Below are 775,297 nucleotides of genomic sequence, written 5' to 3'. Positions count from 1 at the left end.
GTGGTGACCCGCACCATGCTGCTCGAGCACGTCTGGGACTACCACTTCGACCCGCAAACCAACGTGATCGACGTCCACGTGTCGCGCCTGCGCGGCAAGCTCGACAAGGGCTTCCCGTCGCCGATCATCCACACGGTGCGGGGGGCCGGCTACGTGCTGCGCGTCGACGAGAGCGGCCCCGGGTGACCGGGTCTCCGGCGGGCGAGCCCCTCGCGCCCGAGACGCGCGGCGCGCGTTTCCAGAAGCTGTTCCGCACGACCGCGTTCAAGCTGTCGCTCGCCTACCTCGCGATCTTCGCGCTGTGCGCCTTCCTGGCGCTCGGCTACGTCGCGTGGAACGCCCGGGCGGTGCTCGACGACCAGATCGTCTCGACCATCGATGCCGAGATCAACGGCCTGTCGGAACAATATAATTCCGGCGGCCTGCGCCGGCTGATCACCGTGGTTGAGCGGCGCTCGCGCGAGCCGGGCGCCTCCCTCTACCTCGTGACGACGGCTGGCGGCGACCACGTCGTCGGCAATGTCGGCTACGTGCCCGCCGCCGTGCTGGCGACGCCCGGCCAGAGCGAGACGCGTTACGGCCGCAACGACTCGGATGCCGAGGCGCACCGGGCCATCGTTCGGGTCTTCACCCTCCCGGGCGGATTCCGGCTCCTGGTCGGGCGCGACACCGAGGAGCGCGACCGGCTGCGCGCAGTGATCGGGCGGGCCTTCGTCACCGCGCTCGCCGCCGTGGTGATCCTGGGGGTGATCGGCGGGTGGCTCGCGGCCAGCCGGGTCCTGCGCCGGGTCGATGCCATGACCCAGACCACCCGGGCGATCATGGCGGGCGACCTCGACGGCCGGCTCCACGTGGCCGGCAACGGCGACGAACTCGACCGCCTCGCCTCGAGCCTCAACCTGATGCTGGAGCGCATCGGCGAGCTGATGCGCGGCATGCGCGAGGTGTCCGACAACATCGCCCACGACCTGAAGACGCCACTGACCCGCCTGCGCAACCGGGCCGACGAGGCCCTGCGCCGCGCCTCGTCCCCGGAGGAGCTGCGCGCGGCGCTCGAGGCCGTCATCGAGGAGGGCGACGGCCTCATCCGGGTGTTCAACGCCCTCCTGATGATCGCCCGACTGGAGGCCGGGAGCGCGCGGGACGTTCTGGTGCCGCTGGATCTCGGACAGGCGGTTCGGGGCGTCGGCGACTTGTACGAGGCGCTCGCAGAAGATCAGGGCCTCGTCCTCGACGTGCGCGCGGAGGACGGCCTGACGATCGCCGGCAACCGGGAGCTGATCGGGCAGGCTCTGGCCAATCTCATCGACAACGCCCTGAAATACGGAGCCGCCGCGGAAGGCACGGAGGCGCGCGTCACCCTCGAAGCATGGCGGGCGGGGGAGTCCGTCCGCTTGGCTGTCGCGGACCCGGGGCCGGGCATCCCGGAGGCCGAGCGCGGCCGCGTGCTCGATCGCTTCGTACGCCTGGAAGACGCCCGCACGCGGCCCGGCTTCGGGCTCGGCCTCAGCCTCGTCAACGCCGTTGTCCGCCTGCACCAGGGGACGCTGCGCCTCTCCGACAACGCACCGGGTCTGCGGGTGGAGATCAGCTTCCCGGCCGAGACGGGCGCGGGGGAGGAGACGGGTGACATCCCGCATGCACCGCCATCGGGCGGCCCTGTGCCGGTGCCGTCCTCACGCGCTAGGTAGGTCTTCGACCCGGCACAGCCCCGGCCACCCTACCCGCGGACCTGATCGGCCGTGCGTCCCAGGAGGCTCCATGACCCTCAAGACCAAGACCGCCCTCGTCACCGGCTCCACCAGCGGGATCGGCCTCGCCATCGCCCGCGCGCTTGCCGCGGATGGCGCCAACATTGTGATGAACGGCTTCGGAGACGCCAACGCCATCGAGGAGGCGCGGGCCGGGATCGAGAGCGCCTACGGGGTCAAGGTCCGTTACTCGGCGGCCGACATGAGCAAGCCGGCGGCGATCACCGCCATGGTCCGGGAGGCGGAAGAGGCGTTCGGATCCGTCGACGTGCTGGTCAACAATGCCGGCATCCAGTTCGTCTCGCCGATCGAGGAGTTTCCGGCGGAGAAGTGGGAGCAGATCATCGCGATCAACCTGTCCTCGGCGTTCCACGCGATGCACGCGGCAATTCCCGGGATGAAGGCGCGGGGCTGGGGCAGGATCGTCAACACGGCCTCGGCGCATTCGCTGGTCGCCTCACCGTTCAAGTCGGCCTATGTGGCGGCCAAGCATGGGATCGCAGGCCTCAGCAAGGCGGCGGCGCTGGAACTCGCGCCGCACAGGATCACCGTGAACTGCATCTCGCCGGGATATGTCTGGACGCCGCTCGTGGAGGCGCAGATCCCCGACACCATGAAGGCGCGCGGCCTGACCAAGGAGCAGGTGATCGAGGACGTGCTGCTGAAGGCACAGCCGACCAAGGAATTCGTGACGGTCGATCAGGTCGCCGCGCTCGCGGTGTTCCTGTGCTCCGACGCGGCGAGCCAGATCACCGGCGCCAATATCAGCATGGATGGCGGCTGGACGGCGCAGTAGCCGAGTCCCAATCCGGCCGATCGCTGCCCTGTCGCGGGACGTCCTGGAGCAGCCCCGCCCGGTGACGGGCGGGGCCATCTCGGCTCAGCGGCGGCTGTGGATCAGCAGAGCCAGGCCGTAGCCGACGGCGCCCGCGATCAGCAGCGCGACCAGGGGATTCTCCTCCACCCGGGCGCCCACGGCGGCGCGACCGTCACGCAGGTAGGAGCCGCTTCGGCCATAGGCGTCGTCCGCCACGTCGCCGGCGCGATCATAGGCGTCGCTCGCGTAGTCGCTCGCGCGGTCGGCGAGGTCGCGCGCTTTGTCCTTCACCTGCCCGAAGACGTTCTGGGCTTGACCCTGAGCCTCGCGGAAACGCCCCTCGACCGAGTCACGGTTCGAGCCCACGAAATCGCCGGCCGCCCCCTGAACCTTGCCGACAGCCTCCTTGGCGCCGCCGACGATCCGATCCGTATCCACCATGGCACTCTCCTTGACGTGAGCGCGGCGCCGCGACAGGGGCACCGTTCGTTACGCCGTCGTCCACCGAACGCGCGAGATGGCGTTTGTGCCCCCCGCAACGGTGAATTTGTGCGTCCCGGCCCGGCGCCACGGAGGAGATGCGCCGCGAAACCCGTCAGAGGCCGATCAGAGTGGCGATGGCCGCGGCGCCCGCGGCAGGGGAGGTCTCGCCCCGGGCGACGCCCGCCTCCGCCTCGGCGGTCCGGCGCCGGATCTCGGGCGAGCCGACAAGACGCTGGTGCAGGCGCTCGTCCACCAGCGCCCACATCCACTTCACGTCCTGTGTCCGGCGCTTCGCCTGGATCTCGCCGGTGGCGGTGAGCTTCTCCCGGTGATCGACGATCTTCGCCCACAGGGCATCGAGCCGCAGGTTGTGGAAACCCGAGATCGTCACCACTGGCGGCGACCAGGTCGCGGAGGCCGGCGTCAGGATGTGCAGGGCCGCCCGGTATTCCGAGGCGGCGGCGTTGGCCCGATGCTCGGCCTCGCCACTGTCGGCCTTGTTGACCGCGATCATGTCGGCGAGTTCCAGGATGCCCTTCTTGATGCCCTGCAACTCGTCGCCGGCCCCGGGCAGCATCAGCACGAGGAAGAAGTCGGTCAGGTCGGCAACCGCCGTCTCTGACTGGCCGACGCCCACCGTCTCGACCAGGATGACGTCGAATCCCGCGGCCTCGCAGAGCAGCATGGTCTCACGGGTCTTCGCCGCGACGCCGCCCAGGGTGCCGGATGACGGGGAGGGGCGGATGAACGCGCGCGGGTCGTGGGCGAGCCGCGCCATCCGGGTCTTGTCGCCCAGGATCGAGCCGCCGGTGCGTGAGGAGGACGGGTCGACCGCCAGCACCGCCACCTTGTGGCCGGCCTCCGTGAGATTCGAGCCGAGGGCGTCGATGGTGGTCGACTTGCCGACGCCGGGCACGCCGGTGATTCCGACGCGGATCGCCCGCCCGGTCTGCGGCAGCACGGAGTCGATGAGGTCGGACGCGAGCGCCCGGTGATCGGTCCGCTTCGACTCGGCCAGCGTGATGGCCCGGGCCAGGGCGGCGCGGTCGCCGCGCAGCAGGCGCTCGCGCAGGCTCTCGATGTCGATGGACGGCGTCATGGTCTCTTCATGGCGGCGCCGGCAGCCGCCGTCGAGGGGGTTGGGCCGTCGGGACGGGGGACGGAACCGCTGTGGTCCGCACGCCACAAGTGCGGCCTTACCGGCCGTTCACAACGGCCTGCGGCGATCGTGCCCCGCCACGGTCATGATCCTGGGCGAGGGAGGACGCCCCGCCCGAGCGCCCCCGGATCATGCCGAGCCATATCGTCTCACGCCGCGTTCTCCTCCGGTTCGGCGCCCTCGCGGGTGCCGCAGGTCTCGCCCCTTCGCTCGGCGCCTGCGTCACCGACGACCTCGGAACCGGAGCCGGGCTGCCCGAGAAGCAGTCGGCGCTCGATGTCATGCCGGTGCTGCTGGTGGCCACCACCCGCAAGCCCGTGGGCAACCCGCCGCGGCCGCCGTATTTCAGCAGCGATCGCGGCCGTGGCCTGAGCTTCGCCGAAGTGCGCCTGTCGCCGCCCGACCGCTCCTTGCTGGGGAAGGTCTCGGCCGTGATCACCGGCGACTGGACCATCGGGGCGGTGCCGAAGACCGAGACGGGCGCGGGCGCCGCCGACGCCTTCGCGCAGGCGGCCCTGGGCCGCGACGTGCTGATCTACGTCCACGGCTACCGCGAATCGTTCGAATCGGCTGCTGTCAGCGCCGCCCGGCTCTCCGACGGGATCCGCTTCCGCGGCGTCTCGGGCCTGTTCACGTGGCCGTCGGCGGCGGCAACCCTTGATTACAACTACGACCGCGAAAGCGCCCTGTGGTCGCGCGACGCCTTCGAGGACCTGCTCAAGGCCCTGGCCGCCTCGCCGAGCGGCGGCCGGATCAACATCGTCGCGCATTCGATGGGCACGCTCCTGACCCTGGAGACCCTGCGCATGCTGCGCGCCGAGGCGGGCGAGGCGGCGATGGCGCGCATCGGCGCGGTCGTGCTCGCCGCGCCCGATATCGATTTCGACCTGTTCTCCAACGGCGTCGCCCGGATGGGGCCCGATGTCTCGAAGATCACCGTGATCTCCGCCACCAACGATCGCGCACTCGAACTCTCGGCCGCGATCGCGGGCGGCGTCCGGGCCGGTGCCGTCGATCGCGCCAAGCTGGAGGCGCTCGGTGTCCGCGTCGCGGACGCCTCCGATTACGGCGGTGGCCTGCTCAACCACGACCTGTTCCTGTCGAATCCCGAGGTTCAGGGCGTGGTCAAGCGTGCCATCGCTCGGGGCGCCGGTGTCTGAGGCCCCGGCGAGGTCTCAGCCCATCCGGGTCGCCATACTCTGTGGCGGAAGCGGCTCCTCCGGCGGGAGGGCTGCGACCTCGGACCTTTCGCGCTGGTCGACCCGGTCGGCCCAGACCCGGAAGCCGATGAGCGGATTGGGCCCGAACGTGTGTGTCAGCGGCACGTCCGCGGCGTCGCGTCCGTAGGCCACCATCACCCGCCCGATCCGCGGGCTGTTGTTGCGCGGGTCGAACACGTGCCATCGGCCGCCGAGATAGACCTCCATCCAGGCAGCGAAGTCGCCGGCCGGGTGCGGCTCGGGCTCGCCGATGAAGCTGACATAGCCGGTGCAGTAGCGCGTCGGGATATTGAGGGCGCGGCAGAACGCCACCGCCAAGTGCGTGTAATCCCGGCAGACGCCGCGGCCGCCCGCATAGGCGTCGACGGCCGTCCGGTCCCGATGCGCGAACTCGTAGCCGAACGCGATGTGGCCATGGACGAAGTCGCAGACCGCCTGCACCCGCTCCCAGCCGGGCGCAGTTCCCCCGAACAGCTGCCACGCCGTGTCGGCCAGGAGATCCGATTCGCAGTAGCGGCTCGGCAGCAGGAACACGATGGTCTCCGGCGGTAGCGCCTCCACGGCGTGCTGCGCGGCGTCCGGATGCGCCGAATCCGGCTGACCGTCATCGCGGATCACCGCGTCGGTGCCGATGGTGAAGCTGCCGGCCGGCGCGGTCAGGCGGCCGCACAGATTGCCGAAGCCGTCCCGATAGGTCTCCACGGGCACGGGCGGCTCGGTGCGGAGCGCGTCGGGTTCTTCGAGGGCGCCGGCCCGGGAGGGATGCACGTTGAGCATCACCACCATGGGCACCGGATAGGGAAAGGCGTAGCGCATCTCGCAGCCGAGCCTGATCCGCATGCGCGGGAATCCTTCCATGATCCGATGCTGGCCGTCCAGGCCGGAGGTGCGGCGCCAAATCGTGCCGCCACCGCGGTGGCGGACTTGGCGCCCGGCCGCTTCACCCCTACAGCATCCCGCGCGCGGCGCTCATGACCGCCGGTCGAAACCCATGGGTTTCGACCGGGGCCCGGCGTCGCACCCGCGCGATCCCGTCGATCGGGCGCGCCTGAGGACGGTTACGAGAGGGATGCCGGCCATGTTCACGCTCGAGATCGACGGCACCGCCGTTGCGGTGATCAACAGCGACGAGGCGTCCGCCAAGGACCTGTTCACCTGTGAGGGCTTCAAGGAAGACATCCGGACCATGACGAGCGAGGGCAAGCCGCTCTGGAACGGCACATCCGCGCTCAAGGTCCGGGCTGCCACCGAGGACGAGATCGAGATCTTCGAGGACGCCCTGGCGGAGGATGACGGGGAGGGAGAATTCACCGACGACGCCCGCCACGCCGACGCCGAGTCGGACGACGAGGACGAGGCCGACATCGTCTTCCTGGTGGATATCGACGAGGACGAGGACGAGGATGAAGCCGACGCCTGAGCGCGGCTGAACCCGAGGGCCTCCCGGGTGGTTTCCGATCGGATTCGGATATCACGACCGGGAGGACGGCATGGCTGACAGCAGGCGAATCGTCGACGCGCTGGTGCGCGCCAGGCGCGCCAGGCGCGGCGGGCTCGCGACGGGCGCGGCGCTCGGCGGGCTCGCGCTCATCGGCAGCCTCGCCTTCCGGGCCCTGCGGGGATCGGCTCCGCCGGAGACGGGTGGGCCCGATTTCACGAATGTCGACGAGGACGAGGCCCGGCTTATGCTGCGGGCCATGGTGGCGGCGACCACCGCCGATGGCCTGGTCGACGCCGCGGAGCGCAAGCGCCTCGACGCGGCCGTGGCCGAAGCCGGCCTCGATGCCGATGGACGGGCCTGGCTTGATCGCGAGCTCGAGAGCCCGGCCGACCTCGACGAGATCGCTGACCGCGTCGCGGGACCGGACGCAGCGGCGCGGATCTATGCGGCGGCGCGGCTCGCGATCGATCCCGACACGATCCAGGAGCGACAATTCCTGAAGATGCTCGCCGAGGCCCTGGACCTTCCGGCGGACGCCACCGCACAGGTCGAGCGCGACATCGCAGCCTGACGGCAAGCCGTTGAGCCGGCAGCCCTCCCATGACGGCCGAGCTTTGTGCTAGGCATGCGGTCGTGATGGGGTGCGGGCGGACTGCGCGCGGGGAGACGGGACATTTCATGTCAGGACTGTCAGTGCCCGCGCTGGTGCGCGCTCGGCGGATCGCCGGCGCGCTGGTCGCTGCCATGCTGATCGCGGGCGGACCCGCCCGGGCGGCTGATCCCACGCCGGGGCCGCTCACGATCGCCGAGCAGGGCAGCTTCTTCGTCGGCGGCCGCGACGTCCAAGCGGACACGCTCTCGACGCTGCCGGCCTACGCGCCCTCGGGCACGATCAGCGTCGACCAGATCTATGTCCGCTATCAGATCCCGGTGGGCGCGGGTCGGCCGCCGCTGGTCCTGATCCATGGCTGCTGCCTCACCGGCAAGACCTGGGAGACGACGCCGGACGGGCGCATGGGCTGGGACGAGTTCTTCGTCCGGCACGGTTTCCCGACCTACGTGATCGATCAGGCGTGGCGCGGGCGCTCGGCAGCGAGCCCGGTGCAGATCAACGCGGTGAAGACCGGCCGGGCCGATCCGAATGCCCTGCCCACCGTCTTCTCGGCCGGGCGCGAACCGGCTTGGGCGATCTTCCGGTTCGGTCCGGAATACCCGAAGGTGTTCCCGGACATGCAATTCCCCCTGGAGGCGCAGGGCGAGTTCTGGAAGCAGATGGTCCCCGATTGGTCGGCGGCGCTGCCGGTGCCGAACCCGACCGTTCCGGCCCTCTCGGAACTCGCCAAGCGCCTCAAGGGCGCAGTGCTAATCTCGCACTCGCAGTCGGGGATCTACCCGTTCCAGACCGCCGCCCTCGACCGCTCCGGGATCCGCGCCCTCGTGGCCATCGAGCCCGCGGCGTGCCCGGACCCGGCCAAGGACGACTTGGCCCCCTACAAGGATCTGCCGATCCTCGTCCTGTTCGGCGACTACGTCGATGCTTCGCCGCGCTGGGCGCCCCGACTCAAGCAGTGTCGCGGCTTCGTGGCTGCGGCGAACGCGGCCGGCGGCCGGGCCGAGCTGATCCTGCTGCCGGAGATCGGCATCCACGGCAATTCGCACATGCTGATGCAGGACAAGAACAGCCTGGACATCGCCGACTGGCTCTCCGGCTGGATCGACAAGCGCGCGCCGGGCAAGTCGTGAGGGGCGCAAACCGGCCGCGCTGACCGCACCGGCGTCCGTCTGAAAGCTTCGATCGACGCATCCCTCGTCGTCACCACGAGCGAAGCGAAGTCACCCGGGGTAGACCGAGATCGGCGGTCGGCGCGCTGACTGGATTGCGTCTCTGCGCACGCAAGGACGGCCGCGTCGATACCAACAGCCGGGACGATCTCCACGCGCCTCAGCCGATGGTCGGTGACGGGGGGGTGTCCTCTCAGCCCGGCTTGCGCGCGCTGAGGAACGTGCCCATCCGCTCCAGCGCGCGGCGGATGTTCTCCGCCGAGTTGGCGTAGGACAGGCGGATATGGCCTTCGCCGTGGACGCCGAAATCCGGGCCGCCGATCACGGCGACGCCCGCCTCCTCCAGCAGGGTCGAGGCCAGGGCCTTCGCCTTCCAGCCGGTCCGGGAGATGTTCGGGAAGGCGTAGAACGCACCCTTCGGGGCGATGCACGACACGTCCGGCAGGCCGTTCAGGCCGTCCACCACGATCGCCCGGCGCCGGTCGAACTCGGCGACCATCGCGGCCACGCAATCCTGCGGTCCGTCGAGCGCGGCGATCCCAGCCCACTGCGTCGCCGCGTTCACGCAGGAATGCGCGTTGACCGCAAGCTTGCGCGCGGCGTCGTAGAGCGGCTTCGGCCAGACGGACCAGCCGAGCCGCCAGCCGGTCATCGCGTAGGTCTTCGACGCCCCGTCGAGATAGATCAGCCGGTCGCGGATCTCTTCGTACTTCAGCAGCGAGTGATGCTGCGCGCCGTCATACGTCATCGTGCCGTAGATCTCGTCCGACAGCACCGCCACGTCGGGGTGATCGGCCAGACCCTTCACCAGGGCATCGATCTCGGCCTTCGGAGTCACGCCGCCGGTGGGGTTGGCGGGTGAGTTGACGATCAGCAGGCGGGTCTTCGGCGTAATCAGCGCCAGGGTCTCGGCCGCCGAGAAGGCGAAGCCGTTCTCCTCTCGGATCGGCACCGGGACCGGGGTCGCGCCGGTGAACTCGATCATCGAGCGGTAGATCGGGAATCCGGGGTCCGGATACAGGATCTCGGTCCCCGGCGCGCCGAACATCAGGATCGCCATGAACATGGTGACCTTGCCGCCCGGCACGATCATCACGGAATCCGGCGAGACTTCGACGTCGTGGCGCCGGTGGATGTCGCGGGCCACCGCCTCGCGCAAGCCCGGAATGCCCACCGCCGGCGTGTAGCCGTGGTGGCCGTCGCGCAGGGCCTTGATGCCGGCCTCGACCACGTGGGCGGGCGTCGGCATGTCCGGCTGGCCGATGCCGAGATTGATCACGTCGCGGCCCTGGGACGCCAGGGCCTGTGCGCGGGCGAGCACCGCGAAGGCATTCTCCTCGCCGATGCGCGAGAAGGCCGGGACCACGTGCAGCATCGCGCCCTCCGGGCCGGGTAAGATCAGTGCTTGGCGCGCTCGGACAGCTTCATCGCGCCGAACGACATCGCCCCCGCGATCGCGCCGAGGATCACGAAGGTCTTCACCGACGCGTAGAACAGGTCCGGATTGATGCCCTCATCCGTGTAGAGCACGAGGCCGATCGCGGCGAGCGGCAGGGAGAGCAGGATGAAGAGGGGGACGAGCGGGTTCATGTTCGACACTCAGATCCGGCGCGCGGTGATCCGCGGCTCATAGGCAGCGCGCCTGCATATCACCCCGCCGCGCAGCTTGGGACCCCACAGGCCGCAGTTTTTCTCCGGACCGGCCGGACGCAAACCGATACGCAATCATTCGGCCTGATACTGCCTATCCGAGAGGAAAAAACCGTATGGGCAGGTCTTCGGTTACTTGGAACGGGAAGGGACCCGAGACGGCCCCGGTGGACCTTCTCGCGCTCCACATCGGCAAGCTCCTGCGTCATCCGGCCTACCGACGCGCGAGCATCGTCAGTCCGCTGCTGCTGCGCCACCTGCCGCACGGTTCGGGCTACGACTGGAACGGCGAGGCGGCCCTCCGCGTGCGTCTGCGTCACGCCGCCCTCGACCAGGCGAGCCTCGACCATCTCCTCCGGAACGTCCAGGACGAGTTCCTGCGCCTGCGCCGGCCCGCCGACGCCTGAACCGGCTCAGGCCGGGACCCGGACGGTGGCCCGCAGGCCGCCGAGCGGGCTGTCCTGCAGGGTGATGTCGCCGCCATGGGCGCGGGCGATGTCGCGGGCGATGGCCAGCCCGAGTCCGGACCCGCCGGCATCCTGGCGGGCATCGTCGAGCCGCACGAACGGCTTGAACACCGCCTCGCGGCTCTCGGGCGGGATGCCCGGTCCGTCATCGTCGATCGAGACGAAGAAGGCGCGCGCCTCCAGGCGTCCGGAGATCGCCACCGTCTCGGCATAGCGGGCCGCGTTGGCCGCGAGGTTGAACAGGCAACGCCGGAAGGCGCCCGCCCGCACGGTGATCTCGGGCGCCCCGATGAGATCGACGGCGGACACGTGCGCGCCGAGGCGCTCCACGTCGGACCGCAGATCCTCCAGCAGGGCGCGCATGTCGGTGGGCGTCGCGGGTTCGGCCGAATCGCCCCGCGCGAAGGCGAGATAGCCCTCCAGCATCCGGCTCATCTCGTCGACGTCGCGGCTGAGATCCTCGATCTCGCTGGACTGCTCGAACAGCGCCAGGGAGAGGCGGAACCGCGTCAGGATGGTGCGCAGGTCGTGGCTGACGCCGTTCAGCATCGTGGTGCGCTGTTCCATCGCCCGCTCGATGCGCCGTTTCATCTCGATGAAGGCGTGGCCGGCCTGACGCACCTCGCGGGCGCCGCGCGGCCGGAACTCGATCTCCCGGCCCTTGCCGAAGCCCTCCGCCACGGCGGCCAGCCGTAGGATCGGCTTGATCTGGTTGCGCAGGAACAGGATCGCGACGCCGAGCAGGACCAGCGAGGAGCCGATCATCCACACGAGGAAGATATGCGAATTCGACGCGTAGGCCTGGCTGCGCCGGGCCGTGATGCGCATCACCCCGTCGGGGATCGCCACCCGGATCTCGATCAAGTTCGAGCGGCCGACCGTGTCGATCCAGAACGGGCGCCGGATCTGACGCTTGATCTCGTCGGACAGCGCCTCGTCCAGGATCGAGAAGAACGGCCGCGGGCCCGGCGGCGGCAGCTTGGCGCCCTTGAGGATGTCGAGGTCGAGGTTCAGCCGCTCGCCCGCGATCCGCGAGAGGGTGTCGGCATCCTTGTCCTGCGGATAGCTCTCGTAGATGTCGATCAGCGCGGCGACGTCCGCGGTCACGGCCGCGGACAGGCGCTTGGTGACCAGCTGCCAGTGCCGCTCCATGAAGGTGTAGGCGATCACCGACTGGAGCAGGACGACGGGCGCGATGATGATGATCAGCGAGCGGGCGTAGAGACCCTTCGGCAACACGTCGCCGATCGCCCGGCTGAGGCGCTTCCAGAGCCGGTGCGGGCCTGAGCGCGGGGGATCCTTCCGCACTGCGCGCGCGAGGGCGGGATCGGGGGCGTTCATGGAACTGGGCGGTGGGGGTCCGGCGGTGAGGCTATAATGATCACGGATCTCTTGTTTAGACGAAGCGACGAGATCCGCGCATCCCCCTGCCCCCTCTGCGGGGGAGGGGGATCTCGCAGCCTCCGGCACGGCTTGTCTTGCCGCGGCCCACGGGCTGCGGTCGCGCCATGGCGAAGCCATACGCCGTCGTCCCGATCCGGTGGCTTGGGTTGGATAGGCCGAACACGTCTCGGGATACCACCTGCGCGAAAGGTTGTGGCGTCAGAGTATGGCCGCGCGCCGCCGTCCGCCATCATTTCCTGACACGCGCTTTCGCAGGCGGGCTTCTTGCGCGGCGGCGCCCGGGCCATACCTGAGGGGTGCGGGGGGCGCCCGCCGGCCGAAGGTCTTCGAGGCCATGCTCAGCACCGATACCGACATCCTCACCGCCGCCGATTCCTGGCGGCGCGACGGCCGCGCCGTGGCGCTGGCCACCGTCATCGAAACCTGGGGCTCGGCCCCGCGGCCCGTAGGCAGCCACCTCGTGGTCGATGGCGAAGGCAATTTCCTGGGTTCCGTCTCGGGCGGCTGCGTCGAGGGCGCGGTCATCACCGAGGCGATCGAGGTGATCGAGGCCGGGGCGCCGCGCGTCCTGGAATTCGGCGTCGCCGACGAGACCGCGTGGCGGGCCGGCCTGTCCTGCGGCGGCCGGATCCGGGTCTTTGTCGAGCGGATCGACTGATGCGCAGCGATCTCCTGTCCGAGCTCAACGCCGAGCGGGCGGCACGCCGGGCCGCGATCCTCGTCACCGACATCGCCGATGGCGCGCAGCGCCTCGTGCGCGAGGAACAGGTCGCCGCCGATCCGCTCGGCGCGGTGCTGGCCAAGCATCTCGCCTCCGGAAAGAGCGGCCTCGTCGAAGCCGACGGACGGACTTTGTTCCTCACTGTGCAGGTTCCGCCGGTGCGGCTCGTGGTGGTCGGCGCCGTCCACATCTCGCAGGCGATGGCGCCGATGGCAGCGGGCCTGGACCTCGCGCTCACGGTGATCGACCCACGCACGGCCTTCGCGACGCCCGAGCGCTTCCCGGGGATCGCGCTCGTGGCCGAGTGGCCGGATGCCGCGTTCGGGCAGAGCGTGCCACCGCTCGACCGCTACAGCGCGCTCGCGGCCCTCACCCACGACCCCAAGATCGACGATCCGGCCCTGAAGGCGGCGCTGATGGCCGAGTGCTTCTACGTGGGCGCGCTCGGCTCGCGGAAGACCCATGCGGCCCGCGTCGCGCGGCTCACCGAAGCCGGGTTCTCGCCCGAGCAGATCGGCCGGATCCGGGCGCCGATCGGTCTCCCGCTCGGAGCGGTCAGCCCCGCCGAGATCGCGCTCGCCGTGCTGGCCGAGATCGTGGCGGCCCTGCGCCGCGCACCCCGACCGGAGGCTGCGTGAGGTTCGGTCCGGTCCCGGTCGCGGAGGCGGCCGGGCTGATCAGCGCCCATTCCGTCCGGCGCGAGGGCATCACCCTGCGCAAGGGGGCGGTGATCGCCTCCGATACGGCGGCGTCCCTGGCGCGGGCCGGCCTGTCGGAGATCGTCGCGGCTACCCTGGAGCCCGGCGATGTCGGGGAGGACGCGGCCGCCGCCCGTCTGGCCACGCATCTCGCGGGTGCGAATCTGCGCGTCGAGCCGCCCTTCACCGGCCGCTGCAACCTCTTCGCCGAGACCGCCGGGGTGCTGATCCTGGATCCCGCGCAGATCGACGCCGTGAACGCGGTGGACGAGGCCGTCACGGTGGCGACACTGCCGCGCTTCAAGCCGGTCGTCGCCGGCGAGATGATCGCGACCGTGAAGATCATCCCCTACGCGGTGCCGGGCGCGGTGCTGGATCGCGTCGGCGCGGCGGCCGCGGGCGGCGCGTTGGCGGTCGCGCCCTATCGCCGGCGGCGCGTGGGCGTGGTCTCGACCCGCCTGCCCAGCCTCAAGGAGACGACGATCGACAAGACCCTCCGGGTGCTGGCCGAGCGCCTCGTCCCGGCAGGAGCCGAGATCGTCACCGAGACCCGGGTGCCGCACGCGGCCGAGGCCGTCGCCGCATCACTTGCGGAAGCGATCGATCGCGCCGGGGCCGACCTCGTGGTGGTGTTCGGCGCCTCGGCCATCGCCGACCGGCGCGACGTCATCCCGACCGGGATCGCGGCGGCGGGCGGCCGGGTCGAGCATCTCGGGATGCCGGTCGATCCGGGCAACCTGCTCCTGATCGGCCGCCGGGGCGACGTGCCGATGATCGGCGCGCCGGGCTGCGCGCGCTCGCCCAAGGAGAACGGCTTCGACTGGATCCTGCACCGCCTGCTGGCCGACTTGCCCGTCAGCCGCGCCGACATCGTCGCGCTCGGGGTCGGCGGGCTTCTCATGGAGATCGTCTCGCGCCCGCAACCCCGCGCCGGCGGCGAGACCGCCGGAGAGGAGGCGGAAGTGGATCCGGCCGTGCATGAGTGAGATCGGCGCTGAGATCGGCACGGTCCTGCTCGCCGCGGGTCTCGGCAGCCGCTTCGGCCCGGAGCCGAAGCTGCTCGCGCCCCTCGACGGCAAGCCGCTGGTGCGCCATGCGGCCGAGGCCGCCCTGGGGGCCCGGCCGCGTCCGGTGGTGGTCGTGCTGGGCGCGCACGCGGAGGCCGTGCGGGCCGCCCTCGACGGGCTCGACCTGATCGGCATCGAGAATCCGGATTACCGCGCCGGTCTCGCCAGCTCGCTGCGGGCCGGTCTCGCGGCTTTGCCGGGGACCTGTACCGCCGCCGTGGTGGTGCTGGGCGACATGCCCCGCGTCACCGCTGCCCATATCGACCGCCTCGCGGCGGCCTTCACGGGCGCCCGGGACGAGCCGGCCGCCGTGGTCCCGGTCCAGGGCGGACGGCGCGGCAATCCAGTGCTTCTCAACCTGCGCCGGCTCGGTCCCGCGATCACCCGCCTCGTCGGCGACCATGGCGCCGGGCCGCTCCTGAAGGGGCGGACCGACGTGCTGGAGATCCCCGGCGACCCGGGCACCGCCCTCGACATCGACACGCCCTCGGGGCTCAGCGCCCTGCGGGGCGGTTGAGCCGTCACCCTTCCGCCGCGTCGCGCTTGCGCGCCGTCCTGGCCTCGGCCCGGCATCGGTCGGAGCAGTAGCGGACTTCGTCCCAGACGCGCTCCCATTTCTTGCGCCACGCGAAGGGCCGGCCGCATTGCGCGCAGACCTTTTCCGGGAGGTCGCCCTTGCGGCGCATTGGCGGCATCGTTGCTCCTCCGGGCCTGGGTCCTGCCGGCCCTTACCGACGGGGCGGCTTCGAATCCGCCGATCTGCGGAGCCGGGCATCCAGGAAGCTCGCCAAGCCCAGCATGAGTGCCAGCCCGCCGAGATTGACGGCGACCTGCAGCGGCCATGTGGCGTCGAAGGTGCGGTACAGGATGCGGCCGATGAGCGCCGCCAGGCAGCCGGCCGCGAAGACCTCCAGCGAATGCCGGCCGCAGGCATCGATCAGCCGGAAGTGGCGCCACCGGCTGGCGCGCAGCGCGGCAGGGGCGCTGAACAGCAGGTAGCTGAGCGCCAGGATGTTGAGCAGGCGCAAGGGGCCGACATGGCTCTTGTCCGGCGCGTCGATCGCCAGCGGCCTCAGGTCCGGCAGGCCCCAATCGATCCACGACCCTCCCTGGAACAGGGCAAAGACCAGATAGGCACAGGCTGCGGAAGCGGCCCAGCCCCGCCAGGGCAGCAGGCCGTCGCGGGCGCGGACAGCAAGGGCCAGGGCAGCCCCGATCACGAAAAGGAACTGCCATGCGAACGGGTTGAAATACCATCCGTCATCGGCTGCGGCGTTCGGCAGGTTCAGCTGGTGATCGAGGTTGGCGGCGAGCCACAGGGCGCCCGACAGCGCCAGGACACCCCAGACCGCGTGCCGCATCCCGAGATAGATCAGCGGGAACAGAGCCAGCAGCAGGATGTAGAGCGGCAGGATGTCGAGGTAATTCGGCAGCGCGTTCAGCATGAGACCGCGCAGCAGGCCCGGCAGGAGCCCCATCTGAAGCAGCGGCGCGACGCCGAATCGCGGCGTCAGGCCGGTGAGGTCCATCCAGATCCGGACGATCACGAGCGTCGCGAGCAGGAGCCCCGCCTGGAACAGGTAGATGCGGAGGCAGCGCCGCAGGATGCGCGCGACCGTCGTCCGGATGCCGGCGCGGCGGAACAACCCGCCATAGGCGATCATCGAGGAGTAGCCGGCCAGGAGCACGAAGATCTCGGCGGCATCCGAGAAGCCGAAATTGTGCAGCGTGAACAGGGCCGGCGCGTTGCGCGGAATGTGGTCGAGGAAGATCGTCAGCAGCGCGAGACCGCGCACCACGTCGACCCGCGCGTCGCGGGCCGGCTTGGCGGGTCGCGGTCCGGTTCTGGGCCGTTCGGCGGCGGCTGGCCGCTCAAGATCGTCGGTGATTGCCACGCGGCCCATCTTCGCGCCGAATTCGCCGGCCGGCGTCAGTTCTCGCCGGCCGCACTGCAACATAGCGCGTACACGCGCAACCGCTGCACGAGACTGCGCCGATCACGCGTCTTTGTTCCGTTAGGGACAACAGCCCGGCCGACCGCGAGCGCGGCTCCGCAGTGTAACAGCCCGATCTGCGTGTGTGGCAGGGCGGCGCGAAGCTGGGCGGCGGCGATCGACCGCTCGCCGCATCCGCTCTCGCATCACGTCCGCACCCGCTATAGAGGCGGCGGACCGATCCGGGCTTGGGTCGTCCACGCCGTCCAGGGGCCGGATCCATGCGCGTCCTCGTCACCGGAGCCGGAGATTATCTCGGCCGCCGCCTGCTCGAAGCGCTGCGGCTGGGGCTGCCGGCCGGCAGCCCGATCCTCGGGATCGACCGGGCCGCACAGCCGCCGCTCGACGGCGTGACCTTTTTGGAGGTCGACCCGTTCGAGGCCAGCCGGCTCACGCAGGCGGTTGCAGCCTTCGATCCGGACATCGTCTTCCATCTCGCGGCCCTGGCCTCGGTGGCGCAGTCGAGCGAGACGCCGTCCTATGCCTGGCGGGCGGATCTGCTCGGGACCTTGAACCTCGCCGAGGCGGTGGCCCGGACCAATGCGGCCCTCGTGTTCCTGAGCTCGACCGTGGTCTACGGGGAGGCGTTCCGGATCCATCCGCGCCCGGACGAGGGCGTGACGCCAAGGCCCGACACCATCTCCGGGCGGACCAAGAACGCGTGCGAGTACATCCTGCGCGACGTGCTCGCCCGTGCCGGCGTGAAGCATCTCGTGCTGCGGCCGTCGAACTATATCGGCCCCGGTCAGAGCGAGACCTTCGTGGTGGCGTCCTTCGCCGCGCAGATCGCCCGCATCGAGCGGGGGCTGGCGGAGGCGAGCCTGGACGTCGGCGACCTCTCGGCCGCGCGGGACTTCTTCGACATCGCCGACTTCGCTGCGGCGTGCCTGCGGGTCATCGAGCGGATCGACGACCTGCCCGAAGGCGCCATCTTCAACGTCGGATCGGGGGTGATCACGTCGGTCGCCGAGATCCTCGACGCGCTCCGCACGATGACGGAGGCGACCTTCACGGTCCGGGCAACGCCCGATCGGGTCCGGCCGCAGGGCGTGCGCAGCGAGGGCTGCGACCCCACGGCGTTCGCGCGGCTCACCGGATGGCGGCCCGCTCTTCCGCTCACACAAAGCCTCGCGGTGATGCTGGCCGAAGCGCGATCACGCCTCGACTGATCACGCCCGGATGAAGGAGGCCGTGCGACCCGCTCCCGCGCGGCCCTGCGGGCGGGAGCGGGTTCCGGCGGCGCTCAGCGCGAGAAGCGCTTGTACTTGATCTTCTTGGGCATGATCGAATCCGCCCCGAGGCGGCGGACCTTGTCGGCCTCGTAGTCGGAGAAGTTGCCCTCGAACCACTCGACGTGGCTGTCGCCCTCGAAGGCGAGGATGTGGGTGGCGATGCGGTTCAGGAACCAGCGATCGTGGCTGATGATCACCGCGCAGCCGGCGTAATCCTCCAGCGCGTCCTCGAGGGCGCGCAGGGTCTCCATGTCGAGGTCGTTGGTCGGCTCGTCGAGGAGCAGCACGTTGGCGCCGCCCTTCAGGGTCCGGGCGAGGTGCACCCGGTTGCGCTCGCCGCCGGAGAGGGTGCCGACCTTCTTCTGCTGGTCGGGGCCCTTGAACGCAAAGGCCGCGCAATAGGCGCGCGAATTGATCTCGCGCTTGTTGAAATAGATGATGTCGTTGCCGCCCGAGACTTCCTGCCAGACCGTGGCGTTCGGATCGAGGGCGTCGCGCGACTGGTCGACGTAGCCGAGCTTCACGGTCTCGCCGACATCGATCTTGCCGCTGTCGGGCTTCTCCTGGCCGGTGATCATCTTGAACAGGGTGGTCTTGCCGGCGCCGTTCGGGCCGATCACGCCGACGATGCCGCCCGGCGGCAGCTTGAACGACAGGTCCTCGATCAGCAGCCGGTCGCCGAACGCCTTGCTGAGGTGCTCGAACTCGATGACGTTGTTGCCGAGCCGCTCGTCGATCGGGATGACGATCTGCGCGGAGGCATCGACCTTGTTGTTCTGCTTGGCGACCAGCTCCTCGTAGCGGGTGATGCGCGCCTTCGACTTGGACTGGCGGGCCTTCGGCGAGGCGGCGATCCACTCCTGCTCACGGGCGATGGAGCGCTGGCGGACCATGTCCTCGCGGCCCTCCTGCTCGAGGCGCTTCTGCTTCTGCACCAGCCACGCCGAGTAGTTGCCCTCGTACGGGATGCCCTTGCCGCGATCGAGCTCCAGGATCCAGCTCGTGACGTTGTCGAGGAAGTACCGGTCGTGGGTCACGATCAGGATCGCGCCGGGGTACTGGCGCAGGTGGCCTTCCAGCCAGTTCACCGTCTCGGCGTCGAGGTGGTTGGTCGGCTCGTCGAGGAGCAGCAGCTCCGGCTCCCACAGGAGCAGGCGGCACAGCGCGATTCGGCGGCGCTCGCCGCCCGACAGGGTGGCGACCGGCTGCTCGTCGCTGGGGCAGCCCAGGGCCTCCATGGCCTGATCGACCTTGGAATCGAGTTCCCAGAGACCCAGGGACTCGATCCGGTCCTGGAGCTCGGTCATCTCGTCGGCGGTCTCCTCCGAGTAGTTCATGGCGAGCTCGTTGTAGCGGTCGAGCATGGCCTGCTTCTCGGCGACGCCCTCCATCACGTTCTCGCGGACGGACTTGTTCGGATCGAGCTGGGGCTCCTGCGGCAGGTAGCCGACGCGCGCGCCCTGGGCGACCCAGCCGTCGCCGGTGAAGTCCTTGTCGAGGCCGGCCATGATCTTGAGCAGCGTCGACTTGCCCGAGCCGTTGATGCCGAGCACACCGATCTTGGCATCGGGGTAGAAGGACAGGTTGACGCTATCCAGGACCTTCTTGCCGCCGGTATAGGCCTTGGTCAGGCCCCGCATGTGGTAGATGAATTCGCGAGCCATCGCGGACCGTCCTCGGCGTGGTGTGCGGGAATGCGCAATGCGTGCCAGCGGCACGGGCCAGGTGCGGGGCGTCTGCACCCGTCCTGTACGCGCGTTCTCCAAGATATAGAATGACGCTGCCCGAGTATCAGCCCCGCCGGGCAGCGGCAAGGTTGCCGCTGGAAGGCTCCTCGATTGGGATGGTCAGGCGAACGGATTGCGGACCGATGTCGGCGCCGCGTCGGGGCTGTCCGCGACCGCCTCCGGCAGGTCGCCGGTTTCCAGCGCCTTCACGATCGCCGCCAGGGTCTCCCTCAGGTGCTTGGCCTGCGCGAGGCCCGCCTTGTCCCGCGTGAGGTCGATCGATCCGTGCACGGCGATTCGATCTTTGCCGTTCTCGAACGACAGGGCGCCGACGCTGCGCACGGTGGCGTCGTCGGCGAAGGGCTCGAACCTGTCCTGGCCGCTGTCGCCGGTTTCGGGCCGGCTGCCGTGCCTGTCCTGTGCCATGGATGCTCCCGTCAGAAGATCGCGCGCAGGAGATCGTGCACGAGCCTGCGCAGCACGCGATAGCCCTCGCGCCGGAGCCAGTCCGGCCACGTCTCCTCCCGTCGCGGGCGGTGCTCGTCCGAGCGGGCGCTGGCGTGGGGATCGGGCAGGATCATCGCGGTAGTCCGGACCGCGGCCGGAAGGCTCGGGAACACGTCGATCCCCGAGTCCCGGTTCAGTTCGTCGATCGAGACCGCGCCCCAATCCTTCGACGCGTCGTTGGGCGCGAGGTAGGCCCCGGCCTGCCCGCTCGCCGGATCGTAGAGCGCCTTGAACAGCCGGGTCGGAACCAGCACGCCGCCCCTGATCTGCTGCACCGCGTCGCCGGAGAAGATCACGCCGGTCACCACGAAGATCGACCCGCGCCGGCTCGCCACGCGACGGACGCTCTCCTCGATGTCGGCCCAGAGGCCGCGGTTCAGCATCCGGTTCTGGGGCACGATATTGGCGAGGCTGAACGATTCGGCCTGGGCCCGCAGGGTCGGCATGTCGCCCGCCGGCGCCAGATGGCCCCGGTCGAAGCCGCTGCGGACGTAATCCTCCAGCGACGCCCGCTGGTTCTCCGGAAGCCGTGCCTCCTCGTGGAAGGAATCGTCCCGCACCACCGTCCGCGCTTCCGCCACGCTCGCGCGGGTGAGATGCTCGGCCGAATAGAGCGGCGTGCGCGCCATCCCGGAATGGAGCACCGCGAACGCCTCGAAGCACAGGGGCACCGTCTGCGCGGCGAGCTTCGGATTGGTGAGCACGGGCGCCCGGCCATCGGCGAAAAGCCCCGGGCAGGCCTCGTCGGCGGGGGCCGGCGCGGCGCCGAGGGCCGCCACAGCCACGATCGCGGCACAGAATACCCTGCGCCGCCTCACCAGCATACCCGCACCCGGCGCGATCCCTCCGGGGTCGGGCGATACCGCCACGCGCAGGGGCGGCCCAGGTTGCCGACGAAGGGTCGCGCATCGCGGTCCGGGCCTCCTGGGGCCGCCCGCGTCGGACAATCGCCCAGGAAGTTGCACAGGAAGTCGAGATTGCCGTCCGGGGGCCGCGGCTCGGCGTAAGCTTGGCTGCTTCCGGTAATCGCGAGCGTGAGCAGGATTGTGCACAGACGAGCCGGGCTCAAAGGCGGACCTCTTGTGGCGGTAAGGGCACGTGACTGGAAAAAACGCCGGCCCGACATTGATCGCGCCGCCAATCATCCGTAACTGGCACTATCATGACAGCGACGGACGGGTGGGTTCTAGCATGAACGCGTACCCCCGCGTGCTGGCGTCGCGGTTGCCTCGGGCTCGCGACGGGGCCGTCGCCACACTCGAACGAGCGGATGCGACCATTGGCGATATCACCTGAGCAATCGGCGTTGCTGGATCGTGTCCCGAATCCTGCGGCGTTGCGCGGGCTTCCGGAATCGGATCTGCCGGCTGTGGCGGACGCGGTGCGCGCCGAGATGATCGACGCGGTGTCGATCACCGGCGGGCATCTCGGCTCGGGGCTCGGCGTGGTCGAGCTCACCGTCGCGCTGCACCACGTGTTCGACACGCCCGACGACCGCATCGTCTGGGACGTCGGCCACCAGTGCTACCCGCACAAGATCCTCACCGAGCGCCGCGACCGCATCCGTACGCTGCGCCAGGGCGGCGGCCTGTCGGGCTTCACCAAGCGGTCCGAGAGCGTCTACGACCCCTTCGGCGCGGCGCATTCCTCGACGTCGATCTCGGCCGCGCTCGGCATGGCGGTCGCCCGCGACCTCGACAACGCCACCGCCAAGCAGAAGGGCGGCGCCCTGAAGCGCCGCAACGCCATCGCGGTGATCGGCGACGGCTCGATGTCGGCCGGCATGGCCTACGAGGCGCTCAACAACGCCGGCGCCCTGCACTCGCGCCTGATCGTCATCCTCAACGACAACGACATGTCGATCGCGCCCCCCGTCGGCGCCATGTCGGCCTACCTCGCCCGGCTCGCCTCGGGCGGCGCCTACCAGTCCCTGCGCGAGACCGCCAAGCAGCTCGGCAAGCTCCTGCCCAAGGCGCTCTACCAGCGCGCGGCCGCGGCCGAGGAATATGCCCGCTCCCTGGTGGTGGGCGGCGGCACCATGTTCGAGGAGATGGGCTTCCACTATGTCGGCCCGGTCGACGGGCACAACCTCGACCACCTGCTGCCGGTGCTCAAGAACGTCCGCGACGCCGAGCACGGCCCGATCCTGCTGCACGTGGTCACCCGCAAGGGCAAGGGCTACGCCCCGGCCGAGGCCAGCGCCGACCGCTACCACGGCGTGGTCAAGTTCGACGTGGTCTCGGGGGTCCAGGCCAAGGCCAAGCCGAACGCGCCGGCCTACACGCGGGTGTTCGGCGAGAGCCTGATCAAGGCGGCCGATGCCGACGACAAGGTCGTGGCGATCACCGCGGCGATGCCGGGCGGGACCGGCATCGACCTGTTCGGCAAGGCGCATCCGGACAAGACCTTCGACGTCGGCATCGCCGAGCAGCACGCGGTGACGTTCGCGGGCGGCCTGGCGACGGAGGGCTACCGGCCGTTCGTGGCGATCTACTCGACCTTCCTGCAGCGGGCCTACGATCAGGTCGTGCACGACGTGGCGCTGCAGAACCTGCCCGTGCGGTTCTGCATGGACCGGGCGGGCCTGGTCGGCGCCGACGGGGCGACGCATGCGGGCGCGTTCGACCTCGCCTACCTGTGCTGCCTGCCGAACATGACCGTGATGGCGGCGTCCGACGAGGCCGAGCTGGTCCACATGGTGGCCACCGCGCACGCGCATGATTCGGGGCCGATCGCGCTGCGCTACCCGCGCGGCGAGGGGGTCGGCATCGAGCTTCCGGAGCGGGGCGAGGTCCTGGCCGTCGGCAAGGGCCGGGTGGTGCGCCGGGACGCGGAGGCGCGGGTGGCGATCCTGTCGCTCGGCACGCGTCTGGCGGAGGCGCTGAAGGCGGCGGACACGCTGTCCGAGCAGGGCGTTGCCGTGACGGTGGCGGATGCGCGCTTCGCCAAGCCGCTGGACGCGGCGCTGATCCTGGAGCTGGCGCGGGACCACGAGGTCCTGATCACGATCGAGGAGGGCTCGCGGGGCGGGTTCGGCGCGATGGTGCTGCATCTCCTCTCGGAGCGGGGCGCGCTGGATGCGGGCCGGGTCCGGGTGCGGACGATGACGCTGCCGGACAGCTACCAGGACCACGACAGCCCGGAGAAGATGTACGCCGAGGCCGGCCTCGACGCGCAGACCATCGTCCGGACCGCCCTCGACACCCTGCCGGAGCGCAAGGACAGCCGTTCGCGCCTGCGGCTGGCCTGAAACCCGGCATCAGCCACGCGGTGCGGGCATGCCGCCGCATCGCTTGCCGCCCCGGCGGTTCGATGACACAAGCGCGGCGCGGCTGGGGATCCCCGGCCGCACTGGTTTTCGGTAATCCTCCAGATCCGTGATGGCAGAGGCCACAACCCCCGGCTCTTCCGAGGTCGGACCCGTGCTGATCACCGGCGCGAGCGGCTTTCTCGGATCCGCCCTGGTCGACGTGTTCCGCCGGGCCGGCTTCCCGGTGCGCATCCTCGTGCGCGCCTCGAGCCCGCGCCGGAACCTCACCTGGACCGATGTCGAGATCGCCGAGGGCGACATGCGCGACCCGGCCGCCGTGGCGGCGGCGATGCGCGGCCAGCGCTACCTGATCCACGCCGCGGCCGATTACCGGCTCTGGGCGCCGGACATGGAAGAGATCGTTCGCACCAACCGCGACGGCACGCGCCTGATGATGCGGGCGGCCCTCGACGCCGGGGTGGAGCGGGTCGTCTACACGTCGAGCGTCGCGACCATCAAGCCGCCGGCCGACGGCGTCACGCCCTCCGACGAGACCATGCCGCTGACGCCCGAGACCGCCATCGGCGCCTACAAGCGCAGCAAGGTCGTGGCCGAGCGCGTGGTCGAGGAGATGGTCGCCCGGGACGGTCTCAAGGCGGTGATCGTCAACCCGTCGACGCCGATCGGCCCCCGCGACGTCAAGCCGACGCCCACCGGTCGGATCATCCAGGAGGCCGCGCTCGGCAAGATGCCGGCTTTCGTCGATACCGGGCTCAACCTCGCTCATGTCGACGACGTGGCCCACGGCCACCTGCTGGCGCTCCGCAACGGGCGGATCGGCGAGCGCTACATCCTCGGTGGCGAGGACGTGTTCCTGTCGCAGATGCTCGCCGACATCGCCGGCATGGTCGGCCGCAAGCCGCCGACCGTGAACCTGCCCCGGGCGGCGGTCTACCCGGTGGCGTTCTTCGCGCAGCTCGCCGCCCGGGTCACCGGCAAGCAGCCCTTCGCGACGATCGACGGGATCCGCATGTCGCGCTACCGGATGTTTTTCTCGGACAGGAAGGCGCGCGCCGAACTCGGCTACACGGCACGGCCCTACCGCGAGGGGCTGTCCGACGCGATCACGTGGTTCCGCGAAGCGGGATACCTCGCATGAGCAGCCTCGATTCCGCGACCGCGACGCGTTCCGGCAAGGGCCACCGCGACGAGAACTTTCCCGTCGCCTCGCACCTGATCCATCCCCGCCACCGGGGCGCGATCCTGGCGTTCTACAACTTCGTCCGCGCCGGCGACGACGTCGCCGACCATGCCGCGCTGTCGCCCGAGCGCAAGATCGAGATGCTGGATCGCCTCGCCGATTCGCTCACCGGCGCCGGCCCGTCCGATCCCGAGGCGGAGCCGCTGAAGCGCGAGCTCGCCGCTCGGAAACTGCCCCCGCGCCATGCCCTGGAGCTGCTCGACGCGTTCCGGATGGATGCGCGCAAGAGCCGCTATGCCGACTGGGATGCGCTGATCCACTATTGCCGTTACTCGGCCATGCCGGTCGGCCGCTTCGTCCTCGACATCCACGGCGAGGACCCGGCCCGGGTCTGGGGGCCGTCCGACGCGATCTGCGCGGCGCTCCAGATCATCAATCACCTGCAGGATTGCGGCAAGGATTTCGCCGGTCTCGACCGGGTCTACATCCCGCAGGACGCCCTCGACCGCCACGGCGCCACGATCGCGATGCTCGGCGAGGCCGAGGCGCCGCCGCAGCTGCGGGCCGTGATCCGGGAGCTGGCGCAGAAATGCCTGGACCTCCTCGACGAGGGCGCGGTCCTGCCGGACCTGATCGACGATTTGCGCCTGTCCCTGGAGATCGCCGCGATCCACCGGCTCGCCGTGGTGCTGGCCAAGGGCCTGACCGAGCGCGACCCGCTCTCCGAGACAGTCCATCACGGCAAGGCCGCCTTCGCCCTCACGGCGCTCGGCGGCGTCGCCGCCACCCTGGCCCGCCGGCCCTTCCGGGGTCGGATTGTCCGGGCCGCCGCTCAAGGAAGCCGTTCGTGAGCGCCACCGCGACTCCCGCGCCCGCCGAGCAGGGCGCCGCCCCGGCGCTCCCGGCCGCCGGCTCCTCCTTCTACACGGCCATGCGCCTGCTGCCGAAGGAGCGGCGGGAGGCGATGTACGCCGTCTACGCCTTCTGCCGTGCCGTCGACGACGTCGCCGATGATGGCGGCACCCGCGCCGTCCGGCAGGTCGAGCTCGACCGCTGGCGGGCCGACATCGACGCGCTCTATGCCGGCCGGCCGGCGCCACGGGTCCGCGACCTCGTCGAGCCGGTGCGCCGCTTCGGCCTGAAGCGCGAGGATTTCCAGGCGGTCATCGACGGCATGGCCATGGACGCCGTGGAGGACATCGTCGCCCCCGACGCCGACACCCTCGACCTCTATTGCGACCGGGTCGCCAGCGCGGTCGGCCGGCTGTCGGTGCGGATCTTCGGCATGCCGGAGGCGGACGGCATCCGGCTCGCCTGGCACCAGGGCCGGGCGCTCCAGCTCACCAACATCCTCCGGGATATCGACGAGGATGCCGAGCGCGGCCGCCTCTACCTGCCCCGCGAGAAGCTCCAGGCGATCGGGCTCGCCGACCCGACCCCGGTCGAGGCGATCCGCCACCCGCGCATCGGCGAGGTCTGCCTCTCCCTCGCCCGCGAGGCCGAGGAGCATTACCAGGCGACCTGGGAGATCATCCGGCGCAGCCCGCGCAAGGCGACCAAGGCCGCGCGGCTGATGGCGGCAGCCTATCACCTCTACCTCAAGGCGGTCCTCGAACGCGGCTGGGCGATGCCCCGCGCCCGGGTCAAACCCGGCAAGCTGGCGCTCCTCGGCGTCGTCCTCCGGCATGGCCTGATCTGATGGGAACCGTCCACGTCGTCGGCGCCGGCTTGGCCGGCCTGTCCGCCGCTGTCGCGCTGGCCGAGTCCGGCGCCCAGGTCGTGCTGCACGAGGCCGCCAAGCAGGCCGGCGGGCGCTGCCGCTCGTACTACGATCCGGCACTCGGCCTGACGATCGACAACGGCAACCACCTGCTGCTCTCCGGCAATGCCGACGCGCTGGGCTTCCTCAAGACAATCGGCGCGCCCGCCGACGCCCTCGTCGGCCCGGACGCGGCGGAGTTCGACTTCGCCGACCTGAAGACCGGCGAGCGCTGGCGCCTGCGCCCCAATGCCGGACGGCTGCCCTGGTGGGTGATGAGCCCGTCGCGCCGCGTTCCCGGAACCCGGGCGCGCGACTACCTCGCCCCGCTCGGGATCCTGCGCGCCGCCTCCGGCAAGCCGGAGGGCGCGGGCGGCACGATCGGCGCCCACATGGCCTGCGAGGGCGACCTCTACCGCCGGCTGTGGCACCCGGTGCTGCTCGCCGCGCTCAACACCGAGCCGCGGGACAGCGATGTCGGGCTGGCCGCCCGGATCCTGCGCGAGACCCTCGGCGCGGGCGGCAAGGCGTGCCGTCCCCTGGTGGCGGTGGAGGGCCTGTCGTACGCGTTCGTCGATCCGGCCGTGCGCTACCTCTCGGCCCGCGGCTGCCAGATGCGCCTGGGCCGGCGCCTGCGCGGCCTCGACATCGCCGACGGCCGCGTCGCGCAGCTCCAGTTCTCCGACGGCGCCGAGGCGATCGGACCGGAAGACGGGATCGTGCTCGCGCTGCCGCCCTGGGTCGCCCGCGAGGTGTTGCCCGGTCTCCTCGCCCCGGTGGAATTCCGCTCCATCGTGAACGCGCATTTCGCGCTCGCGCCGAAGCCCGGCAGCCCGCTCGTTCTCGGCGTCGTCAACGCCCTCACGGAGTGGCTTTTCGCTTATCCGGACCGCTATTCGGTAACGATCAGCGGTGCAGACCGGCTGCTCGACGTGCCCCGGGAAGACCTTGCGCGCCAGATCTGGGCCGAGATCGCACACTTGTGCAAACTTGCACCGGAACTGCCCAGCTGGCAGATCGTAAAAGAGAAGCGTGCGACCTTCGCGGCGACGCCGGCGGAAGCCGCGCGGCGCTCGGGGGCCGAAACCGCCTACGACAATCTCGTCCTGGCAGGCGATTGGACAGCCACAGGCCTGCCGTCGACGATCGAGGGAGCGATTCGCTCGGGCAAGACGGCCGCGCGTGCCCTGCGCGCGGGTTTTGTCGTGCGTGCCGGAAGCGGCATGCGCGGCGCAGCTTGAGGCATGCGCGTCCGCCGCGAGGCGGCCGCTCGAGGCGAGGATTATGAGAGAGGCCGTAAGCAAGGTCGAGGCGCTGCAGCGCTCGAAGACGCAGGGGATCTCGCTCGACGATGTCGAGCGCGGCGTGGCGCATGCAACGCGCGCGCTGGCCGCCCTGGCGCATGACGACGGGCATATCTGCTTCGAGCTCGAGGCGGATGCGACGATCCCGTCCGAGTACGTGCTGTTCCACCATTTCCGTGGCACGCAGGTCGCCGACGGCCTCGAGGCCAAGATCGGCAACTACCTGCGCCGCACGCAAGGCCGGCATGGCGGCTGGGCCCTCGTCCACGAGGGGCCATTCGACATGAGCTGCACGGTCAAGGCGTATTTCGCGCTCAAGATGATCGGCGACGACATCGAGGCGCCGCACATGCGCCGGGCGCGCGAGGGCATCCTGTCCCGCGGCGGCGCCGCCAACGCCAACGTCTTCACCCGCTTCATGCTGGCGCTCTACGGCGAGGTGCCGTGGCGCGCCGTGCCGGTCATGCCGGTCGAGGTGATGTTCCTGCCGAAGTGGTTCCCCTTCCACCTCGACAAGATCAGCTACTGGGCGCGCACCACCGTGGTGCCGCTGTTCGTGCTCCAGGCGACCAAGCCGCGGGCCCGGAACCCGCGCGGAATCAGCGTGCAGGAGCTGTTCGTGACGCCGCCCGAGAGCGTCCGCTCCTGGCCCGGCTCCCCGCACGCCACGTGGCCGTGGACGCCGATCTTCGGCTTCATCGACCGGGTGCTGCAGCGCGTCGAGAACCACCTGCCGCGCAAGGGCCGGCAGCGCGCCATGGAGAAGGCCCGCGCCTGGGTCAGCGAGCGCCTGAACGGCGAGGACGGCCTGGGGGCGATCTTTCCCGCCATGGTCAACTCGGTGCTGATGTACGAGGTGATGGGCTATCGCCCCGATCACCCGCAGGTCCGCGTCGCCTGCGACGCCATCGAGAAGCTCGTCGTGGAGAAGGCCGACGAGGCCTATGTCCAGCCCTGCGTCTCGCCGGTCTGGGACACGGCGCTCGCGAGCCACGCGCTGCTGGAGGCCGGCGGCCCCGAGGCGGAGGCCCAGGCCCGCGCCGGCCTCGACTGGCTGAAGCCCCGGCAGGTGCTCGACATCGTCGGCGACTGGGCTGCGCGCAAGCCGAAGGTCCGACCGGGCGGCTGGGCGTTCCAGTACGCCAACGCCCATTACCCCGACCTCGACGACACCGCCGTGGTGGTGATGGCCATGGACCGGGCCATGCACCAGCACGGCCTCGTCGTCGGCATGCCGGACTACAAGGCCTCCATCGCCCGCGCCCGCGAATGGGTCGAGGGGCTGCAGTCGGAGGATGGCGGTTGGGCGGCGTTCGACGCCGACAACAACCACATGTACCTCAACCACATCCCGTTCTCGGATCACGGCGCGCTGCTCGATCCGCCGACCGCGGACGTGACCGCCCGCGTGGTCGGGATGCTGGCGCAGCTCGGCGAGACCCGCGAGACCTCCCGCGCCCTCGACCGCGGCGTGAACTACCTCCTCAACGACCAGGAGGAGGACGGCTCCTGGTACGGCCGCTGGGGCATGAACTTCATCTACGGCACGTGGTCGGTGCTCTGCGCCCTCAACGCCGCGGGTGTCGACCCGGCCGATCCGCGGATCCAGCGGGCGGTCTCGTGGCTGATCCGCATCCAGAATCCGGATGGCGGCTGGGGCGAGGATGCCAATTCCTACAAGATCGACCCGGCCTTCGAGGCGGGCTCGTCCACCGCGTCCCAGACCGCCTGGGCGCTGCTCGCCCTGATGGCGGCCGGCGCCGTCGACGATCCGGCCGTGACCCGGGGCATCAACTTCCTCACCCGCACGCAGGGCACGGACGGGTTCTGGAAGGAGGAGCGCTACACGGCCACGGGCTTCCCGCGGGTGTTCTACCTGCGGTATCATGGTTACCCGAAGTTCTTCCCGCTCTGGGCGATGGCGCGCTTCCGCAACCTGAAGCGCACCAACAGCCGGCGCGTCCAGTTCGGCATGTGATGCGTTGGAGCCGGCCCGAGGGGCCGGCTCCGCCCGAACCGGAATGCGGCGCGTTCGGCCGTCCGGGTGACCGACCCGCGAGCCCCGGTAACCGACACGTGGCCCCTTCAGACAGCGATCCCCCGGGACCGGGTGAATCCCGCCCCGTGCCGGATCAACCGCCTGCGGCCCCCCGGCGTTCGCGCCTGCTTGCGGACCTTGCCGGACTGGTCCACCAGCGGACCATGATCGACCCCACCGCACCCGTCCTGGCCGTCACCGGCCTCGCCCGCGAGCGCCGCATGGCGGCCGGGGAGGGGGTCGAAGCGGTGGGCGCCGGCGGCAATCCGCACCGGCTGCGCCAACTCCTCGATGCCCGCGTGCCGCCCGGCTGCCGGGCCGTGGTGAGCTTCGGGATCGCCGGCGGCCTCGACCCGTCGCTCAAGCCGGGCGACGTGGTGGTCGGCACCGGCGTCGTCGGTGAGGAGGGGCGGCGCGCCGCCGATCTCGACCTGTCGGCCCTGCTCCTCAACGCCCTGTCGGATGTCGGCCCTCGAGTGATCCCGGCGGATCTCGCCGGCGTCGATACGGCCGTCCTGTCGGTCGACGGCAAGACGGAGCTTCGTGCCGCGACCGGCGCGGCGGCCGTCGACATGGAATCGCACGTGGCTGCGGCTTTCGCCGGGCGGCACGGCCTGCCCTTCGCGGCGCTGCGGGTGATCTGCGATCCGGCCGGGCAGGCGCTGCCGGCCTTCGCCGCGCAGGCGCTCACGGCGGATGGCGAGCCCGACATCGCCGCGGTGTTCTTCGCCTTCGCCCGCGGCCGGGCGCGGCTGGGAGACCTGATGCGGCTCGCCCGCGACTCGAACGCCGCCTTCGCGGCGCTCGGCCGGTGCCGGGCGCGCCTCGGGCCGGCGCTCGGGATCCCGGCGGACCTGGGCTGAGACCAGCCCTGATTGTCGCGTTCAGCGCCGCCGTGTTTGCGAGCGGTGCGAAGCGATCCAGGGTGACGCCAAGCGCTCCGAGGTCGCGTTGCCCTGGATCACGTCGCTGCGCTCGTGACGACGGCGCGAACCCGAGACCGGGCGAACCCGGTTCAGATCGGATCCTCGGACTCGTCCGGCAGCGGATCCCCGGTCCAGGTCGTGGCGAAGGCAGCGAGTTCCCGGGCCTCCGCGAAGGCCGCAACGCTCACGGCGCGCTCGGCCGGCGCCGCCCCCGGGTAGGGGGCGAGCTGGATCGTCACCCGGGCAAGGCGGCCACCGGGGGCGTTGGCGGCGAGCCAGGCCTGCGCGTCCGGCGTGAAGCGCTCCGGCCCGTCGAGAGCCCGCGAGTCGTTTCGCAGAACGATGACGTAGGTGCCGAGGCTCGGATCGGCCGCCTGCACCGCCTTGACGATGTCGATCACGGGCTCTCCGCGAAGTCGTTGATCTGCACCTGGGCCTGCGCCGGGGTGAAGTTCGGGATGTCGGCGAAGATCTCCTCGCCATGGGCGGCCACGGCCTTCTTGAACGCCTCGGTCGACTCGAAGGTCAGAAGGGCCATGACCTGGAACGGGGCGGCGCCGCCGTCAGGCGTGCCGGCGCCCTTGACCACCTTCGCCTCGTGGAGGCCGAGCGACGACCAGCGCTCGCGCACCAGCGGCATGTGGTGGCCGAGATAATAGCCCATGTCGAAGCTCGGGCCGGTCGGGTACATGACGCTTACCAGGATCATCGAGTTCATCCTCCCTTTGAAAACGGCTCGGATCTCCCGGGCTCGTAGCTCAAGCTAGTGCAGCTTCACGCGCGGCTCGGTACGGCGGGTAAGCGCGCGCGCGAGGGTGTCGAGCACCGTCTTGGCGGTGCCGTGGAGCGCCCGCTCGTGCATCTTGTAGAGCGAGCGGTACATCATCCGGGCGAACAGACCGGCGATCAGCATGTTCTTGCCGCGCACGAAGCCCATCAGGCTGCCCACGGTCGAATACTCGCCGAGCGACACCAGCGAGCCGAAATCCTTGTACTTGAAGGGTTTCAGCGGCTTGCCGTCGATCTTGGCCTGGATCTGGCCGATGAGGTGGCTTGCCTGCTGGTGCGCCGCCTGGGCGCGCGGCGGCACTGGCGTGTCCGAGCCGGCCTCCACCAGGTAGGCGCAATCGCCCATCGCGAAGATGTCGGGGTCGCGGGTCGTCTGCAGCGTCGGGGTGACGACGAGCTGGTTGGTCCGCGTGGTCTCCAGCCCGCCGATTCCCTGCAGGAAGGGCGGGGCCTTCACGCCGGCCGCCCAGACCACCAGCTCCGACGGGATGAAGGTGCCGTCGGCGAGCTGGACGCCGTCGGCCCGCACCTCGGTCACCCGCGCCTTCACGCGGACATCCACGCCGATCTTGTTGAGGAGCTGCATCACCTCCGCCGAGAGGCGCTGCGGCACTGCCGGCAGGATCCGGTCGGCGGCCTCGACGAGGGTGATGCGGATGTCCTTGCCCGGGTCGATCCTGTCGAGGCCCGTGGAGACCACGTGGCGGAGGGTCCGGTGCAGCTCGGCTGCGAGCTCGGTCCCGGTGGCGCCGGCGCCGATCACCGTCACGTGAAGCTGGCCGGGACGGACCGGGCCGACCTGCGTGTGCGCCCGCAGGGAGGCGTTCACGAGGCGCTGGTGGAAGCGCACCGCCTGATCCTGGGTGTCGAGGGCGATGGCGTGCTCGGCGACCCCGCGCGTGCCGAAATCGTTGGTCGTGGACCCCACCGCCATCACGAGGGTGTCGTAAGGCACTGCGCGCTCCGGCGTGACCTCGCGCCCCTCGGAATCGTGGCTCGCCGCGAGCTGGATCGTGCGCGCCTCCCGGTCGAGGCCGGTCATCTGTCCGATCCGGTAGCGGAACCCGTGCATGTGCGCGTGATGCAGGTAATCGACTGCATGGTGGCCGACATCGAGGCTACCCGCCGCGACCTCGTGGAGCAGCGGCTTCCAGATATGCGTGCGGGCGCGGTCGACGAGCGTGACATGCGCGCGCTTGCCGCGACCGAGCTTGTCGCCGAGCTTCGTCACAAGCTGCAATCCGGCCGCGCCGCCGCCGACCACGACGACGCGATGCAGGCCGGATTCGTTCTCGACGGATGCCATCGACACTCTTTCTTCCCCCGAACCGGGATTAAATCGCCGGCCTGCTTACACGTCCTGCCTAACGGATTGCCACATCTGCCTGCCGCCGGCCCGCGTGACCAGTGCGCGCGCGGCGGATCACGCGCCGGGCGCGCCGGGCTGACGCAGGGGATGTGCCGCGGCGACCTCCGGCAGGGCGAGGCAGGCCTCGGCGATCCGTGCCACAATCGGGTAGGGCGCCGTGTCGATGCCGAAGATGCCGGTCCCGACCCAGAGGCTGACGAGGCAGAGATCGGCGTGGCTCACCGCGTCGCCCTGGCAGAACCGGCCGGTCCCGGGCTCGGTGCCGAGCCGCGTCTCCAGGGTCCTGAGGCCGGTCTCGAAGGCATTGCGCAGGAAGTCGAGCATCCGCTCCCGGGGCAGGCCGTAATGCTCCATCAGGAAGGTGCGCACCCGCGGCACGTAGAGCGGGTGGGTGTCGCAGGCGACGACCTGCGCCAGGGAGCGCGCCCGCGCCCGCGCCCGCGGCTCCTCGGGCAGGAGCCGCACGCCGCCCTTCGTCTCCTCCAGGTAGTCGAGGATGGCCAGGGACTGGGTGAGGGGCGGACCCTCGCCGTCGAACAGGGCCGGGACCGCCCCCTGCGGGTTGATCCTCCGGAATTCCGGCTTGTGCTGATCGCCCGCGTCGAGATCGATGAAGGTCTCCTCGTAGGCGATGCCCTTCAGCTTGAGCGCGATCCGCACCCGGAAGGCGGCGGCCGAGCGCCAGTTGCCGTACATGTGCATGGGGACAGGATCTCCGACAGGGCCGGGAGAGCACAGCCGAGTTTTCGCCCCACGGCAAGGGCCGGGACGGACGCGGTGGGCCGGGGGCGACAACCGGGCCGGGGCGGCCCATATCGGGGCCTGTCCCGGAGAGACCCCGCCATGGCCGACCAGCCCGACCCCCGCCGCTTCATCCCGCTCAACATCGCGGTGCTCACCGTCTCGGATACGCGCCGACCGGAGGACGACCGCTCCGGCGAAACGCTGACCCAGCGCCTCACGGAGGCCGGGCACCGGCTGGCCGGCCGCGCGATCGTGCCCGACGAGATCCCGGCGATCCGCCAGCAGGTGGAGGGCTGGCTGCGCGATCCGGGGATCGACGTGGTGATCAGCACCGGAGGCACCGGCTTCACCGGCCGCGACGTGACCCCGGAGGCGCTGGAGCCGCTGTTCGAGAAGCGGATGGACGGCTTCTCGGCGGTGTTCCACCGGATCTCGTACGACAAGATCGGCACCTCGACCCTGCAATCCCGGGCGACCGCCGGGGTGGCGCGGGCGACCTACGTCTTCGTCCTGCCGGGTTCGCCGGGCGCCTGTCGGGATGCCTGGGACGGGATCCTGGCCCAGCAGCTCGACTACCGCCATCGGCCCTGCAACTTCGTGGAGATCATGCCCCGGCTCGACGAGCACCTGCGGCGCGGGGCGAGTCTGACGGTGTGACACGAACCGTCTTTCCGGGGCGCCGGAGGCGAGCCCGGAATCCGGAACCGGAGGGCGTACAGATACTGGCAGGGCGCGGCCATGGATTCCCGGCTCCCCTCCGCGGCTCCGGAAAGACGGGGCTGTGCTGCGGAACCAGCCCGTTGCGCTACGCCGCGTTCCCCTCCTTGCGGCGCAGCACCGAGTGCTTCCGGCCGTAGAAGAAGTAGATGACGAGCCCGATCGCCATCCAGATGACCAGCCGCAGCCACGTGTCGAGCGGCAGGCCGACCATCAGCAGCAGGCAGAACAGGATGCCGAGGATCGGCACCACCGGCACCGCGGGCACCCGGAACGGACGCTTCATGTGGCGGTCGGTCCGCCGCAGGTAGATCACCGAGCCGCAGACCAGGATGAACGCGGCGAGCGTCCCGATGCTGACCATCTCGCCCAGGATGTTGATCGGCACCAGGGCGGCGACGAGCGCGACCGCGGCCCCGATCAGCGCCTGGCTGCGATAGGGCGTCTGGTAGGTCGGGTGGACGTGGGAGAACATCTTCGGCAGCAGGCCGTCCTGGGCCATGGTGAAGAAGATCCGGCTCTGGCCGTAGAGCAGCACGAGGATCACGGTCGTCAGGCCGGTCAGCGCCCCGAGCTTGATCAAAATGGCGAACCAGCCGATGCCGATCACGTCGACCCCCTTGGCGATCGGGTCGGGGACGTTCAGATCCTTGTAGGGCACGAGCCCGGTCAGCACGGCCGCCACCAGCACGTACAGGATGGTGCAGACGGCGAGCGAGCCCAGGATGCCGATCGGCATGTCCTTCTGCGGCCGCCGCGCCTCCTGGGCCGCGGTCGAGACCGCGTCGAAGCCGATGAAGGCGAAGAACACGACGCCCGCGCCGCGCAGGATGCCACTGTAGCCGTAATGCCCGAAGCTGCCGTCGTTGTCGGGGATCAGCGGGCTCCAATGCGCCGTGTCGACATGGCCCCAGCCCAGCGCGATGAACGCCACCACGACGGTCAGCTTCACCGCCACCATGACGTTGTTGAAGCGCGCCGATTCCTTGGTGCCGCGCATCAGCAGGATCGTGATCAGCGCCACGATCAGCACCGCCGGCAGGTTGAACAGGGCGGTGCCGCCGCCTCCGATCGGCGTGCCGGGGGCGTGGGCGAACTGCGCCGGGATCGCGATCCCGACATCCTTGAGGATGCTCGTCACGTAGCCCGACCAGCCGACCGCCACGGTGGCGGCCCCCATGGCGTATTCGAGGATCAGATCCCAGCCGATCAGCCACGCGAAGAACTCGCCCAGCGTCGCGTAGGTGTATGTGTAGCTCGACCCCGCCACCGGGATCAGCGCCGCCATCTCGGAGTAGCACAGGCCCACGAAGGCGCAGGCGATCCCGCCGAGGACGAAGGAGAGCATGATCCCCGGCCCGGCATATTGCGCGGCGGCCGTGCCGGTGAGCACGAAGATGCCGGCGCCGATGATCGCGCCGATGCCCATCGCGGTGATCGAGAGGGCGCCCAGCGTTTTCGAGAGCTGCTGTTCGCCTTCGCCACTCTCGAGGATGTCGTCGACCGATTTGCGTCCCATCAGGCCCGACGAATCCATGGCACCATCCTTTCAGGGCGGAAGCGGGTCAGCGTTCTCGTGCGGTGCGGAGACGGCAAATCCTTCACACCGTTCAGGGTGTTGTAGAGGAGGCGTGACCGACAACAACGTGGCGCTGCGCAAGATTCTTCTTCAGGCCCGGTCGATCCGCGCGATCAGCGGGCGGACCTTGAGGCGCGGCGCGAACACCGCCCCGGCGCGCAGGGATTCCCGCCGGACGACATCCCCGGCCCGGGCCTGCCGGGCGCCGGCCACGATCTCGATCCGGCCGGCGAGGCGGGCGGCCCATCCGGCTGCGGGGCGCTGGAGCCGGCCGAGCCCGGTCTCGGGCCGGGCGGTGCCGACGAAGCGGTCGAGGGTCCGGATCCAGCCCTCGGCCGGGACGTCCCCGGCCTCGAGGCACAGGATCCAGTCCCGACGCGCCGCGGCTGCGCCCGCCGCGTAGGGATTGCCGTCCCGGTGCAGGACCAGCGTCGCGCCCGTCGCCTCCGCGACGGCCGCCACGGCCTCGCTGCTGCCTCCGGTAACGATCACGGCGTCGCCGATCAGGCCTCCTGCGACACCCGAGACCAGCACGCTGAGCGTGTCGGCCAGGCGATCGATCGCATCGGGAGCGGCCGGGTCGGCCAGGAAGGTCACCGCAGAGAGCATGAGCGCGCCCTTAGACGATTCTGCGCCGCCGTAAACTATTGATCGGCCTCCGGAAGGCGCCAGCGCGACCGTGCGACGCGCCGCGCGGGGATTTGCCTGAAAATAAGGCGCCGCCTTCCAGTCTGTTCGCGTTATGTTCCACGTGAAACACGGGAGCGACTCGGCATGACACGGACAGGGAGTGGGTCGGGCAAGGGCGCTGCAATCCGGCTCGGGCACAGCACGCCGCCCGAGAGCGCCCGGCGCGGGCGCGGTGCCACCGCCAATCCCACGAGCCGTTTCGAGGCGGCGCGGCGCGAGCTGTTCTACGATTCCGACTGGGGGGCGGACGAGCCGGCTCCCTTGCGCACGCAGGTCACGCCGGAGCGTACGGCCCGCATCATCGCCCGCAACACGTCGCCCGACGTTCCGTTCGACCGGTCGATCAATCCCTATCGGGGCTGCGAGCACGGCTGCATCTACTGCTACGCGCGGCCGACCCACGCCTGGCTCGGCCTGTCGCCGGGGCTCGACTTCGAATCGCGGATCTTCACCAAGCCCGAGGCCGCCCGCCTCCTCGCCCGGGAGCTTGCGGCACCGGGCTATCGCCCCGAGACGATTGCCCTCGGGACGGCCACGGATCCCTACCAGCCGCTGGAGCGCGAGCACCGCATCACCCGCGCGGTTTTGGAGGTGCTGCGGGAGACCCGGCACCCGGTCAGCATCACCACCAAATCCGACCTCATCCTGCGAGACCTCGACATCCTGGCCGAGATGGCCGCGCAGAACCTGATCCTGGTCGCCCTGTCGCTGCCGACCCTCGACCCGGGCCTCGCTCGACGCCTCGATCCCCGCGCCCCGCGGCCGGAGAAGCGGCTGGCCGCAATGCGCGCCTTGAGCGCGGCGGGTGTGCCCGTGATGGTCAATGTCTCGCCGATCATCCCGGGGCTCACGGATCCCGAGATCGAGACGATCCTCGCCCGGGCCCGGGAGAACGGCGCGAGCCGCATCGGCCACGCGCTGCTCCGGCTGCCGGGTGAGGTCGCCGACCTCGTGGCCGACTGGTTCGCCGCGCATTACCCCGAGCGGAAGGACCGGACCTTCGGGCTGTTGACGCAGGCCCGAGGCGGCCGCGAGAACGATCCGCGCTTCGGCCATCGCTTCCGCGGCGAGGGCGCCTACGCGGCGATGATCGGCCAGCGGGTGCGGCTGGCGGGGACGCGGCTCGGCTTCGCCTTCGGCCGGATGGCGCTGGACCGCGACGCCTTCCGCAAGCCGGGGGCGCAACTGGCACTGTTCTGACGGCCGGCACGGGGCGAAGCGACACGCGGGAGAACCAGGCGTCCGGCCGGTTGCGCGGCTCAAACCAACGACCACGAGATCTGTGACAGCAGGCTCTGTGCAAGAGTAATGCAGTGCCGGATGTCCGATTGAGGATATCAATTGAATTGCGCCGCACGTCGTCGCGTCTCACGAATCGCGTCTGCGATTTTTCTGGCAACACAAGGTTGACATTCGGAGCGCTGAGGATGCAAATCCGTTAGGCATTGATTCCAGGTTTGACTTACGCATTGCTTCGGAACTGCATGTAAGGACGGGAATTTTGAGCAATGAGGACTTTGGTTGTTCATAAAATTACAAATTTGTCTATCGGCACTATTTTCGGCGCCATTCTATGCGCCATGAGCGTCCTGCTGCTGGCAGCGCGCGCCACGACCCTGTTTGGAGCGCATGAGGAGACGCTGCGGGGTCAAGGCGTCGTCGCCCTGTCGCAGGCGAGCCGCGCCCTGCTCCATTCCGTGATCGCGACGCGTACGGCGCGTGGGACGGGCCTGAAGATCCTGGCCGACGAGGACCCCGTCTCCGCATCCGGCAAGGCGGCCCTGGAGGTGGACGAAAGGGCTCGGATCGACAGCGAGGCGGCGTTCTGGGCGATCGCGCGCGACCTCGACGTGCCTTCGGTCCAGGCGACCCTGGAGCCACTTCGCCGGGCTCAGGCGGCGCTGACCGCCCAGCGGCCGCAGGTCGAGGCCGCCGCGGCCGTGCCGAAACGGGAGCGCCCGGCCGCGCTCAGACAGACCGTCGATACGGTCATTGCGGCGCTGCTCCAGGCCTACGCGGCGACCAACAAGGCCGTGGATGCCGCCATCCCCAGGGAGGATGCGGCCATCGAGCGATACCTCGAGATCAAGCGCGCCGCGTGGGCGACACGGATCGCGTTCGGGATCTCATGGGTCCGGATCGAGACCGCGGTTGCAGCCGGGGCGGGGTGGTCGCAGGCCGAGATGATCGCGGCCGCCGAGGAGCGGGCACGCCTCTTCGCCGCTTGGGCCGAGGTCGTCGATACGATCGTTGACGACTTGCCGGAGACGATTCGCGCGGCCTTCAGGAAGGCCCGCGACAGCAATTTCGAGGGTGAATCGGCGGCGCGGCGCATCGCCCTGACGAACGCGCTGAGCCAGAGCCGGCCGCCCGGCATCGGGGCGCGGGACCTGCGCGCGCGCGACATCGCCGATGGGGCCACGCTCGTGGCCCTGGCCGACGCGGCCCTCGATGCGATGATCGCGCGCGCCGAGGTGCTGGCCGGCGAGGCGCAGCGTTCGTTTCTGGTTGCCCTCGCGCTTCTGGCCAGCTGCCTGCTGCTGACGGTCGGCGGTATGGTGCTCGTCGACCGCCGCATCCTGCGGCCGATCCGGGCCATGATCCAGGCCATGGGCGCGCTCGCGGCCGGAGATGCCACCGCGGCGATCCCGATACAGGAGCGACGGGACGAGATCGGCGCGATGGCAGCGGCCGTCCGGGTGTTCAAGGACAACCTGATCCGCACCCGGGCGCTGGAAGCCGAGGCCGCCGCGGCCCGTCTCGCCGCGGAGGCGCAGCGCCGGTCGGCCACCGACGCGCTGGCGCAGGGTTTCGAGCAGGCCGTGTCCGGCATCGTCGCTCAGGTCTCCAGTTCCGCTGCCGAGCTGCAGACCACGGCCTGGCAGATGACCACGACGGCGCAGCACACCGCCAGCCAGTCCAATGCCGTGGCCGCCGCCGCCGAGGAGGCGTCCGCCAGCGTCAGAACGGTGGCCGCCGCCGTCGAGGAACTCGGGACCTCCGTCCAGGAGATCGGGCGTCAGGTTCAGGGCTCATCCGAGCTCGCCCGGACCGCGGTCGATGAGGCCGATCAGACCGCCACGCTCGTGGCCGCGCTCAACGCGGCGGCCGCCCGGGTCGGTGCCGTGATCGAGCTGATCGCCGGGATCGCCGCGCAGACCAATCTCCTGGCGCTCAATGCGACGATCGAGGCGGCGCGGGCGGGCGAGGCGGGACGGGGTTTCGCGGTGGTCGCCACCGAAGTGAAGGCGCTCGCCGCGCAGACCGGCCAAGCCACCGAGGAGATCGGCCGGCAGATCGGCGAGATCCGCAGCGTGACCGGCCAAGCGGTGGATGCGATCGGCACGATCACCGGCCGGATCGGGGAGATCAGCGCCGTGGCGGCGGCGATTGCGGCGGCGGTGGAGCAGCAGGGGGCCGCCACGCAGGAGATCGTCCGCAACATCACCCAGGCCAATGCGGGGACGCAGGAGGTGACCGGCAACATCTCCGGCGTTGCTAACGCGGCCGACCAGACGGGCCGCGCGGCCGATCACGTGCTCACCGCTGCGACCGCGCTGTCGCGCCAATCCGAGCAGCTCGCGGCCGAGGTCGATCACTTCCTGGCGGGAATCCGGGCCGCGTGACCCGACCTCTCAGGCCTGGTCAAATCCCCGTGTGAAGCTGAGCCGGTGATGCGGGCTCCGGCCGAGCTTCGTCAGGCCGGCGCGGTGGACGGCGGTGCCGTAGCCGACGTTGCGCTCCCAGCCGTAGCCGGGATGGCGCTCGGCCAAGCGCCGCATCAGGTCGTCGCGAAACACCTTGGCGACGATCGAGGCGGCGGCGATCTGCGGCACCAGCCTGTCGCCGCCGACCACCGCGCGGCCTGGCAGGCCGGGCAGGGCATCGCGTCCGTCGACCAGGACCGGCGCGTCGAGCCCGAGGCGGGCCACCGCGCGCGCCATCGCGTCGAGGGTGGCGGCCCGGATGTTGATCCGGTCGATCAGCGCCCGGGAGCCCGCCGCCACCGCGACGCGCCCCTGGGCGCGGATCAGCGGCGCCAGCCGCGCGCGGACCGGTTCGGGGACGCGCTTGCTGTCGTCGAGGGCGGCGAGCAGGGCCGGCGGCAGCGCCGCGGGGTCGAACCAGACCGCCGCCACCACCACGGGCCCGCACAGCGCGCCGCGCCCGACTTCGTCGCATCCGATGACGGCGGGGTAATCGACCGCGCGGGCCGGATCGAACGGCATCGTCGCGGCAGGCGGCTTCCGGGCAGGGGGCATCCGGGCAAGGGGCATGGCACCCTCCTGCCATCCCGCGCGGGCGCCGTCACCGGTCAGGCGGCGTCCCGGGTGCCCCGCGCGTCGCCATGTGCCTCGACGATGTTGCCGAAGAACTGGCGCGCGCTCACGTCCCAGCCGCAGCGCAGGGCCTCGGCCCGGCATTCGGCGCGCGACAGGTCGAGGGCGGCGAGCGCGGCGGCCCGCAGGTCCCGGTCGAGCACCCCGACGCGGGTGCTGCCGACGACGTCGATCGGGCCCGGGACCGGGAAGGCCGCCACCGGCAGCCCGCTGGCCAGGGCCTCGAGAAGCACGATGCCGAACGTATCGGTGAGGCTCGGGAACACGAAGACGTCGCAGGCCGCGTAGACCGCCGACAGAGCCGCGCCGGTCCGGGTGCCGAGAAAAATCGCTCCGGGTGCCAGCGCCTGGAGCCGCGCCCGGTCCGGGCCGTCGCCGACGACGATCCGGGTGCCCGGCAGATCGAGGCTCAGGAAGGCCGAGACGTTCTTCTCCACAGCGAGCCGCCCGACATAGAGGAACAGCGGCCGGGGCAGTCCGGCGAGGTCCGCCGGCATCGGTGCGCCGGGCTCGGCGGGGCGGAACCGCGTGGTGTCGACGCCGCGGGTCCAGCGCATCAGCCGGCCGAATCCCCTCGCCGCCAGCTCGCCCTGCAGCGAGGCGGTGCTGACCATCGTACCCCGCGCGGCCCCGTGGAAGCGGCGCAGATAGGCGTAGGACCAAGCCTCCGGTACCGGGGCCCGGGCGGCGAGGTATTCGGGGAAGCGCGTGTGGTAGCTTGTGGTGAAGGGCAGGGCGTGAGCGAGGCAGTAGCGCCGCGCCGCCAAGCCCACCGGCCCTTCGGTCGCGATATGGACATGGGTCGGCCGCTCCGCGTTCCAGCGCGCCGCGACCCGCTCCCGCCCGGCATAGGCGAGACGAATCTCTGGATAGCCCGGCAGGGGCAGCGAGCGGAAATCCGCCACCGTCAGGAGGGCGGTCTCGAAGCCGTGCTCCGGGGCGCGCCACACCATCTGCTCCAGGGAGCGCACCACGCCGTTCACCTGCGGGTGCCAGGCATCGCTGGCGATGAGGAGCTTCACGGGCGGTGACCTCACGCCACCGCGCGCCGGCCCGGCAGCGCTTCCGGCACGCTCTCGGCGACGCGGGCCCGCAGGACGCTCGGATAGTGCAGCACCTCGATGCGGCCGTCGTAGTGCTCGACCAGCCCTGTGCAGGATTCGACCCAATCGCCGGTGTTGAGATAGCGCAGATCGCCGATCGGCCGGTCGGCCGCGTGGTGGATGTGGCCGCAGATCACGCCGTCGGCGCCCTGCCGGCGCGCCTCCTCGGCCAGGATCGTCTCGAAGCGGCCGATGAAGCTGACGGCGTTCTTCACGCGCAGCTTCGCCCAGGCGGAGAGCGACCAGTAGGACAGGCCGAGGCGCCGCCGCGCCTTGTTGATCACGGTGTTGAGGGACAAAGCCAGCGTGTAGGCGCCGTCGCCGAGATGGGCGAGCCAGCGCGAGTGGCGCACCACCATGTCGAACTGGTCGCCGTGGATCACGAGGTAACGCCGGCCGTCGGCCGCCGCGTGGATCGCGGTCTCGGCCAGCTCGATCCCGCCGAAATTCGTGCCGACATAGTCGCGCAGGAACTCGTCGTGGTTGCCCGGCAGGTAGACGATGCGGGTGCCCTTGCGGACCTTGCGCAGCAGCTTCTGCACGACGTCGTTGTGCTCCTGCGGCCAATACCATCCGGAGCGCAGCTGCCAGCCATCCACGATGTCGCCGACGAGGTAGATCGTATCGGCGTCGTAATCCTTCAGGAACGACAGCAGCAACCCGGCCTGGCAGCCGCGTGTGCCGAGATGCAGGTCGGACAGGAACAGTGTCCGAACCCGGACCGGCATCTCCTCAACCTCGGCCACGGCACCCTCTCCCGGCGGCTGTACGGTGCCGGGATCCAGAGCGCGATCGCATCTCAGTTTGATGACGCGGGCTCCGGCAGGCGCAGCCGGAGCTGGTGCAGCGCGGCGAAGCCTCTCAACCGGAGATCGTCTTCGTTGCGCCGCACAAAAAATTTTTTTGCCAAGTTCCGGAAGTTTTTCCGGTTTTCCTTTCCGGCCCCGCCGTCTCATAATGCCAGGAACCGGCGGCTCGGCACGAGCGCGACCGGACCTTGACAGGAAGGCGGCGAGGACGGCCCTGAGGCCGTTGGACGGGACGGCATTTCGGAGGCGACCGGCGCGCGGGGGCGTGCCGCGACGCGAGCGGCGTGAGGCCGCCTGCCGCTCCGCTGACGCCCCCCGATCACGGCAGAGGATGGCGTTCGAGAGGATGTGGCGCGAGCCGCTTTCGACGGCGCCGGACCGACTCCCTGACGACGCTTGGACAACCCGGCGCGGGCTCACGCTCGCGTGCAATGAACTTTTCGGAGGAAACATCATGGCCGCAACCCGGCGTCCCGGTCGCAACCACCTCTTCATCCCCGGCCCCACCAACATCCCGGACCGGGTGCTGCGCGCCATGCACGTGCCGTCCGAGGATCACCGCTCGCCGAGTTTCCCCGAGCTGGTGAAGCCGCTCCTGCAGGATTCCAAGATGGTGTTCGGCTCGACCGCCGGGACGGTGATCCTGTTCCCGTCCTCGGGCACCGGCATCTGGGAATCGGCCCTGTCCAACACGCTGTGCCGCGGCGACACGGTGCTGACCTCGCGCTACGGCCAGTTCAGCCACCTCTGGGTCGACATGGCCCAGCGCCTCGGCCTCGACGTGGTCGTCCAAGAGGAGGAGTGGGGCACCGGCGCCGATCCGCAGAAGATCGAGGAGGCCCTGCGCGCCGACAAGGACCATAAGATCAAGGCCGTCATGGTCGTCCACAACGAGACCGCCACCGGCGTCACCAGCGACATCGGCGCGGTGCGCAAGGCGATCGACGCCGCCGGCCACCCGGCGCTGCTGTTCGTGGACGGCATCTCGTCGATCGGCTCGCTGCCGTTCTACATGGACGACTGGAAGGTCGATTGCGCCATCGCGGGCTCGCAGAAGGGCTTCATGCTGCCGGCCGGCCTCGGCCTGATCTGCATCAGCCCGAAGGCGCTCAAGATCGCCGAGGGCGGCACCGGCCGCAACGACCGGCTCGGCCACGCCTACTTCGCTTGGAAGGACCAGCTGGCCGCCAACGCGACCGGCTACTTCCCCTACACGCCCGTCCTGCCGCTGCTCTACGGCCTGCGCGAGGCCCTGCAGATCGTGAAGGAGGAGGGGCTGGAGAACGTCTACCACCGCCACCACGTCCTCGGCGAGGCGACCCGCCAGGCGGTCGCGGCCTGGGGCCTCAAGCCCTGCGCCAAGGAGCCCAAGTGGAACTCCGACACGGTCACGGCGATCGTGGTGCCGGAAGGCGCCGACGCCGCCAAGGTGATCACCCACGCCTACGAGCGCTACAACCTCTCGCTGGGCGCCGGCCTGTCCAAAGTCGCCGGTAAGGTGTTCCGGATCGGTCACCTGGGCGACCTGAACGAGCTGTCGCTGCTGGGCGCCATCGCGGGCGCCGAGATGGCCATGATCGATTGCGGCATCAAGGTCACGCCGGGCTCGGGCGTCGCCGCGGCCTCCAGCTACCTGCGCGAGAATCCGCTGCATAAGGCGTGATCGGCGCACGCGTTCGGGGCGGGACCGGGTTGCCGGGCCCGCCCCGGCGCGCAAGTAAGAAGAACACTCCAGAGGAAACCGGCCGAGAAGGATCCATGACCAAGAAGATCGTATTCCTGGACCGTGAATCCCTCGATGCCCGGGTCCGGCCGTTCAACTTCCCGCACGAATACGTCGAGCACGAGTCGACCTGGACGCCGGAAGAGATCGTCTCCCGCCTCCAGGGGGCGGAGATCGCGCTGATCAACAAGGTCCCGATGCGGGCCGAGACGCTGAAGCAGCTCCCCGACCTGAAGCTGATCGCGGTCGCCGCCACCGGCACCGACGTGGTCGACAAGGCCCAGGCCAAAGCCCAGGGTGTCACGGTCGTCAACATCCGCAACTACGCGTTCAACACCGTGCCGGAGCACGTGGTCGGGCTGATGTTCGCCTTGCGCCGGGCGATCGTGCCCTACGCCAATTCGGTGCGGCGCGGCGATTGGGCGAAGTCCAAGCAGTTCTGCTACTTTGACTACCCGATCTACGACATCGCGGGCTCGACGCTCGGCATCGTCGGCTACGGGGCGCTGGGCAAGTCGATCGCCAAGCGCGCCGAGGCGCTCGGCATGAAGGTTCTGGCCTTCGACGTGTTCCCGCAGGACGGGCTGGTCGATTTCGAGACGATCCTCACGCAGTCCGACGTGATCACGCTGCACGTGCCGCTCACCCCGGACACGAAGGGCATGATCGGCGCCGCCGAGCTGAAGAAGATGAAGACAAGCGCCATCCTCATCAACACCGCCCGGGGCGGGCTGGTGGACGAGGCGGCCCTGCTCGAAGCGCTGAAGGACGGCACCATCGCGGGCGCCGGCTTCGACGTCGTTGCGCAGGAGCCGCCCAAGGACGGCAACATCCTGTGCGAGGCCGACCTGCCGAACCTGATCGTGACGCCGCACGTCGCCTGGGCCAGCAAGGAGGCGATGCAGATCCTGGCCGACCAGCTCGTCGACAACGTCGAGGCCTTCGTGGCGGGCAAGCCGCAGAACGTGGTCGAGAGCTGAGCCGCAGACCGCCGTCGTCTTTCCGGGGCGCCGCCGGCGAGCCCGGAATCCATCGCCGCCGACGGTGCAGAACGAGAACCGCCCGAGTGTCTGGATTCCAGGCTCCGCTCCGCGGCCCCGGAATGACCGGGTGGGTGTACCTGAATCGATCATGCCCGATGCGGGCCGAGGTTAAGACATGACGAAGAAGCTGCTGTTCCTGTTCGACACCGATGCCGTGCCGAACGTGTTCGACACGGTCGTCGGCTACGACGGCGGCGCCGACCACATCACCGGCTACGGCGGCGTGAACCCCGACAATGTCGGCGCGCTGGTGGATGGCACGATCTATACCCGCGGCGGCTCCGAGAAGAAGTCGACCGCGATCTTCGTCGGCGGCGGCAGCATGGCGGCCGGCGAGGCGCTGTTCACCGCCGTCAAGAAGCGCTTCTTCGGCCCGTTCCGGGTCTCGGTGATGCTCGATTCCAACGGCTCCAACACCACGGCCGCCGCGGGCGTCGCCCTGGTGGCCAAGGCCGCGGGTTCGCTCCAGGGCAAGAAGGCTGTCGTGCTGGCGGGCACCGGCCCGGTCGGCATGCGCTCGGCCGCGTTGCTCGCCGGCGAGGGCGCCGAGGTCACCATCGCGGGCCGGGCCCTCGACAAGACACAGGCCGCCGCCGACCAGATCAACACGCGCTTCAAGGTCAACGTGAAGGCGGCCGCGACCCCCGACGAGGCCTCGCGCATCGCCCTGGTGAAGGGCACGAACCTCGTGTTCACGGCCGGCGCCATCGGCGTCGAGCTGCTGCCGGAGGCCGCCTGGGCGCAGGAATCGTCCATCGAGTTCGTCGCCGACTACAACGCCCAGCCTCCGACGGGCATCGGTGGCATCGACGTGATGGACAAGGCCAAAGACCGCAACGGCAAGAAGGCCTTCGGGGCGCTGGGCATCGGCGGCCTGAAGCTCAAGCTGCACCGCGCCTGCGTCGGCCAGCTCTTCGAGAGCACCGACAAGGTGCTCGACGCCGAGGAGATCTACGCCCTCGCCAAGACGATGGCCTGAGGAGGCGCCGGTGACCGAGACGCATCGCCCCGAGACCGACAGCATCGAAAAGTTCCTGACCGAGCTGGCGAGCGCCGCCCCGACCCCCGGGGGCGGCGGCGCGGCGGCGATCTCCGGCGCCATGGGCGCGGCCCTGGTGTCGATGGTCTGCAACCTCACCATCGGCAAGAAGAAGTACGTCGAGGTCGAGGCGGAGCTGAAGGACGTGCTCGCCAAGTCGGAGGGTCTGCGGGTCGTCCTCACCGGCATGATCGGCGAGGACGTCCAGGCCTTCGACGCGGTGATGGGCGCCTACGGCCTGCCGAAGGCCACCGACGACGAGAAGGCGGCCCGCGCCGAGAAGATCCAGGCGGCGCTCAAGATCGCCTGCGACGTGCCGCTTGCCTGTTGCCGGGCCTGCCGCGCGGTGATCGACCTCGCGGCGATCACCGCCGACAAGGGCAACCTCAACGTCGTGTCGGATGCCGGTGTGGCGGTGCTCTCGGCCTATGCCGGCCTGCGCAGCGCGGCGCTCAACGTCTACGTCAACGCCAAGGGGCTCGAGGACCGGGACTTCGCCGACGAGCGCCTCAAGGAGCTGGAGGAACTGCTCTCGGACGCCGGCGCGCTCACCGAGAAGATCTACGCGGTCGTGAAAGCCAAGGTGAACTGAGCCGGGCGCACGACTCTCGCGACCGGACCCGTTTCGGCCGCGACGACCCGCCCGTCATTCCGGGGCGCCGAAGGCGAGCCCGGAACCCATAACCGCTGCTGGCGCAAGACCTTGGCGCGTCGGCGGTTCCGGATCCCGGGCTCCGCTGCGCGGCCCCGGGATGACGGCGCAAGGCACTTCGGTTGCGGATCTACAGTCGAGGTCGGGTGCATCTTGCCCCCGGCCTCATTGTTTTTCTGTATGTTGCATCGCAAAATCTCGCAGAATTCGTGTTGCGACTGCGAAAAAGGCCCCCTGAAGCCACGGATCAAAAAATTTGACGGGCGTAATCTTTCGACTCAACTAAAGTGAAGCGCATCAACGGCGGCAACGAACCGCAGAGGAGGCGCCGAATGGACGTTCACGAGTATCAGGCCAAGGAGCTGCTCGCGAGCTTCGGTGTGGCCGTCCCGAAAGGCGCCATCGCATTCAGCCCGGACCAAGCGGTCTATGCGGCCACCGAGCTCGGCGGCTCGTTCTGGGCCGTCAAGGCGCAGATCCACGCGGGTGCCCGCGGCAAGGCCGGTGGCATCAAGCTGTGCCGGACCTACAACGAGGTTCGCGATGCCGCCAAGGATCTCCTCGGCAAGCGCCTCGTCACGCACCAGACCGGCCCCGAGGGCAAGCCGGTGCAGCGGGTCTACGTCGAGACCGCCGACCCGTTCGAGCGCGAGCTCTATCTCGGCTACGTGCTGGACCGGAAGGCCGAGCGCGTTCGGGTCATCGCCAGCCAGCGCGGCGGCATGGACATCGAGGAGATCGCCGCCAAGGAGCCCGATTCGCTCATCCAGGTGGTCGTCGAGCCGGCGGTCGGCCTGCAGCAGTTCCAGGCGCGGGAGATCGCCTTCCAGCTCGGGCTCAACATCAAGCAGGTCTCGGCCGCGGTGAAGACCATCATGAACGCCTACCGGGCGTTCCGCGACTGCGACGGCACCATGCTGGAGATCAACCCGCTGGTCGTCACCAAGGACGACCGGGTGCTCGCGCTCGATGCCAAGATGTCGTTCGACGACAACGCCCTGTTCCGCCGCCCGGGCATCGCCGACATGCACGACCCCTCGCAGGGCGATCCCCGCGAGGCCCAGGCCGCCGAGCACAACCTCAGCTACATAGGCCTGGAGGGCGAGATCGGCTGCATCGTCAACGGCGCGGGCCTCGCCATGGCCACGATGGACATGATCAAGCACGCGGGCGGCGAGCCGGCGAACTTCCTGGATGTCGGTGGTGGCGCTTCCCCGGAGCGCGTCGCCACGGCCTTTCGGCTGGTCCTCTCGGACCGCAACGTGAAGGCGATCCTGGTCAACATCTTCGCCGGCATCAACCGCTGCGACTGGGTCGCCGAGGGCGTCGTCCAGGCCGCCCGCGAGGTGAAGATCGACGTGCCGCTGGTGGTCCGGCTCGCCGGCACGAACGTGGAGGCCGGCAAGAAGATCCTGGCCGAGAGCGGCCTCGACCTCATCACCGCCGACACCCTGGCGGAAGCGGCGAAGAAGGCGGTCGACGCCTGCGCCGCCGCCAAGGGTCACCAAGACCAGACGAAGCACTGAGGGGAGACCGCGCCATGAGCATCCTCATCGACGAGACCACCCCGATCATCGTCCAGGGCATTACGGGCGACAAGGGCACCTTCCACGCCAAGGAGATGCTGGATTACGGCACCAACGTCGTCGGCGGCGTCACGCCCGGCAAGGGCGGGCGCACCCATCTCGGCCTGCCGGTGTTCAACACCGTCAAGGAAGCGGTGGCGGCCACCGGCGCCACCACGTCGATCACCTTCGTGGCGCCGCCCTTCGCGGCCGACGCCATCATGGAGGCGGCCGATGCCGGCCTGCGGCTGGTCTGCTCGATCACCGACGGCATCCCGGCCCAGGACATGATGCGGGTGAAGCGCTACCTGTACCGCTATCCCAAGGAAAAGCGGACCATGGTGGTCGGCCCGAACTGCGCCGGCATCATCTCGCCCGGCAAGGCCATGCTCGGCATCATGCCCGGCCACATCTACCTCCCGGGCAATGTCGGGGTCATCTCCCGCTCGGGCACGCTCGGCTACGAGGCCGCCTCTCAGCTCAAGGAGCTCGGGCTCGGGATCTCGACCTCGGTGGGCATCGGCGGCGACCCGATCAACGGCTCGTCGTTCCTCGACCACCTCGCCCTGTTCGAGACCGATCCGGATACGGATGCGGTGCTGATGATCGGCGAGATCGGCGGCCCGCAGGAGGCCGAGGCCTCGGCCTGGATCCGCGAGAACATGTCGAAGCCGGTGATCGGGTTCGTGGCGGGGCTCACGGCGCCGAAGGGCCGGCGGATGGGTCATGCCGGCGCGATCATCTCGGCAGCCGGCGACAGCGCCGCCGAGAAGGCCGAGATCATGCGCTCCTACGGCCTGACCGTGGCGCCGGATCCGGGCTCCTTCGGCCAGACGGTTGCCGACGTGCTCGCCCGGGCGGCGTAACCGCGCCTCAACCCTTCCCCCCTCCGCGGGGGAGGGTGCCCCGCGGATGCGGGGCGGGAGAGGGGCAGCGCGACGGTGCGGGCTTCAGCTCCCGTCGCGACCTCTCCGGAAAGGGCGCTCCCTTTCGCCGACCCCCGCTGACGCGGGGGCCCCCTCCCGCGCAGAGGGGGGAGGGGACGCGTCGCGCTTGATCGAAAACCTGCGCCACGAGGTGGCCCCATGACCCGTACCCTTCACGCAACCCCCGGTCTCGTCGATGCCACGGCCTTCGCGCCGCCGGTGATCACCGGCACCTCGTCGGAGCAGGCGCTGGACATTCTGTTCCAGGCGCTGCTCGACGTCGCCCGCCGGCACGACCCCGACCTCGAAGCCGTTCTGCACGGCACGGCCGACATCTCGCGCTTCTCCCCGCAGATGCTGGCGCGGGCGCTGCAGGTTCAGGGCATCTGGTTCCAGCTGATCTCCATCGCCGAGCAGAACGCCGCGATGCGCCGCCGCCGTCATGTGGAGCGCACGGAAGGCCGCGCCGCGCTCGGCGGCTCCTTCGCCAAGGTCTTCTCCGACGCGCGCGCCCAGGGCGTCCCCGCGGACAAGATCCAGGCGCTGCTCAGCGAGCTGCGGATCCGCCCGACGCTGACCGCGCACCCGACCGAGGGCAAGCGGGTCACGGTGCTGGAGAAGTTCCGCCGGATCTATCTCGTGCTGCGCGAGCTGGAGATGCCGCGCTGGACCGATCGCGAGCGCAACGGGCTCATGAACGAGCTGCGCGACCAGATCGAGCTGGTCTGGATGACGGGCGAGCTGCACCTGGAGAAGGCGACGGTCGAGCGCGAGGTGGCCTGGGGGCTGCACTTCTTCGACGAGACCCTGTTCGAGATGCTGCCCGAGACCCTGGAGACCCTCGAGGAGACGCTCGCCGAGACCTATCCGGGCACGGATTTCAAGGTGCCGCCATTCTTCCAGTTCGGCTCGTGGATCGGCGGCGACCGGGACGGCAACCCCTACGTCACGGCGGCCGTCACCCGGCAGACCCTGCACCGCAACGCGCTCGCCTCGCTCACCCGCTACCGCGACGGCGTGCGCGAGCTGGGGCGGACCCTGTCGCTGACCGAGCGGTCGCTGCCGCTGCCCGAGGGCTTCCGCGCCGAGCTCGACCGGCAGCTCGCCGAGAGCGGCCAGGCCCGGGCGATCACCCGCCGCAATCCCGGCGAGCCCTACCGCCAGTACCTCTCCTGCGTCTCGCGCAAGATCGAGGCGACCATCGCCCGCAACGAGGGCGAGCACCCGTCCGGCCCCGATTATGCCAGCGCCGACGGGCTGATCGAGGACCTGCGCGTCCTGGAACGCGGCCTGACCGAGGCCAAGTGCGGGGCCTTGGCGCGGGATCTCGTCCGCCCGGTGCGGCGGATGGTGGAGATCTTCCGGTTCTCGACGGTCCGGCTCGACCTGCGCGAGAACACTACCCGGACCACCGACACGCTCCACGCCCTCTGGCACCAGCGCAACGGCGAGGGCGAACCGCCGGCCCTGGGCTCGGCCGCGTGGCGCCAGTGGCTCGACACGGAACTCGCCCGGCCGCGCGATCCCGAGCGGTCCTTCGAGGACCTGCCCGACGCTGCCCGCGAGACGCTGGCCACCTTCGCCCTCGTCGCCGAGATGCGCGAGGCCCTCGACCGCGAGGCGTTCGGCGCCTTCGTGCTGTCGATGACCCGCTCGGTGGAGGACGTGCTCGGCGCCTACCTGCTCGCCAAGGAGGCGGGGGTGTTCCTCGACGCGGCCGGCACCGAGATCTGCCCGCTGCCGATCGTGCCCCTGTTCGAGACCATCGACGACCTGCGCGCCGGCCCGGCGATCATGCGGGCCCTGCTCGCCGTGCCGGTGGTCCGCCGCTCCACCCGCTGGCAGGGCGGCGTGCAGGAGGTGATGATCGGCTACTCCGATTCCAACAAGGACGGCGGCTTCGTCGCCGCCAACTGGGAGCTGTACAAGGCGCAGAGCAAGCTGACGCGGCTCGGCTGCGAGCTCGGCGTCGGCATCGCGTTCTTCCACGGGCGCGGCGGCTCGGTGAGCCGCGGCGGCGTGCCGACCCACCGGGGCATCATGGCCCAGCCGCCGGGCTCGATCCGCGGCCGGTTCCGCACCACCGAGCAGGGCGAGGTGGTCTCGTTCAAGTATGCCAACCGCGGTACCGCCGCCTATCAGATGGAGCTGCTGGCGGCCTCGGTGTTCGAGCACGCGCTGGCCGGCGAGGGCGAGCGGGCCGGACCGGGTCACGACGACGCCCTGGAGGCGCTGGCCGGCGCCTCGCGGGCGGCCTACGTGCAGCTTCTCCAGACCGACGGCCTCGTCGATTATTTCCAGGCCGCGAGCCCGCTGGACGAGATTTCGCTCCTCAACATCGGTTCGCGCCCGGCGCGCCGGTTCGGGGCCCGCTCGCTCTCGGATCTGCGGGCGATCCCCTGGGTGTTCGCCTGGTCGCAGAACCGGCATGTGATCACCGGCTGGTACGGGGTCGGCTCGGGGCTCGCGAGCTTCATCGACGTGCGCGGCCGGGACGGCGAGGCGACCCTCAAGCGCCTGTTCCAGGAGTCCCGCGTGCTGCGCCTCGTCCTCGACGAGGTCGAGAAGACGTTGATGATGGTCGATCTCGACATCGCCCGCGCCTATGCGGGCCTCGTCCCCGAAGCGGGCATCCGCGACCGGATCTTCGCGATGATCGAGGCCGAGTACGCGCTGACCCGCGAGATGGTCCTGCGGGTCAGCGGCGGATCGGACCTCGCCGAGCGCTTCCCGCTGTTCCGCGACCGCCTGAAGGGGCGGCTGCCGACCATCAATCAGGTCGGCCGCGAGCAGGTCGAGCTGCTCGCCCGCTACCGCGCCGAGACCGACGAGGACCGGCGCGAGGCGGTGAAGTCCGCCCTGCTCCTGTCGATCAACTGCATCGCGGTCGGCTTCGGGGCGACGGGATGAGGATCACGCGCGCGTTTCTCCTTCCCCCTCTGCGGGGAAGGGGGATGCGCCCCCGACAATGAGCCATGCTCTGTCGCCGAGCCCGACGAGCGCCATCTTCACCGCCAGGCGGGGTCTCACCCCCGCACCGGCATCAGAACCGTCACCGAGAGAGGAACACCCATGAGCTTCACCCTGATCCAGCAGGCCAAGCCGCGCCTGCACCGCTCCGAACTCGCCGTCCCCGGCTCCAACCCGACCTTCATGGAGAAGTCGGCCTCCTCGGCGGCCGACGTGATCTTCCTCGATCTCGAAGACGCGGTCGCGCCTGACGACAAGGAGAAGGCCCGCACCAACATCATCCAGGCGCTGAACGACCTGGATTGGGGCAACAAGACCATGATGATCCGCATCAATGGTCTCGACACCCACTACATGTACCGCGACGTGGTCGACATCGTCGAAGCCTGCCCGCGTCTCGACATGGTGCTGATCCCGAAGGTCGGCGTGCCGGCCGACGTCTACGCCATCGACGTGCTGGTCACCCAGATCGAGCAGGCCAAGAAGCGCGACAAGCAGATCGGCTTCGAGGTGCTGATCGAGACGGCCCTCGGCATGGCCAATGTCGAGGCGATCGCCCAGTCGTCGAAGCGCCTGGAGGCGATGTCGTTCGGTGTGGCCGATTACGCCGCCTCGACCCGCGCCCGCTCCACGGTGATCGGCGGCGTGAACCCCGACTTCTCGGTGCTCACCGACAAGGACGAGGCCGGCAACCGCCAGACCCACTGGCAGGATCCGTGGCTGTTCGCCCAGAACCGCATGCTGGTGGCCTGCCGGGCCTACGGCCTGCGCCCGATCGACGGACCGTTCGGCGACTTCTCGGATCCGGACGGCTACCGCTCGGCGGCCCGGCGCTGCGCAGCCCTGGGCTTCGAGGGCAAGTGGGCGATCCATCCGAGCCAGATCGATCTCGCCAACGAGGTATTCACCCCGTCGGAGGCCGAGGTCACCAAGGCCCGCCGCATCCTGGAGGCCATGGAAGAGGCCGCCAAGGCCGGCCGCGGCGCCGTCTCGCTGGACGGCCGCCTCATCGACATCGCCTCGATCCGCATGGCCGAGGCGCTGATCGAGAAGGCGAATGCGATGAAGGCGTAAGCGGGGCCTCAACGTCGGCGGGTCCTGGGACGATCCCGGGATCCGTCGGCGCCCGGTCGAGCGGCACGGGGCTCGGCATCGGATGAAGACGCCGCACGTGTTTGAGTACCGCCGGCTGCCGTATCGGCCGCCGTCGTTCCGGGGCGCCGCAGGCGAGCCCGGAACCGGGTCCCGCCGACGGAGCCGTGCCGGGCAGCGGACACGGTTCCGGATTCCGGGCCCTGCTGCGCAGTCCCGGACCGATGGGATTGTCTTTTCGAGGTGCAGCCCGGTCGAAACGGCCGCAGGCGTTCGTGCCTCAGAACGGCCGATCGTCCGGGAGCCGCGCGGCCGCCATCTCGTCCGGCGTCGGATCGCGGTGGATCTTGATGCCCTCCGACCGGTCCGCCGCGATCAGACCCAGGCGCGCGAACCCGTCGAGCCAGCCGTCCATCGGCCAGAGCCCGTGGCGGCCGTGAAACCGCGCGGCGTTGGCCACGATATCGCGGAAATGCTGCAGCGGCGGGTCATAGGCCGGGTGGTGCTGGTGATAGGCCCGCGGTCCGCCGAGGAACAGGATCGGCACGCCGGCCCTGTCGGCACGGAAGGCGAGGTCGGTATCCTCCGCCCCGTAGCCGGAAAACGCCTCGTCGAAGCCGCCGAGCCGATCATACGTCGTGGCGCGGACCGCGAAGGCCAGAGACCAGAACAGGCCGGGCTGCGGCGCCGGCGCAACCGCGCCGGCGGGCGGGAAGGCCCGCACCGGGTGCGGCTGCCCGAGCCGCTCCAGACCGGCCGCGTCCCAGTCATCTGCGACGGCCCCGGCCGGCAGGTAGCCGATCTCGCAGCACACCAAGCCGTCGTGCTCGGCCACCGCCCGCGACAGGCCGGCGACGAGCCCCGCCGAGGGGATGCAGTCCACGTCGAGGAAGATCAGCGTGTCGGCCCCGGCCGCCCGGCGACCGGCATTGCGCGCCGCCGCGAGCGGCAGGCCGGCCCGCGGGAACGGGACGCGCGTGACCGCAAACGGCAGGGGCGGGAAGGGGGCCTCGTCATCGCCGATCTCCACGACGATGCAGGCATCCGGCGCAGTCCCGCGTGCGAGACCCTCGAGCAGGCGGGTCAGGTGCGGGCGCCGACCCTTGTTGAGGGTGATGACGGCCGTGCTCACGCGCCGATCCCGGCCCGCAGGACATCGATCCGGTATTCCGCCGTCCGGGACTGGTGGAGGACCTTGGCGAAAGGCGCGGCGGACCGGATGAAACCCTCGGCCGCGGCGTCGCCCGAGAGCGGGTAGTCCGTCTCGCCGAGCCAGTGCACCAGGACGAGGTCGCCCCCCGGCTCGATCGTCTCGCCGGCGCGGCGCACCAAGTCGGAGAATTCCGCCGGTGCCAGGAAGTACAGGAACTCGGACAGGACGATCAGGTCGAACCGACCGTCGGGCCAGTCGCCCGGCATGGCGCCCTCCCGGATCTCCACGTGGGGCCGGTCCGCGCAGCGGCCGCGCGCAGCCTCCACGGCGGCGGCGACCAGATCCATCGCGACCAGCCTGTCGCAGCGCTCGGACAGGGCGCGGGTGAAGACCCCGATCGAGCAGGCCGGCTCGAAGGCCGAACGGTAGCGCACCCGCGGCAGGCTCGCCAGCGTCGCCCCGTACTTGTCGCGCTCGTAGGCCGACGACGTGAAGCCCCAGGGATCTGGGTTGTCGGCGTAGATGCCGACGAAATACGCGTCCGGAAGCGTCTGCGTATGCCGGGTCATGCCGGGACCGCGACGAAGCGTTCGAAGGGGCCGCACAGCCGCTCGATCATCGCCGGCTCCAGCCGGAAGCCGCCGGGGTCGTCCGAGATCAGGTCGGTGGTCTGCGATTCGTGGGCGGCCACGGCGTGGGCCTTGGTGGCGCGGAAGGCGGAGACGTCGAGGCGCAGGCCTGTCGGCTCCGGGCCGACCTCGGTCTCGGGCGGCAGGGTCCAGCCCCAGACCGGATACTCGTAGACCCGAACGCCCTGCATCCGCGGGCGCGCCAGGGCGACGATCGCGGCGGCGGCCTTGTGGTCGCAATGCGGGTCGTGACGCCACGTCACGAAGACCGCGCTGGCGCCGCAGGCCGTCGCTGCCAGCTCCACGGCGCGCGCCGCGGCTTCGGCGTCCGGTCCGTCGCTCGGGACATGGGCGTCGGGCAGGCGCAGGAACGTCACGGCGTCCGCGCTGAGCCCGAGGAGTGTCGCCGCCCGCACGGTCTCGACCTCGCGCAGGGTCCGCAGCTTCTCGGGCGGATACAGGTCTGAATGGGTGTGCGAGCCGCATCCGTCGCTGATCACCACGAGGTGCACGCGCCGTCCGGCGGCCCGCGCGGCGGCGATCAGGCCCCCGCAGCCCAGGCTCTCGTCGTCGGGATGCGGGGCGACGACCACGAGGCCGCCTGTCCCGACCAGAGCGTCGAGGCTCGCGAGGGGCAAGGCGTCGGCCGCGACCAGGAACGCGTCGGCGCGCATCAGCGGATCACCTTCGCATCTGCGACCGATGCGTGGCACGCGCAGGTCCGGGACGGGCGACGGATCAGATCGGTCACAGATCGCTCCAGGGTCGTTGAGCGGCGGATTTCCCGCTATCGTCCCGGGCGCCTGAACGCGCCATGAGCGGCGCATTCGGGGTCGGGACGCCGCTACCGATCGTTCTCGGTCGTGAGCGCGTCGAGGCGTGTGCCTTCATCAGGGTTGGGTCGGTCTGCGAGGTGGACGCCTTGCGTCGGCGTGTCGGTGAAGACCGCGCCGGCCGCAGAGAGCGCGCTCCGCAGGGCCTCGATCTGCCCGCTGGGCGGATCGCCATAACCGCCCTCGAAGTCGTGCACGAGCCGCGCGTCGAGGCCGACCTTGGCGGCGAGATCCGCTTCCGACCAGCCGAGCAGGCCCCGGGCCGCCCGCGATTGCGCCGGGCTCATCACCCGCGCTCGGGTGCCGCTCTGCGCACCTTCGTCCGATCCGGCCAAAGTCTCTCTCCCGCTCCGCGATGATCATCCGCGATAATCAACAACGGCGGCCGTCCCCGATCGTTTCCGAGCGCACACGGGGAAGCACGACCATAATTGCGCTGAAATCCTGGCGCATCCCGCGAGCCGCATAGATTCGGAGCGGCCCTTCAGGGGGCTGGCCCGCGCGGCAGACGCCGCGCTCTCCGGATCGGGGATGACCTGAGCGCGGAGCGCGCGAGATGGGGACTGGACGATGAGAGGGGTGCTGATCGCGACCTTGGCCTGCGCCGTGCTGGCCATAGACCTGTCTGCGGCGACGCAGGCGCAGGCCCAGATGGGCGGCGGATCCCCGACCGGCTTCGGCAAGGGCAACCGCCGTCCGGGCGGCGAAGACGAGAAGAAGCCTCAGTACGTGCCGGGGGCCAAGGCCAGCGAGAAGATCTTCCCGCTCGACTCGACTTGGACCGCGGTGAGCCTCAACGGAAAGCCCTTCACCGGTGGCGACCGCCCGAGCTTCATCATCGACAAGCAGTACCGGGCCCGCGGCTATGGCGGCTGCAACACCTTCGCGGCCACGGCCTTCCCCCTCAAGGAGCAGCACATCGCGGTGGGTCCGCTGGCGCTAACCAAGAAGAGCTGCGACAAGGGCCTTGCCGCTTCCGAGCAGGCGTACTTCGTCGCCCTGCGCACCTCGGCGGTGTGGGATCTTGTGGGCTCGCAGCTGGTGCTCAAGAGCCCGAATGGCGAGCTGAAGTTCGACCGCGCCCTTTAACGGCCGGTTCACCACGCCACGCGAAGACGACGGCCGATTCAGAAGGCCTTGAGAGGCCGCGGGCCTTATTCCTCCGGTATCGGAGGAGGCTGCGGATGCCGGTGGGACTCGGGATCGGGCGCGGAGATCGTCCGCGCTCCGGAACGACGCGGACGCTGCGCTTCACAGGGCCAGAGAGTTTCCATCTCGGAGCCCTGTGGCTGGCCGCCGCCATTCCGACCCTGGCGACATTGCTCCTGATCGTCCGCCTCGCGAGCTGAGCCGCGGGGCCCGGCGCGGCGGAATCTGATTATTTCGTGTCGATCCGGTCGCGCACGCCCTCGATGGTCACGGGCTCTCTGATCCTGCTTGGGGCCTGGACGTTTGCCGCCACGGGCGGAAACAGCGACGCGAGCCCTGCGGCGACACCGTAGAGGACAGGGTCGGCCTGCAGCCCGGACCGGGGTGGTTGAAGGTCACTTGCGAGCAGGGTCTGCCTGCGAGCCTGACGCGCATTCGCCGGCATCTCTCCGCGTCCTCGTAGCTATCATTCGGTGCTTCGCGAAGACTCAATCCTGTATGCCGGGTTTTGTTGCCGAGGCCGGCGGGAATCTTTCCTGGGCAGAACTGAAAACGATTCCGGTGTGTTGCAAAGGGCGCGGTGATCTCAGCCGCGACGCCGAAGAACGATCGTCGAATTCGTGTCGCGTGCCGGGCAGGCTGCCGGAACAACACTCATGACCGCGGCGCTCGGGCAGCGAGCCCGACATCTCTGGGCCGCCTCGATCTGGTCGAGTCCACAGGCATCGGCGAAGCAGAATGTCCCGAGATCCTCGCAGGTTGCCAGAAACCCGTTCCGCGGTGCGGCCTGACGCAGATCCGCCGCCGACGCGCCCTGGATCGCGAGGAGCCCCGCGAGCCCGATCCATCCTGAGATCCGCGCCATCCGTGAGCCCAATCCGCGTCTCGCCTACCCGAGCGCCCTGACTAGCATTGGCAGCCCGTTCGGACCGTGCCATTCCCGCGACAGACGACGGTCGTCTCCGGTCACGGCCCGTGCCGGCTGCCGGGGTAGCACCGTTCTGCGGACGACGCCTCGCTGAAAGGCCGCCATGCCCCTCTACGCCCTCGACAATCACGTGCCGGACCTCGCCGATCCCGACCGGGTCTGGATCGCCCCCGACGCGCAGGTGATCGGCCGGGTCCATCTCGGCCTCGATGTCGGGATCTGGTTCGGGGCGGCCCTGCGCGGCGACAACGAGCCGATCCGCATCGGCGACCGCACCAACGTCCAGGAAGGCGTGATCATGCACGTCGATCCCGGCTTTCCGCTCAGCATCGGGACCGATGTCACCATCGGTCACGGGGCCATCGTTCACGGCTGCACGATCGGGGACGGCAGCCTGATTGGCATGGGGGCCACGGTCCTGAACGGCGCCGTCATCGGCCGCGGCTGCCTAATCGGCGCCAACGCGCTGGTGACCGAGGGCAAGACCTTCCCGGATCACAGCCTGATCGTCGGCGCGCCGGCCAAGGCGGTCCGCACCCTCGACGAGGCGGCCATCGAGGGCCTGCGGCAGGCCGCCCTGCGCTACGTGGAGAATGCCCGGCGCTACCGGGCCGGGCTGCGCCGCATCGACGGCTGAACGCGAGCGGCCGCACCCCTCCGCGGGTGCGGCCGCCGGAACCGCTACTTCTTGGCCTTGCCCCGCTCGATCGCCTCCTCGATCAACCGGTGGGCCTCCTCCTTGTCGCCCCAGCGGACGAACTTGACCCACTTGCCGGGCTCCAAGTCCTTGTAGTGCTCGAAGAAGTGCTGGATCTGGTGGATCGTGATCTCGGGCAGGTCGGTGTAGTTCTCGACCCGGTCGTAGCGCTTGGTCAGGTGGCGCGAGGGCACCGCGATGATCTTCTCGTCCTCGCCGCCCTCGTCCTGCATCACCATCACGCCCACCGGGCGGGCGCTGATGATCGCGCCCGGCAAGACCGCGCGGGTATTGGCCACCAGCACGTCGCAGGGATCGCCGTCGCCCGACAGGGTGTGGGGGATGAAGCCGTAATTGCCCGGGTAGAACATCGGCGTGTAGAGGAACCGGTCGACGACCAGCGCGCCGGAATCCTTGTCCATCTCGTACTTGATCGGCTCGCCGCCGAGCGGCACCTCGACGATCACGTTGATGTCGTGCGGCGGCTTCTTGCCGAGCGGGATGGCGTCAATTTTCATGGCGTTTCGCTTCCGGGATGCGGACTGTTTCGCTTCCCAGACCTCTTAGAGACGCGCAATGCCAATGCAAATCTGGAAGGGTTGCCGCTGGGCAACGGGCGCCGGAAAACGTCAGCCGAACAGGTAGCCGACCTTGGGCAGGGGGACGCCCGCCACGCGGTCCAGCACGCGCGGGCCGGCCTTGCCGCCGAGCCCCTCGTAGAACGCTCCGGCCCGGGTATTGTCCTCCAGGCTCCAGACGCCGAGCTGGGTCAGGCCATGATCCGCGAGGTCGTTGCGCACCGCGCGGAACAGGCGGCGTCCGAGGCCGACGCCCTGGTATTCCGGCAGGAGGTAAAGCTCGTCGATCTCGGCTTCCGTGCCGAGGGCCCGGCTGCGGGTGCGGCCGTAGGCGGCGTAGCCGACCACCCGATCACCGGTCTCGACGACGGCGATCGGCCGGCCACGGCGCAGGGCGCCGCGCCACCACGTCCGGTCGCGGCTTGCAATCAGGCGCTCCAGGGGCAGTCCCGGAATGATCCCGCGATAGGCCTCACGCCACGACACATCGAACACCTTGGACAAGCTGCCGAGATCGGCCTCGCGGGCCCGGCGAATGCTCGTGGTGCGCGTGGTCATGGGATTCCGGCCTCCCCTCGTCCGACCGGCGGATAACCCGCGCGGTCGCCGCAGGTTCGATGCCGATCCTGGCGGAGTGAAGGCAAGAACGGCGCCGGTTTCCGGCGCTCGCCCGCGACGGCGGCAGGACGCGCGAATTGCCCGCCCATCGGGCGGCTGGTAGAGCCCGCGCTCGTTTCCTCCGGCAGTACGGCCTTGTTCAACCGCTTCCTCAAGCCCGAGACGCGCTACGCGCGACGCATGGCCCGCATCGCCCGCTTCGAGCGGCCGATCGCCGGCCCCGGCGACCGGCTGAGGGCCTGGGCCAACATGCTGCTAATGGATCACGGCGTGTTCCGCCTCGCCTACCTCAACCGCCATCGGGTCGGCACGGGTGCGCTCTGGCGATCGGCGCAGCCCGGGCCCCACCAGCTCGCCCGCTTCCGGGCCGAGGGCGTGCGCACGATCATCTCCCTGCGCGGCGGCCGCGAGCACGGGTCTTGGCCGCTGCAGCGCGAGGCCTGCGAGCGCCACGGCCTGATCCTGCGGGAATTCGTGCTGCGCTCCCGGGAGGCGCCGGACCGGGAGACCATCCTGGGTGCCAAGGCGTTCTTCGCGAGCGTCCAGTACCCGGCGGTGATGCACTGCAAATCGGGCGCCGACCGGGCCGGTCTCGCCTCGGCCCTGTACCTGATCCTGCACGAGGGCCGGCCGGTCGCCGAGGCCGCCCGACAGCTTTCGGCCCGCTACGGCCATCTCCGCTTCGCCAAGACCGGAATCCTGGACGCGTTCTTCGCCCGCTACCGCCTGGAGGGCGAGGCCAGGGGGATCGACTTCCTGACCTGGGTCGAGACGATTTACGATCCCGAAGCGCTCAAGCGGGATTTCCGGCCCGGGTTCTGGTCGGATCTGGCGGTGGACCGGGTGCTTCGCCGGGAATAGGCCGGGCGCTACTCCGCCGCCGGCCGCGCCGCCTCGCGGAACGGGTGGGCCGGGTAGGTGCCGACCAGCCGCAGCTCGCGCGAGAAGAAGCCGAGTTCGTCGAGGGCGCGGGCGAGGCCCGAATCTTCCGGATGGCCGTCCACCTCCGCGTAGAATTGCGTGGCGGTGAATTCGCCGTCCAACATGTAGCTCTCGAGCTTCGACATGTTGACGCCGTTCGTCGCGAAGCCGCCGAGCGCCTTGTACAGGGCGGCCGGGATGTTGCGGACGCGGAACACGAAGCTCGTCACGCAGGGCTCGGTCCCGGGCGCGACCGGCTCGGCCTCGGGGGAGAACACCACGAAGCGGGTGGTGTTATGCGCCTCGTCCTCGACGTCGCGCTCCACGATGTCGAGCCCGTAGACCTCGGCGGCGAGCGCCGGCGCCAGGGCCGCCCGGCTCGGGTCGCCGATCTCGGCGATCTCGCGCGCGGCTCCGGCAGTGTCGCCGGCCACCACGGCCTTGACGCCCAGGCGACGGACGATTCGGCGGCACTGGCCCAGCGCGTGGACGTGGCTGTGGACCGTCCGGATCGACTCGATCGGCGTGCCCGGAAGGACCATGAGCTGGAAGTGGATCGGCAGGAAGTGCTCGGCCACGATGTGCAGCGGCGAGGTCGGGATCAGGTGGTGGATGTCGGCGACGCGGCCGGCAATCGAGTTCTCGATCGGGATCATCGCCCGCTGCGCGCGGCCTTCCGTGACGGCCGCGAACGCGTCCTCGAAGGTGGCGCAGGGTAGGGACGTCCAGTCCGGAAAGGCTTCCGCGCAGATGATGTGCGAGTTGGCCCCGGGCTCACCCTGGTAGGCGATAATGCGGTCTGTCATGGCGGCGAGGTTTCGAACGCGCGTTCAGTTGAGGCGCCGGGCCTGGAGCAGGGCGCGGGCGCGCTCCAGGTCGGCGGGGGTGTCGACGCCGAGGGGCAGATCGTCGACGATGGCGGCGTCGATGCGCATGCCGGCCTCGAGCGCCCGCAGCTGCTCCAGCTTCTCGCGAACCTCCAGCTCACCCGGGGGCAGGGCCACGAAGCGGGTCAGGGCGGTGCGCCGGTAGGCGTAGAGGCCGATATGGTGCCAGAGCGGCCCGTCGCCCCAGGGGGCGCGGGCGCGGGTGAAGTAGAGCGCGCGCAGGCGGCCGGGGCCGACCTGGTGGCCGACCAGCTTGACCACGTTCGGGTTGTCGGCTTCGTGCGGATCAACGATTGGGGCGCAGAGGGTGACGATGTCGACCGTCCGGTCGGCGAGCGGCAGGACGGCCGCGCCGATGATCGCCGGATCGATGGTCGGCAGGTCGCCCTGCACGTTCACCACCACGTCGTGGCGCCCCTCCGGATCGACGATCTCCAGCGCCTCCGCGAGCCGGTCGGAGCCCGACGGGTGGTCGGCCCGGGTCATCACCGCGAGCCCGCCCGCCGCCTCCACGGTCCGGGCGATCTCGGCCGTGTCGGTGGCGACCACAACGGGGCCGATCCCGGCCTCGACGGCCCGGCGCCAGACATGGACGATCATGGCCTCGCCGGCGATGTCGGCCAGCGGCTTGTTCGGCAGGCGGGTCGCCGCGAGGCGGGCCGGGATCAGGACCAGGGGATCGGACATGCGAAATCGGACCTGGGCGCGGGCACGTGCTGCCCGCGCCGGGAATCGGCCGGCTGCTTAACAGGCCCGTCCCCGGTTGTCGTCCCCCGGGACCGGCGGACGGCGCACGTAGAGAAAAGATGCCGCAACGAGGCCGCCGGGTGACAAGCTGGACAATTCGGTGGAACAATCCTGCGCCGGAGCGCCGCGGATGGCCCCGGCGGCATTGTCAGGAGCGGTCCGGAACGGCTAAGGCAACCGCGAAATCTTCCAATGTCCGGTGTCCGTGCCTGCTCGCCCGAACCAGGCGTGCGATCGGTCCGGGCCGAGTCGCGAGAAGAGCATGAACTCGTTCGAGGTGAACAAAGTCCTGGGGGCCGTCCTTGGCGCCCTGCTGTTCGCGGCCGGATCGGGTTTCGTCGCCGAATTGATCTACCATCCGAAGCCGGCTGGCAAAGCCGGCTACGATCTGCCCGAGCCGGAGCCGCAGGCCGCTGCCGCGGCGCCGGAGGCCAAGGTGGAGCCGATTGCGGTCCGGCTCGCAAGCGCCAACGCCGAGAAGGGCGAGGCTGGCACCAAGGCCTGCCACGCCTGCCACAATTTCGAGAAGGGCGGCCCGAACAAGGTCGGCCCGGATCTCTACGGCGTCGTGGAGCGGCCGAAGGGCGCCCATCCTGGCTTCGAGTACTCGGCGGCCCTGAAGGAGAAGGGCGGCACCTGGACCTACGCGGATCTCGACGCCTTCCTGACCAATCCGAAGGGGTACGCGAAAGGCACCAAGATGGCCTTCGCCGGCATCGCCTCGCCGCAGGAGCGCGCGAACGTGATCGCCTATCTGCGTTCGAACGCGGATGATCCCAAGCCGCTGCCCGCCGTCGAGAAGAGCGACGCGCCGCCTGCGGCCGAGCCGGCGGCGGCGAAGCCCGAGGACAAGCCTGCTGCCGACAAGCCGTCCGCCGCAAAGCCGGCCGCATCGAAGCCGTCCGAGGGCAAGGAGAGCCCGGCCAAGCCGGCCGACACCAGCACGGCCAAGCCGGTGGAGGAGAAGTCCCCCGGCAGCCCGCGCGCGCCGAGTGAATCGAGTGACCGGAACGCGCCGTCGCCCCCGGCCAGCGCCCATGACGGCGACCAGCAGGGAACGCCGTCGAGCCTGATCCCCGCCGAGCCCACAGCGCCCGCGTCCCCGGCCGCCAAGGAGCCGCCGGCCCAGGCCAATCCCGAGGCGGTCGACCGGGCGAAGGACCTTGAGGTCGGCGGTCCGACCAAGGACCAGAACGCGCCCCTGCCCACGCCGCAGCCTCTGCCGAAGCAGCAGTAGGGCCGACCGGGCCGCCACGCGGCCCGGACCCGGCGGCGGTCGGACACCCTGCGCGTCAGGCGCGTTCGGATGGCATGGCTCCGGGCCCGGCCTTTGCCTTAAAGCGGCCGCGGCCCGGCATCCGTCCGGGTCGGCAACCGCGAAGGAACTGCCTTGCTCGTGCGACGTCCCGATGCGGGGGAGCGACGCGCTCCCCTGCCGCTGCTGGTCGCCGTGACCATGACCGGAACGGTGGCCCTGCACATCTTCGTGCCGGCCCTCGCGGCGGCCGCCGCGGATCTCGGCACCAACGCGGCCGGCGCGCAACTCACCATCACCGTGTACCTGATCGGTCTCGCGGGTGGTCAGCTGCTCTACGGCCCGCTCTCGGACCGGTACGGAAGGCGGCCGATCCTGATCGGCGGGCTCGGCCTCTATCTCGTCGGGCTGCTGCTCGCGATCCCGGCACCGAATATCGGAACCCTGCTCGTCGCCCGCGTCCTGCAATCGCTCGGCGCCTGCGGCTCCCTGGTGATCGGCCGCGCCATGGTGCGGGACGTCTCGACCCGCGACGATGCGGCCCGCAAGCTCGCGATCCTGACGACCGCGATGACGCTCACGCCGGCACTGGCGCCGGCGATCGGGGGCGTGGTGAACGAGGCCTTCGGCTGGCGCGCGGTATTCGTGGTGCTCGCCGGCCTCGTGGCCGTGCTGGGCACCCTGGTGGTGTTCACCCTGCCCGAGACCAACCGCCATAAGGTGGCGCTGCCGGGCTTCGTCGCCGTGCTCGCCGGCTATCTGCGGCTCGTGCGGATCCCGGTGTTCCGCGCCTACCTGGTTGCCGGCGCCTGCGGTGGCACGAGCCTCTACGCCTTCCTGGCGGTGGCGCCGTTCCTGCTCGTGGACCGGCTCGGGCGCTCGTCGCAGGAGGTCGGGTTCGATTGCCTGATCGTGGTATTCGGCATGGTCGGCGGCGCGGTCCTGGCGAGCCGCCTCGCGGCCCGCGTCCCGATCCGCAAGGCGGCGCGGCGCGGCAACCTCCTCTGCATCGCGGCGGCCCTGTCGCTGCTGGTGGTCGACCGCACCGGGATGCTCGGTGTCGTCAGCCTCATCGTACCGCTGTTCGCCTACGCGGTCGGCGTCGGACTCCTCAGCCCGAACGCGGTCGCCGGGCTGATGAACGTCGATCCGCACGCGGCCGGCTCCGCCTCCAGCCTCTACGGCTTCACCCAGATGACCTTCGGGGCGCTGTTCACGGCCGCGGCGTCCGCCTGGCCCGCCACCTCGGCGACGCCCGTCGCGCTGGCACTCCTCTCGGCCGGTTTGATCGCCGGGCTGGCCCTCCGGCGGGCGTGAGGCCCGGCCGACTGTTTCGGAACGGTCCGGGCGGGTCCGGCATTACGAGGCCCCTACAGGAGGAGACACGCCATGCAGCGCTTGCCCATCATCGTCCTGGCCACCCTGGCCCTCGGGGGCACCGCCTTCGCGGCAGAGCAGGGGGCCTCGTCCCGGACGCCGGGTCACGAGATGCAGGATCGCGGCAGCAAGGCCGGAAGCCCGGGCGCCTCCGGTTACGCGCCCGGTCATGAGATGAAGTCCGGCACCTCGGACACGACCGGCTCGACCTCCCGCACCGGCGGTTCGGCCACCGGGACGTCCGGGACGTCCGGCACCAGCGGCACCGGCACCCGCCGCTGACAGCGTCACGCTTCAGAATCGCCCGGTCTCTGAGGCCGGGCGGACACTACACGCCCGACGCCGGAACCGCTTCGACCAGACCGGCGACCCGGTCGCGAAAACCCGCCGCCAGCTCCAGCCAGAGGAGCCGCGTCGGATCGACCGGTCCCGGCAGGGCGATCTGCCCCTGGGGCACGGGGGTGAAGCCGAACCGGCTGTAGTAGGGGGCATCGCCCACCAGGAGCACGAGGCCTTCGCCTGCCTCGCGTGCCGCCTCGATCGCCGCGCGGGTCAGGGTTCCGCCGATCCCGCGCCCTTCGAAGCTCGGATCGACCGCGAGCGGTCCGAGCATCACGAAGGATGTCGCTCCGGTCCGTACCGGCCCCATCCGCACCGAGCCGACGAGGAAGCTGCCCACGGAGGCGGTGACGCCGAGCTCGATCCGTTCGGCCGCACCCTCGCGCAGGCGGTAGGCGGTGCGGGCGAACCGACCGGGGCCGAAGGCCCGGGCCTGGAGCCGCTCGATGGCGGCGGCATCCTCCAGCCGCTCCGGCCGGATGACGAGGGACAGGGGGCTCACGGCGGGGTCACGATGCTCACGGGTCGGAGGAGGGCCGCGTAGCAGCGTCGGCCGAGCGCCGCAAACGGTCCCGCTACTCCGCTGCGGCGAGCGCCGGCCGCGCGCCGCCCTGGGTCAGCCTGAGGAAGCCGATCGCCGAGAGCCAGATCACCGCGCCGCAGGCCGAGGCGGCGCCGAGCACCAGCGCGAAGCCGCCGCGGTCGTGCAGCAGCGCGATGGCCGGGACTACGAATCCACTCGCCGTGAACCCCACGAAGTAGCGCACGCTGTAGGCCCGGGCCCGGTAGGCAGGGGGCACGTAGCGGGCGATCATGGCGTCGTTGATCACCACCTGCCCGTAGATCGCCGTCATAGCCAGCACGAGTCCGCCGAGCAGGGGCACGCCGGTGCTCAGGGCCGCGATCCCGAGGCCCAGCGGCTGCAGCACCGAGAGCGCCACGAACAGGGCGGGCAGGCTGTAGCGGTCGATCAGCCGGCCCATGGCGAGCTGCATCAGGGCGCCGAACAGGAACACGCCGGTGGCGATCGAGCCGGTCAGTGCCAGGGGCAGCGCGTGGCCGACGCCCTCGTCGATCACCTTGGGCAGGCTGATCGTCGTCAGGTTGAAGGTCAGGCCGCCCGCGAAGATCGACAGGCCGAACATCGCCATCAGCGCCCAGGGCCGGGTGACCGGGATCACCGCGGCGCCGCCGGCCTTCTTGCCCGAGGCCTCGCCGTCGCCCGGCACCAGCGCCAGGAAGGCCGCCCCGCAGGCGAGGCAGACGAGGCCCGGGACCACGAAGGCCGCGCGCCAGCTGATGGTGGCGGCGAGCAGCGCCGTGAGGCCGGAGGCCGAGGCCGCGCCGAAATTGCCCCAGACGCCGTTGATCCCGAGGTCGCGCCCGAGCCGGCGGGCATGGGTCACCAGCATGGCCGAGCCGACCGGGTGGTAGATCGCCGAGGCGAGGCCGAGCACGCAGAGCCAGAGGGCGAAGCCGAGCGGCGTCGAGGCGCTCGCCACGCCGAGGCAGGACAGGCCGTAGCCGAAGAAGAACACCGCCAGCATGTTGCGGCGCCCGAACCGGTCGGCCAGCGACCCCATCGGCAGGGAGCACAGGCCGAAGGCCACGAAGGCGCCGGTGGCGAGCCCGATCAACTCGCCGTAGCCGAGCCCGGTCTGCGCCGCGATGGCGATGACCGCGGTCGGGTAGATCAGCAGCACGAAGTGATCGAGGGCGTGCGCGACGTTAACGAAGCGCAGGGTGCGGCGGGACAGCGTGTCCGAATCCATCGCGGCGTATCCTCCGGGATTGGACCCTGATAGCCTGACCCGATGGAGGTGTCGGGCCGAGTATGTATGCGAACGGGCCAAATTCGCTGGCGGCGGCGCACCGACCTGCGCGGTCCACGAACGCGGCTGACTATCAGGACGTGCCGCGCGCGGTCGCGGTGATGCCCAAGGCCTACGCGGCCGGGATGGTGCTGGATCGCCACTTCCACCCGCGCGCGCAGCTCCTCTACGCCACCGCCGGCCTGATGATGGCGTCCGCCGAGGATGGGACCTGGGTCGTGCCTGAGGGCCACGCCCTCTGGATCCCGCCGCGCCTGCCGCACGCGGTGGCGACCCACGGTGCGGTGGCGATGTGCTCGGCCTATCTCGATCCTGCCGCCGTCACCGGCTTCCCGACGGGCTGCCGGGTGATCGCGGTCTCATCGCTCCTGGCCGCGGCGCTGACGGCCCTCGCGGCGGAGCCGGTGCTCTATGACGAGGACGGGCGCGGCGGCCATCTCGCGGCCCTGGTGCTCGACGAGATCGGCCGTGCGCCCGCGACGCCGCTCGTCCTGCCGCTGCCCCGCGACCCGCGCCTGCGCCGGGTCTGCCTCGGGTTGATCGAGGATCCGGCCTCGGGGGCGGATCTCGACGTTTGGGCCGACCGCGCCGGGGCGAGCCGGCGCACGCTGACCCGCGGTTTCCGGGCGGAGACCGGCCTGAGCTTCGGCGACTGGCGGGCGCGCGCGCGGGTGATCCGCGCCCTGGCGCTGGAGGCCGAGGGGCGCTCACCCCAGGCCGTGGCGGCGGCGGTGGGCTACCGGAGCGCCCAGGCGCTGCGCCTGACGGTGGCCAGGGTTCTGGATCAGCCGGAGCGGACACAGACGGATCCTGGACCGGTGAGTGACGTGATCTAGCTTCGTCCGTCAGACGTTACGCTCGTTCGCGTCGACACTCCCGGCGCCGTCCTTGCGAGCGAAGCGAAGCAATCCGGGGCAGCGCCACGGCTCCCGATGTCGCGCCGCCCTGGGGCCCGTCGCTTCGCGCGGAGTGACGGAGCGGACCGCATCGGCGAAAATGCCCATCGAAGGCGGAAGCAGGCCATGCTCTACGAACTCGCGACCCTGTCCTGTCCGATTCTCGCCGTCGGTCCCGTCTGCGAACAGGCGCGGGCCTGGGCCGCCGAAGCGGAGGCCGGGACGCTGCTGGGCTGCTGGCGAACCGACATCGGCGCCCTCGGGCAGGTACTCGTCCTGCGCGGCTTCGACACGCAAGAGGCTTTGACGGCGGAGCGGCGGCGCGCCCTGATGAGCGCGGCGCCGTTCAACGCCGGCGATCGCCTCACGGCCCTGTCCATGGACAGCTACGCGCCGTTCCCGTTCCTGCCGCCGCTGCGCACCGGATCCCGCGGCGGCGTCTACGAGGTTCGCACCTACCGTCTGAAGCCCGGCGGTCTCGCGCCGACGCTGGCGGCCTGGAAGGCGGCGATCGCGCCGGCCCGGACCTATACCGAGCACCTCGTCACCAACCTCTACGCCCTCGACGGCCCGCCGCGGATCACGCACATCTGGGCCTTCTCCAGCTTGGAGGAGCGCGCGGCCCTCCGGGCGGCCGCGTACGCCTCCGGCGCCTGGCCGCCGAAGGGCGGCCCGGACCAGATCGCGGAAGCGACCTCGACCATCGCGCTGCCGGATCCGGGCTCGCCGCTGTCCTGACGCAGCCTCACGTCGCCCGCGCGGAAAAATCGATCCGCGGATCGATCCAGACGTAGATCAGGTCGGAGAGCAGGTTCACCGCGAGCCCGAGCAGCGAGAAGATGTAGAGCGTGGCGAACACCACCGGGTAATCCCGCCCGACGATCGCCCGGAACGACAGTTCCCCGAGCCCGTCGAGCGAAAAGATCGTCTCGATCAGAAGCGAGCCTGTGAAGAAGGCCGAGATGAACGCTCCGGGGAAGCCCGCGATTACGATCAGCATGGCGTTGCGGAAGACGTGGCCGTAGAGCACGCGTCGCTCGGACAATCCCTTCATCCGCGCGGTCAGCACGTATTGCTTGCGGATCTCGTCGAGGAACGAGTTCTTCGTCAGCAGGGTCGAGGTGGCGAAGGCGCCGATCACCAGGGCAGTCAGCGGAAGCACCATGTGCCATGCGTAGTCGGTGACCTTGTGCCAGGTCGAGAAGCCCTCCCATCCCTCGCTGGTCAGGCCGCGCAGCGGGAAAAACTGGTAGAACGAGCCGCCGGCGAACAGGATGATCAGCATCAGCCCGAACATGAAGCCCGGGATCGCGTAGCCGATGATCACCACGAACGAGGTCCAGCGGTCGAAGCGCTCGCCGTCCTTCACGGCCTTGCGGATACCGAGCGGGATCGAGATCGCGTAGGACAGAAGCGTCATCCACAGGCCCAGCGAAATCGAGACCGGCAGGCGCTCCTTGATCAGCTGGATGACGGTGACGTCGCGGAAGTAGCTGCGGCCGAAATCAAATCGGACGTAGTCCCAGAGCATCTTGGCGAAGCGCTCCGGCGCCGGCCTGTCGAAGCCGAATTGCTTCTCCAGCTTGGCGATGAATTCGGGGCTGAGGCCCTGCGCGCCGCGGTAGCGGGAACTCGCCTCGCCGCCGCCGCCGGAGGGGCGTGCGGCGCCGCCGAGATCGCCGGAGCCGCCGGTCACGCGCGACATCGCGCCGTCGCGCTGGCCCTGGAGCTGGGACAGCACCCGCTCCACCGGTCCGCCGGGGGCGAACTGCACGATGGTGAAGGTGATCAGCATGATCCCCAGCAGGGTCGGGATCATCAGGCCGATACGGCGCAGGATGTAGGCGAGCATGGCGTCAATCCCGCCCGATCCGTTTCGCCTTGTCGGCGTCGAACCACCACGTGCCGGGGGCGCCGAGATCGTATTTCGGCGGGTTGGCCGGGCGGCCGTAAATGTCCCACAGCGCGAGGCGATGGGTCGAACCGTACCACATCGGCACCCAGTAGCGCCCGGCCCGGAGCACCCGGTCGAGGGCGCGGCAGGCCGTGGTGAGCTCCGCCCGCGACTTGGCGTCGGCGATCGCGGTCAGCAGCGAGTCGATCGCCGGGTCCGCAATCCCCGACAGGTTGTTCGATCCCGCGGTTCTGGCCGCCCGGGAGCCGTAGGTCTCGCGCAGCTCCGCGCCCGGCGTCATGCCGCTGGCGTAACGGCGGGCCGTGAGATCGAAGTCGAAATCCTTGAGCCGCGCTTGATACTGCGAGGGATCGACGGTGCGGAGGCTCGCCCGGATCCCCAGCAGCCCGAGATTGCGGATGAAGGGCTGCGTGACGGCCTGGAACACCGGATCGTCGTCCAGGAACTCGAGGGTCAGCGGCTGCCCGCCGGGCAGCAGGAGGCTTCCCCCCTGTCGGGTGCAGCCCGCCTCGCGCAGCAGCGCGTCGGCGCGCTTGAGCAGGGCCCGGTCCTGGCCGGATCCGTCCGAGACCGGCGGCGTCCAGGCCTCGCCGAACACCTCCGGCGGCAGATCCTTGAGCGGTTCCAGCAGGGCGATTTCCTCGGCCGAGGGCTTGCCGGTCGCCTTGAGATCGGAATTCTCGAAGAACGAGGCGGTGCGCGTGTAGGCGCCGTACATCAGGTTGCGGTTCGACCATTCGAAGTCGAAGCACAGGCCGATCGCCTCGCGCACCCGGGGATCGCGGAAGGCCTCCCGGCGGGTGTTGATCCACCAGCCCTGGGTGCCGCTCGGCCGCGCATCCGGCACCGTCTCGCGGACGACGCGCCTCTCGGCGAGCGCCGGGAAGTCGTAGCCGGTGGCCCAGACCCGGGCGGTGAATTCCTCGCGGAACGTGAACGCGCCGCTCTTGAACGCTTCGAACGCCACGGTCCGGTCGCGGAAATACTCGTAGCGGATCGTGTCGAAACTGTTCTGGCCGACATTCACCGGCAGATCGGCCGCCCAGTAATCCGGCACCCGCTCCAGCCCGATCGAGCGGCCGGGATCGACCGCCCCGACCCGGTAGGGGCCGGAACCCAGAGGTGCCTCAAGGGTCGAGGCCTCGAAGTCGCGGCCGCCGTAATAGGCCGCCGAGAAGATCGGCAATTGCGCCACGAACAGCGGCAGGTCGCGGGCGCGGTCCGGCGCGAAGGTGACGACGAGCCGATCCTCACCCTCGGCCCGCGCATCGGTCATGGCCCGGATGACCTCGGCGATCTCGGGATGGCCCTTGTCGCGCAGGAGCTTGAGGCTGAAGGCGGCGTCCTGTGCGGTGAGACGCGAGCCGTCGTGGAACCGCGCCTGCGGGCGGAGCGAGAACGTGTAGGTCAGCCCGTCCGGACTGACCGCGACGGAGCGCGCCAGCAGCCCGTAGACCGCATCCGGCTCGTCGAGGGCGCGGACCATCAGGCTGTCGAAGGTCAGGTTCATCCCGGCGGCACCCTCGCCGCGCAGCACGTAGATGTTGAGCGTGTTGAAGGTGTTGAGCGCCTGATTTCCGGTCGACGACGAGAGCTGGCCCGAGAAGCGGCCGCCCCGCGGCGCCATCGGGTTCACGTAGTCGAAGTGCTCGAAGGCGGGGCCGTATTTCAGCTCGCCGAAACTGGATAGGCCGTGGCGCTCCGCGTCGGCCGCCCAGGTCCCGCCCGACGGCCGGATCGCCGCCAGGGCACCGGCTCCCAGGACCAGACCCCGGCGGGTTGGCGTCCACGGGGCGCCCGTCAACGCGGGGCTCCGGTCTTCGCGGCCCGCGCCTCGTCGTACCACCACGTGGTCGGGAAGCCGGAACTGGCGTAGAGCGGAAGGATCGAAGGGTGGCCGAAGCGGTTCCAGCGCAGGGTCCGCTGTTGGTTCGAGGACCATTGCGGCACGACGTAATCGTGGGCGAGCAGCACCCGGTCGAGGGCGCGGGTGGCCGCGATGACCGCGGGCCGGTCCTTGGCGAAGATCACCTTCTCGATCAGCGCGTCGATGCCCGAATCCTTGATGCCGATCAGGTTGCGCGAGCCCGGCTTGTCGGCGGCCGCCGAACCCCAGTACTCGCGCTGCTCGTTGCCCGGCGAGAGCGACTCGCCCCAGTTCGACGTGGTGACGTCGAAATCGAAGTTGCGGATCCGGTTCTGGTACTGGGCCTGATCGATCACCCGCAGCGTCGCCTCGATGCCGATGAGCTTCAGCTGCGCCGAGAACGGCAGGATTACCCGCTCGAAGGTGTTCTGGAATTCCAGGAACTCGACGGTCAGCGGCTCGCCCGTGGCCTTGCTGACCATCTTGCCGCCGCGCTGCTCGTAGCCCGCCTCGCGCAGCAGGCCGACGGCCTCGCGCAGGTTCTTGCGCACGGCCTCGGGGCTGTCGTTGACCGGGTTGGTGTACGGCGTGGTGAAGACGGATGGCGGGACCTTGTCCTTGACGCTCTCGAGGACCGCCTTCTCGTCGCCCTCCGGCAATCCCGAGGAGGCCAGCTCCGAGCCGAAGAAGTAGGAATTGATCCGGTTGTAGAGGCCGTAGAACAGGGCCTTGTTCATCTCCTCGTAGTTCATCGCGAGGTTGAAGGCCCGGCGCACGCGCGGATCCTTGAACTTGTCCTTGCGGGTGTTGAACACGAAGGCCTGCATGATGCCCATGCCGCGGTCGGGGAACGCCTCCTTGATCAGGCGACCTTCCTTCACGGCCGGGAAATCGTCGTAGGCCGTGGCCCAGTTCCGGGCGATGTTCTCGACGCGGAAGTCGTACAGGTCGCCCTTCAGCGCCTCGACCAGCACGGTGCCGTCGCGGAAATACTCGTAGCGCTCGGTGTCGAAGTTGTAGCGCCCGGCATTCACCGGCAGGTCCTTGCCCCAATAGTCGGGCACCCGGGCGTAGGTCGCGGTCCGCCCGGGCTCGAACTTCGCGAGCCGGTACGGGCCGGAGCCGAGCGGCGGCTCCAGGGTGGTCTCGGTGACGCTGCGTTGCTTGCCGTTGGCGTCCTTGGCGGTCCACCAGTGCTTGGGCAGGACGCGCAGCTGCCCGATCACCTGCGGCAGCTCGCGGTTGCCGGTCTCGGTGAAGGTGAAGGTGACCTCGTGCGGCCCGGTCGCTTCGGCCTTCGCGACCGTCTGGTAATAGGCGGCGTAGAACGGGCTGTTGGCCTTGAGCACGTCGAAGGACCAGACCACGTCCTCGGGCGTGATCGGCTGGCCGTCGTGCCAGCGGGCGTTCTGGCGCAGCCGGTACGACACCGAGCCGAGATCGGGGGCAATCCGGACCGCCTCGGCGAGCAGCCCGTAGGACGTGAACGGCTCGTCCGAGGACTCGGTCATCAGCGGATCGTAGATCTGCTGGATGCCGCCTTCGAGGTCGCCCTTCAGGCCGGCGACGACGATGTTGAAGTTGTCGAACCCGCCCTGCGCGCCGAAGCGGACCATCCCGCCCTTGGGGGCGGCCGGGTCGGCGTAGTCGAAATGCTTGAAGTCGGGGCCGTATTTCGGCTGGCCCATCAGCGTGATCGCGTGGGTCCACTGGCCGTTGGCGGCGGGCAGGGTCGCCGGCGTCGACGGCATCGCGGCCGGTTCCTGCGCCTGCGCCGGGGCGAGCTGGAGGCAGGCGACGAGAAGAGTCGCGGCGAGAAGGCGTCCGGTCGCGGTCTGCGCTGTCACGGGCAGGCTGTCTCCGTTGCGTCGCGCCCGCGCGGCGCGCGGGCGTTCAGTTAGGGTCATAGGCCGGGCGCGGCCCGGGCGTCGAGCGCGCTCGCACACGCGCGGTGGGGAGGGAGGCGCGGCTTCTCCCGCCCCCCTCTGCGGGGGAGGGGAGGTTGCGGAGCGCGCGGGACCATCGTCTCACGCCGCCCGACCGCGTCGGCCCTCGACCAGCCACATGGCGAGCAGGGAGGCGGCGAGCGCGGCGAGCGCCGCCAGACCCAGCGCCAGCGGATAGACCTCGACGCCGCGGATATTGGCGCTGTCGCTTGGCCGGAAGCCGATCCAGTCGCCGCCCGCCAGGCGGCCGCCGCGCACCACCGCGAGACGCGGCACCTGGATGCCGCCGCCGGCCTCGGCGATCCGGCGGACCGAGCCGCCCGATCCGTCGGCCACGGCCTTCAGGCGATCGGTGTCGCTGAAGACGTCGGCGAGCTCGCGCGGATTGGCGGGTCCGACGCTGACGAAGGCCACGAGGGTGCCCGAGCGCAGGGTGTGCAGCCCGAGTGTCTCGGCGTCGAAGGTGCCGGTGAACAGGCCGGGCTCGCTGGGCTTCAGCGTCAGCGTCGTCACCTTGCCGGTCGGTCCGGTGACGGTGACGGGCTCGGTCTGGTCGGCCATGGTCTGCCGCTCGACCCGCACCTCCCGGCCGCGACCGGTGGTCTGGGCGCGCAGGGCCTCCTCCTCCAGGGCCGGCTCCTTCATCAGCCAGTGGCCGAGGCGGCGCAGCAGGTCGAGATACGGGCCACCCTCCTGGTAACCCCGGGCCCAGAGCCAGGCATGGTCCGACAGGAGCAGGGCGACGCGGCCCTTGTCCTCCCGCGAGAGGGCGAGCAGCGGCAGCCCCTCGGCGCCCGACAGGATCGGCTGGATGCCCGGGCGGGTCCGAGCCTCGATGATGCGCAGCCAATCGCCCCAGGCGGGCGGATTCGCGTCCGAGCCCGGCAGGGCTCGGGTGACCGGGTGCCGCTGGCCGGTCTGGGTCGGCGCCGCCTTGTAGGGCTTCTCGACGACGCGTCCGTCCGGATCACCGGGCAGGATGCCGGCGAGGCGCGTGCGGGCAAGGCTCGCGGGGCCGGCGAATTCGGGGCCGGCGGCGATCAGCAGGGCGCCGCCCTCGCGGACGTAGCGGACGATATTGTCGAAATAGGCCTGCGGCAGCACGCTCTGGTTGGCGTAGCGGTCGAAGATGATCAGGTCGAAATCCTTGATCTTCTGGACGAACAGCTCACGCGTCGGGAAGGCGATCAGCGACAGCTCGGAAATCGGCGTGCCGTCCTGCTTCTCCGGCGGGCGCAGGATGGTGAAATGGACGAGGTCGACGTTGGCATCGGACTTCAGCAGGTTGCGCCAGGTCCGCTCGCCCTGGTGGGGCTCGCCGGAGACGAGCAGCACCCGGAGCTTCTCGCGGATGCCCTCGATCGGCAGGACCGCGCGGTTGTTGACATTGGTGAGCTCGCCCGGAAGCGGCTCGACCTCGATCTCCACCACGTTCGGGCCGCCATGCTCGATGCGGGTGGTCAGCGAGAACGGCTTGTCGGTGGCGACATCCCGGCGGCCGATCTCCTCGCCGTCGCGGCGCACGGTGACGACGGCGTGGCCGGTGCCGCCGCGCTCCATCACCTCGGCGCGGATCGTCAGGTCCTTGCCGACGATTCCGAAGCGGGGCGCCTCCAGCAGCTTGATCTGCCGGTCGCGCTCATCCGGATGGCCGGTCACCAGCACGTGGAGCGGCGCCTTGATGCCGAGCTGGGCCATCGACGCGGGGATGTCGTGGACCACGCCGTCGGTGAGCATCACGATCCCGGCGAGCCGCTCCGGAGGGACATCGGCCAGCGCCTGGCCCAGGGCGGTGAACAGCTTGGTGCCGTCATCGCCATCCTTGGCGTCGGGCACGTCGATAAAGCGCGGCTCGATATTGGTCAGCGCGCCGAAGCGGCGCTGCAGCTCGGCGCGGACCGCCTCGGTCATCTGCGGGCGGTCGCCGAGCTGCTGCGATCCAGACCGGTCGACCACGATGGCCGCCACGTCCTTCACAGGCTCGCGGTCCTCCCGCACCAGGGCCGGATTGGTCAGCGCCGCCAGGACCAGGCTGAGGACCAGGACCCGCAGCAACGCGGTCCGGCCGCGCGCCAGGACGGCGAACACCGCCAGGACGGCGACGACGACGCCCAGGACGGCGAGCGCCGGCCACGGAAGGAGGGGCGTGAAGCTGAGGCTCAGCATGGGGCACCACCTTTCCCTCCCCCCTCTGCGGGGGAGGGTGGCCCCTGCGTCAGCAGGGGTCGGGAGAGGGGCGCGACGGTGCCGAAGAGGTCACGATGGGCATCAGATCCTGAGCCGTCGCGCTGCCCCTCTCCCGACCCCCTCCGGGGGCCGCCCCCACCCGCGGAGGGGGGAGGGGATGCAGCGTCGCATCGGATGTTCGCGTCCATCACTGCCCCAGCCGCTCCAGCAGCGCAGGCACGTGGACCTGATCCGCCTTGTAGTTGCCGGTCAGCGTGTACATCACGATGTTGACGCCGCCGCGGAACGCCATCTCGCGCTGGCGCTGGTCGCCGCCCACCACCGGGTAGAGCGGCTCGCCCCGGCGGCCCACCGCCCAGGCGGCGGCGAGATCGTTGCCCGTGATGATGATCGGGCTCACCCCATCGCCCGCGCGGGCGGGGCGGCGCTCGGCGCCCTCGGCGGCGGGCGGAAGCGCCTCGACCCAGGTCTGCCCGGTGGCGTAGCGGCCCGGGAAGCTGTCCACGAGGTAGAACGCCTTGGTCAGCACGTGGTCTAGGGGCACCGGCTCCAGTTCCGGGACTTCGAGCGTTCCCAGCATCTTGCGGAGATAGGCAGCCTCGGGGGAGGGCGGCCCGCCGGGCCGGGCGGTGAGCGCGTCGCGGGTGTCGAACAGGACCGTGCCGCCATTGCGCATGAATGCGTCGATCTTCCGGATCGCGGCTTCCGAGGGTTGCGGCCGGGCGGGTGCGATCGGCCAATAGATCAGCGGATAGAAGGCCAGCTCGTCCTTGGCCGGGTCGATCCCGGCGGGCTCGCCGGGTTCCAGGGCGGTGCGGGAGGCCAGCATCTGGGTCAGGCCGGTGAGCCCGGTCCGGCTCGCCTCGTCCAAAGCGGCGTCGCCGGTGATCACGTAGGCGAGGCGCGTGACCAGCGCCGACTCGATGCCGTTCGGCCGGTTGGCCGGCGGTTCCTCGGCCCGCAAGGGCTGTCCCGGGAGCGTGGCGAACGCCAGCAGGCCCGCCAGCGCCAGGATTGCGGGGCGCCCGCGCAGGCGGGCCGCCAGCCCGCCGCGGCGCAGGAAGCCGCCGAGCCACAGGCCCGCCAGGGTGTCGAGGGCGAGCAGAAGCAGCGCGAGGGTGAACAGGCTCGGGCGCAGGTCCAAGGCTTCGGCCCCGGCGAGCGATCCGGTGCGGGCGCTCTCCAAGGCGGCCGTGTCGAGGGGCTTCAGCCGGTCGTCCGGTTGCAGGGCGTTCACGCTGATGCCTCCGTCCGGCGGGCCGTAGAAGCCCGGCGGATGTTCGGAATTCGCCCGATCGGCGTAGTCGGCCGCCACCGCGGTGGCCGAGGCGGGGGGCGAGCCGAGCGCCCCGAACCCGTCCAGTGTCACCCGCGGGGCGAGCACCGGGGCAGCGGCCCGCACGGCTTCGCCCTGGACCGGCGCCGAGGCGCCGGCCAGCGCCACGACGCGCCGAAGCATGTCGATGAACAGCCCGGAGAGCGGCAGGTTCGACCACGTCGTGTCGGCGGTCACGTGGAACAGCACGATCGTGCCCTGGCCGCGCTTCTGCGCGGTGACGATCGGGGTGCCGTCCTGGAGGGAGGCCCAGGTCCGGTTCGGCAGGTCGCCATCCGGCTCGGCGAGGATCTGGCGGCGCACGCCGATATCGACCGGCGGCTTCAAGCCCGCGAACGGACTCTCGGGCGGGAAGGGGGCCAGGGTCTTGGGGCTGTCCCAGGAGAGCGTCCCGCCGAGCGTCCGGCCGCCCCGGCGCAGGCGCACCGGCACCAGCGGATCGTTGCCGGCGGCGAGCCGGGGGCCGGCGAAGCGCAACAGCATGCCGCCCTCCTTCACGAAGCTCTCGATCCGAGCGGTGGTCTTCTCGTCCAGCGCGCCGACATCGGCCAGCACGAGGACCGATACCTGATTGTCGAGGAGCTGGTTGATCGAGTCCGCCGTGCCCTTGGCGCCCCGCGGCTCCTGCACGTCCGCGAAGGGCTGGAGTGCGCGGGACAGGTAGTAGGTCGGGGCCAGGAGCGGCTGGGCCTGGTCGAGGGTGCCGCCGAAGACGAGGCCGACCCGGCGCCGCTTGCCGCGCTCGTCCTGCAGCACCACGGCGCCGGCCGAGCGCTCCCCCGCGATCTCCAGCCGGCTGATGCTGTTGCGCAGTTCCACGGGCATCTCGAAGGTCGCGTCCGCCTCCGTGGCGTCGGCCGCGAAGGCGAAGTCGCGCTCGGCGAGCGGCAGGCCCTTCTGGTCCAGCGCCCGGATCACGCCGGAATCGCGCCCGTTCGGCACGGCCCGGAGGGCATGGGTGACGAGCTTGCCGGCATTCTCGGTGGCGGTAAGAGCCAGCGCCGGGGGCCGGTCGGCGCGCAGGATGGTGAGCGCGGCGCCGCTGCTGCCGACGAGATCGGCGAGGCCCTTTGCGAAGCGCTCGTCGCTCGCGCCGGCGACGCCGTCGCTGATCCACACGAGTCCGGCGCCCTGGTTCTTCTCCAGGAAGGCGCCGATCGTGGCGAGATGCGCGTCCCGAGCGGGCAGGATCGGGCGCGGCGCGAGGGCGCGCAGCCGCTCCAGGGCGGCGGCCGGCGCCTTCGCCTCGAAGGCTGCGGGCGCATCCGCCAGCCCGATCACCGCCACGGGCCGGCCGTCGCGGGCAGCGCCCTCCAGGGCGTCGGTGGCGACACGCAGCCGGTCGCGCCAGTCGTGGGCGGCGGGAAAGCCGTTGTCGAGGAGCACGAGGAGCGCGCTGCGGCCGCCCCCGGCCCCGGCGCCCCCGGCGTTCCAGACCGGGCCGGCGACCGCCAGGATCAGGGCGGCGGCGATCAGCAGCCGGAGGATCAGCAGCCAGGGCGGCGTCCGGGCCGGCGTCTGGCGCTGCGGGATCAGGTCCGCGACGAGCTTCAGCGGCGGGAAGTTGATCCGCCGCGGGCGCGGCGGGGTTACCCGCAGCAGGAACCACAGGGCGGGAAGGCCGATCAGGGCTGCGAGCGCCAGAGGCGCCGCGAAGGTCAGACCCAGCATGCCGGCCTCACTCCGTGCCGCGGGCGGCGATCAGCGTGGCGAGCCGAAGGGCCGCCTCGCTCGCCGGCCGGTCGGTGCGGTGGATCGTCAGAGTCCAGCCCTGGCTTCGGGTGATGGCGGCCAACGCGGCCCGGTGCTCGGCGATCCGGGCGCGGTAGCGCGCGCCCCAGGCGTCGGCGTCGCCGATGTCGAGGCTGAGGCTGCCTTCGAGGTCGTGCAGCACGGCCTGGCCGGTGAACGGGAAGGTCTCCTCGATCGGATCGACGATCATCAGGAGATGGCCGCGGCTGCCGCGGCCGGCGAGGTTCTGCACGGAATCGGCGATCCGGGCCGGCGCGGTCAGGAAGTCGCCGATCAGCACCACCTCGTCGAAGCGGGCGGGGCTCGCCCGGGGCGGCAGATCCTGGGTGAGACCGGCTTTGTCCGCCACGAGCGCCTGCGCCAGCCGCTCGACGATCCCCCGGGACGCCGTCGCCCGGGTCAGTCCGAGAAGGCCCACGCGTTCGCCGCCTTCCACAAAGGCGTCGGCGAGCCCCAACCCCAGGATGAGCGCGCGCTCGACCTTCGGGGCCGACGCCAGGTCCGAGGAGAAGCCCATGGAGGCCGAGCGGTCGATCCACAGCCAGATATTGTGAGCCGCCTCCCATTCGCGCTCGCGCACGTAAAGCCGGTCGTCCCGGGCCGAGCGACGCCAGTCGACCCGCGCCGCGGCCTCGCCGGTGACGAAGGGACGGAATTGCCAGAAGCTCTCGCCGGGACCCGCCCGGCGGCGGCCGTGGAGGCCGTGGGCCAGCAGGCTCGACACCCGCCGCGCCTCTAGGACGAGGCGGGGCATCTTGTCCGACAGGGCGGTCGCGCCCTCGCTCTCGCGCCGGCCGGGTACGCGCCTGCCCGCGTCGAGGGCGTTCGTCGCGACCAAAGTCAGATCTTCTCCGCGAGCTTGGCGATCAGGCCCTCGATGGTCTCGCCGTCGGCGCGGGCGGTGTAGCTCAGCGCCATGCGGTGCTTGAGCACCGGCTCGGCCAGGGCCTTCACGTCGGCCACCGACGGGGCGACACGCCCCTCGATCAGCGCCCGGGCGCGGGCGGCGAGCGTCAGCGCCTGGCTGGCGCGGGGGCCAGGCCCCCAGAGAAGCTTGTCCTTCACGAGCGCGTCGCCGCTGTCCGGCCGGGCGGCGCGCACGAGGTCAAGGATCGCCTCGACCACGCCCTCTCCAACCGGCAGCCGGCGCACGAGGCGCTGGGCGGTGAGCAGCTGCTCGGTGGACATCACCGCGCGCGGCCGCACTTCATCGACGCCCGTGGTCTCGATCAGGATCCGCCGCTCGGCGGCGCGGTCGGGGTAGCCGACGTCGATCTCCAGCAGGAAGCGGTCGAGCTGCGCCTCGGGCAGGGGATAGGTGCCCTCCTGCTCGATCGGGTTCTGGGTCGCCAGCACGTGGAACGGCCGGGGCAGGTCGTGGCGGGCGCCCGCCACCGAGACGTGGCCCTCCTGCATCGCCTGGAGCAGGGCCGACTGCGTGCGCGGGCTCGCCCGGTTGATCTCGTCGGCCATCAGAAGCTGGGTAAACACCGGCCCCTGCACGAACCGGAAGGCGCGGCGGCGGTCGGCATCCTCTTCGAGGATCTCGGTGCCGAGGATGTCGGACGGCATCAGGTCCGGCGTGAACTGCACACGCCGCGCGTCGAGACCCAGGACGGTGCCGAGCGTCTCCACGAGCTTGGTCTTGGCGAGGCCCGGCAGGCCGACCAGCAGGCCGTGGCCGCCGGCCAGGATGGTCACGAGGGCGAGATCGACGACCTTCTCCTGCCCGAAGATCACCCCGTGGATCGCCTCCCGCGCCGCGCCGACGGCGGCGAGGCAGCTCTCCGCGGTGGCCACGATGCCGTCGTCGAGGGTGGTGGCCGGGCTGATCCCCTGCGTCATGCCGTTATCCATCTCCGGTCCGGGGCCCCGCGGAACCCCACGGGTCATCGCGACAAGTGTGGGGCTTCTGATAGCGGGCTGGCAAGGTCGGGATCGCCGCACGCCGAATCGCGGCCGAAGCTGGCGCACGGCGCCGCGACCCTGGTCCGGACCGCGCCGCTCTTCGGTGACGGCGATGAGGCCGGATGCGGGGCGCCTCGCCCGCTGCTGCGTGGCGCGACGGTCGACGGTGTCACCTCAGGGCCGGCCGGCCCCCTATTGTCCGGGCATCGTCAGAACCAGCGGACCGCTGCGCGTGGCGACGACGGTGTGCTCATATTGGACCGTCGGAGCCCTCGGCCGGCTGTACAGGGTCCAGGGATCGTCGCCGTCCTCGGCGTAATCGGCGCCCAGCGACAGGAACGGCTCGATTGTGAATACCAGCCCCTCCGTCATGATCCGGCGCTCTGAGGCGTCGGGCCAGGTCGCGATCTCCGTCGGCTCCTCGTGAAGCGACAGGCCGACGCCGTGGCTGGCGAGGTTGCGCACGAGCGTGTAGCCATTCTTCCGCGCGAAGTCGCCGACCGCCCGGCCGATCCCCGCCAGCGGCATGCCGGTGCCGACCTGGCGCAGGCCCGCCCACATCGCCCGGCGCCCGTCCCGGCACAGCCGCTCGACCCTGCGGGTCACCGGCGGAACGGCAAAGGACGCGCCCGTATCGGCGAAGTAGCCGTCTTTCTCGGCAGAGACATCGATGTTGACCAGGTCGCCCGGCTCGATCCGGCGGTCGCCCGGGATGCCGTGCGCGATCCGCTCGTTGACGCTGATGCAGGTCGCGCCGGGAAAGCCGTAGACCATCTCGGGCGCCGGGCGGGCTCCGGCCGCGTCGAGATAGGCGCGTCCGATCCGGTCCAGCTCGCGCTCCGTGATGCCGGGCTCGATCGCCTTGCCCATGATCTCCAGCGCCTCGGCGACGATGCGCCCGATCCGCTTCAGTCCGGCCAGGTCGTCCTCGCTGGATACGGTCATGGCGTCTCCCTTCGTAAGACCTCATGCGGCCGAAACGCCGGTGAACCGGAACGGCCGCTTCCCGTGGGCGCGCCCGGATCCGCGCCCCGCTTGGGGCTTCAGAAACCGGACTGGCGCGCGCCGGCCCGGACGGGCGGAGCGGGTTCCGGCCGTAGGCGCGGATCCCGCTCCGGCACAGGCCGGGGAAGCGATCAGATTTTTCCTTCGAGGCCCATCGTGTAGTATTTGTGGACGATCTTCTCCTGGTTCTCCAAGAGCCAGTCGATCGACGGCTCGTTGGCCATCGCCTTGCGGATCGCCTCGGTCATGCCCTTGCGCTGGATCTCGAACAGCGCCTTGTGGTCGACGGTCTGGGCCTCGATCACGCCCGGGCTCAGCCAGACCGAGCAGATGATGCCGAGATCATTGGCCTTCTCCTTCGGGATGTAGCCCGCCCGCACGGCGTCGAGCACGCCGTTGGCGATCGCGAACTGCACCGTGCCCATCAGGATCGACGTGTACTTGCTCTCGGTCACGCTGACCTTGGAGACGCACAGCGTCACCGGACGGACCATGATGTCGGTGTTGAGCAGCGCGAAGACGCGGCTGTGGCCCACCACCTGGTCGCCGGTCAGCGTCGCCAGGGCCGTGCCGACCGGCCCGTCGAGCTCGCCGATGATGACTTCCGGCTCGGACGCCGTGTTGGGCGGCCCGCCCGCCACCAGGGCTTCGCCGGCGCGGAGGATGATGCGTTCACTCATGACGGTAGGCTCCATCGGTTGCGGCACGAAGGGGAGGGCGTGTCCGGCGGCTTCCCGGCGGACGGCCCGTCCTCGGGATGAGATCAGCCACCGGGCTGCTCTCCTTGCAAATGCGCCGTGCAGGCGCGCTGCGTTGCCGTGAGCGCGCCTCGTATACGAACGTGAGGGCGCCCGGATAGGCGACGGACGGATTTTTCCGGGATCGCGCCGCGCCTCAGGCCTCGGCCCGGCACAGCGCCCGGGTCTTGGCGTCGGCGGGCTGGACCATTAGGAAGGCGCCTGAGCCGGGCCGGTCGTGCCCGCGACCGCCGGCCGAACCCCTTGATGTCTCTCGCGGATCGCGGCGTGGGCAGCTTTGCGGGCTTCCCGCGTATCCGGACCATGTCATGCGCCTTCGAGATGTGTTCGCCGCCGGGTCATCCGAGAAGGCCGGCCTCGCCAAGGCCGCGCAATCCCTCGCGCGGCCGCTCACCCGGCGCCTGAAGCGGGATCGCCGCAGCGGGCCGCGACAGGCCGATCTCGTCCGGGCCGTGAAGGATTCGGGCCTGTTCGACGCGGCCTGGTACGCGCGGCGCTACCCGGATGTCGCCACCGAGGGGATCGATCCCGCGACCCATTACGCCGTCCACGGCGGACGCGAGGGCCGCTGGCCGCACCCGCTGTTCCACGGCGACCTGTACCTCGCGGCGAACCCGACCCTGCGTGTCGAGGGCATCAACCCGCTCCTGCACTATGTCGAGCGCGGCGCGGCGGCCGGGCAGGCGCCGAACCCGCTGTTCGATCCCGACTGGTACGCCGAGCGGTATCTCGGCGGTCGGGCCGCGCGCGCGCGGGCCCTGTTCCATTTTCTGGAGAGCGGTGAGACCGACCCGTCGCCCGCCTTCGATACGGCGTGGTACCGCGCCCGCTATCCGGACGCACGGCGCGAGCCGGTCAACGCGCTCGTCCACTACATCACGGTCGGGAAGCAGCAGGGCTACCTGCGCAATGCCGAGGAACTCGCCAGCCTCTCCCGCCACGTCGAGCTGATCCGGCAATCCGGGCTGTTCGACGCCGCGTATTACCGCCGTCACTGTCCGGAGGCCGAGACCAGCGGCCTCGAGCCGCTGGAGCATTACGTGATGGCCGGCGGTTACCGCCGCCACGCGCCGCACCCGCTGTTCGATCCGGACTGGTACGCCGCCCAGGCGCCCGAGATCGTGCCGGAGAGCCTCAATCCGCTGGTCCATTTCCTGGAGCACGGTGCCGCCGCCGGTCTCGATCCGGGCCCGTGGTTCGACACGCGCTGGTTCCGCGCGGCCTACCTCCCCGACGATGCGGCGACCAACCCGCTCGCGCACTTCCTCGCGGATGGCGGCCGCACCACCAGCCCGTCCCCCCGCTTCGACGCGCCCTGGTACCGCTCGGAATACCCGGAGGCCGCGGCGCGCGGACTGAACCCGCTGGTCCACTACATCCAGTACGGCATCGGCCAGGGGAAGCGGACCCGCTGCGTCGCGGGCACGGCGGGGTCCCGGGATTCGGCCCAGGCCCCGCTCGTCTGCCTGAAGCGCGAGCCGCGCAGGCATGCCCGCACCGCCCTGTTCATCACGCATTCCGGCAACGGCCGCATCAAGGGCCATGTCGAGCCCTACCTGCGCGCCTTCATCGAGAACGACGCCGACGTGGTGCTGATCGTCGCGGCCGACCAGCGCAAGACGGTCGTGCCGCAGGCGCTGATCGACCTGTGCGCCTCGGTCTACGTACGCGAGAACGGCGGCTTCGACTTCGCCGCCTGGGCGCATGTGCTGGCCGAGGACGGCGACCTGCTGGACGCGGACACGCTCTACCTCGTAAACGACAGCCTCGTCGGTCCCCTCGACCGCGACGCCTTCGCCGGCATCCTGGCCCGGATCGATGGCTGCTCCGAGGAGGTCGTCGGTCTGCTCGACAACTTCTACTACAGTGACCACCTGCAGAGCTTCTTCCTGGCGCTGAAGCGGCGCTGCCTGTCGTGCTACGGCTTCAACCAGTACATGCAGGCGATCCGGAGCTGGCCGGACAAGAATGTCGTCATCACCGAGTACGAGCTGACCTTCTCGGCCCGGATGCGCGCGGCGGGCATGAACACGCGGGCCCTGTTCTCCACCCGCAACCGGCACACGACCCTTGTGAACGACCCGCGCAACAACCGCGCCCTGTTCGACTGGGAGAACCTGCTGGGGCAGGGCTTCCCGTTCGTGAAGCGCTCGCTCCTCGGCGAGCACGCGGCGCTGGGCGGGAAGCCGTTGCGGAAGGCGCTTGAGGACTCGGGCTTCGACCTCGACCGGCTGGAGCCGACCTATGCCACCCCGGGCGCCAGGGTCTGGGCAGACTTGGCGCGGCCGACGCGCGCCGCCGGACCGCCGCGCGTGACCTTCGTAAGCCCGACCAACTACGCCAACGGTCTCGGCGTGGCCGGCCGCGGCTACGCCCGGGCGATCCACCGGACGCCCTGGCAGGTGAATCTGCACCCGCTCGAAGTGCCGTTCCACGTCCACGCGCGCGTCGCGCCGGGCTGGCAGGCCGAGACCTTCGCGGGACCGGCCGACGTCGCCGTGGTCCATCTCAACGGCGAGACGTGGACCTCGCTGATGAGCCCGCGCCAGCAGACGATCGTCGCGCAGGCGCGCCGGAAGGTCGGGCTGTTCGTCTGGGAGACCTCCTACGTCCCGGAGGACTGGCTTCGGACCGTGGACGGCCTCGACGCGATCTGGACCCCGACCGAATTCTGCGCCGACATCTTCCGCTCGATCACCGACATCCCGGTCGAGATCGTGCCGCACGTCGTCGAGAACGAGCCCGGGGAGCCCGCGAGCGCCGCGGCCAAGGCCCGCCTGCGGGCGAGCTTCTCGATCGACCCGGCCAAGCGGCTGATCCTCTACGCCTTCGACGGCTCGAGCTATCTGGCCCGCAAGAACCCGCACGCCCTGATCCGGGCCTTCCGTGCCGCCGGGCTCGCGAAGAGCGGCTGGCAGCTCGTGCTGAAGACCAAGCACGTCTTCGACCTTCCGGGTGAAGGCAAGCGGCTCCTCGAGCTCGTGGGCAAGGGCGGAGACGTGGTCGTGATCGATCAGCCGCTCTCGGCGCGGGAGCTCGCGATCCTGTTCGAGACCTGTGACGTCTATGCCTCCTCGCATTCCTCGGAGGGCTTCGGCCTGACGATCGCGGAGGCCATGGAGATGGGCAAGGTCGTGGTCGCCACCGATTTCGGCGGCAGCCGCGACTTCCTCGACGCGACCTGCGGTTTCCCGGTCCGGGCCGACATCGTCGCCCTTGAGGATTCGTACGGCCCTTACCTCAAAGGCTCGACCTGGGGACGCGTCGACGAGGACGATCTCGCGCGTGCCCTGAACGCCGCTGCCGCTGCGGTGACGAGCGGCGAGGCGCAGCGGATCGGCGCGGCGGCCAGGGCTCGGATCCGGGAGCGCCTGTCGGCCGCCGCCGTCGCCGCCGCGATGGAGGCGAGCCTCGCCCGCCTCCTGGTCGAATGACCGCCGGACATCCGGCCCTCTCGCTGAGACCGATCACGATGCGCAGCCATTCGGCCCCCTCGCCAGCCTGGGAGGCGATCGCCTGGGGGACGCCCGCCGACCCCAAGGCGGCCGGGCCCAACGCGAACACGCCCGTCGTGCCGATCCTCCTCGACGCGGACCTTCAGCCTTTCGACACACGTCCCCTCGCCGCGGACTCGATCGAGCGGGCGGATGGCGCGGTGTTCCTCGTCGCGCCGGCAACCGCCACGCCCTGCCCGGATGTGCTCGAGCGGATCCGCGCGGCCCTGTCGGCGCGGCCCGACGTCGGCATCTTCTACGGGGATGACGCCGTCGTCGACGCCGAGGGCTTGGTGACGAGCGTCCATTGCAAGCCGGCCTTCAATCCCGGCCTGCTGATGGCGGATGACTATATCGGTTTCCCCCTGATCATCCGCGCCTCGGCACTCGCAGCCGTGACGCCCACCTTCGGCCGGCGCGAGGGGAACGCCGCGTGGTTCGCCTTCTGCCTGGAGGCGCTCTCGGCCGGGATCGGCCTCGATCGCATCCCGCACACGCTGCTCGCCTCGCCCCTCGCTCGGCCGAAGGCCGGGCGCAAGGCCCGCGCCCGTGTCCTGGAGCGGTGGTTCCGCGCCGCCGGCCAGCCGCTCACGACGGCGGCCGGGCTCACGCCGGATACGCTGGAGATCCGGCGGACGCTGGGCGATCCGCCCCCGGTGACCCTGGTGATCCCGACCGCGCAGAGCCGGCCCAAGGACGGCGACGGCGTCCCCACCGACCGGCCGCACATCGTCCAGCTCCTGGACAGCCTCGGGCGCAGCACCTACCCGGCCAACCGGATCACCGTGCTGATCGGCGACGACCGCGAGGATGACGCGATCTATCGGGGCCGCGCCGACCGGTTCACGGTCAAGCGCATCGACACGCGTCGTCCCGCGGGCGAGCCGTTCAACTATGCCGCCAAGATGAACCGGTTGTGGCGCGCCGCCGAGACCGACCTGGTCATCCTGATGAACGACGACCTCGTGGTCCGTCGGCGCGGATGGATCGAGGCCTTGCTGACCTTCGCCATGGACCACGGCGTCGGCGGCGTCGGCGGGCGGCTGCTCTTCCCGGACGGGACGATCCAGCACGCCGGCATGACCGGGGGCATCTTCGGCGTCTTCGCCCATCCCTGGTACAAGCGGCCGGCGGCGGAGCGGACCTATGCGGACTGGGCGCTCACCCAGCGCGACTGCGCGGCGGTGACCGGGGCGCTGTTTGCCACCCGCAAGGCCGTGCTGGAGGCCGTCAACGGCTTCGACGAGGGCTTCGCCCTCGACTTCAACGACGTCGATCTCTGCCTGAAGCTGCGCCTGCTCGGCTATCGTATCGTCTACACGCCGTTCGCCGAGATGGCGCATCATGAGAGCGCGTCGCGCACGACGAGCTTCGCCCCCGGCTCGCAGACAGCGCGCTTCCTGCGCCGCTGGCACGACGTCCTGGCGGAGGATCCCTCCTACAGCCCGCAGCTGCGCACCGACACAGACGTGGTCGCGCCGCGGACCGACGCAACCCGCTGGATCACCGAGCCCGGGACCGGAGCGGCCGCCGCGCGCTGACCCGGCTGCTCGCGCCCGCGATGGGATCCGCCGGAGCGTAACGGCGGCCGCGAATGGCCGCGGACATCTGCAGTCTCGCAAGGACCGGACGAGACGTTCGCCGGGATGTGGAATTAAGACAAACACACAAAGATCGAATGGAGGTGCCGTTTTAGGCTGTCCGGCCGCTATTCAGCAAAAGATAAAGCACGGATACTGCTGTCTCGTTCGAGGATGCCTAGAGCGCAGTACGCCGGAGCCTCCCGTGAGGAAGATCGCCATCGTCGCCGCCCTCCTGCTGGCGGCCGGCGCCTATGCGGAGATCCGGATCCACGAGCAGGGGCGTCCCATCTCCGGAACCACGATCAAGCCCGGGATCGCCGCCTTCAGTCCTTCGCCGATTCCGGCCGACTGGGTCGTCTCGGGAAGTCCCGTCACTGAAGTGGCAGAGGTCTCGCAGACCCACGACGGGAGTGCGCATGTCTATCTCTGGCGCACCACGGCGAGCACGTTCCGCTGGACCCACCAAGCCGACGAGATCATCACGATCCTTGATGGCGACGTCTTCATCACCGGGGCGGATGGCGAGCGCCGCCACCTCACGGCAGGCGATGTGGCGCATTTCCCGATCGGGTCCGTCCAGCTCTGGGAGGTCCCCACGAACCTCCTGAAGTCGGCGATCCTCAAGCACCGGAGCCCGACCCTGGTCGAGGCCTCGATGCGCTGGATGCGCCGGGCCCGCGTTCTCGTCGCCGGTTGAGGACCGAGGCGGGTATGCCCGGCAGCCGCCGCGTCGCGATGATGCGCCGATCCGGGAGGCCCTACAGCGCCTCCCCCCGCATCAGCCGCGGCCGCGACCCCCGCGCGGCGGCCGCCTCGCCGATGAAGAAGCGCTTGAGGCCGGGCAGCCGGTCCACGATCCCGAGGCCCAGGTCGCGGGCGAGCCGGAGCGGCAGGGCGTCGTTCGAGAACAGGCGGTTCAGCCCGTCCGTCGCCGCCGCCATGGCGAAGCTGTCGAACCGGCGCGCACGCTCGTAGGCGCGCAGGACGTCCGGGCTGCCCGGGTCGAGGCCGAGGCGCAGCGCGCCCGTCATGGCCTCGGCCAACGCTGCCGCGTCGGCGAGGCCGAGATTGAGGCCCTGGCCGGCGATCGGGTGGATGACGTGGGCGGCATCCCCCAGTAGGGCGAGCCGCTCAGCGCGGAACGCCCGGGCGATGCCGAAGGCCAGCGGGTGCCGGCTCGGGCCGTGTTCCAGCGCGAGGGCGCCGAGGTCCAGGGTGAACCGGCGCTCGATCTCGGCCAGCACCTCGTCGGGCGCCCCGGAGAGCAAAGCCTCGGCTGCGTCCGACCGCTCGGTCCAGACGATGGACGAGCGATGGCCCAGGGCGCCCCCGTCGCGCAGCGGCAGGATCGCGAACGGGCCGGCCGGCAGGAAATGCTCGAAGGCCCGTCCCGCATGCGGCCGGGTATGGCCGATGGTCGCCACGATTCCGACCTGCGGATAGGACCAGCCGACCCAGCCGATCCGCGCGGCCTCGCGCAGGCGCGAGGCCGCGCCGTCGGCGGCCACCAGCAGGTCGCCGCGCATACTGTCGCCGGTCGTCAGCACCGCGCGGATTCCGGCGCCCTCCGGCATGGCCCGCACCACCCCCGCGGCCACGAAGGACACGCCGGCCGCCCGGCAGGCCTCCGCCAGTGCCGCAGCCAGGGGTTCGGCCTCGACCATGTGGGCGAAGGGTTCGTCGGCCGCGCGGGAATCCGCATCCTCGCGCCCGAAGGTGAGGAAGACGGGCCGGACCGGATCGGCCAGGCGGCTGTCGCTGATCACCATCTCGGTGATCGGCTCGGCCGCCTCCGCGACGCGGGGCCACAGGCCGAGCTGCGCCAGCATCCGGCGTCCGCCGGCCGCGAGGGCGTAGGCGCGGCCGCGGTGCCGTGCGGGATCCGCGGCGCCCGGGTCGATCACCGTCACGGCGAGCGCCGGGCCGTGCGCTTGCTTGAGGGCCAGCGCCAAGGCGAGGCTCGGCAGGCCGCCGCCGGCGATCAGGAGGCTGCGGCTGCCGGGGCGGGACATCTCGGCCGTCATGGTCGCGGATCTCCGGTGTGGCGTCCCGTGCGGGACGCGTGGATTGGTTCGTCCGAAAAGCCTATGTCGCACGCGGGCAACGAACGGAAACCCCGCTTGTCATGACCGACGCCAATACCGACGCGATGACGGATGCCGTCGCCGAGCTGATCGCCATCCTCGACCTGGAGCGGCTGGAGGTCGATCTCTTCCGCGGTCAGAACCCGAAGACGGGCTGGCGCCGGGTCTTCGGCGGCCAGGTCGTCGCGCAGGCCCTGGTCGCCGCGACCCGCACGGTGCCGGACGACCGCCCCGCCCACTCGCTGCACGCGTATTTCATGCTCCCGGGCGATCCCCGCACGCCCATCGTCTACGAGGTCGAGCGGATCCGGGACGGCCGGAGCTTCACCACGCGCCGGGTTAAGGCGATCCAGCACGGGCGGGCGATTTTCGCCACGACGGTCTCCTACCAGGTCGCCGAGGAGGGCCTCACGCACCAGCCCGCGATGCCGGTGGTGGCGGGGCCGGAAGGTCTCCTCGACGGCAAGGCCCTGGCGGCGGCGGGCGGCACCGGCATGCCGGAGGCGATTGCCGCCTATTTCGGGCGCGAGCGCCCGATCGACCTGCGTCCGGTCGATCTCAACCGCTACATCCCGGCCCGGGCGGGCGGACGGCCGCCTGAGCCGGTCTTCAATGTCTGGCTGCGCGCAGCCTCAGCGCTTCCGGACGATCCGGCCCTGCACCGGGCGGTCCTGGCCTACGCCTCCGACATGACCCTGCTCGACGTCTCGCTGATCCCGCACGGGCGCTCGGTGTTCGACCCCGCCATCCAGGCGGCGAGCCTCGACCACGCGCTCTGGTTCCACCGCCCCGTGAAGATCGACGAGTGGCTGCTCTACGCGCAGGACAGTCCGGTTGCCGGGGGTGCCCGCGGCTTTGCCCGCGGGCAGATCTTCGACCGGGCCGGCAACCTCGTGGCCTCCGTCGCGCAGGAGGGCCTCATTCGCAGGATCAGGGATTAAAACACGTTCCGACGCGTGTGTTGCGCACCTGCAACGCGGTTCAGTGCATCGAATTGGGCAGTTTGCCCATTGGCTGAGCGCCTTTGCCGGCCGCTCTGCCTCGGATCTGGCCGTTATGGGCTAATCCGTGGGCAGAAGCGTGATGCGGGAAAATGTTCCCGGTCCAGCTCCTCTGGCATAGTCCTTGAATAGCGGCCTTCGACCGCGGGCCATCCCGAGCCTGCGGACGATCCGGGCCGGGTCGTCCTGCAAGTCGGGCGACGGCACCGGTTCCCAAGGACTTCGAAGGGGGCGTCGCCCATGAAAATCGTGATGGCCATCATCAAGCCGTTCAAGCTCGAGGAGGTCCGCGATGCGCTGACCGGAATCGGCGTGCACGGCCTGACGGTGACGGAGGTGAAGGGCTACGGCCGGCAGAAGGGCCACACCGAAATCTACCGCGGCGCCGAGTACGCGGTGAGCTTCCTGCCGAAGCTGAAGATCGAGGTCGCCGTCGCCTCCGACCTGACGTCGAGCGTGATCGACGCCATCGCGGGCGCGGCCCGCACCGGCCAGATCGGTGACGGCAAGATCTTCGTGATGCCGCTGGAAAAGGCGGTGCGCATCCGGACCGGCGAGACCGACGCCGACGCCCTCTGACCGGACGCTGTCCGAGTCCACGCCCGGCGCGCCGGGCCTGCAGAGCTTCATGCTTTCCTGACACAACGCGAATTCCGACCGGGAGCCACGTGCCCATGAAACTTCGTCATGCCCTCATGCTCGGCTTGGGAGGGGCGGCGATCGCCGCCCTCCTGATCGAGCCGTCTCTCGCGCAGACGCCGACGCCGGAGGCGGCCTCGCCGCCGCCGGCCCCGATCCCCAACAAGGGCGATACGGCCTGGATGATGATCTCGTCGGCCCTGGTGCTGATGATGTCGGTCCCGGGCCTCGCGCTGTTCTACGGCGGCCTCGTCCGCACCAAGAACATGCTGTCGGTGCTGACCCAGGTCTTCGCGATCGTGTCGATCGTGGGCCTGCTCTGGGTGTTCTACGGCTACAGCCTCGCCTTCACCAACGGCGGCGGCCTCAACGACTTCGTCGGCGGCTTCTCGAAGGCCTTCTTGAAGGGCATCGACGCCAATTCCACCGTGGCGACCTTCTCGAACGGCGTCGTGATCCCCGAATACGCCTATCTGTGCTTCCAGATGACGTTCGCGATGATCACCCCCGCGCTGATCGTCGGCGCCTTCGCCGAGCGGATGAAGTTCTCCGCCCTGGTGGTCTTCACGATCCTCTGGGTCACGGTCATCTACTTCCCGATGGCCCACATGGTCTGGTACTGGGCCGGCCCGGACGCCGTCGGCAACGCCGCCAAGGCACTGGCTGCCGCCACCGACGATGCCTCGAAGGCGACCGCCCAGGCGGCCCTCGACGCGGTCAACAAGGATGCCGGCTTCCTCTTCCAGAAGGGCGCCCTCGACTTCGCGGGCGGCACCGTGGTCCACATCAACGCGGGCATCGCCGGCTTCGTCGGCTGCCTGATCATGGGCAAGCGCATCGGCTACGGCCGTGACCTGCTCGCCCCGCACTCCCTGACCATGACGATGATCGGCGCCTCGCTGCTGTGGGTCGGCTGGTTCGGCTTCAATGCCGGCTCGAACCTCGAGTCCAACGGCACCGCCGCGCTCGCCATGCTCAACACCTTCGTGGCGACCTGCGGCGCCGCGGTGGCGTGGCTGTTCGCCGAGTGGGCCCTCAAGGGCAAGCCGTCGCTGCTCGGCATGCTGTCGGGCGCGGTCGCCGGCCTCGTCGCCGTCACCCCGGCCTCCGGCTTCGCCGGCCCGATGGGCTCGATCGTGCTCGGCCTTGTCGCCGGCGTGGTCTGCTTCGTGATGTGCTCCACCGTGAAGAACGCGCTGGGCTACGACGACTCGCTGGACGTGTTCGGCGTCCACTGCATCGGCGGCATCCTGGGCGCGCTGGCGACCGGCATCCTGGTCGACCCGAACCTCGGCGGCGTCGGCATCCCCGACTATACCTCGAAGCCGGGTGAACTGGCGGTCGGTGCCTACGACATGATGAGCCAGCTCATCATCCAGGCGGAGGCGGTCGGCCTGACGCTCCTGTGGTCGGGCATCGGCTCGGCGATCCTCTACAAGCTCGTCGACGTGACGATCGGCCTGCGTGTCACGCAGGAGGAGGAGCGCGAGGGTCTCGACATCGCCGATCACGGCGAGCGCGCCTACAATTACTGAGACGGACGGCGCGGCCCCTCGGGGCCGCGTCCACACAAACGAAAACCCCGGCTCCGAAAGGGCCGGGGTTTTTTACGTCGGGACGTCATCGGGAGCGCAACGATGCGACCCCGGGCAGCGCTACGGCCGGAAAAGGGCGCGAACCCCTGGATGGCTTCGCTCCGCTCGCAAAGACGAAGTGGGGCTGCGACCGGACATCGAACCCAAAGCTTTTAAGCCGCCCGCGTCAGCGCCGCCTTCTCCTCAGTGAAGGCCCAGTCGAGCCAGGGCGTCAGCGCTTCCAGATCCGAAGCCTCGACCGTGGCGCCGCACCAGATCCGCAGGCCCGCCGGGGCGTCCCGGTAGGCGCCGATGTCGAGGGCGACGCCCTCCCGCTCGAGGCGGTCCACGATCCCCGCCGCGAAGGACGAGACCGCCGCGTCGCCCCGGGCGAGCACGTCCGGATCGGCGACCACGAGGCAGACGCCGGTATTCGAGTAGGTGGCGGGATCGACGGCCAGCGGCGCGATCCAGGGCGTCCGTGCGACCCAATCGTAGATCACCTCGGCATTCGCATCCGCCCGCGCATGGAGCGCCGGCAGGCCGCCGATCCGCTCGGCCCAGCCAAGCGTGTCGAGGTAATCCTCCACCGCCAGCATCGAGGGCGTGTTGATCGTGTCGCCCTTGAAAATGCCCTCGATCAGCGTGCCATCCTTGGTGAGGCGGAAGACCTTCGGCAGCGGCCAGGACGGCGTGTGGCTCTCGAGCCGCGCCACGGCGCGGGGCGAGAGGATCAGCATGCCGTGCGCCGCCTCGCCGCCCATCACCTTCTGCCAGGAGAAGGTCACGACATCGAGCTTGTCCCACGGCAGGGGCTGCGCGAAGGCCGCCGAGGTGGCGTCGCAGATCGTCAGACCTTCGCGGTCCGCCGCGATCCAGTCGCCGTTCGGCACCTTCACGCCGGCCGCGGTGCCATTCCAGGTGAAGACCACGTCGCTGTTCTTCGTATCGATCGCCGCGAGGTCGGGAAGGATTCCGTAGGGCGTCTGGTGGATGCGGGGCGCGATCTTGAGCTGCTTCAGCGCGTCGGTGACCCACTCCTTGCCGAACGCCTCCCAGGCGGCGACCTCGACGGGCTTCGGCCCGAGCATCGTCCACATCGCCATCTCGACGGCGCCGGTATCGGAGGCGGGCACGATGCCGATCCGATAGTCGGCGGGCACCTGCAGGACCGCCCGTGTCAGGTCGATCGCCCGGCTGAGCTTGGCCTTGCCGACGGGGGAGCGGTGCGACCGGCCCAGGGCGGCATCGGCCAGGGCGGCCGGGTTCCAGCCCGGACGCTTGGCGCAAGGGCCGGAGGAGAAATGGGGCACGCGCGGTCGCTGCGCGGGGCGGCTGGTCATGACGAATCCATCCTTGCAGAGGGGCGCGCCTCGGCGGGGAAGCGTTCCCGCTCCCGCGCATGCGCCGAAACCGGCCGGCTTGCAAGCGCCTGTCCGGCAAGCAGTCTTGGCCGCCTGGCCCCACCCGGGACAGCCCGTCTGGAGCGGCGGAACAGTCGATTAATCCTGGGCCGTTAGCCTTAATGCTGTGCCGCGTTGCGTTTGAGGTACGCCGATGTCTACCCACAGCGCCGCGATATTGGCGGTCTGGTCTGTTCTGCTTGTGGTTATTGGGGCCTTAACAGCCCATGTCGCGCTCCCGAGCCGCCTCCGGAGGCCCATGGCGCAGCCGCTGCGCCTCGATCCGATGGATTACGAGGGCGATGGCCCGGTGATCGACCTCGAGGCGGCGTGATCAGGACCGGGTGCGGGCGCCCGCACCCGGCAGATCCGGACGGCGTTCGGCGGTGATGCGCTCGGCCTCCGCCCGCCGCCAGCGGGCGATAGCCCCGTGATTTCCGCCGGAGAGCACATCGGGGATCGCGCGACCCTCCCAGTCCCGCGGCCGGGTGTAGTGCGGGTATTCCAGGAGACCGCCCTCGAAGCTCTCCTCGTCGCCCGATTCGCTCTTGCCCATCACCCCGGGCAGCAGCCGCACGCAGGCGTCGAGCACCACCAGGGCGGCGATCTCGCCGCCGGAGAGCACGTAGTCGCCGATCGAGACCTCCTCCAGCCCGCGCCCGGCGATCACCCGCTCGTCGACCCCCTCGAAGCGTCCGCAGACGATCAGCGCCCCCGGACCGGCGGCGAGCGCCCGCACCCGCGCCTGGGTGAGCGGCCGGCCGCGCGGAGACATCAGCAGGCGCGGGCGCGGATCGTCCGTCCCGGTCGCGGCGTCGATGGCGGCGCCGAGCACGTCGCAGCGGAGCACCATTCCGGCGCCACCGCCCGCCGGCGTATCGTCCACGGAGCGGTGGCGGCCGAGGCCGTGCTCGCGGATGTTGCGCGCCTCCAGGCTCCAGTCGCCGCGCGCCAGGGCGTCGCCCGAGAGGGACAGGCCAAGCGGGCCCGGGAACATCTCCGGGTAGAGGGTGAGGATCGTGGCCCGCCAGGGCGTGTCCGCGCGCGTCATGGCGCTTGATGGCGCGCGGGGTGCGGCACGGTCAACGTCCGCGGCACCGCCAGGGCGCTCCGCGTGTTGTCGGCCATGATCCGCGCCTTGACCCGCCGCTTGGCACTCCTCTCCGTAGCCCTGACCGGTCCGGCGCTCGCCGCCGAGCCCCTCGCACCCCCGGGCGCGCCCGCGAGCGCCTTCCCCAAGCCCGACCGGCCCGTGGCCGAGATCGTCGCGCCGCGCTGGTCCTCGGAGGCCGAGCGCGACAAGGCCGGCGAGTTCGCCGAGGTCGCCAAGGGGATGGGCATCGCCCCCGGCCAGACCGTGGCCGATATCGGCGCCGGCAGCGGCTACTATGTAGTCCGGTTGAGCCCGTCGGTCGGGCCCGGCGGCCGGGTGCTGGCCGAGGATGTGACCCCGGATTACCTGGCGGCCCTCGAGAAGCGCGTGCGCGGGCTCGGCAACGTCACCGTGGTGCGGGGCGAGCCGCATGATCCGCGCCTGCCCCCGGCATCCGTGGACGCGGCGATCCTCGTGCACATGTACCACGAGATCACACAGCCCTTCGGCCTGCTGCACAACCTCGCCCCGGCGATGCGTCCGGGCGGGCGCGTCGGCATCGTCGACGCGGACGACATTCCCTCCCGCCACGGCACCCCGCCGGCCCTCCTGCGCTGCGAGCTGGCCGCGGCCGGCTATCGGGAGACCGGCTTCCAACCCTTGAAGGGCGGTGCCTATCTCGCCGTGTTCGCGGCGCCCGCACCGGACGCGCGTCCGATGCCGGATACCATCCGCCCCTGCCGGGATGCAGAGACCGCGCGGTAGCGCCCCCTTGGGAGCGGTCGGCGCAAGCCGGTCCTGACGAAAATGGCGCCGGCCTGCTCGGCCGGCGCCAGTCGGAGGTCACCACGAAATGACGCGGGGGAGGCCCCCCGCGCGGGCGATACCGGCCTCAGCCGGCGTTCTTGCTGAGCGAGACCGCGACGAAGCGGGTCTGCCCCTTGCCGCTCTTCACCCGCATCAGCACGGCCTTGCGCCCACTGGACTCCGCTGCCCGGATCTGCGCGGCCACATCCGCCGGACGGGAGACGCTCTGGCCGCCGACGTCGAGGATCACGTCGCCCGCCTCGATACCCTTGGCGGCCGCCGGCCCGTCCGGATCAACCTGCACCACCGCGACACCCTGGTCGGACAGGCCGACATCGCCGGCTGGCGCGAGCTGGAGGCCGAGTCGCGGCTGGCCGTTGCCCGTATCCTCGTCGCGGCTCGCGACCTTGGTGCCGTCGGTCGGCATGGTGCCGAGCGTCACCGTGGCGACGTCCGACTTGCCGCCGCGCAGGTAGCTGAGCTCCACCTTCGCCCCGGGCTTCATCCCGGCGATCCGGCGCGACAGTTCGCGCGCGCTGTCCACCGTGTCGCCGTTGACTTTCTCGATCACGTCGCCCGACTTGAGGCCGGCCTTCGCCGCTGGGGTGCCGTTCTCGGCGTGGTCGACGAGGGCGCCCTTGGCCTTGTCGAGGCCGAGACCCTCGGCGATGTCCTGCGTCACCGGCTGGATCTGGACGCCGAGATAGCCGCGGGCGACCTTGCCGTCGGTGCGGAGCTGCTCTACCACCGCCTGCACGGTCTCGGCCGGGATCGCGAAGGCGAGGCCGACGCTGCCGCCCGACGGAGAGGCGATCGCGGTGTTCACGCCGACCACCTCGCCGTTGACGTTGAAGGTCGGGCCGCCCGAATTGCCCTTGTTGATCGGAGCGTCGATCTGCAGGAAGTCGTCGTACGGGCCGGCGCCGATGTCGCGGCCGCGGGCCGAGACGATGCCGGCGGTCACGGTGCCGCCGAGGCCGAACGGGTTACCGATCGCCACGACCCAGTCGCCGACCTGCGGCGCGGCCTTGCCGAACTGCACGTACGGGAAGTTCGAGCCCTCTGTGATCTTCAGCAGCGCGACATCGGTCTTGGAATCCTTCCCGATGACCTTCGCGTCGAGGGTGCGGCCGTCGTCCAGCGTCACCTGCACGGTCTTGGCATGGTCGACGACGTGGTTGTTGGTCACCACGTAGCCGTCGGCCGAGATGATGAAGCCGGAGCCGACCGCGCCGCGCGGGCCCTGATGCTGGGGCTGCATCCCGCCGGGCCCGTTCTGGCCGAAGCGCTTGAAGAACTCGCGCAGCTGCGGCGGCACGTTCTGGAGGTTGCGGCCCTGGCTCGGGCCGTCGTCGTCGTCGCTGCTCGCCGAATCGTCGAGCTTCACCTTCACCGAGACGACGCCCGGCTTCACCTTGTTGACGATGCCGGCGAACGAGCCCGGCGGGTGCTCGGGGGCCTCGATCGGGGATTTCGGAAGGGCCTGCGCGTAGGCCGGGGTGGCGGACGGCAGGTAGCCGCTGCCGAGGGCGCCGCCGGCGATCAGGGCGGCGGCGGCCACGGAGGCGAGGGCGCGGCGCGATGTGCGGCCGGAAGGACGGGTCTCGGTCATGGGGGTCTGAAACCTCTCGGGACTGATCGGGACGACGCCGGCTCACGCGGCGGTCGATAGGATCTGTCTAGAGGGCGGCCCCTGACCCGGGCGTGGCGGTCACATTACGGTTTCGACAGGTGCGGAGGCGGCTCGCCACGACGCCGTGCGGCGTGGGAAACGCCCCTGGCTTGTGCCGCTTGCCACCGCGCTTCCTCAGCGTCGATCCATGATCCCACCGCGTTCGGCAGCGGTCGGTACTTTCGGATCCGCGAGATGCCCGCCTTGAGGCTGAGGAATACAATCATGGGGACGCCGTTCGCGGCCGCCGTGTTCTTCGGATCGACTGTCGGGGCGTTGGCTGTCGAGCCGTACACAAATTTCCGCGACTATTTCGACGCCACGCCCGCCTTCGCGGTGCCGGTCGCGCGCAGCAATGCCAAGACGACCTACGGCGTCGATACGGGCCGCCACGATGCGGGTCGTGACGCCAAGACGGCAGCCAACCTGAAGCCCGGGTACCGGAATCAGGCCGGCGGGTATGTTCCGCCGGACTACACCACGCATCCGCGTGTTGCGTCACAGAATGACTTCCGGAGACCCAGCGCCATGTCGTCCGGCAGTTCGGGGGCGCCGAAGGCGTTCACCGGCGCCCTCGGCACCCGCCGGTAACGCTCAGTCCCCGCTCAGACGCGCCAGCGCCTCCTCGATCTTCACGAGCCGCGCCGCCTCGCTCTCCCGGCGCTCGCGGTTCTCCTCGATGATCTCCTCCGGTGCGCGGGCGACGAAGTCGGCGTTGCCGAGCTTGGCGTCGATCTTCTTGATCTCGCCCTCCGCCTTGCCCTGCTCCTTCTTCAGCCGCGCGACCTCGGCGGCGAGATCGACAACGCCTTCCAGGGGAAGGGCGGCGACACTGCCGCGCACCAGGAGCTGCACCGAGTTCTTGGGCGGCGTGTCCGAGAAGGTGATCTCCGACAGGCGGGCGAGGCGCAGCAGCGTGTCCCGCCACGCCTCGACCCGCGCCCGGACGTCCGCAGCCGCGCCGACCATCACGAGCGGGATCTGCGCGCCGGCCGGCACATTGGTCTCGGACCGCGCCGAGCGGATCTGGCTGACGAGATCGACCACGAAGCCGACCTCGGCCTCCGCGGCCGCATCGGCGAGGCCGCCGAGCTCCGGCCAGGATGCGAGGGTCAGGAGGCCGCGCTCGGGCAGGCCGGCGCCCTTGATCGCCCACAGCTCCTCGGTGAGGAACGGCATGAACGGGTGCAGGAGCTTGGCGACCTGATCGATCAGGAACGCCACGCTGGCCTGCGTCTCGGCCCGGATCGCGGGATCGACGCCCTCGCCCTGGAGCACGGGCTTGGCGAGTTCGAGGTACCAGTCGCAGAAGATGTTCCAGACGAAGCGGTAGGCGGCGCCCGCAGCGTCGTTGAAGCGGAAGGCCTCCAGCGCCGTTGTCACCTCGTGGACCGCGCGGGCGGCTTCGGTCAGCGCCCAGCGGTTGATCGCGCCGGTGGCGGAGCGCGGGTCGAAGGCCGGGTCTAGGCCGCAGCCGTTCAGCTCGGCGAAGCGGGCGGCGTTCCAGAGCTTGGTGGTGAAGTTCCGGTAATCCTTGACCCTGTCCTCCGACAGCTTGATGTCGCGGCCCTGGACGGCGAGCGCGCACAGGGTGAAGCGCAGGGCGTCCGCGCCCATCTTCTCGATGAGTTCGAGGGGGTCGACGACGTTGCCCTTCGACTTCGACATCTTCGCGCCCGACGCGTCCCGCACGAGGGTGTGCAGGTAGACCGTGTCGAACGGCGCCCGGTCGGTGAGGTGCAGCCCCATCATCATCATCCGGGCGACCCAGAAGAACAGGATGTCCTTGCCGGTCACAAGGGTATTGGTTGGGTAGAAGCGAGCGAGTTCCGGGGTCGAATCCGGCCAGCCGAGCGTCGAGAACGGCCAGAGGGCCGACGAGAACCACGTGTCGAGGACGTCCGGATCCCGGATCAATGGAAATTCTTTCGAATCTCCGCTACCCCATGATTGCAGCAGCGTCGCATACTCGGCGTCCGAGCGCGCTACACGGACCGTGCTGTCGGATTTTCCAATGCTTGAAAGAAACTTCGCTGCCTCCAAGATTGCCTCGGATTCGTCTAGGGCAACGAAAGCTTGTTTGTCGAAAAGGCCAGAAGTCAGATCTGACGAGAGGGTGGGGCCAAACCATGCTGGGATCTGGTGGCCCCACCAGAGCTGGCGCGACACGCACCAGGGCTCGATGTTGGTGAGCCACTGGAAGAACGTCTTCTCGTAATTCTCGGGGACGAACTTGGTCTGCCCGTCGCGCACCGCCTGAAGGGCGCGCTCGGCCAGCGGCTTGACGTTCACGTACCATTGGTCGGTCAGGTACGGCTCGATCACGACGCCCGAGCGGTCGCCGTGCGGGACCGCATGGGTGTTCGGCTCGATCATGCGCAGGCGCTCGCGCGCCTCCATCAGGGCGACGACCTCCTTGCGCGCCTGCGCCCGGTCGATGCCGTCGAGCGCCAGGACCTCCGGCTCGGGCGAGGTCCCGTCGAGGAACGCCGCGTTACCGTCGAGCAGCATCCGGCCCTCGGGATCAAGCACGTTGATCAGGCCGAGCCCGTGGCGCCGCCCGACCTCGAAGTCGTTGAAGTCGTGGGCCGGGGTGATCTTGACCGCGCCGGTGCCCTTTTCGGGATCGGAATACTCGTCGGCGACGATCGGGATCAGGCGGCCGACCAGCGGCAGGCGCACGCGCTTGCCGACCAGCGCCCGGTAGCGCTCGTCCTCGGGATGGACCGCGACGCCGGTATCGCCCAGCATCGTCTCGGGGCGGGTCGTCGCCACCGTGATGATGGCGCCGGTCTCGTTGCCGGACTCGTCCACCACCGGGTAGTCGAAGTGCCAGAGATGGCCCCTGGTCTCGATCTGCTGGACCTCCAGGTCCGAGATCGCGGTCTGGAACTTCGGATCCCAGTTCACCAGCCGCTTGTCGCGGTAGATCAGGCCCTGGCGGTGCAGGTCGACGAAGGTCTTGAGCACGGCGCGGCTCAAGCCCTCATCCATGGTGAAGCGCTCCCGCGACCAGTCGCAGGAGGCGCCGAGGCGCTTGAGCTGGTTGACGATGGCCCCCCCGGATTCCGCCTTCCAGGACCAGACCTTCTCGACGAAGGCCGCGCGGCCGATCTCGCGGCGACCGGGTTCCTTGGCCTCGGCCATGCGCCGCTCGACCACCATCTGGGTCGCGATCCCGGCATGATCGGTCCCAGGCTGCCACAGCACGTCCTTGCCGCGCATGCGCTCGAAGCGGCACAGCACGTCCTGCAGGGTGTTGTTGAGGGCATGGCCCATGTGCAGCGAGCCCGTCACGTTCGGCGGCGGGATCACGATGCAGTACGGTGGAGCGCCGGCGCGCTCGGGACGGCCGGCGCGGAAGGCGTCCGCCTCGGCCCAGGCTGCGGAGATCCGCGCCTCGACGGAGGCGGGCTCGAAGGTCTTGTCCATCATCGCGGGTACGGGCGGGCGCTTGTCCAAAGGGGGTTGGACCCGCTTTCGACCGTCACGCCGCTTCCGTCAACACGCGGCCGACGCCCCCGGGGCTGGGCGACATGGGTGCCATCGCGAATGTGCGGCGCGTCCAACGACAAACCCGGCGTTCCGGGGCTGCACAGAAGGGCCCGGAACCCAGACACTCAACCCGTGCCCGTGCTTGGCGCTTCGGCGGCTCTCGGTGCCGGGTTCCGCTATGCGGACCCGGGATGACTGGGAGGGGCGAAGTCGTTCGGCTCGTTCCCCTGAAGGACCCGCGGATCCCGCCCCGCTGCCCGGGTGTGAAACTCAGCGCCCGCGCGAGACGCGCTCGATCTCGGCACGCACGAGGCGCTCCACTACAGCCGGCAGGTTGTCGTCGAGCCAGGATTTCAGCATCGGCCGGAGCATCTCCTTGACGAGATCCTCCAGGGTCCGGGCGTTCTGCGTCAGCACCGTGTGGGCCAGCAGATTGAACGCGCCGCTGACGCTGGCGTCGGTGGCCGGCGAGACCAGGGTCTCGAGCTCCGGCTCCGGCCGCGCCGCCTGGAACACCGGCTGCGGTGGCGGCGATGGCGGCGGCGGTGCCGGAGGCTCCGGGATCGGCTCCGGCTCCATGGCGACCGGCTCGTCGAAGTCGATCGCGTCGAAATCGATCATCGCCGGCTCTGGCTCCGGCGCGACGGCGCGCGGGCGGACGACCGGTTCAGCGACCTCGGCGAGATCGAGCACGTCGTCGGGCTCGGGTGCCGGGGCGACCTCGGCCGGCTTGGTCGCCTGATCGTCGGCGATGATCCTCCGGATCGACGCCAGGATCTCTTCCATCGAAGGCTCGTGCGCCTTGTCGGCAGCCTTGTCCTGGAAATTGGTGTCCGGGATCTTGGGGCTTGCTGCACTCATCGGCAGGCGCACTCGGGCATGGGAGACTGGAAAGCGGCCCGAACGGGCCGGTGTTCAATCAGTATTCCATGCCATTTCGTTGCGGCAAGCGCGCCCGCACCACACTCCCCGTGGAAAAGACCTCAGCGCCCGTCCGGCGTGCGCAGGCCGAACCACAAATCCTTGACCTGATCGTAATGGACCTTGGCGCTGTAGTACTCGACCGGCAGGGCGGTGAACCGCGCCGTCAGCTGTCCGATCGCCTGAACCACCCCGTAGGAAAAGATCACGCGATCGCGCTGGGCGACGATCAGATTCACGCGCGAGGTCAGGAGCTCCTGCTGCGCGTTGAGCACGTCGAGGGTCGTGCGCTGGCCGACACGCGCTTCCTCGCGCACGCCGTTCAGCGCCACCTCGTTGGCCTGGACCTGGGCCTGCGCGGCGATGACCTGGGCCTTCGCGGCCTCCAGTCGGCCCCAGAAATCGACGATCTGCGCCCGGACCTGGTCGCGTGCCTGGTCGACCTGGATGCGGTTCTGGCCGACCGTCTCCTTGGCCTGGCGGATCGACGCGTAGACCTGGCCGCCCTCGTAGATCGGGATCCTGAGCTGGCCGCCGACGAATCCGACGAAGAAGCTCTGGTTCGGGCCACTCGAATCGTAGTATTGGGTAAGTGTGCCTGTCAAATTCAGCTGCGGCGCAAGCTGCCCTTCCAGTACCTTCACTTGTGCCTCGGCGGCATCGACAGCGTGCATGGCCGACACGATCTGCGGATGCTCGCGCAAGCCGATGGCAATGGCCGCATCCAGTGTTCGCGGTACGAATCGGTCCAACGGCCGGCCCGGAGCTAATTGGCGCGGTTCCACGCCGATATTCTGACGATAGATGCCGATGCTCGTGCGCAGGGCCGACTCAGCCGCGCTGACCTGCGAGCGTGCTCCGGCTAGGCGGGCTTCCGCCTGCGCAACGTCCGTGCGCGTGACCTCACCGACGTTGAACCGGTCGCGCGTCTGTCGAAGCTGCTCCTCCAGAACCTCGACATTGTTCCGGTTCAGCTCGAGCGTGGCCGTGTTGCTGAGCACGTTCATGTAGGATTGAACGGCGTTGTAGAGGACCGTCAGCTCCGTGAAGCGCAGGATCTCGCGCTGGCTGTAGACGGTCGACTCGGCACGCCGGGTCGTGTTGTCGGTCTGGAATCCGTTGAAGATCGTTTGCGAGATGCTCAGGCCCGCGCTGCTCGGAAGGTAGGTCGATGCCACCGTCCGTCGCGACGTGATCGTCTGCGCCGTCGTCGCGTTCGACGCCGCAGAGCCGAGCGAGGAACCGCCCCCGCTCGCTGTCGTGCCCGACGTGAGTCCTGACGTTAGGCCGGAACCCAACGTTCCGGCGGCTCCGAGACCGGTCGTGGTGCTCAGCCCGGACCCGAGACCCGTCGATGTGCCGAGAGTGGAGGCGGCATTGGCGGTGTTGCCCAGGGCCGATGCGGTTCCAGTCGAGGTCGCTGAACTCGCCGAAGAGTTGGGCACGGAGATGGAGCTGCTGCCCTGGGTCTCCAGGTACTGGACGCCAATCGCAGCGTTGACATTGACCTGCGGCCGGTAGCCGGATTGCGCGATCGCGACGTTCTCGTCGATCGCGCGCACGCCGGCACGGCTCGCGTTGAGGCTCGGGTTGCCCTGATAGGCCTTCGCGAGTGCGCTCTCCAACGTCTCGGCGGTAGCCGGAGCCGTTGCTAAGATCGCGAGCCCGGACGCCACCATTCCGACCCCGCGGAATGATGGGCGACTCGCTGGCGGACGTCGTTTCACGATGAACAAGCCCTTCCGGCCTCTTCCGATCCGGATGTCTGCGACGAAAACAGCCAAGGCATGGCGTTCCGTTGGGATCCGATTAAGCCCACCCCACCGTCACGCTTAACGCAAATCGAGCGTCTTGGCTCGCGTCGGCTGCCCGATGGCCTCTGAAAGTGTGCGGTTGGGGCATTAAGGTGACAGGTCTCAGACGGGGCGCCGGGCCGCCCTTTTGCGGCGGCGAGCCTCCCTACGAAAGCGCTTTTTCGGTGGCGGCGCGCGGCTTCAATGGCCGCGTCGTGCGATGGAGGCCGGGGCTGGCGCGCATCCGGATGCTCCGCGCTCCGGGACCGGCGCGACACCACACGACGGATCGCCGCCATGCTCAATAGCGATCCTCGGCCGGCACCCCGGCGCCCGGTTCGGCCTCGGGGGCGTCGTTCGGGCGAGCCGAATCGCGCGCTGGGCGGGGTCTCGCCGCCCGTGGCGGCGTGGCGGGCACCTTCGGCTTCGCGAGCGTCCCGGGCGGTCCCATCTTGCCGGGCGGCCCCGGGGGGCCGGGTGGTCCGTGAGGTCCTTGCGGACCGCGGGCACCGGGCGCACCCGCCGGACCCGCCGGGCCGACCTCACCTGCCGGGCCCGGAGTGCCTGCCAGGCCGGGAGCGCCTGTCGGGCCCGCCGGACCGGCTGCCCCGACCAACCCGGGGGGGCCTGCCGGGCCCGCCGGACCGATCTCTCCGGCAGCGCCGGCCGGTCCGGGATCGCCGCGCGCGCCATCGGCGCCGGGGGGGCCGGGCGGTCCCATGGTGCCCGGTTCGCCTCGTTGGCCGGGCTCTCCTCTCTCCCCGCGCGGCCCTGCCGGTCCGACAAGCCCGGCCGCCTGCGGCCCCATCTGACCACAGCCGGCGATGACGACATCGCGGGACTGGCGCGGGGTGCGGAGCGTCGCGATACAGGTCGCCGGATGGTAGACGACGCGGAACTCAAAGTAGCCGCGGCCGTCTGTTCGCTGCGGAAACTTATCGTCCAGGGTAATCTCTGTATCGGGGTCGTCGGCATACCCGATGATCCAGAGATCCCCACCGGTAATCTTCGCGGCCTCGATGCGCATATCGGCCCGTGCGGAGACAGGACAGGCGGCTGCTGCAATCATCAGCGAATAAAGGGCGCGGCGTGTGCGCAAGGCGCGCATGACGAGTCCTGCAATCAGTCCGGCAGTCACACTACCGTCGGGTTTGATTAAGCATTCTCATGCGGATGGAATGCAATGTGAAAAAAGCGAATCCCGCGGCTTATAGGTACATATTCGATATTCGGGTGGGGGATTAGCCCTATCAACGATAGGAACACATCTGGTGTGCAGGCCGCACTTCCCTGGCGCGGATGGCAACGCCACCGCGATGCGGATGGAGGGGCAAGGCGGCCATCTTGGCCCGCGGCGGCGTGGTCCCGATGATCCTCGGCGCGACCGGGCAACGGTCAGGCCGCCTCGGTCCGAGCGACGAGCAGCGTGGGTTCCAAGGCGCGCACCGACATCGGTCGGCCGAGGTGATAGCCCTGGAGGAACGGACATCCCATCGCCTGCAGGATGTGGAGATCCTCGGCGGATTCGACGCCCTCGGCGACGACCTCGAGCCCGAGCAGCCGGCCAAGGCCCAGCACGGCGAGAACCAGCCCGTGCTTGTCCTCGCAGGTCCCAAGCCCGGTGACGAAGCTCCGGTCGATCTTGATTCGATCGGCTCGGAGCTGGCGCAGCGATGAGAGCGACGAGTAGCCGATGCCGAAATCGTCCAGGGCCACCCGGATACCGGCCCGCGACAGGGCCTGCAGCTTGCTTTGCACCGCCCCGATATCGAGCGCGGTCTCCTCGGTGATCTCGATCTCCAGCATGGCGGGCGGCAGGTCGAGGAGGCTCAGCCGCTCAATGACGATCTCGTCAACCGGAACCTGCGCCATCTCCCGCGGGGAGATGTTCATCGCCACGCGGACGGTGCCGAGTCCCCGGCTGCGCAGGATCTGCATCATCGCGCAGACCTGCTCGAGGATGGTGCGGAGCAGCGATTCGGTCAGGCCGACAGACGCGGCCGCCGCGATCAGGTCCGGCGGCGCGATCCAGCCGAGCCGGGGATGCTGCCAACGCACCAGGGCTTCCAACCCCACCAGCGTATGCGCATCCAGGGCGTAGATCGGCTGAAACCAAACCTCCAGGGCGTTCTCGGCCAGCGCCTGGGAGAGATCGCGTTCCAGGTCGCGGCGCATCTGCAGGCGGTCACGCAATCCGGCATCGAAGGTGCGGAACTGGCTCGGGCCGGACGCCTTTGCGGCATACAGCGCTTCGTCGGCGCAGCTCAGCATCTCGGTCAGGCTCGGTTCGGGTCCGGCATGGATGCCGATGCTGACCCCGAGCCGGCCCGCATCGAAGCCCGCAAACGGCAGGCCGACCGCCGCGATGAGGCGCTCCGCCAGCACGTCGTGGGACGTCCCGGAAACGGTGTGGTCGTACAGAACCGCGAACTCGTCGCCGCCGAGGCGGGCGGCGAGACCGGTCTCCGGCGCGGCGGCGCGCAACCGGCGGGCGACCTCGATCAGCACATGATCGCCGGCTTTGTGCCCGTAGACGTCGTTGACGAACTTGAAGCCGTCGAGGTCGAGCAGCAGCAGGCTGTGCGCGCCGGCCGCGAGCCGGTCTTCCGCCTGCTGGATGAAGCCGGCCCGGTTCAGCAGGCCGGTCAGGTCGTCGTGCGTGGCGCGCCAGCGCATCTCGTCGACGAGGGCGCTCGCGCTCGCATGGGCCTCGGCGCGCGAGCGCGCCAGCGCGGTGGCCTCGTTCTTGAGCCGGCTCGCCTCGCGGAACCCGGCCTCGCTGCGGAAGGCGGTGTGGGTCAGGGCGAGGAAATAGAGCAGCACGCAGGCCGCCAGGCAGGTCCGGTCGAAGTCCCCGGCAACGATGAGGCAGCCGGTCACCGACAGCAGCGGGAGCAGGATGAAGCTGACCGGGATGCGAGCGTACGCCGTCCCGTGGGTCACGGCTCCGGCCGTGACGCCGCAGGTCACGCCGAGGTAGAACAATGCCTGCGGGGTGGTGTAGCCCTCGCAGAGCAAAGGCTGGCAGGCCCAGACCGAGCCGGACAGGAACGCCGCGGCGGCGTTGGCGCGCAGGTGCCGCTCGACCGAGCGCGCGGCCGCCTCGGCCATGCGCGGCGGCATGTCGGCCGTGAGGGACAAGCCGAGGCAGGGCGCGCGGCAGACCGCGATGCGCAGCAGGTTGACGCCGGTCGAGGCCGCAAACCAGAGGGCTCCCGCAGACCCGTGATCGCTTCGGAACGCGACCAGCAGGCTCGCCAGCCCGAGCAGCATGTTGATGGGGATCGCCGTCAGGACGCTGCCGCGCATGGCTTCGAGCTGGTCCCGACGGACCAGCGCGTCGCGCATCGATCCCGCAGGTCCGACGCCCTCGCCGGGGCCGGATGTCTCCGGACCGGATCTCTTCTGGTCCTGACCGATCATCGCGTGTCCACTGAGAGGCGCGTGAGGATTGCCAGGGAATCGTAAGATATCGTTGAAGATCGGCCGGGAAGCCGAGATCTCCCTGATCTGAACCGGTCTTGCGGTTGATCGAGGCGTCAGGCCGCAAGCCATGTCAGTCCGGCTGCCGAACACCATATCGATTCGCGCGCCACTTCAGGCGCCCGGACCCGCCATGGCACTGACCCGCGATCTTCTCGACATCCGGACGATCTACCACGAGCCCGCGGTCGAGGCGTTTCCCGTCGGGCAGCAGATCCTCGCGCGCTACCCCGAGGCGGAGCGCATCGCGGTGCCGTCCCACTGGAACATTCCGGACCTGCACGGGAATGCCGGGTCCGTGGAGGATTGGGTCCGGATCAAGCGCTCGACGCTCGTTCTCGGCGTGAAGAAGAGCCTGACGATGCGCCCGAACGGGCGCAGCGCCCATTTCATCGCGCCCTCCACCTCCAACGGCTGCGCCATGGCCTGCGCGTATTGCTACGTGCCGCGCCGCAAGGGCTTCGCGAACCCGATCTCGTTGTTCGTGAACGTCGAGCAGGCCTGCGCGGCCATCGCCCGGCATGCCGGGCGACAGGGACCCCTGTCCGAGCCCGACGCGATCGATCCGGACTTCTGGATCTACGACATCGGCGAGAACGGCGATCTTTCGGTGGACGCGGCCGTCAGCAGCGGCGTGCGCAGCATGGTCGGGCTGTTCCGATCCCTGCCGAACGCGAAAGCTTCCTTCGCCACCAAGGCGGTGAATCGCGAGCTTCTGGATTACGATCCGCAAGGCAAGACTCGGATCCGCTTCTCGCTCATGCCGGCCAAGATCGCCAAGATCGTCGACGTACGCACCGCCGCGATTTCGGAACGGATCTCCGCCATCGATGACTTCATCGCCGCCGGCTACGAGGTCCACGCCAATTTCTCGCCCGTGATCCTCTACGAGGGCTGGGAGGCCGATTGGCGGGCGCTGTTCGCCGAGATCGACGGCACGCTGTCGGACGCCGCCAAGGCGCAGCTCAAATGCGAGATCATCATGCTGACCCACAACGCGGATCTGCACGCCGTGAACCTGGGCTGGCATCCCCGTGCCGAGGATCTGCTCTGGCGGCCGGATATCCAGGAGGCGAAGGTCTCGGAGGGCGGCGGCACGAACCTGCGCTACCGGGCCGGTTGGAAGGGCCAATGGCTCGCCCGGTTCAAGACCCTGCTCGCCGAGACCATGCCGTACTGCACGGTGCGCTACGCCTTCTGAACTCCGGGGCCGCGCGCGGCGTTGGGGCGCCGGCGGAGGAGTTCGGATCCATGTCCATGCACGAGGCTTATATCCGCGAGGCGGTGGCGCTTGCCGAGGCGAATGTCGCGGCCGGCGGCTCACCCTACGGGGCGGTGATCGTCCGCGACGGCGCCGTGCTCGTGCGCGCGGCCAACAATGTGCACGCGACCAACGACCCGAGTGCCCATGCCGAGATGGTGGCGTTGCGCGAGGCGAGCCAGATCCTGGGCCGTCGCGACCTGTCCGATTGCGTGATGTACGCGAGCGGCCGCCCATGCCCGATGTGCCATGCCGCCATGCGGCTCGCGGGCTTCAAGCAGGGCTATTTCGCCTTCTCGGCCGAAGAGGCCGAACAATACGGCGCCGGCAGCGCCGCGATCTACGCCGAATTATGCCAGCCGCTCGAGACGCAGCCGATGCAGCTGAGCCAGATCCGGCCGGCCGGCGCAGCGCCCTATGCCGCGTGGCAGGCGCGCCGGGGCGCCTGACGCGTCAGTGAGTCCAGGGCGCGGTACGGTTGAATTTGAAATTGTCGGAGTAGGACAGGCCCTTGCGCAGGGCCGGCTTTGCCGGCTGCTCGACCCGGTAGGCGACGCCCTCGCGCTTCGCGTAGGCCACGGCCTCGTCCTCGGTGTCGAATTCCAGCCGCACCTGCTGCATCATGTCGGAGGACCCGTTCCAACCCATGAGCGGATCGATCTCGCGCGGGCTGGTCCGATCGAACTCCAGGATCCACTGCTTGGTCCGGGCGAGGCCCGACTGCGTGGCATCCCGAGATGGACGGAAGATCCGGGCGCTCGGCATCTGACGCGACATGCTCCTGAATAAATGGTCGGGGCGATAGGATTCGAACCTACGACCCCCTGGTCCCAAACCAGGTGCGCTACCAGACTGCGCCACACCCCGACACCCCAGCGAGGGGTTCAGATCCCTAGCGTCTCGGCCGCCGGCCCGCAAGGCAGCCGAGATGGTCCGGCACGTCAACCGGGCCGTCGCTCGAGAGGCGGAGGCCAGGACGCGACCCGGCCCAGCAGACCCGGCGCTTGATTGTCGCGAAGAGGCCGAACGCTCTCGAGTCCTGGCCGCACGTCCCAACGGGCCAGCGCCATTCCGATCAGGATGAGCGCGCAGCCGATGAGGAACAGCCAGCCGGCCACCCCGCCCCGCAGGTCCGCGCCGGTCGGCGGGGAGCGAGGGGCCTCGCGCCATCCGGCACACCGCGCGCGGCGTTGCACCCGGGCGGTCCGCCCCTCGGCGTATGGCGCGGCGGGCTCCGACACCAGCCTACGCCTTGTCCGGCTCGGACGTGCCGGGATCGGTCCCGATGCCCCGGTAGGAAAAGCCCTTCGCGCGGACATCCTGCGAACGGTAGATGTTGCGCAGATCGACCATGACCGGCGTGTTCATGATCCGGGCGAGGCGACCGAGATCCAGGGCCCGGAAGGCGTTCCACTCGGTGACGATGACCAGGGCGTCGGCGCCCTCAGCGCAGGCATAGGCATCCTCGGCATAGGTCACCTCCGGCATCAGCGCGCGGGCCTGCGCCATGCCCTCCGGATCGTAGGCCACGATCCGCGCGCCGGCATCCTGCAGCCCGGCCACGATCGCCAGCGAGGGCGCGTCGCGCATGTCGTCGGTGTCGGGCTTGAACGTCAGCCCGAGCAGCGCCACCGTCTTGCCCCGCACCGAGCCGCCGCAGGCCTTGATCACCTTGCGGGCCATGGCGCGCTTGCGCTGGTCGTTGACCGCCACCACGGTCTCGACCAGCCGCAGCGGCGTGCCGGCATCCTGGGCGGTCTTGACCAGCGCCAGCGTGTCCTTGGGAAAGCACGAGCCGCCATAGCCCGGCCCGGCATGCAGGAACTTGGCGCCGATGCGCTTGTCCAGGCCGATGCCGCGGGCGACCTGCTGGACGTCGGCCCCGACCGCCTCGCACAGGTCGGCGACCTCGTTGATGAAGGTGATCTTGGCGGCCAGGAACGCGTTGGCGGCGTACTTGGTCAGTTCGGCGGTGCGCCGGTCGGTGACCAGGATCGGCGCCTGATTGAGGTAGAGCGGCCGGTAGACCTCGCGCATCACCGCCTCGGCGCGGGCATCCTGGGTGCCGACCACGATCCGGTCGGGCCGCTTGAAGTCGGCGATCGCCGCGCCCTCGCGCAGGAATTCGGGGTTCGACGCCACCGAGACCTCCGCGGCCGGGTTGGCCTCCCGGATGATCCGCTCGACCTCGTCGCCCGTGCCCACCGGCACCGTCGACTTGGTGCAGACCACCGTATAGCCGCGCAGCGCCGGGGCGATTTCCCGGGCGACCGCGTGGACGAAGCTCAGGTCGGCGAAGCCGTCGCCGCGGCGCGACGGCGTGCCCACCGCGATGAACACCGCATCGGCATCGGAGGCCGCGGCCGCCAGGTCGGTGGTGAAGATCAGCCGCTCCTGCCGCACGTTCTCGGCGACCAGCGCGTCGAGGCCCGGCTCGTAGATCGGCATGCGGCCGGCCTTGAGCGCGGCGATCTTGTCGGCGTCCTTGTCGACGCAGACGACGCTGTGACCGAAATCCGCGAAGCACGCCCCGGAGACGAGCCCGACATAGCCTGAGCCGACGATCGTGATCTTCATCTGGATCTCCTTGGTTGAAACCGAGTCGGGGTGACGGGTGAGGCGCTGCGGTGGCTCGATCCGCTCAAGCGGGCACGGCGACGAGCGCGCGATGGGGTTTCGGCCGGGTGCGCGCCTGAGCCCGCGCGGCGATCCCCGGCATGAGGTCGGGCAGGAGCGCGACGAGCATGACCAGCGCGAACATCTCGACGCCCGATCCTTCGGACCACATGTAGGCCGCGATCGGGATCAGGATGATGAGCATGCAACGCGGGTAAGCGGTCTGCCCGTTCGCGCGGTACAGGGTGATGCTGTCCATCGTCGTCAGGTAGAGTGTTCTCAGCATCGGTATCAGCATGAAGGTCATGCCGAAGATGCCGTGCTCGGCAAGTACTCTCCAGAATTCATTATGCGCGACGCCGGTCAGAAACTTCGGATAGTTCGCGAAATGGCTCCGGGCGTAGTTCGCGGTCGATTCCATCCCCGAGCCGAAGATCGGATTGTCGTTGAACAGCTGGGTCGCGACCTGGATGCCGAGCTTCCGCTGGGCATCGCTCAAGGAAGCGGGGATACCGCCCTGGAGAATGTACAGCGGATCATTGCGCGCATCCGAACCCGCGAAGATGCTGTCGATGCGGCGGAAGACGTAGCCGTCGAGCAGGACATCGCCGGCGATGACGACGACGAGGCCGGCGCAGACCGCCAGCGCGAAGCCGCGCAGGCTGTTCAGGTCGAGGTAGACGGCCAGACTGATCAGGAAGAAGGCCGGAAGCGCCTTGCGCTCTCCCGACATCAGGATGAGCACGCACAGGAGCGCCCAGATCGCGGCCGTGAGCGCGTTGCGCGGCAGGACCTTGAGCACGATCCCGACGCCGACGCAGGCCGGCAGGAAGATGAACAGCGACTTCGGGTCCCCGAGCCGCTTCCAATCGGTCAGATAGCCGTTCGCCACGTGCCACGCGACGTTGACCGCGACGATGCAGGCCATGATTGCGAGGGCAAAGACGTAGTGCCGGCGCGTGAGAGCGGCGGGGTTCACATTCAGCAGCACGACGCCGAACGACACGAGGATCATGACCTGGATCGCCCGACGCAGGCCGTAGAGGAAGTCGTTCTCCAGGCAGCTCGGCACCGTGCAGACAAGATAGAAGACGATCATCAGGAGCAGGCCCGTGCTGATCTTGAAGTGCGCCAGGCTCTTGCTCGCGAGGCAGGGCACCGTGATCGACATGATCAGGATGTCGAACGGCTTCAGGCTGCCCAGCGGCGTGTTGGCCGTAAGCCCGCTGAAGAGCCCGGCCAGCGCCAGCACTAGGCCGGCCGCCACGGCTCGCTCCATCAGGGACGGTGCCGTCACCGGACGGCCCCGGCGCCACGCTCGCCCGGCGGCTTACCTGGGGTGGCCCGAACCGGTGGCCGGCCCGACTCGTTGGCCGCGACGGTGGCGCCGCGCGTGCCGTCCTTCTGCTCGACATTCCCCGCGGGCTGATCGGCCTGCGAAGTCGGCTTGTCATTGGAGAAGTTCGTCTGAGGGGGGAGCGGCGGGACCAGCTCGGCTTCCAGCGACACCTCCAGCACGTCGCCGGGCAGCAGTTCGGTATCGTCCCGGGCCGGGCGGCGCACCCGCCCCCCCGTCGCACTGCGCCGCGAGATCTTGAGATCGGGCTCCGCGCCCTTGCCGCGGACGAGCTGCGACTTGACGAGGCCGGTATAGACCAGCTTGTCCCCGACGGCCTCCAGCTTGTTGCGCAACGCGGCAATCTTGGAGACCGAGTTCTGGAGATCCTGCGTCAGGTCCATCTGGCGCTTGTCGGACGTCCTCTGGAGGTTGCGCCGGGCGTCCTCGCGATCCTTCTTCACCTGCTCGATCTGATTCTGCGTCTGGAGCGCGCGGGTGGAGGAGAGCAGCATGGACCGCCTTGCATCGGTCAGCCGGGTGATCGGCACCGCTCCGCGCTGGAACAGCTCGCGGATTCGCTCGTAATCGGAGGCGTCGAGGTCGGCGCCCTCCTTCTCGTTCTTCTGCTGCTCCGTCAGAACCGTCAGGTTGTGGTCGGACTGCACGATGGCGCGCTCGAAGAAGTCGCGCTCCTTCTGGTAGTCGGCGTTGCGGACCTTCATCTGCTCCGCCTCGAGGCGGATGATCTGCTGCACGGCTGCGGGACGCAGCGGGGTGCCGCGGACGTCGAAACCGCCCAGATCGGCCTGCCCCTTCAGCTCAGCCTCCAGGCGCGCGATGCGGCTCTGCTCGCGCACCAAGTCCATCCAGAGCGTGTCGTAATCGCTCTTCATGTCGGCGGTATCGAGGAACGGATTGCTGAGCCGGAACCGCATGATGTCGTACCCGCCGGCCAGGGTGATGGCCTGGCTCACCAGGATGCCTGGACGGAACGCGATCTCGCCGGGACGCGCCACGTCACCGCTTATGTAGATCGGGCGATACTCCGCGATCGTGACAGTCACGTCGTCGGGCTCGATCGTCTGCACCGTGTCCCGTCCGTCGAGCGTGCGCTGCTTGAGCACCTTCCGCGACAGCGCCGTGCAGATCTGCCCGCGCAGCTCCTGCAGGGTCAGGCCCGCCGCCGTGACGGGTCCCGCCAGATGAAGCTGGACGTCGCCGTCGAGCCCAACCACAACGCGCTGTTTCAGGTCCGACATGCCGACGACGTTGATCTCCAGGACGTCTCCGGGCTCCATCCGGTGCGCCGCCGACGCGCTGGAGGCCGGCCGGGTCGGCGCGGTCGCTGGGTCGGCCAAGCTCTGCCCGGAGACCACCATGGTCGCGAGCACAACCGTCAGACCGAGCCATCTCGCGCTGCGTTCACGCATGGTTGCTGTCCTCGTCTGGGGTGCGGCGTCCGCCACGATCATTCCGGGCATCGTCGCTCTCATCGCCCGGCCGGCCTGTCCGACGCGCGGGCGCGGATCGGCACGGCCGTGCCGATCCGCAGCGCTGACAGGCGCCGCAGGTCCGGGGCGCCCTGCGGAAACAGCAGGCGCCGCAACCGCGGGAATTCGGCCAGGAGGCGGGCCATTGCGAAAGCGAGCGCTAGGGTGAGTGCGAACAGCACCAGCCCCATGCCGATATCGCCAGAGGCAATGCCGAGCTTCCGGCTCACGGTGAGCAGCCCAATGTAGATCGGCTGGTGGAACAGATAGATCTCGAGTGAGTGCCGCCCGAGATCCGCGAAGATGACTTGCGTCGCAGCGAGCCCGCACACGGTCAGGCCCGAGAACAGGACGATCAGCTGAGCGGCATCCGCCGCAAGCAGCCGGACGGGCTCGGCGATCGAGGGGACTTCCAGCTTGCCCAGCGAGAACAGCGGCGCTGAGGGTGATGCGCCGAAGACGGGTCCCGCATGGCGGTAGAGAACGGCAAGGAGGGCCGCGACGAGCAGCGCCGGCCCGACCTGCCGGAGGGGGATTCGGAACCCGCCGCTCTGCAGCGCATGCGCGACGAGACCGGGGAAGAGCATATAGGCGACGATCGGCCATCCGAGCGGCGTCACCTGAAGCCAGGCCGCAGGCAGCAGCCCGACACACAGATGCGCCGCGAACGCCAGGACGAGCAGCAGGCGCAGGGACGGCATCGCCGCGGCGCCGAGAAGCTTCAGGGTGAAGCGCAGGCCGATCAGCGCCGGCAGGAACCAGAGGATCTGCAGGCCGGTGACCCGCTCAAAAACCGGTACGCTCATCGCGAAGGCGGCGTAGGGGACGCCCAGGACGGCCTCGCCCGGGCTTCGGCCGCTGAAGAGGGCGAACAGGCCCGCGTAAAGCGTGCAGAAGACCACCATGGGCCAGCCGTAACGGACCAAGCCGTCGGCCCAGCCGAGCCGGCTCCATTCGCCCCGCGGCCGGAGGAACGGCAGCAACAGGAACATCGCCACGTGGACAAGGTAGAGACCGCCCCGCGCCTCCCCGGCCACGGCCTCGAAGGTATGGTTGTGCCCGGCCACGATGAGCGCGATGAAGACACCCTTGAAAGCGTCAAGCCGCGCCGCATCGGACGACCGGCCGCCGTACGGGCTGACCGTCGGACTCGGAGAGACGGGTGACGGGATCATGAGGCTTCGCCGCCGTGCCGGGTGGGATTGGTCTGGGCGGGCGGGACATGTCCGGCAACGCCGCGTTGCTCGCGACGCCGCGGCGCCGGGCGGCCGCGGCGCAGCGAGGCGAGCATCCGCGGGATCGCGTTACGCCAAGTCGGAACAGGCTGCGCCGCCAGCTCAGGCTCGGAACGCTGCAGGTAGGCGCCGTATCGGCTACCGCGATTCGCATCGATCTGCTTGAGGAAGCGGGGATCGATGCGGTTGAGAACGACACCCAGGAGCTTGTCGCGGATGACACGGTTCGCGGCGAGTTCGGCCCGGACAACATCCTGTGTCGTCTGCCCCCATTCCGCGACCAGGAGGAACCGGTCGATCAGCCGGTTCGCCGCGCGCACGTCGACCACCGGCACGAGAGGCGGAAGGTCGATCAGGACGTAGTCGAACGCCTCGCGCGTCCAGGCGAGCACCTGCGCCAAGCCCGAGGCCGGGATCAGCTCGGCCATGTGTCGACCGCCCTCGTAGGCGCCGACCGGAAGGAAATGCATCCCGGTGTCGGGGCACTGCCAGAGCACATCCGCGACGGGCACCTCGCCGCGGAGCACCTCGACCAGGGCCGGGGCGCCAGCCTCGCTGACGCCGAGGGTGAGCGCCCGGCGGCGCAGATCGCCGTCGATCAGCAGCACGCGGTGCCCGCCATGGGCGATCAGCCGCGCGAGGTTCAGCGCGATCGTGCTCTTGCCCTCGCCGGGCAGCGTGGAAGTTATGCCGATGATCTGTGCCTGGTCGCCGGATTCGACGTCGATGGCGACCCGGATCGAGCGCAGCGTCTCGGTGAACAGCGAGGTCGGCTCGATCACCGAGTAGCGCTCGATCAGCGTGCTGCAGCGGATCTGGCGCTCGTCCGTGCAGGGGACCGCGGGCAGGCGCGGGCTCTTTCCGCCCGGGATTTCGGTCAGGAGGCCCAGGCACTCGGCCCCGGTAGCGGCCTCGATCTGATCCGGCCGGCGGATCACCCGGTCCGTGGCCTCCCGCAGGAAGGCGACGCCGAGACCTGCCATCAGGCCGAGCACGCCGGACACGGCCAGGACGATCACGGTGCGCGGCTCGGATTTGCCGGAGGGAGGAAAGGCAGCCGTGATGATCCGGGCGTCCGTGGTCGGCAGCAGCGCCTGCTGGCTGGCCTCCATGAATTTCGTCAGCATGCTGTCGTAGAGGCCCTTGTAGCTCTGGGCCGAGCTCTCCAGCTCCCGCAAACCGACCGCCTTGAGGTCCGTGTCGGCCGACACCTTCAGCATGTGGCCCAGATTGGTCTGGATCGCCTCCTCGCGCGCCTTCGCCACCTCAAACTCGCCGCGATAGACCTCGGCGAGCCGCCGCAGCTCGTCCTCGAAGGCGCGCTGGGCCTGCTTGAGCGAGTTGCGCAGGCTCTCGGAGGCGGAGTTGTCGCGGCCGAAGCGCCGGGACCAATCCTGCTCGCGGGCCGTGAGGTCGACGATCTGCTGCCGCAGGCGGCCCAGCACATCGCTCTTCAAGCTGTCGATCGTGGTGGCGTCGGGCATCCCGTCCTTGAGCGCCCGTTGCGCCCATTCGAGCCGCACATGCGTCTCGGCGGTCAGACCGCGCGCGGTGGTGAGCTGCGTGCTGAGTTCGGCAAGCTGCTGATCGCTGATCAGGCCGCGCCCGATCGTGACGAGATTGTTGTCCGCCTTGAACGACTGGACCGCCCGATCCGCCGCGAAGGTCTGCTCGCGAAGTTCCGCGATGCGATCCTGAAGCCAGACGGTGGCACGCCGCGTCGTCTCGCGCTTGGCGTCGAGCTCGCCCGCGATGTACCCGGCCGCCACGCCGTTGGCGATGCGCGCCGCCAGCTGCGGCGTCCGCGCGGAGAAGCTGATCTCGATGACGTAGGTGATGCCGAGGCGGTTGATCTTCAGGTTGTTCCCGAAGCGGCTCAAGGCTTCGCGCAGGCGATCCTCCGAGGTGGGACGCGATTCGTTGCCGAGCAGACGGGCGATTCGCGCCGTGATCATGCTGCCGAGACCCGTGGATTTCGGCATGAAGTCGGGATCGTCGAGGAGCTTGAGGTCGCGGATCACCGATCGCGCCAGGTTCTCGGAGCGGATGACTTCGACTTGGCTCTCCACCGAGGCGGCGTCGAAGGTGTCGCTTGAGACGACCGATTGCTGCGGCGAGAACAGCTGCGCCCGCCGCGTGTCGATGAGCATCCGCGCGGTGGATTGGTAGACCGGCGCAGCCATCAGCGCATAGCAGGCACCGGCGCCCGTGCAGATGATCAAGGCCAGCGCGAGAACTCGCCAGTGCCGCCGAAGGATACGTGACAGTTCGAGCAGGTTGAACTGCCGGGCCGAGAGTTCAGCCGGCTCTACGTGCATGGCCATCAGGGGTTCTCTGGGCGCGCTCGCTCGTGGAACACCGCTTTACGCCGCTGGGCGCGAACATTCCGCGGCTCGGAAGTGCACGTTTCGAAGTTAGGCTGTGCAGTGCGGCAGCGTGTTGACAAAAGTCATGTGGCGGCGCCGAAGCCCAGCTATTCAGTGACCGAAGAGAGATGGTTGAAAGCAGTCGAGAGGCCGCTTTTTCATCTTCTTGCCAGCATCGTAGCGTGGAGATCCGGCAACGTGAGTAGTTTGCCCTCACTGCTCGACGACGTCGATGCGATCATCGAGCTTCCGAGCGGCCCGGTTGCGGCTGCCGATCGCGCGGCCTTCTCTGGCGTCGCCCCGACCGAGATCCCCCTCGTGGTCGATCTCGACGGCACGCTGATCCACTCGGACCTGCTCGTCGAATCCTTCCTCGCCCTTGCGGCGAGCCGACCCCTGCGGGCGGCCTCCGCGCTCCTGAGCCTGCGCAGCGGCAAAGGTGCCCTCAAGGCACGCCTCGTCGACGAGTTGCGGCTCGATATCGGGGGCATTCCTCTGAACGAAGCCGTTGTCGCGCGGATCCGCGCGGAGAAGGCCGCGGGCCGGCAGATTTATCTCGCTTCCGCGTCCGACATCCGCCTCGTCGAGGCCATGAGTGCCCGGGTCGGGCTGTTCGACGGCGTGCTCGGTTCCTCGGGAGGCGTGAACCTCTCGGGTCGCGCCAAGGCCGATGCCCTGTGCCGCCGCTTCGGCGAGCGGCGCTTCGACTACATCGGCGGCTCGAGCGTCGATCTCCACGTCTGGGGCCGCTGCCGGCAGGCGCTGATGGCCGGGGGGACCGATCGGCTGTTCCGCAAGCTGAAGATGCTCAGCCCGGACGCCGTGTCCCTCGACGCGGGGACGACCCCGTGGCGCGATTACCTGCGCGCCCTGCGCCCGCACCAGTGGCTCAAGAACATCCTCGTCTTCGCGCCCGCTCTGGCCGCCCATGCCGGATGGCCCACGCTGATGCTCTGCGTGCTGGCGTTCTGGAGCTTCAGCTTCTGTGCCTCCGCCGTTTATGTCCTGAACGACCTCCTCGATCTGCGGTCGGATCGGGCGCACCCCCGGAAATGCCGTCGCCCGTTCGCCTCCGGGCGCGTCCCCCTCGTCCACGGGGCCGCCATGATCCCGGCGCTCCTGTCCGCATCCGTCCTGATGGCGGCGGCGCTGCCGCCGGAATTCCTGCTGGTCCTCGGCGGCTACTTCACCCTGACGACGGTCTACTCCCTGTATCTCAAGCGGAAGATGGTCGCGGACGTCGTCGCCCTGGCGGTCCTCTACGCCTGCCGCCTGGTCGGCGGCGCGGCCGCGGTCGGACTGACGCTCTCGCATTGGCTCCAGGCGCTGTCGATCTTCCTGTTCCTGTGCCTCGCCCTCGTGAAGCGCTGCGCGGAACTCGTCGACCGCGTGCAGGCCGGCAAGGGCGACCCGGCGGGCCGCGGCTACAAGCTGGATGATCTGCCGTCCCTGGAATCGATGGCCGCGGCGAGCGGTTACCTCACCGCCCTGGTCATGGCCCTCTACCTCAACAGCGACGCCGTCTCGGCGCTGTACCGCCACCCCGAGCGCATGTGGCTGATCTGTCTCGCGCTCCTGTTCTGGGTGAGCCGGATGATCCTGAAGACGCGCCGGGGCGAGATGGACGACGACCCGATCGTGTTCGCCCTGAAGGACAGGGTCAGCTTGGTGACGGGCCTCGCCTGCGCGGTGATCATCGCGGCGAGCATCTGAGCACCATGCCTATCCGTGCGACGACCGAGCCCGTAGCAGGTCAGGGACGCTTGCGATGATGCTGTCCGGCTGGGGCAACTACCCGCGCGTCGACTGCGCCGTCCTGCGTCCTCGGGACACCGAACAGGTGACGGACGCGATTGGCGCGCGCCCGACCCTGATTGCCCGCGGCGCAGGCCGGTCCTACGGCGACGCCGCGCTCAACCGCGCCGCGACCGTGGTGGTCACGCGGTTGAACCGCATCGCCTCCTTCGATCCGAGCTCCGGCGTCGTCACCTGCGAGGCCGGCACCACGCTGGACGAGCTGATCGAGGTGTTCCTGCCGCGGGGCTGGTTCCCCTGGGTCACGCCAGGCACGCGCTTCGTTACCGTGGGCGGCGCCATCGCCAGCGACGTTCACGGCAAGAATCATCACCTCGACGGGACCTTCGGCCGTCACGTGATCTCCATCGACCTCGCTTTGGCCGACGGCTCGGTGGTGCGCTGCAGCGACAACGAGAATCCGGATCTCTTCGCTGCGACGCAAGGCGGCATGGGCCTCACCGGCGTGATCCTGCGCGCCACCTTCCGGCTCCGGCCGGTGGAGACCGACCTCGTCGTGCAGCACACGACGCGGACCCAGGATCTGTCGCAGACGCTGCAGGCGCTGGAGGACGCCTCCGAGGCAACCTACTCGGTCGCGTGGGTCGACTGCCTCGCCCGCGGCCCCGCCCTTGGCCGCGGCGTCGTCTACCGGGGCGAGCATGCCACCCTGGGCGACCTGCCGCCGGACCGCGGCGGCCGCCCCTACGGCACGGCGTCCATCCGGAGCCGGACGGTCCCGGTCTCGCCCCCGAGCTTCGCCCTGAACCGCTACAGCATGGGCGCGCTCAATGCGGTCTACTACCGGCGCGCGAAGACGGGCCGCGCCCTGGTCTCGTACCAGACGTTCTTCTACCCGCTCGACGCGCTCCTGCGCTGGAACCGGATCTACGGGCGGCAGGGCTTCGTGCAGCACCAATGCGTGCTGCCTCTGGCCTCCTGCGCCGAGGCTCTGCGCGAATTGCTCACGATGATCGCCGCCCGCGGCACCGGCTCGTTCCTGGCGGTGCTGAAGCTGTGCGGGGAGGAGGCGCGTGGGCCGCTCTCGTTCCCGTTCCGGGGCTACACCCTGGCGCTGGATTTCCAGGCGACGGCCGGCAACTTCAGTTTGCTAACCGAACTCGACGACGTCGTGGCGGCCCATGGCGGGCGCCTCTACCTGGCCAAGGATGCCCGCGGCGGGGCCGGGCTCCTGCGCGACGGCTACCCGCGCCTCGATGAATTCTCCCGCACGCGCGACCGCTACGACCCGCGGCGGCGGTTTCGATCCGTTCAGTCAGAGAGGCTCGGGCTATGACACCGATGATCGCCGACCGCGCCCCGCTCAGGACCGGGCTTCAACGCCAGCATCCGGGAGCATCGGCATGAGCGCGGACCTGTCCCCGGTCCTGATCGTCGGCGCGACGTCCGATATCGGACTCGCCCTGGCGCACGAATACGCCAAGCGCGGCGCGGCCCTGATCCTGGCCGCGCGCCAGCCCGACCGCCTCGAAGCCGACCTCCTCGATCTTCAGAACCGCTACGGCGTGAGCGCGCGATCCATCGCGCTCGATCTCTTGGACGCAGACAGCCGCGCGCGGTTTCTCGACGCGCTGCCCGTTGTGCCCGGGACCGTGATCTCGGTGGCGGGGCTGCTGGGCGAGCAGGAGCGGTCGGAGAGCGACGCGGCGCTCGCCGAGGCCGTGATGACGACGAATTACGTGGCACCGGCGCTCATCCTCTCGGCCCTGGCCAACCGGATGCTGGGACGGGGATCGGGCACGATCATCGGCGTCAGCTCCGTCGCCGGGGATCGCGGGCGCGCCTCCAACTACCTGTACGGCTCGGCCAAGGCCGGGTTCAGCGCATTCCTGTCGGGCTTGCGCGCCCGGCTGCGGGCGCGCGGCATCCACGTGCTGACCGTGAAGCCGGGCTTCGTCGATACCCGGATGACGAGCGGAATGAAGCTGCCGGCGGTGCTCACGGCCTCGCCGACGCAGGTCGCCCAGGAGATCGTCCGCGCCCATCTCGGTCGGCGATCGGTGATCTACACCCTCGGCCGCTGGCGCTGGATCATGCTGCCGATCCGGCTGCTGCCCGAACCCCTCTTCATGCGGCTGAAGTTCTGATGGGCGCCTCGTCGACGCTTCCGGCCCCCGGAATGGCCCGCGCCGGGCGCGGATGGCGCGAGACGGACTTGGTCCTGCTCGGGCTGCTCTTCTCGGCCGCCCTCGCGCTCCTCGCACGGGACGGGATCCTGTCGAGCGGGGTGACCTACTCGGACGAGACCGAGCATCTGCGCCGGACGATGATCTTCGCCCGGATCTGGCGGGGCGAATTGAGTCCGGACCTCATCGCTTCCGCCTATGGCGGCGGCATCTGGCCACCGCTCTACCCGGCCCTGATGGGCGGCCTCGAAGCCGCGACCGGCCTCGGCGTGACCGGGCTGCGGCTGGTCAATGTCGGGTTGGTCTTCTCGGGCTTTGCCGCCTTCACGCGGAGCATCGACGATCTGCGGTTGCGGATCCTCTCGCTCGTCGTGCCGGCCTGCTTCCTGGTAGGGACCACAACCTATTTCCAGATCCGGCCGGAAAACCTGGCGATCCTTCTGGTCGGCCTCGCGTGTCACACCCTCGTGCGGGGGCGCCTGTTCCATTCCGCCAGGCCTGATCCGGCGCGGCCGCTGGGCTACGCGGCACTCGGTGTCCTGGCCGGACTGACCTGCCTCACGCACGCCGTCTTCGCGCTCTGCGCCGCGTACCTGTCGGTGCTCGCCATCCTCGATCTCCGGCGTCGCTGGATGTTCGTCGCCGCCTTCCTGGCCGTCGCCGGGCCCTATTTCGTCGTCCAGAACACCCTGCACACCGGCCTGGTGCTGTTCGCCACGACCGCCGAGGAGAATCTCGCCCGCAACAACAATCCGTACCTGAACAGCCATCCCCGCGGGGTCGCCGACGAACTGCTGTTCGCCGAGATGGAGCGCCGGTACGCCGCCGGAGACCGGGTCGCCTATCCCAAGCCGCGCGTGGTGCCCGATAACCGCTACGAGCAGTGGCTGCATGACGAGAACAAGCGTCGGATCTTCAAGGCGATCGCCCTCGACGAGATCCGCATGGACCCGGCTAGCGCCCTCAAGCGCCTGGGCGAGCGCGTCGTGGGTCTATTGTCCGGCGACGCCTGCCTGGATGATGGCCGCTACGGGTGCTTGGTGTCCGCCGGCGTCGATCGTGCAGCCTACGCGGTGTTGGTCGCCCTGGGGCTCGTCGGCCTGTTCGCCGCCGGCCGGACCGAGCTGCGCCGCCCCGGCGCGCTCTCGTTCCTCGCTCTCTGCGGCGTGCTCCTCATCCCGATGGTGCTGACGCAGGGACTCGTTCGACACTTCGTGATCGTGCTGCTCATCGGGGCCTATGGCGGCCTCGTTCGGCTGGGCGAGAGCGGACCCGCCCGCCCAGCCGCGCCCGGCGATCTGAGGCATCGGGCGTGAGGCGGCCATGGTCGAACGGCTCAGGCGCCAGCCGGCGAGAGCCAGCCGCAAGCCAGCCAGGCGCACAGGACGCCGTCACCGCGTCCCGTCCGGAGCAACGTGTCGACGCGGTTGACGACCTCCGGTTTGCGGCCCTGGACGGCTGGAGAGGCACGGCCGCACTCGTGGTCTGCCTGTATCACCTTGGCGTCCTGGGCACGTTCTACGACGTATCCCTTGTCCGAAACGGGGGCTATTTCGTCGAATTCTTCTTCGTGCTCAGCGGCTTCGTGCTCGCGCACGCCTATGCCAGCGCGCTCCGTGACCGGATCTCGTTGGCGGCCTTCATCGTCCGGCGGGTCGGTCGCCTCTGGCCCCTTCACGCGTTCACGCTGAGCCTCCTCGTCGCCTACGAGGTCGCCAAATGGTCGGCGCTGCGCTACGCCGATCTGCGTGCCGGTGAAGGTGCCTTCGTCGGCGAGACCGGATTGCACGCGCTGGTCCTGAACACGTTCCTGCTTCACGGCCTGGGCACCTTCTCGATGCCCACCTGGAATGTCCCGAGCTGGAGTATCAGCGCCGAGTTTTTCACCTATCTGCTGTTCGGTTGGATCTGCTTCCGGGTCTACGGCCGCCTGAGCCTTGCGGCTCTGGCTATCGCGCTGATGGCCGGTGCGCTCGCGGCCTTCCTCCTGCAGGTGCAGGGCGCCGCGTGGCTGCGGGCCGCCTTTCCGGTCTGCGTTTGCAATTTCTTCCTCGGCGTCGCCGCATACGGCGCCTTCCGTCAGATCCGTAGCCGTGTGCGCCTGCCCTGGGCCTATCTCGAGATCGTGGCGCTCGCGCTGATCGGTCTCGCCTTCGAGTTCGCGTGGCTGCACGAACTGGTGATCGTGCTTCCCTTGCTGTTTGCCGGCATCATCATTGTCTTTGCCTTCGAAGAAGGCCAGGTCTCGCGCGTGCTCTGCACGGGGATCTTCCAGCAACTCGGGAAGATCTCCTACTCGATCTACCTGGTTCATTTCGTGATTCTCACCGGGCTCAATGGCGGATCGCGAGTCCTCGAACAGATTCTGCATCGGAAGTTGCGCATCGGCATGGACGTCGCAGGGAGGCCCGTCGACGTGCTGGCTGTCGGCCCACTCTGGGCGGGTGATCTCGTTGCCCTCTGTTACATCGCCGCCGTCGTCGGCGTCGCAACCGGGACGTACCACTTCGTGGAGCGCCCCTGGCAGAAACGGTTCGACGCCTGGGCTTTTCGAATGCAGCAGGCGCGTCGCCTGACCGCCCGCGTCGGCCAAGGCCGCTGCCCGCGAAGCGCTGAAGATGCCCGCTCCTACCCTTGATCGGGCATCCGGCCGGTCTCGCCCTTGAGCCGGATCTCACTGTAAGCGCCCGCGGCGCTCGAACGCGCGGCGCATTTTGGAAAGCCAGAAAGGAAATGCAGATGCCCCCCGATCGCATGTCCCTGATGCTGCGCTACGCGGGGTTCGCGCTGCTCTCGATCGCGATCAACTGGCTGATGCAATTCTGCATGCTCCGGGCGGTGCCGGGCGCCGGGGCCATCTATGCGGCTCTGATCGCCGGAACGGGGGCCGGGTTCGGCGCGAAGTACCTGCTCGACAGGAACTACATCTTCTATCACACCTCGTCCGGTGCGGCGCAGGAGATCTGGGTCATGGCCCTCTATCTCGGGACCAGCGTGCTCATGACCGGCCTGTACCTCACGTCGCAGGGCTTGGTATATTACAAATACGGCGAGTGCGGGCTTTATTACGTCACAGGTACTTTGGTGCTGATCTGTGGGTATACAACCAAATTTATCCTCGACGGATATTTCGTTTTCAAACCGACATTGCGGAGTAGCGCGTCGGGCGCGCCGATCTGAATCAACCAAGATGCGGTTTGACCCAATGCTCTGGGAAGCGACCGCTGCCTTCCACCGGATGAACCGGGAAAGTCGCGGAGCGCCGTCCTGATGCGGTATGGCATCCGGCCGCGTGGTCAGCGCGGCGCGTCCCCCTAATCGACGCGTGGGACCTCGATCGCTTCGACGGACTCCACGTCGGCGCGGATCCGCTCCCCATCTGCAAGATGGAGCGTGACGCGGTGCCCGCTGATCCCGAGACGGTCGCACGCGAAGGTCTTGCCGCTCGCCATGTGCACGATCGGTTGGAGGCGGCGCGCGTCATTCGCTTCGAGGGCGCTGATCCAGTCGGCCATCTCGCGGAACGTCGCTTCTCTCATCGTCCAACCTCATCAGGGTGACCGGCCGGAGCACGAAACCGTCGGTCGAGCCGCCCCTCTGGACGGTCTATCAGTCACCGGGCGGATGGAAGATACAGTCAAGCCTGCACCGGAAGATTTTCACGATGCGGTGACAATGACGCACGCTGGTGCATAGCGTCCAGCGTGGGGTCGCGGACGCCGTCGCGTGTCGCCTGAGCGGCGGCTGGGCGGGGGGCTGGTAGACGCGGGATGTCCGGCTGATGCGCAAGAGGTCGAGACGCGCACCGGCGGGGTCGCGCGCGTCAGGATCCGGAGGTCGACCGTCAGCCTGAGAACCGGGCCTGCCTGGGTAGGCGGTCGCGAAGCGCGCGCGTCGTCGAATCTCGCTGGGATCGGATCATCCCCTCCGCGGCCTGATCGTGAGGTGCGGCGAAGCCGCCTGAAGGAGCCATCCCGCCGGCCGCGCGATCCCTGAAGCCTTGCTTCGAGACCTCCGCTCCGATCGGCTCCTCAGGATGAGGGCCGGGATGGGACAGACGCTCTTTGTCGCGGCTCGCCAGCACGCGCCGCGCTCGCGCAGCGTGTCGCAATCCGAACGGCCGCGGCTCTAGCGCGCATTCCGGTAGGCCCGCGACGAGAAGACGGTCGTCAGGATGATACGGACATCGAGAAGTAACGACCAATGATCGATGTAGTATAGATCGTGCTCGACGCGCGCGCGCATCTTGTCGTCGGTGTCCGTCTCACCGCGAAGCCCGTGGATCTGGGCCCATCCTGTGAGACCCGGCTTGATGTTATGGCGGCGCGCATAGGCCGGGATCTTGCTCTCGTACTCCCAGTCGTGCGCCAGGGCGTGCGGACGAGGCCCCACGAGCGACATGTCTCCGCGCAGCACGTCGAACAATTGCGGCAACTCGTCGAGGTTCGTCCGACGCAGGATGGCGCCCACCTTGGTGATGCGACTGTCATTGAGCGTGGCCTGACGGATGACCGGGCCATCGTCCAGGGTATTCATGGTGCGGAACTTGGTGATCCGGAACGGCCGCTGATTATACCCGTGACGCTTCTGCCGGAAGAACACCGGACCTTTGGTGTCCAGCTTGATCGCCACGGCTACGAGGATCATCAGCGGCGTGAGGGTCACGATGCCGGCGAGGGCGGTGACGATGTCGAACACGCGCTTCGCCACCTGATCCAGGGCGGAAAGCGGCGGTCGACAGAGCTTGACCGCGCTGTTCCAGCCGAACCGCCGGACTTCGATCGTTTGCGGATCGAAGAGTTCCTGATCGAGGACGAGATTGAGTCCGACCGGCAGATGCGTGCAGCCGCGCACGATGTGATGGACGAGCTCGCGCGCCTGTTCCGGCAGGAGGATCACCACTTCCTCGACGGCGGCCCCGCGCAGGGCGGAGATCCGGTTCGCGACGATGCCGCGCAGTTCATCCTCATCTGCGACGCCTGAGGGGCAGACGGCCCAATCCGGCAGCTCGAAGGCCGTGAACCGGACGGCGATCCGGTCCGGCTGTTTGATCCTGAAGGCGGCGATCGACTGGGCGGTGCCGATCAGGCCGATTCGCTGTGCCTCCAGGTAGCCGGTTCGGACGGCGGCCTCGATCAGCCGCGCGGCCGCGGCCCGTCCGAGGAGCAGGCCGCCGCAGCCGGCAGCATATTGCGTGACCAGGCTGCCGCGCGAGTAGAAATCGGTGAAGTGGGTCAGGAACAGAAGGCAGACGAGGACGGAGAAAGCGCTGTTAAAGCTGAAGAAGGCCTTGCGTGTGAGCTTGCCCTCGTCGCCCTGCTGCTCGACGCTGTAGCCCCCGTCGAGGACCATTGCCACGACGGTTGCGGCCGCGAGGCCGAGCGACACGAGGATATAGATCTCGATGTCGCGCAGCTGACCCGCCAGCGCCCACTGGTACCCAATCGCGCCGAGAAAGGCACTTCCACTGACCAGGAGGAGGTCGATGGCTGCCAGAATGACGAAAAGGTCCTTCGACAGGAGGCGGAGGCTCGGATTCCGCGCTTTGGCGGCGGCGGCCGTCAGACCCTCGGGCGTACGGCCGCCCAGCCCAGCTCCTGGAAGGGCCGCGCCCGCAAGTCCGGGCCCCGGGAATGTCGTTTCGGCCTGCAGGCTCGCCATAAATGTCTCCAACGGCGATCGACATCGATCCTTGATAGGGACGTCGCACGTCGCCCCCGGGAGCGGCTGCGCTGCAGTCGCAGGTTTGAGGCGCCACGGCCGCGATCGTGCCGTTGGCGGGTCTCCTCTCGCCGATGGCAGGAAGGCGGGCCTGCGCACGACAGGCCGGAGGCGCTCAGTCCGGCCGGTCCGATGACCGACGCGATCCCCTCAGCGGCAAGAATTGTGATCGAGCAGTGCCATAAGGTGGTCGAGGCCTAAATCATCAACTCTCGACAGAAGTTTAGGGCGGAATTAGCGGGGTGGATTGACAAATCTCAAGCTATTGCGTGCCCTGAGCGAGGTTGTATCGGTCCGTGCTGAAGCCTGCTTTCGGACTTCGAAAGTCAGAGCCGCGGCTCAACGGTCGGCGCTGAATCGCTCACGAATTTGAGCATGATCCGATCCCGCTCCACCTTTGCGCCCCTATGGACCAGATCCAGATAGTATTGCGCATAAGGAAAGAACCGTAGCTGCGGATCCGGATATTTGCCCCAGACCAAATCTGTCTTGCTGTCCGAGGTTGGTAGGCCGTACTTGCCGATCAGGGCCTTTCGGAAAATTTGAAGGGAGGCGTCGTTAACCGACCCGTCCTGCTCGGTCGAAACTTGGTAGATGATCATCCGCCCCGGATGATCGGGAAGATCTTCCACGAAGTTGACACTGACGCGGCGTTCCTGCTCGCGCCAGTTGAGCGAGCCGATACAATTCCGCTCCACCGCCCGTGTGTTGACCACCCCCCGCTTGCGCGCCTCACGCCATTCTCGCTCGTAGGCGATGACGTCCGCGGCACATTCCTTCAAGGAGACGTTGCGCTCCGTCGCGTGGGCGCACTCCATGATGTGCTGCGTGTCCTCCAGGGTCATGCCAAGTTTGAGGCCCCCGATATCGAAACCACCGACGTCCGATGGCCTGACGGACGGTCCGCGGTCCACCTCACAGACCGGCTGGTTGGCGTGCGGCTGCTCGGGCGTGGCAGGCTCGGGGGCGATCTCCACCCGGGCTGGATCGGCCAGGAGCACGGCGCCCACAATCCCGCCACCGAGGAGCACGATCAAAAGGTAAACGACCAGACGCATCGCCCTCGGCTGCCCCTTAAGTCCCTGTTACCGTAAAAAATCGTCGATCGGATTCGACGGGCGCGGTCGAAGACAGGACGGAGCCGAAAGCCCATCTCAGGTCATCGGAGACGGGCTCGAGCGCTGGATCGGCGGCGCTTCACGCTGACCTTTCCGACGGGCCGAGGGATCATGCAGAGGTCCGGTGCAGCGCCCCTCGCCGGACCGGAGCGGAAAAGGAGGGAACGCGGATCCGATGTGGCAGAACGCTCGACCAGGAGCGCCTGCCTCAGCATGGCTGTGACTTTTCGGCCCGGCGGTAGAGGCTCGTGTCTCTGTCCATGGCCGGCACGGCACAGATACGCGCGCTTGCGTAGGAGAGACGGGAGGCGAAGACATAGCCTGCGCCGCGGACGGATTTGATCAGCTGCGGGTTCTTCGGGTCGATCTCGATCTTCTTGCGCAGTCGGACGATCTGCGCATCCACGACCCTATCGAGACCGTTCCATTCGCGTCCGCGCGTGAGATCCATGAGCTGATTGCGGGTCAGAACTTGCCCCGGATGCTCGACGAAGACTTTGAGGAGCTCATACTCGCCAGAGGTCAGAACGATGTCATGGCCCAGGGGCGAGGTGAGCTTGCGCCGACTCGGATTGAACTGCCACCCGTCGAAGGAGAAGACCTGCTCGCCCGTGCTGCTGGCCGGCATCGTGGGCTGAACGCGTCTCAGGATGCTCTTCATCCGGGCGATGAGTTCACGGATATGGAAGGGCTTCAGGACGTAGTCGTCCGCACCGATCTCCAATCCGACGATGCGGTCGATGACGTCCGTGCGACCCGCCAGCATGATCAGCCCGACCTTCCAGGACAGGCTTCTGATTTCCCGTGCGAGCTGCAATCCGTCGATGTCGGGCAGTACGAGGTCGAGGAGGATGAGATCGATCCCGTCATGCGCCAGGCACTGGTGCATGCCTGCCGCTCCGCTCGTGTCTCGGACGCTGAATCCCTCCAGCGCGAGTTGCCGCGCGAGGGCCGAGCGACTCTCATCGTCGGGATCGACGATCAGCACGCGGTGTGCTCCAGGCAGCACGCTTCGCAGCAACCAACGTCTCCCGACGCAGGCGAGGCACATCTCGCTATGGCTATCTAAATAGCACGTGTATTCGTCCGTTAATAGCATCATATGTGAGATTCCGTCTGCAAGATTTCAATCAATGCGCCGACGGGCTCTGTCGCCACGGTGTTCGACTCGACTCTGTCTGCCGATGGATTGATTTGACGGCCTCCGACGTGCCGGTTCCAGAGGGCGTGTTCTCCTCAGCCCGCCGATGGCATCGGCCGCTGGCGGATGGAGCGGAGCTTCGACGAGACATGGTCGCACACCCGCGTCCGCAGGGCTGCCATATCGCTTCCAAGGGCCCGACGGGGCGTTGCGAAAAACAGAATCAGGCAGGCGAGGACCAATCCCGCGCCACCTGTGACCTGCGCCGGCCAGAAGCCGAGCGGGCTCGCGGCCCAGCTCAGCAGCAGGTCGAGGCTCGCGGCCGAACTCGCCCAGGCTGCGGCCGTCGCGTGCATCCGCATGATCTGAGGTCCGGATAGGCCCAGGCGGCTTGAGACGGCCCTCAGCGACAGACAATAGTAAAGCGTCGTTGCCGCAGTCACTGCCCCGGCCACGCCGTCGAGTCCGAGTGGAGTGACGCAGAGGGACAGTCCAACAATGGTCGTCAGGTAGAAGAGCTGCCGACCGGCGACCGGCCAGAACGCGCCTTTCGCCATCAGCAGGGAATCCGAGATCTTGTAGCTGATCCGCGGAAGCAGCCCCAGGGCGAGAAGCTGAAGCACCGGGATCGATTGCCCCCAGTCCGGCCCCAGGAGGATCCGGACGGCCGCCTCGGCGTGGAGGACGAGGGCAACGCTGGCGATCGCGAAGGCCGGCAGGCTCGCGGCCATCGCGCGCGAGAAGGCTTCGACTTGGCGGTTGGGCTCGTCGGCCATCGCCGCGAAAGTCGGGAGGAGCACGCGGGACAGACTCGATCCGAGCACGTCCTTGGCGAAATTGACCAGGGTGGCGCCCCGCGAGAACAGACCGAGCGCGTGCGCGCCGAACAGCGTCCCGACGAGAAAGTTGGGACTGCTCAGGGCCGCCCAGTTGATGACCTGCATGACCGTGCCGGCGTAGCTCGCCTTCGCCAGGTCCCGCGCGGCCGCGAGCGGAGGCCGACGAAACCTGGGGATATGTGCGGCGCGCGCGGTCAGGGCCGCTTCCAGGATGGTCGCCGCGAGAAGTCCGATCAGCAGGGCCTGGATCTGAAAACCGGCCCAGGCCAGGGCGAGGGCGGGCAGCACGTTGCCGAACAGATTGCTCTGAAGGGCGATGATCGTGTTGTCGCGGAAGCGCCCTTCGCGCTGGAGGATGGCGGACAGGACCGAGATCCAGGCGCGGAACGGCATCGTGAGCGAGGCGAAGACCACGACCAGGTCCGGGATGATCTCTCGGCCTGCCAGCGCCTGCCCGACCTGCGCGATGGCCACGAGACCCGCGGAGAGGACGAGGGCGACGCCGGTCGCCAGGAGGAGGGCCATATGGACGTGGGCCGTCGCGATCTGGGCACGCTGCACGAGGGGCACCGCGACGCCGCCCTCGACCACCTGCCCAGCGAGGTTGGCGATGACCGCAACGAGAATCATCAAACCGAAATCCGCCGGCGACAGGATCCGCGCGAGGACCGCCGTCGACACGAGGGACAGCATCATGCCGAGCATCCGCGCGGCGGCGAGCCAGCCCACCCCGCGCAGCACGCCGCGTGATGACACGCCGGCATGGACGAAGGACCGTGCGGAGGGCCCCGTCGCGGATCGGGGCTCAGGCTCTGCCATGGTTTCCCCCGAACAGCCCGGACGCGGTGGGGCCGGCCGCGCTCTGCGCCAGCGTGCGTGTCAGCGAGTCGTAGACGGCGACGGCCGCCACCGTGCCGTAGGTATCGGCGATCCGCTCGGCCGCCGCTTCGCCCAGCGCGCGGCGTCGCCCGGCATCCGCGAGCAGGCCTGAAATCTGCCGGGCGACATCGTTCGGCGTCGGCGGCACCGGCGCGCGGATCGCGTCGAGCCCGTCGCGGGCATATTCGCGCACGCCGCCGACGGGACTCGCGATGACCGGCAGCCCGACCATCATCGCTTCGGCCACGACGATGCAGAACCCTTCCTCATCGCTCAGATGCACGCACAGATCGTGCTCCCGCGCCGCCTCGTGCCAGCGGGGCTGGAAGCCCGCGAAGGTGACGCTCGCGCCGAGCCCGAGAGACTCCGCCAGCTGCATCAGCCGCGGACGGTCCGGACCGTCGCCGAAGATCGTCAGGGTGCAGTCATGGCCGTCCCGGCGGAGTCGGGTCAGGGCTTGCAGCAGCACGTCCACGCGCTTGCGCGGAATGAGCCGCCCGGCGGTCACGATCCGCGCGGGCGTGCCGAGCCGGTAATCCGTCTTCCGCGGTGCCTGCGCATCCGCGACGAACAAGGGCACCACCCGCTCCCGGGGACGACCGCGATGATAGCGCCGCGCGCCCTCCAGGGTGACGCGGCAATCGGCCCAGACCTCGTCGACGCGCGGGGAGAGCAGCCACAGCAGGGCCGCGTAGAGGGCCGTCAGCCGCCCGGCCTCCAGCTTGGCGATGTGCTCGAAGGCGATACAGCGGACCGCGCGGTGATCGAGCAGCGCGAGGCGCCCGACGATGTTGGTCTGCCGGAGCGACAGGACCACCGTGTGCGGTCGGAAGGTGCGAAGCGTCGCGCGCAGGGTCCGGAAGCCGCGCCAGAGGCCGGCGAGCGTCAGCTTCGGGCCGTCCGAGGCGAGGACGAGGTTTTCCGGGCCCACGAGGCGCTCGATCGCCGCACGCAGCTCGGGCGCGCCCTCATGCAAGCCGATGACGCGGACGTCGCAGCCTTTGAGAAAGCCATGCTCCAGCATGGTCTGAAGGCCGATCTCGGCGCCGCCCTTGTTGAACCCGTTGATGACGTAGAGCACGCGACACGGCGACATCGTCCTACACCTTGGTTGAGCTCACGGACGTGCGCAGGTGATAGACAAGGCCGGTCACGCGCAGCTTCAGCATGGCCAGGTTGATCCAGGCCAGGGCCGAGACGGGCCGCAATGCGAGGGCGAGCCTGTAGAACCGGCTCGCGCTGTCGGGACGCCCGTCCCGTGCCTCCAGGTTCCCGAGCTTGCGCGCGCGCTCGGAGAGGCGGCGCGGGATATGGGCCAGCAGCCGCGGTTCGGTCCGGGCCAGGTAGAACGCCACGAAGGCGTGATGCATCATCAGGTCCTGGCGCTTATTGGTGATGCTCGAGCCGTGATTCCGCTTGTGAACGTGGTGGGGATCGACGAGGGCGCGATACCGCGTGATGCGGGCGAGGCGGCAGAAGAACTCGGTATCTTCGAACACGCGCAGGCTCTCATCGAAGCCGCCGGCGAGTTCGAAAACGGAGCGCCTGAGGAGGACCGATGAGGGAATCACGGGCGGATCGCTCACGAAGTAGCTGAGCGCGAGATCACGCGCGTCCGTGTGATCGAGAACGCGCACGGGCGTGAGCGCGTCCGGGGCATGGTTCTGGAACAGGCAGAAGCCCGTATAGACGAGACCGGTCTCGGGGTGCTCCGCGAGCGCTTGAAGCTGGGCGGCGAGCTTGCCGGGCATCCAGAGGTCGTCGGCGTCGAGGAAGGCAAGCAGCGGGGCGCTGCAGTGTCGGACCGCGACGTTGCGGTTGCGGGAGGTCCCGTATCCCCCGTGACTTAGCACCGTGATGCGGGCATCGAGCCCGCGGAGGCGCTCCAGCACCGCGACGGTGGCGGCGTCCGATCCGTCATCCGCGACCACGATCTCGCTGATCGCGTCGGCGGCGGTCTGCGCGAGCACGCTCGAGACTGCCTCCTCGATCCAGGCGCCCTCGTTGTAGCATGTCAGGATGACGGCGACGCTGCCCGGACCGGCGGCGGCACTCACGAAGCGCTCCGGACGTCGAGGCCGGTCGGCAGGACCGTCACGCTGGCCGCATTGCGCTTGGTGCGGAGCGCGCTCCGGTAGATCTCGTTCAGCCGGTGGTACATGCGCTCGGCGCCCCATTCGCTGAGGTCGATGGCAGCTGCATTCTCCGCCATGCGCGCCCGCGCCGCCGCGTCGTCGAGCAGGCCGCGGATCCGGGCGAACAGGTCGATGAAATCGCCTTGCGGGCAGAGATAGCCGTTATGGCCGTGGCGGATCACGGCCTCGATCCCGGGCAGGTGGAAGGCCACGACCGGACGGCCGGTGGCGCAGTACTGCACGACGGCCCGCGGAAGTCCCTCGCGCTCGGAGCAGTAGAGGCATAGATCAACCGAGGCGATCAGCTCGCTGGTCGCCTCCACGTAGCCCAGGATCTTGACCTTCTGCGACAGGCCGCGGCGCTGGACCATGTCCTGCAGCGCGCTTTGCTCGCGGCCCTGCCCGGCGAGGAGGAAGGTCGTATCGGGAAAGCGTGCCGCCTGCGCGGCAATCTCGTCGATGAGGCGGGCATGCTGCTTTCGCGCCTCGTAATTCGCAAGGTAGAGCACCTTGAACGCCCGGTTGTCGTTGCCGGGGGCGGGGGCTTGACCACGGGCCGCCAATCTCTGGAACGCGGCGATGTCCATACCGCTGGCCACCACGTGGTGCCTGTCGGCGCCGCCGAGCCCGTGGGCGACGGCGATGTCGCGCATGCCCGCGCTGACGCTGACGAACTGGTCGGTGGCCCGGGCCAGGGCGCGCTCCAGCCCGAGATAGATGGCGCGCTGGGCGGCGCCGACATTCACGAAGGGCAAGATATGGATGCCGTGGATCACCGCGCTCGATCGCATCCGCACCGCCGCTGCGCGCCCGAGGATACCGGCCTTGCTGGTGTGGGTGTGGATGATGTCCGGGCGCAGGGCCTGGAGGTGATGGCGGAGGGCGATCAGGGCGGTGGCGTCCGCAATGGGGTTGATCGGCCGGATCAGGCTCGGAATGCGGATCGTGGTCACGCGCGGATGGGCCCGGGCCAGCATCTCCTCCTCGATCTCGCCACCGCACAGGAGGGTGACGTCATGGCCCCGTTCGGCGAAAGCGTTGCAGGAGAGCATCGTATTCTCGTCCGCACCGCCGCGGATCATGCGCGTGATGACATGGGCGATCTTCAGACCAGTCTCCACCATCGGCCGCTCCCACCAGATCGGGATAAGATGACGGCAGGCTAGGCTGGATAACTCACAGACGATTGATTTTAGTCATACAATGCATGGATTTTAGATGTGAATACGCTGGAAAATGCTGGTCGATCTATGCCTCAGGATCCGGCCGAACACAGCGTGCGAAGGGCAATGGCGTCAGGCCGGACGGATCTCCCCGGCGATTCGGCCGGCGCAGCGGTAGGCGAGTTGCAGGATCGTCAGGGTCGGGTTCGCGCTTCCCGCGCCCGGGAACACGGAGGCGCTGACGAGGAACAGATTCGGGACCCCGTGGCAGCGCAGCGCGGAATCGACCACCGAGCGTGTCGGGTCGAGCCCCATCCGGGTTGAGCCAGCGGGATGCGAGGCATCCTGCGCGGTGCTCAGGAACCGATCGCCCGATGCCTCGTCGTCCGGCTCCCACGCGATCGGGCTCACTTCCGTCAGTCCGGATTGCGACCAGAATGCCTTGAAGTGCCGCAACGCCGTGAGGAACGTCCGGCGGTCGGCTTCCGTCGGAGACCAATCCAGCCGCACCAAAGGTGTGCCGAACGCGTCGAGCCGGTCCGACAGGGTTACGCGGTGCGCCGCGCTCGGGGCCTGCTCGATCCGCATCTCGGCCGTGATGCTGATCTCGTCCGACAGATAGAGCTGGCGGTGCCGCAGGCGCCAGAACAGGAGCCGGTACAGGGTCTCGACGTCCAACGCCTCGCGCAGGAGCTGTCGGTTCCGATGGGGCTGCGCCTTGCCCTGGACGCGCCGACCCAGGTCGCGCAGAGCGCCGTAAACCGACCGGTCGGGCATCGCGAGCCGGAAGTCGATATAGGCGCTGGGAATCGCGTGCTGGCGCTGCGCCTGCGCGCTCAACTCGAAATGAAGATTCCGCCGGGTCGCTCCGGCGACATGGTAGCCGAGAAGCCGATTGGTCGCGCAAGCGTCGACCGGATGGACCCGGCCGACCGCGATCTTGAGATGATCGTTGAAGTAGCGTCCGAGCGCCCGACAACCTGCGAAGGCGCGCTGCTGCGAGACCCGGTCCAGCAGGAGGGCGAGGCGTGTCGTCTCGATGGTGCCCGCCGCAAAGATGAAATACCGGGCCGCGACGCGCAGGCTCGCTCCGCTGGGGGCCCGGGCAACGACCTCGCGGAGTTGTCCGGCCTCCGCGTCCAGGCCGAAATCGTGGACGGTGGCGTTGAGGTAGACGGTGACCCGCGCGCCCCTCAGGACCGAGCGCCGTAGAGCCGTGGCGATGTTCCGGTTGCGGAAGGTCGGAAATTTCGCGAATCGACAGTCCACGCCGGCGTGCTGCGGATAAAGACCGAACTTCGGCCATACCCGCGCCAGGTCCGTCCGTTCGAACGGGCGGTGATCGAGATCGAACAGCGTTTCGACCGAGGATGTGTGGGCGTCCAGTTCCTCGGGATCGATCGGCCACGGCTCGATCGAGGCGTAATCGCGGGCGCCGAGGTCGTGTGCGGTCAGGGGAAGGAGCCGGCCACCCCAGAGCGTCGAAGCGCCGCCGATCAGGCGGACGCGGCTCGCCCGCGACCCGGCATAGCGTCCCTTCGGATCCTCGACGTCGTTGAGGGTTTCCAGTTGCTCGTCCCGGGTGAGGCCGCCACTCTCCAGGACACAGGCCCGAATACCAGGGACAGCGCCGAGGCGATGGGCGGCGGCAAGCCCAGCCATCCCGCCTCCGACGATGCAGACATCAACCTTCTGCCGCAGACACGCGCCATCGGCATCTGACAGGTTGAATACCGTCATCGCCCTGACCCTCGAGGCGCTGCGTAAGTAGATGCCTTGCAACAGTCATGCCAAGCAGGACCTTGCCAAGAATGCAGTCCTCCCCGGCATTGCTTGTGCGCGTGTCGTCCAAGGATCGGTCATCGCAATAGATGAGAGGGGATATTTGCGTCTTTTCAGCGCGAATTTTGGAGAAAAAGGCGGTTCCGCGTCAAATTCAGTCCAAGGTGCCGACGCGGTTGCGTCCGTACGCTGAAATGAGCGTCACCAATATCGGTTGCGATTGTACGCTCATTTTCAGGTGATGCGGCCCGGCGCCTTGACCTTTGTCAAGCATACGGCGTCACGGCCGATCTAATTTCATCCCGCGGAGCCAGCGAGCCATCTGTCCGCACTCCATCGCGAAAGGGACGAACCGCTCCATGCGCATCGTATTCCTGATGCCGACCTACTATCCGGACAGCTTCGGCGGAGCGGAGCGTCAGACCCGCATCCTCGCCCGCTCCCTGCGCGACCGCGGCGCGACGACCACGATCCTGACACCGACCCTCCAGGCGCAGGCGGCCGGAACCGACGACCAGCCCGAAGGACGGGTGGTCCGCCTCCCGATGCGCAGCGATCCCGCCCTCGGCGGCCGTTACGTCTTCTCGATGCTTCATTTCTGGTTTCGCGCCTTCCTCTGGCTCGCCCGGCATCGCCACTCCTACGACGTCATCGCGATCCAGCACCTGCGCCTGCATGCCTGGCCCGGCTTGGTTGCCGGGCGGCTGTTCCGGAAGCTGCTCTCGGCCAAGCTCGGGCGCGGGGGCGAGCATATCGAGTTGCGCCGACTGCCGGCGCAGAAGCTGCCCTTCGGCAAGCTCGTGGTCGCGCTGGCGCGCCGTTCGCGACTCGTCTTCGTGGCCAACAGCAGCGAGATCGCTGGCGATCTCGCTGCTCTCGGGATCCCTGTTGACCGGGTGGCGCGGGTGCCGAACGGGGTCGAGTGCCCGCTGGAGCCGCGGGCGGCCTACCGCGCTCCGGATGGCGCATGCGTGTTCGTCTATGCCGGCCGGCTCGCGCAGGAGAAACGCGTCGATCGGCTGATCGAGGCCTTCCGGATCTTTTCCGCCGACCGCCCCGCGACCCTGCGCATCTTCGGGAGCGGCCCCGAGACAAGTCGCCTCGTCGAGCAGGCCGCCGGCCTTCCCTCGGTGCGCTTCATGGGTGTCACCGACGATCGCGACGCGATCTATGGAGGCGCGGCCTTCATGATCCTGCCCTCGGATTCCGAGGGCATGTCGAACACCCTGCTCGAAGCCATGGCGTACGGCGCCGTGCCGGTCATCAGCGATGTCAGCGGGGCCGGAGACCTCGTCATCCCCGGGCAATCGGGTGTGATGCTGGCGGCCAACACCCGCGACGGGATCCTGGAGGGGCTCGTGACCGCCGGCGGCCTCGATGCGGCGCAGTGGGCTGTCATGAGCGCCGGGGCGCGACAGCGGGTGTGCGAGAAGCACGCGATCAATGTCGTGGCCGAGGCGTATCTGCGCTTGTATCGCGAGATGGCCGATGACCGGATGAACAGGGCGCCTCCTGAGCGTGGCAGCGCCGAGGCCGGCGTCCCGGCGCCTGTCGTCCAATGACCACCGGCGCGCAGGCCGCCTGCATCGCGCTGCATCGGTTCGGGCTTGGCGCCCGTCCGGGCGACCTCAACGCGGTCGCCGATGACCCGCGGGCCCGCGTGGCGGCCGAGCTCGACGGTGGGGCCGCGATGCCTGAGGGCATGGCCAGCCTTGCCGAACTCGTCACCCACAAGATGCGCTGGGAGCAGTACCTCGCCTCCACAACCGCGCGCCGGCCGGCCATGGCCATGGCCGATATGCCGGCCTCCGGCATGGCGCCCAACGGACGCGCGAACGCCGCACCGCCGTCACCGCCCCAACTGCCCCCCGGCGTCTTCCGCCTCCCAGAGGGACGCTTCTACGACAAGGAGGTCGAGGCGCGCCTCGCGATCCTGCCGCAACCAACCATCGGCCTCACTGAACGGCTCGTCTGGTTCTGGTCGAACCACTTCGCGGTGGGCGTCGCCAAGAGCGGCTGGCAGCGCATCACCGCGGGCGCCTTCGAGCGGGAGGTGGTGCGGCCGCACGTACTGGGTCGATTCGCCGACATGCTGAAGGCCTCGACCCGACACTTCGCGATGTTGACCTACCTCGACAACAGCACTTCGATCGGCCCGCATTCCCAAGTCGCGCGCGCGCTGTCCGGGGCAGGCCGGGCGGGTCTCAACGAGAACCTCGCCCGTGAGATCCTGGAGCTGCACACGCTGGGCGTGGACGGCGGCTACGGACAGCGGGATGTCGAGAACCTCGCGCGCATGCTCACCGGCTGGACGACCGGCGACGCACGCCAGGGAGCCGTTGCCGGGAGCTTCGTGTTCAACGCCGCGGCGCACGAGCCCGGCGCCAAGGTGCTTCTGGGACGCACCTACCCCGAGGCCGGCGCCCAGGAGGCGCTGGACGCCCTCGACCAACTGGCCCGCAACCCTGCGACGGCCCGCTTCGTCGCGTTCAAGCTCTGCCGTCACTTCGTCGCCGACCAGCCGCCGGAGGCCCTCGTCCAGGCGCTCGCCGAGACCTACCGGCGGACCGACGGGGATCTCGGCGCCGTCACGCGCACGCTGGTGGGGTCCGATCTCGCCTGGGGCGAGCGGGTGAAGCTGCGCACCCCACAGGAATTTCTGGCGGCGGCCCTGCGCGCCACCGGCGTGTCGCTCTCGGCGGAGGGCTTCACCCTGATCCTGCGCAGCCTTGCCCAGAGGGTCTGGGACGTGCCGGGCCCGAACGGATTCCCCGATACGGAGGCCGCGTGGCTCTCGCCCGCCAATTTCCGGGCACGGTTCGAGGCCGCCTCCGTGGTGGCCGAGCACGAGCGGACGGACCGCGATGTCGGGGAGCTCGCGGCCGCGATCCTCGGCCCCGCCCTGACTCGCGAGACGAGCGAGGGCCTGCGTGCTGCCCCGAACCGACGGGAAGCCATCGCCGTCCTGCTCCTGTCACCCGAGTTCCAGCGGAGATGATCATGGCGTACGGACATGGAGCCGGGCCGACCCGCCGGAGCCTGGCCTTCGGAGCAGGGGCGCTCTACGCCTGGGCTCATGCGCCCCGCTTCGCGCAGGCGACCACGGGCCGCGATCCCCGCCTGCTGGTGGTGATCCTGCGTGGTGCCCTCGACGGATTGTCGGCCGTCGCTCCGATCGGCGATCCGGCCTATCGCAGCCTGCGCGAATCGATCGCTTTGGAGGCCGGCGGCGCGAATCCGGCCCTGCCGCTCGACGGCTTCTTCTACCTGCACCCGGCCATGCGAGAGACGGCGCGCCTGTTCCGCGAGCGCAAGCTCTCGGTCGTCCATGCCGTCGCCACGCCCTACCGCGACCGCTCGCATTTCGACGGACAGGATGTCCTCGAGAGCGGGACGCCGCGGCCGGGCGCGTCCCGGACCGGCTGGCTGAACCGGCTCGCCGCGCACCTGCCGGCCGGACGCGCGCTCGGGCGCGGCGAGGCGCAGCCGGGCAATCCGGGCGGCCTTGCCATCGGGGCCTCGACGCCTCTGATCCTCCGCGGGCCGGCTCCGGTGCTCGCATGGTACCCGTCGGATCTGCCGGCGGCCACCGCGACGCTGTTCGACCGGATGGAGCAGATCTACGCCCATACCGATCCGAAGCTCGCACAGGCCCTCGACCGCGCCATCGAGACCGACCGGATGGCGTCCGAGGCCGGGATCGGCGCGAACCTCAACACCCGCACCCAGCCCGACGTGCAGGCCGCGCGCTCCATCGCGACGGGCGCCGCGCGGTTCCTCGTCCGGCCGGATGGGCCCCGGGTCGCGGCCTTGTCGTTCGACGGGTTCGACACGCATGCCCATACCGGCGGGGCGTCCGGCCGGCTGGCGGATCTGCTGCAGGCGCTCGACGCGGCCTTGCAGGCCTTCGAGGTCGAGCTTGCGCCGGTCTGGCGCGACACGGCCATCGTCGTCACCACGGAGTTCGGGCGGGCCGCCCGGCTGAACGGCACCCTCGGCACCGACCACGGCAACGGGACCATCGCGCTGCTGGCGGGCGGCGCGATCGCCGGCGGTCGGATGATCACCGACTGGCCGGGCCTGCGCGAGAATCAGCTCTACGAGAGGCGCGATCTGATGCCGACCCTGGACCTGCGTGCCGTCCTGAAGGGCGTCGCGATGGATCTTCTGGGCGCCTCCGACGCCGTCCTCTCGCGGGACGTGTTCCCCGGAACCGAGCACCTGCCTCCGGTGCGGGGGCTGATCGTCTGAGCGCTTCCTGGTCGAGCATCGGCCGGATCGGCCCCGAAGGTGGAGTTCCTGGTATGCTGGCAAGCTTCGAAGATTATGCAGGTCTGTTGCGCCATCCGGGCCGGCCCGACGAGCGCGTGGTGGTTACGCCGGGCAAGTCCGGCGCGGTGCGCGCCGCATCCGCGCTCTCCGCCTTTCCCGTGGTGCACGGTCAGCCGGTGCTCATCGATTTCGAGCGGAGCGTCGTCCGGCGGGCCGATCTCGGCGAGGAGGGTCTCGCGCCGCTCATCGACCGCAAGCCGCATTCCGGCCTGCGCCAGATCGCCAAGGCGCTGTTTCCCTCGACCAAGCGCAGCCGCGCCAATTTCAGCGCCTTGATCGCGGCCGCCAAGGCCTCGGCCGACGATCCGATCCTGGTCGTGGTGGGCGGCGGGACTCGCGGGGAAGGATCCCGCGACCTCTATGCCGATCCGGGCCTGAAGGTCATCGCCTTCGATGTCTACCCGAGCAGGGACATCTCCTTCATCGCCGACGGACACGCCATCCCCCTCGCGGATGCCTCGGTCGACGCGGTGGTGGTGCAGGCGGTGCTGGAGCATGTCGTCGATCCGGCCCGGATCGTTGCGGAGATCGAGCGCGTGCTCAAGCCCGGCGGGCACGTCTACGCGGAAACGCCGTTCCTCCAGCACGTGCATGAGGGGCCGTACGATTTCTGGCGGTTCACGGAGAGCGGGCACCGCCTCCTGTTCCGCGCCTTCGAGCCCATGGCGCGGGGATCCCTCGGCGGCACGGGCTTGTCCGCCTACTGGGCGATCCGCGCCCTGATTCGGGATCTGACCCGCTCCCGCAAGCTCGGGGGTCTGCTCTCCCTGCCGTTCCTGCCGCTGGCCTTCCTCGACCATGGTCTACCCGAGGCGCGGCAGGTCGACAGCGCCAACGGCGTCTATTTCCTGGGACGCAAGCCGGCACAGGTTCCTGCCGCGACGGCCAGTCTGCACCCGCAGGACATCTACCTCGGTCACCAGCGCTGAGGCTTGCCGCGCCGGGTTCATCTTCCCGGCGCGCGACCATCCGAGCGGGCGTGCGATCGCGAACCCGGCGATCCGCGACCGCCGGCAGCGACATCAGACGCGATAGTAGTCCCGGTACCAGCGCACGAAACGCTCGACGCCGACCTCGATGGGTGTGCTCGGTGCGTAGCCCGTGGCTGCCGAGAGGTCTTCGACATCCGCGTAGGTGGCCGGCACATCGCCGGGCTGGAGCGGCAGGAACTCCTTCTGCGCCTTGCGGCCCAGACAGGTCTCCAGCACCTCGATCAGGTGCAGGAGCTGCACCGGCTGGTGATTGCCGATGTTGTAGACCCGATAGGGGGCGTTGCTGGTGCCCGGATCGGGCACATCCGAATCCCAGGCCTGGTTGCTCTGGGCTGGCTGCTCGGCCAGCCGCACGATGCCCTCGACCACGTCGTCGATATAGGTGAAATCGCGCATCATCTGACCGTTGGCGAAGACCTTGATCGGCTCGCCCGCCAGGATTGCCCGCGTGAACAGGAACAGCGCCATGTCGGGCCGTCCCCAGGGCCCATAGACCGTGAAGAAGCGCAGTCCGGTGCACGGGATCCGATAGAGGTGGCTGTAGCAGTGGGCGAGCAGCTCGTTCGACTTCTTGGTGGCCGCGTACAGGCTGACCGGATGATCGACATTCTGATGGACGGAGAAGGGCATCTGCGTCACCGCGCCGTAGACGGAACTGGATGACGCATAGACGAGATGAGCCACCGGATTGTGCCGGCAGCCTTCGAGCACGTGGAGGAAACCTTCGACGTTGCTCTTCACGTAGACGTGCGGGTTTTCCAGCGAGTACCGCACGCCCGCTTGAGCGCCGAGATGGATGACGGTGTCGTAGGCCTGCGCCCTGAAGACATCTTCCATGGCCGAACGATCGGCCAGATCGATCTTCCGGAACGCGAAGTTGCTGTGAGCGGAGAGATCGCTGAGGCGGCTCTCCTTGAGCGCGACCTCGTAGTAATCGTTAAGGTCGTCGATGCCGACAACGCTGCGACCGGCCTCCAGATAGCGCTTGGCGACATGGTATCCGATGAAGCCGGCGGCTCCGGTCAACAAGACAGGTTTCATTCCGCGCTCCCGCGACCAAGTGACGATCGACTAGCACAAGTTGCATCGGACGATTTTTGGAAATATCAATCTTCAGGCTCTTTGGACGAATCGCTTATCCACAAAATGCATAGTGTGAGGGGGTACGTAGTGAGTACCCAATGTCGCACGCTAACACATTGAAATCCGGGTGAAAATACGGTGTCCGATGCGGCTGGAGGCATCTTTTGCCCAGCCAATATGCAAAGAGCCGACCGGAAAAGCGCCACTGTTACAATCTATCGATCACCTGTAACCGAATGTAGATTTTCGTGACAATTGGGGACACGGCAGTTATACGTGTGTGGCATCCCCTGCCTAAGCTGTTAACGGTTTTTAAACAGTTTAGAGGTACCTGCCGTGGAATGCCTCGCTTCGCTCACCTCACGTTCTCCGATCCGGACGGCGTTGGCTGATAGAAATTTTCGTACAGCGAGCTTGAGATCAGAATTTTCTCATCGGCCCACCATCCTGTATCCTGCCGGACAGCGCATTTTCTGGGAGGACGACCAGGCTAATTCGATCTTTCTCGTGGCTGACGGTGTCTTGAGGATCTCTCGGTTCCTCATGGACGGGCGTCGCGGCGTCATTGGATTTGTTTTTCCCGGCGACATCATGGGGCTTTCCGCGCGTACAAGACACATTTATTCAGCTGAGGCCGTTACGAACTGCTATATATACGCTTTGCCTCGGGAGAAGCTGAATACGCTGCTTGCCGACAGCTTGGTTCTCCGGGAGGAATTCATCTCCGAACTCTGTGCCGAAGTGTCGAGGACGCAGTCGCTGGTCCTGAACCTGAGCCAGAAGAGCGCCGAGGAGCGTGTCGCGAGCTTTATCCTGGAGTTGGTCCCCCGGGGCGAACGCAAGTCGGCCGGCAAGGTCGAGGTCCGGATGCCGATGTCGCGCCTCGATATCGCGGATTACCTGGGCCTTACCGTCGAGACCGTCTGCCGCTCCCTCGCCAAGCTCAAGAAGGCCGGGCACATCAGGACGGTCGGACGCGACATCGTGCTGATCGAGCGGCTGGCCGACCTCAGGGACTTCGCCTGCGCCGACGGGGTCTGCTGACGTTTCGGTAGGAAGGGGGCGAACCGGACCCGGTCGCTCCGTGGGCGCACGGCGTGGGCGGTCGGATTCGCCGCCGATGGGCTGCCGGAATCGGCGGCCGCACGATCGAGAGCGGTGCGCGGGCCTCCGCGTCCGCGGCGCGCCGGAAACCGGACCTCCGCAATGGCGGAGGCTGTACTGCTGAATCCCGGGCTGGCAGCGCGCGGACGTCTATGACCTGGGGCGATGCGGAGTCACTCCTCATGAAGACCCGCGAGACCGCTGACTTTTCCCCGAATTTCGGCAGGCGGGACCACGTCGCCGCCAATTCGATGTGGGAGGCGCTCAACATCGCCGTGTTGTGCCTCGTCGCCATGCTTGTGCTCGGCGCGGCTGTGCTGTCTCTCGCCCTGCATGAAGCTTGGACCGTGCTGGCGCGCCAGCGGAGGCCGCCGCATCGGGTGCCGCACGCCACCCATTGACGGCACCCTCGGCGGAATCTTCGCGAACGGAGCAGGTCCGGCTCGCGCGCTCGCGTCTTGCTCCGCGATCCGGAAACCGTAACGGTGATCCCGACGCGAGAAGATCAGCACCGTGTGGACACCGAGCACGCGCTACCCCGACCCGGCGATCGAGATCATCGATGCGTCCTTCGCCCGCTATCGGGTCTTCAGCGCCGCGATCGAACGCCTCGCCACGGGCTTCCGCTGGTGCGAGGGGCCGGTCTGGTTCGGGGACGGCCGGTATCTCCTGTGGAGCGACATCCCCAACGACCGCATCCTGCGCTGGGATGAGGAAAGCGGGACGATCGGGACCTTCCGGAAACCGTCGCGCTTCGCCAACGGCAACACGCGCGACCGGCAGGGGCGCCTCGTCACCTGCGAGCATGGCGGACGTCGGGTCATCCGGACGGAGTATGACGGGACGATCACGGTCCTGGCCGACGCGTTCGAAGGCAAGCGGCTGAACTCCCCGAACGACGTCGTCGTGGCCTCCGACGGCGCGGTCTGGTTCACCGATCCACCCTTCGGGATCGCGGGTTACTACGAGGGCGAGCGGGCCGAGCCCGAGTTGTCCCAGAACGTCTACCGGATCGATCCGGCGACGGGCGTCCTGGAGGCGGTGGCGAGCGGCATCGCCGGTCCCAACGGCCTGTGCTTCTCCCCGGACGAAAGCGTGCTCTACCTGGTCGAATCCCGCGGACAGCCGACCCGGCGGATCGTCGCCTACGATGTAATCGGCGGCCGCGCTCTGCGCGACAGGCGTGTGCTGGTCGATGCCGGGCCGGGGACGCCCGACGGCATCCGTTGTGACGTCGATGGCAATCTCTGGTGCGGATGGGGCATGGGCGACGACGCTCTGGACGGCGTGATGGTGTTCAACCCCGACGGCCGGCTGATCGGCCGGATCCGTCTGCCGGAACGCTGCGCCAATCTCTGCTTCGGCGGGCGGCACCGCAATCGGCTGTTCATGGCCGCGAGCCAATCCCTCTACGCCCTCTACGTCGACGTGCAGGGTTCTGCGGGGGGATGAGCCGTTCAACGCGGAGCGGCATGGCGCTGGATCCGTGCTTGACCGGAGCGCCGTCCCGACCCACTTCCCGTCCGCCGGGGGGCATAGCGGGACACCAGCCGATGATCGATCTCTACTACTGGCCGACGCCGAACGGCCATAAGATCACGATGTTTCTCGAAGAAGCGGGCGTTCCATACCGCATTCACGCGGTCAATATTGGTAAAGGCGAACAGTTCAATCAGGATTTCCTGAAGATTGCTCCCAACAACCGCATGCCGGCGATCGTCGACGACGAGCCGGCGGGTGGCGGCGCGCCGGTCTCGCTGTTCGAATCGGGTGCGATTCTCCTCTACCTCGCCGAGAAGGCCGGGCGCTTCATTCCGACAGACCTGCGCGGCCGCGCCGAGGTGCTGCAATGGCTGTTCTGGCAGATGGGCGGCCTCGGCCCGATGCTCGGCCAGAACCACCATTTCTCGCAATACGCGCCCGAGAAGATCGACTACGCGATCAAGCGCTACGTCAACGAGACCAACCGGCTCTACGGCGTGCTCGACTGGCGTCTGGCCGACCGTGCCTTCGTCGCCGGCGCGGACTACTCCATCGCCGACATGGCCTGCTATCCCTGGATCGTGCCGTGGGAGAAGCAGGGTCAGAACCTCGACGAGCACCCGAACCTGAAGCGCTGGTTCACCGCGGTCGCCGAGCGGCCCGCCACCAAGGCGGCCTATGCCCGGGCCCCGGAAGTCAATCCGGATTTCGGGAAGACCATGAGCGAGGACGCCAAGAAGGTGATGTTCGGCCAGACGGCCTCCAGCACCAAGCGCTGACCCGTCCCGATGAGCGAGATGCCGGCCGCGCTGCCGCTGACGGTGATTCACCGTGGGTGGAACACCTTCGGGATCGCCACGCTGACGCTGCCGGACGGCAGCACCGTGCCCCGGGCGCTGGAGGATCACGGCGAAGCGGCCTGTGTCCTGCCCTACGACCCCGAGCGGCGCGTGGCGCTGCTCGTCCGGCAAGCCCGGGTCGGACCGGCCTTCTGGGGCGAACCCGCCGATCTCGATGAGGCTCCGGCCGGCGGCCTCGATGGGGGCGATCCGGAGGAGACCGCCATCCGCGAGGCAATGGAGGAGGCGGGCGTGCGTCTCCGGCAGCTCGACTGCGTCGCGCATGCCTACAGCATGCCGAGCGTGTCCTCGGAGCGCCTCTGGCTCTACCTCGCTCCCTACGCGGAGGCCCACAAGGTCGGACCCGGCGGAGGGCTGCACGGAGAGGGCGAGCAGGTGCTGCCCCTCGAGGTGCCCCTCGCGACGCTGGCGGAGGCGGCCCGTTCGGGCCGGCTTCCCGACCTCAAGACCCTGGTGCTCGTCCAGGCGCTGATGCTTCGCAGACCCGAGTTGTTCGCCGCATGATCCTTCCGCCCGACGCGCCCGCGCAGGATGTCCTCGCCCGGATGCTCGCCTTCGCCGAGGAGGCGGCCCCGATGGCTCTGCGGATGCGCGCGGCCGGGCTGGACATGACCAACAAGGGCCCGGATCTGGGTCAGGCCCTCACCGAGGCCGATCTCGCAGTCAGCCGTCTGCTGCACGCTCGGTTCGGCCCCGACCTGATCGAGGAGGAAACGGCGGACGACCTCAGCCACGCGGCCGCGGCGGCGCTGCTCGCCCGGGACGCCTGGACCTTCGTCGGCGACCCGATCGACGGGACCCGCCCCTTCGCGGGCGGCCTGTCGGGCTGGGGCGTGATGGTGGCCGCCTGCCGCGCGGGCTGGCCTCGCGCCTGCGTGATGAACCTGCCCGTCTGGGCGGAAGACCGCGCCGGGCCGGCCCGCATCCATCCGGCCGAGGCGACGCGCGGTCTCCTGCTCGCGGCCTGCGACGGCCAGGCGTTCTGGGCGCCCACGCAAGGGGGAGTTCGGGCCGAGGCCCTGCGACCGCTGGACCGGCCGGAGCGCCGCACCGGCCATGTCGGCTGGCTCGCCGTGACGGCCCAGAAGTTCACCCTGGATTACGGGCGCGGCTGGTTCCCCTGGAGCGAGGGCGGCACGATCTCCGACGCCGCGCTCCTGGCGACCGGGCGTCTCGACGCGACGCTCAGCAACAACCGGCTCTGGGATCTCGCGCCGATCCTGCCGCTGTTCGAGGCACTGGGCTTCGGCCTGTTCCACTGGCCCGACCTGAAGCCGCCGCCGGCCGCGTTCGTCGACCTTTTCGATGCGGGTCTGTCGGCCCACGACGATCTCTGGATGGTTTGCCGAAATCGGCACCAGGCGGCCGACCTGGCAAAGGCCATTCACCGGGCCGAGCCGGAGGCCGGCTCGATACACGGCGACGAGGCCGCGGTTCCAGCGGTCCCGTTCAGCCCGGCACTCGTGCGCCAGGATGGCCCTTGAACGGCCGGGGAACCGCGGGCGATCGCGGCCATCCGAAACCGGTCTCGGTCGGAAATGTCGACGCCCCTTCCAACGGGGCCGCGCAGCCCTGGGTCACGTCGCTTCGCTCGTCACGACGGAGGAGCGGCTGCGGCCGGAGCCACCGAACGCCAACTCGCTGAAAAGGCGGCGCACCACGATTCGGTGCGCCGCCCCCTTCCGTGCGGGTCGATCAGTTCAGCGTCGCATGGACCGGCCGGCGCTCGGTGCCGACCGTGACGTCGCCGATCATCAGCCCCATCGGGCCGAGGCGGACCGGCACCGTCTCGCCGTCGTGGATCTTGCCGGAGAGCACCAGCTCGGCCAGCGGATCCTGGACGGTCTTCTGGATGACCCGCTTCAGCGGCCGCGCCCCGTAGGCCGGGTCGTAGCCCTTGTCGGCGAGCCAGCTCTTGGCGTCCTCATCGACCTCCAGGGTGATCTTGCGATCGTCCAGGAGCTTCTGCAGGCGCCCGAGCTGGATTTCGACGATCGCCCCCATCTCCGACCGCGCGAGGCGGTGGAACAGGATGATCTCGTCGACCCGGTTCAGGAATTCTGGCCGGAAGTGTCCGCGCACCACGCCCATCACCTCGTCGCGGACCGCGTCGGTGTCCTCGCCCGCCGGCTGGTTCACCAGATACTCGGACCCGAGATTCGAGGTCATGATCAGCAGCGTGTTGCGGAAGTCGACCGTCCGGCCCTGACCGTCGGTGAGCCGCCCGTCGTCGAGGACCTGCAGCAGGACGTTGAACACGTCCGGATGCGCCTTCTCGACCTCGTCGAACAGCACGACCTGATAGGGCCGGCGCCGCACGGCCTCGGTCAGCGCACCGCCCTCCTCGTAGCCGACATAGCCCGGAGGCGCGCCGATCAGCCGGGCGACCGCGTGCTTCTCCATGTACTCGGACATGTCGATGCGCACGAGCGCCGTGTCGTCGTCGAACAGGAAGCCGGCCAGAGCCTTGGTCAGCTCGGTCTTGCCGACGCCCGTCGGGCCCAGGAACATGAACGAGCCGATCGGCCGGTTCGGATCCTGAAGGCCCGCGCGGGCGCGACGAACCGCGGTCGAGACCGCCTCCACGGCCTCGCGCTGGCCAACGACGCGCTTGGCGAGCGCCTCCTCCATGGCCAGCAGCTTCTCGCGCTCGCCCTCCAGCATCTTGTCCACCGGCACGCCGGTCCAGCGGGAGACCACCCCGGCGACGTGGGCGGGCGTGACCGCCTCCTCCATCATCGCGTCGCGGCCGTTCTCCGACTTCGCCTCGATCTCGGCGAGCTGCTTCTCCAGGCCCGGGATGACCCCGTAGGCCAGCTCACCGGCGCGCTGATACTGGCCCTGTCGCTGCGCCGCGGCGAGGTCGTTGCGCGCCTCGTCGAGCTTCTTCTTGAGACCGGCAGCCGTGCCGAGCTTGTCCTTCTCGGCCTTCCAGCGGGCGGTGATCGCCGCCGAGCGCTCCTCGAGATCGCCGAGCTCCTTCTCAAGCCGGACCAGCCGGTCGCGGGAGGCGGAATCGGTCTCCTTCTTGAGCGCCTCGCCCTCGATCTTCAGCCGGACGATCTCGCGGTCGATGTTGTCGAGCTCCTCGGGCTTCGAATCGACCTGCATGCGCAGGCGCGAGCCGGCCTCGTCGACGAGGTCGATCGCCTTGTCGGGCAGGAAGCGGTCGGTGATGTAGCGGTTCGACAGCGTCGCGGCCGCGACCAGGGCCGAATCCTGGATGCGCACGCCGTGGTGCTGCTCGTACTTCTCCTTCAGACCACGCAGGATCGAGACCGTGTCCTCCACGGTCGGCTCCGACACGAAGACGGGCTGGAAGCGCCGGGCGAGCGCCGCATCCTTCTCGACATGCTTGCGGTACTCGTCGAGCGTGGTCGCGCCGACGCAGTGCAGCTCGCCGCGGGCCAGGGCGGGCTTCAGCAGGTTGGAGGCGTCCATGGCCCCGTCTGCCTTTCCGGCGCCGACCAGCGTGTGCATCTCGTCGATGAACAGGATGATGCCGCCCTCGGCCGCCGTGACCTCGGAGAGCACACCCTTCAGCCGCTCCTCGAACTCGCCGCGATACTTTGCGCCGGCGATCAGCGCGCCCATGTCGAGGGCGAGCAGGCTCTTGTCCCGCAGGGACTCGGGCACGTCGCCGTTGACGATGCGCAGCGCCAGCCCCTCGACGATCGCGGTCTTGCCGACGCCGGGCTCACCGATGAGGACCGGGTTGTTCTTGGTGCGCCGGGACAGGACCTGGATGGTCCGCCGGATCTCCTCGTCGCGGCCGATCACCGGGTCGAGCTTGCCCTCCCGGGCGGCCTCGGTCAGGTCGCGGGCGTACTTCTTCAGCGCGTCGTAGGCGTTCTCGGCCGAGGCGTTGTCGGCGGTGCGGCCCTTGCGCAGGGCGTTGATCGCGGCGTTGAGCGAGGCCGGGGTGACGCCCGCGGCCTGGAGCGCGCGGCCCGCCTCGGAATCCTTCTCGACCGCCAGGGCGAGGAGCAGCCGCTCCACCGTCACGTACGAATCGCCCGCCTTCTCGGCGGCCTTTTCGGCGGTGTCGAACAGGCGCATCAGCTCGCGCGTCGCCTGCGGGGCGGCCGCGTTGCCGGAAACCTTCGGCTGCTTGGCGAGCCACTGCTCGGTCTGAGCGAGCGCTACGCGCGACTGGCCGCCCGCGCGGTCGATCAGTCCGGCGCAGAGGCCCTCCGGATCGTCGAGCAGCACCTTGAGCAGGTGGCCCGGCTGAAGCTGGGGATGTCCCTCGCGCATCGCGAGGTTCTGAGCCGCCTGCACGAAGCCGCGGGCGCGCTCGGTGTACTTTTCGAAGTTCATGCACAACCCTCCCGTACCGGCATCCGCCGCCCGATGAGAGGCGCGGCGCCACCGAAACGTCGCCCTCCGGCTATCCGCCGCGCGAGGGCCCCGGCGCCATGGTGGCCGCCGGTAGACCCGATGTGGTGTTGCAATTGAGCACCACAAGGGGCGGCGAAGCTCTTGCGTGCCGGATCATTTCAGGGCCACGCTCCGCGCATGACCGCATTGATTCATGTCATCGCCCTGTATCGCTATCCGGTGAAGGGCTTGAGCCCCGAACCTGTCGAGCGGGCGGAGCTCGAAACGAGCGGCCACTTCCCGGGCGACCGGCTCTACGCCATCGAGAACGGGCCGTCGGGCTTCAACGAGGTGGCGCCCCGGCATCAGCCGAAGACCAAATACCTGATGCTCATGCGCGACGAGGCCCTCGCCCGCCTGCGGACCCGCTACGACGACGCCACGGCGACGCTGACCGTGGAGGGACACGGAGAACCGCAGGCCTTCCGTCTCGACACCGAGGCCGGGCGTGCGGGCCTGGCGGATCTGATGCGGCGGTTCATCCCTGAGAGCCTGCGCGGCGAGCCGAAGGTGCTCGCCGCCCCGCCGCGGTACCGCTTCACGGATTCGCCGACCGGCTACGTGTCGCTGATCAATCGCGCGAGCGTGGCGGCGGTGGAGGATTACATCGGCGCGCCCGTGGATCCGCTGCGCTTCCGCGGCAACCTGCTGGTCGACGGGCTCGCGCCCTTCGCGGAGCTGGAGATGGTCGGGCAGGTGGTCGAGGCGCCGAGCGGCCTTCGCCTCAAGATCATCAAGCGGACCGTGCGCTGCGCTGCCACCAACGTCGACCCGGCGAGCGGCATCCGCGACTGCGACATCCCCTGGACCCTCGACGCGCGCCTCGGCCACCGCGACCTCGGCGTCTACGCCGAGGTGATCGCCGGCGGGGCGCTCGCGCAGGGCGATGCCCTGCGGGTGGTGGGGTGATGCGTTATCTCTTCCATCGAGTGCTGCCGTCTTTGCGAGCGTAGCGAAGCAATCCAGGGAGCGCCGAGCTGGCAAGCCACGCGCTGCCCTGGGTCACTTCGCTGCGCTCGTGATGACGGATGGGCGCGGATAGAGACGTCGTGTCAGAGCCGGGACACGTAGACCGCGAGATCCTTGATTTCCGCCTCGCTCAGGCCCTGCGCGACCTCGTTCATGGCGGGATCGTAGCCGGGCCGGGCGTTCGACTTGTAGCCGGCCAGTGCCTTGGCGAGATACTCCTCCCGCTGACCCCGGATCCGCGGGATCGCGTCGCGGCCCGCGAGGTCGGGGCCGTGGCAGGAATTGCACTGGTGCTTGGCGACGAGGGCCTGCCCCCGCTCCGTCAGGGCCGGGTCGGCGGGCGGGCCGGACCGGCTCGGCGGCGGCAGGGTCGCCACCGCGTCGGCATAGGCGCGCAGGTCGTCGTCGGAGAACCCGGCGGCGACGTCGTTCATGGGCGGCGCCTCGCGCTGCTTCTCCCGGAACTGGAACAGCTGCGTGACCACGTAGTCCGGGAGCTGCCCTCCGAGCGAGGGCACTCCCTCGGCCTCCGAGGTGCCCGCTCCGTGGCAGCCGATGCAGGGCGCGAGGCGCTCCTGCATCGCGGCATCCGGCGCCGCGAGGGCCGTGCCGGCCAGCATCGCGCCGAGGGCCGGTCCCAGCCCTCGGAGGATGCGCATCCGCGTCACAGGCGGCCTCACTTGCCGTAGCTGACGCGATAGATCGCGCCGTTGTAATCGTCGGCGACGAAGAGCGAGCCGTCCTTGGCGACGAGGACGTCGGCCGGACGTCCGACATACTTGTTGTCTTGGAGGAAGCCGGTCAGGAACGGCTCCACCGCGGTGATCTTGCCGTCGTTGCCGGCCTTGGCCATCACCACGTCGCCGCCGAGCTTCTTGGTGCGGTTCCAGGAGCCGTGCCGGGCGATGAAGATCGCGTCGCGATACGCCTCGGGGAACTGCGTCCCGGTGTAGAATCGCATGCCGAGCGAGGCCGTGTGCGGCCCGAGCAGGGCGGCCGGCGCGGTGAATTCCGAGCAGGAATGACCCCAGCCGTACTCGGGATCGGTGAACGTGCCCTGGTGGCAGAACGGGTAGCCGAAATGCTGCTTGCCCGGCTCGGAGATGACATTCAGCTCGTCGTTCGGGATGTCCTCCGACACCCAATCGCGGCCGTTATCGGTGAACCAGAGCTGCTTGGTCTTCGGGTTCCAGTCGAAGCCGACGGTGTTGCGCACGCCACGGGCGATCACCTCGGCGTTCTTGCCGTCGAGGTCCATGCGCCGAATCTGCGCGTGCGTCTCCGGCGGCATCAGGATGTTGCCCGGCGAGCCGATCGGCACGTAGAGCTTGTTGTCCGGGCCGATGGCGATGAACTTCCAGCCGTGCGCCTCGTCCTTCGGCAGGTCGTCGTAGACCAGGGTCGGCTTGGCCGCGCCGTCGAGATGCTGCGCGATGTCGTCGTAGCGCCAGATCTTCGAGAGCTCGGCGACGTAAAGCGCGCCGTCGTGATACGCGACGCCGTTCGGCCGGTGCAGGCCCGACGCGATGGTCTTGACCTCGCGCTTCCCGTCCTGGCCGGCCTGCGGCAGCACCGCGTAAACCTTGCCGACCGTGCGGGTGCCGACGAACAGGGTGCCATCCGGTGCCTGGGTCATCTCGCGGGCATTCGCGAGACCGCTCGCGTAGACCTCGATCTTGAAGCCGTCCGGTACCTTCAGCTGGTCCAGCGGCAGCTTGGCGACCGGGGTCGCGAGCGGTGGCCCCGCGACGGGTGCGAGCTTCGCGGCCGCGCCGCTCTCAGGCCGACCATACAGCGCATCTCCGCGTTCGACGGGCTTCACGCTCGCCGGCGGGGCTGCGGAGGCGGGCGTCTCCTGCGCGCGCACGGCTTGGGTACCGAGGGCGCCCAGGCAGGTGAGCGCGGCGGCGAGGGAGCGGGTGAGGAGCGGCTTGCGGTTCGGCGTCATGGTGTCTCCCGATGCGGCAGGCGCTCTGGCCGGCCCGCTTGTTATGCACTCGTTATTCAACGAACTGTCCGACGACGCGACCCGCCGGGCAAGCCTGGGCGCGACAGCGCGATGCCGACGTAACTCGCGCCCGGATTAGGGGCGCTGCGCGCCCGTGCGGGCACGTTCCAGGTACCGGTCGCCATCCTCCCGCAGCAGCAGCCTGTCCGCAACGAGCGCGTCAACGGTGCGGGCGACGGCGTCAGCATAGGCGGCCTGATCCGGGTAACGCTCCGCGAGCGAGAGCCGCGGGTCACCCTTGGCGTCGCGCTCGGCCTTCGTCCCCGCGAAGGGCAGCAGGCTGCCTTCGCGATCGCACAGCGCGCCGGCCGGGAACGGCTCGGCGTAGAGGTTCCAGCCGGTATAGGTGCCGCGCGGCACGGCGACCTCGGGCAGGCGGATACCCGCGATGGCCTGCCCGTCCGCGTCGACCCGCGGCACCAGGGGCCGGTATTGCGGCCCCGCTTCGGGATGCGGGTCGACGTAGGTCGGAAACCGCGCGATGGCGTTGGTGAATGTCGCGACGGCGAGACCCGGAACGTACGGGAAGCCTGTGGCTGTCGGCTCGACCAGGGTCCCGTCCGATCGGCGCGGCACCCGGCTCGCCGGCGGCGCCCGGCCGTCGCGCACCCATTCCTCGAGATCGACCAGCAGCGCCCGCAGGGCCGGGCCGGGATTGAGCGTGTTGCGCGGATTGGCGCACGGCCCCTTGTCCGAGACGAGGCCTGAGCGGCCGTAGTGGAAACCGCCCGCGATCAGGTAGGCCCGCGCCGTGTCCGGCAGGTCCACGTCGGCGCGGCCGAGGGGATCCGTTGTCAGGAGCGACGCGCCCTTCTGCCAGTACTCGGTCTCGGTGTTCACCTCCATCCAGAGCGGGTCGAAGCCGTCGCCGCGCAGGAGTGCGCCGCGCTGCCCCGTCACCGGATCGTGCTGGACGGCCGGCGAGAAGGGGAAGGCGTTCTCGGGGTAGAGGTGATCCTCGTGCTGGGTGTTGGTCCGCGAGGGCTGGGCGAAGCGCGCGTTGAGGAAGACGCCGCCGACTCCGGAGATATGGGCCAGCACCCCGTCGAAGACGCGGGCGCCGGCCTCGTCCCGGTTGAAGCCGAGATGGACGAAGTCGCGCAGGAAGCGACCGCTCTGCGAGATGCCGAGCGCGAGGGCGCGCTGCATCTTGCCGCCGGCCGGATTGTCCGCGGCGCCCTCGCGCAGATGGGCGACCACATCCCGCGTCGCCGCAAAGCCGAGGCCCAGCACCTTCGGGCCGACGGCCTCGTAGGTGAACTCGTAGAGCGAGCCGGGCTGGGGCTTCGTGCCCGCCGGCAGCAGCATGAGCTGGCGCGGCCCCGCGAAGGTCCAGGCCTCGCGCGGCACCGGCTGGGGCGGGTCGGCCTCCCGGCGCCGGACCGTCAGGGTGGCGCCGGGCTGGTCCGTGCCGGCCGCCGCGAAGGTCAGGTAGAACGGCGCCTCCAGCGGGCCGCGCGTTCCACTCACCAGTTCATCACGCACGGTGCCGACGATCGGCCTGCCGTCGCGGCTGGCCACCGGTACGTCGATCGCCATGCCGCCGTTCTGGCGCAGGGCGTCCGCCTCCCAGCCCGACCACACGATCGTGTCGCCGCGGTTCAGGACCAGGGCCGTGCCCGCATCCCGGGCTTCGCGCGGGTCGTTGACCGCCTGCGCGGCCTGGGCGGGCGCGTCGAGCACCCAGTTGAACAGGAACTTCCGGCCCCGGTTGAGCACCTCGTAGACCAGCGTACCGCTGCCGCGCGCCGGGTCCTTGGGGCGCAGGATGAACAGGTCCGTGCGATACTCGACGAGGCCGCGCGCGTTGCGCGGCGCCAGCGCGATGTCGGCAATGCCGGCATTGGCGGGGTCCGCCGGGTCGATCTCCCCGCGGGCGAAGCCGGTGACCCGCTCGTAGGCGCCGGTCTCTCCGAAGCTCGCACCGCCTGCGAACGGCTCGACGGCGGTGATGTCGAGGCCCACGATCCGGGCCGCAGCCGGCGAGGCGGCCGGCACCGCGAGGCAGAGTGCAGCGACGCAGGCACGCAAGCGCACAGCGCGGATAGACATCCCTCGATCCCCCCAATAACGTTTTCGTTCTTAGGCCGTCGGAGCCCTGGGCCGATTAAGCGAAGGCTGGGCGTCGCATGTCGACAGCATTCTGAACGCCAGCGTTACAAATTCGCGGCCGCGACCAGACCAAGGGGCCCCGAGCGACGCGCGGACGGCTGCGCCCGCACTCGCCTTGCGTTTTGGGCACCGATCTCCGAAAACGCCCCCGTCCGGAAAGCTTAGGCTTGGCCGGGGGACCGGCGACCTGCCGGAGCCCGGCCGAAGCGGCGTTCCGATCCGGTTCGAGGACAGGGTTCGATGATCGATTACGCGCAGGCGCGGCGGATGATGGTCGACTGCCAGTTGCGGACCTTCGACGTGAACGACAATACGGTGCTCGACGCGTTCGACACCGTGGCGCGCGAGACGTTCGTGCCCAAGGGCCGCGAGCCCTTCGCGTATATCGACCAGACCCTGCACATCGACGGGGCCGGCGGCGAGACCCGCTGCATGCCGGCGCCGATGGTGCTGGCGCGGATGATCCAGGCCCTGCGGGTCCGGCCGGGCGTCACTGCCCTCGATGTCGCCAGCGGCTACGGCTACGCCGCGGCGGTCATGGCGCAACTCGGCGCCCAGGTGACCGCGCTGGAATCGGTTCCCGATCTCGCCGCCGAGGCGCGCGGCCGGCTCGGCAGCACCGTCCAGGTGGTGGAGGGCCCGATCGGCGCCGGCGCGCCCAAGCAGGCGCCGTTCGACGTGATCCTGATCAACGGACGCGTCGAGGTCCGGCCGCAGGCGCTGCTGGAGCAGCTGAAGGATAGCGGCCGCCTGGTCTGCGTGATGGGCCCGCACCGGAACGCGAAGGTGACGCTGTTCGTCCGGGCCGGCGACGCCTTCGGCGCGCGCCCGCTGTTCGATGCGTCGCTCCCCGGCCTCGATGCCTTCGCGGAGGAGGCCGGCTTCGCGTTCTGAGCGCCGAACCCAGTCTCAGCCCAACCGGTAATCGGCCATCCGGGCCCGGCGGGCGCTGCGCCGGTAGGCCATCACCGAATCCGGCCAGAGGGTCGTGTTGCGCCCCGCGGCGTCGAGATACCAGCTCTTGCAGCCCCCGGCCTGCCAGATGCTGTCGGCCAACCGGGTGCGGATCCGGTCGAGGAAGCGCGCCTGCGCCTCCGGGCGGACCTCGATCGCCCGGGCGCCCCGGCGCAGGGCCTTCAGGCAGTCGAGCACGTGCTGCACCTGAACCTCGATCATCGACACGACCGAGTTGTGCCCGAGCCCGGTATTCGGCCCGAGCAGCATGAAATAATTCGGAAAGCCCGCGACGGTGATGCCCTGGTAGGCGCCCATGCCGCCGGCCCAGGCCTCGGTCAGCCGCAGGCCGCCGCGCCCGACGAGGTTCATCCGCGCGAAGGTCGCGGTGACGTCGAAGCCCGTGGCGTAGACGATCACGTCGAGGTCGTGCGTGTGGCCGCCTTCGGTGACCACGCCGGTCGGCGCGATCCCCGTGATGACCCCGGTTTCCAGGGTGACGTTCGGGCGCTGGACGGCCGGGTAGTAATCGTCGGAAATCAGCACCCGCTTGCAGCCGAGCCGGTAATTCGGCGTCAGCTTTTCCCGCAGCACTTTGTCCGGGACCGCCTTGGCGAGATGCCGGCGCGCCAGGCCCTCGGCCTGGGCGGTCAGCTTCGAGACCTTGGTGAAGCCGAGCAGCGCGCGGATCTCGTGGAGCCAGAACAGCCGCGCCCGCTCCAGCTGCCGGGCGAACGGGATCTTCCGGTACCGGTCCTTGGCACGCTCCGCGATGGCATGGTCGTTCTTGGGCATGATCCAGGGCGGCGTGCGCTGGAACAGGGTGAGCTGGGCGGTGATCGCGGCGAGCTCGGGCACCACCTGGACCGCGCTCGCCCCCGTGCCGATCACCCCGACGCGCTTGCCCGCGAGGTCGACGGCATGGTCCCACGCCGCCGTGTGGAAGGCGGGACCCGCGAAGGACTCGCGGCCGGGGATATCCGGATAGGCCGGGTGATGCAGGCCCCCCATGCCGGAGACGATCGCCCGCGCGGTGATCGGCCCCCGGTCGGTCTCGACGTGCCAGAGGGCGCGCGCCTCGTGCCAGGTGGCGCCCTGAAAGGTGGTCCGGAACTGGATCACCGGCATCAGCCCGTGGCGCTCGGCGGTGTTGCGCAGATAGGCCAGGATCTCCGGTTGCGGGGCGTACATCCGGCTCCAGTCGGCCTTCGGGGCGAAGGAGAGGGAATAGAGATGCGAGGGCACGTCGCAGGCTGCCCCCGGATAGGTGTTGTCGTGCCACGTGCCGCCGAGGCCGTCGCTCTTCTCGATCACCCGCAGCGGCCCGATCCCCGCCTGCCGGCAGCGGATCGCCATGGCCAGCCCGGAGAAGCCGGCGCCGACGATGAGGACCGCCAGCGGTTCAGGGGCGGTTTCGCCCGCAGGATCGGTCATGGCACGAGGCTCCCGGAGCTGGCGTGGGATTTCGGCGCGCGGGCCTTCAGGAAGGCGGCGGCCTCGTCAAGGGAGATCCGCGCCTCCGGCAGGATATGGGCCGCGAACTGCCAGGCATGGGAGACGACGGGGAAGACCTTCAGCTCCGTCTCGACCCCGGCCGCCCGGGTCCGCTCCGCCATGCGCACGGAATCGTCGCGCAGGATCTCGCGGTCGCCCACGTGGAACAGCAGCGGCGGGAAGCCGGCCGGGTCGCCGTAGATCGGCGAGATCCGCGGGTCGGCGGGGTCGGCCTTGCCGAGATACATCGGCCGGATCGCCGCGAGCGCCTGCGGGTCGAACATCGCGTCGCGCCACGCATTCGTCACCCGCGAGCCGTCCTCGGAGACGAAGTCGGTGGCGGCGGAGAACAGGGCGGCGGCCCAGGGCATCGGCAGGCCGCGGTCGCGGGCCTCGGCCATCAGGACCAGGGCGAGATTGCCGCCGGCCGACTCGCCGGCCACGCAGGCCGCGCCCTCGGCGCTGAAGGCCCGCCAGACCGCCACGACATCCTCGACGGCGGCGGGGAACGGGTGCTCGGGGGCGAGGCGGTAATCCGGGGCGAAGATCGTGAAGCCGCGCAGGGCCAGCGCGCCCGTCACGGGCCGGTGCGTGCGCGGCGAGCAGGCGATGAAGCCGCCGCCGTGGATGTAGAGCATCCGCTGTCCCGGCCCGGATCTCGGCCGCACCCACTCGCCGCGGATGCCCCCGACGGTCCCGGGCTCGTAGGTCACGCCCTTAGGGTCGGGGAAGGCCGGGGCCTCGAAGATGCGGCGGAAGGCGGCGGCGTCCCGCGCCCGGGCCAGCGGACCGCGGATCCGGCTGCGGATCATGTAGGCGCCGATATAGGCGCGCAGGCTTGCCATCTCAGAGGTTCCCGCCCGACAGCCGCACGATCGTCTTCCAGTAGCCGGCCGGCATCAGCCGCTGGATCAGCGCCGCGTTCCGGGCATCCTTGCCGATGACGATGCGCGGCGCCCGGGCCTCGATGCCGCGGATGATCGCGTGCGCGGCGTCGGCGGGCGGAAGGGTCAGGAGCTTGCCGAAGGCCTCGCGCCCCTTCTCGTCCTCGACCGCTGCACGCTTGGCCGCCTCGGGGTCGGAGGGCGGCCGGCGGCCGCGGGCGTTGCGGGAGATGGCGGTGGCGACCCCGCCCGGATGGACGACCGTGATCCCGAGCCCGGTGCCCTCGTATTCGTGGCGCAGGGCCTCAGAGAAGCCCCGGACCCCGAACTTGCTGGTGCAGTAAGCGACCTGGCCGGGAGGCGCGATCAGCCCGAACAGGCTCGACAGGTTGACGATCTGTGCCGCCGGCCGGGCGCGCAGCATCGGCAGGAAGGCGTGGCACATGCGCACGACCGCGCGCAGGTTGATGTCCATCAGCCACTCGAAATCGTCGAGATGCGTCTCGTCGAACCGGCCGCCGAGCGCCACGCCGGCATTGTTGATCAGGATGTCGAGGCGCCCGAACCGGTCCTGTGCCCAGTCTGGCAGCGCGCGGATCGCGTCCGCATCCACGAGATCGACGATCCGGGTCTCGACCGTGGTGCCGCGTCCGCGAACCTGCCGGGCGACGTCCTCGAGGCCGACCGGATCCCGGTCCACCAGCAGGAGGCTGCAGCCCTTGGCGGCCAGACCCGCCGCCAGGGCGGCTCCGATGCCGCTCGCCGCGCCGGTGATCAGCGCGACCGCGCCTGCGAGCTGAAACCTCTGAGCCAATCTGTGCCTCCCGTCTTGCCGGTTGGTCCGGGCCTGGCGCGAGGGATAGCCTCCGCTCCGGAGATTGTCTAGGGTGAACACCCTAGGCGAGACGACGGACCATGGCGCGCGGCCGAGCATCATTGAAGGACGAGAGGATGCCGCCCCCGGCCGCGCCGAGCACGCGCGACCGGATCCTGGCGGTGAGCCTGGCGCTGTTCAACGCCCGCGGCCTGGGCCGCGTGACGACGGCGGAGATCGCCGCGGCGACGGGGATTCGCGAGGGGAACCTGCAGTATCATTTCCCGCGCAAGAGTGGCCTCGTGGAGGCGATGTTCGCCGGCTTCGAGGCGGAGGCCGTGGCGGTTGCCGGCCGGATGCCGGCGGATCCCGCGGCGCCGGAGGCGCTGCTCGCCTACCAGCGGGCGTGGTTCGACCTGATCTGGCGCTACCGCTGCGTCTACCGGGACGGGATCGCCATGGTGGAGATCGCGCCGGCCCTGCGCCCGCGTGTCCACGCGCTGCGGGCGCAGACGCAGGATCTGGCCCGCGGCGTCTTCGAGGCGGCGGCGCGGGCCGGGCGGCTCCGGATCGGCCCCGACGCCCTCGGGCGCCTCATCGACAATGCCTGGATCGTGTCCAGCCACTGGATGAGCCATCGTCCCCAGGGCGGTAGTGCGCTGACCGAGGCCGATCTCGACTGGGGCTTCGCGCAGGTCCGAGACCTGTTCACCCCCTATCTCGCGCCGGATCGACCGGATTGACGGTCGCTGGCCCGAACCTTCCATAAGCGCCGGCCAAGCTCGGACCCGAAGGACGCGATGCTCGACCGCCTGACCCATGCCGGCCTCAGCCTCCTGCTGCTGCTCGCCGTCGCGGCCCTGTTCTCCACGAACCGCCGCGCGATCCGCCCGCGGGTCGTGCTGGCGGCCCTCACACTCCAGGTGGGGCTCGGGGCGCTGGTCCTGTTCCTGCCCGCCGGTCAGGCCGCGCTGGTGGCGGCCGCCGACGCGGTGGTGACGGTGCTGTCCTACGGCGACCGCGGCACGGCCTTCCTGTTCGGCGGCCTCGTCGAGCCGAAGATGTTCGAGCTGTTCGGGGGCTCGGGCTTCATCCTGGCGCTGCGGGTGCTGCCGCAGATCCTCTACGTCTCGGCTCTGATCGCGGTGCTCTATCACGTCGGCCTGATGCAGGTCCTGGCCCGCGGCCTTGGTGCGGTCCTCCAGCGGATCCTCGGCACAGCGCCGATCGAGTCCTTCGCTGCCGTCATTACGATCGCCATCGGTCAGAGCGAGATCGCGGTGGCTCTACGCCCGTTCCTCGCGCTCCTGACCGGTGCCGAGCTGTTCGCGGTCATGTCGAGCGGCGCCTCGTCCACGGCGGGCTCGATCCTGGCCGGCTACGCCGCCCTCGGCGTCCCGATGACCTACCTGCTCGCCGCCTCGGTGATGGCGATCCCCGGCGGCCTGCTCTACGCCAAGATCCTCATGCCCTCCACCGAGCCGACCCGGATCGCCACCACCCGGGTGGAGTTCGGCGAAACCCGCGCGGCCAACATCATCGAGGCGGCGGCGGACGGCACGCAGAAGGGCTTGGCGGTGGCCGTCTCGGTCGGCGCCATGCTGATCGCCTTCGTGGGCCTCATCGCGCTGGCGGACGGGCTCCTCGGTACCGCGGGGGGCTGGTTCGGCTATCCCGGCGCCTCGTTCGAGGGCGTATTCGGCTGGGCGCTGGGCCCGCTGGCGTGGATTCTCGGTGTTCCTTGGGAGCACGCGACGCTGGTCGGCGGCGCGATCGGCCAGAAGCTCGCCTTCAATGAATTCTTCGCCTACGCCAACCTGTCACCGACGCTGAAGGCCGGCACGCTCGACCCGCGCTCGCAGGCGATCGTCTGCTTTGCCCTGTGCGGCTTCGCGAATTTCGCCTCGATCGCGATCCAGCTTGCGAGCTTCTCGAGCCTCGTTCCGGAGCGGCGCTCCGAGGTCGCCCGCTACGGGCTCCGGGCAATCCTGGCGGGCTCACTCTCGAACCTCACGAGCGCGGCCATCGCAGGGCTCTTCGTGCGGTGAGGCGGTATCGGCCGGTCCGGCGTCCTGCGAGGCGCCGGAGCCGGGACGAACCTCCGGTCTCAGCCCAAGCAATCCGATGCCGGAAGGTCTCGCAGGGCGTAGGCGCAGGCCAGGACGGCGCACAAACGAAAAGCGCCGCTTCGAGTGAAGCGGCGCCCAAACCGTGCGGTCGTCGACTTAGTTGAAGGTGTCGATCTCAGCCGACTCGTAGCTGGTGACTTCCATGCCGACGCAGATCTCGGACACGATCGGGGCAGACCAAGCCATGTTTTCCTCCTGGAGAATTTCGGATATTTTAGTTTGAGACCACGTTGACCGAGGCATATTTCACCTCGGATCACAGTGACTTAGTTGAAGGTGTCGATCTCAGCCGACTCGTAGCTGGTGACTTCCATGCCGACGCAGATCTCGGACACGATCGGGGCAGACCAAGCCATGGCGCTTCTCCTCGCTGTTGCTGAGAGGCATATAGGCAATATCTTGGACGCAATACAAGCGAGCGCAACACTTATATTTCTCATAGGGAGGCCGCTATCCTCCGTGGAGGGGGTTGGTGCCGCGGTGCGACACCGGCGCGCGGAGTGCAGCGGGTGGTCGGAACGCACGGGATCGGGAACTGTTTCGGCTTGACGGGCCTTCCGCGCGGGCGCACGACGCAGCCGCGCGCTATCGTCTCCGGCGACGCCGCGCTCCCATTCAGCAGCGACCCGCGAAGCGACGTGCCCGACCGATCGTGCCTGCCGTGCCCGGCCCCGTGCCGTCGTCCCGCCTGAGCCGCTGAGAGGCCTGGCCGCGGGGCGACCGGCGCGGCTGCCGGCTACGGCCTTGACCCAGGATGACCGGCGCCGCGTCGTCTCGTAACCCACGAGGCGAGGCCATGAACGAGATCGCCCTCTTCGATACGCGCGTCGACCCGTCCGTGCTGGCCGCGCGTCTCTCGGACGAGCGCGCCCCGGATATCGTCGAGAAGCTCAACGACGAGGCCCCCGAGGTCGCTGCCGCCATCCTGCTGGGCCTGCCGGTGGAGCGGGCGATCGAGGTGCTCGATCAGCCGGAACTCGACTGCGTCGCCGACATCATCGAGATGCTGCCGCGCGACCGGGTCGCGGCCTACCTGTCGGGCATGTCGGCCGACCGGGTCACCGACGTGTTCCGCGAGATCGAGGAGCCCGGCCGCTCCGACCTGCGCGCCCGCCTCGACGCCGAGACCCGGGGCGCGGTGGACCGACTCTCAGCCTACGGCGAGGAGACGGTCGGCTCGCTGATGACCACCGAGTTCGTCACGGTGCCGGGCACATGGACGGTCGGCCAGACCCTGGAGCACATCCGCCACGTCGAGAAGACCCGCGAGACCATCTACGCGATCTTCGTGCTCGACCCGCGCACCCGGGCGCTCACCAAGGCGGTGCCGCTGCGCCGGCTGATCTCGGGCGATCCCAACGACAACGTGCTCAGCGTCGCACCGGGGCGGCGGCCCCTCGCCGTCTCGCCGACGGCGAGCCGCGAGGAGGCGGCCCGGCTGATCTCCAAATACGACCTTTTGGCGCTGCCGGTGGTCGATGCAGTCGGCCACGTCATCGGAATCGTCACGGTCGACGACATGATCGACGCCATGATCGAGAAGCAGACGCAGGATGTGCAGCGCTTCGGCGGCATGGAGGCGCTCCCCGAGCCCTACATGGATATCGGCTTCTTCACGATGATCCGGAAGCGCGCCGGCTGGCTGTGCGCGCTGTTCCTGTCGGAGATGCTGACCGCCTCGGCCATGCAAGGTTTCGAGGGCGAGCTCGAGAAGGCGATCGTCCTGACGCTGTTCATCCCGCTGATCATGAGCTCGGGCGGCAATTCCGGCTCGCAGGCGACCTCGCTGCTGATCCGGGCACTGGCCCTGCACCAGATCCGCCTGCGCGACTGGTGGCGGGTGGCCTTGCGCGAACTGCCGACGGGGATCTTCCTCGGGACGATCCTCGGCATCATCGCGGTGATCCGGATCGTGGCCTGGCAGAAGCTCGGCCTGTACGATTACGGCGAGCACTGGCCGCTGGTTGCCGCCACGGTCGGCGCGGCGCTGGTCGGAATCGTGACGTTCGGGTCGTTGTCCGGCTCGATGCTGCCGTTCCTGCTCCAGCGGATCGGCTTCGATCCGGCTACCGCCTCGGCGCCCTTCGTGGCAACGCTGGTCGATGTGACCGGGCTCGTGATCTACTTCTCGGTGGCGCTGCTGATCCTGCGCGGGACGCTCCTGTAGGGTGCTTGTGAGCCGCGCCGGACATGTTCCAGTCGGCGCTTCGGATCGGACGCTGGAACGCGCAGTCGACGATGTGACGTTCTCGGACCGGTGATCCGCCCCGTCGTTCCGGGGCGCCGCAGGCGAGCCCCAAAACCAAAGCCGCTGCCTCAGAAGGATCCTGGCGCGTTGGTGCGCCAGGATTCCGGGCTCCGCGTCGCGGCCCCGCAACGACGGGATCGGACGGCTGTGATGCGGCGAATGGTGACGCGGATCGCACCCACGCCGGGCAATTCACCTCACCCCGCCACCGCCTCGGCTAGCCGCTTGCGCTGCACCTTGCCGTTCGCCGTGCGGGGCAGAGCGTCGAGAAAGCGGATCTCCCGCGGGCGCTTGTACGCGGCGAGCCGCTCGGCACACCACGCGAGCAGGGCCTCGGCGTCGGGCTCCGCGTCGGGCTGGAGCACCACGAAGCCGCAGATCACCGAGACATCCGCCCGCACCGGCAACTCGGCGACGCCCACCTCTGCCACCGACGGATGGGCGGAGAGCACCACCTCCACCTCGTTTGGGGAGACCCGGTAGCCCATCGCCTTCATCAGGTCGTTGTTGCGGCCCTCGAACCAGAGGTAACCGTCGGCATCGAGCCGTGCCAGGTCGCCGCCGACGAACCAGTCGCCGCGCATCACCTCGGCCTCCTCCTCGGGGCGGTTCCAGTAGCCCAGCATCAGGGCAGGCTCTGACCGGTGGACGGCGAGCAGGCCAGTCTCGCCCGCGGGCAGGGGAACGGCGTCGCCTTCCGCGGGCAGGATCGCCACCCGCCGCCCAGGCTGCGGCTTACCGGGCGAGCCGGGCCGCACCGGGATCGTCGAGCCGCTGGAGATGTAGGTCGAGATCTCGCTCATCCCGAGCGCCTCGTAGAGCGGCTTGCCCGTCGCGTGCGTCCAGGCGTCGAGCAACTCGACCGGGAGCGGCTCGCCCGCCGTGCAGCCATGGCGCAGGCTCGACAGATCGTGCGCGCCGAGATCGCCGTACTTGAGGATCTGACGGTAGAGCGTCGGGACGGCGGCGAACACAGTGGCGTGGTACTGCGCGATCAGGCGCGGCCAGATGGCGGGATCGCGCGGGCCATTGTAGAGCACCGCGGTTGCGCCCACCGACCACGGATCGCTGAGGCCGACGCCCAGTGTGTAGGTCCAGTTCATGGTGCCGGCATGCAGCATCACGTCGGCTTCGGTCAGCCCGAGCCAGTGGTCGAGCATCGGCCGGCGGCCGTAGGCGGCACGGTGGGCGTGAAGCACGCCCTTCGGCCGGCTGGTCGTGCCGGAGGTGTAGATCAGTACCGCCGGATCGTCGGCGGCGGTGTCGGCGTAGGCGGGCAGCGGCGGACCGGCCTTCAGGGCGGCGATGGCGGCGGCATCGAGGAGCAGCCGGCCGTCCAGGGCCTCCGGCGCGACCGTGCAGCCGCTGCCGACCACCACGGCGGCGGCGCCGGAATTCTCCATCAGGAACGCCGCCTCGGCCGCGGTGAGCTGCGGCGAGGAGGGCAGCGCGACGAGGCCGGCCGCCAGAGCGCCGAAATAGACGAGGACGTAATCGGCCTCATTGCCCATCCGGATCATCACCCGGTCGCCGGGCTTGAGCCCCAGATCGAGCAAGCCCGCCGCGATCGCGCGCGCCGACCGCTCGACCGCGCCGAAGCTGAGGCAGTCGGCCATCCCATCCCCGACCAGGACGAGGGCGGTCTTGTCGGCGCGCAGCCGCGCGTTCTCAGCGAGGCAGTACCGCGCGGCGTTGAACCGCGCGGGCGGCTGGCGGTCGTGGGGCAGGCTGTCGGGCACCGGGCGCTCTCCCGCATTCGGGCTTTTGGCCGGGTGTCCTGCCTGGGCGTCTGCCCGTCAACCTTCGGCGAGGTGCCGCACGATGCGGACGGGCTTCACGTCCGCCGCTGCGCCTGCCCCTCCTGCTCCTCGAAGCCCTTGAGCATCTTGTCGAGCGTCAGCGGGTACTCGCGGACCCGAATCCCGGTGGCGTTGTAGATGGCGTTGGCGAGCGAGGCGCCGGCGCCGCAGATGCCGAGCTCGCCGAGGCCCTTGCTCTTCAACGGGTTCGCCTTGTCGTCGAGCTCTGGCAGGAACACCGCGTCGATCTCCGGGATGTCGGCGTGGACCGGCACGTGGTACTCGGCCATGTCGTGGTTGACGAAGAAGCTGTAGCGTGGATCGACCACCGCATCCTCCATCAGCGCCGCGCCGACCCCGAAGGTCATGCCGCCGATCGCCTGGCTGCGCGCGGTTTTGGCGTTGAGGATGCGGCCGCCGGTGAAGACGCCCAGCATCCGCCGCAGCCGGATCTCGCCGGTGTCGACATCGACGCTGACCTCGGCGAAGTGGGCGCCGTAGGAGTATTGCGAGAATTTCTGCTTCATCTCGCCGGGCTTGATCTCGCCCGCCGCTTCGAGCCCCGAGCCAGCGAGGTCAGTAAGCGCCTCCGTGCGGTTGCCAGACGTGACCGCGCCGTTGCGGAACGTCGCCCCGTCCGGGTTGAGATCGCCGGCCTTGAGCAGGGCCTGCCGGAGGTTGTCGCAGGCCACGTACAGGGCCGAGCCCGCCGAGGCCGCGCCGAACGAGCCGCCGGATCCTGAGGCGAAGGGGAAGTCGGTGTCTCCCATCTCGACCCGCACGCGCTCGGGCGGGAGGCCCAGCATCTCGCCGGCGATCTGGGTGAGGATCGTGTAGGTGCCGGTGCCGGGATCGGTCATGGCCATCCGGACGACCAGGACACCGTCCGGCCCGAGCCGGACCTTGGCGGCGGACGGCATCAGCGGGTTGAGGCGGGCGGCGGCCGACATGCCCATGCCGACGAGCCAGTTGCCCTCGCGCCGGCTGCCCGCCGCCTGACGCTTGTCCCAGCCGAACAGGCGGGCACCCTCGCGCATGCAGGGTACGAGCTGGCGGGTGGAGAACGGCACCTTCTTCTCGGGATCCTCTTCCGGCTCGTTGCGCACCCGCAGCTCGATCGGATCGACCTTCAGCTGCTCGGCCAGCTCGTCCATGGCGCACTCGAAGGCGAGCTGGCCCACGGCCTCGCCGGGCGCGCGCATCGACGAGGCGATGGGCATGTTGAGGTTCACGAGCCGGTGCCGCGTCACACGGTTCTGCGCCGCGTAAAGTGAGCGGGTGACGTTGGCCGAGGTCTCGAAGAAGCCATCACCCTCGGCCGTGTCGGACCAGGATTCGTGGCCGATCGCCGAGAGGCGCCCCTCCTTGTCGGCACCGAGCCGGATCCGCTGGATCGTGTCGGTGCGGTGGGTCGCGACGTGGAATTCCTGCTGACGGGTCAGGGCCACCTTCACGGGCCTTTGGACGACCTTCGAGGCCAGGATCGCGAGCGTCGCCTCCGGCTGGACCTGCAGCTTCGCGCCGAACCCGCCGCCGATATAGGGGCTGACGATCCGGACCTTCTCGGGCGGCAGCTTCAGCACCGAGCCCAGCGCCTTCTGGCCCCGGTTCGGCATCTGGTTCGCGGTGTGCAGCACGACCCCGTCGCCGTCCCAGGCGGCGATGGTGGCGTGTGGCTCCATCTGCGCGTGGATCTGGTTCGGCGTGACATACTCCACGTCGAGCTTCACCGGCGCGGCCGCGAAGGCGGCGTCGAAATCGCCGAGCTTGGAGTCCGGCGGCGAGTTGACCGGCTTCGGCTCGTAAGCCGCCGCCAGGCTGTCCTTCAGCAGTCCCTTGGGCTTGGCCGCGTCGTACCGGACCTTGACCAGCATCGCGGCCGCCCGGGCCTGCTCGAAGGTCTCGGCCACCACGAAGGCCACGGGCTGCCCGTAGAACCTGACCTCGGTTCCCTGGAGCTGCGGCCAGACCTGCTCCTTCTTCTCGCCCTGCTCGGGCACGTTCTCGTGGGTCAGGACCAGGATCGTGCCCGGCGCCTTGCGGGCGGCCTCCGCGTCGATCGAGCGGATCGTGCCGGAAGCGATCGTCGCCGGCACGATGAAGCCGTAGGCGGGGTTCTTGAGCGCCCGGGTCTCGTAGGCGTAGGGCGCGTGCCCCGTGACCTTAAGCTTGCCCTCGACCCGGTTCAGCGGCTTGCCGACGAGCCCGTCGGGCCGGTCGTCGAGGGGCGTCCGGCCGATCGGCTGGTTCATCTCCATGGGAACGGTCCTTGCCGGGATGCTACGCGCGGGTCGCCTGCGCCACGACGGCGCGCAGGGTCCGCCGGGTCAGCGGGATCTTGAAGTCGTTGCTGCCGTATCCGCGGGCGCCCTTGAGCACCGCGTCGGCGGCGGCGTCGGCGGAGCCAGTCTGGACCAGGGCGGCCTCGGCCTCGGCGACCCGCCAGGGCTTGTGCGCCAGCCCGCCGAAGGCGAGGCGCGCGGCCGTCGGCTTGCCGCCTTCGCCGGCGATCACCGCCGCCACCGACACGGTGGCGAACGCGTAGGACGCCCGGTCGCGGACCTTGCGGTAAATGTGCATGCCCGCCACCGGCTTCGGCAACGTGACGGCGGTGATGATCTCGCCCGTGCGGAGATCCGTCTCGATCTGCGGGGTGTCGCCCGGGAGCTTGTGGAATTCGGCGATCGGGATGGTCCGCGTCTGCCCGTCCGGGTTCATCGTCTCGACGGTGGCGTCCAGCGCCCGCATGGCGACCGCCATGTCGGACGGGTTGGTGGCGATGCATGCCTCACTCGCCCCGACCACCGCCATGATGCGGTTGAACCCGCCGATCGCCGAGCAGCCGGAGCCGGGCTCGCGCTTATTGCAGGGCATGGCCGTGTCGTAGAAATAGTAGCAGCGCGTCCGCTGAAGCAGGTTGCCGGCCGTGGTCGCCTTGTTGCGCAGCTGCCCCGATGCGCCGGCCAGGAGCGCCTTTGCCAGCACGGCGTAGTCCTTCCGCACCCGCGGGTCGGCGGCGAGGTCGGAATTGCGTACCAGCGCGCCGACGCGCAGGCCGCCATCCTGCGTGGCCTCGACCTTGTCCAGCGGCAGCCGGTTGACGTCGATCAGCGTCGCCGGCGTCTCGATCTGGAGCTTCATCAGGTCGAGAAGGTTGGTGCCGCCGGCGATGAACTTGGCGTTCGGCCGTTCGGCCGCGAGCTTCGCGGCGTCCTGAACCGTCGCCGGACGCTCGTATGTGAAAGCCTTCATCTCCGCCCCCTCAGAGGTTGCTGGCGGCGGTGTCGCGGATCGCCGCGACGATGTTCGGGTAGGCGCTGCAGCGGCAGATGTTGCCGCTCATGCGCTCGCGGATCTCGGCATCGCTGAGTGTCGGCGTTGACGCGACGTCCTCGGTGACGTGGCTCGGCCAGCCGGCCTTGGCCTCGCTCAGCATGCCGACTGACGAGCAGATCTGGCCCGGCGTGCAGTAGCCGCACTGGAAGCCGTCATGCTCCAGGAAGGCCGCCTGCATCGGGTGGAGATGGTCGCCGGTGGCGAGCCCCTCGATCGTGGTGACCTCATCGCCCTCGTGCATCGCCGCGAGCGTCAGGCAGGAATTGATCCGACGACCGTCCACCAGCACCGTGCAGGCGCCGCACTGGCCGTGGTCGCAGCCCTTCTTGGTGCCGGTCAGCGCCAGATGCTCGCGCAGGGCATCGAGCAGCGTCGTGCGGGTGTCGAGGACGAGATCCCGCGGCTGGCCGTTGATCGTGAGCCGCACCGGCATGGTCTGCGGAGCAGGATCGCCCGGTGCCGCCACTGCGGGCGCAGGCCGGAGGCCGAGGGCGCCGAGCGCCCCGGCCGCGGCGCAGCCCTCCACCACGGCCCGCCGCGTCAAGGCGAACGGCTTCTTCGGAGTCGCGTCTGTCATGCTGCTATCCCGCCCGTGCGCAGCGCAACACGGCGCGACGCAGTCTGGAATCCGGTGTGCCAACGCCCAGCGCGCTGGATTAGATCCGGTCCAGACTGCGCCCGTTCACCGCGGCTTCGCTGCTGCGCTCGCAAAGACGGTGGCGCGTTGGAACGCGTCCCGATGCGAGCGTTTGAGTTGATCGGACAACGACACCGGAGGCTTGCGCCATGGCCGTCCCGACCCTGCCGCTCAACGACGGGCGCCGGATCCCGCAGATCGGCTACGGCTGCTGGCAGCTCTCGGACGCACAGGCGCCGGACCTCGTTGGCCGGGCGCTCCAGGCCGGCTATCGCCTGATCGACACCGCGGCCGTCTACGGCAACGAGGCCGGCGTCGGCCGCGCCGTCCGCGACGCGCAAGTGCCCCGGGACGAGATCGTCCTGACCACCAAGCTCTGGAACGACCGCCAGGGCCGCGATGAAACGCGGCGTGCCTTCGACGAGAGCCTGCAGCGACTTGGCCTCCCCTATGTCGACCTCTACCTGATTCACTGGCCGTGCCCGCAGCGACGCCTGTTCGTCGAGACGTGGAAGACCCTGATCCAGCTCCGTGAGGAGGGGCGCGCCAAGTCGATCGGCGTCTCGAACTTCACGCCCGAGCACATCGCCACCCTGATCGGCGAGACGGGCGTCGCGCCCGCGGTGAATCAGATCGAGCTGCACCCGCACTTCCAGCGCAAGGCGCCGCGGGCCGACGATGCAAGTCGCGGGATCGTGACCGAATCCTGGAGCCCGCTGGGACAGGGCAGGGAGCTGAACGACCCGGTCTTCGTGGCGATCGCGAAGGCCCACGGGAAGACCCCCGCCCAGGTGGTGCTACGCTGGCAAATTCAGATCGGCTGCGTGGCCATCCCGAAGACCGCCCGGCCCGAGCGCATCCTCGAGAACATCGCCCTGTTCGATTTCGAACTCGCATCCGACGAGATGGAGACGATCGCGGCCCTGGACCGGCCCGACGGCCGGATCGGACCGGACCCCGCCACCTTCTGCTGACCCGTCGGTCTTCGGCGGCGCAGCATAACATCGCGCCGCAAAATATTTATGCTCACAGCTAGCATATCTGGACAGGCGCCTCCGGCACCCATAAGTTAGACGGCACAATGCTCAAACTGAGCATAATGGAGGACGCCATGGCGGCGACCGTTGCACCCGTCTCCCGCACGCCCATTCCGGGTCTGCCGCTTCCGGACCTCTACGCCCGTGTCAGCCGGCACGTTCCGGCGATCGAGTGGCCTGCGCTGGCTCCGGACATCGAGGCGATCCTGCGCCTGAAGCGCGAGCGCAACGCCGTGATCCTGGCGCACAACTACCAAGCGCCCGAGATCTTCCACACGGTGGCCGACATCGTCGGCGACAGCCTCGCGCTCGCCCGCGAGGCTGTGAACGTCGACGCCGACGTGATCGTGCTGGCGGGCGTCCATTTCATGGCCGAGACGGCCAAGCTCCTGAACCCGAGCAAGACCGTGCTGATCCCCGACATGGGTGCGGGCTGCTCGCTGGCCGACTCGATCACCGCCGCGGATGTGCGCGGCTTGCGGGCCAAGTACCCGGGCGTTCCGATCGTCACCTACGTGAACACCTCCGCGGCCGTGAAGGCCGAGTCGGACCTGTGCTGCACCTCCGGCAATGCCGTTGCGGTGGTGAAGTCACTGAACGCCCCGCGCGTTCTGATGATCCCGGACGAGTTCCTGGCGCAGAACGTCCAGGCGGAGATCCCCGAGGTCGAGATCCTGACCTGGGCCGGCCATTGCGAGGTGCACGAGCGCTTCACGCCGGCTGACATCCGCGACGTCCGCGACAGCTATCCCGGCGTTACCGTCATCGCGCATCCGGAATGCCCGCCGGCGGTGGTGGCCGAATCGGATTTCTCGGGCTCGACCGCGATGATGATGGATTTCGTCCTCGAGAAGCGGCCGAAGCAGGTGGTGCTCGTCACCGAGTGCTCGATGGCCGACAACATCGCGGCTGCGAACCCGGACATCGAGTTCATCAAGCCCTGCAACATGTGCCCGCACATGAAGCGGATGAGCCTGCGCAACATCCGCCGGTCGCTCGAGACGATGACCCACGAGGTGTTAGTCGATCCGGCGCTGGCCGACCGCGCCCGGGCGGCGGTGGAGCGCATGCTCCAGGTGCGCACGCGATGAACGCGATCTCACCCAACGCGGCCGACCGCGTCGTCGTGGTCGGCGGCGGCGTCGCGGGGCTGAGCGTCGCGCTGCGCCTCGCGCCCCGCCCGGTGACGCTCCTCACCGCCTCGCCCCTGGGTCTCGGCACCGCCACCGGCTGGGCGCAGGGCGGCATCGCCGCCGCGGTCGGCGTGGACGACGCGGCCGCTTTGCACGCCGCCGACACGGAAGCCGCCGGCGCCGGGCTGACCGAGCCCGACGTCGCGCTCCGCGTCGCCCAGGAAGGCCCGGCCCTCATCGACTGGCTGGTGCGGATCGGCGTCCCGTTCGACCGGACCGCCGACGGAGCACTCGCCCTCGGGCTGGAGGCCGCGCACGGCCGACGACGCATCGTCCGCTCCGGCGGGGATGCCACCGGGGCGCGCGTCCTCGAAGGGCTGGTCCGGGCCGTGCTGGCCGCGCCGTCGATCGAGATCGTCATGGCGCGCGCCTGCGACCTGCTCCGTGATACGAAAGGGGCGGTGGCCGGGATCGTCGCCGAGCGCGACGGCGCCCTGTTCCGCATCCCGGCCCGCGCCGTGGTGCTGGCCACCGGCGGCGTCGGAGCCCTGTACGCGGCCACCACCAATCCGCCGGGCGCGGTTGGACGCGGGCTGGCCCTTGCCGCCCGCGCCGGGGCGGTGATGCGCGACATGGAATTCGTGCAGTTCCACCCGACCGCCATCGCGACCGGTGCCGATCCGATGCCGCTCGCCACCGAGGCCCTGCGCGGCGAGGGCGCCCGACTGATCGACGAGACCGGCGCCCCCGTGATGGCCGGCATCGCGGGCGGCGATCTCGCCCCACGCGACGTCGTCGCCCGAGGCATCTTCCAGGCGCTGCAGCGAGGGCGGACGGTCTATCTCGACGCCCGGGGCGCGCTTGGCGCCGCGATGCCGACGCGTTTCCCGACGGTGGCGGGACTCTGCGCCGCCGCCGGCATCGACCCGGCCGTTCAGCCGATCCCGGTGCGTCCGGCGGCGCATTACCACATGGGCGGCGTCAAGGTGGATGCGCACGGCGCCACCTCGGTGCCGGGCCTCTATGCCTGCGGCGAGGTCTCCTCCACGGGCCTGCACGGCGCCAACCGGCTCGCCAGCAACTCGCTGCTGGAGGGGCTCGCCTATGCGCGCTTCATCGCCGACGGGCTCGACGCGCCGCCGCCGGCGGCTATCGTGCCCCAGGCCGTGAACGCCCGCACCTCCGGCGACCTGCCGGCGATCCGCACCCTGATGGAGCGCCAGGTCGGGGTCGTGCGCGACGCTGCCGGTCTCGCGGGGGCGGTGACCGCCTTGACGCCCGAGGCGGAATCCTGCGACGCGGCGCTGGTGGCGCTGCTGATCGCCCGCGGCGCGCTGGAGCGGCAGGAGAGCCGCGGTGCCCATTGGCGGAGCGATTATCCGCATCCTGTAGCCGCGAGCCACACGGAGACCGCGCTGGCCGAAATCCGGGCGGCGCGGAGCGTTCGTGAGACCGCCGAGGAGGCTCTGACGCCATGACCCGATCGGTCCTTCCCGAAGAGATCCTGCCCCTGCCGCGGCTCCTGGTCGAGCCGGTGGTGCGCGCCGCCCTGCTGGAGGATCTCGGCCGGGCCGGCGACATCACCACCGACGCCATCGTGCCCCCGGGGGAGCGGATGCGCGGCGTGATCGCCTCCCGCCAGGACGGCGTAATCTCCGGCACCGATGCTGCCGCCATAGCGTTCGCGCTGGTCGATCCAGCCGTGACCGTGACGGTCGAGCGCGGCGACGGCGCACGCGTCGCGCCGGGCGACGTGGTCCTGCGCCTCGAAGGGCCCGCCCGGGCGATCCTCACCGCCGAGCGCGTGGCCCTCAACCTGCTCTGCCGCATGTCGGGCGTCGCCACCGCCACCCAGGGGCTCGTCGCGGCGGCCCGCCCGCACGGCAAGGCCTCGATCGTCTGCACCCGCAAGACCACGCCGGGCCTGCGCGCCCTGGAGAAGCACGCGGTCCGGGCCGGTGGCGGCTCGAACCACCGGTTCGGCCTCGACGACGCGGTGCTGATCAAGGACAACCACGTGGCGGTGGCCGGCGGCATCGTGCCGGCGATCGAGCGCGCCCGGTCCCGGGCCGGTCACCTCGTGAAGATCGAGTGCGAGGTCGACAGCCTGGAGCAGCTGGAGGAGGCGCTCTCGGTCGGGCTCGACGCCGTGCTCCTCGACAACATGAGTCCCGACCAGCTCACCCGCGCGGTGGCGATGATCGACGGACGCGCGCTCTCCGAGGCCTCGGGCCGGATCACCCGCGAGACGGTGGGCGCGGTCGCGGCGTCGGGCGTCGATCTGATCTCCTGCGGCTGGATCACCCACTCGGCCGCGATCATCGATCTGGGCCTCGACGCCGCCTGAGGCGGCGCCGACCTGACCCGCGGACACGCGCCGGACGCCGCGATGCGGCTCCCCCGGCATCTCACTGCGCGCCTCGGTGTTGCTGCTATCGCGGCCGCGGGAAAGCTGACACAAGTCTCGTCAAGAACCTATCGATCGAGGTTGCCCGGATGGCGAAGTTTCACTTCGTCGAAGACTACGAGAAGTTTGTCCACCAGCTCATGCGCGATTTGCCGCTCGACGAGGCCATGAGCCGCGCCGTCGGTGGTGACTATGATCGCATCGGCGCGATCGAGTGCGAGATCCTGAAGCATTTCGGGCTGAAGGACGGGGATACGGTCGTCGATTTCGGGTGCGGTTCCGGCCGCCTGGCGGTCAATCTCGCGAGAGAAGTGCAGGTCGAATATCTCGGTCTCGACGTCGTTCAGGCGTTGCTGAATTACGCGAAGACGAAATGTCCGCCAAGCTATCGTTTCATGAAGAACGATCGGCTCGCCTTGCCGGTTTCGGACGACAGCGTCGATCTGTTTGCGGCTTTCAGCATCTTCACGCACCTGTTGCACACGGAGTGCTACATCTATCTCGAGGAAATGTATCGCGCGCTGCGCCCGGGCGGACGTGTCGTCGCGTCCTTTCTCGAATTCAGCACCCCCTCGCATTGGGGCATCTTCACGACCACCGTGGGCGAGCAACGGACCAGCTCGGTACCTCACCTCAATACATTCATCGAGCGGAGCGTCTGGCAGATCTGGGCCGGTCATCTCGGGTTCGAAATCGCGCACTTCATCGACGGGCCCGCCGCCCCTTGGCCGTCGGGCACCATGCTCGGTCAGTCCGTCGTCGTCCTCAGCAAACCGCCGTCACCCTGACGCGGTGCGGGTGGGTCCGGAACGTGCGAGCGGTCGCGTCGACGGCCGTCGGAGCGGGATCCTGACGGTGACTGGGCGCCCCGTTCTGACGCGCCGATCTCACGCGATCGTCATCGCGGTCAGTGACAAGTCTTCGTCGTAGTCCCTTGGGGCTATCCGACAGTCTTTCGCCGTGCCCTCGGCTTGCTAAGGTCGCCTCGATAGCGACGCCATCGACCGGACCTGCCCGTGAGCCAAGCCCTCAATCCCGCGGCAGCACCGACAGTCGGGCTCCCCAACGCACCGGTCGTGCGCAAGCCCGGCGCCGTCCGGCACGGTCCGGGGCCGGCGCTGATGCTCGGCGCGCTGGGGGTCGTCTACGGCGACATTGGCACGAGCCCGCTCTACGCGTTCAAGGAGGCGGTGAAGGCCGCGACCGCCGGCGGGGCCTCGGTGCCGGCGGCGGCCACGGGTGCGGTGTCGCTGATCCTGTGGTCGCTGATCCTGATCGTGTCGCTGAAATACGCGGTGCTGATCCTGCGCGCCGACAATCGCGGCGAGGGCGGCATCGTCGCCATGCTGGCGCTGCTGGGGGCGCGGCAGGCGCGGCCGGGGACGTGGAAGGCGCTGCTTCTGGTGATCGGGCTCGTGGGCGCGGCTTTGCTCTACGGCGACGGGGCGATCACGCCGGCGATCTCGGTGCTGTCGGCGGTCGAGGGCCTGAAGGTCGATGCGCCGTCACTCGGTCCGTTCGTGGTGCCGATCACGCTGGTGATCCTGGTCGGGCTGTTCCTGGTCCAGCACAAGGGCGTGGCCGCCATCGGCCGGGTGTTCGGACCGGTGATGCTGGTCTGGTTCGTCGTGCTGGTCCTGCTCGCGGTCCCGAGCATCCTGCGGGCGCCGGAGATCCTGGCGGCGGCCAATCCCTGGCGGGCGATCGATTTCCTGATCCATGCGGGCTGGCACATCAGCTTCCTGATGCTCGGCGCCGCCTTCCTGGCGGTGACCGGCGGCGAGGCAATGTACGCCGACCTCGGCCATTTCGGCGCCCCGGCCATCCGTGCAGCATGGTTCGTCCTCGTCCTGCCCGCACTTCTGATCCATTACTGCGGCCAGGGTGCTCTCATCCTCGCGAATCACGAAGCCATCGAGAATCCGTTCTACCTGCTGGCTCCGGACTGGGCGCATTATCCCCTGGTCGCGCTGGCCACGATGGCGACGGTCATCGCCTCGCAGGCGGTGATCTCGGGCGTCTATTCGCTGACCCAGCAATCGATCCAGCTCGGCTTCCTCCCGGCGATGCGGGTCGTCCACACCGACCGGGACGAGCGCGGGCAGATCTACGTCCCCGGGGTGAACTGGATGCTCGCCGCCGCGACGCTCACCGCCGTCGTGGTGTTCGGCTCGTCCGACGCGCTGGCCGGCGCCTATGGGATCGCGGTCTCGGCGCTCATGGGCATCACCACGCTGCTGGCGGCCCTGATCGCCCTCCGGTGGGGCTACAACCCGATCCTGGTCGTGGCCGTGAACGGCTTCTTCCTCGCCATCGACGGCGTCTTCTTCGCCGCTAACAGCGTGAAGCTTCTGGAAGGCGGCTGGTTTCCGCTTCTGCTGGCCGCCGTGGTCGCCTTCTTGATGCTGACCTGGATGAAGGGCAACCACGTCCTCGAATCGGTCCGCCAGACCATGCGCATGTCCGAGGCGACCTTCCTCGCCCGCCTCGCCTCGCACCCGCCGGTGACGCTGCCCGGCACCGCGGCCTTCCTGACGGCCGCCACAGAGGGCATTCCGATGGCGCTCGGCCGTCTGCTCGAGCGCAGCCGCTGCCTGCACGAGCGGCTCCTGCTGATCACCGTCCTCTACGAGGAGGAGCCGGTCATTCCGGCGACGGAACGGGCGGAGGTGACGCTCGTGGCCCAGGGCATCCGCAAGGCCATTTCCAAATACACGCCCGGCATGGAGCGCGTGGTCCTGCGCTACGGCTTCATGCAGACCGCCTCGATCCCCGAGGGGCTGCAATGCGCCGTAACGAGCGGCCTGCTGCCGCCGGAATACCTGGAGGACATGACCTACTTCGTCGGCCACGAGGTGGTGATCCCGTCGCCGACCCATCCCGGTATGGCGCCCTGGCGGGAGGGCCTGTTCGCATTCATGAAGCGCAACGCCGAGCGGACCGGCGCCCATTTCGGCCTGCCGACCCGGCAGATCGTGGAGGTGGGGACCGAGATCGAGATCTGACCCATTCGATGCGCGCGGAGTCGGAGCCGCGTCGAAGACATGGCGACGCGCTCTTCGATCGAAGCCGCGCGACCCTGCCCGGCGCGTTGCAAACGGACGCGTTCGCAAGCATATCGCCACCGCGTTTTTCCCCACAGCGGAGGCATCACCCGTGAGCGAGACGATCGAGCGGCACGAGTTCGGAGCGGAGGTTGGCCGGCTCCTCGACCTCGTCGTGCACGCGCTCTACTCCGACCGCGAAATCTTTCTGCGCGAACTCGTCGCCAACGCCGCCGATGCCATGGACCGGCGCCGGTTCGAGGCCCTGACGTCGGCGGCGAGCGCACTCCCGCCGGACGCCAAGGTCCGCATCGCGCCCGACAAGGAAGCGCGCACCCTGACCGTCTCGGATGCCGGCATCGGCATGACCAAGGAGGATCTCGGCACCAACCTCGGTACCATCGCCCGCTCAGGCACGCGGGCTTTCTCGCAGACGCTGGAATCCGCCAAGGCCGAAGACCGGCCCAGCCTGATCGGCCAGTTCGGCGTCGGCTTCTACTCGGCCTTCATGGTCGCCGACCGGGTGACCGTCACGTCGCGCCGCGCCGGCAGCGACGAGGCCTGGACCTGGGCCTCCGAGGGGCAGGGCAGCTACACGCTGGAGCCGGCCACGCGGGCCGAGCCCGGCACCGACATCGTGCTGTACCTTAAGGAGGATGCCGACGAATACCTCGAGCCCTACCGCCTCGACCACCTCGTGCGGAAATGGGCCGACTTCATCACCGTGCCGATCGCCGTCGTGCGCGACGGCAAGGACGAATCGGCCAACCAGGCCACCGCGCTTTGGCGCAAGGCCAAGTCCGAGGTCACCGAGGAGCAGTACGAGGAATTCTACCATGCCATTGGCATGAACTTCGACAAGCCCTGGGCGACGCTGCACTGGCGCGCCGAAGGCCAGCTCGAATTCTCCGCCTTGCTCTTCATCCCCGGCTCGAAGCCCTTCCAGGCTCTCGAGAACGAGCGGCAGAGCAAGGTCCGGCTGCATGTCCGGCGGATGTTCATCACCGACGAGGCCGAGCTGCTGCCGCCGTGGCTGCGTTTCGTACAGGGCGTCGTCGACACCGAGGACCTGCCGCTCAACGTCTCCCGCGAGATGCTCCAGTCGACGCCAGCCCTGGCGCGGATCCGTCGGGCCGTGACCGGCCGGGTCGTGTCCGAGCTGACGACGCGCGCCAAGGACGCGGAGAGCTACACGGCGTTCTGGGAGAATTTCGGCCCCGTCCTCAAGGAGGGCATCTACGAGGATTTCGAGCGCCGGGGCGAAATCGCGCCGCTCCTGCGCTTCCGGTCCTCGGCGGTCGAGGGCTGGACGTCGCTGCCCGACTACGTGACCCGCATGAAGGACGGGCAGGAGGCGATCTACTACCTCGTCGCCGACGATGCCAAGGCGCTGAAATCCTCGCCCCAGCTCGAGGGCTTCAAGGCCCGCGGCCTCGAGGTGCTGCTCCTCTCCGACCACGTCGATGCGTTCTGGCCGGATCAGCTCGGCACCTTCGAGGAGAAGCCGCTGCGCTCGATCACCAAGGGCGGCCTCGACCTGTCGAAATTCGCCCTCGACGGTGATCTGCCCGAGGCGCCGGAGGGGATCGACGCCTTCGTGGCCGCCGTGAAGTCGGCGCTGGGCGCCGAGGTCTCGGACGTGCGCACCACGGAAAGGCTGGTCGATTCGGCCGTGGTGCTCTCGGCCGGCACCGGGGGGCCCGACCTCCAGATGCAGCGCCTCATGCGCCGCGCCGGACGGGCGGGCGGAGGCCAGCCGGTGCTGGAGATCAATCCGCGGCACCCGCTGATTCGCGCGCTCGCCGCTGCGCCCGAATCCGAGGTGCCGCAGGCCGCCGGCACGCTTCTCGACCTCGCGCGGATCCAGGACGGCGACAGCCCCCGCGACCCGGCCGCCTTCGCGCGGACGGTGGCGGCGGCCCTGGCCGCGGCGCGCGGCGTGTAAAACTACGGAGATGCGCGCCGTGCGCCGCCGAGATCCTGCGCGCGGCGTGTGTCTCCACACACATTCGAGCCCGACATTTGCGGGTTCGGTTGATCATTCGGAAATGGTCAAGCCATAACTTCGCCACCGGACGGGCGCATCGCCCGACCGATGGCGCGGGCGCGGTGGGGGCCGCAGGCGTCTGAGCCGATCCCTCTCGCGCGCGCTTTACGCGCGCCTCACGGACGCTGCATGAACCCGGTCGAGGCTGAAGCCGGCAACGGACAGGCGGTCGCGGCGGCGCGGACCCGGGCCCACGCCCGGGCTTACCGCCATAGCGACCGCGTGCGCACGATGCGCCGCCTGATACCCGTGGCGGCCGGCGGCTCGATTGCGCTGCTGCTCGCCTACCTGTTCAATCCCTTCGCGGCCAAGCTCCCGGGCGTATCGGTCGGCCCGGTGACGCTGGCGGGCTCGAAGGTCCGCATGGAGAACCCGCGGCTCTCGGGATTCCGCCAGGGCACGCGCGGCTACGAGGTGACGGCGGACGCCGCCCTGCAGGACGTGCGCAAGCCCAGCCAGATCGAGCTGCAGCAGATGCGCGGCCACATCGCCACCGACGACCAGGGCGGCGTCGCCCGGCTCTCGGCAGCCTCGGGCCTGTTCGATACCGCCCGGGAAGCCCTCGACCTGAAGGACGACATCCGGATCTGGACCGACAAGGGCGAGGAGGCGCGCCTGCGCTCGGCCGCGGTGACGTTCAAGACCGGCGCGATCAGCTCGCAGGAGCCCGTCACCGTGTTGAGCCCGCGGGCCACGGTGAACGCCGACACCCTCGACGTCGTGGAGAGCGGCAAGCGGATCTCCTTCGTGGGCAACGTCCACGTGGTCATCGTCAACGAGGATCCGGCCGAGAAACCGCCGGTCCGCATCCTGACCTCGGATGCCGACGCCGCGGGTGCCGGCCGATGAGAGCCGCCCGCCTCCTCTGCGCCGCCCTGGCGGCCGGGCTGCTCCTTGCCGGCCCGGCGCTGGCCGAGAAGCCGGCAGCGCGCAAGGATTCGCCCTTCGGCAATATCGGCGGCAGCGGCAAGGACCCGATCAAGATCGACGCCGACCGGCTCGACGTGTTCGACCGCGAGAACAAGGCGGTTTTCGCCGGCAACGTCGTGGCCGTGCAGGGCGACAGCACCATCCGCTGCTCGACCATGACGGTCACCTACAAGCGCGGCAAGGACGCACCCGCCAAGGGCGGCAAGGCCGAGGCCAGGCCTGATGCGAAGGACGAGGGCGCCGAGGCCGCGCCCCGCAACCCCGCCGAAAACGGCATCCAGAAGGTCGATTGCGCCGGCCCCGTCACGGTGGTGCAGAAGGATCAGGTCGCCACCGGCGACCACGCGGTATTCGACCAGGATGCCAAGCGGATCGTGCTCACCGGCAACGTGGTCCTGAGCCAGTGCCAGAACGTCACCCGCGGGCAGCGGCTGGTCTACGACATGAACACCGGCCGGGCGAATATGGACCCGGTGGCCGGCGGCCGGGTCTCGGCCCTGTTCGTCCCGGGCGAGAAGGCGGACACCAAGGACGGGAAGGCGAAGGGCTGCACGCAGCCGCCGCCCAGGCCGAAGGCGCAGGTCGATTGAGCGGCGCCGTGGCATTCCAGGCTGGCCCGCAGGAAGCGCCGGGCCGCACGGGCTGGCTCGGCCGCCTGTTCGGCCGACGCGCACGGCAGCCGGATGTCGCCGAGTCCGACGGCTGGTCGGCGGCGGAGGAGGGCGGCCTCGGCATCCTCAGCGTGCGCGGCCTGCGCAAGAGCTATGGGGCCCGTACGGTCGTGCACGAGGCGGGACTGACGGTCCGCACCGGCGAGGCGGTGGGGCTGCTGGGGCCGAACGGCGCCGGCAAGACCACGATCTTCTACATGATCACCGGGCTGGTGGCGGCCGACCGCGGCCACATCACCCTGGACGGCCTGCCGATCACGCACCTGCCCATGTACCAGCGGGCGCGTCTCGGGATCGGCTACCTGCCGCAGGAGGCCTCGATCTTCCGGGGGCTGAGCGTCGAGGACAACATCCGCGCGGTGCTGGAGGTGGTCGAGCCGGACCGCAAGGCCCGCGCCCACAAGCTCGATTCCCTGCTGGAGGAGTTCGACATCGCGCGGCTGCGCAAGGCACCCTCGATCGCCCTCTCGGGCGGCGAGCGGCGGCGCTGCGAGATTGCGCGGGCGCTCGCCTCCTCGCCGACCTTCATGCTGCTCGACGAGCCTTTCGCGGGCATCGACCCGATCGCAGTGGGCGACATCCAGGATCTGGTGAAGCACCTGAAGCAGCGCGGCATCGGCGTGCTGATCACCGACCACAACGTCCGCGAGACGCTGGGCCTGATCGACCGCGCCTACATCGCCCATTCCGGCCGCATCCTCACCGAGGGTACGCCCGAGGAGATCGTGGCGAACCCCGAGGCGCGGCGGCTGTATCTGGGCGAGGATTTCCGGCTCTAGGCCGTTCACCGTCCGCGCGTAGCGACGCGATCCAGTGCCCCCGCGCCGATCGTCGGCGTACTGCCCTGAGCCGCCGCGCTGCGCGCGCGAGAAGGGGCGCGTCCCGACCGCCTCACCCCTTCCAGTTCTTCAGCGCCGCGAACGGGCTGTCCGAGCCCGCGGGCTTTTCGGGGTTCAGCACCGGCTCCACCTGCGCGATCGCGTCCGCCATCGAGAAGGCCGAGCCGCTCTGGAGCCGGCCGCCCGCGGCATCCCGGTGGCCGCCGCCGCGGAACAGGCGGGCGCCGTCGAGCGCCGTCTCGTCGTTGGAGCGGAACGACAGGTTGCCCATCCGCTGGACGTTGACGACGCGCTTCGCCCGGCCCGCATCCATGATCAGGTCGGAGACCCTCTGGAACGTGCCTGAGTCGAGGGCGAAGGACAGCAGCGTGCCGTCCTTGAGCGGGCGGAACAGCGCGTCCGAGCGGGCGAGCGCCCGGGCCAGCCGCATCCGCGTGGTGAGCGCCGGATCGTCGTCCGGCGCGTCGCGCAGCAGGGTGTCGACCACGTCGGCGCGGATGGCGACCGCGCGCCGCTCCAGCTCTGCCGGGCTCGCGCCGTCCCGCAGGGAAGCAGCGGCGCCGAGCAGGATGCTGGACACGAACCGGTCGTGCCAGGGATGCCCCACCGGCACGAAGCTCGACACCACATCCCAGAACAGTTCGTCCAGCGCCAGGCCGCCCCGGAAGGCGGGGCTCTCCTTCCGCCAGAGGTCGAGGGCGTCGACCGCGGCGAGCAGGCTCGACAGGTCGGTCTCGGGCTCGTGGCTGGCGAACAGGACGCGGTGATCGAAGGTCATCCGGGTGGCGCAGAGATCCTCCTCGATCAGAACCGCGATCCCGGGATCGCCGAGGTCGATCCGATTCAGGCCGGGCCGCTCCGGATCGGCGGCCGGCTCCAGCCCGAGGCGGCGCAGCTGGTCGAGAGACGAGGCATGGTGGTCGAGGACGACGAGGCGGTGGGTCAGGCCTTCATCGCGGCGGCGGTTCATCGCGGCGAATTTTTTCAGCCCGGCGATGGTCTGCTCCTCCAGGCCGAGGTCGGTCATCAGGAGGATTTCGCTCTCGGCCGCGCGGCCGAGGCGCTTGATCTCGTCCTCGAAGACGGGGCCGACATCGCTGTAGCGCGGCACGTGGATGACGCGCTCGACCGTCGCGCAGGCGGCGGCCACCGTGGAGGCGCCGTAGCCGTCGAGGTCGTGGTGGGTGATCTGGGTCAGGCGCACGCGGAGCGGTCTCGGAGGGTGAGGGTGGAGGGCGGTCTACGACGTCGGGCGCCGGGAGGCGAGGGGCGGCAGGCTCTTCCCGTCGCCCGCATTCGGTGCAGAATGCGGGCGGAACGTCACGAGTCGGGAAACGGCCGGTCGGACCCGGAGCACCCCAAGGGCGCCCGCGATCCCGGGAGGATACGATGGCTCTGGCTGCAACGCCGCGCGTGAGGCGCATTCAGACGATCTCGCTCGCCCTCCTCGTGACGGCGGGCGTCGTCAACTATGTCGACCGCGCCACGCTGGCGGTGGCCAACCCGCTGATCCGTGAGGATCTCGGCCTCTCCATCCCCGACATGGGCCTGCTGCTCTCGGCATTCCTGTGGGCCTACGCCTTCGCCCAGCTGCCGGCGGGAGCGATGGCCGACCGCCTGGGACCGCGACTGACGCTCACCCTCGGCCTGTCCTGCTGGTCGCTCGGCCAGATGCTGGGTGGGGCCGTGACGTCGTTCTGGCAGTTCGTGAGCGCGCGCATCGTCCTCGGGATCGGCGAGGCGCCGCATTTCCCGACCTGCGCCCGAGTCTCCCGCGACTGGTTCAACATCCGGCAGCGCGGCACCGCCACGGGCATCTGGAACTGCGCCTCCTCCCTCGGCACCTTCCTGGCCCTGCCGCTGCTCACCTTCCTGATGGTGAGCTTCGGCTGGCGCGCGATGTTCGTGATCATGGGCGCGGTGGGGCTGGTGCTCGCCGCCATCGTCTACCTGGTGTTCCGCAACCCGCGCGAGACGGATCTGACCCCGGCGGAGCGCGACTTCCTGGAAGAGGGCGATGCGCCGCATGCCAGCCGTCCGGTGACCTGGAGTTCGTGGCGGCGGCTGTTCGGCTTCCGCACCAGCTGGGGCATGATCGTCGGCTATTTCGGCTGCATCTACATGACGTGGCTCTACACCGCGTGGCTGCCGAGCTACCTGGAGATCGAGCGGCACTTCACCCTGCAGAAGACCGGCCTCGTCGGCTCGATTCCCTTCGCCTTCGGGGTGATGGGCGGCATCCTGGGCGGTCGGGTCGTGGACATGCTGGTCCGGCGCGGCGTCGACCCGATCCGCAGCCGCAAGATCCCGATGGTCGCCTCCCTGGTGGCGACCGCGGGCTTCACCGTGGTGGCGGCGCTGACACCGAGTGACACGCTGGCCATCGCGTGCATCTCAGCCTCGCTGTTCCTAGTCTATCTGAGCTCGTCCTCCGCCTGGGCGATGGCCTCCGTGGCGGCGCCTGCCAACTGCACGGCCTCGCTCGGCGCCATGCAGAATTTCGGCGGCTATATCGGTGGCGCCCTGGCCCCGACCGTGACCGGCTTCATCGTCGGCGGGACGGGGCACTTCTCGATGGCGTTCATCACCGGTGCGGTGATCGCGCTGATTGCCGCCCTCGGCTACTGGACGCTGATCCAGGATCCGATCGCCGACGAGGCACCGTCGGGCCCGCTCGTGGGCGGCCTGCACGCGGCCGAATGAGCGGCGGCACGGGCAACACCGCGCCGGCAGGTCTGACGCGTCATTGCGGGTCCGCCGACACGCCAAGATCTTGCACCGACAGCGATTCTGAGTTCCGGGCGCGCCTGTGGCGCCCCGGAATGACGGCACCTCTCACCGCTCGTCGGCCATCCATCGGGAGAGTGCTCTTCTGAAGCGCGTGCGGGAAGCGGGAGCCCGTCGCGTCCGTCCGGATCGGCCGCGGCTGTCTGCGCGTGCCACATCGATCCAGGGCATCGGATACGGCCTCGCCGGCGTAGCGGACTGATCCGATCGCCGGGAAGGTCAATCTTTCGACGAGCATGCGTATTTCAAAACTGTAAAGATCCGGACGATTGCCTTGCTGCGCTGCTCCGAATTATGATGATTCGGCTTTATGCGTGCCATCCGGATGCCATCCGACCATCTCAGGACTGAATGGTCACGCCCGGCAGCCGGCGAACGGGTCTAATGGGCAGCGTGAGCCACAATTCCTGGATCCCCATGCAGGATGACCTCGAGTCCCGTTTCCGTGAGGATCTCGAGGAGGCGGTGATCGATGCTGCACGCTGGCCCGACCTGATCGACCGGGTCTCGCAGGCCTCCGGCAGCGAAGGCGCGCTGCTCCTGCGTTCGGACCGCACGGCGCTCGACGCGCTGTGCACGCCCTCTCTCGCCGACGCCTCGCGCCGCTACTTCGATGAGGGCTGGCATCGCGAAGACCACCGGCTGCGCGGCATTCCGCTGATGCGACAGCGCGGCATCGCGGTCGATCAGGATTTCACCTCGCCCGAGGAGTTCGCCCAGCTTCCCTATTACCAGGACCTGCTCGCATCCCGCAGCCTGCGCTGGTTTGCGGGGATCGGGTTCGAGGTGAAGGGCCGGCTCTGGTGCCTGTCGCTGCAGCGGACGATCGCGCAGGGGCCGTACGAGCCGCATGAGCAGACGCGCCTGGCTGCTCTGTCACCCCTTCTCCGGCGTGCCGGCCTGCTCACCGCGATGGTCGAGAAAGCCCGGCTGGCCGGGATGACCCAGGCCTTCGACGTCATCGAGCGCGCGGCCCTGATCCTCGATTCCGAGGGGCGCGCCGTGTGCTGGAACGCAGCGTTCGGCGCGCTGCTCGGCCGCGACCTTAAGCTCATTGGCGGACGCCTCACCGCCGCGGAGCCCGAGGCCGCCCGACACTTGGAGGCTTTGGGACGCCCGGCCGGCCGACCGCCGATCTCCGCCGTGGTCGTGGCCCGCGAAGACGCGCCGCCTATCGTGATCCACGTCATCCCGCTCGTCGGGCCGAGCCGCGGCCTGTTCGCGGGTGGGTGCACATTGCTCCTGGGCAGCATCCCAGGGGCAGCGCGGGCCCCGGCCTCAGCCATCCTGCAGGTCGCCTACCGGCTCACGCCTGCAGAGGCGCGTCTGGCCCAGGCTGTTTCCGGCGGCGCTTCGCTGGCGGAAGCGGCGGCCCGCTTCGCGATCACGGCTGCCACCGCCCGCTCGCAGCTGAAAGCGATTTTCGCCAAGACCGGCGCGACCCGTCAGTCGGAACTCGTCCGGCTGGTCACCGGTCTCGCATGCTGACGGACCGCCGTGCGGGGCCGTGCGGCCGGAATCGCGGAACGGGTCAGCCCGCGTCGCCGTTTGGCAGGGGACGACAAGACTAACCCCGACAACCGGAGAACTCTGATGACGAACCGTATTGCTCTCGCTTCCGCCCTGGCCATCGGCGCTCTCCTTGCCGGTGCGCCGGCCGAGGCGAAGGGCTGCCTCAAGGGTGCGGTGGTCGGCGGCGTCGCTGGTCACGTTGCCGGCCACGGCAAGATGGGAGCGGCTGCGGGCTGCGCCATCGGGCACCACAACGCCAACAAGAAGGCCAAGCAGGGCTGAGCCGACTCCCAGCTCAAACGGTCCAGGTCCTGCGAACGCGGAACTCGGATCGAACGCGCAACCGGTTCGAAGCCGGACTCTGATCCAGGGTCCGGCTTCTTTGCGTCTGCTACCTAAGCCGGCGGCGTCACCGCCGCTCGATCCCGCACGCACGGCCGACCCGCCGCCCTATCGAAAAGCCCTGCCGGGATGGACCCCAGCCGCAAGCCTCAGCCAAGCCAGATCGTTGACCGTTCTTTGTAGCTGTTCTAATTAAGAACTGTGCGGGGCGCATCGCGAACTCGGTCGCGCCACTGCAATCACTACGATGGAGAGACCGATGGCCGGTACCGCGAACGCCGCCTGCGAGAGCTGCCGCTTCTTCGACGATCACAAGCTCAACGGCGCCAGCGCGCAGGGCGACGAGGGCCTCTGCCGGTTCAATCCACCGGTCAGCCAGCCCGCCCCTGAATCCAAGGGCCTCTGGCCGGTGGTCGCGTCCAAGGATTGGTGCGGCCACTTCACCGCAGAGATGTCGGCGGCCGAGTAGGCGGCCCGGCCGGAACGCCCGACGGGTGCGGCGCCCAGCGCCGCCCCGCTCATCGTCGCGCGGCGCGTCTCGCGCGCGCGGCGATTAAAATGTCAGCGCCGCAAGCCTGAGCCGTTGCCGCTCTCGCCGTCGGCCGCGTATCCTCGCGCCGTGACAAACGGAATACGCCCAGCCACCGAGGCCGACCTGACGGCCATCACGGCGATCTATGGAAACGCCGTCAGCACCAGCACGGCCAGCTTCGAAACGGAGCCGCCTGCCCTCGACGAGATGGCACGGCGCTTCGCGGCCCTGCGCGCGGGCGGATTCCCCTATCTCGTGGCCGTGCGGGACAGTTCGGTCGCCGGCTATGCCTATGCCGGCCCCTACCATCAGCGCGCCGCCTACCGCTCCACGGTCGAGGACTCGATCTATGTCGCGCAGGCGTGCCGCGGCGGCGGAATCGGCCGCCTCCTGCTCGCGGCCCTGATCACGGAATGCGAGCGGATGGACTGCCGGACGATGGTCGCCGTCATCGCCGATAGCGGCTCTCCCGCCTCCATTGCACTGCATGCCAAGCTCGGCTTCACGCCGGTCGGGACCCTGTCGGGGGTCGGGTACAAGCACGGGCGCTGGCTCGACGTGACCCTGATGCAGCGCCCGCTCGGCGCCGCTCGGAACGCCCCGCCGACCCGCGTCTGAACCCGGATGCGCGCCGCTTGGGAGCAGGTCTGCATCCTCAGCCCTAAGCTGCGTTGTCATGATGCGGACAACTTCGCGCGGGACAGGGCGGGCAGGAAGCGTGTGCCGCCCGGGGCTCGGCCCGGCGAGAGCGCGATGTCGCGAGGGAGGGGGGCTTTCCGCGCGCGCAAGCGGTTTATGCGTGGGCGGTCGGGTCTCTGACACGGCTCGCGAGGCATGGGAGTTCGGGTATGAGGTTTACTTCGATTGGCCGCCGGATCGCGCCGCTCGCGATTGTGGCGCTGTCGGTGCTGGCGGGCCAGGCGCATGCGGCGACCCCGAAAGATCCGAGCGGCACCTATCTCACCGAGGATGGCCGCGCCCGCGTGCGCCTCGAGAAGTGCGGGGCCGCCAATGATCGGCTGTGCGGTTACGTGGTCTGGCTGAAGGTTCCGCTCAGCGACAAGGGTGAGCCGCGGATCGACTTCAAGAACCCCGATCCCAAGAAGCAGACGCGTCCTTCCCTGGGACACCAGCTGATCATGGGCCTGAAGCCGAATGCCGACGCCCATTACGAGGGCAAGATCTACAATTCGGAGGACGGCAAGTCCTACGACGTCACGATCTGGACGGACGCGCCCGGCGAGCTGACCGTGCGTGGCTGCCTGATCGCGTTCCTGTGCAAGTCGCAGACCTGGAACAAGGTCAGCGACCTCGCCCCCGGCCAGCTCCCCGGCCCGACCAACGGTCCGAACGGCCCGCGCAGCGACCCGGAATTCGCCGGCGCCGCCAAGCCGACGGCCAAGGCGGGTGCGAAGCCGGCGGCAAAGCCTGCGCCCGCGGCCACCGAGGCGCCCGCGCAGGAGTGAGGCGCGCGGCGCCTCACGCATCCAGCGCCGCATAGGTCAGGACGCGCAGCTCCCGCCGGATCGGCAGCGCCGAGGACGGAACGAGCTGCGTCATGAGCACGACCGAGAGATCCTCGGCCGGGTCGATCCAGAACGCCGTCGAGGCGAGGCCGCCCCAGGCGACCTCGCCGGGCGTGCCGAGGATCTGGGCGCGGGCCGGGTCGAGCATCACCGAGAAGCCGAGGCCGAAGCCGATCCCCGTGTAGGAGGTCTCGGCGAAGCGCGGCGTGCCCATCGCGGCAAGATCGCCGGGCAGGTGGTTCGCCAGCATCAGATCGACGGTCTTGCGGCCGAGCAGCCGCCGGCCGTCGAGGGTCCCGCGATTGAGGATCATCCGGCAGAAGCGCTGGTAGTCGGCGGCCGTCGAGACGAGGCCGCCGCCGCCCGACGCGATCGCGGGCGGCTGCGCGAAGACCGTGTCCACCGAATCGTCGAACGGCCTGAGCCGGCGCTCACGATCATATGCGTAGGTCGCGCAGAAGCGAGACATCAGGTCGGGCCGGACATGGAAGTCGGTATCGACCATGCCGAGTGGGGCGATGACCGCGTCCCGCAGATACTCGGCGAAGGGCCGGCCGCTGAGCGCGGCGACGTACTGGCCGAGCACGTCGGTGGCGACGCTGTAGTTCCAGGCAGTGCCGGGCTGCGCCAGCAACGGCAGCGCCGCCACCCGGGCGGTCATCTCCGCGAGGGTCCCTTCCCGGGCCAGGAAGTCGACGCCGCGCTCGCGGTACTGCGCATCGACGAGCGTCGCCTCCATGAAGCCGTAGGTCAGCCCCGCCGTGTGGGTGAGGAGGTCGCGCACCGTGATCGGCCGGCGCGCCGGCTCGGTCTCGAGCTTCGCCCGGTTGCCGCCGACCGCGACACGCATCGCGGCGAATTCGGGCAGGACCCGCGACACCGGATCGTCGAGCTGGAACAGCCCCTGCTCGTAGAGCTGCATCACCGCGACCGAGGTGAGCGGCTTGGTCATGGAGTAGATCCGGGTCACCGTGTCGAGGGTGAACGGTGTCGCGCGAGCGAGGTCGGCCTGCCCGCAGGCGCGCGCGAAGGCGGTGCGGCCGCGCCGGTTGACCGTTACCGACAGGCCGGCGAGCCGTCCCTCGGCGACAAGGCGGTCCATCCACGGCGCGATCCGAGCGAGCCCCTCCGGACTGAAGCCGGCCCCCTGCGGATCGGTCTCGGTCAGCGCACTCATGCGGTCGTCCTCGCTTGGTCTGTCCGAAGTCGTAAGGGCCGGGAACCGGAAAATCACCAGCCCATCGTGCCGGGGCCGCCCTTGAAGGGCCCGACGATCCCCGGCGTGATCCAGCCGCCGTAGAAGCTGCCGGGCTGTGGCGTCGCCCGTTCCGTGCCGACGAAGCAGGCATCCATCGGGCCGGCGTAGAAGGCGACGTAGCCGGCGATCCGGGTGAAGTCCGGTGTCGGGGCGGGATAGGTCCAGGCGGCGCCAGGCGCGACGCGGTCGCCGCCGCGCACGTCGAACAGCCGCGCCTGCCCCTTCCACTCGCAGATCCCGCCACGTCGCGGGTTCGCGAGCGCACCGGCGACGATGTCGTCCGGCGGCAGGTAGTAGGTCGGCGGGTGCGAGGTCTCGAGGACGCGAAATGCCGCCTCGGTCTCGGCGATCACCGCGCCGCCGAGCACCACACGCAGCCGTTCCCGCACCGGCTCGAGCCGCGGCGGGCGCGGGTAGTCCCAGACGCTTTCCGCGCCCGGACCTACGGGGTCCGGAACCGGTCGCTTCGTCGGCCCAGTCATGGGGAACCTCTCATGGAGACCTCGTGCCAGTTGCTCGTGGACCCACATAGGGCACCGCTGCCGTCATTTGTCGGAGGGCCGGGCCGTGCTAGCCCCGGGCCGACGCTCAAGCCCCGGGATCGCCCGCGATGGACATCGCCCTCTTCCTCGACTTCGACGGCACCCTCGCCGAGATCGCGCCGCGGCCCGACGCCGTGCAGGTCGCACCCGGCCTGGTGGATACGCTGGAACGGCTGCGTGAGCGCCTCGGCGGCGCCCTCGCGATCGTGACCGGGCGCCCGGTCTCGGTGATCGACGATTTCCTGGCCCCGGCCCGCCTCGATGCGGCCGGGCTCCATGGGGTCGAGCGTCGCGTCGACGGGCGCCTCTCGGGCGGACGGGCGGAGGACCACCCGGATCTGCGCCGGCAGGTCGAGTACCTCCAGGCGGAGAGCGCGGCGCTGGCCAACGTGCTGATCGAGGACAAGGGCGCCTCGGTGGCTGTGCACTGGCGTCTCGCCAATTCCGAGGATGCCGGCCGGGCGGAGACGCTGGTCAAGGCTGCGGCCGATGCCCTGGGGAGCCCATACCGGCTTCAGCTCGGCAAGGCGGTCGGCGAGATTGTCCCCGCACAGGCGACGAAGGCTCACGCGATCCGGGCCTTCCTGGAGCAGGCGCCCTATGCGGGGCGCAGGCCGGTCTTCTTCGGCGACGACCGCACCGACGAGATCGCTTTCGCGTCGGTGAACGAGGATGGCGGCATCGCGGTTCGGGTCGGCGACGGCGACACCGTGGCGGGCCGGCGCCTGCCGGATCCGTCCGCCGTCCGCGCGCTGCTGCTGGACTGGGCCGAGGGCGGCACCATCGATCCGGCGGCTTTGCCGCCGGCCTGAGTGAGGAGCGGCCTCGTTATTGCCGAGCCTTTGGAATGCCTCTCGGCCCGCGCGGGAGGACGGCAGTCCCGAAACTCGCCCCCGGGCATACGACGAGGATCACGATGCCGGACGGTTTCGTACGCGGCGTCCCGCGCGTGCTGCTGCGGATCGAGGGCGCCGGCATCCTCGGCACTGCCGTCGGGGCGTATGCCTGGCTCGGGCAGCCCTGGTGGATGTTCGCCGTACTGATCCTCGCGCCCGATCTCAGCATGCTCGGATACGTCGCCGGCCCACGGTTCGGCGCCGTGCTGTACAATGCACTCCATACGTTCGCCGGGCCGCTGATCGCCCTGGGCTTGGCGGCGAGCCTGCATCAACCCGTCTTCGCCGGTGTGGCTCTGATCTGGCTCGCCCATGTCGGCCTGGACCGCATGCTCGGCTACGGTCTTAAATACGGCAGCGGTTTCGGCGATACGCATCTTGGCGCGCTCGGCCGGAGGCGTGGGAAGGTGACGACATCCTGATGGGTCGGCCATCCTGGCACTGGGTCTCACCGCCAGGGACCTAAATTGGATCGGCCCGCCCGCGCCGTCGGCGGTCCTATATCCCGCCTGGGGTGGGCCAGAGAAAAGAGGTAGCCTTTCGATGTTCGAGTTTCCGGTTCTGGTCGGCGACATCGGCGGCACGAATGCCCGCTTCGGCCTCATCGAGACGAAGGGCGATCAGCCCCGCCTCCTGTCGCACGAGGCCACCGCCGATCACACCGATCCGTCCAGCGCCATCAAGGCATCCCTGGCCAAGGGCGGGGACCACGCACCCCGACCGCGCTCGGCGATCCTGGCCATCGCCGGCCGGATCGACGGGCCCGAGATCCAGCTGACCAACGCCCATTGGAAGATCGCCGGGCAGCGCATCGCCGAGGATTTCGGGCTCTCCTCCACGGTGGTGGTGAATGATTACGTGCCGGTCGCGGCCGGTGCCGCCGATATCGAGCCGCACGACCTGTCGCCGGTCGGACCCTGTCCGCCAATTCCGGGCGGCGCCCGCGTGGTGCTTGGGCCCGGGACCGGTTTCGGCGCCGCGGCCCTGGTGCCCTACGCCGCCCATCTCGCGATCGTCTCGACCGAGGTCGGCCACACCGATTTCGGCCCCACCGACGATTTCGAGGAGAAAATCTGGCACGTCCTCGAGCGGGTGGAGGATCGCATCACCGTGGAGACGGTGCTGTCGGGGCCGGGTCTGGCGCGGCTTCACGCTGCCGTTGCCCATGTGCGTACCGGCCAACCGCACGAGAAGATGGATCCTGCGGCCGTGACCGAGGCGGGGCTCAGCGCCTCCGACCCGCACGCCGCCGAGACCCTGGAGCTGTTCGGGCGGCTGCTCGGCCGCGTTTGCGGCGACCTTGCGCTGACCTTCCTGGCGACGAGCGGCGTCTATATCGGCGGCGGCATCGCGCCCCGGATCCTCAAGGTTCTGCAGGAGAGCGGATTTCGCACGGCCTTCGAGCGGAAGGCTCCCTTCGCCGAGATGATGCGCCAGATCCCGACCAGCGTGATCACCGTTCAGGATCCGGCGTTCCGGGGGCTTGCCGCCCTGGCGAACGAGGGCGGCAAGTTCGTCTACCATGGGCAGGTGTGGCGGAAGGGTGCGTGACCGCCTCTTGCGCGTCATCGTGCGCAACGAAGCAATCCGAGGCAGCGCGAGGCCAACGGCGTAGCGCGCTCTGGATTGCTTCGCTCTGCTGGCAAGGACGAAGGCCGATGCGTGCAGGGGCTCAGGCCGCCGCCAGAGGCTTCGACACCTCCTCCAGCGACTTGCCCTCCGCGGCTGTGCCCCAGATCCCGCCGACCACCGCGGCGACGAGCATCAGCACGGCCCCGATCCCGTAGCCGAACAGCACCCAGTCGCGGGAGCCGGTCTCCACCAGGGACCCGAACAGGAGCGGGCCCGAGACGCCCCCGATGCCGGTACCGACCGCGTAGAAAGCCGCGATGGCGAGCGCCCGGATCTCCAGCGGGAAGGTCTCGGAGACGGTGAGATAGGCCGAGCTCGCCGCCGCCGAGGCGAAGAAGAACACCACCATCCAGGCCCCCGTCTGCCCGGCCGGCCCGAGCACGTCGAGGCGGAACAGCAGGCCGACGCCGGCGAGCAGCAGCGCCGAGATACCGTAGGTGAAGGCGATCATCTTGCGCCGGCCGATCGTGTCGAACAGGCGGCCGAGCAGCACCGGCCCGAGGAACGAGCCCAGCGCGAAGGGCAGCAGGTACCAGCCGACGCTGTTGCCCGGCACGTCGTAGAAGCGCTCGAGCACCAGCGCGTAGGTGAAGAACAGGGCGTTGTAGAAGAACGCCTGCGCGATCATCAGCGCGAGGCCGACCATGGTCTCCTTGCGGCTCGTGACGAACAGCGCCTTGAACACCTCCGACAGCGGGGTGTGGTCGCGGGTGCGCACCTTCATGCGCTTGCTCTCGTCCACCGGCGGCAGCGTTACGCCCTCGTCCTTGAAGCGCTGCTCGATGCCGGTGACGACCCGGTCGGCCTCCGCGGCGTAGCCGTGGGTGGCGAGCCAGCGCGGGCTCTCGGGAATCCAGGTGCGCAGGAGCAGGATCACGAGGCCGATGGCACCGCCCGTGAAGAAGGCGACGCGCCAGCCCCAGGCCGGATCGATCACCTCGGGCTTCAGCAGCACGATCGACATGAATGAGCCGAGCGCAGCGCCGATCCAGAACGAGCCGTTGATGACCAAATTGGTCCAGCCCCGGACCCGGGCCGGGACCAGTTCCTGGATGGTGGAGTTGATCGCCGTGTACTCGCCACCGATCCCCGCCCCGGTGAAGAAGCGGAAGAGGCAGAAGCTCCAGACGTTCCAGGACAGGCCTGTGGCCGCCGTGGCGACCAGATAGAGGGCCAGCGTGATGAAGAACAGCTTCTTGCGGCCGATCCGGTCCGTCAGCCAGCCGAAGCCGATCGCACCCGTGACCGCGCCCACGAGGTAGCAGGAGGCGGCCAGCCCCACGTCGAATTCGGAGAAGGACATCGGCGGCTTGCGCAGGGCGCCGACGAGCGAGCCCGCCAGCGTCACTTCCAGACCGTCGAGCACCCAGGTGATGCCGAGCGCCACGATGACGAGAACGTGGAAACGGCCCCAGGGCAGCCGGTCAAGCCGCGCGGAGATGTCGGTGTCGATCACGCGACCAATCTCCGCCCGCTCCGGGGTTCCGGAGCCTCCCTCGACCTTGCTCGCCATCCGCACATGCCCCCCTGAACTGGCGTTTACCGTACCTGAACAGCCGGCATTTACCGCGACTGCAGGCAGGTGTTGGCAACGACTTGGGAATCGATTCGGTTCGATCTGGTCTTCACTTGCTGCGCGCAGAAAGGGGGCGTTCACGCGGTGCCCCCTCATGCCCTCCCGACCTGCCCGTTTCCGCCCCCAATCTTTCATCCGCCTCGCCATGCTGGCGACGATGACGTTCGCCGGGCTGGCGATCGTCCCGACGGAAGGAGCGGATGTCCACCTCGAACGGCCGAAGCCCCGCGTCCAGATTCCGGCCGCCGATCGGTGGCGCCTCCGGCCGACCGAGCCGGCACTCGCGAGCACGACCGGCAGCATCCGCAAGCGTGCCGAGATCGCCATCCCGGCGGAGCGCCGCAACGTGCGCCTTGTCTACCCGGCGCTGCTCGAGGCGCGCTGACCGAGCGGCCTTTCAGGCTTGGCGATTCCGGGCCACTGAGGCACAGCGCCTGCTTCGTCCCTCGCGGATGACGGGCTCGAGGCCGGTACGGAGTTGGCGGATGTCGGAAACCATCGCCCTGGTCGGATGCAAGAGCCCGGCGCAGGAGGCGGAATATCTGCACATCCTGTCGGCGGCGATGCCCGAGGAACGCCTCGCGCCGTTCCGGACGATGGCGGCCGCGGAGCGGATGGCCGCGCGGATCGCCGTGGTGGCGAACCCCGATCCCGCCGAGGTCGCGGCCCTGCCGGGGCTCGTCTGGGTGCAGAGCCTTTGGGCCGGTGTCGAGAAGCTCGTCGGCGCCTTCGACCGGCCGCTGCCGATCGTCCGCCTCGTCGACCGGGAGATGGCGCGCACCATGGCGGAAGCGGTCCTTGCCTGGACCTACTATCTCCAGCGCGACATGCCGGCCTATGCGCGTCAGCAGCGCGACCGCGTCTGGCGCCCGCGCGCCTATCGCAAGCCAGCCGATACGAACGTGGGCCTGCTCGGGCTCGGAGCGCTCGGCACCGCGGCGGCCGACCGGCTCACCGGCGGGGGCTTCCGCGTCGTCGGATGGAGCCGCACGCCGAAGGCGGTTGCGGGCATCGACACGGTCCACGGGACCGACGGGCTCACGGCGATGCTGGGTCGGTGCGACATCCTCGTCTGCCTCGTGCCCCTGACCGCCGAGACGCGCGGCCTCGTGAACGCCGCGCGGCTCGCGGCGCTCAAGCCCGGTGCGGCGCTGATCAATTTCGCCCGCGGGCCGATCGTCGTAACCGAGGACCTGGTCGCGGCGCTCGACAGCGGTCATCTCACGCATGCGGTGCTCGACGTGTTCGACGTCGAGCCGCTGCCGGCGGAATCCGCTCTCTGGGGACATCCGGGGGTGACCGTGCTGCCGCATGTCTCCGGCCCGACCGACATGGACTCGGCCGCCGCCACCGTCGCGGCCAACATCCGGGATTACCGCCGGACCGGACGGCCGCCCGGCGGCGTCGACGCGGCGCGGGGCTACTAGGCCGGACGCCCCGGCATCGGGATCACAGCTTCGGAAATGCCGCCGCCAGATGGTCGATCAGGACGCGGACGGCCGGGCGCATCGGGCAGCCGGACGAGATCGCCCAGGCGGTGCTGTTCCTCGCCTCGGATGCGGCCAGTTTCGTCAACGGTGTCGAACTGTTTGCCGATGGCGGCCGCGTCCCGATCTGACGGCGTCAGTCGGGCTGGGGCGGGACGCGACGCCCCGTCCCGGCCGCCGGGATGAACCCTGGCCGTATCCGGCGGTTAAAGGCCCGGCCCTCGATCCCCGCATATCCGCGGTCCGGCGCCGGGAAGGACGATCAGGGTTCATGGGTTGGCCGCGCCGCATCCTGATCGCCGCTGGGTTCGTAACCGTCGCGGCGGGCGTGACCCTGAGCCTCGGCCGCTTCAGCTACGCGCCGATGCCCGACCGGGCGGACCTGCTCAACCCCGACCGCTACCCGATTCAGACCGCCTTCGACGTCCTCGGCCGCCGGGTCTCCCGCGCGGAGGCCGACCGCCTGACCGGCACTGAGGCCGGACGGAAGGAGCTCGCGCCGGGGAGCGGCGCCGTGGCGATCGATCCCGTTATGGTCGAGCGCGGGCGGCAGGCCTTCTACCAGGAGACGTTCGGCAACGAGGTCTTCCTCACCGACGTCATGGGCATGCTCGACGGCGGCCTCACGCCCGGCGCCGTCGCCCTGGCGGTGGCCAAGCTCGGCGGCCAGGGCACCACCAACCTCCAGGTCGCCATGGCCAACGACGTGCGCGTCGGCGACCGCGTCTACCGGACGGGCGAGCTGGTCCCGACCGGGCTCGACGTGCCGAAGGGCGGGGCCTTCATCATCGGGATCAAGACCTTCTCCGACCGCGGCCACCTGCGCATGGGCATCACCTGCGCCCTGTGCCACGCGGCGGTCGATCCCGGTACCGGCAAGGTCGTGGAGGGCGCGCCCAACACCGATCTCAATGCCGGGCTTCTGATGGCGCTTGCCAAGAATTCCTCGGCCTACTTCATGCACGCCAGCGTGCCGGAAGCCGACGCCCGGCCAACCGCCGACCCGCAGCATACCGGCTCGTCCACGATGGGCCCGGCGCTGCCGGATCTCGCTTCCGTCGAGGCGGCCACGAAGGTGCAGGTGGCGAGCTGGCCGCCGGGCAGCTTCGACTCGTCCGCCGACCGGGTCACCAACCCGACCTCGATCCCGTCGAGCTTCTCGGCGCACGGGGAGCCCTACAGCTGGAGCGGGCGCGAGGCGATCGGACCCTTCGCGGGCCTGTCCTCGCTCAACAACAACGTCCACGCGGCCAATTCCGATACGACCCAGCTCGCCGCCGCCGCGCCTTGGCTGTTCGGCATGGATCCGGAGACGTATCTCGGCATCGTCCTGCGTGGGTCGGCCACGGAGGCTTTCCGCTACAGGCCGGACGGCGGCCGGAGCCCGTCGGAGGTGCTGCGCAGCGTCGATCCGACCCCGGCCTCGCCGGGCCTGAACAGCTACGCGGTGCTGCCGACCTATCCGGCGACCAATTACGTCACCGACAACGGGCTCTTCACGTCCGTGACCGGGGAGCCGGTCAACCATGCCAACAACGCCATGTCGGCCTTCCAGAACCTGCTGCACCCGCCCGCGGCCGGGCAGGATCCGGACCGGGTCCGGGCGGGCCGTGCGGTGTTCGAGAAGGCCGGTTGCGGCACCTGCCATTCCGGACCTGCGCTCACCAACCACCGGGTCGTTCCGGAGGCCGAAATCGGCACCGAGCCGACCCGCGCGCGGGCGGGCGCCAAGATGGAGGCGCGCCTCTCGGCGCCGACGCTGTTCGCCACCGACACGCCGTTCCCGGTCCCGGCCGATCCGGTGATCGTTCCGGTGCCGCTCGCGGGCGAGGACCTCGCTCAGGTTCAGCTCGCCTGGGGCCAGGGTGGCACCGAGGGCGGCTACAAGGTGCCGAACCTCGTGGGCCTTGCTTGGACGGCGCCGTACCTGCACGATTCCGGCGTGGCTGTCGGGTCCGACGCGGAGTCGCAGCTCGGCGTCCCGGGCACGCTGTACAAGGGTGTCGCCCCCGATCCCGCCAACAGCCTGCGCGCCCTGGTCGACCGGGATCTCCGGGCGCGGGTGATCGCCGCCAACGCCGCCTCGGATACGGCTCGGATCGCCCGCGTTACCGGCAAGGGGCACGCCTTCTGGGCGGATGCCGGCTCGGGGGTGACGTCGGAGGAGCAGACGGCGCTGATCGCCTACCTTCTCTCGGTCGATCGCCTGACGGAGCCGGCCGCGACGCCCTGACCCCGCCGCCCGAGCGCAGGACATCCCATGACGCAGAACAGCGATCCGGTCTGGTTCATCACCGGCTGCTCCACCGGCTTCGGCCTGGAGCTCGCGCGGCTCGTCATCGGGCGCGGGTGGCGCGCCGTCGTGACGGCCCGCGACCGCGCCAAGGTCGCCGACCTCGCGCGGGGCGCCGAGGACCGGGTGCTCGCCCTCGCCCTCGACGTCACAGCGGCCGGCCAGATCGCCGAGGCCGTCCGCGCCGCCCAGGCGCGGTTCGGGCGGATCGACGTGCTCGTGAACAACGCCGGCTACGGCTACCAAGCCTCGATCGAGGAGGGCGAGGAGGACAAGATCCGCGCCCAGTTCGACGCCAACGTGTTCGGCCTGTTCGCTCTGACCCGGGCCGTGCTGCCGGTGATGCGGACGCAGCGCTCCGGCCACATCCTCAACATCACCTCGGTGGCGGGCTTCGTGGGCTTCCCGGCCTCCGGCTACTATGCCGCCACCAAGCACGCCGTCGAAGGGTTCTCGGACTCGCTCGCTGCCGAGGCCGGGCCGCTCGGCATCCGCGTCACCTGCGTCGCGCCGGGACCGTTCCGCACCGACTGGGCCGGCCGCTCCCTGGTCCAGACCCCGAACGCGATCCCCGCCTACGCCGAGACCGCCGGCGCGCGCCTCAGGGCGACGTCGGAGAAGAGCGGCACCCAGGCCGGCGACCCGGTGCGGGCCTGCGAGGCGATGATCCGGGTGACCGAGACGGCGGATCCGCCGCGCCACCTCGTGCTCGGCGCCTGGGGCTACGACGCGGTGACGACGCGCCTGAAGCGGGCGCTGTCCGAGATCGAGGCGTGGCGCGAGACGAGCCTCGGGGCTGACTACCCGGTGACGTGAGCACTCGCCGTCCTCGCGAGCGGAGCGGAGCGATCCAGCGGCGCCACGCGCGCCGGCGTCGCACTGCCCTGGATTGCTTCAAGGCGTTGGCAAAGATGCGGTTCAGATCACCGCCTCGATCAGGCCGCGCCGCTTCGCCTCCTCGGCCTCGAGATACCAGTTCGACGGCGCCTTCTCGAGCACCTCGTCGAGGGTGACGTCCGAGCCCGCGACGAGGTTCGCGAAGCCCTCGTTCTGGATCTCGATCGAGCACTGGATCTCGTTGAGCGTCGCCTTGACGGAGGCGATGCAGGTGGTGAGCGGCCCCTCGACGTGAAGCTGCTTGTTCATCTTGCGCTCATGGATCATCAGCCGCGTGCCGCAGGTCAGGTAGCGGTTCGGCCGGGCGAAGAAGCTCATGAAGGTCGTGCCGGCCGAGTAGATCGCCGCCTTGCCGAGGAACACGAACCGCCGGTTCGGATCCATGGCGCTGTTGAAGCGGATGTCCTCGCCCATCATCCGGGCGACCTCCGGATCGCCGCCGAGCGTCGTCAGCTCGACGACGACGATCTCGCGGTCCCCCGCCGCGTCGAGCTGGCGGCGGAAGTCCTTGTACATGTCGTAGTCGACCGGCCCGGAGAGCAGGACGGCCGGGGCCCGGAAGGCGGTGGGGCCGAGGGAAGTCGTGTTCATGGTTCTCCTGGCCGAATGACCGGCGGTCAGCGCGCCGGATCGGGGGCACCCTCGCCCTTGCCCACGAAGGGGATGCCCTCGATGGGGCATTCCTCCGTGCCGACGCTCTGACGGGTAATGGCCCGGACGGCATCGCGGGTTCCGTCGGGATCCTCGATCCAGCGCCGGTAGAAGTCGTAGGGGCATTCCGACATCCCCTGTCGGTTCTCCTTCGAGTTGATCATGCCGGTGTAGCCGCGGTGCAGGAGCTTGAAGAGGTGGTTCTCCGACTGGCCGTGGGCGCGGAAATCCCGGATCAGGAACTTGGAGAGGGCCGCGTACTGGATGCCCATCTCCTCCTCGCCGCACTCGCCGAGCGTTCGGCCGTCGAAGCCGATGATCGCCGAGTGTCCGAAATAGGTGTAGACGCCGTCGAACCCGGCGGCGTTCGAGACCGCGACGTAGACGTTGTTGGCGAAGGCCATCGCCTTCGAGATGACGATCTGCTGTTCTTTCGCCGGGTACATGTAGCCCTGGCAGCGGATGATCAGCTCGGCGCCCCGCATGGCGCAATCGCGCCAGATCTCGGGATAATTGCCGTCGTCGCAGATGATCAGGCTGATCTTCAACCCCTTCGGCCCGTCCGACACGTAGGTGCGGTCGCCCGGATACCAGCCCTCGATCGGCGTCCAGGGCATGATCTTGCGGTACTTCTGGACGATCTCGCCCTGGTCGTTCATCAGGATCAGGGTGTTGTAGGGCGCCTTGTGCGGGTGCTCCTCGTGGCGCTCGCCGGTGAGCGAGAACACGCCCCAGACCTTGGCCTCCCGGCAGGCGGCGGCGAAGACCTCGGTCTCGGCGCCCGGGACTGTCGAGGCGGTCTCGTACATCTCGTCGGCGTCGTACATGATGCCGTGGGTCGAGTATTCGGGGAAGATCACGAGGTCGAGGCCGGGCAGGCCGGTCTTCATGCCGACGATCATCTTGCCGATCGCCTTGGCGTTCTCCAGTACCTCCGCGCGGGTGTGCAGGCGCGGCATCTTGTAGTTCACGACGGCGACGCCGACGCTGTCCTGGCTGGACGAGATGTCTCCGTGCATCATGGCGTGATGTCCTTCTGAGCGTGATCGTCCGTCGGTTGCTTGCGGCTCAGTGGCTGATCATCCAGGGCCGCGCCTTCGGGAAGCTCTTGGCGGCGGCCGGGGCGGCGGTCGCCTTCTTGGGTGAGCAGCAGCCGCAGCCGGCCCCGTGACTGCCCGAGCGCCGCGGCGCGTGGCGGCTGCGCTCGTTGGTGGCGTGGGCGGCCCGCAGTCCCGCATCCATGCCGGCGATGCGCGGCGCGGTGAGGAAGGCCCGCTGGCTCGTGCCGCCGCAATCCGGGCAGGCATGCGGCTCGCGGAACTCCGCCATCGGCCGCATCACCGTGAAGGGGCCGCAGGCCTCGCAGGCGTAGTCGTAGACGGGCATGGAGCGCCTCAGAGACGGTGAGAAGTTTGCGACAGGTCGGGCGACAGGCGAGCCCCCTCTCCCGTACGGGAGAGGGGGCAGGTCGCGTCCGGTCCGACCGTGGTGAGACCGGACGAGCGGAGGATCAGAGATCCGGCGAGAGCGGCATCTGGATCGAGCCGTCGAGGAACTTGGTCGGTCCGTCGGCGCCCGGATTGATGTCGAACTCGAAGATCTTGGTCGGTATCCAGAGCGTCGCGCAGGCGTTCGGGATGTCGACGACGCCCGAGATGTGGCCCTGGACCGGCGCCGTGCCGAGGATCGAGTAGGCTTGCGCGCCCGAGTAGCCGAACTTCTTCAGGTACTCGATCGCGTTCAGGCAGGCCTGCCGGTAGGCGATGTGAACGTCGAGGTAGTGCTGGCCGCCGCTCTCGTCGACCGAGATGCCCTCGAAGATCAGGTGATCGTCGTATTTCGGCGTGATCGGCGACGGCTTGAAGATCGGGTTCTTGATCCCGTACTTGGCCATGCCGTCCTTGATCAGCTCGACCTTGAGATGCACCCAGCCGGCCATCTCGATGGCGCCGCAGAAGGTGATCTCGCCGTCGCCCTGGCTGAAGTGCAGGTCGCCCATCGAGAGGCCGGCGCCGGGCACGTAGACCGGGAAGTAGATCTTCGAGCCGCGCGACAGGTCCTTGATGTCGCAATTGCCGCCGTGCTCGCGCGGCGGGACCGTGCGGGCGCCCGTAGCGGCGGCGGCGTCCTTCGCCTCGCCCTTCAGGCGGCCCATGTGGGCGGTCGGACCGAAGGGGAGGGTGGCCAGCGCCGGCACCCGCTCCGGATCGGTGTCGTAGAGCGCCTTCTCGCGGGTGTTCCAGGTCTCCAGCATCTTCGGATCGGGCAGGCAGCCGATCAGGCCGGGGTGGATCAGGCCGGGGAAGCGCACGCCCGGGACGTGGCGGGACTTGGTGAACATGCCCTCGAAGTCCCAGATCGACTTCTGGGCCTGCGGGAAATGCTCGGTCAGGAAGCCGCCGCCGTTCTTCTTGGAGAAGAAGCCGTTGAAGCCCCACTGGCTCTCGGGCTTGGCGCCGATGTCGAGGAGGTCGACCACCAGCAGGTCGCCGGGCTCGGCGCCCTCGACGCCGATCGGGCCCGAGAGGAAGTGCACGATCGATAGGTCGATGTCGCGCACGTCGTCGGCGGAATCGTTGTTCTTGATGAAGCCGCCGGTCCAGTCGTAGGTCTCGACGATGAAGTCCGCGCCCGGCTTCACGTAGGCGACCATCGGGATGTCGGGGTGCCAGCGGTTGTGCACCATGTCGTTGTCGTAGGCCGATTGCGTGAGATCGACCTTGATCAGCGTCTCGGGCATCTCGTGTCTCCAGCTCCCTGACTTAACCGGGGCAGGCCCCGTCCGCGCGCCGTTGCGCGTCTCTCACCCGCTCGCGAGCAGCTCCTTCAGAGCGTCGTCGAGGACCTTGATGTCGTCCGGGCTGGTGCCGGGCCCGCCCGCGAAATGGCCCCACCACGTGTCGATCACGCGCAGTTCCGCGTTCGGCATGGCGGCCGCCTCGATGGCGTTGTCCTCGGGCGGGAAATACAGGTCGGTCGAGGCGGGCATCAGGATCGCCCTGGCGCGGATGGCGCCGAGCGCGGCCTTGAAGTCGCCCTTGAAGGTGTCGTTGGCGCTGATGTCGCCGTGCTGCCACGTCCACAGCATGGCGAGCAGGTTGTTGGCGTCGCGCTCGTAGAACAGGCCTTCCCAGAACCCGATCAGGAAGTCCTCCAGCGAGGCGTAGCCCATGTGGGTCATGTCGGCCTCGAGCCGGTAGAACGTCTGCGACAGGCCCCAGCCCGCGTAGACCCGGCCGAAGGCGCGCAGGCCCCTTGTCGGCGGGTGCGTGTACCAGCCCTCCGCCCAGGCGGCGTCGGCCTGGAGCGCCGCCTTGGCGCCTTCCAAAAAGACGTAATTGTGCCGCGAGCACTTGGCCGAACCCTGAAACGGCAGGATCTTCGGCACCATGTCGGGGTACATCGATGCCCAGTGGTAGGTCTGGAGCGCGCCCATCGACCAGCCGGTGACGAGCACGAGTTTCTCGATGCCGAAATGCTCGGTGACGAGGCGGTGCTGGGCGCGGACGTTGTCGTAGGCGGTGACGTTGGGGAAACGCGGCCCGTTCCAGGGCGCGGGCGTGTTGCTCGGCGAGGACGAGAGCCCGTTGCCGAACATGTTCGGGATGATGATGAAGTACTTGTCCGGGTCGAGCGCCTTGCCGGGGCCGATCAGCCACTCGTTCTCGGTGTGCTGGCCCGAGTACCAGGTCGGGTAGACGATGGCGTTGTCCCTGGCGGGGCTCAACGTCCCGAAGGTCTTGAAGGCGAGCTTGGCCGCGCGCAGCGTCTTGCCGCACTGGAGCACGAAGTCGCCGAGTTCGAAGATGGCGTGATCGGCCATGCTGCGCCCCTAGACCGACAGGAACCGGGCGACGGCGGCCTCGTCGATCCCGTCACGCCGGGCCTCGTGGACGATGGCGCCGTTCTCCATCACGATCACCCGGTCGGCCACGTCGAGGGCGAAGCTCAGGACCTGCTCGGACACCACGATGGAAAGGCCGCGCTGGTCGCGGATCTTCTTCAGGGTCCGGCCCATCTCGCGGATGATCGAGGGCTGGATGCCCTCGGTGGGCTCGTCGAGGAGCAGGACCTTTGGCCGACTCGCCAGCGCCCGGGCGATGGCGAGCTGCTGCTGCTGCCCGCCCGAGAGGTTGCCGCCGCGCCGTCCCTTCATCTCCAGGAGCACCGGGAACATGTCGTAGAGGTCCTGCGGCACCTTGCGGGTGCCGGTGACCGTGAGGCCGGTCTCGATGTTCTCCTGGACCGTCATGGTCGAGAAGATCATCCGGCCCTGCGGCACGTAGGCGAGGCCCTTGGCGACCCGGGCGTGGCTCTTGAGCCCGGCGACGTCCGCGCCCTCGACCTGGATCGACCCGGCCTTGACCGGGACGAGGCCCATCAGGGTCTTCATCAGGGTGGTCTTGCCCATGCCGTTGCGGCCCATCACGGCGACGATCTCGCCCGGGGCCACCGAGAAGGTGAGCCCGTGCAGGACCTCGCTCTGGCCGTAGGCGGCGTGCAGGTCCTCGACGGCGAGCGCTGGCGTCGGGGACGGGATTGTGACGAGCGGGGGCGCCTGGACCAGGGGCGGATGCGCGGGCTGGAGCGACGCCATCGTCAATGTCCCAAGTAAACTTCGATGACCTTCGGGTCGTTCTTGACCCGGTCCATCGATCCTTCGGAGAGCACCTTGCCCTGGTGCAGCACCGTCACCCGGTGGGCGATGTCCTCGACGAACTTCATGTCGTGCTCGATCACCAGCACCGAGCGGCCCTTGATGATCTGGTTGAGCAGCTCGGCGGTCTTGATCCGCTCGCCGACGCTCATCCCGGCCACCGGCTCGTCGAGCATCAGCAGCTCCGGGTCCTGGATCAGCAGCATCCCGATCTCCAGCCACTGCTTCTGGCCGTGGCTCAGGAATTCGGCCCGCTCCTTGAGCTGGTCCTTCAGGAAGATCGTCTCGGCGATGGCGTGGATGCGGTCGCGAACCTCCGCGTCCCGCTTGAACGTGAGGGCGCCGAAGACGGAGCGGCCGCGGGGGAACGAGATCTCGAGGTTCTCGAACACCGTCAGATCGTCGTAGATCGACGGCGTCTGGAACTTGCGGCCGACGCCGGCCTGCACGATGGCGCTCTCGGAGAGCTTGGTCAGCTCCTGGCCCTTGTACTTGATCGAGCCGGCGCTGGCCTTGGTGCGCCCGCAGATCAGGTCGAGGACCGTGGTCTTGCCGGCGCCGTTCGGCCCGATGATCACCCGGATCTCGTCCGGATCGACGTAGAACGACACGTCGTTCACCGCCTTGAACCCGTCGAACGAGACGGTGAGCGCCTCGACGGCGAGGAGGTAGTCGGGCGGGGCCGCCTCGGCGCCGACCACGGGGGAGGAGAGGATCGCGGCGTTCATGAAGGGGCTCACTCGGCCGGGGTGCCGTGGGGCGGGACGATCGCGGGCGGCGGGGCGCGCAGCCCCTTCACCCGGCGGGTGAGGCGGGGCTCGATGTGTTCGCGCCAGATGCCGGCGAGACCGTTCGGGAAGGCCAGCACCACCGCGATGAACAGGGCGCCGAGACCGAACAGCCAGAGGTCCGGGAAGCTCTCGGAGAAGCTGGTCTTGGCCCAGTTGACCAAGAGCGTTCCCCAGACCGCGCCGAACAGGGACAGGCGCCCGCCGACCGCGGCGTAGATCACCATCTCGATCGACGGGACGATGCCCACGAAGGAGGGCGACATGAAGCCGACCTGCAGGGTGAACATCGCGCCGCCGATCGCCGCCAGCCCGGCGGCGAAGCAGAAGGCGAAGACCTTGAAGCCCGCCACCGAGTAGCCGGAGAAGCGGACCCGGTCCTCCTTGTCGCGCATGGCGACGAGGATGCGGCCGAGCTTCGACTTCTTCACGTATTGCGCGGCCAGGATGCAGGCGATCAGCAGGCCGCCGTTGACGAAGTACAGGATGACCTTCGCGTGGTCGGTGCGGATGTCCCAGCCGTGGAGGGTGCGCAGGTCGGTGATGCCGTTGATGCCGCCGGTATAGCCCTGCTGGCCGACGATCAGGATGGTCAGGATCGCGGCGATCGCCTGGGTGATGATGGCGAAGTAGGTGCCGCCGACCCGGCGCTTGAACATCGCGAAGGAGATCAGCATCGCGAACAGGATTGGGACCGCCACCGCCAGGATCAGCGTCAGCGGCAGGCTCTTGAACGGCTGCCAGAACCAGGGGAGGGCGGTGATCTGGTTCCAGTCCATGAAGTCCGGGATGCCGGGCGTGGACTGGATCTTCGTGTTCTCGATGCTCGAAGCCTCGAGCTTCAAGTACATCGCCATGCAGTAGCCGCCGAGGCCGAAGAAGACGCCCTGGCCGAGCGAGAGGATGCCCGCGTAGCCCCAGCAGATCACCAGCCCGAGGGCCACGAACGCGTAGGTGAGGTACTTGCCGACGAGGTTCAGGCGGAAGCCGTCGAGCATCAGCGGCAGGACGACCAGGATCACCCCGGCGAGCAGCAGAAGGCTCAGCCACTCCACCGGCTTCATGAACGGGTTGTCGTTGACGGTGACCGACTTGGTAAGGGTCTGGACCGGGTTCGTCATCGGGAAAACATCCTCAGCGCCGGACCTTGAGGGTGAAGAGGCCCTGGGGCCTCAGCATCAGGATGCCGACCACCGCGAGCAGAGTGATCACCTTGGCCATCGAGCCGGAGAGGAAGAACTCCAGGGTCGATTGCGTCTGGGAGATCGAGAAGGCCGACGCGATGGTGCCCAAGAGGCTCGCGGCGCCGCCGAACACGACGATCAGGAAGGTGTCGACGATGTAGAGCTGGCCCGAGGTCGGTCCGGTGGATCCGATCATCGTGAAGGCCGAGCCGGCGATGCCGGCGATGCCGCAGCCGAGGCCGAACGTGTAGCGGTCGACCTTCTCGGTATCGATGCCCACCGCGCCCGCCATGGCGCGGTTCGACATCACGGCGCGGACCTGCTGGCCGAAGCGCGAGCGGAAGACCAGCAGCGCGACGCTGACGGTGATCAGGATGGTCACGGCCATGACGAACAGGCCGTTGATCGGGATCTCGATCGTGTCGGTGACCTGCACCGATCCGATCAGCCAGGACGGAAGCTCGACGCCGACCTCGCGGGCGCCGAAGATCGACCGGTAGGCCTGCTGGAGGATCAGCGACAGGCCCCAGGTGGCCAGCAGGGTGTCGAGCGGGCGCTTGTAGAGGAACCGGATCAGGCCCCATTCCACCAGCATGCCCAGTGCCCCGGAGGCGAGGAACGCCAGGCCCATCGCGATGAAGAAGTAGATCGGGAAGAGCGCCGGCAGGTAGGATTGGAAGAAGGTCGAGCAGAGATAGGTGACGTAGGCGCCGAGGATCATGAACTCCCCGTGGGCCATGTTGATCACGCCCATCTGGCCGAAGATGATCGCGAGCCCGAGCGCCATCAGCAGGTAGACGGAAAACAGGATCAGGCCGGCGAAGCCCTGCATGGCGAAGATCGCGCCGAGGTCGCCGAGGGAGTAGTCGCCGAGCATGGTTTCGGTCTTCCGCGAGAGTGAGTGCGTGACTGAAGCCCGCGCCGCTCTCCCCCTCCGCAGGGCAGGGTGGCCCCTGCGTCAGCAGGGGTCGGGAGAGGGGAACCCGGGTTCAGAAAGGGGCGCGAGCGGCTTGAAGGCCAAAGCCTTCTTCTGCACCGTCGCTCCCCTCTCCGACCCCCTTCGCGGGCCACCCTCCCCCGCAGAGGAGGGAGGGGAGAACCGTGCGCTTACTGGTAGCCCTTCGGGAACGGATCCGGCTTGATCAGCTCCGGGCTGGTGTAGACGATCTCGAACTGGCCATCCGGCTTCGCCTTGCCGACCCGGGTCTTCGACCAGAGGTGATGGTTCTCGTCGATCTTCACATAGCCTTCCGGCGCGCCCTTGAACTCGAGACCCGGCGAGGCCGCCACGACCTTGTCGACGTCGAACGAGCCGGCCTTCTCGCAGGCCATCTTCCACAGGAACGGGCCGAGATAGGCCGCCTGCGTCACGTCGCCGATGACCGTCTTCTCGCCCCACATCTTCTTGAACGCGGCGACGAACGCCTTGTTGTTCTCGTTCTGGATCGACTCGAAGTACTTCATGCAGGCGTAGGCCCCGGCGATGTTCTCGCCGCCGATTCCGTCGATCTCGTCCTCGGTGACCGAGATGGTCATCAGCACCTGTTTCGACAGGTCGATGCCCGCCGCCTTGAGCTGCTTGTAGAACGCCACGTTCGAGCCGCCGACCACGTCGGCGAAGATCACCTTGGGCTTGGTGAGCTTGATCTTGTTGATGACCGAATTGAACTGCGTGTGGCCGAGGGGGAAGTACTCCTCGCCGACCACCTTCCCCTTGAGCACGTTCTCGACGTGCTTGCGGGCGATCTTGTTGGAGGTTCGCGGCCAGATATAGTCGGAGCCGATGAAGTAGAAGCTGTCGCCGCCCTTCTCCTTGTGGACCCAGTCGAGGCCGGCGAGGATCTGCTGCGTGGCCTCCTGGCCGGTGTAGAAGACGTTCTTCGACTGCTCCAGGCCCTCGTAGAAGGTCGGGTAGTAGAGCAGGCCGTTGTACTGCTCGAAGACCGGCAGCACCGCCTTGCGCGAGGCTGAGGTCCAGCAGCCCATCACGGCGGCGCAATGGTCGTTGACGAGCAGCTTCTTGGCCTTCTCGGCGAAGGTCGGCCAGTCGGAGGCGCCGTCCTCCTGGATGATCTTGATCTTGCGGCCGAGCACGCCGCCGGCCTCGTTGATCTGGGCGATCGCAAGTTTTTCCGCCTCCTGCGCACCCGTCTCGGAGATCGCCATGGTGCCGGTGATCGAGTGCAGGATGCCGACTGTCACCTCGGTGTCGGTCACAGCGAGACCGGTGGTGTTGACTGAAGCGGTCGGCGGCGCGGCCCAGGCGGTCCGCGGCATCAGTGCCAGCGCCGGGGCGCCGGCCAGCCCCATGAGCAGTCTGCGCCGCAGCGGGGAGCGCAAGCCGTGATCGGCGCCGGTCTCGGTGTCGTCTGCCATGTGCCTGACCCTGTTCGCGTCCGGGCCTTGAGAGGCGGCCCGGATCGACGAGCGCAGGCTAGGTCCTGGTTCGCGGTGCCGCCTATACGCGATTTTGCGTATGGCCGTGGTCTTGCATGCGCTGCACCATGGCGGCGCAATGCTTTGAGGTCGGGGTGACCGGGGGCGCGAGTAGCGAGAGCACCGCTCCGGTGCCCGGTCTTGCGCGCGCGTCGCGCGGCCGCCCGTGCGCGCGTCCGACCGGGCGCGGCGGCCGGATCTTTCCGTCCGAAGCCCGATGAGCGGTCCGCAGCGCATCATTCCCATCCGCCGGGACTACAACCGCTTCGTCGCCGACGAGACGCTGGAGGATTACGCCCTCCGCTTCACCGCCAAGAAGGCGCGGCGCTGGTCAAGCCTCGAGGTGGCGCAGACCGCCCTCGGCTCGATCTCGTTCCTGGCCCTGGAAGCGATCGGCGGCACGCTGGCGCTCACCGCGGGGTTTCCGAACACGGCGGCGGCCGTGCTGGTCGTCGGCCTGATCATCTTCGCCACTGCGGCTCCGATCACCGTCTACGCCGCCCGGTACGGGGTCGACATGGACCTCCTGACCCGCGGCGCCGGCTTCGGCTATCTCGGCTCGACCGTGACGTCGCTGATCTACGCGAGCTTCACCTTCCTGTTCTTCGCCATCGAGGCGGCGATCATGGCGCTGGCGCTGCAGCTCTGCTTCGAGCTGCCGCTCGGGATCGGCTATCTGCTCTGTGCCGGGGCGGTGATTCCCCTCGTCATCTACGGGATCCGCCTGATCAGCCGGTTCCAGATCTGGACGCAGCCGATCTGGATCGCCTTGAGTCTGCTGCCGTTGATCTTCGTGGCGGCACAGGGTGCGGGACCGCTGCGGGCGCTCACTAACTTCCCCGGCCTCGACGGCGGCGGGGCGGGCTTCGATCTCGCCCGGTTCGGGCTCGCCACGGGCGTCCTCCTGGCGCTGCTGGCCCAGGTGGGCGAGCAGGTCGACTTCCTGCGCTTCGTGCCGGAGCCTTCGGGGCCGCGCGACCGCCGCTGGTGGCTCGCCGTCCTGTCGGGGGGCGCCGGCTGGATCCTGCCCGGGATGCTCAAGATCCTGCTCGGCGCCGCCCTCACGGTGCTGGCGCTCGGGCACGGTGTGCCGCCCGAGCACGCCGCCGAGCCGACCCGCATGTACGCGGTGGCGTTCGGCTACCTCACGGGGGAGGGAAGCCGGGCGGCCTTGCTGCTCACCGGGCTGTTCGTCCTCGTTTCGCAGCTCAAGATCAACCTCACCAACGCCTATGCCGGCTCGATCGCGTGGTCGAACTTCTTCTCGCGGCTGACCCACAGTCATCCGGGACGGGTGGTCTGGCTGGTGTTCAACGTCGCCATCGCGGTGCTCCTGATGGAGCTCGGCATCGACAAGACCATCGAGAGTACCCTGCCGCTCTACGCCTCCGTGGTCTCGGCCTGGGTCGGGGCGCTCGCGGCGGATCTCGCCATCAACAAGCCGCTGGGCCTCTCGCCGCCGGGCATCGAGTTCAAGCGCGCCCATCTCTACGCCGTGAACCCGGTCGGCACTGGCGCGATGGCGCTGGCCCTCGCGGCCGGGGGCGCGGCCTATGTCGGCTGGCTTGGCGCGACCCTGCAGCCCTTCGCGCCGCTGCTGACCCTGGCGATCGCGTTCTGCGCCGCCCCGGCGATCGCCTGGGCCACCGCCGGGCGCTGGTATCTCGCCCGGACCCCGAAGCTGGATTGGGGTTCGGCCGAGGTGGTCTGCCGGGTTTGCGAGCTGCCCTTCGAGGGCGAGGACATGGCCCATTGCCCGGCCTACGATGCGCCGATCTGCTCCCTCTGCTGCTCGCTCGACGCTCGCTGCGGCGACCTGTGCAAGCCCCATGGCCGTCTGGAGGTGCAGGCGCAGGCCGCCGTGGCTCGGATCCTTCCGGGCCGCACTGCCGCCTGGATCGGCGCGCCGCTCGGCCGCTACCTCGCGGTGATGCTGACGCTCTGCGCGGTGATCGGCCTGATCCTCGGCATCGTGCATGCGGGCGCGACGATCGGACATCCGGAAAACCGCGAATTCCTGCGCACCGCGCTCACCAGCGTGTTCTTCACCTTGGTGGTGATCCTCGGCGTCGTGGCGTGGCTGTTCGTGCTCGCCCAGGAGAGCCGGCGCGTCGCCCAGGCCGAGACGATGCGCCAGACCGCCCTCTACCAAGCCGAAATCGCGGCCCATAAGATCACCGATGCCAAGCTGCAGGACGCCAAAGAACGGGCCGAGGCCGCCAACCAGGCCAAGAGCCGCTATGTGGTGGGCATCAGCCACGAGCTGCGCACGCCGCTCTCCACCGTGCTCGGCTACGCCCAGCTCCTCGAATCCGATCCCGCGATCCCGGCGCATCGCGTCAACGGCCTGCGGGTGATCCGGCGCAGCGCCCAGCACCTGTCCGGCCTGATCGACGGGCTCCTCGACATCTCGCGCATGGAGGCCGGGCGCCTCCAGATTCACCGCGACGAAATCCGGCTGACCGACTTCCTCGACCAGCTGGTCGACATGGTGCGGCTCCAGGCCCGAGAGGCCGGACTTGAGTTCCGGTTCTCAAGGCCCGAGATCCTGCCCGCGGTGGTCGCCACCGACGAGAAGCGCCTGCGTCAGGTGCTGCTCAACCTGCTGTCGAACGCCATCAAGTTCACGGAATCCGGAACCGTGTCGCTGGACCTGAGCTACCGGAGCCAGATCGCGGTGTTCACGATCCGCGATACCGGCCCGGGTATCCCGGATGCGGATCTGGCGCGGATCTTCGAGCCGTTCGAGCGCGGCTCGACTCCCGCCGCCCGCAGCACCCCGGGGACGGGGCTCGGTCTGACCATCGCCAACCTGCTGGCGCAGCTGCTTGGCGGCGAGATTACCGTGACGGCCGCTCCGGGCGGCGGCACGCAGGCGCGGCTACGCCTGATGCTGGCCTCCGTGGCCCAGCCGGCGCCGATCACGGCGCCCGCGCCGGTGGCGGCCCCGGAGCGGGTCTATGCGGGCGCGCGCCGCACCGTCCTGGTGGCCGACGACGACAGCGCCCACCGTGCCCTGATGCGGGCGATCCTGGAGCCGCAGGGCATCTCCGTGCGCGAGGCCGGGTCGGGAGCCGAGTGCCTCGCGATGGTCGCGCAGGGCGGCGTCGACCTGATCCTCCTCGATATCGCGATGCCCGGGATGAGCGGCTGGGCTGCGGCGGCGGCCTTGCGGCAGGCCGGGCATGCCGGCCCGATCGCCATGATGTCCGCCAATGTCCACGAGATCAGCCCGACTCGCGGCGACGACGCCCCCCACGACGCGATCTTCGCGAAGCCCTTCGACCTGCGCGACGTCCTGGAGCGGATCGGCAAGCTCCTGCATCTCGAATGGACCGAGACTGGCGGCGCGCCCCGGCACGCGCCTGCGCCGGCGGCCGCCGACATCCCCGGGCCCGGGCCCGAGCATATCGGCGAGCTCCTGCGGCTCGGCCGGATCGGGCATATCCGGGCCATCGAGGCCAAGCTGATCCAGATGGAGGCTGACACGACCGTGCCGCCCGCGTTCGTCGCCCGGATGCGCGGGCTGGTCGAGGGATACGACCTGCGCCGCTATCTCTCGGTCCTGCAGGAGTTCGCGCGCCATGGCTGAGGCGCCGCCCGTCCAGTCGCAGCGGGATCTCGTGCTGGTGGTCGACGATTCGCCCGACACGCTGAGCTTCCTCACCGAGGCGATCCAGCGCTCCGGCGCGACCGTACTGGTCGCGGTTGGCGGCGATCTTGCCCTGGCCCTGGTGGACGAGATCACGCCCGACGTGATCCTGCTCGACGCGGTGATGCCGGGCCTCGACGGATTTGAGACCTGCCGCCGGCTCAAGGCCAAGCCGCAGCTCGCCGGCGTGCCGGTGATCTTCATGACCGGGCTCAGCGAGACCGAGCACATCGTGAAGGGCCTCTCCGCCGGCGGGATCGACTACGTCACCAAGCCGATCGCCCCCGACGAGATCCTGGCCCGGATCCGCGTGCATCTCGCGAGCGCCCGCGCCGCGCAGAGTGCGCGGGCCGCCCTCGACACCGCCGGCCGGACCCTGTTCGCGGTCTCGGCGCAGGGGCGGGTGCTGTGGTCGACGCCACAGGCCGGCCGGCTTCTGAGCGGCCTTGGCGCGCATCACTCGGGCACTCTCGAATTGCCGGCGCGCGCCCGCGACTGGTTGGGCGCGCATCTGGCCGGGGCCGTCGGCACAGCCCTGACCCTGACCGATCCCGACGGCACGGCCTACGCCTTGAGCTTCATCGGAGGCACCCCGGACGAGATCCTGCTCCGCCTGTCCCGGGAGGAGCCGGCCTCCGGAATCGAGCGGCTGCGCGCGAAGCTCCCCGTCACCGGCCGTGAGGCCGAGGTTCTCCTCTGGCTGTCCCGGGGCAAGTCGAGCCGCGATATCGGCGAGATCCTGGGTCTCAGCCATCGGACGGTGACGAAGCACCTCGAGGGCATCTACGCCAAGCTCGGCGTCGAGAATCGCACGGCCGCCTCGATCATCGCCGCGCGACACCTCCAGGACTGATCCGGCGCGAGTCCCCACCTTGTCCACAGGTGTTCCGGGCCGGCGAAACCCCTTGGTAAGCGCGGGCGCTCCACGGTCGCCGCTCCCACCGATCCCGGGTCCGGATGCGATGATGACCAGCCAGCAACTCGCCGACGAACTGAAGCGGATCGCCACCACGCAGGTCAGCGACATCACGCGCGCGGTGAAGGAGGGCCAGAAGTCGATCGCGCTGAACGAGGTGCGGGACATGGCGCGACGCCTCACCCTGCTGGCCGATGCGTTCGATCCGAAATCGGTCGCCGAGAAGGTGGAATCCGTCGACGACGCCCAGGCCGCCTGACGCACGCAGCCGACTTACGAGAAGCGCTTCATGATCCGCGCCCACTTCACCATCCGCCTCGGCGGCACCTCGCTGCCGGCGTCGGCGGCCCAGTCGGTCGACGACATCGATGCCGCCCGATCGGTCGCGCGCACGATCGTCCAGCGCCTGATGCGCCAGCACGGCGGCGATCCGCGCCTTCTGGACGCCACCATGGTGATTGGCGACGATGACGGCGCGACGCTCTTGGAACTCTCCTTCTTCGACGCACTCTACATGCCGGTCGAACCCGTGGCCGATCCGGACCGCCGGCGGCCCCGGCCGCCGGGTCGGGCGTCTTCGAAGCGTCTGAGCGCCGCGCTCCACCCGGTCCGGCGGCTCGCCGGGGCGCTGAGTGCGCGCATGCAACCGTTGCTCGGCGCGTGAGCCGGCCTGTTCAGCCATAGAGATCGCTGACGGTGAAGCCTCTGGTCGCGAGGCGTTCCGCCAGCACGCGCCGGTGGCAAAGGGCCGGATCCCGCTCGAAACAGAGCAGGCAGATCGGCGCGGCTTCGGCCATCCGGGCCAGGTCGTCGAGCGCCGCCTGTCCGTCGGCCGTGTCGAGTACCTCCTCGCAGTAGATCTGCCGCATCAGCGCCGCGTCACCGGCTCTTGCCGCCTGCCGCCCGGATTTCGGCGTTCCCAGGCTGCGCAGGTGCGCGTAGCCGAGGCCCGCCTCCTGGAGGGAGGCGCTGAGCGCCCCTTTCGAGAAACCACGCTTGCGCGAATTCGCGACCGCTCGGACATCGGCGAGTGTGGCGATTCCGGCTGCCCGCAGCACGCTGCCGAGCCGCTCCGAATCGAGGCCTTCATAGCCTATGGTAAACAGTTGCTTGCTCACGGCGGTGTGACCAGACTTATGTTTCGGGACCGGCACTTAGCCGGATGTCATCCTGTGCAACAGCCGGGGATGCCCCGCGTATGTCGCGGCAGCGCAACGCATCTCGGAATTCCGCCGCAATGATCGCAAAGCTCCGTTAACCGCGCCGGGGCCATCGAATACGCCTGTCTGTGGCGCTCTTTCGGTGGCGGGCTGAGCACTGATGACGCGGATCTCCATGCTTTCGCGATCGCTTTCCGAGGATCTGGGCCGGGGCCTGAGCAGCCGCTTGGGCGCCGCGCGGCGACTCGCCGCGCGGTTCGCCGCGGCGGCGACCCTGGCGGGTCTCGCGGCCTGTGCCTCGAATTCCGACTTCTACCCGACCAAGGGGGACGCGAAGCCGCATCCCGGCGTGGCCAAGGCCAAGCTTCACCCGATCCAGGGCATCGACATCTCCAAATGGCAGGGCAACGTCGACTGGGCCTCGGTTCGGGCGGCCGGCACCCAGTTCGCCTTCATCAAGGCGACGGAGGGCGGCGACCACGTCGACGAGCGCTTCCGGACCAACTGGGACGGTGCGGCGCGGGCGGGCGTCCCTCGGGGGGCCTACCACTTCGTCTTCTGGTGCCGCTCCGCCAAGGAGCAGATGGACTGGTTCAAGAGGAACGTCCCCAACGATCCGAGCGCGCTCCCGCCGGTGCTCGACGTCGAGTGGAACGGGCACTCGCAGACCTGCCCGAAGAAGCTGCCGAAGGCGCAGGCCCTGGCGATGGTCGCCGAGATGCTGGAGGAGATGGAGCGCTACACCGGCAAGCGCCCGATCATCTACACCGACATCACCTTCCATAAGGACGTTCTGGAAGGCGAATTGCCGGACTACCCGCACTGGTTGCGCTCGACGGCCGCCGAGCCGGAGCAGCGATTCGTCAACCGTAAGTGGATGCTCTGGCAGTTCACATCTACAGGCCGCGTACCGGGCGTGAGGGGTGATGTCGACCGCAACGCGTTTTACGGCACACCTTCTGACTGGGCATCCTTCCTGTCGACGGACTGCGATCCACGCGAGCACAAGCGGCTCTCGGAGCAGGGGCTCTGCACCGATAAGTAGAAGTGTGTCATGGAAAGCAACCTAGGTTAGTTCAGGGGTGCCGGTCACGCAGTATGCGTGTCGGGTCCGGCCGCCGGCGGGCGGGTCCGTGAGGAGCCTGTCGGAGGCCTCCTGTCCCGCACTCCTCCGTTCGCGATGCCAATCGACATTGCCCTCCCTACGGGCAACCTGCTTCTCGATGCGCTTCCCCCCTCAGACCGCGCGCTGATCGCCCCTGATCTGGAGCCGATTGCCCACGCCAAGGGCGAGACGATCTTCGAGGCGGGCGAGGACGTCACGCACATCACGTTCCCCTGCAACCATGCCGTTGTGGCGCTGGTCGTCGTCACGCGAGACGGGCGGACTGCCGAGACCGCCACCATCGGACATGAGGGCGCCGTCGGCGGAATCGTGAGTCAGGGGCGCTTGCCGGCATCCGCCAACGCGCTGGTGCATATGGGCGGGCGAATGCTGCGCCTCGAGGTGGAACGGCTCCAAGAGGCCGTCCGACGGTCCGCCTCGCTGCGAGACCTTCTCGCGCGCTACGCCGATTGCCTGCTGGCTCAACTGCTTCAGACCGCTGCCTGCAACGCCTTGCACCCCATCGAGCAACGCTGTCTCCGCTGGCTCATGACGCTCCAGGAACGGATTCAGGACGACACGCTGCCGATCACACACGAACTGCTGGCCTCGATGCTCGGCGTCCAGCGCACCTATCTGACGCGGATCCTGCGTATGCTTCAGGACCAGGGGCTCATTCTAGTTGGCCGCGGGCGGATCACCATCCTCGACCGGCGTGCGGTCTCGGCGGCCGCCTGCGAGTGCCATGCCCGTGTGCGGCTGCATTGCGAGGCCGTCCTCGGTGGCGTGTACGGAACGGAGAATTTCGACCGGACCGCACGAATTGCGGCCCCCGCCGAGTAGCCCGACCCGCCCAGCGGCGGGGTCGTTTCCGTTCAGTCGATGACCGGCATGCAGACCGGTGCGGCAAGCCCCGGGACAGATGCCATCACCACGTCACTCCCGTAGATCGGGCGCGGCAACGCCGGGGTGATCGTCGCGCACGGTGGGCGAACCCGCGAATCAGGCGGCCTTGCGCTCCAGGATCTCGATCAGCGTGCCGTCCGGACCTTCCAGGAAGGCGATCCGGAGGTCGGGGGCGCGCTGGGTTATGCCGGTTCGGACCGGCACACCCCGGGCGGTGAGATCGGCCATCGCTGCCTCGATATCGGCGACCCGCAATCCGATATGCTCGAGGCCTAGGCAGGGAGCCGGTGCCGCGGGCGTCGTCTCGGCCGGCGCCTGCTCGATGAACACGGTGAGCCCGCCAAGATCCAGGACGACGCGCTGCACCGGGTCGTCGCCGACGCGCTTCACCTCTCGAGCTCCGAAAATCTCAACGTAGAACGCCCCGGCCTTGACGGCGTCGCGGCTGCGCAGATGGACGTGATCGCAGGCGTATTGCATCGGGTCTCCGGTCTGTCACGGTTCAAGGTCGGCGACGGGCGGCGCGGGGAGCGCGCAACCGGCCGACGGCACAAGTATGCTCCGCCGCCCGAGGGGGCGAGAGCCGCCGCTTGACGCCACGCTCGAACCCGCAGACTTTCGGCAGTAGGACCGTTGCAGGGATGCAACATCCTTCCCACATCGGGGTCGAGACCCCACACCGCACAGCCAAGAGTTCCATGCGCAATCCCTATGACGTGCTGGGCGTGGCCAAGGGGGCGAGCGAGGCCGAGATCAAGAAGGCCTATCGCAAGCTCGCCAAGGACTTCCACCCCGACCGCAACAAGAACGACGTGAAGGCGAAGGACCGGTTCGCCGAGGCGAATTCCGCCTACGAAATCCTGGGCGACGCCGAGAAGCGCAAGCAGTTCGACCGCGGCGAGATCGACGCCGAGGGCAAGCCGCGCGCGACCGGCTTCGAGGGCTTCGGGGGTGGCCGGGGGGGCGGGTTCGATTTCGAGAACATGGCCCGCGGCCGGCAGGGTGGCATGGGTGGCGGGATGGGCGAGGATATCTTCTCGCACATTTTCGGCGAAGCGTTCCGTGCGGGCGGAGCCGGCCCCGGCGCGCGGCAGGCCGCCAAGGGCGACGACGTGGCCGCCGAGCTGTCGGTGACGCTGGAGCAGGTTGCCAGCGAGGAGAAGCTGCGCCTGTATCTGCCCACCGGACGCGAGGTCGACGTCGTCATCCCGCGCGGCGTGGTCGATGGCCAGACCATCCGGCTCCGCGGCCTCGGCCAGAGCGGCGGCCCGCGCGGCGAAGCGGGCGATGCGCTGCTGACCATCAAGCTTCGGCCCCATCCCGGTTTCACGGTCGAGGGCGCCGATCTGCGGACCACCGTCGAGGTGCCGCTGGAGGACGCCGTTCTCGGGGGAACGATCCGCGTGCCGACGCTCACCGGCGCCGTCGAGATGAAGATTCCGGCGATGACCAGTTCCGGCCGCACCTTCCGTCTGCGCGGCAAGGGTCTGCCGAAGAAGGACGGGACGCAGGGTGACCTGTTCGCCACGACAGCGATCGTCCTGCCGCGGGATGAGGACGCGGCCCTGATGGAGTTCGCCCGCGGCCGCCGTGCCGCCAAGGCGGCCTGAGCAAGGCGGCCTGAGCGAGGCGACCTGAGAAAGTGGCGCCGGCCTGAAAGTGCACGGAGGCAGCCCGGACTTCCGTCTCCGGGCCGCCTCCGCTAAGGAGGCGCCCCGGCGCCGCGAGGTGCCGCGAGGCTTCGGGATCGATCATGGCGGAACACGGGCAGGGCCTTCTGGCGGGCAAGCGGGGCATCGTCCTCGGGGTCGCCAACAACCGCTCGATCGCCTGGGGTATCGCCCGCAGCGCCCGCGCCCACGGCGCCGAGCTCGCCTTCACATATCAGGGCGACGCCCTGCGCAAGCGGGTCGAGCCGCTCGCCAAGGAACTTGACGCCCACGTCATCGGCCATTGCGACGTGACCGATTCGTCCACGATCGACGCCGTCTTCGCGGAGGCGGCCAGGGTCTTTCCCGACGGCATCGACTTCGTGGTCCACTGCATCGCCTTCTCCGACAAGGACGAGCTGACCGGCCGCTACATCGAGACCTCGGAAGACAACTTCACCAAGTCGCTCCTGGTCTCGTGTTACTCCTTCACCGCGGTGGCGCAACGGGCCGAGAAGATCATGCGCCCGGGCGGCTCGCTCGTGACGCTGACCTATTACGGCGCCGAGAAATGGATGCCGCACTACAACGTCATGGGCGTCGCCAAGGCGGCGCTCGAGGCCTCGGTCCGGTATCTAGCGGCCGATCTCGGCCCGAAGAACATTCGGGTCAACGCGATCTCGGCGGGCCCGATCAAGACGCTCGCGGCCTCGGGAATCGGCGACTTCCGCTACATCCTGAAGTGGAACGAGTACAACGCCCCGCTCCGGCGGACCGTGACCATCGGCGAGGTCGGTGAGACCGCCGCCTATCTGGTCTCCGACATGGCCGCCGGCATGACCGGCGAGATCCTGCACGTGGATGCCGGCTACCATGTCGTCGGCATGAAGAACCCCGAGGCGCCGGACCTGACCCTCGACAAGGATTAGGAGCCGTCGGCCCCGCTTCGCCGCTCGGCCAGCGTCGGGATCAATCCTCGGCGGATTCGACGAACGTACCCGAGAGCCTCAGCCCCTCGATCCAGGTCTCGCCGTCGCGCTTGAGGACGGTCCGCGGACGCGGACCGCTGGAGGCCGCGATGGCATCAGCCAGGCGATCGGAATGGGTGACCAGCCAGACCTGCGTCCGTTCCGCCGCCCGGGCGATCAGCCGGGCCAGCGGCTCCATCAGGTCGGGATGCAAGCTGGTCTCCGGCTCGTTCAGGGCGATGAACGGCGGCAGCCGGTAGCCGAGCAGGGCACCGGCCAGGGCGAGGAAGCGCAAGGTTCCGTCCGACAACTCCGAGGCGTCGAAGATCCGCTTTGCGAAGTCGGGGAAGGTCACGCCGAAGCTCGCCTCCCGCCCCGGTTCCGGAATGATCAGGCGCGCCCCCGGAAAGGCGCCGTCGATGGCGTCATCGAGGTCCGTTGTGTCCTGGCGGATATGGGCGAGCGTCGCGAAGACTGCGGCGAGATCGGAGCCGTCCGAGGCCAGGGTCGGCGTGGTCACCGCGAGGCACGACCGCCGCAGGGGTGAATCGGCGTCGGTCCGGAAGCCGTGGTGGAATCGCCACGCCGTCATGGACAGCCGCACCAGGGCGATCTCCGGCTGGCCGGTCGCGATCAGGGCGCTGCCGAGCGCGGTCTCGGTGGCGAGCAGGTCGATCCCGAGGCTTTGCTTGCGCCCATCGGCGTCGCGCACGAAGCCGCTGCGGCCGTCCCGATCGAGGATCACGGCCGTCCGGCCACCATTCCGCACGCTCAGACGCTCGGCCTTCACCTGCGGCTCCTGCCGGAAGGCTGCGCCGTAGATCTCGGCGCCGGCCTGCGGCACCAGTCCGATCTCCACCGCGTAGGCGAAAACCTGGCCCGTCTCGTCATCGCGCAGGCTGACGGACAGGCAGAGCCGGGCGGGCTCGCCCTGTCGGCGCCGGCCGGCCCAGAGCACCGAATCCATTCCGCCTTCCGCGGCGAGAGCACGGGTTAGCGTGCCCAGGGCGGCGGCCTGCAGTAGTTCCAGAGCCCGGTAGAGGTTGGTCTTGCCCGTCCCGTTGCCGCCGACGAAGACCGATAGATCGTCGACCGGGAAACTGATCCGCCGCAGCGAGCGGTAACCCGAGACCGCGACCTCGCGTACCGTCAGCATGCCGTGCCTCCCGCTTCAATCCGGAACGGTCAAATCGGCGATCCCCTTGGGAGCCTCGGGGAATCGCGGATCCATCGCCTCCAGCGTATCCGCCACGGTCTTGGCGATCACGTAGTTGCGGAACCATTTGTGATTGGCCGGCACCACGAGCCACGGGGCACGGGGGGTCGAGCAGCGCGAGAGCGCGTCCGCGAAGGCCTGCTGATAGGCATCCCAGGATTTCCGCTCGACGAGGTCGGCGGGGTCGAACTTCCAGTGCTTTTCCGGATCGGCGATCCGGGCCTCCAGCCGCTTCTTCTGTTCCGCCTTGGAGATGTGCAGGAAGAATTTCAGGATGGTCGTGCCCGATTCCGTGAGCAGGTGCTCGAAATCGTTGATCTGGCCGTAGCGGCTCTGCCAGACCGCGTCCGGCACCAAGCCCTTCACACGTACCACGAGCACGTCCTCGTAGTGGCTGCGGTTGAAGACGCCGATGATGCCGCGCCCCGGCGTCCGGGCGTGGTAGCGCCACAGGAAATCGTGATCGCGCTCGTCGCTCGACGGCACCTTGAACGAGGCGACGGTGCAACCTTGCGGGTTCACGCCTTTCAGAACAGCCCGGATCGTCCCGTCCTTGCCGCCGGTGTCGATGGCCTGGAACACCAGCAGCAGACTGCGGGCGCGTTCGGCATAGAGGCGCTCCTGAAGCGCAATGATCCGCTCGCGCTCCTGGCCCAGGGCCTCCTTCGCCCAGTCCTTGTCGAGGCCGCCATCGGCGTCGGGATCCACCGCGCCGAGGTCGAACCGTGTGCCGGGTTCGACTACCGTGATGCCCGCTGCGGCGGGGATGGGGACCTGCCGGTGCGATCCCAGAGCGGCCGGGCTGGTCTCGGCGGCTGTGTCGAGCGTGCTGGCCCAACGAGCCGTCGACGGGCGCTTCGCAGGGGCTGTCCCGTGCAGGTCTTCCCCGTCTGTCATGCGAGGGTCGCGCTTCTGGCCGCGATGATGCTTGCCGTGCTTCTTCGACATAGGGCAGGACCTGTTTCCGGACGTTGCCGACCGACGGCGAGAACGGTCGGCACCCCTGGCCGTTCCGAACGCCTGCGCAGGACGGGATGTGAGACGGTTGGTTACGATCTACTTCATCCGCCACGGCCAGACCGATTGGAACGCCGAGGGACGCCTCCAAGGCGGTCGCGATACCGACCTGAACGCACAAGGGGAGGCGCAGGCCGTCATGGCTGCGGAGCGCCTCGCCAAACTGGCGGGCTCGACGCTCGCCGAAGCGCAGTTCGTTGCGAGCCCGCTCAAGCGCACCCGACGGACCATGGAGATCCTGCGCACGACGCTGGGTCTCGGCGCCGAGGGATACGATACGGATCCGAGGCTGCGGGAGATCGGTTTCGGCAATTGGGAGGGCTCGACCTGGGCGGAGATCCGCCGTCGCGACCCGACCGGCGCCGCCGGGCGCGACCGCGATCGCTGGCATCACCGGCCGCCGGGCCAAGGCGGCGAGAGCTATGCCGCGCTGGTGGAGCGGGTCGGCCCGATGCTCGGCAGCCTGCAGCGGGACACGGTCGTCGTCGCCCATGGCGGGGTGGCGCGCGCGGCCCTGGTCGCACTCGGTCACCTCGATATCTACGCTGCGCCCCGGCTCGGCATTCGCCAGGGGGAAGTTCTGGTCCTCGAGCCTGACCGCTGGCGCTGGGGTTGATCCCGTGCGCGGGCGCAGTGCAAAGCCGCCTCGATAACGGCATGATCGGTAGGCTATAGGGCGGCTGCCACGGAAGTGCCGGCCCGGTCGGGCGGCCAGCGGAGCAGCGGATGAGCGACGTCGCCGAGAAGACCCGGCCTGGATTGGCCGCGGGGGAGCGCGAGCGTCCCGGCGAGGGGGCCGCTTTCCTGCGCGGCGCGCACCGTCCAGATCTGATCCGCGACGAGGTGCTGGCCGAGATTTTTTTGGACTCGGCCCGCAGCCGCCCAGACCATCCGTGCCTCATCGATGGCGCGCGCGTCGAGGCGGGCGGCGTTCACCCGCACCTGACCTATGCCCAAGTCGTCGATCGCGCCGGCCGGATCGCGGCCGGCCTCGCCCACCGGAGCATCGGTCCCGGCGACGTGGTCGGACTGTGGATGGCCCGTGGCCCGGATCTGCTCGTGGCGCAGATCGGCATCACGCTCTCGGGCGCCGCATGGCTGCCCTTCGACGCCGAGGCGCCGGCCGACCGGGTCGGGGTCTGCCTGACGGATGCGGCGGCCAAGGCGCTGGTGGTCTCTCCGGCGCTCAAGCCATCCGCACCGGACGCGGCACCCGCCCTGACGCCGGCCGATCTCGACGCCGCGACCCCCGCCGAGGCACCGGTCCCCGATGCCCGCGCCGCCGGCCTGACCCCCGAGCACCCTGCCTATCTGATCTACACCTCCGGCTCGACCGGCGTGCCGAAGGGCATCGTCATCAGCCACGCCAACATCTGCCACTTCCTGCGCTCGGGGAACGCGCTCTACGGGATGCGCGCCGAGGATGTGGTGTTCCAGGGGGCCTCGGTCGCCTTCGATCTCTCCATGGAGGAGATCTGGGTCCCGTACCTTGTGGGCGCGACCCTGTTCGTGGCGAGTCCCGCCATGATGGGCGACGTGGAATCGCTGCCGGGCATCCTGGAGGCGGAGCGGATCACGGTGCTCGACACCGTGCCGACCCTGCTGGCGATGATCTCGGGCGACCTGCCGACCGTGCGCCTCGTCCTGCTCGGCGGCGAGGCCCTGCCGGAGCCCCTGGTCGCCCGCTGGGCCACCGGCACGCGCCAGCTGTTCAACACCTACGGGCCGACCGAGGCCACGGTGGTGGCGACCGCCGCCGAGATGCGAGCCGGTGAGCCGGTCACCATCGGCGGCCCGATCCCGAACTACTCCGTGTATGTGGCGGGCGAGGATCTGAGCCTGCTCGGCCGCGACCAGCAGGGCGAACTGCTGATCGGCGGCCCCGGTGTCGCCTGCGGCTACCTCGCGCGGCCCGAGCTGACGGCGGAAAAGTTCATCGCCAACCCCTTCGCGTCGAACGGGACCGACCCGGTGCTGTACCGCTCGGGCGACGCGGTCTCCCTCGACGCCGCCGGCCGGATCGTATTTCACGGCCGCATCGACGATCAGGTCAAGATCCGTGGCTTCCGCGTCGAACTCGGTGAGATCGAGGCGCGGATCCGCAGCGTGCCCGAGATCAATCAGGCCGCCGTCGTGCTGCGGCAGGATGACGGCGTCGATCGTCTCGTCGCCTTCCTGATCCCGGAGCGCGGCTGCGCCATCGACACCGCGGCCCTCCGCCGGACTCTCGCCGGGCAGATGCCGCCTTACATGGTGCCCGGCCATTTCGAGGTGACCGAGACGCTGCCGCGCCTGACCTCCGGCAAGGTCGACCGCAAGGCATTGAAGGTCGCTCCGCTCACCGTGGTCTCGGCCGATGGCGAGCAGGAGCCCCCGGCGAACGAGACGGAGGCCGCCCTCGTCGCCGCCGCCAAGCAGATCTTCGGCAACCAGCCGATTCCGCTGGAAGGCGACTTCTTCGCCGACCTCGGCGGCCACTCCTTGCTCGCCGCCCGCTTCGTCTCGGCGGTGCGCGAGACGCCGGCCCTCGCTGGCATCACCCTGCCGGACCTCTACGCCCTGCGCACGATGCGGGCGATGGCCGATGCGCTGATCGCCCGGACCGGTGGGATGGGCGCGGCCGCAGCGATCCGCGACCTGAGCTTCGAGCCGCCGCCGCTGCTGCGCCGGGCCCTGTGCGGCCTCGCGCAACTCGTGGCCCTGCCCTTCGTGATCGCGCTTGCGACCGCGCAGTGGCTCGGCATGTTCGTCACCTATCTGCTGCTCACCGGCGGCGGCCTCAGCTTCTTCGCCGAACTCGGGGTGCTGCTCCTCGTCTACGTGGCGATCAACGGCGTCACGGCCGTGGCGGCGGTCGCCGGCAAGTGGCTGATCCTCGGAAAGACCAAGCCCGGCCGGTATCCGCTCTGGGGCGCCTATTATTACCGCTGGTGGCTCTCGCAGCGGCTCGCGCCGCTCGTCCACGTGAAGTGGCTGCAGGGTTCTCCGGCCATCGCGATCTATCTTCGGCTGATGGGCGCCAAGATCGGCCGCGACACCCTGATCTCCGATATCGAGGTCGGCGCGCCCGACCTCCTGACGATCGGCGACGGAGCCTCGCTCGGCGGCCGGCTGGTCATCGCCAACGCCGAGATCGTCGCCAACGAGCTGGTGATCGGCCGGGTCGAGATCGGCGCCGACGCGGCGGTCGGGACCTCCTGCGTGCTCAGCCACGACACGGTGGTCGGGCCGAAGGCCGAGATCGGGGACCTCACCACCATCCCCGCCGGAACGCGGGTCGGCGTCGCCGAGCGCTGGGACGGGTCGCCCGGCCGCAAGGTCGGCATGGCCGATCCGGCCGAACTGCCCGCGCCTTCCGAGGCCTCATGGAGGCGTCGGGCCGGCTTCATGGCCGCCTACGTCGTGCTGCTCGGTGCGATCCCGGCCGTGGGCCTGCTGCCGATCTTCCCGGCCTTCTTCATCTTCGACCAGATCTCGGACTCGCTCTCCGACATCACCGATATCGACTACCATTGGTACCTGCCGATCCTCACGTGGCCCACCGCCATGCTGATGACCGCCGGCACCGTGCTGCTGATCGCCGGCATCCGCTGGATCGTGCTGCCGCGGACGCGCTCCGGCACCTACTCGGTCCACTCCCTGTTCTATCTGCGGAAATGGTCGCTGGCCCTCGCCGTCGAGGTGACGCTGGAGACGCTCTCGTCGCTGTTCGCCACGGTCTACATGCGGGCCTGGTACCGGTTGATGGGCGCCAATATGGGCCACGGCGCGGAGATCTCGACCAACCTCTCCGGGCGCTACGACCTCGCGGAAATCGGCGCGAAGAACTTCATCGCCGACGAGGTGGTGTACGGCGAGGAGGAGGTCCGGCGCGGCTGGATGCACCTGGAGCCGACCCGCACCGGAGCGCGCGTGTTCGTCGGCAACGATGCCGTCGTTCCGCCGGGCGCGGTGATCCCGGACGACGTGCTGATCGGCATCAAGTCGAAGCCGCCCGAGAACGGAGCCATGAGCCCGGGGGAAACCTGGTTCGGCTCGCCGCCGATCCGGCTTCCGGCTCGACAGAAGGTCGATCTCGGCTCGACCGCGCAGACCTACGAGCCGGGGATCTGGCCGAAGGTGCGGCGCGGCATCTTCGAGGCGTTCGCGACCTCGTTCTCGCCGATGCTCTACATCACCCTCGCGATCACCGTGATCGACTGGTACTTCTATCCCGCCATCCTGGAGAAGGACTGGACGGGGCTGGCCGTCAGCTTCGTCGCGGCGAGCGTCGCCATCGCACTGATCCAGTCGTCGGCCGTCATCGTCATGAAGTGGCTGCTGATGGGCGTCTACAAGCCCGGCATGCAGCCGATGTGGTCCTGGTGGGCGATGCGCACCGAAGCCATCGCGGTCGCCTACTGGGGCCTCGCCGGCAAGGTGCTGCTGGAGCATCTCCAGGGGACGCCGTTCCTGCCCTGGGTGCTGCGCCTGTTCGGCGTGAAGGTCGGCAAGGGCGTGTGCATGCTCACCACCGACATCACGGAATTCGATTGCGTCACGATCGGCGACTACGCCACGATCAACCGCGTCTCGGCGCTTCAGACCCATCTCTACGAGGATCGGATCATGAAGATCGGCCGCGTCGTGGTCGGACGCGGCGTCTCCGTGGGCGCCTTCTCGACGGTGCTCTACGACACGAAGGTCGGTGACTTCGCGCGCCTGCGCCCCCTCACCATCGTGATGAAGGGCGAGTCGATCCCGGCCAACACCGAATGGGAGGGGGCACCGGCGGTTCCGGTGATCCACGCCGCCTGATTCGATTTCCGGTTGAATGGTTCCGTTGACGTATCCCGCCCCGTCATCACGCGTACAGCGAAGTGATCTGGGGCAGCGCGATCGTGATGATGGTGGCCCCCACTGGCTTGCTTCGCTCCGCCTGCGAAGGCGGCAATGCCGACGTCGTCAACCGTAGATGGCATGGTCAGTCATCCCATCGGGCGGACTTGGAACGGCCGCCCGCACGGGACTCTCTCATCATCACGCCCTGACTTCGCCTGAAAGCGCAAGGTTATCTGCTGGCCATGCTGCGTCTTGCTGGCCAATCACTATCCGTGATGTCGGTAGGTATATTGTCATATAAATGAAGGTGCTGTACTTATATTGATGTCTGGCGATTCGTCTTCCAGCGCGCCCGATGGCGCGTGGTCGGGGGCAAGCGCCGCCGTGCGTCTGGTTGGAGATCGATGGACGGCCGTGCAGCTTGATCCTGCCACCCTGCTGATCGTCAGTTCCGCGACGACCCTGCTGGTCGGCACGTTGTTCCTGGCGTCGTGGCGGCAGGCGCCCGAGTCGCGGTCGCTCGCCTTCTGGGGTGCCGCGCACCTCGTTGGCGCGGTCGGCTCGGCCGGATTGGCTCTGCGCGGGCAAATCCCCGATCTCGTCTCGATCGGGGTGGCGAACGCGATTGTCCTCGCTGCCTACGGCTTGATCTGGAGCGGCGTCCGCTCGTTCGAGGGCTTGAGCCCGCGCGTCGGCTGGGCCATGGCCGGTGCGCTCGTCTGGTGCGGGCTCTGCTTCGTCTCTGCCTTCTACGATTCGATCGTGCTGCGGATCCTGTACGCCTCCGCGGCGGCGACGTTCTACTGCGGTGCGGCGACGGCCGAGATCTGGCGCGGCCGTGACGAGCGCTTGGCGTCCCGGATCACGGCGGCCGCCGTCCTCGGACTGCACGCGATGTTCTATCTCGTGCGGATTCCCTCGACCCTGCTGGCGCCGCCGCAGCCCGGTCTGAACCCGCTCGCATCGCCTTGGGTGGCGATCCTGTGCTTCGTGACCCTGCTCTTCTCGATCGCCTCCGCCTTCACCTTCATGGCGTTGGTCAAGGAGCGGGCCGAGCGGAAGCAGCGCATCGCGGCGTCCACGGACGCGCTCACGGGGGTGCGCAACCGCCGGGCCTTCGTGGAGGCCGCCGAGGCCGCGATGGCCCGCCAGCCGGACGGGGCGCTCCTGCTGTTCGATCTCGACCGGTTCAAGGCCGTCAACGACGTCCACGGACACGCGGTCGGTGACGCGGTGCTAGTGGGGTTCTGCGCCATGGCCGGCTCTCTGCTGCCGCGGGGGGCGCTGCTGGGGCGCCTGGGCGGCGAGGAGTTCGCCTGCTTCCTGCCGGAGGTCTCCCCCGCCGAAGCGCTGGCCCGGGCTGAGGGGCTGCGCCACACCTTCGCGCAGCTCTTCGTGCCCGAGCTGCCCGACCTGCGTGTCAGCGTCAGCATCGGGATCGCGCAGGCACGCGACGGCGTCGGGTTCGAGACGCTGATGCTGCGGGCCGATGCGGCGCTCTACGCCGCCAAGCACGGCGGCCGCGACCGGGTCGCCGTGGCCGATATGGCGTCCGCGCGGGCCGCCTAGGGTCAAGCGTGGTGCGGCCGGACGGGCGCGGGCTTAGGCGAGGGCGCGCGCGGCCTCCGAGACCTTGCGAACCGAGGCATCCACGGACGCTGCGGATGCCGCGATCTCGGCCATGGCGGCGCGTGCCATCTCGACGCTCTGCGCAGCCGATTGCATGTTCTCGGTAAGATCGCGCGTCACCGCCGCCTGCTCGGTGACGGCGGAGGATACGCTGAGCGAGATCTCGCTGAGTTGCTCGATGGTCGTGCCGATCCCGTCGATCGCAGCCACCGCGCGGGCGGTTTCCGTCTGCACGGCCGTGATCTGGGTGCCGATCTCCCCGGTCGCGCGGGCCGTCTGATCGGCGAGGGCCTTCACCTCGGAAGCCACGACGGCAAAGCCCTTGCCCGCTGCGCCCGCCCGGGCAGCCTCGATCGTCGCGTTGAGCGCGAGCAGGTTCGTCTGGTCGGCAATCGAGCGGATCAGGTTCACGGCGGCGCCGATCCGGTCGGCGGCGCCGGTCAGGCCGACGACGATCGCACCGGCTTCCTCGGCGCGTGTGACCACCTTGTCGACCGAGGATTTCGCCAGCAGGGCGTGACGGCTCAGCTCCTCGATCGAGGCGGCGAACTCCTCCGAGCCTGCGGCGACGGCTTGGACGTTGTGGGCGGTCTGGTTCGAGGCCGCCGAGGTCTCGTCGGCCTGATGGACCACGCGGCTCATCGAATCGCGGATCGCCGCGATGTCCGCATCGATGGCGCGCTGACCCGCGGCCCGGCGCTCCCGGTCCTCGACCTGCCGGGTGATGTCGGTGGCGAACTTGACGACGGCGCAGGGCACGCCCGCCGCATCCAGGATCGGATTGTAGGCGCCGAAGATCCAGACGGCGCGGCCGTCCTTGCCCAACCGGCAAAACTCGCCGGATTGATGACGACCGGCGGCGAGGTTCGCCCAGAACGTCGTGTACGCCGTGCCGGTCGCCTCGGTCGGCGGCATGAACATCCTGTGATGGCGCCCGCGGACCTCCTCAAGGGTGTAGCCCAAGGTCGACAGAAAATTCGCATTCGCATCCGTGATGGTGCCGTCCAGCGTGAAGCAGATCACGGCCTGCGACCGGTCGAGCGCCGCGATCTGTCCGGCGAACAGCGCGTTGCGCGCCCGCTCCTCGGTGACATCGGTGGCGAGCTTCACGACTTTGGCGACCTTGCCACGGCGGTCGAGGATCGGGTTGTACGAGCCTCGGATCCAGATGACTTGCCCGGACTTGGTCACCCGGGCGAATTCCCGAGCCTCGTGATGTCCTGCGCCCAGTCGCGCCCAGAACGTCGCATAGTCGGGCTTGGCGCGCTCGGCCTCCGCGACGAAGAGGCTGTGGTGACGCCCACGCACCTCTTCCAGCGTGTAGCCGACGAGCTGGAGGAAAGCGGGATTCGCATCCGTGATCGTGCCGTCCAGATCGAACTCGACCCGGCTCATGGTGCGGTCGATGGCCGACACCAGCGCGTCAGCGCGCATACCAAACATCGCCATCAGTCGCCCCGGGCCGCTCTGTCGCTTCGATTGACAACCTTTAAAAGAGGAACGTTTAAAAAGTCACAATTCACAGAACAGGCGAAGCTAAAACGGATGTTCTGTTTGGGCGTGGACGAGGCATGTGCGGTTCAGGGACTGATTTCGCGGCCCTAGTTCTCCCGAACAACAACCTGAAGTGGCATGTGCACGAGTGCGCTGCATGACCTGCATCCTGGCTCGCTCGCCCAACAGTGGTGTATTGCCGTCCGGTCCCGCGACGCTCGGTATCGCTGCCCGGGTGCCGCTTCGGTTAGGAGAGGCGGGCGGACGGAGTCGCGCGGTCGGTTTGCGGCCGTGATCGGCTTTCCACCAGGCCCGCTTGGAGATCGGACATGAACGCCCCGAGCCGGATCGACCGCCTGGAAATGCGTCTCACCGAGCAGGAGGCGACGATCGACGATCTGAACCGGACGGTGACCGCGCAGTGGCAGATCATCGACCGCCTCACCCGGAAGATCGAGGCCCTGCGGGAGCAGGTGGAGGAGGCGGCGGCAAGAGCCAGCCCGCGCGGACCCGAGCCGCCGCCGCCTCACTATTGATGCGTCCGGCCGGCGGTCCCGTGAGACCCGCCGGCCGCGCGATCAGAAATTGGCCTGCGTGACGAACTTCGTCACCAGATACGCATCCAGTGCCTCAGGGCCGCCCTCGCTGCCGTAGCCCGAGTCCTTGACGCCACCGAACGGCGTCTCCGGAAGGGCAAGACCGTGGTGGTTGATCGAGATCATCCCGCTCTCGACCATGTTCGACACCCGGGCCGCCCGCTCCGCCGAGCGGGTGTAGGCGTAGGCTGCGAGCCCGTAGGGCAGGCGGTTGGCCTCGGTGAGCGCCTCGTCGTCGTCGGAGAACCGGTTGATCATCGCCAGAGGGCCGAAGGGCTCCTCGTTCATGATCCGGGCGGTCAGCGGCACCTCGGTGAAGACCGTCGGCTCGAAGAAATTGCCCTGGTTGCCGATCCGCTTACCGCCAGCGCGCAGCGTCGCGCCGCTCGACTCGGCGTCCGCTGCCAGCGCCGTGACGGCGTCGAGGCGCCGCCCGTGGACCAGCGGGCCCATCTTGGTATCGGGATCGAGGCCGTCGCCGACCTTCAGGGTCTTGGCGAAGTCGGTGAACCCTTCGACGAAGCGGTCGAACACGGAATCGTGCACGAGGAAACGGGTCGGCGAGACGCAGACCTGGCCGGCATTGCGGAACTTGGAGGGCGCGAGGACGGCGATGGCCTTCTCCACGTCGGCGTCGCCGAACACGATGGCCGGTGCGTGGCCGCCGAGCTCCATCGTGGCGCGCTTCATGTGTTCGCCCGCGAGCGCCGCGAGTTTCTTGCCGATCACCGTGGAACCGGTGAACGAGATTTTCCGGATCACCGGGTGCGGGATCAGGTAGGCGGAGATCGTCTCCGGGTCGCCATAGACCAGCGAGAGCGCGTCGCCCGGGATGCCGGCATCCAGGAAGGCGCGGACCAGCGCGGCGCAGCTCGCCGGGGTGTCCTCGGGACCCTTCAGGATCACCGTGCAGCCGGTGCAGAGCGCCGCCGAAATCTTCCGGACTGCTTGGTTGATCGGGAAGTTCCAGGGCGTGAAACAGGCCACCGGGCCGACAGCCTCGCGAACAACCGCCTGCAGCACGCCGTCGGCGCGGCCCGGGATGACGCGGCCGTAGGCGCGCTTACCTTCCTCGGCGAACCAGTCGATGATGTCGGCCGCCGCCAGGGTCTCGACCCGCGACTCGGCCAGCGGTTTGCCCTGCTCCAGGGTCATGACGCGGGCTATCTCGTCGACCCGGGCGCGCAGGAGGTCGGCGGCCTTGCGCATCACCTTGGCGCGCTCGAAGGGCGCCACCTTCCGCCAGAGCGGGAAGGCGCGTGAGGCCGCCGCGAGAGCCTCGTCGAGATCGCCCGTGGTGGCAACGGCGCAGCTGCCGATCGTCTCGCCGGTCGCCGGGTTCAGGACCCCCAGGGTCGCCCGGTCTGCGCCCGCCCGCCAGCGTCCCGCGATGTGAAGCTCGGTATCCGGATACATCGATCAGTTCCCGCCCGGCCGCATGCTCGGCCGTCGGCGAAATGTGGCCATGGCACGCCCATGGGCAATGCCTTCTGCGGCATGGCTGGGCCGGATTGTATTCAGGCGGCGGCGCGGGCGCGCTCGGGAATTTCCACCACCGTCGGCCCGCCGCGGCGGGCGCGGAGGGTGCCGCCTTTGGGGACGACCTGCCAGCCGTCGCGGCACCCGTCGATCGGCTCCGAGACCACGACGATGCCGCCGGGCCCATCGCGGTAATACAGGCTCGGCGGACGACCGTCGCAGGCCCAGCGATAGGCGGTCAGGGTCTCGCCGTCGGTCAGCAGCGCGGTGAAGCGCAGCGGTTCGCAGACATTGGCGGCCTCCATCAGCTCACGAACGGACCGCAGGGTGCGCGCCATGGCCCCGATAGGATCCTCCTCGAGACCATTGGCCAAGGCCAGCAGGAACAGCGCCTCGGAATCGGTGCTGCCGCGCCGATGATCGTAGAACGCGTCCGGGATCATGGCCTCGAGCCGGCGCTTGATCCGATGATAGCCGCCGATCTGCCCGTTGTGCATGAACATCTGCCGGCCGAAGACGAATGGGTGGCAGTTGGCCCGGGCGGTGGCGGTGCCGGTCGAGGCGCGGACATGCGCGAAGAATGTCCGCGCCCGAACCTGCCCGCACAGGTTCACGAGGTTCTCGTCCGACCATGCGGGGGAGATGTCCCGATAGACCCCCGGTTCCGGCCGCTCCGCGTACCAGCCGATGCCGAACCCATCCCCGTTGGTTTCGGTTTTACCCTCATCGGCGTGTAGCGACTGATGCACCAGCGAGTGGGTCGGTGCGCAGACGAGGTCGGAGAGGAAGACCGGCTCACCGCTGTAGGCGAGGAAACGGCACATGTCGGACGTTGATCCTTCAGCTCTGGTTCGCGTTGGATCCGATGGGAACGCCCCGCCGGGGTGGGTCCGCGTTGTCGCAGCAGGTTAACAGTCGGTCCGCTTCGGTGAACAGTTTCTTAACCGACCCTCCACTGCGCCAATTTCGGGCGTTTCGCACGAATGTGACGCGGCTTGACTGCAACACAGGCATACGCCTGCTGATTCGAACCGACTCTTGTGAGCCGGCTCCTGACAGGCCAGCATGGCCGAATCGGGGAATCAGAAGTCCGCTCATCGGACCGTGACCCGGCGCGGGGCAACGCACCGTCATCAGGAGATTTTCATGGATCGCGCAACGCCCGATAGTTCCAGCCCGGTCGCGCTCGTCGTTGAAGACGATGCGGCGGTGCGCGATCTCGCCACCGCGGTGCTGGAAGAGACCGATCTGGGCGTGATCGCCTGTGAGAGCGCGGAGGCGGCCCTCTCGGTGCTCGAACGCTCCGACGTCACGGTGGCGCTGCTCTTCGCCGATGTGCGCCTGCCGGGGGCCATGGACGGCATCTCTCTCGCCCAGGCGGTGGGCCGCCGCTGGCCGGACGTGCGCGTGGTCGTCACCTCCGGCGCGAGCCGGGATGCGCGCCTGCCCGATCAGGCGGTCTACATTCAGAAGCCGTGGCGGGCGCTCGACGTGCTGGTCCAGGCCGAGCGGGCCACGATAGCCGCGAAGGCGGCGTGAGCTAGGACGGCCATTGCGAGCCGTCATCGCGAGCGCGGCGATGCGACCCACGGCGTCGTGACACCTGACGTCGCGCCGCTGGATTGCTTCGCTTCGCGCGCAATAACGGCGGTTTGGCCTAGCGGCCGATTGGATTTCGGAACCGTGCAAAGAAAAAGCCCGGCCGCTTGCGCGGACCGGGCTTTTCCGGATCCAAAGTGTGGTCGCTCAGGCGGCGGGCGCCGGGCTGACCGGGGTCTGACCCGAGGCGTTGCCGCCCTGGCCCTGCGTGGCCGACGGCGACGGGAAGCCCGGACGGCGGCTGCCGGCGGGGAAACGCGGCTTCGGCTTCGGCGCGGCGATCAGGCCCTCGCGGATCGCGGTCTTGCGGGCCTGCTTGCGGGCGCGGCGGACGGCCTCGGCCTTCTCGCGAGCCTTGCGCACGGACGGCTTCTCATAAGCCTTGCGCTGCTTCATCTCGCGGAAGATGCCCTCGCGCTGCATCTTCTTCTTGAGGACGCGGAGCGCTTGATCGACGTTGTTGTCGCGAACGAGTACCTGCAACGGACTTGATCCTCTGGACCTGGATTTTCGGGCTCACGCGGCCCGCCGCCGATCTGGAAACCGACAACGTCCCTCGCCCGGGATGAACCCGGGAGGGACGGGAACGTCGGTTTCCGAATCGGCGTGGAGCCCACGCCTTGACGGGGCTATTACACCAAGCGCGCACCAGTTCCAACCTGTCCGCGCGATCGATCTGCGCCCCGGCCGTGCTAGGTTGCGCGGATGAGACAGGACGACTCGCAGCAATTCGCCAGCGACAACTATTCCGGCATCTGTCCGGAAGCCTGGGCGGCCATGGAGGCGGCCAATCGCGGCCACGCGCCGGCCTATGGCGAGGATGCCTGGACGGAGCGCGCCGCGGATGCCTTCCGCACGCTGTTTGAAACGCCGTGCGAGGTGTTCTTCGCCTTTAACGGCACCGCCGCCAATGCCCTGGCCTTGGCGGCACTCTGCCAATCCTACCACAGCGTGATCTGCGCCGACTCGGCCCATGTCGAGACCGACGAGTGCGGCGCGCCGGAATTCTTCTCCAACGGCTCGAAGCTGCTGACCGTCCGGACGGAGGGCGGCAAGCTCACGCCGGAGGCAATCCGCGGGCTCGCCCAGAACCGCAGCGACATCCACTTCCCGCGGCCCCGGGTGGTCACCATCACCCAGCCGACCGAGACCGGACAGGTCTACAGCCTCGCCGAGCTGCGGGCCCTGTCGGCGACCTGCCGGGAGCTCGGGCTCGCGCTGCACATGGACGGGTCGCGTTTCGCCAATGCCTGCGCGAGCCTCGGCTGCAGCCCGGCCGACATGACGTGGCGCTCGGGTGTCGATGTTCTGTGCTTCGGGGGCACCAAGAACGGCATGCATGCCGGCGAAGCCGTGGTGTTCTTCGACGCAAAGCTTGCCGAGGATTTCGGCTACCGCTGCAAGCAGGCCGGACAACTCGCCTCGAAGATGCGCTTCCTCGCCGCCCCCTGGGTCGGCATGCTGGAAAGCGGCGCTTGGCTGAGGAATGCGGCCCACGGCAATGCCTGCGCCCGGCGCTTCGCCGAGGCCGTCGCCGGTTTGCCGGGGGTACGGGCGCTGTTTCCCGTGGAGGCCAACGCCGTCTTCCTGACGATGCCGGTCGCCACCATGGACGGCCTGCGTGCCCGAGGCTGGCGGTTCTACACCTTCATCGGCGGCGGGGCGCGCTTCATGTTCGCCTGGGATGCGCGCCCCGAGCGGGTGGACGCGCTGGTGGCCGACCTGCGCACGCTGGCGGCTGCGGCGGCCTGAATCCGGGCCCCTACAGCAGCGCCAGATCCGCCGGATCCGCGCTCGGGAAGATCCGGCGCAGGCTCGCCTGATCGAGCCCGTAGAGGCGCCGGAACAGGCCGCCGAGCAGGCCCCGGTAGTTGGTCAGGACCGGATAATCCCGGTTCTGGAACAGGTGCGCCTCGTCGGCTTGCACCTGCGGCCCGGCTATGCGGGCGCCCCGGACCCCGCCGCCGAGGATCCAGTAGACGCTGCCGTGGCCGTGGTCGGTGCCGCGGCTGCCGTTCTCCCGGAAGGTGCGCCCGAACTCCGACAGCACCACCACCACGGTGTCGGACCAACCGGGCCCGATCTCCTCGACGAAGCCGGACAGGCCCCGTCCCAGCTCGCCCAGCCGGTCGGCGAGATAGCCGGTGCCAGCACCCTGGTTCACGTGCGTGTCCCAGCCGCCAACATCCACGAAGCCGAGGTTGAAGGAGTCGCGCATCAGGCGGCCGATGCGCCGCGCCGACAGCTCGAAGCCCTTCGGCGAGACCGCGCCGCGATCGGCCTGACCCGCGTGCTCGGAGATCGAGCGGTAGACCTCGTCGCGCACGCGGAACCCCTCGGTCACGGCCGCGGCGAGCTTGGTCCCGGTGTACATGGCGGCGATCAGCCTCGCCTGCCGGTCGTCGATGCCGGGCTTGCCGACCCCGTTGATGGCGATGTTCGGCACGGTCTCGCCGCCGCGGAAGATCAGCGGCATCTGGTCGGTGAAGGCGATCGGGCGGCCTCGGGTCAGCTCCGCGGCCAGCCGAGCCATGAAACCGGAATTGTAGTCGCGGGCGGCCCCGACCGTCTGGCCCATCTCGATCGTGTCCTGGGTCTCGAAATGGCTTCGGGTCAGGTCGTCTGTGCCAGCGAAGGGCACGAAGGTCGCCTGCCCCTTGGCGTAGAGGGGCAGGATCGTCTCGCGCAGGGCCGGATGCAGGCTCCAGTCCGCGTCGAGCGGACATGCCGCCTTCGGGTCCGCGGCGTCGGGCTTGGCGATGGCGAGGTTCGGCCGCGACCGGTAATAAAAATCGCTGCCGGTGGGGATCACCACGTTGGCGGCGTCGTAGGCACCCCGCAGGAACACCACGAGCAGGCGCGCATCGGCCTTCGGGGCGGCCCAGACGCGCCCAGCTGCCGTGGACAGGCCGAGCGCCGCGGCGGCGCGGATCAGGTCGCGACGGTTCATCGCATGAACTCCGGCGAGGCGAGGTAGAGGGTGTTCCAGTCCTGCGGCGAGACCGCCTGGGCGAGCGCCGCCCGCGTCGAAGCCGAAAGGCTTTCCGACCGGGCCGCGAAGTAGAGCCCGTTGGCCACGACCGGGAAGGCCGGCTGTTCGGGCTGGTCTGGGGTCGGCGGCTTGAACAGCCCGGCCGAGCCGGAGCCGATCTGTCGGGCGATCTCGAAGCGGGTCGCGAGCTGCCCCGGCCCGCTCCAGGCCGCGGCGTCGAGAGGGTAGCCGTCCGGCGTCGAGCGGTTGAACAGGCCCTCGCCGAGCCGGTTGAGCCAGCCGAGCACCGGGCCGGCGTTGAGGATCACGCGCTCATCGTAGGCCATGCGCACGGCCGAGAAGACGTAGCGCACCGGATCCTTGAAGGTGCCGCCCCGGTCGGCCGCAAAGGCTGGCTCGCGCACCAGCGCCTCCACGATCGCCGCGACGTCGCCGTCCGTGCGGGTGAAGGTGGTGGCGAGCCGGGCCGCGAGCGCATCGTCCGGCGCCTGCCCGAGGATGTAGGTGGCGAGCGCCCGGGAGACGTTCATGGCGGTGGCGGGATGACGGGCGATGAGATCAACCGCCTCCTCGACCTCCGCCCAGCCGCGGCCCTGGATGCGTGTGCCGAGGAAGACCTTGTCGCCATAATCGTGGCGGTTCGGGTTGAACTCGAAGAGGCCGTCGCGGCGGAAATCGGCGGCGTGCTCGGGCCGGAGTTTTGGATCCTCGGGCTTCAGGTCGATGCCGACCCCGGTCAGGATCCGGGCCAATGCCTCCACGTCGGCTTGGCTGTAGCCAGAGCCGACGCCCATCGTGTGCAGCTCCATGATCTCGCGGGCATAATTCTCGTTGATGCGGCCGGCCGCGTTGTCGGCGTTGTCGAGATAGCGCAGCATCGCGGGGTGGCGCAGGCTCGCCATCAGCAGGTCACGGAAGCGTCCCAGCGCGTGCGGGCGGATGGCGGTGTCGAGGTAATCGCCCACGGCGGCGCGCAGGGTCGCCTTGCCCTGGTGCACGTTGAACCGGTTGAACCAGAACCACGTCAGCCGCTCGCGCAGCTGGTCCGGGCTGTAGAGGGCGCGCAGGACCCAAGACGAGGCGGCATTCCGGGCCGCCATGTTGAGCGCGGCCTGGAAGGCCTGCTGTCCCGCCTTCTTGGCCTCGGGATCCGGGATGTCCTTGAAGGCCCGGGCCTGCGCGTCCAGCGCCTGGGCCCGCTCGAACAGGCTGCCCGGCGGGGTCAGCGCGTCGACGGCGGCCTGCGCATCCGGCGACAGCCGCGTCTCGGCGTGCGGATGGAGCTGCCCGTGCAGCCAGCGTGCCCGCCCCTCGGCCTGGAGCCGCGCGAAGGATGCTGGCGTTGCACCCCAGGTCAGGGTGTCGAGGAAGGCGGCATCGGCCGCCGCGGAGGCGGCGGGCGAACCGCCCGCTTGCGGGCCGGGGCCTGCCGGGGCCACCAGCAAAGCGGCGATCAGAAGACAGCGTGGTGCGGCGCGCGACATGACGGCCTCGCGGGGCGTGGATCGGCACACGAAGCCTGTTGCCGGGCCCCTGTACGGTCCCTGAAGGGACGCCGCGATCAGCCCCGCGTCTTTGCCAAGATCGGGGCGTGCCGCTACACGATCCCGAGACCGCGCCCGACGCGCGCCACCACGTTCCGCCGACTCAGAGCGTTCGCTCCATGCTGATGCAGACCAAGACCGAAGCGAGGCCGGCCGATCCGGTGTCGCGGCGGCGCACCTTCGCGATCATCTCCCACCCCGACGCGGGCAAGACCACGCTCACCGAGAAGCTGCTGCTGTTCGGGGGCGCGATCCAGCTCGCCGGCGAGGTGAAGGCCAAGCGCAACCGGGTCTCGACCCGCTCCGACTGGATGGGCATCGAGAAGGAGCGCGGCATCTCGGTGGTCACCTCGGTGATGACCTTCGAGTACGGCGACTGCGTCTTCAACCTGCTCGACACGCCCGGCCACGAGGACTTCTCGGAGGACACCTACCGCACCCTGACCGCGGTCGATTCGGCCGTGATGGTGATCGACGCCGCGAAGGGCATCGAGGCGCGCACGCGAAAACTGTTCGAGGTCTGCCGCCTGCGCGACATCCCGATCGTCACCTTCATCAACAAGCTCGACCGCGAGGCCCGCGACCCGTTCGAGCTCTTGGACGAGATCGAGAAGACCCTGGCGCTCGACGTCGCCCCGGTCACGTGGCCGATCGGCACCGGCCGCAACTTCTCCGGGACCTACGAGCTCGGCGGCAACCGCGTGCGCCGGCTCGACGCCGCCGAGGATGCCGGGATGGTAACGGTCGCCGGACCGGGCGACCCGCTGTTCGACGAATTGCTCACCGAGAACGGCGCGGCCGATGCGTGGCGCGAGGAGGTGGAACTCGCCGAGGGCGGGCTGAAGCCCTTCGACCTCGACGCGTTCCGCGAGGGCCACCTGACGCCGGTCTTCTTCGGCTCGGCGCTGCGCAATTTCGGCGTCCGCGACCTGATCGATGGATTGGCCAAGGTGGCGCCGCCGCCGCGCGGCCAGGATGCCGACAAGCGCCTCGTGGAGCCGACCGAGCCGCGCATGACCGGCTTCGTGTTCAAGATCCAGGCGAACATGGACCCGAACCACCGGGACCGGATCGCGTTCATGCGGGTCTGCTCGGGCAAGCTCAACCGGGGCATGAAGGCCCGGCTGGTGCGCACCGGCAAGCCGATCTCGCTCTCGGCGCCGCAATTCTTCTTCGCGCAGGACCGGGCCATCGCCGACGAGGCCTATGCGGGCGACGTGGTCGGCATCCCGAACCACGGCACGCTCCGGATCGGCGACACGCTCACCGAGGGCGAGGACATCGTGTTCCGCGGGGTCCCGAGTTTCGCCCCCGAGATCCTGCGCCGGATCAAGCTGACCGACGCCATGAAGGCCAAGAAGCTGCGCGAGGCGCTGCAGCAGATGGGCGAGGAGGGCGTCGTCCAGGTGTTCGTACCGCAGGACGGCAGCCAGGCGATCGTCGGCGTTGTCGGCGCGCTCCAGCTCGACGTGCTGAAGGAACGGCTACAGGCCGAGTACGGCCTGCCGGTGGATTACGAGACCTCGCGGTTCTCGGTCTGCCGCTGGATCGAATCGGATTCCGAGGTCGAACTCGACAAGTTCATCGACACGCACGGCTCGGCCATGGCCAAGGATCTCGACGGGGCGCCGGTCTTCATGGCGACCACGGCGTTTTCGCTCCGCTACGAGGAGGAGCGCTACCCGGCCGTGCGCTTCACCGACGTGAAGGATTATCAGAAGCGCGCGGCGTAAAGCCGGCCGCAATACCGCTTCGATGACGCCCACCCGGCGTCGCGAGCGCAGCGAACCGATCCGGGAAACCGTGACACTCGGAGATGTCCCGCCCTGGGTCGCTTCGCTGTGCTTGCGGTGACGGCGTTCCCTTCAGAACTTCCCGAGCATCGGAAACTCCACGCTCAGGCTCGATTCCGCGGCGATCGGCGCCTCGCGCTTGCGCGGCTTGCGGTTGAGCACCTGCTTCAGCTTGGTCTTCAGCACCGCCATGTCGAACGGCTTGAGGATGAACGCATCCGCGCCCGCCTGGTGCGCGAGGTTGATGTCCTCGAAGTCGAAGGACGACTCCGTCAGCATGAAGGGCGTGTTCATCAGCGCGTCGTCGCCGCGGATCTCGCGCAGCAGACTGAGCCCGTCCATCGGTTCCATGTCGAGGTCGGAGATCACGAGCGCGTAGCGGCGCTGCCTCAGCCGCTCCAGCGCCTCCGGCGCGCTGGTGACGCCTTCGACGTCGGGGAATCCGATGCGCGTCATCAGCATCACGATCAGGCGGAGAAGCTTCTCCTGGTCGTCGACGATGAGGATCGGGTTCGTATCGCTGTCGGACATCGCTCGCCTCAGACGAAGAGATGATCGATGCCCTGGCGGGACATCGTGTCGGATTGGAGCGCTAGGCACAGCCCGTGGATCGCCGAAGCCTTCGGCGTGCCACGCTGGAGCATCGGCAGGAGATTCGCTTTGGCGAACAGCGTCTCGTTCCCGGGCGTGCGCTGGGCGCTCTTGAAGGAATGGACGAATTCACGCTTGGTGATCTCGCGCCACTCGCTGATCTGCACGTCCCGGTGGCGGCTATCGGCGTTCACCCGGTCGAAAGTGTCGTGGACCGACGAGCGCTCGCCCTCGATCACCTGGCAGGCGAAGTTGCCCTCGATCACCAGGAAACTCGTGATGACCGCAAACTCGTTCTTCTTCTGAGCCGTGCGGCCGATCTCGCCGATCTGCTCGGACCGCTTCGCGGGGTCCGACGACAGGTTCAGGCGCGAGAAGTAGATGATGTGGACGAGGCTCGTCCGTTTCGCCCGCATGACCCTGAGATCCGAGATCCGTATCTGTTCAGCACTTCCGGGCAGGACGCGTTGCGCCCGATCCTATGCCCCGGCGCATCCTCGCGCGCGCCGGATAACACGCCGTAAACGCCGACGCGCCGCCCGGATCGGCGCTGCCCGGCAAGATCTGCCGAGTCCGGGCCCCTGACCGGTCAAGCTTGCCGGGCCCTGGCGAGGCGCGTCCTGATTCGTCAACGGTTTAGCGCTGGCATGGCGGTTGCGGCAGCCGGTGCCTGCGAGCCGGCAGGGCGCGCAACGGGATTGCTTGCCATGGATCTATTCAGCGCCCTTCAGACATCAGTCTCCGGATTGCAGGCGCAGTCCTACGCCATCAGCAACATCTCCGGGAACATCGCGAACTCGCAGACGACCGGCTACAAGCGCGTCGACACCAGCTTCATCGACATGATGGCGGAGACGACACAGAAGCGGGAGGTCGCCGGCTCGGTTCTGGCTCAATCGCAACTGACCAACACCATCGCCGGCAACGTGGTCGCGTCCAGCGTGCCGACCAACATGTCGATCAGCGGGACCGGTTTCTTCACGGTGGTTCAGAAGACCGGAGACGCCAACGGGGCCGCGAGCTTCAGCGGGACCAACGCCTATACGCGTCGCGGCGACTTCGCTCCGACCGCCGACGGTCACTTGATGAACGGTGCGGGCGGGTACCTCACCGGAAACAACCTCGATCCGGTGACCGGTCAGGTCACCAGCGCGGGTCCGATCGTGATCGGGAACCCCGTGCTGCCGGCTAAAGAGACGACGACCATCACCTACTCAGCCAACCTGCCGGCGACGCCGACGGTCAGCCCCTCGGCCGACCCGGCAGGCAGCATCGCCGGCCCATCGCTGACAGCCTATACATCGTCGGGGGCACCCGTCACGATCAACACGCGCTGGGTCCAGAAAGTCGCCGGCAGCAATGGATCGCCGTCGACCTGGAGCTTGATGTACAACAGCAACGCCGCAGGAACGCCGAGCTGGACCGATTCGGGCACGCCGTTCACGTTCGACGCGACGGGAAAATTGACCTCGCCGGCCGCGAGCACGACCACGCCGAGCACGACCACCGTTGATTTGAGCGGTAAATCGATTGCCGGTTACACCTTCAAAAACCTCAAGCTGGATGTGACCGGGGGCTTGACGCAATATGCCGACGCCAGCGGCGCCACGACGACCAGTACGCTGAGCCAAGACGGAAATACCTCCGCCACGTTGACGAGTGTCGCGGTCGGCACCGACGGCAAGATCAACGGTACGTTCTCGAACGGTTCGGTGGTCGCGCTCGCCACCGCCGGGATCGCGCAGTTCGCCGATCCGGACGGATTGAAGGCCGATTCGAAAGGAAACTACCTGCAGACCGCGGATTCCGGACCGCCGATCGCGGGCCTCAATGGCAGCACCATCACGGGGGCGAGCCTCGAGCAATCCAATACCGACATTGCGACCGAGTTCTCTAAGATGATCGTAACCCAGCAGGCCTACTCTGCGAACACGCGCGTCATGTCGACCGCCCAGACCATGATGTCGGACCTGCTGAACGTGATTCGATAATCGGTTTTCCGGAGGCCGCTGGGGAGGCTGCAAGTGTCGCTGAACGCACTGTCCAATGCGACCGCGGGGCTCGCCGCAACTCAGGCGGCGATCAACATCGTTTCGCAGAACGTCGCCAATGCGGGGACGGCCGGCTACGTCAAGCGGACGCTCACGTCCGTCGCGACCGGCACGAACAACCTGGGCGTCGCCTCCGGGACGGTCACCCGCAGCTTCGATGCGGCGGCCCTGAAGCAGCTTCGGCTGGAAACCTCGGGCGCCGCCTATACGAGCACCAAATCCGGGATCATCTCTCAGCTCGACGCTCTCTACGGCACGCCCGGCAGCTCCACGGCGCTCGACGGCACGCTGAACACGTTCACCGAGTCGCTCCAGGAACTCGCCGCCAATCCGACCTCGGCGGCTGCCCGAACGACGGTGCTGAGCAACGCCGCGGCGCTCGCCAGCCAGATCAACGGAGCCGCCAATTCCGTGCAGAATCTGCGCACCGGGATCGAGGCGCAGCTCGGCACCGATACGCAATCGGCCAGCTCGATCCTGTCCAGCATCGCGGATCTGAACAAGAAGATCCAGAATACCACGGACAGCACGTCCCTGGCCGACTTCCAGGACCAGCGCGATCAGGCGATCAACAACCTGTCGAGCTACATGGATGTCAAAACGACCGCGCAGAGCGATGGGACCGTGACGGTCCTGACCCAATCGGGGGCGACGCTGGTCGATCGCGGCAATGCCGCGTCGCTGAGCTTCGATGGACGCGGCACGCTGAGCGCGAACTCGTCCTATTCGGCCACGCCGCGCACGGTCGGAACGATCACCGCCACGCTGCCCGGCGGTGGCAAGATCGACCTCGGCGAGCCCGGCGTGCTGCGCTCGGGCAGTTTGGCGGCCCAGATCGAGCTGCGCGATCAGACGCTGCCGCAGGCGCAGCGCCAGCTCGACGATCTCGCGGCGGGGCTCGCGAGCTCGCTGACCGACAAGCAGGTCACCGCGACGCAGGCGACGCAGGGCACGGGCACCTCTGCCACGATCAACCTCACAGGTATGCAGGCCGGAAACACCCTGACAATCCCGGCCAACGCGAACAGCACCGGGCGGAACATCATCTTGGTGGCGTCCAACACCACGTCGCCCATCACCGCCAGCCAGACCGTCGATCCCAATGCACTGGTGGCGAAGATTCAACTCCCGGTGGACCCGGCGCAGATCGACCAGGCTCTCAAACTCATTGACCCAAACCTTTCGGCGAGCGGCAGCGGCGCGAGCCTGATCATCGCGAACGCGGCCAGCGCGCCTCCGCTTGCGGCTACAGCGAACATCACCGTCCCCACCTCGACGGATCCCACATCGGGCTATCCCCAGATCCCCCTGTTCGTCGAAAGCGCGGGCAATGGGCTCTACACCGGCTCCCTCGATTCCGGGTCGCAGCTCACCGGTTTCGCGCAGCGCATCACCGTCAACGGAAATCTGTCGGGAAAGACGGCGGCGCTGACGGCCACGAGCGCCACCGATATGACGGCATCCGGCGCGCGGGCTCAGCAGCTGTTCTCTGCGCTGACCTCCACGCAGCAGACCTTCTCGTCGGCGAGCGGCATCGGCGGCGTCTCGGCTCCGTATCACGCCACAGTGGTGGGTTTCGCGCAGGACATCATCTCGACGCAGGGGGCCGCCTCGTCAAACGCGTCGGCGCTCGACGCCACACAGCAGACCGCGCTCTCGACGGCCCAGGGCCGGTTCTCGGCGGGCGCCGGGGTCAACATTGACCAAGAGATGTCGAACTTGATCGCCCTGCAGAACGCGTACGGTGCCAACGCTCGGGTGCTCACTGCAGCCCGCGACATGCTCAACCAGCTGCTGCAGATCTGATCATGACCACGATCAAACCCTTCGCGGCCGGCTCCTACCTGACGACGCGGAATGCCGCCCAGCTTACAACGCTGAAGAATCAGCTCAACGATCTGTCGACGCAGCTCTCGAGCGGGCTGACCGCGCAGACCTATGGCGGCCTGGGATCCGGGCGGTCCACGGCCCTGAGCGCCCAGGCGACCCTCAGCGCACTCACCGGCTACGCCGCCGGAATCAACGCCGCGCAGACGCGGACGAACGTCGCGGTGACCAGCCTGACGCAGGTGGCGACGCTGGGCATCGATGCGCGCAACACGTTGAACAACGGCCTGCAGAGCACGCCGGTGAATGCGACCGCCGCGAAGACCAACGCGCTCAACAACCTTCAGGCGGCCCTCGATACATTGAATCAGTCGGTGGCGGGCAACTACTTGTTCGGCGGCGCAAACAGCTCGACTCAGCCTGTCCTCGACGCAGACACGATCCTGAACGGGAACGGGACTCAGATTGGCCTTAAGACATTCGTTGCAAACCAAGTTGCGGCCGATGTCGGTCCGCTGAAGAACGGACGCCTGAGCCAGACTTACCCGACACTGGATAGCAACGGCGTACCGATCAACACCAAAATCACGCTTTCGGATGACCCCAGTTCCCAGGTGTCCCCACGCTCCGGTTACGTGATCACCGGGGCTTCCGCGCTTCCCATCGCGGGAGGCATCGCCGCGAATTACGTTTCCGGGTCGACCGGGATGTCGAACGCCGTCACGATTGATGTCAATCAGCAGCCCGTTGCGGGCGACAGCCTGACGTTGACCCTGCAGCTGCCCGACAACACGACGACCACGGTGACGCTGACGGCAGCGGCCAGCGGCACCACGCCCGCGTCCTCGAGCACGGGCTTCGCGATCGGCGCGGACGCGGCTGCGACGGCAAAGAACCTCAACGACGCCTTGACCAGCGCCCTGTCGGCATCCGCCGGCAGCACGCTGACGGCGAACTCGACCGCTCGTGCGGCGAGTGCCTTCTTCTCCGCTCCGAACGCGACGACCACCGCCGCGAACACTGTCGTGTGGTACCAGGGCGAGAATGGGTCGACGGACCCGCTCAGCACTCAATCGGTGCAGGTCAGCGCGGGGAGCAGCGTTCAAGTTGGTGTTCGCGCCAATCAGCCGGCGATCAGCAACGTGCTCGCGGGCCTCGCGACCGTGGCGCTCGGCATGCCGAGTTCGTCGGATCCGAACGCGGCCGCGATCTACAGCGCGATCAGCGGCAAAGCGCAGCCCCTTCTCTCGTCGGCCGATACCAGCCCCGGCACGTCCTCGACCGGTGCGCTCCCGAGCGTGCAGGATACGGTGACACAGCTCAGCCTGGCATCGACGCGCATGTCGAACGCGGCGACGACGAACAAGGCAAGCCAGAACACGCTTCAGAACACGCTCGCGGGCATCGAGCAGGCGCCCACCGAGGAAGTTGTCGCCAAGCTGCTGGACGTGCAGAACCGCCTTCAGGCGAGCTACCAAGTCACGGCGTCGCTCTCCAAGCTGTCGCTGGTCAACTACATCAGCTGAGGTCGGCCTTTCCCGGGCGGCCTCGGCGCCGACAATCCGAGGCCGCCCGGGCATCGTGGGACGACGCGCATCCGCCTGTCGCGCGCCGGTTCTGGATCCACCATCCCGATCACAGCGTTGCCGTTTTCCCGGATTGAACCGCGGGGTGCGGACGTGCATCCTAGCCGTCGTTCCAACGAGGAGAGGCCCGCGTGTCGCTATCCGCGCCCGTCGAGTCCGTCCGCCGTCTCGGTCTTGCGCAACGGATCGGCGCGGTCGTCATGGCCGAGCAGGCGGTCGATGCGTACCGCGCCGGCTGCGGCCATCCCGATACTTGCACCGTCGCTCTGGAGATCCGCCTGCGCGATCTCGCCCGACGGGCCGCCTGAGATGGGCAGGCTGCTTCCGCCGATCGCGGCCCTTGCGGCGCTGGTTGTCGCGGGTCCAGCCCTGGCCGTCGATCTGCAGAAGGCGCCCGTCACGCCGGGCCTGATGCCGTGTCCGTCGAAAGGGCCGGGCTTCGTCCGCATGCCGGGCAGCGACAGCTGCGTCCGCATCTCCGGACGCGTCACCGCCGGAATGGACATGCGCGCCGGGCACGGGGTTGCGGCAGCCCCGGTCGCCGCGGGCCGCCTCGCCATCGACAACCGGGCCGACACGGATCTCGGCGAGGTGCGGACCTACGTGCGGATCGGCAACGGCCGCCGCTGAAGCGGTGCCTAGAGGCTCCGCGACAGGACCAGCGGGCCGCTGCGCACGCCGCGGCCGTACGGGGATGGTGCCGGAGCCTGGCGGCCGTAGCCCGTCGGCATCTGCGCGCGCCCGATCTCCTCCGCGAGCGATTTGATCAGCCCCTCCGAGACGGTCTTGGCGCTGGCCAGGACCGTCTGGTTCGCTTCCACCGCCACGGTGAAGCGGCGATGCGCCGCCCGCAGCATCTCGACCCCGTCGGGATGGAAACGCTTCAGCGCGACGGCGTTCGCCTTGGCGACCTCCAGGCCCTGCATGTAGGCGGCGGCGAGGGCCGCCTTCGGTTCGGCCGCCACCATGCCCTCCCGCAGACGCCCGGCCCGGACATGCGCTGCCTCGTCGGCGAGCACGCTCTCCAGCGCGGCCATGTTGCCGAGCACGCCCGCGACGAGCGCCTCGGCGGTCACGCGGTCCGCGACGCGCAGCGGTTCAGCCCTTTGCATTGCTCGCTCCCTCGCTCGTCGCGCCCTGCAGCTTCATGATCTCACGAAAGATCGAGGCGGCGATGCCGACGCCGCCGCTCTTCACGATCTGTCCCGCGTATTCCTTGGTCAACATCGAGCGGTAGACGCCGCCGCCGGTGCCGTTCTCGCCGAGCGGGCCGTCGGTCCCCTCCGATTGGGTCAGCCGGTCGAGGCTGCTCTCGAGGAACATCGATTCGAATTCGGTCGCGGTCTTCCAGGCCTTGGCCGTGTTGGCGGTCTTGACGAGGCCGTCGGCCGCGCCGGCGGAGGCCGAGGTCCCGACGCCGGCGGCGGCATTGGCCGCGAACGTGGCAAGCTGCAGCATGGTTCGACCCTCCCGTTCCGTTAGATCACATCAGCTCGATATCGGCCTGCAGGGCGCCCGCCGTCTTGATCGCCTGGAGGATCGAGATCAGGTCCCGCGGGCCGACCCCCAGGGCGTTGAGGCCGTCCACCAGCTCGCGCAGGCTGACGCCTTCCTTGACGAGGGCGAGCTTGTTGCCTTCGCCGGTATCGACCTTCAGGCCGGTGCGCGGCACCACCACGGTCCGGCCGTTGGACAGCGGCGCCGGCTGGCTGACCTGCGGCTGCTCGGTGATGGTGACCGTGAGGTTGCCCTGCGCGATGGCGACCGTGGAGACGCGCACGTCGCGGCCCATCACGATGATGCCGGAGCGCTCGTCGACAATGACCCGGGCCGTCTGGTCGGGCTCGACCTTGAGCTGCTCCACCTCGGTGATCAGCCGGATCATGTTGCCGTTGTAGCGCGCCGGGATCTGGATCGTGACGGTTGCCGGATCCGTGGGCTCGGCCGTATCGGCGCCCATGAAGTCGTTGATCGCGGCGGCGATCCGCTTCGATGTGGTGAAGTCGGGATTGCGCAGGGACAGGCGCAGCGAGCGGGCATCGTTCAGCTTGAACGCGATCTCGCGCTCGATATTGGCGCCGTTGGAGATCCGGCCGTTGGTCGGCACGCCCCGGGTGATCTTGGCGGCGTCGCCCTCCGCCGAGAAACCGGCGATCGCCACCGAGCCCTGAGCCAGGGCATAGACCTCGCCGTCGGCGCCGAGCAGCGGGGTCACCAGGAGCGTGCCGCCCTGGAGAGACTTCGCGTCGCCCAGCGACGAGACGGTCACGTCGATGCGCGAGCCCTGCGCGGCGAAGGGCGGGAGATTGGCCGTCACCATCACGGCGGCGAGGTTCTGCGTGCGCATCGTCGCACCGCGGGTGTTGACGCCGAGGCGCTCCAGCATCGCCTGGAGCGACTGCTTGGTGAACGGGATGTTGTTCAGCGTGTCGCCGGTGCCGTTGAGGCCGACCACGATCCCGTAGCCGACGAGCTGGTTCTGGCGCACGCCCTCGATGGAGGCGAGATCCTTGACCCGCGACAGGGCGAGCGCCGGGCCGGACAGCGCGACGAGGAGCAGCGCACCGGTCAGGGCACCGAGCAGGGATCGAAGAAGACTGAACGCGGGACTCGGGCGCATGCCGGCAATTCGAGGGTGAACGGACCTGCCGCCATCCTGCCAGGGCCGTGCCAACCAGCCTGAAACGGCAAGCCCTTGAAAGACTGAGCTTTATCCCTGGGCCGCCGGGCGCGCCGTCGCGCGGGGCCGGCACGGAAGCTGCCCACCCGGCAGCTTCTGCCGGGCCGTTTACCCGCGCTTAACCCTGCGGGCCGACTTACTGGTGCTGCGCAGGGGCGCTTGAAGCAACGCGAACGGGATCATGCGCGTCGAGACTCGCCAGCCGATCCAGAGCGCGGGCGGCGTCGCGGCCACCCGGCGGCCAGAGGGCGGAGGAGGCTTCAGCCTCGGCGCCGCGCCCGGTTCCGCCGCGAGCGCTAGCGCCCCCGCGGCAGCGGCCACGCTGGCGGGGCTCGACGCGGTCCTGCTCCTCCAGGCCGAGAGCGAGACCCCGCAGGAGCGGCGCCGTCGCTCGGCCAAGCGCGGTCAGGACCTCCTCGACGGCCTCGACCGGCTGAAGGCCGCCATCCTGGGCGGCCGGGTCGCCACCCATGAACTCCGGACCATCGCGGGCCGGCTCAATGAGCGCGGAGGCCTTTCGGGCGATCCGCGCCTCGACGGGCTCATGGCCGAGATCGAGCTCCGGGCAGCGGTGGAGCTTGCCAAACTGGAAGTCGCCCGGGGCGCCTGACCGCGTTGCCGCTCGCGTCTTTGCGAGCGCAGCGAAGCAATCCAGGGAAGCGCCACGCTGACCGGCCGCGCGCCGCCATGGGTCGCTTTGCTGCGCTCGCGATGACGGGCCGATTCGCCACGCACTAAACCGCCCGGCGTTTCGGGCCGGTCGGCAGCATCTGCGGCTCACCCGGCCCCGTCTCCACGCCGAGATCCGGCACCGCGATGATCGGCGCGCCGCGCAGGTCTTTCCGCGTGATGATCGCGCCGCGCTCTTCCAGATAGGCGAGCATCCGCCGGGCGCGTCCACCGGAGCTGGTGCCGTAGGCCTCGGCCAGCATCGCGTCGGTCGGGCAGGGCGCCCCCTCGATCGCCGCCCGGGCGACCACCAGGAACAGCCCGGCGAGATCGTCCGGCAGGCCCGCGGCGATCTCCTGCGCCCGCTCCCAGCCGGAATTGTCCGTCACCGCCCCCCCGGCCTCCGCCCGCGCCACCGCGAGCCGCCGCTTGAACTCGGGCAGCCCCATCGTGTCGCCGCGCAGGCGCCGGATGCGGCAGCGGACCGTGAAGTCCTGATAGAGGGTGGCGGGCGTGCAGGCGGCCGCATCGGCATCCGCCAGGACTGAGGCGAGCACCTCGGCCAGCGCCGCCTGGCGGGCCTCCGGATCCATCGGTTCTTCCTCCGGCTCCTCCGCGGGCGCCGGCGGCCGGTAATTCGCGAGCTGAACTAGCACATCCGGGGCCGGCATCGGCCTTGGCTTCGGACGGGGCACCAGCGGAATCGCGATCTCCGCCGGACTGGCCGTGAGGATGAGCGCGCGGGCGTCCTCCGTTGGATCGGGAAGGGGAACCAGCACCGGTGAGGAGCTTCGGCTCACGGTCTGTGTCGGGCCGACCGCGATGGTGAGGGGGCGACGCGACAGGGCCGGCCCGAGCGCCACGAAATGTCCGCGCGGCAGGTCGCGGAACGTCTCGGCCTGGCGGCGCTCCAGGCCGAGGAGGTCGGCGGCGCGGGCCATGTCGATGTCGAGGAAGGTCCGGCCCATCAGGAAGTTCGACGCCTCGGCCGCGACGTTCTTGGCGAGCTTGGCGAGCCGCTGCGTCGCGATGATCCCGGCCAGCCCGCGCTTGCGGCCGCGGCACATCAGGTTGGTCATGGCGCCGAGCGACAGGCGCCGCGCCTCGTCCGAAACCTCGCCGGCGGCCGCGGGCGCGAAGAGCTGCGCCTCGTCCACCGCCACCAGCATCGGATACCAATGGTCGCGGTCGGCGTCGAACAGGCCGCCCAGGAAGGCGGCGGCCGCCCGCATCTGCCCGTCGGCATCGAGATTTTCCAGCGACAGCACCACCGAGACACGATGGGTGCGCACCCGGGCGGCGATCCGCTGCAGGGCGACATCGTCGCCATCGGCCTCCACGACCACGTGGCCGTAGCGGTCGGCGAGGCTCGCGAAATCGCCCTCCGGATCGATGATCGCCTGCTGCACGAGCCCGGCGCTCTGCTCAAGGAGCCGCCGCAGCAGGTGCGACTTGCCGGAGCCCGAATTGCCCTGGACCAGGAGCCGCGTGGCGAGCAGTTCGGTGAGGTCGAGGAGCGCGGGGCGCTCGCCGGTCAGGCCGAGGTCGATGTCGGAACGCATGGCGCCTCATAGCATGCCGGCGGCGGCTCCGGGTGGCGCGCCGGACAGCTGTCCACGCTTCCCGCCATGCCGGCCACGCTCTGCCGGCCTGGACCCGGGCGCTCCGGCCCTGTAGGGCCACGCCCCTCCCTGCGAAAATCCGGACCCACGACACGATGGCGGCCTGCGGCCTCGATTTCGGCACGTCGAACACCACGCTCGGCCACAATGGTCCGGACGGACCGACCCTGCTCCCGCTGGAGGAGGCGCACCGGACGATCCCGAGCGCGATCTTCTTCGAACTCGGCCGCGACCCGGTGATCGGCCGGGCGGCCACGGCGGCCTATGTCGAGGGCCGGTCGGGGCGGCTGATGCGCGGCCTGAAATCGGTGCTCGGCACGCCGCTCATGGAGGAGGCGACACCGGTCGGGCGGCAGCGCCTGCGCCTGCGCGACGTGATCGCCCGCTATCTCACGGCGGTGAAGGCCCGGGCCGAGGCGGCCTGCGGCGATGTCCTCGACACCGTGGTCCACGGCCGGCCGGTCCATTTCGTCGACGGCGATCCGGAGGCTGACCGGCGTGCCGAGGATACGCTCCGCGAGATCGCCCGCGACGTCGGTTTCCGGGAGGTCGCGTTCCAGTACGAGCCGATCGCCGCGGCGCTCGATTACGAGCGGCAGGTCCGGTCCGAGGAGATCGCGCTGGTGGCCGATATCGGCGGCGGCACGTCGGACTTCTCGATCGTTCGCCTGTCGCCCGAGCGGCGGGGGCGCCCGGACCGGGCCGGCGACATCCTGGCCAATGACGGCGTGCGCATCGGCGGAACCGACTTCGACCGGCAGCTCAGCCTCGGTACGGTCATGCCGCTGCTCGGCCTCGGCAGCCCGATGCGCCGGGGCGATCTCGCCGTGCCGAACGCCTATTTCCACGATCTCGCCACGTGGTCGGCGATCAACCGCCTCTACAATGCCAGGACCCTGCGGGAGATCGACGAGGTGATCCGCGACTGCGCCAGGCCCGACCTCGTCGGGCGGCTGCGCGAGGTCGTCGAAGGCGAGCGCGGGCATGCCCTCGCGGGTCTGGTCGAGGGCGCGAAGATCGCGGCCTCCGAGCGCGACGCGGCGGTGCTCGATCTCGGCTTCGTGGAGCGCGGCTTGGCGACGCCGGTCGATCGCGCGACCTTGTCGGCGCAGACCGGCGACCTCGCCCGCGCCGTAGCGGCGCGCATCGACCGATGCCTGACTCAGGCCGAACTGTCGCGGGAGCGGATCGACGCCCTGTTCCTCACCGGCGGCTCCACCGGCCTGCCGCACCTGCGCGCCGCGCTGACCGGCGCCCTGCCGACCGCGCGCGTCGTCGAGGGCGACACGTTTGGTTCGGTGGGGCTCGGCCTGACCATCGAGGCGGCCCGGCGCAGCGCGTGAGCCGCAGCGCCGATGATGCGGCGTCTGCAACGAGTCTTGATTTTAGATAATCACCTGCATTGTCAGAAAGAACGATTGCGCTTACAACTGTACGTGCAGTCGATAGACTGTCGACCGAGATGAAATCGGATCGTAATGAATTCTGTCGAAGAGTATGTGCGAGTTGTGATGGGTGATCTGTCGACCTGACCGGGCCCAATAGGGCCGTGTCGGGCACGAGGGGAGAAAGCGCATGTTGACCAGGCGGATGTTCACCGGTTGTGCGCTTTGCGCAGCGATCGGCCTCGTGGCGGAAGACGCATCGGCACAGGCGCCGAGCGGAATAAAACGGACGATTACGTCCCGTATCGATGGCCCGACGCAGGGTTACGAGACGCTTCAAGTCATCGTCGATGTCGAGCCGAACTTCCTCATCGACTGGCACACCCATCCCGGCACCGAGGCGGGCTACGTGCTGGAAGGCATCGGCGAGTTCCGCGTCAAGGACACGGAGATGCAGCAGATCAAGCCCGGCAGCTCCTGGGTGACTTCGCCGGAAACGCCGCACACGCTGAAGAACGGACCGCAGGCGAGCAAGCTGTTCGTCACCTTCACGGTGCAGAAGGGCAAGCCGCTGGCGACACCGGTCCCGGCGCCGACGTAAGCGCCCCGCATCAGGATCCGCCGCGGCCGGCCGGATGATCGGTCGCGGCGGGACGTCGGGCACGACCGAGCGCCGCGCGTCGGCCGGCGATTGACGGGCCGCCCCTGATCCTCGACAAGGCGGTCCCTTCCGCTCGGAGACAACGGCGGCCCATCCGGGCTCCTCCGCGCCGCCTCGCCCGATGCTGTTCAACTCCTTCGTCTTCCTCCTCGCCTTCCTGCCGGCTGCCCTGATCCTGCACGGGCTCGTGGCGCGCGCCGCGCCCACGTGGCGGCTGCCGCTCCTCGTCGGCCTGTCCTTCGTCTTCTATGGCTGGTGGGACGTGCGCTTCGTGCCGCTGCTCGCCGGCTCGATCCTGGCGAACTGGTGCGTGGCCCGAATCTATCGCCGGTGGCCCGGGCGCTGGCTGATCCCGGCCGCCATCGCCGCCAACCTCGCGCTCCTCGGGGTGTTCAAGTACCTCGACTTCTTGGCCGACCTCGCCAACCTGATCCCCGGGCTCGGGGCCCAGCGCCTCGGCCTGGCTCTGCCGCTGGGCATCTCGTTCTTCACCTTCCATCACATCATGTACCTCGCCGACCTGCGGGCCGGCCGGGCGCCGGCCTTCGGGCTGGTGAAATACGCCCTCTACATCGCGTTCTTCCCGCAGGTTCTCGCCGGCCCGCTCGTGCGCTGGAGCGAGATCATGCACCAGTTCGACGAGGCCCCCTACGCGCGGCCCGACGCCGCCGAGCGCTTCGCCCGCGGCCTGATGCTGCTCACGGTGGGCCTGGCCAAGAAGGTGTTCCTCGGCGATCCGCTCGCGGACTACGTGAATCCGGTGTTCCAGGCGGCCGCCGCCGGGAAGGCCGTCACGGTCGTCGAGGCTTGGCAGGCGACGCTGGGCTTCACCTTCCAGATCTATTTCGACTTCTCCGGCTACACCGACATGGCCCTCGGTATCGCGCTGCTGTTCGGCCTCGTCCTGCCGCAGAATTTCGACGTGCCCTACCGCGCCACCTCGCTGAGCGATTTCTGGCGGCGCTGGCACATGACGCTGTCGCGCTTCCTCCGCGACTACCTCTACATCCCGATGGGCGGCAATCGCCGCGGACTGCCGCGCCAGGTTGGAGCGCTCGCCGCCACCATGACGCTGGGCGGCCTCTGGCACGGGGCCGGCCTGACCTTCCTGGCCTGGGGCGCCCTGCACGGGCTCGGCCTCGGCGCGGGGGTGCTGACGCGCCGCGCCCGGATCGCGATCCCGGCCCCGCTCGGCTGGGCGCTGACCAGCCTGTTCGTGGTGCTGACCTGGGTGCTGTTCCGGGCGACAAGCTTCGAGGCGGCGCTGGCGATCTTCAAGGGCCTGTTCGGGCTCGCGCCCAAGGGCTCGGGCTTCAAGTGGCGCACCATCGCGGTGGCGGCGCTGGTGGCGACGGCCGGGCCGACGGCCTGGGCGGCGGTCCACCGCCTGCCGCCGCGACGCCTTCTCGCCTTCGGCTTCGCACTCCTGTTCGTGCTCGTCCTGCTCAAGATCGGCGACGATGCGAACTACGAGTTCATCTATTTCCAGTTCTGAGGATGGCGGTCTCCCAGCGCACCACGGATCGGGATTGGCGGCGTTTTGCCGGAACCCTGTTCCTGTCGATGGTCGCGCTGTTTGCGGCCTATCTCGGCCTCGCGGCGCTGGTCGATCCCTACGACACCGGTCGCTCGACCCTGCTGTCCCAGGGCGCGGTCCGCCCGCAGGGACCGCGCACCGCGTCGGCCGTCCGCGGCCGCGACCCGGCCTATTCCGGCGCGGTGATCGGCAACTCGCACATCCAGCTCATCGAGCCGGCGGCGCTGAGCCGGCTCACCGGCATCCCCTTCGTCCAGCTCTCGGTTCCCGCCACCGGCCCGTCGGAGCAATTCGCGCTGCTCGGCTGGTACCTGCAGCACCATGCGCGGCCCGAGGCGATCGTGCTCTCGGCCGACGCGTTCTGGTGCGCGGACGATCCCGCCTTCCCGAGCGAGCACGGCTTTCCGTACTGGCTTCTGGACGAGTGGCCGACCTACCTGCGCGGCCTCCTCCGCTTCACGGCCGCCCAGGAGACGATCAACCGGGTCGGCTGGCTCCTGAATCGCCACCACAAGACGGCCGCCGCCGACGGCTGGTGGGACTACGAGCACAATTATCTCAGCCAGGGTTTCGGCATCGATCCCGCCAAGAAGGCCGCGCTGGAGCGGCCGGTCGGGCCCGAACCCGAGCCGCATCACGGCGGCCCGTTCCCGATCGCCGAACGGCTGCGGGCCGAACTTGGGCGCATCCCCGCGCAGACCCCGGTGGTGCTCGTCTTCCCGCCCGTCTACGCCCGCGCCGAGCCCCCGCCCGGAAGTATGCGGAGCGGCGCGGAGGCCGCCTGCCGGGCCCAGGTGCGGACCGTCCTGGCGACCCACGGGCTCAGCGCGGTCGTGGATTGGCGAAACGGCCGCGCCGAGACGGCGAATCCCGACTTGTTCTTCGACCAGACGCATTACCGGCTGCCCCTGGCGCGGACCCTGACGACAGAAATCGCCGCGGCGATTGTACGGTTGCGGACGCATATGACAGAGTAAAAGATCTGTACCGTGGCCTGTTTGCCGCACGTGGCGCTGCAGTGACCGCCGGATACAAGCCCGGCTTCACGGCGCGTTGTCCCGCTAGATCGCCTCGACTATACGGCACCTCACGTGATCGCCGCGCACCGGCCATCCCCTGGTGGGCGGTTTGAATCCAGCGAGGGTGACGCATGGCGAAGGTGACGCTGGAGGACGGCTACGTCCCGTCCGACGACGAGCCCTTCATGAACGACCGGCAGCGCGAATATTTTCGGCGCAAGCTGTTGAGCTGGAAGAACGACATCCTGCGCGAGGCGCAGGATACCCTCGTCGCGCTGCAGAGCGAGAACGAGAACCACCCCGATCTCGCGGATCGCGCCTCGTCCGAGACGGACCGGGCAATCGAGCTGCGGGCGCGGGACCGCCAGCGCAAGCTCACCGGCAAGATCGACGCGGCGCTCGCCCGAATCGAGGACGGCTCCTACGGCTTCTGCGAGGAGACCGGCGAGCCGATCTCGCTGCGCCGACTCGATGCGCGGCCGATCGCGACGCTCTCGCTCGAGGCTCAGGAGCGGCACGAGCGGCGCGAGCGGGTCTACCGCGACGACTGATCCAGGGTCGCCGCGGGCACGGATCCCGGAGACCCGTCATTCCGGCGCGGCCTCCCGGGAGGCCGCTTCGCTGCAGTCGAGAGCGGTATCCGACCTCTCTTCGACTCCTGAATCTTCGTCGCCATCGCGCTCGTTTGCCGTGATCACGTTCTTGGGCTGCGCGCGTCGCCGGGGCTTTCCGCAGTTGACGCGGAAGTCCCTCGCGCCACTTCGTCGCCAGCCAGCGTGGCCGGAGAAGCGCATGAGGTTCCCTCTGATCGCGATCGTTGCCAGTGCGGTCGCGGTGGTCGCGCTCGCCGGTTGCGAGGCGCCGAAGCCGGGACCGGCCGGGCCGCCCGGCCCGAAGGGCGATCAGGGGCCGCCGGGGCCACAGGGGCCCGCGGGCCTGAACGGTGCGACGGGCGAGCGTGGACCGGGGGGCGAGCGGGGTGCCGCCGGACCGGCGGGTCCGCCGGGCCCGGCCATGAGCAGCCAGATCCGGCTCGACGTGGCCTGCCACCGGGATGAGGAATTGATCGGCGCCTATTGCCGGGGCATGGCGGTTGTCCCGTCCGTGACCGTAACGGACGGCGTGTCCACGGTCGGCTGCCTCGACATGACCGCGAAGGCCGCCAAGGATGCACAACCCGTCGCCGTCTGCATGAAGAAGCCATGAGAGCCCTCGCTCCCGCCCTCCTCGCTGCGCTCGTCTCCACCGCGGCCTGCGCGCAGCCCTTCGTCCCCTCCGAGCGCGCGGCCATCGACCTCGTGCGCGACCGGCGTACCGCCGGCTTCACCACGGTGGCGCGGACCCTGGCCTATGCCGAACGCGCAACAGGCGGCGCCTTCCGGTTCGGCGGCTACCGGGTCGATTATCGCCCGGACGCGCCCTTCGCCCGCGTGCGGATCTGTTATCGCCTTGGCATCGATCCGCCCAATTGCGGCCTCGAATACCGCGTCGCCGTCAATCCGCCCCATGCTGAGCCGTCCGACCGCTACAATGGCCTGACCCGCGACCTGGAGCACGGACCGCGCGCGTTCCTGCGGGCGCTCGCCCGGGAGGCCGACCTCCAGCGCCAGCCGGACGTCCTGCGCAAGGTTCAGGCTGCGCTGGACCCCTACAACCCCTACGACTGGCGCTGACGCTCAGAACGGGCGCGGCCAGCGCAGCAGCCGCTCGGGCGCGAAGGGGGCGACCGGCACGGCCGGCGACCGGCCGGTGGCGAGATCGGCGACGATCTCGCCGGTGATCGGGCCGGTCGAGAGCCCGATATGGCCGTGGCCGAAGGCGAACAGCAGCCCCGCGTGCCGGGGCGCCCGGCCGATCACCGGCAGGCCATCCGGCGTCGACGGACGCGACCCGAGCCATGGCTCGTTGTCCAGGGGGCCGCCGAGCCGCAATGTCCCGGCGGCCTCCTCGGCAGCCGCCTCGATCTGCGTGTAGTCCGGCGCCGCGTCGCGGGCGTTGAGTTCCACGCCCGAAAGCACCCGGACGCGATGGTCGCCCATCGGGGAGAGGATGGAGCCTGCGCCCGTGTCGAGAACCGGCCGGGTCAGCGGCGGGCTCGCCGGGTGCAGGGCGAAGTGGCGGTGATAGCCGCGCTCGGCCGCCACCGCGAAGCGATATCCGAGCGTCCCGGCGATCTTCCCCGACGCGGCGCCGGCCGCCAGCACGACCTGCCGGGCCCGCACCGTGCCGGCCTCGTGGGCGACCGCCCAGCCACCCGCTTCCGGCGCCAGCCGCCCGACGCTACCGCGCAGCAATCGCCCGCCGAGGCTGGCGAACAGCGTCTCGCAGGCCTCGATGAGGCGCCCCGGTTCGCGCACGGAGCCGGTCTCGGTGAGCAGCATCGCCCGCGCATAGGGCCGCACCAGGGCCGGCTCGAGATCGCGCAGGTCCGAAGTGCCGAGGATCTCGAAGGCGACGCCGTGCTCAGCCAGGATCGCGCGCTCCAGCGCGGCAGACGCGAAGGCGGACTCGGTGCGGTAGGCTTTCAGCCAGCCGGTGCGCTGGAGCCGGTCGGTGGTGCCGGCCCGGGCCGCCAGACGCTCATGGGCCGGATAGGCGGCGCTCGTCAGCGGCAGCAGCGCCGCCGCGGCCCGGCGCCAGCGCGAGGCCCGCGCGGCGGCCATGAAATGCGCACCGTAGGAGACGACCTGCGGGAGATGCGCGTAGTTCAGGCGCAGGCCGCGGTCGGCGTTGCGGAGATAGGCCGGGAGCTTGCCCCAGAAGGCAGGGCTCGCCATCGGCAGGATGGAGCCGCGGCTGACCACGCCGGCATTTCCGTAGGAGGTCCGGGCCCGGGCCTCGCCGGGGTCGCACAGGACGACGTCGAGGCCGCGGCCCTTCAGCGCGATGGCGCTGGCAAGCCCGACCATCCCGCCGCCGACCACCACGATGTCGGCCGTCTCGTCCGTCGCCATGCCGCCACATCCTGCACCGCACCCAGCGGGGCGTTCTGACCGGTTTTCGCGGCTCTGGGTAGCGCGTCCGAGCAGGGAGGCGCCGCCACGAATGCCGGCACCAATTTGCCGCGAGATCGGCTACAGAGCGGATCATGACTCTCGTCCGCTTCGCGCCGTCGCCGACCGGCTATCTCCATATCGGCAATGCCCGGCCGGCCCTGCTCAATGCCCTGTTCGCCCGCAGGACCGGCGGCCAGTTCCTGCTGCGCCTCGACGACACCGACGCGGAGCGCTCGACCGAGGTGTTCGCCGCGGCGATCGAGGAGGATCTGGCCTGGCTCGGCATCGTGCCCGACCTGTTCGCCCGGCAGAGCGCGCGCAAGGCCCAGCACGATGCCGCCGCCGATCGCCTGCGCGCGGCGGGCCGGCTCTACCCCTGCTACGAGACGCAAGAGGAGCTGGAGCGGCGCCGCAAGCGCCAGCTCGGGCGCGGCCAGCCGCCGATCTATGACCGGGCGGCGCTTCGGCTCGGTGCCGAGGAGCGCGCCGCCCTGGAGGCCGAGGGCCGCCGGCCGCACTGGCGTTTCCTGCTGGAGGGCCGGACGGTGGCGTGGGACGACCTCGTGCGCGGCCCGGCCCATGTCGATTGCGCGTCGTTGTCCGACCCCGTGCTGATCCGGGCCGACGGCACCTATCTCTACACGCTGCCGTCGGTGGTGGACGATGCCGATCTGGGCATCACCCACGTGATCCGAGGCGAGGACCACGTCACCAACACCGGCGTGCAGGTGCAGATCTTCGAGGCGCTCGGCGCTGCCGTGCCGGTCTTCGGCCACCACAACCTGCTGACGACCGCGGACGGGGAGGGGCTGTCGAAGCGGCTCGGCCACCTGTCTTTGCGCGGCCTGCGCGAAGCCGGCTACGAGCCTGCCGCGGTACGCTCGCTCGCCGTGCTCACCGGCTCGGCCGAGTCGGTGCGGGCCGTGCCGGACCTCGACGCCCTGGCCGGGCTGATCGATCTCGGCGAGATCTCGCGGGCACCGGCCCGGTTCGATCCGGCGGAACTCGACGGCCTCAACGCTCGCCTCGTCCACGCCATGCCGTATGCCGAGGTGTCCGAAAGGCTGGCCGCGCTTGGCATCCCCGCCGACAGCGCCGAGGCGCTCTGGCTGGCGGTGCGGGCCAATCTCAACCGGGTGCCGGAGGCGGCCGAATGGTGGCGGGTGACGACCGGACCGCTCGAGCCGGTGATCACCGAGCCGGCGGTGATCGCGGCAGCCCGGGATAGCCTGCCGCCCGAGCCCTTCGGGCCTGAGACCTGGAAGGCCTGGACGGCCGACATCAAGGCGCGCACCGGCGCCAAGGGCCGGGGCCTGTTCATGCCCCTGCGCCTCGCGCTGACCGGGCTCGAGCGCGGCCCGGATCTGGCGGGCCTGCTGCCGCTGATCGGGCGCGACCGCGCCGCGCGGCGGCTCGCCGGCGAGACCGCCTGAGCTACTCCGCCTCGACCTCCTCAAGGCGGGTCGCCAGCAGCTTGTCGACGCGGCGCCCGTCGAGATCCACTACCTCGAAGCGCCAGCCGGCGATCTCGCAGGCCTCGCCGGTCTCCGGCAGGTGCTGAAGCGCCGCGATCACGAGGCCCGCCGCCGTCGCGTAGTCCCGCGAGGGCGGCAGCCGCAGTCCGAGCTGGTCGGCCAACTCGTCGGCCGGCATCGAGCCGGCGATCAGCCAGGAGCCGTCCGGACGGCGCACCGCATCGGGCTCGACATTTTCCGACCGGAACGCCCCCGCGATCGCGTCGAGGATGTCGGCGGGCGTCAGGAGGCCGTCGAAATGCCCGTACTCGTCATGGACCAGCGCGATCGGCAGCGGAGCCTTGCGCAGGGTCTCGAGGGCGGAGAGGGCATCGAGGGTATCGGGCAGCACCGGGGCCGGGCGGACATGGGCGCGCGGGTCGAGGGGCTCGCCGCGCGACAGGGGGCCGAGCAGGTCGCGGACCTGCAGGATGCCGATCATCGTGTCGGGGCCGCCATCGGCCACGGGCAGGCGGGCATGGGGACTCGCCAGGATCTGCGCGCGGACGATATCCGGGTCGTCCTGGAGGTCGATCCAGACCACGTCGGTGCGCGGGGTCATGACGCCGCGCACCAGCCGGTCGCCGAGGCGGAGCACACCGGAGATCATCGCGCGCTCGTCGCCCTCGATGACGCCCGCCGTCTCCGCTTCCGCCACGAGGCTGCGGATTTCCTCCTCGGTCACCGCGCTGGCGCTCTCGGTCTCCTGGCCGATCAGGCGGAACACCGCCCGGGTCGAGGCATCGAGCAGCCAGACGGCCGGCAGGGCCGCCCGCGAGACCACGCGCATGCCGGGCGCCACCGCGCAGGCGATCCGCTCCGGGTTGCGCAGGGCGAGGTGCTTCGGCACCAGCTCGCCGATGATCACCGACAGGTAGGTGATCACGCCGATCACCAGCGTATAGCCCAGCGTGTCGGCCCAGGCCTTCGGCAGGTCGAGATCGATCAGTATCACCGCGAGCCGATCGCCGAGCGCTGCGCCCGACACCACGCCTGACAGGATGCCGATCAGCGTGATGCCGATCTGTACGGTGGACAGGAAGCGGCCCGGCTCCTCGGCCAGGGCGAGCGCCGCCTTGGCGCCGGGGCGGCGGTCGGCGGCGAGGGCGCGCAGCCGGCTCTTGCGCGCCGAGACGACAGCCAGCTCCGACAGGGAGAAGACGCCGTTCAGCGCGATCAGCAGGACGACGACGATAAGCTCGATCAGGCCGGTTCATTGAGCCGCGTGCCCGGCGGGCGGGACCGGCTTCCTCTCGTGGTGCGGGCATCCAAGATGGGTGCGGGGTGTAGACGCTTCAACGGTCAAGCCTCATCCCGACCGGACATCGACTGTCGCGTCGAGGTCGGTCCGGAGTGGCTGCTCCGTCATCGATCCCCGCCGTCATCCCGGGGCCGCGCGGCGGAACCCGGGATCCGGACCCGCCGTCAAGCACGATTGTGCGGCGACGTGCGTCGGGATTCCGGGCTCGCCTCCGGCGCCCCCGAATGACGGCGAGGCTCAATGACCGTCTCCGGAACGCTCGAACGCGCGGCGCACGCTCGGCGCGCCTCCGTTACGCAGCCTCGCCGCGCGGGCGCGCCTCGATCAGCACGGAGTCGAGCAGGAAGCTGCCGTCGGCCTCGATCGCGAAATAGGTCGCCACCTCCGCGGGGGCCGATGCCTGCAGGGCCCGGATCGCCGCAACATTGACCGCGGGCGTGCGCATCCGGGCGATCCAGCTCGCGAACTCCATGCGCGGCCGACTCGCCGAGGGCGATCCGTGTTCGAAGCCCGCCGCCTCCAGCAGCGCGCGCCATTCCGAGACGCGGTAGTCGCGCACATGCGAGGGATCGCGCAGGAGCTCCACCGCCTGCAGATGCGTGTCGAGGAGCGGCTCCTCGGGCGAGACGATATCGCAGACGACCAGCAGCCCACCCGGCTTCAGCACCCGCCGCGCCTGAGCCAGGGCAGCCGGGACGTCGCGCCAGTGATGGGCGCTGTAGCGGGTCAGCACCGCGTCGAAGCTCGCCTCCGGGAAGGGCAGGATCTCGGCGGCGCCCTGCCGGGTCTCGATGCGCGGGAGACCGCGGCGGGCCGCCTCGGCGGCCACCGCCGCCAGCATGGCGTCCGAGAGGTCGTAGGCGGTGACTGCGGCGCCGGCCGCGGCGGCCGCGAAGGCGACGTGACCCCCGCCGCAGCCGAGATCGAGGACCCGCGCGCCCGGCGTCGTGCGGATCAGCGCGCCGATCCGGTCGAGATCGGCGCCCGCGGCATGCACGGCACTGGTCACGTAGGCGGAAGCCTGGGTGCCGAACTGGTCCACGACGTGGCTGACATGGCTGCGCGCGCTCATGATGTCCCTCCGGCTCCGGTCGCCAGCGGCGCGAGGCGCGACAAGCGCAGGGCGATGATCAGCGCCAGACCGTACAGGCCGCCGACGAACAGCACCACGCCGTTCCAACCGGAATGGGCGAAGAACCAGCCGCCCGCCGTGCCGAGCACCGACGACCCCAGGTAATACAAGCCGAGATAGATCGAGGAGGCCTGCGCCCGGTCGCGCAGCGCCCGCCGGCCGACCCAGCTGCTGGCGACGGAATGCGCGCCGAAGAAGCCCACCGTCGCCACCACGACGCCCGCGATGATCAGCAGGATGTGGTCCGACAGGGTCATGAGGATGCCGGCGAGGGCGATCGCCGTGGCGACCCACAAAACGCGCCGCCGGCCGAAGCGGCTCGCGAGCTCCCCCGTCACCGGGCTGCTCACCATCCCGGCGACATAGACCGAGAAGATCAGCCCGATCACCGTCTGGCTCAGCGAGAACGGCGGGTCGAGCAGGCGGAAGCCGATGTAATTGTAGATGCAGACGAAGCCGCCCATCAGCAGGAACGCCTCGGCGAACAGCCACGGCAGGCCGGCATCGCGGAAGTGGTGGCCGAACGTGCCCGGGACGTCGCGCCACGCCAGACGGCGCGGCACGAAGCGGCGCGAAGGCGGCAGCCAGCGCCAGAACGCCAGGGCCGCCGCGAGCGCGAGCGCCCCGATCGTGGCGAGGCCGATGCGCCAGTTCATGTGGTCGGCCATGACGCCGCTGATCAGGCGGCCCGACATGCCGCCGAGCGCATTGCCGCCGACGAGCAGGCCCATCGACAGGCCGATGGCCTTCACGTCCATCTCTTCTGCGAGGTAGGCCATGGCGACGGCCGGCAGCCCACTCGCCGTGAGGCCGGTGAGCGCGCGGAGCACGAGGAAGCCGTGCCAGCCCGGGATCAGCGCGGCCACGATCGTCAGCAGCGCCGAGGCGAACAGGGAGGTCAGCATCACGCGCTTGCGACCCCACATCTCCGACAGCGGGCTGACCACGAGAAGCGCCACCGCGAGCAGGGCGCAGGGCAGCGACAGGGCCAGGCTGCTCTCGGCCGGCGAGACGCCGAAATCGTCCGCGTAGATCGGCAGGAGCGGCTGGACGGCGTAGAGCACCGCGAAGGTCGAGAACCCTGCCGCCGCCAGCGCCAGCGCCGTGCGGCGGAAGACCGGTGTGCCCGACCGGATCAGTCCCCCGTCCGCCTCGCTGTCCATCACCGTCCCGTGCCGCTGTCCTCAATCGGTGGTGAGGTGCCAGGGCCGAACCGTCAACTGCCGCGCAGGGCATGGCTGCGCGGCGACCGACTTAGCGCGGCGGCGGGGGCGGCACTGCCTGACCCTGACCCTGCTGCAGCAATGGGGTGATCCGCTGGACCACGACGCGGCGGTTCTCGCGGGAAGGGTTCTGTGTGTTCACCTTGAGGTACTGCTCGCCGTAGCCCTGCGTGGTCAGGTTCTCCGGAGGCACCCGGAACTGCTGCGTCAGCACGGTGGCCACCGATTGCGCGCGGCGGTCCGATAGCGAAAGGTTGTCGATGGCGGAGCCGACCGCGTCGGTGAAGCCCTCGATCAGGAAGACCTCCTGCGGGTTGGCCTGAATGGCGCGGTTCATCGCGGCGGCGATCACCGAAAGCTTGGCCGCTTGGTCCGGCGTGACGGTGAACGAGCCGGTGTCGAAGGTGATGGTGTTGATGTCGACGGCGCGCAGACGGGCCCGGAGGTCGGGGCTGTAGCGAATCTGGTCGAGGGTGTAGCGCCGGTCGACGGCGACGACCGGCGGGGCGGTCAGGGCCTCGTAGACCTCCGCCTCGTCGGCCTGCGCGTAATCGACGACGTAGCGCTCCCGCGGGATCCGGATGTCCGGGGGCGGCAGCACCACCACGTCCTCGTAGACCGGACGGAGCGGCCCGGCATAGCTGTTGTCGATCAGCACGACCTCGCGGCCGTCCCGGTAGCGGCGATAGCGGCGCAGCATCCGTCCGTCGTCGTCCGTCACGGTGATGATCTGCTCGCCGCCGGGCCGGTCGACCGTGCTGTAGAAATCGGCGCCCCGCCGCTCGAACCGGTAGCCGCGCGGGTCGAGATCGCGGAAGCGCTCGTTCTCGTCGTGGCGGATCAGGAAGCTGTCGCGGTCCTGCACGATGATGCGGCCGGGCTCGCGGTAATAGGTGCGGCCGTCCTCCCGGAACTCGCGGCGGTCGGTGCGGACCTGCTCGAAGTCGCGCACCGCGTCGTTCTGGCGGAAGCCGCCGGGGACGTAGCCCGGCTGGCCCGGCCGGTTGAAGGCACCGGGACCGCCGGAGCCGCCCGCCGACGGCTGTCCCGGCTGCACGCCGCCGGGCGGCGGAGCCTGACCGGGAGCAGGCGCCTGACCCGGCGGCACGAATGGCCGACCTGGGATTCCGGGCGCCATGTTGGGCGGAAGCGGCCGCCCCGGCTCGGCGCCGGGGGCACCGTTCGGCGAGGCCTGCGGCCGCCCGTCGGGCTGCGTATTCCGGGGCTGGACCGGCTGGCCCGGAACGCCCGGCGCGACGTTGGGCGGCACGGGTCGTCCGGGCTCGGCACCGGGGCCGGCATTCGGCTGCTGTCGATTCTCGAACTGGCGGTTCTCGGGCTGGGCATCCGGACGCTGGACCGGCCGGCCGGGGCCACCCGGTACCGCGTCGGGAGGCCCTGGGCGGTCGTTGGGCGTCCGCGGTCCACCCAGGCGCTGGCCGGGCGGCCCGCGGTCCGGCGCGGGCCGGTCCGGAGCGGCATCGCGTTGCGCAGGACGGTTCGGCTGGGCGTCCGGACCCGGGCGATCCCGATCCGGTGCCGGTCGCTGCTGCGGCGATACCGGCGGCCGCTCGGGGCTGGGTCGCGGTTGGGGTGCGGGAGCCTGATCCCGCTCCGGCGCCTGCTGTCGTTCGGAGCTGGGCCGCGCCGGCGCCGGACGCTCCGGGGAATCCCGATCCGGACGATCCGGCTGCCGGTCCCGCCGGTCCTGCTGGCGCTCCTGCGAACGGTCCGGCCGCTCCTGGGCCGGCGGACGCGCGGCTGGGGGTTCGGGGCGGCGTTCGGGCGCGCGCTCGCGCTGGGGTGGCTCAGCCTGCGGCTGGCGCTGGGCGGGCGGTTCGGGGCGTTCGCGGGGCGGCGGAGGCGGTGCGGCACGCTCCGGCCGCGGCTCGGGCCGCTCGCGCGCGGCCGGCGGGCCCGGCTGCGGGCCGGGGCGCTCCTGCGGCGGACGCTCCGGGCGCGGACCACCATGCGGAGGCTCGCCGCCGCCGCGGGGACCGCGCTCCTCCGGTCCGCCCTGCGCCAGGTGAATCCGGGCCGGCGAAGCGCCGACGGTCTGCACGAGCGCGAGCCCCGGCAGCACCGTGCCGGTCAGGAGGATCAGGCGGAGCAGGCGCATCGTGGTCCCAAGTCGGTTCAGGACGAGCCGAACCCGGGACGCGCCATTTGGTTCCCCGCGCACCCGCGGGAGCGGCCTCAGGGCGTGAGGCGCTGTGGCACCGCGACGACGTCCGGCGCGATGATGCGCACGGCAACGTGATCGGTCTTGGCCGCCTCAATTTTCGCCGCCACGAGCTCGCCCGTCCCGGCATTGTCCGGTGTCAGGCTGGCTCTCGTGTCGACCCCGGCGCGACCGGCGGCGTCGGCGGCGAGTTCCGCCGCCGTCCTATCGGCCCGGCCGACCAGGGTCAGGCGGACCTTCGGCCGGGACAACGCCTCGGCCTGCATCGGCGTCACGAAGATGTCGCCCTTGTGCCGGACCAGCATGCTCTCGGCCTTGACCAGGGATTGCGCCCAGGTCTGGTTCGCCGGCTTGCAGGAGCAGTTCGGGACGAATTCCTTGCGGAACTTGAAGGCGTTGGCGAGGCTCGCGTAGGCGCGGCTGCCCTTCACGGAGGCGGCGTGCTTCAGGGCCTCGTCGCCGTACGGCATGGAATAGGCCTGCGCCTCGGTCCCGGGGCACAGCGCTTGGCACATCTCGTCGGCGCCGCCGCGGCCCTCGGGCAGGTTCTTCATCGGGAAGAAGCCGCCGTCGCAGGTCCGCACGCAGACCATCTGCGGGCCGCCCCGGGCGTAGGTCTCGCCGGTGCCGGCATAGGTCTCTCGCGCCGGGCAGGTCGAGGCCACGAGCCCCTGCAGCTCGCGCCGGCGGATCCCGCTGTCGTCCAGCACCGCGCCGCCGTAGGTGGCCTTCAACGCGCGGATGCGCTGCTCCACGGCCCCGCATTGCGGCGGCCGTGTATCGAAGAACAGGAACTTCCCGCCCTCGCAGTTGAGGCCGCGGAAATAGGCCTCGAGCCGGCCGATCTCGTCGTTGAGGGCGCGCGTCGTGCTGGCGCCGCTCTGGACAGCGGCGAGTTCGGCCCGGTAGCGCCGGCACTGGGGCGACGGCAGCTGCGGCGCAGGCTTCACCTCGGCAGCGGGCGCCGCAGCCGGGCCCTCCTGCGCGCTGGCGGGATGCAGGAGCGTGCTGGACAGCCCGACGGCGAGGACCGCGCTCAGGATGAGGCGGCCGAGCGAACGGACGATCGGACGGTGAGGCATTGGCAGCATCGCGTTGATCGGGTGCGCGGCGCTCCGAAGGGATCCGGGCGTGTGCGCATCCGCGCTTCGGGGCCGAAGCGGAGCCATTCTATGCCCCCTCGCAAGACCACGACACCCCTCCTACATCCCGTCGGCAAGCTTGAGGGGGAATTGGCCGGCGATGTGGTTTCAGAGTCTCACCTATGTTGGTCTGATGGCCGTCGGTCTGGCCGCGGCCGGGCCCGCGGCGGCGCAGGAGCCCGACCGGATCTTCGACAAGTCGACGGTCTGGCGCCCGCTGACGCCCAACGACAAGCTGGTCGTCTACGGGGTCGACGATCCGGCGGTTGCGGGGGTGGCCTGCTGGTACACCCAGCCCGAGAAGGGCGGGATCAAGGGCACGCTGGGCCTTGCCGAGGACGTCTCGGACATCTCGCTGGCCTGCCGCCAGACCGGGCCGATCGCCTTCAAGGGCAAGCTCAACCAGGGCGAGGTGGTGTTCAGCGAGCGCCGCTCACTTATCTTCAAGTCGATGCAGATCGTGCGCGGCTGCGACGTCAAACGCAACACGCTGATCTACATGGTTTATTCGGACAAGGTCATTCAGGGCTCGCCGAAGAACTCGACCTCGGCGGTGCCGCTTGCACCCTGGGGCACGGAGCCGGCGCCGAAATGCGCGGACGCCCTGAAATAGGGCGCACCGGGTGCGCTCAGTCCTGGCTGGGTCAGTCTTGGCAGGTTCAGTCTTGGCAGGTTCAGTCTTGGCAGGTTCAGTCTTGGCAGGTGATGCGGATCGGGCGCTCGGATGGGGTCGGGACAGGCTGGCTGATGGCGCCGGTATACTCGTCGGCTGCGGCGACGCCGTAGGAATTGGCGGCCGCGTAGCCCTGCGCCTCGCACCACGCGTTGGCCACGACCTGTCCGCAGTCGCTGCCCGGTGTCGTCAGGCACTCGCCGACGCCGTAGCCGTCGCTCGACGGGATCAGGAAGGTCTTCTCGACATGGGCCGGCGCCTTCGCGGGCGTCTCACCGTCCGTGCCGGCCATCGCGACATGCGTCAGGCCGGCGCAGGCAAGCGTGGTGGCGAGAACGAAGTAACCGGCGGCCGAGCGTCGCATGAAATGTCCCTAGGCACAGGATCTGTAACGTGAGGATCGCTGTCCGAACGGTCCGACGGCGCGGTTAAGGAAGCCTTACCCGGGCGGCGCGAAGACCTTCTCGAATTTCTCACGCTTTTGGGTTAGCCCCATCGGGCGGGCCGCGCCGTCGCGGCAATGCAACAGGATGCTGGGCCGGGACCGGAGGCGGTGCCACGTTTCGGCCGTTCTTCGCCGCGTGCGGCCAGCAGGTCGTTGAAGGCAGGGCCGGTTTCCGGCCACGGCGCGTGGCCGGACGTCATCCGCGGCGCCGGGAGGGGGATGGGTTTCATGGCGCCGATGTTGCGGCTCTACAACACGCTGACCGGCGCCAAGGAGACCTTCGCGCCGATCGATCCCGCCCACGTCCGGATCTATGCCTGCGGCCCGACCGTCTACGACGCGGCCCATATCGGCAACGCCCGGCCGATCATCGTCTTCGATCTGCTGTTCCGGCTGCTGCGCCACCTCTACGGGCCGGCGCACGTGACCTACGCCCGCAACGTCACGGACGTGGACGACAAGATCAACGCCCGCGCGGCCGAGCGCGGCATCACCATCCGCGACCTCACGGACGGCACGCTGGCGCAGTTCCACACCGACGTGCGCGACCTCGGCGTGCTGATGCCCGGCGACGTCAACGTCGCCGGCGAGCGCCCCCGCTTCGTCGAGCCCCGGGCCACCGACCACATCAACGAGATGGTCGTGATGATCGACGCTCTGGTGCGGTCCGGCCACGCCTACGTGGCGGAGGACCATGTCCTGTTCGACGTGCCGTCGATGCCGGATTACGGCGGCCTGTCCAAGCGGCCGCTGGACGAGATGGAGGCCGGCGCCCGTGTCGAGGTCGCGCCCTACAAGCGCTCGCCCCTCGACTTCGTGCTGTGGAAGCCCGCCAAGCCCGGCGAGCCGTCCTGGCCGTCGCCCGCCGGCATCGCGGCGCCCGGGCGCCCGGGCTGGCACATCGAATGCTCGGCCATGTCGGCCAAGCATCTGGGCCGCACCTTCGACATCCACGCGGGCGGCATCGACCTGATCTTCCCCCACCACGAGAACGAGGTTGCGCAGTCCCGCTGCTGCTTCGGCACGCCGGTGATGGCCAATGTCTGGCTGCACAACGGCTTCCTCCAGGTGGAGGGCGAGAAGATGTCGAAGTCGCTCGGCAACTTCATCACCATCCGCGACGTGCTCAAGGACTGGCCGGGCGAGGTGGTGCGGCTGACCATGCTCAAGACGCAGTACCGGCAGCCGATCGACTGGACCCTGCGGGGCCTGGAGGAATCGAGCCGTGTGCTCGATCGCTGGTACAACGCGGCCGGCGACGCGCCGGCCGCGGGCGACGTCCCTGCCGGGGTCGTCGACGCGCTCTGCGACGATCTCAACACGCCGGCGGCGATCAACGAGCTGCACCGCCTGAGCGGCGGGCCGGAGGCGCAGCCCGGTGACCTGCGGGCCGGCGCCAACCTGCTCGGCTTCCTGACGCGGACGCGCAGCGACCGCGAGCAGGCCCAGGTTGCGGCTTCCGGAGTCGACGTGGCGGCGGTCGAAGCGCTGATCGCAGAGCGTCGCGCGGCCCGGGCCGCCAAGGACTGGGCCGCGTCCGACCGCGCGCGCGACGCTCTGGCCGCGCTGGGTGTCGCCGTGAAGGACAACAAGGACGGCACGACCACCTGGACGGTGGCGCGCTGAGCGCCGGATCGGCCCCGATGACGCGGACGTGACGGTCTCCGCGTCCTCGCGCCCGCTTGCGCCACGCTTCGCGGGGCGCATCTGTCACGCTGGGGGCCGTTCGCCGGGAGAGACCAGCACGTGAGCATCTTCGGGACCATCAGGCCATGTCTCGCCGCCGCCGGATCGGCCCTGGCGCTCGGATCGGCGCTGGCCGGGCCGGCGCTGGCCATCGACGGCGGCGCGCCCGCGGGCCGCGATGCGCTGGCGCAAGCCACCGTCGCCATCGGTACGATCACCCGGCCCGAGGAGGCGCTGCAGCTCACCCGCTGCTCGGGCGTCCTGATCGCCCCCGATCTCGTGCTCACGGCGGCGCATTGCGTGAACGGTGATCCCCTCGGCGCGCTGGTGGTGTTCTTCCGCGGGACCGAGCCGACGCGGCCGGTCTACGCTGCGCGCGTCGCGGCGCGCTACAGCCCGGATCCCGGTGAGATGCTGCCGAACGATGCCTCCGGCGTCAGCCTCTCGGATCTCTCCGTCGATCTCGCGGTGCTGCGCCTGTCCGAACCCGTGAGGGGTCGGCGCCCCGTACCGCTGGCCGCCGATCCGCAGCGGGTCCCGAAGAGCCTGCGGATCGCCGGGGCCGGTCTGTCCGGACGCATGGTCGGGCGGCTGCGCACCGCGACGCTGACTCCGGTGGCGGCCAGCAGCACCGGCCTGACGATCGCCCGGGCGAACGGCGCCCGAATCTGCTTCGGCGATTCCGGCGGACCGGTCGTCGCGGAGGATCGCGGTGGCGCCTATGTCTGGGGTGTCGCCAGCGCGGTGATCAGCCGGGCGGCGCCTTGCGGCGGCTACGTGGTGATCGCTCCGGCGGCACAGGTCTTTTCGGCGACCGGGGTGCGGTGAGGGGTATGCGTCAGGCGGCCGATCATCGGGCTGTCAGGGTTCAGGTGCCGAACGCCTGAACCGCCCGCATCGGATCACCACCGATGCGGAACGACCGTGCCGTCCTTCCGGGGCGCCGGCGGCGGCCCCGGAACCCGGAGCCGTCGCCGGCGCCAGGTCTCGGACCGAAGGCGCGTCTGGATTCCGGGCGCCGCCGCGCGGTCCCGGAATGAGGGGTCGCTTGTCGAAAGGCTCTGTGTACGGGCCGCCTATAAGGCGGCAGGGCGCGTTGCGCGCCAATCGTGACGCTGCATGTCCGCCACAGCCGGACTGCGCACAGGACCGACCCCATAACGAAGAACCCCGCGCGGCCGGGCCGCACGGGGTTCATGAGAACCGGAATTCGTGGCGGATCAGACCGCCATGCGCTCCTCGCTGTCCATCGGCTCGCGCAGCACGTAGCCGCGGCCCCAGACGGTCTCGATGTAGTTCTTGCCCTGGCTGGCGTTCGCGAGCTTCTTGCGCAGCTTGCAGATGAACACGTCGATGATCTTCAGCTCGGGCTCGTCCATGCCGCCATAGAGATGGTTGAGGAACATCTCCTTGGTGAGCGTCGTGCCCTTCCGCAGGGAGAGGAGCTCCAGCATCTGGTACTCCTTGCCGGTGAGGTGCACCCGGGCGCCGCCGACCTCGACGGTCTTCTGGTCGAGGTTCACGATCAGGTCGCCGGTGGTGATCACCGACTGGGCGTGACCCTTCGAACGGCGCACGATGGCGTGGATCCGCGCCACCAGCTCGTCCTTGTGGAACGGCTTGGTCAGGTAGTCGTCGGCGCCGAAGCCGAGGCCCTTCACCTTGTCCTCGATGCCGGCCATGCCGGACAGGATCAGGATCGGCGTCTTCACCTTGGCGACGCGCAGCGAGCGCAGCACCTCGTAACCCGACATGTCGGGCAGATTCAGATCGAGGAGGATGATGTCGTAATCGTAGAGCTTACCGAGATCGACACCTTCTTCCCCGAGGTCGGTGGTGTAGGTGTTGAAGTTCTCGGACTTGAGCATCAGCTCGATGCTCTGCGCGGTCGCGCTGTCGTCCTCGATCAAAAGTACCCGCATCGTCGGTCCCCAGCCCCGCCGGCCGCATCAGCGCGCAGACACGTCCCTATCGCTCGCCCGCCACCGGCCTGTGGACGGGCGCTCCGCCGCTCTTGACGTGGAACGCTATGGATTAATCGTTAACAAAACCTGATTCCCTACCGCAAGCGTCTTGTTCGCACTTCCGCGAGCTTGATAGGAGGAACAGCGTTCCTCCCCTCTCGCATCGGTCCGTGATTCCGATCCGCTTGCGTCCAGGCCGCCTGCAACCTCCGGCGTAAGTACTTCCTCCGTAACGATTCGATCCGCGCTGTGGTCCTGTGGACACAACGCACGTTTTCGTTGAGCTCGGTTGTCATCGAGCCCCGGATCGAGCCGCTACGAGCCCGTGAAGCGCAGTGTTAAGGAGGCCGGTAAACGAAGCGTTGAGAGCGGGGCCGATGACACAGGATTCGGCAAGGTTCATTTCGTCCCTCGCCGCCGCGCAGGCGGCCCTGGAGCGCGTCGAGGTGCTCGAGACGTTCGGCCGCGTTGTTGCGATCCGCGGCCTGCTGGTGGAAGTCGCCGGCCCGGTGGCGGCGATGCGGCTGGGCGGACGGATCGATGTCGAGGGCGCGAACGGCCACGGGCTGGTACCCTGCGAGATCATCGGCTTCCAGGGGGACCGGGCGCTCGCCATGCCGTTCGGGTCCCTGGAAGGTGTGCGGCGCGGATGCCCGGCTTACGTGCGCGACGAATCGGCGGGCGCGATCCGGCCGTCCGCCGGCTGGCTGGGACGGGTGATCGACGCGCTGGGCCGTCCGGTCGACGGGCTCGGGCCCCTGCCGCAGGGGCAGGACGTCTATTCGCTCCGGGCCGATCCGCCGCCGGCCCATGCGCGCACCCGGGTCGGCGCCCCGCTCGATCTCGGCGTCCGGTGCATCAACACGTTCCTGACCATGTGCGCCGGCCAGCGGATGGGGATCTTCGCGGGGTCGGGCGTCGGCAAGTCGGTGCTGCTCTCCATGCTCGCCCGCTACACGGCGGCCGACGTGGCGGTGATCGGGCTCGTGGGCGAGCGCGGGCGCGAGGTCCAGGAATTCCTGCAGGACGATCTCGGCGCCGCCGGGCTCGCCCGCTCGGTGGTCGTGGTGGCGACCTCCGACGAGCCGGCGCTGATGCGCCGCAACGCCGCCTACGTGACCCTGTCAGTCGCCGAGCATTTCCGCGACCAGGGCGCGAAGGTCCTGTGCATGATCGATTCGATCACGCGCTTCGCCATGGCCCAGCGCGACATCGGTCTCGCCGCCGGCGAACCGCCGACCGCCAAGGGCTACACGCCGACCGTGTTCTCCGAGCTGCCGCGCCTGCTGGAGCGCGCGGGACCGGGCGTGGGGCAGGGCACGATCTCGGCCCTGTTCACCGTGCTGGTCGAGGGCGACGACCACAACGAGCCGGTGGCGGACGCGGTGCGCGGCATCCTCGACGGCCACATCGTCATGGAGCGGGCCATCGCGGAGCGCGGCCGCTACCCGGCGATCAACGTCCTGCGCTCCGTCTCCCGGACCATGCCCCGCTCCTGCGATCCGGCCTACCTGCCGGTGGTCCGCCGGGCGCGGCGGGTGCTCTCCACCTATGCCGACATGGAGGAGCTGATCCGGCTCGGTGCCTACCGGGCGGGCGCGTCCCAGGAGGTCGACGAGGCCGTGGCGCTCATGCCTCAGCTTGAGGCTTTTCTGGGGCAGGGTAAGGAAGAAGCAACGTCCATCAGCGATGGTTACGCACGGCTCGGCCAGATCGTCGGTGGAGCCTAGGGGCACGGCCCGGGCATGATCCGAGGCGCGGGCTCAAGCGTTGCGTGGAGTGAGCGTCCTGATGAAATCGCGTGACACGCTGATCCGCCTGCGCCGCTTCCAGGTCGACGAGAAGCGCCGGCGTGTGACCCAAATCGAGATGATGATGGCCGACTTCCAGCGGATGGCGGTGGAGCTCGCCCGCGAGGTCGCCGTCGAGGAGGCGCGCGCCGGCATCACCGACGTCGGTCACTTCGCCTACCCGACCTACGCCAGAGCGGCGGCCACCCGACGGGAGAACATGCTCCAGTCGGCCCAGGCGCTGGAGGGCCAGCTCGCCGAGGCGAAGGCGGAGCTCGGCGAGGCCTTCGAGGAGCTGAAGAAGGTCGAGATCCTGAACGACCGGGAGCGGACCGCCGAGCGCGCCGCCGAATCGGCCCGGGATCAGGCCGCGATGGACGGCATCGGCCTCAACCGCGCCCGGGGCTGACGCCGGGATCCCGGCCGCGCCGCGACCGGACCGGCCGGGTCGAGCACCTGGCGGCACGAAACCGTCACGATCGCCTGACAAGGGGGATCGGGGTGGTATTCAGGCCGCTTGCAGCGCGTCGCGTGCCGGCGCATCAGGGGGCTCTCCCCCGGGGCGTCGGTGTTCATGAAGAAGATCAGCGAGTTCATCTGGCCTTTGATCGGCCTCGCGGCCGTGGTCGTGTCGGGCTATTTCCTCTATCAGGAACTGAAGACAACCTCGCTGTCTGCGATCTGGGCCGCAATCCTGGCGATCCCGCCGCACCGGATCCTGCTCGCGGCGTTCTCGACCCTGGTCGCCTACGCGGCGCTCGCCTGGTACGACCGCATCGCCCTCCTGCACCTGGGCGTCCGCCACATCTCGTGGCTGTTCGTCTCGCTCTGCTCCTTCACCACCTATGCGCTCTCGCACAATATCGGCGCTTCGGTCTTCTCCGGCGCCCTCGTGCGCTACCGGGCCTACACCGCCAAGGGATTGACGGCCGCGCAGGTGGCCGTGCTCGTGGCCCTCTGCTCGTTCACCTTCTTCCTCGGCACGATCCTGCTCGGCGGCTTCACGCTGGTGGTCGATCCGCACCTGCTGACCCGGCTCGAAGGCAGGCTTCCGGCGTTCCTGACCGATCCCAAGACCGCGCTGATCGTCGGCATCGGCATGCTGGCCTTCGTCGGCCTTTACGTGATCGGCTCGATCATGCGGCTGCGCCCGCTGCACATCCGCTCGTTCAAGCTCGAGTATCCCCGGCCGGGCATCATGGGCCGCCAGCTTCTGGCTGCGCCCCTGGAACTGCTGGGCGCCGCCGGCATCATCTACTTCGCCCTACCGGAGGCGATGAATCCGGGCTTCATCCCGGTCCTGGCGATCTTCCTCGCCTCGTTCTCTGTGGCGCTGGCCTCGCATGCTCCGGGCGGCCTCGGCGTGTTCGAGATCGTGTTCATCACCGCGATGCACATCACCGACGAGGCCCAGAAAGACGCGATCATCGCGGCGGTGATCATCTTCCGGATCTTCTATTTCTGGATCCCCGCCCTCGTCTCGGTGGCGGTCGTGATCGCCTTCGAGCGCTCGCGGCTGGCCGCCGCGATCGGCTCGGCCGCGCACGGTCCGAAGGCCTCCGCCGTACCGGAGCCGCCGGTGATCGTGCCGGGCCTCAACGCGCACGAGCTCGAGCGGGAGCTCAAGCAGAAGGCGGTGTGAGGCGACGGGTTCATTGGCGTTCGGACTCCGCACCGAACGACGACCCGTCATTCCGGGGCGCTGCAGGCGAATTCGGAAGGCAGAGCGGCTGACGCTCCTAATTTTGGTTGGCCTGCGAGTCTGGATTGCGGGCTCCGCTGCACGGCCCCGAAAGGACGGCCCGTCCTTCCTGCGCAGAGGCTGAGGTTCTAAGAGCAGCCGCAGGGACCCGTCCGCGCTTCGATCATCCCGAGGTGTTGCGGTGGCGCTCAGATCGAGTTCACCGTGCGCAGCCGTGCCCGGGGATGGATCTCGGCCTGGCTCATCACCGGCGTCTCACGGCGGAAGCGCTCGATGATCGACCGCACGAACGGTCGGGTCTGAGCCGAGGTGACCAGCACCGGCATCTCGCCCTGGCGGGCCGCCGACTCGAAGCGGTCGCGCACGGCGTTGACGAACTCGCTGAGTTTCGAGGGCTGCATCGCGAGGTAGCGCTCCTCGCGCTCGCCGACGATCGACTCCATGAAGGCCTGCTCCCAGGCCGGCGACAACGTGATGATCGGCAGGGTGCCGTTCTGATCCTGATACTGCGCGCAGATCTGCCGTCCGAGGCGGGCGCGGACATGCTCGACCACGTCGCGCGGGTTCTTCACCCCGCCCGCGACCTCCGCGACCGCCTCCACGATCGCCCCGAGATCGCGGATCGAGACGCGCTCGGCCAGCAGGAACTGCAGCACCCGCTGGATGCCGGTCGTGGAGATCTGCGAGGGCACGATCTCCTTGAGCAGCTCGGCGTGCTCCTTTTGCAGCTCGCGCAGCAGCTTCGAGACCTCGACGTGGTTGAGGAGTTCCGAAACGTGCGCCTTGATGACCTCGGTGAGATGCGTCGAGACGACCGTGGCGGCGTCCACCACCGTGTAGCCCTTGAGCTGCGCCTGATCGCGGAGTGCCGCGTCGATCCAGGTCGCCGGCAGGCCGAAGGTCGGCTCGAGCATGTGCTGGCCGGGCAGCTGGACCTGACCGCCCATCGGGTCCATCGCCATGAACTGGCCGGGAAAGATCCGGCCGGTGCCGGCCTCGATCTCCTTGACCCGAACCACGTAGCTGTTGGCGTCGAGCTGGACGTTGTCGAGGATGCGCACGGACGGCATCACGAAACCCAGTTCCGCCGCGAGTTGCCGGCGCAGGGCCTTGATCTGATCGGTCAGCCGGTCCTGACCCTCGCCGTTGACCAGGGCGAGGAGCGCGTAGCCCATCTCGAGCTTGAGGTCGTCGAGCTTCAGGAGGTCGGAGACCGTCTCCTCCTTGGCTGCGGCCGCCGCGGCCACTGCGGTCGCGTCCATCGGAACGCCCTCGGCGTCGAGGGGAGGGGCATTTTTGGCGTTCCTGTTGATGCGCCAAGCGGCGTAGCCCGCCCCGCCGCCCAGCAGCAGGAACGGCAGCATCGGCATGCCCGGCAGCAGCGCGATCAGCAGCATCACGGCCGCCGACATGCCGAGGGCCTTCGGATAATGCGCGAGCTGCTTGCCCAGCGCCTTGTCGGCCGCACCCCGCACGCCGGCCTTCGAGACCAGGAGGCCCGCGGCCGTCGAGACGATGAGCGCCGGCACTTGGCTCGCCAGCCCGTCGCCGATGGTCAGCAGCGTGTAGCTCTTGGCGGCGTCGCCGAAGCTCAGGCCCTGCTGGGCGACGCCGATGATGATGCCGCCAACCACGTTGATGAAGGTGATCAGCAGGGCCGCCACCGCGTCGCCGCGGACGAATTTCGAGGCGCCGTCCATGGCGCCGAAGAAGGATGATTCCTCCTCCAGGGCCGCGCGACGGGCCTTGGCGGCCTTCTCGTCGATGAGCCCGGCCGAGAGGTCGGCGTCGATGGCCATCTGCTTGCCCGGCATGGCGTCGAGGGTGAAGCGGGCCGCGACTTCGGCGATGCGGCCCGAGCCCTTGGTGATGACCACGAAGTTCACGATGATCAGGATCGCGAACACGATGATCCCGATGACGAAATTGCCGCCCATCACGAAGTGGCCGAAGGCCTCGATCACGTGGCCGGCCGCCGCGGTGCCCTCGTGACCGTGGCCGAGGATCAGGCGGGTCGAGGCGAGGTTGAGGGCGAGCCGCAGCATCGTGGCGATGAGCAGCAGCGTCGGGAAGACGGTGAATTCCAGCGGGTTGTCGATCGACAGGCCGGTCATCATGATCAGCACGGAGAGGATGATCGAGACCGCCAGCAGCAGGTCGAGCAGGATCGCCGGCAGCGGGAAGATCAGCACCGCTAGGATGCCCATGACGCCGGTGGCGAACAGGAGGTCCGACCGCTTGGACAGGGCCTGGAGGTCGCCGCGCGTGGGCAGCGTGAACTGCCCGAGCGCCGCGGCCGCTCCAACCCGTGCCGGCGCGCTCGCCGTCTCCGCCATCACCGCCACCCGTTGCCGTCCGCCGGAAAGGCATTCCCCGCGCGCACTCGGCAAGATCTGCCGGGCGGATGGTTAGCGGCGCGTTAAGAAGGGCCGTGACACCGGAGGGAACCGCGACTGGCCCCGCCGCTTGACCGAACGGCAGCAGCACCGCGCCCGGCCGGCACGCGCGCGTCCCGGTGCGCGTGGTCGCCATGCACGCGGGCGCAGGCCCCAGGCCTCGGGAGACAGCTATGACCGTACGCGTCCTGACCGCGCTGTTCGACGAGTACGAGGCCGCGGCCAAGGTGGTCGACGACCTTGAGGCCGCCGGCATTCCCCATGCCGATATCAGCATCGTCGCGAATCGGCCTGGATCCGACGCGTCCGCGCCTCCGGCGGGCCGGGCCGCCCGTCATCCGGCCGAGGCCGCGGAGGGCGCCGGTACCGGCGCGACGGTCGGCACGGTGCTGGGGGGCGGGGCGGGCCTGCTTGCCGGCCTCGGGCTCCTGGCAATCCCGGGTCTCGGCCCTGTGATCGCCTCGGGCTGGCTGGTCGCCGCGGTGACGGGCGCCGGGGTCGGCGCGGCGGCCGGCGGGCTAATCGGCGGCCTCACCGGTGCGGGGCTCAGCGAAGGGGAAGCCCAGACCTACGCCGAGGGCGTCCGGCGCGGCGGCACGCTGGTAACGGTGCGGACCGACGACAGCCGGGCCGAGCGTGTGCTGACGTTGCTCGACCAGGCAGGCTCGATCGACCTCGACGAACGCGCGGAAGGCTGGCGGGCGCAGGGCTGGACCGGCGGCACGGTCGGCCCGGCGGCGGATGGATCGCGGGCACCGGTCGGCACTGACCGCTGAGCGCTAGGTTCGCCGTCGGAGCCCCGCCTCAGGTCATCATCTTGCGGGCAAACATCGCCGCACCGAAAAGGACTCCCGAACCGAGGGTAATCAAGGAAATCATCAGCATCCGCCGCGGCTCGAGGGCGGATTCGGCCCTCACGGGCTCCACGATCGGGCTGAAGAATTCGATCTGCCGCGCCGCGATGATGCGGGCGCGCTCGGAGGCCATCAGCACCTGCTGATAGTACTTCTCGGCATTCTTGCGATCGTTTTCCAGCGACTCGAAACGGATCAGTGCGTCGGAGAGGAGCTGCTTCTGCGCCGGATCCGAGCCAGCAGATTGCCGCTCGATCCGCGCGATGTTGTCGTCGAGATCCTTGATCTGCTGCTTGAAGTCCAAGATCCGCCTGGAATCCGGGCCGAGATCGCGCTGGCCGATCGCAAGCTGGCTGGACAGGGTGATGCGGGACGCCCGCAGCTCAGCGATGATCTTGAGGTTGACGTCGTTGGCCTTGTGCGCGTCGAGCACCCCCTGGCGGTTCCGAAGATCCCGCATCGCGAGGCGGATCCTGCTCATCTGCTCGCCGGCAAGAGCCAACTCCCGGATGCTTTCCGCAACCGCGTCCGCACGCGCTTTCACGGTGAGATCATTCACCATCCGCTCGGCTTCCTTCATGACAGCCTGGGCGATGGCGAGGGACTGATCGGGATCGAAGGCCTCGACGGAGACCGACATGATCCCGGAAGAGGGTTCGCTGGACACGCTGACCCGACGTCGCCAGTAGCGCAGAAATTTCTCGATCGGCTTTTCCGCTTCGAACCGCGAGAAATAGTCGATGCTTTCGCTGCTGAACCACGCGCGTAGCGGTAGCTGCGCCTCGAGCGTCTCCAACATCGGTCGGCTCAGGATGTATTCGCGTGTGATCAGCCGATCCTGCGAGATCATCTGCCCCGCACCGTCGGAGCTGCCGGCGTCCGATCCGCCTGACGACTTCTCGGACGCGCCGATCGCCTGCCGGATGGCGAAGCGCGCCTCCGTCACGTAGCGGTCCGAGGCAACGAACCCGAAATAAACCGCCCCGACCAGCGTCGGCAGCACGAAGCAGATCACGAACAGGATCGGAATCCAGGGATCGCTCTTGGTGCCGGTCTGGTAGGATCGGATCCCCTTCTTGCGGTCGACGAAGCGCGACATGCGCGCGATCTGCCGCAACGATTCCGTGATCGCCTGCTGGCGATCCGCGGTCGTCAGCGGCTGCCCGTCAGCCTTTCGGATCTCCATGTTCATGGCTTGATTCCTGGCCTCCCCGGCCATGAAGGTCGACCCATCACCGGGCACCCGCTCCCACGGCCGGGCACGCGTCCGAGCCCCGTCCCACGCCGAGACGGCAAAAGCATGTCTTTACGGCCGCGATCCGGGACGCCTCAGGCGTTGAGGCGTCGGTAGACCTCGATGGCGTCGTCGACATTCTCGTAGACGATCGCGCGCCCGTTGAGCAGCACGAGGCCCTGCGAGCACCATTTCCGGATCGTCTCCATCGAGTGCGAGATCATGATGATGTCGGCATGCTTGCACCGCTGAGAGAAGACTTCGTCGCAGCGCTTGGAGAAACGGGCGTCGCCCACCGAGGTGATCTCGTCGATCAGATAGCAGTCGAATGGAATCGCCATGCTCATCCCGAAGGCGAGCCGCGCGCCCATGCCGGACGAGTAGGTGTAGATCGGGACGTCCAGGTAGCTGCCGAGCTCGGAGAAATCCTCCACGAAGTCGAGGACCTTTCGGGGATCCTCGCCGTAGATCCGGGACACGAAGGTGACGTTGTCACGTCCGGTCATCTTCGGGTGGAATCCGCCGGCGAAGCCGAGGGGCCAGGAAACCCGCACGCCGCGGTGGATCTTCCCGCGCGTCGGATCCTCCGTCCCCGCGATCAGCCGCATCGTGGTAGACTTGCCGGCGCCGTTGATGCCGAGAATTCCGTAGGAGACGCCGGGCTTCAGGCTGAATGACGCCTGTTCAAGGATGGTCCGCCGATGGCCGTCCGTGCGGTAGACTTTGCTGACTTTCTCGAAACGGATCACCGAAATGGTCTCCAGGTCGGCCGAGCCGCTGGCCGGTGCCTCGGGGCTTGCCGGTACCTGCTCGCCGAAAGCGGCAAATCTGAGAAGGCGATAGCACCCAAGCGGTGCCGGGCGGGGCACGCTGCGGCCGTGCCGGCGCGCTACACTTCCTCCGGCATGAAAGTGCAGTCTTCTGCCCAGCCGTTGACGTCTTCCGGCATATGGCATACCAAATACCAACCGACCGAGCGCATTCGCACGATACGGCGCCGACAAGTCGGAACTTTAGCTCCACTGGTGGGGGGAAGGGCCGCGCATGACAGAGGCAGCGACCTGCACGGCCGCCGCATCCGCCCGCGAGCTCGAAGGCCTCGCGGAGGCGATCGGCGATGCCGTGGTGGTGGCCGATCCCGAGGGTGCGATCACGGTCTGGAATCCTGCGGCCGAGCGGATCTTCGGCTTTACCGCCGCGGAAGCGCTCGGCGAGACCCTCGACCTGATCACGCCCGAGCGGCACCGGCGCCGCCACTGGGACGGTTACGCGAAGACGATGCACACCGGCGTCACCCGGTATGGGGCGGAGACCCTGCGGGTGCCGGCGATCCACAAGGACGGCCGCCAGCTCTCCATCGCCTTCACGGTGGGGATGGTGCGGGACGCCTCCGACCGGGTGACCGGGATCGTCGCGGTGATCCGCGACGAGACCGCGCGCTGGGCCGAGGAGAAGCGCCTGCGCCAGCGCGTGGCCGAACTCGAAGCCTCCTCGGATCCGTCGCGCCGGGCACCTTAAGCCCGCCGGACGAGACCCGAAGGTCCCGATCACCAAACCGCACAGGGAGAACGCCCAATGAGCCAGCCGTTGGAAGGGATCAAGATCATCGACTTCACGCACGTCCAGGCCGGGCCTGCCTGCACGCAGCTGCTCGCTTGGTTCGGTGCCGACGTGATCAAGGTCGAGCGCCCCGGCGCCGGCGACGTGACCCGCACTCAGCTGCGCCACGTCGAGGACGCGGACGCGCTCTACTTCACGATGCTGAACTCGAACAAGCGCTCGCTGACCCTCGACACCAAGACCCAGGCCGGCAAGGAAGTTCTGGAGAAGCTGATCCAGGATTCGGACGTCATGGTCGAGAATTTCGGCCCCGGCGCGCTGGATCGGATGGGCTTCTCCTGGGCGCGGATCCAGGAGCTGAACCCGGGCATGATCCTGGCCTCGGTGAAGGGCTTCTCGGACGGCCACCATTACGAGGACCTGAAGGTCTACGAGAACGTCGCTCAGTGCGCGGGCGGTGCCGCCTCGACCACGGGCTTCTGGGACGGACCGCCCACCGTCAGCGCAGCCGCGCTCGGTGATTCCAACACCGGCATGCACCTCGCCATCGGAATCCTCACGGCGCTCCACCAGAAAAACAAGACCGGCAAGGGCCAGAAGGTCGCCGTGTCGATGCAGGACTCGGTCATCAACCTCTGCCGGGTGAAGCTGCGCGACCAGCAGCGTCTCGACGCGCTCGGCTACCTTGAGGAATACCCGCAATACCCCCACGGCGAGTTCTCCGACGTGGTGCCGCGCGGCGGCAATGCGGGCGGCGGCGGCCAGCCGGGCTGGGTGCTGAAGTGCAAGGGCTGGGAGACCGACCCGAACGCCTACATCTACTTCACGATCCAGGGCCATGCCTGGGCGCCGATCTGCAAGGTTCTCGGCAAGGAGGAGTGGATAGCCGATCCCGCCTACAACACGCCGCGGGCGCGCCAGGACAAGATCTTCGACATCTTCAAGACGATCGAGGAGTGGCTCGCCGACAAGACCAAGTTCGAGGCGGTGGACATCCTGCGCACCTACGACATCCCCTGCGCGCCGGTCCTGTCGATGAAGGAGATCGCCGAGGACAAGTCCCTGCGCGAGAGCGGCACCGTGGTCGAGGTGGCGCACCCGAAGCTCGGCAAGTACCTAACCGTCGGGAGCCCGATCAAGTTCTCCGACCTGAAGGTCGAGGTGAAGGCCTCGCCGCTGCTCGGCGAGCATACCGACGAGGTGCTGGCGGATCTGGGCTACACGCCGGAACAGATCCGGGCGATGCACGAGTCCCGCGCGGTCTGATCGACCGCCATCCTCCCGCTCCGAAGCCAGGACGGCGCCCCCGGGCGCCGTCCTTTTTCATGTCGGGACGCAAGACAGCTTTGCTTGCGGTCCATCGCTCGGCAACGGCAGGGCGGGGCGCAGGGATCGGCCTCTGACACGTGCGGCGAAATCCAGCCCGTCTTTGCGCGCGGAGCGAAGCAGTTCAGGGCCGCGCGACATCGCCGGATCGCCGGGCGGGGCGCTCCTGGATTGCTTCGCTCCGCTCGTAAGGACGAAGGGCTCGGACTTCGTTTGCCGCCCGTCTAGCCCCCGCCAGGGCGCGCAGGCGCGCCGGACCGGTGTCCTATCCGGCCAGGAGCGCTAGGCCACGCCTTCGGTCCCCGCCATGAAGAACGCCACGGCCTGCGCCACGACAGGCGGCTGGTGCGCGTGGGGGCCGTCATACTCGACATAGGTCACGTCGTAGCCGGCTTCCCGCAGCCGGGGCACGTGGATGCGTGCGCTCCGCGCGATCGGGATCTGCTCGTCCCGGAGGCCGTGCGAGAGGAACATTCGCGGCGCGCCGACCTGCACGTGTACCGACAGGAACCCGGCTGACGAGACGATGAGGTGGCTGGCGACGTCGCCGTTCGCCAGCCCGAGGGAAAGGGTGTAGCTGCCGCCATCCGAGTGGCCGGCGAAGCAGAGCCGCTCCGGATCGAGCAGGAAGCGGTCGGCCACCGCGTCGAGTGCCGCGGCAACCCGCTCCCGGTCCGGCCCGTGGCCGGCGATGACGATGTCCCAGGTCGGGAACAGCGATTGCGGGACGAGAAGCAGGAAGCGCTCGGCCTGCGCGTGCCCCTCCAGCATCGGCAGGATGCGCTCGGCACTGCCGCCGCCGCCATGGAACAGCACCACGAGCGGGCAGGGGCGGCGCGGCTCGAGGCGCTCGGGGACCACCAGCACCGCGTCGCGCTCGGCGAAGAGGCCGAGCTCGTGCCGTCCGGGGGGGAGGGGCTCGCCGGTGGGCAGCCGATGGCGGAAATGCAGGCGGCCGGCGAGGTCCGGATCGATCATGGATGCACCGTCACCGAACGGATGACCGATCCGCCGCCGTCTAAGCGAGCGCAGCGAAGCAATCCGGTCGCTCCGCGCGGATCGCGGCCGCGCTGCCCTGGGTCACTTCGCGTCGCGCGAGACGTCGGTGCGGGTGAAGATCTCCGGGCGGTCAGGAGCTTCAGCGGATCGCCATCCCGCACGGACCCGCGATGCCGTTCTCATCAAGGAAAGGGGCCGGGCTCGATACGCGAGCCCGGCTTCGATGGTTCGGATCAGAGATCTCGCGAGGATTTAAACCTCACTTCTTCTTCTTGATGCCGCTCTGCGGGTTGAGGCTGCCGATATTGCCGCTCTCGCTGCCAGCGGCCGGGTCGATGACGGCGTTGATCAGGGCCGGGCGGCCCGAATTCATCGCCTCGTTGACCGCGCGGGTCAGCTCGTCCGGCGTGGTGACGTTGTAGCCGACGCCGCCGAAGGCCTCCATCATCTTGTCGTAGCGGGAATCCTGCACGAAGACCGTCGTAGCCGGGTCACGGCCGGTCGGGTCGGTGTCGGTGCCGCGATAGATGCCGTTGTTGTTGAACACTACGATGCAGACCGGCAACCCGTAACGGCAGATCGTCTCGACCTCCATGCCGGAGAAGCCGAAGGCGCTGTCGCCCTCGACGCAGAGCACCGGCTTGCCGGTCTCGACCGCGGCCGCGACGGCGAAGCCCATGCCGATGCCCATGATACCCCAGGTGCCGACATCCAGGCGCTTGCGCGGCTGGTACATGTCGATGATGCCGCGGGCGAGGTCGAGGGTGTTGGCGCCTTCGTTGACCAGGATCGCGTCCGGCCGCTCCTTGATGATGGTGCGCAACGCGCCGAGCGCGGCGTGGAAGGTCATGGGCGAGGCGTTGCTCATCAGCTTCGGCGCCATCTTGGCGATGTTCGCCTCGCGCTTCGACTTCAGCGTCTCGATCCAGTCGGACGGGGGCTGCTGCCAGCCCTTGCCCATGCCCTCCAGCAGCGCCTGCACGCAGGAGGCGATGTCGCCGACCACGGGCGCGACGATCTCGACGTTCGAGTCCATTTCGCGGGGCTCGATGTCGATCTGGATGAACTTGGTCGAGCCCGGCTCGCCCCAGCTCTTGCCCTTGCCGTGCGACAGCAGCCAGTTCAGCCGGGCGCCGATCAGCAGCACGACGTCGGAGTCCTTCAGGGCCGTCGAGCGCGCAGCGCCGGCCGAGAGCGGATGGGTGTCGGGCAGGAGGCCCTTGGCCATGCTCATCGGCACATACGGGATGCCGCTGGTCTCCACGAGGGCGCGGATCGCCTCGTCGGCCTGGGCGTAGGCGGCGCCCTTGCCGAGCACGATCAGCGGACGCCGGGCGGATTTGAGCACCTCCAGCGCCCGCGCGATCGCTTCGGGGGCGGGGTGCTGGGCCGGAGCCGGATCGATCACCTTCACAAGCGACTTGCGGCCGGCCTCGGCGTCGATCACCTGGGCGAACAGCTTGGCGGGCAGGTCGAGATAGACGCCGCCCGGCCGGCCGGAGCAGGCGGCGCGGATGGCCCGCGCCACGCCGATGCCGATATCGGCCGCGTGCAGCACCCGGAACGCCGCCTTGCACAGGGGCTTGGCGATGGCGAGCTGGTCCATCTCCTCGTAGTCGCCCTGCTGCAGGTCGACGATCTCGCGCTCGGAGGAGCCCGAGATCAGGATCATCGGGAAGCAGTTGGTGGTGGCGTTGGCGAGCGCCGTCAGGCCGTTCAGGAAGCCCGGGGCCGAGACGGTGAGGCAGATGCCCGGCTTCTGGGTGAGGAATCCGGCGATCGCCGCGGCGTTGCCGGCATGCTGCTCGTGCCGGAACGAGATCACCCGCATGCCCTCGGCCTGCGCCATGCGGCCGAGATCGGTGATCGGGATGCCCGGTACGCCGTAGATCGTCTCGATGCCGTTGAGCTTGAGCGCGTCGATGACGAGGTGGAAGCCGTCGGTCAGGTCGGGCTCCGCCTCGACCTCGGGCGTGGGGTGGACGATCTTGGCGAGTGCGGTCATCACGGTTTCTCCCGGAGGATCGGTGTCAGTACGGGCGGCTCTCGGCGCCGGTTGGCCGAGGATCTCCCAAACTCCCGATGCAGGGGAGGGGGGGATCCGTAAGGGTGGGCGTCGCTTGAGTGACGTCGCGGCGCAGGGGTCGGTCAGGCCGCCCGGATCGGCTGGGCGCTGAGCGCCGCGGGATGCTCCTCCGCGGCGAGGTAGCGGGCTCGCATCGGCCGCAGGAGGAACATCGCCATCGCCGCCGCCGTCACGTTGAGAACGATGATCAGCGCGAACACCGCCGACCAGCCGTAAGCCGCTGAGAGCAGGCTGGCGAACGGAACCAGGAAGGCGGCGGTGCCCTTGGCGGTGTAGAGCAGGCCGGCATTGCTGGCGGCGTACTTCGAGCCGAACGTGTCGCCGCAGGTCGCCGGGAACAGCGAGTAGATCTCGCCGAACACTCCGAAATACACCGCCGTGGCGAAGACGAAGACCATCGGGATATGCCCGTAGGTCAGCAGCACGATCACCGCCAGCGCCGCCGTCGAGAAGGCGATGAACATCGTGTTCTCGCGGCCGATATGGTCAGAGACGAAGCCGAAGAACGGCCGGCCGAACCCGTCGAAGATCCGGTCGAGCGAGATCGCCAGCGTCAGCGCGGCCATCTGGAGGCCGAACAGGCTTACCGGCACGCCGGCCACCTGGAAGTCGTGGGCAATCGGGGCGATCTGCGCCGCCGCCATCAGGCCGCCCGACGCGACCATCACGAACATCGCGTACATCACCCAGAAGACCGGGGTGCGCACCGCCTCGCGGGGGCTGCGGTCGACCTTGGTCTGCGGCAGGCGCGTGCTCTTCCGCTGAACCGGCGTGGTGGTCGACGGCTTGCGCAGCAGGAAGGCGAGGGCGAACACCACGACGCCCTGACCGATACCGAAGTACAGGAAGGCATCCTGGTAGCCGTTGGAGGCGATCATGCGGGCGATCGGGACGACCGTGATGGCCGCACCCGCGCCGAAACCGGCAGCCGTGGCGCCGGCGGCGAGACCGCGGCGATGCGGAAACCACTTGAGGGCGTTGCCCACGCAGGTGCCGTACACCGAGCCCGCGCCGATGCCGGCGATCACGGCTCCGAGATACAGCATGAACAGGCTGTCGGCGTAGGCGTCGATCGTCCAGGCCAGGGCGATCATCACGCCGCCGAAGGCGACCACGATCTTCGGGCCGTAGCGGTCGACGAACCAAGCCTCGACCGGGACCAGCCAGGTCTCGGTAGCGACGAACAGCGTGAAGGCGAGCTGGATCGCCGCGCGGCCCCAGTGATATCGCTGGTCGATCGGATCGACGAACAACGTCCAACCGTATTGAAGGTTGGCGATCATGGCCATGCAGATCACGCCGAAGGCGAGCTGCCACCATTTCGCCGAAGGCGAGTCCTGGCGTTCCATCCCTGAGCCTCTTCTCTTGGGCGGCGCGGCCTTGCTGTGGCGGCGTCTCGAGTGCGCCGATCATCATGCACATCTGTTCTAGGTATGCAATATACCAGCGTGAGACGGACGGGATGAACTGTCAGGCAGGAGATATTATTCCGTTTCACGCCCGGGCCGGATGAGGCGGCAGGGCCTCCCGACGGACGATGAGGACGCTTCCCGGCATCGATCCGCCGCCGTCCTTGCAAGCGGGGCGAAACCTATCCAGGGAAGCGCCGAGACTTCGGATGTCGGGCCGCCCTGGGTCACATCGCGTCGCTCGTGATGACGGTGGGAGCGGCATCGACCGCGGCTTTCACACGAAGACCCGGACTGTGCCGCCCGCCGTCGCTATAAGGCCTCCGTGGCTGTCCCAGGCCCCCAGGTACCGAGCGTCGGCGCATCGGCCGGGTCCAGCGTTTCGTCGAGGACGGGGATCGGGCCCGGATCGGCCGGAAAGCCGATGAGCGCGCAGGCCGCCGCCCATTCCGACCCTTCCTTTACCGCGGCCAGGGCGCCGGGATCCAGCGCGGTGATCCGCCCGCGGTCGAGGCGCAGGATCGCCCGTCCGGTCTCGGCCTGTACGAAGCGGACCACGGCCATCCTGCGCAGGCATTCGCTCAGGAAGGCGGTGTTGGCGGATGCCGAGAGGTCGGCGCCGTTGAACACCGCTTCGGGGCCGCGGGCGAAGATGTCGACTTTCCGGAAGCGATCGATGTCGATCAGCCCCTTCACGTCGAGGATGTTGAGGATACCGTCCGCCCAGAACGCGATCGTGCGCGGTCGCTCGCCCAGCGGCACGCTGTTGTCGAGGAACTCGCAGACCACCTGCTTGTCCCGCGACAGCGCCCAGTTGAAGAACAGGCGCGGCATCCCGGTATAGGCCTCGACGTTGTGGGCCAGCAGGTCCTCCACGGCCTTGTAGCGGCCGAACAGCTCGCCGCGCTTCCAGGCCCGCTCGACGGTGTCGGCCGGGGGCGTGACCATGAACTGCATGTAGACCCGGTCGCCGAACCGCGTGAGCAGCTGGCCGCCGCCGTCGGATCCGGCCTCCGCCTGGAAGCTGTCGAACCGGAACCGGTCGATCAACAGGTTCGAGATCCGCCGCTCGGCCGCTTTGCGGGTGACGTAGCGGTCGAGCTTCATGTCGATGATCTCGACCTCGTAGCCGGTGAGCGTCCCGGCGTAGCGTGAGGCGGCTCCCAGGCTGTCGTAGTCGAGGAGGTACTTGCGCCAGACATCCGGGGTGATGACCGCGAAATCCGACCACGCCATGCCGAGGCGCCTGGCAAGCCCGAGCTGGTAGGGGCGGATCGTGCTCTTGCCGGAGGCCGAGGCGCCCTTGACGTTCATCACCACCGGATGGTCCTGCGGCGCGAGCCGGCGGTAGCCGTGCGCGTCCACCACCGCGCCGATCCAGGGCTCGATCAGTTCGCCGATGCGGCGGCTGCCGTAGCCGTTCGAGACCAGCGTCCCCGCGATGGTTCGCAGCAGGGCCGCGTCGCGGATGACGGCATTCTGCCGGGCGATGAGACCCGACACCACGGTGCGCAGCGCCTCACAGGCGGCGATCTCAAGGGCGTCGCCGGCTTCGGCGGCGCGCCGCTGCCAGGTTTCGAGATGGCGCAGGGCCCGGGTCGCGAGATCCTCGCGCGGGGGTTCGATGACCGGCGGGCGGCGTCCAAGGAGTCGGTCGAGCCAACGCGGCTCCGGCGGCTTTGGGGCCGGCGGGTCGTCCAGGATGGCGCCGACCTCGCGGGCGAGCACCGCGTCGGCCTCGGCGCGGATCCCGGCCAGGGCGGCCTCGACCTGGCCGAGGCGCGGCTCGATCCCCTCGCGCAGGATCGTGGCGACGATGGCCCGGAAGTTCACGCCGAGATCGGCGTAGACCGCGCCCACCGGCACCGACAGGTCCGACATGACCCGGATCAGGACCTCGTGGACGACGAGGCGACCGGCCCGGAACCGGGTGAGCTGCCGGGCGGGCAGCCCGCAGAGGTCGCTCAGATCCAGGGCGTCGCGGAGCGGCGTCTCGACGTGCTCGGCCCGGTAGACGGTGACCAGCGGTAGGAACGCGGACGGCAGATCGGACCGGACGCCCGGGTTCCAGGGGCCGATGGCCGGTTCCGGAGTTTGGGCTGGCGCGTCGGTCATCCGTGCGTCTTCCTCCCTCCCCCGCAATGGGGGAAGGGCGGGCACGTGGCGGAGCCGCGGTGCAGGCGGAGCGAATTCACCCCGCTCACCGCCCGTACACGCAGATCGAACGTCTCAAAAAACCTTCTGGAACCAGCCATGGGCGTCATTGGTGTTGCCCCGCTGGATGTCCACCAGCAGGCTTCGCAGCCGCTGGGCCACCGGCCCGGCCTTGCCGGTCCCGATGGTGAAGGTCTCCTCCCGGCCCTTCACGGTGCCGATCGGTGTGATCACCGCCGCCGTGCCGCAGGCGAAGGCCTCGGTAAGGCGGCCCTCCCGCACATCGGCACGCCAGGCATCGATCGTGTAGGGCTCTTCCTTCACGGTGAGACCGACTTCCCGCGCCAGCGTGATCACCGAGTCGCGGGTGATCCCGTGCAGGATGCTGTCCGAGAGTGGCGGGGTGACCAAGGTCCCGTCCTCGAACACGAAGAACACGTTCATGCCGCCGAGTTCCTCGATGTAGCGGCGCTCGACCGCGTCGAGGAACACGACCTGCTCGCAACCCTGCGCGACAGCCTCCGATTGTGCCGCGAGGCTCGCCGCGTAATTGCCGCCGCACTTGGCCGCGCCGGTGCCGCCCGGGGCGGCCCGCGTGTAGTGCTCCGACACCCAGACCGAGACGGCGCTGTTCGGATCCTTGAAGTACGAGCCCACCGCCGACGCGATGGTGATGAACAGGTACTCGGAGGCCGGCCTCACCCCGAGGAACGCCTCCGTGGCGATCATGAACGGCCGCAGATAGAGGCTGCCGTCCGGCGTGTTGGGGATCCACGCCCGATCGATCTTGACGAGCTTGTGCATCGCCTCGACGAACGCGGTCTCCGGAAACGGCGCGATCGCCAGGCGCTCGGCCGAGTGGCGGAAGCGGCGCGCGTTGGCGTCCGGCCGGAACAGGGCGGCGCCGCCATCGGCGGTGCGGTAGGCCTTGAGGCCCTCGAAGATCTCCTGGGCGTAGTGCAGCACCGCGGAGGCGGGATCGAGGGGGATCGCCTGGCGCGCCTGGATCCGCGCGTCGTGCCAGCCGCGGCCGGCCTCGTAGCGCGCCACCACCATGTGGTCGGTGAACACCTTGCCGAAGCCGGGATTCGCCATCAGCGCTGCCCGCTCCTCGGCGGCCCGCGGGGCGGGATGACTCTGGATCTCGAACGTCAGGTCGCTCACGGTGTGGTCCTCATCGGCTGACGCCCTTATGGCGCGCTCCGGCGCGCGAATCTACGGAGCCGGCGCATGACGGCGGCGCCGGATATGCGAGTCATTCCGCGGTCGCGGGCTCCGACAATTGCAGACGGTGCAGGCGCGCATAGGCGCCGCCGGCCGCGATGAGGACGTCGTGCCGCCCGGTCTCGATCACCCGGCCGGCTTCCATCACGGCGATCTGATCGGCGTCGCGCACCGTCGAGAGGCGATGGGCGATGACCAGGGTGGTGCGGCCGCGCATCAGCCGGGTCAGCGCTTCCTGGACCAAGCGCTCCGATTCGGAATCGAGGGCCGAGGTCGCCTCGTCGAGAAGCAGGATCGGCGCGTCCTTGAGGAAGGCGCGGGCGAGCGCCACGCGCTGCCGTTCACCGCCGGAGAGCCGGCCGCCGCCGGGGCCGACCCGGAATTCGTAGCCCTCCGGCAGGGCCATGACGAAGCCGTGGGCCGCGGCCGCGGCCGCCGCCGCCTCGATCTCCGCACGGGTCGCCCCCGGACGGCCGAAGCCGATATTGGCGGCGATCGTGTCGTCGAACAGGACGACCTCCTGCGAGACCACCGCCACGGCGGCGCGCAGGGAGGCCAGGGTGACGGCGCGCACGTCCTGGCCGTCGATGGTCACGGCGCCGCCGGTGACGTCGTAGAGCCGCGGGACGAGGTTGAGCAGCGAGGATTTCCCCGATCCGGAGCGCCCGACGAGCGCGGTGACGGAGCCCTCGGAGACTGTGAGATCGATGCCCTCCAGCGCCGGCGCGTCCGGCCGATAGCGGAAGTGCACGCCCGCAAAACGGATGGCGCCCGCTTTCACCGTCAACGACCGGGCATCCTGCGCCTCGCGGATGGCGGGCGCCTCATCCATAACGTCGAAGTAGCGCCGCAGCGCGGCCGCCGCCTCTTGCAGGATGGCGTTGAGGTTGCCCAGGGCCCGGGCCGGCTGCGCGGCCAGCAGCAGGGCCGCCACGTAGCCGGTGAAGTCACCGACCGTCTTCTCGCCCGCCAGAACCCGCTGCCCGACCAGCACCAGCACGCCCGCCACCGCGATGCCGCCGCCGATCTCGAGCAGCGGGTCGAGGCGCCCGCGGGCATTGGCGGCCTTCATCTTCAGGCGGCGGACCTCGTCGAGCGCCGCGGCGGCGCGGCCCTTCAGATAGGATTCCATCGCATAAGTCTTGGCGACGCGGGCGCCCTGCAGGCTCTCGGAGATCAGGCTGGCGGTGGCGCCCATCTGCTCCTGGGTCGAGGTCGAGACCCGCCGGAGCTTCTTGCCGATCCGGCCGATCGGCCCGGCCACGAACGGCACCGTGAGCCCGGCCACCAGTGTCAGCACCGGATCCATCCAGATCAGCGCCGCCACGAGGCCGATCAGCATCGCGATGTCGCGCAGCAGCACCGTGGAGATGCGGGTCAGGGCCTCCTTGATGAAGGCGAAGTCGGTGGTGAAGCGCTGGGTGAGCGCCGCCGGGCTCTCACGGCCGAGCTGGGCCAGATCCGAGTCGATCAGGTGCCCGTAGAGCGCCGCCTGCATGTCGGCCTCGACCCGGGTGACCACCCGGTTGGTCAGCACCGTCTGCCCGTAGAGTGCGAATCCGCGCGTGGCCGTGACCACGATCACCACGAGCGGCCCGTAGGCGATGGCCGCCGCATCCTTGCGGTCGAAGGCGTCGAACGCGGCCTTGATCAGCGCCGGGTAGAGCCCGGTCGAGGCGCCGACCAGCGCGATCAGCACCAGCACGACCGCGAGGGTGGCCCGGTGCGGATACAGCCAGATGCGCCAGAGCCGGACGAGGAGGGGAGCCGTGTCGCCGGGAAGGCGCGCCATGAAACCTACCGGGTCGGATCCGTGCCGCCCGTACAGGATGTGCGGCGGCAGCGGTTTGCCGCCGCCGCCGCCGCGGATCAAGGCTTTTGGTCAGCGGTCGTCGCTGTGCGGTCCGCGATCGGCGTCGTGGCCGTGGTGCCAGCCGCCGTGACGAGGGCCGCCCATGGGCCGAGCGAGGATCATGGCGCGCCGCTTCTGGTCCTGGTCCAGGCTGGCGTAGAGCGGCTGCGAGGCGTCGGCGAGCTTGCGCAGGGCGTCGCCACGGGCGGTCGCGGAATCCGCCATCGCCCGCAGGGCCGCGGGGGCATCGTCGACGAATTTGGGCCGGTCGCGCATCGCCTCGCGGCGCTGCTGGCGCAGCTTCGCCATGTCGCGGATCGCCGATTCCACCGGCGGCCACAGCTTCTCCTGATCGGGATTGAGCTTCAGGCCGGCATGCAGGGCCGCGATGCGGGCATCCGTGAAGGCCGCGCGGTCCTCGGGGCTGAGCGCGCTCCAGCGGCCGTGCCCGCGGAAGCCCTCGGGTCCATGGTCGCGTGCAACGGCCGCGCCGGCCAGCCCCAGCCCGAGCGCACCGGTGATCAGGATGGCCGCTCTCAAACGTCGGGACATGCAATCCTCCGTCTTAACGCCCTGGACACCGTCGTGACCGGCGGTCGGCGACGGCCTCCGACGCCGCGCATCTGGCGCCAGGCTTGTATCCCGCTTGTATATGTAACAATGTTACACTAATCCCCATGTCGCGCAGCGGGCGGAGGTAGACATGGTGCGGCGGGCGGCGGCAACGATCGGGATCGCGTGGCTCGCGGGTCTCGCGCTGTGTCTCGGCCTCGCCGTGCCGGCCGCTGCGCAATCCGGTGCGCGTTCGGTCCGCGCGATCGCGAGCTTCTCGATCCTGGCCGATCTGGTCAGGGAGGTCGGCGGCGCGCACGTGACGGTGTCGACGCTTGTCGGGCCCGACTCTGACGCGCACGGGTTCAGCCCCTCACCGGGCGACGCACGCAAGGTCGCCGAGGCCGACATCGTCATCGTCAACGGCTTGGGGCTCGAGGGCTGGCTCGACCGGCTGATCCGGGCCTCCGGCACGCGCGCACCGGTGGTGGTCGCCTCAACGGGGATCACGCCGATCGCCGCGCAGGACGAACACGCCCATGGCGACGGCCTCGGTGACCGCGACCACGGACACGGGGATCACGCCGTCGACCCGCATGCCTGGCAGGATGTCGCCAACGTGCGGATCTACGTTGCCAACATCCGGGATGGCCTCGCCCAGGTCGATCCGGCCCATGCCGACGCCTATCGCGAGGCCGCGGCCGGCTTCATCATCAAGCTCGACGCGCTGGAGCGGGATGTCCGGGCGGCGATCGCCCGCATACCGCCGGAGCGGCGGCGGATCATCACCACGCACGACGCCTTCGGCTATTTCGCGGCGGCCTACGGCCTCCGCTTCATCGCGCCGCAAGGCGTGTCCACCGACAGCGAGGCGAGCCCGCGGGATGTCGCGGCGATCATCCGCCAGATCCGCAAGGAGCGTGTCCCCGCGGTCTTCCTCGAGAACATCAGCGACCCGCGCCAGATGGAGCAGATCGCTCGCGAGGGCGGTGCACGACTCGGCGGCAAGGTCTATTCCGACGCGCTCTCGGCGCCCAACGGGCCGGCCGCAACCTATCTGGACCTGATGCGGTCGAACGTGCAGGCCTTCGACGCCGCGCTGGCTCCGGGCTAGGGCCGCCAGCGGCCGGATCGGTGCGGGTTTCTTACCCGCGCGGGCCTAAGATACCAGGCCTCGGACGATTCACCGCCGCATCCGGGTCTCGACGCAGTCCATCGGCTTCGTCATTCCGGGGCGCCGAAGGCGAGCCCGGAATCCGGAGCTGCTGATGCGTGCACACTTTCGAGCGAGTGGGGTTTCCGGATCCCGGGCTCCGCTGCGCGGCCCCGGAACGACGGGGTGAGGCAGGTCCCCGCCGCGCGTGTGCATCCCGATGCCTCGCCGTGGTTCGCCTTCACCGCGTCGGACATGACATAGCGTAAACCGGCGGTTAAGAGGCCCTCACTAGCCTTACGAAACGGGTGCCAGCCGATCCTCGTCCACGAGGGCTCAAGGCCTTGGGGCCTTGTGAAAACGCGCAGCTCGGAGATCGCGTGGCTTGGGGGCCTGACCGCTGGCGCTTCTATCGGCTCGTCGCGCGCGAGGCCGCGCGCGCCGTCCGCGCGGCCAGCGCCAGCGTCACCGCTCCGCCCGACATCCTCGCCCGGATGCGGGTGACCGGGCTGGTAATCGCTCCGCAGGATCTGCGCACCTCCGATGCGACCTTCGCGGACGATATCTACGCCGGCCTGTTCGTCTTCGCGGGTCGCTCTCTGGCGGCGAGCGGCGGCTCGCCCTTCGACTATGCCGCGCCCTCGCCGGAATGGGCCGACGAGCTCTACGGCTTCGGCTGGCTGCGGCACCTGCGCGCCGCCGACACCGCGCTCGCCCGGGCGAATGCCCGCGCCTTCGTGGCCGATTTCATCGCCGGACGGGGTGACGCGGCGCTCGCCCGGCACACCCCGGTGGCCGCCCGGCGGCTGATCTCATTCCTGTGCCAGTCCCCGCTCGTGCTCGAGGGGGCCGACCACGGCTTCTACCAGAGCTTCCTCAAGGCCATCGCCCGCAACGCGCAGCAGCTCGAGCGCGACATTCGGCGCGGCGTGCCGCCGCAATGGCGCCTCAACGCCGCGGTGGCGCTCTGCTATGCCGGCCTGTGCTGCGACGGCATCCAGCCGATCCTGCGCCGGGCGACCCGGATCCTGTCGCGGGAACTCGATCGGCAGATCCTCACCGACGGCGGCCACCGCTCCCGCGACCCGCGCTTCGCCATGGAGCTGCTGCTCGACCTGCTGCCCCTGCGCCAGAGCTATCTGAGCCGCAGCGTCGAGCCCCCTCTGGCGCTGCTGCGCGCCGTCGACCGGATGCTGCCGCTGCTGCGGCTGCTGCGGCACCCCGATGCCTCGCTCAGCCATTTCAACGGCATGGGCGCCACCGATGCGGACCATCTCGCGACGCTGCTGGTCTATGACGGCGCGCTCGCCCGCCCGCTGATGCATGCCCCGAACTCCGGCTACGAGCGCCTGGAGGGTGGCCGGGTCGTCATCGTGGCCGATGTCGGCGCGAGCCCGCCGCTGCCCTACTCGGTGAATGCCGGGGCGGGCTGCCTCGCTTTCGAGATGTCGAGCGGCCCCCAGCGAATCATCGTCAATTGCGGCCTGCCGGCGAGTGGGCCGGATCTGCGCCTCCTCGCCCGCTCGACGCCCGCGCATTCCACCGCCTCGGTCGCCGACACGTCCTCGTGCCGGTTCCTCACCCGCACTGGCTGGTGGGGAGATCGATGCCTGGCCGACTGGTTGATCCGGCGGCGCGGGCCCATGGTGCTGGACGGACCGTCCGAGGTGGCGGCCGAGCGGGCCGAGGATGTCGACAGCGTCACCCTCGCGGCCCGCCACGACGGTTACGGGCGGGATTTCGGCATCGTGCACGAGCGCCGCTGGCAGCTTTTCGCCGCGACCGCACGCCTGGAGGGCCGGGATGCCTTCCTGCGCCAGGGCAAGGCCGCCAGCCGGGCGCGCCAGCGCGGCCAGAACGTCGCCATCCGCTTCCACCTGCATCCCGGCATTGCCGTACGCGGAATTCCGGAAGGCCTCGAACTCGCCTCGGCGCTCGGCGAGATCTGGACCTTCCGCGCGGAGAACGCCGAGATCACCCTTGAGGAGAGCGTGTACTTCTCGGGCCTGACCGGACCGCGCCGCACCGACCAGATCGTGCTGCACCTGCGGGTCTCCGAGGATGTCGAGGTGCGCTGGAGCTTCGAGCGCCTGGCCTCGGCGCCCCTCAGGGGCGTCGCGCCATCTTGACAGGGCGGCTGGCCCGCATCCCCGTTTCCATGCTACCGCGCGCCGAAATCTCGAACCCCGGCACGAAGCTATGGCGCACGATCAGGTGCGGATCTCCCGCGCGCTCCTCTCGGTCTCCGACAAGACCGGCCTCGTCGACTTCGCGCGGGCGCTGCACGAGCGCGGCGTCGCACTGGTCTCGACGGGGGGCACCCACCGGGCGCTGCAGGATTCCGGCCTGCCGGTGACCGAGGTCGCCGACCTGACCGGCTTTCCCGAGATGATGGACGGCCGGGTGAAGACGCTGCATCCGGCGGTACATGGCGGCCTGCTCGCCATCCGCGACAACCCCGAGCACCAGGCCGCGCTCGCCGCCCACGGGATCGGCGCGATCGACCTGCTGGTGGTGAACCTCTACCCCTTCGAGGCGACCATCGCGGCCGACAAGCCGGATGCCGACTGCATCGAGAACATTGATGTCGGCGGGCCGGCCATGATCCGCGCGGCGGCCAAGAACCACGCCGACGTGGCCGTCGTCACCGACGCCGCGGATTATCCGGCCGTGCTGGCCGCGCTGGAAGCCAACAACGGTGCCACCGGGGCGGAGCTGCGGCGCCGCCTGGCGCAGAAGGCGTTTGCCCGCACCGCCGCCTACGACGCGGCCATTGCCAACTGGATGGCTGGCCGCTTCGGGTCCGGCGAACCGGCCCTGTTCCGTGCCTTTGGCGGAACCCTCGCGCAGGGCTTGCGCTACGGTGAGAACCCGCACCAGAAAGCCGCCTTCTACCGGGCTCCCGGCAGAGTGCGCGCCGGCGTGGCGACGGCCCGCCAGCTTCAGGGCAAGGAGCTGTCCTACAACAACTTCAACGACACCGATGCGGCCTACGAATGCGTCGCCGAGTTCGACCCGGCGCGTTCGGCCGCGGTGGCGATCATCAAGCACGCCAACCCGTGCGGCGTCGCCGAGGGCACGAGCCTGCTGGAGGCCTACGAGCGGGCGCTGAGCTGCGATCCGACCTCGGCCTTCGGCGGTATCGTGGCGCTGAACCGGACGCTGGACGCCGAGGCGGCCCGTCGAATCGTCGAGATTTTCACCGAGGTGATCATCGCTCCGGACGCCACGCCCGAGGCGGCGGCGATTGTCGCGGCCAAGAAGAACCTGCGGCTTCTCCTGGCCGGCGGCCTTCCCGATCCCCGAGCTGCCGGCGAGATGGTGCGCTCCGTCTCCGGCGGCCTGCTGGTCCAGGGCCGGGACGCGGCCGTCGTGGACGACATGCCGCTCCAGGTCGTCACCCGGCGCGCACCGAGCGAGGCCGAGCTCGCCGATCTGCGGTTCGCCTACCGGGTCGCCAAGCACGTGAAGTCGAACGCCATCGTGTACGCAAAGGACGGCGCCACCGTGGGGATTGGCGCGGGTCAGATGTCGCGGGTCGATTCCTCGCGCATCGCAGCCTGGAAGGCCGCGGAGGGCGCCAAGCGCCTCAATCTGCCGAAGAGCCTCGCGGTCGGTTCCGTTGTGGCGTCGGACGCCTTCTTCCCGTTCGCCGACGGTCTGCTGGCGGCGGCCGAGGCGGGCGCGACGGCGGTGATCCAGCCGGGCGGCTCGATGCGCGATTCGGACGTGATCGCGGCAGCCGACGAGGCCGGTCTCGCGATGGTCCTGACAGGGCATCGCCATTTCCGCCACTGAGGCGCGGTCCAGTCCGGCCAGAATTGCGCGGGGGCTTCCGTTAACGCTCTGCCGCGAAAAGGTGCTCCGGACCGACTTGTCGACCGCGCGCATGTCGTCGCCGGACACGCTATAGTGTTCATCGAATGGCGATCTATAAAGATTCGACGTCGCGTCGCGGTTCGATGCTAATTTGTCGATTTTTGTAACTCAACGTACCGATCGAGGTGGCGGAAAAACTCACGACCGGACACGGGTTGATCTCATTTCCCCAGATTGCCATGATGGCTCAGCTATCTTTGCGCTGATCGCGGCGCGCGATGTCTGAACGCGGTCTCATCTGGGTGGTTTGATGCTCGTCGCCGCGATGTTGTTCTTGGTCGGTTGGGTGATCGGCCGTCTGTTCGGTGTGGTTGTGTTGGTGATGACCTCGTCCGTGATCCTGTTCACGGCGATGACCATCTTTATGGCCGTATTCGGGATCGATCTCCTGCACGTGCTGATCACGCTCGGCTATCTCACTGCGCACCAATCCGGATATCTGCTCGGTGCCTATTGCGGCGGCTACCAAGAGAGCAACTGACGCCGGCCGCAGCCGTCACCACCACCAGACCCAGCGTCCGGCCTCACTGTTCACAGCAACCCATATCGCTAATGTTGCCAGGCACCAGCTGACTACAAGTGAAAGTGGTGGCCTCTTGCCCGATTCACGCACGGGTCTCGTTGTCAGGTCGTTCACGTCCGCTGGTTTCCGGTCTTTGGGTTCAGGCCAGTCTATACGGCGAAGTACGAGTTATGATTCCGTTGATCCGGCTTTTGATCGCGGATCCACGCCCGAGTTCGATTTGTCTTGATGCATATCGTTGTGTTTTAGCAAGCACGTTCATCGGCCGGCGACGACAGTCATGACGGCAAATAATATAAATACTTGCACGTAAAAGGACGGAAATATTGAGTTACATCCTCCGGTTGCTACAATCCAAAAGCAAATGTCGATGTGCGTATAGCGTCCGTCCGGTCCGCACGGCGTGATTGAGCGCACGCGGCATGGCAGCGCAGGCATGGGGGTGAGCGGGCCGGGCGGGCTGCGCCAGGGCCCACATGACAACGCCCAGGCCGCGCGGGCGGCCTGGGCGTCGGTTGGGCGGATCCGCGGCTCAGGTATCGGCGAAGATGTCGCGGTCCTTGGTTTCGGGCACGAACAGCACGCCGATGATCACCGTCGCGACCGCGATGACGATCGGGTACCAGAGGCCGAAATAGATGTCGCCGGTCTGAGCCACCATGGCGAAGGCAGTCGCCGGCAGCAGGCCGCCGAACCAGCCATTGCCGATATGGTAGGGCAGCGACATCGACGTGTAGCGGATCCGGGTCGGGAACAGCTCCACCAGCATGGCGGCGATCGGGCCGTAGACCATTGTGACGAACAACACGAGGATGAACAGCAGGCCGATCACCTGCGCGACCTGCGGCCGGAAGATGTCGAACGGGTTCGACATCTTGACGATCTCGGGGTCGCCGGCCTTCGGATAACCGGCGGCCTGGAGCGCTGTGGTCGTAGCCTTGTTGGCCTCGACGTTGCCGCCCTGCGGGTAAGGGATCTCGGTGTCATTGACCCGGATCGTCGTGGGCTGTCCGGCGGCACCGGGGGCAGTCGAGTAGCGCACCGACGATTTCGACAGGAAGTCGCGGGCGAGGTCACAGGGTGCGGTGAACACCCGGGTTCCGACCGGGTTGAACAGGGTCCCGCAGACGGCCGGATCGGCCGTCACCGTCACCTTCACGCTCTCGATCGCCGCCTCGAGCTTCGGATTGGCGGTCGAGGTGATGCCCTTGAAGATCGGGAAGAACGTCGCCGCCGCGATCGCGCAGCCCGCCAGGATGATGACCTTGCGGCCGATCTTGTCCGACAGCCAGCCGAAGACCACGAAGAAGCCCGTGCCGAGGAGCAGCGACCACGCAATCAGCAGGTTGGCCGTGTAGCCGTCGACCTTGAGGATCGATTGCAGGAAGAACAGCGCGTAGAACTGTCCCGTGTACCACACCACGCCCTGACCGGCGACGAGGCCGAACAGGGCGATAATCGCGAACTTGGCATTCCGCCATTCGCCGAAGGCCTCGGTGAGCGGCGCCTTCGAGGTCTTGCCTTCGTCCTTCATCTTCTGGAAGGCGGGCGATTCGGAGAGCTGCAGGCGGATCCACACGGAAATACCGAGCAACAGCACCGAGACCAGGAACGGGATGCGCCAGCCCCACTCGGCGAAGGCGGCCTCGCCGGTGAAGCTCCGGGTCGCCAGGATGACGAGGAGCGACAGGAACAGGCCCAGCGTCGCGGTGGTCTGGATCCAGCTCGTATAGAAGCCGCGCCGGCCGTTGGGGGCGTGCTCGGCCACGTAGGTCGCCGCGCCGCCGTACTCGCCGCCGAGGGCGAGGCCCTGGGCGAGACGCAGGACGATCAGGATGATCGGCGCCGCGATGCCGATGGTGGCCGCGTTCGGCAGGATGCCGACGATGAAAGTCGACAGACCCATGATCAGGATCGTGATCAGGAAGGTGTACTTGCGTCCGACCAAGTCGCCGATGCGGCCGAAGACCAGGGCACCGAATGGCCGGACGATGAAGCCCGCCGCGAAGGCCAGCAACGCAAAGATGTCGCGTGTGGCCGGCGGATAGGCCGAGAAGAACTGTGCGCCGATGATCGCCGCGAGAGAGCCGTAGAGGTAGAAATCGTACCACTCGAACACGGTGCCGAGCGAGGACGCGAAGATCACGCGTTTCTCGGCCGAAGTCATCGGCCTCGCGGCGTCTCCGGTCCGCGGGATCGCGGTTGCCACAGCCATTAAACAGGTCCTCCCAGACGCATACGGGCGCACCGGGCCTCGGATCGCCCCATCACCGCCCCTTTTCCCGGACGGCTCTGCGCAGAGCGCAGATCACGTATGCGTTATCGCAAGGGTCGGGCAGGTCAACCGGTAAAGCGATCGTGAAGAATCCTATCAACACGGGCGCTTACGCGTATGGGCCGAAAACCGCGAAGGGCGCGGCTGACGCCGCGCCCTCCACCTGTTCGATGCTTCGAGCCCGGATCAGTGCGCGTGCGCGCCGGACGCCCCGATCCCCGTCTCGGAACGCACGTACTGCGCCTCGAATGAAGCCCGCTCGCGCTGGGCCCGCCGGGACTTGTCCATCAGCGACACGATCCAGATCGTCGCGAAGGCCAGCGGCATCGAGAACAGGGCCGGGTTGTCGTAGGGGAAGAGCGGGGCCGGGTTGCCCAGCGTCGCCACCCAGACGGCCTTCGACAGCACGACCATGATCACCGCGGCAAGCAGGCCGACGAGGCCGCCGGCGAGCGCGCCCCAGGTGGTGGTGCCCCGCCACAGGATCGACATGGCCAGCACCGGGAAGTTGCAGCTTGCCGCCACCGCGAAGGCCAGCCCGACCATGAAGGCGACGTTCTGGTTCTCGAATACGTAGCCGAGGTAGATCGCCACGATGCCGATCAACACGGCCGAGATCTTCGACAGGTTGACCTCGTGCTTCTCGGTGGTGCGCCCGCGGGCGATCACCTGGGCGTAGAGGTCGTGGCTGATCGCCGACGCGCCGGCCAGCGTCAGGCCGGCGACGACCGCGAGGATCGTCGCGAAGGCCACGGCGGAGATGAACCCGAGGAAGTACGGGCCGCCCACCGCGTTGGCGAGATTGACCGCCACCATGTTGGTGCCGCCGATCATGTCCTTCAGCTTGTCGAAGGTCCCGGCCGCGCCGAGCTTGAAGTAGCTCGGATCCGACATCAGCAGCGCGATGCCGCCGAAGCCGATGATGAAGGTCAGGATGTAGAAATAGCCGATCAGGCCGGTGGCGTAGAACACCGACTTGCGTGCCGCCTGGGCGTCCGACACCGTGAAGAACCGCATCAGGATGTGCGGCAGGCCGGCGGTGCCGAACATCAGGCCGACGCCGAGCGAGATCGCCTCGATCGGGTTCGACACGAGGCCGCCCGGCGCCATGATGGCGTCGCCCTTCGGATGGACCTGCACGGCGCTGGCGAACAGCACCTCCGGGTTGAAGCCGTACTTGAACAGCACCGCGCCGGCCATGAAGGTCGCGCCGCCCAGGAGCAGGCACGCCTTGATCACCTGCACCCAGGTGGTCGCCTTCATGCCGCCGAAGGCGACGTAGACGATCATCAGGACGCCGACGATGATCACCGCGTAGAGGTAGGGCAGGCCGAACAGGAGCTGGATCAGCTTCCCCGCGCCGACCATCTGGGCGATCAGGTAGAAGGCCACCACCACGAGGGTGCCCACCGCCGAGATGATGCGGATCGACGTCTGGTCGAGGCGGAAGCTCGCCACGTCGGCGAAGGTGAATTTGCCGAGGTTACGCAGGCGCTCGGCGATCAGGAACAGCACGATCGGCCAGCCGACCAGGAAGCCCGTGGAGTAGATCAGCCCGTCGAAGCCCGACGTGTAGACGAGGCCGGAGATGCCGAGGAACGAGGCCGCCGACATGTAGTCGCCGGCGATCGCCAGCGAGTTCGTCCCGGCCGAGATGCCGCCGCCCGCCGCGTAGAAGTCGGCCGCCGACTTGGTGCCCTTGGCCGCCTTGTAGGTGATGCCGAGCGTCAGCAGCACGAAGAACAGAAACATCAGGATGGCCGGCCAGTTCGTCGCCGATTGCTGCACGGCGCCGAGATCCGGTCCGGCGGCGTAGGCCGCGCCAGCCGCGATGGTGGCGAGCGTCAGGCCGAGGAGGAGGCGGTTCATCGGGCCACGCTCCGCTTGAGGGCGGCGCTCAACGCGTCGAAGCGCGTATTGGCCCGGGCCACGTAGACGCCCGTGAGCGCGAAGGCGAACAGGATCACGAAGACGCCAGCGAACAGCCCGACGGAGGCGGTGCCGCCGACCTTCACGGCCAGCAGCGACTTGTCGAAGGCGATCAGGCCGATGAAGCCGAAATAGACCACCAGCATCAGGATGGTCAGGATCCAGGCGAACCGGGTGCGCTCGCCAACGAGCTGCTGGAATTCCGGGGTCCGGACGATCCGCTCGACCTGCGGATCGACGTCGGTTCCGAGTGGTCGTGTTCCCGGGGGCGTCGTGCGCCCTCGAAGGTCGAGTGTCGTGCCGCTCATGGCTGTTCCTCCCGCGAGGGCGCGCTCTGGCCCTCCGGTCCGTCGTGTTGAAGGTCGTGGTTCTTGTTGGAGGCGGGCGCCGCACCGGCATCCGCCCCGTTCCGGTTCCGCGCCGCCTTTCTGGCCGCGCGGCCGCGATCAGGCCCGATTCTGCCGGTTCTCGATCAGGTCCTCGACGACGGCCGGCTCGGCCAGTGTCGAGGTGTCACCGAGCGAGCTGAAATCGTCCTCGGCGATCTTGCGCAGGATCCGGCGCATGATCTTACCCGAACGGGTTTTGGGCAGGCCGGGCGCGAACTGGATCAGGTCCGGCGAGGCGATCGGCCCGATATTCTTGCGGACCCAGGTCACGAGCTCCTTGCGCAGGGCGTCGTCGCCCTCCTCGCCGTCGTTGAGGGTGACGTAGGCGTAGATGCCCTGACCCTTCACGTTGTGCGGGTAGCCGACGACGGCCGCCTCGGCGACCTTCGGGTGGGCGACCAGCGAGGATTCGACTTCCGCCGTGCCCATGCGGTGGCCCGAGACGTTGATGACGTCGTCGACCCGGCCGGTGATCCAGTAATAGCCGTCGGCGTCCCGCCGCGCGCCGTCGCCGGTGAAATACTTGCCCGGATAGGTCGAGAAGTAGGTCTGCTCGAACCGCTCGTGATCGCCGTAGACCGTGCGCATCTGGCCCGGCCAGGAATCCGCGATGCACAGGTTGCCCTCGCAGGCGCCTTGCAGGACTTTGCCCTCGCCGTCGACCATCTCGGGCTTCACGCCGAAGAACGGCCGGGTCGCCGAGCCGGGCTTGAGCGCGGTGGCACCGGGCAGCGGGGTGATCAGGATGCCGCCGGTCTCAGTCTGCCACCACGTGTCGACGATCGAGCAGCGCTTGTCGCCGACGACGTTGTAGTACCACTCCCAGGCTTCCGGGTTAATCGGCTCGCCGACCGAGCCCAGGACGCGCAGCGATTGCCGGGACGTCTTCTTCACCGGCCCCTCGCCGCCGCCCATCAGCGAGCGGATGGCGGTCGGCGCCGTGTAGAAGATGTTGACCTTATGCTTGTCGATCACCTCCCAGAACCGGGAGGTCGACGGATAGGTCGGGATCCCCTCGAACATCAGCGTCGTGGCGCCGTTCGCGAGGGGGCCGTAGACGATGTAGCTGTGGCCGGTGACCCAGCCGACATCGGCCGTGCACCAGTACACGTCGTTCTCGCGGTAATCGAAGACGTATTCGTGCGTCATCGACGCGTAGACGAGATAGCCGCCGGTCGTGTGGACCACGCCCTTCGGCTGGCCGGTCGAGCCCGAGGTGTAGAGGATGAACAGCGGGTGCTCGGCCTCCACGGCCGTGGCCGGGCACTCGTCGGTCACCTGTTCGGCGGCCTCGTCGTAGTAGACGTCCCGGCCCGCCTCCATGGCGACGCTGCCGCCCGTGCGCCGGACCACGACCACGTGGTCGACGAGGTCGCTGCCGATGCGCTTGATCGCCTCGTCGACATTGGCCTTGAGCGGCACCTTGCGGCCGCCGCGCAGGCCCTCGTCGGCCGTGATCACCAGCTTCGAGCCGCAGCCCTGGATGCGTGAGGCGAGGGAATCCGGCGAGAAACCGCCGAAAACGATCGCGTGGATCGCGCCGAGCCGCGCGCAGGCGAGCATCGCGTAGGCGGCCTCCGGGATCATCGGCAGATAAAGCGTGACCCGGTCGCCCTTGCCGACGCCGCGGTTGCGCAGCACGTTGGCCATCCGACAGACCTGGGCGTGCAGCTCGCGATAGCTGATGTGCTTGGACTCGTCGGGATTGTCGCCTTCCCAGATGATCGCCGTCTGATCGCCGCGGCGCTCCAGATGGCGGTCGATGCAATTATAGGCGACGTTTGTCGTGCCGTCCTCGAACCACTTGATCGAGACCTTGCCGGGCTCGAAACTTGTGTTCTTGACGCGCGTGTACGGCGTCATCCAGTCGATGCGCTTGCCGTGCTCGCTCCAGAAGGCGTCCGGATTGGAAACCGACGCCTCATACATCTGCCGATACTTGGCGTCGTCGACGTGAGCGCCCTCACGCCACGCAGCCTGCACCTCGATGACCCTGCCTTCCATGGCGTTCCATCCCTGTTTTGGTGCCCGATCGTATCGCGGTGAATGCCGCGCAGCCAGGACTTCCAAAGTAACGTAGCCTACATTCTACGATGACGGTATCATCGTCTTTCCGCCTGCGCGGGCGTCGGTTCTGCTAAATAAATTGGGCGCAATGTAAGGGGCTGATTGAAGCTTCGGCGATGCCCTGTCAAGCCGAGTTGAAGGGCAGCGACGCCGTCGGCGGCCGAGTCTTTCCCTCGGTGGCCACGAATACGGCTCGATCACCATCCGAGCGGTCGGGATCAGCCATTCGCCGCGCGGCGGATCGGCATGATGATCTCCACCAGCGTGCCGTCCTCGGGCCGCGCCGACAACTGAAGGCGGCCGCCATTGGCCTCCACGAGGGCGCGGGGCAGGGCGAGACCTTCCTCGACATCCCCCTCGGGATCCGCGGCCCGTGCCGCCGCGGCGCCCGTGTCGCGCACCCGAAGGGCCACGGCCGTCCGCTCCGCCGCGCCGGTGGAGACGATGATCTGGCCGCCCGCCGTCGAGCGCCGGATGGCGTGCTCGATCACCAGGGAGGCCGCACGGCTGACGGAGCGCTCATCGGCCTCCAGATCCTCGAGATCGGAGGAGAAGCTCGTCCGCACGACGATGCGGCCGCGAGCGGCCTCGCCCTGGAGCCGCGCCACGCACCCGGCCGCGACGTCGTTGAGGTCGAGCGGGCGCGGCTCGAGTTGCAGGGATCCGGCCTCCACGGCGGCGAGGTCGAGAAGCTTGCCGACCCGCTGGAGCATGGCCTCCCCGGACGCCTTGATCTCCGCGAGGCAGCCGCGATAGCGGGCGTCCCCGAGCGGACCGAACGGCTCCTTCAGCATCGCGTCAGCCAGGTCGAGCATGCCGGTCAGGGGTTCGCGGAACGCTTGATCGAGGCGGGCCAGAGCCGCGCGCCGGCTTCCGCCTATCGCGGTGACCCGATCCTCCGCGATTGGCGGCGGGGCGGGCGGAGCTTGAGGTGCCGGGTCCAAGACGGCGACCCGGCGGTCGTCGTCCCGCGTCCGTCTGATGTCGAGGATCACAGGGGCGCCGGCGAGGGAGACGGGATGCGACCCCGCGGATTTGCTGCGCAGAAGATCGGCGACGGTCAGTACGCTGTCCCGGTCGAACAGGGCCACGAAGCTGCCACCGACCACCTCACGGGGATCGCAGCCGAGCAGGGCGGCGGCTGCGCGGTTGACCGTGACGACGCGGCCCGCCCCGTCGACGGTGACGAGTCCCGACGGGAGTGCGTCGAGCGCCGCCTCGGCGCTCGCCGTGCGCTCCGCCTGCGCAGCGTGCGCCAGGCGCTCGGCCGTGAGCGCGCCCGCCACATCGGCTTCCTCGAGCGGCCGCACGATCAGGCAAGTGGCCGGTGCGCCGGCCCACGTGCAGGCACCGCTCAGCGCCTCGACCGGCTGGGTGCTTCCCCCGGCCGTCGTCACCACCGCTGCCCGGCGTGCGGCCGGCTTGTCCGCCGGCGCGTAGCCCGGCAGCAATGCGTCGAGCCCGGTCGCCGCGAGGGCTGCCAGATCGGCGTATCCCGTCAGCTCGAGGAACCTGCCGTTCGCCGCCAGGATCGCGTCGGCGCGATGGATGAGCGCCGGAAGCGGTAGGCCGGCGAGGATCTCGGTGCCGGGTACCGGCGCGGCCGCGGCGTCGCGCGTCTCCGGGAGGCCGGTCTGCGATCCGGGAAACGGCATGATCGCGCCGCTTTCCGGCTTCCGTTCCCGCGTATCGGGGCCCGCCTCATCACCGGCGTACCGCGCGCCCAGCGCCCGGGCGATCTCCCGAAACGCGGCATGCTCGTCCGTCGACAGCGAAGCCGGCACGGGGGCCGGATCGGCGACGTCAACGCTCTGCGGTTCGTAGGGCGGAGGTGCTGCCGGAGCCGGGGTGATCGGTGCGACCTCGACCGGCCTTGCCGTCTTCGCAGCCGTATCCTGCGGGACGGGACCCGAAGTGTGCCGGGGAAGGGACCGAATCAGGCCGAACCCGCCGAAGCCCGAGAACGCCGCATCGCCGCGTCCGAGCGGTGCGCCCGACAGCTCGACCCGGACCGGTCCGCCGGTGGTCTCAAGGACGGCCGGCTCGCCGCGGAAGGTGCGCCGTTCGCGCAGTGCCGCGAGCATGCCCTCCGCACCGGTGATGCGCCCGGCCGCAGCCAGATCCTGCCATTGCTGGCCGACGAGGCCCGCGAGGAGGTCCGGACCGTTGAGGGCGGTCAGCGTGCCCGATTCGTCCATCCGCCACAGGAAACGGTCATCCCGCCGGAGCGTGGGCTCGGGCGCTGCCGCTTCAGGCGGCCGTTGCGGGGACGATTCCGCCTCCGGCTGAGTCGCGCGCAGCCGAGGCATCGCCACTGGAGCCGTCGGCGCAACCAAAATCACGGAGCCGCCGGAACCGTGATCGTGGCGGGCGAGCCAGCAGAGCACGGGGGGCGCGATCCGACGCGGATCGAGGCGCAGGCGGACGAGCCGCGGCGCCGCATCCTTGGGCGCCGACGCGGCGATCTGCCGAATCAATCCCGCCAGGCCCGGGCCGCCGAGGGCGTCGGCCAGGAGGCGGGCGTTTGCAGAGGCGTACACGATCCGCCCGGCCCCGGCATCGATCACCAGATGAACAGGATCACGCGCGGTGATGGAGGTCGCAAGGTTCGGCATTCCCGCCCAGGCCGCGAAGGCGTCGGCGAGCTGAGGCTCGGCTGATCCGGCAGTCGGTATCAGTGTCGTCTCCAAAGCCAACAACCTCGAACTCGCACCCAGCCCCGTTTCCCGGCTTCGTTTGCCTGAGAAACACCCGCGACCGTAGCCCTATTGTAAACTCCTTCGCGCCGCGACGCTGGATTCTTGACGCGACCGTCACACGTTTACGTCATGTCAACCTTAACGCCGGAGGCGCAGGTGGCATATGGTGGCGAATCGGTTATTTTGCACCGCACAAAGCGCCATACACAGGCGAAAATGAGAGGAGACGAAAGATGAGCAACCCCCCGAACTACGAAGTTCCGGCCGAAATGCGCGATTTCGCCGAGAAGAGCGTCGAGCAGGCCCGCAAGGCCTTCGACAGCTTCATTGGCGCTGCCCGCCGCACGGCCGACACGGTGCAGGGTTCCGCCGAGCTGGCGCGGAGCAACGCCCTCGACGCCTCGTCGCGCGGCTTCGAATACGCGGAGCAGAACGTCAACGCTGCGTTCGACCTCGCGCAAAAGATGGTCCGGGCGAAGGATATGCAGGAGGCGATGCAGCATCAGGCCGAGTTCGTCCGCAGCCAGTTCGCCGCCATCCAGGCGCAGGCCAAGGAGTTCAGCGGCCTCGCCCAGAGCGCAATGCAGCAGGGGGCTGAGCGCGCCAAGTCGGCCATGCAGCAGGGTGCCGACGAGGCGCGCAAGGCCATGGAGCATGGCCAGGACGCCGCCAAGCAGACCGCCCAGAGCGCCCAGGACGCCGCCGACCGCGCGACGCACTGAGCATCCGGTCACTGAACTAGGCCGCGGCCCGCTCCCGACTCCGGGCGCGGGCCGTCTCGTTTTCGCCCGTATTGCCGCCGAGAGCCGCCGAGCGGACGCGATGGCTCCGCGTCGCGCGAAGGGTTCAGGCATGCGCCTCACTGTCTCCGGCCGATCCGGCCTGCGTGGTCCTCTCCGTTTGACGATCGCCGCGCTGGCGCTCGCGGCCGCCCTGCCCGGGACGGGCGCGCACGCGCAGTATCTCGAGGGTCCTGGCTACGGCAGGCCGCCCGCGGGTTACGAGGATCCGGGCGATGAGCGCGGCTATCGCCGGCCGCCCCGCCGGGCGGAGCGCGCGCCGGTCGGCTTCAACTGCGATGCCGTGCAGCAGGGTCTCACCGGGCCGAAGCCGTACTCATGTCCTCTGCCCGGGCCGCGTCCGCTCGGCGTGCGCTGCTTTTGCGACCTGCCGATCGCCTCGTTCAGCCCGGCCCAGACCGCCGTGGGCCGGGTCGTACCGTGATCTGATCGCGGACGCAGGCGGCCGCGCCATCCAATCCGGATGACGCGGCCATTGTGCTTCCTGCCGGGCCGGGCGGGCGCCCGGCCGGGATCCGATCAGTTCAGCACGACGACCTTGGCGCCGACCTTCACGCGCTCGTAGAGATCGGTCACGTCGTCGTTGGTCATCCGGATGCAGCCCGACGACACGGCCTGGCCGATCGTGTCCGGCTCGTTGGAGCCGTGGATGCGGTATTCGGTGTGGCCGATATACATGGCGCGGGCGCCGAGCGGGTTCTCGATACCGCCGGCCATGTAGCGCGGCAGGTCGGGACGACGGGCGATCATGGCCTTGGGCGGCGTCCACGACGGCCACTCGCGCTTGGCGGTGATCGTGTTGGTGCCGCTCCAGCTGAAGCCGGGGCGACCGACGCCGACGCCGTAGCGCAGCGCCTGACCATTGCCGAGCACGTAATACAGGCGGCGCTCTGCGGTGGAGACGACGATCGTGCCCGGCGCGTAGGGGGCATTGAATGCCACGACCTCACGGGGGATCGGCTGGACCTGCGCCTGCGGGGCGGCCTGCACGCCCTGGCCGTAGCCCGGCGCGTAAGTGCCCTGGTAACCGTACTGTCCCTGATCCGAGTAGTACTCGTCGGCATTGCCCGAGCCGAAGGGATCGTACGAGGAAGCGGCGAGCGCCGGCGTTGCGGCAAGAACAGCCACGCCGAGGAGCGCGCCGAGTGCGGTGACCGAGGTCTTCATGGGTGGCCTGCCTGTGCGATAACCTTTGCCATTACAAGCGTGAGCATAGGCCGGCAGTTCCACGCACACGCCGACATTTTGATGGAGGGCGGAATACGCATGCCGCCTCACCCGTGCGACGGGCGGCCGCTCAGACCTCGTCGGTGTGGACGTCGAACCGCGCGAGATGCGCGAAGCCGAAATTCGTGGCGATCGCGCAATCGGTCGCGTCCCGTCCGCGGGCCATGACGATGCGGCCGATCCGCGGCCGGTTGTGACGGGCATCGAACGTGTACCAGCGCGGACCCTCCGGTCCGTCCAGATAGACTTCGAACCACGCCGAGAAGTCCATCGGCGCGGGATCCTTCGGCACCCCGATATCGCCGAGATAGCCGGTGGCGTAGCGGGCCGGGATGTTCATGCAGCGGCAGAACGCGATCGCGAGATGCGCGAAGTCCCGGCACACGCCCTCGCGTTGCATGAAGCCATCATGCGCCGTCCGCGTCGCGTCGGCGCGCTGATAGTCGAAGCGGATGCGTTCGTGCGTGTAATCGACGATCGCCTGCACCCGCGCCCAGCCTTCCGGCGTGGTGCCGAACAGCGACCATGCCGTCTGCGAGAGCTTGTCGGTGTCGCAGTAGCGCGAGCCCAGCAGGTAGACCATCACGCCATCGGGCAGGTCCTGGACCGGGATCTGCCGCGCCTCGGGTACGGTGGGGTCGGGCTCCCCGGTATCCTGGACCGTGAAGTCCGCCGAGATCAGCAGCTGTCCCGGCGGCGCGACGATGCGGTGGCAGATATTGTCGAACTGGTCCCGGTACTCATGCGCCGGGCTCGGCGGATCGAAGGTGATTTCCTGCGGGCTCAGGAGATCGGCCAACCGGCTGGGATGAACGCTCAGCATCAGGATCATCGGGGTGGGCTGGGACAGCGTGAAGCCGATGTCGAAACCGGTCCTGATCTTCATCGCGGCCCTCTCGCTGTATCGCCATTCGCGCGGGATCGCCACGCACGTTTGTATTGGGTTAGGGGGTTCAACGCGCCAGAGGCGGCGACGAACCTTGAAATGTGTGTGTCGTCGGCGCGGCGCCCGGCAACGCGACCACATCGACTTCGACCTGCATGCCGAGATCGTCGCTCGCCAATCCGAAGAAGGAGCCGTGCAGGGGCACCGCCTGCGCGGGGTCTCGGGCGACCGCCACGCGGATCAGGTCGCGGTTGCCGACGATGCCGTTGGTCGGATCGAACTCGACCCAGCCGGCGCCCGGCAGGTAGACCTGAAGCCACGCATGGGTCGAGCCGCCGCCCACGTGGCGGGCTCGGTCGTTGCTGGGATTGTAGAGGTACCCGGAGACGAACCGCGCCGCCATGCCGAGCGCCCGCACGCCCTCCATCATCAGGACGGCGAAATCCCGGCATGAGCCGCGCTTGCTCCGCAAGGTCGTGAGCGGATTCTGTACGCCCTTTTCGGAGCGGGCGACGTAGGTGAAATTGGCGCGCACGCTGCGCGTCATGGCAGCCAGCAGCTCCTGCGTGGGGATCCGCCCGTTCGCCGGCAGGAAGCCGCGCGCCCAGGAATCGATGTCGTGACCCGGGTCCGGCCATTGACGCTCGATGGAGCGGGAGAGGTCAGGCATGTCCTCGGCGCCGTAGCCGAACGGGTAATGGGTCGCATGCGGGGCGAGGGGAAAGATCGGCGCGTGCTCGGGCGTGTGTTCGAGGGTGATGCCGCAGGTGAAGGTGAGCGTTTCCGCGCGGATGTCGAAGCCCGCCACCGCCACGCAATTCCCGAAGACATCGAACATCCAGCGCAGCGCGGTCGGCTCGGGATCGATCTCCAGCGTCGCCTCGATCAGCCGCTGGTCGTAGCTGTCGCGGGGCCGAAACATGATCCGGTGCTCGCCGAACGCGACCGGACGCCGGTACCGGTAGACCGTACGGTGGCGGACGGAGAGGATCGGCAACTTTACAGGCTCCGGGCTCGCACCGACGGCACGCCCCCGCCATGCAAGGGCCAGGCCCAGCGCCTCTGCTCCGCCGTCGCCTTGGCCGCGCCGAAAACGCTGAAGACCGGCAGGCAGTGCACGGATCGCCGTCTCGGTGTGTTTCCTGAGGCCGCGCTTGGCTTCCGGTTCCGGACCGACAGCACTGCGTCGCCGGTTGAGCCCCAGCGTTGCGCCGACCGGGTCAGAGGACCGGCGGCGCGGGTTGCGCAGCCGCGCGCTCGGCCTCGACCAGTACGTCAAGCGGGCGCCAGGGCTTGGCGATGAAGACGGCTTCTGATGGCAGTTCGGGGCGTTGCAGGCCGTGTCCGGACGTGATCACCAGCCGCGCCCGCGGCCACAGGGTCGCGACCGCGCGGGCGAGTTGAAGCCCGTCCATCTCACCGGCCAGCCTGACATCGGCGAAAACCAGGGCGACGTCGCCGCCCCGGGCCTGCAAGACCGAGAGGGCCGCCTCGGCGCTATCGCAGCCCACCACCTCGAGCTCGGTCTCTTCGAGCAGGGTTTCTGCCAGAGCGCGAACTTCGGGATCATCCTCCACGACCAGGGCAACGCGCGGCAGCTCGTTCGCGGTGACCGTCGCGGGGCCTGCGTCCGCTTGCGCGGTCGCGGAATCTTCCGACTGGCGGACGCGGCGCACCAAAGCGGCGAGGTGCTCCGGTACACCCTCGGAGACCAATTCATCGTAGAAAGAGGCGAGTGTCTGCCCGATCTGATCGAGCGGAATACCCGGAGATAGCGTGTCGGTGAGCGGCAGGGGCGCGCTAGACTTTTGCTTTTTCAAGGACTCCCCCCGAAGTCATCCTTCGCGGTCGCCGGACATTCGGCGCTCAGGGAGGAAAGTCGGCAATCGGCCGCTGGTTGCGCGCCGGCGCCCGAAACGAGCCTTGGCCTCTCGAAGGCGTTACTGCGTGGCGGTCCCGGTCGCGGCATCGGCGTAAGCCATGATGCCCGAGACGGCACGGACGTTCTGATAGCGCGATCCGCGCGTGCTCATCATCGCTTCGAACTTCTCGTGGACCTGCGCCACCGACAGGCTCAAGGGCTTGCGGTGACGGCCGCGCCCGACGAAGCGGCCGGCGGCGAAGAAGATCGAGCGGTTGGCGCGGGCCGGCCCCGGGAGCAGCGCAGCAGCGGCGGCGGCCGGCTTGTTCACGACGTTGGCGAGGAACTCGCCGGCATCGTCCGGGCCGAGGAAGTGGGCAAGGTAGACCTCACCGAGGGTAAGCTCGCGCCCGATGCGCAGGGCGATGCGGGCCGCGTCGCGCTTGAGCATCTCGCCGGCCATCAGGGCCGAGAGATAGGGATCGCGGCGCATTTCCAGCACCCGCGCACGCTCGGCCGGATCGGTAATCACCGGCCGATCGTTGGCGTCCGATGCGATCAGCCCCGCCTCCTTCTCCAGCCCGTACTTGGCGCCGAAATCGCGCACGACGCCGAGCCAGGTCCGCTCGATGAACTGGTAGAGGCCGGTGGCCGAGGAGGTCTTGGCCTGGACCGCGGTGACGAAGCTCGACTCCTTGTCGGCCACCGCCATGAGCAGGACTGGATCGGTCTGAACGGCCTGAGCGGCGCGCACGATCGTCTGCACGAGGTGGCGCCGGATCTTCATCGGCCCGAATTCGAGGATGTCGTTCGGGTCGCCGCCCGAACTCTCCGAGAGCAGGAAATCGTAGGAGACCCGGTCCACCGTGTTGGAGCCGATGTCGGTGTCGAGATCGTGCACGGGCGCGAAGCTGGCGGCGGCGCGCAGCGGGGTCTGCTCGAGCGTATCGTTCAGGGCAACGGTGTGGATGCGCGGCCGCGGCATCGACAACTCGGTCGCCGCCTGGGCGGCGGAGACCGCCGGTGACAGGCCGACCTTCCCGAGATCGACACCCGATCCGATCAGAGCCGCGCTGAGACCGCCGGCGATCAGCGACACGGTCAGCAGCGAGCGGAACAGCGCGGGGCGGCTGCCATGGGCGCGGCCCAGCATCGGCTGGGCGGCGATCACGTCGGCATGGCCGGCGCCGAAATGGCCCTGCTTGCCGGTGGTGGTCCTTGGCGATCCGACCGTGCGGCCCTGCATCGTTATCCCGATTCTCCACACGCCGCGACGGCGCTACGGACTCACCATCGCTTGACAGATGTGGCGACAACACGGCCGCGCTTGTGGCTGAGTTGAGGCGTCCCGGGGCGAATTCGCGGCAGGCCGCCCGTGACTCGCGCGGGTTCCCTCCTTAAGAGGGCGCCATGCGGGCGCCGCGCGGAGGACGCGCGGCCGCCCTTTCCCTGTCTGTCCTGCCAGAGTCAGCCCCGATGAGCGGCGTCAACGAGATCCGGTCGACCTTCCTCGACTACTTCGCCAAGGCCGGGCACGAGGTCGTGTCCTCGTCCAGCCTCGTGCCGAAGAACGATCCGACGCTGATGTTCACGAACGCCGGCATGGTGCAGTTCAAGAACGTCTTCACCGGGATGGAGAAGCGCGCCTACGACCGGGCGACGACTGCGCAGAAATGCGTTCGGGCCGGCGGCAAGCACAACGATCTCGACAATGTCGGGTACACGGCGCGCCACCATACGTTCTTCGAGATGCTCGGTAACTTCTCGTTCGGCGATTACTTCAAGGATCGTGCGATCGAGCTGGCCTGGACGCTGATCACCAAGGAATTCGGGCTCAAGCCGGATCGGCTGCTGGTCACCGTCTATGCCGACGACGATGAGGCCGCCGGCCTGTGGAAGAAGATTGCCGGCTTCTCCGACGACAAGATCATCCGGATCGGCACCTCCGACAATTTCTGGCAGATGGGCGATACCGGCCCCTGCGGCCCCTGCTCGGAGATCTTCATCGACCAGGGCCCGGCCCTCCAGGGCGGCCCGCCCGGCTCTCCGGACGAGGACGGCGACCGCTTCCTCGAGTTCTGGAACCTCGTGTTCATGCAATACGAGCAGGTTGAGCCGGGTGTCCGTAACCCGCTGCCGCGACCATCGATCGACACCGGCATGGGCCTGGAGCGCATGGCGGCGATCCTCCAGGGCGTGCATTCGAACTACGACACCGACCTGTTCCGGGCGCTGATCGATGCCGTCGCGCACGCGGTCGCGCGGGCGCCCGAGCCGGCCACGATGGCGTCCTACAGGGTGATCGCCGACCACCTGCGCGCGGCCTCCTTCCTCGTGGCCGACGGCGTGCTGCCGGGCAACGAGGGCCGTGGTTACGTGCTGCGCCGGATCATGCGCCGGGCCATGCGCCACGCCGAGATCCTCGGCGCCCGCGAGCCCACGATGTTCCGGCTTGTGCCGACCCTGGTGCGCGAGATGGGTCAAGCCTACCCCGAACTGATGCGGGCCGAGAGCCTGATCGCCGAGACACTGAAGCTGGAGGAGAGCCGCTTCCGCCGGACCCTGGAGCGCGGCCTGTCGATCCTCGATGCCGAGAGTCGTGACCTCAAGGACGGTGACAAGCTCTCCGGCGAGACCGCCTTCACCCTCTACGACACCTACGGCTTCCCCCTCGATCTGACGCAGGACGCCCTCAAGGCCCGCGGCATCGGCGTCGACACCGACGCCTTCGGGGCCGCGATGCAGCGCCAGAAGCAGGCGGCCCGCGAGGCCTGGAAGGGCTCGGGCGAGGCAGCCACCGAGACCGTGTGGTTCGGCCTGCGCGAGCGCGTCGGCGCCACCGAGTTCCTGGGCTACGAGACCGAGACGGCCGAGGGTATCGTGACGGCGCTGCTGCGCGACGGCGCTGAGGTCCAGAACCTGGAGTCCGGCCAGACCGGCCTCGTCCTCGTCAACCAGACGCCGTTCTACGGCGAGTCGGGCGGCCAGGTCGGCGATACCGGTCTGATCCTGGCCCCGGGCGTGCGGGCGCGGGTCACCGATACCCAGAAGAAGCTCGGCGATGTCTTTGTCCACCACGTGACCGTCGAGGAGGGGAGCCTCAGCCTCGACCAGCCGGTGGAGTTGAAGGTCGACCATGCCCGCCGCAAGGCGATCCGGGCCAATCACTCGGCCACCCACCTCCTGCACGAAGCCCTGCGGCAGGTGCTCGGCGACCACGTCGCCCAGAAGGGCTCGCTGGTCAGCCCTGACCGCCTCCGCTTCGACATCAGCCATCCGAAGCCGATCGAGGCCGAGGAACTCGCCCGGGTCGAGGATATCGCCAACGCGGTGCTGCTCCAGAACGCGCCGGTTGTGACCAAGCTGATGGCGGTGGACGATGCCATCGCGTCGGGTGCCCGAGCGTTGTTCGGCGAAAAGTACGGTGACGAAGTCCGGGTGGTCTCGATGGGACATGCGGTCGAGGGCGAGGCTGGTCCGGGGAAGCCGAAGACGTTCTCCGTCGAGCTCTGCGGCGGCACCCACGCCGTTCGCACTGGCGACATCGGGGCGATCACCGTCGTGGCGGAGAGCGCCGTGGGCGCCGGCGTCCGCCGGATCGAGGCTTTGACGGCCGATGCGGCGCGTCATCACCGCGCCGAGGAGGCCCGGACGCTGGCGGCGCTGGCCGGCATCCTCAAGGCCCCGGTCTCGGAGGCACCCGATCGTCTCACCGCGCTGATGGAGGATCGGCGGCGCCTGGAGCGTGAGTTGGCCGACACGCGGCGCAAGCTCGCCATGGGCGGTGAGGGCGGACCCGGCTCGGGCGCACAGCAGACCGAGATCGGCGGCGTGGCGTTCCGCCGGTCGGTGGTCGAGGGGCTCGACATGCGCGATCTCAAGCCGATCGTCGACGAGGAGAAAAAGCGCTTGGGCTCCGGCATCGTTGCGGTGGTCGGCGTCGCCGCCGACGGCAAGGCCGGGCTGGTGGTCGGCGTCACCGATGACCTGACGGCGCGCTACGACGCGGTCGGGCTGGTCCGGGCCGGCGCCGGCGCGCTCGGCGGCAAGGGCGGCGGCGGGCGGCGCGACATGGCGCAGGCCGGCGGGCCGAACGGCGCGGGCGCGGAGGCCGCGCTCGACGCCGTCGCGCAGGCGCTCACCGAGGCCGCCTGAGTCCCTCTGCGTCCGAGAAGGCCGCACCGTCGCCGGTGCGGCCTTCTCGGGGAAGTCAGCTTACTTGCTGCCGCCGCCTGCGCCGCCCTGGGGCGCGACTCGCGACGGCTGGTTCGCATTTCCGGCGGCCGACGAGTTATTGGAGATCGTATCGGCCGGCTGGCCGGTCGGCGAGTACGTCACCGCCGCATTGCCACCGGTGCTGTCGCCCTGCTGGCTGACCACGCCCGGCGTACCCGGCGCGGGCGCGACAGGTCTGTCGACCACCTGGGCGGCAGCGGGTGCGAGCGTGGCGAGGGTGACGAGGCTCGCAAGAAGTACCCGAGTCATGACAATCCTTGTTGGTTGCAGACCCAGGCAACTTCGCTGGTGCGCAATAGATCCCGCGATGTTGCGACGCGGCTCAAGAGAATGCGCGCGGCTTCGGGCATAGGAAGCGCGCCGCAGCCTATTTGACCCGTGTCCAGGTTTGCCGCTTGCAGAACACGCTCATGACGCAGCCGGCCACCTCGAGCGAATTGGGTCCGGTCAGCTTCAACGATCCGGAATAGGTCTTCCCATCGTTGGGGTTGTAGAGCGAGCCCGAGAAGCCGCCGCCATCGGGCTGGCGCGCATCCAAGATCTGTACCCCGACCACGCTGCGGCTCTGCAGTGCCGGATTCGGGTTCTTCACGTCGAGGCCCTTGCCGGGCGCGCTGACGATCGTCCCGCAGAAGCCGCCCCCGCAGGGCGCGATGCGGACGCGGGAACTTCCGGTTTCCGTGAGCCAGAGCCCGGACGGATCGGCTGCCCAGGCCGGACCGCCCAAAGTGCCCGTCGCCACCAGAGCCCAAACCGTACGAAGCAGCCTCGAACGCATTCTGGTCCTCCCATCCGTTGTTCGGACAGGTCTTACCGCGAAGCTCGGGGCAGCGCACCGCCCAGATAGGTCTCGACGACCTCGCAGAAGGGCTGACCGGCGCCTGTCGATAGTACGGCGTCGACCTCGAACAGCGGATCGTCGAGACCGGGATTTGCGTGCGGGACAGGCGCGCGAACCTCGACGGTGTGACGCACCGGCGCAAGGGAGCGCACGACCCGGCCGAACGGCGTGCGGGTGCCATCGAGCGTGGCGTTCATCTCCGGCGTGAGGCGGGCGGGGACGTACCAATTGTCCGCTTCCGACAGCACCCGGTCCCCACAGGCGAGGCGGACGCGGCGGTAGCGCACCGGTTCGTCCGGACCGATCGCCAGCCGCGCACGCTGAGCCGCCGTCAGCGGCTTGTCGACCCCGGGCACGCGCTCCGCGACTAAGTGAGGGTCCCCCGCCAGCTTGTAATCGGCGCACCAGCCCTCGAGTGCGAACGTCGCGCTATGCGCCGCCAGAATGCGGCTTCGCAGCGCGGCGATCAGGGCCTGAGGATCGTCGGCTGGCGCCAGGGCGACGGCAGGTCCCGTCTGCGCCGTGCCGTCGAGCGCCCAGCCCGGCGAACGGGTCAACAGGCCTGCACCCAAAGCCGCCAGAACGAGGCGGATCGCCCATCGTCCAGCCGCCGGCGCGAGCGGGCGCCGGCCGTATCGTGGCCGCGGCGGGGCCATGCGGGGCAAGACGAGCGAGATCGGAGCGGCATGGCGGGCAAACTTTCCGGTGAGCCACAGCATCTCGAGGCTTGTCCTCCCAGAGGAACGCCAGATCGTTTTCACAGGCCGCCGGTCGAGGCCCGGCATGACCGCCGGACCCGATCGGATGCTGGCCGACCGGGCGACGGGATATAGACGATCGGTAGATCCGTCGAGGCACGCCGCTCCCAGTGCCACCGGATGTGCCCGCGGCAGGGATCCCGATCGCTTCATCTTCCGCGCGCGAAGGCCCGGCAGTCGCGCGGACTCAGACCGTAGGCCTGCCGAAACGCACGACTGAGGAGACCGCTGCTCCCGAAGCCGTAGGCATCGCCGATCTCGCCGATCGATCGCCGCTCGAGCGGATCCTCGAGCGCCGCGCGGATGGCGGCCAGGCGCTGGCGCGCGAGATAGCGCGCCACCCCGCCTTCCGGCTCGAACAGGCGATAGAGATGCGAGCGCGACAGGCCCAGTTCCCGCGCCACGCTGTCGATCCGGAGCGGCGTGGTGAGGTTGGCGCGCATCAGCCGCTTCGCGGCCCTGAGCCGGGCCGCATCGAGGGGAGCGGCGGCGCGTGCGGTCCCTTCCAGGCTTGGACGGGCGCAGGCCGCGATCATGTGGAGCGTGGCCTGAGCGATATGGGCGGCGTCGGTCGTGGCGATCGCCTCGCTGTGCGCGGCCAAGCTACGGATATGGTCGGCGAGGAGACGTCCCGCACCGCCGTGCAGGATCAGCCCGTGCAACGCGTCCTCGTCCGGGAGAACAGCGGCGATGGACGAACGCGGCAAGGCCAGGATCAGCGAATCCGTCTCCGGTACCCGGCTGCGGCGATAGGGCTGCGACAGGTCGTTGAGGCTGATCGCGCCGGCCGGCACGGCGACCACCCCCCTGTCCGTTTCGACGTGAAACGGGTGCCGGCTCAGGTGCAGCACGAAGCTGTCCTGGCCATCGCGCCGGATCTGGGCTCTGGAGCGCGCCGGCGCCTGGGGTGCCGCGTTCATGACGCGCAAAGCCATCGATCCGACCAGGATGGTCTCGATCCTCCCCGCGAAGCCGCGTGGATCGGCGTCGAGGTCGTGAGCGGAGAACAGGGCGCGCCAAGCCTCGAAACGGTCTCGCTCGGGCAGCGCGTCGGTCGTGAAGAGGGACCGGGGTACGAAGCTCACGGCAGTGCTTCTGATAGAGGTGCTGGATAACCTTAGCGTTACTCGCGTGTCAGGTCCGTTCCATTCTCGGCACAGGTGCCGGCCTTTTTTCGCGGGTTCGGCATGTCCCGCGACGGGCGGCTGGACGGACCCGTCGCGGCCCCGCGCGTGATCGGCATCCGCCCGCCGCACCGGACATCGGCTCCACGGCGCAGACCGGCCTCGAGCATCTGACAAACGCTCAGCGCCGCACCACCGGTGGCAGGTCGGTGCAGAGGCCGAGCCCCGCTTCCGCCGCGAGGCCGATCGTTTCGCCGAGGGTCGGATGCGGATGGATGGTTCGACCGATGTCGGTGGCGTCCGCCCCCATCTCGATCGCCAGGGCGACCTCGCCGATCATGTCGCCCGCGCTCGGTCCCACGATGGCGCCGCCGACGACGCGCTTCGTTTCCCCGTCGAACAGGAGCTTCGTGAGGCCGTAATCGGCTCCGTTGGCGATTGCCCGGCCGGAGGCTGCCCAGGGGAAGCGCGCGACCTCCAGGGAGCGGCCGGCCGCCTTGGCCGCCGTTTCGGTGAGACCGACCCAGGCGATTTCCGGGTCCGTATAGGCCACAGATGGGATGACTGCGGCGTCAAATCCGGCCTTGTGGCCCGCGGCCGCCTCGGCGGCGACGTGGCCCTGATGAACCGCCTTGTGGGCGAGCATCGGCTGGCCGACGCAATCGCCAATGGCCAGGATGTGCGGCACGTTCGTGCGCATCTGGGCGTCGACCGGCACGAAGCCGCCGTCCAGGACAACGCCGGCCGCGTCGAGCCCCAGGGTCGCGCCGTTCGGGCGGCGTCCGGCCGCCTGGAGGACCAAGTCGTAGGTCTGCGCCTCCGCCTCGCCCGCGAGCGTCACGGCGATGCCATCCGTGGTGGCGGCCGCTGCGGTGACCTCGGCCCCCGTGCAGATCCGGTCGAACCGGTGGGCGTTGCGCTTCGTCCAGACCGCCACGAGGTCGCGGTCGACGCCCTCGAGCAGGTTCGGCAGGCGCTCGACCACGTCGACCCGGGCGCCCAGGGCGCTGTAGACGGTCGCCATCTCCAGGCCGATGATGCCGCCGCCGATCACCAGCAGCCGGCGGGGCACGACCGGCAATTCCAGCGCGCCGGTCGAATTGACCACCCGCGGGTCGTCCGGCAGCATCGGCAGTGCCACGGGCGAGGAGCCTGCCGCCACGATGGCGCTGGCGAAGGTGACGTCGCGCGTGCCGCCGTCGTGCAGGGCCACCGAGACCGCGTTCGGTCCGGTGAAGCGCCCGATGCCGCGCACCACCTCCACCTTCCGTTGCCGCGCCATCTGGGCAAGCCCGTCGGTGAGGCGGCGGACGGTGCCGCCCTTGAAGGTCCGGAGCTTCTCGAGGTCGACCGTTGGGGTGCCGAAGTGAATCCCGTGCGCGGCGAGCCGGACGGCCTCCTCGGAGACCGCGGCCACGTGCAGCAGCGCCTTGGAAGGGATGCAGCCGACATTCAGGCAGACGCCGCCGAGGGTCGCGTCACGCTCCACCAGGATCACCCGCTGCCCGAGATCGGCAGCCCGGAAGGCGGCCGAATAGCCGCCGGGACCGCCACCGATCACCAGGACATCACAGCCCGCATCGGCGCTCGGGTTTCGCGGCGGCAAGGCGGGATCTGGCGCGACAGCCGCGCGCGGCGCCGCGACCGCGAGGCGCGCGACCAGGGTGCCGGCCGAGACCGTGTCGCCGAGGCCGACCAGCATCTCGATGAGGTGGCCATCCGCCGGGGATGGGATGTCCAGCGTCGCCTTGTCGGATTCGACGACGAGGAGCGTCTGATCCTTGGCGATCGGCTGCCCCGCAGCGACCGGAAGCTCGATCACGGGGACGTCGGCGTAGTCCCCGAGGTCGGGGACGCGGATGTCGAGGATCTCGGGCATGGCGACGGTCACAGGAGGGCGCGGCGCAGGTCGGACAGGACCGACGCCACGTGGCCGAGGAAGCGGGCGGCGGCGACGCCGTCCACCACGCGATGGTCCCAGGACAGGCTCAAGGGGAGGATCAGACGCGGCTGGAAGGTTTTGCCGTCCCAGACCGCCTCGGTCCGCGAGCGCGCCGCGCCCAGAATCGCGACCTCGGGGGCGTTGATGATCGGCGTGAAGCCGTCCCCGCCGATGCCGCCGAGCGACGATACGGAAAAGCAGCCGCCCTGCATGTCGGAACCCGCGAGCGTTCCGGCCCGGGCCTTCTCGGCCATCGCGGCCATCTCGGTGGCGATCTCGATCAGGCCCTTGCGGTCACAATCGCGCACCACCGGCACCATCAGGCCCTTCGGCGTGTCCACCGCGAAGCCGATATGGACGTAGTCTTTGAGGATCAGGTCGCTGCCCTCGAGCGACGTGTTGAACCGCGGGTATGCGCGCAAGGCCGAGGCTGCCGCCTTGATCAGGAACGCCACCATCGTGACCCGAGCGGGGGGCGTCCGCGTCTCCTTGTTCAGGCCGACCCGGAACGATTCGATTTCCGTGACGTCGGCCCGGTCAAAGTTGGTGACGTGGGGAATCGTCAGCCAGTTGCGGCTGAGGTTGGCGCCCGACAGCGTCTGGATCCGCGACAGCGGCTCCCGCCGGACCGGGCCGTACTTGGAGAAATCCACTTCCGGCCAGGGCGGAAGCCCGGCGCCGATACCCGATGTGGGGCCGGGCTGCGGGGCGGGTGCGCCGAGGGCCGCCTTGACGAAGGCGTGCACGTCCTCGCGCAGGATCCGCCCCTTGGGTCCCGTGGCCGGCACGCCGTCGAGGCGCACGCCGAGTTCGCGGGCGAGCTGGCGGACCGACGGGCTGGCATGCACGTCGCCGCTGGTTGCGGCGATCGGATCGGCCTGTTTCGGCTCCTGTGAGGCGCGACCGGCTCCCTCTCCCGCGCGGGCGAGGGGACTCGCGTTCTCCCCGGACGCCAAAGGCGCTGCGGCCGCGGCAGGCGGTTCTGCTGCCGTTTCGGCCCCACTGGCCGCCGCAGGCTCCACCGTCAGGATCGGCGTGCCCTCGGAGACCTTCGAGCCCACCGACACCAGCAACTCGCGCACGATGCCGGCGACCGGGGAGGGCACCTCCATCGTGGCCTTGTCGGATTCGATGCTGAGGATCAGATCGTCTACGGCGAGGCGGTCGCCGGGCTTCACCAGAAGCTCGATGACCGGCACGTCCCGATAGTCGCCGATATCCGGGAGGGCGATCTGCAGCGCGGCGCTCATGCGGGCGGATTTCCGTGATTGGGCAAGCGGATGGCGGAGCGGGTTCGCGTAGCGGAGATTCGCGGCCGGGCTTCTTGGAGGCCTGCCTCGAAGCGTCTCCGCCCCGGCATCCCGTGCGTGACTGTCGGGCAAGTCATCCCGTCATGCCGGGGCTCGCCGCTGGCGAGAGCCCGGAGTCCGGAACCGCGCGGGATTCTCGACGATCCGGCACCGTGCCGTCCCCACCCGGCAAGCGCGGCGGCTCTGGATTGCGGGCCCCGCTGCGCGGCCCCGGAATGACGGTGCGCCGTATCTGAATGATGCCGGTGCCGGCCCATGACCGAGGACTAGACCGTCCACGGCGCGGGTGCGCCCGCTTCGATCCCGTAGCGGCGGATCGCGTCCGCGACCGTAGCGCGCGGTACCGTGCCGGCCTCGGCTAGGGCGTGCAGGGCCGCGATGACCACGTGCTGCCGGTCGACCTCGAAGAACCGGCGGAGCGCGCTGCGGGTGTCGCTACGGCCGAAGCCGTCCGTGCCCAGGGTGACGAAGCGCGCATCGACATACGAGGCGATCAGCTGCGGGTAGGCCCGGACGTAGTCGCTCGCCGCGACGATGGGCGCCGTGCCCGGCAGCAGCGCCGCCACGTGGCTGATTGGCGCCTCGGCGTCCGGGTTGAGCATCGCCTGCCGCTCGGCCTCGCGGGCGTCGCGGGCCAGCTCGCTGAAACTCGTCACGCTGAACACCTCGGCCGCGATGCCGAAATCCTGCGCGAGCAGCGCCGCCGCCGCGATCACCTCCGGCAGGATCGCCCCGGAGCCGAGGAGCCGCACGGCGGCGCCCGTTCCCTGCGCCGCCTCAGGCCCCGACAGCCGGTACATGCCCTTCAGGATCCCGGCCTCGGCCCCGTGCGGCATGGAGGGCTGGGCGTAGTTCTCGTTCATCGCCGTGACGTAGTAGAAGGCGTCCTCGCCCTCTTCCATCATCGCCCGGGCGCCCCGGTCGACGATCACCGCCATCTCGTACGCGAAGGCCGGGTCGTAGGCCCGGCAGTTCGGGATCGCAGCCGCCTGCATGTGGCTCGACCCATCCTGGTGCTGAAGGCCCTCGCCGCCGAGCGTCGTGCGGCCCGCCGTCGCGCCGATCAGGAAGCCGCGGGCCCGCTGGTCGGCCGCCGCCCAGATCAGGTCGCCGACCCGCTGGAAGCCGAACATCGAGTAGTAGATGTAGAACGGCAGCATCGACAGGCCGTGGACGCTGTAGGACGTGGCCGCCGCCGTCCAGGACGAGATCGCCCCGGCTTCGGTGATGCCTTCCTCCAGGAGCTGCCCGTCCCGGGCCTCCCTGTAGTAGAGCATCGAGCCGGCATCCTCCGGCTCGTAGAGCTGCCCCTGCGGAGCGTAGATCCCGACCTGCCGGAACAGGTTGGCCATGCCGAAGGTCCGCGCCTCGTCGGCGACGATCGGCACGATGCGCGGCCCGAGATCCTTGTGTTTCAGCAGGTTCCCGAACAGGCGCACCACCGCGGTGGTGGTCGACATCTCCTTGCCGCCGGCTTCGAGCGCGAAGCCCGCATAGGTCGAGAGCGCCGGGACCGGAACGGTCGGTGCCGTGCGGCGGCGGGCCGGCAGGACGCCGCCGAGAATCTGCCGCCGCTCGCGGAGGTAGCGCATCTCGGCGCCGTCCGCGGCCGGCTTGTAGAAGGCCAGGCCCTCCACCTGCGCGTCCGACAGCGGCAGGGCGAAGCGGTCGCGGAACGCCCGCAGTGCGTCGACGTCGAGCTTCTTGGCCTGGTGGGCGGTCATGCGCGACTCGCCCGCGCCGCCCATGCCGTAGCCCTTCTTGGTCTTGGCCAGGATCACGGTCGGCCGACCCTTGGTGGCTTTGGCGGCCGCGAAGGCCGCGTACAGCTTGCGGAAATCGTGGCCGCCGCGCTTCAGCCCGTCCACGTCGGCGTCCGACATGTGGGCGACGAGCTCGCGCACCTCCGGATCCTCGCCGAAGAAATGCGCGAGGTTGTAGGCGCCGTCCTTGGCGCCGAGCGTCTGGTACTTGCCGTCGACCGTGTCGGCGAAGCGCCGCAGGAGGGCGTGGTTGGTGTCACGGGCGAAGATCCCGTCCCACTCCGAGCCCCACAGCACCTTGATGACGTTCCAGCCGGCGCCGCGGAACAGGCTCTCCAACTCCTGGATGATCTGGCCGTTGCCGCGCACCGGGCCGTCGAGCCGCTGCAGATTGCAGTTGATGACGAAGGTCAGGTTATCGAGGTTCTCGCGCGCCGCCAGCGCGAGGCCGCCGATCGACTCGGGCTCGTCCATCTCGCCATCGCCGAACACCCCCCAGACGTGGCGGCCGGACGTGTCGGCGAGGCCCCGGTCGGCGAGGTAGCGCATGAACCGCGCCTGGTAGACCGCGTGGATCGGCCCGATGCCCATGGAACCGGTGGGGACCTGCCAGAAGTCCGGCATCAGCCAGGGATGCGGGTAGGAGCACAGGCCGTCGCCGGCGATCTCCTGGCGGTAGTGCTTCAGCTGCTCTTCGGACAGCCGGCCCTCGAGGAAGGCCCGCGCGTAGACGCCCGGCGCCGAGTGCGGTTGGAAATAGACGAGGTCGCCGTCCGCGCCGCCCTTAAAGAAGTGGTTGAACCCGACCTCGAAAAGTTCCGCCGCCGAGGCGTAGCTCGCCACGTGGCCGCCGAGTTCGCCATAGGCCATGTTGGCCCGGACCACCATGGCGAGCGCGTTCCAGCGCATGATCGACGTCAGCCGCTCCTCGATGTCGAGGTCGCCGGGGTAGCGCGGCTGCTTCTCCAGCGCGATCGTGTTCCGGTAGGGCGAGTAGGGCAGGGCCTCGTCGAGGATGCCGATCTCCTTCGAGCGCCGCTCCAGGCGGTCGAGGATGAAGCGGGCGCGGGCCGCGCCCTCGGTGCGGAAGACCGACTCCAGCGCGGCGAGCCAGTCGTGGGTCTCGGCCGGGTCGTGATCGACCTCGGCGGACCGCGCGATCGTGGTTTTCGGCGGTATGGCGTTCATCGGCGCGGCCTCCCTGACCGGCCCGATCATACGAGCTTCGCCGCGGGCGGGAATGCCGAATATTTGCTCCGTCGACGGTCTGTCAGGATTGTTCGTTCGAAAAATGGACGCCAAGTGGCAAATCATGCCACCAGTCGAGGGCTGGCACCGGCACGCGACCGTCAGACGGCAGCCATCCGCGGCTGCGGCAATCGGAGATCGGACTCATGCCCACGCGACCAGCCCCCCTCGACGCCGCGAGCCTGCGCATCCTCGAATGCCTCCAGCAGGACAGCGAGATCAGCATCGCGGACCTCGCCGAGCGCGTGGGTCTCTCGACCTCGCCGTGCTGGCGCCGCGTCAACGATCTGAAAGAGGCGGGGGTCATCCGCGGCTGCGTGGCAGTGGTCGACCCGCTGAGCTTGGGACTCTCCGTGAACGTGTTCGTTCACGTGTCGCTGGAGAAGCAAACCCAGTCGGCGCTCCAAGCCTTCGACGAGGCGGTGCGGAGCCGCCCAGAGGTCATGGAGTGCTACCTGATGAGCGGCGAGGCCGACTACATGCTGCGGGTGGTGGTGGAGGATTTGGGCCAGTATCAGAAGCTCGTCCTCGATCACCTCACGCGCATCCCTGGCGTGGCCAACATCCGCTCCAGCTTCGCCCTGGGACAGGTGAAGTACACGACGGCTCTGCCGCTGGCGCATCTGACCCGCTGAGCCGGATCTGTGCAGCGCGTTGTCCGGATGCGGGCCTGATCGCCCGAGACAGTTTCCAGGTGACGGCCCGGCGGGGTGGGCTCGCCGACATCACGCGCCAAGCGAAGCGACCTGGGGCTTCACTATATCAGGCGTCGTCGCGCCGACCGGATTGCTAGAGGTCCGCTCACAAGGACGGTGCTGTGACGACCCGTCTTGTCGCGCGGAAGGCCGAGCTGGCCGCGTCGCGCTGAGGAAGGATGGTGGAGCCTAACGGGATCGAACCGATGACCTCTTCCATGCCATGGAAGCGCTCTCCCAGCTGAGCTAAGGCCCCAATTTTTTAACGGCGATTCGCGGCCCGGACGGGAACGCGTCACGCGAGAGTGGGATGGTGGAGCCTAACGGGATCGAACCGATGACCTCTTCCATGCCATGGAAGCGCTCTCCCAGCTGAGCTAAGGCCCCACTTTAACATCCACCGCGGTTTGGGTACCGCGAGGTCTCGCCGTCCGACGTGCGTCCGGCGAGGCCGGTTCTATAGGCGGCTCGCACCGCGGACTCAACCCCTTTTTTCACGCTCGTCAGGGGTGTCTCGCAGAGGAGGCGGTGACCGCCTCAGCTCTCTTCGTCGTTCTCGATATCGCCGTCGATCAGGTCGGAGACGTCGTCGTCGCCGGCGTCCTCTTCCTCAAGGAAGGTGTCGTCCTCGGTCGAGTCCCCGTCTTCGGCCGTCTCGTCATCGGGCGTTGGGTCCGCTTCATCCTCGGCGGCCTCGACCTCATCGAGCGAGACCAGCTCCGGACCCTTCTCGTCCGTCTCGTCCTCGTCCTCGACGGTGTTCGAGGCGCGGGCCAGCGCCGGAGGCGCCGCTCGGCTCGAGGTGGCGACCGCCTGATAGACCGCGCCGCATTTCGGGCAGATGGCGGGATCGCGGGCGAGGTCGTAGAACTTCGCGCCGCAGCTCATGCACTGGCGCTTCAGGCCAAGATCCGGTCGGGCCACGGGGGGACACCTCGTCGTCTACTACTGTCTCGGGGGAGGGGCCCCGTTAGTCGCGGGCGCGATCCCTGTCAATCGAGCCCGATCGCGCGGTTTCCGACAGCGCCGACCTCAAGGGGCGCGCAGGATGACGCCGGGCGGTGCGCGTGTTAACCGCGCGGCGATTTCAGCGTCCGATTGCAGCACCGCGGCCATGCCGCGCGACGCGCCGGATCCTGGCCCACTTCGAGAGCCCGAACGGACCTCCCCGTGTCGCACGATTCGCCTCCCCAGCCCCTCACCGCCGCCGCGGGGACAGCCCTGACAGGTCGCCTGCGGCCGCCGGGCGACAAATCGATCTCCCACCGGGCGATGATCCTCGGTCTCCTGAGTGAGGGCGAGACCCGGGTCGAGGGGCTCCTGGAGGGCGACGACGTTCTGCGCACGGCCGCTGCCGCGAAGGCGCTCGGCGCCGGCGTCGAGCGCCTCGGTGAGGGGCGCTGGCGGGTGCGGGGCGTCGGCATCGGCGGCCTGAGCGATCCAACCGAGGTGCTGGATTTCGGCAATGCCGGCACCGGTTCGCGGCTGATGATGGGCGTGGTCGGCGGCCAGCCGGTCACCGCGACCTTCGACGGCGACGCCTCTCTGCGCTCGCGCCCGATGCGCCGCATCCTGGATCCGCTCGCCCGCATGGGCACGCAGATCCTGGACGAGGCGCCGGGCGGGCGCGTACCGCTGACCTTGCGCGGTCCCCGGGAGGCGATTCCCATCACCTACGAGACCCCGGCGGCCTCCGCGCAGATCAAGTCCGCTGTGCTGCTCGCCGGCCTCAACGCGCCCGGCCTCACCACGGTGATCGAGGCCGCCGCGACCCGCGACCACACCGAGCGGATGCTGCGCCTGTTCGGCGCCGAGGTCCGCGTCGTGCCGCACGGGCCGGGCGGCCACGGCCGCAAGGTCACGCTGACCGGCCAGCCGACCCTGCGCGGCACCGCAGTGGTGGTGCCGGCCGATCCGTCCTCGGCGGCGTTTCCGCTGGTCGCGGCGCTGATCGTCCCCGGCTCCGACGTGGTGATCGAGGGCGTGATGATGAATCCGCTGCGCACCGGCCTCATCACCACGCTGCTGGAGATGGGCGCCCGGATCGAGCGCGTGGCTGAGCGCGAGGAGGGCGGCGAGACCGTGGCCGATCTGCGCGTGCGCGCGAGCCGGCTCAAGGGCGTCGACGTTCCGGCCGAACGCGCGCCCGCGATGATCGACGAGTACCCGGTGCTGGCGGTGGCGGCCGCCTTCGCCCAAGGCCGTACCCGGATGAACGGCCTGCACGAGCTGCGGGTCAAGGAATCGGACCGCCTCGCCGCCGTGGCGGCCGGGCTGGCAGCCAACGGAATCCGCCACGCCGTCGAGGGCGACGATCTCGTGGTCGAGGGCGACGGCACCGCGGCCCCGGGGGGCGGCACGGTGGCGACCCATCTCGATCACCGCATCGCCATGGCCTTCCTGGTCTTGGGTCTTGCCACCCGGGACCCGGTGACGGTGGATGACGGCGCGATGATCGCCACGAGCTTTCCGAGCTTCCTGCCCACCATGCAGGCCCTCGGCGGCCGGATCGGAGCGTGAACCGGATGGCGCTCATCATCGCGATCGACGGTCCGGCCGCCTCCGGCAAGGGAACGCTGGCGAGACGGCTGGCCGACCATTACGGCCTGCCGCATCTCGACACCGGACTCCTCTACCGCGCTGTCGCGCTGGCGCTGATCGATGCCGGCTTGTCCCTCGACGACCATGCTGCTGCCGCCCGGGCTGCCCAGGCCCTCGACGCCGAGAGGCTCGACGACCAGCGCCTGCGCGACCGGGCGATGGGCGAGGCGGCGTCGCGCGTCTCGGCGGTGCCGGAGGTCCGCGCCGGCCTGCTCGCCTGGCAGCGCCGCTTCGCCGCCGATCCCCAAGGCGCCGTCCTCGACGGGCGCGACATTGGCACGGTGGTATGCCCAGACGCTGCCGTGAAGCTGTTCATCACCGCCTCCTCGGAGGAGCGGGCCCGCCGCCGGCACCGTGAACTCGCCGGCCGTGGGGAGAGCGCGACCTTCGCGGCGATCCTGGCCGACATCGAGGCCCGGGACGCCCGCGACGCGTCCCGGAATGCAGCACCACTGCGCATGGCCGATGACGCGGTCCGGCTCGACACTACGGAACTCGACCCGGACGCGGCATTCGACGAGGCTCGCGGGATCGTGGAGCGTGCGCGCGGCGACGCGTCCTGAGCGTTGTCCACGGCCCTCGTGTTGACCCCCCGGTCCCGCTCACCTATTGCGGACGCGCCGTCCCCGACGGGTCGCTTCAGGCGGGCCCGGGACGCGAGCGCGTAGCTCAGCTGGTAGAGCAACGGACTTTTAATCTGTAGGTCCTGGGTTCGAGTCCCAGCGCGCTCACCACCAACTTACTGAAAGTACGGTGGTTTTCGGATCGGACGCCGGTTTCCCAGCCGCTCCGGTTTCCAAAAACGGGCTACCGGTTTCCAAACTCAGGTAGCTGCGGGTCGCTCCATGGCCTTGCCGAAGATCTGCTTCCTGGTCTCGGACCAGCCCGCTTCCATCTTCGCCGTGCCGCTCCGGGCCAGCCTGCGCTTGTTCACGTCGCGCGCGTAGTGGCGCACCATCTGCTCGGACATCTCGACGATCGCCGACACCTCCGCTTCGGTGCAGCCGACCTCCAAGAGCGTGTTGACGGCGTTCTTTCGCAGCCCGTGGAAGACAAGGCCGGCATCGCGGATCCGCACCATTGCCGCCTTCTTCGCCGGAGGCGCGCTGGTCGGCTGCCCCTTGGCGTTCACCGACGTCAGTTCGCGCTGCCAGGCGGTCCGATAGCCGGCCAGCGTCCAGGGCTCGCCGTCCTCGCGCATGTGCAGCCGCTCGCTTTCGCCGGGCGCCAGCCGCGTGATCAGGTCGGCATACTCGGAATGGATCGGCCGCCAGACGGTCTTGCCGGTCTTCCGTGCGATGAGGCTGATCTCACCACCTGACGGCCGCGCCATAGGGATCACGTCGATCGATCTCTGCCCTGTGTAGAAGGCAGAGAGCACCGGCAGGTGCAGCGACGGGCGGGCGTGCTCGAGGAATAGCTCAAAGGCCCAATCCGGCCACGGCTCGTGCGGGTCCGCCTCATGCCGCACGTTCTCGGTGGGCTTGGCGACGTTGTGGGTGCTGTAGCCGCGCGGGATCCCGAAGCCGATCAGGCGGGATAGGACGGCTCGGAAGTAACGGGCCACGGTCGGCGCCGACTGCATCGAGTCGATGGCACGCTGAGCGTCCACCGTGGTGATCTCGGCGACCGGGGCGGCTCCCCAGGCCTTCGCGATCTTGTCGAGGTGGCGGTCGTAGTCGCGCTTCGTGAGTTCGCTCAGTCCGGCGTAGTCGGCGTGCTCCTTGTACTCCGCGATCAGGGCGTCGAACGTCTTGCGCTCCACCGCGTCGCCCAAGCGCTCGCGCTTCTCCGCCTCATCCAGGGCTGTGCAGAAGGCCTCTGCGCCATTCTCGGCCAGAGGACTCGGGATCGGATAGCGCCGGCCACTCTTCGGCTGCCATGTCCAGACCCACTGCCCGTCGATCTGCTCAGCAGCGAGTGATTCGAGGTGCTCGCAGAGATTCCAGAAGCCCGGCTCATCCGGTGCAAACGGCATGCGGAATCGGGGCCACGCACGCGGCGTGTTTCGGAATTTCTCGTAGTAGTAGAACATCCTACCGTTGGGCTTCCGGTACGGCTTCACGTACCGAGGCAGCTCAACCATTCCGACTGCGCTTCTCGGCCTCGACAAAGGCGGCGCCCCAATCTGTGCGTGGACGCTCAACTTCGACAGGCGCGGCGCCGGCCGTCAACTCGGGGAAGAGATCCGGGCGCTGGCGCTTCCGCCACCGGTCGACCGCTTCAAGGTCGTACATGCCGGTGGTCTCGTCGGGTGTCGGGAAGCCGCGGGCGAATAGCCGCCGCTGGCACGCGGTGAACTGGTCGAGCGTCAGGCACAGCCGGCGCGCGACCTTGTCGGCCGGGCAATAGATCGGATCCACGCGGAATCGGATCTCGGGCGCGCGGGGAACGCTACGCGGCACTGCCCCCTCCCTTCTCCTTCAGCCCGGCGTGAACAGGCAGCGCACGGATGCCTGCGGCCAGCTCACGCGCGTAGCCTTGCCACTTCGGAAAGTAGCCCTGCCGCTTGGCGAGATCGGACCGTCGGTCGCGCTCGACGAACTTGGCGCATGCCTCGCGCATCGCTTCAGCGGCTTGCTCAGCCTCGGCGATTTCAGCCCGCATCTCGGCGATCGTCGCCTCAATGACGGCGACGGCTGCGCGGTCGCCCTTCACCGGCACGACCGCATACTTGCCGTTGGTGACCTCCGGCATGCGCAGGTAGTTGAGCGCCTCGGCGAGCTGCTGGTCCCGTTCTGCGCTCATTCGCGCCTCCCTTTGCCGAACAGCGCTCGCCCGATCTCGTCCGGGAATGCCATGAAGGCTGCGCCAAGCAGGCAGAACCCGGCGTGCGTCGGATGATCGGTCAGCAGCGACATACCGGCGATGAAAAGCCAGAGCGTTAGGCCGATGCGGTCGAGCAGCGTCATGCGGCCCTCCCGCGGTCGCCCCGCCGGAAGCCCATCGCGCCGTTGCAGTCGTAGATGTCGTGCTCGGCGGCCCAGGCGGCGAACATCGTCCCGTCCGGCCACGGGATCGGCCCCGTCGCGCCGTCGGCAAACCACTTCCGGACGTAGTGCAGCCCGCTGCTGATCCTGCACTCGGCCAGCACCGTCAAGGCGACGAGCAGAGTGCCCATGTGCATCGCGTCGGCCATGCGCGCGTCCATGGCGTCGGCGTAGTCGGAGCCGGTGCGAGCCTCGGCCGCGATGAAGTCGGCAAGCGGTCCCCGCATGATGGCGTCCGCCTGCCACTCGCCGAGGCTGCGCTCACCCTTGAACCCGACGAAGTGGCCGGGGTCGTTGCAGGCGAATGTCAGGGCTTTCCGGAGCGCCTGATCGTCATCGGTGACTGCGACCGAGGCTGACGATTGCGGCCGACACGCCGCCTCAACCCGCGCCCAGATCGCCTTCACCTCTGGCGTCAGGCTGTCCCACGGGTCGAAGTCGCGCGGGCCATGGTCGGCGAAGCGGGCTTCGTAGGCTGTGCGGCCGGGGTCGGTGGCGGGCGACGTCATAGCCAGCCCTCCTGATCCAGGGCGCCAGCAGCGCAGAGCGCACGCTTCTCGACCGCCTCGGCGTTGTCGCCGTAATCGCAATCGCCGCAGCGGGCGCAGACGTAGACCGGCACGCTGCAACAGCCGCCTTCGCAGCCGCAGTTCCGGCCGCCGGTGTGCCGCATATCGCAGCCGACCTCGCGGCACGTGGCGGTGGCGGCGATCCGCTCCAGCCGGGCGACCTCGGCGCGCGCATCTGCCAGAGCTTCGGTTAGAGCACTCATGCCGCCCCCGCGATGTCGAGCGCGTGGGCCGGGGCGAAAGCAGTCCCGGAAACTAATAAGGATTTAATGCCTCCGCGGCTATTTTGATTTTCAGTATCCCGGAGTCGCCACATGCCCGACGAACTCAGAGACGTGCCCCGCAGCCACGCCCTCAAGACGGGGGAGATCTTCTTTGGCGAGCAGCAAGAGCGCTGCGACTGCCTCGTTTGGGATATCAGCAAAAGCGGCGCCATGATCGAGGTCGATCTAGACGCAGAGGCCCCGGAGACGCTGCGCTTGATCTCCTCGGGCCTCGCTCTCGACCAGCTCTGCAAGGTGATCTGGCGTGACGGTCGGAAAGTTGGTTTGAAGTTCGTCGTTTGAGCCCGGCTCTCGGTCACAGCCGCGCCTCCTGCATGGCGTGAGGCACGGGGCGCATCTTAAAACTGTAGGCAACCATTGGCGCACCTGTGGGTTGAAAATTGAGTTGAATGTATGAGTTGAGCCCGATGGCGGCCTCTATTCGGCTGGCGCTGCGTGGCGCCTTGTCTAAGTTGCTGGCTTTTGTTGCTGGTCTCGGATCAGCTTTTTCCGGCATGACGTTTGTCCGAGAAGTCCTGCTGGTCCTCTCCAGGCACGACACCCCCGATGGTACGCAGCTCGGCTTGTTGATCGGGCTGCTCGCATTCAGCCTGAGCTTGTGGATGCTCGCAGCGTTTCTTCTGCGCAGGAGCTTGCGACCGCACTGCCGGCACGCCGTTGCTCCGGCCGAATAGGTCATCCTTCGCACCCTCGGCATCGGCCTCCGCGCGGAGCTTGCGCGCGATCGCCTGCATGAGCGCAGTCTGGCGGTCGGCCAGCGCCTGGGTCATACGCTTGGCCTCGACCCACCGAGGATAGGCCCGGCGGCGTTGCGCAAGCTCGCGCTCGGCGCAATCGGCGAGATCGGCGGCTGTGAAAGGCGCACTCATCGGGCGCCTCCCGTCGCGAGGGCGGCGGTCAGCGCGGCCTCGGCGTCCTCAAGGACCTCGTCCTTCAGCTTCTGCGGCAGGATCTCGAGGACGTTGCGGATCTCGGGGGCTCCGCGTCGGCCGCCCCGGGCATTGGCGATCGCCGCAGCGGCCGCCTCGATCATCTCGCGCGTGATGGTGCTGGACTCGGCCATGGGGCTACTCCGCGACTTCGGTGATGGGGATGAGCGCGGCCTGGGCGACATCGCGCGGCCACGCCCAGATCTTCATGCGTCGCCCAGCTCGACCGGTGCGGGCATCGGTGCCGCCGCCACCGCCTCGGCCGACGAGCAGCCAGCCATCGAAGCGGCATAGGCATCGACCTCGTTGTAGTAGGCGCGGACCGTCATCTCGCCGCTCCCTCGCCGCTCGCCGGGGCGGAGGCGCGGAACAGGTCAGCCGTGCAGAGGATGAGGAAGGTGATCCTGCTCATCGCGAGCGCTCCGTGAAGGTGTTGCGGGGCAAGCCGGCGAGCTTCGATGGGGTGCTGCATGGCGAAGGCTTCTCGACAGGCGGAGAGAACCCCCGGCTCACGAGGCGTCGGTGCGGGCCGGTGATGCCGTTGTGCCGGTCGGATCTGCGCTTGGCCTGCGAGCGATCGGCGGCATCAAGCGCAGTCTTGATCTTGTGGCAGACCTTGCAGAGCGCGGCGCAGTTCTTGATCGTCGCCTCACCGCCCATCCAGTCGGGCAGCACGTGGTCGAACTCGACCGGCTTACCGCGGCCGATCTCGACCGTGCAGCGAATGCCGGCGTCGTTGACCGCCTCGCAGACGTACCGCGACCGGTCGAGCGCAGCACGCTTCACCGCCTTGGCGAATTCCGTACGGGCGGCCATCAGAGAAAGCCTCCCATCACTGCCAGGATGCCGGTGAGCATGAAGACGCCGCCGCTCACCTCGACCGACCGCGTGATGATGCAGCGACTACAGGCGCACTCGACGGAGCCGAGATCGGCAATGCCGAGGAGACCGTGAATGATCAGGCCGTTGGCCAGGATCAGGCTCAGGGCGCCGACGAGGCATGTGCAGCTCATGGCGCCCTCCGGCTCTTCATGAGCGCATCGATGTCGACGCCGGGGATCAGCACCTGCGCGACGTGGAGCTTGCCGGCCTCGACCAGCCGCCAGAGCTGCTCGTCATCGAAGTCGGTCAGGCTCATGGGGATGCGGTGCTCGCCACCGATCAGCGCAACCGTCTCCACCATGTTCAGGTCGAGCAGGATCCGGTTGGAGATTGAGCGGCTGGTGTGCGCCTCATCGATCGCATCTGCCGTACGACTGCACAGCAGCCACCAAGCGGCGAGGGCCTTGCTCGGCTCGCCCCGGTACGGTCGCACCTCGACGAAGCTGCCGACCTTCAGCCGAGCGAATTCCTCGGCGTCGTTCCCGGAGGCCGGGACGCACCCGCGGGCCTCGACCCGCATCATGATCGCGGGAGCGGCGCGGCGGGTCATGCGACAACCGTCACGCGCTCAGCGGCGCGCGTGATGCCCGTGTAGAGCCAGCGTTTCGCGTCCTCGCGGAACGTCGAGCTCTCGTCGAAGACGATCACGTCGTCCCACTGCGAGCCCTGGCTCTTATGAACCGTCAGGCAGTAGCCGTAAGTGAACTCATCCGTGAACTTGCGCTGCTCCCAGGAAAGGCCTTCCTCGGCACCAGCGAAATACTCATGGCGAACATAGATCTCGGTCGGGGTGGTCTCCGGCGTGTCGTCGGATGTGACCAGCAGCTCGACGCCGACCTCCTTGATCTTCTGGACGGAGTGGACGCCCCAGAGGCCTCCATTCAGCAGCTTCTTGTCCTTGTTGTTCCGGAGGCAGACGAGGCGCTCGCCCGGCAGCGGGTGGGCGCTGTCGTAGCCGTGCAGCGCGCGGATCTTGGCGTTCAGATCGCGGCGTGTGGCGTTGCGGCCGGCCAGCACGATGCCGGCGTTGAGCACCGCCTTGCGGCCGAGCGCATCCGAGCTGATGACTCGGCTGTCGCCGTACTGGCCCGGCTGAAGCCGCTTCCCCTGCCGGATGTCCATCGACATGCGGATGATCGGGTTCTCAGCGGCCTGCCGGTGCACCTCCGTCAGCATCACGTCGGGAGCGCGGTTCGTGAAGAAGCCGGCATCCTTCACCGGCGGGAGCTGCGCCGGGTCGCCCAGCACCAGGACCTTCACGCCGAACGACAGCAGGTCCCGGGCGAGCTCCTCGCCAACCATCGAGCACTCGTCGATCACGACGAGCTTGGCGCCCTTCACGGTCGAGAGCGGGTTGAGGATGAACTTCGGCTGCCAGCGCTGCTCGTCCTCCTCGTCCAGCTTGTAGATCATGGAGTGGATGGTCGAGGCGTTGGCGCAGCCCTTTCGGCGCAGCACCAGCGCGGCCTTCCCTGTGAAGGCGCCGAAGAGCACCTTGCCCCGCACGTCGCCGGCCAGTTCTCGGGCCAGCGTCGTCTTGCCGGTGCCGGCGAAGCCGAAGAGCCGGAACACTTGCGGTGCGCTCGGATCCTTGAGCCACGCCTGGACGTCGCGGATGGCCGCGTCCTGCTGAGGGGACCAGGACATCTCAGTGCGCCGTCTTGCGGGCGAAGCGCTGCTTCACCACCGACTGCAGGTCGCCGTGGTGGGCTGCCAGCCCACGCATCGCCTCAGCCTCGTCGGTCGACAGATCCGCGATGAGGTTCGCCGTCACGGTGCCCAGCGCGGCCATGATGTCGACGAACTCCTTGCCGTCGATCACCCGCTGGATGCGCTGGGTCAGGATCCGCTGTCGGTGATAGTCGCCGGACCAAGGCCGGCCTTGATCGTCGAGGCGCTCAGCCATCGCTCAGGCCTCCCCTTCGGGCAGATCGCCCTTGCGGCGCTGCATGGCGCTCTTCCAGGCCATCCGCTGCGCGTCGTTGGCGCCGGTCTGATCGCGGTCGTCGCCCGTCGAAGCCCACCACTTCGCGACGTCCTGCTTTGTGGCGCACGCTGCGAGCTCACGCTCCTGGCGTGCCGTGTAGGCGGCGATCGGATCCTCGGCGCCGGTGTCAGGCGGCTCTGCGGCCGGTGACGGTGTGACGGCGCGCGTCGGCGCAGGCGGAGGCAGATCGTCGGCGAGTGGCGCGGCGGCCTGACACCGCGCGAAGGCGACGCCGAGATCATCCAGCAGCAGCTTCACCACCGTGTTGTCGATCTGTCCCTGCTGAGCGAGCTCGACGCGCTGGGGCTTGGTCTCGGCCCAGATCTTCCGGAGCCGGTCCTCGTCCTCCGGCGCATTCGCTGCGGTGGCGGCGGCGCGGATGAAGATCTGATAGTGGCCGCCGCCCTTGAACTCGGTCGGGATGACGAACGGATCGGGTGGCGGCGGCAGGTCGAGCGGCTTCCCACCGGATGTCTGCTTGATCGAAGCTTCGCCCGGGAAGTCGCTGGCGGCCGGCTCTGCCGCACCACCCTGGCGCACGCGGTCGAGGTGCTGGTCCTTCAGCTTCCGGGCCGCCTCGACGCCGCCCTCGTAATCGGAAAGCAAGGCCTCCGCGTCGAAGTCGGTGTAGGCCTCCTCGATCGCGTCAACCGTGCCCTGATACGAGAGCTTGTCGTCGAGCTCGGTGAGCAGCGATTCCTTCGTGACGACGTCTTCGGCCTCGCCGTCGACGACGGCCGCGAGGGTCGACACGATGTCATCAGGCGCGCCGGCAGCCTCGGCCTCCTCCAGCTTGCGCTGAGCCTCCGACGGATCAGCAGGCTGGTGCTCAATGACCTGGGCTGCCGGCTGCTGCTGCACCTGGCGGCGTGGCTCGGCCGGAGGCGGGGTCTCTGCGCGTGCCGGGCGACCCTCGTCCTCAATCTCCTCGCGCAGGTAAAGTCCGCCCAGGACGTCTGCGTAGAGATCGCGGAGCGCGAACGCCCGGGCCCGCATCTGGAGCATGCGCGCGGGGAATTGCTTCCACGGCCCCTGCTTGTTCCAGAGGCCAGCCTCCTTCGCTTCCGAGACCGAGAAGGTCCGGCGAACGGCCTCGACTTCCCCCTTGCGCTTGCTCTCGCAGATGGCGACTCGGCCATCGCCTTCGCCGTCGATGCGCTCTTTCACGAACTCGCAGAGCCCGGAGGCGCGCACCAGCGCCATCGCGCCGTCGCCCCAGATCGTGGGCCGGCCGTTCACCACCGCGATCTTGTCGACCGCCTGCATGGGCGACAGGCCGACCTCGAGGCCGCGCAGGATCGCGACCATGCACTTCTCAGCGGTCTCCATCCCGCGTGGCGCCATGCCGGCCTTCACGATGGCGGTGCCGAGTCGGTAGGCGTCCTCCATGCTCTGCGGGATGATCGGCGCGATCCGGCCGCCCGACATCATCGGCGTACGGGTCTCGTTCTGCGGCACAAGCGCGTTCACGCGGACGCTCCCTCGGTCTCGGGCTGATCGGAATGGGTGGCGGGCCGGCGCCGGATTGCCGCTCTGGCTTGCCGCGCTGCCTCGGCACGTTCGGCCTTGGCGCGCTCCTCGGCGATCCAGATCTCTGCGAGCTTCTGAGCCCCGAACGCGGTGTCCGCGTAAAAGCCGACGCTGAAGCCCTCGCCGCCGCCCTTTGAGCGCGCGATGGCCCGCGCCATGAAGGCCATGCTGGTCTTGGGCGGATCGATTGTCTGGTAGAGCCGAATGAACACGGCCGGCTGCTTCTCAGCGGGCTGCACGTCCTCAGACACTGCGGTCTTGGCGCGCTCAACCTTCGGCCGCGGCCGGTCCAGCACAGTCCCTTCAGGCCATTCGCCAGTGGCGGCCCACGCGCGGTAGGCTTCCTCCGGCACGGCCATCATCCAGGCCAGGTGCTCGACCGAGAACTGCGCCTCGATCTCGTCGGTCGACAGCGAGAAGGCAGCCCGGCTCCCGAGCTTCACGCACGGACGGTCGTTCTCGCCCAGCCAGATGGCGACGCCGATGTGCGGGCCGCTGGACTCGCGCCGGGCGTAGAAACCGAGCGACACGCGACTGGCGGGGATGCAGGACGGCTTACCGTCGAGCATGCCCCACCAGTCTTCGAAGTCATGGTGGAACGGAGGCGCCGCACAATCGCGGCTATCCGAATTCGGGGAGTGGGCCTCACGATCGAGGCTCCTAATCTCGCTCATCGCCGGTCGCTCGTGAGGACGGCGAGAAGGGCGGCGCCAATAGCCGCGAAGGCGATGCTGCCGGCGATCATCGGCTGTGCTCCAGCCGGTTCTGCTTTTTAGCCAGAGCAGCGCGCGCCGAAGCCGTGAGATGGCCGGCCCGATGAATGTCCTGCTGGAGCGCGGCCTCGTGCTGTTCCTGCCGGCTACGCTGTCTGCGCTGCCATGCGTCTTCGACCGGAAGTGGTCGGTGATCGTGGATCATGAAGCCCTCGCGCCCTGGGAAAGCGGCGATGGCTGATCATAGGTGCGGGAGTTTCCGCACGTCAAGCGGAAATGCGGAAAAATCTGCGGAGGCACTTGCGGAAAGTGTTTTTGTTTTGTTCCCGATATCCACAGGTTGAAACGAAAAGCCCCCGGCGAACGAGTCGCGCGGGGGCCTCAACCGAACGTGTGCATTTGGGATGCTCCTCGGCTGGCGGTAATTAAATACCACAACAGCGTAGCCGGTTCCAAGCCCTGGTCTACCCCTGCGCGCGCGAGACGTAACTACGCGCGCGCACGCGGCAGAGAGCTAACCTATAACTACAGGGTTGGAACGCAGAACGGCTATCGTTGGGGGCCTGAGAACCGCCGCGAGGTCCGACGGCAATCGGGTCGGGCGTCGCCAAGGCAGGGCTTCCGCCCCGCACCCCGACCAAGAGGAACTAGTCCCTCTTGGATCTCCCGAGGTGCTGGCGCACCATTTGAGGGCATGTTTACGCGAGATCAGCTTTTCGGCGGGCTTAAATCTCGGTTCTTTGGCCATGTGAACAAAATGAGCAAAACAATCAGGGGTAAAACAAACGCTCCGAGGGCAAACCCACCAAGCTCGCGATACTGTCCGATATTCTCGTAAAAGGATGGATCGATCAGGGAATTTGGATCATCCGCTACGGTGCCATCTACAAATAAGGTATAAGCTGCCGCAGCAGCGAAGATGGCTACAAACCAGAAAAAGCCCACGTGTCCTCGACGTTGAGCAAAGATAGCGAGTGCGATTGGCTCAATAATGTTTAGAATGAACAGAAAAACAAACGAGATGTTCATCAGAGCCGCGACATCCGCATGATAACTCGGCCGATTATGCTCAGATCCTCGGCCAGAATGTCGTGCGATCCGTGCTGCGAATTGTCGGAGATGATGCGAATTTTCAGCGGCTTGCTGCCGGTCAGCAATTCAAGGCGCTTGATCGCTACACCAACGCCATCGAAGATCGCGTAAAGGCCATCGGGCGAGGGAGCACGCTGAGATCGATTGATCAGCACCCGGTCGCCCGGCTGAAGGGTCGGGATCATCGAGTCGCCGTCAACGGCAACGATATCGACCTCGGATTCACGGGCTCGCAATTCGGTGCGCAGGTAGCTCACAGGCAGCCGCCAGATCGCACGGACGCCATCCAGCACTTCCCCATCGACATTCACCGGATCGGCAATTCCACCCTGGCCCAGTCCGGCGATGACATTACGCTCAGGCACCTCGCCTGGTCCGAGCTTCTGCTTCGCCTGGGTCGCTAAGATGATCTGGCCGCTGTCGTCGAAGACCTCGTCGTCGTCGAATTCACGTCCGAGCGGCACACGGGTCAATTCGTCCACAGGCGATCCTCCGAGGAGCTGTGCCCGGGTGATCCCCAGGACGCGCTCCAGTTCGATGAAATCGCTGGCCCCGAGGCTCTCCTTCCGACCCTTCAGGAAGTCGCGAACGTAGTCGCGCTTCCGGCCGATGTCGTAGGCGAGCTTTGTCGGATTGGTTTTTGCCTTCGCGATCTCAACGCGGAGGACGTTACGCGCATGATCTGCCTGCTGTGGAGTCATGTGCGGAGTATTCCGCTTTGCGAATGCGGATTGCGATACGGAACTTCCCGCTTGCAAAGTGCGGGATCATCCGCATAATGCGGAAGCATGGAACAGACGCTTCGCCAGCACCTCCGAACGTGCACCGCGCTTTTCCAGGCGCATTCCGGCGTCACGCCGAAGACCGTCTGCAAGCGCGCGCTGAACGACAACACGTTCTTCGATCGCGTCGTTGATGGTGGCCAGGGCTTCACTGTCGGCACCTACGACCGTGTGATCCGCTGGCTCTCCGAGAATTGGCCGGCCGGGGTCGATTGGCCTTCCGATGTGCCTCGCCCCCTCGTTCCAGTCTCCACTGTTCCTGCCTCGCTATCCTCCGCTGCTGTCCCGGCTGCGCTCTGATGGCTTCGTCTGCTCTTCCGTCTTCATCCGGATCGTTCGGCGTTCCCAGCGCCGCCCGGTCCATCGCTTCGGCTTCGGTGCGTTCCCAGCGCCCCTCGGCTTCGACTTCCTCACCATCAGGGAAGTCGATGCCGCAACAATCCCGACCGAACCGACAGATGTCCGCCACGGAGCGGACCGAAGTCGCCGAACGTGTGGTCGCTTATCTACGACGCCAGCACCCAACGAACACCGCCAAGCACGTCGCCCAGCGGACCGGGCACAACGTCGAGACCGTGCAGAAGCTTCTGGAGCGGTGCTCCATGCCGAGCGGCGTGTTTCTGCTCGATTTGATGGTCGCCTACGAGGCCGACTTCCTCGTCGAGATCATGCGCGAGGCGGCGCCGTCGTGGGTCGCCGAGGCACATCGCCTTTCCCGGCAGTCCGCGCTCGAGGCGCAACTGGCCGCCGTCCAATCCGAACTCGCCGCTCTCCGCGGCCCATAGGAGCCCATCGTGAAATGGCTGCTGCTGCTCTCTGCGTCCGCGCTTCGCGGCGTCTCCTGGCTATTCAACCTGCCCGCTCGCGGCATCGCGCTCCCGGCCGCACGCCTCGCCCGCCGGTGTGAGCTGCGCGCGGCCAGCGACGAACCCTTCTGACCGCCGTCCCCCCAAGCGCACGACCGAGGAGAGCGCACATGGCCAACCCGTCCGCCAACGAAGAAATCAGGATCGGCATCGCGAATGCCTGCCTGATGATGCCGGCGAAGAGCGAGGATCGGCGCGACGCGCTGAACGAGCTGTACAGCCGCCAGGATCGCGAGAAGGAACTCGTGGCCGACGCTCGCGAGGAGGCGGGCGTCAAGGAGCAGCTCAAGCGGCTGCACAAGGTCCACGGCGTGGCGAAGGCGACCACGCAGATCATGAAGATCCTCGACAAGATCTCGGCCGCTGGTGACCGCGCCGCCGTCATCACTCAAGTCGGTCTGCTGTCGAAGGACGTCGGATACGTCGACAAGGACCTGGTCTCTCTAGCGCAGGAGGCGGAAGCCACGGCTGGCCAGCAGTCGGACGATCAGGGCAGCGTCTTCGACAACACCCGGACCGGTGAGCAGCAGGGCGGCAAGGATGCGCAGCCGAAGCCGGTAGAGGCGAAAGCCGACCAGCCGCCAGCGCACGTGCCGACCCCCGGCATCCCGCTCGACGAGGCGCTCGCCCGGTTTGAGGAGGCGAGTGCGAAATGGTCCGGCAAGGGGCGGAAGCCGAAGGCCATGGTTGAGGCCCAGGCCGTGCTCGACGCTGCCCGGGCCGCCACACCCGAGACCGCTGCCGACCCGGTCGCCGAACTGCCGGAGGCCAAGCCCGGCGAGATCACCGGCGCGCTACGCGAGGGCAACGCCGAATCCGAGGCGCACATCCGCGAGCAGGCGGCCAAGCCAGCCAGCGACGAGTTACCGCCGGCAGCCCCGGCGCGCGCCCAGCAGAAGGCTGCCGAGCCGCTTCAGGACGAGCTCCCGCCGCCGGCCCCGCGTCGCAACGCGGTCCACCGCGGTCTCGGCCCCGACGCGATCCACTGAGGTCGCCATGCTGATCGCCGCCCTCGACATCGCGACGTGCACGGGCTTCGCCTTCGGTGAGCCGGGGTCGAAGCCGCGCACGGATCTCTGGAGGCTGAAGAAGCCTTCGGAGCACTACGACGTCGTGGGCGGCGCCATGGGCAAGAAGATCCGTGACCTCTGCTTCCTCGCGGATACCCGCCCGGAGCTGATCGTCTTCGAGTCGCCAATCCCGCCCTACCAGAACCAAGGCGCCGGGGACCGGGCAGATCCGATCCGGCGGAGCATCGAGAGCATCTGCATCCCGCAGCGCGCCGTCGGCGGCCTCCAGGGCGTCGCTGAGTGTTACGGCATCGAGGTGCTTCCCGCAAACATGCAGACGGTGCGGAAGCACTTCACCGGCAAGGCTCGGTGGGGCTCTCCGAAAGACACCAAGGCTGCTGTGATCGCGCAGTGCGTGGCCCTCGGCTACGTGCCGCCCGGCTTCAAGGACGACAACATCTGCGACGCGCTCGCGCTCTGGGATTGGGCCTGCGCCGTGCGCGGCCGCCACGTCCCACGCGAGCTGCACATGCACGGCGAGCGCGTGCTCGCCTGACCCTTCACCCACCGCTCTATTCCCAGGAGAGCACCATGTCCGAAGCGACCCACCACCTGACACCAGGCATCGACACGGCGATCGACTACACCGCGAACATCGTCGCCTCCTACGTTCGCGGAAACCACGTCGCGGCGAGCGACCTGCCTGGGTTGATCCGATCCGTTCACGGTACGCTCGTGGGGCTCGTCTCCGGCGCGACCGCGGTGCCTTCTCCGGAGAGCACCGAGAAGCTGACGCCCGCGCAGATCAAGAAGTCGATCACGCCCGACGCACTGATCAGCTTCATTGACGGCAGGTCCTACAAGACCCTGAAGCGGCACCTCTCCGCTCACGGCCTGGAGCCCCGCGCCTACCGCGCCCGCTTCGGTCTGCCGGATGACTACCCGATGACGGCGCCGAGCTATGCCGCGCAGCGCTCCGCCTTGGCGAAGAGCATCGGCCTGGGGCGGCCGGGCGCGATGGCTGGTCGCGCCGCGGCGTAGCGCCGTGGCCGACGACTATCCCACGCTGCAGCAGCAGATCGACGAGATCCAAGGGGTCATCGTCAATCGCCAAGCGTGGATCGATCGCCGGACCGAGCTGCAGCGCGAAGGAAAGACGGTCCCGCCGGACACCGGTTGCACGGCGGCCAGTCTGCCCGGTCTCCGCGCGGCGATGACCAGCCTCGAGTTCCTGCGGGACAACATGGACGAGATCCGCACGCTCCTCTGAGCGTGCTCCCCCATCAGGACCACCTCGATTGTGAGGGCCACCCCTGTGTCACAGACCGAGCCGGCGCATACCCGCAGCGCCATCATCACCGAATTGGCCTGCATCTCCGCCGAACTGGCCGACATGCAGGTGCGGAACGCGGAGCTTTCGACCCGGGTCAGCAGGATCATCCGCGACCTGTCGTGTACCACCGCGACCATCCCGCCTGGTGCTGACCTGAAGCATCTCCGCGAGCGCCTCGGCACCGTGCGCGGGCGGCTGGAAGCGACTGCGGACACCATCAGGAATTCGGCCGAGCACATCCCGCCGGCCACACAAGCTGCCCCTCCCTCACTCAAGGGCCCGTCAACGCAGGACGCAGCGACGCCCGTTCGAGCCGGGAAAGCCCAGGATGAAGCGGCGGTCGAGGGAGTGGGCAGGGTCTCGACCACCGGCCAATCCAGGGAATGCGTCACGTCAGCCGGGGCGGGGGGCGCGAGCGCAGCCTCAGCCGATACCGCCCCGGCGGCGGACGGTCCGCGCATGCCTCGAAGTGAGCCGGAGGTGCGCGACACGAGTGGCGGCCTTGTGCAGGATGGCGGACCGCTGAAGCCGCCTGCGCAGGTCCTCAGCGACACGCGGTCGGTGAAAGATCGAGTCCTCGACCTATTCGCGGCCGAAGGTCTGACGACGAAGGATCTGGCGAAGCGCACGGGTGCGCCCGAGGGCAGCGTTGGCGGCTGGATTTCGCTAGGCCGCAAGGCAGGCGATCAGCGCGTCAAGGATGGCGATGCGAAGCGCGACGCCAGGATCGCAGCGGTTTCTGCGCAGCCGACGCCGCGCGACGTTGCGGATTCAGCAAAGCCGGTGACGCCGGCCCCCGCTATCCCGGTCGGCCAAGTCGAGATCCCGGCCGGCAAGCTGATCGCGATCCGAGGCGCTGAGGTGCACGGGCCGCTCAATGTGTGGCGGACCTCGAAGGAGATCGCCAAGGCGTTCGGCATCGTAGCCGACGGCCAGCTCTACGGTCTGGAGGCCATGGCCCGGCATGGCGGTCTCGACCCGAAGGTCTGCATCAACCTGATCCCGATGTGGACGGCCGCGCTCGCTAAGATCGGCATCGAGCTCCACCACCACAAAGGCTACGGCGTCCGGATCCGAGCGATCGGAGGGCAGGCCTGATGCCGTCATGGTCGAAAGAGCACGAGCAGATCCTCCGCGATCACTACACGGTTAAGGGCTCGCGGTGGTGCGCCGAACAGACAGGGCGTTCGGTCGAGGCGACCCGCATGAAGGCGGGAGAGCTCGGTGTCACGCGAGCCCGTGCTTCCGTCGTGATCCCGACCTCGCCGCAAATCGACGCGATCATCCGGCGCGCCTACTCCGAAGGGAAATGGGGAGCGTGCGGCCGCGCTGCGAAGGCGGTCGGCCGGACAAAGCAGTGGGTATCGAAGCGGGCCGGTGTCCTGGGTCTATCCCTGCGCGAGGACACGAATTTTGGCTTCACCGCTGCCCAGATCGCGTTCATCGCCGAGAACTCGCATATGGGTGCACCTACCCTGGCGACGAGGCTTCGGGCGCAAGGCTGGCGCGGCTCCGTACGGCGCGTGCAGGAGCACCTCACCAAGTTCCGGCGTCCGCGGGATGAAGATCAGCGCATGTCCGCTCAGGACGTCGCCGATCTGTTCGGCGTGTCGAGCGGCCGGGTGCACGGCTGGATCCGGAAGGGCTGGCTGATCGCCGAGAAGGTCGAGGGCTACGCTCACGGCTTCCGGATCAACGAGATGGATATCGCTCGGTTCGCCATCGAGCATTCCAGCGCCTTCATGCTGGCGGCTCTCGAACGCGATAAGTCGTGGTTTCTCGATCTCGTGGGCCGGTTCACGTCCTCGGCCTCGCGCAACAACGGGGTCATGACGCGGCGCGTGCGCTCGGTCGCAGCCGCCTGTCCTGAGATGCGCACCATGGAGATCGCTGATCTCCTTGGGTGCAACAAGGAGACGGTGCGGATCGCTCTGAGCGCGAAGCCTGTGCTGCTGAAGGTGGCAGCATGAAGCCTCGCGACGCCCGCAACGTCATGGCCGGCCGCCGCGAGCCGCCGGACAGCCTCGACTTCTTCCCGACGCCGCCTTGGGCCACCCGCGCGCTCACCGATGCGCTCGAGAAGATGGTCGAGCCCAAGCTCAACCTGCGCGTGGCCTGGGACCCGGCCGCCGGCGAAGGCCACATGGTCGGGCCCCTCAACGAGGCCTTCAGCTACTGCGTCGCGTCGGACGTGTTCGACTACGGCCGCGGCTACGACGTGGTCGATTTTCTCGATCCAGCCCTCTCCATCAGCCTCGTCGACTGGATCATCACCAACCCGCCCTTCAACACCGCGATGCAGTTCGCCCTTCGTGGGCTCGCATTCGCACGGGAGGGGGTGGCGCTGCTGGTGCGCACCTCGTGGATCTCGAGCACCGGCCGATTCCGCGATCTCTTCAACCCGCACCCGCCGACGTACATCTGGCAGTTCTCCGAGCGCTGCGCGATCGTGAAGGGCCGTTTTGATCCGGATGCCAGCACGGCCACCGATTACTGCTGGGTCATCTGGTTGAAGGGCGAGCGCACCCGCGGCGGCGTCGACTTCCGCTGGATCCCGCCGGGCGCGAAGCAGCGCTTCACCCGCCCCGATGATGCTGCCCGTTACGGCGTTCTGGCTGACGCTCCTCTCCTCGACGGGGCACCGGCATGACGCGCGTCTTGATCTGCGGAGGCCGCACGTTCGGCATCGTCCTGCCCGACACCCCGCCCGAGGAGTTGGAAGCTGAGCGCGCCCGGGCGGAGCAAGAGCGCCGGGTGCTCGCCGTCGCCCTGTCCCCGTACCTCAGCGACAGCGGCACGCACGTGATCATCCACGGGGCGGCGCCCGGTGCCGATTCCGTGGCTGCGCGCTGGGCGGAGCGCCACGACGTGCCCGCGCTCGCCTTCCCGGCCAAGTGGAAGAAGCACGGCAAGTCCGCGGGCCCCCTGCGGAACGCGAAGATGCTGGCCGAGGGCCGGCCCGACATCGTGATCGCTTTCGCTGGCGGGAAAGGCACGGCGGACATGGTCAGCAAGGCGCGCGCTGCCGGCGTGCAGGTGGTCGAGGTCAAGGCATGAGCGCCCTTCAAGCCCGGCTCTCGGACATCGACGATTCCACCCGCCGCGTCCCGCAGAACATCGATGCGGAGCAGGCCCTGATCGGCGCCGTGCTTATCAACAACGACGCCTTCCGGAAGGTCTCGTCCTTGGTGGAGGCGGAGCACTTTCACGAACCGTCTCACCGGAAGATCTGGGAAGTAGTGGCCGCGCAGATCGCTAAGGGCCAAGTCGCGAACCCAATCACGCTGAAGACGTACCTCGGAGACGAGAACTTCGGCGGGCAAACTGTTACCTCGTACCTCGCGAGGCTTGCCGCCGGCGCCACCACGGTAATCAACGCACCAGACTATGCGCGCACGGTGGCTGACACCGCGATGCGTCGGCGGCTGATCGCCTTCGGAGAGACCATCGTCAGCATGGCGCAGGACGCGCCGGTCGAGGCCACGACAGCTTCGCTCTTCTCGGCGATCGAAAGCGAGATCGAGGAGTTGAAGCCGCGGGCTGCGTCGGGCCAGGCCGAGTTCCGATCCTTCGACGATGTCGCGAACAGCGCCATTGAGCGCATGTGCACCGACTGGCAGAACGAGGGGCAACCCCGCGGGCTCTCCACCGGCTTGCCAGCGCTCGACGAGGTCATGGGCGGTCTGGAAGCGCCGGACCTGATCATCGTCGGCGGCAGAACCGCGATGGGCAAGACGGCCCTCGCGCTCAACATCGCCGGCGCCACGGCGAAGGAGCTGCACCTCCGTCGGATCAAGCACCAGATGCAGACCGGCGTGGTCGGCTTCTTCTCGCTCGAGATGGGAGACACGCAGCTCTTCGACCGCATGATCGCGGCCGAGACTGGCATTGAGTCCTGGCGGATCCGGCGCCGGAAGATGACGCAGACGCAGCTGGAGAAGGTGGTGAACACCGCGCGTGATCTGCGCGGGCTGCCGCTCCACATAGACGAGACAGGCAGCCTGACCATCGCGCAGCTCGCCAACAAGGCCCGGTCGCTGAAGAAGCGCCGTGGCCTGGAGTTGCTGGTGGTCGACTACCTGCAGCTCATCAAGGGCCGCGAGAACCGGCGGGATCCTAACCGCGCGCAGGAAGTCACCGAGATCTCGAACGGCCTCAAGGGGCTCGCCAAGGAGCTTCACGTCCCGATCATCGCGCTGGCCCAGGTCGGCCGGCAGGTGGATCAGCGCGATGACAAGCGGCCCATGCTCTCCGACCTGCGCGAGTCCGGATCGATTGAGCAGGATGCCGACCACGTGCTCTTCACCTACCGGGAGGAGTATTACGAGGAGCGGAACAAGCCCAAGGAGGGCACGGACGCCTTCGCGGCCTGGGAACGCCGCATGAAGGAGATCGCGGGCGTCGCCGAGGTGGTGGTGGCGAAGAACCGCCATGGGCGCACCGGGATCGTCACGCTGGGCTACCGGGCCGACGTCACGCAGTTCCTGAATGAGCCGGAAGCCCGTGAGGTCCAGCCTGAGCAGGTCCGTGAGCGGGCAGCAAAGAAGCCGACCTTCCCGGCCCAGGCGACGGTGCTCTACGGCCTGCTGAAGAGCCTGACCCTCACCAAGTCGCATGTGGCGAGCAACGAGCAACGCGCTGCCGATCGCCGCCTGTGCAAGGGCGCCCGACTGATCCCGCTGGACGTCGCCCGGTCCGCATTCGCTGGCGAGGTGATGCCAGGCGAGACCGAGGAGAAGGTGAAATCCGGCTTCCGAGCCGCGTTCGTCAGCCTCGTGAAGGGCGGCGTCGCCTTTTACCACGGCGTCGAGGAGACGGGCTTCTTCGTGTGGCTTCCCGAGATGGTGTCCGAGTAGCGTCATGGCCCAGCACGCCGACACCCGCATGGAGAAGGCCGCCGCGTCCCGGGATCGCTGGGCGGCCGCAGCGAGGAAGCACAGGGAGCGTGAGGCCAGGGCGCGGGCCCGGGGCAAGACCGCAGCAGCCGAAATGGCTCGGAAGGCGGCGGAGACTGCGGAGGCCCATGCGCGAGCCAACGCCCGCAAGGTCGAGGCGCTCGAGGTGCCGGCAGCCCGCGCCCGGGTCGCTCGCCGGGTGAACGAGGATTCGGCCGAGACCATCCTGGCTCGCGCCGTCGCCGAGGCCGAGGCCACGCCATTCCCGATCCGCTTGGATCCCAAGGAGGAGCGCCGGCAGTCCAGAGCATCGGAGAAGCTCGCCCAGCAGGAGCGCCAAACCGAGGAGAGGGCCCGGTCCGAATTGCGCCGGGTGGGTCTCGACCATGATCCGCGCACCGCGGCCGCTCAGCGAGAGGTCATCATCACGGGTGGTCGAGGTGCCACCGAGAAGCGGGCGATGGTCGCCGGCTATGCCTCGCTGATCCGCACGGCCTCTGATCGCACCGGACCGAGGATCGAGGGCATGCGTCGGTTCGATGAGCTGTGCCACCGTGCCTACGCCGGGCTGTTCCCGAACCCGAAATTTGAGCGCGGAGTCGACATCTCGAAAGGCTTGCCGGGCGTGCCGGATGATCGCTGCGACGGGCTCGCCGAGATGGACCGGCTCTCCGCCAGGATCGGCGAGGAGGCCAAGGCCATCCTGTTCTTCCGGATCTTCGAGGCCCGGACTTTCACGGCGATGCGAGACATGGGCCTGGGCGGGGAGCGCGAGCTCGCAGTGCTGTTCCTGCGGGCGGTCGACGCTGTGGCGCGGTTCTATGGGCTCAGCGAGCGGCCATCAGCCGTTGAGGCGATGGAAAGCCGGATTGCCGCCGCCTGATGAATTCCGAGGCTATCTCGCCTCATTACATCGGATCGGACCTGTTTTGGCGGATACGCTCTACCAATCGCACCCATATTCTTGGTAGCAATGCATCTTGGCTCGCGATTGCCCTGCCTATTTCAGAGATGGATTGCTCGAATTCTGCTGAAACATCGTGAAGCGATTTGGTTGCCTGATCTGATTCGCGAAAAAGCTCGGCATCGTGCTCTATGCGACCGCCATTAGCTGTTGCTGCGTCTTCGATTTTTGCCGCAACTTGGTTCAGTTTAGCGAGCTGCCGTTTGAAATCTGCATGTTGCGGCAATAAAGAAGGAAAATAAATGTTTATTAGCATCGCGACTTTCTTCGCTGACTCTTCGTCGGCTTTTCTTTCTTGGCTGATCTTGTAGTAAGACTCCATGCTTAGCACGCCCTTCGCGAGGCGCATGTGAAGCAAGGCATACTGCGATGCGGCTAGCGAATATTTCTGAAAGCAGATGTGGAGATCCTCAGCTTTCTGTCTGAGTAGGAAAACATGGTCTTTGTTCGAGTTGAAGCTATAAGTTGCCAAGGCCGCAGTGACGCCACTGCCGAGAGCGGTAAGTAGGCCAGCGACAAGATCAGGCATCAGCGATCGTCTTTTGCGAGAGGTGCTCAGCTATTTCCACGACTGGGTGTCAGCCATTTCCACGGGTGGGGATGGCCTCTTCCTCAATCAGCACACCCGGCTCGGATTCCCATTGGTCGTCGAATTCGCCAGCGAGGCGACGCCGCTCGACGTCGGCAACGAAGGCCGCTTGGCGCTCCGTCGCCTCGGCGACGCTGAGGGCGTATTCATAGGCCACCGTCCGGGCGCCTGGCAGCTTCAGCAGCCGCAGGATGAGGCCCACGAGATGCGGGATATCCTCTTTCCCTGAGATCCAATCCCGGACGCGCTGAAGCGGCACACCGTAGACGAAGGCAAAGCGCTGGACCGACCAGCCGAGACCGGCAATCCGGTCGCGGGTCTGGAGCGCGTTGAGGCGTCGGTAATTCCAGCGTCGCGACATTTGCAAAGGCATACGGGACCTTTCCGGGCGGCGCCACGGGAACAGAGATCGAACCGCAGGAGCGCGGATTGCTTCGGGTGGGGGTAATCAGGATCAGCCGGGCGGCCAGCGGAACAGCCCGATCAGCGTGCGCGCGGCGCGCCGTACGATTCCCACGTGTGGGGGTGGGGCGTTGTCGTTGGCGATCAGCGCGGCGGCGTTCGGAATTGCCCCGGGTGGGTATTCCGCCAGGAACAGCTCGCGGCCATACGGCGTCAGGATCGCTGCTGGGCCCACGTGGGACAGGATCTCGCCCGCGCGGGCCGCGATCTCGGGCCCATGCGCGGCCAGCCATTGTTGAGCGTAGACGCGCCGGGCATCCGCCATCGTCTGCCGATAGGTGAGGCCGGCCAGCATCGCCGCTTCAAGGGCAGGCAGCAGCGCGGCCACCAGGATCCGCGCCATTGCCTCGATAGGATCAACCGGGCCGGGGCTGTGCGTGCGAGCCATGGCGATGCCCTACAGGACAGGAGCGGCGTGCAGCACCACCGGCGGGCGGGAGCGGCCGGGAATGAGCGGGTGGACCCACGAGAGCGGCACGGGTGCGCCTCGGATTGCCTCGGGTGGGTGAGATCCGGCGATTGCCTCGCGTGGGGTCCTGGCCGGCGTGAACGGATCAGCGGCGACCATGTCGGTTTTCTCGCCCTCATCGGAGGCGGCAGAAACTGACATGGCCATTCCCACGGCTGGGGCCGGCCTGCCGCAACTGGACCGAAAGCCGCAATCGCGTTTGCATGGCATGGCAACGGTCGGACACAGCGCCATTGGCTCAATATGCGCGCCACCGCCGCGCATCGCCCCGACAGGGTGCGGGTCCCGCGGTTCGCCACCGGCAGGAATGGCTTGCTGCTCAACGACATAGGCCGCGGGCGCGTCGAGCTCGCCACCATGCTCGCCAAGAGCGCCGGCTTCAGCGGGTTCCGGCTCGCGCGTGGTCTCGATCACAACCGGCGCGGCCCACTCCAGCAACACCGATTCGACCACGGCCGGCGCCACGTAATCCCAATGCGGCAACTCGATCCGGAGCAGCGGCTCAGCGGCGGCCTGAGCCACGCCGCGGGCCGCAGGGTGATAACGGCGCGCGGGCGGATACCAAGCCACGGCGCGCGGCCGATAACCGTGCTGCGTCGGTTGCCAGTCGACCCGGATTTCAGCCTCACCGTCCGGAATCTTTATACCGTCGCGAGCTACGAGCCATCGGGCATAGTCGACCGCCTTCGCGTCTGCGCACGGGTCGCCTTTCTGCGGGGCTGTGGTGAGCTTGTGGCGGCGATCAGCGGCCAAGGCGCGCTTGTGCCAGCCGGGCTTGCGCGGGAGCGTTCCGGCGGCACCGGGCAGCAGGTCGAGGGCAAAGGGCTTGGCCATGGTCGAGGGCTTTCCGATAGCGGCGCACAATCGCGCCAGAGTCCGCATGGTGCGGCTGTGACCCTCTCCCGAATGAAAGAGGGCCAGGGTCGCATCAGGCTTGGTCTCGGAATATTGGGTGATCCGGCTGCAACCCCTTATGCTTCTCGCTGCCGAGGATGATTACCCGCGCCAAAGCTCTGCGGCGCACTTCGTTCAACCAAGCTTCTAGCTGTTCTTCGGTGACATAATAGTCGTCAACAGGGCCATCTTCCTCGATGACCGCGAACGAAAGGGTAGCATCTAGGTCGATTAAAGTCGCCTTCATCATGCCGGGTGCGGCAAAGTCTGGGTCACAGTATATTTCCTGATTCATCACCGAATCAACACCATCACCAAACCCTTCATTGTAGAGCCTGTCCAGATCCTTTTCCGCTTCGTAGAGCGCTCTTCTAGCCCTATGGATCTCTTTTTCGATCTGCTCGTAAAATGCGATCTGACTCGCTCGCGAGGCATCGATCCAACGATTCCGCTCTGAGTGTTCAATTTTAAATCTTGGCATTCGATCTCACCGTCGGGACATCGACCATTTGTGACCTGAGATCTCAGGCACATGCGAACGTTGTATCTTGGGTGATATCAAAAATTTCCGCCAGCAGAGCCGCAGCCCCGACGCTCAGGCAAGCGCGCCGCTGTGCTTTGTCGATCGCCTCGAGGATGGCTGCGGACGGATCTCGGTCGCACGACTCTATCGCGGCCTCGACATAGGGCACCCAAGATGCGGCCTCGCACGTCTCCGCGTGGGTGTAAGGGGCGACGGAGCCGCCCAGCATGGGATTGGACATGGTGCCTCGCATGGCGCCGCACGATCGCGGCATGGGGGGAACTTCTCGGCTCAGAAAAAAATCGCCACGAAACCGCAGACACCCGCGGTCATCAGGACGAAGGCCAGCAGCTCGCCGGCGGGCTTGAGAGCGGAGCGCATCAGCGGGCGGCCTCAGCCGTGATGTAAGTCGCCGCGTCGCCGTGCCGGACGTATTTTGAGAAGTAGCGATCACCGATCCGGGCAAATTGCTCGGTGATGCGGCCGAACTGGAATTCCGACATGTTGAATCGGAAATCACAATCGCCGCTGCCGCAGTAGACCGGCGGCAGGCAATTGAGCATGTCGTCGAACCGCTCCGCCGTGATCTCGGCCGCGGGCTTATCGAGGTAAGATGCTTCGCGCTCGGCGGTCCAGTCATCGCAGGGGATGATGCGCCATGTGCCGCCGCGCTCGGCCAGCAGTTCCACGACGCGCGCCTCAGCGGCCGGCATGGTCTCGCAGTAGGACTGCGGATAAGCAGCGCCGGTCTCGATCACGTAAAAATCGGTCATTGTCGGTGCCTCAAGATGCGAGCCACAATCGGCTCTGTAGTTCTGGTATAGTTAGATCACGCGATGTCTGAACAAGTCAATAACGCCTCGCGTGATTACTGGCGGAAACTCGCGCTTTCAGTGCGTCGAACGAAGAAAGGCTTCCTTCCGGGCGATGCGTTCACGGCGGGCGCGGCGAAAGACACGCTTGCGGGTGCTGACGATGCTCATAGGGATATCCAGGTTGCGCGGCACGATCGCCGCTTGGTCCGCACTGTTGCGGCTGGTGCGCCAGGTCGTGCCCGGCGCACGGGTCGCATCAGGGACGGGGAGCCGTGAGAGCGTACAGGCCGCAGCTCGCCAAGAAGGCGAACGCGGCGAGCAACTGCAGAGCGCTGGCCATCAGGCCGCCCGCCCCATGTCATTGCAGCTCGCCACGATCACGGCGCCATCTGCGGCCACATACAGGACACCGAACCCGGCGCCCTCAGCCGACCCCATGAAGGCGTTTGCCGCGTCGTCTCCTTCGATCCGGCGCGCAGTCGGATAGTCGCGGCCCTCGAACCGGGAGAACGGCGCGGGCTGAGGCGCGGGCGCGGGGCTCTCGTCGACCTGCAGGGCCGACAGAACGCACTTCGCTGCATATCGGCCCGCGTTGTTCAGGTGCCTTTGCCATGCGCCCTCAGACGGAGCCCACCGGAAGCCGTTGCTCTTGAGCAGGGTGCGGGTCTCCTCGTCCGGCTTGCCCGGGAAGATGAGCTGCACGCGCGCGGCGTCAGGGTTCTGCCGGATCGTCAGAGCACCCGCGGACGTGTTGTGCTGCGTCTCGACCGTGCCGCGCGCGGCGTTCGCCTCCAGCGTCCGGAGCCGGCCCTCGAGGCGCTTAATCTCGGTGAGCTCACCGGACAGGGCATAAGCGGCAAAGCCCTGGCCCATCCACCGCTCAGGCGGGTTTACGATGCGCTCGCAATCGGCGCGGCTGAAGCCGGTTGCGCCAGCCATCGCCAGAATACGGGCCTCGATCTCCTGCCCCTTGGTCTCCCGGATGACGGCATTGGCCGTCTTCATCCGCGCATGCGTCGCCCGGCGCTGCTCAATCCTGGCGCGAAGCAGAGACGCGGCGTCGGGATTGTTGGCGCGGATCGCATCTCCGGGCGCGCCGTGCGGCCAGGCCGTCCGCTCGATGGAGCGGAGCGCCGCTTCGGTGTGCGCGCGAATCGCGTCATAGGCCTTATCGCGCGAGGCTTGGCGCTTCTGATTGCGAGCGGTCGGGAAGTTGGCCGGGCCCACGATGAACCAGGACATGCAGCGGGCTTCCATGGCCCACGCGCGCCGATGCAAGGCCACGTGTCGCTCAGCGAACCGGGCCGCCTCAGCGACAAGGTCGACGGCCCCGCCCTCGCTCGCCAGCTTGTCGAGGCGGCCGCCGAAGTAGTTCAAGCCGTTGCACAGGTCGCCCAGCTCGATACGGGCGCGGCGGTCCGGGAAGTGCGTGAGGGCGTCGAAATTCCCCGAGATGCTGTTGGCTGTGATCGTGGCTGAGAAGGCGCCAGCGGAGACGGAGAGAACGTCGTCGGCCAGGGTGGCGAGTGTCGTCATGGTCGTGAGCCTCTGAAGCGCTCCACAATCGGAGCTGAGAGCGAACCTAATCACCGCATTCGCTGTGTCAACGGCAATTCGACGCGAAAAGCAAGTAACGTCGCAATCAAGCGTAGTGTTGACGGCACGCTTTGGCGCTCGTTCAGATCAGAAGGGATGGCCGGGTGCGATTAGGGAAAGTGCTTGGGGGAACGCGGACCGCATGGGAGGTCAAAAACCGAGATCATGTACTTTAAAATTTCGCCACCATCACGGAATTAGGACAGCAAATCCCCAGAGTTTGCGACTGATCAACACCTCGCTACTCACCAGGCGACGTAGTGCACAGAGATCTCGCTTTCTGAACTTGATTTGGTCTGCCCAGCGGCAGAACGGAAGACTGCTGAGGAATGCCGCTTGTCAACCGTGGGATAGGTAAATAATACTCCCGAACGTTGCATATTCCCAACGCACTAACCGAGGATCGATGTAATGAAGCGACTTGCTCTGTGTAGCATTATCGTTTTGTCGAATTCAAATATTTGTCACGCTGTTGATGCGACCGATATTTGTTTGTCCATGGTGAGAGACGCAGCGAAGAACGTAGGACTCAAAACGGATAGTCGTTCTTACCTTGGCACAATATACAGTAATTATTGCGAGCAAAACGGAAGCGTAAAATCTAGCTCAAAATCTATCGGCATATCTATTTTGGAAATTCCGGCCAGTCTGACAGCGGGAGCCACAGACTCCGAAACAAAGGTCAAAAATTTTTGCAACAACTATCAATCTATGGCCGCCGAGGAGACCGCTTCATTAGATTATTCTTCAATCGTAGTGAGTAAGTCCTTGGATGCCGCGAATCAATGCCTTGCGATAGCGAAAAACACGAATAGCACAATCTCATACTCGATCCTCACTCCAGAGACTGTTTCGATTAAATTCTCGATTGCGCCGGGAATGAACCTCGATCTGCGAGGCATTTCACACGACGCATCAGTAAGCTGTGTTGGCAGCAAGATAGCCGAAGGAGGTGGGCCATTCACATACAGTACAGGTGTCGGGCAGATGATTACGGCAGCTGCAGGCTCATACAACGTTAAGTGCGACAGGAAACCCGCCGTAGAGATTGGAGGCATCAAGCATTTCAGCCAAACAGCAATAGTCGTCGATACGAATGGGGGAGGTGTGGATATTTACTGGCCACAGGATGCAATCCTACCATTGACGACTGCTACTCAAATAAATTCCAAGATGGATGATTTGAATGAAAAATTAGAAGGGCTTGGCCGAAGTGTTTCGCTCAACAGTTTACCAATAGGGTCGTTGATACCTTGGTTCGAGAAGAATAAGACTCCGCCGAAAGGCTGGACAAAATGTGACGGAAGCGAAATTACAAACTGTCCTGATCTGCGCGGTCTCTTTTTATTGGGCAGCTCATCTGACACGGTCGGAGATAAAGGCGGCAGCACAAACACGGCCATTACAGTGGGCGGTAGCAATAACGCTTGGCCTGATGGTGACGGCTGGAGTAAAAATGGAGGCCACTACAAAGCAAGTTACAATCTCGACATTCCGAAGCCGCCGTACGTTTCTGTCTTATACATCAAGAAAATATCGGAGTGACCTCGCGCTTCTCTCCTTCCCCAGATGGGCAGTGCGGTCGTGCGGTGCATTGGAGAGCGATAATGACGAGCAACGGTTTCGTTGCCCGTTCGGCCGAGAAGGCGGACGTGACGAAGGGCAAGGCGAGCGCGATGCTCTCGGCCCTGAGCGATCTAATCCACGTGGAGCTGCGGAGCGGTCGGGATGTTGTGATCCCCGACGTCGGCCGGTTGCACGTGAAGGCGGTGGCCGAGCGCCGCGGCATCAGCCCGGCGACGAAGCAGCCCTACACCAAGCTCGCGCACAAGGCGGCGAAATTAAAGCCCGCGAAGCCGCTCTCCGACGTCGTGGCCTAATGGCCGGCGTCCATACTACCTATGCCTCGCAGTTCGCGCTCGGGCAGAAGGTGTTCATCGGCGAGGATGAGGAAACGGTCGCCACGGCGACCGGCATCATGTGGAAGGCCGAAGCCCGGCAGGTCGAGGTCTCCTGGATGAATAACGGCGCGCTTCAGTGCGTCTGGGTCTCGCCGACCATCCTCAAGGCCGCAAAGCGCTGAGCAACGTTTCCGGCCGCGGTGGTTCACATTGCTGCGGTCGCGTTGCCTTGTGAGGAAGGGGCGGAGTGCCATAAGCTGGTCACTACGCCCGCTGACGTTCGAGGCTCCCTGGCGTCGGCGGCACATCCAAGGACCACCCGTGCCAGCATCTCCGCTATCGCTTCTCGCCAATCCAAATCAGAATGGACCGGTAGGCGCAGATGCGGTTGAGGTTCGAGGGGCTCAGCTTGGTGGCGCATGCCGAATTACCAGCACTGCTGAGGCACGCCTTCCGCATCTGTCGGAACATGAGCTAGCGCGGGTACGCTATGCAATCTGGAAGAATAATCAGCAGGGATCGGTCCCGCGTGTTGATTACAATTATCTCGAAAGGGCCAGTCAAGCCCGTGGGCCTTCTTTTGAGCAAGCTGCCATTGACATGCTGGGCGCAATACACCGCCGCAGTTCTAGATTAGGCGGCTTGGTTCGTCTTTACGACAGCCAGCAACGCGACAGGGCAGAACAAGAACTTTGCACGATTGGATGTATAAATACAAAGCAGGAAAACGACGATATTAACAATGGGACCGCCAAGCATCAAGTTCAATTCTACATAGATTATCTGCACGCACAAGGTTATCTAAGGAAGACAGTGGCGGACGGCGGCTTCTCTTCTGTTGGTCTGACGCCGGCGGGGATTATTTACTTAGAAAAGTTGCAGACCAAGATTGCTGAGTCCCAGCAGGCCTTCGTGGCGATGTGGTTCGGGGCACCGATGGGACAAGTATGGCAAGACGGTTTCGACCCCGGCATTCGAGGGGCGGGTTATTCGCCTATGCGCATTGATCAGCACACTCACCAAAACCGCATCGATGACGAAATTATCGCGCAAATTCGGCGGTCGAGATTTCTAGTCTCAGATTTCACTACCGGACACGTGACGACTTCCTCGGGCGGCACAGAGTTGGTGCCTCGCGGTGGCGTTTACTTCGAGGCTGGGTTTGCTCTTGGATTGGGTATTCCTGTAATCTGGACCATACGCGGCGATCAGATTAACGGCTTACATTTCGATACACGACAGTACCCACACATTCTGTGGAACGACGCGGCCGACCTCAGAACGCAACTTCACGCGCGGATCGTTGCGCTAATTGGACAGGGACCATTGCCGGCAGTCTGATCAGGCAGCGTCGCGCTCCATGATGAAGTCGCGGAGTGCCATCGCAATGATCCGTTCCGCTGGCGCGTTTGTCTCCTGTGCGATCTTTCGCAGCCGCGTGTGCAGGTCGCGCTCCAATTCCACGACATAGGTGCGCTTCTTCCTGGTGCTGAGCAGCTTCGCCTTGTCCAGCGGCGGATGCTCCGAGATCGCGCCGAGCACCACCGTGTGCCTGACGATCCGCTCGACCTTGCGATCGACGAAGGCCAGTGGCGGCGCTCCGTCTGGGATCGCCAGTGCGCGATGTCCGCGCCCGATCCTGATCAGATAGCCATGCTCGATCAGCCTCTCGACAACTCGGTGAGCGCCTGACTTCGCCTTGATGCTGAGGTGTTCGGCGATCTCCTGAAGCGTCGGGCACTCCTCCTGCGCCTCGATCCGTTGCCGGATGAAAGCCAGCCCCAGGCATTGCCGCTTCGTCAGCCCTCGCATCCGCACCCTCCGATTTATGCACCAAACGATGCGACAATCTGTCATTGATCCAATTTGTGCATCAATTGAAACGGCATAAATGGGAGTCATACGAATCCCTTGCGCTGCTACGTTGAACCAGTGCATTGAAAAGACTCGCGAATTTCCGGTTGCCATACCGAACGGTTCGCGTCATGTGTTTCGCCACATCCAGAAATGTGTCTGCGGGCAGCGATGCCGAAGGTTCTTCCGGGCCGCCGCCCCCCGCGGGCGCAGGTGGTCCGAACGCCGCGCACCTCCCCCCGCGAGCGGGGGTATGACAGCCGGTGGGACCGACTGTCGGAGCAACATCGTCGGATTCATCCCTTCTGCGGCTGGTGTGAGCAGGAAGGGCGTCTCGAATTCGCGAAGTTGGTCGACCACAAGTTTCCGGTTGCCGACGGTGGCTCAATATTCGATCCGGCGAATTGGTGGGCGCTCTGCTCCCGTCACCACGGAATGAAGGGGTCGATGGAGATCTATGCCCGACGGCTCGGGCAGCTCGATCAGTTGCCGATCTGGTGTGACGATCCGAGCGCCCGGCCATCGCGGTTCAATTCAGGCTCGCTGAGCCATTAATGAAGGCGAGCAGCGCCGCGTTGATCTCGGCCATGCGCGCGGGCGGCGGGCGGCGGAACATCGGCGAGTAGCGATCCTCAGCCCCGACGCTACCCATCATCGGAACAGCGATCGGCTCATCGATCACCAGGGTCCCGCCGCCGGGCTTCGCGAGGCTCTCGCAGGGCGCGGCGGAGAAGGTGGATCCAGGAAACGCGGCTTTGAGGCGATCGAGGAGCTGATCGCGCAGGCTCTCATCGTCGAGGATGGTCGACGGCAGCAGGAGCATGAACTGCGTTGTCTCGGGACAGCCGGCGAAAGGGTCACGGCGGGCGGCGGGCATGCTGCGCTCCATCGGCGTTTGTTCTTTTTTCGTTCTACTCCCAGAGCGAGTCAATTCAGGGCCGCGGCTCTGTGGATAAGGATTTCAGCCATGGCCATTCTGATGTCCGCGGAGAATCCGACCGGCGCGAAGCTCGAGGAGCATCTGCGTGACCTGATCGGGGAAATCGAGGCGAAGTGCGCCAAGATCGCCGACGATCCGCGGAACGTGGCCAAGGACGTCCACCGCAACAACCGGGACATCATCGCCCGGCTGCGGGACTGCGTGACGCTGCAGGAGCACAGCCAGCGGATCTTGGCGGAGACCGTCGGCCCGGATCAGGGACCCACCGGCACGCCGCGGATCGGCAAGGGGTCGCCGGGCTTCGGCGCGTGACAGCACATTGGGGCGGCGCGCAGTGGGTTCTAGCGACCGTCCTGATGCTTGCCACGCTCGCCCCTATCGCGGTCCGCGCGGCCGGGCTGAGCCGCAAGTCGAGCCGGGAGTGGGGCGGCTGGTATGCTGGCCAGCTTCTCGGCCGAGCGGCGCTCATCGCCGTTCTGGCATGGGGCGGTTTCTGGAACTGAGCGGAATGGCGTCATGCCCAAGGCCAGTCTCGCGCAGGTAGGGCAGGGCGATGCGAAGGTGGTCGCGCATCCGGGCTTTCGGGAGCTGCCGGCCTGCCGCACCGCGCTCAAGACTAAGAAGGCGCAGCGCACCTACGACGAGCTCGCCCGGTTAATCTGGAACGCCGGCCGGCTGTCGATCGACACGCACATGACGCTGTCGACTTATGCCGGGCTGCTCGACCAGATCGAGCGGATCGAGACCGAGGGGCTGAAGCCCCGGGCGTCGTGGTTCACGGGGCTGCTCCAGGCACAGAAACGGCTCGCGCTCGATGACCTCGACAAGCCGATCTCCGCGCCGAAGGAGGCGCCCGTCAACCGGTACGCGCGCTTCGGTTTCGCGGGAGGTCGCTGAACAACGTTTCGCCTGGGTCGACCTGAAGGGCGATCTAATCCCTGATTACGCCGGCATGGCCGAATGGTACGCCCAGGCCGTCGTACAGGGTGCGGTGGTGGCCTGCCGCTGGGAACGGCTCGGCTGCCACCGCTTCCTCCACATGCTGCAGGAGGCCAAGAAGCCACGCAGCGAGTTCGTCTTCGACTCGGACCGGGCGAACGATGCCTGCGCGTTCATTGAGACCCTGCCTCACATCAAGGGGTTCGCCGGCACGATCGTCCTCGAGCCGGTGCAGTGCTGGTGGTTGGCGGCGATTTTCGGGTTCCGCGAGCGCGACACCGGGCGGCGCTGGGTTCGCGAGGTGGCCTTCTGGGTCCCGCGGAAGAACGCAAAGACGGCGCTCTCAGTCGGGATCGTCCTTTACTGCCTGAATTACGAGGGCGAGCCGGGCGCCGAGGGCTGTGTCGCGGCCGGATCCGAGAAGCAAGCCGATATCCCGTACCTCGCCATCCGGCAGACGCTGGAGAAGGAGCAGGAGCTTCGGTCCTGGCTGATGGCCAAGGACACGACGGAGACGATCAAGTTTCGGCGCACCGGCGCTGAGTTGAAGCTCCTCGCGGGTCGCGCGCCGAACCTCGACGGCCTCAACCCGCACGTGGTGCTGGCCGAAGAGGTCCACGCGCAGAACCAAGACGTCATCGGCGTGCTGAAGAGCGCGCAGGGCGCCCGGCAGCAGCCTCTATGGCTGGGCATCTCGACGGCCGGCCGGAACGCCTCGGGGCCGGCCTACGACGGCTGGAAGTCGGACCAGCAGGTGCTGGAGGGCAAGCTGCGAGCGGACCGGGTGTTCGTCGCGATGTACGCAGCGGATCCTGGCGACGAGGACAACCGTTTCGACCCGGGCGTGGTCGAGAAGCTGAACCCCCTATACGGGATCTCGCTGAACCCGACCTCACTGGAAACCGAGGAGCGCGAGGCCCGGAAGAGCGAGGCGAAGCTCCAGGAGTACAAGCGTACCCGGCTCAACATCTGGAGCCGCGCCGCCGGCAACCTCTTCTCGGTTGAGCAGTGGGACGCCTGCGGGGATCGGAAGTTGACGCTGGACGCCCTGCGGGGCTTCCCGATGTTCGTGGGGGTCGATCTCGCGAGCCACTCGGATCTGAACGCCGCCTGCTTCCTGATCTGCGTGGAGGACGTGCTCTATGCGGTGTTCCGGTACTGGCTACCGGAGCGCTCCCCGCGGTTTCAGGATGACCGTTACGCGGACCAATTCACGGCCTGGGTGAAGGATGGCCATCTGACCCTGACGAAGGGCAGCCACGTCCACCACCCGACGATCCGGAATGACGTGCTCGGTATGATCCGCGGGCACAACGTGGCCGGGTTCGCCTTCGACCAGCATCAGGCCGACTACCTCATGGGTGAGGTCGAGGCCGAGGGCTACACCGCCTACATCGTCCCGAAGGTCGCCCGGCACATCACCTACGCGACCGACGACATCATGACCCGCCACGCGGAGCCGAGCCGGTTCCAGCACGACGGGAATCCGATCTCATCGTGGATGGCCGGCAACGTGGTCGGTCACCGGGACGCCAATGACAACGTGCTGCCGAAGAAGGAGCAGCGCGGCTCGAAGCAGTCAATCGACGGCATGGACGCGCTGATCTCGGCGGATGCCGCCCGCCTCCAGGCGGACGCCGGGAACATCACCTCCGGCATCAAGGTCGAGAAGCCTTCGATCTACATGAACCGCGGCCTGATCGGATTCTGAACATGGCGCAGACCGAAGCCGAGATGTGGGCGGGCCTCGCCAAGTCGGACGAGGCGGGTCAGCTCGTCTACTCCGGCCCGGCCCAAGATCCGCGCGAGGCCATCGCCCGCGAGATGTACGATCGCGGATGGGACGATCTCGGTTTTCTAGGCGTCGGCTCAGGCTACTATCAGGGCAGCGCCATCGGCCTTGCGCTCCTGATCCAGTGCGCCGACGTGAAGGCCAGGGACATCTCGAAGGCGGAGATGCTCCAGTGGCGCCGGAACGGCCGCGGCTGGCAGATGGTCGAGCCGCGGAAGGGCGAGGTCGCCTACCACCTGATGACCAAGCCGAACGGAACGGCGATGACATGGCCAGAGTTCTGGCGGATGGTCGTGCTCCACCTGGAGGTGGCGCAGAACGCCTACGTCTACACGCCGCGCGACCGTGAGGACACGATCGAGGAGTACATCCCGATCATGCCGGGCCGGGCCCGGATGCGCGTGAGCGACCGAGGCAACATCTTCTACGAGATCGTGGCCGCCACCGAATATGAGCGTGCAGCTCTCGGCGACACGTACCTGATCGTGCCCGAGCACGAGATGATCCACCTGCGCGGGCGGCTCCTCGACGGCGTCAACGGCCTCTCGAACCTCGCGCTGGGCGCCCCGAACCTCGATCTCCTGTCCGCGATTGGCCGCTACCAGACCAAGCTGTTCGGCAACGACGGCAAGCAGCCCTTGGTGTTCGAGACGAAGGAGGGCTTCCCGAATTCGGACCAGGGCGAGGCGTCCTTCCGGAGGCTTAAGGATCAGCTCCGAGAGGCCGCGCGCCGGGCGAACAGCAGCGGCGAAGCGATCCTGCTGGAGGCCGGCCTCACTGCGAAGCCCATCGCCATCAACTCCAAGGACGCCGAGAGCAAGGACAGCTTCACCCAGGCGGTGATGCGGATCTGCGGGCTGATGGATGTGCCCCCGCACCGGATCTACGCGCTGGAGGCGGTCGCCTACAACAATATGTCGGCGATGAACCGGCAGTACGTGAACGACTGCCTGATGCCGCTGGCGGTCAACATCGAGACCAAATTCCGGAATCACTCCCTGCCGGAAGATGAGTGGCCGATCTTCAGCCTTCAATTCGACCGCTCGGCGCTGATGTCGAACGATCCGGACACGCTGGAGAAGCTGATCAAGGCCGGCATGAGTTCCGGCCTGATGACCTTCGATGAGGGCCGCGAGGTGATGCCGTTCCGGCTCAACCCGCTGAAGAAGGGCGGCGACCAGCGCACGGTGCCGGTCAACATGAGCTTGGTCGACGCTGATGGCGTCGTCGTTCACGCGGCCACGGGCCAGAACCCGACGCAACCCGGCGCCGGTGAAGGCGAGAGCCCCGACAACAACGCTGGCAAGGCGGGCCCGCGACTCGTCCACACCGCAGGAGCAGCCTGATGGCCTCGAAGCGCGTCTCAATCGACGAATACCTCGGCTCGCGCGGCTACGGCGGCGTCGAGCGCAAGAACTTCGCCCGCGATGACGGGCTGGTGCTGAAGGCGCTCCCGGCCGCCATGGTCGAGAAGGCGAAATTCGACAAGGAGGCGGGCACCATCCGCTTCGTTATGTCGGCGGAGATCGAGGACCGGGATCGCGACATCGTCGTGCAGGCCGGCCTCGACACCGCGCAGTTCGAGAAGAACCCGGTCGCCCCGTGGGGCCACCAGGCGCGTGACATGCCGGTCGGCCAGTGGTCGGACATCACCAAGACGCTGACCGGCCGCCCGAAGCGTACCGAGGGCACGTTGAAGCTCACCAAGGGCGAGCCGCAGGCGGACCGGCTGGCTCTGCACCTTGAGGCCGGCTCCATCCGTGCATGCTCAATCGGCTTCATGCCCAAGACCATCGAGCGGCGTGAGGTGCCGGACGACGCGGATTACTACTACCCGGGCTACATGATCCACGAGGCCGAGCTCTACGAGTGCTCTCCGGTCTCCATCCCGGCCAACCCCGCTGCACTGGCGAAGGCCGCTGCTGAGGGGGACGCCCTGTCCCGTGAGATGATCGAGCGCGTGCTCGACTGCTGGGATCTGAAGGACGGCCTGATCATCCCGCGGAAGGCATTCGAAGACGCCTACGACGTCGGCACCAAGGATCGCACGATGGTGCTGTTCCAGGGCAAGTCCTTCGAGGTGAAGCAGGGTGACGACGGCGCCCCGGTGCTGGCGCCTGTCGAGCCTTCCGCCGGCGAGAAGCTCGTTTCCGGCATCGAGACGGACGAGGGCCTGCTGAGCCGCTTGGCCAAGGCGCTCGGCCTGAAGAGCAAGACCGGCGAGGCCGACCCGGCGCCGAGCGAGGGTGGCAAGAAGCCCGCCCCGGAGCCGACGCCCGAGCAGAAGCTGCGCGAGCAGTTTGCCAAGGATATTCCCGCGCTCGAAGCGCGGCACGCATTGCTCGAGGCCGCCTCCCGCGAGGCCGCCCTCGACGAGGAGATGGCGCTGCACGGCGCCGCCTGACCGGCCGCACCTCCAACCGGAGCCCTTCGGGGCGCATCACAACTGGGCCGGCGCTGGTGCGGTGCGCGGTCTTTCCAGTCATGGAGAAATCAGATGACGTTGGCTGAACTGCGCAAGCGCCTGAAGGATGGGCGCGCTTCGCTGGTGGACCTGAAGGCCAAGGCATTCGCCGAGACCGCCTCCGCCGACGACCGGACCGCCTACACGACGGGCCTCAAGTCCTGCGAGGACACGCTGGAGTTGATCAAGCTCGCCGAGCGTGATCAGGCGATCGAGGCGGCCGCCAGCAAGAGCGCCGACGAGCCGGCCGGCGGCGGCGAGGGTGGCCAGGGTGGCGAGCGCCGGCCCTACGCGGCCCCCGCCAAGCAGGTGAAAGACAACCAGAAGCCGCTCCTGCCGGTCGCCGCGCAGGCCAAGGCCGCCATTCTCAACAAGCGGTCGCAGGAGAGCGGCTCCGACGAGCGGATCAGCCCGGTCGAACTGCTGAAGCAGGAAGGCTACGGCGAGGTGCTCAAGGAGTTCGACGCCAAGGCGCGCGAGCAGCGCTTCAAGGCCGGGCTCGCCTCCAACGTCTCGGGCAGCGTGCTCCTGCCGCAGCCGGTCGCGGACGAGATCATTCCGATCCTCTACCCGACCGCTACCTTCCTCCAGGGCAATCCGCGCCGCGTGCAGCTCATCGGCGGTACGTATCGGCAGGCCCGCGGGGTTGGCTCGGCGACTGCGGCCTACGTCGGCGAGGGTGCCAAGAAGCCGGTCGGCGCGCCCAGCTTCGACGACATCGACATGCGGAGCCACAAGCTCGCCGGCATCGTCTACATGACCAACGAGGCGGCCAAGTGGACCATCGGCCGGCTCGAGGAGTACGTCCGCAGCGACCTCCAGCGGGTCATGGGCCTGAAGATGGACTCGGCCATGTACTTCGGTACAGGCGTCGGGGCCACGCCGACCGGCATCTTCAACCAGGCCGGCATCACCGTCCTCGATGGCTCGGGCACCACGCTCTTCGCCGACAACCGGGCGCCGACGGTGCAGGAGCTCGACCGCGTCGCGTCGCGCATGATGCTGGCGATGACCGGCGCCAACATCGTCCGCTCCGACACCTGGAAGTGGACCATGGGCTACCGCTTCCAGCAGTACCTCGCGGACCTCCGGGACGGGAACAACAACCTGATCTACCCGGGCGTCGACGATCCGACGAACCCGCGGTGGAAGGGCATTCGGATTCTTGTGTCCAACCAGTTCGCCGAGAACGGCGGCACCAACACCGACGAGGGCGATCTGGGCCTCGTCGACTTCGGGCACGTGCTCTTCGCCGAAGAGGAGGGCATGACCATGAAGACCTCAACCGAGGCGACCATCGACGACGGCGGCACGCTCGTCCTGCTGTGGCAGCAGAACATGAGCGCGATCCTGTGCGAGATGCAGCACGACGTGACCCTGGACCAGCCCAAGGCCGCGGTCCGGCTGACCCACGTCCGCGCCGGCTCGCCGTCCACCACCGCTGGCTGATCGCCGTCCTCATAGCCGCGCGCTGGCTACGGCTGGCGCGCGGCACGCCGCGGCGACGTCTTCGCCGAGCACCGCACTTAGAGGACGACGGACATGGCAAAGAACGTGGCCACGGTCGACGATTTCGAGAAGCTCAAGAACCCCGATACCGGCCTGGTGCCGATGTCGTTTCTCGTGCCGACCATCACCGAGCGCGTCGGAGATATTCGCGGCGCCGAGCCCTACACGGCGCTCCGCTGGTACAACGACGGGCTGGCCGAGCCGACCGCGAAGCTGAACGCTGCCCCGGCGCAGCAGCAGCAGCGGGCCTCGACGGATCCGGATGTCGAGCGGAAGGCGGCAATCGAGATCCCGACTGCCTGGAACGACGACCATCACCTTCAGCGGATCGCGCTGGCGAAGAAGATCGCCGGCAGCGATGCGAGCCTCACCGCCGATCAGGCCGACAAGGTGATCGCGGACGAGCTCGCCCGGCGTCAGGTGGCGGGGACCGGACCGAACGCCCTGACCACGCAGCAGACCGTCACCCGCTGATGGCCGGCGATCACAAGGATGGCGCGGAGACCCCGCGCCAGACCCGCTCGTCGGACGCCGAGATCGAGCGCTACCGCGCCGACCGCCAGCGGCCGAAGACGCTCACGCGCCCGCCCGCCGACAAGATGGCTCGGCCGGCCACCGGCCGCGGCTACGAGACGAAGTGAGGCGACGACGTGGACGTGCGCCGCATCTCCGATCCGCTGACGCCTGAGGCGAAGCTCGAGGTCGTCACGCTGGAGAAGGCGAAGGCGCACCTCCGCGTCCGCCACGCCGACGAGGACGACCTGATTCAGGATCTCATCGTCACCGGCTTCGACTTCCTTCACGGTCCGGATGGGTGGCTCAACGGCTACTGCCTCCTCGCCGAGCAATTCGAGCTGTTTCTCCCGGCCATCAACTCGACTGCCGAGCTGCCGCTGCGGCCGGTCGAGGATGTCGATGCTGTGGCCGTGGCCAGCTTGGTCGACGGCGCCTATGAGGCGGCTCCGGCTGGCACTTTCGTCACCGCGACCGAGAACAATTTCGCTGTCGTGGCACGGCTACTGGCCGCGTCCGTAGATCCGGCCGGGCCCCGTGCCTACCGGATCGCTTTCAGCGCGGGACATGCCAGCGCCGACGCCGTCCCGATGTCGCTGAAGCAGTCGATCCTGCTCCTCGTCGGGCACTGGTACGTGAACCGCGAGGCCACGCTGAACACTGCGCAGGGCGGCACCACGATCTCGCGCCAGGTCGAGTTCGGCCTGAAGGCGCTTGCGGGGCGCCTGCGCGTCAGCCCCGACCACTCGTAACGGCGCGGCTTCGGCCATCCGATCGGGAGGAACACGATGAGGTCATGGCACGCCATCCTCGCCGTCCTGCTGGTGCCCTTCATGATGGCACAGACGATCCCCTACCAGGGGCCGTCGAACAGCTACTCGGTCGACAATCCGCTGCCGGCGATGACGATGCCGTTCGCCCGGCTGCATCGCGATCCGATTCGGCTGAAGGACATCGGCCCGACGCCCAAGACCTTCCCCGTGACCCTGCCGGCCGGCGCCACGACGTACCGCGTTGCCATCCCGTGCGACGTGGATGTGCGGCTGTTGGGCACCAACGATCCGACCGAGCAGGTCACCGAAGACAAGGGCATGATCTATCTTGCCCGCACCGAAGCTACGATGGGGACGAGCCACCCCACCTTCATCTCGGCGATGACGATGGGCACACCGGGCTACACGTGTACGCCCGAGATGCACTACGGCCGGAGCGGCGGCTGATGCGCGCGCTGCTCTCCTTGGCGCTGTGTCTCGCGCTCGCGGCGCCGATTCCAGCCGATGCACGATCCATCGGCTACAGCCTCAAGTCCATGCAGGGGCCAGCCGGTCCCGCTGGACCGCCCGGGCCTCAAGGAGACCGCGGTAATGCAGGACAGCCCGGCGACCGCGGACCCGCTGGCGATGTGGGCGCAGCAGGCGCTCCAGGCGCAGACGGTCGCCCTGGACCTGTCGGTCCGGCTGGGCCTCCTGGCCGCGACGGCGTCGATGGTGTGGCTGGACCTGCTGGTGCCCCCGGCGCGCGCGGAGACGCCGGCCCAGCGGGCCCGGCGGGAAGCTCCGGCAAGGACGGCGCGGCTGGTCCGCAGGGGAATCCCGGAGACCGTGGCCCGGCAGGGCCTGCGGGTGCTGTAGGAGCGACCGGTGCGGCAGGAGCGAAGGGCGACACTGGCCCGGCTGGGCCTCGTGGTGACGCTGGCAGCATTGGCCCTGCCGGGCCTGTTGGTAGCATTGGGCCAGCCGGAGCGCCGGGCGCTGCCGGTGGGCTCGGTCCTGCTGGTCCTGTCGGTCCTGCTGGCGCTCATGGTGATACCGGACCCCAAGGACCGGTAGGCGCAAAGGGGGAAACAGGTGTCACAGGATCAACCGGCGCGACCGGCGCCAAAGGTGCGCAGGGCGATGTCGGCCCTGCTGGTGCAACTGGCCCGGCTGGACCCACCGGTCCCGCAGGCGCACAGGGCAGCACTGGACCTGCAGGCCCTGCTGGACCCGCAGGAGCAGCCGGTGCGAAAGGCGAAACGGGAGCGCAGGGCCCCGCCGGCGCAGTCGGTGCGACCGGTCAAACCGGCCCCCAAGGCGCCACCGGTTCGCAAGGCCCCCAAGGTCTGACCGGAGCCACGGGTGCGACCGGTCCCGCCGGACCGAAGGCGGCGCAGTTCATCTGCAACGCCACGATCGGCGAGACGACGCTGATCTCGATCTCCTCCGGCATCCGGACGAAGACCGGAATCACCTGCTCGGGCGTGCTGACCACCGACGTGCTTGAGGTCTACCCGACGGCTCCCGGCACCTTCCCGGATGGCTATGCCGTGCACCACGCGCTGCCGACCGCGGCGAACACGATGAAGGTGGTGCTGAGCGTGCCGGCCATCGGAATTGGCGGCTCCTACTCCATCCCCGTGGCTGTCTACGCGGTAAACCGATGATCGCGGCAGCCGGGACCCTCAACCAGCGCGTCCAGTTCCTGCGGCGCTCCGCAGGCACGTACGGGGCGATCAGCGACGTTCAGTGGGGACGGCTCGAATACGAGCGGGCGGTCACGGTGAGCATCGTGGGTGTGACGCTCCAGGGGCGCGGCGGGCGACTTACGGTGCGCTCTTGCGATCTGACCCGCGGACTGAAGGTGGGAGATCGGTGCGAGCTTGACGGCGACGTTTTCACGATCACCATCCGCAAGGCCTCAGCGGTCAACGCGGACGACGTTCACCTCGAGATCGAATCGGCGCCGACGGCTGACCTCTACGCGCGGGAGATCGATCGCCGCGGCGAGGTGGTCTCGTTGCGACGGCGTAAGCCGAACAGCGTCCCGCCGACGTATGACGCCCAGATCGACGTCAGAGCCATCGTGACGGGCTATGCGCCATCCGAGCTGATCGGCGGCATCACGCAGGGCGACAGCCGGGTCATCATGCTGGCGAAGGACGTGGTCGCCGGTGGATTCCCGCTACCGTTCAAGGTCAGCAGCACCGACGTCGTCTTCGTGAACGGCGTGCAGCGGACCCTGAAGGCGATCGACGACAATACCCACCGAGTGGCCGGCGAGCTTCTCGCCTACGACTGCACGGTTCGGGGCTGATGGCCCGCGCCACCCGCCTGAAGCCGCTCGCCCGGGAGCTGACGATCGCCGTGCAGCGCGCACTCGCCCCGCAGGCACGGCAGAAGCTGATCGCCGGCGTGGCTCGGCGCGCGCTCGCTGATGCGGAGGAGGTGAACACTCGCGTGCTTGGCCGGACGCCGCAGCACAGCACCTTCGTGGACGGCAGGTCGGGCGCGCCGCTGGAATCGGTAAACCCCGACCGCGGTGAGATCGTCTTCCGCTTCAACTTCGCCACCGACCTGTTCGAGTGGGTCGAGGAGCAGCTCATCATCCACTCGCCGGTGGGCGATACGCCGAAGAGTCCGGAATACAGCAAGAGCCACATCTTCTTCGCAGACGGCGAGCAGGCTGATCCTGCTGCGCCCGGCGAGGGCGACGTGTTCGTGTTCCTCTCGACGGTGCCCTACGCGCGAAAGATTGAGCGAGGGCTGTCTTCGCAGGCGCCGGAAGGTGTCTACGAGGTGGTCGCGGCCCTGGCCCAGCGCCGGTTCGGCAATCTCGCTCGGATCCAGTTCGGCTACCGCTCCTTCCAAGAGGGCGCGATCGTCTACAACGTGGGCAAGACCGAGCTGCGCCAGCGATACGGACGCGCCACCGCTCACGAGCTGATCAAGCGGGAGCGCGATACACGCCAGCCCGCCATCATCATCACGATGCGCTGACGCCATGGCCAAGAAGCACGTCGTCGCGACGGTGAAGCAGGTGCTCACCGATTGGACCCCCGTGTCCGGAGGCAAGCCGGACATCGTCTATCCCTACGGCGACGGACAGATCCCGGCCGCTCCGAGCCCGTACCTGTTCGTGCAGTTTCCAGTCGCGAATGGCGAGCGCACGACGCACAGCCGCAGCTTCGTCGAGGAAGGCGCAGCACGGATCGTCATTTTCTCGGAAGCGGGCGGCGGCATCGACTGGCCGCTTGAAATCGGCGAGCAACTCGCCGCGCTCTTCCGGGCGAAGAAGATCAATGGCGTCGAGTTTCTGACACCGACATCGCCGCTGATCAACGACGATAACAACGAGGTCAATCAAGTAAAGACCTCTGTCGTCGTTCCGTACCTCTATCACTTCGACGATCCCGACGAGGATTGACGAGGGACTGAGATGGCCGCGCAGCCCAGCGCGCGCCGGTGCGAACCCTTCTGCGGCATGGGCAGCCGTGACAATCGAAAAGGACACCTGTCATGGCGATCAAAACCGCCTCAGGAACTCGCATCTGGATCGGCCCGGCAGTCGATCCGGACGTCGTCACCCTCACCAGCCTGAAGGCCCTGACCGGTTGGGTCGAGATCAAGAAGGTCGAGGACTACGGTGAGTTCGGCGACTCGTCCGGCTCCGTCGAATTCTCCGAGGTCGGCCGCGGCCGCAAGGAGAAGGCGAAGGGCGTGCGCGATGCCGGCACCCTGTCGCTCAAGGTCGGCCTCGTCCAGGGCGACCCCGGTCAGCTCGCGCTGATCGACGCGGAGGCTTCGTCTTCGAACTACGCCTTCCGGATGGAGACCCCGGACGCTCCGATCGACGGCGATCCCAACACGGTCGAGTATTTCGCCGGCCTCGTGATGGGCAAGAAGAAGAACGTCGGCACCACGGACAACGTCCTGCGCCGGACCTTCGACATCGGCATCAACTCCGAGATCTTCGAGGAGCTCGGCAACATCGCCTGATCCAGTTCACGCACGGCTGCTCGCCCCCTCGGCGGCCTGTGCGTGAGGGGCGTGGCGTTCGTCGGGAGCGCCACGCCCCACCACCCGAATCCCGGCAATCCCGAAACCAGGAATTTCGACATGGATCTCGACGATCTCGACACCATCGCTTCGGCCGACGCTGGCGTGAAGATGGAGCTTCGCCACCCGGGCACCGACGAGGTGCTTCTGCAGGCCGACGGCGTCACCCCCGTCACGCTGACCCTGCTCGGCCAGGACAGCAAGGCCTACAAGCACGCCGAGCGGCGCGCGGCCGATCGCCGGATGGCGCGGCAGGCCGAGCGCGGCGGTCGCGTGGCGCTCACCTCCGCGGCGCTCGAGGAGGATCAGCTCAACCGGCTGGTGGCCACCACGACCGACTGGAGCGGCATCCGTTGGGGCGGCGTGGACCAGCCGTTCAACGCGGACAACGTGCGCGCCATGTACAAGACCTGGCCGTGGGCCCTGGAGCAGGCGGTCGCCTTCCAGGAGAAGCGTGCCAATTTTTTGAAGACGCAGCCGGCGACCTGATCGCCTACGCGGAGCAGGTGGCGCGGAAGGACAAGGGTCTTTCCGTGCCGTTCGCCTTGGAGCACGTCTGGAACGGCTTCTGTGCTTTGGCCGGCACCCGGGGCAACAACGGCTTCGGTCTCAACCCGATCACGTTCGGCGAGATCGCGGCCTGGGACGCGCTCACAGGGGCGCGTCTCACGCCGTGGGAGGTCGAGCTCATCAAGCGGATCGACTCCACCGTCCTGCCGATCCTCAACTCGAAGGACAAGGATCGGGAACAGGAGCCGGACACGGTTGCCGCAGCGGATGACATCGCCGGCGTCCGGAGCGTGATGAGTATCCTGAAGGCCAGAGCCAAGGCGGTCTACGGCAAGAAGCCGGCGAACGCCTAAGCAGGCAGCCTCAATCCAAGACGATGCCTTCCTTCGCACAGACGGCTCTGGTGGCGTACTGCCCGCTGTCAGAGCCGGTGATGCTATTGGGCAGGAAAATCGTGTTGTTCTTGAACATCGTGCCGACGAACGCGGTGTCTCCCGCGTACCCGCCGTAGGTGTTCTTGGCATTCACAAAGCCGCAGACTTTGAGAATGCCGGCTGAGTCTCTTGCGGCGATGAATGGCCTATCAAAGCGCGCGCTGTCGGGATCTCTGAGGCTCTGTCGGACACCCTTCTTCACCGCCTCAATCTGCTTCGGGGTCAGTTTCGTCGGTTGTGCCGCCTCCTGCGCGCTGGCCGGGCCAAGCAAAAGCAGCCCGGCCAAAACTGAACCCTGAAATCGCATTCCCGCCTCCTGACCAACGGCGCGCACATAGGCGCGACGGGTCAAGGCGACAACCTGAGGAGATCCGATGGCCGATCTCGACACGATCCAGGAAGTCCGGATTGTCGCCACGACCGAGGGCGATCAGGATGCCGTCCGTGCCATGGGGCAGGTCGGCGCCGCGATCGACAACGTCGTGGTCAAGACGGACAACCTGTCGAAGGCCCAGATCAGCGCGCAGCGGCAGCTCGACGCGACCGCCCGGAAGTACGACCAAGAGTACCGTGCGCTTCAGGATCTCGCTCGCGCGCAGCAGGTGCTGGACCGGGCCCGTTCGCAGGGGCTTTCCGGAACTGACGCTTTCGCCCGGGCACAGGACGCCGTCAGCGCGAAGCTGGCGCTGGTTAGCCAGCAGACGCTGAATGCCGCGGCCACCATCCAGCAATTGGCGCAGGCTTCCGGAGCGCAGAGCAGCATCAACTTCAGCGTCGGGGTGGCCGACGACTTCAACGCGGCCGCGCGCGCGAAGGACATTGAGGCCTACGGCAAGTCGCTCGACGAGCTCCAGGCTCGTTTCGATCCGCTGTTCGCCGCGCAGCAGCAGTACCGGGCCGAGGTTGCTGCCATTTCGGAGGCTGAGAAGCTTGGGGCGCTCACGCAGCAGCAGGCTGCCAAGGCAGTCGACTTCGCCACCAACCGCTACAACAACCAGCGGATCGAGATCCAGAAATCCGAGGATGCGAATGCGCGCCTCGCGAAAGGTGTCGGCCTCAACGCCTACGCCTGGCAGAACCTCTCCTATCAGGTGAATGACGTCGTCACGTCGCTCGCGTCCGGCATCTCGCCGTTCCAGACGCTCGCCCAGCAGGGCGGCCAGATCTTCCAGATCCTGCAGTCCGGGCAAGGCGGCGTCGGCGGCGCGCTGAAGGGCATCGCGGATCGGCTGCTGGCGATCAACCCGCTGGTCGGTGTGTTCGGCGCGCTGGCGGTCGGCCTCGGCCTGGCGGCGATCGCGGCCAATAACTTCGCCAAGGCGCAGCGCGACGTGCAGTTGGCGCTGCTCGGTTCGGGGCAAGGCGCCGGCCTGACCGCTGATCAGATCCAGGCGCTCGCCGAGAAGGCATCCCGCTCGTCCACCATCACGGTCTCGGCCGCCCGAGACATCGAGAAGGCCTTCCTCGATGGCGGCAAGGTCTACGGTGAGGTGTTCGCCAAGGGGATCACCGCAGCCGACGATTTCGCCAAGGCGTCCAAGCAGGACGTGGGCGACGCTGCGAAGTTCATCGCCGGCGCGCTCAGCAACCTCGGTGGCGGTGGATTCGAGGATCTCGCCAAGAAGGCCGGTAACTTCGATTCCGAGTTTGAGAAGACCGTTCGGGAGGCGATCCGCAACGGTGACGACCTCAAGGCCCAGCAGCTTGTGGTCGAGCGGTTCGGCGAGGCCTTCGACAAGGCGTCGTCGAAGGCGACCGGCCTGCAGTCGATCCTCCAGCGCGCCGACCAGACGTTCAAGAACGCGGCCGAGTCGTTCGGCAAGGCCGTGTCTCAGAGCTTCAACGGCGCGCCGCTCCAGCAGCAGATCGACCAGCTTAACGCCGCGCGGAAGAACGCCGTCGCTATCGGCGAGGCGAGCGGCCAACCGGCGGACACGAGCGCCATCGACTCCAAGATCCGGAGGCTGACTACCGCCCTCGGCGAGCAGACCGCCGTTGCTCAGAAGAACGCCGTGGCGGTCCGTGCGAACGCGGACGCCAACGACAAGGTGGTGACCTCAATCTCGGCGCCGGTCCGGTCCCTGAAGGATTTGCAGGACGGCTACGCGACCGCGAACAAGGCGGTGAACGCCTTCGAGGCGCAGCAGGCTGCCGGCGTGAAGATCCCGGTCGACCAGTACAACGCGGCCAAGGAGTCCCTGGCCGGCTACTCTGCCGGCATCAAGGCCTATGCGCTCGCGAACGGCGCCGCCGGCATCGAGGCGGAGAAGGCCCGAAAGGTGCTCGCCGCTGGCCTGCAGACGATTCAGGCGGTGACGCCCGAGCAGAGGGCAGCGGCTCAGAGCGCGACGGTGCTGGCCAACGCCTTCGGCACCGCGGAGTCCGGCACCAAGCGCTCGCGCGAGGCGGCAGAGGCCTACAAGCGGTCCATGGCCGAATCCACCCAGGCAACGGTGAACGCGAACCGGGCCACGGACGAGTCGGCCAAGACCAGCAACCAGCTTGCTGAGGCGACCGTGAAGCAGGGCAACTCAATCGAGTTCCTGCGCGCCAAGCGGCAGGCCGAGACCGAGGCGGCGAACGGCACCATCTCGCAGTCCGACGTCGAGACCCGGACCAAGAAGATCCTGTCCGAGCAGATCGCCACGCTGAATGCGCAGCGGGCTGCCGACATTCGGAGCGCGCGGGATAGCGCAGGCGCACAGCAGCGCGCGAACGATGCTGTGGCCTCGGGTAAGCTCGTATCCGCCGACGCGGCGCGTCAGGTGCAGCTCTACAACCAGCAGGCTCAGCTTCAGCGCGAGATCGACGCCGCCACCGGCGACGAGAGAGTCGCCCTCACGGCGCGCCTGAAGGAGCTCACCGCTGCCACGGAAGCGCAACTCGACGCGGACAAGCGCGCGCAGGTTCTCTCCATGTCGGAGGAGACCAAGCGCCAGATCGACATGCTCACGAAGGAGGGCGAGCTCCTCGGCGCGAATAACCGGGACCGCGCCATCGCGATCGCCCAGCTTCAGGCCGAGCAGAGCCTCAAGCGTCAGGGCATCAGCATCACGGCGCCCGAGAGCATCGCCTACATCAATCAGGAGAAGCTGAAGGCTGACGTCACCTACGCCAAGGACCAGTACACCCGGCTCGCGCAGGATATCTCCTCGGCGATCGGTGGGATCTTCGACGACCTGACCTCGAGCGGCAAAAAGAGCTTCGCCTCGTTCGCAGACAGCTTCTCAAAGGGCTTCTCGCGGATCGGCTCACGGGTGCTGGAGCAGAACATCATCCAGCCGCTCATCAGCGGTGGGCTCGACGGTAAGGGCGGCGGCACTAGCAGCTTCTTCTCGAATTTGCAGAACCTGTTCGACGGCCAGAAGCTGGAGAAGGCCATCTCGACCGGATCCGAGGAAGGCATCTTCTCGGGGCTGAAGAGCCTGTTCGGCGGCAACAAGAGCGGCGCCTCCAACGGCGGGTTCGCTATGGGGGGCCTGGGACAGGGCCTCGCTGCGGCCGGCATCGGCGGCTCGATCGGCTATCAGTCGCAGTCGCCCCTGATTGGCGCGCTCGGCGGCGCGGCGGCCGGGTTCGCGGTAGGCAATGTCCCGGGCGCGCTGGTCGGTGGCGCGGCGGGTCTGATCGGCGGCATCTTCGGTGAGTCCCAGGCCAAAAAGGAAGCCAAGAAGAAGCTGCAGCAGGAGCTCCAGGCCCGGCGCGAGGCGCTGGAGCAGGCTCGTCCGCAGATCGAGCAGCTTGCCCTCATGTTCGAGGGCGGCTCAATCGGCAACGTCGGCAAGCAGATCGCTGATGCCGAGGCGCAGCTAAGGCAGGCAGCAAAGACGGCCAGCGAAGGCGGCGATCAGGCGCTCGCCGACAAGCTGATGAAGGACTACCAGACCTATGTGGCCCGGATGACGGCGGTGTTCGCCGATGGCTTCGAGGGCACGCTGAAGGAGGTCCGAGCCGGCTTCGGCACCAGCGGTCCGTTCGCGCAGGCGCTGTCCCAGGTCCAGCAGTTGGGCGAGGCGATCAAGGGCTTCGTGGCGGATTCCGGCCGGCTCGGCAGCAGCGATGCCATCGCGCGGGCCCGTGAGGCTGCGGTCGAAGACGCGCTCAGCCAACTCGACGCGCCGAAGGAGCTCTCCTCGACCGAGACCGAGCTATCCCGGATCCAAGGCACCGCGGCCGGCCTCAACCAGGTGCTGAAGGATCTCGGGTTCTCCGCAGACGATACCGCGAAGATCATCAACGACCGCACCATCAAGGCGCTCGACGCCCTGAAGGACAAGTTCAACGACGATCTCGGCCGGAAGATCAACGACGCCCAGAACAAGTCGTACCTGAACGACGCCGCGGACCTCATCAAGGAAGTCGCGGGCCTGCGGGCGGACGCGACGTCGGTAGGCGGCGATCTCGGGGCGGTGGACACCTACTTCACGGCGGCTGCGCAGAAGCTGGTCGACGGCAGCCAGCTTGTCGGGAGCGCCTTCAACGACCTGATCGCCAAATTTCCGGAGCTCCAGGGCAAGGTCCACGAGTATTCCGAAACCGCCTCGATGAGCGCGGATCAGGCCGCCAAGGCTGCGGCTCAGGCCCTGTCCGAGATCCAGGACCGCAAGCGCGGGTACGAGGATCGCGCCTTCGCGGTGAACTTCAGCGACGACAGCCTGTCGACCAAGCTGACCGCCTTCGACCGCACCGCCGAATGGGACCAGTGGACCGAGATGGCCAAGGGCGGCCAAGCGCTCGACGACCTGATCGCGACCCAGGTGCTTGAGCGGAACAAGCTGATCGCCGACTACAATGCGGCGGTGAAGGAGCGCCAGCTCACCTTCCAGGATCGCACCTTCGCCGCGACGAACGACACGACGACCTTGGCCGGGCAACTTGCCGAATACGACCGCAAGGCAACCCAGGAGCGAGTCGAGGAGGTCAAGGCCGGCGGCGATGCTATCGCTGATCTGGAGCAGGCGCAGGGCGCCGAGCGCCTCAAGATCATCAACGACTTCGCCAAGCAGGCGACGGACGCGCTCAACGCCCGGCTGAAGGGCTACGCGGACCGGTACTTCACCGCCACGAACGACTCGACCACGCTGGGCGGCCAACTCGACGCCTACAACCGGCAGGCGCTCCAAGAGCGCGAGGACGAGATCAAGGCCGGCGGCGAGGCATTGGCCGAACTGGAGCAGACCCAGGCCGCCGAGCGGCTGAAGATCATCTCCGATTACGGGAAGCAGGCCGCCGATGCTCTGAAGCAGCAGATGGACGCGGCTCAGACCGCGTTCGACGCCTTCGCCAAGAACATCAAGACGTTCCTCGACGGGCTGAAGACGGGGACGGATTCGCCGCTCGCGCCGAAGGACCGCCTTGCCGAAGCTCAGGCGCAGTACAGCGCGCAGCTCGCCCTGGCGCAGGGTGGCGACCGGACCGCGCTCGACAACATCACGCAGTATGCCTCGGCGCTGCTGGACGCGAGCAAGGCCTACAACGCCTCAAGCAGCGCCTATCAGGCCACCTTCCAGCAGGTGCAGCAGACGCTTGCGGCCCTGCCGACGCAGATCTCGGCCGAGCAGTTCATCGTCAACGCGATCACGGACAGCAAGGTCGCAGTCGTGACGGCGACGCAGGCGATGCAGGCGCAGCTCTACGCCGGTCTCCAGGCCAACAGCCCAGGGCTGGTCGCGGCGGCGCTGTACGCCAACTTCGCGATGCTCGACACCTCGGTGAACGGCCTGCTAGACTTCAACGAGTTCTTGGCCGGCCTCGGGCCGCTCGCGACCTCATCCGAGCAGATCCAGGCCCGGCAGATCTTCAACGCGATCGACGCGAACGGCGATGGCCAGATCAGCAAGCTGGAGGCTGCGAACGCCTCGTCGTTCCGCGTCGAGCAGTACACCGCTGCGACCAACAGCAACGCCGCGGCCACCAGCGCCAACGCGGCGGCTACGAACAACACCGTCGCGGTGAACAACGACATCACGGCTGGCCAGAGCAACATCCTGGCCCAGCAGAACGCGATCCTGTCGGGACAGAACCAACTGCTCGACAGCATCAACGGCCTGTCGTCGTCCCAGGTCCAGCTTCAGCAGCAGCTTGTGAACCTCAACGCCTCCATCAACGATCAGAATTCATTCGTGCAGCAAAACACCGCGCGCACCAATGCATTCATGGCGGCGCAGGGCGATTACTATGGGAACACCTACAACGTCCAATCGCTGATGCTGAATAACCTGCGCAGCGCCAACGCTAAGAATGGCGCGGTGACCTATGCCACCGGCGGCTGGATCAGCGGCCCAGGCACCGGAACGTCGGATAGCATCGCGGCGCGCGTGTCGAACGGCGAGTTCGTCGTGAACGCGGCCTCGGCGCGGGTCTACGGCCCGTGGCTGGAGGCGATGAACGACAACCGCTTCACGATGCCGGCGCTGGCCATGCCGATGCCGGTCTCGGCTGGCATGGGCGGCAGCGATGCGATGCTGGCCGAGTTGCGGGCCCTCCGCGAAGAGGTCACGGCCCTGCGGAGCGAAAACCGTGAGGATAGCCGGATGGTGGCCAGCACCACCGCTGCCGGCGCCCGCCACGTCCGCGAGGGCGTGGACGATCACAAGGCCGAGACCCGCAAGGGCAACACCGATCGGCGGCAGGACGCCAGCCGACCCCGCACCGCGGGCACCAAGGCCGCCTGACCGGCCCACCCCTTCACCCTGAAGCCAACCCTACCTTCGCTGAGAGGACGCTGACCCATGGCCGGAGCACTGACCGACTACGCCGAGAAGAAGCTGCTCGATCACCTTCTCGGCAAAGCCGCCTACACGATGCCGACGACGGTGTACCTGGGCCTGCTCACCGCGGACCCGACCGATACCGGCTCGGCCACCAGCGAGATCCCGACCACGGGCGGGACCGCTTACACGCGGATGGCGATCACCGCGAGCATGACGGCGGCCGATCCGACGGCCGGCAGCAGCTCGAACAGCGCGGCGATCAACTTCCCGGTGGCCGGCGCCGATTGGGGCAACATCGCCTTCTTCGGCATCTTCGACGCGCCGACCGGCGGTAACATGCTGATGAAGGCGCCGACCAACACGACCCGGCAGATCCTAGCCGGGGACCAGTATGTGGTCTCGCCCGGTCAGCTTGCCGCGTCGCTTGACTGATCGACTGACGCGCCACCGTGCTCGGCTTCTCGCCCCTATCGCAGACCCCGATCTCTGCCCGACCGAACGTCGGGACAGTGCAGACCGGGGCTGGCTCGTTCACGGCGAGCGCGACCGCGTCCCTGGCCGCGGTGCTCGTGCGCCGCGGCGGGTCCACCCTGCAGGGAACGGCGACGGCGACCCAGCGCGCCAACGTCATCACCGTTGGGTCCGGTTCGTTCCTGGCGAGCGGTTCGCTGTCCGCCAACGGTGGGCGCGTCATCAAGGCGGCGGCCAGCTTCTCTGCCGCGGCCACGGCGACCATGGCCGGCCTGCGCCTCGCATTCGGCGCTGCGGCTCTGTCCGGATCGGCCACCCTCAGCGGCGCGAGCGTGCGCGTCCGGTTTGGCGCCGCGACCTTTTCAAGCTTCGCCTCGACCAGCCTTGTCGCGACGCGGATCATCCAGGGCGCGACCAGCCTCAGCGCGCTGGCAGCAGCGAGCCTCAAGCCGACCCGGGTTCGCAACTCGCCGGCCGCCTTCGTCGGCATCTCGACCCTGTCTGCGGACTCCGTGCGCCGGCGGTACGGCGCCGCCTTGTTATCGGCCGCAGCCGCCGTGCAACTCTCGGCGCTGCGCATCCGGCCCGGGTCCGCGTCCTTCGCGATCACCTCGTCCGCCTATGGTCGCGGTGGTCGGATCATTCAGTTCTCGGGCGCCGCCCGCGCGACCGCGTCGCTGGTCGGAACCGGCGCCATCCTCAAGTTCGGCGGGGCCACGCTGGCTGCTGCGGCGAACGCGAGCCTGCAGCCGTTCCGCATTCGCTACGAGGGCGGCAGGTTCAACATCTCGTCGTCGGCGCGGATGACGGGCACGGGCGGCTTCCAGGATCTGTTCCTCGATCCTCGCATCCGCCTCGTCTGGGCGTTGGAGATCTCGGCCTATCCTATGTCGGATCGTAACGCGGCATGATGGGCTTCGGACCTCTCAGCGTCGCGCCGATCTCCTCGGCGGACAGCGGTTCCTACGGCGCGATCTTCTCCGCCTCGGCAACCCTGCGCGGCAATGGCGTGCGAGCCCGTCAAGGCAGCGCCTCCATCGCGGCACAGTCCTCCGCATCGGCGGCCGGCCGGCGCATCCGCACCGGATCGGCTGCGCTCCAGGGTACGGCCTCTGCGAGCCTCTCCGCCCGGATGCGGTTGGTCGGGTCAGGCCGATTCAAGGCGACGTCGACCCTGCGCGGGAATGGCGTCTACACGGCGCACGGCGGCGCGGTGCTCACCGCGACGTCGCTGGCGAGCCTGGATCCGAACGTCCGCATCTACGCCGCGACGGACGAGTTCATCACGCAGCCCAGCGACACCCCGGCGAGCACCCCGTTCCTGGGGACCGTGCAGCAGGTGATGCGGTTCGACCGCTCAATCATCAACGGCGGGCGGATCGGACAGGTCACCGCCGGCTGGGGCGAGATGACCCTGATCAACGCCGAGGGCGATTACGACGAGCTGATCTCGAAATACTCGGTCGATGGCCGCCGCATCACGGTGAAGGTCGGGATCAAGGATTCGCCCTACGCGAACTACCAGACCCTGTTCGACGGCACGGCGGCCGACTGGCAGGTCGAGGAGGCGCTCCTCCGCATCCAGATCCGGGACAACTCCTACCAGATGGAGTTGCCGGCGCAGCCGAAGATCTATGGCGGCTCGGGCGGCATGGACGGGACCGAGGATCTGAAGGGCAAGCGCCTGCCGCTCGCGCTGGGTGAATGCGCGAACGTAACCCCGGTCACGCTGGTGCCGAACCTGCTGATCTACCAAGTCAACAGTGGGCCCATGGAGGCGGTCACGGCGGTCTACGATCGCGCCGTGCTCCTCACCTTCGCTCGGGATTTCCCGACGGCGGAGGCGCTGTTCTCCGCGACGACAGGCGGCGCCGGCAGCGGCGCGGACGTCGAAGCGGGCGAATACGGCACCTGCCTCGCTGCCGGCCTCATCCGCCTCGGCGGCTCCCCGGTCGGGGCCGTCACCTGTGACGTGCGCGGTGACAAGACCGGCGGCGTCTACGTGAACACCACGGCCAGCATCGTGCGCCGGCTTCTGGCGATCGGCTCGAAGGTGCCGGATCCGACCGGTCTCTCGGTGCCGACCTTCGCCGAGGTCGAGCGCGTGCAGCCGGCCGTCATCGGCTACTGGCTCGACGGCTCGGCCGACACCAAGGTGATCGATGCGGTGGCCGACTTGATGGGCGCGGTCGGCGGCTGGGCCGGGATGCGCCGGAATGGCCGCCTTGAGGTGGCGATCTTCACACCACCGAGGGGCCAGCCCGCGGCCTCCTACGACCGCATCGACATCGTGGACATCGACCGACAGAAGCTGCCCGATCAGCTCTCGCCGCCGCCCTACCGCTTCCGCGTCGCCTGGGGGCGGAACTGGACGCAGCAGACCGACGTGGCCGGGCAGGCGGGCGTGACCGACGACCGGGTCGCCCGCCTGAAGGAGAGCTACAGCCTCGCCACCTCGGATGCGGTCACCGGCCAGCGGGTCCAGCGCAACCATCCGCTGGCGCAGGATCCGGACCCGATTCAGGCCTACTTCCGCGACCAGGCCGACGCGCAGGCCGAGGCGGACCGCCTGCTCAACCTCTTCGGCCCGGTCCAGTCGCTCTACCGCATGACAGTGAAGATCCACCCGTTCGCCCACGAGATCGGCGAGTGCGTGTTCGTGACCTTCCCGCGGTGGGATCTGAAGGCGGGCCGCCTCCTGCGCATCGTCTCGCTGACCGACGACACGGACGCCGAGACCGTCGAGATCATCGGATTCGGTTGATGACCCGCCCCTGGAATGCAGCCATCGCCTACGCGAACCTCGCGGACGGCGGGATCGTCCGCGCCTCAAGCGCCAGCCAGCTCGCGCCGCCGGCCCGGCTGCAGAACCCGCACGTCGCCCGCAAGTGGCGTGGCGACAACAACCCCTCGGAGTACCTGACCGTCGACCTCGGCGACGTGCACGACGTCGACACGGTCGCAATCATGGGCCTGACCCTGACCGCCGCCGGCACGATCCGGGTGCGGGCCTCGGCCACGGACACTTCGGCGCTGATGGCCGAGGCCTACGACAGCGGACCGATCACCGGCGCGGTGGATCCGCGATACGGCATGCTGGTCCACCTGCTGCCGGTGCTGGTGCAGGCGCGCTACGTCCGGATCGATCTGGAGCAGCCCGGCGCCACGTACATCGAGGCCGGTCGGCTGTTCGTCGGGCGGCGCTGGCAGTTCGCCTACAACTTCGGCTTCGGTTGGGGCCGCGGCTACGTCGACCTGTCGAAGCGCACGCAGAGCCGCGGCGGCCAGACATACGTCGACCCGAACGTCTCCTTCCGCACGGTGAGCCTGTCTTTCGAGGTGATCACCGAAGCGCAGCGCCTGAGCTTCGTCGATGACGTCGACCGGCTGAATGGCCAGCGCGTCGATGTGCTCTTGGTCACCAATCCCGCGAGCCCGAACCTCGGACGGGACTCGATCTGGGGCCTGCTCGACGACCTCGATCCGATCACGCAGCCGGCCACCTGGATTGCGGGCATGCCGGCCTACGCCAAAGCCTACAAGATCTCGGAGCGACTGTGATGGCCCTGAAGCTCGCTGACCGCGTCAAGGAGACGACGACCACGGAGGGCACTGGCGACATCACGCTTGCCGGCGCCGTGAACGGCTTCCTCGCCTTCTCGTCGAGGCTGAGCACCGGCGACATCACCTTCTACGCCATCGTGCTCGGCACGCAGTGGGAGGTGGGCATCGGCACGCTCACCGCGGCGACGACGCTGAAGCGGACTACGGTGCTGTCCAGTTCGAACGGCGACGCCCTGGTCCCGTTCGCTGCCGGCACCAAGGAGGTGTTCATCGACCTCCCCGGCACGCTGGCCGACCGCATCGCCGACTTCGCGATCTCGGAGGCCTCCGTCGCCTCGGCCGCCACCGTGGATCTCGGCGCGCAGAACAGCCGCAAGATCGCGATCACCGGCACCACGGCGATCACCAGCTTCGGCACCCGGGCGCACGCTGAGAAGCTGCTGCGGTTCACGGGAGCCTGCACGCTCACCTACGACGCCACCGCGCTTATCCTGCCGGGCGGCCAGAGCATCGTCACGGCCGCCGGCGATACCGCGCTGGCCACGTCGGACGCGAACGGCAACTGGCGGATCCGGCACTATCAGCGCGCCGACGGCAGCGGGATCCTCAACCCGGGCACGTCGTGCGGAACCGTCACCCTCTCCGGTGGCAATCTGCTGTTCAAGCCGTTCCGCGGCAACGTGGTGATGGTCGGCGGCGTCCTGCGCACGATCCCGACGGCTGGCGTCCCGCTGGCGCCGACCGGATTGACCGTCGGCACCCGCGTTTACGGCTATCTCTACTGGAACGGTACGGCCCTCGCGGCTGAAACGTCGACCACGGGCTACGTCGTCGACCCAGCGACGGGCATGGCTTTGAAGAACGGCGACGCCTCGCGCACGCTCTACTTGCAGACCGTGCCGATCGCAGGCCCGGCGTTCTCCCTCGCGCAGACCCGCTCGTGGTTCAACGACCCGGGCCAGATGGTCCAGTTGGTGGCGCCCAACTCGTTCGTCGGCACGGGCGGCTCGGCCTATGATGGCGGCACGATCCCGGCCAGCCTCGTCGCGTCGCTCCTGCTCTGGGCTGGAGATACCATCGAGGCGGCGTTCACGGCGTCCGGCGTCGGCAGCTCACCCACCACCGTGAACTTCGCCACAGCCTTCGTTCTGGACGGCTCACCCGTGGGCGACCGCGGCGTGGGCTCCAACGGTGGCAACGACAGCACCTACAGCCCGGTTTCGATCGGAGCGGCGTGGACCGGCTTGTCCGAAGCGCTGCACACCATCGGGGTGATCGGGCGCAATCCGTCGGGTAACGGCGCCTACTTCACCTACGCCTCGATCACCGACACCGCGAAACCGACCCTAAGAGTGAACGTGCGGAGGGCTTTGACGTGATCGGTTTGCGCTACCACACCCCGGGCAACACGAAGCAGGTCGAAGTCACGATCCCGGACGGCGAGACCTTCGGGGGCTTCCCGGGCCCGACCACGATGGTCGTGCTCGACACCGGCGAGGATGGACCGCTCGCTGCCGCCGTGCGCGAGGCGTTGAAGGACGGACAAAAGGTCGACGCGGCCGCAGAGCCGACCCAGCCCGGCGTGCCCTCGCAGGTGCCGATGTGGGCGGCTCAGGCCGCCCTCAAGCAGGCCGGCGTGTACGACGCGATCAACGCCCAAATTCTCTCAATGGAGGCCAGCAACCCACCGGTCTTCTTCGCCTGGACGATGGGCAACTTCGCCTCGCGGCAGAGCGCCTTCATCGCCACGCTCGCCAGCCAGTTCGACATGGACGACGCGCACATCGACGCGGTGTTCGTCGCTGCCGACCAGATCGCTCAGGTCGCGGGCTGATCTCGGCCTGACGATTGCGGTCAGGCCGATGTAGGGTCGAGGTTCGGCGGCTGCTTCAGGATCTCAGTGAGTGCAGTGGCATCAGTCGGCTGCAGCTCGCACGATCTCGTCCTCGGATAGGAACTCGCCGTCGGGACCACGCACGCCGAGCACGTGCTCTCCTCGCGCCAACGCCGCGCGAGCCAGTTTGATCGCCTCCTGCCGGGACCCGCACTCGTCGGTGACGAGGCCCTCGTGCGTGAGCTGGACGGGGTCTGCGTGGGTGATGCGCCAAGCCATGTCGCTCTCCTTCGATCCACGTGTTCGCTCAGGTAGCGCCCGGGGCGAGGTCGTCGAACGAATGCACCCGGGTCGCTCAACCCAATAACGCCTCCGCGATCGACTCGTTCGCGATCGGCGAGCCGTGAGACCTCGAAGTGCTGCTGGTGCGCAGCTGATCGCCTTCACCGCTCTTTGAAATTGTGAGGATCACCATGGACCGAACCGTGCCCGCGGGCGCGGCGCTTCTGCTCGACTTCATCGCGGGTTTCGAGGCGCCGAAGGGCTATGACACCGTCTACGCCAACAAGATGGCGCAGATGCCGAAGCCGCTCACCAGCATGACGCTGGCGGAGGTGATCGCGGACGGCCCGCGCCGGACCAAGACGTTCGGCTCGTCGGCGTGCGGCCGCTACCAGTTCATGACCGCGACGCTCCAGGACCTCCGGAAGGAGATGGTCCTGATGGGCACGGACCGGTTCACGCCGGACTTCCAGGATCGGCTCGCCCTGAAGCTCCTCCAGCGGCGCGGCTACGACAAGTTCATGGCCGGGAAGATGACCCGGGCGGCGTTCGGCTTGGCCATCGCGCAGGAATGGGCCTCGTTCCCTGTGCTGGAGGCGTGCAAGGGTGCCAGCCGGTCGCTCGCGCGCGGCCAGAGCTACTATGCTGGCGACGGGCTCAACAAGGCGCTGGTGAAGCCCGAGGCGGTCGAGGCGGCACTCACCCGAGCCTTTGCCACCAACTCGGTCGCCGTTGCCCTCGGGGCGCCGCCCGCCACGCCGATCAAGACGCCGGCGGCGATCGCGTCGCCCGCACCGGCCAGCCCGCTCGTGGCGCCCGCGCCGCGCCGCGCTGCGGATCCGCCTCCGCCCGACAATGGCGGCATCACCAAGCCGGAGCCCGGCCTGCTGGCCAGGATCGCCGCGCGGCTGCGCGCCGCCTACCCTCGGAAGGACGCCTGACATGGCCCGTATAGGCGTTCTGCGCACGCTTGAGGGCGGGTGCCTCGGCTTCCACTGCCCCGGATGCAACGACATGCACGTGGTGCGCGTGGTGCCTGACGGCGGCCTGCCGTGCTGGGGCTTCAACCAGAATCATGAGCGGCCGACGTTCACGCCCTCCGTCCTCATAAGGGGCACCTGGTCGGATCCGCCTGTCACTCCGGAGAACATCGCTGAGTGGCGGCGGGCGCCATGGCCTCAGCGCAAGGTCGAGCGCGTCTGCCACTCCTTCGTGACCGACGGCCAGATCCAGTTCCTCGGCGACTGCACCCACGCGCTCGCCGGGCAGACCGTTCCCCTAACTGCGAGCGAGGACTGATCATGGCCAGTGGAATCGGCGGAGCGATCGGCTCCATCATCGGCGGTGCGCTCACCGGCGGCATCGGGCCCGCGATCGGAGCGGCGCTCCCAACCATCGCAGATACCGCGAAGGTGCTGGTCGACCGGCTCGTGCCGGACCCGAACGCGAAGGCCGCCGCCCAGGCCGAGATCGAGCAGGCGCTCACCCTGAGGGAGACGGCGCTCGTCAACGCAACCATGGAGATCGCCAAGGCGCAGTCCACGGTGAACCTCGCGGAGGCACAGGGTAACGACCGGTTCTCGGCGCGGTGGCGGCCGTCCGTCGGTTGGATCTGCGCCGCCGGCTTTGGCTACCAGTTCGTCCTCGCTCCTGTCCTGACCTGGGCGACGAACCTCGCGGGCGTGATGATTGGCGCCGCGATCCCGCCGGCTCCCACCCTGTCGATCAATGACCTCATGGTGGTGCTGACCGGCATTCTCGGCCTGGGCGGACTGCGCACGGTCGAGCGCGTCCAGGGCGTGCCCGGGGCCATGCCCGGCGGCACCAAAGGCTGACCATGCCTCAGGTCACCATCTCCAATTTGCGTGAGAAGCGATGGCTCCCGAAGAGCGACGGTACACGGTCGACGAGTGGCGGGAGATCCAGGCTCAGTACCGCGAGCAGCCCCGGCGTGGGGTCCGGACCATGTATCCAGACCCGCTGGACGAGTGCGAGCTAGGTCCGTTCGTGCCGGAGGGAGGCTTCGTTCACGGGCGTGGTCGCGCGGAATCACCAACGCCGCGCCACCAGCCACATGTGGAGAGTTGGATCTCCACGCTGAGCGCCGATGACATCGCGAAGCTGGAGATCCTGATCGCGCTCCGGCCTGAGACCGTGAAGTGGGTCGCCGAGAAGAACAGCCGCGAGCTCGAGCGGCTGGATGGCGCGGTCGAGTTCATCTCTTCCTCGCGCACGGCCGCCCGCGTTCTGATGTGGGTCTGCGGCACGGCGGTGGCCTTCGTGGGCGGCGTCGTCGCGCTGGCCAAATCGGGCTTCGACGCCTTCGCGCTGTTCCGGGGGCTGGGCAAATGACGCTGCGCATCTTCGGCTTCGCGTGCCTCGGCCTGATCTGCTCTGCGATCATCTCGACGGCCGGCCTGCTGGCTTGGTTTGCCGCTGATCGAGCAATGCCTGTTGAGGTGCTATCGTCTGAGGTGCTCACGCCTCGGGTGCGACCTGGCGACAAGCTCGTGATCCGGCAGCGCGTCCGGTACTCCCGGATCTGCTCTGCACACGTGGACCGGGTGCTCTACGACAGCCACACGCGGCGCGAGTTTCTTCGGGACGTCGATTACGAGTATCCGCCGCTCGGGCTCGGCACGCGCACGATCACCTTCGAGGAGGACGTGCCGGCTAACTTCGGCCCCGGTCCGGCGGAGTACCGGGCGCTCCCGAGCTACTCGTGCAACCCGCTCCAGAAATACTATTGGCCGATCACGCGGCCAGAGACGGTGCTGCGGTTCGACATCGCGGACGATGGCCAGCAGGCCTCTCCATGACCTGCCCGCCCGCGTCGCAGGACATGACCCTGGTCATCGCGCTGGCCGCGTTCCTGGCCGGGGTGATCCTCGGCAACCGGACAGCGCCGAAGGATCCGCCGCCCGGCTGATCGGAACCACGCCTCCGGTCGTGGGTCTACCAAGCACTCATGGCGAGACCCACCTCAAACCGCCCCGGCTCCGGCCGAGGCGGTTTTTTCGTGCGATCTGAACCTCTTCGATGGCGCGTGCGTTCCTCGGCTCAACAACTAGGGAGGTTCTTATGCGCTACCGCACTCTTATGGCCGCCGTGCCGCTGTCTGCACTCCTTGCTGGCTCAGCCTACGCGCAGGCGCCGGCCGCAACGCCAGGTGCGCCGACGAGCTCGCCGGGCGTGGCCACGCCCCAGGCGGGGTCGACTGGTGCTCCAGGTGCCGTCACAGGATCGCCGACCGGACAGCCGGCCGACACGCGATCAAACAGCTCCTCGTCTGCGGGTAATGCAAATCAGCCGGAACGTGCGGCGCCTCAGGGCGGCGGCGGTGGCGGGAACAAGTAGCCGCTGATCGCCATCCTCTGCGTACTCATTCTTCAGCCCCGCCGGCACCGCCGCGCGGGGTTTTTCTTTTGTTAGCCGTACCGCGCGACGATCTCCTTACACGCCTCGGAGCCATCCCGGCGTGCCTCCCTAGACTCCGCCCGCCCGGCTCGCGCTGAGGCGGGCTTTTCTTTGGGCTCGGCAGTGATATCGTCGCGCGTGACGCTCAACCCCTAGACGAGCGTCCTCCAACTATGCTCGCCCGGTCCGCCGTGGCGGGCATCTCTTTAACTATCACACAGCATCATGCGCATGGATCCAGCCGCGGCCAGGCCCCGAGGTATGGATCTGAGAAGCCCGCCCGGTTCGCCGGCGCGGGCTTTTTCGTGCGCAAAGCTGCGTTAATGCTTTTGTCCGTGAGGCGCGATGATTAAGCTAAAATCTACCCCATCGAAGCCGGCGTCGTTGGGCAATTCGTCCATCTGGAATTCAACTCCACTTGCTCGAAACGCGTTTATTATTGCGGCATCCTTAACGTTCGGGTTCTTGTGATTTCTTATTGTCAAATATAGACCGCGATCATCTTCACTATCGACCCACGCCATGCCCATATAAACTTTCAGACCCGCCGACTTGAAAGAGTCGGCAAATTGATTGGCAAGCGCAGAAATTGAAATATCGCCGGTCACAAATGATACGAATGCTGTCGGTCGAGGATTTAATTTCTCAAAATTTGTTCTGATGACATCCAGATCGTTTTGGCTCATTTTGGCGTATGGCGGCGCTGCCTTTATCGACAACAACTGCAATTTGTTTTGTGCCGCGACAAGCAGATCTCTTTGATCGTTGAAAGCCTGAAAATTCGCGTAAATAAATCCTGCAATAGCGAGAACTATACCGAACGCGAGCCGCAACCGATTTGATATTAACTTGCGGATGTAAGCTTCGTACCCCGTCCAAAACTGCTTGCAAATCCGTTCCGCAAGTAGTGGTCCGCCCGTTAAGATCAATGTCCAATGCTGCCAAACGGCGGATATATAGTCGGACAGCGCGCTAATCATAGCTGTTGCAATATGTGCGTGAAGGAGTGGGAGGGACCAAGAGGACGGGCTGATAGGATGGCCCGTTCGACAAAATTCGAGACGTTCAGGAAGCAGCCCGGGAACTTCTCAGGCGCCCGGGCCACAGGCGTGCTACGCCCGACGCATCTTCTTCGGGATCGGCCGCGGCGGGAGGCGCTTCGCGGGAGCATGTAGCCCGGCGGCCGCGGCTTTCGCGAGCAGACGCGGCAGGTACTCCAGGGCCCTGCTGTCGCGGCCGGCGAAGTAGGCCTCGGACTTCAGCGGCAGCCACGCGGTCCAGAAGTGCCGGCGGAACTCCGCCAGCATGTCGTCCGGGTAGGCCTTGGGCCACACGACGCGGCCATCCTCAAAGTCGTGCCGGTACTTAGGCAGCGCGTCCGTATCGATGCCCCACTCGTCGCGGAGCCACTTGCAGAACATGAGGCCCTGCGAGATGTCGGGCAGCAGGTGCTCGGGCAGCGTGTAGCCCATGTCCTCCATCGGGGCGATCAGCAGGATCGTCATCTCAACCAAGATGGAGAAGTGCCCAGCCGGAACGTTCGGATGGTTCGCGAGATGGCGGCGCAGATGGTAGGGCAGCGTCGGCCGCACCGCGGAGTGGCCGCGCATCCAGTCGTGGACCCACTTGCTCACCTGCACCGCGAAGATCGGCGAGCACCAAGTGGCCAGATTGATGGCGACCTGCGGGTGCACCCAAGTGCCCTGCAGCTCGGGCGTTCCGCCGCTAAGTGACTGAACTAACACCGAGGCCGGGATTCCGGTATCGGCCGCCAGCGCAGCGATGAAGGCCTTCGTGCCCTCGTTAGACGCGTAGTGGTTCCACCGCTTCCCGGTCGCCTGGCACATCGCGGTAGCGTTGATGTAGCCGTCGCTCGGCCGCTGGCAGACGAGGCCGCCGGCCGTCTTATGGGGGATCAGATCAAGATGATGCTGCACAGTGACAGGTCCTTAACCGTGTGTTGACGACACCGGCCAAGGGTCTGGACTCATCCTCCGGATCAGCGCTTAGATCCGGTTGCCCGAGGTGGTCCGGGTCTCTTGACCGGCCTCTCAACGGAAAGCCGCTTCGACTCGCGTCGGGCGGCTTTCTCGTTTTGAGACAGTCAGCATCCCCGCTCGCCGGCTTCGTGTCGACGTGCGGCGGTCATTCCGCGGACGATATCCACCGGTCGTGCCCCGGGAACACCACTCCGGGACGCCTCTGTGGACAATCAGCACCTACGAGGAATTGGCCTGTGAACAAGCCGGTTGATCGCCCTGGCCCTTGAGGTAGAGCGCCTCCCGGTGGCGCACCTGAAGGCAGCGGCGGCGGTTGGCGTAGTCGACGCTGACGCCGTGGTTGAACAGGTTGTCAGCGATCGCGTCGTCAGAGCCCTGGCACGCCATCTCGGTGTGGCAGCGCGTCCGCCTCTTCATTCTGCTCGGTGGCCGAGACGACCACGATCTCCGTCACCTGTTAACGCCTGCGCGCTACGCCGCCGGTCATGTCCAACCAGCCGGCCTCGACCGACCTCCCGCCCGCCGTCGCCTCCTGGCGCGACCAGATCGAGCGCCTGTCCGAGCACGTGGCTTGTTTCTGATTCCTCGCCGCTCTCGTAAGTGAAGATTGCACCGGTGGCTTCCGAGAGGGCTTAATGGCTGGTGGGCCCGGCAGGACTCGAACCTGCAACCAGACCGTTATGAGCGGTCGGCTCTAACCATTGAGCTACAGGCCCCTGTGTTCGAATACCCTTGGCCGCCGTGTAGGAGCAAACTGCTGCGCCCACACGGCGACATAGGGTCGAGCGGTCTTACTCGGCTGCCTCAGCCTTTTCGCTGTCTTCCCGATCATCCTCGGCGAGAGCGTCCTCATCGTCTGAGGCGTCGTTCGATCCATCAGCCGCCGGAGCTTCAGCGCGGTATTTGTCGCCGTCCCGCTCCAACTCCCCGCTGTTGGCCATCACGCTAAGGTATGTGTTCAGGGTATTGGCCGCCACGTCCGTCAGGCGCTCGCTGATCTCGGTGTGCGTCAAGCCCTCAGAGCCAGCCTCCTCAAGGAGCGCCTTCAGCCGCCCCTTGGCCGAGTTGGCGCGAGGCCCGCGGGGTCCACGGCTACCGCGAGGCCGGTCCTCGCTCGCCTGAGCACGACGGCTCGCCGACAGATCGGCGGCTGGCTCGTCTAAGGGTGTTCCTTCAACGATTGATGCGAGTGCACGCTCGGCTCGGCGCAGTTTCGCCAGTTCGGCGCCGGCCCGCTCGAACTCGGTCTCCAGGGTCGAGCGCTGATGCCTCACGCTGGCCAAGGCCTTCGTGAGAGTGTCGTCATTCGCCATCGGTAGATCAGCCTCATCGATCTTGGGAGCGTGGCTCACCGGCGCCGCTGCAAACCGTATAATCGCGCGCGTCCCGGATCCTCGTTGTGCAGCACGTAGGCGCAGCCGCGTACTCTTAGGACTCAGCGCCTTCGCGCGCCAGCCGCAACGCGCGTAACTTCGCCGTCCTTTCGTCAAGAGCCCGTCGCTCTGCCTCAACCTGCGTCCAGACCCTGTCGGCGTTCTCCTGTTGAGCCGCCTTTTTTGCACGCATGGTCTCGCGATGGCCTACGACGTGGCTTGGCAGCGCTGACATCGATGCTCCTCTCAACCTGTGGGCGAGAGACTTAGGGCGCAGTTCTGCTCTGTCAGCAGGCGGACCAAATCAGGTCGGATCGGCAGGCTTCTCCAGCCGCGCTCCAGGCCCCGCGCCGTTCTTCTTGACGAGGATGACGCCGGCGGTCTGCGGTGACGCCTCGTTAAGGCAGCAGGCCTACGCCGCCAGTCATGCCCGATCTCCCACCCATCATAGCTTCCTGGCGCGATCAGCTTGAACGCATCTCTGAGCACGCCTCGCCCTGCCGGTATCTCCTGCCGGCGAAGTGGAAAACGATGCGCGAGAACGCGCTGGCCTTCCTCGACCAGCATGGCGCTGAGGCGCACCGGTTCGGCTGGACCGCAGAGCAACTGTTCGGCGTTCATCCCCAGCACGGCTTCCTGCGCGTGGAATATGCCGGCGCGCTGATGGTGAACGGCAACCCGGTGGTCGCCGTCGAGAACGAGCGGATCGTGTTCGACCGGTTCTCCGGCTACCGGAACAAGCCGGGTCAGACCTGGGGGCCGCCGGTCTGGGAGTTCGCGGCGAAGGGGCGCGGCTGATCCGGCCTGTGACCTGCGGGGATATCGGGGGCAACCCCGCTGTTAGCCGACACAGGATGTTGCGCTGGCCAAGCCTTTATCACGGCGACACTTTTCGCGGCGCATCATGGGCGCATGCAGGAGCACGCGAGCCCGCCATGCACTTCGAGATCCGCTCCACGGGTCGGCACCTCTGGACCTGGGCGCTGCTCGACGCGGCGCAGATAACCGTCCTCGAATCGGATCGAACCTTCCCGTCCGAAACGCAGGCCTCAGCAGCAGCGCTGGCCTTCGCCAAGCTGGTGACCCGGGCAGGTCGAACGCTGACCGGCGGGCCGGCCGGCGGTCTGTTCTGACGCTACTCCAGCGGCAGCTTGGTCCGCACTCCCGGCTTGCTGGCATCAATCTCTGCAAGATGATCGCGCCCTTCTCGCGTGATGAACCACGCTGAGATCCTACGGCCGGGCCCGAGCGCTGGCCGGGATACGACGAGCCCGAGCTTCGCAAGCGCCGGCATGGCGGATGGGTAGGCCTCGTACCGCATGCCCTTCGGATAGAGCAGGCAGGCGCGGAGGGCTTCGAGCTGACGGCCGCGGACCGGCGCGATCGGTTCGGAGGGCATGGCCCTCGGCTATTGCAGGCCTCCGGGCGAGTCCATCAGCCCCAGCCGGATAGCCAAAGCCAAAAGGTCGCTGTCGGTATGCGATACACGGTCGATCAGCCAGAGCGCGAAGTCGTCGCTCCATGGCTCGACGGTGTGACCGCAGGCCCGCAGCGCGGACACCGCCTCAAGGACCGGATCGGCTTCGTCGCTCATCCCTTCACCGGATGCGCCAGCAGGATCGCGGTTCGGACCATGTTACGCTTCCAGGCCGGCTTGTCGGTGGTGAGCGCCTCGGCCGCGCGCTCGTTCGTGCGGAGCGTCTCGACGAGGTCGAGGGTCAAGCCTTTCGCGAGCGGGTAGGCCTCAGTCGCCAGATCCGCGAGCACGGCATCGACCGCGGCGTCAATCTCCTGGTCGGTGACCTCGGCGGCCTTGCGTAGCTCGGAGACGGTCGCGGGTTCTTTGGCCATGGCCCGGCCTATTGCAGCTTGGCCGACGTCGAGTCCATGAGGCCGAGCCGCACGGCCAGCGCTAGGAGTTCGCCCTCGGTCAGGGACTGGCCGTCGACGAGCCAGAGCAAGTGATCATCGCCCCACGGATCGACCGTGTGCCCGCGCAGCTTCAACGCCTCAATGGCTTCGAGAATCGGGTCGTGACCTTCGCTCATAAGGCGAGGCTACCGCGGGTAGGGGGGGGCGTCGAGGTGACCGAACTGGTTTCCAAACCCCGCTCTGCTCGTAGGCGATCAGAATGGATCCCTGGCCGTCATTTGGAAACCAGACGCGCTGGAATTGCTAGCTTTTTCGCGGCGCATCAGTTCCTTTTAATCTGTAGGTCCTGGGTTCGAGTCCCAGCGCGCTCACCAAAAACACTAGCAGGTACAGTGTGATGGTGAGAATCGAGGCTGTGACCGGCGGCCTCTCGTGTCCAAGGCGGAGCTGGCTGTACCTGAACCCCTACCCGCAGCGGCGGTGGCGGCCGGTCCGAACAGTTTGGCGCTGGTCGCTTTCCAGCACCCTTCCAGCTTCCGCATGCCGTCGATCGCGTGCAGGCCCTTGTTCACGGCTGTCGTGCCGCACCATCTGCGCGGATATCTCGACGATCGTCGACATTTCGGCCTCGGTGCAGCCGACCTCGAGCAGCATGTTCACGGCGTTCTTGCGAAGCCCGCGGAAGAAAATGGCATCGTCGCCGAGGGTCGTCGTCGCCAAAGGCTTTCTCGCCCGAAACCCGGGCCGGCGTGCCCTTCCGCGTCTTCGAGGTCGTCACGCGCGGCTGGGCCGTCGGGTCCACTGCCTTTCGGCGGCACTTGCCGGTCTCGGGATCCAAGCCGGGGATCCCCGGACGAAGAGCCGCGTCCAAATGAACTCGAATCGCACAGGCGACGAGCTACCTTTTTCGCCGGTATGTCGGCCGGATCGACCGAGGTGCGCACGGCGGGCGCGCGAGGTACGCGGCGCGGCCTTTACATAGCCCTGCTCCTTGAGCCCAATTTTGTACTACAACTGCTTGCGTGCTTAGTTCTGTATTGCCCTGCGCAATCCCGGATGCAATGTTCGTAATCCGATCATAAATTATGTTATTAGCTATGGAGTACAACAGGGCCTGATTCGTTCAAGAGTTCAGTTTGGCGTCCGTAAACAGTCACAGCCGGGTGGTCTATGCCCACAAACCCAGTCAAGCCACGTGACGGTTTCAAGGTCGCTTCGGCCGTTTTTGGCGATCCGCTCAAAACGATCGACTGCTTGGTGAAGCTCGATGGCACGCAACATGCGCTGGTTGAACTCTCAAAGGCTGACCGTATCCCAGATAGGTTCCTTCTCATTGCGACGTCGATACAAATTAGGCGAGATTGCCAAGTGATCGAGAGAGAAGCTGACTGGTTGAGGGTCACTTTCACGATCGAATGATGCGCGCGCACGACGCTTCTTTAATGCCGCGATATAGACCGCCTTGGCCGGGCGAAAGCAGCATCAGAAACAAATCTGGTTTTAACGAAACGGGGTATATTCAGTTGGCCGAAATTTCGGAGGCGTTTCGTGGCCAACGAACTCAGGAACGAGAAAAGAAAGTTCGCTCTGAAGACAGGGCAGATATTTTTTGGCGAACAGCAGGATTGTTGCGACTGCCTTGTATGGGACATGGCTAAATCGGGAGCGATGATCGAGGCTGATTTAGGCGAGGCAAGCCCAAAAAAGCTTCGTCTGATATCGAAAGCCCTATACCTCGATCAACTTTGCGAGGTTGTCTGGCGCGAGGGTCGGAAGATCGGTCTGAAATTCGCCACCTGAGCGTTGCGCTCACCCAGGCTAGCCTCCAGTGGGTTGTCATGGTGGATCGCGTTCAGAAAAGGCGGGATGTCATCGCCATGATAAAGATCAAGCTCGCCACCCTGACGCACTGTACCCTTCGGCAGGTCAGCAGTTGATTCAACGACTGATTTGAGGATGCCGGATTTTGGCACCATCGACGGAGGCCGCAGGCGATGAGTGAGAGTGTCACTGGGCGCTCATTTGCGGTGGCCGTGCGCGTGAAAGAGCGGGATCGAGTGACGTCGGCGACTTTCCCAGCGCAGCCTGCGCTGCAGCTTCCCAGGCTCCGGCCAAGCGAGATCGCGGCAGCCGCCGGATTCGCTGCGGTGCGTCGTGCGCTCGAACAGATGCAGCTTGAGGAGGGGCTCACAGCCTGACCCAGGACAGGCTGCCCCAGCTTGCCGCGGGCGTCTATCGGCATCGAGCCTCAGCGACAACTGTGATGGGTGCCGCCTGTGTGTGCTGGCCAGGAGCCCGCCGGAGTACGGTCTCGCCGACGTGATCCTAGGCGGTGGGCATCTGGCCGGCTTGGCCGTTGCGTCGCAGCAACTCGTGCTGGCGCCGCAAGATGGCGCCAGTCTTCCCGAACCGAATCAGAGCGGCGATGGCGTCGAGGCGACGGTCGGCGCGCAGGTCGGCTCAGGACGGGTGCTGGCTCTGACGGCCATCGTCGCAATCAGCCATCATCGTCTCGGTCCCGAATCCTCAGGCTGTGCAGCCAGATCGAAACAGCGACCGTCACCGAAAGGGGAGCGCCGACGACGAGCGCCACGGTTTCAAGAGCACCGTCCATGTGGCCTTTTTATCTGCTAAGGACTGCCGTCCTCTTCCTCCGAATTGGGGTAAGACGTCTGTGACGTGCGTCACTCTCGCTGACCGCTGCGTTTGTGCCCCCTGGCGTTGTGTCGCTGGCTGAGGGCCACCACGATCACCGCCATCGGGACCGGGCTCCCATCGCACGCGTGCAACGGGGATCCTGGATGCGGCCGACCTGGCGCACCGTCACGTAGGCCGCGTCGATCCAGAGATACGGCCACGCGCCCTTGATCGCCCGGTCGAGGAACGCGCCGACTCGCTCGTCGATCTCCTGGCACAGACGGCTGACCTGGCTCTTCGACCCGCCCGCGCCGCCCATGGCCTGCACGAGGTCATCGACCGAGCGGGTTGGGATGCCCTGGATGTCGGCCTCCTGGATCACAGCCGTGAGCGCCGTCTCGGCCATCCGGCGCGGCTCCAGGAATGCCGGGAAGTAGCTGCCCATGCGCAGCTTCGGGATGCGCAGCTTCGGGATGTGCAGCTTCGGAATGCGCAGCTCGACCGTGCCGGCGCGATTCTGCCAGTCCCGGTCGCGATAGCCGTAGCGCTGGATCGACCGCTCGGCGCTCTTCTCGCCGTGGGCCGCGCCGGTCAGGCCACCCACCTCCAGCTCCATCAGCCGTTCGGCCGCAAAACCGATCCTCTCGCGCAGCAGATCGGCGTCGGCTCTCGTCTCCACCAGCCCGCGCAAGGCCATCATCGCGTCGGTCATCGGGGGGCTCTCGAATTCGCGGTTGGCGCTCGCCACCCGACCCGGCAACCGCCGATGAAAACCCCGCGGGAGAGCTACACCACAACCTGGGACACGACCCCCGTTGGCCCCGCTTGGAGGCTCCCAGTGACTGGAAGAACGTCATCAGTGGCCTCGGGTCGTTCCGGACGGTTATCCCCCCGCGAAGCTGCCCTGTCGGTGAGCCGGGATGCTGCCGGGCCGCTCAGATCCCCACGCTCGCAGCGCCCGCTTCAGCCGCCTGCTGCACGGTGGCTCCTTTTCGCAGTGCCATCGCGATCGCGGTCGACATGGTGTCGACGGCAAGGGCACGATCCTCCCCATGGTCGTAGGGGCTGTTCTCGTTCGATCTCAGGCGTGCGTAGTGGCCGTTCGGATACCGTTCATCCATCCGGGCTCTGAGCAGTCTGGCGGCGGCATTGTAGTCCTGCTCGAAATTCCGCGCCCCGCGGGAGGTTTCAGTTTCGAACGTTCCGGCCTCCTTTTCCTTGGCTGACACGCCGGCTCTGCGCTCATGCGCACTGCCGAGGAAGAACTGCATGATCTTGGAGATCAGCCAGCTGAAGAACGGCATCGGAATCTCCTGATCAGGTGGCGATGAACGCAACTGATTGGCTGTCGTAGCACGGTTCGTCGCCGAGCCGATGCGGAGGCTTCCGAGACGACGGCCTCACCATCTCTCTTCAAGAATGAGCGTGCCGCTCCGATCGAAGGTGCCGCGCCAACCGCTGTTGAGCAGGCGGATTGTCACCAACGTCCGGCCAGCGTCATCGCCGCTGCCCTCTTTGATACGGGCGTCGACATAGCCGTACCGCTCCAGGCGCTTCAGGTCGTCGGCGCTGACACTGAGCCGTGTGGCGAGTTCACGGGGATCGACGACCCAATCGCCCAGGTGACCGAGGGTAAGCCGCATGGAGTTCGGCCTCCGTCGGTTCAACGGATTCGAGGCTGTGGGCGACGCTAGCACGGCGCGCGGGAAGGCCGGAAGGCCGGACGCGGAATTGGACGGCATCGTCATCGGCAACCAGGTCGCGTCGAAGGATCCGCTGCCCTAACTGGCCCACTGCTTGCGGCGTTTCGGAGTGATCCCGATACATCCCGATGGTGAACGATGCTCGAGCGTCGCCGTCAAGCAGCGATGTCGGAGCCGGACAAACTCACCGAGATCGAGCGGATTCACCTCCGTTGCAGGATTGCGCCCGCCATCGCCGTATATGAGCAGGTGATCGAGACTCTTTCTTTCGCCGCAAGCGTGCTGCGCGATGCGGGCGATGCCGGCGTGCGCGAACTCAATCAAGCGGTCCGCACACAGCGCGTCGGCATCATTAAGCGACGCGCGATACGCGGCGCATCCGGAAGAGACGTGTGAGGGAGCATCGTTTCGATATCGTCCGCGGGTCGCGATCCAACGGAAGCGTGACTTATCACTGTCAGACTTCCGGGTGGGAGCTGAAAAAACTACTCGATTTCGTTGTGCGAGCAGACAGCGACATCAGTGTCATGGATCCAGATGGCCGACAGGTATCAGAAGCCGACTCGATCGGCTCAATCGACGGATCCGGCCCGGCACCTGCAGAGGACACGCTCACCGCCGCTCCGCAGATCCGTCGTCAGCCCGCGTTCGCTGAAGCCCGAGAGGAAGCCGTCTGATTTACTGGCGCAGGCTTTTTTCGTGCGAACGCTCTTGAGCCGGCCCTCTGTCTCCAGCCGTATGTGGAAGGCGGCCCGCGTTTCACCGTCTTCCACGCTGTGGCTGTGATGGCCCGTAGCGCTGCTCCAGCTCCGCTCGGCCCGCGTCGGTGATCCTGTATTCGATGCTGTCGGATCAGGGATCGGCTTGGCCGGTGCCAACGACCAGGCCGAGCGTCTGCAGGCGCCTCATGTAGACGCTCACCTGACAGAAGCGTGCTCCGATCTCAGCGAGACGCTGAAGGCGACAGAGGCTGCCGGGGACGGGTTTGTGCATCAGCGCGAAACGGCCTCAATGTCATCCTCGTAGATCGAGTCCGGCTGGCAGGCGTGCCATTCCTTCTTCTCGTCGGTCTGACCCTTGCGGCCCCAGCAGTATCCAGCCTGAGCCAAGCGGCCACCGAGCCGATCCCGCAGCCTGCATTGCTCACGGATGACGGCCGGGTCCCCAGAACCGTCGCAGGCCAGGGTGGCTTTCAGCTCCGCCGTCAACAGCTCGGGGACGGTCGGCAGCTGTTGTTGAGCCTGCGCCCCGCCGACAGCTACGACGAGGACGAGGGTGGCGAGGGCTGAGCGCATGTCGGCAGGATAGCTGAGCCGAGGCCGCCGGCAACCCGTTTGACAGGGCGGTATTGGGCGGAGAGCGGACGAGGCCGAAGGCCCCGGTCCCTCAGCGAGTCAGCCCAGCCGGGAGCACCGACGGAGCCGTACGCGATGCATTGGACGCAGCAAAAGAGGCTACGAAACCGGCCAGGGACCGCACATCGCTAGGTTGACTTGGATCGCGAGCGACCGCCGCTGCTTCCCGTTCCAGCCGGAGATTGCAGGCCTTCGAGGGTAGTCCGACATCCGGCGTGCAGGCGTCATGACGAGCGCAGGCTGCGTCGAGAGCGTCGATGGGCGGCAGAGGAGCGTTGTTGCCCGGGCCGCAATAGTTGCCGTGAAGGAGAAACTTCGGTCCGCCATTGGCCGCAGGCTGAGCGAGTGCCGGAGCGGCGCATAGGGCGGCAAGGAGAGCCGCCGTTCCGAAGACAGCGCGAGACATCATGGTGATGATCCTCCAGCATCGACCTCTCGTGAAGTCACGACGGCGAGGGTCGTGGGCAAGGGTCGAGCTAGGAAGAGAAGAGCACGCCGCCTCGATCTGCGATGTGATAAAGATCACGGACCCTGTGCCGGGCAAGCACCCGCAACGATTTCATCATTGCGGGCTCCAAGAGAGGCCCGTGAACCCTTCAGACCATGCTATTCCCTGCTCGGGTGCCTGAGCGTATTCAAGCCCCAAGATTTTGATAATCGTGAAAATCAGGAGCAAATTCGGCCGACATATGATCTAATCAAGTGCTATTTTGAAAATTGCCTTGACTATTGTCTGGGATCGTTGTGTTGGTTGCTGATCCACGCGGAGGCTCAGATGCACGAAAACACATCCCCCTCAGGATCGGATCAGCCCGATTTTATCGCGCTCACCACCGACATCGTTGCCGCCTACATCTCGAAGAACTCGGTGCGGCCGGCCGACCTGCCGGCTCTCCTGAATGAAGTGCACGCCGCGATCGCCGGGCTCAATAGCAGCCCTGCTTCCGCCGAGCCGAAGGTCGAGAAGCTGACGGCGGGCCAGATCCGCAAGTCAATCAGTCCCGACGCCCTCATCAGCTTCATCGACGGCAAGCCGTACAAGACACTGAAGCGTCACCTGAGCGGCAACGGTCTCACGCTCGAGGAGTACCGCGAGCGCTACGGCCTACCGCACGACTACCCGTCTGTAGCCGCCAGCTACTCCGAGCAGCGCTCCAAGCTCGCCTTGGCCCTTGGCCTCGGCAATCAGCGTCGGAAAGCCGCTGCCAAGGCTGCAACGGTCGACGAGACGGTCGCCGACGCGCCGAAGAGCCGCGGCCGGAAGAAGGCTGCCGAACCTGCGGCTGCACCGGCTGCGAAACTCACGCGAATCCGTAGATCGAAGACGGCCGCTGCTGAGTAAGCTGCTCAATCCCTCCGCAGTCCCGCCGGCACCACCGTGCGGGGCTTTTCCACCGGCGATGACACCGTTCGCACATACGCTGATGCGAACCGAACCGCTTTGGTGATCCGGGTCAGCTTTACGAGGCTGACTCGATCAGGGAGGCGTGCGTGTCCCTCTACTTCATCCGCATGGCCGAGCGCATTGAGGTCACGGAAGAGGAAGGAGTCGAACTGCCCGATCTCGAGTCGTTCGACGATCTCCTTCGCAGGACCCTGAACGCGATCTGAGCTAGCGAGGGAGAGCGATCCGGAGTGAATGAGTTCACCGCTCGAGCCTATGACGAGGATGGCCGGCTCGTCATGAGCGCGCAAACCAGCTTCACTACTGAGGATCAGCAGCGCGCCCCGCGGTCGGTTCAGCGCTCGCGGTCGCTGACCGACGATGGGCGCCATACCGGACGCTTCGATCAATGAGGTGAAAGCGCCAATGGCCTCTTGATCCGTCGCGAACGCATCCTTCCAAGCGGTGCACTTGCCAGACGACAGGTTGATCAGGACGACCTGCCAGGGATCCTGGGTGCCGGACTAGCGGCAGATCTCGACGTCGACGGTTTCACTTTCCCCGGCTGAAGGTGTGTGACAGTGGCGATGGCTCGGGATTCCGGTCAACATTCATGCCAGTCGCCTCCTCATGCCCCTGAGCGCATCGCGTATCGGCTCAGCCTTGGGCTCGACGTATTGGATTGCGGCGCGCTACACGTGCACGTGACTAACCTACATTGGTGACTTCGTGTACGCCGAAGCTCGGCCGTGGCCGCCCTATGTCGGCTGAAGGCTGGAAGGACGTTCCAAGTGCCACGTTACTACTTCGACATCCACGATGGCGAACTCCTCAAGGATGATGCGGGCACCGAGTGCGCAGACATCGACGCCGCCCGTGAAAAGGTCATGGCCTGCCTGCCAGATGTTGCAGGCTGGATCACTCCAGTCGACGGCGACAATCAAGCCGTCTCGGTAATGGTCCGCGATGAGGCCGGCCGCCAAGTCTACGCGGCGACGCTGGCATTCGCCGGGTTCAGGCTGGAAGAGCCAGCCTCCTCGTAGCGCCCTGCTTAAGCCGGTGAGATCGGACGCACCGCGCTCAGTGAGCAGAGCGGGGTTGGGCCGAGCGAACGAGGGCCCCCGAACAGGTTGCATCCTATTGCGCACCGCCCTCGGCGACCGGGCTTCGGCCGGGGCGCCCTTTGGTCGTTTCAGGCCTACCCTAATTGGAGGATGCAGCGCGGCTCGCCGAGATCCTATTCAAGACCCGAGATTCGGAAATCTACCTTCGGCCCGCCGGCCCAGCCGCGCAGGGCGTTCCTCTAGCCGCTGCGTAGCATGATACCCTCGGATCCGGTTCTTTCCCCGACAGCCGGATTCGATAGAGCCCACCGGATTTGCCAGCGCGGGCATTTTCATTGCGTCGGTCCGACTCGATGATAGCGGCTGGTCATCCTCGACGCGGCATCCGGCGTGAGCTGGAGAACAGTCCGATGGGCACGTGAGCGACCGCCAATCCCGTCTCATCACGCACGACGAGCGTCCAGGGATTGTCGAGATCGATGGTACCGAGATCGTCTGCCATCTCGCCGATGACGCCACGCGCGTCCGCCAGCGCTTGCTCCAAATCCTCGGCCTCGACGCCTTCCTCGTCCCGGATTGTCGCCCGACCGTTGCCGACGTCGAAATAGAACCGTCTGAGCATTCTTGCCCCCCGACCAGCGCTCTCCCCTCGGGCAAACATAGGTCAATCTGTGCGAAACCGCATAGGGATGCAGATGGAATTCGGGCTACGAACGTCCCTAGTTAGCAATCATACGGATTGCAGATCATCCTTTCGTACTGGAGGGGCCGTTATGACGGTCGTGGCTGAAGAAAAAGGGCGGATTAATTACCGTCTTTCGGACAGGCTCAAGCGACGGGCACATATCCGTGCCATGCTGTTGCGAGCAAAAAAGGAGTTTTCGAAAGATAAGGACGAGCGATTGAACGCGCAGTCCACCTCCGATTAGCTGCTTGACAGGGCGCTTCTGAGGTCCTTCAAGCGCGTCGATAGCCTGTCCGGGGACGATCGCACGCACCGCGCGCGCTGTCCCGGTTCGCGAGCGGAGGCTTTTTCGTTTCTTGAAATTAGGTGGTGCGACGGCCGCAGCGGACGTAATTGGAGCTGCCCTTTGCACTCGTCCAAGTCAGATGGTCGCCGTCCACGAAGAGGCGAACTTGAGAGGTCCATTGCTGGCCACGGTCCCTGCAATCGGCGGCCATTGTCCAGGCATTGCCAGCCCGATGATGGCCACGGAAGCTGCAGGTGGTCTCTCCGGCTTTGGCGAGCCCCGGCGTGATCGTAGCGCGATAGAAGTTGTGCCGGCCTGAGGGGACGCCACAAGCGGCTGCTGTAGGCCCCCAGGTGCCCACGTATTCCGGGCCGGTCGAGCGCGAGCGCGCGATATCCGACGGAACTACGGGCTGCACCACGGGGGTCGACGGGGCTGGCGGCGCTATAGCTGGTGCGATGGCGCTCGTTGGCGGAGCGGGTGCCGCTGCCAGCATGATCTGGCGCGGCATATCCTCCGATCGCGCGATAAGCACTTCGCTGCCGCCCGGAATGGATGAAACCCGGAATGGCACCTCGTCGAAGAGGTAGGCAGCGCTGTAGGCGAACAGGCCGATCCAGCCCAGCACGAGCAGAGTCTCGAACGAGTGGCTGCGCCAGAACCCAACCTTCGGACATTCGGCCGGCACGGTCCAGGCTTTTGCCCCCATCCATTCCTCCCGCGCCACATTGCGATCCGCACCGTCGTTCGCCGGTCGCCTTCGCCCGCCGAGATGGCGAATGATCGCCCTGCCGGTGGCGATTACTCAACGTTAAATTGCGATCGCTTCTGATTACCGTCGCGTGAAGGGTTAAGATTTGGTTAACACCCCGCATGCCAATTGACTTTTCGCTGGGCTTTCGCACCAGCGAGACCGGGCGATGCTCAGCCCTCTGCGCCATCGGGGGCCGGGCCCACCGAACGATTTGTGGGTCAGCTGGGATTTCTCCGGTTTGGTAGACACCGGGTCGCTTTCGCGTGAGGTGTTTGTCGGATGCTCAAGACCCACCCCGCCTATCAGGCCGATTTTCTCACCGCCTCGCATCTAAGCCGTTAACAACGCAAAAGTGCTGTCGTTCTATGACCTAATATTGGACCAAAGCCTAGAACTTGTAGAACAAAGTTCCTTTTGCAGCGTGATCCTGGGCGCGGGCGCCGATCTGACCGGTGTAGGACAGTCCGACGCTCAGGCCTGGCGCCAGCCTCAGCCCGAGCCCGACCTCGCTCACCAACGCGTCCCGGTCGAGCGGCAGGCCCCGGCTCGCGAACCGCGCCCTGGTACCCCGGAATGCCAACGGCACAGTCGGGACCAGGTCGCCGAACGACCGCCGGTAGGCCATCAGCCCATGCACGAACATCGGCGCAGGATCGTCGCGATCCAGTTGCACCTGCAGACGCAAGCCTATCGTCGCGCTCGGCACGGTGTGTTCCTGCGCGAAGCCGGTCAGCGCGGCGGCCCCGCCCCGCTCTGCGAATCGCTCGCGCTTGACCGACGCCACCGCCCCGCCCGCGAACGGCTCCAGGTCCACCGCCCCGCTCAGGCCGATCCGATAGCCCGCCTCGCCGAAGCCCTGCACGCTGTGGCCTCCGAGCCGCGCCGTGACGCTATCCGATAGACCCGGGATGGTGACCACGCGCCTGAGCCCGGCCGGATCGTCCGCCGCCAGCGCTCCGAACCGCAGCGCAGCCGATCCCGCCTCCAGGCTGCCGTAGACGCCCCCGAACGTGCTCGTGAGTGCGACGGTCTGGACCTGGGCCGGGTTGGCAAAGCCCGCCTCCAGGCTGCCGCCGACCGCGCCGAGGCGCAGACCGCCGAGCGGCGTTCTGACCTGCGCGTCCAGGCCTAGCAGGAAGCCCGCGCTGTGACGCGACAGCCCGGCGGCGTTGCCGTCGGTGCGCACATGCCCGACGCTGCCGAGCCCCAGCCCCCACAGGCTCACGGCCGTCTCCGGTACGTCGCTTGGCCGCGCCGCCGGAGTCGTGTCCCAGCGCAGACGGTCGAGCACCGCCTCGCGCAGAAGGCCGGCATTGGCGAAGACGGTCGAAACGAGGGTGGCATGCCCGTCCCCCGACAGCGCGGCGAACGCTGCCCGCGCCTGGGGCGCCGACAGCATCGCCACCGCGTCGTAGAGCGGCGAGCCGACCGCGCCCGCCTGTGCGGCCGCAGCGGACGCGCGCTGGTTGCGCGTCTGCGCTACTGCGACGAAGTCGAGGTCGTTGCGCGCCAGCGTCAGCGTGATCGCGTCGGGGGCATAGCCGAGGAACGGTGTCAGGAACGCAAAGTTGCTGCTCACCCCGGCAAACCGTCCCTGCACGCCGCCGGCCGCGGTCAGGATCGTATAGCGGGTGTGCGGGGCATATTGGCCGGTGCCCGCAACCGCCTGGACGGTGGCGCCCGCCACAATGGCCCTGCCGCCGGCATCGATCCGGTCGGCGCGGCCGTCCGCCGTGGCGTCGACCCGGTAGAGCGCCCCCGGCGCCAGGACGAGGTTGCCGGCCACGCTCATACGGCCCAGCGCCGCCGAACCGATGCCTGGGGAAAGCGTCGCCCCGGTGCCGAGGCTGACGCTGCCGAACCACGCCTCGCCGGTCAGCAGGCTACCGGTCCCGATCGCGAGGGCGGCGTTCGGCAGGGCCCCGGTGACGGCGAGTTCACCGCCGAGCACACGGACCAGCCCAGACAGGGGGCTGGGTCCCGAGAGGGTCAGGGTTCCGGGCCCGATCTTGGTCAGGCTGGTCTGCGTGGCGCCGTCGACGATCCGGCCGGCATAGCTGGTGGAGGCGCCGTCGCCGCCGACGGTGAGCTGCCCGTTGCCCAGCACGGCCTCCGGCGTGGCGCCGGCGAGCGAGCCGACCGCGAGCTCGGTGCTGCCGAGGTTGAGGATGCCGTCGTTGGTGAGCCGGCCGATGCTGGTGGTCGATCCAGTCAGCGCGATCGAGGCGCCGACGACGTTGCTCACCCCACCCGCGAGCACGCCCGAGACCTGGACGACGCCGGTGTTCGCCAGCCCACCCGAGAGCGTGCCCGAGCTGATCAGGCTACCGGCATTGGCGAAGGGCGCGGATAGCGTGGTGAAGGTGCCGGTATTGACGAGCGTGGCGCCGGCGGCATTGACGGCGTCGGCGGTGTAGCTGCCGGCGTTGACGAGGCGGCCGGTGTTGAGCAGGTCGTCGAGGACGCTGGCATTCTGCGCTACGGTGAGCAGGCCGGCATTGGCAACTCCGCCGGCCATGAGTCGGCCGCTGGAGGCGACCGTGACGGTCCCGGCGTTGGTCAGCGGCCCGCCGAGGCTGTAGGCGCCGGTGACCGCGGTGGCGAGCGCCGGCGCCGTTGGCGAAGGTGCCGGCGCTCGCCACCGCCCCGGTGACGGCCGGGGTCCCGGCCTCGTTGCGGATGGCGCCGTCGATCCGGCCGGCGCTGGCCGTCACGGTGCCGGCATTGGTCAGCCCGCCCGCGAGCGTGCCGGAGGTGGTCAGCGTGCCGGTGTTGGCGACACCGCCCGTGATCGCGCCGTCGTTGAGGGTGAGCCCGGCATTGATCAGGCCGCCCGCGATGGCGCCGCCGTTGAACAGGCTGCCGATGTTGCCCGCGGCGCCCGTGACGGTGCCGCTGTTGGTCGCCTGACCGGCATTGGCGAGGCTGCCGACGATGGTTCCGCTCGTCGCGAGCGCGCCGGTGTTTGCGACCGCACCCGTGATCGTCCCGTCGTTCGCGAGGCTGGCGGCATTGCCGAGGCCGGCGGGCGCCGTCAGGCTGGCGGTCCGGGCGACCGTGACGGTCCCGGCGTTGGTCAGCGGCCCGCCGAGGCTGTAGGCGCCGGTGACCGCGAGGGTCGCGCCGGCGCCGTTGGCGAAGGTGCCGTCGCTCGCCACCGCCCCGGTGACGGCCAGGGTCCCGGCCTCGTTGCGGATGGCGCCGTCGATCCGGCCGGCGCTGGCCGTCACGGTGCCGGCATTGGTCAGCCCGCCCGCGAGCGTGCCGGAGGTGGCCAGCATGCCGGTGTTGGCGACGCCGCCGGTGATCGCGCCGGTGTTGAGCGCGGTTCCGGCGTTGGTGAGGCCGCCGGCCAGGTTTCCTGCGTTGGTCAGGGCGGTGCCGGGCCGGGTGAACACCGGGGCGGCGAGGCTGGCGGTGGCGGTCAGGCTGAGGCCGCCGGCCGCCAGGATGGCCGGGCCGGTGAAGGTGCCGGCACCCGTGAGGGTCAGGGTTCCGGCGCCGGCCTTGGTCAGGCCGCCGGTTCCGTCGAGGGTGCCGGCGAAGGTGGTGGCGGTGCCGTTGGCGCCGGCGGTGAGGCGGGCGGTGCCCAGCGCGACGCGGCCCTGTCCGGCCAGGGATCCGACGGTCTCGCTGTCGGCGAGGGCCAGGGTCGCGCCGGCCGCGATGGTGACGGAGCTGAGATCGCCGATGGCCTGCCCGCCGCGGGCGAGCAGGGTGCCGTCCGCCAGGGTGGTGGCACCCGTGTAGGTATTGGTGCCCGCCAGGGCGAGGGTTCCGGGTCCGGCCTTGGTCAGTCCGCCGGGTCCGGAGAGGGACTGGGCGAGGGTGAAGGTGTTGGCGGGATCGGCGATGTCGAGACGGCCGCCGGCCGGTCCCCAGAGGATCGGGCGGGTGGTGGTGGCGAACGCGGTCCCGGTGACCTGGAGGGTTCCGCCGTCGAAGGCGAGGGGACCGCTGGCGGCGCCGAGGTTGGCGTCGCGCGCGACCGAGAGGGTGCCGGCTGCCAGGACGACGCCGCCCGAGAAGGTGTTGGACCCGCTCAGCGTCAGCGTGCCCAGCCCGAGCTTGAACAAGGTCCCCGAACCGGACACGACGTTCGATACGGTCAGGGTCTGCGCCGGATCGACGGCCAGACCGGAGACACCGTGCAGGGTGAATGGGCGCGTGGTGGTAAAGCTCGTCGCCGCTCGGATCGTGCAGCTCAGGGAGCTCTGGACATGAAGGCACGCCTTGCCTCCCATCTCACCCACCCCACCACGTTCAGGGGCTTGGCGGGCTTCCCGATCGTATCTGGAGCGATCCTGCCGGCGATCTCACAATCCGAATCGTCCGGCGTCCCCCCGGTTGAGCTGCAGGACGTACAAAGATCGCCGCTTCGTCGAACTCGGACAGGATGACGTCGGGGTGCACCGAGAAAGTGCCGTGGAACGGCAGGCGAAGGGAAAGGCTGCGCCGTGAGACGCCTGAAGCTGCTTGGACAACGCACGCTGGTCGCGCTCCTCGGCTTGGCCACGGTCTGGCTGATTCTGGTTCTGTTCTACGACGTCGCCGACCGTCGCTTGCCGCTCGTCTTGGCGCTTGCGTCCACGTACGCCGCCGCTGCCTACCTGATCCTGCCACGCGCGATCAGGCTCGGCGCGTACATCCTTAAGAAGGGACGCGTCCCGTCCTACACACTGACCGGCGATGGCCTCCCCGGCGATCCCGTGAACCTGGTCCTGATCGGCGCCCTTGAAGAGTTGCACCGCGCCTTTGCCCTCGCGGGCTGGTCTAGGGCGGATCCGCTGGACCTCGGCAGTTCGTGGAGGATGGTGTGCGCCTTCGTTCTGAACCGGCCTTATCCGAGCGCCCCCTTCAGCACACTGTATCTGTTCAACCGAGGTCAGGACATCGGCTTCCAGCGCGCCATCGACGACAGTCCGCGCAAGCGCCACCACGTCCGCTTCTGGGGTCTCTCGATGGAGCGCGCCCAGGAGACGCTCGACACGGCGGCCTTCTGGCTTGCGTCAGGCCGACCAGCAGATACTGAGCGCGCCCTATGGGTCGGCGCTGCGACCAAGGACATCGGTCTGTCCCTGACGCGCCTCAGTTTGCAGGTCACCCACGCGACCGACGTCGACACCAACGCCGAGCGCGCGTTCGTCGTCCAGGAACTGACGGAGCACGGCGGTATCGGGCCCGTGCGCTTTCATCGGCCCGGCGAGCGGCTGACGCTCGGCACGGTGAGTCGCTACGTCAGCGACGGTCTTGTGGCCGTCGCCGACCTGACACCCGGATCCGGCAATCTGCTTCGTTTTGACGGGCCGGCTTCGAGCACCATTGCCGCAAAGTCGAACTGATCTCCGGCATGAGGCAGGACTGGCAGCGCGGGATGTCGCTCCTCAAAAAGCTTCTCACAATCCCGAGCAGCGTCCTGACCTCATCCCGTGACATGGCCCTGTACGGAGTGATCGATCTGGCCGGTGGAGCGCTGCTCATCGCATGGCCGGGAGCGATGTAAGTGCTTACCAGGCGGCCTGGCGGGTGTGAGCAAGTACGATTGGCCGTGTTTCCGCGTCGTCCTTCACGCGAGAGGCGACTTTGCGCATTCGCTTGCTATGCCCGCGCGGCCGCTCAGAGCGTAGCGCTGGAGCTCCGGATGACCGGCGGCGGTGCCCAGGAGCCGTTCAGCAGGACGTCCTTCGGCCAGTAAGTGCGCAGCATCAGGAGGAAGGGGCCGGCAGGGGCTGGAAGCCAATTCGCCTCGCGTTGTGCTCCGGGGCTCTCGTGCTGGATGAGGAGATCGACCGAGCCGTCCGGGTTGGTCTTGAGGCTGTCGCGCGGGCTGACCGAGTAGCGGTTGATCGGATTCTGGACGAAGAAGTAGTCTGCGTCGTACATCGTCAGCGACCAGAACCCGTTGACGGGCGGCAGTTCCCCGGCGGGGAAGCGCATCACGTATCTGGATGTGCCGGTCAGCTGGCGGCCCGCCGCGTCGACCTTGGTCAGCGGGTAGACGGCATCCTGTGGCAGGTTGCAGCCGAGCCCGACCGCCGTGATGAAGGCGCGCTGCAGGTAGTCTTTGCCGTAGTCGCCGCCGTTGGTCGTGAAGGTCCAGCCGTTCACGTAACTGCCTGTGGCCTTCATGTGCTCCATGATTCGGGCGCTTGCCTGCCGCGGTGCCTGTTCGATCGCGTCACGGGTTGCGGGCGGTAGATTGCGCGGTTCGAAGGGCTGGCCTGGAACGATGCCGAGCGAGGCCATCTTGGCGACCGGAACCCCGTCCGCTAGCGCCGGCGGGTTGTCCTTCATCAGAGTGGCCAGCAGGTTGAAGTAGACCGTCGCATCCAGGCGGTTGACCTGCTCGCGCACCGCAATCTTCGTGTCGACGCTCGGATCGACCCGACCCGGGATCGGTGTGAAAGGCTTGCCAGCTGCGCTTGCCGGGATGAGCCGGTACTGATCTTGAAGGGCGTGCACGGCCCTGTAATCCTCGGGCGTGCCCGTGCAGTAGGTCCGGCCGATGATCCAGATCAGATTGGTCGGTGCCTGGATCAGCTTGGCGCCGGGCGGCACGCTGCCGCTCCAGCCCGGTCCGGCGATGAAATAGGTTTGTGGCCCGGTTCCGGTCGTACGCTTGCCCGGCACGGCGAAGACGTTCGTCCACGCGCTCAGCATCGGCATGAGATAGTAGCGACCGTCCTCCTCCGGAATGCTGAGAAGGTGGGGTTCCGTCCCGACATCGACGAAGGCGCTGGAGTAGAGCGTGTCCGCGTTCGGTGCAGTCACGGCCCGGAACTTCGCATCCGGGTATTCGCGCATGTTGGCGAACTGGCCCATCGGAGCACTCTTGCCTTCGGGCGCGGCTACGTTGGTCATCACACGCCGGGTCATCTCCATTGTGACCAGCGGGTAGCCGTAGATGTAGGCGTCCGTCGCCAGCTCCAGCGGATCGGCGACCGCACGGTTGCCGATGAGCGGCACATCCTGCACCGTGCTCTGCGCCCGGGCCACGGGCACGCCGTGCCCGACATACGGGATTGTGGCGACGCCCGCGGTGAAGATCCGCCTGGTGACATCCATGACTGTCTCCTGGGACTGCCTGGCTCAGGCAGGCGGTCAGCGCGGTCCTAATGTGGCTCCCACACCGAGCGGGGGCCGCTGCCGTTCGGCCGCTGGAAGGATTGTCGGGCCTCGGATCGCGCTACCAGCGGCGGAAGCCGCGCCGATAGACGACCGCACGTGGGCCATAGTATCCCCGCCGCACGAAGGCCGCGCGTGGGCCGTAGAAGCCGCGCCGTACGGCAACGCCGCCCCGAGGTCCGACGCAGCCGGCCCGATACAAGCCGCGGGCGCAGACCAATGCGCTTGCCGGAACCGGTAGGAGCGTGACGAGGCCGGTGAGAAGGCTGAGCAAAACCAGTGTACGGCGCAGGGCTGTCAAGTGTCTCATGGAGTGCCTCCCTTGAAGATCGTGTTCGATCCGGAATAGCGGCTCACACTTCTTTCCGTGTCGTCCGTCGAAAATTCGCACAGGCTCCGCACGCGCAGCATCATGCGAGCGCGCAGCTCTTCCTTATTGATAAAAATATTATAGGTAATACAAGGTTTTGAAGCTGATTCGCCCCGTAAAAGACTGACCCTAAGCGCAGTTTTCGCTATTGTCAAATTGTATACATTCTTTCGGGGAATAATGTCTGGCAGCTCTCAAAAACCATCTATAATAAACTGTATATGAAGGTATTGCGCAGTGTTGGCGGCGCTTCGATATAGTGGCAAATCCGCCCTGACTGCCTCCTGTTGCGCCAGGATATGTCCATGAACTCTCCTCGACTGTGGTGAGGCCAGAGGACTGCTCGGAAGGTTGTATCAGCATCTTACTGAGCTGCAACCAGAGGCGTTTGACGTTTCGTCTCGGTCCTGTGTTCTCCTTCTAAACCGAAGGTGGCCCTTCGGGCATCCAAGGCGTGCCTCGCGTGGGAAAGCGCCGTTGAGAACGCCGACAACCGCTCGGCGCTCTCGGCCCCGAACTGCCTGCCGAGCACGGACGCGGCGATCGCCCGGGTCTCGCGCGCGAGTGCCTCCAGCGCGAATAGCTCGGCTTCTGGGGCCTCATCAGCAATCTCGACGAGCCGCCGAATCGGTTGCCAGTCTGCGTCGCACCTCCGCCTGCTCCAGTAGCTCGAAACCACCGCGAACATCGAGCCCATGACGCTGGTGACGATGCCGATGACATAGAAGTATTGCTGGAATTGATCGAGGAAGCTCTGATCACCGCCGCTGAGGTAGGCGGCTACGCCGGGGTGGACCGGAAGGATGGGGGTCTTGTCGTCGGGATCGGGGGCTTCGATCTGGTTGGCAAGCGGTGTTGCGGTCGTGAGCTTGGCCTTCGTGGTCAAGATCGAGCGTGCGATTGCGGCCGCCACGACGTTGGGCATCAGCTCTGACGCCGCAAAACGATAGGTGACGGCGAGTGTCGAAACCGTATCGCTTGGCGTGGCCGGCCGAGCACGGAAGGCGCCAGCGGGAACGTCGATCGCCTCGAAGCCGGGGAAGCGTTTGCCGATAGCCTCCGCGTCGTCGATCGCCAGGATGCTGGGCGTACCCCGGGTCGCGCGCGCAATGGCGGCCACGACATCGACCACCTCACCGGGCGCCACCGGGCCTACCGCGAGCACGGCCTGGACCTTTTTCTCCTGAACAGCCCGTGCGAGTTCCGCCACGGACAGGAAGACCCGGCTCACGTCCTTTGTGGGGATGTCGAAGAAGCTCAGGATTGTGTCGAGTGCTTGACCATTGTTGTCCTGGACTGGGCCGGCCACGATCCCGACCGTCTTGCCCACCAGACCGGCGGCGGAAGTGATTTTGCTACGGGGCGGCAGAACGAGAGCCACGACATCCCGGCGCAGGATCACGATGGTCTGGGCGTTCGCCGGTGCCGCCGCATCGCTGCGCACGATCGCCAGATCCGTTCGGCCGTCCTCCAGAGCCTTGGCACTCGCGGCGAGGTCGGGAACCTGCACGAGTTCCAAGTGAACGCGGGGATGCTGGACTGCCGAAACAGAAACGAAGGCTGCCATGAACCGTTGAGCAGCGCCGCCCTGTGGACCAATGGTTACGCGCAGGTTGGCATGCGGTGACCCGAAGTGAGCCACGGCGAACCCCGCGCCGGTCAGGAGTAACACTCCTACGACGACAAGAAGGCTGCCCCTTAAGCTGCGACGCGGCTGGCGGAGTGTGTGCCGCTCAGGATTATTCCGTTCCGGATGAAGATCGATGGGCGTGGCGTCCGGCATCATCGCAGCCCTCCCGGCGTTTCGGCCTTGTCATGCTCATAAATCCTGCCCGTGCAGGTCAGTGCATTCGCGCCAAGCGCTCCTCGTCACGCGCGAAGACTGCGGTCGCAGACAGGGTAAGCAGCAATCGCAAACGCCGCTGCGTCAAAAGATCATACGGCCAATGGGATGATCACGTCGATCCATCTGCCGGACTCTGCCGCCTCCCGTAGGCCGCTTCAACGCGCGCATGAAAGTCCGAATATGCGAGCTATCGACTGCCGAGAGATTCGCTCTCGCTTCCGCGCGTGTCGCTAAGCCCCCTTGGCGATCATGTCGGCCCGAAAACCGCGGGCAGCCGCCCGCCAGGTCTTGCCCGTGTCGCACTCGACCGCTCGGTCGCCGACCGCAACGTCCCGCGCGTGGCGTGCGCGGTGCGGTGCGAGCTCCGCGCCGGACTCGGCCGACAGCAGACGCCTGAAGCTATTCGGGCAGGCGCGTGCGACCGCCTCCGCCGCGCCCAGGCGGCACGATGCGCTGGGCGCGGGCGTCCCCCGCGCAGCGTCAGGCCGTCACCCGGTGAGAACGCAACCTAGTCCCCGCGACCCTCATCCGTGTTGCCCACCAAGACGTCACGGATGTCCTGTCGTCTGACACCCGCGAGAGGGTGCGGCGACGGGCGTGACATCGGCGGGCTCCGAGCGATTGCCTCGCCCTGATCTCCCCGGCGTCGCGGGTGCGCGTTGATCCAGCGCAAGGCCCCTCGAACAGACCGGGTTCAACCCGGGAGACCCAAAACGACCGGAAGCGTTTTCGACCATGACGACGGCGGCGCTGCACCCGACCGAGACGGGGCGCTCGAGATACGGCGGATGGATGCCGCGGCTGAGGGGATGGCTGGCAGTCCTGCCGCTGGTGGGCCTCTGCATAGGCTTGGCGGCACAGGCGCTCGGCCATCCTGAGGTCGCCGCATTGGCATGGACGCTCGCGACCCTCGCGATCCTCGTCGTCCTGGCGTCCCAGGTCGTGACGAGCCTCGCGCAAGGCGACATCGGGCTCGACCTCGTCGCCCTGCTCTCCATGGGCGGCGCGCTCGCCCTGTCGCAGCCGTTGGCCGGCGCCGTCATCGCGTTGATGTACGCCGGCGGCCAATCGCTGGAAGCCTACGCCGCCGGCCGCGCCGGGCGGGCGATGACGGCGCTGATCGCGCGCCAGCCGCGGACCGCCCTGCGCGACGAAGACGGCGCGTTGCGGGAGGTGCCCCTTGGGGCTCTGATGCCGGGAGACCGAATCTTGGTGCGCGTCGGCGACGTCCTGCCGGTGGATGGCCGGGTCGCCGCGGGTCGCGCCGTGCTCGATCGGTCGAGCCTCACCGGCGAGGCGCTACCGGTCAGCTTTGGGGCGAACGAGGCCGTGCTGAGCGGCACGGTGAACGCGGGCACGCCGTTCACCTTGGTCGCGGAGCGGCCCGCGTCCGAGAGCACGTATGCCGGCATCGTCCGGCTCGTCGAGGCGGCGCGATCCCAGAAGGCACCGATGGCGCGCCTAGCCGACCGCTACGGGCTCGCCGTCCTCGCCGTGACGCTCCTCCTGGCTGGAGCCGCCTGGCTCGCGACTGGCGACCCTCTTCGCGCGCTTGCCGTGCTGGTCATCGCGACGCCCTGCCCGCTGATCCTGGCGGTGCCCGTCGCGCTCGTCTCCGGCCTCTCGCGCGCTGCCGGCATCGGGGTCCTCGTCAAGGGTGGCGGGGCTCTGGAGATGCTGGCCAAGGTCCGCGTCCTGGTGGTCGACAAGACCGGCACCCTGACACACGGCACCGCCCGGCTCGTTTCCACACGCGTCGTCGGCCCCTTCGACGAGGACGAGGTCCTGCGTCTCGCGGCGTCCCTTGATCAAGCCTCAGGCCACCCGGTGGCGCGGGCCCTGGTCGAAGAGGCGCGGGCGCGAGGCGTGGCCGTTTCGCAGCCCGCGATGGTCACGGAACTCCCCGGCGAAGGCGTGACCGGCAGCGTGGACGGGCGGCCCATTCTCGTCGGGGGGGCGCGCCTGATGGAGCTTCACGACGTTCGCTTCCCGCCGGCGGACGCGACCCGACACGCAACGGCAGCCGTCGCCACGGTGCTGATCGCCATCGACGGCGCGCCGGCCGCCAGACTGGAATTCGCCGATCCACTGCGGACGGACATCTGTAACGTACTCGCGGACCTGCGTGCGTGCGGCATCGGGCGGGTGGTGCTCGCCACCGGGGACCGGCGCGCCGTCGCGGAGACGCTGGTCGCCGGCCTGTCCATCGACGCGGTCGCCGCCGACCTCGACCCAACGGGCAAGACCGACACCGTGGCCGCAGAGCGCCGGAACGGTCCCGTCATGATGGTGGGAGACGGGGTCAACGACGCGCCAGCCCTGGCGGCCGCCGACCTCGGCGTGGCATTGAGCGCGCGCGGCGCGGCGGCGGCGGCCGAGGCGGCGGACGTCGTCCTGCTCGTCGACAGCCTGGCACCGCTGCCCCGGGCCATTCGCATCGCCAAGCGCGCCCGCACCATCGCGCTCCAGAGCGTGTGGGTCGGCCTCGGGCTGTCGCTCGCCGGCATGATCGCTGCAGCGCTGGGCTACCTCTCACCCCTTCAAGGGGCGTTGCTCCAAGAAGCCATCGACGTCGCCGTGATCCTCAACGCCATGCGCGCGCTCGGCGGCCCCCGTGACGTCAGCGAGCCAACCGGGCGGCGAGCCCCGCGGAACGCGTGAAGCGAGCCGGCCATAGCCGTCGCGGGGCTTGCGATGGATCAAGGCGGCCCGTTCCCACCAGGGCCAGGCTTCCGTCGTCGACCGCGACGCACGACGGAGGCCGCCATGGCTTACGCGAACATCCTCATCCCCGCCGACCTCGGCGCGGCCGCCCCGGATCGGATACGGCTCGCCGCCGACTTGGCTCGACGCTTCGAAGCGACCCTGACGGGTGTGGCCGCCCACGCTGTGCCGGCCCCGATCCTGGTGCGGGACGTCTACGATGCCATCGACCAGGAGGGACGCAACAAGGCGCAGATACAAGCCATCCTGGAGCAGGCGCACGCCTCGTTCGCTCGCTTCGCTGGCGACGGAATCCGCACGGACTGGCGCTGGTGCTTCGCCGACGCTGTCGCCCATCTCGTCGAGCAGGCGCGCGCCGCGGACCTTGTGGTCGTGAGCCGTCGCGGACCTGGCGACGAGGATCCCGGGCCGCTCGGGGTGACACCCGGACGCGTCTTGATGGAGGCCGGCAGGCCGGTTCTGGTCGTGCCGCCGAGGACCGTGAGCCTGAAGGCTTCGCGTATCGTGGTCGCCTGGAAGGACGGCCCCGAAGCACGACGGGCTGTATCGGGCGCGCTGCCGCTCCTCCGGGGGTCCGACAAGGTGTTCGTGGCGACGGTCGACACGGACGCGCGGCACGGTGGCGCTGAGGACGTAGCCGGCCATCTCGCCCGGCACGGCGTCCACGTCACCGTGCACCCCTTGCACTCGGCGGACGACGCCGGCTCGGAACTCATGCGCTTCGCCCTGCTGCAGGACGCGGACCTGATCGTCCTGGGCGCCTACGGCCATTCCAGGCTCCGGGAATGGATGTTCGGCGGCGTCACGCGCGACCTCCTGGACCGCTCCCCACTCTGCAGCTTGATGTGCCACTGATGGGCGGCCGCTGCCGCCTCGGCGCGGGCGTCGCGCTTGCCGTGTCAGTCGCACCCGTCGCGGCGCAAGGTGCTGCGTCCCGCGGGCGGGTTATCGCACGCACCGTCTGCGCGCGCTCGCTGTCACGCGGTCCGGTCGACAGGCCCCAGCCCGATGCACGAGGCGACGCCGTTCCGCACGCTCGCCGGGCGTTTCCCCATCGGCGAATTCGTGCGCGCACGTATTTGACGGCCCGGCACGCTTGGGCCGCCGTAGCCCGTGCGCGGAACGCTTACTCGACGAAGCTCCAACCGGCCTTCAGGGCGGTCGACTCCTCCTCGTCCATCGGGCCGGGCCACTCCGACCTGTTCGGTGCCCGCACCTGAGGCGGCGCCTCCCCGACATCGGGCTTTGCAGGCGCAGATTGGCTGCGCGCGGGGGAGGACCGCGTCCGGGCGGCTCGACCGGTCGGGCCCCCCCCTGATGATTTTCGGTTGAACATGGTCGACGTCCCGGGCTCAATGGGCGAGGAACAGCGGTGCCGGGCTGCCCCTCAGGAAGGAGCGCGTCACCCCGCCGAAAAAGTATTCGCGTGTGGGGGAATGCCGGTAGGCGCCCATCACGATCATGTCGGCCCGAAACAGGCCGGCCTGGGCGCGAAGCGTCTCGGCCACGCCCCCGCCCCTCGGGAGGTCGTTGACGCTGACGTTCACCCCATGCCGTGCGAGGTGCGGCGCGAACTCGGCCCCCGGCACGGAGGCCTGGATCTCCGCCTCGGTGCCGACCGAGACGATTTCCACCGCGTCGGCCGCGCGCAGGAACGGCAGGGCATCGTTGGCGGCCCGAGCGGCCTGGGCGCTGCCATCCCAGGCGACGATGATCCGTTGCGCGGCGAAGGCATCGTGTCCCGGCGGAACGACGATGACCGGGCGGCCGCTATGGAACAGCGCCTTCTCGATCATCTCGCGGTCGAGGTCGTAGGTCCGCGAGCCGATGTCCAGGACCGTCAGGTCGTGCAGGCGGGCCCGCCCCGCCAGCCGGCTCACGATGTCCGGAAATGGGAGGCTCGGCGCCTCGGTCGTGCAGACAATTCCGGCCTGCGCCGCATCTCCCGCAGAGCGCTCCGCGACAGAGCGAGCCAGCGCCTCGAGGCGGCGGTCGATCATCGCGTCGCCCGTATAATCGAACTCGCCGAGCCAGGTGTCGTCGCCCGAGAGGCGCCAGGATGCGGATTGGACCGTGAGGTGGGCGCCGGCGGCCTTCGCCAGCGTCAGGGCGTAACCGATTGCCGACGAGGCCGGCTCGTGTTCGTCCTCCACGGCGGTGCCGACGAGGACGTCGCGGATGGCTGCGAGCGGAGATGGGTCGTGTCTGGACATCGGGCGTCTCCGGATTGGATCCGCCTCATGGTTCGACCCCTTCCGGCGGGCCGACCTTGATCCACCTCAACCAGCATCTCTTCGGCACGACTGTTCGCGGCCATTAACATGCAGTAACTTCGCATAGGAGACGCCAAGGCCCCGTGTGGAGCGCGGTGCTTCGCGTTCGGCAGTCATGCGCTGTGAAGACCGCGACAGATCCCTCGGCCGGCGCGGCTTGGAGTTGGTTCTCCAGGGGTATGATCGATGGCGAACCGCGTCGACAGGGCCGGCACGGAACAGGTCGCCGACGGCGCGTCGACAGTCGAGGAGTTCCGGCAGACCCTCGACGAGGTCGGGGTCTGCATCTGGTCGCTCGACCTCCCGACGGGTCAGGCCTCGGTCTCGCCGACCTGTGCGCGCCTCTTCGGTGTCGCGCCCGAGCGACTGACCACCTTCGCAGCCTCTCAGGCGCTGGTGCATCCGGATGACCGCCCAGGCAGAGCGGAAGCCATCCAGAGAGCGTTGCAGGAGGGCGGGAGCTACGAGGTCGACTACCGCGTCGTGCGACCGGACGGGCATGTCTGCTGGCTGCGCTCGCGCGGGCGGGTGAGCCTCGACGCGGAGGGCCGCCCGGCCCGGCATCGCGGCGTGGTGCTGAGCATCGACGGGCAGAAGCGGGCCGAGGAGGATCTCCGTGCCCGCGAGGCGCACCTGCGCTCGATCCTCGATACCGTGCCCGAGGCCATGGTCGTCATCGACGAGACCGGCTTGATCCACTCGTTCAGCGCCGCGGCCGAGCGCCTGTTCGGGTACGCGGCCGACGAGGCGGTCGGGCGGAACGTGCGCATCCTGATGCCGGAGCCGATGCGGGGCGAGCACGACGACTACCTCGCACATTATCGGCGGACCCGGGAGCGGCGCATCATCGGCACCAACAGGGTCGTGACCGGGCAGAGACGGGATGGCTCCACCTTCCCGATGGAACTCGCCATCGGCGAGATGCGCTCCGGCGCGCCGGTCTTCTTCACCGGCTTCATCAACGATCTGACCGAGCACCGCCAGACACAGGCGCGGCTCCAGGAGCTTCAATCCGAGCTGGTCCACATCTCGCGCCTGAGCGAGATGGGCGAGATGGCCTCGACGCTGGCCCACGAGTTGAACCAGCCGCTCGGCGCCATCGCGAACTACGCCAAGGGCTGCAAGCGCCTCCTGGCACAACCGGATCCCGCGAACGTCGCCAAGGCGCTGGAGGTCCTCGACAAGGCCGCCGAGCAGGCCTTGCGGGCGGGACAGATCATCCGGCGCCTGCGCGAGTTCGTCGCCCGTGGCGAGACCGAGATGCAAGTCGAGCCCGTCGCCAGGCTGATCGAGGAGGCCAGCGCGCTGGCCCTGGTCGGGGCGAGTGAGCAGGGCATCGTCACGCGCATCGCTCTGGATCCGCGCGTCGGATCCGTCCGGGCCGACCGGGTGCAGGTACAGCAGGTCCTGGTGAACCTGATGCGCAACGCCCGTGAGGCTATGCAGCAGAGCGACCGACGCGAGTTGACGGTCGAAGCCAGACCCGTCGGGCGGGAGCTCGTCGAGATTGCCGTGTCGGACACGGGTCCCGGCATCGCCGACGAGGTCGCCGACAGGCTGTTCCAGCCGTTCGTCACGACCAAGAAAAGCGGCATGGGCGTCGGTCTCTCGATCTGTCGCACCATCGTCGAGGCGCATGGCGGCCGCCTCGACGTCGAACGCAACGGCGCCGGCGGAGCGACTTTCCGGCTGACGCTGCAGGCGACGCACGGGGGGGATTCGCTCGATGGCAACTGACCTCGTGCACGTCGTGGACGACGACGCGGCCATGCGGGACTCGCTCGCGTTTCTGCTCGGTACCGAGGGCTTCGAGGTACGGCTCTACGAGGCCGGAACGGAACTGCTCGACAGGCTGTCGAAGCCGGCCACGGGCTGCATCCTGACCGACATCCGCATGCCCGGCATCGACGGCCTGGAGTTGCTCCGCCACCTGCGGATCGCCGGGCACAAGCTTCCGGTCATCATGATGACCGGGCATGGCGACGTGCCGCTCGCGGTGGAGGCGATGAAGCTCGGCGCCTGCGATTTCATCGAGAAGCCGTTCGGCGACGAGGCCCTCCTTCAGGCGCTCCGCTCCGCTCTGGAACGCGGCGGTCCGGCGGCCGCGGCCGACCCGAGCTTGAGGGAGTTCGTACGCCGTGTCGGCACCCTGAGCGAGCGCGAGCGGCAGGTACTGGACCAACTGGTGGCCGGCGGCACCAGCAAGGAGATCGGGCGTGCGCTCGACATCAGCCCCCGCACCGTCGAGATCTACCGGGCCAAGCTGATGGCCAAGACGCAGGCGGAAAACCTGCAGGACCTGGTGCGCTGGTCGGTACTGGCCGGCATCGCGTGAGACGGGCTTGAGGCAGGTCAAGGCAGCGATCAGGTCCGTTCCGCAGGATGCCGGGCTCACGCCGCTCGAACATCTCGCCGCCAGTAACCGCCATGCCGTCAGATCCCTCGAACCTCATCTACATCGTGGACGACGACGCGGCCGTCCTGCACTCGACCCGCTTCCTCCTGGAAAGCGAGGGCCACGAGGTCGAGACCTTCGTCAGCGGCTCCGAACTGCTGGCGGCCTTCCCAGGTCCACACCCGGACCTGGTGTTGATCGATCATGTCATGGCGAGAATGGACGGGCTTGAGGTGTTCGCCCGGTTGCGTGACCTCGATGCCCGCGTGCCCGTGGTACTCATCACCGGGCATCCCGACCCGGGCATCCGGTCGCGAGCCCGAGCGGCCGGCGTGCCTTTGGTCGAGAAGCCGCTCGCGTTCGACGCGCTGCTGGGCATGCTCGCCGGCAACAGGGTCGGCACGGGCGTCAATCTGCAGCCTTGAGGATCTCTGGCGGCAGCCCGCCGCGGGACTTCGCGGGCGCGGCGGCTTGCGCGGAACGGCCCAGGGCCCACGTCGAGGGGGCCGCGTGCGCCTTCCCCGTTCCGGCTAGCATCCAGGTTGGCGGAGGGGGTTCCAAGCGACATTGATCTGGCGCAAGCCTCCCGCCGGTACGCTCACGCCCAGCGGCGCGAGTGTTTCGGTTCCAGCGTCTCGCAGGGATTGTGGAAGAGGTAGTAGCCGAAGGCCGCGATGGCCTCGCGTGCCGGGGCGGGCTGGAAGCCGAACGGCAGGCTCCCGCCCTCACGCACGTCGGCGCCAAAATCCCACGTGCCCGGGCGCACGAAGAGCGGAACCAGCGTGGCCTCGCGCACGGCGCAGCACAGGCCGGGCTGGCATCGGCGCTGGAACACCCGGTAGAGGGTCGGGGTCGGTCGACTGGCCTGCATGGGGGCCCATCCTGCCGTTCCGGATCGGCATGTCGCCGGAGGTCGTGCCGGGGCCACGCGAGGCCCCAACTGGATCTGATCAGGCTGCCTTCAGCGCCGCTGCCTCGGAGACCTCGTGCGACAGCGTGGCGGCCTCCGCTTGGTACTCGGCCATGCTCTTGGTCACGAACGCGGTCTGAAGCTCGAACGCGTCCTTGAGCGAGGCACAAGCGGCCAGCGCCGCGAGGTGGTCCGCCCGAGCCTGGAAACGGCGGCTCGTGAAACGCATCGTCTCCGCGGCGACGCGCAGCGGCAGGTCGACCGCGAAGGCACGCCAGATGCCGATGCCTGTCTTGAGTGCTTCGGCCGGCGGCGCTGTCGGAAATTGAGTCACGGTCTCGGAATCCATCGGGATGATCCCTTTGTTTGTGAACGGACCACAGATGATGTCGCGATGGTTCTGGCCTTGATCCAGATCAAATGGCCCAAATCTCAAGCTAAAATTATCCTGCACGCAAAGCTATTGGTGGAATAGCTAAGCTAATTCACTATCATATGGCATGAATACACCCGAAAAAGCTTGATCCAAATCAATGCCCGGTGCTCGATTTACGGGAGCCTCAGCTTATCGAAGGCGGCAGGCGACCTGCCGCCCCCGGGGCCCGACGCCCCCGGTCTCCCGGCCCCGCTTCGAAAGGAGAAGCCGATGCGAACGATCGAGAATCGGACCGAGGACATGGTCCCCAACGCGCTCAACATCTTGTTCGGCGTCGCGCTTGTTCTCGCACCTTGGTACCTGGGGCTGGGCTATGAAACCGCCGCGGCACGCAACGCCTTCATCAGCGGCGGCGCCATCACCGTCATCGCCGTGGTAGCGCTCGGCAAGACCTACGACTGGGAGGAGTACCTCAACCTCGCGCTCGGCCTGTGGGTGTCCATCGCCCCATGGGTGCTCGGCTTCGCGGAGGCCGGGCCCCCGATGTGGGTACACGTCGTGTTCGGGCTCGCCGTTGCCGCCTTCGCCGCGTTCGAGCTCTGGCGGCTCTTCGTGTCGCCCCAGGCGCGGTCGGTCTGAATCGCGCTCGTCGCCGGAACGGCCGCGCCGGAACCGCGCCCGGTGCGGCCGTGGCCGATCCCGCCACGGCATCGCTCCCCGGAGGCCGCCATGCCCCTCGACCCCGTCGCGCTCGCCGCCGCCGCGTCGTTCACGGCCGGCTGCGCCGGCATCCACGCCCTGCGCGGTCATGCCGACGCCGTCACGCGCGTCCTCGGCGTGTTGGTGTACGGGCTCGTCACAGCGATCGGGTGGCTCTTCGCGGGGCGCAGCGGCCTGCTCGGGTTGTCCGAGCCGATTCCGGCGTGGGCGCTCGTGGCGACCGCGGGCATCTGAGCGCGCGCGCTGCCAGGATACGTAGTTCCCCTTAAGCAAGCCTGCTTAAGAGAGCGCCCGGAATTTCGCGGCCGGCAATGCGAGGCCAATCTGCCCTCATCCGATACGGGTGAGGAGCAGGCGATGACCACCGACTTCATGCAATCCATGCCCCCGCAAGCGGCGGCCATCGATCCGGCTCTCGTTCAGGTCCAGCCCGGAAGCTGTCTGTTCGCGGGATGCCCCGAGCTGATCGGCACTCCGTTCGCCTACGCCCGCGAGGAGGAGATCTATGGCGAGGGTGAGGAGGCTGAGTTCGTCTACAAGGTTGTTGCGGGCGCCGCTCGCACCCACAAGGTCCTGAACGACGGCCGCCGCCAGATCACCGGCTTCCGCCTGCCCGGGGACCTGTTCGGCTTCGAGCAGAGTAAGAGTCACAGCCACACGGCCGAGGCGCTGAGCGACACGAAGGTCCTGATTTTCAGGCGGCGCCAGGTCGAGCGCGCCGCCACGGGTAGCGCCGCGGTCGCCTGCCAACTCTGGGGCATGGCCACGAACGAGTTGCGGCACGCCCAGGACCACATGCTGCTTCTCGGTCGCCGCTCGGCGGCAGAGCGCGTTGCAACTTTCCTCATCGAGGTTGACGAGCGCTTAGGCGGGTCCGGTACCTTCGCCCTGCCGATGACCCGGCGCGACATCGCCGACTTCCTCGGCCTGACCATCGAGACCGTGTCGCGCACGCTCTCGCAGCTGGAGGAGGACGGAGCCCTGCAGAGGGTCGGGAGCCGCCAGGTCAACCTGCGACGCGCCCGGCTGCGCCGCGTGGTCGAGGACTGATAGGACCATCAAACGCCATCCACCGCCGGACGTGACCTGCGGGCCGGGAACCGCGGGTTCGTGGAGCACGCCCGTCTCAAGCAGTTCGCAATCGGTCCAGTCGCTGCGCGTTCGGGCAGAATTGCGGATACGTGCTGTCCGCCATCCCGGCCCATAGCTCGCGCGCGCAGCGGCTGCGTTCGGTGCAGCTCAGACAGGCTGCCTCCAGCTTCCGCATGGCCTCGGGCTGTTGCCGCCGGACAGAATCGGGGTCGAGGTTCAGGCTTCGCATCAGGTTCGCGATGCTGCGGACCTTCGCACCCCCTTCCGGAGATAGGGCGATGGGAACCGAGGTACCGTCCTCCGTCATCGTCTCCCTCATCTCTCGGTCGATATCCCTGAGTTCCCGGGCGGCCTTGAGCAGGCAGCACCATTCATTCATCGAAGCGGCGACGCCGAATGGGTCGAACGAGTCAGTTTTGTCGGCTGATACGGCCATGAGGGCCTCCTCAAAGCACCTGCGTGCCCGATCAAACAATTTGGAAGCGGCGCGCGGCTACGCCTTGATCCACCGCAACGACGCGGTCGCAGGCCGATGATCTCGTGCCGCCACGAGCGGCAGATGACGGGCACACCCCATGGAGATGGTAGCGGTTCCGGCCCTCGCCCAGGACACTTCGCCGCCATCTGTGCCACCGGCGTCCGGGCCGACTGAGGCCTTCTGGACGCGCAGCCTCGAGACGCTCCGCGCCGAGCTCGGTTGCGGTCTCGAGGGACTGGACTCGGGCGAAGCCGCACGTCGGCTCGAACGCTACGGGCCGAACAGCGATGCCGCGATGCGAGGCGGTGGCGCCCTGCGGGCGATCCTGCGCCGCCTGCTTGAGCCGCTCGCCCTGATCCTGCTCGCGGCCGGGCTCGTCTCGGTCGCCACCGGCGACGTAGTCGGCGGCGCAATCATCGTGGCCATCCTCGGGCTGTCCATCGGTCTCGACACCGTGCAGGAAGGTCACGCGACGAAGGCCGCGGAGGCCTTGCGCCACGTGGTGGCGCTGAAGGCCGAGGTCCGACGCGACGGCTGCTTCGTCGCCGTCCCGGTGGAACAGGTGGTTCCTGGCGACCTCCTGCGGGTGCGGGCCGGCGACATCGTTCCCGCCGACGCCCTCGTCGTCGAGAGCACCGCCTTCACGGCTGCGGAGGCCGCCCTGACCGGCGAGCCCTACCCGGTCGAGAAGCGTCCCGGATCCGTGTCGACGGCAGAGCCGGCCGGGGCCTCGAACGCCCTGTTCCGCGGTGCTGTTGCACGGACGGGTGAGGCCACCGCGCTCGTCTGCGCGACGGGCCCCGCCACGATGTTCGGCGCGGCGGCCTCGGCGCTGGCCGACGCGCAGCCACCCTCGCCCTTCCAGCGCGACCTGCACGCGTTCGGCCTGGTCGTCGCGCGGCTGACCCTCGCCCTGGTGCTCGGCGTGCTGGCTGTCCGCGTCGTCCTCGGGCGGCCCGTGCTCGACTCCCTCCTGTTCGCCGTTGCCCTCGCGGTCGGCCTCACGCCGGAACTGCTGCCGATGATCACCACGGTGACGCTCTCGCGCGGGGCGCTGCGCATGGCGGCGCGCAAGGTCATCGTGAAGCGGCTCGCCGCCATTCACGACCTCGGCGCGATGACGGTGCTGTGCACCGACAAGACCGGCACGCTGACCTCCGCCGAGATCGTGCTCGCCCTCAGCCTCGACCCGCTTGGCCGAGAGGACGCGCGGCCGGCGAGGCTCGGGGCTGTCGCCGCCGACCTCGGCGGGGACCGCGGCTCCCTCGACGCGGCCCTCGTCGCCAGCCATCCGGATGCCTTGGGGGGATGGGTCCTGGGCGGCCAGCGTGCGTTCGACTACGGCCGCCGAACCGGGGCTGTCCTGGCGCGGGGACCGGACGGGGCGCTCCTGATCCTGAAGGGCGCCCCGGAGACGGTCCTGGCGCTGTGCACCGGGCGTCGCGCCGGCGAGCGGACCGAAGCGATGGGTCCGGAGGCCCGCGACGAATCCGTCAGGCTGGTGCGGAACCTGGCCGAGGACGGGCTACGCGCCATCGCCGTCGCCTCGCGGGCCTGGTCCGGACCCGTGCGGCCGCCCGGGGCCGCGGACGAGGTCGACCTCATCTTCGAAGGTTTCTGTGCCTTCGCCGACCCGCCGAAGCCCACGGCGGCGGCGGCCATCGCGCGGCTCGCGCGGGCCGGCGTGCGCCTGAAGATCCTGTCCGGCGACGACCCGGTGGTGGTGCGCCGGCTCGCCGGCCTAATCGGGCTGCACGCCGGCACGGTCCTGTCCGGCCCCGAGGTCGCGGCGCTCAGCGATGCGGCGCTCGCCGTGCGGGTCCGGGAGGTGGACGCCTTCGGACGCCTGACGCCCGACCAGAAGGCCCGCGTCGTCCGCGCACTCCAGGCCAAGGGGGCGGTGGTCGGCTTCCTGGGCGACGGCATCAACGACGCGGCGGGCCTCGCGCAGGCCGACATCGGCCTCTCCGTGGAGGGCGCGACCGGGGTTGCGCAGGCGGCCGCCGACATGATCCTGCTCGCGTCCGACCTCAACGTCGTCGCCGACGGCGTCGAGGAGGGGCGGCGGACCTTCGCCAACATCCTCAAGTACATCCGCATGGGGGCGAGCTCGAACTTCGGCAACATGCTCTCGATGGCGGTCGCCTCGGTGGCGTTGCCGTTCCTGCCGATGCTGCCCACGCAGATCCTTCTCAACAACTTGCTCTACGATTTCTCGGAGGTCGGCATCCCCCTAGACCGGGTCGCCCCGTCCGCGACCGTCCGGCCGCAGGTCTGGGACATGGCCGGCCTCCTCCGGTTCGCGGCCGTGATGGGCCCGCTTTCGTCGCTGTTCGACTTCCTCACCTTCGGCGTGCTGCTCCTTGTTTTTGGCGCCTCCGCCGAGGAGTTCCGCACGGCGTGGTTCCTCGAATCCATGGCGACCCAGATCCTCGTGATCTTCGTCATCCGGACGAGCGGCCGTGCCTGGCACGACCGCCCGAGCGCGGCGCTCGCCGGCTCCTCTCTTGCCGCGCTGGCGGTCGCGCTGATCCTTCCCTTCTCGCCGGCAGGGGCGTGGTTCGGCTTCCAGACCCCGTCCCTGTCGATCCTGCTCGGCCTGGGGCTGATTACCGTCGCCTACCTCGCGGCGGTCGAGACGGTGAAGGCCTGGGTCGTCCGCCCGCGACACGGCGCTTCCGGAAGCATCTCCAGGCCTTGATCTGCCTCAAGGCCCGCCGCCACCGCCGGCGGAAGATCTGCCGATCCGCGGCCGGCACGGTCCGGCGCTGCACCGGGATGGAGGGCACCATGACCACCACCTTCGAAGAGCGCGAGCGGGCCGCCGAGCGCCGCTTCGTCCAAGAGGAGGAGGCGCGCTTCCACGTCCGCAACCGGCGCAACCAGCTCCTGGCCTGCTGGGCCCGCGAGCGGATGAGGCTGACCGGCTCCGCGGGGGAAGGCTACGTCACCTCCTTCACGGAGTGCGCCGTCGTGACCGATGACGAGACGCTGATTGCGAGGCTTCAGTCGGACCTAATGGCGGCCGGCATCGAGGCGACTGTCGCTCGCCTGTGCACGGAGATGACCCGGTGCGCCGCACTGGCGCAGGCCGAGCGGAGCGTCGGGGTTGCGCTGGATCAAAGCTCTTCCGCCTAGGGCGCGCAGGATCTCTCAACCGCTCCCCCTGCCCGATACGAACGGGAGAGACGCCATGAGGATAAGAGGCCATGACCGACAAGGACCTGCGCCGCGACGTGCTCGATGAGCTCGACTTCGACCCCAGCCTCGACGCCGGCGCCATCGGCGTCGCCGTGTCGGAAGGAGTGGTGACGCTCACGGGCCACGTTGGCAGCTACGCCGAGAAGGTCGAGGCCGAGCGCGCCGTCCGCCGCATCCGGGGCGTGCGCGCCATCGCGCAGGAGATCGAGGTCCGCTACGCCGACGAGAAGAAGGTGGCCGACGACCAGATCGCCGCGCGGGCCTTGGCGATCATCGACTGGTCCGTGCACCTTCCGAAGCAGGCCATCCAGGTGAAGGTCGCCGGCGGCTGGGTCACGCTGACCGGCACGGTAGACTGGCAGTACCAGATGGCCGGCGCAGAGGCGGCGGTGCGGAAGCTGTCCGGCGTGCATGGGGTGACCAACCTCGTCGAGGTCAGGCCACGGGTTCCGCCGACGGCGGTCAAGGACAAGATCTTGGAAGCGTTCCGGCGCAGCGTCATGTTCGAGGCGGACGGGATCAAGGTCACCGTCTCGGGCGACAAGGTGACGTTGGAAGGCGCCGTTTCGGCCTGGGCGGAGCGTGACGCCGCCGAACGGGCGGCCTGGTCGGTGCCGGGCGTCCGCACCGTCGAGGACCGCATCGTCGCCCTGAGCTGAGGAGTGGCGCCATGCCCCGAGGAACGCACGGGCCGATTGCCGTTGACGGCGAGCCGGCACATCCGGCGACGGCGGGTTCGCCTGCCGCGCTGCACCGGGTAACGCTGACACTGGCGCGCTGCCCGGAGCATCCGGACGGCAGCGCCGGGCGCGGCTACGAAGTGGTCGCGCCGTTAGGACCGGATGGACGCCTCGACGTCGCTCTCTGGCGCGAGGCCCGCGACCGTTGCCGGGTCCGCCGCTTCTGGAGCGGCGCGCGCGACCGGCACGGCCGGCTCGTTCACCGGGCCGGCGGCGAGGGCGGCGCGACCTGGCTGATCGATTACGACGACCGCACCGACGAAGACGACGAGCCCGGCTATCGCCTCGGGACGCATGCCTTCGTCGAGGGCGAGTACGTTTCGATCCGCGACGCGGACGACGAGGCGTACCACACGTTCAAGGTCGTCGAGGTCAACGCGACGGGAACACGAGGTTCTGCGAACGGGTCTTCATGACTGCGCTGTCGGTGAGCACGCCGCGTTCGGACCGCGCCGCGACTGAACCGGCGTGCCGGCGGCTCTGTCGCACGGTCGGGAGCGAAATGCCGCTCGCCCAAAACGACGAAATGGTTTGATTCCTCGACCGAGAACTGCCGCCGGATGGCGTCACGGTGGGGTCGAGCCATGGCCAAGCCCGATACAGAGTTCGAAGGCGCGGCTGGGGCATGTCAGACGGCCTTGCCGACGAGGTGCCCGATGCCGGCGGTGACGGCCATCGCCAACGCGCCCCAGAAAGCCACGCGAGCAGTCGGTCTCAGGATCTCGGCGCCCCCGACCTTTGCGCCCAGGGCGCCGAGAACGCCCAGGAACACCAGGGCGGCCGCGGGCACAAGATAGACCACGAGGTTGGCCGGCGAGACCGCCGCCACGATCAGGGGAAGGGCTGCGCCCGAAGAAAAGGTCGCGGCGGAAGTCAGCGCGGCCTGGATCGGTCGAGCGGTGGTGAACTCGGAGATGCCGAGCTCGTCACGAGCATGCGCCGCGAGGGCGTCCTTCGCCATAAGTTGGTCGGCGACCTTCAAGGCAAGGTCGCGGTCGAGGCCGCGGTTGACGTAGATCGCCGCGAGTTCCTCGCGCTCAGCAGCGGGGTCCAGTTCGAGCTCGCCCCGTTCACGGGCGAGGTCCGCCTGCTCGGTATCCGACTGGGAACTCACCGAGACGTACTCGCCCGCCGCCATCGACATCGCCCCGGCTACGAGGCCGGCACAGCCCGCCACCAGGATCTCCCCGCTGGTCGCCTTGGACGCAGCGACGCCCACGATCAGGCTGGCCGTCGACACCAAACCGTCGTTGGCGCCGAGTACCGCTGCGCGGAGCCAGCCGATCCGGTCGACGAGGTGGTTTTCCGCATGGACTCTGCGCACGGTCTTCATCGCTCCTCCAACGGCACGCCTGCCGCGCGGCCGGGCAGGATGCCCCGCACGTCGTAGTAAATCAGGGCGGTCGCGGCCTGGAACAGCGCCCGCGCGCCTCGTTCAGCACATCGGCCGAAGATAGCGCGATTTCGCGCTCCTCATTCGCCGGGATGATGCGGACGGCGGCAACGGCCGCCGGACCACCGATGCTTGCCTTGCCCTGGGCGTTCGCGGTCTCGTCGAGGACGATTCCGGCCAAGGCGAGACCGCGGCAGATACTGGCGCGGATTCCGGCGGCGTGCTCTCCGATGCCGCCGGTGAAGACGAGGGTGTCGAGGCCGCCGAGCGCCGGCACGAGTGAGCCCGCGTCGCGCACGGCTCGGTAGGCGAACAAGTCGAGGGCCTCGCGCGCCTCCACGGCGGTGCTCGCCTCCAGGACGCGCACATCGTCGCTGATGCCGGACACGCCCAGAAGGCCCGACCGCTCGTTCAGCAGGTCGGCCAAGGCGTCGGGCGACAGGCCTCGCTCTCGGATCAGGTGCAGCACGAGCCCCGGATCGACCGCGCCGCTGCGCGTGCCCATCATCAGCCCGTCGAGCGTGGTAAAGCCCATCGTCGTGGCGACGCTGCGCCCGTCCCGGATCGCGCACAAGCTCGCCCCGTACCCGGGATGGGCGGCCAGAACCTGGCCGCGCGGGATCATCCGGGCGACGGGGGCGTAGGACAGTCCGTAGAAGCCGAAGCGTACGAGCCCGCCATCGATGAGCGCCCGAGGCAGCGGGTAGAGTTGAGCGAGCCTGTCCTGGCTTCGGTGGAAGGCGGTATCGAAGCAAGCGACCTGCGGCAGGTCGGGCCAGGTCTCTGCGACGACCCGGATGCAGGCAAGCGCCTGGGGTTGATGCGCGGGTGCCAGCGGGACGAGTTCTTCCAACGCGGCCAGCGTGTCGGCATCGACGCGCATCGGTTCCGCGTGGCGGAGACCGCCATGGACCACGCGATGTCCGACCGCACTGGGTGGGACCGGCAGCCGCGTGAACATCCAGCGAGCGACCGCCGCGTGGCCGCCTTGCGGGGGCCGCTCGACGGTGACAGCGACGCCGTCGACCGAGATCGTCGGTGCTTGGCCGATGTCGGCGACGTGGGCACGCCAAGCCGGCTCGTCCGCGCCCGGCCGGAACAGGGCGCAGCGCAGGCTGAAGGAACCGGCGTTGAGGACGAGGATCATCGCACGGCCTCAGGTGACGACCGGCCATCCGTCCACGGTCTCGCCCGACCGGGGCTCCTCATCTTCGACCGGGCCGCACTGCATGATGTCGCCGTCGATTCTGCGGCCGCGATCCTCGGGCACATGCCGCTCCGGCCAGGCCCAGTCCCGCACCTCCGGCAGGTCGTCTCCGGTTCTACGGACGTGCTCGCGGTGGGCGGCGAGGGCCGCCCGGAGCGCCTCCTCGGCATGCTCGGCCCGGATCCCCAATCGCGGCGCTGAGCGCATCGTGGCCAGCGCGAGGTTGTAGCGGTCGAGTCGGTTCAGCACGCACATATCGAAGGGCGTCGTGGTCGTGCCCTCCTCGATGAAGCCGTGAACGTGGAAGTTGCCGTGGTTCGTCCGCTTGTAGGTCAGGCGGTGGATGAGCCACGGATAGCCGTGATAGGCGAACACCACCGGCCGGTCGCGCGTGAACAGGCTGTCGAAGGTCGGGTCGTCGAGCCCGTGCGGGTGCGTTTCTGGCGCGGGCAGCGTCATCAGGTCGACGACGTTGACGACACGGACCCGCAGATCCGGGACGTGGCAGCGCAGCCAGTCGACCGCCGCGAGCGTCTCAAGGGTCGGTACGTCGCCAGCGCAGGCCATCACCACGTCCGGCTCCGCTTCGCCCTCGTTCGAGGCCCAATCCCAGATGCCGATGCCGGCCGCGCAATGCGTGACGGCCTCGTCCGGCGTCAGCCATTGCAGCGCGGGCTGCTTGCCGGCCACGATCACGTTGATGCGGTCATAGGTGCGCAGGCAGTGATCCGAGACGCAGAGCAGGGTGTTCGCGTCCGGCGGCAGGTAGATCCGTGCCGTGTCGCCGCGCTTGTTCGCCACGAAGTCGATGAAGCCCGGGTCCTGATGGCTGAAGCCGTTGTGGTCCTGGCGCCAGACGTGGGACGACAGCAGGATGTTGAGGGACGGCACCGGCCGGCGCCAGGGCAGGTCGCGCGCGGACTTCAGCCACTTCGCGTGCTGGTTCACCATCGAATCGACGACGTGGGCGAACGCCTCGTAGGTCGCGAACAGCCCGTGCCGCCCGGTCAGGACGTAGCCCTCCAGCCAGCCCTCGCAGAGATGCTCGCTCAGTACCTCCATGACGCGGCCGTCGCGCGCGAGGTGGTCGTCGCCCGGCAGGACCGCCTCCTGCCAGGCACGGCTTGTGACCTCGAACACCGCGTCCAGCCGGTTCGAGGCGGTCTCGTCCGGCCCCATGATACGGAAGTTGCGCGCCTCGGCATTGAGCCTGAGAACGTCCCGCAGGTAGATCCCGAGCGCGCGCGTGGCCTCGGCCTTGGACCGCCCAGGCTGTGGAACAGCGACGGCGAAGTCATGCAGGTCGGGCAGGCGCAAGGGGGCGCTCTTGTGCGCATTGGCATGCGGATTGGCCGAGAGCCGCCGCAGCCCCTTCGGCGGCAACGCGGCGAGACCCGCCATCAGCGCTCCGTCCGCCGCGAACAGCTCCTCCGGACGGTAGGACCGCATCCAGGCTTCCAGGATTGCGAGATGCTCCGGATTCTCCCGCGTGGCCGCCACGGGCACCTGATGCGAGCGCCACGTCCCCTCGACCGGGTGGCCGTCCACGGTTTTCGGCCCCGTCCAGCCCTTTGGGCTCCGCAGCACGATCATGGGCCAGCGCGGTCGCCCGCCCTGACCGCGGCCGGCGCGCTTCCGGATCTCCGCGATGGCGTCGAAGGCCGCATCGAGGGCCGCGGCCATGTCTTGGTGCATCCGTGCCGGCTCGTCGCCCTCGACGAAGGCCGGTTCGTAGCCGTAGCCGACGAGCAGGCTGCGCAGCTCGTCCGCAGGCATCCGGGCCAGGATGGTCGGGCTGGCGATCTTGTAGCCGTTGAGGTGCAGGATCGGCAGGACCATGCCGTCATGGCGCGGGTCGAGGAACTTGTTCGCGTGCCACGAGGCGGCGAGCGGTCCCGTCTCGGCCTCGCCGTCGCCGACCACGCAGGCGACCGTCAAACCCGGATTGTCGAGGGCCGCCCCGAAGGCGTGCGCCAGGGAGTACCCGAGTTCCCCGCCCTCGTGGATCGAGCCTGGCAGCTCCGGCGAGGCATGGCTGGGTATGCCGCCGGGAAACGAGAACTGCCGGAACAGCCGGGCCATCCCGTCGAGGTCCTGCGCCACGTCCGGGTAGATCTCGCTGTAGGTGCCTTCCAAGTACGCGTTGGCGACGAGCCCGGGCGCACCGTGGCCCGGCCCCCAGACGGCGATCATGTCGAGGTCGCGCTGCCCGATCACGCGGTTCAGGTGTGCGTAGATGAAGTTCAGCCCCGGCGTCGTACCCCAGTGTCCGAGGAGCCGCGGTTTCACGTGCTCAGGCTTGAGCGGCTGTCGCAGGAGCGGGTTTGCCATGAGGTAGATCTGCCCGACCGACAGGTAGTTCGCGGCCCGCCAATAGGCGTCGATCCGTCTGAGGCTGTCGGGTCCGAGCGGCCCGGGCACGAATGTCCGGCCTTGTTCGTCCCCATGGCCGCTTTCGTCACGCTGCTTTGCCTCGTGGGTCGCGTCCATGTCGGCCTCCCGGCGGGTGCTGATCCTGACGTCGAGCGTGCGGGTAGGCCGGGCCGGCGGCGTTGAGGTGGATCAAAGCGCTCCGGGTGCGGGCGGGCAGGATGTCCCCGGTCAGCAAGACGGGAGCGAACGATGGCCCTGGTGCTTCGAACCACAACGATCACGACGGTGCGGCGCGTGCGGGCGCAGGTCATGCCGGTGCCGCGGAACGACGCGGGTCCGCGTGTGATCGCGGACGTCTACCGCTATCGGAGCATCGGCAGCCTCCAGGCCCTCGCACTGGCCATCCTGGCATCGGCGGTGACGCCGGCGCTGCTTTGGCTGGCCCTCTGAGTGCCCCGAACGGACCGAGGAGACGGGTCATGGACGACAAGACCGTGCACCAGCATGTGCTCGACGAGCTGGACTACGCCCCGATGATCGACGCGGCACAAATCGGCGTTACGGTCGAGAAGGGCATCGTGACCCTGACGGGCCGCGTCCGGAACTACGCCGAGAAGACCATCGCCGAGCGCGTCACATTGCGGGTTCGCGGCGTACGCGGCGTGGTCGAGCGGATCGAGGTCCGCTATCCGCACAACCCGCTCATCGGCGACGAGGCCTTGGCGGAACGCTGTGCCCGGGTCTTGGAGTGGAACGTGCACGTCCCGGAGCGCTCGATCTCGCTCAAGGTCGAGAAGGGCTGCGTCACGCTGGACGGCTGCGTGCCCTACTACCACCAGAAGGCGGCTGCCGATAAGGCGCTGCGGCGCTTGGCCGGCGTGACCGATATCGTCAACCTTATCGCCGTCAAGCCGCCGGTCGAGCCCGCCGAGGTCAAGGACAGGATCCTCGCGGCCCTGAGGCGCAGCGCCAGGGACCCGGATACGATCCGGGTGCACGTGGACGGCGACAAGGTCACCCTGGACGGGTGCGTCGACATCTGGAGCGAGCGCGAACTGGCCGAGCGGGCCGCATGGTCGGCGCCTGGCGTACGTGCCGTCGAGGACCGCCTGACCCTCGCGTGAGGTCGGTCCGAAGCTGGCGACGGTCTCGCGCGAGCTCGGCGCGCGACTCGCTTCGGAGAAACGGCCGGACCCGGTTCCCGGCCGCGGCGAGGTCCGCATCCGGGTTGATGCCTGCGCGGTGCGCCGGACGGACCTTCACGTCATCGGCGGCGAGTGCCCGCAGATGGTTTACCTCATTCCCAGCGTCACGCGATCGTCGGCGTCGTCGAGGCCGTCGGCGGGGGCGGAATGAGCCCAGCGTCCGGCAGGCGGGTCGGATGCTTTGGCTCGGCCACGCCTGCGGCCACTGACACTGCTGCGGAAGTGGCCGCCAGAATCCGTGCGAAGCGCCCGGCTTCACCGGCTGCAGGCGCGGCGGCGGGTTCGCGGGCCACCTGCACCGAGACCGGCTTCCGCTCCTTCGAGTTCGTCCCGCACGCGGGTCTCGTCACGCACACGCGCTCGGACTTGCTTTCAAGGGCCAACGAAGCCGTCGCGGATCATCGGACCGGCCCCGTCCGGGGGCGCCGTCCTCGTACCCTGAATGCGCCTGGACAATCAGGCGGCTCCCCTTGAGGTGGATCAAAGCCCAGGCCGCACGCGCGGGTGACGGTGCCTCACCGGGGCGGCATGCCCCGGCGCGGGAGGCGGTCATGCGGATCACAAACATCATGGTCTCGGTCGATCTCGGGGCCGCGGCGGCGGACCGGATCCAGCTGGCGGCCGGCCTCGCGGAGCGGTTCGGGTCCAAGCTGACCGGCATCGCCGCCCGCCCCGTCCTCGGGCCCATGCCGGTCGGCGACATGCTGGAGGTCGAGCGTGTCTGGGCCATCGAGGAACGCCTGACGGACGAGCAGCTTGCGGAGGCCAAGGTCCTTTTCGAGCGGGAAGCCGGGCAGGCACCCAAGACGGGCTGGCTCTCGGCACCCACCGACCCCTTGACCTACCTTGGTGCGCAGGCGCGCACCGCCGACCTGGTCGTCGTCGGCCGGCAAGGTCCCGCGGACGGTGACCCTGGTCCGATGGCCGCACCCACCGGCGGCCTGCTGATGGAAGTGGGGCGTCCCGTCCTCGTGGTCCCACCGGGCGTCGAGCGCCTCGCGATCAAGCGGGTCGTGGTGGCTTGGAAGGACGCGCCCGAGGCACGGCGCGCCATCCATGACGCCTTACCGTTCCTGGGCCATCCCGAGCACGTCTGCGTGGTGGCCGTGGGACCCGACGCCCAGCACGTGGGCGCCGAGGGTGCGGCTGAGTACCTGTCCGGGCACGGGATCAAAGCCACGACTTACTTGCTGCGCAAGCCCGAGATCGGCGCCGCGGACGAGATCCTGCGGTTCGCCCGACGCGAGGAAGCAGACCTCATCGTGATGGGCGCCTACGGCCACAGCCGCCTGCGCGAGTGGGTCTTCGGCGGTGTCACGCGTGACGTCCTGCAAACGACCGCCGTCTGCTGCCTGATGAGCCACTGATGCGCCCGGCCGCCATCCTCCGCGCCGGCATCCTGGCATCCTTGCCCTTCCTTCCCACCACGCCCGCGACGGCCTGGGACCGGCATGTGCGGCAAGGCGAGACCATCGCCCGGACCAACTGCGCCCGGTGCCATGCCGTCGGCCGGGTCGGCGCGAGCCCGCTGTCCGCGGCACCGCCCTTCCGCGAGCTGCACAGGCGCTACCCCGTCGCGGATCTCGGCGAGGCGCTCACCGAGGGCATCCGCACCGGCCACCCGAGCATGCCCGAGTTCCGGTTCGACCCCGACCAAGCGGAAGACCTGATCGCCTACCTGAAGTCTTTGGAACGCTGAAGGAGAACCCCGATGTTCCTCCGCTCCTTGCTCGTCCCCACCGCCCCCGGCATCGACGCCACGCGTCGGCTGGATGCGGCCCTGCGCCTGGGCCGGCGCCTGCACGCGCATATCGGCGTCGCCTTCATGGCGCCCGGCCCGGCGCAGGTGCTCGCCGGCATGGCGAGCCTCTTGCCGATGGATTGCACGACCCTTGCGGCCATCGAGCACGGTGTCCGCGAGGCGGCGGCCGAGGGCAAGGCCGCACTGGCGGCTTGGTGCGAACGCGCGGGCGTGCCGTTGACCGCGAAGCCCGAACGCCTCGACGCCACCTTCGCGACCTGGACGGAACTTTCGGGCGAGGTCGAGCCGCTGCTGACGCTCGCGGGCCGCGTCAACGACCTTGTCATCGTCGACCCGCCGAATCCGAAGGAGCCCTTCACCAGCCGCGTGCTCGACACGGCCCTGTTCTCGGTCGGGCGACCGACGCTGATGGTCGGCGAAAGCGTCCCGTTCGACCTGCTCGACCACGTCGTGATCGCCTGGAACGGCAGCCTGGAGGCGACGCGCCTGATCGGGCAGTCCATCGCGCTGCTCCATGAGGCCACGCGGGTCACGGTCGTTCATGCCAGGACCGAACGTTTCGACGAGACCCGGGCTGCCGACCTATGCGGCTACCTGCAATGGCACGGCGTCGTGGCCGAGGCCGTCACCCTGCCAGTCCATGACGGAATTTCGGTCGGCGAGATGGTCCTGGCCGAGGCCGAGCGGCGGGGCGCCTCGATGCTGGCCCTGGGCGCCTACACCCACAGCCGCGTTCGCGAGTTCCTGCTCGGTGGCGTCACCCGGCATGTGGTCGAGCACGCGCGCGTTCCGGTCCTCATGGCCCACTGATCCATCGGGCCTGCGAGATTGCGGACGCAGTCCGGACCGCCGTGCCGCCACTCACCGCCGTGGGTCGTGGCAGTGCATGTGCGGGGGTGTCGACCCGCAATCCAACTGACAAGTCTGATGTGGCTTGCAGAACCACTGCAGGGTTCCGCTTTTCAGGCAGGATCCCGAGCAGTGACGATGGGGAACGTCGGCCGGCTCGACGAAGGCACCTTTCGCGTCGGGCGAGCCAGCCCCCGGTTCCGCATGGGTGGCCGACGCGCGCGCCGTGACCATGGCGAGGGCCAGGAAGGCCGTGCGTATCATGGCTGCCCGCCCGGTGACGGGCATCAGTGGCTCATCAGGCAGCAGATGGGTGCGCCGGCCAGTAGGTCGCGGGTAACGCCGCCGAAGACCCATTCACGAAGCCTGCCGTGACTGTAGGCGCCCGTCACGATCAGGTCGGCGCCGTGCTCGGCGGCCGCCTCGATGAGCGCATCGGCGACCGAGGCGCCCAGCGTGTTGCGCCTCACGCAGATGGCGGCGACGCTGTGGGCCTGGAGGAGGCGGAGCGTGTCCTGCCCATCGGAAGCGGCGCCGTCGTCGACGGAGACGACGAGCACTTCCGACGCTCGCTTCAGGAACGGCATCGCGTCCCAGACGGCACGGCGCGCCTCGCAGGTGTTCTTCCAGCCGACCACGACGCGCTTGGCGTCGAGATGGTCGACGGCCGGCGGCACCACCAGGACCGGGCGCCCAAGGCGCATGACCGCGTCGGCCGGATCGACCGAGAACAGCGCTTGCCCCAGGTCGGTCCCGCGGCCGACCACCACGAGGTCGGCGGCCGCAGCGTGCGTGATCAGGAACGCCAGCGGAAAATCGAGGTTCGAGCGCCACTCGACGCGGCTACGACCGCCTACGGCCGCCTCGAAGGCCTCGCGGGCACGCCGGAGGTCGTTCAAGACGATCTCGTTGGAGGCGGCCAAGGCGTAGGCGCTCGCCGGCGTCGGGCCCGCCGGCGGTACGGCGTAAGCCGGCTGCTCTGCCGCGACGCCGGTCAGGCAGGCATGGAAGTCGTCGGCGAGGTGGGCGGCCAAGCGCATGCGGCCGCGTGCCCCATCCGTCAGGTCCACGGCCACCATGATGCTCGCGTATGTCATGGAACGTCTCCGGGTCGGAGGACGATGTCACGGTGGTGGCGGGCATGGCCGGCAGCCTCGTCCGCCTGTCCCGACCTCAGCCCAGCGTCAGCCGGTCCTCGACGGCGCGCATGCCCGGCGCCCACCACGCGGCGTTCTCGGCGCGGCGGTGTTGGTGCCAGGCGTCGACCTTGCCCTGCAGGACGACTTTCGCGTCCTTGACCGTCACCTGCACGGCGTTCCTCGGCACGGTCGCGGACCAGTCGAGCATCTGCGCGGCGCGTTGCGGGAGGTCTTCGTCGCGCGGCGGGGCTGCGCCGTCGAAGCGGACTTTGATCTCCTCCACCATTCCGCGGACGCCGCGCTCCGTCTGGGCTGCCTCCTCGGCCGTCGCGCGCTCGATGTCGCTGGCGACGTGGCCCGTGAGCGTGACGATGCCCTTCCCAACGGCGGCGCCGATTTGGGCGGAGTCGATGGTGGGCACGAAATCCAACTCGTCGCTGACGTTCTGACGGATCAGCTTGTCGCCCATCGTCCGTCTCCTCGATGAGTCCCAGGTCACGCCTGGCCGAGCCCGACGCTAGGCCCCGCAGCCGATCGGACATTGATCCAGCGCAAACGTCTCGCCCGCCTCGATCCAGCCGTGCCTCGGGCAGGCCTTCGGGCATTTCGGGATCGTACGGGACGAGGCTGCGGCGGCGACCATCTCCCGGGCATCGAAGCCGCTCGATCAGGGGCACGTCCGAGGAGGCGCTCAAGCCGCCGATGCCGCGGCGTCTTGCCGGATCCGGCGCGCGATCCTGAGGGCCGCGTCGAGGTCGTTGCGGTCCGTCCCGTAGCGTCGCCGGAGACCGTCCAGCCATTCCGGCCATTCGGCTTCGGCCTCTGGAATGTCGGAGAACGGGACGTGGTACATCCCGTCGAGCGCCTCGATGCCGTAGCCGGTGACGGCCCATTGCCGCCCCTGCCAGTGCACGGGTCCTGTAAGTCCATGGGTCATCGTTGCCTCCTCAGGCGGCCCGGCCGTCGAGTTCGGAGACCTCGCAGGTGTCCGCCCGGATACGCCAGTCGACGACGCCGGCCATCTGGCAGAACTGCGCCTGGGCCGCGTAGGCGGCGGCCATCTCCGAGTGGGCGCTGACGACCGCCTGCCGCTGCACGACGCTGTGATCGTGGCCGCTGTCGTCCGGCACGACCTTGTGGAAGGTAACGAGGTACTTGCGCATGGCGCGCCTCCGGTTTCGACATTGCGGAGACGGTGGGCGCCCATGGGATCGGCGGCCTTGATCCAGCGCAAACCCGAGCGCGTTCAGGCACCCGCTGCCGGCGGGAAGAGGCGTTCCCGAGCCGGTTCGGGCTCCAGGCCGCTACCGGCCCTGGCGGCCCGGTGCGCGTGCGCCTTGCCGTGCAGCGGCCAGTACCGCTCCATCGCCAGGTAGGTGAACGAGGCGGACCAGCCGATCAGGAGCAGGCCGTTGAGCGCCTCGACCCCGGCGAGCAGCCGGGTGTGCGAGGTCGGGAAATGGTCGCCGAAGCCGAGGGACGTGTAGGCCACCACCGAGAAGTACAGGCAGTCCTCGAAGGACGTCACCGGCGCGCCGGCGAAGGCGCCGACGCCGAGCCGGAGCACGAGCAGCCAGTAGGCGCCGGCGTAGATCCAGATTGCGACGGTGTGCCCGACGAACGTCATCAGCACCACCGCGAGGATCCGGGCGCGGGGTGGGACCGGCAGCTCGGCCAAATGCTCCGCGGTGAGCCGCAGCGTCTCGTAGAGCACCAGGATCGTGGTCGTGACGAGGACGACGCTGGTCGTCAGGGCGAGGAGCATAGCGTGCGCCTGGGTCTGTGCCGTCCGAGCCTACCCGACTGCGCCGAGACCTCATTGATCTGACTCAAGGCATCCCGACGCCACGCCGTGATCCAGATCAAAGCGACTCCCCGCCGAATGGCCTTCCCTTCCGGATGAGCCGCGGGAGGCGCGCTCCAGGGCGGGCGGCGACCATGGCCGACATCCACGTAGCCGAGGATCGTCGGTCTGCGGGCATGTTGCCCGAGGGCATCCTGGAGCGGTGGTTCGTGGCGGACGGCGTGTTCGTGCGGGCGGGTGAGGCCGTGGCCGCCGTGCGCATCGGCGAGGCCCTGCACGACATCGTCTCGCCGGCCAGCGGGCGCTTGGAGGTCCTCGCGGCCGCGAACGCGATCGTCGACCGCGGCTGCATCATCGCCGAGGTCCACCTCTGACATCCTGGAGGCAGGTCATGCCCCGCATCGACACCGCCGCACACGCCTTGCCGACCCGGCGGACGGACGAGATCGCGCTCGGCTTCCCGCAGCACGCATCCCGTGCCGCGCTGGTGCTGGCGGCGTGGGTGTTGGTCTTCACCGACCATGCCCGAGCGGCCGCGTCGGCGCTCCTGCCGGGGTTGCTGATCGTCACGCTCTACGGCGCGAACCAGATCCGCTTCCGGGCGGTGGTCGAACGGGCGGTCCCGATCGTCGGGGCCTGGACGGTCGGCGCGCCGTGGGTGCTCGGGTTCGCCGCGAATGACGGCGCGACCTGGGCGGACGTCGCCCTCGGCGGCGTGGCCTTCGCGACCGCGGCGACCTGGCACAGGATCGCGGGGCGGCCATGACCGCCCCGTCAGGCGCAGTCCATGCGGCTGTCCTCGCCGGATTGCTGATGGCCTCGACCGGCGCCTCGACCGCCGGTCCCGCCGAAGACCACCGCGTCCGGGGCTGGACCATCGCCACGCAGCTCTGCAGACAGTGCCACGTCATCGGCCGCGCATCGCAGCCCGGCGCGTTTGTCGGCCCTGCCTTCCTCCGGGTCGCGCAGATGCCATCGACGACAGGGCCCGCACTCGCCGTGTTCCTGCAAAGCCATCATAAGCGGATGCCGAGCCTGCGGCTGGAGCGGGAGGAGATGACTGCCGTCATCGACTATATCCTCAGCCTCAAGGGGGCTGGAACACCGCTGCCGTGAGGTCGTGACCGGCCGCGATCCCACCTGCGGGCGACATCCACTCTGCGCCGAGCCGGCAAGTACAGGGGGAATTCGTGATGCTCGAAACACCGACGATCTCCGCCGGTACACTGCCTGCCCTGCCGTCCGATCTTGACGGTCTTCGGCCGGGACGGGCCTTGCGCCTCTCGAATGCGTGTTGCGAGCACCTTTTCGGCGTCAGCGATGTCCTCGTCGGGCATGTCGGGAACTTCACGCGCGGCCACGGCTGCAGCTTGGTCTGGGACAGTGACGGCCTGACAGTCCTGAGACAGCCGAGGGCCGCCGAGACCATCGCGTCCCTTGTCGGTGGGCCTTGCACTAGGCCATCGCGCGCGGTGGAGACCCTTCGGCCATGCGGCCCGTCCCCGTTCTCGCCCACATCGGCGGCACCTCCGCCCCGTTCGGGGACGCGTTCGAGGACAAGCCGCCGTCCCGAGAGGCGATGCGGGCCATCCCGCGCTTCGTGATCACCGGGCCGGAACCGGCGATCCATGGCCTCGCGGTTCTCCTCAGTGCGGGTGACCGCTTCCTGTTCCCCGGCCAGGATCGGCGGTCTTGAGCCAGATCAACGCCGCTTCATCGCGACACCTTCAACGTGACAGGCACGCGAGGTTCGCTCCGAGGAGGTCACCATGTCCTATGCCAGCATCCTGGTCGCGGTCGATGACGGGCAGCACGCGCCGGCGCGGGTGAGCCTCGCCGCGGAACTGGCGCACCGGCTCGGCGCGCGGCTCGTCGGCGTCGCCGCCTGCATGCCGGACTACCCGCGGGGCTTCGGCGAGACCGCCGTGCCCATGGGCATGGTCATCGAGGAGATCCGTCAGGCCGTCCTGGACCGGCTCGCGGGCGTCGAGCAAGTCTTCCGCGACGCCTCCTGCCAGAACGAGCGCACCGAATGGCGCTCGGATCTCGCGTCTCCGGTCCCGTTCCTCGAGGGGCAGTCGCGGGCCGCGGACCTTGTCGTCGTCGGCCGTTACGCGGATGATGAGGGTGTGACCACCGGTATGGCCGTCGAGGTCGGCGATGCGCTGATGGGTGTCGGCCGGCCCGTCCTCGTAGTCCCCGCCGGCGTTGAGCACGTGGAGGCGCAACGCATCGTCGTCGGTTGGAAGAACACGCCCCAGACACGCCGGGCGGTGTCGGACGCGCTGCCTCTCTTACGGCGGGCCGAGGCGGTGCAGGTCTTCCGCGTGTCGGACGGTGAGGACCGGGCCGAGGTCGAGGACGTTACCCGCTACCTCGCCCTGCACGACGTCAACGCGACGGCGCAACTGGTCAAGCCCTCGGGCTGGACGGTCGCCGACGACGTCCGGAAGGCGGCCGTTGACTTCGACGCCGACCTGATCGTGACGGGCGCTTACGGCTACAGCCGCCTGCGCGAGTGGTTCTTCGGCGGGGTCACGCGCGACCTGCTGGCCAAGGCGCCGATCTGCTGCCTGCTGTCCCACTGACCGGAGGGCATGTCGATGCCCCACCCGGTCTAACATGGCGAACCGGGGTTTCCTCCACCCTCAGCCACGCGTTTGCCGGAGTCGGGCCAGGACCCGTTGCCCGGGTCGGTTGGGGTGCCTCCGCCCGAGTTGGAGGACATACCGCCGATGAACGAGCCGCTCGAGATTCCAGGCAGCCTGCCGCCGGAGATCGTATCTTCGGCACCAGGAACGGCGCCTACCAGCCGGCATGTCTCCCGTTGATGCGGCTATCCCGATCTCACACGGCAATCCGGATCGCTCCGCCCCCAGTGACGGGGTCCACCCTGAAGTATGTGTCTCGGGCCAGTGAGGGTCCCCCGGATTTTGGTCCGGCCGAAAGGTGAGCCTCCGGGTCTCATTCGGCGGCCTGCAGGGCCGCCAAGGCAAATTCCTGCTCTCATTGTAGTGCCGCCGCCACGTCTCGGTCTTGCTCCTCGCGTCGGCCAACGACAAGAACCAGTTCGCGTTCAGGCACTCGTCGCGCAGCCGGCCGTTGAACGACTCGACCAGTGCGTTGTCGGTCGGCTTGCCAGGGCGCGAGAAGTCCAACGTGACACCGTTCTCGTAGGCCCAGCGGTCGAGGGCTTTCGAGACGAACTCAGGCCCGTTATCGACCTGAATCGCGCACGGTACTCCGCGCAGCAGCGCCAAGCGGCCGACGACAGCCAATCTGCACCGCGCACCGCCCGCGCCAATAATCCGCATCCGGTGTACGGAGCCACGGGTTGGCATGGCGGCGGACGACCGGGATACAACGGCACATGACTAGCATTTCGACACGCCGCCAATTGCTGCTCGCGTCAGCTTGCGCCGGGGGCGGTGTGCTCGGCGGCGCGCTCACGGGCCGAATCGGTGCCAGTGGGAGCGGAGCAGCGCTGGGGGCGCCCGCCATTGCGACGCTTCCCGAGCAGATCCGCCTGGGCGGCTATCACGCCCACATGTTCGGAGTGGTCGGCGACGGGCAAAAGGACGATACGGTCGCCCTCCAGAACGCCTGTGCGACGGTCAAGGCGCTCGCGCAGGCGCCGGACGGTTCGAGCCGGTCATGGCTGTTCCCGGTCCTGCAGGTGAGCGGCAACATCAAGGTCACGGCGCCGATCCTTCCGACCCACAGCATGCGCGGAGCCGGGCGCGCGCGCATCTGGACACCCGATAAGAAGATGGTGCTGCTCGACGGCCGCCCATCCAGCGATCCCGGGCGCTTCGGCTTCACGCGTTTGATCCTCGAAGATCTGTCCCTGCAAGGCGGCCTCCACGCGCTCGCTGTCGGAAACGCCAATATCGACGACGGCCTGATTGAGCTGAATCGCCTCTCGATCGGCGACACCGCTGACTACGCCGTCGACGTGACCGGCGCCTACTCCACGGTGCTCGACGTGGTCCGCTGCCACTTCGTCCACTGCAACGGTGACATCCGCACCGAGACCGACGTGACCAATGTCAGCGGTGGGTGGTCCGAACCACACTTCGACAACTTCTCTCCCGACCGCGCCGTGTTCTGCATGAACCACGCTGTGCGGTACTTTCAAATGCTCAATCTCGGAGCCGGCTGGTGCGGCGTACCCGTGCTATGGCGTCAATCAGGCGGCCCGGACGCTTTCGTGGCCGGCTCACGCTGGGTCGATGTGCGGGGCACCTTCAGCGCCCAGGGCGTGCGCTTCGGCGGAGAAGGCGGCGGCATCCCGATTGCCTATTACTTCTCTGCCGCCAACTCAGACACCAACGGGCAGGTCGATAGGGGCGGCTACGCGCGCGGTGGCGGCATCACCATCCGTGACTCGTGGTGTTACGCCGGCCCGACCGCGCGCCCCGATTCCGGAGTTGTTGTGCTGCGGGGTGAAGCGCCCGCCAGCCTCGTCTTCGACGGCAATCTCGGCCCCCTGGCCACGCCCATCGTCGTGAATCCGGCCAGTGGCGGCATATCCGACCCCGCGGCTTATTTCGCGGCTTGGCGGGCCGCGACCGGCAAAGCCGACGAACGCCCGTATTTTGACTGGCGCATCGCCGATAGCAGTATCCGCACCTCTACCATGGTGCCGCCAAGCTTTGCCCACTTGGTACGGGTGGCGCCACTGGTCGTGCCTCGTCGACACTGACGCCGCGACCAGCCAAGCAACACCTGACGCGTTGTTCCAAGTCGAGCGAACCGCCAGGGATGTCGTGAGATTCTCAGGGCGCCAGCCGCGTGCCTCGTAGCAAGTTGATAGCGGGCGCATGGGTCGTGTCCCGGGTTGTGGTGCAGCTCTCCCGCGGGGTTTTCATCGGCGGTTGCCGGGTCGGGTGGCAAGCGCCAACCGCGTACCCGAGAGCCCCCCGATGACCGACGCGATGATGGCCTTGCGCGGGCTGGTGGAGACGAGAGCCGACGCCGATCTGCTGCGCGAGAGGATCGGTTTTGCGGCCGAACGGCTGATGGAGCTGGAGGTGGGTGGCCTGACCGGCGCGGCCCACGGCGAGAAGAGCGCCGAGCGGTCGATCCAGCGCTACGGCTATCGCGACCGGGACTGGCAGAATCGCGCCGGCACGGTCGAGCTGCGCATTCCGAAGCTGCGCATGGGCAGCTACTTCCCGGCATTCTGGAGCCGCGCCGGATGGCCGAGACGGCGCTGACGGCTGTGATCCAGGAGGCCGACATCCAGGGCATCCCAACCCGCTCGGTCGATGACCTCGTGCAGGCCATGGGCGGCACGGGCGTGTCGAAGAGCCAGGTCAGCCGTCTGTGCCAGGAGATCGACGAGCGGGTCGGCGCGTTCCTCGACCGGGCGATCGAGGGCGCGTGGCCGTATCTCTGGATCGACGCGGCCTACGTGACGGTGAGCCAGGTCGGCCGCATCCAGGATCCCCGTTGCACGCGTGCGATGGGAGCCCGGTCCCGGTGGCGGTGATCGTGGTGGCCCTCAGCCAGCGACACAACGCCAGGGGGCACAACCAGCGCATTCCGCCCGACGATGCCGTGGCAGATGCTCCGTCTCAACCATCGCCCTCGGTCAAATAACCGAGCGTCTGTGCGATCGATGTGCTTGGAGGCCTTGCATTCAAGTCTCGAACTGTCCGGCTCCGTCGACAATATGGCAGACCTCGAATGTTCGGTTGGGAGTATTGCCCACGTCTATCAAGCGTCCTTCACTCGACCATGGACCTTCCCGAAACCAGGCTGACGCGTGGTCCTTCGCCGGCGTACGTGCGGCGCAGTAAACAAACTTCAAGCTGCCGGCGGTGCTTGAGCGCTAAGAGAGGCTTATCCGGTGTTTTAGTATGTGAACACAGTCCGTATGACGGATTTCGCCACTGATGATTCCAAGATTTCATCGCTAACGACACCAGACTTATTTCGTGGAACCGATCGCATCGCCAAAGATCGAATCTGCGCGATCAGCTTGGCTTTTTCATCGGCAGTCTCCGGCTCATAGATTGCGATAACAGTTGACAGGAGAGCCTTCAGTACCGCCTCGTTGCCGAGCTGAATGCCTTCTATGTAACTTCGATATTCATCCGCGCGCTCGCGATCGGCGCGTGCATCGATCTCCTCGGCAGCTCTCGTCATATTATGCCCCCCGGCAAATCCTAACGACGACTCGATCACCGTCGGCGGCCCACTGAGCCAATTTTTTCCTACTCCGGCAACCATCCTGCCCCACCTCGCCGTGCATCCTCTCTGCCCCATTTCCTCGCGCTCGCCATTGCCACTCGGTGCGACCCGATCGAACGCCTGTCCGAGCACAGCGCGCCATGCCGGCGACGTGGTCGGCGATGCGGGTCAGTGCAGTCGCCTTGATCGGCCAGTTCGGCGCCGAAGCGCCCCGGCTCGGCGAGAAGGCGAAGCAACTGTCCGGCGTTCATTTGCCCTGAGGACGAACGATTGGCCCGCGGTCGCTTTCGAGAGGAACCGGAGCGTGTTCGGCCCCTTCTCCGGCTAGCCGACGAAGCTGGATCGGACCTGGGGCGTGCCGATCTGCGCGTCCGCGGCCAGGGCCCGCCGACACTCCGCCTCAACCTCGGTCGCGTGCGGCTTCCTTGTGGCGATCAGCGGTCCGAGGTCCGCGATGGCCCTCGCGTCGACCTCGCGGGTACGTACGGACGCGGCCGATCCGCCGCCCGCGCTGCCGGCGGTGTTAAAAGCGGCGGTTGGCGTGCGCCTGCAGGAAGCCCTTCTGCTCGTCGGATGCAGAACCGTTGCGCCAGCAGCATTGCGGCGCGTCGGCCGGTCGAACGGCTCCAACAGAGCTTCAAAAGGACGCTCCATCATCTTTCATCGCTAACAATGCTGACATTCTGCCGTAACTCGGAGGAAGAATGGTTCGCACATTGCGCGACGCGGCCTAGCCGCCGGGCCAAGCGTAGCCCGACATGAAAATCCGGCGCGCGAAAGAGCGATTCTGAAGGCCTGTCCGGTACCCGATGCTGTTTGCGATCGTGTTCTTCATTTCCGGATTGTGCATCGCTTATTCGCTGCAGGCGAAGCACGTCGTTGTTTCTTCGATTTTAATTTTTGTCTTTTCTGTAACGATATTCTCATTGAGCCGTGGCATGGGCGCCGAACAGATTCTGATTACGTTTGCATATTTATCGGCCCACCAGTCAGGATACCTCGTCGGTTCGTATCTGAACGGCTTTGACAAGAGGGATTAGGTCGGCACTCTGCCATGCCCCGGGATTGGTCGGGAGAGCGTCTCATGAGTAGGGTCCGCGAGCTTATCGCGTAACCAGGCGCGTCATGTCTGGCAATTTTCCAAGCGAGGCCGGATCTTTATCCAGGCCGGAAAGTAGCAGGTAGCTGGCGTCGAACCCGGCAAAATTCTCCAATCGCCTGACATCGGGAACGCTTATGAATCTTCGGCCGCTCTCGATTAAGCCGTCTTTGCGAAGATCCGCGAGGACCCGGTAGATATGCACGTTCGAGAGCCCGGCCGTATCCGCCAGTTCAGGCTGTGTCAGCGGCAGATGATAATTCGCCTCGAAGCCGAGACCTACAGCACGCAACCGGGCGAGAAGTTCGCAAATGATGTGCGCAACCTGCTTGTCAGCGGACCGACGCCCAATCCCGACGAGCCATTCCTGCAAGACCGCTTCATCAACTAAAATCGAACGCCATAGAGCGCGATAGATATTTGGCCTGGTCGCGGCAAGTTCTTTGATCTGCTGGTAAGGCAGCGTGGCGATCAAGCAAGGGGTGAGCGTGGCTACGGAATGGATCGCGCGATTGAGAATCGAGGCATGCAGGTCGCAGCCGTCTCCTGGAACGAGGTAAGCGACGATCGAACGGCCACCGTCAGGTACGAGTTTGTAGCGGCAGGCAAACCCGTCGAGAATGACGTAAGCGGCGTCCGGGCACTCTCCTTCCCGGATCAGATCCTGACCCGCTTCCACCTGCGAGAGACTGCATAGAGCCTGACTCAGCGCCGAGATGTCGTCGTCATCTAGGTGCGCGCGCGATGCCAGCTTCCGGATGAATGAATCTGACATCTGCCTCGCCAGAACCGGGGCTGCGTGCGTCCCGATGAAAGGATGCATGCACAACGATTGGTCGTTGCATAAGCGTATAGCAGATTTGCGGCGCAGGCCTGAAGAGGCTCTGTGGGCGGCACGATGGACATCTCGCGGGCGGCATCGGGCGCTCCCGCGGCCAGTCCGCGGCGGACGCTGGCACCGCTTCGCATTCCAACGGCTGTCTGACCGACGGCGTATCGAGCCGAGAAAGTAATCGCGGCTTCTTATTTGGCTACCAGAGCCAGATCACGCGGCCGCTAACAGCATAGATGACAAACCAAATCCCGACCGCAACGACAATCGATCCTGCGACAATGGCCAAGTGCGGCCTCTTGCGACTCTCCAGATGCCCGCTGGAGACGTGTCTGATCATCGCGAACCTCTTTTTCGTCCTTCCGGTGCGCCCAGGCGCAGAGGCGGACCGACTGAGGCCGCCGGCTCCCGAGGGCTGCGGCCTGATACTGGCGATCCGACCTAACAGCAGCCCATTGCTCCGCTGTCCTCATCAAATGAAGGGTTGGCTCTGGTGTGTTCGGCGTCGCGCCGTGTGACCTCGCGCTCAGGGGCGCCCTTCACCGGGAATCCTTGACCTTGAACGGCCCGCGGCGGTCTCAAAAATCGCGCCCGAGGCGTCCGTTGGAAGGCCTCGCTCGAGGCGCTCGGTTCGCATTCCTGAGGGCCCAGTGCAGCCTTCTCGGCGCGCTTTACGAGGTCGTCCTCGCGAGAGCCGATTGTCGCGCAATCCTCCGCACGGATCGTCCGCCGGCACGCGATCGACCAGGCCGCGAGCAGACATCGCGACCGTCCGGACCGGAGTGGAAGCGGCGCCACGTATTGCCACGCCGATCGGATTTTGACCCGAGCGCCGCTTGGTTGGGGGCAGCCGATTTGCGACGCCCTCGATTTCGCTCGCTGACGCGCCGCGCCCGCCCTGCCTGCAGCGTGTTATGGGCATGGATAGGCGGCCCGGCTCACCGTTCTCGAGCGGCAACGGCTTGGGTTGCGGGATACCATCCGTCGGCCAATTTCGGGCACCGATGGCCGCCTCCCAGGACCACCCGATACGGAAGGGCTGACGCCACGATGCGAACGATCGTTTATGCTGATGGGGGTTGCGACCCTAACCCCGGCCCTGGTGGTTGGGGGGTGGTCATTTCGGCCCCGGATGGCACGGTGGAACTGTGCGGCGGAGAGCCTGGCACCACGACCAACAACCGCATGGAGCTGACGGCCGCGATCAAGGGCCTCGAGCATTTCCCGGCCGGAGCCGCCATCGAGATGCGGTGCGACAGCCAGTACGTCGTCAAATCGGTGACCGAGTGGATGCGCGGTTGGAAGGCGAAGGGCTGGCGCACGACGACGGGCGAGGTGAAGAACATCGACCTCATGAAGCGCCTCGACGAACTGAACGCGGCGCGCGACGTGAAATGGACCTGGGTCCGGGGACATGCCGGTGACCGTCTGAATGAGCGCGCCGACGCTCTCGTCCACCGGGGCCGTCGCGAGGCGAAGCTCGGCAAGCTCGAGTCGCGGAACAACGGTGCGCCGTTGCCTGCCCCTGATGCTGCACCAGCTTCGTCGAGCCAGGGTACCGAACTGCGCGTCGATCTCGCGCTCGGCCTTCAGGTCACTCGGGCCGCGAAGGCGGCGGGTGTCACGCCCGACGCCCTGATCGACGATGCGATCCGTTTCTACCTCGAGATCGGCCCTAGCGAGGTCGCGCGCCTGCGAGGGCGCCGAGCGTAGGGAACGAGGCCGATTCCGGCGACTTCTGTCCGCCGGCTCGACCCCAGCAATGCTCCATGCCTTCGCCGCTCGGACATCGGAGGGTTCGCCATCGGGCAAGCCCCGGTCAATCGGCGAGGCGTCCCTGAAGGGTTGCTCCGGACGGGAAGGCGGTCGTCCATCCGGAGCCGCAAGCTGACAGGGCAAAACGGTTTCGGCCGCGAACACGGCGCTGCCTCGGAACAGTTGACCCGAGGGTGCGCCCAACCACGCAGGCGGCCGTCCTGCCTCGGAATGATCGGAACCCATCGACCCGTTTGGCATTGGTCGTCCAACGCAACAGCGAAGGAGACATCGATGCGGAAGCTCGCTCTCATCTCCGCCCTGGCTCTGTCCGTCGGAGCAATCGGCGCGACCGGCGCCCAGGCGCAGGGTTATGGATACGGCGGCGGCTATGGCGGCCACCATGGTGGATACGGCCGGGGCTACGACCGCGGCTACGGCGGCCAGCGTGACTTCGGCTACCGCCGTCATCGCGGCATCTCGACGGGCGCCGCGATCGGCCTCGGTATCGCGGGTGCAGCGGCCGGTGCAGCCGCCGCAGGGGCCTACGGCCACGGCGGACCGGGTTATTACGGCCGCGGCTACTGAGGAGCCTCACGGCTTCACGATTTTCGGACCCCTGCCGCGCCTGCGCGGCGGGGGTCGCTCGTTGTCCGGGTCGCCTTCCAAATGCGGCCTCGGCGGGATGACCGTCTACCGCAGCCACGCCTTGATCCGCGCCCGCAGGGTCGGCCGCACTGCCCGGCGCGCGCGCGCCTCCGCGAAGGCGTCGATGCGGATCCGGTCCGTCGGGACCTGCCGCAGGAAACGCTCGGCAATTTCGAAGATCAGCACGTCCGGCCTGATGGTCTCGACATAGGTCCAATCGATATTGGCCGACCAGATCGCGTGGACCTCCGCGAAGGTCTCCGCCAGCATCGCGGTCAGGCGCGCGCCCGGGCTGTAGATGTAGGAATCGCCGAACAGGACGACGCGGCGAGGATCGGGTGCTTGGTGGTTCTTCAGCACGACGCGTGATCCGACGAACAGGCCGCGCAGCCGCAAAACCCGACCGGTTTCGCGGACACGGACCAGCGCATTCGCTTCGGTCCGTTCCGCGCGGCGTGGGAAGTCGTAGGCGACGTAGTCCTCGCCGACGGGCGGCGTCAGCTTCTCGCCGAGATCGAACGTGAAGTGCTCCTGCTGGCTCGAGCCCGCGAAGACATGCTCGGCGACCGGGGCATCCAGCGCCTCGCAGAGCGCGCGATAGGCCGTGAGATAACCACGGTAGGTCCAATGCGTGTCGGTCCGCAGATAGACCGGCTCCTCGGCCCGCGCCGCGGTCAAGGGACCCATCAGGTCTACCATTGCGGCCGCACCGTCTTGCGCAACCAGGCGGGCGAGCCGGACGCCCGGTGGGTCGTCGAGACCGGGAAACGGACGGCCGAGCTGATCGGGATAGACAGCGAGTTTGTCCGGCACGACCATGTGCACATGGCGGATGCCGAGCTTGTCCAGACGGCGTGCGCGCCGGGCGATGAGGCGGGCCCAGCGGCCGAGAATTCGGCGCGATGCGGCCGTGTCGCCGTAGAAGGTCTCCACCTCGCGCGCCCGCCCGACCCAGTACAGCCAGCCCTCATGCCCGATTGCGACGCCGTTGCCGCTCTTCATGAATGGTCCGCCCCTCCTGTCGCTCCGGCAATGCCCCCGCCGAACCGTTCGCGCACCCGCCTCGACGGATCCGGCCAGGATTGCAAGCCCGCCTGCGCCGAACGCCGGGCTCCGAACTGGGGTTAAGGCCTGGCTCCCGCGTGCAGGGACAATCCCGTCATTCCGGGACTGCGGAGCAGGGCTCGCAACCCGGATCCGGAACGCACGCACGGTATGTCACGGTCGGCAGATCTGGATTAGGGGCTCGCCCGCGGCGCCCCGGCATGACGGCGTGGTTGTGACGCGGCAAACGCCACGCGGAAGCGTTGCAACCCGTTCACCCGAGTTCGCGGCTCTAGCGCCGGACGCCGGGCAAAGACGGCCCGTGATGTTTTTCGCCTGCGTCGCCCCTGTTCGGTGAAACCATATGGGCGGCTTCGGGGTACTTCGATCAGGCGCGTCCTTGTGCGCGGCGTTCTGAAGAGGCAGCGGCTGATGTCCGCGCTTGTGACCTTTGTCGGCTGCAGCCTCGTGCTTGCGGGTTTTGCGGCCGAAAAATTCGCCGAGCACCGCTGGCTCGCCGCCAGCCGTCCTGCGCCCCTCGACACCTTCGCGGTCCTCGCCGTGACCCTGCCGGCCGCCGGGCTCACGCTGATGGCCGCCTTGGCAGCCTGACGCCGGCTGAATTGCCCGTCAGGCCGTTTCGAGAGAGAATCGGACGCCGGCGCTCCGTTCCTTGCGCCAGACCAACGCAACCGCATAGCGCATCTCGGCGCCGGTCAGCACGAGATCGAAGGTGGGCGCCAGCACGACGGCTTGCGCGCCCAGGAACTCCAGCATTGCGCCGTCGTCCGAGATATTCTTGACTTGGCAAGGGGATCTTGACCCGTCGGGATGCTGAACGAAGGCCAGCAGGGCGGTTGGCTTCCGCTCGGTCGCGCGCTGCTCCACGTAACGCGGGCTCGGCTTTGCACTTCGGTACATCGCCGATGTTCCTGCGCAGGTGCGCCAAGATGGCAAGACTCCTGAATATTATTCAGTCTTCGCTAAGAAATCATTGACGATCAATCCCGATTCAAATCCACCGCCGTCGCGAATTCCGTTCCGTGCGGTCGAGCGCGCGCCCCCGCATGAGCCTTGAGGTTCGGCGATTGCCATGGCCCAGGGCGAGCGCGCAGCCTATCTGGCCGTGGGCAGCTTCGCCGGTTCGATCCAGAGGGGCGCCAATCGAAGGTCGGATCCGCCCATGCGCAATCGCTCCCGTGTCGCTCTCCTGTCGCTCCTTCTGCCCGGCACCTTGGCGGCTTTGAGGGGCTTGGCGGTCGCCGAGATAGCCGCTACCCCGCCGGCTCCGGCGACAGCGCCGGCGTGGCCGCCGAACTTCTCCCGCAACGTCCAGGGCACCGGCCTGCCTGGTATCGACGGCGGCCATGTCTTCCTGTGGAACCGGCCGCAGGGCTTCGATCCGGTCTCCACCCTGCGGGTCGACCGCCACGTGCCGGAGGGATCCGGTGAGGCCACCCACACCTACAAGGCGATCTGGGCGCTCGGCTCCTCAGGCCCCAACAATGCCGGATACGAGTGGACGATCACCGGCGAATTGCACAATCGCGCCCTCGCCAGCACGGGCGCGCAGAACGTCGCGGTCAACGGGACGATCTTCAAGGAGGCGAACGGGCTGGGGCCTGTTGGGCCATCCTGGGCCGGCAACTTCAACTGCGTGGACACGACCGACGAGCCCGATCCGGTTGCCTCGTGCATCGGCGCCGAGGTCGACGTCTCCGCACACGCGCCGACCACCGACCGCAATCGCCAGCGCGTCGGTCTGCAGATCTCCACCGGCGGGGTGCCGGGCGCCCATACCGGATACGGGATCCTGATGGGTAATCTCGCCGGCTCGGTAACCGACCGAGGCTTCTCGTTTCAGGGCGAGGGCACCTATGGCATCGGCATCGACGCCGCCGCGGCCCGATTTACCGGCCCGGCGATTCTGCTCGGCTCCGGTCAGTCGATTGGCCTCGATGGGGACCGCGAGGGTGCCTTCTCGCGCAGCCTTGGCTTCGACGGGCGCGATCTCGTCTACGGCCTGGGCGGCGGCCCCGTGTTCCGGGTCAGCGACACCGGACAGGTCGAGGCGGCCAGCGTTCGCGAGGCTTTGCCGCGTCCGCCGCAGAGCAGCGATGCACCCTGCAGCCCCGGCGAACACGCTTGGGACGCGGCCTACGAGTATCGCTGCGTTGCCCCGAACCGCTGGAAGCGGGCCGCGCTCAACGACTGGTAGGGGTGGCGCAGCGGCGTCAGCGGTCGAGGATGCGCACCACGGCGCGGGTGGCGGGATCGACCACCACGATCTTGTCGCCCGGCGCCACGAAGTAGCCGAATCGGCGCAGGCGCGGGTTGGGTGCCTCCGTGAAGGGCGCGAGTTCGACATCCGGCGGCACGATGCTGCCGGGCCGCAACGGGATCGATCCGACGATCGGCCCAGGCCCGACCGGGCGCCGCACGATGTAGTCGCGGACGATGACGTCGTCGTCCGGCTCGAAATCGTCGGGTGCCACGATCACGGCCTGGGCGAAGGCCGAGCCGGTGAACAGGGCGGCGAAGCCGAGGGACGCGGCGAGGCTTGCGCGTGTGGACATGGCGGTCTCCGTGACCTTCGAGGCTGCCGGAAACCCGCGCGGCCCTGGAACGGTTCCCGCGGTCGCCCGGTCAGCGACCCATCTGGCCAGCCTCGGCGAGCGCGACCGGCGACCAGCGGGTGATCTGCACGAAGCCGTCGAGTGCCGCCACCACCACGTGCCGGCGATGGCGGTGGACGACCGCGCCGGGCGTGTGTCCGTGACGCTCGCGCCAGCCATGGGCCTCTGCGACGAACACCCGTGCATCGCCGAGACGCGCGATGGTCTCGACGGTTCCGAAGGCGCGCACGCGCCGGAGAACGGCATCCACCTCCTGGCGGAAGTCGAGCGTCCGGTCCGCATCCGTGGCGCGCGGCCAGTAGGAACCATCACCCTGCGGCTCGGCCCGGCGCCAGCGATTGGGAAGGTCGCGACCGAGGGGCCCCGCGGCGAGGCGCCGTGCCGCCATCTGGCACTTTGCCAGCAAGGTCTCGTGGTTCTCCTGCCGGCTCAATGCAAAGATCTCCTGAGCCAGGATATCGCCCGTGTCGAAACCGTCGGCGAGCACGTGCGCCGTGACGCCCCAGGTCTCGTATTGGTCGAGCACGGCCCGGAAGAGCGGGTAGGGACCACGTCCGGTCGGCAAGGGCGAGGGATGGAAGTTGAGGCCGTAGGCGAGGCGGCCGTGCCAGCCCCTCACCAGCCAGGGATAGCCGGCGACGACGAGCGCGCAATCCTTGCCGTGCTCGGCCTGCAGCCCTGCGATGTCGCTTTCGCGGATGCGCGAGAGCTGGATCGGCAGCCGCAGCGATCGGGCGCGGGCGACGACCACCTCGTTGTGGTCGTAGATCCCGTCGCAGGGCCGGGTGAACAGCTTCACCGGCGTCCAGCCGGCATCCAGGAGCCCCTCGAAGACACCGCCCAGGAAGTCGATGCCGGCAAACGCGAACTTCATGCTTCCCGCCTGCGACCTTGTGCACGTGGAGGGCGCGGTCCCGGCCGCCTGCCCGAGAGCGCCATCGGCCTTACCTTCATCGGGTCGGAATGGGTAGCAGGGGGCTCCGCGTGTCTCGAGTGATGATCTACGGCGGGACGGGCGGAATCGGCCTCGCAACGGCGCGGGCTCTGCGGGCGCGGGGGTACGCCCTGCATCTGGCCGCCCGGGACCCCGCCCGCCTGTCGAGCGCCGCCGATGAACTCGGCGAGACGACGTTCAGCGCCGGCGATGTCGCCGATCCCGCCTTCTTCGCCGCGGCGACGGAGGCCGCGGGCGCGAGTTTGGCGGGCCTCGTCTACGCGGTCGGCACCATCAACCTGCGTCCCCTGGGTCGCCTGACCCGTGAGGATGCCGAGCACGATTTTCGGATCAACGCCTTGGGCGCCTTCTCGGCCGTTCAGGCTGCCGCTGCTGCGCTTAAGGCCGGCGCCGGTGAAAGCGGTTCGGGCGTCGTCCTGTTCTCGACGGTCGCCGCCGCGCAGGGCTTCGCGGCTCATGCTTCGGTCGCGATGGCCAAGGGGGCCGTCGAGGGGCTGGCGCTCTCCCTTGCCGCCGAGCTTGCGCCCCAGATCCGCGTCAACGTGCTCGCGCCGTCATTGACCCGCACGCCGCTTGCTGCGGCGATCACCGGAAACGAGACCCTGACCCAGGGAATCGCCGCGATGCACGCGCTCCAGCGCCTCGGACGACCGGAGGATGTCGGTGCGCTGGCCGCCTTTCTGGTCTCCGACGAAGCCGGCTGGATCACCGGTCAGGTGATCGGCGTCGACGGCGGTCGCTCGACCCTGCGAACCAAGGGCTGAGGCGATGCCGGCAAGAGCGTCCCTGCCGCGCAAGGCCCGGTCGACGCTGCGCTTCGTCCTCGGCGACCAGCTCTCTCGGCGCGTCTCCAGTCTCGTGGACGTCGATCCCGAGCACGATGTCGTCCTGCTAGTCGAGGTGCGCGACGAGGCGACCTATGTCCGCCACCACAAGCAGAAGATCGCCTTCCTGTTCGCCGCCATGCGCCACTTCGCGGCCGAACTGGAGGCGGAGGGGATCACGATCGATTACGTGCGGCTGACCGAGGCCGGCAATACCGGCAGCTTCACCGGCGAGCTGGAGCGCGCGGTCGCGCGGCACCGGCCGCAACGGGTCGTGGTCACCGAGCCCGGCGAGTGGCGCGTCTGGGAGATGATGCAGGACTGGCGAGAAACCCTGCCGGTTCCGCTCGAGATCCGGTCCGATAACCGCTTCCTGTGCCCGCGGGAGGATTTCGCCCGCTGGGCCGAGGGCCGGCAACACCTGCGCATGGAGACCTTCTATCGCGGCATGCGCCGCCGGACCGGCCTGCTCATGGATGGTGCCGAACCCGCAGGCGGCCGCTGGAACTTCGATCCCGACAACCGGAAGCGTCTGCCGAAGACGCATCGTCCGCCGGACCGGATCGGCTTTCAGCCGGACGCGCTGACGCGTGAAGTCATCGCCCTCGTGGAGCAGGAGTTCGGCGACCATTTCGGCGACCTGACGGCCTTCTCGTGGCCGGTGACGCGGGCCGACGCGCTGGCGGCGCTCAAGCATTTTGTCGTCGGCTGCCTGCCGACCTTCGGCGACTATCAGGACGCGATGAAGACCGGCGCGCCCTTCCTCTATCACGCGCTGCTGTCGCCAGCCCTGAATACCGGTCTGCTCACTGCCGAGGAGGTCTGCTGGGCTGCGGAGCGGGCCTACCGCGAGGGAGCCGCACCGCTGAACTGCGTCGAGGGGTTCATTCGGCAGGTCCTCGGCTGGCGGGAATATGTACGGGGCGTCTACTGGGCGCGGATGCCCGGTTACCGCGAGACCAACGCGCTTCAAGCCAGACGCGCCCTGCCGTGGTTCTACTGGTCGGGCGAAACCAAGCTCAACTGCATCGCGCAGGTCGTCTCGGACACCCGCGCACACGCCTACGCCCACCATATCCAGCGCCTTATGGTCACCGGCAACTTCGCCCTGATCGCCGGGCTCGACCCGGTCCAGGTCGAGGCGTGGTACCTGATCGTCTTCGCCGACGCCTATGAATGGGTCGAGCTGCCCAACGTGCACGGGATGGTTCTCTGGGCCGACGGGGGCGTGATGGGCTCGAAGCCCTACGCTGCTTCGGGCGCCTATATCGATCGGATGTCGGACTATTGTGCGGCCTGCGCGTACGACGTGAAGGTAAAGTCCGGGCCGGACGCCTGCCCGTTCAACTATCTGTACTGGAACTTCCTGATCGAAAACGAGGACCGCCTGGCCGGCAACCAGCGGATGGCCATGCCGTATCGGACCCTTCGCGGTCTGGGCGACAAGCGCCGGGACGAGATTCGGCGCGACGCGGCGTTCTTCCTGGAGGCATTGAGCAGCGAGCCCGGCCCGCTTCACCAGGGCGACCACACGGCGAGTGCCAGATAGGGACCGGGTGTACGCCGGCCGGTCTCGGATTGCAGGCCCGCCGACACCCGGAAGCTGTATCGACCCATGGTGAAGTCCGTGCCGTGCAGGCCGAGGTTCCATTTGCGATAGCCTGTGGCGTCTGTGTAGGCGGCCACCTCCGGGCCGACATACGTATCGCAGAAGCGGTAGCCCCACGCGAGGCGCGCCCACACGCTGTCGCGCGCCGAGCCCGCCACCACGCCCGCCTGCACGAGCGTGGCCTGCGTCGGTCGCGCCCAAATCTCGCCCTGCAGCCGAAGGCCGAAGTGCGGTTCAAGCTCGGCGAGCCCCCGACCATGGAGGAGCATCTCCCGGATGCCCTCGGGACCCGCGTAGGCAGCGATGACCCCCCAATCGAAGAACCATTGATAGCCGATGACCAGGGCGGCGCTCGCCGTGTAACGCTGGCGTGCCTCGGTGGATCCGCGTTCGTCACGAACCCCGCCGCCGAGACTTGCGAGCGCAACGAAACCGTCATGATTGAGGGGCCCCCACGCAGCCTTCGCCCCGAGGGTCAGGAAGGTCGCTGCGCTCGCATCGAGGCTGCCAAACAACAGCGTGTCGATCTCCCCAGCGGAAGTCGCGAGCGGATGCACACCGTAGGCCGAAGCAAAAACCACAACGCAAACCACAAATTTGCGCATCCAGGTAAGATCGAATCGCATCGCAAGATTCTGACCCTTGATCTGAGGGCAGAAAACTTAGGTGAATCAGTGCTGATTGACAGGCGCGGGTTTGGGAGATCAACCGAAAACATCGAATTCTTGCGCAGGTTGCAGCGTGAATGCTTGGACTTCCACGTGCAGGTCCAAATTTCTACTTGAAATTTACATGGTTGGCTGATGGCGGCCATCGCCTGCCGGTCGGAAGCCGTTGCGCTGTCGCGAATCTGCCGTGCTTGGCGTGCCAGATGATCTCGGCTAGAGCCCGCGGCTGGAAAGCGAAGGTTGGCGGATCCTTGACCTCCGGTGCACGAACGTCGGACGTCCTCACGGTGCTGGCAAGCCAGGAGGGCGAGCGCCTCACCGTGGGCGACATCGTTGCGGTCCTCAGGGATCGTGCCTTTGCGCTGCTGGTCGTGCTGCTCGGGCTGCCGAACTGCCTGCCGATGCCGCCGCCGATCCCGCTAATCTGCGGCCTGCTTCTGCTGCTCGTGGCGATTCAGATCGCGGCCGGCATGTCGGCGCCCTGGCTGCCGCGCATGTTGCTCGGCCGCTCCATCGCGCTCGCTGACGTGCGGCGCGCGGTCACCCGTGCGGTGCCGATCCTGAAGCGGCTGGAGCGCTGGTCGCGACCGCGCGTGAGCGTCTTCGAAACCGCGCTCGGCATGCGCGGCATGGGGATCGTCCTGCTGGCCCTGGCGCTGGCGCTGATCGTGGCCGCGCCCATCGTGGGACAGATCCCTCTGGGTCTCGCCGTCTGCCTCGTCGGTCTCGGACTCGTCGAGCGCGACGGCATCGTCGTCTTGGGCGGCCTCGTGATCGGCCTGTTCGGGGTCGCCATCAATGCCGGGTTCGCCTACGCGGTGATCGCAGGGATCCTGGGCCTTCTCAACCTCTGACGGATCGTCAGAGGCGGTAGCGGATCTGGTCGGTCCAGAAGCGCTCGAGACGACCCAGTGCCTGATTCAGCCGGCCGAAATCGTCGTCCGAGATGCCGCCGATCGGCGCGATCGTGCGGGCGTGCTTGTCGTAGAGCCCCTGGATGATCTCGTGCACCTGACGGCCCTTGTCGGTCAGGCTGATCCGGACCGAGCGGCGATCGGTCTTCGAGCGGGCGTGGTGCAGATAGCCGGCCTCGACGAGCTTCTTGACGTTGTAGGAGACGTTGGAGCCGAGATAGTAGCCCTTGGTCCGCAACTCGCTCGCGGTCAGTTCCTTGTCGCCGATGTTGTAGAGGAGCAGCGCCTGGACGCTGTTGACGTCCTCCCGGCCGCGGCGTTCGAACTCGTCCTTGATCACGTCGAGCAGTCGCCGGTGCAGCCGCTCCACGAGGTGAAGTGCCTCCAGGTAGGAGCCTTTCGCGGTCGACGCCTCTTCGGGAGCCTCGATCTTCGCGACTCGGGCGCTCTGGGTCTTCATCTCTGCCTCGCCATCTGGTGCCACCTCCATACAATGCGGGGCGGCTCATGTTGGTGAAGCTAGGGCTCGGGAATGAAAGGCGATTTAAGCGACAGGATGAATTCGCGATTTACTCTTCGAGGTAAAGACAAACTGAAGCGAAGATCAAAACATTTCGTTCACCGTGCTTCCTGAGCGGCGAGCCAGGAGAGCAGGAAGTACAACGTCACAACGCTGGCACCGAATACGAGCAGAGGAACCGGAAGCGGCAGAAGTTGCGGCGTGAGAACCGCGAGCGTCATGGCCGACGTCACGGCGAGCAGCCAGATCACGCCGCCCCAGGAACTGGTAAGCCACAGCCCGATCGCCGCCGCGGCGTCGACCACCGCGAAATAGACGATCGCCGCCTGTCGTCCGAAGGGCTCGACTTCGAACGGCCGCGCGCCGGGAAGCACGTCGAGGATCGTTGCCCAGGCCAGGATGCTCTTGACGAGCCAGGCAAGCGCAGTGAGGCGCATGAACCAGACGAGCACCGTGTCCCATGTGCCAGGCGCAGGCCCTTGGGCGCGCTCGATCCGGTCGGTGGGGATCTCGCCGGGCCGGGTCGCCTTGCGCCGGATCGGAAGGTAGCCGGGCACTAGGACGCGCTCGCGGGTGCGGAGAGCCGGTTCATGATCGGGGACGGGATCCAGGTCGATCGGTGAGGGATGCGCCGGGTTGAAGCGGTTCTGTCGCCCGACGTCAACGGTCGGGTTTCGCCCCGTCCGCCCCCTATGCTAGTCCGATGGCTTCGGCGCCGGTGCGCCGGCCGTCCGCGGCATTGCCCGCGCGAACCGTAGCGAAGCCGCATGTCAGACACACTGCCAGAGCCGCGTCCCATCGCCGTGGAGGCCGCCCGCGAGGGTGCCCGTGTCGAGGGCCTGAAGATCACCCAGCGGCCACGCCGCAACCGCAAGGCGGATTGGTCGCGCCGCCTTGTCCGCGAGCACACGCTTACGGTCGATGACCTGATCTGGCCGATGTTCGTCATCGAGGGGGAGGGGCGGCGCGAGCCGATCGCCTCCATGCCGGGCGTCGAGCGGCTCTCGGTGGATGAGATCGTCCGCGACGCGGAACGCGGGGCGCGGCTCGGCATCCCGGCCGTTGCCTTCTTCCCGTTCACCGAGGTCGAGCTGCGCGATCCGACGGGCTCGGAGGCGCTCAACGCCAACAATCTCGTCTGCCGGGCGGTCCGCGCCGTGAAGCGCGCCGTCCCGGAGGTCGGGATCATGACCGACGTGGCCCTCGACCCGTATACCAGCCACGGGCACGACGGGCTGATGAAGGACGGCGCGATCCTCAACGACGAGACCGTCGCGATTCTCGTGGAGCAGAGCCTGATCCAGGCCGAGGCCGGCACCGACATCATCGCGCCCTCCGACATGATGGACGGACGTGTCGGCGCGATCCGTGCCGGCCTCGACAAGGCGGGCTTCCTCGACGTTCAGATCATGGCCTACGCGGCCAAGTACGCGAGCGCCTTCTACGGACCGTTCCGCGACGCAATCGGCACCAAGGCGGCGTTGGTCGGCGACAAGCGCACCTACCAGATGGACCCGGGCAATTCGGCCGAAGCCCTGCGCGAGGTCCGGCTCGACCTCGAGGAGGGTGCGGACTCGGTCATGGTAAAGCCGGGCCTGCCCTATCTCGACATCATCCGCCGCGTCCGGGACGAGTTCCAGGTCCCGACCTTCGCCTATCAGGTGTCCGGCGAGTACGCGATGATCGAGGCTGCCGCCCGGAACGGCTGGCTCGACGGCGACCGCGCGATGGTCGAGGCGCTGCTCGCCTTCAAGCGCGCGGGGGCCGACGGGGTCCTCACCTATCACGCCCCCCGCGTCGCCGAACGCCTGCGCAGCCAGCCGTGAGGCGCCTGCACCGCTGGCTCCTCGGGGCCGCGGTGGTGACGGGCTTTCTCGGAGGGCTCGCCGCCTGTCAGGACACCCTGCGGCGCGAGCGGGTCGCCACCTGCCGCCGCGCCCTTCCGGCGATCGCGCCCCAGGCCGGGATCCGCCTGCTCCGTGCCGCCACCGGCCCGGCCACGAACACGGTGCGGGTCGATTATGCCGACGGCAACCGGCAGCACTGGCTCACCTGCCGCTTCGATGCCGGGTCCACTCTCGTGGCCCTCGCCACCGAGAGCATGAGCCTATCGGGGCCCTCGCTCTACATGCTCAAGCGCTTCTATCTCGATACGCCGGATGCCCAGGCCGGCGATCCGGCCGAGCGGTGACGGAGACCCCTCCGCCCTTGCGGCTTTCGCGACGCGCACCTACCTGATCGGCGCAGCCTCGCTTGCAGGACGCGACACCATGCAGAACCCTCAACCCGGCTACGCACCGCGCTTCGATTCACCCGACTACGCGGCTTCGCTGCCCGTGCCGTTCGTCCGGGCGAGCCTCGGCGGCCGGACTATGGCGTATCTCCTCGATATCCTGTTCATCTTCGGGTTCACGGTCCTGCTGACGCTGCTGATCACCGTCGTCGGCGTCGTGACCTTCGGTCTGGGCTGGACTCTTTTCGCCATTCTGCCGGCGAGCGGGATCATCTACAGCGCGATCACGGTCGGCGGCGCGAAGCAGAGCACGATCGGCCAGCGGCTGATGGGGCTGCGGACCATCGCGCCCGAGAGCGGGGCGCGGGTCGACATCATCTCGGCGGCCGTCCACGCGCTGCTGTTCTACGTGGCGATCTCGACCTTCCTGCTCTGGTGCGTCGACATCGCCTTCGGGCTGATGCGGTCCGACCGGCGGCTCGGTCACGACCTGCTGCTCGGCCTCGCGGTCGTCCACGCGCGCTGAGGACGTTCTGACGCGACGAAAAACCCGCGGGCCGGCCGGCCGGGGGCATTGAGCCCGGCCACGCCACCTGTACACTGATAAGCCGGCACCGAGAGGCTGCATCCGGCGCAGAGTCCAGAAGAAGCGTGACCAGCCATCCCCGCGATACGCCGCAATTTTATCTCACCGCGCCTTCGCCGTGCCCCTACCTTCCGGGCCAGGAGGAGCGGAAGGTGTTCACCCACTTGGTCGGGCGCCGAGCCCGCGACCTGAACGAGATCCTGACCCAGGGCGGCTTTCGCCGCTCGCAGACCATCGCCTATCGTCCCGCTTGCGAGACCTGCCGCGCCTGCGTCTCCGTGCGTGTCGTCGTCGATGATTTTATGCCGAGCGCGAGCCAGCGGCGCATCCTGGCCCGCAACACGGATTGGGTCGGCACAGCGGAGCCGAACCGGCCAGCCTCGGAGCAGTACGCCCTGTTCCGCCGATACCTCGACGCGCGCCACGGCGACGGCGGCATGGTCGACATGACCGTCCTCGACTACGCCATGATGGTCGAGGACAGCCACGTCGACACGCACTTGGTCTCGTATCGACGGCACGGCCCAGACACGGCGATCACCGGGCGCGGTTCGGGCCCGCCGCTGGCCTTCTGCCTGACAGATGTCCTCGCCGACGGGCTGTCGATGGTCTACTCGTTCTACGATCCGACGGAGGCCGGGCGCTCGCCGGGGACCTTCATGATCCTCGACCATATCCGCCGGGCCCGCGAACTCGGTCTGCCGTATTTGTATCTCGGCTACTGGGTCGAGGGCTCGCGCAAGATGGATTACAAGTCCCGCTTCCGGCCTCAGGAGCGGCTGATGGGGCAGGGCTGGATGCGGACCGCGTGAGATCGCTGCACATGCCGCGTCCCACGGGCATGATCCGTATGCATTGAGCGGCCGGCCCGGCGCATGCTACCGGCCTCGCACGCAATCCGGACCGTGCCGAGGCCTTCATGATCCCCCGCTATAGCCGCCCCGCGATGACCGCGATCTGGTCGCCCGAGAGCCGGTTCCGGATCTGGTTCGAGATCGAGGCGCACGCGACGACCGCGCTGGCCGAGATCGGCGTGGTGCCGAAGGAGGCCGCCGAGACCGTCTGGGCGAAGGGCAGGGACGCCATCTTCGACGTGGCCCGGATCGACGCCATCGAGGCCGTGACGAAGCACGACGTGATCGCGTTCCTGACGCATCTCGCCGAGATCGTCGGTCCCGAGGCGCGCTTCGTCCACCAGGGCATGACCTCCTCGGACGTGCTCGACACCTGCCTCAACGTGCAACTCGTGCGCGCGGCCGACATCCTCATCGCCGATGTGGACGCGCTGCTGTCCGCCCTGAAGGCGCGGGCCTACGAGCACAAGCTCACGCCCACCATCGGCCGCTCGCACGGCATCCATGCGGAACCGGTGACCTTCGGGCTGAAGCTCGCCCAGGCCTATGCCGAGTTCGAGCGCAACCGGAGCCGGCTCGTGGCGGCCCGCGCGGAGGTCGCCACCTGCGCGATCTCCGGAGCCGTCGGCACCTTCGCCAACATCGACCCGCGCGTGGAGCAATACGTCGCCGAGAAGATGGGCCTGACCGCCGAACCGGTCTCAACCCAGGTCATCCCGCGCGACCGGCACGCGATGTTCTTCGCCACGCTCGGCGTCGTCGCCTCGTCGCTGGAGCGACTCGCCATCGAGATCCGCCACCTTCAGCGCACCGAGGTGCTGGAGGCCGAGGAGTTCTTCTCCGAGGGTCAGAAGGGCTCCTCGGCCATGCCGCACAAGCGCAACCCGGTGCTCACCGAGAACATCACCGGCCTCGCCCGCATGGTCCGCGGCTACGTCACGCCGGCGCTCGAGAACGTGGCGCTCTGGCACGAGCGCGACATCTCGCACTCGTCGGTCGAGCGGATGATCGGCCCGGACGCGACCGTGACCCTCGACTTTGCGCTCGCCCGCATGACCGGCGTGATCGAGAAGCTGCTGATCTACCCGGCCAACATGCAGAAGAACCTCGACCGGCTCGGCGGCCTCGTCCATTCGCAGCGGGTCCTGCTGGCGCTCACGCAGGCCGGCGTGTCGCGCGAGGATGCCTACCGTCTGGTCCAGCGCAACGCGATGCCGGTCTGGCGCGGGGAGGGCGACTTCCTGGCGCTCCTCAAGGCCGATCCCGAGGTCACCGCGGCGCTCGCGCCGGAGCAGATCGAGGAGTGCTTCGATCTCGGCTACCACTTCAAGCACGTGGACACGATCTTCTCGCGGGTGTTCGGCGCGCCCTGAGCGCCGCACGATTCCTGCTTGGGCCCGCGACGAACACAGGAAGGCAATCCGTGACCTCACCCCGCATCGTCTACCTCAACGGCGCATTCCTTCCCTTCGAGGAGGCCCGTGTGCCGATCATGGATCGCGGCTTCCTGTTCGCGGACGGGATCTACGAGGTCTCCGCGATCATCGACGGCATGCTCGTCGACAACGCCGCGCATCTCGCGCGCCTCGATCGCTCCCTGGGAGAGATCGGCATCCGCAACCCGCACGATGCCGCCGGCTGGGAGCGCCTGCAGACCGAGCTGGTCGCCCGCAACGGCGTCGCCGAGGGGCTCGTCTACATGCAGGTGACGCGCGGCGTCGCCGAGCGCGACTTCGCTTTCCCGAAAGGCGATGTCGCGCCGACCGTGATGATGTTCACGCAGGCCAAGACCGTGCTGGCCAACCCGCTCGCCGAGAGCGGCGCCCGGGTGATCACCGTCGAGGACCTGCGCTGGAAGCGTCGGGACATCAAGTCGGTGGCCCTGTTGGCGCAGGTGCTCGCCAAGCAGCAGGCGGCCGAGGCCGGTGTCGCCGAGGCCTGGATGGTCGAGGACGGGGCGGTGACGGAGGGCTCGTCGTCCACGGCCTTCATCGTCAGCCGCGAGCGGGTTCTCGTGACCCGCCCGCTATCCACGGCCCTGCTGCCCGGCATAACCCGGGCTTCGGTTCTGCGGCTCGCCCAGGAGGCGGATCTGCGGATCGAGGAGCGGCTGATCCCGGTTGCCGAGGCCTACGAAGCTCAGGAGGCGTTCTACACCAGCGCCTCGGCCTTCGTGATGCCGGTTGTGGAGATCGACGGGAAGCGGATCGGCGAAGGCCGGCCCGGCCCGCTGACCCGGCGCCTGCGCGAATTGTACATCGAGACGGCGCGCCAGGGCTGAGTCGGAGAGGTCTCTCTGGAAGGGGCAGGAACGGATGCTGCCCCCGGCTGTTCCTCCCCGAATTCGTATCCTGAGAGAGGGGAGGCCGATCGTGCCGAAGAAGTTCCTGCTCGCGGCGGTGGCGGCGACGCTGGTCGCGCTGCCCGCCTATGCCCAGAATCTCGATGCGCCTCTGAAAGGGCGCGATTCCGATCCGGCTCTCCCGTCCGGGACGCAGACGCCGCCGGACCGGGTTCGTCCGAGCGCGGATGCGCCGCCCAGGGACCAGTCGCTCAGCGACAAGCTTCAGCAGAACGACGGCGTCATCAAGCCGCCGGAGACCGGGACGACGGGAACCGTGGTCAAGCCCGACCAGTCCGGTTCGATGCCGGTGATCAAGCCCGATCAACTGCCGGGCCGCGCGCCCGGGACCGAGGCGAAGTAGGCATCCGCGCGGCAGCTATACCGGCTGCCATGCGGCGAATTGCTTGATTTCGCTGCCCGGATCGCGGAAACGGCTCACGACGTACGCCGCCCGCACCCGCGGACGGCGGCGTCCCGGTTTCCGTCGCGGGTAAGCAGGCAGGCATGGCCAACGTCGTCGTTGTGGGCGCCCAGTGGGGCGACGAGGGCAAGGGCAAGATCGTCGACTGGCTCTCCGAGCAGGCCGACATCGTGGTCCGGTTCCAGGGCGGGCACAATGCCGGCCACACGCTCGTCATCGACGGCGTGACCTATAAGCTCGCGCTGCTGCCGTCGGGCGTGGTCCGCGGCGGCAAGCTCTCGGTGATCGGCAACGGCGTGGTTGTCGACCCCTGGCACCTCGTCGACGAGATCGAGCGGATCAGGGCGCAAGGCGTCGAGGTCTCGCCCACATCCCTGCGGATCGCCGACAACGCCACGCTGATTCTGCCGCTCCACAGGGAGCTGGACCATTTTCGCGAAACGGCGAATACCGGGCTCAAGATCGGCACGACCAAACGCGGAATCGGGCCGGCTTACGAGGACAAGGTCGGGCGCCGGGCGATCCGCGTCGTCGATCTCGCCGATCCCGAGGCACTCCCGGCCAAGATCGAGCGCGTGCTGACCCACCACAACGCCCTGCGGCGCGGCCTCGGGATCGACGAGGTGAATGCCGAGGCGCTGCTTTCCGAGCTGACGGCGATCGCCCCGAAGATCCTGCCTTACGCCGACACCGTCTGGGCGCTGCTCGACGAGGAGCGCCGGGCCGGCAAGCGCATCCTGTTCGAGGGCGCGCAGGGCGCTTTGCTCGATGTCGATCACGGCACCTATCCCTTCGTCACCTCCTCCAACATCGTGGCCGCGCAGGCAGCGACGGGTTCGGGCCTCGGCCCGGGCGCGATCGGCTATGTGCTGGGCATCGCCAAGGCCTACACCACGCGGGTGGGCGAGGGGCCGTTCCCCACCGAGTTGTTCGACGAGATCGGCGAGACCATCGGCAGCCGTGGCCGCGAGTTCGGCGTGAATACCGGGCGCAAGCGACGCTGCGGCTGGTTCGATGCCGTCCTGGTCCGCCAGACCGTGCGCACCTCCGGCATCCATGGCATCGCGCTGACCAAGCTCGACATCCTCGACGGCTTCGAGGAGATCCGCGTCTGCACCGGCTACCTGCTGGACGGCCAACCGATCGACCACCTGCCGGCGAGCCAGGCCGCGCAGGCGCGGGTCGAGCCGGTCTACGAGGTGATCCCCGGCTGGTCCGAGACGACGGCGGGCGCCCGCTCCTGGGCGGATCTGCCGGCGCAAGCGATCAAGTATGTCCGCCGAATCGAGGAATTGATCGGCGCGCCGGTGGCACTCCTGTCGACCTCGCCGGAGCGCGACGACACGATCCTGATGCACAATCCCTTTGAGGATTGACGCGTCGCTCTCTATCCCGTTGACGGCGCAAGTTTTTGAACACCCCGACTGTATCCAGCCCGTGCCCGCTTGATCTAGAACGGGCGCGCGGACGGGCGGCCATCCTGATGGCTGCCCCGGCACCATCTCGGTCACCGAGGCGCGGACGCGGTTCCGCGCGGCGGATCACGACATAACCGGCCGACGGGCCGTGACCGACCCTGACGGGCGGGAGCGGCCCTCGGTCCCCGGCCCTCGACCGGTGCTGCCGGACGGTGGCCGAAGGGGGCGGACCAGGGCATCATGGCCGATTACTATCCGCTTCTGGCACGCGCTCTCGACGCGCTGCCGGATCGAACACCCGCCTTGCGCAAGGCGGTCTACGACCGCGCGCGCAACGCCCTGATCAGTCAGCTCCGCTCGCTCGATCCGCCCCTGTCCGAGAGCGACATCGACCTCGAGCGCCGGGCTCTCGATACCGCGATCGAGCGGCTCGAGATCGATCACGGGGGTCTGCCGGCTCCGGCCAACGACGCCGCGCAGGGGCCTGGACCGGCGCAGCCGGCGATCGAGGAGCCGGCGGACCGGACACCAGACATCCCGGAGCCGTCGCCGCCCCCGCCGGCGCTCACGGAGCCGGAGCCCGTCCTGCCCCCAGCCGGGCCGGTTGCCTTCGCTGCGCCGAGTCTCGCCCCTGAATCCAGGCCCGAACCCGAGGAGCCCCGCGAGGCCCCGCTCCCGATCGCGCCGCCACGCCCCGGCTCCGTCCAGATCGCCGCGCCAGAGACGCCGGAGCCGCCAGCTTCGGCGATCCCGACCGGCGCGGAAGAGCCCGACCTTTCCGCCGCTGGCGAGGCCGGCAGCGGACGCCAGCGTCCGCGCATCGAGGTGGTGCCGCCGCGCACAGGCCGTTCACGGGTGCTGCGCAACGTCTTCGTCGGCTCCGTGCTGGCGGTGGTGATCGGGCTCATCGCCGTGGCGGCGTTCCTTCTGCGCGACCGTCCGCAAACACTCCGTCCGAACGGGGCCGAAACGGCGGATACGCAGCAGCCCGAGGGCGACGCCAAGTTCGGCGATCGCGTCGGCGGCGACGCCGCGCCGGTGCCGAAGATCGCAGCGCGCCCGGAAGGTGGCGCGACGCCGCGCCCGGTCACGGCCCCGACCGAGGCCAGTGTCGCGGTCGCGCAACGGGCCGAACTGATCGAGGAAGCCTCGGGAACCGAGAACGCGCAGCCGACGAGCACATCCGGCCGGGTGACGTGGCGCCTCGAGACCGTCAACGGTGAGCAGGGGCAGCCGCTTCAGAGTGCGGTGGTCGCCACGGTCACGTTTCCCGACGCGGGGCTGACCCTGGTGATGACGCTCCAGCGCAATCTCGACACGACCTTACCGGCCTCGCACACGGTCAGTCTGGCTTTCAGCCAGACCGGCAACGGGCCAGCCCGCACCGTGCAGGATGTCGGCCTGCTGCAGGCGAAGGACGAGCAGAATGCCCGCGGATCGCCGGTCTCGGGCCTGCCGGTCCGCGTCCGTGACAACCTGTTCCTGATCGGCCTGTCGTCGCTGCCGAACGATGTCGAGCGGAACACCGATCTGCTGCTTCACCGCAACTGGTTCGATCTGGCTCTGCGCTACACCACCGGCAAGCGCGCGGTCCTGACGTTCGAGAAGGGATCAGCCGGCGCGCAGGTGTTTCAGAGCGCCTTCGAAACCTGGCAGTGAGTCACTGGTCACAGATGCCGGCGCGCAGTCGCGCGCCGGGCCGGTCCGTCAATGGGCCTCGATGCCGGCCCGGGGCAATTCACGGCTGGCGATGTTGCGCTTGACCGCTTCCTGAACCTTCTCGAAGGCGCGCACCTCGATCTGCCGCACCCGCTCGCGCGACACGCCGAACTCGCCCGAGAGATCCTCCAGGGTGATCGGGTCCTCGGCGAGCCGCCGGGCCTCGAAGATGCGCCGCTCGCGCGGATTGAGGACGCTCAGCGCATCGCGCAGAGCCGAGAGGCGGTTCTGCCCCTCCTGCTCACGGGCCAGCACAGTCTCCTGGCTGGGCGCGTTGTCGACGAGCCAATCCTGCCACTCGCCCTCGCCCTCCTCGCGCAAGGGGGCGTTGAGCGACGTGTCACCGGACAGGCGCCGGTTCATGTCGATCACGTCCTGTTCGGGCACGCCGAGGCGGGTCGCGATCTGCTTCACCTGATCGGGCTTGAGGTCGCCCTCGTCCAGAGCCGAGATCTTGCCCTTCGCCTTGCGCAGGTTGAAGAACAGCTTCTTCTGGTTCGCCGTGGTGCCCATCTTCACGAGCGACCAGGATCGAAGGATGTATTCCTGGATTGCCGCCTTGATCCACCACATGGCGTAGGTGGCGAGCCGGAAGCCCTTGTCGGGATCGAAACGCTTGACCGCCTGCATGAGGCCGACATTGCCCTCGGACACCACCTCGCCGATCGGCAGCCCGTAGCCGCGATAACCCATCGCGATCTTCGCGACGAGGCGCAGGTGCGAGGTCACGAGCCTGTGCGCAGCCTCCCGGTCGCCGGCTTCACGCCAGCTCTTGGCCAGGGTGAACTCTTCCGTCGGCTCCAGCATCGGGAACTTGCGGATTTCATCGAGGTAGCGCGACAGGCCACCTTCGTTGGCGAGCACGGGTAGCGCACCGGCCATGGCTTTCTCCTGAACCTATGTCCCCCTTGAGGGCGGACGCGACGGGCAATAGTGCCGTCCACTCGGGCCGCTCTTGAGCCGACCCTGCCGACCACCCATCTCATACGGGTTGCCGGGGAGCCGGTCGCGGTTGAAGACACTCACGTCGTCATCAACGCGCCAACGGCCGATTAAGTCGTACCATGTCACGAAGTGACGCGGTACGGGGTGACCTTTCGCACGTTGCTCGGCTCCGGTTACAGTCGCGCGGGACTCTCGGCTTCTGACCGCAGCGCCGTCACGAGTTCGGTGAGATCGGGCGGCAGGCGGCTCTCGAAACGAAGGGTCTGCCGCGTGCGCGGGTGGCTGAATCCGAGCATTTCCGCGTGGAGTGCCTGCCGGCCCAAAGCTGCAAGCGCGTCGCGCGCTGCCGGCTTCAAGCGCGCGGCCTTGGTGCGGAAAGCGCCGCCGTAGACACTGTCGCCGAGGAGCGGGTGGCCGCGATGGGCGAGGTGCACGCGGATCTGGTGCGTCCGCCCGGTTTCGAGCTGGCAACGGACCAGGGTCGCCTCCGGATAGGTCTCGGCGACCGCGTAATGCGTCACCGCGTGGCGGCCGGCCTCATCGGAAACGACCGCGATCTTCTCGCGATGGTAGCGGGAGCGCGCCAGATTCGCCCGGATGGTGCCGGTGCGCGGCTGCGGCAACCCCCAGACCACGGCCATGTAGGCGCGTTCCAGCGGCCCGGTCCGGCCATGGTCGGCAAACTGGCTGGTCAGCCCCTGATGGGCGGCATCGTTCTTCGCGACCACGATCAGGCCGCTCGTATCCTTGTCGAGGCGATGGACGATGCCGGGCCGGCGAACGCCGCCGATCCCCGAGAGGCTCGCGCCGCAATGGGCGATCAGGGCGTTGACCAGGGTCCCGCTCTCGTGTCCGGGCGCCGGATGGACGACGAGCCCGGCCGGCTTGTCGATCACGATCAGGTCGTCGTCCTCGTACACGATCGGCAGGTCGACGGCCTCCGCCGCCGGCTCGGCGGCCTTAGGCTGCGGCACCGTCAGGGCGAGCTGCACGCCGGCACCGACCTTCGATGCGGGATCGCGCAGCGATGTGCCGTCCCCCCGGCGCACCTGACCCTCACGGATGAGATCCTGCAACCGGGCTCGCGACAGGTCCGGGAACAGGGCCACCAATGCCCGGTCGAGCCGGACACCGCCCTCCGCGACAATCCCGAACCGCTCTTCGACGTCCTTGTCCACCACGATCCGTCCGCATCCGATTCGATCCGCCGACGCGGATTTCCTGAGGAAGGCTCTTGCTCCCCCGGCGGGTCGTGGCTATAGCACCCCCGCGCCGCCGGAAAGCTCCCATCGTCTAGCGGTCTAGGACGTCGCCCTCTCACGGCGAAAACAGGGGTTCGATTCCCCTTGGGAGCGCCACCGGCGCATTTTTCTTCCCTCTGGACACCGCCTTGACGGAGGTGGGATCCGAACCTGCTTCCGCGGTGGGACCGTGCCGTCTGGCACAGATGCGCGTGTCTCGGACGCTCGGCTGCCATGGGCCCGGGCCGTGGCGTTCCGTCCCGGATGCCGCGCGCGAGCCGACCGCGGCTGGCGCGATCGTGTGCCGTTGCGGATCCTGGTCGGCGGTGCGGATGACTGGACGGGCGCGACCGCCTTTCAGAGCCTTGCCGCGGACGCCCAGGCGCGCGGCGAGCCCGTCGCCATCCCGGTGTATCTTGCCGCCGACCACGATTTCGATCACCCGGACCGGCCGATCCGAGAGCGGCGGGGCTTGGCCCGCTCGGTGGCCGGCGACGGGGTCGCCCCTATCGGCACGGATCCGGCCGCGCGAGCCGACGGTCTGATCCGCGTGGCCGCCGTCCTGGCACGATAGGCTCCTCCGAAGCCCTGCGGAGACATCGGCCTGCGTTCGGAGAGAGGCGAGGGCGCTTGTGGCTTCGATCCGGCCGGTCTTACCGGTTCCGCTCGAAAAATTGCCTGGCGCAAGCGGCGGCCGGATTAAGGCGGAACAACGGACGTCTACCTCTCGCAACGCCAAGGGTTCTCATCGCGAACGAACCCGCTCGGCTCAAGAGGAAGTTCATGCGTTCATTCGTTCTCGGCGCCATCCTTGCCGCCCTGATCCCGCTGTCAGTTCAGGCCCAGGAGGCCGGCGACGCGGCCGCCGGCGAGAAGGCATTCGCCCCGTGCAAGGCGTGCCACAACTTCCAGAAGAACGGCGTGGGTCCGGACCTGAAGGGCGTCGTCGGCCGCAAGGCGGGCACCTATGAGGGCTACAACTACTCCGCCGCGCTGAAGAATTCCGGCTTGACCTGGGACGAGGCCACACTCCACGAATGGCTGAAGAACCCGAAGGCGAAGGTTCCGGGCAACAAGATGATCTTCCAGGGCTACCCGGACGACAAGAAGATCAACGACGTGATCGCCTACCTCAAGACGCAGTCCTGAGCCGGGCGCGAATCGTGCGCCGACAAAGGCAGATGTGCCCTTGTCGGCTCTTTTGTCGTGCGGTCAGTGCACAATTTATTTCGTAGGTACTAGGCGTAAACACGGGTCGTGTCATCGTAATATTTGAGTCTATTTGTCACCGCGAGGGCTATTCGGCATCTGCGGTAATGCTAGACTTCGCAAAGGCGCTCGGCGTAACGCACCGAACGCCGTCTTCCTTCAACCCCGCCGGCATCGCCGCGCGGGGTCCTTTTTCGGTTCAGGCCTCACCCAGCACGCGGATCAGCCGGTCGCGCGCCCGGCTCACACGGCTCTTCACGGTGCCGGGAGGGCAGCCGAGCACAACCGCGGCGTCGTCGTAGGGGAGGCCCTCGACCGCGATCAGCATCAGCGCCTCGCGGTGCGGCGGTTCGAGGCGGTCGAGGGCGGCCTGCACCTCCTGCAAGTGCAGCGCGTGATCCTGTCCCGCCGGCTCCGTCAAGGCGGCGGCGTGAAGGCCGTTGGGATCCGGAACCTCGTACCGACGCTTGCGGCGCCCGTTGATGAAGCCGTTGCGCAGGATCGTGAACAGCCAGGCAACAAGGCTGGTACCCGGTTGAAACCGTTCGCGATGCTCCCAGGCCTTGAGCAGCGTGAGCTGCACGAGGTCGTCGGCCTCGCTGCTGTCGAAGGCCAGCGACATGGCGTACCGGCGCAGGCGCGGCACTATGCCGATCAGCTCGTCCTTGAAGGCGCCAGGAACCTGTCGGTCGGCCTCGGCGGCATCGAGCGCCGCCGAGAGGCGTGCCAGGACCCTACCAAGGCGGGAGCCTGGATCAATCTCTACAACTTCTGAATAGTATTGCCGCAGCTGCTCGCCGAGCTGGGCATGCACCTGGGAAATGACGGAGCCGGACGCATCGGCCGGTTCCCGCTGTTTGTCGGCGGGCTGCACGGATAGCACTCGTGTCGATTGGGAAAGGTCGCCTGCTCGGCGGGTGATGGGGCCCATGTGAGGCCCGATCATTTATCACTAACTGAAATCGCCCACGTCAATGATGCGAGTATACCAGGAAAATAACATGGGTGGTGGAACCCGCTTGCGCGCAACCCGTTTGTGCCCCGCTGCCGAATGGGCAGGGACGGTACCAAGGGTTGAGACAGGCTGTGACGGCTGGTGTCGACAGGCATGAACTCCGGCAGATCATCGCCGGCCTCAGCGAGGGCGTGATCCTGGTCGAGCCCGACCAGACCATCGCGTACGCCAACGAAGCCGCGCTCGCGATGCACGGCGCCGAAAGCCTCGACGAACTCGGATCGACCGTCGATGCGTACCGGCAGCGCTTCGCCCTGCGCTACCGCAACAATCTCACGCCGAACCATTACCCGATCGAGCGCGTCCTCGCGGGCGAGCGGTTCCACGATGTGATCGTCGAGGTGAAACGCGCCGACAAGCCCGACATGGATTTCGTCCATTCGCTGCGCAGTCTGGTGGCCACCGACCGCGACGGCAATCCGAGCTGCCTGGCGCTGATCCTCAAGGATGTGTCCGACCAGTTCGAGGCTGAGGCGCGCTTCGAGGCGACCTTCAACGCCAATCCCGCGCCCGCGGTGATCACGCGCTTGTCCGACCTGCGGCACGTCAAGGTCAATCACGGCTTCCTGGAGATGACCGGCTACACCCGCGATGCCGTGATCGGCCGCAGCGTCTACGAGGTCGACGTTCTGGCAGGCTCGCGTAACCGGGATCTCGCGGTCTCGCGCCTGAACGAGGGGGCCACCATCCCGCAGATGGAGGCCTGCCTGGATCTGCCCGACGGCGGCTCGCGCTTCGTCATCGTGGCGGGCCAGCCGATCGCCATGGGCGACGAGCCCTGCATGCTGTTCACCTTCGCGGATCTCGATCTGCGCCGGAAAGCCGAGACCGCCCTGCGGCAGAGCGAAGAGCGCTTCGCCAAGGCGTTCCGGCTGACGCCCGTTCCCACCGTCTTGGTGCGGGCCGAGAATTACCAGGTCACCGGCGTCAACGAAGCCTTCGGCCGCGTCTTCGGCCTGGGCGAGGACCGCATCGTCGGCCGCAGCCTGACCGAGGCCGGGCTGTGGGTGAGCGACGCGCAACGCCTTCAGGTCGAGGCGGCGCTGGATCGGAACGGCTCCGTGCGCGGCGCCGAGGTGTGCCTGAGACACGAAAGCGGCGCCCACCTCGACTGTCTCGTCTCCGCCGAGCGGGTCGCCATCAACGAGGCCGGGTTCGTGCTCCTGGTCGTCCAGGACATCACGGAGCGCAAGCATTCCGAGCGCGAATTGTTTGATGCGATCGAGACCGTGATGGCCGATACCTCGTGGTTCAGCCGGGGCCTGATCGAGAAGCTGGCTAACCTGCGCCGGCCCGACCGCGAAGGAGCGGATGGCTCGGCGCCCAACCTCACGGTCCGGGAACGCCAGATCCTGAACCTCATCTGTTCGGGCCTCGACGATGACGCGATCGCCCGGAAGCTCAGACTGTCGCGCAACACCGTGCGCAATCATGGCGCTGCGCTCTACCGTAAGCTCGGCATCCACAAACGAAGCGAAGCGGTCGTCTGGGGGCGGGAGAACGGGTTCCCGCTGAGCATACCGGCAGATGAAGATCACTCTACCGGTACATCTGCATCATTGATCGGCATGGACGGGCGCACATCTTTCGGTCGAGGACCGAACGTCTCGCGGACCACGAAGCGCCCATGACCGAAAACAGGAATTCACCTTCCGCCGATCACCTCAAGGCCTCCGTGATGGAAGCCATTGGCAAGCTGACCGGCGAGAGCCGGGTCGAAGCCAAGGGGCGGCGCAATAAGCGCGGCGTTCGCGCGGCCGAGCCCGACGGAGCCGCGCCGGGACGATCCAAGCCCTCGGGCCCGGATCAGCGCTAGCGCGAACCGATCCGGCGCCCTTTGGCTGGGCGCCGCGCAATCGAACACAACCAGAGAGGAGAACGACATGGTCGACACGGATCGTATTACGGGCGCCGCGCGGGAGCTTGGCGGCAAGGTACAGGGCGCTGTCGGCGACCTGACCGGATCCAAGCGGGACTCCCTTGAGGGCCGTGCCCGCGAGGCGGCCGGTCAGGCCGAGGGGGTCTACGGTCAGGCGAAGGACACGATCCGCGGCGCTGCCAAGCAGGTTGCCGATACCGCCCGCGACCTCGGCGGCAAGCTTCGTGACGCGGTGGATGACCGCATCGGATCGGACGATGCCGAAACCCGCGTTCGCCGCGCCCAGGGCGCCGTGGAGGATCACTACGTCCGGGCCGAGCGCGGCGTGCGTCGCGCCGCCGACGAGGCCTACGACTATGCCGAGGACGCCTATGAGCGCGGCGGCCATTACCTGCGCCGCGGCAGCCGTGAGGTCAGCCATCAGGTGGCTGAGTATCCGCTGGCTTCCCTGTTGATCGCCGGCTTGGCCGGGTTCGGCCTCGGCCTCCTCGTCAGCGCCTCCCGCGACTGAGCCGCCAGCTTCTCTCAATCGTCAACGACCCAAGACCCGGAGTGATAGAGTGACCACCATCCAGAGCGTTGCAACACCCCTCGGCGCCGACGCGCACGCCGATACGCGTGCCGTCGTGCTGAACCAAGTCTCCTGGGGTGCCATCTTCGCCGGCGCCGTGACCGCGCTGGTGACCCAGGTCGTCGTCAATCTCGTCGGCGTCGGCGTCGGGTTGGCCTCGGTGGGCACCAACGGCGCCGACAACCCGGCGGCCTCCACCGTCTCGCTGGGCGCGGGCGTATGGTTCGTCGCCTCCGGCATCGTCGCCTCGCTGGCTGGTGGGGCCATCGCGGGCCGACTCTCCGGCAAGCCGCTGCCGGGTGCGGCCGCCCTGCACGGCCTGGTGTCCTGGGCGGTCACGACCCTGGTGGTTCTTTACCTTCTGACGTCGGCCGCCAGCGGCTTGATCGGCGGCACGCTCAGCACGGTTTCGGGCGCGCTGGGTGGCGCGGGCAATCTCGTCGGCGGCACCGTGCAGACCGCCGCGCAGGCCGCGGCCCCGTCCCTGACCAAGATCCAGAACCCGCTGGACGGCATCGAGCAGAAGGTCCGCGAGCAGGCCTCCGGTCAGGATCCCCAGGCGGCCCGCGATGCGGCGGTTGCAGCCATCAAGGCGCTGTTCACGGGCGACGCGAACCAGAAGCAGCAGGCCGAGGCCCGCGCGGCCGACGCCCTGGCCAAGGCGCAGAACATCCCGGTCGATCAGGCCCGCCAGCAGGTGCAGGATTACGAGAAGCAGTACGAGCAGGCGGTGTCCACCGCCAAGCAGAAGGCTGAAGCGGCCGCCGTGACGGCGAAGTCGGCGGCCACCCAGGGCGCCTTCTACGCCGCCCTGGCGCTGGTCCTCGGAGCGCTCGCTGCCTTCTTCGGCGGCCGTCTCGGCGCCCCGAAGCCCGCGACCCTGCTCGGCGCCTACGAGACCCGCCGTCTCTGATCCCCATCGGCTCCCGCATGTGCGCGGGAGCCGCTCATACCGGCGCGAGGCCGGCCAACCCACCTGAAGGAGAGCACGCGATGAGCAGCACCACCGACAAGATCAAGGGCCTGGCCAACGAAGCTGTCGGCAACGTCAAGCAGGCAGCCGGCAAGGCAACCGGCAGCGACAAGCTCGTGGCCGAGGGCAAGGCCCAGGAACTGAAGGGCGAGGCGCAGAAGACGGTCGGCGACGTCAAGGACGGCGCCAAGAACCTCGCCGACAAGGTCACCGGCAAGCGGTGATCTCAAGGATGGCGCCGGCAGGCCCGGCGTCATCCATGCCTGCGAGGCGGACACCCCATCGCGACAGACGATTTAGAGACAGGAGTTCCCCATGAACCGCGACCAGATCCGTGGCGCGTCCCGTCACCTCAAGGGTCGCGCCCAGACGACCCTCGGCGGCATCACCGGCGATCCCGCCCGACAGGTCCGCGGCGCCGTGAATCAGGTCGCCGGCGGCGCGCAATATGCCTATGGCCGCGCCCGGGACCGGGCCGAGGATCTCGCCGAAGACGGTCGCCACCTCGCCGAGGTCGCGCGCGCGCGGGCCGATCGCCTGATCGACGATGGTCGCCAGCGGGCTCGGGAGACCGCCCGGGACCTGAGCCGTCGCGGCGAGATCTACGGACGCCGTGCGGTCAGCACGATCGACCGCAACCGCACCAACACGCTGCTCGGGCTGGGTGCGCTGGCCTTCGCGGCCGGCTGGCTCGCTCGACGCACTCGCTGATCAAGGAGTTTTGAACCATGCTGCGCAAGATCCTGACGGCCTTCATCGTGCCGAAGATCATCGCCTATCTCGGTCGCCGTTACGGTGGCCGCGGCGGACCCAGACGGACCTTCTAGCGACATCCCGCAGACGGGCTCTGCCGCAGTGAGAGGGTTTTCGACGATCCTCCTGCGCCGGGAATTCATCTTCCTGGCGCTCGCGATCCTGCTGGGCGTGGCGGCGGTCGCGGCCTACTGGGCCTCGCGTGCCACCGTCCTGACCGTTGCGGTCGCGCCTCGCGACGGGACCGAGCCAGCCCTGATCCAGGCCTATGCGGATGCCTTGACCAAGCGGCATAAGGAGATCCGCCTCAGGATCCTGGCTTTCGACGACGTGCGTGACAGCGCCGAGGCCCTGCGCGACGGCCGTGCCGACCTGGCGGTCGTCCGGCCGGACGTCGATCTGCCCGACAACGGCCTGACCCTCGCGATCCTGCGGGATCAGGCCATGATCATCGCCGCGCCGGACGGCTCCGGGATCACGCGGTTTCCCGATCTCGACCGCAAGCGGCTCGCCATCCTGGCCCACCGGGACGCCGACGAGGCGCTGATCCGGGCCCTGCTCGGTCATTACGGCCTGACGCTGATCACGACCGAACCGCAGGGCGCTGTGCCGCCGCGTCATGTGGCTCTCGTGGAGATCGCCGAGGCGGACCTGGCCGACGCCATCGCCCGCAAGCGCGCCGACGCCGTCATCTCGGTGATCGCGCCGACGGCACCGGCGGCGCAGCGCATCGTCACCATCGTGCAGAAGTCGAGCCGGACACAAAAGGTGTCGTTCGTCGATGTCGAGAACGCCGATGCGCTCGTCGCACGCCTGCCGCGGCTCCAGGTCGTGACCATGCCGGCCGAGACCTTCGGCGGTAGCCCCAAGGTCCCGGCCGAGGACGTCCACACGATCGGGGCATCCTATCGTCTCATGGCCCGGACGACCCTCCCGCGCTCGGTGGCGGCGGATGTGACCCAGCACCTGTTCGAGCTGCGCAGCGGCATGGCGAACGCCACGCCGGCCGCCGATTACATCCAGGCGCCGGCCTACGACAGCACGGTGGGCGCGACGAGCGCGCGGCTGCCGATCCATCCGGGGGCGGTCGACTATTTCGAGCGCGAGCAGTAGAGCTTCATCGAGCGCTACGAGACCTGGATCTACCTGATCGCGTTCCTGGGCGGCGGCATCGGCTCCGGGGTCGCCTGGGTCGGGCAACGCCTGTCGCGGCTGCGTCGGGAGCGGGTGGAGGAGGCGACCGATCGCCTCCTGGAGATCCGCCGGGAGGCAAAGGATACGTTTGACGCGGCAAGACTCCATGTCTTGGCGCGGGAGATCGACGATCTCGCTGGCGAGATCGCCAAACATGCGCTCGAGCGTCCGACCGAGGCCAGAACCCTGTCGGCCGCGTCGATCGCCATCGACGCGGCCCGCTCCACGATCAAGCGTACGATCGCGACGGGACGGTCGGGAAACGCGACCGCTGCTCTTTTCGACGACATGGCCGGACCAATCTCCGCCGCGGCGGAATGAAACCATTGCGGCGGCTGAACGCTGCATCATCCGGGCCGACGAGCCCGATCGAAGGAAGGACGACGCGATGAGCAAGGGATACCCCTCCATGACCGCACTGCTGGGTCTTCTGGCGGTGGCCGGCTTTCAGAACCGCGACAGGATCGCCGAATGGTTGGGCGGCCACGGCAAGGAGACCGGCCGCTCGCCGATCCCGCAGGTTCCGGGCTCGACCGCCGGGTCCAGTGCGACGATCCCGGCGAACCTGGAGCGCGTGCTCGGTGGCGTCGGCTCCGCCGGTGCGGGCGGCCTGATCGCGAGTGGCCTCGGCGAATTGATCGAGCACTTCACCAAGGGCGGTCACGCGGACACCGCACAATCCTGGATCAATCACGGGCCCAACCGCGATCTCCCCGCCGCCGACCTCGAGCGCGCCATCGGTCCGGAGACCCTGGCAGCGCTCGAGCAGCAGACCGGCCTGAGCAAGAGCGAAGTGTTGGCCCGCCTCTCGCGGGACCTGCCCTCGGCGATTGATCGCTACTCGCCGGACGGGCGCCTGCCGGCACTCGGCTGAGCGGCACCGCACCGGCCGTCGTGGCGGCGCAAGGCCGCCGCGACGGATCCTCCTGCGCGCCTCGATTCGCGCCGAAAAAGCGCATTGCTTCGCCCGGAGCCGCCGCTACTCGATCAGCTCGTCGGCCTTCGCCATCAGCGACGGCGCGATCGTCAGGCCGAGGGCGGCGGCCGTCCTGAGATTGATGACGGTGAGAAAGCGCTCGCTGGCCTGCACGGGCAGGTCGCCGACGACGGCGCCACGCAGGATCCGGTCGATGTAGCCGGCCGCCCGCTGCACGTCCTGAACCACGCTGGTCGTGTAGGCGGCGAGACCACCCATCCGCACCTGCGCCGCGTAGGCGTAGACCGCGGGCAGGCGATAGGCCGCCGCCAGATCGATGATCCGCTGACCGTAGACCCCGGTCACCGCGTCGGGCAGCGCGATCAGTCCGCCCCCGGGCTTTCTGGCGAAGGGAATGATCGCCTGCGCGATCTCGTCGGCGTTGTGGATGCCGGCGATCCGCGCCTCGATGCCCAGACCGGGGCCGACCCGGGCGAGTTCGGCCGTGTAGGCCGCCAGGCGGGCTGGATAATCAGGATTGATCAGGGCGAGCGCGCGGGTGACGTCCGGCTTGAGTTCCTTGAGGAGCTGGAGCCACTTGCCCACCAGGGTGAAGTCGAAATTCGTGAACCCGGTCAGATTGCCGCCGGGCCGCGACAGGCTGGTCACGAAGCCGGCTCCGATCGGATCCTGCAGCATCATGAACACGACCGGGACGGTTGTGGTCGCCCGCTGAAGCGCGGTCGCCCCGACGACGCCCTGCGCCAGGACGACATCGGGCCTTTGCGCCAGGATCTCGTTCGTCTGCCGGCGCAGCGTCTCGGCGTCGCCGTTCCCATAGCGGAGATCGACGGCGAGGTTCTGGCCCCAGATCCATCCGGCCCGTTGCAGGGTTTCCCTCAGCGTTTCGACGATCACCGGACTGTCCGGATGAGTCTCACCGTAGACGAGGAGGATCCCCAACCGGCGTTGGCCCCCGGATTGGGCGAGGCCCGATCCCGGCCACGCCGCCGCGCCGCCCAGACCCAGGAGCACGTCGCGTCGTCTCATGCCGGCATCCCCGCCGGCACCGGCTCGCGGGCGCGCGCCGCCGCGCCTTCAGCGGATCTCGATGCGTGTCCCATTCGATCCGTTGAGCAGGCGTTTGAGGTGGTAGGCGGCCACGCCGTCGTCGGGGCGCAGACCGACCAGGGCCGCGAAGGACGGGAGCGCCGCGGCCTCGCCGGCTTCCAGCTTGGCGAAGGCCTCCTGATAGCGGGTCAACGAGGCCGCATCGTAGACGGCTTCGGTCAGCGGCTCGAAGGCGCGCAAAGCCTCCTGCTTGCCGCGCAGGAGCAGGTCGCCGAGCGGCCGGCCCCGGAACTGGCCGGCGCGGATCACCACGCTCTCGCTCACGCAGATCCGGGTCCCGAACGCCTTGTTGGCGTTCTCGAGGCGGGCCGCCGTGTTGATGGTGTCGCCGTAGGCCGTGTAGTCGAAATAGCGGCCGCCGCCGAAATTCCCCACGATCGCCGGCCCGGCATGCACGCCAATCCGTGTCATGCCGATCTCGATGCCCCGTTCGCGCCAGGGGACCCGGAACGCCTCTGCGGCCTCGTCGAGGGCCAGCGCGCAGGCAACCGCGCGGGCCGCGTGGTCCGGCTGATCGCCCGGCGCCCCGAACAGGACATGGATCGCGTCGCCGACGATCTTGGCGACGGTCCCCTCGTGGGCGAAGACGACGTCGGTCAACTCGGCGAAGTAGCCGTTGAGGATTTCGGCCAGCTGGGTCGGGTCGAGGCTCTCCACCAGGCTGGTAAAGCCCGCAATGTCGGTAAACAGCGACGCGACGTCCCGTCGGTGGCCGCCGAGTTCCAGGCCCGACGCATCCCCGGCGAGCTGCTCGGCGAGATTCGGCGAGAAGTAGCGCGCGAGCGACGCGTGCGCGCGCTCGGCGAGCGATTGCCGCCGCCGTCCCTCGCGCAGCGCCTCGACGTGCCGCAGCGTGCGCGCGATCGTGGTCTCCAGATCCACGAAGTCGATCGGCTTCGTCAAAAAGTCGAAGGCGCCCCGGTTCATCGCGGTGCGGATATTGGCCATGTCCCCATAGGCCGAGACGATGATGGTCGTCGGCCGATCGGCGAGTTCCTCAAGCTTGGCGAGCAGCGTCAGCCCGTCCATGCGCGGCATGTTGATGTCCGACACCACGAGGTCGATGTCGCGGTTCTCCGACAGGCTCTCCAGCGCCTCCTGCCCATCGTGCGCGAACAGGAACGTGACGAGACCCTGGCGGATCTGACGGCGGAACTTCTGGCTGATCAGCGCCTCGAGATCCGGCTCGTCGTCGACCACGAGGATCTTGGCGCAGGGCTGGCCCGGATTCATTCCGTCCCCGCGATCGTGGCGAGCCTTCGGTCGATCTCCGCCTTGAGCAGGGCGAAGTCGATGGGCTTGGTGATCAGCCCGACCGCGCCCGCGGCCTCGACGGCCTCGCGCGTCGCCGCGTCGCCATAGGCCGTGATCATGATCACCGGTACGTCGGGCCGGGCAGCCCGCACCAGCGGGAGGAGTTCCAGCCCGGTCATTCCCGGCATGTTGATGTCCGAGAACATCAGGATCAGGCTCGGGCCGTCCGAGGCCGCGATCCGGGACAGCGCCTCCGGTGCCGAATGCGCGAACGCCATCTCGAAGCGCCCGGCCTTCAGCTCGCGGCGGAACTGCTGGCGGAACAGGTCGGTCACGTCGGGTTCGTCATCGACGACGAGGATCAGGACGTTCATGGCTGGCTCTTGGGCTCGGCCGCAAAGGCGGGTGTGGGTGCCGTCGCCGGCGCAGCCGCCCCAGCCCCCTGGCGCGGCAGCACAATCGTGAATTCGGTGAAGGCGTCGGGCTCCGTGGCGACGTCGACGGTGCCGCCATGCTGCTTCACCACGATATCGTGGCTGAGGGACAAGCCCAGCCCGGTGCCCTCGCCGGCCGGCTTGGTGGTGAAGAACGGGTCGAACATCTTGGCCTTGACGCTCTCGGGGATCCCGGTGCCGTTGTCGCGCAGGCGGATCTCGACGCTGTCGCCGCGATCCCGGGTTGCGACCGACAGGGTCGGCGCATAGCCCGGAACGGCGCCCTCCGCCTTCTTCTCGGTGGCGTAGAAGCCGTTCGACATCAGGTTCAACAGGACACGGGTGATTTCCTGCGGGTAGAGGTCGGCGATGCCCGCCGCAGGGTCGTAATCGCGGGCGAGGGTCACGTTGAAGCCGGGCTTGGCCGCGCGGGCGCCGTGATAGGCCAAGTTCAGGCTCTCCTCCACGAGGGCGTTGATCTCGACCGGGCGGTGATCGCCGGAACCCGTGCGCGAGTGCAACAGCATGTTCTTGACGATCGAGTCGGCGCGCCGTCCATGCTGGACCACCTTATCAAGGTTGCCCTTCAGAAGTTCGGCGATTTCATCGACCTCGTCTCGGGTGTCCGGGTCGATTGCCGCGTGCTTGAGCACATCCCGAAGCTCGTCCACCAGCTCTTTCGAGAGCGAGGCGAAGTTGTTCACGAAGTTCAGGGGATTCTTGATCTCGTGGGCGATGCCCGCGGTGAGCTGCCCCAGCGAGGCGAGCTTCTCGGATTGCACGAGGCGACTCTGCGCCCTCTGAAGGTCGTCGAGGGACTGGTTCAGGTCGCGGGTCCGCTCTTCGACCTTGGCCTCAAGGGTCTCGTAGGATTCCTGGACGCGACGCGCCATGGAATTGAACCGGTGGGCAAGAGTCTCGATCTCGTCGCCGGTTCGGATCACGATGCGCTCGGACAGGTCACCGGCGCCGAAGCGCTCGGCCCCGTCCTCGAGCTGACGGATCGGGATCACCATGCGCCGGGCCAGGAAGGTTCCGGCCACGCCCGCCATGAGAACGCCCAACCCCATCAGCGAAATCGTCTGGATGATCGATTCGGTCAGGGGTTCCATCGCCTCGCTCAGGGACAGCTGCACGAACACGATCCAGTCGACCCGCGGGACGACGGCATGCGCGGCCAGCACGAGCCCGCCGCCAAGCCCGCTGGTGATCTCGTAATCCTTCGCGCCTGCCTTTCCGGACAGCGCCCCCGCAACCTCCGGCAGGCTGGACAGGTCGGTGTCGCGCAGGACGAGGCTGAGGTCCGGATGGGCGATCAGGCGCCCCGTCGCGGTCGTCACGAAGGCGTAGCCGTCCCTGCCATTGCGGATCGCGCTGACCACGTCCCAGATCAGCTTCAGATTGACTTCCGCAACGGTCACGCCCGGATCGCGCCCGGCATGGGCGACCGAAACGGTCATGTACGGCTCGGATCCGCGCCGAAAATAGACCGGCCCGAACCAAGTCTTGTCCTTGAGCGCCTGGGTGAAACGCGACGCGGTGGAGAAGTCCTTCCCGCTGGCGACGACGTCCGGCTCGAGGCGCGAGACCCGCAGCTGTTCCTTGCCGCTGGGATCGAGATAGGCGACCTCGGTGATGGCCGGGGCCTGCCGCAGCAGCCGGATGAAGTCGTAGCGCTGTTGCTCGAGGGGGACCCGCCGCCACTCCGCCCTTGTCGTCCAGCCGATCTGGCTCTCGATTTCCGAGAGGAAGGCCTCGACGCGTTCCGCGGCTCCGCGCGCCTTCTCGCGCTGGACCTCGATCGCCGTCCGCTTGGCATCCTCGAAGTTCAGAGACAGGTCGACGACGCCGTTGATAAGCAGCACGAGGGTCACGAGGCCGACGAAGGCCACCGCGAACTTTCCGGACAGCGGAAGCCGGAACCGCTTCGATGCGCCGTTCAGATCGGGAGCCGCGCCGAGCGCGCGAAGGCTCGTCATTCGACGATCTCGTCAGCCTGGGCGAGAAGCGCCGACGAGACATCCAGCCCCAGGCTGCGCGCGGTCTTCAGGTTCACCACGAGATCGAACTTCGTGGGGGCCTGAACCGGCAGGGTGGCGGGCGTGTCGCCGTGCAGGATACGATCGACATAGGCGGCCGCGCGGCGGACGGCCTCAACGGTGTCGGGACCGTACGACATCAGCCCGCCGCGGTTGGCGAAACGCCGGATGGCGAACACGGTCGGGATCCGGTGACCGGCCGCCAGCGCCACGATGCGGTCGCCGTTGGCTTCGCTGAAGGTGCCGGGCGCCACGATGAGCCCCGCATCGCCCTGCCGTGCGAGTTCCGCGATGACGGGCTCGATGTCGACGGTGCTCTGGACCATCGCGACGGCGGGTTCGATTCCAAGGGCGGCGGCCGCGCTCCTGAAGGGATCCGCGTAGAAGTTGCTGCCTCGTATCTCGCTGCTCGGGTTTGCCAGGAGCGTGACCCGCCGGAGAGTCGGAACCGCCTCCTTGAGGGCGGCCAGCCATTTGCCGCCGAGCGACGACTCGTACAGGGTGAAGCCCGTGATGTTCCCGCCCGGGCGCTGCAGGCTCGCAACGTAGCCGAAGCCGACGGGATCGGACGCCCCGACGAACACGATCGGGATCTTGCTGGTCAGTGCGGACACGGCCGTGAGCTGGGCGCTCAGATACGTGAAGATGACGTGCGGTTCTTTCGCGACCAGATCGGCTGCGAGCATGCGCGTGCGTTCGCGGTCGGCTCCGCCCCACTGATCCTCGACCCGCAGGGCGCCTTGACCGTGATCACGGAGGGCCGCGTGAAAGGCCGCCGATAGGGCGCGGCCTTCGGCATCGTCGGCCGCGAATGGCCAGAGCGCCGTCACGTGCGCCTGTTGCGCCTGCGCGCGCGCGCCGCGGGGCCACGCGGCCAGCGCCAAGGGCAATCCAGCGATAACGCTCCGCCGCCTCATCCGCACACCGCGCCAGCCCCACCAGCATCGGCCCGCGCCGCACGGGCTCGGACGCGCGGCCATGGGAGCCGCTCTGGCGATCGAGCGCGGACTTTAGTGCAAGCCCGGACCTCGCACCACGCGCAGGCCCAAGAGCGGTTATCAAAATGCCAGCCGCATGCCGCCCACGATGTTCCGCAGCGCACCCGCGAAGACTGATCCCGTGGTGGTCATCAGCGTCGCCGCGTTGTTCTGGAGACCGCTCGCGCCGCTGATCGTGTCGGCGCGATTCGGTGCCGAGGCGACATAGATCGTGTCGAAGACGTCGCGGACCTAGAGACAGACACTCAGCCGCTTCGCAGACCCGCCGGTCAGCTCGGTCGCGGAATGCACGTTGGGAGGGTCCAGGTCTTCGGTAGGGCTTCGAGGAAGTGAGGCTTCTCACCCGCGAGCTCAGGTCGGTCGACGGAGACGAAGCCGACGTCGTCGGCGCCCGCCTCCAGGCAAAGGGCGCGCAACCATTCCGGGTCCAAAGAGGCTGGCGCGCGAGGCGGTTCGCTCCCGTAAATTCGAACGTCGGGAGGGTGTTGGTCGAGCCGAGACATGTCGATCTCGTGAAGCCAATCCGCACACATCGAGGCGAGGCCACGCGAAGCGGTCGGTTATTTTATCCGATCAAGCGGCGCATCGAATATCCGCCGCCAACGGCGTCGGATGTCATGGGATCATTCGTGACGTGCATTGGCTCGGGAAGCATCAAAGCTTGGGTCAAGCTTGAGGATGGCCGAGAGAATGCCCGCCCGACCCTCGCGGATATTTCGAGCGAGGTTCGCGGCCCTTCCTGGGAACTCGGATCCGAGGATCGTCGCCAGAGAAGGACCCTGCGCGGGCTGCGCCGCCGCCGCAGAGAACCATGACAGGGCATTGTCCGTGTCGTCGTGCCAATGGAGAGCCTCGAAGCCGCTCCGCTTCAGGGCTTCCTGCGTGGCATCGGCACGCAACACGAAGCTCGTCGCGTCATCCAATGCCCAAGGTACGGGGTAATGCAGTTCGCCTTCGCGCATCACCACGTCATAGATGGCAAGGCGGCCGCCCGGCCGGAGCACGCGTCGCGCCTCCCCGTATAGCCGGTCGCGATCCGATATGTTCATCGCGACGTGCTGGAGGAACACGACGTCGAAAGCCTGATCCGGGACCGGAAGGTCGAGGGCACTTCCGAGCTTGAACGTGACGCGATCAGTCAAGCCGCATCGTTGTGCCAAGTAGGCGGCGGCCTCGACGAACTCCGGACTGAGGTCGACACCGACGACCTGGCACCCATACGTCGCCGCCAGGTAGCGGGCGGGACCGCCGAGGCCGGATCCCAGATCCAGAACCTCGGTCTGCCCATCGATGCCTGCAAGGCCAGCCAGTTCGGACGTGGCTGCGAGGCCGCGCGTGTGGAACTGGTCGAGCGGCGCAAGCTGGTCGACCGTGAGACGCTGCGCGCCGGGGGCTAGGTCCGCCAGCAACCCTATGATGCGCGCTGTCAGGTTGGAGGGGCTGTAGTGCTCCCTGACCGCCTCGATGAGCGCATCCATGACCTTCTCCCTTGACCATCGATCCAGCAGAGGTGCATATGCACCATACAAGGTGGACAGTTCAGACGTCGCAGCTTCGGATCGCTGCGGCGCCATCGGCGAGGGCCTTACCCGTCTACCAGCTCCTGGATCACGGCAAACTGGTGTATATGCACCTTGTGGTCAAGCGGTTCTTCCAGCTTTGCCGGCGATGCCAAATCATCGGCGAACGGCCATGGGCACGAATGCGACGATTATGGCCGGTGATGCCGCGGCGGACCGGCAGCGATCTGTGCGGCCGGTCGGATCGTGGCCGGTCAGGCTTTCGCCACGGCGCCGTACAGGAACACTTGGACACAGTGGCGAGCCCGCGCCGTGATCTCCTCATGGGACGGCAGTGCACGCTGTTTCATCATTGCCGCCCTCTGCGGCTCCATCGCCATCATCCCCCGAAGCATGCCCGCCGCCATGTCGGGATCTTCGATACTGAGGATTCCTCGCTCGCATTGCTGGCCGAGATAGGCGGCCAGAACCCGCTGCGTCGCCACGACCGCATCCGTGAAGAAGGTGGTCGCCAGGTCCGGGAAACGGTCGCTCTCGGCGATGACCAGCTTCTGGATCGCCACCGTGTCCGGCGACAGGGTGAGAAGGCCGTACTCCTCCATGATCCGACCCAACGCCGTGGCGACAGGCAGCGCGTCCAGTGCAGCAGGATCGACCGCCAGCATGAACCGCGAGATGCGGTCCGTCACCGAACTCTCGAAGAGGCCGGCCTTGTTCGGCACGAGACGGTAGAGCGTCTTCTTCGACACGCCGGCCGTTTGGGCGACGTCGTCCATGCTGGTGCCGGCAAAACCGTTCGCCATGAAGGCCTGCCGCGCCGCCTCGGCGATGAGGCGGCAGGTCTCGTCGTCCGTCCGGGTCGGCGGACGGCCGCGGGAGCGGCGGGCGGACGGGGCCTGAGGATCCATCAAATAAATCTCGGCGGTTCGATTGACTCCGCAGATTATAGGAACCATTTTGGAAACTAGCAAGTTTCCAAAATGCCGGGCCGATCCTGAGGCCGGCATCCGCCTCACCAGGAGCAGCGGTCATGTCGAAGCATCCGGACGCATTCACCGTCGAACGCCAAGTCTCGCCGGACGAGGCGCTCGCCTATCCGAAGCTGGTCGCCCAGGCCAACCAGCTGCACGCTCCCGGGAAGGCCCGGGGCGGTTTCCGCCGGATGCTCATGGTCGGCGCGAGCCTCGCCGCAATCGCCGGCGGTTCATACTACGGCTGGGACTACTGGACGGTCGGCCGCTTCAACGTCTCGACCGACGACGCCTACGTCCAGGCCGATAGCGTCACCGTCGCCCCTAAGGTCTCGGGCTACCTCGGCGCGGTGCTCGTCGGCGACAACGAAGCCGTGAGGGCCGGCCAGGTCCTGACCCGGATCGACGACCGCGACTACCGGGTCTCCGTGGATCAGGCGAAGGCCGACGTCCTGGCGGCACTGGCGACCATCGAGAGCAAGAAGGCCGCCATCGAGACGCAGCAGGCGGTCATCGAAGCCGCCAAGGCGACCGTAACCGTCAGCCAGGCCACGCAGGTCTTCGCCGAGCAGGAAAACAAGCGCTACGCCGACCTCGCCTCCACCGGCTACGGCTCCGTTCAGAACGCCCAGCAGGCGGCCTCCCGCATCGCCGCCTCCCGGGCGACGGTTCAGCGCGATGTCGCGGCGCTCGCTTCCGCGACCAAGCAGGTCGGCCAGCTCAAGGCCGAGCTCGCCCAGGCCGAGGCCGCCCTGGCGCGTGCCCGGGCCCTGGAGCACCAGGCGGAGCTCAACCTGTCCTACACGGAGGTCCGCGCCTCGGTGGACGGCGTCGTCGGCAACCGCACGCTTCGCGTCGGCCAGTACGTCAATGCCGGCACTCAACTCATGTCGGTGGTCCCGACCGCGGCCGTCTACGTCGTGGCGAACTACAAGGAGACGCAGCTCACCGATGTCCGCCCCGGCCAACGGGTCACGGTCGAGGTCGACATGTTCCCGGGTCGCACCTTCACCGGCCACGTCGACAGCCTGGCGCCGGCCAGCGGCCAGACCTTCGCCCTCCTGCCCCCGGACAACGCCACCGGCAACTTCACCAAGGTGGTGCAGCGCATACCGGTGAGGATCACGCTGGACCCGGCCAGCCTCCGCACGGGCGACCTGCGGCCCGGCATGTCGGTCGAGCCGGTGATCGACACCAAGGCGCAGGCTCAGGGCCGCCCGGCCGTCGCGCAGGCCGAGTGACGCATCGCCCCGAGGAGGGTTGTCCCATGCCGAACGTCCAGCAATCCGCCGCACCCCAGCCGGCCCGTGCGAGCACCCGCGAGTGGATCGCGGTCACGGCCAGCATGATCGGCGCCTTCATGGCGATCCTGAACATCCAGATCACCAACGCCTCGCTCCTCGACATCGAGGGCGGCATCGGCACCGGCGTGGACAACGGCGCCTGGATCTCGACCTCGTACTTGATCGGCGAGATCATCGTGATCCCCCTGACCGACTACCTCAGCAAGGTCTTCTCGTTTCGCCGCTACATCCTGGTGAACAGCATCCTGTTCCCGCTGTTCTCCATCGCCTGCGCCTTCACCCACGACCTGGGTTCGATGATCGCGATGCGGGGTCTGCAGGGCTTCGCGGGCGGCATCCTGATTCCCATGGCGTTCACCATGGTCCTGACCAAGCTGCCGAAGCCGCAGCAGCCCATCGGGCTCGCGATCTTCGCCCTGGCCGTGACCTTCGCCCCGGCCATCGGCCCGACCATCGGCGGCTACCTGACCGAGAACTACGGCTGGCAGACCATCTTCTACGTCAATGCCGTCCCGAGCGCCGTGATGGTGGTGTCCCTCGCCCTCACGCTCGACCCCTCGCCGATGCGCCTCGCGCTCCTGAAGGAGGGCGACTGGGCCGGCGTCGTCACCATGGCCATCGGCCTGGCGGCCTTCCAGACGGTGCTGGAGGAGGGCAACAAGGACGACTGGTTCGCCTCGCCGTTCATCCTGCGGCTGGCCATCGTCGCCGCGTTGTTCCTGACGGCCTTCGTCGCCATCGAGCTGACGGTCGCGAAGCCGCTGATCAACCTGCGCCTCCTGAAGCAGCGCAACTTCGGCATCGGAGTCCTGGCGAACACGCTCGTCGGCTTCGCCCTGTTCGGCACCGTCTACATCCTGCCCCAGTACCTGGGACAGGTGCAGCGCTACAACGCCGAGCAGACCGGCAACGTCCTGGCCTGGACGGGCCTGCCGCAGCTTCTGCTCATCCCGCTCGTGCCGCTCATGATGAAGCGCTGGGACGCGCGGTACATCGCGTTCGTCGGCATCAGCGTCTTCGCGGCGAGCTGCTTCATGAACGTCACGCTTTCCTACGACAACGCGGGCGATCAGTTCTTCATCCCGAACGTCGTGCGGGCCATCGGGCAGGCGCTCGTCCTGACGCCGATCAGCGCCATCACCACCGGCGCCATCGCCCCGAGCGAGGCTGGCGCCGCATCCGGGCTGTCGAACATGATGCGCAACCTCGGCGGCGCCGTCGGTACGGCGACCCTGTCGACGGTGTTGACCAAGCGCGAGCAGTTTCATTCCAACATTATCGGGCAGTCGATCACCCTGACCCGGGACGAGGTCCGCGCCCGGCTCGAACAGATGACCGACTACTTCATGGCCCACGGCATCGCGGATCGCGCTGTCGCTACGGCGAAGGCCGTCGGCCAGCTTGGCGCCGTCGTGAAGCGGCAGGCCCTGGTCATGGGCTTCAGCGACACCTTCGCGGTGATCGGGGTCATCCTGTCCGTGGCTGCGGTCGCGGTCCTGCTGGCACGCAAATCCGGAGCGGGTGCGGGAGCGGCCGGCGCGCATTGAGACCGCTTCAGGACGACCCGACTCTGAAACCGATTCAGCCATGAACCCTCGAACGTAGGAACACGCATTGGACGCTTCCCCTCACGACGGGTCCCTGAAGTCGCGCAGGCGTGAGCCCATTGGACACCCCCGACTGACCCTGGCGACCTGCATCCTCGCGTCGAGCCTCGCCTTCGTCGACGGGTCGGTGGTGAATGTCGGCCTGCCCGCCCTCGGTCGGGATCTCGGTGGCGGCGCGGCCGGCCTGCAATGGGTGATCAACGGCTACCTCCTGCCGCTCACCGCATTGCTCCTCCTGGGCGGGGCGCTCGGCGACCGGATCGGGCGCCGCCGAACCCTGATCCTCGGGGCCCTCCTGTTCGCGGCCGCCTCGCTGGCCTGCGGCCTGGCACCGAACCTCGCGATCCTCGTCGCCGCCCGGCTCGGACAGGGCGTCGGAGCCGCGCTCCTCCTGCCGAATAGCCTGGCCATCCTCAGCGACACGTTCACCGGAGAGGCCCGAGGTCGCGCGGTGGGCACTTGGTCCGCCGCGGGTGCGGCGACAGCCGCCATCGGCCCGGTTTTCGGAGGCTGGCTGATCGACGGGATCGGCTGGCGGGCGATGTTCCTCGTCAACCTGCCATTGGCCTTCGGTGCCGCTTTCCTGGCCTGGCGTTACGTCGCGGCCGACCGCACCGCCGACGCCGGGCACCTCGATATCGGCGGGGCGATCCTCGCGACGTTCGGACTCGGAACAATGACCTGGGGCCTCATCGTCGGATCCGGACATCCGGGTTTCGACTGGCAGGCTCTGACGCTTCTCGGCATCGGCGCGGCGCTCCTCGTCGGCTTCGTCCTGTGGGAGCGACGCCAGGGCGACCGAGCCATGATGCCGCTCGCCCTGTTCAGCACGCGATCCTTCGCCGGCCTCACGCTGCTGACGCTCCTCCTCTACGGAGCGCTCGGAGCCATGCTCGTCCTGTTGCCCTACATCCTGATCGAGGCTTCGGGATATTCGAGCACGGCCGCAGGGGCGGCACTCCTCCCCTTGCCGCTGGTCATCGCGGTCGGCTCGCCGGTTCTCGGTGGTCTCGCCGGTCGCATCGGCTCCAGGCCCCTCCTGACAGCCGGTCCCCTCGTCGTCGCGGCCGGGTTCCTCCTGCTCCTGCGTATCGGCGAGCACACCGCGTACGTGTCGACGGTTCTGCCCGGCCTCGTCGTCGCGGCCCTCGGCATGGCCTGTGCCGTCGCACCGCTCACGACTGCCGTGCTCGGGTCCGTCGATGAGCGCCACAGCGGATCCGCGTCGGGGTTCAACAGCGCCGTCGCCCGAGCGGGCGGTCTCGTGGCCACGAGCCTCATCGGCGGCATCCTCGCCGCTCGTGGATCCGCGCTGGTCGATGCCTTCCACGGTGCTGTCGTCGCCACCGTCATGGCCTGCGTCGCCGCCAGTGGCGGGGGACTGATGCTGGAGCGCCGGAAGGGCTGAAGTCTGCCCGCGTGAGCGTATCGACCGCCGCTGGGAAATGCACGATGCCCCCGCCCGCATCCGATTGTGGGGAACGGCAGAAGAGACCCGGCCTTGACATCAAGGTGTATATGCACCAATTGAAGGTCATGACATCTCAGGGCTGTCAAGACACAGTGGAGGAGATCCTCGCGGAGATCGGGGGTACCTGCGTCCTCATGCGGACACGCCTGATCGCCCGCGTCGTGACGGCCATCCACGACGAGGCGCTTCAACCGTTCGGCGTCGGTGCCGCGCAGTTCGTTCTGTTGGTCGTCATCGGCAAATTGGGACCGTCGAGTCGGGCAGAGATCGGGCGTTATCACCGCCAGGACCGGTCGACCCTGTCCCGCAACCTCAAGGTCATCATGACCGCGGGATGGGTGGAAGAGGATCCGACCCGCGCACACGGCCGCGTCCGGCCACTCGTACTGACCGATGCGGGCAAGGCGCTCCTGATCCAGGCGACACCCGCATGGCGAGAGGCGCAAGCACAGGCGAAGAAGTTGCTCGGCCAAGCCGGCACGGTCGCCGTGATGGACATCGCCGACAACATCCTGAGCAAGCCGGAGGCCGTCTGAGTTTTACCCGAATTGTTGCATATGCACCAACCGATGAGGCAGAGCCGTGACCCGACTATCAGCCCACCCGGATGCCGACGCACCGGCGTTCAAGGAACACCGCATCAAACGCCCTTTGGGCGATGTCTACGCCCGCGACTATCCGGGCGATGGGCCGGCCTTCGTGCTCATGCACGGCTTCCCCGACAACCTGCATATCTACGACGACCTGGTCCCCCATTTGGTGGCCGCCGGGCGTCGGGTGGTGACCTTCGACTTCCTGGGCTTTGGGCAGTCGGAGAAGCCCGCAGGAGCGCAGTACAGCTTCCGGCAGCAACGCGGTGACCTCGAAGCGGTCGTCGATCAGCTCGGGTTGGAGCGGATCGTCCCGGTCGCGCACGACTCCTCAGGTGCCGCGGCGCTGAACTTCGCCCTCGCGCATCCCGAACGAACCGCCGCCCTCGTTATCCTCAACGCCGCCTTCGCCGCATCGCCGGCCGCGCGATGGCCCGAGCTGATCACCCTGTTCGCAACTCCAAGTCTCGCGGCGCTGTCGGGCGCCCTCATCCAGAGCCCGGAGCAGTTCGGATGGGTCGTGAACTTCCAGCGCGAGGCCTTCAAGCGGCACCTCGCGGACAAGCACAAGGCGCATTACGACGCCTTCCTCGGCCCGGTCATCGACAAAAACTTCCGCGTGGATGGCGCCGGACCGGCCTTCGTGCAGATGACGGCGCAGTTTTTCGACGAGATGGAGCGCAACGCGGCGCGCATCCCCGAGCTGGCCAAGCTCGACATCCCGGCGAAGGTCATCTGGGGTGAGAACGATCCTTACTTCAGCGCGGATCACGCGCGTGAGTACACCTCCTACTTCAGGAACGCTTCCCTCCGCCTCCTATCGGCCGGTCACTGGCTGCAGCTCGACGAGCCTGCCCTCGTGGCCGCGGAGATGCTGTCATGAACCGCCTCTTCGCTCGCCCGGTCGCTCGGGATCTCGCGGGTCGAGGCCTTGGGCTCCTCGCCCTGGCCACCCTGGCGGTCCTGCCTGGCACCGCCCACGCCCAGGGGGGGACCCCGCCGGAAACGGCGGCGTCGCGGGCTCCGGTGCCCGTGCCCACGACGAAGGTCCTCGCCATCGGCAGCTTCACCGCGAAGGCGACCCCCGCGGACTGGCAGAAGGTGCTGCCCGACGAGGTGCGCGCGACCGTGCTTCTCTACCTCGACGGCAAGATCGACCAGTGGTTCGTGAAGCAGGATCAGAGCGGCGTCGTGTTCCTCATGAACGTCACCGACGCCGGTGACGCCAAGGCACTCCTGGAAAAACTGCCCTTCGGCCCGGCTGGGCTGATGGAGTTCCAGCTCATCCCGCTCGGGCCGATCAGCCCCCTGCGGATGCTTCTGAACAATCCGGCCAAGTGAGCGACCGACCGGGTCCCTCGGACCGACAGGAGAGCAGTATGGACTTCGTCGAGACGCTCACGCAGCGCAACAAAGTCTTCGCCGAGCGGACGTTCGCCTCAGGCCTCAAGATGTTGCCGTCCGAGAGAACCATCATCGTCGGTTGCGTCGACCCCCGGGTCGATCCCGTGGATGTCTTCGACCTCGCGCCCGGTGAGGCCGTCGTGATCCGCAACGTCGCCGGCCGCGTCGACATGACGACGCTCCAGACGATGGCAATCCTCAGGAAGGTCGCCCAGGGCGCGGGCAAGGACATCGGCGAGGGCTGGAATCTGATCGTCCTCCACCACACCGACTGCGGCATCAACATCGGGTACCGACTCGTGCCCGACTTGATCGCGGAGTACCTGCGCGTTGACGAGGCCGCCCTCGAAGGCCTGGCCATCACGGATCCCTACAAGGCGGTGGCCGTGGACGTGGCCGCCGTGAAGGCCAACCTCCGGCTGCCCGCCGGCCTCGTCGTCACGGGTGTCGTCTACGACGTCGCGACCGGGCGCGTGGACACGGTCGTGCCACCGAGCCGGCTGCGCCCGGAAGCCGACGCCTGAGCTTCACACACACCACGACGCCCTCGTCCCTGCAGGGCGCGGTCACCGCTGTCGCGAAGGCCTCCCGGCAAACGAGGGGCGACGGATGGTTTCGGTCATGGACGCAGAAGGATGCCGACGATGTCACGCAAGGTCTTGATCGCGGGCGCCACCGGGGACACCGGCCGCGCCGCCGTGAGGTCGTCCATCGAACTCGGCCTCGCCGTCCGGGCGATGGTTCACAAGCGGGACGCCCGATCCGAGGCGCTGGAGAAGCTGGGCGCCGAGGTCGTCGTCGGCGACCTGCAGGAGATCGATACCGTCCGCGCCGCCATGGAGGGCGTCGACGCGGCTTACTTCGTCTGGCCGGTCGCCCCAGGCCTCCTGAGTGCCGCCGTCAATTTCGCCCAGGCCGCCAAGGAGGCGGGGGTCGGGACGATCGTCAACCTCTCGCAACGTTCCGCAGACCGCCACTCGAAGAGCGCGTCGTGCCGCGACACCTTCATCGCCGAACAGGTGTTCGACTGGTCCGGCGTCCCGGTGATCCACCTGCGGCCGACCTACTTCCTCGAATGGCTGCTCTATCCATGGCAGCTCCCGTACCTGAGGCAGGGCGTGCTGCGTATGCCGGCCGGCAAGGGGCGGCACTCACCGATCGCCGCCGACGACCAGGGTCGCGCCATCGCGGCCCTCTTGAAGGATCCCGCGGCCCACATCGGCAAAACCATCCCGCTCTCGGGTCCGGTCGAGATGGATCACGATCAGATGGCCGCCGAACTGTCCGAGGCGCTCGGACGCAAGATTGTCTTTCAAGACCTGCCGGTTGACGAATACTGCGCCTCGCTGGCAGCGATGGGCGTGCCTGCGTACATCGTCCAGCACTTCGCCGGCGCGATGGAAGAGTACCAACACGGAGCCATGTCCGGGGCGGACAACAATGTCGAGCTGCTGACGGGCAAGCGTTCGATGACGGTCGGCGAGTTCGCCCGTGCTCACGCTGACGTCTTGAACGAGGGCTAGAACAAGAAACGACCATACGGCGGCCCGTTCCTGACGACGTGCAAAAACTACGGCGCTGCAGGATTCCGCAGCGCCTGGCCGATGTCCGGCATGACATTGGCTTCCTTTGATATTCCCCGCGAAGGAGACGACCGGTGACCCTTTATCTTCTGGCGTTGCTCCTCGGCGTCATCGCGGGCCTTCGGGCGTTCACGGCTCCGGCGGTGGTGAGTTGGGCCGCGGCCCTGGGGTGGCTCAACCTGGACGGATCGTGGCTCGCCTTCCTGAGCTACCGGTTCACGCCCTACGTGTTCACGCTCCTGGCCCTGGGCGAGTTCGTCACGGACCAGTTGCCGAGCACTCCGAGCCGCAAGGTCCCGATGCAGTTCGCCCCCCGGCTGCTCAGCGGCGCCCTTAGCGGAGCGGCGATCGGCCTGCCATCCGGACAGCTCCTCGGGGGGCTCGTGGCGGGCATCGTCGGCGCCGTGATCGGGACCCTCGGGGGCGCCGCGGTGCGCGGACGCCTCGCGGCCTCCTTCGGCAAGGACCGCCCGGCCGCCTTCATCGAGGACGCGGTTGCCCTGCTCGCCGGGGCGCTCGTTCTCGGAGCACTGTGATGGGACGCCGGTTCGACGCCATCGTCATCGGTGCCGGCCAGGCCGGGCCGCCGCTCGCCGGGCGCCTCACCGCTGCCGGGCAGCGGGTCGCGGTGATCGAGCGCAAGTTATTCGGCGGCACCTGCGTGAACACCGGCTGCATGCCGACAAAGACCTTGGTGGCCAGCGCCTACGCCGCCCACCTCGCCCGCCGCGCCGCGGAATACGGCGTCGTGCTTCATGGAGGTGTGGGCATCGACGCGAAGGCGGTCGCCGCGCGCCAGCAGGGCGTTTCGGCTCGGGCGCGGGCCGGTGTCGAGAACTGGCTGCGCGGCATGGATGGCTGCACCATCTTCTCGGGGCACGCCCGGTTCTTGTCGGGCCATTCGGTATTGGTCGGCGGGGACGTGCTGGAGGCCGAGCGCATCTTCATCAACGTGGGCGGCCGCGCGCATGTGCCGGCCTTGCCCGGCATCGACGCGGTGCCGTTCATGACCAACACCGCGCTGCTGCAGCTCGACACCATCCCGGAGCACCTTGTGGTGGTCGGCGGCAGCTACATCGGGCTCGAATTCGCGCAAGCCTACCGCCGCTTCGGCAGCGAGGTCACCGTCGTGGAGATGGGCCCGCGGCTGATCGGCCGCGAGGACCCGGACGTCTCCGAGGCTGTCGCCGGCATCCTGCGAGACGAGGGCATCGCCCTGAGGCTGAACGCCGAGTGCATCCGCTTCGCGCCCCATGGCGACGGCGTCGCTGTCGGTGTGGACTGCACCGAGGGCGAGCCGGAAATCATCGGTACTCACGTGCTGCTGGCCGTGGGGCGACGCCCCAACACCGACGATCTCGGTTTGGACGCGGCCGGCATCGCCACGGATGGGCGCGGCTTCATCACCGTCGACGACGGCCTTCAGACCAGCGTGCCGGGCGTCTACGCGCTCGGCGATTGCAACGGGCGAGGCGCCTTCACCCACACCGCCTACAACGACTTCGAAATCGTGGCCGCCAACCTCCTCGACGGAGCGAGCCGACGCGTCAGCGACCGGATCCCCGGCTACGCCCTGTACACCGACCCGCCTCTCGGCCGCGTGGGAATGAGCGAGGCGGAGGTGCGCCAGAGCGGCCGACCGGCGCTGATGGGCACCCGTCCCATGACCAGGGTGGGTCGGGCCGTGGAGAAGGGCGAGACAAAGGGATTCATGAAGGTGCTGGTGGATGCCGAGAGCCGCGCGATCCTGGGCGCGGCGATCCTAGGCACCGGCGGTGACGAGGCGATCCACGGCATCCTCGACATGATGAACGTGGGCGCGACCGCGCCGACCCTGCAATGGGCGGTCCCGATCCATCCCACCGTGTCCGAACTGATTCCGACCGTGCTCGGAGATCTCAAGCCACTGTTGTCGAGTGGTGGCTCATCGAACGGATCGACCGAAAGCCCGTGATGGATGGTTCGGTGGCCGCGATGCGGCCAACCCGACAGGTGAGCCTGGACTTGGCAGCGATCCGACATGCCTGACGCCCCTCCGCACGTCGAAGAGCGGGATGCGCTGTTCTCCGAGATCATCCGGCAGAACAATCGCGCTGACCCGTACCCGCTCTACGCGCGGTTGAGGGAGACCCCGGTCTCGCGACAGCGCGATGGCAGCTACGTCGTGAGCGCACACGCGGCGATCCGAAGCCTGATCTTCGACCCGCGTCTCAGCTCCGAGGACCTGCCGCCGTCGAGACGTCCTCACACCGGTAACCCGCTGAGAGACTGGTTCCTCAACCCGATCAAGAACCGGATCGTCACCGCGCATCGCCCGCTGATCTTCCGCGATCCGCCCGACCACGACACTTTGAGACGCTTCGTGATGCGCCAGTTCATGGTGGGGCGGGTGAACGCGCTGCGTGAAGGCATCGTCCGCGAGGTGGATAGGCTCATCGACGCATGGCGTGGCCGCGATAGGATCTGCCTCGTGGATGACTTCTCCTATCCGCTCCCGGTCACGGTGATCTGCGCGCTTCTCGGCGTGCCGGAGGCGGACGAGCCGCGGTTCCAGGCCTGGGCGACGCAACTCGCCACCGCCATAGAGCCGGACGCTCGCCACGATGAGGCGGGTCGACACAGGACGGTGGCGGCCTTCGATGAGATCTCCGCCTACATGCGCGACCTGATTCGAGAGAAGCGGCGGCGCCCGGTCGACGACATGCTGAGCGGCCTTGCCGCCCCGGCCTCCGCCGGAGGCAAGCGCATGGGCGACTTCGACCTGATCGCCACCGCCGTCCTGTTGCTGGTGGCTGGCCACGAGACCACGGTGAATCTCATCACCAACGGGATGCTTCAGCTCCTGCGTCACCCCAACGAGTTGGAGCGGCTCCGCTCCGATCCCGAGCGGTCGCCGCGGCTGATCGAGGAATTGCTGCGCTTTGATCCGCCGGTGCACTTCCGGACCCGCAAGGCGCTGGCGGCTATCGAGATCGCCGGCGAGACGATCCCGAAAGGCGCGCCTGTGATCCTGGTCTTCGCCGCTGGCAACCGCGACCCCGCGCGCTTTGCCGAGCCCGACCGCTTCGACCCCGACCGAGAGGATAACCAGCACTTCGGCTTCGGTGGCGGCCTGCATTACTGCGTTGGTGCGCCCCTCGCGCGGATCGAGGCCGAGATCGCCCTCGTCGCACTGAGCCGCAGGCTCGTATCGCCGCGCCTCTTGCAGGATCCGCCGCCCTACCGTCCCGGTGCCTCACTGCGCGGTCCCCGACAGCTCGGAATTGCCATCGACGGAATCCGATGAGGCGTACCGCTCCGCTTTCGTGAGCGGTCCGGAGAAATGACGATTGGATGGAAGCTGTCGGCCACAGACCTCTGGGCAGAGCGTCCGCTTCGCCGGCTCTGGTATCCGTCACCGGCCGTTCAGCGATCGGCCAGAATACGCCACGACGGATTGCGGTCGCGTGCGCGGCCGGACGTTTGACGACGATCGATCCAAGAGAGCGGGGGCGACGGAGTCCCGGGAAGGCGGAGGCGTAACCGGCACCGGCTCACCCACAGGACAGTAGAGAGACGGTCGAGCCGCGTGCCCCAGGTCCTGGGGAGAGTGCGATCCATGGTTTGGAGTTCGCGCTCGACTCGGACTGCGCTGAGGCGACCCACGTCCCGCACCGACCGGAACGGGGTCGCCCCGACGGAAACGCGGATGCAGGCGTTGCATCCGGGCACAAGAAGCATCACACACGCGACAGATCCTCGGACCGTTCGGTGCGCAGCCCTTGAGTGAGGTGCGCCGAAGAGTCGGCAGTTCGGCGCCGTCCGTGATCATCCAGACAATAGGAACACGTGATGAAGACGCGCGCCGCGGTCGCGTGGGAGGCTAAGAAGCCTCTCACGATCGAGACCATCGATATCGAGGGCCCCAAGGCCGGCGAGGTTCTCGTCGAGTTGATGGCCACCGGCATCTGCCACACCGATGCCTACACGCTCTCGGGCCTCGATTCCGAGGGCAAGTTCCCGGCGATCCTCGGCCATGAGGGCGCCGGCATCGTTCGCGAGGTCGGCGCCGGCGTCACCACGCTGAAGCCCGGCGACCACGTCATTCCGCTCTACACGCCGGAATGCCGCAACTGTAAGTCTTGCCTGTCCCAGCGCACCAACCTGTGCACCGCGATCCGCGCGACCCAGGGCCAGGGCGTGATGCCGGACGGCACGAGCCGCTTCTCCTGCGTCTCCACCGGCGGCAGCCCCTCCGGATCGAACACCGTGTTCCACTACATGGGCTGCTCGACCTTCTCGAACTTCACGGTCCTGCCCGCCATCGCGCTGGCCAAGATCCGCGAAGACGCCCCCTTCGACAAGATCTGCTACATCGGCTGCGGGGTGACCACCGGCATCGGCGCGGTGATCTACACCGCCAAGGTCTGGCCCGGCGCCAACGTGGTGGTCTTTGGTCTCGGCGGCATCGGCCTCAACGTCCTCCAGGCCGCCCGGATGGTCGGTGCCGACAAGATCATCGGCGTCGACATCAACCCGGAGAAGCAGGCCATGGCCCGCAAGTTCGGCATGACCCACTTCATCAACCCGAACGAGGTCGGCACCGACAAGGTGGTCCAGGCCATCGTCGATCTCACCGGCGGGGGTGCGGACTTCTCCTTCGACTGCACCGGCAACGTCCACGTGATGCGCCAAGCGCTCGAGTGCTGCCATCGCGGCTGGGGCGAGTCGATCGTCATCGGCGTGGCCGAGGCCGGCCGCGAGATCTCGACCCGTCCGTTCCAGCTGGTCACCGGTCGGGTCTGGAAGGGCTCGGCCTTCGGCGGCGCCCGCGGCCGCACGGACGTGCCGAAGATCGTCGACTGGTACATGGAGGGCAAGATCAACATCGATGATCTGATCACCCACACCATGCCGCTGGAAGAGATCAACCACGGCTTCGACCTCATGCACGAGGGCAAGTCGATCCGATCCGTGGTCGTCTACTGACACTCGACAACCCTTCCCCGTGCGGGGAGGGGCCAGGGATGGGGGTTGGTCGGGAGACCCTCGGCCGGCTGAGGCTGGCCGAGCCACCCCCACCGTCAACTCCTCTCCGCAGGGGGAGGAGAGCCGCGACTTTCTGAAGACGATCGTCTCAGCCCACGCACAGGAGATCACAGCCGATGGAAACCATCTCGAAGGCCCGCGCCCATGGCGGCACGCAGGGCGTCTACAAGCACGATGCGCAGACCACCGGATGTCCGATGACCTTCGCGGTGTTCGTGCCGCCCCAGGCCGAGAACGGCCCCGTGCCGGTGTTGTGGTACCTGTCCGGTCTCACCTGCACGCACGCCAACGTCATGGACAAGGGCGAGTACCGCGCGGCCGCCGCCGCGCACGGCGTGATCATCGTGGCCCCCGATACCAGCCCGCGCGGCCCCGGCATCCCGGACGAAGAGGGCAATTGGCAGTTCGGCTCCGGCGCCGGCTTCTACCTGGATGCTACGCAGGCGCCCTATGACAAGAACTACCGGATGTGGAGCTACATCACGGAAGAACTGCCGGCGCTCATCGCCAAGGAATTCCCCGCCGACATGACCCGTCAGGGCATCTTCGGCCATTCCATGGGCGGCCACGGGGCGCTCACCGTCGCGCTAACCTACCCGGAGCGCTTCAAGTCCTGCTCCGCCTTCGCGCCGATCGCCCAGCCCTCCACGGCCGGCTGGTCGAAGCCTGCCTTCGAGAAGTACCTCGGTTCGGATCCGGCCGCCTGGCGCGCTCACGACGCCACCGCGCTGATCGAGGACGGCAAGCGCTTCCCCGAATTCCTGGTGGATCAGGGCACCGCCGACAGCTTCCTGCAGGACGGCCTGCGCCCCTGGCTGCTGGAGGAGGCCTGCAAGAAGGCCGGCATCGCGTTGACCCTCAACATGCGCGAAGGCTACGACCATTCCTACTTCTTCATCTCGACCTTCATGGCCGACCATATCGCCTGGGCCGCCGCTCGCATGAAGTAAAATTGTCAGCACCCTCAGCGCAGTCGGGGACCAATTCCTCCCGACATCGGGTGCGCGATGCCGTCCAGGGCGCCTGCGGGTGGGGAGTGATCCGACCGCGTTTGGGAAACCCCAGGCGACTCTCAGTATACCTCAGATTGCGCGGTCGGGGCTCGTCCGCGTTTCCAGTGCGCTCTCACCGAAGCGGACATTCTCCTTCCGGCCAGTTTGCGTCATGCCGAATTGCCAATGGGCGCAAAACCGGCTGTTCGGCTTGGCGCCTTTCCCGGTCATTCCGTCAAACTTCGCGGACGCTCAGACGCAGACATCGCGAACGTGTTTCCGGATGGATTCCGATCAGATTTTCGCTTCTGAGATGGCCTTTCCGATAGGACCAATATACGTGCTTGACCCGACTCGTTCATCGGCCTGAGCTGCCTGCGAAAGGGACGCCCCATGTCTCAACAGCGCACTCGCGTCATTGAAGTCGATTGTCAAAAGCCATTTTTCCTGACCCGTGTCGGCTCGACATTGCCTGCCGGCGACTATCAAGTCACGCACATTAAATTTCAGATGCGTCCTGGCATTGGCTGATCAACACTTAGCTGTAAAATCAAAATTCCACCCCGTGTTTTGAGCCCTCGCGATCTCGGCGCAGTGGCTGATATTGACCCAGTTCGTTTACTTGAAGCTTACGACGAAGATAAAAAACCATAAGTGCGAGCTAGTATGCCGCGCCTGTAAAAGACCCGGCGCGAGGCCGATCTAGAACGGAACGTTGTCGTCTATACCATAGTTTCCGCGTGCGGGTGATGCCCGACGCTCCGCAGGAGGCGGAGGGGGAGGCCGTGGAGACGAGGGCGGCGGTAGTTCGTCGTCCAAATCTTCTTGCCGGATTTCGGCGCTACGCTCCGCTTGTTTGGGAGCGCGCTGTTCTGCGTCGTCCTGATCCACTTCCTCTTCCTCCTCCTCGGGCGCTTCCGCATCGTCTGGCTGGCGTAGGGTCCAGCCCGCCCGGCCGTTCGCTTTGAAGATCCCGGAATTCGAAAGCATGGCGTGCCGCCCTTTCGGTCCGTGGCAGTCTTGTTCTCCTCTTTGCCGCCGACGTAGGTCTCGTCCGCCTCGACAGTGCCTTTGAGCGGCGCGTTGAACGATTTGGTGCGCGCAGCGTGCCGCAGGCGGTGCAAGACGAGCCACGCAGATTTCTGAGCAATCTTAAGGTCTTTGGCGAGCGTCGTGCTGGCAATGCCCTTCGGATGGTTCGTAATGAGCCAAATCGCCATAAATCACTTGCGCAGCGGCAGTTTGGTATCCTCGAAGATTGTGCCTAACTTGATCGAAGAACGCCTGCGGCAGTCGCCACACTTGAACGTCTTACGATCCGAGAACGAATAGATGCGATTGCCCTGGCAGTGGGGCAGAACTCACCGTCGCGCCAGCGGATCGCACGGAAGTGGTCAACGGACGTCTGCTCGTCGGGGAACGCCGCCATCAGGTCGAACAGGCTGTCGAACTTTGCGAACACGAGCGGCCTCCGTCGATGTGGAAAACCTACTCCCTCGCGGCGGCCCCTCTCCCTGGAACGCAGCCTGGGTGAGACCTTCGTTTAGCGCCGGCCTGAAGGTTATGCCCTGACGTCTGCGAGGCGCGCTCCGAACCGGTCTTAATTGGATTCGACGAGGCGGATGCGAATCTTCCCGGAGCGGCGTGGGTGACGCGGCATATCCCACGCGTGCACCTAGCCTTCCGGGCGCATGACCAATTCGCGCGATCCATCGCCGCCCGGTCTGGTGTTGGGCGTGCGCTCCTTCCCCATTACATCCGTCACAGCGACCCGCACTTAAGATTTATCAATCTCCGTCCCGTGCCGCCGAGCAAGGACGTCTTCCTGCTGATCCCACATGACAGTAACCGACTTGGATCATTAAGCGAATGTCTGCTCCTCGGGCGCCGCTTCTTGGAAGATGACGGGCAGTTTTCGGCCATGTCCTGCCTGCGCTGGTAGCCCTCTCAGCGCATCCGGTAAGTGGATTTGCGATCATCCGCTTTGCAGCAAAATCTGATCAAACTAGTATTTTGCAATAGCCTTCATGGGCTCTGGGAGCCTTGGTGATCACTCATCAACGACTGCGCATCCGTGATGTTGTCCATGACGAGCTGATTCAAGGCACAAATGAACGAAGACAGTCGGTAGCCGTCGTGGCGCGAGAGCGCGTTGTCGAAAGCCCGGACATTCCAGAAAGGGTCGTTGGGCCGAGTGATCGGCGCAATGCCTGTCAACTGAAGGCCGTGCAGGAAGCGTGCGGCCGGCCCGCTCTCGCCGAAGCTGCCAGGCACGAGGTCGGCGCTGTCCCAGAAGTTGCCGCGTCGGGCTGCGCGCGCCACTCGGGCTCGCGTCAGCCAGTGGTCGGAGCGCGGGCAGTCAAGGGTGTCGTCAGCGAGGGTAGCATAGGGGTGGTGCCGCTCAAGCCCAGATGCATCAAGACCGAGCAGTTCGTGGGTCGTGCCGAAGGGCGCAGCCGAAGGCTGGGCATCGGCGAGCACGCCGGCCGCTGGCCGCGGCGGATCGAGATTGCCGATGGTGTGTGAATCCTCGCGCGCGGTGTTTTGAAACGGGAAGGTTGCGGCAAGCAGCGATAGGGTGCGTAGCGGCAGGGTCAGCAATTCGGCTCCGAGATCGACGGGCGCCGGCGCGCTACAACTTTCGCCGCGAGGCTGGCGGCCCTCGAACCTTGCTGCCACTCGGTCGAGAAAGCCCGCCGCCGGGCGGAAATCGAATTTGAAGGTCGGGAATAAATCGTGGGTCGCCCAATCATAGTCGACGCCCGCATCGAACATGTGGTCAGTCGCCGAGAGCCGGCTCCGGATTTTCCGGCGGGCAGCGGCATAGGCATCGTCGACATCGAGACCGATCCACGCACAGTCACCAGGCCGCAAGCCGCCCGCTGGGAATGCCAGGGCCGCGGTCACCGACATCAGGACTGGCCGCTGGTCGGTGGGGAAGTAACCGTCGTCGCGCTCGACCTCTGCAGCCGGCGTGTTGGCGTCGGCATGGTCGGCCAACTTCATCCAGACTTCGCGCTGGATAGACGTCCACTTGCTCGCTTCGGACGCAGGATTGATCAGGACCACGAGATCGCCGAGGATCGGCGGTAGCGTTTCTCCAAATCGATGGCGCCGCACCGCCTTGATCACGTCATCCTTGAGCCCGCTCGCCAGCATGTTGCCGCCAAGGCTGTGCCCGGCGACAATCAACTTGTTGTGCGTGCCCGGCGCGCTGAGCGTCGTCTCAAGTGTGCGTAAGGCTGAGATCGCCGCAGGCGCGATGGCTTCGCTCACCGGCTTCCGATCGAACAAGGTGGCGCCCGCCGAGAGATTTCCGAAAAAGCCACCGATCGTATCGCCGAACCAGCGCCGGAGACCGCGCTCGTCGACCCGTGCTCCACGCCAGCCGATATAGATCGCTGTGACATCCATATCGCAGACGCTTGGATCGCTCGGGCAGCGCTGTGAGAGAAATCGGGCGGCGTGGGCTGCGTAAAGGCGCAGATCCGCCACGTTCCGGTCGCCGATCCGCGCGTCGTGCCGCCAGCCGTGGACGAATGCGATCACGTAGTGCGAACCGGTCGAAAGATGCTTCTTCAGGGCGTCGAGCTGGGTGATGACGGGCTTGACCATCGTGGCCGGCATGCCCTTGGCCCGCATCTCGGTGTCCATGGCGTGGCGCAGCATCGCGCTGTCGATGGCGGAGTCGCTGGCCCCTTCGCGGGAAACCAGGGCGTAGGGTTCGCCATCCTCCTGAAATTCGATGAAGCCGAAATGGTAGGCGAGGTCCCGGCCGCCGGGCGCGCGAGCCGAGACGCGGTGGCGCTGCAGGGCGCAGCGCAGCCGCGTCGCCCAGCGGGAATCCCTGTCGATCGCCGCGTCCTCATCGTTGCTGACATCGACCCAGCCGTCACCGTCGATCGGCATCGTCGACCGCAAGGTCTCACGGCCGGTATCGGCAAGGATCGTCCAGCCGTTCGCCAGCCCATCGCGGCATTCGGCAAGGCCTGGGTCCAGATTGCGGTAGGCGTGCGCCTTGTCGGTCGAGAGGACCACGTAGTTCAGGAAGAGGATGCTGAAAGCCGCGAGGAAGAACGCACCGGCGATCCGGCCGGCGGTACGTAACGCGTATGAGACTCCACGAACGAGCCCGAAGGCTGTCCGATGAACGACGCGCCGCTGCTCGCCCTGCGCCGTCATCCGTCCCTCGCTTTTCGCCCCGCCGCTTTTTCGTCCGCCAGCGGCTGCCCGTTACGAGGCGCGTGATGACGATCCACTGCCGGTAACTGCTCGGTCCAAACCTGCGAAATCCTATCGATCAAACCGGAAGGGATCTATCATGGTGCGCACGATTTTGCCGGCCGTCTATCTTCTCGCTGGCACAAGCATGGCCATGGCCTCCCTTTCAAGCCTCGTCGGCGCCTGGGGACACGACTTCGTCGTTACGCCGTTCGCGCCGATGGAGCTCTTCGTCGCGATGGCTACCGACAAAGCCACCGGCAAGCAGTTCAACATCATCAAGATGCCGGACGGCCACGTAATGGCGGTCGTGCCTCTCGACCAGATGGCGAAGATGCCGGAGATCGACGCGAAGAGTTTGATCCGATGATTTGAAAAATTACAGTGATCAAAAAATCCGCTAGATGCCTGGTCAAAAATATTCGGCGGAATGGCCCTTGCGACTGCCTCGGATCGATATGAACGCGTCCGATTTCCGGCAAAACTTCTCCAGACCGGAGGAACGGCCTACGGCCGGCATCTGCCGCCACGCATCGCTCGCCTGATCGTCTCAGGTGGGTGGTTTGCTGACGGTCCGCTTCCTGGAGGCCGAACTGCCGAAGCGGACGTTCACCCGACCGCCGCCCAGACACGCTTCTCCCACGGCTCAGGACGACGAACGGATGGCGGGCCGTCGCACCTCGAACTCACGCATACCCGGTCCCGAGCCCGTAACCTCCAGGATCCCCGCTTCTCCGAGAGCGAGGACGCGGGCGAACAGGAATTCACTGCCGGTACCCTGGCCCGGCGGGTCGACCTCGGTGTTCAGATGGTGGAGGGCGCGGCCGATCAGCTTGACGACTAACTCCCAGTCCGGTGTCGCGAGCTCCGTCAAGACGGGGTCGAAGTGCTCCAGCGGAGCCGACACCAATTGGCCGTCGCGCACGACGCGGAGCGGCGCATTCTCCCGCTGAAGCTGCGACCAAGCCTCCGAGGCCGCGGCGCTCTCCGCGGGTGCGACCGGACGGCGCCTCGCGGAGAGACCGGACGCGACAATCTCTTCGGGCCGCAGCAGGCCAAGGGACCAGATCGGCGAGACGCCGCCGACCGTCGAGATGCCGAGCCCCGTCGCGTCGACGATGTCGAAGGGCCGGCCAGCCATGCGCGATGTGAATGCAAGGAAGCTCGCGTGCTCGGCGGCATTGGACAGACAGACCCAGACGATTGGGTGAACGTCGGGGGCGGTTGCTTCTGTCCAGGGCGCCTCTGGTTCGTCCCAGTCGGACGCGTCGTCGTCGCGTAGGTTCTCCCGGGCCCACCTCCGGCGCGCGTCCGGATCCGATGGATCGATGGGGCCGACGCTCAAGCAATTTGGGAGTGCGATGACGCGTGCTTTGCAGCCTTGCAACCGTAGGGCATCACGGATCGCCTCCGCCCGACTGACCCCCCACACCACATGGACGGCTTCGGCCACACCGGACATTTGCGATCCTCCGTCGCTGCACGGCAATCGATGCAACGTATCGGGGTATCGTCGCGGGTCGACATGGCTACGATGTGACCTTCGAAGACCCTCGCGTAACGTTCTGTCACCGTGCTCTTGCGTGAGGTTTCAAGCCGCGGAGAGGAACCGTATTTGTCACCGGCATAGGTGGATTATCGCCGGTCCGCTTCCGCGCGATACGGGCACCCGAGCGGACATCTTCCCGACGCTCTAGCCCGTCCAAGGCGTGGAGTCAGGGTCAGGCCGTTGTTCCGCGGGTCGCTTCGCCGACGGAGCCGGTTGGGCAGGCGCAGCCGGCCAAGCCGCCATGGCTGGCCAGAACACTTCGGGCGCCGGCGGCTTGTAGCCGAGTGGTCCATGTGGGCATACCGTGTTGTCGTGTCGACGCCAGCTCCCGATTCTGATTTCTGTCTCCATGAGCGGTGAAGATCTCGCTTCCCAGGAGTTCGTCCCGCAGGCGCGCGTTGAAGCTTTCGACGGAGCCGTTTTCCCACGGAGAGCCCGGGGCGATGTGGGCGGTCTTTGCGCCAACTGCCGCTATCCGAGCCTGCACCGATTTGGCGATGAATTCGGGCCCGTTGTCTGAGTGAACGTGCCCCGGCACGCCACGCAGGATGAACAGGTCCGAGAGCACGTCGATCACGTCTGCTCCCTTCGGCTTGCGTGCGACACGGATCGCCCGACATGCGCGGGTGAACTCGTCGACGACGTTGAGCGTCCGGAACTTGCGTCTGTCATGCGTGCGCGCCTCGACGAAGGCGTAGGGCCACCCGTGAACGCGCCGCTCCGATTTGAGCCGGATGCACGAGCCATCCCCGTCCCACAGCCGGCTCTTTTACGGTTGGCGGCCCGGCACCTTAAGTCCCTCGCGCCGCCAGATCCGCTCGACCCGCCTGTCCTCGACGAACCAGCCGGCTGCCTTCGGCAGCGCGCCGATCTTCCGGTAGCCCTAGCGCCCATAGGAACGTGCCAGCTCCACGAGATCGGCGGTCAGCGCCGCCTCGTCATCTCTGCCCCGCCTCATCTGCACCTTGCGCTCACGCCTGGCCGTAAGCAGCACGTCCGCTTCAGAGCAGGGTCGCCAGAAAAACGGACGGCCTCCTACCGACCCAACCCGGCCGCCTGTGACGCCTCCGGCGCTTTCCGGAAGCAGCCATTCGTCAGCCCTCCGGCAACTTCGGCTCGGGAGTGGTGAGCTGTCATTCAGCCGCCGCCCGGAGGCCGACCGTCGGCTTCGCGCTCCATCACAGCCCTTCGGCTGACCGGACTGCCGGTTCCAAAGCGCGGGGTCGCCAAATGGTGCCTCGGCCTGAGCCGTGGTACGCCCAGGCTTCGCGAGCGACTAGCCGGCACGGTCAGCCTTCGCGCTTCGTCACGGAACACATGATGGGCACGGCCACCACGGGTCCCACTCTCGCCACCGCCCGGGCTGGCAGGACGCAGCGCCTGATCGCCGGCCTCGTCAGCCTCGCCTTCGGCGCGGTCACGCTCGCGCTGCTTCCGTTCGCAAGCCGGCCCATACCGCCGATGCCGGGCTTCGTGCCGGTCTATCAATCGGCCCTCGTCGTGGTCTACGGCCTGACCACCTACCTCTTCCTCACTCATTACCGCCGCACCCACTCGGGATCGCTGCTCGTGCTCGGGACCGGCAGCCTCTACGTGACGCTGGTCGTGCTCGTGCAGATGCTGTCGTTCCCGAACGTCCTCGCACAAGGACGCATCCTCGGCGACGGCCCGGACACCACGATCTGGCTCTGGACTTTCTGGCATCTCGGCCCCCCGCTCTTCGCGTTGCCCTACGCCATCATGGAAGGCGGCGAGCACGGTGGGTCGGTGCCATCGTCGCGCGCCGACCGGATAGGCCTGCTCGCCGTCGCAGGAACAGTGGCGGCCGCCGCGCTCACGGCCGTGGTGGTGACCCGCTACGTCCACCTCCTGCCGAAGAGCGTCGAGGGCGACGATTACTGGCTGCTGACGACCTCGGGCGTCGGCCCGGCCGTCGTCGCTCTGACGGTGCTGGCCCTGGCTGCGCTGTGCTGGACCACGCGCCTGCGCACCGTCCTGCAGCTCTGGCTGGCCGTCTCACTGCTCCTGCTCGTGTTCGACAACATGGTCACCCTCCCAGGCGCCGCCCGCGGCACGGTCGGGTGGTTCGCGGGCCGCCTAGAGGCGCTTGTTGCAGGGTTCATCCTGCTCGGCGTCTACCTGCGCGAGGTCGACTTCCTGTACGCCCGGGCCGAGGCGACGGCCCAGGAGCGCGAGGCGCGACGGGCGGAGTTGCAACTGGCGCGCGACAACCTGGCCTTGGCGCTCGAGGCGGCCGAGATGGGTGATTGGGAGCTCGACCTGCGCAGCGGTGCCTCGCGCCGCAACCCACGGCACGACGCAATCTTTGGCTACCGCGATCCGGTCGAGACCTGGGGCATCGAGACCTTCCTCAACCACGTCGTGCCGGAGGATCGCGGCATGGCCCGAGCTGCCTTGGAAGGGTCGACCGGCACTGAGCGCTTCGACCTGCACTGCCGAATTAAGCGGGCCGACGACGGTGCGATCCGCTGGATCGCGCTACGGGGCAAGGCTTACCTCGACGCAGCGGGCAGGGTGCGCACGATTGCCGGCATCGTCATGGACACGACGCAACAGCACGAGGCCGAGGAGCGCCTGAACCAGGCCCAGAAGATGGAGGCCATTGGCCAGCTCACGGGCGGGGTGGCGCACGACTTCAACAACCTGCTCACCATCATCGTGGGCAACCTCGACATGATCGTGCGCAAACCCGACAACGCGCAACGCGTGGAGCGCCTTGCGACCTCGGCGATGACCGCGGCGAAGCGCGGGGCCGAGGTCACGGAGAAGCTGCTCTCCTTCTCGCGCAGGCAGGTGCTGCGGCCAGAGACCGTCAACCCGAACCGCCTGCTCAAGGATTTCGAGGCTTTGCTCCAGCGGGCGGTGGGCGAAACCGTCGAGGTCCGTCTCAACCTCGACGCGAGCCTCGACCCGGTGCGGCTGGACCCGGGCCAGTTCGAGAGCGCGGTGCTCAACCTCGCGGTGAACGCGCGCGATGCGATGCCGGGTGGCGGAACACTGACGGTGAAGACCTGCAACGTACACCTTGACGCCGACGAGATCGTGGATCGGCCCGACCTGCGGCCTGGGGCCTTCGTGCTCGTGTCCGTCACGGACACGGGCAATGGTATGGATGCCGGCACGCTCGTCCGCGCGTTCGAGCCGTTCTTCACAACTAAGGACGTCGGAAAGGGCACTGGCCTCGGCCTGAGCCAGGTCTACGGCTTCGTGCGGCAAGCCGGCGGCCACGCTCAGATTAGGAGTGAGCTCGGGCGCGGCACATCCGTCGAGCTCTACCTACCGCGCTCGGCTGAGAAGGCGGTGGCAAGCCGACCGGACGGCGCGCTGCCGTTACGCCGCGCCGCCTCGGGCGAAGTGGTGCTGGTAGTCGAGGACGAGCCGGCTGTGCTGGAGATGGCCATCGAGAGCCTGGGCGAGCTCGGCTACCGGACGCTCACCGCGACGCACGCCGCGCAGGCCCTGGAACGACTGAGGGGTCCGGAGCGGATCGACATCCTGTTCTCCGACGTGGTTATGCCCGGCGGCATGAACGGGGTGCAGCTCTCCGTCGAGGCACGGCGTCTGCGGCCTGGCCTGCGTGTGCTCCTGACATCAGGCTACACGGGCACGGCTCTCGACGAGCAAGGGGTGCCGGCAGACCTGCCGCTCCTTAGCAAGCCTTACCAACGAGACGAGCTCGCGAACAAGCTACGGATCGTCCTAGGCTGACGATGGACCGCACGACGGACATGATCCGATCCTGGCGGACGGACCAATATCGGGACCGAAGCACGAGGAGTCGGGCAACGTCGACGGTTGCTGGATGAGCGCCGCCTCGCAGTCCGCTCCTATGGATCGCCATCCCAGAAGCGGACCGGCGGAACTCCACCCGTTCCGATCGTAGGCCCTCGTCAATCAGGCCACCCAGAAGCGTAGGGGTGGACGCCCCCTGACGGCATCGATGTGCCAGTGTGAAGGTGTTGCAACATCACTGCAGGAGGCGTCCATGGGTGAGGTTAGCACAGTCGGGATCGATCTGGCGAAATCAGTTTTCCAGGTTCACGGCGCGGATACGAGCGGCGCCGTCGTTTTCCGCAAGAAGCTGCGGCGCGATCAGGTGCTGACGTCCTTCTCGACACTTCCGCGTTGCGTGGTCGCTATGGAAGCATGCGCCAGCGCTCACTTACTGGGCCCGTGAGATAGCCTTGGCAGGCCACGAAACGCGGTTCATTCCACCAGCTTACGTGAAGCCGTTCGTGAAGCGGCAGAAGAACGACATGGCCGATGCTGAGGCGATCTGCGAGGCGGCGCAGCGGCCGACGATGCGGTTCGTTCAGGGTAAGAGTGCGCAGGCCCAGGCCTCCGCAGTGGTGTTCCGTACGCGCGACCTGCTCGTGCGTCAGCGGACCCAATTGATCAATGCACTGCGCGGGCACCTCACGGAGTTCGGGTACGTCGTTCGCCAAGGTGTCGGGCACGTCGGCAAGCTCGTGGCGATCGTCCGCGACCCGACATCCGACGTGCCGGCCGAGGCGAGGCGGGTCCTGGCCATCATTGCGGGCAGCTTGGAGGCGCTCCAGGCGCAGATCGCTCTTCTGGACCGCGAGATCGCCCAACGCGCGAAGGACGATGCCGTGGCCAAGCGGCTGATGACGATACCGGGTGTCGGCCCGGTGATCGCGACCGCACTCGTGGCTCTGGCACCGGCCGCCAGTACCTTCCGCCGCGGGCGCGACTTTGCGGCTTGGCTCGGTCTCGTCCCGCGGCAACACTTCAGCGGCGGCAAGGAGCGGCTCGGGCGAACGACCAAGATGGGCGAGCGCAGCTTGCGACGGTTGCTGATCCTGGGCGCGAGCTCTGCGACCAAGGTCGCGGCGCGTGATCCCGATAAAGCTGGGGCATGGTTGGCCGGCATACTGTCGCGCAAGCCGCGCATGCTGATCACCGTCGCCCTGGCGAACAAGATGGCGCGGATCGTCTGGGCCTTGATGGCCCATGGCGGCTCCTACAGAGCTCCGGCCACAGCGTGATCGCCACGGCCTGAGGCGTCAGGGAGGCAGGGAAGGTCAGTCGAGAGGTATGGCGCAACGGTCAGAAGACGGGGTTGGGAGAACCAGTGGATGTCAGGCGCCTCGAGCGCGCAAAAGCGATTTGGACCCGATCCGCGATCTTCATACAGGCCAGCAGCCGTGAGGATGGCTGCATCAACAGGCCGGACACACGGAAGCACCTGAACCTGCGCGCACAGATCTCTCAAACACCCCCTTGAATCCGATGGGGCGTCCACACACGGCTCCCGCTCGACCGACACGGGCCGGATCGACGTCACCTGGAAGGTCGTGGTCGGCGAGAGCGGCGCGAGGCGGCTCGCCCTGGAATGGCAGGAGAGCGGGGGCCCGCCGGTGCGGGAGACGGGCAAACGCGGCTTCGGCACGCGCCTGATCACGGGCGGGGTCAGCCGGGAACTCGGCGGCGAGGTCCGTCTTGAGTTCGCCCTCGACGGACTGCGCTGCAGCCTCGACGTGCCCCGCGACGAGCCGGACCGGTTCACCTCGTTCGCGGCCGCCACCGACGTGCGACCGGTCGGCAGGGCCTGAAGGCTTAACCCGGCCTTAACCGACCCGTTCAGCCTGCGGCAGCGGCACGTTGGCATGCTCCGGCCGTCGTCAACGGCGCCTACAGGCGCCAGGAGCTTTGCCATGCCCATCATGCCCTGGATTCATGACGCCCTCTATGTCGGCGGCTTCGCCGGCCTCGTCCTCGTGGCGCGGCAGGCGCTCGTAGCGCGCGATCTCAGGCTGTCCGGCCTGCCGGGCCTCGAACGCCTGCGGCGACCTTTCGGCCTCGGTGCCGTGACCCGTGAGCGGCCACGGTTCACCCCGGCGCGGACCAGCGGCAACACCGCTTTCGACGAATGGCGCGACGGCGAGATCCGCCGCATCGAGGCGCAGCGCCGCGACCTCGAAACGCGTCTCCAAGAGTTCGAGGGCTTCGTCGACAAGCTGAAGCGCGCCAAGGATCGCGCGACCTTCGAGCGCTTCGTGGCCGAACACCCTGGTGCAACGAGGACGGCGGTCGACATCGCCCGACCCGCCGGTCAGCCCGATCACCGCCCTGATTAGCGCCCGAAACCGGGCTCAGGCCGGGAAGGCGCGCATGAGGTCATCCGCGCCGTAAGGCTTGTTGACGACCGGTACCTGCGCGAGGTCCTCCGGGATGCGGAAGCCGTCGCCGTAGCCGGTGGCGAAGGCATACGGAATGCCGAGCTCGAAGAGCTTGCGCGCGACCGCGATGCTGGTCTCGGAGCCGAGGTTGACATCGAGCAGAGCGCGGGTCGGCGGCGCCGCATCGATCAGGCGGAGCGCCTCGCGCGTCGAGGAGGCCATGTCCACGTTGGTGGCGCCGAGCGAGACGAGCATTTCCTCCGCCTCCAGGGCGATGATCATGTTGTCCTCCACGACCAGCACGGCACCCGTGAGCCTGCGCGGAGCCTCGGCGGGGGCCGCCCGGACGGCCTTGGGCGCGGCGCGCGGGGCGTTTCGGACGAACGCCGGCGGGATCGTGAAGCGCGCCTCGACGCCGGCCACCTCGTACCGCACTTCCGCCTCGCCCTTGAGCTCGTACGGGATCGACCGCTCGATGATGGTCGTGCCGAAGCCGCGCCGGGTGGGCGCGCGCACCGCCGGACCGCCGGTCTCGCGCCAGCGGATGACGAGATGGTCGAGGGCGTCCCGCTCCCAGCGCACGTCGACCCGGCCGAGGCTGTCGCAGAGCGCGCCGTACTTGGCCGAGTTCGTCATCATCTCGTGCACGACCAGGGCGAGGGTCGAGAACGCCTGAGGCTCCAGCAGGACGTCCGCCCCGTCGAGGACGACCCGGCCGGCCTTGGGGCCGAGGTAGGCGCCGGCCTCAAGCATGATGAGGTCACGCAGGGAACCCGGACCCCAGTTGGACGAGGTGATCTGGTCGTGGGCCCGCGCGAGCGCCTGGATGCGGTCGCCGACCACGGTCGCGAAGGCGCTGTCCACGCCGTCCGCTGGCCGGCTCTGGGTCACCACCCCGCGGATCAGGTTCAGGATGTTGCGGACCCGGTGGTTGAGCTCGGCGATGAGGAGCTCCTGGCGCTCCTGGGCGACCTTGCGCTCCTTCTCGGCGGAATCGGTGAGGCGCAGGATCACCTCCAGAAGGGTGATGCGCAGGGCCTCGGCGGTCCGCATCTCCACCTCCGCCCAGGGCAGGGAGCGGCCGTGCACGGTCTCGCGCCATGCTTCGAAGCTCTTGCGCGGGGTCAGGCGGATGCCGTTCGGCCCCGGGGTCGCGGGCTTCACCGGGTTGCCAGCCCAGGTCACGGTCCGCGAGACCTCGCGCCGGAAGTAGACCAGGAAGTCCCGGGGCGTCCGCGACACCGGGATGGCGAGCATGCCCGCCGCCCGCTCGGTGAAGTCCCGGCCCGGTTCGTGGACGCGCCCGATCTCGTCGCTCGCGTAGGCCTTGCTCGCGGCCGTGCGGTTGAGGAAGCGCACCAGCCCGGCGAACTCCTCCGCGGTCGGAGTCGAGCCCTGCAGGGTGATCTCGCCGTTCACCCACAACCCGATGCCATCGCAGGGCAGGATGGCCGAGAGGTCGTCGAGGAAGTCGGAGAGGCTCTCCAGGTTGGTGCCGCCGGAGGCCAGGGCACCCAGCAGCCGGTTGTGCAGCTCGCGCGAGCGGACCTCGCGCTCGGCGTCGGCCTGCCGCTCGCGCGCCTCCAGCAGCCAGGAGAACATCTGCCCGAACAGCTCGGCGCCGGTCCGCCGTTCGAGGGAGATGTGGCGCGGCTCGGTGTGGTGGCAGGCGAACAGGCCCCACAGGCGACCGTTGCGCAGGATGGACACGGAGAGCGAGGCCGACACGCCCATGTTGCGCAGGTATTCGAGGTGGATCGGCGAGACCGTCCGGAGGGTCGACAAGGACAGGTCGAGGGGTTGCCCTGCCGGATCGCGCGGCGGCACCACGGCGGCGCCCGTCTCGTCGACGTCGGCGATGATGCGCAGCCAGTTGCGCTCGTAGAGGGCGCGGGCCTGCTTGGGGATATCCGACGCCGGGTAGTGCAGTCCGAGATATGGGTCGAGGCCGGACCGAACCGCCTCGGCGATGACCTCGCCCGAATGGTCCTCGGCGAAGCGGTAGACCATCACACGGTCGAAGCCGGTCAGCGCCCGCATCTGTCGCGCGGCTTCTCGACAGAGCGCGTCGAAGCCCTCTGTCTGCTGGAGGCGGGTGACCATGCCGCGCACGAGGTTGCCGGCGCTGAGGTGCTCGGTGGCGCCCGGCTCGGCCTCGAAGACGATGGTGTCCCCCGACAGATGCAAGGCAACGTCGAACGACTCGCCAGCGGGCAGGAGCCGGAGGCCGAACACCCGGTCCACGGCGTCCGGCCCGCGCAGGGTCTGGAGATGACCGCGCAGGACGTGGATGGCCTCGCTGTCGAGGACGGCATCGAGGGGCAGGCCGAGGAGCTCGTCGGCGGTTCTGCCCAGCCAGGTGGCGACGTTGTCTGAAGCGCGAGTGACGATCCAGTCCGGCGAGACGCCGATGAGGAAGCCGAACGCCTGCACCGCGCCCAGGATATGGATGGGCTCGCGGTCGCAGGAGGAGAGGTCGATCTCGGGCGTCGGCTGCGACGCTTTCAACTGGTCCATGGGCCCGCGATGCTGGTCGCAGGCGACGGTCCGGCTGCGAATCGGATATCGGCCTGACCGGCGAGCGCGGCAAGGTGGGCTGCTCCCGTCGAAACAGCTTATGCCTGGGCTCACGACGGTCTCTGTCGAAGCCGTGGCCGTCACGTCGGTACTCCCCGGGGCGCGGAACCGCCCCGGGGCGAACGCTTCAGGCCTTGCCGGTGACCTTGTCGGCGACGTGCTTGGCGCCGTCCTTGACGTCACCCGTGGTCTTCTGGGTCTCGCCCTTAAGTTCTTGGGCCTTGCCTTCGGCCTTCAGTTTGTCGTTGTCCGTGACGTTGCCGATGCCCTGCTTCACGTTGCCGACGGCCTCGTTGGCGAGGCCTTTGATCTTGTCGGTGGTGCTGCTCATGGCGGTTCTCCTTCGCGGCCATGGCGGCCACGGGAACCAGCAACGGTCCCGGCCCGGGCCACGTTCCGTGCGCCGGGTCACGGTCGCGGGAGGGGTGGCCCCATGGCAGTGCCTGCACCCGGCCGCCGCCCTCGTGCGTTCAAGGCCCGCTTTCGAGGGCGGCATGTCCCGATGCTGCCGCCATGCCCCGGAGACACCGTGACAAGCTGGCGGAGATGCTCGGCGGGGCTGGCCAGTCCGCTCCCGCTCCTGCGGGCCAGGGTGCGGCGTCGGCTGGGTCGAGCGGCGAACTCGGCGAATCGCTGGGGGACAGGCGCGGCGAGGCGCCCGGCGGGTTCTTCAACAGCGGCCTCGGCGAGATGCTGGACCGCTTCCAGCAGGCAGGGCACGGGGCGACCGCGCAATCCTGCGTCGACCAGGGGTTGAAGCATGAAATCGCGCCGCGGCATCTTGAGCAGGCCATCGGCCCAGACGTCCTGGCGACCCTGACGCAGCGGACCGGGCTGTCCCAAGAGGGACTCCTCTCCCGGCTGTCGCGTGAACTTCCCCAGGCCGTCGACCGCTACAGCCGGACGGACGGATGCCGGCCTAGCCGATCCGAAGCGTGCGCTAGTGCTCAGACGCCGACGAAACCTAAGCAAAGCAACGCGATTTCTGAAGCGATCGCAGCATGCAAGCGCCTGCGCTCATGGTGCGTTCGTCGGCGTCTGTGCAATAGTAGAGCCGAACGCATGAGGGGCACGATGGTCAGTTTGGTAGGAAGGTTGCGCACGCTCAGCCTACTCGCGATCTCGGTCTGGGGTATCGCTACCGGCGTCCATGCGGCCGACGTCACCGTTCTCTGTTCGCAGGGACTCAAGACCGCCTTGGACGACCTCATCCCGCAATACGAGCGGGCGAGCGGCGACCATCTCATCGTCACCTACGACACCTCTGCGATCCTTAAGGCGCAGGTCGAGGCGGGCAAGCCGTTCGACGTCGTCGTTCTAACCCCGCCTCTGATCACAGCCCTTATCCAGCAGGGCAAAGTTGTAGACGGCACCGCGGCCACGCTCGCTCGCACGGGCGTTGGCCTTGCCGTCAAGAAGGGGGCAGCCCGACCCGACATCGGCTCTGCCGAGGCGCTCAAGCAGGCGCTCACCAGCGCAGGGTCGGTGGCCTACAGCACGTCTGGTGCGAGCGGGGCGGTCTTCGCCGCTGCTCTCCAGAAGCTCGGGATCGCGGACGCGGTGAAGGCCAAAGGAAAGGCTATCCCGAACGGCTTAACAGGTGACGTTGTCGCTCGGGGCGAGGCGGACCTTGCCGTGCAACTGATGCCTGAGTTGCTGTCGGTCTCAGGGGTGGACGTGGTCGGCCCCTTGCCTGCGGAAGTTCAGTCCTTCGTGGTGCTGGCTGGAGGGATCTCGGCCACCGCGAACAAGGCTCGGGCCGAGGCTTTTCTTTCGTTTCTAAAGGCGCCTGCCGCGGCAACGATCATCCGTGCCAAGGGTCTGGAACCCAGTTGATCAAGCAATTTCATTGCGGGCCTCCGAGGGGTAGACTTCGCAGAAAACCGTAGTGCGCCGAAAGACATGCCCATGGCGGTGCCTGCTTCGATGTATCCGCCGCTCGGAAGCGGTCGGGCAGGAAACTACCCAACCCGGCCGTTCAGCGGCGCCCGCCAACGCGGCCGATGCTGGCCGGAACCGGCCTGTCCGCTTCTCGGAAAAGGCAGGAGAAAAGCGGCTATTCTCACGGCATCGGCTGAACGGCAGAAAGCGATCTAGGTCGGCCGGCGGCACCGGCGTAAGCGAAGAGACCGAGAATTGGCTTCCCCACCTATGTGAAGGCGTCCAAATTCAGTCACCGTAGGGTCGCGCAATCCGGGCGGCATCCGTCCCCCCATGCCGTCTCGATCTCCTGATGGTACCGTTGAGACTTGGAGACGCCCGGGATTTTCGACCCGAAATCGACTTCGCCCCGCCACCGCCCGGTGCGCAGGGTGTCTTGTCGGAAGGGTGCCCGATCAGCCAACCCCGGCGGCACCTTCCCTAAGATCGCCAACGTGATGGGCCCCTGTTCTGTGTCGGCGCCTGCCCCTGCACTGCGGAAAGTGTACGCCGGGTAGCCGCCAAACGATCGTCCAACCTCTCGGACTTCAGGCCGGCGCTTCAAGGCACACTCTGCTCGATCATCCCACGCACGGTCGCCAGCATTCTCGCTTCGCAATAGGGTTTCCGCAGGAAGCATGCCCGGCTTGGCACATCCCCCGGCATGGGTTCGATCTTGCCAGACGTCATAATGATGCCGACACTGGGCCAGCGCCTGTCTACGCAAGCGGCCAACACGATCCCATCGAGACTATCTCCTAGATCAATGTCTGTGAGTACAACACGAATACCGCTCACCATTTCGAGTGCGAAAACAGCCTCGGCCACATTGCAGACATCAACGGTTTCAAATCCAGCAATTTTCAACGACTCAACCGTCGAATGTCTCTCGATGATTTCATCGTCGACAATCAAAACTGATGGCCTTCCACTATATGCGACACTATGCATAGGATACATTGCCCAAATACTCCTATCCGGGCCGTTCCCCGGCAAAGCAATACTGATGTCGCCGCGCTCGATCAAGCGACTTCCGGTTGTGGCAAGCTGTAGGTTGCGCCCAGCGGTGGTATTACGCACTGGCCAAGGTTGATAAGCCTCTGTGGATATTGATCTTATGTCCAAAATGTGATTTTTATATAGTAATGTATGTCACGAATAGAGATATCTAACTTGAGTTATTGATTCGAATGCAATATCGATTGCGCATAGCCCGGAGCCGGGCTCACGGAAGCGTCGACATCGCCTCCGAGACGATCGAGGCGCACGGCGTTAGCGAAGCAATCGTGGCCGCCAGCCGCGCCATGGATCTCTTCTTGGCGGACGTGCCGGGGGTTGGCGTCCTCACAGATGCTGTAGAGGGTGGCCTCGTGTGGTCATGCAGGTGGAACATGCCACCTCCGCCTGACTCCGACTTCCTCCGCTTCTGAACACGAACAGCTGGACCGTCAGCCGCGGGCCGTGACCGGAGCCCGACGGCACGAACAGGTCGTCGGCGCGACTTCCCGCCCTGTTACCGTATCGGCGTGCCAAGGCGCCGGGCCGATCAAAGGACCGCTCGCTCGACTCCCTCGACGTAGGTCCGGGACGCAATGTCATCGAGATGCTTTCGGGGACGGCCCAGTATGATGCGGATCGCGAGCTACGGCAGGGCGCCGATCATGCCCTTCGCCGCGGTCATCGTATTCTCGCAGGCGCGCTTGTCGCCGCCCCGGTCCTCGGCGGTCGCCCGGACGATCAGGGTTCGCGCGGCGGCGATGTGGTCGGCGGTCGAGACCGCTTAAGGATCGCTCGGGGAGCCGGCGCGGACGGTCGTCAGGCCCCGTGGCGAATCCGTTCGTAGCTCGTGGCGCTCCATCAGGCCGGAGACCTGAACGGCCCCGGCGCTGTCGAGGCGACGCTCGACGGTGCCGATCTGCTCGGCGCAGGACGATGCGAGGGCGGGAAGCGGAAGGGTCGCGAGAACGGCGGCGGCAACCAGGCGCATCATGGTGGTTCTCCGGAGGGATGGCAGCACCTCCGAACCGGCTCCACGAGCGAGCGCTGGGATGCCGTCCCTCACGCGGCGATGCGAGGCTAGCGTCAGTCAAACCGTGCCCGGCATCGAATGTTGCGCCGCAGCACGAAACGCGGGGCAGACCCGTGTCGACCGCTGCCATCGTCGCAACCCGTCGCCGCCGCCAAGCAGCCAGCGGCGATGGCCCGGTGTCCACACACTCGCAAGCGGCGCCTTGGACGATGGGCCAGCGTCCCGAAAGGCGAGCGGTCGGTCTCATCCGCAGAAATTCTTATTGGCCTTCGTGGGATCAAGCGACCCAACAGTCGGTTGTCATATGCGTAGCACTCGACCGTGGATGGTTTTTCCTACGGTTTTGAGCGCAATATTTTCCAGCGGGATCATCGAAATGAAGGCACTTACTTGGCAGGGCCGAGGCAAAATCTCGTGCGACACCGTGCCGGACCCGAAGATCGAGCATGGTCGTGACGCCATCATCAGGGTGACAGCCTGCGCGATCTGCGGCTCGGACCTCCACCTCATGGGCGGCTTCATGCCCACGATGGAGTGCGGCGACGTCCTCGGGCACGAGACCATGGGTGAGGTCATCGAGGTCGGTCGGGACAATCAGAAGCTCAAGATCGGCGACCGCATCGTCGTGCCCTTCACCATCTGCTGCGGCGAGTGCCGCCAGTGCAAGTGGGGCAACTGGAGCTGTTGCGAACGCACCAACCCGAACGGAGCGATGCAGGCCAAGGTCTTCGGTTATCCGCTCGCCGGACTGTTCGGCTTCTCGCATCTCACCGGCGGCATCCCGGGCGGCCAGGCCGAGTACCTGCGGGTGCCCTATGCCGACGTCGGCCCTATCGTCGTGCCCGAGGGTCTCACCGACGAGCAGGTCCTGTTCCTCAGCGACATCTTCCCGACCGCCTACCAGGCCGCCGAGCACTGCGACATCGGTCCCGCGGACACCGTGGCGATCTGGGGCTGCGGTCCGGTCGGCGTGCTCGCGGTCAAGTGCTGCCTGATGTTGGGCGCCAAGCGCGTCATTTCCATCGACAGCGTTCCCGAGCGCCTCGCGCTGGCCCGGGAGGCCGGCGCCGAGACCATCGATCTGTCCACGGAGAACGTGCAGGACACCCTCATGGAGATGACCCACGGGCTCGGTCCGGACTCGGTCATCGAGGCGGTCGGTATGGAGTCGCACGGGGCGGATACCACGCTACAGAAGGTCTCCTCGGCCATCATGGAGCACACCGTTAGCCTGGAGCGTCCGTTCGCCCTCAACCAGGCCATCCTGGCCTGCCGCCCCGGCGGCAACGTCTCGATGCCAGGCGTCTTCGCGGGCCCGGTCGGTCCCGTCGCCCTCGGCATCCTGATGAACAAGGGTCTGACCTTGAAGACCGGCCAGACCCACATGGTCCGCTACATGAAGCCCCTGATGGAGCGCATCCAGAACGGCGAGATCGACCCGTCCTTCATCATCAGTCATCGCTCCACGAACCTGGAGGATGGCCCGGCCCTGTACGACATGTTCCGGGACAAGAAAGACAGCTGCACGAAGGTGGTGTTCAAGCCGCACGGCTGAAACACGACCACGGGGCAGTGCACATGCGCCAGTCGTGCCCGGCCCCGAACGAACAAAACGAGCGGGAGGAGACCGGATGTCGGACTACGTTTTCGATGACAGCAACATTACTTGGCGGACGTTGGATTGGCTGCCACACATCGCGTTCTTCGTCTACAAGGTCGACGAGGACAACCGCATCGTCGACGTCGTGTTCAAGTTCGCGTCGAACCAGAAGGTGATGCTCCATCGGCACAAGTGCCCCTACGTGACGCTCGTGATGCAGGGAGAGCTCCGGTTCTACCGCGAGGACGGGACCCACACGGAGACACGACCTACCGGCAGCTTCGTCTCCGGGCCCGCGAACGGCGAACCGCACATGGAAGGCGGCGGCAACAAGGACGCCATCGTGTTCTTCAGCAACCGCAACGTCGAGGATGCCCTCTACGAGTTCCTGAACGACGCAGGCACTCCCGTCCAGGTCCTCGGCATCGCCGACTTCAAGGCGCAGCTCGCCGAGCAGGTTTCGTCCGGGACCTACACCAAGGTCGAGGGACGACACGCCTGATCGATGCCGCCACCGTTTCGGCCGGGCCCGCTTCAGACCCGGCGACGGGCGCCATGCGCCTCGAATAGGCAAAGGACAGCAGTCTCCCGAATGTCCACCGCTGCCCAACACAGACAAGAAAGCGACTTATGCCCACCGCAGTGATCTTCGATGTCGATGGCACCCTGATCGACTCGGTTCCGCAGCACGCCCGTGCCTGGCAGGATGCCTTCCGGGACTTCGGTCACGACATCCCGTTCGAGGACCTGCGGAGGCAGATCGGCAAGGGAGGGGACCTCCTGATGCCGGTATTCCTGTCGGAAGCTGAGATCGCCGAGAAAGGCGACGCTCTGGAGGAGCACCGTTCGGGGATCCTGAAGAAGCGCTACCTGCCGACCATCAAGGGCCTGCCGCAGGTCCGGGCACTCGTCGAACGCCTGCTGGCCGACGGCAAGCAACTCGCACTGGCTTCCTCCGCCAAGGGCGACGAGCTCAAGACCTACAAGAAGATCGCCGACATCGAGGAGCTCATCGCCATCGAGACGTCGTCGGACGACGCGGAGGAGAGCAAGCCGAACCCGGACATCTTCCAGGCCGCCCTGAAGCGCCTCGACGACATAGCAGCGCAGGACGCCGTCGTCGTCGGCGATACGCCTTACGATGCCGAGGCCGCCGGCAAGGCCGGCATCCGCACGATTGGGTTGCTCACGGGCGGGTGGACGGCCGAGGAGCTCATGCAGGCCGGCTGTATCGCGACCTACAAGGACCCGGCCGAACTTCTTGCCCAGTATGAAACCTCGCCACTGGTCGGGTCGCGGACCTGAACGCACAAGGGTGGGGCGTCAGACATGACCGATACGTTCCCGAGCGTCCCCGATGGCCCGCACCTGCGCACCATCGCCATGCCGCGCGACACGAACGCTGCTGGCGCCGTCTTCGGAGGCTGGACGGTCTCGCAGATGGATCTGGCTGGCGGCACCTTCGACGCCCAGCGAACCAATGGCCGCGTGGCGACCGTCCGCATCGACGCGATGCGCTTCTTCCGGCCGTTTGCCCTCGGTGACGAGGTGAGTTGCGACTGCACTCTGCAGGAAAGTGGTGAGACATCGTTGGGTGTCAGGATCGGAGCCTGGATCCGGGACCGTACCGGGAGCAATCCGGATAAGGTCACCGAAGGGGTCTTCACCTACGTGGCACTGGACGACGAGGGGAAGCCTCGTCGACGGACCGACGACCGAGCCAGCGAGACCTGAAGGCACTCACCGCCCTGACACGGTGGTCTCGTTCGAGAGATGTCGGTGCAGCGATACAGCCCCGTCGCCATGGTCGCGGGCACGTCGTTTCATTGAACAATCAATTCCGGAATCGTTTGAGTCGTTATGGAAACCTATGTCTTCGTCGCCGCCGGGTTCGGTGTCCTGGTGCTTCTGACGGCTTGGTTGCCGATGGTGCTCCGGGCGCTGCCTCTTTCGCTGCCCATCTGCTGCGTCGGCATCGGCGCGGCCTTGTCGACCATCCCGGTGGTCGCGGAAATCACACCCCATCCCGGCTCCCACGCCAAGCTGATCGAGCATGCCACCGAGGCCGTGGTCGTCATCTCGTTGATGGGAGCAGGCCTCAAGATCGACCGCCTGTTCGGATGGCGAACCTGGTCGGTGACGTGGCGGCTCCTCGGCATTGGCATGCCGCTGACGATCCTCGCCTTGACCGTGCTGGGATCGACCCTGCTTGGGCTTGGTCTCGCGTCGGCACTGCTCCTCGCGTCGTCCTTGGCTCCGACGGATCCGGTCTTGGCTTCCGACGTTCAGGTTGGTCATCCCGACGAGGACCATGAGGACGAGCCGCGATTCGCCCTGACCTCGGAGGCAGGGCTCAACGACGGCTTGGCCTTTCCCTTCGTGAACCTCGCCATTGGCCTCGCCGGTGGCGGTCTTGCCGGATTGTCGTGGTCGCATTGGCTTGCGATCGACGTGCTCTGGAAGATCGCCGTGGGGGCCGTTTTCGGCGCGGCGGTCGGCCAAGCGTTGGGATGGCTGATGTTTCACCTGCCGAACCTGTCGAAGCTTTCCCGCACCGGAGACGGCTTCGTGGCGCTCGGTGTGACCTGCATCGCCTATGGATGCGTCCAGATTCTTGACGGATACGGTTTCATCGGCGTCTTCGCGGCGGCCCTTGCGCTGCGTGCATCCAGTCGCGGCCATGAATACCATCGCAAGATGCACGACTACGCCGAGGAACTCGAACGCCTTCTGATGATGGTGCTGCTCATCGGGTTCGGGGCGGTGCTCGTCAGCGGCGGGTTGCTCCGTGCCTTGACCTGGCCGGCCGTTGCCTTCGCCCTGCTAGCGCTTCTCGTCGCGCGACCCTTGTGTTGTTGGGTCGGACTGCTCGGAAGCGGGCGATCCACCGAGGACCGTGCCGTCGTGAGCTTCTTCGGTATCCGTGGGTTGGGGACGATCTACTACCTCGCGTTCGCTACCGGTCATGCCGTCTTCGAGGAGACGGATCTCCTTTGGGCCACGGCCGGGCTGACGGTGCTCATCTCGATCCTCCTGCACGGCGTCACCGTCACGCCGGTCCTTCGCGTCCTCGACCGCAGGATGGGACGGGACACAGAGAGTGCGCAGCTGGACCTGACCCTTCCCAGCCCCACGGTGTGACCGTGAATGGCGGGCGGCGATCCATCCGAGATCGCGTGTGCCAAGGTCAAACGGCCGCATGGCGCGGCCGCGCTGCGTCGGGGCTAGTCGCACCTGACTTAATGTAGGAAGCACATGGCCCACGTCCTCGTCATCGGAGCCACCAACGGCATCGGCCTTGAGACCGTCAAGGCGGCCTTGGCGGCGGGGCATCGCGTGCGAGCCTTCGCCCGATCCGCTTCCGCCATGACACTGAGCGACGCCGGCCTGGAGCGCTTTCCCGGCGACGCCTTGAACGCGGTCGATGTCGCCTCCGCCCTCGAAGGCGTCAACGTGGTCGTTCAAGCTCTTGGCGTTCCGATGAAGGATCTCCTTGGTCCCGTTAATCTGTTCTCTAACGCAACCGGCGTGCTGGTCCCCGCCATGGAGAAGGCGGGCGTCCGCCGGCTCATCGCAGTCACGGGCTTCGGCACGGGCGACAGTCGGCAGGCGATCGGCTTCCTTCAACGCGTTCCGTTCCGCCTCGTCTTCGGACGGGCCTACGACGACAAAGACGTGCAGGAAATGCGCATCCGCAAGAGTGGCCTCGACTGGACCTTTGTCAGGCCTGGCGTTCTTACAACCGGGTCGGCGTCCGGGCGCTACAAGGTCCTTTCCGACCCGTCCTCGTGGTGCAACGGACTGATCTCCCGGGCTGACGTCGCGCACTTCATCGTCGAGGAGATCGAGCGTCCATCCTACTTGCGCAAGGCCGTCGTGCTGGTCGGGTAGGATCTACGATGTCTGCAATCTGGTATCCGGCCGGGAAGCTTCGTCGACTGGGTTGGCACGATTTAAGCCGGTTTGCTTTCTGACGGTTGCGCATGAAAGCCCACGGCGCACTCGCGGCTGTGCGTCATCCCGTTCGGATTTGGTGCCTAAACGTCATTTGGTCCACTGGGTGGCCGGGACGGACGCTTGTAAAGGGCGGACCAATTCCAGGCCGCCGTGGCGGAGCAAAATCAGGCCACTGGCAACGTGCAGCCTGAACGGAGAAGGGGCCCGATCGTAAGGGTCAGGCCGGCGGGATCTCGCCCGTCTCGGGGTCGTGAGGATCGGCGGTGGTCTGGTTTTGCTCCGCCCCTTCGGCCCGGCCGCGCCGGCTGCGGGAAGTTTTGAGGCGGTAGCTGTCGCCGTTCAGGCTCAGGATGCTGACGTGGTGTGTCAGCCGGTCGAGCAGCGCGCCGGTCAGCCGCTCCGAGCCCAGAACTGACGTCCAGTCCTCAAACGGGAGGTTCGAGGTCACCACGGTCGAGCCACGCTCGTAGCGCTGCGAGAAGACCTCAAACAGCAACTCCGCTCCCGTCGAGGACAGCGGCACGTAGCCGAGTTCGTCGACGATCAGGAGCTTCGCCGCGGCCAGCTCACGCTGAAGCCGGAGCAGACGACGCTCGTCGCGCGCCTCCAAGAGTTGGTTGACCAGCGAGGCCGCGGTGGTGAACGTGACCGAGAAGCCCTTCTGGCAAGCCGCCAAGCCGAGAGCCAAGGCGATGTGGGTCTTGCCAGTGCCCGAGTTGCCAAGTGTGATGACGTTCTCCCGGCCGAGGATGTAGCCACAGCGGGCCAGCTCCAGCACGAGCATCTTGTTCAGGCTCGGGATCGCGGCGAAGTCGAACGTGTCGAGGCTCTTCACCGCCGGGAAGCGCGCCGCCCGGATGCGGCGCTCGACCATGCGCCGCTCACGGTCGATCAGCTCCAGTTCAACCAGCCGCAACAGGTAGCGCGGGTGGTCCAGGCCGCCCTGGGCGCACTCGCGGGCAACCTTGTCGTACTCGCGCAGCACCGTGGGTAGCTTGAGCTGCTTGAGGTGGTGAGCCAGCAGGACGCCCGGCGTGGTCTCGTCGCGCGCCGGGCTCATGCGGCCACCTCCGGCACCAGCACGGCATAGTCGGCGGCCACGGTGGTCCGCACCGTGGTTCTGGGCAGGTGCGGATAGGCTGCCAGGTCGAGCCGGGGCGGTCGGTGCTCAAGTCGGGCCAGCGCAATCAGCTTGACCGCATCGAAGCCGATCGCCCCGAGCCGGATCGCCTCCGTGACGGCTGCGGCCACCACGTCCTTGGGCATCGCCTCCATCAGACGCAGCACCTGGATGAACTCGCGCTTGCCCCGGTTGCCCATGCGCGCCTCCAGGAGATGGCGCAGGTGCTGGAACACCTCGGGCAGATCCCAGTCCTGGAGGGCCGCCGCTTGGTCGAGGGCGTTCGGCTTGGTCTCGATCAGCGCGAGGTAGTGCAGCGGCTCGGAGACGAACACGCCGGTGCCGTAGCTGCGTTCGTGCCGGGCGATCTCGATCCCGCCGCACAGGATCACGACCTCGTCGACGAAGCCCTTCACAAGCACATCCCGGAAGCCGTAGGCGGTGGGCACCGAGTAGTCGTTGCCGTGATAGCGCACCAGCGCGGTCGAGGAGACACGACCAGCCCGCTTCTCGCACGGCTCCAGCGGGACCGCCGGCAGGGCGCGCAGGACCGCACGGTCGGCCACGAGCCGCGTACCGATGAGCTCGGCAGACCGACCGGCACACTCATCCTGCCGGACTCGGCAGCGTCGCTCCAGATCAGCGTTCAGCGCCTCGAACGAAGCGGCCTCCGGAGCCGGGGTCATGAAGTTGGACCGGGCGAACTTGACCAGCCCTTCGACTTTGCCCTTGTCGTTGCCCCTGCCCGGACGGCCGAAGCGGTCGCGGAACAGGTAGTGGCTCACCAACTCGGTGAAGGCGCGCGTGCGCTCGCGCTGCCCGTCACCGCAGATCTTGGCGACCGCGATCTTCGTGTTGTCGTACAGGATCGACAGCGGCACGCCCGTGAAGAAGGCGAAGGCGGCGACGTGCCCGTCGAGGAACGCCTCGGTGGTCTCCCGCGGATATGCCTTCACGAAGCAGGCGTCGGAGTGCGGCAGGTCCATGCAGAAGAAATGGATCTTGCGACGCACGCCGCCGATCGTGGCCACCGCCTCGCCGAAGTCGACCTGGGCATGGCCAGGCGGGTGGGCCAGCGGCACGAAGGTCTCCCGCCCCTGCGACCGGCAGATCCGCACGTGGTGGTTGTGTCCCCTGGCGTGGTGTAGCTTCGGCGTGGCCACCACGATCACCGGTTTGGGCCGGATTGATCAGGCTGCCAGGGTGGGCAGGCTGACGAGGGGATCATCGCCGATCGGGGCGATGCTTTCCAGGGTGATGTAGCGGGAGCGCTGGACGGCCCACTCGTCGTTCTGTTCCAGCAGGATCGCGCCCACGAGGCGGGTGATGGCCGCCTCGTTGGGGAAGATGCCGACCACCTCGGTCCGGCGTTTGATCTCACCGTTGAGGCGTTCCAGCGGGTTCGTGGAGTGCAGCTTGACCCGATGCTGAGTGGGGAAGCCCATGTAGGCCAGCACGTCCGGCTCGGCCTCGTCCATCAGGGCGGCGAGCTTGGGGACCTTCGGCCGGAGCTGATCAGCCACGCGCCGCCACTGCTGACGGGCCGCCTCGGCGTCATCCTGGGCAAATGCCGTGGCGATGAAGGCGGACACGACACGCCGCCCGCTGCGTCCGGCATGGGCGAGAACGTTGCGCATGAAGTGGACGCGGCAACGCTGCCAGGTCGCGTTCATCACCTTGGCCACCGACGCCTTGATGCCCTCGTGGGCGTCCGAGATCACCAGTTTGACCCCGCGCAGCCCCCGGCGCGCCAGCTTGCGGAGAAAGTCCGTCCAGAACGTCTCGGCCTCGGAGGGACCGACATCCATGCCCAGCACCTCGCGCCGGCCGTCGGTGTTCACGCCCACCGCCACGATCACGGCGACAGAGACGATGCGGCCGTCCTGGCGCACCTTCACGTAAGTCGCATCGATCCAGAGATACGGCCACTCGCCCTCGAGCGGCCGATCGAGGAACGCGCCGACCCGCTCGTCGATCTCCTGGCAGAGCCGGCTGACCTGGCTCTTCGACACGCCTGTGCCGCCCATCGCCTGGACGAGGTCATCGACCGAGCGGGTTGAGATGCCCTGGATGTAGGCCTCCTGGATCACAGCCGTGAGCGCCTTCTCGGCCATGCGGCGCGGCTCCAGGAAGCCCGGAAAGTAGCTGCCCTTGCGCAGCTTCGGAATGCGCAACTCCACCGTGCCGGCCCGCGTCTGCCAATCCCGGTCACGGTAGCCGTTGCGCTGGACCAACCGCTCTGCGCTCTTCTCGCCATGGGCGGCCCCGGTCAGGCCGCCCACCTCCAGTTCCATCAGGCGTTCGGCCGCAAAGCCGATCATCTCGCGCAGCAGATCGGTGTCGGCGCTCTTCTCCATCAGCCCGCGCAGGGCCATCATCTCGTCGGTCATCGGGGGTCTCTCGGGTTCGGGGTTGGCGCTCGCAACCCGACCCTACCCGGCAACCGCCGATGACCACCCCGCGAGGAGCCCCGCCCGCCACAGCCCTGTGGAAGGCGCGCGGACGGGCCTCTTCGCTACCGCCGAGCTACACCACCATCAGGGACACGACCCACGTGGTCCTTCACCACCGTGTAGCCGCCGGCATAGCCGTGCTCGTCGCGTAAACGCTCGAAGATCCGCTTGGCCGTGTGCCGCTGCTTGACCGGCGCAGTCCGGTCCGCCTCCAGGATGGCCGTGATCACCGGCAGAAGAGGCCCAAGCTTCGGCTTCTCGACCGGCTTCGAGCGCGTATAGCCCGGCGGCAGAGAGAACCGGCACATCTTGGCGATCGTCTCTCGGCTCAGCCCGAACACGCGAGCCGCCTCACGCCGAGAGTTGCCCTCGATAAACACGAACTGCCGAACGGCCGCGTAAACTTCCACGGCGAACATCCCCGGCTCCTCTCGAAAGAGAAGCCTCTCCACTGGCCGGCTTTTACGCCGCCCGCATCAGCACGACGCCGACGCTCCAGTGGATGGTTTTGTCACCGCCCTACACACCGGACATCAGCCGCGTGTAATCGTCCATGACGAAGCTGCGGAAGGCGGAGCTATCGTCCATCAGATGCTGGAACGTGCTCACCGGCAGGGCGGCGAGTTCGGTCCGCTCCTCGGCCACGCTTTGGGCCGGGAAGGTGCCGCCAGACAAAAGGCACTGCGTGGTGAGGGCACAGGTCCCGCCTGGGCCGACCTTGTAGATCAGCACCTCACGCCCGCCCTCCGACGTGCGAAAGATGCGCGTGCGGCCCTCTAGGCACATCAGGTAGTTGGTGCATTCGCCATCGAGGTCGTACGCGATGGCTCCGGCGTCCAGAACCGGGAACTGCACGGTTCCCCTGACGATCTGAAGGTGAGCCGGGCTGAGTGCTCGAAGAAGCGGAAATCGATTGATCCAGCGCTCCACCTTCTGCGCGTCCGTCATGGCTGGCGTCGTCCCCCGGCCGTAACGACGGGCTGATCGTCCGGCTTGCGTTGCGTTTTTCTCCCGCCGCACCGGACTTGTGTGACCTGGGTCACCGACCGGGTGCAGCGGCCCGGCATAGCATCGCGGCACAATGAACACGATACGGGTGCCGGCGATGTACGGCACCCCATGGGAGTGAACCGATGCGCCGCCTCGCCTTGAGCTTCATGCTCGCTGCCCTTGCCGCCAGCCCTGCCGCCGCCGAGCAGGATCTGCTGCTCGGGGCCGACATGTCCTCCCCCGCAATGACCAAGGCCGAGATGAGCCGCACCGACGTCGAGGCGATGATCAAGGCCGCTGACGGCAAGCCCGTCGACCTGCACGACAAGGCGCTGTCCGGACTCGATCTGTCCGGGCTGAACCTCCGAGGCGCCAACTTGAGGACCGCCCGCCTGAACAAGGCCAACCTTCGCGGCGCCGACCTCAGCGGGGCGAACCTCGAACAGGCGTGGTTCCTGAAGGCCGACCTGTCCGGCGCCAAGCTCACTGACGCGAAGATGTTCGGGATCACCGCCCGGGACGCTAACCTCAGCGGTGCGGATCTCAGCCGGTCCATGCCCATAGGCGACTTCAAGGGCGCCAACATGAGCGGTGCGACGCTGGTCGATCTCAAGGGCGGCGCAGACATCAAGAACCAGTCCATGGGTCTGATGCGAGCGGTGTTCACCTCGGTGAACCTGTCGGGCGCCAACCTGAAGGGGGCCAACCTCGGTCGATCGCGGCTGGAATACGCCGACCTCAAAGACGCCGACCTCACCGACGTGGTGCTGATGGGCTCAGACCTGTCGGGGGCGAACCTGACCGGCGCCACGGTCACCGGCGCCGACTTCAAGAACGTCGACGTCGACGCCGCTAAACTAATCAATCTCAAGGGTCAGGCCGAGGCGAAGGACTGGTCGGAGCGCGTGAATGCCGACCGCGCCATCACTCAGGCGTCCAACTGAACATCATACCCCGCACCTCCTCACTCCTATGGATCTACGAGCCCATGACCACGCGTCGCATCCTCTTCGGCCTTCTTGCCGCCGCCGCCATGCTGTTCGGCACCGGCGCGATCGCTGCCAAGATGACTTACACGCCGGCCGCTTTCGAGGCCGCCCAGAAAGCGAGCCCCGCGTCGTCCGCCTCTGCTCCGACAGGCAGCCGGTCCAGATCGGGGTGGCGAACAGGCGCGCTAGCTCTGTCCTCTCCCACATCTGCCGCTGCTCAGTAGCCTTCCTGGCTGCGCCGAAGCGAAAGCCCTTGACGATGTTGCTCGCGACCTCGCCACCGGCCTCGGCTGCGGCCCAGAACGTCGAGAGTGCCGAGAAGTGGCGCTTGATCGTCTTGGCCGTGAGCGGCTTGCCCCCGGTCGGAGCCGCATCCTTGGCGTACAGCGCTATGATTTCGGCAACGCTCTTGTCGCGGTAGCAGGGAGACTTTCTATAGAGCGCCAGCAGGCGCTCGGCTTGCTGCTTAAAACGGCTCGCGTCCCAGCGGGTGTAGGCCGCCAATGGTCTGTCGCCGCACACGTCGATGAAGAGGCGGAAGGTGGCTCGCGCCTGTGAAGCCGTCTGTCCTTCCCAGGCACCTGAGACGGTCTGCTTCTCGCAGCAGGCCGGCCAGAGTTCGGACAACGGCATCAACGTAACCGTCCCCGCGGCACGGGCCCGGCGGTCGTTGCGGACGGCGCAGCCGCGGGGACTGCCGGTGTCGATGCACGAGCCGGCTCGGACGCCAGAGCGGCCAGCGCCGTCTTCAGGCGCCGGTCCTTCGGCTCGTGCTCGAAGTCGCCGGCGCAGCGCGCCTGCATCGCCTCGGCGACGTCGATGCCGGCCTTGACCACCGCCTGGCGTACCTGGTTCCACTCGGCGACGCGACAGGTGGCCGTCGCGATGCCCTGCCGGCGTAGGAGCGAGGCCGTGATCTCACGAGCTTCGCCGAACCCATCGCTGGCGAGCGCCTCGCGGGCGCGGGCGGCGACCTTTCCATAGGAATCGCGCTTGGCCGCCACAAAGTGTGCAGGCAGCGGTTCAGCCCTCGCGAGCCGAACCGCATCGTCGCCCTGCAGAATGAAGGCGTGGATTCCTGCACGAGGCGGGTGAGTTCGGCGTCGGTCAGCATCGGGGTCGCGCGCAGGCTCGCGAACAGGCCGTCCGCAGCGAGAGATAGCCGACAGGCGTTTGACCGTGCAGCCCTCGGGTCGGTGGTCCCAAGGCTGCGCACAAGTTCGCGCTGGCCCAACTGCTTCCGGAGATCGGCCGGAACGCGACGCCGAAAATAGAAGACCCGTCCGCGCAGGACGAGGTTCGCGAGTCCACCCACACCGCTCCTTCGCCGCCGGGGGCGGCCTATGTAGCAGCGGTGTGTAGCAGGGGGCCCCACCGCAGTGCGGCGCGACCTAATGCTCAGCGATCAGAATGACTTAGGAACTCAGGTGGCTGGGGGACCTGGATTCGAACCAGGACTAGAGGAGTCAGAGTCCACCGTTCTACCGTTAAACTATCCCCCAATCGGCCGTAGGCCCGACCCGTCTGTCACGCGGACGGGTGGGCGCCGCCCGAGCTGCATTCCGCAGCTTCCGGCGTGGCCGGTGAGATAGGCGGAATGTTCCGGGAGGTCAACCGCTCGATCTCCGGTTGACGCACCCTCTTCCGGGGCCGTAACCGTGCAGTCGCGGAATCCGCCGGGAAGGGTGGCCGAGTGGTTTAAGGCAGCGGTCTTGAAAACCGCCGTGGGGGCAACTCCACCGTGGGTTCGAATCCCACCCCTTCCGCCAGACACAATTGATTGAGCAGCATTTTTCGCAAATATCGGCTGTCCGCCCCACCATTGATCCCACCAGCACGCTCGGCTCGCATACGCGGGCAGCGCACCGCAGCGACTTGCGTCAGCTCCGTAAGCATGCGCCAGCAATGGATATCGAGCTTCGGCATCTCGACCGATCGACTCAGGCCTCAGCGGCAAGCGAGATCTAAAGGCGCGGCCTAGCTGCCGACCCTTGGTGTTGATTCGGCCAAGCTTTGATCCATTGCAATGGTCCGCATAGGGCTCCCTTGTCAGGGCAGGGCGGCTAACGCTTCCGGAAGGCGCTTTAATAGAGGATATCGACGGTCCAAGTCTCCCCTCGCATGCGCCTCAAGTCCGCGAGATCCTGTAAGGCGATGAAGGCAGACCGCGACCGCCTTCAGAACATCGGAGGGTCGGCGTCATTAATCACCGGCACCTTCGACAAGTAACCTCGGTCATTTTAAACGATCGGCCCAGTCGAAAATCGGCTGGTGAGGTGATGTCACCGCTCCGTGATAATCCGCTCCAGCGGAATGTCGTGCGACTGCGGGCAGATCGTTTCCAGGCGTCCGAGTTCGAATCCGACGCCAATGGTGCGTGGCCTCTCCGGCATTGCGGCAATCGTCCGGTCGTAAAACCCGCCGCCATAGCCGAGCCGGTAGCCCTGCCTATCAAACCCAACCAGCGGCACCACGAGGAGGTCCGGGAAGACTGCCTCGCCCGATTCAGGCATCGGGATTTTCCAAGTTCCTTGCACCATCAGGCTGCCAGGGGACCACTCACGAAAGACGAGCGGCTGCCCGCGCTCGACGATCACCGGCAGAGCAAGGCGTGAGCCGCGCTCCCGCATCGCGGTGAGAACGGCTCGGGGATCATACTCGCCGCGGAACGGCCAGTAGAAGCCAATCAGTCTGCCGGCGTACGGCTCAAGAGCCGCTTCCAGGGCCCGGCTGATCCTCTCGCTCCAGGCGGACCGATCCTCAGCCGAGATGCTGGTACGCCGCGCGATCAGTCCCTCCCGGGTTTCCTTGCGCCAGTCACGGATCGTCGGCCAATCCGCATTGGCGGCTGGCCATGCCGGACCGGGACCGGTGACCTCACACACCTCATTCACGGAACTCATGGTCTCGCTCCCGCCGCTCCCGTGTTGCTGCCTATGAAACGCCGTCGATCCGTACAGGCGCACCCCGTGTCGCATTGGCTATTGCCCGCCGAAGGCGCGCAAGGGTCGTCCCGCTTCCGAACGGTGCATCATCACGGCCGTTCCTGCAGCATCATCGATCGCGGCAAGCCGAGGACCCACGGCTGCATGGAGCGACATCTCGCTGCGATCCAGAACGAGGTTGACGCGCTCGCACCATTCACTGTCCGGGCTGTTCGCTGCCTCTGCTTCCCGAAGCGCCTCGGCGATCACCTGACGAACCTCCTTCACGAGTTGGCGTGTCAATGGTGGCCGTGTTTTAGCAGCATACGCCTCGCTGATGATGCCGGCCCACTCGTCTGTCGTTCGACCAGGGTGTGTGCCCATGCGCCCTCCCTCGTGTCTCGAAATGCACTCAATATTCAGATTGGACCTGAGTAATTACACCTGCATTGGAGATCTAATACACTGATCGTGAGCCGAAACCAGCTCTTGGCTACAACAGAGGTACCGCGACGAAACTAAAACGCGGTACGAACCGTACAGCTTCTCGCAATTCTCGAGAGGCGACTTAACCCGAAGGGGGCAGCCGACCCGCGCCTGTTCTCGTCCGGGTTACGGTGAGCGATAGGCTTGCGCGCCAGGGCAGCTGACGTTGACGGCCGCCGACATGAGAATGGCCAGCGGGGGATCATCCGCTTCGGGCCGGTTCCAGGCGGCCGATGCGCGCCTATTCCGGCCATTCGCGTACCCGATGCCACGATGACGGGAGGGCGGACGAACCGGAAGCCCGATCTTTGTCGGCAATCGATGCGCCGACCGCTCCTCGTTCCGGTGTCGCGCCCGTTTCTCAGGACGCTATCGAGGATGGAAGCGGCGTTGCCTTCATGAACAGGCGTTCTCGACCTTTGAGAAGACGGTCGTTTCTAGCGCGATGTGACTGTCCACGGCCTGCGGCTGCGAACACCGTTCGACGGCATGGAAGACCGCGTGGATCTCCTCGGCAGTCTTTTCGTCGGCGCGGACGAGGCGCCCTGTCCAGGCCGTGATTTCCTGTGGCGAAGACGTGCTGGTTACGAAGCCGATGATGTCGCCCTCGGCCGTGCCGACTAGGATGCGGCTTCGATGCGTGTGCGCAAAACCGGGATTGGCGGCGGTGTAGGTTCCGGAGACGGCCTCGCCCATCTGGAGGAGGCGAAGCTCCGCGCCTGCTTGGCTCCGCCAGACACCATCGAACATTGTTGCCCACGCCCGCCGATCGAGCGGCCGTTCGCACGGCCAGTCACAAGCGATATAGCAGATTTGATATAACGGAAGCCCGAGCCCGGCAATGCTCCAGCCCGGTCTGTGTCTGGCGAGGCGCTGAGTACAGCTTCGCTACCAAAGGGCTTCGTGCGGGTGGAACCGCACGACGTCGCCCGGCACGACCTCGATCCGGCTCTCCTCCAGTTCCACGAGGCCGTCGGTCTCGGTGAGCGACGACAGCATTCCCGCGCCGTCGCGGGGGAACTTCCGGGCTTCCCAGGTGCCGTCGGCGTCCTGAGCGAGGCTGGCCCTCACGAACTCCCTGCGCCCCGCGCGCTTCCGATAGGAGAACGCCGCCCTGACGGTGAATCCGAGCGGCGGCGCGTGAGCCGCGCCGGCGAGCCGGGCGAGGAGAGGCCGGACGACGAACACCAGGGTGACGTAGACAGCCACCGGGTTGCCCGGCAGGCCCAGGAACGGCTTGCCGTCGATCATGCCCATCGCGATCGGCCGTCCCGGCTTGATCCCCAGCCTCCAGAACACGAGGCGGCCGATGGTCTCGACGGCGGTCTTCACGTGATCCTCGTCGCCGGTCGACACGCCGCCCGAAGTCAGGATCACGTCATGCTCGGCGGCCGCCGCCGAGAGCCGCGCCGCGAGTGCCGCCGGGTCGTCACGGATAATGCCGAGATCACGCGCCGCGACGCCCATCCGCCGGAGAAGAGCGAGCAGCAGGACGCGGTTCGAGTCGTAGATCGCGCCCGGCCTCAAGGGCGCCCCCGGCGCGGCGAGCTCGTTGCCTGTCGAGAACACGCCGACCCGCAGGGTGCGACGAACCTTCAGCGTGCGCAGGCCGACCGCGGTCGCCAGAGCCAAGTCCTGCGGCCGCAGACGCCGGCCGGCCGGGATGATCGACGAGCCCTTCGCCGCGTCCTCGCCGGCGTCGCGGCTGTTGGCGCCCCGCTTCAGCCCGAGCGGCAAGGACACCCGGCCGTCGGGCAGGACGTGGACGTCCTCCTGCATGAAGACGGTGTCGGCCTCCGCCGGCATCGGGGCCCCGGTGAAGATCCGGGTGGCAGAGCCCGCCATCGACACGCCTTCGGACGAGCCGCCGGCCGCGACGACCGCGCCGACCGGCAGGATTGTCGCATCGGAGGCGCGCAGGTCCGTGAAACGGACCGCGTAGCCGTCGACGGCCGAGTTGGAGAACGGCGGGACGTCGATGGGCGCAACGCAATCCTCGGCCAGGATGCGTCCATCGGCGTCCGAGACGGGAACGTCCTCGGTGCCGACGACCGCCACGAGCCGCTCGCCGAACAATGCGTGCGCCTCCTCGATGGTCATCAGAGGGCCGCCGAACGCGAAGCAGTCGTCGCTGAGCTGGGCCATCCGGCTAGAGCCTCCCGAGGACGTCTTCGAAGGAAACGGCCACGTCGAGCATCAGCCCCGTCACCGCCGCCGCGTCGTTCAAATCTACGACGGGAATGCCCGATGTCGGAAATTCGACGTCGCTCGCGATGCCCGCAATCGTGGTGTCCAGAGGATGTATGGGTGGGCGGCCGTTGTTGGCGCGATAAACCTCGATCTTGGGGATCGGCTCCCGCTTGTACCCTTCCACGACGATGAGGTCGCAGGGGCTGATCCGCCGCAGGAGCTGACCCAGGGTCGCTTCCGCCTCGTCGCGCAGCTCGCGGACCTGCGCCCACCGCCGGCCCGACGATACGAGAACCTCGCTCGCCCCCGCCCTGCGGTGCTCGTAAGAATCCTTCCCGGGCCAGTCCGTGTCGAAGTCGTGGTGGGCGTGCTTGATGGTCGCCACCTTCACCCCGCGCGCGACGAGCACGGGGATGGCCCGAACCAGCAGGTTGGTCTTGCCAGCCCCGCTCCACCCGGCCAGTCCGATAACGCGCATGCCGGACACCACTGACCACCGCTCTCGTGACATTTCCACTGCCCCGCTCGATGGCTCAGGGCAAGCATCAGCCACGCCGCCGGGACGCGTGACCGCGGCCCCGTGCAAATTGAAACGCCTTCAAAAACGATATAACACCTCCGCTATAACGGCTGCCATTTGGTATGCCACGAGCGAACGCCACGCCAATGGACCCGAACGGGCACGCCATGCACGACTTCAACCTTCCCTCGATCGCGCAGGCATGAACATGGGTGACGCATCCTCTGCGGCGGACTGGGCCACCATCGTGACGGACGCCTACTACGCCGAAGCGAAACCACCGCTCACGCAGGAGCTCACCGACCGAGTGCGCGACGCGCTCGCGAAAGCGATCGCTTCACCGGCCGCAGACGCCCCGAACGCTCTGATGGACCGCTTGAACGACGCGCTGGACGCGTTCGAGACCGAGCTCCGCTCCGTCGTTGGGCCCAGGGTCACGTCCCTGGACGAGGTCACGAGAGCCGTCGCGATGAAACACCGGTCCGAGGCCGGCCAGCCGCTCCGGGCCTTCGGCGGCCAGTAAATTTGATCGGACCGCGGGACGCCGCGACCACCCGCCCCAGCAGTTGAGAACCAGATACCGCAATGAGTGAGGCACCGGGGACAGTCAGGACCTTCTCGCATCCCGGCCGGGGGCGGAACAAAGCGCGCAGCGTACCCAAAGGGCGCCAGGTCGAGCCGCGGGCGAAGGTCGAGATCGAGGAGCTTCTCGGCTCCAGCTCGCGCCAGCGCGACCTGCTCATCGAGCACCTCCACCTGATCCAGGACACCTACGGCCAGATCAGCGCCGAGCATTTGGCGGCGCTAGCCGACGAGATGGCCCTGGCCTTCGCCGAGGTGTTCGAGACCGCGACCTTCTACGCGCATTTCGACGTCGTGAAGGAGGGTGACGCCTCCATCCCGAGGCTGACCGTCCGGGTCTGCGACAGCATCACCTGCGCGATGTTCGGCGCCGAGGAATTGCTCGAGACGCTCCAGCGGGAACTCGCCTCCGACGCCGTCCGCGTCGTGCGCGCGCCCTGCGTCGGGCTTTGCGACCACGCGCCCGCCGTCGAGGTCGGGCACAACTTCCTGCACAAGGCCGACCTCGCATCCGTGACGGCCGCGGTCGAGGCCGGCGACACGCACGCTCACATCCCGGACTACGTCGACTATGAGGCCTATCGGGCTGCCGGAGGGTACGCGACCCTGGACCGGCTCCGCAGCGGTGACCTACCGGTCGACGACATCCTGAAGGTGCTCGACGACGGCGGCCTGCGCGGCCTCGGCGGCGCGGGCTTCCCGACGGGGCGCAAGTGGCGCTCGGTGCGCGGCGAGCCCGGGCCCCGGCTGATGGCGGTCAACGGGGACGAGGGCGAGCCCGGCACCTTCAAGGACCAGCTCTACCTCAACACCGATCCGCACCGCTTCCTCGAAGGCATGCTGATCGGCGCCCACGTCGTCGAGGCGCCCGAGGTCTACATCTACCTGCGGGACGAGTACCCCATCTCCCGCGAGATCCTGACGCGCGAGATCGCGAAGCTCCCCGAGGGCGGCCCGCGCATCCACCTGCGCCGCGGCGCTGGCGCCTACATCTGCGGCGAGGAATCCTCGCTGATCGAGTCCCTCGAAGGCAAGCGCGGGCTGCCGCGGCACAAGCCGCCGTTCCCGTTCCAAGTCGGCCTGTTCAACCGTCCGACGCTGATCAACAACATCGAGACGCTGTTCTGGGTCCGCGACCTGATCGAGCGGGGCGGCGATTGGTGGAAGAGCCACGGCCGCAACGACCGCGTCGGACTGCGCTCCTACTCGGTCTCGGGGCGCGTGAAGGAACCGGGCGTGAAGCTCGGTCCGGCCGGCCTCACCATCCAGGAACTCATCGACGAGTATTGCGGCGGCATGGCGGACGGCCACACCTTCGCGGGCTACCTGCCGGGCGGCGCGTCGGGCGGCATCCTGCCGGCGTCGATGAACGACATCCCGCTCGATTTCGGGACGCTGGAGAAGTACGGCTGCTTCATCGGGTCCGCCGCCGTCGTGATCCTGTCGGACCGGGACGATGTGCGCGGCGCCGCGTTGAACCTGATGAGGTTCTTCGAGGACGAGAGCTGCGGGCAGTGCACCCCCTGCCGTTCGGGGACCCAGAAGGCCCGTATCCTGATGGAGCAGGGCGTCTGGGACACCGAGCTCCTGGGCGAGCTGTCCCAGTGCATGCGGGACGCCTCGATCTGCGGCCTCGGCCAAGCGGCCTCGAACCCGCTGAGCACCGTCATCAAGTATTTCCCGGATCTGTTCCCCGCCCCGCGCGCCGCGGCGGCGGAGTGAGGCAACCGATGGCGCCGGCGAACCCTATCCCTATGTCCGAGCCAGGAGCGGCCGCATGAGCAACGCCCCCGAACAGCACGGCGACAAGACCGAGAAGACTGAGATCCGGGCCGACGGTCTGCAGGATGCAGGCGGCCCCGCGCAGGGCCCGAAGCCGGAGGCCGGCGGCTCCTACTCGGAAGGAGCGAAGGCGGGCGGCCAGGCGGCACCGGAGCCGTCGGGCCTGCACAATCTGACGGAGCGCCCGAGCGCACCGCCGACCATCGCGTTCGAGCTCGACGGACAGCAGGTTGAGGCCGGCCCCGGCGAGACGATCTGGGCCGTCGCCAAGCGCCTCGGCACCCATATCCCGCACCTCTGCCACAAGCCCGAACCCGGCTACCGCCCGGACGGCAATTGCCGCGCCTGCATGGTCGAGATCGAGGGCGAGCGCGTGCTGGCCGCCTCGTGCAAGCGCACGCCGGCCGTGGGCATGAAGGTCAAGACTGCGACCGAGCGCGCCACCAAGGCGCGCGCCATGGTGCTCGAACTGCTCGTGGCCGACCAGCCCGAGCGCGAGACCTCGCACGACCCGACATCGCACTTCTGGGTTCAGGCTGACTTCCTCGACGTCTCCGAGAGCCGCTTCCCCGCGGCCGAGCGCTGGACCGGCGACTTCAGCCACCCGGCCATGAGCGTCAATCTCGACGCCTGCATCCAGTGCAATCTCTGCGTCCGCGCCTGCCGCGAAGTCCAGGTCAACGACGTGATCGGCATGGCCTACCGCTCGGCTGACGCCAAGATCGTGTTCGACTTCGACGACCCGATGGGCGGCTCGACCTGCGTGGCCTGTGGCGAGTGCGTCCAGGCCTGTCCGACCGGCGCGCTGATGCCGTCCGCCTATCTCGACGCCGAGCACAACACCCGGACGGTCTATCCCGACCGCGAGGTGACCTCGCTGTGCCCCTATTGCGGCGTCGGCTGCCAAGTCTCCTACAAGGTGAAGGATGAGAAGATCGTCTACGCCGAGGGCGTGGACGGCCCGGCCAACCACAACCGGCTCTGCGTGAAGGGGCGGTTCGGCTTCGACTACGTCCACCACCCCCACCGCCTGACGGCGCCGCTGATCCGCCTGGACAACGTTCGGAAGGACGCCAACGACCAGGTCGACCCGGCCAACCCGTGGACGCACTTCCGCGAGGCGACCTGGGAGGAGGCGCTCGACCGCGCCGCCGGCGGCCTCAAGACGGTCCGCGACACGCATGGCCGCAAGGCACTCGCCGGCTTCGGCTCCGCGAAAGGCTCGAACGAGGAGGCCTACCTCTTCCAGAAGCTGGTGCGGCTCGGGTTCGGCTCGAACAATGTCGACCACTGCACGCGGCTGTGCCACGCCTCGTCGGTGGCCGCCCTCATGGAGGGCCTGAACTCGGGCGCCGTGTCGGCGCCGTTCTCGGCGGCGCTCGACGCCGAGGTCATCATCGTGATCGGCGCCAACCCGACCGTGAACCACCCCGTGGCGGCGACCTTCCTCAAGAACGCCGTGAAGCAGCGCGGCGCCAAGCTGATCGTCATGGACCCGCGCCGGCAGGTGCTGTCGCGGCACGCCTACAAGCACCTCGCGTTCAAGCCCGGTTCGGACGTCGCGATGCTCAACGCGATGCTCAACGTGATCGTCGAGGAGCGGCTCTACGACGAGCAGTACATCGCCGGCTACACCGAGAACTTCGAGGCGCTGAAGGAGAAGATCGTCGAGTTCACGCCGGAGAAAATGTCCTCGGTCTGCGGCATCGACGCGGAGACCCTGCGCGAGGTCGCCCGGCTCTACGCCCGCGCCAAGTCCTCGATCATCTTCTGGGGCATGGGCATCAGCCAGCACGTCCACGGCACGGACAACTCGCGCTGCCTGATCGCGCTCGCCCTCATCACGGGGCAGATCGGGCGTCCGGGCACCGGCCTGCATCCGCTGCGCGGTCAGAACAACGTCCAGGGCGCCTCCGACGCCGGCCTGATCCCGATGGTCTATCCGGACTATCAGTCGGTCGAGAAGGCCGCGGTGCGGGAGATGTTCGAGGAGTTCTGGGGCCAGAAGCTCGACCCGCAGAAGGGCCTCACCGTGGTCGAGATCATGCGGGCGATCCACGCCGGCGAGATCAAGGGCATGTTCGTCGAGGGCGAGAACCCGGCGATGTCCGACCCCGACCTGAACCACGCCCGGCACGCCCTGGCGATGCTCGACCACCTCGTCGTGCAGGACCTGTTCCTCACGGAGACCGCCTTCCACGCCGACGTGGTGCTGCCGGCCTCCGCCTTCGCCGAGAAGGCCGGCACCTTCACCAACACCGACCGCCGCGTGCAGATCTCGCGGCCGGTGGTGTCGCCGCCGGGCGACGCGCGGCAGGACTGGTGGATCATCCAGGAACTGGGGAAGCGCCTCGGCCTGCCCTGGAACTACGGGGGCCCGGCGGACATCTTCCGCGAGATGGCCATGGTGATGCCGTCGTTCAACAACATCACCTGGGAGCGCCTGGAGCGCGAGGGCGCCGTGACCTACCCGGTCGACGCCCCGGACAAGCCCGGCAACGAGATCATCTTCTACGCCGGCTTCCCCACGGAGAGCGGGCGCGCGAAGATCGTCCCGGCCGCCGTGGTGCCCCCGGACGAGTTGCCGGACGACGACTACCCGATGGTCCTGTCGACCGGCCGCGTCCTCGAGCACTGGCACACCGGATCGATGACCCGGCGCGCCGGCGTCCTCGACGCGCTGGAGCCCGAGGCGGTCGCCTTCTTGGCTCCGAAGGAGCTCTACCGGCTCGGGCTGGAGCCCGGCGATACGATGAAGCTGGAGACGCGCCGCGGCGCCGTCCATCTGAAGGTGCGCTCTGACCGCGACGTACCGGCCGGCATGATCTTCATGCCGTTCTGCTACGCCGAGGCCGCGGCCAACCTGCTGACGAACCCGGCGCTCGACCCGATGGGCAAGATCCCGGAGTTCAAGTTCTGCGCGGCCCGGGTCTCCGCCGTCCACGCGACGCCCATGGCCGCCGAGTAGGCGGCGAGACCTCCGGCGGCGCGCCCAGGCGTGCCGCCGGAACGTGACGGCGGACAGCAGGCGAAGGCCGCGTGCAACGCCGGAAGCAGAAGGCCTGCCGGCGCCGAGCCGCGGGCCACCGGGCCAGCGACGTTCAACCTCGCGACTCCGCTGCTGCTGGTGACGCGCCTCGGCGCGGCGGCGTCGATCCTAGGAATCGGGCTTCATCAGCGAAGCGAGAAGGTCGAGTTCGCCCGCCACGGCCTCCGAGGCGAGCCGCTCCATGCGCAGGTAACTGTCGAGGATGGCATCGCCCGTGCGCGTCAGGATAGCGCCGCCGCCTCGGCGTCCCCCCTTGCTCGCTGAGACGAGCGGCTCCTGGAACGCCTTGTTTAACGTATCGATGAGGTACCAGGCTCGCTTGTAGCTCATGCCCATCCGTCGCCCCGCGGCGGCGATGGAGCCGGTGTCGCGGATGCCGCTCAGGAGTGCGGCCTTGCCCGGTCCCAGCAGGGTGTCCGAGCCGAGCTCGATCCGCAAACTGATGCTCGTGTCCTCGCCCAACGCACACCGCCGCTTCGCTGGAGGCCTCAGCGCCTCGCAGGCGTCCCTACGCGAAACGGCATCGTCGATCATCCCGGCGGCCGACAGGATTGTCCGTCTCCGTTCATCGACTTGGGTCCACGGCATCGCGGCTCGGGGGCACGCCGCCCGCGACGAGGCCGGCCAACCGTGCGCGCGTCACGAGGTCTCGGCGGCGGGCGAGAAGCCCAGATCGCGCAGCGCCGCGGCCGTCTCGGGCTCGCCGAGCAGCCTTAGGAAAGCCGCGAGCGCCGGCATGGCCTCGGCGTGCGCGCGATACGCCAGATCGTAAGCCTCCTCCGTCAGCGGACGGAAGCCCAGCCCGTAGGCCTCCGCGACGCTCGCTATGGCCACGCCCCAGTCCGCCCTTCCTTGCGAGACCGCCGCGGCGACGGCGTTGTGCGAGCGCGGCTGGTTCCAGAACCCCGCCGGCCGGGCACCGTTCAGCAGGCCGTCCACGAGCAGGCGCGTGCCCGATCCGGCGTTGCGGTTGACCATCACGGCGTCGGGGTCGGCGAGCGCTGAGGCGACCGCGTCCGCGGCGTCGCGACCGTCGAACCTGGCGTCGCCCCGGCGGAACACGACGCCCTGGAGGCGGCGCCAGCCGGGCGCGAGAGACATGCCGTCGGTGAGGAACGGGGCATTGTACCGGCCCGTCTGGGGATCGAAGAGGTGCATGGCGGCGACATCGCATTCGCCGCGCCGCAGGGCGGCAAGGCCGCCGGCCGACCCGACCCAGATGGTGCGGGCGCGGTAGCCGCGCTCGGCGAGCAGGCCGACCACGCGGTCCAGACCAATGCAATGGCTGCCGACGATCGTCAGGTCGGGCGCCCGTACGCCGGCGCCCAGGCGAACCACGGCGACGCCCTCTCCCGCCTCGACGCCTGCGCGCGCGGCCGGAACCGCGAAAAACCCGTCCGCCTGCGAGAAGGCGGTCACCGAGCCCGAGCCCTTCGGCAGCGGCAGGGCGATCGCACCCTCGGGACCGAGGGCGAGCGAGGTCATCACGAACTCCGTGCGACCGAGCTCGGAGGGCACCCGTTGGGACACGCGCGCCGCGATCGTCTCGTCCTCCCGCGGAGGCAACCCGGCAAGCGCCCGCACGTACGGCACGACAAAGTCGTGGAAGGTGAACATCGCGGAGGTGGGGAACCCCGGCAGGACGATGACCGGCCTTCCCTGCGACACCGCCACGCAGAGCGGCTTCCCGGGCTTCAGGGCCACGCCGTGGAACAGGATTCCCGGCTCGCCGAGGCGGGACAGCACACGGTGCGAGACGTCGCCGGCACCTTTAGACGTGCCTCCCGAGAGCACGACGAGGTCGTTGTCCCGCAGGGCGGACCGGAGGGCCGCCTCGAGGACGGAAGCCTCGTCGCGCACGATCCCGAGCCGGACCGGTTCCCCGCCGTTCTCCGTCACCGCGGCCGCGATGATCGCGCCGTTGGAGTCGTAGATCGCGCCTTCGGGCAGGGGCTCGCCCGGTGCGACCAGCTCGTCCCCCGTGGACAGGACCGCGACGCGCGGGCGTCTGGTGACGTCGAGGGCCGCGAGACCACACGCCGCCAGCATGCCGATCTCGCGGGCGGTGATCCGCGCGCCCTTGCGCAGCACCGTCTCGCCGCGGGCCATGTCGGCGCCGGCATAGCCCACGAACTGCGCGGGCCGAACCGCGGTCAGGACATCGACGGCGAGGCTCCCGGCGTCGAATTCCGAGTGCTCGACCATCACCACGGCGTCGGCACCGCGCGGGATCATGCCGCCGGTGGCGATCGGCGTCGCCGTTCCCGGCTGGACGACGATTGTCGGCGCGACGCCGCAGGCGAGGATCTCGCGGTTCAGCGTGAGGCGCCGCGGGCTCGCCGGCCCTGCACCTTCCGTGTCGGTCGCGCGCAGGGCGAAACCGTCGACCAGGGAACGGTCGAAGGGCGGAACATCCATCGGGGAGGCGACGTCGCGGGCGAGCACGCGCCCGAGCGCTCCTTCCAAGGATACCGCCTCCGAAGGCAGGCGCGTGTGCGGGACCGCCGCCCGGAACCGCGCGAGCGCCTCGTCCCGGCTCAGTACCGTGAGAAACTGCTCCTGGCTCGAGGCCGCGGCGAGACGCGCGGCGAAATCCGGCGCCCCGTCACGGTCTGAGTCGGCACTCACAGGGCCCAAACCTCTACCTCCTCGCCGGCCCGGAAGCCTTCGCTGTCCGGCTCGACCACGACGATGCCGTTCGCCTGCACCAACCGACTGAGCGGCAGGCCGGCTCCACCGAGCGGCTCCACGCCATCCGGCCCGCTTCGGACGAAGACGACCTCGGACAGACCGATCGACGAGACGATCTTCCGGAGAAGGACCTGCCGCCGAGGCAGGCTTTCCTGCGCGCCGGCGAGCCGTGCGATGAGAGGACGGCCGAGGGCCAGGAACGCGGCGAGCGCGGCCTCGGGACGCCCGGGCACCAGAAGAACCGGCTTGCCGGCTGCGGAGCCGACGGCGGTGGTTTCCCCAGGCCGCATCGCGATGCCGTGCGCGCGGACCTCTCCGGCGAGGGCGAGGGCCGCCGCGCTGTGGTCCGAGCGGCCGAAACCGCTCCCCCCGATCACCAGCACCGCGTCCGCCGTGCCGCCGCGGAGGGCCTCGGCGATGTCCCGGACGCCCTGGACGCGAACCGCCTCGGTCGCCGCGCCTGCCCGCGCGATCAGACGCCCGAGCAGGGGCGACACGGTATCGAGACCGGTCGCCCCCGCGGTGACGACGCGCAAGAGGGGCTGACGGACGTCCACCGCCGTGAGGCCAACCGCCTCCAGGACGAGCAGGTGAAGCGGCTCGATCCGGGTGCCCGCCTCGATCAGCCTCTCGCTGCCAGCGACGTCGTCGCCCGTTCCGAACACACCTTCCCGGGGGGCGATGTCCGCGACGACCATGCCGTCCAAAAACCCCTCCGGGGGCAAGACGGCATCGGTGCCGGACGGCAGCGGCTGTCCGGCCTCGACCCATGGTGGTGGCCGCCCCAGGAAGATCGGCGCATAGGCCGACGCGCCGCCCACCGAAGCGGCCTCGACCGCGAAGCCGTCCCGCATCGCCGTCAGGCCGGCTGGCACGGCGGAGCGCGCGATGACCACTCCTGCGGCTACGCGCCCGAGCGCCGCTGCGAGCGTGACCGTCGCGGGGGCGACGGGAGCAGCCGCGCCGCTCAGCAGGTTCGCCGCCTCCCGAAGCGGGATCAGCGCCGAGGACGCATTCCGGATCATCATGGGGGCGATGCGCCATCCGGGTTCGATGATCAAGGGGCGGCGTGGCGGTCGACCCGGCGCGCGCCGCGTTCGACTCCCCGGACGAAGTCGCGTCGGCGAGAACACGTGCGGCTCTGCCTGGAGCGCCCCCGCACAGGGGAGGGCTTGCTCACAGCCATGACGGGGAGCGATAGCCGCGTCGAACGTCCCGACGAGACGACAATTGTCGCCCCGGGCGATATGCTCACCGACTATCCGCACGCGCTCCCCTGGTAGGCATGACAGGTCCATTCGGCCGAACCTGCGTTTCGAGGTCGGACTCATCGGCTGACCTCGCCTTCCGCGTCGTCACATTCCCAAGGCCCGTCCCGGGCGCATGATGCAGACGCTCCAGGAAATCCTGTCCCGCCTGTTCAGTCTGGATCGGGACGTGCTGGCGATCGCGTGGCTGTCGCTGCGTGTCAGCCTCAGCGCCGTCGGCATCGGTCTCGTGCTCGGCATACCCCTGGGTGCGTTCGTGGCTGTCGCCCGATTTCCCGGACGCAGCGCCGCGGTCGGCATCCTGAACGTGTTCATGGGGCTGCCGCCGGTGCTCGTCGGCCTCGCGCTCTACCTCGTCCTCTCCCGCTCCGGTCCGCTCGGACCGCTCGGCCTGCTGTTCACCCCCGGCGCGATGATCGCCGCACAGGCGACGCTCGCGACGCCGCTCGTCGCGGCCCTGACACAGCAGGTCGTCGCCGACGCCCGGGTGCATCTCGGGGAGCAGTTGCGCTCCCTCGGGCTCTCCGCGCCGCGTCAGGCCTGCGCGATCATCTACGACGTGCGCTTCTCCCTGGTGACCGCGGCGCTCGCCGCGTTCGGCCGGGCGATCTCGGAGATCGGAGCGGTCCTCGTCGTCGGCGGGAACATCGACGGGTATACCCGCACGATGACGACGGCGATCTCGCTGGAGACCCAGAAGGGCGATCTCAGCCTCGCCCTGGCGCTCGGCCTGGTGCTGATCGGCCTCGTTCTGATGGTGAACGTCGCCGTGGCCCTGCTCCGCCGGCACGCCGCGCGGGTGTATGGATGAGCGCGACGCCGGCCATCCGCCTCGAGGACGTGACACTGTCCCTGGACGGGCGAACGGTTCTCGACCGTCTCTGCCTGGAGGTCGCTCGGGGCAGCGTCACGGCCGTCATCGGCCCTAACGGAGCGGGCAAGAGCGTCACCCTGAGGGTCATCGACGGGCTCCTGCGGCCGGACGGCGGAACGGTACGGGTCGGCCCGCACCGGCGGGCCTTCGTGTTTCAGCGGCCGGCGCTGATCCGCGCGACCGCGGCCGCGAACGTCGCGCTGGCTCTCGGAAACCTGCCCCGTCCTGCGCGGGCCGCGCGGGTCGAGGAAGCGCTCGCCCTTGTCCGCCTCTCCCAGCGCGCCCGCGATCCCGCGACGCGGCTCTCCGGCGGCGAGCAGCAGCGGCTGGCGCTAGCCCGTGCCTGGGCGGTCGGCCCCAGCCTGCTCCTCCTCGATGAGCCGACCGCCAACCTCGACCCAGCCTCGACCGAGATCGTCGAGGGACTGGTGTCCGCGATGGCGCGGGCAGCCACCACGGTTGTGCTCGTCTCACACAATCTCGGGCAGGTGGCGCGCCTCGCCGATACGGCGATCGTGTTGGCGTCCGGGCGCGCCGTCGAGCATGGTCCGGCCCGCCAGATCCTTCTGTCGCCCCGCACGTCCGAGGCGCGGGCCTACCTCACTGCGGAGTTGCCGTGGACCCCTTCCGTCGTCGCCTCCTGACCCTCGCATTGGCCGCGCTCCTGAGCGCGGCCGGCCGGCTGCCGCCGGCCGACGCCGAACCGACCTCGATCGTCGTCGCCTCGACGACCTCGACCGAGCAGTCCGGGCTGTTCAAGCACATCCTCCCGCTCTTCCGGGAGACATCAGGGATCGACGTGAAGGTCGTCGCTCTGGGCACGGGCCAGGCGCTCGACGCCGCGCGCCGCGGCGATGCCGACGTGGTGCTGGTGCACGACCGTCCGGCCGAGGACAAATTCCTCGCCGAGGGCTTCGCGAAGACGCGGTACGACGTGATGTACAACGACTTCGTGCTGATCGGCCCGGCCTCCGACCCGGCCGGCGTGCGCGGCCTGGGCGTGCGCGAGGCCTTCGCCAAGCTCGCGGCCAGCGAGGCGGCGTTCGTGTCGCGCGGTGACCGCTCGGGCACACACAGCGCCGAACTGCGCAGCTGGAAGGAGGCGGGCGTCGATCTCGCGGCCGTGCGCGGCCCTTGGTACCGGGACGTCGGCCAGGGCATGGGCCCTGCGCTCAACGCGGCCTCGGCCCTCGGCGCCTACATCCTCGCCGACCGGGGGACGTGGCTCGCGTTCAGGAATCGCGCCGACCTGGTCATCTTGGTTCAGGGGGACCGGAGCCTGTTCAATCCCTACGGCGTGATGCTGGTGAACCCCGACAGCCACCCTGGCGTGAAGGCAAAGCAGGGACAGGCCTTCATCGACTGGCTTGTCTCGCCGGAGGGCCAGCAGGCGATCGCGGGATACAAGGTCGGCGGCGAACAGCTGTTCTTCCCGAGCGCCGGCGCGCCTGCGACGCGCTGACCCGGTATCCGCGCCCGTGGGAGGGCCGTACTGGCATCGACGCGCGCCGCCCCGGGTTCTGACACGCGACAACTATCTATGGTGTGCGCTTTCCGCGGTTCGGCGTCGAAAGCACCAACTCAGTGGCTGACTGCCCGATCGGCGCTTTCGGCATACTGGCGAACGCAGCTGAACGCGCTCCGCTGACTCTGGCCGTTCCGGGAACCGAGGGTGTCCGCTGTTCTCCGACAGGACAGACCTGATGACAACTGGTTCTCATCCTGCGAGACTTTGGGCCGTGCGGCGTCACCTGGGTTGCGGTCCGTCGCTTTCAATCTCGGATCAACTCGGCCCGGACGCTAAGATTCGAGACGCAGGATAGGTAGCAATACCAGATCGCCTGTGTGGAGACCCGGCCAGGGAGAGATGGCCGAGCGCATTCGTGTCCATGATTGAGCGGCAACACCGCTCGGATCGCTCGAGCACTGGTCGCCGCGGCTCAAGCTCGCTGTCGAGATGGTTCTGGCCAGCCCGCTGGTGGCCAGCCTCGTGAGGTCGGAAAGCCTTCATGGCTCGTCACGAACATGTCCTGCTCGCACCCGAAGCGGACCAACAACCGCAATTTGAGGTCGTGACAGCGAGGCGCTTTCTGCCGTTCAAGCCATCCGCGCAAATGGCCGCTTTCCCCTGCCTTTGCTGAGAAGCGGGCGAGCGGCTTCAGGCCATGTTCTGCCATCGCGAAGCGAGCACATGAGCGTCTGGGTTGTGTGGATTTCCGCCAATCCGCATTCGGGCGGCGGATGCATCGAAGCAGACTGCACCCGACCGACGCGAAAGAAGCTCAATTCGCCACTTGCGATGCGGGAGCCATCCACACAGGACACCATCGTCACATACGCTTGCGCTTGTTCCTGAGCGCGTGGCGGCATCTGCGGCTTCTCGGGCGCGCGGGATAGCCCCTCGTCATTCGGCCAAACCGAATGCACCCGCAAAGCCACGCCGGCCTACGTCGGTCACCCGGACGGCGCGCCCCTCCCGCTGACGCTCGATCCAACCGAGGTCCTCGCAGCGGCGGCACAGAGCGGCTCCGAGCCGGCCGGCGAGGTGCGGCCGCCGCTCGCTCCAATCCAGGCAGGGACGGCAGAGTAAGCGGCGGGTTCGTCCAGCCGGTTCGACCGCGACGCCGAACTCGGCCAGCCATGCGCGGCCCGACGCGGTCACCTCGCCCGCCTCCTCTCCGAGCAAGATCAGTCCCCTTGCGACCATCGCGTCGGCGATCCCGACGCCGAGCCGCCCGGCAAGGTGATCGTAGCAGGTACGGGCCTCGCGCAGGGCCGGATCGATCCGCGGGGTCGCGCGCCGTGGTGCTTCGTTTGGCTCGGCCCGGTTCGCGATCACCATCATGGCCTCCAGCATGCGGGCGGTCTCGACGGAGGCGAGGCGAAAGTACCGGTGCCGACCCTGACGCGAGACCGAGAGCAGACCGCCGGTCACCAGTTTCGTCAGGTGCTCGCTCGCGGTGGCCGGGGCCACACCGGCCGTCCAGGCCAGTTCGGTCGCGGTCAACGCCCGTCCGTCGAGCAAGGCCGACAGGATGTTGGCGCGGCCGGGATCACCGATCAGCGCGCCGATCTCGGAGAGTGCGGGACCCGACGACATGGGCCAAGCCTACACCCGCTCGCCACCGGCGGCACCCCTCGACGCTTCGGTCGGGACCGAAGCGTCCGTGACTGACAAGACGGAGTCTCGGGATCAGATTGCGAGGTGCAACGCGGGAAACGCCCATGCACACGCTCTGCCTCCGCTACACGCTCGATCCGAACCGGATCGACGCCTTTCGTATTTATGTCGAGGACGAGACGCCGGTCATCCGTGACTGCGGCGGCCACGTCGTCGGCTACTATCTTCCGACCGACTTCGCCGGGCCGACGAACATCGGCTACGGGCTGATCGAATTTACGAGCCTCGACCTGTACGAGCGCTACCGGGAAACCCTGGCAGCAGATCCTACGCACCGGCGCAACGCGGCCGCCCTTACGGAGAGCGGAGCCCTTCTCGCCATCGAGCGATCGTTCATCCGGCGTCACGGCTATGCGGAGAGTCGGGCCTCGACGCGGGAGGTGGCCGCCCATGACGCCCCGTGAGATGGAAGACCGTGATGAGCGTCATCGGGTCGAGGATACGCGATCCGGGCTTTCGCTCCCTGTGCCGCCTGCCATCACCCGGCACGATCCAAGGCCGACCCATGCTGGACGTCCATGGGGCGACCTTCCTGCCGGCTGTATCGGTTGCCCATCGCTTCCCTGAAGGGTCCTGGCGCGCCGCGTTGTCCGAAGCCGGCCTCGATGTCAGAGCGCACTGGCAGGCCCAGCCTCATGTCGGGGTGAGCCAGTCCCGCTTCGAACCAGACCGACATCAAGGGAGGAGCCCATGTTCTCCGTCATCTTCGAGGTCCGGCCCGGCGACGGCCGAAAGGATGCCTATCTCGAACACGCGCGGGTGCTGAAGCCGGAGCTTGAGGGCATCGACGGCTTCATCGACAATGAGCGCTTCACGAGCCGGAGACGGCCGGGCTGGGTGCTCTCGCACTCGACATGGCGGGACGAGAAATCGGTGATCCGCTGGCGCACCCATGCTGGCCATCACCTGATCCAGGGGAAAGGCCGGTCCGAAGTCTTTGCTGACTATCATCTCCGCGTGGGAGAGGTCATGGCGGACAGTCATCCGCCCGATGGCTACCCGATCCGGGAACAGCGCTTCGACTCGACCGAGGTCGGCGTGGCCAAGGTGTGTACCTTGATGGAGATGCTTCCGGATCGACCCGCGCTCATTGCGAGCGACGACGGCGTGTTGCCTGCCCTCGGCCTTGATCCCCGAGCCGATGGGCTCGTGGCGTGGGACGCGTTCGACTCCTTCACTACGCCCGGAAAGGTGCTGGCCTTGCTATCCTGGACGGATGCCCGCGCCGCGACCGACCCATCATCCGGGGCAGCGAGATCGCGAACGCGAGTCGTGCGGATCATCCGCGACTACGGGATGTTCGACCGGCGAGAGAGCCCGCAATACTTTCCGCCTGCGCGGGCTTCGAACTCGGGACCCGATGAAGAGGGCGCAGCCTGATCACCTGCGCGGTGGATTACATCATTGATCCGGAGAAGATCGCCGAGTTCGCGGCGTTCGGCCGACGGTGGATCGACTTCGTCAACCGCCATGGCGGCACGCACCACGGCTACGACCCCCCCGAAGGCGCGAGCGACCGTGCCCTTGCCTTATTCAGCTTCCCGAGCCTCGCCGCGTACGAGCAGTGGATTGGTGCCGACCGTCTTCTTCCGACCACCCCAGGGAGCCATCGCCGGGCGAGCGTTCGTTGAGAGGATCGCGACGCAGCCGTCGCGCGCGGCCAGCAGGGTGAAGTACAGGGCCGTGCCAGAATGCCCGGAATTGCGCAGGGCGACGGCGCTGACCCCGTGTGCCTTCGCCCGGCGGATCGCCTCCCGCATCGCATGGGCGGTCAGCACTTGTCCCCACTGAGCGAGGGGCTCCGCGTCTCGCTCGAGCGCGAGCGCCGGCCTTCCGAAATCAAGGTCACCCTCATTGCCGCCGACGGTCGCGAGCCCGTTCGGATCGAGCACAGGAAGCCACATCACCCCGCCCCAGACCATAAGCACGCGGACGGGCCCACCGACCCGGCGCGCGTCCTCGGTGCGGCGAAGGCCGCTGGCTGGGTCTACGGGCACGAGCCCCCCGCAAGCCCAAGCACGTCGCGGTGCTGGTGTGGCAGGACGGCGGTCCGTGGATCAAACTGAACGTCGAGTTCGCCTGCACGATCTCCAGGCGGAATCAGTCCCCGGAGCTAAGCCTGACCAGGGCTGCCTATGACATGGCCCTTGAAGGGGTGTCCCGCGAGCCCTTCAGGGGCCGACCAGCTTCCTCAGCCGGTCAAGGTTGGCCAATTGCTGGAGCGCGTGCTCGCGGTCGGCCGCGGCGAGGCCGAGGGTGACGGCCTCCAGCGCGATCAGGGTCGTGGCGTGAAGCGCGACCTCGTTCGCGCGACCGCGCCTTGCCAGCAGCACGACCGTTGCCTGCCGTGCCAACGCGCTCTTGTGCGTGTCGGTCACCAGCACAACCGGCAATCCGAGGCGACGGGCCTCGGCCATCACGGCCTGAACCTCGCGATAGGGCTGGCCGTAGGCGAGGAGCAGGACCGCGTCGCCGGCCTGCAGGCCGAGCAGTTGGTCTGCGAGCGACCAACCCGTGGCATCGAGCAGAAAACTGCACCGCCCCGATCGGGTAAGCTGGAAGGCGAGATACCGGGCGAGGTGCGCGGAGGGCCCGATCCCGAACACGCCGATGCGGGTCGCCAGATGCAGGGTGGTGATGGCCGCGAGGATGTCCGCCTTTCCATCCTCCGACCGTAGCGCCGCCATTCCCTCCTCGTGGGCCGCCAGTACGGCGTCGATGGCTTGGCCCGCGTTCTCGCCGACGCCGGCGAGAGTGCGTCGCATGTCGGCCGCCGGCGTGCCGCGGTCGTCCATGCCTGCGGCCAACGCCTGCTTTAGATCCGTCAGGCCGTCGAACCCGAGTGATTGGACAGCCCGGATGACCGTCGCGTCCGACGTGCCGAGCTGCGCCGCGATCTGGGCGGCCGAACTTGCGAGGACCGTCGCGCGATTCTGGTCGAGATAGCTCGCTACCCTGGCTGCCGACGGCGTCAGCGACGGCGTCAGGCGTCGGACCGTAGCGCCGAAGTCTTCCGTCACGGCGTCTCCTCCGTCCAGCACACGCATCGAGCTACCCGACCTCGTGATGTAGTGATATCTTCATTGCGCTTGACAAAGGTAGTGATAGCTACAACTTTGCGGTCGAGCAAGCCGCTGCGCGAAGGCTCACTGGCGAGAGGGCGCTCCGAATGGCCGTCGACTGGATTCAAGCATCGCCGGCAGCCATCGCGGCGTTCCTCGCCTCCACCGTCGAGTTCGTCGAGGCGCTGACCGTGGTGCTGGCGGTCGATGCGGTTCGCGGCTGGCGCAGCGCCCTCACCGGCACGGCTGCCGCCCTCGCTACGTTGCTGGCCGTCGTCCTGCTCTTCGGCCCCCTGCTGACTCGCATCCCGATCCGGGGCGTCCAACTCGTCGTCGGCGGGCTGCTCCTGCTGTTCGGCCTCCGTTGGCTGCGCAAGGCTGTCCTGCGGGCTGCCGGCGTCATTCCCCTACACGACGAGGCCGCCGCCTACGACCGAGAGGCCGGCAGCCTTCGGTCGGCCGGTCGCGCCGCTGGCGCCTTGGACTTCGTCGGGTTCGCGACCGCGTTCAAGATCACCCTGCTCGAAGGCCTTGAGGTCGTGTTCATCGTGATCGCCGTCGGGTCGGGTGGCGTCGGGCTCCTCGTCCCCGCAAGCGTCGGGGCTGTCGCGGCGCTTCTGCTGGTGGCGGCGCTCGGGCTCATCCTCCACCGCCCGCTGTCGACGGTGCCGGAGAACGCACTCAAGTTCGCGGTCGGGGTGCTGCTCGCGGCGTTCGGCACGTTCTGGGTCGGCGAGGGCATCGGCCTGGCTTGGCCCGGCTCCGACTGGTCGATCATCGGGCTCACCCTCGGCTTCCTCGCCGTCGCCTCGCTCGCCGTGCCGCTTTGCCGGCGTCGCGCGGGCATCGGCCTCTCGCTGATCCTCCGCTGAGCCAATCCGCCATGAACGCCGTCAAAGCCGTCGCCCGCGAACTTCTCGGCCTCGTCGTCGAAGACGTCGCTCTGGCCCCCGCCGTTCTGGGCTGGATCGCCCTTGTCTGGCTGCTCGCCGCTTCGGTGCCGCAACCGCGCCCCTGGATGGCGGTCCTGCTTATTTGCGGCCTCGCGGGGATCCTCGTCGAGAGCGTCCTGCGTCGATCGGGAGCCGCACGATGATGGGCACGCCCGCATCCTCGACCGAGGGACAAGCCCCGCGGTCCCCGCGCCACGGTCTCTGGAAGGTCACGGTCGCCGTCCTGGTCCTGGGGTCCGTCGGCGTCGCCGCCTATCGCCACGAGGGGGCGCCCCGGCCCGCCCCGGACGCCGGCGCCCCGGCACCGGTCCCGGTCGTGACGGCCGCCGTGCGGAAGCAGGACGTGCCCATCATCCTGACGGGCGTGGGGACGGTGAACGCGCTCAACGTCGCGACCATCCGCAGCCAGGTCACCGGATACCTTCAGAGCGCCGATTTCGAGGAGGGCCGGTTCGTCCGGCGCGGCGACGTGCTCGCCCGGATCGACCCGCGCATCTATCAGGCCCGTCTCGAACAGGCGCAGGCGCAACTCGCCAAGGACCAAGCGCTCCTCACCAACCAGAAGACCAACCTCGCCCGCAACGAGCCTCTCCTGCAGAAAGGCTTCGCGACCGACCAGCAGGTCGTGAGCGAGCGCGCGATGATCGCGCAGACCGAGAGCGCGCTGAAGGGCGACCAGGCCGCCATCGACTACGCGCAGACCGAACTCGACTTCACGACGCTGCGCGCGCCCTTCGACGGCGTAACCGGCATCCGACGGGTCGACGTCGGCAACATCGTCAATCCCACGGATGCTGGCGGCATCGTCGTCCTGACTCAGGTCCAGCCGATCAGCGTGCTGTTCACCCTGCCCACGAGTGACATTGCGGCCGTGCAGGCAGCCCTTGGCCGAGGCCCCGTCGCGGCGACCGCCTACGACCAGTCCGGCGACCGAAAGCTCGACACCGGCACGCTGCTGCTCATCAACAACCAGGCCGACCCGAAATCCGGCACCGTGCAGCTCAAGGCGGTCTTCCCGAATTCCGAGCGCCAGCTCTGGGCCGGCAGCTTCGTCAACGCCGCGGTGACCACCTCGGTTGAGAAGGGGGCGCTGACGATCCCGACGAACGCCCTGCAGGTCAGCGACAAGGGCCAGTTCGTCTACGTGGTCGGGGCGGACGACACCGTCGCGGTCCGGCCGGTGAAGGTCAAGCAGCGCACCCGCGGCGTCGCGCTGGTCGCGGAGGGCCTGAGGGACGGCGAGACGGTCGTGGTCCAGGGACAGTACCGGCTGAAGCCCGGCACGCGGATCACGCCCGCATCGCCCGACCACGTGCCCGACACTTCCACGGCCTCGGCGGGGATGCTGCCGTGAACATCTCATCCGGCTTCATCCGGCGGCCCATCGCCACCAGCCTGCTCATGCTCGCCGTCGTCGTGCTCGGCGCGATCAGCTACACGCTCCTGCCGGTCGCCTCGCTCCCGAACGTCGACTCGCCGACGATCCAGGTCACGGCCCAACTGCCGGGCGCCGACCCGAAGACGGTTGCCTCCTCGGTGGCGACCCAGCTCGAACGCCAGTTCGGCCAGATCCCCGGCTTGACCCAGATGACGTCGAGCAGCGGCACGGGCTTCACCCAGGTCTCGCTGCAATTCGACCGGAGCCGGACCATCGACTCGGTCGCTTCGGACGTGCAGGCCGCCATCAACGCCACGCAGAGTCAGCTGCCGGCGGCGCTCCTCAATCCGCCGACCTACCGCAAGACCAACCCGGCCGACGTGCCGATCCTGCTGATCGCGATGTCCTCGGACGTGTTCCCGATCACGACCGTGAGCGACTACGCCTCCTCGCTCATGGCCCAGAAGATCTCTCAGGTCCCCGGCGTCGGCCTCGTCGGCATCGGTGGCCTGCAGAGTCCGGCCATCCGCATCCAGGTCAACCCAGCCCAGCTCGCGGCCGAGAACCTCGATTTCGAGACGGTCCGCACCGCGCTCTCGAACCTGACGGTGCTGCAGCCCAAGGGGCAGCTCTACGGCGGCCAGCAGGCCGTGGCCCTGCAGAGCAACGATCAGCTCACGACGGCCGCCGGCTTCGAGGACGCCATTGTGGCCTATCGCGACGGGGCGCCGATCCGGGTCCGCGACATCGGGCGCGCGGTCAAGGCGCCCCAGGACGTGACCATCGCCGGCTGGGTGGGCGAGAAGCCGGCCGTGGCACTCGCCGTGCAGCGGGCGCCCGGGGCCAACGTCATCGCGACGGTGGCGGCCATCAAGAAGGCCCTGCCGCAGCTCCGGGCCTCGCTGCCGCCGGGCATCGACGTGAGGATCACCTCGGACAGGACCCAGACCATCCAGGCCAGCGTCAAGGACGTGCAGTTCACGCTGCTCCTGACCATCGCGCTCGTGGTCGGCGTGATCGCGCTGTTCCTGCGCAGGCTCTGGGCGACCGTGATCCCCGCCGTGTCGGTGCCGATCTCCCTCGTGGGCACATTCGCGGTCATGTACGTGCTGGGCTACAGCCTCGACAACCTGTCGCTGATGGCGCTGACCATTGCCATCGGCTTCGTGGTCGACGACGCCATCGTCATGGTCGAGAACATCGTCCGCCACATCGAGGAGGGCGCCAGCCCGATGCAGGCGGCGCTCGACGGGGCGGGCGAGATCGGCTTCACGATCCTGTCGATTTCCATCTCCCTCGTCGCCGTGTTCATCCCGCTGTTCCTGATGGGCGGCATCGTCGGCCTGATGTTCCGCGAGTTCGCGGTGACCGTGGCCGTCTCGATCCTCGTCTCGGTGGTCGTGTCGCTGACGCTGACGCCGATGATGTGCGCCCGGCTCCTGCCGGGCCACGAGGAGCAGGCCCCGGGTCGCGTCTCGCGCTGGCTGGAGGGCTTCTTCACCTTGCTGACGGCGCGCTACGACGACGGCCTGACGATCGCCCTGCGCCACCGCTTCCTCACGCTGCTGACCTTCTTCGGCACCATCGTTCTCACCGGCTACCTGTTCTGGACGATCCCCAAGGGCTTCTTCCCGCAGCAGGACACCGGGCTCATCGTCGGCATCAGCGAGGCGGCCCAGGACGTTTCGCCCGAGGGCATGAAACAGCGCCAGCAGGGCATCCTCGGCATCATCATGAGGGATCCGGCGGTGGCCGACGTGGCCGGCTACATCGGCCCCGGCGGCCCGACCGTGACCGAGAATAACGGCCGCGTGTTCATCAGCCTCAAGCCGAGCGAGCAGAGGAACGTCACGGCCGATCAGGTCATCGCCCGCCTGTCGAAGGCCCTCGACCAGGTCCAGGGCATGAAGGTCTACATGCAGGCCGCCCAGGACATCACCATCGGCGCCGTCGTCTCGAAGACGCAATACCAATTCACGATGACCGACATCGACTTGTCGGAGCTCGACCTCTACGGCCCGAAGCTGCTCGACGCGCTGCGGAAGCTGCCCGAGCTCACCGCGGTCGCGAGCGACCAGCAATCCTCTGCGCGGATGCTCAACGTCGTGGTGGACCGCACGGCCGCCTCGCGCCTCGGCATCGACCCCGCCGCCGTCGACAACACCCTCTACGACGCCTTCGGCCAGCGCCACGTCGCGCGCATCTACCTGCCGCTGAACTACTACTACGTCATCCTGGAAGTCGATCCGCACTACCAGCTCGGGCCCAACGCCCTGCAGCGGATCTACGTCCGTTCGCAGAACGACACCTCCGTGCCGCTCAGCCAGATCGCGAAGATCGAGACCGGCACGATGCCGGCGGTGGTCAACCACCAGGGCCAGTTCCCGTCCGTGACGCTGAGCTTCAACCTCGCCCCGGGCGCTACCATCGGGGCGGCGGTCGCGGCGGTGCAGAAGGCGGCCGCCGACCTGCACATGCCGTCCTCGGTGGCCACCGCGTTCCAGGGCAACGCCCAGGCCTTCCAGACCTCGCTCGGCTCGACGCCGCCGCTGATTCTGGCCGCCCTGTTCGCGGTCTACGTGATCCTGGGCGTGCTCTACGAGAGCACGATCCACCCGCTGACCATCCTGTCGACGCTGCCCTCGGCCGGCCTCGGCGCGTTGGCGACGCTGATGCTGGTCGGCCGACCGCTCGACATGATCGGCATCATCGGGATCATCCTGCTCATCGGCATCGTCAAGAAGAACGGCATCATGCTGGTCGACGTCGCCATCGTGGCGGAGCGCGAGGGCGGCAAATCCCCCGAGGCGGCCATCCACGAGGCGTGCCTGCTGCGCTTCCGCCCGATCCTGATGACGACGCTGTGCGCGCTGCTCGGCGGCGTTCCCCTCATGCTCGGCACCGGCACCGGCTCGGAGATCCGCCAGCCTCTCGGCTACGCCATCGTCGGCGGCCTCGCGGTCAGCCAGGCCCTGACGCTGTTCACCACGCCCGTCGTCTATCTCTACATGGACAAGCTCAGGCTGTTGCTCACCCCGCATCGCCCGGCCGAGGCCCGACAGCCGGTAGTCGAGGTGCGATGATCACCGCTCGCCCTCAATCCACGACGCAGACTGACTCGGGCGCTGCGGCCAGCGATGGCGGCGAGAACCTGAGGGTCGCCGGGTTCAGGCCCGACGCGCTCCCGGACGTCTTGCCCACCGTGGCGCTCACGATCGAAGCGTCTCTGCGCTGGAAAGCGACGGGCGCCCTTCAGACGATCTAGCGCAGGATGCAGTTCCGCGATCGAGGAGGAGCCGTCGCGTCGGTAGCCAGTCCCACGCTCGTCCTTGAGCCCGACGACGCACCGTGGCCGGCAGCGCATTTTGGCAAGGTCTCACGTGCTAGGGCTGCGCGGCAACAGCACAGGGGCCGGACGCGCGGATGCAAACCGTCGGATCTGTTCTCGACCGCCGCGGCGGCCTTGCCCCCGGCTTCGATCTGTTGCGAATCGTCTTGGCTGTGTCTGTCGTGGTCTGGCACGGGCGCGCGATCGTGAACAACGAGATCACCCGCGTTGACGGCTTCTTCGAACTCGGCAGCTACGGCATCATCGCAGCCTTCTTCGGGCTCTCGGGTTTCCTGATTACCGGAAGCGCGCTGCGGCTCCGGCTTCGGGACTTCCTGCTCAACAGAGCGCTCAGGATCATCCCCGCACTGGCCGTCGAGATCGTGCTCAGTGCAGTGGTGCTTGGGCCGCTGTTCACCGACCTGCCCCTGTCGCGCTACGCCACTGACCCGCAGACCTACCGCTACTTCGCCAATATCCTGGGCCTGATCATCTACACCTTGCCGGGCGTGTTCGCGCACAACCCCACCGATGTCGTCAACGGCTCGCTCTGGACCATCCCGCACGAGATCGCTTGCTACGCGCTGATGTCGGCCTGCGTCCTGACGGGCCTGCTGCGGCGTCCGGCTCTCGTGCTGGGTGCGGCCGGCGCCGTGATCCTGCTCGGCTTCGTCATCGGCCTCGGCGCCTTCGGTGACCCCGTCACCCTCCCGGTTCGCGTGGCCGACAAAGTGTTCGTCGATAAGGCGTCGCGCCTCTACGTGGCGTTCCTGCTGGGCATCGCAGCCTACTTATACCGCTACAGACTGCCTTACGACCTGCGGTTGATCGGTCTGGCGGGGGGCATCGTGTTTGTCGCCGGTGCGTGCGACCTGACGGCCGTCACGGCGGTACCGGTCCATCCGTTCCTGAACCTCATGGTCCTTCCATCGCTGATCTATCTCACCGTCTGCTTGGGCGTGACGGATCTCTGGGTTCCCGCCCTGCTCAAACGCGGCGACTACTCCTACGGAATCTACCTGTACGGCTGGCCAATCCAGCAGGCTCTGGTTGCGGTGGTGCCGGTGCGGAATACGTCTCAGCAAGTGCTGATGGCGCTCCCGTGCATCGTCCTGTTCGCGATGGTGTCCTGGCACCTGATCGAACGGCCGATCCTGAGCTTGCGGCGTCGCTTCTCGTTCGTTGCCGCACACCGTCTTCGAGCCGAGCCGGAACAGCCGGCGGACGCCGCCGCGCAGGGGTTCAAAGGCGTCGGATAGAAGCCGCGCAGGATAACCGTCCGGAGCATGGCCAAGGCCGCGAAGCGCGTGTCACCAATGGCCCGCGGACCTGATCACTCGGCGCATACGCGCGGTCCGGTGGTGATGCGGTAGGGCCGCCTCCGGCCGCTGTGCGCCGAAAGCGTATCGGCCCTATCGCGGCGCTTTCCATTTCGCTCAATCGCCACTGCGCGCGATGGCCGTAGACGCGAGTGCCGATCACGCGGTCGCGTCGGACGATCGAGCATGGCCGAGGGCCGCGTCACGGACCGTCGGAAGGCAGGGATTCTCGTTGTCGCGGTGCCAGGCCAGCATCAGCTCCGGTTGCGCGGAGGTCGGCAGCCGGATCGGGCGCAGGACCACGCCGGTCATGCGGATGCTGCGGACGCTCTCCGGCAGCAGCGCGACGCCGAGCCCGGCGCCGACCAGCGCCAGCATGGTATGCGCCTGGTTGACCCTCTGCACGATCCGGGGCCGCACCTTTGCCGCCTCGAACAGGCGGTCGAGCAACTCGACGAAGTAGCGGCCACCGCGCGGCGACCACGTGACCAGCGCCTGACCGTCGAGGGCCTGGATGCCGAGTTGGCGGGCCGACGCCAGCGGACGGCCCGTGGGCACTGCCAGCACAAGGCGTTCGCGCAGCAGGAGGGCCGTCGCGATCGAGCCGTCCTCGCTCAGCAGGGCGGGGGAGGGGCGCAGCAACGCGAAGTCGATCCGCCTGCCGTTGAGCGCCTGAATCTGCTCCTCCGAAACCATCTCCTCCAGGACGAGGTCGATGTCCGGCAGGATCGTGCGGACCTGCGCGACCAAGCGGGGCAGGGCGCGGAAGGCCGAGGCCGCGGTGAAGCCGAGGCGGACCAGCCCACTCTCGCCCTGGGCGGCCCGGCGGGTGATCTGGGCGGCTCCCTCGGCCGCCGCCAGGACCCTGTAGGCCTCGGCGAGGAAGGTGCGCCCGACCGGCGTCAGGCGGACGGCGCGCGTCGTGCGCTCCAAGAGGGTGACCCCGAGGGACTGCTCCAGGGCCTGGATCTGCCGGGACAGCGGCGATTGCGAGAGATTCAGTCGCGCGGCCGCACGGCCGAAATGCATCTCTTCCGCGACGGCGACGAAGCTTCGGACGTGGCCCAGATCGAACATTGATGCAAGATCTGGGATAAATCAGCCAAAATCAACATTGGACGCACAAATCCAGCATCCGTAGAGACCCGGCCAACATCAGCAAGGCGCACGCCTGGTCGGGAGGACCGCGCAATGTCCAAGATGACGCCCGCCGAGATGGCGCAGGCTCTGGGTTCCGGCCTGCTCTCCTTTCCCGTCACGCATTTCCGCGCGGATCTCGCCTTCGACGAGGGGGCCTATCGCCGGAATCTCGCGCAGCTTGCCGAGCACAGGGTCGCCGGCCTGTTCGCTGCGGGCGGCACCGGCGAGTTTTTCTCACTCACGCCAGCCGAAATCGACCGCGTGCTCCGCGCGGCTGTGGAGGAGACCGCCGGCCGGGTGCCGGTCATCGCGCCGGCCGGCCACGGCACGGCCATCGCGGTCGAACTGGCCAAGGCCGCCGAGAGCGCCGGAGCCGACGGCCTGCTGCTACTGCCGCCCTACCTGGTGGGATCGGAGCAGGACGGCCTCGCCGCCCATGTCGAGGCCGTCTGCCGCGCCACGAAGCTCGGGATCATCGTCTACAACCGCGCCAATGCGCAGTTGAACGAGCAGACCCTGGCACGCCTGTGCGAGCGCTGCCCGAACCTCGTCGGTTTCAAGGACGGTGTCGGTGACGTCGAGCTGATGACCCGGGTCTATGCCGGCCTCGGCGATCGCCTCACCTATATCGGCGGCCTGCCCACGGCCGAGACCTTCGCGCTGCCATACCTTGAGATGGGCGTTACCACCTACTCCTCAGCGATCTTCAACTTCCTGCCGGACTGGGCGCTGTGGTTCTACGAGGCCGTGCGCCGGCGCGACCGCGACGCGGTCTATGCCGAACTGCGTGCCTTCGTCCTGCCTTACATCGCCCTCCGCAACCGCAAGCGCGGCTACGCGGTCTCGATCGTCAAGGCCGGGATGACCGCGGTCGGCCGGGCGGCCGGCCCGGTCCGGCCGCCGCTCACGGATCTCGACGCTGCGGAACTGGCCGAGCTGACGGCGCTCATCGGCGACCGGCGCTGAGCGCCATACCGACGGTCCCATAAAAAAACCAAGCCGAGCCAACGGCGGGGCCAGCAGCCGTCCGACCGGACCGGGCGGCGCCTCTCAGGGAGAACGTTCATGACCGGTGCTACGAGCCCTGCGCTCGGCGTCGTCGCCGAGAGACGCAGCCGCGTCCGCCTCCTCATCGTCCTGATGCTGTTCGTCGCGACGACCATCAACTACGCCGACCGCGCGACGATCTCGATCGCCGGTCCGGACATGGCCAGGGATCTCGGCCTGTCCCCCGTCCAGATGGGCTACGTCTTCTCGGCGCTGTCCTGGTCCTACGTGCTGGCGCAGATCCCCGGCGGGTGGCTTCTCGACCGCTTCAGCGTCAAGTGGGTCTATGCCGCGGCGATCTTCCTCTGGTCGGCCTTCACGCTGGTTCAGGGCGGCATCGGCTTCTTCACCGGCCTCACCGCGGTCATCCTGCTGTTCGCCCTGCGCCTCGCGGTCGGCCTCACCGAGGCCCCGATCTTCCCGGCCAACGCCCGCATCGTCGCGGCGTGGTTCCCGGCCGCGGAGCGCGGGCTCGCCTCCGCGTTCTTCAACTCCGCGCAGTACTTCGCCACCGTGCTGTTCACGCCGCTCATGGCGTGGATCGTCCACACATTCGGCTGGCACCACGTGTTCACGGTGATGGGTGCCCTCGGGATCGCCTTCGCCTTCGTCTGGGTGAAGACCATTTACGGCCCGAAGGACCACCCGTCCGTGAACCGGGCCGAGCGCGACTACATCGAGGCCGGCGGTGCCCTCGTCGACATGGACGGCGGCAGCCGGAACGCGACGTCCCACGCGGGCCGCACGATCAAGCAGCTCCTGTCGAACCGCATGCTGGTCGGCATCTATATTGCGCAGTACTGCATCACCGTGCTGACGTACTTCTTCCTGACGTGGTTCCCGGTCTACCTCGTGAAGGAGCGCGGCCTGTCGATCCTCCAAGCCGGATTCGCGGCGGTGCTTCCGGCGCTCTGCGGCTTCGCCGGCGGTCTCCTCGGCGGCTTCATCTCCGACATGCTCCTGAAACGCGGCTTCTCGCTGACCGCCGCCCGGAAGATCCCGATCGTCGGCGGCATGCTGCTGTCCATGTCGATCATCGGCTGCAACTACGTCCAGGCCGACGCCGTGGTGGTCGGGCTCATGGCGCTCGCCTTCTTCGGCAAGGGCATCGGCGCCCTCGGCTGGGCGGTGGTGGCCGACACTTCGCCGCGGGAGAGCGGCGGCCTGTCGGGCGGCCTGTTCAACACTTTCGGCAACACCGCCGGCATCACCACGCCGATCGCCATCGGCTACATCGTCCAGCAGACTGGTTCGTTCTCGGGCGCCCTCGTGTTTGTCGGCGCCAACGCGTTGATCGCGGTGCTCTGCTACCTCGTCGTGGTCGGCGAGATCCGACGGGTCCATCTGGACCCGCACTGACATCCGGCGGGTTGGCCGCAGCCGAGTCCGGGCATCATCCAGCAGGCGCAGCCCGCGCGCGAAGACGGGCCCGTCTCTCAACCGCAGGAGGAACCATGCAGACCGATCACGCCGCGACCCGTCACGCCACGCGGCAGACCCCCGTGGTCACCGAGATGAAGGTCGTCCCGGTCGCCGGCCGCGACAGCATGCTGATGAATCTGAGCGGCGCGCACGGGCCGTTCTTCACCCGCAACCTTGTCGTCCTGACCGACTCGACCGGCGCCACCGGTCTCGGCGAGGTGCCAGGCGGCGCGGGCATCCGCGGGGTGCTCGAGGAGGCGCGCGCCCTCGTGGTCAGCCAGCCGCTCGGCGCCTGGAATGCGGTCCTCAACACGATCCGCAAGACCTTCTCCGACCGCGACGCCGCCGGCCGTGGCCTCCAGACCTTCGACCTGCGCATCACGATTCACGCGGTAACGGCGGTCGAATCGGCGCTGCTCGACCTGCTCGGGCAATTCCTCGACGTGCCGGTGGCAGCGCTGCTCGGCGAGGGCCAGCAGCGGGACGCTGTCGAGATGCTCGGCTACCTGTTCTACGTCGGTGACCGCCGCCGAACCGATCTGCCGTACCGCGAACCGGAGGCCGGCGACGGCTGGCTGCGCCTGCGCGACGAAGAAGCCCTGACTCCCGAGGCGGTGGTCCGGCTGGCCGAGGCGGCCCACGACAGATACGGCTTCAACGACTTCAAGCTGAAAGGCGGCGTGCTGGCCGGCGAGCAGGAGATCGAGGCCGTCACGGCGATCGCCAAGCGCTTTCCCCAGGCCCGCGTGACCCTCGACCCGAACGGCGCGTGGCGGCTGGCTGAGGCGATCCGGTTGTGCAAGGGCAAGGGCGACGTGCTCGCCTACGCCGAGGATCCGTGCGGTGCCGAGGAGGGCTTCTCGGGCCGAGAGATCATGGCCGAGTTCCGGCGGGCCACAGGTCTGCCGACCGCCACCAACATGATCGCCACCGACTGGCGGCAGATGCGGCACGCGATTCAGCTGGGGTCGGTCGACATCCCGCTGGCCGACCCGCATTTCTGGACCCTTGCCGGCGCCGTCCGGGTGGCGCAGCTGTGCCGCGACCACGACCTGACCTGGGGCTCGCACTCGAACAACCACTTCGACGTGTCCCTCGCCATGTTCACGCACGCCGCCGCCGCCGCGCCCGGCCGGGTGACCGCGATCGACACGCACTGGATCTGGCAAGACGGCCAGCGTCTGACGAAGGAGCCGCTTGAGATCCGCGGCGGGCTCGTCCGGGTGCCCGAGCGTCCGGGGCTCGGCATCGAGATCGACTGGCCGCAGGTCGAGGCCGCGCACGCGCTCTACCAAAAGCACGGTCTCGGCGCGCGCGACGACGCGCAGGCCATGCAGGCGCTGATCCCCGGCTGGACCTTCGACAACAAGCGCCCCTGCCTCGTGCGCTAATTGCGCGGCCGAACGGGTCGGCTCCGGAGGTTGAGAATGGCCTGCAGACGCGCTGTCCGAGGCGTGATGATGTCGCCGTGATTCCGGGGCGCCGCAGGCGAGCCCGGCCCCGAAGGAAGACGCCAAAGGCGGCCAATCCAGCAGCGCCGCCGGCTGCAGGATCCTGGCACGCCGGCGGCTCTGGGTCCCGGACGCCGCTGCGCGACCCCGGGATGACGCCAGGGCAGCGGCGCTCGCCGGCTTCAGCGCCTCATGCACCTGCCGCCGGTGCTGTTCCCGCTCTGGGCGCTGGCCTCTGCGCTGACCGATCATCCGCCGGTGAGGCCGTGAGCCGATCTATGGTTCAGTCGAGGGCGTAGCCCAGAAGGCCCTCGATGGTCTGGCCCTCACAGCCCTTGTCGCGCGACACGAAGTGGTCGTGCGTGCCCGCCCTGCAGCGGAACAGCGCGTGACTGGCGGGCTGCGGCGTCTCGAAGACGTAGCCGGTCTGGCCGAGGGGCGTCTGCCCCTCGCATTGCGCATCCCGGCTCAGGAAATGATCGGTCCCGGCGACGCAGCTCATAAGCTTGGCGGCGCCGGGCCTCGGGAGGAGGAACAGCGATCCCAGGGTGGCCTCCAGCGCGAAATCCGGTGCCGCGTACCCGGTGGTGACCCAATGTCCGCCCGGCCCGAGGTACCGCTTGAGCGGCGCGCGGTCGTGCGCAACCGATTGCGTCGCCGTCGCGATCCGCCACGTGCCCGGGTAGGGATCGCCGCCCGCATAATAGACCGTGATCTCCGGCAGGAACGGCGTGATGCTACCGTGCGGATCGCGCTGAAAACCGGGGCTGTGATTGAGGTAGAAGCCGGTGACGTCGGAGTTCAGGTAGCCGGACGGCGTCCAGCGCGCGGGCTTTCCGCTGAGCAGCGCCTTGAGCGGCATCTTGAAGAGGCCGAGCTGGTAGGTCTCGCGGTCGGGATTGCGAGCCGGATCCTTGCAGGCAACCTGCGCGCAAACCCGCCCCGGCAGGCCGGTGATCACGTAGACCTCGCCCGACGACGCGTCGTATCCGAAGTCGGAATTCGGATTGATCGTCGTGCCGTCTGTGGCGAGATTCGGCACCCGGGCGGGCGCATCGAAATGCACGCCGTCGGCCGTGTGCCGCGCATAGAGGTCTCCGAAGCCCGGCACGCCCTGCGGCCCGGTCAGGTCGGTGACGAAGACGTAGTGACCCGGCTGGCCGCTGACGGCGAAGCTCGCCGGCTGGCCGGCCCCGTAGTTTGTCTGTGCGACGACCGGGTTGAGAGGGGCAATTACCGGTGATGGGTAATCGACCCAGGTCAGCTTGTCGTTGGAGAACGCCAGACCCGTCTGGTTGTTGTTGCCCGGCAGATTGTCGGCGCCCGAATAGTACATCGCGTAGGCATAATGCTGCCCGTCGGCCGGGTTGATGAAGCTGCCTTTGATCACGCTGGGATCACAGACGTATTGGCGGTTCCATGAGCCCGGGGTCGGCTGGAATACGATCTGAGCCGGCGAGAAGCCCGTCTGCGCATTGTAGGACCGATGGTAGATCACGTCGGTCTTGCCCTGGCCGCACCACCAGATGTCTGTGGTCCCGTTCTCCGTGATCAGGCTCGGGGCATAGTTGTAGCCGCGCGGATTGGCCTCGTTGGTGAAGAGCGGGCGGCCCTCGGATGCCGTCCAGGCGGCGCGCGCCGACAGCGGGCCTGCGAACGCCAGGGCGGCGCTCAGTGCGATGACGGGTCTGAGCTTCACAGTGCGCCTTCTCGGCTTGCGGACTCGGGGGCGCCATGCTCGCACCTGTTGGTCGACGGCGCGAGGCTCGGAGGGGGCACCTCTCCGCCGACCGTCTGTGCCGATCCGAGGCCGCACCGGCAACCTCCCAGAGATGACGGAACGGAACCGGAATGCGTTACGTCATCGTGATGCCGCAACCGAGCGGAGTTCCGATAGGCGAAGCGTTCACGTGCGGTGCTTCCGGCAAGCGGACGGTCAACACGGTGTGTTCCGCAAGTGTGCCTTGATCATGAGTGAAAATGCCCGACGATTGGTCCTCCGCCACCGGTCATGAGCAAGCAGGAATTGATGGTCGCCGCCCGCACAGTCTCTGACCTCCACCAGCGGCCGCGGCCTCGGGCGTGCCTTGACGCCGGCCTGCGCTCTGCAGGTTGCGGGGACGGCTGTAAGGGCGGCGTAAGGCTCAGAGGCCCATTCCCGATTGCGGGGGCAGGCAAGTGGTGAGCACCCGCGCCACCCTGGCGGCCGAGCGCCGGCACTGGTTCTACGACAGCAAGATCCTGGTCTGCGCGTTCTGTCTCTTGGCCTTCGTCGCCATTTTCTGGCAGGTGAGCCAGTTCGAAGGGTTCCAGCCGATCTTCACCTGTGAATCGAAGAGGGACATCGACCGCCTGCTGCTGACCTCCGGGATGGATGTCTGCATGAAGAGTGCGCGTTCGCAGGTCGATCAGGAGCGCTGCATGCGCACGGTTTACCTGCTGGCTTGCACGAAGGAACGGTGGCGTTAGTTGACCGATCCTGCACTGCTCGGGACCGTTCGGGATTGCCGCGCTCACGCGCGACCGATCTCCCGGCGAGACGCGTTGCCCGCTGCGGTCCGGAACTGCACCGATATCAGCCCACCTTGATGGCGCTTCGGCGGCTCGATCCGACGCGCGGTGCGGGTGACACGGCGGCCGCTTTCTGGGCGACATCGCGGAGTGCAACCACCATCGCGTCGGTCTGCGCATCGAGCTGTGAAGGCTGCCCGGTCTCTGCGGTGTTGCGCCAGGCGATCAGGAAACAGGCAAGGATCGCTGTGGCACTTGATATGAGGGGTGCAATCATCACCGCTGCCAGAAAACTGACAGGCGCCAGCACAGCTGCCGCAAGGAGGCCGCTGCTGATCCCAACCGCTACCAGAACGAACATCGGTGGCTCACTCGAGCTATGCAGCCCATTCGCTGGATGGCCGCCCGATTCTCGCTAGGACGCAAGTGTTAACGACCAGTTAACGGCCGTATCTTATTCCAGCTCATGTCTTAAGAACCGGACCGAAACAAGACTCCGTCGTGTCGCATTACATTCGATCACGTGGCGACCGCGCTTGCAGCCAGTCCGGTCTACGTTTCGGTCTGCCGCGATGCTGCGCGTCTTGCCCCGAGGCCTTGCGCGATGAGCTGCTCCTGCCACAAAACGGATCCGACGACCCACTGTCGTTCGACGGGATGCCGCACGGGAGCCGGTTCACGCTGGAAAACGCCTAAATCACAACTTGCGATAGCTCAGTCGCGCCCGCCTCATGATATGGAATGATCAGATTTGGTATAAAACGATCACTTGTTTATGGCGCCGGCCGGATGTTAGTGGCGGCGCCCGTTGTGGAACAGGATTGATCTGCCAATGGCCGCCAGTGATAGCGCTGCCAGACGCTTGGGCGAGATCGCGGCCGTGATTGGCTGCCGCGTCGAGGTGTTCTACTTGCCTGACGGCGAGGCTCCCGAATCCGGCATGACGTGTGAGCTGCTTCACCTGTGGAACACTGTAACCGAACCGCAGGTCCGGCAGCGGATTCTAAATCGTGTGCGGCTGGAGGCGCTCGGCGCCGCACCTGTGGAGACCATGGAGTAACGTCGGTCCTGTTCTGGACGGCGATGTGTCCGCGATTCCGGCCCGTAACGAGCGCGGCGAGGCATATGCGAGCCGGCGGCCCGACGCCTCAAATGACACGCAGCGTCGGCGCGCATCCGCGCCGACGAAGGAAAGCGTTTTGACCGTTCGATGTCGCGGATCGACCGTATCGCGCCAATCTCACGCTCAGTGAATGCACGAAGGCGCTGTCAAAGCGGCGCCGTTGAGCAGTAAGTCGCGGGTAATTTTACTCGTCCTTAACCCTGGTTTGGCGACGGTCCTGGGCACATGAGGGCTCAGGTCATGCTCGATCATCACAGTGGGCGGGGTGGCCGATCGGAATCATCCGGTCTGGCACAGCGCTGTCTCGCGAAAGCCCGCGATCACCGGGCGGCCGGTCGCTCCGAGCGGGCGCGCGCCAGTCTGAGCCGGGTGCTCGGTGCTGAGCCGAATCATCCGGAGGCGCATTACGAGTTGGGCCAGCTCCTCGCTGCGACCGCGCCGGAGAAGGCCGTCACGCACTTTGTCACGGCGCTTCGGGGAGCGCCCGACAAGCCGGCGCACTGGATCGCACTGGCCTCGGCTTTGCTCGCCGCCGAGCGGCTGCCCGACGCGCGCGCGATCCTGGAGCGCTACAAGGCGCAGAATTTCGGCCCCGAGGCGCGGCCGCTCACGAAGGCCTTTGTCGCTCACACCTTCGCGGCGGCGGAGGGGCGCTTTCAATTGGAGAAATGGGAAGAGGCAGAGGCGCTGCTCGATCTCATCATCCTCCTCGACGACCACCACAGCCACGCCACATATCTCGCAGGAGTGATTGCCGCACTCACGAACAGGCTAGAACGCGCCTCCGATCTGATCGGGATCGCGCTCCTGCGCGAGCCGCAGAACCCGCTATTCTTCAATGGCCTCAGCACCGTTCTGATCAATCGAGGCGATCACGACGGCGCCATCTCCGCTTTGGAAAAAGCACTGGAGATCGACGATGACCTCGCGATGGCCCATGCCAACATCGCGGGGGTCTATCAGCGCCGCTTCCGGTTTGGCGACGCGCTCCGGCACGCCTCGCGGGCGATCGCCCTCGATGCGACCAATGCCGTAGCGTACAGCAATCGCGGCAGCGCCCTGCTCGCGCTTGGTCGTCTGGGCGAGGCGGTTGAAGCTTTCGACAAGGCGCTGGCCCTGGATCCGTCGAGGCTGCTCGTCGCCTCGAACCGCTTATTCGCCAAGCTCTATTCCGCTGAGGTCCCGCCGGAAGACTATGCCGCCGACGCGTTCGCCTATGGCCGCCGCTTCGCGGATCCGCTCCTGCGCCGCCGGCCTTTCGCCAACGATCGTGACCCGGATCGTCCCCTGCGCGTCGGCTTCGTCTCGGGGGACCTCTGCAACCACGCTCTGGTCCGTTTCTTCGAGCCCTACCTGCAGGCGGTCGACAGTCAGCAGCTCCATGTGGTCGCTTACATGACGCATCCGGTCGAGGATGCGGTTTCGGCCCGGCTGCGCCCATTGTTCGACGCGTGGCACAACATCTTCGGCCTCGACGACGACGAGGCGGCCGACTTGATCGAGCGCGATCGGATCGACATCCTTGTTGACCTGTCGGGTCACAGCGCGGGCAACCGCCTGTTCGTATTCGGGCGGAAACCGGCGCCGATCCAGGTTTCCTGGATCGGGCATCCGGCGACGACCGGCCTTGCCGCGATCGATTACCGCTTCTCCGATGCTATCACGGACCCACCCGGCCTCACCGAGGCATTGCACTCTGAGCGCCTCTGGCGGCTGCCTAAGGTCTGGGTGACCTATGAGGGGCCCGGTGAACTTCCGCCGGTACGGGACCGAGCACCGTTCGAGGAGGCCGGATATGTGACGTTCGGCTGCTTCAACCGGCTGACCAAGATTAGTGACGAGGCGCTGCAAACTTGGTCGCGGATCCTGTCCGCCGTGCCTAATGCCCGGTTGTTCATGGTCGTCGGCGATATCGAGAATGCTGATGTCCGGCGGACCGTCGATGACCGCATGACGAAGGCCGGCATGCCGATGGATCGAATTGTTTATCAGCCGCGCGTCAACAGCGGGTACTACGAGCTCTATAATCGAGTGGACGTGGCGCTCGATCCTTATCCTTATAATGGCGGCACCACGAGCTTCGATACCTTGTCGATGGGCGTGCCCATTGTGGCACTACGTGGTCGGCACGCCGTCGCGCGGCACGGGGTACTGGTTCTCACGGCAATCGGCCTTCCGGAGCTCATCGCCGACGATGCCGATTCCTATGTGGCGATCGCTGAAGATCTGTGCCGCGACCGCGACCGTCTGCGATCTATACGGCACGGTCTGCGCGAGCGCATGCGGTCAAGCCCGCTCATGGATCATCGCGGCCTAGCCCGGGACGTCGGCGATGCCTTCCGAGGAATGTGGCGGACTTGGCTCTCGGGAAGCAACGTCTGAAAAGCGGAGCCGCGGTCTCGCGCGTAGACCACGACTTTGCGCGATAGGATCTGGCGGGCTGAGTAGATAGCTGGGCTTGGCGCTGCTTACGGCACGGCGCGAGCTTGGCCGGAAGCACCAACCCGCACGGCGCGCTCGTGCAGAGGCACGCGCGAGTCGGACACACGAGCGCAACGAGGTGCTCCCGGCGGGACGCAGTCGATGCCGAGGCAGCATCTTAGTATTTTTCGTAGGCAATTGTTAATTTTGTTCTTCAGCTCTCGAGCATTCGAGCATCGCATTAAGATCTCGGAAATCCAGGGAGGGTAAAACAGTTTGGCCGCCAATAAGACGGCTCCCCGATCAAAAGGATCGTGTCTATGTCTGGTGTTACTCTCACTGCTGCCACCCGTCAGAACCTGCTCTCCCTGCAGGACACGGCGTCTCTGACCGCGACCACGCAGAACCGGCTCTCGACCGGCCTAAAAGTCTCGTCGGCGCTCGATAACCCCGTCAGCTTCTTCACCTCTCAATCCCTCAGCCAGCGGTCCGGCGACCTGGGGAATCTTCTCGACGGCATCTCCAATGGCGTCCAGGCGATCCAGGCGGCCAACCAGGGCATCACCTCGATCCAGAAGCTGGTCGATCAGGCGAAGTCGGTCGCCAACCAGGCGCTGTCGACGCAGATCACCACCACGGGTACCGCTTCGACCACCTACAGCACGGCCACCGCCACCACGGTGTCGATGTACGTCAACGGCAGCCTGAAGACCGCAGCACTGGCCACCACTGACTCGATCGACCAGGCCATCACCAAGCTCAACACGGCTGTAGGTGCCGGTAGCTTCACGAAGGACACGACCGGCACGAAGATCGTGATGAATGCCCAGGCTGACGTCGAGTTCAAGACGTCGACTGACCAAACGACGCTCGGTTTCGCAGGAAACTCTGCTGCCGGCACAACGTATGGAACTACCGGCGCTACCGCCGCCTCGGTCGCTCAAAGCGCCGACCTGAGCGTGTCGGGCGTGTCGGCTCGCAACAGTCTTGCCCAGCAGTACAACAGCCTGCTGACGCAGATCGATCAGCTCGCTCAGGACTCCAGCTTCAACGGAACGAACCTGATCGCCGGAAAAGGCACCAACAACAATCTGACGATCAATTTCAATCCGAAGGGCAATTCGAACCTGCAGGTGACTGCGACCGACGAGACCTCAGCTGGTCTCAATCTGAGCGCCATCACCAGCACTTCGGGAGCGAACGTCGGTCAGGGTAACTTCCTGCTGAACAGCGACATCAACTCGACGTTGAACACGCTGACCTCGGCCTCAAGCCAGTTGCGCACCGATGCGTCGGCCTTCGGTTCAAACCTCTCGGTGGTGCAGAACCGTCAGGACTTCAGCAAGAACCTGATCAACATCCTGGATACCGGATCGTCGAACCTCACCTCGGCCGATCTCAACCAGGAGGCGGCCAACTCGCAGGCCCTGACCACCCGGCAGTCGCTGGGCATCTCGGCCCTGTCGCTGGCCAACCAGGCGCAGCAGGGCATCCTGCAGCTGCTTCGCTAAGAGCGGCATCGTCGAAAACGGGAACGGCCGGGGCATCGCCCCGGCCGTTTCCATTTGCGCTGTGTCGTTCGGCCTTCACGGGCGCCGGGGCGCTGCGGCGGCGGCCCGCCGGAGCGCCTCGGCAAGCGGTCCATTCGGCGCGGCGTCCGCACGCGCATCCGGTCGATCCCGCCGCGGATCGGTCCGGCCCTCATTCAAGCGCGGCGTTCCCGCGGCCGGCTCGACGGGATCGTCGAGCCGCATCGTCAGCGCGATGCGCTTGCGCGGAACATCGACGCCGAGCACGAGGACCCGGATGACATCGCCGACCCGGACCACCTCGGAAGGCGATGCGATCCGGCGGCGTGCCATGGCCGAGATGTGGACCAGACCGTCCTGATGCACCCCGATATCCACGAAAGCGCCGAACGCCGCCACGTTGGTGACCACGCCTTCGAGCTGCATGCCCGGCTTGAGATCGCCGATCGTCTCGACGCCCTCTTGGAAACTGGCCGTCCGAAACGCTGGGCGCGGATCGCGGCCAGGCTTCTCCAACTCGGCGAAGATGTCGCGCACGGTGGGAAGGCCGAATCGTGCGTCCACAAAGGTCTCGGGGTTGAGGCCGCCGAGCGCTGCCGTATTGCCGAGCAGCACCCGGATATCGCTCTTCGTCGCCTGCAGGATACGACGCACGATTGGATAGGCCTCGGGGTGAACGCCGGAGGCGTCGAGCGGGTCGTCGCCGCCCTGGATCCGCAGGAATCCCGCTGCCAGCTCGAAGGTTTTCGGGCCCAGGCCCGGTACGGATTTCAGCGCCGCTCGTGACCGGAACGGGCCGTTGGCGTCGCGGTGCGTGATGATCCGGGCAGCCAGAGACGAGCCGAGGCCCGACACCTGGGCCAGCAGGGCCGGGGAGGCCGTGTTCACGTCGACGCCGACCGCGTTCACGGCATCTTCTACGACCGCCGAAAGCGAGCGCGACAGCTTCGTCTCGCTGACATCGTGCTGATACTGGCCCACGCCGATCGATTTCGGGTCGATCTTCACCAGCTCGGCGAGGGGATCTTGGAGGCGTCGGGCGATCGATGCGGCACCTCGATGGGACACGTCGAGTTCGGGCAATTCGCGGGCGGCGATCTCGGAGGCCGAGTAGATGGAGGCGCCGGCCTCGGACACCGAGACCTTGGAGAGCTGGAGATCGGGATTATCGGCGATGATCTCCGCAGCAAGCCGTTCGGTCTCGCGGGAGGCCGTGCCATTCCCGATGGCGAGCAGCTCGACCTTGTGGAGGCGGCACAGCCGCCCGAGCGCCGTGACGGCTTCTCGCCAGCGGCGCTGCGGCTCGTGCGGGTAAGTGGTCTCGACGGCAACGATCCGACCCGTCGAATCCGCCACCGCGACCTTCACGCCGTTCCGATAGCCCGGATCCAGCCCCATCGTGGCGCGGCCGCCGGCCGGCGCAGCCAGGAGAAGGTCGCGCAGATTGCCGGCGAACACCGTCACGGCCTCGTCCTCGGCGCGCTCGAACAGGCGGGTGCGCAGGTCCTGCTTGATCCCGGTCCGGATCTTGGTCCGCCACGCGGTCCGGACCGTTTCGAGGAGCCAAGCGTCACCGGGACGGCCGCGTGCGGCGATTGCGAAACGGTGGCAGATCGCGCGTTCGTATGGGCCGGGCGCGCCTGGGGGTGAATCCTCGCCTTCGGCCGCGAAGGCGATGTCCAGCACCTCCTCGCGCTCGCCGCGGAAGATCGCCAGGATCCGGTGCGAGGGCATCCGTTCGATCCGCTCGTTCCAGGCGAAATAATCCGAGAATTTCGCGCCTTCCGTCGCCTTGCCCTTGCGAACCGTAGAGACGAGCTGGCCGCCGCGCCAGTAATCCGCCCGCAGACGACCGATGAGGTCGGCATCCTCGGCGAAGCGTTCCACGAGTAGCGCGCGGGCACCCTCCAGCGCCGCCTCGACATCCGGTACGCCGCGTTCGATCGAGACGAACGGCCGGGCCTCTTGCTCGGGCGCCCTGTCGGACCGTGTCAGCAGGGTCTGCGCCAACGGCTCCAGCCCCGCCTCCCGGGCGGTCTGAGCCTTCGACCGCCGCTTCGGGCGGAAGGGCAGATAGAGATCTTCCAGCCGCGCCTTCGTGTCGGCGCCCTGGAGGGCCGCGGCGAGCGCCGGGTTCATCTTGCCTTGCGCCGTGATGCTCTCGACGATGACCCGGCGCCGCTCGGTGAGGTCGCGCAGATAGGACAGCCGCTCCTCAAGGCCCCGCAGCTGGGTGTCGTCGAGGCCGCCCGTATTCTCTTTGCGGTAGCGCGCGATGAACGGGACGGTGGCCCCGCCGTCGAGGAGCGCCACTGCGGCGGCGACCTGCGCTTCCCGGACGCCGAGTTCCTCGGCGATGAGCGCGTTCACGGGCTTCATGCGGTCTCCGGCAAAGGCTGCGGCGGCTGGATCGAGGCTCTGCCTGAGCCGCCATGCCGTCGGAAACAAGGCGGTCGCGTCAAACTGGTCACCGACCGTCGCGCAGATCCGCCGCAGCCTTCACGACCTCGCGCATACCGGGATCTTGTGGACAATCAGCTCGCGTCGCTGCAGGTCCCGCCCCAGTTTCCGCAACGGCAGGTTTCAATAAACGCGGTTCAATTCAACGAACTGAGCAGGTGATAGCGCATCTGAGCTGTATCGAGTGTAACCAGAACATATCACCGTCAGATATTCACAGATCAGACCGAGCCTTGACCTTGGTTTGATCGTGTCATCGTGATGTCATCGACTGGCGCAAGGTTCCCATCTTGCATGTCGCTTGAAGGCAGGCATCCCGTGCAATTCGAGATTCGCGAGAGCGGCCGGTCGGGATGGTCCTGGGTTCTCGTCAACGAGACCGCGGAGACGGTGCTCGTCTCGCGGCGGAACTTCCCATCCCGTGCACAGGCGACGGCGGCCGCGCTGGCATTTTCCCAGCTTGTAGCCCGGGCCGGTCGCACGCTGGCGGGCGGAACGCGCCAGGTGGGGTTCCTCTGACTGCCCGCGACGGGCCGGCCGCTCGGTTCAGGCCCGCTGGCGGATCAGGCTCATCACGCTCCAGCAGGCGATGACGCAACCGACACCCATCGCACCGAGGCAGCTGATTGTGCGGATCGGCTCGCCGCGGGCGAGGACGATCGCCGCGGCGAGCGGCACAAGCAGGAACGCGAGCAGCAACGTCATTGCGGAGGTCCGATCAGCGGCTGGCGGTAAGGCTGGCAGAGCCTAGGACGCGAATGGTTAATCGCTTCTGACGACCATCGCCGCGGCTCGCCTGGGAGCTCTCAAGCATGCCGCGTGGTTCCGGGCGGCAATCCAGCCAGATCCCAAGGAAGGGGTTCGCGGCGGCAGAAGCGAGCCACCACGGATCCGGCGCGTGGCACACGTCCGCGCCCTCGGGCCTGCGGCCGGGCGCCGAGCCGTTCGCCCGATGCCGGCTGAGATGGTTGATCGAGGACCGTCCGCTAGGTCAGGCGGGTCAGCCGGTCGACGAGCGCGCGGTCGTGCAGCAGCGCCATGCGCTCCTTGGGCGACAACCAAACCTGCGCCTCACTCACCGTCTCCGCCTCGCAGATCTTTGCGGTGGCCAACGTCTGGTCCGGATCGATCGCACCGCGCGGTCGTGGCCGGCCGATCGGCAGCATCCGCGCATGCGCGGTCGCAAAATCGGGATCGGCATGGATCGCCGCCAGCGCGTCGGCTTCGTCGTATCCCTTTGCGGTATTACGCGCGGCCAGCGCGCCGGCACGCACGGCGATCTCCGGAGGCGTCGCCTCTTCCGGGGTGGCAAGAAGGCGTTTGTCCTTGAGTGCCAGGCCAAGGCCGACCTGGCCGCTCGCCCAGGAGATCGGAATCGCCAGGACGAGGCCCACGATCGTGGGGCTCATCCAGAGGAACAGCGAGGTGGCGATCGCGAACGCCGCGATCCCCGCCACGAGGCCGAGCGCCATGTGCCAGCGGTGCCGGGCGATGATGTCGCGCAGCGGGATCGTGCCGTCGTCGCGGCGCTGCGGGTTCCAGCCCGTGTCGCGCCCGAGCAGGATGCTCACGACCGAGCCGGACTGAATCACCATCGCCACGGGCGCGACCAGCGCCGAGAGCAGGATTTCCACGAGGCTCGAGAGCACCAGCCGACCGGCGCCCCCGCAGGCGCGCCGGACCGGGCCGTCGAGGAGAGCGAGGATCAGGCCCAGGAACTTCGGCGCGAGCAGGACCGCCATGGTCAGCCCGAACAGCTGGAGCGCGCGGACGGGGTCGAACCGCGGAAAGACCGGCGAGAATCCGGCGCCAGCAAAATAGTCGGGCCGCTCCGTAGCCGTCTGGAGGACCAGCAGGATACCGACGAGCAGCTGCAGCAGCCACAGCGGCGACGCGAGGTATCCGGCGATTCCCGTGGCGAAATGCTGCCGCGTTGCCGGATGCAGCCCGGCGGCGCCGATCACCCGGGCGTGCTGGAGATTGCCCTGTGCCCAGCGACGGTCGCGGATCGCGACGTCGATCAGCGAGGGCGGACTCTCCTCGTAGGAACCCGGCAGCCGATGAAGCATGTAGACCGCCCATCCGGCCCGGCGGATGAGCGCCGCCTCCACGAAATCGTGGGACAGGATATGGCCCCCGAACGGTGGCGTGCCGAGGAGGTCCGGCAGGCCGCAGGATTCCGCGAAGGCGCGGGTGCGGATGATGGCGTTGTGGCCCCAGTAATTCCCGTCGCGACCCGACCAGGCGCTGAGCCCGGCGGCAATCACCGGTCCGTAGATGCGGGCGGCGAATTGCTGAAGACGGGCGAACAGCGTGTTGCGGTTGATGATCAGCGGCAGCGTCTGGATGATGCCGGCATCGGGATCGGCCTCCATTGCGGCGGCAAGCGCGACGACCGCCGGACCGCTCATCAGGCTGTCGGCGTCGAGAACGAGCATGTGGTCGTAGTGCCCACCCCAGCGGGTGACGAAGTCGCCGATGTTGCCGGCCTTGCGGTGATGGTTCTTCGGACGATGCCGGTAGTAGAGGCGTGCCTCCGGCCCGAGGCGTTCGCGCAGGTCGAGGAAGGCGCGTTCCTCGGCGATCCAGGCGTCGGCCTGCGTCGAATCGGAGAGCACAAACCAGTCGAAATGCTGGCCGAGCCCCGTTGCATCCACGGCCTCACGCATCGCCTCGATGCCCGCGAAGGTCCGCGCCGTTGCCTCGTTGTAGACCGGCATCAGGATTGCGGTCCGGGTCCGCAGTGCGGCCGGACGGTCTGGGGTTCGCTCGCGCCGCATCAGCATCACGAAGCCGAGCAGCCCGCTGGTGAAGGCGAGCGTAATCCACGAAAAGGTCAGGCAGAACAGGACCACCAAGACGAGCTGCAGGCCGGTCGGGTTGCCCGAGACCGACACCGTCTCCAGCATCTGCCAACCCCCGTAGGCCGTCAGCGCCAGTGCGCCGCCGAACACCGCGAGGCGCGCCAGCCACGGTGCCCGCACGGGGCGTGCCGCCCTTCGGGCGGACCCGGGATCCCAATGCGCCAGATCCTGGATCGGCATGGCCAGGGGCGCCTCGAAGGGCAGGCCGAAACCGGCTGAGGCCGTGGCCAAGCCGGCCTCTGCCGAAGGCCCGGCGGCGGGCAGCACGGTCGGAAATGTTGTCTCGTCCAATGGCACGGTGGAGGCTGATCCTCGAGGTTGGAGACGGCGGTCGGTCACGGCGTCCAGCGGTAAAGCCACGTCTCGCTGATCCGCGCCTGTCCCCGGCGGAGAACCAGACGCAATTCGCTCGCACGCTCGCTTCCGGGATCGAGTTCAAACAGGATCCGCAGGGTCTTACGCGCCGGATAGCGGAATCGCTCCTGCCGCGTGATTGTACCGGCCGAGGCACCGAGATCGACGTCGATGTCTCCGGGCTCGAAGAGCGTCGCGCCCTCGAAATCCACCGCGAACAAGCGGCGGGTTCCGGAGGCGCCGCGGCCGCAGCGGCTGTCGCGGACCCGCGCAATCTCGGGCGGCAGCGGGTCTGGCCAGCCCTTCGACCAGTGCTGCCGGCACCGGAAGCGCATCTCGGCGCCCTTGGCCAGCTTCGCCTTCGGTCGCCAGTAGGCGAAGACGTTCTCGTTCAGCTCGGAATCGCTCGGGATCTCGAGCAGCGTCACGGCGCCCTCGCTCCAATCGTCCTGAGGCTCCAGCCAGAGCGACGGGCGTTGCTCCCAGTGTCGCGCATCGTCCTGGAAATCGTCGTAGGCGCGCGCGCGCTGCATCAGCCCGAAACCCTTAGGCCCCCGGTCCAGGAAGGCTGAGACCTGCAGCGCTTCGGGGTTGTGAACCGGCCGCCAGATCGGCTCGCCGTAGCCGTTGTGAATCGCGAGACCCTCCACCGAGAAGGCCGCTGCGCGCAGGTCGTCGACGTGGTTCCGGTCCAGCGGGCCGAACAGGTAGCTGCCCTGCATGCCCCCGAGCCCGATATGGTCGAGTTCGGCCCGGGCGAAGACGGTGCCGTCGATCGCGGCCGTCGAGACCTCGCGGCCGGGCGTGAGGATCAGCTTGAACGCCGCCGTCACCGATTCCGACTCGGCCAGGGCGTGCACCACGACCGGTTGCCCAGGCTTGGGCGTCTCGATGAACAGGGCGCGGAACAGCGGGAACTCCTCGCCGCGGGCATCGGCGGGCCGCAGGGCGAGCGCCCGCGCATTGATGCCGAAATCCTGCCCCTGCGCGACCAGCCGGAAGAAGGAGGCTCCCTGGAACAGCGCGAAATCCGAGAGCGTGTCCCCGTCGCCGAAGCGCGCGCGCAGGCGGAATCCCGAGAAGGCGGTGTCGGCCGTGAGGTCCGGCAGGTTCAGCCCCGGGGCCACGAACGCCGTCTTGTCGTAGGCGATCGGCTGCACGAGCCCGTCCTGCACGACATAGAGCGAGACCGGCGTCTCGAAGATCGCGCCGCGCAGGAGCGGCTCCAGCGTGTAGCCGAACGCTTCCTCAGCCCAGACCGCGCGCCCCTCCGCGGGATGGATCGCCTGATAGGCGTCCCGCGAGAGGGCCTTCAGGACTGCCGGTACGTCGCCGGTCTTGGGGCCGACGTAAGGGGCAGCGGCCCGGGCGCGGGCGAGATCGGTGAGCGTATTCGCCTCAAAAGCTTCGCCGGGACCGGGGAGAGCCGGTCCCTTGTCCGGATCCGCCGCGTGCGCGACAGCCGGGAGCGATCCCGCGGCAGCGGCCAGAACCCCGGCCAGCACGGTGCGGCGGGACGGGGCGGGCGGTCCGTCGGCGAATGTCATGCGGGGTTCGGTCTCATGTGTCTGCTTGTGTCTCTATACAGGCTGCCCGGCTGAACCCAGGCTTAAACGGCGAGCCGACCGCTGCGGCTCCGTTGACTTCACGCGAGCCGGCTCTCTAATTCGACGGAACGCATCGAAATGGGGGAGGCAGCATGGCGTCGTTGCGAGTCACGGGCCACGGCGTGGATCTCGGGGAGAGTCTGCGCGGCCGCGTCGAGGAACGGTTGTCCGCGATCCAGGCCAAATATCTCGACTCGCACATGAACGACTCCTGCTCCGGTCACGTCACGCTCCGACGGGACGGGACGGCGTTCCGGACGGACTGCGTGCTGCATCTCGTATCGGGCCTGACCATCGAGGCGAACGGCTTCGCCCACGATGCGCGGTCGAGCTTCGAGCAGACCGCCGAGCGTCTGGAAACGCGGCTGCGCCGTTACAAGCACCGATTGAAGCAGCATGCGGCCGGGCGTGGTGACGACGCGGCCGTCGAGGCGGCCTATGCGGTGCTCGCCGCTCCGGAGGACGAGGAAGACGATGTCGGGGAGGGCGACGCCCACCCGCCGATCGTCGCCGAGAGCACCCGGACCCTGCAGCGCCGCACCATCGGTGAGGCGGTCACCGCCCTCGACATGACGGGGTCGCCAGTCGTTGTCTTCGTCCATGCTGGTACCGGCCGCGTCAACGTCGTATATCGGCGCAGCGACGGCGCGATCGGTTGGGTGGACCCGCCGAACACCGTCGACTGACGCTGTGGGTCGAGAGGAACGGAGCCGGAACCGGCGCGTTCCCCGGCTGATTGACAGGCAGGGGCGTGACCGGAGTGGTCGGCGGCGCTCCTGCACGAGGCCCGGTCCGATGCGGACGGGTGACGGGGCAACGGTCGTTCGATGCCAGTTCTGGAATTTCTCGACCCCGAGTCGGTCGTGTCGTCGCTGCGCGCGCGCGCCAAGAAGCAGGTGCTTCAGGACCTCGCCGCGCAAGCGGCGCGGCGCCTGCCGGCCTTGGGTGAGCGTCCTGTCTTCGACACGCTTCTTCAGCGGGAGCGTCTCGGGTCGACCGGCATCGGCGAGGGCGTTGCGATCCCGCACGGGAAGCTTCCGGGCCTCGATCGGTTGTTCGGTCTGTTCGCCCGATTCGACCGGCCGGTGGATTTCGAGGCGCTCGACGGCCAGCCGGTGGACATCGCTTTCCTCTTACTCGCTCCCGAAGGCGCAGGCGCCGATCACCTGAAAGCCCTGGCCCAGGTCGCCCGCGTCCTGCGCGAGCCCGGCATGCTCGCGCACATCCGAGCCGCCCGCGATGCCGGCGCTCTCTACGCGCTGCTGACACGCTCGACGGCGCCGCAGGCCGCCTGATGGTGGGGATTCGAGCCGCCGTCTTGTTCGCCCTTGCCGCCGGCTGGACCGGACCCGCCCCAGCCCAGAGCGAGACCACCTGCGCACGCGATCTCCTGGTCGCGCAATCGATGCAGCGGCAGGCCATCGATCAGCTGGAGCAGGCGGATGGCGAAGACGCGAAGAACTGTCGGATCTGGCGGCGCCACGTCGAGACCATGCGTCGGGTCGCCAGCGTCTACGGTCGCTGCTTGTCCGGGTCGGACCGGAGCGAGCGGCTCGCCCAGGTTCAGGCCTCGGACCGGGAGTTTTCGGAGGCGATCAAGGCACGCTGCACCGGGCGTTGACCGCTGCCGAGGCTACGCCTTCTGAGCTCCAGCTGCCGCAGACGAGCAGGGCAGCGTGGTATGCTCCGTGCGACCCGGCGACGTCCGCGGAGTGTCCGGAAGGGCCGCTCGGTCACGCTCTGATGATTTTGGAGCGTCGGCGGCGCTCAATCCACGCCGCGCAACACCAGCGGCTCGGCGACCATCTTCACCGGCTTGCCCCGGCCGATCAGGATCGCCGCCCGGGAGCGTTCGGGATCCGATTCGAACCGGGTGCGTACCCAGCTCGCGAGGAACTTCACGTATTCTGAGGCGACGAGCTTGGCTGCTGGCGGGCTCTGCCACCAGCGGTCGGCATCGAAGGCGTCGGTGACCACCGGATGCGGCAGGACGCGGTCGCTGTCCTGCAAGGCATGGTCGAGTTCGATCAGGGTCCGCGGCATGTGGTAATTGGAGGTCACCACCGCGACGGTGCTGAAGCGGTGCGCCCGCATCCAGCGCCGCGTTTCGATGGCGTTGCCGATCGTGTTCCGCGCCCTGTAGTCGAGATCGACGCAGCAGGCGATCAGAGCGCGCTGGGTCGGGTTCAGCCGGGCGATCTCGTCGCGGCTGGTGCGTTCGTTGACGCCAGTGATCAGCAGGCGACGACCGTATCCGCCGGCAAGGAGGTCGATCGCGTCCCCGATCCGCTGCGCGCCGCCGGTGAGGGCCACGATCCCGTCCGCCCGGTCCGCGGGAATCCGCTCGTGCCGGGCCAGCGCATTCACGAAGACCAAGAAGCCGGCCAGCAGGGCCACCGCGGCTAGGACGGCGCCGACGCCGCAACTCCAGAGCGCGACCCCGCGCCGTCTGTGCGGCTGTACGGGCGCCACCGAGCGAAGCGGGCGAGCCCGCTCGTGCCATGCCCAGCCGACAACGTCGGTCGAGGGCGGATCCGATGCGCGCAGCATACGCGTGGTCATCCTCCGGAGGATCGGCGCCGATTGCGGCGGCCCGGAGGCACCATGATCGGCCCAGGCCACACCGCGTCGATAAGGTTTCCCAATCGTTAACGTATGACCGGGCTCCGCCTGCTCACCTGTGCCGCAGCGAATTTCCGCTTCAGGCCAGGAAGCGGCGCACCGTGATCCGCGAGACGACGCCGGTCACGAGTGAGGCGATGACGCCGATCAGGATGACGCTCGCATAGCCACGGAGCCCGACGTGGAAGGCACCGAACAGCGCCTCAACCTCCTGGCCGGCCGGACCTGAACGGGCCGCCCGGGCAAGGAGGCCCGTGATGACGAAGGCGAGGATCGCCAGCCCGGCGCCGATCGCACCACCGCGCAGGCCCAGGCCGAAGAAGCGCCGCTGGAACGCCTTGGCGATGTAATCGTCGTCGGCCCCGACGAAGTGGAGCACCTCGACAACCTCGCGGTTGCCCGCCATGGCGCCGCGCGTGGCGAAGGTCACGGCGAGACCGGTTGCCACCAGGACGAGCAAGACCATCCCGATTCCTATTCCCACGAAGGCGTTGGCCGCGGTCGAGAGCCGCTGGAGCCAGAGGGCGTGGTCGTCGAGGCTGGCCACGCCCGGGAGCGCTTCCAAGAGCCGCGACCGGAGGCGCTTCAGGTCGGCCCCCTGGTCACCGGCGAGTCTCAGGGCGATCAGCCGCGGCACCGGAAGGTCCGAGAGATCGAGACCGCTGCCGAGCCACGGCTCCAGCAGGCGTTCGGCCTCGGCCTTGGAGAAGACCCGCGTCTCGGCGATGCCGGGTTCCCCCTTGGCGATGCCCGCGGCGCGGGCGACGTCGGCATCGACGTCGCGGCCGGGGCCGGGACGGATCTGGATCGTGACCTCCTGGGCCACGTCGCCCTGCCACTGGGACGCGTTCGCCGCGACCATCTCGGCCGCGCCCGCGCACAGGCCCGCCAGGAAGGTCAGGATCGCGATCACCGCAGCCAGCGAGCGCCCGGCCGCCGTATCGGTGGGAACCAGGGGCGCATTGCGGCGCAGGTTGGCCGGCACCGCCGGGTCGGCGGGTCCGGACGCTTCGGGCCGCGTCCGCGGGATGGCTTGCGTGCTCATTCCTCGATCCGAAGCCGGCCTTCGCCAAGCACCATCCGGCGGGCGTCGACGGCGTCCATGATGCCGAAATCGTGGGTGGCGATGATGACCGAAGTCCCCAGCTTGTTGAGCTCGAGGAAGAGACGCAGCAGACGGCGGCCCAGCCCCGGATCGACGTTGCCGGTCGGCTCGTCGGCCAGCAGCAGGTCGGGCCGGGCGATCAGGGCACGGGCTATGGCGGCGCGCTGCTTCTCCCCGCCGGACAGAAGAGGCGGCAGCGCGTGCATCCGCTCACCCAGGCCAACCCAGCGCAGCAACTCCACCACCTCGGCCCGGTAGCTCGTCTCGGCCCGCCCCTGGACGCGGAGCGGCAAAGCGACGTTCTCGTAGGTGGTGAGATGGTCGAGGAGGCGGAAATCCTGGAACACCACGCCCATGCGGCGCCGCAGCCCGGTGAGGGCCTTGGCGGAGATACCGCTGACCTCATCACCGAAGATCGACACGAGGCCGCGGGTCGGGCGCACCGACAGCAGGATCAGGCGCAGCAGCGTCGTCTTGCCCGCGCCCGAAGGTCCCGTCAGGAACTGGAAGGAGCGCGGCGCGATGCGAAAGCTTACGTCGGACAGCACCTCCGGCCCGAGGCCGTAGCGCATGCCGACGTTCTCGAACTGCACAACCGGACGCTCCGCACCGGGCAGCAGGCTCTTCATGTTCGCCTGTAGGTTCAAGACCGTGCCGTATTCCATCCACGCATCGCCTGGGAATCGCCCTACGGGCAGGCGTTTTCAAGGCCTGCGGGATTTCACGCGCGCTTAACCCTGTTCGGCCACACTTTCTCAGCGAATCCGTCATCCGGCCCGCTGCGGCCGCGCGTTGCGAGCCCGACACGTATGTTGATCGCCTGCCCGAGCTGCGCGAGCGAGTACCGGATCGATGCCGACAAGGTCGGCATGGAGGGCCGTTCCGTCCGCTGCGCGGCCTGTCGCGAGACCTGGTTCCTCACCCCGGCCGACGTCCTCGCGGGCCACGAGGCCGAGCTCGCGGATGACGCCGAAGCAAGCGATGATCCGGTCGCCGCAGCGGCCTGGGAGGAGGCGACCGCCTCGGTGCGAGCCGCCACCAACATCCCGGCTCCGGCGGGGAGGCGGGCCGCCCGGCAGGCGTCGTGGGGCGGGAGGGCGCGTCGCGGCATGTCCGGAATGTCGGTCTCCCTCGCCTTTGGCCTGACGCTTCTCGCGGCGCTGCCCCTGGTCTGTCTTGCCCGCGCGAGCGTAGTCCGGGTAGTCCCGCAGACCGCCGCGCTGTTCGCGCGGGTCGGGCTGCCGGTGAACCTGCGCGGCATCGAGATTCGTGACGTCGTGGCGTTCAGCAACCCTGCCGAGGACGGCCGGCCGGCGGAACTGGTGGTCGAGGGCGACCTCGTGGGCGTCGCGCGGTCCGACACGCCGGTCGCGCCGCTCGCCGTGGAGATCCGGGATGCGGGCGGGCGGGCAATCCGAACCTTCTCGGTCCCGGCACCCCGGGCGGTCCTCGCCTCGGCTGAGACTGCGCGGTTCCGCGCGAGCCTCCCCGTGCCCCCGTCGGAGGGGCGGGCAGTCGTGCTTCGCTTCGCCGACGCCCCCACCGCGCGCGCCGAGCCGCGGGTCGCAGCTGCCGATCACTGAAGCGTGCCAGTCGGCGCGAATCCCTGCGCGCATTCGTGCGCCGGGCCTCATGAGACCGCGCGACGATGGCGGACAGCTGTGCGCGAAAGGGCAGATGTCCGCCCGCGCTGCTAATTCGCTTCCCGGCTCGTTAATATAGAGCCCCCGGTCGGGCAGAAGCTTGATCGAGACCCTCGGCGCACGATCCCGGTGACATCACGATTCACCCGCTCCAACCTCCGCGGCGCTTATGCCATCCGCAGGATGCTTCCGGGTCCCGCGTTCGCTGACCGAATCAGATCCGGCTGTCGCGGGTGTCGGTGATCGCGCGTCCGGGAGACACGGCTCGCCAGGTCCTCTGGACGACACTGGAAACCGCCAGGCCCAGACGTATTGCGGCAACGCCGAGCTGCGCGACCCGGATCTGACCGGGCAGCTGGCGCGGTCCGATCGGACGGTAGACGAGGCGCGGACTCGCGCGCTCGGCCTCGGCGATGGCCTGTCCGAGGGGGAGGGCGGCGATCCGTTCCGCGTCGCCCGGATCGATTCCGATGGCACGTGCCCAGGCCAGGTTGCCGCCGAGCTGGCCGCGATCGTGAAGCCGCCGGAACCGCCGCCGCCAGACATACCGGAGCACCGCCCGCGGAAAGGTCTCCATCCGAGCGTCGCACAGCGCGTCCGGCTCCTCGCAACGGGAGCGGATCGTATCGGCGACGCCGCCGGGCGCGCGGCCGGCGAGCCGGGCCGAGATGGTCACGCACACGTCCGTGGCGTGCCGAACCCGCAGGCCGTGCTCCAGGAGGCGGGCGATGAAGGCCCCATCCTCCCCAAGCGGGATCTCCGGCATGCCGCCGACCTGCCGATAAGCCGCGCGCGTCACCGCCAGGGTGGCGCCGATCGTCGTGCGGTGGCACGGCCACGGATCGTGCGGATCGGGATCGAGGCGCGCCTCCGCTTCGGTGATCAGGGCGTCGTAGAGATCCTCCAGCTTGCCGCGGGCAGGCAGGGACGGCGGCAGCAAGGCCGCCTCGGCGGGATCGAGTTCGACGCGGCCGGCGACCGCATCAGCGCCCCCCCGGATCGCCGCGAAATTCCGGGCAACCCAGTTCGGCGGCACCCGGCTGTCCGCATCTGTGGACAGGATGATCCCCGCATTCCCCGATTCCCCGAGCCACGCCGCGGCGGCGTCCATCGCCCGGCGCCGGGCCCAGCCGGCATGAGCGCCAGAAAACGTCTCGACCAGAACTCGGACCGGGATCGATAAGTCCGGCACCATTTCGGCGACGATGGCCTCCGTCCGATCCGTGCAATTGTTCAAGAACAGCACCACACCGAGGCTGCCCGGGGCGAGACCGGTCTGGCTATCGATGGCGCGCAGGCAGGCCGCGATGCGCTCCTCCTCGTTGCGCACGGGCACGGCCACGATCGCGTCGGGGATCGGGTCCGCAAGGGGTCGGGCGCTCGTCACCGGATCTCTCCATGGGCCCCGTCAGATTGCTTGGGGCGAGGAGGGATATGCCGGGCGTTGGCTGAACGGAACCGGAAGGGCCCCCTTGCCGGTCAGAGCGCCTTCTCCAGAAGACCCTCGATCCATTCCGGCTGGGTCTCGCCGACAGACCGACCGACTTCCATCGTGCCTTTGAAGGCGATCAACGTGCTCTGCATGCGCACGTTCAGCCGTTTGAGCAAATCCTTCTGGCTGTCGAAGTCGATGTCGAAGATCTGCAGGTCCTTGAAGCGCGGGTCGGACGAGAGCTTTGCGAGGATCGGTTTCTGCGTCTTGCAGATCGGGCACCAGGGGGCGCTGACTTCGACCAGGATCGGCTTGCCGCTCTTCTGGGCGGCCTCGAACGCGGGATCCGAGAACGGCCTCGTCTCGCCGGCCGCGGCGGGCGCAAGTCCGGCGGCCAAGATGAGACTGGCCAGCGTGAGGACGTCGCGACGGCGATGCATGGTGCGTTTCTCCCGGCCAGGTACCCTGCACAGAATGCCGGCTCCTCTTGCAGGGTACACGAACCCGGCGCAAAGGTTGCGGCCTCCGATGCCGCCGCGCACCGGATGCGACGCGGGTTTCGTCACATCATCGAGATGGCGGACCGAGCCGCTCCTCGGCGACGAGCGCGGCGATGTCGTTCTTGTCGACGGCATCCAGGGGGCGCCGGATGCGCAGGGCGCGAGTCGGGACGCCCGCACGCATCACCAGCACGATCGTCTCCAGGTCGGGGCAGCCGGGATCGGCGCAGGCGATCTCGTTGACCGCCAGCGCGTCGGCCTCGCCGAGCCCCAAAGCCGCGATCAGGTCCTGCTTCAGTCGCGCGGCAATCGCGGCGCGCTCCGCCGAGCGGGCTCGCCACGCCTTGAGGCTCACGAACGCCATGCCGGATGCACTTCCTCGGGGGCAGGCCACCGGGCCTCATCGACTTCCGTCGCGCGGCGGTCTCGCCCGCGTCGAAGTTGTAATAATGTTGCGCCCGTGCCGGCCGGTCAAGCGCGAGTGCGGTCACTTGGCGCGAAACAAACCCGGTCCTCGGCCGTAATGCCAACGGACGCTTCACGAATCTCCGATCTCCGCTCGTGTCTCGACTCGACAGCGCGGTGAACCTTCTGTGAGGTGTCTGAGCGCGCGTAGAGGATGTGGGATCTTGCGACCCTGGCTGGACGGACCGAGCGACCGGCGGAATTACCATCACGGTAATCTGAAGGAGGCGCTCATAGAGGCCGCGCGCCGGTTCATCGCGGAGCGGGGGATCGGCGGCTTCACGCTGGTGGACGCCGCGCGTCTCGTCGGCGTGACCCCGGCTGCGCTGTACCGCCATTTCCGAGGCCGTGAGGCTCTGCTGGAGGAACTCGCAGGACGCGGATTTGCGGAGCTGGCCGCGCGCTTGGCTCGGGCGCTGACCTCGCGTGGCACGCCGCTGGAGCGGTTTACCCGTATGGGCGAGACCTACCTGACCTTCGCCGAGGAGGAGCCGGCGTATTACGCGGCGATCTTCGAGACGCGAGGGCTTCCGACTGGCTTGACGGAAGCCGAGTCTGGGCCGAGCCCCAGCGGGGCCGCCGCGCGCCCGAGTCCATTCGACCTGCTGGTCGAGGCGCTACAGGCGACCTTCGCGGACGGATTCGGAGGCGTCGCGCCCCGCTTCATCGCCCTCGAGGTCTGGGCGCTCGCCCACGGGCTGGCGACCCTCTCGGCTGCCGGCCACCTGCCGCGCGGACCCGGCTTTCCGGACAAATACGAGCTGCTGCGGGCGGGGGTGCTTGCTCTCGTCCATGGGGCCGCGCGGAACAGCGGATCCGAACCCCGCGCCTGACGGCCTTGAAAGGCGTTCTGAGCGCTCGCATGTTAACCGCGTTCACATGAACAGCGGAGCACAGCCGTGACCTCTCAATCTTCCTCTCCCTGGGCGACCGGCCGGCTCTGCCGGTCCGGCCCGTTCCCGCGCCGTTCCCTGGAAATCGGTGCCATCGTTGTCAGCTTCATCTACTGGTGGCCTATCGGTCTTGCGTTGGTTGCCTGGAAGCTGGCCGGCTACCCGGCCTTCACGGAACTCCGCGACAGCGCGCGCCGGACGTTCTCGGATGTCGGGGGCTCGCGCCCCGCATCCCGGTTCGCCCGTGCCTTCGAGGCCGCCAGCCGGCGCGAGAGCACCGGCAATGCGGCCTTCGACGAATACCGCCGTGCTGAGCTCGACCGGCTGGAGGCGCAACGCCGGGCCCTCGCAGAGGAGAGCAGAGCCTTCGCGGAGTTCGTCGAGGAGCTGAAGCGGGCCAAGGATCGCGAGCAGTTCGACGCCTTCATGGCCAAGCGCCGCGGCGAGGGCGGCGAGACGCGTTCGGTCTAATCGCAATCGTGCACTGGGCCCGAGCCAATCGGCTCGGGCCCGGTGCGACGACAGCCTCGGGATCGCCTCAGCGCGTGGTCCGACAGCGAGCCGGTCAAGCGGCGCGGACCGTTTCGAGGAACCGGTCGACCTCGGTGGTCAGGTGCTCGGATTGCTCCGAGAGCCGGGACGCTTCGGCAAGCACCTGAGTCGCTGCGTGCCCGGTCTCTTCGGCCGCTTCCGCGACGCTCACGATGTTGTTCGTGACCTCACCGGTTCCAGCTGCCGCCTGGCCGACGTTCCGGACGATCTCCTGCGTCGCGGCGCCCTGCTCCTCCACCGCTGCCGCGATGGATGTAGCAACACCGTTGATCTCCCGAATCCGAGCCGTGGTCGCGCCGATCGCCGTGACCGCCTGTCCGGTCGAAGCCTGAACCTGTGCGATCTGGGCCGAGATCTCGTCAGTCGCCCGCGCCGTCTGTTCCGCGAGCGCCTTCACCTCCGAGGCCACCACTGCGAAGCTGCGGCCGGCCGCGCCGGCGCGCGCCGCCTCGATCGTCGCGTTCAGGGCCAGCAGGTTGGTCTGGCTCGCGATCGAGGCGATCATACCCGCGACGTCACCGATGCGCGCGACGGCTGCGCTGAGTTCCTGAACCAATGAGCCGGTCTGGTCGGCCTCGCCGACCGCGACTTGGGCGAGTTTGGCGGAACCATCGACCTGCCGACCGATCTCATGCACGGACGATCCCAGCTCCTCGGCAGCGGCAGCGACCGTGCTGACGTTGCTGGCCGCCTGCTCGGCTGCCGCGGCAACGGTCGTCGATTGGTCGGCGGTCCGGCGAGCCGTGGCCGTCATGATCTGCGCTGTGGCCTCCAGTTCGTTCGCCGAAGCGGAGACTTGACGGATGATGCCGCCGACCGCCCTGGCGAATTGGTCCGCGAGCTGACGCAGCCCGGCTTTGCGTTGCGCCTCGGCGGCGAGCCGGGCCGCGGCGGTCTCCTCCTCCAGCTTCCGGGTACGGATCAGGTTGTCCTTGAACACCTGAACGGCCGCGGCCATCGCGCCGATCTCGTTGCGGCGGGACTGGAAGGGCACCTCCGCCTCGGTATCGCCGGCTGCCAGGACCGACATGATGCGGGTCATCACTTGGATCGGTCGGGAGATCCGCACCAGGCCGAAGATCGCTGCGGCCAGGGCCGAGGCCATAGCAAGCGCGATTCCGACATAGGCGGTGGCGGTGGCGGTGCCGGCCCGCGTCATTGCGGTGTCGGCCTCGTGGGCGGCCGCTCGTTCGTTCAAGGAAACAAGCTGCGCGAGGGTCGCACGCGCCCCGTCGTATAGGGCGACGACGTCAGGATGCGTCAGAAGCGCTATCGCTTCGGTTTGCTGACCAGCCGCAACGAGGCGACGCACCTCGCTGTCCGTTCGTTCGAATTTCGCCCAGGACGCCGCGAAGGTCTCGTAGAGGCTCCGTTCCTCCGGGCTGCTAATCAGCGGCTCGTAGCTGCTCCTGGCTTCGCGCAGCTTGACGAAGGTTGCGGCGAGATTGCTCTCGTTGGCTGCGCGACGTTCCGCGGTGATCGACAGCAGGAGCAGCCGGTACTGCTTGATTCGCACTTCCGAGGCCGCGACCTCCACAGCGCTGATCGTTTCCAGGGAGGGCAGCCAATTGGTCGCGAGGGCCGTCGCCGACCCGCGAATAACGGCCAGTTCTCGGACAGAGAGTCCGCCCTGGATGGCCGAATTAAGCGCTAGACATCCGAAGAGGATTGCCAGTAACAATTTGAGAGATAAATTGATGGGCATGAAACGTTCGCTTATTTCAGAACCCGATTTTCGCATCAGGTCGATTTTTGGACTGAGTCTAATGTAGTTCGGAAATCGTGAACATCAAGATGACAAAAGAATCGTTATATATAGAGCCTTAAACTGGCTAATCCGTAAATATCTGTTCAAATATATCATCGCGTGGCAATATATTCAAAATATATATTGATGCTAATACATGACTTATAAATTTTTATGCCCATCTAAGGCGGCCAGCCGACATCTGTGTCTGGCTGAGGGTACAAGACAAACGGCGCTGACCCGACGCCAGCGCTCCCGCGGCCTCTTGCCGGCTCGTGCCAGGATCGAGCGGGTTGTGGGCGCCAGCCTCCCAATAGGCGGCTCCGGTCGCGCTCGGCGCGAGTCCGCGCCTCAGAGTTCGCGGCCGGATCCGGTCTGAAGGTCACAAGTGGCGGGTGCCTCGGTCGGAGAGGCTCCCGCGTTCGTCAGGTGGGTTGCCGTCGTGTTGCGTCCTCGCTCCGGAAGTTGCGCCCCGGCCGAGGGTCCGGCATTGCTCCGGCAGCCGCAGCGGAGGGGTTAAGGCGATGCCGACAGCTCGGGTCACGGTGGTTGATCACCCGCTCGTGCAGCACAAGCTCACATACCTGCGGGACAAGAAGCGCTCGACCAAGGGATTCCGCCAGCTGCTGAACGAGATCGGCATGCTCCTCGCCTACGAGGTCACGCGGGACCTTCCGCTCGAGCCGGTGACCATCGAGACGCCGCTTCAACCGATGGAGGGGCGGCAGATCCAGGGCAAGAAGCTGGTCCTGGCGCCGATTCTACGGGCAGGGGTCGGCTTCCTCGACGGCATGCTGTCGCTCGTCCCCTCGGCGCGGGTTGCCCATGTCGGGCTTTATCGGGACCCCGACACGCTGGAGGCGGTGGAGTACTACTTCAAAGCGCCGTCCGACCTCGCCGACCGGACCGTCCTGGTGCTCGACCCGATGCTGGCGACCGCGAACTCGGCCATTGCGGCCCTGGACCGGTTGAAAGCCCGGGGGGCGTCGGACCTGCGGTTCGTCTGCCTGCTGGCGGCGCCAGAGGGACTCGCCAAGCTCCAGGCCGCGCATCCTGACGTGCCGGTCTGGACTGCCGCCATCGACAGCCACCTGAACGATCACGGTTACATCGTGCCGGGCCTCGGCGACGCCGGCGACCGGATGTACGGGACGCGGTGAACGCCTGCAGACGCCGCCGCGGATGCCGCAATCCCTGTGCTGCGTATGATGACATAGAGCGTGCGCGTCCGTTCGCCGTTGGCTTCCATGTTCTGTAGCTTGACCCACGAATCCATCAGCGAGGACACGCCGAGGTCGTCCTCCTGGACGAGGGAACCGTCGCCGCCCAGGGTGGTGAACACGGCCGTGATGCCCCGGGTCTTGATCAGGTCGATCATCCGAAGGAGTGTCGCCTGTAACGCGCTCGCCGCGCCGGCAGGCCACATCGATGACGGAGGCCGTCAGCACGGTCTTGCCCGTCCCGGCCTCACCCGAGATCAAGATGCTGGAGCCGCGATAGAAGCCGCCCGGGCCGAGCATGGCATCCAGTCCGGCAAGGCCCGACGAGATGATCCCACCCGGCACCTCGTCGTCGCGTTCGGCCGACGTGACCGGCAGGACGCTGATGCCCGCCTGTTCGATCAGGTACGGGTATTCGTTGGTGCCATGGGCCGAACCGCGATATTAAACCACGCGGACGCGGCGTGTGGTGATCTGGTCCTCGACGCGATTGTCGAGAAGCACGACGCAATCTGAGACGTACTCTTCCAGCCCCTGCCGGGTGAGTTGCCTTTCGCCGCGCTCGCCCGTGATGATCGCCGTCAGGCCGCGATCCTTGATCCAGCCGAACAGGCGTCGCAACTCCGCGCGCAGCAGCGACAGGTCGGTGAAACCGGCAAACAGGGTCTCGATCGTGTGGAGCACGACGCGCCTGGCGCCGATGCTGTCCAGCGCGAAGCCGAGGCGGATGAACAGGCCGTCCAGGTCGTACTCGCCGGTCTCCTCGATTTCGCCGCGCTCGACGCGCACGTGGTCGATGGCGAGCCTGCCTGCGGCGACGAGTCCTTCGAGATTGTAGCCCAGTGACGCCATGTTGGCGGCCAGATCCTCCGCCCGTTCCTCGAAGCGCATGAACACGCCCGGCTCGTCGAACCGGGCCGCGCCGTCGACCTGGAACGTGGTGGCGAACAGGGTCTTGCCGCAGCCCGCAGCGCCGCAGATCGGGGACGGGCGCCCTGCCGGGAGGCCGCCATAGTCAGATCGTCGAACCCCTCGATGCCGGTCGGCGACTTGGCGAGCGCCGCGGGCGTGCTCGGGGCAGCGTTCAGGTCATTCACGATGATCGGAGTCCCGGACGTCTCTGTCGAGGGCAGACGCTCGAAACGGCCCCGCAGCGCCATCGCTCGGGCGGCTGGTTGAAACCCGAGGGGCGCAGCTCAGGAAGCGGGCCCTATGGGCCAAGATCACCTCGTATGCGGCATGGCAACGGGATCCCAAGCGAAACACGCGGTCGCTCCGAACCGACGGCTTCGATGCGGGCCGGATTGCCCCGGAATCGCGGCAGGCACGGCCCTCTGATGAAGCCGCCTGCGTCTCGCCGAGCCACTCGGCGCGACGCGGGGCTCGGATCCAAAGGTGCGGAATCTTCTCGCCAGCGGCGATCGAACGTTCCACGCTCGCCAGCGGCTTCACCCCGCTGAGCCCGGCGTTTCTCCAACATTCGCCTGCCATTGATCACAGCTGCACATTGTATTCATCCGCCGAGGTGTTGCACACTCCGCGCGTCAAGCCGATGCGGCGGCAAAAGCCGCACGGCGTGCAGGAGGAAATCCATGGCGATCGATCGGAGCGTTTCCCGCCGGGCCCTAGCCCTGCTTGCAGTGGCCGGGCTGGTGACCACGGAACCGGCGCGGGCCGCCGATCCGATCCGGATCGGGGTGATCGCCGAGGCGCAGTCTGTGGTCGGGGCCTCGATCCCGCAGGCCGTGCAACTCGCCGCCGACGAGATCAACGCCAAGGGCGGGATCGAGGGTCGTCAGATTCAGGTCGTTACCTACGACGACAAGTCGTCCGCCTCCGATGCGGTTCGCGCCTTCCAGCGGGCGGTCTCCGAGGACAAGGTCAACCTCGTCATCGCCAGCTACATCTCCGAGGTGGTGCTGGCGCTGATGCCCTGGGCGGCGCGGTTGAAGACGCCGATGATCACGCCGGGCGCGGCCTCCAACGAGATCAGCCTCGCGGTCCACAAGGATTACGCGCGCAACAAGTACACCTTCCACGGATATTTGACTTCGGCGGCCCTTGCTCAGTCGATCTGTGATTCGACCAAGGACATGCTGATTGACCTGATGAAGGTGAAGACGGCCGCGATCATGAGCGAGGATGCGGCCTGGACGCGGCCGCTCGATGTCGGCTACGAGAAATGCTTGCCCGAGATCGGCGTGAAGGTCGTCGATCACATTCGCTTCTCGCCGGACACCGGCGATTTCACGCCGATCTACAACAAGATCGAGGCGGCCAAGCCGGACCTGATCGTCACCGGCATCTCGCATGTCGGGGTGCAGCCGACCGTGCAGTGGCAGAACCAGCAAGTGCCGCTGGCCATGACCGGCATGAACTCGCAGGCGACCTCCTCGACCTTCTGGGCCAACACCAACGGCGCCACCCAGGGCGTGATCTTCCAGAGCATCGCCGTGCCAGGGGCGGCGATCACCGACAAGTCGCTGGCGTTCAGCGACGCGTTCAAGAAGCGCTTCGGCAGCGATCCGTCCTATGCCGGCTACATGGCTTACGATCAGGTCTACTACGCAGCCGACGCCGTGAAGCGCGCGGGTACCACGGAGGCTGACAAGCTCGTCGAGGCCCTGGAGACAACCGACTGGGTCGGCACCGTCGGGCGGACACAGTTCTACGGCAAGGACGACCCGTTCACCCACTCGATCCGATACGGCCAGGGCTTCATCACCGGTCTGATCGCGCAGTGGCAGGACGGCAAGCAGGTGGCGATCTGGCCGAAGAGCCTCGCGCAGGGACAGATCGTGATCCCTGCCGCCGTGAAGGCCGCGGCGCGTTAGGGCGGTGTCCCGGGGCGGAGCCGGTCGGCTCCGCCGCTTGCCAAACGCAGTCCTTGCCAAGCGCGGTCGTTGCCGCAACTAGAGCCGCAGCGCGGTGCCGTTGACCCGGCCCGAGACCCCGCGCCGGAGAGGATCCATCGATGGCCAGCCCTGACCTGCCCGACACCATGCGCCAGATCCGCTTCACGGGTTCCGGCGGTCCGGAGGTGATCGCCGTCGAAACCGCCCCGGTGCCGCGCCCGGGCGCGGGCCAGGTGCTGATCGAGATCGTCGCCGCCGGGGTGAACCGGCCCGACGTTGCCCAGCGGTCCGGAGCCTACCCGCCGCCTCCGGGCGCGACCGAGATCCCCGGCCTTGAAGTCGCCGGCCGGGTGATCGCCCTCGGGGAGGGCGTTACCGGCCTGGCACCGGGCGATGAAGTCTGCGCCCTCGTCATCAGCGGCGGCTATGCGGAATTTGCGGTGGCGGAAGCCGGCCACTGCCTGCCGCGGCCGAAGGCGGTCTCGCTCGTCGATTCCGGCGGCCTGCCGGAGACCTTCTTCACAGTGTACTCGAACGTCGTGCAGCGCGGTCGCCTCGCCCGGGGCGAGAGTTTCCTGGTCCACGGCGGATCGAGCGGCATCGGTGCCACCGCGATTCAGATCGCCAAGTATGTCGGTGCCCGGGTCTTCGCCACCGCCGGCTCGGCGGAGAAGTGCCGGTTCTGCGAGGAACTCGGGGCGGATGCCGCCATCGACTACAAGCAGACGGACTTCGCCGAGGAGGTGAAGCGCCTGACCGACGGGCGCGGCGTCGACGTCATCCTCGATATGATCGGCGCCAGCTATCTGCCGCGGAACCTGAAATCCCTCGCGCCGGACGGACGCTTGGTGATGATCGCTCTCATGGGCGGCTACAAGGTCGACGGCCTGAACATCACGCCGATCATGCGCAATCGCCTGACCTTCACCGGCTCGACCCTGCGCCCACGCCCCAAGGCCGACAAGGCCGCCATCGCCGAAGGCCTGCGCAAGGACGTCTGGCCGGAACTCGATGCTGGCCGCATTCGCTCCGTCACGCACGCGACCTTCCCACTCGAACAGGCCCGGCAGGCGCATGAGCTGATGGAATCGAGCGCGCATCTCGGCAAGATCCTGCTGACGACCGGCCGCTGACGGCCCGAGCGCAGGAACCCGCCTCGTCGGCGCCGCGTTGGCGGCCGGTAACGGAAACGTGTCGCAGACCGCCGTCCGGCGAGTTGCGTCCTGCCGACGAGGATTGTGTACATGGTCGAGGAACTGAACCAGCAGGAGAGCCGGCAGGGTGAGCGCGGCAAGTCCGTGCTGTGGGTGCTCGTGGCGAGCCTCGTCCTCCTGGCGATCGCCACGGTGGGGCTGCTGACTTGGAACGGCGCGAACTCGCCCAAGGATTACGCCAGCCAGAGCCAGGATGCGTCGCGGCGTGAGGTGACCGGCTCGGTCAACGGTCAGTCGAACGGCGCGTCGCCGTCGAACAGCACCGGGGTTCCGGGCGGAAATCCGTCATATCCGCAGCCGGCCCAGCCGAACGCCAATGGTGGAGCGGCAAAGTAAGGCTTGATTCCGGGGCGGCGCGCGCGCCGCCTCACCGCGGCTTTCAGCGGGTCGGGATCGGCGTCGGGCCGCGGTAATCGTAGAAGCCGCGCTTGGCCTTGCGGCCGAGCCAGCCGGCCTCGACGTACTTCACCAGGAGCGGGCAGGGGCGATACTTCGAATCCGCCAACCCCTCGTAGAGCACCTGCATCACCGACAGGCAGGTATCGAGGCCGATGAAATCCGCGAGCTGTAGCGGGCCCATCGGGTGGTTGGCACCGAGCTTCATGGCCGTGTCGATCGACTCCACCGACCCGACGCCCTCATAGAGCGTGTAGATGGCCTCGTTGATCATCGGCAGGAGGATGCGGTTGACGATGAAGGCCGGAAAATCCTCCGACATGGTCGAGGTCTTGCCGAGCTTGGCGATGAAGACCTTCGCCGCCTCGTAGGTCGTATCCTCGGTGGCGATGCCGCGGATCAGCTCGACGAGCTGCATCACCGGAACCGGGTTCATGAAGTGGATCCCGATAAACTTCTCGGGCCGGTCGGTGGCTGCGGCCAGGCGGGTGATCGAGATGGATGAGGTGTTGGTCGCGACCAGCGTCTCCGGCCGCAGCGACGAACACAGCGTGCTGAAGATCTCGCGCTTGGTGGCCTCGTTCTCGGTCGCGGCCTCAATCACCAGATCGCAGGGGCCCAGCGCATCGAAATCCCGCGCCGGATGGATCCGCGCCCGCGCCTCGCGGCTGTCATCCTCCGAAAGGCTGCCCTTTGAGACGAGCCGGTTGAGGCTGCCCTCGATGACGCCGAGGCCGTTCTCAAGGCGGTTCGGATCGCGGTCGTTCAGCAGGACGTCGAGACCGGCGGCGGCGCAGACCTGCGCGATGCCGCTGCCCATCTGGCCCGCGCCGATGATGCCGACCCGCTTGATCTCCATGTCCATCTGCCGACCTGTGCCTCTAATGCGGATGCCGATGCACGGCCGCCTGTTCAGCGAACTGCGCCGACGCGGCGGCGAGCTCCCGCTATCGCTGTCTTCTAGACCAATCACCGGCGCGGATGAAACCCGCGACGTCGCCCGCTGCGACAATGCCGATGCAGCGTCGACGACGCGAAAACCCCGCCGCTACTGGCCCTTTGCCTTGCCGATCTCGGATTGCAGCTCCGGAACAACCTGGAAGAGGTCGCCGACGAGGCCGTAATCCGCCACCTGGAAAATCGGCGCGTCCTCGTCCTTGTTGATCGCGACGATGACCTTCGAGTCCTTCATCCCGGCGAGATGCTGGATCGCCCCGGAGATGCCGACCGCGACGTAGAGGTCCGGCGCCACAACCTTGCCGGTCTGGCCGACTTGCCAGTCGTTCGGGGCGTAGCCCGCGTCGACCGCGGCGCGCGAGGCGCCGACCGCCGCCCCGAGCGTGTCCGCCAGCGGCTCGATCAGCTCGTGGAACTTCTCCGACGAACCGAGGGAGCGCCCGCCGGACACGATGATCCGGGCCGAGGCCAGCTCCGGCCGGTCCGATTTGGCGATCTCCTCACTCTTGAAGGTCGAGCCGCCCGCGTCGGGCGCGTTCGCCGAGACCGCCTCCACGGGAGCAGCGGCGCCCCCCTCTTCCGCGGCCTTGAACGCCGCAGTCCGGACGGTGATCACGGTCTTGCCGCCGGGCGTCTGCACGGTCTGGATGGCGTTGCCGGCGTAGATCGGCCGCTCGAACGTGTCGGGCGAGACAACCTTGATGATGTCCGAGATCTGCGCGACGTCGAGCAGGGCGGCCACCCGCGGCAGCACGTTCTTGCCGGTGGTGGAGGCCGACGCGATGATCACCTCATAGGGGCCGGCGATCGAGGCGATCAGCGACCCGACGGGCTCGGCGAGATCGTGGTCGTAGGCGCCGTCCTCGGCGACCAAAACCTTCTCCACGCATTCGAGCTTGGCCGCCGCCTCGGCCACGGCCTTCGCGGCGCTGCCGAGCACGAGGGCGTGAATCGGCGCGCCGATCTGCTTGGCGGCGGTGAGCGCCTTGAGCGTTCCGTCCTTGATCTGTCCGTTGCCGTGCTCGACGAAGAGGAGTGTCGTCATGGTCGCCAGAGAGCCTTCGTGTGGGGTGGCGCGAAACTCGACCGGCGGCCGGGAGCCCCGCGATGCGAATCAGATGACGCCGGCTTCGACCTTGAGCTTCTGAACGAGCTCGGCCGCAGAGCCGACTTTGACGCCCGCGGAGCGGCCGGGCGGCTCGGCGGTCTTCAGCACCTTGAGCTTCGGGGTCACGTCGACGCCGAGGGCGTCGGGCGCCAGCTCCTCGAGGGGCTTCTTCTTGGCCTTCATGATGTTCGGCAGCGACGCGTAGCGCGGCTCGTTGAGGCGCAGGTCCGTGGTGACGATGGCCGGCAGCCTGAGGCTCACCGTCTGAAGGCCGCCATCGACCTCGCGGGTCACGTCGAGACTGCCGTCGCCCGCCTCGATCTTGTACGCGAAGGTGCCCTGCGGCCAGCCGAGCAGCGCGCCGAGCATCTGGCCGGTCTGGTTCGAGTCGTCGTCGATCGCCTGCTTGCCCAGGATCACCAGCTCCGGGCTCTCCTTCTCGACCACGGCCTTCAGGAGCTTGGCCACCGCGAGCGGCTCGCAATTGACGTCGGTCTTCACCAGGATGGCGCGGTCGGCCCCCATCGCCAGCGCAGTGCGCAGCGTCTCCTGGGCCTGCTGCGGGCCGATCGAGACCGCCACGATCTCGGTGACCGTGCCCTTCTCCTTCAGGCGGATCGCCTCCTCGACGGCGATCTCGTCGAAGGGGTTCATCGACATCTTCACGTTGGCGAGCTCGACCCCGGAGCCGTCGGCTTTCACGCGGATCTTGACGTTGTAGTCCACCACCCGCTTGACGGGCACCAGCACCTTCATGGCGGTCACGATCCTTCCCCGGAGGATTCTTTTCGTCGTGCAGGCCTCGCCAACCGGCGCCATGAGCGCGGCGTGGCGAGGGCACGCAAAGCGCGCGGACCGTAACGGCCACATTTCGGCCTTGTCAACGCGGCGCGGCGGCGGCCCCGGGGGTGCCGAGCTTGGACAGCCGGAACCGCGCGGCGCCCGGGACCCACGATCGCGTCATTCGGTTGGTCGAGGGGAGGACGCGGAATCGATCGGGGTCCGCGTGTCCGGCTGAGGGCCGTCGGCGGCTCCGGATCCAGGGATTGCCTTCGGCGTCCCGGAGCGACGGCGCGCGTGCTTAGAGCCGACGGGGTCGGCCGATCCTGACCGGTTCAGCCCGGTGAGGGACCTTGAAGCGCGAAAGCGCGATCAGCGGTTGGCGCCGGGCACCCACAGGACATCGTCCGCACCGTCGGAATTGGCCCCGCGACTTGCCACAAACAGGAAGTCCGAGAGCCGGTTCAGATAGCGCAGCGCTTCGGGCGAGACGGTCTCGTCCGCGCGGTCAGCGAGGCCCACGGCGAGGCGCTCGGCCCGTCGACACACGGTGCGGGCGAGGTGCAATGCGGCGGCGGCCGCCGAACCGCCCGGCAGGACGAAGGATTTCAGCGGCGGGATCGCTGCGTTGAGGGCGTCGATATCGCGCTCCAGGCGCTCGACCTGGCTCGTGACGATCCGCAGCGGCTCGTAGGGGAGGGGCTCCGGACTCGGCGGCGTGGCGAGGTCGGCGCCGAGATCGAACAGGTCGTTCTGGATCGCCCCCAGCATGGCGTCGAGGGGCCCCTGCGTGTGCAGGCGCGCCATCCCGATGCAGGCATTGGTCTCGTCGACGGTGCCGTATGTCTCGATACGCAGGTCCGCCTTTGAGCGGCGCTGCCCATCCGCCAGGGCTGTCGTGCCCTTGTCTCCGGTGCGCGTGTAGATGCGGTTGAGCTTGACCAAGGAGTCTGGCGCCTCAGAACGTGTAGCCGATTTTGCCGCCGAAATTGGTCAGCCCGCGATTGTTCGCGCACAGGCCGGCATTCGACATGTGCTCGACGGTGGCCATGATGCTCCAGTGCTCGGTCAGGCGATAGCCCAGAGCCGCGGCCTCGCGAAACATGGGCGAGCAGCCGAGCGTATTGAAACCGTAGGGCGTCTGCGCCTTCGGACCGGTCCAGCCGTTATGGGCAACGCCGCCGAAGAAGCCGTCGAGGAAGATGCGGCGGTTGAACGTCTCGGGGAAGATCTCGAGCGTCCAGGTGGCGCCGAGATAGGCGTAGCTGGTTCGGCCGCCCGTGTTGTAGCTGCCGCCCACCGTCGGCCGCGGCACGAAGGCCTGCCAGAATGGATCGGCGCTGATCTGCGGCTTGGCGAACAGGATCTCGCCGTTGACGTTCGCCTTGCTGAAGCCCGGGAGCTTGCCCTCGGCACTGCCGGGATCCTGCACCGCGCCGCCGATCCGGACCTCCGACACGATGCTCAGCGGCTGAGCCGGTGCCGCGTATGCCGCGGGGAGCGATCGCGGCAGGTCGGCGGCCGAAGCGGGCAGGATCGCCGCACCGGTCATGAGGCCGATCAAACAGTGACGGGAAGGGGCAATCATGCGGTCTCGGCCGGGTAGGCTTGGCGGTTTGCTCCACCGAACCTAGCAGAGGCCTGCGTGCTCAGGCGCCGAATTCATCCGTCGCCTGCGCGAAACCCGCGATGTGCGGCGGCGTGGTCACACCCATGCGTTGCCGGCCCCAGGCGCGCCCTGCGAGCTTGGGCTCACCTTCGACGCCTTGAGCGACGGTGCGGGGGGACGGACGGGAATCGATCGAGCCGAGCCGTTCAGGCGGAGCGCAGCCAGACCACGCCCATGATGACCAGAATGGCCACGAATTGCAGCAGCACGCGCAGGCGCATCAGCTTCTGCGAGAGGTTGGCGCTGCCGCCTCGCATCATGTTGGCCAGGCCGAGGAACAGCACCACCGCGACGGCGAGGCACGCAAGAAGGACGAGGGTGTTCGACGACATGCTGACGGGGATCCGGGCCGGATGCAGGGCCGCCGACCGGCCCCGCGACGCTGGTTGAAATGAGGGAGGTTCAGTTGCGGCGGAGCAGCCGCTCGAAATAGTCGAGTTCCTCGCGCGGCCGGGTCGGGTCGCCGAGCTTGCGCCGCAGCTCTTCCATGATCCGTCGCGCTCGCTGGACGGCCGATTCATCGGCTGTCGGCACGCGCACCCGGCCGTCGCTCATGTCGCGTCCGCGCGTGGGGCGGCCGAGCGGGTCGTCGTCGCGCGCGCCGGCCTGCCCCTGCTGCCCGGGCTGCTGGCCGCCATCCTGCTGACCCTCGCCCTGGCCTTCGGCCATGTCCTGCATCTGCTGCGCCATGCCCTCGGCGCCGCGCTTCAAGCCGTCGAGAGCGCGACCCTGGGCATCGACCGCCTCACCGGAATCGCCCTGCTTCAGGGCGTTCTCGGCCTCGCGCATGGCGTCCTCGGCGTCGGAGAGACCCTGCTCGCCGCGCATGCCGTTCTCCTTCATGCGCTTTTCAAGATCCTCGAGGCGCTGGCGGAGGGCCTGCTGACGCTCACCGACATTGCCCTGCTGGCCCTGTCCCTGCTGGCCCTGTTGACCTTGGCCCTGCTGACCTTGTTGCCCCTGCTGTTTCTGACCTTGCTGGCCCTGGCTGCCCTGCTGTCCGCGCTGGCCCTGCTGCTGTCCGCGGTCCTGCTGCCGCTGTCCGCTGCGCGGCTGCTGACCATCCTTGAAGGTGTCGTCGCGCAGGCCCTGCTGCTCCTTGGCCATGTCGTCGAGATCGCGCATCTGCTTCTGCATCTCGCGCGAGGCCTGATCCGAGCGGCTGCCGCGCTCGGCGGTCTGGAGGTTCTCCAGGATGTTGCGCAGCTGTTCCATGAGCCGCTGGGCCTCGGCGGTGTCGCCGCGCTTCATGGCCTCGGCCATGTCCTGGATCATCTTGTCGAGGTCCTGGGGCGTCACGGTCTTGGATTGCGGGTTGCTCTGCCCGCGGTCGCTCTGATCGCGATTCTCGCGGCCCTGCTTCTGGGCCATCTCGGACAGGAACTTGTCGAGCGCCTGTTTCAGGTCCTGGGTCAGGCGCTTGATCTCGTCGTCGGGCGCGTTGCGCTCGATCGCATCCTTGAGCCGATCCTGGGCCTGACGGAGCTGCTTCTCGGCGTCGGACAGGTCCCCGTCCTCGATCTTGAGCGCCATCTCCCAGAGCAGGTCGGCGACATCGACCAGATCGGTGTCGGAGCGCGCGCGGCGCAGGCGCTCGGTCGCCGTCCGCAGGCCGAGGAAGATCGCGGGCTGCGGCGTGAACGTGTCGGGGGCAACGAGGAGTGCGTCCAGGGCGCTCTGGACCCAGCGGCGGTCGGTCTCAGGCGCCGTGACCAGGCGACGCCGCTCTTCGGCGAGCGCCCGCGCGAGCGGGTCGCGGAATGGCCGCGCCGGCAGGGTGATCTCGGTGTCGGGGGTCTTGCCCTCCTGGCCCGCCTCGTCCTTGACCACAATGTGATAGCGCACCCGCGCTCCCGACCACGGGCTGTCGGTCAGGTCGACCAGGGTCTTGGTCTCGGAATCGCCGCTGGCATCGGCGGGCAGGGCGAGACCGATATGCGGCAGCGGGACCAGCGAGCGGCCGGATTTCAGCGGCGCGATCACCGCCTCGGCGGCGCTGATCCCGTAATCGTCCTTGGCTTTGTAGGTGAGGTTGAAGGTGCCGCGCCCGTTGACCTCGGGGCCGCCGACGGCGGTCACCTCCGGTGGCCGATCGGGGATCGCGTCGACCGTCAGGCGCTGGCGGCCGGCCGGCGTGGCGATCACAAGCTCCGCGCCGCCGACAATGCGATAGCGCTCCTCGCGCAGATCGGGACGCGCCTCCTGGCCCGGGATTGTGATGAGGCCCGCATTCGGTGTCAGGGTCGTGTCGGCCGCCGCCTTGCCCTGGCCGGCAATCCGCACGATCAGCTGCGCATTGACCGGCGCCCGCAGGTGCTGGTCCGTGCCGTCCATGGCGATCAGCAACGGCGGCAGTCGGGTGTAGATCGGCGGATCGATCCAGCCGTCAACGCGGAAATTCGGACCCGGCGCGGCCGGTTCCTGCCAGTCGAAGGCCGCGCCGATGCGCTCGCGCCACTCGGGGCCGGCGGCGAACAGGCTGGCGATGGCCGCGACCGTCAGGCCGGCCCGGAGCGCGAACGGATCGCGCCGGGTCATGCCCGGGCGGGGCAGGCCGACGCGCAGGGCCGCCACGGCCTGCGCGGCGCGGCGCTGGTGCAGGGCCCAGAGGGCCTGGCTGCCCGCATCCGCGGCGCCCACCGCCAGGCTGTCCTGGGCCGCCGAGGCCGGGCCGTGCCTCAGGGCCGGATCGCGGGCGGCCGCTTCGCGGTCAAGCCGGGCGAGGGCCGCGCGCCGGCCCGGCCGGCCCAGATGGGCCAGGGGCAAAAGCGCGCCGACGAGAAGCATGGCGAGGATCCCGAGGCCGATCTGGCGCCAGAGCGGGGTCACATCGAGCCACAGACCCGACCACGACAGGATCAGGAAGAGGAGACCGACGCCCAGCCCGCGCCAGAGCACCGGCCACGCCTGCTCCCACACGGCGGCCGCCCGTGCCTGCGCGACGAGCCTGTCGAGCCGCGCGTTGGCGGTCGTGCGGCCCGGCTCGGGTCCGTTCCTGCCGGTCTTGCTGCCGAAGCCGTCCCTGTCGATCACGCCGACCGTTCCGCCTCACGCCAAAGGATGGGCCGGGGGCTGCCGGATGGATCCGGACCCCGATCGCCTGAGGCTATCATGGTGGGCTGCGGCGGTCGGCGGGTCAAATCCGCGCGACAGGGCGCCTGCCCGGGCCCTCAGTTGTGCGCCTGGATGAAGTTGCGCACCTGCGGGTAGATCTGCGAATCCCATCGCCGGCCCGCGAAGACGCCGTAATGGCCGACGCCGGCCTGGAGATGGTGGGAGCGCATATAGGGCGGCAGGTCGGTGCACAGATCGTGGGCCGCCATCGTCTGGCCGACGGCGCAGATGTCGTCCCGCTCACCCTCGACGGTCATCAGGGCCGTCCGGCGGATCGCCCGCAGGTCGATCGGTGCGCCGCGATAGGTCGCCTCGTTCTTGGCGAGGGTGTAATCCTGGAACACCGTCTTGACCGTCTCCAGGTAGAACTCGGCCGCGAGGTCCAGCACGGCGAAATACTCGTCGTAGAAGCTCTCGATCGCCTCGGCCTTAGCGGCCTCGCCCTTGGCCATGTGCCAGAACAGGTCGGTATGGCCCTGGACGTGGCGCTTCGCATTCATCGCCATGAAGGCGGAGACCTGGACGAAACCCGGATAAACCTTGCGGCCCGCCCCCTTGTGCCGCCTGGGCACCGTCGCGATCAGATTCTGTTCGAACCATGCGATCGGCTTCGAGGTCGCGAGCTCGTTCACCCCGGTCGGGTTGACCCGGCAATCCACTGGCCCGGCCATCAGGGTCATGCTGCGCGGGGCGGCCGGGTCCTTCGCCTGGGCCATCGCGGCGGCCGCCACCAGGGCCTGAACCGCCGGCTGACACACCGCGACCATGTGCGAGCCCTCGCCCATCGTCTGCAGGAACTGGATCAGGTGCCCGACATAATCGTCGAACCCGAACCGGCCCTCCGAGAGCGGCACGTCTCGGGCATTGTGCCAATCCGTGATGTAGACGTCGTGATCCGGAAGCATCGTGCGCACGGTGGCGCGCAGCAGCGTCGCGAAATGCCCGGACATCGGCGCCACCATCAGCACCTTTGGCTGCTCGGTGTGGATGTCCTTCTTGAAGTGCAGCAGGGTCCCGAACGGCGTCACGGCGACCGGCTCCTCGGCGACCGGGACGCTGCGGTTGCCGACCATCACGCTGTCGATCCCGTAAGCGGGCCGGGCGAAGGTCAGGCCGGCGCGCATCATCATCCGGGCGCCCGCGGACATCCACGAGACCGGCTCGCCGAGGCCGGCCCAGGGTGACCACATCGTGTCCAGCACCTGACCCCACGCGCGGGTTTGCGCAGCGAGATCGGTCTGCAGGTCGAACGCATCGTACAGCATCGGGCGGGCACTCGCAGGAGCCCCGCCCGGCGCGCGGGCGATCTGGGCGGCAACGTGGTTGATGCCGGGATTAATCTGCATCAGCATGGCCGTGCAGGATGGTTCTCGCGGCTAAGCGCGGCAACTGCCCGAGAGGGGGAGGGCGACAAGAATCATACGGACGTGGCTTTGATGCACCAATCCGTTCTCCTGCCGCCCCTACCACGGAGGCGGGATCGGTCATCGCGCCGCGCATGGGCCAGCCGCGACGGAGAGTCTGAGGGCCGGAGCCGGACGCGGCGACGGCACTACGATGCCCTGCGGATCACCGCGCCGGTCCCCTTGTCGGTGTGCCGGTGCTCGCAGGCGATCTTGAGGTAGCGGTCGCTGCCGCCGGGCAGACCGGCCTGCGCCGCCATGGTCTGCGCGTGCATCAGGCATTCCATCGGCGTGTGCGCCGGAGCCACAATGACATCGAGTGCGGTATCGCGGGAGCAATCCTGTGCGAGCAGCGTGCCGGCACAGACCAGGGCAACGGAGAGCAATTCCGACATGACGGACCTCGGCTTCGAGCGATCGAAAGGTCCGCGGGGTGCTCTGGCGTGAGAGCCGCCGCGTTGTCGTTGCCTGGGTGCTTCCTCCGCTTGTCGATACTCTCAAGCACGGCTTGTGCCAGTCGTCGGCCTTGATTGCGGCTCAGTCCCGTGCGGGCAGCCAGAGCGTCTCCGGCTCGCCCGCCGGCAGAAGCGCTGCGACGGCGTCGAGATCGACGACATACTGGTCGGTGAGCATCTGCCACATCTCGACGGGCGAGTTCGCGTTCGGTCGCAAGCCGTCGAGGGCGCGCGCCAGGGTGGCGAGGTTCACGAGTTTCGGGCGCTGCAGGAGCGGATCAGCGTTCAACATCGGGTCCGGTCTTTTTCCGACACCGGCATCGTCGAGCGTCCATGGTTAACATCCAGTTACGGCCGATCCCGAGCTTTTGGATGTGTCTGAAAAATCTTCCATTTGTGATTGATGTCTTCATTGGCACAGCCGCCGAGCGCACTCCAGACAGCGGCGTGACTGTCTTCGTCTGTTTCGGTCGTGATTGTCTCGCCGAATTCCGACGTTGCGCGACCCGGCGGGGTAGCGGCCCACGGGAAGCGGGCATCTCGGTTCACAAGCCCGACCCCATCCCTTATCACGCAGGCGACTGAGGCGATCCCGAGCGATGAGGACGCCGCCTGGCCGGCGCCGCTGGCGCACCCGGCCGATTGTGCGAACGGAACACTATGGACGCCACACCAGAAGCGATCGGTGCGACGCAGGGGCCGACGGCCCGGCTCGTGCTGGCCTCCGCGTCGCCGCGCCGCCTCGCGCTCTTGCAGCAGATCGGCATCGAGCCGGATGCGCTGCTGCCCGCCGAGATCGATGAGACACCGCGCAAGGCTGAACCGCCCCGTGAGCTCGCGCGCCGGCTCGCCCGGACCAAGCTGGCTACCGCCGAGGCTGCGCTCCATCTCGGCGACGCGACGATGCCGACATGGCTCTTGTCCGCCGACACCGTTGTCGCAGTCGGGCGTCGGGTTCTGCCGAAGGCGGAGGTGCCGGATGAAGCGGCCGATTGCCTGCGCCTCCTCTCAGGCCGCCAGCATCGGGTCTTCACAGCGATCTGCGTGCTCTCGCCGGGCGGGCGGCGCGAGCGGATCGTCGAGACCCGCGTGCGCTTCAAGCGCCTGTCGGGACGGGACATCCAGGGCTACGTCGCCTCGGGCGAGTGGCGCGGAAAGGCCGGCGGCTACGCGATTCAGGGCCTTGCCGGCGCTTTCGTGGTGAAGCTCGTCGGCTCCTACAGCGCCGTGGTCGGATTGCCGCTCTATGAGACGATCAGCCTGCTCGAGGGCGAAGGCTATCCCGTCCGTGCCGGCTGGGGCGGCCTCGCGTGAGCCGGGAGACGCGGGAGGCTTGCCCGATCTGCCGACGGCCGGCCGCTTCGGACTACAGGCCGTTCTGCTCCCAACGCTGTGCCGATGTCGATCTCGGGCGCTGGCTCAACGAGCGCTACGCGATCCCGGAGGAGCTCGACTCGGACGAGCCCCCGCCTGAGCCGGATCCGGAGCACTGACATTTTTTCCGGCCTTTCCGTCACGCCGGTGTCACGGCAAGGCTGGACAGGCCGTCCGGCACTGATTATACCCCGCGGCGTCCGAGGCCGAGACCGGCGCGGACGACGCCCAGGTAGCTCAGTTGGTAGAGCATGCGACTGAAAATCGCAGTGTCGGTGGTTCGATTCCGCCCCTGGGCACCATCAACTTTCTGAATATCTACAGAGACTTGGCGAGATCGGCTTGTTCGCTTGCGCGCCGGTGTGATCAGCTCTGTTGCAGCAAGCAGTCCGATCGGTGACCGCGAAGCTGCTGGTTCTGGCTCGCTGCCGTCGCAGCTGTACCTGATGGGCCCTGATCCTAGAGACAGTCTGAAGGCGGACGGCGTTGCGGCCGCCCGCGGCAACCGCTGTCCGGAACGCATCGCGCAGATCGATGCGTGAGCCGTCGATCGGACAGGCCACGCGACAGCCGAGCAGACGATCCCTGACAACGGCGTTGACGTCTCGGCGCCGGCTTCACGCAGCTTTAACGCTGCCGGAAAGCATGTTCGTGAACTGCCCAAGCCGATAACAGCAGCAGCCCGGGTGCCGCCGGACCGGCCGTGGCCTCAGAAATCTTCACCGTCGGCGTTCTGCGCGGTGAGATCTCTAAGGATTAGCCGGCTGGCGGTCCACACGTCGCCGGGATGCAGCCGGCGGAGGGACGATTCCAGCGCGATCCCGCAGTTGCGTCAGAGTCGAAAATATTCCTTTGCTTCAGATTGTCGAATATTCATTTATAGATAAAAATCAAGCCGGTTCCTGCAAACGGCAAAGAGTTTAGATTGATATGAAATATCCATGATTTTGGAATAAATATCTGCCGGTCGAGCAACGGCTTTTATCTTAAGCGGCGACCGGATATATATTTTCCTTCCCCGTCATGGTGTACGGCAAACGCATTGTCGGGGAATATCCATTCGGCTGAGCGCAACAGTCGCGTTCGATTGTGACAAAACTCCTTGATGTCGATTGAAAGCAGTCTAACATGGATCAGCTTTAAGTCGGGAGCCCGCGACACGATGCCAAGGTGGAAGTCTCTCGATGGGTTGCCCCGTCCGCCTACGTTTCCAGGCGTGCCCGATGCACTGGACGTGATCGGCAGCTGGTGCTGGGATGCGGCTTTGGACCGGGCTCGGTCGGACAGGTTCGTGGCACGTCTGTTCGATGTCGATCCGGAGGAAGCCAAGGCGGGTCTGCCGCTGTCCGCCTACGGCGCCGGGATCCATGCCGCGGATCGATCGCGCATCCTGACGACGTTCCGCGAAGCGGCGCGCAACGGCTGGCCGTATGTCACCGAGTTCCGCGTCATCTCGGCGGACGGCGTGCTGCACTGGGTCCTCGTTCGCGGCCGCTTCTCCCACAATCACCGGGGCCGTCCGGCTGGAGGGAGTGGGATCGTGGTCGACATCACCGACCTGCGGACGAACGATAGGGGCCCTGCCTTCACCCAAACCGAGACGGGATTCCTCACCGGAGAGCCGCCCCTCGAACGTGCGGCGGCCGCGGCGATGATCGCCTACCGCGCCATCGATGCTGTTCCCGATCCGGGCCTCAAGGCGCGAGCCGAGGCGCTCCTGTTCGAAATCGGTCGCAAGCTCGCCGCGCAGGAACGCGCAGAGCAGCGCAAGGGGTTCAACTGACGCGTCCCGCCGGCCGGAAAACCCTCTGCTTCCGGCTCAAACAGCATCCCGGTCGCGCAGGTGGAGGTAGGTCGGATCGAATTCGGCGGCCGACATCAAGCCGTCCCAATCATGCACGGTCAGGCGGCGGCTCCGGAGCGTGATCAGGCCGGCCGTCTTCAGATCCCGGATCGTGCGGTTCACGTGAACGGGTGTGATGCCCAGGGCATCCGCGAGTTCGGGCTGGGTCATCGGCATCTCGAAGGTCTGATCCGGCGCCAGCCCGACGGCACCGAGGCGCGTGATCAACTCGCAGAAGAGATGCGCCATCCGCGCGTAGGCGTCACGCCGTCCCGTGTTGAGCATCCACTCCCGAACCAGGGCGGCATCGATCAGAGTCGCGCGCCAGAAGACCTCGTTGAGCCGCGGATGCTGGCGCAGCAACGCGCGCACGGCCTCATGCTGCACGAAACCGACCCGGCACGGGCTGACCGTGGCGATGCTGATATCGAGGATTTCGAGGTAGAGGCTCTGGAAATCCGGCATGTCACCCGGCACATGGTATCCCATGACCTGCCGCTTGCCGGCGGAAGTCGACTTGTAGGTGCAGGCGATTCCGTCCAGCACGGCAAAGCTCCGGGACGGCCGGTCGCCCTCGCGCACAATGTCCTGATAGCCGTCGATCTGCGTCACCAGCATCGGCATGGCCGCGAGCGCAGCCATCTCGGCTTCGCTTGGCTTGAACAGAGCGACACTGTCGATCTTGCGCAGGAAGGGATGCCTGCTTGCCTGCTGCATCTGTACTGTCATCGCTCCTCAGCGGTCAGGCGTCGGCCCTCGGCCGCCGACCACGAGCCGCCGCATCGTGTGCCGCCCTCGGTTAGGATAGGGCTCCGCCGGGACCCCGACCAGAGCACGAAGTCTCGGAGTGCCGACCGCAAGTCGGTGTCACCCGTCTGAAATCGCTTGCCGTTCCGCGTCATGGCTGCGGCCGTGCCGAGTTCGGACGCGTCCTCGGCACCGGCGGCGACGCCTGAGCTTCGGGGCTGGAAATCTTCCGCCCGTCCGCGCACACAGGCAGGGCGGCGCGATCGCCGTACAGCCTGACGGACCGTCCCGATGAACACGGCAGACCTCGCCCCGCACGCGCATCAAGTCCTGCGCGACGCGACCTTGCCGGAGCTGCCGAACCATTACCGCGGCAAGGTGCGGGACAATTACGACCTTCCCGACGGTCGGCGCATCCTGATCACCTCCGACCGGATCAGCGCGTTCGACCGGGCCCTCGCGGCGATCCCGTTCAAGGGACAGGTCCTGACGCAGACCGCCCGCTATTGGTTCGAGCACACGGCCGACCTCTGCCCGAACCACGTGCTGGCCTATCCCGACCCGAACGTCGTGGTCGGCCGCCGGCTGAACATCCTGCCGGTTGAGGTGGTTGTGCGCAGCTACCTCGCCGGCACAACCTCGACGTCGATCCTGACGCGCTACCGGGCAGGCGAGCGCGACATGTACGGCCACCGCTTCCCCGACGGCATGCGGCCGAACGAGCGGTTGCGAGAGGCGATCATCACGCCGACCACGAAGGCCTTCGACGGCGGACACGACGAGCCCCTCACCGAAGGCGAGATTCTGGAGCGGAGGCTCCTGACGCCGGAGCAGTGGCGGACGGTGTCGGCGGCGGCGCTGGCGCTGTTCGCCCGCGGCCAGGCGATGGCGGCAGAGCGCGGCCTGATCCTGGCGGACACGAAGTACGAGTTCGGTACCGATCCGGAGGGTCGCATCGTCCTGGCCGACGAGATCCACACGCCGGACAGCAGCCGCTACTGGTTCGCCGCAAGCTATCCCGAGCGTTTCGCCGCGGGTTCGGCGCCCGAGAGCTTCGACAAGGATTTCGTCCGCAACTGGGTCGTGGCCCGCTGCGACCCGTACAAAGACCCGATCCCCGAGATCCCCGCTGAAGTCGTGCTGGAAACCGCTGCGGTCTACATCCGCGCCTACGAGACGATCACCGGCGCGCGGTTCGTGCTGCCCGACCCGGGCGAGGAGCCGCTCGCGCGCATCCGCGGCAATCTAGTGGCCTATCTCGGCACGACCGCGTAACATCGAGGGGAGCGGCGCACCGGGCGCCGCTCCCTGCCGCTTGCCTCAGGCGGCCTGCGCAATCGGCGCCGGGGAGGGCGCGTCCATGGCGCGCAGGTACACGTCGAGCAGGGTCTCCTGCTCGTCGCGCTCGTCCTTGTCCTGCTTGCGGATCTTCAGGATCTCCTTGAGCACCTTCACGTCCAGGCCCTCACCCTTGGCCTCGGCGAAGACCTCCTTCTTGGCCTCCATCAGGTCCTTGATCTCTTCCTCCAGCCGTTCCACGCGCTCGATGATCGAGCGAATGCGGTCGCCCGCAACGCCCACGGTGTCGGTCATGTCGGTCATGCGTTCCCTCATCGGATGACCGGGACACCCTCGCCGCCACAGGGTAAGCGGCGGGTTAAGGGCGTGGCTTTCCGTCCGGCGTAGCGGTCTGGGACGTGATCCAGCCGATGATCGCGTCGGCCACTTCGTCGCTGTTCGATTCCAGCATCATCATGTGGCCGTTGCCGTGGATCCCCCGCTCGGCGAGCCGCAGCCGGTCCGGTTTCGCGCCGGCCTGTTCCAGGAATGCGCCGGTGCAATCGTCCATCGTGGCGCGGAACGACGCCTCCGAGGTTACAATCACGGCCGGCACCTTGGCGAGGTTCGGCAGGGTCCGGACCGGCTCGGCCTGGAGCCAGCACCGGATCTTGTCGGGCGCGGCGGCGGTCTCGGCCTGGACGACGGTGAGATCGGCAGGCTTGCTCACCGGGGGCTCGAAATGAAGCGGCACCCGCGTGATGCCGTAGGGCCGGGCCCGCGAATCGCCCACGCGCTCGTACCAGGCGTCGCCACCCTTGAAGCGGATGTCATAGAAGGTCGGCCCATTCGGCTCCACGGCGACGTGCGCCTTCACGAGATCGGGCCGCTGATCGGAGACCGCCCAGCCGAACACGCCGGCCTGCGAGTGCGTCAGGAGGATCGCCGGTCCGGTCTTCTCCAAGAGCGCGATCAGCGCCGGATCGACCAGCTCCTCGCTCTTGAGGGCGCTGGCGATGTAGGGCACCTGCGAGAGGTAGAACTGATCGAAGGCAGCGTTGCCGCGCACGCCCGGGCCACCCGGCCATTGCGTGTGCAGCTTGGCCTGCGGATAGAGCCCGGATCGCTCCTGCCCGGTGAATACGGTCTCCAGATCCTCGACTGGTAACCGGGCATAGGGACCGTAGGTCTCCGGGTCGCCGCCCGAGCGTCCGCGACCGACTTGATCGACCACATAGACGGCAAAGCCCTTGGCGGCGAAGCGGTCGGCCCAACCAGGACGGCCGTCGGGCGTGCCGAGAAAGTTGGTCCCGGTTTGAGCGGTGCCATGCACCATGACGATGGGATAAGGCTGCGTAACCCGCTCCGGCGCGCGGTAGGTCACGTACATCTGGCCGGAAGCGGTGGTCTTGTCCTTGGCGGCTTCGTAGTGGCCGCCGACGAAGAAGTAGCCCGCACGCTGCGTAGGCTTGAACGGCTCGGCTGCTCGAACCGGCGCGCCTGCGGCGAGGCACAGGAGAGTCAGGGCGCCGGCAAAGGCGGTCTTGCGCATGGTTTCCTCCCGCGGGCGTCTGGCGCGCCCGACGGGTGGCATATCAGCGGGAAAGATCCGGCTGGTCCAGCCGGATCCTGCACGCGATCAGGCGTGGGCGAAGCGCGGCTTCTTGCCGAGCGCCTCTTCGACGGTGCCGGCGCCGTCGAGATAGCCGTGCACCTTCGGGTTCGGCATGATCAGCGAGGCTACGAAGGCGATCGCCATCAGCACGGTCACGTACCAGAAGAACGTGCTCTCCATGCCGTTATCCTTGAACCACAGCGCCACGAACTCGGCGGTGCCGCCGAAGGTCGCGTTGGCCACCGCGTAGGAGAGCCCGACGCCGAGCGCGCGCACGTTGGTCGGGAACAGCTCCGCCTTCACGATGCCGCTGATCCCCGTGTAGAACGACACCACCGCCAGCCCGAGGGTGATGAGCGCGAAGGCGAGATAAGGGTCCTTGTTGGTCCCCAGAGCCGTCATCAGCGGCACGACCATCAGCGTGCCCAACCCGCTGTAGAGCAGCATGTTGGCCTTGCGGCCGATCCTGTCGGACAGCGCCCCGAAAATCGGCTGGATCGCCATGTAGACGAACAGGACCACGGTCATCACCTGCGACGCCGAGGTCTTCGGCATCCCGGCGGTGTTGACCAGGTATTTCTGCATGTAGGTCGTGAAGGTGTAGAAGCTCAGGGAGCCGCCGGCCGTGTAGGCCACGACGACCAGGAACGCCCGCCAATGCTTGGCCAGCGCGGAAAAGGTCCCGGCGGTCTCCTTGTCGCTGTTGTCCTTGGTCTCGGCCAGCGAGCGCCTGAGATAGAGCGCCACGACCGCCAGGCCGGCGCCGATGAAGAACGGGATGCGCCAGCCCCATGCGGTGAGTTCAGGCCCGGTCATGACCGTCTGGAGCAGGACCAGGACCAGCGAGGCGAGAAGTTGCCCGCCGATCAGCGTGACGTACTGGAAGGATGCGAAGAATCCGCGCTGCCCCTTGATGGCGACCTCGCTCATGTAAGTCGCCGAGGTGCCGTACTCCCCGCCGACCGACAGGCCCTGGAGCATGCGGGCGAGCAGTAGCAGCACCGGCGCCAGGGTGCCGACATGCTCGTAGGTCGGCAGGATGCCGATCAGGAGCGATCCGAAGCACATCATCAGCACCGAGATGACCATGGAGGTCCGGCGCCCGACGCGGTCGGCGATGCGGCCGAACAGCCAGCCGCCGATCGGCCGCATGAAGAAGCCCACGGCGAAGATGCCGGCGGTCTGGAGCAGCTGGCTCGTGGAATCGCCCTTCGGGAAGAAGGCCGGCGCGAAGTAGAGGGCGAAGAACGCGTAGCAGTAGAAATCGTACCACTCGACGAGATTGCCCGACGACGAGCCCACGATCGCCCAGATGCGCCGCTTCCGATCGGCTGCGTCGCTGAGGGCGCCCGGTGCGATACCGATCGTATCGTCTCGCGAGGCGGACATGGCGTCTCCGTCAATCACGTTTTCGGCCGGCGACAAGCCGGGCTCTTCTTTGCAGGGCGCGACGTTACAGGTGATGACCGTGATCGCAAGTCCGTGAGGGGACTTAGCCACGACCCGTCGCAGCAAGTGTCACCGCCTTCGAGCTGTCCGGGTGGGCGATTCCTGCATGATCCGAGCGCCGCTTGCCGCGCCCATGAGCCCGGGTCCCGCTCCCCGGCTCCGGGATGACGGGAAGGCTGAGATCGCCGCCAGAGGCGTTCCCTCTGACGAGGACGCGACGGAACAGTTTGGCCCGGGGGCTCGTTGCGGGGCCGGCGCGGGCGTCAAGGGCGCTCCAACATTGCCAGGAGGAGATGCCATGAAGCGGATTCTGAGAGACACGGTGGCGGCCGCGATCGTCGTCGCGGGAGCGGCGACCGCGTTCGCGCAGGGCGGCCCTGGCGGCGGCGGTGCGGGCGGAGGCCCCGGCGGCGGCGCTGGCGGCGCTGGCGCCCCTGCGGCAGGCGGCGCGGGACCGGGCGGCGGCGGGCGCGGCGGTGCCGGCGGAGCCGAGGGCGGGATGCGCGGACCCGGCGCGGCGGGTGCCGACGGCGGCGCGCGCGGCGCGGAACCCGGTGGTCCGGCCGGTCGTGGTGCGGAAGGCCCGGGTCGCTCCGGCGGCGCGGCCGAGCGCAACGGACCTGGCAATGCTGGAGCCGGCGAGCGGGGCGGCCGCGACGGCGGTCCTGCCGGCGAGCGTGGTGACCGCGATGGTGCTGGTCCGAACCAGGGCGGCCGCGGCCCGGCTGGCGAGCGGGGCGGCCGCGAAGGCGGTCCCGCCGGCGAGCGCGGTGACCGCGATGGCGCCGGTCCGAACCAGGGCGGCCGCGGCTCGGCTGGCGAGCGCGGCGGCCGTGACGGCGCACGGGATGGAGCGCGCGAGGGCGCGCGCGGCGGTGTCCGCGGTGGTGGGTCTGCCCGCGGCGCGGTGAACCGCCTCGATACGCGGCAGCGCACCGAGTTCCGCAGCTCGATCACGCGCCTCGGCGTGTCGCCGCTGCGCGACGTCGCCTTCGGTCTCGCCGTGGGCACCGCAATCCCGCGTTCGGTCACCCTGCATCGGCTGCCGCCGGCGATCGTCTCGATCGTGCCGGAATACGAGGGCTACGAGTTCGTCCTCGTGCGCGACGACATCGTGATCATCGACCCCGACACCTACGAGATCGTGGACGTGATCCCGGCCTGAGCGCCGCCAACCGTCGTCCGATCGACGCGCCGGGCGGGATTCAATCCTGCCCGGCGCGTCACCGACCGCCGTCGAGGAGCTTCGACACCACCCGCGCGGTGTAGTCGACCATCGGCACGATGCGCGCGTAGTTCAGCCGCGTCGGGCCGATGACGCCGACGACGCCGACGATCTGCTGCGACCCGTCGCGGAACGGGGCCGCGATCAGCGACGAGCCCGAGAGCGAGAACAGCTTGTTCTCGGAGCCGATGAAGATACGCACGCCCTCGCCGCCCTCGGCCCGGGCCAGAAGGTCGATGACGTCCTTCTGGGTTTCGAGGTCATTGAACAGCAGCCGGATGCGCTCGAGATCCTCGACCGCGCGCAGATCGTCCAGCAGGTTGGCCTGCCCGCGCACGATCAGCTGCCGCGCTTCCGTCGGGCCGACCGGCGTCGCGAGCCCGGCATAAACCAAGCGCTCGGTCAGCGCGTCCAGCTCCCGCTTCATCGCCTTGCGGCCGGCCTCAATCTCGGCGCGCAGCAATCCGAGGGTGCGGCCCTGGAGCCGGGCGTTGAGGTAATTGGTGGCCTCCTGTAGCGCCCCCGTCGGCAGGCCTGGGGGCAGGTCCACCAGCCTGTTTTCCACGGAGCCGTCATCCGAGACCAGGATGACGAGGGCGCGGGCCGGGTCGAGGCGCACGAACTCGATATGCTTCAGGTTGACGTTGGCTTTCGTGGTCAGCACCACGCCGGCCCCGCGCGAGACACCCGACAACATGGTCGAGGCTTCGGCCAAAGCCGACTCGAAGGTGTGGCCCGAAGCTGCGGCCCGCATCTGCGCCTCGATGCGCTGCTGCTCGTCCTGGCTGACATCGCCGAGTTCGAGCATCGCGTCGACGAAGAATCGCAGGCCCAGCTCGGTCGGCAGCCGGCCGGCCGAGGTGTGGGGGGCGAAGATCAGGCCGGAATGCTCCAGATCCGCCATCACGTTGCGAATCGAAGCCGGCGACAGCGCCATCGGGAGGATGCGGGCAAGATTGCGCGATCCCACCGGCTCGCCCGTCGTGAGGTAGCTCTCGACGATCTGCCGGAAGATTTCGCGCGCGCGTTCGTTCAGTGCGGCAAGCGCCTGCATGGGTTGGCTGTTTGAAACTCTGGGGTGGGGATCTGTCACGCGGTCATCCTGTGGTCCGATCATGTCCGTCCAACACGCGTGGATCAATCCATACGGCGATGCTTGCTCGCGGTGGCGTGGCGGCCTAAGAGCCCGGCCCTCGACTTCTCACCACAGAAGGGGCCCGCGATGCGGCCTTCCAAGCGTGCCGCCGACGAGTTGCGGCCCGTGAGCCTGGAGCGCGCTGTCTCGCGCTACGCCGAGGGTTCCTGCCTCGTCAGCTTTGGCAACACCCGGGTGCTCTGCACCGCCTCGTTGGAGGAGCGCGGTCCCCCCTGGCTGCGCGGTTCGGGCAAGGGCTGGGTCACGGCCGAGTACGCCATGCTCCCGCGTGCGACCCACGAACGCACCCGCCGCGAGGTCGGTTCCGGTAAGCCTTCGGGCCGGACGCAGGAGATCCAGCGGCTGATCGGACGCTCTCTGCGGGCGGTGACCAACTTGCCGGCCCTCGGCGAGCGTCAGGTTACAATCGATTGCGACGTGATCCAGGCCGACGGTGGCACCCGGACCGCCGCGATCACGGGTGCCTGGGTGGCGCTGCACGATTGCTTCGCATGGATGCGGACGCGCTCGATCATCTCGGTCGATCCGCTTCGCGACCACGTCGCCGCCGTATCCTGCGGCCTGTACAAGGGTACGCCGGTTCTCGACCTCGATTACGCCGAGGATTCTGCGGCCGAGACCGACGCCAACTTCGTGCTCACCGGCCGGGGCGGCATCGTCGAGGTGCAGGGCACCGCCGAGATGGAGCCGTTCTCGCAAGATCAGCTCCTCGAGCTGCTGCGGCTCGCCCGCGCCGGCACCGACCGGCTGGTCGCGCTCCAGAAGGAGGCGATCGCGTGAGCCGGCGGCTGACCGGCAAGGTGGTGATCGCCACCCACAATGCGGGCAAGCTCGCCGAGATGCGCGAGCTGCTGGCGCCGTTCGGGATCGAGGCCGTCTCGGCCGGCGAACTCGGCCTCCCGGAGCCGGAGGAGACCGGCACGATGTTCGCCGAGAACGCCGCCATCAAGGCGACGGCCGCAGCCGACGCGACCGGGCTTCCGGCCTTCGCGGACGATTCCGGCCTGTGCGTGAACGCCCTCGACGGGGCGCCGGGCATCTTCTCGGCCCGCTGGGCCGGGCCGACCAAGGATTTCACCGGCGCCATGGCGCGGATCTTCGCCGAGCTGGACCGGCGCGGCGCGGCGGAGCGCCGGGCGCATTTCGTCTCGGCGCTGGTGCTCGCTTGGCCGGACGGCCACACGGAGCTGTTCGAGGGCCGGGTGTTCGGCGAGCTCGTCGCGGCGCGGGGCTCGGCCGGATTCGGCTACGACCCGATCTTCCGGCCAGACGGGCATGAGCGCACCTTCGGCGAGATGACCGCGGACGAGAAGCACGGCGTCGATTGGCAGAAGGGCGCGGGGCTCTCGCACCGGGCCCGGGCCTTCGTCGATCTTAGCCGGGCGTGCCTCGCGCCCGCGTCCTGATTGCCAAACGGGACGCGGGCGCTCACATCCCGGCGATCATGACACCGACCGGCCCGGACCACCCGACCCGCGATGCGGGCTTCGGCATCTACCTGCACTGGCCCTTCTGCGCGGCGAAATGCCCGTATTGCGACTTCAACAGCCATGTCCGCCACGGGGGCGTGGACGAGCCACGCTTCCTCGACGCGTTCCGTGCCGAGATCGCCCACAATGCCGCGCGCACGCCGGGGCGCACCGTCACCAGCATCTTCCTGGGCGGTGGGACGCCTTCGCTGATGCAGCCCGCGACGGTCGCCGGATTGCTCGAAGCCGTGGCGGCCCACTGGAGCGTGGCGCCCGACGCCGAGATCACCCTGGAGGCGAACCCGTCGAGCGTCGAGGCCGGCCGCTTTCGCGGCTACCATGCGGCCGGCATCAACCGCGTCTCGCTCGGCGTGCAGGCGCTGGATGACGCGTCCCTGCGGACGCTCGGCCGACTCCACGACGTGGCGCAGGCGCTGGCGGCGATCGAGGTCGCCCAGGCGGTTTTCGCGCGCACGTCCTTCGACCTGATCTATGCCCGCCCCGGCCAGACGCCGGCGGCGTGGCGGTCCGAGCTGGGCGAAGCCCTGGCGCGGGCGGCCGAGCATCTGAGCCTCTATCAACTGACCATCGAGCCGGGTACGCCGTTCCATGGCCTCGCCGCCGCCGGCAAGCTGGTCACCCCGGACGACGAGACCGGCCGCGTGCTCTACGACGTGACACAGGATCTCTGCGCCAAAGCCGGCCTCCCAGCCTACGAGATCTCGAACCATGCCAGGCCGGGCGCGGAATCGCGCCACAACCTGCTCTACTGGCGTTACGGGGAATATGCCGGCATCGGCCCCGGCGCCCACGGGCGGCTGGTCACGGAGCACGGGCGGATCGGCACCGTCACCGAGCGGTCGCCGGAGGGGTGGCGCGCGAAGGTCGAGCGCGACGGTCACGGAATCGTCGAAACCGAGACGCTCGCACCTGAGGATCAGGCGGACGAGTTCCTGGTGATGGGCCTGCGGCTCGTCGAGGGCATCGACCCGGATCGCTATGCCGCGCTGAAAGGGCGTCCGCTCAACGGCAACCGGATCGGGATGCTGGTAGGCGACGGGTTGCTGGAGCGGCGCCCCGGCGGCCGCATCGCGGCGACCGCGCGCGGTGCGCCCGTCCTCAACGCCCTGGTGGCGGAACTCGCGACCTGATCAGATACCCGGCTTGGCCAGCACGCGGGGTGCGGGGCTCACGACGGGCGCGGCGTTGTTGCGGATCTCGAAAATCGCCAGAGCGCGCTCGCTCTGACCATCCGGGCGGAAGCGGAAGGTACCGTCGACCCCGGCGAAGCCGGATCCGCTGGTGAGAGTCGTCTCGGCGAAGCGCTGCGAGCCGTATTGGCGCGCCAGGGCAGCGGCGAGCGTCACCGCGTCGTAGGCCAGCGAGGCAACACGTGGTGGAACGCTGCCGAAACGGGCTTGGTAGCGGCCGCTGAAATTCGAGAAGCCGCTGCGGTCCGGCGAAGCAAAGCGCCCGCCTTGAAGGGCCGGCAGGGCGAACAGGCCCGGCTCGTTCCAGAGCGCCGTTCCTATGGGACGGACCCGACCCGGCGAGAATCCCGCCTTCGTGAGGGCGAGCGCGACGGCCGGCATGGCCTCGGCCGTCTCCGGGATGAACAGCGCGTCCGCGGTGGCGGCCGGGCCCGTGATCACCCGCGCCAGGCGCTCGACTGCAGGGCCGGGCGCGCCCGCCGGATAGCGTTCGACCGCGGCGACGCGGGCACCCCGGCGGGCGACGACCTCCCGGAACTCGGCCTCGACGGCGTTGCCGTAGGCGGTCTCGGGGATCAGGGCCGCGAAGGAGCGTTTCCCGCCCGCGACGGAGTCCTCGATAATGCGATCAACCTCGGGCTGCGGGAGGAAGCTCAGAAGATACACGCCCCGGCTGGCCACCGTCGCGTCCGTGGAGAAGCCGATCACCGGTTTGCCGGCCGTCTTCGCCACGTTGGCGGCGGCCTGCACGCTGCCCGCGAAGAGCGGGCCGAGAACGATCTCGGAGCCCTGACGCAGCGCGTTCTGCGTCGCGTCGCGGGCACCGTCCGGCGTGCCCCGGTCGTCCTCGACCAGGATCGTCAGGTCCGGCTGTTGGGCCTCATCATAAGCGAGCTGCGCCGCGTTGCGCAGGGCGTTGCCCACCGTAGCGCCCTGACCGCTGAGCGGAAGGACCAGCGCGACCTTGACGCCGCCCGTCCCAATACGCTGGCCCGCCAATGCAGCCGGCGTGGCCGAGATGGCCGGAGTGGCCGCAGCAGGCGCCTGCGGCAGCTCCGCCGGCGGAGACAAGTCGGCCTGCGGGATCGGCCGGCGACGGACGGCGTCAGTGCCGAGGCAGCCACCAAGTGGCAGCAGCGCGGCGCACAGCGCAGCGGTTACAGCGGTGACGCGCACGAGTCGGTCCCGCGCACGTGTCGGACGCGCCATGGCGCGGACTCCTCAGGGCCGGCCTCGGAAATCTGAGGGCCGGCCCGGAAAATGTAAACGCACGGACGAAGACTTGCCCCCGATCCCGTTGTCCTGCCGCGACGAGAAGCGGGCAGTGTGGCAAGATCGCCGACGATGACCCGAAGATTCGATGCCCCGGGGGCCACGGCCCCGACCAGAACCCCATCTCAGAAGCCCAGGACCGATCGTCCGCGCACCAACACCTTCACGGCCTTCGGGCTGGCGAGCGAGGCCGAAAAGCTGTCGCCGGGCCTGCACATCGTGGCGACGCCGATCGGCAACCTGCGCGACATCACGATCCGCGCCCTGGCTACCCTCGCCGCCGCCGACGCCGTGCTCGCCGAGGACACCCGCGTGACCCGCACGCTGTTGGCCCATTACGGCATCACCACGCCCCTTCTGGCCTACCACGAGCACTCGAACGACGCGGTGCGCGAGCGGATGGTTGCCCGCCTCCAGGCGGGGGAGGCGCTCGCCCTCGTGTCCGATGCCGGCACGCCCCTGGTCTCGGATCCCGGATACAAGCTCGTTCAGGCTGCGATCGAGGCCAGCATTCCGATCACGCCGGTTCCGGGGCCGTCGGCGGTGATGACGGCCCTCGTGGCGGCAGGCCTGCCGACCGACCGCTTCTTCTTCGAGGGCTTCCTGCCCCAGAAGGCCGGAGCGCGTCGCAACCGGCTGGAGGCGCTAGTCCAGGTGCCGGGGACGCTCGTCCTGTTCGAGTCGCCGCACCGCCTGCCCGAGATGCTGGCGGACGCTGCTGCGGTCCTCGGGCCGGACCGCCCGGCGGCGGTCACGCGCGAATTGACGAAGCTCTACGAGACGGTCCGGCGCGATACGCTCGGCTCGCTGAGCGACCGCTTCGCCCAGGATGGCCCGCCGAAGGGTGAGATCGTCGTCATCATCGGCGCCGCCACGACGCCGGAGCGGACGGCCGAGGGCGATGCCGTGCTCGACGCGCTGCTCAGGACGGCGCTCGAGCGGCACTCGATCAAGGACGCGGCGAGCCTAGTGGCCGACGAAACCGGGCAGCCGCGGCGGGTGGTCTATACCCGGGCGCTCGCGCTCGCCCGAGGCGAGGAATGAGGCGTGTTCTGCCCAACCACGCCGACCGGCGCCGCGCCGCGTACAGGCGCGGCCATCGCGCCGAATGGATCGCTCTGGGGAGCCTGATGCTCAAGGGATACTGGCCGATTGGCCGGCGCGTGAGCATCGCGGGGGGCGAGATCGATCTGGTTGTCCAGCGCTGGAACACCATCGCGTTCGTAGAGGTGAAGGCGCGGACGCGGCGCGACGAAGCCCGAGAAGCGATCGATGCGGCCAAGCGGCGCCGCTTTTCGCGCGCTGTCCGCGCCTGGGTCGGCCGGAACACGTGGTGTGCGGGGATGACCTTCCGGGCCGATGCCGTGTTTGTCGGCGCGCGCGAATGGCCGGCGCATGTCGCCGACGCTTTCACGATCGAAGGTCTGTGAGGAAGGGGACGCCGAGCCAAGCGTCGCATTCACGGCGTCAGCAAGCCAGTACGAGGTCCTGGCAAATCGGCGGCTCGGGCGTCCGAGCTGCGCAGCGCGGCCTCGGGACGACGAACCGAACCCGATAAAGACCGTCCCGTCAGCCGCGCGCGGCCCGGATCGCGCCGATCAGCGTGCGCTTCAAATCGGCCTGGCTGAAGGGCTTCTGGACAACTGGCCTGTCACGAAACGGCTCGCGGATGCCGGCGCCGCCATAGCCCGTGGAGAAGACGAGCGGCAGATCGCGCTTCGCAATCGCCTCGGCCACCGGGTAGATCGGTTCACCCGCCACATTCACGTCGAGAATGGCGACCTCGAAGATCTCCTGAGACGCCATCTCCAGCGCCGACGATAGGCGTGCCGCAGGGCCCACGACGGCGCAGCCGAAATCGAGAAGCATGTCCTCGAGCAGCATCGAGATCGCCGCTTCGTCCTCGACGACGAGGACGCGAATGCCATTCAGAACGTCATCGTTTGAGTCAGCAGTCACGCCGGGCGGTCTTCCCTTGGAACGCCCCCGTCGCCGGGGGTCTTGCCGTGCGGTTGATCTCCCCGCGCGCACCGCCTGAACTGCGCCGGGCGGGACCGAAGCAGTTTCGACGGAACGATCCACGAGGTGACCTGTGGCGTCGCCCGTAATGCGTAATGTGTCAAGCGCTCGCGAGCCGTGCCGAGGCCATTCGGGGTACCTATGTTAACTGATGATACATTTTTGACCGTATCGAAGCGAAACGGTCCCATCTCGCGGATGAACCCGGACGCTCAATCGTCCTTGAAGGTGACCTTGGCACCCCGTGCGACGCGCGTTGCGAGGTCGCGGGCATTCCAGTTCGTGAGCCGGATGCAGCCGTGGGACTCGGTCTTGCCGACCTTCTCGGGCTCCGGCGTTCCGTGGATACCGTAGCTCGGAATAGCCAGATCAATCCAGACCACTCCGACCGGGTTGTTCGGCCCGGACTGAATCGTGAATTTGTGCTGCGCTTTCACGCCCTTGAACGCGTATTTCGGATTGTAGGTGTAATCGGGGTCGAACGCGACGCCCTTCACCTTGGTCTCGCCGCTCGGAGCGGGTTTCTCGGTACTGCCGATCGAGGCGGGATAATAAGCGATCAACTTTCCGTCCGCCCCGAGCGCGCGAACATCACGGCTGGTCTTGTCCACCTCGATCCGTTCGACCTTGGGCTCCTGCGGAAGGTCCTTGCCCTTGGGCTTGTCGAGACTCATCGGATCGACCGCCGCCACCACGATGGTCGTTCCGGTCTTGTCGAGCGGCTTGCCGGGGTTGAGCGCGCTGACGAGGTCGCGGCTCATGTGGAAGCGCTCCGCCAGCATCTCCCGGGGATTGGTGTAGCCGAGTTCCTTTAGATCGGCCTGCTCTTCCATCTTCGGCGGGATCTTGTCGACGTAGGGTCCCGCGGTGTCGGCATCCGTGAGCGTGTAATCCGTCACCGCCGGCTTGTCGCTCGTGGCCTGGAGCTTGTCCCAGACCTCAGGTGTCAGATCCTGTGTGGCGGGCAAGCCTTGCGCCACGGCAAAGGCCGAGAGCGCGTGCTGATAATTCTCGCCTTTCCGGCCGTCGATCGCGCCGGGCGAGAAATGGGCCCGGTCGAGCAGCACCTGGGCCTTCACGATCAGGGGGGTGGGCTTGTCGTCGGTCGACTTGGACTTGCGTCCGGTGCCGGACTTCTTCGCCGCAGCTTTGCTTGCGTCAGCCTGATTGCCGCCCTGCGGCGCCAGGGTTGCGCCGTTGATCGCATCCGCGGTCAGGGTAGGCGCCTGATCCTTCCTGGAGACCTTCTTCCCCGACCGAGCGTCCGCCGCCGGCGCGACGAGGCAACTTGCCACGAGAGCCGCGCAGACCGGCCGCCAAGGTTTCGGGATCATCGACGTCGCATTCTCCGGGAGCGGGACACTCCGGTCGCAAAAGCGATGAGCCGGCGGGAACGTTCCACGGACCGTCACTCACAAAGGCGATGGCCCGCGTTGCGCTCGCGCTCGTCGAGGTGGAAGTGGTTCGCGTGGGCCGCGTTCGTGCCGGGCCCCAGGACCGTCCGGAAGAATCCGCAGGCCTTGCCGCGAATGGCAGCGAGGAACTGCGCCTCATCGGAACCCTCAGCCATCGCCTTGACCGGGATGCTGGCGCGCCCCGCGAAGGTGAAGCCCATCACGTCGGCCGCGTTTGCGAAGGCGTGCTCGCTGAGCTTGGCGTCCAGATCGTGGTTCTGGCCGCGGCACACGTACGATCCTCCGAGTTCGAGACCGGTCAGCGGATGCTTGAGCGCGCGCTCGGCCTCGACCTGAACCTCCGTGACCCAGCGCGCCAGCGCCTCGGCCGCCCGGCAGGTCAGCGTCGCGCCCTGCGGCAACGCCACGCCGTCGGCAAATTTGGTGACCTTCAGCGGAAGCGGGGCGGTGCATTGACCTTCGGCGATGGGCGTCAGCGGCTCGAAATCGACCCCGAGGCGCTTGAGGCGGGTGCGGCAGGCGGTGTCGTCCGGTGGCGCGACCTTGAGGGTCAGAGCCGCCCCGCCGGACAGTTCCGGCGGCCGTCCGGGCGGTGTCGGCGGCGGCGTCGGGATCTCGGGCTTGGCACCGTCTGCGCCGCCCAGGGGCTTGGCTGTGTCCTTGGCTGCATCCTTGGGTGCGGACGCGGCAGGAGGCGTCAGCTCCGCCGGACGCGCGGGCGGCACGGGAGGCCCCGCCTCTGCGGGCGCGAGCGCCGGCTTCAAGGTATCCGGCCTTTCGGGCGGCACCGGCGGCGGGATCGGAACGGTTGCCGCCGGACCCTCGGCAGCGCGGCCCGCGGAAACCGGCATCGCGGCGAGCCCCAGACAGAGGAGGCCGCGGGCGAGGAGGCTCGCGGAGTGGCGGATCGGCGGCGAACGTCCTGGCATGAGGCCTCGAAGCTTAGGCGTGGCCCGGTGGTAACGAGCGAGAAGCCATTCGGATCGCTCGGCCGGTTGACGCGCGCGCCGAACCGACCACTGTATTTCGGATCGCGGTCGCGAACCCCACCTCGTCGGATTGACGTGGCGTGGCCTCCTGCCGCCAAAACGCACCTTGAGGAATGCATGCCGGATGCAGCTGATGCCGGGCTTCTGAGCCTGCCGCAGGACAACCCGTTCCGGGAGGCGCAGTGGACGACGCCGCACGGCCTGCCGCCGTTCGAGCGGATCCGGCCGGAGCACTACATGCCGGCGTTCGAGGCTTCGCTCGCCGCCCACGCCGCCGAGATCCAGGCGATCGCGACCGATCCAGCGGCGGCGACCTTCGACAACACGGTAGGCGCCATGGAGCGGGCCGGTCACGCCCTCGAGCGGGTCGCAGGCGTTTTCTACAACTTGACCGGCAGTCACACGAATCCGGAGTTGCAGGCGATCGAGCGGGTCATCGGGCCGAAGCTCGCCCGGCACGGGAGCGCGATCTACCTCAACGCCCAGCTCTGGGCGCGCATCTCGGCGGTCGAGGCCCAGGGTCTGGGCCAGGAGGAGCGCCGTGTCCTCGATCGCTACCGCATCCGCTTCCGGCGCGCCGGGGCCGAGCTCGGTCCGGACGACAAGGCGCGGATCGCGGAGATCGCCGCGCGCATGTCGGAGCTGGGAACGCAATTCAGCCAGAACCTGCTCGCCGACGAGAGCAGCTTCACCCTGCCATTGACGGGTGAGGACGACCTGGCGGGCTTGCCGCCGTTCCTGCGCGCGGCGGCCGAGAGCGCCGCCCGGGAGCGGGGGCTCGACGGGCATGTCATCACCCTGTCCCGATCGCTGATCGAGCCGTTCCTGGTCTTCTCGACCCGCCGCGACCTGCGCGAGCGCGCCTACGCAGCCTGGACGCACCGCGGGGAGAACGGCGGCGCGACCGACAACCGCGCGATCATCGCCGAAATCATCGGCCTTCGCGCCGAGCGGGCGCGGCTCCTCGGCTTCGAGAGCTTCGCGCATTTCGCCCTCGACGACACGATGGCGGCGAGCCCCGATGCCGCAACGGGCCTGCTTCGCGACGTCTGGACGCCCGCTCGGACCCGGGCGACAGCCGAGCGCGACCGCCTTCAGGCGACGATCCAGGCGGAGGGTCACAACTTCGCCCTTCAGGCGCACGATTGGCGGCACTACGCCGAGAAGGTGCGGCGTGCCGAACACGACCTCGACGAGAGCGAGATCAAAGCGTACCTGCCGCTGGAGCGGATGATCCAGGCCGCCTTCGATACGGCCTCGCGCCTGTTCGGCCTGACCTTCTCAGAGCTGTCCGACGTTCCGCGCTACCATCCGGATGTTCGGGTCTGGCGGATCGGCAATCCGGACGGCTCCGAGGTGGGCTTGTTCCTGGGCGACTATTTCGCCCGCGCCTCAAAGCGGTCCGGCGCCTGGATGAGCGCCTTCCGCTCGCAGGAGCGTCTCAACGGCACGATCACCCCGATCATCGTCAACGTGATGAACTTCGCGAAGGCGCCTGAGGGAGAGAGCACGCTCCTGTCCTTCGACGATGCGCGGACGCTGTTCCACGAATTCGGCCATGCCCTTCACGGCCTCCTGTCGGACGTGACCTACCCGTTGCTCTCCGGCACCGCCGTCTCGCGCGACTTCGTCGAGCTGCCCTCCCAGCTCTACGAGCACTGGCTGGAGCAGCCGCAGGTTCTCCGGGCCCATGCCCGTCACCACCGCACCGGCGAACCGATGCCGGACGCCCTGTTGCAGAAGCTGCTGGCCGCGCGGACCTTCAACCAGGGCTTCGCCACCGTGGAGTACACGGCCTCGGCAATTGTCGACATGACGCTGCATCTCTCGGCCGAGGGCGAGGCGGGGCTGGACGTGCCAGCCTTCGAGGCCGAGGCGCTGCGCCGGATCAGCATGCCGGCCGAGATCAGCATGCGGCATCGGACGCCGCATTTCGCCCATATCTTCTCGGGCGACGGCTACGCGGCCGGCTACTACAGCTATCTCTGGTCCGAGGTGCTCGACGCCGACGCGTTCGACGCCTTCCGCGAGGCCGGCGACATCTTCGATCCGGAGACCGCGAAGCGCTTGCGCACCTTCGTGTACGGCGCCGGCAACCTCCGGGACCCGCGCGAGGCCTATACGGCGTTCCGCGGGCGGATGCCGAGCATCGAGCCGCTGCTGAAGAAGCGGGGACTTGCTGCCTGATCCGCACCACGGCGGTAAGGCTTTCGTAAACAAACGTCCTTAACGAACGCTTGCAGCGATAATCTGCGCGCGGAGTTTGGGGCGATGACGAAGATCGAAGCCAAGCGGGCCGTCTCGCCGGCCGACCTGCTCAAGGCCGTGGTGACCGGCAAGCCTGAGGTGCAGCCGGCCTCGTCCCCGAAGGACGAGGCCGCAGCGCCGAAGGTGGCTCTGGCAAAGCGCCTGACGCTTCCATCCCTGCTGCCGCTCGATCCGCGCCGCTTGGCCGTGCCGGGTGCGGCGCTCGCGGTCGGCGCCCTGCTCGGCGGCAGCGTCATCGCCATGACCCGCTCGTCCGGCGTGCCCAACGATACCGTGGTGGCGCTCAGCACCACGCTGGATGCCGGCCGGACCGAAACGGCGCGCCTCGCCAGCGATATCGCGCAGCTCCACGCTGTCCTGGCCGATCTGCGCGCCTCCACCGACGCGTCCCGCAAGGAGGCGGCCAACCGGAGCGGCGTCCTCGGCGAGCGCCTCGCGCAGCTCGACAAGAGCCTCAACGCCAAGACCACGGCACTCGGCGAACGCTTCGAGCAGATCGAGCGAGAGCAGAATGCGCGGATCGCCAGCCTCACCGCACAGCTGGACCGCCGCGCGGCCGCGCCCGTCGCGGCGAAAGCTGAGCCGACCCAGACGGGGAGCATCGCGGATGCGCCGCGCAGCGCGGACGCGAAGGTCGCTGAGCCCAAGGTGACGGAGGCGAAGCTCGCCGATGCTAAGCCGGTCGAGCCGAAGGTGAAGGCTGCTGTTCCGGAGAAACCGCCGGTGATCGACGGCTGGGCGCTGCGCGACGTCTACGACGGAACCGCAATTCTGGAGAATCGCCGCCGACGCCTTGTCGAGGTTGCGCCGGGTGACATGCTACCGGGTGTCGGCCGTGTCGAAGGTGTCGAGCGTCACGGCCGTGAATGGGTGGTGGTGACCCGTCAGGGCCTCGTCACGCCGCAGCCCTGGTAGGAGACTCGTCGGGTCAGCGCGTCGAGCAGTCGGAGGGCGCCAGCTCGCCACTCGCGATCGGAAAGCGCGGCTCGAGCGTCATCGGGTCGGCGAGAGCCGCAGCGCGCTCCGACCGCCGCCGACCGTGCCGCAACGCCCGGGTCTGCGCCGCACGCGTCGGGTGCAGAATGGCAGCGAGGAGCGCCTGCCCCTCGAATGCGCTGTCCAGATGTTTTGCTTCGAAGACGGGCATCGCCGGCCTGCTTGGATGCTGTCGCGGTTATTGCCGAGGGCAATTTTCCGGAGTGCACCCCCAAACAACGAGGATTACGAGAATAGGTTCCGCCAAGCTTTCGCTTCGTAACCTGTTTTTCACGTTCCTCGATGTGCGGCGCCAGCGCGGTGCGGCGCCGCACGGCGGTCGCAGCGTCAGACGAACTGATTGAGGCCCGGGACCGAGCCGATGATCGGGCCCATCGCATCCTCGCCGACCTTCTCGCGCCCGAAGGCGAACAGCTCCTGGCCGAGGGGCTGCATCTGACCCATCGGCACGCCGGCCGCCATCAGCTTCTGGCCGAGCGCCATCACGCCGCCGCCCATCATGCCGCCCAGCATGCCCATCAGGCCGCCACCGCTGCCCTCCCCAGCATTGGCTTCCGCGACCAGTGACTCGGAGCCGGGGAGGGCTGCCATCAACTGGCCGACCTCCGACTCCGGCCCCTCCTTCTGCAGGAAGGCGAGGATGTGACCGATGGCCGTCTGTGCCGTCGCGGCGTCGAGCCCGGTGCGGGCGGTGACGCGGGCGAGCAATTCTTCCATGGTGATGATCTCGTCGATCTCTTCGGAACGTTTCCAGACGTCCTTCGACTCTGAGGCGCCGGAAATCAAGCGCGGGACGGGGCTTCACTGGAAAACTCCCGGCGCCTTGTCCATAACCACACGGAGGCGCGGGCCGGGGGCATCGACAATGGGCGACGGGACGATCCTGGTCGGCAAGAGCGTCCGACAGGACGGGCCAGGCAAAGCGGAAAACCTGGCGCTTCGGCTTGCCAACCGGCACGGTCTGGTGGCCGGCGCCACCGGCACCGGCAAGACCGTAACGCTGCAGGTGCTGGCGGAAGGCTTCTCCAACGCCGGCGTCCCGGTCTTTGCCGCCGACATCAAGGGGGATCTCTCCGGCATCGCAGCCGCCGGAGAGGCCAAGCCGGTTTTTGTGAAGCGCGCCGAGGAACTTGGCGTCACCTACGAGCCGGATCGGTTTCCCACGGTGTTCTGGGACCTGTTCGGCGATCAGGGGCATCCGATTCGCTGCACCGTCACCGAGATGGGACCGCTGCTGCTCGGCCGCCTCCTCGAACTCAACGACACGCAGGAGGGCGTGCTCAATATCGCCTTTCGCGTCGCGGACGAGAACCAGTGGCCGGTGATTGACTTGAAGGACCTTCGGGCCCTCCTCACCTTCTGCTCGGAGAACCTGAAAGCGATCTCCGGGCAGTACGGGAACGTGTCCTCGGCCTCGGTGGGCGCGATCCAGCGGCAGTTGCTGGTTCTGGAGAACCAGGGCGCGGACAAGTTCTTCGGCGAGCCCGCCCTGGACCTGACCGATTTCATGCGCACCGACCGCGACGGGCGCGGCTTCGTCAACATCCTGGCCGCCGACAAGCTGATGCAGCGGCCGAAGCTCTACGCGTCGTTCCTGCTCTGGATGCTGTCCGAGCTGTTCGAGCAGCTTCCCGAAGTCGGCGACCTCGACAAGCCGAAGCTGGTGTTCTTCTTCGACGAGGCGCATCTGCTGTTCAACGACGCGCCCAAATCGCTCCTGGACGCGGTCGAGCAGGTCGTGCGCCTGATCCGCTCCAAGGGCGTCGGCGTCTACTTCGTGACGCAGAACCCGCTCGACGTGCCCGAGACCGTGCTCGGGCAGCTCGGCAATCGCGTGCAGCACGCGCTGCGGGCCTTCACGCCGCGCGATCAGCGCGCCGTGCGGGCCGCCGCCGAGACGTTCCGGCAGAATCCCGCCTTCGACGTGGCGACGGCCATCACTGAACTCGGCGTCGGCGAGGCGCTGGTGAGCTTCCTGGAGCCGAAGGGCACGCCATCGCTGGTGGAGCGGGCGCTGATCGCGCCGCCTCAGGGGCGCGTCGGCCCGCTCACCCCGCAGGAGCGGGCGGCGCTGATCGCGCAGAGCCCGCTGCGCGGCAGGTACGAGTCCAGCGTCGATAATGAGAGCGCCTACGAGATGCTGGCCAAGCGCAAGAACCTCGACGCGGCGCCGGAGGCGGCCGCCTCCGAGGGCGGGCTCGGGGGCATGCTCGGCGGAATCTTCGGCAGCGTCTTCGGTACGCCAGCCACGGGCAAGGGTGCACGGCGCCCACCGCAGAGCCTCGCCGAACAGGTCGTGTCCAACGCCGCCCGTTCCATGGCGCGCAGCGTCGGGCGCGAGGTCGGCAACGCGATCCTGCGCAACGTGCTCGGCGGCCTGACCAAGCGCTAGATCCGCCCAGACCGACCGTCGATCGGCGGGAAGCCCGCCGGCCCGTGGAACATCGGTGTGAACTGAGCGGTTCGGCTCGCGGGGCTGGCTGCCGCGCCGCTTGTCCAGGCGGCCTGCCCCGGACTCGGTGGCGCATGATGCATTCGGGACACTGGATTCCACGTCCCCGCATCGTGCCCGATTGCGGAGCCGGACCATGCGCATCAACAACGTCGCCGAACTCGTCGCCGAGACCCTCGAGGAGGCCGGTGTCGCCCGCATCTACGGGGTGGTCGGCGACAGCCTGAACGGCATCACCGAGGCCCTTCGGGCCCGCGGCCGGATCGCGTGGATCCACACGCGCCACGAGGAAGCAGCGGCTTTCGCGGCGGCCGGCGAGGCGCAGGTCACGAACCAGCTCGCGGTCTGCGCCGGCTCCTGTGGGCCGGGAAACCTGCATCTGATCAACGGCCTGTATGACGCGCACCGCAGCCGGACTCCGGTCCTCGCGATCGCCGCCCATATCCCGTCCCCGGAGATCGGCTCGGGCTATTTCCAGGAGACGAAACCCACGGAGCTGTTTCGCGACTGCAGCCACTATTGCGAGCTGATCTCCGACCCCGCCCAGATGCCCTTCGTCCTGGAGAACGCGATCCGCGCCGCCGTGGGCGAGCGGGGCGTCGCGGTGATCGTCCTGCCGGGTGACGTCGCGCTCCGGGAAGCCCCCAAGCGCCGGCTTGCGCCACGGGCCGGGCTGATCCCCGCCAAGCCGGTGGTCCGGCCCGCCGATGCCGAGCTCGACGCCTTGGCGGCCATGCTCAACGCCGGCAAGCGGGTGACGCTTCTCTGCGGACGCGGCTGCGCCGGCGCTCATGCCGATTTGCTCCAGCTCGCCGAGGCTCTGAAGAGCCCCATCGTCCACGCGCTGGGCGGCAAGGAGTTCGTCGAGTTCGACAATCCCTACGACGTCGGCATGACCGGCCTGATCGGCTTCTCGTCGGGCTACGCGGCCATGATGGCATGCGACACGCTGCTGATGCTCGGCACCGGCTTCCCGTACAAGCAATTCTATCCGCAGGACGCCACGGTGGCGCAGGTCGACCTGCGCCCAACCGAGCTTGGCCGGCGCTGCCTCATCGAGCTGGGCCTCGTCGGCGATGTCGGCGCCACGATCCGGGCGCTCCTGCCGCGGCTGAAGCCCAAGGCCGACCGGTCCTTCCTCGATGCCAGTCTGAAGCATTACGCCAAGGCGCGCGCAGGCCTCGACGACCTCGCCACCGGTAAGGCCGGCGGTCCCGTGCATCCGCAGTACCTCGCCCGCGCCCTCAGCGAGGCGGCCACCGACGACGCCATCTTCACGGCCGATGTCGGCACGCCGACGATCTGGGCGGCACGTTACGTTCAGATGAACGGCAGGCGGCGTCTCCTCGGCTCCTGGGTCCACGGCTCGATGGCCAACGCCCTGTCGCAGGGCATCGGCGCCCAGGCGAGCCAGCCGGACCGGCAGGTGATTGCGCTGTGCGGCGATGGCGGCTTCGCCATGCTGATGGGCGATTTCCTGACGCTGCGGCAGCACCGTCTGCCGCTGAAGGTCGTAGTCTTCAACAACGGGACGCTCGGCTTCGTCGAACTGGAGATGAAGGCCGCCGGCTATCTCGAAACCGGCGTCGCCCTCGACAACCCGGACTTTGCCGCGATGTCGCGGGCGGCTGGCATCTTCGCCATACGGGTCGAGGATCCCGGCGAGTTGCCCGGTGCCATCCGCGAGTTCCTGGATTTCGACGGTCCGGCGCTCCTCGACGTGCGCACCGCCCGCAACGAGCTCTCGATGCCGCCCAAGATCGACGGCCAGCAGGTGAAGGGCTTCAGCCTCTATGTCCTGCGCGCCGTGATGGATGGACGCGGTGACGCGGTTCTCGACCTCGCCAAGACCAACCTCATCCGGTAGATCCCTCCTTTCAATCTCGAACCGTTCCAGACCACTGGAACGGCGATTCAGGGAGTTGCCGGACCATGCGGGTCGGCCTGTTCGTGCCGTGCTATGTCGATGCCTTCGAGCCCGAGGTCGGGATCGCCACCCTCGAGCTGCTGGAGCGGTTAGGCTGCACGGTGGAGTACCCGTTCGATCAGACCTGCTGCGGCCAGCCGATGACCAACACCGGCTGCCATGCCGAGGCCGCCGCCACCGAGGCTTTGTTCGTCAAGAACTTCTCCGGGTTCGACTACGTGGTCGCTCCGTCGGGCTCCTGCGTGCATCAGGTCCGCGAGCACCTGACGGCGATCCCGCAGACCGACGAGGTCCGCCACGTCCGCGCCAGCACCTTCGAGCTGGTGGAGTTCCTGCACGACGTGCTCAAGGTCGAGGCGCTGCCCTGGGCGAACTTCCCCCACAAGGTTGCCTATCACGGCAATTGCAACGCGCTGCGCGGCATCCACCATGCGCGGCCCTCGGAGCTGGTGAAGCCGTACTTCTCGAAGCCCCTCGACCTGCTGCGCTTGGTCGACGGCGTCGAGCTGGTCGATCTCGCGCGGCCGGACGAGTGCTGCGGCTTCGGCGGGACGTTCTCGGTGTTCGAGCCGGCCGTCTCGGCCAAGATGGGCTACGACAAGGTCGCCGACCAAAATCGGGCCGGGGCGGCCTACGTCGTCTCGGCGGATTCATCCTGCCTGATGCACCAGAAGGGCTGCGCCGAGCGTCTGGGCCTGCCGCTCAAGTACATCCACATCGCGCAGGTGCTGAACGGAGCTGCCGCATGAGCGTCGAGGATCTCAATCCCCGCGAGCGCGAGGGCGTCATCCACCCGGAGGTCCGCGCCCGGAGCGACGAGAGCGAGCGCTCCGAGGACGGTGCCCGCCTCCAGCACGCCGAGGCCGCCTCGAAGCCGATCCGCGCGCCGCAGGTCCGCGAGCCGCAGCCCCGCGGCGCGAAGATCCGCGGCGACCGGCCGATCGACCAGGCAGAGGCCGCCGAGCGCTTCCTCGCCGCGCCCCTCCACCAGGCGGCCCATGACGAGCGCCTGTGGGATCTGCGCAAGAAGCGCGACGCCTCCGCGCACGGCATCCCGGAGTGGGAGGAGCTGCGCGAGCTCGCTTCGCAGATCAAGACGCACACGCTGAGCCACCTCGACCGTTACCTCGAGCAGTTCGAGGCGGCCGCGAAAGCCAACGGCGTCCACGTCCACTGGGCGAAGGACGGGGCCGACCACAACCGGATCGTGCTGGAGATCCTGCGCAGCCACGGCGCCAAAACGCTGGTGAAGTCGAAGTCGATGCTCACCGAGGAATGCGGCTTCCGCCACCACATGGACGCCAACGGCATCGAGGTCATCGAGACCGATCTCGGCGAGCGGATCCAGCAGCTCGACAACGAGGAGCCGAGCCACGTCGTCGCCCCGGCGGTCCACAAGACCCGCATGGACGTGGCCGAAGTTTTCGCCAAGACGCTCGGCACCGATCCCAACAACGACGACGCCCATTACCTCGCCGAGAGCCAGCGCGAGACGACGCGACCCTACATCCTGAAGGCCGATGCCGGCATGACCGGCTGCAACTTCGCCATTGCGGAGACCGGCTCGGTCGTCACCTGCACCAACGAGGGCAATGCGGATCTCTCCGGCAACGTGCCGCCGTTGCAGATCCACTCGATCGGCATCGAGAAGATCATCCCGAAGGTCGAGCATCTCGGCGTCTTCATCCGCCTGCTGTCGCGCTCGGCGCTCGGCTCGCCGATCACCCAGTACACCTCGCATTTCCGTGCGCCCCGCAAGGGCACCGAGATGCACATGGTGCTGGTCGATAACGGCCGCTCGGAGCGGCTCGGCCTGGAGGAGTTCTGGACCTCCCTGAAATGCATCCGCTGCGGCGCCTGCATGAACACCTGCCCGGTCTACCGGCGCTCCGGCGGCCTGTCCTACGGGGCGACCTATTCCGGGCCGATCGGCCTGATCATCGATCCGACCTTCAACAAGCGGAAATACTCGACGCTTCCGTTCTCCTCGACGATGAACGGCTCCTGCACCAATGTCTGCCCGGTGAAGATCAACATCCACGAGCAGATCTTCGCGTGGCGCAAGGTGCTGGTCGAGGAGCACCAGATCCCGGCGCTCAAGCAGGGGATGATGAAGGCCGCAGGCGCGGTCCTGTCGCGCCCGGCCGCCTACCGGGCCGCGATCGGCGCGGCGGATTCCGCGCTCAAGGTCCTGCCGCGCTTCGCGGTCTACAACCCGCTCAACACCTGGGGGAAGAAGCGCGAGATGCCGGACGCGCCGCGCCAGACCTTCCATGCCTGGTACAAGCAGAACCGGATGAAGGAAACGCAGCGGTGAGCGCGCGCGACAGCATCCTGGCCGACATCCGACGGAACCGGCCGGCCGGCGACTTCCCATTGCCGGAGGTGCCGCTGTTCACGCCGCTCATCGGCGACGACCTCGTGGCAGAGTTCGGCGAGCGGCTGAAGCGCATGGGCGGCCGAGTGGCCGAGCCTGTCCCCGGCGACGTCTTCGCGGGCGTGCGCGAGCGTCTCGAGGCCGCGAAGGTTATTGCCTCGGCGGTCCCGGAACTCACCGGAAACCGCGACCTGCGGAGCGTGCGCTATCCGCAGGAGGTCGAGGATGTCGACGTGGCGGTGGTCCGCGCGGTGTTCGGCATCGCCGAGACCGGCTCGGTGCTGTTCACGGAACATCAGCTGATCGTCAACGCGGTCGCCTATCTCGCGCAGCATCTCGTCGTGTTGCTCGACCCGGCCGACATCCTGCCCAACGTCCAGGCGGCGTATCGGCGCCCGGACTTCGGCCATGCGGCGTATGCGGTGCTCCACACCGGGCCGTCGGCCACCGCCGACATCGAGGGCGTGCTGATCCACGGCGCGCAGGGCGTGCGCTCGCTGACGGTGGTGATGCTCCCGGGGGGCGCGGCCGAGCGCGGCTGAGACCGGCTCCATCCCCTCGGCCGCCGTCTGTGCGAGCACAGCGCAGCGTCTCGGGGATGTGCCACGCCCAGCGATGTCGTACCGCCCTGGGGTCGATCCGCTCCTCTCGCGATGACGGCGGAGCCGCTCGCTCTTCCAGGCACCCAGGGTCGCTCGCGTCGCCCGACCGAACGACGACGGGCCTGGAACCGACTCTCGGGCGCGACCCTTGCTTGGACGGCGAAGAGGCCGTCGTCCGGTAAGGAGATCCGATGCGCTACACGCTTGGTTGCAGCCTGTCCTACAACATCCTCTCCGACACCACCTTCATCTTCAACATGGAGGTGGCGAAGCTGAAGAGCGTCGAGATCCTCAGCGAGAGCCTGGTTCTGACGCCGAACCTGAAGCGCGACCTCTACACCACGCCCGACCTCTTGAACCGCTACCTCGCGGTCAACGTACCGACCGGCCAATTCGCGCTGGAATACAATGCCGAGGTCGACTTGATGGTGCATCGGGCTGATCCCGCCACCATCAACGAGACGCCGATCGGGCAGCTGCCCCTCGACATCCTGCCTTTCCTGCTGCCCAGCCGGTTCGTGTCCTCGGACCGCCTGACACCCTTCGCGCTGGCCGAGTTCGGCGCGCTGCCGAAGGGCCACGCCCGCGTGAATCAGATCTGCAACTGGATCCACGACCACATCGCCTATCAACCGGGCACGAGCGACGGCGAGACGACCGCCGACGAATCTCTGCTCAAGCGGGCCGGCGTATGCCGCGACTTCGCGCATATCGGCGCGGCCTTCTGCCGGGCGCTCGGCATTCCGGCCCGGTTCGTGAGCTGCTACGCCCACGGCCTCGTGCCGAGCGACTTCCACGCGGTGTTCGAGGCCTATCTCGACGGACGCTGGTGGCTGTTCGACGCCACCCGGCAAGCCGACCTCGACGGGCTTGTGCGCATCGGTGTCGGCCGGGACGCCGCCGAGATCGCCTTCTCGACGCCCTTCGGGAACATGCAGCCTGTCAACCAGCAGGTGCGGATCCAGCGGACAGACGGGCAGGGCAGCCCGATGCCGCGCACGATCGACGCGATCTCGACCGAGATCCCCGCGCCCAATGCCGGAGCGGCCTGAGCGGACATCCGCGCCGGATCGGCCTATCGTGTGATCCGATAATCGTGCCCGGGGGAGTTCGCATGGCCTACCGTCACGTCGTCGGCCCACGCACCCACGTCTTCGCCGATCTCGCGACCCTGATGGCGAAGGCGACCCCGGTCCGCTCCGGCGACCGGCTCGCCGGCATCGCCGCCGAATCCGCGGAGGAGAATGCCGCCGCCCGATGGTGCCTCGCCGAGGTGCCGCTCGCCGACATCCTGGCGCGGCCGCTGATCGACTATGAACGCGACGACGTCACCCGCCTGATCCTCGACACGCACGATGCGGCGGCGTTCGCCGAGATCCGGCATCTTACGGTCGGCGACTTCCGGGAGTTTTTGCTCACCGCGCCGCCGGAGACGCTGACCCGCATCGCGGCCGCGGTCACGCCCGAGATCGCGGCCGCGGTCTCGAAGATCATGCGCAACCAGGATCTGATCTCGGTGGCCCGGAAGGCGCGGGTGGTCACGCGCTTCCGCAATACGATCGGCCTGCCGGGCACTCTGGCCGTCCGGCTCCAGCCGAACCATCCAACCGACGACGCGAAGGGCATCACGGCGGCGATCCTCGACGGGCTGGCCCTCGGCTGCGGCGATGCGGTCATCGGCATCAACCCGGCTTCCGATTCCGTCCAGGTGCTGGGCGATCTGCTCCAGCTCCTCGACGCTGTGATCCGCCGTCACGGCATCCCGACTCAGGCCTGCGTGCTCACGCACGTGACCACCACGCTCGCCGCCATGGAGCGCGGCCTTCCGGTGGATCTCGTCTTCCAGTCCATCGCCGGCACCGAGAAGGCCAATGCCAGCTTCGGCGTGACGCTGCCGCTCCTCAAGGAGGCCCACGAGGCGGCTCTGGCGCTGAAGCGCGGCACCGTCGGCGACAATTGCATGTATTTCGAGACCGGCCAGGGCTCGGCGCTCTCGGCAGACGCGCATCACGGGATCGACCAGCAGACCCTGGAGGCGCGCGCCTACGCCGTGGCGCGGGTGTTTCGGCCGCTCCTGGTCAACACGGTGGTCGGCTTCATCGGTCCCGAATACCTGTACGACGGCAAGGAGATCATCCGGGCCGGGCTGGAGGACCATTTCTGCGGCAAGCTGATGGGCGTGCCGCTCGGTGTCGACGTCTGCTACACCAATCACGCCGAGGCCGATCAGGACGACATGGACACGCTCCTGACGCTCCTCGGAGCGGCCGGCTGCACCTACATCATGGGCGTGCCGGGAGCCGACGACGTGATGCTGAACTACCAATCCACGTCGTTCCACGATTCCCTCTACCTGCGCGAGGTTCTCGGCCTCAGGCGCGCCCCGGAATTCGAGGCCTGGCTGCATGAGATCGGGATGACGGACGCGGCCGGTGTCCTGATCCCGGGTGCGGAGGCCCCGCTTCTGACCGCGACACCGGATCTCGCCGCATGAGTGATCCGGCCGCGATCTGGAGGCGCCTCGCCGGTCTGACCCCGGCCCGGATCGGGCTCGGACGCGTGGGCAGCGGGCTGCCCACCCGGGAGGTGCTGCGTTTCGGCCTCGATCACGCCCAGGCCCGCGATGCCGTGCACGCGCCGCTGGACGAGGAGACCCTGACGCGCGGTATCGGAGATCTCGGCTTCGCCACGTGCAGGGTCAGCTCCCAGGCGCCCGACCGGGCGACGTATCTGCGCCGGACGGATCTCGGCCGCCGGCTCGCGCCGGACGACCGCGCCGCGCTCGAGGCCGAGGCGGGGCAGGCCGATCTCGCGCTTGTCGTCGCCGACGGCCTGTCGGCCCGGGCGGTGCACGAGAACGCCGTGCCGTTGCTCGCGGCCTTCAGGCGCCATGCCGAGAAGGCGGGATGGGAGCTCGCGCCCGTCGTCATCGCCCGGCAGGCCCGGGTGGCACTGGGCGATGAGATCGGAACCGCCCTGGCGGCCCGCGCTGTCGCCGTGCTGATCGGCGAGCGGCCCGGCCTCTCATCTCCCGACAGCCTCGGGATCTACCTGACCTTCGGCCCCCGGCTCGGCCGCTCGGATGCCGAGCGGAACTGCATCTCGAACGTGCGGGCGGCGGGTTTCACCCACGACCTTGCCGCGTTCAAGCTCGACTGGCTGCTGACACGCGCCTTCAACCTGGGTCTCACCGGCGTGGCGTTGAAGGACGAGAGCGATCAGGTTCTGGTCGGTGGCGCGCAAGCCGCTGCCCTGCCAAGCCGGCCTGATGGTGAGGTCTAGGGTCGGTCCCGATCACATTGGGACGGCCCATGGCAGGAGACCGGGCCGTGCGTCTGGGTGAATCACGCCACCCTCGACCTCGGCCTGCGGTGCGGGGATGGGACGACGCCTCCGCAGCGGCGGCCGCGCATCCACACCTCGGGATGCGGATCAAAGTGGCAGGTCAATCGCTCGGAGGCGCACCCGGCCGATTCCATCAGGCCGAACAGCCATCAAGCAGCGGCCCGCATCTGTGCCGCACAGGCGGATGCGTGAAAGGTTTGGTGCAAGTCTTCGATGCGTCGGCAGCCGCGTTCCGACCGTGCGGCCAAGATTTTCGACACGACGACGCCGAGCCGTCCGCCAAGGCCACCGGCCCGGTCGGCGCGTGTCAGGGGTGGCAAGTCTTCGAATGACGTCAATTTTCGCGGTCCGGAAAAGATTATCCTTACTTCTGCGTCGTTTTGCGGGCGGTGGGCAAGCGTAGCTGTGGCGAGGTCGCAACACCGTAAAACGATCCCGGCTCCGCCCCGAGACCTGCCCGTAAACGCCCCGATCCCGCCATAGTCCGGGCCCACCTCGGCATCGGCGGTAAACGGCAATTTCGACAACGATTTACCGTTCAGAAACGTGGACTTCCCGAGCACGCGGACGGCCTCTCCGGCACATCGCGAATGGCGATGCGCCGCGGTCGTTCGCACCCTCGGGACTGGCTGTGCGAAGGCTTGGTCTGAAGTCATGGTGACGGTGTTGAACGACAAGTCCAAGCTGCCGAGCCGCCACGTCACTGAGGGGCCCGACCGCGCCCCGCATCGCTCCTATCTCTACGCCATGGGTCTGACCCGCGAGCAGATCCACCAGCCGTTGGTCGGCGTCGCGTCCTGCTGGAACGAGGCTGCGCCCTGCAACATCTCGCTGATGCGCCAGGCGCAGGCGGTGAAGAAGGGCGTCGCCGCTGCGCACGGGACGCCGCGCGAGTTCTGCACCATCACGGTGACCGACGGCATCGCCATGGGCCATGGCGGCATGCGCGCGTCGCTGCCGTCGCGCGAGGTGATCGCCGATTCGGTCGAGCTGACCATGCGAGGCCACGCCTATGACGCGCTGGTCGGTCTGGCCGGCTGCGACAAGTCGCTGCCCGGCATGATGATGGCGATGGTGCGCCTCAACGTGCCGTCGATCTTCATCTACGGCGGCTCGATCCTGCCGGGCTCGTTCCGCGGCAAGCCCGTGACTGTGCAGGATCTGTTCGAGGCGGTCGGCAAGGTCGCGGTCGGCGACATGAGCCTCGAGGATCTCGACGAGCTGGAGCAGGTTGCCTGCCCGTCGGCCGGCGCCTGCGGTGCGCAGTTCACCGCCAACACGATGGCGACCGTCTCCGAGGCGATCGGCCTCGCGCTGCCTTACTCGGCGGGCGCCCCGGCCCCTTACGAGATCCGCGACAAGTTCTGCGCCACGGCCGGCGAGAAGGTGATGGAGCTGCTGGCCAAGCAGATCCGCCCGCGCGACATCGTCACCCGCAAGGCGCTCGAGAATGCCGCGACCGTGGTCGCCGCCTCCGGGGGCTCGACCAACGCGGCCCTGCACCTGCCGGCGATCGCCCACGAGTGTGGTATCGAGTTCACGCTGTTCGACGTCGCCGAGATCTTCCGGCGTACGCCCTACATCGCCGACCTGAAGCCGGGCGGGCGCTACGTGGCCAAGGACATGTTCGAGGTCGGCGGCATCCCGCTGCTGATGAAGACGCTCCTCGACCACGGCTTCATGCACGGCGACTGCATGACGGTTACCGGCCGGACCATCGCGGAGAACATGGACCGGGTGACCTGGAACCCGGACCAGGACGTGGTCTACCCGGCCAACAAGCCGATCACCCCCACCGGCGGCGTCGTCGGCCTCAAGGGCAATCTCGCCCCCGAGGGTGCGATCGTGAAGGTCGCCGGCATGTCCGCGGACAAGCAGGTCTTCACCGGTCCGGCCCGCGTGTTCGACGGCGAGGAGGCCTGCTTCGAGGCCGTGCAGTCGCGCACCTACAAGGAGGGCGAAGTTCTGGTCATCCGCTACGAGGGCCCGCGCGGCGGCCCCGGGATGCGCGAGATGCTGTCCACCACGGCAGCCCTCTACGGACAGGGCATGGGCGACAAGGTCGCGCTGATCACGGACGGGCGCTTCTCCGGCGCGACCCGCGGCTTCTGCGTCGGCCATGTCGGCCCCGAGGCGGCGGTGGGCGGCCCGATTGGCCTGATCCGCGACGGCGACAGCATCACCCTCGACGCGATCCAGGGCACGCTGAGCGTCGCTCTTTCGGATGAGGAACTGGCCGAGCGCCGCAAATCCTGGGCACCGCGGACCAACACCGCGACATCCGGATACCTCTGGAAATACGCGCAGGGCGTCGGCCCGGCGCTGTACGGCGCGGTCACGCACCCGGGGGGTGCCAAGGAGACGCAGAGCTATGCGGACGTCTAGGACTGACCTCAGCCGGCGCAGGGCGCCGGCCGGGGCCGATCCCGGCCGGTTCCGGTCTGCCGGCAGGATCGCCGTCGCGGCCTGGGCTCTCGTCCTGCTGGCCGTGCCGACGGACTCGCCGCGCGCCCTCGACGCCAATGTGCGCACGCCCGTTCAAGTGCCGGTCGCCGACAGGAGCTACCGGTCTGCCAAGGATGCCTTGCGCGCCGGCATGCGCGAGTACAACGCCGGCGACAAGCAGGGCGCCGCACGGGCGCTGGAATACGCGGCCGGACAGGGCCATGCCCTGGCCCTGTGGAAGCTCGGCCGCATGTACGCCGACGGTGACGGCGTGCCGCACGACGACCTGAAGGCGTTCGAGTTCTTCTCCCGGATCGCCGATGCCAGCACCGATGACGGGCCCGACCCGCAGAATTCGGCTGTGCTGGGGAGCGCCTTCACGGCGCTGGGCACTTACTTCCTGGAGGGGATCAAAGGCACGTACGTGCGCCCGAACCCCGAGCGGGCCTACGACATGTTCAACTACGCGGCGTCGTATTACGGCGACCCCAACGCCCAGTACAATCTCGCACGGCTCTATCTCGACGGCACCGGCGTCGAGGCCGATCCGCGGCAGGCGGCGCGCTGGTTCAATCTGGCGGCGGAGAAGGGGCACCACCCGGCCCAGGCGCTGCTCGGCGACATGCTGATCAACGGCCTCGGCGGCGTGCCGATCCAGCGGGTCAGGGGCCTGATGTGGCTCTCCCTCGCGCGGGAAGGCGCGGAGAACCGCAAGGACGACTGGATCGTCGCGCTCTACGACAAGAACTGGGCAGCCGCGAACGAGGACGACCGGGCCGAGGCGCAGGCGCAGCTCCAGACGGTCGGTTCGATCCGGCGGCGGCGCTGACCGCCGCCGGGTCGAGCCCCGGTTCAGCCCTTCCGCGAATCCTGGGCGGCCACGAAGGACGGTCGCGCCAGCATCGCGGCGACATAGCGTGCCAGCCGCGGCCAGCGCTCGGCATCGATCTGAGCCTTCGCAAGCTGGAAGTTGAAGAAGCCCGTCGCAACGGAGATGTCGGCGATGCTGAAGGCGTCACCCGCCAAGTACGGACCCGAGATCTCCCGGTCCAGATAGTCGAAGAGCGGTGGCAAATCCTTGTCGAGCGCCTTGGCCACTGCGGCCTCGTCGGTGGGCTGCCCCATCATGTTCGGCTTCAGCACGCGTTCGACGAATGGGACGATGAGCTTGGAGAAGAGTTCGGTGTCTCCGAACTTGTCGAACCATACGGCGCGACCCAGCGCCTGCGGCTCCGATGGGACGAGAGCCGGCGTCGGATGCTTGCGCTCGATGTACCAGAGGACCGCCGACGAGTCGGCGAGCCGGAACGCGCCATCCTCGATGGCGGGGATCTTCCCGAGGGGGCTGGCGGCCTGGAATTCCGGATCCGGCGCGTGGAACATCACGGGCCTGTGCTCGTAGGACACGTCCTTCTCGGTGAGCGCAATCAGGACCTTGCGGACGTAGGGTGAATAGCCGGTGCCGTAGACGATCAAAAGGGGCTCCTGTGTCTGGGAACGGGTCCGGGCATGCCGAGCCGACCCGCCCGCCAGGAGCATAATTTCTCAACCCGGCGATAGCTCCACCGTGACGGGCACATGATCGGACGGCTTGTCGAGGCCGCGCAGGTGCTTCTGCACTGAGGCCGATACAAGGCGGTCGCAGGCCTGCGGCGAGAGCAGCAGGTGATCGATGCGGATACCGAAATTCCGCTGCCAGCTTCCGGCCTGATAGTCCCAGAACGTATAGAGCCCGTCCCGCGGGTCGCAGGCACGCAGGCCGTCGGTGTAGCCTTCGGCCAGGATGGCGCGGAACGCCGCCCGGCTCGCCGGGAGGAACAGCGCATCGGTGCGCCAAGCCTCCGGATCGGCCGCGTCGGCGGGCTCGGGGATGACGTTGTAATCGCCCGCGAGAACGACCGGGATCTCGGCCTCCATCAGGGCGCGGGCGTGAAGCCGCAGCCGCTCCAGGAAGGCGAGCTTGTAGGGGTATTTCGGGCTGTCCACCGGATTGCCGTTCGGCAGGTAGATCGACGCGACCCGCACGGGCTGTTCCGTCTCACCCGAGACGAGCGCCTCGATGTAGCGGGCCTGCTCGTCAGCCGGGTCGCCCGGAAGGCCGCGCCGTACGGAATCCGGCGCGATGGCCAGCGGTTTCCGGACCAGCAGCGCGACGCCGTTATAGGCTTTCTGCCCGAGCGTCTCGACCGCGTAGCCCGCTGCCTCGATCTCCGTCCGCGGAAACGCCTCGTCCTGGCATTTCAGCTCCTGCAGGCAGACGACGTCAGGCCGTGCCTCGTCCAGGAAGGCGAGCAGGTGAGGCAGCCGCTGCTTGATCGAGTTCACGTTCCAGGTCGTAATCCGCATCGCCTCGCATCCGCTCGCCGCCGGCCCGTCATCCGCACTTCGCGTCGCGCTGACAAGGCCATCCTCGCGCAAGGTCGAGGATCTAGGAACGACGGATGGATTGGTTCGAGCCGGTCAGGGCGTATTGCGAGCGCAGCGGGCCGGGATTCTGGGACGAGCCGGCGAATGCCGTCACCAATGGCGCCTTCCTGCTGGCTGCTGCGGCCGCCTCCTACCGCGCCCGTGCAGCCGAGCCGCCCGACCGCGCCGGTCTTGGCCTGGCGGGGCTGATCGCCGTCGTCGGCATCGGCTCGTTCCTGTTCCACACATTGGCGGTCTACTGGGCGATGCTCGCCGACGTGATCCCGATCGCGCTGTTCATCTACGCCTATCTGGCGCTGGCTCTGCATCGCTACCTGCGGCTCGCACCGACGCGTGTCGCCGCCGCCACGGCCGGGTTCGCCTTGCTGGGTTTCGCCCTCACACCGATGCTGGACGGGCTGACCGGCGCGCGGGTGTCGAACCTGACCAACGGGTCCATCGATTACCTTCCGGCGCTGCTCGCCTTGTTCGGCGTCGCCTGGGCCACCAAGGGATCGGCCGAGGAACGTTTCCTCGGCACCGGACGCCGGCTTGCCGGCATCGGCGCGCTGTTCCTCATCTCCCTCGCGGCGCGGACCGCCGACCCGGTGGCCTGCCCCGTGCTGCCGTTCGGCACACACCCGCTCTGGCATGTGCTGAATGCGGTCGTGCTCTACGCCCTTGTGGCGACGGCCGTGCGCCACCGCGAGGCAACCGGCTGAGGGGATGCGGCCGTCGGGCGGTTTCCTTGCGGCGCAAGCGGAATTCTTGCAGAAGTGCGCGCCATCGGGCGCCCGACCGCTTGCGGTCGCCCGGGCACGGAAGGGGTCATGACAGTGAGCTTTCGCCTCGGGATCGCCGGTCTCGGCACCGTCGGTGCGTCCGTGGTCCGGATGGTCGAGCGCCGACGGGCGGCGTTGACGGCCGCGGGTCTCGATCTCCGCGTCTCGGCGGTCTCGTCGCGCGACCGGAGCCGCGACCGCGGCCTCGACCTCTCCGGCATCACTTGGTTCGATGATCCGGTCGCGCTGGCGCGTTCGGGCGATGTCGACTGCGTGGTCGAGCTGATCGGCGGCGCGGAAGGCGCCGCCAAGGCCGTCGTCGAGGCGGCGCTCGGGGGCGGAAAACCGGTCGTCACGGCCAACAAGGCGCTTCTCGCCCGCCATGGTGCCGCCCTTGCCACCCTCGCCGAGGAGAACGGCGTGGCGCTCGCCTTCGAGGCGGCGGTGGCCGGCGGGATCCCGGTGATCAAGACCCTGCGCGAGGGTCTGCCGGGCAACGCGATCTCCCGCGTCTACGGGATCCTCAACGGCACCTGCAACTACATCCTCAGCCGCATGGAGCGGGAGGGCCTGACCTTCGAGGCCTGCCTGAAGGACGCCCAGGCGCTGGGCTACGCCGAGGCGGACCCGACCTTCGATGTCGAAGGCTTCGACACGGCCCACAAGCTCGCCATCCTGACCAGCCTCGCCTTCGGCACCGCGATCGACGCGGAGGGCGTGTCGGTCGAGGGCATCTCGCGGGTGCAGCCCCTCGATCTGCGGATGGCGGACGAGCTGGGCTACCGGATCAAGCTGCTCGGCGTCGCGCAGGCCGCCGAGGCCGGCATCGAGCAGCGGGTTCACCCGACGATGGTGCCCAAATCCTCGGCGATCGCGCAGGTGATGGGCGTGACGAATGCTGTCACCATCGACGCGGACGCGGTCGGCGAACTCACGCTGATCGGCCCCGGCGCCGGCGGCGAGGCCACAGCTTCCGCGGTCCTGGCCGACATCGCCGATCTGGCCCGCGGCATCGTCCGTCCGACCTTCGGTGTGCCGGCCGACGCGATGCGGCCGAGCGAGCGTGTCGAGATGCAGCGCCATGAGGGCGGCTATTACATCCGACTGACGGTCCACGATCGCCCCGGTGTCGCGGCGGGCGTCGCCCAGCGCATGGCCGAGCGCGAGATTTCGCTCGAGAGCATCCTCCAGCGCCGCACCGAGGGCGCGGACACCGATCCGCGCGGGCGGTCAGGCCGACCGGTGCCACTGGTGCTGATCACCTACGCGGCGACGGAGGGGAGCATCCGGGCGGCCCTCGACGCGATCGGCGACGACGGTCTGCTCGCCGAGCCCCCACAGCTCATCCGAATCGAGCGCGAATAGCGGCTTACGCACAAGAATACATCTTGGGCACGGAGCGGTGACGGCTTAATGCAGGATATTGGGCACCGCTGATGACGGCGTAGGCTGAACGGCCGCCGTTCGACGGTGTTCAAACCGGGATCCGACTTCAAGATCGGGCTCGGATAAAGGCAGGAAACGATGGCTGACGCTTCCAACCCCGCTCTGCGCGGTGTCCCGCGCACGCTCGCCCTCGAGCTTGCCCGCGTGACGGAGCGCGCCGCCATCGCGGCCGCGCGCCTGCGCGGCAAGGGCGACGAGAAGGCCGCCGATCAGGCGGCCGTCGACGCCATGCGCGACGAGCTCAACGCCCTGCCGATCCGCGGCACGGTGGTGATCGGGGAGGGCGAGCGCGATCAGGCGCCGATGCTGTTCATCGGCGAGCAGCTCGGCCGCGGCGACGGGCCGGAGGTCGACATCGCGGTCGATCCGCTGGAGGGCACGACGCTCTGCGCGAAGGACATGCCCGGCGCCATCGCGGTGATGGCGATGGCGGAGCGCGGCTCGCTGCTCGCCGCGCCGGACGTCTACATGCAGAAGATCGCGGTCGGTCCCGGCTATCCGGCCGGTCTGGTCGATCTGGACGCGAGCCCGACCGAGAACATCGCGGCGCTGGCGCGGGCCAAGGGAGTCGCGCCGCACCAGATCACCGCGCTCATCCTGGACCGTCCCCGCCATGCGGCGCTCGTGGCCGAGGTCCGGGCGGCCGGTGCGGCGGTCCGCCTGATCTCGGATGGCGACATCGCCGGGATCATCTTCACCGCCAGCCCGGAGGAGACGGGCATCGATCTGTATCTCGGGACCGGCGCGGCCCCCGAGGGTGTGCTCGCCGCCGCGGCCATGCGGTGCATCGGCGGCCAGATGCAGGGACGCCTGATCCTCGATACGCCGGAGCGCCGTCGACGGGCGGCCGAGATGGGGATCGAGGATCTCGACAGGAAGTACGATCTCACGGATCTCGTGAGCGGCGACGTGATCGTCGCCGCCACCGGGGTGACCGACGGCGCGCTCCTGCGCGGCGTCCGGTTCAAGCCGGATCGGATCCAGACCGAGACGCTGGTCTATCGCTCCGAGGCGGGCACGGTGCGCCGCATCCTCGGCGAGCACCGCCGCAGCGTGACCTGAGCCGCCGCAGGGCGCTGCCAAGGGCGGCCCGGGATCAGTTCAGGACGACGACCTTGCTGCCGACATTGACGCGGCTGAACAGGTCGATCGCATCCTGGTTGATCATCCGGATGCAGCCGGACGACACGCTCTTGCCGATCGAGAATGGCTCTAGGGTGCCGTGGATGCGGAACAGCGTGTCCTTGTTGCCTTGCCAGAGGTACATCGCCCGCGCCCCGAGGGGGTTGCGCAGGCCGCCCGCGACGCCGAGGCCGCTCTGCAGCTTGTCGACCTCGCTGGCGAGCTTCGGGCTGCGGGCGATCATCTCCTTGGGCGGGTACCAGTCCGGCCACGCCTGCTTGGAATTGACCGTCGCACTGCCCGACCACGAGAAGCCCTGCTTGCCGACGCCGACGCCGTAGCGGCGCGCCCGGCCGTTGGCCTCGACCAGGGTGAGCTGGTGCGCCCGAGGATCGACGATGATCGTCCCGGGCTCATAGGGGCCGTTATAGGCGATCTCCTGTCGGAGGAACGCCGGGTTCATCTTCTTGTAATTGAAGGCCTGGATCGGGAACACGTCGTCGGTGACCGGCCCGTAGGCCTTGGCGTAATCGATCGCCTCGTTGTCGGGCGCGCGGAGCACGGCCTTGGCCTTGGCAGCCTCCAGGGGCGAGAGCCCCTCGGCCGGCGGCGCGGAGCCCGGACGCGCGGGGCCGGTCGGATCCATGTCCAGCGCGGCAGCTGGCGCGGGCGGTGCAGCGGGTACCGCTGCGGCCGCCGGCGGAGCGCGCCGGACGAAGTCGGTGCGGCCGGTGTAGGGCAGGTAGCGGCCGCCGCGGCGCACATAGAACGCGCCGTTCTGATCCTGGTAGAGCTGGCCGTCATCCCCGAACCCGTCGATGCCCGACTCGGCGACTGGGCCGCGGTTCTGGGCCTGCGCAGTCGGCGCGAGAGCGAGGACGGTGAAGCCGGCCAGGAATAGGCGACGGAGCGGGGCGGACATGGTTCGAAATTCCTCGGGATGCGACACCGGGACTGGCCGTGGTGCGCTTTCGAGCAGGCCTGCACGAGCGTGCGGCTCAACTCAGTCCGGGGCTTAGCAAAGATCGCGCTTTACCGCCAAGTTGCTTGCCGCACGTGCGAGCAACTTACAGGGTGTCCGAGCGCCTTTCTGCCGCCCTGTGTTGCCTTCGTGCAGCAATGACCATGACACAACGGTTCACGGTTCCGTGAGAGCCGAACTGGCCCGCCCGTTCGCTCGGCAGGCCTGCCCGCATCACGGGCAGCGCGCCCGTTGAACCCGGTCCGGCACGCCCGTCTCGACCTCATGATCCGTGGGTCAGCCTACGGCGCCGGTTGCGTGGCACGCTTGCTGCTTCTGGCGATGGCCGCGCTTGGCGCGGCGCTGGAGCAACGACGCTCCAAACAGCGGACGGTGTGAGTCCGGATCCCCGGCATGAGCGACCGCGTGACGGTTCGCCCACTATAGACGAGCACCAGCTATGGCCAGCTTCAAGACGGTGATGAAGTCGGGTCACCCCCCGACGCTGTTTGCGGCATTTCTCTATTTCGATTTCTGCTTCGCGATCTGGGTTCTGAACGGTGCGATGGGCCCGTTCATCACCGAGACCTACAAGCTGACGCCGGCCCAGACCGGATTCATGATCTCGCTTCCGATCCTCGCGGGCGCGCTGATGCGCTTCCCGCTCGGGATCCTGGCGCAATATATCGGCCGGAAGAACGCCGCGATCACCGAGATGAGCGTGATCATGCTGGCGATGGCCTACGGCTACCTGTTCGTCTCGTCCTACAGCGACGTGCTCGCCATGGGGGTTCTGCTCGGCATCGCCGGGGCGTCCTTCGGTGTGGCCCTGTCTCTGGGCTCGGGCTGGTTCCCGCCGGAGCACAAGGGCTTGGCAATGGGCATTGCCGGCGCCGGCAATTCCGGAACCGTTCTGGCCGTGCTGTTCGCGCCGCCGCTCGCGCAGGCCTATGGCTGGCAGACCACCTACGCCTTCGCGGGCGTGGTCATGCTCCTGCCGCTCGTGGTCATGATCGTGCTGGCCAAGGAGCCGCCGGATTGCGAGCACCAATCGTTCAAGGAGCACATCTCCTGCCTGTTCACGAAGGACGGCTGGGCTTTCTCGCTGATCTACGTGATCACCTTCGGCGGGTTCGTGGGCCTGTCCAACTTCCTGCCGACCTTCTTCTACGAGCAGTTCGCCGTGACGAAGGTCGAGGCCGGTCGGCTGACCATGCTGGCGGCCTTCATGGGTTCGGGCATCCGGATCGTCGGCGGCTACTTCGCCGATCGTATGGGCGGGATCGCGGTCCTGTCGGTGGTCCTGCTCGCGGCGATTGCCACGTTCCTGTCGCTGACCGCGACACCGTCGCTCGCGCTGACCACGCTCCTGTTCATGCTGTGCTTCGCGGCGCTCGGGGCCGGCAACGGCGCGCTGTTCCAGCTCGTGCCCCTGCGCTGGCCGAACAACACCGCAGTGGCCGGCTCGATGATCGGTGAGATCGGCGCTCTCGGCGGCGCGATTCTGCCGAACGTCATGGGCCTGTCGAAGCAATATACCGGCTCGTTCTCGATCGGTTTCATCGGCTACGCGGCATTCACCGCGATCGTGCTGGGGTGCCTGGCCCTTTGGCAACGCAAGTGGGTCGGCAGCTGGGTCGGCCCCCGCGGGAAAGCTCTCGGGACGGCCGCCGAGGCGGAAGCGCAGGCACTTCGGCCGGCGACCGCCTGAGCGGCTGCGCAGGGTTGCAGATCCGGTGTATTGGAGACGGGGGCCTTCGCGGCCCCCGTTTGCCGTTGCAGCCGGTGGATGCGATTCGCATGGAGGACGGACTTCAGCGGTTGCGTTCTGCCGCGGGAGGCGTTTGAATAATGCATTACGAGAGAGCGCCCGATCCAACGGTCGAGGCGCCCGGCGACCGCGAGATGCGGCGCCCCTGAGTGGAGGAATGGTCGATGTCGAAGCGCATGAGCGCCACGAACGGCGTGCTCGGCCTGCTCTGCGTGATGTATTTCATCACCTATCTGGACCGGGTGAACATCGCGACCGCCGGCGCCGAGATCATGCGCGAGTTCGGCATGTCGAAGACGGATTTCGGCCTGATCCTCTCGGCTTTCGCCTATCCCTACGCCATCTTCCAGGTGATCGGCGGCTCGGTCGGCGACAAGTTCGGCGCTCGCCGGACGCTGCTGGCCTGCGGCATGATCTGGGCGATGGCCACGATCCTGACCGGGATGGTCGGGGGCTTGATCAGCCTGTTCCTCGCCCGGGTCCTGCTCGGCTTCGGTGAGGGCGCGACGTTCCCGACCGCGACGCGCGCGATGCAGAACTGGACTGCGCCCGGCAAGCGCGGCTTCGCCCAGGGCATCACCCACGCCTTTGCCCGGCTCGGCAACGCGGTCGCACCGCCGATTGTCGCCTTCCTGATGTACCATTTCGGCTGGCGCACCAGCTTCGTGATCCTGGGCGCCGTGAGCTTCATCTGGGTCGCGATCTGGTATCTCTACTTCCGTGACGACCCGTCCGACCATCCGACGATTACGAAAGCCGAACTCGAGATGCTGCCGCCGCCCCGCAAGGTCGGCGCGAAGCAGACGGTGCCGTGGGGCGCCCTGACCCGGCGGATGCTGCCGGTGTCGATCACGTATTTCTGCTACGGCTGGACCCTGTGGTTGTTCCTCGGCTGGCTGCCGAGCTTCTTCAAAGAGAATTACAGTCTCGACCTCAAGAACTCGGCGCTGTTCGCCTCGGGCGTGTTCTTCGCCGGCGTCGTCGGCGATACGGTCGGTGGCATGCTGAGCGACACGATCCTGCACCGCACCGGCAATGTGAAGCTCGCCCGGCTCTCGGTCATCGTGGTCGGCTTCCTCGGCGCCGCCGCGAGCCTCGCGGGCGTGTTCATGACGCGCGACCTGACCCTGGTCGCCCTGCTCCTGTCCTCGGGCTTCTTCTTCGCCGAGCTGGTGATCGGGCCGATCTGGTCGGTGCCGATGGACATCGCGCCGAAATACGCGGGCACCGCCAGCGGGCTGATGAACACCGGCTCGGCGATCGCCGCCATCGTCTCGCCGATCGTCTTCGGGCTGATCGTCGACCTGACAGGCAGCTGGACCCTGCCATTCGTCGGCTCGATCGGGCTGTGCTTGCTCGGTGCCGGTCTCGCCTTCACCATGCATCCCGAGCGGGAATTCGTGGAGCCCGCCGCGCCAATCGTCGGTCCGGCGGCCACCGTCCCGGCCGGGGAGTAGGGGTCGATGGTGGGAACCGCGGAACGGTCCGGTCCGCTCGTCGGCGTGCGGGTCATCGAGCTCGCGCATATCATGGCCGGGCCGGTCTGCGGGCTGATGCTCGCCGACATGGGCGCGGAGGTCATCAAGGTCGAGAAGTTGGACGGCGACGACACCCGTCGCACGGTCCCGCCCGCGCTCGACGGTGAGAGCGCGGCCTACATGATGATGAACCGCGGCAAGCGCGGCATCAGCCTAGACCTGAAGGACCCGGACGGCGTGGCGGCCCTCCGCCGCCTGCTCAAGGGGGCCGACGTCCTGATCGAGAATTACCGCGGCGGCACCATGGAGCGCCTCGGGATCGGCTACGACACGTTGCGCGAGGCGTTTCCCGAACTCGTTTACTGCTCGCTCTCGGGTTTCGGCCGCACCGGGCCGTACGCCGACCGCGCCGGATTCGATCTCGTCGCGCAGGGCATGAGCGGGCTCATGTCGGTCACCGGGGAGGGGCCCGGACGGCCGCCGATGAAGTGCGGACCGCCCGTGACCGACATCACCGCCGGAATTCTGGCGGCCATGGGCGTTCTGGCGGCCTACAGCAATCGGCTCAGGACCGGCAGGGGCCAGGCCGTCGACACGTCGCTGTTCGAGGCCGGGATCACCCACACCTACTGGCAGTCGGCCATCGCCATGGCGACCGGTGTCGCGCCCGGACCGATGGGATCGGCGCACCCGTTGAACGCCCCCTATGAGGCGTTCGAGACGGCCGATGGCTGGATCACCATCGGGGCGGCCAACCAGACCAACTGGCTGCGACTCCTGACCGTGATCGGGGCGGAGACCCTCGCCGAGGATCAGCGCTTCGCCCATAACCGCGACCGGATGGCGAACCGGTACGCGCTCGCCGCCACCCTGGCACCGATCTTCCGCGCGCAGACCTCGGCCGAGTGGCTCGCCCGTCTGGAGGCCGGCGGCGTGCCGGCCGGGCCGGTGCTCGACGTCAACGCCATGCACCGGGATCCGCAGACGCTCGCCCGCGAGATGGTGGTGGAGGTCGAACATCCGAGGGTCGGGCCGATGAAGACGCTCGGCCTGCCGGTCAAGTTCTCGGACACGCCCGGCCGCGTGCACGGGCCCGCACCGTTGCTCGGCGAGCATTCCCGCGCGATCCTGGCGGAGGCCGGCTATACGGCCGCCGAGATCGACGGTCTGATCGCACGGGGCGTGGTCCGCGAGACCTTGGCATGAGCCTGCCATCCGGAGACGCTGCGATGAGTGCCCAGCCCGCCACCGACGAGCTCCTGTTCACCACCGACGAGGCCGGCATCGCCCGGATCGTCCTCAACCGGCCCCAGGCCCGCAACGCGATGACCTTCGCGATGTACCAGGGCCTGATCACCTGCTGCGAGGCGATCGCCGAGAACCCCGCGGTCAAGGCGCTGATCATCACCGGGGCCGGCGACAAGGCTTTCGCGGCCGGCACGGACATCGCCCAGTTCCGCAACTTCAACACGGCCGAGGATGCCCTCGGCTACGAGCGCTTCATGGACCGGGTGCTCGGCACCCTGGAGCGGCTGCGGGTCCCGACCATCGCGGCGATCGCCGGCGCCTGCACGGGCGGCGGCGCTGCGATCGCGGCGGCCTGCGATCTGCGGGTTGCGACGCAGGACGCACGCTTCGGCTTCCCCATCGCCCGGACGCTGGGAAACTGCCTGAGCCAGGGCAATCTGAAGCGGCTCTCCGGCCTGATCGGCCCGGCGCGGGTCAAGGATATCATCTTCACCGCCCGCCTGGTGGGGGCCGAGGAGGCCTTGTCCATCGGCCTCGTCAGCGAAGTCGTGGCGGATCGCCTGGCCCTGACCGAGCGGGTCGATGCTTTGGCCCGGCTCCTCGCCGGTCACGCGCCGCTGACCATGCAGGCGACCAAGGAGGGCCTGCGACGGCTCGCGGAGGAGGAGGCTCCGGCCGAGGGCCAGTCGCATCCCGGCGATGATCTGATCCTCATGTGCTACATGAGCCAGGATTTCCGCGAAGGTATGGAAGCGTTCCTGGGCAAGCGGACGCCGGAGTGGAGCGGGCGCTGACGCGGCGCGCTCAGGCCGGTTCCTGACAGACGTCGACCCAGGTCGCCCCGGTCAGGGCGGCCATCCGGCTCGGCGCGATCCGCACGGCGCTGTGCGTGCTCCCGGCAGCCGGGACGACCTCGTCGAAGACTTGAAGCGTCACGTCGCAATAGACCGGCAGCGGCGCCAGCAACCCGAACGGGCAGACCCCGCCGACCGGGTGGCCGGTGGCCGCCTCGATCTCGGCGAGATCCAGCATCCGGACCTTGCCGCCGAACACCGCCTTGGCCTTCTTATTGTCAAGCCGGACATCGCCGCGGGTGACGACCAGGATGACGTGATCGCCGAGCCGAATCGAGAGCGTCTTGGCGATCTGCGCCGGGGCGACGCCGTGGGCGGCCGCGGCTTCCGTGACCGTCGCGGTGCGGGTCTCGAGTTCGAGGACTGCGATATCCGGCGCCTTCTCGGCGAAGAACGCCCGGACGGAATCGAGGCTCATCGGTGTCTCTCGTGCAGCGGCGGTCATGCCCCCGAAGGGGGCGCGGTTAGCCGAATTTTGTCGCGGAGCGGCGTAATCGCATCGAGCGAATAAGTGAGTCGTCGTGGGGCGGCCATGCCGACGCCACCCTCGAGGCGCCGATGATGAACGGGCAGGTTGCGGCGACCGGATGCCCGCTCAATCCTTCATGGGCCGTGCCTGCAGGATCGCCGCCCGGACGAAGGGGCGCTTCAGCGACGTGCCGACATTCGCGCGCCCGACGAATTCCTGCGCCCCGGGGTGGCTGCGCACCGCCTTGATGAGGTTCAGCCGGTGGCCGCTCCGGAACCGGTAGGGCTCGGCCACCGCACCATGCAGAAACGCCTCGACGCTCGCGTCGATCTCGTCCTCGGCGATGACGTTGGCCGCGTGGAGTATCTGGATCGTTCGGAGGTCGGTCATGCCCCGATGATAACGCGGCACAGCCGGCGACGCGACCGGCATCGCCGGCTGTGCCGCCGCCTACCGCGTCGATGCCAGAAGCAGATCCGGCAGCCACAGGGCGATGCCCGGCACGAGGCACAGGATCAGGATCGCGACCGCCATCAGCAGCACGAAGGGCAGGGTGCCCCAGATGATGTCGGAGAGCGGGATGTCGGGGGCGATGTTCTTGATGACGAAGATGTTGAGACCCACCGGCGGGTGGATCAGGCCCATCTCCATGGTGATGGTCATCACCACGCCGAACCAGACGAGGTCGAAGCCTGCCGCCTTGAGCGGTGGCAGGATGATCGGCGCGGTCATCAGGATGATCGAGACCGGCGGCAGGAAGAAACCCAGCACGATCACCAGGGCCAGGATCGTCACCAGCAGAAGCCAGGGCGAGAGCTGCATCGCGACGATCGCCGCCGCCGCCGATTGCGAGATGTGCAGGTAGCTCATCACGTAGGCGTAAAGCAGCGACATGCCGATGATGAGCATCAGCATGGTCGATTCCCGCAGCGTCGCGGTCAGGATCGGTGTGACGTCCCGGAAGCGCCAGACGCCGTAGATCGCGGCGATCAGCGCGAGCGCCAGGAGGCCGCCGAGGCCGGCCGTCTCCGACGGCGTCGCGTAGCCACCGTAGAGCGCCACCATCACGCCGGTGAGCAACACCACGAAGGGCAGCACCCGCGGCAGCGTCGAGAAGCGCTGCGCCATCGTGTACTGATCGTCCATCAGGATCGGCGAGGCCGGACCGCCGCGCTCCAGCGCCGCCTTCGCGGTCGCGTATTCCGACCGGAAGCGGATCATCGACCAAGCGGCGAACAGCCCGACGAGCAGCAGCCCCGGGCCGATCCCGGCCAGGAACAGGCGCCCCAGCGATTGCTCGGCTGCGACCGCGTACAGGATCATCGTGATGGATGGCGGCAGCAGGATCCCGAGGGTTCCTCCGGCTGCGATGATCCCCGCCGCGAAACCCGGCGAGTAGCCGCGCTTGCGCATCTCCGGAATGCCGGCCGAGCCGATCGCCGAGCAGGTGGCCGGGCTCGAGCCCGCCATGGCGGCGAACAGCGCGCAGGCGAAGACGTTGGCGATGCCGAGCCCACCCGGGATCCGGTGCATCCAGGCGTGCATGGCCGAGTAGAGGTCCTGGCCCGCCCGGGACCGCCCGATCGCCGCGCCCTTCAGGATGAAGAGCGGGATCGACAGCAGGGTGATCGAGGCCATCTCCTCGTAGACGTTCTGCGCCACCGTATCGAGGGAGGCGGCCGGCATGAAGGCGACCATGAAGGCCAGGGCGACGAAGCCCAGCGCGAACGCAATGGGGATGCCGGACAGCATCGCCCCGAGGGTGGCACCCGCGTACAGGAAGCCGATCGCGGCCGTGCTCATCGCTTGCCCTTCGCGGTCATCGTCTGGCCCAGCGGGCTCGGACCCCGGGGCTCGATTTCAGGGGCGTCGTGCATATCGGTGTTCAGGTCGGCGCCGAGGCCGATCTTGGGCTTGGCCCAGCCGGCCGCCCGCGGGCCGTAGACCAGCCCCTCGGCGATCTGCAGCGCGAATTGCAGGCAGAGCAGGCTCATGCCGGCGGACATCAGCGTGTAGGGGATCCAGAGCGGCGGCCCCCAGGTCGATTGCGAGATCTGGCCGTCGACCCAGGCCTCGTGGTCGAGCGACCAGCTCTTCCAGGCGAAGAACAGGCAGAAGGCGAGGCTGACGACGTCGGCCAGCAGCAACCGCACCCGGTTGGCGGCCGGCGGCAGCAGGCCGGTGACAGCCTCGATGGCGACATGGCCACGCTTGGCCTGGACGCCCGCCGCGGAGAGGAAGGTGGCCCCCACGATCAGGAACACCGCCATCTCGTCCTGCCACTCCGTCGGCTGCTTCAGCAGGTAACGGACCACGACGCTGTGCGTCAGCACCAGGCAGGCCGCTACGAGGCAAACGCCGCCCAGAGCCAGGATCACCCGGTTCAGGAGGCGCATCGCCCGGTCGAGGGCGCCGAGCAGGCCGGGAAGGCGCGGCTCGTCGGCAGCGCCCGCCTCCGGTCCGGCCGTGGCGGCGTCGAAGCTGTGGCTCACGCGACCTGCTCCGCGAGCTTCAGCAGCTCCGCGCAACTCGCGTTCTTGCCGGCATAGTCCTTCCAGGCGGTGTTCCGCGCCAAATCGCGCCACTGACCGAGGGACTTCTCGTCGAGCTGCGAGACCTTGGCTCCGGCCTTGGCGAAGATCTCCTCGACCCGGGTGTCGTCCTCCTTGGCGCCCGCCTGACCGAAGGCCTCGAGTTCGCCGCCCACGGCCATGATCAGGTCCTGCTGATCCTTCGGGAGCCCGGAGAACACGATCTTCGACATCATGATCGGTTCGAGCATGAACCAGTAGGACCGCTCCCGGCCCGACGTCAGCGCCTTGGACAGCTCTTCCAGGCGGAACGAGATCAGGCTGGTCGATGAGGTGATCACGGCATCGCAGGCGCCGGTCTGCATCGCCGCGTAGGATTCGTTCGACGGGATCGACAGCGTTGCGGCGCCGGCCTCCTTCATCATCATGTCCATCTCGCGCGATCCGCCGCGGACCTTCTGGCCCCGGGCGTCGGCGGGGGAGACGAGCGGCCGCTCGCGGCTGGCGACGCCGCCGGATTGCCAGACCCACGAGACCAGGATGATACCCTTCGCGTCGAGGATCTCGGCGAGCTTCCGGCCAACCGGCGCGCCCTTCCAGGCCACAGCCTGGGCGTAGGAGGTCACCAGGGCCGGCATCAGGCCGATGTTGAGCTCCGGCACCTCGCCGCCGGCATAGGGGCTCGGGTAGAGCGACAGGTCGAGCGCGCCCTTCCGCATCGCGCCGAATTGCGCGTTCGTCTTCATCAGCGAGGAGCCGGGATAGACCTGCACCTCCAGCGCGCCCTTCGAGCGCTCACCGACCATCTTGGCGAACTTCCGGCACATGCGGTCGCGGAAATCGCCCTCGTCGATGGTGCCACCCGGGAACTGGTGCGACAGCTTCAGGGTCGTCGCGGCCTGAGCGGCGCCGAGACCGAACTTCAAGACGACCGGGGCCGCAAGAGTGGCGGCGACAAGGGATCGACGAGTGGGCGTCATGATGCTCTCCCGCACCGCAAACAAGGCGGCTAACAATTGTGCGACGCAATAGTGCGTGGCCTCTTTGTATGCATGAAGGACGGCCTTGTATATTTTGTCAATGCTTGCGCATAATCATCGTGCACAAGACGTCCGCCCTCGCCAAGCGGATCCGGGAGGAGAGGATCGGAGGATGAGCCACGCCCAGCGGCTGCGGCAGCGGATCGAGGATGAGATCGTCTCCGGCGAGCTCGCGCTCGGCTCACGGCTCGACGAAAACCAGCTGGCGGCCCGATTCGGCGTTTCGCGTACGCCGATCCGCGAAGCGCTGCTGCAATTGGCGGTGACCGGCCTCATTCAGACGAAGCCCAGGCGCGGGGCGATCGTCAGTGCGCCCGAGCCGCATCTTCTGCTCGCTATGTTCGAGACCATGGCGGAGATCGAGGCCGCCTGCGGCCGGCTCGCAGCCCGGCGCCTCGTCCCCGAGGATGCCGCTGCCTTGGGCGCGGCCCTGGACGGATGCCGAGCGGCCCTGGCGACGGATGACACCGAGGCCTACTACGCCGAGAATTACATCTTCCACACGGTGGTTTACCGGGCGAGCCACAACGCCTTCCTGGCGGATCAGGCCCTGTCCCTGCACCGTCGGCTGGCACCGTATCGCCGTCTGCAGCTGCGCGTCCGTCAGCGCCTGCCGCAATCGCTCGCGGAGCACGAGGCGATCGTGGCCGCAATCGTCGCAGGCGACGAGACGCGCGCCTCGGAGGTGCTGCGCAACCACGTGCTCGTGCAGGGTGATCGCTTCACCGACCTCGTCGCAGGCCTGCGGGAACCGAGCGCCGCGTAGGGTCGCGAGCGGCCGGTCAGGCGGGCTCGACCGCCCCGTAATTGGCTGCGATCACGGATTTCTTCCCCCGGATATGCTCGCGCATCAGAGTGGCCAAGGCTGCGCCGTCACGGGCGCGCAGGAGCGCGATCATCCGCTCATGCTCGGCCACCGCCCGGGCCCATTGATCCGGCGTCTGGTGCGCGCTGTAGCGCGACCTCTGGATCCGGCCGGACAGGCTCTCGTAGATGTTGGCCAGGATCGTGTTGTGGCTGGCCGCCATGATGGCTTCGTGGATCCGGCGGTTGTGGCTGAAATAGCCGGCCTCGTCGGCCGCCTTCCAGGCCGCCACCATCGCGGCGTGATCATCGGCGATGGCGTCGATCTCGGCCTCGCTGATCGTCCGGCAGGCCAGATCCCCGGCCGTTGCTTCGAGGCCGGCGATCACCTCCATCATTTCCTCGAGTTCGGTGTCCGAGATGCTGGCGACGCGCGCACCGCGATTGGGCAGGAGTTCGAGCAGACCTTCGGTGGCCAGGATCTTGATCGCTTCCCGCAGCGGCGTGCGCGAGATCCCGAAGCGTTCGGTCAACTCGCCCTCGTTGATGCGCGCCTTCGGCTCCATCTCGCCGGAGCGGATGAGCTCGCGCATCCGCTCCGCGACCTCGTCGTGAAGGTAGCGGCGGCTGATACCGATCCCGGGTTCGATCTTGTTCATGGTCCCCCGACACACGCAGGTCGAAACGACCTGTCGGACATGTGTAGGTGCGCGGCAATTCAGTGTCGAGGCACGAGCGCTTGATCGAGAACGCGAGCCACATGTTCTGCCTGGAGGCCCAGCCCGTCGTGGATCTGATGTCGGCAGCTTGTTCCGTCGGCCACAACGAGGTCGCCGGGCGCGGCGGCGCGCAGGGCCGGGAACAGCGACAGTTCCGCCATGGCGAAGGAGGTCTCGATCGATTCCGGCCGATACCCGAAAGCGCCTGCCATGCCGCAGCAACTCGACTCGATCACCCGCACGTCGAGGCCCGGCACGGCCCGAAGGACCGTCTCCACGGATCCCATCAGGCCGAAGGATTTCTGGTGGCAATGCCCGTGCAGGTGGGCGACACGGCCGCCCTGATGCGCGAGCGGCAGCTCGATGCGCCCGGCGGCGAGATCGGCGGCCAGCAGCTCCTCGAACAGGACGGATTGGCGGGCCAGCAGGGCCGCATCCGCGCCGGGCAGCAGCGCCCCGAATTCGTCCCGGAAGGTGAGCAGGCAGGACGGCTCCAGACCGACCACCCGCGCGCCGGCCCGGATGAAGGGCAGAAGCGCATCGAGGGTTCGTTGCGCCTCCGCGCGCGCCCGGTCCGTCTGGCCTGACGCGAGCCAGGTCCGGCCGCAGCAGAGCGGGCGGCGGCCGCGCGCCGGGTAGACGCGGTGCAGACGGTAGCCGGCGGCCTGGAGCACGCGCTCGGCGGCCTCCAGGTTCTCGCGCTCGAAGGCGCGGTTGAAGGTGTCGCCGAACAGGATGACATCGCGAAAATCGCCCGCGACGTCGCCAGGATGGGCCGGCTCGCCCTGCTCGCTCCAGGGCCGTCGCCAGCGGGGCAGGGAGCGCTTGGCCGACAGGCCGGCGAACCTCTCCGACAGCGCCGCCAGCGCCGGGTGCTTGTCCCGCAGATTCAGAAGCGGCGCGAGCTTCGCCGCGACCCCGGCATAGACCGGCATCAGCGCGATCAGCCGCTCGCGGAAAGGCAGGCCGTGACGGGCGTGGTAATGGTGCAGGAACTCGATCTTCATCTTGGCCATGTCGACGCCGGTCGGGCATTCCCGGCGGCAGGCCTTGCAGGAGACGCAGAGGTCGAGGGTCCGCTTCATGGCGGGGCTGGTGAACGCGTCGGCGCCGAGCTGGCCCGAGATGGCGAGCCGCAAGGAATTCGCACGTCCGCGGGTCAGGTGCTGCTCCTCGCGGGTCGCCCGGTAGGACGGGCACATGGCGCCGTCGACAAGCTTCCGGCAGGTGCCGTTGTTGTTGCACATCTCGACCGCCGCGCCGAAGCCGCCCCAACTCGACCAGTCGAGAGCCGTCTTCATCGGCTGCGTCACCGCGTAGTCCGGCTTGAACCGGAACAAAGACCGGTCGTCCATCGTCAGGGGGCGGACGACCTTGCCGGGATTGAGCCGGTTCTCGGGATCGAAACCGTCCTTCACGGTCTCGAAGGCGCGGGTCAGGATCGGGCCGAACAGCGGCGCGATGTATTCCGAGCGCGAGATGCCGTCGCCGTGCTCGCCGGAATACGAGCCCTTGTAGCGGCGCACGAGTTCGGAGGTCTCCTCGGCGATCGCCCGCATCTTCGCGACGTCGCCCCCCTGCTTCATGTCGAGGATCGGGCGGACATGGAGGCAGCCCACCGAGGCGTGCGCGTACCACGTGCCGCGGGTGCCGTGCTTGGTGAACACCGCGGTGACCGCGTCGGTGTAGTCGGCGAGGTGCTCGAGCGGCACCGCGCAATCCTCGATGAACGAGACCGGCTTCGCGTCGCCCTTCATCGACATCATGATGTTCAGGCACGCCTCCCGCACCTCCCAGACCGATTTCTGGCGGGCGGTCTCCACGACCTCCACGACGGCGTCGGGGAAGCCGTAATCGGCCATGCAGGCTTCGAGGCGTTTCAGATCGCGCTTCAGGGCGGCGAGGTCGTCGCCGGCGAATTCCGTCAGCAGCAGGCAGTTCGGCTTGCCGCGGGTGATGTCGGCGAGCGTGGTCCGGAACAGGGGGATATCGGCGCCGAGCACCAGGACGTTGTTGTCCACGAGTTCGACCGCGACCGGGTCGAGCGCCACGATGTGGCGCGTGGTCTCCATGGCGTCGCGGAAGGACGGGAAGTGACAGACCCCCATCACTCGGTGCTTCGGCAGGCGCGACAGCTTCAGGGTCACCGCGGTTGTGGCGGCGAGCGTGCCTTCCGACCCGACCAGCAGATGCGCGAGATTGGGCCGCGTCTCGACCAAGGCGTCGAGGTTGTAGCCGCCCACGCGCCGCTGCACCTGCGGATAGCGCGCGGCGATCTCGTCGCGATGGGTCTGGGCAAGGCCGAGCATGCGCTCGGCGAGCGCCTCGGCCCGACCGGAGCCGGTGACGCCCGAGACCGCGTCGCCGGTCAGCCCGAAGCCGAAGGCCTCGCCGTCGTGAAACAGCGCCTCCAGGCTCAAGACGTTGTCGCTCATCTTGCCGTAGCGCAGGGAGCGGGCGCCGCAGGAATTGTTGCCCGCCATGCCGCCGATGGTGCAGCGGCTCGCCGTGGACGGCTCCACGGGGAAGAACCAGCCATCGGCCTTGACCCGGGCGTTCAGCCGCTCGAGCACCATGCCGGGTTCGACCGTGATGGTGCCGGCCTCCGGATCGTAGGCCAGCACGCCGTTGAAGTGGCGTGAGCAATCGACCACCAGCCCCGAGCCGATCGGCTGACCGTTCTGCGACGTGCCGCCGCCGCGCAGGATGACCGGTGCGCCGTGGTCGGCGGCGATCCGCAGGGTGGCGGCGATGTCGGCGGCCGAGCGGGGCAGCACAACGCCGGCCGGCATGATCTGATAGATCGACGCGTCGGTGCTGTAGCGCCCACGCGTGAAGGCGTCGAAACGGGCCTCACCCTGGAGTTGCTCCGCAAGCCTGCGCGCCAAGCCGGCATCCAGGCGCGCCGCTGCGCGCGGCGTCGCGATCTGCGCCCTCGTTTCCGTCACGTCCGCGTCCTCCCGCAGTGGTCTGCGACCACCGGGGAGTGATTGTATTCAAAATTCACCGGTTCGGAAATCACCTTGCCGAGGCTGCGCGCTTCCGGCGCGGGACCAGGCGCCTCAGTGGTTGTCTCGCGGGACGCCCGAGACTTGGGCGACCTTCTGGAACTTCACCGCGCCCTTGAGCACCATGCCCTGGTCGAGTTGATCCACCTGATCGCGGTAGATTTCCTGCCAGGGCGTCTGCGTCGCCGGATAAGGGAAGCCGCCGCGTGCCGACAGGTCGGCCCGTCGACGCTCCAGCTCCTCGGGCGGGAGCAGGATGTCGGCGCTGCGCCGGTTGAGATCCACCCGGATGCGGTCGCCGGTCTGCAGCAACGCCAAGCCACCGCCGGCCGCGGCTTCCGGCGAGGCATTCAGGATGGCGGGGGTGCCGGAGGTGCCGGATTGGCGCCCGTCGCCGATGCAGGGCAGGGAGGTCACGCCGCGCCGAATTAGGGAGCCCGGCGGCTGCATGTTCACCACCTCGGCTGCGCCCGGATAGCCGATCGGGCCGGCGCCCCGCATGATCAGGATGGTGTTCTCGTCGATATCGAGGGCGGGATCGTCGATGCGGGTGTGATAATCCTCAGGCCCGTCGAACACGATCACCCGGCCCTCGAACGCCATCGGGTCGGCGGGATTGCGCAGGTAGCGGGCGGCGAATTCCTCGGAGATGACGCAGGTCTTCATGATCGCCGAATCGAACAGGCTTCCTTTCAGATTGAGGAATCCGGCGCGCTCCATCAGCGGCTCGCCGTAGGCCCGGATCACGTCGCGGTTCCAGCTGTGCCGCCCACGGTAGTTCTCGCCGACGGTGCGGCCGTTACAGGTCAGCGCACCCTCGTGGACCTTCCCGGCCGCGATCAGCTCGGCGAATACGGCGGGCAGGCCCCCCGCGCGGAAGTACTCCTCGCCGAGCCAGCGACCGGCCGGCTGCATGTCGACGAGCAGCGGGATCTCGAAGCCGACCCGCTCCCAGTCGTCGCAGGTCAGCGGCACGCCGATATGCTTCGCGATGGCGTTGATGTGGATCGGTGCGTTGGTCGAGCCGCCGATCGCCGCGTTGGCCACGATGGCGTTCTCGAACGCCTCTCGGGTGAGGATGTCGGAGGGCTTGAGATCCTCCCAGACCATCTCGACGATGCGCTGGCCGGTGGCGTAGGCCGCTTGGCCGCGCTCCCGGTACGGCGCCGGGATCGCCGCAGAGCCCGGCAAGGCGAGACCGAGCGCCTCGGCCAGCGCATTCATCGTCGAGGCCGTGCCCATCGTGTTGCAATGTCCGGTGGACGGCGCCGACGAGCCGACGATGTCCATGAATTGCTGGAAGTCGATGTCCCCGGCCGCATGGCGCTCCCGGGCCTTCCACACGATGGTGCCCGAGCCGGTCAGCTCCTTGTTGAAGTAGCCGTTCAGCATCGGCCCGACATTGAGCGAGATCGCCGGAATATTGACGGTGGCGGCGGCCATCAGGCAGGCCGGCATGGTCTTGTCGCAGCCGGTGAGCAGCACGACGCCGTCGAGCGGATAGCCGTACAAGACCTCGACGAGGGACAGGTAGGCGAGGTTGCGGTCGAGGGATGCGGTCGGGCGCTTCCCGGTCTCCTGGATCGGGTGGCAGGGAAATTCGAAGGCGACGCCGCCCGCCGCCGTGATGCCCTCGCGCACCCGCTTGGCGAGTTCCAGGTGATGGCGATTGCACGGGGACAGGTCCGAGCCGGTCTGGGCGATGCCGATCAGCGGCTTGCCGGAGCGCAGTTCCTCCGGCGTCAGCCCGTAGTTCAGGTAGCGCTCCAGATAGAGTGCCGTCATGCCCGGATTGTGCGGATTGTCGAACCAGGCCTTCGAGCGCAGGTCGGCGGGCGTGATCCGGCGTTTGTCGCTCATGGTCCGTCTCTCATCACATCGGCGGGTGTCGCCGGCAGAGAGGCTCCGGCCACCCCTAACGCGCCGCAGCCTTCGCCGTCTCAGTGTCGCGGATATCTACCCTGCCGCGACGAACTTCGCAGCACTGTCCATGCTGAGTTGATTTCAGGACAGCATCCGCGTGTCACCGTCGATCGAGATCGCCTGACCCGAGATGGTCCTGCCGCGGGGTGAGCAGAGCAGCAGCGTCTGGTCGGCGAGCTGACGCGCGGTGACGTATTCCTTGACGGACACGAACGAGAAGGCGCGCGCCTCCATCTCGTCGAAGCTCGTCCCCTGCTGCTGAGCCTTCGATTCGAGAACCCGCCGCTGACGGTCGCCGGCGACGAGTCCGGGCAGGATCGCGTTCACCCGGATGCCGGCGCTGCCGAGCTCGATCGCCAGCGACTTGGTGAAGCCGATGACCCCCCACTTGGCCGCCGCGTACGGGCTGCGCAGGGCGAACCCGAATTTTCCCGCGGCCGAGGACAGGTTGACGATCGAGGCGTTCGCACTCTGCCGAAGATGCGGCACCGCGAGGCGTGCGCAGTTGAACTGGCTCGTCAGGCAGACGGTCAGGCACCGGTCCCACTCCTCGGGGGCGATCTCCTCGACCCGACCGGTCGGCCCGGCGATGCCGGCATTGTTCACCAGCACGTCGAGACCGCCGAGGAAGTCGACCGCCTGATCCATCATCGCGGCAACCGCATCGCGATCGGCCACATCGGTCCGCGTGCGGCCGACCGCGTCCGGCAGGCCGCTCAGGGCCTCCGCGTCGATGTCGCAAGCGAAGACGCGCGCACCTTCCTCCAGGAAGGCGTCGACGATCCCGCGCCCGATCCCCGCGGCGCCCGCCGTCACCAGGACGCGCAGGCCGGCAATCCCCAGATCCATAATCACTCCTCTCCCCGATCGTCCCGCAATCCGCCGCGGGACAGGATGAACTCGGCTGCCTCGCGGATATCCGCCGCGATGGCGTCGGCGGCCGCGGCGCCATCGCGGATCTCGATGGCCGCCACAGCCTCGGCATGCCGCCGGAGCGCAAAGCCCTGGAGCAGCCGTTCCGGATGGGCGCGCAAATCCAAATTGATCACCGGGCCGGCCTTCAGCCAGAGCCGGGCGATGATCTCCTGCAGGGGCGCGAGACCGCAGGCGCCGTAGATCGTGAAATGCAGGACACGGTTGAGCTGGACGGCCCGGGTCCTGTCGGGATGCGCCGCCTCGGCCTCCATCCGGAACGCTGCCTCGGCCTGCCGGATCGCCGCGAGCTCACCGGCCGATCGCCGCTCCGCGGCGCGCGCCACGGCGATGCCCTCGACGGCGATGCGGGTCTCGGCCAGCGCCCGAAAGTCCGCAGCGCTCATGACAGGAACCCGGATGACCCGGTTCGGCGCCACTTCCAGCACGCCGTCGGCCACCAAACGGCTCACCGCCTCGCGGACCGGCATGACCGACACCCCGAGTGCCGCCGCGCTCTGGCGCAGGGACAGCCGGTCGCCCGGCGCCAGCCGCCCGGAGGCGAGCAGATCGGAGAGCGCCGCGTGTACGGTATCGGACAGGGTCCGCCGCTCGAGGTGTGGAAGTTCGGCCAGCGCCGAAATGGAACTCATGTGCCGACACTAGACGGAACCGGCACTATCGCGCTAGTGATCTGTGATCACAGTTCGGCTGCGGGCCATCAGAGCCCACCAGAAAAGCCCGGCTGGAGGAAACGTACGGGAGCGGAATGATGGCGGACCAGTTCGGGGATTCTCTCTCTCGCCGCAGCCTTCTGAGGGCCGGTGGCGCGGCCATTCTCGCGCCGGCGCTGGCCAGCCCGGCGCTGTCTCAGGGTCAATCCGACATCATCCGCATCGGCCACCTGACGCCGCGCACGGGCTTCCTCGGGCCGCTCGGCGAGTTCGCCGTGCAGGCCGCGCAATTGGCGGTCGAGGAGATCAACGCCGCGGGCGGCATCGCCGGCCGGAAGGTCGAACTGCTCTCGGAGGACAGTGTCAATCCGCAGACGGCCTCGGCCAAGGCCGAGCGCATGGTCCAGCGCGACCGCGTCGCCTGCCTCGTCGGCGAGATCAACTCCGCCTCGGCGCTGGCGATCAGCCAGGTGGCCCAGCGCGAGAAGATCCTGTTCATCAACACCGGCGCCAACTCGGACGCGTTGCGCGGCTCCGACTGCAAGCGCTTCATGTTCCACGTCGAGTCGCAGAACACCATGATGGTGCGGGCCTGCGGCCGTGCGCTCCTCGAGCGGGGGCTGATCAAGGGCCGGAAGGTCTACGCGCTCACCGCCGACTACGCCTTCGGGCACGATCTGCTGAAGCAGGCGAAGAAATACTTCGCGGCCAACGACGCGACCCTCGTCGGCGAGGACCTGATCCCCACCGAGCTGACCGACTTCTCGCCCTTCCTGCTGAAGCTCCGTCAGGCCAAGCCCGACCTCGTGATCTGCAACCTCGCGGGCGCGCAGATCACCAACTTCCTCAAGCAGTACAGCGAGTTCGGCCTGCCGTTCCCGGTCGCCGGCTTCGGCTTCGACACGGCGCTCGCTTGGGGCGCCGGACCCGGCAACTTCCTCGGCACGTGGCCGGTGATCTGGCATCATCAGATCGAATCGGCCTCGGCCAAGAAGTTCGTGGCGGCTTTCAAGGCTAAATACAAAAAGCCACCGGAGAATCAGGGTTGGGGCGACTACACGGCGATGAAGATCGTCGCTCAATCGATGAACGAGCTGAAATCGACCGAGTCGATCAAGATCGTGGAGCACCTGGAATCGGGCGCGAAATTCGACATCGCCAAGGTCCGGGAGGGCTATTTCCGCCCTTGGGATCACGAATTGATGCAGGAGATGTTCGCGATCACCGCCCTGCCGGCGGATCAGGTCAAGAACCCCTACGACATCTTCTCCTCGACCGGGCCGCTGCCGGGAGCCGGCGAGAGCCTGGAAGTGCTCGCCACGACCCGCGACGAGAACGCCTGCACCTTCGCGGCGTGAGGCGTTCATGCAGCTCGTCTTCATCCTGGAGCAGGTGCTCAACGGCCTGTTGATCGGCGTCCAGTACCTGTTGATCGCGCTCGGCCTGTCGCTGATCTTCAGCCTTGGCGGGATCGTCAATCTCGCCCATGGCGCCTTCTATGCCATCGGCGCCTACCTGACTGTGCTGCTGACGCCGTCGATCGGCTTCGGCGGTGCGCTGATCGCCTCGCCGCTGCTGGTCGGCGTGCTCGGCCTCCTCATCGAGCGCTTCCTCCTGCGGCGCTTCTACCGCGGCGACCCGACGCTCGGCCTGCTCCTCACCTTCGGGCTCGCCATGGTGGCCGAGCAGGCCCTGCGCATGGCGTTCGGGGCGGCGCCGGTGCCGTTCGGGATCCCGATGTGGCTGCGTGGGCAGGTCTTCATCGGTGACCTGATCTACTCGCGCTACCGGCTCTCGATCCTCGTTGTGGCGGTCGCCTGCGTCGCCGGCCTGTGGCTGCTCCTGACCCGCACCAGCTTCGGGCGGGTGGTCCGGGCGGGCGTGCAGAACCCCGACATGGTCGCGGCGCTGGGCATCTCGCTCCGTCCGTACATGACCGCGGTCGTGACGATCGCGGTCGGGCTCGCGGCGCTGGCCGGGACCATGATGGCCCCGGTCACCGGCGTCCATCCGGCCATGGGCGCCGAGATCCTTACCTTCGCCTTCGTGGTGGTGGTGATCGGCGGCCTCGGGTCGTTCTGGGGGGTGGTGCTCGCCGCCCTGATCGTCGGCGTCGTCCGGGGCCTCACCGCCTACGCCTACCCGCCGGCCACCGAGGCCGCCGTCTACGGCCTTATGGTGCTGGTCCTGCTGCTGCGCCCGCGCGGTCTGTTCGGCGAGCACATCGCCCGGTTCGAGTGAGCGGAGAGCGTCCCATGTCCGGAACCGCCGAGCCGCTGCCGCTCGCTTTGCCGCAGCGCGGCCTGATCCTGCGCGAGAGCCGCCAGCTCTGGGCGGCGCTCGCCGCCCTGATCGTCCTGCCCTTCGCCCTCGACGCGATCGGCCTGACCCTGATCACCGCCACCGACGTGGTGATCTTCGCCCTCGCGGTGCTGGGCCTCAACATCCTGGTCGGCTGGACCGGGCTGACCTCGTTCGGCCACGGGGCCTGGTTCGGGATCGGCGCCTACGCGGTGGCCATCCTCCAGACGCGGCTGTTCCCCGGCGACATGGCGCTGCCGTTGCTGGGTGCGCTGGCGATCACCGGGTTGGCTGCCCTGGTCGCCGGCGGCCTGATCCTGCGGCGGCGCGGGGTCTACTTCTCGCTTCTGACGCTCGCCTTCACGGCGATGCTCTACGCCATCGCGTTCCGCTGGACCGACCTCACCGGCGGCGAGAACGGCATCGGCAACCTCCACCGCTGGGCCGCGCTTCAGGAGCCCGGCGCCTACTACGCCGCCGTGTCGGGCATCGCCTTCGTGGTGCTGGTCGCGCTCTGGCGCTTCCGCCGCTCCCCGATGGGGTCCGTCCTGGTGGCGATCCGCGAGAACGAGCAGCGCGCCGGCTTTCTCGGCTACGCCACCAACCGCTACAAGCTCGCGGCCTTCGTGATCTCGGCGACGATCACCGGCCTTGCCGGGGCGCTCTCGGCCTATAGCCACCGCTTCACCTCGGCCGACCCGATCTCCATCGCCTTCTCGGGCGAGCTGCTCGCCATGGTGGTGATCGGCGGGATGCGCTCGTTCCTCGGGCCGGCGCTCGGCGCCCTGTTCTACATCCTGTTCCGGGAGTTCCTGTCGATCTACACCGCCGACTGGCTGCTGTATTTCGGCCTGCTGTTCGTCGCCTTCATCGTGTTCTCGCCGGATGGGCTCGTCGGCATTGCGGCGCGGCTTCTGAAGCCGTTCCGGCGTGTGCCGGCCGAGGGTGCCGCCATGTCGGCTCGCCGCGCCGGCGCCTCCGGCCGCGTCCCGGCCCGCTTCATCGCGGAGGGCCGCAATGTGGGACCGGTGCTGGTCGCCGACGACATCAAGAAGAGCTTCGGCCCCGTCGCGGCGGTCCGCGGCGTGTCGTTCGCAGTCGCCGACCGGACGCTCCACGCGCTGATCGGCCCGAACGGGGCCGGCAAGACGACGGCCTTCAACCTGCTCTCCGGGATGTTCCGGCCGAGCGCGGGCAGCATCCGCCTCGACGGCCACGAGATCGCCGGGCTGGAGCCGCACGCGATCACCCGGGCCGGCCTCGGCCGCTCGTTCCAGATCACCAACCTGTTCCCCGGCCTGTCGGTGGAGGAAAACGTCCGCCTCGCCGTCCAGGCGCGTCACCCGGCGCATTTCAGCCCCTGGCGGAACGCGCTGGCGATCCGCGAGATCGCCGACGACACGGCCGAGCTGCTGCGCTGGACCGGTCTCTCCGGCATCGAGCGGGCGGAGGCGGGCAGCTTGTCCTACGGCGGCCAGCGCCTGCTCGACATGGGTCTGGCGCTCGCCACGCGGCCCCGCGTGCTGCTGCTCGACGAGCCGCTCGCCGGCTTGGCGGCCGCCGAGCGCGAGCGCGTCGGCGACCTGATCAAGGCGCTCTCGGCCGACATCCCGGTGCTGCTGGTCGAGCACGATATCGACCGCGTGTTCCGCCTCGCCGACCGCGTCACCGTGATGGCCGACGGGGCCGTGCTGGTCGACGGCTCGGTGGCGGATGCCCGGGACGATGCCCGCGTGCAGGCCGTCTATCTCGGCTCGGGGACAGCGGCGATCGCCGCCAAGCCGCGCGCCAGCGCGGCCGAGGCGGAGACGCTGCTGGCCATGGAGGGCGTCGACACCTTCTACGGCAAGTCGCACATCCTCAACGGCGTGAATCTCGCGGTGCACCGGGGTGAGGTCGTGGCCCTGCTCGGACGCAACGGTGCCGGCAAGTCGACCCTGCTCAAGACCCTGATCGGCACCGCGCCGCCGGCCGCCGGCCGGATCGTGCTCGCCGGCAAGGACATCGCCGGACTGTCGCCGGACCGGATCGCCCGGCTCGGCATCGGCTATGTGCCGCAGGGCCGGGCGCTGTTCGCCGGGATGAGTGTTGCCGAGAATCTCGGCCTCGGTCGGCTCCGGCGGCTCACCGGCGCCGGGATCCACTGGGACGAGGACAAAGTGCTGGAGTTCTTCCCCCGGTTGAAGGAGCGCTGGACCGTAGACGCCGCGCGCCTTTCGGGGGGCGAGCAGCAGATGGTGGCTGTGGCCCGCGCGCTCTCGGGCGATACGCGTCTCCTCCTCCTCGACGAGCCTTTCGAGGGCCTGTCGCCGGCCGTGACCGAGGAGCTGTTCGAGGCCTTCGACCGCCTGCGCCGCGAGATCGCGATCATCCTGGTGGATCACCACCTCGACCTCGCTTTGGCGCTCTCCGACCGCACGGTCGCGCTGGAGCGCGGCAGCGTGCAATGGACCGGTGAATCGCGCCTCCTGCGCGAGGATCAGGAATTGAGGCGAAAGGTGCTGTGGCTATGACCGAGTCCGTCGCGATCGTCGGCGCCGGCCTGATCGGCCGGGCCTGGGCGATGATTTTCGCCCGCGCCGGGTGGAACGTGCGCCTGTTCGATGCCGCCGCAGGCGTCGCCGAAGCCGCCGTGCCGCTCTGCGCCGAGGGCTTGCGGACCCTCGCGGCCAACGGTCTCTGCCCCGACCCGGACGGTGCCGCGCGCCGCATCCGCGCCGCCGGAAACCTTGCCGACGCCCTCGACGGGGTCGTGTTCGTGCAGGAGAACGGCCCGGAGCGGCTCGACGTGAAGCAGAGCCTGTTCGCCGAACTCGACGCCCTGGCGCCGCCGGATGCCATCCTGGCCTCCTCGTCGTCGGCGATCCGCTGCTCGCTGTTCACCGAGGGCTTGGCCGGCCGTTCGCGTTGCCTGATCGGCCATCCGGTGAACCCGCCGCACCTGATCCCGCTGGTCGAGATCTCCGGAGCGCCGTGGACCGAGGCGGCGGCGCTGGAACGCGCCCGGACCATCTACGAAGCCATCGGCCAGGTGCCGATCACGGTGCTGAAGGAGATCGAGGGCTTCATCCTCAATCGGCTCCAGGGCGCGCTCCTGGCGGAAGCGTTCCGCTTGGCCTCGGAGGGCTATGTGACGCCGCAGGATCTCGACAAGACCGTCTCGGACGGTCTCGGCCTGCGCTGGAGCTTCATGGGGCCGTTCGAGACCATCGAGCTGAACGCGCCCGGCGGCATCGCCGATTATTGCGCCCGCTATACCGCCTTCTACAAGAACCTCGCGGCCGATCCGGCACCGCCGAGCGTCTACGAGGCACCGGCCACCGAGGCGATCCTGGCGAACTGGCAGGCCCCCGCCGACCTGCCCGCCCGCATGAACCGCCGCGACGCGCGGCTCGCGGCCCTGCGGGCCCACAAGGCTTCACAGAAGGACTGAGCATGGCCTCACAGCGGAAAGTCATCATCACCTGCGCGGTGACGGGCGCGATCCATACGCCCAGCATGTCGCCGCACCTCCCGGTGACGCCCGAGGAGATCGCCGACGCCGCCATCGGCGCCGCCGAGGCGGGCGCCGCCATCGTGCACCTGCACGCCCGCAACCCGGAGAACGGCCAGCCCGACCAGTCGCCCGAGGCCTTCGCCAAGTTCCTGCCGGTGATCAAGCAGCGCTCCAACTGCGTGGTGAACATCACCACCGGCGGCGCGCCGACCATGTCGATCGAGGAGCGCGTCCGCCCGGCCGCGACCTTCCAGCCGGAAGTCGCCTCGCTGAATCTCGGCTCGATGAATTTCGGCCTGTTCGGCATGCTCGATCGCTTCAAGGATCTGAAGCACCAGTGGGAGCGTGATTACCTCGGCAACAAGGACATCATCTTCCGCAACACGTTCGGCCAGATCGAGCACATCCTGACGACCTGCGGCCCGAACGGGACGAAGTTCGAGTTCGAGTGCTACGACACCGCGCACCTCTACAATCTGAAATACTTCTTCGACCGCGGTCTCGTGCAGGCGCCGCTGTTCATCCAGACCGTGTTCGGCCTCCAGGGCGGGATCGGCGCGCATCCGGACGACGTGATGCACATGAAACGCACCGCCGACCGGCTGTTCGGCGACCAGTACCGCTGGTCGGTGCTGGGGGCCGGCCGCAATCAGATGAACATCGCCGCCATGGCGGCCGCGATGGGCGGCAACGTCCGCGTCGGCCTGGAGGACAGCCTCTGGGACGGGCCGGGCAAGCTCGCCGAGACCAACGCGGCGCAGGTCCGCCGCGTCCGGTCGATCATCGAGGGTCTCGGCCTCGCGGTTGCCTCGCCCGACGAGGCGCGCGAGATCCTGGCGCTGAAGGGCGGCGACAAGGTCGCGTTCTGAACAAGCCGTCGATGGATGATACGTCGCCGGAGGTGCGACGCATCATCCTGGAACTGCTGATGCCCGCGCCCGCGAAGACGTCGGCGGTGCCTCACGGCGGCCCGAAAACCCGATCCAGATCCGCCTGCGCCGCGCCGTCGATCTCGAGGATCTTCAGGCGGCTCTGTTCGCCGGTAACGATGCGAACCGAGCCGCGGCTAACCTTCAGCGTCTTGGCGATCAGCGTCACCAGCGCCTCGTTGGCCGCGCCCTCGACCGGCGGGGCTGCGACGCGGGCCTTCAGGTAGGGCTGACCCTTCACGTCGTGAGCCCAGCCTTCCGCGGCGTCGCGGCCACCGCGCGGCGTGAGGCGCACCGCCAGCCGGATCGACACCGCAACGGTCTCAAAAAATCTTGCCGGGGTTCAACCGGTTGTCCGGGTCGAGCGCCCGCTTCACGAGCCGCATGACGGCGATCTCCGCAGGCGAGCGCGACAGCTTCAGCTTGGCCCGCTTCTCGAGCCCGATCCCGTGCTCCGCCGAGACAGACCCGTTCAGCGCCGCCAGGGGCTCGTAGATCGCCGCGTCGATGGCGGCGTTGCCGGCGGCGTCGAGGCGGGTCGTGTTCCAGTGCAGGTTGTTGTCGCCGATATGCCCGTAGACGACCGCCCGGCAGCCCGGAATCGCCGCGAGGCGGTCAAGCGCCCCGCGGACATAGTCATCCATCTTCGCAAGGGGCACGCTGACGTCGAAGGCGCGCTCGATCCCGTCGGCGTTGAGGTGCTCCACACGGTCACGGATGCGCCACATGCCCCGTCGCTGTTCCTCCGAGGAAGCGATCGCCGCGTCGAGGATCGTGCCCTCGTCCATCAGACCTTCGAGCATGTTGAGGAATCGGTCGGATTCCTCAGATACGCACTCGACCTCGATGATCGCGTAGAACGGGTAGTCGTGGCCGAGCGGCGGCGTCGCGCGCCCCGGTGCCGTCATCAGCCGGTAGAAGTCCGGCCACAACCCCTCGAAGGAGGAGACGCGCCCCTGAAAGGCGCTCTGGGCCGCCCGCAGCACCCGCGCCCCGTCGTCCAAGCTGGGGCAGGCGATGAGCGCGGTGGCGTAGCCCGCGGGTTCCGGACGCAGCCGCAGCACCGCCCGCGTGACGATGCCGAGCGTCCCTTCGGTGCCAACGAAGAGTTGCTTCAGGTCGAGCCCGGTGTTGTTCTTGATCAGCGGGCGCATGGACGACACCACCGTGCCGTCGGCGAGCACCGCTTCCAGGCCGAGCACCATCTCGCGCATCATGCCGTAGCGGAGCACCCGCAGGCCGCCCGCATTGGTGGAGATCGCGCCGCCGATCGTCGCCGAGCCGCGGGCGCCGAGGTCGAGGGGGAAGAACAGGCCGCTCGAAGTCGCTGCATCCTGCACGCTCTCGATGGTAGCGCCGGTGCCGACTACCACCGTCATGCCGAGCGGATCGACCGGCTCGATCCCGGTCATGCGTTCCGTCGAGAGCGTGATCTCGTCGGGCGCGCAGAGCGTGCCGTCGACGAGCCCGGTGGCGCCGCCCCGCGGCACCACGGCGACGCCCGCCGCGTGGCAGGCCGCCATGACGGCGCTGGTCTCGGCAGTGTTCCGCGGGCGGACCAGCGCGAGGGCCGCGCAGGGCTCGGCCGGCCGCGTCCAGTTGGCCGAGCGTCCGCGCAGCTCGTCGCCGGTGACGAGGCCGGACGGTCCGACGATCGCGGCGAGGCGGTCGAGGAAGGCGGCGTCGGTCATCGGCATCATCTCGGAGGGAACAAGCATCGTGTCGGGCGGGGCTCCGCCCGACGCTCTGTCACAGAATGCCGCGTGCCGCGAGGTTGCGCATCAGCGCGCGGGCGCCGAACGTCCAGGGCTCGCAGGCGTCGCATGGGCGCATGCGATTGACGAGGCTGCCGAGTTCCGGGCTCGCCACCACGACCCGGTCGCCCTCGGCGTGGGTGAATCCGAGGCCCGGACCGTGCCGGTCCTGGATCGGCGCGAACATCGTGCCGAGGAGGAGGAGGGCGCCGTCCGGGTAGTTGTGCGTACGGCCCATGAGCGCCTCCGCCAGCTCCTCCGGGTCGCGGCTGATCTCGGCGAGCGGCGAGGTCCCCTCCAGCCGGAACCCATCGGTGCCGACGACTTCTAGGGTGACGGTGGTGCGGCGCACGTCGTCGAGTCCGAACGTGTCGTCGAAGAGCCGCAGGAATGGACCGAGGGCGCAGGAGGCGTTGTTGTCCTTGGCCTTGCCGAGGAGCAGCGCCGACCGGCCCTCGAAGTCGCGCAGGTTCACGTCGTTGGCGAGCGTCGCGCCGACGATGCGCTGGTCGGAGGTGACGGCGAGGGCGACCTCGGGCTCAGGGTTGTTCCAGTGCGAGTCCGGGTGGAGGCCCGCATCCGCGCCGCAGCCCACCGCCGAGAGCGGCTGCGCCTTGGTGAAGATCTCGGCATCCGGGCCGATCCCGACTTCCAGGTACTGGCTCCAGGCCCCCTGCGCGACGAGCACGTCCTTCAGCGCCATCGCCTCCGGCGAGCCGGGCTTCAGCCGGCGCAGGTCGCGGCCGACCAAGCGCTCGACCTCGGCGCGGATCGCCGCGGCGGCGGCGAGGTCACCGCGGGCGCGCTCCTCGATCACCCGCTCCAGCATGGATGTGGCGAAGGTCACGCCCGCGGCCTTGAGGGCCTGCAAGTCCGCCGGCGCGAGGAGCCACGGCCGGGTTGCGTCGCGCTCGTCGGGCGAAGTGTTGCCCAGGATCGCGTCCAGGCTGCCGAGATCCGCGCCCTCGGCCGCCCGCAGGGCGGCACCGGGATCGCGGACCTCGCACAGGTCGCTGACCGTCGGGAACGTGGCGGTGACGTCGATGGCCCGCGCCTCGCCCGTCGCATCGGCGCGGATCGCCACGACGCTCGGGCCTGAGACGTCCGGCCGCCACACGCGGCCCACGAGGGCACCCCGGCAACCATCGGCAGGCAGAATTTCCTGCGCGGTCAGACCCGATGACGTCATGCGCTTCATTCCCCTGGATCTATGCCCGCGGCGCGCCCTGTCCGGAGGTCCGGGGCCCCTCGGGCAGCCACCCGCGACGCTCCGCAACTGAGCCTCCGGCGTCGAGGCCGGCGCGCGGATCCATAGCATTTCACGTCGGCCGTCATCCCCTCGCGTGTTTCACCGCGACGGCCTCGTCACCCGCCCCGAACGCATAGCCTGACAGATTGAAGTTTATCTGCAGCTTTGCCGTGGCACCCGCTTGCTTTCCTGCACACCGTCCTTTGTACTGAAGCTCTAGAGCCGCCGTCAGAGTGGCCGATATCGGGAGGAAGCATGGCCTCGGTGGGAATCCGCGAGGTTCGCAAGGCTTTCGGATCGACGAACGTCCTGCACGGCGTGTCCGTGGATATCCGGGACGGTGAATTCGTGATCCTGGTCGGCCCGTCGGGCTGCGGGAAATCGACCCTGCTGCGGATGATTGCCGGTCTTGAAAACATCTCCGGCGGCGAGATCCGTATCGGCGAGCGCATCGTGAACGATGTTCCGCCGAAGGAGCGGGACATCGCCATGGTGTTCCAGAACTACGCGCTCTATCCGCATCTCACGGTGCGCGAGAACATGGCGTTCTCGATGCGCATCCGGAAGGCACCGGCCTCGGAGATCGACCTGCGCGTCAACAAGGCGGCGCAGATTCTTGGGCTCTCGCATCTGCTCGACCGATATCCGCGTCAGCTCTCAGGCGGCCAGCGCCAGCGCGTGGCCATGGGCCGTGCGATCGTGCGCGATCCGCAGGTGTTCCTGTTTGACGAACCGCTTTCGAATCTCGACGCCAAGCTGCGCGTGGCGATGCGCACCGAGATCAAGGAACTGCACCAGCGGCTGAAGACGACGACCATCTACGTCACCCACGACCAGATCGAGGCCATGACCATGGCCGACCGGATCGTGGTGATGCACGACGGCGTGGTCGAGCAGATCGGACCACCGCTGGACCTCTACGACCGGCCCGACAACCTGTTCGTCGCGGGCTTCATCGGCTCGCCGGCGATGAACTTCGTGTCCGGGACGATCCGCCGGAACGGTCATCTCGTCTTCGTCAGCGACACGGGCCTTACAATCCCCCTCGACGCGGCGCCGGCGGGTGCGGATGGGCGGCGGCTGATCCTGGGCATCCGGCCCGAGCATTTCGACCTCACGCCGGACGGCATCGCCGCCGAGGTTGTGGTGGTGGAGCCGACCGGTTCGGAGACCATGCTGGCGGTGCGGGCGGCAGGCCATGACCTCACCTGTGTCCTGCGCGAGCGTGTCCGTGAGCTTCCCGGCGAGACCGTCTTCGTGCGTCCGAACCGGGTGCACCTCTTCGACGCCGAGAGCGGTCGCCGCCTGCCGGACTGACCTGCATCGAACAGCACCAGCCGACAGGGGCGGCACGCCTCCGCGGCAGACGATCCTCGAGGGAGTAGAACCCGATGTCTGGTCTTGATCGCCGTTCCCTCCTCACCGGCGCCGCCGCGGCGGGTCTCGCCGTCGGCGGTGACCTGCTGGGCTTTGCCAAGGCCTGGGCGCAGACCGCCGAGTGGAAGCCGGAGCCCGGTGCCAGCCTGTCGCTCCTGCGCTGGAAGCGCTTCGTGCCGAGTGAGGAGGAAGCCTTCCTGAAGATGGTCGATGCCTTCACCCAGGCGACGGGCGTCAAGATCACGGTCAGCAACGAATCCTACGACGACATCCAGCCGAAGGCGTCCGTAGCGGCCAATACCGGGCAGGGACCCGACATGGTCTGGGGCCTGTTCTCGTTCCCGGCGCTGTTTCCCGACAAGTGCGTGCCGCTGGGAGATGTCGCGGCCTCGCTCGCGAAGAAATACGGGCCCTGGTTCCCGTCCGCGGAAGCGTACGGCAAGGTCAAGGGCAACTGGATCGCGATCCCCGTCTCGTTCAACGGCGGCTATCCGAACTATCGCATCTCGGCGATGAAGAAGGCGGGCTTCGACAAGTTCCCGACCGACACGGCCGGCTTCCTCGAATTGTGCAGGGGCCTGAAGAAGAACAACACGCCGGCCGGCTTCGCCCTGGGCCACGCCACCGGCGACGGCAACACGTGGTGCCACTGGGCGCTCTGGTCCCATGGCGGCAATCTCGTGGACGCCAACGAGAAGATCGTCATCAACTCGCCGGAGACAGCCAAAGCGCTCGAATACGTGAAGTCGCTGTACGAGACCTTTGTGCCGGGCACGGTCTCTTGGAACGATTCCTCCAACAACAAGGCCTTCCTGGCCGGCGACCTGTACCTCACCAACAACGGCATCTCGATCTACGCGGCGGCCAAGAAGGACAACCCGAAGCTCGCCGAGGACATGGACCATGCGGTCTGGCCCGTCGGCCCCGTCGGCAAGCCGACCGAGTTCCAGCTCGCCTACCCGATCCTGGCCTTCAAGTATTCGAAGGCGCCCAATGCCTGCAAGGCCTTCATCGCATTCATGATGGAGGCGTCGAACTACAATCCGTGGCTGGAAGCCGCGCAGGGCTACCTGTGCGAGCCGCTGTCGAACTATCCGAAGAACCCGATCTGGACGAGCGACCCGAAGAACGCGGTCTTCGCCGAAGCGGGACGGCGCTCCCTGGCCGCCGGCGGCCTCGCGCCGGTCAGCGAGCGCATCGCCGCGGTGCTCGCCGACTTCGTGGTGGTCGACATGTTCGCGAGTCACTGCACAGGCCGCGAGGATGTGAAGGGCGCGATCAAGAACGCCGAGCGCGCGGCCACGCGCATCTTCCGGAACACTTGAGCCGGGAGCGGAGCCGAGATCATGGCGCACACGGCCCTGACACAGCCCGCCCCGGTCGCGGTTCCGACCCGCTCGGCCTGGGCGCGCCTGCGCGCGAGCCGCGGCTGGGCGGGCTTCTGGTTCATGCTGCCCACCGCGCTGATCCTCGGCCTGTTCCTGGCCTACCCGCTCCTGAAGGGCATCTGGCTGTCCTTCACCAATGCCCGGATCGGCCGCGACGGCGTGTTCATCGGCCTGGAGAACTACGCGTGGCTCTGGGACGACGACGTGTTCTGGCTCTCGGTGTTCAACACCTGCCTCTACACGGTGGTCGCCTCGGTGGTGAAGTTCGCGGTCGGCCTGTATCTCGCGCTGCTGCTCAACAAGAACATGCCGTTCAAGGCGATCGTCCGCTCGATCGTGCTGATCCCGTTCGTCGTGCCGACGGTGTTGTCGGCCATCGCGTTCTGGTGGATCTTCGACAGCCAGTTCTCGATCATCTCGTGGTCGTTGCGCCATCTCGGTGTCATCGACGGCAACATCGACTTCCTCGGCGAGCCCGCCATGGCCCGGGCCTGCGTGATCTTCGCCAATATCTGGCGCGGCGTGCCATTCATCGCGATCACGCTGCTCGCCGGCCTGCAAACGGTCTCGCCCTCGCTCTACGAGGCGGCGACGCTCGACGGCGCGTCGAATTGGCAGATCTTCTCGCGGATCACCCTGCCGTTGCTCACCCCAATCATCGCCGTGGTAATGACCTTCTCGGTGCTGTTCACCTTCACGGATTTCCAGCTGATCTGGGCCATGACCCGCGGCGGCCCGGTCAACGCCACCCATCTGATGGCGACGCTCTCGTACCAGCGGGGCATCCTGTCCGGGACGCTCGGCGAGGGCGCTGCCATCGCCACCGCCATGGTGCCGTTCCTGCTCGCCGCCATCGGCATCTCGTGGTTCGGCCTGCAGCGCCGGGCCTGGCAGGCCGGAGAGTCCGACCGATGAGCACGCCCGCCCCGCCGGCCCACGCCGACCCGCGGCTCGCGCCCGTCCTGGAGGCGCAGCCGGCCGGGATCACCGACAACTCGGAGGGGATGGCTTATCTGGAGCGCCTGCCCCGGCGGCTGGTGACAACCTACCTGCCGCTCCTCGTCATTCTCGTCGTGCTGCTGTTCCCGTTCTACTGGATGGCGCTGACGGCCATCAAACCGGACGAACAGCTGATCGACATGGAGCGGTTCAACCCGTTCTGGGTCGTGGATCCGACGTTCAAGCACATCCACAAACTGCTGTTCGAGACGCAGTACCCGCGCTGGCTCTGGAACACCATGTACGTGTCGGTGGCGGCCACGGCACTGTCCCTGTTCGCCAGCGTGCTGGCCGCCTATGCCTGCGTGCGGGTCCGCTATCGGGGCGCCGGCTGGGTCGGCGCGGCGATCTTCCTCGCGTATCTCGTGCCGCCCTCGATCCTGTTCATCCCCCTCGCCACCATCGTGCAGGCCTACGGCCTGTTCGACTCGCCGATCGCGCTGATCCTCGCCTACCCGACGATCCTGATCCCGTTCTCGACTTGGCTCCTGATGGGCTACTTCAAGACGATCCCCTACGAGCTGGAGGAATGCGCGCTGATGGACGGCGCCAGCCGCTGGCAGATCCTGACCAAGATCATCCTGCCGCTCGCCTTCCCGGGCCTGATCTCGGCCGGGATCTTCTCGCTGACCCTGTGCTGGAACGAGTTCATCTACGCGCTGACCTTCCTGTCCTCGACGCAGAACAAGACGGTGCCGATCGCCGTGGTCAGCGAATTCGTTGACGGCGACGTCTACAAGTGGGGCTCGCTGATGGCCGGCGCGCTGCTCGGCTCCCTGCCGCTGGTGATCCTCTACTCCTTCTTCGTGGAGTATTACGTCTCCGCGCTCACCGGCGCCGTGAAGGAGTGACCCTCCGCCGAGGCCGGCCGCACAAGCACGGATGAATCCGGAGACGGTCACGCCATGGCCCATTTCCTCAATGCCCGTGCCACCCTGGTCAACGACGCCGTCGACGGGCTGCTGGCCGCCAGCGGCGGCCGCCTCGCCAGGCTCGATGGCGATCCGAACATCCGCGTCGTGCTGCGCGCCGAATGGGAACCCGACAAGGTCGCCGTCGTCTCGGGCGGCGGCTCCGGTCACGAGCCGGCCCATGCCGGGTTCGTGGGGCCCGGCCTCCTCAGCGCGGCCGTCTGCGGCGACGTCTTCGCCTCGCCGAGCGTCGATGCGGTGCTGGCCGGCATCCTGGCGGTGACAGGGCCCGCCGGCTGTCTGCTCGTCATCAAGAACTATGCGGGTGATCGCCTGAATTTCGGGCTGGCCGCCGAGCGAGCCCGGGCGCTGAGCCGCAAGGTCGAGACGGTCGTGGTCTCGGACGACATCGCGCTACCGGACGCCAAGCAGCCCCGCGGCATCGCCGGCACCCTGTTCGTCCACAAAGTCGCGGGTCACGCGGCTGAGGCCGGTCAGCCGCTTGAGGCGGTGGCGGCATGCGCGCGCCGGGCAGCCGCCGCGGCGAAATCGCTCGGCATTGCGCTCTCGACCTGTACCATCCCCGGTTTGCCGCGCAGCGAGCGTCTGGCGGAGGGACAGGCCGAGCTCGGCCTCGGCATCCACGGCGAGCCCGGCGCTGAGCGCATCACGCTGCCCAAGGCGAGCGACCTGGCCCGAATGATGGGCGCGCGCCTTTCCGCGGCCGCCACGGGCCCCGACCGGTTGGCGCTGCTCGTCAACAATCTCGGCTCGGCCTCCGCGCTGGAGATGCAGGTGCTGACGCAGGCCGTGCTCGCCACCGGTCTCGGATCGCGCGTGCGCCTGCTCATCGGGCCCGCGCCCCTGATGACGGCGCTCGACATGCACGGTGCCTCGCTGTCCGTCCTGCCGCTCGACGACGAACTCGAAGCGGCGCTTCTCGCGCCCGTGCCGGTCCCGGCCTGGCCCGGCGCCGTGCGGGTCTGCGCGCCGGTCCTGCGCCCGGTGCCTGACGGGCTCGCGGGCGAGGCGTTCACCCCCTCGCGCGATTCGGTAACGGCCGGCCGGATCGAAGCCGTCGCGGGGGCACTGATCGCGGCCGAAGCGGCGTTAAACGCCCTCGACGCCAAGGTCGGTGACGGCGATGCCGGCACGACCTTCGCGGGCGCGGCGCGCGCGGTTCAGGCCGATCTCGACCGGCTGCCGCAAGCCGATCCCGCCGCCCTGTGCCGAGCCCTCGCCGAGCGGATCGGCCGGGCGGTGGGCGGATCGAGCGGCGTGCTCGGATCGATCTTCTTCGCCGCGGCCGCCTCCGCTTTGGCCGCCGGCGCGGCGTGGCCGGACGCCCTGGCCGAGGGGGTAACTCGGGTTCAGGGTTACGGCGGCGCGAATCGAGGCGACCGGACGCTCCTCGACGCCCTGATTCCCGCGGTCGAGGCCCTGAGATCCGGCGATCTCCGGGCCGCCGCCGAGGCTGCGCGCGCGGGTGCCGACGCCACGGCCCGGATGGACCGCGCCGGCGCCGGCCGGTCCAGCTACCTCACTGCGGGCGACCTCGCGGGCGTGCAGGACCCGGGAGCGGCCGGCGTGGCGGCGGCCTTCGCGGCCCTCGCCGGCGCGCGGAATACGATCTGACGATCGATAGGGACGGGGAGGCTTCATGATGCGGCTGACGATGGCGGCGCTGGCGCTCGGTGTCTTGCTCGGCCTGCCGAGCGGCGCCCGCGCGCAATGGGCGATCCCCGATGAGGTGAAGACCGTCTCGGTCGGCGGATATCCCCTCGCGTATCGGGAAACCGGATCCGGCGAGCCGATCGTCCTGGTGCACGGCTCGCTCGGCGATTATCGGATCTGGTACGCCCAGGCGCCGGACTTCTCGAAGGAGTACCGGGTCCTGTCCCTCAGCCTGCGCCACTATTATCCAGAGCGCTGGAACGGTGTCGGCGAGGACTTCTCCATCGCCCGGCACGCCGCCGACGTGGCGGCCCTGATCCAGCGGCTCAACCTCGGTCCGGTCCACCTGCTCGGCCATTCCCGCGGCGGCGCTGTGGTGCTGACGGTGGCCAAGGCGCATCCCGAGCTGATCAAGACGCTCATCCTGGAGGATGCCAGCGGGATGGAAGGGCTGCTCTCCGAGACGCCCGAGACGAAGGCGATGGCCGGCGAGGTGAAGGGGCTGGTCGCGCGGCTGCGGGAGAATTTGGCCGCGGGCGACAAGGAGAAGGCCGGCCAGGAATTCACCGATGGCCTGAACGGGCCAGGCACCTGGGTGAAGCGCTCGGCGCTCCAGAAGGAGATCCTGCTCGACAACCTCGGCACCGGCGTCGACAGCGGTGAGCGCGGGCACATCACCTGTGCGGACATCGCCAAATTCGAATTCCCGATCCTGACGCTCACGGGCGAGCGCAGTCCCAAACGCTACCCGGAAGGCTTCGCGGCGGCCCGGACCTGCAATCCGTCGCTCCCGGCCGCGATCGTGATCCCCAACGCGGCGCACGCCATGAACCGGGACAACCCGGATGCCTTCAACGCGGCCGTACTGGACTTCCTGGCCCGCCACCGCGGGACGCCGCAGCCTGCGTCCGCGACCCGCTGAGTGCAGGTGCAGACTCCGTTTGACCCGCGGTCCGGCTGGGCCTACGCCACCGCGCCATGAGGTGCGGCCATGCGCCGGGAGCCTTCGCCATGCGAACCTGCCTGATCCTCGACGATTACCAGCAGGCGGCGCTGGCGCTCGCCGATTGGGGACGCCTCTCCGGGCAAGTCGCCGTCTCGTCGGTCTCTGACCACATCGCGGATCGTGACTCCCTGATCGCGCGCATCGACCAGGCCGAAATCCTCGTGATCATGCGGGAGCGGACGCCGTTCCCGGCGGCGCTGCTGGAGCGGCTGCCCCGCCTGGAGCTGCTGGTCACCAGCGGGATGCGCAATCTCGCCATCGACGTCCCGGCGGCCAAGGCCCGCGGGATCACGGTTTGCGGAACGGAATCGAGCCCGACACCGCCGACCGAGCTGACCTGGGCGCTGATCCTCGCGCTCGCCCGCCAGCTTCCGCTGGAGCACCAGAATCTCCGCAACGGAGGGCCGTGGCAGAGCACGATCGGAATCGATCTCGCCGGCGCCACCCTGGGCGTACTGGGCCTCGGCAAGCTCGGCAGCCGCGTTGCCGAGATCGGGCGCGCCTTCGGCATGCGGGTGATCGCCTGGAGCCCAAACCTTGATGACGGCCGTGCCGCGGCGGCCGGCGTCGAGCGGGCGGCCTCGAAGGAGGCGCTGCTCGAGGCGAGCGACGTCGCTACGATCCATCTTGTTCTGGGTGATCGGACGCGCAGCCTCCTCGGCGAAGCCGAGCTGCGCCGGATGCGGCGGGACGCGATCCTGGTGAATACTTCCCGGGCGCCGATCGTCGATCAGGCGGCCTTGGTGCGCGCGCTCACGGAGGGATGGATCGCCGGTGCCGGCCTCGACGTGTTCGAGACCGAGCCTCTGCCCCCGGACAGCCCGTTCCGCAGTTTGCCGAACGTGCTGGCGCTGCCGCATCTCGGCTACGTCTCGCGCAACAACTATCGGACCTTCTTCACACAGGCGGTCGAGGATATCGAGGCGTGGATCGCCGGATCGCCGATCCGGACACTCGCCTGACGCTACTCCGCGCGCGGATCGAGGGCATCGGCGAGCCCGTCGCCCAGGAGGTTGAGCGCCACAAGCGTGGCGATCAGGAAGGCCGCCGGGGCGGCGAGCAGGTGGGGTGCTGCCTCGATCGACCGCGCGCCCTCGGCGATCAGCACGCCCCAGCTCGCCTGCGGCTCCTGCACGCCGAGGCCGAGGAACGACAGGAAGCTCTCCAGCAGGATCACCTGGGGGACGAGCAGCGTCGCAGTCACCGCCACCGGCCCCAGCGTGTTGGGAACAATGTGGCGCAGGATGATGCGGCGCGCATCGAGCCCGAGGGCGTAGGCGGCGCGCACGAAGTCGCGCGTGCGCAGCGACATGGTCTGGGCGCGCACGACGCGCGCCATGTCGAGCCACTCGACGGCCGTGATCGCCACCAGCATCAGCAGGACACTCGGCCGGAAGAACACCAGCAGCAGGATCACGAAGAACACGAAGGGTAGGGCGTAGAGCACGTCGACAAACCGCATCATCACCGCGTCGACGGCGCCGCCCAGGAACCCCGCCGTGGCGCCATAGAGAACGCCGATGAGCAGCGCCGCGAGGCTTGCCACGAGGCCGATCGCCAGCGAGATCCGGCCGGCCACGAGGCAGCGCGTGAGGAGATCGCGGCCCTGGATATCGGTGCCGAGCGGGAAGTGCAGGCGCCGGAGCGGCACGGCCACGATGAGGCTGCGGCCCGAATCCCGCTCCTCCACGACCTCCGGCGCATCGAACAGCGCCGAGCGCGGCAGGTAGACGAGGCTGCGACGGTCGACGCCCGCGTCGGAGCCGAGCGTCAGGCGCAGGGAATCACCGTCCCGTGCCACAGCGTCGAGCCGGGCGCGCATCCGGAAGGCGAGACGTTCCAGCGCCGGGCCGAGATGCGCGGCATCCGGCTGCGTCGTCAGCCCGGCCGGAAGCTGCCGAAGATCCGGATAGGCGCGCTCGGGATCGTGTCCGGTCAGCGCCGGTCCGATCAGGCAGGCGAGGGCGATCAGGACCAGCACGGCAAGGGACGCCATCGCAGTGCGCTCCCGTGCAAGGCGCCCCAGGGTTCGGCGGGCGGGCCCCGCCGGGGTCGGCACGACGCTCAAATCCCGGCACGCAGGCGCGGATCGAGCCACGCGCAGGCGAGGTCGGCCGCGATGTTGAGGGCGATCACCAGCCCGGCGACCAGCAGCACCGTGCCCATCACCAGCGTGTAGTCGCGATTGAGCGCGCCCTCGACGAAGTAGCGGCCGATGCCCGGCAGGCCGAAGATGGTCTCGACCACGATCGATCCCGTGAGCAGGGCCGCCGCGAGGGGCCCGAGATAGGCCACCACCGGCAGCAAGGCGCCCCGCAGGGCGTGCCGCGTGACCCGAGCTGGCGGTAGGCCGAGGCTGCGCATCGTGCGCACCGGCTGCGTGCGAAGCACCTCGGCGAGCGAGGCGCGGGTCAGCCGCGCCAGGGCGCCGATCTGCGGGAGCGCCAGGGTGATCACCGGCAGGACGAGGTGGCTTGGGGCGCCGTCGTTCCAGCCGCCGAGGGGTAGCCAGCGCAGCGTCAGCCCGAAAGCGATCTGAAGCAGGGGCGCGACCACGAAGCTCGGCAGCGACAGGGTCAACGCCGCGCCGATGCCGAGGAGACGGTCGATCACGCCACCGCGTCCGAGCGCGGCGGCGACGCCCAGGCTCACGCCGAGTCCGGTGGCGAGAGCGAGGGCGAGGGCGCCCAGGGTCGCCGAGACCGGGAGGCCTCGGGCGATCAGGTCGAGGACGCTCATGTCGCGGAACGAGAAGGACGGTCCGAGATCCCCCTGCAGCAGCGAGGCGAGATAGCTGCCGAACTGTTCGATCAGCGGCCGGTCGAGGCCGTAGACGCGGCGCAGATTCTCCATGGCGGCCGGTGCCAGGGGTCGTTCCAGATCGAACGGGCCGCCGGGCGCGAGGCGCATCAGGAAGAAGCTGACGGTGATGACGGCGAGCAGAGTCGGCACCGCCTGCGCGAGGCGGCGCAGGATGAAGCGGATCACGCGGCGAGCCTCAGGAAGCGCGTCGGCGCAGCGTTGCGCAGATTCGGATGATAGCCGTGCAGCCGCGGCGCGATCAGCGCCTTGGACCGGTAATGCATCAGCGGGATCCAGGGCAGTTCACGCAGCGCGATCGTCTCCGCATCGTAGAGCAGGTCGGCGCGGCGGCCGAGGTCGCGCTCCGCGGCGGACCGCGCCATGAGATCGTCGTAGGCGGCATTCGACCAGCGGCCGGCATTCATGCCGTCATTCCCGCTCTGGAGCAGGAACAGGAAGTTTTGCGCGTCGGAATAGTCGGCGATCCAGCTCATGCGCGCGACGTCGAAGTCGCCGCCGTCGCGCAGGTAGGCGAAGTGCGTCTTGGCGTCGGTATAGACGAAGCGCGTCCTGATCCCGAGATCGCGCCACATTTCGGCAATCGCCACCGCGACGGTGCGGTTGTTGTCGCTGACGTTGAACCGATATTCGACGGTGAGGGGGTTGCCCGGGCCGAAGCCGGCCTCGGTCAGCAGCCGGCGCGCTTCAGCCTCGTGATCGATCGGCAGGCCGAGGCGCCCCGCGGTCTCGCGCGGCGTCCGGTAATTGTCGAGGCCGGGTGGGCAGAGGGAATAGGCTGGGCTCATAGTGCCGCCGTTCAGCCCGTCGGCGAGGTACTCGCGGTCGATCACGAGGGACAGGGCCTGCCGCACCCGCCGGTCCGAGAACGGCGCCTTGCGCGTGTTGACCACCAGAGCCGCCAGCCCGAGCGCGGGTCCGAGAACCACCTGGGAGCCGAAGCGGCGGCGCAGGTCGGCGATCTGGTCGACCGGCAGATCCGCCAGCGAATCGATCTCGTCGGCGGCGTAGCGGCGCACGGCTGCCGCCAGGTCGGGTGTCGGCAGGAACGCGACCTGCCGGATCGCCAGACCGGCGGCTGCGGGATGATGCGGATTGGCCTCGAGCGTGATCGCGCCGCCTGGCACCCTGTCGCGGAGGCGGTAGGGGCCGTTCGTCACGAGGTTGCCGGGCCGCGTGAACGACTCGCCGTAGCGCTCGACCGAGGCTCGATGGACGGGCAGGGCGGTCTGATGCGTCAGAAGTTCCAGGAAATACGGCGTCGGCTGTTCCAGGGCGATCGAGAGGCGAAGCGGCCCTTCCGCCTCGACCGCCAGCGCATCCGCGGGCATCTCGCCGCGGTTCACCGCCGCGGCGTTCCGGATCGGGAACAGGATCTCGGCGTATTTCGCCCCCGTTTTCGGGTCTAGGATACGGCGAAGCGAGTAGACGAAATCCGACGCGGTGACGGCCTCGCCGTTCGACCAAAGGCCGTCGGGCCGGAGATCGAACCGGAAGGTCAGCCCATCCGGGGAGACGGTCCCTGCCTGGGCGGCACCCGGGATGATGGCGCCGCGATTGTCGTAGGTGAGAAGGCCGTCACAGAGATCGCGCAGGATATGCGCCTCCGCCACCGTCGACGAGCGGTGGGGATCGAGGGTCTCCGGATCGGCGTCGTTCCCGCGCCGGTAGAGCAGATCGGCCGCGCGAGCGGGGCGCACCGCACACAACGCGGCCGCGCCGGCCAGCCAGTCGCGCCGGCGCAGGTGCATGGTCAGGCGCCGGTCTCCGGAACCAGACCGGCCGCCTCAATCCCCGCAACCGCGCAGATCTCGTCATTGTCCGACGTGTCGCCGGAGATGCCGATCGCGCCGAGGAGGCGTCCCGCGCCGGAGCGGATCAGGACGCCGCCCGGGACCGGGACCAGGGCGGCAGGGCCAGCCAGATGGGTCACGGCCGCCACGAAATACGGCTGTGCCTCCGCGCGGGCATGGATCGCGCGCGAGCCAAGACCCAGCGCCAGGGCGCCGTTGGCCTTGCCGGAGGCGATCTCGGCGCGGCGCAGGGAGGTTCCGTCCTCGACGCAGACGGCTTTCAGCGCGCCGCGGGCATCGTAGACGACGACGGCCAGGGGCTTCAGGTTGCCGGCCCGCGCCTCCCGAAGGGCGGTATCCACGATCGTGCGGGCGGCCTCTAGAGTCAGGTCGAGCATCGGATTCCCGTACAGGCGCCGCACGGTGCAGCGGTCACTTCCTTACGGGATCGTGGTGTCGGCGGTCCACCACGCGCAATTGCTGCACCATGATGCCGATCAGCTCCGCGTCTTCTCGGCGGTGTCGTCCGGCCCGGCTACAGGATCAGCCGGGTTGACTGAAGCGCGCCGCGCCGAGCTCCGCCAGGAACGCGTCAAAGCCCGCCGTGACCGCGTCCGGCTGCTCGAAATGGGGGAAGGCGCCGGTCGGCAGGGTCTCGACGCGCCAGTTCGGCCGGTCGGCGACGCGGGGTACCAGCCGGTAATCGACGAAATCGCCGCGCACGCCGTAGACCATCCAGACCGGCAGGCGCAGTTGCTCGTAGAGGCGGGTCGCGTCGGTGGGAAACAGGTGTCCGGCGATGAAGCACCACGGCGCGTGCTCCGCGCCCGGCTGATGCGCGGAGGCATAATCGTAGTCGAGCAGGTCCTCGTCGATGTCAGGCGAGCCGAAGGTCTTCTGGAGGAAGAAACGCATGCTCGGCCGCGTGATCAGGGCATCGAACAACGGCCGGCCGAAGGGTGGCCGGTCGAGGGCATCGCGCAGCCAGTCACGCCCGCGATGTCCGTCCGGCGGACCCTCGCCCGAGAGTCGCGCATCGAAGCCCGTCGGGCTGATCAGGGCGAGGCTGCGGTAGGCGTCGGAGCGCTCCAGGCTGGCGCGTGCCAGGAAGGAAGCGGAGAGCGACAGGGCCAGGGCATCGATCGCACAACCGCCGTGGCGTTGCCGGATCTCGTCCACCGCCGCATGGATGGCCTCGACCATCAGGCGCGGCGTGTAGCGGCGCCGGGACCGTTCGGAGAAGCCGAAACCCGGCAGGTCGAGGGCGTAGACCGGGCGGCGGCTCCGGCAGTGGAGATAGAGCGGACGCACCTCGTAGGCGTTGGCCGCCGCATTGATCGAGTGGATCAGCAGGAGCGGCACGCCCTCCGCCTCCGCGACGCTGTACAGCGAGAGACCCCCGGCGCGCCGGCTCATGATCCGCTCGTGCCGGCCGGGCAGGGCGGGCGGCAGCGGCATGTGCCGGTCCACCCGCAGACGGCTCCAGGCGACGAGGCCGGCGGCCGTGCCGAGGAGGGTCAGGCCCGCTGCGGCCGCGAAACGGCCCGCACGATTCTGGTCCCGGGACTGCAGGCTCATGGGGCACCTCGCCTCGATCCCGCGCGCTCAAGCGGTGCGCGACAACGCCGAAGAGGCAGGGAAGTGCCCGGCCTGAACCCGAACGTTCGCCGATCTAGGAAGCGTGGCCGGCGAAGCTTCCGGCGTTCACGGCCGGGACACGGGCCGCGGCGCGGGTGGCGGCATCGCTGCGGCCCGCCGCGTCGCGCATGAACTCGACGGTCGGCGGATCGTTGCGCCAGCCCTGGACACGCTGAGAGATCAGCAGGCTGCGCTCGCGGCGTTCGTAATTCGCGAACGAGGCCGCCACGAACTCGGCCCGGCTCATGGTGCGGGCCGGGCCGGACCGGCGCGTCTCCGCCTTGAAGAACAGGGCGCTGCCGGGAATGCCGAAGTGCTGCGCGATCTCGGGATAGACTGGCCAGCTGCCCTGGCCGCCAAGATCGTCGGGCAGGAAGGCGTCGAGATCGCATTCCTCGAACGAGATCCCGGCTTTCGTCAGCAGGCCGCGGGCGAGGTCGGCGACGACGTAGAGCTTCGTGTGGTTGATCGAATGCATGAAGCAGCCGCGCCGCGCCCAGCGCGTGAGATGCGTGTCGAGGTCGTAACCCGCCTGCACGCCCAGGCTGCGCAGATAGGACACCGACTCGTCCCAGAGGTCGTAATAGCCGAGGCGCTCGAAGACCGGCTCGGCGAAGAGCCGGAGCGCCTGGGCCTGCGAGAAGCCGGACAGGTAGGCGAACAGCGTGATGGCCGAATGCGAGTGGCCCATCGGCCCGGAGATCAAGCCGTTCAGGGTTACGTGATCCTGCACGCCGACATGGACCAGATCCGGATGATAGGCGCTGAACACGATGGTCGGTATCAGCCGGACCTTCGGATGCGTCCGCAGCGTGTCGATCGTGCCGCCACCCTTGAAGCGGGGCAGGTAGATGCTGGAGAAGACGTGGTCATACCCGTCCGCGTGCGCCATCAGGTCGGCGAGGCGCGGAAAGCGGCGGGCGGCCGAGAACGCCGAGACGAAATCCACCTGCGCGTTCGGCAGAAGGTAGCGCATAGCCTTCGCGATGGACCCGGCCTGGCACACGCCGATCACGAGGATGCGCGGGGAGCCGGTCCGCTTCTTCCCGAACTGCGCGAGCCGGTGCCGCGCGCGCCAAAGGCTATCGACGGTCAACATGCCGCTTCTCTCGCATGTCCGCGGGCGACGGGCAAACGGGACCGGCCGAGCCTATGCGGAAATCGCGGCCCGATGACCGATAGAAACCGCTTTTGGTGGCGGTGTCCGCCTTGCATCCCGCAAGCCCTTCACGCCGAAGAGATCAAACGTGCAGGATGGGCGTGACTTCGACGGCAATGCCGGCCGCGATCACCGAGATCGAGCGGGCGACGCTGCGCAGGATCACCGCGCGCATCCTGTCGTTCCTGATTGTCGCCTACTTCGTGATCTTCGTCGAACAGGTGAATGCCGGCTTCGCGGCGTTGCCGATGAACCACGATATCGGCCTGTCGGCCGCGCAACGCGGGCTCGTCGGCCTCCTGCTCTACGTGACCTATGCCCTGTGCGAGGTCCCGAGCAACCTCGCCGTGGAACGGTTCGCCGCCCGAATCTCGAAGGCCCAAATCATGATCACCAAGGGCTGGGGGAGCTACCCGCTCGGGCTCCTGCCGCCGGTCGTGCTTTCGGGAGCCGGCTGCCTGCTAGTCCTCGGTCTCGGGCAGGGACGCGCCCCAGCCGCTCGACCGTCTTGGATATGAACGGCTTCGCGTGCTGAGGATGATCGGTCGGCAAGATTAGCATCTGCCGATCCATGCCGAATGACAGATTGGTGGAGACGGCGTGTTCGAACGTGACGAGAAGTTAATGCCTGAACGTCCCGATATTTTGCGTATCCTGAAAGATTAGTTGATACACTGAGCCTCCCTGTTGACGATCTGTGCTTGGATATGCATTGTTGAGTCCATAGAGCATGAAGCTCAAACACGGAGCAGCCGCGGGCATGATGGCCGTTGGTTGTCCTACGTTCGAGGCGTCCGTCGCTCTTTTCCCTTCGCAATCAGAATAATGACGTGTGTCCGCCCGCACGGACCCGCATTTTCTTGGCCGGGCCAGTGCGCTTTCACGTTACTTCGAGTCTGCGCTCGAAACGGCGTGCACGGTGATCGGACCTTACAGAACTGACACGCGAGACCGGCTTTGGATCATAACAGGCACACTATTGATCGCGCGTGCTAAATTTTCGAAAATATACCTGGCCAGCCAGCTGTATCGCGCCAAAATGCACATGACCCAAGATGAGATCTGTATCGACCAGGGGGTTATATTTTGAAGGATTGCGGCTTGCGTCGTGGCGAGGGCATCGGGTTTCGCATCGGCTCCAATGGCTGGAGACTCTGAGATGGATCACTTATTTCCGGCGGCTGCGCTTTCCGGGACCGCACTGAAAACACCGCATTTCGAGCACGCCGCGCTGCCCCTCACCAAAGAGGTCAATCCGAGTGTGCCCGTCGCCCTCGATCCTCGGTCGATCCTCACGCTGTCGCCCGAGGTTGCCGGAGCCGTGCTGTCGCTGGTCGAGGCGAAAACGCCGGCGGTCGCGGCGGCCGATTTCGATGTCCGGTTTGGTCGTGGACCGCAGGTCACCGGTTCTGTGATGGCGAGTGCGGTGGCAACGACGCCCGTCGTGTCGCCGGAAACGACGAAAACGACCGCCGCCGCAAACCGGAACTGGAGCGAGGACGTGCGGCTCGACCATACGCAGTTCCGAAAGGTCGGGGTGGACACGTTCGTTCGATACGACAATCCGCGCGTGATGGCGGCCTGGAGCGCCGCATTCCCGAACATCGCAGGGCGGAAATTCCGCGGCCAGCAGCTTGCGGATGCCGATTTCAAGACCGCCCTCAGCAAGATTGCCGCCGATGGCGGCTTCAATGGGCTTGAGAAGGATATCTATCTGCTCTGCAACGACGTGCATTTCAAGATTTTCAGCGAGAATCATCCTGAGACGCACATCAACTGGATCAATGTCGATAACGATGACATTATACTGTTCTGGCCACTGGATACCGACCAGAAATAAGCCCGGTTCCGCGATCCGGCATCGTGTGTTCGCGATGGCCTGATGCCGGACCCGCCGCCCGCTTTCTCGCGCAAGATCCTGCCTTCCGGCTGGGGTGGGTTTGGTCTGTTCAGAGCACGGGCAGGATGGCCCTGAGATGCGCGGCGAAGGCTCGCGTCAGAGGCGAGGCACGCCGCGCGTCCAGGCGGATCGTGAGGCCGATCGCGGGCAAGCTCGGCAATCCGCTCGCGCGGGACTGGATGCGCAGGTCAGGCGGCACCGCGGCGCGGGTCAGCACGGCGACGGCCTGACCGGACCGGGCCACGGCGAGGAGGCCGGAAAGACTGCCGCTTGCGTAAGCGAGCCGGTAGGCTTGCCGAACACGGCCGAGGGCCGCAAGGGCCGCCTGATGATCGAGCGTGTCGGGGTCGCCGAGCGCAAGCGGCAATGGGTCCGGCCAATGCGACGGACCGTCCCGTGCGGCGACCCAGACGAGTTCCTCGCGTCTGAGGATTTCCCGGTCGGCACCGAGGGGCATCGAGATCAGCGCAAGGTCGAGACCGCCTCGGTCCTGGCGCTCGACGAGACGCGGCGTCGCGGCGCAGACCACCTCGATCGCGGCAGCCGGATGATGTTGCGCGAAGCCGCGCAGGAGCGCCGGCAGGAAGGCCTGCGCGTAATCGTCCGGGCATCCGAAACGCAGGCTTCCGATGAGGCTCCGGCCCGACAATTCGGCCACGGCGTCATCGTGCGAGACCAGGATCCGGCGCGCATGGACCAGAAGGCGCTCACCCTGCACGGTCAGCAGCACGCCGCGTCCGGTTCGTGTCAGAAGCGGCTGATCGACCAGCGCCTCGAGGCGCTTCATCTGCATGCTCAGGGCAGCCTGGCTGCGGCCGACCCGCTCCGCGGCCCGACTGAGGGCGCCCGTTTCCGCCACGACCGCGAAGCTGCGCAGAAGGTCGATATCCAGGAGGGTGGGCATAAGGATACCTGAACTCTCGGTTCAGCACTATAAGCTACAAAGCGCGGTGATCCGGTCCTAGCATGGCTGAGCTGAGCCATCGAGCAGGACCGATCATGACGCGGAACGCGGACGCGGATTTCTGGGACCGGGCGCGCCGGCATCTTGTGCGGTACGGCGGTGTCTTCGCCCCCCTGATCATCGAGAAGGCGGCCGGCAGCTTCGTCTACGATGCCGACGGTCGGCAGATCCTCGACTTCACCTCCGGCCAGATGAGCGCGATCCTGGGCCACGGCCACCCCGAGATCGCCGCCGTGGCCGCGCATCACGTCAGCCATCTCGATCACCTGTTCAGCGGGATGCTGAGCCGGCCTGTCGTCGATCTCGCGACGGAGCTGGCCCGGCTGGCGCCGGGCCGCCTCGAACGATCGATGCTGCTGACTACGGGCGCCGAGGCGAACGAGGCTGCCCTGCGCATGGCAAAGCTCGCCACCGGCGGCTGGGAAGTGGTGAGCTTCGCTCAGTCCTGGCACGGCATGACGGCCGGCGCCGCCTCAGCCACCTACAGCGCGGGCCGCAAGGGCTACGGCCCGGCCCCGGCCGGGTCGTTCGCGATCCCGGCGCCGAACGCCTATCGTCCGACCTTCGAGCGGAACGGCTGCCCGGACTGGCAGACGGAGCTGGATTACGCCTTCGCGCTGGTCGACCGGCAGTCGACCGGCAATCTCGCCGCGTTCCTGGCCGAGCCGATCCTCAGTTCCGGCGGCATCATTGCGTTGCCGTCCGGCTACCTCGCCGCGTTGAAGCGCAAATGCCTGGAACGCGGCATGCTCCTGATCCTCGACGAGGCGCAGACCGGCATCGGCCGCACCGGCCTGATGTTCGCCTGCGAGCGGGATGGTGTCGTGCCCGACATCCTGACGCTCTCGAAGACGCTCGGCGCCGGTTTGCCGCTGGCGGCGGTCGTGACCACGCCGGAGATCGAGGATCTGTGCCACGACCGCGGCTTCCTGTTCTACACCACGCACGTCTCCGACCCGCTTCCGGCTGCGGTCGGCCTCAAGGTCTTGGAGATTGTCCAGCGCGACGGTCTGGTCGCCCGCGCGGCGCAGGCCGGCGCCAGGCTTGCGTCCGGGCTTCGCGCCCTTCAGGAGGGCTTCGACTGCATCGGCGATGTGCGGGGCCACGGCCTGCTGCAGGGCGTGGAGATCGTCGCCGACCGGAGCACGAAGCGGTCGGCCCCGGAATTGGGCGACGCGATCACCCGACGCTGCCTGGACCTCGGCCTCAGCATGAACATCGTGCAGCTGCCCGGCATGGGCGGGGTCTTCCGCATCGCGCCGCCCCTGACAGCGAGCGATGCGGAGATCGACCTCGGTGTCGACATCCTGGGGCGGGCCATCGCGAGCTCGGTCTGAGGCCGCGCCGCGTCGTCGCTGCATGCGCGAGGACGTCTGTGCGTCAGGCCGCCTCGATCTCGGCACTGACTGTGAGCCATTCCTCCTCGGCGGCCGCGAGCGCGCTGGCGGCGTCCGACCGCATCTTGGCGATCTCGCCGGCCTTGGCGGCGTTCTCCCGGAAGGCGGAGCCATCCTCCAGCGCCGCGTCGATCTTCTCGATCGCGGCGGTCAGTTTCGCCATGCGCGCCTCGATCGCCTCCAGGCGCTTGCGCAGGGGCGCCAGGGCCGCGCGGCGCTCGACGCCGGCGCGGCGCGCCTCGGCTTTCTGGCCGCCGGACGTTTCGGGTTCGCGCTCCGACTCCCGCTCCGGGCCGGACAGCACGAACCGGCGGTAATCGTCCATGTCGCCGTCGAAGGTCTTCACCGTGCCATCCGCGACCAGCCACAGCCGGTCGGCGCAGGCCTCGACCAGGAAGCGGTCGTGGGAGACGAGAATGACGGCGCCCTCATAGTCGTTGATCGCCTCGACGAGGGCCTGACGGCTCTCGATATCGAGGTGGTTGGTCGGCTCGTCGAGGATGAGCAGGTGCGGTCCATGGAACGCTGCGAGCCCCATGAGCAGGCGCGCCTTCTCGCCGCCCGAGAGCTTCTCAACCGGCGTATCGGACTTGTTGGCGCCGAAGCCGAGGCGGGCCGTCGCGGCGCGGACCTTGGCCTCCGGCACGTCTGGCATGAGCGTCCGGACATGCGCGTAGGCGCTCTCGGCCGGGCGCAACTCGTCGAGCTGGTGCTGAGCGAAGTAGGCGACCTCCATCTTGGAGGAGCGCCTCATCTCGCCGGCAAGCGGCCCGAGCCGGCCGCCGATCAGCTTGCAGAAGGTCGACTTGCCGTTGCCGTTGGCGCCGAGAAGCGCCACCCGGTCGTCCGGGGCGAGGCTGAGATCCAGGCCCGTGAGCACGATGCGGTCGCCGTAGCCGGCCTTGACCCGGTCCATGGCCACGATCGGCGGCGAGAGCGGTTTCTCCGGACTGGGCAGGTGGATCACCGGCACGTCGTCCTCGAGCAGGGCCGCGATCGGCTCCATCTTGGCGAGGCGCTTCATGCGCGACTGCGCCTGCCGCGCCTTGGTGGCCTTCGCCTTGAACCGGTCGATGAAGCTCTGGAGATGCGCCCGCTCGACGTCCTGCTTGGCCTTGGCCTTGGCTTGGAGAACCCGCTTCTCGGACAGCTGCTTGGCAAAGCTCGTGTAGCCGCCGCGGTAGATCGTCAGCTTTCCCCGGTCGAGATGCAGGATGTGATCGACGCTGGTATCGAGGAGATCGCGGTCGTGGCTGATGATGATCGCGGTGCGCGGATAGCGCTCCAGATAATCGTAGAGCCAGAGGGTGCCCTCGATGTCGAGGTAGTTGGTCGGCTCATCGAGCAGCAGCAGGTCCGGCTCCGAGAAGAGGACCGCGGCGAGTGCCACTCGCATCCGCCAGCCGCCTGAGAAGTCGGAGCAGGGCCTTGCCTGGGCGGCTGCGTCGAACCCCAGCCCATGCAGGATCGCGGCGGCGCGCGCCGGCGCCGAATGCGCGCCGATATCCACGAGGCGGGTCTCGATCTCGGCGCGGCGCAACCCGTCAGCGTGCTCCGCCTCTTCCATGAGCCGGGCGCGCTCCGTGTCGGCCGCGAGCACGACGGCGTGCAGGGTCTCGGGGCCGGCGGGGGCCTCCTGCGCGACGGCGCCGATCCGCATGCCCTTGGGCAGCGCGACGGATTTCGCATCCACCGGCAGATCGCCCAGGATGGCCTTGAACAGCGTCGTCTTGCCGGCGCCATTGCGCCCCACGAGACCGACGCGGGCGCCCTCCGGGATCGCGAACGTCGCGGCGTCGAGGATCAGGCGGTCGCCGATGCGATAGGAGAGGTCGTTGACGCGCAGCATGGCGGCCTTCTGGCCGTCCAGGCGCGGCGAGGCAAGCGCTGCTTACGCGGCGTGCCGACGCTTCGCGCGCCGCAAGCATTGGGTGGTCATCACGCCTGCGCACGGCACGGGAAAAGCCTAGGTTCGGCTCCGATCTTAACGGAATGGCATCGATCCGGAAGCGAATGTTGGACAGTGCAACAGTGATCGAGCGGAACTGATCGTTCCTTTCGTCTGGTTGCAGACATGCGGCTGAGATCATCGCATCGCGAACCGTCGTGCGCTGGCGGGCCGTGGGGTGCGCAATTCTTACGCTCGGGTCGGAGCGTATGGCGGGAGCGAAGTCTTGGGACGGACACTGATCCTGACCGACGATCTGGGCCGCGCCGAGCGTCTTGCGCGCAACCTCGGTGCGGACGGACACACAACGCTTCACGACCTTTACGGCGAAGCTGCGCCTCCCGCGGGTGCGGACCTGATCATCAGCGACGTGAGCGCGCTGACGTCGGAATCCGTGCGGCGCCTGCGTCAGGCGCTCGCGACCGTGCGCGGTCCAGCGACACCCTTTCTGGCCCTAATCCACGGCAATCTCGGTCGCGGTGAGATTCAGGCGACCGCTCTCGGTGCGACCCGGATCCTGCCGGCCTCCGTGGCGAGCGCGATGCTGATGAACGCGGTTGCGACATTGACCAACGCCCGAGCGCCAGCGCCGGTAGGCACGTTGCGATCCCAGGCCGGCGAAGCCCGGGATGCGTTCGCCCTCATGTTCCGCGCCGATCGCGCGCCGGCGCCCGCCATCGTGGATACCGGCGCCGCCCTGGTGAACCGGGCGGTCCGCGAGTCCAAGATCCGCGACTGGCTCAGGGTGGTCGCGAGCTTCGACGACGTGACGCATCGGCACTGCCTGAGCGTCGCCGGCCTCGCCGCCGCCTTTGCGGGGACGCTGGGCCTCAAGGAGTCCGATTCACGTCATCTGGTGAAGGGTGCGCTGCTGCACGACATCGGCAAGGCCAAGATCCCCCTGGCGATCCTGAACAAGCCGGCGCCCCTGACGCTCGAGGAACGGCTGGAGATGGACCGACACCCGGTGCTCGGCCACGGCATGCTCCTGGATGGAAATTACGACCCCCTGACCCTGTCGGTCGTCCGCTCCCACCACGAGTATCTCGACGGCTCGGGTTACCCCGACGGCCTCCGCGGTCGGGACATTCCCGATCTGGTGCGGCTGATCACGATCTGCGACATCTTCGCGGCGCTCATCGAGGCGCGCCCCTACAAGGCACCAAAATCCGTGCACGAGGCCTATGCGATCCTGGAGCGCATGGGCCCTAAACTCGACACCGACCTCGTGCGCGCCTTCAGCCCTGTCGCCGTTGCCTGCGAGACGCCCGTTCGCGCCACGGCCTGAGAGCGCGCCGATCTGTTGGGACGGTCAGCCCAGAACCCAGGCCGTGGTGTCGCGCATTAAGGCCGCGACCAGGGCATGGTTCAGCTCATGCCCCGTATGAAACGCGGTGATCCGTCCCTCGATCGGATGACCCGCCAGGGCGAGATCGCCGATGAGATCCAGAATGCGATGTCGGACCGGCTCTCCCGGCATGCGCATCCCACCGAGCACCCGGCCGCGCACCAGCAGCGCCGCCGAACGGGGCGATACGCCCTGCAGAAAGTCGTTCTGCATCATGTAGCCGTAGGCCCGCCCGGCCATGGCCCGGACGTATCGGCCGAAGCTGCGCGCGGGTGCGATCTCGCGCTCGAAGCTGTCCGGCGTGATGGCACCCGACCAGTCGATCGATCCGAAATGCGCCAGCGCGATGTGGCCGGTCACGTGAAGGCCGGCACCGGGCCTGACCTCCAGGCGACGCTCGCCGTGTTCCACCGCAACGGCACGCTGGACCCGGATCACCCGGCACGGTCGTCCCTGCTCGCTCCGTCGCGCGGCCCGGATCGCTTCGCACCACGGTGCGGCGCTGCCGTCGAAGATCGGCAGTTCGTCCGCATCGATTTCGGCGATGACGTTATCGATGCGCAGCGCGCTCAGCGCAGCCATCAGATGCTCGATCGTCCGGACCAGAACGCCGTCGCGCCGGAGCGCCGAGGAGAGCGGCTGGGACTCGCGGAATTGCCATTGCGCCGGCACCTCCACGACTCGCCCATCCTTCAGGCGGCGTCGGAACACGATGCCGTGGTCTGCCGGCGCCGGGCTGACGCGTACGGTCGCGTGCCGACCGGAATGCAGGCTGCAACCGGAGCGCTCGAACGGAGCGGCCAGCGTGGCCTGCAGGCGCGGCGCCGTCGTGTCGACCGGGTCGCGGTCCGTGTGCTCAACTTTAACGTCTCGGTGCATAAAAAAGGCCCGCCGCAGCGGGTCAGGCATTTAGCCCTGATACCTGATCCACGCTAATAAACTCCTGTTCAACCGCGCGCGGCTTGACCGGCCAGCGCGCGACGGTCACGATCACCTCTGCCCAATCGATCGAGCATCGCCTTTGCGATGTTGGCTTCGCTGTGCGGGCTGCTCCCGTCCCCCGATCTGCTAGCCAGCACCCGTCAGGGCAGGGACGGAGGCCGGAGTTGAGGGAACACGATCGATGGCGCGGTTGGGGACGATACCCTTCTTCAAGGATCCGGGCATCGAGCTCAGCACCTATGAGGCCCGCTGCCATTGGCGGCGTTTCGACGAGAACGAAGTCCTCGTCGACTTCGACGACATCTCCACCGACGTCTATTTCATCGCCACCGGCGAAGTCCGCATCCTGAACCGGACCCAGTCGGGCAAGGAAGTGATCCTCGGCGAGATGCGGGGCGGCGCCTTTTTCGGCGAGCTGGCGGCCATCGACGGGATCGGCCGCTCGGCCAATGTCACGGCGCTGACCCGCGGTGAGGTCTGCGTCGTTCCGGCCGCGGTGTTCCGGCAAATGGTCTTCGCCTCGGAAGCGATCGCGGACCGGCTGTTCCGGTTGCTTGCCAAGCGCGTGCGCGAGCTGAACACCCGGCTGATGGAGCACGCGCTGCTCGACCTCAAGCACCGCCTCTATGCCGAATTGCTGCGCCTCTCGGTCCCGCGCACTGGCGCCTCCGGCGAGCGCGTCGTCTCGCCGCCGCCCTACCACCATGTCCTCGCAGCCCGGATCGGCTGCCGCCGCGAGCAGGTCACCCGGGAATTCACCGCCATGGCCGCGGAAGGACTGGTCGACAGAACCCGCGGCGCGCTGGTCCTGCGCCGGCCGGACCTCCTCGAAGCGCGCGTCGCCGAGGCGCTGCGCGAGGATTCCTGATCCCTTGTCGGGTGCGCCGGCGCCGCGCCTGCGGCTTCAGGAGCTGAGCAAGCGCTTCGGCACCCATCACGCCGTCGACGCGGTGACGCTCGACCTCGAGCCCGGGGAGTTCTTCTGCCTGCTGGGGCCGTCCGGCTGCGGGAAGAGTACTCTCCTGCGCATGATCGCGGGCTTCGAGGCGCCGACGGACGGTCGCATCTGCCTCGGCGACCAGGACCTCACCGGGCTGCCGCCGCATCGTCGCCCGGTGAACATGATGTTCCAGTCCTACGCGCTGTTCCCGCACATGAGCGTGGCGGCCAATATCGCCTACGGTCTGAAGGGGTTGGGTCGGCATGCAGCCGCGACGCGGGTGGCGGATCTGCTGCGCCTCGTCCGCCTCGACGGCTTTGGCAGCCGCCGTCCCGAGACCCTCTCGGGCGGTCAGCGGCAGCGCGTTGCCCTGGCCCGGGCGCTCGCCCGTGAGCCCAAGGTGCTGCTCCTCGACGAGCCTCTCGGCGCCCTGGACCGCGGCCTGCGTGAGGAGACCCAGGGCGAGTTGCGGTCCGTGCAGCGACGCCTGGGCACCGCTTTCGTGGTCGTGACCCATGATCCCGAGGAGGCGATGATGCTCGCCGACCGGATCGGCGTCATGGAGGCGGGCCGGCTCGTCCAGGTCGGCCCGCCCGCGGAACTCTACCGCCGGCCGGCCAGCCGCTTCGTGGCCGGATTGCTCGGCGACGTGAACCTCATCGCCGGCACGCTCGGCCCCGAGGGGCCCGACGGCACCCGCGCGGTCCAGACGGCCTACGGCATGGTGCACGGAATCGCCCGAGCGCCGCTTGCGGACGACGCCGCGGTGGTGGTCGCCGTCCGGCCGGAGGACGTCGTTCTCGGGGGGCCGGAGGGGCTGCCGGTCGTGGTCGCGGACGCGACGTTTCTGGGCGACCGTCTGCGCCGGACTTTGCGCATGCCGGACGGCACGACCCTGCGGGCCAGCGGTCGACCTGCGGAGGCGGGCCACCCGGTCGGTTCGGACGCGCGCGCCGGCTTCTCGGCCGGGGACGCGGTGATCCTGCCCGCATGAGCGCGTCGGTGATCAGGCGCGAGTGGCCCGTTGCAATCCGGTCTTCCGCATCCGGCGCGCCGCCGTCATGAACGGCAGACCCCGCACCGTGTTCGAACGGATCGTCCGCCTGCCGCCCCTCGTCTGGCTGTCGGTGTTCTTTCTCCTGCCCTTCGCGATCACGCTGAAGATCAGCCTGTCCGAGCCGGCCACCGCAATCCCGCCCTACCTGCCGCTGCTCGACTGGCGAGCCGGAATCGAAGGCTGGTCGACCTTTCTCGAAGCCCTGAACCTCGACAATTACGCGACGCTCTATCTCGACCCGCTCTATCGCGATGCCGCGCTGGGCTCGCTCAGCTATGCGGCCTTCGCCAGCCTGATCCTCGTGGCGCTCGGCACACCGCTCGCCTACGCCCTCGCGCGGGCACCGTCGCGCTGGCAGCCGCTCCTCGTCGCCCTGGTGGTCGTGCCGTTCTGGACGAGCTTCCTGATCCGCATCTACGCCTGGATCGCGATCCTCAAGCCGGAGGGTCTGCTCAATCTCGTTCTCCTCCGCTCTGGCCTGATCGCCGAGCCGCTGACGATCCTCAACACGGATGCGGCGGTGATCATTGGCCTCGTCTACGCCTACCTGCCGTTCATGGTGCTGCCGCTCTACGCGGTGATGAACCGCCTCGATCCCACCCTTCGCGAAGCCGCTGCTGATCTCGGCGCGTCGCCGACGCGGGTGTTCTGGAGCGTCACCCTGCCGCTCAGCCTACCCGGCATCGCGGCCGGCGCCGGCCTGTGCTTCATCCCGATGGTCGGCGAGTTCGTGATCCCGGATCTGCTCGGCGGCTCCGAGACCCTGATGCTCGGCCGGGTGCTGTGGAGCGAGTTCTTCTCGAACCGCGACTGGCCGCTCGCCTCGGCGGTCGCCGTGCTGATCCTGCTCATCGTCATCGGACCGGTCATCCTGTTCCGCGACAGCCTGCGTGCCGGCGAAAGCGAGGTCGGGGGGCCATGACCTGGGTCACGCGCACTGCCCTCGTGGCCGGGCTCTGCTTCCTCTACGCTCCGATCCTGGTGCTGATCGGCTACTCGTTCAACGCGTCGCCCCTCGTCACGGTATGGGGCGGCTTTTCCGGCCGCTGGTACGGCGCGCTGTTCTCCGACGCGCCCCTGCTTGCAGCGGCCTGGGTCTCGTTGAAGGTCGCGATCCTGTCGAGCCTCGTCGCGACACTCCTCGGCACACTGGCGGCCCTGGTCCTTGAGCGGCACGGCCGGTTCCGTGGCCGTTCCCTGTTTACGGGCCTCGTCTTCGGGCCGATCGTGATGCCCGAGGTGATGATCGGCCTGTCGCTGCTGCTGATGTTCATCGGCATCGGCCTGGATCGCGGCATCCTGACGATCGTCATCGCGCACGCCACCTTCTGCACCGGGTTCGTCGCCGTGGTCGTCGCGGCGCGGCTGCGGGGCCTCGACCGGTCTCTCGAGGAGGCGGCCGCCGACCTCGGCGCGACGCCGTTCCATGTGCTGACGACTGTGACCATGCCGTTGCTGGCACCCTCGGTCGCGGCCGGCGCACTCCTCGCCTTCACCCTGTCCCTCGACGACCTCGTCATCGCGAGCTTCGTCTCGGGCCCGGGCTCGACGACGCTGCCGATGCGGCTCTACAGCCAGGTTCGCCTCGGCGTGAATCCCGAGATCAACGCCGCCTCGACGCTGCTGGTCGGGCTCGTAAGTGCGGCCGTACTTCTGGCCTCCTGGCTGACCGCCCGGCGCGGACAAGCCTGACATCCGCGCAGGCTGGGCGAGGTCCATCCGAGCGACGCGGGGCCAGAACCGACGATTCCGCGCGGGTGTCGTCGCTGAGCGCGGAGCGAAGCAATCCAGTGTCGCGCCGCGGTCATTGAGGGGTCGCGCTGCCCCGGGTCAATTCGCGGCGCTCTTGATGACGGTGACTATCTGTCGACCGGGAAGCCGTCTCACTCCGCCGCCCGCGCCCGCGCCGTCGATCGGGCGCGGGTCGCCTGCGTCACCGCTGCGGTCACCAGCAGATTCACCACCAGCGCCACGATGCCGACATTGACGTCCTGAAGCGGCCCCAGGAAAGGCAGACTGGAAAGGCTGAACCCGCTGACGACAGTGACCGCCACCGTGGCCACACCCGCGACGATCCCGGCCATGGCTGCGCGCCGGTCCAGCGGATTGCGTCGCATCAGGCTCGTGATGAAACAGGGGAACAGCTGGGTCACGAAGTTGTAGCCCATCAGCAGCAGCTGAACGATCGTGTCGCCGCCGCTGAGGGTGAAGCCGACGCAGATCAGCGCCAGCACCGGCACGAGGATCTTGCAGAGCCGCGCCGTCGCGGCATCGTCCATGGCCGGCCGCAGCGGCCGGACGAGGTTGTTGGCGATCAGCGTCACGCCGGCAATCAGGATCATCGAGCCGGGCACGAGGGCGGTGAGCACGCCGGTGGCGCCGATGACCCCGATGAACCAGGGCGGGAAGCTCTGGAGCGAGAGCTTGAACAGGGACAGATCGACGTCCGGCCCGGTCAGGCCGGGCACCTGCAGCACGGCGGTGAAGCCGATCATGAACACGAAGAGGTTGATCAGCTGGTAGATCGGCAGGATCACGGCATTGCGCCGAAAGGCGGCGGGCTCCCGCGCCGTGTACAGCGACGCGAAGGTGTGCGGCCACATGTAGCCGCCCAGCGCGGTGAGCAGGACCGTGCTCGAGAACCAGGTCGGGCTCTGGCCCTTCGCCGGCAACGCCAGGAAGCCGGGCTTGGCGGCTTCGATCGCTCCGAACAGGCCTTCATAGCCGCCGTAATAATGGATGGGCAGGTAGATCCCGAGAAAGATCACCAAGACGAGGATGCTCGTGTCCTTGATGACCGCCGTCCAGGCCGAACCGTGGACGCCCGAGACGACCACGTAGGCCGTCAGGGCCGCGGCGCCGATCCAGACCGCGCTGGTCGAGGAGAGCGCACCGTAGGACGCGGTCGAGACGATGATGCCCAGGCCCTTGAACTGGAGGACCAGGTAGGGAACGAGGGCGACGATCCCCACCAGCGCCACCAGGATCCCGAGCGCCCGGCTCCCGTACTTGCGCGCGAAGAAATCCGGCTGCGTGTAGAGGCCGTGCTGCTTGGCGTAGCGCCAGACGGGCGGCAGCATCCAGTACGAGGTGATGTAGGCCAGGGTCAGGTAACAGAGGATGTAGTAGGCCGGACCGCCCTTGTCGTAGGCGATGCCGGAGCCGCCCAGGAACGTGAAAGTGGTGTAGATCTCGCCGGCCATCAGCAGGAAGACCAGGACAGTGCCGAAGCCGCGGCCGCCGACCGTCCACTGCTCCAGACCCATCTCCCGACCGAGGCGGGCATAGAGCCCGAGGCCGATCGCCAGGACGAAGCCGGCCGCCACGATGATCAGCGCGATGCTCATCGCCGATCCTCCGGGGCACGGTTCTCAGGATCGGTGAGATAGATCAGGGCCATGATGGCCGATGTCCCGAGCACACAGAACACCAGCCACGCCAGAAGCAGCGGAAGGCCGAGGACGAAGGGTTCGACCCGGTTCAGGAAGAAGGGGCCGACCAGCACGCCGATAAAGGGCAAGGCCGCGAGCCACCGCAGATTTCGCATGCGCGATACCGTTTATGGTGTCCGATATCGCGGGTTGAATCAGTCATGGCCGGCTGTCAATCGAACCGGGGCCTGCGGCGGCTACGACCGGCGCGTGGCCGCGCGGTGCGCTGGCGCACACGGCCCAGCTTGAGGCGAACATAATCTCGGGTGGTCGCCGGACCGCGTGGCGGCTCCATCAGGGACCCTCGCCATGACACGCACTCTGACTATCCTGGCGGCGGCCGCGCTGTTGGCCCTGCCGATGGCGCAAGCCGAGGCTCGCTCGACACGGGCGCAGGTCAGGACCCAGTCCGCCAAGATCCAGAGCAATCCGGCGATCAAAGCGCGGCAGAACGCGATGAACGATTTCAGCGCGCGCATGAGCCGTCTTGACGCGCTGATGGGCGTGCCGACGACGACCTCGGTGCGCTCACGGTCGGCCGAGGCCGGCCGCTAGTGCGACGTGGCGGTCTCGGCCGTCCGCGTCAGCGGCCGAGACCGCCCGCCTCTTCGACGAAGCGCGCCACGGCGTCCGCTCCGGCACCGGACCGCAGGGACGCGAAGACGTAGGGACGCGCGCCGCGCATCCGCTGCGTATCGGCCTCCATGACCGACAGGTCGGCGCCGACCAGCGGCGCGAGATCGGTCTTGTTGACGATTAGCAGGTCGGAGCGGGTGATGCCCGGACCGCCCTTGCGCGGGATCTTCTCCCCCCCGGCCACGTCGATCACGTAGAGCGTGATATCGGCGAGCTCCGGCGAGAACGTCGCCGCGAGGTTATCCCCGCCGGATTCGATCAGCACCAGATCGAGCTTCGGGAAGCGCCGGTTCATCTCGGCGACGGCCGCGAGGTTGATCGAGGCGTCCTCGCGGATCGCGGTATGGGGACAGCCGCCGGTCTCGACACCGAGGATGCGCTCCTCGGGCAGGGCGCCGGCCACGGTGAGGATGCGGGCATCCTCCTTCGTGTAGATGTCGTTGGTGATGGCGCAAATCTCGTAGCGGTCTCGGAAGCGCTTGCAGAGCTGCTCCATCAGGGCAGTCTTGCCGGACCCGACGGGTCCGCCGATCCCGACGCGAAGAGGGCCGTTCGACGAGGTCATGCTGCGCACTCAGGATCGAAAGATGCGGGAATACTGGGTCTCGTGCCGGAAAGAACCGAGATCGAGCCGAAAGGTGGCGGCGCCAAGGACGTCGAGATCCGCGTCGTGGGCTTCATCCGCGAGGGCCACGACCCGCGGGGTCAGGGCGGCGATGACCCGGGTCCCGGCCGCCTGACCGACCGGTGCCGCCCGAAGGGCCGCCGACACGAGGTTCTGCACGAAGGCCAAGCCGTAAGCTGCAAGGACAGGCGGGAGCGCCATACCATGGGTGCCGGCCGCAGCCCCGACGGCAACCGCATAGGCGATCGGTCCCGGCAGATGCTCCGCGAGGGCCGCTAAATTCGGATCGGGCCATGCGCCGAGCGTCGCATCGAGGAAGCTCCGCCCCTGCTGACTTGTCTCGAGATGCAACTCGCGTGACGGGGCGAGGGCGAGGGCGAGGTCGTTCAGGTCGGCGACCGCCTGCGCGGCGCCGCGCCGCGCGGCCCTGTGGGTCTCGGCCGCGAGGATCAGGTCATTGCGCAGCGCGCCGCGCGCGCACACGTCGCCGAGCCACGCCAACAGGGTCGCCTCGTCGCGGACGTCGCCCGCCTCGACGGCCCATTCCAGGCCGTGCGAGTAGGCGTAGGCGCCCACCGGATAGCCCGGCGACAGCCACGCCATCAGGCGGAGCGCGTCGAGGGTCTCAGCCGTCGGCATGGTGGTGATGGTGACGGTCGTCATGCGGGTGATCGTGGCCGTGCGCGTGGCCACCGGAATAGGCGCCGCCTTCGGGCCGGAACGGGCGCTCCACCGCCTCGGCGCTGCCTCCGAGACCCCGGACCATCTCGGCGAGCACGTGGTCATAGGCGATCCAGACGGCATCCGCGCCGATCTCGGCCGGGATGTGCCGGTTGCCGATGTGCCAGATGAGGCGCTTGAGCGCGTGATCGTTCGGCGCACGGATCTCCAGCAGGCGCTCAGGCGCCGCCTCGATCCAGACGAGGCGGCCGTCCTCGAGGATGAGGGCGTCGCCATCGTCGAGAATGGTCGATTCCGGAAGATCGAGGAGGAATCCGAGGCCGCCGAGCCCGCGCATGGCGACGCGGCGGCGATGTCGGTCGCCGTGGTCGAGAACGACGCGGTCGACGATCTCGCCGCCGGATAGGCCGTCCCGGCGGAGGATGCGGGTGGCGCGGATCATCGGATACGCGTCCTCAAAACAGGAAGTAGCGCTGCGCCATCGGCAACACCTCGGCCGGCTCGCAGACCAGGAGTTCGCCGTCGGCGCGGACGTCGTAGGTCTCGGGATCGACCTCGATGACCGGTGTCGCGTCGTTCAGCACCATGCTCTTCTTCGAGATGCCGCCGCGGACGTTCTCGACCGCGACGAGTTCCTTCTGCACGCCGAGCCGCGCGCGCAGGCCATCGTCGACCGCGGCCTTCGACACGAAGGTGAGGGCCGTGGCGAAGGGCACGCGGCCGTAGGCGCCGAACATGGGCCGATAATGCACCGGCTGCGGCGTCGGGATCGAGGCGTTCGGATCGCCCATCGGTGCGGCCGCGATGCTGCCGCCCTTGAGCACCAAGTCCGGCTTCACGCCGAAGAAGGCCGGCGTCCACAGCACGAGGTCGGCGAGCTTGCCGGGTTCCACCGAGCCGATGTGCCGGGAGATGCCGTGCGCGATTGCGGGGTTGATCGTGTACTTGGCGACGTAGCGGCGGGCCCGCAGGTTATCGGTGCCGGACGCGTCGCCCGGCAGCGCGCCCCGCTGGCGCTTCATCTTGTCGGCGGTCTGCCACGTGCGGATCACGACCTCGCCGACCCGGCCCATGGCCTGGCTGTCGGACGACATCATCGAGAGCGCGCCGATATCGTGCAGGATATCCTCGGCCGCGATCGTCTCGCGCCGGATCCGGCTCTCCGCGAAGGCGAGGTCTTCCGGGATCGACGGGTCGAGATGGTGGCAGACCATGAGCATGTCGAGATGCTCGTCGATCGTGTTGCGCGTGTAGGGCCGTGTCGGGTTGGTGGAGGATGGGAGCACGTTCGGTAGCCCGGCCACCTTGATGATGTCGGGCGCGTGGCCGCCGCCGGCGCCTTCCGTGTGGAAGGCATGGATGGTCCGGCCCTTGAACGCCGCGATCGTGTCCTCGACGAAGCCCGATTCATTGAGCGTGTCGGTGTGGATCATGACCTGGATGTCGTGGGCATCGGCCACCGACAGGCAGGTGTCGATCGCGGCCGGTGTCGTGCCCCAGTCCTCGTGCAGCTTCAGCGCGCAGGCGCCGGCCCGGACCATCTCGACGAGGCTGTCCGGCCGCGACGCGTTGCCTTTGCCGGCGAAGGCAAGATTCATCGGGAAGGCGTCGGCCGCCTCGATCATCCGGGCAATGTGCCAGGGGCCGGGCGTGCAGGTGGTGGCGAAGGTGCCGTGCGCGGGCCCGGTGCCGCCGCCGAGCATCGTGGTCACGCCCGAGCACAGCGCCTCCTCGATCTGCTGCGGGCAGATGAAGTGGATGTGGCTGTCGAAGCCGCCGGCGGTCAGGATCTTGCCCTCGCCGGCGATCACCTCGGTGCCTGGACCGACCACGATATCGACTCCGGGCTGGACGTCCGGGTTGCCGGCCTTGCCGAGCCTGAAGATCCGGCCGCGGACGATTCCGACATCGCACTTCACGATGCCCCAATGGTCGAGCACGACGGCGTTGGTGATGACCGTGTCGACCGCGCCGCCGGCATTCGTCGTCTGGCTCTGGCCCATGCCGTCGCGGATGACCTTGCCGCCGCCGAACTTCACTTCCTCGCCGTAGGTGGTGAAATCCCGTTCGACCGTGATCTCCAGGCTGGTGTCGGCGAGGCGGATGCGGTCGCCGACCGTGGGGCCGAACATGTCGGCGTAGGCGGCGCGCGGCAGGCTCGCGGGCTTCGGCGTGTTGGCCATGGTCAGAGCTTGCCCATCACGTCGCCGCGGAACCCGTAGACGGTGCGTCCGCCGGAGAGCGGCACCAGCGCGACTTCCCGGGTGGATCCCGGTTCGAAGCGCACGGCGGTGCCCGGCGCGATATCGAGGCGCTTGCCGCGGGCCTGCGCGCGCTCGAATACGAGGCCCGGATTGACCTCGAAGAAATGGTAGTGCGAGCCGACCTGGATCGGCCGGTCCCCGACATTGGCGACTTCGAGGACGGTCCGCTCGGCACCCGCGTTGAACACGATCTCGCCGGGCTGGGTCGTCACCGCACCCGGCACATCGGCGGAGGCCGCGCCGCGGATCGGGTGATGGACGGTGACGAGCTTCGTGCCGTCCGGGAAGGTGGCCTCGACCTGGATGTCGTGGATCATCTCGGGGACGCCCGCCATCACTTGGTCTGCCGTGATCACGGTTGCACCGGCCTGCATCAGCTCCGCCACGGTTCGGCCGTCCCGCGCGCCCTCGACCACGAAGTCGGTGATCAGCGCCACGGCCTCGGGATGGTTGAGCTTGACGCCGCGCGCCAAACGGTTCCGTGCCACTTGCGCCGCCATGGCGATAAGCAGCTTGTCCTTTTCGCGGGGCGTCAGCAGCACGGCAGACCTCGTCGTTGCGGCCGTGGGAGCAAGGATCATGCGCGCCGCGCGGTCAAGGTTGCCGAAACCGCGCGTTACCGTTCCATTCCGGCGAACCCGCCGAACAAGTCGGCGGCAGCGCCGCCCTTGATCGCTGCCGGGAGATCCCGCGGGTGGATGAAGGTATCGCGAAACCAGGGATACCGGACCGGATCGAAGCTGGCGCGGATCCAGTCGATCGCCCGGCGCACCCGATCGATCCGCTCGGCATCCGGGTGGTAGGTCAGCCAGATATCGAAGCCCAGCTGAACGAGACCATCGATCGGAACCAATCGAGCGCCGATCGCCGATGCGTAGGTCGGCAGCCAGCCGATTCCGGCGCCGTTGGCCACCGACCAGTAATGGGCGCTGCTGACGTTCGTCTTGAGCGTCACGTAGCCCGATTGCGGCATGCCCGGCGTATGCCGGTCATATTCGGCCATGCTCACCGTCTGCCCCGACACCTGGAGCACGATCCGGTGCCGCGCCGCATCCTCAATGCTGGCCGGCACACCGTAGATGTCGAGATAGCTCCGGGCCGCGAAGGCCATCACGTGCAGCCGCCCGAGCTTGACCACCTTCAGGTCCGGATTGACCGGCCGGACCAGCTGGACCGCGATCTCCGCTTCGAGCCGCGCGACGTCTGCGGGGTCCATCGTGCAGCGCAGATCGACGACGAGCCGCGGATTTGCCCGCTGGAACTCGACGAGCCGCGGCGCGAGCCAGAAGGTTCCAAGCCCCTCGGTGACCGCGATGCGCACCTCGCCGGCCGGTGTGGCCGAGACCGCATCCCGGGCGCGCAGGACCGAGTAGGCGGCCGCCTCCATCGATTGCGTCGCCGCCAGAATGCTCTCGCCCTCCGCAGTCAGCCGGATCCCGTCGGCATGGCGAGTCAGCAGCGTCATGCCGAGCCGAGCCTCCAGATCGTCGATCCTGCGGCGCAGGGTGTTGATGGAGAGGCCCACGACGTTGGCGGCAGCGCGAAAGCTGCCCCGCCGGTCGAGCTCCAGAAAAAGCCTTAGGTCCTGCCAATCCGGCATACCGGTATCGAGCACAGGGACGTGTTCCATCTGTGAGACCCCCATACTTCATTTTTTGCACAGACGCAGGTCTTCGGCCATGCGAAGCCGGTCGTCATTCGCAATGAAGCGCGGAAACCGACGCGATGACCGTCCATGTGACTCCGCCCGATACCGCACCGGATTTCGATGATGGACGCGCCACACGGCACGACATCATCGACCTGAGATCCGCACGGCTGGCGCGCCACCTCGTGCTGTTCACGCCGATGCCGGCCGATCTCGAACGCCTCTTGGACGAGACACGGCGCGCGCTTCCCGGCGTCGCGGACGTCTCGGTGGTCCGCCGCGTCATGACAGCCAACCCCGATACGGTCTTCGCGATCGCCCGGCGCGAGCACTACGATTCGCTGTCACCGAGGGGCGAGGGCCTGACGGCGATCCTCCCGCTGAACGAAGCCGGGATGGCTGCGCTCCTCTCTGGCACTTTCGACGCGAGCGATCCGGATACGCGGTTCATCGCCCGGCAACACGAGCGGCCGGCTGGCATCTATCTCTGGGTGATCCATGCCCGCGGGCGGCTTGCCGCGGCTGTCGCCCTGATGCTCCAGCGGATCTCCACGCCCCTATGCGGTGAGGTCGACCTCTATGCGCGCGCCGCGACGGCCGAGGGTGCCGACTACCTTGCCGGGATGGGCTTCACCAAAGGCGCTTCCTGGAACGGCCAGCGCGCATCCGGGCTCTACATGTTCCGCCGGTCGAAGCCCGCCGAGCGGCTGCCGCCTTACGACAGCCACCGGCCCGGCGGGACCGGGCCGAGCGTCGCGGTCGCGCGCAGCATGGAGGATCTCTCCCGCGTCATCGCCCTGCGCGCCGCGGTGTACATGGCGGAGCAGGCCTGCCCGTACGAGGAGGAATTCGACGGCAACGATCTCTCGGCCACGCACCTGATCGGCTACATCGGTGACGAGCCCGCGGGTTGCCTGCGGATCCGCTTCTTCGCCGATTTCGCCAAGATCGAACGTCTGGCCGTGCGGGCGGAGCATCGCAACACGCGCATGGCCTTCGCGCTCGTCCGGGCCGGGATCGAACTCGCGCGGGTGAAGGGCTATCGGCGCCTGTACGGACACGCGCAGAAGCGCCTCGTCGGCTTCTGGAGCCGCTTCGGCTTCCGGGTGTTCGAGGGCGCCCAGGAACTGGTGTTCTCGGATTTCGACTATGTCGAGATGCTGATGGAGGCCGAACCGCATCCGCAGGCGATCGGGATCGGCGTCGATCCTTACGTCATCATCCGCCCCGAGGGCCGCTGGCACCGGGCCGGCGCCCTCGATCGCTCACGGACGCGGGCGGTCACCCGGCCCTCCGTGGATCAGAGGGCGGCAGCGCGATGATCCGCCCGATGAATCCCGCGCTGTATCGCCGGCCGCGCAGCGTGCCCATCCTGGTGCTGGTCGACATGCAGCAGGAATATGAGGTCGCGGGGCGGCCGCTCGCCCTGCCGGAGATCGCCCCGGCCCTGGAGAATTGCCGCCTCGCCCTCAACCATGCGCGCGAGAGCGGGATCCAGGTCGCCTATGTGCGCTGGATCGGCGCCCCGCTGTTCCAGGCCGGCACGCGCTTCGCCCGATGGATCGAGGGGTTCGAGCCGCAAGGCTGCGACATGATCTTCGATCGCGACCGGCCCTCCTGCTTCGCCAGCCCTGCCTTCGCCGACGTGATGGAGCGCGGCTGCCCGCCCCTCGTCGTCGCGGGCTTTGCCGGCGAGGCAGCCTGCCTCGCCACCGCCGTCGACGGCTACCACCGGGGGCAGGAGGTCACCTTCCTCGCCGATGCGTCCGCGAGCCACGACATGGACGGCATCGCCGCCGCCGACATCCATCGCTCGATCAGCGCGGTGATGCGCTCGTTCGCGGATGTGACCGACACGCATTCCTGGATCGCCGCGTCCTCACCCTTCAGGCCAATCGCGGCCCTCTCGATGCCGAATGCACGCCCATGACCGACCGACGTCAACGCGACCGGGCCACCGGCTACCGGTGGCCCGAGACGGATGAGGTTGAGCAGCGGCTCGGACGCCACGCAATCGCTCTGCTCCAGGCGGCGCGCGACGCGGGCGATCCGATGCTGATCGCGCAGGCGGAAGCGATGGCGATGGCGGTGGGCTTTGCTTTGGCCGCGCGCTCACCCGACCTCGGCGCGCGCGAAGACTGATCAGGCCGCGTCGTCCTCGCCACCGATCAGCTTCATGGTTCGAAGGCGCGCCAAGCGCTCGTCCTGCGCACGCCTGTCCGCCTCGAGGGCGAACCACAGGGCCTCGATGTCGGACCTGTGCTGCGGATCGACCGCATGCGCGCCGTCGCTGACCGATGCGGTTTGATCGAAGGCGTTCATCCTGAAAGTCCCGCGCCTTGAGATGCGGCCCGGTATCAGGACATCGATCAAGCAGTCCAGGCACCGATCGGTCGATCTTGAACAACCGGCTGTGATCGTCACCCATGACAGCGATGCCACTGCCGGCAAGTAAGCTGTGCAATCTCTCCCACATCGCGAGCATCAGACAGTCGCGGCGACATGTCCGGAGCGGCTCTACGCGCAAATAGTCCGGCTGTGATTTAGCTATCTCGACAGAATGGACCGATATTTCCATTCGATCTAATTGCCCATTTTCTTTACAGACTTTACGGTCTCAATCGGCGGGCGCGCGACACTGCCGGCGTCGTTTGACGTTCTGCTGTAGAAACATCTCGGACACTGATCCGTGCCAAACCTCCGCCTCGCCGCACCGTGCACGATGCGCCGGCTGAGCTGAGCACGGTGCCCGGTTCAGGCAGGTCAGGTCTGGGCGTTCGTCAGTGTGGCGATAATGGCATCCACCACATCGATTTGCTGTTGCACGGCGACCAGGCGTGAGCCCGCCTCGGCTCCATCGCCCATGACGAAGGTGCCCTTCTGCCTGCGCATCTCGCGCAATCGGCGCACCGAGGCCACGATGATCTGTCGCTCTTCGATCAGGGCCGAACGCAACTCGTCCAGCCCTTCCAGTTCCAGGGTCGGGGTCATGCGATATCCCGGTCACTCCAGCGCGTTGCGGAAACCGCAGCCGCTCGGCGCCGCATCGGCGGAGATCGTCGCTGATCGGCGGCTGCATCCCTCTGTGGCGGCGCGCGCGCGCGCCGGCAAGCGGACGGATCCCGGCAAGCCGAAGCGACCGTCCGCTTTCAGCGGTTGGAGTTGCGCCATCGACCATTTGCGACTCGGATCGGTGGATCGCATCGGTGTCGGCGTTCCGCATTGTATGCTACTGAATGCAAAATTATCCCGACCGATCGACCGGTCGGACGTCGGGGCGGAACTGCACGCATGCTGAGCGGGGACGAGCACGATCGCGCTGCATCTCGGCCGGACTCCGGCCCGGCGTTCCGCGGCCCAAACGGTCTGACGCAAGCCGCGCGCGCTCCGCGGCGCGGACGCGGGTTCGTCCTCATGCTACTGTTGCTCGCCGCTGCGGGAGGGGGCGCCTACGGCTATACGCGGCTGAACGAGCCGGTCGCGAAACCGAAGGCCGCGGCGCCGCTAGCTGTTCCCGTCACCCTCGGCACGGTCGAGCAGGGCCCGTTCGCCCTGGTCTCGAACGGCCTCGGCACGGTCCAGGCCTACAACACCGTCCAGGTGCGCACGCGGGTCGACGGCGAAATCCAGCAGGTCGCCTTCCGGGAGGGCCAAGCCGTCCGCAAGGGCGATATCCTCGTGCAAGTCGATGCGCGCCCCTATCAGGCCAGCTACGATCAGGCGAAGGCCAAGAAGGAGCAGGACACCGCGAACCTCAACAACGCGAAAGCCGATCTCGTCCGGTACACGGGCCTGGGTGCCTACGCGTCGCGCCAGCAGACTGAGACGCAGACCGCTCTGGTCGCCCAGCTCACCGCGCAGGTCGCCTCCGATCAGGCCGCGATCGACAACGCCGCGACGCAGCTGGGCTACGCCACGATCCGGGCGCCGATCGACGGCGTCACGGGTTTCCGCCAAGTCGATATCGGCAACATCGTCAACGCCTCGGGCCAGACGCCAATCGTGACGATCACCCAGGTCGAGCCGATCTTCGTTGTCTTCACGGCGCCCGAAGATCAGCTTCCCGCGATCACCACTGCCCTGCGGAAGGGCGATGTGCCGGTCGAGGCCTGGAGCTCAGACGGGCTCACGAAGCTCGCGGAGGGGAAGCTCGCCCTGTTCAACAACCAGGTGGACACGGCGACCGGCACGATCCGTCTGAAGGCGGTCTACGAGAACAAGAACCACGCGCTGTGGCCGGGTCTGTCGGTCTCGACCAAGATGCGGGTCGGCACCGTAGCGGTCGCCACGACGGTTCCTGACAACGCGATCCAGCACGGCCCAGACGGCCTGTTCGCCTTCGCGGTGGACGATTCCGACCGTGCGCATCAGCGCGCGCTCAAGGCCGGACGGTCGGATTCGGGCCGCACGCAGGTTCTGAGCGGGGACCTGAAGCCCGGGGAGCGGGTGATCGTCGCCGGACAGTACAAGGTCCAGGACGGCGGCCTGGTCACCGAGCCGCGCGCCGCGCGGGCGGAGCGACCGGAGGCGAGCGGCCGCCAGATCGAGGCCCAGCGCTGATGGGAGTGCCTTCGGACACGGCGATCGCAGGACGGCGCGAGGTTCGGCGATGAAAGGCGGCATCTCCGCACCGTTCATCCGGTTCCCGGTTGCGACCACGCTCATCATGGTCGGCATCCTGTTCCTCGGGATCGTTGCCTATCCGCTGCTGGGCGTGGCCCCACTGCCGCAGGTCGATTTCCCGACGATCCAGGTGACCGCGCAGCTGCCCGGCGGCAGCCCCGAGACCATGGCGTCCTCCGTGGCGCAGCCGCTGGAGCGGCAATTCTCGCAGATCCCCAGCGTGTCGCAGATGACCTCGACCAGCTCGCTGGGCATCTCGACCGTGACGGTCCAGTTCGACCTCAACCGCAACATCGATGGGGCGGCGAGCGACATTCAGGCGGCGATCAACGCCGCCAGCGGCCAGTTGCCGAAGAACCTGCCGACCCCGCCGACCTACCGGAAGGTGAACCCGGCGGATTCGCCGATCCTCCTGCTCTCGGCCACGTCGGACAGCATGCCGCTGATCGAGGTGGACGACGCGGTCGACGTGCAGCTCGCCCAGCGGATCAGCCAGATCTCGGGCGTCGCGCAGGTGTTCATCGGCGGCCAGCAAAAGCCCGCGATCCGGATCCAGCTCGATCCGGCCAAGCTCGTCGCCAAGAACCTGTCGATGGAGGATGTGCGCACGCAGCTGACCCTGACGACAGTCAACAACCCGAAGGGCAGCATCGACGGCGGCAGCCACAGCTACACGATCTACGCCAACGACCAGCTCACGGTCGCGAAGAACTGGAACGACGTCATCGTCGCCTACCAGAACGGCGCGCCCCTGCGGGTCCGCGACATCGGCCAGGCGGTAGCCGGTCCGGAGGACACCAAGCAGGCGGGCTGGACCAACGGCAAGCGGGGCGTGTTCCTCGTCGTCTTCAAGCAGCCCGGCGCCAACGTGATCGACACGGTGGACAGCATCAAGGCGCAGCTGCCGCGCCTGACCGCCACGCTCCCGGCCGCGATCAAGATCGGCATCCTCAGCGACCGTACCCAGACGATCCGCGCCTCGGTGGAGGACGTGCAATTCACTCTGCTACTCACCATCGTGCTGGTGGTCGGGGTGATCTTCGTCTTCCTGCGCAGCTTCTGGGCGACCGTCATTCCCAGCGTGACGGTGCCGCTCGCGCTGCTCGGCGCCTGCGCGCTGATGTGGATGGTGGGCTACACCCTCGACAACCTCTCCCTGATGGCCCTGACGATCTCGGTCGGGTTCGTGGTCGACGACGCCATCGTCGTGCTTGAGAACATCAGCCGCTACGTCGAGGAGGGGATGCGGCCCATGGAGGCCGCCTTCAAGGGCGCGGGCGAGATCGGCTTCACGATCGTGTCCATCTCGGTCTCGCTGATCGCAGTGCTGATCCCGCTGCTGCTCATGGGCGGCATCATCGGCCGGCTGTTCCGCGAGTTCGCCGTCGTGCTGTCGATGACCATCGCGGTCTCGGCCTTCGTGTCGCTGACGCTCACGCCGATGATGGCCTCGCGGCTGCTCAAGCCGCACGATGCCGAGCGGCACGGCCGCCTCTACCGGATGAGCGAAGCCGCCTTCGACTGGCTGCTGTCGGTCTACGAGAGCGCCCTCGACGTCGCCCTGCGCTTCCGCCGCGTCACCCTGCTGGTGTTCTTCGCCACGCTGGCACTGACCGGCTACCTGTTCGTCGCGATCCCGAAGGGCTTCTTCCCGCAGCAGGACACCGGCTTCATGATCGGCGTCACCGAGGCGGGCCAGGACATTTCCTTCTCGGCGATGAAGACGCTCCAGGAGAAGGTCGGTGCGATCGTCCAGGCCGATCCGGCGGTGGCCACGGTCGGCATGTCGCTCGGCGGCAACGGCCAGGCGCTGAATTCCGGGCGCATGTACATCACGCTCAAGCCTCGCGAGGAGCGCGACGTCAACGCCTTCCAGGTGATCGGCCGGTTGCGCCCGAAGCTGGACCGCGTTGAAGGTGTGCGAACCTTCATCCAGGCGACGCAGGACGTGCGCACCGGCGGCCGGACCTCGCGGACGCAGTTCGAGTACACCCTCCAGGATCCGGATCTTGCCGAGCTGAACGCCTGGGCGCCCCGCATCCTCGACAGGATGAAGACCCTGCCCGAATTGCGCGACGTCGCGACCGACCAGCAGACCCGGGGCACGACGTTGACGCTGTCGATCGACCGTGACGCGGCCTCGCGTTACGGCATTACGCCCCAGCTCATCGACGACACGCTGTACGATGCGTTCGGCCAGCGTCAGATCGCGCAGTACTTCACGCAGCTGAACAGCTACCACGTCGTGCTGGAGGTGCTTCCGGCGCTTCAGGGCAGCGTCGAGAGCCTCGACAAGATCTACATCAAGGCGCCGAACGGCGGCGGCCAGGTGCCGCTCGCAGCGTTCGCCCGCTGGACGACCGATCCGGTGGCGCCGCTGGCCGTCAATCACCAGGGCCAGTTTCCGGCGGTCACGATCAGCTTCAACCTCGCGCCCGACGTCGCCCTCGGCCAGGCGACGGAGGCGATCGGCCGGGCGATGCGCGACCTGCAGGTGCCGCCGACGGTCGTCAGCGGCTTCCAGGGCACTGCGCAGGCCTTCCAGCAATCGCTGTCGACGGTGCCGCTGCTGATCCTGGCCGCCCTGTTCGTGGTCTACCTGATCCTCGGCATCCTCTACGAAAGCTTCATCCACCCGATCACGATCCTGTCGACCTTGCCGTCGGCCGGCGTCGGGGCGCTGGCGGTGCTGATGTGGGCGGGGTTCGATTTCAGCCTGATCGCGCTGATCGGCATCATCCTGCTGATCGGCATCGTGAAGAAGAACGGCATCATGCTGGTCGACTTCGCCATCGCGGCCGAGCGCGACGAGGGGCTCACGCCGGAGGCGGCGATCCGACAGGCCGCCCTCCTGCGGTTCCGCCCGATCCTGATGACCACGATGGCGGCCCTGCTCGGCGGCATCCCGCTCATGTTTGCGCACGGCACCGGCTCCGAGATCCGGCAGCCCCTGGGCTACGCGATGGTCGGCGGCCTCGCGGTGAGCCAGGTGCTCACGCTCTTCACCACGCCGGTCATCTACCTTTATCTTGACCGGCTGGCGCAGCGGCTTTCGTTCCGGGACAAGCCGGAGGCGGTAGACGCCGCGATTGATGATCCGGAGCCGGTGGAGGAGGTTCGCGGCCCGCCCGCGTTGCGCGCAGCGGAGTGAGGCCGTCCGCCGTCCTTACGAGCGCAGTGAAGCAACCCAGGGCAGCGGGACGTCGGCGAGCGTGGCGCCACTGGATTCCTTCGCGGCGCTCTGAAGGACGCTGAGCGTTGCGGTACAGCCAGCCCGAAGCCAACGGCCGGGCGGCCCTGTCACCAAGGCCCGCTTGGCGGGTCCTGTTGCCGTTCCAGTTCATCCGGGTCCGGCCCTGCGAGGCTGCGCGACGCCGAAGGAACCGGATGAGCCAGAACCTGCCGCTGCGAGGGCTGACCGTGCTTGCTCTGGAGCAGGCGGTCGCCGCACCCTACTGCACCTCGCGACTGGCCGATGCCGGCGCACGCGTCATCAAGATCGAGCGCCCGGAGGGAGACTTCGCCCGCGGCTACGACGCGGCGGTCAACGGGCTGGCGAGCTACTTCGTCTGGCTCAACCGCGGCAAGGAAAGCCTCGTCGCCGACATCAAGGATCCCGAGGACGCGCGCCTTCTGCACGCGATCCTCGCGCGAACCGATGTGTTCGTTCAGAATCTCGCGCCCGGGGCCGCCGCTCGCGCGGGCTTTGGCTCGGCTGAGCTGCGCGCGCGCCACCCGCGCCTGATCACCGTCGATATCTCCGGCTACGGCGCCGACAATGCCTACAGCGACATGAAGGCCTACGACCTGCTGGTCCAGGCCGAGAGCGGGCTCGCCGGTATCACCGGCCACCCGGCAGGACCCGGACGTGTCGGCGTCTCCGTCTGCGACGTCGCGTGCGGGATGGATGCCCATGCCGCGATCCTGGAGGCGCTGATCGCGCGCGGGATCAGCGGCGCGGGCTGCGCTCTGAGCGTCAGCCTGTTCAGCGCCGCGGCCGACTGGATGAACGTGCCGCTGCTCTACTTCGAGGGCACCGGGGAAGCGCCCAGGCGGGTCGGTCTCGCCCACCCGTCGATCTGCCCCTACGGCGCCTTTCCGACTGCGGATGGCAGCCTGGTGCTGATCTCGATCCAGAACGAGCGCGAATGGGCCGGTTTCTGCGCGGGCGTGCTCGGCGAGCCGGATCTCGCCCGGGCGGAGGGCTTCGCGTCCAACAACGCCCGGGTGGCCAACCGCGCCGCCGTCGATCTGCGCATCGGCGCCACACTGGTGCGGCTGAGCCGCGACGCCGCTGCGGCCCGGCTGAAGGCGGCCGGCACCGCCTACGGTTTCGTCAACGCCCTGTCGGATCTCGCCAGCCATCCGGCGCTGATCCGCGCGGAGGTCGAGACCCCCGCCGGCCCAGCCCGCCTCGTCGCGCCGCCCGTGCTGATCGATGGTCGGGTTCGCGCTTTCGGACCGGTGCCGGCGATCGGCGAACACAACGCGCGGATCCGAGCGGAATTCGCCGGCCAGGATTGAGGACCGAGAAACGACGGCACGACGCAACCGCAGGAGGAGACCATGAGGCTCGACGGCAAGATCGCGCTCGTGACAGGCGCCGGAAGCGGCTTCGGGGCGGGCATCGCCCAGCGTTTCGCGGCCGAGGGCGCCAGGGTGGCCTGTATCGATATCGACGGCGCTGCGGCCGAGCGGGTCGCCGCCGAGATCGGCGACAACGCCCTGGCGATTACCGCGGATGTCGGCTTGGCGGGCGATGTCGCCGCCAGCGTGGCCGAAACCCTTCGGCGCTTCGGGGTGCCGCACGTGCTCGTCAACAACGCCGGGACGACCCATCGGAACAAGCCGCTGATGGAGGTGACCGAGGAGGATTTCGACCGGGTCTTCCGGGTCAATGTGAAGTCGATCTTCCACTACGTCCGGGAAGTCGCGCCACTGATGCGCGACGCGGGCGGCGGCGCGATCCTGAACGTCAGCTCGACGGCGGCGCTGCGGCCGCGACCGGGGCTCACGTGGTACAACGCCTCCAAGGGCGCGGCGAGCCTCGCCTCGAAATCGCTGGCCCTGGAACTGGCGCCCTGGAAGATCCGGGTGAATGCGCTCTGCCCGGTCATGGGTGCCACGGGTCTTCTCGAGCATTTCATGGGCGTCCTCGACACGCCAGAGAACCGGGACCGGTTCATCGCCACGATCCCGCTCGGACGCCTGTCGCAGGCGAGCGACATCGCCGCCGCGGCCCTGTTCCTCGCCTCCGACGAGGCGGCATTCATCACCGGCGTCGATCTCCCCGTCGATGGCGGCCGCACGGCCTGAGGAGCCTCTGATGGAAGCCTATACCGAAATCCGCGAGGCGGTCGCCAAGCTCTGCGCCGGTTTCCCAGGGCCGTACTGGCGGGCGCTCGATCGGGAGATGGCCTACCCGACCGCGTTCGTGAACGCGCTGACCGAGAGCGGCTACCTGTCGGTGCTGATCCCCGAGGAATACGGTGGCTCCGGCCTGCCGCTCTCCGCCGCCGCCGCGATCCTCGAGGAGGTCCAGCGCGCGGGCTGCAACGGCGGCGCCTGTCATGCGCAGATGTACACGATGGGCACGCTGCTGCGGCACGGCTCGGAGGCGCAGAAGGCCGCGTACCTGCCGGCGATCGCGGAGGGCCGCCTTCGGCTCCAGGCTTTCGGGGTGACGGAGCCGACCAGCGGCACCGATACCGGCAGCCTGAAGACGACGGCGCGCCTGGAAGGCGACCACTATGTCGTCAACGGGCAGAAGATTTGGACCAGCCGCGCCGAGCATTCGGACCTGATGCTGCTGCTCGCCCGCACCACGCCGCGGACCGAGGGCATGAAGCGCACGGACGGATTGTCTGTGCTGCTCGTCGACATGCGCGCGGCGACGGGCAACGGGCTCACCATCCGGCCGATCCGGACGATGATGAACCACGCGACCACGGAAGTGTTCTTCGACAATCTCCTCGTGCCGGCGCAGAATCTCATCGGCGAGGAGGGCAGGGGCTTCCGCTACATCCTGTCCGGCATGAACGCCGAGCGGATCCTGATCGCCGCCGAGTGCATCGGCGACGCCAAGTGGTTCATCGACAAGGCGAAGGCCTATGCTGGCGAGCGCGCGGTATTCGGACGGCCGATCGGTGCCAATCAGGGCGTGCAGTTCCCGATCGCCAGGGCCTATGCCAACATGCGCGCGGCCGAGCTGATGGTTCGCGAGGCGCTGATCCTCTACGAGGGCGGCGCCAACCCGGGCGCGGAGGCCAACATGGCCAAGATGCTTGCCGCCGACGCCTCCTTCGAGGCGGCCAATGCCTGCATCCAGACCCATGGCGGCTTCGGCTTCGCCGAGGAGTACGACATCGAGCGCAAGTTCCGCGAGACGCGCCTTTACCAAGTCGCGCCGATCTCGACGAACCTGATCCTCGCCTACCTGGCCGAGCACGTGCTCGGCCTGCCGCGCTCCTACTGACATGACCGATTTCGCCGCCTGGATCGGGCGGACGCGGGAGGCGTCCGACCTTGTCACCCCGCGCCTGATGGCCGAGTTCGGCGCGACCTTCGCGCCGCATCTCGCCCCGGTCGCGAACGGCATTGCGCCGCCCGCCCTGCACTGGTGCCTCGCCCCGGAGACCCCACCCGCCGATTCCCTCGGACCGGACGGCCACGCCGCCAAGGGCGGGTTCCTGCCGCCCGTACCGCTGCCGCGGCGGATGTGGGCGGGCGGGCAGATCGAGACGCTGGCCGATCTGCGCGTGGGCGATCGCGTCACGCGCACCGAAACCGTGCGCGACGTGGCCTTCAAGGCGGGGCGCAGCGGCAGATTATGCTTCGTCACCGTCGACCACGCGGTCGCGATGGAGCGCGGCGTTGCCATCCGCGAGCGGCAGGACATCGTCTATCGCGAGGCGGCCGACGCCCTGACCGGCGCGGCTGCCGCGCCCGAGCGCGACGATCCCGGTGCCTACGGGGCGATCTGGGACGTGCCGGCGACGCCGACCCTGCTGTTCCGCTACTCGGCAATGACCTTCAACGGCCACCGCTTCCACTACGATCAACCCTATGCGACGCAGGTCGAGGGATACGCCGACCTCGTGGTCCACGGGCCAATGCAGGCGAGCCTGCTCATGAACCTCGCCGCGACACTGCTCGGATCCGTACCGCGGACGTTCCGGTATCGCGGCGTGTCACCGATGACGGCGAATCAGACATTCCGCGTTTGCGGCAGGTTGACCGCGGCAGGCTTCGAAGGCGTAACGCTCGATGCGGCCGACCGCGTCTGCATGCGGGCGCGAACGCGTGACTGGGACGCCCGGTGATCCACCGTCATTCCGGGGCGCCGCAGGCGAGCCCGGAACCCAGATTCGCTGTCGGTGCCAAGCCATCCTGCGTCGCAGGGTCTGGATCCCGGCGCCGCCGAGCGGCCCCGGGATCACGGAGCGCTCAGGCGAGCTTCAGCCCGACATTGACGTTGCCGCGCGTCGCGTTGGAGTACGGGCATACCTGATGCGCGGCGTCGACGAGCTTCTGCGCCTCGGCGCGATCGAGACCAGGCAGACTGATCGTCAGGTCGGCGGTAATGCCGAAACCGCCCTCGGAGCGCGGGCCGATGCCGACATCGGCGGTCACGGTGGTCTCCGCCGGGACCTTCAGATGCAGCGACGGGGCAACGGCCTTCATGGCGCCGAGGAAGCACGCCGAGTAGCCGGACGCGAAGAGCTGCTCCGGATTCGCACCGGGGCCGCCCGCGCCGCCGAGTTCCTTCGGCGTGGCGAGCTTCACCTCGAAGCTGCCGTCGGCCGTCCGGGCGGCGCCGTCGCGGCCTCCGGTTGCGGTGGCGGTGGTGCGGTACTTCACGTCTACGGACATGACGGTCTCCGGTTTGTGGACGAGCGTCGGCATTGAGGCGCCGGCTCGGATCTGTATAGGTCCAATTTAAATTGCGCGCAATCTAATTCACGGGTCGATCAGCGCGAAGCGGTCGACATCCACAAGCCCGCGGTCGGTGATCTTCAGATGCGGGATCACCGGCAGCGGCAGGAACGCCACCTGCAGGAACGGCTCCTGCAGGACCACGCCGAGGCTTCGCGCCGCAGCCCGCAGGGTTACGAGCGCGCTGCGGATGTCGGCGAACGGCATCAGGCTCATCAGGCCGGCGATCGGCAGGGCGATCTCGCCCAGAACGCGGCCGCCCTCGACCACCACGAAGCCGCCTTCGATCTCACCCAGCCGGTTCACCGCCACGGCCATGTCGCCGTCGTCCGCTCCGACCACCGTGATGTTGTGGCTGTCGTGCCCGACCGACGAGGCGATCGCGCCGCGCTTCAGGCCGAACCCCTTCACGAACGCGACCCCGATACCGCGCATGCCAGCCGGCGTCCGGCCGTGGCGCTCGACCACGGCGACCTTGATGACGTCCTGATCGAGGTCGATGCGCCGCTCGCCACCGGAATAGGGCAGCGTCAGGTCGTGGCGCAGGGTGATGATCTTGCCCGGCACGACGCCGATGACCGGCGTCGACGGCCCGGAGCCCGAAGCGGCGAAATCCGCTTCCGTGACGCGCCTTGCCCGTACGCTGCCGCGGCCGATGGGATTGATGGCGGGCCGCGCGTCGAACAGCGCCGCATTCACCGGGCGGCCTGCGCTCAACACCTGGGAGACCGCGCAGGCGGCAAGATCGTCGAGCACCACCAGATCGGCGCGCTGCCCCGGCGCCACCAAGCCGCGATCGTGTAGCCCGAAGGCCCGCGCGGCCGACCAGGACGCTGCCCGGTAGGCGGCCAGCAGCGGGACGCCAAGGGCGATGGCCGTGCGGATGACGAAATCGAGGTGGCCCTCCTCGGCGATGTCGAGGGGGTTCCGGTCGTCGGTGCAGAAGGCCAGGAACGGCGCCGTCCGCTCGGTCAGGATCGGCGCCAGCGCGTGCAGGTCCTTGCAGACCGAGCCTTCGCGGATCAGCACGGTGAGGCCCTTGGACAGCTTTTCCAGGGCTTCCTCCGGTGTCGTCGCCTCGTGCTCGGTGCGGATGCCGGCCGCGATGTAGCCGTTGAGGCCTGTGCCGCGCAGCAGCGGCGCGTGGCCGTCGATGTGCCGGCCCTGGAAGGCCGCGAGCTTGTCCAGCACCCCGGGATCGCCGGCCAGCACGCCCGGGAAGTTCATGAATTCGGCGAGCCCGATCACCTTGGGATGGCCCGCGAAGGCAAGCAGGTCGTGCGCGTCGATCCGCGCGCCCGAGGTCTCCAGATGGTCGGTGGCCGGCACGCAGGAGGAGAGCTGCACCCGCAGGTCCATCGCCAGCGTCTCCGACGCGGCGAGGAACCACGCGAAGGCCTCGGCGCCGAGGACGTTGGCCATCTCGTGGGGGTCGCAGATCCCCGTGGTGACGCCGTGCGGAAGGACGCAGCGCTCGAATTCCTGCGGCGGCATCAGCGACGATTCGACGTGGAAATGCGTGTCGATGAAGCCCGGCACCACGATCTTGCCGGCGACATCGATTTCCCGGGTGCCACGATATTCGCCGAAGGTTCCGACGATGCGGTCGCCGCAGATCGCGATGTCGGACGCGACGATGTCCCCGGTGACGAGGTCTAGGAATCGACCACCCTTCAGAACCAGGTCGGCCTGGGCCGAGCCCTGACCCTGCGCGATGGCTCGCCGGAGAAAATCCACCTCTGTCACCGGTCTACCCTCCTCCAAATTGCCATCCGCCAGGAGCATGCCACGGCTGCGAGCCGCTCGGCGACGCTTGAAGTGGGGCGGGCGCAGGCGCAGAAACCCTTCACCTTTGAACCAGTCGAAGCTTTCGATGCCCGCCTATCGCTCCCGCACCACCACCCATGGCCGCAACATGGCCGGCGCCCGCGGATTGTGGCGCGCCACGGGCATGAAGGATGCCGATTTCGGCAAGCCGATCATCGCGGTGGTGAACTCCTTCACGCAGTTCGTGCCGGGCCACGTCCACCTCAAGGATCTCGGCCAGCTGGTCGCGCGCGAGATCGAGGCGGCCGGCGGCGTCGCCAAGGAATTCAACACCATCGCGGTCGATGACGGCATCGCCATGGGCCATGACGGCATGCTGTATTCGCTGCCGTCGCGGGAGCTGATCGCCGATTCCGTTGAGTACATGGTCAACGCGCACTGCGCCGACGCGATGGTGTGCATCTCGAATTGCGACAAGATCACGCCCGGCATGCTGATGGCGAGCTTGCGCCTCAACATCCCGACCGTGTTCGTCTCCGGCGGCCCGATGGAGGCCGGCAAAGTCCAGCTTCCCGGCATCGCCAGGAAGGTCGATCTGGTCGATGCGATGATCGCGGCGGCCGACGACCGGATCTCCGACGAGGACGTCGCGGTGATCGAGCGCTCGGCCTGCCCGACCTGCGGGTCGTGCTCGGGCATGTTCACGGCCAATTCGATGAACTGCCTCACCGAGGCGCTCGGGCTGGCGCTTCCGGGCAATGGCTCGGTGCTCGCCACCCACGCCGACCGCCGCCGCCTGTTCGTCGAGGCCGGCCACCTGATCGTCGATCTGGCCCGCCGCCACTACGAGCAGGATGATGCGGGCGTGCTGCCGCGCGCGGTGGCGAGCTTCAGGGCCTTCGAGAACGCCATGACCCTTGACATCGCCATGGGCGGCTCGACCAACACGGTGCTGCACCTGCTGGCCGCCGCCCACGAGGGCGAGGTGCCCTTCACGATGGCGGATATCGATCGGCTGTCCCGGCGGGTGCCAGTGCTGTGCAAGGTCGCCCCGGCGGTCGCCAACGTCCACATGGAGGACGTGCACAGGGCCGGCGGCATCATGGGTATCCTGGGCGAACTCGACCGTGCCGGCCTGATCGACACGGAGGTCGGCAACGTCTCGGCCGGGACGCTCGGCAATGCCCTCGCGCGCTGGGACGTGCGCGCCGCGCCGTCGGCGTCGGTCCAGACCTTCTACCGGGCGGCGCCGGGCGGGGTGCCGACCCAGGTGGCGTTCAGCCAGGAATCCCGGTTCGACCAGCTCGATCTCGACCGCGCAAACGGCGTCATTCGCGACGCCGCGCACGCCTATTCGCAGGATGGCGGGCTCGCCGTGCTGTTCGGCAATCTCGCCGAGGAAGGCTGCATCGTGAAGACCGCGGGCGTCGACGCCTCGATCCTGACCTTCACGGGGACGGCCCGGGTGTTCGAGAGCCAGGACGCGGCTGTCGACGGGATCCTGAACGGCAAGGTCACGGCCGGCGAGGTGGTGCTGATCCGCTACGAGGGCCCGCGCGGCGGCCCCGGCATGCAGGAGATGCTGTACCCGACGAGCTACCTGAAATCGAAGGGGCTCGGGAAGGCCTGTGCCCTCGTCACCGACGGGCGGTTTTCCGGCGGCTCATCGGGCCTGTCGATCGGCCATGTCTCTCCGGAGGCGGCCGAGGGCGGGCTGATCGGCTTGGTGCGCGACGGCGATCCCATCGCCATCGACATCCCGGCCCGGAGCATCCGCCTGGAGGTCGAACCGGCCGAACTCGAGCGGCGGCGGGTCGCCCAGGAGGCGGCGGGCTGGCAGCCGGCGAGCCCCCGGAAGCGCAAGGTCAGCGCGGCCCTGCGCGCTTACGCCATGCTGACGACCAGTGCGGCGCACGGCGCGGTGCGCCGGGTTTGATCAGCGGACGTTAAGAACGAGGGCGGCGACGGCAGCCAGCACGGCCGCAGCCGCCACGGCGATGCCAGCAAGGCGCCCCGAGTGGGACTTCGCCGGCGTCGTCGCAAGCTCGATCGCTGGCGGCAGCCGGGGGATGCGTCCGAGGGCTGCGAGCATCAGCGGCTCGATCGCCTGATAGCCGGCGGGGCTGAGATGCAGCCCGTCGGTTCCGTATTCCGGCCGTAGCGCACCCGTCTCCGTCGCCAGCACGGAATGGTAGTCGATGAAGGTCGCGCCGTGCTCGTGGGCGTGGTCGCGCAACCACGTGTTGACTGCGGCGATCATGGCCGGCGCATCCTGCACCTCCGGATTCCACGGAATGCGCTCGGCCGGCATGATCGAGCCGATCCAGGCCTTCACGCCCATGGCCCGCGCCTCGTCGAGCATGCCGGCCAAGGTCCGGGCGATCTCCTCGGCGGGGACGAAGAAACCCTCGTTGCGGCCGATGTCGTTGACGCCGCAGAGGAGATGGACACCCCGGGCCGCCGTCTCCTCCAGGTCTCGGCGGAACCGCATCGTGATCCAGCGCGCCGTCTGGCCGGATCCGCCGCGGGGAATGAGGTCGTAGGCTTCGAAGGTGCCGGCCCGGTGAAAGCCCCACAATTCGGTGATCGAGTCACCGATGAAGACGATGGGCTCGGCCACGGCCTACGCGCCCGGCTGAACCGCGCCGCCAAGCGCAGCCGAGATTTCTTCCTGGAGCCGTTCGGCCAATGTCTGCCGGCCATCGAAGGTCACATGCACCACGTCGGTGAAGATGGGACGGCTGTCGCTCTCGAAGATCCGGCTCAGATCCCGCACCCCGAAAGCCGCACCCGGAACCGGTGCCGCGTCGAGGCGGGACAGCACGCTCTCGCACCGCGTATATTGCCGGTCGAGATAGGCCAGGAATTCGCCGGAGGCGGCACGCGCCTCTTCGCCGACGCGTTCGGCGCTTCGGACGACAGCCGGCTGAAGCACGAAACGGATCGGGGCGCCGATTCCCGGGGCGAGGCGTTTCAGCCGATTCAGCGACAGCTCGAACTGCCGCACAACCTCCCATTCCCACAGGTCCGACTGCCAGTTTGTCAGCACCCGCAGATTCTCCAGACGCTGGAAAATCAACGCATGCAGACCGTCGAACGTCAGATCCTGCGCCTCCCCATCCTGCTTTCTGGGATCGAAGACGTAGTCGTAGAGGCACTCGTTGGCGAAGTGGTTGTAGGGATAGCCGGCGCGCGGATCGAAGCTCCACGGCTGGAACATGTCGGTGCCGCCGCCGACGATCAGGATCACGTCCGGCTGAAGGTCCATCAGCCGGGTCGTGATCAGGGCGATCATCTGATTCAAGCAGGCCGAGATGGCGCCGAAATTGTAGACGCGCGCGCCCTCGCCATGGATGCGCTTCAGACCGGTCTCGAGCCGGCCGGGAACGGCGTCGGCGAAGGATTCCCCATCGACCAGGGTGCTGTCACCGACGACGAACACCCGAAGGGTCTCGGAGGCCGGTCGCACATCCGCATGGATGTCGTTGCGATAGCCGAGGGCGTCGTAACGCCAGCCCTTGTCCGCCACCGCCGTCAGCGGCTTCCCGGCGAAGTGTGTGTAGGGCGCCGGGAAGCGAATATTCGCGTCGAAGTTTCGGAAGCTCTTCAGGAATTCGCGCCGCCGCGCATTCTGGGTCTCGTCAGACGGCCGCTGGGCCATGCTCCGGCTCCTCCCCGAACGGATAATCGTGTGGGACATGATCGTGGGCGACCCGGCCCAGCGCCGAGGCGCGGGCGAGGCCGAAAGGTCTGCCGCTCAGCCGCGCAGGCTGGCGTGGTTCTCCAGGAACCAGCCGTAGGTCTGGCGCAATCCATCCTCCAAGCCGATCTGCGGCCGCCAGCCCATGGCGGTGAGCCGCGACACGTCCATCAGCTTGCGCGGCGTGCCGTCCGGCTTCGTCGCGTCAAACGCGAGCTCGCCTTCGTAGCCGATCACGCGCGCCAGTGCCTCAGCCAACTGGCGGATGGTACAATCCTCACCCGTCCCGACGTTGATGTGCGACAGGTCCGGCCGCGTATTCGCCGCGTAGAGCGCGTCGTCCATCTCCATCACGAACACGCTGGCGCGCGCCATGTCGTCGACATGCAGGAATTCCCGCATCGCCCGGCCGGTGCCCCACACGGTGACCGTCGCGCGGCCTTCGGCCTTCGCCTCGTGCAGGCGCCGCATCAGCGCCGGCAGGACATGGGCGTTCTCGGGGTGGAAGTTGTCGTTCGGCCCGTACAGGTTGGTCGGCATCACGCTTCGATACCGCCGCCCGTACTGACGGTTGTAGCTCTCGCACATCTTGATGCCGGCGATCTTGGCGATCGCGTAGGGCTCGTTGGTCGGCTCCAGAACCCCGGTGAGGAGCGCATCCTCGCGCATCGGCTGCTCGGCGTGCTTCGGGTAGATGCACGACGATCCGAGGAACAGCAGCCGGTCCACGCCGCTCATATGGGCGGCATGGATGACGTTGGTCTGGATCAGAAGATTGTCGTGGATGAAGGCAGCCGGATAGGTGTTGTTGGCGTGGATGCCGCCGACTTTGGCTGCGGCGAGGTAGACCTGATCGATTTGATTCTCGGCGAAGAATTGACGGACCGCGGCTTGGTCGAGCAGGTCGAGTGCCCGCCGGTCGGCAGTCAGGACGCGTTCGTGGCCGAGTTCCTGCAGTCGGCGCACGATCGCCGAGCCGACCATCCCACGATGGCCCGCAACGAAGATGGTCTGACGACGACCGTCCATCACGCTTCCGCTTCCCCGCCAAAGACTTGGCCTGCCGAGGCCCTATAGATGCTTTGCGGCTAGATATCTCCGCGAAATCGCGTGTTTTGTGAGGCGACCGGCTCGGGCGCGGACGTGCGCAGCCGGTCCCAACCGATCATTCCCCATCCCGTGCTGCTTCCCCCTCCGGCCCGCCCCTTCAGTGGAGGACGGTCGCATGTTGCCTCGTGTAGACACCTTTCCCGCTTGCGCGAGCCGAAACTGCCGCGCTAGTGTCAACTCATGTTGACACTAGCGCCTGACCAGAGGGTGATTCAGCAGATCGACCGACGGCCCCATGCCGCGGTCATCGGAGCTGGGTTCGGTGGCTTGGCAGCAGCCGTCCGGCTCGGTGCGCGCGGGTATCGGGTCACCGTGCTGGAGCGTCTGACGCAGGCCGGCGGTCGCGCACGGGTGCACCGGCAGGACGGATTCACCTTCGACGCCGGACCGACCATCGTCACCGCGCCTCAACTGTTCGAGGAACTCTGGCATCTCGCCGGCCGCCGGCTGTCGGACGACGTCAAACTTGTGCCTATGGATCCGTTCTACCGGATCCGGTTCGCTGACGGCTCCTCTTTCGCCTACAATGGCGACCCGGAGCAGATGCGGGCGGAGGTGGCGCGCTTCGCGCCCGATGACGTCGCCGGCTACGAGCGATTCATGGCGCATAGCCGGGCGGTCTGCCGCATCGGCTTCGAGCAGCTCGGTCACGTGCCCTTCGACCACGTCGGAGCGATGCTGCGGATCGCTCCGGATCTGCTCCGCCTGTCCGGACACCGCTCCGTCTACGACGTCGTGGCCCGCTTCATCCGTGACGAGCGGCTGCGCACGGTCTTCAGCTTCCATCCGCTGCTGATCGGCGGCAACCCCTTCCGGGCCAGCGCGATCTACTGCCTGATCGCCGATTTGGAGCGGCGCTGGGGCGTCCATTTCGCCCTGGGCGGGACCGGCCAGCTCGTCGACGGTCTGGTCCGTCTGATCCGCAGCCAGCGCGGCCGGGTCCGTCTCGGCGTCGACGTGGCCCGCATTCGCGTGGATCGGGGCGAAGCGACGGGCGTCGAGCTTCAGAGCGGCGAGACAATCGCGGCCGATGTGGTGGTGTCCAACGCCGACTCGGCGGTGACCCACGCGCAGCTCCTTCCTCGGCCGCAGCGCTGGAGCGCCGGCCGGTTCCGCCGCGCCCGCTCCTCCATGGGGCTGTTCGTCTGGTACTTCGGCACGAGCCGCCGCTATCCGAACGTGGATCACCACACGATCCTGCTGGGGCCGCGATACCGCGGGCTGCTCGCCGACATCTTCGACCGGAAGCGGCTCGCCGACGATGCGAGCCTCTACCTGCATCGGCCCACGGCGACCGATCCGAGCCTCGCGCCCGCGGGGTGCGATGCGTTCTACGTGTTGGCACCGGTGCCGAACCTCGCGGGCGGCCAGGACTGGGAAGCGCTGGCCGAACCGTATCGACGGCGGATTGCCCGCATCCTGGAATCCAGCGTCCTTCCCGGCCTGTCCGACGTGATCGTGACCTCGAAGGTGACGACCCCCAAGGATTTCCAGGACGATTTCCTGAGCTACCGCGGCTCCGGCTTCGGATTGGAGCCGGTGCTCACGCAATCCGCTTGGTTCCGGCCGCACAATCGGTCGGGCGCGGTTCGCAATCTCTACCTCGTGGGCGCCGGCACGCATCCCGGCGCCGGTCTGCCCGGCGTGCTCTCCTCCGCCCGTATCCTCGACAGCGTGGTGCCCGATGCCCGCGTTACCGCCTGAATTTGCCGCCGCAGCCGACCGGACCGCATGCCGGACCGCGATCCGAACGGGCTCGAAGAGCTTTTTCGCGGCCGGGCGGCTGCTGCCCTGGGATGTGCGCGAGGCGGCCTACGGCCTCTACGCCTTCTGCCGGCTCTCCGACGACCTCGTTGACGAGGCGCCGAGCCCGGCCGACCGGCGCGACGCGGTCGCCCGCCTCGATGCCCGGATCAGCCGGGCCTATGCCGGCCATCCGGCCGATTCGGCGGCCGATCGCGCCTTCTCGGAAATCGTCAGCGCATACGCGATTCCCGAAACCCTGCCGCGCGCCCTCATCGAGGGCTTCGCGTGGGACGCGGAAGGTCGGCGCTATGCCGACCTGAATGCGGTTCACGGCTACGCCGCGCGGGTCGCGGGCTCGGTCGGGGCGATGATGGCAGTGATCATGGGGGCCCGCGAGCCGGACGCGCTCGCCCGCGCCTGCGATCTCGGGGCCGCGATGCAGCTCACCAACATCGCGCGGGATGTCGGCGAGGACGCCCGGATGGGCCGGCTCTACCTTCCGCTCGACTGGATGCGTGAGGCCGGTCTCGACCCGGACGCGTTCCTTGCGGACCCGCAACCGGGCCCCGCACTGTCCGGCATCGTGGCCCGACTCCTTTCCGAGGCTGAGGTGCTGTACGCGCGGGCGGAAGCCGGTATCGCCGTCCTGCCGGTCCAGTGCCGTCCGGCGATCCGGGCCGCGGGCCTGATCTATGCCGAGATCGGGCGCGAGATCGCGGCGAACGGCTACGATTCGGTCACGCGCCGCGCCCGCGTCGGTGGCGCACGCAAGCTGCTGCTGATCGCACGCGCGATGCGCGAGCCCGCCCGCAGTGCAGTCCTTGCCGCTCCAGCTCTTGCGGAAGCCGCGTTCCTGATCGAGGCGGTCGGCCGCCATCCGCTCACGCCATCCCGCCAGCGCCCCGCGCTTCGACCGTGGTGGGATGTCGGAGGCCGCGTCGTGCACGTGCTCGACCTGATCGAACGCATGCGAGAGCGCGAGGCGTTCAGTCGCTCCGCATCGCTTTGAGGCCCTGAGATGGGCGACCGCCTCTTCGCCGCCCTCGACCTCGGCCTCGTGTTTCTGGTCGTGTTCGGCATCGGCGTCTGGCAGCTCGTCGCCGTCCGGCGCAGCATCCGGCGCGACCGCAATGGACGATCGGAGTGATCGCCCTCACATCGTCGCGCTGATCGCGACGTCGCCCTCCAGCAAACAGCCGATCGCGCGTCCTTCCGCAAATCCGAGCCGGACGCGGATCTCGGACAGCCGGCCCATCGCCCGGCCCTGAAGGATGCGGATCGGCCGATCGTCCGGCGCCACGAGGCCGTCTGCCAGCAAGCCGAAAGCGAGCGCTGCAGCGGCGATCCCGGTGGCGGCGTCCTCGGGGTAGCCCGAGGAGTGTGGGAACTGCCGCGCCTCGAACAGCTGTGCCGGTCCGTCCAGGACGGCATAAGGGTACAGCCCGGTCGAGCCGATCCGCGAGCAGGCGGCCTCGACGGCACCGGAAGCCGGCGCCAGGGCATTCAGCGCCGCCGCATCGCGCATCGGGACGAGGGTCTTCACCCGCGAGGTCACGGCGTTGTGGACCGGCCGGTCCGCCAGGGTGTCGCGACCGATCCCCAGCGCCGTCAGGACCGCGGCCTCCGCCTCGCCGGCGAGGGGACGGACGCTGCCGGCCGGCTGCGTGATCGCGATCGTCCAGTCCCCGTCGCCGCGCGCCGACACGAAGCCCATCACCGCCCCGCTGCCGGTGGCGATCCGCACGGTCGAATCCGGCAGCCGCCCCTCCCGAGCCAGCACCCAGAGCGTCCCGATCGTCGCGTGGGCGCACATCTCCATTTCGTGGTTCGGCACGAAGAAGCGGAACCGCAGGTCGTGCGCCCCGTCGCCAGGCGGCAGCGCGAAACCCGATTCATGGCCGTAGCGCCGTGCGACGTCCCGCATGGCTTCGGCGTCGAGGCCGCCCGCGTCCGCCACGACGGGGCAGGGGTTACCGCCGCGTCCCGCGTGGGTGAACACGTCGACCAAGGTCACGAACGGCATGGGCTTCCCATCACTGCAGGTGGCGGGTGTAGGTCTCGCCGGCCTCGGCCTTCAGGACGGCGCCGGCCTCGCGGCCGATGCGCTCCGCATCGACGGCCGCGCCCTGGCGGGTGACTGCCCAGTGACGGCTGCCGTCCGGCAGGAACAGCAGACCGTCCAGGGTGAGCGTCTCGCCTTCGATCCGCGCGAGGGCAGCGATCGGCGTCCGGCACGACCCGTCCAGCTCCGCCAGGAGCGCCCGCTCGGCCGCGATCGCCGTGGTCGTGCGGTCACAGGCGATCGGTGCCAGAATCTGGTGGACCGCGCTGTCGCCGGATCGGCACTCAATCCCCAGCGCGCCTTGCGCCACCGCCGGCAGCATCTCGTCGACCGGGAGGATACTGCGCGCCATGCCTTCGAGCCCGAGGCGCTGCAGGCCGGCAAGGGCCAGCAGGGTCGCATCGCACTCGCCCGCTTCGAGCTTGCGCATCCGCGTGTTGGCGTTGCCGCGCAGGGGAACGACTCGGAGATCCGGCCGCTGCATGAGGACCTGCGCCCCGCGACGCAGCGACGAGGTCCCCACCCGCGCCCCCGCCGGCAGGCCCGCCAACCCGTCCGCGTGCGGCGACAGAAACGCGTCGCGCGGGTCATCACGCTCCAGGATGCAGGCGATGGTCAGCCCGTCGGGAAGCCACGTCTCCACGTCCTTCATGGAATGCACCGCGACGTCCACCTCGTCGGCGAACAGCGCCTGCTCCAACTCCTTGGTGAACAGGCCCTTGCCGCCGATCTCGGAGAGTGGCCGGTCGAGGATCTTGTCGGCCACCGTGGTCACGACGACGAGCTCGGTTTCGAGGCCCGGATTGGCGGCAACGATCCGGTCGCGCACCATGCCCGTCTGAGCAAGGGCCATCGGCGAGCCGCGGGTGCCGATGCGCAGGGGACGGTTCAACATCTGGTTCCGGGTCTATTCGCAGGACAGGACAGTGCCTTATAAACCGACCACGGCGACAGGCCACGCTCCATGGCCTCATTTAGACGTGCTGAACCAGCCACCGTTAGGCTGTTTGGGTCCGGCGCAGCACTGCCCCGCTTTCGCCGGACTGCGCACCTAGCGGATCGCGACGACCTCCAGAGCGAACAGGTATGGTGCGATGCTGATTCTGCCGACCCGACGGCAGTTCCTGGCAGGGCTCGGAGCGGGCGCGGGCGTGGCGGCCGCGACCGGAGTCTACGCCTTCGACGTCGAGCCGATGCACCGGCTGGTCGTCACGTCCTACGCGCCAGCCTTGCCGAACTGGGATCCGGGTTTGCGCCTGCGGGTCGCGGTGCTCGCGGATTTCCATGTCTGCGAGCCGTTCATGCCCTTCGACCGCGTGGCGGAGATCGTGGACGCGACCAATGCGCTCAAGCCCGATCTCGTGCTGCTGCTCGGTGATTACCCGGCCGGCAAGATCGCGTGGCGCAAGTTGCCGCTCACCCAATTCGCCCGGATGATGGAGGATCTGGAGGCGCCGCTCGGAACGCACGCGATCCTGGGCAATCACGATTGGTGGGACGACAAGGCCGTCCAGCAGGCGCGCCGCGGGCCGCCTGCGGTCAAGGGTCTACTGGAGGCGCGCGGAATCCCGGTCTTGGAAAACCAAGCGCTGCGTCTGACCAAGGACGGACGCCCGTTCTGGATCGCCGGCCTCGCCGACCAGCAGCCCTTCGAGGACGTCTGGACGTCCGTCAGCTACGCCGACGTGCGACGCACGCTCGAAGCGGTCACCGATTCGGCGCCGGTGATCCTGATGGCGCACGAGCCCGACATCTTCATGGACGTCCCCGATCGCGTCTCCCTCACCCTGGCCGGCCATACCCATGGCGGGCAGGTCCGGATCTTCGGCCGTTCACCTGCGATCCGGAAGATCGACGGCCACGATTATTCGTACGGACACGTCATCCAGGACGGACGGCACATGATCGTCTCAGGCGGCTTCGGAATGAGCCGCATCCCGATGCGATTCGGCGTGCCCCCGGAGATCGTGCTCCTCGAACTGGGACTGCCGGATCCGGCCATCGCCGGCGCCTGACCGGGAACGACCGGTTTCGCTGCTGGAACGCGCGAACATCAGGGCGGCCCCGCGCCCGAACGCCGCGGCGCTCGTTTTCCGAGGCTCGCCGCGCTACCTCGCCAGCATGCGCGCAATCGTTCCCTGTCTGGCTCTCGTGGTGCTGGCGACCAGCCACATCTCCGTTCAAGCGCAGTCCTGCGACGCCCTCGTCGACAAGGTCACGGCGGAGACCACCGCCAAGACCGCGGAGCGCAGCAGCGACTACGCAAGCTTTACCGCCGGGCCGGACATGACCCTCACGCTCGCCTGCGGCGGCCCCGACCTGTCCTCGGTCGGCGCTCAATTCCGCGGTGCGAGCCCACCGGACAGCTATTATGACCTGTTCGGTCACGCGGGGCATGCGGTCACGGGCATCGATGCCGCAGTGATCACGGACGCCGCCCATCGCGCCCAGGCCGCAGCCACGAAGCTGCGGCACAGCAATGTCGATCTCGGCGGGGCCCGGGTGACCTGCTCGGCGATGGTCTCGCCCGACAAGGGCCCCCTGACCCTCTGCGCGGTGATCGAGCACAGCGACCGGAGCTGAGGCCGGCGGACCGCGCCGCCGACAGACGATCCCGCCTCAGAGCGGGATGTTGTCGTGCTTCTTCCAGGGCTGCTCCATCTCCTTGGTCCGGAGCATGCCGAGCGCCCGCGCAATCCGGCGCCGCGTCGAGTGCGGCATGATCACCTCGTCGATGTAGCCGCGCTCAGCGGCCACGAATGGCGACAGGAAGCGATCCTCGTACTCGCCCGTGCGCGCCGCGATCTTCTCGGGGTCGCCGAGCTCGCTGCGGAAGATGATCTCCACCGCGCCCTTGGCACCCATCACGGCGATCTGCGCCGTCGGCCACGCATAGTTCACGTCCGCGCCGACATGTTTCGACGCCATGACGTCGTAGGCACCGCCGAAGGCCTTGCGGGTGATGATCGTCACCAGCGGCACTGTGGCCTGCGAATAGGCGAACAGCAGCTTGGCGCCGTGCTTGATCAGGCCGCCGTATTCCTGGGCCGTGCCCGGCAGGAAGCCCGGCACGTCCACGAAGGTGACAATCGGGATGCCGAACGCGTCGCAGTAGCGCACGAACCGCGCGGCTTTTCGTGACGCGTCCGAATCGAGCACGCCCGCCAGGACCAGCGGCTGGTTGGCCACGAATCCGACGGTGCGCCCCTCGATCCGGCCGAAGCCTGTGATGATGTTGCGCGCGTAGGCGGCCTGGATCTCGAAGAAGTCGCCCTCGTCCGCCACGCGGCGGATTACCTCGCCCATGTCGTAGGGCTTGTTGGGATTGTCGGGGATCAGCGTGTCCAGCGACATGTCGAGACGATCGACCTCGTCGAAGCTCTCGAGTTCCGGAACGCCGTCGATGTTGTTGGCGGGGAGGAAATCGAGCAGGCGCCGGATCTGGAGGATCGCCTCGACGTCGTTCTCGAAGGAGCCGTCGGCGATGGACGACTTGGTCGTGTGCACCTTTGCGCCACCGAGTTCCTCGGCGGTCACGACTTCGTTGGTCACGGTCTTCACCACATCGGGGCCGGTCACGAACATGTAGCTCGTGTCGCGGACCATGAAGATGAAGTCGGTCATGGCGGGAGAGTAGACGTCGCCGCCCGCGCAGGGCCCCATGATCACCGAGATCTGCGGGATCACCCCCGAGGCCATGACGTTGCGGCGGAACACCTCGCCGTAGCCGCCGAGCGCCGCCACGCCCTCCTGGATGCGCGCGCCGCCGGCATCGAAGATGCCGATGATCGGGGCACGCATCTTCAGCGCCATGTCCTGGACCTTCACGATCTTCTGGGCATGCGCCTCCGAGAGAGAGCCGCCGAACACCGTGAAATCCTTCGAGAACAGGAAGACCGTGCGGCCGTTGATCGTGCCCCAACCGGTCACGACGCCGTCGCCGGGAATCTTCTGCTTCTCCATGCCGAAATCAGTGGAACGATGCTGCACGAACATGTCGAATTCCTCGAACGACCCGTGGTCGAGGAGGAGTTCGATACGTTCCCGCGCCGTCAGCTTGCCGCGCTTGTGCTGTGCCTCGACGCGCTTCTCGCCACCGCCGAGCCGGGCCAGCGCCCGACGCTCTTCGAGCTTGTCGAGGATATCCTTCATGGCCGTTTCCGCCCCTTCCCCTGCCCGTGACTCGCGACCCGGAACGGGCCGGGTCCAAGCTTATGCGTTCGCCGATCGTGCGCCCTTAGCACGCGCGTTTCGGGTGGCAAACCGACGCGATTGTCAGATTTTCGGAGGGAAGGGGATGGTGGACGGTGCAGGGATCGAACCTGCGACCTTTCCCGTGTGAAGGGAACGCACTACCGCTGTGCTAACCGTCCGTACCGGCGGGCCGCCGTCAGCGCACGCCCTGTGGTCGCCCACACCTGCAGGCGCAGCGACCCGGTGGCCGGCCTTCTAGGGCGCGGCGGCCCGGGACGTCAAGCACGGTGCGTGACGTTCCTGCGCCTGATGCGGCAGAGCGGCCAGGAACCCGACGCAGTGATTCCGCCGCGCGCACCGGAACCGCCGCCGCCCGCACGCCATGCAGTTGACAAGGCGTGGCCTGCAATGCGCTGTTCCGCCATGCACGAGAGGCCAGCGGCCGCAGAGCCCGACAGCGACCTGACCACGGGGACGCAGGCGCCGGTGAACCGGCCGCGCGTCGCGATCACCTACTGCACGCAGTGCAACTGGCTGTTGCGCTCGGCCTGGATGGCGCAGGAGCTGCTCTCGACCTTCCGCGACGATCTGGGTGAGGTCGCCCTGATTCCCGCCACAGGCGGGGCGTTCCGCATCGAGCTCGACGGCGCGCTGCTGTGGGAGCGGGTGCGCGACGGGGGCTTCCCCGATGTGAAGGCGCTGAAGCAACGGGTGCGGGACCGCCTCGACCCGGAGCGCGATCTCGGCCATATCGACCGATCATGAGGCGAGGGAACGGCGAGGAGCCTGCGGGGCACCGCGGGCCGGGGGCGGGCCCCGCTTGAGTCCGGATCACCAGTCCGAGGGCGGCGGCGTCCCGGCGGTGATTCCCGCGCGCCGATCCTGGCTGTCGCGGCGGCTCCACCGTTTCGCCGGCAACGGCTTCTCGACGCAGGTCTATCTGATTGCCCTGGTGATCGCCCTGATCGGTCCGGGCCTGCTGTTCACCAGCATCCTGCTCATGCGCTACGCCTCCGCGGAGCGGGCCCGGTTCGAGCAGGACGCCCGCGAGAACGTACGGGGGATCGGCCTGTCCCTCGACCGCGACACAGCTGGCCTGGTGTCGGTGCTCCAAACGCTGGCGACCTCGCCGCGGATCCGCCAGGGCGACTTCGAAGCCTTCGACACGCAAGCCCGCCTCGTGCGCGAGTCAATCGACTTGGACGTGCTGCTTCGGCGCCCCAACGGCCAGGAAGTGGTCAATACCGGCGTCCCGCGCACCGCGCCGCTGCCGGTGGTTCCGCTGCCGTTCGATCAGGAGCTGTCCCGGGGCACCCAGCGGGCGATGGTGAGCGGCTACGTGCCCGGCCCGACCCCCGCGGAGGCGACCTACGCGGTCGGCGTGCCCGTCATGATGGATGGCGAGGTCGCCTACATCCTGAGCTTCACCGTGCCGCTCGCGCGGCTCCAGGGCATCCTGTCGCGCGAGGTCGTACCCGGATGGACGACAGGGATCAGTGACCGCTCCGGCATCGTGATGGCGCGCCTGCCGGATCCGGATGCCGTGATCGGCCGTCAGCGGCTCGCCAGCCTTCGGCAGGTCCAGACGACGACGCCAGGCGTGTGGGAGGGCCAGGATCGCCAGCACAAGCCAGTGGTCGTGATCGAGGCGCGCTCGCGGCTGACCGGCTGGATGGTCGCCACGAGCATCCCGCAGAGCGTCGTCGACGCGCGGGTCCGGCGCTGGATCTGGGCTTTCGCGGGCTTCGGCCTGCTGGTGCTGGCCACCTCGTCGCTGCTGGCGGTCAATCTCTGGTCGCGGGTGTCGCGCCCGCTGCGCCTGCTGGCCGCTTCCGGACCGGCCCTCGCCCGCGGCGAAGCGATTCCGCGCGTGCCCTCGCCGGTTCATGAGATTCAGCGGCTCGGAGCGGTGCTGTCGGACGCCTCGCTGCGGCTGCGGACGCGGGAGGAGGAGCGCGACCGCGCACTCGCCGACACGCGGCGCGGCCTGACGGCCCTCAGCGAGAGCGAGGCCCGATTCCGCCACATGGCCGATTCGGCGCCGGCGCTGATCTGGATGACCGATGAGACCGGCGCCGTCAGCTTCGCGAACCTGCATTTCGAGCACCTGTTCGGCATGCCGGCGGCGGAGTTTGCCGGCGACGGATGGCGGCGGATCGTACATCCGGACGATCTCGACACCTTCCGCGCGGCCTTCGGCGAGGCCTTCGATGCGCGCCAGCCGTTCCGCCTCGAGGTCCGGGTGATCGACAGGGACGGAGTGGTGCGCTGGCTCCAGTGCGAGGGCGTGGCGCGCCTCGACGATGACCACAACTTCCTCGGCTATACGGGCTGCAACATTGACATCTCGGACGCGAAGAACGCCGAGGAGCACCTGCTGCTCCTGATTCACGAGCTGAACCACCGGGTGAAGAACACGCTGGCGACCGTCCAGTCGATCGCCGCCCAATCTTTGCGCGGTCTCGAAGGCGCCGAGGCCGACGCCGCGCGGGCCGCATTCGAGGCGCGCCTCCTGGCCCTCGCCCGCGTGCACGACGTCCTGACCCGCGAGAGCTGGGAGGGCGCGGAACTCTCGGCGGTGGTGGCGGACGCGATCCGGCCGCTGGAAGCGGGCGATGGCCACGCCTCGCGGTTCCGTGTGGTCGGGCCGGCGCTGCGCCTGCCGCCGCGGCTCGCGCTCTCGATCGCCATGGCGCTGCACGAACTCGGGACCAACGCCGTGAAGTACGGGGCGCTCTCGACCGAGGGCGGCTGCGTCGAAATCTCCTGGACGGTGCGCCGCGAGGCGGAGGCGCATCTGTTCCTGCGCTGGGCGGAGAGCGGCGGGCCGCTCGTCAAGAAGCCGACCCGCACCGGGTTCGGCTCGCGTCTGATCGAGCGTAGCCTCGCCCGGGAACTGGCCGGCGAAGTCACGTTGTCCTACGAGCCGGGCGGCGTGGTCTGCACCATCAACGCGCCGGTGCCCCCGCCGGGCCTGCTCGAGCGGAAGAGCGTCGCCGCACCGGCTCGGATCGCGCCGCTGCCGCTGGCGGGGTAGGCGGCGTCATCGCGAGCGCAGCGAAGCGACCCAGGGCAGCGCGCGTGCGGTGATCGTTGCGCGACTGGATCGCTTCGCTGCACTCGCGATGACGGCCTTGCTGCCGACCGAGGGCAAGTCCGGTTGAGCCCGTCGATACGCCTGGCTCAATGATACGGATCGGCGGCGTCGCGCAGCCCGTCTCCCAGAAAATTGAAAGCCAGAACCGTCACGAGGACCGGAAGCACCGGCAGCAGCAACCACGGATAGAGCTGCACCGCGGCCAGATTCTGGGACTCGTTGAGGAGTACGCCCCAGCTCGTCACCGGCGGCCGAAGACCGAGTCCGAGGAAGGAGAGGGCGGTCTCGCCGAGGATCATGGTCGGGATCGACAAGGTCGCCGACGCGATCAGGTGGCTCATGAAATTCGGGATCAGGTGGCGGCCGATCACGCGGGTCGGCGAGGCGCCCATCAACTCGGCGGCCTGGACGAAATCCTCCTCCCGCAGCGCGAGGAGCTTGCCGCGCACGGCCCGTGCAAGGCCAGGCCAGTCGAGCAGGCCGAGGATCACCGTGATGCCGAAGAAGACGAGCAGCGGGCTCCAGTTCGGGGGCAGTGCGGCCGAGAGGGCAAGCCATAGCGGCAGCTCGGGCAGCGACCGCACCACCTCGATCAGCCGCTGCACCCCGGCGTCGACAACGCCGCCGAAATAGCCCGCGATGCCGCCGAACAGCAGGCCGAGGGTGAAGGAGATGGCGACGCCGACGAGTCCGATGGTCAGTGAGATCCGTGCCCCATAGATCAGGCGGGAGAACAGGTCGCGGCCGAGCTTGTCGGTGCCGAGCAGAAACAGGGTTCCGCCCTCGGGCGGACAGACGAGGTGCAGATCGGTGTGCACGAGCCCGAGCCAGTCGTAGCCGTCGCCCCGGCACAGGAAGCGCAGGGGCTGAGGCGTGCGCGCATCGACGACGTAGTCCCGGCGGAACGTGTCGAGGTCGAGATGCGCCCGATACGGGTACACGAACGGGCCGGCGAACCGCCCCTCGTGGAAGAGGTGCACGCCTTGAGGCGGCGCGTAGAGAAAGTCGCCATTGCGTCGCGCCTGCCCGTACGGCGCCAGCACCTCCACGAACGGCACGGTGGCGTAGAGGGCGAGCAGGATCAGTGCCGAGGCGACGGCGAGGCGGTGGCGCAGGAACTTGCGCAGGATCAACCGCCACGCGGATGCGGCGCCGATCGGGCTCTCGGCCCGCGCCTCCGGCTCGAACGGCGCGGGATCAACGAAGTGGCCGGCTGCGTGGGCCGCGTCGGTCATCGTAAGCCCATGCGGATGCGCGGATCGAGCCAAACGAGGGTCACGTCCGAGATCAGCATGCCGACCAGCGTCAGCGCGGCGACGAACATCAGGATGAACGCCGCCATAAATTGATCCTGGCTGCGCAGGGCGTCGAGGAGCAGCGGCCCCACGGTCGGCAGGCTCAGCACCAGGGACACCAGCACGGATCCGGAGACGAGGTGCGGCAGCAGGTTGCCGATATCCGCCACGAACGGGTTCAGCGACATCCGGAACGGGTATTTCAGCAGCGCTCTGAGCGGCGGGAGGCCCTTGGCACGGGCGGTCACCGTGTAGGGCTTCGCCAATTCGTCGAGGAGGTTGGCGCGCATGCGCCGGATCATCGCCGCGGTGCCGCCGAGCCCGATCACCAGGGTCGGCACGATCAGGTGCGCGAGCAGCGAGCGGACCTTGGTCCAGGTCCAGGGCTGGTTGGTGAGGGCCGAATCGTAGAGGCCCCCGATCGAGAGACCGAAATATCGGTTGGTGTAGAACAACAGGATCAGCGCGAGGAGGAAGCCCGGCACGGCCAGGCCGACATAGCCCAGAAGGGTCACGACCGCGTCGCCGACCGTGTGCCTGTGCGTCGCGGAGTAGATCGCGGCCGGGATGGCCACGACGTGCACGAAGATGACCGCGGTGACGTTGATCAGCAGCGTCAGCCAGAGGGCATCGCCGACGACCTCCGCCACCGGCTTGTCGTACTCGAACGACCATCCCCAGTCGCCCTGCAGGAGGCCGGAGAACCCGGCCGGACCCGGCATCGCCCCGATCCACATCAGGTATTGCTGCCAGACCGGCCGATCGAGACCGTACTGGCGGATGAGCAGCTCGGCCTTCGCCACCGAGCCGGCGTCGCCTGTCGCGCGCAGCTCCATGATCCGGTTCGTCAGGTAATCCCCCGGCGGCAGCTTGATGATCAAGAACACGAGCGCCGAGATGACGAGGAGCGTCAGCGCCATCGTCACCAGGCGCCGGAGAATCTGGACGATCACCGGACCTCCGCGCGCTTGTCTGCGCCCTTGTCCCAGAACAGCTCGTCGAGGCGCTGAACACCGATCATCGCGGTGGGCTCCCAGGAATAGAGGGCGCGTTTCGGCAGGTTGATCAGCTGGTCGGCGCCAACCACCGGCTGCAGCGCGCCCGCCACGGTACCGATCACCCAGGTGTTGCGCGCGTGGTTCATCAGCATCTCGCGCCAGATCTCGGCCTGCTTGTCGGAATCGTCGGTCTCGCGCCACGCGCGGTCGAGCTGGATCAGCCGCTGCACGTCCGCGACATCGCAGGGCTCCCCGCTCTTGCCGCGACTCTCGACGTTCAGGCTCCAGAGCGGCCAGGCATAGTGCTCCGGCTGGGCCGGGCTCAGTTCGGTGGGCGGCATGATTGCGGTCGGGACCGCAAGGTCGAGCCCCTGCGCGGCGACCATGATCGTCATGCCGGCGATGGAGCGTCGGTGCAGGTTCGTGCGCTCCTGGGGCTTGGCGATGAGGCGGATGCCGACCTCGCGCCAGAACTCCGTGATGAGCAGCAGCGCGTCGAGCACCATCTCGGCCTCGCCGTCGCTCTCCACGACGATCTCGAGGGGCCGGCCGTCCGGCATCAGGCGCGTGCCGGAGCCGTCGCGGCCGGTCAGCCCGATCGCGTCGAGCAGGGCCGAGGCCTGCGCCGGATCGTAGCCGGCATTCAGGGTCCGCAGCTCCGGCGAGAATAGCGGGCTCTCCGGTACAATCGTATCGTTGCCCTCCGTACCGAGGCCGAACAGGAGCGTGTTGTTCAGCGTCCGCCGGTCGATCGCGAGCGACAGGGCGTGGCGATAGCGCACGTCGCGATTGAGGGCGCGCCAGACCGGATCGGCCGTGGTGAGATTCGGGTAGAGCGCGATCTCCGAGCCACGGGCCACGGGCCACAGGTTGGTCCGGTAACGGTGCGCCTTCTCGCCCTCCTTGAGGCTTGGAATGTCGGGCATCGCCAGCCCGCGGAACATCAGGTCGGCCTCACCGGCATTGGTCTTGGCGACCAGCAACCCCTGGGAGGCGACATCCATCACGAGCGTGTCGACATAGGGCAGCTGCGTCCCGGCCGTGTCGACCCGGTGATAGCTGCGGTTCCGCTCGAAGCGGAAGCGGGTCGCCGGCGAACGGGTGCGCGGTACCCACCCCTGGAGCGTCGGGCAGTCCGGGTTGTTCAGCTCGTAATTGTCGTCGAGCCGGTTGTGCAGCGCCGTCCAGCTGCGCAGCTTCTGTGCCTTGGCCTTCGCCTCGGCCGCCTCCTTGCCGACGTACCGGGCGTGGTAGGGCTTCAGGTAATGGGCCGGTCGGTAGATCAGCGGGTCGCGCGGCGCCGCCAGCGCCGGGAGGAAGGTCGGGTTCGGCCGGTCCCAACTGTAGCGGATCGTGAGCGGATCGAGGAACTCGACCTGCGGCAGCTTGCCGTCGACCAGGAAGAAGGCCGGCGGGCCTTCGGGGCTCAGTGCTTTCTCGTTGGCGACGTCTTCCCAATAATAGCGGAAATCCTCCGTGGTGAACGGATGCCCGTCCGACCAGCGATGTCCCTTGCGCAACGTGAAGGTGAAGCGTCCGCCCTCGACCTCGACCCGCTCCAGCAGGTCGGGCCGCAGATTGAGATCGGCATCGTAGCCGACGAGACGCGTGTACCCGTAGACCGACAGGTAGCGGACATCCCGCGCCTTGGCGATCAGGGTCCGGATCGTCCCACCGGCCGTGCCGACCTGGCGCCCATGGGCGGCGAGATCGACCACCATCGGAGAGGTCGGGGGGGCGGGCGCGTCCGCATCGGCCCAGCCGGCGCGGGGCCACAGGATGGAGGCGCCGAGACCGGAGAGGAGGGCGCGGCGGGAAACACCGTTGTCGCTCCGTCGGCGGGGCGGGTTGCTGTTGTGCGGGCTCTGACCGCTCACGGACCGCTCCGCAGCGTCACCGAGGTGAGCCGCGCCGGCGAGTAGCCGGTGGCCCGGTGCAGGTCGTCGAAAGCGTGGGACCGCAGGATCAGCCCAGCCGCCTGCCGGACGAGCGCATCGTCGGCCGCCTGCTCGAACGCGCGGCCGTTCCGGGTCCAGCGGATCGGCTCCGGGCTGCGCTCGGGGCCGGTGATCATCGCGATGGTCGGATGCGCCGGGCCACCATGCGCGTGGATCCGGTGCCCGGCGGCATCGTCGTCGAACAGCAGGCGGGTCAGTCCACGCGCCTGCGCCTCGACGACCCGCCGCCCCTGGGCGACGTGGTCGTCGAAGAACGCCACGGTTGCCGCCGGATCAATCTTGGACCAGTCGGCGGTCGACCAGTCGGCGGTCCTGTAGAGGGCCTGCCGGTCGCGGTACTGAAGACCCGAGAGGTCCGGGTCGTGGCAGAAGATCCTGGCGCGCGGGCAGGCCTGCCGGATCACCCAGGTGGTGAGCCCGCGGAAGACGCCGGATTCGATGACGAAATCCGGCTTCAGCGCCTGCATCGCGACGTAGAGCTGCAGGGCGCCGTTGAAGCCGCTGCCGCCGCGGCGCTGACGGACCGGCGCAGACGGGATCAGCTGCCAGAATGCCTGCACGTGCCCAAGAACGTCTCCCCCCGCGGCGATTCCGGCGGCCGCGAGGTCGCGCTCGAGGATCGCCGCTGCGGATTCGAGCAGCGTCGTCACCTCGCGCGGCGAGGTTGGCCGATGGCTCCAGTCGGGCGCGGCCGGGACGAGATCGTAGCCCAGGCGATCGAACAGGGGCGACAGCACCTTGCGGCGCAGGCGCTCCAGATAGACGGGCGGCCGCGGCTGCATCACGCCGCCTCCGCCGCGCGGGACGTGCCGAAGCGGACCCGGTGGCCGGCCTCGATCGCCCGCATGGTGCCCGCCTCGTCGGCCCCCAGCCGATACGGCTCGGCCCAGCGCGACGGATCGTTCTGCTCGCCGGTGATCGCGGCGAAATCGAGCGGATGGTCGAGGCTCGGATCGGGCACCGCCGCCAGCAGCGCCCGCGTGTAGGGATGGACCGGGCGGCGGAACAGGGCCGCGCGGGGGGCCTCCTCGACGATCCGGCCGCGGCACATCACGCTGATCGTATCCGCCATGTAGTCGATCACTGCCAGGTTGTGGGAGACGATCAGGTAGGACAGACCGAGCGCCGCCTGAAGGTCCTTGAGCAAATTCAGGATCTGCGCCTGAACCGAGACGTCGAGGGCCGAGACCGGCTCGTCGAGCACCAGCAGCCGCGGCTTCGCCGCCAGCGCCCGCGCGATGCCGATGCGCTGGCGCTGGCCGCCCGAGAAGGCGTGCGGGTAGCGGCCGAGGCCAGCGACGTCGAGGCCGACCATCGCCATCAGCGCCCGGCAGCGCTCCCGTCGCTCGGCCGCGGGGACGCCGTGGATCTCCATCGGCTCGGACAGGATCTGGCGGACCGTCATGCGCGGATCGAGCGAGGCGTAGGGGTCCTGGAAGACGAACTGCACCGTGCGCCGGTAGGCGAACAAAGTGTCGCCGCTCAAGGTGTGGACGTCCCGTGGGCCGGTGCCGTCGTCGAACAGGATGCGTCCCGAATCCGGCCGGAGCGCCCGCATGATCATCTTGGACACCGTGGTCTTGCCAGAGCCGGATTCGCCCACGAGGCCGAGGGTCTGGCCGGCCGCGAGACTCAGCGAAACGTCCGAGACCGCGTGCACCAGACGGGGCTTCTGCCAAAGGCGGCCGGCACGCAGCGTGAACGTCTTGCTCACGCCCTCGACCTGGAGGAGTGGGCCCGCGAGCGGCGGTCGCGCCTGGACCGGCGGGATCTCGGCCCGGGCCGGGCGGATCGGCGTCAGCCGCTCGCCCGGCGCCATGTCGAACCGGGGGACGGCGTGAAGCAGCGCGCGCAGGTAGGCGTGGCCCGGCGCGCGCATCACCGTGTCGCGCGGCCCGGCCTCCACGAGGCGGCCGCGATACAGGACCGCCACGTCGTGGGCGATGTTGGCGACGACGCCGAGATCGTGGGTGATGAGCAGGATCGCCATCCCGGTCTCCTCTTGGAGCCGGGCGAGCAGGGCGAGGATCTGGGCCTGGGTGGTCACGTCGAGCGCCGTGGTCGGCTCGTCGGCGACCAAGAGGGTCGGCTTCAGGATCAGCGCCATGGCGATCATGGCGCGCTGGCGCAGCCCGCCGGACAGCTCGAACGGGTAGGTCTTCAGGGCGCGGCGCGGATCCGGGAAGCCGACCCGGGCGAGCGCCTCCTGCGTTCGTGCGTCGGCCTCCCGCCGGTCGGCGCCGGTATGGATGCGCAGAGCTTCGCCGATCTGGTCGCCGATCGTGTGCAGCGGCGACAGGCAGGTCATCGGCTCCTGGAAGATCATCGCGATGCGCTGCCCGCGGATCGCCTGCATCGCCGAGCTCTCGACCGGAAGGCGAGCGATATCGGTCTCCCCGGCGCCGTCGCGGAACAGGATCTGGCCGCGGGTGATGGACGCGGAGGGCGGCAGGATCCGCAGGATCGCCTGAGCGGTCACCGACTTCCCCGATCCGGACTCGCCGACGAGCGCGAGGGTGCGCCCGCGCATGACGTCGAGGGACAAGCCGTGCAGGGCCTCGAACGGTGTGGGTTCGGTCCGAAAGGCGACGGCGAGGTCGCGGATGGACAGTAGCGGGCTCAACCAGTCCTCGCGATCGACGGGACTGAAGAATGCGGCGCCGGACTGATGGTGTCCATCGCGGCATCGTCGAAAAGCTCACGCGGATCGAGCGCGCGGATCGCGGGATGCTTGAGGAGACGTGCCAGTAGCGCTTCCACGAAGTCCCAGATCGCTTTGTCATGGCCGAGATGGTGAGTCAGCAGGCCCACAGGCCGACCCGGCGCGCGTGCGATATCGGCAGCCAGTTCGCGCAGCAGCACCTCCGGATCCCGCAGCGACCGGGACCCGCGCCAATCGATCGGATCCAATGTCGCGTCGACGCGGCGCAGACCCGGGACCGGCGCGCCAGGCACCGCGGAGAGGCCGCGATAGCCGAGATCCGGCAGGGCGGCCGCAACCGTCGAGGCGAGGCGGTTCCAGGGCGGCACGAAGACCGCAAGCAAGGCCGAACCCGGCACGCGCTCCTGCGCGAGGCGTAGGCCGGCCCCGGCATCGGCCACGAGCTCGGCGAGCGGCCGGTGAGCGCCGAACTCCGCGGGTTTCTCGCCGGCGGGCGCGTGATTGCGATGCGCGAGGCCGTGGACCGCGACGCTCACGTTGCGCGCAGCGGCGAGCCGGCGGCCGAGTGCGGGTTCGATGCCGGCCGGTATGGCGGCGAGCAGGACCGGCGCGGCGTGGGCCTCGGCGAGCGCGATCAGCCGATCGAGAGCCGGCGTAGCGGTAACGGCGTCGTCGTCGCGCCAGAAGAATCCGACCTGCCGGCCGCGCGACGCGGCCTCGTCCAGAGCGCTGTCCAGCAGGTCAGATCCGTTTTGCGCCGCAGGCCCGCGGGATATGCGCCGGCGGATGTCCAGCAGCGCCGCGGTAATCTCGACCGAGCGCCTGGCACCCCCGAGATCGAAGCTATGGGCATCGGGCGTCGGCGCGACGCTCCGGGCAGCCACTGCGCGGAGAAGCGTGTCCGCGCTGAGATCCGCCTCCGGCAGGACGTGGGCGAGGCCGCGCGCGGCCAAGCGCTCGGCGCGCAGCCGCTGCTCGGTCTCGCCCCCGGCTTCGAATGGGACCAGCACGGCCGGCGTCCCGGTGGCGAGGAGATCGGTGGCGGTGTTGTAGCCGCATTGGCTCACCGACAGCGCCGCCGCCGCCAGCAGGCTGCGGTAATCGGGTCGGGCGCGGCTGAGCACGCCCTCGGCCAGGCCCTGTCCGATCGCGCGCAGATCCGGATCCGGGACGCCGTGCCCGGCCAGGATCTGCCAGCCGCGGTCGGGCCGCCGCCGGGCGGCCTCGGCCGCTGCGCGGAGCAGGACCAGCCCGGCCGGCCCGGAGCCCGCGGCGACCAGCACACCGCCCCGCGCGGGGACCGAAGCCGGGCGGCTCCCCTCGTCAACGTACCCGGTGTAGCGGATCATCGCGCGCGTCCGTCCGTCGAGCGGCCAGGACGCGTCGAGCGGGATCAGCGCCGGATCGCTGTGGACCAGGACGGCATCGTAGAGCGCCGCCACGCGGTCATGGGCGTCGGCGATCCGCTCCGGCTTGGATGAGGCGACCAGGATGTCCCGCACGGAGGCGAGGACGAGCGGGCGCGGCGTCCGTGCGCGGGCGGCCTCCACCAGGGCGAGGAACTCCCCGGCGAGCGCCCGGCGGCCGAACGGGAACAGCTCAGTGATGACCACGTCCGGCCGGAACGCCGCCAGGGCCTCGATCATCAGCGCGCGGCGGGAGGCCAGCAGCGCCGCATCCGCCGGCTCGCCATCCGGGCCGAGCGGCGTCCCGAAAGCCGTCCCGGCGATGTGCAGCGGCGGCAATTGCACGAGGTGCACGCCGTCGAGCCGCACCATCGGGGCCGGAACCCCGCCGGATATCAGCACCACGCCGTGACCAGCCTCGACGAAGGCGCGGGCGAGGGCGGCGGCCCGGGTGAGATGGCCGGCACCGAGCAGATGCGTCACCGCGATCAGGACGCGCACGCGGACAGCTCCTGTTCGCTTGCCGAAGCGGCAGCTCCGAGCCCCACGGAGGCACGAAGCCGGCCCGCGATCAGGTCGATCGCGGCTTCCTCCGAGAAGTTCTGCACGAGCCGTGCCCGCGCGGCTTCACCCAGGTGCCGGCGCAGGGCCGGGTCACCCGCAAGACGTTCGAGAGCCGATGCCAGGATTGCAGGTTTGCCGGGCGGGACCAGCACCCCATGCACCCCGTCGGTGAGGAATTCCGGCGTGCCCGCGAAGCTGGTCGCGAGGATCGGCAGGGCTTGGCTCGCGGCCTCCATGAGCACGTTCGGCAGCCCGTCGCGGTCGCCTCCGGGTGCAGGCTTCGTCGGCAGCACGAACAGGTCCGCCTCGCGCATGGCGGCGATCACGTCGGGCTGCGCCAGGGAGCCGCGGAACGACACCCGTCCCGACAGACCGCGCGCGTCGACCTGCGCCTCGAGAGCGCGCCGAATCTCGCCGTTGCCGATCAAATCGAGGCGCCAGTGCAGGCTTGCGGGTAGGGCGGCCACGGCGTCGATGAGGTCGTCATGCCCCTTCTTGGCGACGAGCCGGCCGACGCAGAGGAGCCGGAGCGGTGCCGTGGGATCCGAGCCGTCACGAGGCGCGCGCGCCGCGGGCGGAGCGGGAAAACGGCCGAGGTCGAGACCGTGATAGGCGAGAAGCGTCCGGCCGGGAGCCAGGCGATCGAGGCGCGCGAGACCATCGCGGGTGCAGGTCACGCCCCAGGTGGCGTCTTTGAGCTTCTCGCGCAATTCCCAGTCCGGGGTCGTCCAGATGTCCTTGGCGTGGGCGGAGAAGCTCCAGTCACGGCCGGTCAGAAGCGCGGCATAGCGGGCGACGCTGGCGGGCGTGTGAAGGAAGTGTACGTGGAGATGCGCGATGTCGGCGGGCAGCTCCCGCGCGAGGACCAGGGCCTGCCCGAGCCGCCGGATGCGCGAGGCGGTCGGGTCGCGCCGCAAATCACGGGCGAACAGCTTGAGAAGCGCCCCTGCGCGCGGTCGCCGAAGCGCGGCGGCGAGGCCGGCGAGCACGCGCAGCGGCGCGTCGCGAAGATACTCGGGAAGGTAGGCGATTGGCGCCCGGATCTGCCTGTGCATCGGATGCAGCGCCCGGTCGGTCGGCCGGCGCAGCGACCAGATCTCCAGGGACAGGCCGCGTCGTTCAAGGGCCAGCAATTCCTGCGCGATAAAGGTCTCGGACAACCGCGGGTAGCCCTTGAGCACCACTGCGACCCGTGCGGGCTTCATGAGAAAGCCCGCACGCAGGAGGGCTCCACCGCAACGCCCGCCAGGGCCCGGACCCTGCGGGCAACCGCGTCGAGGCCGTCGAGCAGGCCCGGAACCAGGACCCGCGACGGCTCGGACTGATCCGGCAGGGCGCGCAAGGCCGCAGCCATGCGCTCGGGCGCTCGGCCGTCGGCTTCCAGCAGAACCCGGACGAGCCCCAGCCGCTCGGCCGCCTGCGCGCGGATCGCCTGTTCCCGCCGCGGCTCGGTGCGGGGGACCAGAATCGCGCGCCGGTCGAAGGACAGGATCTCGCAGAAGGTGTTGTAGCCGCCCATCGCCACGACGCCGGACGCCTTGCGCATCAGGAACTCGATCTCACTGTCGAAGGTGATCGCGGAGATCCGCCCGGCGAGCCTGCGGATGCGCCCCGCGAAGCCCTCGCGGGTTGCCGCATCGAGGAACGGGCCGAACGCGATCAGGGCGGGGAGGGGGATCCCGGGATCGATCTCGTAGGCGCCGATCACCCAGTCGATGAGCGTCGCGCCGTCGCCGCCACCGCCCGGTGTCACGAGGATGAACGGGCCGCCCGCAATGGCTGGCTCCTCCCGGTCGGCACGCGGCTCGGGGAGCGCCCGGCGGAGATAGCCTGTGTAGATCAGGCGGTCACCGATCCGCGCAGACATCTCGGCCTCCATCGGCAAGGCTGCCAGAGGCTCATGGATGCGGCTGAGCCCGTAGACCCAGATCTCGTCGTAGAAGCGTGCCATCGTCTCGGCCGCACCCTTGCGCTCCCATTCGGGAACGAGGCGGTCGGCATCGTCGAGCACGTCGCGCAGGCCGAGGACGAGCCGGATCCCGCGGCTTGCGGCCGCCTCGAGCACCGGCATCAACTCGCCGTGAAAGCCCGCGGGCTCCTTGTCGACGATGATGAGGTCGGGCCTGAAGGCTTCGCAGGCCTGCGCGATGATCGCCGATCGCTGCGCGACCGTCCGAGCCAGGGGAATGTCGCCGTCGAGGCTCGCATAGCCGCCGTCACGGAACTTCGTCACCGGCGGCAGGCGGACCGTGCGCACGCCGGGCGCGAAACCGAAACGGTCGATCACCGGCGAGCCCGACACGATCGTCGCCCGCGCCCCGCGGTTGCGCGCCACGATCGCGTTGGCGATCGCCCGCGAGCGCCGCAGATGGCCGAGCCCGAAGGTGTCGTGGCTGTAGATCAGGACGCGTGGGGCGGGAGACGCCTCGTCCACTCGCATCAAGGAGACCGCCCCGTTTGACGGCGCAAGGATCGCAGCCGCCGCCCTCTCGCACAAGCCGGGCCGTACGGCAAACACCGCGGCGGCCCGCGGGCGTGTCGGGGGTCGAGCGCGTGACGGAACGCGAATGCTCGACGAGCCAGTGGCCCCGTGATCCCGGGCTCCGCTGCGCGGCCCCGGAATGACGGGGTCAGCGGCGTGAAGCGCGCGTCCGGTTCAGAGCGCGGCGGCCTAACTAACGCACCAGCGGCCGTGGCATCCGGAACGGCAGCATCAGCCGCACCAGCGAATTGCGGAACCGGTCCAGCGACAGGCTCTCGTGCATCGCCCGCACCGGCTCGCCGCCGAGGGTCGAGGCGAGCAGCGAGCGCGCGTAGAACGGCGTGTCCTCGAAGGTCGTGAGCACTCGCGAGCGGCCATCGTCGCTGCGGGTTTCCCGCCCCATCCGCCAGAGCTTGGTGGCCGGCAGGGCTGCGGGCGCGGGCGGGCGGAGCTCGCGGCGGCTGCCGTCGCTGGCGAAGCGCAGCGACAGGTTCTGACCGCCACCCTGACGGTGGTGGACGTCATACAGGATGGCAGCACCGTCGGGCAGCTCGGCCCGGCACCACGTCCACCGCGTGAAGGCTGCCTCCAGGGGCTCGTCGCCGTCGTTGGTGTCGAAGTAGCCGCTCCCGCGCCAGCGAAGGTTCGGCTGCTCGAAGGCGACCTCGACGCGGGACGACGGTGCCATCGGCCACCAGCGGTGGCGCCCGGCCCGGTCGAGAAGGAAGGAGCCGTCGGTGAAACCTCGCGGCTCGAGCCGGATCGTGCCGCGGAGGCGGTAAGGCAGCGGCGCGCCGCGCTCGTCGATCCGAACCGTTAGCGCCGTGCCGTCCCACGTCATCGCGCTCGGCCCGATCGCGATGTGGTCCGGGCTGCGGTCGAGGCTGGCAGCGCGACGCTCGGTCATGGCGAAGCGGCTTCGGTCGCCGTACAGGACCACGTTCATCGCGCAATGCGCGAACGGGTCCTTGTCTGCGCTCCAGGCGTAGTAGGGCGAGAATACGCTGCCGATGAACGCGATAATCGTCAGCCCTTGCCGGCCGTCGTCGCTCACCGCATCGACATACCACCACGCGTAGCCGCCCCGCGCGACCGCGCCGTCGAAGCGAGGTCGTCCAAGATCGCGGTGGCCGCCAGCCGGCCCGACTGCGCCGCCATCGGCACACCCGGGCCGGGGTGGATCGAACCCCCCGCCAAATACAGGCCCGGGAGGTCCGTCCGCGCGCCGGCTCGCTTGAACGTCGCCGCCCAGCCCCGGGCCGCCCGCCCGTAGAGCGCGCCCCCCGTTCCCGGAAACAGCGCCTCGAACTCCCGCGGCGTCGTCGTGACCGGACCGGATGTCGATTCCAGCGTCAGCCCGCAGGCTTCGAGCCGGCGCATCAGATTCCTCTCGCATGTCCGGATCTCCATCGGCGTGAGCGGGCGGTCCCGGCCATCCGCCGGGGCGTTGACGAGCATCAGCAGGCGCTCGGGCCCGGGCGCCGGCGGCTCGGCATCGGTCCGGTCCTGGGCGCAGATGTAGACCGTGGGGTCGTCGGGCGGCCGGCGGGCGCGCAGGATCGCGTCGAACTCGGCGCGGTAATCCCCCGAGAAGAACACGGTGTGGTGGGCGAGGGGGAAGCCCGTGGGGATTGCGGTCGCGCATAGCGTCACGGCCGAGAGCGAGCGCTCGGACGGCGCGAGCCGCTCGCCGGCAGACGCGGCCTCCGCGCCGAAAAGACCGGCGCCCAAGGCCGCGCAATCGGCATTGCAGACGACCCGGTCGGCCGCGATCCGCTCGCCGTCGGCCAGGATCACGCCCGCCACCCGGCCCCGCTCCACGACGATCCGGTCGACCTCGGCGCCGTACCGGAACGCGGCACCCCGCTCCGCAGCGAGATCCGCCACGGCCCGGGCCAGCGCGCTCAGGCCGCCCGCAACGGTCCAGATCCCGGCCTGCTCGACATGGGCGACGAGCATCAGGGTCGCCGGGGCGGTGAACGGCGAGGCGCCGCAATAGGTGGCGTAGCGGCCAAACAGCTGCTGCAAGCGGGGATCGTGGAAGAATGAGCCCAGCGCAGACCACAAGGTGGCAAAAGGCTGGATCCGCCAAAGGTCGCCGAGCCCGGAAAACCCGACCCGCTGCGCGAGACCCGCCGGACTGGTCCGGCCCTCCCGGATGAACGGACCTTCCAGCGTCCGATAGACTTCGGCCGAGCGGGCGCAGAAGCGCCGGTACCCCTCCGCCTCCCGCGAACCCGCGAAGGCTGCGATCGCGTCGGCCGAGGCATCGATGTCGGCGAAGAGATCCAGCCGCTCGTCGCGGCTCCAGGCATGGCGCGCGAGGAGATCGGCCCGTGTCAGCGCGATCCGGTCTGCCAGATTCGCGCCGCATTCGTCGAAAAGGGTCTCGAAGACCCAACGCATCGTCAGGACGGTCGGGCCTGCCTCGACGGCCCGCGCGCCGACCGGAATCGCGCGCATCTTGCCGCCGGGCAAAGAAGCCCGCTCGAGGACGAGCGTGTCGAGCCCGGCATGGGCGAGCCGCAGCGCGGCCGCGAGCCCGCCGATGCCCGCTCCAATCACGATGACGCGTCCCTGCGCCACGATCGCCTCGCATTCCGCCCGTCGTCGGCATTGATCTGCGGCGCCGTAAGTGTCAATAAGAAATGACACCGGTCGATGACAACCAAATACGACACGGGAGGCAACGCGATGGACTCGGGTCGTCGAATCGAGATCGCCCTGGATCGCGCCGTTGCTTACGCGGAGGCGCCGGGCGCGCCGCCACTCCTCGCGGACGCCCTCCGTTACGCGGTCTTTCCCGGTGGGCACCGCATCCGCCCGCGCCTCTGCCTCTCGGTGGCCCAGGCCTGCGGCGACGATGATCCGGCCGGTTCCGAAGCGGCCGCGGCGGCGATCGAGCTCCTGCATTGCGCCTCCCTGGTCCACGACGACCTTCCCTGCTTCGACGACGCACCGATGCGCCGGCAGAAGCCCTCGATCCACGTCGCCTTCGGCGAACCCATCGCGGTGCTCACCGGCGATGCCCTGATCGTGCTGGCGTTCGAGACCTTGGCCCGGTCCGCAGGGCTTCACACGGGACGGCTCGTACGGCTCGTGGGTCTGCTCGGACGCGCAGCTGGCTCACCCTCCGGCATCGCGGCAGGGCAGGCTTGGGAATCGGAGGCGCATGTGAGCCTCAGCGATTACCAGCAGGCGAAAACGGGCGCCTTGTTCGCGGCTGCCACTGCTGCGGGTGCCGCAGCCGCCGGATCGGAGCCGGAGCCGTGGCGCAGGCTCGGAGAATGCCTCGGCGAGGCCTACCAGGTCGCCGACGACCTGCGTGACGTGGCCTGCCGCCAAGAGGAGATCGGCAAGCCGGCCGGGCGCGACGCGACCCTCGGCCGACCGAACGCGGCGGCGCTCCTCGGCACCGGCGGAGCGCTGGATCGCCTGTCGCGGCTGACCCGCGAGGCCGTGGCGGCGATCCCGGCCTGTCCCGGCGCGGCGGCACTCACCGCCGAGATCGAGGCGCAGGCGCGGCTATTTCTGCCGGCGAGCCTGCGCGCGGTGGTGGCCTGAGCGCCGGCCCGCTCCCCGGCGCCACGGCCTTGGCGCCAGCCCCTGCAGCCTTCGGAGATCGGTGGCTGGCGTGGCGCAACCGCCTCGTGGCCAGCCCGCGCTTCCAGCGCTGGGCGGCAGGCTTCCCCCTCACCCGCCGGATTGCTCGGCGGAACACCCGGGCCCTGTTCGATCTCTGCGCAGGTTTCGTGTACGCGCAGGTGCTCACGGCCTGCATCCGCCTCGATCTGTTCGGGATCCTCGCCGAAGGGCCGCTCTCCGTCGCAGCGCTGGCCCGCCGCCTCGACCTTTCACCGGACACCACCCGCCGCCTGCTGCGGGCGGCCGAATCGCTCGGGCTGTTGCGCGCCGTCTCGGATGATCGGTTCGCGCTCGCGGATCTCGGGGCAGCGCTGGTCGGCAACCCGGGCATCGCCGCGATGGTCGAGCACCACGCGCTCCTCTACGCCGACCTCGCGGATCCGGTCGCGCTCTTGCGCGGACAGGCACGGCCGACCCGGCTCTCCGGCTATTGGCCCTACGCCACCGGCGCGGCGGGTGATGCGCAGACCGTGGCGCCCTACAGCGGCCTTATGGGTGCCTCTCAGGCCATGATCGCCGAGGACGTACTCGACGCGTGCGACCTGTCGCGGGTCCGACACCTGATGGATGTCGGCGGCGGCGAGGGCGCGTTCCTCCAGGCGGTTGCCCGCCGGCACGCGGCACCGCAGCTGACGCTCCTCGATCTTCCCGCCGTGACAGACCGCGCGCGGGTCCGCCTCGCGCGCCTCGGTCTCGGTGAGCGGATCACCTGCTGCAGCGGCGATTTCCACGGCGGATTGCCGGCCGGAGCAGATGCGATTTCGCTGGTCCGAATCGTCCATGATCACGACGACGTCCCGGCGCAGGCCCTGATCAAAGCCGCGCACGCCGCTCTGGCGCCCGGAGGGATCCTGGTCGTTGCCGAGCCGATGGCCGGGACCTCCGGCGCAGAGCCCGTCGGCGACGCGTATTTCGGTTTCTACCTGCTCGCCATGGGCTCTGGCCGGCCGCGTCGCGTCGAAGAACTCCGCACCATGCTGTGTACGGCGGGTTTCGGCGCCGTCCGCGAGCCCAAAACCCGGCGCCCGCTGCTCACCCGCGTGCTGATCGCCCAAAAATCGAGCGCGAAAGTGTCCGTCTGACTTGACGCTTACATATGTCTATCTAGGATGACACTCAACGGCGTCGGTGCTTCGAGAGTCGCGCAACAGCGGGCGGACAATCCCAATCATGGAATCCTTGGCCGTCATTCTCGAACGTCCGGAGCGCCTCACGGTCAAGCACCTCGCGCTGACGCCGCCCGGCGAAGCTGACGCGGTCGTTGCCATCGCCTGGAGCGGCATCAGCACCGGCACCGAGCGTCTTCTCTGGTCGGGCCGGATGCCACCGTTTCCCGGCATGGGATATCCCCTGGTGCCGGGCTACGAATCCGTCGGTTCGGTGATCGAAGCCGATTCGGGCGGAACGGTGCGGGTCGGCCAGACCGTCTACGTTCCGGGCGCGCGCTGCTTCGGGCCCGTCCGAGGCCTGTTCGGCGGCGCCGCCTCGCATCTCGTCGCCCCGGCCGCCCGGCTCGTTCCGGTCGACGCCGCACTCGGCGACCAGGCCTGCCTGCTCGCCCTGGCAGCCACCGCATACCGGGCCCTCGGGGGGATTTGTGCCGGCGCGACGCCTCTGATCGTCGGCCATGGTGTGCTCGGGCGACTCCTGGCCCGCCTCACGCTGGCGGCGGGTGCCGAACCGACCGTGTGGGAGACAAATCCGGCGCGCCATGTCGGGGCGCAGGGCTACGCGGTGCTGGCGCCGGAGGACGATCAACGACGCGATTATGCAGTCATCACCGATGTCAGCGGCAACGCCGACGGCCTCGATACCCTGATCGCCCGGCTCGCTCCTGGGGGCGAGATCGTGCTCGCTGGGTTCTACGAGGCGCCCCTCAGCTTCGCTTTCCCGCCCGCCTTCATGCGCGAGGCGCGGATCAGGATCTCCGCAGAGTTCCGGCCCGAGGATCTCTCCGCCGTGACCATGCTGATCGACAGCGGTCGGCTCTCGCTCGACGGGCTGATCACCCATCGCGCACCGGCGGCAGAGGCCGAAGAAGCCTACCGCACCGCCTTCGCCGATCCCGCCTGCCTGAAGATGATCCTCGACTGGAGGGACGCCGCGTGAACGTTCAGCTCAACAAGGCCGCCCTCTCCCAGGCCGCGCGACTCCGCGCCGAGGCCGCGATCGAGCCGGACGCCGTCGTCACGGCGCCGGCGAAGAAAGAGACGCAGATCATCGCGATCTACGGTAAGGGCGGCATCGGCAAGTCGTTCACGCTGGCCAATCTCAGCTACATGATGGCCCAGCAGGGCAAGAAGGTCCTGCTGATCGGCTGCGACCCGAAGAGCGACACGACTTCGCTGCTCTTCGGCGGCAAGGCCTGCCCGACGATCATCGAGACCTCGACCAAGAAGAAGCTCGCCGGCGAGGCGGTTGCGATCGGCGATGTCTGCTTCAAGCGCGACGGCGTCTACGCCATGGAACTCGGTGGCCCTGAGGTCGGGCGCGGCTGCGGCGGCCGCGGCATCATTCACGGCTTCGAGCTTCTGGAAAAGCTGGGCTTCCACGAGTGGGGCTTCGACTTTGTCCTGCTCGACTTCCTGGGCGACGTGGTCTGCGGCGGCTTCGGCCTGCCGATCGCCCGGGACATGTGCCAGAAGGTCATCGTCGTCGGTTCGAACGACCTGCAGTCGCTCTACGTCGCCAACAACGTCTGCTCGGCGGTGGAGTATTTCCGCAAGCTCGGCGGCAATGTCGGCATCGGCGGCCTCGTCATCAACAAGGATGACGGCACCGGCGAGGCCCAGGCCTTCGCGGAGGCGGCCGGCATCCCGGTCCTGGCATCGATCCCGGCCGACGACGACATCCGCCGCAAGAGCGCCAACTACGAGATCATCGGCCGGCCGGAGAGCCGCTGGGGCAGCCTGTTCTCGGATCTAGCCGCCAACGTCGCCGAGGCCGCCCCGCACCGGCCGACGCCGCTCACGCAGGACGGTCTGCTCGGCCTGTTCTCCAGCGATGTCACGGGCCGTGACGTCGTCCTGGTGCCGGCGACCCACGAGGACATGTGCGGCGTCGCGCACGTGACCAAGCCGTCCCTCGAAGTCGTCTACGACGAGGTTTGACGCGCATGGCCGTCTCCCTCGACATCGCCGATCTCCGGGCCCGCAAGGCAGCCCCGTCCATCGACATCGCCGCCACGAAGGGCGACGGGCTCGGCTGCCATGCCGGCAAGGACGCGATGGCGGCGGCCGCGGAAGCCGCCGGCATGTCCGAGACCCTGGCGCAGCTGCGCAGCGACTATCCGCAAGGCCCGCACGACCAGCCGCAGAGCATGTGCCCGGCCTTCGGCTCGCTCCGGGTCGGCCTGCGCATGCGCCGGACCGCGACGATCCTCTCGGGCAGCGCCTGCTGCGTCTACGGCCTGACCTTCACGTCGCATTTCTACGGGGCGAAGCGCAGCGTCGGCTACGTGCCGTTCAACTCGGAGACGCTCGTCACAGGCAAGCTGTTCGAGGACATCCGCGAGGCTGTCCACGCCACCGCGAAGCCCGAGGATTACGACGCCGTCGTCGTCATCAATCTGTGCGTCCCGACGGCCTCGGGCGTGCCGCTGCGCCTGCTGCCGAAACAGATCGACGGCGTCCGGGTGATCGGCATCGACGTGCCGGGCTTCGGCGTCCCGACCCATGCCGAGGCCAAGGACGTTCTGGCCGGCGCCATGCTGAAGGTCGCCCGGTCGGAAGCCGAGCAGGGTCCGGTAGCCGCGCCCCGTGGTGGCCGTTCCGAGCGCCCGAGCGTGGCGCTGCTCGGCGAGGTGTTTCCGGCTGATCCGGTGGTGATCGGCTCGCTGTTGGAGCCCCTGGGGCTGGCGGCCGGGCCGGTCGTCCCGACCCGCGAGTGGCGCGAACTCTACGCCGCCCTCGACTGCGCAGCCGTGGCGGCGATCCATCCGTTCTACACCGCCTCGATCCGCGAGTTCGAAGCGGCCGGCCGGCCAATCGTCGGGTCCGCTCCGGTAGGTGTCGACGGCACCGCCGACTGGCTCGACCGGATCGGCGAGGCCTGCGGGGTTGCCCGCGCCACTGTCGAGGCGGCCAAGAACCGGATCCTGCCCGGCATCCGCGGGGCGCTCGGCGCGATGCCGATCAAGGGCCGGATCACGCTGTCCGGCTACGAAGGATCGGAATTGCTGGTGGCACGCCTCCTCGTCGAGAGCGGCGCCGAGGTTCCTTACGTCGGCACCGCCTGCCCGCGCACGCCCTGGTCGGAGGCCGACCGCGACTGGCTGGAAGCCCGCGGCACGCAGGTGCATTATCGGGCCTCGCTCGAGGACGATCTGTACGCCCTCGATTCGCTCAGGCCCGACCTCGCCATCGGCACGACGCCGGTTGTCCAGCGGGCCAAGGAGCGCGGCACGCCGGCCCTCTATTTCACCAATCTGATCTCGGCGCGCCCGCTGATGGGCGCGGCCGGCGCGGGCTCGCTCGCCACGGTGATCAACGCCGCGCTCGGCAACAAGGCGCGGTTCGAGGCGATGCGCGACTTCTTCGAGGGCGTCGGCACCGGCCACGCCGCGGGCGTCTGGCAGGAGGTGCCGCAGAAGCGCCAGGGACCGAAGATCGAAGGCCCCAAGAAGCCGATCGGGGAGATGGCCTGATGCTGATTCTCGATCACGACAGGGCCGGCGGCTACTGGGGCGCGGTCTACGTCTTCACGGCGATCAAGGGCCTGCAGGTCGTCATCGACGGCCCCGTCGGCTGCGAGAATCTGCCGGTCACCTCGGTTCTGCACTACACCGACGCGCTGCCACCCCATGAGCTGCCGATCGTCGTGACCGGCCTCGCGGAAGAAGAACTGGGCCGGCACGGCACCGAGGGCGCGATGAAGCGCGCGCACGCGACCCTCGATCCGGGCCAGCCCAGCGTGGTGGTCACCGGATCGATCGCCGAGATGATCGGCGGCGGCGTGACGCCCGAGGGGACCGGCCTTCAGCGCTTTCTTCCCCGTACCATCGACGAGGACCAATGGCAGGCCGCCGACCGCGCCATGCGCTGGCTCTGGCAGGAATACGGCGCCAAGAAATTCGCCAAGAAGGGCATCCCGGCCCGGCCGGAGAAGAAGCCCGGCGAGAAGCCGCGGGTGAACCTGATCGGACCGGCTTACGGCACGTTCAACATGCCCTCCGACCTCGCCGAGATCCGGCGGCTGGTTGAGGGGATCGGCGCCGAGGTGAACCTCACCTTTCCGCTGGGCGCGCACCTTGCGGACGTGCCGAAGCTCGTCAACGCTGACGCCAATATCTGCCTCTACCGCGAGTTCGGGCGGCTGCTCTGCGAGGATCTGGAGCGGCCCTACCTGCAGGCGCCTATCGGCGTGCTCTCGACCAGCAAGTTCCTGCGGTCGCTGGGCGACATCCTCGGGCTTGATCCGGAGCCTTTCATCGAGCGCGAGCGTCACACCACGATCAAGCCGATCTGGGATCTCTGGCGCTCGGTGACGCAGGATTTCTTTGGCACGGCGAGCTTCGGCATCGTCGCCACGGAGACCTACGCGCGAGGCGTGCGCCATTTCCTCGAAGACGAGATGGGCCTGCCCTGCCATTTCGCCTTCAGCCGCTCCGCCGGGCAGAAGCCCGACAACGCGGCCGTGCGGGCAGCGATCGCCGCGAAGCCCCCGCTGGTGCTGTTCGGCTCGTTCAACGAGCGAATGTACCTCGCCGAGTGCGGCGCCCGGGCGACCTACGTCCCGGCTTCGTTCCCCGGGGCGATCATCCGGCGGCACACCGGCACGCCGTTCATGGGCTACGCCGGTGCGACCTACCTCGTCCAAGAGGTCTGCAACGCCCTGTTCGATACCCTCTTCCACATCCTGCCGCTCGCCCGCGACATGGACAAGGTCGAGGCCACCCCGGCACGGCGGCACGCGGAGCTGCCCTGGGACGAGGCCGCCCGGCAGGCGCTGGACGCTCTGGTCGAGGCGCAGCCGGTGCTGGCCCGCATATCCGCCGCCAAGCGCCTGCGCGACGCCGCCGAGCGGGCCGCCCGCGATGCCGAATCCGATGCCGTGGCGCCCGCCCATGTGGCGCGCGCCCGCGCCGACTTCGCCGGGGGGATCCCCGCGTGACCCTGCTTTTCTCAAGCCCCAGAGGAGACCTGACGATGCGCACGATGGTCGCGACCGACCGCCAGCACCAGGAAGAGATCCAGTTCCGGCTGATCCTGGCGGCGACCTATCCGTTCTTCCTCGCCGCTGCGACGCTGAACCGGTTCCGGCCGGCCCGCGAGCCCGCCCGGCCGGGCCTGGCGCCGGCGCGCCGGTCCGTCTTCGGCGAGGCCCGCGCCATGGCGGTCCAGGCCATCCCCTTCGCCTTTATGGGCTGAACGCCCTGATCGAGATGCTTCCGTCCGGTGACGCGGGGGAAGTCTGGCCGTGACCACCCAGGCATCACGGCTGAACCCGTCGCGCTTCGCGAGAAGCGCGGCCAACACACGGAGGTCTGAACGATGGCCGGTGGACCCGTTGCAACAGAAAGACCGAGCAGCCTGTCCGGGCTGACGGAACCGGAAGCCAAGGAGTTCCACGCGATCTTCCTGACGAGCTTCCTCATCTTCACGGCGATTGCCGTGGTCGCCCACATCCTCGTCTGGCTGTGGCGCCCGTGGCTTCCCGGACCGCAGGGCTACGCCTCTCTCGAGGGCGTCCGCGATGCGGCCCATGCCCTTGTCACGATGATCGGCTGAGGAGGATCGGATGCACAAGGTTTGGTTGCTCTTCGATCCGCGGCGCACGCTGGTGGCTCTGTTCACCTTCCTCTTCATTCTGGCGCTGCTGATCCACTTCATCCTGCTCTCGACCGACCGGTTCAACTGGCTGGACGGCCCGAGAAACAACAAGGCTGCCGCGAACACCATCACGCTCGCGCTGCCGCAGATGCCGGCCTGACCGCCGGTTCGGACCGCGGCGCGCGAGGGCCGCGGTCACCCTCTTCGATCCCTTTTACCGGCCTGACTGGGGAGCAGCCGCCATGGCGATGCTGAGCTTCGAGCGCAAATACAGGGTCCGCGGCGGCACCCTGCTCGGCGGCGACCTGTTCGACTTCTGGGTCGGGCCGTTCTTCGTCGGCTTCTTCGGCGTCGTCGGGATGTTCTTCACGGTGCTCGGCACCGCGCTCGTCATCTACGGCGCGGCGCTCGGACCGACCTGGAACATCTGGCAGATCAACATCGCGCCGCCCGACATCAGCTACGGCCTGAGGCTGGCGCCGCTGAGGGAAGGTGGCCTCTGGCAGATCATCACCTTCTGCGCGCTCGGCTCCTTCGTGTCCTGGGCCCTGCGCGAGGTCGAGATCTGCCGCAAGCTCGGCATCGGCTATCACGTGCCGGCGGCCTTCGGGATGGCGATCTTCGCGTATTTCACCCTCGTGGTGATCCGCCCGTTCCTGATGGGCGCCTGGGGTTACGGCTTTCCCTACGGCATTCTCAGCCATCTCGATTGGGTGTCGAACACCGGATACCAGTACCTACATTTTCACTACAACCCGGCGCATATGCTGGCCGTGACGTTCTTCTTCACGACCACTTTGGCGCTGGCGATGCACGGCGGCCTGATCCTCTCGGCGACCAACCCGAAGAAGGGCGAGACCGTGAAGACGCCCGAGCACGAGGACACGTTCTTCCGCGACACGATCGGCTACTCGATCGGCACCCTCGGCATCCACCGGCTTGGGCTGTTCCTGGCCCTGTCGGCGGGGTTCTGGAGCGCGGTCTGCATCGTGATCAGCGGGCCGTTCTGGACTCAGGGTTGGCCGCAATGGTGGGGCTGGTGGCTCAACCTGCCGGTCTGGCGATGACCGGCCGGCAGCCGGCGAGACGACACGGGTGATGCGAGACGCCGCAGAGCGCGCGGCACTCCGGGGGAGGGCAGGCCATGGCCTATTACCAGAACATCTTCACGCAGGTTCAGGTCCGCCCGCTCGTGCCGGATCAAGGCGTCCCGGTGGCGGTCGACGACCGCGTGGGCAAGCCGTTCAACAGCTACCTGTTCGGCCTCATCGGCAACAGCCAGGTCGGGCCGATCTACATCGGCTACATCGCGGCCCTGTCGATTACCTGCGGTGTCATCGCCTTCGAGATCATCGGGCTCAACATGTGGGCTTCGGTGAACTGGGACCCAGTGCAGTTCGTCCGGCAATTGCCGTGGCTCGCCCTTGAGCCGCCCCTGCCGAAATACGGACTGAAGGTCCTGCCACCGCTCAACGAGGGCGGCTGGTGGCTGATCGCCGGCTTCTTCCTGACCGCGTCGATCCTGCTCTGGTGGGTCCACCTCTACAAGCGTGCGAAGGCGCTGGGCCTCGGTCTCCACGTGCCGTGGGCCTTCGCCTCGGCGATCTGGCTCTACCTGGTTCTCGGCTTCATCCGTCCGCTGCTGATGGGCTCTTGGTCGGAAGCGGTGCCGTTCGGGATCTTCCCGCACCTCGATTGGACGGCGGCGTTCTCGCTCCGCTACGGGAACCTGTTCTACAACCCGTTCCACATGCTCTCGATCACATTCCTCTACGGATCGACTCTGCTGTTCGCCATGCACGGGGGAACGATTCTGGCCTGCTCGCGCTACGGCGCCGAGCGCGAGATCGACCAGATCGTCGATCGCGGCACGGCCACCGAGCGTGCCGCCCTGTTCTGGCGCTGGACCATGGGCTTCAACGCCACGATGGAATCGGTCCACCGCTGGGCTTGGTGGTTCGCTGTCCTGACCACGCTGACCGGTGGCATCGGCATCCTGCTGACCGGCACCGTTGTGGACAATTGGTACCTCTGGGCGGTCAAGCACCACGTCGCGCCCTCGTATCCGCAGGTCTACGGCCCGATCGTGGATCCCGCCCATCTCGCACCCGGCATGAAGCCGTGAGGAGGCCGTCATGAAGACGATTCTGGCGGTTGTCGGCGGGGCGCTGGCTCTCTTCCTCACAATCGCGATGTTCGGCGGCGCGGGCTGGACCCACCCGCCCATGGCGGTGAAGCAAACCGGCTTCCGCGGCACCGGCATGGACTTGATCCGGACCCGGGCCGGCAACGAGGCTCTGTCGGAAGCCAACCGGGCGCCGGCCCCGGCCGACCCAGCGGATGCCGGGGGCGACAAGGCCTCGGCCGTCTACGAAAACGTGCAGGTTCTGGGCGACCTCTCGGCCGAGCAGTTCAACCGTCTGATGGTGTCGATCACCGAATGGGTCGCGCCGCAACAGGGCTGCACGTACTGCCACAGCACCGAGAACATGGCCTCCGACGAGCTCTACCAGAAGCGTGTCGCCCGGCGCATGCTGCAGATGACGCAGTACATCAACTCGACGTGGAAGGAGAACCACGTCCATCAGGCCGGCGTGACTTGCTACACTTGCCACCGCGGCAATCCGGTACCGGCCAATATCTGGTTCGACCATCCGGTCCAGGGCGCGGGACGCTTCATCCCGCGCAACAACAGCCAGAACCTCGCCTCGCCGGAGGTCGGCAACACCTCGCTGCCCTATGACGTCTATCAGGCCTTCTACCAGTACAAGGAGACGTCGGAGGACGCCGTCCGGGTCAACGCCACCACGGCGCTGCCGGAGACCAAGGGCAAGCCGATCCAAGACGCGGAGAAGACGTTCGCGATCATGATCAGCATGTCGCAATCACTCGGCGTGAACTGCACCTTCTGCCACAACACCCGCTCGGTGGCGCAATGGGACACCAGCACGCCGAACAGGGTCCATGCCTGGTACGGCATCCGCATGGTGCGTGACCTCAACCAGGACTACCTGACGCCGCTGACCTCGACCTTTCCGCGAAACCGCCTCGGAGTTCTCGGTGACGCGCCGAAGGTCAACTGCGCCACCTGCCATAACGGCGCCAACAAGCCGCTCAACGGCGCCAACGTGATCGAGCCCTATCCGGAGCTGTCTCACCCGACGATCTCGGTGAGCCTGCCAACCGGCGAAGCCAAGGACCCGATCCCCGGCACCGACAAGCCGACGCCGAAGCCCTGATCGGTTCCGGAGCGGCCGGGCTACCCGGCCGCTCCGCGCAAGCTACAGCGAACCTGCGTCGGGTAGGGACGTCGATACCGGCGGCCAAGCTCGGCCCAGGGAGGCGCCCGTGACGATTACCATCTCCAACCTGCAGCCGCTGATCGCGATCCTGGCCGGGATCCTCATCCTGGTGATGCCGCGTCTGCTCAACTACATCGTGGCAATCTATCTGATCGTGGTCGGCGTGATCGGGCTGGGGATCCTGCACTGACCAGCGCCCGCACCCTGGACGGGCGGCCCTGACAGACGACTGGACCCGTCAGCAGCCCGCGCCCGTCGCCATCGTGCGTTCATCTTGCGTTGCGGTGCGGGATGGTCCAACCCCGGCCATCAGCCCGGCTGACGCCGGGCATTAGATACGGACGGGATCGACATGGCGACCGGCAGCGCGAAGTGGGTCTATGCCTTCGGCGACGGCAAGGCAGAAGGCAAGTCGCAGATGCGCGACCTGCTCGGCGGCAAGGGCGCCAATCTGGCCGAAATGTCGAACCTCGGTCTGCCGGTCCCGCCCGGCTTCACCATCACCACCGAGGTCTGCACCTACTTCTACGACCACGGCAAGTCCTACCCGCCCGAGCTGAAGGATCAGGTGGCGGCGGCGCTCGCGCAGGTCGGCAAGCTCACCGGCCGCAAGTTCGGCGACGCTGCGAATCCGCTCCTCGTCTCGGTCCGCTCAGGCGCCCGGGCTTCGATGCCCGGCATGATGGACACGGTCCTGAATCTCGGCCTCAACGACGAGACGGTACTGGCCCTGGCCAAGGAGGCCGACGACGAGCGCTTCGCCTACGATTCCTACCGCCGCTTCATCACCATGTACTCGAATGTGGTGCTGAACGTGGAACACCACGCCTTCGAGGAGGCGCTGGAGCAGTACAAGGAAGGCAAGGGCTTCGAACTCGACACCGAACTCGGCGCCAAGGATTGGAAGATCCTGATCCAGACCTACAAGAAAATCGTCCGCGACGAGCACGGCTCGGATTTCCCGCAGGGCGCCGACGACCAGCTCTGGGGTGCGATCGGCGCGGTCTTCAACTCGTGGATGATCCCACGGGCGAAGAAATACCGGGAGCTGAACAACATCCCGGAGAGCTGGGGCACGGCCGTGAACGTGCAGGCCATGGTGTTCGGCAACATGGGCGACACCTCGGCCACCGGCGTGGCGTTCACCCGCAATCCGTCCACCGGCGAGAAGGCGCTCTACGGCGAGTTCCTGATCAACGCGCAGGGCGAGGACGTCGTGGCGGGCATCCGCACGCCGCAGAACATCACTGAGAAAGCCCGGATCGAGGCCGAGAGCGACAAACCTTCCATGGAGAAGGTCATGCCCGAGAGCTTCGCGGAGCTGACCCGGATCTACGGGATCCTGGAAGCGCACTACCGCGACATGCAGGACATGGAATTCACGATCGAGAAGGGGAAGCTCTGGATGCTCCAGACCCGCAACGGCAAGCGCACGGCCAAGGCCGCCCTGCGCATCGCCGTTGATCTGGCGGGCGAGGGGCTGATCTCGCGCGATGAGGCGATCGGCCGGGTCGAGCCCGGAGCCCTCGACCAACTTCTGCATCCGACCATCGACCCGAAAGCCGACCGCAAGGTCATCGCCTCGGGCCTGCCGGCCTCGCCGGGCGCAGCCACGGGCGAGATCGTGTTCAACTCGGAGGACGCGGAGGCGCACCGCAAGGCCGAGCGCAAGTGCATCCTCGTTCGCATCGAGACGTCGCCCGAGGACATCCACGGCATGCACGCCGCCGAGGGCATCCTCACCACCCGCGGCGGCATGACCAGCCACGCGGCCGTCGTCGCCCGTGGCATGGGCAAGCCCTGCGTCTCCGGGGTCGGATCCATCCGGATCGACTACAAGGCCAAGACGCTGACGGTCGGCGGCATCACGCTGAAGGCCGGCGACAAGATCACCGTCGACGGCTCGACCGGCCAGGTGATCCAGGGCGAGGTAAAGATGCTGGAGCCCGAGCTGTCGGGCGACTTCGCCACCCTGATGGAATGGGCCGACGCAATCCGCAGCATGAAGGTGCGGGCGAATGCCGACACGCCGACCGATGCCCGGACGGCGCGCAATTTCGGCGCGGAAGGCATCGGCCTCTGCCGCACCGAGCACATGTTCTTCGAGGGTGACCGGATCATCGCGGTGCGCGAGATGATCCTGGCGGACGACGCCGAGGGCCGCCGCGCGGCGCTCGCGAAGATCCTGCCGTATCAGCGCCAGGACTTCCTGGAGCTGTTCACGATCATGTCCGGCCTGCCGGTCACGATCCGCCTGCTCGACCCGCCGCTGCACGAGTTCCTGCCGCACACCGACGCCGAGGTCGCCGAAGTGGTGAAGGCGACGGGGGTCTCCGAGGAGAAGATCCGGCACCGGATGCGGGAATTGTCCGAGCACAACCCGATGCTGGGCTTCCGCGGCTGCCGCCTCGCGATCGCCTTCCCGGAAATCGCCGAGATGCAGGCTCGGGCGATTTTCGAGGCCGCGGTCCAGGCGGCGGCGGATACCGGCAGCCCGGTCACGCCCGAGGTGATGGTGCCGCTGGTCTTCACCCGCGCCGAGTTCGACATCGTGAAGGCCAGCATCGACGCTATGGCGAAGGCGGTCGCGAAGGAGAAGGGTGCCACCCTCGATTATCAGGTCGGCACCATGATCGAGCTGCCGCGGGCCGCCCTCATGGCGGGCGAGATCGCCGCGACGGCCGAGTTCTTCTCCTTCGGCACCAACGACCTGACGCAGACGGCGCTCGGCATCTCCCGCGACGACGCGGCGACATTCCTCGGCCCCTACACCCAGAAGGGGATCCTGCCGGCCGACCCATTCATCACCATCGACCAAGAGGGCGTCGGCGAGCTGGTGCGCATCGGCGTCGAGAGGGGCCGGAAGACCCGTCCGGACATCAAGCTCGGCATCTGCGGCGAGCACGGCGGCGATCCGGCTTCGGTGGGCTTCTGCCAGGAGGTCGGGCTCGATTACGTGTCCTGCTCGCCCTACCGGGTGCCGATCGCCCGGCTCGCGGCCGCCCAGGCGGCACTCGGCAAGGTCTCGGGCAAGGAAGGCTGAACGGCGTCCGGGGGCGCCTGCGGGCGCCCTCAACAGGACCGTCAACCAACCGGTGAAATACCGGTTGAAAATGTTTTCGTCAGCACGAACTCGTTCCCGAGCGGCACGTTGTCTGCTTGAGCCGACGGGGCGTGCATGTCCCTAGTCGATCCGCCCCGGGGCCAGCGTTACCCGTCGGAATCATCGGCCATGATCCATCCTGATTCCAACCCGCTTTGCCTCGGCGAGAACCACGCGGTCGTGGCGGCCCCGAGCGCGGCCGTGCGCGCCTACCTGGCGCTGGTCGCGGGTCTCGGCGGCGTGACGACGGCCGTGATGTTGATGATGTCTGTTGCGGCCAACAGCGGCGGCGAGGCCGAGCGGATCGCCGGAACCCAGGATGACGGCTACGCGGCGACGCTCGTGGCGGCCCTCACGGTCAATCTGTCGAAGCCGTTGCGCTGAGTTAGGCCGGGGACGGTAACCGAGCGGTCATTGTGGCAGCCTGGCGCGATCGGGATCGAACCGTCAGCTGTATGCGCGCGGTCCGCCGACGCTTCTCCGAGCAGGGGACGGCCGGTCTGCGTTGTGGATTCAGCGCGACCCTGACACGGACCGCGCTGCCGAGCCTGTGAACCGGGCCGCCGTCAGGTCATCTCCCGGGCTTCGCGCACTGAACCGCGTCGCGACGCGATCCGGGGCCGCCGCGACTACGGCGTCGGGCGCCGCATCGCGGACACGGGTGGTTGCGACGCGAACCGGTGCGTTGCGGCTCGCCGGCGACGCCACGGGACCCGCCGACGCCGCATCAAACAGGGCGCGCAGTTGCATCTTGGCGTCGGCGTCCGGGGCGACCAGGATGCGGGCACGGGCCGACGCGGGCATCGCAGCCGCGGCGCGGCTTTCGACAGGGGCGGGGAGGTTTGCCATACCGCCGTTCAGCGCGGCGAACTGGACCGGACGCGGCGGCGGGAGCGGCATCGCGATGGCCGCCATAACCGCAGCAAGATCCGAGGGTCGGCGCGGCGGCAGCGGCGCAACCACCGACAGCACCGCCTCCTCAGCGGCGGCGGCCGGTTGCGCTGCCGTGAGGAGCGATTTGGCGTCGGCGGGCTTGCCGTCAGGCGCCGTGGCCTGCTCGCGCTGCAGCAGCGAGTCGCGCTGAGGATTGTTGGCCGTGGGCGCCGCGTAGGCGAGGGCGGTGCGCGTGCCGACCGGATCCTGCGGATCGGCGCTCGCCACGGCCACGATCGGCGCCCGGCGGGCCTTCGCGGCGACGGCGGGCGGCGGCGCAGGTTCCGGAGCGGAGCGGCTGCCGCCGAACAGGCTCGCCAGGAAGCCGAACAGGCCCGGTCCGTCCTCTTCCTCGCCGCTCGCCATCTGCGTGGTGAGGCCCGCGACGGTGCCGCCTCGGGCAAGGATCTCAGCCTTCGCCTCCTCGTAGCGCGGGAAGGGCCTGTTGTCGCTTGGCAGAAGCACGGTCTTGCCGTCGGGGAAGAGGCGAGCGAGCTGATCGTGCGTCATGCGCGGCCACATGCGTACGGAGCCGACATCGAGGTGCACGAACGGCGTGCCGGCATGCGGATACCAGCCGACGCCGCCGCGCTGCATCTGGAGGCCGACCTCACGGATGCGGTCGATCGAAACGTCCGGCAGGAAGAAGTCCATGGCCTTGCCGAGCATGTGCTGGCTGTACTCGGCCACCATCTTGGAGCGGCGGCGCAGCATCGCGTTGGTGCCGGGGGAGCGGTAAGCGGAGACGACGTGGATCGGCTGGCTCGCGCCGACCTGCCGGTAGGCCTCCCAGACCGTGTCGAACAGGCGCGGGTCCATCTTGGTGGGCTCGTTGACGCGCCAGTCGCGCAGGAGCCAGTTCAGCTGCTCGAGGGCCGCGCGGTCGTAGCGGCCATCGCGCTTGAACGTGATGGTCGCGCTCTCCTGCGTATGTGTGTGATAGATCGTGAGAGCGCGCGTGTCGCCGTTCGCGACCGCGTCCTCGGTCTCGGCCGTGCCCGCGATCAAGCCCAGCGCGACGCCCGTAAGGGCCATGGCGAAGGTGCGAAGGGAGCGCGGGAGACTCGGCACGATAGTCCTGATCCTCTGCCGACACTTGTGCCCGGCGGATGTCAGGCCGGGTTCCCGGCTGATACGGCTAAGGCTTGACCGTGGCGAAATCGTGCCCGGCTGTGCGGTCGCGCACCTGAAAGTTGCGGGTAGCCGCAGACCTTCGGCTACCACCAGCTCCGCGGGGCCGCCTGCTGCGGGGCCGGCGTCCAGAGACCCGGCTCACCGAATTCCGGAGCGCTGTCGGCCCGTGCGGCCCGGCGCGACGGACGGCGCGGCGCATCGACCTCTTCGTAGCGGTTGCCCGGCCATTGGTCGACGACGTGGCGGTGCGTCACCCGGCGCTGAACGGTACGTGCCGGCGGAGGTGTCGGCGCACGCTCGGCTTTGCGCCGCGGCGCCTCGTCCGGAAGTCGCGCCATCGCCGGATTGCCACCACCGGGCAGCCCGAGGGCTGCACGCATCGGCGCGTCGTAGCCGTAGAGGTCGGGCAGGGTGCGGTAGGTGCCGCCATCGTCCACATAGGCGGTGAAGTAGGCGAGGTGCACCGGCAGTTTCTGCGGAAGCCGGAGCGTGCGCTCGCCCTTGCCGATCAGCTTCTTCAGCCGCTCTTCGGACCAGTCCGGCAGGACCACATCCGCGAGCCGGAACGGATCGTCGACGCGCACGCAGCCGTGACTGAAGTCGCGCTTGGAGGCCGAGAACAGCGAGCGGTTTGGCGTATCGTGCAGATAGACCGCGTGCTGATTGGGGAACATGAACTTGATGAAGCCGAGCGCGTTGCGCTCGCCCGGCGGCTGCCGCAGCGAGATGTGGCCGCTGTGGCGGACGACCTCGTAGCCGCCCCAGGTCTTGCCGCCGTAGCCGGCGAGCTTCGGCGCCATCGTCTTCAGGATCGAGGGCGGTACGTACCAGGACGGATTGACGACCGCATATTCCATCAGCCCCGAGAACAGGGGCGTACGCGATTCCGGCTTGCCCACGATGACGCGCGCCTCGTCGCGCAGGGTGCCGCCGCGATAGGCGCGCAGACGATATTCGGGAATGTTGACCAGGATGTAGTCGGACCCGAGATCGCCGGGCAGCCATCGCCAGCGCTCCATATTGACGATCAGCTCGGCCTCGCTGCCCGTCGGCCGCGCCGAACGGCCGGCATCGGCCAGCGCCAGCACGGTCTGGATATTCAGGACGCCGTTTCCGGGCAGCCCACGGCCGCGCTGGAACTTCGCCACGGCATCGGCGACGACGGAATCGTAATCCTCCGGGTCGCCGGGACCGCGGTCGAATGTGCCGGCGGGCCGGTTCTCGAGGCCGAAATGCGCCCGCAGGAGCGGCACACGCGGATCGCGCATCCCGGAGCGCAGAGCCGGTCCGGATGGCAGGCGCAGCGGCTTCGCCGCTGCGGGCGCCGGCCCGCGCAGACCCGCGAGCCGCGTCTTGAGAGCCAGATAGCCCGGGGTGGCCGGGTTATAGCTCTGGAGCGCATCGCCGGTCTTCGCGCCGGCATCGGCCAGCTTCGCCAGCACATCTTGGCCGGCCGGCAGATCAAGCGTCGGGGTGATCAGCCGCGATATCGACGGGAGATTGATCCGGCCGCCACGGGCGTCCCGGGCGTAGAGGACGGCCGCAGCCGACAAGCGCAGCTCTGCATCGGCAATGGCCTTCTCGTCCGGCTTCTCGGCGAGATTGGGGACCGTGTAGGCGCGCGCGTCGAGCCCGTCCTCCCCGGCGGCCGCGAGCCGCGACGCGACCGCCTTCGCGGCTTCGGTCCAGGCCCCGTCGGCGATCCAAAGCGGCTTGTAGGCGCGAGCCTCGTAGAACGACCTGATCGCGTCCCGCTCCTTGCCCGTGAGGCGCAGGAGCAGCGGCGCGTTGTCACTGAAGCGGGCCAGGATCGCGGCACCCAGGGGATCGGCAGGCGCGACCGGCGCCGCGACCGTTGGGGCCGGTGTGGGCTCGGCTGCAGGCGCGTCCGGCTTGTAATCAGGAAGCGCCGTCGTGACGGGATCCGACGGCGAGGAGAGCACGGGCGGCGAGGATGGCGGCGTATCGGCGATCGCTTTGTCGAGCGCGGCCGTTTCGGCGCCGAAGGCGCCGGCCGAGGCCAGCGTACCGGTCAAGAGGGCGGCCAGCGCCATGAGGCTGGAGCGCGGGACGCGCATCGTGATCTCCCGGGGTGCGGCGGCAGGACCGCACGCTCGAATTGTGATTATCCGCGCAAGCGTGGCATTGGGCAACCGCAGTCTTCGTGAATAGAAGTTTGGTCCAGCGGCTACCGTCGCGTCTTCAAGTCTGCACGGCTTTTGATCTGACTTATTATCGTCCAAGAGCCGTCAGCAGTGTCCAGCTCTCGGGCCGGACTCGCTGCCAAATCCGGGCGGTGCGCTAGCGCACGCCCCGAAGCTCAGGCGGCGTCCTCGGTCTTCTCCTCGTCTTCGAGGCCGAGATCTTTCAGCTTCCGATAGAGCGTCGACCGCCCGATGCCGAG

At 68.4% G+C, this 775,297-nt stretch carries 725 protein-coding genes, 10 tRNA genes and 13 pseudogenes (2 of these 748 only partly in view); 400 read left to right on the top strand and 348 right to left on the bottom strand.

Annotated elements, in window-relative coordinates; genetic code table 11:
* The 3 genes from JOE48_RS11035 to JOE48_RS11025 form a co-directional block, all read left to right on the top strand.
* On the top strand, window positions 1–186 hold the end of the coding sequence (locus tag JOE48_RS11035) for a response regulator transcription factor (RefSeq protein WP_210029801.1). It extends 510 nt beyond the left edge of the window; the window shows 186 of its 696 coding nt (coding positions 511–696); its start codon lies off the left edge, out of view; its stop codon occupies window positions 184–186.
* Window positions 183–1,691: an ATP-binding protein gene (locus JOE48_RS11030; RefSeq protein WP_210029800.1), complete on the top strand. Its 1,509-nt coding sequence runs from the start codon at window positions 183–185 to the stop codon at window positions 1,689–1,691. Before JOE48_RS11035 ends, JOE48_RS11030 begins: the two co-directional genes overlap by 4 nt.
* A 70-nt stretch (window positions 1,692–1,761) precedes the next feature.
* A complete protein-coding gene (locus tag JOE48_RS11025; RefSeq protein WP_210029799.1) occupies window positions 1,762–2,547 on the top strand; it encodes a 3-hydroxybutyrate dehydrogenase in 786 nt (261 codons plus the stop codon).
* Between the two features lie 84 nt (window positions 2,548–2,631).
* Here the strand turns inward: JOE48_RS11025 and JOE48_RS11020 are convergent, their stop codons facing one another.
* Both JOE48_RS11020 and meaB read right to left on the bottom strand, forming a co-directional pair.
* Window positions 2,632–3,009 carry a CsbD family protein gene (locus tag JOE48_RS11020; protein ID WP_210029798.1) on the bottom strand — a complete coding sequence of 126 codons (378 nt, stop codon included), beginning with the start codon at window positions 3,007–3,009 and terminating at the stop codon, window positions 2,632–2,634.
* A 154-nt stretch (window positions 3,010–3,163) separates the two neighbouring features.
* Window positions 3,164–4,150 carry a methylmalonyl Co-A mutase-associated GTPase MeaB gene (gene meaB, locus JOE48_RS11015; protein WP_210029796.1) on the bottom strand — a complete coding sequence of 329 codons (987 nt, stop codon included), beginning with the start codon at window positions 4,148–4,150 and terminating at the stop codon, window positions 3,164–3,166.
* A 191-nt stretch (window positions 4,151–4,341) separates the two neighbouring features.
* Between meaB and JOE48_RS11010 the strand changes: the two genes are divergently transcribed.
* A complete protein-coding gene (locus JOE48_RS11010; protein ID WP_210029794.1) occupies window positions 4,342–5,370 on the top strand; it encodes an alpha/beta hydrolase in 1,029 nt (342 codons plus the stop codon).
* A 15-nt stretch (window positions 5,371–5,385) separates the two neighbouring features.
* On the opposite strand, the gene JOE48_RS11005 is transcribed toward JOE48_RS11010, so the two are convergent.
* Entirely contained in the window at window positions 5,386–6,270 is an 885-nt protein-coding gene (locus tag JOE48_RS11005) for a transglutaminase-like domain-containing protein (protein ID WP_210029793.1), read from the bottom strand.
* Between the two features lie 238 nt (window positions 6,271–6,508).
* Between JOE48_RS11005 and JOE48_RS11000 the strand changes: the two genes are divergently transcribed.
* The 3 genes from JOE48_RS11000 to JOE48_RS10990 all read left to right on the top strand — a co-directional run bounded on the left by JOE48_RS11000 (window position 6,509) and on the right by JOE48_RS10990 (window position 8,614).
* Window positions 6,509–6,850, top strand: a complete 342-nt coding sequence (locus tag JOE48_RS11000; RefSeq protein ID WP_210029792.1) for a hypothetical protein — start codon at window positions 6,509–6,511, stop codon at window positions 6,848–6,850.
* Between the two features lie 70 nt (window positions 6,851–6,920).
* Window positions 6,921–7,442: a DUF533 domain-containing protein gene (locus tag JOE48_RS10995; RefSeq protein WP_210029791.1), complete on the top strand. Its 522-nt coding sequence runs from the start codon at window positions 6,921–6,923 to the stop codon at window positions 7,440–7,442.
* 107 nt (window positions 7,443–7,549) lie between these two features.
* The gene (locus tag JOE48_RS10990; RefSeq protein WP_210029790.1) at window positions 7,550–8,614 is read left to right on the top strand and encodes an esterase; all 1,065 of its coding nucleotides are present in this window, start codon (window positions 7,550–7,552) and stop codon (window positions 8,612–8,614) included.
* A gap of 232 nt (window positions 8,615–8,846) precedes the next feature.
* Here JOE48_RS10990 and JOE48_RS10985 read toward each other — a convergent pair whose 3' ends face one another.
* On the bottom strand, window positions 8,847–10,028 hold the full coding sequence (locus JOE48_RS10985; protein WP_210029789.1) for a pyridoxal phosphate-dependent aminotransferase: 1,182 nt from the start codon (window positions 10,026–10,028) through the stop codon (window positions 8,847–8,849).
* 23 nt (window positions 10,029–10,051) lie between these two features.
* Window positions 10,052–10,243 carry a hypothetical protein gene (locus JOE48_RS10980; protein WP_210029788.1) on the bottom strand — a complete coding sequence of 64 codons (192 nt, stop codon included), beginning with the start codon at window positions 10,241–10,243 and terminating at the stop codon, window positions 10,052–10,054.
* A gap of 176 nt (window positions 10,244–10,419) precedes the next feature.
* Between JOE48_RS10980 and JOE48_RS10975 the strand changes: the two genes are divergently transcribed.
* Complete coding sequence (locus JOE48_RS10975) at window positions 10,420–10,710, top strand: hypothetical protein (protein WP_210029786.1); 291 nt, start codon at window positions 10,420–10,422, stop codon at window positions 10,708–10,710.
* Between the two features lie 6 nt (window positions 10,711–10,716).
* On the opposite strand, the gene JOE48_RS10970 is transcribed toward JOE48_RS10975, so the two are convergent.
* The gene (locus tag JOE48_RS10970) at window positions 10,717–12,111 is read right to left on the bottom strand and encodes an ATP-binding protein (RefSeq protein WP_210029784.1); all 1,395 of its coding nucleotides are present in this window, start codon (window positions 12,109–12,111) and stop codon (window positions 10,717–10,719) included.
* 397 nt (window positions 12,112–12,508) lie between these two features.
* Between JOE48_RS10970 and JOE48_RS10965 the strand changes: the two genes are divergently transcribed.
* Genes JOE48_RS10965 through JOE48_RS10950 form a run of 4 tightly spaced genes read left to right on the top strand, consistent with a single transcriptional unit; the run spans window position 12,509 to window position 15,177 of the window.
* The gene (locus JOE48_RS10965; protein ID WP_210029782.1) at window positions 12,509–12,832 is read left to right on the top strand and encodes an XdhC family protein; all 324 of its coding nucleotides are present in this window, start codon (window positions 12,509–12,511) and stop codon (window positions 12,830–12,832) included.
* Complete coding sequence (locus tag JOE48_RS10960; RefSeq protein WP_210029780.1) at window positions 12,832–13,533, top strand: XdhC family protein; 702 nt, start codon at window positions 12,832–12,834, stop codon at window positions 13,531–13,533. Before JOE48_RS10965 ends, JOE48_RS10960 begins: the two co-directional genes overlap by 1 nt.
* Window positions 13,530–14,579: a molybdopterin-binding protein gene (locus tag JOE48_RS10955; RefSeq protein WP_210029778.1), complete on the top strand. Its 1,050-nt coding sequence runs from the start codon at window positions 13,530–13,532 to the stop codon at window positions 14,577–14,579. The genes JOE48_RS10960 and JOE48_RS10955 overlap by 4 nt, the downstream gene beginning before the upstream one ends.
* Complete coding sequence (locus JOE48_RS10950) at window positions 14,572–15,177, top strand: NTP transferase domain-containing protein (protein WP_210029777.1); 606 nt, start codon at window positions 14,572–14,574, stop codon at window positions 15,175–15,177. Before JOE48_RS10955 ends, JOE48_RS10950 begins: the two co-directional genes overlap by 8 nt.
* A 4-nt stretch (window positions 15,178–15,181) precedes the next feature.
* Here the strand turns inward: JOE48_RS10950 and JOE48_RS10945 are convergent, their stop codons facing one another.
* Together JOE48_RS10945 and JOE48_RS10940 are read right to left on the bottom strand one after the other, a co-directional pair.
* On the bottom strand, window positions 15,182–15,355 hold the full coding sequence (locus tag JOE48_RS10945; RefSeq protein ID WP_210029775.1) for a DUF2256 domain-containing protein: 174 nt from the start codon (window positions 15,353–15,355) through the stop codon (window positions 15,182–15,184).
* 33 nt (window positions 15,356–15,388) lie between these two features.
* Window positions 15,389–16,555 carry an OpgC family protein gene (locus JOE48_RS10940; protein ID WP_210029773.1) on the bottom strand — a complete coding sequence of 389 codons (1,167 nt, stop codon included), beginning with the start codon at window positions 16,553–16,555 and terminating at the stop codon, window positions 15,389–15,391.
* A gap of 320 nt (window positions 16,556–16,875) precedes the next feature.
* On the opposite strand from JOE48_RS10940, the gene JOE48_RS10935 reads away from it, so the two are divergent.
* Window positions 16,876–17,823 (top strand): NAD(P)-dependent oxidoreductase, encoded by a 948-nt coding sequence (locus JOE48_RS10935; protein ID WP_210029771.1) that lies wholly within the window; start codon window positions 16,876–16,878, stop codon window positions 17,821–17,823.
* 74 nt (window positions 17,824–17,897) lie between these two features.
* Here JOE48_RS10935 and ettA read toward each other — a convergent pair whose 3' ends face one another.
* The 3 genes from ettA to JOE48_RS10920 all read right to left on the bottom strand — a co-directional run bounded on the left by ettA (window position 17,898) and on the right by JOE48_RS10920 (window position 20,944).
* Window positions 17,898–19,550 carry an energy-dependent translational throttle protein EttA gene (ettA, locus tag JOE48_RS10930; RefSeq protein WP_210029769.1) on the bottom strand — a complete coding sequence of 551 codons (1,653 nt, stop codon included), beginning with the start codon at window positions 19,548–19,550 and terminating at the stop codon, window positions 17,898–17,900.
* A 183-nt stretch (window positions 19,551–19,733) separates the two neighbouring features.
* Window positions 19,734–20,039, bottom strand: coding sequence for a hypothetical protein (locus JOE48_RS10925; RefSeq protein WP_210029768.1), 306 nt, complete (start codon window positions 20,037–20,039; stop codon window positions 19,734–19,736).
* Between the two features lie 11 nt (window positions 20,040–20,050).
* The gene (locus JOE48_RS10920) at window positions 20,051–20,944 is read right to left on the bottom strand and encodes a DNA/RNA non-specific endonuclease (RefSeq protein WP_210029767.1); all 894 of its coding nucleotides are present in this window, start codon (window positions 20,942–20,944) and stop codon (window positions 20,051–20,053) included.
* A gap of 446 nt (window positions 20,945–21,390) precedes the next feature.
* Here JOE48_RS10920 and dxs point away from each other — a divergent pair, with 446 nt between their 5' ends.
* From dxs to JOE48_RS10885, 7 genes are all read left to right on the top strand, one after another.
* Window positions 21,391–23,370, top strand: coding sequence for a 1-deoxy-D-xylulose-5-phosphate synthase (gene dxs / locus JOE48_RS10915; protein ID WP_210029766.1), 1,980 nt, complete (start codon window positions 21,391–21,393; stop codon window positions 23,368–23,370).
* A 130-nt stretch (window positions 23,371–23,500) separates the two neighbouring features.
* A complete protein-coding gene (gene hpnA, locus JOE48_RS10910) occupies window positions 23,501–24,529 on the top strand; it encodes a hopanoid-associated sugar epimerase (RefSeq protein WP_210029765.1) in 1,029 nt (342 codons plus the stop codon).
* Window positions 24,526–25,422 carry a squalene synthase HpnC gene (hpnC, locus tag JOE48_RS10905; RefSeq protein WP_210029764.1) on the top strand — a complete coding sequence of 299 codons (897 nt, stop codon included), beginning with the start codon at window positions 24,526–24,528 and terminating at the stop codon, window positions 25,420–25,422. The genes hpnA and hpnC overlap by 4 nt, the downstream gene beginning before the upstream one ends.
* Window positions 25,419–26,270 (top strand): presqualene diphosphate synthase HpnD, encoded by an 852-nt coding sequence (hpnD, locus tag JOE48_RS10900; protein ID WP_210029762.1) that lies wholly within the window; start codon window positions 25,419–25,421, stop codon window positions 26,268–26,270. The genes hpnC and hpnD overlap by 4 nt, the downstream gene beginning before the upstream one ends.
* Complete coding sequence (gene hpnE, locus JOE48_RS10895; protein WP_210029760.1) at window positions 26,270–27,571, top strand: hydroxysqualene dehydroxylase HpnE; 1,302 nt, start codon at window positions 26,270–26,272, stop codon at window positions 27,569–27,571. The genes hpnD and hpnE overlap by 1 nt, the downstream gene beginning before the upstream one ends.
* Window positions 27,572–27,614: 43 nt before the next feature.
* Complete coding sequence (gene shc, locus JOE48_RS10890) at window positions 27,615–29,612, top strand: squalene--hopene cyclase (protein WP_210029757.1); 1,998 nt, start codon at window positions 27,615–27,617, stop codon at window positions 29,610–29,612.
* Between the two features lie 224 nt (window positions 29,613–29,836).
* Window positions 29,837–30,535, top strand: a complete 699-nt coding sequence (locus tag JOE48_RS10885; protein ID WP_245252790.1) for a phosphorylase — start codon at window positions 29,837–29,839, stop codon at window positions 30,533–30,535.
* A gap of 152 nt (window positions 30,536–30,687) precedes the next feature.
* Here the strand turns inward: JOE48_RS10885 and JOE48_RS10880 are convergent, their stop codons facing one another.
* From JOE48_RS10880 to maiA, 4 genes are all read right to left on the bottom strand, one after another.
* Complete coding sequence (locus JOE48_RS10880) at window positions 30,688–30,999, bottom strand: hypothetical protein (protein ID WP_210029755.1); 312 nt, start codon at window positions 30,997–30,999, stop codon at window positions 30,688–30,690.
* Complete coding sequence (locus JOE48_RS10875; RefSeq protein ID WP_210029754.1) at window positions 30,996–31,307, bottom strand: EthD family reductase; 312 nt, start codon at window positions 31,305–31,307, stop codon at window positions 30,996–30,998. The genes JOE48_RS10880 and JOE48_RS10875 overlap by 4 nt, the downstream gene beginning before the upstream one ends.
* A gap of 54 nt (window positions 31,308–31,361) precedes the next feature.
* Window positions 31,362–32,693, bottom strand: a complete 1,332-nt coding sequence (locus JOE48_RS10870) for an NAD(P)/FAD-dependent oxidoreductase (protein ID WP_210029753.1) — start codon at window positions 32,691–32,693, stop codon at window positions 31,362–31,364.
* 117 nt (window positions 32,694–32,810) lie between these two features.
* Window positions 32,811–33,458: a maleylacetoacetate isomerase gene (gene maiA, locus JOE48_RS10865; protein ID WP_210029752.1), complete on the bottom strand. Its 648-nt coding sequence runs from the start codon at window positions 33,456–33,458 to the stop codon at window positions 32,811–32,813.
* Window positions 33,459–33,599: 141 nt separating this feature from the next.
* Here maiA and moaB point away from each other — a divergent pair, with 141 nt between their 5' ends.
* On the top strand, window positions 33,600–34,157 hold the full coding sequence (gene moaB / locus JOE48_RS10860) for a molybdenum cofactor biosynthesis protein B (RefSeq protein WP_210029751.1): 558 nt from the start codon (window positions 33,600–33,602) through the stop codon (window positions 34,155–34,157).
* A gap of 148 nt (window positions 34,158–34,305) precedes the next feature.
* Here the strand turns inward: moaB and JOE48_RS10855 are convergent, their stop codons facing one another.
* Window positions 34,306–35,754 (bottom strand): amino acid permease, encoded by a 1,449-nt coding sequence (locus tag JOE48_RS10855; protein ID WP_210029750.1) that lies wholly within the window; start codon window positions 35,752–35,754, stop codon window positions 34,306–34,308.
* Between the two features lie 132 nt (window positions 35,755–35,886).
* Window positions 35,887–36,405 carry a hypothetical protein gene (locus JOE48_RS10850; RefSeq protein WP_210029748.1) on the bottom strand — a complete coding sequence of 173 codons (519 nt, stop codon included), beginning with the start codon at window positions 36,403–36,405 and terminating at the stop codon, window positions 35,887–35,889.
* 165 nt (window positions 36,406–36,570) lie between these two features.
* Between JOE48_RS10850 and JOE48_RS10845 the strand changes: the two genes are divergently transcribed.
* The gene (locus JOE48_RS10845) at window positions 36,571–37,686 is read left to right on the top strand and encodes a PA0069 family radical SAM protein (protein WP_210029746.1); all 1,116 of its coding nucleotides are present in this window, start codon (window positions 36,571–36,573) and stop codon (window positions 37,684–37,686) included.
* Between the two features lie 380 nt (window positions 37,687–38,066).
* On the top strand, window positions 38,067–40,112 hold the full coding sequence (locus JOE48_RS10840; RefSeq protein ID WP_245252789.1) for a methyl-accepting chemotaxis protein: 2,046 nt from the start codon (window positions 38,067–38,069) through the stop codon (window positions 40,110–40,112).
* Between the two features lie 9 nt (window positions 40,113–40,121).
* On the opposite strand, the gene JOE48_RS10835 is transcribed toward JOE48_RS10840, so the two are convergent.
* From JOE48_RS10835 to JOE48_RS10825, 3 genes are read right to left on the bottom strand one after another with little or no spacing between them, the layout of a single operon-like run.
* Complete coding sequence (locus JOE48_RS10835; RefSeq protein ID WP_245252788.1) at window positions 40,122–40,763, bottom strand: ribonuclease HII; 642 nt, start codon at window positions 40,761–40,763, stop codon at window positions 40,122–40,124.
* Window positions 40,764–40,801: 38 nt separating this feature from the next.
* On the bottom strand, window positions 40,802–41,848 hold the full coding sequence (locus JOE48_RS10830) for a glycosyltransferase family 1 protein (protein WP_210029742.1): 1,047 nt from the start codon (window positions 41,846–41,848) through the stop codon (window positions 40,802–40,804).
* An 11-nt stretch (window positions 41,849–41,859) separates the two neighbouring features.
* Window positions 41,860–42,657: a UDP-2,3-diacylglucosamine diphosphatase gene (locus tag JOE48_RS10825; RefSeq protein ID WP_245253230.1), complete on the bottom strand. Its 798-nt coding sequence runs from the start codon at window positions 42,655–42,657 to the stop codon at window positions 41,860–41,862.
* A gap of 535 nt (window positions 42,658–43,192) precedes the next feature.
* Here JOE48_RS10825 and JOE48_RS10820 point away from each other — a divergent pair.
* The 8 genes from JOE48_RS10820 to JOE48_RS10785 all read left to right on the top strand — a co-directional run bounded on the left by JOE48_RS10820 (window position 43,193) and on the right by JOE48_RS10785 (window position 53,730).
* Window positions 43,193–44,401, top strand: a complete 1,209-nt coding sequence (locus JOE48_RS10820; protein WP_210029740.1) for an aminotransferase class V-fold PLP-dependent enzyme — start codon at window positions 43,193–43,195, stop codon at window positions 44,399–44,401.
* Window positions 44,402–44,496: 95 nt separating this feature from the next.
* On the top strand, window positions 44,497–45,441 hold the full coding sequence (locus JOE48_RS10815) for a D-2-hydroxyacid dehydrogenase (RefSeq protein WP_210029739.1): 945 nt from the start codon (window positions 44,497–44,499) through the stop codon (window positions 45,439–45,441).
* A gap of 178 nt (window positions 45,442–45,619) precedes the next feature.
* Window positions 45,620–46,483, top strand: a complete 864-nt coding sequence (locus tag JOE48_RS10810; RefSeq protein WP_210029738.1) for an NADP-dependent methylenetetrahydromethanopterin/methylenetetrahydrofolate dehydrogenase — start codon at window positions 45,620–45,622, stop codon at window positions 46,481–46,483.
* A 10-nt stretch (window positions 46,484–46,493) separates the two neighbouring features.
* Entirely contained in the window at window positions 46,494–47,135 is a 642-nt protein-coding gene (gene fchA / locus JOE48_RS10805) for a methenyltetrahydrofolate cyclohydrolase (protein ID WP_210029737.1), read from the top strand.
* 392 nt (window positions 47,136–47,527) lie between these two features.
* A complete protein-coding gene (locus JOE48_RS10800; protein WP_210029736.1) occupies window positions 47,528–48,721 on the top strand; it encodes a malate--CoA ligase subunit beta in 1,194 nt (397 codons plus the stop codon).
* A 14-nt stretch (window positions 48,722–48,735) separates the two neighbouring features.
* Window positions 48,736–49,626, top strand: a complete 891-nt coding sequence (gene sucD / locus JOE48_RS10795; RefSeq protein WP_010687110.1) for a succinate--CoA ligase subunit alpha — start codon at window positions 48,736–48,738, stop codon at window positions 49,624–49,626.
* A 219-nt stretch (window positions 49,627–49,845) separates the two neighbouring features.
* A complete protein-coding gene (locus tag JOE48_RS10790; protein ID WP_210029734.1) occupies window positions 49,846–52,596 on the top strand; it encodes a phosphoenolpyruvate carboxylase in 2,751 nt (916 codons plus the stop codon).
* Between the two features lie 162 nt (window positions 52,597–52,758).
* Window positions 52,759–53,730 carry a CoA ester lyase gene (locus JOE48_RS10785; RefSeq protein ID WP_210029732.1) on the top strand — a complete coding sequence of 324 codons (972 nt, stop codon included), beginning with the start codon at window positions 52,759–52,761 and terminating at the stop codon, window positions 53,728–53,730.
* 298 nt (window positions 53,731–54,028) lie between these two features.
* Here JOE48_RS10785 and JOE48_RS10780 read toward each other — a convergent pair whose 3' ends face one another.
* The 4 genes from JOE48_RS10780 to JOE48_RS10765 form a co-directional block, all read right to left on the bottom strand.
* Window positions 54,029–54,880, bottom strand: coding sequence for a glycosyltransferase family 2 protein (locus tag JOE48_RS10780; protein ID WP_210029731.1), 852 nt, complete (start codon window positions 54,878–54,880; stop codon window positions 54,029–54,031).
* Window positions 54,877–55,470 carry a trans-aconitate 2-methyltransferase gene (locus tag JOE48_RS10775; protein ID WP_210029730.1) on the bottom strand — a complete coding sequence of 198 codons (594 nt, stop codon included), beginning with the start codon at window positions 55,468–55,470 and terminating at the stop codon, window positions 54,877–54,879. The genes JOE48_RS10780 and JOE48_RS10775 overlap by 4 nt, the downstream gene beginning before the upstream one ends.
* The gene (locus JOE48_RS10770; RefSeq protein ID WP_210029729.1) at window positions 55,467–56,204 is read right to left on the bottom strand and encodes a PIG-L deacetylase family protein; all 738 of its coding nucleotides are present in this window, start codon (window positions 56,202–56,204) and stop codon (window positions 55,467–55,469) included. The genes JOE48_RS10775 and JOE48_RS10770 overlap by 4 nt, the downstream gene beginning before the upstream one ends.
* A 170-nt stretch (window positions 56,205–56,374) precedes the next feature.
* Window positions 56,375–56,698: an XRE family transcriptional regulator gene (locus JOE48_RS10765; protein WP_245252787.1), complete on the bottom strand. Its 324-nt coding sequence runs from the start codon at window positions 56,696–56,698 to the stop codon at window positions 56,375–56,377.
* Between the two features lie 235 nt (window positions 56,699–56,933).
* Between JOE48_RS10765 and JOE48_RS10760 the strand changes: the two genes are divergently transcribed.
* From JOE48_RS10760 to JOE48_RS10750, 3 genes are all read left to right on the top strand, one after another.
* Entirely contained in the window at window positions 56,934–57,452 is a 519-nt protein-coding gene (locus JOE48_RS10760) for an META domain-containing protein (protein ID WP_192707878.1), read from the top strand.
* 95 nt (window positions 57,453–57,547) lie between these two features.
* Window positions 57,548–57,712, top strand: coding sequence for a hypothetical protein (locus JOE48_RS10755; RefSeq protein WP_210029728.1), 165 nt, complete (start codon window positions 57,548–57,550; stop codon window positions 57,710–57,712).
* An 831-nt stretch (window positions 57,713–58,543) separates the two neighbouring features.
* Window positions 58,544–59,077 (top strand): gamma carbonic anhydrase family protein, encoded by a 534-nt coding sequence (locus tag JOE48_RS10750; protein ID WP_210029727.1) that lies wholly within the window; start codon window positions 58,544–58,546, stop codon window positions 59,075–59,077.
* 44 nt (window positions 59,078–59,121) lie between these two features.
* Here JOE48_RS10750 and ppa read toward each other — a convergent pair whose 3' ends face one another.
* Both ppa and JOE48_RS10740 read right to left on the bottom strand, forming a co-directional pair.
* A complete protein-coding gene (ppa, locus tag JOE48_RS10745; RefSeq protein ID WP_210029725.1) occupies window positions 59,122–59,655 on the bottom strand; it encodes an inorganic diphosphatase in 534 nt (177 codons plus the stop codon).
* 111 nt (window positions 59,656–59,766) lie between these two features.
* Window positions 59,767–60,273: a GNAT family N-acetyltransferase gene (locus JOE48_RS10740; protein WP_210029724.1), complete on the bottom strand. Its 507-nt coding sequence runs from the start codon at window positions 60,271–60,273 to the stop codon at window positions 59,767–59,769.
* 195 nt (window positions 60,274–60,468) lie between these two features.
* On the opposite strand from JOE48_RS10740, the gene JOE48_RS10735 reads away from it, so the two are divergent.
* Complete coding sequence (locus JOE48_RS10735; RefSeq protein WP_210029723.1) at window positions 60,469–61,194, top strand: tyrosine-protein phosphatase; 726 nt, start codon at window positions 60,469–60,471, stop codon at window positions 61,192–61,194.
* Window positions 61,195–61,202: 8 nt separating this feature from the next.
* Here the strand turns inward: JOE48_RS10735 and JOE48_RS10730 are convergent, their stop codons facing one another.
* Together JOE48_RS10730 and JOE48_RS10725 are read right to left on the bottom strand one after the other, a co-directional pair.
* Window positions 61,203–62,060, bottom strand: a complete 858-nt coding sequence (locus JOE48_RS10730) for a prephenate dehydratase (protein WP_210029722.1) — start codon at window positions 62,058–62,060, stop codon at window positions 61,203–61,205.
* Window positions 62,061–62,084: 24 nt separating this feature from the next.
* Window positions 62,085–62,828: a 3-deoxy-manno-octulosonate cytidylyltransferase gene (locus JOE48_RS10725; protein WP_210029721.1), complete on the bottom strand. Its 744-nt coding sequence runs from the start codon at window positions 62,826–62,828 to the stop codon at window positions 62,085–62,087.
* A 322-nt stretch (window positions 62,829–63,150) separates the two neighbouring features.
* On the opposite strand from JOE48_RS10725, the gene JOE48_RS10720 reads away from it, so the two are divergent.
* From JOE48_RS10720 to JOE48_RS10710, 3 genes are all read left to right on the top strand, one after another.
* Window positions 63,151–64,125 carry a cytochrome c family protein gene (locus JOE48_RS10720; protein WP_210029720.1) on the top strand — a complete coding sequence of 325 codons (975 nt, stop codon included), beginning with the start codon at window positions 63,151–63,153 and terminating at the stop codon, window positions 64,123–64,125.
* Window positions 64,126–64,284: 159 nt separating this feature from the next.
* Window positions 64,285–65,460, top strand: coding sequence for a multidrug effflux MFS transporter (locus JOE48_RS10715; protein WP_312893161.1), 1,176 nt, complete (start codon window positions 64,285–64,287; stop codon window positions 65,458–65,460).
* Window positions 65,461–65,532: 72 nt separating this feature from the next.
* Complete coding sequence (locus tag JOE48_RS10710; protein ID WP_210029717.1) at window positions 65,533–65,802, top strand: hypothetical protein; 270 nt, start codon at window positions 65,533–65,535, stop codon at window positions 65,800–65,802.
* A 46-nt stretch (window positions 65,803–65,848) separates the two neighbouring features.
* Here JOE48_RS10710 and JOE48_RS10705 read toward each other — a convergent pair whose 3' ends face one another.
* Complete coding sequence (locus JOE48_RS10705; RefSeq protein WP_210029714.1) at window positions 65,849–66,361, bottom strand: GNAT family N-acetyltransferase; 513 nt, start codon at window positions 66,359–66,361, stop codon at window positions 65,849–65,851.
* A 73-nt stretch (window positions 66,362–66,434) separates the two neighbouring features.
* Window positions 66,435–67,631 carry an MFS transporter gene (locus JOE48_RS10700; protein ID WP_210029713.1) on the bottom strand — a complete coding sequence of 399 codons (1,197 nt, stop codon included), beginning with the start codon at window positions 67,629–67,631 and terminating at the stop codon, window positions 66,435–66,437.
* Between the two features lie 62 nt (window positions 67,632–67,693).
* On the opposite strand from JOE48_RS10700, the gene JOE48_RS10695 reads away from it, so the two are divergent.
* Both JOE48_RS10695 and JOE48_RS10690 read left to right on the top strand, forming a co-directional pair.
* Complete coding sequence (locus JOE48_RS10695; protein ID WP_210029712.1) at window positions 67,694–68,527, top strand: AraC family transcriptional regulator; 834 nt, start codon at window positions 67,694–67,696, stop codon at window positions 68,525–68,527.
* Between the two features lie 186 nt (window positions 68,528–68,713).
* The gene (locus JOE48_RS10690) at window positions 68,714–69,325 is read left to right on the top strand and encodes an NIPSNAP family protein (RefSeq protein WP_210029711.1); all 612 of its coding nucleotides are present in this window, start codon (window positions 68,714–68,716) and stop codon (window positions 69,323–69,325) included.
* Between the two features lie 7 nt (window positions 69,326–69,332).
* Here the strand turns inward: JOE48_RS10690 and JOE48_RS10685 are convergent, their stop codons facing one another.
* The 9 genes from JOE48_RS10685 to JOE48_RS10645 all read right to left on the bottom strand — a co-directional run bounded on the left by JOE48_RS10685 (window position 69,333) and on the right by JOE48_RS10645 (window position 83,183).
* Window positions 69,333–70,439, bottom strand: a complete 1,107-nt coding sequence (locus JOE48_RS10685; RefSeq protein ID WP_210029710.1) for a microcin C ABC transporter permease YejB — start codon at window positions 70,437–70,439, stop codon at window positions 69,333–69,335.
* Between the two features lie 4 nt (window positions 70,440–70,443).
* On the bottom strand, window positions 70,444–72,306 hold the full coding sequence (locus JOE48_RS10680; RefSeq protein ID WP_210029709.1) for an extracellular solute-binding protein: 1,863 nt from the start codon (window positions 72,304–72,306) through the stop codon (window positions 70,444–70,446).
* The gene (locus tag JOE48_RS10675; RefSeq protein WP_210029708.1) at window positions 72,303–74,216 is read right to left on the bottom strand and encodes an extracellular solute-binding protein; all 1,914 of its coding nucleotides are present in this window, start codon (window positions 74,214–74,216) and stop codon (window positions 72,303–72,305) included. The genes JOE48_RS10680 and JOE48_RS10675 overlap by 4 nt, the downstream gene beginning before the upstream one ends.
* Window positions 74,217–74,396: 180 nt before the next feature.
* The gene (locus JOE48_RS10670; RefSeq protein ID WP_210029707.1) at window positions 74,397–76,481 is read right to left on the bottom strand and encodes a hypothetical protein; all 2,085 of its coding nucleotides are present in this window, start codon (window positions 76,479–76,481) and stop codon (window positions 74,397–74,399) included.
* A gap of 208 nt (window positions 76,482–76,689) precedes the next feature.
* On the bottom strand, window positions 76,690–79,509 hold the full coding sequence (locus JOE48_RS10665; protein WP_210029706.1) for a DUF4159 domain-containing protein: 2,820 nt from the start codon (window positions 79,507–79,509) through the stop codon (window positions 76,690–76,692).
* A 7-nt stretch (window positions 79,510–79,516) separates the two neighbouring features.
* Window positions 79,517–80,428 (bottom strand): DUF58 domain-containing protein, encoded by a 912-nt coding sequence (locus tag JOE48_RS10660; protein ID WP_210029705.1) that lies wholly within the window; start codon window positions 80,426–80,428, stop codon window positions 79,517–79,519.
* Window positions 80,429–80,430: 2 nt separating this feature from the next.
* On the bottom strand, window positions 80,431–81,435 hold the full coding sequence (locus JOE48_RS10655) for a MoxR family ATPase (protein WP_210029704.1): 1,005 nt from the start codon (window positions 81,433–81,435) through the stop codon (window positions 80,431–80,433).
* Window positions 81,436–81,690: 255 nt separating this feature from the next.
* Window positions 81,691–82,443 (bottom strand): type I methionyl aminopeptidase, encoded by a 753-nt coding sequence (gene map / locus JOE48_RS10650; RefSeq protein ID WP_210029703.1) that lies wholly within the window; start codon window positions 82,441–82,443, stop codon window positions 81,691–81,693.
* A gap of 191 nt (window positions 82,444–82,634) precedes the next feature.
* Window positions 82,635–83,183 carry a formaldehyde-activating enzyme gene (locus JOE48_RS10645; RefSeq protein ID WP_210029702.1) on the bottom strand — a complete coding sequence of 183 codons (549 nt, stop codon included), beginning with the start codon at window positions 83,181–83,183 and terminating at the stop codon, window positions 82,635–82,637.
* A 386-nt stretch (window positions 83,184–83,569) separates the two neighbouring features.
* Here JOE48_RS10645 and JOE48_RS10640 point away from each other — a divergent pair, with 386 nt between their 5' ends.
* The 3 genes from JOE48_RS10640 to JOE48_RS10630 all read left to right on the top strand — a co-directional run bounded on the left by JOE48_RS10640 (window position 83,570) and on the right by JOE48_RS10630 (window position 89,035).
* A complete protein-coding gene (locus JOE48_RS10640) occupies window positions 83,570–86,695 on the top strand; it encodes a rhamnan synthesis F family protein (protein WP_210029700.1) in 3,126 nt (1,041 codons plus the stop codon).
* 38 nt (window positions 86,696–86,733) lie between these two features.
* A complete protein-coding gene (locus JOE48_RS10635) occupies window positions 86,734–88,296 on the top strand; it encodes a glycosyltransferase family 2 protein (protein WP_210029699.1) in 1,563 nt (520 codons plus the stop codon).
* Window positions 88,297–88,540: 244 nt separating this feature from the next.
* On the top strand, window positions 88,541–89,035 hold the full coding sequence (locus JOE48_RS10630; protein ID WP_210029697.1) for a cupin domain-containing protein: 495 nt from the start codon (window positions 88,541–88,543) through the stop codon (window positions 89,033–89,035).
* 61 nt (window positions 89,036–89,096) lie between these two features.
* On the opposite strand, the gene JOE48_RS10625 is transcribed toward JOE48_RS10630, so the two are convergent.
* Window positions 89,097–90,362, bottom strand: coding sequence for an FAD-dependent monooxygenase (locus tag JOE48_RS10625; protein ID WP_210029695.1), 1,266 nt, complete (start codon window positions 90,360–90,362; stop codon window positions 89,097–89,099).
* Between the two features lie 101 nt (window positions 90,363–90,463).
* Here JOE48_RS10625 and tesB point away from each other — a divergent pair, with 101 nt between their 5' ends.
* The 3 genes from tesB to JOE48_RS10610 all read left to right on the top strand — a co-directional run bounded on the left by tesB (window position 90,464) and on the right by JOE48_RS10610 (window position 93,597).
* Entirely contained in the window at window positions 90,464–91,363 is a 900-nt protein-coding gene (gene tesB / locus JOE48_RS10620; protein WP_210029693.1) for an acyl-CoA thioesterase II, read from the top strand.
* 300 nt (window positions 91,364–91,663) lie between these two features.
* The gene (locus tag JOE48_RS10615) at window positions 91,664–92,002 is read left to right on the top strand and encodes a P-II family nitrogen regulator (protein WP_010683623.1); all 339 of its coding nucleotides are present in this window, start codon (window positions 91,664–91,666) and stop codon (window positions 92,000–92,002) included.
* Window positions 92,003–92,097: 95 nt separating this feature from the next.
* On the top strand, window positions 92,098–93,597 hold the full coding sequence (locus JOE48_RS10610) for an ammonium transporter (protein WP_210029690.1): 1,500 nt from the start codon (window positions 92,098–92,100) through the stop codon (window positions 93,595–93,597).
* A gap of 212 nt (window positions 93,598–93,809) precedes the next feature.
* Here JOE48_RS10610 and JOE48_RS10605 read toward each other — a convergent pair whose 3' ends face one another.
* On the bottom strand, window positions 93,810–94,979 hold the full coding sequence (locus tag JOE48_RS10605) for a phosphoserine transaminase (protein WP_210029688.1): 1,170 nt from the start codon (window positions 94,977–94,979) through the stop codon (window positions 93,810–93,812).
* A gap of 214 nt (window positions 94,980–95,193) precedes the next feature.
* Here JOE48_RS10605 and JOE48_RS10600 point away from each other — a divergent pair, with 214 nt between their 5' ends.
* On the top strand, window positions 95,194–95,373 hold the full coding sequence (locus JOE48_RS10600) for a hypothetical protein (RefSeq protein ID WP_210029686.1): 180 nt from the start codon (window positions 95,194–95,196) through the stop codon (window positions 95,371–95,373).
* On the opposite strand, the gene trmD is transcribed toward JOE48_RS10600, so the two are convergent.
* Window positions 95,374–96,090: a tRNA (guanosine(37)-N1)-methyltransferase TrmD gene (trmD, locus tag JOE48_RS10595; RefSeq protein WP_210029684.1), complete on the bottom strand. Its 717-nt coding sequence runs from the start codon at window positions 96,088–96,090 to the stop codon at window positions 95,374–95,376.
* 75 nt (window positions 96,091–96,165) lie between these two features.
* Here trmD and JOE48_RS10590 point away from each other — a divergent pair, with 75 nt between their 5' ends.
* Window positions 96,166–96,897: a class I SAM-dependent methyltransferase gene (locus JOE48_RS10590; RefSeq protein ID WP_409518631.1), complete on the top strand. Its 732-nt coding sequence runs from the start codon at window positions 96,166–96,168 to the stop codon at window positions 96,895–96,897.
* A 127-nt stretch (window positions 96,898–97,024) separates the two neighbouring features.
* Here the strand turns inward: JOE48_RS10590 and JOE48_RS10585 are convergent, their stop codons facing one another.
* On the bottom strand, window positions 97,025–98,551 hold the full coding sequence (locus JOE48_RS10585) for a Do family serine endopeptidase (protein WP_210029681.1): 1,527 nt from the start codon (window positions 98,549–98,551) through the stop codon (window positions 97,025–97,027).
* Between the two features lie 285 nt (window positions 98,552–98,836).
* Between JOE48_RS10585 and JOE48_RS10580 the strand changes: the two genes are divergently transcribed.
* On the top strand, window positions 98,837–99,202 hold the full coding sequence (locus JOE48_RS10580) for a hypothetical protein (protein ID WP_210029680.1): 366 nt from the start codon (window positions 98,837–98,839) through the stop codon (window positions 99,200–99,202).
* A gap of 3 nt (window positions 99,203–99,205) precedes the next feature.
* On the opposite strand, the gene JOE48_RS10575 is transcribed toward JOE48_RS10580, so the two are convergent.
* From JOE48_RS10575 to JOE48_RS10555, 4 genes are all read right to left on the bottom strand, one after another.
* Complete coding sequence (locus tag JOE48_RS10575; protein WP_210029679.1) at window positions 99,206–102,046, bottom strand: valine--tRNA ligase; 2,841 nt, start codon at window positions 102,044–102,046, stop codon at window positions 99,206–99,208.
* A gap of 330 nt (window positions 102,047–102,376) precedes the next feature.
* Window positions 102,377–102,967 carry a PopZ family protein gene (locus JOE48_RS10570; protein WP_210029678.1) on the bottom strand — a complete coding sequence of 197 codons (591 nt, stop codon included), beginning with the start codon at window positions 102,965–102,967 and terminating at the stop codon, window positions 102,377–102,379.
* 122 nt (window positions 102,968–103,089) lie between these two features.
* Window positions 103,090–104,706: a TolC family outer membrane protein gene (locus JOE48_RS10565; RefSeq protein WP_210029677.1), complete on the bottom strand. Its 1,617-nt coding sequence runs from the start codon at window positions 104,704–104,706 to the stop codon at window positions 103,090–103,092.
* 1,509 nt (window positions 104,707–106,215) lie between these two features.
* Window positions 106,216–108,168: a putative bifunctional diguanylate cyclase/phosphodiesterase gene (locus JOE48_RS10555; protein ID WP_409518630.1), complete on the bottom strand. Its 1,953-nt coding sequence runs from the start codon at window positions 108,166–108,168 to the stop codon at window positions 106,216–106,218.
* A 268-nt stretch (window positions 108,169–108,436) separates the two neighbouring features.
* Between JOE48_RS10555 and JOE48_RS10550 the strand changes: the two genes are divergently transcribed.
* Entirely contained in the window at window positions 108,437–109,504 is a 1,068-nt protein-coding gene (locus JOE48_RS10550) for a spore photoproduct lyase family protein (RefSeq protein ID WP_210029672.1), read from the top strand.
* Between the two features lie 50 nt (window positions 109,505–109,554).
* Entirely contained in the window at window positions 109,555–110,013 is a 459-nt protein-coding gene (locus tag JOE48_RS10545) for a nucleoside deaminase (RefSeq protein ID WP_210029670.1), read from the top strand.
* A 4-nt stretch (window positions 110,014–110,017) separates the two neighbouring features.
* On the opposite strand, the gene JOE48_RS10540 is transcribed toward JOE48_RS10545, so the two are convergent.
* The 7 genes from JOE48_RS10540 to JOE48_RS10510 all read right to left on the bottom strand — a co-directional run bounded on the left by JOE48_RS10540 (window position 110,018) and on the right by JOE48_RS10510 (window position 118,568).
* Window positions 110,018–110,341 (bottom strand): ETC complex I subunit, encoded by a 324-nt coding sequence (locus JOE48_RS10540; RefSeq protein ID WP_210029669.1) that lies wholly within the window; start codon window positions 110,339–110,341, stop codon window positions 110,018–110,020.
* Window positions 110,342–110,354: 13 nt separating this feature from the next.
* Window positions 110,355–110,431: transfer RNA gene (locus JOE48_RS10535), tRNA-Pro, on the bottom strand.
* Window positions 110,432–110,809: 378 nt separating this feature from the next.
* Complete coding sequence (locus JOE48_RS10530) at window positions 110,810–112,141, bottom strand: UDP-glucose/GDP-mannose dehydrogenase family protein (RefSeq protein WP_210029668.1); 1,332 nt, start codon at window positions 112,139–112,141, stop codon at window positions 110,810–110,812.
* A gap of 64 nt (window positions 112,142–112,205) precedes the next feature.
* Window positions 112,206–113,477, bottom strand: coding sequence for an O-antigen ligase (locus JOE48_RS30245; RefSeq protein ID WP_210029667.1), 1,272 nt, complete (start codon window positions 113,475–113,477; stop codon window positions 112,206–112,208).
* Window positions 113,474–114,949, bottom strand: coding sequence for a polysaccharide biosynthesis/export family protein (locus JOE48_RS10520; RefSeq protein ID WP_210029666.1), 1,476 nt, complete (start codon window positions 114,947–114,949; stop codon window positions 113,474–113,476). Before JOE48_RS10520 ends, JOE48_RS30245 begins: the two co-directional genes overlap by 4 nt.
* A gap of 59 nt (window positions 114,950–115,008) precedes the next feature.
* Complete coding sequence (locus tag JOE48_RS10515; protein ID WP_210029665.1) at window positions 115,009–116,184, bottom strand: acyltransferase family protein; 1,176 nt, start codon at window positions 116,182–116,184, stop codon at window positions 115,009–115,011.
* Window positions 116,181–118,568, bottom strand: coding sequence for a Wzz/FepE/Etk N-terminal domain-containing protein (locus JOE48_RS10510; RefSeq protein WP_210029664.1), 2,388 nt, complete (start codon window positions 118,566–118,568; stop codon window positions 116,181–116,183). Before JOE48_RS10510 ends, JOE48_RS10515 begins: the two co-directional genes overlap by 4 nt.
* 240 nt (window positions 118,569–118,808) lie before the next feature.
* Here JOE48_RS10510 and JOE48_RS10505 point away from each other — a divergent pair, with 240 nt between their 5' ends.
* The 6 genes from JOE48_RS10505 (at window position 118,809) to JOE48_RS10480 (ending at window position 125,731) form a co-directional block, all read left to right on the top strand.
* Window positions 118,809–120,323, top strand: a complete 1,515-nt coding sequence (locus tag JOE48_RS10505) for a UbiA family prenyltransferase (RefSeq protein WP_210029661.1) — start codon at window positions 118,809–118,811, stop codon at window positions 120,321–120,323.
* A gap of 55 nt (window positions 120,324–120,378) precedes the next feature.
* Complete coding sequence (locus JOE48_RS10500) at window positions 120,379–121,701, top strand: FAD-binding oxidoreductase (RefSeq protein ID WP_210029659.1); 1,323 nt, start codon at window positions 120,379–120,381, stop codon at window positions 121,699–121,701.
* A 67-nt stretch (window positions 121,702–121,768) separates the two neighbouring features.
* Window positions 121,769–122,512, top strand: coding sequence for an SDR family oxidoreductase (locus JOE48_RS10495; RefSeq protein ID WP_210029657.1), 744 nt, complete (start codon window positions 121,769–121,771; stop codon window positions 122,510–122,512).
* Window positions 122,512–123,867, top strand: a complete 1,356-nt coding sequence (locus tag JOE48_RS10490) for a hypothetical protein (protein ID WP_210029656.1) — start codon at window positions 122,512–122,514, stop codon at window positions 123,865–123,867. The genes JOE48_RS10495 and JOE48_RS10490 overlap by 1 nt, the downstream gene beginning before the upstream one ends.
* Window positions 123,864–125,189: an acyltransferase gene (locus tag JOE48_RS10485; RefSeq protein ID WP_312893160.1), complete on the top strand. Its 1,326-nt coding sequence runs from the start codon at window positions 123,864–123,866 to the stop codon at window positions 125,187–125,189. Before JOE48_RS10490 ends, JOE48_RS10485 begins: the two co-directional genes overlap by 4 nt.
* 101 nt (window positions 125,190–125,290) lie before the next feature.
* Complete coding sequence (locus JOE48_RS10480) at window positions 125,291–125,731, top strand: GtrA family protein (protein WP_210029654.1); 441 nt, start codon at window positions 125,291–125,293, stop codon at window positions 125,729–125,731.
* 134 nt (window positions 125,732–125,865) lie between these two features.
* Here JOE48_RS10480 and JOE48_RS10475 read toward each other — a convergent pair whose 3' ends face one another.
* The 9 genes from JOE48_RS10475 to JOE48_RS10435 all read right to left on the bottom strand — a co-directional run bounded on the left by JOE48_RS10475 (window position 125,866) and on the right by JOE48_RS10435 (window position 137,209).
* Complete coding sequence (locus JOE48_RS10475; protein ID WP_210029653.1) at window positions 125,866–126,090, bottom strand: hypothetical protein; 225 nt, start codon at window positions 126,088–126,090, stop codon at window positions 125,866–125,868.
* 589 nt (window positions 126,091–126,679) lie between these two features.
* The gene (locus JOE48_RS10470; protein ID WP_210029652.1) at window positions 126,680–128,212 is read right to left on the bottom strand and encodes an exopolysaccharide biosynthesis polyprenyl glycosylphosphotransferase; all 1,533 of its coding nucleotides are present in this window, start codon (window positions 128,210–128,212) and stop codon (window positions 126,680–126,682) included.
* 386 nt (window positions 128,213–128,598) lie between these two features.
* Window positions 128,599–129,330, bottom strand: coding sequence for a hypothetical protein (locus tag JOE48_RS10465; RefSeq protein ID WP_210029650.1), 732 nt, complete (start codon window positions 129,328–129,330; stop codon window positions 128,599–128,601).
* A 268-nt stretch (window positions 129,331–129,598) separates the two neighbouring features.
* Window positions 129,599–130,378, bottom strand: a complete 780-nt coding sequence (locus JOE48_RS10460) for a winged helix-turn-helix domain-containing protein (RefSeq protein ID WP_312893159.1) — start codon at window positions 130,376–130,378, stop codon at window positions 129,599–129,601.
* A gap of 248 nt (window positions 130,379–130,626) precedes the next feature.
* Window positions 130,627–132,189 (bottom strand): oligosaccharide flippase family protein, encoded by a 1,563-nt coding sequence (locus tag JOE48_RS10455; RefSeq protein WP_210029648.1) that lies wholly within the window; start codon window positions 132,187–132,189, stop codon window positions 130,627–130,629.
* On the bottom strand, window positions 132,176–133,345 hold the full coding sequence (locus JOE48_RS10450) for a glycosyltransferase (RefSeq protein ID WP_210029647.1): 1,170 nt from the start codon (window positions 133,343–133,345) through the stop codon (window positions 132,176–132,178). Before JOE48_RS10450 ends, JOE48_RS10455 begins: the two co-directional genes overlap by 14 nt.
* 4 nt (window positions 133,346–133,349) lie before the next feature.
* On the bottom strand, window positions 133,350–134,306 hold the full coding sequence (locus JOE48_RS10445; RefSeq protein WP_210029646.1) for a glycosyltransferase family 2 protein: 957 nt from the start codon (window positions 134,304–134,306) through the stop codon (window positions 133,350–133,352).
* Entirely contained in the window at window positions 134,303–135,508 is a 1,206-nt protein-coding gene (locus tag JOE48_RS10440; RefSeq protein ID WP_210029645.1) for a glycosyltransferase, read from the bottom strand. Before JOE48_RS10440 ends, JOE48_RS10445 begins: the two co-directional genes overlap by 4 nt.
* 171 nt (window positions 135,509–135,679) lie before the next feature.
* Complete coding sequence (locus tag JOE48_RS10435) at window positions 135,680–137,209, bottom strand: GMC oxidoreductase (protein ID WP_210029644.1); 1,530 nt, start codon at window positions 137,207–137,209, stop codon at window positions 135,680–135,682.
* A gap of 479 nt (window positions 137,210–137,688) precedes the next feature.
* On the opposite strand from JOE48_RS10435, the gene JOE48_RS10430 reads away from it, so the two are divergent.
* From JOE48_RS10430 to JOE48_RS10415, 4 genes are read left to right on the top strand one after another with little or no spacing between them, the layout of a single operon-like run.
* Entirely contained in the window at window positions 137,689–138,891 is a 1,203-nt protein-coding gene (locus tag JOE48_RS10430) for a glycosyltransferase family 4 protein (protein ID WP_210029643.1), read from the top strand.
* Complete coding sequence (locus JOE48_RS10425) at window positions 138,888–140,327, top strand: DUF1800 family protein (RefSeq protein ID WP_210029642.1); 1,440 nt, start codon at window positions 138,888–138,890, stop codon at window positions 140,325–140,327. Before JOE48_RS10430 ends, JOE48_RS10425 begins: the two co-directional genes overlap by 4 nt.
* A gap of 2 nt (window positions 140,328–140,329) precedes the next feature.
* Window positions 140,330–141,580, top strand: a complete 1,251-nt coding sequence (locus JOE48_RS10420) for a DUF1501 domain-containing protein (protein ID WP_210029641.1) — start codon at window positions 140,330–140,332, stop codon at window positions 141,578–141,580.
* A gap of 53 nt (window positions 141,581–141,633) precedes the next feature.
* Window positions 141,634–142,590 (top strand): class I SAM-dependent methyltransferase, encoded by a 957-nt coding sequence (locus tag JOE48_RS10415; RefSeq protein WP_210029640.1) that lies wholly within the window; start codon window positions 141,634–141,636, stop codon window positions 142,588–142,590.
* Between the two features lie 93 nt (window positions 142,591–142,683).
* On the opposite strand, the gene JOE48_RS10410 is transcribed toward JOE48_RS10415, so the two are convergent.
* Window positions 142,684–143,694, bottom strand: a complete 1,011-nt coding sequence (locus JOE48_RS10410; protein WP_210029639.1) for an NAD-dependent epimerase — start codon at window positions 143,692–143,694, stop codon at window positions 142,684–142,686.
* A gap of 378 nt (window positions 143,695–144,072) precedes the next feature.
* Between JOE48_RS10410 and JOE48_RS10405 the strand changes: the two genes are divergently transcribed.
* The 6 genes from JOE48_RS10405 to JOE48_RS10380 all read left to right on the top strand — a co-directional run bounded on the left by JOE48_RS10405 (window position 144,073) and on the right by JOE48_RS10380 (window position 148,666).
* A complete protein-coding gene (locus JOE48_RS10405; RefSeq protein WP_210029638.1) occupies window positions 144,073–144,780 on the top strand; it encodes a helix-turn-helix domain-containing protein in 708 nt (235 codons plus the stop codon).
* Window positions 144,781–145,022: 242 nt separating this feature from the next.
* The gene (locus JOE48_RS10400; RefSeq protein ID WP_210029637.1) at window positions 145,023–145,241 is read left to right on the top strand and encodes a hypothetical protein; all 219 of its coding nucleotides are present in this window, start codon (window positions 145,023–145,025) and stop codon (window positions 145,239–145,241) included.
* Between the two features lie 112 nt (window positions 145,242–145,353).
* Complete coding sequence (locus tag JOE48_RS10395) at window positions 145,354–146,292, top strand: SMP-30/gluconolactonase/LRE family protein (protein ID WP_210029634.1); 939 nt, start codon at window positions 145,354–145,356, stop codon at window positions 146,290–146,292.
* A 101-nt stretch (window positions 146,293–146,393) separates the two neighbouring features.
* Window positions 146,394–147,101: a glutathione S-transferase N-terminal domain-containing protein gene (locus JOE48_RS10390; RefSeq protein WP_210029632.1), complete on the top strand. Its 708-nt coding sequence runs from the start codon at window positions 146,394–146,396 to the stop codon at window positions 147,099–147,101.
* A 9-nt stretch (window positions 147,102–147,110) separates the two neighbouring features.
* Window positions 147,111–147,686: an NUDIX domain-containing protein gene (locus JOE48_RS10385; RefSeq protein ID WP_210029629.1), complete on the top strand. Its 576-nt coding sequence runs from the start codon at window positions 147,111–147,113 to the stop codon at window positions 147,684–147,686.
* Window positions 147,683–148,666 carry an inositol monophosphatase family protein gene (locus tag JOE48_RS10380; protein WP_210029628.1) on the top strand — a complete coding sequence of 328 codons (984 nt, stop codon included), beginning with the start codon at window positions 147,683–147,685 and terminating at the stop codon, window positions 148,664–148,666. Before JOE48_RS10385 ends, JOE48_RS10380 begins: the two co-directional genes overlap by 4 nt.
* 211 nt (window positions 148,667–148,877) lie before the next feature.
* Here JOE48_RS10380 and clpB read toward each other — a convergent pair whose 3' ends face one another.
* Window positions 148,878–151,502, bottom strand: coding sequence for an ATP-dependent chaperone ClpB (gene clpB / locus JOE48_RS10375; RefSeq protein ID WP_210029627.1), 2,625 nt, complete (start codon window positions 151,500–151,502; stop codon window positions 148,878–148,880).
* 198 nt (window positions 151,503–151,700) lie between these two features.
* Here clpB and JOE48_RS10370 point away from each other — a divergent pair, with 198 nt between their 5' ends.
* Window positions 151,701–152,471, top strand: coding sequence for an MOSC domain-containing protein (locus tag JOE48_RS10370; protein WP_210029626.1), 771 nt, complete (start codon window positions 151,701–151,703; stop codon window positions 152,469–152,471).
* A 143-nt stretch (window positions 152,472–152,614) separates the two neighbouring features.
* Here JOE48_RS10370 and JOE48_RS10365 read toward each other — a convergent pair whose 3' ends face one another.
* The 3 genes from JOE48_RS10365 to JOE48_RS10355 form a co-directional block, all read right to left on the bottom strand.
* Window positions 152,615–153,190 carry a c-type cytochrome gene (locus JOE48_RS10365; RefSeq protein WP_210029624.1) on the bottom strand — a complete coding sequence of 192 codons (576 nt, stop codon included), beginning with the start codon at window positions 153,188–153,190 and terminating at the stop codon, window positions 152,615–152,617.
* Between the two features lie 17 nt (window positions 153,191–153,207).
* Window positions 153,208–154,479: a sorbosone dehydrogenase family protein gene (locus JOE48_RS10360; protein ID WP_210029622.1), complete on the bottom strand. Its 1,272-nt coding sequence runs from the start codon at window positions 154,477–154,479 to the stop codon at window positions 153,208–153,210.
* A gap of 135 nt (window positions 154,480–154,614) precedes the next feature.
* A complete protein-coding gene (locus tag JOE48_RS10355) occupies window positions 154,615–156,591 on the bottom strand; it encodes an alpha/beta hydrolase domain-containing protein (protein WP_210029620.1) in 1,977 nt (658 codons plus the stop codon).
* A 300-nt stretch (window positions 156,592–156,891) separates the two neighbouring features.
* On the opposite strand from JOE48_RS10355, the gene JOE48_RS10350 reads away from it, so the two are divergent.
* A complete protein-coding gene (locus JOE48_RS10350) occupies window positions 156,892–157,545 on the top strand; it encodes a protein-L-isoaspartate O-methyltransferase (protein ID WP_210029619.1) in 654 nt (217 codons plus the stop codon).
* Between the two features lie 15 nt (window positions 157,546–157,560).
* On the opposite strand, the gene JOE48_RS10345 is transcribed toward JOE48_RS10350, so the two are convergent.
* From JOE48_RS10345 to JOE48_RS10335, 3 genes are read right to left on the bottom strand one after another with little or no spacing between them, the layout of a single operon-like run.
* A complete protein-coding gene (locus JOE48_RS10345; protein WP_210029618.1) occupies window positions 157,561–159,039 on the bottom strand; it encodes an NAD(P)/FAD-dependent oxidoreductase in 1,479 nt (492 codons plus the stop codon).
* On the bottom strand, window positions 159,036–159,944 hold the full coding sequence (locus JOE48_RS10340; protein ID WP_210029617.1) for an alpha/beta hydrolase: 909 nt from the start codon (window positions 159,942–159,944) through the stop codon (window positions 159,036–159,038). Before JOE48_RS10340 ends, JOE48_RS10345 begins: the two co-directional genes overlap by 4 nt.
* 1 nt (window position 159,945) lies before the next feature.
* Window positions 159,946–160,797, bottom strand: coding sequence for an SDR family oxidoreductase (locus tag JOE48_RS10335; RefSeq protein ID WP_210029616.1), 852 nt, complete (start codon window positions 160,795–160,797; stop codon window positions 159,946–159,948).
* 137 nt (window positions 160,798–160,934) lie between these two features.
* Here JOE48_RS10335 and JOE48_RS10330 point away from each other — a divergent pair, with 137 nt between their 5' ends.
* Both JOE48_RS10330 and JOE48_RS10325 read left to right on the top strand, forming a co-directional pair.
* On the top strand, window positions 160,935–161,540 hold the full coding sequence (locus JOE48_RS10330; protein WP_245252785.1) for a TetR/AcrR family transcriptional regulator: 606 nt from the start codon (window positions 160,935–160,937) through the stop codon (window positions 161,538–161,540).
* A 57-nt stretch (window positions 161,541–161,597) separates the two neighbouring features.
* Window positions 161,598–162,845, top strand: a complete 1,248-nt coding sequence (locus JOE48_RS10325; protein WP_210029612.1) for a NupC/NupG family nucleoside CNT transporter — start codon at window positions 161,598–161,600, stop codon at window positions 162,843–162,845.
* Window positions 162,846–163,022: 177 nt separating this feature from the next.
* Here the strand turns inward: JOE48_RS10325 and pqqA (JOE48_RS10320) are convergent, their stop codons facing one another.
* Window positions 163,023–163,112 (bottom strand): pyrroloquinoline quinone precursor peptide PqqA, encoded by a 90-nt coding sequence (gene pqqA, locus JOE48_RS10320; protein WP_007559223.1) that lies wholly within the window; start codon window positions 163,110–163,112, stop codon window positions 163,023–163,025.
* Window positions 163,113–163,192: 80 nt separating this feature from the next.
* Window positions 163,193–163,282, bottom strand: a complete 90-nt coding sequence (gene pqqA, locus JOE48_RS10315; RefSeq protein WP_007559223.1) for a pyrroloquinoline quinone precursor peptide PqqA — start codon at window positions 163,280–163,282, stop codon at window positions 163,193–163,195.
* A 398-nt stretch (window positions 163,283–163,680) separates the two neighbouring features.
* Here pqqA (JOE48_RS10315) and mgtE point away from each other — a divergent pair, with 398 nt between their 5' ends.
* Window positions 163,681–165,093: a magnesium transporter gene (mgtE, locus tag JOE48_RS10310; RefSeq protein ID WP_409518572.1), complete on the top strand. Its 1,413-nt coding sequence runs from the start codon at window positions 163,681–163,683 to the stop codon at window positions 165,091–165,093.
* A 278-nt stretch (window positions 165,094–165,371) separates the two neighbouring features.
* On the opposite strand, the gene JOE48_RS10305 is transcribed toward mgtE, so the two are convergent.
* The 4 genes from JOE48_RS10305 to paoA all read right to left on the bottom strand — a co-directional run bounded on the left by JOE48_RS10305 (window position 165,372) and on the right by paoA (window position 170,886).
* A complete protein-coding gene (locus JOE48_RS10305; protein WP_210029609.1) occupies window positions 165,372–166,913 on the bottom strand; it encodes an AMP-binding protein in 1,542 nt (513 codons plus the stop codon).
* 95 nt (window positions 166,914–167,008) lie between these two features.
* Entirely contained in the window at window positions 167,009–169,231 is a 2,223-nt protein-coding gene (locus JOE48_RS10300; RefSeq protein ID WP_210029607.1) for a xanthine dehydrogenase family protein molybdopterin-binding subunit, read from the bottom strand.
* A gap of 22 nt (window positions 169,232–169,253) precedes the next feature.
* Window positions 169,254–170,225, bottom strand: a complete 972-nt coding sequence (locus tag JOE48_RS10295; protein ID WP_210029605.1) for an FAD binding domain-containing protein — start codon at window positions 170,223–170,225, stop codon at window positions 169,254–169,256.
* A gap of 10 nt (window positions 170,226–170,235) precedes the next feature.
* Complete coding sequence (paoA, locus tag JOE48_RS10290) at window positions 170,236–170,886, bottom strand: aldehyde dehydrogenase iron-sulfur subunit PaoA (RefSeq protein WP_210029603.1); 651 nt, start codon at window positions 170,884–170,886, stop codon at window positions 170,236–170,238.
* A 209-nt stretch (window positions 170,887–171,095) separates the two neighbouring features.
* Between paoA and JOE48_RS10285 the strand changes: the two genes are divergently transcribed.
* The 10 genes from JOE48_RS10285 (at window position 171,096) to lptB (ending at window position 182,994) form a co-directional block, all read left to right on the top strand.
* The gene (locus JOE48_RS10285; RefSeq protein WP_210029601.1) at window positions 171,096–171,920 is read left to right on the top strand and encodes an aldo/keto reductase; all 825 of its coding nucleotides are present in this window, start codon (window positions 171,096–171,098) and stop codon (window positions 171,918–171,920) included.
* A gap of 137 nt (window positions 171,921–172,057) precedes the next feature.
* Window positions 172,058–173,074 (top strand): quinolinate synthase NadA, encoded by a 1,017-nt coding sequence (nadA, locus tag JOE48_RS10280; protein WP_210029600.1) that lies wholly within the window; start codon window positions 172,058–172,060, stop codon window positions 173,072–173,074.
* The gene (locus JOE48_RS10275; RefSeq protein ID WP_210029598.1) at window positions 173,071–174,594 is read left to right on the top strand and encodes an L-aspartate oxidase; all 1,524 of its coding nucleotides are present in this window, start codon (window positions 173,071–173,073) and stop codon (window positions 174,592–174,594) included. The genes nadA and JOE48_RS10275 overlap by 4 nt, the downstream gene beginning before the upstream one ends.
* On the top strand, window positions 174,591–175,463 hold the full coding sequence (gene nadC / locus JOE48_RS10270) for a carboxylating nicotinate-nucleotide diphosphorylase (RefSeq protein ID WP_210029597.1): 873 nt from the start codon (window positions 174,591–174,593) through the stop codon (window positions 175,461–175,463). Before JOE48_RS10275 ends, nadC begins: the two co-directional genes overlap by 4 nt.
* Window positions 175,464–175,612: 149 nt before the next feature.
* The gene (locus tag JOE48_RS10265; RefSeq protein WP_210029596.1) at window positions 175,613–176,311 is read left to right on the top strand and encodes a class I SAM-dependent methyltransferase; all 699 of its coding nucleotides are present in this window, start codon (window positions 175,613–175,615) and stop codon (window positions 176,309–176,311) included.
* Window positions 176,312–176,539: 228 nt separating this feature from the next.
* The gene (locus JOE48_RS10260) at window positions 176,540–178,528 is read left to right on the top strand and encodes a KUP/HAK/KT family potassium transporter (RefSeq protein WP_210029595.1); all 1,989 of its coding nucleotides are present in this window, start codon (window positions 176,540–176,542) and stop codon (window positions 178,526–178,528) included.
* 151 nt (window positions 178,529–178,679) lie between these two features.
* Window positions 178,680–180,512 (top strand): molecular chaperone HtpG, encoded by a 1,833-nt coding sequence (gene htpG, locus JOE48_RS10255; RefSeq protein ID WP_210029593.1) that lies wholly within the window; start codon window positions 178,680–178,682, stop codon window positions 180,510–180,512.
* Window positions 180,513–180,743: 231 nt separating this feature from the next.
* Window positions 180,744–181,463 (top strand): LPS export ABC transporter periplasmic protein LptC, encoded by a 720-nt coding sequence (gene lptC / locus JOE48_RS10250; RefSeq protein ID WP_210029591.1) that lies wholly within the window; start codon window positions 180,744–180,746, stop codon window positions 181,461–181,463.
* Window positions 181,460–182,134, top strand: a complete 675-nt coding sequence (locus JOE48_RS10245) for an LptA/OstA family protein (RefSeq protein WP_210029588.1) — start codon at window positions 181,460–181,462, stop codon at window positions 182,132–182,134. The genes lptC and JOE48_RS10245 overlap by 4 nt, the downstream gene beginning before the upstream one ends.
* Window positions 182,135–182,142: 8 nt before the next feature.
* Window positions 182,143–182,994, top strand: a complete 852-nt coding sequence (gene lptB / locus JOE48_RS10240) for an LPS export ABC transporter ATP-binding protein (protein WP_409518571.1) — start codon at window positions 182,143–182,145, stop codon at window positions 182,992–182,994.
* Window positions 182,995–183,106: 112 nt separating this feature from the next.
* Here lptB and JOE48_RS10235 read toward each other — a convergent pair whose 3' ends face one another.
* Window positions 183,107–184,258, bottom strand: a complete 1,152-nt coding sequence (locus JOE48_RS10235; RefSeq protein ID WP_210029584.1) for a dimethylmenaquinone methyltransferase — start codon at window positions 184,256–184,258, stop codon at window positions 183,107–183,109.
* 185 nt (window positions 184,259–184,443) lie between these two features.
* On the opposite strand from JOE48_RS10235, the gene JOE48_RS10230 reads away from it, so the two are divergent.
* The 6 genes from JOE48_RS10230 (at window position 184,444) to JOE48_RS10205 (ending at window position 189,693) form a co-directional block, all read left to right on the top strand.
* Window positions 184,444–185,757 carry an MFS transporter gene (locus JOE48_RS10230; protein WP_210029583.1) on the top strand — a complete coding sequence of 438 codons (1,314 nt, stop codon included), beginning with the start codon at window positions 184,444–184,446 and terminating at the stop codon, window positions 185,755–185,757.
* Between the two features lie 501 nt (window positions 185,758–186,258).
* Complete coding sequence (locus JOE48_RS10225; RefSeq protein ID WP_245252784.1) at window positions 186,259–187,329, top strand: helix-turn-helix transcriptional regulator; 1,071 nt, start codon at window positions 186,259–186,261, stop codon at window positions 187,327–187,329.
* A gap of 105 nt (window positions 187,330–187,434) precedes the next feature.
* Complete coding sequence (locus tag JOE48_RS10220; protein WP_192707978.1) at window positions 187,435–187,635, top strand: hypothetical protein; 201 nt, start codon at window positions 187,435–187,437, stop codon at window positions 187,633–187,635.
* A 319-nt stretch (window positions 187,636–187,954) separates the two neighbouring features.
* Entirely contained in the window at window positions 187,955–188,164 is a 210-nt protein-coding gene (locus JOE48_RS10215) for a hypothetical protein (RefSeq protein ID WP_192707979.1), read from the top strand.
* A gap of 150 nt (window positions 188,165–188,314) precedes the next feature.
* Window positions 188,315–188,845, top strand: a complete 531-nt coding sequence (locus JOE48_RS10210; RefSeq protein WP_210029581.1) for a GNAT family N-acetyltransferase — start codon at window positions 188,315–188,317, stop codon at window positions 188,843–188,845.
* A gap of 230 nt (window positions 188,846–189,075) precedes the next feature.
* Complete coding sequence (locus tag JOE48_RS10205; RefSeq protein ID WP_210029580.1) at window positions 189,076–189,693, top strand: DUF2147 domain-containing protein; 618 nt, start codon at window positions 189,076–189,078, stop codon at window positions 189,691–189,693.
* A 13-nt stretch (window positions 189,694–189,706) separates the two neighbouring features.
* On the opposite strand, the gene JOE48_RS10200 is transcribed toward JOE48_RS10205, so the two are convergent.
* Window positions 189,707–190,930, bottom strand: coding sequence for a serine hydrolase (locus JOE48_RS10200; RefSeq protein ID WP_210029578.1), 1,224 nt, complete (start codon window positions 190,928–190,930; stop codon window positions 189,707–189,709).
* A gap of 53 nt (window positions 190,931–190,983) precedes the next feature.
* The gene (locus JOE48_RS10195) at window positions 190,984–191,493 is read right to left on the bottom strand and encodes a DUF427 domain-containing protein (protein ID WP_210029576.1); all 510 of its coding nucleotides are present in this window, start codon (window positions 191,491–191,493) and stop codon (window positions 190,984–190,986) included.
* A 128-nt stretch (window positions 191,494–191,621) separates the two neighbouring features.
* Between JOE48_RS10195 and otsB the strand changes: the two genes are divergently transcribed.
* From otsB to JOE48_RS10180, 3 genes are all read left to right on the top strand, one after another.
* Window positions 191,622–192,365, top strand: a complete 744-nt coding sequence (otsB, locus tag JOE48_RS10190) for a trehalose-phosphatase (RefSeq protein WP_210029575.1) — start codon at window positions 191,622–191,624, stop codon at window positions 192,363–192,365.
* 104 nt (window positions 192,366–192,469) lie between these two features.
* Window positions 192,470–192,871 (top strand): DUF4260 domain-containing protein, encoded by a 402-nt coding sequence (locus JOE48_RS10185; protein WP_210029574.1) that lies wholly within the window; start codon window positions 192,470–192,472, stop codon window positions 192,869–192,871.
* A 121-nt stretch (window positions 192,872–192,992) separates the two neighbouring features.
* A complete protein-coding gene (locus JOE48_RS10180) occupies window positions 192,993–194,000 on the top strand; it encodes a glucokinase (protein ID WP_210029573.1) in 1,008 nt (335 codons plus the stop codon).
* A 121-nt stretch (window positions 194,001–194,121) separates the two neighbouring features.
* On the opposite strand, the gene JOE48_RS10175 is transcribed toward JOE48_RS10180, so the two are convergent.
* Window positions 194,122–195,594, bottom strand: coding sequence for an MFS transporter (locus JOE48_RS10175; protein WP_210029571.1), 1,473 nt, complete (start codon window positions 195,592–195,594; stop codon window positions 194,122–194,124).
* A gap of 157 nt (window positions 195,595–195,751) precedes the next feature.
* Here JOE48_RS10175 and JOE48_RS10170 point away from each other — a divergent pair, with 157 nt between their 5' ends.
* From JOE48_RS10170 to JOE48_RS10150, 5 genes and pseudogenes are all read left to right on the top strand, one after another.
* A complete protein-coding gene (locus JOE48_RS10170; RefSeq protein ID WP_245252782.1) occupies window positions 195,752–196,042 on the top strand; it encodes a hypothetical protein in 291 nt (96 codons plus the stop codon).
* Between the two features lie 100 nt (window positions 196,043–196,142).
* Window positions 196,143–197,084, top strand: coding sequence for a 2-hydroxyacid dehydrogenase (locus tag JOE48_RS10165; protein WP_210029569.1), 942 nt, complete (start codon window positions 196,143–196,145; stop codon window positions 197,082–197,084).
* Between the two features lie 20 nt (window positions 197,085–197,104).
* Window positions 197,105–197,275 (top strand): annotated as a pseudogene (locus JOE48_RS31220) (SDR family oxidoreductase); the annotation flags it as partial.
* Window positions 197,276–197,415: 140 nt separating this feature from the next.
* The gene (locus tag JOE48_RS10155; protein WP_210029567.1) at window positions 197,416–199,377 is read left to right on the top strand and encodes a cytochrome C oxidase Cbb3; all 1,962 of its coding nucleotides are present in this window, start codon (window positions 197,416–197,418) and stop codon (window positions 199,375–199,377) included.
* A gap of 27 nt (window positions 199,378–199,404) precedes the next feature.
* Window positions 199,405–200,253 (top strand): oxidoreductase, encoded by an 849-nt coding sequence (locus tag JOE48_RS10150; RefSeq protein ID WP_210029566.1) that lies wholly within the window; start codon window positions 199,405–199,407, stop codon window positions 200,251–200,253.
* Window positions 200,254–200,355: 102 nt separating this feature from the next.
* Here the strand turns inward: JOE48_RS10150 and JOE48_RS10145 are convergent, their stop codons facing one another.
* The 10 genes from JOE48_RS10145 to urtA form a co-directional block, all read right to left on the bottom strand.
* Window positions 200,356–200,925, bottom strand: coding sequence for a ClpP family protease (locus JOE48_RS10145; RefSeq protein WP_210029565.1), 570 nt, complete (start codon window positions 200,923–200,925; stop codon window positions 200,356–200,358).
* A gap of 26 nt (window positions 200,926–200,951) precedes the next feature.
* Complete coding sequence (locus tag JOE48_RS10140) at window positions 200,952–202,007, bottom strand: aliphatic amidase (protein ID WP_210029564.1); 1,056 nt, start codon at window positions 202,005–202,007, stop codon at window positions 200,952–200,954.
* A 46-nt stretch (window positions 202,008–202,053) separates the two neighbouring features.
* A complete protein-coding gene (locus JOE48_RS10135; protein ID WP_020090551.1) occupies window positions 202,054–202,371 on the bottom strand; it encodes an FmdB family zinc ribbon protein in 318 nt (105 codons plus the stop codon).
* Window positions 202,372–202,495: 124 nt separating this feature from the next.
* Window positions 202,496–203,725, bottom strand: a complete 1,230-nt coding sequence (gene fmdA, locus JOE48_RS10130) for a formamidase (RefSeq protein WP_210029562.1) — start codon at window positions 203,723–203,725, stop codon at window positions 202,496–202,498.
* Between the two features lie 63 nt (window positions 203,726–203,788).
* Window positions 203,789–204,808: an alpha/beta fold hydrolase gene (locus tag JOE48_RS10125; protein WP_210029560.1), complete on the bottom strand. Its 1,020-nt coding sequence runs from the start codon at window positions 204,806–204,808 to the stop codon at window positions 203,789–203,791.
* A 9-nt stretch (window positions 204,809–204,817) separates the two neighbouring features.
* Window positions 204,818–205,582, bottom strand: coding sequence for an urea ABC transporter ATP-binding subunit UrtE (gene urtE, locus JOE48_RS10120; RefSeq protein ID WP_245252781.1), 765 nt, complete (start codon window positions 205,580–205,582; stop codon window positions 204,818–204,820).
* A 2-nt stretch (window positions 205,583–205,584) separates the two neighbouring features.
* The gene (gene urtD, locus JOE48_RS10115; RefSeq protein ID WP_210029558.1) at window positions 205,585–206,370 is read right to left on the bottom strand and encodes an urea ABC transporter ATP-binding protein UrtD; all 786 of its coding nucleotides are present in this window, start codon (window positions 206,368–206,370) and stop codon (window positions 205,585–205,587) included.
* An 8-nt stretch (window positions 206,371–206,378) separates the two neighbouring features.
* Window positions 206,379–207,551 carry an urea ABC transporter permease subunit UrtC gene (gene urtC / locus JOE48_RS10110; protein WP_210029556.1) on the bottom strand — a complete coding sequence of 391 codons (1,173 nt, stop codon included), beginning with the start codon at window positions 207,549–207,551 and terminating at the stop codon, window positions 206,379–206,381.
* Between the two features lie 13 nt (window positions 207,552–207,564).
* A complete protein-coding gene (urtB, locus tag JOE48_RS10105; RefSeq protein ID WP_210029554.1) occupies window positions 207,565–208,491 on the bottom strand; it encodes an urea ABC transporter permease subunit UrtB in 927 nt (308 codons plus the stop codon).
* A 230-nt stretch (window positions 208,492–208,721) separates the two neighbouring features.
* Window positions 208,722–209,990, bottom strand: coding sequence for an urea ABC transporter substrate-binding protein (urtA, locus tag JOE48_RS10100; RefSeq protein WP_210029552.1), 1,269 nt, complete (start codon window positions 209,988–209,990; stop codon window positions 208,722–208,724).
* Window positions 209,991–210,267: 277 nt separating this feature from the next.
* Between urtA and JOE48_RS10095 the strand changes: the two genes are divergently transcribed.
* From JOE48_RS10095 to JOE48_RS10080, 4 genes are all read left to right on the top strand, one after another.
* Window positions 210,268–213,642 (top strand): ATP-binding protein, encoded by a 3,375-nt coding sequence (locus JOE48_RS10095; protein ID WP_210029550.1) that lies wholly within the window; start codon window positions 210,268–210,270, stop codon window positions 213,640–213,642.
* On the top strand, window positions 213,635–214,555 hold the full coding sequence (locus JOE48_RS10090) for a DNA-binding response regulator (RefSeq protein WP_210029548.1): 921 nt from the start codon (window positions 213,635–213,637) through the stop codon (window positions 214,553–214,555). The genes JOE48_RS10095 and JOE48_RS10090 overlap by 8 nt, the downstream gene beginning before the upstream one ends.
* Window positions 214,556–214,664: 109 nt before the next feature.
* Window positions 214,665–214,877 carry a hypothetical protein gene (locus JOE48_RS10085; protein WP_210029546.1) on the top strand — a complete coding sequence of 71 codons (213 nt, stop codon included), beginning with the start codon at window positions 214,665–214,667 and terminating at the stop codon, window positions 214,875–214,877.
* A 30-nt stretch (window positions 214,878–214,907) separates the two neighbouring features.
* Window positions 214,908–215,282 carry a DUF6894 family protein gene (locus JOE48_RS10080; RefSeq protein WP_210029544.1) on the top strand — a complete coding sequence of 125 codons (375 nt, stop codon included), beginning with the start codon at window positions 214,908–214,910 and terminating at the stop codon, window positions 215,280–215,282.
* Window positions 215,283–215,292: 10 nt separating this feature from the next.
* Here the strand turns inward: JOE48_RS10080 and JOE48_RS10075 are convergent, their stop codons facing one another.
* Complete coding sequence (locus JOE48_RS10075) at window positions 215,293–215,736, bottom strand: DUF488 family protein (protein ID WP_210035678.1); 444 nt, start codon at window positions 215,734–215,736, stop codon at window positions 215,293–215,295.
* Between the two features lie 202 nt (window positions 215,737–215,938).
* Here JOE48_RS10075 and JOE48_RS10070 point away from each other — a divergent pair, with 202 nt between their 5' ends.
* Together JOE48_RS10070 and JOE48_RS10065 are read left to right on the top strand one after the other, a co-directional pair.
* The gene (locus JOE48_RS10070; protein WP_210029542.1) at window positions 215,939–216,823 is read left to right on the top strand and encodes a GH25 family lysozyme; all 885 of its coding nucleotides are present in this window, start codon (window positions 215,939–215,941) and stop codon (window positions 216,821–216,823) included.
* Between the two features lie 135 nt (window positions 216,824–216,958).
* Entirely contained in the window at window positions 216,959–217,726 is a 768-nt protein-coding gene (locus tag JOE48_RS10065) for a Crp/Fnr family transcriptional regulator (RefSeq protein ID WP_210029540.1), read from the top strand.
* 159 nt (window positions 217,727–217,885) lie between these two features.
* Here the strand turns inward: JOE48_RS10065 and JOE48_RS10060 are convergent, their stop codons facing one another.
* A complete protein-coding gene (locus JOE48_RS10060) occupies window positions 217,886–218,269 on the bottom strand; it encodes a VOC family protein (RefSeq protein ID WP_210029538.1) in 384 nt (127 codons plus the stop codon).
* A gap of 218 nt (window positions 218,270–218,487) precedes the next feature.
* Between JOE48_RS10060 and JOE48_RS10055 the strand changes: the two genes are divergently transcribed.
* Together JOE48_RS10055 and fabI are read left to right on the top strand one after the other, a co-directional pair.
* Window positions 218,488–219,399, top strand: a complete 912-nt coding sequence (locus JOE48_RS10055) for a DnaJ C-terminal domain-containing protein (RefSeq protein WP_210029537.1) — start codon at window positions 218,488–218,490, stop codon at window positions 219,397–219,399.
* Between the two features lie 143 nt (window positions 219,400–219,542).
* The gene (gene fabI / locus JOE48_RS10050; RefSeq protein ID WP_210029536.1) at window positions 219,543–220,367 is read left to right on the top strand and encodes an enoyl-ACP reductase FabI; all 825 of its coding nucleotides are present in this window, start codon (window positions 219,543–219,545) and stop codon (window positions 220,365–220,367) included.
* Window positions 220,368–220,407: 40 nt separating this feature from the next.
* Here fabI and JOE48_RS10045 read toward each other — a convergent pair whose 3' ends face one another.
* The gene (locus JOE48_RS10045) at window positions 220,408–221,562 is read right to left on the bottom strand and encodes an AAA family ATPase (RefSeq protein ID WP_210029535.1); all 1,155 of its coding nucleotides are present in this window, start codon (window positions 221,560–221,562) and stop codon (window positions 220,408–220,410) included.
* A gap of 15 nt (window positions 221,563–221,577) precedes the next feature.
* On the bottom strand, window positions 221,578–222,570 hold the full coding sequence (locus JOE48_RS10040) for a polyphosphate kinase 2 family protein (protein ID WP_210029534.1): 993 nt from the start codon (window positions 222,568–222,570) through the stop codon (window positions 221,578–221,580).
* Window positions 222,571–222,667: 97 nt separating this feature from the next.
* Between JOE48_RS10040 and JOE48_RS10035 the strand changes: the two genes are divergently transcribed.
* The 3 genes from JOE48_RS10035 to JOE48_RS10025 all read left to right on the top strand — a co-directional run bounded on the left by JOE48_RS10035 (window position 222,668) and on the right by JOE48_RS10025 (window position 229,029).
* Entirely contained in the window at window positions 222,668–223,255 is a 588-nt protein-coding gene (locus tag JOE48_RS10035; protein ID WP_210035677.1) for a histidine phosphatase family protein, read from the top strand.
* A 110-nt stretch (window positions 223,256–223,365) separates the two neighbouring features.
* Window positions 223,366–227,436, top strand: a complete 4,071-nt coding sequence (locus JOE48_RS10030) for a Pls/PosA family non-ribosomal peptide synthetase (RefSeq protein WP_210029532.1) — start codon at window positions 223,366–223,368, stop codon at window positions 227,434–227,436.
* Window positions 227,437–227,874: 438 nt separating this feature from the next.
* The gene (locus JOE48_RS10025; protein ID WP_210029530.1) at window positions 227,875–229,029 is read left to right on the top strand and encodes a sensor domain-containing diguanylate cyclase; all 1,155 of its coding nucleotides are present in this window, start codon (window positions 227,875–227,877) and stop codon (window positions 229,027–229,029) included.
* 33 nt (window positions 229,030–229,062) lie between these two features.
* Here the strand turns inward: JOE48_RS10025 and JOE48_RS10020 are convergent, their stop codons facing one another.
* Window positions 229,063–230,538, bottom strand: a complete 1,476-nt coding sequence (locus JOE48_RS10020; RefSeq protein WP_210029528.1) for a PAS domain S-box protein — start codon at window positions 230,536–230,538, stop codon at window positions 229,063–229,065.
* 374 nt (window positions 230,539–230,912) lie between these two features.
* On the opposite strand from JOE48_RS10020, the gene JOE48_RS10015 reads away from it, so the two are divergent.
* The gene (locus JOE48_RS10015) at window positions 230,913–231,119 is read left to right on the top strand and encodes a SlyX family protein (protein WP_210029526.1); all 207 of its coding nucleotides are present in this window, start codon (window positions 230,913–230,915) and stop codon (window positions 231,117–231,119) included.
* Window positions 231,120–231,161: 42 nt separating this feature from the next.
* Here JOE48_RS10015 and JOE48_RS10010 read toward each other — a convergent pair whose 3' ends face one another.
* Together JOE48_RS10010 and JOE48_RS10005 are read right to left on the bottom strand one after the other, a co-directional pair.
* Window positions 231,162–232,595: an NAD-dependent succinate-semialdehyde dehydrogenase gene (locus JOE48_RS10010; protein ID WP_210029524.1), complete on the bottom strand. Its 1,434-nt coding sequence runs from the start codon at window positions 232,593–232,595 to the stop codon at window positions 231,162–231,164.
* Between the two features lie 101 nt (window positions 232,596–232,696).
* Complete coding sequence (locus tag JOE48_RS10005; RefSeq protein WP_210029522.1) at window positions 232,697–233,482, bottom strand: class II glutamine amidotransferase; 786 nt, start codon at window positions 233,480–233,482, stop codon at window positions 232,697–232,699.
* Between the two features lie 322 nt (window positions 233,483–233,804).
* On the opposite strand from JOE48_RS10005, the gene JOE48_RS10000 reads away from it, so the two are divergent.
* Complete coding sequence (locus tag JOE48_RS10000; RefSeq protein ID WP_210029520.1) at window positions 233,805–234,197, top strand: response regulator; 393 nt, start codon at window positions 233,805–233,807, stop codon at window positions 234,195–234,197.
* A 207-nt stretch (window positions 234,198–234,404) separates the two neighbouring features.
* Here JOE48_RS10000 and rpsU read toward each other — a convergent pair whose 3' ends face one another.
* Window positions 234,405–234,740 (bottom strand): 30S ribosomal protein S21, encoded by a 336-nt coding sequence (gene rpsU, locus JOE48_RS09995; protein ID WP_210029518.1) that lies wholly within the window; start codon window positions 234,738–234,740, stop codon window positions 234,405–234,407.
* Between the two features lie 222 nt (window positions 234,741–234,962).
* Here rpsU and JOE48_RS09990 point away from each other — a divergent pair, with 222 nt between their 5' ends.
* Window positions 234,963–236,009, top strand: a complete 1,047-nt coding sequence (locus JOE48_RS09990) for a low specificity L-threonine aldolase (protein ID WP_210029516.1) — start codon at window positions 234,963–234,965, stop codon at window positions 236,007–236,009.
* 10 nt (window positions 236,010–236,019) lie between these two features.
* Here the strand turns inward: JOE48_RS09990 and JOE48_RS09985 are convergent, their stop codons facing one another.
* Both JOE48_RS09985 and JOE48_RS09980 read right to left on the bottom strand, forming a co-directional pair.
* Window positions 236,020–237,207 (bottom strand): DUF1501 domain-containing protein, encoded by a 1,188-nt coding sequence (locus tag JOE48_RS09985; protein WP_210029514.1) that lies wholly within the window; start codon window positions 237,205–237,207, stop codon window positions 236,020–236,022.
* Entirely contained in the window at window positions 237,204–238,733 is a 1,530-nt protein-coding gene (locus JOE48_RS09980) for a DUF1800 domain-containing protein (protein WP_210029513.1), read from the bottom strand. The genes JOE48_RS09985 and JOE48_RS09980 overlap by 4 nt, the downstream gene beginning before the upstream one ends.
* A gap of 179 nt (window positions 238,734–238,912) precedes the next feature.
* On the opposite strand from JOE48_RS09980, the gene JOE48_RS09975 reads away from it, so the two are divergent.
* Window positions 238,913–240,526, top strand: coding sequence for a peptide chain release factor 3 (locus tag JOE48_RS09975; RefSeq protein ID WP_210035676.1), 1,614 nt, complete (start codon window positions 238,913–238,915; stop codon window positions 240,524–240,526).
* A 132-nt stretch (window positions 240,527–240,658) separates the two neighbouring features.
* On the opposite strand, the gene JOE48_RS09970 is transcribed toward JOE48_RS09975, so the two are convergent.
* Both JOE48_RS09970 and JOE48_RS09965 read right to left on the bottom strand, forming a co-directional pair.
* Window positions 240,659–241,117 carry a response regulator gene (locus tag JOE48_RS09970; protein WP_210029512.1) on the bottom strand — a complete coding sequence of 153 codons (459 nt, stop codon included), beginning with the start codon at window positions 241,115–241,117 and terminating at the stop codon, window positions 240,659–240,661.
* 8 nt (window positions 241,118–241,125) lie between these two features.
* Window positions 241,126–241,593: a BLUF domain-containing protein gene (locus tag JOE48_RS09965; RefSeq protein ID WP_210029511.1), complete on the bottom strand. Its 468-nt coding sequence runs from the start codon at window positions 241,591–241,593 to the stop codon at window positions 241,126–241,128.
* 291 nt (window positions 241,594–241,884) lie between these two features.
* Here JOE48_RS09965 and JOE48_RS09960 point away from each other — a divergent pair, with 291 nt between their 5' ends.
* The 5 genes from JOE48_RS09960 to JOE48_RS09940 all read left to right on the top strand — a co-directional run bounded on the left by JOE48_RS09960 (window position 241,885) and on the right by JOE48_RS09940 (window position 247,271).
* Window positions 241,885–243,168: a flagellar hook protein FlgE gene (locus tag JOE48_RS09960; protein WP_210029510.1), complete on the top strand. Its 1,284-nt coding sequence runs from the start codon at window positions 241,885–241,887 to the stop codon at window positions 243,166–243,168.
* A gap of 33 nt (window positions 243,169–243,201) precedes the next feature.
* Window positions 243,202–245,034 (top strand): flagellar hook-associated protein FlgK, encoded by a 1,833-nt coding sequence (gene flgK, locus JOE48_RS09955; protein ID WP_210029508.1) that lies wholly within the window; start codon window positions 243,202–243,204, stop codon window positions 245,032–245,034.
* 2 nt (window positions 245,035–245,036) lie between these two features.
* Complete coding sequence (locus JOE48_RS09950) at window positions 245,037–246,581, top strand: flagellin (RefSeq protein WP_210029506.1); 1,545 nt, start codon at window positions 245,037–245,039, stop codon at window positions 246,579–246,581.
* Between the two features lie 191 nt (window positions 246,582–246,772).
* The gene (locus tag JOE48_RS09945; RefSeq protein ID WP_210029504.1) at window positions 246,773–246,949 is read left to right on the top strand and encodes a hypothetical protein; all 177 of its coding nucleotides are present in this window, start codon (window positions 246,773–246,775) and stop codon (window positions 246,947–246,949) included.
* 1 nt (window position 246,950) lies between these two features.
* Window positions 246,951–247,271: a hypothetical protein gene (locus JOE48_RS09940; protein WP_210029502.1), complete on the top strand. Its 321-nt coding sequence runs from the start codon at window positions 246,951–246,953 to the stop codon at window positions 247,269–247,271.
* Between the two features lie 8 nt (window positions 247,272–247,279).
* Here the strand turns inward: JOE48_RS09940 and JOE48_RS09935 are convergent, their stop codons facing one another.
* The 3 genes from JOE48_RS09935 to JOE48_RS09925 are packed head-to-tail and all read right to left on the bottom strand — an operon-like array spanning window position 247,280 to window position 249,261.
* A complete protein-coding gene (locus JOE48_RS09935) occupies window positions 247,280–247,753 on the bottom strand; it encodes a hypothetical protein (RefSeq protein ID WP_210029500.1) in 474 nt (157 codons plus the stop codon).
* On the bottom strand, window positions 247,740–248,099 hold the full coding sequence (locus JOE48_RS09930; protein ID WP_210029499.1) for a rod-binding protein: 360 nt from the start codon (window positions 248,097–248,099) through the stop codon (window positions 247,740–247,742). Before JOE48_RS09930 ends, JOE48_RS09935 begins: the two co-directional genes overlap by 14 nt.
* A 25-nt stretch (window positions 248,100–248,124) precedes the next feature.
* Window positions 248,125–249,261 carry a flagellar basal body P-ring protein FlgI gene (locus JOE48_RS09925; protein ID WP_210029497.1) on the bottom strand — a complete coding sequence of 379 codons (1,137 nt, stop codon included), beginning with the start codon at window positions 249,259–249,261 and terminating at the stop codon, window positions 248,125–248,127.
* Between the two features lie 241 nt (window positions 249,262–249,502).
* Between JOE48_RS09925 and JOE48_RS09920 the strand changes: the two genes are divergently transcribed.
* A complete protein-coding gene (locus tag JOE48_RS09920; RefSeq protein WP_210029495.1) occupies window positions 249,503–249,931 on the top strand; it encodes a flagellar assembly protein FliX in 429 nt (142 codons plus the stop codon).
* A 124-nt stretch (window positions 249,932–250,055) separates the two neighbouring features.
* Here JOE48_RS09920 and JOE48_RS09915 read toward each other — a convergent pair whose 3' ends face one another.
* On the bottom strand, window positions 250,056–251,552 hold the full coding sequence (locus JOE48_RS09915) for an ATP-binding protein (RefSeq protein WP_210029494.1): 1,497 nt from the start codon (window positions 251,550–251,552) through the stop codon (window positions 250,056–250,058).
* Window positions 251,553–251,707: 155 nt separating this feature from the next.
* Between JOE48_RS09915 and JOE48_RS09910 the strand changes: the two genes are divergently transcribed.
* The 7 genes from JOE48_RS09910 to JOE48_RS09880 all read left to right on the top strand — a co-directional run bounded on the left by JOE48_RS09910 (window position 251,708) and on the right by JOE48_RS09880 (window position 257,887).
* The gene (locus JOE48_RS09910; protein ID WP_210029493.1) at window positions 251,708–252,955 is read left to right on the top strand and encodes an Hsp70 family protein; all 1,248 of its coding nucleotides are present in this window, start codon (window positions 251,708–251,710) and stop codon (window positions 252,953–252,955) included.
* 232 nt (window positions 252,956–253,187) lie between these two features.
* Window positions 253,188–253,598: a cupin domain-containing protein gene (locus JOE48_RS09905; RefSeq protein WP_210029492.1), complete on the top strand. Its 411-nt coding sequence runs from the start codon at window positions 253,188–253,190 to the stop codon at window positions 253,596–253,598.
* Window positions 253,599–253,779: 181 nt separating this feature from the next.
* Complete coding sequence (locus JOE48_RS09900) at window positions 253,780–255,153, top strand: MBOAT family O-acyltransferase (RefSeq protein WP_210029491.1); 1,374 nt, start codon at window positions 253,780–253,782, stop codon at window positions 255,151–255,153.
* Between the two features lie 2 nt (window positions 255,154–255,155).
* Complete coding sequence (locus JOE48_RS09895; RefSeq protein ID WP_210029490.1) at window positions 255,156–256,172, top strand: hypothetical protein; 1,017 nt, start codon at window positions 255,156–255,158, stop codon at window positions 256,170–256,172.
* 173 nt (window positions 256,173–256,345) lie between these two features.
* Window positions 256,346–256,765, top strand: coding sequence for an RNA polymerase-binding protein DksA (gene dksA, locus JOE48_RS09890; RefSeq protein ID WP_210029488.1), 420 nt, complete (start codon window positions 256,346–256,348; stop codon window positions 256,763–256,765).
* 241 nt (window positions 256,766–257,006) lie between these two features.
* Window positions 257,007–257,420 carry a hypothetical protein gene (locus JOE48_RS09885; RefSeq protein ID WP_210029485.1) on the top strand — a complete coding sequence of 138 codons (414 nt, stop codon included), beginning with the start codon at window positions 257,007–257,009 and terminating at the stop codon, window positions 257,418–257,420.
* A complete protein-coding gene (locus JOE48_RS09880) occupies window positions 257,417–257,887 on the top strand; it encodes a hypothetical protein (protein ID WP_210029484.1) in 471 nt (156 codons plus the stop codon). The genes JOE48_RS09885 and JOE48_RS09880 overlap by 4 nt, the downstream gene beginning before the upstream one ends.
* Before the next feature lie 3 nt (window positions 257,888–257,890).
* Here JOE48_RS09880 and JOE48_RS09875 read toward each other — a convergent pair whose 3' ends face one another.
* Entirely contained in the window at window positions 257,891–259,168 is a 1,278-nt protein-coding gene (locus tag JOE48_RS09875) for an FAD-binding oxidoreductase (RefSeq protein WP_210029483.1), read from the bottom strand.
* 134 nt (window positions 259,169–259,302) lie between these two features.
* On the opposite strand from JOE48_RS09875, the gene JOE48_RS09870 reads away from it, so the two are divergent.
* Complete coding sequence (locus JOE48_RS09870; protein ID WP_210029482.1) at window positions 259,303–260,643, top strand: glutamate--tRNA ligase; 1,341 nt, start codon at window positions 259,303–259,305, stop codon at window positions 260,641–260,643.
* Window position 260,644: 1 nt separating this feature from the next.
* On the opposite strand, the gene JOE48_RS09865 is transcribed toward JOE48_RS09870, so the two are convergent.
* From JOE48_RS09865 to JOE48_RS09845, 5 genes are all read right to left on the bottom strand, one after another.
* Window positions 260,645–261,931 carry a hemolysin family protein gene (locus JOE48_RS09865; RefSeq protein ID WP_210035674.1) on the bottom strand — a complete coding sequence of 429 codons (1,287 nt, stop codon included), beginning with the start codon at window positions 261,929–261,931 and terminating at the stop codon, window positions 260,645–260,647.
* Window positions 261,932–262,277: 346 nt separating this feature from the next.
* Complete coding sequence (locus JOE48_RS09860; protein ID WP_210029481.1) at window positions 262,278–263,057, bottom strand: class I SAM-dependent methyltransferase; 780 nt, start codon at window positions 263,055–263,057, stop codon at window positions 262,278–262,280.
* Window positions 263,054–264,280, bottom strand: coding sequence for an MFS transporter (locus JOE48_RS09855; RefSeq protein ID WP_210029480.1), 1,227 nt, complete (start codon window positions 264,278–264,280; stop codon window positions 263,054–263,056). Before JOE48_RS09855 ends, JOE48_RS09860 begins: the two co-directional genes overlap by 4 nt.
* 91 nt (window positions 264,281–264,371) lie before the next feature.
* Window positions 264,372–266,459 carry an OmpA family protein gene (locus JOE48_RS09850; RefSeq protein ID WP_210029479.1) on the bottom strand — a complete coding sequence of 696 codons (2,088 nt, stop codon included), beginning with the start codon at window positions 266,457–266,459 and terminating at the stop codon, window positions 264,372–264,374.
* A 77-nt stretch (window positions 266,460–266,536) separates the two neighbouring features.
* Window positions 266,537–267,604 (bottom strand): DUF2865 domain-containing protein, encoded by a 1,068-nt coding sequence (locus JOE48_RS09845; protein WP_210029478.1) that lies wholly within the window; start codon window positions 267,602–267,604, stop codon window positions 266,537–266,539.
* Window positions 267,605–267,764: 160 nt separating this feature from the next.
* Here JOE48_RS09845 and JOE48_RS09840 point away from each other — a divergent pair, with 160 nt between their 5' ends.
* Window positions 267,765–268,277 (top strand): CreA family protein, encoded by a 513-nt coding sequence (locus JOE48_RS09840; RefSeq protein WP_210029477.1) that lies wholly within the window; start codon window positions 267,765–267,767, stop codon window positions 268,275–268,277.
* A 76-nt stretch (window positions 268,278–268,353) separates the two neighbouring features.
* Here JOE48_RS09840 and JOE48_RS09835 read toward each other — a convergent pair whose 3' ends face one another.
* The gene (locus JOE48_RS09835) at window positions 268,354–268,701 is read right to left on the bottom strand and encodes a hypothetical protein (protein WP_210029476.1); all 348 of its coding nucleotides are present in this window, start codon (window positions 268,699–268,701) and stop codon (window positions 268,354–268,356) included.
* 309 nt (window positions 268,702–269,010) lie between these two features.
* Here JOE48_RS09835 and cysS point away from each other — a divergent pair, with 309 nt between their 5' ends.
* Window positions 269,011–270,408: a cysteine--tRNA ligase gene (gene cysS, locus JOE48_RS09830; RefSeq protein ID WP_210029475.1), complete on the top strand. Its 1,398-nt coding sequence runs from the start codon at window positions 269,011–269,013 to the stop codon at window positions 270,406–270,408.
* A 120-nt stretch (window positions 270,409–270,528) separates the two neighbouring features.
* On the top strand, window positions 270,529–271,296 hold the full coding sequence (locus JOE48_RS09825) for a trypsin-like serine protease (RefSeq protein ID WP_210029473.1): 768 nt from the start codon (window positions 270,529–270,531) through the stop codon (window positions 271,294–271,296).
* Between the two features lie 392 nt (window positions 271,297–271,688).
* Here the strand turns inward: JOE48_RS09825 and ctrA are convergent, their stop codons facing one another.
* Complete coding sequence (ctrA, locus tag JOE48_RS09820) at window positions 271,689–272,390, bottom strand: response regulator transcription factor CtrA (protein WP_210029471.1); 702 nt, start codon at window positions 272,388–272,390, stop codon at window positions 271,689–271,691.
* Between the two features lie 419 nt (window positions 272,391–272,809).
* Between ctrA and fliI the strand changes: the two genes are divergently transcribed.
* The 3 genes from fliI to JOE48_RS09805 all read left to right on the top strand — a co-directional run bounded on the left by fliI (window position 272,810) and on the right by JOE48_RS09805 (window position 275,864).
* Window positions 272,810–274,162 carry a flagellar protein export ATPase FliI gene (gene fliI, locus JOE48_RS09815; protein ID WP_210029469.1) on the top strand — a complete coding sequence of 451 codons (1,353 nt, stop codon included), beginning with the start codon at window positions 272,810–272,812 and terminating at the stop codon, window positions 274,160–274,162.
* A 61-nt stretch (window positions 274,163–274,223) separates the two neighbouring features.
* Entirely contained in the window at window positions 274,224–274,631 is a 408-nt protein-coding gene (gene fliJ, locus JOE48_RS09810) for a flagellar export protein FliJ (RefSeq protein ID WP_192708053.1), read from the top strand.
* Window positions 274,632–274,796: 165 nt separating this feature from the next.
* Window positions 274,797–275,864 carry a lysylphosphatidylglycerol synthase domain-containing protein gene (locus JOE48_RS09805; protein ID WP_210029467.1) on the top strand — a complete coding sequence of 356 codons (1,068 nt, stop codon included), beginning with the start codon at window positions 274,797–274,799 and terminating at the stop codon, window positions 275,862–275,864.
* A gap of 248 nt (window positions 275,865–276,112) precedes the next feature.
* Here JOE48_RS09805 and flhA read toward each other — a convergent pair whose 3' ends face one another.
* Entirely contained in the window at window positions 276,113–278,260 is a 2,148-nt protein-coding gene (gene flhA / locus JOE48_RS09800; RefSeq protein ID WP_210029465.1) for a flagellar biosynthesis protein FlhA, read from the bottom strand.
* Between the two features lie 233 nt (window positions 278,261–278,493).
* Between flhA and JOE48_RS09795 the strand changes: the two genes are divergently transcribed.
* Window positions 278,494–279,096 carry a hypothetical protein gene (locus tag JOE48_RS09795; protein WP_210029463.1) on the top strand — a complete coding sequence of 201 codons (603 nt, stop codon included), beginning with the start codon at window positions 278,494–278,496 and terminating at the stop codon, window positions 279,094–279,096.
* A gap of 28 nt (window positions 279,097–279,124) precedes the next feature.
* On the opposite strand, the gene JOE48_RS09790 is transcribed toward JOE48_RS09795, so the two are convergent.
* Window positions 279,125–280,366 (bottom strand): capsule biosynthesis protein, encoded by a 1,242-nt coding sequence (locus JOE48_RS09790; protein WP_210035672.1) that lies wholly within the window; start codon window positions 280,364–280,366, stop codon window positions 279,125–279,127.
* 137 nt (window positions 280,367–280,503) lie between these two features.
* The gene (locus JOE48_RS09785) at window positions 280,504–281,157 is read right to left on the bottom strand and encodes an ABC transporter ATP-binding protein (RefSeq protein ID WP_210029461.1); all 654 of its coding nucleotides are present in this window, start codon (window positions 281,155–281,157) and stop codon (window positions 280,504–280,506) included.
* Between the two features lie 295 nt (window positions 281,158–281,452).
* Here JOE48_RS09785 and JOE48_RS09780 point away from each other — a divergent pair, with 295 nt between their 5' ends.
* Both JOE48_RS09780 and frc read left to right on the top strand, forming a co-directional pair.
* Entirely contained in the window at window positions 281,453–281,926 is a 474-nt protein-coding gene (locus JOE48_RS09780) for a PAS domain-containing protein (protein ID WP_210029460.1), read from the top strand.
* 57 nt (window positions 281,927–281,983) lie between these two features.
* Complete coding sequence (frc, locus tag JOE48_RS09775) at window positions 281,984–283,234, top strand: formyl-CoA transferase (protein WP_210029459.1); 1,251 nt, start codon at window positions 281,984–281,986, stop codon at window positions 283,232–283,234.
* 342 nt (window positions 283,235–283,576) lie between these two features.
* Here the strand turns inward: frc and JOE48_RS09770 are convergent, their stop codons facing one another.
* From JOE48_RS09770 to JOE48_RS09740, 7 genes are all read right to left on the bottom strand, one after another.
* Window positions 283,577–284,272 (bottom strand): alpha/beta hydrolase, encoded by a 696-nt coding sequence (locus JOE48_RS09770; RefSeq protein WP_210029458.1) that lies wholly within the window; start codon window positions 284,270–284,272, stop codon window positions 283,577–283,579.
* Window positions 284,273–284,552: 280 nt separating this feature from the next.
* The gene (gene oxc, locus JOE48_RS09765) at window positions 284,553–286,298 is read right to left on the bottom strand and encodes an oxalyl-CoA decarboxylase (protein ID WP_210029457.1); all 1,746 of its coding nucleotides are present in this window, start codon (window positions 286,296–286,298) and stop codon (window positions 284,553–284,555) included.
* 143 nt (window positions 286,299–286,441) lie between these two features.
* The gene (gene oxlT / locus JOE48_RS09760) at window positions 286,442–287,728 is read right to left on the bottom strand and encodes an oxalate/formate MFS antiporter (protein WP_210029456.1); all 1,287 of its coding nucleotides are present in this window, start codon (window positions 287,726–287,728) and stop codon (window positions 286,442–286,444) included.
* Window positions 287,729–288,100: 372 nt separating this feature from the next.
* Window positions 288,101–289,903, bottom strand: a complete 1,803-nt coding sequence (locus JOE48_RS09755; protein ID WP_210029454.1) for a hypothetical protein — start codon at window positions 289,901–289,903, stop codon at window positions 288,101–288,103.
* 114 nt (window positions 289,904–290,017) lie between these two features.
* The gene (locus tag JOE48_RS09750) at window positions 290,018–291,106 is read right to left on the bottom strand and encodes a branched-chain amino acid aminotransferase (RefSeq protein ID WP_210029453.1); all 1,089 of its coding nucleotides are present in this window, start codon (window positions 291,104–291,106) and stop codon (window positions 290,018–290,020) included.
* A 91-nt stretch (window positions 291,107–291,197) separates the two neighbouring features.
* Window positions 291,198–292,958 (bottom strand): ABC transporter ATP-binding protein, encoded by a 1,761-nt coding sequence (locus tag JOE48_RS09745; protein ID WP_210029452.1) that lies wholly within the window; start codon window positions 292,956–292,958, stop codon window positions 291,198–291,200.
* A gap of 90 nt (window positions 292,959–293,048) precedes the next feature.
* Window positions 293,049–293,570 (bottom strand): Spy/CpxP family protein refolding chaperone, encoded by a 522-nt coding sequence (locus JOE48_RS09740; protein ID WP_210029451.1) that lies wholly within the window; start codon window positions 293,568–293,570, stop codon window positions 293,049–293,051.
* Window positions 293,571–293,721: 151 nt separating this feature from the next.
* On the opposite strand from JOE48_RS09740, the gene JOE48_RS09735 reads away from it, so the two are divergent.
* The 4 genes from JOE48_RS09735 (at window position 293,722) to JOE48_RS09720 (ending at window position 299,083) form a co-directional block, all read left to right on the top strand.
* A complete protein-coding gene (locus JOE48_RS09735; protein WP_210029450.1) occupies window positions 293,722–294,684 on the top strand; it encodes a metal ABC transporter substrate-binding protein in 963 nt (320 codons plus the stop codon).
* 419 nt (window positions 294,685–295,103) lie between these two features.
* The gene (locus JOE48_RS09730) at window positions 295,104–296,852 is read left to right on the top strand and encodes a heparinase II/III family protein (protein WP_210029448.1); all 1,749 of its coding nucleotides are present in this window, start codon (window positions 295,104–295,106) and stop codon (window positions 296,850–296,852) included.
* 70 nt (window positions 296,853–296,922) lie between these two features.
* Window positions 296,923–298,521, top strand: a complete 1,599-nt coding sequence (gene purH, locus JOE48_RS09725) for a bifunctional phosphoribosylaminoimidazolecarboxamide formyltransferase/IMP cyclohydrolase (RefSeq protein ID WP_210029447.1) — start codon at window positions 296,923–296,925, stop codon at window positions 298,519–298,521.
* Window positions 298,522–298,852: 331 nt separating this feature from the next.
* Window positions 298,853–299,083: a hypothetical protein gene (locus JOE48_RS09720; protein ID WP_210029446.1), complete on the top strand. Its 231-nt coding sequence runs from the start codon at window positions 298,853–298,855 to the stop codon at window positions 299,081–299,083.
* 574 nt (window positions 299,084–299,657) lie between these two features.
* Here the strand turns inward: JOE48_RS09720 and JOE48_RS09715 are convergent.
* The 5 genes from JOE48_RS09715 to JOE48_RS09695 form a co-directional block, all read right to left on the bottom strand.
* Window positions 299,658–301,292 (bottom strand): MFS transporter, encoded by a 1,635-nt coding sequence (locus tag JOE48_RS09715; RefSeq protein WP_210029445.1) that lies wholly within the window; start codon window positions 301,290–301,292, stop codon window positions 299,658–299,660.
* Window positions 301,293–301,586: 294 nt separating this feature from the next.
* Window positions 301,587–303,269: a cation acetate symporter gene (locus tag JOE48_RS09710; protein ID WP_210029443.1), complete on the bottom strand. Its 1,683-nt coding sequence runs from the start codon at window positions 303,267–303,269 to the stop codon at window positions 301,587–301,589.
* Complete coding sequence (locus JOE48_RS09705) at window positions 303,266–303,637, bottom strand: DUF485 domain-containing protein (RefSeq protein ID WP_210029441.1); 372 nt, start codon at window positions 303,635–303,637, stop codon at window positions 303,266–303,268. The genes JOE48_RS09710 and JOE48_RS09705 overlap by 4 nt, the downstream gene beginning before the upstream one ends.
* A gap of 138 nt (window positions 303,638–303,775) precedes the next feature.
* The gene (gene acs, locus JOE48_RS09700) at window positions 303,776–305,722 is read right to left on the bottom strand and encodes an acetate--CoA ligase (protein ID WP_210029440.1); all 1,947 of its coding nucleotides are present in this window, start codon (window positions 305,720–305,722) and stop codon (window positions 303,776–303,778) included.
* A gap of 281 nt (window positions 305,723–306,003) precedes the next feature.
* Window positions 306,004–308,400, bottom strand: coding sequence for a PAS domain-containing protein (locus JOE48_RS09695; protein WP_210029439.1), 2,397 nt, complete (start codon window positions 308,398–308,400; stop codon window positions 306,004–306,006).
* 317 nt (window positions 308,401–308,717) lie between these two features.
* On the opposite strand from JOE48_RS09695, the gene JOE48_RS09690 reads away from it, so the two are divergent.
* Together JOE48_RS09690 and JOE48_RS09685 are read left to right on the top strand one after the other, a co-directional pair.
* Entirely contained in the window at window positions 308,718–309,206 is a 489-nt protein-coding gene (locus tag JOE48_RS09690) for a phasin (RefSeq protein ID WP_210029438.1), read from the top strand.
* 130 nt (window positions 309,207–309,336) lie between these two features.
* Window positions 309,337–309,708, top strand: coding sequence for a hypothetical protein (locus JOE48_RS09685; protein ID WP_210029436.1), 372 nt, complete (start codon window positions 309,337–309,339; stop codon window positions 309,706–309,708).
* A 95-nt stretch (window positions 309,709–309,803) separates the two neighbouring features.
* Here JOE48_RS09685 and JOE48_RS09680 read toward each other — a convergent pair whose 3' ends face one another.
* From JOE48_RS09680 to JOE48_RS09660, 5 genes are all read right to left on the bottom strand, one after another.
* On the bottom strand, window positions 309,804–310,451 hold the full coding sequence (locus JOE48_RS09680; protein WP_210029434.1) for a L,D-transpeptidase: 648 nt from the start codon (window positions 310,449–310,451) through the stop codon (window positions 309,804–309,806).
* 130 nt (window positions 310,452–310,581) lie between these two features.
* A complete protein-coding gene (locus JOE48_RS09675) occupies window positions 310,582–311,397 on the bottom strand; it encodes a transglutaminase family protein (RefSeq protein ID WP_210029432.1) in 816 nt (271 codons plus the stop codon).
* 67 nt (window positions 311,398–311,464) lie between these two features.
* A complete protein-coding gene (locus JOE48_RS09670) occupies window positions 311,465–312,394 on the bottom strand; it encodes a transglutaminase domain-containing protein (protein ID WP_210029430.1) in 930 nt (309 codons plus the stop codon).
* A gap of 223 nt (window positions 312,395–312,617) precedes the next feature.
* Window positions 312,618–313,217, bottom strand: coding sequence for a response regulator (locus tag JOE48_RS09665; RefSeq protein ID WP_245252779.1), 600 nt, complete (start codon window positions 313,215–313,217; stop codon window positions 312,618–312,620).
* 120 nt (window positions 313,218–313,337) lie between these two features.
* Window positions 313,338–314,504 carry a transglycosylase SLT domain-containing protein gene (locus JOE48_RS09660; protein ID WP_210029428.1) on the bottom strand — a complete coding sequence of 389 codons (1,167 nt, stop codon included), beginning with the start codon at window positions 314,502–314,504 and terminating at the stop codon, window positions 313,338–313,340.
* A 230-nt stretch (window positions 314,505–314,734) separates the two neighbouring features.
* Here JOE48_RS09660 and alaS point away from each other — a divergent pair, with 230 nt between their 5' ends.
* Window positions 314,735–317,413 carry an alanine--tRNA ligase gene (gene alaS / locus JOE48_RS09655; protein ID WP_210029426.1) on the top strand — a complete coding sequence of 893 codons (2,679 nt, stop codon included), beginning with the start codon at window positions 314,735–314,737 and terminating at the stop codon, window positions 317,411–317,413.
* A gap of 60 nt (window positions 317,414–317,473) precedes the next feature.
* Here alaS and JOE48_RS09650 read toward each other — a convergent pair whose 3' ends face one another.
* The 7 genes from JOE48_RS09650 to mdeB all read right to left on the bottom strand — a co-directional run bounded on the left by JOE48_RS09650 (window position 317,474) and on the right by mdeB (window position 326,420).
* Entirely contained in the window at window positions 317,474–317,743 is a 270-nt protein-coding gene (locus JOE48_RS09650) for a hypothetical protein (protein ID WP_210029425.1), read from the bottom strand.
* Between the two features lie 118 nt (window positions 317,744–317,861).
* On the bottom strand, window positions 317,862–318,272 hold the full coding sequence (locus tag JOE48_RS09645; RefSeq protein ID WP_210029424.1) for a DUF2147 domain-containing protein: 411 nt from the start codon (window positions 318,270–318,272) through the stop codon (window positions 317,862–317,864).
* Window positions 318,273–318,304: 32 nt separating this feature from the next.
* Window positions 318,305–319,054 (bottom strand): hypothetical protein, encoded by a 750-nt coding sequence (locus JOE48_RS09640; protein ID WP_210029423.1) that lies wholly within the window; start codon window positions 319,052–319,054, stop codon window positions 318,305–318,307.
* Between the two features lie 188 nt (window positions 319,055–319,242).
* On the bottom strand, window positions 319,243–320,178 hold the full coding sequence (locus JOE48_RS09635) for an AraC family transcriptional regulator (protein WP_210029422.1): 936 nt from the start codon (window positions 320,176–320,178) through the stop codon (window positions 319,243–319,245).
* A gap of 220 nt (window positions 320,179–320,398) precedes the next feature.
* Window positions 320,399–322,096, bottom strand: coding sequence for a dihydrolipoyl dehydrogenase (gene lpdA / locus JOE48_RS09630; protein ID WP_210029420.1), 1,698 nt, complete (start codon window positions 322,094–322,096; stop codon window positions 320,399–320,401).
* A gap of 8 nt (window positions 322,097–322,104) precedes the next feature.
* Entirely contained in the window at window positions 322,105–323,409 is a 1,305-nt protein-coding gene (locus tag JOE48_RS09625; RefSeq protein ID WP_210029419.1) for a 2-oxo acid dehydrogenase subunit E2, read from the bottom strand.
* Window positions 323,410–323,735: 326 nt separating this feature from the next.
* Window positions 323,736–326,420 (bottom strand): alpha-ketoglutarate dehydrogenase, encoded by a 2,685-nt coding sequence (gene mdeB / locus JOE48_RS09620; RefSeq protein WP_210029417.1) that lies wholly within the window; start codon window positions 326,418–326,420, stop codon window positions 323,736–323,738.
* A 206-nt stretch (window positions 326,421–326,626) separates the two neighbouring features.
* Between mdeB and JOE48_RS09615 the strand changes: the two genes are divergently transcribed.
* Window positions 326,627–327,115, top strand: coding sequence for an Lrp/AsnC family transcriptional regulator (locus tag JOE48_RS09615; RefSeq protein ID WP_210029416.1), 489 nt, complete (start codon window positions 326,627–326,629; stop codon window positions 327,113–327,115).
* 240 nt (window positions 327,116–327,355) lie between these two features.
* Here JOE48_RS09615 and JOE48_RS09610 read toward each other — a convergent pair.
* From JOE48_RS09610 to JOE48_RS09600, 3 genes are all read right to left on the bottom strand, one after another.
* Window positions 327,356–327,431: transfer RNA gene (locus tag JOE48_RS09610), tRNA-Ala, on the bottom strand.
* Between the two features lie 55 nt (window positions 327,432–327,486).
* A tRNA-Ala gene (locus JOE48_RS09605) sits at window positions 327,487–327,562 on the bottom strand.
* A gap of 150 nt (window positions 327,563–327,712) precedes the next feature.
* Window positions 327,713–328,099 (bottom strand): TIGR02300 family protein, encoded by a 387-nt coding sequence (locus tag JOE48_RS09600; RefSeq protein WP_210029415.1) that lies wholly within the window; start codon window positions 328,097–328,099, stop codon window positions 327,713–327,715.
* 246 nt (window positions 328,100–328,345) lie between these two features.
* Between JOE48_RS09600 and aroA the strand changes: the two genes are divergently transcribed.
* The 3 genes from aroA to JOE48_RS09585 all read left to right on the top strand — a co-directional run bounded on the left by aroA (window position 328,346) and on the right by JOE48_RS09585 (window position 330,510).
* On the top strand, window positions 328,346–329,695 hold the full coding sequence (gene aroA, locus JOE48_RS09595) for a 3-phosphoshikimate 1-carboxyvinyltransferase (protein WP_210029414.1): 1,350 nt from the start codon (window positions 328,346–328,348) through the stop codon (window positions 329,693–329,695).
* Between the two features lie 5 nt (window positions 329,696–329,700).
* Window positions 329,701–330,339: a (d)CMP kinase gene (cmk, locus tag JOE48_RS09590; protein WP_210029413.1), complete on the top strand. Its 639-nt coding sequence runs from the start codon at window positions 329,701–329,703 to the stop codon at window positions 330,337–330,339.
* A 95-nt stretch (window positions 330,340–330,434) separates the two neighbouring features.
* Window positions 330,435–330,510, top strand: a tRNA-Lys gene (locus JOE48_RS09585).
* Window positions 330,511–330,599: 89 nt separating this feature from the next.
* Here JOE48_RS09585 and JOE48_RS09580 read toward each other — a convergent pair.
* The 6 genes from JOE48_RS09580 to JOE48_RS09555 all read right to left on the bottom strand — a co-directional run bounded on the left by JOE48_RS09580 (window position 330,600) and on the right by JOE48_RS09555 (window position 333,538).
* The gene (locus tag JOE48_RS09580; protein ID WP_245252778.1) at window positions 330,600–331,754 is read right to left on the bottom strand and encodes an integrase; all 1,155 of its coding nucleotides are present in this window, start codon (window positions 331,752–331,754) and stop codon (window positions 330,600–330,602) included.
* 100 nt (window positions 331,755–331,854) lie between these two features.
* Entirely contained in the window at window positions 331,855–332,139 is a 285-nt protein-coding gene (locus JOE48_RS09575; protein WP_312893149.1) for a hypothetical protein, read from the bottom strand.
* Between the two features lie 31 nt (window positions 332,140–332,170).
* Window positions 332,171–332,524, bottom strand: a complete 354-nt coding sequence (locus JOE48_RS09570) for a hypothetical protein (RefSeq protein ID WP_210029410.1) — start codon at window positions 332,522–332,524, stop codon at window positions 332,171–332,173.
* Window positions 332,521–332,688, bottom strand: coding sequence for a hypothetical protein (locus JOE48_RS09565; RefSeq protein WP_210029409.1), 168 nt, complete (start codon window positions 332,686–332,688; stop codon window positions 332,521–332,523). The genes JOE48_RS09570 and JOE48_RS09565 overlap by 4 nt, the downstream gene beginning before the upstream one ends.
* Entirely contained in the window at window positions 332,685–333,275 is a 591-nt protein-coding gene (locus JOE48_RS09560; RefSeq protein WP_210029408.1) for a hypothetical protein, read from the bottom strand. The genes JOE48_RS09565 and JOE48_RS09560 overlap by 4 nt, the downstream gene beginning before the upstream one ends.
* Window positions 333,272–333,538 carry a hypothetical protein gene (locus JOE48_RS09555; protein ID WP_210029407.1) on the bottom strand — a complete coding sequence of 89 codons (267 nt, stop codon included), beginning with the start codon at window positions 333,536–333,538 and terminating at the stop codon, window positions 333,272–333,274. Before JOE48_RS09555 ends, JOE48_RS09560 begins: the two co-directional genes overlap by 4 nt.
* A 111-nt stretch (window positions 333,539–333,649) precedes the next feature.
* Between JOE48_RS09555 and JOE48_RS09550 the strand changes: the two genes are divergently transcribed.
* A complete protein-coding gene (locus JOE48_RS09550; RefSeq protein ID WP_210029405.1) occupies window positions 333,650–333,901 on the top strand; it encodes a PilZ domain-containing protein in 252 nt (83 codons plus the stop codon).
* Between the two features lie 197 nt (window positions 333,902–334,098).
* On the opposite strand, the gene JOE48_RS09545 is transcribed toward JOE48_RS09550, so the two are convergent.
* From JOE48_RS09545 to JOE48_RS09505, 10 genes are all read right to left on the bottom strand, one after another.
* Window positions 334,099–334,488 (bottom strand): hypothetical protein, encoded by a 390-nt coding sequence (locus JOE48_RS09545; RefSeq protein ID WP_210029403.1) that lies wholly within the window; start codon window positions 334,486–334,488, stop codon window positions 334,099–334,101.
* Complete coding sequence (locus JOE48_RS09540; protein WP_210029402.1) at window positions 334,485–334,682, bottom strand: hypothetical protein; 198 nt, start codon at window positions 334,680–334,682, stop codon at window positions 334,485–334,487. The genes JOE48_RS09545 and JOE48_RS09540 overlap by 4 nt, the downstream gene beginning before the upstream one ends.
* A 72-nt stretch (window positions 334,683–334,754) precedes the next feature.
* Window positions 334,755–334,877, bottom strand: a complete 123-nt coding sequence (locus JOE48_RS30800) for a hypothetical protein (RefSeq protein ID WP_280921308.1) — start codon at window positions 334,875–334,877, stop codon at window positions 334,755–334,757.
* A 79-nt stretch (window positions 334,878–334,956) separates the two neighbouring features.
* The gene (locus JOE48_RS09535; protein ID WP_210029401.1) at window positions 334,957–335,364 is read right to left on the bottom strand and encodes an HNH endonuclease; all 408 of its coding nucleotides are present in this window, start codon (window positions 335,362–335,364) and stop codon (window positions 334,957–334,959) included.
* Window positions 335,364–335,561, bottom strand: a complete 198-nt coding sequence (locus JOE48_RS09530) for a hypothetical protein (RefSeq protein ID WP_210029400.1) — start codon at window positions 335,559–335,561, stop codon at window positions 335,364–335,366. Before JOE48_RS09530 ends, JOE48_RS09535 begins: the two co-directional genes overlap by 1 nt.
* On the bottom strand, window positions 335,558–335,980 hold the full coding sequence (locus tag JOE48_RS09525) for a hypothetical protein (RefSeq protein ID WP_210029399.1): 423 nt from the start codon (window positions 335,978–335,980) through the stop codon (window positions 335,558–335,560). Before JOE48_RS09525 ends, JOE48_RS09530 begins: the two co-directional genes overlap by 4 nt.
* Window positions 335,977–337,077 (bottom strand): ATP-dependent RecD-like DNA helicase, encoded by a 1,101-nt coding sequence (locus tag JOE48_RS09520; RefSeq protein ID WP_210029398.1) that lies wholly within the window; start codon window positions 337,075–337,077, stop codon window positions 335,977–335,979. The genes JOE48_RS09525 and JOE48_RS09520 overlap by 4 nt, the downstream gene beginning before the upstream one ends.
* A 1-nt stretch (window position 337,078) precedes the next feature.
* The gene (locus JOE48_RS09515) at window positions 337,079–337,336 is read right to left on the bottom strand and encodes a hypothetical protein (protein ID WP_210029397.1); all 258 of its coding nucleotides are present in this window, start codon (window positions 337,334–337,336) and stop codon (window positions 337,079–337,081) included.
* Window positions 337,337–337,339: 3 nt separating this feature from the next.
* Entirely contained in the window at window positions 337,340–338,887 is a 1,548-nt protein-coding gene (locus JOE48_RS09510) for a recombinase RecT (protein WP_210029396.1), read from the bottom strand.
* A complete protein-coding gene (locus JOE48_RS09505) occupies window positions 338,884–339,621 on the bottom strand; it encodes a hypothetical protein (protein ID WP_210029394.1) in 738 nt (245 codons plus the stop codon). Before JOE48_RS09505 ends, JOE48_RS09510 begins: the two co-directional genes overlap by 4 nt.
* Window positions 339,622–339,751: 130 nt before the next feature.
* On the opposite strand from JOE48_RS09505, the gene JOE48_RS09500 reads away from it, so the two are divergent.
* Window positions 339,752–339,901, top strand: a complete 150-nt coding sequence (locus tag JOE48_RS09500; RefSeq protein ID WP_210029392.1) for a hypothetical protein — start codon at window positions 339,752–339,754, stop codon at window positions 339,899–339,901.
* Between the two features lie 467 nt (window positions 339,902–340,368).
* Here JOE48_RS09500 and JOE48_RS09495 read toward each other — a convergent pair whose 3' ends face one another.
* Entirely contained in the window at window positions 340,369–340,689 is a 321-nt protein-coding gene (locus JOE48_RS09495) for a hypothetical protein (protein ID WP_210029390.1), read from the bottom strand.
* Entirely contained in the window at window positions 340,689–341,453 is a 765-nt protein-coding gene (locus tag JOE48_RS09490; protein ID WP_210029388.1) for a helix-turn-helix transcriptional regulator, read from the bottom strand. The genes JOE48_RS09495 and JOE48_RS09490 overlap by 1 nt, the downstream gene beginning before the upstream one ends.
* An 87-nt stretch (window positions 341,454–341,540) precedes the next feature.
* Here JOE48_RS09490 and JOE48_RS09485 point away from each other — a divergent pair, with 87 nt between their 5' ends.
* From JOE48_RS09485 to JOE48_RS09425, 13 genes are all read left to right on the top strand, one after another.
* On the top strand, window positions 341,541–341,834 hold the full coding sequence (locus tag JOE48_RS09485; protein WP_210029386.1) for a hypothetical protein: 294 nt from the start codon (window positions 341,541–341,543) through the stop codon (window positions 341,832–341,834).
* A gap of 158 nt (window positions 341,835–341,992) precedes the next feature.
* Window positions 341,993–342,319: a hypothetical protein gene (locus JOE48_RS09480; protein ID WP_210029385.1), complete on the top strand. Its 327-nt coding sequence runs from the start codon at window positions 341,993–341,995 to the stop codon at window positions 342,317–342,319.
* A 9-nt stretch (window positions 342,320–342,328) separates the two neighbouring features.
* The gene (locus tag JOE48_RS09475) at window positions 342,329–342,472 is read left to right on the top strand and encodes a hypothetical protein (RefSeq protein WP_210029384.1); all 144 of its coding nucleotides are present in this window, start codon (window positions 342,329–342,331) and stop codon (window positions 342,470–342,472) included.
* 38 nt (window positions 342,473–342,510) lie between these two features.
* Window positions 342,511–343,389, top strand: a complete 879-nt coding sequence (locus tag JOE48_RS09470; RefSeq protein WP_210029383.1) for a hypothetical protein — start codon at window positions 342,511–342,513, stop codon at window positions 343,387–343,389.
* A gap of 7 nt (window positions 343,390–343,396) precedes the next feature.
* Window positions 343,397–343,966 carry a hypothetical protein gene (locus tag JOE48_RS09465; RefSeq protein ID WP_210029382.1) on the top strand — a complete coding sequence of 190 codons (570 nt, stop codon included), beginning with the start codon at window positions 343,397–343,399 and terminating at the stop codon, window positions 343,964–343,966.
* A 35-nt stretch (window positions 343,967–344,001) separates the two neighbouring features.
* Window positions 344,002–344,451: a MucR family transcriptional regulator gene (locus tag JOE48_RS09460; protein ID WP_210029381.1), complete on the top strand. Its 450-nt coding sequence runs from the start codon at window positions 344,002–344,004 to the stop codon at window positions 344,449–344,451.
* A 4-nt stretch (window positions 344,452–344,455) separates the two neighbouring features.
* Window positions 344,456–344,680 carry a hypothetical protein gene (locus tag JOE48_RS09455; RefSeq protein ID WP_210029380.1) on the top strand — a complete coding sequence of 75 codons (225 nt, stop codon included), beginning with the start codon at window positions 344,456–344,458 and terminating at the stop codon, window positions 344,678–344,680.
* Window positions 344,681–344,809: 129 nt separating this feature from the next.
* Window positions 344,810–345,841, top strand: a complete 1,032-nt coding sequence (locus JOE48_RS09450) for a hypothetical protein (protein ID WP_210029379.1) — start codon at window positions 344,810–344,812, stop codon at window positions 345,839–345,841.
* Complete coding sequence (locus tag JOE48_RS09445) at window positions 345,841–346,713, top strand: hypothetical protein (protein ID WP_210029378.1); 873 nt, start codon at window positions 345,841–345,843, stop codon at window positions 346,711–346,713. The genes JOE48_RS09450 and JOE48_RS09445 overlap by 1 nt, the downstream gene beginning before the upstream one ends.
* Window positions 346,714–346,736: 23 nt before the next feature.
* Window positions 346,737–347,393 carry an SAM-dependent DNA methyltransferase gene (locus JOE48_RS09440; RefSeq protein ID WP_245252777.1) on the top strand — a complete coding sequence of 219 codons (657 nt, stop codon included), beginning with the start codon at window positions 346,737–346,739 and terminating at the stop codon, window positions 347,391–347,393.
* Entirely contained in the window at window positions 347,390–347,800 is a 411-nt protein-coding gene (locus JOE48_RS09435) for a DUF2493 domain-containing protein (RefSeq protein WP_210029375.1), read from the top strand. The genes JOE48_RS09440 and JOE48_RS09435 overlap by 4 nt, the downstream gene beginning before the upstream one ends.
* A complete protein-coding gene (locus JOE48_RS09430; protein WP_210029374.1) occupies window positions 347,797–349,599 on the top strand; it encodes a replicative DNA helicase in 1,803 nt (600 codons plus the stop codon). Before JOE48_RS09435 ends, JOE48_RS09430 begins: the two co-directional genes overlap by 4 nt.
* Before the next feature lie 4 nt (window positions 349,600–349,603).
* Complete coding sequence (locus JOE48_RS09425; protein ID WP_210029373.1) at window positions 349,604–350,521, top strand: hypothetical protein; 918 nt, start codon at window positions 349,604–349,606, stop codon at window positions 350,519–350,521.
* A 25-nt stretch (window positions 350,522–350,546) separates the two neighbouring features.
* On the opposite strand, the gene JOE48_RS09420 is transcribed toward JOE48_RS09425, so the two are convergent.
* From JOE48_RS09420 to JOE48_RS09385, 8 genes are all read right to left on the bottom strand, one after another.
* Window positions 350,547–351,131 carry a hypothetical protein gene (locus JOE48_RS09420; RefSeq protein ID WP_210029372.1) on the bottom strand — a complete coding sequence of 195 codons (585 nt, stop codon included), beginning with the start codon at window positions 351,129–351,131 and terminating at the stop codon, window positions 350,547–350,549.
* Window positions 351,132–351,180: 49 nt separating this feature from the next.
* On the bottom strand, window positions 351,181–351,564 hold the full coding sequence (locus JOE48_RS09415; protein WP_210029371.1) for a hypothetical protein: 384 nt from the start codon (window positions 351,562–351,564) through the stop codon (window positions 351,181–351,183).
* A gap of 81 nt (window positions 351,565–351,645) precedes the next feature.
* The gene (locus JOE48_RS09410; protein ID WP_210029370.1) at window positions 351,646–352,041 is read right to left on the bottom strand and encodes a hypothetical protein; all 396 of its coding nucleotides are present in this window, start codon (window positions 352,039–352,041) and stop codon (window positions 351,646–351,648) included.
* Window positions 352,042–352,050: 9 nt separating this feature from the next.
* Complete coding sequence (locus JOE48_RS09405; protein WP_210029368.1) at window positions 352,051–352,956, bottom strand: hypothetical protein; 906 nt, start codon at window positions 352,954–352,956, stop codon at window positions 352,051–352,053.
* Window positions 352,957–353,050: 94 nt separating this feature from the next.
* On the bottom strand, window positions 353,051–353,497 hold the full coding sequence (locus tag JOE48_RS09400; RefSeq protein ID WP_210029367.1) for a hypothetical protein: 447 nt from the start codon (window positions 353,495–353,497) through the stop codon (window positions 353,051–353,053).
* 43 nt (window positions 353,498–353,540) lie between these two features.
* Window positions 353,541–353,780 (bottom strand): hypothetical protein, encoded by a 240-nt coding sequence (locus tag JOE48_RS09395; RefSeq protein WP_210029366.1) that lies wholly within the window; start codon window positions 353,778–353,780, stop codon window positions 353,541–353,543.
* A 139-nt stretch (window positions 353,781–353,919) separates the two neighbouring features.
* Complete coding sequence (locus JOE48_RS09390; RefSeq protein WP_210029365.1) at window positions 353,920–354,297, bottom strand: hypothetical protein; 378 nt, start codon at window positions 354,295–354,297, stop codon at window positions 353,920–353,922.
* 396 nt (window positions 354,298–354,693) lie between these two features.
* Complete coding sequence (locus tag JOE48_RS09385) at window positions 354,694–355,890, bottom strand: hypothetical protein (RefSeq protein ID WP_210029364.1); 1,197 nt, start codon at window positions 355,888–355,890, stop codon at window positions 354,694–354,696.
* 471 nt (window positions 355,891–356,361) lie between these two features.
* Between JOE48_RS09385 and JOE48_RS09380 the strand changes: the two genes are divergently transcribed.
* The 4 genes from JOE48_RS09380 to JOE48_RS09365 all read left to right on the top strand — a co-directional run bounded on the left by JOE48_RS09380 (window position 356,362) and on the right by JOE48_RS09365 (window position 359,192).
* Window positions 356,362–357,495: a hypothetical protein gene (locus JOE48_RS09380; protein WP_210029363.1), complete on the top strand. Its 1,134-nt coding sequence runs from the start codon at window positions 356,362–356,364 to the stop codon at window positions 357,493–357,495.
* Between the two features lie 62 nt (window positions 357,496–357,557).
* The gene (locus JOE48_RS09375) at window positions 357,558–357,830 is read left to right on the top strand and encodes an HU family DNA-binding protein (RefSeq protein ID WP_210029362.1); all 273 of its coding nucleotides are present in this window, start codon (window positions 357,558–357,560) and stop codon (window positions 357,828–357,830) included.
* Complete coding sequence (locus tag JOE48_RS09370) at window positions 357,830–358,033, top strand: hypothetical protein (protein ID WP_210029361.1); 204 nt, start codon at window positions 357,830–357,832, stop codon at window positions 358,031–358,033. The genes JOE48_RS09375 and JOE48_RS09370 overlap by 1 nt, the downstream gene beginning before the upstream one ends.
* 139 nt (window positions 358,034–358,172) lie before the next feature.
* Window positions 358,173–359,192 carry a hypothetical protein gene (locus JOE48_RS09365; RefSeq protein ID WP_210029359.1) on the top strand — a complete coding sequence of 340 codons (1,020 nt, stop codon included), beginning with the start codon at window positions 358,173–358,175 and terminating at the stop codon, window positions 359,190–359,192.
* On the opposite strand, the gene JOE48_RS09360 is transcribed toward JOE48_RS09365, so the two are convergent.
* Together JOE48_RS09360 and JOE48_RS09355 are read right to left on the bottom strand one after the other, a co-directional pair.
* Entirely contained in the window at window positions 359,193–359,663 is a 471-nt protein-coding gene (locus JOE48_RS09360; RefSeq protein WP_210029357.1) for a LexA family protein, read from the bottom strand. It abuts the gene before it with no gap.
* Between the two features lie 571 nt (window positions 359,664–360,234).
* Window positions 360,235–360,582, bottom strand: coding sequence for a hypothetical protein (locus tag JOE48_RS09355; protein ID WP_210029356.1), 348 nt, complete (start codon window positions 360,580–360,582; stop codon window positions 360,235–360,237).
* Window positions 360,583–360,672: 90 nt separating this feature from the next.
* On the opposite strand from JOE48_RS09355, the gene JOE48_RS09350 reads away from it, so the two are divergent.
* The 20 genes from JOE48_RS09350 (at window position 360,673) to JOE48_RS09270 (ending at window position 373,539) form a co-directional block, all read left to right on the top strand.
* Window positions 360,673–360,957, top strand: coding sequence for a hypothetical protein (locus tag JOE48_RS09350; protein ID WP_210029355.1), 285 nt, complete (start codon window positions 360,673–360,675; stop codon window positions 360,955–360,957).
* 123 nt (window positions 360,958–361,080) lie between these two features.
* The gene (locus JOE48_RS09345; RefSeq protein WP_210029354.1) at window positions 361,081–361,542 is read left to right on the top strand and encodes a hypothetical protein; all 462 of its coding nucleotides are present in this window, start codon (window positions 361,081–361,083) and stop codon (window positions 361,540–361,542) included.
* A gap of 55 nt (window positions 361,543–361,597) precedes the next feature.
* On the top strand, window positions 361,598–363,295 hold the full coding sequence (locus JOE48_RS09340; protein WP_210029353.1) for a terminase large subunit: 1,698 nt from the start codon (window positions 361,598–361,600) through the stop codon (window positions 363,293–363,295).
* A gap of 2 nt (window positions 363,296–363,297) precedes the next feature.
* A complete protein-coding gene (locus JOE48_RS09335) occupies window positions 363,298–364,722 on the top strand; it encodes a phage portal protein (RefSeq protein ID WP_210029352.1) in 1,425 nt (474 codons plus the stop codon).
* On the top strand, window positions 364,722–365,780 hold the full coding sequence (locus JOE48_RS09330; protein WP_210029351.1) for an HK97 family phage prohead protease: 1,059 nt from the start codon (window positions 364,722–364,724) through the stop codon (window positions 365,778–365,780). Before JOE48_RS09335 ends, JOE48_RS09330 begins: the two co-directional genes overlap by 1 nt.
* A gap of 93 nt (window positions 365,781–365,873) precedes the next feature.
* Window positions 365,874–367,289, top strand: a complete 1,416-nt coding sequence (locus JOE48_RS09325) for a phage major capsid protein (RefSeq protein WP_210029350.1) — start codon at window positions 365,874–365,876, stop codon at window positions 367,287–367,289.
* A 93-nt stretch (window positions 367,290–367,382) separates the two neighbouring features.
* Entirely contained in the window at window positions 367,383–367,823 is a 441-nt protein-coding gene (locus tag JOE48_RS09320; protein ID WP_210029348.1) for a hypothetical protein, read from the top strand.
* The gene (locus tag JOE48_RS09315) at window positions 367,823–367,990 is read left to right on the top strand and encodes a hypothetical protein (protein ID WP_210029347.1); all 168 of its coding nucleotides are present in this window, start codon (window positions 367,823–367,825) and stop codon (window positions 367,988–367,990) included. Before JOE48_RS09320 ends, JOE48_RS09315 begins: the two co-directional genes overlap by 1 nt.
* Before the next feature lie 15 nt (window positions 367,991–368,005).
* Window positions 368,006–368,614, top strand: a complete 609-nt coding sequence (locus JOE48_RS09310; RefSeq protein WP_210029346.1) for a phage head-tail connector protein — start codon at window positions 368,006–368,008, stop codon at window positions 368,612–368,614.
* Between the two features lie 36 nt (window positions 368,615–368,650).
* Window positions 368,651–369,082, top strand: a complete 432-nt coding sequence (locus tag JOE48_RS09305; protein WP_210029345.1) for a hypothetical protein — start codon at window positions 368,651–368,653, stop codon at window positions 369,080–369,082.
* A 144-nt stretch (window positions 369,083–369,226) separates the two neighbouring features.
* On the top strand, window positions 369,227–369,493 hold the full coding sequence (locus JOE48_RS30240; protein ID WP_245252776.1) for a hypothetical protein: 267 nt from the start codon (window positions 369,227–369,229) through the stop codon (window positions 369,491–369,493).
* A 9-nt stretch (window positions 369,494–369,502) separates the two neighbouring features.
* The gene (locus tag JOE48_RS30235) at window positions 369,503–369,691 is read left to right on the top strand and encodes a hypothetical protein (RefSeq protein ID WP_245252775.1); all 189 of its coding nucleotides are present in this window, start codon (window positions 369,503–369,505) and stop codon (window positions 369,689–369,691) included.
* Window positions 369,692–369,757: 66 nt separating this feature from the next.
* Window positions 369,758–369,967: a hypothetical protein gene (locus tag JOE48_RS30230; protein WP_245252774.1), complete on the top strand. Its 210-nt coding sequence runs from the start codon at window positions 369,758–369,760 to the stop codon at window positions 369,965–369,967.
* Between the two features lie 134 nt (window positions 369,968–370,101).
* A complete protein-coding gene (locus JOE48_RS30225; protein ID WP_245252773.1) occupies window positions 370,102–370,284 on the top strand; it encodes a hypothetical protein in 183 nt (60 codons plus the stop codon).
* Entirely contained in the window at window positions 370,281–370,934 is a 654-nt protein-coding gene (locus JOE48_RS09295) for a hypothetical protein (RefSeq protein WP_210029343.1), read from the top strand. The genes JOE48_RS30225 and JOE48_RS09295 overlap by 4 nt, the downstream gene beginning before the upstream one ends.
* Window positions 370,934–371,617, top strand: coding sequence for a hypothetical protein (locus tag JOE48_RS09290; RefSeq protein ID WP_210029342.1), 684 nt, complete (start codon window positions 370,934–370,936; stop codon window positions 371,615–371,617). Before JOE48_RS09295 ends, JOE48_RS09290 begins: the two co-directional genes overlap by 1 nt.
* Before the next feature lie 4 nt (window positions 371,618–371,621).
* Window positions 371,622–372,044 (top strand): hypothetical protein, encoded by a 423-nt coding sequence (locus JOE48_RS09285; protein WP_210029341.1) that lies wholly within the window; start codon window positions 371,622–371,624, stop codon window positions 372,042–372,044.
* Window positions 372,045–372,136: 92 nt separating this feature from the next.
* Entirely contained in the window at window positions 372,137–372,616 is a 480-nt protein-coding gene (locus tag JOE48_RS09280) for a hypothetical protein (RefSeq protein WP_210029340.1), read from the top strand.
* Between the two features lie 120 nt (window positions 372,617–372,736).
* Window positions 372,737–373,165, top strand: coding sequence for a hypothetical protein (locus tag JOE48_RS09275; RefSeq protein ID WP_210029339.1), 429 nt, complete (start codon window positions 372,737–372,739; stop codon window positions 373,163–373,165).
* A gap of 17 nt (window positions 373,166–373,182) precedes the next feature.
* Window positions 373,183–373,539 carry a hypothetical protein gene (locus tag JOE48_RS09270; RefSeq protein WP_210029338.1) on the top strand — a complete coding sequence of 119 codons (357 nt, stop codon included), beginning with the start codon at window positions 373,183–373,185 and terminating at the stop codon, window positions 373,537–373,539.
* Window positions 373,540–373,549: 10 nt separating this feature from the next.
* On the opposite strand, the gene JOE48_RS09265 is transcribed toward JOE48_RS09270, so the two are convergent.
* Window positions 373,550–373,972: a hypothetical protein gene (locus JOE48_RS09265; protein WP_210029337.1), complete on the bottom strand. Its 423-nt coding sequence runs from the start codon at window positions 373,970–373,972 to the stop codon at window positions 373,550–373,552.
* 22 nt (window positions 373,973–373,994) lie between these two features.
* On the opposite strand from JOE48_RS09265, the gene JOE48_RS09260 reads away from it, so the two are divergent.
* From JOE48_RS09260 to JOE48_RS09230, 7 genes are all read left to right on the top strand, one after another.
* The gene (locus JOE48_RS09260) at window positions 373,995–380,294 is read left to right on the top strand and encodes a phage tail length tape measure family protein (RefSeq protein ID WP_210029336.1); all 6,300 of its coding nucleotides are present in this window, start codon (window positions 373,995–373,997) and stop codon (window positions 380,292–380,294) included.
* Window positions 380,295–380,351: 57 nt separating this feature from the next.
* Window positions 380,352–380,765 (top strand): hypothetical protein, encoded by a 414-nt coding sequence (locus tag JOE48_RS09255; RefSeq protein ID WP_210029335.1) that lies wholly within the window; start codon window positions 380,352–380,354, stop codon window positions 380,763–380,765.
* Window positions 380,766–380,842: 77 nt separating this feature from the next.
* Window positions 380,843–381,715, top strand: a complete 873-nt coding sequence (locus JOE48_RS09250; protein WP_210029333.1) for a hypothetical protein — start codon at window positions 380,843–380,845, stop codon at window positions 381,713–381,715.
* Window positions 381,712–383,568, top strand: coding sequence for a hypothetical protein (locus JOE48_RS09245; RefSeq protein ID WP_210029331.1), 1,857 nt, complete (start codon window positions 381,712–381,714; stop codon window positions 383,566–383,568). The genes JOE48_RS09250 and JOE48_RS09245 overlap by 4 nt, the downstream gene beginning before the upstream one ends.
* Window positions 383,568–384,365, top strand: coding sequence for a hypothetical protein (locus tag JOE48_RS09240; RefSeq protein WP_210029330.1), 798 nt, complete (start codon window positions 383,568–383,570; stop codon window positions 384,363–384,365). The genes JOE48_RS09245 and JOE48_RS09240 overlap by 1 nt, the downstream gene beginning before the upstream one ends.
* Window positions 384,365–385,747: a hypothetical protein gene (locus JOE48_RS09235; RefSeq protein WP_210029329.1), complete on the top strand. Its 1,383-nt coding sequence runs from the start codon at window positions 384,365–384,367 to the stop codon at window positions 385,745–385,747. The genes JOE48_RS09240 and JOE48_RS09235 overlap by 1 nt, the downstream gene beginning before the upstream one ends.
* On the top strand, window positions 385,744–386,202 hold the full coding sequence (locus JOE48_RS09230; protein WP_210029328.1) for a hypothetical protein: 459 nt from the start codon (window positions 385,744–385,746) through the stop codon (window positions 386,200–386,202). Before JOE48_RS09235 ends, JOE48_RS09230 begins: the two co-directional genes overlap by 4 nt.
* A gap of 81 nt (window positions 386,203–386,283) precedes the next feature.
* Here JOE48_RS09230 and JOE48_RS09225 read toward each other — a convergent pair whose 3' ends face one another.
* On the bottom strand, window positions 386,284–386,481 hold the full coding sequence (locus tag JOE48_RS09225; RefSeq protein WP_210029327.1) for a hypothetical protein: 198 nt from the start codon (window positions 386,479–386,481) through the stop codon (window positions 386,284–386,286).
* 194 nt (window positions 386,482–386,675) lie between these two features.
* Here JOE48_RS09225 and JOE48_RS09220 point away from each other — a divergent pair, with 194 nt between their 5' ends.
* The 5 genes from JOE48_RS09220 to JOE48_RS09200 are packed head-to-tail and all read left to right on the top strand — an operon-like array spanning window position 386,676 to window position 389,303.
* The gene (locus tag JOE48_RS09220) at window positions 386,676–387,425 is read left to right on the top strand and encodes a hypothetical protein (protein ID WP_210029326.1); all 750 of its coding nucleotides are present in this window, start codon (window positions 386,676–386,678) and stop codon (window positions 387,423–387,425) included.
* A 1-nt stretch (window position 387,426) separates the two neighbouring features.
* On the top strand, window positions 387,427–387,783 hold the full coding sequence (locus JOE48_RS09215) for a DUF6527 family protein (protein ID WP_210029325.1): 357 nt from the start codon (window positions 387,427–387,429) through the stop codon (window positions 387,781–387,783).
* 2 nt (window positions 387,784–387,785) lie between these two features.
* A complete protein-coding gene (locus tag JOE48_RS09210; RefSeq protein WP_210029324.1) occupies window positions 387,786–388,319 on the top strand; it encodes a 3TM-type holin in 534 nt (177 codons plus the stop codon).
* Between the two features lie 40 nt (window positions 388,320–388,359).
* Window positions 388,360–388,836: a hypothetical protein gene (locus JOE48_RS09205; RefSeq protein WP_210029322.1), complete on the top strand. Its 477-nt coding sequence runs from the start codon at window positions 388,360–388,362 to the stop codon at window positions 388,834–388,836.
* A complete protein-coding gene (locus JOE48_RS09200) occupies window positions 388,833–389,303 on the top strand; it encodes a hypothetical protein (RefSeq protein ID WP_210029320.1) in 471 nt (156 codons plus the stop codon). The genes JOE48_RS09205 and JOE48_RS09200 overlap by 4 nt, the downstream gene beginning before the upstream one ends.
* Before the next feature lie 918 nt (window positions 389,304–390,221).
* Here JOE48_RS09200 and JOE48_RS09195 read toward each other — a convergent pair.
* The 5 genes from JOE48_RS09195 to JOE48_RS09175 all read right to left on the bottom strand — a co-directional run bounded on the left by JOE48_RS09195 (window position 390,222) and on the right by JOE48_RS09175 (window position 393,214).
* Window positions 390,222–390,881 carry a hypothetical protein gene (locus tag JOE48_RS09195; protein ID WP_210029318.1) on the bottom strand — a complete coding sequence of 220 codons (660 nt, stop codon included), beginning with the start codon at window positions 390,879–390,881 and terminating at the stop codon, window positions 390,222–390,224.
* Between the two features lie 132 nt (window positions 390,882–391,013).
* The gene (locus JOE48_RS09190) at window positions 391,014–391,838 is read right to left on the bottom strand and encodes a KilA-N domain-containing protein (RefSeq protein ID WP_210029317.1); all 825 of its coding nucleotides are present in this window, start codon (window positions 391,836–391,838) and stop codon (window positions 391,014–391,016) included.
* 282 nt (window positions 391,839–392,120) lie between these two features.
* Window positions 392,121–392,318 (bottom strand): hypothetical protein, encoded by a 198-nt coding sequence (locus JOE48_RS09185; protein ID WP_210029316.1) that lies wholly within the window; start codon window positions 392,316–392,318, stop codon window positions 392,121–392,123.
* A gap of 223 nt (window positions 392,319–392,541) precedes the next feature.
* Window positions 392,542–392,617 (bottom strand) — tRNA-Ile (locus JOE48_RS09180).
* A gap of 75 nt (window positions 392,618–392,692) precedes the next feature.
* Entirely contained in the window at window positions 392,693–393,214 is a 522-nt protein-coding gene (locus JOE48_RS09175; RefSeq protein WP_210029315.1) for a hypothetical protein, read from the bottom strand.
* Window positions 393,215–393,805: 591 nt separating this feature from the next.
* Between JOE48_RS09175 and JOE48_RS09170 the strand changes: the two genes are divergently transcribed.
* Together JOE48_RS09170 and JOE48_RS09165 are read left to right on the top strand one after the other, a co-directional pair.
* Window positions 393,806–394,072, top strand: a complete 267-nt coding sequence (locus tag JOE48_RS09170) for a hypothetical protein (RefSeq protein ID WP_245252772.1) — start codon at window positions 393,806–393,808, stop codon at window positions 394,070–394,072.
* A gap of 137 nt (window positions 394,073–394,209) precedes the next feature.
* On the top strand, window positions 394,210–394,407 hold the full coding sequence (locus tag JOE48_RS09165) for a hypothetical protein (RefSeq protein ID WP_210029313.1): 198 nt from the start codon (window positions 394,210–394,212) through the stop codon (window positions 394,405–394,407).
* 2 nt (window positions 394,408–394,409) lie between these two features.
* Here JOE48_RS09165 and JOE48_RS09160 read toward each other — a convergent pair whose 3' ends face one another.
* From JOE48_RS09160 to JOE48_RS09140, 5 genes are all read right to left on the bottom strand, one after another.
* Window positions 394,410–394,673 carry a hypothetical protein gene (locus JOE48_RS09160; protein ID WP_210029312.1) on the bottom strand — a complete coding sequence of 88 codons (264 nt, stop codon included), beginning with the start codon at window positions 394,671–394,673 and terminating at the stop codon, window positions 394,410–394,412.
* Between the two features lie 9 nt (window positions 394,674–394,682).
* Window positions 394,683–394,868 carry a hypothetical protein gene (locus JOE48_RS09155; protein WP_210029311.1) on the bottom strand — a complete coding sequence of 62 codons (186 nt, stop codon included), beginning with the start codon at window positions 394,866–394,868 and terminating at the stop codon, window positions 394,683–394,685.
* Window positions 394,865–395,125 carry a hypothetical protein gene (locus JOE48_RS09150; RefSeq protein WP_210029309.1) on the bottom strand — a complete coding sequence of 87 codons (261 nt, stop codon included), beginning with the start codon at window positions 395,123–395,125 and terminating at the stop codon, window positions 394,865–394,867. The genes JOE48_RS09155 and JOE48_RS09150 overlap by 4 nt, the downstream gene beginning before the upstream one ends.
* A gap of 8 nt (window positions 395,126–395,133) precedes the next feature.
* The gene (locus JOE48_RS09145; RefSeq protein WP_210029307.1) at window positions 395,134–395,322 is read right to left on the bottom strand and encodes a hypothetical protein; all 189 of its coding nucleotides are present in this window, start codon (window positions 395,320–395,322) and stop codon (window positions 395,134–395,136) included.
* 289 nt (window positions 395,323–395,611) lie between these two features.
* Window positions 395,612–395,866 carry a hypothetical protein gene (locus JOE48_RS09140; RefSeq protein ID WP_210029306.1) on the bottom strand — a complete coding sequence of 85 codons (255 nt, stop codon included), beginning with the start codon at window positions 395,864–395,866 and terminating at the stop codon, window positions 395,612–395,614.
* A gap of 828 nt (window positions 395,867–396,694) precedes the next feature.
* Between JOE48_RS09140 and JOE48_RS09135 the strand changes: the two genes are divergently transcribed.
* The gene (locus tag JOE48_RS09135) at window positions 396,695–396,946 is read left to right on the top strand and encodes a pilus assembly protein PilZ (RefSeq protein WP_210029305.1); all 252 of its coding nucleotides are present in this window, start codon (window positions 396,695–396,697) and stop codon (window positions 396,944–396,946) included.
* Between the two features lie 952 nt (window positions 396,947–397,898).
* Here the strand turns inward: JOE48_RS09135 and JOE48_RS09130 are convergent.
* From JOE48_RS09130 to JOE48_RS09120, 3 genes and pseudogenes are all read right to left on the bottom strand, one after another.
* Window positions 397,899–398,495: pseudogene (locus JOE48_RS09130) on the bottom strand (transposase); the annotation flags it as partial.
* Window positions 398,496–398,718: 223 nt separating this feature from the next.
* Complete coding sequence (locus tag JOE48_RS09125) at window positions 398,719–399,087, bottom strand: hypothetical protein (RefSeq protein WP_210029304.1); 369 nt, start codon at window positions 399,085–399,087, stop codon at window positions 398,719–398,721.
* Window positions 399,088–399,183: 96 nt separating this feature from the next.
* Window positions 399,184–399,426, bottom strand: coding sequence for a DUF6522 family protein (locus tag JOE48_RS09120; protein ID WP_210029303.1), 243 nt, complete (start codon window positions 399,424–399,426; stop codon window positions 399,184–399,186).
* A gap of 198 nt (window positions 399,427–399,624) precedes the next feature.
* Between JOE48_RS09120 and JOE48_RS09115 the strand changes: the two genes are divergently transcribed.
* Entirely contained in the window at window positions 399,625–399,882 is a 258-nt protein-coding gene (locus JOE48_RS09115; protein WP_210029302.1) for a hypothetical protein, read from the top strand.
* A 596-nt stretch (window positions 399,883–400,478) separates the two neighbouring features.
* Here JOE48_RS09115 and JOE48_RS09110 read toward each other — a convergent pair.
* Together JOE48_RS09110 and JOE48_RS30220 are read right to left on the bottom strand one after the other, a co-directional pair.
* Window positions 400,479–400,781, bottom strand: coding sequence for a hypothetical protein (locus JOE48_RS09110; protein ID WP_210029301.1), 303 nt, complete (start codon window positions 400,779–400,781; stop codon window positions 400,479–400,481).
* A gap of 91 nt (window positions 400,782–400,872) precedes the next feature.
* Window positions 400,873–401,247, bottom strand: a complete 375-nt coding sequence (locus JOE48_RS30220) for a hypothetical protein (protein WP_245253200.1) — start codon at window positions 401,245–401,247, stop codon at window positions 400,873–400,875.
* 369 nt (window positions 401,248–401,616) lie between these two features.
* Between JOE48_RS30220 and JOE48_RS09105 the strand changes: the two genes are divergently transcribed.
* The 3 genes from JOE48_RS09105 (at window position 401,617) to JOE48_RS09095 (ending at window position 403,268) form a co-directional block, all read left to right on the top strand.
* Window positions 401,617–402,183 (top strand): MucR family transcriptional regulator, encoded by a 567-nt coding sequence (locus tag JOE48_RS09105; RefSeq protein WP_210029299.1) that lies wholly within the window; start codon window positions 401,617–401,619, stop codon window positions 402,181–402,183.
* 293 nt (window positions 402,184–402,476) lie between these two features.
* Window positions 402,477–402,638: a hypothetical protein gene (locus JOE48_RS09100; RefSeq protein WP_210029297.1), complete on the top strand. Its 162-nt coding sequence runs from the start codon at window positions 402,477–402,479 to the stop codon at window positions 402,636–402,638.
* 378 nt (window positions 402,639–403,016) lie between these two features.
* A complete protein-coding gene (locus tag JOE48_RS09095) occupies window positions 403,017–403,268 on the top strand; it encodes a DUF6894 family protein (RefSeq protein ID WP_210029295.1) in 252 nt (83 codons plus the stop codon).
* Between the two features lie 388 nt (window positions 403,269–403,656).
* Here JOE48_RS09095 and JOE48_RS09090 read toward each other — a convergent pair whose 3' ends face one another.
* From JOE48_RS09090 to JOE48_RS30795, 4 genes are all read right to left on the bottom strand, one after another.
* Complete coding sequence (locus JOE48_RS09090; RefSeq protein ID WP_210029294.1) at window positions 403,657–403,911, bottom strand: DUF6894 family protein; 255 nt, start codon at window positions 403,909–403,911, stop codon at window positions 403,657–403,659.
* Between the two features lie 425 nt (window positions 403,912–404,336).
* Window positions 404,337–404,987 carry a peptidase inhibitor family I36 protein gene (locus JOE48_RS09085; protein WP_210029293.1) on the bottom strand — a complete coding sequence of 217 codons (651 nt, stop codon included), beginning with the start codon at window positions 404,985–404,987 and terminating at the stop codon, window positions 404,337–404,339.
* Window positions 404,988–405,402: 415 nt separating this feature from the next.
* Window positions 405,403–407,121, bottom strand: a complete 1,719-nt coding sequence (locus JOE48_RS09080) for an autotransporter domain-containing protein (RefSeq protein WP_312893414.1) — start codon at window positions 407,119–407,121, stop codon at window positions 405,403–405,405.
* A 217-nt stretch (window positions 407,122–407,338) separates the two neighbouring features.
* Window positions 407,339–409,258 (bottom strand): autotransporter-associated beta strand repeat-containing protein, encoded by a 1,920-nt coding sequence (locus JOE48_RS30795; RefSeq protein ID WP_210029292.1) that lies wholly within the window; start codon window positions 409,256–409,258, stop codon window positions 407,339–407,341.
* Window positions 409,259–409,471: 213 nt separating this feature from the next.
* On the opposite strand from JOE48_RS30795, the gene JOE48_RS09070 reads away from it, so the two are divergent.
* Window positions 409,472–410,356, top strand: a complete 885-nt coding sequence (locus tag JOE48_RS09070) for an LssY C-terminal domain-containing protein (protein ID WP_210029291.1) — start codon at window positions 409,472–409,474, stop codon at window positions 410,354–410,356.
* A 274-nt stretch (window positions 410,357–410,630) separates the two neighbouring features.
* Here JOE48_RS09070 and JOE48_RS09065 read toward each other — a convergent pair whose 3' ends face one another.
* Window positions 410,631–412,079 carry a DUF1254 domain-containing protein gene (locus JOE48_RS09065; protein ID WP_210029290.1) on the bottom strand — a complete coding sequence of 483 codons (1,449 nt, stop codon included), beginning with the start codon at window positions 412,077–412,079 and terminating at the stop codon, window positions 410,631–410,633.
* A 794-nt stretch (window positions 412,080–412,873) separates the two neighbouring features.
* Window positions 412,874–414,295, bottom strand: a complete 1,422-nt coding sequence (locus JOE48_RS09060; protein WP_245252770.1) for a TAXI family TRAP transporter solute-binding subunit — start codon at window positions 414,293–414,295, stop codon at window positions 412,874–412,876.
* Between the two features lie 795 nt (window positions 414,296–415,090).
* Here JOE48_RS09060 and JOE48_RS09055 point away from each other — a divergent pair.
* Window positions 415,091–417,016, top strand: coding sequence for a heavy metal translocating P-type ATPase (locus JOE48_RS09055; RefSeq protein WP_210029289.1), 1,926 nt, complete (start codon window positions 415,091–415,093; stop codon window positions 417,014–417,016).
* Between the two features lie 105 nt (window positions 417,017–417,121).
* On the top strand, window positions 417,122–417,934 hold the full coding sequence (locus tag JOE48_RS09050; protein WP_210029288.1) for a universal stress protein: 813 nt from the start codon (window positions 417,122–417,124) through the stop codon (window positions 417,932–417,934).
* Between the two features lie 497 nt (window positions 417,935–418,431).
* On the opposite strand, the gene JOE48_RS09045 is transcribed toward JOE48_RS09050, so the two are convergent.
* Window positions 418,432–419,292 carry a universal stress protein gene (locus tag JOE48_RS09045; protein ID WP_210029287.1) on the bottom strand — a complete coding sequence of 287 codons (861 nt, stop codon included), beginning with the start codon at window positions 419,290–419,292 and terminating at the stop codon, window positions 418,432–418,434.
* A gap of 246 nt (window positions 419,293–419,538) precedes the next feature.
* On the opposite strand from JOE48_RS09045, the gene JOE48_RS09040 reads away from it, so the two are divergent.
* The 3 genes from JOE48_RS09040 to JOE48_RS09030 all read left to right on the top strand — a co-directional run bounded on the left by JOE48_RS09040 (window position 419,539) and on the right by JOE48_RS09030 (window position 422,172).
* Window positions 419,539–421,089, top strand: coding sequence for a PAS domain S-box protein (locus JOE48_RS09040; protein ID WP_210029285.1), 1,551 nt, complete (start codon window positions 419,539–419,541; stop codon window positions 421,087–421,089).
* Complete coding sequence (fixJ, locus tag JOE48_RS09035) at window positions 421,079–421,687, top strand: response regulator FixJ (protein WP_210029284.1); 609 nt, start codon at window positions 421,079–421,081, stop codon at window positions 421,685–421,687. Before JOE48_RS09040 ends, fixJ begins: the two co-directional genes overlap by 11 nt.
* Window positions 421,688–421,779: 92 nt before the next feature.
* The gene (locus tag JOE48_RS09030) at window positions 421,780–422,172 is read left to right on the top strand and encodes a response regulator transcription factor (protein WP_210029283.1); all 393 of its coding nucleotides are present in this window, start codon (window positions 421,780–421,782) and stop codon (window positions 422,170–422,172) included.
* Window positions 422,173–422,345: 173 nt separating this feature from the next.
* On the opposite strand, the gene JOE48_RS09025 is transcribed toward JOE48_RS09030, so the two are convergent.
* On the bottom strand, window positions 422,346–422,618 hold the full coding sequence (locus tag JOE48_RS09025; protein WP_210029282.1) for a hypothetical protein: 273 nt from the start codon (window positions 422,616–422,618) through the stop codon (window positions 422,346–422,348).
* A gap of 79 nt (window positions 422,619–422,697) precedes the next feature.
* Entirely contained in the window at window positions 422,698–423,006 is a 309-nt protein-coding gene (locus JOE48_RS09020; protein WP_210029281.1) for a phasin family protein, read from the bottom strand.
* Window positions 423,007–423,303: 297 nt separating this feature from the next.
* Here JOE48_RS09020 and JOE48_RS09015 point away from each other — a divergent pair, with 297 nt between their 5' ends.
* From JOE48_RS09015 to JOE48_RS09005, 3 genes are all read left to right on the top strand, one after another.
* Window positions 423,304–423,672 (top strand): SPW repeat protein, encoded by a 369-nt coding sequence (locus JOE48_RS09015; protein WP_210029280.1) that lies wholly within the window; start codon window positions 423,304–423,306, stop codon window positions 423,670–423,672.
* Between the two features lie 90 nt (window positions 423,673–423,762).
* Window positions 423,763–423,987, top strand: a complete 225-nt coding sequence (locus tag JOE48_RS09010; protein ID WP_210029279.1) for a hypothetical protein — start codon at window positions 423,763–423,765, stop codon at window positions 423,985–423,987.
* A gap of 147 nt (window positions 423,988–424,134) precedes the next feature.
* Window positions 424,135–424,803 carry a helix-turn-helix domain-containing protein gene (locus tag JOE48_RS09005; protein ID WP_245253197.1) on the top strand — a complete coding sequence of 223 codons (669 nt, stop codon included), beginning with the start codon at window positions 424,135–424,137 and terminating at the stop codon, window positions 424,801–424,803.
* A 76-nt stretch (window positions 424,804–424,879) separates the two neighbouring features.
* Here the strand turns inward: JOE48_RS09005 and JOE48_RS09000 are convergent, their stop codons facing one another.
* Entirely contained in the window at window positions 424,880–425,281 is a 402-nt protein-coding gene (locus tag JOE48_RS09000; RefSeq protein ID WP_210029277.1) for a DUF6455 family protein, read from the bottom strand.
* A gap of 139 nt (window positions 425,282–425,420) precedes the next feature.
* Here JOE48_RS09000 and mgtA point away from each other — a divergent pair, with 139 nt between their 5' ends.
* From mgtA to JOE48_RS08980, 4 genes are all read left to right on the top strand, one after another.
* Window positions 425,421–428,024, top strand: a complete 2,604-nt coding sequence (gene mgtA, locus JOE48_RS08995) for a magnesium-translocating P-type ATPase (RefSeq protein ID WP_210029276.1) — start codon at window positions 425,421–425,423, stop codon at window positions 428,022–428,024.
* Between the two features lie 89 nt (window positions 428,025–428,113).
* A complete protein-coding gene (locus tag JOE48_RS08990; protein WP_210029274.1) occupies window positions 428,114–428,461 on the top strand; it encodes an ATPase inhibitor subunit zeta in 348 nt (115 codons plus the stop codon).
* A gap of 71 nt (window positions 428,462–428,532) precedes the next feature.
* Window positions 428,533–429,183, top strand: coding sequence for a BON domain-containing protein (locus tag JOE48_RS08985; protein WP_210029273.1), 651 nt, complete (start codon window positions 428,533–428,535; stop codon window positions 429,181–429,183).
* 11 nt (window positions 429,184–429,194) lie between these two features.
* The gene (locus JOE48_RS08980) at window positions 429,195–429,680 is read left to right on the top strand and encodes a hypothetical protein (protein ID WP_210029272.1); all 486 of its coding nucleotides are present in this window, start codon (window positions 429,195–429,197) and stop codon (window positions 429,678–429,680) included.
* A gap of 212 nt (window positions 429,681–429,892) precedes the next feature.
* On the opposite strand, the gene JOE48_RS08975 is transcribed toward JOE48_RS08980, so the two are convergent.
* The 3 genes from JOE48_RS08975 to JOE48_RS08965 form a co-directional block, all read right to left on the bottom strand.
* Window positions 429,893–430,588, bottom strand: coding sequence for a VIT family protein (locus JOE48_RS08975; protein ID WP_210035664.1), 696 nt, complete (start codon window positions 430,586–430,588; stop codon window positions 429,893–429,895).
* 70 nt (window positions 430,589–430,658) lie between these two features.
* Entirely contained in the window at window positions 430,659–431,804 is a 1,146-nt protein-coding gene (locus JOE48_RS08970) for an acetate/propionate family kinase (protein ID WP_210029271.1), read from the bottom strand.
* 9 nt (window positions 431,805–431,813) lie between these two features.
* Entirely contained in the window at window positions 431,814–434,354 is a 2,541-nt protein-coding gene (locus JOE48_RS08965) for a phosphoketolase (RefSeq protein WP_210029270.1), read from the bottom strand.
* 132 nt (window positions 434,355–434,486) lie between these two features.
* Here JOE48_RS08965 and JOE48_RS08960 point away from each other — a divergent pair, with 132 nt between their 5' ends.
* The 5 genes from JOE48_RS08960 to JOE48_RS08940 all read left to right on the top strand — a co-directional run bounded on the left by JOE48_RS08960 (window position 434,487) and on the right by JOE48_RS08940 (window position 438,014).
* On the top strand, window positions 434,487–434,687 hold the full coding sequence (locus tag JOE48_RS08960; protein ID WP_210029269.1) for a hypothetical protein: 201 nt from the start codon (window positions 434,487–434,489) through the stop codon (window positions 434,685–434,687).
* 29 nt (window positions 434,688–434,716) lie between these two features.
* The gene (locus tag JOE48_RS08955) at window positions 434,717–435,361 is read left to right on the top strand and encodes a BON domain-containing protein (RefSeq protein ID WP_210029268.1); all 645 of its coding nucleotides are present in this window, start codon (window positions 434,717–434,719) and stop codon (window positions 435,359–435,361) included.
* Between the two features lie 632 nt (window positions 435,362–435,993).
* Entirely contained in the window at window positions 435,994–436,809 is an 816-nt protein-coding gene (locus JOE48_RS08950; protein WP_210029267.1) for a universal stress protein, read from the top strand.
* A complete protein-coding gene (locus tag JOE48_RS08945; RefSeq protein WP_210029266.1) occupies window positions 436,809–437,141 on the top strand; it encodes a c-type cytochrome in 333 nt (110 codons plus the stop codon). The genes JOE48_RS08950 and JOE48_RS08945 overlap by 1 nt, the downstream gene beginning before the upstream one ends.
* Before the next feature lie 12 nt (window positions 437,142–437,153).
* Window positions 437,154–438,014 carry a universal stress protein gene (locus tag JOE48_RS08940; RefSeq protein ID WP_210029264.1) on the top strand — a complete coding sequence of 287 codons (861 nt, stop codon included), beginning with the start codon at window positions 437,154–437,156 and terminating at the stop codon, window positions 438,012–438,014.
* 326 nt (window positions 438,015–438,340) lie between these two features.
* Here the strand turns inward: JOE48_RS08940 and JOE48_RS08935 are convergent, their stop codons facing one another.
* From JOE48_RS08935 to JOE48_RS08915, 5 genes are all read right to left on the bottom strand, one after another.
* A complete protein-coding gene (locus JOE48_RS08935) occupies window positions 438,341–439,150 on the bottom strand; it encodes a universal stress protein (protein WP_210029262.1) in 810 nt (269 codons plus the stop codon).
* A gap of 76 nt (window positions 439,151–439,226) precedes the next feature.
* Window positions 439,227–439,661 carry a BON domain-containing protein gene (locus tag JOE48_RS08930; RefSeq protein WP_210029261.1) on the bottom strand — a complete coding sequence of 145 codons (435 nt, stop codon included), beginning with the start codon at window positions 439,659–439,661 and terminating at the stop codon, window positions 439,227–439,229.
* A gap of 222 nt (window positions 439,662–439,883) precedes the next feature.
* Window positions 439,884–440,129, bottom strand: a complete 246-nt coding sequence (locus JOE48_RS08925) for a hypothetical protein (protein ID WP_210029260.1) — start codon at window positions 440,127–440,129, stop codon at window positions 439,884–439,886.
* Window positions 440,130–440,139: 10 nt separating this feature from the next.
* Complete coding sequence (locus JOE48_RS08920) at window positions 440,140–440,355, bottom strand: hypothetical protein (protein ID WP_210029259.1); 216 nt, start codon at window positions 440,353–440,355, stop codon at window positions 440,140–440,142.
* A gap of 83 nt (window positions 440,356–440,438) precedes the next feature.
* Window positions 440,439–440,957 (bottom strand): potassium channel family protein, encoded by a 519-nt coding sequence (locus JOE48_RS08915; RefSeq protein WP_210029258.1) that lies wholly within the window; start codon window positions 440,955–440,957, stop codon window positions 440,439–440,441.
* A 173-nt stretch (window positions 440,958–441,130) separates the two neighbouring features.
* On the opposite strand from JOE48_RS08915, the gene JOE48_RS08910 reads away from it, so the two are divergent.
* From JOE48_RS08910 to JOE48_RS08890, 5 genes are all read left to right on the top strand, one after another.
* A complete protein-coding gene (locus tag JOE48_RS08910) occupies window positions 441,131–441,370 on the top strand; it encodes a biotin/lipoyl-containing protein (protein WP_210029257.1) in 240 nt (79 codons plus the stop codon).
* A gap of 17 nt (window positions 441,371–441,387) precedes the next feature.
* Window positions 441,388–441,762: an SPW repeat protein gene (locus JOE48_RS08905; protein ID WP_210029256.1), complete on the top strand. Its 375-nt coding sequence runs from the start codon at window positions 441,388–441,390 to the stop codon at window positions 441,760–441,762.
* Window positions 441,759–442,112: a cytochrome C552 gene (locus tag JOE48_RS08900; protein WP_210029254.1), complete on the top strand. Its 354-nt coding sequence runs from the start codon at window positions 441,759–441,761 to the stop codon at window positions 442,110–442,112. The genes JOE48_RS08905 and JOE48_RS08900 overlap by 4 nt, the downstream gene beginning before the upstream one ends.
* Window positions 442,113–442,485: 373 nt before the next feature.
* On the top strand, window positions 442,486–442,692 hold the full coding sequence (locus tag JOE48_RS08895; RefSeq protein ID WP_210036135.1) for a glucokinase: 207 nt from the start codon (window positions 442,486–442,488) through the stop codon (window positions 442,690–442,692).
* A gap of 73 nt (window positions 442,693–442,765) precedes the next feature.
* On the top strand, window positions 442,766–443,584 hold the full coding sequence (locus tag JOE48_RS08890) for a universal stress protein (protein ID WP_210029251.1): 819 nt from the start codon (window positions 442,766–442,768) through the stop codon (window positions 443,582–443,584).
* A gap of 411 nt (window positions 443,585–443,995) precedes the next feature.
* Here JOE48_RS08890 and JOE48_RS08885 read toward each other — a convergent pair.
* Window positions 443,996–444,244: pseudogene (locus tag JOE48_RS08885) on the bottom strand (integrase core domain-containing protein); the annotation flags it as partial.
* A 122-nt stretch (window positions 444,245–444,366) separates the two neighbouring features.
* On the opposite strand from JOE48_RS08885, the gene JOE48_RS08880 reads away from it, so the two are divergent.
* Both JOE48_RS08880 and JOE48_RS08875 read left to right on the top strand, forming a co-directional pair.
* Entirely contained in the window at window positions 444,367–445,701 is a 1,335-nt protein-coding gene (locus JOE48_RS08880; protein WP_210029250.1) for a hypothetical protein, read from the top strand.
* A 220-nt stretch (window positions 445,702–445,921) separates the two neighbouring features.
* Window positions 445,922–446,487: pseudogene (locus tag JOE48_RS08875) on the top strand (transposase); the annotation flags it as partial.
* 368 nt (window positions 446,488–446,855) lie between these two features.
* Here the strand turns inward: JOE48_RS08875 and JOE48_RS08870 are convergent.
* From JOE48_RS08870 to JOE48_RS08860, 3 genes are all read right to left on the bottom strand, one after another.
* Window positions 446,856–447,233: a hypothetical protein gene (locus JOE48_RS08870; RefSeq protein WP_210029249.1), complete on the bottom strand. Its 378-nt coding sequence runs from the start codon at window positions 447,231–447,233 to the stop codon at window positions 446,856–446,858.
* A 285-nt stretch (window positions 447,234–447,518) separates the two neighbouring features.
* Complete coding sequence (locus JOE48_RS08865; protein WP_210029248.1) at window positions 447,519–447,851, bottom strand: hypothetical protein; 333 nt, start codon at window positions 447,849–447,851, stop codon at window positions 447,519–447,521.
* A gap of 446 nt (window positions 447,852–448,297) precedes the next feature.
* Window positions 448,298–449,068 (bottom strand): Crp/Fnr family transcriptional regulator, encoded by a 771-nt coding sequence (locus JOE48_RS08860; RefSeq protein ID WP_210029247.1) that lies wholly within the window; start codon window positions 449,066–449,068, stop codon window positions 448,298–448,300.
* Between the two features lie 1,107 nt (window positions 449,069–450,175).
* Between JOE48_RS08860 and rnhA the strand changes: the two genes are divergently transcribed.
* Complete coding sequence (gene rnhA, locus JOE48_RS08855) at window positions 450,176–450,838, top strand: ribonuclease HI (RefSeq protein WP_210029246.1); 663 nt, start codon at window positions 450,176–450,178, stop codon at window positions 450,836–450,838.
* Window positions 450,839–451,174: 336 nt separating this feature from the next.
* A complete protein-coding gene (locus tag JOE48_RS08850; RefSeq protein ID WP_210029245.1) occupies window positions 451,175–451,468 on the top strand; it encodes a hypothetical protein in 294 nt (97 codons plus the stop codon).
* Window positions 451,469–451,573: 105 nt separating this feature from the next.
* On the opposite strand, the gene JOE48_RS08845 is transcribed toward JOE48_RS08850, so the two are convergent.
* On the bottom strand, window positions 451,574–452,530 hold the full coding sequence (locus tag JOE48_RS08845) for an alginate O-acetyltransferase AlgX-related protein (RefSeq protein WP_210029244.1): 957 nt from the start codon (window positions 452,528–452,530) through the stop codon (window positions 451,574–451,576).
* 474 nt (window positions 452,531–453,004) lie between these two features.
* Here JOE48_RS08845 and JOE48_RS08840 point away from each other — a divergent pair, with 474 nt between their 5' ends.
* Window positions 453,005–453,184, top strand: coding sequence for a hypothetical protein (locus JOE48_RS08840; protein WP_210029243.1), 180 nt, complete (start codon window positions 453,005–453,007; stop codon window positions 453,182–453,184).
* A gap of 18 nt (window positions 453,185–453,202) precedes the next feature.
* Here the strand turns inward: JOE48_RS08840 and JOE48_RS08835 are convergent, their stop codons facing one another.
* Complete coding sequence (locus JOE48_RS08835; RefSeq protein WP_312893143.1) at window positions 453,203–453,460, bottom strand: PilZ domain-containing protein; 258 nt, start codon at window positions 453,458–453,460, stop codon at window positions 453,203–453,205.
* 295 nt (window positions 453,461–453,755) lie between these two features.
* Here JOE48_RS08835 and JOE48_RS08830 point away from each other — a divergent pair, with 295 nt between their 5' ends.
* Window positions 453,756–454,790, top strand: a complete 1,035-nt coding sequence (locus JOE48_RS08830; protein WP_210029241.1) for a hypothetical protein — start codon at window positions 453,756–453,758, stop codon at window positions 454,788–454,790.
* A 16-nt stretch (window positions 454,791–454,806) separates the two neighbouring features.
* Here the strand turns inward: JOE48_RS08830 and JOE48_RS08825 are convergent, their stop codons facing one another.
* Together JOE48_RS08825 and JOE48_RS08820 are read right to left on the bottom strand one after the other, a co-directional pair.
* Complete coding sequence (locus tag JOE48_RS08825) at window positions 454,807–455,148, bottom strand: hypothetical protein (protein ID WP_210029240.1); 342 nt, start codon at window positions 455,146–455,148, stop codon at window positions 454,807–454,809.
* Between the two features lie 70 nt (window positions 455,149–455,218).
* A complete protein-coding gene (locus JOE48_RS08820; RefSeq protein ID WP_210029239.1) occupies window positions 455,219–456,082 on the bottom strand; it encodes a formyltransferase family protein in 864 nt (287 codons plus the stop codon).
* 110 nt (window positions 456,083–456,192) lie between these two features.
* On the opposite strand from JOE48_RS08820, the gene JOE48_RS08815 reads away from it, so the two are divergent.
* Window positions 456,193–456,927: an SDR family NAD(P)-dependent oxidoreductase gene (locus JOE48_RS08815; protein WP_210029238.1), complete on the top strand. Its 735-nt coding sequence runs from the start codon at window positions 456,193–456,195 to the stop codon at window positions 456,925–456,927.
* Between the two features lie 4 nt (window positions 456,928–456,931).
* On the top strand, window positions 456,932–458,536 hold the full coding sequence (locus JOE48_RS08810; RefSeq protein ID WP_210029237.1) for a cryptochrome/photolyase family protein: 1,605 nt from the start codon (window positions 456,932–456,934) through the stop codon (window positions 458,534–458,536).
* On the opposite strand, the gene bcsS is transcribed toward JOE48_RS08810, so the two are convergent.
* The gene (bcsS, locus tag JOE48_RS08805; protein ID WP_245252766.1) at window positions 458,503–459,222 is read right to left on the bottom strand and encodes a cellulose biosynthesis protein BcsS; all 720 of its coding nucleotides are present in this window, start codon (window positions 459,220–459,222) and stop codon (window positions 458,503–458,505) included. The two genes, JOE48_RS08810 and bcsS, sit on opposite strands and share 34 nt — an antisense overlap.
* Window positions 459,223–459,515: 293 nt before the next feature.
* Here bcsS and JOE48_RS08800 point away from each other — a divergent pair, with 293 nt between their 5' ends.
* Window positions 459,516–460,118 carry an exopolysaccharide biosynthesis protein gene (locus tag JOE48_RS08800; protein WP_245252765.1) on the top strand — a complete coding sequence of 201 codons (603 nt, stop codon included), beginning with the start codon at window positions 459,516–459,518 and terminating at the stop codon, window positions 460,116–460,118.
* 7 nt (window positions 460,119–460,125) lie between these two features.
* On the opposite strand, the gene ldtR is transcribed toward JOE48_RS08800, so the two are convergent.
* Both ldtR and JOE48_RS08790 read right to left on the bottom strand, forming a co-directional pair.
* Window positions 460,126–460,638 carry a transcriptional regulator LdtR gene (ldtR, locus tag JOE48_RS08795; protein ID WP_210029235.1) on the bottom strand — a complete coding sequence of 171 codons (513 nt, stop codon included), beginning with the start codon at window positions 460,636–460,638 and terminating at the stop codon, window positions 460,126–460,128.
* Between the two features lie 158 nt (window positions 460,639–460,796).
* On the bottom strand, window positions 460,797–461,255 hold the full coding sequence (locus tag JOE48_RS08790; protein WP_210029233.1) for a DUF6163 family protein: 459 nt from the start codon (window positions 461,253–461,255) through the stop codon (window positions 460,797–460,799).
* A gap of 210 nt (window positions 461,256–461,465) precedes the next feature.
* On the opposite strand from JOE48_RS08790, the gene hemB reads away from it, so the two are divergent.
* The 9 genes from hemB to JOE48_RS08745 all read left to right on the top strand — a co-directional run bounded on the left by hemB (window position 461,466) and on the right by JOE48_RS08745 (window position 470,213).
* Window positions 461,466–462,524, top strand: coding sequence for a porphobilinogen synthase (gene hemB, locus JOE48_RS08785; RefSeq protein ID WP_210029232.1), 1,059 nt, complete (start codon window positions 461,466–461,468; stop codon window positions 462,522–462,524).
* Entirely contained in the window at window positions 462,521–462,889 is a 369-nt protein-coding gene (locus tag JOE48_RS08780; protein ID WP_210029230.1) for a hypothetical protein, read from the top strand. The genes hemB and JOE48_RS08780 overlap by 4 nt, the downstream gene beginning before the upstream one ends.
* A gap of 79 nt (window positions 462,890–462,968) precedes the next feature.
* Window positions 462,969–463,457, top strand: coding sequence for an RDD family protein (locus JOE48_RS08775; protein WP_210029229.1), 489 nt, complete (start codon window positions 462,969–462,971; stop codon window positions 463,455–463,457).
* 125 nt (window positions 463,458–463,582) lie between these two features.
* The gene (locus tag JOE48_RS08770; protein ID WP_210029228.1) at window positions 463,583–464,329 is read left to right on the top strand and encodes an arginyltransferase; all 747 of its coding nucleotides are present in this window, start codon (window positions 463,583–463,585) and stop codon (window positions 464,327–464,329) included.
* A gap of 107 nt (window positions 464,330–464,436) precedes the next feature.
* Entirely contained in the window at window positions 464,437–465,744 is a 1,308-nt protein-coding gene (gene purB / locus JOE48_RS08765; protein ID WP_210029227.1) for an adenylosuccinate lyase, read from the top strand.
* A gap of 50 nt (window positions 465,745–465,794) precedes the next feature.
* Complete coding sequence (locus JOE48_RS08760) at window positions 465,795–466,652, top strand: D-amino-acid transaminase (protein WP_210029226.1); 858 nt, start codon at window positions 465,795–465,797, stop codon at window positions 466,650–466,652.
* 91 nt (window positions 466,653–466,743) lie between these two features.
* Complete coding sequence (locus JOE48_RS08755) at window positions 466,744–467,076, top strand: hypothetical protein (protein WP_210029225.1); 333 nt, start codon at window positions 466,744–466,746, stop codon at window positions 467,074–467,076.
* Window positions 467,077–467,219: 143 nt separating this feature from the next.
* Window positions 467,220–468,512 (top strand): adenylosuccinate synthase, encoded by a 1,293-nt coding sequence (locus tag JOE48_RS08750; RefSeq protein ID WP_210029224.1) that lies wholly within the window; start codon window positions 467,220–467,222, stop codon window positions 468,510–468,512.
* 282 nt (window positions 468,513–468,794) lie between these two features.
* Window positions 468,795–470,213, top strand: a complete 1,419-nt coding sequence (locus JOE48_RS08745; RefSeq protein ID WP_210029222.1) for a histidine kinase — start codon at window positions 468,795–468,797, stop codon at window positions 470,211–470,213.
* A 48-nt stretch (window positions 470,214–470,261) separates the two neighbouring features.
* On the opposite strand, the gene rpoH is transcribed toward JOE48_RS08745, so the two are convergent.
* Together rpoH and JOE48_RS08735 are read right to left on the bottom strand one after the other, a co-directional pair.
* Window positions 470,262–471,155 (bottom strand): RNA polymerase sigma factor RpoH, encoded by an 894-nt coding sequence (gene rpoH / locus JOE48_RS08740; protein WP_210029221.1) that lies wholly within the window; start codon window positions 471,153–471,155, stop codon window positions 470,262–470,264.
* 236 nt (window positions 471,156–471,391) lie between these two features.
* On the bottom strand, window positions 471,392–472,396 hold the full coding sequence (locus JOE48_RS08735) for an RluA family pseudouridine synthase (protein ID WP_409518570.1): 1,005 nt from the start codon (window positions 472,394–472,396) through the stop codon (window positions 471,392–471,394).
* 104 nt (window positions 472,397–472,500) lie between these two features.
* Between JOE48_RS08735 and JOE48_RS08730 the strand changes: the two genes are divergently transcribed.
* From JOE48_RS08730 to JOE48_RS08720, 3 genes are all read left to right on the top strand, one after another.
* Window positions 472,501–472,576: transfer RNA gene (locus JOE48_RS08730), tRNA-Glu, on the top strand.
* Between the two features lie 190 nt (window positions 472,577–472,766).
* Window positions 472,767–473,033, top strand: coding sequence for a hypothetical protein (locus JOE48_RS08725; protein ID WP_210029219.1), 267 nt, complete (start codon window positions 472,767–472,769; stop codon window positions 473,031–473,033).
* Window positions 473,034–473,242: 209 nt separating this feature from the next.
* Window positions 473,243–473,608, top strand: a complete 366-nt coding sequence (locus tag JOE48_RS08720; RefSeq protein WP_210029218.1) for a c-type cytochrome — start codon at window positions 473,243–473,245, stop codon at window positions 473,606–473,608.
* Between the two features lie 259 nt (window positions 473,609–473,867).
* On the opposite strand, the gene JOE48_RS08715 is transcribed toward JOE48_RS08720, so the two are convergent.
* Entirely contained in the window at window positions 473,868–474,599 is a 732-nt protein-coding gene (locus JOE48_RS08715; protein WP_210029217.1) for a sigma-70 family RNA polymerase sigma factor, read from the bottom strand.
* A gap of 155 nt (window positions 474,600–474,754) precedes the next feature.
* Here JOE48_RS08715 and JOE48_RS08710 point away from each other — a divergent pair, with 155 nt between their 5' ends.
* The 8 genes and pseudogenes from JOE48_RS08710 to JOE48_RS08675 all read left to right on the top strand — a co-directional run bounded on the left by JOE48_RS08710 (window position 474,755) and on the right by JOE48_RS08675 (window position 480,927).
* Window positions 474,755–476,314 carry a helix-turn-helix transcriptional regulator gene (locus JOE48_RS08710; RefSeq protein WP_210029216.1) on the top strand — a complete coding sequence of 520 codons (1,560 nt, stop codon included), beginning with the start codon at window positions 474,755–474,757 and terminating at the stop codon, window positions 476,312–476,314.
* Window positions 476,311–476,499, top strand: coding sequence for a CsbD family protein (locus JOE48_RS08705; RefSeq protein ID WP_210029215.1), 189 nt, complete (start codon window positions 476,311–476,313; stop codon window positions 476,497–476,499). Before JOE48_RS08710 ends, JOE48_RS08705 begins: the two co-directional genes overlap by 4 nt.
* Window positions 476,500–476,566: 67 nt before the next feature.
* Complete coding sequence (locus JOE48_RS08700; protein ID WP_210029213.1) at window positions 476,567–477,073, top strand: CsbD family protein; 507 nt, start codon at window positions 476,567–476,569, stop codon at window positions 477,071–477,073.
* 49 nt (window positions 477,074–477,122) lie between these two features.
* Window positions 477,123–478,046 (top strand): PhnA-like protein, encoded by a 924-nt coding sequence (locus JOE48_RS08695; protein ID WP_210029212.1) that lies wholly within the window; start codon window positions 477,123–477,125, stop codon window positions 478,044–478,046.
* Between the two features lie 80 nt (window positions 478,047–478,126).
* Window positions 478,127–478,330: a CsbD family protein gene (locus tag JOE48_RS08690; RefSeq protein WP_210029211.1), complete on the top strand. Its 204-nt coding sequence runs from the start codon at window positions 478,127–478,129 to the stop codon at window positions 478,328–478,330.
* Window positions 478,331–478,421: 91 nt separating this feature from the next.
* On the top strand, window positions 478,422–478,817 hold the full coding sequence (locus JOE48_RS08685) for a CsbD family protein (RefSeq protein ID WP_210029210.1): 396 nt from the start codon (window positions 478,422–478,424) through the stop codon (window positions 478,815–478,817).
* Window positions 478,818–478,961: 144 nt separating this feature from the next.
* A pseudogene (locus JOE48_RS08680) lies at window positions 478,962–480,374 on the top strand (TAXI family TRAP transporter solute-binding subunit).
* Window positions 480,375–480,441: 67 nt separating this feature from the next.
* Entirely contained in the window at window positions 480,442–480,927 is a 486-nt protein-coding gene (locus JOE48_RS08675) for a YidB family protein (RefSeq protein ID WP_210029209.1), read from the top strand.
* Between the two features lie 105 nt (window positions 480,928–481,032).
* On the opposite strand, the gene JOE48_RS08670 is transcribed toward JOE48_RS08675, so the two are convergent.
* From JOE48_RS08670 to JOE48_RS08640, 7 genes are all read right to left on the bottom strand, one after another.
* A complete protein-coding gene (locus JOE48_RS08670) occupies window positions 481,033–482,019 on the bottom strand; it encodes an ABC transporter substrate-binding protein (RefSeq protein WP_210029208.1) in 987 nt (328 codons plus the stop codon).
* Between the two features lie 48 nt (window positions 482,020–482,067).
* Entirely contained in the window at window positions 482,068–483,333 is a 1,266-nt protein-coding gene (locus tag JOE48_RS08665; RefSeq protein WP_210029207.1) for an adenylate/guanylate cyclase domain-containing protein, read from the bottom strand.
* On the bottom strand, window positions 483,330–483,728 hold the full coding sequence (locus JOE48_RS08660) for a response regulator (protein WP_210029206.1): 399 nt from the start codon (window positions 483,726–483,728) through the stop codon (window positions 483,330–483,332). The genes JOE48_RS08665 and JOE48_RS08660 overlap by 4 nt, the downstream gene beginning before the upstream one ends.
* Window positions 483,725–485,767: an ATP-binding protein gene (locus JOE48_RS08655; RefSeq protein ID WP_210029205.1), complete on the bottom strand. Its 2,043-nt coding sequence runs from the start codon at window positions 485,765–485,767 to the stop codon at window positions 483,725–483,727. Before JOE48_RS08655 ends, JOE48_RS08660 begins: the two co-directional genes overlap by 4 nt.
* Window positions 485,764–486,711 carry an ABC transporter substrate-binding protein gene (locus tag JOE48_RS08650; RefSeq protein ID WP_245252764.1) on the bottom strand — a complete coding sequence of 316 codons (948 nt, stop codon included), beginning with the start codon at window positions 486,709–486,711 and terminating at the stop codon, window positions 485,764–485,766. Before JOE48_RS08650 ends, JOE48_RS08655 begins: the two co-directional genes overlap by 4 nt.
* Window positions 486,712–487,448: 737 nt before the next feature.
* A complete protein-coding gene (locus JOE48_RS08645; RefSeq protein ID WP_210029203.1) occupies window positions 487,449–488,303 on the bottom strand; it encodes a class I SAM-dependent methyltransferase in 855 nt (284 codons plus the stop codon).
* Between the two features lie 296 nt (window positions 488,304–488,599).
* Window positions 488,600–489,352 carry a TetR/AcrR family transcriptional regulator gene (locus JOE48_RS08640; RefSeq protein ID WP_312893140.1) on the bottom strand — a complete coding sequence of 251 codons (753 nt, stop codon included), beginning with the start codon at window positions 489,350–489,352 and terminating at the stop codon, window positions 488,600–488,602.
* Window positions 489,353–489,375: 23 nt separating this feature from the next.
* Here JOE48_RS08640 and JOE48_RS08635 point away from each other — a divergent pair, with 23 nt between their 5' ends.
* The 13 genes from JOE48_RS08635 (at window position 489,376) to fghA (ending at window position 503,253) form a co-directional block, all read left to right on the top strand.
* Entirely contained in the window at window positions 489,376–490,557 is a 1,182-nt protein-coding gene (locus JOE48_RS08635; RefSeq protein WP_210029202.1) for an HlyD family secretion protein, read from the top strand.
* A gap of 26 nt (window positions 490,558–490,583) precedes the next feature.
* Window positions 490,584–492,167 (top strand): DHA2 family efflux MFS transporter permease subunit, encoded by a 1,584-nt coding sequence (locus tag JOE48_RS08630; protein ID WP_210029200.1) that lies wholly within the window; start codon window positions 490,584–490,586, stop codon window positions 492,165–492,167.
* 67 nt (window positions 492,168–492,234) lie between these two features.
* Complete coding sequence (locus JOE48_RS08625; protein WP_210029199.1) at window positions 492,235–493,635, top strand: DHA2 family efflux MFS transporter permease subunit; 1,401 nt, start codon at window positions 492,235–492,237, stop codon at window positions 493,633–493,635.
* A 155-nt stretch (window positions 493,636–493,790) separates the two neighbouring features.
* Window positions 493,791–494,234: a MarR family winged helix-turn-helix transcriptional regulator gene (locus JOE48_RS08620; protein WP_210029198.1), complete on the top strand. Its 444-nt coding sequence runs from the start codon at window positions 493,791–493,793 to the stop codon at window positions 494,232–494,234.
* A 46-nt stretch (window positions 494,235–494,280) separates the two neighbouring features.
* Window positions 494,281–495,171: an alpha/beta fold hydrolase gene (locus JOE48_RS08615; protein ID WP_210029197.1), complete on the top strand. Its 891-nt coding sequence runs from the start codon at window positions 494,281–494,283 to the stop codon at window positions 495,169–495,171.
* Window positions 495,168–495,629 (top strand): hypothetical protein, encoded by a 462-nt coding sequence (locus JOE48_RS08610; RefSeq protein ID WP_210029196.1) that lies wholly within the window; start codon window positions 495,168–495,170, stop codon window positions 495,627–495,629. Before JOE48_RS08615 ends, JOE48_RS08610 begins: the two co-directional genes overlap by 4 nt.
* A 38-nt stretch (window positions 495,630–495,667) precedes the next feature.
* Window positions 495,668–496,216: a carbonic anhydrase gene (locus tag JOE48_RS08605; RefSeq protein WP_210029195.1), complete on the top strand. Its 549-nt coding sequence runs from the start codon at window positions 495,668–495,670 to the stop codon at window positions 496,214–496,216.
* A 135-nt stretch (window positions 496,217–496,351) separates the two neighbouring features.
* Window positions 496,352–497,215: an NmrA family NAD(P)-binding protein gene (locus JOE48_RS08600; protein WP_245252763.1), complete on the top strand. Its 864-nt coding sequence runs from the start codon at window positions 496,352–496,354 to the stop codon at window positions 497,213–497,215.
* A gap of 134 nt (window positions 497,216–497,349) precedes the next feature.
* Window positions 497,350–497,811, top strand: a complete 462-nt coding sequence (locus JOE48_RS08595; RefSeq protein ID WP_210029193.1) for a DUF4126 domain-containing protein — start codon at window positions 497,350–497,352, stop codon at window positions 497,809–497,811.
* Window positions 497,811–499,229 (top strand): FAD-containing oxidoreductase, encoded by a 1,419-nt coding sequence (locus JOE48_RS08590; protein WP_210029191.1) that lies wholly within the window; start codon window positions 497,811–497,813, stop codon window positions 499,227–499,229. The genes JOE48_RS08595 and JOE48_RS08590 overlap by 1 nt, the downstream gene beginning before the upstream one ends.
* A 66-nt stretch (window positions 499,230–499,295) precedes the next feature.
* A complete protein-coding gene (locus tag JOE48_RS08585; protein WP_210029190.1) occupies window positions 499,296–500,561 on the top strand; it encodes a cytochrome P450 in 1,266 nt (421 codons plus the stop codon).
* 545 nt (window positions 500,562–501,106) lie between these two features.
* Window positions 501,107–502,243 carry an S-(hydroxymethyl)glutathione dehydrogenase/class III alcohol dehydrogenase gene (locus JOE48_RS08580; protein ID WP_210029189.1) on the top strand — a complete coding sequence of 379 codons (1,137 nt, stop codon included), beginning with the start codon at window positions 501,107–501,109 and terminating at the stop codon, window positions 502,241–502,243.
* 176 nt (window positions 502,244–502,419) lie between these two features.
* Window positions 502,420–503,253, top strand: a complete 834-nt coding sequence (fghA, locus tag JOE48_RS08575; protein ID WP_210029188.1) for an S-formylglutathione hydrolase — start codon at window positions 502,420–502,422, stop codon at window positions 503,251–503,253.
* 2,067 nt (window positions 503,254–505,320) lie between these two features.
* Here fghA and JOE48_RS08570 read toward each other — a convergent pair.
* Window positions 505,321–507,477 (bottom strand): hypothetical protein, encoded by a 2,157-nt coding sequence (locus JOE48_RS08570; RefSeq protein ID WP_210029187.1) that lies wholly within the window; start codon window positions 507,475–507,477, stop codon window positions 505,321–505,323.
* A gap of 139 nt (window positions 507,478–507,616) precedes the next feature.
* Here JOE48_RS08570 and JOE48_RS08565 point away from each other — a divergent pair, with 139 nt between their 5' ends.
* Entirely contained in the window at window positions 507,617–507,886 is a 270-nt protein-coding gene (locus JOE48_RS08565) for a hypothetical protein (protein WP_210029186.1), read from the top strand.
* A gap of 276 nt (window positions 507,887–508,162) precedes the next feature.
* On the opposite strand, the gene JOE48_RS08560 is transcribed toward JOE48_RS08565, so the two are convergent.
* Together JOE48_RS08560 and JOE48_RS08555 are read right to left on the bottom strand one after the other, a co-directional pair.
* Complete coding sequence (locus tag JOE48_RS08560; RefSeq protein WP_210029185.1) at window positions 508,163–508,978, bottom strand: DUF3658 domain-containing protein; 816 nt, start codon at window positions 508,976–508,978, stop codon at window positions 508,163–508,165.
* A gap of 231 nt (window positions 508,979–509,209) precedes the next feature.
* Window positions 509,210–510,020 (bottom strand): annotated as a pseudogene (locus tag JOE48_RS08555) (integrase core domain-containing protein); the annotation flags it as partial.
* Between the two features lie 362 nt (window positions 510,021–510,382).
* Here JOE48_RS08555 and JOE48_RS08550 point away from each other — a divergent pair.
* The 4 genes and pseudogenes from JOE48_RS08550 (at window position 510,383) to JOE48_RS08535 (ending at window position 515,187) form a co-directional block, all read left to right on the top strand.
* On the top strand, window positions 510,383–512,794 hold the full coding sequence (locus JOE48_RS08550; RefSeq protein ID WP_245252762.1) for an MASE4 domain-containing protein: 2,412 nt from the start codon (window positions 510,383–510,385) through the stop codon (window positions 512,792–512,794).
* Between the two features lie 277 nt (window positions 512,795–513,071).
* Window positions 513,072–514,095: pseudogene (locus tag JOE48_RS08545) on the top strand (IS110 family transposase).
* 309 nt (window positions 514,096–514,404) lie between these two features.
* Entirely contained in the window at window positions 514,405–514,662 is a 258-nt protein-coding gene (locus JOE48_RS08540) for a sensor histidine kinase (protein WP_210029184.1), read from the top strand.
* Between the two features lie 102 nt (window positions 514,663–514,764).
* Window positions 514,765–515,187: a DUF2852 domain-containing protein gene (locus JOE48_RS08535; protein ID WP_210029183.1), complete on the top strand. Its 423-nt coding sequence runs from the start codon at window positions 514,765–514,767 to the stop codon at window positions 515,185–515,187.
* A gap of 15 nt (window positions 515,188–515,202) precedes the next feature.
* Here JOE48_RS08535 and JOE48_RS08530 read toward each other — a convergent pair whose 3' ends face one another.
* Window positions 515,203–517,746 carry an HWE histidine kinase domain-containing protein gene (locus JOE48_RS08530; protein WP_210029182.1) on the bottom strand — a complete coding sequence of 848 codons (2,544 nt, stop codon included), beginning with the start codon at window positions 517,744–517,746 and terminating at the stop codon, window positions 515,203–515,205.
* Window positions 517,747–517,933: 187 nt separating this feature from the next.
* Entirely contained in the window at window positions 517,934–518,137 is a 204-nt protein-coding gene (locus tag JOE48_RS08525; RefSeq protein WP_210029181.1) for a CsbD family protein, read from the bottom strand.
* 182 nt (window positions 518,138–518,319) lie between these two features.
* Here JOE48_RS08525 and JOE48_RS31215 point away from each other — a divergent pair.
* Window positions 518,320–518,729: pseudogene (locus tag JOE48_RS31215) on the top strand (YidB family protein).
* Between the two features lie 139 nt (window positions 518,730–518,868).
* Complete coding sequence (locus tag JOE48_RS31210) at window positions 518,869–519,642, top strand: molybdate ABC transporter substrate-binding protein (protein ID WP_409518569.1); 774 nt, start codon at window positions 518,869–518,871, stop codon at window positions 519,640–519,642.
* A 645-nt stretch (window positions 519,643–520,287) separates the two neighbouring features.
* Here the strand turns inward: JOE48_RS31210 and JOE48_RS08515 are convergent.
* Both JOE48_RS08515 and JOE48_RS30200 read right to left on the bottom strand, forming a co-directional pair.
* On the bottom strand, window positions 520,288–520,752 hold the full coding sequence (locus JOE48_RS08515) for a response regulator (RefSeq protein ID WP_210029179.1): 465 nt from the start codon (window positions 520,750–520,752) through the stop codon (window positions 520,288–520,290).
* A gap of 754 nt (window positions 520,753–521,506) precedes the next feature.
* Window positions 521,507–521,716, bottom strand: coding sequence for a hypothetical protein (locus JOE48_RS30200; RefSeq protein WP_245252761.1), 210 nt, complete (start codon window positions 521,714–521,716; stop codon window positions 521,507–521,509).
* Between the two features lie 415 nt (window positions 521,717–522,131).
* On the opposite strand from JOE48_RS30200, the gene JOE48_RS08505 reads away from it, so the two are divergent.
* The 6 genes from JOE48_RS08505 to JOE48_RS08480 all read left to right on the top strand — a co-directional run bounded on the left by JOE48_RS08505 (window position 522,132) and on the right by JOE48_RS08480 (window position 527,246).
* Entirely contained in the window at window positions 522,132–523,310 is a 1,179-nt protein-coding gene (locus JOE48_RS08505) for a zinc-dependent alcohol dehydrogenase (RefSeq protein WP_210029178.1), read from the top strand.
* 76 nt (window positions 523,311–523,386) lie between these two features.
* Window positions 523,387–523,857: a regulator gene (locus JOE48_RS08500; RefSeq protein WP_210029177.1), complete on the top strand. Its 471-nt coding sequence runs from the start codon at window positions 523,387–523,389 to the stop codon at window positions 523,855–523,857.
* 128 nt (window positions 523,858–523,985) lie between these two features.
* On the top strand, window positions 523,986–524,660 hold the full coding sequence (locus tag JOE48_RS08495) for an HAD family hydrolase (RefSeq protein WP_210029175.1): 675 nt from the start codon (window positions 523,986–523,988) through the stop codon (window positions 524,658–524,660).
* A 24-nt stretch (window positions 524,661–524,684) separates the two neighbouring features.
* On the top strand, window positions 524,685–525,089 hold the full coding sequence (locus JOE48_RS08490) for an acyl-CoA thioesterase (protein ID WP_210029173.1): 405 nt from the start codon (window positions 524,685–524,687) through the stop codon (window positions 525,087–525,089).
* A gap of 126 nt (window positions 525,090–525,215) precedes the next feature.
* Window positions 525,216–526,496 carry a sodium:proton antiporter gene (locus JOE48_RS08485; RefSeq protein WP_210029171.1) on the top strand — a complete coding sequence of 427 codons (1,281 nt, stop codon included), beginning with the start codon at window positions 525,216–525,218 and terminating at the stop codon, window positions 526,494–526,496.
* 114 nt (window positions 526,497–526,610) lie between these two features.
* Complete coding sequence (locus JOE48_RS08480; RefSeq protein ID WP_210029169.1) at window positions 526,611–527,246, top strand: NAD(P)-dependent oxidoreductase; 636 nt, start codon at window positions 526,611–526,613, stop codon at window positions 527,244–527,246.
* Window positions 527,247–527,529: 283 nt separating this feature from the next.
* On the opposite strand, the gene istB is transcribed toward JOE48_RS08480, so the two are convergent.
* From istB to JOE48_RS08455, 5 genes and pseudogenes are all read right to left on the bottom strand, one after another.
* Window positions 527,530–528,372 (bottom strand): IS21-like element helper ATPase IstB, encoded by an 843-nt coding sequence (istB, locus tag JOE48_RS08475; protein ID WP_210029167.1) that lies wholly within the window; start codon window positions 528,370–528,372, stop codon window positions 527,530–527,532.
* Window positions 528,369–529,553, bottom strand: a pseudogene (gene istA, locus JOE48_RS08470) (IS21 family transposase); the annotation flags it as partial. The pseudogene istA and the gene istB, both read right to left, overlap by 4 nt.
* Before the next feature lie 69 nt (window positions 529,554–529,622).
* Entirely contained in the window at window positions 529,623–530,822 is a 1,200-nt protein-coding gene (locus tag JOE48_RS08465) for an IS256 family transposase (protein ID WP_210025717.1), read from the bottom strand.
* Window positions 530,823–530,983: 161 nt separating this feature from the next.
* Window positions 530,984–531,304, bottom strand: a pseudogene (locus JOE48_RS08460) (IS21 family transposase); the annotation flags it as partial.
* A 100-nt stretch (window positions 531,305–531,404) separates the two neighbouring features.
* On the bottom strand, window positions 531,405–531,833 hold the full coding sequence (locus JOE48_RS08455) for a Crp/Fnr family transcriptional regulator (RefSeq protein ID WP_245252760.1): 429 nt from the start codon (window positions 531,831–531,833) through the stop codon (window positions 531,405–531,407).
* A 185-nt stretch (window positions 531,834–532,018) separates the two neighbouring features.
* On the opposite strand from JOE48_RS08455, the gene JOE48_RS08450 reads away from it, so the two are divergent.
* A complete protein-coding gene (locus tag JOE48_RS08450) occupies window positions 532,019–532,819 on the top strand; it encodes a pentapeptide repeat-containing protein (protein ID WP_210029166.1) in 801 nt (266 codons plus the stop codon).
* Between the two features lie 677 nt (window positions 532,820–533,496).
* Here the strand turns inward: JOE48_RS08450 and JOE48_RS08445 are convergent.
* The 3 genes and pseudogenes from JOE48_RS08445 to JOE48_RS08440 form a co-directional block, all read right to left on the bottom strand.
* Window positions 533,497–533,868: a hypothetical protein gene (locus tag JOE48_RS08445; RefSeq protein ID WP_210029165.1), complete on the bottom strand. Its 372-nt coding sequence runs from the start codon at window positions 533,866–533,868 to the stop codon at window positions 533,497–533,499.
* Window positions 533,869–533,999: 131 nt separating this feature from the next.
* A pseudogene (locus JOE48_RS31205) lies at window positions 534,000–534,179 on the bottom strand (DUF6538 domain-containing protein); the annotation flags it as partial.
* A 113-nt stretch (window positions 534,180–534,292) separates the two neighbouring features.
* Window positions 534,293–534,366, bottom strand: a tRNA-Gln gene (locus JOE48_RS08440).
* 177 nt (window positions 534,367–534,543) lie between these two features.
* On the opposite strand from JOE48_RS08440, the gene JOE48_RS08435 reads away from it, so the two are divergent.
* Window positions 534,544–534,633, top strand: a tRNA-Ser gene (locus JOE48_RS08435).
* Between the two features lie 513 nt (window positions 534,634–535,146).
* On the opposite strand, the gene JOE48_RS08430 is transcribed toward JOE48_RS08435, so the two are convergent.
* The 5 genes from JOE48_RS08430 to mobB form a co-directional block, all read right to left on the bottom strand.
* The gene (locus tag JOE48_RS08430) at window positions 535,147–535,767 is read right to left on the bottom strand and encodes a 5-formyltetrahydrofolate cyclo-ligase (protein ID WP_210029164.1); all 621 of its coding nucleotides are present in this window, start codon (window positions 535,765–535,767) and stop codon (window positions 535,147–535,149) included.
* Window positions 535,768–535,845: 78 nt separating this feature from the next.
* Window positions 535,846–536,172, bottom strand: coding sequence for a hypothetical protein (locus tag JOE48_RS08425; protein ID WP_210029163.1), 327 nt, complete (start codon window positions 536,170–536,172; stop codon window positions 535,846–535,848).
* Between the two features lie 498 nt (window positions 536,173–536,670).
* The gene (locus JOE48_RS08420; RefSeq protein ID WP_210029162.1) at window positions 536,671–537,024 is read right to left on the bottom strand and encodes an avidin/streptavidin family protein; all 354 of its coding nucleotides are present in this window, start codon (window positions 537,022–537,024) and stop codon (window positions 536,671–536,673) included.
* A 138-nt stretch (window positions 537,025–537,162) separates the two neighbouring features.
* Window positions 537,163–538,419: a gephyrin-like molybdotransferase Glp gene (gene glp / locus JOE48_RS08415; protein ID WP_210029161.1), complete on the bottom strand. Its 1,257-nt coding sequence runs from the start codon at window positions 538,417–538,419 to the stop codon at window positions 537,163–537,165.
* A gap of 4 nt (window positions 538,420–538,423) precedes the next feature.
* Window positions 538,424–538,942, bottom strand: coding sequence for a molybdopterin-guanine dinucleotide biosynthesis protein B (gene mobB / locus JOE48_RS08410; protein WP_210035654.1), 519 nt, complete (start codon window positions 538,940–538,942; stop codon window positions 538,424–538,426).
* Between the two features lie 250 nt (window positions 538,943–539,192).
* On the opposite strand from mobB, the gene JOE48_RS08405 reads away from it, so the two are divergent.
* The 3 genes from JOE48_RS08405 to fdhF all read left to right on the top strand — a co-directional run bounded on the left by JOE48_RS08405 (window position 539,193) and on the right by fdhF (window position 544,316).
* Entirely contained in the window at window positions 539,193–539,507 is a 315-nt protein-coding gene (locus tag JOE48_RS08405; RefSeq protein WP_210035653.1) for a hypothetical protein, read from the top strand.
* Between the two features lie 62 nt (window positions 539,508–539,569).
* Window positions 539,570–541,288 carry an NAD(P)H-dependent oxidoreductase subunit E gene (locus JOE48_RS08400; RefSeq protein ID WP_210029160.1) on the top strand — a complete coding sequence of 573 codons (1,719 nt, stop codon included), beginning with the start codon at window positions 539,570–539,572 and terminating at the stop codon, window positions 541,286–541,288.
* A 55-nt stretch (window positions 541,289–541,343) separates the two neighbouring features.
* Window positions 541,344–544,316: a formate dehydrogenase subunit alpha gene (fdhF, locus tag JOE48_RS08395; RefSeq protein WP_210029159.1), complete on the top strand. Its 2,973-nt coding sequence runs from the start codon at window positions 541,344–541,346 to the stop codon at window positions 544,314–544,316.
* A gap of 189 nt (window positions 544,317–544,505) precedes the next feature.
* On the opposite strand, the gene JOE48_RS08390 is transcribed toward fdhF, so the two are convergent.
* The 3 genes from JOE48_RS08390 to JOE48_RS08380 form a co-directional block, all read right to left on the bottom strand.
* Window positions 544,506–544,835: a winged helix-turn-helix domain-containing protein gene (locus JOE48_RS08390; protein ID WP_210035652.1), complete on the bottom strand. Its 330-nt coding sequence runs from the start codon at window positions 544,833–544,835 to the stop codon at window positions 544,506–544,508.
* A 201-nt stretch (window positions 544,836–545,036) separates the two neighbouring features.
* Window positions 545,037–547,025 carry a molybdopterin biosynthesis protein gene (locus tag JOE48_RS08385; RefSeq protein ID WP_210029157.1) on the bottom strand — a complete coding sequence of 663 codons (1,989 nt, stop codon included), beginning with the start codon at window positions 547,023–547,025 and terminating at the stop codon, window positions 545,037–545,039.
* Window positions 547,022–548,113 carry a molybdopterin-binding protein gene (locus JOE48_RS08380; RefSeq protein ID WP_210035651.1) on the bottom strand — a complete coding sequence of 364 codons (1,092 nt, stop codon included), beginning with the start codon at window positions 548,111–548,113 and terminating at the stop codon, window positions 547,022–547,024. Before JOE48_RS08380 ends, JOE48_RS08385 begins: the two co-directional genes overlap by 4 nt.
* A 358-nt stretch (window positions 548,114–548,471) precedes the next feature.
* Here JOE48_RS08380 and JOE48_RS08375 point away from each other — a divergent pair, with 358 nt between their 5' ends.
* From JOE48_RS08375 to JOE48_RS08365, 3 genes are read left to right on the top strand one after another with little or no spacing between them, the layout of a single operon-like run.
* Window positions 548,472–549,167, top strand: a complete 696-nt coding sequence (locus JOE48_RS08375; RefSeq protein ID WP_210029156.1) for an ABC transporter permease — start codon at window positions 548,472–548,474, stop codon at window positions 549,165–549,167.
* Entirely contained in the window at window positions 549,164–549,874 is a 711-nt protein-coding gene (locus tag JOE48_RS08370) for an ATP-binding cassette domain-containing protein (protein WP_210029155.1), read from the top strand. Before JOE48_RS08375 ends, JOE48_RS08370 begins: the two co-directional genes overlap by 4 nt.
* A complete protein-coding gene (locus tag JOE48_RS08365; RefSeq protein ID WP_210029154.1) occupies window positions 549,847–550,692 on the top strand; it encodes a substrate-binding domain-containing protein in 846 nt (281 codons plus the stop codon). Before JOE48_RS08370 ends, JOE48_RS08365 begins: the two co-directional genes overlap by 28 nt.
* A 942-nt stretch (window positions 550,693–551,634) precedes the next feature.
* Here JOE48_RS08365 and JOE48_RS08360 read toward each other — a convergent pair.
* Window positions 551,635–552,330 carry an ArsR/SmtB family transcription factor gene (locus JOE48_RS08360; RefSeq protein WP_210029153.1) on the bottom strand — a complete coding sequence of 232 codons (696 nt, stop codon included), beginning with the start codon at window positions 552,328–552,330 and terminating at the stop codon, window positions 551,635–551,637.
* 125 nt (window positions 552,331–552,455) lie between these two features.
* Here JOE48_RS08360 and JOE48_RS08355 point away from each other — a divergent pair, with 125 nt between their 5' ends.
* From JOE48_RS08355 to JOE48_RS08345, 3 genes and pseudogenes are all read left to right on the top strand, one after another.
* Window positions 552,456–552,815 carry an NIPSNAP family protein gene (locus JOE48_RS08355; RefSeq protein ID WP_210029152.1) on the top strand — a complete coding sequence of 120 codons (360 nt, stop codon included), beginning with the start codon at window positions 552,456–552,458 and terminating at the stop codon, window positions 552,813–552,815.
* Between the two features lie 286 nt (window positions 552,816–553,101).
* Window positions 553,102–553,791: an antibiotic biosynthesis monooxygenase family protein gene (locus JOE48_RS08350; RefSeq protein WP_210029151.1), complete on the top strand. Its 690-nt coding sequence runs from the start codon at window positions 553,102–553,104 to the stop codon at window positions 553,789–553,791.
* Window positions 553,788–553,979 (top strand): annotated as a pseudogene (locus tag JOE48_RS08345) (NIPSNAP family protein); the annotation flags it as partial. The gene JOE48_RS08350 and the pseudogene JOE48_RS08345, both read left to right, overlap by 4 nt.
* On the opposite strand, the gene JOE48_RS08340 reads toward JOE48_RS08345, so the two are convergent.
* Complete coding sequence (locus JOE48_RS08340) at window positions 553,941–554,171, bottom strand: Ldh family oxidoreductase (protein WP_245253185.1); 231 nt, start codon at window positions 554,169–554,171, stop codon at window positions 553,941–553,943. The pseudogene JOE48_RS08345 and the gene JOE48_RS08340 sit on opposite strands and share 39 nt — an antisense overlap.
* Window positions 554,172–554,582: 411 nt before the next feature.
* Window positions 554,583–555,431 carry a MurR/RpiR family transcriptional regulator gene (locus JOE48_RS08335; RefSeq protein ID WP_210029150.1) on the bottom strand — a complete coding sequence of 283 codons (849 nt, stop codon included), beginning with the start codon at window positions 555,429–555,431 and terminating at the stop codon, window positions 554,583–554,585.
* 149 nt (window positions 555,432–555,580) lie between these two features.
* On the opposite strand from JOE48_RS08335, the gene JOE48_RS08330 reads away from it, so the two are divergent.
* The 5 genes from JOE48_RS08330 (at window position 555,581) to JOE48_RS08310 (ending at window position 562,391) form a co-directional block, all read left to right on the top strand.
* Window positions 555,581–556,345, top strand: a complete 765-nt coding sequence (locus tag JOE48_RS08330; protein WP_210029149.1) for a TMEM165/GDT1 family protein — start codon at window positions 555,581–555,583, stop codon at window positions 556,343–556,345.
* Window positions 556,346–556,356: 11 nt separating this feature from the next.
* Window positions 556,357–556,569 carry a hypothetical protein gene (locus JOE48_RS08325; RefSeq protein WP_210029148.1) on the top strand — a complete coding sequence of 71 codons (213 nt, stop codon included), beginning with the start codon at window positions 556,357–556,359 and terminating at the stop codon, window positions 556,567–556,569.
* Window positions 556,566–557,780: an efflux RND transporter periplasmic adaptor subunit gene (locus tag JOE48_RS08320; protein WP_245252756.1), complete on the top strand. Its 1,215-nt coding sequence runs from the start codon at window positions 556,566–556,568 to the stop codon at window positions 557,778–557,780. The genes JOE48_RS08325 and JOE48_RS08320 overlap by 4 nt, the downstream gene beginning before the upstream one ends.
* Window positions 557,777–560,887 carry an efflux RND transporter permease subunit gene (locus JOE48_RS08315; protein WP_210029147.1) on the top strand — a complete coding sequence of 1,037 codons (3,111 nt, stop codon included), beginning with the start codon at window positions 557,777–557,779 and terminating at the stop codon, window positions 560,885–560,887. The genes JOE48_RS08320 and JOE48_RS08315 overlap by 4 nt, the downstream gene beginning before the upstream one ends.
* Before the next feature lie 340 nt (window positions 560,888–561,227).
* Complete coding sequence (locus JOE48_RS08310; protein WP_210029146.1) at window positions 561,228–562,391, top strand: acyltransferase; 1,164 nt, start codon at window positions 561,228–561,230, stop codon at window positions 562,389–562,391.
* Window positions 562,392–562,610: 219 nt separating this feature from the next.
* Here JOE48_RS08310 and JOE48_RS08305 read toward each other — a convergent pair whose 3' ends face one another.
* A complete protein-coding gene (locus JOE48_RS08305) occupies window positions 562,611–563,528 on the bottom strand; it encodes a LysR family transcriptional regulator (RefSeq protein WP_210029144.1) in 918 nt (305 codons plus the stop codon).
* A gap of 114 nt (window positions 563,529–563,642) precedes the next feature.
* On the opposite strand from JOE48_RS08305, the gene kdgD reads away from it, so the two are divergent.
* The 3 genes from kdgD to gudD all read left to right on the top strand — a co-directional run bounded on the left by kdgD (window position 563,643) and on the right by gudD (window position 567,451).
* On the top strand, window positions 563,643–564,557 hold the full coding sequence (gene kdgD, locus JOE48_RS08300; RefSeq protein WP_210029142.1) for a 5-dehydro-4-deoxyglucarate dehydratase: 915 nt from the start codon (window positions 563,643–563,645) through the stop codon (window positions 564,555–564,557).
* Window positions 564,558–564,656: 99 nt separating this feature from the next.
* A complete protein-coding gene (locus JOE48_RS08295; protein WP_210029140.1) occupies window positions 564,657–565,997 on the top strand; it encodes an MFS transporter in 1,341 nt (446 codons plus the stop codon).
* Window positions 565,998–566,092: 95 nt separating this feature from the next.
* The gene (gene gudD, locus JOE48_RS08290) at window positions 566,093–567,451 is read left to right on the top strand and encodes a glucarate dehydratase (protein WP_210029139.1); all 1,359 of its coding nucleotides are present in this window, start codon (window positions 566,093–566,095) and stop codon (window positions 567,449–567,451) included.
* A gap of 343 nt (window positions 567,452–567,794) precedes the next feature.
* Here the strand turns inward: gudD and JOE48_RS08285 are convergent, their stop codons facing one another.
* Entirely contained in the window at window positions 567,795–569,210 is a 1,416-nt protein-coding gene (locus JOE48_RS08285; RefSeq protein ID WP_210029138.1) for a hypothetical protein, read from the bottom strand.
* 482 nt (window positions 569,211–569,692) lie between these two features.
* Here JOE48_RS08285 and JOE48_RS08280 point away from each other — a divergent pair, with 482 nt between their 5' ends.
* Window positions 569,693–569,980 carry a hypothetical protein gene (locus JOE48_RS08280; protein WP_210029137.1) on the top strand — a complete coding sequence of 96 codons (288 nt, stop codon included), beginning with the start codon at window positions 569,693–569,695 and terminating at the stop codon, window positions 569,978–569,980.
* Window positions 569,981–570,086: 106 nt separating this feature from the next.
* Here JOE48_RS08280 and JOE48_RS08275 read toward each other — a convergent pair whose 3' ends face one another.
* Window positions 570,087–570,383, bottom strand: a complete 297-nt coding sequence (locus tag JOE48_RS08275) for a hypothetical protein (protein WP_210029136.1) — start codon at window positions 570,381–570,383, stop codon at window positions 570,087–570,089.
* Window positions 570,384–570,854: 471 nt separating this feature from the next.
* Here JOE48_RS08275 and JOE48_RS08270 point away from each other — a divergent pair, with 471 nt between their 5' ends.
* The 3 genes from JOE48_RS08270 (at window position 570,855) to JOE48_RS08260 (ending at window position 575,077) form a co-directional block, all read left to right on the top strand.
* Window positions 570,855–571,082 (top strand): hypothetical protein, encoded by a 228-nt coding sequence (locus JOE48_RS08270; RefSeq protein ID WP_210029135.1) that lies wholly within the window; start codon window positions 570,855–570,857, stop codon window positions 571,080–571,082.
* Between the two features lie 303 nt (window positions 571,083–571,385).
* The gene (locus tag JOE48_RS08265; protein ID WP_210029134.1) at window positions 571,386–573,527 is read left to right on the top strand and encodes a tetratricopeptide repeat protein; all 2,142 of its coding nucleotides are present in this window, start codon (window positions 571,386–571,388) and stop codon (window positions 573,525–573,527) included.
* 359 nt (window positions 573,528–573,886) lie between these two features.
* Window positions 573,887–575,077, top strand: coding sequence for a flagellin (locus JOE48_RS08260; protein ID WP_210029133.1), 1,191 nt, complete (start codon window positions 573,887–573,889; stop codon window positions 575,075–575,077).
* Between the two features lie 75 nt (window positions 575,078–575,152).
* Here the strand turns inward: JOE48_RS08260 and JOE48_RS08255 are convergent, their stop codons facing one another.
* On the bottom strand, window positions 575,153–577,474 hold the full coding sequence (locus tag JOE48_RS08255) for a Tex family protein (RefSeq protein ID WP_210029132.1): 2,322 nt from the start codon (window positions 577,472–577,474) through the stop codon (window positions 575,153–575,155).
* A gap of 399 nt (window positions 577,475–577,873) precedes the next feature.
* Between JOE48_RS08255 and JOE48_RS30195 the strand changes: the two genes are divergently transcribed.
* Window positions 577,874–578,074 carry a hypothetical protein gene (locus JOE48_RS30195; RefSeq protein ID WP_312893412.1) on the top strand — a complete coding sequence of 67 codons (201 nt, stop codon included), beginning with the start codon at window positions 577,874–577,876 and terminating at the stop codon, window positions 578,072–578,074.
* A gap of 27 nt (window positions 578,075–578,101) precedes the next feature.
* On the opposite strand, the gene JOE48_RS08250 is transcribed toward JOE48_RS30195, so the two are convergent.
* The 3 genes from JOE48_RS08250 to JOE48_RS08240 form a co-directional block, all read right to left on the bottom strand.
* A complete protein-coding gene (locus JOE48_RS08250) occupies window positions 578,102–578,260 on the bottom strand; it encodes a hypothetical protein (RefSeq protein ID WP_210029131.1) in 159 nt (52 codons plus the stop codon).
* A gap of 281 nt (window positions 578,261–578,541) precedes the next feature.
* A complete protein-coding gene (gene mdoH / locus JOE48_RS08245) occupies window positions 578,542–580,650 on the bottom strand; it encodes a glucans biosynthesis glucosyltransferase MdoH (RefSeq protein WP_280921305.1) in 2,109 nt (702 codons plus the stop codon).
* A 104-nt stretch (window positions 580,651–580,754) separates the two neighbouring features.
* Window positions 580,755–582,320 (bottom strand): glucan biosynthesis protein D, encoded by a 1,566-nt coding sequence (locus JOE48_RS08240; protein ID WP_210029129.1) that lies wholly within the window; start codon window positions 582,318–582,320, stop codon window positions 580,755–580,757.
* A 152-nt stretch (window positions 582,321–582,472) separates the two neighbouring features.
* On the opposite strand from JOE48_RS08240, the gene JOE48_RS08235 reads away from it, so the two are divergent.
* The 3 genes from JOE48_RS08235 (at window position 582,473) to JOE48_RS08225 (ending at window position 584,001) form a co-directional block, all read left to right on the top strand.
* Entirely contained in the window at window positions 582,473–583,066 is a 594-nt protein-coding gene (locus tag JOE48_RS08235) for an HPF/RaiA family ribosome-associated protein (RefSeq protein ID WP_210029128.1), read from the top strand.
* Window positions 583,067–583,207: 141 nt separating this feature from the next.
* A complete protein-coding gene (ptsN, locus tag JOE48_RS08230; protein ID WP_210029127.1) occupies window positions 583,208–583,675 on the top strand; it encodes a PTS IIA-like nitrogen regulatory protein PtsN in 468 nt (155 codons plus the stop codon).
* On the top strand, window positions 583,675–584,001 hold the full coding sequence (locus JOE48_RS08225; protein WP_210029126.1) for a hypothetical protein: 327 nt from the start codon (window positions 583,675–583,677) through the stop codon (window positions 583,999–584,001). The genes ptsN and JOE48_RS08225 overlap by 1 nt, the downstream gene beginning before the upstream one ends.
* Before the next feature lie 146 nt (window positions 584,002–584,147).
* On the opposite strand, the gene JOE48_RS08220 is transcribed toward JOE48_RS08225, so the two are convergent.
* The 3 genes from JOE48_RS08220 to ftsE form a co-directional block, all read right to left on the bottom strand.
* On the bottom strand, window positions 584,148–584,930 hold the full coding sequence (locus JOE48_RS08220) for a YdcF family protein (protein WP_210029123.1): 783 nt from the start codon (window positions 584,928–584,930) through the stop codon (window positions 584,148–584,150).
* A 151-nt stretch (window positions 584,931–585,081) separates the two neighbouring features.
* A complete protein-coding gene (locus JOE48_RS08215) occupies window positions 585,082–586,047 on the bottom strand; it encodes an ABC transporter permease (RefSeq protein ID WP_210029122.1) in 966 nt (321 codons plus the stop codon).
* Window positions 586,044–586,736: a cell division ATP-binding protein FtsE gene (gene ftsE, locus JOE48_RS08210; protein ID WP_192707518.1), complete on the bottom strand. Its 693-nt coding sequence runs from the start codon at window positions 586,734–586,736 to the stop codon at window positions 586,044–586,046. Before ftsE ends, JOE48_RS08215 begins: the two co-directional genes overlap by 4 nt.
* A 180-nt stretch (window positions 586,737–586,916) precedes the next feature.
* On the opposite strand from ftsE, the gene JOE48_RS08205 reads away from it, so the two are divergent.
* Window positions 586,917–587,690 (top strand): zinc-ribbon domain-containing protein, encoded by a 774-nt coding sequence (locus JOE48_RS08205; RefSeq protein ID WP_210029120.1) that lies wholly within the window; start codon window positions 586,917–586,919, stop codon window positions 587,688–587,690.
* A 274-nt stretch (window positions 587,691–587,964) separates the two neighbouring features.
* Here the strand turns inward: JOE48_RS08205 and JOE48_RS08200 are convergent, their stop codons facing one another.
* The 3 genes from JOE48_RS08200 to JOE48_RS08190 all read right to left on the bottom strand — a co-directional run bounded on the left by JOE48_RS08200 (window position 587,965) and on the right by JOE48_RS08190 (window position 590,046).
* Window positions 587,965–589,137 (bottom strand): glycosyltransferase, encoded by a 1,173-nt coding sequence (locus tag JOE48_RS08200; protein WP_312893127.1) that lies wholly within the window; start codon window positions 589,135–589,137, stop codon window positions 587,965–587,967.
* Between the two features lie 92 nt (window positions 589,138–589,229).
* The gene (locus JOE48_RS08195; RefSeq protein ID WP_210029119.1) at window positions 589,230–589,622 is read right to left on the bottom strand and encodes a thioredoxin family protein; all 393 of its coding nucleotides are present in this window, start codon (window positions 589,620–589,622) and stop codon (window positions 589,230–589,232) included.
* A 127-nt stretch (window positions 589,623–589,749) separates the two neighbouring features.
* A complete protein-coding gene (locus tag JOE48_RS08190; protein WP_210029118.1) occupies window positions 589,750–590,046 on the bottom strand; it encodes a hypothetical protein in 297 nt (98 codons plus the stop codon).
* A 265-nt stretch (window positions 590,047–590,311) separates the two neighbouring features.
* On the opposite strand from JOE48_RS08190, the gene JOE48_RS08185 reads away from it, so the two are divergent.
* Complete coding sequence (locus tag JOE48_RS08185) at window positions 590,312–590,980, top strand: TetR/AcrR family transcriptional regulator (protein ID WP_210029117.1); 669 nt, start codon at window positions 590,312–590,314, stop codon at window positions 590,978–590,980.
* Between the two features lie 66 nt (window positions 590,981–591,046).
* A complete protein-coding gene (locus tag JOE48_RS08180) occupies window positions 591,047–591,511 on the top strand; it encodes a DUF2852 domain-containing protein (protein WP_210029116.1) in 465 nt (154 codons plus the stop codon).
* A gap of 94 nt (window positions 591,512–591,605) precedes the next feature.
* Here JOE48_RS08180 and JOE48_RS08175 read toward each other — a convergent pair whose 3' ends face one another.
* A complete protein-coding gene (locus JOE48_RS08175; RefSeq protein WP_210035645.1) occupies window positions 591,606–593,297 on the bottom strand; it encodes a methyl-accepting chemotaxis protein in 1,692 nt (563 codons plus the stop codon).
* A 566-nt stretch (window positions 593,298–593,863) separates the two neighbouring features.
* Here JOE48_RS08175 and upp point away from each other — a divergent pair.
* On the top strand, window positions 593,864–594,499 hold the full coding sequence (gene upp / locus JOE48_RS08170) for a uracil phosphoribosyltransferase (RefSeq protein ID WP_210029115.1): 636 nt from the start codon (window positions 593,864–593,866) through the stop codon (window positions 594,497–594,499).
* A 47-nt stretch (window positions 594,500–594,546) separates the two neighbouring features.
* On the opposite strand, the pseudogene kaiC reads toward upp, so the two are convergent.
* Window positions 594,547–595,719, bottom strand: a pseudogene (gene kaiC / locus JOE48_RS08165) (circadian clock protein KaiC); the annotation flags it as partial.
* Between the two features lie 432 nt (window positions 595,720–596,151).
* Here kaiC and JOE48_RS08160 point away from each other — a divergent pair.
* The 3 genes from JOE48_RS08160 (at window position 596,152) to JOE48_RS08150 (ending at window position 598,964) form a co-directional block, all read left to right on the top strand.
* Window positions 596,152–597,393 carry an ABC transporter substrate-binding protein gene (locus JOE48_RS08160; protein ID WP_210029114.1) on the top strand — a complete coding sequence of 414 codons (1,242 nt, stop codon included), beginning with the start codon at window positions 596,152–596,154 and terminating at the stop codon, window positions 597,391–597,393.
* 140 nt (window positions 597,394–597,533) lie between these two features.
* Window positions 597,534–598,547 carry an NAD(P)H-quinone oxidoreductase gene (locus JOE48_RS08155; RefSeq protein WP_210029112.1) on the top strand — a complete coding sequence of 338 codons (1,014 nt, stop codon included), beginning with the start codon at window positions 597,534–597,536 and terminating at the stop codon, window positions 598,545–598,547.
* Window positions 598,548–598,658: 111 nt separating this feature from the next.
* Window positions 598,659–598,964 carry a hypothetical protein gene (locus tag JOE48_RS08150; protein WP_210029110.1) on the top strand — a complete coding sequence of 102 codons (306 nt, stop codon included), beginning with the start codon at window positions 598,659–598,661 and terminating at the stop codon, window positions 598,962–598,964.
* Window positions 598,965–599,007: 43 nt separating this feature from the next.
* Here the strand turns inward: JOE48_RS08150 and JOE48_RS08145 are convergent, their stop codons facing one another.
* From JOE48_RS08145 to JOE48_RS08100, 10 genes are all read right to left on the bottom strand, one after another.
* A complete protein-coding gene (locus JOE48_RS08145) occupies window positions 599,008–599,889 on the bottom strand; it encodes a 3-hydroxybutyryl-CoA dehydrogenase (protein WP_210029109.1) in 882 nt (293 codons plus the stop codon).
* 183 nt (window positions 599,890–600,072) lie between these two features.
* Entirely contained in the window at window positions 600,073–601,026 is a 954-nt protein-coding gene (locus JOE48_RS08140) for an electron transfer flavoprotein subunit alpha/FixB family protein (RefSeq protein WP_210029108.1), read from the bottom strand.
* Window positions 601,027–601,095: 69 nt separating this feature from the next.
* The gene (locus tag JOE48_RS08135) at window positions 601,096–601,845 is read right to left on the bottom strand and encodes an electron transfer flavoprotein subunit beta/FixA family protein (RefSeq protein ID WP_210035643.1); all 750 of its coding nucleotides are present in this window, start codon (window positions 601,843–601,845) and stop codon (window positions 601,096–601,098) included.
* Between the two features lie 396 nt (window positions 601,846–602,241).
* Window positions 602,242–602,814, bottom strand: a complete 573-nt coding sequence (locus JOE48_RS08130) for a cob(I)yrinic acid a,c-diamide adenosyltransferase (RefSeq protein ID WP_210029107.1) — start codon at window positions 602,812–602,814, stop codon at window positions 602,242–602,244.
* Window positions 602,815–602,827: 13 nt separating this feature from the next.
* The gene (locus JOE48_RS08125; protein WP_210029106.1) at window positions 602,828–603,457 is read right to left on the bottom strand and encodes an acyloxyacyl hydrolase; all 630 of its coding nucleotides are present in this window, start codon (window positions 603,455–603,457) and stop codon (window positions 602,828–602,830) included.
* A gap of 227 nt (window positions 603,458–603,684) precedes the next feature.
* Window positions 603,685–603,870 (bottom strand): twin transmembrane helix small protein, encoded by a 186-nt coding sequence (locus JOE48_RS08120; RefSeq protein ID WP_210029104.1) that lies wholly within the window; start codon window positions 603,868–603,870, stop codon window positions 603,685–603,687.
* 70 nt (window positions 603,871–603,940) lie between these two features.
* Window positions 603,941–606,571: a TIGR02302 family protein gene (locus tag JOE48_RS08115; RefSeq protein ID WP_210029103.1), complete on the bottom strand. Its 2,631-nt coding sequence runs from the start codon at window positions 606,569–606,571 to the stop codon at window positions 603,941–603,943.
* Between the two features lie 137 nt (window positions 606,572–606,708).
* Complete coding sequence (locus tag JOE48_RS08110; protein ID WP_210035641.1) at window positions 606,709–607,917, bottom strand: polyhydroxyalkanoate depolymerase; 1,209 nt, start codon at window positions 607,915–607,917, stop codon at window positions 606,709–606,711.
* Between the two features lie 287 nt (window positions 607,918–608,204).
* Entirely contained in the window at window positions 608,205–608,450 is a 246-nt protein-coding gene (locus JOE48_RS08105) for a hypothetical protein (protein ID WP_210029102.1), read from the bottom strand.
* A gap of 142 nt (window positions 608,451–608,592) precedes the next feature.
* Window positions 608,593–608,802 carry a hypothetical protein gene (locus tag JOE48_RS08100; RefSeq protein WP_210029101.1) on the bottom strand — a complete coding sequence of 70 codons (210 nt, stop codon included), beginning with the start codon at window positions 608,800–608,802 and terminating at the stop codon, window positions 608,593–608,595.
* A gap of 368 nt (window positions 608,803–609,170) precedes the next feature.
* On the opposite strand from JOE48_RS08100, the gene JOE48_RS08095 reads away from it, so the two are divergent.
* From JOE48_RS08095 to JOE48_RS08080, 4 genes are all read left to right on the top strand, one after another.
* Entirely contained in the window at window positions 609,171–609,824 is a 654-nt protein-coding gene (locus tag JOE48_RS08095; protein WP_210029100.1) for a Maf-like protein, read from the top strand.
* Complete coding sequence (locus tag JOE48_RS08090) at window positions 609,821–610,003, top strand: DNA gyrase inhibitor YacG (RefSeq protein WP_210029099.1); 183 nt, start codon at window positions 609,821–609,823, stop codon at window positions 610,001–610,003. Before JOE48_RS08095 ends, JOE48_RS08090 begins: the two co-directional genes overlap by 4 nt.
* Before the next feature lie 107 nt (window positions 610,004–610,110).
* A tRNA-Phe gene (locus tag JOE48_RS08085) sits at window positions 610,111–610,186 on the top strand.
* Window positions 610,187–611,175: 989 nt separating this feature from the next.
* Entirely contained in the window at window positions 611,176–611,667 is a 492-nt protein-coding gene (locus JOE48_RS08080) for a PAS domain-containing protein (protein ID WP_312893125.1), read from the top strand.
* A 36-nt stretch (window positions 611,668–611,703) separates the two neighbouring features.
* Here JOE48_RS08080 and JOE48_RS08075 read toward each other — a convergent pair whose 3' ends face one another.
* Window positions 611,704–612,456: a Crp/Fnr family transcriptional regulator gene (locus tag JOE48_RS08075; RefSeq protein WP_210029096.1), complete on the bottom strand. Its 753-nt coding sequence runs from the start codon at window positions 612,454–612,456 to the stop codon at window positions 611,704–611,706.
* Window positions 612,457–612,765: 309 nt separating this feature from the next.
* On the opposite strand from JOE48_RS08075, the gene JOE48_RS08070 reads away from it, so the two are divergent.
* Window positions 612,766–613,749 carry a phosphoribosylaminoimidazolesuccinocarboxamide synthase gene (locus JOE48_RS08070; protein WP_210029095.1) on the top strand — a complete coding sequence of 328 codons (984 nt, stop codon included), beginning with the start codon at window positions 612,766–612,768 and terminating at the stop codon, window positions 613,747–613,749.
* Window positions 613,750–613,794: 45 nt separating this feature from the next.
* Here the strand turns inward: JOE48_RS08070 and JOE48_RS08065 are convergent, their stop codons facing one another.
* The 3 genes from JOE48_RS08065 to JOE48_RS08055 all read right to left on the bottom strand — a co-directional run bounded on the left by JOE48_RS08065 (window position 613,795) and on the right by JOE48_RS08055 (window position 616,756).
* On the bottom strand, window positions 613,795–614,076 hold the full coding sequence (locus tag JOE48_RS08065) for a DUF2312 domain-containing protein (RefSeq protein ID WP_010681866.1): 282 nt from the start codon (window positions 614,074–614,076) through the stop codon (window positions 613,795–613,797).
* 55 nt (window positions 614,077–614,131) lie between these two features.
* Complete coding sequence (locus JOE48_RS08060; protein WP_210029094.1) at window positions 614,132–615,304, bottom strand: alpha/beta hydrolase; 1,173 nt, start codon at window positions 615,302–615,304, stop codon at window positions 614,132–614,134.
* Window positions 615,305–615,391: 87 nt separating this feature from the next.
* Window positions 615,392–616,756 carry an MFS family transporter gene (locus JOE48_RS08055; RefSeq protein WP_210029092.1) on the bottom strand — a complete coding sequence of 455 codons (1,365 nt, stop codon included), beginning with the start codon at window positions 616,754–616,756 and terminating at the stop codon, window positions 615,392–615,394.
* Window positions 616,757–617,205: 449 nt separating this feature from the next.
* On the opposite strand from JOE48_RS08055, the gene JOE48_RS31035 reads away from it, so the two are divergent.
* Window positions 617,206–617,727, top strand: a complete 522-nt coding sequence (locus JOE48_RS31035) for a hypothetical protein (protein ID WP_312893124.1) — start codon at window positions 617,206–617,208, stop codon at window positions 617,725–617,727.
* Window positions 617,724–617,981, top strand: coding sequence for a DUF1236 domain-containing protein (locus JOE48_RS31030; protein WP_312893123.1), 258 nt, complete (start codon window positions 617,724–617,726; stop codon window positions 617,979–617,981). The genes JOE48_RS31035 and JOE48_RS31030 overlap by 4 nt, the downstream gene beginning before the upstream one ends.
* 58 nt (window positions 617,982–618,039) lie before the next feature.
* On the opposite strand, the gene hrcA is transcribed toward JOE48_RS31030, so the two are convergent.
* Window positions 618,040–619,095 carry a heat-inducible transcriptional repressor HrcA gene (hrcA, locus tag JOE48_RS08045; RefSeq protein ID WP_210035639.1) on the bottom strand — a complete coding sequence of 352 codons (1,056 nt, stop codon included), beginning with the start codon at window positions 619,093–619,095 and terminating at the stop codon, window positions 618,040–618,042.
* A 168-nt stretch (window positions 619,096–619,263) separates the two neighbouring features.
* On the opposite strand from hrcA, the gene rph reads away from it, so the two are divergent.
* The 3 genes from rph to hemW are packed head-to-tail and all read left to right on the top strand — an operon-like array spanning window position 619,264 to window position 621,817.
* Window positions 619,264–619,977: a ribonuclease PH gene (gene rph, locus JOE48_RS08040; protein WP_210029090.1), complete on the top strand. Its 714-nt coding sequence runs from the start codon at window positions 619,264–619,266 to the stop codon at window positions 619,975–619,977.
* Entirely contained in the window at window positions 619,974–620,603 is a 630-nt protein-coding gene (rdgB, locus tag JOE48_RS08035) for an RdgB/HAM1 family non-canonical purine NTP pyrophosphatase (protein WP_210029089.1), read from the top strand. Before rph ends, rdgB begins: the two co-directional genes overlap by 4 nt.
* A gap of 38 nt (window positions 620,604–620,641) precedes the next feature.
* A complete protein-coding gene (gene hemW, locus JOE48_RS08030; protein WP_210029088.1) occupies window positions 620,642–621,817 on the top strand; it encodes a radical SAM family heme chaperone HemW in 1,176 nt (391 codons plus the stop codon).
* Here hemW and JOE48_RS08025 read toward each other — a convergent pair whose 3' ends face one another.
* Window positions 621,818–623,086 (bottom strand): penicillin-binding protein activator, encoded by a 1,269-nt coding sequence (locus JOE48_RS08025; protein ID WP_210029087.1) that lies wholly within the window; start codon window positions 623,084–623,086, stop codon window positions 621,818–621,820. It lies immediately after the preceding gene.
* Between the two features lie 135 nt (window positions 623,087–623,221).
* Here JOE48_RS08025 and rsmI point away from each other — a divergent pair, with 135 nt between their 5' ends.
* Window positions 623,222–624,193, top strand: a complete 972-nt coding sequence (gene rsmI, locus JOE48_RS08020) for a 16S rRNA (cytidine(1402)-2'-O)-methyltransferase (RefSeq protein ID WP_210029086.1) — start codon at window positions 623,222–623,224, stop codon at window positions 624,191–624,193.
* Entirely contained in the window at window positions 624,190–624,579 is a 390-nt protein-coding gene (locus JOE48_RS08015; RefSeq protein ID WP_210029085.1) for a YraN family protein, read from the top strand. Before rsmI ends, JOE48_RS08015 begins: the two co-directional genes overlap by 4 nt.
* A gap of 139 nt (window positions 624,580–624,718) precedes the next feature.
* Here JOE48_RS08015 and JOE48_RS08010 read toward each other — a convergent pair whose 3' ends face one another.
* The 3 genes from JOE48_RS08010 to JOE48_RS08000 all read right to left on the bottom strand — a co-directional run bounded on the left by JOE48_RS08010 (window position 624,719) and on the right by JOE48_RS08000 (window position 627,512).
* The gene (locus JOE48_RS08010; RefSeq protein ID WP_210035637.1) at window positions 624,719–625,108 is read right to left on the bottom strand and encodes a response regulator; all 390 of its coding nucleotides are present in this window, start codon (window positions 625,106–625,108) and stop codon (window positions 624,719–624,721) included.
* Between the two features lie 272 nt (window positions 625,109–625,380).
* Window positions 625,381–626,502 carry a L,D-transpeptidase gene (locus tag JOE48_RS08005; RefSeq protein ID WP_210029083.1) on the bottom strand — a complete coding sequence of 374 codons (1,122 nt, stop codon included), beginning with the start codon at window positions 626,500–626,502 and terminating at the stop codon, window positions 625,381–625,383.
* A 74-nt stretch (window positions 626,503–626,576) separates the two neighbouring features.
* On the bottom strand, window positions 626,577–627,512 hold the full coding sequence (locus JOE48_RS08000; protein WP_210029082.1) for an extensin family protein: 936 nt from the start codon (window positions 627,510–627,512) through the stop codon (window positions 626,577–626,579).
* A gap of 177 nt (window positions 627,513–627,689) precedes the next feature.
* Here JOE48_RS08000 and JOE48_RS07995 point away from each other — a divergent pair, with 177 nt between their 5' ends.
* Both JOE48_RS07995 and JOE48_RS07990 read left to right on the top strand, forming a co-directional pair.
* Window positions 627,690–629,759, top strand: coding sequence for a M3 family metallopeptidase (locus JOE48_RS07995; RefSeq protein WP_210029081.1), 2,070 nt, complete (start codon window positions 627,690–627,692; stop codon window positions 629,757–629,759).
* An 84-nt stretch (window positions 629,760–629,843) separates the two neighbouring features.
* The gene (locus JOE48_RS07990) at window positions 629,844–630,755 is read left to right on the top strand and encodes a hypothetical protein (RefSeq protein ID WP_210029080.1); all 912 of its coding nucleotides are present in this window, start codon (window positions 629,844–629,846) and stop codon (window positions 630,753–630,755) included.
* Between the two features lie 13 nt (window positions 630,756–630,768).
* On the opposite strand, the gene JOE48_RS07985 is transcribed toward JOE48_RS07990, so the two are convergent.
* Both JOE48_RS07985 and JOE48_RS07980 read right to left on the bottom strand, forming a co-directional pair.
* Window positions 630,769–630,987 (bottom strand): hypothetical protein, encoded by a 219-nt coding sequence (locus JOE48_RS07985; protein WP_210029079.1) that lies wholly within the window; start codon window positions 630,985–630,987, stop codon window positions 630,769–630,771.
* Window positions 630,988–631,163: 176 nt separating this feature from the next.
* Window positions 631,164–631,553, bottom strand: coding sequence for a DUF2267 domain-containing protein (locus JOE48_RS07980; protein WP_210029078.1), 390 nt, complete (start codon window positions 631,551–631,553; stop codon window positions 631,164–631,166).
* 148 nt (window positions 631,554–631,701) lie between these two features.
* Here JOE48_RS07980 and JOE48_RS07975 point away from each other — a divergent pair, with 148 nt between their 5' ends.
* From JOE48_RS07975 to JOE48_RS07930, 10 genes are all read left to right on the top strand, one after another.
* The gene (locus tag JOE48_RS07975; protein ID WP_210029077.1) at window positions 631,702–633,228 is read left to right on the top strand and encodes a helicase HerA-like domain-containing protein; all 1,527 of its coding nucleotides are present in this window, start codon (window positions 631,702–631,704) and stop codon (window positions 633,226–633,228) included.
* Between the two features lie 196 nt (window positions 633,229–633,424).
* Window positions 633,425–635,155, top strand: coding sequence for a ubiquinone-dependent pyruvate dehydrogenase (poxB, locus tag JOE48_RS07970; RefSeq protein ID WP_210029076.1), 1,731 nt, complete (start codon window positions 633,425–633,427; stop codon window positions 635,153–635,155).
* A gap of 65 nt (window positions 635,156–635,220) precedes the next feature.
* Window positions 635,221–635,964 carry a (Fe-S)-binding protein gene (locus tag JOE48_RS07965; protein ID WP_210029074.1) on the top strand — a complete coding sequence of 248 codons (744 nt, stop codon included), beginning with the start codon at window positions 635,221–635,223 and terminating at the stop codon, window positions 635,962–635,964.
* Window positions 635,961–637,532 (top strand): lactate utilization protein B, encoded by a 1,572-nt coding sequence (locus tag JOE48_RS07960; protein ID WP_210029072.1) that lies wholly within the window; start codon window positions 635,961–635,963, stop codon window positions 637,530–637,532. The genes JOE48_RS07965 and JOE48_RS07960 overlap by 4 nt, the downstream gene beginning before the upstream one ends.
* Entirely contained in the window at window positions 637,529–638,134 is a 606-nt protein-coding gene (locus JOE48_RS07955) for a lactate utilization protein C (RefSeq protein ID WP_210029071.1), read from the top strand. Before JOE48_RS07960 ends, JOE48_RS07955 begins: the two co-directional genes overlap by 4 nt.
* A gap of 251 nt (window positions 638,135–638,385) precedes the next feature.
* Window positions 638,386–639,246, top strand: a complete 861-nt coding sequence (locus JOE48_RS07950; protein ID WP_210029070.1) for a transglutaminase family protein — start codon at window positions 638,386–638,388, stop codon at window positions 639,244–639,246.
* Window positions 639,247–639,308: 62 nt separating this feature from the next.
* A complete protein-coding gene (locus JOE48_RS07945; RefSeq protein WP_210029069.1) occupies window positions 639,309–640,688 on the top strand; it encodes an ethanolamine ammonia-lyase subunit EutB in 1,380 nt (459 codons plus the stop codon).
* Entirely contained in the window at window positions 640,685–641,476 is a 792-nt protein-coding gene (gene eutC / locus JOE48_RS07940) for an ethanolamine ammonia-lyase subunit EutC (protein ID WP_210029068.1), read from the top strand. Before JOE48_RS07945 ends, eutC begins: the two co-directional genes overlap by 4 nt.
* A 717-nt stretch (window positions 641,477–642,193) precedes the next feature.
* Window positions 642,194–643,924, top strand: a complete 1,731-nt coding sequence (ilvD, locus tag JOE48_RS07935) for a dihydroxy-acid dehydratase (RefSeq protein ID WP_210029067.1) — start codon at window positions 642,194–642,196, stop codon at window positions 643,922–643,924.
* On the top strand, window positions 643,911–644,813 hold the full coding sequence (locus JOE48_RS07930) for a tetratricopeptide repeat protein (RefSeq protein WP_210029065.1): 903 nt from the start codon (window positions 643,911–643,913) through the stop codon (window positions 644,811–644,813). The genes ilvD (JOE48_RS07935) and JOE48_RS07930 overlap by 14 nt, the downstream gene beginning before the upstream one ends.
* Before the next feature lie 23 nt (window positions 644,814–644,836).
* Here JOE48_RS07930 and JOE48_RS07925 read toward each other — a convergent pair whose 3' ends face one another.
* Both JOE48_RS07925 and xth read right to left on the bottom strand, forming a co-directional pair.
* Window positions 644,837–645,460 (bottom strand): glutathione S-transferase family protein, encoded by a 624-nt coding sequence (locus JOE48_RS07925; RefSeq protein WP_210029063.1) that lies wholly within the window; start codon window positions 645,458–645,460, stop codon window positions 644,837–644,839.
* Between the two features lie 69 nt (window positions 645,461–645,529).
* Complete coding sequence (gene xth / locus JOE48_RS07920) at window positions 645,530–646,330, bottom strand: exodeoxyribonuclease III (protein WP_210029062.1); 801 nt, start codon at window positions 646,328–646,330, stop codon at window positions 645,530–645,532.
* 95 nt (window positions 646,331–646,425) lie between these two features.
* Here xth and JOE48_RS07915 point away from each other — a divergent pair, with 95 nt between their 5' ends.
* The 3 genes from JOE48_RS07915 (at window position 646,426) to glpX (ending at window position 649,680) form a co-directional block, all read left to right on the top strand.
* On the top strand, window positions 646,426–647,112 hold the full coding sequence (locus JOE48_RS07915; RefSeq protein WP_210029061.1) for a ceramidase domain-containing protein: 687 nt from the start codon (window positions 646,426–646,428) through the stop codon (window positions 647,110–647,112).
* Window positions 647,113–647,220: 108 nt separating this feature from the next.
* On the top strand, window positions 647,221–648,537 hold the full coding sequence (locus JOE48_RS07910) for a homoserine dehydrogenase (RefSeq protein ID WP_210029060.1): 1,317 nt from the start codon (window positions 647,221–647,223) through the stop codon (window positions 648,535–648,537).
* 159 nt (window positions 648,538–648,696) lie between these two features.
* Complete coding sequence (glpX, locus tag JOE48_RS07905) at window positions 648,697–649,680, top strand: class II fructose-bisphosphatase (RefSeq protein ID WP_210029059.1); 984 nt, start codon at window positions 648,697–648,699, stop codon at window positions 649,678–649,680.
* 34 nt (window positions 649,681–649,714) lie between these two features.
* Here glpX and JOE48_RS07900 read toward each other — a convergent pair whose 3' ends face one another.
* Window positions 649,715–650,662 (bottom strand): L,D-transpeptidase, encoded by a 948-nt coding sequence (locus JOE48_RS07900; protein ID WP_210029058.1) that lies wholly within the window; start codon window positions 650,660–650,662, stop codon window positions 649,715–649,717.
* 499 nt (window positions 650,663–651,161) lie between these two features.
* On the opposite strand from JOE48_RS07900, the gene JOE48_RS07895 reads away from it, so the two are divergent.
* The 4 genes from JOE48_RS07895 to JOE48_RS07880 all read left to right on the top strand — a co-directional run bounded on the left by JOE48_RS07895 (window position 651,162) and on the right by JOE48_RS07880 (window position 655,992).
* Window positions 651,162–652,412: a NarK/NasA family nitrate transporter gene (locus JOE48_RS07895; RefSeq protein ID WP_210029057.1), complete on the top strand. Its 1,251-nt coding sequence runs from the start codon at window positions 651,162–651,164 to the stop codon at window positions 652,410–652,412.
* Window positions 652,413–652,636: 224 nt separating this feature from the next.
* Window positions 652,637–653,929, top strand: a complete 1,293-nt coding sequence (locus tag JOE48_RS07890) for an MFS transporter (protein ID WP_210029056.1) — start codon at window positions 652,637–652,639, stop codon at window positions 653,927–653,929.
* 6 nt (window positions 653,930–653,935) lie between these two features.
* A complete protein-coding gene (locus JOE48_RS07885; protein ID WP_210029055.1) occupies window positions 653,936–655,156 on the top strand; it encodes a CaiB/BaiF CoA-transferase family protein in 1,221 nt (406 codons plus the stop codon).
* A 23-nt stretch (window positions 655,157–655,179) separates the two neighbouring features.
* On the top strand, window positions 655,180–655,992 hold the full coding sequence (locus JOE48_RS07880) for an enoyl-CoA hydratase/isomerase family protein (protein ID WP_210029054.1): 813 nt from the start codon (window positions 655,180–655,182) through the stop codon (window positions 655,990–655,992).
* A 10-nt stretch (window positions 655,993–656,002) separates the two neighbouring features.
* Here the strand turns inward: JOE48_RS07880 and JOE48_RS07875 are convergent, their stop codons facing one another.
* From JOE48_RS07875 to dctP, 5 genes are all read right to left on the bottom strand, one after another.
* Window positions 656,003–656,470 carry a YbaK/EbsC family protein gene (locus tag JOE48_RS07875; RefSeq protein WP_210029053.1) on the bottom strand — a complete coding sequence of 156 codons (468 nt, stop codon included), beginning with the start codon at window positions 656,468–656,470 and terminating at the stop codon, window positions 656,003–656,005.
* 177 nt (window positions 656,471–656,647) lie between these two features.
* Complete coding sequence (locus JOE48_RS07870) at window positions 656,648–656,911, bottom strand: hypothetical protein (RefSeq protein WP_210029052.1); 264 nt, start codon at window positions 656,909–656,911, stop codon at window positions 656,648–656,650.
* Between the two features lie 60 nt (window positions 656,912–656,971).
* A complete protein-coding gene (locus tag JOE48_RS07865; protein ID WP_210029051.1) occupies window positions 656,972–658,324 on the bottom strand; it encodes a TRAP transporter large permease in 1,353 nt (450 codons plus the stop codon).
* A complete protein-coding gene (locus JOE48_RS07860; RefSeq protein WP_210029049.1) occupies window positions 658,321–659,013 on the bottom strand; it encodes a TRAP transporter small permease in 693 nt (230 codons plus the stop codon). The genes JOE48_RS07865 and JOE48_RS07860 overlap by 4 nt, the downstream gene beginning before the upstream one ends.
* Entirely contained in the window at window positions 659,010–660,032 is a 1,023-nt protein-coding gene (dctP, locus tag JOE48_RS07855) for a TRAP transporter substrate-binding protein DctP (RefSeq protein WP_210029048.1), read from the bottom strand. Before dctP ends, JOE48_RS07860 begins: the two co-directional genes overlap by 4 nt.
* A 172-nt stretch (window positions 660,033–660,204) precedes the next feature.
* Between dctP and JOE48_RS07850 the strand changes: the two genes are divergently transcribed.
* On the top strand, window positions 660,205–660,858 hold the full coding sequence (locus JOE48_RS07850) for a GntR family transcriptional regulator (RefSeq protein WP_210029047.1): 654 nt from the start codon (window positions 660,205–660,207) through the stop codon (window positions 660,856–660,858).
* 16 nt (window positions 660,859–660,874) lie between these two features.
* Here the strand turns inward: JOE48_RS07850 and JOE48_RS07845 are convergent, their stop codons facing one another.
* From JOE48_RS07845 to JOE48_RS07825, 5 genes are all read right to left on the bottom strand, one after another.
* The gene (locus JOE48_RS07845) at window positions 660,875–661,555 is read right to left on the bottom strand and encodes a GntR family transcriptional regulator (protein WP_210029046.1); all 681 of its coding nucleotides are present in this window, start codon (window positions 661,553–661,555) and stop codon (window positions 660,875–660,877) included.
* A 59-nt stretch (window positions 661,556–661,614) separates the two neighbouring features.
* Entirely contained in the window at window positions 661,615–664,563 is a 2,949-nt protein-coding gene (locus tag JOE48_RS07840) for an FAD-binding and (Fe-S)-binding domain-containing protein (protein WP_210029045.1), read from the bottom strand.
* Between the two features lie 114 nt (window positions 664,564–664,677).
* The gene (locus JOE48_RS07835) at window positions 664,678–666,483 is read right to left on the bottom strand and encodes an IlvD/Edd family dehydratase (protein WP_210029044.1); all 1,806 of its coding nucleotides are present in this window, start codon (window positions 666,481–666,483) and stop codon (window positions 664,678–664,680) included.
* 144 nt (window positions 666,484–666,627) lie between these two features.
* Complete coding sequence (locus JOE48_RS07830; RefSeq protein ID WP_210029043.1) at window positions 666,628–667,395, bottom strand: SDR family oxidoreductase; 768 nt, start codon at window positions 667,393–667,395, stop codon at window positions 666,628–666,630.
* Between the two features lie 2 nt (window positions 667,396–667,397).
* A complete protein-coding gene (locus tag JOE48_RS07825) occupies window positions 667,398–668,111 on the bottom strand; it encodes a GntR family transcriptional regulator (protein ID WP_210029042.1) in 714 nt (237 codons plus the stop codon).
* 119 nt (window positions 668,112–668,230) lie between these two features.
* On the opposite strand from JOE48_RS07825, the gene JOE48_RS07820 reads away from it, so the two are divergent.
* From JOE48_RS07820 to JOE48_RS07800, 5 genes are read left to right on the top strand one after another with little or no spacing between them, the layout of a single operon-like run.
* Entirely contained in the window at window positions 668,231–669,490 is a 1,260-nt protein-coding gene (locus JOE48_RS07820) for an ABC transporter substrate-binding protein (RefSeq protein ID WP_210035635.1), read from the top strand.
* A gap of 7 nt (window positions 669,491–669,497) precedes the next feature.
* Window positions 669,498–670,373, top strand: coding sequence for a branched-chain amino acid ABC transporter permease (locus JOE48_RS07815; RefSeq protein WP_210029041.1), 876 nt, complete (start codon window positions 669,498–669,500; stop codon window positions 670,371–670,373).
* 14 nt (window positions 670,374–670,387) lie between these two features.
* Window positions 670,388–672,946, top strand: a complete 2,559-nt coding sequence (locus tag JOE48_RS07810) for a branched-chain amino acid ABC transporter ATP-binding protein/permease (RefSeq protein ID WP_210029039.1) — start codon at window positions 670,388–670,390, stop codon at window positions 672,944–672,946.
* Entirely contained in the window at window positions 672,943–673,866 is a 924-nt protein-coding gene (locus JOE48_RS07805) for a 3-hydroxyacyl-CoA dehydrogenase (protein WP_210029038.1), read from the top strand. The genes JOE48_RS07810 and JOE48_RS07805 overlap by 4 nt, the downstream gene beginning before the upstream one ends.
* Window positions 673,867–673,868: 2 nt before the next feature.
* The gene (locus JOE48_RS07800; RefSeq protein WP_210029037.1) at window positions 673,869–674,798 is read left to right on the top strand and encodes a 3-keto-5-aminohexanoate cleavage protein; all 930 of its coding nucleotides are present in this window, start codon (window positions 673,869–673,871) and stop codon (window positions 674,796–674,798) included.
* Window positions 674,799–674,889: 91 nt separating this feature from the next.
* Here JOE48_RS07800 and JOE48_RS07795 read toward each other — a convergent pair whose 3' ends face one another.
* From JOE48_RS07795 to JOE48_RS07785, 3 genes are read right to left on the bottom strand one after another with little or no spacing between them, the layout of a single operon-like run.
* A complete protein-coding gene (locus JOE48_RS07795) occupies window positions 674,890–675,171 on the bottom strand; it encodes a DUF167 family protein (RefSeq protein WP_210029036.1) in 282 nt (93 codons plus the stop codon).
* A 10-nt stretch (window positions 675,172–675,181) separates the two neighbouring features.
* Complete coding sequence (locus JOE48_RS07790; protein WP_245252752.1) at window positions 675,182–676,549, bottom strand: FAD-binding oxidoreductase; 1,368 nt, start codon at window positions 676,547–676,549, stop codon at window positions 675,182–675,184.
* 58 nt (window positions 676,550–676,607) lie between these two features.
* Complete coding sequence (locus tag JOE48_RS07785) at window positions 676,608–677,801, bottom strand: fumarylacetoacetate hydrolase family protein (protein ID WP_210029035.1); 1,194 nt, start codon at window positions 677,799–677,801, stop codon at window positions 676,608–676,610.
* Between the two features lie 315 nt (window positions 677,802–678,116).
* On the opposite strand from JOE48_RS07785, the gene JOE48_RS07780 reads away from it, so the two are divergent.
* From JOE48_RS07780 to JOE48_RS07750, 7 genes are all read left to right on the top strand, one after another.
* A complete protein-coding gene (locus tag JOE48_RS07780; protein ID WP_210029034.1) occupies window positions 678,117–679,178 on the top strand; it encodes an ABC transporter ATP-binding protein in 1,062 nt (353 codons plus the stop codon).
* 74 nt (window positions 679,179–679,252) lie between these two features.
* A complete protein-coding gene (locus tag JOE48_RS07775; protein ID WP_210029033.1) occupies window positions 679,253–680,563 on the top strand; it encodes an ABC transporter substrate-binding protein in 1,311 nt (436 codons plus the stop codon).
* Between the two features lie 21 nt (window positions 680,564–680,584).
* Window positions 680,585–681,541, top strand: a complete 957-nt coding sequence (locus tag JOE48_RS07770; RefSeq protein WP_210029032.1) for a carbohydrate ABC transporter permease — start codon at window positions 680,585–680,587, stop codon at window positions 681,539–681,541.
* Window positions 681,538–682,476, top strand: a complete 939-nt coding sequence (locus tag JOE48_RS07765) for a carbohydrate ABC transporter permease (protein WP_210029031.1) — start codon at window positions 681,538–681,540, stop codon at window positions 682,474–682,476. Before JOE48_RS07770 ends, JOE48_RS07765 begins: the two co-directional genes overlap by 4 nt.
* Before the next feature lie 54 nt (window positions 682,477–682,530).
* Entirely contained in the window at window positions 682,531–684,171 is a 1,641-nt protein-coding gene (locus JOE48_RS07760) for a dihydroxyacetone kinase subunit DhaK (RefSeq protein ID WP_210029030.1), read from the top strand.
* A 25-nt stretch (window positions 684,172–684,196) separates the two neighbouring features.
* Entirely contained in the window at window positions 684,197–685,132 is a 936-nt protein-coding gene (locus tag JOE48_RS07755) for an alpha/beta fold hydrolase (RefSeq protein WP_210029029.1), read from the top strand.
* 89 nt (window positions 685,133–685,221) lie between these two features.
* The gene (locus JOE48_RS07750; protein WP_210029028.1) at window positions 685,222–686,178 is read left to right on the top strand and encodes a D-2-hydroxyacid dehydrogenase family protein; all 957 of its coding nucleotides are present in this window, start codon (window positions 685,222–685,224) and stop codon (window positions 686,176–686,178) included.
* Window positions 686,179–686,180: 2 nt separating this feature from the next.
* Here JOE48_RS07750 and JOE48_RS07745 read toward each other — a convergent pair whose 3' ends face one another.
* From JOE48_RS07745 to JOE48_RS07720, 6 genes are all read right to left on the bottom strand, one after another.
* Window positions 686,181–687,275 carry an ABC transporter permease subunit gene (locus JOE48_RS07745; RefSeq protein ID WP_312893120.1) on the bottom strand — a complete coding sequence of 365 codons (1,095 nt, stop codon included), beginning with the start codon at window positions 687,273–687,275 and terminating at the stop codon, window positions 686,181–686,183.
* A gap of 5 nt (window positions 687,276–687,280) precedes the next feature.
* Entirely contained in the window at window positions 687,281–688,204 is a 924-nt protein-coding gene (locus tag JOE48_RS07740; RefSeq protein ID WP_210029026.1) for an ABC transporter permease subunit, read from the bottom strand.
* A complete protein-coding gene (locus JOE48_RS07735; RefSeq protein ID WP_210029025.1) occupies window positions 688,201–689,787 on the bottom strand; it encodes a peptide ABC transporter substrate-binding protein in 1,587 nt (528 codons plus the stop codon). The genes JOE48_RS07740 and JOE48_RS07735 overlap by 4 nt, the downstream gene beginning before the upstream one ends.
* Before the next feature lie 2 nt (window positions 689,788–689,789).
* Window positions 689,790–690,227: a GlcG/HbpS family heme-binding protein gene (locus tag JOE48_RS07730; protein ID WP_210029024.1), complete on the bottom strand. Its 438-nt coding sequence runs from the start codon at window positions 690,225–690,227 to the stop codon at window positions 689,790–689,792.
* 145 nt (window positions 690,228–690,372) lie between these two features.
* A complete protein-coding gene (locus tag JOE48_RS07725) occupies window positions 690,373–691,407 on the bottom strand; it encodes an alpha/beta fold hydrolase (RefSeq protein WP_210029022.1) in 1,035 nt (344 codons plus the stop codon).
* A gap of 94 nt (window positions 691,408–691,501) precedes the next feature.
* Window positions 691,502–692,566, bottom strand: a complete 1,065-nt coding sequence (locus JOE48_RS07720; protein ID WP_210029021.1) for a WcbI family polysaccharide biosynthesis putative acetyltransferase — start codon at window positions 692,564–692,566, stop codon at window positions 691,502–691,504.
* Window positions 692,567–692,727: 161 nt separating this feature from the next.
* Between JOE48_RS07720 and JOE48_RS07715 the strand changes: the two genes are divergently transcribed.
* Together JOE48_RS07715 and JOE48_RS07710 are read left to right on the top strand one after the other, a co-directional pair.
* Window positions 692,728–693,144, top strand: a complete 417-nt coding sequence (locus JOE48_RS07715; RefSeq protein ID WP_210029020.1) for a hypothetical protein — start codon at window positions 692,728–692,730, stop codon at window positions 693,142–693,144.
* A gap of 641 nt (window positions 693,145–693,785) precedes the next feature.
* Window positions 693,786–694,466 (top strand): hypothetical protein, encoded by a 681-nt coding sequence (locus JOE48_RS07710; RefSeq protein WP_210029019.1) that lies wholly within the window; start codon window positions 693,786–693,788, stop codon window positions 694,464–694,466.
* 109 nt (window positions 694,467–694,575) lie between these two features.
* Here JOE48_RS07710 and JOE48_RS07705 read toward each other — a convergent pair whose 3' ends face one another.
* Window positions 694,576–695,430: a LysR family transcriptional regulator gene (locus tag JOE48_RS07705; RefSeq protein ID WP_210029018.1), complete on the bottom strand. Its 855-nt coding sequence runs from the start codon at window positions 695,428–695,430 to the stop codon at window positions 694,576–694,578.
* Between the two features lie 95 nt (window positions 695,431–695,525).
* On the opposite strand from JOE48_RS07705, the gene JOE48_RS07700 reads away from it, so the two are divergent.
* Window positions 695,526–696,827, top strand: coding sequence for an aspartate aminotransferase family protein (locus JOE48_RS07700; RefSeq protein ID WP_210029017.1), 1,302 nt, complete (start codon window positions 695,526–695,528; stop codon window positions 696,825–696,827).
* A 43-nt stretch (window positions 696,828–696,870) separates the two neighbouring features.
* On the opposite strand, the gene JOE48_RS07695 is transcribed toward JOE48_RS07700, so the two are convergent.
* On the bottom strand, window positions 696,871–698,736 hold the full coding sequence (locus JOE48_RS07695; RefSeq protein ID WP_210029016.1) for an ABC-F family ATP-binding cassette domain-containing protein: 1,866 nt from the start codon (window positions 698,734–698,736) through the stop codon (window positions 696,871–696,873).
* Between the two features lie 325 nt (window positions 698,737–699,061).
* Here JOE48_RS07695 and JOE48_RS07690 point away from each other — a divergent pair, with 325 nt between their 5' ends.
* Window positions 699,062–700,123 carry an HD-GYP domain-containing protein gene (locus JOE48_RS07690; protein WP_210029015.1) on the top strand — a complete coding sequence of 354 codons (1,062 nt, stop codon included), beginning with the start codon at window positions 699,062–699,064 and terminating at the stop codon, window positions 700,121–700,123.
* Window positions 700,124–700,147: 24 nt separating this feature from the next.
* On the opposite strand, the gene JOE48_RS07685 is transcribed toward JOE48_RS07690, so the two are convergent.
* On the bottom strand, window positions 700,148–701,062 hold the full coding sequence (locus tag JOE48_RS07685) for a UDP-3-O-acyl-N-acetylglucosamine deacetylase (RefSeq protein ID WP_210029014.1): 915 nt from the start codon (window positions 701,060–701,062) through the stop codon (window positions 700,148–700,150).
* Between the two features lie 244 nt (window positions 701,063–701,306).
* Between JOE48_RS07685 and JOE48_RS07680 the strand changes: the two genes are divergently transcribed.
* The 4 genes from JOE48_RS07680 (at window position 701,307) to JOE48_RS07665 (ending at window position 704,814) form a co-directional block, all read left to right on the top strand.
* Complete coding sequence (locus JOE48_RS07680) at window positions 701,307–701,993, top strand: Crp/Fnr family transcriptional regulator (RefSeq protein ID WP_192707616.1); 687 nt, start codon at window positions 701,307–701,309, stop codon at window positions 701,991–701,993.
* A 4-nt stretch (window positions 701,994–701,997) separates the two neighbouring features.
* Window positions 701,998–703,059 (top strand): ABC transporter ATP-binding protein, encoded by a 1,062-nt coding sequence (locus JOE48_RS31200; RefSeq protein ID WP_210029013.1) that lies wholly within the window; start codon window positions 701,998–702,000, stop codon window positions 703,057–703,059.
* Window positions 703,060–703,126: 67 nt separating this feature from the next.
* Window positions 703,127–704,044 carry an ABC transporter permease gene (locus JOE48_RS07670; protein ID WP_210029011.1) on the top strand — a complete coding sequence of 306 codons (918 nt, stop codon included), beginning with the start codon at window positions 703,127–703,129 and terminating at the stop codon, window positions 704,042–704,044.
* Complete coding sequence (locus tag JOE48_RS07665) at window positions 704,041–704,814, top strand: ABC transporter permease (RefSeq protein ID WP_210029010.1); 774 nt, start codon at window positions 704,041–704,043, stop codon at window positions 704,812–704,814. Before JOE48_RS07670 ends, JOE48_RS07665 begins: the two co-directional genes overlap by 4 nt.
* Window positions 704,815–705,005: 191 nt before the next feature.
* Here the strand turns inward: JOE48_RS07665 and JOE48_RS07660 are convergent, their stop codons facing one another.
* Both JOE48_RS07660 and JOE48_RS07655 read right to left on the bottom strand, forming a co-directional pair.
* Window positions 705,006–706,469 (bottom strand): sodium:solute symporter, encoded by a 1,464-nt coding sequence (locus tag JOE48_RS07660; RefSeq protein WP_210029009.1) that lies wholly within the window; start codon window positions 706,467–706,469, stop codon window positions 705,006–705,008.
* Window positions 706,466–706,669: a DUF3311 domain-containing protein gene (locus JOE48_RS07655; RefSeq protein WP_210029008.1), complete on the bottom strand. Its 204-nt coding sequence runs from the start codon at window positions 706,667–706,669 to the stop codon at window positions 706,466–706,468. The genes JOE48_RS07660 and JOE48_RS07655 overlap by 4 nt, the downstream gene beginning before the upstream one ends.
* Window positions 706,670–706,862: 193 nt before the next feature.
* Between JOE48_RS07655 and JOE48_RS07650 the strand changes: the two genes are divergently transcribed.
* Entirely contained in the window at window positions 706,863–707,108 is a 246-nt protein-coding gene (locus tag JOE48_RS07650) for a hypothetical protein (protein ID WP_210029007.1), read from the top strand.
* A gap of 28 nt (window positions 707,109–707,136) precedes the next feature.
* Here the strand turns inward: JOE48_RS07650 and ureG are convergent, their stop codons facing one another.
* The 6 genes from ureG to JOE48_RS07620 form a co-directional block, all read right to left on the bottom strand.
* Window positions 707,137–707,754 carry an urease accessory protein UreG gene (gene ureG, locus JOE48_RS07645; protein WP_210029006.1) on the bottom strand — a complete coding sequence of 206 codons (618 nt, stop codon included), beginning with the start codon at window positions 707,752–707,754 and terminating at the stop codon, window positions 707,137–707,139.
* A gap of 9 nt (window positions 707,755–707,763) precedes the next feature.
* Entirely contained in the window at window positions 707,764–708,477 is a 714-nt protein-coding gene (locus JOE48_RS07640; RefSeq protein ID WP_245252750.1) for an urease accessory protein UreF, read from the bottom strand.
* Entirely contained in the window at window positions 708,440–708,937 is a 498-nt protein-coding gene (locus JOE48_RS07635; protein WP_210029005.1) for an urease accessory protein UreE, read from the bottom strand. The genes JOE48_RS07640 and JOE48_RS07635 overlap by 38 nt, the downstream gene beginning before the upstream one ends.
* A gap of 13 nt (window positions 708,938–708,950) precedes the next feature.
* A complete protein-coding gene (ureC, locus tag JOE48_RS07630; protein ID WP_210029004.1) occupies window positions 708,951–710,678 on the bottom strand; it encodes an urease subunit alpha in 1,728 nt (575 codons plus the stop codon).
* Window positions 710,679–710,680: 2 nt separating this feature from the next.
* Complete coding sequence (locus tag JOE48_RS07625) at window positions 710,681–711,301, bottom strand: urease subunit gamma (protein WP_210029003.1); 621 nt, start codon at window positions 711,299–711,301, stop codon at window positions 710,681–710,683.
* A 74-nt stretch (window positions 711,302–711,375) separates the two neighbouring features.
* A complete protein-coding gene (locus JOE48_RS07620) occupies window positions 711,376–712,389 on the bottom strand; it encodes a LysR family transcriptional regulator (protein ID WP_210029001.1) in 1,014 nt (337 codons plus the stop codon).
* A gap of 95 nt (window positions 712,390–712,484) precedes the next feature.
* Between JOE48_RS07620 and JOE48_RS31020 the strand changes: the two genes are divergently transcribed.
* From JOE48_RS31020 to JOE48_RS07605, 3 genes are read left to right on the top strand one after another with little or no spacing between them, the layout of a single operon-like run.
* On the top strand, window positions 712,485–713,729 hold the full coding sequence (locus tag JOE48_RS31020) for a GNAT family N-acetyltransferase (RefSeq protein ID WP_210029000.1): 1,245 nt from the start codon (window positions 712,485–712,487) through the stop codon (window positions 713,727–713,729).
* A gap of 8 nt (window positions 713,730–713,737) precedes the next feature.
* Window positions 713,738–714,337, top strand: coding sequence for a cysteine hydrolase family protein (locus JOE48_RS07610; protein ID WP_245252748.1), 600 nt, complete (start codon window positions 713,738–713,740; stop codon window positions 714,335–714,337).
* Window positions 714,334–714,549 carry a hypothetical protein gene (locus tag JOE48_RS07605; RefSeq protein WP_210028998.1) on the top strand — a complete coding sequence of 72 codons (216 nt, stop codon included), beginning with the start codon at window positions 714,334–714,336 and terminating at the stop codon, window positions 714,547–714,549. Before JOE48_RS07610 ends, JOE48_RS07605 begins: the two co-directional genes overlap by 4 nt.
* Here the strand turns inward: JOE48_RS07605 and JOE48_RS07600 are convergent, their stop codons facing one another.
* Together JOE48_RS07600 and JOE48_RS07595 are read right to left on the bottom strand one after the other, a co-directional pair.
* The gene (locus tag JOE48_RS07600) at window positions 714,550–714,729 is read right to left on the bottom strand and encodes a hypothetical protein (RefSeq protein ID WP_210028997.1); all 180 of its coding nucleotides are present in this window, start codon (window positions 714,727–714,729) and stop codon (window positions 714,550–714,552) included. It lies immediately after the preceding gene.
* Between the two features lie 441 nt (window positions 714,730–715,170).
* Window positions 715,171–715,398 (bottom strand): HOOK family protein, encoded by a 228-nt coding sequence (locus tag JOE48_RS07595; protein WP_210028996.1) that lies wholly within the window; start codon window positions 715,396–715,398, stop codon window positions 715,171–715,173.
* 423 nt (window positions 715,399–715,821) lie between these two features.
* On the opposite strand from JOE48_RS07595, the gene JOE48_RS07590 reads away from it, so the two are divergent.
* The 6 genes from JOE48_RS07590 to JOE48_RS07565 all read left to right on the top strand — a co-directional run bounded on the left by JOE48_RS07590 (window position 715,822) and on the right by JOE48_RS07565 (window position 724,352).
* Window positions 715,822–716,967 (top strand): efflux RND transporter periplasmic adaptor subunit, encoded by a 1,146-nt coding sequence (locus JOE48_RS07590; protein WP_409518568.1) that lies wholly within the window; start codon window positions 715,822–715,824, stop codon window positions 716,965–716,967.
* A 49-nt stretch (window positions 716,968–717,016) separates the two neighbouring features.
* Window positions 717,017–720,181 (top strand): efflux RND transporter permease subunit, encoded by a 3,165-nt coding sequence (locus JOE48_RS07585; RefSeq protein WP_210028994.1) that lies wholly within the window; start codon window positions 717,017–717,019, stop codon window positions 720,179–720,181.
* A 236-nt stretch (window positions 720,182–720,417) separates the two neighbouring features.
* Window positions 720,418–721,554: a CaiB/BaiF CoA transferase family protein gene (locus JOE48_RS07580; protein WP_210028993.1), complete on the top strand. Its 1,137-nt coding sequence runs from the start codon at window positions 720,418–720,420 to the stop codon at window positions 721,552–721,554.
* Between the two features lie 42 nt (window positions 721,555–721,596).
* Window positions 721,597–722,346, top strand: a complete 750-nt coding sequence (locus tag JOE48_RS07575; RefSeq protein WP_210028992.1) for an SDR family oxidoreductase — start codon at window positions 721,597–721,599, stop codon at window positions 722,344–722,346.
* A 10-nt stretch (window positions 722,347–722,356) separates the two neighbouring features.
* Window positions 722,357–723,505: an acyl-CoA dehydrogenase family protein gene (locus JOE48_RS07570; RefSeq protein WP_210028991.1), complete on the top strand. Its 1,149-nt coding sequence runs from the start codon at window positions 722,357–722,359 to the stop codon at window positions 723,503–723,505.
* Between the two features lies 1 nt (window position 723,506).
* Window positions 723,507–724,352, top strand: coding sequence for a MaoC family dehydratase N-terminal domain-containing protein (locus JOE48_RS07565; protein WP_210028988.1), 846 nt, complete (start codon window positions 723,507–723,509; stop codon window positions 724,350–724,352).
* Between the two features lie 124 nt (window positions 724,353–724,476).
* Here the strand turns inward: JOE48_RS07565 and JOE48_RS07560 are convergent, their stop codons facing one another.
* Window positions 724,477–724,902 carry an organic hydroperoxide resistance protein gene (locus JOE48_RS07560; RefSeq protein WP_210028987.1) on the bottom strand — a complete coding sequence of 142 codons (426 nt, stop codon included), beginning with the start codon at window positions 724,900–724,902 and terminating at the stop codon, window positions 724,477–724,479.
* An 87-nt stretch (window positions 724,903–724,989) separates the two neighbouring features.
* Window positions 724,990–726,750: an adenine deaminase gene (gene ade / locus JOE48_RS07555; protein ID WP_245252747.1), complete on the bottom strand. Its 1,761-nt coding sequence runs from the start codon at window positions 726,748–726,750 to the stop codon at window positions 724,990–724,992.
* Window positions 726,751–726,838: 88 nt separating this feature from the next.
* Between ade and ilvD (JOE48_RS07550) the strand changes: the two genes are divergently transcribed.
* Window positions 726,839–728,668, top strand: coding sequence for a dihydroxy-acid dehydratase (gene ilvD / locus JOE48_RS07550; protein WP_210028985.1), 1,830 nt, complete (start codon window positions 726,839–726,841; stop codon window positions 728,666–728,668).
* Here ilvD (JOE48_RS07550) and JOE48_RS07545 read toward each other — a convergent pair whose 3' ends face one another.
* The 3 genes from JOE48_RS07545 to JOE48_RS07535 form a co-directional block, all read right to left on the bottom strand.
* The gene (locus JOE48_RS07545) at window positions 728,669–729,352 is read right to left on the bottom strand and encodes a GDSL-type esterase/lipase family protein (protein ID WP_210028984.1); all 684 of its coding nucleotides are present in this window, start codon (window positions 729,350–729,352) and stop codon (window positions 728,669–728,671) included. It abuts the gene before it with no gap.
* A gap of 3 nt (window positions 729,353–729,355) precedes the next feature.
* On the bottom strand, window positions 729,356–730,393 hold the full coding sequence (locus JOE48_RS07540) for an SGNH/GDSL hydrolase family protein (RefSeq protein WP_210028983.1): 1,038 nt from the start codon (window positions 730,391–730,393) through the stop codon (window positions 729,356–729,358).
* 96 nt (window positions 730,394–730,489) lie between these two features.
* Window positions 730,490–731,461, bottom strand: coding sequence for a GDP-L-fucose synthase family protein (locus tag JOE48_RS07535; protein WP_210028982.1), 972 nt, complete (start codon window positions 731,459–731,461; stop codon window positions 730,490–730,492).
* 261 nt (window positions 731,462–731,722) lie between these two features.
* Here JOE48_RS07535 and crtI point away from each other — a divergent pair, with 261 nt between their 5' ends.
* The 3 genes from crtI to JOE48_RS30790 are packed head-to-tail and all read left to right on the top strand — an operon-like array spanning window position 731,723 to window position 734,435.
* Window positions 731,723–733,246 (top strand): phytoene desaturase family protein, encoded by a 1,524-nt coding sequence (gene crtI / locus JOE48_RS07530; RefSeq protein ID WP_210028981.1) that lies wholly within the window; start codon window positions 731,723–731,725, stop codon window positions 733,244–733,246.
* Window positions 733,227–734,297 (top strand): phytoene/squalene synthase family protein, encoded by a 1,071-nt coding sequence (locus JOE48_RS07525; RefSeq protein WP_210028980.1) that lies wholly within the window; start codon window positions 733,227–733,229, stop codon window positions 734,295–734,297. Before crtI ends, JOE48_RS07525 begins: the two co-directional genes overlap by 20 nt.
* Window positions 734,298–734,306: 9 nt before the next feature.
* Window positions 734,307–734,435, top strand: coding sequence for a hypothetical protein (locus tag JOE48_RS30790; RefSeq protein WP_280921303.1), 129 nt, complete (start codon window positions 734,307–734,309; stop codon window positions 734,433–734,435).
* Window positions 734,436–734,441: 6 nt separating this feature from the next.
* On the opposite strand, the gene JOE48_RS07520 is transcribed toward JOE48_RS30790, so the two are convergent.
* The gene (locus JOE48_RS07520; RefSeq protein WP_210028979.1) at window positions 734,442–735,311 is read right to left on the bottom strand and encodes a PhzF family phenazine biosynthesis protein; all 870 of its coding nucleotides are present in this window, start codon (window positions 735,309–735,311) and stop codon (window positions 734,442–734,444) included.
* A 10-nt stretch (window positions 735,312–735,321) separates the two neighbouring features.
* A complete protein-coding gene (hemC, locus tag JOE48_RS07515) occupies window positions 735,322–736,245 on the bottom strand; it encodes a hydroxymethylbilane synthase (RefSeq protein WP_210028978.1) in 924 nt (307 codons plus the stop codon).
* Window positions 736,246–736,444: 199 nt separating this feature from the next.
* Between hemC and JOE48_RS07510 the strand changes: the two genes are divergently transcribed.
* Window positions 736,445–737,365 carry a metallophosphoesterase gene (locus tag JOE48_RS07510; protein WP_210028977.1) on the top strand — a complete coding sequence of 307 codons (921 nt, stop codon included), beginning with the start codon at window positions 736,445–736,447 and terminating at the stop codon, window positions 737,363–737,365.
* Window positions 737,366–737,471: 106 nt separating this feature from the next.
* Window positions 737,472–737,933 (top strand): ABC transporter ATPase, encoded by a 462-nt coding sequence (locus tag JOE48_RS07505; protein ID WP_210028976.1) that lies wholly within the window; start codon window positions 737,472–737,474, stop codon window positions 737,931–737,933.
* A 36-nt stretch (window positions 737,934–737,969) separates the two neighbouring features.
* On the opposite strand, the gene JOE48_RS07500 is transcribed toward JOE48_RS07505, so the two are convergent.
* Together JOE48_RS07500 and JOE48_RS07495 are read right to left on the bottom strand one after the other, a co-directional pair.
* The gene (locus JOE48_RS07500; RefSeq protein WP_210028975.1) at window positions 737,970–739,502 is read right to left on the bottom strand and encodes an acyl-CoA carboxylase subunit beta; all 1,533 of its coding nucleotides are present in this window, start codon (window positions 739,500–739,502) and stop codon (window positions 737,970–737,972) included.
* A gap of 146 nt (window positions 739,503–739,648) precedes the next feature.
* Window positions 739,649–739,723 (bottom strand) — tRNA-Val (locus tag JOE48_RS07495).
* A gap of 244 nt (window positions 739,724–739,967) precedes the next feature.
* Between JOE48_RS07495 and JOE48_RS07490 the strand changes: the two genes are divergently transcribed.
* On the top strand, window positions 739,968–740,309 hold the full coding sequence (locus tag JOE48_RS07490) for a SelT/SelW/SelH family protein (RefSeq protein ID WP_210035629.1): 342 nt from the start codon (window positions 739,968–739,970) through the stop codon (window positions 740,307–740,309).
* Between the two features lie 55 nt (window positions 740,310–740,364).
* Window positions 740,365–742,581 (top strand): sensor histidine kinase, encoded by a 2,217-nt coding sequence (locus JOE48_RS07485; protein ID WP_210028974.1) that lies wholly within the window; start codon window positions 740,365–740,367, stop codon window positions 742,579–742,581.
* Window positions 742,582–742,727: 146 nt separating this feature from the next.
* Here JOE48_RS07485 and JOE48_RS07480 read toward each other — a convergent pair whose 3' ends face one another.
* From JOE48_RS07480 to crtD, 10 genes are all read right to left on the bottom strand, one after another.
* Complete coding sequence (locus tag JOE48_RS07480) at window positions 742,728–743,876, bottom strand: ABC transporter permease (protein ID WP_210028972.1); 1,149 nt, start codon at window positions 743,874–743,876, stop codon at window positions 742,728–742,730.
* Window positions 743,873–744,889, bottom strand: coding sequence for an ABC transporter permease (locus JOE48_RS07475; protein ID WP_210028970.1), 1,017 nt, complete (start codon window positions 744,887–744,889; stop codon window positions 743,873–743,875). Before JOE48_RS07475 ends, JOE48_RS07480 begins: the two co-directional genes overlap by 4 nt.
* Window positions 744,886–746,811: an ABC transporter substrate-binding protein gene (locus tag JOE48_RS07470; RefSeq protein WP_210028969.1), complete on the bottom strand. Its 1,926-nt coding sequence runs from the start codon at window positions 746,809–746,811 to the stop codon at window positions 744,886–744,888. The genes JOE48_RS07475 and JOE48_RS07470 overlap by 4 nt, the downstream gene beginning before the upstream one ends.
* Window positions 746,808–747,674 (bottom strand): hypothetical protein, encoded by an 867-nt coding sequence (locus JOE48_RS07465; protein WP_210028968.1) that lies wholly within the window; start codon window positions 747,672–747,674, stop codon window positions 746,808–746,810. Before JOE48_RS07465 ends, JOE48_RS07470 begins: the two co-directional genes overlap by 4 nt.
* The gene (locus JOE48_RS07460; RefSeq protein ID WP_210028967.1) at window positions 747,674–749,515 is read right to left on the bottom strand and encodes an ABC transporter ATP-binding protein; all 1,842 of its coding nucleotides are present in this window, start codon (window positions 749,513–749,515) and stop codon (window positions 747,674–747,676) included. The genes JOE48_RS07465 and JOE48_RS07460 overlap by 1 nt, the downstream gene beginning before the upstream one ends.
* Complete coding sequence (locus JOE48_RS07455; RefSeq protein ID WP_210028966.1) at window positions 749,512–751,461, bottom strand: glycosyltransferase; 1,950 nt, start codon at window positions 751,459–751,461, stop codon at window positions 749,512–749,514. The genes JOE48_RS07460 and JOE48_RS07455 overlap by 4 nt, the downstream gene beginning before the upstream one ends.
* Window positions 751,449–752,729, bottom strand: coding sequence for a glycosyltransferase family 4 protein (locus tag JOE48_RS07450; RefSeq protein ID WP_210028965.1), 1,281 nt, complete (start codon window positions 752,727–752,729; stop codon window positions 751,449–751,451). Before JOE48_RS07450 ends, JOE48_RS07455 begins: the two co-directional genes overlap by 13 nt.
* Window positions 752,726–753,964: a glycosyltransferase family protein gene (locus JOE48_RS07445; RefSeq protein WP_210028964.1), complete on the bottom strand. Its 1,239-nt coding sequence runs from the start codon at window positions 753,962–753,964 to the stop codon at window positions 752,726–752,728. The genes JOE48_RS07450 and JOE48_RS07445 overlap by 4 nt, the downstream gene beginning before the upstream one ends.
* A gap of 235 nt (window positions 753,965–754,199) precedes the next feature.
* Window positions 754,200–755,060 (bottom strand): carotenoid 1,2-hydratase, encoded by an 861-nt coding sequence (locus JOE48_RS07440; RefSeq protein ID WP_210028963.1) that lies wholly within the window; start codon window positions 755,058–755,060, stop codon window positions 754,200–754,202.
* Window positions 755,057–756,592: a 1-hydroxycarotenoid 3,4-desaturase CrtD gene (gene crtD, locus JOE48_RS07435; protein ID WP_210028962.1), complete on the bottom strand. Its 1,536-nt coding sequence runs from the start codon at window positions 756,590–756,592 to the stop codon at window positions 755,057–755,059. Before crtD ends, JOE48_RS07440 begins: the two co-directional genes overlap by 4 nt.
* Before the next feature lie 108 nt (window positions 756,593–756,700).
* On the opposite strand from crtD, the gene JOE48_RS07430 reads away from it, so the two are divergent.
* The 15 genes from JOE48_RS07430 to JOE48_RS07360 all read left to right on the top strand — a co-directional run bounded on the left by JOE48_RS07430 (window position 756,701) and on the right by JOE48_RS07360 (window position 771,210).
* Window positions 756,701–757,570: a polyprenyl synthetase family protein gene (locus tag JOE48_RS07430; protein ID WP_210028961.1), complete on the top strand. Its 870-nt coding sequence runs from the start codon at window positions 756,701–756,703 to the stop codon at window positions 757,568–757,570.
* A gap of 29 nt (window positions 757,571–757,599) precedes the next feature.
* Window positions 757,600–758,733, top strand: a complete 1,134-nt coding sequence (locus JOE48_RS07425) for a methyltransferase (RefSeq protein WP_210028959.1) — start codon at window positions 757,600–757,602, stop codon at window positions 758,731–758,733.
* Between the two features lie 88 nt (window positions 758,734–758,821).
* Entirely contained in the window at window positions 758,822–759,760 is a 939-nt protein-coding gene (bchC, locus tag JOE48_RS07420; RefSeq protein WP_210028957.1) for a chlorophyll synthesis pathway protein BchC, read from the top strand.
* Window positions 759,757–760,761 (top strand): chlorophyllide a reductase iron protein subunit X, encoded by a 1,005-nt coding sequence (locus tag JOE48_RS07415; RefSeq protein ID WP_210028955.1) that lies wholly within the window; start codon window positions 759,757–759,759, stop codon window positions 760,759–760,761. Before bchC ends, JOE48_RS07415 begins: the two co-directional genes overlap by 4 nt.
* Before the next feature lie 5 nt (window positions 760,762–760,766).
* Entirely contained in the window at window positions 760,767–762,296 is a 1,530-nt protein-coding gene (bchY, locus tag JOE48_RS07410; RefSeq protein WP_210028954.1) for a chlorophyllide a reductase subunit Y, read from the top strand.
* Complete coding sequence (gene bchZ / locus JOE48_RS07405) at window positions 762,296–763,762, top strand: chlorophyllide a reductase subunit Z (RefSeq protein WP_210028953.1); 1,467 nt, start codon at window positions 762,296–762,298, stop codon at window positions 763,760–763,762. Before bchY ends, bchZ begins: the two co-directional genes overlap by 1 nt.
* Window positions 763,763–763,797: 35 nt before the next feature.
* The gene (locus tag JOE48_RS07400; RefSeq protein WP_210028952.1) at window positions 763,798–764,019 is read left to right on the top strand and encodes a hypothetical protein; all 222 of its coding nucleotides are present in this window, start codon (window positions 763,798–763,800) and stop codon (window positions 764,017–764,019) included.
* A gap of 123 nt (window positions 764,020–764,142) precedes the next feature.
* Window positions 764,143–764,379 (top strand): light-harvesting antenna LH1, beta subunit, encoded by a 237-nt coding sequence (gene pufB, locus JOE48_RS07395; RefSeq protein ID WP_210028951.1) that lies wholly within the window; start codon window positions 764,143–764,145, stop codon window positions 764,377–764,379.
* 10 nt (window positions 764,380–764,389) lie between these two features.
* Window positions 764,390–764,581 carry a light-harvesting antenna LH1, alpha subunit gene (gene pufA, locus JOE48_RS07390; RefSeq protein ID WP_160534243.1) on the top strand — a complete coding sequence of 64 codons (192 nt, stop codon included), beginning with the start codon at window positions 764,390–764,392 and terminating at the stop codon, window positions 764,579–764,581.
* An 82-nt stretch (window positions 764,582–764,663) separates the two neighbouring features.
* Window positions 764,664–765,488, top strand: a complete 825-nt coding sequence (gene pufL / locus JOE48_RS07385; protein ID WP_210028950.1) for a photosynthetic reaction center subunit L — start codon at window positions 764,664–764,666, stop codon at window positions 765,486–765,488.
* A 77-nt stretch (window positions 765,489–765,565) separates the two neighbouring features.
* A complete protein-coding gene (pufM, locus tag JOE48_RS07380; RefSeq protein ID WP_210028949.1) occupies window positions 765,566–766,546 on the top strand; it encodes a photosynthetic reaction center subunit M in 981 nt (326 codons plus the stop codon).
* Between the two features lie 10 nt (window positions 766,547–766,556).
* The gene (gene pufC / locus JOE48_RS07375) at window positions 766,557–767,660 is read left to right on the top strand and encodes a photosynthetic reaction center cytochrome PufC (protein ID WP_210028948.1); all 1,104 of its coding nucleotides are present in this window, start codon (window positions 766,557–766,559) and stop codon (window positions 767,658–767,660) included.
* A gap of 109 nt (window positions 767,661–767,769) precedes the next feature.
* Window positions 767,770–767,913 (top strand): DUF3096 domain-containing protein, encoded by a 144-nt coding sequence (locus tag JOE48_RS07370; RefSeq protein ID WP_012319762.1) that lies wholly within the window; start codon window positions 767,770–767,772, stop codon window positions 767,911–767,913.
* A gap of 162 nt (window positions 767,914–768,075) precedes the next feature.
* A complete protein-coding gene (gene ppdK, locus JOE48_RS07365) occupies window positions 768,076–770,766 on the top strand; it encodes a pyruvate, phosphate dikinase (RefSeq protein ID WP_210028946.1) in 2,691 nt (896 codons plus the stop codon).
* Between the two features lie 189 nt (window positions 770,767–770,955).
* Window positions 770,956–771,210 carry a hypothetical protein gene (locus JOE48_RS07360; protein WP_210028944.1) on the top strand — a complete coding sequence of 85 codons (255 nt, stop codon included), beginning with the start codon at window positions 770,956–770,958 and terminating at the stop codon, window positions 771,208–771,210.
* Between the two features lie 129 nt (window positions 771,211–771,339).
* On the opposite strand, the gene JOE48_RS07355 is transcribed toward JOE48_RS07360, so the two are convergent.
* From JOE48_RS07355 to JOE48_RS07345, 3 genes are all read right to left on the bottom strand, one after another.
* Window positions 771,340–772,830 (bottom strand): DUF882 domain-containing protein, encoded by a 1,491-nt coding sequence (locus JOE48_RS07355; protein ID WP_210028942.1) that lies wholly within the window; start codon window positions 772,828–772,830, stop codon window positions 771,340–771,342.
* 146 nt (window positions 772,831–772,976) lie between these two features.
* Window positions 772,977–774,971 carry a murein L,D-transpeptidase gene (locus JOE48_RS07350; protein WP_210028941.1) on the bottom strand — a complete coding sequence of 665 codons (1,995 nt, stop codon included), beginning with the start codon at window positions 774,969–774,971 and terminating at the stop codon, window positions 772,977–772,979.
* 242 nt (window positions 774,972–775,213) lie between these two features.
* On the bottom strand, window positions 775,214–775,297 hold the 3' portion of the coding sequence (locus tag JOE48_RS07345) for a sigma-54 dependent transcriptional regulator (RefSeq protein ID WP_210028940.1). Its footprint extends 1,401 nt past the window's final position; only the last 84 of its 1,485 coding nucleotides appear in the window; the start codon falls outside the window, past its right edge — the gene reads right to left on this strand; its stop codon occupies window positions 775,214–775,216.

It is taken from the genome of Methylobacterium sp. PvR107, assembly GCF_017833295.1.
In the GTDB taxonomy this organism is placed as follows: Bacteria; Pseudomonadota; Alphaproteobacteria; order Rhizobiales; family Beijerinckiaceae; genus Methylobacterium.
This window is presented reverse-complemented; position numbering and strand designations above follow the sequence as displayed.

What these genes read in the sequence shown, in the direction of transcription:
- JOE48_RS11025 (WP_210029799.1), top strand. Translation starts at nt 1,762, where the DNA reads ATGACCCTCAAGACCAAGACCGCCCTCGTCACCGGCTCCACCAGCGGG.
- JOE48_RS11020 (WP_210029798.1), bottom strand. Translation starts at nt 3,009, where the DNA reads ATGGTGGATACGGATCGGATCGTCGGCGGCGCCAAGGAGGCTGTCGGC.
- meaB (WP_210029796.1), bottom strand. Translation starts at nt 4,150, where the DNA reads ATGACGCCGTCCATCGACATCGAGAGCCTGCGCGAGCGCCTGCTGCGC.
- JOE48_RS11010 (WP_210029794.1), top strand. Translation starts at nt 4,342, where the DNA reads ATGCCGAGCCATATCGTCTCACGCCGCGTTCTCCTCCGGTTCGGCGCC.
- JOE48_RS11005 (WP_210029793.1), bottom strand. Translation starts at nt 6,270, where the DNA reads ATGCGGATCAGGCTCGGCTGCGAGATGCGCTACGCCTTTCCCTATCCG.
- JOE48_RS11000 (WP_210029792.1), top strand. Translation starts at nt 6,509, where the DNA reads ATGTTCACGCTCGAGATCGACGGCACCGCCGTTGCGGTGATCAACAGC.
- JOE48_RS10995 (WP_210029791.1), top strand. Translation starts at nt 6,921, where the DNA reads ATGGCTGACAGCAGGCGAATCGTCGACGCGCTGGTGCGCGCCAGGCGC.
- JOE48_RS10990 (WP_210029790.1), top strand. Translation starts at nt 7,550, where the DNA reads ATGTCAGGACTGTCAGTGCCCGCGCTGGTGCGCGCTCGGCGGATCGCC.
- JOE48_RS10985 (WP_210029789.1), bottom strand. Translation starts at nt 10,028, where the DNA reads ATGCTGCACGTGGTCCCGGCCTTCTCGCGCATCGGCGAGGAGAATGCC.
- JOE48_RS10980 (WP_210029788.1), bottom strand. Translation starts at nt 10,243, where the DNA reads ATGAACCCGCTCGTCCCCCTCTTCATCCTGCTCTCCCTGCCGCTCGCC.
- JOE48_RS10975 (WP_210029786.1), top strand. Translation starts at nt 10,420, where the DNA reads ATGGGCAGGTCTTCGGTTACTTGGAACGGGAAGGGACCCGAGACGGCC.
- JOE48_RS10970 (WP_210029784.1), bottom strand. Translation starts at nt 12,111, where the DNA reads ATGAACGCCCCCGATCCCGCCCTCGCGCGCGCAGTGCGGAAGGATCCC.
- JOE48_RS10965 (WP_210029782.1), top strand. Translation starts at nt 12,509, where the DNA reads ATGCTCAGCACCGATACCGACATCCTCACCGCCGCCGATTCCTGGCGG.
- JOE48_RS10960 (WP_210029780.1), top strand. Translation starts at nt 12,832, where the DNA reads ATGCGCAGCGATCTCCTGTCCGAGCTCAACGCCGAGCGGGCGGCACGC.
- JOE48_RS10950 (WP_210029777.1), top strand. Translation starts at nt 14,572, where the DNA reads ATGAGTGAGATCGGCGCTGAGATCGGCACGGTCCTGCTCGCCGCGGGT.
- JOE48_RS10945 (WP_210029775.1), bottom strand. Translation starts at nt 15,355, where the DNA reads ATGCCGCCAATGCGCCGCAAGGGCGACCTCCCGGAAAAGGTCTGCGCG.
- JOE48_RS10935 (WP_210029771.1), top strand. Translation starts at nt 16,876, where the DNA reads ATGCGCGTCCTCGTCACCGGAGCCGGAGATTATCTCGGCCGCCGCCTG.
- ettA (WP_210029769.1), bottom strand. Translation starts at nt 19,550, where the DNA reads ATGGCTCGCGAATTCATCTACCACATGCGGGGCCTGACCAAGGCCTAT.
- JOE48_RS10925 (WP_210029768.1), bottom strand. Translation starts at nt 20,039, where the DNA reads ATGGCACAGGACAGGCACGGCAGCCGGCCCGAAACCGGCGACAGCGGC.
- JOE48_RS10920 (WP_210029767.1), bottom strand. Translation starts at nt 20,944, where the DNA reads ATGCTGGTGAGGCGGCGCAGGGTATTCTGTGCCGCGATCGTGGCTGTG.
- dxs (WP_210029766.1), top strand. Translation starts at nt 21,391, where the DNA reads ATGCGACCATTGGCGATATCACCTGAGCAATCGGCGTTGCTGGATCGT.
- hpnA (WP_210029765.1), top strand. Translation starts at nt 23,501, where the DNA reads ATGGCAGAGGCCACAACCCCCGGCTCTTCCGAGGTCGGACCCGTGCTG.
- hpnC (WP_210029764.1), top strand. Translation starts at nt 24,526, where the DNA reads ATGAGCAGCCTCGATTCCGCGACCGCGACGCGTTCCGGCAAGGGCCAC.
- hpnE (WP_210029760.1), top strand. Translation starts at nt 26,270, where the DNA reads ATGGGAACCGTCCACGTCGTCGGCGCCGGCTTGGCCGGCCTGTCCGCC.
- shc (WP_210029757.1), top strand. Translation starts at nt 27,615, where the DNA reads ATGAGAGAGGCCGTAAGCAAGGTCGAGGCGCTGCAGCGCTCGAAGACG.
- JOE48_RS10885 (WP_245252790.1), top strand. Translation starts at nt 29,837, where the DNA reads ATGATCGACCCCACCGCACCCGTCCTGGCCGTCACCGGCCTCGCCCGC.
- JOE48_RS10875 (WP_210029754.1), bottom strand. Translation starts at nt 31,307, where the DNA reads ATGATCCTGGTAAGCGTCATGTACCCGACCGGCCCGAGCTTCGACATG.
- JOE48_RS10870 (WP_210029753.1), bottom strand. Translation starts at nt 32,693, where the DNA reads ATGGCATCCGTCGAGAACGAATCCGGCCTGCATCGCGTCGTCGTGGTC.
- maiA (WP_210029752.1), bottom strand. Translation starts at nt 33,458, where the DNA reads ATGCACATGTACGGCAACTGGCGCTCGGCCGCCGCCTTCCGGGTGCGG.
- moaB (WP_210029751.1), top strand. Translation starts at nt 33,600, where the DNA reads ATGGCCGACCAGCCCGACCCCCGCCGCTTCATCCCGCTCAACATCGCG.
- JOE48_RS10855 (WP_210029750.1), bottom strand. Translation starts at nt 35,754, where the DNA reads ATGGATTCGTCGGGCCTGATGGGACGCAAATCGGTCGACGACATCCTC.
- JOE48_RS10850 (WP_210029748.1), bottom strand. Translation starts at nt 36,405, where the DNA reads ATGCTCTCTGCGGTGACCTTCCTGGCCGACCCGGCCGCTCCCGATGCG.
- JOE48_RS10845 (WP_210029746.1), top strand. Translation starts at nt 36,571, where the DNA reads ATGACACGGACAGGGAGTGGGTCGGGCAAGGGCGCTGCAATCCGGCTC.
- JOE48_RS10840 (WP_245252789.1), top strand. Translation starts at nt 38,067, where the DNA reads ATGAGCGTCCTGCTGCTGGCAGCGCGCGCCACGACCCTGTTTGGAGCG.
- JOE48_RS10835 (WP_245252788.1), bottom strand. Translation starts at nt 40,763, where the DNA reads ATGCCCCTTGCCCGGATGCCCCCTGCCCGGAAGCCGCCTGCCGCGACG.
- JOE48_RS10825 (WP_245253230.1), bottom strand. Translation starts at nt 42,657, where the DNA reads ATGCCGGTCCGGGTTCGGACACTGTTCCTGTCCGACCTGCATCTCGGC.
- JOE48_RS10820 (WP_210029740.1), top strand. Translation starts at nt 43,193, where the DNA reads ATGGCCGCAACCCGGCGTCCCGGTCGCAACCACCTCTTCATCCCCGGC.
- JOE48_RS10815 (WP_210029739.1), top strand. Translation starts at nt 44,497, where the DNA reads ATGACCAAGAAGATCGTATTCCTGGACCGTGAATCCCTCGATGCCCGG.
- JOE48_RS10810 (WP_210029738.1), top strand. Translation starts at nt 45,620, where the DNA reads ATGACGAAGAAGCTGCTGTTCCTGTTCGACACCGATGCCGTGCCGAAC.
- JOE48_RS10800 (WP_210029736.1), top strand. Translation starts at nt 47,528, where the DNA reads ATGGACGTTCACGAGTATCAGGCCAAGGAGCTGCTCGCGAGCTTCGGT.
- sucD (WP_010687110.1), top strand. Translation starts at nt 48,736, where the DNA reads ATGAGCATCCTCATCGACGAGACCACCCCGATCATCGTCCAGGGCATT.
- JOE48_RS10790 (WP_210029734.1), top strand. Translation starts at nt 49,846, where the DNA reads ATGACCCGTACCCTTCACGCAACCCCCGGTCTCGTCGATGCCACGGCC.
- JOE48_RS10785 (WP_210029732.1), top strand. Translation starts at nt 52,759, where the DNA reads ATGAGCTTCACCCTGATCCAGCAGGCCAAGCCGCGCCTGCACCGCTCC.
- JOE48_RS10775 (WP_210029730.1), bottom strand. Translation starts at nt 55,470, where the DNA reads ATGACCCGGCATACGCAGACGCTTCCGGACGCGTATTTCGTCGGCATC.
- JOE48_RS10770 (WP_210029729.1), bottom strand. Translation starts at nt 56,204, where the DNA reads ATGCGCGCCGACGCGTTCCTGGTCGCGGCCGACGCCTTGCCCCTCGCG.
- JOE48_RS10760 (WP_192707878.1), top strand. Translation starts at nt 56,934, where the DNA reads ATGAGAGGGGTGCTGATCGCGACCTTGGCCTGCGCCGTGCTGGCCATA.
- JOE48_RS10755 (WP_210029728.1), top strand. Translation starts at nt 57,548, where the DNA reads ATGCCGGTGGGACTCGGGATCGGGCGCGGAGATCGTCCGCGCTCCGGA.
- JOE48_RS10750 (WP_210029727.1), top strand. Translation starts at nt 58,544, where the DNA reads ATGCCCCTCTACGCCCTCGACAATCACGTGCCGGACCTCGCCGATCCC.
- ppa (WP_210029725.1), bottom strand. Translation starts at nt 59,655, where the DNA reads ATGAAAATTGACGCCATCCCGCTCGGCAAGAAGCCGCCGCACGACATC.
- JOE48_RS10740 (WP_210029724.1), bottom strand. Translation starts at nt 60,273, where the DNA reads ATGACCACGCGCACCACGAGCATTCGCCGGGCCCGCGAGGCCGATCTC.
- JOE48_RS10730 (WP_210029722.1), bottom strand. Translation starts at nt 62,060, where the DNA reads ATGACAGACCGCATTATCGCCTACCAGGGTGAGCCCGGGGCCAACTCG.
- JOE48_RS10725 (WP_210029721.1), bottom strand. Translation starts at nt 62,828, where the DNA reads ATGTCCGATCCCCTGGTCCTGATCCCGGCCCGCCTCGCGGCGACCCGC.
- JOE48_RS10720 (WP_210029720.1), top strand. Translation starts at nt 63,151, where the DNA reads ATGAACTCGTTCGAGGTGAACAAAGTCCTGGGGGCCGTCCTTGGCGCC.
- JOE48_RS10710 (WP_210029717.1), top strand. Translation starts at nt 65,533, where the DNA reads ATGCAGCGCTTGCCCATCATCGTCCTGGCCACCCTGGCCCTCGGGGGC.
- JOE48_RS10700 (WP_210029713.1), bottom strand. Translation starts at nt 67,631, where the DNA reads ATGGATTCGGACACGCTGTCCCGCCGCACCCTGCGCTTCGTTAACGTC.
- JOE48_RS10695 (WP_210029712.1), top strand. Translation starts at nt 67,694, where the DNA reads ATGTATGCGAACGGGCCAAATTCGCTGGCGGCGGCGCACCGACCTGCG.
- JOE48_RS10690 (WP_210029711.1), top strand. Translation starts at nt 68,714, where the DNA reads ATGCTCTACGAACTCGCGACCCTGTCCTGTCCGATTCTCGCCGTCGGT.
- JOE48_RS10685 (WP_210029710.1), bottom strand. Translation starts at nt 70,439, where the DNA reads ATGCTCGCCTACATCCTGCGCCGTATCGGCCTGATGATCCCGACCCTG.
- JOE48_RS10670 (WP_210029707.1), bottom strand. Translation starts at nt 76,481, where the DNA reads ATGCTGAGCCTCAGCTTCACGCCCCTCCTTCCGTGGCCGGCGCTCGCC.
- JOE48_RS10665 (WP_210029706.1), bottom strand. Translation starts at nt 79,509, where the DNA reads ATGCTGGGTCTGACCTTCGCGGCGCCTCTGGCGCTCGCAGCCCTGATC.
- JOE48_RS10655 (WP_210029704.1), bottom strand. Translation starts at nt 81,435, where the DNA reads ATGACGCAGGGGATCAGCCCGGCCACCACCCTCGACGACGGCATCGTG.
- map (WP_210029703.1), bottom strand. Translation starts at nt 82,443, where the DNA reads ATGACCGTATCCAGCGAGGACGACCTGGCCGGACTGAAGCGGATCGGG.
- JOE48_RS10645 (WP_210029702.1), bottom strand. Translation starts at nt 83,183, where the DNA reads ATGAGTGAACGCATCATCCTCCGCGCCGGCGAAGCCCTGGTGGCGGGC.
- JOE48_RS10640 (WP_210029700.1), top strand. Translation starts at nt 83,570, where the DNA reads ATGCGCCTTCGAGATGTGTTCGCCGCCGGGTCATCCGAGAAGGCCGGC.
- JOE48_RS10635 (WP_210029699.1), top strand. Translation starts at nt 86,734, where the DNA reads ATGCGCAGCCATTCGGCCCCCTCGCCAGCCTGGGAGGCGATCGCCTGG.
- JOE48_RS10625 (WP_210029695.1), bottom strand. Translation starts at nt 90,362, where the DNA reads ATGACGGCCGAGATGTCCCGCCCCGGCAGCCGCAGCCTCCTGATCGCC.
- tesB (WP_210029693.1), top strand. Translation starts at nt 90,464, where the DNA reads ATGACCGACGCCAATACCGACGCGATGACGGATGCCGTCGCCGAGCTG.
- JOE48_RS10615 (WP_010683623.1), top strand. Translation starts at nt 91,664, where the DNA reads ATGAAAATCGTGATGGCCATCATCAAGCCGTTCAAGCTCGAGGAGGTC.
- JOE48_RS10610 (WP_210029690.1), top strand. Translation starts at nt 92,098, where the DNA reads ATGAAACTTCGTCATGCCCTCATGCTCGGCTTGGGAGGGGCGGCGATC.
- JOE48_RS10605 (WP_210029688.1), bottom strand. Translation starts at nt 94,979, where the DNA reads ATGACCAGCCGCCCCGCGCAGCGACCGCGCGTGCCCCATTTCTCCTCC.
- JOE48_RS10600 (WP_210029686.1), top strand. Translation starts at nt 95,194, where the DNA reads ATGTCTACCCACAGCGCCGCGATATTGGCGGTCTGGTCTGTTCTGCTT.
- trmD (WP_210029684.1), bottom strand. Translation starts at nt 96,090, where the DNA reads ATGACGCGCGCGGACACGCCCTGGCGGGCCACGATCCTCACCCTCTAC.
- JOE48_RS10590 (WP_409518631.1), top strand. Translation starts at nt 96,166, where the DNA reads ATGATCCGCGCCTTGACCCGCCGCTTGGCACTCCTCTCCGTAGCCCTG.
- JOE48_RS10585 (WP_210029681.1), bottom strand. Translation starts at nt 98,551, where the DNA reads ATGACCGAGACCCGTCCTTCCGGCCGCACATCGCGCCGCGCCCTCGCC.
- JOE48_RS10580 (WP_210029680.1), top strand. Translation starts at nt 98,837, where the DNA reads ATGGGGACGCCGTTCGCGGCCGCCGTGTTCTTCGGATCGACTGTCGGG.
- JOE48_RS10575 (WP_210029679.1), bottom strand. Translation starts at nt 102,046, where the DNA reads ATGATGGACAAGACCTTCGAGCCCGCCTCCGTCGAGGCGCGGATCTCC.
- JOE48_RS10570 (WP_210029678.1), bottom strand. Translation starts at nt 102,967, where the DNA reads ATGAGTGCAGCAAGCCCCAAGATCCCGGACACCAATTTCCAGGACAAG.
- JOE48_RS10565 (WP_210029677.1), bottom strand. Translation starts at nt 104,706, where the DNA reads ATGGTGGCGTCCGGGCTCGCGATCTTAGCAACGGCTCCGGCTACCGCC.
- JOE48_RS10555 (WP_409518630.1), bottom strand. Translation starts at nt 108,168, where the DNA reads ATGCGCGACGCGCTGGTCCGTCGGGACCAGCTCGAAGCCATGCGCGGC.
- JOE48_RS10550 (WP_210029672.1), top strand. Translation starts at nt 108,437, where the DNA reads ATGGCACTGACCCGCGATCTTCTCGACATCCGGACGATCTACCACGAG.
- JOE48_RS10545 (WP_210029670.1), top strand. Translation starts at nt 109,555, where the DNA reads ATGTCCATGCACGAGGCTTATATCCGCGAGGCGGTGGCGCTTGCCGAG.
- JOE48_RS10540 (WP_210029669.1), bottom strand. Translation starts at nt 110,341, where the DNA reads ATGTCGCGTCAGATGCCGAGCGCCCGGATCTTCCGTCCATCTCGGGAT.
- JOE48_RS10530 (WP_210029668.1), bottom strand. Translation starts at nt 112,141, where the DNA reads ATGAAGATCACGATCGTCGGCTCAGGCTATGTCGGGCTCGTCTCCGGG.
- JOE48_RS10520 (WP_210029666.1), bottom strand. Translation starts at nt 114,949, where the DNA reads ATGCGTGAACGCAGCGCGAGATGGCTCGGTCTGACGGTTGTGCTCGCG.
- JOE48_RS10515 (WP_210029665.1), bottom strand. Translation starts at nt 116,184, where the DNA reads ATGATCCCGTCACCCGTCTCTCCGAGTCCGACGGTCAGCCCGTACGGC.
- JOE48_RS10510 (WP_210029664.1), bottom strand. Translation starts at nt 118,568, where the DNA reads ATGGCCATGCACGTAGAGCCGGCTGAACTCTCGGCCCGGCAGTTCAAC.
- JOE48_RS10500 (WP_210029659.1), top strand. Translation starts at nt 120,379, where the DNA reads ATGATGCTGTCCGGCTGGGGCAACTACCCGCGCGTCGACTGCGCCGTC.
- JOE48_RS10495 (WP_210029657.1), top strand. Translation starts at nt 121,769, where the DNA reads ATGAGCGCGGACCTGTCCCCGGTCCTGATCGTCGGCGCGACGTCCGAT.
- JOE48_RS10490 (WP_210029656.1), top strand. Translation starts at nt 122,512, where the DNA reads ATGGGCGCCTCGTCGACGCTTCCGGCCCCCGGAATGGCCCGCGCCGGG.
- JOE48_RS10480 (WP_210029654.1), top strand. Translation starts at nt 125,291, where the DNA reads ATGCCCCCCGATCGCATGTCCCTGATGCTGCGCTACGCGGGGTTCGCG.
- JOE48_RS10475 (WP_210029653.1), bottom strand. Translation starts at nt 126,090, where the DNA reads ATGAGAGAAGCGACGTTCCGCGAGATGGCCGACTGGATCAGCGCCCTC.
- JOE48_RS10470 (WP_210029652.1), bottom strand. Translation starts at nt 128,212, where the DNA reads ATGGCGAGCCTGCAGGCCGAAACGACATTCCCGGGGCCCGGACTTGCG.
- JOE48_RS10465 (WP_210029650.1), bottom strand. Translation starts at nt 129,330, where the DNA reads ATGCGTCTGGTCGTTTACCTTTTGATCGTGCTCCTCGGTGGCGGGATT.
- JOE48_RS10455 (WP_210029648.1), bottom strand. Translation starts at nt 132,189, where the DNA reads ATGGCAGAGCCTGAGCCCCGATCCGCGACGGGGCCCTCCGCACGGTCC.
- JOE48_RS10450 (WP_210029647.1), bottom strand. Translation starts at nt 133,345, where the DNA reads ATGTCGCCGTGTCGCGTGCTCTACGTCATCAACGGGTTCAACAAGGGC.
- JOE48_RS10440 (WP_210029645.1), bottom strand. Translation starts at nt 135,508, where the DNA reads ATGGTGGAGACTGGTCTGAAGATCGCCCATGTCATCACGCGCATGATC.
- JOE48_RS10435 (WP_210029644.1), bottom strand. Translation starts at nt 137,209, where the DNA reads ATGGCTGGGCTTGCCGCCGCCCATCGCCTCGGCGCTGTCCCTGGTATT.
- JOE48_RS10430 (WP_210029643.1), top strand. Translation starts at nt 137,689, where the DNA reads ATGCGCATCGTATTCCTGATGCCGACCTACTATCCGGACAGCTTCGGC.
- JOE48_RS10425 (WP_210029642.1), top strand. Translation starts at nt 138,888, where the DNA reads ATGACCACCGGCGCGCAGGCCGCCTGCATCGCGCTGCATCGGTTCGGG.
- JOE48_RS10420 (WP_210029641.1), top strand. Translation starts at nt 140,330, where the DNA reads ATGGCGTACGGACATGGAGCCGGGCCGACCCGCCGGAGCCTGGCCTTC.
- JOE48_RS10415 (WP_210029640.1), top strand. Translation starts at nt 141,634, where the DNA reads ATGCTGGCAAGCTTCGAAGATTATGCAGGTCTGTTGCGCCATCCGGGC.
- JOE48_RS10410 (WP_210029639.1), bottom strand. Translation starts at nt 143,694, where the DNA reads ATGAAACCTGTCTTGTTGACCGGAGCCGCCGGCTTCATCGGATACCAT.
- JOE48_RS10400 (WP_210029637.1), top strand. Translation starts at nt 145,023, where the DNA reads ATGAAGACCCGCGAGACCGCTGACTTTTCCCCGAATTTCGGCAGGCGG.
- JOE48_RS10390 (WP_210029632.1), top strand. Translation starts at nt 146,394, where the DNA reads ATGATCGATCTCTACTACTGGCCGACGCCGAACGGCCATAAGATCACG.
- JOE48_RS10385 (WP_210029629.1), top strand. Translation starts at nt 147,111, where the DNA reads ATGAGCGAGATGCCGGCCGCGCTGCCGCTGACGGTGATTCACCGTGGG.
- JOE48_RS10380 (WP_210029628.1), top strand. Translation starts at nt 147,683, where the DNA reads ATGATCCTTCCGCCCGACGCGCCCGCGCAGGATGTCCTCGCCCGGATG.
- clpB (WP_210029627.1), bottom strand. Translation starts at nt 151,502, where the DNA reads ATGAACTTCGAAAAGTACACCGAGCGCGCCCGCGGCTTCGTGCAGGCG.
- JOE48_RS10370 (WP_210029626.1), top strand. Translation starts at nt 151,701, where the DNA reads ATGACCGCATTGATTCATGTCATCGCCCTGTATCGCTATCCGGTGAAG.
- JOE48_RS10365 (WP_210029624.1), bottom strand. Translation starts at nt 153,190, where the DNA reads ATGCGCATCCTCCGAGGGCTGGGACCGGCCCTCGGCGCGATGCTGGCC.
- JOE48_RS10360 (WP_210029622.1), bottom strand. Translation starts at nt 154,479, where the DNA reads ATGACGCCGAACCGCAAGCCGCTCCTCACCCGCTCCCTCGCCGCCGCG.
- JOE48_RS10355 (WP_210029620.1), bottom strand. Translation starts at nt 156,591, where the DNA reads ATGTCTATCCGCGCTGTGCGCTTGCGTGCCTGCGTCGCTGCACTCTGC.
- JOE48_RS10350 (WP_210029619.1), top strand. Translation starts at nt 156,892, where the DNA reads ATGATCGATTACGCGCAGGCGCGGCGGATGATGGTCGACTGCCAGTTG.
- JOE48_RS10345 (WP_210029618.1), bottom strand. Translation starts at nt 159,039, where the DNA reads ATGACCGATCCTGCGGGCGAAACCGCCCCTGAACCGCTGGCGGTCCTC.
- JOE48_RS10340 (WP_210029617.1), bottom strand. Translation starts at nt 159,944, where the DNA reads ATGGCAAGCCTGCGCGCCTATATCGGCGCCTACATGATCCGCAGCCGG.
- JOE48_RS10330 (WP_245252785.1), top strand. Translation starts at nt 160,935, where the DNA reads ATGCCGCCCCCGGCCGCGCCGAGCACGCGCGACCGGATCCTGGCGGTG.
- JOE48_RS10325 (WP_210029612.1), top strand. Translation starts at nt 161,598, where the DNA reads ATGCTCGACCGCCTGACCCATGCCGGCCTCAGCCTCCTGCTGCTGCTC.
- pqqA (WP_007559223.1), bottom strand. Translation starts at nt 163,112, where the DNA reads ATGGCTTGGTCTGCCCCGATCGTGTCCGAGATCTGCGTCGGCATGGAA.
- pqqA (WP_007559223.1), bottom strand. Translation starts at nt 163,282, where the DNA reads ATGGCTTGGTCTGCCCCGATCGTGTCCGAGATCTGCGTCGGCATGGAA.
- mgtE (WP_409518572.1), top strand. Translation starts at nt 163,681, where the DNA reads ATGACCGGCGCCGCGTCGTCTCGTAACCCACGAGGCGAGGCCATGAAC.
- JOE48_RS10300 (WP_210029607.1), bottom strand. Translation starts at nt 169,231, where the DNA reads ATGGAGATGAACCAGCCGATCGGCCGGACGCCCCTCGACGACCGGCCC.
- JOE48_RS10295 (WP_210029605.1), bottom strand. Translation starts at nt 170,225, where the DNA reads ATGAAGGCTTTCACATACGAGCGTCCGGCGACGGTTCAGGACGCCGCG.
- paoA (WP_210029603.1), bottom strand. Translation starts at nt 170,886, where the DNA reads ATGACAGACGCGACTCCGAAGAAGCCGTTCGCCTTGACGCGGCGGGCC.
- JOE48_RS10285 (WP_210029601.1), top strand. Translation starts at nt 171,096, where the DNA reads ATGGCCGTCCCGACCCTGCCGCTCAACGACGGGCGCCGGATCCCGCAG.
- nadA (WP_210029600.1), top strand. Translation starts at nt 172,058, where the DNA reads ATGGCGGCGACCGTTGCACCCGTCTCCCGCACGCCCATTCCGGGTCTG.
- JOE48_RS10275 (WP_210029598.1), top strand. Translation starts at nt 173,071, where the DNA reads ATGAACGCGATCTCACCCAACGCGGCCGACCGCGTCGTCGTGGTCGGC.
- nadC (WP_210029597.1), top strand. Translation starts at nt 174,591, where the DNA reads ATGACCCGATCGGTCCTTCCCGAAGAGATCCTGCCCCTGCCGCGGCTC.
- JOE48_RS10265 (WP_210029596.1), top strand. Translation starts at nt 175,613, where the DNA reads ATGGCGAAGTTTCACTTCGTCGAAGACTACGAGAAGTTTGTCCACCAG.
- lptC (WP_210029591.1), top strand. Translation starts at nt 180,744, where the DNA reads ATGAACCCGGTCGAGGCTGAAGCCGGCAACGGACAGGCGGTCGCGGCG.
- JOE48_RS10245 (WP_210029588.1), top strand. Translation starts at nt 181,460, where the DNA reads ATGAGAGCCGCCCGCCTCCTCTGCGCCGCCCTGGCGGCCGGGCTGCTC.
- JOE48_RS10230 (WP_210029583.1), top strand. Translation starts at nt 184,444, where the DNA reads ATGGCTCTGGCTGCAACGCCGCGCGTGAGGCGCATTCAGACGATCTCG.
- JOE48_RS10225 (WP_245252784.1), top strand. Translation starts at nt 186,259, where the DNA reads ATGCAGGATGACCTCGAGTCCCGTTTCCGTGAGGATCTCGAGGAGGCG.
- JOE48_RS10220 (WP_192707978.1), top strand. Translation starts at nt 187,435, where the DNA reads ATGACGAACCGTATTGCTCTCGCTTCCGCCCTGGCCATCGGCGCTCTC.
- JOE48_RS10215 (WP_192707979.1), top strand. Translation starts at nt 187,955, where the DNA reads ATGGCCGGTACCGCGAACGCCGCCTGCGAGAGCTGCCGCTTCTTCGAC.
- JOE48_RS10205 (WP_210029580.1), top strand. Translation starts at nt 189,076, where the DNA reads ATGAGGTTTACTTCGATTGGCCGCCGGATCGCGCCGCTCGCGATTGTG.
- JOE48_RS10200 (WP_210029578.1), bottom strand. Translation starts at nt 190,930, where the DNA reads ATGAGTGCGCTGACCGAGACCGATCCGCAGGGGGCCGGCTTCAGTCCG.
- JOE48_RS10195 (WP_210029576.1), bottom strand. Translation starts at nt 191,493, where the DNA reads ATGACTGGGCCGACGAAGCGACCGGTTCCGGACCCCGTAGGTCCGGGC.
- otsB (WP_210029575.1), top strand. Translation starts at nt 191,622, where the DNA reads ATGGACATCGCCCTCTTCCTCGACTTCGACGGCACCCTCGCCGAGATC.
- JOE48_RS10185 (WP_210029574.1), top strand. Translation starts at nt 192,470, where the DNA reads ATGCCGGACGGTTTCGTACGCGGCGTCCCGCGCGTGCTGCTGCGGATC.
- JOE48_RS10180 (WP_210029573.1), top strand. Translation starts at nt 192,993, where the DNA reads ATGTTCGAGTTTCCGGTTCTGGTCGGCGACATCGGCGGCACGAATGCC.
- JOE48_RS10175 (WP_210029571.1), bottom strand. Translation starts at nt 195,594, where the DNA reads ATGGCGAGCAAGGTCGAGGGAGGCTCCGGAACCCCGGAGCGGGCGGAG.
- JOE48_RS10170 (WP_245252782.1), top strand. Translation starts at nt 195,752, where the DNA reads ATGCCCTCCCGACCTGCCCGTTTCCGCCCCCAATCTTTCATCCGCCTC.
- JOE48_RS10165 (WP_210029569.1), top strand. Translation starts at nt 196,143, where the DNA reads ATGTCGGAAACCATCGCCCTGGTCGGATGCAAGAGCCCGGCGCAGGAG.
- JOE48_RS10155 (WP_210029567.1), top strand. Translation starts at nt 197,416, where the DNA reads ATGGGTTGGCCGCGCCGCATCCTGATCGCCGCTGGGTTCGTAACCGTC.
- JOE48_RS10150 (WP_210029566.1), top strand. Translation starts at nt 199,405, where the DNA reads ATGACGCAGAACAGCGATCCGGTCTGGTTCATCACCGGCTGCTCCACC.
- JOE48_RS10145 (WP_210029565.1), bottom strand. Translation starts at nt 200,925, where the DNA reads ATGAACACGACTTCCCTCGGCCCCACCGCCTTCCGGGCCCCGGCCGTC.
- JOE48_RS10140 (WP_210029564.1), bottom strand. Translation starts at nt 202,007, where the DNA reads ATGATGCACGGAGACATCTCGTCCAGCCAGGACAGCGTCGGCGTCGCC.
- JOE48_RS10135 (WP_020090551.1), bottom strand. Translation starts at nt 202,371, where the DNA reads ATGCCCGTCTACGACTACGCCTGCGAGGCCTGCGGCCCCTTCACGGTG.
- fmdA (WP_210029562.1), bottom strand. Translation starts at nt 203,725, where the DNA reads ATGCCCGAGACGCTGATCAAGGTCGATCTCACGCAATCGGCCTACGAC.
- JOE48_RS10125 (WP_210029560.1), bottom strand. Translation starts at nt 204,808, where the DNA reads ATGGCCGATCACGCCATCTTCGAACTCGGCGACTTCGTGCTCCAGTGC.
- urtE (WP_245252781.1), bottom strand. Translation starts at nt 205,582, where the DNA reads ATGGCGTCGCTCCAGCCCGCGCATCCGCCCCTGGTCCAGGCGCCCCCG.
- urtD (WP_210029558.1), bottom strand. Translation starts at nt 206,370, where the DNA reads ATGAACGCCGCGATCCTCTCCTCCCCCGTGGTCGGCGCCGAGGCGGCC.
- urtC (WP_210029556.1), bottom strand. Translation starts at nt 207,551, where the DNA reads ATGACGAACCCGGTCCAGACCCTTACCAAGTCGGTCACCGTCAACGAC.
- urtB (WP_210029554.1), bottom strand. Translation starts at nt 208,491, where the DNA reads ATGCTCGGCGACTACTCCCTCGGCGACCTCGGCGCGATCTTCGCCATG.
- urtA (WP_210029552.1), bottom strand. Translation starts at nt 209,990, where the DNA reads ATGGCAGACGACACCGAGACCGGCGCCGATCACGGCTTGCGCTCCCCG.
- JOE48_RS10095 (WP_210029550.1), top strand. Translation starts at nt 210,268, where the DNA reads ATGAGCGGTCCGCAGCGCATCATTCCCATCCGCCGGGACTACAACCGC.
- JOE48_RS10090 (WP_210029548.1), top strand. Translation starts at nt 213,635, where the DNA reads ATGGCTGAGGCGCCGCCCGTCCAGTCGCAGCGGGATCTCGTGCTGGTG.
- JOE48_RS10085 (WP_210029546.1), top strand. Translation starts at nt 214,665, where the DNA reads ATGATGACCAGCCAGCAACTCGCCGACGAACTGAAGCGGATCGCCACC.
- JOE48_RS10080 (WP_210029544.1), top strand. Translation starts at nt 214,908, where the DNA reads ATGATCCGCGCCCACTTCACCATCCGCCTCGGCGGCACCTCGCTGCCG.
- JOE48_RS10070 (WP_210029542.1), top strand. Translation starts at nt 215,939, where the DNA reads ATGACGCGGATCTCCATGCTTTCGCGATCGCTTTCCGAGGATCTGGGC.
- JOE48_RS10065 (WP_210029540.1), top strand. Translation starts at nt 216,959, where the DNA reads ATGCCAATCGACATTGCCCTCCCTACGGGCAACCTGCTTCTCGATGCG.
- JOE48_RS10060 (WP_210029538.1), bottom strand. Translation starts at nt 218,269, where the DNA reads ATGCAATACGCCTGCGATCACGTCCATCTGCGCAGCCGCGACGCCGTC.
- JOE48_RS10055 (WP_210029537.1), top strand. Translation starts at nt 218,488, where the DNA reads ATGCGCAATCCCTATGACGTGCTGGGCGTGGCCAAGGGGGCGAGCGAG.
- fabI (WP_210029536.1), top strand. Translation starts at nt 219,543, where the DNA reads ATGGCGGAACACGGGCAGGGCCTTCTGGCGGGCAAGCGGGGCATCGTC.
- JOE48_RS10045 (WP_210029535.1), bottom strand. Translation starts at nt 221,562, where the DNA reads ATGCTGACGGTACGCGAGGTCGCGGTCTCGGGTTACCGCTCGCTGCGG.
- JOE48_RS10040 (WP_210029534.1), bottom strand. Translation starts at nt 222,570, where the DNA reads ATGTCGAAGAAGCACGGCAAGCATCATCGCGGCCAGAAGCGCGACCCT.
- JOE48_RS10030 (WP_210029532.1), top strand. Translation starts at nt 223,366, where the DNA reads ATGAGCGACGTCGCCGAGAAGACCCGGCCTGGATTGGCCGCGGGGGAG.
- JOE48_RS10020 (WP_210029528.1), bottom strand. Translation starts at nt 230,538, where the DNA reads ATGGCGATGTTTGGTATGCGCGCTGACGCGCTGGTGTCGGCCATCGAC.
- JOE48_RS10015 (WP_210029526.1), top strand. Translation starts at nt 230,913, where the DNA reads ATGAACGCCCCGAGCCGGATCGACCGCCTGGAAATGCGTCTCACCGAG.
- JOE48_RS10010 (WP_210029524.1), bottom strand. Translation starts at nt 232,595, where the DNA reads ATGTATCCGGATACCGAGCTTCACATCGCGGGACGCTGGCGGGCGGGC.
- JOE48_RS10005 (WP_210029522.1), bottom strand. Translation starts at nt 233,482, where the DNA reads ATGTGCCGTTTCCTCGCCTACAGCGGTGAGCCGGTCTTCCTCTCCGAC.
- JOE48_RS10000 (WP_210029520.1), top strand. Translation starts at nt 233,805, where the DNA reads ATGGATCGCGCAACGCCCGATAGTTCCAGCCCGGTCGCGCTCGTCGTT.
- JOE48_RS09990 (WP_210029516.1), top strand. Translation starts at nt 234,963, where the DNA reads ATGAGACAGGACGACTCGCAGCAATTCGCCAGCGACAACTATTCCGGC.
- JOE48_RS09985 (WP_210029514.1), bottom strand. Translation starts at nt 237,207, where the DNA reads ATGAACCGTCGCGACCTGATCCGCGCCGCCGCGGCGCTCGGCCTGTCC.
- JOE48_RS09980 (WP_210029513.1), bottom strand. Translation starts at nt 238,733, where the DNA reads ATGTCGCGCGCCGCACCACGCTGTCTTCTGATCGCCGCTTTGCTGGTG.
- JOE48_RS09975 (WP_210035676.1), top strand. Translation starts at nt 238,913, where the DNA reads ATGCTGATGCAGACCAAGACCGAAGCGAGGCCGGCCGATCCGGTGTCG.
- JOE48_RS09970 (WP_210029512.1), bottom strand. Translation starts at nt 241,117, where the DNA reads ATGTCCGACAGCGATACGAACCCGATCCTCATCGTCGACGACCAGGAG.
- JOE48_RS09965 (WP_210029511.1), bottom strand. Translation starts at nt 241,593, where the DNA reads ATGCGGGCGAAACGGACGAGCCTCGTCCACATCATCTACTTCTCGCGC.
- JOE48_RS09960 (WP_210029510.1), top strand. Translation starts at nt 241,885, where the DNA reads ATGGATCTATTCAGCGCCCTTCAGACATCAGTCTCCGGATTGCAGGCG.
- JOE48_RS09950 (WP_210029506.1), top strand. Translation starts at nt 245,037, where the DNA reads ATGACCACGATCAAACCCTTCGCGGCCGGCTCCTACCTGACGACGCGG.
- JOE48_RS09940 (WP_210029502.1), top strand. Translation starts at nt 246,951, where the DNA reads ATGGGCAGGCTGCTTCCGCCGATCGCGGCCCTTGCGGCGCTGGTTGTC.
- JOE48_RS09935 (WP_210029500.1), bottom strand. Translation starts at nt 247,753, where the DNA reads ATGCAAAGGGCTGAACCGCTGCGCGTCGCGGACCGCGTGACCGCCGAG.
- JOE48_RS09930 (WP_210029499.1), bottom strand. Translation starts at nt 248,099, where the DNA reads ATGCTGCAGCTTGCCACGTTCGCGGCCAATGCCGCCGCCGGCGTCGGG.
- JOE48_RS09925 (WP_210029497.1), bottom strand. Translation starts at nt 249,261, where the DNA reads ATGCGCCCGAGTCCCGCGTTCAGTCTTCTTCGATCCCTGCTCGGTGCC.
- JOE48_RS09920 (WP_210029495.1), top strand. Translation starts at nt 249,503, where the DNA reads ATGCGCGTCGAGACTCGCCAGCCGATCCAGAGCGCGGGCGGCGTCGCG.
- JOE48_RS09915 (WP_210029494.1), bottom strand. Translation starts at nt 251,552, where the DNA reads ATGCGTTCCGACATCGACCTCGGCCTGACCGGCGAGCGCCCCGCGCTC.
- JOE48_RS09910 (WP_210029493.1), top strand. Translation starts at nt 251,708, where the DNA reads ATGGCGGCCTGCGGCCTCGATTTCGGCACGTCGAACACCACGCTCGGC.
- JOE48_RS09905 (WP_210029492.1), top strand. Translation starts at nt 253,188, where the DNA reads ATGTTGACCAGGCGGATGTTCACCGGTTGTGCGCTTTGCGCAGCGATC.
- JOE48_RS09900 (WP_210029491.1), top strand. Translation starts at nt 253,780, where the DNA reads ATGCTGTTCAACTCCTTCGTCTTCCTCCTCGCCTTCCTGCCGGCTGCC.
- JOE48_RS09895 (WP_210029490.1), top strand. Translation starts at nt 255,156, where the DNA reads ATGGCGGTCTCCCAGCGCACCACGGATCGGGATTGGCGGCGTTTTGCC.
- dksA (WP_210029488.1), top strand. Translation starts at nt 256,346, where the DNA reads ATGGCGAAGGTGACGCTGGAGGACGGCTACGTCCCGTCCGACGACGAG.
- JOE48_RS09885 (WP_210029485.1), top strand. Translation starts at nt 257,007, where the DNA reads ATGAGGTTCCCTCTGATCGCGATCGTTGCCAGTGCGGTCGCGGTGGTC.
- JOE48_RS09880 (WP_210029484.1), top strand. Translation starts at nt 257,417, where the DNA reads ATGAGAGCCCTCGCTCCCGCCCTCCTCGCTGCGCTCGTCTCCACCGCG.
- JOE48_RS09875 (WP_210029483.1), bottom strand. Translation starts at nt 259,168, where the DNA reads ATGGCGACGGACGAGACGGCCGACATCGTGGTGGTCGGCGGCGGGATG.
- JOE48_RS09870 (WP_210029482.1), top strand. Translation starts at nt 259,303, where the DNA reads ATGACTCTCGTCCGCTTCGCGCCGTCGCCGACCGGCTATCTCCATATC.
- JOE48_RS09860 (WP_210029481.1), bottom strand. Translation starts at nt 263,057, where the DNA reads ATGAGCGCGCGCAGCCATGTCAGCCACGTCGTGGACCAGTTCGGCACC.
- JOE48_RS09855 (WP_210029480.1), bottom strand. Translation starts at nt 264,280, where the DNA reads ATGGACAGCGAGGCGGACGGGGGACTGATCCGGTCGGGCACACCGGTC.
- JOE48_RS09850 (WP_210029479.1), bottom strand. Translation starts at nt 266,459, where the DNA reads ATGCGCCTGCTCCGCCTGATCCTCCTGACCGGCACGGTGCTGCCGGGG.
- JOE48_RS09845 (WP_210029478.1), bottom strand. Translation starts at nt 267,604, where the DNA reads ATGCCTCACCGTCCGATCGTCCGTTCGCTCGGCCGCCTCATCCTGAGC.
- JOE48_RS09840 (WP_210029477.1), top strand. Translation starts at nt 267,765, where the DNA reads ATGTGGTTTCAGAGTCTCACCTATGTTGGTCTGATGGCCGTCGGTCTG.
- JOE48_RS09835 (WP_210029476.1), bottom strand. Translation starts at nt 268,701, where the DNA reads ATGCGACGCTCGGCCGCCGGTTACTTCGTTCTCGCCACCACGCTTGCC.
- cysS (WP_210029475.1), top strand. Translation starts at nt 269,011, where the DNA reads ATGGCGCCGATGTTGCGGCTCTACAACACGCTGACCGGCGCCAAGGAG.
- ctrA (WP_210029471.1), bottom strand. Translation starts at nt 272,390, where the DNA reads ATGCGGGTACTTTTGATCGAGGACGACAGCGCGACCGCGCAGAGCATC.
- fliI (WP_210029469.1), top strand. Translation starts at nt 272,810, where the DNA reads ATGACACAGGATTCGGCAAGGTTCATTTCGTCCCTCGCCGCCGCGCAG.
- fliJ (WP_192708053.1), top strand. Translation starts at nt 274,224, where the DNA reads ATGAAATCGCGTGACACGCTGATCCGCCTGCGCCGCTTCCAGGTCGAC.
- JOE48_RS09805 (WP_210029467.1), top strand. Translation starts at nt 274,797, where the DNA reads ATGAAGAAGATCAGCGAGTTCATCTGGCCTTTGATCGGCCTCGCGGCC.
- flhA (WP_210029465.1), bottom strand. Translation starts at nt 278,260, where the DNA reads ATGGCGGAGACGGCGAGCGCGCCGGCACGGGTTGGAGCGGCCGCGGCG.
- JOE48_RS09795 (WP_210029463.1), top strand. Translation starts at nt 278,494, where the DNA reads ATGACCGTACGCGTCCTGACCGCGCTGTTCGACGAGTACGAGGCCGCG.
- JOE48_RS09790 (WP_210035672.1), bottom strand. Translation starts at nt 280,366, where the DNA reads ATGAACATGGAGATCCGAAAGGCTGACGGGCAGCCGCTGACGACCGCG.
- JOE48_RS09780 (WP_210029460.1), top strand. Translation starts at nt 281,453, where the DNA reads ATGACAGAGGCAGCGACCTGCACGGCCGCCGCATCCGCCCGCGAGCTC.
- frc (WP_210029459.1), top strand. Translation starts at nt 281,984, where the DNA reads ATGAGCCAGCCGTTGGAAGGGATCAAGATCATCGACTTCACGCACGTC.
- JOE48_RS09770 (WP_210029458.1), bottom strand. Translation starts at nt 284,272, where the DNA reads ATGATCGATCCGGACCTCGCCGGCCGCCTGCATTTCCGCCATCGGCTG.
- oxc (WP_210029457.1), bottom strand. Translation starts at nt 286,298, where the DNA reads ATGACCGCACTCGCCAAGATCGTCCACCCCACGCCCGAGGTCGAGGCG.
- oxlT (WP_210029456.1), bottom strand. Translation starts at nt 287,728, where the DNA reads ATGGAACGCCAGGACTCGCCTTCGGCGAAATGGTGGCAGCTCGCCTTC.
- JOE48_RS09755 (WP_210029454.1), bottom strand. Translation starts at nt 289,903, where the DNA reads ATGACCGACGCGCCAGCCCAAACTCCGGAACCGGCCATCGGCCCCTGG.
- JOE48_RS09745 (WP_210029452.1), bottom strand. Translation starts at nt 292,958, where the DNA reads ATGGCGCGCCTTCCCGGCGACACGGCTCCCCTCCTCGTCCGGCTCTGG.
- JOE48_RS09740 (WP_210029451.1), bottom strand. Translation starts at nt 293,570, where the DNA reads ATGTCCCGACGTTTGAGAGCGGCCATCCTGATCACCGGTGCGCTCGGG.
- JOE48_RS09735 (WP_210029450.1), top strand. Translation starts at nt 293,722, where the DNA reads ATGGTGCGGCGGGCGGCGGCAACGATCGGGATCGCGTGGCTCGCGGGT.
- purH (WP_210029447.1), top strand. Translation starts at nt 296,923, where the DNA reads ATGGCGCACGATCAGGTGCGGATCTCCCGCGCGCTCCTCTCGGTCTCC.
- JOE48_RS09720 (WP_210029446.1), top strand. Translation starts at nt 298,853, where the DNA reads ATGCTCGTCGCCGCGATGTTGTTCTTGGTCGGTTGGGTGATCGGCCGT.
- JOE48_RS09715 (WP_210029445.1), bottom strand. Translation starts at nt 301,292, where the DNA reads ATGACTTCGGCCGAGAAACGCGTGATCTTCGCGTCCTCGCTCGGCACC.
- JOE48_RS09710 (WP_210029443.1), bottom strand. Translation starts at nt 303,269, where the DNA reads ATGAACCGCCTCCTCCTCGGCCTGACGCTCGCCACCATCGCGGCTGGC.
- JOE48_RS09705 (WP_210029441.1), bottom strand. Translation starts at nt 303,637, where the DNA reads ATGAGCGGCACGACACTCGACCTTCGAGGGCGCACGACGCCCCCGGGA.
- acs (WP_210029440.1), bottom strand. Translation starts at nt 305,722, where the DNA reads ATGGAAGGCAGGGTCATCGAGGTGCAGGCTGCGTGGCGTGAGGGCGCT.
- JOE48_RS09695 (WP_210029439.1), bottom strand. Translation starts at nt 308,400, where the DNA reads ATGCCGAACCTTGCGACCTCCATCACCGCGCGTGATCCTGTTCATCTG.
- JOE48_RS09690 (WP_210029438.1), top strand. Translation starts at nt 308,718, where the DNA reads ATGAGCAACCCCCCGAACTACGAAGTTCCGGCCGAAATGCGCGATTTC.
- JOE48_RS09685 (WP_210029436.1), top strand. Translation starts at nt 309,337, where the DNA reads ATGCGCCTCACTGTCTCCGGCCGATCCGGCCTGCGTGGTCCTCTCCGT.
- JOE48_RS09680 (WP_210029434.1), bottom strand. Translation starts at nt 310,451, where the DNA reads ATGAAGACCTCGGTCACCGCACTCGGCGCGCTCCTCGGCGTGGCTGTT.
- JOE48_RS09675 (WP_210029432.1), bottom strand. Translation starts at nt 311,397, where the DNA reads ATGAAGATCAGGACCGGTTTCGACATCGGCTTCACGCTGTCCCAGCCC.
- JOE48_RS09660 (WP_210029428.1), bottom strand. Translation starts at nt 314,504, where the DNA reads ATGCAGGGCCGCACGGTCGGATCGCCAAGGACCACCACCGGCAAGCAG.
- alaS (WP_210029426.1), top strand. Translation starts at nt 314,735, where the DNA reads ATGAGCGGCGTCAACGAGATCCGGTCGACCTTCCTCGACTACTTCGCC.
- JOE48_RS09650 (WP_210029425.1), bottom strand. Translation starts at nt 317,743, where the DNA reads ATGACTCGGGTACTTCTTGCGAGCCTCGTCACCCTCGCCACGCTCGCA.
- JOE48_RS09645 (WP_210029424.1), bottom strand. Translation starts at nt 318,272, where the DNA reads ATGCGTTCGAGGCTGCTTCGTACGGTTTGGGCTCTGGTGGCGACGGGC.
- JOE48_RS09640 (WP_210029423.1), bottom strand. Translation starts at nt 319,054, where the DNA reads ATGCTGTGGCTCACCGGAAAGTTTGCCCGCCATGCCGCTCCGATCTCG.
- lpdA (WP_210029420.1), bottom strand. Translation starts at nt 322,096, where the DNA reads ATGCCCGAGATCCTCGACATCCGCGTCCCCGACCTCGGGGACTACGCC.
- JOE48_RS09625 (WP_210029419.1), bottom strand. Translation starts at nt 323,409, where the DNA reads ATGAGCGCCGCGCTGCAGATCGCCCTCCCGGATATCGGCGACTATCGG.
- mdeB (WP_210029417.1), bottom strand. Translation starts at nt 326,420, where the DNA reads ATGAACGCCATACCGCCGAAAACCACGATCGCGCGGTCCGCCGAGGTC.
- JOE48_RS09615 (WP_210029416.1), top strand. Translation starts at nt 326,627, where the DNA reads ATGCCCACGCGACCAGCCCCCCTCGACGCCGCGAGCCTGCGCATCCTC.
- cmk (WP_210029413.1), top strand. Translation starts at nt 329,701, where the DNA reads ATGGCGCTCATCATCGCGATCGACGGTCCGGCCGCCTCCGGCAAGGGA.
- JOE48_RS09580 (WP_245252778.1), bottom strand. Translation starts at nt 331,754, where the DNA reads ATGCCGTTTGCACCGGATGAGCCGGGCTTCTGGAATCTCTGCGAGCAC.
- JOE48_RS09570 (WP_210029410.1), bottom strand. Translation starts at nt 332,524, where the DNA reads ATGAGCGCAGAACGGGACCAGCAGCTCGCCGAGGCGCTCAACTACCTG.
- JOE48_RS09565 (WP_210029409.1), bottom strand. Translation starts at nt 332,688, where the DNA reads ATGACGCTGCTCGACCGCATCGGCCTAACGCTCTGGCTTTTCATCGCC.
- JOE48_RS09560 (WP_210029408.1), bottom strand. Translation starts at nt 333,275, where the DNA reads ATGACGTCGCCCGCCACCGACCCCGGCCGCACAGCCTACGAAGCCCGC.
- JOE48_RS09555 (WP_210029407.1), bottom strand. Translation starts at nt 333,538, where the DNA reads ATGAGTGCTCTAACCGAAGCTCTGGCAGATGCGCGCGCCGAGGTCGCC.
- JOE48_RS09550 (WP_210029405.1), top strand. Translation starts at nt 333,650, where the DNA reads ATGCCCGACGAACTCAGAGACGTGCCCCGCAGCCACGCCCTCAAGACG.
- JOE48_RS09545 (WP_210029403.1), bottom strand. Translation starts at nt 334,488, where the DNA reads ATGAGTGCGCCTTTCACAGCCGCCGATCTCGCCGATTGCGCCGAGCGC.
- JOE48_RS09540 (WP_210029402.1), bottom strand. Translation starts at nt 334,682, where the DNA reads ATGGCCGAGTCCAGCACCATCACGCGCGAGATGATCGAGGCGGCCGCT.
- JOE48_RS30800 (WP_280921308.1), bottom strand. Translation starts at nt 334,877, where the DNA reads ATGACGGTCCGCGCCTACTACAACGAGGTCGATGCCTATGCCGCTTCG.
- JOE48_RS09535 (WP_210029401.1), bottom strand. Translation starts at nt 335,364, where the DNA reads ATGGCCGCCCGTACGGAATTCGCCAAGGCGGTGAAGCGTGCTGCGCTC.
- JOE48_RS09530 (WP_210029400.1), bottom strand. Translation starts at nt 335,561, where the DNA reads ATGAGCTGCACATGCCTCGTCGGCGCCCTGAGCCTGATCCTGGCCAAC.
- JOE48_RS09525 (WP_210029399.1), bottom strand. Translation starts at nt 335,980, where the DNA reads ATGACCCGCCGCGCCGCTCCCGCGATCATGATGCGGGTCGAGGCCCGC.
- JOE48_RS09520 (WP_210029398.1), bottom strand. Translation starts at nt 337,077, where the DNA reads ATGTCCTGGTCCCCTCAGCAGGACGCGGCCATCCGCGACGTCCAGGCG.
- JOE48_RS09515 (WP_210029397.1), bottom strand. Translation starts at nt 337,336, where the DNA reads ATGGCTGAGCGCCTCGACGATCAAGGCCGGCCTTGGTCCGGCGACTAT.
- JOE48_RS09505 (WP_210029394.1), bottom strand. Translation starts at nt 339,621, where the DNA reads ATGAGCGAGATTAGGAGCCTCGATCGTGAGGCCCACTCCCCGAATTCG.
- JOE48_RS09500 (WP_210029392.1), top strand. Translation starts at nt 339,752, where the DNA reads ATGGCCGGCCCGATGAATGTCCTGCTGGAGCGCGGCCTCGTGCTGTTC.
- JOE48_RS09495 (WP_210029390.1), bottom strand. Translation starts at nt 340,689, where the DNA reads ATGAACATCTCGTTTGTTTTTCTGTTCATTCTAAACATTATTGAGCCA.
- JOE48_RS09490 (WP_210029388.1), bottom strand. Translation starts at nt 341,453, where the DNA reads ATGACTCCACAGCAGGCAGATCATGCGCGTAACGTCCTCCGCGTTGAG.
- JOE48_RS09485 (WP_210029386.1), top strand. Translation starts at nt 341,541, where the DNA reads ATGGAACAGACGCTTCGCCAGCACCTCCGAACGTGCACCGCGCTTTTC.
- JOE48_RS09480 (WP_210029385.1), top strand. Translation starts at nt 341,993, where the DNA reads ATGTCCGCCACGGAGCGGACCGAAGTCGCCGAACGTGTGGTCGCTTAT.
- JOE48_RS09470 (WP_210029383.1), top strand. Translation starts at nt 342,511, where the DNA reads ATGGCCAACCCGTCCGCCAACGAAGAAATCAGGATCGGCATCGCGAAT.
- JOE48_RS09465 (WP_210029382.1), top strand. Translation starts at nt 343,397, where the DNA reads ATGCTGATCGCCGCCCTCGACATCGCGACGTGCACGGGCTTCGCCTTC.
- JOE48_RS09460 (WP_210029381.1), top strand. Translation starts at nt 344,002, where the DNA reads ATGTCCGAAGCGACCCACCACCTGACACCAGGCATCGACACGGCGATC.
- JOE48_RS09445 (WP_210029378.1), top strand. Translation starts at nt 345,841, where the DNA reads ATGCCGTCATGGTCGAAAGAGCACGAGCAGATCCTCCGCGATCACTAC.
- JOE48_RS09440 (WP_245252777.1), top strand. Translation starts at nt 346,737, where the DNA reads ATGGCCGGCCGCCGCGAGCCGCCGGACAGCCTCGACTTCTTCCCGACG.
- JOE48_RS09435 (WP_210029375.1), top strand. Translation starts at nt 347,390, where the DNA reads ATGACGCGCGTCTTGATCTGCGGAGGCCGCACGTTCGGCATCGTCCTG.
- JOE48_RS09430 (WP_210029374.1), top strand. Translation starts at nt 347,797, where the DNA reads ATGAGCGCCCTTCAAGCCCGGCTCTCGGACATCGACGATTCCACCCGC.
- JOE48_RS09425 (WP_210029373.1), top strand. Translation starts at nt 349,604, where the DNA reads ATGGCCCAGCACGCCGACACCCGCATGGAGAAGGCCGCCGCGTCCCGG.
- JOE48_RS09420 (WP_210029372.1), bottom strand. Translation starts at nt 351,131, where the DNA reads ATGCCTGATCTTGTCGCTGGCCTACTTACCGCTCTCGGCAGTGGCGTC.
- JOE48_RS09415 (WP_210029371.1), bottom strand. Translation starts at nt 351,564, where the DNA reads ATGCCTTTGCAAATGTCGCGACGCTGGAATTACCGACGCCTCAACGCG.
- JOE48_RS09410 (WP_210029370.1), bottom strand. Translation starts at nt 352,041, where the DNA reads ATGGCTCGCACGCACAGCCCCGGCCCGGTTGATCCTATCGAGGCAATG.
- JOE48_RS09405 (WP_210029368.1), bottom strand. Translation starts at nt 352,956, where the DNA reads ATGGCCAAGCCCTTTGCCCTCGACCTGCTGCCCGGTGCCGCCGGAACG.
- JOE48_RS09400 (WP_210029367.1), bottom strand. Translation starts at nt 353,497, where the DNA reads ATGCCAAGATTTAAAATTGAACACTCAGAGCGGAATCGTTGGATCGAT.
- JOE48_RS09395 (WP_210029366.1), bottom strand. Translation starts at nt 353,780, where the DNA reads ATGTCCAATCCCATGCTGGGCGGCTCCGTCGCCCCTTACACCCACGCG.
- JOE48_RS09385 (WP_210029364.1), bottom strand. Translation starts at nt 355,890, where the DNA reads ATGACGACACTCGCCACCCTGGCCGACGACGTTCTCTCCGTCTCCGCT.
- JOE48_RS09380 (WP_210029363.1), top strand. Translation starts at nt 356,362, where the DNA reads ATGAAGCGACTTGCTCTGTGTAGCATTATCGTTTTGTCGAATTCAAAT.
- JOE48_RS09375 (WP_210029362.1), top strand. Translation starts at nt 357,558, where the DNA reads ATGACGAGCAACGGTTTCGTTGCCCGTTCGGCCGAGAAGGCGGACGTG.
- JOE48_RS09370 (WP_210029361.1), top strand. Translation starts at nt 357,830, where the DNA reads ATGGCCGGCGTCCATACTACCTATGCCTCGCAGTTCGCGCTCGGGCAG.
- JOE48_RS09360 (WP_210029357.1), bottom strand. Translation starts at nt 359,663, where the DNA reads ATGCGAGGGCTGACGAAGCGGCAATGCCTGGGGCTGGCTTTCATCCGG.
- JOE48_RS09355 (WP_210029356.1), bottom strand. Translation starts at nt 360,582, where the DNA reads ATGCCCGCCGCCCGCCGTGACCCTTTCGCCGGCTGTCCCGAGACAACG.
- JOE48_RS09350 (WP_210029355.1), top strand. Translation starts at nt 360,673, where the DNA reads ATGGCCATTCTGATGTCCGCGGAGAATCCGACCGGCGCGAAGCTCGAG.
- JOE48_RS09345 (WP_210029354.1), top strand. Translation starts at nt 361,081, where the DNA reads ATGCTGGCCAGCTTCTCGGCCGAGCGGCGCTCATCGCCGTTCTGGCAT.
- JOE48_RS09340 (WP_210029353.1), top strand. Translation starts at nt 361,598, where the DNA reads ATGGCCGAATGGTACGCCCAGGCCGTCGTACAGGGTGCGGTGGTGGCC.
- JOE48_RS09335 (WP_210029352.1), top strand. Translation starts at nt 363,298, where the DNA reads ATGGCGCAGACCGAAGCCGAGATGTGGGCGGGCCTCGCCAAGTCGGAC.
- JOE48_RS09330 (WP_210029351.1), top strand. Translation starts at nt 364,722, where the DNA reads ATGGCCTCGAAGCGCGTCTCAATCGACGAATACCTCGGCTCGCGCGGC.
- JOE48_RS09325 (WP_210029350.1), top strand. Translation starts at nt 365,874, where the DNA reads ATGACGTTGGCTGAACTGCGCAAGCGCCTGAAGGATGGGCGCGCTTCG.
- JOE48_RS09320 (WP_210029348.1), top strand. Translation starts at nt 367,383, where the DNA reads ATGGCAAAGAACGTGGCCACGGTCGACGATTTCGAGAAGCTCAAGAAC.
- JOE48_RS09315 (WP_210029347.1), top strand. Translation starts at nt 367,823, where the DNA reads ATGGCCGGCGATCACAAGGATGGCGCGGAGACCCCGCGCCAGACCCGC.
- JOE48_RS09305 (WP_210029345.1), top strand. Translation starts at nt 368,651, where the DNA reads ATGAGGTCATGGCACGCCATCCTCGCCGTCCTGCTGGTGCCCTTCATG.
- JOE48_RS30240 (WP_245252776.1), top strand. Translation starts at nt 369,227, where the DNA reads ATGCAGGACAGCCCGGCGACCGCGGACCCGCTGGCGATGTGGGCGCAG.
- JOE48_RS30230 (WP_245252774.1), top strand. Translation starts at nt 369,758, where the DNA reads ATGTCGGCCCTGCTGGTGCAACTGGCCCGGCTGGACCCACCGGTCCCG.
- JOE48_RS09295 (WP_210029343.1), top strand. Translation starts at nt 370,281, where the DNA reads ATGATCGCGGCAGCCGGGACCCTCAACCAGCGCGTCCAGTTCCTGCGG.
- JOE48_RS09290 (WP_210029342.1), top strand. Translation starts at nt 370,934, where the DNA reads ATGGCCCGCGCCACCCGCCTGAAGCCGCTCGCCCGGGAGCTGACGATC.
- JOE48_RS09285 (WP_210029341.1), top strand. Translation starts at nt 371,622, where the DNA reads ATGGCCAAGAAGCACGTCGTCGCGACGGTGAAGCAGGTGCTCACCGAT.
- JOE48_RS09280 (WP_210029340.1), top strand. Translation starts at nt 372,137, where the DNA reads ATGGCGATCAAAACCGCCTCAGGAACTCGCATCTGGATCGGCCCGGCA.
- JOE48_RS09275 (WP_210029339.1), top strand. Translation starts at nt 372,737, where the DNA reads ATGGATCTCGACGATCTCGACACCATCGCTTCGGCCGACGCTGGCGTG.
- JOE48_RS09260 (WP_210029336.1), top strand. Translation starts at nt 373,995, where the DNA reads ATGGCCGATCTCGACACGATCCAGGAAGTCCGGATTGTCGCCACGACC.
- JOE48_RS09255 (WP_210029335.1), top strand. Translation starts at nt 380,352, where the DNA reads ATGGCCGGAGCACTGACCGACTACGCCGAGAAGAAGCTGCTCGATCAC.
- JOE48_RS09245 (WP_210029331.1), top strand. Translation starts at nt 381,712, where the DNA reads ATGATGGGCTTCGGACCTCTCAGCGTCGCGCCGATCTCCTCGGCGGAC.
- JOE48_RS09240 (WP_210029330.1), top strand. Translation starts at nt 383,568, where the DNA reads ATGACCCGCCCCTGGAATGCAGCCATCGCCTACGCGAACCTCGCGGAC.
- JOE48_RS09235 (WP_210029329.1), top strand. Translation starts at nt 384,365, where the DNA reads ATGGCCCTGAAGCTCGCTGACCGCGTCAAGGAGACGACGACCACGGAG.
- JOE48_RS09225 (WP_210029327.1), bottom strand. Translation starts at nt 386,481, where the DNA reads ATGGCTTGGCGCATCACCCACGCAGACCCCGTCCAGCTCACGCACGAG.
- JOE48_RS09220 (WP_210029326.1), top strand. Translation starts at nt 386,676, where the DNA reads ATGGACCGAACCGTGCCCGCGGGCGCGGCGCTTCTGCTCGACTTCATC.
- JOE48_RS09215 (WP_210029325.1), top strand. Translation starts at nt 387,427, where the DNA reads ATGGCCCGTATAGGCGTTCTGCGCACGCTTGAGGGCGGGTGCCTCGGC.
- JOE48_RS09210 (WP_210029324.1), top strand. Translation starts at nt 387,786, where the DNA reads ATGGCCAGTGGAATCGGCGGAGCGATCGGCTCCATCATCGGCGGTGCG.
- JOE48_RS09205 (WP_210029322.1), top strand. Translation starts at nt 388,360, where the DNA reads ATGGCTCCCGAAGAGCGACGGTACACGGTCGACGAGTGGCGGGAGATC.
- JOE48_RS09200 (WP_210029320.1), top strand. Translation starts at nt 388,833, where the DNA reads ATGACGCTGCGCATCTTCGGCTTCGCGTGCCTCGGCCTGATCTGCTCT.
- JOE48_RS09195 (WP_210029318.1), bottom strand. Translation starts at nt 390,881, where the DNA reads ATGATTAGCGCGCTGTCCGACTATATATCCGCCGTTTGGCAGCATTGG.
- JOE48_RS09185 (WP_210029316.1), bottom strand. Translation starts at nt 392,318, where the DNA reads ATGAAGAGGCGGACGCGCTGCCACACCGAGATGGCGTGCCAGGGCTCT.
- JOE48_RS09175 (WP_210029315.1), bottom strand. Translation starts at nt 393,214, where the DNA reads ATGGCGAATGACGACACTCTCACGAAGGCCTTGGCCAGCGTGAGGCAT.
- JOE48_RS09170 (WP_245252772.1), top strand. Translation starts at nt 393,806, where the DNA reads ATGCGCGAGAACGCGCTGGCCTTCCTCGACCAGCATGGCGCTGAGGCG.
- JOE48_RS09165 (WP_210029313.1), top strand. Translation starts at nt 394,210, where the DNA reads ATGCACTTCGAGATCCGCTCCACGGGTCGGCACCTCTGGACCTGGGCG.
- JOE48_RS09160 (WP_210029312.1), bottom strand. Translation starts at nt 394,673, where the DNA reads ATGCCCTCCGAACCGATCGCGCCGGTCCGCGGCCGTCAGCTCGAAGCC.
- JOE48_RS09155 (WP_210029311.1), bottom strand. Translation starts at nt 394,868, where the DNA reads ATGAGCGACGAAGCCGATCCGGTCCTTGAGGCGGTGTCCGCGCTGCGG.
- JOE48_RS09150 (WP_210029309.1), bottom strand. Translation starts at nt 395,125, where the DNA reads ATGGCCAAAGAACCCGCGACCGTCTCCGAGCTACGCAAGGCCGCCGAG.
- JOE48_RS09145 (WP_210029307.1), bottom strand. Translation starts at nt 395,322, where the DNA reads ATGAGCGAAGGTCACGACCCGATTCTCGAAGCCATTGAGGCGTTGAAG.
- JOE48_RS09125 (WP_210029304.1), bottom strand. Translation starts at nt 399,087, where the DNA reads ATGCCGTTCTTCAGCTGGCTGATCTCCAAGATCATGCAGTTCTTCCTC.
- JOE48_RS09120 (WP_210029303.1), bottom strand. Translation starts at nt 399,426, where the DNA reads ATGCGGCTTACCCTCGGTCACCTGGGCGATTGGGTCGTCGATCCCCGT.
- JOE48_RS09115 (WP_210029302.1), top strand. Translation starts at nt 399,625, where the DNA reads ATGCTCGAGCGTCGCCGTCAAGCAGCGATGTCGGAGCCGGACAAACTC.
- JOE48_RS09110 (WP_210029301.1), bottom strand. Translation starts at nt 400,781, where the DNA reads ATGCGCTCAGCCCTCGCCACCCTCGTCCTCGTCGTAGCTGTCGGCGGG.
- JOE48_RS30220 (WP_245253200.1), bottom strand. Translation starts at nt 401,247, where the DNA reads ATGTCTCGCGCTGTCTTCGGAACGGCGGCTCTCCTTGCCGCCCTATGC.
- JOE48_RS09105 (WP_210029299.1), top strand. Translation starts at nt 401,617, where the DNA reads ATGCACGAAAACACATCCCCCTCAGGATCGGATCAGCCCGATTTTATC.
- JOE48_RS09090 (WP_210029294.1), bottom strand. Translation starts at nt 403,911, where the DNA reads ATGCTCAGACGGTTCTATTTCGACGTCGGCAACGGTCGGGCGACAATC.
- JOE48_RS30795 (WP_210029292.1), bottom strand. Translation starts at nt 409,258, where the DNA reads ATGGGAGGCAAGGCGTGCCTTCATGTCCAGAGCTCCCTGAGCTGCACG.
- JOE48_RS09065 (WP_210029290.1), bottom strand. Translation starts at nt 412,079, where the DNA reads ATGGATGTCACCAGGCGGATCTTCACCGCGGGCGTCGCCACAATCCCG.
- JOE48_RS09060 (WP_245252770.1), bottom strand. Translation starts at nt 414,295, where the DNA reads ATGATGCCGGACGCCACGCCCATCGATCTTCATCCGGAACGGAATAAT.
- JOE48_RS09055 (WP_210029289.1), top strand. Translation starts at nt 415,091, where the DNA reads ATGACGACGGCGGCGCTGCACCCGACCGAGACGGGGCGCTCGAGATAC.
- JOE48_RS09050 (WP_210029288.1), top strand. Translation starts at nt 417,122, where the DNA reads ATGGCTTACGCGAACATCCTCATCCCCGCCGACCTCGGCGCGGCCGCC.
- JOE48_RS09045 (WP_210029287.1), bottom strand. Translation starts at nt 419,292, where the DNA reads ATGTCCAGACACGACCCATCTCCGCTCGCAGCCATCCGCGACGTCCTC.
- JOE48_RS09040 (WP_210029285.1), top strand. Translation starts at nt 419,539, where the DNA reads ATGGCGAACCGCGTCGACAGGGCCGGCACGGAACAGGTCGCCGACGGC.
- fixJ (WP_210029284.1), top strand. Translation starts at nt 421,079, where the DNA reads ATGGCAACTGACCTCGTGCACGTCGTGGACGACGACGCGGCCATGCGG.
- JOE48_RS09030 (WP_210029283.1), top strand. Translation starts at nt 421,780, where the DNA reads ATGCCGTCAGATCCCTCGAACCTCATCTACATCGTGGACGACGACGCG.
- JOE48_RS09025 (WP_210029282.1), bottom strand. Translation starts at nt 422,618, where the DNA reads ATGCAGGCCAGTCGACCGACCCCGACCCTCTACCGGGTGTTCCAGCGC.
- JOE48_RS09020 (WP_210029281.1), bottom strand. Translation starts at nt 423,006, where the DNA reads ATGGATTCCGAGACCGTGACTCAATTTCCGACAGCGCCGCCGGCCGAA.
- JOE48_RS09015 (WP_210029280.1), top strand. Translation starts at nt 423,304, where the DNA reads ATGCGAACGATCGAGAATCGGACCGAGGACATGGTCCCCAACGCGCTC.
- JOE48_RS09010 (WP_210029279.1), top strand. Translation starts at nt 423,763, where the DNA reads ATGCCCCTCGACCCCGTCGCGCTCGCCGCCGCCGCGTCGTTCACGGCC.
- JOE48_RS09005 (WP_245253197.1), top strand. Translation starts at nt 424,135, where the DNA reads ATGCCCCCGCAAGCGGCGGCCATCGATCCGGCTCTCGTTCAGGTCCAG.
- JOE48_RS09000 (WP_210029277.1), bottom strand. Translation starts at nt 425,281, where the DNA reads ATGGCCGTATCAGCCGACAAAACTGACTCGTTCGACCCATTCGGCGTC.
- mgtA (WP_210029276.1), top strand. Translation starts at nt 425,421, where the DNA reads ATGGAGATGGTAGCGGTTCCGGCCCTCGCCCAGGACACTTCGCCGCCA.
- JOE48_RS08990 (WP_210029274.1), top strand. Translation starts at nt 428,114, where the DNA reads ATGACCACCACCTTCGAAGAGCGCGAGCGGGCCGCCGAGCGCCGCTTC.
- JOE48_RS08985 (WP_210029273.1), top strand. Translation starts at nt 428,533, where the DNA reads ATGACCGACAAGGACCTGCGCCGCGACGTGCTCGATGAGCTCGACTTC.
- JOE48_RS08980 (WP_210029272.1), top strand. Translation starts at nt 429,195, where the DNA reads ATGCCCCGAGGAACGCACGGGCCGATTGCCGTTGACGGCGAGCCGGCA.
- JOE48_RS08970 (WP_210029271.1), bottom strand. Translation starts at nt 431,804, where the DNA reads ATGATCCTCGTCCTCAACGCCGGTTCCTTCAGCCTGCGCTGCGCCCTG.
- JOE48_RS08965 (WP_210029270.1), bottom strand. Translation starts at nt 434,354, where the DNA reads ATGGACGCGACCCACGAGGCAAAGCAGCGTGACGAAAGCGGCCATGGG.
- JOE48_RS08960 (WP_210029269.1), top strand. Translation starts at nt 434,487, where the DNA reads ATGGCCCTGGTGCTTCGAACCACAACGATCACGACGGTGCGGCGCGTG.
- JOE48_RS08955 (WP_210029268.1), top strand. Translation starts at nt 434,717, where the DNA reads ATGGACGACAAGACCGTGCACCAGCATGTGCTCGACGAGCTGGACTAC.
- JOE48_RS08950 (WP_210029267.1), top strand. Translation starts at nt 435,994, where the DNA reads ATGCGGATCACAAACATCATGGTCTCGGTCGATCTCGGGGCCGCGGCG.
- JOE48_RS08945 (WP_210029266.1), top strand. Translation starts at nt 436,809, where the DNA reads ATGCGCCCGGCCGCCATCCTCCGCGCCGGCATCCTGGCATCCTTGCCC.
- JOE48_RS08940 (WP_210029264.1), top strand. Translation starts at nt 437,154, where the DNA reads ATGTTCCTCCGCTCCTTGCTCGTCCCCACCGCCCCCGGCATCGACGCC.
- JOE48_RS08935 (WP_210029262.1), bottom strand. Translation starts at nt 439,150, where the DNA reads ATGACATACGCGAGCATCATGGTGGCCGTGGACCTGACGGATGGGGCA.
- JOE48_RS08930 (WP_210029261.1), bottom strand. Translation starts at nt 439,661, where the DNA reads ATGGGCGACAAGCTGATCCGTCAGAACGTCAGCGACGAGTTGGATTTC.
- JOE48_RS08925 (WP_210029260.1), bottom strand. Translation starts at nt 440,129, where the DNA reads ATGACCCATGGACTTACAGGACCCGTGCACTGGCAGGGGCGGCAATGG.
- JOE48_RS08920 (WP_210029259.1), bottom strand. Translation starts at nt 440,355, where the DNA reads ATGCGCAAGTACCTCGTTACCTTCCACAAGGTCGTGCCGGACGACAGC.
- JOE48_RS08915 (WP_210029258.1), bottom strand. Translation starts at nt 440,957, where the DNA reads ATGCTCCTCGCCCTGACGACCAGCGTCGTCCTCGTCACGACCACGATC.
- JOE48_RS08910 (WP_210029257.1), top strand. Translation starts at nt 441,131, where the DNA reads ATGGCCGACATCCACGTAGCCGAGGATCGTCGGTCTGCGGGCATGTTG.
- JOE48_RS08905 (WP_210029256.1), top strand. Translation starts at nt 441,388, where the DNA reads ATGCCCCGCATCGACACCGCCGCACACGCCTTGCCGACCCGGCGGACG.
- JOE48_RS08900 (WP_210029254.1), top strand. Translation starts at nt 441,759, where the DNA reads ATGACCGCCCCGTCAGGCGCAGTCCATGCGGCTGTCCTCGCCGGATTG.
- JOE48_RS08895 (WP_210036135.1), top strand. Translation starts at nt 442,486, where the DNA reads ATGCGGCCCGTCCCCGTTCTCGCCCACATCGGCGGCACCTCCGCCCCG.
- JOE48_RS08890 (WP_210029251.1), top strand. Translation starts at nt 442,766, where the DNA reads ATGTCCTATGCCAGCATCCTGGTCGCGGTCGATGACGGGCAGCACGCG.
- JOE48_RS08880 (WP_210029250.1), top strand. Translation starts at nt 444,367, where the DNA reads ATGACTAGCATTTCGACACGCCGCCAATTGCTGCTCGCGTCAGCTTGC.
- JOE48_RS08870 (WP_210029249.1), bottom strand. Translation starts at nt 447,233, where the DNA reads ATGGTTGCCGGAGTAGGAAAAAATTGGCTCAGTGGGCCGCCGACGGTG.
- JOE48_RS08865 (WP_210029248.1), bottom strand. Translation starts at nt 447,851, where the DNA reads ATGATGGAGCGTCCTTTTGAAGCTCTGTTGGAGCCGTTCGACCGGCCG.
- JOE48_RS08860 (WP_210029247.1), bottom strand. Translation starts at nt 449,068, where the DNA reads ATGTCAGATTCATTCATCCGGAAGCTGGCATCGCGCGCGCACCTAGAT.
- rnhA (WP_210029246.1), top strand. Translation starts at nt 450,176, where the DNA reads ATGCGAACGATCGTTTATGCTGATGGGGGTTGCGACCCTAACCCCGGC.
- JOE48_RS08850 (WP_210029245.1), top strand. Translation starts at nt 451,175, where the DNA reads ATGCGGAAGCTCGCTCTCATCTCCGCCCTGGCTCTGTCCGTCGGAGCA.
- JOE48_RS08845 (WP_210029244.1), bottom strand. Translation starts at nt 452,530, where the DNA reads ATGAAGAGCGGCAACGGCGTCGCAATCGGGCATGAGGGCTGGCTGTAC.
- JOE48_RS08840 (WP_210029243.1), top strand. Translation starts at nt 453,005, where the DNA reads ATGTCCGCGCTTGTGACCTTTGTCGGCTGCAGCCTCGTGCTTGCGGGT.
- JOE48_RS08830 (WP_210029241.1), top strand. Translation starts at nt 453,756, where the DNA reads ATGCGCAATCGCTCCCGTGTCGCTCTCCTGTCGCTCCTTCTGCCCGGC.
- JOE48_RS08825 (WP_210029240.1), bottom strand. Translation starts at nt 455,148, where the DNA reads ATGTCCACACGCGCAAGCCTCGCCGCGTCCCTCGGCTTCGCCGCCCTG.
- JOE48_RS08820 (WP_210029239.1), bottom strand. Translation starts at nt 456,082, where the DNA reads ATGAAGTTCGCGTTTGCCGGCATCGACTTCCTGGGCGGTGTCTTCGAG.
- JOE48_RS08810 (WP_210029237.1), top strand. Translation starts at nt 456,932, where the DNA reads ATGCCGGCAAGAGCGTCCCTGCCGCGCAAGGCCCGGTCGACGCTGCGC.
- bcsS (WP_245252766.1), bottom strand. Translation starts at nt 459,222, where the DNA reads ATGCGATTCGATCTTACCTGGATGCGCAAATTTGTGGTTTGCGTTGTG.
- ldtR (WP_210029235.1), bottom strand. Translation starts at nt 460,638, where the DNA reads ATGAAGACCCAGAGCGCCCGAGTCGCGAAGATCGAGGCTCCCGAAGAG.
- hemB (WP_210029232.1), top strand. Translation starts at nt 461,466, where the DNA reads ATGTCAGACACACTGCCAGAGCCGCGTCCCATCGCCGTGGAGGCCGCC.
- JOE48_RS08775 (WP_210029229.1), top strand. Translation starts at nt 462,969, where the DNA reads ATGCAGAACCCTCAACCCGGCTACGCACCGCGCTTCGATTCACCCGAC.
- purB (WP_210029227.1), top strand. Translation starts at nt 464,437, where the DNA reads ATGATCCCCCGCTATAGCCGCCCCGCGATGACCGCGATCTGGTCGCCC.
- JOE48_RS08750 (WP_210029224.1), top strand. Translation starts at nt 467,220, where the DNA reads ATGGCCAACGTCGTCGTTGTGGGCGCCCAGTGGGGCGACGAGGGCAAG.
- JOE48_RS08745 (WP_210029222.1), top strand. Translation starts at nt 468,795, where the DNA reads ATGGCCGATTACTATCCGCTTCTGGCACGCGCTCTCGACGCGCTGCCG.
- rpoH (WP_210029221.1), bottom strand. Translation starts at nt 471,155, where the DNA reads ATGGCCGGTGCGCTACCCGTGCTCGCCAACGAAGGTGGCCTGTCGCGC.
- JOE48_RS08720 (WP_210029218.1), top strand. Translation starts at nt 473,243, where the DNA reads ATGCGTTCATTCGTTCTCGGCGCCATCCTTGCCGCCCTGATCCCGCTG.
- JOE48_RS08715 (WP_210029217.1), bottom strand. Translation starts at nt 474,599, where the DNA reads ATGGGCCCCATCACCCGCCGAGCAGGCGACCTTTCCCAATCGACACGA.
- JOE48_RS08705 (WP_210029215.1), top strand. Translation starts at nt 476,311, where the DNA reads ATGACCGAAAACAGGAATTCACCTTCCGCCGATCACCTCAAGGCCTCC.
- JOE48_RS08700 (WP_210029213.1), top strand. Translation starts at nt 476,567, where the DNA reads ATGGTCGACACGGATCGTATTACGGGCGCCGCGCGGGAGCTTGGCGGC.
- JOE48_RS08690 (WP_210029211.1), top strand. Translation starts at nt 478,127, where the DNA reads ATGAGCAGCACCACCGACAAGATCAAGGGCCTGGCCAACGAAGCTGTC.
- JOE48_RS08685 (WP_210029210.1), top strand. Translation starts at nt 478,422, where the DNA reads ATGAACCGCGACCAGATCCGTGGCGCGTCCCGTCACCTCAAGGGTCGC.
- JOE48_RS08675 (WP_210029209.1), top strand. Translation starts at nt 480,442, where the DNA reads ATGAGCAAGGGATACCCCTCCATGACCGCACTGCTGGGTCTTCTGGCG.
- JOE48_RS08670 (WP_210029208.1), bottom strand. Translation starts at nt 482,019, where the DNA reads ATGAGACGACGCGACGTGCTCCTGGGTCTGGGCGGCGCGGCGGCGTGG.
- JOE48_RS08665 (WP_210029207.1), bottom strand. Translation starts at nt 483,333, where the DNA reads ATGAATCCGGGCCAGCCCTGCGCCAAGATCCTCGTGGTCGACGACGAG.
- JOE48_RS08660 (WP_210029206.1), bottom strand. Translation starts at nt 483,728, where the DNA reads ATGAACGTCCTGATCCTCGTCGTCGATGACGAACCCGACGTGACCGAC.
- JOE48_RS08655 (WP_210029205.1), bottom strand. Translation starts at nt 485,767, where the DNA reads ATGACGAGCCTTCGCGCGCTCGGCGCGGCTCCCGATCTGAACGGCGCA.
- JOE48_RS08645 (WP_210029203.1), bottom strand. Translation starts at nt 488,303, where the DNA reads ATGGATGCGCTCATCGAGGCGGTCAGGGAGCACTACAGCCCCTCCAAC.
- JOE48_RS08640 (WP_312893140.1), bottom strand. Translation starts at nt 489,352, where the DNA reads ATGCCGGCCTCAGGATCGGCCCGGCATTTTGGAAACTTGCTAGTTTCC.
- JOE48_RS08635 (WP_210029202.1), top strand. Translation starts at nt 489,376, where the DNA reads ATGTCGAAGCATCCGGACGCATTCACCGTCGAACGCCAAGTCTCGCCG.
- JOE48_RS08630 (WP_210029200.1), top strand. Translation starts at nt 490,584, where the DNA reads ATGCCGAACGTCCAGCAATCCGCCGCACCCCAGCCGGCCCGTGCGAGC.
- JOE48_RS08610 (WP_210029196.1), top strand. Translation starts at nt 495,168, where the DNA reads ATGAACCGCCTCTTCGCTCGCCCGGTCGCTCGGGATCTCGCGGGTCGA.
- JOE48_RS08605 (WP_210029195.1), top strand. Translation starts at nt 495,668, where the DNA reads ATGGACTTCGTCGAGACGCTCACGCAGCGCAACAAAGTCTTCGCCGAG.
- JOE48_RS08590 (WP_210029191.1), top strand. Translation starts at nt 497,811, where the DNA reads ATGGGACGCCGGTTCGACGCCATCGTCATCGGTGCCGGCCAGGCCGGG.
- JOE48_RS08585 (WP_210029190.1), top strand. Translation starts at nt 499,296, where the DNA reads ATGCCTGACGCCCCTCCGCACGTCGAAGAGCGGGATGCGCTGTTCTCC.
- JOE48_RS08580 (WP_210029189.1), top strand. Translation starts at nt 501,107, where the DNA reads ATGAAGACGCGCGCCGCGGTCGCGTGGGAGGCTAAGAAGCCTCTCACG.
- fghA (WP_210029188.1), top strand. Translation starts at nt 502,420, where the DNA reads ATGGAAACCATCTCGAAGGCCCGCGCCCATGGCGGCACGCAGGGCGTC.
- JOE48_RS08570 (WP_210029187.1), bottom strand. Translation starts at nt 507,477, where the DNA reads ATGACGGCGCAGGGCGAGCAGCGGCGCGTCGTTCATCGGACAGCCTTC.
- JOE48_RS08565 (WP_210029186.1), top strand. Translation starts at nt 507,617, where the DNA reads ATGGTGCGCACGATTTTGCCGGCCGTCTATCTTCTCGCTGGCACAAGC.
- JOE48_RS08560 (WP_210029185.1), bottom strand. Translation starts at nt 508,978, where the DNA reads ATGTCCGGTGTGGCCGAAGCCGTCCATGTGGTGTGGGGGGTCAGTCGG.
- JOE48_RS08550 (WP_245252762.1), top strand. Translation starts at nt 510,383, where the DNA reads ATGATGGGCACGGCCACCACGGGTCCCACTCTCGCCACCGCCCGGGCT.
- JOE48_RS08535 (WP_210029183.1), top strand. Translation starts at nt 514,765, where the DNA reads ATGCCCATCATGCCCTGGATTCATGACGCCCTCTATGTCGGCGGCTTC.
- JOE48_RS08530 (WP_210029182.1), bottom strand. Translation starts at nt 517,746, where the DNA reads ATGGACCAGTTGAAAGCGTCGCAGCCGACGCCCGAGATCGACCTCTCC.
- JOE48_RS08525 (WP_210029181.1), bottom strand. Translation starts at nt 518,137, where the DNA reads ATGAGCAGCACCACCGACAAGATCAAAGGCCTCGCCAACGAGGCCGTC.
- JOE48_RS31210 (WP_409518569.1), top strand. Translation starts at nt 518,869, where the DNA reads ATGAGGGGCACGATGGTCAGTTTGGTAGGAAGGTTGCGCACGCTCAGC.
- JOE48_RS30200 (WP_245252761.1), bottom strand. Translation starts at nt 521,716, where the DNA reads ATGATGCGCCTGGTTGCCGCCGCCGTTCTCGCGACCCTTCCGCTTCCC.
- JOE48_RS08505 (WP_210029178.1), top strand. Translation starts at nt 522,132, where the DNA reads ATGAAGGCACTTACTTGGCAGGGCCGAGGCAAAATCTCGTGCGACACC.
- JOE48_RS08500 (WP_210029177.1), top strand. Translation starts at nt 523,387, where the DNA reads ATGTCGGACTACGTTTTCGATGACAGCAACATTACTTGGCGGACGTTG.
- JOE48_RS08495 (WP_210029175.1), top strand. Translation starts at nt 523,986, where the DNA reads ATGCCCACCGCAGTGATCTTCGATGTCGATGGCACCCTGATCGACTCG.
- JOE48_RS08490 (WP_210029173.1), top strand. Translation starts at nt 524,685, where the DNA reads ATGACCGATACGTTCCCGAGCGTCCCCGATGGCCCGCACCTGCGCACC.
- JOE48_RS08485 (WP_210029171.1), top strand. Translation starts at nt 525,216, where the DNA reads ATGGAAACCTATGTCTTCGTCGCCGCCGGGTTCGGTGTCCTGGTGCTT.
- JOE48_RS08480 (WP_210029169.1), top strand. Translation starts at nt 526,611, where the DNA reads ATGGCCCACGTCCTCGTCATCGGAGCCACCAACGGCATCGGCCTTGAG.
- istB (WP_210029167.1), bottom strand. Translation starts at nt 528,372, where the DNA reads ATGAGCCCGGCGCGCGACGAGACCACGCCGGGCGTCCTGCTGGCTCAC.
- JOE48_RS08465 (WP_210025717.1), bottom strand. Translation starts at nt 530,822, where the DNA reads ATGACCGACGAGATGATGGCCCTGCGCGGGCTGATGGAGAAGAGCGCC.
- JOE48_RS08455 (WP_245252760.1), bottom strand. Translation starts at nt 531,833, where the DNA reads ATGACGGACGCGCAGAAGGTGGAGCGCTGGATCAATCGATTTCCGCTT.
- JOE48_RS08450 (WP_210029166.1), top strand. Translation starts at nt 532,019, where the DNA reads ATGCGCCGCCTCGCCTTGAGCTTCATGCTCGCTGCCCTTGCCGCCAGC.
- JOE48_RS08430 (WP_210029164.1), bottom strand. Translation starts at nt 535,767, where the DNA reads ATGAGTTCCGTGAATGAGGTGTGTGAGGTCACCGGTCCCGGTCCGGCA.
- JOE48_RS08425 (WP_210029163.1), bottom strand. Translation starts at nt 536,172, where the DNA reads ATGGGCACACACCCTGGTCGAACGACAGACGAGTGGGCCGGCATCATC.
- JOE48_RS08420 (WP_210029162.1), bottom strand. Translation starts at nt 537,024, where the DNA reads ATGTTCGATGGTGTCTGGCGGAGCCAAGCAGGCGCGGAGCTTCGCCTC.
- glp (WP_210029161.1), bottom strand. Translation starts at nt 538,419, where the DNA reads ATGGCCCAGCTCAGCGACGACTGCTTCGCGTTCGGCGGCCCTCTGATG.
- mobB (WP_210035654.1), bottom strand. Translation starts at nt 538,942, where the DNA reads ATGCGCGTTATCGGACTGGCCGGGTGGAGCGGGGCTGGCAAGACCAAC.
- JOE48_RS08405 (WP_210035653.1), top strand. Translation starts at nt 539,193, where the DNA reads ATGGGTGACGCATCCTCTGCGGCGGACTGGGCCACCATCGTGACGGAC.
- JOE48_RS08400 (WP_210029160.1), top strand. Translation starts at nt 539,570, where the DNA reads ATGAGTGAGGCACCGGGGACAGTCAGGACCTTCTCGCATCCCGGCCGG.
- fdhF (WP_210029159.1), top strand. Translation starts at nt 541,344, where the DNA reads ATGAGCAACGCCCCCGAACAGCACGGCGACAAGACCGAGAAGACTGAG.
- JOE48_RS08380 (WP_210035651.1), bottom strand. Translation starts at nt 548,113, where the DNA reads ATGATCCGGAATGCGTCCTCGGCGCTGATCCCGCTTCGGGAGGCGGCG.
- JOE48_RS08375 (WP_210029156.1), top strand. Translation starts at nt 548,472, where the DNA reads ATGATGCAGACGCTCCAGGAAATCCTGTCCCGCCTGTTCAGTCTGGAT.
- JOE48_RS08370 (WP_210029155.1), top strand. Translation starts at nt 549,164, where the DNA reads ATGAGCGCGACGCCGGCCATCCGCCTCGAGGACGTGACACTGTCCCTG.
- JOE48_RS08360 (WP_210029153.1), bottom strand. Translation starts at nt 552,330, where the DNA reads ATGTCGTCGGGTCCCGCACTCTCCGAGATCGGCGCGCTGATCGGTGAT.
- JOE48_RS08355 (WP_210029152.1), top strand. Translation starts at nt 552,456, where the DNA reads ATGCACACGCTCTGCCTCCGCTACACGCTCGATCCGAACCGGATCGAC.
- JOE48_RS08350 (WP_210029151.1), top strand. Translation starts at nt 553,102, where the DNA reads ATGTTCTCCGTCATCTTCGAGGTCCGGCCCGGCGACGGCCGAAAGGAT.
- JOE48_RS08340 (WP_245253185.1), bottom strand. Translation starts at nt 554,171, where the DNA reads ATGCGGGAGGCGATCCGCCGGGCGAAGGCACACGGGGTCAGCGCCGTC.
- JOE48_RS08330 (WP_210029149.1), top strand. Translation starts at nt 555,581, where the DNA reads ATGGCCGTCGACTGGATTCAAGCATCGCCGGCAGCCATCGCGGCGTTC.
- JOE48_RS08325 (WP_210029148.1), top strand. Translation starts at nt 556,357, where the DNA reads ATGAACGCCGTCAAAGCCGTCGCCCGCGAACTTCTCGGCCTCGTCGTC.
- JOE48_RS08320 (WP_245252756.1), top strand. Translation starts at nt 556,566, where the DNA reads ATGATGGGCACGCCCGCATCCTCGACCGAGGGACAAGCCCCGCGGTCC.
- JOE48_RS08310 (WP_210029146.1), top strand. Translation starts at nt 561,228, where the DNA reads ATGCAAACCGTCGGATCTGTTCTCGACCGCCGCGGCGGCCTTGCCCCC.
- JOE48_RS08305 (WP_210029144.1), bottom strand. Translation starts at nt 563,528, where the DNA reads ATGTTCGATCTGGGCCACGTCCGAAGCTTCGTCGCCGTCGCGGAAGAG.
- kdgD (WP_210029142.1), top strand. Translation starts at nt 563,643, where the DNA reads ATGTCCAAGATGACGCCCGCCGAGATGGCGCAGGCTCTGGGTTCCGGC.
- JOE48_RS08295 (WP_210029140.1), top strand. Translation starts at nt 564,657, where the DNA reads ATGACCGGTGCTACGAGCCCTGCGCTCGGCGTCGTCGCCGAGAGACGC.
- gudD (WP_210029139.1), top strand. Translation starts at nt 566,093, where the DNA reads ATGCAGACCGATCACGCCGCGACCCGTCACGCCACGCGGCAGACCCCC.
- JOE48_RS08275 (WP_210029136.1), bottom strand. Translation starts at nt 570,383, where the DNA reads ATGTTCGTTCTGGTAGCGGTTGGGATCAGCAGCGGCCTCCTTGCGGCA.
- JOE48_RS08270 (WP_210029135.1), top strand. Translation starts at nt 570,855, where the DNA reads ATGGCCGCCAGTGATAGCGCTGCCAGACGCTTGGGCGAGATCGCGGCC.
- JOE48_RS08265 (WP_210029134.1), top strand. Translation starts at nt 571,386, where the DNA reads ATGCTCGATCATCACAGTGGGCGGGGTGGCCGATCGGAATCATCCGGT.
- JOE48_RS08260 (WP_210029133.1), top strand. Translation starts at nt 573,887, where the DNA reads ATGTCTGGTGTTACTCTCACTGCTGCCACCCGTCAGAACCTGCTCTCC.
- JOE48_RS08255 (WP_210029132.1), bottom strand. Translation starts at nt 577,474, where the DNA reads ATGAAGCCCGTGAACGCGCTCATCGCCGAGGAACTCGGCGTCCGGGAA.
- JOE48_RS08250 (WP_210029131.1), bottom strand. Translation starts at nt 578,260, where the DNA reads ATGACGTTGCTGCTCGCGTTCCTGCTTGTGCCGCTCGCCGCGGCGATC.
- JOE48_RS08240 (WP_210029129.1), bottom strand. Translation starts at nt 582,320, where the DNA reads ATGACATTCGCCGACGGACCGCCCGCCCCGTCCCGCCGCACCGTGCTG.
- JOE48_RS08235 (WP_210029128.1), top strand. Translation starts at nt 582,473, where the DNA reads ATGGCGTCGTTGCGAGTCACGGGCCACGGCGTGGATCTCGGGGAGAGT.
- ptsN (WP_210029127.1), top strand. Translation starts at nt 583,208, where the DNA reads ATGCCAGTTCTGGAATTTCTCGACCCCGAGTCGGTCGTGTCGTCGCTG.
- JOE48_RS08225 (WP_210029126.1), top strand. Translation starts at nt 583,675, where the DNA reads ATGGTGGGGATTCGAGCCGCCGTCTTGTTCGCCCTTGCCGCCGGCTGG.
- JOE48_RS08220 (WP_210029123.1), bottom strand. Translation starts at nt 584,930, where the DNA reads ATGCTGCGCGCATCGGATCCGCCCTCGACCGACGTTGTCGGCTGGGCA.
- JOE48_RS08215 (WP_210029122.1), bottom strand. Translation starts at nt 586,047, where the DNA reads ATGAGCACGCAAGCCATCCCGCGGACGCGGCCCGAAGCGTCCGGACCC.
- ftsE (WP_192707518.1), bottom strand. Translation starts at nt 586,736, where the DNA reads ATGAAGAGCCTGCTGCCCGGTGCGGAGCGTCCGGTTGTGCAGTTCGAG.
- JOE48_RS08205 (WP_210029120.1), top strand. Translation starts at nt 586,917, where the DNA reads ATGTTGATCGCCTGCCCGAGCTGCGCGAGCGAGTACCGGATCGATGCC.
- JOE48_RS08195 (WP_210029119.1), bottom strand. Translation starts at nt 589,622, where the DNA reads ATGCATCGCCGTCGCGACGTCCTCACGCTGGCCAGTCTCATCTTGGCC.
- JOE48_RS08190 (WP_210029118.1), bottom strand. Translation starts at nt 590,046, where the DNA reads ATGGCGTTCGTGAGCCTCAAGGCGTGGCGAGCCCGCTCGGCGGAGCGC.
- JOE48_RS08175 (WP_210035645.1), bottom strand. Translation starts at nt 593,297, where the DNA reads ATGCCCATCAATTTATCTCTCAAATTGTTACTGGCAATCCTCTTCGGA.
- upp (WP_210029115.1), top strand. Translation starts at nt 593,864, where the DNA reads ATGCCGACAGCTCGGGTCACGGTGGTTGATCACCCGCTCGTGCAGCAC.
- JOE48_RS08160 (WP_210029114.1), top strand. Translation starts at nt 596,152, where the DNA reads ATGGCGATCGATCGGAGCGTTTCCCGCCGGGCCCTAGCCCTGCTTGCA.
- JOE48_RS08155 (WP_210029112.1), top strand. Translation starts at nt 597,534, where the DNA reads ATGGCCAGCCCTGACCTGCCCGACACCATGCGCCAGATCCGCTTCACG.
- JOE48_RS08150 (WP_210029110.1), top strand. Translation starts at nt 598,659, where the DNA reads ATGGTCGAGGAACTGAACCAGCAGGAGAGCCGGCAGGGTGAGCGCGGC.
- JOE48_RS08145 (WP_210029109.1), bottom strand. Translation starts at nt 599,889, where the DNA reads ATGGACATGGAGATCAAGCGGGTCGGCATCATCGGCGCGGGCCAGATG.
- JOE48_RS08140 (WP_210029108.1), bottom strand. Translation starts at nt 601,026, where the DNA reads ATGACGACACTCCTCTTCGTCGAGCACGGCAACGGACAGATCAAGGAC.
- JOE48_RS08135 (WP_210035643.1), bottom strand. Translation starts at nt 601,845, where the DNA reads ATGAAGGTGCTGGTGCCCGTCAAGCGGGTGGTGGACTACAACGTCAAG.
- JOE48_RS08125 (WP_210029106.1), bottom strand. Translation starts at nt 603,457, where the DNA reads ATGATTGCCCCTTCCCGTCACTGTTTGATCGGCCTCATGACCGGTGCG.
- JOE48_RS08120 (WP_210029104.1), bottom strand. Translation starts at nt 603,870, where the DNA reads ATGTCGTCGAACACCCTCGTCCTTCTTGCGTGCCTCGCCGTCGCGGTG.
- JOE48_RS08110 (WP_210035641.1), bottom strand. Translation starts at nt 607,917, where the DNA reads ATGCTGTACGATGCGTTCGACCTGCAGACCGATCTCGCTGCGCAAACC.
- JOE48_RS08105 (WP_210029102.1), bottom strand. Translation starts at nt 608,450, where the DNA reads ATGTCGGAATTGCTCTCCGTTGCCCTGGTCTGTGCCGGCACGCTGCTC.
- JOE48_RS08100 (WP_210029101.1), bottom strand. Translation starts at nt 608,802, where the DNA reads ATGTTGAACGCTGATCCGCTCCTGCAGCGCCCGAAACTCGTGAACCTC.
- JOE48_RS08095 (WP_210029100.1), top strand. Translation starts at nt 609,171, where the DNA reads ATGGACGCCACACCAGAAGCGATCGGTGCGACGCAGGGGCCGACGGCC.
- JOE48_RS08075 (WP_210029096.1), bottom strand. Translation starts at nt 612,456, where the DNA reads ATGACAGTACAGATGCAGCAGGCAAGCAGGCATCCCTTCCTGCGCAAG.
- JOE48_RS08070 (WP_210029095.1), top strand. Translation starts at nt 612,766, where the DNA reads ATGAACACGGCAGACCTCGCCCCGCACGCGCATCAAGTCCTGCGCGAC.
- JOE48_RS08065 (WP_010681866.1), bottom strand. Translation starts at nt 614,076, where the DNA reads ATGACCGACATGACCGACACCGTGGGCGTTGCGGGCGACCGCATTCGC.
- JOE48_RS08060 (WP_210029094.1), bottom strand. Translation starts at nt 615,304, where the DNA reads ATGCGCAAGACCGCCTTTGCCGGCGCCCTGACTCTCCTGTGCCTCGCC.
- JOE48_RS08055 (WP_210029092.1), bottom strand. Translation starts at nt 616,756, where the DNA reads ATGTCCGCCTCGCGAGACGATACGATCGGTATCGCACCGGGCGCCCTC.
- hrcA (WP_210035639.1), bottom strand. Translation starts at nt 619,095, where the DNA reads ATGCAGGCGCTTGCCGCACTGAACGAACGCGCGCGCGAAATCTTCCGG.
- rph (WP_210029090.1), top strand. Translation starts at nt 619,264, where the DNA reads ATGCGGCCTTCCAAGCGTGCCGCCGACGAGTTGCGGCCCGTGAGCCTG.
- hemW (WP_210029088.1), top strand. Translation starts at nt 620,642, where the DNA reads ATGACACCGACCGGCCCGGACCACCCGACCCGCGATGCGGGCTTCGGC.
- JOE48_RS08025 (WP_210029087.1), bottom strand. Translation starts at nt 623,086, where the DNA reads ATGGCGCGTCCGACACGTGCGCGGGACCGACTCGTGCGCGTCACCGCT.
- rsmI (WP_210029086.1), top strand. Translation starts at nt 623,222, where the DNA reads ATGACCCGAAGATTCGATGCCCCGGGGGCCACGGCCCCGACCAGAACC.
- JOE48_RS08015 (WP_210029085.1), top strand. Translation starts at nt 624,190, where the DNA reads ATGAGGCGTGTTCTGCCCAACCACGCCGACCGGCGCCGCGCCGCGTAC.
- JOE48_RS08005 (WP_210029083.1), bottom strand. Translation starts at nt 626,502, where the DNA reads ATGATCCCGAAACCTTGGCGGCCGGTCTGCGCGGCTCTCGTGGCAAGT.
- JOE48_RS08000 (WP_210029082.1), bottom strand. Translation starts at nt 627,512, where the DNA reads ATGCCAGGACGTTCGCCGCCGATCCGCCACTCCGCGAGCCTCCTCGCC.
- JOE48_RS07995 (WP_210029081.1), top strand. Translation starts at nt 627,690, where the DNA reads ATGCCGGATGCAGCTGATGCCGGGCTTCTGAGCCTGCCGCAGGACAAC.
- JOE48_RS07990 (WP_210029080.1), top strand. Translation starts at nt 629,844, where the DNA reads ATGACGAAGATCGAAGCCAAGCGGGCCGTCTCGCCGGCCGACCTGCTC.
- JOE48_RS07985 (WP_210029079.1), bottom strand. Translation starts at nt 630,987, where the DNA reads ATGCCCGTCTTCGAAGCAAAACATCTGGACAGCGCATTCGAGGGGCAG.
- JOE48_RS07980 (WP_210029078.1), bottom strand. Translation starts at nt 631,553, where the DNA reads ATGGAAGAATTGCTCGCCCGCGTCACCGCCCGCACCGGGCTCGACGCC.
- JOE48_RS07975 (WP_210029077.1), top strand. Translation starts at nt 631,702, where the DNA reads ATGGGCGACGGGACGATCCTGGTCGGCAAGAGCGTCCGACAGGACGGG.
- poxB (WP_210029076.1), top strand. Translation starts at nt 633,425, where the DNA reads ATGCGCATCAACAACGTCGCCGAACTCGTCGCCGAGACCCTCGAGGAG.
- JOE48_RS07965 (WP_210029074.1), top strand. Translation starts at nt 635,221, where the DNA reads ATGCGGGTCGGCCTGTTCGTGCCGTGCTATGTCGATGCCTTCGAGCCC.
- JOE48_RS07960 (WP_210029072.1), top strand. Translation starts at nt 635,961, where the DNA reads ATGAGCGTCGAGGATCTCAATCCCCGCGAGCGCGAGGGCGTCATCCAC.
- JOE48_RS07950 (WP_210029070.1), top strand. Translation starts at nt 638,386, where the DNA reads ATGCGCTACACGCTTGGTTGCAGCCTGTCCTACAACATCCTCTCCGAC.
- JOE48_RS07945 (WP_210029069.1), top strand. Translation starts at nt 639,309, where the DNA reads ATGGCCTACCGTCACGTCGTCGGCCCACGCACCCACGTCTTCGCCGAT.
- eutC (WP_210029068.1), top strand. Translation starts at nt 640,685, where the DNA reads ATGAGTGATCCGGCCGCGATCTGGAGGCGCCTCGCCGGTCTGACCCCG.
- ilvD (WP_210029067.1), top strand. Translation starts at nt 642,194, where the DNA reads ATGGTGACGGTGTTGAACGACAAGTCCAAGCTGCCGAGCCGCCACGTC.
- JOE48_RS07930 (WP_210029065.1), top strand. Translation starts at nt 643,911, where the DNA reads ATGCGGACGTCTAGGACTGACCTCAGCCGGCGCAGGGCGCCGGCCGGG.
- xth (WP_210029062.1), bottom strand. Translation starts at nt 646,330, where the DNA reads ATGCGGATTACGACCTGGAACGTGAACTCGATCAAGCAGCGGCTGCCT.
- JOE48_RS07915 (WP_210029061.1), top strand. Translation starts at nt 646,426, where the DNA reads ATGGATTGGTTCGAGCCGGTCAGGGCGTATTGCGAGCGCAGCGGGCCG.
- JOE48_RS07910 (WP_210029060.1), top strand. Translation starts at nt 647,221, where the DNA reads ATGACAGTGAGCTTTCGCCTCGGGATCGCCGGTCTCGGCACCGTCGGT.
- glpX (WP_210029059.1), top strand. Translation starts at nt 648,697, where the DNA reads ATGGCTGACGCTTCCAACCCCGCTCTGCGCGGTGTCCCGCGCACGCTC.
- JOE48_RS07900 (WP_210029058.1), bottom strand. Translation starts at nt 650,662, where the DNA reads ATGTCCGCCCCGCTCCGTCGCCTATTCCTGGCCGGCTTCACCGTCCTC.
- JOE48_RS07895 (WP_210029057.1), top strand. Translation starts at nt 651,162, where the DNA reads ATGGCCAGCTTCAAGACGGTGATGAAGTCGGGTCACCCCCCGACGCTG.
- JOE48_RS07890 (WP_210029056.1), top strand. Translation starts at nt 652,637, where the DNA reads ATGTCGAAGCGCATGAGCGCCACGAACGGCGTGCTCGGCCTGCTCTGC.
- JOE48_RS07885 (WP_210029055.1), top strand. Translation starts at nt 653,936, where the DNA reads ATGGTGGGAACCGCGGAACGGTCCGGTCCGCTCGTCGGCGTGCGGGTC.
- JOE48_RS07880 (WP_210029054.1), top strand. Translation starts at nt 655,180, where the DNA reads ATGAGTGCCCAGCCCGCCACCGACGAGCTCCTGTTCACCACCGACGAG.
- JOE48_RS07875 (WP_210029053.1), bottom strand. Translation starts at nt 656,470, where the DNA reads ATGAGCCTCGATTCCGTCCGGGCGTTCTTCGCCGAGAAGGCGCCGGAT.
- JOE48_RS07870 (WP_210029052.1), bottom strand. Translation starts at nt 656,911, where the DNA reads ATGACCGACCTCCGAACGATCCAGATACTCCACGCGGCCAACGTCATC.
- JOE48_RS07865 (WP_210029051.1), bottom strand. Translation starts at nt 658,324, where the DNA reads ATGAGCACGGCCGCGATCGGCTTCCTGTACGCGGGTGCCACCCTCGGG.
- dctP (WP_210029048.1), bottom strand. Translation starts at nt 660,032, where the DNA reads ATGACGCCCACTCGTCGATCCCTTGTCGCCGCCACTCTTGCGGCCCCG.
- JOE48_RS07850 (WP_210029047.1), top strand. Translation starts at nt 660,205, where the DNA reads ATGAGCCACGCCCAGCGGCTGCGGCAGCGGATCGAGGATGAGATCGTC.
- JOE48_RS07845 (WP_210029046.1), bottom strand. Translation starts at nt 661,555, where the DNA reads ATGAACAAGATCGAACCCGGGATCGGTATCAGCCGCCGCTACCTTCAC.
- JOE48_RS07835 (WP_210029044.1), bottom strand. Translation starts at nt 666,483, where the DNA reads ATGAGCGACAAACGCCGGATCACGCCCGCCGACCTGCGCTCGAAGGCC.
- JOE48_RS07830 (WP_210029043.1), bottom strand. Translation starts at nt 667,395, where the DNA reads ATGGATCTGGGGATTGCCGGCCTGCGCGTCCTGGTGACGGCGGGCGCC.
- JOE48_RS07825 (WP_210029042.1), bottom strand. Translation starts at nt 668,111, where the DNA reads ATGAGTTCCATTTCGGCGCTGGCCGAACTTCCACACCTCGAGCGGCGG.
- JOE48_RS07820 (WP_210035635.1), top strand. Translation starts at nt 668,231, where the DNA reads ATGGCGGACCAGTTCGGGGATTCTCTCTCTCGCCGCAGCCTTCTGAGG.
- JOE48_RS07815 (WP_210029041.1), top strand. Translation starts at nt 669,498, where the DNA reads ATGCAGCTCGTCTTCATCCTGGAGCAGGTGCTCAACGGCCTGTTGATC.
- JOE48_RS07810 (WP_210029039.1), top strand. Translation starts at nt 670,388, where the DNA reads ATGTCCGGAACCGCCGAGCCGCTGCCGCTCGCTTTGCCGCAGCGCGGC.
- JOE48_RS07805 (WP_210029038.1), top strand. Translation starts at nt 672,943, where the DNA reads ATGACCGAGTCCGTCGCGATCGTCGGCGCCGGCCTGATCGGCCGGGCC.
- JOE48_RS07800 (WP_210029037.1), top strand. Translation starts at nt 673,869, where the DNA reads ATGGCCTCACAGCGGAAAGTCATCATCACCTGCGCGGTGACGGGCGCG.
- JOE48_RS07790 (WP_245252752.1), bottom strand. Translation starts at nt 676,549, where the DNA reads ATGACCGACGCCGCCTTCCTCGACCGCCTCGCCGCGATCGTCGGACCG.
- JOE48_RS07785 (WP_210029035.1), bottom strand. Translation starts at nt 677,801, where the DNA reads ATGACGTCATCGGGTCTGACCGCGCAGGAAATTCTGCCTGCCGATGGT.
- JOE48_RS07780 (WP_210029034.1), top strand. Translation starts at nt 678,117, where the DNA reads ATGGCCTCGGTGGGAATCCGCGAGGTTCGCAAGGCTTTCGGATCGACG.
- JOE48_RS07775 (WP_210029033.1), top strand. Translation starts at nt 679,253, where the DNA reads ATGTCTGGTCTTGATCGCCGTTCCCTCCTCACCGGCGCCGCCGCGGCG.
- JOE48_RS07770 (WP_210029032.1), top strand. Translation starts at nt 680,585, where the DNA reads ATGGCGCACACGGCCCTGACACAGCCCGCCCCGGTCGCGGTTCCGACC.
- JOE48_RS07765 (WP_210029031.1), top strand. Translation starts at nt 681,538, where the DNA reads ATGAGCACGCCCGCCCCGCCGGCCCACGCCGACCCGCGGCTCGCGCCC.
- JOE48_RS07760 (WP_210029030.1), top strand. Translation starts at nt 682,531, where the DNA reads ATGGCCCATTTCCTCAATGCCCGTGCCACCCTGGTCAACGACGCCGTC.
- JOE48_RS07755 (WP_210029029.1), top strand. Translation starts at nt 684,197, where the DNA reads ATGATGCGGCTGACGATGGCGGCGCTGGCGCTCGGTGTCTTGCTCGGC.
- JOE48_RS07750 (WP_210029028.1), top strand. Translation starts at nt 685,222, where the DNA reads ATGCGAACCTGCCTGATCCTCGACGATTACCAGCAGGCGGCGCTGGCG.
- JOE48_RS07735 (WP_210029025.1), bottom strand. Translation starts at nt 689,787, where the DNA reads ATGCACCTGCGCCGGCGCGACTGGCTGGCCGGCGCGGCCGCGTTGTGT.
- JOE48_RS07730 (WP_210029024.1), bottom strand. Translation starts at nt 690,227, where the DNA reads ATGCTCGACCTGACTCTAGAGGCCGCCCGCACGATCGTGGATACCGCC.
- JOE48_RS07725 (WP_210029022.1), bottom strand. Translation starts at nt 691,407, where the DNA reads ATGAGCCTGCAGTCCCGGGACCAGAATCGTGCGGGCCGTTTCGCGGCC.
- JOE48_RS07720 (WP_210029021.1), bottom strand. Translation starts at nt 692,566, where the DNA reads ATGTTGACCGTCGATAGCCTTTGGCGCGCGCGGCACCGGCTCGCGCAG.
- JOE48_RS07710 (WP_210029019.1), top strand. Translation starts at nt 693,786, where the DNA reads ATGGATCACTTATTTCCGGCGGCTGCGCTTTCCGGGACCGCACTGAAA.
- JOE48_RS07705 (WP_210029018.1), bottom strand. Translation starts at nt 695,430, where the DNA reads ATGCCCACCCTCCTGGATATCGACCTTCTGCGCAGCTTCGCGGTCGTG.
- JOE48_RS07700 (WP_210029017.1), top strand. Translation starts at nt 695,526, where the DNA reads ATGACGCGGAACGCGGACGCGGATTTCTGGGACCGGGCGCGCCGGCAT.
- JOE48_RS07695 (WP_210029016.1), bottom strand. Translation starts at nt 698,736, where the DNA reads ATGCTGCGCGTCAACGACCTCTCCTATCGCATCGGCGACCGCCTGATC.
- JOE48_RS07685 (WP_210029014.1), bottom strand. Translation starts at nt 701,062, where the DNA reads ATGCACCGAGACGTTAAAGTTGAGCACACGGACCGCGACCCGGTCGAC.
- JOE48_RS07680 (WP_192707616.1), top strand. Translation starts at nt 701,307, where the DNA reads ATGGCGCGGTTGGGGACGATACCCTTCTTCAAGGATCCGGGCATCGAG.
- JOE48_RS07670 (WP_210029011.1), top strand. Translation starts at nt 703,127, where the DNA reads ATGAACGGCAGACCCCGCACCGTGTTCGAACGGATCGTCCGCCTGCCG.
- JOE48_RS07665 (WP_210029010.1), top strand. Translation starts at nt 704,041, where the DNA reads ATGACCTGGGTCACGCGCACTGCCCTCGTGGCCGGGCTCTGCTTCCTC.
- JOE48_RS07660 (WP_210029009.1), bottom strand. Translation starts at nt 706,469, where the DNA reads ATGAGCATCGCGCTGATCATCGTGGCGGCCGGCTTCGTCCTGGCGATC.
- JOE48_RS07655 (WP_210029008.1), bottom strand. Translation starts at nt 706,669, where the DNA reads ATGCGAAATCTGCGGTGGCTCGCGGCCTTGCCCTTTATCGGCGTGCTG.
- JOE48_RS07650 (WP_210029007.1), top strand. Translation starts at nt 706,863, where the DNA reads ATGACACGCACTCTGACTATCCTGGCGGCGGCCGCGCTGTTGGCCCTG.
- ureG (WP_210029006.1), bottom strand. Translation starts at nt 707,754, where the DNA reads ATGACCTCGTCGAACGGCCCTCTTCGCGTCGGGATCGGCGGACCCGTC.
- JOE48_RS07640 (WP_245252750.1), bottom strand. Translation starts at nt 708,477, where the DNA reads ATGACGACCGTCACCATCACCACCATGCCGACGGCTGAGACCCTCGAC.
- JOE48_RS07635 (WP_210029005.1), bottom strand. Translation starts at nt 708,937, where the DNA reads ATGATCCGCGCCACCCGCATCCTCCGCCGGGACGGCCTATCCGGCGGC.
- ureC (WP_210029004.1), bottom strand. Translation starts at nt 710,678, where the DNA reads ATGGCCAACACGCCGAAGCCCGCGAGCCTGCCGCGCGCCGCCTACGCC.
- JOE48_RS07620 (WP_210029001.1), bottom strand. Translation starts at nt 712,389, where the DNA reads ATGGAACACGTCCCTGTGCTCGATACCGGTATGCCGGATTGGCAGGAC.
- JOE48_RS31020 (WP_210029000.1), top strand. Translation starts at nt 712,485, where the DNA reads ATGACCGTCCATGTGACTCCGCCCGATACCGCACCGGATTTCGATGAT.
- JOE48_RS07610 (WP_245252748.1), top strand. Translation starts at nt 713,738, where the DNA reads ATGAATCCCGCGCTGTATCGCCGGCCGCGCAGCGTGCCCATCCTGGTG.
- JOE48_RS07605 (WP_210028998.1), top strand. Translation starts at nt 714,334, where the DNA reads ATGACCGACCGACGTCAACGCGACCGGGCCACCGGCTACCGGTGGCCC.
- JOE48_RS07600 (WP_210028997.1), bottom strand. Translation starts at nt 714,729, where the DNA reads ATGAACGCCTTCGATCAAACCGCATCGGTCAGCGACGGCGCGCATGCG.
- JOE48_RS07595 (WP_210028996.1), bottom strand. Translation starts at nt 715,398, where the DNA reads ATGACCCCGACCCTGGAACTGGAAGGGCTGGACGAGTTGCGTTCGGCC.
- JOE48_RS07590 (WP_409518568.1), top strand. Translation starts at nt 715,822, where the DNA reads ATGCTACTGTTGCTCGCCGCTGCGGGAGGGGGCGCCTACGGCTATACG.
- JOE48_RS07585 (WP_210028994.1), top strand. Translation starts at nt 717,017, where the DNA reads ATGAAAGGCGGCATCTCCGCACCGTTCATCCGGTTCCCGGTTGCGACC.
- JOE48_RS07580 (WP_210028993.1), top strand. Translation starts at nt 720,418, where the DNA reads ATGAGCCAGAACCTGCCGCTGCGAGGGCTGACCGTGCTTGCTCTGGAG.
- JOE48_RS07575 (WP_210028992.1), top strand. Translation starts at nt 721,597, where the DNA reads ATGAGGCTCGACGGCAAGATCGCGCTCGTGACAGGCGCCGGAAGCGGC.
- JOE48_RS07570 (WP_210028991.1), top strand. Translation starts at nt 722,357, where the DNA reads ATGGAAGCCTATACCGAAATCCGCGAGGCGGTCGCCAAGCTCTGCGCC.
- JOE48_RS07565 (WP_210028988.1), top strand. Translation starts at nt 723,507, where the DNA reads ATGACCGATTTCGCCGCCTGGATCGGGCGGACGCGGGAGGCGTCCGAC.
- JOE48_RS07560 (WP_210028987.1), bottom strand. Translation starts at nt 724,902, where the DNA reads ATGTCCGTAGACGTGAAGTACCGCACCACCGCCACCGCAACCGGAGGC.
- ade (WP_245252747.1), bottom strand. Translation starts at nt 726,750, where the DNA reads ATGCTCCTGGCGGATGGCAATTTGGAGGAGGGTAGACCGGTGACAGAG.
- ilvD (WP_210028985.1), top strand. Translation starts at nt 726,839, where the DNA reads ATGCCCGCCTATCGCTCCCGCACCACCACCCATGGCCGCAACATGGCC.
- JOE48_RS07540 (WP_210028983.1), bottom strand. Translation starts at nt 730,393, where the DNA reads ATGGCCCAGCGGCCGTCTGACGAGACCCAGAATGCGCGGCGGCGCGAA.
- JOE48_RS07535 (WP_210028982.1), bottom strand. Translation starts at nt 731,461, where the DNA reads ATGGACGGTCGTCGTCAGACCATCTTCGTTGCGGGCCATCGTGGGATG.
- crtI (WP_210028981.1), top strand. Translation starts at nt 731,723, where the DNA reads ATGTTGACACTAGCGCCTGACCAGAGGGTGATTCAGCAGATCGACCGA.
- JOE48_RS07525 (WP_210028980.1), top strand. Translation starts at nt 733,227, where the DNA reads ATGCCCGCGTTACCGCCTGAATTTGCCGCCGCAGCCGACCGGACCGCA.
- JOE48_RS30790 (WP_280921303.1), top strand. Translation starts at nt 734,307, where the DNA reads ATGGGCGACCGCCTCTTCGCCGCCCTCGACCTCGGCCTCGTGTTTCTG.
- JOE48_RS07520 (WP_210028979.1), bottom strand. Translation starts at nt 735,311, where the DNA reads ATGCCGTTCGTGACCTTGGTCGACGTGTTCACCCACGCGGGACGCGGC.
- hemC (WP_210028978.1), bottom strand. Translation starts at nt 736,245, where the DNA reads ATGTTGAACCGTCCCCTGCGCATCGGCACCCGCGGCTCGCCGATGGCC.
- JOE48_RS07510 (WP_210028977.1), top strand. Translation starts at nt 736,445, where the DNA reads ATGCTGATTCTGCCGACCCGACGGCAGTTCCTGGCAGGGCTCGGAGCG.
- JOE48_RS07505 (WP_210028976.1), top strand. Translation starts at nt 737,472, where the DNA reads ATGCGCGCAATCGTTCCCTGTCTGGCTCTCGTGGTGCTGGCGACCAGC.
- JOE48_RS07500 (WP_210028975.1), bottom strand. Translation starts at nt 739,502, where the DNA reads ATGAAGGATATCCTCGACAAGCTCGAAGAGCGTCGGGCGCTGGCCCGG.
- JOE48_RS07490 (WP_210035629.1), top strand. Translation starts at nt 739,968, where the DNA reads ATGCACGAGAGGCCAGCGGCCGCAGAGCCCGACAGCGACCTGACCACG.
- JOE48_RS07480 (WP_210028972.1), bottom strand. Translation starts at nt 743,876, where the DNA reads ATGACCGACGCGGCCCACGCAGCCGGCCACTTCGTTGATCCCGCGCCG.
- JOE48_RS07465 (WP_210028968.1), bottom strand. Translation starts at nt 747,674, where the DNA reads ATGCAGCCGCGGCCGCCCGTCTATCTGGAGCGCCTGCGCCGCAAGGTG.
- JOE48_RS07450 (WP_210028965.1), bottom strand. Translation starts at nt 752,729, where the DNA reads ATGAAGCCCGCACGGGTCGCAGTGGTGCTCAAGGGCTACCCGCGGTTG.
- JOE48_RS07445 (WP_210028964.1), bottom strand. Translation starts at nt 753,964, where the DNA reads ATGCGAGTGGACGAGGCGTCTCCCGCCCCACGCGTCCTGATCTACAGC.
- JOE48_RS07430 (WP_210028961.1), top strand. Translation starts at nt 756,701, where the DNA reads ATGGACTCGGGTCGTCGAATCGAGATCGCCCTGGATCGCGCCGTTGCT.
- bchC (WP_210028957.1), top strand. Translation starts at nt 758,822, where the DNA reads ATGGAATCCTTGGCCGTCATTCTCGAACGTCCGGAGCGCCTCACGGTC.
- bchY (WP_210028954.1), top strand. Translation starts at nt 760,767, where the DNA reads ATGGCCGTCTCCCTCGACATCGCCGATCTCCGGGCCCGCAAGGCAGCC.
- bchZ (WP_210028953.1), top strand. Translation starts at nt 762,296, where the DNA reads ATGCTGATTCTCGATCACGACAGGGCCGGCGGCTACTGGGGCGCGGTC.
- JOE48_RS07400 (WP_210028952.1), top strand. Translation starts at nt 763,798, where the DNA reads ATGCGCACGATGGTCGCGACCGACCGCCAGCACCAGGAAGAGATCCAG.
- pufB (WP_210028951.1), top strand. Translation starts at nt 764,143, where the DNA reads ATGGCCGGTGGACCCGTTGCAACAGAAAGACCGAGCAGCCTGTCCGGG.
- pufA (WP_160534243.1), top strand. Translation starts at nt 764,390, where the DNA reads ATGCACAAGGTTTGGTTGCTCTTCGATCCGCGGCGCACGCTGGTGGCT.
- pufL (WP_210028950.1), top strand. Translation starts at nt 764,664, where the DNA reads ATGGCGATGCTGAGCTTCGAGCGCAAATACAGGGTCCGCGGCGGCACC.
- pufM (WP_210028949.1), top strand. Translation starts at nt 765,566, where the DNA reads ATGGCCTATTACCAGAACATCTTCACGCAGGTTCAGGTCCGCCCGCTC.
- pufC (WP_210028948.1), top strand. Translation starts at nt 766,557, where the DNA reads ATGAAGACGATTCTGGCGGTTGTCGGCGGGGCGCTGGCTCTCTTCCTC.
- ppdK (WP_210028946.1), top strand. Translation starts at nt 768,076, where the DNA reads ATGGCGACCGGCAGCGCGAAGTGGGTCTATGCCTTCGGCGACGGCAAG.
- JOE48_RS07360 (WP_210028944.1), top strand. Translation starts at nt 770,956, where the DNA reads ATGATCCATCCTGATTCCAACCCGCTTTGCCTCGGCGAGAACCACGCG.
- JOE48_RS07350 (WP_210028941.1), bottom strand. Translation starts at nt 774,971, where the DNA reads ATGCGCGTCCCGCGCTCCAGCCTCATGGCGCTGGCCGCCCTCTTGACC.